At 64.2% G+C, this 922746-nt stretch carries 740 protein-coding genes, 13 tRNA genes, 2 rRNA genes, 1 other RNA gene, 104 pseudogenes and 5 riboswitches (2 of these 865 running past the window's edge); of the genes and pseudogenes, 419 read left to right on the forward strand and 441 right to left on the reverse strand.

The features are described from left to right. The 4 genes from ACSKB8_RS05615 to ACSKB8_RS05630 form a co-directional block, all read right to left on the reverse strand. Window positions 1-1166 (reverse strand): 23S ribosomal RNA (locus ACSKB8_RS05615); it reaches 1679 nt to the left of the window's first position. A 380-nt stretch (window positions 1167-1546) separates the two neighbouring features. Next, window positions 1547-1622 (reverse strand) — tRNA-Ala (locus tag ACSKB8_RS05620). Between the two features lie 114 nt (window positions 1623-1736). Continuing rightward, window positions 1737-1813: transfer RNA gene (locus ACSKB8_RS05625), tRNA-Ile, on the reverse strand. Between the two features lie 224 nt (window positions 1814-2037). After that, window positions 2038-3526 (reverse strand): 16S ribosomal RNA (locus ACSKB8_RS05630). The 16S and 23S rRNA genes sit together here with 2 tRNA genes alongside, the layout of an rRNA operon. A gap of 1090 nt (window positions 3527-4616) precedes the next feature. Between ACSKB8_RS05630 and ACSKB8_RS05635 the strand changes: the two are divergent. Then, window positions 4617-6679, forward strand: a pseudogene (locus tag ACSKB8_RS05635) (M23 family metallopeptidase). Window positions 6680-6835: 156 nt separating this feature from the next. After that, the gene (locus ACSKB8_RS05640; RefSeq protein WP_370990202.1) at window positions 6836-7198 is read left to right on the forward strand and encodes an SPW repeat protein; all 363 of its coding nucleotides are present in this window, start codon (window positions 6836-6838) and stop codon (window positions 7196-7198) included. 88 nt (window positions 7199-7286) lie between these two features. Here ACSKB8_RS05640 and ACSKB8_RS05645 read toward each other — a convergent pair whose 3' ends face one another. Then, window positions 7287-7700 carry a hypothetical protein gene (locus ACSKB8_RS05645; RefSeq protein WP_438103107.1) on the reverse strand — a complete coding sequence of 138 codons (414 nt, stop codon included), beginning with the start codon at window positions 7698-7700 and terminating at the stop codon, window positions 7287-7289. A gap of 534 nt (window positions 7701-8234) precedes the next feature. On the opposite strand from ACSKB8_RS05645, the gene ACSKB8_RS05650 reads away from it, so the two are divergent. The 5 genes from ACSKB8_RS05650 (at window position 8235) to ACSKB8_RS05670 (ending at window position 14329) form a co-directional block, all read left to right on the forward strand. After that, window positions 8235-9866, forward strand: coding sequence for a hypothetical protein (locus tag ACSKB8_RS05650; protein WP_438103109.1), 1632 nt, complete (start codon window positions 8235-8237; stop codon window positions 9864-9866). An 87-nt stretch (window positions 9867-9953) separates the two neighbouring features. Further along, window positions 9954-10454, forward strand: coding sequence for a hypothetical protein (locus ACSKB8_RS05655; RefSeq protein ID WP_438103111.1), 501 nt, complete (start codon window positions 9954-9956; stop codon window positions 10452-10454). Window positions 10455-10871: 417 nt separating this feature from the next. Next, window positions 10872-12203, forward strand: coding sequence for a hypothetical protein (locus tag ACSKB8_RS05660; RefSeq protein WP_438103113.1), 1332 nt, complete (start codon window positions 10872-10874; stop codon window positions 12201-12203). Window positions 12204-12244: 41 nt separating this feature from the next. Continuing rightward, window positions 12245-13570 (forward strand): hypothetical protein, encoded by a 1326-nt coding sequence (locus ACSKB8_RS05665; protein WP_438103115.1) that lies wholly within the window; start codon window positions 12245-12247, stop codon window positions 13568-13570. 294 nt (window positions 13571-13864) lie between these two features. Then, window positions 13865-14329, forward strand: coding sequence for a hypothetical protein (locus ACSKB8_RS05670; RefSeq protein WP_438103117.1), 465 nt, complete (start codon window positions 13865-13867; stop codon window positions 14327-14329). On the opposite strand, the gene ACSKB8_RS05675 is transcribed toward ACSKB8_RS05670, so the two are convergent. Next, the gene (locus ACSKB8_RS05675; RefSeq protein WP_370990157.1) at window positions 14330-14620 is read right to left on the reverse strand and encodes a hypothetical protein; all 291 of its coding nucleotides are present in this window, start codon (window positions 14618-14620) and stop codon (window positions 14330-14332) included. It abuts the gene before it with no gap. A 178-nt stretch (window positions 14621-14798) separates the two neighbouring features. Next, a pseudogene (clpB, locus tag ACSKB8_RS05680) lies at window positions 14799-17439 on the reverse strand (ATP-dependent chaperone ClpB). 239 nt (window positions 17440-17678) lie between these two features. On the opposite strand from clpB, the gene ACSKB8_RS05685 reads away from it, so the two are divergent. Continuing rightward, window positions 17679-18467: an MOSC domain-containing protein gene (locus ACSKB8_RS05685; RefSeq protein ID WP_438103119.1), complete on the forward strand. Its 789-nt coding sequence runs from the start codon at window positions 17679-17681 to the stop codon at window positions 18465-18467. Between the two features lie 121 nt (window positions 18468-18588). Here the strand turns inward: ACSKB8_RS05685 and ACSKB8_RS05690 are convergent, their stop codons facing one another. Next, window positions 18589-19245 carry a TIGR02594 family protein gene (locus tag ACSKB8_RS05690; protein ID WP_438103121.1) on the reverse strand — a complete coding sequence of 219 codons (657 nt, stop codon included), beginning with the start codon at window positions 19243-19245 and terminating at the stop codon, window positions 18589-18591. A 215-nt stretch (window positions 19246-19460) separates the two neighbouring features. On the opposite strand from ACSKB8_RS05690, the pseudogene ACSKB8_RS05695 reads away from it, so the two are divergent. After that, window positions 19461-20322: pseudogene (locus ACSKB8_RS05695) on the forward strand (alpha/beta fold hydrolase). Window positions 20323-20429: 107 nt separating this feature from the next. On the opposite strand, the pseudogene metW reads toward ACSKB8_RS05695, so the two are convergent. Both metW and metX read right to left on the reverse strand, forming a co-directional pair. After that, window positions 20430-21091, reverse strand: a pseudogene (gene metW / locus ACSKB8_RS05700) (methionine biosynthesis protein MetW). A gap of 1 nt (window position 21092) precedes the next feature. Next, window positions 21093-22296 (reverse strand): annotated as a pseudogene (gene metX, locus ACSKB8_RS05705) (homoserine O-acetyltransferase MetX). Between the two features lie 91 nt (window positions 22297-22387). After that, a riboswitch (SAM riboswitch) is annotated at window positions 22388-22467 on the reverse strand. Window positions 22468-22649: 182 nt separating this feature from the next. Here metX and ACSKB8_RS05710 point away from each other — a divergent pair. The 3 genes from ACSKB8_RS05710 to ACSKB8_RS05720 are packed head-to-tail and all read left to right on the forward strand — an operon-like array spanning window position 22650 to window position 25561. Then, window positions 22650-23498: a chorismate mutase gene (locus ACSKB8_RS05710; protein ID WP_438103122.1), complete on the forward strand. Its 849-nt coding sequence runs from the start codon at window positions 22650-22652 to the stop codon at window positions 23496-23498. A gap of 33 nt (window positions 23499-23531) precedes the next feature. Further along, complete coding sequence (gene hisC, locus ACSKB8_RS05715) at window positions 23532-24629, forward strand: histidinol-phosphate transaminase (RefSeq protein WP_438103124.1); 1098 nt, start codon at window positions 23532-23534, stop codon at window positions 24627-24629. Continuing rightward, window positions 24626-25561, forward strand: a complete 936-nt coding sequence (locus tag ACSKB8_RS05720) for a prephenate/arogenate dehydrogenase family protein (RefSeq protein WP_438103126.1) — start codon at window positions 24626-24628, stop codon at window positions 25559-25561. Before hisC ends, ACSKB8_RS05720 begins: the two co-directional genes overlap by 4 nt. A 128-nt stretch (window positions 25562-25689) precedes the next feature. Here ACSKB8_RS05720 and ACSKB8_RS05725 read toward each other — a convergent pair whose 3' ends face one another. Then, window positions 25690-26874 carry a DUF2125 domain-containing protein gene (locus tag ACSKB8_RS05725; RefSeq protein WP_438103128.1) on the reverse strand — a complete coding sequence of 395 codons (1185 nt, stop codon included), beginning with the start codon at window positions 26872-26874 and terminating at the stop codon, window positions 25690-25692. Between the two features lie 181 nt (window positions 26875-27055). Here ACSKB8_RS05725 and ACSKB8_RS05730 point away from each other — a divergent pair, with 181 nt between their 5' ends. Beyond that, entirely contained in the window at window positions 27056-27595 is a 540-nt protein-coding gene (locus ACSKB8_RS05730; protein WP_438110421.1) for a gamma-glutamylcyclotransferase, read from the forward strand. Here the strand turns inward: ACSKB8_RS05730 and ACSKB8_RS05735 are convergent. From ACSKB8_RS05735 to ftsE, 4 genes and pseudogenes are all read right to left on the reverse strand, one after another. Beyond that, window positions 27592-28365 (reverse strand): lysophospholipid acyltransferase family protein, encoded by a 774-nt coding sequence (locus ACSKB8_RS05735; protein ID WP_438103130.1) that lies wholly within the window; start codon window positions 28363-28365, stop codon window positions 27592-27594. The genes ACSKB8_RS05730 and ACSKB8_RS05735 overlap by 4 nt on opposite strands. A 21-nt stretch (window positions 28366-28386) precedes the next feature. Further along, the gene (locus tag ACSKB8_RS05740; protein ID WP_128931217.1) at window positions 28387-29091 is read right to left on the reverse strand and encodes a YdcF family protein; all 705 of its coding nucleotides are present in this window, start codon (window positions 29089-29091) and stop codon (window positions 28387-28389) included. A gap of 274 nt (window positions 29092-29365) precedes the next feature. Beyond that, window positions 29366-30333 (reverse strand): annotated as a pseudogene (locus ACSKB8_RS05745) (cell division protein FtsX). Then, window positions 30326-30985, reverse strand: a complete 660-nt coding sequence (gene ftsE / locus ACSKB8_RS05750) for a cell division ATP-binding protein FtsE (protein ID WP_438103132.1) — start codon at window positions 30983-30985, stop codon at window positions 30326-30328. Before ftsE ends, ACSKB8_RS05745 begins: the two are co-directional and overlap by 8 nt. 191 nt (window positions 30986-31176) lie before the next feature. Here ftsE and ACSKB8_RS05755 point away from each other — a divergent pair, with 191 nt between their 5' ends. Both ACSKB8_RS05755 and ACSKB8_RS05760 read left to right on the forward strand, forming a co-directional pair. Further along, window positions 31177-32055: an MJ0042-type zinc finger domain-containing protein gene (locus ACSKB8_RS05755; protein WP_438103134.1), complete on the forward strand. Its 879-nt coding sequence runs from the start codon at window positions 31177-31179 to the stop codon at window positions 32053-32055. A 40-nt stretch (window positions 32056-32095) separates the two neighbouring features. Then, window positions 32096-32470, forward strand: a complete 375-nt coding sequence (locus ACSKB8_RS05760) for a response regulator (protein ID WP_091891237.1) — start codon at window positions 32096-32098, stop codon at window positions 32468-32470. Between the two features lie 163 nt (window positions 32471-32633). Here the strand turns inward: ACSKB8_RS05760 and ACSKB8_RS05765 are convergent, their stop codons facing one another. From ACSKB8_RS05765 to ACSKB8_RS05775, 3 genes are all read right to left on the reverse strand, one after another. Further along, the gene (locus ACSKB8_RS05765; protein WP_438110423.1) at window positions 32634-33923 is read right to left on the reverse strand and encodes an IS4 family transposase; all 1290 of its coding nucleotides are present in this window, start codon (window positions 33921-33923) and stop codon (window positions 32634-32636) included. A gap of 258 nt (window positions 33924-34181) precedes the next feature. Beyond that, window positions 34182-35321 (reverse strand): DUF4175 family protein, encoded by a 1140-nt coding sequence (locus ACSKB8_RS05770; protein ID WP_438103136.1) that lies wholly within the window; start codon window positions 35319-35321, stop codon window positions 34182-34184. Next, the gene (locus ACSKB8_RS05775; protein ID WP_438103138.1) at window positions 35309-37270 is read right to left on the reverse strand and encodes a TIGR02302 family protein; all 1962 of its coding nucleotides are present in this window, start codon (window positions 37268-37270) and stop codon (window positions 35309-35311) included. Before ACSKB8_RS05775 ends, ACSKB8_RS05770 begins: the two co-directional genes overlap by 13 nt. Before the next feature lie 169 nt (window positions 37271-37439). Between ACSKB8_RS05775 and ACSKB8_RS05780 the strand changes: the two genes are divergently transcribed. Further along, on the forward strand, window positions 37440-37823 hold the full coding sequence (locus ACSKB8_RS05780; RefSeq protein ID WP_091891246.1) for a carboxymuconolactone decarboxylase family protein: 384 nt from the start codon (window positions 37440-37442) through the stop codon (window positions 37821-37823). Window positions 37824-38055: 232 nt separating this feature from the next. Next, window positions 38056-38961 carry an NAD(P)-dependent oxidoreductase gene (locus ACSKB8_RS05785; protein ID WP_438103140.1) on the forward strand — a complete coding sequence of 302 codons (906 nt, stop codon included), beginning with the start codon at window positions 38056-38058 and terminating at the stop codon, window positions 38959-38961. A gap of 187 nt (window positions 38962-39148) precedes the next feature. On the opposite strand, the pseudogene lysA reads toward ACSKB8_RS05785, so the two are convergent. From lysA to argH, 3 genes and pseudogenes are all read right to left on the reverse strand, one after another. Continuing rightward, window positions 39149-40415, reverse strand: a pseudogene (gene lysA, locus ACSKB8_RS05790) (diaminopimelate decarboxylase). Between the two features lie 23 nt (window positions 40416-40438). Next, window positions 40439-40726 (reverse strand): LPS translocon maturation chaperone LptM, encoded by a 288-nt coding sequence (gene lptM, locus ACSKB8_RS05795; protein ID WP_438103142.1) that lies wholly within the window; start codon window positions 40724-40726, stop codon window positions 40439-40441. A gap of 93 nt (window positions 40727-40819) precedes the next feature. Continuing rightward, on the reverse strand, window positions 40820-42217 hold the full coding sequence (argH, locus tag ACSKB8_RS05800) for an argininosuccinate lyase (RefSeq protein ID WP_438103144.1): 1398 nt from the start codon (window positions 42215-42217) through the stop codon (window positions 40820-40822). A gap of 101 nt (window positions 42218-42318) precedes the next feature. Between argH and tlpA the strand changes: the two genes are divergently transcribed. Next, window positions 42319-42984 (forward strand): thiol:disulfide interchange protein TlpA, encoded by a 666-nt coding sequence (gene tlpA, locus ACSKB8_RS05805; RefSeq protein WP_438103146.1) that lies wholly within the window; start codon window positions 42319-42321, stop codon window positions 42982-42984. 61 nt (window positions 42985-43045) lie between these two features. On the opposite strand, the gene ACSKB8_RS05810 is transcribed toward tlpA, so the two are convergent. From ACSKB8_RS05810 to ACSKB8_RS05835, 6 genes and pseudogenes are all read right to left on the reverse strand, one after another. Further along, a complete protein-coding gene (locus tag ACSKB8_RS05810; RefSeq protein ID WP_027562813.1) occupies window positions 43046-43240 on the reverse strand; it encodes a putative motility protein in 195 nt (64 codons plus the stop codon). A gap of 200 nt (window positions 43241-43440) precedes the next feature. Then, window positions 43441-44322, reverse strand: a complete 882-nt coding sequence (locus tag ACSKB8_RS05815; RefSeq protein WP_091891266.1) for a 3-hydroxybutyryl-CoA dehydrogenase — start codon at window positions 44320-44322, stop codon at window positions 43441-43443. 190 nt (window positions 44323-44512) lie between these two features. Next, a pseudogene (locus ACSKB8_RS05820) lies at window positions 44513-45458 on the reverse strand (electron transfer flavoprotein subunit alpha/FixB family protein). Then, the gene (locus tag ACSKB8_RS05825; RefSeq protein ID WP_438103149.1) at window positions 45458-46207 is read right to left on the reverse strand and encodes an electron transfer flavoprotein subunit beta/FixA family protein; all 750 of its coding nucleotides are present in this window, start codon (window positions 46205-46207) and stop codon (window positions 45458-45460) included. Before ACSKB8_RS05825 ends, ACSKB8_RS05820 begins: the two are co-directional and overlap by 1 nt. Before the next feature lie 126 nt (window positions 46208-46333). Then, window positions 46334-46906 carry a cob(I)yrinic acid a,c-diamide adenosyltransferase gene (locus ACSKB8_RS05830; protein ID WP_438103151.1) on the reverse strand — a complete coding sequence of 191 codons (573 nt, stop codon included), beginning with the start codon at window positions 46904-46906 and terminating at the stop codon, window positions 46334-46336. Between the two features lie 68 nt (window positions 46907-46974). Then, complete coding sequence (locus tag ACSKB8_RS05835; protein WP_091891278.1) at window positions 46975-47169, reverse strand: twin transmembrane helix small protein; 195 nt, start codon at window positions 47167-47169, stop codon at window positions 46975-46977. Window positions 47170-47498: 329 nt separating this feature from the next. Here ACSKB8_RS05835 and ACSKB8_RS05840 point away from each other — a divergent pair, with 329 nt between their 5' ends. Beyond that, window positions 47499-48392, forward strand: a complete 894-nt coding sequence (locus ACSKB8_RS05840; protein WP_438103153.1) for a YihY/virulence factor BrkB family protein — start codon at window positions 47499-47501, stop codon at window positions 48390-48392. Here ACSKB8_RS05840 and ACSKB8_RS05845 read toward each other — a convergent pair. After that, a pseudogene (locus ACSKB8_RS05845) lies at window positions 48319-49585 on the reverse strand (ATP-binding protein). The gene ACSKB8_RS05840 and the pseudogene ACSKB8_RS05845 sit on opposite strands and share 74 nt — an antisense overlap. Before the next feature lie 90 nt (window positions 49586-49675). Continuing rightward, the gene (gene gluQRS, locus ACSKB8_RS05850; protein WP_438103155.1) at window positions 49676-50545 is read right to left on the reverse strand and encodes a tRNA glutamyl-Q(34) synthetase GluQRS; all 870 of its coding nucleotides are present in this window, start codon (window positions 50543-50545) and stop codon (window positions 49676-49678) included. Between the two features lie 179 nt (window positions 50546-50724). Here gluQRS and ACSKB8_RS05855 point away from each other — a divergent pair. The 5 genes and pseudogenes from ACSKB8_RS05855 (at window position 50725) to ACSKB8_RS05875 (ending at window position 56350) form a co-directional block, all read left to right on the forward strand. Continuing rightward, a pseudogene (locus ACSKB8_RS05855) lies at window positions 50725-51464 on the forward strand (DNA-3-methyladenine glycosylase family protein). Next, complete coding sequence (locus ACSKB8_RS05860; RefSeq protein WP_438103156.1) at window positions 51461-52546, forward strand: DUF2855 family protein; 1086 nt, start codon at window positions 51461-51463, stop codon at window positions 52544-52546. The pseudogene ACSKB8_RS05855 and the gene ACSKB8_RS05860 overlap by 4 nt, the downstream one beginning before the upstream one ends. A gap of 133 nt (window positions 52547-52679) precedes the next feature. Further along, window positions 52680-54467 carry a flavin-containing monooxygenase gene (locus ACSKB8_RS05865; protein ID WP_438103158.1) on the forward strand — a complete coding sequence of 596 codons (1788 nt, stop codon included), beginning with the start codon at window positions 52680-52682 and terminating at the stop codon, window positions 54465-54467. Window positions 54468-54601: 134 nt separating this feature from the next. Further along, window positions 54602-55579, forward strand: coding sequence for a peptidyl-alpha-hydroxyglycine alpha-amidating lyase family protein (locus ACSKB8_RS05870; protein ID WP_438103160.1), 978 nt, complete (start codon window positions 54602-54604; stop codon window positions 55577-55579). Window positions 55580-55792: 213 nt separating this feature from the next. Continuing rightward, a complete protein-coding gene (locus ACSKB8_RS05875) occupies window positions 55793-56350 on the forward strand; it encodes an HNH endonuclease (protein ID WP_018646514.1) in 558 nt (185 codons plus the stop codon). A 27-nt stretch (window positions 56351-56377) separates the two neighbouring features. Here ACSKB8_RS05875 and ACSKB8_RS05880 read toward each other — a convergent pair whose 3' ends face one another. Further along, the gene (locus ACSKB8_RS05880) at window positions 56378-56587 is read right to left on the reverse strand and encodes a hypothetical protein (protein WP_438103162.1); all 210 of its coding nucleotides are present in this window, start codon (window positions 56585-56587) and stop codon (window positions 56378-56380) included. Further along, window positions 56584-57990 carry a hypothetical protein gene (locus tag ACSKB8_RS05885; protein WP_438103164.1) on the reverse strand — a complete coding sequence of 469 codons (1407 nt, stop codon included), beginning with the start codon at window positions 57988-57990 and terminating at the stop codon, window positions 56584-56586. The genes ACSKB8_RS05880 and ACSKB8_RS05885 overlap by 4 nt, the downstream gene beginning before the upstream one ends. A gap of 309 nt (window positions 57991-58299) precedes the next feature. On the opposite strand from ACSKB8_RS05885, the gene ACSKB8_RS05890 reads away from it, so the two are divergent. The 4 genes and pseudogenes from ACSKB8_RS05890 to ACSKB8_RS05905 all read left to right on the forward strand — a co-directional run bounded on the left by ACSKB8_RS05890 (window position 58300) and on the right by ACSKB8_RS05905 (window position 62725). After that, window positions 58300-59556, forward strand: a complete 1257-nt coding sequence (locus ACSKB8_RS05890; RefSeq protein WP_438103165.1) for a glycosyltransferase family 87 protein — start codon at window positions 58300-58302, stop codon at window positions 59554-59556. 109 nt (window positions 59557-59665) lie between these two features. After that, entirely contained in the window at window positions 59666-59887 is a 222-nt protein-coding gene (locus tag ACSKB8_RS05895) for a dodecin (protein ID WP_091891394.1), read from the forward strand. Between the two features lie 178 nt (window positions 59888-60065). After that, window positions 60066-61969: pseudogene (locus ACSKB8_RS05900) on the forward strand (sensor domain-containing diguanylate cyclase). Between the two features lie 108 nt (window positions 61970-62077). Then, on the forward strand, window positions 62078-62725 hold the full coding sequence (locus tag ACSKB8_RS05905; RefSeq protein WP_438103167.1) for an HAD family hydrolase: 648 nt from the start codon (window positions 62078-62080) through the stop codon (window positions 62723-62725). A gap of 20 nt (window positions 62726-62745) precedes the next feature. On the opposite strand, the gene ACSKB8_RS05910 is transcribed toward ACSKB8_RS05905, so the two are convergent. The 6 genes from ACSKB8_RS05910 to ACSKB8_RS05935 all read right to left on the reverse strand — a co-directional run bounded on the left by ACSKB8_RS05910 (window position 62746) and on the right by ACSKB8_RS05935 (window position 70050). Then, window positions 62746-63714, reverse strand: a complete 969-nt coding sequence (locus tag ACSKB8_RS05910; protein WP_438103169.1) for an ABC transporter ATP-binding protein — start codon at window positions 63712-63714, stop codon at window positions 62746-62748. Then, window positions 63711-64706 carry an ABC transporter ATP-binding protein gene (locus tag ACSKB8_RS05915; protein WP_091891311.1) on the reverse strand — a complete coding sequence of 332 codons (996 nt, stop codon included), beginning with the start codon at window positions 64704-64706 and terminating at the stop codon, window positions 63711-63713. The genes ACSKB8_RS05910 and ACSKB8_RS05915 overlap by 4 nt, the downstream gene beginning before the upstream one ends. Then, window positions 64706-65623 carry an ABC transporter permease gene (locus tag ACSKB8_RS05920; protein ID WP_370990187.1) on the reverse strand — a complete coding sequence of 306 codons (918 nt, stop codon included), beginning with the start codon at window positions 65621-65623 and terminating at the stop codon, window positions 64706-64708. Before ACSKB8_RS05920 ends, ACSKB8_RS05915 begins: the two co-directional genes overlap by 1 nt. Further along, on the reverse strand, window positions 65589-66548 hold the full coding sequence (locus ACSKB8_RS05925) for an ABC transporter permease (protein WP_091891317.1): 960 nt from the start codon (window positions 66546-66548) through the stop codon (window positions 65589-65591). Before ACSKB8_RS05925 ends, ACSKB8_RS05920 begins: the two co-directional genes overlap by 35 nt. A gap of 30 nt (window positions 66549-66578) precedes the next feature. Further along, complete coding sequence (locus ACSKB8_RS05930; RefSeq protein WP_438103171.1) at window positions 66579-68369, reverse strand: peptide ABC transporter substrate-binding protein; 1791 nt, start codon at window positions 68367-68369, stop codon at window positions 66579-66581. 262 nt (window positions 68370-68631) lie between these two features. Further along, the gene (locus ACSKB8_RS05935; protein ID WP_438103173.1) at window positions 68632-70050 is read right to left on the reverse strand and encodes a M20 family metallopeptidase; all 1419 of its coding nucleotides are present in this window, start codon (window positions 70048-70050) and stop codon (window positions 68632-68634) included. A 287-nt stretch (window positions 70051-70337) separates the two neighbouring features. On the opposite strand from ACSKB8_RS05935, the gene ACSKB8_RS05940 reads away from it, so the two are divergent. From ACSKB8_RS05940 to ACSKB8_RS05950, 3 genes are all read left to right on the forward strand, one after another. Then, window positions 70338-71309 (forward strand): S1C family serine protease, encoded by a 972-nt coding sequence (locus tag ACSKB8_RS05940; protein ID WP_438103175.1) that lies wholly within the window; start codon window positions 70338-70340, stop codon window positions 71307-71309. A 22-nt stretch (window positions 71310-71331) separates the two neighbouring features. Next, the gene (locus tag ACSKB8_RS05945; RefSeq protein ID WP_438103176.1) at window positions 71332-72402 is read left to right on the forward strand and encodes a phospholipase; all 1071 of its coding nucleotides are present in this window, start codon (window positions 71332-71334) and stop codon (window positions 72400-72402) included. A gap of 82 nt (window positions 72403-72484) precedes the next feature. Further along, on the forward strand, window positions 72485-72691 hold the full coding sequence (locus ACSKB8_RS05950; protein ID WP_091891332.1) for a hypothetical protein: 207 nt from the start codon (window positions 72485-72487) through the stop codon (window positions 72689-72691). Between the two features lie 179 nt (window positions 72692-72870). Here the strand turns inward: ACSKB8_RS05950 and ACSKB8_RS05955 are convergent, their stop codons facing one another. From ACSKB8_RS05955 to ACSKB8_RS05965, 3 genes and pseudogenes are all read right to left on the reverse strand, one after another. Next, on the reverse strand, window positions 72871-73530 hold the full coding sequence (locus ACSKB8_RS05955; RefSeq protein WP_438103178.1) for a DsbA family protein: 660 nt from the start codon (window positions 73528-73530) through the stop codon (window positions 72871-72873). 98 nt (window positions 73531-73628) lie between these two features. Then, on the reverse strand, window positions 73629-74105 hold the full coding sequence (locus tag ACSKB8_RS05960) for a PaaI family thioesterase (protein WP_438103180.1): 477 nt from the start codon (window positions 74103-74105) through the stop codon (window positions 73629-73631). A 3-nt stretch (window positions 74106-74108) separates the two neighbouring features. Next, window positions 74109-74533: pseudogene (locus ACSKB8_RS05965) on the reverse strand (acyl-CoA thioesterase). A 116-nt stretch (window positions 74534-74649) separates the two neighbouring features. Between ACSKB8_RS05965 and ACSKB8_RS05970 the strand changes: the two are divergent. Continuing rightward, window positions 74650-75198 (forward strand): TetR/AcrR family transcriptional regulator, encoded by a 549-nt coding sequence (locus ACSKB8_RS05970; RefSeq protein WP_438103182.1) that lies wholly within the window; start codon window positions 74650-74652, stop codon window positions 75196-75198. A 46-nt stretch (window positions 75199-75244) separates the two neighbouring features. Here ACSKB8_RS05970 and ACSKB8_RS05975 read toward each other — a convergent pair. Further along, window positions 75245-75737, reverse strand: a pseudogene (locus ACSKB8_RS05975) (hypothetical protein). A gap of 200 nt (window positions 75738-75937) precedes the next feature. Between ACSKB8_RS05975 and ACSKB8_RS05980 the strand changes: the two are divergent. Together ACSKB8_RS05980 and ACSKB8_RS05985 are read left to right on the forward strand one after the other, a co-directional pair. Next, entirely contained in the window at window positions 75938-76219 is a 282-nt protein-coding gene (locus tag ACSKB8_RS05980) for a PsiF family protein (RefSeq protein WP_370990196.1), read from the forward strand. A gap of 98 nt (window positions 76220-76317) precedes the next feature. Then, complete coding sequence (locus ACSKB8_RS05985) at window positions 76318-77403, forward strand: AbrB family transcriptional regulator (protein WP_438103184.1); 1086 nt, start codon at window positions 76318-76320, stop codon at window positions 77401-77403. A 149-nt stretch (window positions 77404-77552) separates the two neighbouring features. Here ACSKB8_RS05985 and ACSKB8_RS05990 read toward each other — a convergent pair whose 3' ends face one another. Further along, window positions 77553-78092, reverse strand: a complete 540-nt coding sequence (locus ACSKB8_RS05990; protein ID WP_438103186.1) for a disulfide bond formation protein B — start codon at window positions 78090-78092, stop codon at window positions 77553-77555. Between the two features lie 152 nt (window positions 78093-78244). Between ACSKB8_RS05990 and ACSKB8_RS05995 the strand changes: the two genes are divergently transcribed. The 4 genes from ACSKB8_RS05995 to ACSKB8_RS06010 all read left to right on the forward strand — a co-directional run bounded on the left by ACSKB8_RS05995 (window position 78245) and on the right by ACSKB8_RS06010 (window position 79910). Continuing rightward, window positions 78245-78329, forward strand: a tRNA-Leu gene (locus ACSKB8_RS05995). Window positions 78330-78634: 305 nt separating this feature from the next. Then, on the forward strand, window positions 78635-79045 hold the full coding sequence (locus ACSKB8_RS06000; protein ID WP_438103188.1) for an integrase arm-type DNA-binding domain-containing protein: 411 nt from the start codon (window positions 78635-78637) through the stop codon (window positions 79043-79045). A 51-nt stretch (window positions 79046-79096) separates the two neighbouring features. Continuing rightward, window positions 79097-79408 (forward strand): hypothetical protein, encoded by a 312-nt coding sequence (locus tag ACSKB8_RS06005; RefSeq protein ID WP_438103190.1) that lies wholly within the window; start codon window positions 79097-79099, stop codon window positions 79406-79408. Continuing rightward, window positions 79341-79910 carry a tyrosine-type recombinase/integrase gene (locus tag ACSKB8_RS06010; protein WP_438103192.1) on the forward strand — a complete coding sequence of 190 codons (570 nt, stop codon included), beginning with the start codon at window positions 79341-79343 and terminating at the stop codon, window positions 79908-79910. The genes ACSKB8_RS06005 and ACSKB8_RS06010 overlap by 68 nt, the downstream gene beginning before the upstream one ends. Before the next feature lie 29 nt (window positions 79911-79939). Here the strand turns inward: ACSKB8_RS06010 and ACSKB8_RS06015 are convergent, their stop codons facing one another. Both ACSKB8_RS06015 and ACSKB8_RS06020 read right to left on the reverse strand, forming a co-directional pair. Continuing rightward, on the reverse strand, window positions 79940-80206 hold the full coding sequence (locus tag ACSKB8_RS06015; protein ID WP_438103194.1) for a helix-turn-helix domain-containing protein: 267 nt from the start codon (window positions 80204-80206) through the stop codon (window positions 79940-79942). Between the two features lie 491 nt (window positions 80207-80697). After that, on the reverse strand, window positions 80698-81636 hold the full coding sequence (locus ACSKB8_RS06020; protein WP_438103196.1) for a LysR substrate-binding domain-containing protein: 939 nt from the start codon (window positions 81634-81636) through the stop codon (window positions 80698-80700). A gap of 758 nt (window positions 81637-82394) precedes the next feature. Between ACSKB8_RS06020 and ACSKB8_RS06025 the strand changes: the two genes are divergently transcribed. Next, complete coding sequence (locus ACSKB8_RS06025; protein ID WP_438103198.1) at window positions 82395-82622, forward strand: response regulator transcription factor; 228 nt, start codon at window positions 82395-82397, stop codon at window positions 82620-82622. A 348-nt stretch (window positions 82623-82970) separates the two neighbouring features. On the opposite strand, the gene ACSKB8_RS06030 is transcribed toward ACSKB8_RS06025, so the two are convergent. The 9 genes and pseudogenes from ACSKB8_RS06030 to ACSKB8_RS06070 form a co-directional block, all read right to left on the reverse strand. After that, window positions 82971-83483 (reverse strand): MFS transporter, encoded by a 513-nt coding sequence (locus ACSKB8_RS06030; protein ID WP_438110425.1) that lies wholly within the window; start codon window positions 83481-83483, stop codon window positions 82971-82973. Further along, window positions 83464-84396 (reverse strand): annotated as a pseudogene (locus ACSKB8_RS06035) (MFS transporter); the annotation flags it as partial. The gene ACSKB8_RS06030 and the pseudogene ACSKB8_RS06035, both read right to left, overlap by 20 nt. Window positions 84397-84667: 271 nt before the next feature. Further along, a complete protein-coding gene (locus ACSKB8_RS06040; protein WP_438103200.1) occupies window positions 84668-86416 on the reverse strand; it encodes a thioester reductase domain-containing protein in 1749 nt (582 codons plus the stop codon). Further along, window positions 86356-86709 (reverse strand): hypothetical protein, encoded by a 354-nt coding sequence (locus ACSKB8_RS06045; RefSeq protein WP_438110427.1) that lies wholly within the window; start codon window positions 86707-86709, stop codon window positions 86356-86358. The genes ACSKB8_RS06040 and ACSKB8_RS06045 overlap by 61 nt, the downstream gene beginning before the upstream one ends. 71 nt (window positions 86710-86780) lie before the next feature. After that, window positions 86781-88859: pseudogene (locus ACSKB8_RS06050) on the reverse strand (type I polyketide synthase); the annotation flags it as partial. Beyond that, a complete protein-coding gene (locus ACSKB8_RS06055; RefSeq protein WP_438103202.1) occupies window positions 88856-92641 on the reverse strand; it encodes a MupA/Atu3671 family FMN-dependent luciferase-like monooxygenase in 3786 nt (1261 codons plus the stop codon). The gene ACSKB8_RS06055 and the pseudogene ACSKB8_RS06050, both read right to left, overlap by 4 nt. A gap of 483 nt (window positions 92642-93124) precedes the next feature. Then, window positions 93125-93739, reverse strand: a complete 615-nt coding sequence (locus ACSKB8_RS06060; RefSeq protein WP_438103204.1) for a hypothetical protein — start codon at window positions 93737-93739, stop codon at window positions 93125-93127. Window positions 93740-93887: 148 nt separating this feature from the next. Continuing rightward, on the reverse strand, window positions 93888-94802 hold the full coding sequence (locus ACSKB8_RS06065) for a DUF5829 family protein (RefSeq protein ID WP_438103206.1): 915 nt from the start codon (window positions 94800-94802) through the stop codon (window positions 93888-93890). A 93-nt stretch (window positions 94803-94895) separates the two neighbouring features. Then, window positions 94896-95927 (reverse strand): acyltransferase, encoded by a 1032-nt coding sequence (locus ACSKB8_RS06070; RefSeq protein WP_438103207.1) that lies wholly within the window; start codon window positions 95925-95927, stop codon window positions 94896-94898. A 719-nt stretch (window positions 95928-96646) separates the two neighbouring features. On the opposite strand from ACSKB8_RS06070, the gene ACSKB8_RS06075 reads away from it, so the two are divergent. The 4 genes from ACSKB8_RS06075 (at window position 96647) to ACSKB8_RS06090 (ending at window position 101741) form a co-directional block, all read left to right on the forward strand. After that, window positions 96647-96880 (forward strand): hypothetical protein, encoded by a 234-nt coding sequence (locus tag ACSKB8_RS06075; protein WP_438103209.1) that lies wholly within the window; start codon window positions 96647-96649, stop codon window positions 96878-96880. Between the two features lie 886 nt (window positions 96881-97766). Continuing rightward, complete coding sequence (locus ACSKB8_RS06080; RefSeq protein ID WP_438103211.1) at window positions 97767-98849, forward strand: hypothetical protein; 1083 nt, start codon at window positions 97767-97769, stop codon at window positions 98847-98849. Window positions 98850-99156: 307 nt separating this feature from the next. Then, window positions 99157-99828 (forward strand): response regulator, encoded by a 672-nt coding sequence (locus ACSKB8_RS06085; RefSeq protein ID WP_370989229.1) that lies wholly within the window; start codon window positions 99157-99159, stop codon window positions 99826-99828. Then, window positions 99825-101741, forward strand: a complete 1917-nt coding sequence (locus ACSKB8_RS06090) for a sensor histidine kinase (protein WP_438103213.1) — start codon at window positions 99825-99827, stop codon at window positions 101739-101741. The genes ACSKB8_RS06085 and ACSKB8_RS06090 overlap by 4 nt, the downstream gene beginning before the upstream one ends. 134 nt (window positions 101742-101875) lie before the next feature. Here the strand turns inward: ACSKB8_RS06090 and ACSKB8_RS06095 are convergent, their stop codons facing one another. Next, window positions 101876-102166, reverse strand: a complete 291-nt coding sequence (locus ACSKB8_RS06095) for a hypothetical protein (RefSeq protein ID WP_060737488.1) — start codon at window positions 102164-102166, stop codon at window positions 101876-101878. Between the two features lie 235 nt (window positions 102167-102401). Between ACSKB8_RS06095 and ACSKB8_RS06100 the strand changes: the two genes are divergently transcribed. Further along, window positions 102402-102626, forward strand: coding sequence for a hypothetical protein (locus tag ACSKB8_RS06100; RefSeq protein ID WP_091895085.1), 225 nt, complete (start codon window positions 102402-102404; stop codon window positions 102624-102626). A 65-nt stretch (window positions 102627-102691) separates the two neighbouring features. Here the strand turns inward: ACSKB8_RS06100 and ACSKB8_RS06105 are convergent, their stop codons facing one another. From ACSKB8_RS06105 to ACSKB8_RS06120, 4 genes are all read right to left on the reverse strand, one after another. Next, window positions 102692-103372: a hypothetical protein gene (locus ACSKB8_RS06105; RefSeq protein WP_438103215.1), complete on the reverse strand. Its 681-nt coding sequence runs from the start codon at window positions 103370-103372 to the stop codon at window positions 102692-102694. An 81-nt stretch (window positions 103373-103453) separates the two neighbouring features. Continuing rightward, complete coding sequence (locus ACSKB8_RS06110) at window positions 103454-104164, reverse strand: hypothetical protein (protein ID WP_438103217.1); 711 nt, start codon at window positions 104162-104164, stop codon at window positions 103454-103456. 133 nt (window positions 104165-104297) lie between these two features. Further along, window positions 104298-104546 (reverse strand): hypothetical protein, encoded by a 249-nt coding sequence (locus tag ACSKB8_RS06115; RefSeq protein WP_091895088.1) that lies wholly within the window; start codon window positions 104544-104546, stop codon window positions 104298-104300. A 292-nt stretch (window positions 104547-104838) separates the two neighbouring features. Further along, entirely contained in the window at window positions 104839-105804 is a 966-nt protein-coding gene (locus ACSKB8_RS06120) for an NAD(P)H-dependent flavin oxidoreductase (protein WP_438103219.1), read from the reverse strand. Window positions 105805-105928: 124 nt separating this feature from the next. Here ACSKB8_RS06120 and ACSKB8_RS06125 point away from each other — a divergent pair, with 124 nt between their 5' ends. After that, window positions 105929-107491: an AMP-binding protein gene (locus ACSKB8_RS06125; RefSeq protein ID WP_438103221.1), complete on the forward strand. Its 1563-nt coding sequence runs from the start codon at window positions 105929-105931 to the stop codon at window positions 107489-107491. A gap of 166 nt (window positions 107492-107657) precedes the next feature. On the opposite strand, the gene ACSKB8_RS06130 is transcribed toward ACSKB8_RS06125, so the two are convergent. Continuing rightward, window positions 107658-108434, reverse strand: a complete 777-nt coding sequence (locus tag ACSKB8_RS06130; protein ID WP_438103223.1) for a thioesterase family protein — start codon at window positions 108432-108434, stop codon at window positions 107658-107660. A gap of 353 nt (window positions 108435-108787) precedes the next feature. Here ACSKB8_RS06130 and ACSKB8_RS06135 point away from each other — a divergent pair, with 353 nt between their 5' ends. Both ACSKB8_RS06135 and ACSKB8_RS06140 read left to right on the forward strand, forming a co-directional pair. Continuing rightward, on the forward strand, window positions 108788-109081 hold the full coding sequence (locus tag ACSKB8_RS06135) for a hypothetical protein (protein ID WP_438103225.1): 294 nt from the start codon (window positions 108788-108790) through the stop codon (window positions 109079-109081). A 119-nt stretch (window positions 109082-109200) separates the two neighbouring features. Further along, on the forward strand, window positions 109201-110079 hold the full coding sequence (locus ACSKB8_RS06140) for an IS4 family transposase (RefSeq protein WP_438103226.1): 879 nt from the start codon (window positions 109201-109203) through the stop codon (window positions 110077-110079). Between the two features lie 52 nt (window positions 110080-110131). Here the strand turns inward: ACSKB8_RS06140 and ACSKB8_RS06145 are convergent. The 6 genes and pseudogenes from ACSKB8_RS06145 to ACSKB8_RS06170 all read right to left on the reverse strand — a co-directional run bounded on the left by ACSKB8_RS06145 (window position 110132) and on the right by ACSKB8_RS06170 (window position 114989). Beyond that, window positions 110132-111101: pseudogene (locus ACSKB8_RS06145) on the reverse strand (NAD(P)H-dependent flavin oxidoreductase). Window positions 111102-111398: 297 nt separating this feature from the next. Then, window positions 111399-112793: pseudogene (locus tag ACSKB8_RS06150) on the reverse strand (aspartate ammonia-lyase); the annotation flags it as partial. Window positions 112794-112835: 42 nt separating this feature from the next. Continuing rightward, complete coding sequence (locus tag ACSKB8_RS06155; RefSeq protein WP_438103228.1) at window positions 112836-113372, reverse strand: hypothetical protein; 537 nt, start codon at window positions 113370-113372, stop codon at window positions 112836-112838. A 78-nt stretch (window positions 113373-113450) separates the two neighbouring features. Further along, the gene (locus ACSKB8_RS06160; protein WP_438103229.1) at window positions 113451-114053 is read right to left on the reverse strand and encodes a YqaA family protein; all 603 of its coding nucleotides are present in this window, start codon (window positions 114051-114053) and stop codon (window positions 113451-113453) included. 45 nt (window positions 114054-114098) lie between these two features. Further along, a complete protein-coding gene (gene hisE, locus ACSKB8_RS06165) occupies window positions 114099-114503 on the reverse strand; it encodes a phosphoribosyl-ATP diphosphatase (RefSeq protein ID WP_438103231.1) in 405 nt (134 codons plus the stop codon). Between the two features lie 117 nt (window positions 114504-114620). Then, a complete protein-coding gene (locus ACSKB8_RS06170; RefSeq protein WP_438103233.1) occupies window positions 114621-114989 on the reverse strand; it encodes a hypothetical protein in 369 nt (122 codons plus the stop codon). Between the two features lie 224 nt (window positions 114990-115213). Here ACSKB8_RS06170 and ACSKB8_RS06175 point away from each other — a divergent pair, with 224 nt between their 5' ends. The 6 genes from ACSKB8_RS06175 to ACSKB8_RS06200 all read left to right on the forward strand — a co-directional run bounded on the left by ACSKB8_RS06175 (window position 115214) and on the right by ACSKB8_RS06200 (window position 122865). Beyond that, on the forward strand, window positions 115214-116263 hold the full coding sequence (locus ACSKB8_RS06175; protein WP_438103234.1) for an ABC transporter substrate-binding protein: 1050 nt from the start codon (window positions 115214-115216) through the stop codon (window positions 116261-116263). 83 nt (window positions 116264-116346) lie between these two features. Further along, entirely contained in the window at window positions 116347-118143 is a 1797-nt protein-coding gene (locus ACSKB8_RS06180) for a glucan ABC transporter ATP-binding protein/ permease (protein ID WP_438103236.1), read from the forward strand. A gap of 189 nt (window positions 118144-118332) precedes the next feature. Beyond that, window positions 118333-119826: a D-alanyl-D-alanine carboxypeptidase family protein gene (locus tag ACSKB8_RS06185; RefSeq protein ID WP_438103238.1), complete on the forward strand. Its 1494-nt coding sequence runs from the start codon at window positions 118333-118335 to the stop codon at window positions 119824-119826. Window positions 119827-120015: 189 nt separating this feature from the next. Further along, window positions 120016-121701 carry a long-chain fatty acid--CoA ligase gene (locus ACSKB8_RS06190; RefSeq protein WP_438103240.1) on the forward strand — a complete coding sequence of 562 codons (1686 nt, stop codon included), beginning with the start codon at window positions 120016-120018 and terminating at the stop codon, window positions 121699-121701. A 15-nt stretch (window positions 121702-121716) separates the two neighbouring features. Next, window positions 121717-122271: a DUF924 family protein gene (locus tag ACSKB8_RS06195; RefSeq protein WP_438103242.1), complete on the forward strand. Its 555-nt coding sequence runs from the start codon at window positions 121717-121719 to the stop codon at window positions 122269-122271. Between the two features lie 108 nt (window positions 122272-122379). Then, complete coding sequence (locus ACSKB8_RS06200) at window positions 122380-122865, forward strand: peroxiredoxin (protein ID WP_091895200.1); 486 nt, start codon at window positions 122380-122382, stop codon at window positions 122863-122865. A gap of 169 nt (window positions 122866-123034) precedes the next feature. Here ACSKB8_RS06200 and rnhA read toward each other — a convergent pair whose 3' ends face one another. The 3 genes from rnhA to ispH are packed head-to-tail and all read right to left on the reverse strand — an operon-like array spanning window position 123035 to window position 125454. Then, window positions 123035-123499, reverse strand: coding sequence for a ribonuclease HI (gene rnhA / locus ACSKB8_RS06205; protein WP_091895107.1), 465 nt, complete (start codon window positions 123497-123499; stop codon window positions 123035-123037). Continuing rightward, window positions 123496-124479, reverse strand: a complete 984-nt coding sequence (locus tag ACSKB8_RS06210; protein WP_438103245.1) for a homoserine kinase — start codon at window positions 124477-124479, stop codon at window positions 123496-123498. Before ACSKB8_RS06210 ends, rnhA begins: the two co-directional genes overlap by 4 nt. Before the next feature lie 6 nt (window positions 124480-124485). Then, window positions 124486-125454, reverse strand: a complete 969-nt coding sequence (gene ispH / locus ACSKB8_RS06215) for a 4-hydroxy-3-methylbut-2-enyl diphosphate reductase (RefSeq protein ID WP_091895109.1) — start codon at window positions 125452-125454, stop codon at window positions 124486-124488. A gap of 264 nt (window positions 125455-125718) precedes the next feature. On the opposite strand from ispH, the gene ACSKB8_RS06220 reads away from it, so the two are divergent. Next, window positions 125719-126414, forward strand: a complete 696-nt coding sequence (locus ACSKB8_RS06220) for a DUF1013 domain-containing protein (RefSeq protein WP_164935139.1) — start codon at window positions 125719-125721, stop codon at window positions 126412-126414. A gap of 140 nt (window positions 126415-126554) precedes the next feature. Beyond that, window positions 126555-126737: a hypothetical protein gene (locus tag ACSKB8_RS06225; protein ID WP_091895111.1), complete on the forward strand. Its 183-nt coding sequence runs from the start codon at window positions 126555-126557 to the stop codon at window positions 126735-126737. 143 nt (window positions 126738-126880) lie between these two features. Here ACSKB8_RS06225 and ACSKB8_RS06230 read toward each other — a convergent pair whose 3' ends face one another. The 6 genes and pseudogenes from ACSKB8_RS06230 to ACSKB8_RS06255 all read right to left on the reverse strand — a co-directional run bounded on the left by ACSKB8_RS06230 (window position 126881) and on the right by ACSKB8_RS06255 (window position 134254). Beyond that, window positions 126881-127627: an OmpW/AlkL family protein gene (locus tag ACSKB8_RS06230; protein WP_438103248.1), complete on the reverse strand. Its 747-nt coding sequence runs from the start codon at window positions 127625-127627 to the stop codon at window positions 126881-126883. A gap of 190 nt (window positions 127628-127817) precedes the next feature. Then, complete coding sequence (locus ACSKB8_RS06235; RefSeq protein ID WP_130213412.1) at window positions 127818-128087, reverse strand: hypothetical protein; 270 nt, start codon at window positions 128085-128087, stop codon at window positions 127818-127820. A 115-nt stretch (window positions 128088-128202) separates the two neighbouring features. Beyond that, window positions 128203-129360 (reverse strand): IS4 family transposase, encoded by a 1158-nt coding sequence (locus ACSKB8_RS06240; RefSeq protein ID WP_438103250.1) that lies wholly within the window; start codon window positions 129358-129360, stop codon window positions 128203-128205. Window positions 129361-129619: 259 nt separating this feature from the next. Then, a pseudogene (locus ACSKB8_RS06245) lies at window positions 129620-131531 on the reverse strand (propionyl-CoA synthetase). A gap of 336 nt (window positions 131532-131867) precedes the next feature. Continuing rightward, window positions 131868-133251 (reverse strand): annotated as a pseudogene (locus ACSKB8_RS06250) (tetratricopeptide repeat protein). Window positions 133252-133492: 241 nt separating this feature from the next. Next, window positions 133493-134254: a tetratricopeptide repeat protein gene (locus tag ACSKB8_RS06255; protein WP_438103252.1), complete on the reverse strand. Its 762-nt coding sequence runs from the start codon at window positions 134252-134254 to the stop codon at window positions 133493-133495. Between the two features lie 119 nt (window positions 134255-134373). On the opposite strand from ACSKB8_RS06255, the gene ACSKB8_RS06260 reads away from it, so the two are divergent. Both ACSKB8_RS06260 and ACSKB8_RS06265 read left to right on the forward strand, forming a co-directional pair. Next, the gene (locus tag ACSKB8_RS06260) at window positions 134374-135951 is read left to right on the forward strand and encodes a cation:proton antiporter (protein ID WP_438103254.1); all 1578 of its coding nucleotides are present in this window, start codon (window positions 134374-134376) and stop codon (window positions 135949-135951) included. Between the two features lie 242 nt (window positions 135952-136193). Next, the gene (locus ACSKB8_RS06265; RefSeq protein ID WP_438103256.1) at window positions 136194-136964 is read left to right on the forward strand and encodes a hypothetical protein; all 771 of its coding nucleotides are present in this window, start codon (window positions 136194-136196) and stop codon (window positions 136962-136964) included. 219 nt (window positions 136965-137183) lie between these two features. On the opposite strand, the gene ACSKB8_RS06270 is transcribed toward ACSKB8_RS06265, so the two are convergent. From ACSKB8_RS06270 to ACSKB8_RS06290, 5 genes and pseudogenes are all read right to left on the reverse strand, one after another. Beyond that, a complete protein-coding gene (locus ACSKB8_RS06270) occupies window positions 137184-137990 on the reverse strand; it encodes an SDR family NAD(P)-dependent oxidoreductase (protein WP_438103258.1) in 807 nt (268 codons plus the stop codon). Window positions 137991-138080: 90 nt separating this feature from the next. Then, complete coding sequence (locus ACSKB8_RS06275; protein ID WP_438103259.1) at window positions 138081-138494, reverse strand: DUF1850 domain-containing protein; 414 nt, start codon at window positions 138492-138494, stop codon at window positions 138081-138083. Further along, window positions 138455-140569, reverse strand: a complete 2115-nt coding sequence (locus tag ACSKB8_RS06280; protein WP_438103261.1) for a TRAP transporter permease — start codon at window positions 140567-140569, stop codon at window positions 138455-138457. Before ACSKB8_RS06280 ends, ACSKB8_RS06275 begins: the two co-directional genes overlap by 40 nt. Window positions 140570-140765: 196 nt before the next feature. Next, a pseudogene (locus ACSKB8_RS06285) lies at window positions 140766-141714 on the reverse strand (TAXI family TRAP transporter solute-binding subunit). A 335-nt stretch (window positions 141715-142049) separates the two neighbouring features. Further along, on the reverse strand, window positions 142050-142529 hold the full coding sequence (locus ACSKB8_RS06290) for a hypothetical protein (protein ID WP_091895130.1): 480 nt from the start codon (window positions 142527-142529) through the stop codon (window positions 142050-142052). A 194-nt stretch (window positions 142530-142723) separates the two neighbouring features. Between ACSKB8_RS06290 and ACSKB8_RS06295 the strand changes: the two genes are divergently transcribed. Further along, on the forward strand, window positions 142724-143041 hold the full coding sequence (locus ACSKB8_RS06295; protein WP_091895202.1) for a hypothetical protein: 318 nt from the start codon (window positions 142724-142726) through the stop codon (window positions 143039-143041). A 188-nt stretch (window positions 143042-143229) separates the two neighbouring features. Here ACSKB8_RS06295 and ACSKB8_RS06300 read toward each other — a convergent pair whose 3' ends face one another. Then, entirely contained in the window at window positions 143230-144447 is a 1218-nt protein-coding gene (locus ACSKB8_RS06300) for a hypothetical protein (RefSeq protein WP_438103263.1), read from the reverse strand. Window positions 144448-144503: 56 nt separating this feature from the next. Continuing rightward, window positions 144504-145133, reverse strand: coding sequence for an NUDIX hydrolase (locus tag ACSKB8_RS06305; protein WP_438110429.1), 630 nt, complete (start codon window positions 145131-145133; stop codon window positions 144504-144506). Window positions 145134-145200: 67 nt separating this feature from the next. Here ACSKB8_RS06305 and ACSKB8_RS06310 point away from each other — a divergent pair, with 67 nt between their 5' ends. The 5 genes from ACSKB8_RS06310 (at window position 145201) to ACSKB8_RS06330 (ending at window position 149599) form a co-directional block, all read left to right on the forward strand. Next, on the forward strand, window positions 145201-145626 hold the full coding sequence (locus ACSKB8_RS06310) for a PaaI family thioesterase (protein ID WP_438110431.1): 426 nt from the start codon (window positions 145201-145203) through the stop codon (window positions 145624-145626). A 303-nt stretch (window positions 145627-145929) separates the two neighbouring features. Then, a complete protein-coding gene (locus tag ACSKB8_RS06315) occupies window positions 145930-146952 on the forward strand; it encodes an aldo/keto reductase (RefSeq protein WP_438103265.1) in 1023 nt (340 codons plus the stop codon). Window positions 146953-146967: 15 nt separating this feature from the next. After that, window positions 146968-148281 (forward strand): tetratricopeptide repeat protein, encoded by a 1314-nt coding sequence (locus tag ACSKB8_RS06320; protein ID WP_438103267.1) that lies wholly within the window; start codon window positions 146968-146970, stop codon window positions 148279-148281. Between the two features lie 195 nt (window positions 148282-148476). After that, the gene (locus ACSKB8_RS06325) at window positions 148477-149052 is read left to right on the forward strand and encodes a hypothetical protein (protein ID WP_438103269.1); all 576 of its coding nucleotides are present in this window, start codon (window positions 148477-148479) and stop codon (window positions 149050-149052) included. Window positions 149053-149281: 229 nt separating this feature from the next. After that, a complete protein-coding gene (locus ACSKB8_RS06330; protein ID WP_438103271.1) occupies window positions 149282-149599 on the forward strand; it encodes a hypothetical protein in 318 nt (105 codons plus the stop codon). A 34-nt stretch (window positions 149600-149633) separates the two neighbouring features. Here ACSKB8_RS06330 and ACSKB8_RS06335 read toward each other — a convergent pair whose 3' ends face one another. The 6 genes from ACSKB8_RS06335 to ACSKB8_RS06360 all read right to left on the reverse strand — a co-directional run bounded on the left by ACSKB8_RS06335 (window position 149634) and on the right by ACSKB8_RS06360 (window position 156900). Next, the gene (locus ACSKB8_RS06335) at window positions 149634-150905 is read right to left on the reverse strand and encodes a flavin monoamine oxidase family protein (protein ID WP_438103273.1); all 1272 of its coding nucleotides are present in this window, start codon (window positions 150903-150905) and stop codon (window positions 149634-149636) included. A 9-nt stretch (window positions 150906-150914) separates the two neighbouring features. Next, a complete protein-coding gene (locus ACSKB8_RS06340) occupies window positions 150915-151625 on the reverse strand; it encodes a RibD family protein (RefSeq protein ID WP_438103274.1) in 711 nt (236 codons plus the stop codon). A 14-nt stretch (window positions 151626-151639) separates the two neighbouring features. Further along, window positions 151640-152302, reverse strand: coding sequence for an FABP family protein (locus ACSKB8_RS06345; RefSeq protein ID WP_438103276.1), 663 nt, complete (start codon window positions 152300-152302; stop codon window positions 151640-151642). Between the two features lie 212 nt (window positions 152303-152514). Then, window positions 152515-155085 carry a bifunctional diguanylate cyclase/phosphodiesterase gene (locus ACSKB8_RS06350; RefSeq protein WP_438103278.1) on the reverse strand — a complete coding sequence of 857 codons (2571 nt, stop codon included), beginning with the start codon at window positions 155083-155085 and terminating at the stop codon, window positions 152515-152517. Between the two features lie 339 nt (window positions 155086-155424). After that, the gene (locus ACSKB8_RS06355) at window positions 155425-156204 is read right to left on the reverse strand and encodes a DUF2182 domain-containing protein (RefSeq protein ID WP_438103279.1); all 780 of its coding nucleotides are present in this window, start codon (window positions 156202-156204) and stop codon (window positions 155425-155427) included. Window positions 156205-156267: 63 nt separating this feature from the next. Beyond that, window positions 156268-156900, reverse strand: a complete 633-nt coding sequence (locus ACSKB8_RS06360) for a DUF1326 domain-containing protein (RefSeq protein ID WP_438103281.1) — start codon at window positions 156898-156900, stop codon at window positions 156268-156270. Window positions 156901-157539: 639 nt separating this feature from the next. Here ACSKB8_RS06360 and ACSKB8_RS06365 point away from each other — a divergent pair. The 5 genes and pseudogenes from ACSKB8_RS06365 to ACSKB8_RS06385 all read left to right on the forward strand — a co-directional run bounded on the left by ACSKB8_RS06365 (window position 157540) and on the right by ACSKB8_RS06385 (window position 162474). Further along, complete coding sequence (locus ACSKB8_RS06365; protein WP_128947201.1) at window positions 157540-158010, forward strand: aminoacyl-tRNA deacylase; 471 nt, start codon at window positions 157540-157542, stop codon at window positions 158008-158010. 114 nt (window positions 158011-158124) lie between these two features. Continuing rightward, window positions 158125-158547, forward strand: a complete 423-nt coding sequence (locus tag ACSKB8_RS06370; RefSeq protein ID WP_370989185.1) for a CBS domain-containing protein — start codon at window positions 158125-158127, stop codon at window positions 158545-158547. Between the two features lie 277 nt (window positions 158548-158824). Next, window positions 158825-159964, forward strand: coding sequence for a TRAP transporter substrate-binding protein (locus ACSKB8_RS06375; protein ID WP_370989184.1), 1140 nt, complete (start codon window positions 158825-158827; stop codon window positions 159962-159964). Between the two features lie 95 nt (window positions 159965-160059). Beyond that, the gene (locus tag ACSKB8_RS06380; protein ID WP_091895166.1) at window positions 160060-160728 is read left to right on the forward strand and encodes a TRAP transporter small permease subunit; all 669 of its coding nucleotides are present in this window, start codon (window positions 160060-160062) and stop codon (window positions 160726-160728) included. Beyond that, window positions 160725-162474 (forward strand): annotated as a pseudogene (locus ACSKB8_RS06385) (TRAP transporter large permease). The gene ACSKB8_RS06380 and the pseudogene ACSKB8_RS06385 overlap by 4 nt, the downstream one beginning before the upstream one ends. Before the next feature lie 164 nt (window positions 162475-162638). Here ACSKB8_RS06385 and ACSKB8_RS06390 read toward each other — a convergent pair. From ACSKB8_RS06390 to ACSKB8_RS06400, 3 genes and pseudogenes are all read right to left on the reverse strand, one after another. Continuing rightward, window positions 162639-162989, reverse strand: coding sequence for a DUF190 domain-containing protein (locus ACSKB8_RS06390; RefSeq protein WP_438110433.1), 351 nt, complete (start codon window positions 162987-162989; stop codon window positions 162639-162641). Between the two features lie 31 nt (window positions 162990-163020). Continuing rightward, complete coding sequence (locus tag ACSKB8_RS06395) at window positions 163021-163440, reverse strand: universal stress protein (protein WP_438103285.1); 420 nt, start codon at window positions 163438-163440, stop codon at window positions 163021-163023. An 11-nt stretch (window positions 163441-163451) separates the two neighbouring features. Then, a pseudogene (locus ACSKB8_RS06400) lies at window positions 163452-164791 on the reverse strand (cation:proton antiporter). Beyond that, window positions 164766-164826, reverse strand: a riboswitch (Fluoride riboswitch). It overlaps the preceding pseudogene by 26 nt. A gap of 153 nt (window positions 164827-164979) precedes the next feature. On the opposite strand from ACSKB8_RS06400, the gene ACSKB8_RS06405 reads away from it, so the two are divergent. Further along, complete coding sequence (locus tag ACSKB8_RS06405) at window positions 164980-165603, forward strand: histidine phosphatase family protein (RefSeq protein ID WP_438103287.1); 624 nt, start codon at window positions 164980-164982, stop codon at window positions 165601-165603. A gap of 28 nt (window positions 165604-165631) precedes the next feature. Here the strand turns inward: ACSKB8_RS06405 and ACSKB8_RS06410 are convergent, their stop codons facing one another. Together ACSKB8_RS06410 and ACSKB8_RS06415 are read right to left on the reverse strand one after the other, a co-directional pair. Then, complete coding sequence (locus tag ACSKB8_RS06410; RefSeq protein ID WP_438103289.1) at window positions 165632-167113, reverse strand: MutS-related protein; 1482 nt, start codon at window positions 167111-167113, stop codon at window positions 165632-165634. A gap of 108 nt (window positions 167114-167221) precedes the next feature. Beyond that, the gene (locus ACSKB8_RS06415; RefSeq protein ID WP_438103291.1) at window positions 167222-168832 is read right to left on the reverse strand and encodes a MutS-related protein; all 1611 of its coding nucleotides are present in this window, start codon (window positions 168830-168832) and stop codon (window positions 167222-167224) included. 22 nt (window positions 168833-168854) lie between these two features. Then, window positions 168855-168916, reverse strand: a riboswitch (Fluoride riboswitch). Window positions 168917-169010: 94 nt separating this feature from the next. Then, window positions 169011-169070: riboswitch (Fluoride riboswitch) on the forward strand. Between the two features lie 184 nt (window positions 169071-169254). Between ACSKB8_RS06415 and ACSKB8_RS06420 the strand changes: the two genes are divergently transcribed. Beyond that, window positions 169255-169680 (forward strand): hypothetical protein, encoded by a 426-nt coding sequence (locus ACSKB8_RS06420; protein WP_438103293.1) that lies wholly within the window; start codon window positions 169255-169257, stop codon window positions 169678-169680. Between the two features lie 26 nt (window positions 169681-169706). Continuing rightward, window positions 169707-170963 (forward strand): phosphopyruvate hydratase, encoded by a 1257-nt coding sequence (eno, locus tag ACSKB8_RS06425; protein ID WP_438103295.1) that lies wholly within the window; start codon window positions 169707-169709, stop codon window positions 170961-170963. A gap of 77 nt (window positions 170964-171040) precedes the next feature. On the opposite strand, the gene ACSKB8_RS06430 is transcribed toward eno, so the two are convergent. The 12 genes and pseudogenes from ACSKB8_RS06430 to ACSKB8_RS06485 form a co-directional block, all read right to left on the reverse strand. Then, window positions 171041-171116: transfer RNA gene (locus ACSKB8_RS06430), tRNA-Phe, on the reverse strand. A gap of 184 nt (window positions 171117-171300) precedes the next feature. Beyond that, on the reverse strand, window positions 171301-171483 hold the full coding sequence (gene yacG / locus ACSKB8_RS06435; RefSeq protein WP_130215572.1) for a DNA gyrase inhibitor YacG: 183 nt from the start codon (window positions 171481-171483) through the stop codon (window positions 171301-171303). Window positions 171484-171601: 118 nt separating this feature from the next. After that, window positions 171602-172231 carry a Maf-like protein gene (locus tag ACSKB8_RS06440; protein ID WP_370989174.1) on the reverse strand — a complete coding sequence of 210 codons (630 nt, stop codon included), beginning with the start codon at window positions 172229-172231 and terminating at the stop codon, window positions 171602-171604. Between the two features lie 156 nt (window positions 172232-172387). Next, on the reverse strand, window positions 172388-172855 hold the full coding sequence (locus ACSKB8_RS06445) for a low molecular weight phosphatase family protein (protein ID WP_128942888.1): 468 nt from the start codon (window positions 172853-172855) through the stop codon (window positions 172388-172390). A gap of 6 nt (window positions 172856-172861) precedes the next feature. Then, on the reverse strand, window positions 172862-173359 hold the full coding sequence (locus ACSKB8_RS06450; protein ID WP_091895172.1) for a UPF0262 family protein: 498 nt from the start codon (window positions 173357-173359) through the stop codon (window positions 172862-172864). Next, window positions 173356-174652: pseudogene (gene hisD / locus ACSKB8_RS06455) on the reverse strand (histidinol dehydrogenase). Before hisD ends, ACSKB8_RS06450 begins: the two are co-directional and overlap by 4 nt. A gap of 262 nt (window positions 174653-174914) precedes the next feature. Beyond that, complete coding sequence (locus ACSKB8_RS06460; RefSeq protein ID WP_438103298.1) at window positions 174915-175364, reverse strand: DUF2948 family protein; 450 nt, start codon at window positions 175362-175364, stop codon at window positions 174915-174917. 268 nt (window positions 175365-175632) lie between these two features. Continuing rightward, window positions 175633-176457 (reverse strand): alpha/beta fold hydrolase, encoded by an 825-nt coding sequence (locus ACSKB8_RS06465; RefSeq protein WP_438103300.1) that lies wholly within the window; start codon window positions 176455-176457, stop codon window positions 175633-175635. A gap of 130 nt (window positions 176458-176587) precedes the next feature. Beyond that, entirely contained in the window at window positions 176588-177097 is a 510-nt protein-coding gene (locus ACSKB8_RS06470) for a hypothetical protein (RefSeq protein WP_091895184.1), read from the reverse strand. A gap of 313 nt (window positions 177098-177410) precedes the next feature. Next, the gene (locus ACSKB8_RS06475) at window positions 177411-177719 is read right to left on the reverse strand and encodes an EthD family reductase (protein ID WP_438103302.1); all 309 of its coding nucleotides are present in this window, start codon (window positions 177717-177719) and stop codon (window positions 177411-177413) included. Between the two features lie 126 nt (window positions 177720-177845). Further along, complete coding sequence (locus tag ACSKB8_RS06480; RefSeq protein ID WP_438110435.1) at window positions 177846-179552, reverse strand: FAD-dependent oxidoreductase; 1707 nt, start codon at window positions 179550-179552, stop codon at window positions 177846-177848. A gap of 25 nt (window positions 179553-179577) precedes the next feature. Next, window positions 179578-179766, reverse strand: coding sequence for a hypothetical protein (locus ACSKB8_RS06485; protein ID WP_438110437.1), 189 nt, complete (start codon window positions 179764-179766; stop codon window positions 179578-179580). Window positions 179767-180092: 326 nt separating this feature from the next. Here ACSKB8_RS06485 and ACSKB8_RS06490 point away from each other — a divergent pair. Then, window positions 180093-180167, forward strand: a tRNA-Thr gene (locus ACSKB8_RS06490). A gap of 816 nt (window positions 180168-180983) precedes the next feature. Further along, window positions 180984-181451 (forward strand): nuclear transport factor 2 family protein, encoded by a 468-nt coding sequence (locus tag ACSKB8_RS06495; protein ID WP_438103304.1) that lies wholly within the window; start codon window positions 180984-180986, stop codon window positions 181449-181451. Between the two features lie 468 nt (window positions 181452-181919). Here ACSKB8_RS06495 and ACSKB8_RS06500 read toward each other — a convergent pair whose 3' ends face one another. Further along, window positions 181920-182408, reverse strand: coding sequence for a Crp/Fnr family transcriptional regulator (locus ACSKB8_RS06500; RefSeq protein ID WP_438103305.1), 489 nt, complete (start codon window positions 182406-182408; stop codon window positions 181920-181922). Between the two features lie 199 nt (window positions 182409-182607). Between ACSKB8_RS06500 and ACSKB8_RS06505 the strand changes: the two genes are divergently transcribed. Continuing rightward, window positions 182608-183615: an LLM class flavin-dependent oxidoreductase gene (locus ACSKB8_RS06505; RefSeq protein WP_438103307.1), complete on the forward strand. Its 1008-nt coding sequence runs from the start codon at window positions 182608-182610 to the stop codon at window positions 183613-183615. Here ACSKB8_RS06505 and ACSKB8_RS06510 read toward each other — a convergent pair. The 7 genes and pseudogenes from ACSKB8_RS06510 to ACSKB8_RS06540 form a co-directional block, all read right to left on the reverse strand. Then, window positions 183534-185354 (reverse strand): tannase/feruloyl esterase family alpha/beta hydrolase, encoded by a 1821-nt coding sequence (locus ACSKB8_RS06510; RefSeq protein WP_438103309.1) that lies wholly within the window; start codon window positions 185352-185354, stop codon window positions 183534-183536. The genes ACSKB8_RS06505 and ACSKB8_RS06510 overlap by 82 nt on opposite strands. Before the next feature lie 192 nt (window positions 185355-185546). Further along, complete coding sequence (locus ACSKB8_RS06515; RefSeq protein ID WP_438103311.1) at window positions 185547-186422, reverse strand: amidohydrolase family protein; 876 nt, start codon at window positions 186420-186422, stop codon at window positions 185547-185549. Window positions 186423-186435: 13 nt separating this feature from the next. Continuing rightward, window positions 186436-186828, reverse strand: coding sequence for a RidA family protein (locus tag ACSKB8_RS06520; RefSeq protein WP_128931108.1), 393 nt, complete (start codon window positions 186826-186828; stop codon window positions 186436-186438). Between the two features lie 25 nt (window positions 186829-186853). Continuing rightward, window positions 186854-187657, reverse strand: a complete 804-nt coding sequence (gene hpaH, locus ACSKB8_RS06525) for a 2-oxo-hept-4-ene-1,7-dioate hydratase (protein ID WP_438103313.1) — start codon at window positions 187655-187657, stop codon at window positions 186854-186856. Between the two features lie 3 nt (window positions 187658-187660). After that, window positions 187661-188537 (reverse strand): annotated as a pseudogene (locus ACSKB8_RS06530) (fumarylacetoacetate hydrolase family protein). A gap of 41 nt (window positions 188538-188578) precedes the next feature. After that, a pseudogene (locus tag ACSKB8_RS06535) lies at window positions 188579-189187 on the reverse strand (flavin reductase family protein); the annotation flags it as partial. 3 nt (window positions 189188-189190) lie between these two features. Further along, window positions 189191-190156, reverse strand: a complete 966-nt coding sequence (locus tag ACSKB8_RS06540; protein ID WP_438103315.1) for a Bug family tripartite tricarboxylate transporter substrate binding protein — start codon at window positions 190154-190156, stop codon at window positions 189191-189193. A gap of 142 nt (window positions 190157-190298) precedes the next feature. On the opposite strand from ACSKB8_RS06540, the gene ACSKB8_RS06545 reads away from it, so the two are divergent. From ACSKB8_RS06545 to ACSKB8_RS06560, 4 genes and pseudogenes are all read left to right on the forward strand, one after another. Continuing rightward, window positions 190299-191090 (forward strand): IclR family transcriptional regulator, encoded by a 792-nt coding sequence (locus tag ACSKB8_RS06545; RefSeq protein ID WP_438103317.1) that lies wholly within the window; start codon window positions 190299-190301, stop codon window positions 191088-191090. A 294-nt stretch (window positions 191091-191384) separates the two neighbouring features. Then, window positions 191385-192679, forward strand: a pseudogene (locus ACSKB8_RS06550) (O-acetylhomoserine aminocarboxypropyltransferase). 4 nt (window positions 192680-192683) lie between these two features. Further along, window positions 192684-193467, forward strand: a pseudogene (locus ACSKB8_RS06555) (alpha/beta fold hydrolase). Between the two features lie 61 nt (window positions 193468-193528). Further along, window positions 193529-194029, forward strand: coding sequence for a DUF6496 domain-containing protein (locus tag ACSKB8_RS06560; RefSeq protein WP_438103319.1), 501 nt, complete (start codon window positions 193529-193531; stop codon window positions 194027-194029). On the opposite strand, the gene ACSKB8_RS06565 is transcribed toward ACSKB8_RS06560, so the two are convergent. Both ACSKB8_RS06565 and ACSKB8_RS06570 read right to left on the reverse strand, forming a co-directional pair. Continuing rightward, complete coding sequence (locus tag ACSKB8_RS06565) at window positions 194030-194233, reverse strand: hypothetical protein (protein ID WP_128942870.1); 204 nt, start codon at window positions 194231-194233, stop codon at window positions 194030-194032. A gap of 181 nt (window positions 194234-194414) precedes the next feature. Beyond that, window positions 194415-194579, reverse strand: coding sequence for a hypothetical protein (locus ACSKB8_RS06570; protein WP_438103321.1), 165 nt, complete (start codon window positions 194577-194579; stop codon window positions 194415-194417). 45 nt (window positions 194580-194624) lie between these two features. On the opposite strand from ACSKB8_RS06570, the gene ACSKB8_RS06575 reads away from it, so the two are divergent. Beyond that, window positions 194625-195356 carry an SDR family NAD(P)-dependent oxidoreductase gene (locus ACSKB8_RS06575; protein WP_438103323.1) on the forward strand — a complete coding sequence of 244 codons (732 nt, stop codon included), beginning with the start codon at window positions 194625-194627 and terminating at the stop codon, window positions 195354-195356. Window positions 195357-195535: 179 nt separating this feature from the next. Here ACSKB8_RS06575 and ACSKB8_RS06580 read toward each other — a convergent pair. From ACSKB8_RS06580 to phnG, 9 genes and pseudogenes are all read right to left on the reverse strand, one after another. Next, window positions 195536-196148 (reverse strand): annotated as a pseudogene (locus tag ACSKB8_RS06580) (pyridoxamine 5'-phosphate oxidase family protein). Window positions 196149-196170: 22 nt separating this feature from the next. Beyond that, window positions 196171-196767 carry a phosphonate metabolism protein/1,5-bisphosphokinase (PRPP-forming) PhnN gene (phnN, locus tag ACSKB8_RS06585; protein WP_438103324.1) on the reverse strand — a complete coding sequence of 199 codons (597 nt, stop codon included), beginning with the start codon at window positions 196765-196767 and terminating at the stop codon, window positions 196171-196173. Beyond that, window positions 196764-197922, reverse strand: a pseudogene (locus ACSKB8_RS06590) (alpha-D-ribose 1-methylphosphonate 5-triphosphate diphosphatase). Before ACSKB8_RS06590 ends, phnN begins: the two are co-directional and overlap by 4 nt. 12 nt (window positions 197923-197934) lie before the next feature. After that, window positions 197935-198634: pseudogene (gene phnL, locus ACSKB8_RS06595) on the reverse strand (phosphonate C-P lyase system protein PhnL). An 8-nt stretch (window positions 198635-198642) separates the two neighbouring features. Next, on the reverse strand, window positions 198643-199455 hold the full coding sequence (gene phnK / locus ACSKB8_RS06600; RefSeq protein WP_438103326.1) for a phosphonate C-P lyase system protein PhnK: 813 nt from the start codon (window positions 199453-199455) through the stop codon (window positions 198643-198645). Next, window positions 199448-200338, reverse strand: coding sequence for an alpha-D-ribose 1-methylphosphonate 5-phosphate C-P-lyase PhnJ (locus ACSKB8_RS06605; protein ID WP_438103328.1), 891 nt, complete (start codon window positions 200336-200338; stop codon window positions 199448-199450). Before ACSKB8_RS06605 ends, phnK begins: the two co-directional genes overlap by 8 nt. Then, complete coding sequence (locus tag ACSKB8_RS06610; protein ID WP_438103330.1) at window positions 200335-201435, reverse strand: carbon-phosphorus lyase complex subunit PhnI; 1101 nt, start codon at window positions 201433-201435, stop codon at window positions 200335-200337. The genes ACSKB8_RS06605 and ACSKB8_RS06610 overlap by 4 nt, the downstream gene beginning before the upstream one ends. 3 nt (window positions 201436-201438) lie before the next feature. After that, the gene (gene phnH, locus ACSKB8_RS06615; RefSeq protein WP_438103332.1) at window positions 201439-202047 is read right to left on the reverse strand and encodes a phosphonate C-P lyase system protein PhnH; all 609 of its coding nucleotides are present in this window, start codon (window positions 202045-202047) and stop codon (window positions 201439-201441) included. Window positions 202048-202051: 4 nt separating this feature from the next. Then, a pseudogene (phnG, locus tag ACSKB8_RS06620) lies at window positions 202052-202466 on the reverse strand (phosphonate C-P lyase system protein PhnG). 157 nt (window positions 202467-202623) lie between these two features. On the opposite strand from phnG, the pseudogene phnF reads away from it, so the two are divergent. Then, a pseudogene (phnF, locus tag ACSKB8_RS06625) lies at window positions 202624-203349 on the forward strand (phosphonate metabolism transcriptional regulator PhnF); the annotation flags it as partial. 164 nt (window positions 203350-203513) lie between these two features. Here phnF and phnE (ACSKB8_RS06630) read toward each other — a convergent pair. From phnE (ACSKB8_RS06630) to phnC, 4 genes and pseudogenes are all read right to left on the reverse strand, one after another. Then, a pseudogene (gene phnE / locus ACSKB8_RS06630) lies at window positions 203514-204267 on the reverse strand (phosphonate ABC transporter, permease protein PhnE). A 92-nt stretch (window positions 204268-204359) separates the two neighbouring features. Further along, a complete protein-coding gene (gene phnE, locus ACSKB8_RS06635; RefSeq protein ID WP_438103334.1) occupies window positions 204360-205244 on the reverse strand; it encodes a phosphonate ABC transporter, permease protein PhnE in 885 nt (294 codons plus the stop codon). Between the two features lie 75 nt (window positions 205245-205319). Further along, a complete protein-coding gene (gene phnD / locus ACSKB8_RS06640; protein ID WP_438103336.1) occupies window positions 205320-206255 on the reverse strand; it encodes a phosphonate ABC transporter substrate-binding protein in 936 nt (311 codons plus the stop codon). Window positions 206256-206315: 60 nt separating this feature from the next. Continuing rightward, window positions 206316-207125, reverse strand: coding sequence for a phosphonate ABC transporter ATP-binding protein (gene phnC / locus ACSKB8_RS06645; RefSeq protein ID WP_091899080.1), 810 nt, complete (start codon window positions 207123-207125; stop codon window positions 206316-206318). Between the two features lie 174 nt (window positions 207126-207299). On the opposite strand from phnC, the gene ACSKB8_RS06650 reads away from it, so the two are divergent. Genes ACSKB8_RS06650 through ACSKB8_RS06660 form a run of 3 tightly spaced genes read left to right on the forward strand, consistent with a single transcriptional unit; the run spans window position 207300 to window position 209878 of the window. Beyond that, on the forward strand, window positions 207300-207971 hold the full coding sequence (locus ACSKB8_RS06650) for a chloramphenicol acetyltransferase (protein ID WP_438103337.1): 672 nt from the start codon (window positions 207300-207302) through the stop codon (window positions 207969-207971). Next, entirely contained in the window at window positions 207968-209161 is a 1194-nt protein-coding gene (locus ACSKB8_RS06655) for an alpha-D-ribose 1-methylphosphonate 5-triphosphate diphosphatase (protein WP_438103339.1), read from the forward strand. Before ACSKB8_RS06650 ends, ACSKB8_RS06655 begins: the two co-directional genes overlap by 4 nt. Before the next feature lie 18 nt (window positions 209162-209179). Beyond that, window positions 209180-209878, forward strand: coding sequence for a DUF1045 domain-containing protein (locus tag ACSKB8_RS06660; protein WP_438103341.1), 699 nt, complete (start codon window positions 209180-209182; stop codon window positions 209876-209878). A gap of 3 nt (window positions 209879-209881) precedes the next feature. Here the strand turns inward: ACSKB8_RS06660 and ACSKB8_RS06665 are convergent, their stop codons facing one another. The 6 genes and pseudogenes from ACSKB8_RS06665 to ACSKB8_RS06690 form a co-directional block, all read right to left on the reverse strand. Next, a complete protein-coding gene (locus tag ACSKB8_RS06665) occupies window positions 209882-210490 on the reverse strand; it encodes a hypothetical protein (RefSeq protein ID WP_438110439.1) in 609 nt (202 codons plus the stop codon). Window positions 210491-210573: 83 nt separating this feature from the next. Beyond that, window positions 210574-211973, reverse strand: a pseudogene (locus ACSKB8_RS06670) (selenium-binding protein SBP56-related protein). Window positions 211974-212355: 382 nt separating this feature from the next. After that, window positions 212356-213297 carry a dihydrodipicolinate synthase family protein gene (locus tag ACSKB8_RS06675; protein ID WP_438103343.1) on the reverse strand — a complete coding sequence of 314 codons (942 nt, stop codon included), beginning with the start codon at window positions 213295-213297 and terminating at the stop codon, window positions 212356-212358. A 138-nt stretch (window positions 213298-213435) separates the two neighbouring features. After that, window positions 213436-215517 carry a methyl-accepting chemotaxis protein gene (locus ACSKB8_RS06680; RefSeq protein WP_438103345.1) on the reverse strand — a complete coding sequence of 694 codons (2082 nt, stop codon included), beginning with the start codon at window positions 215515-215517 and terminating at the stop codon, window positions 213436-213438. Between the two features lie 113 nt (window positions 215518-215630). Further along, entirely contained in the window at window positions 215631-216401 is a 771-nt protein-coding gene (locus tag ACSKB8_RS06685; RefSeq protein WP_438103347.1) for an enoyl-CoA hydratase, read from the reverse strand. Then, window positions 216398-216838 (reverse strand): MarR family winged helix-turn-helix transcriptional regulator, encoded by a 441-nt coding sequence (locus ACSKB8_RS06690; protein ID WP_438103349.1) that lies wholly within the window; start codon window positions 216836-216838, stop codon window positions 216398-216400. Before ACSKB8_RS06690 ends, ACSKB8_RS06685 begins: the two co-directional genes overlap by 4 nt. A 138-nt stretch (window positions 216839-216976) precedes the next feature. Here ACSKB8_RS06690 and ACSKB8_RS06695 point away from each other — a divergent pair, with 138 nt between their 5' ends. Both ACSKB8_RS06695 and ACSKB8_RS06700 read left to right on the forward strand, forming a co-directional pair. Then, window positions 216977-218128, forward strand: coding sequence for an ATP-dependent Clp protease adaptor ClpS (locus tag ACSKB8_RS06695; protein ID WP_438103351.1), 1152 nt, complete (start codon window positions 216977-216979; stop codon window positions 218126-218128). 38 nt (window positions 218129-218166) lie between these two features. Beyond that, window positions 218167-218691, forward strand: a complete 525-nt coding sequence (locus ACSKB8_RS06700) for an AAA family ATPase (RefSeq protein ID WP_438103353.1) — start codon at window positions 218167-218169, stop codon at window positions 218689-218691. Window positions 218692-218724: 33 nt separating this feature from the next. Here the strand turns inward: ACSKB8_RS06700 and ACSKB8_RS06705 are convergent, their stop codons facing one another. From ACSKB8_RS06705 to ACSKB8_RS06725, 5 genes are all read right to left on the reverse strand, one after another. Further along, complete coding sequence (locus ACSKB8_RS06705; protein ID WP_438103355.1) at window positions 218725-220383, reverse strand: tannase/feruloyl esterase family alpha/beta hydrolase; 1659 nt, start codon at window positions 220381-220383, stop codon at window positions 218725-218727. 80 nt (window positions 220384-220463) lie between these two features. Continuing rightward, entirely contained in the window at window positions 220464-221708 is a 1245-nt protein-coding gene (gene serA / locus ACSKB8_RS06710) for a phosphoglycerate dehydrogenase (RefSeq protein ID WP_438103357.1), read from the reverse strand. Window positions 221709-222031: 323 nt separating this feature from the next. Next, window positions 222032-223264, reverse strand: coding sequence for a rhodanese-like domain-containing protein (locus ACSKB8_RS06715; protein WP_438103358.1), 1233 nt, complete (start codon window positions 223262-223264; stop codon window positions 222032-222034). A gap of 75 nt (window positions 223265-223339) precedes the next feature. After that, window positions 223340-224524, reverse strand: coding sequence for a PepSY-associated TM helix domain-containing protein (locus ACSKB8_RS06720; RefSeq protein ID WP_438103360.1), 1185 nt, complete (start codon window positions 224522-224524; stop codon window positions 223340-223342). Between the two features lie 415 nt (window positions 224525-224939). Then, complete coding sequence (locus ACSKB8_RS06725) at window positions 224940-225824, reverse strand: dihydrodipicolinate synthase family protein (protein ID WP_438103362.1); 885 nt, start codon at window positions 225822-225824, stop codon at window positions 224940-224942. Window positions 225825-226004: 180 nt separating this feature from the next. On the opposite strand from ACSKB8_RS06725, the gene ACSKB8_RS06730 reads away from it, so the two are divergent. Further along, window positions 226005-227417 (forward strand): FAD-binding oxidoreductase, encoded by a 1413-nt coding sequence (locus ACSKB8_RS06730; protein ID WP_438103364.1) that lies wholly within the window; start codon window positions 226005-226007, stop codon window positions 227415-227417. 11 nt (window positions 227418-227428) lie between these two features. Next, window positions 227429-228138, forward strand: a pseudogene (locus ACSKB8_RS06735) (GntR family transcriptional regulator). Window positions 228139-228144: 6 nt separating this feature from the next. Here ACSKB8_RS06735 and ACSKB8_RS06740 read toward each other — a convergent pair. After that, window positions 228145-228384, reverse strand: a complete 240-nt coding sequence (locus ACSKB8_RS06740; protein ID WP_091887361.1) for a hypothetical protein — start codon at window positions 228382-228384, stop codon at window positions 228145-228147. Between the two features lie 180 nt (window positions 228385-228564). On the opposite strand from ACSKB8_RS06740, the gene ACSKB8_RS06745 reads away from it, so the two are divergent. Continuing rightward, window positions 228565-230586, forward strand: coding sequence for a YgiQ family radical SAM protein (locus ACSKB8_RS06745; RefSeq protein WP_438103366.1), 2022 nt, complete (start codon window positions 228565-228567; stop codon window positions 230584-230586). Window positions 230587-230802: 216 nt separating this feature from the next. Here the strand turns inward: ACSKB8_RS06745 and ACSKB8_RS06750 are convergent, their stop codons facing one another. Further along, entirely contained in the window at window positions 230803-232782 is a 1980-nt protein-coding gene (locus tag ACSKB8_RS06750) for an adenylate/guanylate cyclase domain-containing protein (protein WP_438103368.1), read from the reverse strand. 220 nt (window positions 232783-233002) lie between these two features. On the opposite strand from ACSKB8_RS06750, the gene ACSKB8_RS06755 reads away from it, so the two are divergent. After that, window positions 233003-234025: an LLM class flavin-dependent oxidoreductase gene (locus ACSKB8_RS06755; RefSeq protein ID WP_438103370.1), complete on the forward strand. Its 1023-nt coding sequence runs from the start codon at window positions 233003-233005 to the stop codon at window positions 234023-234025. Between the two features lie 25 nt (window positions 234026-234050). Here ACSKB8_RS06755 and ACSKB8_RS06760 read toward each other — a convergent pair whose 3' ends face one another. From ACSKB8_RS06760 to ACSKB8_RS06780, 5 genes and pseudogenes are all read right to left on the reverse strand, one after another. Next, window positions 234051-234884, reverse strand: coding sequence for an aminotransferase class V-fold PLP-dependent enzyme (locus ACSKB8_RS06760; RefSeq protein WP_438103372.1), 834 nt, complete (start codon window positions 234882-234884; stop codon window positions 234051-234053). A 64-nt stretch (window positions 234885-234948) separates the two neighbouring features. Continuing rightward, window positions 234949-235371: pseudogene (locus tag ACSKB8_RS06765) on the reverse strand (aminotransferase class V-fold PLP-dependent enzyme); the annotation flags it as partial. A 91-nt stretch (window positions 235372-235462) separates the two neighbouring features. Then, window positions 235463-235603, reverse strand: a complete 141-nt coding sequence (locus tag ACSKB8_RS06770; RefSeq protein ID WP_438103374.1) for a hypothetical protein — start codon at window positions 235601-235603, stop codon at window positions 235463-235465. Between the two features lie 28 nt (window positions 235604-235631). Further along, window positions 235632-236675, reverse strand: coding sequence for a zinc-binding dehydrogenase (locus ACSKB8_RS06775; protein WP_438103375.1), 1044 nt, complete (start codon window positions 236673-236675; stop codon window positions 235632-235634). Window positions 236676-236688: 13 nt separating this feature from the next. Further along, window positions 236689-237375, reverse strand: coding sequence for a class I SAM-dependent methyltransferase (locus tag ACSKB8_RS06780; protein ID WP_438103377.1), 687 nt, complete (start codon window positions 237373-237375; stop codon window positions 236689-236691). Window positions 237376-237701: 326 nt separating this feature from the next. On the opposite strand from ACSKB8_RS06780, the pseudogene ACSKB8_RS06785 reads away from it, so the two are divergent. After that, a pseudogene (locus ACSKB8_RS06785) lies at window positions 237702-238492 on the forward strand (phytanoyl-CoA dioxygenase family protein). 55 nt (window positions 238493-238547) lie between these two features. Here the strand turns inward: ACSKB8_RS06785 and ACSKB8_RS06790 are convergent. Next, complete coding sequence (locus tag ACSKB8_RS06790; protein WP_438103379.1) at window positions 238548-239333, reverse strand: molybdate ABC transporter substrate-binding protein; 786 nt, start codon at window positions 239331-239333, stop codon at window positions 238548-238550. An 84-nt stretch (window positions 239334-239417) separates the two neighbouring features. Between ACSKB8_RS06790 and ACSKB8_RS06795 the strand changes: the two genes are divergently transcribed. The 3 genes and pseudogenes from ACSKB8_RS06795 (at window position 239418) to ACSKB8_RS06805 (ending at window position 245923) form a co-directional block, all read left to right on the forward strand. Next, window positions 239418-240356: a LysR family transcriptional regulator gene (locus ACSKB8_RS06795; RefSeq protein WP_438103381.1), complete on the forward strand. Its 939-nt coding sequence runs from the start codon at window positions 239418-239420 to the stop codon at window positions 240354-240356. A 350-nt stretch (window positions 240357-240706) separates the two neighbouring features. Then, window positions 240707-245531: pseudogene (locus ACSKB8_RS06800) on the forward strand (NAD-glutamate dehydrogenase). Between the two features lie 71 nt (window positions 245532-245602). Further along, complete coding sequence (locus ACSKB8_RS06805) at window positions 245603-245923, forward strand: hypothetical protein (protein WP_438103383.1); 321 nt, start codon at window positions 245603-245605, stop codon at window positions 245921-245923. Window positions 245924-246255: 332 nt separating this feature from the next. Here ACSKB8_RS06805 and ACSKB8_RS06810 read toward each other — a convergent pair whose 3' ends face one another. Beyond that, the gene (locus ACSKB8_RS06810; RefSeq protein ID WP_438103385.1) at window positions 246256-246810 is read right to left on the reverse strand and encodes a hypothetical protein; all 555 of its coding nucleotides are present in this window, start codon (window positions 246808-246810) and stop codon (window positions 246256-246258) included. 187 nt (window positions 246811-246997) lie between these two features. Here ACSKB8_RS06810 and ACSKB8_RS06815 point away from each other — a divergent pair, with 187 nt between their 5' ends. After that, the gene (locus tag ACSKB8_RS06815) at window positions 246998-249862 is read left to right on the forward strand and encodes a penicillin-binding protein 1A (protein WP_438103386.1); all 2865 of its coding nucleotides are present in this window, start codon (window positions 246998-247000) and stop codon (window positions 249860-249862) included. Window positions 249863-249872: 10 nt separating this feature from the next. Continuing rightward, window positions 249873-250880: a hypothetical protein gene (locus tag ACSKB8_RS06820; protein ID WP_438103387.1), complete on the forward strand. Its 1008-nt coding sequence runs from the start codon at window positions 249873-249875 to the stop codon at window positions 250878-250880. Window positions 250881-251390: 510 nt separating this feature from the next. Here the strand turns inward: ACSKB8_RS06820 and ACSKB8_RS06825 are convergent. Beyond that, window positions 251391-252800 carry a serine hydrolase gene (locus tag ACSKB8_RS06825; RefSeq protein WP_438103388.1) on the reverse strand — a complete coding sequence of 470 codons (1410 nt, stop codon included), beginning with the start codon at window positions 252798-252800 and terminating at the stop codon, window positions 251391-251393. Window positions 252801-253364: 564 nt separating this feature from the next. Beyond that, window positions 253365-253429: transfer RNA gene (locus ACSKB8_RS06830), tRNA-OTHER, on the reverse strand. Between the two features lie 129 nt (window positions 253430-253558). Between ACSKB8_RS06830 and ACSKB8_RS06835 the strand changes: the two genes are divergently transcribed. Beyond that, window positions 253559-253912 carry an LptM family lipoprotein gene (locus ACSKB8_RS06835; RefSeq protein ID WP_438103389.1) on the forward strand — a complete coding sequence of 118 codons (354 nt, stop codon included), beginning with the start codon at window positions 253559-253561 and terminating at the stop codon, window positions 253910-253912. A 61-nt stretch (window positions 253913-253973) separates the two neighbouring features. Here the strand turns inward: ACSKB8_RS06835 and ACSKB8_RS06840 are convergent, their stop codons facing one another. From ACSKB8_RS06840 to ACSKB8_RS06855, 4 genes and pseudogenes are all read right to left on the reverse strand, one after another. Then, a complete protein-coding gene (locus ACSKB8_RS06840; protein ID WP_438103390.1) occupies window positions 253974-255944 on the reverse strand; it encodes a sigma-54-dependent Fis family transcriptional regulator in 1971 nt (656 codons plus the stop codon). A gap of 201 nt (window positions 255945-256145) precedes the next feature. Next, window positions 256146-257338 (reverse strand): annotated as a pseudogene (locus ACSKB8_RS06845) (serine hydrolase domain-containing protein). An 82-nt stretch (window positions 257339-257420) separates the two neighbouring features. Beyond that, a pseudogene (locus ACSKB8_RS06850) lies at window positions 257421-259055 on the reverse strand (flavin-containing monooxygenase). 290 nt (window positions 259056-259345) lie between these two features. Further along, window positions 259346-260227, reverse strand: coding sequence for a LysR substrate-binding domain-containing protein (locus ACSKB8_RS06855; protein ID WP_438103391.1), 882 nt, complete (start codon window positions 260225-260227; stop codon window positions 259346-259348). Window positions 260228-260412: 185 nt separating this feature from the next. On the opposite strand from ACSKB8_RS06855, the gene ACSKB8_RS06860 reads away from it, so the two are divergent. The 3 genes from ACSKB8_RS06860 (at window position 260413) to ACSKB8_RS06870 (ending at window position 262019) form a co-directional block, all read left to right on the forward strand. Beyond that, complete coding sequence (locus tag ACSKB8_RS06860; RefSeq protein WP_438103392.1) at window positions 260413-260781, forward strand: nuclear transport factor 2 family protein; 369 nt, start codon at window positions 260413-260415, stop codon at window positions 260779-260781. Window positions 260782-260888: 107 nt separating this feature from the next. Next, on the forward strand, window positions 260889-261173 hold the full coding sequence (locus tag ACSKB8_RS06865; protein ID WP_438103393.1) for a GYD domain-containing protein: 285 nt from the start codon (window positions 260889-260891) through the stop codon (window positions 261171-261173). Window positions 261174-261587: 414 nt separating this feature from the next. Then, window positions 261588-262019: a nuclear transport factor 2 family protein gene (locus tag ACSKB8_RS06870; RefSeq protein ID WP_438110441.1), complete on the forward strand. Its 432-nt coding sequence runs from the start codon at window positions 261588-261590 to the stop codon at window positions 262017-262019. 279 nt (window positions 262020-262298) lie between these two features. Here the strand turns inward: ACSKB8_RS06870 and ACSKB8_RS06875 are convergent, their stop codons facing one another. Both ACSKB8_RS06875 and ACSKB8_RS06880 read right to left on the reverse strand, forming a co-directional pair. Further along, a complete protein-coding gene (locus ACSKB8_RS06875; RefSeq protein WP_438110444.1) occupies window positions 262299-262886 on the reverse strand; it encodes an isochorismatase family protein in 588 nt (195 codons plus the stop codon). A 24-nt stretch (window positions 262887-262910) separates the two neighbouring features. Beyond that, window positions 262911-263972, reverse strand: a complete 1062-nt coding sequence (locus tag ACSKB8_RS06880; RefSeq protein WP_438103394.1) for an alkene reductase — start codon at window positions 263970-263972, stop codon at window positions 262911-262913. Between the two features lie 109 nt (window positions 263973-264081). On the opposite strand from ACSKB8_RS06880, the gene ACSKB8_RS06885 reads away from it, so the two are divergent. After that, the gene (locus tag ACSKB8_RS06885; RefSeq protein ID WP_438103395.1) at window positions 264082-264957 is read left to right on the forward strand and encodes a LysR family transcriptional regulator; all 876 of its coding nucleotides are present in this window, start codon (window positions 264082-264084) and stop codon (window positions 264955-264957) included. A 167-nt stretch (window positions 264958-265124) separates the two neighbouring features. On the opposite strand, the gene ACSKB8_RS06890 is transcribed toward ACSKB8_RS06885, so the two are convergent. Both ACSKB8_RS06890 and ACSKB8_RS06895 read right to left on the reverse strand, forming a co-directional pair. Continuing rightward, window positions 265125-265201 (reverse strand) — tRNA-Arg (locus tag ACSKB8_RS06890). A gap of 270 nt (window positions 265202-265471) precedes the next feature. Next, window positions 265472-266974, reverse strand: a complete 1503-nt coding sequence (locus ACSKB8_RS06895) for an ATP-binding protein (protein WP_370989102.1) — start codon at window positions 266972-266974, stop codon at window positions 265472-265474. Between the two features lie 349 nt (window positions 266975-267323). Between ACSKB8_RS06895 and rpmH the strand changes: the two genes are divergently transcribed. The 10 genes from rpmH (at window position 267324) to dapE (ending at window position 276328) form a co-directional block, all read left to right on the forward strand. Continuing rightward, window positions 267324-267458, forward strand: a complete 135-nt coding sequence (gene rpmH / locus ACSKB8_RS06900) for a 50S ribosomal protein L34 (protein ID WP_008542748.1) — start codon at window positions 267324-267326, stop codon at window positions 267456-267458. A 27-nt stretch (window positions 267459-267485) separates the two neighbouring features. Beyond that, window positions 267486-267884 carry a ribonuclease P protein component gene (rnpA, locus tag ACSKB8_RS06905; protein ID WP_128940840.1) on the forward strand — a complete coding sequence of 133 codons (399 nt, stop codon included), beginning with the start codon at window positions 267486-267488 and terminating at the stop codon, window positions 267882-267884. A 16-nt stretch (window positions 267885-267900) separates the two neighbouring features. Then, window positions 267901-269754, forward strand: coding sequence for a membrane protein insertase YidC (yidC, locus tag ACSKB8_RS06910; RefSeq protein WP_091887309.1), 1854 nt, complete (start codon window positions 267901-267903; stop codon window positions 269752-269754). Between the two features lie 141 nt (window positions 269755-269895). Next, entirely contained in the window at window positions 269896-270549 is a 654-nt protein-coding gene (gene yihA / locus ACSKB8_RS06915; RefSeq protein WP_438103396.1) for a ribosome biogenesis GTP-binding protein YihA/YsxC, read from the forward strand. Next, the gene (locus ACSKB8_RS06920; protein WP_438103397.1) at window positions 270549-270914 is read left to right on the forward strand and encodes a DUF423 domain-containing protein; all 366 of its coding nucleotides are present in this window, start codon (window positions 270549-270551) and stop codon (window positions 270912-270914) included. Before yihA ends, ACSKB8_RS06920 begins: the two co-directional genes overlap by 1 nt. Before the next feature lie 248 nt (window positions 270915-271162). Further along, entirely contained in the window at window positions 271163-272050 is an 888-nt protein-coding gene (gene argB, locus ACSKB8_RS06925) for an acetylglutamate kinase (protein WP_128930895.1), read from the forward strand. A 161-nt stretch (window positions 272051-272211) separates the two neighbouring features. Further along, on the forward strand, window positions 272212-273198 hold the full coding sequence (locus tag ACSKB8_RS06930) for a DUF1036 domain-containing protein (RefSeq protein WP_438103398.1): 987 nt from the start codon (window positions 272212-272214) through the stop codon (window positions 273196-273198). A 177-nt stretch (window positions 273199-273375) separates the two neighbouring features. Further along, window positions 273376-274101, forward strand: a complete 726-nt coding sequence (locus ACSKB8_RS06935; RefSeq protein WP_438103399.1) for a pyrimidine 5'-nucleotidase — start codon at window positions 273376-273378, stop codon at window positions 274099-274101. Between the two features lie 192 nt (window positions 274102-274293). Further along, window positions 274294-275139, forward strand: a complete 846-nt coding sequence (gene dapD, locus ACSKB8_RS06940) for a 2,3,4,5-tetrahydropyridine-2,6-dicarboxylate N-succinyltransferase (RefSeq protein WP_370990697.1) — start codon at window positions 274294-274296, stop codon at window positions 275137-275139. A gap of 10 nt (window positions 275140-275149) precedes the next feature. Continuing rightward, window positions 275150-276328 (forward strand): succinyl-diaminopimelate desuccinylase, encoded by a 1179-nt coding sequence (dapE, locus tag ACSKB8_RS06945; RefSeq protein WP_438103400.1) that lies wholly within the window; start codon window positions 275150-275152, stop codon window positions 276326-276328. A 175-nt stretch (window positions 276329-276503) separates the two neighbouring features. Here the strand turns inward: dapE and truA are convergent, their stop codons facing one another. From truA to def, 3 genes are all read right to left on the reverse strand, one after another. Further along, window positions 276504-277241: a tRNA pseudouridine(38-40) synthase TruA gene (gene truA, locus ACSKB8_RS06950; RefSeq protein WP_438103401.1), complete on the reverse strand. Its 738-nt coding sequence runs from the start codon at window positions 277239-277241 to the stop codon at window positions 276504-276506. A 118-nt stretch (window positions 277242-277359) separates the two neighbouring features. After that, window positions 277360-278295, reverse strand: coding sequence for a methionyl-tRNA formyltransferase (gene fmt, locus ACSKB8_RS06955; RefSeq protein ID WP_438103402.1), 936 nt, complete (start codon window positions 278293-278295; stop codon window positions 277360-277362). 192 nt (window positions 278296-278487) lie between these two features. Next, the gene (gene def / locus ACSKB8_RS06960) at window positions 278488-279015 is read right to left on the reverse strand and encodes a peptide deformylase (protein ID WP_091887295.1); all 528 of its coding nucleotides are present in this window, start codon (window positions 279013-279015) and stop codon (window positions 278488-278490) included. A gap of 171 nt (window positions 279016-279186) precedes the next feature. Between def and ACSKB8_RS06965 the strand changes: the two genes are divergently transcribed. The 3 genes from ACSKB8_RS06965 (at window position 279187) to ACSKB8_RS06975 (ending at window position 282429) form a co-directional block, all read left to right on the forward strand. Beyond that, complete coding sequence (locus tag ACSKB8_RS06965; protein ID WP_438103403.1) at window positions 279187-280386, forward strand: DNA recombination protein RmuC; 1200 nt, start codon at window positions 279187-279189, stop codon at window positions 280384-280386. A gap of 133 nt (window positions 280387-280519) precedes the next feature. Beyond that, the gene (locus ACSKB8_RS06970; RefSeq protein WP_438103404.1) at window positions 280520-280822 is read left to right on the forward strand and encodes a GIY-YIG nuclease family protein; all 303 of its coding nucleotides are present in this window, start codon (window positions 280520-280522) and stop codon (window positions 280820-280822) included. A gap of 179 nt (window positions 280823-281001) precedes the next feature. Further along, the gene (locus tag ACSKB8_RS06975) at window positions 281002-282429 is read left to right on the forward strand and encodes an AmpG family muropeptide MFS transporter (protein WP_438103405.1); all 1428 of its coding nucleotides are present in this window, start codon (window positions 281002-281004) and stop codon (window positions 282427-282429) included. A 162-nt stretch (window positions 282430-282591) separates the two neighbouring features. Here ACSKB8_RS06975 and ACSKB8_RS06980 read toward each other — a convergent pair whose 3' ends face one another. The 5 genes and pseudogenes from ACSKB8_RS06980 to ffs all read right to left on the reverse strand — a co-directional run bounded on the left by ACSKB8_RS06980 (window position 282592) and on the right by ffs (window position 286042). Then, the gene (locus ACSKB8_RS06980; protein ID WP_438103406.1) at window positions 282592-283026 is read right to left on the reverse strand and encodes a hypothetical protein; all 435 of its coding nucleotides are present in this window, start codon (window positions 283024-283026) and stop codon (window positions 282592-282594) included. Between the two features lie 27 nt (window positions 283027-283053). Continuing rightward, window positions 283054-283654 (reverse strand): annotated as a pseudogene (recR, locus tag ACSKB8_RS06985) (recombination mediator RecR). Window position 283655: 1 nt separating this feature from the next. Then, entirely contained in the window at window positions 283656-283976 is a 321-nt protein-coding gene (locus ACSKB8_RS06990) for a YbaB/EbfC family nucleoid-associated protein (protein ID WP_061879603.1), read from the reverse strand. A gap of 30 nt (window positions 283977-284006) precedes the next feature. Then, a pseudogene (locus ACSKB8_RS06995) lies at window positions 284007-285850 on the reverse strand (DNA polymerase III subunit gamma/tau). A 95-nt stretch (window positions 285851-285945) separates the two neighbouring features. After that, window positions 285946-286042: signal recognition particle sRNA small type (gene ffs, locus ACSKB8_RS07000), an RNA gene on the reverse strand. 185 nt (window positions 286043-286227) lie between these two features. Between ffs and ACSKB8_RS07005 the strand changes: the two genes are divergently transcribed. From ACSKB8_RS07005 to ACSKB8_RS07045, 9 genes are all read left to right on the forward strand, one after another. Then, entirely contained in the window at window positions 286228-287082 is an 855-nt protein-coding gene (locus ACSKB8_RS07005; RefSeq protein ID WP_130213186.1) for a transporter substrate-binding domain-containing protein, read from the forward strand. 218 nt (window positions 287083-287300) lie between these two features. Continuing rightward, window positions 287301-287963 (forward strand): amino acid ABC transporter permease, encoded by a 663-nt coding sequence (locus ACSKB8_RS07010; RefSeq protein ID WP_370990360.1) that lies wholly within the window; start codon window positions 287301-287303, stop codon window positions 287961-287963. After that, window positions 287960-288766 (forward strand): amino acid ABC transporter ATP-binding protein, encoded by an 807-nt coding sequence (locus ACSKB8_RS07015; protein WP_438103407.1) that lies wholly within the window; start codon window positions 287960-287962, stop codon window positions 288764-288766. The genes ACSKB8_RS07010 and ACSKB8_RS07015 overlap by 4 nt, the downstream gene beginning before the upstream one ends. Further along, window positions 288766-289521 carry an SDR family NAD(P)-dependent oxidoreductase gene (locus ACSKB8_RS07020; RefSeq protein ID WP_438103408.1) on the forward strand — a complete coding sequence of 252 codons (756 nt, stop codon included), beginning with the start codon at window positions 288766-288768 and terminating at the stop codon, window positions 289519-289521. The genes ACSKB8_RS07015 and ACSKB8_RS07020 overlap by 1 nt, the downstream gene beginning before the upstream one ends. Continuing rightward, window positions 289518-290645: a muconate cycloisomerase family protein gene (locus tag ACSKB8_RS07025; protein WP_438103409.1), complete on the forward strand. Its 1128-nt coding sequence runs from the start codon at window positions 289518-289520 to the stop codon at window positions 290643-290645. The genes ACSKB8_RS07020 and ACSKB8_RS07025 overlap by 4 nt, the downstream gene beginning before the upstream one ends. A gap of 241 nt (window positions 290646-290886) precedes the next feature. Beyond that, entirely contained in the window at window positions 290887-291306 is a 420-nt protein-coding gene (locus ACSKB8_RS07030) for an HIT domain-containing protein (RefSeq protein WP_438103410.1), read from the forward strand. A gap of 10 nt (window positions 291307-291316) precedes the next feature. Next, window positions 291317-292261 carry an NAD(+) diphosphatase gene (gene nudC, locus ACSKB8_RS07035; RefSeq protein WP_438103411.1) on the forward strand — a complete coding sequence of 315 codons (945 nt, stop codon included), beginning with the start codon at window positions 291317-291319 and terminating at the stop codon, window positions 292259-292261. Window positions 292262-292274: 13 nt separating this feature from the next. Then, a complete protein-coding gene (locus ACSKB8_RS07040) occupies window positions 292275-293228 on the forward strand; it encodes a PfkB family carbohydrate kinase (RefSeq protein ID WP_438103412.1) in 954 nt (317 codons plus the stop codon). A gap of 67 nt (window positions 293229-293295) precedes the next feature. Further along, window positions 293296-293805, forward strand: a complete 510-nt coding sequence (locus tag ACSKB8_RS07045; protein WP_008542650.1) for an Lrp/AsnC family transcriptional regulator — start codon at window positions 293296-293298, stop codon at window positions 293803-293805. 164 nt (window positions 293806-293969) lie between these two features. Here ACSKB8_RS07045 and ACSKB8_RS07050 read toward each other — a convergent pair whose 3' ends face one another. The 5 genes and pseudogenes from ACSKB8_RS07050 to ACSKB8_RS07070 all read right to left on the reverse strand — a co-directional run bounded on the left by ACSKB8_RS07050 (window position 293970) and on the right by ACSKB8_RS07070 (window position 300561). Then, window positions 293970-295469 (reverse strand): phosphomannomutase/phosphoglucomutase, encoded by a 1500-nt coding sequence (locus ACSKB8_RS07050; protein WP_438103413.1) that lies wholly within the window; start codon window positions 295467-295469, stop codon window positions 293970-293972. A gap of 142 nt (window positions 295470-295611) precedes the next feature. Then, entirely contained in the window at window positions 295612-295908 is a 297-nt protein-coding gene (locus ACSKB8_RS07055) for a nucleotidyltransferase family protein (RefSeq protein WP_438103414.1), read from the reverse strand. Between the two features lie 62 nt (window positions 295909-295970). After that, entirely contained in the window at window positions 295971-296483 is a 513-nt protein-coding gene (locus tag ACSKB8_RS07060; protein WP_438103415.1) for a TIGR02281 family clan AA aspartic protease, read from the reverse strand. Window positions 296484-296642: 159 nt separating this feature from the next. Continuing rightward, window positions 296643-299079 (reverse strand): annotated as a pseudogene (hrpB, locus tag ACSKB8_RS07065) (ATP-dependent helicase HrpB). Window positions 299080-299244: 165 nt separating this feature from the next. Then, window positions 299245-300561: a UDP-glucose dehydrogenase family protein gene (locus tag ACSKB8_RS07070; RefSeq protein ID WP_438103416.1), complete on the reverse strand. Its 1317-nt coding sequence runs from the start codon at window positions 300559-300561 to the stop codon at window positions 299245-299247. A gap of 196 nt (window positions 300562-300757) precedes the next feature. Between ACSKB8_RS07070 and ACSKB8_RS07075 the strand changes: the two are divergent. After that, window positions 300758-301830: pseudogene (locus tag ACSKB8_RS07075) on the forward strand (acyltransferase family protein). Between the two features lie 122 nt (window positions 301831-301952). Here ACSKB8_RS07075 and ACSKB8_RS07080 read toward each other — a convergent pair. Beyond that, entirely contained in the window at window positions 301953-303110 is a 1158-nt protein-coding gene (locus tag ACSKB8_RS07080; RefSeq protein WP_438103250.1) for an IS4 family transposase, read from the reverse strand. A 203-nt stretch (window positions 303111-303313) separates the two neighbouring features. Here ACSKB8_RS07080 and polA point away from each other — a divergent pair, with 203 nt between their 5' ends. Together polA and ACSKB8_RS07090 are read left to right on the forward strand one after the other, a co-directional pair. Continuing rightward, window positions 303314-306409, forward strand: coding sequence for a DNA polymerase I (gene polA / locus ACSKB8_RS07085; RefSeq protein WP_438103417.1), 3096 nt, complete (start codon window positions 303314-303316; stop codon window positions 306407-306409). Between the two features lie 275 nt (window positions 306410-306684). Beyond that, window positions 306685-307320, forward strand: coding sequence for a LysE family translocator (locus ACSKB8_RS07090; protein ID WP_438103418.1), 636 nt, complete (start codon window positions 306685-306687; stop codon window positions 307318-307320). Window positions 307321-307333: 13 nt separating this feature from the next. Here the strand turns inward: ACSKB8_RS07090 and ACSKB8_RS07095 are convergent, their stop codons facing one another. Next, a complete protein-coding gene (locus tag ACSKB8_RS07095) occupies window positions 307334-309187 on the reverse strand; it encodes a feruloyl-CoA synthase (protein WP_438103419.1) in 1854 nt (617 codons plus the stop codon). 151 nt (window positions 309188-309338) lie between these two features. Here ACSKB8_RS07095 and ACSKB8_RS07100 point away from each other — a divergent pair, with 151 nt between their 5' ends. Together ACSKB8_RS07100 and atzF are read left to right on the forward strand one after the other, a co-directional pair. Beyond that, window positions 309339-309833, forward strand: coding sequence for a MarR family winged helix-turn-helix transcriptional regulator (locus ACSKB8_RS07100; RefSeq protein WP_438103420.1), 495 nt, complete (start codon window positions 309339-309341; stop codon window positions 309831-309833). A 180-nt stretch (window positions 309834-310013) separates the two neighbouring features. Next, a pseudogene (gene atzF / locus ACSKB8_RS07105) lies at window positions 310014-311820 on the forward strand (allophanate hydrolase). Window positions 311821-311931: 111 nt separating this feature from the next. Here the strand turns inward: atzF and ACSKB8_RS07110 are convergent. The 10 genes from ACSKB8_RS07110 to ugpB (ACSKB8_RS07155) form a co-directional block, all read right to left on the reverse strand. Beyond that, window positions 311932-312654 (reverse strand): GntR family transcriptional regulator, encoded by a 723-nt coding sequence (locus tag ACSKB8_RS07110; RefSeq protein WP_438103421.1) that lies wholly within the window; start codon window positions 312652-312654, stop codon window positions 311932-311934. Beyond that, entirely contained in the window at window positions 312651-313046 is a 396-nt protein-coding gene (gene hpxZ / locus ACSKB8_RS07115) for an oxalurate catabolism protein HpxZ (protein ID WP_438103422.1), read from the reverse strand. The genes ACSKB8_RS07110 and hpxZ overlap by 4 nt, the downstream gene beginning before the upstream one ends. A gap of 12 nt (window positions 313047-313058) precedes the next feature. Further along, window positions 313059-314453, reverse strand: a complete 1395-nt coding sequence (locus ACSKB8_RS07120; protein ID WP_438103423.1) for an AtzE family amidohydrolase — start codon at window positions 314451-314453, stop codon at window positions 313059-313061. A 7-nt stretch (window positions 314454-314460) separates the two neighbouring features. After that, window positions 314461-314640, reverse strand: coding sequence for a DUF4089 domain-containing protein (locus ACSKB8_RS07125; protein ID WP_438103424.1), 180 nt, complete (start codon window positions 314638-314640; stop codon window positions 314461-314463). Between the two features lie 26 nt (window positions 314641-314666). Continuing rightward, window positions 314667-316520, reverse strand: a complete 1854-nt coding sequence (locus ACSKB8_RS07130; protein WP_438103425.1) for a dipeptide ABC transporter ATP-binding protein — start codon at window positions 316518-316520, stop codon at window positions 314667-314669. A 103-nt stretch (window positions 316521-316623) separates the two neighbouring features. Then, the gene (locus ACSKB8_RS07135) at window positions 316624-317523 is read right to left on the reverse strand and encodes an ABC transporter permease (RefSeq protein ID WP_438103426.1); all 900 of its coding nucleotides are present in this window, start codon (window positions 317521-317523) and stop codon (window positions 316624-316626) included. Window positions 317524-317527: 4 nt separating this feature from the next. Then, on the reverse strand, window positions 317528-318541 hold the full coding sequence (locus ACSKB8_RS07140) for an ABC transporter permease (RefSeq protein ID WP_438103427.1): 1014 nt from the start codon (window positions 318539-318541) through the stop codon (window positions 317528-317530). Between the two features lie 236 nt (window positions 318542-318777). Next, on the reverse strand, window positions 318778-320400 hold the full coding sequence (locus tag ACSKB8_RS07145) for an ABC transporter substrate-binding protein (protein WP_438103428.1): 1623 nt from the start codon (window positions 320398-320400) through the stop codon (window positions 318778-318780). Between the two features lie 369 nt (window positions 320401-320769). After that, the gene (locus ACSKB8_RS07150) at window positions 320770-321729 is read right to left on the reverse strand and encodes an aminoglycoside phosphotransferase family protein (RefSeq protein ID WP_438103429.1); all 960 of its coding nucleotides are present in this window, start codon (window positions 321727-321729) and stop codon (window positions 320770-320772) included. A gap of 228 nt (window positions 321730-321957) precedes the next feature. After that, entirely contained in the window at window positions 321958-323340 is a 1383-nt protein-coding gene (gene ugpB, locus ACSKB8_RS07155; RefSeq protein WP_438103430.1) for a sn-glycerol-3-phosphate ABC transporter substrate-binding protein UgpB, read from the reverse strand. A 143-nt stretch (window positions 323341-323483) separates the two neighbouring features. Here ugpB (ACSKB8_RS07155) and ACSKB8_RS07160 point away from each other — a divergent pair, with 143 nt between their 5' ends. The 10 genes and pseudogenes from ACSKB8_RS07160 (at window position 323484) to ACSKB8_RS07205 (ending at window position 334957) form a co-directional block, all read left to right on the forward strand. After that, window positions 323484-324479 (forward strand): TRAP transporter substrate-binding protein, encoded by a 996-nt coding sequence (locus tag ACSKB8_RS07160; RefSeq protein WP_438103431.1) that lies wholly within the window; start codon window positions 323484-323486, stop codon window positions 324477-324479. Between the two features lie 153 nt (window positions 324480-324632). Continuing rightward, window positions 324633-326562, forward strand: a pseudogene (locus ACSKB8_RS07165) (ATP-binding protein). Further along, a complete protein-coding gene (locus tag ACSKB8_RS07170) occupies window positions 326532-328277 on the forward strand; it encodes an ATP-binding response regulator (protein ID WP_128956082.1) in 1746 nt (581 codons plus the stop codon). The pseudogene ACSKB8_RS07165 and the gene ACSKB8_RS07170 overlap by 31 nt, the downstream one beginning before the upstream one ends. Before the next feature lie 10 nt (window positions 328278-328287). After that, complete coding sequence (locus ACSKB8_RS07175; protein ID WP_438103432.1) at window positions 328288-329025, forward strand: response regulator; 738 nt, start codon at window positions 328288-328290, stop codon at window positions 329023-329025. Between the two features lie 393 nt (window positions 329026-329418). Beyond that, entirely contained in the window at window positions 329419-330030 is a 612-nt protein-coding gene (locus tag ACSKB8_RS07180) for a sigma-70 family RNA polymerase sigma factor (RefSeq protein WP_091887231.1), read from the forward strand. Window positions 330031-330514: 484 nt separating this feature from the next. Next, entirely contained in the window at window positions 330515-331213 is a 699-nt protein-coding gene (locus ACSKB8_RS07185; protein ID WP_438103433.1) for a cytochrome c biogenesis CcdA family protein, read from the forward strand. 31 nt (window positions 331214-331244) lie between these two features. After that, window positions 331245-331808: a thioredoxin family protein gene (locus ACSKB8_RS07190; RefSeq protein WP_438103434.1), complete on the forward strand. Its 564-nt coding sequence runs from the start codon at window positions 331245-331247 to the stop codon at window positions 331806-331808. 102 nt (window positions 331809-331910) lie between these two features. Next, the gene (locus ACSKB8_RS07195) at window positions 331911-332885 is read left to right on the forward strand and encodes a hypothetical protein (protein WP_438103435.1); all 975 of its coding nucleotides are present in this window, start codon (window positions 331911-331913) and stop codon (window positions 332883-332885) included. Between the two features lie 386 nt (window positions 332886-333271). Beyond that, a complete protein-coding gene (locus ACSKB8_RS07200; RefSeq protein WP_370990390.1) occupies window positions 333272-333865 on the forward strand; it encodes a L,D-transpeptidase in 594 nt (197 codons plus the stop codon). Between the two features lie 54 nt (window positions 333866-333919). After that, complete coding sequence (locus ACSKB8_RS07205; RefSeq protein WP_128937084.1) at window positions 333920-334957, forward strand: amino acid ABC transporter substrate-binding protein; 1038 nt, start codon at window positions 333920-333922, stop codon at window positions 334955-334957. A 291-nt stretch (window positions 334958-335248) separates the two neighbouring features. Here the strand turns inward: ACSKB8_RS07205 and ACSKB8_RS07210 are convergent, their stop codons facing one another. Further along, on the reverse strand, window positions 335249-336388 hold the full coding sequence (locus ACSKB8_RS07210; RefSeq protein ID WP_438103436.1) for an acyl-CoA dehydrogenase family protein: 1140 nt from the start codon (window positions 336386-336388) through the stop codon (window positions 335249-335251). A 176-nt stretch (window positions 336389-336564) separates the two neighbouring features. Continuing rightward, entirely contained in the window at window positions 336565-337764 is a 1200-nt protein-coding gene (locus ACSKB8_RS07215; protein WP_438103437.1) for an acyl-CoA dehydrogenase family protein, read from the reverse strand. A 138-nt stretch (window positions 337765-337902) separates the two neighbouring features. Between ACSKB8_RS07215 and ACSKB8_RS07220 the strand changes: the two genes are divergently transcribed. From ACSKB8_RS07220 to ACSKB8_RS07230, 3 genes and pseudogenes are all read left to right on the forward strand, one after another. Next, a complete protein-coding gene (locus ACSKB8_RS07220; RefSeq protein WP_438103438.1) occupies window positions 337903-338448 on the forward strand; it encodes a carboxymuconolactone decarboxylase family protein in 546 nt (181 codons plus the stop codon). A gap of 90 nt (window positions 338449-338538) precedes the next feature. After that, complete coding sequence (locus ACSKB8_RS07225; RefSeq protein WP_438103439.1) at window positions 338539-339033, forward strand: VOC family protein; 495 nt, start codon at window positions 338539-338541, stop codon at window positions 339031-339033. A 168-nt stretch (window positions 339034-339201) separates the two neighbouring features. Next, window positions 339202-340534, forward strand: a pseudogene (locus ACSKB8_RS07230) (IS1182 family transposase). Window positions 340535-340637: 103 nt separating this feature from the next. Here ACSKB8_RS07230 and ACSKB8_RS07235 read toward each other — a convergent pair. Both ACSKB8_RS07235 and ACSKB8_RS07240 read right to left on the reverse strand, forming a co-directional pair. Next, window positions 340638-341870 (reverse strand): MFS transporter, encoded by a 1233-nt coding sequence (locus ACSKB8_RS07235; RefSeq protein WP_438103440.1) that lies wholly within the window; start codon window positions 341868-341870, stop codon window positions 340638-340640. 173 nt (window positions 341871-342043) lie between these two features. After that, window positions 342044-343291, reverse strand: a complete 1248-nt coding sequence (locus tag ACSKB8_RS07240; protein WP_438103441.1) for an MFS transporter — start codon at window positions 343289-343291, stop codon at window positions 342044-342046. Window positions 343292-343479: 188 nt separating this feature from the next. Between ACSKB8_RS07240 and ACSKB8_RS07245 the strand changes: the two are divergent. Further along, window positions 343480-345550: pseudogene (locus ACSKB8_RS07245) on the forward strand (prolyl oligopeptidase family serine peptidase). Between the two features lie 11 nt (window positions 345551-345561). Here the strand turns inward: ACSKB8_RS07245 and ACSKB8_RS07250 are convergent. Next, window positions 345562-346236 (reverse strand): DUF938 domain-containing protein, encoded by a 675-nt coding sequence (locus ACSKB8_RS07250; RefSeq protein WP_438103442.1) that lies wholly within the window; start codon window positions 346234-346236, stop codon window positions 345562-345564. 260 nt (window positions 346237-346496) lie between these two features. Here ACSKB8_RS07250 and soxX point away from each other — a divergent pair, with 260 nt between their 5' ends. From soxX to ACSKB8_RS07285, 7 genes are all read left to right on the forward strand, one after another. Beyond that, window positions 346497-346850, forward strand: coding sequence for a sulfur oxidation c-type cytochrome SoxX (gene soxX / locus ACSKB8_RS07255; protein WP_438110446.1), 354 nt, complete (start codon window positions 346497-346499; stop codon window positions 346848-346850). Between the two features lie 25 nt (window positions 346851-346875). Next, window positions 346876-347367 (forward strand): thiosulfate oxidation carrier protein SoxY, encoded by a 492-nt coding sequence (gene soxY, locus ACSKB8_RS07260; protein ID WP_438103443.1) that lies wholly within the window; start codon window positions 346876-346878, stop codon window positions 347365-347367. Between the two features lie 11 nt (window positions 347368-347378). Further along, on the forward strand, window positions 347379-347690 hold the full coding sequence (soxZ, locus tag ACSKB8_RS07265; protein ID WP_370990400.1) for a thiosulfate oxidation carrier complex protein SoxZ: 312 nt from the start codon (window positions 347379-347381) through the stop codon (window positions 347688-347690). Further along, a complete protein-coding gene (gene soxA, locus ACSKB8_RS07270) occupies window positions 347690-348553 on the forward strand; it encodes a sulfur oxidation c-type cytochrome SoxA (RefSeq protein ID WP_438103444.1) in 864 nt (287 codons plus the stop codon). Before soxZ ends, soxA begins: the two co-directional genes overlap by 1 nt. Beyond that, window positions 348550-348858: a hypothetical protein gene (locus ACSKB8_RS07275; protein WP_438103445.1), complete on the forward strand. Its 309-nt coding sequence runs from the start codon at window positions 348550-348552 to the stop codon at window positions 348856-348858. The genes soxA and ACSKB8_RS07275 overlap by 4 nt, the downstream gene beginning before the upstream one ends. A gap of 141 nt (window positions 348859-348999) precedes the next feature. Further along, on the forward strand, window positions 349000-350751 hold the full coding sequence (gene soxB / locus ACSKB8_RS07280; RefSeq protein WP_438103446.1) for a thiosulfohydrolase SoxB: 1752 nt from the start codon (window positions 349000-349002) through the stop codon (window positions 350749-350751). Then, window positions 350748-351206 (forward strand): DsrE family protein, encoded by a 459-nt coding sequence (locus tag ACSKB8_RS07285; protein ID WP_438103447.1) that lies wholly within the window; start codon window positions 350748-350750, stop codon window positions 351204-351206. The genes soxB and ACSKB8_RS07285 overlap by 4 nt, the downstream gene beginning before the upstream one ends. 143 nt (window positions 351207-351349) lie before the next feature. Here ACSKB8_RS07285 and ACSKB8_RS07290 read toward each other — a convergent pair whose 3' ends face one another. Further along, window positions 351350-352639: an IS4 family transposase gene (locus ACSKB8_RS07290; protein ID WP_438103448.1), complete on the reverse strand. Its 1290-nt coding sequence runs from the start codon at window positions 352637-352639 to the stop codon at window positions 351350-351352. Window positions 352640-352993: 354 nt separating this feature from the next. Here ACSKB8_RS07290 and ACSKB8_RS07295 point away from each other — a divergent pair, with 354 nt between their 5' ends. The 4 genes from ACSKB8_RS07295 to ACSKB8_RS07310 all read left to right on the forward strand — a co-directional run bounded on the left by ACSKB8_RS07295 (window position 352994) and on the right by ACSKB8_RS07310 (window position 357620). Continuing rightward, window positions 352994-354031, forward strand: a complete 1038-nt coding sequence (locus ACSKB8_RS07295; protein ID WP_438103449.1) for an MBL fold metallo-hydrolase — start codon at window positions 352994-352996, stop codon at window positions 354029-354031. An 85-nt stretch (window positions 354032-354116) separates the two neighbouring features. Further along, window positions 354117-354287 carry a hypothetical protein gene (locus ACSKB8_RS07300; protein ID WP_370990406.1) on the forward strand — a complete coding sequence of 57 codons (171 nt, stop codon included), beginning with the start codon at window positions 354117-354119 and terminating at the stop codon, window positions 354285-354287. A 336-nt stretch (window positions 354288-354623) separates the two neighbouring features. Beyond that, window positions 354624-355832, forward strand: a complete 1209-nt coding sequence (locus ACSKB8_RS07305) for an MFS transporter (protein WP_438103450.1) — start codon at window positions 354624-354626, stop codon at window positions 355830-355832. A 72-nt stretch (window positions 355833-355904) separates the two neighbouring features. Beyond that, a complete protein-coding gene (locus tag ACSKB8_RS07310) occupies window positions 355905-357620 on the forward strand; it encodes an N-acyl-D-amino-acid deacylase family protein (protein ID WP_438103451.1) in 1716 nt (571 codons plus the stop codon). 190 nt (window positions 357621-357810) lie between these two features. Here ACSKB8_RS07310 and ACSKB8_RS07315 read toward each other — a convergent pair whose 3' ends face one another. Next, complete coding sequence (locus tag ACSKB8_RS07315) at window positions 357811-359133, reverse strand: MFS transporter (protein ID WP_438103452.1); 1323 nt, start codon at window positions 359131-359133, stop codon at window positions 357811-357813. A 258-nt stretch (window positions 359134-359391) separates the two neighbouring features. Here ACSKB8_RS07315 and ACSKB8_RS07320 point away from each other — a divergent pair, with 258 nt between their 5' ends. From ACSKB8_RS07320 to ACSKB8_RS07335, 4 genes and pseudogenes are all read left to right on the forward strand, one after another. Next, window positions 359392-360045: an ABC transporter ATP-binding protein gene (locus tag ACSKB8_RS07320; RefSeq protein ID WP_438103453.1), complete on the forward strand. Its 654-nt coding sequence runs from the start codon at window positions 359392-359394 to the stop codon at window positions 360043-360045. Next, a complete protein-coding gene (locus tag ACSKB8_RS07325; protein ID WP_438103454.1) occupies window positions 360042-362504 on the forward strand; it encodes an FtsX-like permease family protein in 2463 nt (820 codons plus the stop codon). The genes ACSKB8_RS07320 and ACSKB8_RS07325 overlap by 4 nt, the downstream gene beginning before the upstream one ends. Then, window positions 362494-363577 (forward strand): annotated as a pseudogene (locus tag ACSKB8_RS07330) (lipocalin-like domain-containing protein). Before ACSKB8_RS07325 ends, ACSKB8_RS07330 begins: the two are co-directional and overlap by 11 nt. Window positions 363578-363604: 27 nt before the next feature. Further along, window positions 363605-363991, forward strand: coding sequence for an MAPEG family protein (locus ACSKB8_RS07335; protein ID WP_438103455.1), 387 nt, complete (start codon window positions 363605-363607; stop codon window positions 363989-363991). A gap of 170 nt (window positions 363992-364161) precedes the next feature. Here the strand turns inward: ACSKB8_RS07335 and ACSKB8_RS07340 are convergent, their stop codons facing one another. The 3 genes from ACSKB8_RS07340 to ACSKB8_RS07350 form a co-directional block, all read right to left on the reverse strand. Further along, on the reverse strand, window positions 364162-365352 hold the full coding sequence (locus ACSKB8_RS07340) for an ABC transporter substrate-binding protein (protein WP_438103456.1): 1191 nt from the start codon (window positions 365350-365352) through the stop codon (window positions 364162-364164). 311 nt (window positions 365353-365663) lie between these two features. After that, window positions 365664-368822 (reverse strand): efflux RND transporter permease subunit, encoded by a 3159-nt coding sequence (locus tag ACSKB8_RS07345; RefSeq protein ID WP_128940896.1) that lies wholly within the window; start codon window positions 368820-368822, stop codon window positions 365664-365666. After that, window positions 368819-370018: an efflux RND transporter periplasmic adaptor subunit gene (locus ACSKB8_RS07350; protein ID WP_438103457.1), complete on the reverse strand. Its 1200-nt coding sequence runs from the start codon at window positions 370016-370018 to the stop codon at window positions 368819-368821. The genes ACSKB8_RS07345 and ACSKB8_RS07350 overlap by 4 nt, the downstream gene beginning before the upstream one ends. 500 nt (window positions 370019-370518) lie before the next feature. Here ACSKB8_RS07350 and ACSKB8_RS07355 point away from each other — a divergent pair, with 500 nt between their 5' ends. The 7 genes and pseudogenes from ACSKB8_RS07355 (at window position 370519) to ACSKB8_RS07385 (ending at window position 379124) form a co-directional block, all read left to right on the forward strand. Then, window positions 370519-371673: an iron-containing alcohol dehydrogenase gene (locus tag ACSKB8_RS07355; protein WP_438103458.1), complete on the forward strand. Its 1155-nt coding sequence runs from the start codon at window positions 370519-370521 to the stop codon at window positions 371671-371673. A gap of 19 nt (window positions 371674-371692) precedes the next feature. Beyond that, window positions 371693-373084: an AMP-binding protein gene (locus ACSKB8_RS07360; protein ID WP_438103459.1), complete on the forward strand. Its 1392-nt coding sequence runs from the start codon at window positions 371693-371695 to the stop codon at window positions 373082-373084. Window positions 373085-373466: 382 nt separating this feature from the next. Next, window positions 373467-375065, forward strand: a complete 1599-nt coding sequence (locus ACSKB8_RS07365) for an ABC transporter substrate-binding protein (RefSeq protein ID WP_438103460.1) — start codon at window positions 373467-373469, stop codon at window positions 375063-375065. A 35-nt stretch (window positions 375066-375100) separates the two neighbouring features. Further along, window positions 375101-376048, forward strand: a complete 948-nt coding sequence (locus ACSKB8_RS07370) for an ABC transporter permease (protein ID WP_438103461.1) — start codon at window positions 375101-375103, stop codon at window positions 376046-376048. A 193-nt stretch (window positions 376049-376241) separates the two neighbouring features. After that, window positions 376242-377134: pseudogene (locus ACSKB8_RS07375) on the forward strand (ABC transporter permease). Further along, complete coding sequence (locus ACSKB8_RS07380; protein WP_438103462.1) at window positions 377134-378141, forward strand: ABC transporter ATP-binding protein; 1008 nt, start codon at window positions 377134-377136, stop codon at window positions 378139-378141. The pseudogene ACSKB8_RS07375 and the gene ACSKB8_RS07380 overlap by 1 nt, the downstream one beginning before the upstream one ends. Beyond that, the gene (locus ACSKB8_RS07385; protein ID WP_438103463.1) at window positions 378138-379124 is read left to right on the forward strand and encodes an ABC transporter ATP-binding protein; all 987 of its coding nucleotides are present in this window, start codon (window positions 378138-378140) and stop codon (window positions 379122-379124) included. The genes ACSKB8_RS07380 and ACSKB8_RS07385 overlap by 4 nt, the downstream gene beginning before the upstream one ends. A gap of 129 nt (window positions 379125-379253) precedes the next feature. Here ACSKB8_RS07385 and ACSKB8_RS07390 read toward each other — a convergent pair whose 3' ends face one another. The 5 genes from ACSKB8_RS07390 to ACSKB8_RS07410 all read right to left on the reverse strand — a co-directional run bounded on the left by ACSKB8_RS07390 (window position 379254) and on the right by ACSKB8_RS07410 (window position 385895). Next, window positions 379254-381230 carry an acetyl/propionyl/methylcrotonyl-CoA carboxylase subunit alpha gene (locus ACSKB8_RS07390; RefSeq protein WP_438103464.1) on the reverse strand — a complete coding sequence of 659 codons (1977 nt, stop codon included), beginning with the start codon at window positions 381228-381230 and terminating at the stop codon, window positions 379254-379256. Beyond that, window positions 381227-382843: an acyl-CoA carboxylase subunit beta gene (locus ACSKB8_RS07395; protein WP_438103465.1), complete on the reverse strand. Its 1617-nt coding sequence runs from the start codon at window positions 382841-382843 to the stop codon at window positions 381227-381229. Before ACSKB8_RS07395 ends, ACSKB8_RS07390 begins: the two co-directional genes overlap by 4 nt. A 144-nt stretch (window positions 382844-382987) precedes the next feature. Continuing rightward, window positions 382988-383854, reverse strand: coding sequence for a 3-keto-5-aminohexanoate cleavage protein (locus tag ACSKB8_RS07400; RefSeq protein WP_438103466.1), 867 nt, complete (start codon window positions 383852-383854; stop codon window positions 382988-382990). Window positions 383855-384075: 221 nt separating this feature from the next. Further along, window positions 384076-384876 carry a helix-turn-helix domain-containing protein gene (locus ACSKB8_RS07405; protein ID WP_438103467.1) on the reverse strand — a complete coding sequence of 267 codons (801 nt, stop codon included), beginning with the start codon at window positions 384874-384876 and terminating at the stop codon, window positions 384076-384078. A 263-nt stretch (window positions 384877-385139) separates the two neighbouring features. After that, a complete protein-coding gene (locus ACSKB8_RS07410; protein WP_438103468.1) occupies window positions 385140-385895 on the reverse strand; it encodes an IS4 family transposase in 756 nt (251 codons plus the stop codon). A gap of 173 nt (window positions 385896-386068) precedes the next feature. Between ACSKB8_RS07410 and ACSKB8_RS07415 the strand changes: the two genes are divergently transcribed. Then, window positions 386069-386626, forward strand: a complete 558-nt coding sequence (locus ACSKB8_RS07415; protein ID WP_438103469.1) for a hypothetical protein — start codon at window positions 386069-386071, stop codon at window positions 386624-386626. A gap of 20 nt (window positions 386627-386646) precedes the next feature. Here ACSKB8_RS07415 and ACSKB8_RS07420 read toward each other — a convergent pair whose 3' ends face one another. The 3 genes from ACSKB8_RS07420 to ACSKB8_RS07430 form a co-directional block, all read right to left on the reverse strand. Next, the gene (locus ACSKB8_RS07420; RefSeq protein WP_438103470.1) at window positions 386647-387303 is read right to left on the reverse strand and encodes a glutathione S-transferase family protein; all 657 of its coding nucleotides are present in this window, start codon (window positions 387301-387303) and stop codon (window positions 386647-386649) included. Beyond that, window positions 387303-388466 carry an acyl-CoA dehydrogenase family protein gene (locus ACSKB8_RS07425; RefSeq protein WP_438103471.1) on the reverse strand — a complete coding sequence of 388 codons (1164 nt, stop codon included), beginning with the start codon at window positions 388464-388466 and terminating at the stop codon, window positions 387303-387305. The genes ACSKB8_RS07420 and ACSKB8_RS07425 overlap by 1 nt, the downstream gene beginning before the upstream one ends. Before the next feature lie 133 nt (window positions 388467-388599). Next, on the reverse strand, window positions 388600-389736 hold the full coding sequence (locus ACSKB8_RS07430) for an acyl-CoA dehydrogenase family protein (RefSeq protein WP_438103472.1): 1137 nt from the start codon (window positions 389734-389736) through the stop codon (window positions 388600-388602). Between the two features lie 266 nt (window positions 389737-390002). Between ACSKB8_RS07430 and ACSKB8_RS07435 the strand changes: the two genes are divergently transcribed. Together ACSKB8_RS07435 and ACSKB8_RS07440 are read left to right on the forward strand one after the other, a co-directional pair. Beyond that, window positions 390003-391553, forward strand: a complete 1551-nt coding sequence (locus tag ACSKB8_RS07435) for an acyl-CoA synthetase (RefSeq protein ID WP_438103473.1) — start codon at window positions 390003-390005, stop codon at window positions 391551-391553. A gap of 75 nt (window positions 391554-391628) precedes the next feature. Further along, on the forward strand, window positions 391629-392852 hold the full coding sequence (locus ACSKB8_RS07440; RefSeq protein WP_438103474.1) for an ABC transporter substrate-binding protein: 1224 nt from the start codon (window positions 391629-391631) through the stop codon (window positions 392850-392852). Window positions 392853-392900: 48 nt separating this feature from the next. On the opposite strand, the pseudogene ACSKB8_RS07445 reads toward ACSKB8_RS07440, so the two are convergent. Beyond that, window positions 392901-393672, reverse strand: a pseudogene (locus ACSKB8_RS07445) (helix-turn-helix domain-containing protein). A gap of 186 nt (window positions 393673-393858) precedes the next feature. Between ACSKB8_RS07445 and ACSKB8_RS07450 the strand changes: the two are divergent. From ACSKB8_RS07450 to ACSKB8_RS07465, 4 genes and pseudogenes are all read left to right on the forward strand, one after another. Beyond that, window positions 393859-396119: pseudogene (locus ACSKB8_RS07450) on the forward strand (marine proteobacterial sortase target protein). A 219-nt stretch (window positions 396120-396338) separates the two neighbouring features. Further along, complete coding sequence (locus ACSKB8_RS07455) at window positions 396339-396908, forward strand: class GN sortase (protein WP_438103475.1); 570 nt, start codon at window positions 396339-396341, stop codon at window positions 396906-396908. Window positions 396909-397022: 114 nt separating this feature from the next. After that, window positions 397023-399242 carry an acetate--CoA ligase family protein gene (locus tag ACSKB8_RS07460; RefSeq protein ID WP_438103476.1) on the forward strand — a complete coding sequence of 740 codons (2220 nt, stop codon included), beginning with the start codon at window positions 397023-397025 and terminating at the stop codon, window positions 399240-399242. 150 nt (window positions 399243-399392) lie between these two features. Further along, the gene (locus tag ACSKB8_RS07465; protein WP_438103477.1) at window positions 399393-400277 is read left to right on the forward strand and encodes an MlaD family protein; all 885 of its coding nucleotides are present in this window, start codon (window positions 399393-399395) and stop codon (window positions 400275-400277) included. A gap of 135 nt (window positions 400278-400412) precedes the next feature. Here ACSKB8_RS07465 and ACSKB8_RS07470 read toward each other — a convergent pair whose 3' ends face one another. From ACSKB8_RS07470 to urtA, 9 genes are all read right to left on the reverse strand, one after another. Continuing rightward, entirely contained in the window at window positions 400413-403427 is a 3015-nt protein-coding gene (locus ACSKB8_RS07470; RefSeq protein WP_438103478.1) for an autotransporter outer membrane beta-barrel domain-containing protein, read from the reverse strand. A gap of 356 nt (window positions 403428-403783) precedes the next feature. Then, window positions 403784-404824, reverse strand: coding sequence for an aliphatic amidase (locus ACSKB8_RS07475; RefSeq protein ID WP_438103479.1), 1041 nt, complete (start codon window positions 404822-404824; stop codon window positions 403784-403786). 40 nt (window positions 404825-404864) lie between these two features. Further along, window positions 404865-405227, reverse strand: a complete 363-nt coding sequence (locus ACSKB8_RS07480) for an FmdB family zinc ribbon protein (protein WP_249759155.1) — start codon at window positions 405225-405227, stop codon at window positions 404865-404867. A gap of 108 nt (window positions 405228-405335) precedes the next feature. Beyond that, window positions 405336-406565 (reverse strand): formamidase, encoded by a 1230-nt coding sequence (gene fmdA, locus ACSKB8_RS07485; RefSeq protein ID WP_438103480.1) that lies wholly within the window; start codon window positions 406563-406565, stop codon window positions 405336-405338. Window positions 406566-406592: 27 nt separating this feature from the next. Further along, window positions 406593-407282, reverse strand: coding sequence for an urea ABC transporter ATP-binding subunit UrtE (gene urtE, locus ACSKB8_RS07490; protein ID WP_438103481.1), 690 nt, complete (start codon window positions 407280-407282; stop codon window positions 406593-406595). A 221-nt stretch (window positions 407283-407503) separates the two neighbouring features. Beyond that, window positions 407504-408259, reverse strand: a complete 756-nt coding sequence (gene urtD, locus ACSKB8_RS07495; protein ID WP_091887116.1) for an urea ABC transporter ATP-binding protein UrtD — start codon at window positions 408257-408259, stop codon at window positions 407504-407506. Between the two features lie 64 nt (window positions 408260-408323). Next, entirely contained in the window at window positions 408324-409466 is a 1143-nt protein-coding gene (gene urtC, locus ACSKB8_RS07500) for an urea ABC transporter permease subunit UrtC (RefSeq protein WP_438103482.1), read from the reverse strand. Window positions 409467-409483: 17 nt separating this feature from the next. Next, complete coding sequence (gene urtB, locus ACSKB8_RS07505; RefSeq protein ID WP_091887114.1) at window positions 409484-410410, reverse strand: urea ABC transporter permease subunit UrtB; 927 nt, start codon at window positions 410408-410410, stop codon at window positions 409484-409486. A 130-nt stretch (window positions 410411-410540) separates the two neighbouring features. Further along, complete coding sequence (gene urtA / locus ACSKB8_RS07510; RefSeq protein WP_128930796.1) at window positions 410541-411800, reverse strand: urea ABC transporter substrate-binding protein; 1260 nt, start codon at window positions 411798-411800, stop codon at window positions 410541-410543. Window positions 411801-411970: 170 nt separating this feature from the next. On the opposite strand from urtA, the pseudogene ACSKB8_RS07515 reads away from it, so the two are divergent. Together ACSKB8_RS07515 and ACSKB8_RS07520 are read left to right on the forward strand one after the other, a co-directional pair. After that, window positions 411971-415341: pseudogene (locus ACSKB8_RS07515) on the forward strand (hybrid sensor histidine kinase/response regulator). Beyond that, window positions 415325-416251 carry a response regulator gene (locus ACSKB8_RS07520; RefSeq protein ID WP_438103483.1) on the forward strand — a complete coding sequence of 309 codons (927 nt, stop codon included), beginning with the start codon at window positions 415325-415327 and terminating at the stop codon, window positions 416249-416251. Before ACSKB8_RS07515 ends, ACSKB8_RS07520 begins: the two are co-directional and overlap by 17 nt. Window positions 416252-416540: 289 nt before the next feature. On the opposite strand, the gene ACSKB8_RS07525 is transcribed toward ACSKB8_RS07520, so the two are convergent. Both ACSKB8_RS07525 and ACSKB8_RS07530 read right to left on the reverse strand, forming a co-directional pair. Next, window positions 416541-418043 (reverse strand): flavin-containing monooxygenase, encoded by a 1503-nt coding sequence (locus ACSKB8_RS07525; RefSeq protein ID WP_438103484.1) that lies wholly within the window; start codon window positions 418041-418043, stop codon window positions 416541-416543. A 125-nt stretch (window positions 418044-418168) separates the two neighbouring features. Continuing rightward, a complete protein-coding gene (locus ACSKB8_RS07530; RefSeq protein ID WP_438103485.1) occupies window positions 418169-418927 on the reverse strand; it encodes a S1 family peptidase in 759 nt (252 codons plus the stop codon). Between the two features lie 120 nt (window positions 418928-419047). Here ACSKB8_RS07530 and ACSKB8_RS07535 point away from each other — a divergent pair, with 120 nt between their 5' ends. Then, window positions 419048-419683, forward strand: a complete 636-nt coding sequence (locus ACSKB8_RS07535; protein WP_438103486.1) for an HAD-IA family hydrolase — start codon at window positions 419048-419050, stop codon at window positions 419681-419683. A 133-nt stretch (window positions 419684-419816) separates the two neighbouring features. Here the strand turns inward: ACSKB8_RS07535 and mtnA are convergent, their stop codons facing one another. The 3 genes from mtnA to ACSKB8_RS07550 form a co-directional block, all read right to left on the reverse strand. After that, the gene (gene mtnA, locus ACSKB8_RS07540; RefSeq protein ID WP_438103487.1) at window positions 419817-420923 is read right to left on the reverse strand and encodes an S-methyl-5-thioribose-1-phosphate isomerase; all 1107 of its coding nucleotides are present in this window, start codon (window positions 420921-420923) and stop codon (window positions 419817-419819) included. 18 nt (window positions 420924-420941) lie between these two features. Further along, window positions 420942-421817, reverse strand: a complete 876-nt coding sequence (locus tag ACSKB8_RS07545; RefSeq protein WP_438103488.1) for an S-methyl-5'-thioadenosine phosphorylase — start codon at window positions 421815-421817, stop codon at window positions 420942-420944. A gap of 288 nt (window positions 421818-422105) precedes the next feature. Beyond that, entirely contained in the window at window positions 422106-422378 is a 273-nt protein-coding gene (locus tag ACSKB8_RS07550) for a phosphopantetheine-binding protein (protein ID WP_370990712.1), read from the reverse strand. Between the two features lie 356 nt (window positions 422379-422734). Here ACSKB8_RS07550 and ACSKB8_RS07555 point away from each other — a divergent pair, with 356 nt between their 5' ends. From ACSKB8_RS07555 to ACSKB8_RS07585, 7 genes are all read left to right on the forward strand, one after another. After that, window positions 422735-423952 carry an acyl-CoA dehydrogenase family protein gene (locus tag ACSKB8_RS07555; RefSeq protein ID WP_438103489.1) on the forward strand — a complete coding sequence of 406 codons (1218 nt, stop codon included), beginning with the start codon at window positions 422735-422737 and terminating at the stop codon, window positions 423950-423952. Between the two features lie 39 nt (window positions 423953-423991). Further along, window positions 423992-424972 (forward strand): amino acid--[acyl-carrier-protein] ligase, encoded by a 981-nt coding sequence (locus ACSKB8_RS07560; RefSeq protein ID WP_438103490.1) that lies wholly within the window; start codon window positions 423992-423994, stop codon window positions 424970-424972. Between the two features lie 41 nt (window positions 424973-425013). Beyond that, window positions 425014-425889: an acyl-CoA acyltransferase gene (locus ACSKB8_RS07565; protein WP_438103491.1), complete on the forward strand. Its 876-nt coding sequence runs from the start codon at window positions 425014-425016 to the stop codon at window positions 425887-425889. Window positions 425890-426207: 318 nt separating this feature from the next. Beyond that, window positions 426208-429075 carry a PAS-domain containing protein gene (locus ACSKB8_RS07570; protein ID WP_438103492.1) on the forward strand — a complete coding sequence of 956 codons (2868 nt, stop codon included), beginning with the start codon at window positions 426208-426210 and terminating at the stop codon, window positions 429073-429075. 204 nt (window positions 429076-429279) lie between these two features. Beyond that, a complete protein-coding gene (locus tag ACSKB8_RS07575; protein ID WP_438103493.1) occupies window positions 429280-430257 on the forward strand; it encodes a tripartite tricarboxylate transporter substrate binding protein in 978 nt (325 codons plus the stop codon). A 156-nt stretch (window positions 430258-430413) separates the two neighbouring features. Beyond that, entirely contained in the window at window positions 430414-430899 is a 486-nt protein-coding gene (locus ACSKB8_RS07580) for a tripartite tricarboxylate transporter TctB family protein (protein ID WP_438103494.1), read from the forward strand. Between the two features lie 4 nt (window positions 430900-430903). After that, on the forward strand, window positions 430904-432412 hold the full coding sequence (locus ACSKB8_RS07585; protein WP_438103495.1) for a tripartite tricarboxylate transporter permease: 1509 nt from the start codon (window positions 430904-430906) through the stop codon (window positions 432410-432412). Window positions 432413-432626: 214 nt separating this feature from the next. Here ACSKB8_RS07585 and ACSKB8_RS07590 read toward each other — a convergent pair whose 3' ends face one another. Continuing rightward, the gene (locus ACSKB8_RS07590) at window positions 432627-434321 is read right to left on the reverse strand and encodes an EAL domain-containing protein (protein ID WP_438103496.1); all 1695 of its coding nucleotides are present in this window, start codon (window positions 434319-434321) and stop codon (window positions 432627-432629) included. Window positions 434322-434542: 221 nt separating this feature from the next. On the opposite strand from ACSKB8_RS07590, the gene ACSKB8_RS07595 reads away from it, so the two are divergent. After that, on the forward strand, window positions 434543-434803 hold the full coding sequence (locus tag ACSKB8_RS07595; RefSeq protein ID WP_438110448.1) for a hypothetical protein: 261 nt from the start codon (window positions 434543-434545) through the stop codon (window positions 434801-434803). 204 nt (window positions 434804-435007) lie between these two features. Here the strand turns inward: ACSKB8_RS07595 and ACSKB8_RS07600 are convergent, their stop codons facing one another. The 3 genes from ACSKB8_RS07600 to mtgA form a co-directional block, all read right to left on the reverse strand. Then, window positions 435008-435658, reverse strand: coding sequence for a hypothetical protein (locus ACSKB8_RS07600; protein ID WP_438103497.1), 651 nt, complete (start codon window positions 435656-435658; stop codon window positions 435008-435010). Between the two features lie 114 nt (window positions 435659-435772). Next, window positions 435773-435982, reverse strand: coding sequence for a 50S ribosomal protein L32 (rpmF, locus tag ACSKB8_RS07605; RefSeq protein ID WP_438103498.1), 210 nt, complete (start codon window positions 435980-435982; stop codon window positions 435773-435775). Between the two features lie 170 nt (window positions 435983-436152). Then, window positions 436153-436827, reverse strand: a complete 675-nt coding sequence (mtgA, locus tag ACSKB8_RS07610; protein ID WP_438103499.1) for a monofunctional biosynthetic peptidoglycan transglycosylase — start codon at window positions 436825-436827, stop codon at window positions 436153-436155. Window positions 436828-436988: 161 nt separating this feature from the next. Between mtgA and ACSKB8_RS07615 the strand changes: the two genes are divergently transcribed. Beyond that, window positions 436989-437912, forward strand: coding sequence for a polyprenyl synthetase family protein (locus ACSKB8_RS07615; RefSeq protein ID WP_128930779.1), 924 nt, complete (start codon window positions 436989-436991; stop codon window positions 437910-437912). 9 nt (window positions 437913-437921) lie between these two features. After that, window positions 437922-438614 (forward strand): DUF1345 domain-containing protein, encoded by a 693-nt coding sequence (locus ACSKB8_RS07620; protein WP_438103500.1) that lies wholly within the window; start codon window positions 437922-437924, stop codon window positions 438612-438614. A 61-nt stretch (window positions 438615-438675) separates the two neighbouring features. On the opposite strand, the gene ACSKB8_RS07625 is transcribed toward ACSKB8_RS07620, so the two are convergent. Next, a complete protein-coding gene (locus ACSKB8_RS07625; protein WP_438103501.1) occupies window positions 438676-440493 on the reverse strand; it encodes a caspase family protein in 1818 nt (605 codons plus the stop codon). A 169-nt stretch (window positions 440494-440662) separates the two neighbouring features. Next, window positions 440663-441091 carry a GFA family protein gene (locus tag ACSKB8_RS07630; protein ID WP_438103502.1) on the reverse strand — a complete coding sequence of 143 codons (429 nt, stop codon included), beginning with the start codon at window positions 441089-441091 and terminating at the stop codon, window positions 440663-440665. Window positions 441092-441186: 95 nt separating this feature from the next. Between ACSKB8_RS07630 and ACSKB8_RS07635 the strand changes: the two genes are divergently transcribed. From ACSKB8_RS07635 to ACSKB8_RS07645, 3 genes are all read left to right on the forward strand, one after another. Further along, a complete protein-coding gene (locus tag ACSKB8_RS07635; RefSeq protein ID WP_130219830.1) occupies window positions 441187-441561 on the forward strand; it encodes a nuclear transport factor 2 family protein in 375 nt (124 codons plus the stop codon). Between the two features lie 221 nt (window positions 441562-441782). Next, window positions 441783-442637: a class A beta-lactamase gene (bla, locus tag ACSKB8_RS07640; RefSeq protein ID WP_438103503.1), complete on the forward strand. Its 855-nt coding sequence runs from the start codon at window positions 441783-441785 to the stop codon at window positions 442635-442637. Between the two features lie 48 nt (window positions 442638-442685). Beyond that, the gene (locus tag ACSKB8_RS07645; RefSeq protein ID WP_438103504.1) at window positions 442686-444293 is read left to right on the forward strand and encodes a Na+/H+ antiporter; all 1608 of its coding nucleotides are present in this window, start codon (window positions 442686-442688) and stop codon (window positions 444291-444293) included. 123 nt (window positions 444294-444416) lie between these two features. Here ACSKB8_RS07645 and ACSKB8_RS07650 read toward each other — a convergent pair whose 3' ends face one another. Further along, the gene (locus ACSKB8_RS07650) at window positions 444417-445229 is read right to left on the reverse strand and encodes an N-acetylmuramoyl-L-alanine amidase (protein ID WP_438103505.1); all 813 of its coding nucleotides are present in this window, start codon (window positions 445227-445229) and stop codon (window positions 444417-444419) included. Window positions 445230-445732: 503 nt separating this feature from the next. On the opposite strand from ACSKB8_RS07650, the gene ACSKB8_RS07655 reads away from it, so the two are divergent. Further along, window positions 445733-446455, forward strand: coding sequence for a hypothetical protein (locus ACSKB8_RS07655; protein WP_438103506.1), 723 nt, complete (start codon window positions 445733-445735; stop codon window positions 446453-446455). A gap of 23 nt (window positions 446456-446478) precedes the next feature. On the opposite strand, the gene ACSKB8_RS07660 is transcribed toward ACSKB8_RS07655, so the two are convergent. From ACSKB8_RS07660 to ACSKB8_RS07675, 4 genes and pseudogenes are all read right to left on the reverse strand, one after another. Further along, window positions 446479-447375: a TauD/TfdA dioxygenase family protein gene (locus tag ACSKB8_RS07660; protein ID WP_438103507.1), complete on the reverse strand. Its 897-nt coding sequence runs from the start codon at window positions 447373-447375 to the stop codon at window positions 446479-446481. A gap of 261 nt (window positions 447376-447636) precedes the next feature. Further along, window positions 447637-448918, reverse strand: a pseudogene (gene ispG, locus ACSKB8_RS07665) (flavodoxin-dependent (E)-4-hydroxy-3-methylbut-2-enyl-diphosphate synthase). A gap of 12 nt (window positions 448919-448930) precedes the next feature. Then, window positions 448931-449885 (reverse strand): annotated as a pseudogene (locus ACSKB8_RS07670) (DMT family transporter). A 35-nt stretch (window positions 449886-449920) separates the two neighbouring features. After that, window positions 449921-450415 (reverse strand): Fur family transcriptional regulator, encoded by a 495-nt coding sequence (locus ACSKB8_RS07675; RefSeq protein ID WP_091896613.1) that lies wholly within the window; start codon window positions 450413-450415, stop codon window positions 449921-449923. A 157-nt stretch (window positions 450416-450572) separates the two neighbouring features. Between ACSKB8_RS07675 and ACSKB8_RS07680 the strand changes: the two genes are divergently transcribed. From ACSKB8_RS07680 to ACSKB8_RS07690, 3 genes are read left to right on the forward strand one after another with little or no spacing between them, the layout of a single operon-like run. After that, a complete protein-coding gene (locus ACSKB8_RS07680; RefSeq protein ID WP_091896610.1) occupies window positions 450573-451055 on the forward strand; it encodes a MarR family winged helix-turn-helix transcriptional regulator in 483 nt (160 codons plus the stop codon). Next, window positions 451048-452217, forward strand: coding sequence for an HlyD family secretion protein (locus ACSKB8_RS07685; RefSeq protein WP_438103508.1), 1170 nt, complete (start codon window positions 451048-451050; stop codon window positions 452215-452217). The genes ACSKB8_RS07680 and ACSKB8_RS07685 overlap by 8 nt, the downstream gene beginning before the upstream one ends. A 4-nt stretch (window positions 452218-452221) precedes the next feature. Beyond that, on the forward strand, window positions 452222-453778 hold the full coding sequence (locus ACSKB8_RS07690) for an MDR family MFS transporter (protein WP_091896559.1): 1557 nt from the start codon (window positions 452222-452224) through the stop codon (window positions 453776-453778). An 80-nt stretch (window positions 453779-453858) separates the two neighbouring features. On the opposite strand, the gene ACSKB8_RS07695 is transcribed toward ACSKB8_RS07690, so the two are convergent. From ACSKB8_RS07695 to ACSKB8_RS07730, 8 genes and pseudogenes are all read right to left on the reverse strand, one after another. Next, window positions 453859-455187, reverse strand: coding sequence for an IS4 family transposase (locus ACSKB8_RS07695; RefSeq protein WP_438103509.1), 1329 nt, complete (start codon window positions 455185-455187; stop codon window positions 453859-453861). Window positions 455188-455452: 265 nt separating this feature from the next. Beyond that, complete coding sequence (locus tag ACSKB8_RS07700) at window positions 455453-456544, reverse strand: phosphotransferase (RefSeq protein ID WP_438103510.1); 1092 nt, start codon at window positions 456542-456544, stop codon at window positions 455453-455455. A gap of 49 nt (window positions 456545-456593) precedes the next feature. After that, a complete protein-coding gene (locus tag ACSKB8_RS07705) occupies window positions 456594-458282 on the reverse strand; it encodes a methyl-accepting chemotaxis protein (protein WP_438103511.1) in 1689 nt (562 codons plus the stop codon). A gap of 203 nt (window positions 458283-458485) precedes the next feature. Next, entirely contained in the window at window positions 458486-459088 is a 603-nt protein-coding gene (gene pcaG, locus ACSKB8_RS07710) for a protocatechuate 3,4-dioxygenase subunit alpha (RefSeq protein ID WP_438103512.1), read from the reverse strand. Continuing rightward, window positions 459089-459790 (reverse strand): protocatechuate 3,4-dioxygenase subunit beta, encoded by a 702-nt coding sequence (gene pcaH / locus ACSKB8_RS07715; protein WP_438103513.1) that lies wholly within the window; start codon window positions 459788-459790, stop codon window positions 459089-459091. It abuts the gene before it with no gap. A 249-nt stretch (window positions 459791-460039) separates the two neighbouring features. Further along, on the reverse strand, window positions 460040-461503 hold the full coding sequence (locus ACSKB8_RS07720; protein ID WP_438103514.1) for a trehalose-6-phosphate synthase: 1464 nt from the start codon (window positions 461501-461503) through the stop codon (window positions 460040-460042). Between the two features lie 231 nt (window positions 461504-461734). After that, complete coding sequence (gene otsB / locus ACSKB8_RS07725) at window positions 461735-462556, reverse strand: trehalose-phosphatase (protein WP_438103515.1); 822 nt, start codon at window positions 462554-462556, stop codon at window positions 461735-461737. A 3-nt stretch (window positions 462557-462559) separates the two neighbouring features. Beyond that, window positions 462560-464045 (reverse strand): annotated as a pseudogene (locus ACSKB8_RS07730) (MFS transporter). Window positions 464046-464227: 182 nt separating this feature from the next. Here ACSKB8_RS07730 and ACSKB8_RS07735 point away from each other — a divergent pair. Continuing rightward, on the forward strand, window positions 464228-464602 hold the full coding sequence (locus ACSKB8_RS07735) for a DUF3175 domain-containing protein (RefSeq protein ID WP_128940947.1): 375 nt from the start codon (window positions 464228-464230) through the stop codon (window positions 464600-464602). 230 nt (window positions 464603-464832) lie between these two features. On the opposite strand, the gene ACSKB8_RS07740 is transcribed toward ACSKB8_RS07735, so the two are convergent. Both ACSKB8_RS07740 and ACSKB8_RS07745 read right to left on the reverse strand, forming a co-directional pair. Continuing rightward, a complete protein-coding gene (locus ACSKB8_RS07740) occupies window positions 464833-466866 on the reverse strand; it encodes a methyl-accepting chemotaxis protein (RefSeq protein ID WP_438103516.1) in 2034 nt (677 codons plus the stop codon). A 411-nt stretch (window positions 466867-467277) separates the two neighbouring features. Then, a pseudogene (locus ACSKB8_RS07745) lies at window positions 467278-469318 on the reverse strand (methyl-accepting chemotaxis protein). 257 nt (window positions 469319-469575) lie between these two features. On the opposite strand from ACSKB8_RS07745, the gene ACSKB8_RS07750 reads away from it, so the two are divergent. Both ACSKB8_RS07750 and ACSKB8_RS07755 read left to right on the forward strand, forming a co-directional pair. Next, on the forward strand, window positions 469576-470742 hold the full coding sequence (locus tag ACSKB8_RS07750; RefSeq protein ID WP_438103517.1) for an FIST N-terminal domain-containing protein: 1167 nt from the start codon (window positions 469576-469578) through the stop codon (window positions 470740-470742). After that, the gene (locus ACSKB8_RS07755; protein ID WP_438103518.1) at window positions 470739-472097 is read left to right on the forward strand and encodes a hybrid sensor histidine kinase/response regulator; all 1359 of its coding nucleotides are present in this window, start codon (window positions 470739-470741) and stop codon (window positions 472095-472097) included. The genes ACSKB8_RS07750 and ACSKB8_RS07755 overlap by 4 nt, the downstream gene beginning before the upstream one ends. Before the next feature lie 133 nt (window positions 472098-472230). Here the strand turns inward: ACSKB8_RS07755 and ACSKB8_RS07760 are convergent, their stop codons facing one another. From ACSKB8_RS07760 to ACSKB8_RS07785, 6 genes are all read right to left on the reverse strand, one after another. Then, window positions 472231-472923 (reverse strand): response regulator, encoded by a 693-nt coding sequence (locus ACSKB8_RS07760; RefSeq protein WP_438103519.1) that lies wholly within the window; start codon window positions 472921-472923, stop codon window positions 472231-472233. Between the two features lie 103 nt (window positions 472924-473026). After that, window positions 473027-473713 (reverse strand): response regulator, encoded by a 687-nt coding sequence (locus tag ACSKB8_RS07765; RefSeq protein ID WP_091896604.1) that lies wholly within the window; start codon window positions 473711-473713, stop codon window positions 473027-473029. 123 nt (window positions 473714-473836) lie between these two features. Beyond that, window positions 473837-475027 carry a c-type cytochrome gene (locus tag ACSKB8_RS07770; protein WP_438103520.1) on the reverse strand — a complete coding sequence of 397 codons (1191 nt, stop codon included), beginning with the start codon at window positions 475025-475027 and terminating at the stop codon, window positions 473837-473839. A gap of 146 nt (window positions 475028-475173) precedes the next feature. Beyond that, complete coding sequence (locus ACSKB8_RS07775; protein WP_438103521.1) at window positions 475174-476889, reverse strand: PQQ-dependent methanol/ethanol family dehydrogenase; 1716 nt, start codon at window positions 476887-476889, stop codon at window positions 475174-475176. A gap of 172 nt (window positions 476890-477061) precedes the next feature. Continuing rightward, window positions 477062-477316, reverse strand: coding sequence for an SRPBCC domain-containing protein (locus ACSKB8_RS07780; protein WP_438110450.1), 255 nt, complete (start codon window positions 477314-477316; stop codon window positions 477062-477064). Further along, window positions 477256-477471 carry a hypothetical protein gene (locus ACSKB8_RS07785; RefSeq protein ID WP_438103522.1) on the reverse strand — a complete coding sequence of 72 codons (216 nt, stop codon included), beginning with the start codon at window positions 477469-477471 and terminating at the stop codon, window positions 477256-477258. The genes ACSKB8_RS07780 and ACSKB8_RS07785 overlap by 61 nt, the downstream gene beginning before the upstream one ends. Window positions 477472-477842: 371 nt before the next feature. On the opposite strand from ACSKB8_RS07785, the gene ACSKB8_RS07790 reads away from it, so the two are divergent. The 5 genes from ACSKB8_RS07790 to ACSKB8_RS07810 all read left to right on the forward strand — a co-directional run bounded on the left by ACSKB8_RS07790 (window position 477843) and on the right by ACSKB8_RS07810 (window position 483321). Beyond that, a complete protein-coding gene (locus ACSKB8_RS07790; protein ID WP_438103523.1) occupies window positions 477843-478328 on the forward strand; it encodes a (2Fe-2S)-binding protein in 486 nt (161 codons plus the stop codon). Window positions 478329-478410: 82 nt separating this feature from the next. Then, on the forward strand, window positions 478411-480753 hold the full coding sequence (locus ACSKB8_RS07795; protein WP_438103524.1) for a xanthine dehydrogenase family protein molybdopterin-binding subunit: 2343 nt from the start codon (window positions 478411-478413) through the stop codon (window positions 480751-480753). A 15-nt stretch (window positions 480754-480768) separates the two neighbouring features. Further along, window positions 480769-481569, forward strand: a complete 801-nt coding sequence (locus ACSKB8_RS07800; RefSeq protein WP_438103525.1) for an FAD binding domain-containing protein — start codon at window positions 480769-480771, stop codon at window positions 481567-481569. Between the two features lie 210 nt (window positions 481570-481779). Continuing rightward, window positions 481780-482904, forward strand: a complete 1125-nt coding sequence (locus tag ACSKB8_RS07805; protein ID WP_438103526.1) for a CaiB/BaiF CoA transferase family protein — start codon at window positions 481780-481782, stop codon at window positions 482902-482904. A gap of 105 nt (window positions 482905-483009) precedes the next feature. Further along, window positions 483010-483321: a DUF1272 domain-containing protein gene (locus ACSKB8_RS07810; RefSeq protein WP_438110452.1), complete on the forward strand. Its 312-nt coding sequence runs from the start codon at window positions 483010-483012 to the stop codon at window positions 483319-483321. Window positions 483322-483588: 267 nt separating this feature from the next. Here the strand turns inward: ACSKB8_RS07810 and fahA are convergent, their stop codons facing one another. The 5 genes and pseudogenes from fahA to ACSKB8_RS07835 all read right to left on the reverse strand — a co-directional run bounded on the left by fahA (window position 483589) and on the right by ACSKB8_RS07835 (window position 489237). Further along, window positions 483589-484860 carry a fumarylacetoacetase gene (fahA, locus tag ACSKB8_RS07815; protein WP_438103527.1) on the reverse strand — a complete coding sequence of 424 codons (1272 nt, stop codon included), beginning with the start codon at window positions 484858-484860 and terminating at the stop codon, window positions 483589-483591. A 199-nt stretch (window positions 484861-485059) separates the two neighbouring features. Continuing rightward, complete coding sequence (gene hmgA / locus ACSKB8_RS07820; RefSeq protein WP_438103528.1) at window positions 485060-486406, reverse strand: homogentisate 1,2-dioxygenase; 1347 nt, start codon at window positions 486404-486406, stop codon at window positions 485060-485062. A gap of 2 nt (window positions 486407-486408) precedes the next feature. Then, the gene (locus ACSKB8_RS07825) at window positions 486409-487365 is read right to left on the reverse strand and encodes an MBL fold metallo-hydrolase (RefSeq protein ID WP_438103529.1); all 957 of its coding nucleotides are present in this window, start codon (window positions 487363-487365) and stop codon (window positions 486409-486411) included. Window positions 487366-487389: 24 nt separating this feature from the next. After that, on the reverse strand, window positions 487390-487614 hold the full coding sequence (locus ACSKB8_RS07830) for a DUF2783 domain-containing protein (RefSeq protein WP_025032749.1): 225 nt from the start codon (window positions 487612-487614) through the stop codon (window positions 487390-487392). 8 nt (window positions 487615-487622) lie between these two features. After that, window positions 487623-489237, reverse strand: a pseudogene (locus ACSKB8_RS07835) (FAD-dependent oxidoreductase). Window positions 489238-489347: 110 nt separating this feature from the next. Here ACSKB8_RS07835 and ACSKB8_RS07840 point away from each other — a divergent pair. Then, window positions 489348-489890, forward strand: a complete 543-nt coding sequence (locus ACSKB8_RS07840; RefSeq protein ID WP_438103530.1) for a MarR family winged helix-turn-helix transcriptional regulator — start codon at window positions 489348-489350, stop codon at window positions 489888-489890. Window positions 489891-490210: 320 nt separating this feature from the next. Here the strand turns inward: ACSKB8_RS07840 and ACSKB8_RS07845 are convergent, their stop codons facing one another. The 5 genes and pseudogenes from ACSKB8_RS07845 to ACSKB8_RS07865 all read right to left on the reverse strand — a co-directional run bounded on the left by ACSKB8_RS07845 (window position 490211) and on the right by ACSKB8_RS07865 (window position 494652). After that, a complete protein-coding gene (locus ACSKB8_RS07845) occupies window positions 490211-491242 on the reverse strand; it encodes an IS110 family transposase (protein ID WP_438103531.1) in 1032 nt (343 codons plus the stop codon). Between the two features lie 142 nt (window positions 491243-491384). Then, the gene (locus tag ACSKB8_RS07850; protein ID WP_438103532.1) at window positions 491385-491825 is read right to left on the reverse strand and encodes a hypothetical protein; all 441 of its coding nucleotides are present in this window, start codon (window positions 491823-491825) and stop codon (window positions 491385-491387) included. A gap of 189 nt (window positions 491826-492014) precedes the next feature. Beyond that, window positions 492015-492678 (reverse strand): annotated as a pseudogene (locus ACSKB8_RS07855) (phytochelatin synthase family protein). Between the two features lie 420 nt (window positions 492679-493098). Next, window positions 493099-493827, reverse strand: a pseudogene (locus ACSKB8_RS07860) (transposase); the annotation flags it as partial. Between the two features lie 18 nt (window positions 493828-493845). Beyond that, window positions 493846-494652 carry an N-acyl homoserine lactonase family protein gene (locus ACSKB8_RS07865; protein ID WP_438103533.1) on the reverse strand — a complete coding sequence of 269 codons (807 nt, stop codon included), beginning with the start codon at window positions 494650-494652 and terminating at the stop codon, window positions 493846-493848. A 381-nt stretch (window positions 494653-495033) separates the two neighbouring features. On the opposite strand from ACSKB8_RS07865, the gene ACSKB8_RS07870 reads away from it, so the two are divergent. The 6 genes and pseudogenes from ACSKB8_RS07870 to ACSKB8_RS07895 all read left to right on the forward strand — a co-directional run bounded on the left by ACSKB8_RS07870 (window position 495034) and on the right by ACSKB8_RS07895 (window position 502215). Continuing rightward, window positions 495034-496563, forward strand: a complete 1530-nt coding sequence (locus ACSKB8_RS07870) for a caspase family protein (protein WP_438103534.1) — start codon at window positions 495034-495036, stop codon at window positions 496561-496563. 144 nt (window positions 496564-496707) lie between these two features. Beyond that, window positions 496708-497380, forward strand: a pseudogene (locus ACSKB8_RS07875) (OmpA family protein). Window positions 497381-497538: 158 nt separating this feature from the next. Next, a complete protein-coding gene (locus tag ACSKB8_RS07880) occupies window positions 497539-498468 on the forward strand; it encodes an efflux RND transporter periplasmic adaptor subunit (RefSeq protein ID WP_091899067.1) in 930 nt (309 codons plus the stop codon). Beyond that, window positions 498468-501617 carry an efflux RND transporter permease subunit gene (locus ACSKB8_RS07885; RefSeq protein WP_438103535.1) on the forward strand — a complete coding sequence of 1050 codons (3150 nt, stop codon included), beginning with the start codon at window positions 498468-498470 and terminating at the stop codon, window positions 501615-501617. The genes ACSKB8_RS07880 and ACSKB8_RS07885 overlap by 1 nt, the downstream gene beginning before the upstream one ends. A gap of 32 nt (window positions 501618-501649) precedes the next feature. Next, window positions 501650-501982: a DUF6883 domain-containing protein gene (locus tag ACSKB8_RS07890; RefSeq protein WP_438103536.1), complete on the forward strand. Its 333-nt coding sequence runs from the start codon at window positions 501650-501652 to the stop codon at window positions 501980-501982. After that, complete coding sequence (locus ACSKB8_RS07895) at window positions 501925-502215, forward strand: DUF4926 domain-containing protein (RefSeq protein ID WP_438103537.1); 291 nt, start codon at window positions 501925-501927, stop codon at window positions 502213-502215. The genes ACSKB8_RS07890 and ACSKB8_RS07895 overlap by 58 nt, the downstream gene beginning before the upstream one ends. Window positions 502216-502222: 7 nt before the next feature. Here ACSKB8_RS07895 and ACSKB8_RS07900 read toward each other — a convergent pair whose 3' ends face one another. Further along, on the reverse strand, window positions 502223-502897 hold the full coding sequence (locus ACSKB8_RS07900) for a Crp/Fnr family transcriptional regulator (protein ID WP_128930729.1): 675 nt from the start codon (window positions 502895-502897) through the stop codon (window positions 502223-502225). A gap of 248 nt (window positions 502898-503145) precedes the next feature. Between ACSKB8_RS07900 and ACSKB8_RS07905 the strand changes: the two genes are divergently transcribed. Both ACSKB8_RS07905 and ACSKB8_RS07910 read left to right on the forward strand, forming a co-directional pair. Beyond that, on the forward strand, window positions 503146-505200 hold the full coding sequence (locus tag ACSKB8_RS07905) for an AsmA family protein (protein ID WP_438103538.1): 2055 nt from the start codon (window positions 503146-503148) through the stop codon (window positions 505198-505200). 206 nt (window positions 505201-505406) lie between these two features. Next, window positions 505407-507854: an adenylate/guanylate cyclase domain-containing protein gene (locus ACSKB8_RS07910; RefSeq protein WP_438103539.1), complete on the forward strand. Its 2448-nt coding sequence runs from the start codon at window positions 505407-505409 to the stop codon at window positions 507852-507854. 213 nt (window positions 507855-508067) lie between these two features. Here ACSKB8_RS07910 and ACSKB8_RS07915 read toward each other — a convergent pair whose 3' ends face one another. Next, window positions 508068-508472: a PIN domain-containing protein gene (locus tag ACSKB8_RS07915; RefSeq protein ID WP_438103540.1), complete on the reverse strand. Its 405-nt coding sequence runs from the start codon at window positions 508470-508472 to the stop codon at window positions 508068-508070. Continuing rightward, the gene (locus ACSKB8_RS07920) at window positions 508469-508699 is read right to left on the reverse strand and encodes an AbrB/MazE/SpoVT family DNA-binding domain-containing protein (protein ID WP_091897901.1); all 231 of its coding nucleotides are present in this window, start codon (window positions 508697-508699) and stop codon (window positions 508469-508471) included. Before ACSKB8_RS07920 ends, ACSKB8_RS07915 begins: the two co-directional genes overlap by 4 nt. 237 nt (window positions 508700-508936) lie before the next feature. Here ACSKB8_RS07920 and ACSKB8_RS07925 point away from each other — a divergent pair, with 237 nt between their 5' ends. After that, a complete protein-coding gene (locus ACSKB8_RS07925) occupies window positions 508937-509764 on the forward strand; it encodes a hypothetical protein (protein WP_438103541.1) in 828 nt (275 codons plus the stop codon). On the opposite strand, the pseudogene ACSKB8_RS07930 reads toward ACSKB8_RS07925, so the two are convergent. Together ACSKB8_RS07930 and ACSKB8_RS07935 are read right to left on the reverse strand one after the other, a co-directional pair. Further along, window positions 509765-511035 (reverse strand): annotated as a pseudogene (locus ACSKB8_RS07930) (Spy/CpxP family protein refolding chaperone). It lies immediately after the preceding gene. A 170-nt stretch (window positions 511036-511205) separates the two neighbouring features. After that, window positions 511206-512261 carry a LysM peptidoglycan-binding domain-containing protein gene (locus tag ACSKB8_RS07935; protein WP_438103542.1) on the reverse strand — a complete coding sequence of 352 codons (1056 nt, stop codon included), beginning with the start codon at window positions 512259-512261 and terminating at the stop codon, window positions 511206-511208. A gap of 177 nt (window positions 512262-512438) precedes the next feature. Between ACSKB8_RS07935 and ACSKB8_RS07940 the strand changes: the two genes are divergently transcribed. From ACSKB8_RS07940 to ACSKB8_RS07970, 7 genes are all read left to right on the forward strand, one after another. After that, the gene (locus tag ACSKB8_RS07940) at window positions 512439-513131 is read left to right on the forward strand and encodes a hypothetical protein (protein ID WP_438103543.1); all 693 of its coding nucleotides are present in this window, start codon (window positions 512439-512441) and stop codon (window positions 513129-513131) included. Window positions 513132-513239: 108 nt separating this feature from the next. After that, complete coding sequence (locus ACSKB8_RS07945) at window positions 513240-515903, forward strand: bifunctional diguanylate cyclase/phosphodiesterase (protein WP_438103544.1); 2664 nt, start codon at window positions 513240-513242, stop codon at window positions 515901-515903. A 331-nt stretch (window positions 515904-516234) separates the two neighbouring features. Then, window positions 516235-517194, forward strand: coding sequence for a helix-turn-helix transcriptional regulator (locus ACSKB8_RS07950; protein ID WP_438103545.1), 960 nt, complete (start codon window positions 516235-516237; stop codon window positions 517192-517194). A gap of 98 nt (window positions 517195-517292) precedes the next feature. Next, window positions 517293-517598 carry a hypothetical protein gene (locus tag ACSKB8_RS07955; protein WP_244551392.1) on the forward strand — a complete coding sequence of 102 codons (306 nt, stop codon included), beginning with the start codon at window positions 517293-517295 and terminating at the stop codon, window positions 517596-517598. A 118-nt stretch (window positions 517599-517716) separates the two neighbouring features. After that, window positions 517717-518922 (forward strand): NAD(P)/FAD-dependent oxidoreductase, encoded by a 1206-nt coding sequence (locus ACSKB8_RS07960; RefSeq protein WP_438103546.1) that lies wholly within the window; start codon window positions 517717-517719, stop codon window positions 518920-518922. A gap of 200 nt (window positions 518923-519122) precedes the next feature. Continuing rightward, entirely contained in the window at window positions 519123-519869 is a 747-nt protein-coding gene (locus ACSKB8_RS07965; RefSeq protein WP_438103547.1) for an SDR family NAD(P)-dependent oxidoreductase, read from the forward strand. A 177-nt stretch (window positions 519870-520046) separates the two neighbouring features. After that, window positions 520047-521000: an MBL fold metallo-hydrolase gene (locus ACSKB8_RS07970; protein WP_438103548.1), complete on the forward strand. Its 954-nt coding sequence runs from the start codon at window positions 520047-520049 to the stop codon at window positions 520998-521000. 131 nt (window positions 521001-521131) lie between these two features. Here the strand turns inward: ACSKB8_RS07970 and ACSKB8_RS07975 are convergent, their stop codons facing one another. Both ACSKB8_RS07975 and ACSKB8_RS07980 read right to left on the reverse strand, forming a co-directional pair. Beyond that, on the reverse strand, window positions 521132-521254 hold the full coding sequence (locus ACSKB8_RS07975) for a hypothetical protein (protein WP_256477651.1): 123 nt from the start codon (window positions 521252-521254) through the stop codon (window positions 521132-521134). An 85-nt stretch (window positions 521255-521339) separates the two neighbouring features. Beyond that, on the reverse strand, window positions 521340-521516 hold the full coding sequence (locus ACSKB8_RS07980) for a hypothetical protein (RefSeq protein ID WP_438103549.1): 177 nt from the start codon (window positions 521514-521516) through the stop codon (window positions 521340-521342). Between the two features lie 121 nt (window positions 521517-521637). Between ACSKB8_RS07980 and ACSKB8_RS07985 the strand changes: the two genes are divergently transcribed. The 4 genes from ACSKB8_RS07985 to ACSKB8_RS08000 all read left to right on the forward strand — a co-directional run bounded on the left by ACSKB8_RS07985 (window position 521638) and on the right by ACSKB8_RS08000 (window position 524367). After that, window positions 521638-521775 carry a hypothetical protein gene (locus ACSKB8_RS07985; RefSeq protein ID WP_438103550.1) on the forward strand — a complete coding sequence of 46 codons (138 nt, stop codon included), beginning with the start codon at window positions 521638-521640 and terminating at the stop codon, window positions 521773-521775. Between the two features lie 125 nt (window positions 521776-521900). Then, window positions 521901-523040, forward strand: coding sequence for a lactonase family protein (locus ACSKB8_RS07990; RefSeq protein ID WP_438103551.1), 1140 nt, complete (start codon window positions 521901-521903; stop codon window positions 523038-523040). 70 nt (window positions 523041-523110) lie between these two features. Further along, window positions 523111-523281, forward strand: coding sequence for a hypothetical protein (locus tag ACSKB8_RS07995; protein ID WP_164940478.1), 171 nt, complete (start codon window positions 523111-523113; stop codon window positions 523279-523281). Between the two features lie 192 nt (window positions 523282-523473). After that, window positions 523474-524367, forward strand: a complete 894-nt coding sequence (locus ACSKB8_RS08000) for an efflux RND transporter periplasmic adaptor subunit (protein WP_438103552.1) — start codon at window positions 523474-523476, stop codon at window positions 524365-524367. Window positions 524368-524551: 184 nt separating this feature from the next. On the opposite strand, the gene ACSKB8_RS08005 is transcribed toward ACSKB8_RS08000, so the two are convergent. Beyond that, window positions 524552-525403 carry a caspase family protein gene (locus tag ACSKB8_RS08005; protein WP_438103553.1) on the reverse strand — a complete coding sequence of 284 codons (852 nt, stop codon included), beginning with the start codon at window positions 525401-525403 and terminating at the stop codon, window positions 524552-524554. Window positions 525404-525824: 421 nt separating this feature from the next. On the opposite strand from ACSKB8_RS08005, the gene ACSKB8_RS08010 reads away from it, so the two are divergent. From ACSKB8_RS08010 to ACSKB8_RS08020, 3 genes are all read left to right on the forward strand, one after another. After that, complete coding sequence (locus tag ACSKB8_RS08010; RefSeq protein WP_438103554.1) at window positions 525825-527555, forward strand: hypothetical protein; 1731 nt, start codon at window positions 525825-525827, stop codon at window positions 527553-527555. A gap of 291 nt (window positions 527556-527846) precedes the next feature. Further along, entirely contained in the window at window positions 527847-528572 is a 726-nt protein-coding gene (locus ACSKB8_RS08015; RefSeq protein ID WP_091897881.1) for a thermonuclease family protein, read from the forward strand. A gap of 107 nt (window positions 528573-528679) precedes the next feature. After that, window positions 528680-529867, forward strand: coding sequence for a pyridoxal-phosphate-dependent aminotransferase family protein (locus ACSKB8_RS08020; RefSeq protein WP_438103555.1), 1188 nt, complete (start codon window positions 528680-528682; stop codon window positions 529865-529867). 196 nt (window positions 529868-530063) lie between these two features. Here ACSKB8_RS08020 and ACSKB8_RS08025 read toward each other — a convergent pair whose 3' ends face one another. After that, entirely contained in the window at window positions 530064-531170 is a 1107-nt protein-coding gene (locus tag ACSKB8_RS08025) for a hypothetical protein (RefSeq protein WP_438103556.1), read from the reverse strand. Beyond that, window positions 531170-532606 (reverse strand): MBOAT family O-acyltransferase, encoded by a 1437-nt coding sequence (locus ACSKB8_RS08030; protein WP_438103557.1) that lies wholly within the window; start codon window positions 532604-532606, stop codon window positions 531170-531172. The genes ACSKB8_RS08025 and ACSKB8_RS08030 overlap by 1 nt, the downstream gene beginning before the upstream one ends. A gap of 308 nt (window positions 532607-532914) precedes the next feature. On the opposite strand from ACSKB8_RS08030, the gene ACSKB8_RS08035 reads away from it, so the two are divergent. Then, window positions 532915-535020, forward strand: a complete 2106-nt coding sequence (locus ACSKB8_RS08035; RefSeq protein ID WP_438103558.1) for a S9 family peptidase — start codon at window positions 532915-532917, stop codon at window positions 535018-535020. A gap of 220 nt (window positions 535021-535240) precedes the next feature. Here the strand turns inward: ACSKB8_RS08035 and ACSKB8_RS08040 are convergent, their stop codons facing one another. The 6 genes and pseudogenes from ACSKB8_RS08040 to ACSKB8_RS08065 form a co-directional block, all read right to left on the reverse strand. Next, window positions 535241-536332: an SMP-30/gluconolactonase/LRE family protein gene (locus ACSKB8_RS08040; RefSeq protein WP_438103559.1), complete on the reverse strand. Its 1092-nt coding sequence runs from the start codon at window positions 536330-536332 to the stop codon at window positions 535241-535243. A 75-nt stretch (window positions 536333-536407) separates the two neighbouring features. Continuing rightward, complete coding sequence (locus ACSKB8_RS08045) at window positions 536408-537127, reverse strand: ribonuclease activity regulator RraA (RefSeq protein ID WP_438103560.1); 720 nt, start codon at window positions 537125-537127, stop codon at window positions 536408-536410. Between the two features lie 10 nt (window positions 537128-537137). Next, window positions 537138-538880: an L-arabinonate dehydratase gene (gene araD, locus ACSKB8_RS08050; RefSeq protein ID WP_438103561.1), complete on the reverse strand. Its 1743-nt coding sequence runs from the start codon at window positions 538878-538880 to the stop codon at window positions 537138-537140. Further along, window positions 538877-539722 (reverse strand): ABC transporter permease, encoded by an 846-nt coding sequence (locus ACSKB8_RS08055; RefSeq protein ID WP_438103562.1) that lies wholly within the window; start codon window positions 539720-539722, stop codon window positions 538877-538879. The genes araD and ACSKB8_RS08055 overlap by 4 nt, the downstream gene beginning before the upstream one ends. A gap of 29 nt (window positions 539723-539751) precedes the next feature. Next, window positions 539752-540513: an ABC transporter ATP-binding protein gene (locus ACSKB8_RS08060; protein WP_370990909.1), complete on the reverse strand. Its 762-nt coding sequence runs from the start codon at window positions 540511-540513 to the stop codon at window positions 539752-539754. Beyond that, window positions 540513-541533, reverse strand: a pseudogene (locus ACSKB8_RS08065) (ABC transporter substrate-binding protein). The gene ACSKB8_RS08060 and the pseudogene ACSKB8_RS08065 overlap by 1 nt, the downstream one beginning before the upstream one ends. Before the next feature lie 94 nt (window positions 541534-541627). Here ACSKB8_RS08065 and ACSKB8_RS08070 point away from each other — a divergent pair. The 3 genes and pseudogenes from ACSKB8_RS08070 (at window position 541628) to ACSKB8_RS08080 (ending at window position 546522) form a co-directional block, all read left to right on the forward strand. Next, window positions 541628-542341 carry a GntR family transcriptional regulator gene (locus tag ACSKB8_RS08070; protein ID WP_438103563.1) on the forward strand — a complete coding sequence of 238 codons (714 nt, stop codon included), beginning with the start codon at window positions 541628-541630 and terminating at the stop codon, window positions 542339-542341. A 179-nt stretch (window positions 542342-542520) separates the two neighbouring features. Further along, window positions 542521-542949 (forward strand): response regulator, encoded by a 429-nt coding sequence (locus ACSKB8_RS08075; RefSeq protein ID WP_438103564.1) that lies wholly within the window; start codon window positions 542521-542523, stop codon window positions 542947-542949. Continuing rightward, a pseudogene (locus ACSKB8_RS08080) lies at window positions 542927-546522 on the forward strand (PAS domain S-box protein). Before ACSKB8_RS08075 ends, ACSKB8_RS08080 begins: the two are co-directional and overlap by 23 nt. A 146-nt stretch (window positions 546523-546668) precedes the next feature. Here the strand turns inward: ACSKB8_RS08080 and ACSKB8_RS08085 are convergent. Continuing rightward, window positions 546669-547304: a response regulator transcription factor gene (locus ACSKB8_RS08085; protein WP_091897867.1), complete on the reverse strand. Its 636-nt coding sequence runs from the start codon at window positions 547302-547304 to the stop codon at window positions 546669-546671. A 149-nt stretch (window positions 547305-547453) separates the two neighbouring features. On the opposite strand from ACSKB8_RS08085, the gene ACSKB8_RS08090 reads away from it, so the two are divergent. Continuing rightward, window positions 547454-547741 (forward strand): hypothetical protein, encoded by a 288-nt coding sequence (locus tag ACSKB8_RS08090; protein ID WP_438103565.1) that lies wholly within the window; start codon window positions 547454-547456, stop codon window positions 547739-547741. A gap of 175 nt (window positions 547742-547916) precedes the next feature. On the opposite strand, the gene ACSKB8_RS08095 is transcribed toward ACSKB8_RS08090, so the two are convergent. From ACSKB8_RS08095 to ACSKB8_RS08125, 7 genes and pseudogenes are all read right to left on the reverse strand, one after another. After that, entirely contained in the window at window positions 547917-548396 is a 480-nt protein-coding gene (locus ACSKB8_RS08095; RefSeq protein WP_438110454.1) for a response regulator, read from the reverse strand. Between the two features lie 165 nt (window positions 548397-548561). After that, a pseudogene (locus tag ACSKB8_RS08100) lies at window positions 548562-548878 on the reverse strand (PilZ domain-containing protein). Between the two features lie 2 nt (window positions 548879-548880). Further along, a complete protein-coding gene (locus tag ACSKB8_RS08105) occupies window positions 548881-549759 on the reverse strand; it encodes a CheR family methyltransferase (protein WP_438103566.1) in 879 nt (292 codons plus the stop codon). A 61-nt stretch (window positions 549760-549820) separates the two neighbouring features. Continuing rightward, window positions 549821-550207 carry a response regulator gene (locus ACSKB8_RS08110; protein WP_091897857.1) on the reverse strand — a complete coding sequence of 129 codons (387 nt, stop codon included), beginning with the start codon at window positions 550205-550207 and terminating at the stop codon, window positions 549821-549823. A gap of 32 nt (window positions 550208-550239) precedes the next feature. Continuing rightward, window positions 550240-550713, reverse strand: a complete 474-nt coding sequence (locus ACSKB8_RS08115) for a chemotaxis protein CheW (RefSeq protein ID WP_438103567.1) — start codon at window positions 550711-550713, stop codon at window positions 550240-550242. 77 nt (window positions 550714-550790) lie between these two features. Continuing rightward, the gene (locus ACSKB8_RS08120; protein ID WP_438103568.1) at window positions 550791-553577 is read right to left on the reverse strand and encodes a hybrid sensor histidine kinase/response regulator; all 2787 of its coding nucleotides are present in this window, start codon (window positions 553575-553577) and stop codon (window positions 550791-550793) included. 421 nt (window positions 553578-553998) lie between these two features. Beyond that, window positions 553999-554481 (reverse strand): response regulator, encoded by a 483-nt coding sequence (locus ACSKB8_RS08125; RefSeq protein ID WP_438103569.1) that lies wholly within the window; start codon window positions 554479-554481, stop codon window positions 553999-554001. Window positions 554482-555152: 671 nt separating this feature from the next. Between ACSKB8_RS08125 and ACSKB8_RS08130 the strand changes: the two genes are divergently transcribed. The 3 genes from ACSKB8_RS08130 to ACSKB8_RS08140 all read left to right on the forward strand — a co-directional run bounded on the left by ACSKB8_RS08130 (window position 555153) and on the right by ACSKB8_RS08140 (window position 556867). Continuing rightward, window positions 555153-555860 carry a Crp/Fnr family transcriptional regulator gene (locus ACSKB8_RS08130; protein WP_370990204.1) on the forward strand — a complete coding sequence of 236 codons (708 nt, stop codon included), beginning with the start codon at window positions 555153-555155 and terminating at the stop codon, window positions 555858-555860. A 151-nt stretch (window positions 555861-556011) separates the two neighbouring features. Next, entirely contained in the window at window positions 556012-556389 is a 378-nt protein-coding gene (locus ACSKB8_RS08135) for an Hpt domain-containing protein (protein ID WP_438103570.1), read from the forward strand. 229 nt (window positions 556390-556618) lie between these two features. Next, window positions 556619-556867 (forward strand): hypothetical protein, encoded by a 249-nt coding sequence (locus ACSKB8_RS08140; protein WP_091893184.1) that lies wholly within the window; start codon window positions 556619-556621, stop codon window positions 556865-556867. A 40-nt stretch (window positions 556868-556907) separates the two neighbouring features. Here the strand turns inward: ACSKB8_RS08140 and ACSKB8_RS08145 are convergent, their stop codons facing one another. Then, window positions 556908-557531, reverse strand: coding sequence for a LuxR C-terminal-related transcriptional regulator (locus tag ACSKB8_RS08145; RefSeq protein WP_438103571.1), 624 nt, complete (start codon window positions 557529-557531; stop codon window positions 556908-556910). 333 nt (window positions 557532-557864) lie between these two features. On the opposite strand from ACSKB8_RS08145, the gene ACSKB8_RS08150 reads away from it, so the two are divergent. From ACSKB8_RS08150 to ACSKB8_RS08160, 3 genes are all read left to right on the forward strand, one after another. Further along, window positions 557865-559028 (forward strand): hypothetical protein, encoded by a 1164-nt coding sequence (locus tag ACSKB8_RS08150; RefSeq protein ID WP_438103572.1) that lies wholly within the window; start codon window positions 557865-557867, stop codon window positions 559026-559028. A gap of 478 nt (window positions 559029-559506) precedes the next feature. Beyond that, a complete protein-coding gene (locus ACSKB8_RS08155; protein WP_438103573.1) occupies window positions 559507-559932 on the forward strand; it encodes a hypothetical protein in 426 nt (141 codons plus the stop codon). Window positions 559933-560223: 291 nt separating this feature from the next. Beyond that, window positions 560224-561432, forward strand: coding sequence for an EAL domain-containing response regulator (locus ACSKB8_RS08160; protein ID WP_128942469.1), 1209 nt, complete (start codon window positions 560224-560226; stop codon window positions 561430-561432). A gap of 131 nt (window positions 561433-561563) precedes the next feature. Here the strand turns inward: ACSKB8_RS08160 and ACSKB8_RS08165 are convergent. Then, window positions 561564-562425 (reverse strand): annotated as a pseudogene (locus tag ACSKB8_RS08165) (DMT family transporter). A gap of 160 nt (window positions 562426-562585) precedes the next feature. Between ACSKB8_RS08165 and ACSKB8_RS08170 the strand changes: the two are divergent. Continuing rightward, on the forward strand, window positions 562586-563953 hold the full coding sequence (locus tag ACSKB8_RS08170) for a PLP-dependent aminotransferase family protein (protein ID WP_438103574.1): 1368 nt from the start codon (window positions 562586-562588) through the stop codon (window positions 563951-563953). Window positions 563954-563957: 4 nt separating this feature from the next. Here the strand turns inward: ACSKB8_RS08170 and ACSKB8_RS08175 are convergent, their stop codons facing one another. Beyond that, window positions 563958-564572: a GDYXXLXY domain-containing protein gene (locus ACSKB8_RS08175; RefSeq protein ID WP_438103575.1), complete on the reverse strand. Its 615-nt coding sequence runs from the start codon at window positions 564570-564572 to the stop codon at window positions 563958-563960. After that, the gene (locus ACSKB8_RS08180) at window positions 564569-565840 is read right to left on the reverse strand and encodes a DUF2157 domain-containing protein (RefSeq protein WP_438103576.1); all 1272 of its coding nucleotides are present in this window, start codon (window positions 565838-565840) and stop codon (window positions 564569-564571) included. The genes ACSKB8_RS08175 and ACSKB8_RS08180 overlap by 4 nt, the downstream gene beginning before the upstream one ends. A gap of 542 nt (window positions 565841-566382) precedes the next feature. Between ACSKB8_RS08180 and ACSKB8_RS08185 the strand changes: the two genes are divergently transcribed. Next, complete coding sequence (locus ACSKB8_RS08185) at window positions 566383-567369, forward strand: Bug family tripartite tricarboxylate transporter substrate binding protein (protein ID WP_438103577.1); 987 nt, start codon at window positions 566383-566385, stop codon at window positions 567367-567369. 118 nt (window positions 567370-567487) lie between these two features. Here ACSKB8_RS08185 and ACSKB8_RS08190 read toward each other — a convergent pair whose 3' ends face one another. Together ACSKB8_RS08190 and ACSKB8_RS08195 are read right to left on the reverse strand one after the other, a co-directional pair. Then, window positions 567488-568468, reverse strand: a complete 981-nt coding sequence (locus tag ACSKB8_RS08190) for a Bug family tripartite tricarboxylate transporter substrate binding protein (protein ID WP_438103578.1) — start codon at window positions 568466-568468, stop codon at window positions 567488-567490. A gap of 71 nt (window positions 568469-568539) precedes the next feature. Further along, window positions 568540-570180 (reverse strand): FAD-dependent oxidoreductase, encoded by a 1641-nt coding sequence (locus ACSKB8_RS08195; RefSeq protein ID WP_438103579.1) that lies wholly within the window; start codon window positions 570178-570180, stop codon window positions 568540-568542. A gap of 116 nt (window positions 570181-570296) precedes the next feature. Here ACSKB8_RS08195 and ACSKB8_RS08200 point away from each other — a divergent pair, with 116 nt between their 5' ends. After that, window positions 570297-571196: a LysR family transcriptional regulator gene (locus ACSKB8_RS08200; RefSeq protein WP_438103580.1), complete on the forward strand. Its 900-nt coding sequence runs from the start codon at window positions 570297-570299 to the stop codon at window positions 571194-571196. 3 nt (window positions 571197-571199) lie between these two features. On the opposite strand, the gene ACSKB8_RS08205 is transcribed toward ACSKB8_RS08200, so the two are convergent. After that, window positions 571200-571289 (reverse strand) — tRNA-Ser (locus tag ACSKB8_RS08205). A 136-nt stretch (window positions 571290-571425) separates the two neighbouring features. Here ACSKB8_RS08205 and ACSKB8_RS08210 point away from each other — a divergent pair. Then, window positions 571426-572289 (forward strand): alpha/beta fold hydrolase, encoded by an 864-nt coding sequence (locus tag ACSKB8_RS08210; protein WP_438103581.1) that lies wholly within the window; start codon window positions 571426-571428, stop codon window positions 572287-572289. A 269-nt stretch (window positions 572290-572558) separates the two neighbouring features. On the opposite strand, the gene ACSKB8_RS08215 is transcribed toward ACSKB8_RS08210, so the two are convergent. Then, a complete protein-coding gene (locus ACSKB8_RS08215; RefSeq protein ID WP_438103582.1) occupies window positions 572559-573695 on the reverse strand; it encodes an ROK family protein in 1137 nt (378 codons plus the stop codon). A 334-nt stretch (window positions 573696-574029) separates the two neighbouring features. Between ACSKB8_RS08215 and rplU the strand changes: the two genes are divergently transcribed. The 3 genes from rplU (at window position 574030) to ACSKB8_RS08230 (ending at window position 575533) form a co-directional block, all read left to right on the forward strand. After that, on the forward strand, window positions 574030-574416 hold the full coding sequence (rplU, locus tag ACSKB8_RS08220; protein WP_370990217.1) for a 50S ribosomal protein L21: 387 nt from the start codon (window positions 574030-574032) through the stop codon (window positions 574414-574416). Window positions 574417-574502: 86 nt separating this feature from the next. Next, a complete protein-coding gene (gene rpmA / locus ACSKB8_RS08225; RefSeq protein WP_438110456.1) occupies window positions 574503-574787 on the forward strand; it encodes a 50S ribosomal protein L27 in 285 nt (94 codons plus the stop codon). Between the two features lie 152 nt (window positions 574788-574939). Beyond that, the gene (locus ACSKB8_RS08230) at window positions 574940-575533 is read left to right on the forward strand and encodes a GNAT family N-acetyltransferase (protein WP_164935160.1); all 594 of its coding nucleotides are present in this window, start codon (window positions 574940-574942) and stop codon (window positions 575531-575533) included. Between the two features lie 199 nt (window positions 575534-575732). Here ACSKB8_RS08230 and ACSKB8_RS08235 read toward each other — a convergent pair. Continuing rightward, window positions 575733-576648 (reverse strand): annotated as a pseudogene (locus ACSKB8_RS08235) (DMT family transporter). A 263-nt stretch (window positions 576649-576911) separates the two neighbouring features. Here ACSKB8_RS08235 and ACSKB8_RS08240 point away from each other — a divergent pair. The 3 genes from ACSKB8_RS08240 (at window position 576912) to ACSKB8_RS08250 (ending at window position 580402) form a co-directional block, all read left to right on the forward strand. Beyond that, window positions 576912-577394, forward strand: coding sequence for a MaoC family dehydratase (locus ACSKB8_RS08240; RefSeq protein WP_438103583.1), 483 nt, complete (start codon window positions 576912-576914; stop codon window positions 577392-577394). Between the two features lie 84 nt (window positions 577395-577478). Further along, on the forward strand, window positions 577479-578519 hold the full coding sequence (obgE, locus tag ACSKB8_RS08245; RefSeq protein ID WP_128942479.1) for a GTPase ObgE: 1041 nt from the start codon (window positions 577479-577481) through the stop codon (window positions 578517-578519). 248 nt (window positions 578520-578767) lie between these two features. Then, entirely contained in the window at window positions 578768-580402 is a 1635-nt protein-coding gene (locus ACSKB8_RS08250; protein ID WP_438103584.1) for an alkaline phosphatase family protein, read from the forward strand. A gap of 160 nt (window positions 580403-580562) precedes the next feature. On the opposite strand, the gene ACSKB8_RS08255 is transcribed toward ACSKB8_RS08250, so the two are convergent. Beyond that, window positions 580563-581528 carry a Bug family tripartite tricarboxylate transporter substrate binding protein gene (locus tag ACSKB8_RS08255; RefSeq protein ID WP_438103585.1) on the reverse strand — a complete coding sequence of 322 codons (966 nt, stop codon included), beginning with the start codon at window positions 581526-581528 and terminating at the stop codon, window positions 580563-580565. A gap of 198 nt (window positions 581529-581726) precedes the next feature. Between ACSKB8_RS08255 and proB the strand changes: the two genes are divergently transcribed. From proB to ACSKB8_RS08305, 10 genes and pseudogenes are all read left to right on the forward strand, one after another. Then, a complete protein-coding gene (gene proB / locus ACSKB8_RS08260; RefSeq protein WP_438103586.1) occupies window positions 581727-582848 on the forward strand; it encodes a glutamate 5-kinase in 1122 nt (373 codons plus the stop codon). A 143-nt stretch (window positions 582849-582991) separates the two neighbouring features. Continuing rightward, on the forward strand, window positions 582992-584287 hold the full coding sequence (locus ACSKB8_RS08265; protein WP_438103587.1) for a glutamate-5-semialdehyde dehydrogenase: 1296 nt from the start codon (window positions 582992-582994) through the stop codon (window positions 584285-584287). Between the two features lie 20 nt (window positions 584288-584307). Further along, window positions 584308-584952, forward strand: coding sequence for a nicotinate-nucleotide adenylyltransferase (locus tag ACSKB8_RS08270; RefSeq protein WP_438103588.1), 645 nt, complete (start codon window positions 584308-584310; stop codon window positions 584950-584952). Window positions 584953-585166: 214 nt separating this feature from the next. Further along, window positions 585167-585523, forward strand: a complete 357-nt coding sequence (rsfS, locus tag ACSKB8_RS08275; RefSeq protein ID WP_128942457.1) for a ribosome silencing factor — start codon at window positions 585167-585169, stop codon at window positions 585521-585523. 92 nt (window positions 585524-585615) lie between these two features. After that, window positions 585616-586098: a 23S rRNA (pseudouridine(1915)-N(3))-methyltransferase RlmH gene (gene rlmH, locus ACSKB8_RS08280; protein WP_128930673.1), complete on the forward strand. Its 483-nt coding sequence runs from the start codon at window positions 585616-585618 to the stop codon at window positions 586096-586098. 32 nt (window positions 586099-586130) lie between these two features. Then, on the forward strand, window positions 586131-587465 hold the full coding sequence (locus ACSKB8_RS08285; protein ID WP_438103589.1) for a murein hydrolase activator EnvC family protein: 1335 nt from the start codon (window positions 586131-586133) through the stop codon (window positions 587463-587465). Beyond that, a pseudogene (locus ACSKB8_RS08290) lies at window positions 587462-588818 on the forward strand (S41 family peptidase). Before ACSKB8_RS08285 ends, ACSKB8_RS08290 begins: the two are co-directional and overlap by 4 nt. A gap of 328 nt (window positions 588819-589146) precedes the next feature. Continuing rightward, the gene (locus ACSKB8_RS08295) at window positions 589147-590370 is read left to right on the forward strand and encodes a divergent polysaccharide deacetylase family protein (protein ID WP_438103590.1); all 1224 of its coding nucleotides are present in this window, start codon (window positions 589147-589149) and stop codon (window positions 590368-590370) included. A gap of 81 nt (window positions 590371-590451) precedes the next feature. Then, window positions 590452-590958, forward strand: a complete 507-nt coding sequence (locus ACSKB8_RS08300) for an RNA pyrophosphohydrolase (protein ID WP_091893128.1) — start codon at window positions 590452-590454, stop codon at window positions 590956-590958. A gap of 64 nt (window positions 590959-591022) precedes the next feature. Continuing rightward, on the forward strand, window positions 591023-591523 hold the full coding sequence (locus ACSKB8_RS08305) for an RNA pyrophosphohydrolase (RefSeq protein WP_370990229.1): 501 nt from the start codon (window positions 591023-591025) through the stop codon (window positions 591521-591523). A 163-nt stretch (window positions 591524-591686) separates the two neighbouring features. Here ACSKB8_RS08305 and ACSKB8_RS08310 read toward each other — a convergent pair whose 3' ends face one another. The 6 genes from ACSKB8_RS08310 to ACSKB8_RS08335 form a co-directional block, all read right to left on the reverse strand. Next, window positions 591687-593345, reverse strand: a complete 1659-nt coding sequence (locus ACSKB8_RS08310) for an adenylate/guanylate cyclase domain-containing protein (RefSeq protein WP_438103591.1) — start codon at window positions 593343-593345, stop codon at window positions 591687-591689. Window positions 593346-593491: 146 nt separating this feature from the next. Then, window positions 593492-593899 (reverse strand): F0F1 ATP synthase subunit epsilon, encoded by a 408-nt coding sequence (locus tag ACSKB8_RS08315; protein WP_091893122.1) that lies wholly within the window; start codon window positions 593897-593899, stop codon window positions 593492-593494. Between the two features lie 88 nt (window positions 593900-593987). Then, on the reverse strand, window positions 593988-595430 hold the full coding sequence (gene atpD, locus ACSKB8_RS08320) for a F0F1 ATP synthase subunit beta (RefSeq protein ID WP_128930666.1): 1443 nt from the start codon (window positions 595428-595430) through the stop codon (window positions 593988-593990). Between the two features lie 34 nt (window positions 595431-595464). Beyond that, the gene (locus ACSKB8_RS08325) at window positions 595465-596337 is read right to left on the reverse strand and encodes a F0F1 ATP synthase subunit gamma (RefSeq protein ID WP_438103592.1); all 873 of its coding nucleotides are present in this window, start codon (window positions 596335-596337) and stop codon (window positions 595465-595467) included. A 174-nt stretch (window positions 596338-596511) separates the two neighbouring features. Next, window positions 596512-598041 carry a F0F1 ATP synthase subunit alpha gene (gene atpA / locus ACSKB8_RS08330; RefSeq protein ID WP_370990232.1) on the reverse strand — a complete coding sequence of 510 codons (1530 nt, stop codon included), beginning with the start codon at window positions 598039-598041 and terminating at the stop codon, window positions 596512-596514. Continuing rightward, window positions 598041-598601, reverse strand: coding sequence for a F0F1 ATP synthase subunit delta (locus ACSKB8_RS08335; protein WP_091893114.1), 561 nt, complete (start codon window positions 598599-598601; stop codon window positions 598041-598043). The genes atpA and ACSKB8_RS08335 overlap by 1 nt, the downstream gene beginning before the upstream one ends. Window positions 598602-599237: 636 nt before the next feature. Here ACSKB8_RS08335 and ACSKB8_RS08340 point away from each other — a divergent pair. Beyond that, on the forward strand, window positions 599238-599738 hold the full coding sequence (locus tag ACSKB8_RS08340; protein WP_249759057.1) for a septal ring lytic transglycosylase RlpA family protein: 501 nt from the start codon (window positions 599238-599240) through the stop codon (window positions 599736-599738). 413 nt (window positions 599739-600151) lie between these two features. Here the strand turns inward: ACSKB8_RS08340 and ACSKB8_RS08345 are convergent. After that, a pseudogene (locus ACSKB8_RS08345) lies at window positions 600152-602357 on the reverse strand (primosomal protein N'). A 111-nt stretch (window positions 602358-602468) separates the two neighbouring features. Between ACSKB8_RS08345 and ACSKB8_RS08350 the strand changes: the two are divergent. Together ACSKB8_RS08350 and ACSKB8_RS08355 are read left to right on the forward strand one after the other, a co-directional pair. Then, the gene (locus ACSKB8_RS08350; RefSeq protein ID WP_091893108.1) at window positions 602469-603434 is read left to right on the forward strand and encodes a tyrosine recombinase XerC; all 966 of its coding nucleotides are present in this window, start codon (window positions 602469-602471) and stop codon (window positions 603432-603434) included. Window positions 603435-603515: 81 nt separating this feature from the next. Then, the gene (locus ACSKB8_RS08355) at window positions 603516-604106 is read left to right on the forward strand and encodes a DUF4337 domain-containing protein (protein ID WP_128942448.1); all 591 of its coding nucleotides are present in this window, start codon (window positions 603516-603518) and stop codon (window positions 604104-604106) included. Window positions 604107-604216: 110 nt separating this feature from the next. On the opposite strand, the gene ACSKB8_RS08360 is transcribed toward ACSKB8_RS08355, so the two are convergent. From ACSKB8_RS08360 to ACSKB8_RS08415, 12 genes are all read right to left on the reverse strand, one after another. After that, the gene (locus ACSKB8_RS08360) at window positions 604217-604747 is read right to left on the reverse strand and encodes a hypothetical protein (RefSeq protein ID WP_370990236.1); all 531 of its coding nucleotides are present in this window, start codon (window positions 604745-604747) and stop codon (window positions 604217-604219) included. Between the two features lie 33 nt (window positions 604748-604780). Then, the gene (gene lpdA, locus ACSKB8_RS08365) at window positions 604781-606181 is read right to left on the reverse strand and encodes a dihydrolipoyl dehydrogenase (protein WP_370990237.1); all 1401 of its coding nucleotides are present in this window, start codon (window positions 606179-606181) and stop codon (window positions 604781-604783) included. A 54-nt stretch (window positions 606182-606235) separates the two neighbouring features. Then, the gene (locus ACSKB8_RS08370) at window positions 606236-606985 is read right to left on the reverse strand and encodes an SDR family oxidoreductase (protein WP_370990238.1); all 750 of its coding nucleotides are present in this window, start codon (window positions 606983-606985) and stop codon (window positions 606236-606238) included. A 67-nt stretch (window positions 606986-607052) separates the two neighbouring features. Further along, window positions 607053-608294: a 2-oxoglutarate dehydrogenase complex dihydrolipoyllysine-residue succinyltransferase gene (gene odhB / locus ACSKB8_RS08375; protein WP_438103593.1), complete on the reverse strand. Its 1242-nt coding sequence runs from the start codon at window positions 608292-608294 to the stop codon at window positions 607053-607055. A 200-nt stretch (window positions 608295-608494) separates the two neighbouring features. Continuing rightward, on the reverse strand, window positions 608495-611452 hold the full coding sequence (locus ACSKB8_RS08380) for a 2-oxoglutarate dehydrogenase E1 component (RefSeq protein ID WP_091893096.1): 2958 nt from the start codon (window positions 611450-611452) through the stop codon (window positions 608495-608497). A 136-nt stretch (window positions 611453-611588) separates the two neighbouring features. Then, window positions 611589-612473, reverse strand: a complete 885-nt coding sequence (sucD, locus tag ACSKB8_RS08385) for a succinate--CoA ligase subunit alpha (protein WP_091893094.1) — start codon at window positions 612471-612473, stop codon at window positions 611589-611591. A gap of 33 nt (window positions 612474-612506) precedes the next feature. After that, the gene (locus ACSKB8_RS08390) at window positions 612507-612986 is read right to left on the reverse strand and encodes a DUF1579 family protein (protein ID WP_091893092.1); all 480 of its coding nucleotides are present in this window, start codon (window positions 612984-612986) and stop codon (window positions 612507-612509) included. Window positions 612987-612990: 4 nt separating this feature from the next. Then, the gene (gene sucC / locus ACSKB8_RS08395) at window positions 612991-614187 is read right to left on the reverse strand and encodes an ADP-forming succinate--CoA ligase subunit beta (protein ID WP_091893090.1); all 1197 of its coding nucleotides are present in this window, start codon (window positions 614185-614187) and stop codon (window positions 612991-612993) included. 199 nt (window positions 614188-614386) lie between these two features. After that, the gene (mdh, locus tag ACSKB8_RS08400; protein ID WP_438103594.1) at window positions 614387-615355 is read right to left on the reverse strand and encodes a malate dehydrogenase; all 969 of its coding nucleotides are present in this window, start codon (window positions 615353-615355) and stop codon (window positions 614387-614389) included. A 251-nt stretch (window positions 615356-615606) separates the two neighbouring features. Further along, window positions 615607-616791, reverse strand: a complete 1185-nt coding sequence (zapE, locus tag ACSKB8_RS08405; protein WP_438103595.1) for a cell division protein ZapE — start codon at window positions 616789-616791, stop codon at window positions 615607-615609. A 172-nt stretch (window positions 616792-616963) separates the two neighbouring features. Beyond that, the gene (gene thpR, locus ACSKB8_RS08410) at window positions 616964-617500 is read right to left on the reverse strand and encodes an RNA 2',3'-cyclic phosphodiesterase (RefSeq protein WP_091893084.1); all 537 of its coding nucleotides are present in this window, start codon (window positions 617498-617500) and stop codon (window positions 616964-616966) included. 175 nt (window positions 617501-617675) lie between these two features. Then, complete coding sequence (locus tag ACSKB8_RS08415) at window positions 617676-618311, reverse strand: arylesterase (RefSeq protein WP_438103596.1); 636 nt, start codon at window positions 618309-618311, stop codon at window positions 617676-617678. Window positions 618312-618366: 55 nt separating this feature from the next. On the opposite strand from ACSKB8_RS08415, the gene ACSKB8_RS08420 reads away from it, so the two are divergent. The 4 genes from ACSKB8_RS08420 to ACSKB8_RS08435 all read left to right on the forward strand — a co-directional run bounded on the left by ACSKB8_RS08420 (window position 618367) and on the right by ACSKB8_RS08435 (window position 623500). Then, window positions 618367-619089, forward strand: a complete 723-nt coding sequence (locus ACSKB8_RS08420; protein WP_438103597.1) for an ABC transporter ATP-binding protein — start codon at window positions 618367-618369, stop codon at window positions 619087-619089. Beyond that, on the forward strand, window positions 619086-621656 hold the full coding sequence (locus tag ACSKB8_RS08425; RefSeq protein ID WP_438103598.1) for an ABC transporter permease: 2571 nt from the start codon (window positions 619086-619088) through the stop codon (window positions 621654-621656). Before ACSKB8_RS08420 ends, ACSKB8_RS08425 begins: the two co-directional genes overlap by 4 nt. A gap of 262 nt (window positions 621657-621918) precedes the next feature. Beyond that, entirely contained in the window at window positions 621919-622710 is a 792-nt protein-coding gene (locus tag ACSKB8_RS08430) for a Bax inhibitor-1/YccA family protein (protein WP_025575992.1), read from the forward strand. 259 nt (window positions 622711-622969) lie between these two features. Further along, window positions 622970-623500 (forward strand): GNAT family N-acetyltransferase, encoded by a 531-nt coding sequence (locus ACSKB8_RS08435; protein ID WP_128930647.1) that lies wholly within the window; start codon window positions 622970-622972, stop codon window positions 623498-623500. Window positions 623501-623589: 89 nt separating this feature from the next. On the opposite strand, the gene ACSKB8_RS08440 is transcribed toward ACSKB8_RS08435, so the two are convergent. From ACSKB8_RS08440 to acnA, 3 genes are all read right to left on the reverse strand, one after another. Beyond that, window positions 623590-623961 (reverse strand): DUF2794 domain-containing protein, encoded by a 372-nt coding sequence (locus ACSKB8_RS08440; protein WP_128930646.1) that lies wholly within the window; start codon window positions 623959-623961, stop codon window positions 623590-623592. 573 nt (window positions 623962-624534) lie between these two features. Next, window positions 624535-625311 carry a DUF1223 domain-containing protein gene (locus ACSKB8_RS08445; RefSeq protein ID WP_438103599.1) on the reverse strand — a complete coding sequence of 259 codons (777 nt, stop codon included), beginning with the start codon at window positions 625309-625311 and terminating at the stop codon, window positions 624535-624537. A 221-nt stretch (window positions 625312-625532) separates the two neighbouring features. Further along, window positions 625533-628253: an aconitate hydratase AcnA gene (gene acnA / locus ACSKB8_RS08450; protein WP_438103600.1), complete on the reverse strand. Its 2721-nt coding sequence runs from the start codon at window positions 628251-628253 to the stop codon at window positions 625533-625535. A 240-nt stretch (window positions 628254-628493) separates the two neighbouring features. On the opposite strand from acnA, the gene ccmA reads away from it, so the two are divergent. The 5 genes from ccmA (at window position 628494) to ACSKB8_RS08475 (ending at window position 631487) form a co-directional block, all read left to right on the forward strand. Further along, window positions 628494-629096 (forward strand): heme ABC exporter ATP-binding protein CcmA, encoded by a 603-nt coding sequence (gene ccmA, locus ACSKB8_RS08455; RefSeq protein ID WP_438103601.1) that lies wholly within the window; start codon window positions 628494-628496, stop codon window positions 629094-629096. A 52-nt stretch (window positions 629097-629148) separates the two neighbouring features. Continuing rightward, window positions 629149-629817: a heme exporter protein CcmB gene (gene ccmB / locus ACSKB8_RS08460; protein WP_438103602.1), complete on the forward strand. Its 669-nt coding sequence runs from the start codon at window positions 629149-629151 to the stop codon at window positions 629815-629817. 106 nt (window positions 629818-629923) lie between these two features. Continuing rightward, window positions 629924-630715: a heme ABC transporter permease gene (locus ACSKB8_RS08465; RefSeq protein WP_438103603.1), complete on the forward strand. Its 792-nt coding sequence runs from the start codon at window positions 629924-629926 to the stop codon at window positions 630713-630715. Then, entirely contained in the window at window positions 630712-630897 is a 186-nt protein-coding gene (gene ccmD, locus ACSKB8_RS08470) for a heme exporter protein CcmD (protein WP_091893065.1), read from the forward strand. Before ACSKB8_RS08465 ends, ccmD begins: the two co-directional genes overlap by 4 nt. Continuing rightward, window positions 630894-631487 carry a DsbE family thiol:disulfide interchange protein gene (locus tag ACSKB8_RS08475; RefSeq protein WP_128930639.1) on the forward strand — a complete coding sequence of 198 codons (594 nt, stop codon included), beginning with the start codon at window positions 630894-630896 and terminating at the stop codon, window positions 631485-631487. Before ccmD ends, ACSKB8_RS08475 begins: the two co-directional genes overlap by 4 nt. Before the next feature lie 176 nt (window positions 631488-631663). On the opposite strand, the gene ACSKB8_RS08480 is transcribed toward ACSKB8_RS08475, so the two are convergent. Both ACSKB8_RS08480 and ftsY read right to left on the reverse strand, forming a co-directional pair. After that, complete coding sequence (locus tag ACSKB8_RS08480; RefSeq protein ID WP_438103604.1) at window positions 631664-632266, reverse strand: septation protein A; 603 nt, start codon at window positions 632264-632266, stop codon at window positions 631664-631666. Window positions 632267-632268: 2 nt separating this feature from the next. Then, entirely contained in the window at window positions 632269-633213 is a 945-nt protein-coding gene (gene ftsY, locus ACSKB8_RS08485) for a signal recognition particle-docking protein FtsY (RefSeq protein ID WP_438103605.1), read from the reverse strand. A 47-nt stretch (window positions 633214-633260) separates the two neighbouring features. Between ftsY and ACSKB8_RS08490 the strand changes: the two genes are divergently transcribed. Both ACSKB8_RS08490 and ACSKB8_RS08495 read left to right on the forward strand, forming a co-directional pair. Beyond that, window positions 633261-633962, forward strand: a complete 702-nt coding sequence (locus ACSKB8_RS08490) for an RluA family pseudouridine synthase (protein ID WP_438110458.1) — start codon at window positions 633261-633263, stop codon at window positions 633960-633962. A gap of 217 nt (window positions 633963-634179) precedes the next feature. Then, window positions 634180-635289, forward strand: a complete 1110-nt coding sequence (locus ACSKB8_RS08495; RefSeq protein ID WP_438103606.1) for a DUF2336 domain-containing protein — start codon at window positions 634180-634182, stop codon at window positions 635287-635289. 214 nt (window positions 635290-635503) lie between these two features. Here the strand turns inward: ACSKB8_RS08495 and mtaB are convergent, their stop codons facing one another. Both mtaB and dapF read right to left on the reverse strand, forming a co-directional pair. After that, window positions 635504-636757, reverse strand: a complete 1254-nt coding sequence (gene mtaB, locus ACSKB8_RS08500) for a tRNA (N(6)-L-threonylcarbamoyladenosine(37)-C(2))-methylthiotransferase MtaB (protein ID WP_438103607.1) — start codon at window positions 636755-636757, stop codon at window positions 635504-635506. Beyond that, on the reverse strand, window positions 636757-637632 hold the full coding sequence (dapF, locus tag ACSKB8_RS08505; RefSeq protein WP_091893052.1) for a diaminopimelate epimerase: 876 nt from the start codon (window positions 637630-637632) through the stop codon (window positions 636757-636759). The genes mtaB and dapF overlap by 1 nt, the downstream gene beginning before the upstream one ends. Before the next feature lie 215 nt (window positions 637633-637847). On the opposite strand from dapF, the gene ACSKB8_RS08510 reads away from it, so the two are divergent. Together ACSKB8_RS08510 and ACSKB8_RS08515 are read left to right on the forward strand one after the other, a co-directional pair. Next, on the forward strand, window positions 637848-638615 hold the full coding sequence (locus ACSKB8_RS08510; protein WP_438103608.1) for a GyrI-like domain-containing protein: 768 nt from the start codon (window positions 637848-637850) through the stop codon (window positions 638613-638615). 5 nt (window positions 638616-638620) lie between these two features. Further along, window positions 638621-639334, forward strand: a complete 714-nt coding sequence (locus ACSKB8_RS08515) for an SIMPL domain-containing protein (protein ID WP_438103609.1) — start codon at window positions 638621-638623, stop codon at window positions 639332-639334. Between the two features lie 201 nt (window positions 639335-639535). On the opposite strand, the gene ACSKB8_RS08520 is transcribed toward ACSKB8_RS08515, so the two are convergent. Next, window positions 639536-640600 (reverse strand): MBL fold metallo-hydrolase, encoded by a 1065-nt coding sequence (locus ACSKB8_RS08520; protein WP_438103610.1) that lies wholly within the window; start codon window positions 640598-640600, stop codon window positions 639536-639538. 436 nt (window positions 640601-641036) lie between these two features. Between ACSKB8_RS08520 and ffh the strand changes: the two genes are divergently transcribed. The 7 genes from ffh to ACSKB8_RS08555 all read left to right on the forward strand — a co-directional run bounded on the left by ffh (window position 641037) and on the right by ACSKB8_RS08555 (window position 647060). After that, window positions 641037-642584 carry a signal recognition particle protein gene (ffh, locus tag ACSKB8_RS08525; RefSeq protein WP_438103611.1) on the forward strand — a complete coding sequence of 516 codons (1548 nt, stop codon included), beginning with the start codon at window positions 641037-641039 and terminating at the stop codon, window positions 642582-642584. 85 nt (window positions 642585-642669) lie between these two features. Further along, window positions 642670-643002 (forward strand): 30S ribosomal protein S16, encoded by a 333-nt coding sequence (rpsP, locus tag ACSKB8_RS08530; protein WP_035702960.1) that lies wholly within the window; start codon window positions 642670-642672, stop codon window positions 643000-643002. Window positions 643003-643011: 9 nt separating this feature from the next. Then, a complete protein-coding gene (gene rimM / locus ACSKB8_RS08535; protein ID WP_438103612.1) occupies window positions 643012-643587 on the forward strand; it encodes a ribosome maturation factor RimM in 576 nt (191 codons plus the stop codon). A 106-nt stretch (window positions 643588-643693) separates the two neighbouring features. After that, entirely contained in the window at window positions 643694-644449 is a 756-nt protein-coding gene (gene trmD, locus ACSKB8_RS08540) for a tRNA (guanosine(37)-N1)-methyltransferase TrmD (protein WP_438103613.1), read from the forward strand. A gap of 109 nt (window positions 644450-644558) precedes the next feature. Beyond that, window positions 644559-644939 (forward strand): 50S ribosomal protein L19, encoded by a 381-nt coding sequence (gene rplS / locus ACSKB8_RS08545; RefSeq protein ID WP_091893038.1) that lies wholly within the window; start codon window positions 644559-644561, stop codon window positions 644937-644939. 409 nt (window positions 644940-645348) lie between these two features. Beyond that, on the forward strand, window positions 645349-646755 hold the full coding sequence (leuC, locus tag ACSKB8_RS08550) for a 3-isopropylmalate dehydratase large subunit (protein WP_370990633.1): 1407 nt from the start codon (window positions 645349-645351) through the stop codon (window positions 646753-646755). A gap of 95 nt (window positions 646756-646850) precedes the next feature. After that, complete coding sequence (locus tag ACSKB8_RS08555) at window positions 646851-647060, forward strand: hypothetical protein (protein ID WP_438103614.1); 210 nt, start codon at window positions 646851-646853, stop codon at window positions 647058-647060. Between the two features lie 38 nt (window positions 647061-647098). Here the strand turns inward: ACSKB8_RS08555 and ACSKB8_RS08560 are convergent, their stop codons facing one another. Next, complete coding sequence (locus tag ACSKB8_RS08560) at window positions 647099-647620, reverse strand: hypothetical protein (RefSeq protein ID WP_438103615.1); 522 nt, start codon at window positions 647618-647620, stop codon at window positions 647099-647101. Between the two features lie 178 nt (window positions 647621-647798). On the opposite strand from ACSKB8_RS08560, the gene ACSKB8_RS08565 reads away from it, so the two are divergent. Beyond that, window positions 647799-648098, forward strand: coding sequence for a DUF1330 domain-containing protein (locus tag ACSKB8_RS08565; protein WP_438103616.1), 300 nt, complete (start codon window positions 647799-647801; stop codon window positions 648096-648098). Window positions 648099-648108: 10 nt separating this feature from the next. Here the strand turns inward: ACSKB8_RS08565 and ACSKB8_RS08570 are convergent, their stop codons facing one another. Together ACSKB8_RS08570 and ACSKB8_RS08575 are read right to left on the reverse strand one after the other, a co-directional pair. Continuing rightward, window positions 648109-648369 (reverse strand): hypothetical protein, encoded by a 261-nt coding sequence (locus ACSKB8_RS08570; RefSeq protein WP_438103617.1) that lies wholly within the window; start codon window positions 648367-648369, stop codon window positions 648109-648111. A 41-nt stretch (window positions 648370-648410) separates the two neighbouring features. Beyond that, window positions 648411-648703: pseudogene (locus ACSKB8_RS08575) on the reverse strand (hypothetical protein). Window positions 648704-648900: 197 nt separating this feature from the next. On the opposite strand from ACSKB8_RS08575, the gene ACSKB8_RS08580 reads away from it, so the two are divergent. From ACSKB8_RS08580 to ACSKB8_RS08595, 4 genes are all read left to right on the forward strand, one after another. Beyond that, on the forward strand, window positions 648901-649299 hold the full coding sequence (locus ACSKB8_RS08580) for a metallopeptidase family protein (RefSeq protein WP_438103618.1): 399 nt from the start codon (window positions 648901-648903) through the stop codon (window positions 649297-649299). A gap of 276 nt (window positions 649300-649575) precedes the next feature. Then, a complete protein-coding gene (leuD, locus tag ACSKB8_RS08585) occupies window positions 649576-650181 on the forward strand; it encodes a 3-isopropylmalate dehydratase small subunit (RefSeq protein WP_028174900.1) in 606 nt (201 codons plus the stop codon). A gap of 79 nt (window positions 650182-650260) precedes the next feature. Continuing rightward, the gene (locus ACSKB8_RS08590) at window positions 650261-651046 is read left to right on the forward strand and encodes a hypothetical protein (protein WP_370990638.1); all 786 of its coding nucleotides are present in this window, start codon (window positions 650261-650263) and stop codon (window positions 651044-651046) included. A gap of 227 nt (window positions 651047-651273) precedes the next feature. After that, a complete protein-coding gene (locus tag ACSKB8_RS08595; RefSeq protein WP_438103619.1) occupies window positions 651274-651693 on the forward strand; it encodes a DUF6455 family protein in 420 nt (139 codons plus the stop codon). A 191-nt stretch (window positions 651694-651884) separates the two neighbouring features. Here ACSKB8_RS08595 and ACSKB8_RS08600 read toward each other — a convergent pair. Together ACSKB8_RS08600 and ACSKB8_RS08605 are read right to left on the reverse strand one after the other, a co-directional pair. Next, a pseudogene (locus ACSKB8_RS08600) lies at window positions 651885-654678 on the reverse strand (UPF0182 family membrane protein). Between the two features lie 188 nt (window positions 654679-654866). Beyond that, window positions 654867-655748: an HpcH/HpaI aldolase/citrate lyase family protein gene (locus ACSKB8_RS08605; RefSeq protein ID WP_370990641.1), complete on the reverse strand. Its 882-nt coding sequence runs from the start codon at window positions 655746-655748 to the stop codon at window positions 654867-654869. A 103-nt stretch (window positions 655749-655851) separates the two neighbouring features. On the opposite strand from ACSKB8_RS08605, the gene ACSKB8_RS08610 reads away from it, so the two are divergent. Continuing rightward, window positions 655852-656496 (forward strand): carbonic anhydrase, encoded by a 645-nt coding sequence (locus ACSKB8_RS08610; protein ID WP_438110459.1) that lies wholly within the window; start codon window positions 655852-655854, stop codon window positions 656494-656496. Between the two features lie 150 nt (window positions 656497-656646). On the opposite strand, the gene ACSKB8_RS08615 is transcribed toward ACSKB8_RS08610, so the two are convergent. Further along, the gene (locus ACSKB8_RS08615) at window positions 656647-657681 is read right to left on the reverse strand and encodes an aspartate-semialdehyde dehydrogenase (RefSeq protein ID WP_438103620.1); all 1035 of its coding nucleotides are present in this window, start codon (window positions 657679-657681) and stop codon (window positions 656647-656649) included. Window positions 657682-657797: 116 nt separating this feature from the next. Between ACSKB8_RS08615 and ACSKB8_RS08620 the strand changes: the two genes are divergently transcribed. Next, window positions 657798-658595, forward strand: a complete 798-nt coding sequence (locus ACSKB8_RS08620) for a hypothetical protein (RefSeq protein WP_438103621.1) — start codon at window positions 657798-657800, stop codon at window positions 658593-658595. Between the two features lie 156 nt (window positions 658596-658751). After that, window positions 658752-659135 carry a hypothetical protein gene (locus ACSKB8_RS08625; protein ID WP_438103622.1) on the forward strand — a complete coding sequence of 128 codons (384 nt, stop codon included), beginning with the start codon at window positions 658752-658754 and terminating at the stop codon, window positions 659133-659135. Window positions 659136-659282: 147 nt separating this feature from the next. Here ACSKB8_RS08625 and leuB read toward each other — a convergent pair whose 3' ends face one another. After that, a complete protein-coding gene (leuB, locus tag ACSKB8_RS08630) occupies window positions 659283-660395 on the reverse strand; it encodes a 3-isopropylmalate dehydrogenase (RefSeq protein ID WP_091882962.1) in 1113 nt (370 codons plus the stop codon). 131 nt (window positions 660396-660526) lie between these two features. On the opposite strand from leuB, the gene ACSKB8_RS08635 reads away from it, so the two are divergent. Beyond that, window positions 660527-661726, forward strand: coding sequence for a YbfB/YjiJ family MFS transporter (locus ACSKB8_RS08635; RefSeq protein WP_438103623.1), 1200 nt, complete (start codon window positions 660527-660529; stop codon window positions 661724-661726). A gap of 98 nt (window positions 661727-661824) precedes the next feature. On the opposite strand, the gene ACSKB8_RS08640 is transcribed toward ACSKB8_RS08635, so the two are convergent. The 4 genes from ACSKB8_RS08640 to ACSKB8_RS08655 all read right to left on the reverse strand — a co-directional run bounded on the left by ACSKB8_RS08640 (window position 661825) and on the right by ACSKB8_RS08655 (window position 665089). Next, complete coding sequence (locus ACSKB8_RS08640) at window positions 661825-662607, reverse strand: molybdopterin-binding protein (RefSeq protein ID WP_438103624.1); 783 nt, start codon at window positions 662605-662607, stop codon at window positions 661825-661827. A 10-nt stretch (window positions 662608-662617) separates the two neighbouring features. Then, entirely contained in the window at window positions 662618-663247 is a 630-nt protein-coding gene (locus tag ACSKB8_RS08645; protein ID WP_438103625.1) for a cytochrome b/b6 domain-containing protein, read from the reverse strand. Between the two features lie 183 nt (window positions 663248-663430). After that, window positions 663431-663985 (reverse strand): fasciclin domain-containing protein, encoded by a 555-nt coding sequence (locus ACSKB8_RS08650; RefSeq protein ID WP_091882949.1) that lies wholly within the window; start codon window positions 663983-663985, stop codon window positions 663431-663433. A gap of 342 nt (window positions 663986-664327) precedes the next feature. Continuing rightward, window positions 664328-665089 carry an SDR family oxidoreductase gene (locus tag ACSKB8_RS08655; RefSeq protein ID WP_438103626.1) on the reverse strand — a complete coding sequence of 254 codons (762 nt, stop codon included), beginning with the start codon at window positions 665087-665089 and terminating at the stop codon, window positions 664328-664330. An 86-nt stretch (window positions 665090-665175) separates the two neighbouring features. On the opposite strand from ACSKB8_RS08655, the pseudogene ACSKB8_RS08660 reads away from it, so the two are divergent. Next, window positions 665176-666704, forward strand: a pseudogene (locus tag ACSKB8_RS08660) (malonate--CoA ligase). 278 nt (window positions 666705-666982) lie between these two features. Here the strand turns inward: ACSKB8_RS08660 and ACSKB8_RS08665 are convergent. Further along, window positions 666983-667844, reverse strand: a pseudogene (locus ACSKB8_RS08665) (sulfite exporter TauE/SafE family protein). Window positions 667845-668351: 507 nt separating this feature from the next. Between ACSKB8_RS08665 and sdhC the strand changes: the two are divergent. The 10 genes and pseudogenes from sdhC to ACSKB8_RS08715 all read left to right on the forward strand — a co-directional run bounded on the left by sdhC (window position 668352) and on the right by ACSKB8_RS08715 (window position 680182). Then, window positions 668352-668750, forward strand: coding sequence for a succinate dehydrogenase, cytochrome b556 subunit (sdhC, locus tag ACSKB8_RS08670; protein ID WP_128930604.1), 399 nt, complete (start codon window positions 668352-668354; stop codon window positions 668748-668750). Next, a complete protein-coding gene (sdhD, locus tag ACSKB8_RS08675; protein ID WP_128930603.1) occupies window positions 668747-669151 on the forward strand; it encodes a succinate dehydrogenase, hydrophobic membrane anchor protein in 405 nt (134 codons plus the stop codon). The genes sdhC and sdhD overlap by 4 nt, the downstream gene beginning before the upstream one ends. Before the next feature lie 3 nt (window positions 669152-669154). Beyond that, a pseudogene (sdhA, locus tag ACSKB8_RS08680) lies at window positions 669155-670992 on the forward strand (succinate dehydrogenase flavoprotein subunit). A 24-nt stretch (window positions 670993-671016) separates the two neighbouring features. Beyond that, window positions 671017-671798, forward strand: a pseudogene (locus ACSKB8_RS08685) (succinate dehydrogenase iron-sulfur subunit). Between the two features lie 182 nt (window positions 671799-671980). After that, a pseudogene (locus ACSKB8_RS08690) lies at window positions 671981-674118 on the forward strand (ATP-binding protein). 51 nt (window positions 674119-674169) lie between these two features. Continuing rightward, window positions 674170-676132 (forward strand): annotated as a pseudogene (locus ACSKB8_RS08695) (ABC transporter ATP-binding protein/permease). Between the two features lie 157 nt (window positions 676133-676289). Further along, window positions 676290-677111: an FkbM family methyltransferase gene (locus ACSKB8_RS08700; RefSeq protein ID WP_438103627.1), complete on the forward strand. Its 822-nt coding sequence runs from the start codon at window positions 676290-676292 to the stop codon at window positions 677109-677111. Window positions 677112-677135: 24 nt separating this feature from the next. Next, window positions 677136-677522: a VOC family protein gene (locus tag ACSKB8_RS08705; protein ID WP_249759020.1), complete on the forward strand. Its 387-nt coding sequence runs from the start codon at window positions 677136-677138 to the stop codon at window positions 677520-677522. 85 nt (window positions 677523-677607) lie between these two features. Then, complete coding sequence (locus ACSKB8_RS08710) at window positions 677608-677850, forward strand: hypothetical protein (RefSeq protein ID WP_128930597.1); 243 nt, start codon at window positions 677608-677610, stop codon at window positions 677848-677850. 187 nt (window positions 677851-678037) lie between these two features. Beyond that, a complete protein-coding gene (locus tag ACSKB8_RS08715; protein WP_438103628.1) occupies window positions 678038-680182 on the forward strand; it encodes an OmpA family protein in 2145 nt (714 codons plus the stop codon). A 294-nt stretch (window positions 680183-680476) separates the two neighbouring features. Here the strand turns inward: ACSKB8_RS08715 and argG are convergent, their stop codons facing one another. Together argG and ACSKB8_RS08725 are read right to left on the reverse strand one after the other, a co-directional pair. Continuing rightward, on the reverse strand, window positions 680477-681814 hold the full coding sequence (gene argG, locus ACSKB8_RS08720) for an argininosuccinate synthase (RefSeq protein ID WP_091882904.1): 1338 nt from the start codon (window positions 681812-681814) through the stop codon (window positions 680477-680479). A gap of 105 nt (window positions 681815-681919) precedes the next feature. Further along, window positions 681920-682696 carry a phosphatase PAP2 family protein gene (locus ACSKB8_RS08725; protein ID WP_438103629.1) on the reverse strand — a complete coding sequence of 259 codons (777 nt, stop codon included), beginning with the start codon at window positions 682694-682696 and terminating at the stop codon, window positions 681920-681922. Between the two features lie 413 nt (window positions 682697-683109). Here ACSKB8_RS08725 and ACSKB8_RS08730 point away from each other — a divergent pair, with 413 nt between their 5' ends. Further along, window positions 683110-684399: an IS4 family transposase gene (locus ACSKB8_RS08730; RefSeq protein ID WP_438103448.1), complete on the forward strand. Its 1290-nt coding sequence runs from the start codon at window positions 683110-683112 to the stop codon at window positions 684397-684399. 67 nt (window positions 684400-684466) lie between these two features. Here ACSKB8_RS08730 and ACSKB8_RS08735 read toward each other — a convergent pair whose 3' ends face one another. From ACSKB8_RS08735 to ACSKB8_RS08750, 4 genes are all read right to left on the reverse strand, one after another. Beyond that, the gene (locus tag ACSKB8_RS08735) at window positions 684467-684961 is read right to left on the reverse strand and encodes a hypothetical protein (protein WP_370991114.1); all 495 of its coding nucleotides are present in this window, start codon (window positions 684959-684961) and stop codon (window positions 684467-684469) included. A gap of 134 nt (window positions 684962-685095) precedes the next feature. Next, entirely contained in the window at window positions 685096-686289 is a 1194-nt protein-coding gene (gene rlmN, locus ACSKB8_RS08740; RefSeq protein WP_128944628.1) for a 23S rRNA (adenine(2503)-C(2))-methyltransferase RlmN, read from the reverse strand. A 194-nt stretch (window positions 686290-686483) separates the two neighbouring features. Next, window positions 686484-687143 carry an invasion associated locus B family protein gene (locus ACSKB8_RS08745; RefSeq protein ID WP_128944627.1) on the reverse strand — a complete coding sequence of 220 codons (660 nt, stop codon included), beginning with the start codon at window positions 687141-687143 and terminating at the stop codon, window positions 686484-686486. A gap of 115 nt (window positions 687144-687258) precedes the next feature. After that, window positions 687259-688098: an SDR family oxidoreductase gene (locus ACSKB8_RS08750; RefSeq protein ID WP_438103630.1), complete on the reverse strand. Its 840-nt coding sequence runs from the start codon at window positions 688096-688098 to the stop codon at window positions 687259-687261. A 219-nt stretch (window positions 688099-688317) separates the two neighbouring features. Here ACSKB8_RS08750 and ACSKB8_RS08755 point away from each other — a divergent pair, with 219 nt between their 5' ends. The 3 genes from ACSKB8_RS08755 (at window position 688318) to ACSKB8_RS08765 (ending at window position 691741) form a co-directional block, all read left to right on the forward strand. Further along, window positions 688318-689292 (forward strand): NADPH:quinone oxidoreductase family protein, encoded by a 975-nt coding sequence (locus ACSKB8_RS08755; protein WP_091882886.1) that lies wholly within the window; start codon window positions 688318-688320, stop codon window positions 689290-689292. Window positions 689293-689690: 398 nt separating this feature from the next. Continuing rightward, entirely contained in the window at window positions 689691-690551 is an 861-nt protein-coding gene (locus ACSKB8_RS08760; RefSeq protein WP_438103631.1) for a hypothetical protein, read from the forward strand. Between the two features lie 23 nt (window positions 690552-690574). Further along, window positions 690575-691741, forward strand: coding sequence for a TAXI family TRAP transporter solute-binding subunit (locus ACSKB8_RS08765; RefSeq protein ID WP_438103632.1), 1167 nt, complete (start codon window positions 690575-690577; stop codon window positions 691739-691741). A gap of 215 nt (window positions 691742-691956) precedes the next feature. Here ACSKB8_RS08765 and ACSKB8_RS08770 read toward each other — a convergent pair whose 3' ends face one another. Both ACSKB8_RS08770 and ACSKB8_RS08775 read right to left on the reverse strand, forming a co-directional pair. Continuing rightward, window positions 691957-692352: a YkvA family protein gene (locus tag ACSKB8_RS08770; protein ID WP_438103633.1), complete on the reverse strand. Its 396-nt coding sequence runs from the start codon at window positions 692350-692352 to the stop codon at window positions 691957-691959. Window positions 692353-692463: 111 nt separating this feature from the next. Beyond that, window positions 692464-692754, reverse strand: a complete 291-nt coding sequence (locus ACSKB8_RS08775; RefSeq protein WP_438103634.1) for a 4a-hydroxytetrahydrobiopterin dehydratase — start codon at window positions 692752-692754, stop codon at window positions 692464-692466. 151 nt (window positions 692755-692905) lie between these two features. On the opposite strand from ACSKB8_RS08775, the gene ACSKB8_RS08780 reads away from it, so the two are divergent. The 7 genes from ACSKB8_RS08780 (at window position 692906) to ACSKB8_RS08810 (ending at window position 702211) form a co-directional block, all read left to right on the forward strand. Next, the gene (locus ACSKB8_RS08780; protein ID WP_438103635.1) at window positions 692906-694351 is read left to right on the forward strand and encodes a TAXI family TRAP transporter solute-binding subunit; all 1446 of its coding nucleotides are present in this window, start codon (window positions 692906-692908) and stop codon (window positions 694349-694351) included. A 181-nt stretch (window positions 694352-694532) separates the two neighbouring features. After that, window positions 694533-696074, forward strand: a complete 1542-nt coding sequence (locus ACSKB8_RS08785) for an alkaline phosphatase D family protein (protein ID WP_438103636.1) — start codon at window positions 694533-694535, stop codon at window positions 696072-696074. Between the two features lie 128 nt (window positions 696075-696202). Next, window positions 696203-696919, forward strand: coding sequence for a prolipoprotein diacylglyceryl transferase family protein (locus ACSKB8_RS08790; protein ID WP_438103637.1), 717 nt, complete (start codon window positions 696203-696205; stop codon window positions 696917-696919). Further along, entirely contained in the window at window positions 696900-698345 is a 1446-nt protein-coding gene (locus ACSKB8_RS08795; protein ID WP_438103638.1) for a radical SAM protein, read from the forward strand. Before ACSKB8_RS08790 ends, ACSKB8_RS08795 begins: the two co-directional genes overlap by 20 nt. After that, entirely contained in the window at window positions 698342-698626 is a 285-nt protein-coding gene (locus ACSKB8_RS08800; protein ID WP_438103639.1) for a hypothetical protein, read from the forward strand. Before ACSKB8_RS08795 ends, ACSKB8_RS08800 begins: the two co-directional genes overlap by 4 nt. A 238-nt stretch (window positions 698627-698864) precedes the next feature. After that, on the forward strand, window positions 698865-700691 hold the full coding sequence (gene typA / locus ACSKB8_RS08805; protein WP_130217145.1) for a translational GTPase TypA: 1827 nt from the start codon (window positions 698865-698867) through the stop codon (window positions 700689-700691). A 272-nt stretch (window positions 700692-700963) separates the two neighbouring features. After that, the gene (locus tag ACSKB8_RS08810) at window positions 700964-702211 is read left to right on the forward strand and encodes a flavin monoamine oxidase family protein (RefSeq protein ID WP_438103640.1); all 1248 of its coding nucleotides are present in this window, start codon (window positions 700964-700966) and stop codon (window positions 702209-702211) included. Between the two features lie 187 nt (window positions 702212-702398). On the opposite strand, the gene ACSKB8_RS08815 is transcribed toward ACSKB8_RS08810, so the two are convergent. From ACSKB8_RS08815 to ACSKB8_RS08830, 4 genes are read right to left on the reverse strand one after another with little or no spacing between them, the layout of a single operon-like run. Beyond that, window positions 702399-702806 (reverse strand): thiol-disulfide oxidoreductase DCC family protein, encoded by a 408-nt coding sequence (locus tag ACSKB8_RS08815; RefSeq protein WP_438103641.1) that lies wholly within the window; start codon window positions 702804-702806, stop codon window positions 702399-702401. Then, complete coding sequence (locus ACSKB8_RS08820) at window positions 702806-704125, reverse strand: SDR family oxidoreductase (protein ID WP_438103642.1); 1320 nt, start codon at window positions 704123-704125, stop codon at window positions 702806-702808. Before ACSKB8_RS08820 ends, ACSKB8_RS08815 begins: the two co-directional genes overlap by 1 nt. An 11-nt stretch (window positions 704126-704136) precedes the next feature. Beyond that, the gene (locus tag ACSKB8_RS08825) at window positions 704137-704601 is read right to left on the reverse strand and encodes a DUF2269 family protein (RefSeq protein WP_438103643.1); all 465 of its coding nucleotides are present in this window, start codon (window positions 704599-704601) and stop codon (window positions 704137-704139) included. After that, window positions 704598-705497, reverse strand: coding sequence for a dienelactone hydrolase family protein (locus tag ACSKB8_RS08830; protein WP_438103644.1), 900 nt, complete (start codon window positions 705495-705497; stop codon window positions 704598-704600). Before ACSKB8_RS08830 ends, ACSKB8_RS08825 begins: the two co-directional genes overlap by 4 nt. A gap of 268 nt (window positions 705498-705765) precedes the next feature. Here ACSKB8_RS08830 and ACSKB8_RS08835 point away from each other — a divergent pair, with 268 nt between their 5' ends. Further along, window positions 705766-706275 carry a GNAT family N-acetyltransferase gene (locus tag ACSKB8_RS08835; protein WP_008136728.1) on the forward strand — a complete coding sequence of 170 codons (510 nt, stop codon included), beginning with the start codon at window positions 705766-705768 and terminating at the stop codon, window positions 706273-706275. Window positions 706276-706454: 179 nt separating this feature from the next. Continuing rightward, a complete protein-coding gene (gene ppa / locus ACSKB8_RS08840) occupies window positions 706455-706991 on the forward strand; it encodes an inorganic diphosphatase (RefSeq protein WP_438103645.1) in 537 nt (178 codons plus the stop codon). A gap of 185 nt (window positions 706992-707176) precedes the next feature. On the opposite strand, the gene folD is transcribed toward ppa, so the two are convergent. Genes folD through ACSKB8_RS08855 form a run of 3 tightly spaced genes read right to left on the reverse strand, consistent with a single transcriptional unit; the run spans window position 707177 to window position 708710 of the window. Continuing rightward, complete coding sequence (gene folD / locus ACSKB8_RS08845; RefSeq protein ID WP_438103646.1) at window positions 707177-708061, reverse strand: bifunctional methylenetetrahydrofolate dehydrogenase/methenyltetrahydrofolate cyclohydrolase FolD; 885 nt, start codon at window positions 708059-708061, stop codon at window positions 707177-707179. Between the two features lie 10 nt (window positions 708062-708071). After that, on the reverse strand, window positions 708072-708404 hold the full coding sequence (locus ACSKB8_RS08850) for a DUF167 domain-containing protein (RefSeq protein WP_370989085.1): 333 nt from the start codon (window positions 708402-708404) through the stop codon (window positions 708072-708074). A gap of 15 nt (window positions 708405-708419) precedes the next feature. Then, entirely contained in the window at window positions 708420-708710 is a 291-nt protein-coding gene (locus ACSKB8_RS08855; RefSeq protein ID WP_091882830.1) for a YggT family protein, read from the reverse strand. A 187-nt stretch (window positions 708711-708897) separates the two neighbouring features. Here ACSKB8_RS08855 and ACSKB8_RS08860 point away from each other — a divergent pair. Beyond that, window positions 708898-708973, forward strand: a tRNA-Ala gene (locus ACSKB8_RS08860). A gap of 104 nt (window positions 708974-709077) precedes the next feature. Here ACSKB8_RS08860 and ACSKB8_RS08865 read toward each other — a convergent pair. From ACSKB8_RS08865 to ACSKB8_RS08895, 7 genes are all read right to left on the reverse strand, one after another. Beyond that, window positions 709078-709890, reverse strand: coding sequence for an enoyl-CoA hydratase (locus ACSKB8_RS08865; protein ID WP_438103647.1), 813 nt, complete (start codon window positions 709888-709890; stop codon window positions 709078-709080). Window positions 709891-709990: 100 nt separating this feature from the next. Further along, complete coding sequence (locus tag ACSKB8_RS08870) at window positions 709991-710797, reverse strand: glutamine amidotransferase (RefSeq protein ID WP_438103648.1); 807 nt, start codon at window positions 710795-710797, stop codon at window positions 709991-709993. A gap of 126 nt (window positions 710798-710923) precedes the next feature. Then, window positions 710924-711703 carry an SDR family NAD(P)-dependent oxidoreductase gene (locus ACSKB8_RS08875; RefSeq protein ID WP_370989081.1) on the reverse strand — a complete coding sequence of 260 codons (780 nt, stop codon included), beginning with the start codon at window positions 711701-711703 and terminating at the stop codon, window positions 710924-710926. Window positions 711704-711924: 221 nt separating this feature from the next. Beyond that, entirely contained in the window at window positions 711925-712413 is a 489-nt protein-coding gene (locus ACSKB8_RS08880) for a TerB family tellurite resistance protein (protein ID WP_438103649.1), read from the reverse strand. A gap of 286 nt (window positions 712414-712699) precedes the next feature. After that, window positions 712700-714109 (reverse strand): adenylate/guanylate cyclase domain-containing protein, encoded by a 1410-nt coding sequence (locus ACSKB8_RS08885; protein ID WP_438103650.1) that lies wholly within the window; start codon window positions 714107-714109, stop codon window positions 712700-712702. Between the two features lie 50 nt (window positions 714110-714159). Continuing rightward, window positions 714160-715524, reverse strand: coding sequence for a cytochrome P450 (locus ACSKB8_RS08890; protein WP_438103651.1), 1365 nt, complete (start codon window positions 715522-715524; stop codon window positions 714160-714162). Between the two features lie 34 nt (window positions 715525-715558). Further along, on the reverse strand, window positions 715559-716932 hold the full coding sequence (locus ACSKB8_RS08895) for a hydrolase (protein WP_438103652.1): 1374 nt from the start codon (window positions 716930-716932) through the stop codon (window positions 715559-715561). Between the two features lie 137 nt (window positions 716933-717069). Here ACSKB8_RS08895 and ACSKB8_RS08900 point away from each other — a divergent pair, with 137 nt between their 5' ends. After that, window positions 717070-718758 (forward strand): MFS transporter, encoded by a 1689-nt coding sequence (locus tag ACSKB8_RS08900; protein ID WP_370989076.1) that lies wholly within the window; start codon window positions 717070-717072, stop codon window positions 718756-718758. A 106-nt stretch (window positions 718759-718864) separates the two neighbouring features. Here the strand turns inward: ACSKB8_RS08900 and ACSKB8_RS08905 are convergent, their stop codons facing one another. Together ACSKB8_RS08905 and ACSKB8_RS08910 are read right to left on the reverse strand one after the other, a co-directional pair. After that, window positions 718865-719080: a hypothetical protein gene (locus tag ACSKB8_RS08905; RefSeq protein ID WP_438103653.1), complete on the reverse strand. Its 216-nt coding sequence runs from the start codon at window positions 719078-719080 to the stop codon at window positions 718865-718867. A gap of 166 nt (window positions 719081-719246) precedes the next feature. Then, window positions 719247-719585, reverse strand: coding sequence for a hypothetical protein (locus ACSKB8_RS08910; protein ID WP_438110461.1), 339 nt, complete (start codon window positions 719583-719585; stop codon window positions 719247-719249). A 253-nt stretch (window positions 719586-719838) separates the two neighbouring features. On the opposite strand from ACSKB8_RS08910, the pseudogene ACSKB8_RS08915 reads away from it, so the two are divergent. Beyond that, a pseudogene (locus tag ACSKB8_RS08915) lies at window positions 719839-720886 on the forward strand (polysaccharide deacetylase family protein). A 67-nt stretch (window positions 720887-720953) separates the two neighbouring features. Here ACSKB8_RS08915 and ACSKB8_RS08920 read toward each other — a convergent pair. The 5 genes and pseudogenes from ACSKB8_RS08920 to ACSKB8_RS08940 all read right to left on the reverse strand — a co-directional run bounded on the left by ACSKB8_RS08920 (window position 720954) and on the right by ACSKB8_RS08940 (window position 725548). Beyond that, entirely contained in the window at window positions 720954-721349 is a 396-nt protein-coding gene (locus ACSKB8_RS08920; protein WP_438103654.1) for a hypothetical protein, read from the reverse strand. A 165-nt stretch (window positions 721350-721514) separates the two neighbouring features. Next, window positions 721515-721590: transfer RNA gene (locus tag ACSKB8_RS08925), tRNA-Thr, on the reverse strand. A gap of 100 nt (window positions 721591-721690) precedes the next feature. Next, window positions 721691-723452: pseudogene (locus tag ACSKB8_RS08930) on the reverse strand (heme biosynthesis HemY N-terminal domain-containing protein). Window positions 723453-723487: 35 nt separating this feature from the next. Beyond that, window positions 723488-724729, reverse strand: a complete 1242-nt coding sequence (locus ACSKB8_RS08935) for a COG4223 family protein (RefSeq protein WP_438103655.1) — start codon at window positions 724727-724729, stop codon at window positions 723488-723490. Between the two features lie 72 nt (window positions 724730-724801). Beyond that, window positions 724802-725548, reverse strand: a complete 747-nt coding sequence (locus ACSKB8_RS08940; protein ID WP_438103656.1) for a uroporphyrinogen-III synthase — start codon at window positions 725546-725548, stop codon at window positions 724802-724804. Window positions 725549-725699: 151 nt separating this feature from the next. Between ACSKB8_RS08940 and tsaD the strand changes: the two genes are divergently transcribed. Genes tsaD through ACSKB8_RS08955 form a run of 3 tightly spaced genes read left to right on the forward strand, consistent with a single transcriptional unit; the run spans window position 725700 to window position 728172 of the window. Next, the gene (gene tsaD, locus ACSKB8_RS08945; RefSeq protein ID WP_438103657.1) at window positions 725700-726773 is read left to right on the forward strand and encodes a tRNA (adenosine(37)-N6)-threonylcarbamoyltransferase complex transferase subunit TsaD; all 1074 of its coding nucleotides are present in this window, start codon (window positions 725700-725702) and stop codon (window positions 726771-726773) included. Between the two features lie 2 nt (window positions 726774-726775). After that, window positions 726776-727756, forward strand: coding sequence for an NAD(P)H-dependent glycerol-3-phosphate dehydrogenase (locus ACSKB8_RS08950; RefSeq protein WP_438103658.1), 981 nt, complete (start codon window positions 726776-726778; stop codon window positions 727754-727756). Between the two features lie 2 nt (window positions 727757-727758). Continuing rightward, on the forward strand, window positions 727759-728172 hold the full coding sequence (locus tag ACSKB8_RS08955; protein WP_438103659.1) for an EVE domain-containing protein: 414 nt from the start codon (window positions 727759-727761) through the stop codon (window positions 728170-728172). Window positions 728173-728249: 77 nt separating this feature from the next. Here ACSKB8_RS08955 and ACSKB8_RS08960 read toward each other — a convergent pair whose 3' ends face one another. Further along, complete coding sequence (locus tag ACSKB8_RS08960) at window positions 728250-729344, reverse strand: adenylate/guanylate cyclase domain-containing protein (RefSeq protein WP_438110463.1); 1095 nt, start codon at window positions 729342-729344, stop codon at window positions 728250-728252. A gap of 101 nt (window positions 729345-729445) precedes the next feature. On the opposite strand from ACSKB8_RS08960, the gene ACSKB8_RS08965 reads away from it, so the two are divergent. Further along, the gene (locus ACSKB8_RS08965) at window positions 729446-729901 is read left to right on the forward strand and encodes an SRPBCC family protein (RefSeq protein WP_438103660.1); all 456 of its coding nucleotides are present in this window, start codon (window positions 729446-729448) and stop codon (window positions 729899-729901) included. A gap of 110 nt (window positions 729902-730011) precedes the next feature. Here the strand turns inward: ACSKB8_RS08965 and ACSKB8_RS08970 are convergent. Next, window positions 730012-731180, reverse strand: a pseudogene (locus ACSKB8_RS08970) (DNA topoisomerase IB). A gap of 378 nt (window positions 731181-731558) precedes the next feature. Here ACSKB8_RS08970 and acs point away from each other — a divergent pair. Both acs and ACSKB8_RS08980 read left to right on the forward strand, forming a co-directional pair. Then, the gene (gene acs / locus ACSKB8_RS08975; protein ID WP_438103661.1) at window positions 731559-733505 is read left to right on the forward strand and encodes an acetate--CoA ligase; all 1947 of its coding nucleotides are present in this window, start codon (window positions 731559-731561) and stop codon (window positions 733503-733505) included. A gap of 431 nt (window positions 733506-733936) precedes the next feature. Beyond that, a complete protein-coding gene (locus tag ACSKB8_RS08980) occupies window positions 733937-734452 on the forward strand; it encodes a L,D-transpeptidase (RefSeq protein WP_438103662.1) in 516 nt (171 codons plus the stop codon). A gap of 56 nt (window positions 734453-734508) precedes the next feature. Here ACSKB8_RS08980 and ACSKB8_RS08985 read toward each other — a convergent pair whose 3' ends face one another. Next, complete coding sequence (locus ACSKB8_RS08985; protein ID WP_438103663.1) at window positions 734509-735099, reverse strand: thermonuclease family protein; 591 nt, start codon at window positions 735097-735099, stop codon at window positions 734509-734511. A 253-nt stretch (window positions 735100-735352) separates the two neighbouring features. On the opposite strand from ACSKB8_RS08985, the gene ACSKB8_RS08990 reads away from it, so the two are divergent. From ACSKB8_RS08990 to ACSKB8_RS09010, 5 genes are all read left to right on the forward strand, one after another. Continuing rightward, window positions 735353-737098 carry a methyl-accepting chemotaxis protein gene (locus tag ACSKB8_RS08990; RefSeq protein ID WP_438103664.1) on the forward strand — a complete coding sequence of 582 codons (1746 nt, stop codon included), beginning with the start codon at window positions 735353-735355 and terminating at the stop codon, window positions 737096-737098. 155 nt (window positions 737099-737253) lie between these two features. After that, a complete protein-coding gene (locus ACSKB8_RS08995; protein WP_438103665.1) occupies window positions 737254-738273 on the forward strand; it encodes a sulfotransferase family protein in 1020 nt (339 codons plus the stop codon). Next, a complete protein-coding gene (gene cysD / locus ACSKB8_RS09000) occupies window positions 738252-739244 on the forward strand; it encodes a sulfate adenylyltransferase subunit CysD (RefSeq protein WP_438103666.1) in 993 nt (330 codons plus the stop codon). The genes ACSKB8_RS08995 and cysD overlap by 22 nt, the downstream gene beginning before the upstream one ends. Next, window positions 739244-741139: a sulfate adenylyltransferase subunit CysN gene (cysN, locus tag ACSKB8_RS09005; RefSeq protein WP_438103667.1), complete on the forward strand. Its 1896-nt coding sequence runs from the start codon at window positions 739244-739246 to the stop codon at window positions 741137-741139. Before cysD ends, cysN begins: the two co-directional genes overlap by 1 nt. A gap of 86 nt (window positions 741140-741225) precedes the next feature. Next, window positions 741226-742168, forward strand: a protein-coding gene (locus ACSKB8_RS09010; protein WP_438103668.1) for an IS630 family transposase whose coding sequence is annotated in 2 segments (ribosomal slippage) — window positions 741226-741561 and window positions 741563-742168 — 942 coding nt in all. Because the reading frame shifts where the segments join, the coding sequence is not laid out codon by codon here. A 33-nt stretch (window positions 742169-742201) separates the two neighbouring features. Here ACSKB8_RS09010 and ACSKB8_RS09015 read toward each other — a convergent pair. After that, complete coding sequence (locus ACSKB8_RS09015; RefSeq protein ID WP_438103669.1) at window positions 742202-742399, reverse strand: DUF1674 domain-containing protein; 198 nt, start codon at window positions 742397-742399, stop codon at window positions 742202-742204. Window positions 742400-742588: 189 nt separating this feature from the next. On the opposite strand from ACSKB8_RS09015, the pseudogene ACSKB8_RS09020 reads away from it, so the two are divergent. From ACSKB8_RS09020 to purH, 3 genes and pseudogenes are all read left to right on the forward strand, one after another. After that, a pseudogene (locus ACSKB8_RS09020) lies at window positions 742589-743934 on the forward strand (RsmB/NOP family class I SAM-dependent RNA methyltransferase). 159 nt (window positions 743935-744093) lie between these two features. After that, window positions 744094-745811, forward strand: a pseudogene (locus ACSKB8_RS09025) (heparinase II/III family protein). A gap of 59 nt (window positions 745812-745870) precedes the next feature. Beyond that, window positions 745871-745952, forward strand: a riboswitch (ZMP/ZTP riboswitch). A gap of 25 nt (window positions 745953-745977) precedes the next feature. Continuing rightward, window positions 745978-747570 (forward strand): bifunctional phosphoribosylaminoimidazolecarboxamide formyltransferase/IMP cyclohydrolase, encoded by a 1593-nt coding sequence (purH, locus tag ACSKB8_RS09030; protein WP_438103670.1) that lies wholly within the window; start codon window positions 745978-745980, stop codon window positions 747568-747570. Window positions 747571-747693: 123 nt separating this feature from the next. On the opposite strand, the gene ACSKB8_RS09035 is transcribed toward purH, so the two are convergent. Beyond that, on the reverse strand, window positions 747694-749079 hold the full coding sequence (locus ACSKB8_RS09035) for an MFS transporter (RefSeq protein WP_438103671.1): 1386 nt from the start codon (window positions 749077-749079) through the stop codon (window positions 747694-747696). A 100-nt stretch (window positions 749080-749179) separates the two neighbouring features. On the opposite strand from ACSKB8_RS09035, the gene ggt reads away from it, so the two are divergent. Beyond that, complete coding sequence (ggt, locus tag ACSKB8_RS09040) at window positions 749180-750931, forward strand: gamma-glutamyltransferase (RefSeq protein WP_438103672.1); 1752 nt, start codon at window positions 749180-749182, stop codon at window positions 750929-750931. Between the two features lie 76 nt (window positions 750932-751007). On the opposite strand, the gene ACSKB8_RS09045 is transcribed toward ggt, so the two are convergent. Continuing rightward, entirely contained in the window at window positions 751008-751673 is a 666-nt protein-coding gene (locus ACSKB8_RS09045; protein WP_438103673.1) for a glutathione S-transferase family protein, read from the reverse strand. 161 nt (window positions 751674-751834) lie between these two features. On the opposite strand from ACSKB8_RS09045, the gene ACSKB8_RS09050 reads away from it, so the two are divergent. The 4 genes from ACSKB8_RS09050 to panE all read left to right on the forward strand — a co-directional run bounded on the left by ACSKB8_RS09050 (window position 751835) and on the right by panE (window position 755577). Then, entirely contained in the window at window positions 751835-752422 is a 588-nt protein-coding gene (locus tag ACSKB8_RS09050; protein ID WP_438103674.1) for a DUF2239 family protein, read from the forward strand. A gap of 85 nt (window positions 752423-752507) precedes the next feature. Then, a complete protein-coding gene (locus ACSKB8_RS09055; protein ID WP_438103675.1) occupies window positions 752508-753857 on the forward strand; it encodes an MATE family efflux transporter in 1350 nt (449 codons plus the stop codon). A gap of 95 nt (window positions 753858-753952) precedes the next feature. Further along, the gene (locus tag ACSKB8_RS09060) at window positions 753953-754561 is read left to right on the forward strand and encodes a 2-hydroxychromene-2-carboxylate isomerase (RefSeq protein ID WP_438103676.1); all 609 of its coding nucleotides are present in this window, start codon (window positions 753953-753955) and stop codon (window positions 754559-754561) included. Window positions 754562-754653: 92 nt separating this feature from the next. Next, window positions 754654-755577, forward strand: a complete 924-nt coding sequence (gene panE, locus ACSKB8_RS09065) for a 2-dehydropantoate 2-reductase (RefSeq protein WP_438103677.1) — start codon at window positions 754654-754656, stop codon at window positions 755575-755577. 211 nt (window positions 755578-755788) lie between these two features. On the opposite strand, the gene ACSKB8_RS09070 is transcribed toward panE, so the two are convergent. From ACSKB8_RS09070 to ACSKB8_RS09085, 4 genes are all read right to left on the reverse strand, one after another. Then, window positions 755789-756382 carry a c-type cytochrome gene (locus ACSKB8_RS09070; protein ID WP_438103678.1) on the reverse strand — a complete coding sequence of 198 codons (594 nt, stop codon included), beginning with the start codon at window positions 756380-756382 and terminating at the stop codon, window positions 755789-755791. 207 nt (window positions 756383-756589) lie between these two features. Next, entirely contained in the window at window positions 756590-757870 is a 1281-nt protein-coding gene (locus ACSKB8_RS09075) for a PQQ-dependent sugar dehydrogenase (protein ID WP_438103679.1), read from the reverse strand. Window positions 757871-758253: 383 nt separating this feature from the next. Next, complete coding sequence (locus ACSKB8_RS09080) at window positions 758254-759240, reverse strand: NAD-dependent epimerase/dehydratase family protein (RefSeq protein ID WP_438103680.1); 987 nt, start codon at window positions 759238-759240, stop codon at window positions 758254-758256. 76 nt (window positions 759241-759316) lie between these two features. Continuing rightward, a tRNA-Gly gene (locus ACSKB8_RS09085) sits at window positions 759317-759391 on the reverse strand. A 272-nt stretch (window positions 759392-759663) separates the two neighbouring features. Between ACSKB8_RS09085 and trxA (ACSKB8_RS09090) the strand changes: the two genes are divergently transcribed. Together trxA (ACSKB8_RS09090) and ACSKB8_RS09095 are read left to right on the forward strand one after the other, a co-directional pair. After that, window positions 759664-760587, forward strand: a complete 924-nt coding sequence (gene trxA / locus ACSKB8_RS09090) for a thioredoxin (protein ID WP_438103681.1) — start codon at window positions 759664-759666, stop codon at window positions 760585-760587. Between the two features lie 32 nt (window positions 760588-760619). Further along, a pseudogene (locus ACSKB8_RS09095) lies at window positions 760620-761298 on the forward strand (LON peptidase substrate-binding domain-containing protein). A gap of 12 nt (window positions 761299-761310) precedes the next feature. Here the strand turns inward: ACSKB8_RS09095 and ACSKB8_RS09100 are convergent. The 6 genes from ACSKB8_RS09100 to ACSKB8_RS09125 all read right to left on the reverse strand — a co-directional run bounded on the left by ACSKB8_RS09100 (window position 761311) and on the right by ACSKB8_RS09125 (window position 767147). Next, window positions 761311-763812: an EAL domain-containing protein gene (locus tag ACSKB8_RS09100; protein ID WP_438103682.1), complete on the reverse strand. Its 2502-nt coding sequence runs from the start codon at window positions 763810-763812 to the stop codon at window positions 761311-761313. A gap of 201 nt (window positions 763813-764013) precedes the next feature. Further along, a complete protein-coding gene (locus ACSKB8_RS09105; RefSeq protein WP_370989098.1) occupies window positions 764014-764604 on the reverse strand; it encodes a cytochrome b/b6 domain-containing protein in 591 nt (196 codons plus the stop codon). A gap of 49 nt (window positions 764605-764653) precedes the next feature. Continuing rightward, complete coding sequence (locus ACSKB8_RS09110) at window positions 764654-764932, reverse strand: PepSY domain-containing protein (RefSeq protein WP_091882699.1); 279 nt, start codon at window positions 764930-764932, stop codon at window positions 764654-764656. Between the two features lie 220 nt (window positions 764933-765152). After that, window positions 765153-765965, reverse strand: coding sequence for an SDR family oxidoreductase (locus tag ACSKB8_RS09115; RefSeq protein ID WP_438103683.1), 813 nt, complete (start codon window positions 765963-765965; stop codon window positions 765153-765155). Then, window positions 765956-766765, reverse strand: a complete 810-nt coding sequence (locus ACSKB8_RS09120) for a crotonase/enoyl-CoA hydratase family protein (RefSeq protein WP_438103684.1) — start codon at window positions 766763-766765, stop codon at window positions 765956-765958. The genes ACSKB8_RS09115 and ACSKB8_RS09120 overlap by 10 nt, the downstream gene beginning before the upstream one ends. A gap of 31 nt (window positions 766766-766796) precedes the next feature. Beyond that, a complete protein-coding gene (locus ACSKB8_RS09125) occupies window positions 766797-767147 on the reverse strand; it encodes a hypothetical protein (RefSeq protein WP_438103685.1) in 351 nt (116 codons plus the stop codon). 106 nt (window positions 767148-767253) lie between these two features. Between ACSKB8_RS09125 and ACSKB8_RS09130 the strand changes: the two are divergent. Both ACSKB8_RS09130 and ACSKB8_RS09135 read left to right on the forward strand, forming a co-directional pair. Next, window positions 767254-767783, forward strand: a pseudogene (locus ACSKB8_RS09130) (TetR/AcrR family transcriptional regulator). A gap of 124 nt (window positions 767784-767907) precedes the next feature. Beyond that, window positions 767908-768106: pseudogene (locus tag ACSKB8_RS09135) on the forward strand (Trm112 family protein). A 230-nt stretch (window positions 768107-768336) separates the two neighbouring features. Here ACSKB8_RS09135 and ACSKB8_RS09140 read toward each other — a convergent pair. Beyond that, entirely contained in the window at window positions 768337-769557 is a 1221-nt protein-coding gene (locus ACSKB8_RS09140; protein ID WP_438103686.1) for a ubiquinone biosynthesis hydroxylase, read from the reverse strand. Window positions 769558-769693: 136 nt separating this feature from the next. On the opposite strand from ACSKB8_RS09140, the gene tesB reads away from it, so the two are divergent. Next, window positions 769694-770557: an acyl-CoA thioesterase II gene (gene tesB / locus ACSKB8_RS09145; RefSeq protein WP_438103687.1), complete on the forward strand. Its 864-nt coding sequence runs from the start codon at window positions 769694-769696 to the stop codon at window positions 770555-770557. Window positions 770558-770561: 4 nt separating this feature from the next. Here tesB and ACSKB8_RS09150 read toward each other — a convergent pair whose 3' ends face one another. Then, window positions 770562-771467: a DUF4339 domain-containing protein gene (locus tag ACSKB8_RS09150; RefSeq protein WP_438103688.1), complete on the reverse strand. Its 906-nt coding sequence runs from the start codon at window positions 771465-771467 to the stop codon at window positions 770562-770564. Window positions 771468-771703: 236 nt separating this feature from the next. Here ACSKB8_RS09150 and ACSKB8_RS09155 point away from each other — a divergent pair, with 236 nt between their 5' ends. From ACSKB8_RS09155 to xth, 12 genes and pseudogenes are all read left to right on the forward strand, one after another. Further along, window positions 771704-772042, forward strand: coding sequence for a P-II family nitrogen regulator (locus ACSKB8_RS09155; protein ID WP_028176997.1), 339 nt, complete (start codon window positions 771704-771706; stop codon window positions 772040-772042). An 81-nt stretch (window positions 772043-772123) separates the two neighbouring features. Further along, window positions 772124-773416 (forward strand): ammonium transporter, encoded by a 1293-nt coding sequence (locus ACSKB8_RS09160; RefSeq protein WP_438103689.1) that lies wholly within the window; start codon window positions 772124-772126, stop codon window positions 773414-773416. A 42-nt stretch (window positions 773417-773458) separates the two neighbouring features. After that, the gene (locus ACSKB8_RS09165; protein ID WP_018646000.1) at window positions 773459-773773 is read left to right on the forward strand and encodes an ArsR/SmtB family transcription factor; all 315 of its coding nucleotides are present in this window, start codon (window positions 773459-773461) and stop codon (window positions 773771-773773) included. Further along, window positions 773770-774126: an SRPBCC family protein gene (locus ACSKB8_RS09170; protein ID WP_128944575.1), complete on the forward strand. Its 357-nt coding sequence runs from the start codon at window positions 773770-773772 to the stop codon at window positions 774124-774126. Before ACSKB8_RS09165 ends, ACSKB8_RS09170 begins: the two co-directional genes overlap by 4 nt. A 41-nt stretch (window positions 774127-774167) precedes the next feature. Further along, window positions 774168-774771, forward strand: a pseudogene (locus tag ACSKB8_RS09175) (ATP-dependent Clp protease proteolytic subunit). Between the two features lie 427 nt (window positions 774772-775198). After that, complete coding sequence (locus tag ACSKB8_RS09180) at window positions 775199-775537, forward strand: P-II family nitrogen regulator (protein ID WP_008142813.1); 339 nt, start codon at window positions 775199-775201, stop codon at window positions 775535-775537. Between the two features lie 38 nt (window positions 775538-775575). Further along, window positions 775576-777024, forward strand: a complete 1449-nt coding sequence (locus tag ACSKB8_RS09185) for an ammonium transporter (RefSeq protein WP_438103690.1) — start codon at window positions 775576-775578, stop codon at window positions 777022-777024. Window positions 777025-777226: 202 nt separating this feature from the next. Then, on the forward strand, window positions 777227-777631 hold the full coding sequence (locus ACSKB8_RS09190) for a GFA family protein (RefSeq protein WP_438103691.1): 405 nt from the start codon (window positions 777227-777229) through the stop codon (window positions 777629-777631). A gap of 346 nt (window positions 777632-777977) precedes the next feature. After that, a pseudogene (locus ACSKB8_RS09195) lies at window positions 777978-779193 on the forward strand (aminotransferase class I/II-fold pyridoxal phosphate-dependent enzyme). 9 nt (window positions 779194-779202) lie between these two features. Continuing rightward, window positions 779203-781677 carry a DNA translocase FtsK gene (locus ACSKB8_RS09200; RefSeq protein ID WP_438103692.1) on the forward strand — a complete coding sequence of 825 codons (2475 nt, stop codon included), beginning with the start codon at window positions 779203-779205 and terminating at the stop codon, window positions 781675-781677. 152 nt (window positions 781678-781829) lie between these two features. Beyond that, window positions 781830-782585 carry an outer membrane lipoprotein carrier protein LolA gene (locus tag ACSKB8_RS09205; protein ID WP_091882660.1) on the forward strand — a complete coding sequence of 252 codons (756 nt, stop codon included), beginning with the start codon at window positions 781830-781832 and terminating at the stop codon, window positions 782583-782585. A 238-nt stretch (window positions 782586-782823) separates the two neighbouring features. Further along, the gene (gene xth / locus ACSKB8_RS09210) at window positions 782824-783639 is read left to right on the forward strand and encodes an exodeoxyribonuclease III (RefSeq protein WP_438103693.1); all 816 of its coding nucleotides are present in this window, start codon (window positions 782824-782826) and stop codon (window positions 783637-783639) included. Window positions 783640-783745: 106 nt separating this feature from the next. Here xth and ACSKB8_RS09215 read toward each other — a convergent pair whose 3' ends face one another. Then, complete coding sequence (locus ACSKB8_RS09215; protein ID WP_091882654.1) at window positions 783746-784189, reverse strand: cyclic nucleotide-binding domain-containing protein; 444 nt, start codon at window positions 784187-784189, stop codon at window positions 783746-783748. A 58-nt stretch (window positions 784190-784247) separates the two neighbouring features. After that, on the reverse strand, window positions 784248-784934 hold the full coding sequence (locus tag ACSKB8_RS09220; protein WP_007598630.1) for a response regulator transcription factor: 687 nt from the start codon (window positions 784932-784934) through the stop codon (window positions 784248-784250). Between the two features lie 200 nt (window positions 784935-785134). Between ACSKB8_RS09220 and ACSKB8_RS09225 the strand changes: the two genes are divergently transcribed. Continuing rightward, entirely contained in the window at window positions 785135-785704 is a 570-nt protein-coding gene (locus ACSKB8_RS09225) for a L,D-transpeptidase family protein (protein ID WP_438103694.1), read from the forward strand. 6 nt (window positions 785705-785710) lie between these two features. Further along, window positions 785711-786496 carry a 2-keto-4-pentenoate hydratase gene (locus ACSKB8_RS09230; protein ID WP_438103695.1) on the forward strand — a complete coding sequence of 262 codons (786 nt, stop codon included), beginning with the start codon at window positions 785711-785713 and terminating at the stop codon, window positions 786494-786496. 174 nt (window positions 786497-786670) lie between these two features. Here the strand turns inward: ACSKB8_RS09230 and ACSKB8_RS09235 are convergent, their stop codons facing one another. Beyond that, on the reverse strand, window positions 786671-787360 hold the full coding sequence (locus tag ACSKB8_RS09235; protein WP_438103696.1) for a YggS family pyridoxal phosphate-dependent enzyme: 690 nt from the start codon (window positions 787358-787360) through the stop codon (window positions 786671-786673). A gap of 107 nt (window positions 787361-787467) precedes the next feature. On the opposite strand from ACSKB8_RS09235, the gene ACSKB8_RS09240 reads away from it, so the two are divergent. Beyond that, complete coding sequence (locus ACSKB8_RS09240) at window positions 787468-789171, forward strand: diguanylate cyclase domain-containing protein (protein ID WP_438103698.1); 1704 nt, start codon at window positions 787468-787470, stop codon at window positions 789169-789171. 99 nt (window positions 789172-789270) lie between these two features. Here the strand turns inward: ACSKB8_RS09240 and ACSKB8_RS09245 are convergent, their stop codons facing one another. Continuing rightward, entirely contained in the window at window positions 789271-790317 is a 1047-nt protein-coding gene (locus tag ACSKB8_RS09245) for a diguanylate cyclase (RefSeq protein ID WP_438103700.1), read from the reverse strand. A 194-nt stretch (window positions 790318-790511) separates the two neighbouring features. Between ACSKB8_RS09245 and leuS the strand changes: the two genes are divergently transcribed. From leuS to holA, 3 genes are all read left to right on the forward strand, one after another. After that, a complete protein-coding gene (leuS, locus tag ACSKB8_RS09250; RefSeq protein ID WP_438103701.1) occupies window positions 790512-793136 on the forward strand; it encodes a leucine--tRNA ligase in 2625 nt (874 codons plus the stop codon). After that, window positions 793133-793675 carry an LPS assembly lipoprotein LptE gene (lptE, locus tag ACSKB8_RS09255; protein WP_438110465.1) on the forward strand — a complete coding sequence of 181 codons (543 nt, stop codon included), beginning with the start codon at window positions 793133-793135 and terminating at the stop codon, window positions 793673-793675. Before leuS ends, lptE begins: the two co-directional genes overlap by 4 nt. Before the next feature lie 129 nt (window positions 793676-793804). Next, the gene (gene holA, locus ACSKB8_RS09260; protein ID WP_438103703.1) at window positions 793805-794833 is read left to right on the forward strand and encodes a DNA polymerase III subunit delta; all 1029 of its coding nucleotides are present in this window, start codon (window positions 793805-793807) and stop codon (window positions 794831-794833) included. A 289-nt stretch (window positions 794834-795122) separates the two neighbouring features. On the opposite strand, the gene ACSKB8_RS09265 is transcribed toward holA, so the two are convergent. The 7 genes from ACSKB8_RS09265 to hemJ form a co-directional block, all read right to left on the reverse strand. Next, window positions 795123-796007 carry a ParB/RepB/Spo0J family partition protein gene (locus ACSKB8_RS09265; protein ID WP_438103705.1) on the reverse strand — a complete coding sequence of 295 codons (885 nt, stop codon included), beginning with the start codon at window positions 796005-796007 and terminating at the stop codon, window positions 795123-795125. 157 nt (window positions 796008-796164) lie between these two features. Next, window positions 796165-797031, reverse strand: coding sequence for a ParA family protein (locus tag ACSKB8_RS09270; RefSeq protein ID WP_091882627.1), 867 nt, complete (start codon window positions 797029-797031; stop codon window positions 796165-796167). Window positions 797032-797063: 32 nt separating this feature from the next. Then, entirely contained in the window at window positions 797064-797705 is a 642-nt protein-coding gene (gene rsmG, locus ACSKB8_RS09275) for a 16S rRNA (guanine(527)-N(7))-methyltransferase RsmG (RefSeq protein ID WP_438110467.1), read from the reverse strand. A 141-nt stretch (window positions 797706-797846) separates the two neighbouring features. Continuing rightward, on the reverse strand, window positions 797847-799727 hold the full coding sequence (gene mnmG, locus ACSKB8_RS09280) for a tRNA uridine-5-carboxymethylaminomethyl(34) synthesis enzyme MnmG (protein WP_438103707.1): 1881 nt from the start codon (window positions 799725-799727) through the stop codon (window positions 797847-797849). A gap of 501 nt (window positions 799728-800228) precedes the next feature. Beyond that, window positions 800229-801584 (reverse strand): tRNA uridine-5-carboxymethylaminomethyl(34) synthesis GTPase MnmE, encoded by a 1356-nt coding sequence (mnmE, locus tag ACSKB8_RS09285; protein ID WP_438103708.1) that lies wholly within the window; start codon window positions 801582-801584, stop codon window positions 800229-800231. Window positions 801585-801898: 314 nt separating this feature from the next. Further along, window positions 801899-803164: a transcription termination factor Rho gene (gene rho, locus ACSKB8_RS09290; protein WP_091882608.1), complete on the reverse strand. Its 1266-nt coding sequence runs from the start codon at window positions 803162-803164 to the stop codon at window positions 801899-801901. Window positions 803165-803417: 253 nt separating this feature from the next. Continuing rightward, window positions 803418-803840, reverse strand: a complete 423-nt coding sequence (gene hemJ, locus ACSKB8_RS09295; RefSeq protein ID WP_091882604.1) for a protoporphyrinogen oxidase HemJ — start codon at window positions 803838-803840, stop codon at window positions 803418-803420. Between the two features lie 524 nt (window positions 803841-804364). On the opposite strand from hemJ, the gene ACSKB8_RS09300 reads away from it, so the two are divergent. The 4 genes from ACSKB8_RS09300 to dnaQ are packed head-to-tail and all read left to right on the forward strand — an operon-like array spanning window position 804365 to window position 807191. Further along, complete coding sequence (locus ACSKB8_RS09300; RefSeq protein ID WP_091882598.1) at window positions 804365-805204, forward strand: pyruvate, water dikinase regulatory protein; 840 nt, start codon at window positions 804365-804367, stop codon at window positions 805202-805204. Window positions 805205-805212: 8 nt separating this feature from the next. Then, window positions 805213-805821, forward strand: coding sequence for a Maf family nucleotide pyrophosphatase (locus ACSKB8_RS09305; RefSeq protein WP_438103711.1), 609 nt, complete (start codon window positions 805213-805215; stop codon window positions 805819-805821). 23 nt (window positions 805822-805844) lie between these two features. Beyond that, on the forward strand, window positions 805845-806444 hold the full coding sequence (gene coaE, locus ACSKB8_RS09310; RefSeq protein WP_438110469.1) for a dephospho-CoA kinase: 600 nt from the start codon (window positions 805845-805847) through the stop codon (window positions 806442-806444). A gap of 30 nt (window positions 806445-806474) precedes the next feature. Further along, entirely contained in the window at window positions 806475-807191 is a 717-nt protein-coding gene (gene dnaQ, locus ACSKB8_RS09315; RefSeq protein WP_091882592.1) for a DNA polymerase III subunit epsilon, read from the forward strand. Here the strand turns inward: dnaQ and secB are convergent. After that, complete coding sequence (secB, locus tag ACSKB8_RS09320; RefSeq protein WP_091882589.1) at window positions 807188-807673, reverse strand: protein-export chaperone SecB; 486 nt, start codon at window positions 807671-807673, stop codon at window positions 807188-807190. The genes dnaQ and secB overlap by 4 nt on opposite strands. Before the next feature lie 414 nt (window positions 807674-808087). Between secB and ACSKB8_RS09325 the strand changes: the two are divergent. The 3 genes and pseudogenes from ACSKB8_RS09325 (at window position 808088) to ACSKB8_RS09335 (ending at window position 810950) form a co-directional block, all read left to right on the forward strand. Beyond that, a pseudogene (locus ACSKB8_RS09325) lies at window positions 808088-808784 on the forward strand (Tim44/TimA family putative adaptor protein). Continuing rightward, window positions 808762-810363 (forward strand): murein transglycosylase A, encoded by a 1602-nt coding sequence (gene mltA, locus ACSKB8_RS09330; protein ID WP_438103712.1) that lies wholly within the window; start codon window positions 808762-808764, stop codon window positions 810361-810363. The pseudogene ACSKB8_RS09325 and the gene mltA overlap by 23 nt, the downstream one beginning before the upstream one ends. Further along, entirely contained in the window at window positions 810360-810950 is a 591-nt protein-coding gene (locus tag ACSKB8_RS09335; RefSeq protein WP_438103713.1) for a Smr/MutS family protein, read from the forward strand. The genes mltA and ACSKB8_RS09335 overlap by 4 nt, the downstream gene beginning before the upstream one ends. Before the next feature lie 54 nt (window positions 810951-811004). On the opposite strand, the pseudogene ACSKB8_RS09340 reads toward ACSKB8_RS09335, so the two are convergent. From ACSKB8_RS09340 to hslV, 5 genes and pseudogenes are all read right to left on the reverse strand, one after another. Further along, a pseudogene (locus tag ACSKB8_RS09340) lies at window positions 811005-812140 on the reverse strand (hypothetical protein); the annotation flags it as partial. A gap of 185 nt (window positions 812141-812325) precedes the next feature. Beyond that, window positions 812326-813630 carry an ATP-dependent protease ATPase subunit HslU gene (gene hslU, locus ACSKB8_RS09345; RefSeq protein ID WP_438103715.1) on the reverse strand — a complete coding sequence of 435 codons (1305 nt, stop codon included), beginning with the start codon at window positions 813628-813630 and terminating at the stop codon, window positions 812326-812328. A 53-nt stretch (window positions 813631-813683) separates the two neighbouring features. Then, on the reverse strand, window positions 813684-814301 hold the full coding sequence (locus tag ACSKB8_RS09350; RefSeq protein ID WP_438103716.1) for a DUF2585 domain-containing protein: 618 nt from the start codon (window positions 814299-814301) through the stop codon (window positions 813684-813686). Further along, window positions 814298-814783, reverse strand: a complete 486-nt coding sequence (locus ACSKB8_RS09355) for a GNAT family N-acetyltransferase (RefSeq protein WP_438103718.1) — start codon at window positions 814781-814783, stop codon at window positions 814298-814300. The genes ACSKB8_RS09350 and ACSKB8_RS09355 overlap by 4 nt, the downstream gene beginning before the upstream one ends. 174 nt (window positions 814784-814957) lie before the next feature. Continuing rightward, a complete protein-coding gene (gene hslV / locus ACSKB8_RS09360; protein WP_091882572.1) occupies window positions 814958-815518 on the reverse strand; it encodes an ATP-dependent protease subunit HslV in 561 nt (186 codons plus the stop codon). A gap of 224 nt (window positions 815519-815742) precedes the next feature. On the opposite strand from hslV, the gene hisB reads away from it, so the two are divergent. The 8 genes from hisB to ACSKB8_RS09400 all read left to right on the forward strand — a co-directional run bounded on the left by hisB (window position 815743) and on the right by ACSKB8_RS09400 (window position 820876). Then, complete coding sequence (hisB, locus tag ACSKB8_RS09365; RefSeq protein WP_091882569.1) at window positions 815743-816336, forward strand: imidazoleglycerol-phosphate dehydratase HisB; 594 nt, start codon at window positions 815743-815745, stop codon at window positions 816334-816336. 63 nt (window positions 816337-816399) lie between these two features. Then, window positions 816400-816930, forward strand: coding sequence for a DUF2628 domain-containing protein (locus ACSKB8_RS09370; protein ID WP_438103721.1), 531 nt, complete (start codon window positions 816400-816402; stop codon window positions 816928-816930). Continuing rightward, a complete protein-coding gene (gene hisH / locus ACSKB8_RS09375; protein WP_091882563.1) occupies window positions 816927-817577 on the forward strand; it encodes an imidazole glycerol phosphate synthase subunit HisH in 651 nt (216 codons plus the stop codon). Before ACSKB8_RS09370 ends, hisH begins: the two co-directional genes overlap by 4 nt. Further along, entirely contained in the window at window positions 817565-818305 is a 741-nt protein-coding gene (gene hisA / locus ACSKB8_RS09380; RefSeq protein WP_438103723.1) for a 1-(5-phosphoribosyl)-5-[(5-phosphoribosylamino)methylideneamino]imidazole-4-carboxamide isomerase, read from the forward strand. The genes hisH and hisA overlap by 13 nt, the downstream gene beginning before the upstream one ends. A gap of 10 nt (window positions 818306-818315) precedes the next feature. Beyond that, window positions 818316-819089, forward strand: a complete 774-nt coding sequence (hisF, locus tag ACSKB8_RS09385; RefSeq protein ID WP_091882560.1) for an imidazole glycerol phosphate synthase subunit HisF — start codon at window positions 818316-818318, stop codon at window positions 819087-819089. A gap of 80 nt (window positions 819090-819169) precedes the next feature. Beyond that, entirely contained in the window at window positions 819170-819496 is a 327-nt protein-coding gene (locus ACSKB8_RS09390) for a phosphoribosyl-ATP diphosphatase (RefSeq protein WP_008539706.1), read from the forward strand. Between the two features lie 21 nt (window positions 819497-819517). Next, window positions 819518-820474, forward strand: a complete 957-nt coding sequence (gene coaA, locus ACSKB8_RS09395; RefSeq protein WP_091882557.1) for a type I pantothenate kinase — start codon at window positions 819518-819520, stop codon at window positions 820472-820474. A gap of 105 nt (window positions 820475-820579) precedes the next feature. Next, complete coding sequence (locus ACSKB8_RS09400; protein ID WP_438103725.1) at window positions 820580-820876, forward strand: hypothetical protein; 297 nt, start codon at window positions 820580-820582, stop codon at window positions 820874-820876. Between the two features lie 39 nt (window positions 820877-820915). On the opposite strand, the pseudogene ACSKB8_RS09405 reads toward ACSKB8_RS09400, so the two are convergent. Together ACSKB8_RS09405 and ACSKB8_RS09410 are read right to left on the reverse strand one after the other, a co-directional pair. Beyond that, a pseudogene (locus tag ACSKB8_RS09405) lies at window positions 820916-823140 on the reverse strand (ATP-binding protein). Window positions 823141-823372: 232 nt separating this feature from the next. Further along, window positions 823373-824315 (reverse strand): IS630 family transposase gene (locus ACSKB8_RS09410; RefSeq protein ID WP_438101750.1). Its coding sequence is split into 2 segments (ribosomal slippage): window positions 823373-823978 and window positions 823980-824315, totalling 942 coding nucleotides; the frame shifts between segments, so codons are not numbered across the junction. Window positions 824316-824475: 160 nt separating this feature from the next. Between ACSKB8_RS09410 and ACSKB8_RS09415 the strand changes: the two genes are divergently transcribed. Next, window positions 824476-825224 (forward strand): IS5 family transposase gene (locus ACSKB8_RS09415; RefSeq protein ID WP_438103727.1). Its coding sequence is split into 2 segments (ribosomal slippage): window positions 824476-824800 and window positions 824800-825224, totalling 750 coding nucleotides; the frame shifts between segments, so codons are not numbered across the junction. A 16-nt stretch (window positions 825225-825240) separates the two neighbouring features. Here the strand turns inward: ACSKB8_RS09415 and ACSKB8_RS09420 are convergent. Together ACSKB8_RS09420 and ACSKB8_RS09425 are read right to left on the reverse strand one after the other, a co-directional pair. After that, complete coding sequence (locus ACSKB8_RS09420) at window positions 825241-825708, reverse strand: hypothetical protein (protein ID WP_370989010.1); 468 nt, start codon at window positions 825706-825708, stop codon at window positions 825241-825243. Between the two features lie 98 nt (window positions 825709-825806). Beyond that, window positions 825807-827312 carry a YifB family Mg chelatase-like AAA ATPase gene (locus tag ACSKB8_RS09425; RefSeq protein ID WP_438103729.1) on the reverse strand — a complete coding sequence of 502 codons (1506 nt, stop codon included), beginning with the start codon at window positions 827310-827312 and terminating at the stop codon, window positions 825807-825809. An 87-nt stretch (window positions 827313-827399) separates the two neighbouring features. On the opposite strand from ACSKB8_RS09425, the gene ACSKB8_RS09430 reads away from it, so the two are divergent. Beyond that, complete coding sequence (locus tag ACSKB8_RS09430; RefSeq protein WP_438110471.1) at window positions 827400-827852, forward strand: recombinase family protein; 453 nt, start codon at window positions 827400-827402, stop codon at window positions 827850-827852. Between the two features lie 418 nt (window positions 827853-828270). Here ACSKB8_RS09430 and ACSKB8_RS09435 read toward each other — a convergent pair. Continuing rightward, window positions 828271-828372: pseudogene (locus tag ACSKB8_RS09435) on the reverse strand (ATP-binding protein); the annotation flags it as partial. Window positions 828373-828598: 226 nt separating this feature from the next. On the opposite strand from ACSKB8_RS09435, the gene ACSKB8_RS09440 reads away from it, so the two are divergent. Then, on the forward strand, window positions 828599-828844 hold the full coding sequence (locus ACSKB8_RS09440; protein ID WP_018644993.1) for a PilZ domain-containing protein: 246 nt from the start codon (window positions 828599-828601) through the stop codon (window positions 828842-828844). A gap of 80 nt (window positions 828845-828924) precedes the next feature. Beyond that, entirely contained in the window at window positions 828925-829698 is a 774-nt protein-coding gene (locus tag ACSKB8_RS09445; RefSeq protein WP_438103731.1) for a tetratricopeptide repeat protein, read from the forward strand. Window positions 829699-829781: 83 nt separating this feature from the next. Here the strand turns inward: ACSKB8_RS09445 and ACSKB8_RS09450 are convergent. The 4 genes and pseudogenes from ACSKB8_RS09450 to cpaB form a co-directional block, all read right to left on the reverse strand. Continuing rightward, a pseudogene (locus ACSKB8_RS09450) lies at window positions 829782-831071 on the reverse strand (AAA family ATPase). Continuing rightward, complete coding sequence (locus ACSKB8_RS09455; RefSeq protein ID WP_438110473.1) at window positions 831068-831802, reverse strand: CpaD family pilus assembly protein; 735 nt, start codon at window positions 831800-831802, stop codon at window positions 831068-831070. Before ACSKB8_RS09455 ends, ACSKB8_RS09450 begins: the two are co-directional and overlap by 4 nt. A 75-nt stretch (window positions 831803-831877) precedes the next feature. Next, window positions 831878-833394 (reverse strand): annotated as a pseudogene (locus ACSKB8_RS09460) (type II and III secretion system protein family protein). A 13-nt stretch (window positions 833395-833407) separates the two neighbouring features. Beyond that, window positions 833408-834220, reverse strand: a complete 813-nt coding sequence (gene cpaB, locus ACSKB8_RS09465) for a Flp pilus assembly protein CpaB (protein WP_091882530.1) — start codon at window positions 834218-834220, stop codon at window positions 833408-833410. Between the two features lie 617 nt (window positions 834221-834837). On the opposite strand from cpaB, the gene ACSKB8_RS09470 reads away from it, so the two are divergent. Further along, window positions 834838-836127 carry an IS4 family transposase gene (locus ACSKB8_RS09470; RefSeq protein ID WP_438103448.1) on the forward strand — a complete coding sequence of 430 codons (1290 nt, stop codon included), beginning with the start codon at window positions 834838-834840 and terminating at the stop codon, window positions 836125-836127. 63 nt (window positions 836128-836190) lie between these two features. On the opposite strand, the gene gshB is transcribed toward ACSKB8_RS09470, so the two are convergent. The 3 genes from gshB to rsmI are packed head-to-tail and all read right to left on the reverse strand — an operon-like array spanning window position 836191 to window position 838496. After that, the gene (gene gshB / locus ACSKB8_RS09475) at window positions 836191-837135 is read right to left on the reverse strand and encodes a glutathione synthase (RefSeq protein ID WP_091882526.1); all 945 of its coding nucleotides are present in this window, start codon (window positions 837133-837135) and stop codon (window positions 836191-836193) included. A gap of 10 nt (window positions 837136-837145) precedes the next feature. Then, a complete protein-coding gene (locus ACSKB8_RS09480) occupies window positions 837146-837547 on the reverse strand; it encodes a YraN family protein (protein ID WP_438103733.1) in 402 nt (133 codons plus the stop codon). Next, complete coding sequence (gene rsmI, locus ACSKB8_RS09485; protein ID WP_438103735.1) at window positions 837534-838496, reverse strand: 16S rRNA (cytidine(1402)-2'-O)-methyltransferase; 963 nt, start codon at window positions 838494-838496, stop codon at window positions 837534-837536. Before rsmI ends, ACSKB8_RS09480 begins: the two co-directional genes overlap by 14 nt. Window positions 838497-838821: 325 nt before the next feature. On the opposite strand from rsmI, the pseudogene ACSKB8_RS09490 reads away from it, so the two are divergent. Beyond that, window positions 838822-840071, forward strand: a pseudogene (locus ACSKB8_RS09490) (penicillin-binding protein activator). 112 nt (window positions 840072-840183) lie between these two features. Here the strand turns inward: ACSKB8_RS09490 and hemW are convergent. Genes hemW through rph form a run of 3 tightly spaced genes read right to left on the reverse strand, consistent with a single transcriptional unit; the run spans window position 840184 to window position 842684 of the window. Then, the gene (gene hemW, locus ACSKB8_RS09495; protein WP_438103737.1) at window positions 840184-841338 is read right to left on the reverse strand and encodes a radical SAM family heme chaperone HemW; all 1155 of its coding nucleotides are present in this window, start codon (window positions 841336-841338) and stop codon (window positions 840184-840186) included. Next, the gene (gene rdgB, locus ACSKB8_RS09500) at window positions 841325-841960 is read right to left on the reverse strand and encodes an RdgB/HAM1 family non-canonical purine NTP pyrophosphatase (protein WP_438103739.1); all 636 of its coding nucleotides are present in this window, start codon (window positions 841958-841960) and stop codon (window positions 841325-841327) included. The genes hemW and rdgB overlap by 14 nt, the downstream gene beginning before the upstream one ends. Before the next feature lie 10 nt (window positions 841961-841970). Continuing rightward, window positions 841971-842684 (reverse strand): ribonuclease PH, encoded by a 714-nt coding sequence (rph, locus tag ACSKB8_RS09505; RefSeq protein ID WP_438103740.1) that lies wholly within the window; start codon window positions 842682-842684, stop codon window positions 841971-841973. 168 nt (window positions 842685-842852) lie between these two features. Here rph and hrcA point away from each other — a divergent pair, with 168 nt between their 5' ends. Continuing rightward, a complete protein-coding gene (hrcA, locus tag ACSKB8_RS09510; RefSeq protein ID WP_091882505.1) occupies window positions 842853-843941 on the forward strand; it encodes a heat-inducible transcriptional repressor HrcA in 1089 nt (362 codons plus the stop codon). A 96-nt stretch (window positions 843942-844037) separates the two neighbouring features. Further along, window positions 844038-844631, forward strand: a pseudogene (grpE, locus tag ACSKB8_RS09515) (nucleotide exchange factor GrpE); the annotation flags it as partial. 96 nt (window positions 844632-844727) lie between these two features. Here the strand turns inward: grpE and pncA are convergent. Together pncA and ACSKB8_RS09525 are read right to left on the reverse strand one after the other, a co-directional pair. Beyond that, complete coding sequence (pncA, locus tag ACSKB8_RS09520) at window positions 844728-845450, reverse strand: bifunctional nicotinamidase/pyrazinamidase (RefSeq protein ID WP_438103743.1); 723 nt, start codon at window positions 845448-845450, stop codon at window positions 844728-844730. A 273-nt stretch (window positions 845451-845723) separates the two neighbouring features. Beyond that, window positions 845724-846666: pseudogene (locus ACSKB8_RS09525) on the reverse strand (hypothetical protein). A gap of 392 nt (window positions 846667-847058) precedes the next feature. Here ACSKB8_RS09525 and dnaK point away from each other — a divergent pair. The 9 genes from dnaK (at window position 847059) to ACSKB8_RS09570 (ending at window position 854650) form a co-directional block, all read left to right on the forward strand. Then, window positions 847059-848960 (forward strand): molecular chaperone DnaK, encoded by a 1902-nt coding sequence (dnaK, locus tag ACSKB8_RS09530; protein ID WP_025033017.1) that lies wholly within the window; start codon window positions 847059-847061, stop codon window positions 848958-848960. 98 nt (window positions 848961-849058) lie between these two features. Next, window positions 849059-849193 carry a hypothetical protein gene (locus ACSKB8_RS09535; protein WP_370988996.1) on the forward strand — a complete coding sequence of 45 codons (135 nt, stop codon included), beginning with the start codon at window positions 849059-849061 and terminating at the stop codon, window positions 849191-849193. Between the two features lie 27 nt (window positions 849194-849220). Further along, the gene (gene dnaJ / locus ACSKB8_RS09540) at window positions 849221-850360 is read left to right on the forward strand and encodes a molecular chaperone DnaJ (RefSeq protein ID WP_370988995.1); all 1140 of its coding nucleotides are present in this window, start codon (window positions 849221-849223) and stop codon (window positions 850358-850360) included. 87 nt (window positions 850361-850447) lie between these two features. Beyond that, window positions 850448-851047, forward strand: coding sequence for a class I SAM-dependent methyltransferase (locus ACSKB8_RS09545; protein WP_091882486.1), 600 nt, complete (start codon window positions 850448-850450; stop codon window positions 851045-851047). Between the two features lie 164 nt (window positions 851048-851211). Then, window positions 851212-851790, forward strand: a complete 579-nt coding sequence (locus ACSKB8_RS09550; protein WP_438103746.1) for an NADPH-dependent FMN reductase — start codon at window positions 851212-851214, stop codon at window positions 851788-851790. 6 nt (window positions 851791-851796) lie between these two features. Further along, complete coding sequence (gene pyrF / locus ACSKB8_RS09555) at window positions 851797-852507, forward strand: orotidine-5'-phosphate decarboxylase (RefSeq protein WP_438103748.1); 711 nt, start codon at window positions 851797-851799, stop codon at window positions 852505-852507. A gap of 24 nt (window positions 852508-852531) precedes the next feature. After that, the gene (locus tag ACSKB8_RS09560; RefSeq protein ID WP_438103750.1) at window positions 852532-852843 is read left to right on the forward strand and encodes a DUF1330 domain-containing protein; all 312 of its coding nucleotides are present in this window, start codon (window positions 852532-852534) and stop codon (window positions 852841-852843) included. Between the two features lie 264 nt (window positions 852844-853107). Then, window positions 853108-853923 carry a 4-hydroxy-tetrahydrodipicolinate reductase gene (dapB, locus tag ACSKB8_RS09565; protein WP_438103752.1) on the forward strand — a complete coding sequence of 272 codons (816 nt, stop codon included), beginning with the start codon at window positions 853108-853110 and terminating at the stop codon, window positions 853921-853923. Between the two features lie 103 nt (window positions 853924-854026). Next, complete coding sequence (locus ACSKB8_RS09570; RefSeq protein WP_438103753.1) at window positions 854027-854650, forward strand: 2,3-bisphosphoglycerate-dependent phosphoglycerate mutase; 624 nt, start codon at window positions 854027-854029, stop codon at window positions 854648-854650. 123 nt (window positions 854651-854773) lie between these two features. On the opposite strand, the pseudogene ACSKB8_RS09575 reads toward ACSKB8_RS09570, so the two are convergent. Next, window positions 854774-855669 (reverse strand): annotated as a pseudogene (locus ACSKB8_RS09575) (methylated-DNA--[protein]-cysteine S-methyltransferase). A 55-nt stretch (window positions 855670-855724) separates the two neighbouring features. Beyond that, the gene (locus tag ACSKB8_RS09580; protein WP_438103755.1) at window positions 855725-856258 is read right to left on the reverse strand and encodes a DUF2244 domain-containing protein; all 534 of its coding nucleotides are present in this window, start codon (window positions 856256-856258) and stop codon (window positions 855725-855727) included. A 22-nt stretch (window positions 856259-856280) separates the two neighbouring features. Between ACSKB8_RS09580 and nth the strand changes: the two are divergent. Next, window positions 856281-857028 (forward strand): annotated as a pseudogene (nth, locus tag ACSKB8_RS09585) (endonuclease III). Window positions 857029-857049: 21 nt separating this feature from the next. On the opposite strand, the gene ACSKB8_RS09590 reads toward nth, so the two are convergent. The 3 genes from ACSKB8_RS09590 to ACSKB8_RS09600 form a co-directional block, all read right to left on the reverse strand. After that, a complete protein-coding gene (locus ACSKB8_RS09590; RefSeq protein ID WP_438103756.1) occupies window positions 857050-857790 on the reverse strand; it encodes a sulfate transporter family protein in 741 nt (246 codons plus the stop codon). Window positions 857791-858040: 250 nt separating this feature from the next. Then, window positions 858041-858487: a nickel-responsive transcriptional regulator NikR gene (gene nikR / locus ACSKB8_RS09595; protein ID WP_438103758.1), complete on the reverse strand. Its 447-nt coding sequence runs from the start codon at window positions 858485-858487 to the stop codon at window positions 858041-858043. A 182-nt stretch (window positions 858488-858669) separates the two neighbouring features. After that, window positions 858670-861132 (reverse strand): heavy metal translocating P-type ATPase, encoded by a 2463-nt coding sequence (locus tag ACSKB8_RS09600; RefSeq protein WP_438103760.1) that lies wholly within the window; start codon window positions 861130-861132, stop codon window positions 858670-858672. Window positions 861133-861182: 50 nt separating this feature from the next. On the opposite strand from ACSKB8_RS09600, the gene ACSKB8_RS09605 reads away from it, so the two are divergent. After that, complete coding sequence (locus tag ACSKB8_RS09605) at window positions 861183-861458, forward strand: metal-sensitive transcriptional regulator (protein ID WP_024338640.1); 276 nt, start codon at window positions 861183-861185, stop codon at window positions 861456-861458. A gap of 344 nt (window positions 861459-861802) precedes the next feature. After that, on the forward strand, window positions 861803-863092 hold the full coding sequence (locus tag ACSKB8_RS09610; protein ID WP_438103448.1) for an IS4 family transposase: 1290 nt from the start codon (window positions 861803-861805) through the stop codon (window positions 863090-863092). Between the two features lie 127 nt (window positions 863093-863219). On the opposite strand, the pseudogene ACSKB8_RS09615 reads toward ACSKB8_RS09610, so the two are convergent. Continuing rightward, window positions 863220-864183, reverse strand: a pseudogene (locus tag ACSKB8_RS09615) (YiiX/YebB-like N1pC/P60 family cysteine hydrolase). 194 nt (window positions 864184-864377) lie between these two features. Here ACSKB8_RS09615 and ACSKB8_RS09620 point away from each other — a divergent pair. Beyond that, a complete protein-coding gene (locus ACSKB8_RS09620) occupies window positions 864378-865772 on the forward strand; it encodes a flavin monoamine oxidase family protein (RefSeq protein ID WP_438103762.1) in 1395 nt (464 codons plus the stop codon). A gap of 185 nt (window positions 865773-865957) precedes the next feature. Here ACSKB8_RS09620 and ACSKB8_RS09625 read toward each other — a convergent pair whose 3' ends face one another. From ACSKB8_RS09625 to rpmI, 5 genes are all read right to left on the reverse strand, one after another. Then, entirely contained in the window at window positions 865958-866728 is a 771-nt protein-coding gene (locus ACSKB8_RS09625) for a sulfite exporter TauE/SafE family protein (protein WP_438103764.1), read from the reverse strand. After that, on the reverse strand, window positions 866725-869133 hold the full coding sequence (gene pheT, locus ACSKB8_RS09630) for a phenylalanine--tRNA ligase subunit beta (protein WP_438103766.1): 2409 nt from the start codon (window positions 869131-869133) through the stop codon (window positions 866725-866727). Before pheT ends, ACSKB8_RS09625 begins: the two co-directional genes overlap by 4 nt. Continuing rightward, on the reverse strand, window positions 869130-870212 hold the full coding sequence (gene pheS / locus ACSKB8_RS09635; protein ID WP_438103768.1) for a phenylalanine--tRNA ligase subunit alpha: 1083 nt from the start codon (window positions 870210-870212) through the stop codon (window positions 869130-869132). The genes pheT and pheS overlap by 4 nt, the downstream gene beginning before the upstream one ends. Window positions 870213-870399: 187 nt before the next feature. Then, on the reverse strand, window positions 870400-870759 hold the full coding sequence (gene rplT / locus ACSKB8_RS09640; protein WP_027528250.1) for a 50S ribosomal protein L20: 360 nt from the start codon (window positions 870757-870759) through the stop codon (window positions 870400-870402). A gap of 80 nt (window positions 870760-870839) precedes the next feature. Next, entirely contained in the window at window positions 870840-871040 is a 201-nt protein-coding gene (gene rpmI / locus ACSKB8_RS09645; RefSeq protein WP_008539890.1) for a 50S ribosomal protein L35, read from the reverse strand. Window positions 871041-871315: 275 nt separating this feature from the next. Here rpmI and ACSKB8_RS09650 point away from each other — a divergent pair, with 275 nt between their 5' ends. Continuing rightward, complete coding sequence (locus tag ACSKB8_RS09650) at window positions 871316-871711, forward strand: hypothetical protein (protein ID WP_370988984.1); 396 nt, start codon at window positions 871316-871318, stop codon at window positions 871709-871711. 63 nt (window positions 871712-871774) lie between these two features. Here ACSKB8_RS09650 and infC read toward each other — a convergent pair whose 3' ends face one another. Further along, a complete protein-coding gene (gene infC, locus ACSKB8_RS09655) occupies window positions 871775-872314 on the reverse strand; it encodes a translation initiation factor IF-3 (RefSeq protein ID WP_091883021.1) in 540 nt (179 codons plus the stop codon). 250 nt (window positions 872315-872564) lie between these two features. Between infC and ACSKB8_RS09660 the strand changes: the two are divergent. Both ACSKB8_RS09660 and ACSKB8_RS09665 read left to right on the forward strand, forming a co-directional pair. Beyond that, a pseudogene (locus ACSKB8_RS09660) lies at window positions 872565-873364 on the forward strand (alpha/beta hydrolase). Window positions 873365-873555: 191 nt separating this feature from the next. Further along, entirely contained in the window at window positions 873556-874026 is a 471-nt protein-coding gene (locus tag ACSKB8_RS09665) for a nuclear transport factor 2 family protein (RefSeq protein ID WP_438103770.1), read from the forward strand. Window positions 874027-874065: 39 nt separating this feature from the next. Here the strand turns inward: ACSKB8_RS09665 and ACSKB8_RS09670 are convergent, their stop codons facing one another. From ACSKB8_RS09670 to ACSKB8_RS09680, 3 genes are all read right to left on the reverse strand, one after another. Beyond that, window positions 874066-874863, reverse strand: a complete 798-nt coding sequence (locus tag ACSKB8_RS09670; protein ID WP_438103771.1) for an acyl-CoA thioesterase domain-containing protein — start codon at window positions 874861-874863, stop codon at window positions 874066-874068. A 200-nt stretch (window positions 874864-875063) separates the two neighbouring features. Next, on the reverse strand, window positions 875064-876239 hold the full coding sequence (queG, locus tag ACSKB8_RS09675) for a tRNA epoxyqueuosine(34) reductase QueG (protein ID WP_438103773.1): 1176 nt from the start codon (window positions 876237-876239) through the stop codon (window positions 875064-875066). Further along, entirely contained in the window at window positions 876188-876880 is a 693-nt protein-coding gene (locus tag ACSKB8_RS09680) for a glutathione S-transferase family protein (RefSeq protein WP_128930451.1), read from the reverse strand. Before ACSKB8_RS09680 ends, queG begins: the two co-directional genes overlap by 52 nt. Window positions 876881-877049: 169 nt before the next feature. On the opposite strand from ACSKB8_RS09680, the gene ACSKB8_RS09685 reads away from it, so the two are divergent. The 3 genes from ACSKB8_RS09685 to ACSKB8_RS09695 all read left to right on the forward strand — a co-directional run bounded on the left by ACSKB8_RS09685 (window position 877050) and on the right by ACSKB8_RS09695 (window position 880137). Continuing rightward, on the forward strand, window positions 877050-877856 hold the full coding sequence (locus ACSKB8_RS09685; protein WP_438103775.1) for an undecaprenyl-diphosphate phosphatase: 807 nt from the start codon (window positions 877050-877052) through the stop codon (window positions 877854-877856). 211 nt (window positions 877857-878067) lie between these two features. After that, a complete protein-coding gene (locus ACSKB8_RS09690) occupies window positions 878068-879393 on the forward strand; it encodes an FAD-binding oxidoreductase (protein WP_438103777.1) in 1326 nt (441 codons plus the stop codon). 3 nt (window positions 879394-879396) lie between these two features. After that, window positions 879397-880137, forward strand: coding sequence for an SDR family oxidoreductase (locus tag ACSKB8_RS09695; RefSeq protein WP_438103778.1), 741 nt, complete (start codon window positions 879397-879399; stop codon window positions 880135-880137). Window positions 880138-880341: 204 nt separating this feature from the next. Here ACSKB8_RS09695 and ACSKB8_RS09700 read toward each other — a convergent pair whose 3' ends face one another. Continuing rightward, window positions 880342-881307 carry a complex I NDUFA9 subunit family protein gene (locus ACSKB8_RS09700; protein ID WP_438110475.1) on the reverse strand — a complete coding sequence of 322 codons (966 nt, stop codon included), beginning with the start codon at window positions 881305-881307 and terminating at the stop codon, window positions 880342-880344. A gap of 152 nt (window positions 881308-881459) precedes the next feature. Between ACSKB8_RS09700 and ACSKB8_RS09705 the strand changes: the two genes are divergently transcribed. Further along, window positions 881460-881546 (forward strand) — tRNA-Leu (locus ACSKB8_RS09705). A gap of 203 nt (window positions 881547-881749) precedes the next feature. Here ACSKB8_RS09705 and ACSKB8_RS09710 read toward each other — a convergent pair. Both ACSKB8_RS09710 and ACSKB8_RS09715 read right to left on the reverse strand, forming a co-directional pair. Further along, on the reverse strand, window positions 881750-882223 hold the full coding sequence (locus ACSKB8_RS09710) for a hypothetical protein (protein ID WP_438103780.1): 474 nt from the start codon (window positions 882221-882223) through the stop codon (window positions 881750-881752). A gap of 25 nt (window positions 882224-882248) precedes the next feature. Continuing rightward, window positions 882249-882618: pseudogene (locus ACSKB8_RS09715) on the reverse strand (antibiotic biosynthesis monooxygenase family protein). A 94-nt stretch (window positions 882619-882712) separates the two neighbouring features. Between ACSKB8_RS09715 and ACSKB8_RS09720 the strand changes: the two are divergent. Continuing rightward, window positions 882713-883189, forward strand: a complete 477-nt coding sequence (locus ACSKB8_RS09720; RefSeq protein ID WP_438103781.1) for a MarR family winged helix-turn-helix transcriptional regulator — start codon at window positions 882713-882715, stop codon at window positions 883187-883189. A gap of 19 nt (window positions 883190-883208) precedes the next feature. Here the strand turns inward: ACSKB8_RS09720 and ACSKB8_RS09725 are convergent, their stop codons facing one another. Next, entirely contained in the window at window positions 883209-884480 is a 1272-nt protein-coding gene (locus tag ACSKB8_RS09725; protein ID WP_438103783.1) for an MFS transporter, read from the reverse strand. A gap of 290 nt (window positions 884481-884770) precedes the next feature. Here ACSKB8_RS09725 and ACSKB8_RS09730 point away from each other — a divergent pair, with 290 nt between their 5' ends. The 8 genes from ACSKB8_RS09730 (at window position 884771) to ptsN (ending at window position 892889) form a co-directional block, all read left to right on the forward strand. Continuing rightward, window positions 884771-886096, forward strand: a complete 1326-nt coding sequence (locus tag ACSKB8_RS09730) for a UbiA family prenyltransferase (protein ID WP_438103784.1) — start codon at window positions 884771-884773, stop codon at window positions 886094-886096. Between the two features lie 114 nt (window positions 886097-886210). Further along, a complete protein-coding gene (locus ACSKB8_RS09735; RefSeq protein WP_091882381.1) occupies window positions 886211-886825 on the forward strand; it encodes a ribonuclease D in 615 nt (204 codons plus the stop codon). A 144-nt stretch (window positions 886826-886969) separates the two neighbouring features. Next, window positions 886970-887704, forward strand: a complete 735-nt coding sequence (gene lptC, locus ACSKB8_RS09740) for an LPS export ABC transporter periplasmic protein LptC (RefSeq protein WP_438103786.1) — start codon at window positions 886970-886972, stop codon at window positions 887702-887704. A 5-nt stretch (window positions 887705-887709) separates the two neighbouring features. Beyond that, entirely contained in the window at window positions 887710-888435 is a 726-nt protein-coding gene (locus tag ACSKB8_RS09745) for an LptA/OstA family protein (RefSeq protein WP_438103788.1), read from the forward strand. A gap of 247 nt (window positions 888436-888682) precedes the next feature. Next, on the forward strand, window positions 888683-889693 hold the full coding sequence (gene lptB, locus ACSKB8_RS09750) for an LPS export ABC transporter ATP-binding protein (protein ID WP_438103789.1): 1011 nt from the start codon (window positions 888683-888685) through the stop codon (window positions 889691-889693). An 89-nt stretch (window positions 889694-889782) separates the two neighbouring features. After that, complete coding sequence (rpoN, locus tag ACSKB8_RS09755; protein WP_438103791.1) at window positions 889783-891417, forward strand: RNA polymerase factor sigma-54; 1635 nt, start codon at window positions 889783-889785, stop codon at window positions 891415-891417. A gap of 198 nt (window positions 891418-891615) precedes the next feature. Beyond that, window positions 891616-892218, forward strand: coding sequence for a ribosome hibernation-promoting factor, HPF/YfiA family (gene hpf, locus ACSKB8_RS09760; RefSeq protein WP_091882369.1), 603 nt, complete (start codon window positions 891616-891618; stop codon window positions 892216-892218). Window positions 892219-892427: 209 nt separating this feature from the next. Next, entirely contained in the window at window positions 892428-892889 is a 462-nt protein-coding gene (gene ptsN / locus ACSKB8_RS09765) for a PTS IIA-like nitrogen regulatory protein PtsN (protein ID WP_438103793.1), read from the forward strand. Between the two features lie 420 nt (window positions 892890-893309). On the opposite strand, the gene ACSKB8_RS09770 is transcribed toward ptsN, so the two are convergent. The 8 genes from ACSKB8_RS09770 to ACSKB8_RS09805 all read right to left on the reverse strand — a co-directional run bounded on the left by ACSKB8_RS09770 (window position 893310) and on the right by ACSKB8_RS09805 (window position 900757). Beyond that, the gene (locus ACSKB8_RS09770) at window positions 893310-893582 is read right to left on the reverse strand and encodes a DUF1150 family protein (protein ID WP_438103794.1); all 273 of its coding nucleotides are present in this window, start codon (window positions 893580-893582) and stop codon (window positions 893310-893312) included. Window positions 893583-893632: 50 nt separating this feature from the next. Then, window positions 893633-894058, reverse strand: a complete 426-nt coding sequence (locus ACSKB8_RS09775; protein ID WP_407115843.1) for an Hsp20 family protein — start codon at window positions 894056-894058, stop codon at window positions 893633-893635. A gap of 246 nt (window positions 894059-894304) precedes the next feature. After that, window positions 894305-895387 (reverse strand): sn-glycerol-3-phosphate import ATP-binding protein UgpC, encoded by a 1083-nt coding sequence (locus tag ACSKB8_RS09780; RefSeq protein WP_438103796.1) that lies wholly within the window; start codon window positions 895385-895387, stop codon window positions 894305-894307. Window positions 895388-895407: 20 nt separating this feature from the next. Next, complete coding sequence (gene ugpE, locus ACSKB8_RS09785) at window positions 895408-896256, reverse strand: sn-glycerol-3-phosphate ABC transporter permease UgpE (protein ID WP_091882354.1); 849 nt, start codon at window positions 896254-896256, stop codon at window positions 895408-895410. Next, window positions 896256-897137, reverse strand: coding sequence for a sn-glycerol-3-phosphate ABC transporter permease UgpA (ugpA, locus tag ACSKB8_RS09790; protein WP_091882351.1), 882 nt, complete (start codon window positions 897135-897137; stop codon window positions 896256-896258). Before ugpA ends, ugpE begins: the two co-directional genes overlap by 1 nt. Before the next feature lie 49 nt (window positions 897138-897186). Beyond that, on the reverse strand, window positions 897187-898503 hold the full coding sequence (ugpB, locus tag ACSKB8_RS09795) for a sn-glycerol-3-phosphate ABC transporter substrate-binding protein UgpB (RefSeq protein ID WP_438103798.1): 1317 nt from the start codon (window positions 898501-898503) through the stop codon (window positions 897187-897189). A 445-nt stretch (window positions 898504-898948) separates the two neighbouring features. Next, a complete protein-coding gene (locus ACSKB8_RS09800) occupies window positions 898949-900154 on the reverse strand; it encodes a CaiB/BaiF CoA transferase family protein (RefSeq protein WP_370989789.1) in 1206 nt (401 codons plus the stop codon). A 177-nt stretch (window positions 900155-900331) separates the two neighbouring features. Next, window positions 900332-900757, reverse strand: coding sequence for an organic hydroperoxide resistance protein (locus ACSKB8_RS09805; RefSeq protein WP_061023501.1), 426 nt, complete (start codon window positions 900755-900757; stop codon window positions 900332-900334). A gap of 153 nt (window positions 900758-900910) precedes the next feature. Between ACSKB8_RS09805 and ACSKB8_RS09810 the strand changes: the two genes are divergently transcribed. After that, entirely contained in the window at window positions 900911-901372 is a 462-nt protein-coding gene (locus ACSKB8_RS09810; RefSeq protein ID WP_438103801.1) for a MarR family winged helix-turn-helix transcriptional regulator, read from the forward strand. A 16-nt stretch (window positions 901373-901388) separates the two neighbouring features. On the opposite strand, the gene ACSKB8_RS09815 is transcribed toward ACSKB8_RS09810, so the two are convergent. The 3 genes from ACSKB8_RS09815 to ACSKB8_RS09825 form a co-directional block, all read right to left on the reverse strand. Next, the gene (locus ACSKB8_RS09815) at window positions 901389-901631 is read right to left on the reverse strand and encodes a GIY-YIG nuclease family protein (RefSeq protein WP_438103803.1); all 243 of its coding nucleotides are present in this window, start codon (window positions 901629-901631) and stop codon (window positions 901389-901391) included. Between the two features lie 135 nt (window positions 901632-901766). Then, window positions 901767-901842, reverse strand: a tRNA-Ala gene (locus tag ACSKB8_RS09820). Window positions 901843-901936: 94 nt separating this feature from the next. Continuing rightward, window positions 901937-902344 (reverse strand): TIGR02300 family protein, encoded by a 408-nt coding sequence (locus tag ACSKB8_RS09825; protein WP_091882337.1) that lies wholly within the window; start codon window positions 902342-902344, stop codon window positions 901937-901939. Between the two features lie 156 nt (window positions 902345-902500). On the opposite strand from ACSKB8_RS09825, the gene aroA reads away from it, so the two are divergent. The 8 genes and pseudogenes from aroA to trpB all read left to right on the forward strand — a co-directional run bounded on the left by aroA (window position 902501) and on the right by trpB (window position 910588). After that, a complete protein-coding gene (aroA, locus tag ACSKB8_RS09830) occupies window positions 902501-903838 on the forward strand; it encodes a 3-phosphoshikimate 1-carboxyvinyltransferase (RefSeq protein ID WP_438103805.1) in 1338 nt (445 codons plus the stop codon). Next, window positions 903835-904472 (forward strand): annotated as a pseudogene (cmk, locus tag ACSKB8_RS09835) ((d)CMP kinase). Before aroA ends, cmk begins: the two are co-directional and overlap by 4 nt. Before the next feature lie 265 nt (window positions 904473-904737). After that, complete coding sequence (rpsA, locus tag ACSKB8_RS09840) at window positions 904738-906444, forward strand: 30S ribosomal protein S1 (RefSeq protein WP_164934835.1); 1707 nt, start codon at window positions 904738-904740, stop codon at window positions 906442-906444. Between the two features lie 270 nt (window positions 906445-906714). Beyond that, complete coding sequence (gene sppA / locus ACSKB8_RS09845) at window positions 906715-907695, forward strand: signal peptide peptidase SppA (RefSeq protein WP_370989793.1); 981 nt, start codon at window positions 906715-906717, stop codon at window positions 907693-907695. Window positions 907696-907867: 172 nt separating this feature from the next. Continuing rightward, window positions 907868-908173 carry an integration host factor subunit beta gene (locus ACSKB8_RS09850; RefSeq protein ID WP_008539997.1) on the forward strand — a complete coding sequence of 102 codons (306 nt, stop codon included), beginning with the start codon at window positions 907868-907870 and terminating at the stop codon, window positions 908171-908173. Between the two features lie 70 nt (window positions 908174-908243). Further along, a complete protein-coding gene (locus tag ACSKB8_RS09855; RefSeq protein WP_091883014.1) occupies window positions 908244-908636 on the forward strand; it encodes a lipopolysaccharide assembly protein LapA domain-containing protein in 393 nt (130 codons plus the stop codon). Between the two features lie 66 nt (window positions 908637-908702). After that, on the forward strand, window positions 908703-909374 hold the full coding sequence (locus tag ACSKB8_RS09860; RefSeq protein WP_438103807.1) for a phosphoribosylanthranilate isomerase: 672 nt from the start codon (window positions 908703-908705) through the stop codon (window positions 909372-909374). Next, entirely contained in the window at window positions 909371-910588 is a 1218-nt protein-coding gene (gene trpB / locus ACSKB8_RS09865) for a tryptophan synthase subunit beta (RefSeq protein ID WP_438103809.1), read from the forward strand. The genes ACSKB8_RS09860 and trpB overlap by 4 nt, the downstream gene beginning before the upstream one ends. Before the next feature lie 79 nt (window positions 910589-910667). On the opposite strand, the gene ACSKB8_RS09870 is transcribed toward trpB, so the two are convergent. After that, window positions 910668-911012, reverse strand: coding sequence for an endonuclease domain-containing protein (locus ACSKB8_RS09870; protein ID WP_438103811.1), 345 nt, complete (start codon window positions 911010-911012; stop codon window positions 910668-910670). Window positions 911013-911084: 72 nt separating this feature from the next. Between ACSKB8_RS09870 and trpA the strand changes: the two genes are divergently transcribed. The 4 genes and pseudogenes from trpA (at window position 911085) to ACSKB8_RS09890 (ending at window position 915159) form a co-directional block, all read left to right on the forward strand. Beyond that, complete coding sequence (gene trpA / locus ACSKB8_RS09875; RefSeq protein ID WP_438103813.1) at window positions 911085-911921, forward strand: tryptophan synthase subunit alpha; 837 nt, start codon at window positions 911085-911087, stop codon at window positions 911919-911921. A 112-nt stretch (window positions 911922-912033) separates the two neighbouring features. Further along, window positions 912034-912975 (forward strand): acetyl-CoA carboxylase, carboxyltransferase subunit beta, encoded by a 942-nt coding sequence (accD, locus tag ACSKB8_RS09880; RefSeq protein ID WP_091882310.1) that lies wholly within the window; start codon window positions 912034-912036, stop codon window positions 912973-912975. Next, complete coding sequence (locus ACSKB8_RS09885) at window positions 912972-914315, forward strand: bifunctional folylpolyglutamate synthase/dihydrofolate synthase (RefSeq protein ID WP_438103815.1); 1344 nt, start codon at window positions 912972-912974, stop codon at window positions 914313-914315. Before accD ends, ACSKB8_RS09885 begins: the two co-directional genes overlap by 4 nt. Before the next feature lie 102 nt (window positions 914316-914417). Beyond that, a pseudogene (locus tag ACSKB8_RS09890) lies at window positions 914418-915159 on the forward strand (metallophosphoesterase family protein). 103 nt (window positions 915160-915262) lie between these two features. Here ACSKB8_RS09890 and ACSKB8_RS09895 read toward each other — a convergent pair. The 4 genes and pseudogenes from ACSKB8_RS09895 to addB all read right to left on the reverse strand — a co-directional run. Beyond that, a complete protein-coding gene (locus tag ACSKB8_RS09895) occupies window positions 915263-916270 on the reverse strand; it encodes an ATP-dependent DNA ligase (RefSeq protein ID WP_438110477.1) in 1008 nt (335 codons plus the stop codon). Between the two features lie 142 nt (window positions 916271-916412). Then, the gene (gene trxA / locus ACSKB8_RS09900; RefSeq protein ID WP_008540017.1) at window positions 916413-916733 is read right to left on the reverse strand and encodes a thioredoxin; all 321 of its coding nucleotides are present in this window, start codon (window positions 916731-916733) and stop codon (window positions 916413-916415) included. 67 nt (window positions 916734-916800) lie between these two features. Beyond that, window positions 916801-920311, reverse strand: a pseudogene (gene addA, locus ACSKB8_RS09905) (double-strand break repair helicase AddA). Then, window positions 920305-922746: the 3' portion of a double-strand break repair protein AddB gene (addB, locus tag ACSKB8_RS09910; RefSeq protein WP_438103817.1), read on the reverse strand. The gene runs 705 nt beyond the window's last position; the window shows 2442 of its 3147 coding nt (coding positions 706-3147); its start codon lies off the right edge, out of view; the stop codon is at window positions 920305-920307. Before addB ends, addA begins: the two are co-directional and overlap by 7 nt.

The raw sequence follows: 922746 nt of genomic DNA on the forward strand, positions 1-922746 counted from the left end.
TTTAAAGGATGGCTGCTTCTAAGCCAACCTCCTGGTTGTTTTGGGATTTCCACATCCTTTCCCACTTAGCCACGAATTAGGGGCCTTAGCTGTAGGTCCGGGTTGTTTCCCTCTCCACGACGGACGTTAGCACCCGCCGTGTGACTCCCGGATAGTACTCTCAGGTATTCGGAGTTTGGTTGGGTTTGGTAAGACGGTAAGTCCCCCTAGCCCATCCAGTGCTCTACCCCCTGAGGTATTCATCCGAGGCGATACCTAAATATCTTTCGCGGAGAACCAGCTATTTCCCAGTTTGATTGGCCTTTCACCCCTAACCACAAGTCATCGGAGCCTTTTTCAACAGGCACCCGTTCGGTCCTCCAGTGAGTGTTACCTCACCTTCAACCTGCTCATGGCTAGATCACTAGGTTTCGGGTCTAATACAACGAACTTGGCGCCCTATTCAGACTCGCTTTCGCTACGCCTTCGCCTATCGGCTTAAGCTTGCTCGTTAAATTAAGTCGCTGGCCCATAATACAAAAGGTACGATGTCACCCAGAACGAATCTTGGGCTCCATCTGTTTGTAGGTGTCCGGTTTCAGGTCTATTTCACTCCCCTCGTCGGGGTGCTTTTCACCTTTCCCTCACGGTACTGGTTCGCTATCGGTCGCTGAGGAGTACTTAGGCTTGGAGGGTGGTCCCCCCGTGTTCAGACAGGATTGCACGTGTCCCGCCTTACTCGTGGATACATCATCGCATTACTCGTACGGGGCTATCACCCTCTGAGGCCCAGCTTTCCTGACTGGTTCCGATTGTCTTTGATGTATCACTGGCCTGGTCCGCGTTCGCTCGCCACTACTAACGGAGTCTCTGTTGATGTCCTTTCCTCCAGGTACTTAGATGTTTCAGTTCCCTGGGTTTGCTTGAAACCTCCTATGTATTCAGAAGTCTCATACCTTCTCTTGATAACCGGAAATCCAAAACCTCGCGGTTTGATTTCTCACATTTCTGCTCGAACCCCAACACACAAGGTCTTGGAGTTCCGGCTATCGAAGGTGGGTTTCCCCATTCGGAAATCCGCGGATCAAAGCTTCTTCGCAGCTCCCCACGGCTTATCGCAGCGTAGCACGTCCTTCATCGCCTCTCAGCGCCAAGGCATCCACCGAACACCCTTAAGGCACTTGATTGCTCTCATTATCAATGTCCACACACTCGGCAGAATGTTGTCTGTACGATTGCCTTGCGGCGCGCACCCTCGATGAATGCTACGTACAGCCGGACATTGACTAGAAAGACCAGCTTGCTTCGTAAGATCGTTCCGATAGCGAGGCGGTCAAGCTTCGCTAAAAGGATCATTTACAACCCGCATTCAACCTCACGGCTGAAAGCGAGCGCCGAAATGATCCGGAGATAATGAAGGCCCGCGCAACGATATGCTGCACGACCCAACTCGGATCGATCTCCTCTTTACGATGTCAGAAAACACGCAGTTCACTGTCTATCCAGACTAGTGAATGCGAAGTGATGTTTCGCGGACGACGGTCAAGATCTCGGTGATCAAACCATCTGGTGGAGCCAGACGGGATCGAACCGACGACCTCATGCTTGCAAAGCACGCGCTCTCCCAGCTGAGCTATGGCCCCGTAACCAGAAGACGAAGCGCCTCTCTAAGTCCGACGTCGCCCTTCGGGCTATGCCGGACACACTTCGCTTCATCGTCTTGCATGGCAGTGCCACGCGAAGCCAACGGCGAAGCGTGGTGGGCCTGGGAAGACTTGAACTTCCGACCTCACGCTTATCAAGCGCGCGCTCTAACCAACTGAGCTACAAGCCCCTAACGCTATCCTTATCAGGACTAGGGTCTTGCGTGCATGCATCAGCGACCAGCGCAGATGCAATCGCACAGCGCAGCCCCGGCGCGTGTTCGTCCGCGAAGAAAGAGAAACGAAGACGGCGAAATCCCGCCAATGCAGCTCAACGATCTGGCGATCTGTTGGCCACTGATGTTTCTAAAACGATCCGATAGTGAGCGTGAGCTCGCTGAAGGATCATCCTTAGAAAGGAGGTGATCCAGCCGCAGGTTCCCCTACGGCTACCTTGTTACGACTTCACCCCAGTCGCTGACCCTACCGTGGCCGGCTGCCTCCCTTGCGGGTTAGCGCACCGTCTTCAGGTAAAGCCAACTCCCATGGTGTGACGGGCGGTGTGTACAAGGCCCGGGAACGTATTCACCGTGGCGTGCTGATCCACGATTACTAGCGATTCCAACTTCATGGGCTCGAGTTGCAGAGCCCAATCCGAACTGAGACGGCTTTTTGAGATTTGCTAGGACTTGCGTCTTCGCATCCCATTGTCACCGCCATTGTAGCACGTGTGTAGCCCAGCCCGTAAGGGCCATGAGGACTTGACGTCATCCCCACCTTCCTCGCGGCTTATCACCGGCAGTCTCCTTAGAGTGCTCAACTAAATGGTAGCAACTAAGGACGGGGGTTGCGCTCGTTGCGGGACTTAACCCAACATCTCACGACACGAGCTGACGACAGCCATGCAGCACCTGTGTTCCAGGCTCCGAAGAGAAGGTCACATCTCTGCGACCGGTCCTGGACATGTCAAGGGCTGGTAAGGTTCTGCGCGTTGCGTCGAATTAAACCACATGCTCCACCGCTTGTGCGGGCCCCCGTCAATTCCTTTGAGTTTTAATCTTGCGACCGTACTCCCCAGGCGGAATGCTTAAAGCGTTAGCTGCGCCACTAGTGAGTAAACCCACTAACGGCTGGCATTCATCGTTTACGGCGTGGACTACCAGGGTATCTAATCCTGTTTGCTCCCCACGCTTTCGTGCCTCAGCGTCAGTACCGGGCCAGTGAGCCGCCTTCGCCACTGGTGTTCTTGCGAATATCTACGAATTTCACCTCTACACTCGCAGTTCCACTCACCTCTCCCGGACTCAAGATCTTCAGTATCAAAGGCAGTTCTGGAGTTGAGCTCCAGGATTTCACCCCTGACTTAAAGACCCGCCTACGCACCCTTTACGCCCAGTGATTCCGAGCAACGCTAGCCCCCTTCGTATTACCGCGGCTGCTGGCACGAAGTTAGCCGGGGCTTATTCTTGCGGTACCGTCATTATCTTCCCGCACAAAAGAGCTTTACAACCCTAGGGCCTTCATCACTCACGCGGCATGGCTGGATCAGGGTTGCCCCCATTGTCCAATATTCCCCACTGCTGCCTCCCGTAGGAGTTTGGGCCGTGTCTCAGTCCCAATGTGGCTGATCATCCTCTCAGACCAGCTACTGATCGTCGCCTTGGTGAGCCATTACCTCACCAACTAGCTAATCAGACGCGGGCCGATCTTTCGGCGATAAATCTTTCCCCGTAAGGGCTTATCCGGTATTAGCACAAGTTTCCCTGTGTTGTTCCGAACCAAAAGGTACGTTCCCACGCGTTACTCACCCGTCTGCCGCTGACGTATTGCTACGCCCGCTCGACTTGCATGTGTTAAGCCTGCCGCCAGCGTTCGCTCTGAGCCAGGATCAAACTCTCAAGTTGGACTTGAACTTTGAACCGGCTGATCACAACGTTTGACGAGGTCCCACCATACTCGCGAAGCGATTCACATCGCTTGCGAACTGACCTCAATGAAGAGGCCATGGTGTTACCTTTGAAACGTGTACCGCCGAAGTCTTTCGTCCGGTCTCGATCAGAAAAGCCGAAGCTTTTCAGAAGCGAGACCCGCAAGGACTCCGCCGTCCACGTTTCTCTTTCTTCATCTTCACTTGTCAAACAGCCCGGGACCGTGGAGGCCCCAACCTTCCTGGGAGGAAGGGTTCCGACACCCTTACCGACGATGAATGAACTCCAATCGACTGGTGTCGATTGTTGTGTCACTCAACAAGGTGAGGAGCATCAGTGGCGCGTTCGCTCGCCTTGGTCAGTGACCCGGCGGCGCCGCGCTCAGTGGTTGGGGTTATAGGCCCCACCTTCCGGGCTGTCAACGCCCATCGTCAACAAATCGTCGCACAGTGGATTGGCTGAAAAATTCACGCGATTCCAGGCAGTTAGAAGGGCGTGAGGCGCACGGACGGAGACCGCGCGGAGAAAAAACTGAAAAAAAGTTTGCGCCCCTGCGGGCTCCGGGAGGGGGCTTAGGGGGGCACTTGGGAGGGGACTTGGGAGGCGGTTTGGGAGGTGACTTGGGAGGGGGCTTGGGAGGGGGCTTAGGACGGCGCTTGGTCGGACGCTTGGGAGGCGGCTTGGGGCGCCCTTCCGAGGCGGCCTCCCGCGCCCGTTCCTTCAGGAAACTTTTTCCATATTTGGCGCCGTACTTGAGCCACAATCCCGCGGCGTTCTGATAAGAGACAAGCTTGAAATCGCGGGGATGCCAGTGGGGGCTGCCGGCGGTTTTCATGGGGTCAGAGGAAGGCGATCTTGCAGATGACGCGGCCTTCTTCCGGCGTTCGAGAGACATCGAGAGACCTTTTTCCGTTTAGCTGTTCGTAATTTCGGCCGGCCCGTCATCGGGGCCTTCTGACCGCGAACGCCTATGCGGCTTGCCTTTTTCCTGCGATACGCCTCGAAGAGGGCGACCGGGAAGAGGCTCGAGGCGGGGCTTTTGGGTCGTTGATTTGGGGGACTTGGGTTGAACCACAGGACGTCACGCGGCGCTTACGGGCGTGAGACCGGGATCATCGATCTCGGCCACGAGCCGCCGCTGTCCGTCGATGGTTCTGAGGCCGCCGTCATCGATCGCCGTCGTGTCTCGGTACAATGGTTCAGCGGTACAATTCGACCGGACTCTGCGGCGCGGCCCTGATCGGCGGCGCCGTTTTCGCGTCACTCGACGGCGAGATGACCTTCGCCAAGGTGCCGGAGCGGGTCGAAGGCGCGCTGCGCGGTGCATTCGGCGCAGCCGATCGCGCCGCCTCCCTGCACAAGAGCGACCGGCTGCCGCCGCCGAGCGAATCCACGGCTTCGCGCAACATCGTCCGCGTCTCCACGGTCGCCCGCGTCGGCAACCGCGACGTGATGCGGGTGCGCCCCTTCGTCCGCATCGCCGGCAATCTGTCGATGACGACGAGCGATCTGTCGGCGAAGATCCCGCCGTTCAACGCCCAGCGCCTGCTCACCGACGTCGGCTCCGATCCGAAGACTGCCTCCGACGATCCGAATAATCCGGAAGCGGTCGAGCCCGACGCCGAGGTCTCCTTCGTCACCAAGGACCTGTCGCCGGTGCTGCCGAAGGCCAAGATTTCCGCGGTGGTGGCGCTCGACGACATCCTGATGCGGGTGCGCGATGCCGCCAATTGGCGCGGCAATGGCGGGGTGCGCTACGCCTCGCTCGCCAATGCCACCGCCGACGTCTCCGGCGCGACCGGAGCGTCCGACATGAAGATGGCCTACGCCACCGAAGTGTCGTCGGCCGATCCCTATGCCGGCTTCGAGACGCGCGTGGTGCCGGAAAACGTCACGCTGCTGCCGAAGACCAAGGAGCAGATCACCGGCGGCAATCCCAACGGCGAACGCATCCACATGGTCAAGAAGGGCGACAGCGTCGCCGGCGTGCTGCGCGATCTCGGCGCCACCGCCGACGAGATCAAGGCGATCACCGCAACGCTCGGTCCGCGCGGCCGCGACGGCGGCCTGAAGGAAGGCGAGAAGCTCCGCATCCTGATGGCGCCCGCAAGCCCCGGCGCCCGCCTGCAGCCTTATCGCGTGGTGGTTGCAAACGACACCATGGTCGAGGCGATCGCGGCGCTGTCCGATCTTGGCAAATACGTCGCGGTCGACGTCTCCAGCATGAACACCGTCGCCGACGCTACGGCCAACGCCAACAGCGACGACGATGACGACGATGACGGCTCCGGCGTGCGGCTCTACCAGAGCATCTACGAGACCGCGATGCGCAACAAGGTGCCGATGCCCGTCATCGACGACATGATCAAGATCTATTCCTACGACGTCGATTTCCAGCGCAAGGTGCAGCCGGGCGATTCCTTCGACGTGTTCTACGCCGGCGAAGACGAGGGCGTGACCGCGAGCGAGAAGAACGAGGTGCTGTTCGCTTCGCTGACCGTCGGCGGCGAGACCAAGAAATACTACCGCTACCAGAGCCCCGACGACGGCGTCGTCGACTACTACGACGAGACCGGCAAGAGCGCGAAGAAGTTCTTGGTCAGGAAGCCCGTCAACAACGCCATCATGCGCTCCGGCTTCGGCGGCCGCCGCCATCCGATCCTGGGCTACGTGAAGATGCACACCGGCGTCGACTGGGCCACCGCCTACGGCACGCCGATCTTCGCCTCCGGCAACGGCATGATCGAGAAGGCCGGCCCCGAGGGCGGCTACGGCAAGTATATCCGCATCAAGCATTCCAACGGCTACGAGACCGCCTACGGCCACATGTCGGCCTTCGCCAAGGGCATGGAAGTCGGCAAGAAGGTGCGGCAGGGCCAGGTGATCGGCTTCGTCGGATCGTCGGGCCTATCGACTGGCCCGCACGTCCACTACGAGATCCTGGTCAACGGCCGCTTCGTCGATCCGATGCGCGTGAAGCTGCCGCGCGGCCGGTCGCTGGAGGGCCCGATGCTGGCGAGCTTCGAGAAGGAGCGCGACCGGCTCGACGGCATGATGAGCGGCCGCGGCGGCGCCATCGCCCGCATGTCGGACGCAACCGGCGGACCGCTGCAGGTCATCAACCGCTAAGCCAGCTGAGTGGACTTCGTGGCGAGGCGGCTTGCCGCGTCGCATCAGGTGCCGCGCGTTCCGCTCCTTCATTCAATTTCGCTGGAACCGCAAGGAACACGCTGGACGGTGGCCCGGTTATTTTTGCATGAGGGGGCGGAGCTAACGGAGGATGTCATGGAGAACTGGACGAACGCAAAATGGTGCGACGTCGCGAACCTGATCCTCGGCGCATTCCTGTTCTTCTCGCCCTGGATATTCGGATTCGATGCCGGAGTAGCCTCTCAGAACGCGTATGTCGCGGGCATTGTCATTGCGATCCTGGCCATCGCGGCGCTTGCAGCCTTCGCGGTGTGGGAGGAGTGGCTTAACCTGATCGTCGGCCTGTGGACGCTTATTGCGCCTTGGGTGCTCGGGTTCCAGGGCGCCAAGACGGCAATGACGGTGCACGTCGTGGTCGGCATCTTGGTGGCTGTGCTTGCTGCGGTCGAACTCTGGATGATGTCCCAGAACCCGCCGCGGCTGACGACAAGCCGGTAGCAGGCGAAGCCCCGTCCGCACCACGGCGCGGGCGGGGCCATTATGCAGATATCACTTCCGCCGTATCCGGCAATCCGGCGCCGGAGAGCTACGGCAGCGCCCACGCCCGCACGATCACGAAGACGACCCCGATCGCCGTCAGGCCGAACGAGACGGCCGCCAGCGGCAAAAGGACATCGATCGCGGCATGCGAGCCGCGAAGTTTTGCACCCCAGACCTTGAATTCGCCGGCCTCCCAGTCGTGCAGTGATGTCGGCCCCAGATGCGGCTCGTACGGCATCCGATACCTCCTCCAGAGCCGCGAAAGGGCCCAGGGCAGCAGGATCGCGACTACGAACAGCAACGTGACGAGGCCGAGGGAAAGACTGATGTCACTGCTGCGGTCAAACAGCACCCAGGCCATGAACGCGAACCATACGACAAGGCCGACCGCTGCCCCGTAGATCTTGGGATGAAGCTCGTCAAAGACACGATGATTGTGGGCGACAAGATCTTGTTTCATGGCAAATATCCTGCGCTGCTCTGGGGCAACCCCAGTCCACCGCACCAGTTTCATCAAATCAAAGGGTTCCGACGCCCTCGTCGGGCTGGGACGATGGAACTGTTGGACGCTCAATCGCGATCGCTTGCTGGAAGGCCCGATCCGCAAATCTCGAGAGACCGCGGCGGGCTCGAAGCGATGATGAGCGGCCGCAACGGCGCGATCATCCGGATATCGAATGCGAGTTGGATGCGACGCGAGTGCTGTGCCTCTGACGTCTGATTCACTCAAATGTCATTCCGGGACGTTCATTCCGGGCGCAACTAAGGCGTGAGCTATGATGCGCAATTGCGCATCAGAGAATCCATTTACCCGCGTACTCTGTGGCCCAATGGATTCCGGCTCCCCGCCCCGCTCGGGCCCGGAATGAAGGAATGAACTGTCGGAATCACAACACCAGTGAAATGAAGTCGCTTCAGTGCGTCACAACGTCAAGTTTCGTTTGCCAAAGCCGTGCGATGGGCGAATACTTTCCGAAAAATGGGAGGTCTCGCCATGAAGAACAGGCTCGCCTGCGCAGCTCTGATTGGTGCAATTTTTTCCATCACGAGCGCATCGGCCGAGACATTGCCGGCAACCTGGGAGGTCACCAAACTCGTCCCGGGCTCCGCATTCCACGGCGTACATGGGCTCGGCATCGACAAGGCCGGCCATCTGTTCGCCGGCAGCGTCGCGGGCGCCGCGCTCTACGAGGTCGACATCGCGGGCGGTACCGCCAAGGTTGCAATCCCCGCTCCGATCGGAATGGCCGACGACATCGCGTTCGCGCCCGACGGCACCATGGCCTGGACCGGCTTCCTCGCCGGCGATCTTTACGCGAGCAAGGGCGACGGCCCGATCAAGAAGCTTGCTTCCGGTCTTCCCGGCATCAACTCGCTCTCCTTCCGCAAGGACGGCAGGCTCTACGCCACCACCGTCTTCCTCGGCGACACGCTCTACGAGATCGACGTCGAGGGCGTCAAACCGCCCCGCCAGATCATGGAGAAGATGGGCGGCCTCAACGGCTTCGAGTTCGGCCCCGACGACAAGCTCTACGGTCCGCTCTGGTTCAAGGGACAGGTCGCCAAAGTCGACGTCGACAAGGCCGAGCTGACAGTCGTCGCCGACGGCTTCAAGGTCCCGGCCGCGGTGAACTTCGATTCCAAGGGCAACCTGTTTGTGGTCGACACCGCGCTCGGCCAGCTCGTCCGCGTCGATCCCAAATCGGGCACCAAGACCATGGTCGCGCAACTGAAGCCGTCGCTGGACAATCTCGCGATCGACGACAAGGACCGCATCTACGTCTCCAACATGGCCGACAACGGCATCCAGGAGATCGATCCGGCGACCGGCCAGGCGAAGCAGATCATCATCGGCAAGCTGGCCCTGCCCGGCGGCATCGGCGTCACCTCGGATAACGGCAAGGATACCATCCATGTCGCCGACGTGTTCGCCTATCGCACGGTGGACGGTGCCACCGGCGAGGTCACCGAGAAGGCGCGCATGCACGCCGCCGGCGTCACCCTCGAATATCCGATGAGCGCGACGGCGAAGGGCAACGACGTGGTGCTGTCGAGCTGGTTCACCGGCACGGTGCAGGTGATCGACGGCAAGACCGGCGCAACGCGCGACATGCTGCACGGCTTCAAGGCTCCGCATGACGCGATCGTGCTCGCGGACGGCAGCATTCTGGTGGCCGAGCTCGGCACCAAATCGCTGGTCAAGGTGAGCGGTGAGCATGGCAAGGATCGCGCCACGCTGATCGGCGATCTCGAGGGACCCGTGGGTCTCGTCGGCGGATCGGACGGCGAGGTCTACGTCACCGAAGCCTTCTCCGGCGCGGTCTCCCGGATCGACAAGACCGGCGCAAAGACCGTGCTCGCCAAGGAGCTGAAAATGCCCGAAGGCATCGCGCGCGCCAGCGACGGCAAACTGGTCGTGGCGGAAGTCGGCGCCAAACGATTGATCGAGATCGCGCCGGAGACCGGCAAGGTGACCGAGATCGCGGCCAATCTCCCGATCGGCCTGACGGGCGCGCCGGGCGGCCTGCCGACGCATATCCCGACAGGCGTCGCGATCGGCGCGAGCGGCGTCATCTACTTCAGCTCGGACGTGGAGAACGCGATCTACAAGGCGGTGAGGAAGTAACATCCGCCCGAGAAGACCTGACCGCGGAACCCATGCGCGGGTTCCCGGTTAGACGCTGACGGAAGCCGACCAGCAGGAGGATCGCCCATGACGCGCCTCTCACGCGACGATGTCATCAAGGCCGTGGACCGGGCCGACGACGTCACCATCGCCCAGATCATCGGAACCGGCGCGACCGTCGAGGAACTCGCCGAAGCCCAGGCCTGGCTCGCCAATGACGAGCCGATGATCAATGACTTGCGCCCGCTAGCACAGGGACGGGTGCGCGAGCTGGTGGATATTTTGTCGGAGCTGGAAGAGGAAGAAGGACGCGACCGATCCAAACGCCACGTCCGCGGCTGGCTAGGCTGTTTCCCCAGAATCGCGGCAGGCGTGAAGCGCCGACGCGAAGTCCGCATTGCTCACAAAGTAGCCGAAGGTGTGCGGCGACGCAACATATCGCAAGGCCAACTAGAAGCGGAAAGTCGAGGCCGGCCAAGCCTTCGCTCGCTTGGCCCGTGTCGGGTGTCCCCGATCGGCCCCAGTGTTTACCTCATGGACCACAATCAGATCGCGTCCACAACAACGTCCACGTTGTTGACATTCTGACCGGCCGCCTGTTGCCGCCGAACCGCTGCCTGAATTTTTACCGGTGCAAATGATGCCCGCGCCTGCCGCTATCCTGCAATTGCTTCGCTTCTCTACGAGTTCGCGTGCTGCATGTGCTGCACGCACCGCTGGCGACTTCTGAAAATCCGATGCGACAATCATGCAACTCGGACACTAGTTTATTTTCTCTCTAATTCTGAAGGACTTGATGAGATTTCCACACAGCGTAACCAGAGATAGAAAAACGCAGAGACATCGGCTAAGTTGGATCGCGAGGAAGAACAACGTGGGCGGGCGGCAGTATTTTGGCCTACGCTTCCTCGTGCGGGTTGGGGAATATTGAGGGCGCGAGCCACTCGCTTTGCTTTTCGGACTGCTCGTTAGTGCGATGATTGCTGTTGCGTGCGGGGGCACAAGATGCGTTCATTATTTCGGCTTGTTATCTGCGTGGCGATTGGTGGGCTGATTGCAGGGTGCAACCTCTCGGATAGCAATTATTTTCGACAAGGCATCGGCACCGACGTCTATTCTTCTGAACTTCCAAATGCCACCGCTCTCAATGACACCTATGTTGCGCTCATTTGCCGGCAGGCCGGTTTGGCCAATGAGGGGAAGACTTGCGACACCCCTCTGCTCGGACGGTCGTGGGCGACGTTCGTCCAAGCCGGAATGAACGATATCGACCGGCGCTGTGATGCGTACCTCGCCTGGCTCGATGATAGAAAGCGCTCACAGACGCCGGTCCTCAACGAACTCCACGCGCTAAGCGCGGCATCAATCGGAGTAATGAACGCAACCGGTGTCGGCGTGAACCCGATTACGATCGTCGGGCTTGCCTTTGGATTGGCGGCCGACACGTTCACAAATGTCCAATCCCGCCTTGTTCTGGAAGCCAATCATTCGACCGTGCAAGCGGTCGTGCTGGACAATCAGAGCCAGTATCGCCGCGAAGTCATCGACAAGGTGGTCGATAACAAGCCCGCCGCAATTTATCTGCTGCGCGGATACCTACGCATCTGCATGCCGTTCTCAATCGAGACGAGCATCAACAATACGCTGACGGTCTATCATCGCAGCGGAGCGAGTGCTCTGGTTCAGCAACCGGGCGTCTTTCAGAGGCCTGCTTTGATTCCTACGGCCTCGCAGGCGTTCCGGCAGTCCATTCCGGCCAGCCCCACCACTCAGTTGCCAGGTGTGGCTGGACAGCCCGGTCCCAAGCCGGAGGGGATGGTTATTGGATGGCAAACGGACGCCGAAAAGATGCCCATTTCCGTCGGCCGGCGGATACAAGGAAACCTATGCATTGCGAGCTCCAGCGGCAATTTCGATAAAAACACGCAGGAAGGCGCAGACACTCGGGAAGCTATTCGTCAGGCCAAAATAGCTGCGAACATGAGCAGGGTGGCCAAAACGGCACCTGAGCTCTTCAAGCCGGTCAGCAACCAGATCGGCACAAACGACGAAGCCCAGATTTTTCTCAATGCACAACACTGCGAATCCGACCGCTCAGGTACTGATCGCGCGTACGCAACGGCATTCGAGAAGTTCCGCTTTGCCGACGACGTTGCCATCAAAGCCTTGCAACAGACGCTCGCGAAGTGCGATCCGGCCGTCACGCCGACCGGGATATTCGACAAGGCAACGCGGGACGGCATCTCAAAGGCAACGGGCCGGAAGGGCTCGACTGTCCCGAAGACCGATCGGCTCAACGACAAGGCATACGAATGGGTTAGCGGGATCTGCATTTAAGATTCGCTCGTCAATCGCACTTGGGCTCCCAGAGGCAGATTATGACCGAAGTGAAGAAAGTTACGCAGCCACAGTTCTTGCGGAGCGTACCGAAGCTGCAGCCATTCACCTTTATTCCCAGCGATAGCGGCGGGAACCTTCAAGTCGATATCGGCGAGACGGTGAACGTCGGCGCAAAGCCGGATGTCGACGAGACCGTCGATGGAAGAGCGCTGAAATGGATATTTGTCGAAGCCACCACAGGTCAGCAAATCGACAAGCGAAAAGGCTTCGTTCTGGATGAGTTTCTGGCATCGGCAGATACCGACGTTCCCACCTCGGACGGATTCGAGCCCTTCTCCACGCAGGTTAACAGGGAAGACTACGCAAACACCTGCTATTTGCAGGCGGCGTTGAATGGCACGAATCCGGCTTACCTGTATGCGTTGGCATTCGCGTCCAGCGGCGACCAATGGAGCGCCACCGTTGTCAAAACCGACGATCCCCCCGGTGCTCTTGCCTTTGGGGTGTATCGCTTCTCGAAGAAAGCCTGGCAGCAACAGACGACCCAGCCGGAAGCGGAAGGCATAGAGCCCGACGACATCAAGTTTCCGGACGTTCAATGCATCATGGCGGCAATTCTCGCCGCCAAGTCGGCTGAGCTGCTGAAAGGCAAAATCACGGACCGCCCATTAACTGCCGTCGATCTCATGCTCGCGTTTCTTTGTAACGACACAGCCGGTTTTGGCTCGGAAGCGGCAGTGACGATCCTCCAGGCCGACAAGACGAAGTCGGCGGCGACCGTGCTCACGGCGATCTATCCGGATCCATCCGAACGAGCCGCATTCTTCAAGCGCAATGCACACATCTTCAAGGACAACGGCTCAGCCACCATCGACGAGGCGCTGACGGAGTGCGCGAGCCGGCTTGCCGCGGGTTTTGCCGAAGCCGACAAAATTGCTGACAACTTCCGACTCGGACGTATTTGGCGACTGCATCCCCTCGATGCCGACAGACCCAATTCCGGACGGCAGCGGTGCCGGTTCAACGACCGGCAATACCGGTTCAGCCACTGGTACAGGCCATGGAGGCGTCACCGTCGCCAGCGTCGCCAATGGCATCGATCGCACGCAGTTTCTGAGCGAACTCAACAGCAACCCTGCACTCATCAAGAAGTCTGCAGACATGGTGAAGGGGGAGGTCGGCTGGGGCGCTCCGCACAACACCAAGCTTGTCCAGCTCGAAACGGCGTTCAACCGTGCCATGGCGCGCGGGCATTCCCTCGCACGGGCTTTGCTATCGACATCGGAAGACAGGCGACGCGGTTATTACCAGGGCGGCGCGAACGGGACCTATTCGCGCCCGGTCACCAGCGCAGAATTCGATGACTTCAAGAAGACTCTTCTGCAGGAACTCCTCGCCGGTTCGAACAAGTCGGAAGAATTGCTGGGCTTTATTGCCACCGGCAACGCCTCACCTCCGACGTCCACCGCACAGTTCGCCAGCGGCACGCGAGGCGGAAACCTTCCGACTGCGCTTCCCAACCATCCGGAGAGCTATTTCGATGAGGGTCCCCACACACATCCGTTCAAACGGTTTCAGGGCGGCGAAGCTGTCGTGGTCCCAGCGGGCCATCGTCGGGGCCATCCGGTCCGTCGCTGCACGGTGAGCCGCCCGAACACATGGACGGCGACACAGAGGGCCGCGGCCCTTCGGGAGGCAAGTTCAATGTGAAAGCAGGTTCGCCGCTGTCTCCGCAAAGCGACCGCCAGACAGTCACGTTCAGCAATGGTCAAACTGTGGTGGTCAATAAGGCGGTCGCCGAACAATTCCGCGGATTTTTCAATGATCTCATCAAGTTCCATGCGCCCGTGCGTGGCGTTTTTGGATTCGGAATGCGCGGGAACCCTTCAGAACATCCGATCGGATTCGCGACCGATTGGAATCAACAAAGCCGCAACAAGGTTACGGCCGATGTGCAGCAGTGGATCGACAGCCATCGTGACTTGCTCAGAAAGCTCGAGCGGCGCTGGGGCATCAGCGGCGGCGAGAACTGGCACAATCCGGATACGGGCCACTTCTCCATCGAGCGCATTTTTGGCGACCAGCATTTGCAAGCAGCAAAGGCGGCGAGCGCAAGAGACTAGTCACTCCTTCACGGGTCCAACGATCCGGTCGATAATATAGAGGTTGCCGATCTGCCGTGCGACGTGCCCCGAGAACGTGCAATGCTCATCTGTGCAAAATTGATCGAGCTGTGATCTCGCCTTGCTGTTGAGGGGTATCTCGCATGCTGTCAATTTCCCATCGTTGATGTCCAGCGACACGACAACACGGACCCGCATCCCGAAGCGGTAGCCATTGCAGTAAATCTCGCGCGCGAGCGCGGGTGCCGAGAAGGCGAACAAACAAACCGAAGCAAGCAGGGCCTTACGCATTTGCTGTCCTTTCCTTGAAGGGAATATAGCGGCGTTGACGCATTCACACACCTGGAAGGCCAACCATTGTCCAGACTTTGTTGTCATGCGCGTGCAATGAGAGAAACATGACGAAAATAAATCGCCCCGGAGAGAACGACCTCTCCGGGGCGAGTCACTTGGCGATGAGCGCCGCCGATCAGTTCAGCTTCCGCTTCGACACCGGCGCCTCGAACTGGGCGATCTCCGCGGTCTGTGGCGCCTTGCCGTTGAAGGTCAGCACGTTGCCTTCGGACGAGATCGCAACGCTGTCGCCGTCCCTGACGTCGCCGGCGAGGATCATCTCGGCGAGCGGGTCCTGGAGGTGGCGCTGGATCACGCGCTTGAGCGGGCGTGCGCCGTAGGCGGGATCCCAGCCCTTGGCCGCGAGCCAGTCGCGCCCTGCGGCATCGAGCTTCAGCACGATCTTGCGATCGGTGAGCAGCTTCTGCAGCCGCGCGAACTGAATCTCGACGATCCGGCCCATCTCGCTCTTCTGCAAGCGGTGGAATAGGATGATCTCGTCGACGCGGTTGAGGAATTCGGGGCGGAAATGCCCACGCACCATTCCCATCACCTGCTCGCGCACGGCCGAGGTGTCCTCGCCTTCCGGCTGGTTCACCAAAAATTCCGAACCGAGGTTCGAGGTCATGATGATCAGCGTGTTGCGGAAATCGACGGTGCGGCCCTGGCCGTCGGTCAGGCGGCCGTCGTCGAGCACCTGCAACAGGACGTTGAAGACGTCGGGATGCGCCTTCTCGATCTCGTCGAACAGCACCACCTGGTAGGGCCGGCGCCGCACCGCTTCGGTGAGCGCGCCGCCCTCGTCATAGCCGACATAGCCCGGAGGCGCGCCGATCAGACGTGAGACCGAGTGCTTCTCCATGTATTCGGACATGTCGAGGCGGACCATCGCGGTCTCGTCGTTGAACAGATACTCGGCGAGCGCCTTGGTCAGCTCGGTCTTGCCGACGCCGGTGGGCCCAAGAACATGAACGAGCCGGTCGGCCGGTTCGGGTCCTGCAGGCCTGCACGCGAGCGGCGCACGGCGGTTGCGACCGCACGCACGGCTTCGGCCTGGCCGACGACGCGCTTGCCGAGTTGCTCCTCCATCTTCAGGAGCTTCTCCTTCTCGCCTTCCAGCATCTTGTCGACGGGCACGCCGGTCCAGCGCGAGACCACCTGCGCGATGTGGTTGGCGGTAACCGCCTCCTCCATCATCTCGCCGGCGTTCTCCTTGGCCTCGATATCCGCGAGCTTCTTCTCGAGCTCAGGAATCCTTCCATAGGCCAGCTCGCCGGCCTTCTGGAATTCGCCGCGCCGCTGGGCGTTGGCCAGCTCGACACGCAAGCCGTCGAGCTCGGCCTTCAGCTTCTGGGCATCGGAGAGCTTGCTCTTCTCCGCGCTCCAGCGCGCCGTCAGCGCCGCAGACTTCTCCTCGAGCTCGGCAAGATCCTTCTCCAGCGTCTGGAGCCGGGTCTTGGAGCCGGGATCGCTTTCCTTCTTCAGCGCCTCCTGCTCGATCTTGAGCCGGATGATCTCGCGATCCAGCGAATCCAGCTCTTCCGGCTTGGAATCGACCTGCATCTTCAGCCGCGCCGCGGCCTCATCCATGAGGTCGATCGCCTTGTCGGGCAGGAAGCGGTCGGTGATGTAGCGGTTGGACAGCGTCGCGGAGGCCACAAGCGCGGAATCGGAGATCCGCACGCCATGGTGCTGCTCGTACTTGTCCTTCAGCCCGCGCAGGATCGAGATGGTATCCTCGACCGACGGCTCGCTGACGAAGATCGGCTGGAAGCGCCGTGCCAGCGCCGCGTCTTTCTCGACGTGCTTCTGGTACTCGTCGAGCGTGGTCGCGCCGATGCAGTGCAGCTCGCCGCGGGCGAGCGCCGGCTTGAGCAGGTTGGAGGCATCCATCGCGCCGTCACCCTTGCCGGCGCCGATCAGCGTGTGCATCTCGTCAATGAACAGGATGTAGGTGCCCTCGCTCGCGGTGACCTCCTGAAGCACGGCCTTGAGGCGCTCCTCGAACTCGCCGCGATATTTTGCGCCGGCAATCAGCGCACCGAGGTCGAGCGAGAGCAGCTTCTTGTCCTTGAGGCTCTCCGGCACGTCGCCATTGACGATGCGCAGCGCGAGGCCCTCGGCGATGGCGGTCTTGCCGACGCCGGGCTCACCGATCAGGACAGGGTTGTTCTTGGTCCGGCGCGACAGCACCTGGATGGTGCGGCGGATCTCCTCGTCGCGGCCGATGACCGGGTCGAGCTTGCCGTCGCGCGCCGCCTGGGTCAGGTCGCGGGCATATTTCTTCAGCGCGTCATAGGCGTTCTCGGCTGTCGCGGAGTCCGCGGTGCGGCCCTTGCGCAGCGCCTCGATCGCCGCATTGAGATTTTGCGGGGTGACACCGCCCTTGTTGAGGATCGTGCCGGCCTCGCTGGTCTTCTCCAGCGCAAGACCGAGCGGCAGCCGCTCGACCGTGACAAAGCTGTCGCCGGCCTTCTCGCCGGCCTTTTCGGCCGCGTCGAAGGTGCGGGCGAGCTCGGGGCGCCAGACACGATCTGACCGGCGCCGCCGCCGGAGACCTTCGGCACCTTGTTCAGGGCGTCCTCGGTCGCCTTCAGGATCGCACGGGAATTGCCGCCGGCTCGGTCGATCAGACCGGAAGCCAGCCCCTCAGTGTCGTCCAGCAGGACCTTCAGCATGTGCAGGGTGGAGAACTGCTGGTGCCCCTCGCGCATCGCAAGCGACTGCGCGGACTGGATGAAGCCCCTGGAGCGTTCGGTGTACTTCTCGATATTCATGTCTTTTCTATCCCTCGGCCTGCCCCTGGGGCCCTCGAGGCACCCCAAATGGCATCTTCACTGGGTTTCCGATTACCGCATTGACGTTTCTCAACCGGTAACGGGTCTCTTTTGCCGGCGTGGCCGCCGGCCTGAGGCAAATGTGGGAAGCGGGTTGCGGATGCGAAAGAGGCGAGTTCACAATTTCGTGCGCTCATGGGCCGCTTGGCGCGGGCCCGTCGAATCCCCTAAGTAGCGGCATGACAGCCAGCCGCACCGCCGAGATTACCGGCCTCTACCGCTACCCGATCAAGGGCCTGACCCCGGAACGCCTGACCCGCGTCCCCTTGCGGAGCGGCCAGACCCTGCCCGCCGACCGCCGCTACGCCATCGAGAACGGGCCGAGCGGGTTCGACCCGGAGGCGCCGCAGTGGAAGCCGAAAATCCAGTTTCTGATGCTGGCGCGCAATGAGCGGCTGGCCTCCCTCGAGAGCCGGTTCGAGGACGCGACCAACCGCCTGACCATCCGCAAGGACGGCCAGATCGTCGCCAGCGGCGATCTCGAAACCGCCGCCGGGCGCGCCGCCATCGAGAGCTATTTCAGCGAGAACTTTCAGCCGGAGCTGAAGGGACCGCCGAAGGTCCTGTCCGGCCGTGACCACAGCTTTTCCGACGTCGCTCGCAAAGTCGTGTCCATCATCAATCTCGACAGCGTCCGCGCCATCGAGACCATGCTGGGCGGCGCCGCGGTCCACCCCCTGCGCTTCCGCGCCAATCTCTACCTGAAGGGCTGGCCGGCCTGGTCGGAGCTCGACCTCGTCGGTCAGACGCTTGCGATCGGTGATGCCCGGCTGAAGGTGGTCAAGCGCATCGTCCGCTGCCCGGCCACCAATGTCGACCCTGTCACCGCAAAGCGCGATCTCGAAATCCCGCCCACGCTCTCGCGCAATCTCGGCCACATGGACTGTGGCATCTATGCCGAGGTGATCGAAGGCGGCGAGATCGGCGTCGGCGATGCGGTCGCGGTGGAAGAGCCGAAGCTGGTGTGACGAGGCACCGCTGCCGTAGGGTGGGCAAAGCGAAGCGTGCCCACCGTTCCTGCTAGCGAACGCTGACGCACCGCGGTGGGCACGGCGCTCTTGCGCCTTTGCCCACCCTACGGCTCCGTCGTTAATTCGGCATCACATACGCATAGATCCGGCCGCGCGAGACCGGCGCCTCGCGGACGCGGTTGCCGTTGTTGCCGGAGATCATGATCGGATTTCCCTTGGCATCGACGCCGGTGATGATGCCGACATGGCCGCCCCGGCCGCCGCGCGACATCACCGCGATGGCGCCGACCTGCGGACCGGAGACGCGCGTGCCGTAGCGCGCGAACGAATTCGCCATGTCGGAGCCGGTGCCCTGATGCCCGGTGTGCTGCAGCACCATGTTCATGAAACGCGCGCACCACAGGCTGCCGCGTCCGGTCGGATTGCCGCCGAGATAGCGGCGCGCCTCGGACACGAGGCCCGATCCGCCGCCGAAGCCGCCGTTGCTCATCGCGTTGTTGGCCATGCCGCCGCTATTGGCGTTCGGATCATAGCTCGCCTGGGTGTTGGCGAATCCACTCGCCTGCAACTGCGCCGCGCTGCGCTCGAAGCGCGAGCTGCGTGCATGGTGGCGGTAGTGATGATGTCTGGCGTGATGCACGTAAACGTGCCGCTCTGCGCTATGACGATGATGCGGCCGCGCTGAGGCCGGAGAAACGAACACGGCGACCGCCGCGAAGAAGAGCGCCAGCGCGACAACACAACGCGACACGCGATACGCAAACAACTCAAACATTCTTCATCCTTGACTGACACCCCCGCTTCCCGCCGGCCCGTGCAGCGGCCGACATCCGAAAGGCCGTTAAGCCGTCCGATGTGGCGAGAAAAAGACGCCGCGTCGGCGAATAGCTGCGATGATCTTGCGTCAATACTCATCTGATGTTGCCGCATTGCGGACAACAGCATTAACTGCGATCCTCCAAATGCGGCTTGAACAGAGGGAAACGGTTAATGCCCCACGCCACGACCAGGGACGACGTCCGCATCTATTTCGAGGAGGCGGGCCAGGGATCGCCGATCATTTTTCTGCACGAGTTTGCGGCTGACTACACCAATTGGGAGCCGCAGATGCGCTACTTCTCGCGCGGTCATCGCTGCATCACTTACTCTGCGCGCGGCTACACGCCCTCGGACGTGCCCGATGGCGAGGTCTATACCTACACGCATTTCTACACCGATGCGCTCGCGGTGCTCGATCATCTCGGGATCGAGCGCGCGCATGTCGTCGGCCTGTCGATGGGTGCCTACTCGTCGCTCCAGATCGGGCTCAACGCGCCGCAGCGCGCATTGTCGATGACGCTGGCCGGCGTCGGCTCGGGCTCGGAGATCGAGAAATCTCGACACCTGGCGCAAGCAGTGCCGCGCCAATGCCGAGCAGTTCGAGACATCAGGCTCCGCGGAAGTCGCAAAGGTCACGCGCGAGGCGCCGAGCCGGATTCCCTTCCTGGTGAAGGATCCGCGCGGCCACGCCGATTTCTACGCCGCGCTGGCACGGCACGATGCCAGCGGCTCGGCGCGCACGATGCGCGGCTTCCAGGGCGGCCGTCCCTCGATCTACACGATGACGGACGCGATCAAGAGCGCAACGACGCCCGCGCTGATCATCTGCGGCGACGAGGACGACCCGTGCGTCGGCCCGAGCCTGTTCTTGAAGAAGCACCTTCCGGCGGCCGGGCTCGCAATGTTTCCGAAGTCGGGCCACGTGCTCAATCTCGAGGAGCCCGCGCTGTTCAACGAGAGCGTGGAGCGGTTCGTCACGCTGGTGGAAGCGGGCCGCTGGCCGGTGCGCGATCCGCGGTCGGTGGCGCACTAGAACGAAGGCGTCGCCACACACGCCGTCATTGCGAGCGCAGCGAAGCAATCCAGAATCCCCCGCGGAAAAACTCTGGATTGCTTCGCTGCGCTCGCAATGACGAAAAGCTACTTTCCCTGCCCGCGGCTCAGCAAGAGCACGCCCTGCTCGCCGAACATGTTCCACACCCACCACGGCAGGTTCAGCGGCACCGGGCGGCCGTAGAGGTCGAGCGCCACCGAACGCTCCATCTTGACGTTGATCTCGTCGCAGAGCTCGACGAAATCCTTGATGGTGCAGAAATGAATGTTGGCGGTGTCGTACCAGGTCGCCGGCAGGTTCTCGGTGCGCGGCATGTGGCCGCCGATCAGGAGTTGGAGCCGCATCTTCCAGAAGCCGAAATTCGGGAACGAGACGATGGCGCGGCGGCCGATGCGCAGCAGATTTCCAGCACCACCCGCGGCTGCCGCGTCGCCTGCAGCGTCTGCGACAGGATCACGTAGTCGAAGGCATCGTCGGGATAGTTGACGAGGTCGGTGTCGGCGTCGCCCTGCACCACCGCAAGCCCCTTGGCGACGCAGCGGTTGACGCCCTCGCGCGACAGCTCGATGCCGCGACCGTCGATGCCGCGCGTTTCCAGCAGCTGGAGCAGATCGCCCTCGCCGCAGCCGACGTCGAGCACCTTCGAGCCCGGCTTGACCATCTCGGCCACGAGCCGATGGTCGGCGCGAAACTGACCGGACGGCCCGGCCGCAACGCCATTCAACGGCAGCACTTCCTGTACCGACATCTTAGCCACCTCTGCCGTCGAGCCCGCGTGCCTTGCCTGCCGATTGCAGGAAGGCGCGCGATGTCGAAGAATTCGGGCACGTCGAGCAGGAAGGCGTCGTGACCGCGATCGGTCTCGATCTCGGCGAACGACACCCGAGCACTCGACGCATTCAGGGCGCGTGCACCAGGGCGCGCAATTCCGAGGTCGAGACGAGCCAGTCGCTGGTGAAGGAGACCACGCAAAAGCGCGTCTTGATGCCGGCGAACGCCTTCGCCAGCACACCGCCATGGTCGGCGGCGATGTCGAAATAATCCATCGCGCGCGTCAGGTCAGAGATAGGAGTTGGCATCGAAGCGCTCGACGAAGGACGAGCCCTGGTAGCGCAGATAGAACTCGACCTGGAAATCGGCATCGAACGAGAAGGTCGGCAGCTCACGGTCCTGCATGCGGCGGCCGAATTTTCGGTGCAGCGCGGCGTCGGAGAGATAGGTGATGTGCGCCGCCATGCGCGCGACCGCTAGCCCGCGATGCGGATGGATGCCGCGGTCGGCATAGCCGCCATTGTGCCAGTCGGGATCGGCCATCACCGCCTGGCGGCCGAGCTCGTGGAACGCGATGTTCTGCGCCGAGTGCCGCGTCGAGCAAGCAATCGCCAGTGCGGAGTACACGCGAACAGGATAGGCCGCGGTCCATTGCAGCACCTGCATGCCACCCATCGACCCGCCCACGACCGCGAACAGCGTGTCGATGCCGAGCCGGTCGATCAGCATCGCCTGCGCGCGCACCATGTCGGGAATGGTGATGACAGGGAAATCGAGGCCCCAGACCTTGCCCGTGGCGGGATTGATCGACGCCGGCCCGGTCGAGCCCATGCAGCCGCCGATCACGTTGGAGCAGATGATGAAGTAGTGTTGAGGATCAAGCGGACGGCCGGGGCCGACCAGCGTCTCCCACCAGCCGGGCTTGCCGGTGACGGGATGCACATTGGCGACATGCTGATCGCCGGTCAGCGCATGGCAGATCAGAACGGCGTTGGAGCGATCGGCGTTCAATTCGCCATAGGTCTGGTAGGCGATCTGGAACGGCGACAGATCGATGCCGCAATCGAGCCGTAGCGGTTGATCGGCGCCGAAATACATAATCTGCGAACTCGGATGATCGACCTCGTGCGACCGATCATCGGTGCTGATCGCAGGACTCGGTATCGACTTGACGCTACCCATTTTGACCATCGACCTCGTTTGCGATCGGACTTCAGACCGCAGTGACATCAGGCCATGAAAAACCCGGCCTGAACGATAGGTTCGGCCGGGATCGGAAGCGTCCCCGGCCTGTTTAGCGAGTTTTTTAACGTGGCTGCAAGCCGGCCGGCTCAAATGACCACGGAACAGGCAAAAACTACCGTCTGGGGCGGTTTTCGTCAAGTCGCGGCCCGGATCAACCGGATTTGCCTCCGAGCGGTCGATCGAAAAGGCCGTCATTTCTCTTTGCTTTCGCTGCCTATCCTGCCTAATCAGGATAGACCGCAGCTGACCGCTTTTGCGGATCGGCACCTCTCAACAGCTCTTTGTCAGTCATGTCCCAACGTCCGCCCGCGCCACCATCGCTTCAGGAATTGCGCAAGGAGATCGACGCGATCGACGAGGGCATGCATCGCCTCCTGATGCTGCGCGGCGACATCATCGACCGTCTAATCCAGGTGAAGCAGACCCAGGAAGTCGGCTCGGCGTTCCGCCCGGCGCGTGAGGCCGCCATGATGCGTGACCTCGTGCAGCGCCATCGCGGCATCCTGCCGCTCGACACGGTCGAGAGCATCTGGCGCGTCATCATCTCGACCTTCACCTATGTGCAGGCGCCTTTCTCCGTGCATGCCGACATCTCGGTGAGCGAGCCGGCGATGCGCGATTCCGCGCGCTTCCACTTCGGCTTCACCGTGCCTTACGTCGCGCATTTCAGCGCGCAGGCGGCGGTCGAGGCGGTAGCGAAGTCCAAGGGCGATCTGGCGCTGGTCTCGGCCACCTCGAGCCGCACGCCGTGGTGGCTGTCGCTCGAGGAAGAAGGTGCGCCAAAGATCATCGCGCGGCTGCCCTTCGTCGAGCGCGCCGACCATCCGGCCGCGATGCCCGTGTTCGCGGTGTCGCGGGTCGCCGACAGCGCCCTGGTGACGGAGGTCGAGACCTTCAGCGTCCGCGTCTCGGGCTGGAACGCCGACGTCGCGCGCGCGCTGTCGCCGCTGGCCGAGATCGTGGCGGTGCCCGATACCGCCTTTGACGGCGCCGCCCTACTGGTCTCGGTCACGAGCGCGACCAGCATCGACAAAATCAAGGCTGCCCTGATCGAGGCGAGGGCCTCGGTGCGCTCCACGGCTCTCGTCGGCAGCCACGCAACGCGCTATACGGTGCCCCCGACCGGGCCGAAATCGTAAGTCGCGAGCCGTCCCGCCAATCCGGAGTTTAAGATGTCCCGCCCCGTGCCGAATCCCGGCATTCTCGATATTGCGCCCTACACGCCCGGCAAGAGCCCGGTGCCGGAGCCGGGCCGCAAGGTGTTCAAGCTCTCGGCCAACGAGACGCCGTTCGGACCCTCGCCCAAAGCGATCGAGGCGTTCAAGCACGTGGCGGATCACCTGGAAGACTATCCGGAAGGCACCTCACGCGTGCTGCGCGAGGCGATAGGGCGTTCCTTCGGGCTCGACCCCAACCGCATCATCTGCGGCGCCGGCTCGGACGAGATCCTCAATCTGCTCGCGCACACCTATCTCAGCCAGGGCGACGAGGCGATCTCCACCACGCACGGCTTCCTGGTCTACCCGATCGCGACCATGGCGAACGGGGCCAAGAACGTGGTCGCGCCCGAAAGCAACTTCACCGCCGACGTCGACGCCATCCTCAAGGCCGTGACACCGCGGACAAAACTGATCTGGCTCGCCAATCCCGACAACCCGACCGGCACCTATCTGCCGTTCGACGAGGTCAAGCGCCTGCGCGCCGGCCTGCCGTCGCACGTGCTGCTGGTGCTGGATGCCGCCTATTGCGACTACGTCTCGCGCAACGACTACGAGATGGGGATCGAGCTCGTCGCCACCACCGAGAACACCGTGGTGACGCACACCTTCTCCAAGATCCACGGTCTTGCGGCGCTGCGCATCGGCTGGATGTTCGGCCCCGAGCACATCATCGACGCTGTCAACCGCATCCGCGGTCCCTTCAACGTGTCGACGCCGGCAATGTATGCCGCGGTCGCCGCGATCGAGGACACCGCGCACCAGGCGATGTCGAAGCAGTTCACCGAGACCTGGCGCAATCGGCTGACCGAAGAGATCGGCAAGCTCGGGCTGAAGGTGACGCCGAGCGTCGCCAATTTCGTGCTGATCCACTTCCCGACCGACAGGGGCAAGACCTCGGACGATGCCGACGCTTACCTCACCAAACGGGGCCTGGTGCTGCGCGCGCTGAAGAACTACGGCTTGCCGCATGCGCTGCGCATGACCATCGGTACCGAGGAGGCTAACCGCCTCGTGATCGAGGCCCTGCGCGACTTCATGGCCGGCAAATGAGTGCGCAGACACACTTCCAGCGCGTCGCGCTGATCGGCTTCGGCCTGATCGGCGGCTCGATCGCGCGTGCGGCGAAGCTCCAGGGTTTAGCTGGCGAGATCGTCACCACTGCGCGCTCGGAGATGACGCGCGCGCGGGTCGCCGAACTCGGCATCGTCGACCACGTCGTGGCAACCAATGCGGAGGCGGTGAAGGATGCCGATCTCGTCATCCTCTGCATTCCCGTCGGCGCCTGCGGCGAGGTGGCGCGGGAGATCGCCGCGCATCTCAAGCCGGGCGCGATCATCTCCGACGTCGGCTCGGTCAAGGGCGCGGTGGTCAGGGACATGGCCCCGCATCTGCCGCAGGGCGTGCATTTCGTGCCGGCGCACCCGGTGGCGGGCACCGAGCATTCGGGTCCGGATTCCGGCTTCGCCGAGCTCTTCATCAACCGCTGGTGCATCCTGACGCCGCCGGAAGGCGTCGATGCGGCTGCCACCGATCGCCTGCGCGCCTTCTGGGCGGCGATGGGCGCCAAGGTCGAGGTGATGACGCCGGATCATCATGATCTCGTGCTCGCGATCACCAGTCACCTGCCGCATCTGATCGCCTACACCATCGTCGGCACCGCCGACGAGCTGGCGCAGGTGACGGAATCCGAGGTGATCAAATTTTCCGCCGGCGGTTTTCGCGATTTCACCCGCATCGCAGCCTCCGATCCGACGATGTGGCGCGACGTGTTCCTCGCCAACAAGGAGGCCGTGCTGGAAATGCTCGGCACCTTCACCGAGGACCTCGCCAAGCTCACCCGCGCGATCCGCCGCGGCGACGGCGAGGCGCTGTTCGACCACTTCACCCGCACCCGCGCCATCCGCCGCGGCATCGTCGAGATCGGCCAGGATTCGGCCGCGGCGGATTTCGGCCGGCCCCATGCGGCGCTGAAGAAGCCGTAGCGAAACTGCTCATTCTTCGTCATTGCGAGCGTAGCGAACCAATCCAGGATACCTCCGCGGAGACAGTCTGGATTGCTTCGCTGCGCTCGCAATGACGGTGTGGAGAGTTCTGGCGCAAATCACCGCCCTTAATACAGCGGTGGAATCTGGCCGACCTTGACCGGGCCGAGCAGCACGGCGCCGTCGACGAATTTCAGTGGGAAGCTTCTCGCCTTCTTGCCTTCCAGCGTGCTCTCGGTGCCGATCGAATTGATGCCGGCGGCAACGCCGGCATTGGCGTTCTGCTTGATGACCTTGCCGAGGCCCGGCACGGCGCGGTCGAGCGCGCCGAACAAATTGTTGAGATCCTGCGACTTCACGCCCGGCGCGACGCGGTCGAGCGTTGCCTGCGGCACGCCCTCCTCCAGCATCTTCTCGATGCCGAGCGCCGGGATGACGCGCTCGAGGCCCGCCACCGTCATCTGCAATTCGCCGTCGAGCCGGCCATTGGCTGAAAGGCCAAGCGTGCCGGCCGCAACCGCGATCATCTCGCCCTGCTGGATCCGCGACTGCACGATCTCGATATGGCCGCCGGCGGCCTGGATCTCACGGAAGCGCTGCGGCCAGGGCTTTGGCGTGAGGTCGGAGAGGCCGGTGACCTTCGCGCGCGTGTCCGCCTCGAACGGCTCGGCGAGCAAGGGATGAACGCCCTGGATGCTGCCCTGCGCGACATGGAGCACGGTCTCGATCACCGGGTGATCGGACGGCGATCCCTCCGCGAGGCGGCCGTGCAGCTCGATCTGCTTGGCGCGCGCCAGCGGCACCTGGACGCTGCCGTCGAGGCGGTTGAGGCTGGGATCGTCGAACACGATGGAGGCGCGGTCCGGCACGGCCGGCAGACCGACCACGCTGGCGCGGCCCTTGCTCCAGTTCACCACGAAGGTGTTTTGCGTGACGCCGTCAGTCAGCGTCGCCGGCGCGGAGAACTCGGCGATGACGAGCTTGGGGTCGTAGACCTGGGCGACGACCAGGATGTTGTCGAGCTTCGCCGTGAACGGCGTCTTGCTCGCATTCTGCGACACCAGGGCGACGCTGGCGCCGGAGCACTGGACCTCGAAGCGGAACGGGAAGCCCGCGATCGAGCGCTTGGCGCAATCATAGATGCGTCCGGATTTGGTCTCCTGCGCGCGCCAGGCGTCTGCGGCGATTTCGGCCTGCGACGCCGCATAGAACCAGAAGCAGCTCCAGGCGACGGCGAGGATCAGGACGAGAACGGGTGCGATGAAAAGGCCCCAACGGGAGCGGCGGCCTGCGGCAACGGTCATATTGGACATGCGGCGACCCTTTGCCCCCAGATTCAGGCAAATGTAAGCGAGGCCGGCCCCCGACGAAAGGCGGAGAATTCGCTTCGCTTGGGGGCACGGTTCTGGTAGCCGTGCCCGAAATGTCGGAAATCCCCTCCCCTCCGTCACCACAGCCAAGGACGACCTCTGGGTGTTCGGCTACGGCTCGCTGATGTGGCGGCCGGGCTTCGAATTCGAGGAGCGCGTCCCGGCGCGGCTGGTCGGCGAGCATCGCGCGCTCTGCGTCTATTCCTTCGTGCACCGCGGCACGCCGGAGAAGCCGGGCCTGGTGCTCGGGCTCGACCGCGGCGGCGCCTGCCGCGGCATTGCCTTCCGCGTCGCCGAGAAGAACCGCACTGAGGTCGTCGCCTATTTGCGCGAACGCGAGCAGGTCACCTCGGTCTACCGCGAGGTGATGCGCTCGGTGTGGCTGGAGAACGATGCGCGCCAGCGCGTCTCCGCACTCACCTATGTCGTCGACCGCGGCCATGTCCAATATGCCGGCCGGCTGTCGCTCACCGAGCAGCACAGCCATGTCATCCAGGGCCATGGCCAGTCCGGCGCCAATCGGGACTACGTCACCGCGACGGTGAAAGCAATCGAGGCCGAAGGCTTTCGCGACACGCAGCTGCACCGGCTTGCGACGATGCTGCACGGTGATGCGCATTCTCTGCACGCGCCGGCGCCGGCCGAAGATCGCGAGAATCGCTAACTCTCCGACGGCGCATAGCTCGGCGCGGAGCCGATCAACTGCTCCTGCTCTTTCCGGCCGGCTTCGACGAGGCGGCCGGTCGCGTCTTCGATCGCCGTCTGCACGCGCGCGAGAAACTCGTCCTTCGGTAGGCCCGCCGGCAGTGGATCGAGGAATTCCACCACCAGCGTGCCGGGATAGCGCATGAAGGTGCGGCGCGGCCAGAACAGGCCGGAATTGAGCGCGATCGGCAGGCACTGCACGCCGCAGGAGGAATAGATCTGCGCAAAGCCGGTCTTGTAGTTGGGGGCAGCGCCCGGCGCGCGGCGCGTGCCTTCCGGAAAGATCACGAGCTGGCGGCCGCTGCGCACGGCTACGCGCGCCCGCCGCGTCATGTCCAGCAGCGCCTTCACGCCGGCATTGCGGTCGATCGCGATCATGCCGGTCTTGACCAGGAACTGACCGAAGACCGGGATCTGCATCAGCTGACGCTTGAGAATGAAGATCGGACGGTCGAAGAAGCCGGGCAGCACGAACGTCTCCCAGAACGACTGGTGCTTGGCCACGATCAGCAATGGGCCCTGCGGAATCTTCTCGACCCCGCGGAATTCCACCTTGATGTTGCAGATCACGCGCATCAGGACCAGCGTCGCCTTCGCCCACCCTTCCGCGACCGTCAGCATGGCGCGCGGCGGCAGCGCAAAGGTCGGCAGCGCCACTATCGCCAGGCATACCAGCACGGCGTAGAACAGCACGTTGAACACGAGCGAGCGCAGGAAAATCAGAAACATCGACGATCCGATCATTGCCGGTCAATTGGCCTGTGCGGTGGCAGGCCGCTTCGGCTGCAAGCCTGAAGGCTGCTCCGACACTTCGGGCGAAAGGTCAATCCCGAAATTCTCCAGCCGCACCCTGGCCTCGGCCGCGACGTATTTGGCATATTCCGACAGCAGCAGCCGCAACGTCGACGGCGAAGTCCACCACGGCTCCTCGCGCCATTTGTCGCCGACGACTGCGAACGGGATCAGCGTCGTCTGCGGCATCGCGTGCGAGAATTCCACCAGCGCGCGCGGCATGTGATAATTCGAGGTGACCACGATCAGCGATTTGAACCGGCGCCCCTCGGCCCAGCGCCGCGCCTCCGCCGCATTGCCGCGGGTCGAGAGCGCGGTGCGGTCGAGGTCGACGCAACAGGTCATGAAGGACTGGTTTTCCGGCAGGGTCCGGGAGATGTCGCTCGCCGTCGAGGTCGGATGCACGCCCGAGATCAGGAGCCTTCTGCCGTAGCCGGCAGCGAGCAGCTCCATCGCGTCCGACACCCGCGAGGACCCGCCGGTCAGCACCACGATGCCGTCCGCCTTGCGGTCCGGCACCATCTCGGCGCCGCGCAATTGCGACAGGAAGGCAACGAAGCCCGCTGCCGCGCCGACGAAGGCAAGCGCGATCGTCGACACGATTGTCGCGCGCAGCCAGCCGCGCGGCAGTTTCGGCGATCGATCTTCGGTCGGCGAGGTCATGCGATGTCGGTGATCCCTTCCCTGAGGTGATTTTAAGACGTTTTGAGGCGAAGTGGAGTCTGGTTTGACGGGCTACGAACGCGAAGAATACTCAGGCGGCGAGCTCGATTCCCCTCTCCCCTTGCGGGAGAGGGCGGCTCGCCGCGTTAGCGGCGAGACGGGTGAGGGGTGCTCTCCGCAACTTCGTCTGGACGTTCGTGCGCATGGATAGATACCCCTCATCCGGCGCTTCGCGCCACCTTCTCCCACAAGGGGAGAAGGGAAGAAAAAGAACTCAATCCACATCGTTCAGCGTCGCGAACAGCGTCTGGCGCGAGGCAACGGCCGTGATGGCGCCGATCAGCACCGCCTGGACCGCGAGCACGATGTAGCCGGATGCCCGCAGCGAGAAGGTGCCGAGCAGGGCTGCGAACTGGTCGCCGACGGGGGTGCCGGAAACCAGCCGGCGATCGACTCGGAGAAGCCGAACAGCAGCATCGCGGCGCCGCCACCGATCACGCCGCCCTCCAGGCCGAGCCTGAGGAAATGGCGCAGGAAGCGGTTGGCGATGTAGCGGTCGCCGGCGCCGACGAAATGCAGGACCTCGACGATCGGGCGGTTCGCCGCCATGGCGCCGCGGGTCGCAAACGACACCGAGATGATGGTGGCGATGATGACCAGCGCGAGGATGCCGATGCCGGCGAGGACGGTGGCATTGGTCATCGAGCGCATGCGTTCGATCCAGGCACGGTGATCATCGACACTCGCGCTCGGCGCCACCTGGGTGACGCGTGCGCGCAGCGCGCCGAGATCGAGCGGCGTGCCCGGTTGCACGCGCGCGATGATCATGCGCGGTACCGGCAGATCGTCCATCGACAGGCCGGTGCCGAGCCAGGGCTCGAGCAGCTTTCCGCTTTCATCCTTGGTGAACGGCTTGACCTCGACGATGCCGGCTTGCGCGCGCATCGCCTCCGTCACCGCCGCGGTGTCGCGTTCGAGATCGCGGCCAGCCAGCGGACGGACCTGGATGGTGATTTCGCTGGCGACCTCCGACTGCCATTCGGCGGCGGAAGCGCTGACCAGCAGCACCGTGCCTGTCGTCATCGAGGCGAGGAAGGTCATGATGGCGACGACGGCGACCAGCGCGCGGCCGTGGATCGAGGCACGCGGCACGATCGGCGACATGTTGCGTGCCTTGGCCGGAAGCTGCGGACGCTCCTGCCCGAGGTCGACCAGCACGCCGCGCTCGTCGGTCCTACTCATAGACGTGCAGCCGTCCCTGATGCAGCACCAGGCGCCGCGCCTCGTACTGGTCCATCAGGCCGATGTCGTGGGTCGCGATGATGACGGCCGTGCCTGATTTGTTGAGCTCGATGAAGAGCCGCAGCAGGCGGCGGCCGAGCGTCGGGTCAACGCTGCCGGTCGGCTCGTCCGCGAGTAGCAGCTGCGGCCGCGAGATCACCGCGCGCGCGATCGCCGCGCGCTGCTTCTCGCCGCCCGACAGGATCGGCGGCAGCGCATCCATGCGGTCGCCGAGGCCGACCCAGCGCAGGAGATCGATGACCTCCTTGCGATAGCTCAATTCGCTACGGCCCATGACGCGGAACGGCAGCGCGACATTCTCATAGGTCGTCATGTGGTCAAGCAGGCGGAAATCCTGGAGCACGATGCCGATGCGCTTGCGCAGGTCGGCGATCTCGTCCTTGCCGAGCCGCGAGATATCGTGGCCGAACAGATTGACCAGGCCCCGCGTCGGCCGATGCGACAGGAACAACAGGCGCAACAACGAGGTCTTGCCGGCACCGGACGGTCCGGTGAGAAACTGAAACGAATGCGCCGGGATCTGGAAGCTGAGGTCGCGCAGGATCTCCGGCCCCAGACCGTAACGCAATCCGACATTTTCGAACCGAACCAAGCTCAGCTCCGTTCGAGAGGGGGCGCGGGCCACACGGTTGTGCCCCGCCATACGCGATTAACGGGTTTTGCGACCGTTATGGTTTCCGGTTCGTTAACGCTCGCCCGGTAGCATAAGGGCCGCCCGGTTCTCCACGACCGTGGCATCGTCAAGACCAGTCCAAGTCCTCGTCCATGCATCAAGGCTCGTCCATGCATATCGTCTGCCCCCATTGTACGACATCCTACGCCATCAAGCCCGCGAGCTTGGGCGCGAACGGCCGGACGGTGCGCTGCTCCCGTTGCAAGGAGACCTGGGTCGCCCATGCTGAGGATGCCATCGAGGAGGCCTCCGTCCCGGCCATGGCCGCGGCCAGCCAAGCCGAGGATCAGTCCGACCTCGCCGAACAGTGGAACTCCTACGCCAAGGACGACAGCGCGGCCGACACCCCGATGGTCGATAGCCCCTCGATCGCCAGCGACTGGCCGACCGAGGACACCAAGGAGATCGAGGACGAGTGGTCCGCGGCGGCCCGGGCCGCCGAAGAGGACGTCGCTGGCGCGCGGCGTCAGTCCTGGTTCCGCGACCTGTTCCGTCGCCGCGGCGCACGGGTCAGCCGCCCGGCTGCCGCCGCGGCGCCGCGAAAATCCTACTTCGGCCTGCCGACCGCCTGCGCCGCCATGGGCGCGCTGATTCTGGCGCTGGTCATCTGGCGCGGCGACATGGTGCGGCTGCTGCCGCAGACGGCGGCGTTCTACAAGCTGGTCGGGATCGAGGTTAATCTGAGAGGATTGGCCTTCAAGGACGTCAAGCTGTCCAGCGAAACCGTCGACGGTAAGCAGGTGCTGGTGATCGAGGGCGTGATCGTCGGCGAGGGCAAGAAGCCGCTCGACATCCCGCGCCTGCGCTTCGCCGTGCACGACGCGCAGGGCGCCGAGATCTACGCCTGGAACACGGTGCTGGAGCAGACCGTGCTGCGGCCCGGCGAGCGCGCCTTCTTCCGCTCGCGCCTGGCCTCGCCGCCGGCGGAGGGCCGCAATATCGACGTTCGCTTCTTCAACCGCCGCGACATTGCCGGCGGCAGCGTATAATCAGCCTCGCAAGCGGGAGTTGGTCCCAAGGTTTGCTCTCATGCCGAAAATCCTGATCGCCGACGACGAGGATTCGATGCGCACGCTGGTGGCGCGCGCCATCGCCATGGACGGCCACGAGACCGTCACCGCGCAGGACGGCGCCGAGGCGCTGGAGATCCTGACTCGCGAGGACGGCGCATTCGACCTGTTGCTCACCGACATCCAGATGCCTGTCATGGACGGCATCGCACTGGCGCTCTCCGCCGCGCGCGATTTCCCCGAGCTGACCATCCTGCTGATGACCGGCTTTGCCGACCAGCGCGAGCGCGCCTCGAACCTCAACGCACTGGTGCACGACGTCGTGACAAAACCGTTCTCGGTCGCCGACATCCGCACGGCTGTGGCGGATGCGTTGGCGGCGAAGAAGAGGTAGCGGCGGGGCGAGGCGCGGCCGTAACGCAAGCTCCTCCCCCATCCACGGCGTCGTCCCGGCGAAGGCCGGGACCCATACTCCCAGGCAGTGGTCGTAGCGCGAATGGGTAACTCCGAAGTCTTCGCCAAACCCACCCCTGTGGCTATGGGTCCCGGCCTTCGCCCTAGGGCATGCACATATCTCTGAGGCTCCATCCTGCTGCGACGGCGTGGAAGTATTCGAGGCCGTTCTTGAAGGTGATCGGGCCCGGCGGCTTGGACGATGGGTAGCCGTCCCAGCCGCCGAGGCGACCAATGATCCAGGCGGCCCAAGCGAGGCTATCGGGCGGATGTGGGTTCTTTAATCGCTTGCTCCCGGCTTCGAGTTGACGGTTGAGGGCGGTGAGCACGTTAATTTGGCCGTTGTCGAAGGCAGCGAGAATGGGTTGGCGACTGCCATTGCGGGCCTGCAGAAGTTGGATTGTGATGACGGCCGCCTTAGCGGCAATCGCGACCAGCTTGAGAAGGCGATCGGCGGTTCCGATCTGGCTGTCTTCGAGCTTGAAGCCTTGTGTCTTCAGGATGCGGAAGAACTGCTCGATGATCCAGCGTTGCTTGTACCATTGGACGATGCGCCAGGCGTCCTCGATGCCGGTAACCTCGTGAGAGGTGAGAAGCCGCCAGTGCAGCGGCTCTACCCCGGTTTCGGCATTGATCTCGCGCACATCGACCACCGCCAATGGCAAGCTTTCCGGCAGATGGCGCAGGAACTTACTCTGTGGGCGGGCGAGCTCGATTGCGCCAAAGCGAAGTTCGAGGTGAGCCAGGCGGGCGGGCCGCGCGGCGCGCGCAGGCAATTGGATCGCACGCCGATCCACCGCGGCCATGGCATCGCTGACCTCATACAAGCCGCTGCGGTCGGCAAGCTTGCGATCATGCATGCTGCGCGCGATGACGTGGAAGTGTTGCTCGGCCGAGCTGGCATAAAGGGCAAAAATATCGCTCTCGCGGTCACCCAGCACCGTCACCGCTGTGGCCTTGGTGAGGAGCGGCTTGGCCGCCATGGCAGTGGATATCCAGCGCTGCAATTCCTTGTCCGATAACTCCCGATCGTCGTGCGAGGTCGTGCGGCGACCTGTGCGCGTCCATATCTGCCCGCTCAAAAGTCCAAGACAGTTGCCGTCATCGGCATCCACAGCCAGCAGCGGATGCAGCAGCACGCCGTGGTTATTGCCTTTGCCGATTTCTCCGAGCCCGCGCCGGCGTTGCGGTGTGGTGTTGAAGTGGATCTCGCTGGTGTCCTGGATGGCCAGCACGTGGCGGCCCTCTACCGCAGCGACCGTGCTTTCGCTCCAGCTTTCGATGATCCGCTCCACCGTCACCTTGTCATGGCCAAGAAAGCGGTTGAACCGCACTTCCAGCGCGCGGTTCCCCCTGGAGAGCTGCCGAAGGCAGACAGTTTTGCCCACAACCATGCGTTCGACGAACACCGCCCCCCTTATCGAGACGACGATCCCGAACCGGCCCAGCGTCCAGTCAATCCGTGACAACATCGCGGGCACCCCGTCCAAATCATGGAGTGCCGCAATACGAATCACACAGAACTCTGATTCTGGAATCCTCCCAGGCCGATCCGAGTCGATCCGCCGCACCAGATATGTGCATGCCCTAGGGCCTTCGCCGGGACGACGCCGTGAATTGTTGGACGTCCCGGAGGCTAACTCACCGACCGCTCAAAAATCCTTCAGCAGCCGCTCGAGATAGTCGAGCTCGATTTGCGGGCGCGAGGTATCGCCTAAGCGGCGGCGGAGCTCTTCGAGGATGCGGCGGACACGCTGGGCGTCGATCTCGCCGGGGATCTTGACGGTGTAATCGTCGCTCAGATCGCGGCCGTGAAGCGGACGGCCCAGCGGATCGGTCTGATTGCCGCCGCTCTGCTGACGGCCGGCGCGATTGCCGGGACCATCGCCCTGTCCGTCGCCATCACCCTGCTGCATCGCCTCGGCCATCTTCTGCGCGCCCTTGCGCAAGGCCTCGAGGGCCTTGCCCTGCGAATCCACGGCGCCGTCGGCATTGCCTTCGCCGAGCTTCGATCCGGCATCGCCCATGGCCCCGTCGGCGTCATCCAGACTGCTGTCGTCATCGCCCTGGTCGCCGTCCTGATCGCCATTCTGGCCGGACTGGCCCTGCTCGCCCTGCTGCCCCTGCTGCTTCTGACCCTTTTGTCCCTTCTGCGCGAGGCCGCGCTTGGCGAGCTCGTCCTGCAACTTCTTCAGGCGGTCGCGCAGCGCCTGCTGGTCCTGCTGAAGGTCCGACATCGACTGATCGCCCTGCTTGCCGCGTGAGCGGTCACGCCGGGAATCCTGGCCCTGCTTGAATGTCTTGTCGCGCAATTGCTGCTGCTTGCGGATCATGTCGCTGAGCTCGTTGAGCGCCTGCTCCATGTCGCTGTCGCCGGATTGCCCGGGCTGCGCCATCTGGAGATTTTCCATGATCTGCGCGAGCTGCTCGAGCATGCGCTGGGCCGCCTCGCGATTGCCTTCGCGCGCCGCCTTCTCGATCTGCTTCAGCAGCTCGTCGAGATCGCGTTGCGTGATGACGTTGCGATCACGGCTGGAGGATTGGCTCCGTTCCGTCGCCCGCTTGTATTCCTCGAGCTTCTGGATGGCATCGGACTGGTTGTTCAGGCTCTTCCCGGATTCCTTCTGTCTGAGGCTGTCGCCGGAATCCTGCATGGCCTTTTCGGCGCTGTCGAGCAGCGCATCGGGATCCTGATCCAGCTGGGCAGCCGCAGGCGACAAGCCTCCCAACAAGAAGGCGAGACTGGCGATCGACATCGCCCTCAAGACTGGCACGCGTGCTAGCTTCCGCATTTCCGGTCTCGCGTAAACTGGTTGGCCCCGTCGTTGCCCGCCTTGGCCCGGTTGCTCGCCGACTTCCGATAGGCCTGAAGCTGCTGGCGAAGTGCGTCCTGCTGCTGCGCCAGCTCCTCGAGCTGCTCGGGCGTCGCATGCTGGGTCTTCTGTCGCAACTCGACGGCCTTGTCGAGGATGAGCTGGACCTCCGCGGGGAACGGCTGCCGCGGTCCGAGCGGATTTTGCTCGGCGCGCCGGGCGAGGTCGCGCACCTTGCCGGCCATGGCCTCGCGGAGCTTTTGCGTCAGCACCCTGATCTCGTCCTCGCTGGCGCCGCGTTCCAGCGCCGCCTTGAGTGCATCCTGCGCCGAGCGCAGCGCCGCGTTGACGCTGCCGGCGACGCCCTCGTCCTCGATGGTGACCGCGAACGCCCACATGCTCGCCACCACCTCGCGTAGCGCGTCGTCGGTGCGGGCCGCCTCGAGCTGCGATGCCAGGCTGCGGAGGCCGAGATAGCAGCCGGCATCCGGCGTGAACAATTCGGGCGCGATCATCAGCGCGTCGAGCGCGGTGTAGACCTCGGAATTCCTGTTGGCGTCGAGCGCGAGGATACGGCGCTGCTCGATCAGCGCGCGCGCGAGCGAGTTCGTGAACAGCCGCTCGGGCAGGCGCATGTTGAAGGGCTCGCTTCGCGCCTCGTTGCCGGCCTCGTCCTTGGCGGTGAGCGTCAGCGTGACGTCGGCGCCGGCATGGGGATCCTCGCTGAGGTCCTTCACCGTCTGGCCGACGCCGTTACGGGTGCGCGCGTTCGGCAGCACGAGCGGGAATTGCGGCGGCTGGAACAACGGCCGCGCCGCGCCCTTGGCGTCGGCGTCCTTGCTGTTGTCCTTCGCGTTATCCTTGGCCGCGTTATCCCTGGTGTCGGCGGGGCGCAGCGCAATGTGCGCATCGGCGCCGGTGACACCGTAATCGTCCTCGATCTTGTAGGAGAGCTGGAGCGCGCCGCGCGCCTGGCGCTCGGGGTCCTTGGCGAGTGCGATCGTCGGCGGACGGTCCAGGGTTGCCGCGAAGGCCCATTGCGGCTGGCCGGAGGGCGCGCGGACATGCGCGGTGCCGTCGGCGGCGATGGCGAAGTGCTTTTCGTTGGTGCCCTTGGGCGCGGCTTCCGCGGGGGCGACCTCCTTGAGGCCGCCGGAGACCGCGACATCCAGGCTGCCGCCGGAGGAACGTACGATCAGGGTCGAGCCGGCGGGAACGGCAAGCGGGCCGCTGGCGGGCAATGCCGCGGCCTCCTTGTTGGCAGCCGACAGGATGATCGGCGGCTTGCCGGTGTAGAGCGGCGGCGTCACCCAAGCGTCGACGCGAACATTGGTCGGGGCCAGCACGCCGTTCCAGTCGAAGGCGGCCCCGAGCCGCATCGCACGCTCGTCGCCGGCGGCGAAGAAGGTCGCAACCAGCATCACCATGACGAGCGCGCGCAGCGCCCAGGGATCGTGGAGCGCGAGCCGCGGATGCGGCAGGCCGGCGCGGATGCGCTTGAGCGAGGCCAGCGTGCGCTCGCGCTGCGCCTGCCACAGCGCCTTGGCAACCGGGTCCTGCGAGGTCAGCGTGTCCGCGAGCGTGGTGGCCGGGCGGTGACGGATGCCGGAGCCACGATCGAGCCGGCTCAGCGCCTCCTCGCGGCTCGGCCAGCGGAAGCGAATCAACGGGAACAGGGCGGCAATCAGGATGCCGGCGAAAATGACGAGACCGATGGCGCGGGCGACGAACGGCAAGGACAGCCAGAGGCCGGCCCAGGACACCACCAGGAACAGGCCGACGACGGTCAGAACCCGCGCCAGGTTCGGCCAGGCACGCTCCCATGCAATGGCATAAATGGCCCGATCCAGGGCCTGCGCCAGCTTTAGCCGCGACAGAGCGTCCCCATCGCGGATCGGGTCTGACGGGTCGGGGGTGACGCCGTTCAATCAGCTCTCCAGGTTGCCCGGTAGAGAGAAGCCTATCACAACGGCAGCACTGAGGCATCCGTTCCTGGACGGGAGACACCCCTTTTCCCGCATAACACGAGGACGTGACTGGCCCGGCTCGACCCCGTAATTTCCGCGGCGCCACCCCGAGGAAAACGAAGGAAACGCCATGGACAAGAAGATGCATGACAAGGGCCTGGAAGTCCGCAAAGCGGTGCTGGGCGAGGCCTATGTCAACAACGCCCTGAAGAACGTCGACGATTTCAACCGTCCGTTCCAGGAAATGCTCAACGAATATTGCTGGGGCACGGTGTGGGGCCGCGAGGAACTGCCGCGCAAGACCCGCAGCATGCTCAATATCGCGATGATCGCGATCCTCAACCGCCAGCACGAATTCCGCGCGCATCTGAAGGGCGCGCTGACCAACGGCGTCACCCGCGAGGAGATCCGCGAGATCCTGATGCAGGTCGCGATCTATGGCGGCATGCCGGCCGCCGTCGACAGTTTCCGTATCGCGCGCGAGGTGTTTTCGGAGATCGATGGGAAAGCGTGAGCGGCAAGCCACCCTCCGCCGTCGTCCCGGACAAGCGTAAGCGCAGATCCGGGACCCATAGCCACAGGCCGATGTGGTTGCGGGACTCGGAGTTACCGCTTTCACGCAACAATTCCTGCCTGTGGTTATGGGTCCCGGATCGGCGCGCGCTTAAGGCGCGCTGGTCCGGGACGACACCGAGGGTGGAGTGCGCATCTTTCACAACAACGAACAACAACCACAAGGAAACACCATGGACATCGGATTCATCGGGCTTGGAAACATGGGCTTCCCGATGGCGCGACGGCTGATCGAGGCGGGACACAAGCTCGTCGTGTTCGACGCGCGCAAGGAGATGATAGACAAGCTGGTGGCGCGCGGTGCCACTGCTGCGACATCGCCGAAGGACGTCGCCGACCAGGTCGAGACGGTGATGGCGAGCCTGCCTTCGCTGCAGGCTTCGCTCGAAGTCGCGACGGGCGCGAATGGCGTGATCGAGGGCAAGCGCGCGAAACGCTTCATCGACCTCTCCACCGTCGGCTCGGCGATGGCTGCGAAGATCCACGGCCTCTTGGCCAAGCGCGATATCGTGCAGATCGACTGTCCCGTGTCCGGCGGCGTCGGCGGCGCCGAGAAAGGCACGCTGGCGGTGATGGTCTCGGGGCCGAAGGCGGAGTTCGAGCTGCTGAAGCCCGCGCTCGACGTGATCGGAAAGGTGTTCTTCATCGGCGAGCAGCCGGGCGCGGCGCAGACCATGAAGCTCGCCAACAATTTCCTCTCGGCCACCGCCATCGTGGCGACGTCGGAAGCCGTGGTGATGGGCGTCAAGGCCGGGCTCGATCCCGCGGTGATGATCGACGTCATCAATGCGGGCTCCGGCATGAACACCGCGAGCCGCGACAAGTTTCCGCGCTCGGTGCTGCCGCGCACGTTCGATTTCGGTTTCGCCACGGGATTGATGGTGAAGGACGTGCGGCTGGCGCTGGAGGAGATGAAGCAGCTCGGCCTGTCGATGGAAGTTGCTGATGCCGTGGGGCGGTTGTGGGAGACGGTGATCAGCGCTGAAGGCGCAGAATCCGATTTCACCGCGGCAATCAAGCCGATCGAGCGGAAGGCGGGGGTGGTGGTCGGAGCGAAGGGTGGGTTGGCTGGGAAGTAGCGCCTAGAATTCTCCTCGTCGTCCCGGCGAAGGCCGGGACCCATACCGCGGAATTTATCGGTCGTAGGCGGTAGGAGTACCGAACGACGAATCTTCGTCAAAACTCCTCCCTGTGGCTATGGGTCCCGGCCTGCGCCGGGACGACAGCGAGTACGAGGAGCGGGCCTACCGCCCCCTCACCACACACTCACAGCCACGGCGCCGGCGTGTCCATCGCGATCAGCTGCTCGACCTCGATGCGCGGGCGCACCACGGCGTATTGGTCGCCCTTCACCAGCACCTCCGGCACCAGCGGCCGCGTGTTGTAAGTGCCGGCCTGCACCGCGCCATAGGCGCCGGCGGTCATGATGGCGAGCAGGTCGCCCGGCTGCGGCGTCGGCAGCGTGCGGTCGAGCGCAAGATAATCGCCGGTCTCGCAGACCGGACCGACAACATCGGCCGTGATGGTCGCGGCGCCCTTGGCGGGCTGCTTCACCGGCAGGATGTCATGATGCGCCTCGTACAGCGTCGGGCGGATCAAATCATTCATGGCGGCGTCGATGATCACGAAATTCTTGCCGTCGCCGTGCTTCACGTAGATGACCTTGGTGACCAGGATGCCGGCATTGCCGACGATCATGCGCCCCGGCTCGAACATCAGCGTGCAGCCGAGATTGTGGCTGACGCGCTTGACCATGGCGGCATAGGCGTCGGGTGCTGGCGGCGCCTCGCGGTCCATGTAATAGGGAATGCCGAGGCCGCCGCCGAAATCAACATGCGAGATGTTGTGGCCGTCGGCGCGCAGCGTCTGCACGAATTCGGAGAGGATCCGGAACGCGGTCTCCATCTTGGAGAGGTCGGTGATCTGACTGCCGATATGCACGTCGGTGCCGGTCACCTCGATGCCCGGGAGTCTTGCGGCGCGCGCATAGACCTCGCGGGCATGGGCGATCGGAATGCCGAACTTGTTCTCGGACTTGCCGGTGGAGATTTTTGCATGCGTGCCGGCATCGACGTCGGGATTGACGCGCACGGAGATCCGCGCGGTCTTGCCCATCTCGGTCGCAAGCCGCGACAACAGCTCGAGCTCGGGCTCGGATTCGACGTTGAGACAGAGGATGTCCGCGGCCAGCGCGGCGCGCAGTTCGTCTTCGGTCTTACCGACGCCGGAGAACAGGATCTTCAGCCGCTGGGATGCCCGCGGCCAGCGCACGCTTCAACTCGCCGCCGGAGACGACGTCGGCGCCGGCGCCTAACTTGGCCAGCGTGCGCAGCACCGACTGGTTGGAGTTCGCCTTCATGGCGTAGCAGACCAGCACCTTCTCGCCGGCGAAGGCCTCGGTGAAGACGCGGTAGTGCCGCTCCAGCGTCGCAGTCGAATAGCAATAGAACGGCGTGCCGACGGTTGCGGCCAGCTCGGACAGGTTCACCGCCTCGGCGTGCAGCACGCCGTTGCGATAGTCGAAATGGTTCATGGCGCAGGCTCGGTTGTCCCGGCTTATTGCTTGCCGGGAGGTTCGTCCAGGAGCGGGTCGAGGATAAATGGTTTCTTCCTGCCCTTGGCCGCCGCGGGCGCAGCGTCCACACCGTAGGTGGGATTGAACACGCTCGGCGTCCTCTGGGCTTCGGTCTCGGTGTCAACAGGCGCCGCGCCGTTGGGTGCATTGGAGGCCGTCGGCGGCAGATCCAGCGGGCCCTTGCGGCCGCAGCCGGCGAGCGCCAGCGCCGTCAGGCTAAGGACAATGATGGCCCACCCCGAGCCGGCCGGGCGAAACTTTGACGTCACGACGAAATCCCCACTACGCGGCGCGCACCATACAGAGATTGGCGCGCTCTGGCGAGAGCCGGATGACCATGAAACATCAGCGAAATTTTGCCCTCAGCCCGATTTTCGCTCTTTTTCCAGCCGCTTCGCCCAGGCCTTGGCCTGCGAGGCCACGTTCTTCGGCGCGGTGCCGCCAAAGCTGGTCCGGCTCTTCACCGACGATTCGACCGAGAGCACGCCGAGCACGTCCTTGGTGATTTTCGGCTCGATCGCCTGCATCTCCTTTAGCGGCAGCTCGTGCAGCGCGACGCCGCCTTCGGCGGCCTTGGCCACGATGCGGCCGGTGACGTGGTGGGCCTCGCGGAACGGCATCTTCAGCGTCCGCACCAGCCAGTCGGCGAGATCGGTCGCGGTGGCGTAACCCTCGCCCGCGGCCGCCTTCATCTTGGCTTCGTCGGGCACGAGGTCGCGGACCATGCCGGTCATGGCGCGGATCGCCAGCGACAGCGCGGCAAAACCCTCCATGGCGCCCTGCTTGTCCTCCTGCATGTCCTTTTGATAGGCGAGCGGCAGGCCCTTCATCACGATCAGGAGACCATTGAGCGCGCCGATGACGCGGCCGGTCTTGGCGCGCACCAGCTCGGCGGCATCCGGGTTGCGCTTCTGCGGCATGATCGAGGAGCCGGTCGTGAACTTGTCGCTGAGCCGGATCAGGCCCACCAGCGGCGAGGTCCAGATCACGATCTCCTCGGCAAAGCGCGACATGTGCACGGCGCAGATCGAGGCTGCCGACAGCGTCTCCAACACGAAGTCACGGTCGGACACCGCATCGAGCGAGTTCGCCATCGGCCGGTCAAAGAGGAGCGCCTTTGCGGTGGCGTGGCGGTCGATCGGAAATGAGGTGCCGGCGAGCGCGGCCGCGCCCAGCGGCAATTCGTTCAGCCGCTTGCGCGCGTCCTGGAAGCGGCCGCGGTCGCGCGCGGCCATCTCGACATAGGCAAGCAGGTGATGGCCAAAGGTGACGGGCTGCGCGGTCTGAAGATGCGTGAAGCCGGGCATCACGGTTGCGGCGTGCTCCAGCGCGCGCTCCACCAGCGCCTGCTGGAACGCGGCGAGCGCCGCATCAGTCTCATCGATGACGTCGCGGACGAACAGGCGAAAATCGGTCGCGACCTGGTCGTTGCGCGAACGCGCCGTGTGCAGCCTTCCGGCGGCGGGGCCGATCAGCTCGGACAGGCGGCTCTCGACATTCATGTGAATGTCCTCGAGCGCGCGCTTGAACGCGAAGCCGCCCTTGCCGATCTCTGACAAAATCGTGTCTAGACCCTTGCCGATATTTTTCGCATCAGAGGCCGTAATGATGCCCTGGCTGGCGAGCATCGCGGCGTGGGCCTTGGACGCGGCAATGTCCTGGGCGAAGAGGTGACGATCGACGTCGATGGAGACGTTGATCTCTTCCATGATCTCATCGGGACGTTCCGAGAACCGGCCGCCCCACATCTTGTTGCTCATGATCCCCTGCTCACGCCTTGATTTGCCGCACGTTTGCTGGCCGCAGCCAGCCGTATTAAGAGGCCCCTGATAGCCATATCTGCGACCGGATGACAAACGATATGCTCGACAAGACGCCCTCCGCCACGCGCCGGATCCCCCTCGTCATCGCCACCGTGGCGATCGGCGGTCTGGCCGGCTTCGCCGCGCTGTACGGGCTGGGCCTGAGCCGGTCGCCGTCAGGCGATCCGTCCTGCCGGTCCGCGGTGGCAACCGCGCAGAAGATCGCGCCGCTCGCCCATGGCGAGGTGGCGGCGCTGACCATGGCGAGCGCTCCGTTGAAGCTGCCCGACCTCGCCTTCGAGGATGCCGACGGCAAGCCGAAGAAATTGTCCGATTTCCGCGGCAAGACGCTGCTGGTGAACCTCTGGGCCACCTGGTGCGTGCCCTGCCGCAAGGAGATGCCGGCGCTGGACGAGCTCCAGGGCAAGCTGTCGGGCCCGAATTTCGAGGTGGTGGCGATCAATATCGACACCCGCAACTCCGAGAAGCCCAAGACCTTCCTGAAAGAGGCCAATCTGACCCGGCTGGGCTATTTCAATGATCAAAAAGCCAAGGTTTTTCAGGATCTTAAGGCGATAGGCCGGGCCCTTGGCATGCCCACTTCGGTGCTGGTCGACCCGCAAGGCTGCGAGATCGCGACGATCGCGGGGCCGGCGGAATGGGCGAGCGAGGACGCGCTCAAGCTGATCCGCGCCGCGACCGGCAAGGCCGCCGCGTCGCTTTAGTTATTGGCGCATGATCTGATCGGAAAACCGGTGCCCACTTTTCCGGTTCATGCGCTGAGGGTTAGGCCGTCACGTTGAGATTGCCGCCGACGCCGGGGCCGACATTGGCGAGCGAGGGCTGACCGGCGCCCAGCAGCGTCAGGACGGTGGATTTTTCCATGTCCATGTTCTGCTTGGTCAGCGTCGCCGCGATATTCGATTGCAGCGCGCCTTGCTGAGCGGCCAGCATGGTGCTGACCATCGCCATCATGTCCATTACGCGAACCCTCTTACCGGCCGTAACCTAGGCGCGAGGGGTTAATGGGACATGAATTGTCACGAAGCGGATGCGCGCCGAAGGACGACGGTGTCGTAGGGTGGGCAAAGCGAAGCGTGCCCACCAATCAGGATCCTGGTTGCGAAGGGATGGTGGGCACGGCGCTTTGCGCCTTTGCCCACCCTACCGGCACCGTTGCCTTACCTTGTCGGAACCGGCTTGGCGCCGCGATAGTCGTAGAAGCCACGCTGGGTCTTGCGGCCGAGCCAGCCGGCCTCGACGTATTTCACGAGCAGCGGGCACGGACGGTACTTGGAGTCGGCCAGCCCCTCGTGCAGCACCTGCATGATGGAGAGGCAGGTGTCGAGCCCGATGAAATCGGCGAGCTCCAACGGGCCCATCGGATGGTGCGCACCGAGCTTCATCGCGGCATCGATCGCCTCGACGTTGCCGACGCCTTCGTACAGCGTGTAGATCGCCTCGTTGATCATCGGCAGCAGGATGCGATTGACGATGAAGGCCGGGAAATCCTCGGAGACCGCGACCTGCTTGCCGAGCCTGGCGACGAACTCCTTGGACGCCTCGAAGGTCGCATCGTCGGTGGCGATGCCGCGGATCAGCTCCACCAGCTCCATCAGCGGCACCGGGTTCATGAAGTGAATGCCGATGAAGCGCTCGGGCCGGTCGGTGGCGGCGGCGAGCCGAGTGATCGAGATCGACGACGTATCGGAGGCGACGATCGCCTCCGGCTTCAACACGGCGCAGACCTCGTGGAAGATCTTACGCTTGACCTCCTCCTTCTCGACCGCGGTCTCGATCACGAGATCGCAATCGGCGAGGTCGTCCAGCTTCTCGGCAAGCTTGATCCGCGCCATCGCCTTGGCCTTGTCGTCCTCGGTGACGGCCTTCTTGGAGACCTGCCGCGCCAGATTGCCATTGATGGTGGCCATGCCCGACTTGAGGCGGTCAGCCGAGACGTCGTTGAGCACCACGTCGAAGCCGGCCAGCGCCGCAACATGCGCGATGCCGTTGCCCATCTGACCCGCGCCGATCACGCCGACCTTCTTGATCACTGCCGCCATAATGTCATCCACCGGAACGGCGCGCATGTCGCGCCTGCCTATCCCCTTGAGCCGGGAGTCCGATTTAATCAGAACCTTGGCTCGAAACCTAGATTGGATCGCTTCGAAGGCGGCCCCACACCAAAGAAAACGCCTCAAAAAAGCAACACCGGCCGGAGTTTATAGCTCCGGCCGGTGTTTTTGGCTCGTTTTACTTGCCGAGCTTGCCGAGTTCGGCCGTCAGCTCCGGAACTGCCTGGTAGAGATCGGCCACCAGGCCGTAATCGGCAACTTGGAAGATCGGCGCGTCCTCGTCCTTGTTGATCGCGACGATCACCTTGGAGTCCTTCATGCCGGCCAGATGCTGGATCGCGCCGGAAATGCCGACCGCGACATAGAGCTCGGGGGCCACGACCTTGCCGGTCTGGCCGACCTGCCAATCGTTCGGCGCATCAGCCGGCGTCGACCGCCGCGCGCGAGGCACCGACGCCGGCGCCAAGCTTGTCCGCGAGCGGTTCGATGTACTTGGCGAAGTTTTCCCGGCTCTGCATGGCGCGGCCACCGGAGACGATGATCTTGGCCGAGGTCAGCTCGGGACGGTCGCTCTTGGCGACCTCCTCACCGACGAAGGACGACAGGCCGGGATCGGCCGCCGCCGCCACGGTCTCGACCGGTGCGCTGCCGCCTTCGCCCGCTGCGGCGAAGGTGGAGGTGCGCACCGTGATGACCTTCTTGGCGTCCTTCGACTTCACCGTCTGGATGGCGTTGCCGGCATAGATAGGACGCTCATAGGTGTCCGGGGCGACCACCTTGATGATCTCCGAGACCTGCATGACGTCGAGCAGGGCGGCGACGCGCGGCATCACGTTCTTGAAACGCGAGGTCGCGGGCGCGACGATCGCGTCATAGGACGGAGCCAGCGAGACGATCAGCGCGGCCAGCGGCTCGGCGAGATCGTGCGCGTAGGTCTCGCCATCGGCGAGCAGCACCTTCTTGACGCCGGCAAGCTTGGCGGCGGCATCCGCCGCGGCCTTGGCGTTCTGGCCGGCCACCAGCACCTCGACGTCCGCGCCGAGCGCGGCCGCCGCGGTGAGCGCCTTGTTGGTCGCGTCCTTCAACGACGCATTGTCGTGTTCGGCAATCAGAAGCGTCGTCATCAGAGCACCCCGGCTTCGTTCTTAAGTTTCGACACCAGCTCGGCGACGTCCTTGACCTTGACGCCCGCCTTGCGGCCCGTCGGCTCCGTCGTCTTGAGAATCTCGAGACGCGCGGCGACGTCGACGCCATAATCAGCGACGGTCTTTTCCGCGATCGGCTTCTTCTTGGCCTTCATGATGTTGGGCAGCGAGGCATAGCGCGGCTCGTTGAGACGGAGGTCGGTGGTGACGATCGCCGGTCCCTTCAGCTTCACGGTCTGCAGACCCCCGTCGACTTCGCGGGTGACCTTGAAGTCAGAACCTTCAACCTCGAGCTTGGAGGCGAAGGTCGCCTGCGACCAGCCGAGCAGCGCGGCCAGCATCTGACCGGTCTGATTGGAGTCGTCGTCGATCGCCTGCTTGCCGAGGATGATCAGGCCCGGCTGCTCTTCTTCAGCAACCTTCTTCAGGATCTTGGCGACCGCGAGCGGCTCGACATTGCCCTCGGCCTTCACCAGGATGCCGCGGTCGGCGCCCATCGCGAGACCGGTGCGGATCGTCTCCGACGCCTGCGCCGGTCCGATCGAGACCACCACGACCTCGGTCGCCTTGCCGCCTTCCTTCAGGCGCAGCGCTTCCTCGACCGCGATTTCATCGAACGGGTTCATGGACATTTTGACGTTGGCGAGTTCAACGCCCGATCCATCGCTCTTGACGCGGACCTTGACGTTGTAATCGACCACCCGCTTTACCGGCACTAAGACCTTCATCGATCCTCTTTCACTCAATTTGGGAGGGGAGTTATCAACTGGCGCGGAACCTAAAGGCCTGATCAGGCCCGGTCAACGCGCGAACGAGCCAAATTTTAGACCTTAGAAATGCGCCCGCTCAATGGGTCAGCGGTTCTGGCCGGGAACCCAGAGCACGTCGCCGGCGCCATTCCCGTTGGCGGCTCGGCTGGCCACGAACAGGAAGTCCGACAGGCGGTTCATATATTGGATGCCAGCCGCGCCGACGGGCTCGCCGGGCTGAGCCGCCAGTTTCACCATCACCCGTTCCGCCCTGCGGCATATTGTGCGCGCGACGTGGAGATGAGCCGCAGCCGGCGTGCCGCCCGGCAGCACGAAGGAGGTCAGCGGCGCGAGCTTGTCGTTGAGTGCGTCGATGTCGCGCTCGAGCCGCTCGACCTGGCTCGCCACCACCCGCAGCCGCTCCGCTTTGCCTTCGCGCTCGGGCACCGCAAGATCGGCGCCGAGATCGAACAGATCGTTCTGGATACGGCCAAGCATCGCGTCGAGCTCGGGCATAGCCGAAGTGTGGAGCCGCACCACGCCGATCGCGGCATTGGTCTCGTCCACGGTGCCATAGGCCTCGATGCGCAGATCGTATTTCGGGCGACGCTCGCCCGAGCCGAGCGCCGTCGTGCCGTCGTCACCGGTTTTCGTGTAGATGCGGTTCAACTTGACCACGTAGACCTCTTAATTTTGGGGCATGATCTCGTCGGAAAACCGCTTCACACTTTTTTCCGGATCATGCCCTACCGCCCCATGGCCCAGACTGCGAGCATGGCAAGGATGATCGCCACAAACTGAAGCAGCACGCGCCAGCGCATCAGCTTCTGCGAGGTGTTGGGCGAGCCGCCGCGCATCATGTTGATGAGCCCGAGCAGCAGCACGAGCGCCACGGCGCCGACCGCGATCGGCAGGATGAAAGTACTCAAGATAGATGCCATTGGGGTTAGATAACACCGTGCTTGCGGATGCGCCATGGTGCCGCGGCAGCCACCGGCGTCATTCCGGGGCGATGCGACGGGACCGCGCGACGCGCGACCCGGAGCATCGAGCCGGAATCCATCGCTCCAGGTACGTTGCAGCAAAATGGATTCCGGCCTCGCGCTGCGCGCCCCGGAATGACGTCGGAGGGGGACAGGCTATCGCCTGCACGATCTGGCTTTTAGGCCAATAATATCAGATGGTAGCGGAATGATTTCCGATTTGCGCCAATTGCCTGTCCACCCCACCTCTCTCCGCGCGCGCGGAGAGAGAGCAGTGTAGGTGGCGCATGAAAGCGATCCGCTACATCTACGTCGTCGTGATGGACGCGTTCTACACGTTCCTCGCTGACGACGGCTGGGCGATCGCGAGCCACATCGCGCTGTCGACGCTGATGGCGCTGTTCCCGTTCCTGATCGTGCTGACCTCGCTTGCCGGCTTCTTCGGCTCCAACGAACTGGCCGACCAGGCCGCCAGCCTGATGCTCCAGATCTGGCCCAAGCAGGTCGCCGATTCGATCTCCGGCGAGGTCCACGACGTGCTGACCACGACCCGCACCGGCATTCTGACCATCGGCGCGGCGCTGTCGGTCTATTTCGCCTCCAACGGCGTCGAGGCACTCCGCGTCGCGCTCAACCGCGCCTATGCGGTGGTTGAGATGCGGCGCTGGTACTGGCTGCGGCTGGAATCGATTGCCTACACGTTGATCGCAGCTTTCACCGCGCTCGCTATGGCGTTCCTGATCGTGCTCGGTCCGCTCCTGATCGAAGCGGCGCGACGCCATATCCCGCTGTTTGTCGAGTCCAACGAGAGCATCCTCACCTGGGTGCGGTACGGCATCACCATCAGCGCGCTGGTGGTGGCGCTGTTCATCCTGCATGCCTGGCTGCCGGCGGGACGGCGCAGCTTCCTCCAGATCATGCCGGGCATCGTTTTCACGGTGGTGGCGTCGCTGGTCTCCGGTGTCGTGTTCGGGCAATACCTGGCGCGCTTCGCCAACAATTACGTGACGATGTATGCGGGGCTGGCCTCGGTCATCATCGCGCTGGTGTTTCTGTATTTCATCGCCGCGATTTTCGTGTACGGCGGCGAGCTCAATGCCGCGATCATCAAGTCGCGGCTGCCTCACGGCGTGTCGCTTCAAGCAGCGCAGTCGCTAAAGCCCGCGGAGACACAGGCTTGACCAGGAAGGCGTCGGCACCGGCCTCGCGCGAGGCCGCCTCGTCCTCGCCGCGACCGGAAACGCCGATGATGGGGATCTGAGCCAGCGGCGTCGGCAGCGTGCGGATTCGCCTGATGGCCTCGACGCCGTCGATGCCCGGCAGCACCATGTCCATCAGCACCGCGTCGAACGCTCCTTGCGCCAGCCGACCGACCGCATCCTCGCCGCGACCGATGAACTCGGCATGATGGCCGAGCTCGGTCAAAATGGTGTTGAGCACCACGCGCCCGAACGGATTGTCCTCGACGCTGAGCACGCGGAGGGCGGTCACCGCCTCGGGCTCGCTACCGTTCTTTCCTTTGCGCGATTTGCCCGATCCCGCCGCATCCAGCGACACCGTCAGCGTGAACGTGGCGCCGCCGCCGCGGCGCGGAGCGACCGTGATGTCGCCGCCCATCGCGCGCGCCAGCTGCTTCACCGAGGATAGCCCCAGACCGGCGCCGCCGAAGCGCGAGGCAATGGTGACATTGGCCTGGGTGAACGGGCGGAACAGCCGCTTGATTTCGGCCATGGTAAGGCCGATGCCGCTGTCGGATACCGCGAAGGCGATGCCGACCCTGCCCTTATCCTTGGCTTTGCCTTTGCGCTCGTCCTTGGCGGGACGCCAGGGCGCCACCGCAAGCGCCACGCCGCCCCGATCGGTGAATTTCACGGCATTGTCGATCAGGTTCTCGAGCGCAGCGCGCAGGCGGACGGGATCGCCCACCACCAACCCCGGCAACTTCTCGGAAATGTCGACCTGGGCCTGAAGACCCTTGGCCGCGGCGCGGCCGGCCAGCGAATCGCCGGCGCTGCGGGCAAGCGTCTTTAGGTCGAATAGGTCCTGCCGCAGCGTGCTTCCCCCTTCCTGTCCGGGCAGCGTCCACAAACAGCGTCGCAAGGCTCGCCAGATGTTCGGCGCCGGCCTTGATGGTGTCGGCCCAGCGCCGCTCCCGCTCGCCGAGATCGGAGGTCGCGAGCAGGTCGCTGATCGCCAGAATACCGGTCAGGGGGGTGCGGACCTCATGGGCAAAGGCGGCGAGCGCGGCCTGGACCACGTCAGGCGCGACCGCCTTGGTGCTGCGCTTACGCAACCGGCCGGCCGCCCCGGACCGCTTCCGAGGCGGTCGCCTGGACGTTCGCGTGGTGCGCATTGGGCGCGTTTTCGCCGCCATAGATCCCCTTCGAACCCCGGGCTCTCGCGCAAGCATGGCACGGCGGAACACCCGGAGTCACGGCGGCGTTTGGCTAACCCCCAGAGAAACTTAACCTAATCCCACCGATCGGCGGATGCCGGCCGGCGTGGCGCCGGCGGCGCGCAATTCCCGTAGGCCGGTCGAGCGGCTCGATTTCGACAGCTTCCGCCCCTCGCCGTCGCAGATCAGACCATGGTGGCGATAAGCGGGTTCCGGCAGGCCAAGCAGGATCTGCAGCAGGCGGTGTACCGATGTGGCGTGAAACAGGTCCTGGCCCCGCACGATCTCGCTGACGCCCTGGAGGGCGTCGTCGACCACCACAGACAGATGATAGCTGGTCGGCGTCTCCTTGCGGGCGAGGATCACGTCGCCCCAGGCTTCCGGTCTCGCCGGGACGATGCCGCGCGCGCCATCCGGCCCCGCGCCGAGTTCGTTCCAAGTCAGGCCGGCGACGCGCCGATAGGCGGCCGCCATGTCGAGCCGCAGCGCGTAAGGCGCGCCGGATGTCATCAGCCGCTCGCGCTCGCCGGCCGACAGCGACTTGGCGTCGCCGGGATAAAGTGGCGCGCCATCGGGATCGCGCGGCCACGGCCCATCCACCTCGCGCGCGGCTATGAACCTTGCGATCTCGGCGCGGCTTTCAAAGGCGGGATAGACGAGACCGAGCGCAGAAAGCTTTTCCAGCGCGGCACGATAGTCGGCAAGATGCTCGGACTGTCGCCGCGCCGGTGTTTCCCAGGAGATCCCGAGCCAGGCGAGATCCTCGTAGATCGCCGTCTCATAGTCCGGCCGGCAGCGCGTCGCGTCGATGTCCTCGATCCGCAGCAACAGCCGCCCGCCGGTCTCGCGTGCACGTTCGAAGTTCAGCAGCGCGGAATAGGCGTGGCCGAGATGCAGGAAGCCGTTCGGGCTTGGGGCAAATCGGAAAACGGGTGGCATGAGTTCTCGGTGTATTCGTCATTGCCGGGCTTGACCCGACAATCCATCTTCCCGGACTCTCGTTAGGAGATGGATGCGCGGGTCCCGCCTACGCCGAAGGCTTCGGCGGGCTTTACGGTATTGGGCCAGCGCAGCTTTAGCAGAGACGGCAAGCCCGCGCATGACGAGTTGAGCAAGCAATGACCATCCACCTCGAATCCCAGTCCGATCTCGAAGAGGCCGTCCATGCGCTGATCAAGCGCGATCCGCGCCTCAAGCCCGTGCTGGAAATCGCCGGCATGCCCGCCTTGCGGCGGCGCGAGCCGGGTTTTGCGGGGCTTGCCCATATCGTGTGCGGGCAGCAGCTCTCGACGGCGAGCGCGGCGGCGATCTGGGGGCGGCTGGCCGCCGCCCTCGATCCGTTCGACCATGAGGCGGTCCGCCGCGCTCGCACCGACCGGCTGGGCGGCTCGGCCTGTCCGCCGCCAAGATCAAGACGCTGAAACACCTTGCGCGCGAGATCACGGCGCAACGGCTGAACCTCGAGGTGCTCGCCGAAGAGGATGCCGACGCCGCGCATCACACGTTGATCTCGCTGCCCGGCATCGGCCCCTGGACTGCCGACGTCTATCTGCTGTTTTGCCTGGGCCATGGCGACGCCTGGCCGGCCGGCGACCTCGCCGTGCAGGAGGGGATCAAGATCGGTCTCGGCCTGAAGACGCGGCCGACGGAGAAGCAGATGGCGCCGCTCGCCGAGCCCTGGCGTCCGCTGCGCGGCGCGGCGGCGCATCTGTGGTGGAGCTACTATCGCGCGGTGAAGAAGCGCGAGGGCATCATCGCCGGCGCGGCGAACACCGTTTCAAACAATGTTGCTGTTGCAAAGCCCTCACGGGTGAAAGAGAAGATGGCCGCACGGAAAAAGCCGAGGCCTTCACCATGACATCGACCGATTTCGTCGTCGCGCGCAACGATCTCGAGCAGTACAAGCTGATCGAAACCGTGGTTCCAGATGCAGCCGCACTGCCGGCAGATACGCTGCTGGTGAAGGTCGAGCGCTTCGCATTCACCGCCAACAATATCACCTATGCGGTGATGGGTGACGCGCTGAAATACTGGCAGATATTTCCGGCACCACAGGATTTTGGCAACATCCCGGTGTGGGGTTTTGGCGAGGTGATCGCCTCGAAACATCCCGGCGTCACTGTGGGCGAGCGGTTGTTCGGCAATTTCCCGATGGCGACGCATCTCGTCATCGAGGCGGCCGACGTCAGCAAGCACGCGCTTCGTGACGGCGCCGAGCATCGCAAGCAGGTCTCGCCCGTCTACAACCTCTATTCCCGCGTCACCGGCGACCCCGCCTTTGCCGGACATCAGGGCGATCTTCAGGCACTGCTGCGGCAGCTGTTCATGCTGTCGTTCCTGGTCGACGACTTCCTCGCGGAGAACGACGACTTTGGCGCGCGCTGTGTGCTGCTCTCCAGCGCCTCCAGCAAGACCGCGTTCGGGCTCGCCCATCTCCTGCATGCGCGCGGCCGCAAGGTGATCGGGCTGACCTCGGCGGGCAATAGCCGCTTCGTCGGCTCGCTGCCCTGCTACGACGAGGTCGTCACCTATGATCGCGTCAGCGCGCTGCCGACGGATGCGCCGGTTGCTTTCGTCGACATGGCGGGCAGCAGCGCGTTGCGGGCCGAACTGCATCACCGTTGCCACGACCAGATGAAAAGCTCGGTGCGCGTCGGCTTGACGCATCGCGCCACGGACGCCGACGAAGGCGCGCTGCCCGGCGCGAAGCCGCGCTGGTTCTTCGCGCCCGACCACATCCGCAAGCGAGCGAAAGATTGGGGCCCTGGGGGCATCGAGCAGCGTTTTGGCGCGGCATGGTCCGGCTTCGCGCCGTTGCTGGAGACGTGCCTGGACGTGGTCGAGAGCCGCGGGCCGGAGGCAGTGCGGCGCATTTATCTCGATACGCTGAGGGGCCGCATTCCGCCTGAGCAGGGCCACATGCTTTCGCTGCTTGGGTAAAGCGCTTTTGACATAGGCTATTCCAGTATAGCCTCGATCTCCATGATTGGAGCATGATCTCCGGAAAACCGCTGCACACTTATGCGGATCATGCTCGCGAGGAAACGCCGCGAAGACGGCCACGAGGTCGCGCATGCTGGACAGGACGAAGGATATCTCTGTCTCCGCGCAAGCCTGGCTCGACGCGTTCGAGCGCACGCTGAGCGCGCCCGAGCCCCGCGCGCTGAGCAACCTCTTCCTAGCCGACAGCTTTTGGCGCGACGTGCTGGCGCTGAGCTGGAACCTGCAAACGCTTGCCGGACGAGATGAGAACGCACAGGCGTTGGCGATGCTCGCGGGCGAAGCGGCGCCGACCAACTTCGAAATCGCGCAGAACCGCGCGCCGCCGCGTTGGGTGACGCGCGCCGGCACCAACAACATCGAGGCAATCTTCAATTTCGAGACCGCGATCGGACGCGGCAGCGGCATAGTGCGGCTCGTTCCCGATACTGCCGATGGCGACCGCCTGAAGGCGTGGACGCTGCTCACCGCGCTCGATGAGATCAAGGGGTTCGAGGAGCAGCTCGGCACGTCGCGGCCGCGCGGTCAGGCTTATTCGCGCGATTTTCGCGGGCCGAACTGGCTCGACCAGCGCAACGCCGCACGGGACTACGCCGATCGCGACCCGGCTGTGCTGGTGGTCGGCGGCGGCCAGGCCGGGCTCTCCATTGCGGCGCGGTTGAAGCAGTTGAATGTCGACACGTTGATCGTCGATCGCGCGATGAGGATCGGCGACAACTGGCGCAAGCGCTACCATGCGCTGACCCTGCACAACCAAGTGCAGGTCAATCATCTGCCCTACATGCCGTTTCCGCCGAGCTGGCCAACCTATATCCCCAAGGACAAGCTCGCCAACTGGTTCGAGTTCTACGTCGAGGCCATGGAGCTCAACTTCTGGACCGGCACCGAATTCGAGGGCAGCGCCTATGACGAGGCGAAGGGGCGCTGGACTGTGACGCTGCGGCGCGCCGACGGCAGCAAGCGGACCATGCATCCGTGCCATGTCGTGATGGCGACCGGCGTCAGCGGCATCGCCAACATGCCTGATATTCCGACCCTCGCCGATTTCAAGGGCACGCTGCTGCATTCCAGCCGCTATGAGGACGGCGAGAACTGGACGGGAAAGCGCGCCATCGTGATCGGCACCGGCAATAGCGGCCACGACATCGCGCAGGATCTTCATTCCAGCGGCGCGGAGGTGACGCTGGTGCAGCGTTCGCCGACGCTCGTCACCAATATCGAGCCGTCGGCGCAACTGGCCTACGCGACCTACAATGAGGGCACGCTCGAAGACAATGATCTGATCGCGGCCTCGATGCCGACACCGCTCGCGAGGAAGACCCATGTAATGCTGACGGAGCAGTCGAAGGAGCTCGACAAGGAGCTGCTCGACGGGCTGCGGCGCATCGGCTTCAAGCTGGACTTCGGCGAGGCCGGCACCGGCTGGCAGTTCAAATACCTTACCCGCGGCGGCGGCTATTATTTCAACGTCGGCTGCTCCAACCTGATCATCGAGGGCGCGATCAAGCTGAAGCAGTTTTCCGACATCGAGAGCTTCGTTACCGAGGGCGCGCGGATGAAGGACGGCTCGATCATTCCGGCCGATCTCATCGTGCTCTCCACCGGCTACAAGCCGCAGGAATACCTGGTGCGGAAATTGTTTGGGGACGCCATCGCCGACCGCGTCGGTCCGGTCTGGGGCTTTGGCGACGGCTTCGAGCTGCGCAACATGTACACACGCACGAAACAGCCGGGTCTCTGGTTCATCGCCGGCAGCCTCGCGCAGTGCCGGATCAACTCGAAATATCTCGCGCTGCAGATCAAGGCGATCGAGGAAGGGATTTTGGGGCGGGCTGTGGGTGCACCGATGAACCCAGCTTGAGCAACAGTGTCATTGCGAGCGCAGCGAAGCAATCCAGACTGTCTCCGCGGAAGGACTCTGGATTGCTTCGCGGAGCTCGCAATGACGACGCCGATGCAGACGAGCACGACAGAGACAGCAAGAGGAAGGGACACATGCCAGCCATTCTCGGCACCGGCGAGCACCGCTACCGCGTCGTCGAAAATTTCGCAAAACTGCCGGACGGCTGGCAGCTCACCGACGTCGCCTCCGTCGCGGTCGACAGCAAGGACCAGATCTACGTCTTCAATCGCGGCGCCCATCCGATGGTGGTGCTCGACCGTGAGGGCAACTTTTTGCGCAGTTTTGGCGAAGGCCTGTTCTCGCGCGCGCATGGCCTGCATATCGACGCGGACGACAATCTCTATTGCACTGATGACGGCGACCACACGGTGCGCAAGTGCACCACTGATGGCAAGGTGCTGCTGACGATCGGCATCCCGGAAAAGCCGGCGCCATTCATGAGCGGCGATCCCTTCCATCGCTGCACCCACACGGCGCTGTCGCCGAAGGGCGAAATCGACGTCTCCGACGGCTATGGCAATGCGCGCGTGCACAAATTCACGCCTGACGGCAAGCGGATTAAGAGCTGGGGCGAGCCCGGCACCGATCCCGGGCAGTTCAACATCGTGCACAATATTGCCACCGACGCCGACGGCTGGGTTTACGTCGCCGACCGCGAGAACCATCGGGTGCAGGTGTTCAACGGTGAGGGCAAATACGAGACGCAGTGGAACAATCTGCACCGCCCCTGCGCGCTGTGCTGCTGCGGCGGGGCTAAGAGCCCGACCTTCGTGATCGGCGAGCTCGGCCCCGGCATGGCCGTCAACCGCAAGGTGCCCAATCTCGGTCCGCGGCTGTCGATCGTGGATGCCAAGGGCAAGCGTATTGCCCGGCTCGGCGGCGAGGAAGGTCCGGGCGTCGCCAGCGGCAAGTTCCTGGCGCCCCACGGCATCGCGCTGGATTCGAAGGGCGACATCTATGTCGGCGAGGTCGGCGTCACCGACTGGAAGACCAGCTTCCCGGACGAGGAGATGCCGGTCGCGGTGCGCACGACTCGGTGTCTGCAGAAGCTGGAGCGGGTGCGGGAGTAGCCAAGGCAGGGCCGCAACGCACCGTGAAGGCGGTTCCGGGTCTGCCGCATGGCCCTCCCCGGAATCGCGGCTTTTTGGGCGCTTTTGCCACCCCGCCGCCGCATTGCTCGCGACTGAATAAGTCGCTCAACGGGCTTCACAATCCCGTCACGCTGCATGTAGTATGTCAATACATGCTGCTTCGCAGCGTATATTGGAGGCCGGGAGCGTTACTTGAACGCACATGTCTCGCAAGGCAGTTGGCCGGTGTTGGTGCTGAATGCGGACTTCCGGCCGCTGAGTTACTACCCACTGTCTCTGTGGTCGTGGCAGGACGCGATCAAGGCGGTGTTCCTCGACCGCGTCAACATCGTCGCGCATTACGACCAGGCGGTTCGAAGTCCGACGTTAGAGATGCAACTGCCGAGCGTGGTTTCGCTCAAATCCTTCGTCAAGCCGACCACCCATCCCGCCTTCACCCGTTTCAACGTCTTCCTCCGCGACCGCTTCAATTGCCAATATTGCGGCTCGCCCGAAGACCTCACATTCGATCACATTATCCCGCGTAGCAAAGGCGGCCAGACCACCTGGGAGAACGTGGTCGCGGCATGCTCGCCCTGTAATCTGCGCAAAGGCAATCTCACGCCGGCGCAAGCAAAAATGTTTCCGCGCCAGAGCGCGTTCGCGCCGACCGTGCACCAGCTCCACCGCAACGGCCGCCTGTTTCCGCCGAACTATCTGCACGACAGCTGGCTGGACTATCTTTACTGGGATACCGAGCTGGATCCGTAAGGGCGCGCGTTCCCCGGCTCGCACGCGCTACGGCGCAATGATGTGCAGCGTGTCCCGCGGGGGAAGCGTCGTGCTGAATGCACGAAGCGCTGAGGTCACTTCCGCCTCGTTGCCCAGTGGCGTTCGATAGAATGCGACGTTTCTTTGCGACAGGGTCACGGTCTTTGTCTCGAGAACAGCGACCTTTGTCCAGTCCGCAGGTACCCCCTTCGGAAACCAGGCGTCATAGATCATCACCAGGCCGACCTCATGCTTGCTCGCGAGAGCCGCCATCTCGGGCGGCCCGTACTCTCCCCGATCCTCGCCTTGCGCACGTCCTCCGAACCAAGGCCCCAGAGATCGAGCACGTAATCGGTATTGCCGTAGGCGACCAGACCCAAATCGTTGACCCCGACCGCATGCCTGTAGAACGAACGGGCAAAGCGAGCCAATTGATATTGCTGCTCGTAGATATCGCTTGCGGCGATCGGCGAGACTATCGCGGACGTCACGTACGGCATGGCTGCAGTGCCAAGCCCGAAGGCCAGGGCGACCTTCGCAATCGACCACTGCAACGCCGAGAGATGCGGCTTCACCTGCCCGGCAGCCCATAGTAGTGCAGCCGTCGCGAGCGCCATGATGTAGACCTCATACCGGTTGAGCCAGCCGTATTGGCCAAAGACTAGATGCGCACTGATGGCAGCTATGACGCTCAGAAGGACAATCAGCGCCTCGCGATCTGCGCGCAGGCAGTTCGCGCAGATCGCAACTGCAAGCCCGAGCATGATCAGCCGCAGACCATAGACGTTCGTCAAGCTCCGCAGCACGTTGTTGACAATCGCCGAAAATGAGCCTGCGGTCTCATCGAGGTTGGCGAGATACCCCTTCAACAGCACCGAACTCGGCAGAAGCGGCAGGCCACGCGACGACATCAGCGCGCAATAGCCCAACAGGCTGATGATCATGACAAATGCCGCGCCGGCGGCAAAGCGTCTGTAACCAAGCATCGCGAAGCCGGCAGTCGCGGCACAGGCGAATGCTGCCCCTTCGAAGCGGATCAAGGGAAGAAGCACCAGAGCGAGAAAATGCAGCGAGGTTGGCGCGGATTTGCGCGCCGCCGCGGCAAGGCCAGCAAAGGTCACGACGGATGCCCAAACGTGAACGCTGTGCTCCATGCCGGTCATGGGTAGCGCGACGGCACTCGTGTTGAAAACGAGAAGCGGGACGATCACGCAGGTAAGCGGACCCGCATCGAACAGCCGACTCGTTTCGAACAGGCGCAGCAGGGCAAAAACTGTCGCACATGCCGCGGCAGCATTGATCAGCAGCGGACCGAAAACGCCGAGATGCATCGCCTCGGTCAATGCCAGAATATATGGCCAAAGGACCGACGAACTGGGCGACGAATATTCCCCAGCGTTGATGCCGTAGCCACCTGAGAGAATTTGATCCGCAACCGCAAGATGGATGTAGGCGTCGTCCAGCGTGAATACGAGCCTGAAGTCGCAGAGAACCACGCTGACGATGATCGCCGCCGCAAATAGCGACAGCCAAAGCAGTACGGCGATCGTTGAAGGGCTTCTCCACACAGCGCCCAGGCCCGCAGGCGACGACCCACGCGCCTCTTTCAGGCGGCCGAAATCACCAACGATGACCGTCACACGACTCCCCCAGTCAAAGCGCGGCCTGCGCGAGGACCCCGCCGTCAGTTATGACTGACCATACGGCACAAGGGCTTAATCCTGGATTTTCCGCGTCTTCGATTCTGATCGATTGCGTCAGTTCATTGTTAACCACGGTGACCGGCTGCTTCGGCTTGCCCGCAGATTTCCGGCCTCGGCCACAATCCAGCACGCACCCGGAATCCTTTCCGGTTCGTTACCGTCCCTTAAGGCTCCAATGGCAGTTTGGGCGGGATCCGCGCGCTCGCCTGCCCAGCCGCCGGTCGGTCAGGTCTAAGGTCGTCGCTCATGTTTGCCGAGACGCTCGAAGCGGTTCAGTCCTCGCCGTCGAAGCGGGCGGCCTATGTTCGCTTCGTGCTGGTGGCTCTGGCGGCGATCGTCCTCTTCAAGACTTTCTGGTTCGCACGCTGGGGCGCATGGACGGATCGCGAGCTCGCCGACTTCGATGCCTTTCACATCGTCGCGCTGCACGTCTGGCGCGGCGATCTCGACCAGGTCTATCATTTCGAGGCGCTGCTGAGGATGCAGATGGAGGCCGCCGGCGGCGCCACCGGCTTCATGCCCTGGACCTATCCGCCACAATACGACCTCCTGGTCGCGCCGTTCGCCTTCCTGCCGGTCGGCGTCGGCTACCTCCTCTTCACCACCGCAACACTCGCGCTCTATCTCGTGACGCTCCACGCGATGGTCGGCAGGAATTTCGCGCAAGTGCTCGTGATCCTGTTTCCGGCGCTGGCGATCACCATCGGCTGCGGGCAGAACGGATTCCTCACCGGCGCGCTGATCGGGCTCGTGTGCCTCAACGTGGAACGGCGGCAGTGGCTCGCTGGCTTTGCCCTCGGGGCCATGGTGATCAAGCCGCACCTTGCGATTGCCGCTGGCCTCTATCTGCTGATGACGCGGCGCTGGATTGCGCTCGGAACGGCTGCGACCGTCGTGCTGGTGAGCTCGCTGCTCTGCACGCTCCTCTTCGGCTGGCAGATCTGGACAGCCTGGCTTGGCGCGATCAGGGAATCGGCGAGCTTTCTCGAGCAGGGCTTCTACCCGCTGTTTCGGATGATCTCGGCCTATGCCGCATTGTACAAGGCCGGCCTGCCGGCGAGCGTTGCCTTCTGGGGGCAGGCGGCCGTTGCGGGAGCAGCCTTGCTCGCCGTCCTTCTCGGCGCGGTGCGCAACCCATCGTCGAAGTTCTCCCTCGGCGTCACCGTGATGGTGTCGGTGATGATCAGTCCCTATGCCTATGATTACGACCTGCCGATGCTCGGAATCGGTCTGGCCCTGATATTGCCCGACCTCGCCAAGCTGGCGAGCCAGCGCGAGCGCAGCGCGATTTACGGGCTGGTCCTGCTCGCTGGGGCCTATGGATTGTTGCAATCGGGGCGGCTGGCGGTGCAGTTCGGGCAGAAGGCCGATCCCGATCAGCATTTCGCACCCGCCATCGGCGGCTTCGCGCTGATGGCACTGCTGGTTCTGCTGCTGCGACTGCTGGTGCGCGGGACGCAGCCGGCGCCCGCGCTGCCGCAAACCGCGCAAGCCACCGAGTAAGGCCTCCAGCCCGCTGCAAATCCGCAGGACGGAACCGGACCGGCCGACGCTCGTTCAGATGAGAGCGCACGCTGCGCCGCGTGCCGCGGCGCAACCGAGGAGGCTCATCATGCCCACAGCCGAACATGATCACGTCTACAAGATCCTGGAACTGGTCGGATCATCCGAGACGTCGATCGAGGATGCGATCAAGAACGCGATCGGCCGCGCTGCCAAGACCATTCGCGAGATGAAATGGTTCGAGGTGGTGCAAACACGGGGTCACATCGAGAACGGCACCGTCCGTCACTATCAAGTGACGCTGCGCGTCGGCTTCACGCTGGAGGGATGACGCAGCGGATGCGGACGAAGTTCGCCCTGCGGCGAGGTGGTTAACAACCGCCGAGGAGAGTCAATCAAGATATCGTCAACTCCCTCCGGGTGAATACGGACGCACAAAATCATCGCAGAAGTTGCAATAGGCCGTTAAGGCCAAAGTGAGAGGTTTGCTCCGAAATGGAGCAAGCCTGATGGTGACGAGCCGCGAACTCGGCAAGACGCGCCTTCCGCTCTGGGCGGCGGGGTTCATCGTGCTGATTTGCGTTGAGATCCTCGGCTTGAGCGCCTGGCGCGAATGGGAAGCGCGCAATGCCGATCTCAGGACCGCCGAGATCGACGTCACCAATCTGGCGCATTCGCTGATCCAGCACGCGGACGATACGTTCGAACTCGCCGATACGATCCTGGTCGGCTTGGTCCATCGGCTCGAAATCGACGGGACGGGTCCGGATGCGATTGCGAAACTCCAGGCCTATCTGCCGACACGCAAATCATCGGACCGCATCCGCGGCATCTTCATCTACGATGCGACCGGCGGGTGGCTTGCCACGACTGAACACGTCGACTTCTCCAAGCTCAACAACAGCGACCGCGACTATTTCCGTCACCATCGCGACTCGCCGGCGACGGGCACGCTGATCGGACCGCCCGTCAAGAGCAAAGCCGGCGGCCAATGGATTATCACCGTGTCCCGCCGGATCAACGATTCCGACGGCGGCTTCGCCGGCGTTGCGCTGCTCACGATCGACGTCAGCTATTTCGTCAAATTCTACGAGCGCTTCGACTTCGGGCCGAACGGCTCGGCCTCGCTGCTCAACAATAGCGGCACCATGCTGGCGCGCAGTCGCGACGAGAGCGGCGCCTTCGTCGGACGCGACCTGTCCAATGCGCCCTTGTTCAGAAGTTGGAAAAGCCGCCCCCCGGGGCGGTCTACTATTTCAGGTCGCCGATCGATGGCGTGGACCGGCTGAGCTACTACCAGCGCAGCAGCCGCTATCCCCTGATGGTGCTGGCGAGCAAGTCGCAAGACGACGTGCTGGCCTCCTGGCGACGCGCAGCGACCACACGCATGACCTTCGTCCTCGGCCTCGTTGTGCTGATCGCATTGATCGGCTCCTACCTGGTCCGTCAGCTGGTGCAGCGGCAGCGCATGGCCCAGGCCTTGGTCGCCAAGGAAGCAAATTTCCGCCTGCTGGCCGAGCAATCCAGCGACATGGTGACCCGGATCGGACTGGACAACCGGGTGCTCTACGTCTCTCCCTCATGCGCGCGCATCACCGGCTGGTCCGCCGAGGAATTGCTGGGCACTTCGGCGCTCGCCGGCATTCACGCGGACGACATGGAACGGGTCCGGCAAGCCATCACCGCGCTGAAGAACGGCGAGGCCGAGGAGGCGCGGTTCGTCTATCGCCAGCATCATCGCGACAAGGGCGAGATCTGGGCCGAGGCGGCGCTGCACGTGACGCTGGCGTCGGACAGCGGTGCGATCGACGGCGTCGTCGCGGTGGTGCGCGACATGACCGAGCAGAAGGACCTTCAGGACAAGCTTGCCTCGCTGGCAACGACCGACGGCCTCACCGGTCTCGCCAACCGGCGCGCATTCGACGAACGCCTGGCCGACGAATGGGCGCGTGCCCGGCGCGACGGCATGCAGCTCTCGTTGCTGCTGATCGATGTCGATCATTTCAAGAAGTTCAACGACCATTACGGACATCTGGCGGGCGACGCCTGCCTGCGCGCGCTCGGCCGGATTCTGTCCACCTACGCGAGACGTCCGGCCGACCTCGCGGCGCGTTACGGCGGCGAGGAATTCGCGGTGCTGTTGCCGAACACCGGCCCGGATGGTTGCGCCGAGGTCGGCGAAGGAATTCGCCAGGCGCTGCTCGATCTCGCTATGCTGCATGCGCAGAATCCGCCTTCCCGGCTGGTGACTGCAAGCGTCGGCGGCGCGGCTGCTCTTCCGTCCCAGACCACGATGGACTGCAGCACGCTGGTCGCGGCCGCCGATCGCGCGCTCTACGCCGCCAAGGACAGCGGCCGTGACCGGCTGGTGATGTCAGGACAGGTGGTCCCCTGGCCCGCGAAGAGGGCGTGACGTCGGAGATTCCGCCCTCGAAACTCGCCGACGTTGGGCCTCGCATCGGCTGGTTTCTGCTCCGCGTTTGTCGTCCGTATTCGGACAGGATATGACTCGGACGGCCGGATGTTCGGCCACTCCGAGAGTGCTGCTGTGACTAATGGGATCAAGCTCGTCCTCTTCGACATGGACAATGTCCTGTGCGACTACGACAGGGGAAAACGTGTCGCATGTCTGGCGGAGCTTGCGGGATTGACCAGCGAATTCATCCACAAGGCGATCTGGGACAGCGGATTCGAGCTGCTCGGCGATTGCGGGGCTCTCGATGCCGCCGACTATTTGCGGGGCTTCGGCGAGCGCATCGGCTATCCGCTCTCGCTCGACGAATGGGTCGAGGCGCGGCGCCGTTCAATGCAGGCCAAACGCGCGATGCTGGAGATTGCCGGCAGCTTGCGTAAGACCGTCGACATTGCCGTCCTGACCAACAACAGCACGCTGGTCGCTGACCATATCGACACGCTGCTGCCGGACTTGCGCCCGCTGTTCGGCTACCGAATCTACACCTCGGCCCAGTTCAAGACCGCGAAGCCGGACCCGCGCTGCTACCGCCTCTGTCTGTCGGAGCTCAACGTGAGGCCGGAGACCGCCCTGTTCGTCGACGATCTCATGGCCAATGTCGCCGGCGCACGCGAGGCGGGTCTGTTCGCGCATCACCACACGTCGGTGGAGAGCTTCAAGCAGGCCCTTTCGGAGCACGGCCTGCTTCACGAATGATCCGTGGCCTTCCGCCGGCATCAAGCCAGATGGCACGAGACAAAATGCCCGCCCGCCCCTTCTCTCAGCTCCGGCGCGCTTTCAGCGCAGCGCGGCTGGGCGATCGGACAGCGGGTGTGGAAGTGGCAGCCGGATGGCGGCTTCATCGGGCTCGGCACGTCGCCCTTGAGGCGGATGCGTTCGCGCTTGAGCTTGGGATCGGGCACCGGCACCGCGGATAGGAGCGCCCTGGTGTAGGGATGCTGCGGGTTGCGGTAGAGGTCGCTCGCTTTCGCCAGCTCGACGATGCGGCCGAGATACATCACCGCGACGCGGTCTGAGATGTGCTCGACGACAGAGAGATCGTGCGCGACGAACAGATAGGTGAGGTTCAGCTCGGCCTGGAGATCTTCCAGGAGGTTAATCACCTGCGCCTGGATCGACACGTCGAGCGCGGAGACCGGCTCGTCGCAGACGATCAGCTTCGGTTCGACCGCGAGGGCGCGCGCGATCACGATGCGCTGGCGCTGGCCGCCGGAGAATTCGTGCGGATAGCGCCGCATGTGCTCGGCCTTGAGCCCGACCTTGACCAGGAGAGCCGCGACGCGCTCCTCGCGCTCTTTCGCGGACGAGGCGAGATTGTGGATGGTGAAGGCCTCGCCGAGGATCGCGCCGACCGTCATGCGCGGATTGAGCGAGGCGAACGGATCCTGGAACACCAGCTGCATGTTCCGCCGCATCGCGCGCAGATCGTTGCCGCCGAGCTTGCGCACGTCCTTGCCGTCGAAGGTGACCTCGCCGTCGGTCGGCTCGATCAGGCGCAGCACACAGCGTCCCGTCGTCGACTTGCCGCAGCCGGACTCGCCGACGAGACCAAGCGTCTCGCCGCGATTGACCGAGAACGACACGCCGTCGACCGCATAGACGGTGCCGACCTGGCGCGACAGCAGGCCGCCGAGCACAGGGAAATGCTTCTTCAGGCCGCTGACGCGGAGCAAGGGCTCGCTCATGCCGCGCCTCCCAAATTAGTATCTCCCAGATGACAGGCCATGCGGTGACCGGGCGCGATCTCGCGCAGCAGCGGCTCCTTCTCGGTGCAGACCTTCATGGCAAACTTGCAGCGCGGGGCAAAGCGGCAGCCGACGGGCGGATTGATCAGGATCGGCACCGAGCCGCCGATCGCCTCCAGCCGCGTCTTGTGCTCGCTGTCGAGGTCGATGCGCGGGATCGAGCGGATCAACCCTTGCGTATAGGGATGGCGGGGATCGCCGAAGAGGTCATCGACGAGTGCCTCCTCCACCACCTTGCCGGCATACATCACGACGACACGCTGCGCGGTCTCGGCGACGACGCCCATCGCATGGGTGATCAGCATCACCGCCATGCCGAAGCGGTCCTTCATGTCCTGGAGCAGGTCGAGGATCTGGGCCTGGATGGTGACGTCGAGCGCGGTTGTCGGCTCGTCGGCGATGATCAGCTTCGGCTTGCAGGCAAGCGCCATCGCGATCATCACGCGCTGGCGCATGCCGCCGGAGAACTGGTGCGGATAGTTGTGCACGCGGCCTTCGGCGTTCGGGATCTGCACCAGCTTCAGCATCTCGATGGTGCGCTCGAGCGCCTGCTTCTTGGTCACAGCTTCGTGCCGCCGCAGGCTCTCGGCGATCTGCTCGCCGATCGTGAGCACCGGATTGAGCGAGGTCATCGGCTCCTGGAAGATGAAACCGATCTCCTTGGCCCTGATCTCGTCGAGCTGATTGCTCGTCAGCGGGACGAGATCGCGGCCCTCGAAGATGATCTGGCCCGCCGCGATCCGGCCCGGCGGCATCGCGATCAGCTTCAGGATCGACATCGCCGTCACGGTCTTGCCGCAGCCGGACTCGCCGACGACGCAGAGCGTCTCGCCTCTGTTGATGGAGATGTCGACGCCGTCGACGGCCTGGAGGATGCCGTCGTCGGTGGAGAAGTGGGTTTTCAGGCCCTTGATTTCGAGCAGCGGAGCCATCAGATCACCCGTCGCGCATCGAGCGCGTCACGCAGGCCGTCGCCGATGAAGTTGATGGCGACCACCGCGATGAAGATCGCGCCGCCCGGAAACAGCGCCCAGTGCGGACCGATGTCGAGAAAGTCCTTGGCATCGAACAGCAGCCGGCCCCAGGTCGGGGTATCCGGCGGGAAGCCGAGGCCGAGGAAGGACAGCGTCGATTCCGCGATGATCGCAGCGGCGACGTCGATGGTGCCGGCGATGATCACCGGGCCGACCGCATTCGGCAGGATGTGGCGCACCACCTGCCGCACCGGGCTGGCGCCGAGCGCGCGCGCGGCTTCGACGAACTCCTTCTCGCGGATCGACAGGAATTGCGCACGCACCAGACGCGCCACCGGCATCCAGCGAAGGCCCCCGATCACGAGCACAATCAGGATGAAGATGCCGCCCTCGGGTCCGAACAACTGCTTCAGCCCGTCGCGGAAGAGATAGATGAGCAGCAGCAGCAGCGGCAGTTGCGGCAGCGACAGGAAGAGGTCGGTGAGCCACATCAGGCCGTGCCCGAGCGCGCCGCGCGACATGCCGGCGAGTGCGCCGATCAGCGTGCCGATGAACACCGAAACCAGCATGGCGGCGAGACCGACCGCGAGCGAGATCCGTCCGCCATAGATCATGCGCGCCAGGATGTCCTGGCCGAGATCGTCGGTGCCGAAGGGATGCGCGAGCGATGGGCCCTGCATGCCTGCGACGATGTCGATGTCGTTGATCTTGATGCGCCAGATGAACGGGCCGATCACCACCGCCAGCACCAGGATCAGGAGCAGGAAGGCGCTGATCACGGCGAGTCTGTGGCGGCTGTAACGCCGCCACGTCTCGCGCCAGGGCGAGTAGACGCCCCGCTCAGCGGAGGGAGATGCGAGGGTCAAGCCAGCCATAAAGCACGTCCGCGATGAGATTGAACAGCACGACGAGGCACGCGAAGACGAAGGTGACGGCCATCACCACCGGCGTGTCGTTGGAAAGGATGGAGGAGATCAGCAGCGAACCGATGCCGGGAATGCGGAAGATCTGCTCGGTGACAATGGCTCCGCCGAACACCGCGGGCATCTGCAACGCAATCAGCGTCACGACCGGGATCATGGCGTTGCGCATCACGTGCTTGATGATGACCTTGGCCTGGCCAAGGCCCTTGGCGCGCGCTGTGGTGACGTAGTCGAGCCGGATCACGTCGAGCATCGCCGAACGCACGAAGCGCGTCATCGACGCCGCCTGGAACAGGCCGAGCACCGCCACCGGCATGATCGCCTGCCTGATCATCTCCAGCACCCAGCGGATGCCGGTCGCCTTGATGTCGGTCGTATAGACGAAAGGCAACCAGTCCAGCGTGACCGAGAAGATCAGGATGAACAGGATGCCGGTGAAGAAGGTCGGCAGCGAGAAGCCGACGAAGGCGAGCGTATTCGCGATCTGGTCGAACAACGAATAGGGCTTGGTCGCGGCATAGACCCCGACGGGAATCGCGATCAGGAGCGCCAGGATCTGCGCCGAGCCGATCACGTAGAGGGTGGCCGGCAGGCGCTGGAGGATCAGCGTATCGACGTTCATCCGGCTGACGAAGGAGAAACCCCAGTCGCCGTGCAGCATGGCGTTGAGCCAGTGCAGGTAGCGGAGGTGAATCGGATCGTCGAGGCCGAACTTGGCCCGAAGCGCCGCCTGCACTTCGGGCGGCACGTTCGGATTGGTCGCCAGCTCGGAGAACGGATCGCCGGGCGCGAGCGCGAGCACGACGAACAGCACGACCGAGATTCCGAGCAGGCTCGGAATCGCGATCAGCAGGCGACGCAGGACGTATTGGCTCATGAGGGAAGGGCCCCGTCTAGAGTTGGGGGATCATTCCTCGCGGTACCAGTCGAACAGATTGTCGGTTTCGTTGGCCCAGCCGGAGATCACCGGGCGCAGCGTGTTCGAGGCCGCCTCCACCTTGAGCCGGTGCTGCGCCGGAATGAACACGGTGTCCTGGAACAGGAGGTCGTTGGCCTTGATGTAGAGCGCCGCGCGCTTGACCGGATCCATCTCGCCGTCGGCGGCGTCGATGGTGGTGTCGTACTCCTTGTTGACATAGCGCGGGAAGTTGGTGCCCTGCCACTTGTTCTCCTTCGTCGCCACGTTGCTCGAATGATAGCGGCGCATGTGCTGGGCCGGATCCGGCTGGCTCATCGGGATCTGGAACATCTCGATGTCGGCATAGAACTTCGCATAGGTGTCGGGATTGGCGACGTCCGACGAGAAGAACACCGAGGCCACGACCGACTTCAGCTCGACGTCGATGCCGGCCTTCTGACAGGCCTGTTTGACGATCGCCTGGGTCTTCTGGCGCGGGCCGTTGATCGAGGTCTGGTAGAGCAGCTTCAGCTTCTTGCCATCCTTCTCGCGGATGCCGTCGGCGCCCGGCTTCCAGCCGGCATCGTCCAGGATCTTCGAGGCCTTCTCGATGCTGAACTCCCATGAGGTGTTCTTGGAGACGAACTTTTCGGGGCCATTGAGGAAGTTCGCGGTGGTGCGGCCGGCGCGGCCATAGATGGCCTTCTTGATGGACTCGCGATCGACCAGCAGCGACAGCGCCTTGCGCACGGCGGGGTCGGAGAACAACGGATGCTTGGTCTTCATCGAGGAGCGTTCGCCGTCGACCTCGGTGTTGGGATCGGTGAAATTGAGCGCAATGAACTCGGTGTCGCCGCCCACGGCATAGATGGTCTTGCCCTTGCCGCCCTTCTCCAGGCGCAGGAGGACGTCGTCCTCGACCTGGATGTTCCAACCAAAATCATACTCGCCGGTCTGGATCACCGCGCGTGCGGCCGACACAGCGTCGCCGCCGCCCTTCATCTCGAGCGTGTCGAAATAGGGCCGGTTCGGCATGTGATAGTCTTTGTTGATCTCGCCGCGGATCAGGTCGCCGGGCTTGAACTCGAGGAACTTGTAGGGGCCGGTACCGACGGGCGCGAGGTTGTTCGGCGCTTCGCGAGACTTGGAGCCCTTGTACTCGGCGAACAGGTGCTTGGGCAGAATCTGTCCGGTTGCACCGACAAAGGCGTCCGCCCAGAACGGCGTCGGCTTCTTGAAGGTGAGGCGGACCGTGAGGTCATCCACCTTCTCGACCGTGATGTCGCGGTAGGTCGCCACAGTGACGGCGGCCGTCGCCGGATCGATGATGTACTCCCAGGTGAAGACGACGTCGTCGGCCGAGAACGGCTTGCCGTCGTGCCATTTCACGCCGGGCTTCAGCTTCCACGTCACCGACTTGCCGTCGGCGGCCAGCAGGCCGTTCTGGGTCGAGGGAATTTCGGACGCCAGAACCAGCTTCATGTTGCCGTCCGGATCCCAGCAGGCGAGCGGCTCGTAGAACAGGCGCGAACCGTCCTGGTCCTTGGTGCCGGTGGCGAAATGCGGATTGAGCAAGGTCGGGCCCTGCCACCACAACAGCTTCAATGCGCCGCCACCGCCGCGCTTGGTCGGCTTGTAGATCGAGGCGCCCTCGGCCATGGCGACACCGCCGAGCGCGAGGATCTGGTTGGCCAGCGGTGCGGTCAGGCCCACGGCAGCCAGGCGCTGGATGAAGGCGCGGCGATCCATCCGCCCGTCCTTCACCTGGCCGATCATCGAACGCAGTTCTTTATCCAGCATGGTTGTCCCCCGTCTGGTTTCCATAGTGATGAAGGCGGCCGTGAAGTGCGGCCGCTCATTTGGCTGGCAGTAGATGGCACACCGAATGGGGTGGACGTCAACTGGGACCGTGTGTGTGCAAACGGTCTTCTGGCTGCCGGTTGGGCAAAACTGCGTTCCGTCAGCCCATCCGTTCGGCAATCCAGCATCAAAACATGCTGGATTGCGCGCTGCACTGCGGAAAATTTGTTCGCCGGATCAGACGAAGTATCGAGGCGAAATTCTACGCCACGGACATATCGAGCGGCGGCGCGACGTGGTCCGGCAACGGACACACGTAAGGCGTCTTGGCCGTCCGCTTCTGAAGATCCGCCTTGGCAGACTTGATCAGTTCCGGTTCCGTCAGCGCCTTGATGCCGAGCCCGGCCATCGCCTTGGCCGCCTGCACCATGGCCTTGTGGGCATGCGGGCTCTTGCCTTGCGCGACCACCTGCCAAGTGTGGAAGGGCGTGCCGATTGCAACCGTCGGTGCGTGAACCTGCACGGTCGGGACCACCCAGCTCACGTCACCCACATCGGTCGAGCCGACCAACGGGTTGCGCTTGGCATCCAGCGGCACCAGGAAGTCGGCCAGCGGCCGATCGGTCGGCTCCATACCGATCGCGTAGTAGACCGACGAGATGTCCTTGTCGGTCAGCGTCGCACGGATCTGGCCGGCAAAGCTCTTGTCCGCGTCGTCGAAATGCGGCGGTCCGAGCTCTTCCATCACCCGGTGCAGCGCCTGTTCCAGCGGCGTGTTCGGCAGGATGTTGGAGACCGCGGAGATGATCTTCATTTCCACCTTGGTCTCGGTCATCAGCGCCGCGCCCTGGGCGATCTTGGACACGCGCTCGACCAGCTCGTTCATGCCGGGAAGATCGCGGGCGCGGATCGAATAGCGCACGCGCGCATGGGCCTGCACCACGTTGGGCGCGATGCCGCCGGTGTCGAGCAAGGCATAGTGCACGCGCGCGTCGCTCGGCATGTGCTCGCGCATGTAGTTCACGCCGACGTTCATCAATTCCACCGCGTCGAGCGCAGAACGGCCGAGATGCGGCGAGGCCGCCGCATGCGAGGTGCGGCCGGTGAAGATGAAATCCGCGCGCGTGTTGGCGAGCGACGGCGTCACCGCCACTTCCCAGAAGCTGTGCGGATGCCAGGTGATGGCAATGTCGGCATCTTCGAACGCACCGGAGCGCACCATGAAGGCCTTTGCCGCGCCACCTTCCTCTGCGGGGCAGCCGTAATAGCGCACGCGGCCCGGCACCTTGTTCTCGGCGAGCCAGTCCTTCACCGCAGTCGCGGCGAGCAGCGCGGCGGAACCGAGCAGATTGTGACCGCAGCCATGGCCGTGGCCACCGGTCTCGATCGGACGGTGCTCGGCGACACCCGCCTCCTGGCTCAATCCCGGCAGCGCGTCATATTCACCCATGAAGGCGATGACCGGACCGCCCTCGCCCCACTCGCCCATCAGCGCAGTCGGGATGCCGGCGACGTTCTCGGTGATGCGGAAACCCTGATGGCGCAGCTCGGCCAGATGCTCGGCGGCGGACCGCGCCTCGGTGTAGCACACCTCGGGCATGCCCCAGACCTTGTCGCTGAGGTCGATGAAACGCGCCTTGATCGTGTCGACGCCACGCCAGATGTCGCTGCGGTTATCCATGCTTCGATCCGTGATCCCTGGTCAAACGAAGCGGCAATGGTTAGCAGCTTCGTTGCACGGCGCCTAGCACCTCGCCGGACACCAGCCATGCGGCGGCTGCCGGATCGAAGGGCCGCCTGCCATCTGTGCACGAACCGTCGCTAAGCCTTTCGAAGATTTCACGCGGCGTTCTCTGGAATAGTTGGGAACGAGGCTTTCAAGACGGCGTCCTCCGGCCTAAATTATGCGTGCTTCGCACCTCGTTCCGCCGGCCACGGCGGAGCGATGCTCTCAGCCAGGAGAACTCCATGCCCGCCCTGACCGAATGGAGAGTGCCGCCGGCCAATCAGCCGCGTGCGAGCGATTATGGTTTCGATCTCGACCGCGCGCTCGGCTCCGTCGTCGGCCTGCACGCCATCATCCCGCCGGACGCCTTCAGCGCCGAGACGCTGGGCACCGAACGCGCCGGCAACGGCGTCGTGATCGACGACGGGCTGGTGCTCACCATCGGCTACCTCATCACCGAGGCGGAATCCGTATGGCTGCACCTCGCCGACGGGCGTGTCGTCGAAGGGCATGCGCTCGGTTTCGATTCCGTCACCGGCTTCGGCCTGGTACAGGCGCTCGGCCAGCTCGACGTCGAACCCCTGCCGCTCGGCACCTCGGCGGAAACGCGGATCGGCGACCGCGTCGTGGTCGGCGGCGCCGGCGGCCGCACGCGCTCGGTTGCGAGCCAGATCGTGGCCAAGCAGGAATTCGCCGGCTATTGGGAATATCTGCTGGATGAGGCCATCTTTACCTATCCCGCACATCCGAACTGGGGCGGCACCGCGCTTCTCAACGAACGCGGCGAGTTGATCGGCATCGGCTCGCTCCAACTCGAGCGCGAACGCGACGGCAAGGCCGAGCATGTCAACATGATTGTGCCGATCGATCTCTTGAAGCCGATCCTCGATGACCTGCGCAAGTTCGGCCGCGTCAACAAGCCGGCACGGCCCTGGCTCGGGCTTTACTCGACCGAGATCGACAACCGCGTGGTGGTGATCGGGATCTCCGCCAACGGTCCGGCCGCGCGCGCCGAGCTCAAGACCGGCGATGTCATCCTCGCCGTGGACGGCGACAAGGTCACGAGCCAGACCGGCTTCTACAAGAAGATGTGGGCGCTCGGCGCCGCTGGCGTCGACGTGCCGCTCACCGTGCATCACGAAGGCGTCACCTTCGACGTCACGGTGACCTCGACCGATCGCTTCAAGCTCCTGAAGGCGCCGAAGCTGCACTGACGCAAGGCTTGAGGAAGCGGCGATGACCGAGGCCGTGGTGGACGACATTGTGGCCGTGCTGCCGCCGCTGCTCAATGCGCTGGAGGCGCTCGGTTTCTTCCAGCGGCATCTGCATCCGCCGGCCTTCGCGTCGGTGATGAACGCGATCGGCGCGCCTGACGAGGCGCTGCAAGCGGCGCAGGCAGCGATCGGCGACTGGCCGGAGCAGTTCACCGGCCTACGCGGTCGGCTCGATCGCGCCTGCGACGAGACACTCGCCGCCTTTGCCGGCATTCGCGAGATCGAGCGCGGCAATGGCGATCTCGTCGCGGTGTTCCGCGCGCTGCGCCACCTGCCGCGGGCACAGGAGGCGCTCTATCCGCTGGCGCTGCAGTTTCCGCCCGTGAGCAGCTTCTTTCTCAACGCTGCCAATCGCGAAAATGCCGACCTGTTGTCGCGGCTCGAAGTCGGCGCGAGCGAAAATACCGGCATCTTCCACGATCACAACGAGCCCGGCAGCCGCGGTGGCTTCTCGGTCGATGTGCCCGAATATTACACGCCCGATCGCGCCATGCCGCTGGTGATGGCGCTGCATGGCGGCAGTGGCAACGGGCGCGGTTTCCTGTGGAGCTGGTTGCGCGATGCGCGCAGCCTTGGCTCAATCCTGGTGGCGCCGACGGCAACCGGCCCGACCTGGGCGCTGATGGGCGATGATGGCGACACGCCGAACCTCATGCGTATCCTCGAGACCGTGCGCGGCCGCTGGAGCATCGATGCCTCGCGCATGCTGCTGACCGGCATGAGCGACGGCGGCACCTTCTGCTATGTCACCGGCCTCGACGCCGCCTCGCCCTTCACGCATCTTGCGCCGGTGTCGGCGACTTTCCATCCGCTGATGGCGGAAATGGCGGACGCCGCGCGCCTCCAGCGCCTGCCGGTCTTCATCATCCACGGTAGGCTCGACTGGATGTTTCCGGTGCAGACCGCGCGGCAGACGCAGGCGGCGCTCTCTGCCGCTGGCGCCGACGTCACCTATCGGGAGATCGACGACCTCAGTCACACCTATCCGCGCGAAATCAACGCGGAGCTGCTGCAGTGGCTGAATGGGACATGAACGATCCGTCCTTATCTGTGCCGTACTGCCGCGGGAACCATTGCTCCGGGCCGACGTTATCGCCGGTCACCGGAGGTTCGCTATGCAGACTTTTTTTGGAATGATCCTGGGCGCGCTGCTGCTCGCGGGCGGCGTTTACGTCTATGATTCCATGCAGACGTCGTCGGTCGCCAATGGCGAGGTCGCGATCACCAATCGCACCATCGTGAACTGGGATGTCGCTAAGGCCGATTGGGACGCACTGCGCGACCGTGCGCACAGGGACTGGGTCCGGATCTCGTCGAAGTAGCGACGCCGCATCATGAACAAGGCGCCGTCGCGAACTCCGCGGCGGCGCCTTTGTGTTGCGTGATGACTAAAGCGCGATGAGATTGGGATGAATTGTCATCGCGCTCTAGGTTATTGTTTGAGCATGATCTTTTCGGAAAACCGCTGCGCATTTTTCCGGATCATGCTTTAGCGCTCGGCTCAGTTCATCTTGGCCTTGCGTGCGTCGGCAATGACCTGCTCGAACTCGTTCATGCTCAGCACGCCCGGTACGCGGTACTTGCCGACGATGAAGGACGGCGTGCCGCGGAAGCCAAAGGCTTCGGCCTGCTCGTTGTTGCGCTTGAGGATGGCGTCGATGTCCTTGGCGTGGCCGGCAAGATCGCGCTTCAGGCGGTCCATGTCGACGCCTGCGCCAGCAAGAAGCTCGTTGATGCGCGGCTCGGTCAGGTGCGAGCTGACGCCCATCATGGCATCGTGGGCCTGATGGTACTTGCCCTGGAATTTCGCCGCGAGCGCGGTCCGCGCCGCCGTGACCGAGACCGGCCCGAGGATCGGCCAATCCTTCATCACCAGCCGCACCTTGCCGTCGTCCTGGACGACTTGGCGCAGCTCGGGCTCGAGCTTGCGGCAATAGGGACAATTGTAGTCGGACCATTCGACGATGGTGATGTTGCCGTCGGGATTGCCGGCAACCGGCGTGTCGGGATCGCGCAGCACCTTGGTTTCGGTCAGCACCTCGTCGTCATCGGCGGCGGCGCGCGCGAAAGTGATCCCGCCCGCCGCCAAGGCGCCCGCCCCGATCAACGTCAACGCCGCGCGCCGCGTCGTCACAAGGCGCTTATTCCCAGATCCAGCCATATCTCGTCCCGTTTCGGTCCCATCGCCGCAAATACGATTCGGGACCGGGAATTGTTACGGCTGATATAGAGCGTCACGGGCGCGATGTCATCGCCATGCTATGCGCGGATCGCGGCCGGCGCTTGCGAGGCCGCAGCGCGCGGCAGCATCGCCATCAGCGTGCCGGTCATGGCAGCGATCAGCGTCGTCTTGCCCCCATGCTCGGCAAAGGCCCTGGCCTCGCAGAAAGTCAGCGTGCGGCCGGCTTTGACCACCTCGGCCCTGAAGACGAAGCGCGAGCCCCTAGCAGGTGCGAGCAGCGTGGTCTTGAACTCGACGGTGAGGATGTCCGCTTCACGCGGCATCAGCGTGAAGGCGGCGACGCCGCAGGCATTGTCCAGGCCTGCGGTGATGATACCGGCATGGACAAACCCGTTCTGCTGCGTGAAGGCAGCCGAATGCGGCATCGCCAGCTCCACCTCGCCCGGGGCGAGTTGGACAATCGAGATGCCGAGCGTGTGCATTGCCGGCTGGGCCGCGAACATCGCCATGGCCGCCGCGCGGTAATCCGGGTTTTTCGGCTCGAATGCGACCATGATTCACGCCTCCGCCGGCACGGAAAGGTGCTCATGGCGATCTCTCGGATGGCTTCGGCGAACGGTATGGACTTGCGTTGCTGGCGATCCAAGTGCACGCCCATGATCTCACACGTCGCCGCGAGTTCGCCAGTCTCGGCATTCGCCATGTCGTGCCGGAAGCGGATCGTCTTGTCGCGAATTTCGAGCAGATGGCTGCGGATCTCGACGATGTCGCCGGCGAGCAGCTCGCGCTTGTAGGCGATGTTCTGCTGCACCGCGGCCATGCCGCGGCCCGAGCTGCGCAGATAGCTCGGCGTCAATCCGAGCCGGGCGAACAGATTCCAGTTGGCCTCGTCGAACTTGCCGACGTACCACATGATGTTCATGTGGCCGACATGATCGCATTGCCACGGATAGACCGTGCCGCGATAGGTCGCCTCCTCCATCGCAATTCGCTCCCTGGCATTTTCTTCCGCCTTTTGCGGATTGATACGGTAGCGTATCACAGCTCCGTCGCGCTAGCAATACGGCACCGTATCAAGAATCCGGCGAGGCTTCCTTCATGAGCGACGGCAAGGGCGATGTCTGGGTCGAGGCGGGGTTTACCGAGCTCGCCCGCTCGGGGGTCGAGGGCGTGCGGGTTGAGGTGCTCGCCAAGAATCTCGGCGTCACCAAGGGCGGCTTCTATCGCCGCTTCGCCGACCGGGCCGCACTGCTCGAAGCCATTCTGGAACGCTGGCGCGAGGGACGTACCGCGGCGATCGCGCAACAGACGAGTCTCGACGGACAACAGCCCCGCGAGCGACTGAAGGCGGTGATCCAGCTCTATTCCGAGCGGCTCAATCCGGCAGCCATGGCGATCGAGCTCGCGATCCGGCAATGGGCCCGCTCGGATGAGGGCGCGGCGGCGGCGGTGGCGAGCGTGGACGCCGCGCGGCTCAAGCACGTCGCCGAGCTCTATCGCGCGACCGGCCTTGGGGCCGAGGACGCCGAGGCGCAGGCCTTCCTGTTCTACTGCTTCATCTTCGGCCAGAGCCTGTTGTTCGTCGAGCGCGGCCCGCGCAAGCGGTCGCAGCTCGTGGCGAAATCGGCCGAGAAGCTGTTGGACTAGACAAAACGGCCGGAGCGTTGCTCCGGCCGTTGCATCAATTCGAAGTTCAGGCGGCGCCCTTCAGCTTCTTGGTGCATTCGCTGTAATAGCCGCCGCCCTTCTGGATCCACTTCAAGCCGCCATTGCCATTGGTCGTCTTGTTGGCATTGTACTGGTCGACGCAGGTGTGGAGTTCGCGCCTTGCCAGGGGTCTCCTTGGCGTATTTCGGATCGACCGCGTTCGGATAGATCGCGGGTCCAGCCGGCAGCGTCGGCGCGGCGGCGGGCGCGGCCTCCTTCTTCGCCTGCTTCGGCTCGGCAGGAGCGGCGGGCGCAGCCGGAGCAGCCGCCGTGGGCGCAGCGGCAGGCGTTGCGTCTGCACCGCACTGGGCCTTGCGGAAGTCATTCCACTTCATGGTGCCGAGCGAGCCGCCCTTCTTGGCCGCCTGATATTTTGCGCTGCACTCCTGCGCGGTCAGTGCCTGCGCCGGCGCGCTCGCTACCAATGCCGCGACACCTGACGCTGCAATCGCACACAACAATTTTGTCTGAATGGTCATCCCTGGGTCTCCTCCTGATCTTCCTCGAGGGAAGTGAAACGAGGATTGCTATCCTAGCGTGTCGGCCGCTTGCGACAAGGATGCGATGGGTTGCGCCGGCAAAATATAGTGATCCCGTCGCTCAACTCATTCATGTCGCGTTCAGCAAAGCGAGCCGACGTTCCCAAACCTTCGCAATTTTCCCAAGAAGAGTGCAACACATGACCTTCACCTCCCGCCTCGCCGCCCTCGCTCTCGTCTCCCTGCTCGCCACCGGCACGGCCTTCGCACAGACCGCCGCGCCGGCCGCCAAAACCGACGCTGCTGCCACCGCCGACAAGAAGGCGCCGAAGGAGCGCTCGGCCGAATCGCTCGAATGCTCCAAGCAGGCGGACGCCAAGGGATTGAAGGGCAAGGAGCGCAAGAAATTTCGCCGCGAGTGCATGAAGGAAGCGAAGGCCGGCACCGCCACGCCCGCTGCCCCTGCCGCCGACAAGAAGTAAGTCCGTCCCGACCTCCGCGAACATCAGTGAGAGGCATGCGCATTGCGGCATGACGAGCCTGCAATTGTGCGCCTCTCGCTGATTTGCGATAAGGTGGCGTGAAACAAATCGTCGCCTCCCTGCCGTTCGAATGGCCGAGCCGTGCCAACGTCTTGAGCACGATGGAGACGCTTGTCATCGGCACCGCCGGTGGCCTCGTGTTTCTCGTCGCGGGCCTTCCCGGCGGGCTGATCTCGGGCGCGATGATCGCGGTCGGGATCGCCGCAATCGCCGGCCGCCAGCTGGCGCTGCCGCCGATCCTGACCCAGACCGTGCTGGTGCTGCTCGGCATTTCGCTGGGCTCGGTGGTCTCGCGCCATCTGATCCAGCAGGTCAGCGCCTATCCCGTCACCATCGGCCTGCTTGCGCTCGCGACCTTCTGCTCGACCTTCGGATCGAGCTATTACCTGCAGCGCGTCCATGGCTGGGACCGCACCTCGGCCTTCCTTGCCGGCAGTCCCGGCGCGCTGTCGCAGATCACGATCCTGGCGGTCGAGCGCGGCGCCGACCTGCCGGGCATCGCGGTGGTGCAGACCATGCGCGTCATCATCCTCACCGCGGCGCTGCCGATGGTGCTGGCGATCGCGGGCGTGGCGCCCTCCGCAGCACCGTCGCTGACGACGACGATCGCCTCGCCGCTCGGCCTCGTGGTGCTGGCCGCAGCCTCGCTGGCTGCGGCGCTGGTCCTGCGGCTGATCAAGTTTCCGGCGAGCTGGATGTTCGGTGCAATGATCGCCTCCAGCGTGTTGCATGGCGCGGGCTGGGTCGAGGGCGGCCTGCCAAACTGGGTACGCGGCGTGGCGCTGGTCGGCATCGGCGCCCTGATCGGCAGCCGCTTCGCGCGGATGCGGATCAAGACGCTCGCCGGCCATATCAACGCAGCGCTGGGCTCGTTTACAGTGGCCATCGCCGTCTCCGCCATCTTCGTCGGCATCGTCGCGCTCACCACGCCGGTGAAATTCTCCGATGTCGTCGTCGCCTTCGCACCAGGCGCGATGGACGCGATGCTGGCGCTGGCCCTGACACTGCACATCGACCCGATCTTTGTCGGCGCCCATCACCTGTCGCGCTTCGTCTTCGTGACGATCGCGACACCCGGCATCGTGCACTTGTTCGGACGCACGCAAGACGATGTGGATGATTGACGGGGTGCAGCTCTCGTAGGGTGGGCAAAGGCGCATTAGCGCCGTGCCCACCATTCTTACGGCAGTGTTGCTAGAGATGGTGGGCACGCTTCCGCCTTCGCTCTTCGAGCTACGGCGGACAAGTGGCTTTGCCACCCTACGGCAGCTACCTAGCGCTTCGCCGTCCGCACAAATCCCCATGCGGCGATCGCGGCCATCAGCAGCGAGATCAGCACGTTGTACCCGGCAAGCGAGAGGCCGAGGAAGCGCCACTGCACCTCGTCGCAGCGGACCACCTTCACGGTGTCGAGCCGCGAGAAAAGGTCGCCGGCGTTGCCGAGATTGACCACGGGACCGGAGCAGTCAGTCGGCCCCTGCCAAAATCCCCATTCGACACCGGAGTGATAGGTGCCGAGACCGGCATTGGCGAGCGTCGCCAGCGCGAGGATCGCCAACGCAGCGAGCAGCAGCGCTCGCGGCGCGCCGCTTCTGGCCCCAAGCGCCGTGAGGGCACCGAGCGGGATCGCGAGATGATAGGCGTAGCGCTGCTCCAGGCAGAGCGGACAGGGCAGGATCTCAAGCACGAGCTGGAAGAACCAGGCGCCCGCGATCGTGGCGGCGGCGATCAGCGTGACGAGCAGTGAGGCGGTCAGCGCGGGACCGGCGCTGGCCGGCTTGAACGCTGGTATGGCAGCACTCCGGGTCGTCACGGCAGCCTCTCTCCGATGGGTCGCGCGTCTAGCCTCTAACGCCGGCCCATGCGGCTGTCGAGAACGGCGGGGATCACTTTGGCGCGGGTTGACCCCGTCCTGTCCATGGCTATAGTCCGCCGGCTTCGCGACGTCCCTTGGGCCGACCGAAGGCCCCTGTGGCGGAACTGGTAGACGCGCTCGACTCAAAATCGAGTTCCGCAAGGAGTGCTGGTTCGATTCCGGCCAGGGGCACCAACTAGGTTGTTCGGGCCCATTCGTCAGCGTCCGCAGCCGTCCGCGCAGCACTCCAAGCCCTTGAAAAATAGGCACTTCTGCATAAGTCGGTGTTCGTCACCGTTTGTTCTCATCCGACCCCAGCCGCTCGATTTGTTGGTATTTTTGTTGGTATCGGGAGAACAGACGTTCACGGTGACTTCCGCTATTCCGAACGAAGGAATTGAGCAGATGGCCCGCAAGAACGACGGCGCGCACGTAAACCCCAAACAAATCAGGACCGACGTCGACTGCCGCGCCGTCCGACCGAAATTCGGTGGGGGCGCGTGGAGCCCGGCCAAGATTTCCGACGTGACCGGCGGCGGCCTCTATCTATTCGTCACGCCCGACGTGAGCAGGCCCGGCCACGCTGCTTCCAAACTCTGGCGGATGAGCTACCGCTTCCACGGCCGTCAGAAAACCTACTCCATGGCCCTTACGGCAATGGCAGCGATGGCTCGTTCTCTCTTGCTGACGCGCGGCGCGAGCGCGACAAGGCCAAAGACCAGCTTAAGGAAGGAAAAGATCCGAGCACCGAGAAGCAGCTGGACAAGCACAGGCAGGCGGCCGCCCGGTCTTTCGGGCAATGGGCGGACGAGTGGCTTGCGAAGAAAAAAGTGGAGAAAGTCAAACGCGGCAGGATCGTAGCGGTGCGCGATCCCAAGACCATCGAGGTGCTTGAGCTTCGCGTCGGCTAAGTCAAGGGTCGCTTCGGCAAGCTATGCAGGCAGGACATTAAGTGTCCGGACGTGCTCGCTTTCATGCGTGCATATGAAGCCGACGGGAAGCTGGAAACCCGCGACCGCGTGCGCAGCATCGGTGAGCAAATCTGCGACTATGCCGACGTCGAAAGAGACGGCTACAATCCATTCCGTAACCTGAATGGGCAGATGATTACGAACATTTCGACGCCACGTCCCGGCGTCACCGAACCACGCGACGTGACGCGCGTTTTTAAGCTCATCAGCGCACCGTGGACGAGAGCGAGGTTTAGTGACGTTGTTGGCCTTGCCTTGCGCTTCGAACGCGCTGACCGTTCCTCGCCCCGGGATGGTCAATGAAATGGAGTGGACCGAGGTCGATTGGAACACCGAACGCTGGACTGTTCCAGCCGCCAAGATGAAGACCGGCTGGGACCACGTCGTGCCTCTGTCACGCCAGGCACTTTCAATTCTTAGGAGCGTTCAGAAGCTAACCGGCCATCGCCGGTACGCGTTCTCCTGTTCGAGGGACACGCCGCTGTCGAACAACACGCTCAACAAGCGCTTGCGACTGCTTGGCATTGACACCAAGACTGAACATTGTGCCCACGGATTCCGGACCACCTTCTCGACCCTGTCTCACCACGAAGAGATCAAGGACGCCAAGGCATGGGATGGTGATGTCGTCGAGCTGCAGCTCGCGCATCTCGATAACTCTACCGTCGAAGGTCTCTACAAGAAGCACGGCCCACTCGCGCTGATCGGCTCGCGCACAAAGCTGATGCAGCATTGGGCTGATCGGATCGACCACTGGCTCGATGCCAAGAGGGTCATTTCGATCAAGGGAGGCGCGCAGCGCTGAGCGCGCCTATCAGGCTGATTAAGGCTTGGTCACGCCGAAATAGTTGTGCCCACAAGTTCAAGAAGCGATCGCACTATCACCAAGCGCCGACGCCCGATCGTTGTCGTGACAAGTTGGCCTGATCCAATCAACTCATAAAGCTTCGTGCGTCCCAAGCCCGTTACTGTGCAAGCTTCGTCCACCGTGCAGCTGAGTCGCTCCCGAAACGGGACCACTTTCCCGTCGCGATCGTTCGTAGACGAAAGCGAGCTTCTGGGCGGGCTCCGCCCATCCTCTTCCAACAGATCATCCGTCATAGCCTCTCCTTGTCACGAAAGCAGTCGCTTGGTTACAGCGCGCGGGAGACAGATCGGATTAGAAAAACCCAATAGTGAAGGCAGTTCAACGGCTCCGAAAGTTCGCGAACTGAGCTGTGGCAATTTCAATCGAGTTACGTCATGTGCAAATCAAGCTCTAGCAAGCTTCGGCGCACATGGTGAAACTGTTCAACAAGGCGTGAGCGGTCCAAGCGTCATAAACTGCCTGCAGCGGAAGAACGAAACAAGATTGATGCGCGAGGATATTGCCAGCACATCAATCTGCAACAGGATTGTTGCCCGACTTACATCCGGCACTGTATCCCTCAGCCCATCGGCTCGTTACCAAGGTGCCTAGTCACAAGAATCGAGGAACTCACTGGCCAGCGGCGAGATGTTTAGGGACCGATGGCGAATGACGACTCCCTAGTTTCGTTGGCACCACCGGATCAATGAATTGGCAATAGAGCACCTCACAAATCAATAGATTTCTACAACGAATGTGAGGCGTTTGCGATAGCGCGATCCGTGTCCCCGGCGGCTTGCGCGAGCCAGTTTACCAGAACTTTGATGTGTGGATCTCCAATGCGATCCTGGCTCCAACGCACAATGTGAACCTTGTTTGACAGCACATGGGGAGCGTTTGTAAGTGCCGGGACGAGGCGCCCGTCGCTGATTGCATCGGCGACAAGGAGAGAGCGGCCGATGGCAACGCCAGCCCCCTCCACGGCGGCGGTCAGGCAAAGGCCCATGTCCCCCAATAAAAGACCGCGCGGCTCGGTTCGCTTAAGCCCGAGCTTTTCAAGCCAGTAACCCCAACTCCATTCACCCTCAGGGGGATGGCCTTTCTGTATCAACGGAAGATCGAGCAGCGCCGTCGGATCCGACAAAGGCATGCCCTGAGGAAGCAGAGACGGCGCGCAGACTGGAAAGATACGTTCGCGTACAAGCGGTTCTTGCGATGGCGTCGCACGCGACTCTGCGAGAGTAGTCCACAATATCCGCACGTCTAGCGGTGGTTCACCGACAGCCTCGGACTCGACGAGCCGGAAATCGATCTCTATCTTCGAGTTGAAATGGCGAAAGCTTCTCAATCGACGCCCCAACCACCATCCGGCTAACGATGAGCCGGCTCCCAAGCGCAGCGTCTGTCGGGCCGGTCGATTTCTTAAACTGGGCCCAAGACCCGCCATCTCGTTGAGGAGCGGCCCGAGCTCGCTTTCTAACTTTGCCCCGTCATCGCTTAATTCGACCCCCGGATTGCGGCGTATCAGAAGTTGCGTACCGAAGAATTCTTCAAGGCGACGCACCTGATGACTGATTGCACTCTGGGTAACCCCCAGTTCGTCGGCCGCGCGCGTAAACGAGCGATGGCGGGCGACTGCGTCGAACGCGACAAGCGGTCCGAAAGGTGGCATGCGACGGATCATTGGAAACCTCCGGTGGCATGATACAGATTCATGCCGTTTTGAGAAACGATCATTCGCCTCGCCCCGGAGGTGTGCGGCATTAAGGTCGCATGACTATTGCTCCTTCAACGAACGAACATCGGTCACCAAACTTCCATTGTATGCAACTGCAGAAGGCGATGCGGGCTAAGCGGCCTCCAACTGGGACCTCACCCGCCTTTTTCGCGCGTGAGCGTCTTTTGTTCGCCCAATTGAAGCTCACCGCGCCATCGGCTGAGCTGACGGAAATTGCAGTCAGCCTTTCCACGCGAGTTACCGACCAAACCCAGGTGATCAACGTATCCAGTCCGGCGTTGAATATTAGCGCTTCTGCTAGAGCGTCCATTCGCCGACAGATATTGACAACGGCGCTCGTTCGCGACCGGCGCTATTCTGTATGCATCGGCGAAAGTCATGTGCGCAACCGTCCACATGAACATCGCGCCTCCGCTACGCTCACGGCCCCACCAAAAGCCTCTACAAATCGCGTTGACCTGACTGGTAACAATCGCGTGGGGCTTCTCGCAAGGTTGTTCGCTACTGGGGAGAAGGGCCGGCTTGCAAGACAGCAGATGGCGAATGAGCGCTCAATTGGCGACGTACTATCTGGCGTATTCAAAACAGATGACGTTCGAGCTGACCATCTGCGAGTAGAAAATGATTCCTCACCGGGTATCTGGACACGTCACAGTGTACAACCATAAGGTGCGTCATTAAGTTGGAAGGTTTGGACGTCGTCAATGAACATCAGTCTTTCTGCGCGAGAAAAAGAATGCCTCAACTGGGCTGCTCAAGGGAAATCATCGTCAGAGATCGCGGACATTGTGTCGATAAGTGTCCACACCGTTAATTTTCATCTTAAGAACTCGATGAAAAAGCTCGGCGTCAATTCTCGAACGACTGCTTGTCTTCATGCAGTCCGCCTGGGGCTCATTGTTGCGCCGGCGGCCGTGCACGACATGCAGTAGCTAACGTGTCTGCAAGCTAAAATGGGGCGCTTCTCTGACCGGCATCCTACGGAAATCTGCAAAGAATGGCCTGCGAGGGAATGTGGATGGAATTACACATCGCCGCGACACCGCCATGACTTACCACCAGGCATGGCCAGGCAATTCGTCATCTGAAACTCTGATGAGGTGCATATCCTTAGTTGCTTCGGACGCTAAGGGAACAACTTGGCGTCCGAGTACCGGGGGCCGCGGGCCAAACAGCGACGAAATACTCGTCGCTGAAGCAGTACTGCCAACACTCGCATGGCGTTGGGGATTCTTCCGAGTCTGGGTCTGGAAGATTGCACTAACGCGTCCCGATAAATCTTACCCTGACCGAGCCTTACCCTGACTATCGTCATCCATGCAGCTGACTGCCGCTGGGGACGGCAATTCTCGATCCGAAGAATGCCGTCCAATTAGGACAAACACCGCCGCTGAGCCGACCAGGGCAGCGATCGCGGCAATTGCAAAGATCGTGGTAAATACATTGGACCCAGTCAAAATTGAATTGGGCTGTTCCAGCGATGTTCGCAGCACAGCACCGAAGATCGCAATCCCGATAGCGAATCCTCCCTGACGGAGAATTACGCTTATCGCAGAAGCCGCTCCCGCCTGCTCGCGACGTACCGATCCGACAATCCTCGCCGTTAGTTGCGGATTGAGTACACCGTTTGCACACCCCGCGATGGCCATGCCAATAAGGCCTATGACGAGATGCTGCATCTGTGCCGCCGCAGCCAAGACAAAGGCCCCGATCGCGACGATCAGAAGCCCGACACCAAAGAACTCTCGCTTCCACTGCCAGTGCAATTCGAGCGGAAAACATTGGCAATGCAACCATCGGCATCGTTGCAGCGAGCATCAAAACCCACGCTTCGCTAAACGAACGACCCAACCGCTCCTGCAGGAAGGGGGGTAGATAAATCAGCACCGCCCAGTAAGCGACCGACAACGCAACTGGCACGAGACAAAATCCAACAAACGTACGGCTGGAAAACAAATCGAGTTCTATAAGCGGTTGAGTTCCGAAGCGCTGAGTTAACCAGAAGGCAACAAAGAGCGCGACCACCAAGAGAACTGCAAGCCAATTGGGAACTTCGAACGTCGAGATGCGTGGGCCATGGAGTAGGAGCCAGACGACCGAGACAAGTAGTGCACTCAACGTCGCGATGCCGCGCAGATCAATCTTCCGCTTAGTTGGATCGCGAGATTCGTCGATTGCTGCGATCGCGGCGATTGCAATAAATAGGCATATGGGGATGTTGATCAAAAACACCCAATGCCACCCCAATAGGTCGGCGATCAGGCCTCCGCCGGCCGGGCCCAGCGCAGTTGCGGCTCCTGACATTGTTCCTGTCCAGGCGAACGCGCGCGCGCGACTAGTTGCATCCGTATAGCGGTTGCCAATTATTGCGAGCCCAGAGGACATCATAAAGGCCGCACCAACAGCCTGGCCCACGCGGCCAATGATGAGAAGCGGTTGATCTCCTGCAAAGGCACATAGAAGGGACGCGAGAAGGAAGGCGGCATTGCCACAAAGCAACATCATGCGTCTGCCAAAACGGTCAGCGAGAATGCCGGCGGTTAGCAAAAAGGCCGTGAGTGCAATGCTGTAGGAATCCATGACCCAAGCGAAGCCGCCGACATCGAGTGCCAGATCCCGTTTTACGAGGGGCATCACCATAACGATCGCTGTGATATCGAAATTCACGACGAATAAGACCATTCCGACAATCGTAAGAACCAACATGTTCACCAGCGATGTCGCTTCGTCTGCGCGGGCCGAACTTTCCACGGTCACTGTCGTCCCCTATCTGAAGGTGTTACTACATTCGTGTGGGTTACGGAGCACTGGCGGATGAGCGGATCCATCACAGAGCATGTACGTTGTTAGAACTTCCGGAAGGCGGAAGGCGACGCATTCGAAGCGATGGAAGCCTGTTCGGGACGCGAGACAAGTGCACAACAGAATCTGGACTCGAACCGGCTTCAATCGCTGAAACAGCTCAGATCTAGGACGCCTATCTCACAGGAGCGAGGACGGGTGGACGTCTCGCTGCTTTCAGCTTTGGAGTAGGCAACAGGCCTCGTTCGGCAAGATGTCCGAACATTCTTGCAAAGTAGCTGCGGTCGAGTACCGGATATGGCTGCCCGAGTCGTTCTCGGAAGCGTCTAGAATTGTCTACACCGAACCGAGGCCAATCGTGATTATCGACTTTCACGTTGTCAATCATATCGGTCAGAGGCAGGAGAGCATTGTCACTCCCCGAGTCAACCTTTCGGGCGAAGGCCGCGTGCCACTCTTCCCACGACACGAGTGGCGCTTCATATCCAAACTCATCCAAATGACCGAACATGTCTTCCCATTCCAGCGTTTCGGGATGGACAAGATGAAACGTGCGGCCGATCGCATCTTCTTGCAGCGAGAACAACACCACCATCCGTGCGACGTCGTCTACCGCGCCGACCGGATAAGCTGCGCGCCGGCGCGGGGCTAAGCCGAGGTCGACGCACCCCTGAGCAAACTTGGTGAAGAAATCCTCCGGATTGCAAGCCCCGGTGTGCTGATGACAAAGGATGTTACCTGGCCGATAGACCACGACGGGTACGCCCCGTGCAGCGGCTAGACGACAGAGGCCTTCGGCAACCCATTTGCTCTCTGTGTAAGACGATGAATGTCCAACCGGAGGAAAAAGCGGATCTTCTTCGCCAACGAACTTCGCGCCGGCTGCAATTGCTCCCGTGTTGACGAAAAGCGTCGAAACGTAGTGGACGGTCTTGAGACGACGACGAGTCGCCAAGCGCAAAATCTCCTCGGTTCCCAAGACGTTTGCGGTCTTTAGAACCGAATATGGCCGGACGAAATTTACACGTGCTCCGCAGTGATATATTGCGTCGAGACGACCAGCCAGGACCTCGTAGTCTGCGGCGGGCACGCCCAACCTGGGCTTCTCGAGGTCTCCTGGAATGGCGACAAGCCGACCGGGCTTCGGGGCTTGCAACTGGTTGCTTCGTAATGTCTCCAGCAACCGCTGTTCCCCTTCTACCGGATCGGCCGCCCTGACCAGGCAATAGACGGTTGCTTCCGTCTGCTGAAGAAGTTCAGACAACAGGAACGCACCTAGGAATCCCGTAGCGCCGGTGAGCAGAACTGCTGATGCTGGTCCCGGACCGGTGACGGGAAGGCCGGATGCTCGAATTGCCGGATCTAGAACCACTTCCGCGGACAAATCCACGGTGGATCGGGTCCCTGCGGCATCAATCAGTGCAGCTAATTTGCGGATGGTTGGTGAGCCGAAGAAATCCGTCACCTTGATAGGCGCGTCGCTTAGTGCGCGAAGATGTGGCAGCATCTGGGCCGCAAGCAGCGAATGGCCGCCGACGGACTCGAAATGGTCATCAAGACCGATCTCGTTGTAACCTAAATGGCTCCGCCAAATCTCCGCGACAGCTCGCTCGCGTTCGGACATATGTACGTTCGCGATATTATCCACTACATCGATCGGATTGGCTTCGGAAGAGAATGTTCCTTCTGTATGACCTAACTCGTCGGCGCTTGATCCAGGGCCGATAGCTCTGCCACGGTTGATCCAATACCGCTTGCGCTGGAAAGGATAGGTCGGCAGCAATTCGCGGTGCGGCGTGTCAGCCGCGGTCGCGGATTTCCAGTCAACGGCTACGCCAGACTGCCACAACCGGCCGGCTGCACCTAACAGGCTTTCGAAGTCGGTACGCGGATCATTGGGGTGACGCAACGATGGTACTGGCATTCGGGCGCGATTCCAGACGTTGTGCGCTGGCAAGCGTGCAGAGCGTATTGCCGGGTCCAACCTCGAGCAACACCGTGTTCGGTTGAGAGAGCGGTGCGGACCATGGACTCGAATTGAACGGGTGATCGAAGTTGTCGAGCCCAATAGCCAGGATTTGTTGCTTCTTCCGGTCCGATCCAATTCCCGGTGAGGCAGGAGATATAGGGAATTGTCGGCGGCGAAAGGTGATATTCAGCCACAGTCTTCGTGAAATCCTCGAGATAAGGATCAACCAAATAGGAGTGGCTTGCCATTCGCACGGGCAAGACGCGACACGTGATCCCGCGCTGCGCCAGCTTCTCGCTGAGGGCTTCGAGATCGGCGTTGAGTCCAGAGACCAGGACAGAAGTCCAGGGCCATTTACCGCCCCAAAGGATAGCTTATCGCCAAGGAACGGCTTGATCTCAGATGCCGAAAGAGGAACGCCCATCATGCGGCCTTCCGGAATGAGGTCAAAAAGGCGCCCTCTCCTCACGCTTAGGCCTAGCGCATCGGGTAGCGACAAAACTCCGGCCATGCATGCGGCAACATACTCGCCCAGGCTATGACCGAGCATGGCGTCGGGCTTGACTCCCCAAGACTGCCAAAGCCTAGCAAGGGCGTATTCGACGGTGAAGATAGCCGACAGCACGTGCGGCACCGACTCCCGATCCACCTCGACGCCCGGATAACGAGAGGGAAACAGGTAGTGGCGGACGTCCATACCAAGACGCTGCAACACAAGAGAGGCGCATAGATCAACCTGTTTCCGAAATTCAGGTTCAGTTTCATAGATGTCGAGTGTCATGTCAGGGTACTGGGTGCCTACCCCGGGAAACATGAATACGATTCGGGGCTCTGCCCCTTCGGGGGTGACCGCCTGTGCGGGCTCACGCAAGGCGCGCACTGCGCTGGCCGCGTCTGCTGCTACGACGAAGCGTCGCGATTGCAGTTTCGATCGCCCCTCCGAGAGGGTGAAGGCCACGCTCGCAAGGTTCTGATCGGGATGTTCATCGATGTGGTTGGCGAGACGCGCTGCCACCGCATCGACTGCCTTCTTATCGCGCCCGGATAATACGAGTAATTCGTGCGTTCGGCGGCGCTCGGCGACATCGGCTCTTGGGGGCGCTTCTTCGAGAATAATATGGGCATTCGTGCCGCCTACAGCAAACGCGCTGACAGCAGCTCGGCGCGGCACATCAACAGAATTCCATTCCTGGGGTTCTGTTGGCACATAGAAGGGAGAGGTATCGAGCTTGAGTTCGCGGTTCGGCTCTACAAAATTCGCCTGTGGCGGGATACATTTTCGCTCGAGTGCCAACACCGCCCGGATTAGTCCAGCCGCCCCGGCTGCGGCATCGAGGTGCCCGATATTGGCCTTTACCGAACCCAGAGCGCAGAAATTCCGGCGTTTCGTGTGGAGGCGAAAGGCATCCGTCAATGCCGACACCTCGATGGGATCTCCGAGACGCGTGCCAGTCCCGTGCGCCTCCACATATCCGATTGTGTCTGGGTCTACCGCGGCCATGGTGTGCGCCGCGATGATCGCCCGCATCTGCCCCTCCGGGTTAGGTGCTGCGAAGCTGACCTTGTTACGTCCGTCATTGTTGATTGCCGTTGCTCGGATTACCGCCCGGATGTTGTCGCCATCGGCGATCGCGTCGCTCAGCCGCTTCAATGCGACAATTGCGCAGCCCTCACCCGGAACCACTCCGTTGGCAGCAGCATCGAACGGTCGACAACGGCCATCCGGCGAAAACATCGCCCCTTCCGGCGCCAAGTAGCCGGCGCTTAACGGCACTCGTATGGTAACGCCCCCTGCCAGCGCGATATCGCAATCGTGAGAAAGCAGCGCCTGACATGCCAAATGCGTTGCGACCAGCGAGGTCGAGCAGGCAGTCTGGACGGTGATGGCCGGACCTCGAAGATTGAACTGATAGGCCACCTGCCCCGTGATGAAGTCCTTGTCGTTGTAACGCCACGCGTAATGGACCAGAGGCGACCGTGCGAATTCCTCGTTGGTATAAAGGTTGAAGATGTAGCGGTTCACGTAGCAGCCGCCATAGACGCCGATCATTCCTTCGAATCGGTGAGGGTCATAACCAGAGTCCTCAAGCGCCTCCCAAGCGCATTCCAGGAACATCCGATGCTGCGGATCAAGCATCGTCGCCTCGCTCCGGCTGATGCCAAAGAATTCCGCGTCGAATTGGTCGGCATCGGTGAGGACTGCCGCGGCTGGAACATAGGCGGGATCACTATAAAGCTGGCGCGGAACTCCGGCACCCTCCAATTGGGCGGGGTTGAACCATGCCACCGATTCAACCTTTCCGTAAATGTTGCGCCAAAGTTCGTCGGTGGTCCGCGCTCCGGGGACGCGCACTGTCATGCCGACGATTGCAATCGCCTCTATATCCTCGTAGCTCACGCTGATTCTCCTGTAGTACCGATCCGTGTTCGTCGGCCGCGTGAAGCGGCGAGGCGGCGCGCCGCCGCTTCCGCAGCGCGAGACGCCGCGCTGTCATTGGCCTCTTGTGGTTGAGCGCGCGCCGCGAATAGGCCCGCGAGTTTCGCGACCGTCGGGTAGCGGAATAAATCAACGAGAGAGATGTCCCCGACGCGGTCGAGTAGCAGACTCCGAGCGCCAACAATCAGTACGGAATTTCCACCAAGGCTAAAGAAGTTGTCGTTCCGACCGACTCTATCGATGTCTAGAACCTCTCGCCAAATCGCTGCGATCTTCTCCTCGAGATCGCCAAGCGGTGCTATATCCCCCTCGTTAACATCGTGACGCACGACCGGATTTGGGAGCGCCTGCCGGTTGATCTTTCCGTTGGGCGTCTGCGGCAGGGCGTCAATCCAGACAAAGTCCGACGGGACCATGTAGTCCGGTAAGGTGCGTGAACAGAGAATGCGCAACTCAGCAACAGTTGGGGGCGCACGCCCGGTAACAATCTCGCCGTAGGCAACAATTCGCCGTCCATCGCCGTCTCCACGCACGTCACAGACGACACGCTTAACCGCTTCGTGAGCACCGATCGCAGCTTCGATTTCTCCCAACTCGATGCGCCGGCCTCGCAGCTTGACTTGTTGGTCAACTCTTCCGAGGAACTCCAGGTCCCCGGATGGGCGCCATCGGACCAAATCACCCGTGTGATAGAGGCGCCCATCGCCGTCGGCTGAGAGATGGCCTGGTGTGAACCGTTCGCTCGTTAGTTCGGGCCGGGCATGATAACCGTCAGCAACGGCTCCGCCTCCGATCATCAATTGACCCGCTACGCCGATAGGAACTGGCCGCATCGCGGCATCGACGACATAGGCGCGATAGCCTGGCAGCGGTCGGCCAATCTTTGGCGCTTGACCGGGTGACACAGCGCAAGAGGTTGCCCACACGGTCGCCTCAGTCGGCCCATACATGTTGTGAACTGTGCCACCAACGGCATTAGCAAGGGCAGAAGCCAAATCCGGCGGTAGTGCTTCGCCGCCGACTAGGAGTCGGTGCAGATGTTGCATCTGAGCGCCCGAGTCGCGCTCCGCTAAGAGCATGCTTGCAAGGGTGGGGGTGCACTGGATGTGACTGACGCCATGACGTCGCATATCGTCGACAACACTGCTGTCACCTTGGTACGCCGCCTTGTCTGCCGCTCGTTTGTTCAGGTACAATTCTCTAACTGAGGCCAAATCTGACAGGGCCTCTAGGACGATCTTATCGTCGATTCCGAAATCGATCAGGCACCCGACTTCGTCGACACCGATCTCGGACAGCCTTGCCACGGTCGTCGCGGCGTCGCCGATCGAGCCGAGGAGTCCATATTCCTTAAAGAAGCGCTCGAACCCAAGGTCGAGCAGACCCTCCAATTCCTGCTCTGGGAGGTCTCGTATATTGACCCCACGTGCAACGCCCAAACCCGCCATCAGATCATATGAAGACCGGATGTAGTCTTTGAGTGGTTGGCGCACCAAGTCCTTAACTCGGTGCACGTCATTACCCACGAAGGTATGTACCATCAGGGTGACATGTCCACGCCCCGGCCGGCCGCTCCGGCTCCATGCATCTCGATAGAGCGCAATTTTCCCGGCAAGTTCATCCAGACTCTGACCGATTAAATGGGTGAGAACTCCGGCGCCGGCTTCACCTGCAGCGATAAACGTTTCGGGGTGACGCGAGCTCGTCAACCAGATTGGCAGTTCGGCCTGAATCGGCCGCGGGTATACGGAAACGTCAATCTCCTTACCAACACCGTTCCGCCGACGTACCGTCCCGCCCTTCCACAACTTTCGAACCTCTCCAATACTGTGGAGCATCTTCTGCTTTCGGCCTTCGTATTGATCGCTGGCGAGCACGAAGTCATCGGGCTGCCAACCCGACGCAAAGGCTACGCCAATACGGCCGCCGGATAGATTGTCCACGAGCGACCATTCTTCGGCGACACGTAAGGGGTCGTGGAGTGGCAGCACGACGCTTCCCGCGCGAATGCTGATCCGCTGAGTTGTGGCGGCCAACGCCGCCGACAGGACGGACGGATTCGGATAGAGTCCACCGAAGGCGTGGAAGTGGCGCTCCGGAGTCCATATGGCGGTGAAGCCGTTTTGGTCTGCGAATTTGGCAGCATCGAACAACAGACGATAACGATCGGCTTTGATATCCTGGTCAGACGTGGCATTGCCGAAAAAGAAGAGACTGAATTCCATCGACCGCTCCGAAGCGGAAGCCGGACGTGCAGGCAACGGTGGCGAGGACGTAGACCTTTGGAGCTTTTGATCGGCTCGGATCACCACCCGAAAGCCTTTTGTCAATGTCCAGAAAATCTCCAGTACTGAGATGTCAAAAGAGATACTTGTAACCGCGAGCCACGTGCCTGGCGCGTCGCCGCCGAATTGGGAATCCATCGCCGTGAGGAATGTCGCGAGGTTTCCATGTGTGACGCGAACGCCCTTTGGTCGTCCTGTCGAACCGGAGGTGTAAATCAGATAGGCGAGGTGTGCCGAAGCGGTCTTGACGGGCTTTAGTTCGACGCTCGAATTCATGACCGCATCGACCGGGACCACGCTGGCTCCTAGGGAACGAGCCGCAGAAAGCATTGATACCGTCGAAACGACGATCGCGGCTCCTGAATCGGAAATCATAAAGGACAAGCGGTCGCTCGGGTATTCAGGATCGAGGGGCAGGTACGCGGCGCCAGCCTTTAGAATTCCGAGCAACGCGACGACCGTTTGAACGGAGCGTCCCATGTAAACGCCGACCACGGAGTCCGGACCAACGCCGAGAGATTGCAGGTGTACTGCCAAGGCGTTCGCAGCCTCGTCGAGTTCTCGATATGACATCGTACGCACAGCATCGACGACGGCCGGAGCACTTGGAGTACGCTCGACCTGAGCCAAAATGCGTTCGTGAACGAGATGGCGATTTTCCACCTCAACTGTGCCGTAGGCCCACTCTGTGAGGAGAAGATCACGCTCGGTCGCCGGTAAAATCTCCAGAAGTGCAAGATCGACTTCCGGGCGGCTAACGCCTTCGCTGAGCATAGTTACGAAGTGCCCGACGATACGGCTTGCCGTCGCTTCGTCGAATAGAACCGTCGAATAGGCGAGTCGAACAATGAGTGACGAGCCTTTACGGATAACGTTCAGTGCGAGATCTCCATGGGCCGCACCGCCCAGACCCATGGGTCGAAGTCCATCGCCCGTCGCTTCGTCCTCTATCAGATCAGGTTGGTCTTGCAAAAATGCGAAGAATGCCTGGCAAACCGCGCCGTGTGCGGCATCGGAATCAGGCCGCAAAACCTCGACGAGGTCCGCAAACGGCATTCGGTGTTCTTCATCGCGGATCACCTCTGCCGTCAGGCGGTTGGTGAACTCCGAAAAGCAGCGCGACATTGAGACCGCAGGCCGCACCACGACGACATCCGTGAAGACGCCACCGTTCGATTGAATTAAAGCGCCCTGCTTCCGCGGGAACAACGTGCCAATTGCGATATCCGTATCGCGATTGTATCGCTGTAGAACCAAGGCGAAAGCCGCGAGACAAGTCGTCTGCACGGACGTGTTCTGTCTCCTGCCAAACGCGGTGACGCGAGCTTCCAGTTCAGAGGGAAGGGTTTTCGTGATGCTTGCGTATCCAGTGTTTACTTTTGGCGCACGAGGCCTGTCTTCTGGCAGGTCGATGCACGGGGCGAGGCCTGCTAGGCGCTCGCGCCAGTAGGTAATCAAGTTGGCTCCGCTGTGGTTCAAATACGTGCGAGATGTGCCACTCGGCAGAAACGAAGATCTCTTCACGGCCGGCTGGCGTCTTCCAGCCTTGCGCGTCTATCTGTACGAGCGCTCCGGAAGGTGAGCGCAGCCAAACATGGCCAATCGCTCCGGGCGCGACTGGTTCGCCGACTCTGTCGGCAATAACCAACAATGCATCGCCGTTAGCTTCGTGAATCGCGACCAACGGGTCGGCATCCGCTGCGCTGATCGGCAGAAACACGGGTGTTCTGTCCCACTGCCGTGAGTGCGACAAGGGTGCTGTGGCTTGCCGCGTGTGCAGCGACCGCAGCAGAATGTGCGGGATTAAGCCCGGTGCCGTGGACTATAATCCCGTCCGTGGCCCTCAGTAGATCTGGGATCGCAGCCAGTAGGGTATCCGCCGTAGCCGGCGTCAAAAAGATGGACATGCTTCCATGCGCATCCGTCCCAGAAGAGAACGTCTTAACGAGTGCCGCCAAAGAACTCGTTCGCGGCTGGCATCAAATGGGTGACGGAGCCAAAAAGTAATCCGGCCCAGAGCTCCGCCAGGAACTCTTTTGATTGACTATCCGAGAACAGTGCAATTCGCGTCGGATGGAAGCGGTGTTGCTCCAAGCCGTGAACAAAGGTCACAATTGGATCCGCGACGATCGCCTTGCTTGATCCGACCGCCAAAACCTTGTCGGATTGTGGTAGCCCTGCTTCGATGTGGGGGGCGCCATCCAACAGCTCGATGTTGTCCCAATCGTCTACGCCGATGACCGACGAGGATGGAAAGCTCGCCAGTAAGGTTCGTTCGGTGAGAACGATCTTTCCGGAGGTCGCCGCAACAAGATCGCGTCGCCACATCGAGGGCGACAGCACTGAGCTACTCCGCCCCGACAAGGCTGCGGCGATGATCGCAACCACGAGATGATGACTTCGACCAGCGACAATGGCAATTTCCTGCCCGTTCTGGGCAACTGCCAAAACACGATCAGCGATTGCGCTGGCTCTCTCCTTAAGCGTGCGATTCGTAAGGGCAATATCTTCGCATCGGAGCGCGATCGTTTCAGGGCTCTTCTCGATGCGTCTCAACCACAAGGATGACAATGTCCGCCTAGGCGCCTCATCCCACGAAGCCGAGAGCAGCGCCGGCGACTCTGGTCCTCTATCATGCGAGCGCGCTTGTCCGGCAATAGCGCAATCAACTCCAGCCGGTTGCAAGTGGTCTGTCATGACAGCCTCACGACGTCTTGCGGTGAGGAAGAAACGTCCACACGGCCGAGCAATCGTAAGGACCTGCGGGCGACAGCACGAGGGACGACTCGGGTCCGAAGTCAAAGCGGCGGCCAGGTGCCGGTCTGGCCATCTTTATCGTCAGCTCCACGGCTCCTTCTCGTGGGGACTCATCCGCGAGGAAGACAAATTCGGCATCTATTCCACGCACACGGATGCCGGATTCCATGATCGACACTTCATATCCCAAGGTCGAGAGGATGGCCGACGCCCGTTCGATTCGAGCGGGACGCAGTCGGACAGTCACAACGGCAATGTCTTCCATAATATGGTCAGGCGTATGCGACCGGCCGAGGGCTGCGTTGAAACGTTCCGACCGATCCTGCCGACCACCAGGCCCGGCCTTCGCACCGATTTCTGCCAAGAAGCCGGGTTGCATTTCATGCAGGAATAGAGCGACCGGGCTGATCCCGCCCAGTTCGGGTCTGGTGAATTCGTACCAAGGGCTTTGGTTCCGGCCGCCATCAGCCGTTGGCGTAACCCGTTGCACAATCTCGCTGCTAAACGGAATTCCCGCCGAATGAAGTTCTCGATGGGCTCCTGTCATTTCGCCCGGGTGATCAAAGCTGAGCACAATGCCAGCACAGTGCTCAATAAACGTATCGTTGCCTCCGAATCGGTCGAGAAATATCTCGACAACTGTATTTTTGCCGTAGACTCGCGTTGCGGTGTAAGACGACAGCAGTGAGCTCTCTGAAGAGCGCGTTGCAAATCGACTGAACTGTTCACCGCGAAGGAATTCGCATTCGTTGATCAGTTTCAACGCTTCGGCGCCCACCGTCAGAAAGACGTGATCTAAATGCGGAGGAGTGGCAAATGCCACGTCACGGTTGTCGATCTTATTGTTGCGATGTTGAGTCATTGCGTGGGCACCATTCCTTCAAGAGATCGTTGCGTTGCTTCGGATTCACTGCAGCGATCCGATCTCTGTCGATCGGAGCACGCGTGGACGCCGTCATGCGCGATGACACATGTGCGCCTCGAGTCCATCAAATGTTGGAACAAGGACAAAGCCGGTTGGCGCAGTTAGTGCGCAAAAGATGCGAACCGGCGGCCCCTTGCCAAGGTCAATCGTGTGAACCGGCATTCGCGCATAGTTCGTTGAGACGATGTCCGCTTGATTGTTGAATATATAACTATCTGGAGCGCTCAGCTCGATCCGATCATTCCGGATATGAATAGCCGATGACAGATAGTCCGGATTTCGCACGCTAGCCACTGCCTCGTGTATTCTCCTCGCGGTGTCACGTGCCGCTGACGGCGAGTTGATCACGTCTGCAACGGGCACGATCGACTCCAAAAACGCATTGCCAATAAACGTGCGCGCAATATTTGGATGTACATCCCGCACGTTTACCGGAACACGAAGACGGAGCGCCGTAGCACCCCTCAGGAGTGTTGGACCGTAACGGTGAAACAAAAACGCGGTCAGTGCTTCGTTGAGTGTCGGCACGAACTGATCTGTCGCAAGCTCGGCGCGCAACGAATCCAAGAACTCCCTTCCGAAAGCCTTTACGCTAAACGCACGCTTCACGCGGAAGTCTTGTTGTCGGGATGCGACCTGTGATGCCGGCGCATTAGAACGGATTATGTGGTCTAGCTGTTGTTCGGCGGACAAACGAGACTGAGGCGCAGCTGCCAACTGCTCGAGCAAATACGACATAAAGAGATAGAACGAATAACCATCGCCGACCGCGTGCGACATGCTCAATCCAATCACAGCTCCGCCCGTCACGGGGGTCAGAGTTGCGGTGAAAATCGGATCTCCTGGCCCCAGATCCAGCCCAGTTACGAAAAGTGGAAGGTGGTTCGCAGTAACTGAATCGGGGTCCCAGTCTACTGGCGATCGTACTATCAAGCGTTGCGGGCGCTGCAGCGGTACCAGCTCAGACGATCCACGGTGCGATCGAGCGAGTGCGGTCGCAAATTGCGGAAATCTTTCGAATGCCCGACCAAGTGCGAAGTTGAACCGCTCGATGTCGGGCACGTATCTTTAACTGAGCACACGAATGACCGACGGTGCCAAGCCGAACGACTGGTCATAAGTGGAGAGCGAGATCGGAGCCGGGCAACTGATCATCGCCACTTCCCTCAATATGCCGCCGTTCGATTTCGCGTTGGCCCGCGCCGAGTGAGCACACGCGCCTGCGCACTGAATGCGGTTGCGCCACTTCACAACAAGCGGCACTGGGCCGCGCTTTCGTTTCAAGCACAGAATGTTTTGCGCTCGCAACTACCACCCTAAGTAGGTACGGCGAAGAATTTCTCGAAGCACACTCGCGCTCGGACAATTTCTCCAATCGATACACACGATTGTCACCTGCGACGTGCCTGCCATTGATGCCGCAGTCCAGCTCAGGAAATGTGAGCGGCGGTCGGTAGGTGCATAAATGGCAACTTGGCAAATCGCTCGCGCTCCGCTTAGCGGAAGATAAATATTGGCGGCGCGAGCAAGCCGCGAAAGTTAAGTCAACAGCAGTTTGATAGCCTCATTCTCGCCCCGGCTCTATCCACATCGTCATTGCGAGCGCAGCGAAGCAATCCAGGAATGCATCCGCGGAGATAGTCTGGATTGCTTCGTCGCAAGAGCTCCTTGCAATGACGAGGAGGAGAGACTACGCGTCCGGCACCGCCGCGACGCGTTCGACTTCGCCGTGCCAGTACCTATATCCTGTGGCAATTGATGTGATGCAGCGGACAGCTTCGATGGCCAGGAGACGCACGACGGATATTGACGCCGACGACCTGCCCCGCTTCTTCGTCTGGGTCCGGGGCCTCGACGGCCCCGAGCCGCAGAAATGGATGACGATGGATTTCGGCGTCGGCGATTGGAAGCGGCCGCTCGTGCTGGCTGATCTGGAACTGCCGGAGGACGAACGGCATCTATCCCTGTCGGTGCTGGCCCTGCGCTATCCACCGCCGCGGGATGATCTTTCGTGAGCCGGGCTAGGGTCATAAACGTCGGCGCCGCAAGGCAAAGCGGAAGTCACCCCGCTTGAGCGCGCTCGGCGGCTTGTGACCCGTAGCGGACTTGGCGGTCTGGGCATACACGATCAAAATGTTTATGGGGACGCTGGATCAAATACACAGATTGACCGCGGTGCGAATGGCTGATCAACTCCGACTCGCGACCCTACATCGGACAGACTCAATCGAGCGGCACACCTTTGATTTCGTCGTCAATGGCGTGTCCCTCTTTAGAGCTACTCAGGCGTCCACCTCCGACATGTGTGGGTGCCCTTCGGATCCTCGTTTCAATGAATATGCTGACGTCCGAGGTGCGCATTGGAGGCGGCCACCGTGCCGTTTTGTTCAGTTGCCCCGAATGTGGTGATTTCGCTTGCGCGGGCCATCACGGTTTTTGTCTCGCGTCGAGATGATGCTTCCGTGCAGTGGTCCGACTTTGCATACGAGAATGGGTTTCGAACCCGAAACGAAGATTACCGACGTAGGACCGTTCGCTTTTAGTTGGTCCGCGTATCTAGCGGCGCTCTCCCGCGCAACCGCCGGTTAAGTCAGCTTTTGGCCCCGAAGCTGCCATGGCTCGATGCTGGTCCAAGTGTCGGCTGTTGGGTGTAGAACCGAAAGGCCTCACAACGGCGCAGACCGCCGGTTCCGACACTTAGCGGACCTTAGGCCGCCGCGCCGCGTCCAGAACGGTTCTGCCTGCATCATCTGTGCGGGAAGTTAGGCTGAATATGCTAGCCTTCATCGGACGCTCTAGGACCGACGCGATGAATTGGACAGCTTCGTTGGTGTCACACACTTGGCCGGAGGTCGCGCTATGCCGTTCGGTTGTAGGATCGTTGTGGGAATCTTGCTCCTCGTGGGCACTTCCGTATCGGGCGGCGAGTTGCAGGTAAATGGATCTGCCGATTTCTTCTCGATAGGCGTTTGGTTGCAATCGCCGACTCGCGCTGTCAATTACAAGGCAATCGGGATCAATACCTTTGTGGGATTGCCCGAAGGCCCCACTGAAGAGCAACTCGCCGCATTGGCGCGGCAGCACATGTTCGCCGTTGCCGGCCAAAACGACCTTGCGCTGGAATCGGTCAACCGCCACGTTATCAAAGCGTGGATGCAAGAAGACGAACCGGACAATGCTCAACCGATCGGGCCAAGGCTGCACGGAACATGCGTCCCAGCAATTGAAGTCGCTCGGCGCACGCAAGAGATGAAAGCGCGGGATCCAACGCGACCGGTGATGATCAATTTCGGACAGGGTGTGGCCAACGAATTCTGGCGCGGTCGTGGCAGCTGCAACGGTGATCAGGGTTACTACGATATTGCGATCCAGGGGGCGGACATCTTGTCGTACGACATCTATCCAGTGGGATCCACTACTCCTCAAGTTAAAGGAAGGCTGGAATATGTTGCACGTGGCGTCACTAATCTCGCGAAGCGGGCTGCCGATGGGCAAAGCGTATGGATGGCAATCGAGACGACAGCACTAGATCCGACCCGTCGACCGACTGCGGCGGAGGTTCGGGCGGAGATCTGGATGGCATTGATTCATGGCGCGACGGGAATTTTTTATTTCGTGCATGAGTTTAAACCAACCTTCCGGGAAGACGCCATCTTCCGCTACCCCGATATCGTGGAGGAGGTCACGAGAACGAACCAGTTGATCCGGTCTCTCTCGCCAGCGTTGAAGAGCCCAAGCGTATCCGGGGCTGTATCCGTAAGCTCGCAGGTCCCGATTGCAACCATGGTGAAGGTGTACGAGGGCGATACGTATGTCTTTGCCATCGCGATGCAGAACTCACCGTCGATAGCGCGGATCACGGTCAATAACGTTCACCAGACCACCGCTCGTGTCATCGGCGAGGATCGTAGCGTATCCCTCGCGCAAGGTTCTTTCGAGGACCAATTTGAAGGCTACGGCGTACATCTTTATCACATTCGATAGCACGCCATTCCGGAGCGAACGGGATTTCGCCGCCCAAGCTGCGGCTTCCGGATCTGGCCCAACTCGGACGTCTGGTTGGCTGCCGTAACGGGTCGGTGTCAGAGGCGGAGCGGACCTCCATCCGCGCCCTGAGTGCAGCGCGGATTATGAGCACGCGCTCTGGCCTGGGCGCAAGCCACGACCGTCTGTCCGCGCCTGGCGCGGGCCTGTGTCATGATCGCCCCCATGATTATGGGTGTCACGGCGTCCGTGCTGCGGTTAGACTTGCCTCGCGCCGCGGGGACACGCGGGTCGCGGGACGATGAACATGAGCGAACAGGGCGAGACTGGTGAGGCCATCACCATCCTCCTCGTCGAGGACGACGCGCCGACTTGCTGGCGGCTCCAGGACGCGCTGGTCAAGGCCGGCTATGAGGTGCGTAGCGCCGGCACGCTCGCAGAGGCCCGCTCTGCGCTCGGCGAAGGCACGCCGCGCGTGCTGCTCACCGATCTCAGGCTGCCCGACGGCCATGGCATCGAGCTGATTCGCGAAACCCGGCAGCGCTTTCCCGATACCGAGATCATGGTGATCTCCGCGCTCGGCGACGAGGAAAGCGTGATCTCGGCGATCACGGTCGGCGCCACCGGCTATCTGCTCAAGGATGCCTTCCCGACCGATATCGCCACCACCGTACGTGATCTGGTCGCCGGCCATTCGCCGATCTCGGCCTCGATCGCCCGTTTCATCGTCCGGCGTACGCAGAGTTCGGCGGAGCCCTCGCCCGGCCCCGTGCTCAACACGGCCAAGCTGACCCCGCGGGAGATCGACATCCTCTGGGGCATCGCCAAAGGCTTCAGCTATGCCGAGATCGCGAGCCATCTCGGCCTGTCCAGGCAGACCGTGCCCGGCCACATCAAGAACATCTATCGCAAGCTCGAGGTGCACACCCGCAGCGAGGCCGTGTTCGAAGCCGTGCAGCAGGGCCTGATCAAGCTGTGAGCGAGGTTGCGGCGAGGACAACAACGCGCCCGCGGCGCCGGCTGATCGTGTCGCGCCTCGTGCCTTATCTACTGCTCCAGGCCCTGATCGTCATCGTCACCATCCTTGGGCTCCGGCTGCTGCAACCCGGCGATCCCGAAGACTTCGCGCTGAACGATTTTTCGGCGCGCGAGGACCGCATGATGCGTGCGGTGACGCTGCCGCACTTCACCGCATCGCGCTATTCGCTGGCCGACCCGCCGCTCTACACCGCCGCCTTCACATTCCGGCCCAGCAATGCGGGATCGGGATGGTCGGTGTATCTGCCGCGCTTCAGCAACGCGGTGGAGGTCGCCGTCAACGGCGTCGTGGTGCTGGATTCCCGGCGTGACGCCAATGCCAACCGGCCAGACCGCAACACGCCGCAGATCGCGGCGATTCCGTCCTCGCTGCTGCGCGACGGCGCCAACGATATCACGGTGCGGCTGTTCGTATGGGGGCCGCTGAAGGGCTTCCTCGATACCGTCTATGTCGGGCCGGACGCCGGCTTGCGTCCCGCCTACGAGACGCGCACGCTGCTGTTCGTCACGCTGCCCGTCGTGTTCTCCGCCTGGCAATCGATTCTCGCGGTCATCCTTGCGATCATGTGGCTGATGCGGCGCCACGAGCCGGTTTACGGCGTGCTGGCGGCGGCGATGGTGCTCGGCGTGGTGCAGGCGTTCGTGCCGCCGCCGGTGCCGCCGGCCACCACGTCGCGGCTCGCCGCCGTGCTGCTGGCATCAGCACCGATCGAGAGCGCGCTGATCGTCGTGTTCGGCATGCTGTTCTTCGGCTGGCGCTGGCCACGCTACGGCACGCTGCTGTTCGTGCCGGGCCTCGTCGTGTTCGTGGTCGGGCTGATCGGGGGCCCGCCGCTGCCACGCATTCTCTTTCTGGTGCTCGGCATTCCCACGGTCGGGCTTTGCTTGTTCCTGATGGCCTGCGTGACCGCAGCCGCGGTGGTCCGGCGGCAGGACGCGGCAAGCTTCACGATCGGCTGCGCCGTGACCATCGTGCTGGTCTGCTGGGTCCAGGATATGCTCACGGTGTTGGAGATCGCGACCAACGATCGCATCTTCGTCTCGCGCCTGTCCTATTCGGCGATGCTGGTCGCGATCGGCGCCGGGCTGACCTGGCGCTTCGCGCGCGCGCTGAACCAGGTCGACAGCTTTGCCGGCCAGCTCGTTGCACGGGTGGGCGAGGCCGAGGAACGGCTGAAGGCGAGCTTTGCCCGCGAAGAGGCGCGCGCCCGCGCCGCTGCGCTCGCCAATGAGCGCACGCGGCTGATGCGGGACCTGCATGACGGACTCGGCGGCCAGCTCGTCAGCATCGTCGCGCTCTCCGAGCGCGGCCATGAGGGCGCGACCATCACGGAGGCCGCTCGCGCAGCACTGAAGGATCTGCGCCTCGTCATCGATTCCATGGACGACATCGGCGGCGACCTGATGCTCGCGCTCGGCTCCTGGCGCGAGCGCGCGACGGCGCAATTGCGGCCGCACGACATCGCGCTCGACTGGCGCGTGGCAACGCCGCAGGGCCTGCCGCTGCATCCCGAATTGCGGCCATGGCACGTCATCCAGATCGTCCGCATCCTCGACGAGGCCGTGACCAACGCCGTCAAGCACGCAGAGGCGCGCCACATCGCGGTCAGCATCGAGACGCTCGACGACGATCACGGGCCGTATGGCGTGATCAGCGTGACGGACGACGGCAAGGGCTTTGCCCTCGCCGGCAATTGCGCGAGCGCCGGCCAGACCGCGCGGGGCTTGCGCAACATGAGGAGCCGCGCCGCACGGTGCGGCGCGGTGCTCGACCTGAGCTCGGATGCCTCAGGCACGTGCGTGCGGCTGCAATTGCCGCAGTGTTTTCCCGACAGCGATGCGGCTGCGGGCTGAAAAGCCCCCTCCCCGAACGTGTGGGGCGCACGGAGAGAGGGGACGGGCCGGGTCCTCTGCGGAGGACGGGGGGTGTTCGTCCGCAGGGGCTCCGTTGGCCCGAAGCAATGCAATCAAATCAATCGAATGGAATATCAGCGCACGCCGACGCGGTTGACCGGGCCGCCGCGATTCATCGGCGTACCTGCGCGCACACCGACACCGGGCGCGCCGACACCGGGTGTCGCGACCGCGGCCCGCGCAACCGGAGCTCCCGGCGCGACCACCACTGCCGCAGTCGGCCGCACCACGCAGCCCTTGGGCACGCCGACCGTCTTGCAATAGACCACGGCCTGCGCCGGGCTCGTGCCCAGCGACACCATCGCCGCACCCGCCAGCGCCATGATCGTCAGCCCGGCGCTCAGCGCTCCCGCTCTCTTCGACATCTTGCTCTCCTGCTTCCCGTTCGGCGTCCCGGTGCAATCACCGGGTTTCGCAGCCGAGGTGCAGCCTGAATGGCAAAAGACCGGGCACGGATACATGCCATGAAGATGGGGGTGCCGCGGCAGGAGGGCGCACCCGGTGCCATGAACATGGCATGGACTTGCGCCCGGCCTTCGCGAGATCGTCCGGCCCGCTTGATCCCAGGCGGGACCAACGACAATCCCAAAGAGGTGTTTTATGAAGATTTCGGTTCTTGCCGCGCTGCTGCTCGCCGCCACCGCCATGTCCGCCGCCGCGCAATCCGGTCCGACGCCGCAGGAGCAGATGGCCTGCCGCGGCGATGCCAGCAAATTCTGCGCCGAACATATCGGCAAGCCGCCGGAGATGAATGCCTGCCTGCGCCAGAACAAGACCAAGCTCTCCGACTCCTGCCGCAAGGTCGTGGAATCTCACGGCGGCTGAGCCGGTCCTCAAGTCCGGGAGCGCTTCAGCGGAGCGAACCCGGACTCTGTTTTGCCGATCATGCTTTAGTCGTCGTCGGGCCCGAACAGCCTGATCTGCGGGAAGCCGCTGCGTGGGCGGCTTGCGATATCGCGGGCATCGGAGTCTTCTCGGATGTTGCGCGCGACGTCGTCCCAATCGGTGCGGTCGCGCGGGCCGCGCATCTCGCGGGACTCGTAATAGTGGCGGCGCTCGGCCCAGCGTTCGCGGCGCTCCATCCGGCGCCGTTCGGACGCGGCGCGCTTCACGTCGGAATCCCGTGCCTTGGCATAGGCGTTGTCCGGCGAAGCGGCCGGCTCTGTCGACGCCTGCTGCTCTGCAGGCCTGGGCGCGGCTGGTGCCGGCTTGGACTGTTCCTTGGACTGCTCGACCGCGGCTGCTTGCGACGGCCGCGGTGCTGGCGGTTCAGCGGTCGCTTGAGTGGTCCGCGTATCGGGCTTGGCGGGTTCAGACTTTGCCTCGGCCTGCGCCGGCGCGGCAATGATCGCGCCAAAAGCCTGCGAACCGGTGAGATAATTCACGCGCTCGGACGGTGCGTTCATCGCCGCCGCTGTGCCAGCGGCGTCGGCGCGCTTGCTGGTGTCCGGCCCCTGCTTGGGCGCGATCGGATTCATGATGTTGCCGGCGACGATGCCGCCGCCGAGACCAATGGCGATGGCCGCGACAATGGTTCCGGCACCGACGAAATAGGCTGTCGAGGCGCGCATTGATCCACTCCCTCTTTGGGGCGAGCAACGCACGTTGATTGCCGGATGTTCCTGATGCGGCGGCAGTTCCCAAAGGAACTGTCAGATCTGCTGCGCGACCTTCTCCAGCCCGATGATGCGGGCGAGCTTGCGCACTTCCTCTTTCTGGTCGTCACGCAGCTGGAACAGCAGCGGCATCGCGGCCGACTTCAACTGCTGAACCTCGTCGCAATTCGGATCGATCGGCACGCCCGGCGCGTTCGGATTGGAGAGCTTGTTTGCCGAAATCTTGCGGACAACGTTGCGGAGCGCCGTCTCGACCGAGGGCCAATAATATTCCTGCGACGACGAGAGTTTCAGGCGATCCCTGATGCCCGCGATCTGTGCGTCGGACAGCAGCGCATAGGATTTCTGCGGCTGCGGCTTGGCCACGACCTTCGGCTTGGCCGGGACTTCGACGGCGGGGACTTCCGCGGCGGCAGGCGCCTCGTGCGAACTGGCCTTCGGCATCGGAAAATCGGAAGGCGTGGCGGCGGCAAAGGCCTGGCGAAGCGGCTCGGTCAGCACCGGCGTCTGAGCGAGCTTGTCGGCGGCGACCTGCACCGGCTCGATTGCGGCCGAGGCAAGCGCCAGCGTCGGAACCAGACGGTCGGCCTTGGCGGCACGGTTGGTCGCGAGCGGTTTGGCCGCAGGTGCCTGCGTGATCATCTCCGCGCTGACACTGGGCACGCTGTCGCGGCCGAGAATGGCGGTCGTCGCAGCGCCAAGGACGAGAAAACAGGTCAGCGCGACGATGGTGATGGCTTTGGACAAACGTCTCTCCGCGCCCAACTTTCAAGTCCACGTGATCACTGCCCGGAAACTGGGCGATAATTAAGGCTTAACCGTGCAATTGCGGCGGCAATCGCGCGGACTGCGGCGACATCGCCTGAAAAGCTCAACGAAATCAGGCAGCTGCCGCCAGTTCGTAGGCATCCTGGATGTCGGCCACGATCTCCGAGGCCTCCCAGACCGCGCGCGGCTCGACCGATTGCAGCGCCACCGTCCAGTTGCCGCCTCGGCGAGTACGGGGGACGCTGACGATGTCGAAGCGCACGTTGCGGCACAGCGGATGGCGGGCCAGCGCGTGGGCCACGCGAACGCGGATTTCGTCCAACGTCGCGGCTGTCTTGCCGTTGAGATAGTTGAAGTCCATCGCCTGTCCCTCTCGGTCCTGATTGGCGGCCTTGAGAGGATTCTTGGCGGGCGATGGTTAATCTGCCGTTAAGTGAGCGGGGCGGAAGAGCGCGGGATTAACCGTGAGCGGTGCGCCGGAGGCTCTTCTCCCTCTCCCCGTCCTTACGGGGAGAGGGTCGGGGTGAGGGGCTCTCTCCACAATCAAGGTGACAGTTGGATTCAGGCTCCCCCTCACCCGCCGCGCTTCGGACGATGCTTCGCATCGCGCGGCGCGTCGGCCTCTCCCCACACGCGGGGAGAGGCGAACAAGCCTACTGTCCGCCCGCCTCGCGATATTCGGTAACCGTCCGCGCAACGAGATCGTCGACAGTGAGCACGTCCGTCACCCCCGATGTCGAGTGCCCACCGCTCCAGATGTCGCGCCAGCGTTTCGGCCGGCTCTCGCGCGCGGCGACGTCGATGTCCTTGGCAATGTCGATCGCCCCGCGCGCCGGCAGGTCGTCGGGATCGAGACCCGCGGCCACGATCGACGGCCTCAGCATGCTGGTCTGCAGTCCCGTGAAGGCGGTGGTGAGCAGGACGTCGTCGGCGCTGCTCTCGACCAGCATCCGCTTGTAACGGTCATCCGCCATGCTCTCGCGCGTCGCAATGAACTTCGTGCCCATGTAAGCGAGATCGCAGCCGAGCACTTCAGCGGCGTGCAACGCGCGGCCGTCGCTGATGCCGCCGGCGAGCACGATGATGCCGTCGTAGAATGCGCGCACCGCGCGGACAAAGGCGAACGGATTGAGCCAGCCGGTCTGGCCGCCGGCGCCGGCGGTCAGCAGCACAAGGCCGTCGGCACCGGCTTCCGCCGCGCGTTCGGCATGGCGGATCGAGGCGACATCCGCCAACACCAATGCGCCGGCATCATGCAGCGGCTTCGCTACAGGCGCGGGCGAGCCGACCGAGGTGATGACGATCTCCGGCCTGTGCCGCAGCAGCACGGCGAGATCCTGCTCCAGCCGCACGTTGGAACGGTGCACGATCAGGTTCGGGCACAGCGGCGCCGCCTTGCGTCCGGTTTGCTCTTCGTGCTGCCGCGACCGGGTTTCGATCGCAGTGAGCCATTCGTCGAGCTGTTCCGCGCTACGGCAATTCGCGGTTGGGAAGCTGCCGATCACGCCGTTGCGGCAGGCCGCGACCATGAGCTCGACGCCCGACACCAGAAACATCGGCGCCGCGATCAGCGGCAGATCAAGACGATCGCGGAAACGCTGCAGTCGGTCTGATGGCACGCCAATCTCCTTGTCATTCTTGCCGCCCTGCGCGGGCTTTGTCGTTCCATCCCGCATTCGCTGTGCTAGCGTCATCAGCAACATTGGCACGCCAGAAGCCGATGACAAAGCAACGAGGAAACATATGTCCGATCCGCTCCACGCATCGTCCCCGGCTTGTGCGCAGACGCTACGGGCGCTGTCGCGCTATCCCGGCCGCACCGCTTTCGCCTGGCCTGAGGGATCGCTGAGCTATCGTGGCACCATCGACCTGATCGGACGAATCCAGGGCGTGTTCATGCGGCTTGGATTGCAGCCCGGCGCGCGCGTCGCCTTCCTCACAGCCAATCGCGCCGACACCTGGTGCGCCGGCGTCGCGGCGCAGTTGTCACGGCTCTGCATCACCTGGCTGCATCCTCTGGGCTCCCTGGAGGACCAGCTGTTTCAACTCGAGGATTCCGACGCCGAGATGCTGGTGGTCGACGCGGCCGCCTTCCGCGATCGCGGCGGCGACCTCGCCGCGAAGGCCGGCCGGCTCAAGGCGGTCTTCACCATGGGACCAGCCAGCTACGGCGTCGATCTGCTGGCGGCGATCGAGACTGCGGGACACGCCAGCGCGCTGTGCCTCGCCGGCCCCGACGATCTCGCCACGCTGAACTACACCGGCGGCACGACCGGTAAATCCAAGGGCGCGCTGCGCCATCACCGCGAGAATGCCGGAGCCGCCGCCGCGATCCTCGCCGACTTCGAGATCCCCGAGGCCGCGCGCTATCTCACGGTCGCACCGATCAGCCATGTCGCCGGCACGAAGGTGCTGCCGACCTTGATGCGCGGCGGCACCGTGCACATGCTCAAGAGTTTCGATCCCGAGGCGATGCTGGCGACGATCGCGCGCGAGCGCATCAATTTCACGCTGCTCGTGCCGACCATGATCTATGTGCTGCTCGATCATCCCGCGCTCAGCAAGACCGACCTGTCCTCGCTCGAGCTGGTGCTCTATGGCGCCTCCGCGATGTCGCCGAGCCGGCTGGTCGAGGGCATCGAGCGCATCGGGCCGGTGTTCTCGCAGCTTTACGGACAGACCGAATGCTATCCCGTCTCGGTGCTGCGCAAGGCGGATCATGATCCCAAGACACCGGAGCTGTTCCTGTCCTGCGGCTTCCCGATCGCGGCCTGCGAGGTCAAGATCCTCGACGACGACGACCAGGAGGTGAGGACGGACGAAGCCGGCGAGATCTGCGTGCGCGCGCCGCACGTGATGGCGGAGTACTGGAAGCGGCCGGACATCACCGCCGAGACGCTGAAGAACGGCTGGGTCCACACCGGCGACATCGCGCGCAAGGACGAGCGCGGCTACATGTTCATCCTCGATCGCAAGAAGGACATGATCGTCTCCGGCGGCTTCAACATCTTCCCGCGCGAGGTCGAGGACGTGCTGTCGCAGCATGCCGACGTCGCCATGGTCGCTGTCGTCGGCATTCCCGACGAGAAGTGGGGCGAGGCCGTCACCGCCATCGTCGTGCCGCGCGAGGGCGCAAGGCCCGATCCAGACGAGCTGATCAACCTGGTGAAGATGCGGAAGGGCTCGGCGCACGCGCCCAAGCAGATTCAGTTCGTCAAACAGCTGCCGATGACCGGCGTCGGCAAGGTCGACAAGAAGGTGCTGCGCGCGGGCTTCTGGAGCGGGCGGGACCGGATGGTGGGGTGACGGCTGCGAGATGCGCGAGGCTGCATCCACGATCGGCCGTCGTCGCCCGGCTTGACCGGGCGATCCAGTAATCCGAGACGGCTGCGATGGAGTCGATAGGCCGCGGCGTACTGGATGAACCGCTTTCGCGGAGCATGACACCGAGATTGAGGCGCGGACCCGCGAGCTACGACCTTTTCTCGATCACCAGGCTCTGCACCGCCCGGCCGAAATAGCCCTGCCGGTCAGCCAACCGCGACATTGCAAGGCCCGCGCCGTCGGGACCAATCCAGGAGTTGCCGTCGAGCAGGATCCACTCGCCCACCGGCTGCCGCGCAAAGCTCACGGTGAGATCGGCGTTGATGTAGGTCCAGGCGCGGAAGTCGAGCGTCGAGGCGGTGCCGTTGGAGAAGTCGGCGGCGACCACGGCGCGCATCGCCTGCGAGATCGCCTCGCCTGCAATCAAGGGATGATCGACGCGAAACCAGATCGCGCCGGCACCGGCCTGGCCGAAGCGGCCGCGCGCGGCACGCATCGAGACCGAGCGCACGAACGGGCTGGTGGCAGCGTGGCCATCCTCGATCAGGGAGTCCTCGGGCGAAGGCAGCGCAACCGGCAGCCCCTTGACGTCGTCGGGCAGGCTCAGCGCCTGGCGCCTGATCTTGAGCACGGTGGCGCCGACCACCTGCACGCCGTCGGCGAGCAGCTTGATTTCGCAGAGCTGGATCTTGCGGCCCTCACGCAAGACCTCGGTCGCGATCGTAAGTGGCGCCACCGGCACCGGGCGCATCAGATCGATTGTGACCCGCGCGATCTCCATCGGAACAGGCGTCGGAATGCGTTCGGCCGCCCACGTCACCAGCGACGCCGGCGCCGAGCCATGCTGCATGCGGCGGTCCCAAGGCCCCGCGGCGTCCGGGCTGGTGACGACGCTGTTGCCGTCGACGCGGTAGATGGGGGGCATGGTCGCTCCGTGGCACACATTCGCAGTTCAAAAACAGGTGTCGTCCCGGCGGAGGCCGGGACCCATACTCACAGACCGAACTTGGTGAAGCGAGATCGGGGCTGATATCAGCCGCAACAACAACCTATCGGGGGTATGGGTCCCGGCCTTCGCCCTAGGGCATGCACATATCTGGTGCGGCGGATTGACTCGGATCGGCCTGGGAGGATTCCAGAATCAGAGTTCTGTGTGATTCGTATTGCGGCACTCCATGATTTGGACGGGGTGCCCGCGATGTTGTCACGGATTGACTGGACGCTGGGCCGGTTCGGGGATCGTCGTCTCGATAAAGGGGGGCGGCGTTCGTCGAACGCATGGTTGTGGGCAAAACTGTCTGCCTTCGGCAGCTCTCCAGGGGGAACCGCGCGCTGGAAGTGCGGTTCAACCGCTTTCTTGGCCATGACAAGGTGACGGTGGAGCGGATCATCGAAAGCTGGAGCGAAAGCACGGTCGCTGCGGTAGAGGGCCGCCACGTGCTGGCCATCCAGGACACCAGCGAGATCCACTTCAACACCACACCGCAACGCCGGCGCGGGCTCGGAGAAATCGGCAAAGGCAATAACCACGGCGGTGCTGCTGCATCCGCTGCTGGCTGTGGATGCCGATGACGGCAACTGTCTTGGACTTTTGAGCGGGCAGATATGGACGCGCACAGGTCGCCGCACGACCTCGCACGACGATCGGGAGTTATCGGACAAGGAATTCGCAGCGCTGGATATCCACTGCCATGGCGGCCAAGCCGCTCCTCACCAAGGCCACAGCGGTGACGGTGCTGGGTGACCGCGAGAGCGATATTTTTGCCCTTTATGCCAGCTCGGCCGAGCAACACTTCCACGTCATCGCGCGCAGCATGCATGATCGCAAGCTTGCCGACCGCAGCGGCTTGTATGAGGTCAGCGATGCCATGGCCGCGGTGGATCGGCGTGCGATCCAATTGCCTGCGCGCGCCGCGCGGCCCGCCCGCCTGGCTCACCTCGAACTTCGCTTTGGCGCAATCGAGCTCGCCCGCCCACAGAGTAAGTTCCTGCGCCATCTGCCGGAAAGCTTGCCATTGGCGGTGGTCGATGTGCGCGAGATCAATGCCGAAACCGGGGTAGAGCCGCTGCACTGGCGGCTTCTCACCTCTCACGAGGTTACCGGCATCGAGGACGCCTGGCGCATCGTCCAATGGTACAAGCAACGCTGGATCATCGAGCAGTTCTTCCGCATCCTGAAGACACAAGGCTTCAAGCTCGAAGACAGCCAGATCGGAACCGCCGATCGCCTTCTCAAGCTGGTCGCGATTGCCGCTAAGGCGGCCGTCATCACAATCCAACTTCTGCAGGCCCGCAATGGCAGTCGCCAACCCATTCTCGCTGCCTTCGACAACGGCCAAATTAACGTGCTCACCGCCCTCAACCGTCAACTCGAAGCCGGGAGCAAGCGATTAAAGAACCCACATCCGCCCGATAGCCTCGCTTGGGCCGCCTGGATCATTGGTCGCCTCGGCGGCTGGGACGGCTACCCATCGTCCAAGCCGCCGGGCCCGATCACCTTCAAGAACGGCCTCGAATACTTCCACGCCGTCGCAGCAGGATGGAGCCTCAGAGATATGTGCATGCCCTAGGGCCTTCGCCGGGACGACGAATGAGAACTAGGCGTGCCACAACAGCCGCCCATCACAACGGCGGATCGATCGCTTCGTCGTATTCCTTCTTGAAGCGCGCGATCAGGTCGGCGGCGGGCAGGATGCCCTCGACGCTGCCGATGCCCTGACCCGAGCCCCAGATCTCCTTCCAAGCCTTCGGCTTGGCGCGCTCGCCGGAGGCGTCGGTGCCGAAGTTCATCTTGGAGGGATCGGAGGTCGGCAGGTTTTCCGGATCCATGCCGGCGGCGAGGATCGAGGGTTTCAGATAATTGCCGTGCACGCCGGTGAAGAGGTTGGAATAGACGATGTCGTCGGCGCTCGAGCCGGCGATCATCTCTTTGTACTTCTCGACCGCGTTAGCCTCCTTGGTCGCGATGAAGGCCGAGCCGATATAGGCGAAGTCGGCGCCGAGAATGCGCGCGGCGCGGATCGCCTTGCCGTTGCCGATCGCACCCGACAGCGCGATCGGGCCGTCGAACCACTTTCGCGTCTCGGCGACGAAGGCGAGCGGCGAGATGGTGCCGGCATGGCCGCCGGCGCCGGCTGCGACCAGGATCAGGCCGTTCGGCGCCCTTCTCGATCGCCTTGTGCGCGAATTTCTGGTTGATCACGTCGTGGAAGACGATGCCGCCCCAGCCGTGCACGGCCTGGTTCAGCTCCTCGCGCGCTCCGAGCGAGGAGATGATCATCGGCACCTTGTACTTGGCGCAGAGCTGCATGTCGTGATCGAGCCGGTTGTTCGACTTGTGCACGATCTGGTTGACCGCGAACGGCGCCGACGGCTTATCGGGATGCGCGCGGTCATAGGCCGCGAGCTCCTCGGTGATCCGCGCCAGCCATTCGTCGAGCAATTCCGGCGGCCGCGCGTTCAGCGCCGGAAACGAGCCGACCACACCCGCCTTGCACTGCGCGATCACGAGATCGGGCACCGAGATGATGAAGAGCGGCGAACCGATCACGGGGATCGACAGGCGTCCTTTGAACAAGGCAGGCATGGACATTGCGGAACGGTCCTCTGTTAGCGGTCAAACGAAGGCTGGGATCATACCAACAAGGCAATCTTTCCACTGTCAAGTATTGCGTTGTGACGCCGCGGCGGATGCCGTTACCGCAATTTCCAACGCGCGGAATTCTTACCCGTACAATCTAACCGTCTTCTTCGTCATTGCGAGCGCAGCGAAGCAATCCAGTCTCTCTCCGCGGAAGGATTCTGGATTGCTTCGTCGCAAGGGCTCCTCGCAATGACGTGCAGAAAAAGCATCGATCTCCCATGCGCACCGGAAGTCGACGCGATGACTTCACCCGATCAAATCCGGGTTGATCAGCCGCTCGAACGAGAACATCTCGTCCCACTTCTCCTGCGTCAGCAGCTGGCGCTCGACCACCACGATCTGGTGCAGCGACTTGCCGCTCTTGTAGCCCTCGCGCGCGATCTCGGCGCATTGCTTGTAGCCGAGCAGCGGCTTCAGCACCGTGACGATACCGAGCGAGTTCAGCACCATGTTGCGGGTGTGCTCCTCGTTGGCGGTGATGCCGACGACGCAATGCTCGCGCAGGCTGTTGACCGCGCGCTCCATGGTGCGGATCGAGAAGAACAGCGCGAACGAGATCACCGGCTCCATCACGTTGAGCTGGAGCTGGCCGGCGCTGGCGGCCAGCGTCACCGTGGTGTCGAGACCGATGACGAGGAAGCTGGTCTGGTTGACCACCTCGGGGATGACCGGATTGACCTTGCCGGGCATGATCGAGGAGCCCGGCTGAAGCTGCGGCAAGTCGATCTCGTTGAAGCCGGCACGCGGGCCGGAGGCAAGCAGGCGGATGTCGTTACAGATCTTGGTCAGCTTGCTGGCGGTGCGCTTGAGGATGCCCGAGAGCTGCACATAGGCACCGGTGTCGGAGGTCGCCTCGACAAGATCGCCGGCGAGAACGAACTCGACGCCGGTCAGCGCGCTCAGATGCCGGACCGCGAGCTTGGGATAGCCGACGGCCGCGGTCACGGAGGTGCCGATCGCTGTGGCGCCGAGATTGATCTCGCGCAGCAGCGCACGGGCCTCCGAAATGCGATCCACCTCCTCGCCGATCGTGGTGCCCCATCCCCGGAATTCGGCGCCGAGCGACATCGGCACCGCGTCCTGAAGATGCGTGCGGCCCATCTTCAGCACACGATCGAACTCGCGGCCCTTGGCGAAGAAAGCTTCCTGGAGCTGGCGCAGCGCCGTCATGTAGCTCTCGAGCCGCAGGATCAGCGCCAGGCGAAAGGCGGTAGGATAGGTGTCGTTGGTGGACTGGCCGTAATTGACGTGATCGTTGGGGCTGACCTGCTGGTAATCGCCCTTCGCAAAGCCGAGCGATTCCAGCGCGAGGTTGGCGATCACCTCGTTGGCGTTCATGTTGGTCGATGTGCCAGCACCGCCCTGAATGAAGTCGGTAACGAACTGGTCCATCATGTCACCGGCAATCACGCGGTCACAGCCCAGAATGATCGCGTCCGCGACCTTGGCGTCGATCGCGCCGAGCTCGCGGTTGGCCATGGCGGCCGCTTTCTTCACGTAACCAAGCGCCTTCACGAAGTAAGGCTCCTGGCTCATCGGAATGCCGGTGATGTGGAAGTTCTCCTTCCCGCGGATGGTCTGGACGCCGTAATAGATGTCGTCGGCCATCTCACGCTGTCCGAGGAAGTCCTGCTCCGTACGAACTCATGGGCGCTCCTTGTTGCATGCGCGCGGGCCATCACGTCAGTTCTGACAAAGCGCGCTGGTCACGAAAGTGTCGGTGCGGCAATCGTCGGGCCTGCGTTGCCGGCCCGGTATCAGGACCTTGGCCGAGCATTTCTCGGCCGAGTCGGCGTTCAGGCTCTTGCCTTCGCGATAGCCCTTGCTCTGGCAGAGTTGGTCGGCGGCCTGCTTGCAGTCGGGCGCGCCGTTCGCGGAGGCCGGACAGGCCACGCGCCCCGAGACCATGGTGGACGGCTTCGCCAGCCGCGATAAATCGTTCATGGTCTCGCTCGGGCTTTTGATCGGCGGCAGGATCGAGGGCAACTTGTCGAACAGCTTGCCCATTTCGTTGATCAGCCCGGGATTTTCCTCGCGCGCCGGCGGCGCCGAAAGAGCGGGTGTCGACGGCGGCCGCGCGGCCTGCGTCCCCTGCTCCTGGAGGCCGAGCGCGGGCGGCGCAGCTTGCGGCCATGCCGTCCCGCCGGCGAAAACCAGGAGCAGCACTGCTGACATCAGCGTCCCGAACCGCATGGCCGGTTTGCCGGATCGAACCATCATGACGGCAAGCGTAGCCGATGCCGGCGCGACGGCAAAGCGCCGCGAGGTTATTGAGCGAGCATGGTCCTCGCGCAAACGCTAGATCAGCTTGATCGCCACCACGAAGCCGAGCACCAGCACGGCGGCGCCGATCGCTACCCAGAGGCCGAGATGCTTCTCGATCCTGACGCGGATCCAATCGCCATAGCGGTTGAGCAGGATCGCGACGACGAAGAAGCGTCCGCCGCGCGCAACGATCGAGCACAGGATGAACAGAAGAATATTGTAGCCGGCAAAGCCCGAGGTGATGGTGACGAGCTTGTAGGGGATCGGCGTCAACCCCTTGAGCAGGATGATGATCGCACCCCATTCCGTATAGGAGGCGCGGAAGGCATCGACCTTGTCGCCGAGGCCGTAGACCTGGATCAGCCATTGGCCGACCGAGTCGAACAGCAGCGCTCCGATGGCGTAGCCAACCATGCCGCCGACCACCGAGGTCACGGTGCAGATCGCAGCATAGACCCAGGCGCGCTGCGGGCGCGCCAGCGACATCGGGATCAGCATCACGTCCGGCGGGACCGGAAAGAACGAGCTTTCTGCGAACGCCACGGCTCCCATGATCCAGAGCGCGTAGGGCTTGTGGGCGGCGTCGATGCACCAGTCGTAGATACGTTTCAGCATGGCGCCGCGATGAAGCACCATGGGACGGATTTGTCCATGCCGAGATTGAGGCGAATTATGACGTTTCTAGTGGCGCTTGCGCGCGGCACGGCCCTCGAGCGCGACAATTGGCCGCCTTGAGGCAATTCGCGGTGACGCGACCTTGGGCAGCTTCATCCGCGATTTCGGCAGCTTCTCGGCGATGCCGAGCATATCTTCACGCCGCGTCATCTCCCGCCAGACGTCCTCGGGACGGACCCCGGCCGAAGCCCACAGCACGGTGAGATTGTAGAGCAGGTCGGCGCTCTCCCGGATCACGGCCTCGCTATCGCCGTTGACCGCGTCGATCACGACTTCGATGGCCTCTTCGGCCAGTTTCTTCGCCATTTTGGAAGGCCCGCGCTGAAACAGCCGGGCCGTGCGCGATGTTGCCGGATCAAGATCTCTGGCCGCGAGCACAGCCAGATATAGCCGCTCAAGCAAATCACTCATGGTACTCAAACTACTCTAAACCCATGGCGAGCGCGTTAACGCGCGACAATAAAAGCGAAAAACAGGCCGGCGCGGCAAGCGCGACGGCCCGTTGTAGTCAACCTTTGGTAGCCGGAGCTAGTAGCAGTTGGTGTAATAGCCCTGGCCGCAGTATTCGGACGGAGCCGTACCGCCGTAGCGCTGATATTGGTAGTTGGGGCCCGGACCATAATCAGGCCCGTAAGCAGGACCGCTGTAATAGGCAGGTCCGCCGTAATAGCCGTAGCCCGGACCGTAGTCATAGGCGTAGGCGTCCCGGCTTGCGGCGATGGCGAGACCCGTGCCGATGGCTGCGAAAGCCGCAGCTGCGGCCGCGCCGCCTCCACCGCCATGCCAGTGGCGGCCGCCGGCGTATGACGCGGTCGGGGCAATTGCGGTCAGTGCCAGCACCGCGGCGGTGGCAAGAACGGCCTTGCGGCCGGCAAATTTCGAAAAACTGTCAAACATGTGGACCCTCCTTGGGACCTCGAATGGTGCCTATAGACAGGCTCGTGTCTGTCAAACACCCGCATCCCATGTTGGGTTCCCCAACCCCAACACAAGCTGAACGGGGTTGCGTAATCGTGACGCAACCTCCGCTCATCCGCCGTTCATGTTGGCGCGGACAGACTGACTGCCAGCCGGCGCTGCGAGCGTCACGAAACCATAACAATGCGGGACCGGCGCACCCGATGTCGGAATTCAAGACGATCGCCCTTCGTTGCCTGCTGGCTCTCGTGATCTCGCTTGCGACACTGATTGCACGCGATGTCAGCATGGCCGAGACCGCCGCCCCATCCGTTGCGATTCACTTCACCTTCGACCGGCCATTGGATGCGAGCATGGCGCCGTTCTTCCTGGCCGCAAAGGACGGCAGGTTCGGCGCCGAGCATCTCAGCGTGTCCTTCAACACCGCAGCCGGATCGTCGGAAGCGCTCGCGCGTGTCGCCAAGGGCGACAGCGAGCTCGCTCTGGTCGACATCAACGAGTTGATCCGCTTTCGCGACAAGGAGCAGGCAGCGCCGGTCAAGGCGGTGTTCGTGCTGTTCAACCGCGCACCCTACGCGATCGTCGCGCGCAGGAGCCGCGGCATCCACCTTCTGTCCGATCTCGACGGCAAAACCGTCGGCGTTGCCGACAGCGACCTGTCGATGCGGCTGTGGCCCGCACTGGCGCAGCAGAACGGCATCAATGCATCGCACGTCAAATTTCACAAGATCAGCGCGGCGGTGCGCGAGCCGATCCTCTCCGCGGGCCAGGTCGATGCGGTCGCCGGCTTCAGCTATCTGTCGGCGGTGAACCTGCGTGACCGCGGCGTGCCCGAAGCCGATCTCGTCGTGCTGCGCTATGCGGATTACGGCTGCGAAGCCTACGGCTTTGCCGTGGTGGTCAATCCCGCCTTCGCCGCAGCAAAGCCGGACGGCGTCAAGGGCTTCGTCCGCGCCTTGATCGCGGGCATCAACGCGACCGTCATGGAGCCGGGGCGCGCGGCGGAGGAGGCCGCGAGCCGCATCGAGGACGGCGACCGCAACCTGGAGCTGGAGCGCCTGCGCACCGCTCTCGCCGACAACATCCTGACCGACGAGGTCAGGCGCAACGGCCTCGGCGGCGTCGACCCGGCGCGCCTCGAGCGCTCGATCGGCCAGGTCGCGCAGGACTTCAAATTCCGCAAACGACCGACAGCGACCGAGATCTTCGACGACCAATTCCTGCCGCCGCTGGCGGGGCGGCTGATCAACTGAGCAAAACCGAAAGCTTCCGCTGTATCTCGCGTACGATCCCTGCTTAGAATACGGGCTCCGTCGTCGCCGAGTTCCTTGCCCGCATGTCCATCCTCCGTCTCTACACCCGTGTTCTCGAGCTGCTCGGCAAGGAGGCGCGGCTGGGCTGGCTGCTCGCGGTCGCCAATCTGCTGCTGGCAGGCTCGCAATTCGCCGAGCCCGTGCTGTTCGGCCGGATCGTCGACGTGCTCTCGGGCAAGACCGTAGCCGGCTCGAACTCGGCCTGGCCATTCCTGGCCGCCTGGGTCGCCTTCGGGCTGTTCACCATCGCATGCAGCGCGCTCGTGGCTTTGCAGGCCGATCGGCTCTCGCACCGCCAGCGCCAGGCGGTGCTGACCGATTATTTCGAGCACATCCTGCAACTGCCGCTGACCTTCCACTCCGGCACCCATTCGGGCCGGCTGATGAAGGTGATGCTCAACGGCACCGACGCGCTGTGGCGGCTATGGCTCGGCTTCTTCCGCGAGCATTTTGCCGCGATCCTCTCGGTCGTGGTGCTGATGCCGCTGTCGCTCTACCTGAACTGGCGGCTCGCGATCCTGCTGTTCGTGCTCTGCATCGTCTTCACCGCGCTGACGACCTTCGTGGTGCGCAAGACCTTCGGTATGCAGATGGAGGTCGAGGAGCACTACAGCGAGCTCTCTGCGCGCGCCTCCGATGCGCTCGGCAACGTCGCGCTGGTGCAGAGCTTCGTCCGCGTCGAATCCGAGGTCAAAGGGCTACGCTCCGTCGCCGACGAGCTGCTGGCCGCGCAGATGCCGGTGCTGTCGTGGTGGGCGCTCGTCACCGTCATCACGCGCGCCTCCACAACCATCACCGTGCTCGCGATCTTCACGCTCGGCATCGCGCTGCACGACCAGGGGCTCACCTCGGTCGGCGAGATCGTGATGTTCGTGAGCTTTGCGACGCTGCTGATCCAGAAGCTCGAGCAGGTCGTGAGCTTCATCAACAACGTGTTCATGGAAGCGCCGCGTCTGCGCGAGTTCTTTGGCGTGCTCGACGCCGTGCCCGCGGTGCACGACAGGCCCGACGCGATCGATGCCGGCAGATTGTCCGGCCTCGTCGAGTTCCACGACGTCACCTTCTCCTATGACGGCAAGCGCCCTGCGGTCGAGGACCTCTCGTTCACGGCGCTGCCCGGCCAGACCATCGCGCTGGTCGGTCCGACCGGCGCCGGCAAGTCGACCGCGATCGCGCTCTTGCACCGCGCCTTCGACCCGCAATCCGGCTTCATCAAGATTGACGGCATGGACGTGCGCGGGATCACGCTGACGTCGCTGCGGCGGAACATCGGCGTGGTGTTCCAGGAGGCGCTGCTGTTCAACCGCTCGATCGCGGAGAATTTGCAGGTCGGCAAGCCGGATGCGACCGAGGACGAGATGCGCAAGGCGGCCGCGCGCGCGCAGGCGCTCGAGTTCATCGAGCGCAGCGGCGGCTTCGAGACCAACGCCGGCGAACGCGGCCGCATGCTCTCCGGCGGCGAGCGGCAGCGGCTGTCGATCGCCCGCGCGCTGTTGAAGGATCCGCCGATCCTGATCCTGGACGAGGCGACCAGCGCGCTCGACGCCGTCACCGAGGCCAAGGTGAATGCCGCTCTCGACGAAGTGATGAAGGGCAGGACCACGTTCGTGATCGCCCACCGCCTCTCCACCATCCGCAACGCCACGCGGATCCTGGTGTTCGAGAACGGCCGGGTGACCGAAAGCGGAACTTTCGATGAACTCGTGGCCAAAGGCGGCCATTTCGCCGAGCTCGCCAGGGCCCAGTTCATGGTCCAGGAAAACGCGCGGGCCAGCGTGACGGCGGCCGAGACTGCCGCGACTCCGGTCAAATCCCAGTAGCAAGTCCCCATAGGCCCGTCGAAATTCGGCCTATTTCATTGCGGAATACCGCACCGGTCCCCCTATTCTCGACGCATCAGCCGGTATAGGTTTGCGACGCCGCAAGCGGCGGCGCTGGATTTCAAAACCGACCATCAGATCACGAGAACCGCAGGGAATCGGCGGGTCTCCAAGGACCGGAATCGGATAGTGCACGCCCTTCGCCCGCTGCTTCGCAAATCGCTGTTCAACCTGTTCGCTGCGGGCCTCGCATGCGCCGCATTGCTCGCGCCGGGCGCAGCGCGCGCCGAAGCGCTGCCGCTGATCGAAGCCGACAGCGGCAAGGTGTTGCAGGCCGATAACGCGACCATTCCCTGGTACCCCGCCTCCGTCACCAAGATCATGACCGCCTATGTGACGCTGAAGGCGGTCAAGGACGGCAGGCTCACGCTCGACACGCTGCTCACGGTGTCGCCGACGGCAGCCTCGCAATCGCCATCGAAGATGGGCTTCCGCCCGGGAACGCAGCTCACCGTCGACAACGCGCTGAAGATGATGATGGTCAAGTCGGCGAACGACATGGCCGTGGTGCTTGCCGAAGGCGTCGGCGGCTCGATCGATGGCTTCTCCGCGATGATGAACGACACCGCGAAGAAGCTCGGCATGACGCAGACGAGCTACGTCAATCCGAACGGCCTGCCCGCCGACGGCCAGATCACGTCCGCGCGTGATCTCGGAATCCTGGCGCGCGCGTTCCTGCGCGACCTGCCGGAGTACGAGTACTTCGTGCACATCCCGGCGATCCGCTTCGGCAAGCGCATCACCGGCAATTTCAACAAGCTGATCGGCCGCTATCCCGGCGCCGACGGCTTCAAGACCGGCTTCATCTGCGCCTCCGGCTACAATCTCGTGGCATCGGCCACGCGCAACGGTCGCCGGCTGATCGCCGTGGTGCTGGGCGCCAATTCCGGCACTGCGCGCGCGGTGAAGGCGGCGCAGCTGCTCGAGCGCGGCTTCGGCCAGGACAATCTGACATGGCTGCGACCTTCGCTCGGCACCGTCGATAATCTCGTGCCGGTCGACGCCTCGCCGCCGAATTTGCGCGACGAGATGTGCGGGCCCAACCGCAAGCGGCCGGCCAGCGACGACGACGATGCGCTGATCGCGGCCAATGGCAGCCCGACCGGATCGGCCTCGGCCACCGGCGGCGAAGCCCAGGTCACCTTCTTCACGGCCGGTCTGCAGCCGCCCATGATGAAGGCTTCCGAGCTGATGGCCTCTGCTCCGGCCGCTGCCGAGGCCGTGCTGGTCTATACCGGCCCGACCCGCACCGGCACGGCCCTGATCGCAGCGGTCGCGGCCGATGCCGACCAACAGACGGTGGCAAAGCCGCGTGGCAAGAAGTCGCGCGTCGCCAAGAAGCCTGACGCCGCCGACAAGCCGAAGGACGGGACTAAGGACGCGGGCAAGGAATCCAAGACGGCGGCGGCGAAGCCGGCTGCCAAGCCTGACGCCAAGACCGACACCAAGAGCGATACCAAGACCGCAGCCAAGCCGGCCGGGACCAAGCATGCCGCGGCCAAGCACGATGCGGCGGCAAAACCCGCCGAGAAACCGGCGGCAACCGGCGATCAGGCTCCCAAGCCCGCCAAGCCCAAGGCCGCGACCAAGCCCGCCGCCACCAAGCCGGCCAACAACAGTTAACGGCCCCTTAGGCTGGACCGCGCCCGCACTTCGCACCTGCGGCAGCGCGGTCTGTGATGATTCCAGTAGCTACTCCCGGACCTTTGCCCTAAGCCTCGACGGCTTGCCACCCGTTCCGGCAGGCTCGATACTGGCGGCAATGAGGCAAGCCCGAGACACAACGGGCTCAGTTAGATGAGGGGAGTTTCCATGGAGCGCATCTGGCTCAAGCAATATCCGCCCGGCGTGCCCGCCGATATCGAGCCGACGCAATACGCCTCGCTGGTCGACCTTTTGGAGGAGAGCTTCACCAAGTTCGCCGACCGCAAGGCGTTCATTTGCATGGACAAGTCGATCAGCTATCGCGACCTCGATCAGATGTCGGTCGCGCTCGCCGCCTATTTGCAGGGCCGTGGGCTGCAGCGCGGCGCTCGTGTCGCCATCATGATGCCGAACGTGCTGCAATATCCGGTCGCGACCGCTGCCGTGCTGCGCGCCGGTTTCGCGGTGGTCAACGTCAATCCGCTCTATACCCCGCGCGAGCTCGAGCATCAGCTCAAGGATTCCGGCGCCGAGGCCATCATCGTGCTGGAGAATTTCGCCCACACGGTCGAGCAGGTGATCGCGAAGACGCCGGTGAAGCACGTCATCGTCGCCAGCATGGGCGACCTGCTCGGCTTCAAGGGCGTGATCGTCAATCTCGTCGTCCGCCGCGTCAAGAAGATGGTACCGGCCTGGTCGCTGCCTGGCGCGGTGTCCTTCAACGACGCGCTCTCCGCCGGCCGCGGCATGACCTTCAACAAGCCAAAGCTCTCGCCGGGCGACGTCGCCTTCCTGCAATATACCGGCGGCACCACCGGCGTCTCCAAGGGCGCCACGCTGCTCCACCGCAACATCGTCGCTAACGTCTTGCAGAACGACGCCTGGCTCCAGCCGGCGCTCGCCGCACCGCCGCATGTCGATCAGCTCATGATCGTCTGTGCGCTGCCGCTCTATCACATCTTCGCACTGACGGCCTGCTACCTGCTCGCGGTGCGCGCCGGCGGCTGCAATCTCTTGATCCCCAATCCGCGCGACATCGCCGGCTTCGTCAAGGAGCTGGCGAAATACCAGGTCAACAGCTTCCCCGCCGTGAACACGCTCTACAACGGCCTGATGCATCATCCCGACTTCAAGAAGCTCGACTTCTCCAAGCTGAAGATCTCGAACGGCGGCGGCATGGCGGTTCAGCGCGCCGTGGCCGATCAATGGAAAGCGATCACCGGCTGCTTCATCGCCGAAGGTTACGGCCTGTCGGAGACCTCGCCGACGCTGACCTGCAATCCCGCGACGGCAACGGAGTTCACGGGTACGATCGGCATCCCCGTGCCTTCGACCTGGATCTCGATCCGCGACGACGACGGCAACGAACTCCCGCTCGGCCAGGCGGGCGAGATCTGCGCCAAGGGCCCGCAGGTCATGTCCGGCTACTGGAACAGGCCGGAGGAGACCGCGAAGGTGATGACCGCTGACGGATATTTCCGCACCGGCGACATCGGCGTGATGGACGAGAAGGGCTACACCAAGATCGTCGACCGCAAGAAGGACATGATCCTGGTCTCCGGCTTCAACGTCTATCCCAACGAGATCGAGGAAGTGATCGCGAGCCATCCGGGCGTGCTCGAATGCGCGGTGATCGGCATCCCCAATTCCAAGTCGGGCGAGGCGGTGAAGGCCTTCATCGTCAAGAAGGACCCGAACCTCACGGCGGAAGCCGTGATCAAGTTCTGCCAGGAGCAGCTCACCGGCTACAAGGTGCCCAAGCACATCGAATTCCGCAACGACCTGCCGAAGACCAATGTCGGCAAGATCCTGCGCCGGCAGCTTCGCGATGAGAAGAAGGCGGCGGCGGCATAAGGCCGCTTTCCATTCATGCTGGAAGCCGGCGACATCACGCCATCGGACATTCTCGCCTTCTGGCGCGAGGCCGGCCGCGAGCGCTGGTACAAGCGCAACGACGCTTTCGACGCAGAGGTCAGGCGCCGCTTTCTCGCCCTGTGGCAGAAGGCGGCCGCCGGCGAGCTTGCATCATGGGAGACGAGCGACGACGGCGCGCTCGCGCTCGTCATCGTGCTCGATCAGTTTCCCCGCAACATGTTCCGCGACACGCCGGAGGCTTTTGCCAGCGACGCGCAGGCGCGCGATGTTGCCCGCCGCGCCATCGAAAGGGGCATAGATCGCAGGGTCGATCCCATCCTGCTCGAATTCCTCTATCTGCCCTTCATGCATTCCGAGCACCTGGCTGACCAGCTGCATTGCGTTGCGCTGTTTCAAAACACCGACAATGCCGTGAACCTGAAATACGCTCGCGAGCACGCCGACATCATCCGACGGTTCGGCCGCTTTCCCCACCGCAATCGCCTGCTCGGCCGTGACACAACTGAGGAAGAGCAGGTCTTCCTCGACGGCGGCGGTTTTACGGGCTGATGACATCACGGTGAACAGCTGCTGCCTTCGCCGCTTCCGCCGCCGGCAATATTGTGCAGGCCGGCGCTACGGTCTAAAAAGCGGGACCGATATTCAGGGAGACTGATGATGGCGATCCAGACTGGCGACAAGCTGCCCGAGGCGAAATTCCGCGTGATGACGGCGGAAGGTCCGCAGGTGAAGACCACCGACGATATCTTCAAGGGCAAGAAGGTGGCGCTGTTCGCGGTGCCCGGCGCCTATACCGGCACCTGCCACAAGATGCATCTGCCGAGCATCTTCCTCAACGCCTACGCCATGAAGGACAAGGGCGTCGACACCATCGCCATCGTCTCCGTCAACGACGCCTTCGTCATGAACGCCTGGAAGCGCGACACCGACCAGCGCGACGAGGCCATCTTCCTCGCCGACGGCAATGCCGATTTCACCAAGGCGATCGGCATGGAGCTGGACGCCTCCGCCAACGGCCTCGGCATCCGCTCCAAGCGCTATTCGATGCTGGTCGAGGACGGCGTGGTCAAGAAGCTGAACCTCGAGGCGATGCCCGGCAAGGTCGAGGTCTCCGGCGGCGATACGCTGCTGGGGCAGCTGTAGGGCACGACATCCTCGCGCCACTTGCGCAACTGTCATCGCCCGCGAAGGCGGGCGATCCAGTACGCCGAGGCCTCTCGGCTCAATCACAGCCGTCTCTGGATACTGGATCGCCCGGTCAAGCCGGGCGATGACGCCGGAGAGCTTGGCGACGCCCGAGATGACGGCGCCCCTACTCCCTCACCCTCTGCTGCAACCGCGCCATCGCGATCCCGTCTCGCGCCAGCTGATCGGCGCGCTCGTTTTCGGGATGGCCGGCGTGGCCCTTGACCCAGTGCCAGCGGACCTCGTGCTGCTTCAGCGCGGCATCGAGACGCTGCCATAGCTCGACATTCTTCACCGGCTTCTTGTCGGCGGTGCGCCAGCCGTTGCGCTTCCAACCGAAAATCCACCCCGTGATGCCCTGACGGACATATTGGCTGTCGGTGTAGAGATCGACCGTGCACGGCTTCTTCAGCGCTTCGAGCGCGGAGATCGCCGCCATCAACTCCATCTGGTTGTTGGTGGTGTGGCGCTCGCCGCCGTTCAGCTCCTTCTCCTTGTCGCCGAACTTCAGGATCGCGCCCCAGCCGCCCGGCCCGGGATTTCCCGAGCAGGCGCCGTCGGTATAGATCGTGACATTGGGAAGCTCGCTCACGCCACCAGTCCTGAGGGCATCAGCCCATAGTCGCGAACGCTCGTCACGCTCTGATGGAAGCGCAGCTTGCGGACATATTCCAGCGGATCCTTCGGCTTCACCAGCGCGCCCGGCGGCACGTTGAGCCAGTCGACCAGCCGCGTCAGCAGGAAACGGATCGCAGCACCGCGCGCGAGCAGCGGCAGCGCCGCCTCCTCGGCGTCGGAAAGCTTTCGCACCCGGCCATAGGCATTGAGGAAGGCGCGCGCCTTGGTGACGTTGAAGGAATGATCCGGCTCGAAGCACCAGGCGTTGAGGCAAATCGCGATGTCATAGGCCAGCATGTCGTTGCAGGCGAAGGTGAAGTCGATGATCCCCGAGAGCCGGTCGCCGAGAAAAAAGACGTTGTCGTTGAAGAGGTCGGCGTGGATCACGCCCTCCGGCAGGTCGGTCGGCCAGACCCCGCTCGAGAGATGATCGAGCTCGGCGGCGAGAAAGGCGCGCAGGCCCGGCTGCACCTCGTCGGCACGGTTTGAAGCTGCATCGAACAGCGGCCGCCAGCCAGCGACCGAGAGCGTATTGGCGCGCTTGATCGCGAAGTTGACGCCAGCCAGATGCATCTTCGCCAGCGCCTCGCCAACGCCGGCGCAATGGACCACGTTCGGCTTGCGCGGCCACACGCCTTCGAGAAAGGTGATGATCGCGGCCGGCCGGCCCGACAGCTCGCGCAGCGCCTCGCCGTCCCTCGCCTTCACCGGCAACGGGCAGTTGATGCCGTGCTCGGCGAGATGCGTCATCAGCGCGAGGAAGTAGGGCAGGTCGTTCTTCGCCACGCGTTTCTCATAGAGCGTGAGGATGAACGATCCGGTCGTCGTATGCAGCAGGAAGTTGGAGTTTTCGACGCCCTCGGCGATGCCCTTGTAGGAGAGCAATTCGCCGAGGTCATATTGCTTCAGGAAATCCGCAAGCTCGTCGGCGGCAACGTCGGTGTAGACCGCCATGCAGATTTACTCTGCGGCGGCTTCGGGGCGCACCGAGCGCGGCAGCGGGAAGAACTCGTTCTCTTCCGCAGCCGAGACCGTCTCCACATGCAGCGTGTAGCGCTCGGCGAACGCGTCCATGATCTCCTCGACGATCACCTCCGGCGCCGACGCGCCCGCGGTGATGCCGAGGCTGGTGATGTTGCCGAACTTGTCCCAATCGAGGTCGGTGGCGCGCTGCGCCAGCACCGCGATTCTGCAGCCCTCGCGCTCGGCGACCTCGCGCAGGCGCTGCGAGTTCGACGAATTCGGCGCGCCGACCACGATCAGGGCGTCCACCACCGGCGCCACCTTCTTCACCGCGAGTTGGCGGTTGGTGGTGGCGTAGCAGATGTCTTCCTTGTGCGGCCCGTTGATGTTCGGGAAGCGCTCCTTGAGCAGCGCCACGATCTCCGCGGTGTCGTCGATCGACAATGTGGTCTGGGTCACGAAGGCGAGGTTGTCAGGGTCCTTCGGCGTAATGGTCTTGGCGTCCTCGGCGGTCTCGATCAGGGTCACGGCGCCGACCGGAAGCTGGCCGAGGGTGCCGACCACTTCGGGATGATGCGAATGGCCGATCAGGAATATCTCGCGGCCGCGCTTGAAGTGGATCGCGGCCTCGCGATGCACCTTGGTCACAAGCGGGCAGGTCGCATCCAGCGAGAACAAATTGCGCGACTGGGCATCGGCCGGGACCGACTTCGGCACGCCATGGGCCGAGAACACCACCGGCGCGGTGGTGTTGTCAGGTATTTCGGCGAGCTCCTCGACGAAGATGGCGCCCTTCTTCTTCAACCCATCGACGACGTACTTGTTGTGCACAATCTCATGGCGAACATAGACGGGGGCGCCGTATTTATCGAGCGCCCGTTCCACGGTGTCGATCGCCCGGACCACCCCGGCGCAGAAGCCGCGGGGAGAACAAAGCACGATCTTGAGGTCTGGTTTGGCTGACATTGAGCGATCTCGGGACCGAATCACCCGTTTCGCCTTCTGGCGGGGGCGGTCGATGGATGGAATTGGGCTTAAAACAGCTGCTTGGACCTTACAGCGACTTTAAAAGGAATTGGGCCCCCTTTCGGGCGCTGTCAAGGCACTATCTATAGCAGAACCATTGCGTGGCTACCCCCTCCGGGCTTATATAGCGCGAATTCCCTGTCATCGCTGATGACCACCGGTTTCGCCTCCAGAGGGGTGGGCGAAGCACAAAGGAGATTTGCCATGAGCAACGCACCTCTGATGCCCAAGGCGACCGCCGTCTGGCTGCTCGACAACACCGCGCTGACCTTCGACCAGGTCGCCGATTTCACCAAAATGCATCCCCTCGAAGTGCGCGCGATCGCCGACGGCGACGCTGCCCAGGGCATTAAGGGTATGGATCCCCTCTCCAACGGTCAGTTGACCCGCGAGGAGATTGAGAAAGGCGAGAAGAACCCGGACTACCGGCTTCGTCTCCAGGAGAGCAAGGTGGTGCTGCCGCCCCAGCCCAAGCGCAAGGGCCCGCGCTACACCCCGGTCTCGCGCCGCCACGAGCGCCCGAGCGCCATCCTCTGGCTGCTGCGCAACCATCCGGAGCTGAAGGACGCCCAGATCATGCGCCTGGTCGGCACCACCAAGAGCACGATCGCGAGCGTGCGCGACCGCACCCATTGGAACACATCGTCCCTGACCCCGATCGACCCCGTCACCCTCGGCCTCTGCTCGCAGATCGAGCTCGATTTCGAGGTGCAGCGCGCCGCCAAGGAAAAGCCGATCGACGCAGCCTATGGCGGCGCCACTCTGCTGCCGGCCTCCGAGACCACCAAGAAGGACGAGTACGAGCCCGCGGAGAAGTCCAGCGACGACCTCAATGTCGACGCCGTATTCGCCAAGCTGAAGACGCTCGGCGGCAAGAAGCAGGAGGACGAGGAGGAGTAGGCTTCCTTCCCTGCACCGCATCCGGTTCGAACGCGGCGGATCGCTCCGCCGCGTTTTTGTTTGCGGGCGGGAACTTTCGCGACACCGCTCCCGGAACGATGCAGCTGACGTCGCATTGTTTCCAGCGCGGAGGATCAGCGATGCGGGACGAGAACCATTTTGCGTTGATGCTGGGGCGCGCTGTCCTGGCAGCGTGGGGCGACATGCCCCGGGATATCCAGGAAGCCCTGTTCGAGATTGCCCTGACGGACCGCCCTGGCGATCGCGACGATTTGGCGAAGCTGCTGCATGAGCGGCATCCGCGGACGGCGCACGCGGGATAGCCGCTTTCCACCGTTATCGCATTCGCTGGTGTGACGACGCCAACCGCACCGTCAATGTCAGGACCCGGCGATGGCGATCCCATAACAATCAAACGGAAACTACACCGCGGCGCCGGGGCCCGACCCGGCGCCGCGAAACGCCGTCAGAACTTGTAGGTGACGCCCGCGCCAACCAGCCACGGGTCGATATGCGCAGTGCCGGTGACGGGCAGGCCAGAGACGGTCGCCGAGTAGTCCGGCCGCAGCCAGAGCTTCTTCACGTCGACGTTGAGACCCCAGTGCCGGTCGAGCATGTAGTCGAAGCCGAACTGCACGGCCCCACCCCAGGCATTGCTGACGTGCAGGCTCGTGGTGGTGGCGACGATCGCGGGCGGCCCGACGATCGCGGCCGGCGTGTTGGCGGCCGAATTGTTGAAGAACACGGTGTAGTTCACACCGGCGCCGATATACGGCTTGAACGCGCCGAAATTGTCGAAGTGATATTGCAGCGTCAGCGTCGGCGGCAGCAGGGTGGTCTTGCCGATCGGCAGGTTCGCGAGCGAGCCGGTGCCGCTGATCGAATGCCTGGTCACGCCGAGGATCAGCTCGGCCGCGATGTTCCTGGTGAAGAAATAGCTGATATCGAGCTCGGGCACGACCTGGTCGCTGATCGAGAGGCCCGAATTCGGCGACGACAGCGACGGCACGCCCGCAACGTTGACAGTGCTGCCGCCGGCATCCGGCAACACGCCAAGCACGCGCAGGCGCACCATCCAGGGATTGAAGCTTTCCACCTGTGGCGGCGCCTTCTTGTACACCGGCAGATCGGCGGCCTGCACTGAGGCAGAAGTCGCCGCGAGCATCGCGCCAATCGCTGCGAGCCGTGCCAAGTTTCTTATCGTTCCGTCCATCTTCATTCCCCTTCAGCATCTCTCGCGCGTCGTTGCGCGATATGAGCGTCAGAGCAGAAAGGAGATGATGAAGGATTTGACGCCGATCAAATCAGGACAGGCCGCCTGCGATTTGGTCGCGGCGTGGCAGATGTGTCACGGGAAACGTGAGTGAGGCAAACGGCGCGGCATGATAATTCCGCGCCAGCGTTCACGGCCGTTCCGGATGGTTCAGCATGTATTCGCCGAGATCGCGCTGACGGCGGTCGGCGCGCGCGGTGGCCGCATTGCGCTGGACGTCGCGGTCCTTGCGGCAGGCGACGTATTCCGGCGAGCCCTGCGCATAGCCGCGGCTCTGACAGACCGCGTCGTCGTCGTCGCCGCCCACCGCCACCGGCGTCTGGTAACGCGCAGAGCAGGCGGAGAGAGCGATGGCGAGAGTGACGGCTGCAAGCAGACGCGACGTGGCGGCGAGTGGCATACGAGGTCCCCTATTGGCCGGCACTGTTTAGCGCGGAATGCGGAGAATGTAAGTCCTTGGATACCGTCCCTCTCGCTGTCATTCCCCGCGGAGGCGCAGGGCTGTCCGGGGAATTCTATGCATAACAGAAGCTGATCTGGTCGGGGGAGCTTCTGTCGCGGGCAGCGGATGGGTTCACCTTGGGAGGTCGGTCGATGTCGGCGATTGGTTTTCGTGCGAACAGCGACGCGGCGACAAGACCTGCGAAGCGGATAGCCGGCATGATTAGACGACTTTCGCGTGCGGCGATCCGCAGCAGCAGATAGGCGATCATGGCGGCGAGGATTTGCAGACGGACCGCGTTCTCGGAGCGGCCGAGAAATTTGCGAAGCTTGAGGTGCTGCTTGATCCAGCGGAACAACAGCTCGATCTGCCAGCGTGTTTTGTAAAGCGCAGCGATTTCGATGGCCGAACGCTTCAGATCGTTGGTGATGAGGGTCAGTTTTGTACCGTCATCGCGTTTGAGGCGTATGCGGCGCATCGGAACAGCAAGTTTGGAGCTGCTGAGGAGCTTTACCTCAGCATCGTCGATGATTTTAAAGCCCTTCCCCTTTTGTTTCCGCAGCTTCCGCCAGCGTGTAGCTCTGAAGCGCAAATTCTTCTTCTGGCGGGTGACGAAGCAGGCGCCCGCGTCGTGAAGCCGTGTCCACCAGGCATAACTGCAATAGGCCTTGTCGAACACATAGGTGGCGCCGGCCTCGATCGGGAATTGCTGGGCTGGTGTGACGTCATTGACCGTCGACGGCGTGATCGCCAGACGGCGCGGATGATCCGAGCCGGGATCGTAAACCACGTGAAGCTTGAGACCACGGGTACGTCCGTTCCAACCGGCCCAGGTGCTGAGTTGATCCAGCGGCACCGGCGTCGCATCGATCAGCCGCAGCATCTCGGCACCCTCCCGCTTCAGCGCTCGGTCGGCATGCCCAGACAATCGCTCAAAGACTTCTGCGAAGATACTGACCGGCCGTCGGGCATTGGCATCCGCAAGCGTCGAGCGCGCCAATTTGCCGACACCAAGATGGTAGTGATGATGCGAATTGGCGTTCCAGATCGCCTCAAGGGCACGCAAGCTGTCGACGCCACTGAGCTGGGAGAATATCAATGCGACAAGATGATCCCAGCTGTCGAACGTCTTGTCGTAGGCATCGCCATCCAAACGATCCACAGTCGTCTGAAACTGCCGCCGATTGATCGGTTCAAGCAGCCTTCCAAAAATGCTATCGCTAAACCGCATGCCCGGCCCCTTTCTGAGTCTCGACAACCAGAAAGTACCTGCTTCAAGCCGGGAAAACCCGGGCATGCTCCGCGACACAGTGAATCATTCCCCGGACAGCCCTGCGCGGAGGCGGGGAATCCACTACGCCGCGGCGGTCATTGGGTCACACAACTGCCGCCGCGGAGTACTGGATCGCCCGCCTGCGCGGGCGATGACAGCGGAAGGTGGAGAGGGCGGCATTGCGCCTCACAGGCAGAACGACCGGCGCAAATCTCTCTCACACCCTCCCCTTCAGCGCCGCGCCGATCTCGTCGAGCACCTTGGGGTCCTCGATCGTCGCCGGCATGGTCCAGGCCTCGCCGTCCGCGATCTTCTTGATGGTGCCGCGCAGGATCTTTCCGGAGCGCGTCTTGGGCAGGCGGCCGACGGTGACCGCGAGCTTGAAGGCGGCGACCGGGCCGAGCTTGTCGCGCACCAGCGCGATGATCTCCTTCTCGATCTCGGCGGGCGCACGCGTCACGCCCGCTTTCAGCACCAGGAAGCCGCAGGGCACCTCGCCCTTGATCGCGTCCTTGACGCCGAGCACCGCGCATTCGGCCACATCCGGATGCGAGGCCAGGATCTCCTCCATGCCGCCGGTAGAGAGGCGATGACCGGCGACGTTGATGATGTCGTCGGTGCGGCCCATGACGAAGACATAGCCGTCCTCGTCCTTGTAGCCGGCGTCCGAGGTTTTGTAATAGCCGGGAAATTCGCTCAAGTAAGATTCCTTGAAGCGCTCGTCCTGATTCCACAGCGTCGGCAGGCAGCCCGGCGGCATCGGCAGCTTGATGACGATCGAGCCCATGGTGTTGGGGCCCACTGGCTTTGCCGCTTCATCGACGACATCGACCTGGTAGCCTGGCATCGGCACCGTCGGCGAGCCGTGCTTCACCGGCAGCATGCCGAGGCCGACCGGATTGCCGGCGATGCACCAGCCGGTCTCGGTCTGCCACCAATGGTCGATCACCGGCACTTTCAGCTGCTGCTCCGCCCATTCCACCGTCGGCGGATCGGCGCGCTCGCCGGCGAGGAACAGCGTGCGGAATTTCGAAAGGTCATATTGCCGGATGAATTTTCCTTCGGGATCCTCCTTGCGGATCGCGCGGAACGCGGTCGGTGCCGTGAAGAAGGCGACCGCCTTGTGCTCGCTGATGACGCGCCAGAACGCGCCGGCATCGGGCGTGCCGACCGGCTTGCCCTCATACATGATCGTGGTCGCGCCATGGATCAGCGGACCGTAAACGATGTAGCTGTGGCCGACCACCCAGCCGATGTCCGAGCCGCACCACCAGACCTCGCCCGGCTTGACCCCATAGAGATTGAACATCGACCAATTCACCGCGACGAGGTGCCCGCCATTGTCGCGCACCACGCCCTTGGGGATGCCTGTGGTGCCTGACGTATAGAGGATGTACAGCGGATCGGTGGCCGCGACCGGCACACAAGGAGCTTTCTTGCCGTCGTTCATCGCCTTGCGGCGCAGGCTCGCCCAATCATAGTCACGGCCGGGCGTGAGGTCGCAGGTGTGCTGCGGACGTTGCAGCACGATGCAGGCCTTCGGCTTCGTGCTCGCGAGCTTGATCGCCTCGTCGAGCAGCGGCTTATACTGCACGATGCGGCCGGGCTCGATGCCGCAGCTCGCGGAGAGAATGAGTTTCGGCTGGGCGTCGTCGATGCGGGTGGCGAGCTCCTTGGCGGCAAAGCCGCCGAACACCACGGAATGCACCGCGCCGATGCGCGCGCAGGCGAGCATTGCGACCACCGCCTCCGGCACCATCGGCATATAGAGGATGACGCGTTCGCCCTTGGCGACACCAAAATCCCGCATGATCGCGGCAAGCGCCTGCACCTCGCTCAAGAGCTCGGCGTAGGTGAATTTGGTGACGCTGGCCGTCAGCGGCGAATCATGGATCAGCGCGACCTGGTCGGCGCGGCCGCGTTCGACATGACGGTCGAGCGCATTGTAGCAGGTGTTGACCACGCCGCCGGCGAACCAGCGGCCGTAGGTTCCTTGCGTGGAATTCGAAGATGGCCTTCGGCGGCTCGATCCAGTCGATCTCCTTGGCCGCCTCGGCCCAGAAGCCCTCAGGGTCCGCCAGCGAGCGCGCATGGACCTCGTGATAGAGACTCTTGCCCTGGATGTTCATTCCCGCGCTCCCGTTCCCTTTCTGGCCTGGCCCTGACCCTTGTGGCAGGACGAGCGCCCCGCCATGACCAGGATCAAGTACCGGCCTTGTTTGAGGCTATTTTCCCGGGAACGGGCCGCGGTTCAAGCCGAAAAGGATGGGCCTTTTGGAGGAGGCACGCTGCCGGCCGCGCGGGCGGTGCGCCCCCTCTCCCCGTTCTTACGGGGAGAGGGTTGGGGTGAGGGGCTGCATCCGCAAAGACGAAATGAGTTCGCGGAGAGTCCCCCTCACCCGGAATCCGCGCTTTCAGCGCGCATTCCGGCCTCTCCCCGCAGGCGGGGAGAGGCGAGAACCCGACTACCCCTCCATCGCATTCAGCTTCTGCAATCTCTCCTGCATGACCTTTTTCAGATCATAGCCCGGGCGACGGAAGCTCGCATCGCGCGTGACGAGGAAATCGCGCTGGGACTTGCGCAGGCCATCCGCCGAGCGCTTGCTCGCGGATTTCAGCACCCGCTCGTAGGCCTCGGCGATCTGGCGGTCGAGCACGCCGAGCTGCGGATCGGCGCAGATCACCTTCTCGACCTCGCGCTTGGCGGAGGCGCAGTCGAACGACGGTTCGCTGGGGGCGGCGTTCAGCACACTGCGCGGCTCGCCGCCGAATTTTGCGATCTCGGCGATCATCGCGCGGCGGCCGTTGAGCGCGTTCTCATTGGCGGGATCGAGCCGCAACGCCGCCTCGTAGTCGGCCAGCGCCTTCTTGCGCTCGCCCATCTTCTTGTAGAGCACGGCGCGGTTGTTATAGGTCTTGGCAAAATTCGGATCGAGTTTCAGCGCGTCGTTGTAGTCCGACAGCGCAGCACCGAGCTCGCCCTTGAACTGGTAGGAGTCGCCGCGGTTGGTCAGGAAGTTCACCCGCTGCTCGAGACGGATCGCCTGATCGTAATCGGCGATCGCCTTGTCGTACTCCTTCATCGCGGCATAGGTGAGACCGCGGTTGTCGAAATACTCCGGCACCTTTGGATCGAGCCGGATCGCCTCACTGTCGTCTGCGATCGCCTTGTCGAGCTCGCCGAGCTTCTTGTAGGCGGCGCCGCGGTTGGTGTAACTGCGCGCCCGGCTCGGATCGAGGCGCAGCGCCTCGCTGAGGTCAGCGACGGCCTTGTCGTAGTCGCCGCGCAGATAGAAGGTCGCGCCGCGGTCGGACCAGGCCTGGGCGAAATCCACCTTCAGCTTGATGGCCTGATCGTAGTCTGCAATGGCGCGGTCGAAACGATGCTGGTTAGTGTAGACGACGCCGCGCAGCTCGTAAGCCTCCGGACCCTGCGAATCGAGCTCGATCGCCTTGGTCAGATCCGCCGCGGCCCGATTGAGGTCGCCGCCGGCCTCGCGCAAGAGGTTGCCGCGCACGCGCCAGGCCTTTGCGTTCTTGCCGTCGAGCGCGATGGCGCGGTCCAGATCGCGCAGCGCCTGCGACTGGCCTCCGGAGGTTCGCGCATTGGCTTCGGCGCGAGCGACGAGCGCCATGGAGCGTTCAGACGCCGGATTTGCGCTCTGGTCGATGATGGCGCTGCACGCGGAGATCAGGTCCGCAGGAGCAGCCTTGCTGCCTAGCACGCAATCGGTTTCGGCGGCGGCTGGAGCGACGAGGGCAAGGCTCGATTGCCGCGCCGAGGAAGAACGCGCGCAGCGAGATTTTGGCAAACGAGGGCATTTGCGCGGAAAAAGGCGTGCCGCACATGGCATAGGGCTCCGTGACGTCGGGTTCTCACCGTTGTCGCGGCTGGCAAGGGATGGGTTCAATGAGGGCCGTCAGGGGAGCACTGGCGCTTCTCTCCCTCGCCCCGCTTGCGGGGAGAGGGTGGGGTGAGGGGAGCTTCCGCGGGGAAGCTAGCAGTGAGATTCGCGGAGAGTCCCCCTCACCCGGAATCCGCGCTTCGCGCGCATTTCGGCCTCTCCCCGCACGCGGGGAGAGGAAGGGCTCAATATCCGTCCACCCCGTTCAACCGCTGCAACCGCTCCTGCATCGCCTTCTTCAGTTCGTACCCAGGCCGGCCGTACCCGGCATTTCGGCGGGCAATGAAGTCGTCCTGCTCGCGTTGGAGCGCCTTGGCCTCGCCCGCATTGCGCGCCTCGCGGATCGCGCGGGCATTTGATGCAAAAATCTCCCGGTCGAGATCGGCGAGCTCGCGATTGCCGCAGATCGCCCTTTCCACCGCACGGCGCGCTCGCGCGCAATTGAAGCTGGGCTTGCCGGCGACCGCCATCTGCGCCCCGATCCGCTCGAGCTCGCGCGCCATCGCCTTGTGATTGGCCTTGGCCTTCTCGTGGTTGGGATCGATTCTGAGCGCCGCGCCGAAATCCTGCACCGCCTTGGGCTTGTCGCCCTTCTTCAGCCAGAGCTCACCGCGCGCGTTGAAGATGTCCGCGAGGGCGGGATCGAGCAGGAGTGCACGGCTGTCGTCGGCGATCGCGCGGTCGACCTGGTCGTGCCGCGCATAAAGCGCGCCGCGCGCGATCAGCGCCTTGATCAAATCTTCCTTCGCCGTCTTCTCATTGTCGATCACGGCCGCGCAGGCCGTGACGGCCTTGTCCATCTCGTCGGCCGCGGTCGCCGCGAGGCATGGCGCGACGTCGACCTGCGGCACCGCGACCGGCTCGCCGCCCGTCGCGGCATGGGCTGCGGCGAGCGAGAGCGCGCAGAGCAGCCCGGCGCCTGACAGTTGAATGAGAAAAGAACGCATGCTCGCTGCAGTCGGAAAGTCTTGCCTTCAGCCTTATCGTTAGCCTTGTGGTCGGCCTCACCTTCAATCTTGCCTTGCCGCCCCACTATCCATCATTACGGCCGGATTGGTGCTAGCTTGTGGCGTCGCTCAAATCGGTTTCGGGGATCATCGTGTCGACATTCGAATGGATCATCGTGCTTCTGCTGGGCGCTGTTGGCTTATCGGCGCTGGCGCGGCGGATCAAGGTCCCCTACCCGACCTTCCTCGCCATCGGCGGCGCGCTGATCGCCTTCGTGCCGTCGAGCCCGTCCTGGACGCTGGAGCCGGACCTGGCTTTGGCGCTTTTTGTCGCACCGGTCCTGCTCGATGCCGCGTTCGACACCTCGCTGCGCGATCTGCGCAACAATTGGGTTCCGGTCTCGACCCTGGTCGTCGCCGCGGTCGGCCTCACCACGGTTGGTGTGGCCTATGTCGCGCACCGGCTCATGCCCGACATGCCCTGGGCCGCTGCGGTCGCGCTTGGAGCCATCGTGGCGCCGCCGGATGCCGCAGCCGCGGTCGCGATCCTGAGCCAGGTGAAGCTGCCCCACCGCATGGTCAAGGTCCTGGAGGGCGAGAGCCTGCTCAACGACGCGACCGCGCTCCTGATCTATCGCATCGCGGTCGGCGCGATCGCCACCGAGCACCTGACGTGGAGCCAGGTCGCACCGACCATGGCACTGGCGCTGGTCGGCAGCGTCATCGCCGGCCTGCTCGCAGGGCGCATCATTCCGCTGTTCATGGAGCGGGTGACGGAGGCGCCGAGTGCCATCATCGTGCAGTTCGCCACCACCTTCCTGGTCTGGATCGCCGCCGAGCATCTCGGCCTCTCCGGCATCCTTACCATCGTGGTCTACGCCATCACGGTCGCGCGCACGGCGCCGGCGCGCATCCCGGCGCGGCTGCGGGTGCCATCCTATGCGGTCTGGGAGACGACGGTGTTCGTGCTCAACGTGCTCGCCTTCATGCTGATCGGCATGCAGATGCGGCCGATCTGGACGCGGCTCGATGCCGACGTGCGTTGGGAATATTGCGTCGCCGCCGCCTGGATCCTGCTCACCGTGGTCCTGGTCCGGCTGTTATGGGTGACGTTCTACCGCACGACGCTGCGCGTGCTGGTCGCCCGCGGCATCTATCATCCGAAGGATCCAAAACAGGTCGCCTCGGCCAAGGGCGGTCTCATCATCTCCTGGTGCGGCATGCGCGGCCTCGTTACGCTCGCCACCGCCTTCGCCCTGCCGGAGAACTTTCCTTACCGCGACTTCATCGTCTTCATCGCCTTTGCAGTGGTGCTGGGATCGCTGGTGATCCAGGGCCTGACGCTGCGGCCGCTGATCCTGGCCTTCGGCCTCAAGGACGACGATCCGGTCGGCACCGAAGTCGCGCGCGGGCGCGCCATCGCCTATCGCGCCGCGCTCGACGCCATCGAGAGCGATCCATCGGAGGAAGCGGAGATCCTCAGGCTCGAATATAGCGCCATCCTGATGCAGGCCGAGACCGATCCGAACGGCGGCATCGCCAATGGCGAGCTGCCCGCCGATCCCCTGCGCCGCCGCGCCATCGAAGCCGCGCGCAAATCCATCTTCGATCTGCGCGCCACCGAGGTGATCGGCGACGACGCCTTCCACAAACTCGAGGAAGAGCTCGATCGCGCCGAATTGAGCGCGGGGGGATAGGCCAAATCGGCCGTCGTCCCGGACAAGCGAAGCTCCAGACAACGCGCAGCGTTGACGGGAGCGGAGCGCCGATCCGGGACCCATAACCACAGGATGTGGTTTGACGAAGACTCGGAGTTACCAGCTCGTGCGGTAACTCAACCCTGTGGTTATGGGCCCGGATCTGCGCGCGCTTGAGGGCGCGCTTGTCCGGGACGACAGCGGGGATTGAACCAAACCGCTCCTCCCCAGACTCATTCCAGATGACGACCCTGATCGACGACCGTCGTGTCCGCGCGCGAGATGCGTCGCCTGCACGATATTTTTATCTCCACATGGCGCTTGCTTGCGCCGCCACCGCGTTTCTGGGCTTTGCACCGACCTATTGGGTGCCACTCGCCAACCGAACGTTCTCTGCAAGCCCCGTGATTCATTTTCACGGACTGTTGTTCTTCACCTGGTCGCTCTATTTCGTGCTTCAGACCTGGCTCGCAGCGTCCGGCCGCGTGGTCAACCACCGCTCGCTTGGCATCGCCGGTGTGTCGCTGGCGACCGCGATGACGATCTTCGGCTTTCTCGCCTCCGTCCATGTGATGCAGCATTCCGCCGCGCTCGGGCAGAAGGAGGCCGGCATCGCATTCTCGATCGTGCCCATGAGCGGGATCGCGTTCTTCGCGATGGTGTTCGTGCTCGCGATCATGAACACGCGCAGGCCCGAGATCCACAAGCGCCTGATGCTGCTCGCTGCGGTCTCGATTCTGGATGCCGCGATCGCGCGCTGGTTCCTCACCTTCCTCGCCCCTCCCGGACCGCCGGGCCCGCCGCCGGTGCCCGTCACGATCGCGCCGGCTGTCGTCGCCTCGCTTCTGCTCGTCGTCGCCATGGTGCGCGACTGGCGCACCGAGGGCCGCGTCCACCCGGTCTACATCTACGGCACGCTCGCGCTGCTGGCGGTGAAGGTGCTGAACTGGCCGGTCAGCGAGACGGCGGCCTGGCACGCGTTCGCGGGTGGGATTCTGGCGCTGGCGCAGTAAGCAACCCAACACTCCGTGTCGTCCCGGACAAGCGCAGCCCCAGACAACGCGCAGCGTTGACTGGAGCGGAGCGCCGATCCGGGACCCATAACCACAGGCAGATGTGGTTACGATGACTCGGAGTTACCGTTTAGCAAAACAACTCCGGCCTGGGAGTATGGGTCCCGGATCGGCGCGCGCTTTGGGCGCGCTTGTCCGGGACGACGGCGGAGGTTGAGGCTACGCCCCCGCCTTGCAGGTGATCCCGCCGTCCACCACCAGCTCGATCCCCGTCACATATTTCGCCTCGTCCGACGCCAGGAATAGCGCGGCGTTGGCGACGTCGAAGGCATCGCCCATGTGGCCCATCGGCACTTGCGCGTCACGCGCGCGCCACATCGCCTCGACGTCACCCTTGGCATAGCTCGCGGCGAGGCCGGCAGAGTGCTCGACCATCGGCGTCTTCATCAGGCCCGGCAGGATCGCGTTGACCCGCACATGATGGCGCGCGAACTCGATCGCGGTGGTGCGCGTCATCTGGTTCATCGCCGCCTTCGAGGTGCCGTAGGTGACGTAGGAGATGCCCATGTGGCGGATCGAGGCGATCGAGGAGATGTTGATGATCGACCCGCCGCCCTGCTTCACCATGACGGGAATGACGTGCTTCATGGCGAAATAGGCGCTCTTGAGGTTGACGCTGAAGACGCGATCCCAGCTCTCCTCGGTCACCTCGACCACGCTGCCCATCTCGGCGATGCCGACATTGTTGTCGAGCACGTCGATGCGGCCATGGGCCTTCAGGCACGCCGCCACCATCGCCTCGATCTCGGCAGACCGCGAGACGTCGGCCGTGAACGCCGTCGCCTTGCCGCCTTCGTCATTGATGATCTTCGCGGTCTCCTCGGCGGCCGCGCCGTTGCGATCGACGCAAAACACCTGCGCGCCCTCGCGCGCAAAGGTCACCGCGGTCGCCTTGCCGTTGCCCCAGCCGGGTCCAATCGAGCCGGCGCCCACCACCATCGCAACCTTGCCCTTGAGCCGATCCATCGTGTTTCTCCTTTGTTGTCCTTGTAGCCCGGATGGAGCGCAGCGTAGTCCGGGATCACCGTCCCCGGATTGCGCTGCGCTCCATCCGGGCTACGGATCGTTGCAAATCTTCATCGTGGTGACGTTAGCACCGATCGGATGCCCCACAATCTCCGACAACGTCCGGCACTTGCCGTCATGACAGAGCTGCCACTCTCCCGCCGCGCCGGAATTTCCAAGCACGACCTCCCGCATCGGCGCGCGGTCCGGCCGCCATTGAAACCAGCCGCCAATCAGCCGCGCTTCGGACGGCGGCTCCATGCCGGGGCCGGTGCCCTTGACGCGGGCCTGTACCAATTCGAGGCCGGCGGGCGTGACCCGCCAGTCTTCCTGCCATTCGACCTTCGCGATCGAATGGGTCCAGGCCAACGTGAAGGCGGACAGCGCCAGCGCCTTCACACCGCCTGCCGTTGCGAAGCAGAGGCTCACACCGCCTCGACCGTTACAGGCGGACGCTGCCGCCATTGCCACAGCACGAGCGCCGCGGAGAGCACGAAGCCGGCGGTATCGCTGAACGGGAAATCGCCGAGCAGGCAGAACGCGGCGCCGAGCGCGACCAGCCGCTCGATCAGCGTCAGCCGCGTGAACAGGAAGCCGATCGCGACCATGCCGAACAGCGCGATCGCCACCAGCGCCTTCAAGCTCGCGAGCGCGACCGCGCCGTAGAAGCCGAGCTTGGCGGCCATGGGATCGCCGGCTTGCAGCATCAACGCCGGCGAATAGACGAAGATGAAGGGGATGACGTAGCCGGCGAGCGCGATGCGCATCGCCTCCCAGCCGATCTTGTCCGGATTCTCCTTCGCGATCGGCGCCGCCGCAAGCGCAGCCAGCGCCACCGGCGGCGAGAGGTCGGCCATGATGCCGTAGTAGAACGCGAACATGTGGCTCGCGATCAGGGGCACGCCGAGTTTCGCAAGCGCCGGCGCGGCGAGCGCGGCGGTGATGATGTAGGTCGGGATGGTCGGGATGCCGGTGCCGAGCAGGATCGACAGCAGCATGGTCATGATCAGTGCCAGAAACAGGCTCTTTTCGCCGAGGCCAATCACCCAGCCGCCGAAGATGGTGCCGACACCGGTCTGCGACATCATGCCGATGATGACGCCGACGATGGCGCAGGCCATGCCGACGGTGATGGCGGATTTGGCGCTCTCGGCGAGCGCATCGCGGCAGGCGCGCAACGCCGCAAAGCCGCCGCGCACGAAGGCGGTGATCACGATCAGCCCGACCACGACACAAGCAACCGGCACGATCTGAAGCCCATCACGCGACAGCGCGGCGACGACCAGCGCGAGGCCGATCCAGAAGATGTAGCGGATGACCGTCGCGGACACGCCGGCCGTGATGCTGGTGCCAAGGATCAGTGCCACCGTCAGCGCAAGGCCCATGCTGCCGGCATAGAGCGGCGTGAAGCCTTCGAACAGCATGTAGACGAGGGCGGCGAGCGGCAGCACGAGATACCAGCCCTTCACCAGCGCCTTCCAGGCGCTCGGGGTCTCCGAACGCTTCATGCCGGTGAGACCATGCTTGCCGGCTTCGAGGTGCACCATCCAGAAGGCGGAGGCGAAATAGAGGATCGCAGGAATCGCCGCCGCCTTGACGATCTCCGAATATTGAACGCCGAGCGTCTCGGCCATGATGAAGGCGACCGCGCCCATCACCGGCGGCATGATCTGTCCACCCATCGAGGCCGTCGCTTCGACGCCGGCGGCGAACGCGCGGCGGTAACCGAACCTGATCATCAAGGGAATCGTGAACTGGCCGACGGTGACGACGTTGGCAACGCCCGAACCGGAAATCGTGCCCATCATGCCCGAAGCGAACACCGCGACCTTGGCAGGTCCGCCACGGGTGCGGCCGAACAGACCGAGCGAGACATCGGTGAACAGCTGGATCATGCCGGCGCGCTCCAGGAAGGAGCCGAACAGGATGAACAGGAAGATGTAGGTCGCCGAGACGTAGATCGGCACGCCATAAAAACCTTCGGTGCCGAACGACAGATGCGTGACGATCTGATCGAAATCATAGCCGCGATGGTTGAGCGGCGACGGCAGGTATTGGCCGAAGAACCAGTAGACGAGACACGCGCCACACATCAGCGGCAGTGCCGCGCCCATCAGCCGCCGCGTGCCCTCGAAGATCAGCACGGCGAGCAGCGTGCCGACCACGAGATCGAGCCGCGTCGGATCGCCGTCGCGGGCGATCAGATCGGCATAGAAGATCCACTGATAGAGGCCGCAGAAGAAACCCGCGCCGCCGATCACCCATCCGAGCGCACGGCCGAAATTGCTCTTCGCCGTGAAATTCGCGATCAGGCCGAAGGTGAGCAGAACCAGGAAGCCGACATGGACGCCGCGCACCACCTGGCTCGGCAAATAGTTGAAGGCGGCGACATAGAGCTGGAAGGTCGCAAACGCGATGCCGATCCAGTAGGCGAGATGGCCCCACCAGCCCGGACCAAAGCCTTCCGGAAAGCCGTGCTCGAAATTGTCGAACTCGACCTTGATGGGCGCAGCTTCGGTGCCCTCTGTCTTTTCCAACATTTAATTCGTCCTCAGCCCCGTGCGGGCAATAATAACATCGGCACCGACGCTGCATACGTCATGGCCGGGCTTGTCCCGGCCATCCACGGCTTACGCTATCTCCAAGAACGTGGATGCCCGGGCCTTCGCCTCGCCGAAGCGGCTTCGGCCGCGCAGGCGGGACAAGCCCGGGCATGACGTCGGTGGATGAGGCTGACTACTTGATCAGCCCCTTTTCCTTGTAATAGCGGATCGCGCCGGGGTGCAGCGGAACCGGGCTGCCGGCGGCCGCAGTCTCGAGCTTGATCTCCTTGCCGGCCGCATGCGCGTTGGCGAGCTCGGGGAGCGACTCGTAGACCAGTTTTGTCATCTGATAGGCGAGATCGTCAGATACCGCGGAACTCGTGACGAGATAATTGACCACGGCAGCCGTCGGCACGTCCTTGTCCTGCCCGGTATAGGTGTTGGCTGGAATGATCGCCGAGATAAAGGGCGGGCCGATCTTGTCGACGGTCTCCTTCGGCACCGACACCACCGTGATCGGGCTCGAGGTCGACAGGTCCTTCAGCGAGGCGACACCGAGGCCGGCCGATTGCAGCGTCGCGGCAAGCTGGCGGTTCTTCATGAGATCGACGGATTCGGCGAAGGGCAGATATTCGACCTTGCCAAGATCCTTGTAGCTCATGCCGGCCGCCGCGAGGATCGCGCGCGAATTCAGCTCCGTGCCCGACTTCGGCGCCCCGACCGACAGGCTCTTGCCCTTGAGGTCGGCGAGCGTCTTGATGCCGGACTCAGTGGTCGCGACGATCTGGATGTAGTTCGGATAGATCGCGCCGATGGTCCTGAGCTTGTCGAGCTTGGTCTTGAAGCCCGCCTCCTCCTCGCCATTCCAGGCCGCTTTCAGCGAGTTCACCCAGCGTGAACGCCAGTTCGCCGCGGCCCTGCTGCAGCAGGATGAGGTTCTCGACCGACGCCTTGGTGGCCTGCACCTGCGTCTTCACGTTCGGAATCTTGTCGCCGTAGATCTTCCCGATCGCGACCCCGAGCGGATAGTAGACGCCGGAGGTGCCGCCGGTCAGCACGTTGATGAAGGATTGCGCATGTGCGCAAGGCGCCGACGCCGCCAGAGCAAGAGCCGCGGCCACGCCGAAGAACGTCCGTTTCATGGTTGTTGTACTCCCCAAACCGGCGGCGAAATTGGCCGGATGAGGGCAGCGGGTCAACCCATCCAAAAGGCAAAACAGGACTGCGGTAAATGGCCGTTCCGGCTGGATTTTTGGGAACCCGGCGGTGCGGCGAGGTGGCGCAGCAGAACGAACCGAGATGAGTTTCAATCACTCGCGCGCGGCAGGCTCGCTCACCTCTCCCGCTTGCGGGAGAGGTCGCGCCGAAGGCGCGGGTGAGGGCTCTCTCTTCTAGGGGATTGTCCCGTCGTGGAAACACCCTCTCCCCAACCCTCCCCCGCAGGCGGGGGAGGGAGCACACCGTCGCCGGAAAGGACTTACTGGAACGTCATGTCCAGGCATTTGGAGATGTCGGAGCCGAGGCCGGAGGAGATGATGATGCAGCCGCGCACCTTTTGCGCGCTGACGTCGGTGGCCCAGACCGAATAGCCGCCGGGGCCGAAGAACGAGTTGGTGTTCGGCGGCTCGGTCTCGGTGGCGTCGAAATCGTATTTGCCGTCGGTCTCGAAGATGCGCGGCTTCTTGGTGCAGCCGCCGTCGGTCTGCACGTTGATGACTTCCTTGTTGTCGCGGGTCAGCGCCAGCGAGACCTGGCAGCGGAAATATTCCGAGGTCTTGGTGTTGAAGAGATAGGTGTAGGACTTGCAGGTGGCGGTGTTCAGCTTACCGGGGGCAAGGCCGCGGCTGCACGAAATGCGCTGGTTGTGGCTGAGCTGGTAGTCATCGGCCCGCGCGGCCGGCGCCAGCGCCGTCAACGACAATGCAGCAGCCCAGCAAAGTTTGATCACATGGCGCATCCGAATCATCCCCTACGCATCATTTTGTCGAGTTGCGTTCTAGACGGAAAGCGGAACATAGTCGCGAGGGGACGAAGGGAAAATCACAAACTGCTGGGCAGGACGTGATGCGCTGCGGCGCTTTCGCAAATTGACCCGGAAATGCCGTTCGTGATTTGTTCAAGCCGACACCCCAGCGACGGGGAGGATGGATGATGGCATTTTCAACGAAGACATTTGCACTTGCTTCAGCAGCACTCGTCACGATGCTCGGCGCGTTTGCCGTGCCCGCATTGGCGCAAGTCCCGGCAACGCCGTGGGAGCTCAAGCCCGACATGGGCTACGCCTATGACAGAGACGGCAAGACCTATTCCTACAAGATGGGCACCAGCAACGCCGGCGAGCTGCTCAAGGGCGCCAAGAAAGTGCCGAAGGGCACGCTGTTCTTCATCGGCCACAACGGCCAGCTCTACATGCGCACCGGTCCGTATCTCGAAGGCGACGGCAAGTTCAAGTTCGGGCCGGATCAATAGGACGCACGCTGCGCGCGCCACAGCGTCGCCAGACAGACCGTTCCGCCACACACGCGGTGTCATCACCCGCGAAAGCGGGTGATCCAGTATTCCAGAGGCCGCGATGGAATACGGAGATGCCGCAGCGTACTGGATGCCCCGGTCAAGCCGGGGCATGACAGCGGAAGATGTGGCAAGAGCGAACGCTCTTAAAACACCCCCGCCAGTTCCCTTGCGCCGGCTTTGCTGCCGTTCGAATCCATCCGATCATCCGTCACGGCCAGCAGCTTCGCCACCGTGTTGTGGCGGATCGCGACCGGGTTGCGCTCGTAGCCGCCGCGCTGGAAGAAGTTCGAGGTCGGCACCTGCTCGCGCATCGCCTGCGGCATCGTCACCATGTCGAGGCCGGTGCCGTCGCCGGTGAGGTTCATCATCTCGAGCTCGGCCGCGGTGAGCGGACGGGTATAGCCCTTGGCGCGCGCGAACAGCACCGAGGTCAGCAGCTTGTGGGTCTGGAGCATCGGACCGACGTCGACGTCGAGCACCATCGCATGCATGGCCCAGCCCTGCGCGGTATTGCCGATCTTCTCGTGCTCCGACCAGGTGTCGGGCACCGACTTCGCATGCGCGACCATTTTCTTCAGCACTGCGAGCTTGTGCTCGAGCGACTGGCGCGCCGGCCCTGAGCTGCGCGCCACCCTGTCCGAAAGCGCCCGGACGAATTCATGGCCCTGCTCAGCCAGCAGCTCGACGCTGTTGGTGGTCAGGAGCTGGTTGTAGCCCATCGCAGTCGAGATCGCGCGCTTGCCGCCATGCTCGATGCCCGCCTGCACGTCGTAACTGCCGGTGCCGCCGGTCTCGAACGAATAGACCCGCACCGCCTGCTCGCGCGTCAGCCCCGAGGCGAGCGCATAGCGCGCATAGGCGCGCTTGAACTCGACCTCACTGGTCGGGCGCTGCGGCGTGAACTGATAGAGCTCCTGCGCCGCGCGCAGGAAATCAGCGACCACCGGAATGGGTTTTCGGGGCGGACGCTCTGGCGCTTCCTCCGGCTCCGGGTTCACCGGCCGCTTCGGCCCGGTATAAAGCGGCGGATGCTCCAGCACGTAATCATCGAGGGTCACCTGCTGCCCGCTGCGCCGCTTGGCGTTGCGGGTTTTCCGCTTCTCGGAGATCTGGCTCCAATAGGCGCCCGCCTCGGCGTCGAAGGCGGCGCGCGCCGCCTGGTATTCCGCGAGCTTGCGGCGATATTCGAGCACGGCCGGCGAGGCCCCGCCTTGTGCGAAAAACTGCGACAGCAGCTGAGCATTGGCATTGCTGACGGCGGGCGGCAGCGCGTCGGCGCCACCGCCGCGCGCGGCGGGCGCGAACAGCACGAGCGCGAATGGAACCAGCGTCAGGGCGCGTCGAATCGGTGTGTGATGCATGCTGCCCTCTTAGCAGGCATCCGGTAACCGTCACGTTAACGCGCCGTTTACCATCGTCACTTCCAGGCGAACACCGGCTGTTCCAGCTCGGTGACGCGGGTGTGCCGGCCCGCCAGCACTTCGCGGAACTGGTAGATCAGCGCCGCCGTCGGCGCGTGGATCAGGCTCATCTGATGATGGAAGCGGATCACGCGGCGCGCGCTCTCGGGGATCGCGATGAAGTCGAAGGCGTCATCGCGCTCGATCGTGGCGAGCGCGATGCGATGGACAGACGCGACCTCGTCCGGGTTCGGCCTGATCGCGGCGCTCTCGGCGGCCCAGACCACGACCGGCGTGATCAGATAGCCGGAGCGTGTCGGATAGTCGTCGAGCGTGCCGAGCACGTCGGCGCCGGTGAGGCGAAGCCCAAGCTCCTCGTCGAGCTCGCGCAGCGCCGCCTCGATCGGCGTCTCGTCGGCGTCGCAGCGTCCGCCCGGCAAGGCCCATTGGCCGCGATGGGCGCGCAAGTGCGATGCGCGCAGCGTGAGCAGCAGCGCAGTGTCGTCGCCCTCGCCTGCTGCGGTCAGCGCAACCGCCACCGCGGCACGCTTCAATGCCGGCTGCGCTTCTTCCTCAGGCAGCCGCGCAAAGGCCGCGCAGGCATCCGCGATATTCCGCCGTGTGGCATCGTCGAACGGTCTCATGATGCTTGACTACACCACGTCCGGCCTCGATGAAATGAGATCGAAGGTCCGCACCGGAATGGACGACGACATGACCAACAAGGCCGCCGCAAGGCTGAAATCAGACGGCTGGACCATCCTCGAGACCACGGGCTTCATGCACCTGATCGGCCCGTTGTGGGAGCGCAAGATCGACGGCCATTACGAGTTCGCCCTCGCCACCGAAGACAAGCACCACAACCGCCGCGGCATGGTCCAGGGCGGCGTGATGATGACCTTCGCCGACCGCACCTGCGGCATGACCGCCCGCTACCTCTCCGGCAAGGAGTTCATGGCGACGGTGCAGCTCGACACCCATTTCGTCGAGGCCGGCCAGATCGGCGACATCCTGATCTCCCGCCCGCGCGCCGTGCGTTCGACCCGCAGCCTCATCTTCATGAGCACCGAGGTGACGGTGGATGATCGCTGCATCGTGATGGCCAATGGCGTGTTCAAGATCTTGAAGGGGCCGGGGTAAAGCGCGTCTCGTCGGACCGCCGCTGCGCACCACACCCACCGCTGTCATTCCCCGCGAAGGCGGGGAATCCAGTACGCCGCGGCGTCTCGATCAATTGCAGGCGTCTCGGAGTACTGGATCGCCCGCCTTCGCGGGCGATGACACCGATTGTGAGGCATGAGCGTACCCCACACCGTCATTGCGAGCGCAGCGAAGCAATCCAGCATGTTTCCGCGGACGCAGCTCTGGATTGCTTCGCTGCGCTCGCAATGACTGACGTAGCTGGCTATGCTGGCACCAACGCAAGCGTTGAGGAAGCAGCCCATGCAATACCGCCAGCTCGGCCGCAGCGGCCTGAAAGTGTCGCCGATCTGTTTGGGCACCATGATGTTCGGCGGGCCGACGGATGAAGCCGCGTCCAAGCAGATCATCGCGAAAGCGTTCGATGCCGGGATCAACTTCATCGACACGGCGGACGCCTATTCGAAGGGCGCGTCCGAAGAGGTCGTGGGCCGCGCCATTGCCGGCAATCGTCACGCCTGGGTGCTCGCCACGAAGCTCGCTAACCCCATGAACAACGAAATGGGCGACGATCCCAATCGCGGCGGCCTGTCGCGGCGCTGGGTGCTGCAGGCCGCCGACGAAAGCTTGACGCGGCTCGGCACCGACCACATCGACATTTACTATCTGCACAAGGAAGACCATGCGACCCCGCTGGAGGAGACGGTACGCGCGATGGGCGACCTGATCCGCGCGGGCAAGGTGCGCTATTTCGGCGTCTCGAACTACCGCGCCTGGCGCGTCGCCGAGATCTGCAACATCTGCGACCGGCTTGGCATCGACCGGCCCGCGGTGAGCCAGCCCTATTACAACGCGATGAACCGCATGCCCGAGGTCGAGCACTTCCCGGCCTGCGCCTATTACGGCCTCGGCATCGTGCCCTACAGCCCGCTCGCGCGTGGCGTCCTCACCGGCAAGTACAAGCCCGATGCTACGCCAGACAAGGAGACGCGCGCGGGCCGCAACGACACCCGCATGATGCAGACCGAATGGCGGCCGGAATCGCTCCAGCTCGCGCAGGAGATCAAGGCCCATGCCGAGAAGAGGGGCATCACCGCCGGCCAGTTCGCGGTCGCCTGGGTGCTGAACTCCGCCTTCGTAACCTCCATCATCGCCGGTCCCCGCACCGAGCAGCAATGGGACGACTACATCCGCGCACTGGACTATCGCTTCACCGCGGAGGACGAGGCGCTGATCAACCGGCTGGTCGTGCCGGGCCATCCCTCGACGCCGGGCTACAACGATCCGGCCTATCCGATCGAAGGACGCCGCGCGCGGACGGCTTGAACTCCGGAGACGACCATGGCGCTTGAAGACCGCTACGGCCTGCCACTCTCCGCCACATCCGATGCGGCAGCATCCGCCTATCGCGAGGGTGTCGACCTCATGCTCGCGGGGTGGACCGGCACGGCGGAGGCGCTGGAGCGCGCGATTGCGGCCGACCCGGATTTTGCGCTGGCCCATATCGCCCGCGCCCGCGTGCATGCCTTCTATCAGCAGGGCGATCTCGCGCGCAGCAAGGCGGCGGTCGCGCGCGAACTCGTTGCGAAGCGCGGCACGGAGCGCGAGCGCTCCCATGTCGAGACGCTGGCGCTGGCGATCGAGGGTCGGCTGCCCGAGGCGATCGCAACGATGCGCAAGCACATCGAGACATGGCCGCGCGATGCATTGGTGCTGTCGCTGCCACTCGGCGCGTTCGGTCTGTTCGCATTCTCCGGCATGGCCGATCACGACCGCGCCCGGCATGAGTTCTGCGAGCGCGTCGCGCAGCACTATGGCGAGGATTGGTGGTTCCTCACCATGTATGGCTGGGCGATGACGGAGAACGGCGATGTCGCGCATGGCCGCAGCGTCACCGAGCGCGGCTTCAATCTGCGCCGCGCCAATGCCCATGCCGCGCATGCCATGCTGCATGCGATGTTCGAGGACGGCTCGATCGAAGACGCCGATCGTCTCGTCGACGACTGGATCCCCGCTTACGACCGCGCCGGAATTTTGCACGGCCACATCCGCTGGCACCAGGCCCTCGGCGCGCTCGAGCACGGCGATGCAGCGCGGGCGCTGTCGATCTATGCCGACGTGCTTCAGCCGTCAGTCGCGCAGGCGCCTCCGCTCAACGCCGTCACCGACGGCGCCTCGCTGCTGTGGCGCCTGTCGGCCTACGGCCATGCCGTGCCCGAGGCGCTCTGGCGCGATGCCGACGCCGCCGCGCAAAAACTATTCCCGAAATCCGGCCTGCCGTTCGCCGACGTCCACATGGCGCTGTTCGCCGCCGCAACGCAGAACCGCGAGGCGCTTGCCGCGCGCCTTGCGGTGATCGAGCAGCGGCTCGCGGACGGCAAGCTGCCGGCCGGCCCGGTGGTGCCCGCAATCTGTCGCGCGCTTCTAGCCTTTGCAAACGAGGATTACAGGGCCTGCGTGCAAACGCTCGCGCCGGTTCTCACTGACGTCGTGCGCATCGGCGGCAGTCACGCCCAGCGCGAATTGATCGAGGATACCTACGTCGTCGCCCTCATGCGCAGCGGAGAGCTGCCGCGTGCCCGCGCCCTGCTTGAGGCTCGCCTGCACCGCCGCCCGTCCCTGCGCGATAGGCGCTGGCAGGCGGCGATGGGCTAGCCCTGCCACGAAAAAAACACCGGCCTGACGGCAAGTGCCACCGGAAGGATATGGGGCGATCTCGCGAATCGCCGTTGGGGTGGCGCGGTGGTATTCCAGTCGGGTTCGGCAAGACAAACGGGATCGCAACCAATTTGCGGTACGATGGTTATCGGATGGAACTTTTCTGTGGTTCCCCGGCATGTGAGCCTTCCGATGCGCATCCGCCGACCCGCCCTCGGTGCCGCTCTCATTGCCCTCGCAAGCCCTTGTTTTGCCGAGACTTCCGCCATCCCGGTCAACAATCCGCTGGTGCAGCAAAATTCCTTTATCAACCTGCTGGCGCTGATGTCGGGCAAGTGCAAGACGCTCAAGGTCGCCGGGCGCACCTATGGCTGCAAGACGGTGGCCTACGCCCATGGCGACAAGGGCCGGGTCAATTTCGCGGTCGCGGTCGACGATCCCGCCGACGCAAATCACGTGGTGTCGTTCTCCGGCGAGAACGGCAAGCGCGCCGACGACAATTCCTACGAATTGCCGATCGACCGCATGCTGCTCAACTCCAAGGACCGTCCGAAGGTCGATGGCCTGCCGGTGCCGGCCGAGCAGACCTCCACCGGGGTCTGCCGCCAGACCGGCAATTTCGCCGCCAGGAAGGTGAACGACGTCACCTGCTCCGCCACCGACAGCGAAGGCCGCAAATACGAGCTCTTGTTCGTCTCCGACGGCACGCCGGTCAGCGTGCGCCGCATCCGGCAGTCGGCGCCGTCGATCCAGGATCCGTTCAAGTAACGGTACCCTTGCCGCGCTCGCGTCGTCATCAAAGATGTCGCCAACGCGTCAATCGAGGCGAGGTGATGGCAGCATCGCGATCGAGGCCGGTGCTGCGGCAATAAATCCCACGACACGCAATTCTTCGCGCGAACCGGACGTCGCATGCTGCGTCGTTTCGACGCCTGCGCTGGCCGGAACGCGCCGGATGTTCATCTGTTGTCACACGACGTTCAACTGGAGTGACGACATGAAGTATCTCTTTGTCGCGATAGCCATCGGTGCCGCGGCGCTCGCCGGCGGATCCGCGGCGAACGCGGCCAATAGTTCGAGCGCGAAGCAGAACGCGCAAGACAGCCGATCGACCGACATCAGCGCGCAGTACAGGCACCATTATTATGGCCATCGGCACCATCATCACTGGCGCCATCACTACGGCCATTATCGCCCGTATTACCGCAGCTACGGCTATTACCCGCGGCACCACGGCTATTATGGCGGCGGCCCGTACGGATATTACGGCGGCGGTCCCGGCGTGACATTCAGCTTCGGCGGCGGACGCTGGTGAGACAAAAGGCCCGCAGAGATGCGGGCCTTCTTTCTTAGCTCCGCAAGATCGTCCTCGCCGTCTCCAGGCCGCTCGCCAGCGCCGCCTCGACCGTGCCCATGTCGCGGCCGCGATAGAGCGCTTCGCCGGACAACAGCACCAAGCCGTCGGCGCGCGCGAGAATCGTCTGCGCCTCTCGCGTCCGCGGCGTCGCCCAGGAATAGGCGCCGCGGGCGAAGGGATCCTGCGCCCAATTGGTTGCAGCCGCCGCCACGAGATCGCGCGCGATATCATCGCGTGACCGCTTGAAGATGGTGGCGAGCGAATCGAGTCCGGCCTCGATCAGTCCTTGCGGCTCGAGATGCGACAGCTCCGCCGTCCGCGGGCCGCCGAACCAGCCGGTGAGCAGCGGATGCTGGTCCGGATATCGCGTCCACCACACCGGAATCACTTCGTTCGACAGCAGGAAGGTCATGTCGGCGAGGTCGTCCTGTCGGTCGCGCCACCATGGCCGCGCGAAGCGGAGCAGAATCTCGATGACGTTGCCGAAGCCGATATCGTCGGCGGCAGCAAGCCTCGCGCTGACGTGTGCTGGCAGCGCGATCTCGCGCAGCAGCGGCAATGGCACGGTGAGGATGACGCGGTCGCCCGCAAGCCCATCGCCGCCGACGCAGCGAACCACCACAGCGCCGCCTTCTTCCACGATCGCCGACACGGCGCAACCGAGTCGGATCGCAACGCCGCAGGCGCGGCACTCGGCCGCCAGAAAATCGATCAGCGCGCCATAGCCACCGTTGATGCGCGCCTGCGGAAAGTGACCGCCGTCCATCCACTCCTCGCGCAACGCCAGCGTCGAGGCACGCGCGGGGTCCGCCGCATCATAGCCCTCGACCATCCGCCCGATGGAATGGCGCAGCCGCGCATAGTCCTCTCCGGCAAAATGGCGGCGCAGGAAATCGGCGATAGCGAGATCGTCCTTCAAGTCCCGCAGCGCGGCTTGGAGCTCCGCCTCGTGCGGATCGTGGCGGTCCTCACGCGAGAGGCTTGCGCCGTCAAAGCTCCATTGCGTGCCTTCGATCGCCTGAAGCGACAGCCCGGCCTCACGCAGCAAAGCCCGCGTGACCGGTGCCTCGCCATGGACGAACTCGGCGCCGCCATCGGCGGGGTAGCCGAACTGCGCCGCCGGCAGCGGATGGATGCGCCCGCCGCAGCGCTCGCGCGCCTCCAGGATGGTCACGCGTCTACCCCCAAGCGCTAGCTCCCGCGCCGCCATCAGGCCGGCGGCGCCGGCACCGACGATGACGATGTGCTCCGAGGGTCCCGACATGCCGGCGCGCTACTTGACCGCGGCCTGCGGATCGTTCTTGATCAGATAGCGCAGCAGCAGGACGCCGCCGCCGAGCTCCCGCGTGCTCTCCAGCGTCATCGCCGTGATCGGCGCGCGCTTGTCGCTGTCCGCTGCCGTCGAATCGAACACGAACGGTGCGCCGCTCGCGCCATCCACCGCGGGGCTGAGGATCAGGTTGAATTCGTCGATGAGGCCGGCGCGCAGGAACGCGCCATTGGCAACGCCGCCGCCCTCCACCAGCAGACGCTTCACGCCGAGCTCACGGCTGAGAATGTCCAGCGTCAGCGCCAGATCGATCTCGGACTCGCCGGCGAAGATGTAGGACACGCCTTCGCCGCGCAGCCCTGCGAGATGCGAATCCGGCACGCTCTTGGTCAGCACGACGACAATTGGATCGCCGCCGATGTCGGAGCGGCCCCAGCCGATCTTGCCCTGCGCGTCGAGCACGACGCCATAGGTTTTCGCATCGCGTCGTGCGAACCAGCTCTCGCGCTGAAATTTCTCGCGCGTCCCGGTCGGGTACGGCTTGCCCTTGGCGAATTCCGAGCCGGTGACGCGGCCGATCACCCAGGCATCGCCGCCGAGCTCGTCATGGATCTTCTCGAACCAGTCCGTGCCCGCACCCTTCGGGCGCCAGCGGCTGGGATGCGTGCGGCCATCCAGGCTGGCGTGCATCAGGCAGATGACATAAGGCTTCATGTGAATCTCCGATCTCAGGCCGCCGATCCGCCGCCCTCGGCGCGATCGTTCACGATCACGGCGAGCGGATTGAGCTTTGGCGGCGCGACCAGCTTGAGCGTGTTGGTGTCGTGGTGATTGAACGGCGCGCCGCGCACGAACAACTCGGTCTGGATCAGATAGGTCCAGCTGCCGTCGTCGTTGAAGCTGATGTCGCAGCGATAGGAATCGGTGCGGAAGGCCTGCTCAAGGAAGTCGGTCGAGCAGATCCCGTAAGCGGTATCGCCGCGTTTTGCCGTGACGGAGATCTTCCTGTCGTCCGGCCCGGCCTTGCCCGAGGCCAGCAGCACCTGTCCGCGCGGGATCGCCAGCGTCTGCATGATCAACCCGGTCGCGGGCTCCCACAGCCAGTAGCCGACCTGGTCGTGGAAGGTGATGTCCTCCTCGGGCGTATTGATGTGGATGTGATAGCGCAGCCCGTAGAACAGCTGCGGCCCGTTGGCCTGCGGATCAATGGGATCCATGCGGATGCGCTCGATGAAGGTGCGCCGCTCCGGCCCCTCTGCCTTCGGATTGACGTCGATGCCCTTGTCCGCCTGCCAGCTGCCGGCGAGACAGCGGAGCGGGCCGAGATTGGCAAGGCCGTCGGGCGAGACGTCCTCGGGCTCGGTGAAGATGTCGGCAGGAAGGGGAAGCATGGATGTCCTCGCGTAGATTGCGAGGGCAGCAATAGCACGGAGGCGGGAACGCGGCTCGTGCTCAAGTCTCACAATTGCGAATGGACATAGGCGCCACGCGCAGACGGTTGTGGGAAGGAGCTCGCCAAGGCAGCGAAGCCGGGACGGTCAATTCCATCCCCGAAGGGGAGGATAGCACACGCGAATTTAAGATCCGCGCCCTGCCCTTCTCCTCACGCTGCCGCCCGTCGCCTCCGCCGCGTGGCGGGAGCTTGCCACGACAAGCCGGCGAGCGGCACGGGCTTGCTGAAGTAGTAGCCCTGGCCGAGCGGAATTCCGAGCGAATGGAGCTGTCTGAGCTGTTCGGAGGTCTCGACACCCTCGGCGACGATCGAGAGCTTCAGGGTCTCGGCAAGCTGCACGATGGATTTCAGCACGGCGACGGTCTCGCGGCGGTCAATCCTGTCGATGAAGGATTTGTCGATCTTGACCTTGTCGAACGGAAAGGCCGTCAGATAGGACAATGACGAGTAACCGACACCGAAGTCGTCAAGCGCAATGGAGACGCCGAGCGCCTTGAGGCGCTGGAGCGTCTTGAGATTTTCCTGGGTATCGGCGAGGAAAACGCTCTCGGTGATCTCGAGCTCGAGCCGGGTTTGCGGAAGTCCACTCTGCGCCAGTGCGAACGTCACGGTGTCGACGAGGTTGGTGCTGGCGAACTGCAGGGCGGACAGGTTGACCGCGACCTTGACGTCGTCCGGCATGGTCATCGCATCCCGGCACGCCTTGGTCAGCACCTGATTGCCGAGTTCAACGATCAATCCACCCGCCTCTGCAACCGCAATGAACTCGGCGGGAGAAATGAAGCCCCTGGTGCCGTGATGCCAACGCGCAAGAGCCTCGACCGATTTCACACGGCCGGTGCCGAGCTCGGTCACAGGCTGATAGAACACTTCGATTTCCTCGCGCCAGATCGCCTCACGAAGCTCGATCTCGAGCACGTTGCGCTGATCCGCTTCAGCCTTGAGCTCCACCGAGTAGGTGTGGAAGCAGTTTCGGCCGGCGTTCTTCGACTTGTAGAGCGCAAGGTCGGCGTTACGAAGGATCTCATCGACGCGACTGCCATGCTCGGGAGCCACGGCGATGCCGATGCTGCAGCCGATCACGATGGGATGATCGTCGATCTGATAAGGCTCGGCAATGGCCTGAACCAGCCGCGCAGCGAGGCTGGCGGCGCCGTCCTGCATCGCGCCCCGGCCCGGCGCGACGATCACGGCAAACTCGTCGCCGCCGATCCGCGCCGCCGTGTCGGCGTCACGGATCTGCGCCTTGATCCGGCCCGCGACCTGCTTCAGCAAGGCATCGCCACATTGGTGACCAAGCACGTCGTTGACGGACTTGAACTTGTCGAGATCCAGCAGGAGTACGGCGAAAGGAGCTCCCGAGGAGCCGGACGTCGCGAGTGCTTCGTCGATGCGCTCCTTGAACAGATTGCGATTGGCCAATCCGGTCAGACTGTCGTAATGGGCGAGCCTTTCGATCCGGTCCTCGGATGCCTTGCGTTCGGTGATGTCTTCATGGGTGGCGACCCAGCCACCGCCCTCGCGCCGTCCGTAGGAGATATAGACAACCCGCCCATCCGGAAACTGCACGGTGTTCGAGGTTTGCTCCGACTTGGCGAGCCGATTCTTCAGATCGACCAGGTAAGCCTCGACGTCGAGAACGGCGGTCTGCTTTGCAAACACCTTGCGGAAGTCCATGCCGATCCGAATCTCCTCCGGCACGAGGCCATAGAGTTCGAGCCATTGTTGATTGAATGCGATCAGGCGGTCGCTGCCGTCGAACATGCTCAAGCCCTGGGGAAGGTTTCTGAGCGCGTCTTCGAACTTGCTGGCGAATTCGCGCAGCTCGCGCTGGGCGCGATCCAGCGCCTGTCGGCGTCGCCAGTGGAACATCGTCGCAGTCAGGATAATGAACGTGAGCAGTAGCGCGCCGCCGAGATAGACCTTCTGCCTGGTATCCGCGCGCGAATAGATCTCGCGCTCCGAGATTCCTACGGTGAAGATGAGTGGAAACAGCCGCGATCTGCGCGCTGTCACCAGCCGGTCATCGCGGTTGGGATGGTTCTCGTTCCAATATTGGGCGTAGAAGCCGCCCCGCAGCTCGCCTTCGACGCGGTTCGGCGCACGCTGCCCCAACACCGCGTCCTGGTTGATGCCCCGCGCGGCGAGCACGACCTGGTTTGCATTTCTGAGGACCAGCGTTCCTCCTGCGCCGAGCTTTGCGGTGTCGTAGAATCGACCGACGACATCGACGCTGATCGAGCCGACGACCACGCCCACGGGATTCCTGGCAAGATCGAAGAGCTTTCTTGCGAGCTGTATGGTCCATTTGTTGGACGCGCGGCCCAGAACCGGTTTCGCCACGTAGAGGCGATCGTCGGCCTGCGACATGGTTTGAATAAAGTGCTCGCGATCGCCGAGATAGAGCGGCGGACCGGAATAGCCCACCGTCGTATCCGTCATGTAGCCATCCGACCCGATCAGGGCGAACTGGACCACGTCGCCGGTGGCGATGCGGGTCTTCTCGGACCAGAACTTCAGGCTGAAGGTCAACGGATCCTGGGCGTAGAGCGCTCGCACCACCAGCAACGACTGGTCCACACGCTCGAAGATGCGCTCGGTGTTTTCCTCGAACAATTCGGCGACGCTGTTGCCGTGCGACCGCGCCTGCTGGACCGCATCCGTCCGTTCCGACGACGTGATCGCGAAATAGCCGATCCAGACCAGGGGCAGGAAGAACAATGCGATCTGCAGCGGAGCATTCCGCAGGATCGTTCTTCCGGCTTTGCGGACGGAACTTGCGGGAATCACGACACGCGCCCTCGCCTCAGCCGCCAGGGCAGAACTGCGCTCGCCGCCAGTGATGGCATCGCCTGTCTCCGCCTCGATTGAGACCGCCGCGGCCGGAAGCGGCGCGGGTGCTGTTCATAGCCCGAAGCTAGGCGGGACAGCCTTAAGTTTCTGTTTTGATAATGCTCAATTCTTTAGCTTACAACATCCGTATGACCACGGAGGTCGGCTGTTTTTGAGCAACCACGCGGTATTGGCAGGGCGATATCTTTGGTCGTCTGTACCGGCCGCTCACACCGCGCGCGCAAGAACGATCGTGCCGGACAGGATGAGGACCGCGCCTGCCGCATGACTCAATCGTTGGCCGAACGGCAGCAGTTTCTCGGCGGCGACATAGAGCGCGATGCCGATGATCCAGGCCATATTCATCACGCCGCCGACGAACAGCAATACCATCAGAAACCAGCAGCAGCCGACGCAGTAGCTGCCATGGCGAAGTCCCATGCGGAATGCTCCGCGCGTGCCGGGCCGCCAATGCCGGCTGAGAAACAGCAGCGGACTCTCGCAGTAGCGCAGGCAGGCATGTTTGAGCGGCGTGAACTGATAGAGGCCGGCGGCAAGCAGGATGATGCCGCCCAAAACCGCGCTGGTGCTGGCCATCGCCATCGACAACAACCCGAAATATTCGAGCGCCCATTGCGCCAGGACCGCAACGACACTGAACCCGGCCCATGTCACGAGATAGCCGGCGAGAAAGATCCAGGCATCGATTGCCGCCCGGGACGCAGTCTCCTGCTTGCGCTTGACGGTCGCATACAAGAGAACAGTGGGCGCCGCGCTCGGCGCCATCATCGCGATCATCATCACCCACCACATCACGAGCAACAGCGCGGCATAGAGCGGCGTCCACGGCATTGGCGCCATGTCCGGCATGTCGGCCATCATCTCGGTGTCCATGCTGGCGCCGCCGGCGAGATAGGCCCAGGCGAGTGCCACCACTGCGGCGGTCCCGATCGCGACGATCAGCCGGTCGCGGTGGAGCAGGTGTTCCAGCATCAAGCGCCCCTGCATGGACTTGTCCAGCATAGTGATGAGGAGCTGACACCGAGATCTTGTCTCGATGTCAGCGCCGCATCATGCCGCAACGCCCTCGGGCGTCTGCACGACATTGGCGAGCGAGCTGTGCGTGCCCTTGGTCTCGAACGGGATCGCACCGGTCGAGCGGATGTTGGCGGACGCGACCTCGGCAGCCCTGTGCTCGAACCCTTCGGGCATCACCACCTGGATGCGGTGCGGCTGACCCGTCACCGGATTCTTGATCGGCTCGACGTCGGTTTCGAGCACGCCCGTGACGACGAGTTTTGCGACGCGTCCGTCCTTGTCGAAGGAAAATTCGAAGGGCGCAAAAATCGGATCGTGAATGGTGGTCACGATCAGGCTGAAGATGTGGAATAGCGTGCCCTCGGCCGAATGCTTGCCCGACAGAATGTTGAACAGCGCCTGCTGTTGCTCCGGTGTGGCGCGCTCGTCGACGATGGGCTGCATCTTGCCGTTGCCTTCATGTAGCGCGCCGGGGAAATCTACGACCACGGCGAAACAGAGGCCATCGAGCTTGACGCCCTCAAAATGTCCCGCGGTGATCCGCATGCCGACCATGCCCTTGCAGTATCCGTGGGTGGGGGGAGCATTGAAATCGCAGGGGCAGCCAAACGCGCAGTTGCAATTCTTCATCCATTCGCCTTCGAGACGCCAGTCCGATGCAGCCATGGCACATCTCCCAATGTGAGCGGGGAACGCGGCAGCCGTAGAGGATTTTGTTCAGCGTTATGTCGAGGCAATGCGAAAAAGCGCGAGCGGGATCGAGTTCGATCAGAAGGCCGGCATCGCGGGAAAGTCTGTGGCCAGCTGCCATTCACTGTCCCTATGGCCAAGAGCATATCAGCGGCAGCCGGGCGCGTACAGCGAACGGACGCGGCAGAGCAGCCGGGCTTTTAGGACGTCCGAAATCAGAGGAATGGAGCTCCATTTAAAATAAGGCTGCGAACTCCCATGCGATTGAAATATCTAAATAATTCCAACCAACCGCCTCCCCGCTCACGGCCGTAGCGACGGCGAGTGCTTTCCATGAAGGCGGGATTGGCCTCGTCTTGCCATCACACCGAACCGTCCCTGGCAAAAAAGTCCGTGCAGCGGCGGCGTGCTTGGATAGCGCTGGCGTGGCGCGTGCGTTGCGGCCGCCGCGCCTGAGATCACGGATGAGGTGAGCGCGGCGCGCTTCGAACGTCCGACTCAGTTGCGGCATTCGAGGGCAAGGCCTATGCTGAAGGCCGGCAATCACGCAGCCGCCCATCGTGCGGCGGGGGCAGCTTCACGGTGGATGGTTGCATCCATCCGAAAGGCGAAGCCATGTCCATCGCCCCCACACTGCATCGGTATCTGGCTGCCGAGAACATCCAGTATGCCGAGATCCCGCACGATCTCACCATGTCATCCACGCGCACGGCGCAGGCTTGCCACGTCTCGGGCGATCGTCTCGCCAAGGCCGTCGTGCTGCGGCACGACGGCGGCTATATGCTCGCGGTCGTGCCGGCATCGCACCATCTCAACCTGCCGGACTTGAAGGAGAGGCTTGGCGAGGATCTCGCCATGGCCAACGAAACCGAGATCAACCAGCTGTTCATGGACTGCGCGCACGGAGCCATTCCGGCGGTCGGTCGGTGTTACGGGCTCGATCTCATCGTCGATGACAGCATCCGGGCCCAGCCCGAGGTCTATATCGAAGCCGGCGATCACGAGACGCTGCTCCAGCTCACCCATGCGCAGTTCGAGCGCCTGACGGCCAGTGCACCGCATGGACGCTTCAGCATGCATGACTGACGCGGCGTGGCGGCAAGATAATCCCGGTACGCACCGTCACGGCGTGCGTGCGGCCGCGTCCGGTTCGATGTATAGTCAATTCAGCGGGGGCTGCGTTCGCAACGGAGGTCCTCCATGAAAGTCAGAGACGTGATGCACAAGGGCGTCGATTGGGTCAGCCCCGACACCCCGATCATCGAGATCGCGAAGTTGATGCAAGGGCACGACATCGGCTGCATTCCGATCGGCGAAGGCGACCATTTGGTCGGAATGGTGACCGATCGCGACATCGTCTGCAAAGGTCTTGCGAGCAGGGACTTCAACGCCGCGCGCATGACGGCGCGGGATGTGATGACCGAAGGTATCCATTGCTGCCGGGAAGACGATGATCTGGCGAAAGCCGTGCATCACATGGAGACGCTGAAAGTCCGCAGGCTACCCGTGATCAACAAGAGCAAGCGGATGGTCGGCATGATCAGTCTCGGTGATATCGGCCAATCCGCCACCCCTGATCTGTTGACGCAATGCGTCAAGAGCGTGTCGGCCCATCATCATTGAGGGCAACGCCGGCTCGATTCCGAACCTTCGTCGGATCGCTCGCAGATCCGGCGCGCGCCGAGTTCTCTCGAGCCTGCATTGAGCGCACTGTTCACCGCAGTTCGGCTTCGCCGCACTCGGCGGCGAGCGCTGCGGCGCGTCATCGCCGCAGTCCGCGTCGTAGCGTCGCATCATTCGGAACATTCTTGCCAAACCCCCTGCGCAAGACTTTGACTTGTTCCAATAAAAAAGCAGCTGATCCGCAAGGGATCGCTATTCCAAAGGGGAGGAGGCAACCATGACCAAATCAAAGAAGGGCAGCACTTCGAGTCGCCGCGGCTTTCTCAAGGTCGCTGCTGCGGGGGCCGCCGCGACGGTAGCCGCGCCGAGCGTCGTCAGCGCCCAGGGGCCGATCAGCATGCGCTGGCAAAGCACCTGGCCGTCAAAGGACATTTTCCACGAATACGCCCTCGACTACGCCAAGAAGGTCAACGACATGACCGGCGGCGATCTCAAGATCGAAGTGCTGCCGGCAGGCGCTGTCGTGCCCGCCTTCGGCCTGCTCGATGCCGTGTCCAAGGGCGTGCTCGACGGCGGCCATGGCGTGCTGGTCTATCACTACGGCAAGCAGACGGCGCTGGCGCTCTGGGGCTCGGGACCGGGCTTTGCGATGGACGCCAACATGCTGCTGGCCTGGCACCGCTATGGCGGCGGCAAGGAGCTCCTGGAAAAGCTCTACGCGTCGATCAACGCCAACGTTGTCTCGTTCCCCTACGGTCCGATGCCGACCCAGCCCTTCGGCTGGTTCAAGAAGCCGGTCGCAAAGGTCGAGGACGTCAAGGGCCTGAAATTCCGCACCGTCGGCATCTCGATCGACGTGTATTCGGGAATGGGTGCAGCCGTCAACGCGCTGCCCGGCGGCGAAATCGTAGCTGCCATGGACCGCGGCCTCCTGGACGCGGCCGAGTTCAACAACGCCACCTCCGACCGCGTGCTCGGCTTCCCCGACGTCTCGAAGGTCTGCATGCTGCAGAGCTTCCACCAGAACGCCGAGCAGCTCGAGATCATGTTCAACAAGGACAAGTACAACGCGCTGCCGGACAAGATGAAGGCGATCATCGCCAATGCGGTGGACGCGGCTTCGGCCGACATGTCGTGGAAGGCGATCGACCGCTACTCCAAGGACTATGTCGAGCTGCAGACCAAGGACAACGTCAAGTTCTACAAGACCCCCGACGCCATCCTGAAGCGGCAACTCGAGATCTATGACGATGTGGCGAAGAAGAAGGCGGCGGAGAACCCGTTGTTCAAGGAGATCGTGCAGTCGCAGATCGAGTTCGCCAAGCGTGCCACGCAGTGGGAGCAGGATACCGTAGTGAACCGCCGCATGGCCTACGATCATTATTTCGGGCCGAACGCCGCGGCCAAGAAGATCTGATGACGAAATAAAGCTGGCAAGGCGCCGTCCGGACCACCCGCCGGACGGTGCCTTGTGCTATGTTGGGGGTCATATTTAATGCCGAACCTTATCACATGAGTGTACGGCGCTTACTGCACACGATCGACGGCATCTCCACCTGGGTCGGCAAGGCGACAGCCTGGCTGATGATCCTGCTGATGAGCGTGGTCTGCATCGAAGTGTTCAAGCGCTACGCCGTGAACATGCCGACGGCGTGGATCTTCGACGCCGAGAACATGATGTACGGGTCGCTGTTCATGCTGGCCGGCGCCTATACGCTGGCGCAGAACGCCCATGTCCGCGGTGACTTCCTTTACTCCTCGATGCGTCCGCGCACGCAGGCCGCGCTCGACCTCGTTCTCTACTTCGTGTTCTTCATCCCGGGCATCGCCGCGCTGATCTATGCCGGCTACTTCTACGCCGCGGATTCCTGGGCCATCAACGAGCATTCCAACGTCACGGCTGAGGGGCCGCCGGTCTACCATTTCAAGACCGTCATCCCGATCGCGGGCGCGCTGATCATGCTGCAGGGGATCGCCGAGATCATCCGCTGCATCGTGTGCCTGAAGACCGGCGAATGGCCGAGCCGACTTGCCGACGTCGCCGAGACCGACGTCATCGAGGAGCAGCTCGCGCACTCTGAATTCGTGGACGAGGAATCACGCAAGCTCGCCATCGAGGGCGCGCAGCGCATCGATGAATTGGCGCGGCAGCGCGGCATGGGCGGGGACCTGAACACATGAGCGATCCGGCACTCGGCCTGTTGATGCTGACGCTCATCGTCGTCGTCATCATGATGGGCTTCGCCACGGCCTTCACTCTGATGGGCCTTGGCATGTTCTTCGGCTTCATCGCCTTCTACGACCCGTCGCAGAACTGGACGCACAACAAGGTCTTCGAGCTGATGGTCCAGCGCAGCTACGGCGCGATGACCAACGAACGTACTGATCTCCATCCCGTTGTTCGTGCTGATGGGCTATGTGATGGAGCGCGGCGCGCTGGTCGACAAGATGTTCTATTCGATCCAGCTCGCCTTCCGCCGCCTGCCCGCCTCGCTCGCGGTCACGACCCTGATCGTGTGCACGTTCTGGGGCATCGCCTCCGGGCTCGTCGGCGCGGTGGTGGTGCTGATGGGCGTGATCGCCTTCAACCCGATGCTGCGCGCCGGTTATGACGTGAAGCTCGCCTCCGGCGTCATCACCGCGGGCGGCACGCTCGGCATCCTGATCCCGCCTTCGGTGATGATCATCGTCTATGCCGCGGTCGCCGGCCAGTCCGTGGTCAAGCTCTATGCGGCGGCGATGCTTCCCGGCTTCTTCCTGGCCTTCCTCTACCTCGTCTATGTCGTGGCCTGGGCGATGATCAACCCGAAGATCGCCCCGGCGCTGCCGGAGGAACAGACCCGCGTCAAGGTGCCGGAATGGATCAGGAATTTCGCGACGCTGTATTCGCCGAACCTGTTCGTCGGCCTGTTCAAGGCGCTGCTCTCGCCCGCAAAGGCGAAGATGCTCCAGATCGACGGCAAGCCGATGGGCTATGGCGCGATCGTGCAACACTTCCTCATTTCGCTGGTGCCGTTCCTGATGACCGCAGCCGCGCTCGGCACGGTCTGGTGGTACGTCGTGATCCACCAGCAGCCCGGCGCCGCGAGCGAAGCCGTCGAAGGCCTGCAGCAGCTCGGCAGCCCGGTCGAGCCGAAGGAGCTGTCGCCCGCCGAAAAGGGACCGGACACCCAGTTCTACATCTGGTTCGCGATATCAGCCGCCGTGCTGGCGGCGTGGACGGCGCGCTCCTACTTGCGCATGGACGGCGAGCGCTTCGAAGTGTTGAAGCTCTTGACGTCGTCGGTGATGCCGCTCGGCATCCTCACCGTCGTGGTGCTGGGGGTGATCCTGTTCGGCATCACGACCGCGACCGAGTCCGCCGGAGTCGGCGCCGCCGGGGCCTTCATCCTCGCTATCCACGCCCGGACGCTCGACTGGAAGCGCACCAAGGAAGCAGTGTTCCTGACCGCAAAGACGACCGCGATGGTGTGCTGGCTGTTCGTCGGTTCGGCGCTGTTCTCGGCGGTATTCGCCATTCTCGGCGGTCAGGCGCTGCTGGAAAGCTGGGTGCTGTCGCTCAACATGACGCCCGTGCAGTTCATGATCTTGTCGCAGGCGATCATCTTCGTGCTGGGCTGGCCGCTCGAATGGACCGAGATTATCATCATCTTCGTGCCGATCTTCCTGCCGATGCTGAAGCACTTCAACATCGATCCGATCCTTTGGGGCACGCTGGTGTTCGTGAACTTGCAGGCCGCGTTCCTGTCGCCGCCGGTCGCGATGTCGGCGTTCTATCTCAAGGGCGTCGCCCCGAAGCACGTTACGCTCAACCAGATCTTCGCCGGCATGATGCCCTACATGCTGATCGTGATCCTGTGCATGGTGATCATGTATCTCTGGCCCGGCATGACGCTGTGGTTGCCGAACTATCTCTACGCGAGTTGAGGCGCAGCGGGGAGCACCGGGCGCTGGTCCACTCAGGGAACCAGACGCAATCACCGACGCGACGAACCGCTATTTATCCTAGGTTTGGTGGCGTGAGCGCTTGACATAGTGGCCGGCTGCACCGCCATCGCAGGAGCCCTGCTTTCCTGCTCCGCGGCGGAATTTCAACCTGGCACGGGTCTCATTTCGGTCCCGTACTGCAGGACCTGCACCTTCTCCATCGTGATCAGCCCGCTGCTCATCATGCCGTCGAGGACGGGGAGAAAGGCATCGATCTTCTCCTGGGTGTCGACGATCTCGACAACGAGCGGAAGGTCCTCCGACAGACGCAGTATCTTCGCCGTGTGCAGGCGTGCGGAATGGCCGAACCCCAGCCCGCCTCGTAGCACTGTCGCGCCGGCCAAGTGCATCTCCCTTGCCTTCAGCACGATCGCCTCGTGCAACGGGTGATGGCCCGCGTGATCATTTTCACCAAAGAAGATCCTGAGTAGGACGGCTTCTCGCGGTAGCTGCATGTTCAAACCCCATTGCTGCGTCAAGACCCTCTCATTTCACGACCAGCACCGGGCACGCGGCGAGTTGCACGATGCGATCGGCTCGACTGCCGATGAGCCGCTCGTAGAGCGCCGAGTGTCCCGTGGCGCCAATGACCAGTAGATCGGCTTTCAGCTTGGCTGCGAAGTCCACGATGTCCCGCACCGGATGGCCGGCCACCACATGGGTGTGAAGCTCGACGTGGCTCTGTTCGGCCAGGCTTCGCGCCCGCTGAATGACCGAGTGATAGCGGCGCGCCGCCGTGCCGGTCTCCTCCCGAACCTCCTCGATAAATTCGGGCATGTAGTCAATCTCCTCCACGCAGATCATGTGAAGTTCGGCGCTGTTCTGTGTGGCCATCGTTATGGCAAACGCCAAGGCGTGGAATGCGTGCTCGGAACCGTCGTTGGCATGCAGAATTCTGCTGAACATAGCTGCCTCCATCATTCGGCGCGGCGCGCAGCGGGCCGAAGAGGTCTTAGGGGCTCCTCCTCAGCGTGCTGCGAACTGGTGTCGGGCAGCAGATGGTGAGGAAGATAGAATGCATTGGCGATGACTGTGGGTATCACGGCGCTGCCGATGACTGCGGCGACGAGCGCGGAATATTGGCCCTGGTTGATGATGCCATGTGAAAGGCCAAAGAGTGACGAGATCGTCCCAAAGGTCAGCCCGGTCGACATCAAAAGCGTCGTGTACATCGCCTCTCTGTTGGGAGAGCCAAAATACTTGGTGACGGGGTAGACACCCACGACCTTGGTTGCGATCTTGATCACCAGGAAGAAGAGGAATGCCGCCGGTGCAGCAATCAGCGCCGGCACAGACACAAACGAACCGGCTCGGATGAAGTAGAACGGCGTCAGCAATCCGAAGGTAAGAGTGCGCAGCCGGCGCACCAGGGCGTGGTCCTTTCCAACAGTGCCTGCGAGTACCATCCCGATCAGGTAGGCCGGAAGAACGGCCTCGCTGTCCGCCCACGTCGCCAGCGCCCCCATTCCGAACAGGCAGAGCAGCAGAAATTTCGTCTCCAGTTCGGACGGGCGTCCCCCATACAGCCGGAAGAACCGGGGGGTCAGCCAGGGCAGCACGCCGAAGACCACCACGCCAGTACCGAGAAAGATCAGTGTCTTTATCGTGAACGGAGAAAAGATCAGGCCGAGCGCAACCACCGTCCCGAGGTCCGTGACAAAGCAGGCGGCCAGAACTGTCTTGCCGTACTCGGTGGTGTTGAAGCCGAATTCGATCATCACGGCATAAACCACCGCCACCGAGGTGGTCGACATGGCGACACCTGCAAGCCAACTCGGCATAACGTCCCAGCCGAGCAAGTAGTGCGCCGCAGCGGTGCATCCGATGAATGGAAAAAGAAGCTGGCAAGCCCCACGGCTGCCGCCTCTTTCCACTTCAGCTTGAATACGACGGGGTCAAGTTCCGCACCTGCTAGGAAGGTCAGCACAATCGCGCCGACGCCCGAAAGGAATTTGACCCAGGACTCTTCGGTCCCGAGCACCGCCGATCCAATGGCGGCACCGATGATGAGTTGTGCGATCGTTCCGACCACGATCTCCGACAGAGCGGTCGAGATCCGGAGCCAGATCGACAGAAGGCTGGCGATCAGCGCCAAGCCCAACCACAATGCCGCCAGAGCCCAAACACCCGTCATCAGCGCCTCCAAGAACACGACGGCGATGCGCCGTCCGGAGAACTCACGTGCTGGATGCTTGGAAGGATTTGAAGCAAGCGCTCCCACCGACGGCAAGCGTCCGGTAGGAGTCATCAGCCTCATCGGCGGTTACGGGGGACCCCATCCCCTGAATTTTCGTCAATTGTAACTGGGAATCAGGCCATAGCAAGCGCGGAAAGCCGCCGTCAGGATCAGGACGATACCACGAAAGGCTCCGACCAGGCGCTGAACGATCCTTCGCGCTCGCGAATGGAAGAGGTAAAATGCGAGCGTCACTTACGGGGTTGAACTTGACCAAAATCCTGCTGGTCCGTCACGGTCACGTCGAAGGTATTCGTCCTGCCCGCTTTCGCGGACGAGAGGACCTGCCTTTGACCGGGCGAGGCCAAGCCGAAGCGCTCGCTGTCGCGCAGCGGATCGCGTCCAAATGGCGGCCGGAGCGGGTCTACACCAGCCCGCTGTCGCGCTGCGTCGCCACCGGCGCGGCCATCGCCACTGCGTGCGAGATCGAGGCGGAGAGCATTGAAGCGCTCAACGACATCGATTACGGCGCGTGGAGGATGAAGACCCATGAGGAAATGGCAGCTTCCGAGCCGATGCTTCACGCGACCTGGTTCAATACGCCCCACCTGATGCGATTTCCGGGAGGCGACTCCCTTCAGGACGTCGTTGCGCGCGCAGCGGACGCAGTCCGGCTCGCGCTCGAACGACACCCCTCTGGCACCGTCGTTCTGGTTTCGCATGATAGCGTGAACCGGGCGCTGCTTTTGCAGGTCGCGGACCTGCCGCTCTCCTCCTACTGGCGGCTCACGCAAGAGCCCTGTTGCATCAACGAGATCGAGATAACCAGCGATCGGATTCGTGTTCTTGCGATCAACGAGACCGCCCATTTAGACGGGATCGATCCGGCCTAGCTCAGCACACCGCCTCTTCTCGCCCAGGTTATTGAGCCGCTGACAGCCGACGGGATTGCGTCGACTGCTCGTCCCCTCCAAATACGTTCGCGTAGAGATCTTCCCCATAGCTCGTTTGCAGCGGCGTGGCTTCGATCAGCCGGAACGTCCGCGTGCCGTCCGGCTGGCGCTCCGACCGCAGGAACAGCGCATTCGGAAGCTTCTTCTGATGCATACGATGCGCGAACTGGTGCAGATGCGTCACGTAGCCGACCTTCACTCCCTTCTCCAGCAAGGCGGTCGCGATCTGCATCGCGATTTCCGATCCTTCCCGTTCATTGGTCGCCGCGAACAACTCATTCATGAGCATCATCGCGCCCGGACCAAGATGCTCAACGAGCTCGCTCATCCGGCTCAGCTCTTCGTCGAGCTTTCCACTCTCCATCGCGGCATCTTCTTCGCGCTTGAAATGGCTGAACAGCGCGGTCCGGACCTCGGCCGAAAACGTCTCCGCCGGGACGAACACGCCCGCCTGCATCATCAGTTGGGCGAGGCCCAGACTACGCAGGAACGTCGATTTGCCTCCCGAATTGGCGCCCGTGATCACGATGAGATCTTTGCCGGCGGTCACCAGATCGTTGCCGACGGGCACTCGGTTCATGCTGATCGCAAGACAAACGTCGTAGAGACCCAAGAACGACAATACGCTGCCGTCCAGCTCCACGGGCCTTGGAAGACAGGTGGGCGTGCCGAGCTTTTGAATGTGTTCGTAAAGGTTCAAGCAGCCCACATAGAAAGCAAGCTCAGTCCGCAGCATCTGAAAGAAGCTCGAAATGTGATCCATTGACTGGGCGAGCGCATTTGCCACCAGGTTGATACCCCGATCCCGCAATTCGGACAGAGCGCGGGCGCCGGCTTCGTCTCGCGGATTCAGATAGGACGTGTATCCTTCGGTGGTCGGCCACAGCCGGGCGAACCAGCCGAGATCCTTCCTATGCGGCTTGCGCAGGACGTAGTTGGTTGCCTTATTGCCCTTACCTAGTTGGGCGCTGACCAGAACCCCACCTTTGAATTTCAGCCGCTTCAGATGATCCTCGATCTCCTCAAAATACGGATCGCTCAGTTCAGCCCGGAGCATTTCGAATAATCTGGAGAATCCTCGTGAGTTGAACCGTCCAATGTTCCGGTCGGCCAAGGCTCGGAGCTTCCGTAAGGCCGGAACGAAGATGTCCAATATTTCGACGGCATGCGACAGCGTGCCGGTAGGGTAGCGCGACATCGGCGACCAATAGTGCTTTCTTTCGGCTTTCAATGCCTCGACCACGATGTCGTATGCCCGTCTGAGAGTCGGCCCGTGCTGCAGGCAGTCTCGCAGCACGTCCTGGCGATATTCGATCACGTCGAGTTCGCAAACTCCGTTGAGCAGCCCGACCAAGGCCACTTCCAACAGGAAGGCGTCACCACCGGCCATCGTGTTCAAGAGGATATCAAGTCCGAGATCCTGGTTCAGGGCGGCATGATTCCAGGGCAAGGCTTGATTGAGATCCAGTCCCGGCTCCTTCTGCCGGGCATAGGATCGATCTCGCCGCGATAGCAGCAGCGTCGGGTCGAAATCGCGCTGGATACAGCAGGAACGCCTTCATGGCTTGATGCGCTCCTTTACGCGCTGATGCGTCAGACCGTATTTCTGGGCGATCGCCATCGCATAAGCCAGGCCATCGGCAGTCCGCCGCTCGATCTTGAACGTGCGGACTGCCGGCTGGTCCGGTACAACCGTGCTCACCATCGAAACGGTCTCCGGACCGAACGTCGACAGCTCGTCGACGAACGTGACCCAGACGCCGAGCACATCCATGGCCGCGAGCTTCGTCATGACCTTCTGACTGAGGAATGTCTCGTCGCGAATCGTCGTGGAGGTGAAGATCTCATTCAAAATCACGATGGAGCGCCGCGTGACCCGCTTCAGGATCGAACGGATCCGAACCAGGTCGTCTTCCAGTTTGCCGCGTAGGTTTTCGACCTTCTCTTCCCGTTCGAAGTGCGTGAAGATCTGGTCGACCAGGTAAAGCTTGGCCCCTCGCGCCGGGACCGGGCATCCCAGGCTTGCAAGATAGTGCAATTGTCCGACCATGCGGGCGAAGGTCGTCTTGCCGCCCTGATTGGGTCCGGACACCACAATGAGCCGCTCCCTGCCCGTCAGATCAAAATCGTTGCAGACAACCGGTTTCTGCTCACCGACGTGTTTCAGCGCGAGCGCAAGGTCGAACCCCTCCCGGCAATGGACCTGTTTGGAGTTGTCGGAAACCTCGGGCAGGCACAACCGTAGTCCGGCCTGTTCGAGCCTCGTCGTCTGTTTCAAGTAAGCGAGATAGAACTGGACGTCCCTATCGAATCCTACGATGGCCTTGTCGAGAAATTCGACTTGCCGAGCGCAGAACGCTAGCAGGCGAGCAAACGGCTCCGGATTGAGGCGCGCCACCAACTGAAGCACTTTGGCTTCGATGTGGTTCATGTCCTCCGGCGCATCGTTGAATTTCGAGCGGTAGTCTGTGGCGGCGCCTTGCTTGAATCTCGCGAACGTCGCCTCAACTTCCGCGCTGTAGTCCGGCTCATCCTGGAGGTTCTTCACCGTGAACGAGGCCTCACGTATCACGATGCCGTATCTGACCTGCGACAGTTGGTCAGAGATGCTCTTGGCTTCATCGCGGAGAGCAACGAAATTGTCCTGCGCAATGTAGCCGGTCAGATAGTCGCGAATGCTCAGGAGCGCTCGGGACTTCATCTGAGATCGCGTCAGATCCGTCGCCAATTGATCGACCGCATTGCAGTAGATCTCTATTGCGTGGAGAAACCACATCTGCTTGTGAAATCGGTCGTAGAGCTTGGCCGATAGCGCCTTGTGGATCCGGGCATCCCTCATTCGCTCGGCGAAGTGTCTGATGTTGTCGAGGAGAGCCGGGTCTTCGAGATCGCGGAAGACTTCGTGACGATATTCAATGGCTTCAACCCGCTGCAGCGGGACGTGAAAAACAGGCTTGATGGCGTATTCTTCAAAGCCGGCCGTTATCGCGGCCACCAGCTGATCCAGATTCAGATCAGCGAAGAATTCTGGCGCTGCACTTTCCGGAGCGGCCGTAGAGTCCTCGGGCCGATCGAAGAGGACGCTTGGCACGATATCCGGCGCGCTTGGATGGCGTTCGCGTCCGTCAGACTCGGCCGTAAGCGGTGGTTGGGGGCGCGGATAAGACACAATAAAACTCCTCCAAAGCCGTGCTTCGGTAGGAGTCATCAGCCCCTCGGGGCGGTTCAGGCGAACCCCATCGCCAACATTGCAAACGAGTATACGTCCGATCTGGTTCCGGTCAACGAGCCACTAGCCGCCCCTCCATTTTCTTGCCCCAAGCGGGCGGCGCAATTAGACTATGCACGATATCGACGGGGATGGAGTGCCCCCGAAACCGCCGCAGGCTGATGACTCCTACCGCGCACCATCTCGGTGGTAGGAGACACAATGGCCGGCGTTCCCTTAGGATCTGATGGTTGCCGGCCTTCGCAAGCGGAGCGCCCACGCGTGCTTTTTTCCGCGTCCATGGTCGTCTGCTCACGTAGCGAGGCGGACCAAGATGGGGGCACAGAGCCATGAGAAGCCTGGCACGCCCCTCATTCTTCCGGATGTTCGACCTCCTCATAACCAGCACGAATCCGGGCATGAAACGATCCCGCTGGACGCATGATGGTGTCGAATTCGAGCGGGAGCGCCATAGTTTTTCGAGCTCCAGACATGGAATCGTCATCGAGATCTTCACCTTGTCCCGGTCAGGTCGCCCCGGCTGGTCGCTGATGGTCACGAAGGAGTATTGGTGGGCCGGACCGGAGGCTACGCCGTTCAAGAACTTGCGATGGGCGCGCCCCCTCGGCGGCCAGCGAAGCGACCTGTTCGACTGGCTGCGCGCGCAGGAGGCGGCACTCGAACGCTCGCTGTCGCTTGAGATGCCCCGCGACCAGGCCGAAGCGAATTCGCGGTCGATGCACGCCGACAATTCCGAGCACTCTTCACTCACCTGGAGTTCGGTCGATCATGGAGACAAAGATGAATAGTCCGCTTCCGGCCATCCAAGCTCTCGATGCATTCGAAATTCTCGAACTCGCGCGGCTATCCCACGCTTCGCGTCGTGGCAAGGCTCGACAATGGGCACGCCGGCACGGCTTCGGTGCCGTCCGGCGCCTCGACTGGACGCTACGAAGCGCTGGAGCTGCGCGATGGCGATATGGCGCGGTACGGCGGCAAAGGCGTGCTCAAGGCCGTTTCTCACGTCAATGGGATCATTCGGGATCGCCTCATGGGGATGGCTGCCTGCCCCCAGGAGCCCATCGACACGGCATTGATCGTGCTCGACGGCACCGAGAGCAAGATCAAGCTGGGTGCGAATGCGATCCTTGGTGTCTCCATGGCCATCGCGCGTGCCGCGGCTTCGGCGGCAGGTGTGCCGCTCTACTGCTATCTGGGCGGCGTCTCAGCAACGAGGCTCCCCGTCCCCATGATGAACGTCATCAACGGCGGGCGGCATGCCCAGAATTCGCTCGACTTCCAGGAATTCATGATAGTGCCCCATGGCGCCCCAAACTTTGCGGAAGCCGTCCGCTACGGGGCCGAGACCTTCCACGCGCTCCACGAGCTCCTACACAAGGCGGGGCACTCGACTGCGGTCGGCGACGAGGGAGGGTTTGCGCCCAACTTGAGGACTATCGAAGAGGCTTGCGAATTGATCGTTGAAGCGATCCGCAAGACGGGGTTGCAGCCCGGCACCGACGTTGCCCTTGCCTTCGATCCCGCAGCCAGCACCTTTGCAAATGATGGCAAGTACGTCTTCGCCAAATCCGGTGACAAGACCCTCTCGCGAGACGAGCTGCTTTCTCTCTACAACGGCCTGTTAGACGCTTATCCTATCGTTTCGATCGAGGATGGATTCGCCGAGGATGACTGGGACGGATTCCGCCTGCAGATGGCCGCTTGCGGCGACCGAATCCAGATCGTCGGCGACGATCTTTACGTCACCAATCCTCGTTTTATCCAGAAGGGTATCGATAGCAGAGCGACCAATGCGGTTCTGATCAAGCTGAACCAGATCGGCACGGTTACCGAGACCATGAAGGCGGTGCAGATGTGCCGCGATGCTGGTTGGGGCTACGTAATCTCGCATAGATCGGGCGAGACCGAGGACACGTTCATTTCCGACTTTGCGGTTGCCATGGGCGGTGGACAGATCAAGGCTGGATCACTGTCCCGCAGCGAGCGGCTCGCAAAATACAATCGCCTGCTCGAAATCGAGCGCGAACTTGGCCCTGCGGCGGTCTACGAAAGCCCATTTCTGACGCATTAAGGCGGAGCGAATGCACCTACGGAGCTGTCCGCGAGTTGCGATTCATCTATTTCGGCGTGGTAGCCGCACGAAGATCGTGGTGCCCAGGGGCGGAATCGAACCACCGACACTGCGATTTTCAGTCGCATGCTCTACCAACTGAGCTACCTGGGCGTGCTCCAAGAGAGGGGCCAAAGCCCATCGAGCGGGCGGTTTATAGTGGGCTAGAAGCGGCCTGTCCACCCGGCTTCGCCTGAAGGCTGCGCCGGGCGTGGCCCGGCTGTGCACAAGGTGGGGCGGGCTCGCCGCGGCTGGCACGCGGCGCTTCTTGAGCTCACCAAATCATTGATATCGCTTGTTATTCCACGTCATCGGTCTCGTCGTCGCGGCCGGGGATGACGTAGGAGCCTTTCAGCCAGCGGTTCAAATCGACGTCGCGGCAGCGCGAGGAGCAGAACGGGCGGGTGGCCTCTGACTGCGGCTTGCCGCAGATCGGGCAGGTCTTGAGGGGGGCGGCGGGCGTTTTGACGTGATCGTTCATGGTCGGAGCAGCTTACACGAGGTGAGGCAGGTCAAGCGCCGGCCGGCAAACGAGTTCCTCGGGCGAGGGCGCATGCATGGGGTTGTTTTCGCGTTTTTTGTCGGCGGCGCTGTGGTGCTCACACCGCGGTGCCGTTGAGCCAGCCGAAGCGGGTCGGAAAGCCCTCGCCGCCGAGCAGGGCCGTGGTCTCGTACAGCGGCAGGCCGACCACGTTGGTGTAGGAGCCGACCATCTTGACCACGAACGAGCCGGCGATGCCCTGCACGGCATAGCCGCCGGCTTTGCCGCGCCATTCGCCGGAGCCGATATAGGCCTGGATGTCGTCTTCCGAGAGGCGCTTGAATCGGACGCGGGTCTCGACCAGGCGCTGGCGGAAGGCCTCGCGCGGCGTCACGAGGCAGATCGCAGTGTAGACCCGGTGGTTGCGGCCCGACAGCAGCCGCAGGCACTGCGCGGCTTCGTCGACGAGGTTGGCCTTGGGCAGGATGCGGCGGCCGACCGCCACCACGGTGTCGGCAGAGAGGATGAAGGCGCCGCGCAGCTCGTCATCCAGCTGCACCGATTTCAGCGCCGCATCGGCCTTGGCCCGGGCGAGGCGGTTGGCGCAGGCGCGCGGCAGCTCGCCCCGCTTCGGCGTCTCGTCGACGTCGGCCGGCCGGAGCGCATCCGGCTCGATGCCGGCCTGGTTGAGCAGCGACAGGCGTCGCGGCGAACCGGAGGCAAGTACGAATTTGGGGCGGCCGAGCATCAGGTGATTTGGGGGATGAAGCAGGGAGTGAATTTCGCGCGGAACCTATCGGAAGGGGGCCGGTTTCACAACCCGGGAACCGGAGGTTTGGTGATTCGAGGTTGCCAACACGCGTGTGCCTGCGCTCTGTGACGCGGGTGTTACGGTCGCCGCATGCTACCCGCTCGCCGCACCCGCCTTTGCGAATCGCCGGCGGATGCGCATCAAGAGCTGATCGCAGACCTCGCGATAGGCGGCGAGCTTCTGGTCACGGCTGCCTTCGATGGTGGTGGGATCCTGCGTCGGCCAGTATTCGACGTCGGCGGCGAGCGTGCGGGTCAGCTCCAGTGCCCTGTGGTGCGCCTCCGGCGACAGCGTGATGATGAGGTCGAAGTTCAATCCCTCCCAGTCCTCCAGCTCCTCGAAGGTCTGCGGCCTATGGGCGGAGATGTCCTGGCCGAGCTCGGCCATCACGGACACCGCAAACGGATCGAGGTCGCCCTTCCTGGTGCCGGCCGACCTCACGTAGAGGCCCTGCGGAAACATGTGCTGCAACAGGCTCTCAGCCATCGGCGAGCGCACGCTGTTCATCGCGCAGGCGAACAGCACCGATTGCGGATCGCGTGCGCGTGGGGGCGCAGCCATCCGCTTTTATCCTTTCCAATGCAGGACGGTAATGAGCGTGAACAGCCGGCGCGAGGTCTCGAAGTCGACCCGCACCTTGCCCTTCAGCCGCTCCTGGAGCGTGCGCGATCCCTCATCATGGATGCCGCGGCGGCCCATGTCGATGGCCTCGATCTTGTCCGGCGTCGCGGTCCGGATCGCCTGATAGTAGCTGTCGCAGATCATGAAATAGTCCTTCACGATCCGCCGGAACGGCGTCAGCGACAACAGATGCGCGACGACAGGCGTGCCGTCCTCGCGGCGGATGTCGAACATCAACCGGTTGCCGGTGATGCCGATATGCAGCGTGAACGGGCCCTGCCCGTCGGCGCCGTCGGGCGCGAACAAATTCTGCTCGATCAGGTCGTAGATCGCGATCGCGCGCTCGTGCTCGATGTCAGGCCCGGAACGGCCGATCGAGTCCTCGTCGAGCGTGACGCCGACGATGCGATTGTTGGAGTCGTCCTGTTCGGGCGGCTTTGTCATGACAGATTGAGGCGCAATCCAATCGAGCGCGAATGGGCGTCCAGCCCCTCCGCCTTGCCGAGCGTCATCGCGGCCGGGCCCAGCGCACGCAGCTGATCCGGGCCGCATTTCAGGATCGAGGTGCGCTTCATGAAGTCGTGCACCGACAGCCCTGAGGAGAATCGCGCCGAACGCGCAGTCGGCAGCACGTGGTTGGAGCCACCGACATAGTCGCCGATCGCCTCCGGCGTATGCGCCCCCAGGAACACCGCACCGGCGTTGCGGATCTTTGCGGCGAGCGCATCGGGATCAACAGTCATGATCTCGAGATGTTCGGCGGCGATCGCGTCCGCGAGCGGGATGGCGTCAGCAAGATCCTTGACCATGATGATGGCGCCGAAATCGGCCCACGAGGCGACTGCGATCGCGGCGCGCGGCAGCGTCTTCAGCTGCGCTGCGACCGCCTTCTCGACGTCGGCGGCAAGCCGCGCGGAATCGGTGATCAGGATCGATTGCGCGCTGGCATCGTGCTCGGCCTGTGCCAGCAAGTCCGCGGCGATCCAGTCGGCATTGCCGGTGTCGTCGGCGATCACCAACACCTCGGAGGGACCGGCGATCATGTCGATGCCGACCTTGCCGAACACCAGCCGCTTGGCGGCAGCGACATAGGCGTTGCCCGGGCCAACGATCTTGGCGACCGGCGCGATCGTCGCGGTGCCGTGCGCGAGCGCGGCCACGGCCTGGGCGCCGCCAACCCGGTAGATCTCGGTGACGCCGCCGAGCGAAGCCGCCGCCAGCACCAGCGGATTGAGCTTGCCGTCGGGCGAGGGCACCACCATGACGAGCCGCGCAACGCCGGCGACCTTCGCAGGCACGGCGTTCATCAACACCGAGGACGGATAGGCCGCGGTACCGCCGGGCACGTAGAGGCCGGCGGATTCGATCGCGGTGTAACGCCAGCCGAGCTCGACGCCGAGCGGGTCGGTAAAGCGTTCGTCCGCCGGGAGTTGGCGGCGGTGATAGGTCTCGATGCGGTCGCGCGCGAGCTTCAGCGCATCCAGCGTCGCGGCATCGCAGGCCTTTGTCGCGGCTTCGATCTCGGCGGCGGTGACGCGCAGCCCCGATGCATCCAGCGTCAGCCGGTTCGAACTTTGCCGTGGCCTCGAGCAGGGCTGCATCGCCCCGCCTGGCGACATCGTCGACGATCGCGCGCGCGGCGGCCTCGACGTCGGCCGAGACCTCGCGCTTGGCGGCGAGGAAGGCCGCGAATCGCTGGTCAAAATCGGCGCTGCTGCGGTCGAGACGAACGGGCATATTGGCTTGGCTTCTGGCTGGTCTTTTGGGGGGATTGGCTCACCCGCCCCCCTGCTCAATGGCGCGGCCGGGAAGCGGCGTCAACCCTTGGGCCCGGCCGTTCCCCTCCGGCGTCGTCCTGGCGACGGCCAGGACCCATTACCACCAGCGGATGTGTGGAGGCGCAATTGGGCCACATCTCGTTTCAACAACGAAGCCTTGGGGTTATGGGTCCTGGCTTTCGCCAGGACGACAGCGGATTGCGTGGCCTTGGCATGCCACCTCACCCCTCCCCCGCGATCCCTGGTCCCGTTCCCAGCGCGTCCGCCCCGAGGTCGGTCAGCTCGCATTCCAGGCATTCGACGTCGAGGCGGATGGCGCCGCCCTGGGCGAACAAAAGCAGGGCGCTGCCGCCGGGCTCCTCGCTGCGGCCGTCCTGGGGGTGAAACTCGATGCCGACGAGGTCCAGGATCTCGTCCGGCGTGGCGAGGTCGATGTTGCGCGATTTGCAGGCAAGCACGCGATCGAAGCGGAGCGCGGCAACCAGCCGGCGCGGCTCGGCCTCGCCTTCCAGCGTCTGCTCCCAGTCCAGCCGGCTCATGCCGATGACAAGCCGCTTCTCGCTCTGCCGCCAGATGATGTCGGAGGCCTGGACACGGGCGTCCTGGACATGGGTCGAGATCACCGCGAGATCGTCAGCATCGAGTGCGATCAGTTTGAGTTGGGGACACATCGCCGGCGCTTCTCCTTCAGGGCGGACAGGACTCAACGCGCGCGGGCGCCGAAATTTCCGCTGCAAGCTAACTGTCCCGTACACTTGAGGCTATTGATATCCTCCCATCTCCAGCACGTTCAGCGGATAGCCCTCCCGGGCGACGCAACCCTCACCCGTCTCGCCGCTACGCCATAGCCGATGCGAAGCATCGGCGTTCTAAGGACGGCGGCCGAAGGCCGCCTATGCCACCCTCTCCCGCAAGGGGAGAGGGTAAGAGTCGTGAAGCTCACTCTTTGAAAAAGGCCAGGAGGTCCGCGTTGATGGTCTCGGCGTGCGTGGTCGGCATGCCGTGCGGGAAGCCCTTGTACGTTTTCAGGATGCCCTTCTTCAGCAGCTTGGCCGACAGCGGCGCGGAATCGGCGTAAGGCACGATCTGATCGTCATCGCCGTGCATCACCAGCACCGGCACCGTGATCTTCTTCAAATCCTCGGTGAAGTCGGTCTGCGAGAACGCGACGATGCCGTCGTAATGCGCTTTCGCGCCGCCCATCATGCCCTGGCGCCACCAGTTCTGGATCACCGCCTCCGACGGCTTGGCACCGGGACGGTTGTAGCCATAGAAAGGACCCGCGGGGAGGTCGCGATAGAATTGCGTACGGCTAGCGGCGAGTTGCGCCTGGAGACCGTCGAACACGCTCTTCGGCAGGCCGCCGGGATTGGCAGGGGTCTGCACCATCAGCGGCGGCACAGCGGACAGGATCGCCGCCTTCGCGACGCGGCTTTCGCCGTGACGCGCGATGTAGTGCACGACCTCGCCGCCGCCGGTGGAGTGGCCGACATGAATGGCGTTCTTGAGGTCGAGATGCGCGGTGAGCGCGGCAAGGTCGTCGGCGTAGTGATCCATGTCATGGCCGTCGGCGACCTGCGTCGAGCGGCCGTGGCCGCGGCGGTCATGGGCGATGACCCGGTAGCCGTGCGTGACGAAGTACAACATCTGCGCGTCCCAGTCGTCGGCCGAGAGCGGCCAGCCGTGGCTGAACACGATCGGCTGGCCCGAGCCCCAGTCCTTGTAGAAAATCTCGACGCCGTCTTTGGTGGTGATGGTGGGCATGGATTGCTCTCTTTCGGTGAAAATCATCTGCGCGACGCGCGAACAAGCACGCGCCGATGATCCGCAGATAGTTGCGCGAGACTCCGAATGCGATGCATCGCGTCAACTGGGAACGTTGAGAATCGTGTGATCAGGCAAACGCCATCGGCCTGAAGCGGCGCCAGGCGCCGATGGTCAGTAGCACGAAGAACACCAGCACGATGCCCTGCACCACGGCGAAGACCGGCCCCGACGGCGGCGCCGGCGGCACGGCGGGTGCAAGCGCGGCGAGCGCCGGCACCTTCAGGAACGACTGGATCACGAGCACGAAGACGTTGAAGTAGAGCGAGACCATCGCGGTCACGATGTAGACCGGGCGCCAGACGCCTTGGAGCTTCATGCCGTAGAGCGCGATGCAGGCGATCGCGAGCAGCACCAGCGAGATGATACCGATGATGTGCGAGGGCAGCAGCTCTTTGAAGGGAAACAGGAAGCCGGTTGCGCTGGTGAGGATCGTGAACAGCAGGAAGATCGCGGTGAGGCCGGGCATCGACTTCGAGCCGAGCAGGCCGAACATCACGACGAGGCCGGCGGCGATGGCGATCAGGCTGATGATGACATGGATCAGTGTAAGCGCGGGCAGGCTCAATCCAAGCACCATGGCATCTCTCCTACTCTCCGCATTGAGACGATCAGAGTAGTATGACGGTCCTCATGGGATTGTCACGTGCGTTGGTGTCCCACATGTGCGCGCAGCCATGCGTCATCGTGCGAATTGACAAACGCATGTTCCGATTTCTTGCAGCGCTGTCACGAACGACGGCAGTTTGTAGCCCGGATGGAGCGCAGCGAAATCCGGGGATCTCGCTTGTAGATGCTGCTGTCCCGGATTACGCTTCGCTCCATCCGGGCTACGAGCTTTCAATCGATCGTTGCAACATCGGCCCGCGATCGGCGGGCCGATGCGACGCGGCTCACACTTCCTTGGTGTCGAAGATCAGGAGGTCGGCACCGCCGCTGGCGAATTTCGGCACGTCAGCGCCGGTCGCCTTGCCTTCCGGGCTGCCGAATGCGGCCTGGATGTCGGCCACGCTGTCAAAGGTGAGAACGGCGACGAGATGAATTCCGGAAGGCCCAGTGGGGGAGCTGACCGGTCCCTTGCTGACGGCGTATTTCTTCAGGCCGGGAAGTTTCTTCGCGAGTGGAATGTGCGTCTCGGCATAGTACTTGTCGAAGGCAGCAGCATCCTTGGGCGTTTTGTAGAGCACGACGATTTCAGCCATTTAGTCCTCCCAATGAATCTTTTGTTCGTTCCACGAGCAATACGCCTCGCGACGAGGGGATAGTCTGCACCAAGCGGCGCGATGGCAAGCCACATTCGTCTTGCCATTCCCTTGTCTTGTCCTTGCCTAAAGCGCCGGTTTTGCGGCGTCGCCGAGATAGCCGTGCAAGGAGGCCACGACCTGCGCGCCTTCGCCGATAGCGCCGCCGACGCGCTTGACCGAGCCGGAGCGGACGTCGCCGACGGCGTAGACGCCGGGCACCGAGGTCTCGAGCGGCGCCACCAGCTTGCCCTGGTTCTGCTCGGACTGCGCGCCTGTCACGACGAAGCCGCCGCGATCGAGCGTGACGCCGCAGCCGTCGAGCCAGGAGGTTGCGGGATCCGCGCCGACGAACAAAAAGAGATTGCGGATATCGGCGGCGTCCTCGTCGCCCGACAAGCGACTCTTCCAGCGGATGCGCCGCAGCAGCGCGGCCTCATCGCCTTCGAGCGCCGTGATCTCGGTGTTGAACATCAATTCGATGTTCGGCGTCGCTTCGATGCGCTCGATGAGATAGCGCGACATGCTGGCCCCCAAGCCGCCGCCACGGATGATCATCAAGACTTTCTTCGCATGACCCGACAGGAACACGGCGGCCTGGCCTGCCGAATTGCCGGCACCGACCAGCGCCACCTCCTCGCCGGCGCAGAGCCGCGCCTCGACCGGCGAGGCCCAGTACCAGACGCCGCGTCCCTCGAACTTGTCGAGGTTCGCGATCTCCGGCCGGCGATAACGCGCGCCGCTCGCGACCACCACCGCGCGTGAGCGCAAGGGATCGGCGCCGTCGAGTGCCACCGAAAATGCGCCGTCCTTGCGCGTGCAGTCGAGCGACTTCACCGTCACAGGAATCATGATGTCGGCGCCGAACTTCTGGGCCTGGGTGAAGGCGCGCGCGGTCAATGCCTGGCCGGAAATGCCGGTCGGAAAGCCCAGATAGTTTTCGATGCGCGCGCTGGCGCCGGCCTGGCCGCCGAACGCGCGGGTGTCGAGCACGGCGACGGACAAGCCTTCGGACGCCGCATACACGGCGGTAGCGAGCCCGGCCGGTCCGCAGCCGACGACAGCAACGTCGTAGATGCGGTCACCCTTTGCTCCGCCGATCATGCCGATGGCGCGCGCAAGCTCGGTTTCATCGGGATTGCGCAGCACCGCGCCGCTCGCGGCGACGACCAGCGGCCAGTCCTCCGGCTTGGGCGAATAGCGCGCGATCAATTCGGCCGCATCGCGATCGTTTTCGGGATCGAGCAGATGATGCGGCTGGCCGTTGCGGGTGAGAAAGCCCTGCAGGCGCACCACGCCGGCCGAATGCGACGGACCGATCAGCACGGGACCGCCGATGCCGCCCTGGATCAGATTGACCCGGCGCAGGATCAGCGCCCGCATGATGCGCTCGCCAAGCTCGGCCTCGGCGACCAGCAGCGCGCGCAGCCGCTCCGGCGCCAGCAGCAGCGTCTCGACATCGCCCTCTGCGCGGCCGTCGACCAGCGCCGGCTGTCCCGAGAGCTGGCTGAGCTCGGCCAAAAATTGCCCCGGCCCCTGGTCGATCACCGGGGTGACATGGCCAAGGCCATCGCGCTGGGTGATGGCGACATGGCCCTTCAGCACGACGAACATGCCGGGTCCCGGCTTGCCAGTCTCGAACAGGAACTCGCCGTCGGCATAGCGGCGGACCTCGCCGAAATGCCTGATACGTTCGATCTCGGCAGGCGTCAGCGCCGGAAAGGTCTGCTCGGGGCGGGTGAACCGCGACATCAGCGCGTCGCGATCGGTTCGTTGCTGTCCGTCCTGCCCCATTGCCACTGTCATGCACTCCAAAATGTTAGCCGTCGGCCTTGCCGGCGGGCCCCTCATTCAGGGACTCGTCGTCGTTGTGCGAGGGCTCGGCCATTGCGGCGCGTTCGCGCGCCTGCACCTTCCGCCGCTTCAGGTTTTCGCGCAGGGCGGATTTCAGCCGGTCCTGTCGTCCGTCATGGCCGCGTGCTGCGGCTTTATCGGTCTCGTCGATCATCATCCGGGCTCATCAAGAAGGGGCCGCGTCGCGGTTTAGCATGCCCAAGGAATACGACAGCTCAAGAGGCCCGCGCGATCCGATCGTGCGAACTTCAAAATGGGCCGAATCTGACCGCACAGCCAACTGGCCAATTGGCTGGGGACGGCACTGGGACCAAAATCGTCCAAAATCGGTCATTTCGGGGCAAAAAGGCCGTCTCCGCCAGGCAGCGGGCCGATTTTCTCGATTTGGCGGGGCCGGCAAGCTTGCACATGAGGGGGCCTTGTGGCATCCATCGCCCCGCTTGGCGGGCCCAGTCGCGGCCCGATTCTGTGCCAGCATTTGCTGCCGTAGCTCAGTGGTAGAGCACTCCCTTGGTAAGGGAGAGGTCGACAGTTCAATCCTGTCCGGCAGCACCAGTGTTCCACACATGACAAGGCGTTCTCGCGGCGTGAAGTGCCCGAGTTTTGCTCTATTCCGTGCCCCTCTTCGGTGAAGAGGGCGCAGGGAAGGCCGGGTGCCGGCTGGCACCCATGGTCCGCTGCGCGAAGAATTTGCACACGCAAATGCGCAGGCGGAGAACAGGTGGGCCGGAAAACACCCGGCCTTCCCTGCGCGATGGTTTGACGGCTTATGCCTGCTCTCCCCGGAGCCGAGTTCCTTCTGGCCTCCGTCACCTTGCGAATTGACGATGCGTCGCGACCCGGTTGAGCCCAGAAGCATCTCCGCAAGGCTTGACCGTAGCAACGACGGTCAGGACCACATGGTTTTGCCGTACGCAGCGATCCGGCTTCGCCCATAAGGCTCCGCCGGACCAGAGGCGCCGTCCGTCCGCACGCAGAAAGGACCTCACGAGGTTCATCTCGCCCTGGCCCCACCTTCGCGTGCCCGACGCTGCCGCGTCCACCGCACCCCGGTCCACGTTTCGTTACGACGTACGATCGTCCCTCTCCCCGGACCGGGATGACAGGGAGAATGCCGAAATTCCGAATTTCGGTAAAGTGGAATATTTTTGTGGCGGGGGATTGACGGGATTTTGCGGGAGGCGAGTGTGTTGCCCGACGGGACAAAATCGTCGCGACCGACATCAGCTATTGAACTCGAAGCGGGAGTTCTACTGAACGGCCATGTCGCCTGAAATCACGTGGTGTTTGGACCCTCGCTGGGGTAATTTCTTGTTGCAACTGATAACCGCGAGCGCATCATTTCCACCGCGACATCAAGGGAGGACGATCATGACCTTCCGCGCACGAAGCCGTTTTGCTTTCTTCGTTTTATTCTCGCTACTGACTACGGCTGACGTAGTTCGCGCGGGCAGCGAGGACGAAGTGAAGGCTCTTTTTGCAAGATTTGTCGCCGCACAAAACGCTCACGACCTCAAGGAGGTTGGCGAGCTTTTGCACGATTCGGCTCAGTTTTTGTGGATCACGCGTGGCGCGGCTATCTGGGGCCACGACGCAGCACTCAAGCGTTTCGAGGCCTTGTATCAAGGCACTTGGTCCCTCGACCCGAAGATGGACGAACTGAAGGTGATCGAATTGCAGACGGGAGTCGCGCAACTCTACGTGCCGGTGACCTTCATGATTTCACCGTCTGGGCAGACTGCGCAGCCTACACGGTTTCTGATGAATCAAGTGCTGGTGAAGACGGGTGACGGTTGGAAGATAACGAGCATTCTTCCAATTCCTGCGCCTCAGCCATAAACCAAATTTTTTCGAATGGGCTACGGACGATGTGGCGCGAGCTTTTCGAAAAGATGCAGTCGCACTGTCCGTTTGCCTCCCAAATTCGTGGTGATAGTGTCACAATCCGCGGTCTGTCCGGGAGGACACAATGGGATGGTTTGACCGGCTGTTTGGGAAGGACGTTGGCGCCTGCGACCCCACTCCTTGCGAGATTTAGGCGGAAATCACGGGTAGCGACTGATCCTGATCTTCTGAAGATTGCCAAAGACCGAAAAGGGCATGTCTCGCGGAGAGCCGTGAGAGATGAATATAATCGGCTGCTTCTGGAGAAGTACGCGCACGATAAGTCGTGACGTCTAAAGCGCGATGAGATGAGTGGCGTAGCCCGGATGGAGCGAAGCGTAATCCGAGACACCTGCACTGCGGGACGGACCCCGGATTGCGCTTCGCTCCATCCGGGCTACGAACTGCATCGCAGATAGAGTTTCATCTCGCAGGGGTTTGCTCTTCGCTTACCTGCTGTGCGGCGAAGCGATCGTCAGCACGGCGTAGCCTTCGGCAAAGCTCGCGATTGATGTTCTGCAGGACGATCACATAGGCGTGGATGTCGGCCTTGTAGCAAGCGTAGAGCTTTTGGGCGGTCAGCTCGTACAGCACGGTCGGACTCTCCGCGACCACGGTGGCGGAGCGATTTTGCATTTCAATCAGCGTCATCTCGCCGAAGAAATCGCCTCGCTCCAGACCGGAAATCGGGATGACGCTCCCCTTATTGGTCCGTTTGCTCACCGAGAGCCGACCGGATTCGACGATGAACATCGAGCGTCCCGGCTCACCCTCCGCCACGACGGTTGCTCCGGCATCGAAGCGGCGCTCGACCAGCATCGAAATCAGGAGATCGAGGCTTGGGTCCGGAAGACCGCCGAAGAACGGCGTCGCGAGCAGGAACGCTTTCAGATCGGGAGCGCTGACAGCCATCGCGCAAGGATACGCTCCATCGCCATCAGCGGCAAGCAGAGCTCGTAGGATGAGCGGACGCGAAAACCATCAACAGTTCGAAGGCGAAACATGATGGGTGGATTTGCAAGTGCCCTACCCATCCTGCGCGCGGCCACTACATGTGTTTCTTGCAAGATGCGCATGATTGCCCAGCCCCTCCACACCGGTACCCCCGCACATGATCCCCTTCTCCATCCTCGACCTCGCGCCCATCCGCCAAGGTGGCGACGCCGCGCAGGCGTTTCGCAATTCGCTCGATCTCGCGCAGCATGCGGAGGCCTGGGGCTACAAGCGGTTCTGGCTGGCCGAGCATCACAACATGACGGGGATCGCCAGCGCGGCGACGTCGGTGGTGATCGCCCATGTCGCGGGCGGGACCAAGACGATCCGGGTCGACTCCGGCGGGATCATGCTGCCGAACCATTCGCCGCTGGTGATCGCCGAGCAGTTCGGCACGCTGGAGTTGCTTGATCCCGGGCGGATCGATCTCGGGCTCGGGCGCGCGCCGGGCACCGACCAGTTCACAGCAAAGGCGTTGCGGCGCGATCTCGCCACGGCTGCCGAGAACTTTCCGCATGACGTGCTGGAATTGCAGGCGCTGCTCGGCGATGTGCAGCCGAACCAGGCGATCCGCGCCGTGCCCGGCATGGGGACCAGGGTGCCGCTATGGATTCTGGGATCGAGCACCTTTGGCGCGCAGCTTGCCGCGATGCTCGGGCTACCGTTCGCGTTCGCCTCGCATTTCGCGCCGCAGATGATGATGCCGGCGCTGCGCGAATATCGCGCTCGCTTCGAGCCATCGGCGCAGCTCGACAAGCCCTATGCGATGATCGGCGTCAATGTCTTCGCGGCCGACAGCGATAAGGAGGCGCAGCGCATGTTCTCATCGCTGCAGCAGCAGTTCATCAATCTGCGCCGCGGTACGCCGGGGCCGCTCCCGCCGCCGACTGGCGACATGGACGCGCTGTGGTCGCCGGCGGAGAAGGCCGGCGTTGCGCAAGCGCTGTCCTGCTCCGCGGTCGGCTCGCCCGCGATGGTCGAGGAGAAGCTGAAGGCGCTGATCGCCGAGACCGGCGCGGACGAGCTGATGACCACCGGGCAGATCTACGACCACGCAGCCCGGCTGCGCTCGTTCGAGATCGCGGCGGAGGTGCGGGATCGGCTGGCGAGGCGGCAGGAGGCGTGAGCGCTGGAGGCTGTCAGATCAGGCCTGGCTGCTGCAACGACGAAGGTGCACTCCCTCTCCCGCTTGCGGGAGAGGGTCGGGGAGAGGGTGTTTCCGCAATGGGACGATCCCCAAGAGGAGAAAGCCCTCACCCGGCGCTTCGCGCCGACCTCTCCCGCAAGCGGGAGAGGTGAACGAGCCGCCGCAGTAATCGATGCAGTCGAAAGCCATCTCGCTTTAGGGGGCGGCGCAGGTGAAGTTCTCAGCCTTCTCGATGCTGCCACTGCCGAGATAGCGGGCCTGGCGAGGATAGGGCACAAGGGCCGACTGCGTTCCGGCCAGGGCGTTGTCGCGCCCGCGCGAGCCTCGATGCTGTCAGGCGCGCGGCCCTGCTCGACCCAGGTCACCAGTGGGGTCAGAACGTCAAAGCTGTCGGTGGCAGGGCCTCCCGAACAATGGTTCATGCCGGGCACGAGGAAGAGGCGGGCGAATTCGGCCGTCTCCTTCTCCCCGCCCGCAGCATTCGTGAGCCGCTTGTACCAGTCCAGAGTATCCAGCGCAGAGAACGTCGGATCGCTGACGCCGTGATAGAGCAGCAGCTTGCCGCGCCTTTGACGGAAACCGGAGAGATCGACTGAATTTGCGGAGATCGCCTGCACGGAGGTCTCAGGCATCGCCGCGCTCGTGCCGAAAATTCTCGCATGGGCGGCTGTGACATCCACGGTGCGGTAAAAGTCGTAGACGGCCTCCGCTTCATTAGCCAGGGGCGATTGAGGCGGGGTCATGTAGAGATAGGCCAGGGTCGCGCCAAAGGACACGTTGAAGGCGTTGACGCGGCTGTCGGGTGCCGTGCCGAGAATCCAGCGCCGCCATCCAGCCGTGGCGATTCCCGAGTCATAGGGATATGGCGCATAGATCCGACGTCCCTGCGCCGTAGTTGGCCCCTGGAAATGGTTTTCGAGAGCTGCCACCTGCGCGGCGGAGAGACAGCTTGCCGTCTTCTCGGCGGTACACTGCAGCGTACGCGGCGAAAAACGACAGGCAGGCACATTGTCGATGATGCCGTCGGCGAGACCATCGCCTTCATCACAGGACTGAACGATCGCCCTGGAGAGCAATTCCATGTCCGCCTGGGACAGAGCCTGCGCCAGAATGGGGCGGCCGTCCGAAGCTTTCGGCGAGATCGCCGCAAAGCCTTGCGTCGAAGCGGCCCCCGCAAGACCCTTCTCCGGCATTCGAAAGGCCGGTGCGCCGGCGGCAACGCCATCGAAGTGATCCGGGAAGCGCTGCGTGATCGCCATTCCGTGCCGCCCGCCGTTGGAGCAACCCAGGAAATAGGAGTAGCTTGGCAGGCGGCCGTAATAGGCCCGGATGAATTGCCTGGCCTGCCGCGTCACGACATCGTCGGCGCGATAGCCGAAATCGATGCGCGCCTGCGGGTCGAGGCCGAATTTGGCGCCACCAAGGGGACCCGGCGCATTGCTGTGTCCAGCATCCGTCGTGACCGTCGCGTATCCCTGATTGAGCGCGCTCGGCTGTCCGCCGCCGGGCTGCGCATCTCCGCTGCCGAGAACACCGTCAGTGCCTCCCTGCCCCTGGAACACGAAGCGACCGTTCCATGCTTCCGGCAATCTGAGATGCAGACCAATGGCGAACTTCTGACCCTCGGCGCCGGTTCGCTCGTCCAGATAAGCGATCACTTCACAATGGGCGGCCAGTCCATCGGCCGCCGGACGCAGCTGGGCCTCGCTGACGCGCATCGCCGGACCGGACTCCGATTGGAGCCGATCGCATGTGGTTACGGGCGAGCCGGTGTCGCTGCCCGCTGCCGCGGTTGCGATAGAGACGGCGCACCCCACGAAAGCAAGCGCCGCACTCAGCCAGGAACGGTGATGCAGCCTTCGCAGTGCCGAGATAATCGACATGCGGCCCCCCGATCGTGAACGCCCCGGTTAATCCGGAAAGCCGAACAGCTTCGCCGGATTGTGCACCAGGATCTTTTCCAGCTCCGCCTGGTCGGGCGCGTAGCGGTACAGCAGCTCGAGCAGATCGGCATCATTCGGCGGCTGCTTGACCGAGACCGGGTGCGGCCAGTCGCTGGCCCAGACGCAGCGGTCGACCGCTGCCTCGATATAGGCGCGCGCGATCGGGATCACGTCGTCGTAGGGGGCCCCGGTCTTCGAGGTCTTCTCGCCGAGCGACAGCATCACCCAGAAATTGCCCTTGCCGAGCAGCTCCAGCATCTTGCGCAAATTCGGATCGTCCTTGCCGGCTGCGGGATCGGGGCGCGCCATGTGGTCGATCAGCACGGGCACGTCGAGATTCTCGTACTTGGCGACGCTGGACATGATGCCGTCCTTCTCGGGCTGGATCTTGACGTACCAGCCGAGCTCGCGGATGCGGGCGATGGCGCGGGCGAAATCGGCGTCCGACAGCACGGCGCCGAGCTCCTGGCGGAAGCTGAAGCGCGCGCCGCGCACTCCGGCGTCGTGCAGCTTGGCCAGATAAGAGTTGCTCGCCTCCGCGAACACCAAGGCGTTGGCGCAGCCGCGATAGTTCGGGCCCATCGCAGCGAGGCCGTCGAGCACGACGGCATGGTCAGCGCCGTAAGTGGTGGTCTGCACGATGATGCCGCGCTCGATGCCGAGCGCCTTGTGCATGCGCAGCGCCGCTTCCCAGGTCGCGGTCGGCATCCGATAGGCCGCACCGGGGCGCTCCGGATATTTGTCGATCGGCCCGAGCACGTGAAACTGGCTGTCCACGGTCCTCGGCGGCGGCGCCTTGACCGGGCGGCGCGGATTGGGATCGAACGGCAGATAGGTCGGCATGCGCAAAACTCCCTCAGTCGATCACGGCGGTGAAGTCGCACTGCACCAGCGCGCCGCCGTCCATGTTGTCCATCGGCAGCGCGTGGCGCGCCGGTCGCGAATGCTCGTCCGGAAACATCTTGAGCCACTCGACATTGACGGGACCGCGTTGCGAACGGTCCTTCAGCCACACCGTCATCTTGATGATGTCATCCGTGGTGCCGCCGGCGGCCTCCACCGTCGCCTTCATATGCGCGAACATGTTGGCGCATTGCGCGTCCAGGCTCTCGGGCATGACGCCAGCCGCATCGCGGCCGAGGATGACGCCCGACATCACGAGATTGCCGATGCGGCAGGCGTTCGGGATCGGATTGGCATGCTTGAAGCCGCCGATATGGATGCTCTTGCGCCGCGATTGACCACTCATGGTGCGCTCCCTTCTTGTTGTTGGTTCAGACGAACTGGCACGACACCGAGCCGAACGCGCCGTAATCGGCATGAAAGGTGTCGCCGCGCCGGATGTCGACCGGCCGCGTGAACGATCCCGCCAGCACCACCTCGCCGACCGCGAGATATTCGTCATGCGGCGCGAGGCGGTTGGCGAGCCAGGCGATGCCGTTGGCGGGATGATTGAGCACGCCGGCGGCAAGCCCGGTCTCCTCGACCTCGCCGTTGCGGAACAGGAGCGCGCCGATCCAGCGCAGGTCCGCATCGAGAGGGCGGAACGGCCGGCCGCCGAGCACCAGCGCCGCGTTGGCCGCATTGTCGGAGATCGTGTCCATCACCTTGCGGGTCTTGCCGGTCTCGGGATCGACGCGGTGCATGCGCGTCTCCAGGATCTCGAGCGCCGGCGTGACATAGTCGGTGGCGTTGAGCACGTCGAAGATGGTGCAATCGGGCCCGCGCAGCGGGGCCTTCAGCACGAAGGCGAGCTCGACCTCGATGCGCGGTGCGTGGAAGCGGTCGAACGGAATCTGCGTGGCGTCGGCATAGAACATATCGGCGAACAGCACGCCGTAATCGGGCTCATTGATGCCGACCGCGTTCTGCATCGCCTTCGAGGTCAGGCCGATCTTGTGGCCCTTGATGACGCGGCCGCGGCCGAGCTGAAGTTTCGTCCAGGCGCGCTGGACCGCGTAGGCATCCTCGATGCTGAAGTCCGGATATTCTTTCGTGAACATCGGGATCAGCGCCTTGGTGCGCTCGGCTTCATCGAGGCGCGCGGCGAGGCGCTCGATCGTCGCAGCATCCAGCATGATCTATTGCTCCGCGGCCACGGTGTTGCGCAGCACGCCGATGCGGCTCGATTCGACTTCGACGACGTCGCCCACCTTGAGCCAGCGCGGCGGATCGAAGCGCGCGCCCGCCCCGGTCGGCGTGCCGGTCACGATCATGTCGCCGGGCTTCAATGTGGCAAAGGTGGAGAGATAGGAGATCAGGAAGTTCGAACGGGAACATCAGCCGCTCGGTGGTGTCCTGCTGCCGCACCTCGCCGTTGACGCGCGTGATGATGTCGTGCGGCCCGCGCGGGTCGAGCTGGTCGGCGGTGACGATCCACGGGCCGATGCTGCCGGAGCGGTCGAAATTCTTGCCCTGCGTGACGTTGAACTTGCCGTGGCGCAGCCAGTCGCGGATCGTGCCCTCGTTGCACAGCGTCATGCCGAAGATGTGCGACCACGCTTTTTCCCGCGGGATGTGACGGCCGCCCTGCCCGATCACGATGACGAGCTCGCCTTCATAGTCGAGCTGGTCGGAGACCTCAGGCTTCTCGATCGGCTGGCCGGAGCCAGTCATCGACGACATGCTGCGCACGAACAGGCTCGGATATTTGGGCAGGTCCGAATTGTCCTTGTACTCGGCGTTGCGCTCGGCGTAGTTGACGCCGATGCACCAGAGCTTTTCCGGCGCCAGCACCGGCGGCAGCAGGACGAGTTTTTCCAGCGCGTAGTCTGGCTTTTGCCCGGCGACCGCCTCCTGCGCATCGGCAAGCGCGTTGGCAGCGATCAGCGCTTTTACATCAGAGAAGTCACGGCCGATCCGCTTGGTCAGATCGACGACACCGCCTTCGACGGCCGCGCCGTAGCGTGGCTCTCCGTCCACGAGATAGCTTACGAGTTCGCATCGTCGTTCTCCAATGATGTCGCGGGCGCGGCCGGGGCCAGCGCGCTCAGTCGGTTCGATTTGGGAGTTTGGAAGACGGTGTTCAGCGTCACGATCTCGCCGAGCCGGGCATAGCGCGGCCCGCCGATGCGCGCGATCGGATCGAGCGCCTTTGTCTCGATCTTGCCGTCCTTCACGAGGCCGTCGCGAATGTGGAACATGACGACCTCGCCGACGATGAGCCGGCTGCGGGCCTCGCCGAATTCCAGGCACTGTCGAAAGCGGCATTCCATTGCAACCGGCGCGGCGGCGAGCCGACGCACCTTGATGAGCTCGCAGGCCAGCGTTTCGAGCCCGAGATGGTCGACCTCGCTGATTTCAGGCGGATGCTCGACCGAGCTGTCATGCACCGCGGACATCAGCGGGGTAGCGGCGATGTGGATCACATATTCCTCGGTATCGAGGATGTTGTGCGCCGTGTCCTTGTAATCGGCACCCTTGCGGCCGACGCTGATGGCGAGCATCGGCGGCTTCTGCGAGACAAAGGTGAAGGCGCTGAAGGGCGCGAGGTTGAGCACGCCGGAACGCGACAGGCTCGTGACCCAGGCAATGGGACGCGGCACCACGATGCCGGTCATCAGGCGGTAGATGCGCTCGGCGCCGAGCTCGCTGGGATCGATCCGCATCGATCAATCCGCCCTGATGTTGGCCTTGCGCACCACCGGAATCCATTTGGCGTCCTCGCGCGCGAGATAGGCCTTGAACTCATCAGGCGTCATCACTGTAGCCTCCCCACCGAGCTTTTCGAACTTGTCGACCACGGCCGGGTCCTTCAGGATCGCGACCAGCGTCTGGTGCAGCTTGTCGACGATCGGTGCCGGCGTGCCCGCAGGCGCGAACAGGCCGGTGAAGGTCTGGCCGTCAAAGTCCTTGTAGCCGAGCTCGGCAAAGGTCGGCACGTCAGGCAGCGACTTCAGGCGGTGCGGGCTGGTGACGGCGATCGCGCGGAACAGGCCGGCCTTGATGTGCTGGAGGCTGACCGTGAGCTGGTCGAACGCGAACTGCACCTGGCCGCCGAGCAGATCGTTGATCGCCGGCGCGTTGCCGCGATAGTGCGCGGTGACCCATTGCAGCTCGAGGTTGGACTGCATCAGCTCGCTGAGCAGATGGTTGGTGGTGCCAGGCCCCGGCGAGGCCATGGTCAGCTTGCCGGGCTCGCGCTTGGCGAGATCGATGAATTCCTTGAACGTATTGGCCTGCACGGACGGATGCACCTCGAGCACCAGCGGCGTCATCGAAATGGTCGAGATCGGCAGGAAGTCCTTTTTCCAATTATAGGCCTCGCGCTTGTTGATCTCGGTCGCGAACAGCACCGGGCCGTTGGCGCCAACGAACAGCGTGTAGCCGTCGGGCGCGGATTTCGCGAAGGCTTCGCCCGCGATCATGCCGCCGGCGCCGGCCTTGTTCTCGATGATGAAGGGCTGGCCGAGCTTTTCCTGGAGCTTGTCGGCGATGATGCGCGCCGCGCTGTCGACATTGCCGCCGGCCGGATAGGGCACGATCAGCTTGACGTTGCGCGCCGGCCATTCCTGGCTTGATGCGGGCCCTGCCAGCATCGCAACTGCAGCAGCGATGGCAATCCAGATTAATCTCATGTTAACCTCCCGGCGGCGCGTCCATTTCCACGTCGGATGCCGCGACGTTGCGCAAGGCAATTCGAAAGGCATCTCGATCGGAGCGAAATCTCCAGATGCGCGCTTGTCCTGTCGAGTGAATTGTGGCGTTCTTGTCCATATTATGGACAGGACGAGCTTCGACCGCAACGCTAGGGAACCGCGGCAGGGCGCCCAGGCAATCCGGCGCGCGCTCGCGGTGCTGCGCATTCTGGCCGCAGGCCGCGAAGACGGTGTGCCATTGGCCGAGGTGGTACGGGCGACCGGCCTCACCCGCCCGACCGTGCATCGCATCGTCCACGTGCTGATCGAGGAAGGCATCGTCGAGCGGCACGAGCGGACCGGCCGCTATGCGATCGGCAACCAGGTGCCGGAGCTGGCGCTCGCGCGGCCGCGGCCGTCGCGGCTGCTGATCGCCGCCAATCCGTCGCTGCGGCGCGCCTCCGCCGAGATCGGCGACACGCTGTTCCTGACGGTGCGGACCGGCAACGACACGCTGTGCGTCGATCGCAGGATCGGCGTCTATCCGATTCAGGTGCTGTCGATCGAGGTCGGCGCGCGCCGGCCGCTCGGCGTCTCCAGCGCCGGCGTCGCCATCCTCGCCGCGATGCCGGCGCAGGACGCGCGCAAAATCGTCGCGGCCAACGAGAAGAGGTTCGAGGCCTACCAGACCGACGTCGCGACCGTGATGGGCGAGATCACCACGGCGCGGCGGCGCGGCTACTACATGCGGGAGATTGGCCTCGTGCAGGGCACGAAATCGATCTCGACCTGGATCAAGAGCTCGGACGGACAGCCGGCTGCTGCGATGACGGTCTCTGCCGTGCGGACGAGGCTCGGCCCCCGCCGCGAGCAGGAGGTCGCGGAGATTCTGCTGCGCGAGGCTGGGATCATCGAGCAGGTCATTCGCGGCTAAGGCGCCGGCGGCGCGACTTCGCCTCTCCCCGCCTGCGGGAAGAGGCCGACGCGCGAAGCGCGGCGGATGAGGGGGAGTCTCCGCGAATTCAACTGCCACCGTGAATGCGGAAGCAGCCCCTCACCCAACCCTCTCCCCGTAAGAACGGGGCGAGGGAGCGCACTGCCGTTGCGGCCGCGGCTCCATCACGCGTCGTCGCTGCATGCCGGCATCCATCACTGTCAATGGGCTGACGCCGCGCTTCGTTTTGTGGCACAAGGACCGCCATCGCCGACCCGACCAACGAGGCCACGCATGCCCGCGCCCAAACCGCCTGCCTTCGAGACCCTGAGCCTGCATGCGGGCCAGCATCCGGATCCCGTAACCGGCGCTCGCGCCGTGCCGATCTACCAGACCACGTCCTATGTGTTCCAGGATTCCGACCACGCTGCCGCGCTGTTCAACCTGGAGCGCGCCGGTCACATCTACACCCGCATCTCCAATCCGACCACCGGCGTGCTGGAGGAACGGCTGGCGGCGCTCGAAGGCGGCGTCGGCGCGATCTGCACCGCCAGCGGCATGGCCGCGCTGCATCTGGCCATCGCGACGCTTCTGAACGCCGGCGACCACATCGTGGCGTCGAGCTCGCTCTATGGCGGCACCATCAACCTCTTGCGCACACGCTGCCGCGCTTCGGCATCACCACCACCTTCGTCAAGCCGCGCGATCTCGACGCGTTCCGCGCGGCGATCAAGCCGAACACGAGGCTGGTGATCGGCGAGACCATCGGCAATCCCGGGCTGGAAGTGCTCGACATCCCTGAGGTCGCGGCGATCGCACATGATGCGAAAATTCCGCTGCTGATCGACAACACCTTCGCCACGCCCTATCTCAGCCGCCCCGTCGAACTCGGGGCCGACATCGTCATGCATTCGGCGACCAAGTGGATCGGCGGCCACGGTATCGCGATCGGCGGCGCCATCGTCGACGGCGGCCGCTTCGACTGGCGTGGCTCCGGCAAATTCGGCGTGCTGACCGAGCCCTATGGCGGCTATCATGGCATCGTGTTTGACGAGCAGTTCGGCACCGCGGCCTTCATCATGCGCGCGCGCACCGAGGGCCTGCGCGATTTCGGCGCCTGCCTCTCCCCGACCAACGCGTTCCAGCTATTGCAGGGCGTGGAAACGCTCGGCGTGCGCATGGACCGGCATATGCAGAACACGCACCTCGTGCTGGACGCGCTGAAGGTCAACAAGGCGGTCGACTGGGTGCTGCATCCCTCGCTGGAGGACCACCCTGACTATCAGCTTGCAAAGAGGCTGCTGCCGCGCGGCGCCGGCTCCATCGTCTCCTTCGGCATCAAGGGCGGGCGGCCCGCCGGGCGCAAGTTCATCGAGTCGCTGCGCATGATCAGCCATCTCGCCAATGTCGGCGACGCCAAGACCTTGGTGATCCACCCCGCCTCGACCACGCATCAGCAGATGGACGCCGAACAGCTCAAGACCGCCGGAGTCGGCGAGGAGCTGGTGCGGCTCTCGGTCGGCATCGAGACGGCCTCCGACATCATCGACGATCTCGCCCAAGCGCTGCGCATTTCGCAAAAGGTCTGACGCCATGAAGCTCTCCGTCAACGGCACTGAGGTGTTTGTCGCAACCGGCGGCCGCGACTTCGACAATACCCTGCCTGCGGTCGTCTTCATCCACGGCGCCGGCTTCGACCATTCGACCTGGGCGCTGCACACGCGCTGGTTCGCCCATCACGGCTTTTCGGTGCTGGCGCCTGATATGCCCGGCCACGGCCGCTCGGCCGGTCCGTCGCTGTCGACCATCGCTGAGATGGCCGACTGGACGGCGGCGCTGCTGGATGCGGCAGGAGCCGCGAAGGCGCACCTGATCGGCCATTCCATGGGCTCGCTAATCTCGCTGGAGACGGCGGCGCGGCATCCGGACAAGGTCTCCGCGCTGAGCCTGATCGGCACCGCCGCGACCATGACGGTCGGCCCGGATCTGCTGAAGGCCGCCGAAGCCAACGACCAGGATGCCGTCGACATGGTCTCGATCTGGGGCCTCGGCTTCAAGGCCGAGCTCGGCGGCAGCCTCGCGCCGGGCCTTTGGATGCATGGCGGCGCACAGGCCGTGTTGAAGCATTGCGAGCCGGGCGTGCTGTTCAGGGATCTGTCGGCCTGCAATGCCTATGCGAATGCGCTTCAAGCCGCCGCGAGCGTGAAGGTGCCGACCACGCTCATTCTCGGCGAGCGGGACATGATCGACTCCGGCGAAAGCCGGCAAGGCGCTGGCGGCGGCGATCCCGCAGGCGAAGACCGTCATCGTGCCGGGCGCAGGACACATGATCATGGCCGAGCGCCCGGATGAATTGCTGGCGGCGCTGAGGAACTGAAAAAGGATCAATCGGCTGCCTTGCGCGTTGCATCCCTGTGATTTCAAAGGGAACTCGACCCATGCCAAGACAGGAAATCATCCGCAAAGCCAAGCAGGACAAGCGCGCCGGCAAATCGGCAAGCACGCAGGCCGGCGAATTCGTCAAGGACGAAATCGACAAGATCAGGAAAGGCAAGCATGGCGCGCGGTCGACAAAGCAAGCCATCGCCATCGGCCTGTCCGAGGCGCGCCGCGCCGGCGTCGATCTGCCGCCGCCGCGCAAGGGGCGCACCAAGAAGTCGACGCGCCGCAGCGCCAAATATGCCTACGAGGCCGGTCAGGGCAAACGCACCCCGAAGCGCCGGCCGCGCGTATCGCGCGCCGTCGAGAACGTCCTGAAGAAGGAGCCGCGCTCCACAGCGTCGCGCAGCGCGCTGTCGAAGCAGGCCAAGCGCGCCGCGAGCGTGCGAACCGCGGCGTCGCGTTCGGCCGCTGCGCGGAAAGCGAGCCGCACCAAGGGCGCCAAGGCCCGCTCCGCCGCCGCCAAGAAGGCGGCACGCACCAGGACGCGCCGGCGCTGATCAGCTCAGGCGCCGGCTCCGCTCGGACAACACCGCGTGGGCGGCGCGCTCGGCCTCGCGCGCCGAACGGAACTGACGGCCTTCGAGACTGTCGAACAGGCGCTCCGAGGAGAAGAAGCGGAAGCCACGCGCGTCTCTGGTGATGATGCCGGCGGCGCGGTCTTGGATTTCGATGATGTAGGCGTTCGATTGGGTTTGGGACATGACTGCTCGTTCGCCGAGGTTTCGGCGTTCCTGTCTTGCGATTTGCAATATTGGATGCTGCTAGGAGGCGGTCAGCAACAACAACAGGCGCCGGTGGCCGCCGAGAAACAGCGACGCGTCATGCACGCATGCATGTTGCCTGGATTTCGCTGGTGATCGGTTCTCATATCGCAGCTTCGGCTCAAGGAGCAGTTTCGATGCTGCGAATATCGAGCGATTGCCGCGATTGGTCAATGAAATGGCTATCCATATTTGGCAGCGGCAGGCCCGGGCGCTTCTCCCGCAGGAAGCGCTGACAGCCGGATTCATCTCGCGATGAGTTCAACACGTGCGCCCGGCCCAGCATGATAGGCTTCTCGCCGCTACGACGCAGAATTTGGGAGGTCCAGAGATGGCGGAAGACCTAAAGGGGCGCACGGCGCTCGTCACCGGCGGCTCGCGCGGCATTGGCGCGGCCGTCTGTCGCGCGCTGGCGGATGCAGGCGCCGCCGTGGCGATCAACTGCCGCGAGCAGATCGGCCAGGCCGAGCAGCTCGCAGGTGAGATCGGCAGGCAGGGCGGCCGCGCGATCGTGATCGCCGCCGACGTCTCGCAGCGCGAGGCCGTAGCCGGCATGGTCGAGCGCGCCACGGCCGGGCTTGGGCCGATCGACATCCTCGTCAACAATGCCGGCATCGCCATCACGCGCGGCGTCGATGATCTCACCGAAGACGATTTCGACCGGACCATCCTGGTCAATCTGAAATCCGTCTTCCTGTGCACGCAGGCGGTGCTGCCGTCGATGCGCGCGAGGAAGTGGGGGCGCATCGTCAACATCTCCTCGGGCGCCGCGCGCGGTGCCGGCGCCATCGGGCCGCATTACAATGCATCCAAGGCCGGTCTGGAAGGCCTCACGCGAGGTTATGCGGCGCGCCTCGTGAAGCAAGGCATCACCGTCAATGCGGTGGCGCCGTCATTGATCGAGACCGACATGATGAGCGGCCAGTCGCAACTCGTCAGCCGCATCCCACTCGGCCGCTTTGGCACGGCGGCGGAGGTGGCGAAGGCCGCGATGCTGCTGGTCGATAATGCCTACATGACCGGGCAGACCATCGCGCTGAGCGGCGGCATGGCGTTTAATTAGCGGGAGCGGCCGGCGCCCTCTTCACCTCGCCCCGCTTGCGGGGAGAGGTCGGATTGCATCGAAGATGCAATCCGGGTGAGGGGGTACAGGTCTATCGACGATCTCATACGCGGAGAGAGCCCCTCACCCCGCCCTCTCCCCGCAAGAGCGGGGCGAGGGAGACGAGAGAGAACGGAGACTCACCACATCGTCGCGGCGGCGCGCGCGGGCCAGGCGCGATCATATTCTTCGCCGCCCGATTCTGTTCTCGCTCATCTCGGCCAGGATCTGGCCGGGCGTCGGCAGGGTCTTGGGATCGACGCGCTTGTCGGGATTCCAGAGGTCGGAGCGGACGATGGCGCGGGCGCACTGGAAATAGATCTCGTCCACGCTCATCACCATAACGCTGCGCGGTGCCTTGCCTTCGACCTTGAACGAGGCCAGCAGCTCGGGATCGATCGAGAGATGGGCGCGGCCGTTGGCCCGGACCGCATTGCCGGAGCCGGGAATCAGGAACATCAGCAACACCCTGGGATCGCGCACGATGTTGCGCAAGGAATCGACCCGGTTGTTGCCGCGCCGGTCCGGCAACATCAGCGTCTTGGAGTCGTGAATGCGGACGAAGCCGGGCAGGTCGCCGCGCGGCGAGCAGTCGATCCCCTCCGGTCCAATGGTCGCAAGCGCCGCGAACGGCGCCTTCTCAATGAAGATCCGATAGAGCGGCGTGACATGGTCGGCGACTTTCACGGTCGAGGCATCGTTGGTGACGCCGTAGATGGCCTCCAGCTGTTCGACCGTTTCGATCACCGACATTCCACTCTCCTGGTTGCGCTGGTTATTCCTGCCAGCCTTCGTTCCTGATCACCCGCAGGAGCTGGCGGCTATGATACTCCGCGCTGCCGGCGTTGAGGATGGTGACATCGGCCTGCGCCTGCGCATCATCGACGCTGCGCGACAGCCGCTCCGCGATGTTGCCGTCGCTATGCCGCGCCCGCGCGGCAAGCCGCTGCGCCAGCACGTCCGGCGGCGCCGTGATCGCGACCACCACGACATTGGCATAGGTTTGGCGCAACGCGCCGATCACCGTGCGCGAGACGTTGACGACGACCGTGCGTCCGGCACGGATATCGTCGTTGATCTCGAGCGGCAGCGCGTAGCAATGTCCGTGCGCCTCCCAGTGTACGGCGAAATCGCCATGCTGCTGCGCGCGGCGGAATTCGTCGGGGCCGAGCGCGACATTGTCTTCGTGACCGGAGGATTCCCGCGTCACGACGCGGCGTGGAAAGAAGATATCGTGATCCTCGCTACACGCCGCCTGTGCGAGCCGCAAAAGCGTATCCTTACCGGCGCCGCTGGGACCGATCACGAGCACCAGCCGCCCGGGACCAGTCCCGCCTGCCAAGCCCTGCGCCATGGCCGCGGTTTCGCTCATGCGACACGGCTCCCTTCGCGCCAGACGCTGCGGACGACGGGAACGCTGCCGGCAACATGCACGCGGATCAGGTCGGCGCGCTTGCCGATCGCGACCTCGCCGCGATCGGTGAGTTCGACCGCATCGGCAGGCGCCTTGGTCACGGTGCGGATCGCCGACGGCAGATCGATCGCAGGCACATGTTCGGGTAGTTGCAGCGCACCCATCAGCAGGCTCGACGGGATGTAATCCGACGACAGGATATCGAGCAGGCCTTCACGCGCGAGATCGACGGCGGCGATGTTGCCGGAGTGCGAGCCGCCGCGCACGACATTGGGCGCGCCCATCAGGATGTTGATGCCGGACTGGTGCAGGCCGCGGGCGGCCTCCAGCGTGGTGGGGAACTCCGCCACGGCGACGCCGTCGCGCACGGCGTCCGCTACGTTCTCCTCGGTGGTGTCGTCATGGCTCGCCAGCGGAATCTTCGTACTGATGCGCCAGCGCCACGATCTCGCGCATGTTGGTCGCGGCATATTGCTTCTGGTACTCGAAGCGCTTTGCGAACAGCTCGTCGAGCTCGGCGTCGGTCTTGCCGCCGCCCTTGCCGCGATAATAGTCGCGCAGCTTGACCTCGTCGCGGAACTGGCGCTGGCCGGGGGTATGATCCATCAGCGACATCAGCTTGACGTCGGGACGGTCGATCAGCTCCTTGGCCTCCTCGACCACGCTCGGCATCGGGATTTCGCAGCGCAGATGCAGGAAATGGTCGGCACGCAACAGGCTGGCATCGCGCGCGGTCGTGATTGCGGCGGCGAGCACGCCGGCGCGGCCGTCGACTTCCTCCGCGCCCTCCTCGCGCCAGACCCGGAGCGAATCGAACACGGTGGTGATGCCCGAGGTCGCGAGCTGGCCGTCATACGAGATGACGGCGGCGACCGGATTCCAGAACACTTTTGGCCGCGGCACGTAATGCGCCTCGAGATGGTCGGTGTGGAGCTCGATCAGACCCGGCATGATAAGGTCGCCGCCGGCATCCTCGGCTCCGGCGGGCGCCCTGCCCTCGCCGATCTCGGCGATGCGTCCGCCCGCGAGAGCAAGCCAGCCCTGCTCGATCACCCGGTCGGCCAGCACGATCCTGGCGTTGGCGATGACGGTGTCCTTCGGCTTGGCGTTCATTTCCCTCTTCCTTCAGGCCGCGGCGGCAAAGCTGGTGACGTCGACGATGCGGTCGGCAATCAGATGACGGATTTCGTCGTCGTGGACAATGGCGACCATGGCGACGCCCTGGCGCTTTTTTTCAGTGACCAGCTCGACCACGACGGCGCGGTTGGCGGCATCGAGCGAGGCGGTCGGCTCGTCCAGCAGCAGGATCGGCAAATCCGAGATGAAGCCGCGCGCGATGTTGACGCGCTGGCTGCTCGCCGCCGGAGAAGGTCGCGGGCGGAAGCCGCCAGAGCCGCTCGGGGATGTTGAGGCGATGCAGGAGGCTGCCTGCGCGCTGCTGCGCTTCAGCGCGCGCCAGGCCGTTGACGATCAGCGGCTCGGCCACGACGTCGATGGTGGCAACCCGCGGCACCGCCCGCAGGAACTGGCTGACATAGCCGATGGTGGAACGGCGAACGTTGAGCACCTGTCGCGGCTCGGCACTGGCGAGATCGATCAGCGCGCCGCGATGACGAATGCCGATGCGGCCGCTATCGCAGCGGTAGTTGCCAAAAATCATCTTCAGGATCGACGACTTGCCGGCGCCGGATGGCCCCGACAGCACGACGCACTCACCGGGATCGACGTGGAAGGTCACGCCGCGCACGGCCGGCAATTCGATGCCGCCTTGCAGGTGCATCGTAAAGGTCTTTTGGGCATCGGCAACGTCGATCATTGCGGTCATCGAAAAGCTCATGGCGGGAGAATCGAGGAGACGAGGAGTTGCGTATAGGGCTCGCGGGGATCGTCGAACACCTGGTCGGTGAGACCGGTCTCGATGACGTGGCCGCCCTTCATCACCATTACGCGGTGCGACAACAGGCGCGCCACCGCAAGATCGTGGGTGACGATGATGACGGCGAGGTGCAGCTCGGCGACCAGGCTGCGCAGGAGGTCGAGCAGGCGGGCCTGCACGGAGACATCGAGGCCGCCGGTCGGCTCGTCCATGAACACCAGCCGCGGCCCGGTGACGAGGTTGCGCGCGATCTGGAGGCGCTGGCGCATGCCGCCGGAATAGGTGCGCGGCGCATCGTCGATGCGCGCGACGTCGATCTCGACGCGCGTCAGCCAGTCCGACGCGGTATCGCGGATACGGCCGTAATGATTCCAGCCGACCGCCATCAGTCGCTCGCCGACATTGGCGCCGGCCGAGACCGCCATGCGCAGGCCCTGCGCGGGATCCTGGTGCACATAGCCCCAGTCAGTGCGGAACAGGAAGCGCCGCTCGGCTTCGCCCAGCGTGGTCAGATCGCGAGTGATTCCGTCGCGCATCCGGTAGGAGACGTGGCCGGCGCTCGGCGCGAGCTGGCCCGACAGCATTTGCAGCAGCGTCGACTTGCCCGAGCCGGACTCGCCGACGATCGCCAGCACTTCGCCGGGATAGAGCGCGAAGGAAACGTCGCGGCAGGCGGCGATGCGGCCGAAGGACTTGCTGAGCGCCTCCGCGACCAGCAGCGGCTGGTCATTTTCGGGCGTATCGAGATCAGCCAAATCTTGATCAACCATGTGAGCCCGCCTTCTCCTTGTACGGCGCGGCGCTGAGGCTGCCGTGATGGCCGGCGGCCTGCCGTCCCTCGCAATAATCGCTATCCGAGCAGACGAACATGCGTCCGCCCCTGTCGTCGGTGACGATCTCGTCGAGATATGAATTTTCGGCGCCGCACAGCGCGCAGGGCGCGTTGAAGCGGTAGGGCTCGAACGGGTGGTCCTCGAAATCGAGCGACACCACCTGCGTGTAGGGCGGAATCGCATAGATGCGCTTCTCGCGGCCGGCGCCGAACAATTGCAGCGCCGGACAATTGTCCATCTTGGGATTGTCGAATTTCGGCGTCGGCGAGGGATCCATCACATAGCGCGCGTTCACCTTCACCGGATAGGCATAGGCGGTCGCGATATGGCCGAAGCGGGCGATGTCCTCATAGAGCTTCACATGCATCAAGCCGTATTCGGCGAGCGCATGCATGCGCCGCGTCTCGGTCTCGCGCGGCTCGAGGAAGCGCAGCGGCTCCGGGATCGGCACCTGATAGACCACCACCTGGTTTTCATTCAGCGCCGTCTCCGGAATGCGGTGACGGGTCTGGATCACGGTCGCCTCATCCGTCGCCGTCGTCGTGGCGACGCCCGCGGTCTTGGCGAAGAACTTGCGGATCGAGATCGCGTTGGTGGTATCGTCGGAACCCTGATCGATCACCTTCAGCACGTCCTCAGGTCCCAGGATCGCGGCGGTGACCTGCACGCCGCCGGTACCCCAGCCATAGGGCATCGGCATTTCGCGGCTGGCGAACGGCACCTGATACCCGGGGATCGCGATCGCCTTGAGGATCGCACGGCGGATCATCCGCTTGGTCTGCTCGTCGAGATAGGCGAAATTGTAGGCGGGCGCGTTCATTCCGCGGCCTCCTTCATGGGCTCAGCATTGGCATCGGCAAATTCTTGACGCAGCTTGCGGAGCAGGCCGAGCTCGGACTGGAAGTCGACATAGTGCGGCAGCTTGAGATGCTCGACGAAGCCGGTCGCCTGGACGTTGTCCGAATGCGACAGCACGAATTCCTCATCTTGCGCCGGGGCGAGCGCCTCCTCGCCAAGCTCGCGGGCACGCAGTGCGCGGTCGACCAGCGCCATCGACATGGTCTTGCGCTCGCTCTGGCCGAAGGCGAGGCCGTAGCCGCGGGTGAAGCACGGCGCTTCCGTCGCCGATCCCTTGAACTGGTTGACCATCTGGCACTCGGTCAGCTCGATCGCGCCGAGCGGCACGGCGAAACCGACCTCCTCGGCGAAGAATTCGACCTCGACCTCGCCGAAGCGGATCTCGCCGGCGAAGGGATGGTTGCGGCCATAGCCGCGCTGGGTGGAATAGCCCATCGCCAGCAGAAAGCCCTCGTCACCACGCGCCAGATTTTGCAGGCGCAGATCGCGGTCCGCCGGAAAATTCAGCGGCTCGCGGGTGAGATCGCCGACGCTGGCACCGTCTTCGGCATGCGGCGAAGACTCGATCAGCCCGTCCCGGCCGAGAATATCAGTCACGCGCGGCGTGGCCGCGGTCGAGGCTTCGGCTGTCGCCGGCGCTTCCGGTACAAAGCCTTCGGCGAGCGAGGGATCAAGCAGGCGGTGGGTATAATCGAAGGTCGGCCCGAGGATCTGGCCGCCCGGAATGTCCTTGAAGGTCGAGGACACCCGCCGCTGCACGCGCATCGCGCCGGTGTCGACCGGCTCGCTCACGCCGAAGCGCGGCAGCGTGGCGCGGAAGGCGCGGACCAGGAAGATCGCCTCGATCAGGTCGCCGCGCGCCTGCTTGATCGCGAGCGCTGCGAGCTCGCGGTCATAGAGCGAGCCTTCGCTCATGACGCGGTCGACGGCGAGGCCGAGCTGCTCCGAGATCTGGTCGAGCGTGACTTCCGGAACGCCTTGGTCGCCGCGCCGCGCATTGGCAAGCAGGCGATGGGCGTTCTCGATGGCGCGTTCGCCGCCTTTGACTGCGACATACATGCTTCAGCTTCCCTTGTTCGCGACGCGCGTGGTGCGCGGGATCGCAATCACGGCATCATCGGCGACCAGCACCACATCGAGGCCGCGCGGAAACAGCGGCTCGTTGAACCGCAGGCGGTCGAACAGGTCGAACGGCTTGACCGACGCCTGGAGCGTGGCGACGCCGTCGATGCCGGGTCCCCGCAGCTCGAAGCTGCGTCCCGAGCCCAGGCTATCGACCTGCAGGATCAGTGTGGTCGAACGATCCGGATATTCGTTGGTGCCTAGCGCGAAGCGCTCGAGCGGCGGAAGCGCGGCGCCGGCGCCGATCAATGCGAAGCTCGCAATCGAGGAGTCCTGCACCACCGGCGCGCCGGTGTGGAACTTGAGCCACTTCACCACGTCGGAATTTTGCGCCATGCGCGCATCGATCCAGAGCGGCGTGTCGTGGTCGAACAGCGTCAGCGCGATCGCAGCGGTGCCGCGCATCATCGTATGGGGCGTTCCGGCTGTCGGCACGATGCGCTGGACCGAACCCGGCCGCGCCATCGCGTCCATCACCGAGCGGAAGGTCGATTGCGCCGACAACACCTTGTCGGCAAATCCCGGCGGCAGTTCCGCAATCGTGGTCATGATCTCACCCCTCACCGCGCACCATGGTGTAGAAATCAACCTTCGTCGCGGCAGTCTGCGCCGCCGCCTGCTGGCGCTTCGTCATAAGCTGCGCGCGCAAAGGCGCGATCACGTCGCGCTCGACGGCTGAGCCGAAATCGCTGGACTGCACCAGCGCGTCGCACAGCGCGATCAGCCGCGCCTTCTCACCATCACGGCCGAGCGTGTAGCCGAAGCCGACCTCGCCGCTGGCAAGCCGGACCGCAGCGCGCGACACCGTGGCTTCGCCGAGGTTGAACGGCGCACCGTCGCCGCCGACCCGGCCGCGCAGCATGACGAGACCGTTTTCGCCCTCGCGCAGATCCTGATGGGCCGGGATGCTTGAAGTTGCGGAGGCGAGCGGCGATCTCGCCCGCCTCCGCGTGCGCCAGCACGGCCATCGCGGCCTTGCGCTGGGCTTGCTGGTTGTTGTGCTGGGTCACGGATTCACCGAACTTGCCGATTCTAAGTTGTCTATGATACTAGACAACTTCATAAGGGAGCGCCATGACTGTTTCGTGACAAAGGCGTGATTTCTGGGCTAGGCTGACCGGCGATATGAGCATGCAAGACACTGCATCGTCGGGCGTCGCGTTGTGGCGCCTCGTCGCCGACGGCATCGAGCGCGGCATCGCCGACGGCCGCTTTGCCGCCGGCGACAAATTACCGGGCGAGATGGAGATCGCCGAAACCTACCGCGTGAACCGCCACACCGTGCGGCGCGCGCTGGCCGCGCTTGCCGAGCGCGGCCTGGTGCGGGCCGAGCGCGGCAGCGGAACCTATGTCGAGGCGCAGAAGCTCGCCTATCCGCTGCGCTCGCGCACGCGCTTCTCCGAGATCGTCGGCGCCGGCGGCCGCGAGCCGCGCGGCCAGTTGATCGAGGCGTCCGACGATGTCGCAACCCGCGAGCTGGCGCGCGAGCTCGGCCTGAAGACCGGCGCGCCGCTGGTGCGAATCGAGGCGATCCGCCTCGCCGACCGCACGCCGATCTGCGTCTCCACCACCTGGCTATCGGCGGAATTGTTTCCGGGCGCGGGCGCCGTGTTCGCCACGACACGCTCGATGACGAAGTTGCTGGAGCACTACGGCATTCGTGACTACCGCCGCGGCGCGACCCGGATCACCGCCGGCATCGTTGATGCGACGGACGCCGCCCGGCTCGATCTTGCGCTGGGACGTCCGATCCTGGTGGTCGATGCGACCGACCACGCTCTCGACGGCAAGCCGCTGGTGACTAAGCACTCGCGGTTTGCGGCGGAGCGGGTGGAGTTTCTGGTGGAGTCGTCGGGGACTCTCTTCCCTCTCCCCTTGTGGGAGAGGGTGGCTCGCCGCGATAGCGGCGAGACGGGTGAGGGGTATGTCTCCACAAATCCAGATCTGAGCTTGTGGAGACATACCCCTCATCCGGCGCTTCGCGCCACCTTCTCCCACAAGGGGAGAAGGAAGAGCTATGCCACTGCCCGTCGCCCGATAATCGCAAAGCGCAGCTTGCCCGAGATGAAATCGATCGCGGCAACCGCGACCAAAATCATCAGGATCAGGAACGATACCTTCTGCCATTCCAGCACGCGGATCTGCTCGGCGAGCTGGAGGCCGATGCCGCCGGCGCCGACGATGCCGATGATGGTGGCCGAGCGGGTGTTCGAATTCGATAAAATAGAGCACTTGGCCGGCGATCACGGGCAAAACCTGCGGCAGCAGCCCGAAGCGGATCTCGTGCAGCGCGCTGCCGCCGGAGGCGCGGATGCCTTCGACCTGCTTCTGGTCGGCGCCCTCGATCGCCTCCGAGAACAGTTTTCCAAAGGCGCCGAAATCCGACACGGCGATGGCAAGCACGCCGGCGAACGGGCCGAGCCCGACCACATTGATCCACACCAGCGCCCAGATCAGCGTGTTGACGCCGCGGATCGAATCGAGGAAGCGGCGAACCGGGAAACGCAGGATGATTGACGGTACCACGTTGCGCGCGGCGAGCAGGCTGACCGGCAGCGCGAACAGCGCCGCCAGCGTCGTGCCGAGCAGCGCGATCGACAGCGTCTCGCCCAGCGCTTTCAGATAGACCGGCAGCGAGGAGCCGGGATCGGGCGGGATCATCATCAGGCTGATCCAGCCGAGCTGGCTGAGGCCGGCGAGGAACCGCGACGGCGAGAAGTCGAGATCGACCAGGCCGTAGGTGAGGATCGCGAACGCCGCGACGATCATCGCGGGCGTTGCAAGCCGCGCCGAGGCCGGCCGGTCGAATACATCGGGGTAGCGCGCGCGGATCTCTCGCGTGTCGACCTGCTGCGGCTTCGTCACGTCCGCGCCTCCTTGCCGAACAGGCGGCCGCGCAGCCAGCCGGTGGTGATGTCGATGATGAAGACGGTGACGATGATGGTGAGCAGGATGGCGCTGACGTCCGAGTAGTAGAACTTGCGGATGGCGACGACGAGCTCCTGGCCGATGCCGCCGGCGCCGACAAAACCCATCACCGAGGCTTCGCGGACATTGATTTCGAAGCGCAGCAGCGCGTAGCTGGCATAACCTGCGGTCACCTGCGGCACCACGGCGAAGCGCATGCAGGAGAGCCAGCTCGCACCGGTCGAGCGGATTCCCTCGACCGGCTTCATGTCGGCATTCTCGACGATCTCCGAGAACAATTTTCCAAGCGCGCCGGTGGAGTGGATCGCGATCGCGAGCACGCCGGCCATGGGTCCGAGCCCGAAGGCGATGACGAACACCAGTGCGAACACGATGCCGGGAACGGTGCGGGCGAATTCGAGCAGGCGGCGCACGACGAAGCGCAGCCAGGGCGCGGGCGAGGTGTTCTCCGCCGCGAAGAAGTTCAGGGCAAAGGCGAAGGTCGCGCCGATCAGCGTGCCGACATAGGAGATCAGCAGCGTCTCGCCCAGCATCCTCAGCCATTTGCGCCAGCCCCACAGCCACTCGCCGATATCGGTCCAGACCCGCTGGCCGCTGTCGAGCGTGAGGATGCGGTCGAAATAGCTGATGAAGTTGCCGAAATAGGTGAACAGCGTGCGCAAATTCACCTCGGCGCCGATCGCGGCGAGAACCAGCGCTGCGGCAAAGATACCGGCTCCCAACAGGAGACGCCATCGCCTGCGCGCGACCGCCTGGCGATAGGCGGCGTTGAGCACGGCAAGCTGCTGCTCGGGGAGGATCGAAACCGCGACGGTCATCTTGTCAGGGAGAGTGGCCTGTAAAAAGAGAAAGAGCCGGGTCCGTCGACCCGGCTCGAGTAGCTCGTCCTGAGATCAGGACGCCTTCTTCTTACGCAGCGCATCGACGAACTTGATCAGCTCGATCGTGCCATCCCAGTCCTTGGTGGTGGCGGGATGAAAACCCTTCTTCTGGCCGTCGGAGAGACGGTCGAATGCTGCTTTGTCCTTACTCGGAGCGTCGAAGAACGCCTTGGCGATGGCGGCCTTGGCATCTTCCGGGAGATCCGAGTTGTAGGCGTAGGGACCGTTGATGATCGGCGCCGACTTGTGGATGATGCGGAAGTCGTCCTTCTTCATCGCCGAGCCATCGGCATTCTTCAGCATACCCTTGGTCAGCATCTGCGCCAGCGTCGAATCGTCATCGCTGGTCCACTGGTTGGCGGCAACGTCGACCGTGCCCTGCGCCAGCGCCAGCATCGCGTTCTCGTGGCTGCCGGTGAAGACGACCTTGCTGAAATAGCTGTCGGCATCGTGGATGCCCATCTTGTCGAGCTCGAAGCGCGGCACATTGTTGCCGGAGGTCGAGTTCGGATCGACGAGGCCGAGATTCTTGCCCTTGAGGTCATCGACCTTCTTGTAGGCGCTGCTCGCCTTGACGAAGAACACCGAATAGTAGCCGGTCGAACCGTCGGCGTTGATGTCGTTGGCGAAGGCATCGGTCTTGACGCCGGTCAGACGTGCGCGCGCGAACGAGGCCGAGCCGTAGCTCGCGATATGGATGTTGCCGGCGCGCTGGCCTTCGATGACGGCGGCGTAGTCGTTGGCGATGCGCAACGTGACCTTCACGCCCAATTCCTTGGAGAGATAGCTCATGAACGGCGCCCAGCGCTCGGTGACGCCGGAGGCGTTCTCCGCCGGCACGACCGCGAAGGTCAATTCCGGATATTTGGTTTTCCAGTCGTCCGCGGAGGCGGAGGTCGTGAACGCAAGCGCGGCGGCGCCGGCGAGGATTAATCTGCGAGTGATCATGATACCCTCTTCATCGGTTGAGGTCGGTTGACGCAAAGACTTGAACTAAACAGGCGAGGCTCAGGCCGCCGCGGCCGTCCCGAGCGCCGGAACGCCTTCGGGCGCCGGGACAGGCATGCCGCCCATGACGTCGGCGGCTTCGAGATCGTAGAGCTCGCGCGCCACGCGATCGGTCAGCGCCGACGGCGCGCCGTCGAACACCACGCGGCCCGCGGCCATGCCGATCAGGCGGTCGCAATAGCTGCGCGCCAGATCGAGCGAATGCAGGTTGCAGAGCACCGTAATGCCGAAATGCTTGTTGATGCGCAGCAGCGCATCCATCACGATCTTGGTGTTGCGCGGATCGAGCGAGGCGATCGGCTCGTCGGCGAGGATGATATCGGGCTGCTGCACCAGCGCGCGGGCGATCGCGACACGCTGCTGCTGGCCGCCGGAGAGCTGGTCGGCGCGCTGGGCGGCGAGCGCGGCGATGTCGAACTGCTCCAGCGCGGACATCGCCAGAGCCTTGTCCTGCTCGGGCCAGAGCTGCGACAGCGAGCGCCAAGCCGGCATCGTTGCGAGGCGCCCCATCAGGACGTTGGTGAGAACATCGAGCCGGCCGACCAGGTTGAACTGCTGGAAGATCATCGCCGAACGCGCCCGCCACTGCCGCAACTCCTTGCCGCGCAGCGCGGTGACGTCGATGCCGTCGAACAGGATGCGCCCCTCAGTCGGCGTCACCAGCCGATTGATGGTCCGCAGCAGGGTCGACTTGCCGGCGCCGGACCGTCCGATCACACCGACGAAGCCGCCGGGGGAGACTTGAAACGAAGCGTCGTCCACCGCGGCTTTTGCACCGAAGCGACACGTCAGACCTTCCACCACCAGCATGCAGCACTCCAGATTAACTGGAGCCCACCGCTAACGCCGGCGCTTAACACTTGTGTGACATCCGCGTTGCGGTGCGGCGATCCAACACACGTCATCCCCTGTCATCGCCGCGTCATGACATTGTCATCAAGCCGCTCGAAGAGGAACGCCCCACCCTCGCGCTTCGGATACGACATGGCCGCCAAAGCTCTTTCGATTCAGCCGACCATCGATCCCTCGGCCAAGCTGCACGAGGCTAGGCTCGGCGCCTACACCGAGGTCGGCGCACGCACGATCCTGCATGAAGTGACGATGGGCGATTACTCCTATGTCGTCAACGACGCCCAGATCACCTACACGACGATCGGAAAATTCTGCTCGATCGCCGCGATGACGCGGATCAATCCCGGCAATCATCCGATGCACCGCGCGACGCAGGCGCACTTCACCTATCGTTCGAGCGCCTACTTCGAGGGCGAGAGCGACGACACCGAGTTCTTCGACTGGCGGCGCCAGCATCACGTCCATATCGGTCACGACGTCTGGATCGGTCATGGCGCGATCGTGCTGCCGGGCCGCAACATCGGCACCGGCGCGGTGATCGCGGCCGGCGCCATCGTCACCAAGGACGTGCCGGCCTACACCATCGTCGCCGGCAATCCGGCCCGCATCGTGCGGCGGCGGTTCTCGGAGGAGATCGCCGGACGGCTCGCCAAGCTCGCCTGGTGGGACTGGGATCACGACAAATTGCGTGAAGCGCTGCCCGATTTCCGCAAGCTCGGGATTGAAGATTTCCTCGCGACATACGAAGCACGGGCGAGCTCTTTCACCGGTTCTCCTGCCAGCAAACGAAGCGCGGTCGCGTGACAGACATTTTCCTTGAAGGCGGCCGGGCCCTGATCGGCGCCGAGCTCGTCGAAACCTCCCTTCTCGTGTCCGGAACTGATATCGCGCAGGTCGATACTTCCCGCGGCCGCGCGCGGCTCGCCATCGACGCCCGCAACCTGCTGGTGTTGCCCGGCATCGTCGATCTGCATGGCGATGCCTTCGAGCGCCAGATGATGCCGCGCGCCGGCGTCGATTTTCCGATCGACGTCGCGCTCGCCGACAGCGACCGCCAAGCGATCAGCAACGGCATTACCACGGTGTTCCACGCCACGACCTGCTCGTGGGAGCCGGGCCTGCGCAGCGCCGACAATGCGCGCGGCCTGATGGAGGCGATCGAGCGGCAGCGTCCGCAATTCGCCGCCGACACCCGCTTCCACCTCCGGCATGAGACCTACAATCTCGATGCAGAGGCCGAGATCAGCCAGTGGCTCGCGGAAGGCCGCGTCGACCTGTTCGCCTTCAATGACCACATGGACGGCACCGTTGCCGATATGGCCAAGCCACGCAAGCGCAATCGCATGGTCGAGCGCACCGGGCTATCGAGCGAGGAATTTGACCGGCTGGTCGAACGCGTGGTGGCACGCGCTGCCGACGTTCCAGCCTCCGTGTCGCGGCTGGCCGCTGCCGCCCAGGCCGTTGCAGTGCGGATGCTCTCGCATGACGACGCGACGCCGGCGATGCGCCAGGAGTTTCGCGAGCTCGGTGCGATGATCGCCGAGTTTCCGGTCAACGAGGAGACGGCGCGGGCGGCAGCAAGTCACGGCGATGCCATCGTCTATGGCGCGCCGAACGTCGTGCGCGGCGGCAGCCATACCGGCTGGACCAGGGCATCGGACATGATCGCCAAGGGCCTCTGCTCGGTGCTGGCGTCGGACTATTACTATCCCGCACAGCTGCTGGCCGCATTCCGGCTCGCCGCCGACGGCGTGCTGCCTCTGACCGACGCCTGGGATTTGGTCTCTGCCGGGCCTGCCCGTGCAACCGGCCTTACCGATCGCGGCATCCTCGCGGAAGGACGCCGCGCCGACATTCTTTTGGTCGACGACAGCGTGAAGCTGCGGCCGCGGCTGATCGCGGTGATATCAGGCGGCAAGCTCGTGCATCTCACCGATGCGACGCGGCTGCTCACAGCGGCGGCGATGCCACGCGAGACTGTCGTTGCGGCATGAATTGGCTATGCTGAGGCAATGACAGGTTTTTCCCGCTACGCGATCTATTTTGCCGCCGGCGCCGACAGCGCCCTCTCCCGCTTTGGCGCCGAGCTGCTCGGCTACGATACCTACACCGGCGACGAGGTGCCGTTTCCGCGCGAGGCACTGCATGTCGCCGCCGACTGGCGCGACGTCACCGCCGATCCCCGCAAATACGGCTTCCACGGCACGCTGAAGGCGCCGATGACGCTGGCGGCCGGCAGAACCGAGGCCGAGCTTGCGGCGGCCTGTGCGGCATTCGCCGGCAAGCCGCGGCCGATCCCGGCGATCCGACCGGTCGTCGATTCCATCAGCGGCTTCATTGCCGTCATTCCGGCTGAGCCCGTCCACACGCTCCAGCAGCTCGCCGCCGATTGCGTCAGCGATTTCGATTCCTTTCGAACCGAGCTGACGGCGGAAGACCGCGCGCGTCGCAGGCCCGAGAAGCTCAGCGAGCGGCACCGCGACTATCTCGACCGCTGGGGTTACCCTTACGTCATGGAAGAATTCCGCTTCCACATGACGCTGACGGGACGGCTGGACGCCGAGCGCCGCGGGCCGATTCTGGAGATGTTGCGGGCGCGGTTTGCGACATTGAAGCTCAATGCGCTGACGATCGATCGCATCGCGCTGTTCAAGCAGGATGATCCCAAGGCTCGCTTTCGCGTCGTCGGCGAGTGGGCTTTGACGCGGTAGGCTTCACCGCCAGCTCGAGAGATTGAAGGTGAGCGCCACGACGCCAACCACGATGAGGCTGGCCGCCCAGATCAGATCCAGATTGAACCAGCTTCGCGAGACAAACCTCAATCCCAGATAGCGGTAGACCAGCCACGCCAGACATCCGCCCGCGCCGATCATGGCGGCAACGTGCACCAGAGACACCAGCACCGCCATCCCGAGACTTGCCTTCACAAGACTTGCCTTCATCAGCACACCGGCGGCCTCATGGCCGGCATCGAGGTCGAAGGCTTGGCAGAGACCGAGATAGATCGGTACGAGCATCAAGGCGGCGCCGTGAGCGATAGCAACGGCAAATGACCAGAGCGCCAATTGCGTTGGCGGAATTCGGGCCAGCGTGCGCGGATGACGCCGCTCGATCAGCCGATAGACGCCAAAGCCGATGACGAGAAGGCTCGCACCGATCTGGATCGAGCGCTGCCACTCGGCCAGCACGAGCAGCAGCGCGAATGGCAGCAGAACGAGAAGCGTTGCCAGGAGATGTCCGGCCGCCAGAGCCAACAATGCACGGAAGAGCGCGCGCGAGCTCTTGTCCATGAGCCCGGCCGAAACGGCGAGCGGCCATCCCATCCCCGGATCGATCCCGTGATAGAGACCGCTCGCAACAAGCGCGAGCCAGAGCCAGCCAAGCGCCGGGCTCGCGTGTCCCCAATCTAGGCCGACGGGTAGCAAAGGAGTCCGTCGAACAATCGCCGCCCTCCAGCCTGATCTGGTGCGCACGATATCCGTCGGGGAAGCTCACGAAGTAATCCTTGTCGAGCTCGAGGCCGCCGTCGCGACCGACATTGGCCATGACCTCCACGCCCGGAACTCCGTCTGGATAGAACTGGTCATCCCAGGTGGAATAGAGCGAATTGGTCCAGTACACACGCCTGCCGTCGCGGCTGATCTCGACCATCTGCGGGCCGGCCGCGAATGCCTTGCCGTTGGGATGGGGGGTGCGGCGCGCGATGCCGCCGATGTGGACCGAGCCTGCATGCTTTGGCTTGCGCGGATCACTGACGTCGTACTGGCGCATTTCACCCGTGCCCCAGCACGAGACATAGAGAAAGCGATCGTCCATCGACAGGTCGATATCGGTCACCAGCGGCGGCACGGCACCAAAGCCCTGCAGCAGCGGCGGGAGCTTCTCCTTTGGCGCGGGCTCGGGCGGGATCGTCGCCGTCTTCTCCACGTGGAATGTCCCGCCGTCTCGCCACCAGGTCCAGATCGATGCTTCGAGATTGGTGGTGTCGACCACGACGCCGACGAAGCCGTACTCGCGAACCGGATCATGCGCCGGCCGTACTTCCAGCGCCATCTGATGATTGGCGCCGAGGTCGATGGTCTGGACGTTGCGACGGGCGCGAAGATCCCAGAAGTGGAGACGATGGCCATATTTATTCGCAAGCAGATCTTCCGGGACGATCCCGTTCTCGAACTGCGGCGGCAACGCCCATTCACTCGTCACCATGTAGTCGCGCGGCAGGTTCCACCAGAAATCATAGTGCAGCGTCTGCGGACCACGGTCGATCTCCCATCGTCCCAGGACCTCGAACGTCTCGCAATCCATGATGAAAACGCCTGGAGGACCGTTGGTGCCGTCTTTGCCGCCGCCGCCCAGCGTGCTCACATAGATGCCGTCCGGCCCGCAATGGATGGTATGCGGCCGCGAGTAACCGGTCTTCTTGAAGACTTCCTCGGGCTCGATGATCTTGTGGATCTTGGCTTTGGTCGGATCCGGCTTGGTGTCGATGATGTAGATCCGCGACGAGCGCAGTCCGGGGATGATGAGATAGCGCCGCTCGATGAAGGCATGTCCGGCGAGTGGCGACAAGGCGGAGGAGCAGGCATTCCAGCCGAAGTGATGAAACTCATCGCCCTTGTTGGGCATCGTCACGGTGTGGACGATCTGGCTGTAGGTCGGCGATCCCGGCTTGGCGTCGATGACCGCGAGAGCATCAGGTTTTGAGAAATCTGGACTGAGCAGCAGCGTGTAGGCAAAGTTCTCCGCTGGTGCTTCCATCGCAAGCTTGGGCGATGCGTGAAAGGTGGGATCCGGCCTCATCGTCATGGCACTGCCTCCCTGTTCTGTCGGTTCGCTCCAACCTGGCTCGGGATAACGGCATAATGAAGAGGTGTTACGCGATGTCTCGGGATTGCTCCGCAGGGCCCTGGTTGGCGAACGTATAATATGTCATCGCCGGGCTGCGGGAAACGGGCGGAATCGCGTTAATTCGACGCCATCCGGCGAGATGGGCTGATGAGATGAGGCAATCGCGTACCTCACCCTCGATGTCGTCCCGGCCTAGTGCGCAATTGCGCACGGGGGCCGGGACCGATACTCCCAGGGAGCGGTTATGGCGCGAGCTGGTAACTCCGAATCTTCGCCAAACCAAATGCCGTGGTTATGGATCCCGGCTTTCGCCGGGACGACAGCGGAGTATATTTGCGCCCTACTTCCCCCACCGCAGCGCCAGCGCATCGCGCTCCTTGGCCAGCTCCAGCAGCCCCGCGCGCGTCGCCGGATGCAGCGGCTGGAGCGGATGGCGCACCGTGTCCGACTTGATGACGCCGCCGGCCTGCATCATCACCTTGCAGGCGATCAGGCCGCATTGGCGGTTCTCGTAATTGATCAGCGGCAGCCAGCGCTCATAGGCGGCTTTCGCCTCTTCGCGCTTGCCGGCGAAATAGGGATCGATGATCTGGCGGATGCCGTCGGGATAGCCGCCGCCGGTCATCGCGCCAGTGGCGCCGGCATCGAGATCGGCCAGCAGCGTGATCGCCTCCTCGCCGTCCCAGGGGCCCTCGATGTCCTTGCCGCCCGCCTCGATCAGGCTGCGCAGCTTGGCGGCGGCGAAGGGCACCTCGATCTTGAAATAGCGGATGTTGGCGAGCTCCCGTGCCAGCCGCGCGAGCAGCTCGACGGAGAGCGGCGTGCCGGCCACCGGCGCATCCTGGATCATGACGGGAATGTTGATCGCGTCCGAGAGCACCTTGAAGAATTCGACGATGCCTTTCTCGGGCACGCGGAAGGTCGCGCCGTGATAGGGCGGCATCACCATCACCATGGCAGCGCCGGCCGCCTCGGCCTGCCGGCTGCGCGCGGCGCAGACCGCCGAGCTGAAATGCGTGGTGGTGACGATCACGGGAACCCGGCCCGCCACATGTTGCAGCACCGCATGCATCACCGTTTCGCGCTCGGCATCGGTGAGCACGAACTGCTCGGAGAAATTGGCGAGGATGCAGAGGCCGTTCGAGCCGGCATCGATCATGAAATCGATGCAGCGACGCTGGCCCTCGAGGTCGAGCTCGCCGCGCTCGTCGAAGATGGTGGGCGCGACCGGGAACACGCCGCGATAGGGGCGCTGGACCTTGTGTTGTGGCGTGACCGGCATCGAACTCTCCATCCCAGATGTATCTTACGTCTGTCTCAGCGCTCGCGAAGCGAGCCGGCACAGATGTACCCGCCGCGCGGACCGGCGGCAATGCCCGCGCGACGTTGGATGGAAGAACTGAGGGAGACTACGAGGCGACTACGCGGTCTTCACGGCGCCCAAAAAGCCCTCGACCGCGACGCGGAGACGATCGGCGTCGGCCGACATCTTCTTGACGGAATCCGACAACACCGTGCCGGCGTTGCCGGTCTCCTGGTTCAGCCTGGCGACGCTGCCGATGGTGTCGGTGACCTCGCGGGTGCCTTGTGCGGCCTGCTGGAAGTTGCGCGAGATCTCGGTGGTCGCCGCGCGCTGCTGCTCGACGGCGGCGGCAATCGCCGTCATCTTCTCGTCAATGCCGCTGATGGCGCCGCCGATCGAACGGATGGCAGCCACGGCCTGGCCGGTGGCGCCCTGGATTTCCTCAACCTGGCGCGATATCTCTTCGGTCGCGGTTGCGGTCTGCGCCGCAAGGCTCTTGACCTCGCCGGCGACCACGGCAAAGCCGCGGCCGGCCTCGCCCGCGCGCGCCGCTTCGATGGTGGCGTTCAAGGCCAAGAGGTTGGTCTGGCCGGCGATGGCGTTGATCATCTTCACGACCTCGCCGATGCGGCTTGCGGTCTGGTCGAGAATCTCCACCGTCGCATTGGTCTGCTCGGCCTGCGCAACGGCCTCGCGGGCCTCGCGGGCGCTGGACTGCACCTGTGCGGAGATCTCGCCGACGGATGCGGAGAGTTCCTCGGTCGCGGCCGCGATGGTCTCGAGATTGTTGGTCGCCTGCTCGGCCGCGGAGGAGACCGCCGCGGTCTGGCTGCCCGATTCCGAAACCAGCGAGCGCACGTCAGTCGCAGTGGCATCGAGCTCCCTCGTCGACGCTACGACGCTCTGGATGACCGCCTGCACCGTATCGTCGAAGCTGTGGCACGCTGCATCGACGGTGCCGGAGCGGGCGAGCTGGAGCGCCTGCTGCGATTCGCGCTCCTGGCCCAGGCGTTCGGCGGTGGCCGCGCTTTCGCGCAGGCTTTCGAGCGCGGCAGCCATGGTGCCGAATTCGTCGGGATGCCGGGATTGCGGCACCGGAGTCGCATAGTCGCGCGCGCTGATGCGGGCTATGGCATCGAGAATGGCGCGCACCGGGCGCATGAGGCGATTGCGCACCACGAACACGCCGGCCAGGGTCACGGCCAGCGCCAGCAGGAACGTGAGCGACTGCACGATCAGATTGGTGAGGGCTTTCTGCTGAACCGTCTCCGCGCGTGCGATCGACTGGTCGAGGGCCTTGTTGGCGATGGCGACGATGGTCGCGAACGGCGACTGGCAAAGCGCGTTCCATTCAGCGGCGGGCATCGCGGGACGGCCGCTGCCGTCGAAGCTTTTGGTCAGCTCGCCGATCTGCTTGAGGACACCGTTGGTCTTGGCCCGCGCCTCCTTGGCCGCATTGGCGAGGTCCGCGGTCACATCAGGCGCGGCCAGCAGCTCCTCCATGCCGGTCCAGCCGGCTGTGACGATGCCGTTCCAGCCGGCCACGGTCTGCTTCTGGGTCTCGTCCAGCGGCTTGGAGCTGTTGACGTTCGGGCGCAGGGTCGAGCACTGGATGCCGTAGCGGTCGCGCACCTGCCAGGCGAGGCGGCGGGCCTGGATCATGCGGGCGATGAAAGGATCGTTCATCCACGCGCGGTTCGACACGGCGGTGGACGCGAGATTGGCGGTCTCGATCACCCTGGTGACGGCATCGTACCAGGCGGCGGTGCGCTCCACCTTGCGCTCGCCGCGCGGCAGCTTGGCCTCGTCGTAGAACAGCTGGAATTTCGGCGCGGCCTCGCTCCAACGCTGCTTCAACGTGCTCGCAAGCTCGTCCCGGCGGGCGAATTCGACGGTGGAGAGCGCGGCCATGATGGCGTCAAAGCCGGCCTGCTCTGCCTTCTCGGCGGCGCCCAGCTTGGCGCGCGGATCGTCCTCGCCGAGCAGCGCGCTCTGAGCATCGCCGCGATTGTTGCGCAAGGACAGCACGCCATGGAAGATCGCCTTGTCGGCGTTCGCGAGCCGTTCGGTTTCCAAACTGTCGCTGTAGCGGCCGAAGGCGCCGAACATCTGGATCGCCGTGCTGGTCAGCGCACCAACCGCCAGCAGCGCCATCAACACCAGGAGAAGCGTGCTTACCGATTTCTTAAACATTGCCATGGGCCGGGGCCTACTCGTCACGAATAGGCCACCTTGCATCGCGACATGCCAAGGTTTGGTTAAGGCTTTAATCAAATACCCGCGGTTGTGCCTGCCGGTAGGGCCGCGTTCCTTCACCCAACCTTGGTGAAATCAGGCGGACGGCGCTCCGCAAAGGCGGTGAATGCCTCGCGCGCTTCGGCGGTGCGCAGGCGCTGCGCGAACTGCTCGCCCTCCGCGTTCATCTGCGCGACCAGCGCCTCGCCATTGCGCATCAGCCGCTTGGTGGCGATGAGCGCGCCGGCCGGCTGGCGGGCCAGACGCTGGGCGAGTGCGAGCGCCTCGGTATCGAGCCGGTCGAGCGGCACCACCCAGTTGGCGAGGCCCCATTCCAGCGCGGCCTGCGCCGGCACCGTCTCGCCAAGCGCAAACATCTCGTAGGCCCGGGCATAGCCGATGCGCGCCGGCATCAACAGGCTGGAGGCGGCTTCCGGTACCAGCGCCAGGCCGACGAACGGCGTCGACAATTGCGCATTGTCGGCGAGCACGACGAGATCGCAATGCAACAGCATCGTGGTGCCGACACCGACGGCGCGGCCCTGCACGGCCGCAACCAGCGGCCGGGTGCATCGTGCCAGCGACTGGATGAAGCGCACGACGTTGCGGCTGCCTTCCGATTTGCCCGCAGCAACCGCCGCGAATTCGCCGACATCGTTGCCGGCAGTGAACATGTCGCCCTCGCCGCGGATCAGGATCACGCGGGCCGACGGATCGAACTCGGCGGATTCGATGCTGTCGGCGAGCTTGCCGTACATCGCGTCCGTGAGCGCGTTCTTCTTGTCGGGGCGCGCCAATGTCAGCGTGAGAATTCCGCCATTGCTCTCGATCCGGACGTGCTCGGTCATTCCTCTACTCCTCTTGGAAACTTGTCCTGAATGCTCGTCAGCCAGCGCGCGACGATGTCGATCTCAGCAACCGTAAATCCTTCCGTCAGCGCCGCGTTGACCTCCGCCGCGCCTGCTTTCGCCTGCGCCAGCGCGGTGCGCCCCTTCGGCGTCAGCCAGATCCGCCAGGCGCGGCCGTCCTCGCGGTCGGCTCGCCGCTCGATCAGTTTGGCGGCCGCGGTGCGGTCGACGAGGCCGGAAATGCCGGCCGGGCCAAGATCGAGCGCCGCGCCCGCCTCGCCCATCAGCACGCCGTCCTGTCGGCCGAGGATGAAGAGCAGCCCGGCCTGCGCCGGCGTCACCTCGCTCTCGGGCCGAGCCGCCATCCAGCGCTGCAACCGGCGTTGCGCGACGCTCAGCAGGTAGATCAGCCGATGGTGGGGTACTTTAGTTCGCATGCGAAATATATATCGGGGTTGGTGGGATTGTCAAAAGAGCTTGCTAAGCGCCACACGCTTGACCGCCGGCTCTTTTTATGTTCCTTATTTGTTCTGTTCTAGTTTTGGTTGTGGCGGAGTTATTTCATGACGGACGATGTGCGCGGCGAGCGTGAGCCGGCTCAGCTCGTGATTTACAACGATGACGACACGCCGGACGAGTTCGTCATCGGGCTGCTCCGCCAGGTTTTTGGCAAGTCGGACCGCGAAGCAGCCGCTCTGATGATGCGGATCGAGCGCGAGGAGAAAGCCGCCTGCGGTCCCTACCCGCAATCCGTCGCAGAGGCGCTTTTCAAGTCGGCCAGTCAATATATTTGGCTGGGCCAGCATCCCCTGAAGATCACGCTGGAAGAGATCAGGACTCCCTGTGAGCTCTGCGGCAAGCCGAAAGGGCAGACGGATGTTCGCATCGGCAGCCGTACCGTGTGGCTATGCAACGACTGCATGCGCGCCGCAGACACCGTGAATGCGCCGCAAGAACCGGAAAAGGAGCTCGAACACGCCTGCGAGGTGCTGGACTGGCACTTCACCGGCGTCCCACGCAGCAAGCTCGTGACCACGATCCGTCAGTTTCCCGGCCATATGCGGGTAGATCTCCAGGCCGCGATCGACCGCCTGTTCGGCAAGGCGATCCGGCTTTTCGGGCTGAACGAGGAACAGCGCTACGAAACGCTGTCGATTTCACGGCTCCTTCGGGAAGGCCGCAACGCGCTCGCGATTGCACCGCTGCAATATTCTGACCTCGATGTCGGCGAGAAGAGCCCGGTCAAGTGCCTCGATAACGGTCTGTGGCTGTGCGAGCAGGATGGTCTTCGCTACGCGGTATTGCTCTGCGCGCACCGCGAATACAGCCGCGAGCCGGGGATTCGACTAGAAATCGTTGTGCCTGCGGGCACCGCAGGCGCAGTCCTCGTCCAGCAATGCTTCGGCGAATTGGAACAGGCCGTGCAAGCCGCGCGCACCTATCGCGGAAAAATCCTCTCGCTTGATGCCAACTCTGACTATCGCGGATACTCGCGCGGCATCACCGTGCATCGGTTGCCGCCGGTGTCGCGGAACGAGGTGATCCTCCCGGAGCGGACCTTGCGGCTGCTCGATCGCAACGTGCTGAATTTCGTCGGCACGCGCGATCAGTTGCGCCGGCTTGGCCAGTCGACACGCAAGGGCATCCTTTTGTACGGGCCGCCCGGCACGGGCAAGACCCACACGATCCGCTATCTCGCAACACATTTGCCGGGCATACGACGCTGATCATCACCGCCGAGCAAATCGGCCTTCTCGGTGCCTATATGAGCCTGGCACGGCTGCTTCAGCCGTCGATGGTCGTGATCGAGGACGTCGATCTCATTGCCCGCGACCGCGACGACATGGGGCCGTGTGAGGAGTCCATGTTGAACAAATTGCTCAACGAGATGGACGGGCTGAAGGAGGACGCAGACATCCTGTTCATCCTGACCACCAATCGGCCGGAGGACCTCGAAAGTGCGCTCGCCGGTCGCCCCGGTCGCATCGACCAGGCGATCGAAGTGCCCCTGCCTGACGAGACCGGCCGCAACAAGCTGGCTCGGCTCTATGGCAAAGGACTGCCGCTCAATGATGCGGTCGTCGCGGAGGCCGCCCGACGCAGCGAGGGCACGAGCTGCGCGTTCATCAAGGAACTGATGCGACGGCTGGCGCAGGCCAGCCTCGCTCGCGATGGCGGCAACTCCGTAACGTCAGCCGATATCGACGAGGCCCTCGATGACATGCTGTTCTCCGGCGGCCGCCTCAATGCGCGCCTGCTCGGCGGCGCGCAGGAGATGGCAGCGGGATGAAGTTAGTCGCGAAGGCCAGCCGGCCTCCTCCCTTTAGGGCGCACAGGTGAAGCTCGAGGCCTCCGTCAACGGGCCGCGCTTGTAGTGCGGCCAGGCTGGCCAGCGGCACAGCGGCAGCGCGCGGGTCACCGCAAACGACGGCGCCTCGATCTTCTGCTCGGTGACTTCGAGATCGCCGGGCGCCTTGCCGTTCTCGACCCAGTCGACCAGCGCGCTCAGCATGTCGACATTGGCCGGCGCCCCGGAGCCGACATGGTCGACACCGGGGGCGGTGTAGAGCCGCGCAAACTCGGCGGTCTCGGCCTTGCCGAGCTTGCGCTCGACGCTCTCGAAATAGCGGATGCCGGCATAGGGGCTCTGTGCGTAGTCGGCCATGTGCTCGAGCATGATCAGCCGACCGCCGCGCATCCGGAAGCGGCTGAGATCGGGATCGGTCGAATCCATCAGCTTGGAGACTTCGAGCAGCCGCGCCTTGTGCTCCTCCAGCTTGTAGGTGGTGACGTCAAGCTTGGGATCGCGCGCGAACACATATTGAATGCCTCCGGCGCCATAGATCCAGGCGATGCCATTGTTGGGCGCAGGCGGCTGCGCCGGCGGCGCGGTGCCGAGCCACCAGGCCACCCAGCCGCCGGTCGGGCCGATTGCCGGCGTGTCCTCGCCGGAGATGCCCCAACCCGGATAATCGTCGAGACCATTGGCGAGCGCGAACGGGAATTTGTAGGTGCCATGCAGCGTGTTCACGGCCTTGATCTGCGCCTCAGTGAGACACTGATCGCCGCTCTGGCCCGCCGCGCAGCGCAGCGTCTCGACCTTGAACGCCGCCTTGCAGGCGACCGGATCCTGCACCAGCGCATCGTCGGAGCCATCGGCCTTGTCGCAGGCCGCGCGCACGGCATCACCCACGAGCTTGACCTGTGCCGGATTGATCCAACCCGCGCCCATGGTCGCGAGACCAGAGCGGGTGCCGGCATGCTGCAAGCCGACCCAGTTGATCACGGGCACACGGGCGAAGATGCCGTCGAAATCGTCGGGGTAGCGCTGGGCCATGGTGAGGCCTTCGCGGCCACCCTCGGACGAGCCCATGAAATACATCTTGTCCGGCTTCCTGCCGTAAGCGCGCTGCATCAGCGCGACGGCGGCATCGCGCACCTTCTTGTAGGCGCGATGAGCGAAATTCTCGAACGCCTCATCGTTGAGCGCGAACAGCTGCGGTGGCTCGCCCTGCTTGGTCTCGTGGCCGGAATCGGTGCCATAGGTGACGAAGCCGCGCGCCAGCGGTGACGGCTTGTCGAACGGATAAGCCGGCGGCAGCGCAAGTCCCGTGATCAGCACGCCGTTAAAACCGCCGCCGCCATATTGCAGCGAGCGCCCGTTCCATTCGACGGGAAGATTGACCTCGAATTTGATCGGCGGCGTCTTGGGATCGGTGGGATCGATGTGTCCGAGCACCTTGCAGAAGCGCGGATTGGCCGGCGTGATGCGTCCCGACGGGGTCGGCCCGCGCTCGGCGACCGCGAGTTGCGACGGCGCCTGCAACGCCGCGGAATCAATCTTCACGGCGTCAGTGCCGACGAGCGCCTTGCAGACGGCATCTGCATCTTCCGCCAGCGTCGCCGCCGACGCGCTGCCCGCAGTCAACGCAGCCGCGGTCCCTACGAGCAAGACACAGAGCTTCGCACGCATTTGCGCCATCGTTCCCCCGTTTTCTATTCTCGTTCGATCCGTCAGGAAGCCGCATTGAAGGCGACCTCCGGCCGGCCGTCAATGACGCGCTAGTGCTCGAACACCAGCCGCGCGCCGACCGTGCCGTCGAGGGCGCGGATCTGCTGGAGCAGCGCGGCTGAATCCTGACCGCCGAGGTCGGCGTCGAGCACGACATAGCCGAGGTCGCCGGCGGTCTCCAGATATTGCGCGGCGATGTTGATGTCGCGCTGGAGGAAGACTTCGTTGAGCCGGCGCAGCATGCCAGGCACGTTGCGATGGACGTGGCTGAAGCGCGCGCCGGAGGGGCGCAAGTGCAGCTGCACCTCGGGGAAGTTCACCGCGCCCATGGTCGATCCCGTGATGAAATAGTCGATCAGCTTGCGCGCGACCTCACCGCCGATGCGCTCCTGCGCCTCCTCGGTCGAGCCGCCGATATGCGGCGTGAGGATGACGTTCTCGAGGCCCTGCACCGGGCTCTTGAACCGATCCGCGTTCGAGGAGGGCTCGACCGGAAACACGTCGACGGCCGCGCCGGCGAGATGACCATCGCGCAAGGCGCGCGCGAGCGCATCGAGATCGACCACGGTGCCGCGGCTGTTGTTGATCAGGAACGAGCCTGATTTCATCGCCCGCAGCTCCTTCTCGCCGATCATGCCTGATGTCTCCGGCGTTTCCGGCACGTGCAGGCTGACGATGTCACTCTGCGCCAGCAGCTCTTCCAGTTTCTCGACCGGCTCGGTGTTGCCGTGACGGAGCTTGTCGGTTCGGTCGAAGTAGATCACGCGCATGCCCATGGCTTCGGCGAGCGTCGAGAGCTGCGAGCCGATATTACCGTAGCCGACGATGCCGAGCGTGCGGCCGCGGACCTCGCGGCTGCCGGTCGCCGACTTGTCCCAGCCGCCCTCATGCGCCGACACCGAGCGCGGAAAGATCCGCCGCAGCAGCATCACGATCTCGCCGATCACGAGCTCGGCGACGCTGCGCGTGTTGGAGAACGGCGCGTTGAAGACGGGAATGCCGCGCTTGTGCGCCGCGGTGAGATCGACCTGATTGGTTCCAACGCTGAAGCAGCCGACTGCGAGTAGCTGGCCGGCGGCGCCAAGCACCTCGTCGGTGATCTGGGTGCGCGAGCGGATGCCGAGCAGCGACACGCCCTTGAGCGCCCGCCGCAGATATTCGCCGTCCAGCGCCTTGGTCAGGCGCTCGACATTGGTGAAGCCCGCGCTTTTGAACAGGTCGACAGCGCTGTCATTGACGCCTTCGAGCAGCAGCGCCTTCGCATTCCGCTCGGGGCTTTGGCCTGGGGCTGGCATGGTGTCTCCGTAAGTAGCAGCTTTGCCGCAGCTCATAGACCGCGGACGGTCCGCGGCACAATAGGAATTGGATGCGGGGAGAGGATGGCGGCGGCCGGTAAGCAGGGAGGGCACCGCTCTCAGCTTCAAAGTCGTCCTGGCGAAAGCCAGGACCCATTATCCCAGACGCCTGGTGTCCGGCAATCTGGGGCCACGAGATCCCCAGACAACACGGGACGGTGGTAATGGATCCTGGATCAGCGCTCGCTATCGGACAACGCTACGCGTTGCCAAGCGCTCGCTTGTCCAGGACGACGAAGAAGATTTGTTGCGCGCCAACAGAGTCAAATCACATAAAACCCGTGCGTTCCATCCCGGCGGAGCTGCTCGACGAGACCGTACTCCCAATCCAGATAGGCCTGCATCGCGGCTTGCGCGACGTCGGTGCCTTCATAGGGCCGGCGGTAGCGAAGCGCCGGGTCGGGCTTGGGCAGCAGGCGCGGCGGACCAACTTCGAGCGCGCCGTCATAGCCGCCTTCGAGCACATAGACCTCCCAGCCCATCTGCGCCAGCCAGGACGCCGTCATGTCGGCACGCACGGCCTTGTCGTCGGTCAGCAGGATACGCGCCCCGCGCACCGGCGCGGCCATGTCGGTCTCCTGGACCAGCTGGCCGCCGGGATAATGACGGAAGCCCGGCAGATGGCCCGCGGCATATTCCTCCGCGTCGCGCACGTCGAAGCGATAGAGCGTGCGATCGGTCTGCACGACAAGCGCCGCCGCCTCGCTCGCGCCGATATGACGAACGCCGGCGCGATAGGCGACGTCGCGGGCATTGGCCGGGCCGCCTTCGAACGGCCCGATCGCGCCGCGCCTGTCGGCGCCGTGATCGAGCGTGTGGCGCGACAGCGTCCAGCCGATGGTACCGTTGCGCAGCGCGCGCACCTTGTTGGGCATGCCGGCATTGATCAGCGACTGGGTGCCGATGATCGAGCGCGTGCGGCCGGCGCAGTTGACGATGATGGTGGTTTCAGGGTCGGGCGCGGCCTGCCCGGCCCGCAGCACCAGCTCCGCGCCGGGCACGCTGACCGAGCCCGGAATGTTCATGGTGGCATATTCGTCGAAGCGGCGGACATCGAGGATGGCGATGTTGGCCTTCTCGGCAATGAGTTTGGCCACCTCGTCGGCGCTGAGCGAAGGCGTATGGCGGCGCGCCTCGACCAGCTCGCCAAATGCTTTCGAATAGGAATTGACGTCCTCGAACACTTCGTAGCCCGCCGCGTGCCAAGCCTTTAGCCCGCCTTCGAGCACGCGGATGCTGCTGTAGCCGAGCGCGGCCAGCCGTTCGGCGCCGGTTGCGACCAGCCCCTCGCCGTCATCATAGAGCACGATCGCCACGTCCTTGCGCGGCAGCCTGACCTCGGCTTCGACCGCGATCCGGTCGGCAGCCATGTTGGCGGCGAACAGCGGATGACCGGTCGCGAACGCCGCCTCGTATCTGAGATCAAGCAGCGCGATCTCCTCGCGCAGGAGCAGCGCGCGGCGGATCTCGGCGGGCGTGACGGTGGGAAGCTTCATGGCGTGAACCCTTGGGGAGGACAGGCCACGGGCTTTTGAACCATTGCAAGCGCGTTGGCTAGCCTTCGCCGCGGCTCACTCGCCGGGAACGAGCCGCCCCAGCGGCGGCTGCGCCGGGCGCCGCAGCTTGCGGCGTGACAGATAGAGCAGAATGCCGGTGACGGCGAACAGCGGCATCAAGGCCGCGGCAATCATGAAGGCGAGCTTGCCGGGCCAGCCCAGGATGGCGCCGCGGTGGATGTCGTAAATGGCCGCGATGACCTTCTCGCCGAACGTCTTGTCGGAATAGCGCTCCGCGGAAGCCAGCTGACCGGTGACCGCGTCGATACGAAACTCGTCGCGCGTGGCCTCGAGCGTCATGTCCTTCCCCCACGACCGGATCCGGATCACCGTGCCGGGGCTCGCCGGCAGCGTCAGCAAAGCCCTAGCGAAGCGGCCGCCCTCCTCGCGCTGGAACGTCGTCCATGCCTGATCGAAGCCGATCGGCTGCGCCGGCTCGGGACGGCCGGCAGCGCGCGGCGGGTTTGCGGGCATCATCTTCGCCGCCGGGCCTTGCGGCCGCGACAACAACCAGACGACGCCATCCTTGTACCAGTCGAACGAGTACCAGAGCCCGGTGAGCGTCATCACCAGATAGATCGGCAGGACCCAGGTGCCGATGATGGCATGCAGCGACCGGTGCAGGCCGCGGCCGCTAAGCGAGAGATTCGGCTTCAGCCACATCTTCACGCTGCCGGCACGACGCGGCCAGCGCAGCACGAGGCCCGAGACCAGCATGACGATCAAGCCGAGCGCCACGACGCCGGTGATCTGACGTCCCCAGCCCTTGGCGTCGCCGGGGATGAGCAGCCAGCGATGCAGCCTGCGCACGGTCGCGAAAAACTCCTCGCCGCGCGGCGAGCCCAGCACGCGTGCGTCATAGGGGTCGACATAGAGCGAGGCCGGCCTCCCGCCCTGCTCGTCGCGCCCGAAGCGGACACGCACCGCCGCGGACGGATCGCTCGACAGCATGACGGCCGAGACTTTGCCGACGTCGTGCGTTGCCTTCAGCCGTGCAACCAGCTCGTCCGGCATCAGCGCCGGCGCGGGCCGCGGCACCACCAGCATGATGCCAGCGTTGAGATGGTCGACGATCTCGTCCTCAAAACTCATGATCGCGCCAGTCAGCGCGATCAAGGCAAGCAGCAGCGCGAGCGCGAGCCCCGCGATGGAATGGACCTGAAGCAGGATGGACTTAAAGGCACGCCAGGACTCACGCATCGGCACCGCCCCCTCTGGTCGGGACGACCCGCAAATCGGCTTCAGCGCGCTGCAGCCCCATCGCTAGAACTTCACCATCGCCGACAGCGAGAAACGACGCGCATCACCAGCGGCACGGCCGCTGCGATGAGAAGACCTGCACGGCTCTTGCCGGCGTGGGGTCGACGACCGTTCACGCGCAGGCCGTCCAGATGAGCAGGCACGTTCGATTCACTTCCAAGTCAGACACAGCATTGAAGCTGGCGCGTCTAACAGACACGGTGCGCGAAGAGAACCGTCCGCGGAGTTGAATCGCTCTAGTGTTGAACGGTTCTAAGAACGGAGCGGCAGCGGACGGCAATCTCCAATTGCCGTCGTGCCAACCGCGACACGTCGTGCGCGCGTTCGCGGCGACGTATCACGACTTTGTGCGGTCTCACGCGATCGCAGGCGCCATCAGCGCGTCGATCTTCCGCAGGAACGCGGAGCCGTCGGACGAGGCGCGGAGCGGCGGACGCACGCGCAGCCAGCCGGCATCGCCCGTCTGCGCCGCGAGGATCGCCTTCAGCGTTGCGGTGAACGACGGCGTCTTCAGCACGATGTCGATCGCGGCCTGCATGCGCGCCTCGACATCCTTGCCCTCGACCATGCCCTTGACCAGCTCGGGCACGACATTGGCCATGCCGCAGATGGTGCCGGCGCCGCCGGCAGCGATCGCACGCGTGATATCGGCTTCGTTGCCGACGGTGATGGCGAGCTCGGGGCTAGCTACGCGGAAGGCCTGGAACTGCTTGAAGTCGCCGCTGGAGTCTTTCAGGCCCGCGACCTGCTTGCCATAGCGCTTGCGCAAGCTCGCGGCGACGTTGGTCGGAATCGCAACGCCCGACGTCTGAGGGATGTGATAGAGATAGGCGCGCAGCCGGTCGTCGGCGATGCCGTCGATGATCGCGGCAAAGGCATCCTCGATACCATCAGGCGTGACGCTGCGATCGAAGTAGGGCGGCAGCAACAGGACGTGGCGCAGGCCGAGGCCGAGCACGGCGCGCGTCAATGCGATGCTGTCGGTAATAGCGGGGAAGCCGCCGCCGATGCCGATACGCTCCGGCGCGATGCCGGCCTTGAGCATGGCTTCGATGGTCGCAACGCGCTCAGGGACATTGAACGAGGTGCCCTCGCCGGTGGTGCCGAACAGAACGACACCATCGACGCCCTTGCTGAAGAGTTGCTTGGCATGCGCCGCGAGCTTTGCGGAGTCCACGCTGCCGTCCGTCGCCAGCGGCGTCGCCGACGCCACCCAGAACCCGCGAATTGCCTCCGTCATCTCACTACCCTTTAGCTGCGACCTCGGACCAAGCCTCTGATCTCCTGATGGACCTTGAGAGGGCTTTCCGAGCCTTGTTTTTGCTTTACTTTCGATCTTGTACCTTACATACAAGAAGGAGGCAAATCCTTTCCACCGTCGCGGCGCGCATAGGCGCAGTCAGATCTGAGGAGGTCTCGCATGGACATGGTGACCCCGAATGAGCGTCCTGACCAACTGCTTGGCGCATTGCGCAACAAGCTCGGCGCGGCCGCGGTGCTGACCGGCAGCGACGTGCCGGCGCGCAATTGCAACGATTGGAGCGCGAGCTTGCCACAGACACCGCTCGCGGTGATCCGTCCGCTCGATGCGCAGGGCGTTGCCGATGCGATTCTGACCTGCCGGAAGGCGCGACTTCCCTTCGTGCCGCAGGGCGGATTGACCGGGCTGTGCCGCGGCGCCTCGCCCGAGACAGGCTGGGTCGCGATCTCGCTGGAGCGCATGACCGGGATCGAGGAGATCGATCCTGCATCGGCGACGATGACGGTGAAGGCTGGCACGCCGCTGGAGACCATCCAGAAGGCCGCGGATGAGGCCGGCTTCTTCTTCCCGCTCGATCTCGGCTCGCGCGGCTCCTGCGCGATCGGCGGCAATCTCTCGACCAATGCCGGCGGCAACCGCGTGATCCGCTACGGCATGACGCGCGAGCTGGTGCTCGGGCTCGAAGTGGTGCTGCCGGACGGCACCATCATCACTGGCCTCAACAAGCTGATGAAGAACAACGCCGGGTACGATCTGAAGCATCTCTTCATCGGTTCCGAAGGCACGCTCGGCATCATCACCCGCGTGGTGCTGCGGCTGTTTCCCAAACCGCGCTCGACCATGGCCGCGCTCTGCGCGCTGAAGGACTATGCCGCGGTGATCGCCCTGCTCGGCGCCGCGCGCAGCGGGCTCGGGCCGCTGCTGTCAGCCTTCGAGGTGATGTGGCCGGACTATTGGGACGTGATCACGACGCGCGCCGGCGTAAAACCGCCGGTCGCAGCAGGCCACGGCCTCTACGTGCTGGTGGAGGCACAAGGCACCGACGAGAGCTTAGATGCACCGCGCTTCCAAAACTGGCTGGAAGAGCTGATGGAGCGCGGACTGCTGGCGGATGCCGCCGTGGCGCAATCGCTGGCGCAAACGCAAGCCTTCTGGCGCGTGCGCGACATCTGCGCCGAATTCGGCCAGGTGCTGGGGCCGCACATCTCCTACGACATCGGCCTTGCGGTGGCGCGGATGGACGAGTTCGCGACGCGCTGCAAGGCCGCGCTCGCGAGAGGCATCAAAGGCTGCGAGAGCGTCTATTATGGCCATATCGGCGACGGCAATCTGCATCTCGTCGCCTGGGTCACGGGTCTCTCCGTCGAGCAGCAGCCGAAAGAACAGATGGACGCGATCATCTATGGTCTGGTGCGCGAGATGGGCGGCAGCGTCTCCGCCGAGCACGGCATCGGCACGCTGAAGAAGAAATGGCTGGATCATGCCAGGAGCGAGGCCGAGATCGCGCTGATGCGAACCCTGAAGGCCGCGCTCGATCCCGAGCATCTGCTCAATCCCGGCAAGGTGATCTGACCGGAGAGCCCATGAAGTCGCTGAAGCTCGATACGCCGAAATCGCTGTCGCAGCGGGTGATGCAGCGGCTGCGCCAGGCCATCATCGACGGCGAGTTCGCGCTCGGCGCCGCCATCTCCGAGGAGATGGTGGCAATTCCTTCGGTGTCAGCCGCACGCCGGTGCGCGAGGCGATGGGCCTATTGCAGGCGCAGGGGCTCGTGGTGATCCGGCCGCAGGTCGGCAGCTTCGTGTTCACGCCGAGCGCAGAGGACATCCATGCGCTCTGCACCTTCCGCATCGCGCTCGAGCCGAAAGCGGCCGAGCTCGCCTTCCGCCACGATCGCGACGGCGCAATCGCGACAATGAACGCAGCGATTGCCGCGATGGAGCCGGCGATCGCGGTAAAAGACAACATCGCCTATGGCCGCGCCGACGCCGCTTTTCACGAGGCGCTGGTCGCCCATTGCGGCAACCGTTACCTCGCCGAATCCTATCAGCTCGTCTCCGGCCGCGTCGCCGCGCTCCGCACCAATTTGACCTCGCCGATCGACGTGCGCACCCGCTCGTCCTTCGACGAGCATCGCAGGCTGCTCGATCTGTTCGCGCGGGGCGAATTCGCGGCCTTCGAAGCGCTGATGACGACGCACATCACCAATTCGGGCGTTGTCTATGCCAAGGCGCTGAAAGTAGAGGCACTGAAAGTGGAGGCGCCGCAGATGGACGCGCCGAAGGTGGATTGAGCGCCGTCACGGTCCCTCCCTCGGTCCCGGCCTGTCCAGAAAATCCAGCGCGGTGTTGATCTGTTCGAGCTGGTGCTCGAGCCTGTCGCGGTCTTCGACCGACTGCGTCGTCTCGAGCTGTTCCACGAGCTTCTGCTTCCGCATCAGCAAGTTCTCTATAACCGTGCTCACAATTCCCCCATCGCCAGAGGCGAAGATCAGGGCAATGTCAAACCCGGACGCGAGCGCGCGCGACCCGGGCCGCATCGACCCTCCATCAGAATGTTCGCGAAGGCCGATGGTTCCTGCAGGTGAACCACGACGCGATCGCCGAGGTCCGGCAGTTGCTCGCGGGCGGCTGAAGCTTGGCTGGCACCCCGGGAACCCCGACCTTTCACGCGCCCGTCGGTTGAATTCGGGGCCTCGGCGTCTTATCCGTAAGCCCCCATGAACACCCAGATCATCACCGCCGAAAAACCCCTGATGGCGCAGGCGCGCCCGCGCAAGCCGGCGCCGTTCCTTCCCATGAGCCGCGCCGAGATGGATGCGCTCGGCTGGGATGCCTGCGACATCGTGCTGGTGACCGGGGACGCCTATGTCGACCATCCGAGCTTCGGCATGGCGATCATCGGCCGCCTGCTGGAGGCGCAAGGCTTTCGCGTCGGCATCATCGCGCAGCCGGACTGGCATTCGGCCGAGCCGTTTAGGGCATTGGGCAAGCCGCGCGTGTTCTTCGGCGTCACCGGCGGCAACATGGACTCCATGGTGAACCGCTACACCGCGGACCGCCGCTTGCGCCATGACGATGCCTATACGGCCGGCGGCGAAGGCGGCAAGCGGCCGGACCGCTGCACCATCGTCTACGCGCAGCGCTGTCGCGAGGCGTTCAAGGACGTCCCCATCGTGCTCGGCGGCATCGAGGCCTCGCTGCGCCGGATCGCGCATTACGACTACTGGTCCGACAAGGTGCGCCGCTCGGTGCTGGCCGACGCCAAGGCGGACTTGCTGCTCTACGGCAATGCCGAACGCGCCGTGGTCGAGGTGGCGCAGCGGCTCGCCGCCGGCGAAGCGCCGCGCGATCTCGACGACATCAGGGGCGTCGCGCTGTTCCGCCGCGTGCCGGAGGATTATTCCGAGCTGCACGCCGACGATCTCGATTCCGCCGATGAAGGGGCAACGCGCCAACGCGGCTTAACCGTGATCCGCCTGCCGGCGCTGGAGCAGGTCGAGCAGGACCGCGAGGCCTATGCGCGCGCCTCACGCGTGCTGCACCGGGAGAGCAATCCCGGCAATGCGCGGCCGCTGGTGCAGCGTCATGGCGATCGCGATCTCTGGCTCAACCCGCCACCGATCCCGCTGACCACCGAGGAGATGGACGCGGTCTACGATCTGCCTTACGCGCGCGCGCCGCACCCCTCCTATGGCGAAGCACGAATTCCAGCCTGGGAGATGATCAAATTCTCGGTGACGATCATGCGCGGCTGCTTCGGCGGCTGCACCTTCTGCTCGATCACCGAGCACGAGGGCCGCATCATCCAGAACCGCTCGGAAGGCTCGATCCTGCGCGAGATCGAGAAGATCCGCGACAGGACGCCGGGCTTCACCGGCGTGATCTCCGACATCGGCGGCCCCACCGCCAACATGTACCGGATGGCGTGCAAGGATCCGAAGGTCGAGGCGGCGTGCCGGCGGCCGTCCTGCGTCTTCCCAGAAATCTGCCCGAACCTCAACACCTCGCATGACGACCTGATCCGGCTCTATCGCAAGGTGCGCGAGACCCGCGGCATCAAGAAGGTGATGGTCGCCTCCGGCGTGCGCTACGACCTCGCCGTGGAGAGCCCCGAATACATCAAGGAGCTCGTCACCCATCACGTCGGCGGCTATCTGAAGATCGCGCCTGAACATACCGAGCGCGGCCCGCTCGACAAGATGATGAAGCCGGGCATCGGCGCCTATGACCGCTTCAAGCGGATGTTCGACGCTGCCGCCGAGCAGGCCGGCAAGAAATATTACCTGATCCCCTATTTCATCGCGGCGCATCCCGGCACGACCGACGACGACATGATGAACCTCGCGCTGTGGCTGAAGAAGAACCGCTATCGCGCCGATCAGGTGCAGACCTTCCTGCCCTCGCCGATGGCGACGGCGACCGCGATGTACCACACCGGCGTCAATCCCTTGCGCGGCGTCCGCCACGGCGGCAGCGACAAGGTCGAGGCGATCAAGGGCCTGCGCCAGCGCCGCCTGCACAAGGCGTTTCTGCGCTATCACGACCCCGACAATTGGCCGGTGCTGCGCGAGGCGCTGAAGGAGATGGGCCGCACTGACCTGATCGGCTCGCAGCCGCACCAGCTCGTCCCCGCGCACCAGCCCCCCGGCACCGGCAAGGCCGCCGGCACCAAGCGTCCGCTGCGGCCGAGCGGCAGGACGCAGCGGTTCACGACCAAGGGTCTGCGGGTGATGAAGTAGCGGGCGAGTGAGCTTTCGTGCGCCCGCAACAAAAAAATATCGAAACAACCCCATGCACAGTAGCCGGCCCTAGCGGGATCAATGGCTTAGACGCTTTGCAGAGACGTTGACGCGTCGGGCAAAAAGTCGTTGCCCCGTCGGGCAACACAGGCGCATCATGGCATCATCGGACGTATGTGGGATAGAGCGAGCCCGGTCTCTACACCGGTTGTCGCCTCATTGCTCGCGAACGCCAGCTTTTCTGAGTCCCTCAACGATGTCGTCGTACTCACGACGAAACTGCGGATGGCTCGAACGTGCGTAGCCTATTCGCTGGAACCACTGGACCGTGAAGTCCGGTCGGATTGCATTCAATTCGGCCAACGTTTGCTGGGCCATTTCCAATTGGCCAGTAGCTCCATAAGCTGAAATCAGATCTGCATACGGCAACCAGTTTAATTTGTTCAGATTGATCGAGCGCCTGCATTCCTCAACGGCTTCGTTATATTGGTGCACATGCACGTGAGCGTGACAGAGGAAGAAGTGCCAAGTGCCAGCGGCCGGGTCTTTGGGGCTTAGGCGCAAAGCGATCTGAACCGGGGAAAATGCTTCGCGCGCGCGTCCGGCCGTAACAAGTACGATCCCCTTTGATGCGTACGCCAGCGGCGAATTAGGGTCGATTTCCAAAGCTGCGTCGTATTCAGGTAGCGCTCCCTCGGGATTTCCGTATTGCAAAATGTTTCCCTTGACTATGTGCGCGGTTGCGGTTGCCGGGCGTTTTGCAAGAACTTGATCAATTAGTTTGGTCGCTATCCTCTTGTCCTCGACCACGGACGTTGACCATCCGGAGAGCACGTCAAGGGCTATGCACGCGGCCTTGCCGAGCTTTGCATCGATGTTGTCCGGATCGAGGCGCAGCGCGCTGTCGAACAAGTCTTTTGCCTGCGCGTTCGTTACCTTGGCCCCAGGTTCATAGAACTTCGCCCAGCCGCGCATGCTGAAATCCACAGCGTCCGGATTCGTTGGCCTGTCTATTTGGCTGCGCCGGCTTTCGGCCTCGACGAGTTGGACGTTGAGAGAGCGGGCGAGCCGCGCCGTGACCTGCTCCTGCAAGGCCGCAAGATTTGTCCGATCACCGTCAAAGCGGTCAGACCAGATGTCTCGACCAGTCGACAGGTCGGAAAGTGACACATTCATACGGACCTGACCTCCGGCCCGCTGCACCGCGCCCTGTACAGCCCAGCGAATGCCAAGCTCCTTGCCGAGCGTCTTAAGATCGACCTGCTTGTTCTTGTAGGTAAAGGCCGTTCCGCGCCCAATCACAAATGCGCCAGGAATTTGCGCAATGTCGGTCGTCAGGTCAGTCGTAATACCGTCAGCGAAGTAGTCCTGCTCGGGATCGTTGTTGAGGTTTGCGAACGGCAGGACGACAAGCGACAGGCGGGGAGCGATATCGGGCCGCACCGCTGCTTCTTTTTGTGTCTTTTGCCCTTCCCGCAAAACGTCAGTACGAAACATCTTCGAGACGACGAGGGCGCCGGCCACCGCCCCGAGGACTGCAATTGAGACAACCGCGGCGCCGACAGGCGTCAAACGCCCTCGGATCCGCCCCCTAGAACGACGAGGCGTTGAAAGCGCGCCTTGTCTTGCGCGTTCAGTCTGAGTGGCCGGACCAGATCCATCCCTGATCACGGTATAGGCCCGCACCGGGCGGTCGATATTCTTGAGGTTCCGCTCGTGCAGATCGGCGAACTCAACGCCGACCTTGCCTTGGACTTGATCGTAGGCAGAGGCCGAGATGCAAATGCCACCCGGTTCTGCGATACCCTCCAACCGCGCCGCAATGTTAACGCCGTCTCCGAAGATATCGTGGGGCTCGACGATGACGTCGCCAATATTGATGCCCACACGGAAAGCAATGCGCCTATCTTCAGCATCTCCGCTTGTCAGTTCGTCAACGAGTGTCTGGAACTGTACAGCTCCTCGAACCGCTTCAACTGCACTTGGAAACTCTGCCAAGAACCCGTCGCCGGTATTCTTCACGATGCGACCGCCGTGTTCGGCAATTGCGGGATGGACAGCCTTTGTTAGGAGAGCAGTCAGTCTGGCATGCGTGGCCTCTTCGTCCTGGTGCATAAGGCGCGAATAGCCAGCCACATCGGCGACCAATATCGCCGACAACCTGCGCTCGACCCGGTCCGGCCGCTCTTGCACCATGCCAGCGATCCAACCTAGACGCGATATTGTACAACAGGTCGCATGGGATGCCCATACGAGCCAATGTTACAGTTGGGTCAGAATTGCGAAATGGCGGCGTTATCGGCTTAGGTCTGCTTCCCCAAAGCGCGGCACTTGCGAGTGCACGCCTTCCCATGTTGCCCAACTTTCCTCCAGCCGACGTATCGCAAACTCCTGCGATCATGCTTACCTTGGCTTCATGAAAAAGATCGGATTCCTCTCCTTCGGGCACTGGACGCCCTCGCCGCAGTCGCAGACCCGCTCTGCTAGCGATACGCTGCTGCAATCGATCGAGCTTGCGGTCGCGGCGGAACAGTTAGGGGCGGACGGCGCCTATTTCCGGGTGCATCACTTCGCGCGGCAGCTGGCCTCGCCCTTTCCCTTGCTCGCCGCCGTCGGCGCCAAGACCAGCAAAATCGAGATCGGCACGGCCGTGATCGACATGCGCTACGAGAACCCGCTCTACATGGTGGAGGACGCAGGCAGCGCCGACCTCATCGCCGGCGGCAGGCTGCAGCTCGGCATCAGCCGCGGCTCGCCGGAGCAGGTAATCGACGGCTGGCGCTATTTCGGCTATCGCCCGGCCGAGGGCCAGAGCGACGCCGACATGGGCCGGCGCCATGCCGAAGTCTTCCTCGACCTGCTCCGCGGCGAAGGTTTTGCCGAGCCCAATCCGCAGCCGATGTTTCCCAATCCGCCCGGGCTGTTGCGCCTCGAACCGCATGCGCAGGGCCTGCGCGAGCGGATCTGGTGGGGCGCCGGTTCGAACGCCACCGCGGTGTGGGCGGCGAAGCTCGGCATGAACCTGCAGAGCTCGACGTTAAAGAACGACGAGACCGGCGAAGCTTTTCACGTGCAGCAGGCTGCGCAGATCCGTAGCTTTCGCGCGGCATGGAAGGAAGCCGGCCACACCCGGGAGCCGCGCGTGTCCGTCAGCCGCAGCATTTTTGCGCTGATCGACGATCGCGACCGTGCCTATTTCGGCAGGAGTGGTGAAGGCGAGGACCAGATCGGCTTCATCGACCCGCGCACGCGGGCTATCTTCGGCCGGAGTTATGCGGCGGAGCCGGATGTGCTGATCGAGCAGCTGCGCCAGGACGAGGCGATCGCCGAGGCGGACACGCTGCTGCTGACGATCCCGAACCAGCTCGGCGTCGCCTATTGCGCGCATGCGATCGAGGCGATTTTGACGCACGTCGCGCCGGCACTTGGGTGGCGGTGACACGAACGTCGATATATCCCTTGGCTTACCCCGTCTTCGTCCCCGTGATGACGGCGAGCGCCTCGACGAAGCGATCGAGATCGGCCTCCTCGGTGTAGAGTGCCGGCGTCACACGGATGCACTGACCCCTGGCGACGCCGGCCCGGCGCACCGTCAGGATCTTGTAGTCGTCCCTGAGCTTCGCGACGATGGCGTCGTTGTCGGCCTTGCTGGTCTTGCCGGCGAGGCGGAAGGACGTGATCGCGCCGTATGAGCCGACTTCGTCCGGCGTCAGGATCTCGATGTCCCTGAAGCCACGCGCGCGACTCACCCAGTAATCGCGCAGATGCCGCAGGCGGGCTTGCTTTGCCGCCGCGCCGATCTGCTGATGCAGCGCCACGGCCGCGGGCACCGTCAGTACCGTCGCGAAATTGACCGTGCCGGTATGAACCCGCGAGCGGATGTCGGTCTCCGGAAAATCCTCGTCGCCCATGTCGCGGTCGATGGCGGCGAGACGATCCTTTCTGATGTAGAGGAAGCCCACGCCGACCGGCGCACCGATCCATTTGTGCAGGTTGAAGCCGACGAAATCGACATCGAGCTCACCCACCTTGAAGTCGATCTGTCCCCAGGAATGGGCGGCGTCGACGATGACGTCGATGCCCTTGGCTTTGGCCATGCGGGCGATCTCGGCGATCGGCATGACGAGGCCGGTGCGATGGCTGACATGGGTCAGGAGGAGAAGTCTTGTCTTCGGGTTTGCCTCGATGGCGCGGGCATAGGCGTCGAGCACGGCCTGGCGGGTGGCGGGCTCGGGCACATCGAACTTGACCACGTCGACGCCGCGGCGCGCCTTCAGCGCGTTCATCGCATACTGCATCGAATTCATAGTCGAGGTCGGCGTAGAGCACGCCGTCGCCGGGCTTCAGCCTGTTGTAGCCGCCGATGAGAAGCTGCAGCGCTTCGGTGGCGCCGCGGGTGAGCGCGATCTCCTCAGGCAGCGCGCCGACCGCCTCCGCCACCTTGGCGCGCACGGCCTCGAAATCCGCACCCGCGCGCTGCCGCGCGTAGTAGGTGTTCTGATAATTGACCATGTCGGTTTGGCGAATGAACTCGCGCCTCACCGGCTCGGCCATGATGCCCCAATAGCCGTTCTCCAGATTCACGACATCAGGCGTCACGGCATAGAGCCCCTTCACGGCCGTCCAATAGGCTTTGTCGGTGGCGATGGCCGCCGCCGCGCCGGTCGGCTGCGCCGGAAGGCCTTCAGCCGCCATCGCCGGTGCGGCCAGCGACGTGACCGCTACGGCCGCGAGGCCCTTCAGGATCGACCGGCGGTCGGACGACATAGTCTCAATCAGATGCATATCAGCTTCCACGATGCGCGGCGAAGGGAGCAGCGATCGATAGAGCGCGAATGACGGAGCGATGACAATTCGATGATGCCCGGCCCGCCGGTTACACGCCGACCATTGTCTCGTCGATCGCGTGCTGCGCCGATGGCGGCAAGCCGCTGCGGGCGATCTTGAACCGAAGGTCAGGCTGCCGCCCGCCGGAATGGGCGATGCCCATGCAGGCAAAAGCCGCGCCGCCGATCAATGCCGGTGCAAATGACCGGCGGCCACGCTCAGCTGATGTTCAGAAGGATGCGCCCCGACTTGCCGCTGCGCATCAGATCCAGCGCGTCGTTGATATCGTCGAGCGCAAACTCGTCGGTCACGATGCCGCGGTAACTGACCTTGCCGGCCTCGTCGAGGCGAACGAGACGCGGGATATCGCGCGCCGGCTGGCATTGCCCGCCTTCCGAGCCCTTCAGCACTTTCTCGAAATGGAGCGGCAGCGTGTAGATCTCGACCTTGTCGCGGGGAACACCGACCAGGATGCAGCGGCCCTTCTTGGCGGTGATCTCGTAGGCGAGCTCGATCAACCGGCTGACGCCGGTGGTCTCGACGACCTTGTCGGCTCCGTCAGTACCGGTGATGGCCTGGACCTCGGCGGCCAGATCCTTCACCGCGTCGGAGTTGATGGTGTGGGTGGCGCCGAACTGCCGGGCCATCTCGAGCTTGTTGTCGAGACGGTCGATCGCAACGACCGGATAGGCGCCGACCATCGCGGCAAATTGCACGATGTTCAAGCCGACGCCGCCGACGCCGAACACGACGACGGCTTCGCCGATGGCGACCTGCGCATCGTTATTGACGACGCCGAGCGCGGTCGTCACCGCGCAGCCGAGCAGCGGCGCGCTCCTGCGATCGATCGAGGCCGGAACGGGCGTGACGCGATTTTCCGACACCACGGCATATTCGTTGAACGTGGTGACCCAGCCCGCGTTGAGGCGCTTGCCGCGCCAGGAATAGACCGGCGTATTGGACTGGATGCCCTTGCCCGGCCGCCAATGCATGACGACGGTGTCGCCCTGCTTGCAGGAGACGACGCCGGGTCCGGTCTCGACGATGGTCGCCAGCGCTTCGTGTCCCAACAGATGCGGCAGGAACTTGTCGACGCCCTTGACCGCGTCGATCTCGTTGATCTGTGCCCCGCAGATGCTCGACGTGTGCACGTGCGCAAGCACCTGGCCGTGCTCGAGCGTATCCGGCAAAGTGAACTCATCGACGATCAGCGGCTTGCCGGACTCGACGAGAATCGCCGCCTTGGCTGTCTTGACATCCATGAGCAGCGCCCGGTCACTCGAAATAGATGAATTCGTAATCGCCGGTGTAGCCGAGCTTGCCGTAGAGCCAGATCCATTCCGACGTGTGCAGGATGGACTCCGCCGTCAGTGCCCAGCATTCGAGATTGTGCAGCTCGGCGACGTTGCGGTAGCCCTCGACCATGACGTATTTGTTCTTGCCGACCCGCTCGATCTCCTTGAGCGCCGCCTCGAGCTCATAGAGCCTGAGATTGTGCAGGGTGCCGAGCGAGATGACGAGGTCGAAACTGTCGTCGCCATAGGGATAGACGTCCTGGGCGCGATAATTGAACAGATACGGTTTCACCTGCTCGTGCGCATGTGCGAGGCCGTGTTTGGAGATGTCGAAGCCGACGATCTTCAGGCCCGGCAGGATCTTCTGCATCTCGTAGAGCAGAAAGCCCTTGCCGCAGCCGACGTCGAGCACGCTGGACCCATCCTTGAGACCATAGGTCTCGATGAGCGCCCTGGCGACCGGCGCCCAGCGGCCCTCGATGAAGCGGTAGCCGCCATAGCCGAAACGGCGATCACCATCCCAATAATCGGCCTCGTATTCCCGCGCCTTCAGCGAGCAGGCGATCTTGTCGTCGTTCATGCGGCCCATGTAGTCGCGCTTGGTCGCCGTATGCAGCGGCGTCACGATATTCAGGAGTCGTCCGATTGAGCCCTCGGATTCCAACACGCGCTGAGATTGTCTCGACCGGCCCTTGGAGCCTTGCGTCGCGACCTACGACTTAGCCTAGCATTTGTGCCGAAGACCATCATTGTTTCAGATCAATGATGTGGACATCCGTAGCCGCGACCGCACACGTGTCCAAGCCTCGCCTTTGTTTGGGATGCGAGGTCGGGCGAACCTTGATTCCACGCGCCGCCGCGGTATACGTTCCCCCCATGATGTTCATGTCCACATTCTTCCCGCTGATCTGAACGGTTGACGTCGTTCCGGCGCATCCGCGCCAATCAGATCAAACGGCTGCGCTTGATGCGTAGTCGAACGGAGAATGTGCAATGCCCAAGACCGAACAGGCTGGCCTGACGCCCCGTCAGGTCCAGAACTTCATCGACGACGGTTTCATCAAGATCGAACATGCCTTCAGCGCCCAGCTTGCAAAGCGGTGCAGGGACGAGCTGTGGGCGGATATTGGCCTGTCGCCGGACGAACCCGAACACTGGACCAAACCCATTATCCGGGTGGGCGCCAAGGCTTCGCCCCCATTCACTGAAGCCGCGAACGGGCCGTCCCTGCACAAAGCCTACGATCAACTCGCGGGCGAAGGGCGCTGGCTTGCGCCCAGGGCTCTCGGAACCTTTCCGATCCGCTTCCCTTCCGCGGAATCCCCCGGTGATGACGGCTGGCATGTGGACATGAGCTTTGGCACCGCCAGTCCGGATTTCATGGAGTGGCGTGCCAATGTGAAAAGCAACGAACGTGCGCTGCTGATGCTCTTCCTGTTCTCGGATGTCGGCCCGGATGATGCGCCCACGAGGATACGGAAAGGCTCGCATGCCACCATCGCGCGGGAGCTGCTGCCCTATGGCGACGCAGGCGCGACGCTCCGGCAGCTCTCTGCCGAGGACTACGCCTCGACCGCAGATTGCGAGGTCGAACTGGCGACCGGTGCGGCAGGCAGCGTCTATCTGTGCCATCCGTTCCTTGTTCATGCCGCGCAACCCCACCGGGGAAGCGGCCGCGCTTCATGGCACAGCCTCCGCTGCTGCCGAAGGGCGAATTTGATCCGGCGTTGCCACCTTCGCCGGTTCAGATCGCCATCCGGCAGGCGTGTGGGCTGGCGTTGTAGTCGGACAACATCCGGGACCGCTGGGGCGGCTGATGTTCCGGTTGCTCCCGGCGTTTCACGGGGCAACGGGCTCCAATCCTTTGCTCCGGATAACAGCGGCGGCGGCTGGCGAGCGCAGGAATGCAATCAGTTGCTCGGCGGCTTTGGGCTCCTTCACATTGGAGCCGAGCCCGATGCTGAAGGTGGTGTAGTTCTGCAGCTCGTCCGGCAGCGAGCCTGCGAGGGCGACGCCCTCTACTCCGACGATGTTCGGCACGGTGATGACGGTCAGCTCCGCTTCGCCGCGCGCGACGGCCTCTACCGGGCTTCGGCCTGCCACGGCCAGGAGCTTCGGCTTCACCTCGTTCTCAATTCCGAGGCGATCGAGCAGATGGAGAAAATAGCTTCCGCTCGCGCTGTCGCGCGAATAGGAGATCGTTTTGGCCGCGAGCAGCGTTCGCTTTAAGTCTTCGCTGGAGGCGACCTGAGGTTTAGGCGCGCCCGCACGGATCGCCACACCGGCGGCCGTGCGGGCGATGTCCGCGCGCGTACCCGCGGCGATTTTGCCCAGCCTCGTAAGATCATCGACCGTTGCCGGCAACAGGATCGCCGCATCGAACATCTCACCCGCTTCGATCCGCCGCTTGAGCACCGGCACGCCCTCAAAGGTGAGTACGAGCGTGTGGCCGGTTGCGCGTGTAAACGCTGGCGCAAGGTCATCGAGCGCGCCCTTCATGGTCGGCGTGCTGAAAACGGTGACCTCGGCGGCACCGCCGGTGGCGGCACTGAACATCACGACGAGAGCTGCAACCGCGATGCGAATGCCTTCCATCGCCACCTCCTGCACTTCGAGCTGGTCCATCCGGAGCTGGAGTCAGCGCCAAAATAGGAGTATCCACAAGGTTGATTATTCGACAGGCCGGTAGCAATTTGGGTACGTCGACGCATGCGCTGGGCGGATAGGGTCGGACGATTTCTCAAGCCTCGCGACCTCCACATCTTCATGACGGTGGTGGAGGAGAGCAGCATGGCGAAAGCCGCCGAGCGCCTGGCGATCTCACGGCCGGTGATCTCACGCACGATCGCCAATCTCGAACACATGCTCGGGGTCACGCTGCTCGACCGCACCGCACGCGGCATCGAGCCGACGCCGTTCGGCAAGGCGCTGCTCAGACGCAGCACCGCGGTGTTCGACGAGCTTCGACAAAGCGTAGAGGAGATCACGTTTCTCAGGGATCCGCAGGCCGGCGAGCTGCGCATAGCCTGCACCGAGGTATGGGCCGCCGGGCTCGTGCCGGCAGCGATCGAGCGACTGTCGCAGCGACTGCCGCGTTTGCGCGTCAGGCTGGAGCAAGGCACAGCGCTGCAGCAGTTTAACCTGCTCAGGGAGCGTCGATGCGAAATCGTGATCTCGCGACTGCTGACAGAGGCCCCCGATTCCGACATCGACATGCAGCCGCTGTTCTACGAGCCGCTGGTCGTCGTCGCCGGACCGCAAAGTTCCTGGTCGCGCCGCCGCAAGCTGTCGCTTTCAGAACTTGTCGACGCGCCCTGGATCCTGTCTACGCTGGAAACCGAACCCGGCTCGCCTTTCGTCAAAGCCTGCCGTGCCGCGAAGCTGCCGATCCCCACTGCAACGATCTTCAGCAACTCACTACATTTGCGCATCAGCCTACTGGCCACCGGCCGCTATCTCACTCTCGTGCCGGGCTCGGCGCTGCGGTTCGGCCCCGGAGCCGATCTGCTCAAGCCGCTGCCCGTCACGTTGCCGCGCTGGCATCTGCCGACGGGGATTTTCACCCTGAAGGGCCGAATGCTGAGCCCCGTGGCACAGGTGTTTGCCGATTGCATTCGCGAAATTGCCAAGCCGCTTGCCCGCAACTGAGGGCACGCATGATGGCAGCGGCGAAATCGTACTGAAGCGCGTTGAATTGGAAATGCCGCGCCGTTCAGAACAAAACAACGAACTCATACATAATTGAAATTGCATGTGATTTTTCCTGCTCCAGGCGTTCGACCGCCGTCGGCGCAGACTTCGGGTCCACCCGCTGTCGTCGAGAAAATTCAACACACCTCACGACAGCGTGCACCTTTCGCTCTTGGAACGTAGTATGTTGCCGGAAGCCGTCGACGCTTCGAGACCGAGGATTTCGCGTGGCACTCGATCGCGGCGCTCGAAGAGATGCACTCCAGAATCAAGCTGATGATCGCGGCAGCGGTCGGACGGCGCGGCAAATGGAGGACACGATGGTGTGGCGTGACGACAAGGCCCGGGCAACCCTGATCCGCGATGCAGCAGGCAGCGTGCCAGCAGGCAAGAGCCCCGGGCCTTTGCCGAGCCTCTGTTCGGCTACACCAATGCCGAGGACCTCGCCAATTACGATGCAGCCTCGCTTGCCCTCCTGGCGGAGCAAGCCTGGGAACACGTGCAGCGGCGCACAGCCGGCCGCGCCGATATCCGCGTCTTCAATCCGGCGCTGCCCGACGGGCGCGAGATTTCCGTGCTCGAAATTCTCAACGACAACATGCCTTTCCTGTTCGACTCCACCATGGCGGAGCTCATCGAGCAGGGCATCGAAGTCACCCTTGTCGCTCATCCGATCATCGCCGTGGAGCGCGATGACCAGGGCAAGCTGCTGCGCTTCTACGGCGAATCACTGCCGGAGGGAGCAAAGGGCACGCGCGAAAGCCTGATTCATCTCCACATCACTCGCCTGGACGCCGATGCGGATCGCAAGAAGCTGATCGAGGGCCTCACCAGCACGTTGAACGACGTCCGCGCCTGCGTCACCGACTGGCGCGCCATGCGCGACCGCGTCGAGGAAGCGATCAAGACTTTCTCTTCCAATCCGCCGCCGCTGCCGATCGACGAGGTCGCCGAAGCAAGCCAGTTCCTGCAATGGCTCTGCGCGGACAATTTCACCTTCCTCGGCGTGCGTGAATATCGCTTCTCGTCCGACAGCGATGCGTCCGACGACATTACAACCGGCGAAGGCCTCGGCATCTTGCGCGATCCCGACGCGAAGGTGCTGCGCCGCGGCACGGAAATGGTGGTGATGACGACGGAAATTCGCGAGTTCATGCGCGAGCCGACGCTGCTGATCGTCATCAAGGCCAATGTCTCCAGCCGCGTCCATCGCCGCATCCGCATGGATTATGTGGGTATCAAGCTCTATACGCCCGACGGTCGGCTCGAGGGCGAACTGCGCGTCGTCGGCCTTTTCACCTCCGGCGCCTATACCCGTTCGGTACGACAGATCCCCTATGTCCGCCACAAAGTTTCGGGGGTGCTCCAGCGCGCGGGCTTCGACCCGAGCGGCCATTCCGGCAAAGCGCTCATGCATATTCTCGAAGATTATCCACGTGACGAACTATTCCAGATCGACGTCGACACTCTGAACAATTTCGTCATCGAGGTCCTGATCCTCTACGAGCGCCCCCGCGTCCGGGCGCTGGCGCGGGTCGACAAGTTCGATCGCTTCGTATCCGTCCTCACCTTCATTCCACGCGACAAGTACGACACCAATGTGCGCACGCGTGTCGGCGCCTTCCTGGCGCAGGCCTACAAGGGCACCCTGTCGGCCTCCTACGTATCATTCCCTGAGGGGGCGCTTGCGCGCGTCCACTACATCATCGGGCGCTATGAAGGCAAAACTCCCCTCGTCGAACGCGCCGCGCTCGAAGCCGGAATCAGCGCCATTGCCGCAACCTGGGCCAACAAGCTGAAGGCCGCGCTCACTGCGTCGACCGATGGCATGCGGGCACGCATGCTCGCCAATCGCTATGCCCAGGCCTTTAGCGGCGGCTATACCGAGGTCTTCACGGCAGAACAGGCGATCGCCGATATCGCGACCATCGAGAAGCTCACGCCAGCGCGCCCGGTAACGATTTCCGTTCACCGCTTCGGAGGCGAGGGCAATCCCAGACGCTTCGGCCTCAAAGTTTTCTCGGACGCCGCACCGCTGTCGCTGTCCTACCGCGTGCCGGTGATCGAAAATCATGGCCTGCGCGTGGTCAACGAACGCACCTATCAGATCGTGCCCGGTAACCGGCCCGCCCCGGTCTGGCTGCACGACATGACGATCGACACCAGCGACGGCCAGCCGATCGAGATCAGCCCGGACTTCAGCCATCGCCTAGAAGCCTCGATCATGGCAGTGGTCACCGACCGCGCCGAATCCGACGGGTACAATGCCTTGATCCTGCGCACGGCCCTGGGCTGGCGGGAAGTCTCGACCATCCGGGCGCTGTCCCGCTATTTGCACCAGATCCGTGCCCCGTTCACCCAGGACTATATGTGGGAGACCTTGCGCAAGAACGCCGCGATCACGGCCAACCTCGTCGCACTGTTCCAGGTTAGCCGCGATCCGCATCTTATCCTTACCGATCGCGAACGTTCAGCGCGCGAGGCAACTCTCCTTGCCGAGATCGAGGAGCAGCTCAAATCCGTCGCCTCGCTCGACGAAGACCGCATCCTGCGCCGCTTCACCAATCTGGTGCAGGCAACCGTTCGCACCAATCTGTGGCAGATCGGCGAGGATGGACATCCGCGTCCGGTGATCTCCTTCAAGTTCGAGGCGCGCCGGATCGACGACTTGCCCGCTCCACGACCTCTCTACGAGATCTTCGTCTATTCACCTCGTGTCGAAGGTATCCACCTGCGCTTCGGCAAGGTTGCGCGCGGTGGCTTGCGCTGGTCCGATCGGCCGCAGGATTTCCGCACCGAAATCCTCGGCCTGGTGAAAGCGCAGCAGGTCAAGAACGCCGTGATCGTGCCGGTCGGGGCCAAAGGCGGCTTCGTACCCAAGCGCCTGCCATCGCCCTCCGATCGCGAGGCGTGGCTAGCGGAGGGCACAGAAGCCTATCGCATCTTCGTTCGTTCGCTGCTCGAACTCACCGACAATCTCGGCGGCGACATCGTGGTGCCGCCCGACCTGACAATGCGGCATGACGGTGACGACCCCTATCTCGTCGTAGCCGCCGACAAGGGCACCGCCACCTTCTCCGACGTCGCCAACGCGATCTCGGCCGAGAAGAACCATTGGCTCGGCGATGCCTTCGCATCCGGCGGCAGCCAGGGTTACGATCACAAGAAAATGGGGATCACGGCGCGCGGCGCCTGGGAGGCGGTCAAGCGCCACTTCCGCGAGCTCGGCACCGACATTCAGACCACGCCGTTCACCGTTGCCGGCGTCGGCGACATGTCCGGCGACGTCTTCGGCAACGGCATGCTGCTCTCGCCGACGGCGAGGCTCGTCGCGGCTTTCGATCACCGCGACATCTTCATCGATCCCTCGCCCGATCCGGCGATCAGCTTCCATGAGCGTAAGCGTCTGTTCGACCTGCCGCGGTCGAGCTGGCAGGACTACAACAAGTCGCTGATCTCGCAAGGCGGCGGCGTGTTCTCGCGCTCGCTCAAGGCGATCGCGCTCGCTCCGGAAGTGCGCACCCTGCTGGATCTCGATAAGCCGCAGGCGACGCCGTTCGAGGTGATGACGGCAATCCTGAAAGCGCGCGTGGACTTGCTGTGGTTTGGTGGCATCGGCACCTATATTCGCGCGTCGGCGGAGAGCGACGATCAGGTCGGGGACCGCGCCAACGATCCGATCCGCGTCGCGGGTGGCGACGTGCGCGCGCGGGTGATCGGCGAAGGCGCCAACCTCGGCGTCACCCAGCGTGGCCGCATTGAAGCGGCGCAGAAGGGCGTCAAGCTCAACACCGACGCTATCGACAATTCGGCCGGCGTGAACACGTCCGACGTCGAGGTCAATATCAAGATCGCGCTGGCGCGCCCCGAGCGCGAGGGACGCCTCAGCCCCGCTGACCGCAACAGCCTGCTTGCCGCAATGACCGACGAGGTCGGTACGCTGGTGCTGCGCAACAACTATCTGCAGACGCTGGCGCTCTCGCTCGCCGAGCGCAAGGGCGTGGCCGAGGCCGGCTTCCTCGCCCGCCTGATGCAGTCGCTCGAGCAGCGCGGCTTGCTCAGCCGCGCGGTGGAGTACTTGCCCGACGACGCAGCGCTCACCGAGCGCACCCGGCGCGGCCAGTCCCTGACGCGGCCCGAGCTTGCGGTGCTGCTCGCCTACGCCAAACTGACCCTCTACGATGACCTGCTCGTCACCAGCGTGCCCGATGATCCCTATCTTGCCCGCGAGTTGTCCCAGTATTTTCCGCGCGAGATTCAGGACAAGTTCCCGACAGCGGCCGAACTGCATCGTCTGCGGCGGGAGATCATCGCGACCAGCCTCGCCAATGCGGTGATCAACCGCGGCGGCCCGGCCTGTGTCGTACGCCTGATCGACGAGACGGACGCCGATATCCCGACCATCGTCATGGCCTACGTGGCGGTCGATGAATGCTACGGTCTGAAGGGGCTCAATGACGCGATCGATGCACTCGACGCCTGCATCGACGGGCAGGTGCAGCTGTCCCTCTACGCTTCCGTGCAGGACCTCCTGCTCTCGCGCATGGTCTGGTACGTGCGCAATGTCGATTTCAAGGGCGGGCTGGAGGCCGTGGTCGCGCGCTTCGGCCCGGCTATCCGCCAGATTGTCGCCGCGCTCGACACTACCCTGCCGCCGGACTTGCAGGCCGCACGCGCCAAGCGTCGGCAGGACCTGATCGACGCTGGCGTCCCGGCCGGCCTTGCCGGCGAGCTCGCCGATCTCGACGCTCTGGTCTCGGCACCCGATATCGTGACGGTCGCCGAGCGCACCACCCGCCCCATTGGCGACGCCGCCGCGACCTTCTTTGCCGCCGAGGCGAATTTCCGTCTCGACCGCATCATCGCCGCCGCGCGCCACGTGCCGGCAAACGACTATTTCGAACGTATAGCCATCGATCGCGCCGTTGAGCAGATCGCTGGCGCCGAAGAAGACTGGCCGCGGATATGCTGGCGACCGGCCAGTCCGGCCAGCAGGCCGTCGAGACCTGGCTCGCGGCTCACCCCCAAGCGACGCGCATCCGCAGCTCGGTCGAAGAGATTGCTGCCAGCGGCCTGACGCTCGCCAAGCTGACGGTGGCGGCGAACCTGCTGGGGGACTTAGTCAAGGCCTGAGGGCGTAGCGAGGCAGCGATGTGAAAGGGTCAATGCTAGGCAGGTTGTCAGCCGGCGAATGGAGGAATCCAATGATCCACGCTACTTGCCATACAGCCGATAATGTCCGCTGCATCGAGTTCGATGCCACGCCTTGGTTCAACGAGGCTGACGCTCCGAGCATTATCGACTTGGCCCAGCACGGATGGGCCAGTACCGCGATTGCCGATTCCCTCGAGTGCCGACGCGGATACGAACGGCTGCACGACCTCGTTGAATATGCGGCGAAGCGACTGCAATCAGAATCCCTGGAGGACCCGACCTGGGAAACCTTCGAGTGCGTCGTCGACGGACCGGAGGCCGTGGCCTGGCTCGAGAAAAACCGACCCGACGTGGTGACAAGGATCCGGTAAGCCACGCAAAGCGCTGCAACGGCGGCGCTTGATTTTTGCGATTGCAAACGAAAGAAATGGCGCTCCCTGGGGATGGGGCAGAAGCGAGTGATTTCAGTGGACTAAAGAACAGTTTGGGCAGCGACAGCCTCATTGCTTTCCAAAGCGTTTCAGCATGGCTGCCCAAACGTACCCTAAAGGCGATGAAAGCCGCGCCTCGCCGCCAATACTGCAGACTCACCGGCGACGACGGCAGTTGAGCACCTCACCGAGCCTCCTACCGCCAGGCACGGTCGCTACGACTGCAAATCAATTCAGGCGTAAAGCTTCACTCATCCAATTTCTTGTTCAGTTCAGGATCGAGCTTGGTTCGGTCGAACAGACTGATAGAACGTGATAGGCCTGCATTTTCCGTCGAAATCCGCGAGGACGACGGCCGTCCAGGGGCTCGTGGTCTCGCCCGAACTGTCGCGGGAGTCCGGCATGACCTTGCGAGCAGCAACGACATACCAAGCGCGACCAGCCGTTGCCGCCTTCGCAGCCGCAGCGAACTCATCCAATATTCCGCGCAGATTTTTGCGCATTTCTTCTTCAGTGTCCCCGCGGAGGTATTTTCGAGACGACTTTCCTGCCTCCCCGTACTCATGCTGAATGTTCAACTGCAGTCGGGCATCGTCCACTTCGATCTTGGTCACCCGTGTCACCGCTCCGCCTTCGCGAAGATAATCCCGCACCCGGACGTCGCAGGCCAAAAATCTGTCCGTGGGTGGCTGAGCGACGCTAGCTGCAGGGGAGACTGCGGCAAGTGTCCGGCTGTGCTTTTTTCGAGGAGCAGCGTCCACAGGCATCGTGGCGACGGCGGCGCTGAGGAGCGCCACGGCGAGCACGACTGGAAGAGGGGCATTCATGAGTGCGCTGCCAATTCGGTCTTTCTAAAACGCGCGGGCCTCTGCATTGGTTCCGCGGCGCGGCCAATTCGGAGCAATCATGAAGGACCGAAGAAGCGGGCGGCGGCTCCTCAGGAACTTTTTCCTCAACACAGTCTTGTATGTTCTACGACCTTGCGGAGGCGGCTTTTTCGACCGTCGGCCGGTCATGGACTCGATACTCATCAAGATCTTCGCCACGGCGCTTGCCTTCAGCCAGGTCACTACCCGGCCGGATGGGATCAAGACGGAGTTCGATGCGGTGCGCGACCGCGTCGAGGTGGCGCAGCTTTTGAGTGCCGGCTGCGCCCACATGCGCAAGGCTTTCGACATCGAGGACATCAACCTGGACGATCTGATTGCCACTGCCATGGATGACAAGGAGGCGTTGAGCAGCGAGATCAAGGCGCTCAAAGGACTGAATCTGACCGACCTCCAGGTGGCCTATAGGCAGTTCTGCAAGGTCGAAAACGTGGAAGACTCTCCGGTCGATCTCGGTCAGGTCATCACCTTCTACAACAGCGCGGTCAAGGATCTGCCCGACGCGGCGCAGCTTGAGCACCTCAGGCTTTCTGGCACCAGCGAAGTCCTCGACAACAAGGGCGAGCAGCTTGCTGAGATTTACGCGCCTAACAACCGCCGCATCTCGGTCAAGCTTGCGGATATCCCGGAAGCGGTACGCAACGCATTTATCGCCGCCGAGGACAAGCGTTTCTTCCAACACGCCGGCATTGACGAGCGCGGACTGGTCCGCGCCTTCATCGGCAACTTCACGCACCCGGGCCGGCCGCAGGGAGGCTCGACCATTACGCAGCAGGTCGCCAAGAACCTGCTGGTTGGCAACGACATCACTTACGAAAGAAAACTGCGTGAAATGATCGTTGCCTCGCGGATGGAGCGCGCCCTGACCAAGGCGGAAATCCTCGAGCTCTATCTCAACTCGATTTATCTCGGTCGCGGAGCCTGGGGCATCGAGATGGCGGCGCGCAGCTATTTCGGCAAACCGGCCAAGGCGCTCTCCGCCGTCGAGGGCGCCCTCCTCGCCGGGCTCGCCAAGGGACCGAACTACTTCAACCCCGACCACCACCCCGAGCGCGCGCGCGAGCGCCTTGCCTACGTGCTCGGCCGCATGCAGGACGACGCCATGATCGACGACGCCGCGGCGAAAGCAGTATTGCCGCAGCTGGCGGAGTACCGGCCGACGCGACGGGACTTCGGCTTTCACTTCGTCGATCACATCGCCCGCGAGGCAAAGTTGGTCGCGGGCCTTGATACTCTCACCAACGCCTCCTACACGGTGCGCTCGACCATCAACTCGGCCTTGCAGCGCGTAGTCGAAGCGACATTGCAGGAGGGCCTCGCGCGGTACGAGCTGAAGACCGGCCGCTACAAATTTGAGGAACCCGAGGCGAACATTTCCGATGCCGTCCGTCGTATTGCGGCAGACCTGAAGGCCACGGAACCGGCTTGGCTCGCGGCGTTGAAGGCGACACGGCTACCTCTCTACGACGTTCACTGGGACTCGGCGGTCGTCCTGGAGAATGCGCGTGGCAAGCGTGGCCACGCGATCAACGTCGGCCTGACCGACGGAAGAATCCTGCCGCTGAACACCTGGAGCGCCGCGATCCAGCGCGGCCTCAAGCCGTACGATGTGGTCTACGTGCAACTGCGCGAAGCCAAGGGCAAGGAAGCGGCGCGTGCCGATCTGCGTATTCGACCGAACGTGCAGGGAGCGGCCCTCGTACTCGGGAACGAAACCGGCCGCATTCTCGCGATGGCGGGCGGCTTTTCGTATCCGGCAAGCCAGCTCAACCGCGTCGTCCAGAGCCTGCGCCAACCCGGCTCCACCTTGAAGCCGCTGACCTATCTCGCCGCCCTTCGCAAGGGATTGCAGCCCAACACGCTGGTGATGGACGAACCCATTACGCTGACACCGATCGGCGCGACGGTCCACGCGCGCCGGGGCGATTTCTGGTCGCCGAAGAACTATGACGGCGGCGCTTTGGGTGCCATTACACTGCGGCGTGCGCTGGAAAACTCTCGCAATCTCGCCACCGTGCAACTGCTCGCGTCCGGTCTCGACGACAGTGCCGAGCGAGGCCTCGACCGGGTCTGCGAGCTCGCGATGGAAGCGCAGCTCTACAAGGACTGCATGCGCTACTACCCGTTCGTGCTCGGTGCCCAAACCGTGCGGCTCATCGACCTTGCGGCGTTCTATGCAGCGATCGCCAACGAGGGCGCTCGGCCCCGGCCCCATGCGATCGAAACGATCGAACAGGACGGCCGACCAATCTACCGGCACGATCCGCGTGCGGTGGACTGGATCGGCTCGGCCGACCGCGCATCGTTTTACCAGTTGAAATCAATGCTGCAGGGCGTGCTCGCGCGCGGAACCGCGCGCGTGGTGAAGCATCTTTCGCCCTTTGTCGGCGGCAAGACTGGTACCACTGATGATGCGGTCGACGCCTGGTTCGTCGGCTTCACAAATGACGTTACCATCGCGATCTGGGTCGGCTACGACAACAGCGATGGCGGGCGCCGCTCTCTTGGCAGCGGCCAAACCGGATCAAAAGTGGCGCTGCCGATGTTCGAGCCGATCGTGCAGGCGGCCTGGGAGCTGCACGCTCCCAAGATGGCATTGAACGGCCCTTCGCGCGAAGCACTGCGTCAGCTCGTTCCCCTGTCGATCGATCCCCATACCGGCGATCCTTCACCGCCCGGCTCCGGCCGCGCTTTCACCGAGTATCTCAAGAGAGATCCGTCGGGTAGAATCGATGATACGCAATTTCGGATCGTCTCGCGTGCAGAAAGCTACGCCCATCGTGGCGGTCGTGACGAAGACGACGGGCCATTCCAGCAGTGGTCCTACGACAACCGCCATTACGGCGATAACCGGTCGCCCTTTCCATTCCCGACCTGGCGTCTTGGTCCGCGCGAATATCCCTCCTGGCGCGGACCTCCCGATGACGAGGACCGCCTCCCGCGACCGCCGCTCCGAGTCGATCCCGATTATTTCTGGCGGCGGCTGAATTGAGCATTGACCCATGAGACTTCACCGTGCCGCAGTCCTCATCGCCGCCTGCGTGGCCGCTTGCACAGGTGCGGTCGCGCAGGAATTCCAGCTGGAGGACGTGGCCGCAGTCGCCAGCATCCCGATCGCACAGATCAAACCGCGCACCGTCGTCTTCGCCGACCAGCGCAACGATAAACTCGCCGATTCCTCGACCGAGCTCATTCCTTTCGACGATTGGGCCCGCTCACGTCCGGTTCAGCGGCGCTTCCTCTCGCTCTTCCCGAGCTTCGTTGAGCCCACGCTCAACCAGCAGACGAAACTGAAGCTCTCGGTCTACCAGGCGGAGGCCCGTTTTCGACTTCCAAAACCGGCAGCGGCATTGGATCTGTCGCGGTATGCGAATGTCGCGTTCCTCGAGCAGATCGATCGGGCCGTCAAGCACTGGCCGATCACGGCGGCCGATGATGTCCCCAGCAAAGACGCGGGCGCCGCGCACAACCGTCCGCCGGATCGCCGCTGGTGCGAGGACGCGAACGCGATCTGCGTGCGGTCCCGCTACATGTTCGAAGGGAAAATTCCGGCGGGCATTCAGCTTGCCAACAAGCTGCGCGACGAGAGCAAAAAACCGATTCCGGATTTCATCGAGTTCCAGAGTGAGATCATGTTGGTCACGCAGCCGCGCCTTGCCGAGCTGCCGACCCTGACAGGGCTCGACTCCACAGTCACCAGCGCGCTCGAGCAGAACATCTTTTGGGTGAACCAGGTCATCCAGTTCGGCAAGCTGCTTGCGGTTCTGCAACAGCATCCGACCCAGCGGGAAGCCGCCATCGCAACGGTCTACATCCTGATTGCGGTCAGGAACGACGTGCTCAACAAGCAAAGGGAATACAGCAATACACCCGTTCTGCGAAACCTCGTACCCGCGCAACTGCTCATGGGCAAGAGCTCCTTCAACAGCGGCGATTCGCTGAGCGCCGGCCTGCCGAAATACGCCAGAAGCCGCATCAAGGCGATCGCCAACATGATGGAGCGGGATTGAGTAGATCGTGTGCGGCAACGACAAATCGCGTTTGCAGTCGACAGGCATCTGAGAAACCCCGAAGAACTGGCAAACAGTCTCCGAGCCACGGCAAAACTCCTGCCTGCCACCCCTTGCAAGATCAGTCGGTCAAGAGTCTGGCACTTCCGATCGGGACTCCCATCCCAAAATGTCACGGAATATCGTGCATTTGGCGCACCACGGCCGATGAAGATGGGCACTATCGTTTCGCTGTAGCGCTATGATGCCGCAGTCTGGTACGCGCTCCAATCGGCAAAGCTACGACATGCTACGACATTGCACTACGCCTCGCGGGCGCTGTCTGATTTGCTTCCGAAATTGATGCTGTGACCGCACTCAAAGCGACCGGCCGGGTCGCGGGTCCGTAGTTCGGATATACGGTACCATGTCGCGTCCCATGCGCCGATTGACAATACGCAGTGGCAGGTCAGCACAACTTGCACGAGGCGCAGAGCTTCAAGCTCTGTGTGCTCACGATCGTCGCCATCTCTACTTCAGGAATTGTATGTCCGGCGCATTTGGCTCCAACGGGGCAGCTATAGAATAAACTCTTTCACCTTCCCCGCGCACGAATTTCATCTCGATGCCGTCGGGGTACCTTGGAATCGATTGTTCGAACGCTCGGAACACGTCAGCATCCAAATACTTCAATGTCCCGAAAAGGCCCCGCCAAGCCCAGTTCAACGCATTGCCCCCCAAGGATATCGTTATAGTTCCGTATGCAGGGTTGTGGTACTCGCCAACATAATCGCTAAGGGGACTCGATGGTGGCATCTCTCCCCTATGACCCCCACGCACATCGCAATCTCCGTCCTTGACGACAGGTGATTTCTCCTGTGCCCCTAAAATCCGTGATCGCCAGTCCACTGTCTTTGTGCCTAAGAGGAAATCGAATGTAGAATAAGCAAGGAATGCTGGTGCCGGATGGGGATCACGATTTGTGAGGATGACGACCGCGATTCCTTCATCCGGCAAGAGCCCCATAAATGCGCACCATCCAGGTTGTGATCCCGTGTGGCTTACAAACCTTGCACCCCGATAACACTCACGCCGCAAACCCAGCCCGTAGTATCGGTCACCGAACTCGGGGTACGCAGCACTCCCAACATAAGCATGTGGGGTCATCATCATCTCACGCACCTCGAGAGATAGTAGCTTTTCCCAGCCACACAGTACGCGCAGCCACCCACACATGTCCTTAATCGATGCGACAACCCCACCGGCTGGAGTCGCCCTCATTGGCCAAAAGTGACCTCGATAAAGCACTTCTTCTTCCACCGGATGGGGGTGCGCATGATCAGGAGAGTTTGCAAGTCCATCCACCGAGAATGCAAAATCTGAAAATCCAGCTGGTAGCAGAAGCCGCTCTGAGGTGAAGTCTTCCCACGATCTTCCGCTCACTCGTTCAATAACAGCGCCAGCTACAACGTACCCAAGATTTGAGTACTGAAACGTCCCACTAGAAGAATTCCCAGGCTCCAGACATTGAAGCGCGCGGATCATCTGGCTCCTTGAATAGTCACCTGGAGACCATATTCTATCGTGCGCAGGCAGGCCCCACCGATGGCAGAGCAAATCCAATATCGTGGTGGCTCTCGTTGCTACCGGATCATGTAGGTGAAACTCAGAAAGAACTTCGTGAACCGCTGTTTCCCATTTCAGCTTGCCTTCCTGTACCAATAGTCCGACACCAGCTGCTGTCATAGATTTTGTTAGAGAGCACAAGAGGAAGCGGGTACGGACACCAACTCGTTCGTCGCTCCCCAAATCTCGTAAGCCGTAGCCTTTGAGCACCAGAGTCTTACCGAGCTGTACTACTCCAATGGCCAGCCCTGGTACTCGCCATATCTCCATCGCTTCCTGGACCAGTTGGTCGACATAACTCTCGACAATTGTCATTTTGTAGTCCCGACAGTTTAGGGCACGCACATACTTAAATATCCCCCGGCAAAGCCAGGGGCTTTAGGAATTGAGCCGCTCAAAGCGGCCGTGGGGACGCAACTAAACCTCCTCTTTCCACTGAGTCCGCGCTGCTATCAGGATGCCATCGCTGGTCAAAATTGACTATCGGGGACCCAGAGGTTTCGGCAAAGGCCGCAGGGGCTATCGGGTCGGGCTGGGTTTCGGACGGCTAGATAAAAGCGACGGTGTCGCTCCGGGCCATCGGGGGTCGTAAGTATTTGTCTGCACATTGTTTTGGATGGCACTGTAGCGGTACCGTATGAAGGGGCCTGGTGCCGCTTGAACCGCAAAAGCATTCAAAATCAACGTTCCGAGCACCATCGTTCGCAGCGTAGCGTCTTGTTGCGCGTGCTCGGCGTGATGTCCCGCCACGATCGCATGGAAGCCGCTGCCGGACCAACGGTGCGCCGTCAAGGCTCGCGCTGGGCGCGCCTGCGCACGCTCGTCGCCGCGTCCGGCGCAAAAACGGCAGGTTTTGGAGTGCCCAGTTTTGTACCGAGGTGGCGCGCCCGGAACGATTCGAACGCCCGCCCCTCAGATTCCCTATCCGGCTGAACTACGGGCGCGTTTTCGCGAACAGCGATGGCGGGCGTTGCCCGCGACACACGGTTCGTGAACCGGAATGGCGTGGCGGCCGACGAAGATGGGCACTCTTGCATCTTCCTGGCCTCCGCCTGTCCGATAGAGAGCGAAGAATGAGACGGCAATTTTCTTTGGTGATTCTCGTTGCGGCTCTGCCGATCCTGTCGGCGTGCGGGCAGCCGATGCCGGACGACAAGGCCGCTTATGTCGGCGAGTGGCACGCGCAGGCGATGGACGTAGAGCTCACGAAGGACGGGACCGTCCGCTACAAGCGCGTCCGGCGCAACACCACGGCAGGCAGCACCACGATATCGATCGACGCTCCGTTGCGGCGGTTCGAGGGCGACAATTTCGTCGTCGGCATTCCATTTCTCACGGCGACATTCGAGGTATCGGCGCCACCGCACCAGGAGGCGGGGACATGGAAGATGGTGGTCGACGGCGTCGAGCTGACCCGCATTCCCTAGGCGGACACTTCCGCTGGAAACCTGGCGGCCCAACCCCAATGCTCAGAGAACGGCCCTGATTTCAGGCGGGGTCGTTTGCGGAGCCCAGGTCGGGACGAATGCCGTAGCGGCGCAGCTTGGCATAGACGGTGCTCTTGGCGAGACCGAGCGCGGACGCGGTGGCTGCCACATGACCATTGCATGAGCGCAGCGTGCGCGCGATGAGATCGCGCTCGGAAGATTTGGCGAGCGACAGGTCGTGGTCACCTCCGGCGCGCAATTCCGTCTGGGGGATGACATCGGGCAGGTTCGAAACTTCGATCACGTCCCCGTCCCCGATCAACATCAGGCTTTCGACCAGATTGCGCAGCTCGCGCACGTTACCCGGCCAGTCATAACCTTGCAGGCACGCAAGCGCCTGCGGCGTGAAACTGCGATCGCCGAGGCCATAGCGCGTCCTTGCCTGAGCAACGAAGTGTTCGACCAGCATCGGAATGTCATCCGGCCGCTCCTTCAAGGGAGGCACGACGACCGGGACCACCGCCAGCCTGTAGTAGAGATCCTTGCGGAAGCGCCGTTCATTGACCTCGATTTGCAGCTCGCGGTTGGTTGCAGCGACGAGCCGGAAGTCCACCCTGCGCGTCGTGGTCTCGCCGATGCGGTTGATCTCGCCGCTTTCCAGCGCCCGCAGCAACATGGGCTGGAGGTCGAGCGGCAATTCGCCGATCTCGTCGAGGAAAAGAGTTCCGCCTGAAGCGGCTTCGATCTTTCCGGCCGAGCCGCCGCGACGCGCGCCGGTGAAGGCACCCTCCACATAGCCGAACAGCTCGCTGGCGAGCAGTTCGCGCGAGACGCTGCCGCAATTGACGACGACGAAGGGACGTTCGCGCCGAGGCGATGCCGCATGGATGCCTTGGGCAAATATCTCCTTGCCGACGCCGGTCTCACCGAGCAGCAGGACGGGCGCGGAAGTCGCGGCGACGCGACGGCACGTCTCGACCACCGCATGCATCCTCGCATTGCCGTGGACGACGCTTGCGAATGCATGCGCCCCTTCGCGCGCAAGCGGCAGGCACGTCCTGCTCGCGGCCACCGGCTTTGGCGCGACCATGACCGTGCCGAGATGTTCACCCTGGTAGACCACCGGCCGCAGCCACTCCTCCTTGATCCAGGCCGGGCGTGACGTACCCCAGGGACGGTCATCGCTGGTCCCGATCTGAGGAAAGTCAGGCTGGCCCCGTGGCGCGCCGAGGTCGCGCATGATCTGCGCCATCTCGCCGTTGGCCTTGAACGGGCGCCCGGCACTATCGAACAGCACCGTGTGGTGGCGGTCCGCGGCAGGCACCATCCACAAGCACTGATCAAGCAGCCGGTAGCGGGCGTCCATCTCCATCTGAAGCAGATGTGCCTCGATGCGCGCGGCCGCCGAGATCGCCAGTGCGAGGGCCTGCCGCCCGTAGGAATTGGACAGCCCGGAAATGTCGATGGCCCCGATGACTGCGCCGTCGATGGGATCGCGGATGACGGAGGCCGAGCAGGTCCAGCGCTGGATCCCGGAGCAGAAATGTTCGGTGGCATGGACCTGAATAGCCTGGCCGGTCTGCAGCGCCGTGCCGATCGCGTTGGTGCCGCAAGTCGCCTCACTCCAATTGCTGCCGGGCAACAGGTGCGTCTTCTCCACGGCATTGCGCAGCGCGAGCCTGGTATCGCCTTCCAGGCGCAACACGATGCCATCGGCATCGGTCAGCACCATCACCGTGCCGGTTTCGAGCATGTAGTCGCGCGCCAGCGCCATGGTCGAAGCGCCGGCGTGGACCAGGCGGGTGCGCTTGTCGAGCAGGCGATGCAGCCGGTCGCCGTTCATCGGCAGGGGCGCCTGGCAGCGCCGATAGTCCACGGCCGATTGCTGGCTCCGCCGCCAGGACTCGTTGATCGCGGGCCGAACGACCTGCCCGCCGGCGCCGCTCCCGGACATGAAGCGCTCCCAGCTGGTCAGGACGGCGCGTTCAATACCTGGATTGGCAAAGGCTTCCTCCGGTGTCTGCCCCAACACGCTTCCTCCTTTGACGCGCTGAGCGGTCCAAGATCTTCTTGTTGTTGGGGGACCCCAAGCTTTATCGCCTGATTTTGAAATCATTCCATGCCGAGGCGCAACTGACAACCGGATCAGGGCGCAACTCAGGCGCGCCTCCGACCGCACTGCGAAAGCCGTGAAGCCGAAAGGCGCGCCGAATGTTCTAACCCGACAACGCGCTTACGCGGCCTTGCGCCGCTGCAGGGTGTCGTAGAAGGCGGTCTCGAAACGCATATATCCGGTGAACGAAGCCGGATCGCCGAACGGCAGGATCTGGGTTGCCCAGTAGCCGCCGAAGCCATTCTGCCGGTCGATCCAGTAGAACAGGTTTGCCAGGCCCGCCCAGCCGAGCGCACCCGCGGGGCGGCCCGTTGGTGCCTTCTCGTCATTGACCATGAACGTGAACGCCCACGATTTCGATTGTCCCGGAAGAACTCGGCATCGTTGGAGAGCGACTTGATCACGCCCGGCAGCGCCGTCACCTTGAGATCGCCGAGGTGGTTCTTTTCCGCCATCTTCACGGTCTCCGCTTTCAGCACGCGGCCGTGCGGGCCATTGCCGTCGTTCAACCACATCCGGATGAACCGCATGTAGTCTCCGACTGTGCTGTAAAGGCCGTGCCCGCCCATATGAACCTCGGGGCTGGCCGGCAACTCGAAGTCCATCGGCGTGAGCGAGCCGTCGGCGTTGCGGGCGTGCACGCCGGCAAGCTTGCTGCGGACGGCATCGTTGATCTCGAACGTCGTGTTCGCCATTCCGAGCGGCTTGAAGATGCGCTCGGCGAAGACCTCGCCCAGCCGTTTGCCGGTAATGCCCTCGACGACCTGCCCCACCCAATCGATGTTCGTTCCGTACTCCCACTTCGAGCCGGGATCGAACAGCAGCGGCGTCATGAGCGAGGCTTTTGACGAGGTGATCACGCTCGGTTGTCCGTGCTCGGTCGCCAGGCGCAAATAGTTCTCGTTGAAGAAATCGTAGCCGAAGCCGCCGATGTGCAGCAGCAGCATGCGTGTGGTCAGCTCGCGCTTCGGCGCTCGCAGCCTGGGCTGGCCCTCGGCGTCGAAGCCGTCGATCACCTGGAGCTTGCCGAGATCGGGCGCATATGTCTTGGCGGGAGCATCGAGATCAAGCCGACCCTCTTCGATCAGCTGAAGTGCGGCGGTGCCGGTCATCGCCTTGGTGGTCGAGAAGATGGCGAAGTTCGAATTGGTCGTCATCGCCTCCGGCTTGTCGGTCCGACGCTTGCCTGCGGCGCCTTCGTAGATGTTGCCGTTGCGATCCGTCACCATGGCGACGACGCCCGGCACACCCTTCCCGTTCGCGACGGTCTCATTGAGGATTGCGTCGGCGTCGACAGTGAATTCCTTGCGCATATGTTTCTCCGTTCTGTGTTGGCGAGATGCAAAAAGCGAGGCCGCGCTCACGCGACGGATCGCGCGGCCCTGTTCGCGGTGCTTATTGCTTGGCGAAGCCCTGGTAGCCGGCGGCGGCGACTTCATCGCACTTCTTGCGATAGGTCCCGACGCCGCCGATGTAGGACAGCAGTCGGCGCGGCTTGCCCTCGACGTTGGAGCCCATGTACCAGGAGTGAGTCTTGGTCACGAGAGTCGCGCTCGCGATCTCGTCGTGATGGGCGACCCAGGCATCCTGCGCTTCCCGCGTCGGCTCGATGACGCTCAGCTCGTTCTTGCGCAGATAGCCAATGCAGTCGCTGATCCACTCGACCTGCTGTTGAAGACACGTCGTCATGTTGCACAGGGCGGTGGAGGGTGCCAGCGGCGCTCCGGTCGTGAACATGTTGGGATAGCCATGGACCTGCAACCCCATGGTGGTACGGATATCGCGGCTCCATTCGTCCTTCAGCGAACGGCCGTCGCGGCCGCGGATGTCGATGCGGGTCAGCGCGCCCGAGCCGGCGTCGAAGCCGGTCGCGAGGATGATGACGTCGAAATTGTACGTCGTCCCATCGGCGAGCTCGAGGCCTGCGGGCGTGATCCGCTCGATCGGATTGTCCTTGACGCTCACCAGCTCGACATTCGGCTGGTGATACGCTTCGAGATAGTTGGTCTCGAGCGGAACGCGATGCGTCCCGAAGCCGTAGTCGGTCGGAATCAGAGTTCTCGCACAGTTTCGGATCCTTGAGTTGCGCGCGCATCTTCTTGCGGACGAATTCGGAGATTTCCTCGCTGACGTCCTCCTCGAAGAACATCTCTGCGAACGATGCGAGCCACAGCCGCAGCGAGCCCTCGTCCCAGATCTTCTCCAGCACCGCATGGCGTTGCTCGCTGGTCAGGTCCTTCCAGTTGCCGTTGGTGAAATCGTACTCGAAGCCGGTGAAGCTGTGGGGAAGCGTCTCGCAGAACTCCTTGAAGCGCGCCTTGTAGGCCTCGACCTCCTTCGGACCGTATTTCGGATTCTTCATCGGGATGACGTATTGCGGCGTGCGCACGAACACCTTCAGGCTGCCGACCTCGCTTGCGATGGTCTGGATCACCTGGATGCCGGTCGCCCCGTTACCGACGACGCCGACGCGCTTGCCGGCAAGATCGAGATCCTGCTTCGGCCAGCGGCCGGTGTGAACGAGCTTGCCCTTGAACGTCTCCTGTCCGGGAAACACGGACGTCAGTGGCGCCGACAGCATACCGGTGCACGTGATCAGGAATTGCGTGTCAATGACCTCGCCCTTGTCGGTCGTGATCGTCCAGCGCTGCGTCGCCTCATTGTAGACGGCGGAGGTGATCGTCGTGCTGAAGCGGATGTCCTTGCGGAGATCGAGCTTGTCGGCAACATAATTGAGCCAGCGTTCGATCTCGGGTTGGCCGGGAAACGTTCGCTCCAGCTCCAGCCCTTGTAGAGTTCTTCGGAGAAAAGATACTGGTAGATGTAGGCCTCGGAGTCGAAGCGCGCGCCAGGATAGCGATTCCAGTACCATGTTCCACCTACACCGGTTGCCGCGTCGAACGCCTTGACCTTGAGACCCAGCTCGTCGCGCAGCTTGTAGAGCTGGTAAAGGCCAGCAACGCCCGTACCGATGACCACCGCGTCGAGACTCTCGTGTCGACGTGCGGAGTTGGTCTTGTTCCCACTCATGCATTCCTCCCAATCTCGCTTGTTGTCCTCCCCCCGCCGCAAGGCGTGAGATGCGGGTGGAAACGCAGATTGTGTGCCAGCCCCGGCGCGCGGCTCTAAGCACTTGCGATGATTGAGCTTATGGTTTGCCGGCTGCGGCGCGGCGCGTTCGAAATTCGAACTGGAGGAGAGGCGCGAGACCGAAATCTGATCGCGCATGCGCCTTCACGCTTCCGGGGGCGCCGTGCAACTCATTCGGCGCAGACGAGGCGGCCAACGTCAGGATTCCGCGGGCCTGAAGCAAATTCCGGTCAAGAGAGTCGCAGCGCGTTCACGAGTGCAGCTAGCGCAGCAGGCTGATGCTGACGACTGGGGTAATACATGAAGAAACCGGGAATTGGCGGCGTCCAATCCTCCAGGACGCGGATAAGCCGACGCTTCGCCAAGTGCTCAGCGACCTGCTCTTCATAGGCGAGCCCGATGCCAATTCCAGCGAGCACCGCCTGAATCACCAAGTGCGTATCGTCGATGATGAGCGGGCCGTTCACGCTGATCGTGACCGACTTTCGTCCCTGCTCGAATTCCCATCGATATGGACCGCTCGGAAGACGCAAGGTTATGCAGCGATGATCATTGAGATCCTTTGGTTTTTGCGGAATGCGTCGTGACGCGAAATAACGAGGCGATCCAACCACCGCCAGTCGCAATTCCGGCGTGACCCGCACGGCGATCATATCCTTTTGAATGTACTCGCCGAGCTGAATACCGGCATCGAACTCGCCCGCAACAAGGTCTACGGGGCCGGTGACGGTGACAACGTCGAGGACGATGTCAGGATAGGCCTCGACGAATGCCGTCAGCTTCGGCAGCAATACCATCACCGCAGCCGACCGGGACATTACAATTCGAAGGCGCCCAGCAGGTCGCTGACGAATGCTTCGGGCTTTGTTGAGAGCACGATCAATCTGCTCGAGCGCCGGAGATAAGTCGTTCAAGAGAGCTGCCCCGGCAGCGGTTGGCGCGACACTCTTGGTTGTTCGAGCAAGAAGCTGTAGCTCAAGCCGTTGCTCAAGTCTCCGGATCGTATGGCTGAGAGCAGACTGTGACACGCCGAGCTTTACTGCGGCCCGCGTGAAGCTTCGTTCACTCGCGACGACTGCAAAGGCTGTCAGCTCGTTCAATTCGTTTCTCATGATTTATGAATATCACTCATGACTCTATCCCGTGCAACAGGTCTAGCATCATAAGCCGCTTGGCCGTAGGTTCGGCCAACAAGGAGCGTGAGGCACCTTCGGCACAGTCCGGGTGCTTAAGACTCTCGGCACGGCAGGCGGGCCGCGCGAGTCGGTCCGTTGTAACGATTTTTGCAGGATGACTGATGGACACGGATGTTCACGCGTTGCGCTCCCTGGCGCAGACCTATTTCGACGCGGCCTATGAAATGGATGCTGAGAAATTTGCATCCATATTCCATCCCTCGAGCTCCGTCACAAAGGTCGGTGACGATGGCAACGTGGCTGTGACGCCGATTGCCGCGTGGCTCGCAGCGGTCCGCAACCTGAAAGCACCGAAAGAACAGGGCCTCGAGCGCGACGACCAGATCGTGTCAATCGACGTCGAAAGAGAGCTCGCGCTCTTGAAGTTGAAATTCCAGATTCCGCCTCGTTACTTCACGGACATGCTGTCATGCTTAAAGGTCAATGGGGCCTGGAAGATCGTTCAGAAGGTGATGACTTCGAAAACGTAGCAAATTGGCGGAACCTCCGCCACGAAACGGCATGTACGCGGGTCGCGGGAAGGCGTATGGTTGTTGGGTCCTTCTCGCACGACGATCAACATGACGTGGAGGTGGCCATGAAATATGTGCTGCTTGGTAATCTGAGCCCGGAGTGGGCGAGCAAGCAATCGGAGCGGATCGGCAAGGCCAAGGCAAAGCTCGACAATCTGGGTATCAAGATCGAGTCGATCCACTACACGCAGGGCTACTACGATTTCGTCGACATCATTGATGCCCCGAATTCGGAAGCGGTGCTCGCGTTCTCGGTCTGGTACTCGACCCAGGGTCTGGGGCGGATCCAAAGTATGCCAGCCTTCGACGCAAAGAGCTTCGAAGCCGCGATCAAGAACGCGGTGGGCTGAGCGCTGCCGGCTCACGGATCGCAGATCGAGCGACGACAAGATGAAAGCGACGGTGTCGCTCCGGGCCCTTGTGCGCGGCGTTGATGAGATCATCGCGCTTCACGCTCCGATCCACGAGACGATCTAGCGCGACTCGACGCTCGAAAACGAGGTGATCGATGTGGTCGCCATTGGCGATGGCGTGGCCGTCGCGCATTCCTGGAGCCGTCTCACGGTTGGCGCCGGGCATCCCGCCGGACCTCATTCCATGGACACATCCAAGCGGTACTGACCCGCTGGGACGGCAAATGGCTGATCAAGGCGCTCGAAAACGTGACCTTGACGAACCCACGCACCGGCGAGCCGGTCCTGCGAAAGTGACGTCGGCGGAGAGATTTCCGGAGCCGACACGCGTTGGAGGCGACGATGAAGACGATGGAGACGAACGTCAGGAGGCTGTTCGAGCGATATGAGAGTATCTCCAAGGCTTCTCTGCGCGGCGACGTCGACATGGATGACGTCGCGGCGCTCTACGCCTCCGAGTTCGTCGCGGCCACGCCGGCCGGCGTGATGACTGGGAAGAACGACGAGCATCTCAAGCAGGTCATCGCTGAGGGCTATGCCCACTACCGGGCTATCGGAACAAAGGAGATGCACATGCGGGGACTCCGCATCTCGCCAATGGACGAACACCATTGCGTCGCCCATGTCGCCTGGAGAGCGACGTATGTCCGCAAGAACCAATCCGACGTCGTGATTGATTTCGACGTCCACTACCTCGTCCAGCAGTTGGGCGCAGAGCCCAAGGTCTTCGGATGGGTGTCGGGGGACGAGCAGGCGCTGCTGAGGGAGCACGGCGTCATTTGACGCTGACTAGGCCCCTCACGCACATCTTGATACCGAAATGGCGCGCCACGGCCGACGAAAATGGGCACTATTGTTTCTCCGTGGCGCTATGATGTTGCCGCCCATCACGCGCTCCAATCGCCAAATCTGGGATGGCCTGCGACCTTGTGCTACGCCTGATGGGCGAGCTCTCTTCCCGATTTTTCAGGGCCGGCGAGCGTGAAAGAAGGCCGGTAGTGATCCCCCGACCTTGCTGTTTCCGGCAGCGCCTCCCGACTGAGCGGGAAGCGCTTCTCTTGCTCAAGCCTGCAGAGCTTTCATCACCACTTCTTGCACAATTTGGCTGCCTTCCGGCGTGGTCCAGTTTCCTGCAAGCTCCGCGATCACTTGATTGGTGCTCGTCAGCGTGACACCGCCTTTCTCCATCCGGCGCAGGGCCATATCGTCGCCCATCTTGCTCGGCGAGCCGCCAGCGTCAGCGACGACCTGCACCTCGTAACCATCACGGACCAGGCTCAGCGCCGGGAAGACCGTGCACACATCGTTGGTGACGCCGGCGATGATGAGCTTCTTGCGTCCCGTCGCCCTGACGGCCGCCGCGTAGTTCTCGTCGTCCATGGCGTTGACGATGCCAACGCGCTTGATACGCGCGGCGAACGCCGCAGGCAGGATGGATCCCAGTTCGCTCAGCAGCGGCCCCTGCGCATATTCCTCCATGCTGGAAGTCAGCACGACCGGCAGCCTTAGGATGCGGGCGGTCTCGGCCAACATCAGCGCGTTGCGTTTCATCTCCCCAAAGTGAATGGAGTGAACCCAGCTCATGGTGCCGACCTGATGGTCGATCAGCAGCATGGCGGCGTTGTCGGCATTGAATCGCTCGTAAACCATCATGTTTCTCCTTTTAGCCAAACCTCAGGCGCTCAAAGCGGGGTAATCGACGTAGCCCTGCGCAGCGCCGCCAAAGAAGGTGTTGCGGTCTGCCTCGTTCATCGGCGCATTGGCCTTCAGCCGCGCGACGAAATCCGGATTGGCCAGGACCATCTGGCCGTAGCTTTCCAGATCGGCCAGCCCCGAAGTCACGTCGGAGCCGATCCGGTCGCGCGCGCGGCCCGGCCGGTTCAGGACCAGCGGCTGCTTCCAGAGCTTACGGATGTCGGTCAGAAGCGTCTCGTTGCCTTGATGCATGACGTGCACATAGGCGAGACCCAGCCTGTCGAGCTCAGCGACCAGATAACGGTAAAGATCCGGCCCTTCAGCGCCTTCGTCGATGCCCCACATCGTCGTGCCGGGAGACAGCCGGATGGCGGTTCTGTCCGCGCCGATCTCTTCGGCAATCGCGGTGGTCACCTCGATGGCGAAGCGCGCCCGATTTGGGATCGAGCCACCGTATTCATCGGCCCGCGTGTTGGCGCTTGGCGCGAAGAACTGATGGACCAGATAGGCATTTGCGCCGTGGATTTCGACGCCGTCGGCGCCGGCCTCGATGGCGCGGCGCGCCGAGTAGCGGAAATCCTGAACGGTCTGGCGCACTTCCTCGGTCGTCAGAGCGCGAGGTTTGGGAATGTCCTGCATGCCCTTCGCGGTGAACATTTGCGTCCCCGGCGCGATAGCGGACGGCGCAACGCCCTGACGATGATGTGGCGTGTTGTCGGGATGCGACATGCGCCCGGCGTGCATGAGCTGGATAAAGATGTGGCCGCCCGCCTCGTGCACGGCGGACGTGACCTTGTTCCAGCCGTCGGCATGCGCGTCGGTATAGATGCCCGGCGTGGTGAGATAGCCCTGTCCATCGTCCGAAGGCTGGGTCCCTTCGGTGACGATCAGGCCGACGCCGGCGCGCTCGGCGTAGTATCGGGCGGCCAGATCGCCCGGCACGCCCGCAACATCCGCCCGGGAACGGGTCATTGGCGCCATCACGAGCCGGTTGGGCAGCGTGTAGCGGCCAACGCGAACGGATGAGAACTGTTGTTTCATGGATGAATTCCCTCTCGAGAGTTGGATGAGAAGGAAGGTGGGCTATCCATTTTCAGGATAAATATGATAAATCTGAAATGATTGATCCATCTATGGAGCAATAATCAACTTGGAACTGCTGAACGACATGGCGCTGTTTGTCGAGGTCGTGAAAGCGCGGAGTTACCGCCGGGCGGCCCAAACAGTCGGCGTGCCCAACTCCACTTTGTCACGGCGGATCAGCGGCCTCGAAAAGGCGATTGGGTTACGGCTTCTGCACCGCACGACACGCAAGATCGAACTGACCGAAGCAGGTCAGATCTATTTCGAGCGTTGCAGGCGCATTGTCGATGAGGCACGACTCGCACATGAGCAACTCGGTGAGATGCTTGCCCAGCCGAGCGGCATCTTGCGCGTTTCTCTGCCTGTGGATTTCGCTACGACTTATCTTGCGTCCAAATTGGCGGAGTTCTCTCGGCGCTATCCAGGGATCAGCTTCGAGTTCGACCTTACGCCGAGGCGCGTCGATCTGGTGGCCGAGCCGTTCGATGTGGCGATCCGCATGGGCGAGTTGCCGGATTCGACCCTGATCGCGCGCAAGCTCGCCGAGCTTCCGCGCTATCTATACGCGTCGCCGCGCTATCTCGAACTTTCCGGAGAACCGGGCGGACCCGCCGACTTGGAAAAGCATCAGTGTCTCTGCTTCCCGAGAGGCGACGTTTGGACCCTGCACCGCGGAGCGCAATCGGTGGAGGTCGCCGCCGGCGGCCGATTCCGGCTCAACAGCATCGGCATGATGCGGCGCATGGCGGGATTGGACTTGGGCATCGCCATGCTGGCGGAAGCCATCGTCGCCGAGGATTTGAAGGATGGACGGCTGCGCCGCGTGCTGCCGCAATGGCAGGCTGCGCCAATTTCCGTGCACGCGGTCACCGAGACACGTTTGCTGCCCGCGAAAACGCAGCGCTTTATCGAGTTCTTGAGCGAGTGCTTGACCCGGACTTGATCCATCGATGTGAGGCGGCGCTTGTTTGCTATCGCAGCGTTCGCCGCCAAGACCCATGTGCTGATGCGAACGCGAAAGGCCGCCGGACCTCAGCAGTCTTACCCTACGAAACTCCGTTTGCGAAAACGAGCCGAGCGCCTTGCATGAAATCGCAGATCGGAAGGAAATGGCGCGCCCGGAACGATTCGAACGTCCGACCCTCAAATTCGTAGTCTGATGCTCTATCCAGCTGAGCTACGGGCGCGTTTTTCGCAAACAGCGATGGCGGGGGTGACCCGCGACGCATCTCCCGGAGGGCCGGAAGGGGTGCGAAAGAGCGCTCTGACTAGCCGCTCTTGCCGGCGTTGGCAAGGTCCGGGATGGGGAGATTTTTGCAAGGAGATGACGGTCAGCATGGTCATTCCGGGGCTCGCGAAGCGAGAAGTGCGGAATCTCGCGCCCAAAACCTCTGGATTCCGGGTTCGGCGCCTTGCGCCGCCCCGGAATGACGGACTCAGCTCGGCCGCTGGCCGACTTACGCCCGCGCCCGCTCGTTGCGGATGGAGAGCAGTTCCACGGGGCGGTCGGGAATGACGATGCGGAAGGTGGCGCCGATGGTGCCTTCGACGAGGTGGATGTCGCCGCCATGGGCGCGGACGAGCTCGGCCGCGATGGCAAGGCCAAGACCGCTGCCGCCGGGGCGGCCGGAGGTCTGGAAAGCCTCGAACAGGTGCTCCCGGGTCTTCTGGGGAACGCCTGGGCCGGTGTCGGAGACTTCCAGGATGGCGACGGCGCCCTCGCGTTTTCCCGTGATCCGGATCTGCTGCACGCCGCCATCGCCGGAGGAGGCATGGGTTTCCAGCGCCTGGGCGGCGTTGCGGACGAGGTTGAGCAGCACGCGGAACAGCTGGTCGGGATCGGCATCGACCGCAAGCCCGCGCTCGATCGCGGCGACCCAGGCGATCGTGGCATCGCTGGCCAGCCCTGCGGTCTCGCGCACCTCCAGCACCACCGGCTCGATCAGGATCATGCGGCGGTCGGGCGCGGCCTCCTGGGCGCGGCCATAGGACAGCGTCGACTGGCAGAAGGCGATGGCGCGCTCGAGCGAGCGCACCAGCTTCGGCGCAAAACGCTGCACCCGCGGATCCGGCACACTGGCGAGCTGGTCCGACAAAAGCTGTGCCGAGGCCAGCAGGTTGCGCAGATCATGGTTGATCTTGGAGACGGCGAGGCCGAGGGCGGCGAGCCGGCTCTTCTGATTCAGCATCGACATCAGATCGCGCTGCATGTCCGACAATTCGCGCTCGGCCACCCCGATCTCGTCGCTGCGCTGGCTCGGCACGATGATCCGCGCAGCGCTCTCGGGGTTCTCGTGGAAACCGACCAAGCTGGCGGTGAGCCGCCGCATCGGGCGCACGAACAGGTAATGCAGGGCGAGATAGACGAGGCCCGCGGTCAGCGCCGCGATGATCAGCGCGACCACCACGACGTTGCGCGAGAAGCGGTACATCTGCTGCCGCAGCGGCAACTCGTCGGTCACGATCTCGATGAATTGGGCATTGCCGACGCCGGGCCCAACGATGCGGATGGCCTGGTTGCCGGTCTCCAGCATCATCCGGAACGAGCCGGTGATCGCGTCCCAGGCCGTCATGTCGCGCAGGTCGATGTCGTGCCCGATGGCTGTCGGAAGGTTATCGCTGGCGAGCAGCCGGCGCTGCTGGCCCATCTTGATGGCGACGGCGCGGGCATTGATGCTCTTCAAGATCTGCCGCGACAGCGAATCGGGAACCATGCCAAGCGGCGCGGCATCCAGCACCAGTGCTGCCGTATTGGCCGCCGCCACCCGGTCGTTGAGCCGGTTGACCCAGAAGTTGGCGATGGCGGGCACGTAAAGCAGGCTGGCCGCGATCATCACCAGGGGGATGGTGAGCAGCAGCAGCTTGCCTGACAGCCCGAGCCCGCCCGACCCACGCGGCCGCATCGCCGGCTGGTCCGGCTGATCCAGATCCTGGATCGGCTGGCGATCTGTGGCTGCCACGAAATTCGCCCCTGTTGACCTTGGCTGACGCAGGATGCGACCCGTCCCGGGTCCGGTCAAATTACGGATCGCTAATCTGCCGAGGTGAGATGTAAGCGCTGGTAAAGCGAGTCGCCACCTCAAGGGTTAAAAACCCCGCACAAACAGCGATATTCACCGGAAACGCGCGCTTGTGCGGCGTTGACGAAAACAAGGCGCTCCCTTATAAGCCGCGCGAATTGTCCGCGATGACCCGGTGCGACACCGGGAGCGGCTCTCTTGGGGCCGGAAACGGCCCGTTTTGGGCCGCATCTTCCGGACTTTACCATCAATTCTACAGGCAAATTGCCCGGTCAGCGGAGAAAAACCCGTGAAGCGGACTTATCAACCCAGCAAACTGGTGCGCAAGCGCCGTCACGGCTTCCGTGCCCGTCTCGCCACTGCCGGCGGCCGCAAGGTTCTCGCCGCCCGCCGCGCCCGCGGCCGCAAGCGTCTGAGCGCCTGAGCCGGACCCCCTTTTTGGGATTTCATCATGGATCGGCTGAGGCAGCGGGCGGATTTCCTCGCCGTTGCCAATGGCGCGCGGGTGAATAATCCCGCGTTCGTCCTGCAAAGCCGCCGCCGGGACGACGGCGGCCCGATCCGGATCGGCTTCACCGTTTCCAAAAAGAACGGCAACGCCCCCGAGCGCAATCGTATCCGGCGCCGGCTTCGCGAATTGGTGAAGCGGCTCGATCCGGTGTCGATGCAACCCCATCATGATTATGTGCTGGTCGGACGAAGGGACGCGCTCTCGCGCGACTTCGCGACCATGCTCGACGATCTGCGCATAGCATTCACGAGGCCGGCGCGGCATACGGCCAAAGGACCGGCCAAGGCGCGCGGCCAGAGGCCGGATCGCGCCACAGCGACAAGCCGCAAACCGGATTGATGACGAGACAATCGAGATGACCGACAATCGCAATACCATCCTCGCCGTCATTCTATCCGGCCTGGTGCTGATCGCCTGGCAGTATTTCTACAACGTGCCGCAGATGGAGAAGCAACGCGCCCAGCAGCAGGCGCAGACCGAGCTCCAGAAATCCACGCCGCAGCCGACGGCGTCCGCAACGCCGGGCACCACGCCGCAGGCCGGTGGCGCGACTCAGCCGTCGACACCGGCCGCGAACCAGCAGCAGGCCCAGCCGGTCGTTGCCCGGGACGCCGCGATTGCGGCCAGCCCGCGCGTGAAGATCGACACGCCGCGGATTGCCGGCAGCATCTCGCTGAAGGGCGGCCGCATCGACGACATCGCGCTGGTGCAATTCCGCGAAACCGTCGACCCGAAGTCGCCGCCGATCATCCTCTATTCCCCCTCGGGCACGGCGGAGCCCTATTACGCCGAGTTCGGCTGGGTGGCGGCGACGGGCGTAACGGCGAAGATGCCTGATGCCCAGACCGTCTGGCAGCAGGACGGCAGCGGCAGCCTGACGCCGTCGACGCCGGTGGTGCTGAAATGGGACAATGGCGAGGGCCTCACCTTCCGCCGCACCATCGCGGTCGACGACCATTATCTCTTCACCATCAAGGACGAAGTGAGCAATGTCGGCAACGCGCCGGTCACGCTCTATCCGTTCGCACTGATCTCGCGCCACGGCGCGCCGCAGGTCTCGGGCTACTACATCCTGCATGAAGGCCTGATCGGCTATCTCGGCGACCAGGGCTTGCAGGAATACGCCTACAAGAAGATCGACGAAGCCAAGACGGTCAACTTCAAGGCCACCAATGGCTGGCTCGGCATCACCGACAAGTACTGGGCCTCGGCGCTGCTGCCCGACACCAATGCGCAGCTTCAGGCGCGCTTCTCGTCGAACCCGGTCGGCAACGTCCACACCTACCAGACCGACTATCTGCTCGATCCCGTCACCGTCGCGATCGGCGGCACGGCCACTGCAAACGCGCGTCTGTTCGCGGGCGCCAAGGAAGCCGGTGTCGTCGGCGTGTTCCCGTTCGCCGGCCTCGGCGGCTACAACAAGGCGCTGGGGCTCAACCACTTCGATCTCTTGATCGACTGGGGCTGGTTCTACTTCATCACCAAGCCGATGTTCCTCGGCCTCGACTTCTTCTACCGCTTCTTTGGCAATTTCGGCATCTCGATCCTGCTCGTGACCGTGATCGTGAAGCTGCTGTTTTTCCCGCTGGCGAACAAGTCCTACGCCTCGATGGCGAAGATGAAGTCGATCCAGCCGCAGCTGCAGGCGCTGAAGGAGCGCTATCCTGACGACAAGGTGAAGCAGCAGCAGGAGATGATGGAGATCTACCGCAAGGAGAAGATCAATCCGGTCGCCGGCTGTCTTCCCGTGGTGATCCAGATCCCGGTGTTCTTCTCGCTCTACAAGGTGCTGTTCGTCACCATCGAGATGCGGCACGCGCCGTTCTACGGTTGGATCAAGGACCTCTCTGCGCCCGACCCGACCAATTTGTTCAACCTGTTCGGGCTGATCCCCGTCGATCCGACCACGATCCCCGTGTTCGGCCACTACCTCGCGCTCGGTATCTGGCCGATCATCATGGGCATCACGATGTGGTTCCAGATGAAGCTGAACCCGACGCCGCCGGATCCGACGCAGCAGATCATCTTCAACTGGATGCCGCTGATCTTCACCTTCATGCTGGCCGGCTTCCCGGCGGGCCTCGTGATCTACTGGGCCTGGAACAATCTGCTCTCGGTGGTCCAGCAGAGCTTCATCATGCGCCGCAACGGCGTGAAGGTGGAGCTGTTCGACAATCTCAAGGCGACGTTCGCGAGGAAGGCGACGTAGGCGCCCTTGCCGGGCGCAAATGCCTCCACATCGTCATGCCCGGGCTTGTCCCGGGCATCCACGTTTTTGGAGGCTCGTTTCGTGACTAAGACGTGGATGGCCGGGACGAGCCCGGCCATGACGAGAGGATAGACCGCTCGCATGAACGACAAGACCGACGAGCGACTGATCGAGGCCGGGCGAAAACTGTTCGCCCGCGACTGGCAGTTCATCTGGGCCTCGCCCTCGATTGCCACGCTGCCACCGATGGCGGGGCTGGAGATCGCCTTTGCCGGACGCTCCAATGTCGGCAAGTCCAGTCTCATCAACGCGCTGACCGGCCGCAACGCGCTGGCGCGCACCTCGCATACGCCGGGCCGCACCCAGGAGCTGATCTTCTTCGAGGTCCCCGGGAAGAGTGACCTGCGCCTTGTCGACATGCCCGGCTACGGCTATGCCAAGGCGCCCAAGAGCCAGGTCGCGTCCTGGACCGAGCTGATCCACAAATTCCTGCTGGGGCGTGCCAGCCTCGCGCGCGTCTATGTGCTGATCGATGCGCGGCATGGGATCAAGGACGTCGATCTCGAAGTCCTGAAGACGCTCGATCGCTCCGCGGTCAGCTACCAGATTGTGCTGACCAAGGCCGACCAGGTGAAGGCCTCCGAGCTGCAAGCGCGCATCGTCGAGACCGAGGCCGCGCTGGCCAAGCATCCGGCCGCATTCCCGAACGTGCTCGCGACCTCGTCGCGCAGCTCGACCGGCATGGAGGGCTTGCGCGCCGCGATGGCGAAGCTCCTGGAAGAGCGAGCCTCGTGATGGCGGCACAACGCCTGCTGATTGGGCTTGCCGGTTTGATGGGCGCCGCCGGCGTCGCGCTGGCGGCCGCCTCCGCGCATGGCGGCGACGCGAGCCGGCTGGCATCGGCCAGCGCCATGCTGCTGTTTCATGCAACTGCCATACTTGCGACCGTCGCGCTGCTCGCGCGCGGCCTTCTGCATGGTGGAATTGGCCTTGCCGCCACGTTCGGCTTCGCAGCTGGCGCCGCATTGTTCGCGGGTGACCTGACCTTGCGGCAATATGCGGGGCACGCGCTGTTTCCCTACGCGGCGCCGACCGGCGGAACGGTGATGATCTTGGGCTGGCTGGCGGTGACGTTGGCGGCGGTGGTGGCGAAGAAGTGACGCTCCATCTTACCCTCCCCTGGAGGGGGAGGGTCGGCTCATATTGAGCGAAGCGAAATGTGAGCCGGGGTGGGGTGATCTCTCCACTCGGGCACTGCTCATCGTGGAGAGATCACCCCACCCCGCTCGCGCTGCGCGCGATCGACCCTCCCCTCCAGGGGAGGGTAGAGCGAACGCCACACTTTGCGCCGCGCCCGCCAATCAGATAGAACGCAGGCCGCGTTAGTCCCGCCAGCGAGATCCGCCTCATGACCGACATCTCCCCGCTCGACCAGGCCCGCATCCTGTCCGAAGCGCTGCCGCACATGCAGCAGTATGACGAGGAAACCATCGTCATCAAATATGGCGGCCATGCCATGGGCGACGAGGAGACTGCCAGGAACTTTGCGCGCGACATCGTGCTCTTGGAGCAGACCGCGATCAATCCGGTGGTGGTGCATGGCGGCGGGCCGCAGATCGCGACCATGCTCAAGCGCCTCGGCATCGCCTCGGAATTCGCCGCAGGCCTGCGCATCACCGATGCCGCGACCATCGAGATCGTCGAGATGGTGCTCGCCGGCTCCGTCAACAAGCAGATCGTCGGCTACATCAACGAAGCCGGCGGCAAGGCCGTGGGCCTGTCGGGCAAGGACGGCAACATGGTGAAGGCGTCGAAGACGACGCGGACCATCATCGATCCGGGCTCGAACATCGAGAAGGCGATCGATCTCGGCTTCGTCGGCGACCCCGAGAAGGTCGATCTCACTTTGCTCAACCAGCTGATCGGCTACGAGCTGATCCCGGTGCTGGCACCGCTCGCAACCTCCAAAGAAGGCCAGACCCTGAACGTCAACGCCGACACGTTTGCGGGTGCCGTTGCCGGCGCGCTGAAGGCCAAGCGCCTCCTGCTGCTCACCGACGTGCCAGGCGTGCTCGACAAGTCCAAGAAGCTGATCCCGCAATTGTCCGTCAAGGACGCGCGAAAGCTGATCGCCGACGGCACCATTTCCGGCGGCATGATCCCGAAGGTCGAGACCTGCATCTACGCGCTCGAACAGGGCGTGCAGGGCGTCGTCATCATCGACGGCAAGATGCAGCATGCGGTACTGCTCGAGCTCTTCACCAACCAGGGCACGGGAACGCTGATCCACAAGTGATGGGCGAACGCGAGCAGCGGAAGATGGTCGTCATGCCCGGGCTTTACCCGGGCATCCACGCCTCTCCGCACGCGCGGTCACACGTGGATGGCCGGGTCAAGCCCGGCCATGACGGGTTGAGACAGCGGAGGCCTCGCCGTTCCCCTCTGACCCGCTTCCTGATGACGCTGCCCGCCGCTGCCGTCTCGTTCGTCTTCTCCTCCGCGCCGGCTTTCGCCGACCTCAAGATCTGCAACCGCATGTCCTATGTCGTCGAGGCCGCGATCGGCATCGACGACAAGGCGGCGACCGCGACGCGGGGCTGGTTCAGGATCGATCCCACCACCTGCCGCGTGGTGGTGCAGGGCACGCTGACGGCCGACCGCATCCTGCTCAACGCCCGCGCGCTCGGCGTCTATGGCGCCTCCCCGATCCCGCAGAACGGCCGCGACATGCTGTGCGTGGCGCAGGACAATTTCGTCATTGCGGCGGCGCGGCAATGCCGCAGCGGCCAGGTCCAGGCCGCCTTCACGCAAGTGACGCCGACGCAAGGCGCGGACGGCAACCTCATTGCCTATCTCGCCGAGGATTCCGAATATGACGACGAGCAGGCGCGCCTCGCCGGCATCCAGCGGCTGCTGGTGATCGCGGGTTACGATGTCGGCGCGATCGACGGCGTCGACGGGCCGAAGACGCAAGCAGCGCTGGCCGCATTCCTGAAGAGCCGCGGGCTGTCGTCCGACGTCGTCTCGTCGCCGAATGTGTTCAAGACCATGGTCGATGCGGTGCAGACCCCCTCCGCGACCGGCCTCACCTGGTGCAACGACACGCCGCACAAGGTGATGGCGGCAGTCGCGAGCGACGACGGCAAGTCGGTGACGAGCCGCGGCTGGTATCGCATCGATCCCAAGACGTGCCTGCATCCTGACGTGACCGGCCAGCCCAGGCAGATCTTCAGCTTCGCGGAAGCGGTCGATGCCGACAACCGCGTCATCAAGCTGAAGGACCGGCCGCTGAACTGGGGCGGCGACAAGCAGCTCTGCACGCGCGAGACCAAGTTCGAGACGAGCGAGCAGACCGATTGCGGCGCGCGCGGCTTCGCCGCGACCGGCTTTGGCGCGGTGGACATGTCAAGCGGCGGCAAGACGCTGCGGTTTGCGATGCCGTGACTTTTGTCAATGTGATTAGAATGCGCACACCACAAACTCCGCCGTCGTCCCGGCGAAGGCCGGGACCCATAACCACAGGATTGCGTTTGGCGAAGAACGACGACGAGGGTGCCCGATTGACGGGTCACGGAGTATGGGTCCCGGCCTGCGCCGGGACGACGCGTTGAGAGAGTTGTGATGCCCCTGCCCCGCACCTTCGCCCATGTCGACACCTGGGTGTTCGATCTCGACAACACGCTCTATCCGCACCACGTCAATCTGTGGCAGCAGGTCGACGCGCGGATCGGCGAGTTCGTGTCGAGCTGGCTGAACGTGACGCCCGAGGAGGCGCGCAATATCCAGAAGGATTATTACCTGCGCTTCGGCACCACCATGCGCGGCATGATGACCCTGCACGGCGTCTCCGCCGACGACTACCTTGCCTACGTCCACAAGATCGACCATTCGCCGCTGGAGCCGAACCCAGCGCTCGGTGCAGCCATCGCCGGGCTGCCGGGGCGCAAGCTGATCCTGACCAACGGCTCGGTCGACCATGTCGATGCCGTGCTGGCCCGGCTCGGCTTCGCAACGCATTTCGACGGCGTGTTCGACATCATCGCCGCCGAGTTCGAGCCAAAGCCGGCGCCGCAGACCTACCGGAAATTCCTGAGCGACCATGCAGTCGATCCGACCCGCGCCGCCATGTTCGAGGATCTCGCCCGCAACCTCGCCGTTCCCCACCAGCTCGGCATGACCACGGTGCTGGTGGTGCCCGACGGCACCAAGGAGGTGGTGCGCGAGGATTGGGAGCTGGAGGGTCGGGATGCAGCCCATGTCGACCACGTCACGGACGATCTGACGGGGTTTTTGGCCGGGCTCAGCACGCTCTCTCCACGTCGTCCCGGCGAAGGCCGGGACTCATAACCACAGGACGTGGTTTGGGGCGAAGTGGCAACTCCGAGTCTTCGCAAAACTCCTCCCTGTGGGTATGGGTCCCGGCCCCCCGTGCGCAATGGCGCACTAAGCCGGGACGACTGCCGAGCCTTGACTCCGTCCCCTCAAATCCCGAAAAAGCGCCCCAATCCATCAAAATTCCCGCTTTCAGAGGAAATCCCGATGTCCCTTGCAGCCCTCGAATCCACCATCAACGGCGCCTTCGACGCGCGCGAGACCGTCTCGACCACGACCAAGGGCGAGGTGCGCGAGGCCGTGGATCAGGCGCTGGAGATTCTGGACAAGGGCGAGGCGCGTGTTGCCGAGCGCGGCAGCGACGGCAAGTGGAAGGTCAATCAATGGCTGAAGAAGGCCGTGCTGCTGTCCTTCCGCCTCAACGACATGGGCGTCATTCCCGGCGGATCGGGCAAGGCGACCTGGTGGGACAAGGTGCCCTCGAAGTTTGAAGGCTGGGGCGAGAACCGTTTTCGCGATGCCGGTTTCCGTGCCGTCCCCGGCTCCATCGTGCGCCGCTCGGCCTTCATTGCCAAGAACGTCGTGCTGATGCCGTCCTTCGTCAATCTCGGCGCCTATGTCGATGAGAGCACCATGGTCGACACCTGGGCCACCGTCGGCTCCTGCGCCCAGATCGGCAAGCGCGTGCACATCTCCGGCGGCGCCGGCATCGGCGGCGTGCTCGAGCCGCTCCAGGCCGAGCCCGTGATCATCGAGGACGACTGCTTCATCGGCGCGCGCAGCGAGGTCGCCGAAGGCGTGATCGTGCGCAAGGGCGCGGTGCTGGCGATGGGCGTGTTCCTGGGCGCCTCGACCAAGATCGTCGATCGCGAGACCGGCGAAATCTTCATGGGCGAAGTGCCTGAATATTCGGTGGTGGTGCCCGGCGCGCTGCCCGGCAAGCCGATGAAGAACGGCCAGCCCGGCCCAAGCACCGCCTGCGCCGTCATCGTCAAGCGCGTCGACGAGCGCACGCGGTCGAAGACCAGCATCAACGAGCTGCTGCGGGATTGATCGGACGCGCATGACCGATGCTCTCTCCATTGCCCGCGATCTCATCCGCTGCCCCTCGGTAACCCCGGCCGATGCCGGTGCGCTCGGGGTGCTTGAAAAAGCCCTCAGCGCCGCCGGCTTCACCTGCCACCGCGTGACGTTCAGCGAGCCCGGCACCGCCGACGTCGACAATCTCTATGCGCGGATCGGCAGCGAGGGCCCGCACATCACCTTTGCCGGCCACACCGACGTGGTGCCGCCGGGCGACGAGAGCGCCTGGAGCGTCGGCGCATTCTCCGGCGAGGTGAAGGACGGCGTGCTGCACGGCCGCGGCGCGGTCGACATGAAGGGCGGCATCGCTTGCTCGGTCGCCGCGGTGCTGGAGCATCTCGCCGCCAATGGCGGCAAGCCGCGCGCCGACGGCCAAAAATCGGGCTCGGGTTCAATCTCCTTCCTGATCACCGGCGATGAGGAGGACGTCTCCATCAATGGCACCATCAAGCTGCTGAAATGGGCCGCCGAGCGCGGCGAAAAGTTCGACCATTGCGTGCTGGGCGAGCCCTCCGACGTCGAGACGCTCGGCGACACCATCAAGGTCGGCCGCCGTGGCTCACAATCGGGCACGCTCTATGTCGACGGCGTGCAGGGCCATGTCGCCTATCCGCATCGGGCGTCCAACCCGGTGCCTGATATCGCGCGGCTGATCGTAGCGATCTCCGACGAGCCGCTCGATCATGGCAGCGCCCAGTTCCAGGCCTCCAACCTCGAGTTCACCTCGGTCGACGTCGGCAACAAGGCCAGCAACGTCATCCCCGGCGAAGCCCGCGCGAAATTCAACATCCGCTACAACGACAACCACACCCAGGCGAGCCTGCGCGAATTGGTCGAGACGCGCCTCGCAAAAGCCTGCGGCAACCGCATCCGCGCCCGCATCATCTGGGAGCCCTCGAACTCCAACGTGTTCGTGACCAAGCCCGGCCCGTTCACCGATCTCGCGGTCTCCGCGATCGAGGAGGTGACGGGCCGCAAGCCGGAGCTGTCGACGAGCGGGGGTACGTCGGATGCGCGGTTCATCTCCAGCTATTGCCCGGTGATCGAGTTCGGCCTGGTCGGCCAGACCATGCACCAGATCGACGAGCGCGTGCCGGTGACGGATCTGGAGAAGCTGACCAAGGTGTATCGGGGGATTTTGGCGCGGTATTTTGGGTGAGGCGCTGGCGCCTTCCACTTCGCCCTCACCTGCCACTCCGCTGTCATCGCCCGCGAAGGCGGGCGATCCAGTATTCCACCGAAAGCAGTGATTGAACCGATAGGCCGCGGCGTACTGGATGCCCCGCCTTCGCGGGGCATGACACCGAGAGTGTGGCGCGCGCGCGCCTCACATCTCAATAATCCACCTTCACCAGATACAACCCTTCCGGTGGGGCGACGATGCCGCAGGCGGCACGGTTGCGGGCAGCTAAGGCTGCGGAGAGATCGTCCGCGGTCCAGCGTCCCTCGCCGACCCAGATCAGCGATCCCACCATCGAGCGCACCTGGCTGTGCAGGAACGAGCGCGCCGAGGTGAGAATCGTGATCTCGCGGCCATCGCGCGCGACGTCGAGCTGGTCGAGCGTCTTCTCCGGTGATTTGGCCTGGCACTCGGTATCGCGGAAGGTCGTGAAATCGTGCTTGCCGAGCAGGCGTTGTGCTGCCGCATGCATCGCGTCGGCATCGAGCCGTCGCGGCACGCGCCAGGCGTGGCCGACGTCGAGCGCGAGATTGGCGCGGGTGTTGATGATGCGGTAGCGGTAGTGGCGCTTGATGGCCGAGAAGCGCGCCTCGAAGGTCTCGGGGACGATCTCGGCCTCGAGCACCGCGACCGGATGCGGGCGCAGATGCGCGTTGAGCCCGTCGCGAAAACGATCCGGCGCAAATTGCTTCGCGATGTCGACATGCGCAACCTGGCCGAGCGCGTGCACGCCGGCATCGGTGCGGCCGGCGCCATGCACCCGCGCGTCCGCGCCGGTCATCGCCTTGACGGCAGCTTCCAGCGCGCCCTGCACCGAGGGCAGCGTCTCTTGCACCTGCCAGCCGCAGAACGGCGCGCCGTCATATTCGATGGTGAGCTTGTAGCGGGGCATCTCAATCCGGGTTGTGTCATCATCCGCGAAGGCGGACGATCCAGTACTCTGCGACGGCTCCGTTCGACCGAGACGCCTCGGCGTACTGGATACCCCCCTTTCGCGGGGTGTGACAGCGTCAGCTGAACTTCGAGCCCGCCTTCAGCGGCACGCCACGCAAAAAGTCAGCCGCCTGCATCCGGGCCTTGCCTTCGCGCTGGAGCTCGATGATGCGGATCGCACCCTCGCCGCAGGCGATGGTGAGGTGGTCGTCGAGCACCTCGCCGGGCGCAGCTGAGCCGTTCGCCAATTCACATCGCAGGATCTTGACGCGCGCATTCTCGCTGACGTCCGCGAGCTCGGCCCAGGCACCGGGGAACGGCGACAGGCCGTGGATGTGGCGCAGCACCGCGCGCGCGGGCCTGGTCCAGTCGATCCGCGCCTCGGCCTTGTCGATCTTGGCGGCATAGGTGACGCCGTCCTCGCTCTGCTTTTTGAGCTGGAGCCCGCCGCGTCCGAGCGCCGCCATGGCGCGCACCATCAGATCGGCACCGAGCCGGGAGAGGCGATCGTGCAGATCGAGCGCGGTCATATTGTCAGTGATCGCGAGCCGCTCGGCCATGGCGACGTCGCCGGTGTCGAGGCCGACATCCATCTTCATCACCATCACGCCGCTCTCGGCATCGCCTGCCATGATGGCGCGATTGATCGGCGCGGCGCCGCGCCAGCGCGGCAACAGCGAAGCGTGCAGATTGTAGCAGCCGAGCTTTGGCGCATCGAGGATGGCCTGCGGCAGGATCATGCCATAGGCGACGACGACCGCGGCATCGGCATCGAAGGCGCGAAATTCGTCGAGCGCTTCCGGTGTCTTCAATGTCTTCGGCGTCAGCACGGGAACACCGAGTTTTCGCGCAGCTTCTTCAACCGGCGTGGGCTGCAATTGCAGGCCGCGCCGCCCGCCCGGCTTCGGCGCGCGGGTGTAGACGGCCGCGATCTCGTGGCCATGCGCGACCAGCTCGAGCAGCGTCGGCACGGAGAAATCGGGCGTGCCCATGAAGATCAGGCGGAGGGGCATGGGACGAGACAATCCTCGGAAAGGAACAGAGTACTCGTCATGGCCGGGCTTGTCCCGGCCATCCACGTTCTTTCTCACTCGACGGACGAAGAACGTGGATGCCCGGCACCTTAGCTTGAAGACGCGCTTCGCGCTTTTGGGCTTGAAGACGCGCTTCGCGCTTTTGGCCGGGCATGACGGCGGGGGACGTGGTTACTCCCCCGCGCGCTTGGCGGCTTTCTCGAACTTCTTCATCACGCGGTCGCGCTTGAGCTTCGACAAATAGTCGACGAACAAGACGCCGTTGAGATGATCGATCTCGTGCTGGATGCAGGTGGCATAGAGGCCTTCGGCATCCTCCTCGTGCACCTTGCCGTCGAGGTCGGTGAAGCGCACACGCACCTTCGCGGGACGCTCGACCTCCTCGTAATATTCGGGGATCGACAGGCAGCCTTCCTCGTACACCGAAAGTTCCTCCGAGGAGGAGAGAATCTCCGGGTTGATGAAGACACGCGGCTCGTGCTTGGTCTCGCCGTTCTCGTCGCGCTTGGCGAGGTCCATGGTGATCAGCCGCAATGGCTGCGCGACCTGGATCGCCGCGAGGCCGATGCCGGGCGCGTCATACATGGTCTCGAACATGTCGTCGGCAAGCTTGCGGATCTCCGGCGTGACCTTCTCGATCGGCTTGGAGATCAGACGCAGCTGCTTGTCGGGCAGGATGATGATTTCTCTGAGGGCCATGGCGGCGATTTAAGCTGCGCGCCGGATGCGGTCAATCCGGCCAGGAACTTCGTTAACCCTCCGCTAACCATAAAACTTGAGCTTTCGTTAACCATAAAAATTAGTGGGTCGTTAACCACCGGCGTTCCCTCTTCGTTCGCGCATTCCGGCGAATCGGGTAGAAGGGGCTGCATGAACGAGATCATTGTCATGCTGGGCGACTGGCCGGTGCGCACGATCGATGCGCTGATCGGCTTCGGCGCCCTTGTCCTCATCCTGCTGGTAGTGATTGCGATCGTGATCGCGCGCTCCGGGCGGCGCGGCGCGGAACTCGCGATGGCGCATGCGATCCGGGCCGACGAGCTCGAGGAGCGCCTGAGCGAGGTGCTGCGGGCCCAGAGCGAGGCCTCGGGCCGGGTCGACGCCATGACCCAGGCGCTGGCCGGCCGCCAGGCCGAGATGGCGCGGGCGGTCAACGAGCGGCTGGATTCGGTGACACATCGCGTTGGCCAGTCCATGGAACATTCGACCCGCAACACCATGGAGAGCCTGCGCGCGCTGCATGAGCGGCTCGGCATCATCGACAGCGCGCACAAGAACCTCACCGACCTCACCACGCAGGTCACCACCTTGCGCGACGTGCTCGCCAACAAGCAGTCGCGCGGCGCCTTCGGCCAGGCGCGGATGGAAGCGATCGTCCAGGACGGTCTTCCAAAAGGGTCCTACGAGTTCCAGTTCACGCTCTCAACCGGCAAGCGGCCCGATTGCGTCGTGTTCCTGCCGGACCAGCGCCCGCTCTGCATCGATGCGAAATTTCCGCTGGAGGCAATGACCGCGCTGCACGACGCCCGCACCGACGAGGAGCGGCGCCTCGCCACGCAGCGGCTGCGCGGCGACGTGATGAAGCACGTCAGCGACATCGCCGAAAAATATCTCGTCACCGGCGAGACCCAGGAGATGGCGCTGATGTTCGTGCCGTCGGAATCGGTCTATGCCGAGATCCATGACGGCTTCGACGACGTGATCCAGAAGGCCTATCGCGCCCGCGTCGTGCTGGTGTCGCCCTCGCTGCTGATGCTCGCGATCCAAGTCATGCAGCAGATCATGAAGGACGCGCGCATGCGCGATGCCGCCGACCAGATCCGCACCGAGGTGATCAAGCTGGGCGACGACCTCGGCCGCCTGCGCGACCGCGTGCTGAAACTGCAAAAGCATTTTGCCGACGTCAACGAGGACGTGAGGCAGGTGCTGATCTCCGCCGACAAGATCGAGAAACGCGCCGGCCGAATCGAGGAGCTCGATTTCAGCAAGGCGGATGCGCCCGAAGGCCCACATTTGGTGGCCACCGGTGCGCCGGAGCTGTTTCCGAGGAAGCTCCAGGCGGGGGAGTGACTTGAGGCACACTGTCATGCCCCGCGCAGGCGGGGCATCCAGTACGCTGTGGCGGTGGTGATTGAGCCGAGAGGCCGGTGGTTACTGGATCGTCCGCCTTCGCGGACGATGACAGCGGAGGGGAAGGCGGCAGATGAGTGCACGCCACTACTACGTCTACATTCTCGCCAGCAAGATCGGCGGCACGCTCTATATCGGCGTGACGAATGACCTCGTCCGCCGCATCGCCGAGCACAAGTCTAAACTCATCGAGAGCTTCACAGAGAAATATGACGTCGCCCGGCTGGTCTACTTCGAACAGTTCGACGATCCCGAGAATGCGATCAAGCGGGAGAAGCGGCTCAAGAAGTGGAACAGGGCCTGGAAAATCCGACTGATCGAGCAGCAGAACCCAAATTGGGATGATCTTTATCCCGGGATAGCCGGGCCACCATGATGCCGTCATGCCCCGCGAAGGCGGGGCATCCAGTACGCCGCAGCGGGGGTGATTGAGCCGAGACGCTGGTGGATACTGGATCGTCCGCCTTCGCGGACGATGACACCGAGGGAAGCCGTGAGGGCTTCCGTCTAACCGGCTAGCAGAGTCTTTTCCCCAGAATCTGCTAACACCTTCCCATGACCGCACCCGACGCGACCTCCTCCGCCGGCGCTCCCGCTGCCTCCTGGCGTGACAGCCTTGCCGTGTACCTGCAGCCGCGGGTGCTGATCGTGCTGTTCCTCGGCTTCTCCTCGGGGCTGCCGCTGGCGCTGTCGGGCTCGACGTTGCTGGTGTGGATGCGTGAGGCCGGAGTCGATCTCGGAACGATCGGACTGTTCGCGCTGGTCGGCACGCCCTACACACTGAAATTTCTGTGGGCGCCGCTAGTGGACGCCCTGCATGTGCCGCTGTTCACCCGCGCCTTCGGGCGGCGGCGTGGCTGGCTCTTGTTCTCGCAGCTGCTGCTGATCATCGCCATCCTGCTGCTGGCGCTCACCGACCCCGCGCGCTCGCCGTTCTACGTCGCGCTCGGTGCGCTGCTGGTCGCGACCACGTCCTCGACCCAGGACATCGTGGTCGATGCCTTCCGCGTCGAGAGCCTGCCGGAGAGCGAGCAGGCCGCCGGCATGGCGTCCTATGTCGCCGCCTATCGCATCGGCATGCTGGTCTCGACCGCGGGCGCGCTGTTCATCGTCTCCGGCTTCGAGGGCACCGGCATTGCGCGGCAATCGGCCTGGATGTGGGGCTATGTGGTGATGGCGGCGATGGTGCTAATCGGAACGGTCACGGCGCTGGTCGCGACCGAGCCCGAGCAATCGATACGGGCAGAAGACGCTCTGGCGGACTACGAGCCGAATCCGAAGAAGAGATGGGTAAGGCTGCTGCTCCGCCTTATCAACTGGATCCTGCCTCGCGGCTTGCTGGAAACGCGAATCGCGAGAGCCGCCGTCAGTGCATTCGTCGACTTTCTTGATCGCAAGGATGCGCTCACAGCGCTGGCCTTCGTGGTGCTGTTCAAGTTCACCGATGCCTTCTCCGGCACGATGACCGCGCCGTTCGTGATCGACCTCGGCTTCTCGCGCAACGATTATGCTGCGATCGTGAAGGGCGTCGGGCTCGCCGCGACGCTGATCGGCGGCTTTGCCGGCGGTTTTGTCGCGCGGCGTTATTCGCTGGCGACCAGCCTCTGGATCGGTGGCGTGGTGCAGGCGCTCGCCAATCTTTCGTTCTCCTGGCTGGCGTTTGTCGGCACCAGCCAATGGGCGCTCGCCTTCGCCATCACGGCCGAGAACTTCACCAGCGCCATCGGCACCGTGATCTTCGTCGCCTATCTCTCCGCCCTGTGCAGGAACCCGCTGCACACGGCGACGCAATACGCGCTGCTCACCGCGCTTGCGGCGGTGGGACGAACGTATCTGTCATCAGGCGCCGGCTTCGTGGCGGATACGACCGGCTGGGCGCTGTTCTTCGTGATCTGCGTGCTGGTGGCGATCCCGAGCCTGGTGCTGCTGGCCTGGCTGCAGAAGCGCGGGCATTTCGAGACGCTGGGGCCGGTAAGGGTTTGACCGCTCGCCACGCCCGTGATGCCGTAGGGTGGGCAAAGCGAAGCGTGCCCACCAACCTTCAGCGCGATCGACGAAAGATGGTGGGCACGGCGCTTTGCGCCTTTGCCCACCCTACGGCAGCTTGCTCCTCGCAATGACGACGGAGGAGGCGTCGCCCGCCCCCTACTGCTTCTTGATCAAGCTCCACTTCGTGATCACGGCCTCGCTCATCTGGCCGGCATCGCTGGCGCAGGCGATCTCGTCGACCTTGACCGAGATCTCCTTGCCGACGAACGATTTCAACTGCGTCGCCTGCGCATCGCTGGAGGTGACGAGCTGGAAGGTTTCGGGGCCGGTCTCGAGATTGCACAGCCCGTTCGGCGGCGGCAGGCGGCGCGGCTCGGACGTGATCTGGTAGGTCGCGACACGCTTGCCGTTCTTGACGTCGCGCACCTTCATCGCATTCAGCTCGCCGGAGAGCACGTCGCCGGTGTTGATCGGCTTGCCGGGCTTGGACGGCGGCGGCGTCTCGTCGCCCTGCTGCGCGGAGATGGCCGGGCTCACCAGCATCGTCATCATCGCGAGCAAAGCCAATCGTGTGGCGAAAAGTTTCGTCATGTCGTCCGTTCCGTAAAGTCTGGATGGCTAGAACAGGGTGCGCTGCCGCATCGCAGCCGATAGCGTACCTTCATCGAGATAATCAAGCTCGCCGCCGACAGGAACCCCATGGGCGAGCCGCGTCACCTTCACATTGGCGTCCTGAAGCAGGTCGGTGATGTAGTGCGCGGTGGTCTGGCCGTCCACCGTCGCATTCAGTGCCAGGATGATCTCCTGCACCTGCGAATCATGCGCGCGCCACCAGCGCGTCGATGGTGAGGTCCTGCGGGCCAACGCCGTCGAGCGGCGACAATGTCGCGCCGAGCACATGATAGCGCCCCTGGGTGGCATTCGCGCGCTCCAGCGCCCAGAGATCGGCGACGTCGGCGACGACGACGATGATGGAGGGATCGCGCTTCGGATCGATGCAGACGGTGCAGGGATTTTGCGTGTCGATGTTGCCGCAGGTCTTGCACACCTCGACCTTGTCGAGCGCCACCTGCAATGCCGACGACAGCGGCATCATCAGCGCCTCGCGCTTCTTGATCAGATGCAGCGCCGCGCGTCGCGCCGAGCGCGGGCCAAGGCCCGGCAGCCGCGCGAGCAGCTGGACCAGCCGCTCGATTTCAGGACCTGCAACAGCGCCCATCTTACTGGCCGAACAGCCCCGGCGGCAGGCCGAGCCCGCCGGTGAGGGCCTGCATCTTCTCCTGCATCGCAGTCTCCGCCTTGCGGCGGGCATCACTGAGTGCGGTGACGAGCAGGTCTTCAAGCACCTCGCGCTCTTCCGCCTTCATCAGCGAGGGATCGATCTTGATGCCCTTCACGTCCATCTTCGCGGTCATGCGCACGGCGACGAGGCCGCCGCCGGAGATGCCTTCGACCTCGACGTTGGCGAGCTGGTCCTGCATCTCCTGCATCTTGGATTGCAGCTGCGCCGCCTGCTTCATCATGCCGAGAAAATCAGCCATGGGTGCGTGTCCTTGCAAACAAAGAATAGCTCAGAGATCGTCGTCGCCGTCGGAACCGTCGGGCGGATCGTCACTGCCATAGTCCGAGTTAATATTGGTTTCCGGCGTCTCGGGGCAAGCCTGCGGACCTCGACGACCTTCGCACCGGGGAAACGCGACAGCACCTCCTGCACGCGCGGGTCGGCCTCGGCGGTGCGCGCATGCTCCTGCTTTGCGGCCTGGTTCACCGAGCGCAGCGTCGGCTGGCCCTGCTCGTTGGAGACGATCACGGTCCAGCGGCGCCCGGTCCACAGCTCGAACTTCTTCGCGAGCTCGGAGATCATGGTCTTGGAGGCGTTGGGCTCGAGCGCGACTTCCAGCCGGCCTTCCTCGAAACGGACGAGGCGCATGTCGCCTTCGAGCGCGCCCTTGGTCAGGAGGTCGCGCTTCTGCCCCGCCAGCGCGACGAGCTGGGTGAAGCTGGTGACGCGCAGCACCGGCGCTGCGCCTTGCGGATCGGGCGCCGGCGCCGCCATCTGCGGCCGGGCAGCGCCACCGCCGAATGATGACGGCGAGGAGGTCGGCATGCGAACCGGGGCCGTGGAAGCAACCGGCGCCGAAGGCGCGCTGCGCGCGGCACTGGCGCCGCTCACGACCGGTGAGCCGCCGCCGTTCTGCTCCAGCATCCGGATCGCCTCGTCCGGCGTCGGCAGGTCGGCGACATAGGCGATGCGCACCAGCACCATTTCGGCGGCCGCGGCGGGACGCGTCGCGGCCTGCACCTCGGTGATGCCCTTGAGCAGCATCTGCCACATCCGCGACAGCACGCGCATGGAGATCTTCGAGGCGAAATCCTTCGCGCGGACCCGCTCGGTCTCGCCATAGGCGACGTTGTCGGCGGTCGCCGGCACGATCTTCACGCGGGTGACGAAATTGACGAACTCGGCGAGGTCCGAGAGCACGACGATCGGATCGGCGCCGACGTCGTACTGGTCGCGGAACTCTCTGAAGGCGGCGGCAATGTCGCCGCGCGTCAGCGAATCGAAGAGATCGATGACGCGGGTGCGATCAGCGAGGCCCAGCATCTGCCTGACGGCATCGGCCTTCACCTGCCCCGCCGCATGCGCGATCGCCTGGTCGAGCAGCGACAGCGAATCGCGCACCGAGCCTTCGGCGGCACGCGCGATGATGCCGAGCGCCTCCGGCTCGATCTCGACGCTTTCCTTGGCCGCGATGTTGGCGAGGTGCTTCATCAGCACGTCGGCCTCGACCCGGCGCAGGTCAAAGCGCTGGCAGCGCGACAGCACCGTGACTGGAACCTTGCGAATCTCCGTCGTGGCGAACACGAACTTGGCGTGCTCCGGCGGCTCCTCCAGCGTCTTCAGGAAGGCGTTGAACGCCGCCGTCGACAGCATGTGGACTTCGTCGATGATGTAGACCTTGTAGCGGGCGCTGGCAGGGGCATAACGCACGCTGTCATTGATCTGGCGGACGTCGTCGACGCCGGTATGCGACGCCGCGTCCATCTCCAGCACGTCCATGTGCCGGCTTTCCATGATCGCCTGGCAGTGCACCCCTAACGTCGGCATGTGGATGGTTGGGCCCTTCACCGAACCATCCGGCATCTCATAGTTGAGCGCCCGGGCGAGAATACGCGCAGTGGTGGTCTTGCCGACCCCGCGGACGCCAGTGAGGATCCAGGCCTGCGGAATTCGCCCGGTCTCGAACGCGTTGGAGACGGTGCGGACCACGGCCTCCTGGCCGATCAGATCATCGAAAGAGGAAGGGCGGTATTTGCGCGCCAGCACCCGGTACGGCGCGCCCGGCTCGGCGCCGAGTGCGAAGCCAGCCTGGCTGGCGCTGTCGGGATTGGGAGGGGCGCCAGCGTCGGTCATCGGTCGATCCGCAATGAAATCTCTCTCGGCCGGCTTTTGCGGAAAGGAGCGCGCCAGCGGGGAGGCCCGCCGGCGCAATTCGCTCGGAAAAACAGGTAGGAGACTGACGAGCGACCCGATCCAGACCTCGTTAGGGCTGCTTCCTTCCGGACCTGACCCGGTTGGCGAGTGGCTCGTCCACCGCCAATCTCCCGGTCCCTATTTGGGGCCAAAGGGAGCGGAAAGCAAGCGGGTATCGGCTTGGACCGGTTGAGTTTGCCCAGCATCCGGGCAATCCCCGATCTGCCCAGCCGATAGGCTGTGCTTTCGCTGCTGGGACCACCTTGCTAAGAACGCTTGGCGGAACTCCATCCCAACCAGAAAAGCGATTGATCCCAATGGTTACACGTCGTGATGTTGCATCGATTGTCGGACTTGGCGCCATTGGTGCGGCGGCTGCAGGGGCGCTGGCCTCCCCGGCGGTGGCCCAGGCGGCCGATCCGAACGAGTCGACCTTCGCCCGCATCCGCCGGACCAAGAAGATGCGGATCGGCGCGGTCGGCGGCGGCGCGCCCTACTACATGAAGGACCTCGCCTCCGGCCAGTGGAAGGGTTTTTACATCGACATTGCCAAGGGGCTCGCCGACGACATGGAGGCCGAGCTCGAGATCACCGAAACCACGTGGGGCAATTCGGTGCTCGATCTGCAGGCCAACAAGATCGACATCTTCTTCGGCCTCAACCCGACCCCGAAGCGCGCGCTGGTGGTGGACTTCTCGGTGCCGGTCTTCAACAACGCCTTCGCCATCCTCTGCAAGAAGGACTTCAAGCCGAAGAGCTGGGCCGAGCTGAACTCGCCCGACATCAAGATCGCGGTCGACCAGGGCTCCTCGCACGACCAGGTCGTCAGCCGCCTGACGCCGAAGGCGCAGATCACGCGGCTGAAGACCGCCGATGACGCCACCGCCGCACTCCAGACCGGCCGCGTCGACGCGCAGTGCCTGATCACCATGCTGTCGCTGACCGTACTGAAGAAGAACCCATCGCTCGGCCAGCTCGTGCTGCCGACGCCGATCTTCGCCACCACCTCGAATGCCGGCTTCCGCCGCGAGACCGACAAGACCTGGCGCGATTACGTCAACACCTGGATCGACTTCAACAAGGGCCTCGGCTTCATCCGCAACGCCATCATCACCAACATGGAGCTGGTGGGCGTGACGGAGGCGGACATTCCGCCGGGCGTGTCGCTGTAAGCGATGGGTTCAGGGCTGGCTCGCTCCGCGCACTCCGCTCTGCCCTCTCCCGCCTGCGGGAGAGGGTCGGGGTGAGGGTGTCTCCGCTAGGGAGACTCCCCAAGAGGATGGAGCCCTCACCCGGCGCTTCGCGCCGACCTCTCCCGCAAGCGGGAGAGGTGCAGCGAGCGCGCGGCTCGAACTTTCCAAGCCATTCCCCGACTGAGGCCCAAGCGAATATGTATCAGTGGGACTTCGGCATCCTCTGGGGCTATCGCTGGCTCTTCCTCAACGGGCTCGGCGTCACCGTCGGCTTCACCGTGGTCATCGTCGTCTGCGGGCTGCTGTTCGGCCTGCTTGGTGCGTTCGGCAGTCTGTCGCGCTTCAGGGCGCTGCGCCTTGCCGCACTCGCCTTCATCGAGGCGTTCCGCTGCACGCCGATCCTGGTGCAGCTGATCTGGTTCTATTACGCGCTGCCGATCCTCGCCGGCGTCGAGATGACGCCGATCACCGCCTCGGCGCTGGCGCTCTCGCTCTATGGCGGCTCGTTCTATTCCGAGATCATTCGCGGCGGTATCGTCTCGATCGACAGCGGCCAGTCCGAAGCCGGCGCCGCGCTCGGCATGACGCCGATCCAGACCATGCGCCGCATCGTGCTGCCGCAGGCGATCAAGCGCATGATCCCGGCGCTGATGAACCAGTCCATCATCCAGTTCAAGAACACCTCGCTGGTCTCGGTGCTGGCCGTGCCCGACCTCGTCTATCAGAGCCAGGTCGCGGCCCACGACAGCTACCGGCCGCTGGAAACCTACACCGCGGTCGCGGTCGCCTATGCGGCGATCCTGATTCCCCTGACCATCCTCGTCCGGCGCGGCGAGAAGCGACTGGCGGTCAGCGAATGAGCGAGACGTCCAAGAACACCTCGAAGATCGAGATCCGGGCCTTACGCAAGAGCTTCGGCAGCAACGAGGTCCTGAAGAACATCAATCTCGACGTCGCCAAGGGCGGCGTGGTCGCGCTGATCGGTCCGTCCGGCTCGGGCAAGTCGACGCTGCTCCGCTGCATCAATCTCCTTGTGGTGCCCAACGGTGGCAGCGTCCGCGTCGGAGACACGCGCTTTTCATTTGGCGACGGTTCGAGACTGCCCGACGTGAAGACGCTGGCAAGATTCCGCGCCACCACCGGCATGGTGTTCCAGCACTTTAATCTGTTCCCGCACATGACCACGCTCCAGAACGTAATGGAGGGGCCGGTCACGGTGCGGCGGATGACCAAGGCGGACGCCGAGAAGCTCGCGCGGGCGCAGCTCGCCAAGGTGGGGCTTGCCGAGAACGCCGACCAATATCCTGCGACGCTCTCCGGCGGGCAGAAGCAGCGCGTCGCGATTGCACGTGCGCTCGCGATGGAGCCTGATGTCATGCTGTTCGACGAGGCCACCTCGGCGCTCGATCCCGAGCTCGTCGGCGAGGTCTTGAACGTGATGCAGCGGCTGGCGTCGGAAGGCATGACCATGGTGATCGTGACCCACGAGATCGCCTTCGCGCGCGAAGTCGCCGACCGCCTCATCTTCATGCGCGACGGAATCGTCGTCGAGGAAGGCCCGGCACGGCAGGTCATCGACAACCCGCAGGAAGCCGCGACGCGCGCCTTCCTCAGCCATTTCCACCGCACCGGCGCACTGCCGCCGGCCAACGCGACACCATGATGCCTGATATCGAACGCGTCTATCTCGTCACCGGTGCCGCCAGCGGCATCGGCCGCGCCACCGCAAAGCTGCTCGCCGCGCCTGGTGTTGGGCTTCTGCTGCACACACGCGCGAACGCAGAAGGCCTCGACGCCACCGCAGCTGACGCCGAAGTGAAAGGCGCCGTGATGGCAAGATGCCTTGGCGATCTCGCTGAGGAGACCGCGGCCACCGATGCCGTCGCCGCCGCGCAAGCCGCCTTTGGCCGGCTCGACGGCTTGGTCCTGGTCGGCGGCCACGCCCGCCGGGGCAGCGCGATCGGCACGCCGGCGGACCAATTCCGGCAGGCGATGGACGAATCCGCGCTGGCGTTCACGCGAATGGTCGAGGCCGCGCTTCCGCAACTCCGTGCTGGGCGAGATGCGCGGATCGTCGCCGTGTCTTCCTTCGTCGCGCACGCGATCCGGCCCGAGTTCGCGCCCTTCGCCGCGACCGCCGCGAGCCGTTCCGCGCTCGAAGCGCTGGTGCGGCTGACTGCGATCGAGCTCGCGAAAGATGGCATCACTGTCAACGCGGTTGCGCCGGGCCTCATCGTCAAGGACAAGCCGAGTGAGAGCCGGCTGTCGCCCGAGCAGATCGCTGCGACCGAGGCGCTGATCCCGATGCGGCGCCGCGGGCAACCGGAGGAGGTCGCCGAGATCATCGCTTTCCTGGCGTCACCAAGGGCGTCTTACGTCACCGGCCAGATCTGGCACGTCAATGGAGGCCTGACATGACCGAAGCGACCATCGAACGTCTCAGGCTGTTCCTGATCGAGAGCCCGATCAAGATGGCGCGCCTCCAGGGCGTCGGCAACGTCAAGGGCACGGTGAAGCGCGTGCTGATCGAGCTCACCGCGAGCGACGGGGTGATCGGCTGGGGCGAGGCGGCGCCGTGGGAGGTGTTCACGGGAACGCCGGAAGCGGCGTTCTCAGCGCTCGACATTTACTTAAGGCCAATCGTGCTCGGCAAGCCGGTGCGCCGTATCCGCGCGCTGATGGCGGAGCTCGACCGTGCGCTGGTCGGACATGCCGAGGCCAAGGTCGCCATCGAGATGGCGCTGCTCGACATCGTCGGCAAGTCGTCCGGCTTGTCGGTCGCCGACCTCCTCGGCGGCCGGGTGCGCGACACGATTCCCCTTTCCTTCTCGATCGCCGATCCGGATTTCGCCGCCGATCTCGACCGCATGCGAAACATGGTTCCGGACGGCAATGTCATCTACAAGGTCAAGACCGGCGTGAAGCCGCATCGCGAGGACCTCGACCACCTCGAGGCGATCCGGAAAGAATTCGGCGATAACGTCGATTTGCGCGTCGACTACAACCAGGCCCTGGCGCCGTTCGGCGCCATCAAGATTTTGCGCGACGTCGAGCAATTTGCGCCGACCTTCATCGAGCAGCCGGTGCCGCGCAAATATCTGGACGTGATGGCGCAGCTCACTGCGGCGCTGGAAACGCCTGTGCTCGCCGACGAGAGTTGTTTCGATCGCCGCGACATGATGGAGGTGGTGCGCCGCGAGGCGGCCGATGCCGTCTCGATCAAGCTGATGAAGGCCGGCGGCCTGTTCGAGGCGCAGGCGATCATGGCAATCGCCGACATCGCCGGCCTGCCCGGCTATGGCGGCACGCTGTGGGAGGGCGGCATCGGGCTCGCCGCCGGCACGCAGCTGATCGCGGCGACGCCGGGCATCTCGCTCGGCTGCGAGTTCTACATGCCGCATCACGTGCTGACCGAGGACGTGCTGGAGGAGCGCATCGCCAACCGCGGCGGCCATGTCGTGGTGCCCGACGGCCCCGGCCTCGGGATTCGTGTGAGCGAGGCGTCGATCCGCGCCAATGCGCGCGTGCTGGCGGAGGCGTAACTCGCTGTCGTCCTGGCGAAAGCCAGGACCCATTACCCCAGGGAGCAGTTGTGGTCCGAGCTGGTCACCACAAATCTTCGCCAAACTACTTCCTGGGGTAATGGGTCCTGGATCTGCGCTTCGCTTGTCCAGGACGACGACCGTGCATGCGGCCCCTGCGGAGCCCGATCCTTCCCCTCGCTAACCGCGTATCGTATGGTCGCCCCCAACACGCCCGCCCCCCGGCTATCCGGAAAGACATATGCCCGAACCCGCCTGGTCGCTGCACTCCCGCCTGAAAGAGGACACCATCGACATCGGCGATTTGCCGCTGTCGAAGGTGCTGGTCATCAAGGACGCGCATTATCCCTGGCTGCTGCTGGTGCCGCGGCGGGTGGATGCGGTCGAGATCATCGATCTCGACGAGGTGCAGCAGGCGCAGTTGATGACCGAGATCTCCCGCGTCTCGCGCGCGCTGAAGGAGATCACCAAATGCGACAAGCTCAACATCGCCGCGCTCGGCAATCTCGTGCCGCAGCTTCACGTTCACGTCATCGCGCGCCGGACCAGTGACGCGGCCTGGCCGCGGCCGGTGTGGGGCGTGATGCCGCCGCTGGCGCACGACGCCACTGAAGTGCAGAATTTCATCAGCGCGCTCCGCCGCAAGATCTGGTTGGGTTGAAAGAATCATAATGTCAGCATTCGACTCGTTTCCGCTGGGACAGCCGGCCTTCGTCACCAACGTCCTCGACCGCGCCGCGCATCTGCGCCGCGACGACGAAAAGCTGTTCGCGATGGAGCAGAAACCGTCATCGCGCGCCTATGTCGTCTATCGCGACTCGCTGCTGGTGAAGCGCGAGGGCGATAGAGTGCGGGCGCTGCTGGGAATCGACGAGGCGCTGAAATGCGGCGCCAATCCCGGCACGGTCTTCTTGGGGCTGCGTGACGGCGCGGCGATGTTCGGCATGGGAATGTCGCAGGCGGCGGCCGAGAAACTGGTCGGCCGCGACGACTACACCGTGACCGAGCTGCGCGGCATGGCGATGCAGGGCGCGGTCCCACCGCAGGAGCTGTCCGCGATTGCGATGGCCAAGTCGATGGTGGGCTGGCATCAGCGCCACGGCTATTGCGCCAATTGCGGCGCACGCACCAGCATGAAGGAAGGCGGCTGGAAGCGCGACTGCCCCGCCTGCAAGGCCGAGCATTTTCCGCGCACCGATCCCGTCGTGATCATGCTGGTCGCCTCCGGCGACAAATGCCTGCTCGGCCGCCAGAAGCAGTTTCCGCCCGGCATGTATTCGTGCCTCGCCGGCTTCGTCGAGGCGGCCGAGACCATCGAGGACGCGGTGCACCGCGAGATCCTGGAGGAGTCCGGGATCCGCTGCACCGACGTGAAGTATTACATGACACAGCCCTGGCCCTATCCGTCGTCGTTGATGATCGGCTGCAGCGCGCGGGCGCTGAACGAGGACATCGTCGTCGATCGGATGGAGCTGGAAGACGCGCGCTGGTTCACGCGCGAGGAGGCTGCGCTGATGTTGACGCGGACGCATCCGGACGGGCTCGCCGGCCCGCATCCGTTTGCGATCGCCCATCATCTGCTTGGCCGCTGGGTGCACGATAAGAGCGGCGCTTGAGCTGAGAGCGCCGATGACCGCAGCGGGACTCGCGCGGCGCATCCTCTGCATCGGCATTCCCGTGCGAGACCTCACCTTTCGCGTCGAGGCCGTGCCCGAACGCGGCAGCAAGGCCAACGCGAGCCAGCTTGCGGAGATCTGCGGCGGCAACGCGCTCAATGCCGCGATCGCCATCGCCCGTCTCGGCGGCCGCGTCGCGTTCGCCGGACCGATGGGCGATGCCGGCGAGACGTCGAGCAGCTTCATCCTCGAACGGATGGCGCAGGAGGGCATCGAAACCACGCACATCGTGCGCATGCCGGGCCTGGCCACGCCGGTCTCGGCGATCATGATCGAGCCCTCCGGCGAGCGGACCCTCACGATCTATCGTGATCCCGCTTTGTGGAGCGTGAAGCTGGCGGACGCGGACGAATTGCTCGCCGATTGCCGTGCGGTCCTCGTCGAAAGCCGCTGCGCTTCGTTCGCGACCTCGCTCTGCACTGAGGCGCGCCGGCGCGGCATTCCCGTCATCGTCGGCGTCGACCGCGCGATGTCGTTGCAGGACGGCCTGCTCACGACAGCCTCGCATCTGCTGTTCGCCAGCGAACAGGCGCAGGAGACCGCCGGCGTCGCCGACGACGGCGAGGCCTTGAAACGCCTGGCCGGGCTGACGCCAGGCTTCCTCGCCGCCACCCGCGGCCCCCTCGGCACGATCTGGCTGAACGAGGTGGGCGAGTTGGAGGAGACGCCAGCCTTCCCGATCCAGGCGGTGGATACGCTCGGCGCCGGCGACGTCTTCCATGGCGCCTTCACACTTCGCCTCGCCGAGGGCAAGGGGGCGCGGCAGGCGCTGCGATTCGCCGCGGCCGCCGCAGCGCTGAAATGCTGCCGTCATGGTGGTGGCCTGGCCGCACCACAACGCGTTGAAGTTGAAGAGTTTTTGAGCGAGCAGCCGGCGGCGATGCCCGACCGGCCGCAAACATTATAGACTTGCTATAGAATGATTTTCTCTATATCAGGGAAATCTGCCCCTGAAATGGAACAAAGTTCTTCAAATGACCGACCTTGCCGTCCAGATCCCCGAGACCAGCCGCCGCCTCGATGCCATCGACCGCAAGATCCTGATGGTCCTCCAGGAGGATGCCTCCCTGTCCGTCGCCGAGATCGGCGATCGCGTCGGCCTGTCCTCGACCCCCTGCTGGAAGCGCATCCAGCGGCTGGAGGCCGATGGCGTGATCATCAAGCGCGTGGCCCTCGTCGACCAGAACAAGATCGGGCTCGGCATCTCCGTGTTCGTCTCGGTGGAGAGCTCCGACCATTCCGACGCCTGGCTGAAGCGGTTCGCCGAAGCCGTCAGCGCCATGCCGGAGGTGATGGAGTTCTATCGCATGGCCGGCGACGTCGACTACATGCTGCGCGTCGTGGTGGCGGACATGCAGGCCTATGACGTGTTCTACAAGAAGCTGATCAGCGCCGTGCCGCTGAAGAACGTCACCTCGCGCTTCGCGATGGAGAAGATCAAGTCGGTCACCGCGCTGCCGATCCCGGCGGTGGTGGCGGCTTAGCTCTTTCACCAAACGACAGCTGTCATCGCCCGGCTTGACCGGGCGATCCAGTAGTCCGTGACGCCTGCGATTGAATCGAGAAGCTGCGGCGTACTGGATGCCCCGGTCAAGCCGGGGCATGACAGCGGAGATTTACGGCGCGTGTTGTGCTCCTCTGACGCCCCTTAGATCTTCTGGTTGTACTCGCCGACTTCGGGATGGGTGCGCAGCACGCTGTTCACCATCTCGAACATGTCGTGCATGCGCTGCTCGGAGACCGGGCTCTCGACCACGACGACGAGCTCGGGCTTGTTGGAGGAGGCGCGCATCAGGCCCCAGCTGCCGTCTTCGACCGTGACGCGCACGCCGTTGACAGTGACGAGATCGCGGATCGACTGGCCGCCGATCTTGGCGCCCTTCGCCTGCAAGCCTTCGAAATGCTTCACCACCTTGTCGATGACGCCGTATTTGACCTCGTCGGCACAATGCGGCGACATGGTCGGCGACGACCAGGTCTTCGGCAGCGCGTTCTTCAGGTCGGCCATCGACTTGCCGGGCGCGCGGTCGAGCATGTCGCAGATCGCGATCGCCGAGACCAGGCCGTCGTCATAGCCGCGTCCGAACGGCTTGTTGAAGAAGAAGTGACCCGACTTCTCGAAGCCCGCCAGCGCGCCCATCTCGTTGGTGCGGCGCTTCATGTAGGAATGACCGGTCTTCCAATAGGCGACCTTCGCTCCCTGCTTCTGCAGCACGGGATCGGTGACGAACAGGCCGGTCGACTTTACATCGACGACGAACTGCGCCTTCTTGTGGATCGCCGACATGTCGCGCGCCAGCATCACGCCGACCTTGTCGGCAAAGATCTCCTCGCCGGTGTTGTCGACGACGCCGCAGCGGTCGCCGTCGCCGTCGAAGCCGAGGCCGACATCGGCGTTGTGATGCAGCACCGCATCGCGGATCGCGTGCAGCATCTCCATGTCCTCAGGGTTCGGATTGTATTTCGGGAAGGTGTGATCGAGCTCGGTGTCGAGCGGGATCACCTCGCAGCCGATCGCCTCCAGCACCTGCGGCGCGAACGCGCCGGCGGTGCCGTTGCCGCAGGCTGCGACGACCTTCAGCTTGCGCGTCAGCTTCGGACGAGAGGTGAGATCGGCGATGTAACGCGCCGGATAATTTTCGTGGAATTGATAGGAGCCGCCGGCCTTGTTCTTGAACTCGGCGCCCAGAACGATCTCCTTGAGCCGCGTCATCTCGTCGGGGCCGAAAGTCAGCGGGCGATTGGCGCCCATCTTCACGCCGGTCCAGCCATTGTCGTTGTGCGAGGCCGTGACCATGGCGACGCAGGGCACGTCGAGATCGAACTGTGCGAAATAGGCCATCGGTGTCACCGCAAGCCCGATGTCGTGCACCTTGCAGCCGGCGGCCATCAGGCCGGAGATCAGCGCGTATTTGATCGAGGCCGAATAGCCGCGGAAATCGTGGCCGGTGACGATCTCCTGTTTGACGCCGAGCTCGGCGATCAACGCACCCAGCCCCATGCCGAGCGCCTGCACACCCATCAGGTTGATTTCCTTCTGGAACAACCAGCGCGCGTCATACTCGCGAAACCCCGTCGGCTTCACCATCGGCTCGGATTCGAAGGCATAGGTGTTGGGCAACAATACGGATTTCGGCTTCGGGAACATTAAGATGGTCTCGTGAAAAGGGAGGCAGGATTTGCTGCAGCCTTAGCGAATGCCGGGCCGCAGCGGAAGGCGGGAATGAAGGCTTATGGCCGATAATTGCGGCAGTTTGGTAACGAAGGACGTGCCCGCGGAGAGGATGCGATCAGAAGGCATAGACAGCGTCGGCCGTTGCGGCGGGAGCGACGTATGATTTCAGACCGTCGCGGTTGACGACGTCAACGGGTTCATCAAAGAGCTTGGCAATATATTCCTTGAGCTCGACGTAATCGAACACCGTGATCCGGGCATCCGGATCGATCTCGACCATGATATCGACATCGCTGCCGGAATGATTTTCGCCCCTCGCCACGGAGCCGAACAACGCGGCGTGCAAAACGCCCCGCTCGCGCAGGGCAGGCTCGAACTGTCGCAGAATCGCTATCGCATCGGGGCCGTTCATGAATGGAATATAGCACTCCGCCTGCCCCGGCGGGAGGCCCTCCTCGGGCTGTTAAAGCGAACTTACTGCTCGAGCACCATCTGGCCGTTGGCGTATTCGAAGCGCTTGAGGCGAGACAGGAACGAGAGGCCGAGCAGGTTCTCCGCCAGCGCTGCGTCCGGCAGCACCATGGCATCGACGTCACGCACGATAAGGCCGCCGACCTCTAACATGGCGATGCGGGTGCGCGCGGCCTTGACGGTGCCGTTGGCGGTCGAGACGGTGGCGTTGTACTCGCTGCGCGAGGGACGCAGGCCAAAGCGTGCGGCCGAGGTCTCGTTCAGCGCAACGACGGAGGCGCCGGTGTCGACCATGAAGCCGATGCGCTGGCCCTCGATCCGGCCCTCGGTCTGGAAATGGCCGCGGCCGTCGCGGGAAATGGCCAGGCTGCGGCCGCCGGCGGGCGCGGTGGAGGCGACTGCCACCGCCGTGCGCGGCACCGAGGTGGCGGAGGCGGAGCTCATCTTGTCCGCCATCTGGGCCATAAAGGTGCCGAGGCCGATCATGACGGCCGCGAAGATCACTATGTTGCGCATCACACTACTTCCGAGCCGAAAGCTCGATTTCACCACGCGGCGCGCCCGTCCGCGAGCGAAGGCACGCCGGGGCGCGTGTCATTTTGACGAAAAGGATGAGCGGACGGTTAATGCGGTCGCTTGAACTTCTGCCCGCCTGCGGCAGGGGGAGAGGACCTCTTACGTCCCCCGCGGCTTCGCTCGCCGGGTCGGCAGCGCGCTGGCCGGATCGTCCGGCCAGGGATGGCGCGGATAACGGCCGCGCAGGTCAGAGCGTACCGCGCTGTAGCTGCCGCGCCAGAAGCCGGGGAGATCTCGCGTCACCTGCACCGGGCGCTGCGCCGGCGACAGCAATTCCAGCACCAGCGGCACCTTGCCGGCGGCGATCGAGGGATGGGTGTTGAGGCCGAACAACTCCTGCAGCCGCACCGCGATGGTTGGCCCCTGCTCGGCTTCGTAGTCGATCGCGAGCATGGTGCCGGTGGGCGCCTCGAAATGCGTCGGCGCCTCGCGGTCGAGGCGCGCACGCATCTCCCACGGCAGCAGCGCCATCAGCGCGTCGGAGAGATCGCCGGCGGAGATGTCCTTCAGCGCGATCTTGTCGTAGAGCGCGGGGACCAGCCAGTTGTCGCGGCGCGCGATCAGTCCGTCATCGGAGAGATCCGGCCAGCTGTCGCCCTCGGCCTTGCGCAGGAACATCACGCGGTCGCGCCATTGCTTGGCGGCCTTCGACCAGGGCAGCCGGTCGAGGCCCGCGGCGATCAGGCCATCCGCGAAGATGCGCGCGGTATCCTCTCGAGGGCGACACGGCAAGTGTCGCCTCGGAGAGCGTGATCGCATGGAGCGCGCGCTTGCGCCGCGCCCGCAGTGCCATGGCGCCACGATCGAAGGAGATCTCGTCGGCACTCTCGATATGCTCGGCGAAATGGCGCTCGATCTCGTCCTGCGTGATTTGCGCGGCGAGCAGGATGCGTCCGCTCGCCGCCGTTCCCGTCATTTCGCCGATCGCGATGTAGGGCGCGCGGGCAAGTGAAGAGGTCTGCTCGACGGAAGCGCCACGGCCACTGGCCAGCACGAAACCGCCATTGCCGCGGTTGCGCGCGACGCGATCCGGAAAGGCATAGGCGAGCATCAGGCCGGTGGAGAGATCCTCCTGCTGCCCCGCCGTCTCCGAGGCAGCCACCTGCGAGGCCCAGCGCCGCGCCAGGTCGCGCGCGCTCGCCGCGCGCGGCGAGCGATCGCGGCGGAACTGATCGCGCCGATGTTCGAGATCGACACTGTCGCCGCCGAGCCCACGCTCGGTGATGATCGCCGCGATCTCGGCCGCGGCCTCGCCGCTGCCTGCACGATGCGAATCCACGATCATGCGCGCCAGCCGCGGCGGCAGCGCCAGCGCGCGCAGGCTCTTGCCCTCCGCGGTGATGCGGCCGTCGCCATCGAGGGCGTTGAGCTCGGCAAGCAGGCTCTTGGCTTCCTTCCAGGCCGGCTGCGGCGGCGGATCGAGGAACGACAGCGCAGTGGGATCGGCGACGCCCCATTGCGCGAGATCGAGCACCAGCGACGACAGATCGGCGCTGAGGATTTCCGGCTGGGTGTAAGGCGTGAGCGACACCGTCTGTGGCTCGTCCCAGAGCCGGTAGCAGACACCAGGCTCGGTGCGGCCGGCGCGGCCGCGGCGCTGGTCCACCGCCGCGCGCGAGGCGCGCACGGTCTCGAGCCGGGTCAGCCCGATGTCGGGCTCGTAGCGCGGCACGCGGGCAAGACCGGAATCGACGACGATACGCACGCCTTCGATGGTGAGCGAGGTCTCGGCGATCGATGTCGCCAGCACCACCTTGCGTGTGCCCTTGGGCGCCGGCGCGATGGCGCGGTCCTGCACGGCGGCATCGAGCGCGCCGAACAGCGGCACGATCTCGATGGAAGCGTCGTGGACGCGTTCGCCGAGGAAGTTCTGGGTACGGCGGATCTCGGCGGCGCCGGGGAGGAACGCCAGCACCGAGCCGCTATCGGCGCGCAACGCCGATGCGATCGCATCCGCCATCTGCCGCTCCACCGGCGCATCCGCCTTGCGGCCGAGATAGCGCGTCTCGACCGGAAAGGCGCGGCCCTCGCTCTCGACGACGGGCGCCTCGCCGAGCAATCTTGCCACGCGCGCGCCATCGAGCGTGGCCGACATCACGAGGATGCGGAGATCCTCGCGCAGGCCGGTTTGCGCGTCGCGCGCCAGCGCCAACCCCATGTCGGCATCGAGCGAGCGCTCGTGGAATTCGTCGAACAGAACGGCAGCGATGCCGGAGAGTTCGGGATCGTCGAGGATCTGGCGGGTGAAAATGCCTTCGGTCACCACTTCGATGCGCGTCGCGCGCGAGATCTTGGAGCCGAAGCGGACGCGATAGCCGACGGTCTCGCCAGTACGCTCGCCGAGCGATTTTGCCATGCGATCGGCACTGGCGCGCGCCGCGATGCGGCGCGGCTCCAGCACGATGATCTTCTTACCCGTGGCCCAGGGCGCATCCAACAGCGCCAACGGCACCCGCGTGGTCTTGCCGGCGCCCGGCGGCGCCACCAGCACGGCCGCGTTGTGCGCTTCCAGCGTGCCCGACAAATCGTCGAGCACGGCATCGATTGGAAGGGGCGTGTCGAAGCTGCGGGCAAGAAATCATCCCGTCGTCATGCCCGGGCTTGTCCCGGGCATCCACGTGGTCTCGCCAGCCTAGAAAACAGACGTGGATGGCCGGGACAAGCCCGGCCATGACGGATTTAGCGGATAACTAGTCCGCCATCAGCCCTGCACCGACGGGCGGCCGATGCTCTCGTAGACGAAGCCGGCGGCTTCCATGTCCTCGGGGCGGTAGATATTGCGGAGGTCGACGACGACGGGCTTTGCCATGGTCGCTTTCAGCCGGCCGAGATCGAGCGCGCGGAACTGCACCCATTCGGTGACGATGACGAGCGCTTCGGCACCTTGCGCGCAGGTATAGGCATCCTCGCAATAGGTGATGTTGGGCAGCTCGCTCTGGGCCTGCTCCATGCCGACGGGATCGAACGCCTTCACGGTTGCGCCCATGTCGATCAGGCCGGTCACCAGCGGGATCGACGGCGCATCGCGCATGTCGTCGGTATCGGGCTTGAAGGTGAGGCCGAGCACCGCGATGGTCTTGCCGCGCAGCGAGCCGCCGAGCGCCTGGCTCACTTTGCGCGCCATCGCGCGCTTGCGGTTCTCGTTGACCGCGAGCACGGATTCGACGATGCGCAGGGACACGTCGTAGTCCTGCGCGATCTTGATCAGCGCCTTGGTGTCCTTCGGGAAGCACGAGCCACCGAAGCCGGGACCCGCATGCAGGAATTTGGTGCCGATGCGGTTGTCGAGGCCAATGCCGCGCGCGACCTCCTGGACGTTGGCGCCGGCTTTTTCCGAGAGATCGGCGATCTCGTTGATGAAGGTGATCTTGGTCGCCAGGAACGCGTTGGCGGCGTATTTGATCATCTCGGCGGTGCGGCGCGCCGTGAACATCAGCGGCGCCTGGTTCAGCGACAACGGACGATAGATGTCGCCCATCACCTTGCGGCCGCGCTCGTCGGAGGTGCCGACCACGATGCGGTCGGGGAATTTGAAGTCGCGGATCGCGGCGCCTTCGCGCAGGAATTCGGGGTTGGAGGCGACGACGACGTCGGCCGACGGATTGGTCTCGCGGATGATGCGCTCGACCTCGTCGCCGGTGCCGACCGGCACGGTCGACTTCGTCACCACGATGGTGAAGCCGGTGAGCGATTGCGCGATCTCACGGGCGGCGGCGTAGACATAGGACAAATCGGCGTGACCATCGCCGCGGCGCGAGGGCGTGCCGACCGCGATGAAGACGGCATCGGCCTCCGCGACCGGCTTGGACAGGTCGGTGGTGAAATCCAGCCGCTTGGCTTTCACATTGTTCGCCACCAGCTCGTCCAGCCCGGGCTCGTAAATCGGGATTTCGCCGCGATGAAGGCCAGCGATCTTCTTCTCGTCCTTGTCGACGCAGGTGACGTCGTGACCGAAATCCGCAAAGCAGGCCCCGGACACCAGTCCCACATAGCCCGTGCCGATCATCGCGATGCGCATGAAAATCCCTGTTTTAGATTGGTTAATGAACCCCCGACGCTGGGGCGGTTTAGCATTTTCCTGAGGGGAGGGAACAGTGGCGCATACAAAAAAGCGGTCCGGAAATTGAACCGGTAAAGAAGTCTGAAACCGCAAGGCGCCACACTGCCCCGCTGACGGACAGGGACTGGCGGAACACGCCTCAAAAAGGGACATCATGGCACGATCAGGCACAATCGCTGCGGGCGGGCGTTCCAAGGCCCCTTCTGCCGTGCGTGTCGACTGGGTCGACTACGCCAAGGGCATCTGCATCGTCATGGTCGTGATGATGCATTCGGTGCTCGGGGTCGAACTCGCCGCCGGACAGACCGGCTTCATGCATGTCGCCGTGGCCTTCGCAAAGCCGTTCCGGATGCCGGATTTCTTCCTGATTTCGGGCCTGTTCCTGTCCCTGGTGATCGACCGAGACTGGCGAACCTATCTCGACCGCAAGGTGGTGCATTTCGCCTATTTCTATGTCGTCTGGGTGACAATCCAATTCGGCTTCAAGGCGCCGGCCTTCGCGGCAGAAACGAGCTGGCGCGAGGTTGGCCTCTTGTACCTCGAAATCCTTCATCGAGCCGTTCGGCACGCTGTGGTTCATCTATCTGCTGCCGATCTTCTTCGTCGTCACAAAACTGACACGCAAAATCCCGCCGCTCGCGATCTGGATCATAGCCGCCGCGCTGGAGACGGCACGCGTCACGACCGGCTGGACCGTCATCGACGAGTTCTGCGCGCGCTTCGTTTATTTCTATTCAGGCTATCTGTTCGCGCCTTACGTGTTCGCCCTGTCGGATCGCGCACGGAAGCATCCGGTCCTTGCGCTTGCAGCGCTCGCGACCTGGGCGCTGGTCAATGCCGGGCTGGTCACATTCGGCGCCAGCGAATGGAAGATCGTCTCGCTCGTGCTGGGCTTCGCCGGCGCCTGCGCCATCATCACGATGGGCACGCTGCTCGCGCGCGCGCAGTGGCTGAATTTCCTCCGCTTCTGCGGCGAGCATTCGATCGTGATCTATCTCGCCTTCTTCCTGCCGATGGCGGCGACGCGGACGCTGGCTGCTGCGCACGGGCATCATTGCCGATATCGGCACGGTGTCGCTGGTCGTCACGGTTCTCGGCGTGCTCGGGGCGCTCGCGATCTGGCAGGTCGCGCTGCGGCTCAATGCACACTTCCTGTTCGAGCGCCCGGACGCGTTCTGGATCGCGCCGAGGAAAACGACTGGGGCGGTGTTGCAGGCGGCGGAGTAATCGAGATCGCTGTCGTCGCCCCGGCTTGACCGGGCGACCCAGCATCCCAGAGACAGTCGTCATCGACCGATAGGCCGCGGCGTACTGGATTCCCCGCATTCGCGCAGGGCTGTCCGGGAATTCTATGCATAACAGAAGCTGATCTGGTCGGGGGAGCTTCTGTCGCGGGCAGCGGATGGGTTCACCTTGGGAGGTCGGTCGATGTCGGCGATTGGTTTTCGTGCGAACAGCGACGCGGCGACAAGACCTGCGAAGCGGATAGCCGGCATGATTAGACGACTTTCGCGTGCGGCGATCCGCAGCAGCAGATAGGCGATCATGGCGGCGAGGATTTGCAGACGGACCGCGTTCTCGGAGCGGCCGAGAAATTTGCGAAGCTTGAGGTGCTGCTTGATCCAGCGGAACAACAGCTCGATCTGCCAGCGTGTTTTGTAAAGCGCAGCGATTTCGATGGCCGAACGCTTCAGATCGTTGGTGATGAGGGTCAGTTTTGTACCGTCATCGCGTTTGAGGCGTATGCGGCGCATCGGAACAGCAAGTTTGGAGCTGCTGAGGAGCTTTACCTCAGCATCGTCGATGATTTTAAAGCCCTTCCCCTTTTGTTTCCGCAGCTTCCGCCAGCGTGTAGCTCTGAAGCGCAGATTCTTCTTCTGGCGGGTGACGAAGCAGGCGCCCGCGTCGTGAAGCCGTGTCCACCAGGCATAACTGCAATAGGCCTTGTCGAACACATAGGTGGCGCCGGCCTCGATCGGGAATTGCTGGGCTGGTGTGACGTCATTGACCGTCGACGGCGTGATCGCCAGACGGCGCGGATGATCCGAGCCGGGATCGTAAACCACGTGAAGCTTGAGACCACGGGTACGTCCGTTCCAACCGGCCCAGGTGCTGAGTTGATCCAGCGGCACCGGCGTCGCATCGATCAGCCGCAGCATCTCGGCACCCTCCCGCTTCAGCGCTCGGTCGGCATGCCCAGACAATCGCTCAAAGACTTCTGCGAAGATACTGACCGGCCGTCGGGCATTGGCATCCGCAAGCGTCGAGCGCGCCAATTTGCCGACACCAAGATGGTAGTGATGATGCGAATTGGCGTTCCAGATCGCCTCAAGGGCACGCAAGCTGTCGACGCCACTGAGCTGGGAGAATATCAATGCGACAAGATGATCCCAGCTGTCGAACGTCTTGTCGTAGGCATCGCCATCCAAACGATCCACAGTCGTCTGAAACTGCCGCCGATTGATCGGTTCAAGCAGCCTTCCAAAAATGCTATCGCTAAACCGCATGCCCGGCCCCTTTCTAAGTCTCGACAACCAGAAAGTACCTGCTTCAAGCCGGGAAAACCCGGGCATGCTCCGCGACACAGTGAATCATTCCCCGGACAGCCCTGCGCATTCGCGGGGAATGACAGTGGGGATAGTGGCGCCAGCGAGCCAAAAATCCGCCTTCCAAGGCTGTCAAAGCCCGCAAAAATTCATACATTGCGGCCATGCCCAAAACCGCACCCAAAACGTCCCCGAAGACCACCGCCAAAGCTGAAACCAAGGCTGCCGCGGCCAAGGCGGCCGCCGAGAGCAAATCCGCTGCTGCCAAAGCTGCTGCCAAGCCGGTCGCGGCGAAGGCGGCCGGCAAGGGCGACCATGTCTTCCTGGTCGACGGTTCCTCCTACATCTTCCGCGCCTATCACGCGCTGCCGCCGCTGAACCGCAAGTCCGACGGCCTCCAGGTCAACGCCGTGCTCGGCTTCTGCAACATGCTGTGGAAGCTGTTGCGCGACATGCCCGAGGACAACCGGCCGACGCATCTGGCGATCATCTTCGACAAGTCGGAAATCACTTTCCGCAACAAGATCTATCCCGAGTACAAGGCGCACCGGCCACCGGCGCCTGACGATCTGATCCCGCAATTCGCGCTGATCCGCGAGGCCGTGCGCGCCTTCGACCTACCCTGCCTGGAACAGGTCGGGTTCGAGGCGGACGATCTGATCGCGACCTATGTGCGGCAGGCCTGCGAGCGCGGCGCGAGCACGACCATCGTGTCCTCCGACAAGGACCTGATGCAGCTCGTCACCGATTGCGTCACCATGTACGACACCATGAAGGACCGCCGCATCGGCATCCCCGAGGTGATCGAGAAATTCGGCGTGCCTCCGGAGAAGGTGGTGGAGGTGCAGGCGCTCGCCGGCGATTCCACCGACAACGTGCCTGGCGTGCCCGGTATCGGCGTCAAGACCGCGGCACAGCTGATTACCGAATATGGAGACCTCGACCAATTGTTGTTCCGCGCCGGCGAGATCAAACAGCCGAAGCGGCGCGAGGCGCTGCTCGAGAACGCGGAGAAGGCACGGATCTCGCGGCAGCTCGTGCTGCTCGACGACAAGGTCGAGCTCGAGGTACCCCTCGATGACCTCGCCGTCCACGAGCCGGATGCACGCAAGCTGATCGCCTTCCTCAAGGCGATGGAATTCACGACGCTGACTCGGCACGTCGCCGACTATTCGCAGATCGATCCCGCCAACGTCGATGCCGATCCCGGCTATGCCAAGGGCGCCAGCGTATTCTCGCCGCTGCCGCCCTCGGATGTCGTGCCCGCGCCGGGAACCGGCACGCCGGCGCAAGCTGCTCCGCGCGAGCGCAACAAATCGGCGAGCAAGGAGGACAAAGCCGCGAGCCCGAAGGGTGCGCCGATCTCGCTGGCCGCCGCGCGCGAAGAGGCGCTGCGCAAGCTTCCAGTCGAGCGCGGCAAGTATCAGGCGATCAAGACGCCTAATGAGCTCAACGCCTTCATCGCCCGCATCCATGACGTCGGCCATGTCGCGATCGAGACGAGAGCGAACTCCATCAATCCGATGCAGGCCGATCTCTGCGGCATCGCACTGGCGGTAGCGCCAAACGAGGCCTGCTACGTGCCGCTCGCGCACAAGCAATCCGGCGGCGGCGCCGGCCTGTTCGACGCGGGCCTGGCACCCGACCAGGTCAAGCACGACGACGCGATCCAAGCGCTGCGGCCGGTGCTGGAATCGTCAGGCATCCTCAAGATCGGCTTCGACGTCAAGTTCACCGCGGTGATGCTGGCACAGCACGGTATCACCTTGCGCAACATCGACGACGCGCAACTGATCTCCTACGTGCTCGATGCCGGCCGCGGCTCGCATGCGATCGAATCGCTGTCCGAGCGCTGGTTCGGCCATGCCATGCTGAAGGAGAACGAGCTGCTCGGCAGCGGCAAGGGCAGGATCACCTTCGACCAGGTGCCGATCGACAAGGCCGCGCCGCTGTCGGCGGAAGGCGCCGACATAGCCCTGCGCGTCTGGCGCGTGCTGAAGCCGCGCCTCGTCGCCGAGCACATGACCACCATCTACGAGACGCTGGAACGGCCGCTGGTATCCGTGCTCGCACGCATGGAGCGGCGCGGCATCTCGATCGACCGTCAGGTGCTATCGCGGTTGTCGGGCGAATTCGCCCAGACCGCAGCACGGGTCGAAGCGGAGATTCAGGAGATCGCAGGCGAGCCGGTCAATGTCGGCAGCCCCAAGCAGATCGGCGACATCCTGTTCGGCAAGATGGGACTGCCAGGGGGCAGCAAGACAAAAACCGGCGCATGGTCGACCACCGCGCAGGTGCTCGATGAGCTCGCCGAGCAGGGCCACGACTTCCCGAAGAAGATTTTGGAGTGGCGCCAGGTCTCGAAGCTGAAATCGACCTATACCGACGCGCTGCCGACTTACGTCAATCCACAGACCCATCGCGTCCACACCACCTACGCGCTGGCCGCGACCACGACCGGCCGGCTGTCGTCGAACGAGCCGAACTTGCAGAACATCCCGGTGCGCACCGAGGACGGCCGCAAGATCCGCCGCGCCTTCGTCGCAACGCCCGGGCACAAGCTGGTCTCCGCCGACTATTCGCAGATCGAGCTGCGGCTGCTGGCGGAGATCGCCGACATTCCCGTGCTGAAGCAGGCGTTCCGCGACGGACTCGACATTCACGCCATGACGGCGTCGGAAATGTTCGGCGTCCCGATCAAGGGCATGCCCAGCGAAATCCGTCGCCGCGCCAAAGCGATCAATTTCGGTATCATCTACGGCATCTCGGCGTTCGGCCTCGCCAACCAGCTCGGTATCGCGCGCGAGGAGGCCTCGGCCTACATCAAGAAATACTTCGAGCGCTTCCCCGGCATCCGCGCCTATATGGACGAGACGCGCGACTTCTGCCGCAACCACGGCTACGTCACCACGCTATTCGGCCGCAAATGCCACTACCCTGACATCAAGGCCTCCAATGCCTCGGTGCGCGCCTTCAACGAGCGCGCCGCGATCAACGCGCGGCTCCAGGGCACTGCCGCCGACATCATCCGCCGCGCCATGACGCGGGTGGAGGATGCGCTGGCCAAGAAGAAGCTGTCGGCGCAGATGCTGCTCCAGGTGCATGACGAATTGATCTTCGAGGTGCCCGACGCCGAGGTCGAGGCGACGCTGCCCGTCGTGCAGCACGTGATGCAGGACGCCCCGTTCCCGGCCGTGCTGCTGTCGGTGCCGCTGCATGTCGACGCGCGTGCCGCGACGAACTGGGACGAGGCGCATTAAGCTCTTTCTTCACCTCTCCCCGCTTGCGGGGAGAGGTCGGGTCGCCCCCGGCGATGCGGAGCATCGTCCCGCGCGATCCGGGTGAGGGGGTATAGGCCTCTCGGCGACCTCATCCGTGGAGAGAGGCCCCTCACCCCAACCCTCTCCCCGTAAGAACGGGGCGAGGGAGCGCACCGTGTGCGCAGCGAGAACCTAATTGTCCTCCGTGCAATTGCGCGATGGCCTCACCGCGTCTCGCATATTAGAACCATCGCGTTCTCCGCACCGGTTCACCCATGCCCCACACCCCCGCCCTGCTCGGCTTTGCCCTCGTCTGCCTCGGCCTCGTGCTCACGCCCGGGCCGAACATGATCTACCTGATCTCGCGCTCGATCACGCAGGGGCCGGCGGCGGGCATCGTCTCGCTCGGCGGCGTGGCGCTGGGCTTCGTGTTCTACATGCTGTGCGCGGCGTTCGGCATCACGGCGCTGCTGCTCGCCATTCCCTTCGCCTATGACGCGCTGCGCTTCGCTGGCGCCGGCTATCTGCTGTGGCTCGCCTGGCAGGCGGTGAAGCCGGGCGGGCGCTCGCCGTTCCAGGTCAGGAAGCTCGCGATCGACAGCCCGCGCAAATTGTTCGCGATGGGCTTCGTCACCAACCTGCTCAATCCGAAGATCGCGATGCTGTATCTGGCGCTGCTGCCGCAGTTCATCGATCCCACCGCCGGCAGCGTGCTGACACAGTCGGTGGTGTTAGGGGCGATCCAGATCGCGATCAGCGTCAGCGTCAATGCGATGATCGCGCTCGCGGCCGGATCGATCGCGCTGTTCCTGGCGAGCCGGCCGAGCTGGCTGCTGGTGCAGCGCTGGCTGATGGGCACGGTGCTGGCCGGGCTCGCGGTGCGGATGGCGGTGGAAGCGAAGAAGGTGTGAGGAGAGCGCCCGGTCAAGCACAGCCAACCCACTCCGCCGGTTCATCATCATTCAACCGCGCCACCGCATCGGCGCGGCGCGTCAGCACGGCGCGCTGGTTGATGTAGCCCTTGTCGGTGATCTCGCCGCCGTCGACCGACGGCGGTTCGGCGAGCAGTAGCGCGCGCGTGGCATGGCCGGAGGAGTTGCCGCTCTGCTGTTTCAGCCGTGCCAGACCCTGCGCGATCGCGGTCCTGACCTTGTCATGTGCCAGCACGTCGTTCACAGTTGCCGTCTCGTCCAGCCCGGCATGGGCGCGGCAGGCAGCGATATTCGGGAACACCAGGAAGCGCACCTCATCGCCGCCATGGCCGGTGACGACGATGTCCTGCGCGAGCGGCGCCAGCGCGGCTATGCCGGCGACGCGCAGCGTGCCGACGCTGACCCAGGTGCCGGAATTGAGCTTGAAATCTTCCGCGACGCGACCATCGAAGAACAGGCCGCGCTCGGGCCGCTTTGCGTCGGCAAACTTCACGGCGTCGCCGATGAGATAGAAGCCTTCTTCGTCGAACGCCTGCTTCGTCAGCTCCGGCGCCTTCCAATAGCCCGGCGTGACGTTGGGACCGCGCACGCGCACCTCCAGCTTGTCAGCGGAAGTGACGAGCTTGAGCTCGGTGCCGGGAATAGGCACGCCGATATTGCCCGAGCGTTGTGCGAGGAAATGGCAATCGGTCGCGAGCGGGGAAGTTTCGGTCGAGCCCCAGGCCGAGACCATCGGCAACGCACGGCCGACGGTCTCGATGGAAAGCTGCTCCAGCGCATCCCACAGATTCTGCGGCAGCGCGGCGCCGGCATAGAACGCGAACTTCACCTCGCCGAAGAAGCGGCGGCGCAGCTCCTCGTCGCCGCGGAGGGCCGCGATCAGCATGTCGAAGCCGCGTGGCACGTTGAAATAGACCGTCGGCATCACGCTTCTTAGATTGGCGAGTGAGGTCGCAAACAGGCCCGGAGCCGGTTTGCCGCCGTCGATATAGAGCGAGCCGCCATTGCGCAGCACGAGGTTGAAATTGTGATTGGCGCCGAAGGTGTGGCTCCAGGGCAGCCAATCGAGGATCACGAGATCGCCGCGGCCCGGTTCGAGGAACGTCCAGGTCTGCGCCTTGGCCTGCTGGCTCGAGGTCAGCATGCGCTGGGTGTTGATGACCGCCTTGGGCGTACCGGTCGAGCCCGAAGTGAACAGCAATTTTGCGATCGTGTCCGGCGTCACCGCGGCGAAGGCTTTTGCGACGTCGGCCGTTTCAGGCGTCGCCGCAATGGTGCGGAACGACAGCGCGTCGGCATCGTCGGCATTGCCGCTGATGATCTGCGCCGTGTGCAGCGGCCTGATCGCATCTAGCGCCGCGGCAAATGGCTTCATCGCGGAGACATAGATCGCGCCTGGCTCGAGCAGCGCGATCATGCTCCTAAGCTTGTCAAAGTCTTTCGACATCAGCGAATAGGCGGGCGAGATCGCCGCCGTGGGCACGCCGACATGCTGCGCGGCAAGCGCGAGCAGCGCATGATCGATGCTGTTGTCGGAGAGGATGGCGAGCGGGCGCTCGGCACTGAGGCCCTGCGCCAGGATCCAGGACGCGGCCGCCCGCACCTGCTGCAGCGCCTGCGCATAGGTGACGGTGGTCCAGGGCGCTTCGGCGCTGCCGCGCTCGGCGAGGAAGATGGTATCAGGCGTTTGCCGCGCCCATTGCTCCAGCCAGTCGCCGGTGCAGCGCGCGCTCTCGCCAAGCGGCTCGGGTGAACGCAGCACGATGCTGCCGTCGGCGCGATGCTCGGCGACGGTTCGGGGTGTTGCGAACAGGCTCGCAGCATCACCGCGTGAGGCGACTGTCATCGGGTTTCCTCCTCGCCCCGGATCCGGGATCGGCCGCAGCCTCGTTCCGGGCTGCTTCGGCCATAATGTTGGGCACGACAATTGTTGTCGTCAACGACGATCTTTCACCCCGAGCGTCGAAGCGCTAAGGTCGGGCGGAGGGAGACACAATGTGACAACCAGCGCGGCCCAGACGTCCCCACGCAAACGCGCCGGCAACGGCGCTGCGCAGCGGAACGACGCCGACGAGATCGGCCTCGACGCACTGGTCGGCCACGCCGGCTATGCGGTGCGGCGCTTCCAGATCTGGATCTTCCAGGACTTCATCAAGACGCTCGGCGAGGTCGACATTAGGCCGACGCAATATTCGGTGCTGACGGTGATCGGCGCCAATCCGGGCCTGTCGCAGATGGCGGTGGCCAAGCGCCTCGGCATCGAGCGCGCCCGGCTGGTGCATCTGCTCGACAGCCTCGAACGGCGCAGATACGTGAAGCGGATCAAGTCGAAGACGGACCGGCGCTCGCACGCGCTGCACCTCACCGCGCCGGGCGCGGCGGCGCTGGCCAAGTTCAAGCGCCTCGCGGCCGAACACGAGCGGCATGTCGAGGCGAAGCTCGGCAGGGAGAATAGGCAGCACCTGCTCCGGATCCTCGCCGACTTTACCTGATCTCGGCTGCCCACAATTTAAGCAGATGCCTGCAACCGAGCGCTTGAGCTCGGCCTCCAGCTCTCCGCAAGCCACTGATCTCACGATAATATCCGGAGCACCCGCCCTGCCCTGACGCTGTACACAATGGCACATCGCTTGCTTCAAGCCGGGTAAACCAGTTGCCGGAGTTTTGTCGCCATGGGGGCTGAGCAGCCTGAAACGATCGCCGCGATTGTGGCCGCGCATCGCGCGGGCACCCTGACGCCGGCGCAGACGGTCGCACGGACCTATCAGCGCATCCGCGACCATAACGATCCCGCCGTGTTCATCAGCCTGCGCGACGAAAAGGACGCAGTCGCGGAAGCCGAGAGACTTGCCACGAAGGATGCCGCGAGCCTGCCGCTCTATGGCGTGCCGGTTGCGGTGAAGGACAATATCGAACGCGCTGGGATTTCCGACCACCGCAGCCTGCTCGGCCTTCTCCTACACGCCGACGCGCAACTCCACCGCGGTCGAGCGCCTGCGCGCCGCCGGCGCCATCATCATCGGCAAGACCAATCTCGACCAGTTCGCGACCGGCCTCGTCGGCGTGCGCTCGCCCTACGGCATTCCCAGGAATGCGATCCGCGAGGATCTCGTTCCCGGCGGCTCGAGCTCGGGATCGGCGGTCGCCGTCGGCGCGGGGCTGGTGCCGCTGTCGCTCGGCACCGACACCGCCGGCAGCGGCCGCGTGCCGGCGATGCTCAACAACATCGTCGGGCTGAAGCCGAGCCTCGGCATGATCTCGACCGCGGGCCTGGTGCCCGCCTGCCGCACGCTCGACTGCATCTCGATATTCGCCTTGACGGTCGACGACGCAGCGCTGGCGCTCTCCGTAATCGCGGGGCCGGACCAGGCCGATCCGTTCTCGCGCGACCGGCCGCTGGGGCCGATCACGCCGTTCCCGGCGAATTTGCGCCTGGGTGTGCCGCGCAACGGACAGCTGATCTTCTTCGGCGACAAGAAAGTGGAAGCCGCTTACAGCGATGCGCTGAAGCGCTGGACCGCCCTTGGCGCGACACTGACTGAGTTCGACCTCGAGCCATTCTACGAGACCGCGCGGCTGCTCTATGAAGGACCATGGGTCGCCGAGCGCTACCTCGTGATCAAGGATCTGCTCGCGTCCGCACCCGATGCAATCCATCCGGTGACGCGCGAGATCACGGCGGCCGGCGCGCGGCTGAACGCGGCGGAGACCTTCTCCGCGCTCTACCGCCTGCAGGGCCTGCGCAAGGTCGCCGAGCGCACTTTTGCGCATGTCCACGCGCTGGTGCTGCCGACGGCGCCGACCGCTTATACGACCGCGCAGGTGCTGGCCAATCCGATCGAGCTCAACAGCCGGCTCGGCACCTACACCAACTTCGTGAACCTGCTCGATCTCTGCGGTCTTGCCGTGCCGGCTTCGATGCGCGCGGACGGCATTCCATTCGGCATCACGCTGCTCGCCCCCGCAGGATGCGACGCGCTGCTCGCGAGCATCGGCCGTGTGTTCCATGCGGATACGAAGCTGAGTCTCGGCGCACAGCGCGTGGCGCAAGCACCGCTCGCGCCGCTTCCCGCAAGCAGCGGCGACGAGATTCCGATCGCAGTGGTCGGGGCGCATCTCTCCGGCATGGCGCTGAACGGCGAATTGAAGACCCTGAGCGGGCGCCTGATCGAGGCGACCAAGACAGCGCCCGACTACAAGCTCTACGCGCTCAAGACCACACCGCCGAAGCCGGGCCTGCTCCGCGTCGAAGCCGGCAAGGGCGCCGCGATCGAGCTGGAGATCTGGTCGCTGTCGTCGTCCGCCTTCGGCAAGTTCGTCAATGCGATTCCCGCGCCGATGGCGATCGGCACGATCCGGCTCGCCGATGGCCGCAGCGTGAAGGGCTTTCTCGTCGAGCCTGAGGTGCTGGGCGAGGCGCGCGATATCACGGCGTATGGTGGCTGGCGGAAGTATATGAAGGAAGCCGCGACGGCTTAGGTGCCGTAGGGTGGGCAAAGCGAAGCGTGCCCACCATCACCATCAAATAGGAAAGACGGTGGGCACGGCGCTTTGCGCCTTTGCCCACCCTACGGCACCGCGCGCGCCGCCCTACACCGACACCGCGTAGATCTCATACTCGCCGCGCACCAATTCGATGTGCGCGCGCATGGCTGCCGCTGCCCCCTGCTTGTCGCCGCGCATGATGGCGACGACGACGCGGTCATGCTCGGCTTGCGATTTGGCGAGGCGACCGAGATTGCGGAACTGGGCGCGGCGGAACGGCTGCACACGCACGCGCGTGGCGAGCGTGATCTCGGCGATGTAGCCGTTCTGCGATCCCGCATAGATCGCGTTGTGGAAGCGCTCGTTGACCTCGTGGAAACGCTCGGGATTGCCGGCATAGCTCAGCACCCGCAGCTCTTCGTGGATCGCTTCCAATCCATGTCGCTCGGCGGCGGACATGCGCTCGGCGGCAAGGCCGGCGCACAGCGCCTCGAGCTCGGCCATCGCCTCGAACATGCTCTTGAGACGCTCGATCGAGGGCTGCGCCACCACCGCGCCACGATGGGCGCGCGCTTCGACGAGGCCGCTCGCCACCAGCTGGCGCAACGCCTCGCGCACCGGCGTGCGCGAGACGCTGAACCGCCGCGCAATGTCGGTTTCGTCCAGCGGTGCACCGGGAGCCAGTGTTCCGCGCACGATCTCATCGGCGAGCTGAAGTCGCAGTTCCTCGGCGCGCGTGACCTTGTGCACCGACGGCGAAGGACGGTCGACGCGCGGCACCACCGGCTCGGCCGGCAGCGTGCCCTGCGGAAAGTCGTCAAGCGTCATACGGTCTCTTTCGGCTCGTCGATGATGCTGACATGAGCGGCGACGACGCGCCAGCCCTCGGGGAAACGAATCCACGTCTGCATCTGCCGGCCGACCTTGCCGGGAGCCGTGTCGCGATAGAACAAGGTGGAGGCCACGGCCGTGTCGCGGCCATAGCTCGTAATTACGGTCTTCGCAGTCCGCCGGTTCAGACCGACCGGCGAGCGGCCGGCGCGGAAGCCCGAGATCGCCTCATAGCCATAGAGGTTCTCGCCGATGCCGTAGCGCAGCGTGCGGGGATCGTTGCGGAAGAGCTCGCCGAGCACGACGACGTCGTTGCTGACGAGGGCCTGCTCATAGCGCTCGAATGCGGCTTTGACTTCCGCGATCACGTCGGGGAGATCGATCTCCATCTCAAATTCCTCTTAAAGTCCCCTTGGCGACAGCGCCGATGCCACGCCCATCTTCTCCAATGCGTGCGCGACGCGGAGCGCGATGTCCTCGCGCCAGGGCGCGGCGATGATCTGCACGCCGATCGGCAACGGCTCGAGCGGCACCGGCACGGCGACGACCGGCAGGCCGATGAAGGAGATCGGCTGGGTGTGGATGCCGATATTGGCGCGCACCGGCAGCTCGACGCCGTCGAGCGTGAAATTCACCTGGCCAAGCTTCGGCGCGGTGCACGGCGTTGCCGGCGCAAGCAGCACGTCGACAGACTTGAAGATCTCGGCGAGCTGAGTGCGATACCAGCGACGGAATTTTTGCGCGCGGTCGACCAGCGGCGCCGGCACCATGGCGCCGGCGATCAAGCGGTCGCGCACGGCCGGATCGAAGTCATTCGGGCGCTTGCGCAGGCGGTCGAGATGCAGCGAAGCGCCCTCGGTGGTGGTGATGACATAGGCCGCCGCACGGGCGCGCGAGGCTTCGGGGACATCGACGACCTCAGTCGCGCCGAGCGCCTTGGCAATGCGGCTGACGGCTTCGACAGCTTCGGGAAACACGTTCTTCTGAAAGTGCCCGCCTGCGATCGCGATGCGCAGGCCTGAGATGGACTCGCCGAGCAGCGGCGCCACCTGTTCGACGCCACGCGTGGTGCAGGCGCCATCGTCGGCATCCGGTCCCTGCATGACGTCGTAGGCGAGTGCGAGGTCGGCGACCGAGCGTGCGAGAGGGCCGAGGTGATCGAGGCTCGCGACAAACGGGAACGAGCGCGCGCGCGACAGCCGGCCATAGGTCGGCTTCAGGCCAAAGATGCCGCAGAACGAGGACGGCACGCGGATCGAGCCGTTGGTGTCGGAGCCGAGCGCGATCGGCACCAGCGCGCCGCCGACGGCGCTACCGGAACCGCCCGACGAGCCGCCGGTCATCCGCGTAGTGTCATGTGGGTTGCGCGATGGACCGTCATGGATGTTCTCGCCGGTGAAGTCATAGGCGTATTCGCCCATGTTGAGCGCGCCGACCAGCACGGCGCCGGCCGCTTCCATCCGCTCGATCAGCGTCGCGTCGCGTTTGGCGGGCGTAAGGTCGCGGTTGATCTTCGAGCCGGCGCGCGTGACGACGCCCGCGACATCGAACAGGTTCTTCACCGCGAAGGGCACGCCGGCGAGCGGGCCGACTTTCTTGCCCGCGGCGATATCGGCATCGATCGCGCGCGCCTTGGCACGGGCGCGGTCGGCGGTGACGTCGGTGAACGAATTGAGGATGGTGTCGTGCTGCTTGATGCGCGCGAGAGCTGCATCCGTCGCAGCGAGCGCCGACATGCTGCCGCCTGCAACCGCGGTCGCGATCTCGGAGGCCGTCATCTCTGGCTTGGTGGTCATGGCGATGTCAGGCCGTGAAAATCGGCGCCGGCTCGGTCTCGTCCGGCAGCGCGAATTCGTCGACGAGGCGGCCAAGCCGCAGCGAGACTTCGAGGTTGGCGCGCACCGCGGGCCTCCAGGCCCCCTCGACCGGCAGTGCCAGCGCTTTCGATACGGCGTCGATATAGTCGTCCAGCGGTTCGGCCATCGCTCTCTCGAACAATCAGTGCACTCTTAGTGTATCTGCAACGGCGGATGCGGGATCGCCGTCAGCAGCTCTTTGGTGTAGTCGTCCTGCGGATCGCTCAAGACCTGCTCGGAAGAGCCCTCTTCGACGATCCGACCCGTCCGCATCACAATGACACGATCGCACAACAAGCGCACCACATTCAAATCATGCGAGACGAACAGATAGCTCATACCTAGCCGCGCCTTGAGGTCCTGAAGCAGGTTCAGCACGACGGCCTGCACCGAGACGTCCAGCGCTGCCGTCGGCTCGTCGAGGATGACGAGCTTGGGATGCAGCGCGATGGCACGGGCGATGCCGATTCGGGCTTTCTGGCCGCCGGACAGTTGGTGCGGGAAGCGGTCGAGCAGGTTGTGCGGCAGGCCGGCCATGGTCGCCAGCTCCTCGCAGCGGGCGCGGAGCGCGTCGCGGCCCCTGATGTCGCCGAGCTGCAGAATGGGATCGACGATGGCGCGCGCGGCGGTGAAGCGCGGGTTGAGGCTGTCGGTCGGGTCTTGGAACACCATCTGGATCCGGCTGCGCTGCGGCAGCCGGGCGAAGCTGGCAGGCGCGATGCTGCCGATGTCCTCGCCGTCGAACTGGATCAGGCCAGAGGTCTGGTCCAGCAGGCGCATCACCATCATCGACGTCGTCGATTTGCCGCAGCCGGACTCGCCGACGAGGCCGACGCTCTCGCCAACGCCAATCGAGAAGCTGATGCCGTCGACGGCGCGGAACACGTCCGGCTCCACCGGCGGCTTGCGACCGAACAGTTTTCCGAGCACGGCGGTCGCGCCCTGGCGGGGATACTCTTTCACGAGCTTTTCGATGCGGAGGAGAGGCATCTTCTCCCCGCTTGCACTGGTGTGCTCCCTCTCCCCGTTCTTCACGGGGTCGCGACGAGCTTCGCTCGCGCTGAGAGCGTTGGGGTGAGGGGCTGCTTCCACGACCGCGGTGCTGGGAGAGTCCCCCTCACCCGCCGCACTTCGTGCGTCGGCCTCTCCCCGCACGCGGGGAGAGGCGAAGGACACGCCCTCTTCTTCCGGCAAGAGATCGCGCAAGGACACACCGAGCCGCGGCGTCGCGCGCATCAGCTTCTTGGTGTAGGGGTGCTGGGGGCTTGCGAAGATGTCGGCAGCTTTCGCGGTCTCGACCACGCGACCCTTCTCCATCACCACGACGCGATCGCAATAGGCTGCGGCGAGGCCGAGATCGTGCGTGATCAGGATGGTCGACATCGCGCGGCGTTTTGTAAGCTCGACGATCAGATCCATCACCGCCTTCTGCGTGGTGACGTCCAATCCGGTCGTCGGCTCGTCCGCGATCAGCAGCTGCGGGTTGCAGGCCAGTGCCAGCGCGATGACGACGCGCTGGCACATGCCGCCTGACAGCTCGAACGGATAGGCGTGGTAGCGCTCGCGCGGGCGGGCGATCTTGACCTGCTCCAGCGCCTCGATCGCCTTCTCGCCGTGATCGGCGACCTGAGCCTGCTGCACATGGGTGCGCAAGACGTCCTCGATCTGGTCGCCGACCTTGCGGATCGGATTGAGCGCGGCGCGCGGGTTCTGGAAGATCATCGAGACTTCGCGCCCGCGCAGATCGCGCATCTGGTCCTCGGTCGCGGCCTTGACGTCGATGCCGGAGAACATCACCGAGCCCTCGGCGATCCGCCCCGCGCGGTCGAGGATGCGCATCACCGCATAGGAGGTCACCGATTTGCCGGAGCCGGACTCGCCGACGATCGCCAGCGTCTCACCCTTTGCGACGGCGATATTGACGTGCTGCACCGCCTTCACGATGCCGCGGCGGGTGGTGAATTCGACGGTGAGGTCCTGGACGTCGAGCAGGGGCTGGGCGGTCATGAGGGCCTCCCAAACAAAAATGGCAAAAACAACCCCATGCACAGTAGAACGGGATTGAAATCATTGGAGAATTTCTGCGGCAAACTTGGACCTACGCTAGCCATCACGTCCTCCGCTGGGGATCGACGATGTCGCGCAGGCCGTCGCCGAGAAGGTTGAAGCAGAACACGGCGATCATCAGCGCGAGGCCGGGGAATAGCGCGATCCACCATTCGCCTGAGACCATGAAGCCCGCGCCTTCGGCGACCATGATGCCCCATTCGGCGGTCGGCGGGCGTACGCCGAGACCGATGAAGGACAGACCGGCAGCATTGAGGATGGCGTAGCCCATGGTCAGCGACATCTGCACGATCATGATCGGCATGATGTTGGGCAGGATGTGCACCAAGAGGATGCGGAATTCGCCGTTGCCGGACAGGCGCGCGGCCTGCACGAAGCCGGCGTTGCGGCGGACATTGGCCTCGGCGCGCGCGACGCGGGCATAGAGCGGGAAGTTCACGATGGCGGTGGCGAGGATGATGTTCTGCACGGTGTTGCCGAGCGCGGCGACGATGCCCATCGCCAGCACGAACAGCGGGAAGGCCATGATGGTATCGGCGATGCGGCCGACGATGCGGTCGGTCCAGCCGCCGAAATAGCCGGCCGCGATGCCGGCGAGGCCGCCCATCAGGAACACCAGCGCGACGGAGGCAATCGCGATGAAGGTGTCGAGCCGGCTCGCGACGATGACGCGGCTGAAAATGTCGCGGCCCAACTGATCGGTGCCGAACCAGTGCGCCGCGGACGGCGGCTGCAACGTCGCCGCGGTGTCGGAGGCCAGTGGATCGTAGGGCACCACATAGGGACCGAAGACCGCGGCGGCCAGGATCAGGATCAGCAGCGCAAAGGCAAAGCCCGTGACCTTGTTTTCGCTGAGGACATAGCGCGTCTGTTCGAGGATTGCCGATAGCCCCGAGGTGCGCGCGGGATCGACGGGCTCAATTGTGGGCGCGACCGTGCTCATCGGGTTAGCCCTCCAGCCTGACGCGCGGATCGATCACGCCGTAGAGAATGTCGATGATCAGGTTGAGCAGCACGTACATGACAGCCATGGTCAGCACGAAGCCCTGCACCGGCGCGAAGTCGGACGAGATCAGCGCTTCCACCGCATAGGAACCGATGCCGGGCCAGGCGAACACTTTCTCCACCAGCACGTTGGCGCCCAGAAGGAACGAGAACACCATGCTGAGCGTGGTGATGACGGGCAGCATGGCATTGCGGAAGGCGTAGGTGACGATGACGGTCGACGGCGACAGGCCGCTGGCGCGCGCGGTGCGGACGAACTCGGAGGCGAGCACCGCCAGCATCGAGGCGCGCGTCATGCGCGCGATCGGCGCCAGCGAGAAGATCGCAAGCGTGGTCGCCGGCAGGATCAGCTGGCTCAGCGCCGAGCGGAACGCCTCGACGTCCCGCGCGAGCAGGGTGTCGATCAGATAGAAACCTGTCACCGTCGGCGGCGCGCTGTAGAACACGTCGAGCCGGCCGAGCGGTGCCGGCGACCAGCCGAGCCGGAAATAGAAGACATAGACCAGCACGAGGCCGGTGAAGAACACCGGCAGCGACACGCCGGCCGTGGTCGTGACGCGGCAGAGATGATCGATCCATGATCCCGGCCGCGTCGCCGCCAGCACGCCGAGCGGGATGGCGATCACGACCGAGACCAAGAGGCCGAGCAGCGTCAGCTCGGCGGAGGCCGGCAGGCGATTGCGGATTTCGGTCGCGACCGGCTGGCCCGTGGTCAGCGAGTTGCCGAAATCGCCATGGGCGAGGTCGTTGGTATAGCGGAAGAACTGCTCGATCAGCGGCCGGTCGAGGCCGAGTTTTTTCCGGATCTGCTCGACGGCTTCCTTGGTCGCGGCGGGACCGGCGAAGTACGCCGCGGGATCACCTGGCAGCGCGCGCGTCAACAGGAAGGTCACGATGACGACGCCTATCAGCGAGGGAATCGCGAACATCAGGCGCTTGCCGATCATGGTGAGCATGGCGCGCTCCTTTTGAGTGAACAAAGGGACGCTCTCGCCGCGCACACCGCTGCGCCCCCTCTCCCCTTGTGGGAGAGGGTTGGGGTGAGGGGTCGCCACAAGCGAGGTCGGAGTTCGCGGCTACCCCTCACCCTGCCCCTCTCCCACAAGGGGAGAGGGAATGAGAGAGTAGTGCCCATCTCACTTGAGCAGGCGGTATCGAAAGACGTGGACATGTCGCTCGCGCCAATCATGACTCACCCCTTCGCCATCGCGCGATAATCGAGGCGGCGGTGGAACCAATATTGGTAGCCGCTGATGTTCTTCTGCATCGCGACGTTGACGAAGGGCTGGTACAGCGGGATGCGCGGGATGTCGGCGTAGGCGAGATCGACGAAGCTTTTGACGTCGGCATCGTACGCCGCCTTGTCGCCGGTCGCGGCGGCGGTGCGCGCGCCGTCGATCAGCTTGTCCATCTCCGCCGACTTGTAGCTCATGGTGTTGAAGACGGAATTGTTGCCGTGATAGCACCAGTAGAAGAAGTATTCGGGGTAATCGAGCCAGCCCGAGAACACGTTGGTGAAGAGCGGCATCTCCTTCTTGTTGAGCTCGGTGCGCCAGTTGGCGCCGGGTACCTTGTTGATGGTGGTCTTGATGCCGAGCTGCGCGAGGCTCTCCTGCACCAGCACGCAGAGCGGCTCGTTGACGCCGGCAAAATTGAGGTCGAACGAGATCGTGGTCTCGAAGCCGTTGGCATAGCCGGCCTCAGTGAGCAGCGCCTTCGCCTTCTCCATGTCGGTGTTGTATTTGTGCGGCTGCGGCCAGGCGACTTCGGTCGGCTTGTCTTTGGCAGCGCCGAACATGGGATTGCCGAGGCCGAACAGCACGGCGTCCATGATCTTCTGGTACGGCATCGCGTAGGCGATGGCCTGCCGCACCTTCGGATTGTCGAACGGCGGCTTGGTCACGTTCATGCCGATATACTGGATGCCGTTGGAGAACGGCAGCGACACCACGTTGAGCTTGCCGTTCGCCTTCATCTCCTGGAAATCCCTGAACGGCAGCTCATAGGAGATGTCGGCATCGCCGCGTTCCAAGAGCGCGCGGCGGTTGCCGGCCTGCGGCACCATGCGCCAGATCACCCGCTTGATCTTGGGCAGGGGACCGCCGACCCAATCCTCGTTGCGCTCCATCACCACTTCGGTGCCGGCGGTCCACTTCGTCACCTTGTAGGCGCCGGAGCCCGCGGTCTGCTGCTTGGTGAATTCGAGGCCCCATGGATCCTTCTCGCTGGCGTTCTTCTTCACCAGCTCGGAATTGACGATGCAGGGCACGATCACCGCGAGATCAGGGATCGTCAGTCTGTCCTTCTTCAGGAAATCGACGCGCACGGTGTGGTCGTCGAGCACGACGAACTGCTCGGGCTTGGTCAGCGAGCCCGCACTCATCTGGAAGGTCGGAAAGCCGCCGACGCTGACGGCGCGGTCGAGCGACCATTTCACGTCCTTCGCCGTGACCGGCGCACCGTCGTGGAATTTGGCGTTCTTCTTCAGCTTGAAGGTGACCGACATGTCGTCGATCCTAAAGTCCTCGGCGAGCTCGCCCTTGAACTTGTCGCGGTCGTAATAGGGCACGCCACCGGGACCGCTCTTCATCTCGTGGCTGATCAGGCGGTCGTAGCAATTCCAGGACACCTCATAGCCGGGCACGTTGGTGCCGACGCCGTGGATGTCGAGATTGTTCGGGCCGCCCTCCGAGACGATCAGCAGCGTCTCCGAACGCGCATCTGCCTTGGCCGAGGAGACGACCTGCGGCAAGACCGGAAGCGCCGCGCCGGCGGCCAATCCGGAAACGGACTTGAGGAAATCGCGGCGCTTCATGAAATCGCTCCAACACAAAGTTTTTGGTTGGAACCGGATTCGCAAGGTTCGTGCCAAGGGTGAATGGAAGCTTACACTTCGCGCAAGTCATTGATATATAACGGTAGTAGCGCGATTCAGGCCGCCGCCGGCTTTTGATCAAGCCTTTGAATTGCATACAAAGACACGATTTTGATTACAAAATATGCAGATTTTGTCGGACGCCCGATTTGTCGCCACCTCCCCTTGGAGTCTCGCGTCGGGGCTTTGGTCGAGAGGATCGGGGCTCGCGCATCAAACTCGTCATTGCGAGCGTAGCGAAGCAATCCAAAGTCTTTCCGCGGAGGCAGTCTGGATTGCTTCGCTGCGCTCGCAATGACGGCTGGGCTGTCAGCTCGCCCAGATCAAGTCCTGCAGCTCGACCAGATCCGCCGCCCTGTCCTGCCAGCCCTCGATGCAGATGTGGCTGTTGAGGTCGCTGGCGCGGTGCAGCAGCATCAGGGCCATCAGGCGGCGCTTCAACTCGAAATCCGGCTTCGCATAGCCGAAGCCTTCGAGCAGGCTGCGCACCCTGCCCGGCCGGCCCGCCGCCATGAAGGCGCTGGGGCCGAGCAGATCGTAGTCGCGCCATCCCGCCAGCACGTCGCCGAAATCGAACAGCCCGGCGAGCGCCCACTGGCCGTCATCGCAGGCGAGCAGAAAATTCTCGGGAATGTATTCGCCGATCAGGATCACCGGCGGCGCGTTCATCGGAATGAGCTTTGCGGCGTCGCGCAGGAGATCATCGAGGCCGGCCAGGAATTTCGGCGCGAGGCCGAGACGCTCGTGCCTGGCACGGCACCCCTGCATCTGCTGGCGCATGAAGTCGTCCCAGCGCGGCTCGATGTGCGCGAGCTCTCCGAGCGGCGCGCGCTGCACGGCGGCGATGGTCTCGCCGATCTGGCGCAGCACGCGCTCCTTCTGGTCTTCCGGCAGGCGCGGCCACACCTCCGCGCCGAGCGCGCCGCCAAGGCGCGTGATGATCAGATAGGGCCAGCCGTCGCGCCCCCCTTCGGCGACGATCTCGGGAATCGGTAGATCGAGATGGCCTTTCAGTTGCGCCAGCGAGCCACGCTCGGATACGAATTGCGTACTCAGCAGCGGCGGGAAGATTTTCAGGATCAGCTTGTCGCCGAGCCCCACGACGAGATTGGTGCCGGTCGCGAACACGTGCGGCGCGCTGACATCGAGACCATGGCCGCGCGCGATATCGAGCGCGATTCCCAGCCATTGCGCCGGGTCGGAGCGCCAGGCGCGAAAGCTTTTAGCGTCGGCGAAGTGAGGCAGTTGTTGCGACGGCGTGATGGTCATCTGCATTCGCGTATCGAAAGCAGGGTCAACTTTGGTTGGCTCTGTGCAAGCCAAAGAGGCGGTGCACCTCTCCCGCTTGCGGGAGAGGTCAGCACGTAGTGCCGGGTGAGGGCTTTCTCCTCTAGGTGATTGTCCCGATGCGGAGGCACCCTCTCCCCAACCCTCCCCCGCACGCGGGGGAGGGAAGGCACCTCACGCGCGGTCGCAGCGATGTCTAATCGCGACATTCTACCGCTCGGGACTGGCGCGCTCGAACTGGCGCAGCAGCTTGTTGCCGCGCTCGACGGCGGAATCCAGCGCTGCTTGCGCGCTTTTGTGGCCGGCGAAGGCCTGCTCCAGCTCGTCCTCGATCGCGCCGCGGATCAGCACGAAGGAGCCGAGCCGGACGCCCTTGGAGTTCTCCGTCGGCGGATGCAGTGTGATCTCCTCGAAGGAGATCGCCGAACCAGGATTGCGCTCGTAGAATCCCTGCGACCGCGTCAGCTCAAAGGCGGCGCGGGTAACAGGCAGATAGCCGGTGTTCTGGTGCCAGGCGGCCTGCACGCCCGGCTGCGACAGATAGGCGAAGAACCGCGCCACGCCCTTGTACTCCTCGCGCGGCCGGTCGCGCAGCACCCACAACGTGGCGCCGCCGATGATCGAATTCTGCGGCGCGCCCTTCACGTCGGGCCAGTACGGCATCAAGCCGTAGCCGATCTCGAATTTCGAATTCGCCTTGATGTCGGCCCGCGTCGCCGAGGAGCCGATGAAGATGCCGCATTCGCCTTTCTGGAAACGCGGCTCGGCCGCTTGTCCGCGGCCGCTATAGTCGAACAGTTTTGTCTTTTGCCACTCGCTGAGCTGAGCGATGTGTTTGACGAGAACCGGATTGTTGATGGTCAATTCCGCGTCCAGCCCGGCAAAGCCGTTCGCCCGCGTCGCCAGCGGTAGATTGTGGAAGGCGGAGAAATTTTCGACATGAATCCAGGACGGCCAGGAGGTGGTGAAGCCGCAGACCGCACCGCGTTCGCGCAGGCGCTTGGCCGCTAGTCCCAATTCCGGCCAGGTCTTCGGCGGCGTCTCCGGATCGAGGCCGGCATCGCGGAACATGGTCTTGTTGTAGTACAGGATCGGCGTCGAGGAATTGAACGGGAACGACAACAGGTTGCCGGCCGCATCGGTGTAGTAGCCGGAGACGGCGGGTAGGTAATCGCCGAGCGAGAACGGCTCGCCCTGGTCCCGCATCAGGCTGAACACGGGATAGATCGCACCCTTGGCCGCGGTCATCGTGGCGGTGGCGACCTCGTTGACCTGGACGATGGCAGGCTGGCTGCGCGAGCGGAAGGCGAAGATCGCTGCCGTCACCGTCTCGGTGTAATTGCCCTTGTAAGCAGGCACGATGCGGTAGTCGGACTGCGAGGCGTTGAAGTCGGCGGCGAGCTTGTCGAGCTGCCGGCCGAGCTCGCCGGACATGGCGTGCCATAGCGCAATGTCGGTGGCGGCACGCACTGGCGCGGCCATGGTGACAGCCGCAAGGACGGCGACGACCTGCAAAAAGCGCAATGCTGAAATCACGATGGCTCTTCCCGTGTCGCACGACAAAAGTCGGCTGCCCTGCTTAAGGCGCGGCATTGGCAGTTTCAACCGGGAATGAGCGGCGGCCGCGCCGCACAATCGGCCCAACGCCCGGAGCGGGATGGCCTTCCCTTTACCATTTGCTAGATTGCGTTGAACCTTTTCCTTCCGCCATAAACTCCACCACTGAGGGGTTGAGTGTGCCAGTGTTGAGCCGTGCCGAACTCTCGCGGACCGGGGTGATCTTCGTCGCGCTTCTGCTTGCCGTCTGTACGACGGACGCGGTCGCACGCGAATTTCGCGCCGCCGACACCCAGACCGAGGATTACCCGACCGTCCAGGCGCTGCGCTACATGGGCGCCTTGATCGCCGAGCGCACCGGCGGCCGGCACGAGATCAAGGTGTTCCACTCCCGCCAGCTCGGTGAGGAGAAGGAGACGATCGAGCAGACCCGGGCCGGCGCCATCGACCTCAACCGGACCAACGTCGCCCTGATCGGCAATTTCGTCCCGGCGATGAACGTGCTGGCGATGCCGTTCCTGTTCCGGTCCATCGAGCACATGCAGAAGGTGCTGGACGGGCCGATCGGCAGCGAGATCTTGAACAGCTTCGAGCCCTATGGCTTCGTCGGGCTCGCCTTCTACGATTCCGGCGCGCGGTCGATCTACAACAGCGTCCGGCCCGTGAGGAGCGTCGCGGATCTCAGGGGATTGCGGATCCGGGTACAGCAGTCGGAGTTGATGAGCCAGATGATGCGTGCGCTCGGCGCCGAACCGGTCGAGCTGCCTTACGGGCAGGTGCTCACCGGGCTTGCCAACCACCTGATCGACGGCGCCGAAAACAACTGGCCATCCTTCGTGACGACAGACCATTACAAACTTGCCGGCCACTACGCACTCACCGAGCACACGATGAGCCCGGAAGTGCTGGTGATCTCGCTGAAGGCCTGGAAAAGCCTCTCGGCGGAGGAGCAGACGATCTTCAAGGAGGCCGCGCAGCGCTCCAGCCGGTTCATGCGCGAGAAATGGCGCGACCTCGAGGAGCAGTCGCAGCGCAAGGCCCAGGACGCCGGCGTCACCATCATCAACGACATCGACCGCAAGCCATTCGAGGAGGCGATGGCTCCAATCTATGCCAAGGCCGGGCGCGATCCGGCCGCGGCCGCGCTGATCGAACGCATTCGCAAGGTGGAGTAGAGCCTCTTGGCCGGGCTTGGACACAGCGAGACCACAGACAGGCCGCCCGGCCCGATCGGGCGCCTGCGCGCGCGTCTGGTCGGCGCGCTGCGGGCGGTGCCGATCCGCTGGCGCATCCTCTCGATCGCGGCGCTGAACTCCGCCGTCGTGGTGGTGCTGGTCGCGATGATCTGGAACGGCGCGCAGGTGCTGGGCTCGGCCTGGGACGACGTGCGCCAGGTGCGCGAGTCCGACCGGATCCTGGCACTGCTCGAAAGCGAGACCGGGCGGCTGCAAAACCTGATCCACCGCTATATCAACCAGCCGAGCCCGGACCTGTTCGCCGAGATCCTGCTGCTGCGTGAGGCAGTGCTGGGGACGCTGGCCAACCGCGCCACCAAGGATCCGATGTTGTCGGGCTCGGTCGAGGAGCTCGAGCGCACCACCGACCGCTTCCTCAACGGCTTTGGCGAGCTGCGCAGCGTGCAGGCCACCATCGCCAAGACCTATGAGGAGCAGGTGCAGGGCCCGGCCAAGGACATGGCGGGCCTCTATTCCATCATCGAAGGCGCCACCGGCCATCGCGACGCGCTGATCTGGCCTTCGCTGGGAAAATCCCGCGAAGCCTTCACCGCGATGCTGGTCGCGGCCAATTCCTACTATCTGTCGCTGTCACCGGGCGCGGCCGACGACGCGCGGCGCAACACCGAGACGATCGAGAAGACCATCCCGGTCATGATCGACCTCGCCGACAACGACCTTCAGCGCATGGCCTTGCGGCGGCTCGCGGACCGCACCGCATCCTTGCGCGAAGGCTTTGCAAAACTCTCCGAGCAGCTGGCGAGCCGCACCGATCTGTTGCGCAACACCATCGACGCCAGTCAGGCCGAAGCGATCGGCGCCATCGACGACCTCTCGACCAAGATGCGCCGGCGCGAGCAGAAGGCGCAGGCGACTTTTGATCGCACGCTGGCCGACATTTCCCGCCGCGTGCTGTCGATCGCGGTGATCTTCCTCGGCGTCATCCTCACCGCCGGCGTGATGATCGCACTATCGATCCGCCTGCCGCTCCAGCAGCTGATGGCGGCGATGCGCGCGATCACGCTCGGCGACCTCGACCGCGAGGTGCAGGGCACCAAGGCACGCGACGAGGTCGGCGCCATGGCGCGCGCCGTGGAAGTGTTCCGCGAGAACGCGATCGCCAAGCGCCAGACCGAGGACGAGCTGCGCGCGTCGAAGGAGAAGGCCGAGAGCGCGCTGCTCGAGCTCAACACCGCGCAGCAGAATCTCGATCGACGCCGAGCGGCTCGCCGCGCTCGGCGGCCTCGTTGCCGGCGTCGCCCACGAGGTCAATAACCCGATCGGCATCAGCCTGACCGTCGCGTCGAGCTTTGCCAGACGTAGCGAGATCTTCGAGGCCCAGCTCAAGGGCGACGGGGGCTTGCGCCGCTCGCAGCTCGAGGAGTTCGTGCAGTCCTCGCGCGACGCCTCGCAGCAGCTCGTGGCCAACCTGCAGCGCGCCGGCGAGCTGATCCAGTCGTTCAAGCAGGTCGCGGTCGACCGCTCCCATGCCGAACGGCGGCAGTTCAGCTTAAGCGAAGCCACCGACCAGATCATCGCCAGCCTGCGCCCGGTGCTGAAGCGCTCGCCGATCACGCTTCAGGTCGACGTGCCCGAGGGGCTGCTGCTCGACGGCTATCCCGGCTCCTACGGCCAGATCCTGACCAATCTCTTCCTCAACGCCGCCAACCACGCCTTCGCCGACGGCCGCGCCGGCACGATCGCGATCTCGGCGCGGCCGCGCGGGGCCGACGACATCGAGATCAGCTTCGCCGATGACGGGGCCGGTATGACCCCGGACGTGCAGCGCCAGGCCTTTGACCCTTTCTTTACCACCCGGCGCAATGAAGGTGGCACGGGACTTGGCCTGCATATCGTCTATAACCTCGTCACCCAGCAGCTCGGCGGCCGCATGATGCTGGAATCCAAGCTGGGACAAGGCACTACTTTTCGCATTATCATGCCCCGCATCGCCAAGGGCGCACAAAGCACAGAAAGTGACGGGACTTCTCAATGGCCGAACAGGACGATGTCCTCCACCTGATCGACGACACCGGTACCGCGTCGGAGGATGCCAACGCCCGAAAATGGAAGATCGCCGTCATCGACGACGATCCGGCCGTGCATGACGGCACCCGCTTCGCGCTGTCCGACTACAGCCTCAACGGCCAGAGCCTGGAGATCCTGTCGGCCTATTCGGCGGCGGAAGGTCGCAAGCTGATGGCCGAGCACGGCGACATCGCCGCCGTGCTGCTCGACGTCATCATGGAGACCGACGTCGCCGGCCTCGAGCTCGTCGAATTCATCCGCAACGAGATCAAGAACGAGACCGTCCGCATCATCCTGCGCACCGGCCAGCCCGGCCAGGCGCCGGAGCGGCGCGTGATCGTGCAGTACGACATCAACGACTACAAGGCCAAGACCGAGCTCACCGCCGACAAGCTGTTCACCTCGCTGACCGCCGCGCTGCGCTCCTATCAGCAGCTCGAGCGCATGGTGCAGACGCGGCGCGGGCTCGAGATCATCATCGACGCGGCCTCGACGCTGTACGACTTCAAGTCGATGCAGCGGCTCGCCGAGGGCGTGCTGACCCAGCTCGCCTCGCTGCTCAACGTCGACTGCGCCGGCATCCTGGTCCTGCGCGACAATGGCGGCGTCGACCCCGAGCTCTCGGTGCTCGCCGGCAGCGGCTGCTACAGCCGCTTCATCGGCACCACCTCGTCGAAGGCACTCGACCCCGAATTGCGCGAGATGGTGGAGGCCGCGTTCCAGCGCCGCAAGAACGAATTCGCCGACCACCGCAGCGTGATCTATTTGCGCACCGGAAGCGGCCGCGAGGTGGTGGTGCTGCTGCAGGCCGAGCGCGAGCTGTCGGAGACCGACCGCTCGCTGGTCGAGATCTTCTCCAGCCGGCTCTCGATTGCCTTCGACAACGTGATCCTCTACCAGCAGCTCCAGGACGCCAACACGCAGCTGGAGGACCGTGTCGCCCAGCGCACCCGCGCGCTGATGCAGGCCAACCGCCGCCTGTCCGCGCAATGGCTGCGGCTGCAGCGCGCCAACGGCTTCAAGAACGAGATTTTGGGCACCGTCGCGCACGATCTGAAGAATCCGCTCGGCGTCATCCTCGGCCGCACCGAGATGCTGAAGGAGCTGATCTCGACTGGCGCCTCGCAAAGCGGCGTGGTCGCCCAGGTCGATCACATCCGCGACGCCACCAAGCGGCTGACCACGATGGTCGATCATTTGATCTCGGACGCGATGGCCGATGCCTTCGACATCACCATCCGCCGCGAGCCGGTCGACGTCGCGGGCCTAGTCAAGGAGGTCGCCGAGGCCAACCAGCCGCTCGCCGTCAACAAGCAGCAAACGATCAGCGTCGCCGCGCCGCCCAACATCGTCACCATGTGCGACACCGACCGCATCCGCGAGGCGATCGACAATCTCATCAGCAACGCCATCAAATACTCGCCGATCGGCGGCAAGATCGCCGTGGCCGTGACCCATGAGGGCAGCGAAACCATCGTCCGCGTCAGCGACGAGGGGGCCGGCCTGTCGCCGGAGGATCTCGGCCGCCTGTTCGGCCGGTTCCAGCGGCTGTCGGCAAAGCCGACCGCCGGCGAGAGCTCGACAGGGCTTGGGTTATCCATCGTGAAGCGTATTATCGACATGCATGGCGGCGAGGTGACGGCCGACAGCGACGGGCCCGGCACGGGCTCGACCTTCACCATCACGCTTCCCGCGACTGAAATGCCGTGATCTCAAGACCATGACCCAAAGCCAGCACATCATGATCGTCGACGACGAGGCCCCGGCCCGGGAGATGGTCGGCGATTATCTCAAGATGCACGGCTTCACCGTGACGCTGTGCGACGGCGGCAAGTCCTTGCGCGCCGCGATCCAGGGCCGCATGCCCGACCTCGTCGTGCTCGATCTCAACATGCCCGAGGAAGATGGGCTCTCGATCATCCGCGACCTCAAGAGCCGCATCAACGTGCCCGTGATCATGCTGACGGCGACCGCGAGCCCGATCGACCGCGTCGTCGGGCTCGAGCTCGGCGCCGATGATTACGTGGCAAAGCCCTGCGAGCTGCGCGAGCTGATGGCGCGCATCCGCTCTGTGCTGCGGCGGAGCGGGCCGGCCAAGGCTGCTGCGCCGGACGCCGGCGCTGCGAAATCCGACAAGGATCAATTGGTGCGCTTCGGCACCAAATGGCTCGATCTCGAAGCGCAGGCCTTGCGCGACGACGAGGGCAACGAGCATCCGCTGACCGCGTCCGAGTTCGGTCTGCTCAAGGTGTTCGCCGCCAATCCGAAGCGCGTGCTGTCGCGCGAGCGCCTGCTGGAGCTCGCCAATGCGCGCGACGCCGAAGCCTTCGACCGCGCCGTCGACCTCCGCATCATGCGCATCCGCCGCAAGATCGAGCCCGATCCCGCCAAGCCCGCCGTGATCCGCACCATCCGCGGCGGCGGCTATCTGTTCTCGCCGGCCGGCGAGAAGGCGTAGGGCGGCATCCCCCGCGGGGTCGTCCCGGCGAAGGCCGGGACCCATTACCCCAACAGGCTCTGGGCGCGTGGGCTGATAACCACGAGTCTTCGCCAAACCCAATCCTGTGGCTATGGGTCCTGGCTTTCGCCAGGACGACGCTTGAGGCGGCAGCGAACGCAACACCCCCAAATTCGTTCCTCACTCCGCCAATCCCCACCCCCGTATTTCCCGTACATTGAAATTCCACGCTTTTTTGCTCCGAATGTTTCGTCACACCCCTTTCGACGAAACAATTTGGCAGCGCACGAAACCATTTTCCGCTTTTCGTGCAGACGTCCCGAAACGTTGGCTGATTAACACTTTCCCTCAAGGAAACGCCGCTCGGTCGCGGCGCTACGGGGAGCTAGTTTCATGCCGAACGTCATTGCCATCAACGCCCAGGCCAGCCAAAGCATCATTGCCGTTCAGGCGACTTCGGACGACATGCTTCTCGAAAGCATTGCCGGCGGCAACCGGACGGCCATGCATATCCTCTATTGCAGGCACAATGTGCGGGTTTACCGTTTCATCCTGCGCATCGTGCGCGATGCCACCACGGCGGAAGACCTCGTCAGCCAAGTGTTTTTGGACGTGTGGCGGACCGCCGGCCAATTCCAGGGCCGCTCGCAGGTCTCGACCTGGCTGCTCTCGATCGCCCGCTTCAAGGCGCTGACAGCGATGCGCCAGCGCCGTTTCGAGGACATCGACCAGGAGGATGTGCGTCAGATCCCCGACGATTCCGACACGCCGGAGACCTCGCTCGACCGCAGCGACACCAGCGCCATCCTGCGCGCCTGCGTGCAGAAGCTGTCGCCTGCGCATCGCGAGATCATCAACCTCGTCTATTACCATGAGAAGTCGGTGGAGGAGGTCGGCCAGATCATCGGCATCCCCCAGAGCACGGTGAAAACGCGGATGTTTTACGCCCGCAAGCAACTGGCCGATTTGCTTAAGGGCGCCGGCGTCGATCGCTTCGCCGCCTAAACTCAACGGATTCAATGGGATAGGGCCGCGCCTTTGGCTCTGTCCCCGGACACGGAAGTGTTACCGCCGACGAAACAATTGAAACAAAGCACAACATCAGGCGGAAAAACTTCCCTCCTATAAAGCTCACATACGGTTTTGGTTAAACCTCCCAAGGACCTCCAACGACCCGGACGGGATGCCCCCCTCCGGGTCGTTTTGTGTTTGCCGGAAGGTGCGGCGGCAGGCTCCCGCCTCTCCCGCGTGCGGGAGAGGCCGACCGCGCCCCGGGCGATGCGAAGCATCGTCCCGCGTGCGGCGGGTGAGGGTTTTTCCATCTTGGGGAGTGTCCCGTTGCGGAGACACCCTCTCCCCAACCCTCCCCCCGTTGTCGCCGACGCAATTGCCCTACAAAGACAGCGGCTTCGTCACGAGCGCGTGACGGCGCGTAACGATCCACGCATCCATCCCGAACAGCCCTCGTGACTTCCTCCACGAGTGCCCGATGCTCGAACTTCTCTTCGCCGTCCTTGCCGGCATCCTCACCATCGCCGCGCCGTGCACGCTGCCGATGCTGCCGATTCTGCTCGGCGCCTCGATCGGGCGCGCGGGGCACTTGCGGCCGGCGATGATCGCGCTCGGCTTCGTCATGTCGTTCTCGGCGACCGCGCTGCTGCTCGGTGCGATCACGCGGCTGTTCGATTTCGATCCGAACGTGCTGCGCGAGGCGGCGTCGATCCTGCTGCTCGGCTTCGGCCTGTTGATGCTGTGGCCGGCGCCGTTCGAATGGCTGTCGATCCGGCTCAATGGCTGGCTCGACCTCGGCAATTCCAGCGCCACCCAGCGCGAGGGCGCGCTGGGCGGGCTCGTGCTCGGCACCACGCTCGGCCTGGTCTGGACGCCCTGCGCCGGCCCCGTGCTCGGCTCGATCCTGACGCTGGTTGCGACCTCGAAGAACTTGGCCTGGGCCGGCACGCTGCTGGTCGCCTACGCCATCGGCGCGGCGATCCCGATGCTCGCGATCGCCTATGGCGGCCAGGCCGCGACCACGCGGGTGCGCAGCCTCGCCCGCATCTCGCCGCGGCTGCAGCAGGGTTTTGGAATCGTTGTGATCGCCTTCGCGGTCGCCGCCTATTTCCAATACGACACGCTGTTCGTGGCGTGGCTCACCGGCTTCTATCCCACCGGCCAGATCGGCCTGTGATCATCGCGCATCTCGACCGGAGGACTCGTCCATGACTTTCAAATTGCTCACCGTGGCCGCCGCCCTGATCGGCATGGCCGGATCAGGCGCCGTCATCCCCGGCATCTGCGACGAGGCCGCGCGCGCCGCCGCCATCGTCACCGCCGCCGCGAGCCAGCAGACCGCGCCCGACTTCACCGGCATCAACAACTGGTTCAACTCGAAACCGCTGAGCATGGCCGACCTGCGCGGCAAGGTCGTGCTGGTCGACTTCTGGACCTATGGCTGCGTCAACTGCGTCAATACACTGCCGCACGTCACCGACCTCTACGCCAAGTACAAGGACAAAGGTCTCGTCGTGGTCGGCGTGCACACGCCGGAATTCCCGTTCGAGCGTTCCGCCTCCAATTTGCAGGCTGCACTGAAACGCCACGGCATCACCTATCCGGTGGCGCAGGACAATGCTTCCAAAACCTGGAACGCCTACCGCAATCGATATTGGCCGGCGCAGTATATCATCGACCAGACCGGCAAGATCGTGTTCCAGCACGAAGGTGAAGGCAGCTACGACCAGATCGACGGTACGGTGGCGCGGCTCCTGAACGTGAACAGCTGATGCCGCGCCGACATCGCGCGGCCGGATTTATCTGTCGTCCTTGTTGCTTGACTCCACGGACCCGTCCGTGGAGTTTCGCATCGACGAAATCAGCCGCCCGTGATGGACGACGCGACCACCAGCAACGACATCCGCCTTCGTGAAGGCTCCTCGATCGCGCAGCGGCTGATCATGGCCGGCTCTGCGGCCGCGGTTGCGCTGTGCTTCACGCCCGGCCTGTTCACGCACGACACACTGGAAGAGATCATCTCGGTGGCCGCTCTCCTCCTGGGCGCGGCATTCGTCTGCGGCATCATGCTGGCGCCGGCGGTGGTGTGGATCATCACCCCGAACGAGATCCTGATCGGGCAACAGCGTCCCTTCGGAAAGCTCCGCACGCGGGTCGTCGCCAAGGACGACGTCAGGGAATTGCAGGTTCCCGGCAGCAAGCGGGCGAAAGCCCGTTTCCAGCTGGCCTTCACGCTGGCCTCCGGGGAACGCTTGACGTCCCCGCCGATCTCCGACGTCACGCATGTGCGCGACACCGTCGCCCGGATCGCCGCGCAATTCGGCGTTCCCAACGTCGAGGCACCTCGCAATCCGCTCGATGCCAGCAATCCCGAGATGCATCTCGGCGAACCTCTCGAGCCGTTTCCCACGCGCGACATCCGCATCGTTGCATTGATCGCCGTCGCACTGTGCGCCGTTCCCTACGCCTACAAGCTCTGGCGCGGCCTGCCGCCCGGCCCGATCGACATCATGCTGCTGCCGGTTGGCGCGATCGCCGCGTTCGCCGTGCACAGATATGCCAACCTCGTGACCGGCGCCTTCTGGATCATCCGGCAAGGGGACATTCGCATCGAACGCCTGTGGGGCGACGGCACGCCGCGCGCCGACCATATCGCGGGGCACGACGTGAAGACGATCACGGTCGAGCGCCGCGGCCGGTCCGAGGACGAGCATTGCATCGTGGTGATCCGGCTGCACTCCGGACGGCGCTTTCGCAGCCCCCGCATCGGATCGCGGCTCGAGGCCCGCGCCGTAGGCGCAGAAATCGTCCGGCGGCTCGGGATCGCGGCGGAGAGCAACCGGATCTGATTGGCGTCTAGCGCCAATTGTCGAAGTTGATCTCACCGCGAGTTTGCTCCGCCTCTCCCGCTTGCGGGAGAGGCCGACGCGTCCCGGGCGATGCGCAGCATCGTCCCGCGCGCGGCGGGTGAGGGCTCTCTCCTCTTGGGGAATCCCACCGCGGCGACACCCTCTCCCCAGCCCTCCCCGCAAGCGTGGGAGGGAGCGCACCGAGCCAGGGCGCCACGATCACTGCTTTTCGCGCCATCCCCTGTTTGTGGCATTGCCCGGCGCGTCAAAAAACCAAAGCATTGCCGTGACATATCAGGGCGGCGCGCCATCAACTTGCCATGAACTTGCCCCTCAGGTTTGATGGTGCTGAATGATTTGCGCTGTGGCAGCGGGGAGAGCTTTACATGACGGATTTTCGTCGCCTGACCGGGATGCTCGTGGCTGCGATCGGCCTGATCCTGTCGACGCCGCAAGCCTTCGCCCAGCAGCCTGACCGCGGCGACGAGCCGGGCCTGATCGCCGACGACGCCTACCAGCTCGATCCGGAATGGCAGAAGCAGGTGGTCTACTTCCGCACCACCGAGGCGCCCGGCACCATCATCATCTCGACTGCCGAACGTCACCTTTACCTGGTGCAGCCCGGCGGGCGCGCGATCCGCTACGGCATCGGCGTCGGCCGCGACGGTTTTCAGTGGCAGGGGCTGGTGAACATCACCAACAAGAAGGAGTGGCCGGACTGGACGCCGCCGCCGGAGATGATCCAGCGCCAGCCCTATCTGCCGCGCTTCATGGCCGGCGGCCCCGGCAATCCGTTAGGAGCCCGCGCCATGTATCTCGGCACGACCGTCTACCGCATCCACGGCACCAACCGTCCTGACACGATCGGCACCAAGGTGTCCTCGGGCTGCTTCCGTCTCGTCAACAATGACGTCGCCGATCTCTACGATCGGGTCCCGGTCGGGACCAAGGTCGTCATCCGGCAGAAGCCCGAACTCTAATCTTCCTCGCCTTCGCGAATATTCCATTTCCCGATTTTTCGAGAGAGCAACATGATGCGCACTTTTCGAGGCGGCCTGCTGATCGGGCTCGCGGTCGCCGTGCTGGTCGCCGTTCTGGCCATCGTCTATGAATTCTACGACACCCGCACGCTGAAGCGCACCGTGCGCCGCGGCGAGGTGCTGTGCGGCGTCAACAAGGGCCTGCCCGGCTTCTCGATCCCCGACGACAAGGGCAACTGGACCGGATTCGACGTCGATTTCTGCCGCGCGGTGGCCGCGGCGATCTTCAACGATCCGGCCAAGGCGAAGTTCGTCGCACTCGACGCCAGCGAGCGCTTCAAGGAATTGCAGAGCCGCAAGGTCGACATCCTCTCGCGCAACTCGACCTGGAGCATGGCGCGCGAGCTCGACTACGATCTCTATTTCCCGGCGGTCGCCTATTATGACGGCGCAGGTTTCATGCTGCCGCGTTCGCGCAACAAGGAGACCTCGCTGGACCTGACCGGCAGCAAGGTCTGCGTCCAGTCCGGCACTACGACGGCACTCAACGTCGCCGATTACTTCCGTGCCAACAACATGAAGTATGACGAGGTGAAGTTCGACAAGCTCGACGACGTCGTGAAAGCCTACGACACCGGCAAGTGCGACACGCTGAGCGCCGACGTTTCCCAGCTCTATGCGCTGCGGCTGAACCTCGCAAAACCCGGCGACCAAATGATCCTGCCGGACATGATCTCCAAGGAGCCACTCGCCCCCGTCGTGCGCCAGCGCGACGACGACTGGATGATGATCGTGAAGTGGACGCTGTATGCGATGATCAACGCCGAGGAGCTCGGCGTCACCTCGGAGAACATCGACGAGGCCCTGAAGTCGAAGAAGCCGGAAGTGATGCGCCTCGTCGGCACCGAGGGCAATTACGGCGAACAGCTCGGCCTCACCAAGGACTGGGCCGTCCGCATCATCCGCCACGTCGGCAATTACGGCGAGATGTACGAGCGCAACATCGGCGAGAAGTCGAAGCTGAAGATCCCGCGCGGCATGAACCAGCTGTGGAATGCCGGCGGCGTGCAGTACGCACCGCCGATGCGGTAGGCGGCGGTCTCGCCGCCGTCATTGCGAGCGAAGCGAAGCAATCCAGACTACCTCCGCGGTGACGGACTGGATTGCTTCATCGCCAGCGCAAAATTGCTTCGCAATTTTGTCGCAGGCTCCTCGCAATGACGGGCTTGGGGCAGGCGCTCTCCACACTCTCAACTGTCATCGCCCGGCTTGACCGGGCGATCCAGTATTCCGAGACGCCAATCGTATGCGGAGAAGCCGCGGCGTACTGGATCGCCCGCCTTCGCGGGCGATGACAGCGGAGAACGAGGCGGCTGCCCCGCCTCAATACCCCCGCGCCCGCGCCAGCTGCTCGGTGTGATAGTTGGCGTCGCCGAACAATTCCTCGCACACGCGCGCGCGCTTCATGAAGAAGCCGATGTCGAACTGGTCGGTCATGCCCATGCCGCCGTGCATCTGTACGCCTTCCTGCACTGCGCGCGTCGCGGTGGTGCCGGCGCGGGCTTTTGCCACAGCGACGCTCGATGCAGCCTTGGTGACATCAGCATCCAGCGCCTGGAGTGCCTTCATCACGGCGGCACGGGTGATCTCGATGTCGACATAGAGCTCGGCGGCGCGGTGCTGCAGCGCCTGGAATTCGCCGATCAGCTTGCCGAATTGCTTGCGGCTCTTCAGGTACTCGACGGTGCGGCCAAACACCTCGTCGCTGAGGCCGACCATTTCGGCAGCCACCGCGCCCCGGCCGATGTCGAGCACGCCATCGAGCAGGCTTGCGCCCTGATCGAGCTCGCCGAGCACGCTGTCGGCATTGACCTCGACATTGGCGAATTCGATCCGCGCCGCGTTGTGCGCATCGACCATGATGGTGCGCTCGACCGCGATGCCCTTCGCCTTGGGGTCGACCAGGAACAGCGTCAGGCCTTCACGCTCGCCGGCAGCACCCGCGGTGCGCGCGGCGACGATGAGCAGATCGGCGACGTGGCCGTCGATAACCAGCGCCTTGGCGCCGGAGAGCTTGAAGCCGTTGCCGGCGCGCACGGCCTGCAAGTTCGTCTGGAGCGGGCGATGCTTTGCGCCCTCGTCGATCGCGAGCGTCGCAAGCAGCGAGCCGCTCGCGATCTTCGGCAGATATTCCGATTTCTGCGCCGCGTTGCCGCCACGGTTCAGCGCGGAGGCCCCGACCACGCTGGTGGCGAGGAAGGGCGAGGGCATCAAGGAGCGGCCGATCTCCTCCATGACAACACCGGCTTCGACGTGGCCGAGACCAGAGCCGCCGAACTCTTCCGGCACCAGCAGGCCGGCAAAGCCCATCTCGGCGAAGGAATGCCAAAACTCCTTGGAGAAGCCGGTGGGATCCTTGCTGTCGCGCAAGTGACGCAGGTGCGACACCGGCGCCTTGTCGCTGATCAGCCCGCGCGCGCTGTCGCGGAGCATCGATTGTTCTTCAGTGAGGACGAGGGCCATGTTCTTGTTTCCGAATTCGAAATCTATCTATGTTTGTCATTCCGGGATGGCCCGAAGGGCCAGGCCCGGAATCCATCAGGCGGCACGTAGGCCGCGAGATGGATTCTCAGATGCGCAATTGCCCATCGTAGCTCGCGCGTTGCGCGCCCCGGAATGACGCGTGGTGACAGTGTGCCTCACGCCCCCGGCAGATCCAGGATGCGCTTGGCGACGATGCCGAGCATGACCTCGGACGTGCCGCCTTCGATCGAGTTGGCCTTGGTGCGCAACCAGGCGCGCGGGCGGGCGCCCTGCTTGGAGCGCTCGCTCTCCCATTCCAGCGCATCGACGCCGCCGGCCGACATCAAGATCTCGTAGCGGCGCTTGTTGAGCTCGGTGCCGTAGTACTTCATCGCGGAGGAGAATGCCGGATGCGCTTGCCCCGCCTTGGCGAGATCGACCGCACGCTCGGCACAGGCCGCAAGCGCAGCCTCATCCACATCGAAGCGCGCAATCTGGCCACGCAGCATGGCATCGTCGAGCCGCCCCAGCGCATCGGTGCCGACCGAATCCGCCGCGATCTGGCCGAGCGGACGGCCGACGCCGCGCTCGCCCATGCCCGAGATCATCGCGCGCTCGTGCTGGAGCAGATACTTTGCGACGTCCCAGCCGCGGTTGACGGTGCCGACCACATGCGACTTCGGCACGCGGACGCCGTCGAAAAAGGTTTCGCAGAACGGCGAGTAGCCGGAGATCAACAGGATCGGCTTGGTCGAGACGCCCTTCGAGGTCATGTCGAACAGAATGAAACTGATGCCGTCGTGCTTCTTGGCAGTGGGATCGGTGCGGACCAGGCAGAAGATCCAGTCGGCGTAATTGGCATAGGACGTCCAGATCTTCTGGCCGGTGATGATGAAGTCGTCGCCGTCGCTCTCGGCACGGGTCTGCAGCGAGGCGAGATCGGAACCGGCATTCGGCTCGGAATAGCCCTGGCACCAGCGAATCTCGCCCGCGGCGATCTTCGGCAGATGTTCCTTCTTCTGCGCCTCATTGCCGTATTTCAGCAGCGCCGGCCCGAGCATCCAGATGCCGAAGCTCGACAGCGGCGGACGCGCGCCGATTCTGGCCATCTCCGCGCGCAGCACCTTGTGCTCGGCAGCACTGAGGCCACCGCCGCCATACTCCTTCGGCCAATCAGGCACCGTCCAGCCCTTGTCGCGCATGCGTTCGAACCAGATGCGCTGCGGCTCGGACGAGAATTTTGCGTTGCGCCCGCCCCAGAACACATCGGCGTCCGACGTCGCGGGCTTGCGCATCTCCGGCGGGCAATTGGCTTCCAGCCAGGCGCGCGTCTCGTTGCGGAATGTTTCGAGATCGGCAGTCTCAGAATCTGTCATGGGTCGTTTCCATCAATCAAAATCGACTTGTTTGCGCCGACTCTGAGCCATCGCCTCGTGGAATTCAACCACTTCCGCAGCCCGCATTCGGCTATAGTCGCCGCCACGGCGAGCCTTGAAAACAAAGAGGAAACAACAATGCGCCTAAAGCTTCTTTCGCCTGGCGAAATGAACGAGAGCCAGCGCCAGACCTATGACGAGTCGATTGCCGGCAAGCGCGGCAAACCGCCGGCGCCGATGATGGCCTGGCTCAACAGCCCGGAGATGGCGCGTCACGCCACGCGGCTCGGCGAAGTGCTGCGCTTCGACACGATCTTCCCGGCCAAGCTCTCGGAGATCGCGATCCTGGTCACGGCGCGGCACTGGACCGCGCATTACGAATGGTATGCGCATAAGCGCCTGGCGCTTGCGGGCGGCATGAAGCTTGAGATCATCGAGGCGATCCGCGACCGCCGCACGCCTGAGTTTGACGATCCCAAGGGCAAGATGATCTACGACGTCGCGAAATCGCTGCATGAGGGCCACAGCGTCGAGAAGGGCCTCTATGATGCGGCGGTCAAGCTGCTCAGCGAACGCGGCGTCGTCGAGATCATCGGGCTGTGCGGCTATTACACGCTGGTGTCGATGACGCTGAACACGTTCGAGTTTGGCCTGCCGGAGGGCGAGGTCTCGGAGCTGGCTTAGTTTCCCATTCGGAAACGAAGAGTTTCAGGGTGAGCCGGTAGCACTGTCCCGAGGCTCGCCTTATGTGGAGTCCATCAACGGAGCAGCCACATGTCGCAGAACCAAGCCGTCGCCGCCGGCACCAGGATCGGCCACGTTCACCTCAAGGTCGCCGATCTCGATCGTGCGCTCGGCTTCTATTGCGGCGTGCTCGGCTTCGAGCTGATGCAACGCATGGGCTCCGGCGCGGCCTTCATCTCAGCCGGCGGCTATCATCACCACATCGGGCTCAACACCTGGGAGAGCAAGGGCGGCTCGCCGCCGCCGCCGGGCACGACTGGGCTCTATCACACCGCGATCCTGTATCCGACCAGGCCGGCGCTGGCGGATGCGCTGCACCGGGTGCTCACGGCCGGCATTGCGCTGGATGGTGCCAGCGACCACGGCGTCAGCGAGGCGCTGTATTTGCGCGACCCCGACCAGAACGGCGTCGAGCTGTATTGGGACAAGCCGAGGGAGCAATGGCCGTTCGGGCCGGACGGGAAGCTCGCGATGTTCACGAAACGGCTGGACGTGGATGCGCTGCTGCGGCAGCGCCAAACGTGATGCCGTAGGGTGGGTTAGGCAAAGCCGTAACCCACCAACTTCGCTCCGCATTCGCTGAAGCATGGTGGGTTACGCCTCCGGCTAACCCACCCTACGAGGCTGTGACTCTTTTCCGTATCGAGCGTCAGGCGGATATGATTCTCTAAGCAGATTGATTTGCTGGAGAGAATGATGGCGGACGACGGACTTTTTGGCGAATTGCCGGAACAGTCGGCGCCATGCACCGAAGTGGTGCCGCGGGGCGCACCTCGGCTGCGCGAGCCTGTGCGCGATCAGGTCGAATTGCGAGCGGTCGATATCGATAGCCTGATCGGGCAGGATCATCCGGTGCGGGTGATCTGGGCTTATGTCGAAGGGCTCGACTTGAGCGAGTTGGAAGATCGCGTCAAGGCGCGGGAGAACAGGCCGGGTTATCCGGCGCCATCGCCACGGTTGCTGCTGGCGCTTTGGCTGTACGCCACGAGCGATGGCGTTGGCAGCGCGCGGGCGCTGGACCGGCTCTGCGACAGTCACGACGTCTACCGCTGGCTCTGCGGCGGCGTGTCTTTGAACCATCATACGCTGTCGGACTTCCGGGTCGGCTGTGCCGACTTGCTCGACCGTTTGCTGGTCGAACATCTGGTGGCCCTGAACGAGGCAGGGTTGGTTGATCTGGAGAAGCTGACCCAGGACGGGGTGCGGATACGGGCGAGTGCGGGAACTGGATCGTTCCGGCGGGAGGCGACGCTGGATCGGCAGATGGCACAGGCCGGGGCCGTGGTGGAAGAGCTCAAGCGCGAGGTCGATGCGGATCCGGAAGCCAGCAATCGGCGTATCCGGGCCGCTAAGGAGCGCGCGGCGCGGGAACGCAGCGAGCGGGTGCAGGCCGCGCAAGCGGCGCTGGCTGAGATCAAGCGCAAGCGAAAACAGCTCGATGACAAGGGCGGCAACGGCAAAAAAGCCAAAAGAGCCACGGGCCTCTACCACCGACCCGCAGGCACGGGTGATGAAGATGGCGGATGCCGGCTTCCGTCCGGCCTACAATGTGCAGGTGGCTAGCGCGGCCGGCGAACTGATCGTGGTCGCGATCGATGTCGACAACAGCGGCTCAGATCGCGGCTTGATGCGACCGATGCTGGAGCGAACGCGCGCTCGGCTGAAGCGCTTGCCACGCCGCTACCTCGCCGATGGCGGGTTTTGCAGTGGCGAGGACATCGAATGGGCGCATGGCGAAGGTATCGAGGTTTACTGTCCTCCTCCCAAATCCAGGAGCGGTGTCGATCCCTTTTTACCCCGGAGCAACGACGGTCCTGGCGTAGCGGCCTGGCGTGCTCGCATGGCCAGCGAAGCCGGCAAGGCACAGTACCAAGCCCGCACAATCTGCGAATGCATCCATGCCCGATGGCGGAACTGGGACCTCAGGCAATTAACCGTGCGCGGTATCGCGAAGGTCCGTGCCGTTGTGCTCTGGTACGCCCTCACCAACAACATCCTGCAGGGACACCGTCTCGTAAAGGCATAGACCGCAGCAGCATACCGACGGCCTGACGCCGCCGGCTTCGACCTCAAGGGACGCTAACGCCCCTTGAGGTTCATGCCGAAACAAACGAATTGGCTCACAGGCTCTACGCAGTCTTCGCGCGGCTACCACGCACCATGATCAGCGCTGCTGCCGCCACCTCCAGCGCGATGCAGAGATAGAACGGCAGCGCGTACCCTCCGGAGAGATCGCGCAGGAAGCCGACGACGCCCGGGCCGAACGCATAGGTCACCTGATTGATCGCGGTGTTGAGGCTGATCAGCACGCCGAACGAGGCGGAATCGAACTCCTGCTGCACGATCAGCGACGGCAGCGTGATGAGGTTGCCGACGGAGAAGCCGAACACCGCGCAGGCCGCTATCAGCACATAGTCGTTGTGCAGGTTGATGACGACACACAACGCCGCGGCCTGGCTGAGGAACGATAGCGCCGAGGCCAGCCGCTGGTTGAGGCGGTCGATCACCAGCGAGAACAGCACGCGGCCGACCACGGCCATCGCCGTCAGCACGGCGACGGCGACAGCCGCGCGCTCGCGGCCGATCACGGGATCGAGGAACGAGATCAGGTGCACGATGAAGCCGACCTGCGCGAACAGCACCAGCGCGAAGGCAATCGTCACCGAGAGGAAGCCGACGTCACGCAGCGCCTGCGCGCGGATCTGCGTCGACGATTGCAGCTTCGGCTTCGCCGCCGCATGCCAGCCGTGAAGATCGGGCGAGCGGCCGACGAGAACGAGAATCACCGGCAGGAGCAGCACCAGCATGGCGCCGGCAGTGGCGTACATCGCGCTGGCGAAGCCGACATGGCCGATCAACGCCACCAGCAGCGGCACGCCGACGATGCCGCCAAAACTGGCACCGTTCAGCGCGAGGCTGATCGCCATGCCGCGCTTGGCATCGAACCACAGGCTGATCGTGTTGGTGATCATGGCGAGACTGGTGCCGGCCCAGCCGAAGGCGAGCACCGCATTGGCGAGATAGAGCTGCCAGGGTTCGCGCACCGCGCCGATCGTGATAGCGGCCGCTGCCATCGCCAGCGTGCCCGCGATCAGGCAGAGCCGCGGACCGTAATTGTGGACGGCCTCGCCGACGAAGACGACCAGCAGCGCGCCGAACAGGTAGAAGAAGGTCGTGCCCGACGAGATCAGTGAGGCCGACCAGCCGTGCGCGCGTTGGAGCTCGGCGACATAGACGCTCTGGCCATAGAAGCCGAGTCCCCAGCCGAAGGTCGCGAGCAGGAAGCAGACCGCGACGATACGCCAGCCTTCGTAGCGGAGGGTGGATTCGTCGATCGCCGGAGTCCGAGGGTTGTCGAGCATGCTACCTACTCCGTCATGCCCGGGCTTGTCCCGGGCATCCACGTTCTTCGATCCGCGCGCCTAAGACGTGGATGGCCGGGACAAGCCCGGCCATGACGCATCTAATAAATCCCATCCGAAAATCACTTCGACGGCGATCGAAGCATCAACGCTGCTGACAGCCTCCTGCCAACTCAGATCGCATCCGGGAACTCGCCCATCGCAGCGTCCAGACGCGCCTTGCGGCGACGCGCCCAGGACGCCAGCGACAGCACGGCGAGGCCGAGCACCACCGGCGGGAACACCACCATGTTCACCGCGGACCAGCCGTAATTGGCGAGCAGCTGGCCGGAGGAGAACGAGCCGATCGCCATCATCCCGAACACCAGGAAATCGTTGAACGCCTGCACCTTGTTGCGCTCCTGCGGACGGTGTGTCTCCAGCACCAGCGCGGAGGCGCCGATGAAGGAGAAATTCCAGCCGACGCCGAGCACGATCAGCGTCGCCCAGAAATGCATTGCTGTGATCCCGGAAAGCCCGATGCCGGCGGCGCCTGCCTCCAGCAGCAGACCGGCAGCGACCACCTTCGGAGCACCGAAGCGCGCGATCAGCGCACCCGTGAAGAAGCTCGGCCCGTACATGGCGACGATGTGCCATTGAATGCCGAAATTGGAATCGGACACGCTGAGGCCGCAGATCTTCATGGCGAGCGGCGCCGAGGTCATCACCAGGTTCATCATGGGATAGGCGATGACGCCGCACAAAGCGGCCGCGATGAAGCGCGGCTGGGTCACGATGTCGAGCAGCGGCCGTCCGCCATGCAGATCGGCCGCCGCGGGCTTGGGCATGTCGACGCCGGCGACGATGCCCATCGCGACCAGCGCCACCGCCGCCTGCACCAGGAAGCTGAAGGCGAACAGATAAGGCTGCCAGACGTCCATGGTCCACTGCACGAGCTGCGGACCGAGCACGCCGGCGAACACGCCGCCCGCCATCACCCAGGACACCGCCTTGGGCCGGTACGCCGCGCTGGCGCCGTCGGCGGCGGCGAAGCGATAGGATTGCGCCACCGCGCCATAGAGGCCGCCGAGGAAGGTCGCGATGCAGAACAGCGCGAAGGAGGCGTGCAGGATCGCGAAACAGCCGGTGAGGCCGGTGAGCGTGCCGAGGCCCGTGCCGATGACGAAGGCGGCGCGTCGACCGAAGCGGCGCGAGATCGCGCCGGTCGGCAGCGTGCCGGCGGCGAGCCCGAGCACGTACATCGACAGCGGCACGGTCGCGAGCGACATGTCGGGCGCGAGCGTGGCGCCGACGATCGAGCCGGTGGCGAAGATCACCGCCGAATTGGCGCCGGTCAGCGCCTGCGCGGCGGCAAGGCGCACCACATTGGCACGCGCGCGCGTGTCGTCAGCGATTTCGGCAGTCGCGGTCACATCTAACATCGGTATTTCCGCCCCAAAGGGCTCTCGTTGATTCCCGGCACTATGGAGGGCGCTGATGGGCGGACAACCGGCGCAAACGGACGCGGGCCATGCCTCTGACGCAATCGGACGGATGATAGCGGGCCGCGCCCTTGACGGCTTGCGCTCGATCAAATCCTATCCGCCGCGATCTTCCTGGAGTTTTGCTCATGACCGTCGACGACAGGCCTACGCTCAGCGCTCCCGACGACGATCCCTGGCTGTGGCTGGAGGAGATCGAGGGCACGCAGGCGCTCGATTTCGTCGAGCGGCAGAATGAATTGACGCTCAAAGCGTTCGGCGGCAAAGCCTTCGAGCACGACCGCGACATCCTCGCGGCGATCTACGATCGGCCCGACAACATTCCCTATGTCAGCCGGCGCGGCAGCGATCTGCACAATCTCTGGAAGGACGCCACCAATCCGCGCGGCCTGTGGCGACGGACGACGCTGGCGGAGTTTCGCAAAGCCAATCCGGCGTGGGAGACCATGCTGGATATCGACCAGCTTGCGGCGGGCGAAGGCGAGGACTGGCTGCTGAGCCAGATCGTCACGATGCCGGGACACTCGCGGGCGATACTGAGCCTGTCGCGCGGCGGCAGTGATGCCGTGACGTTGCGCGAGTTCGACATGGACACCAGGAGCTTCGTGGCCGGCGGGTTCACGCTGCCGGAAGCGAAGGGCGGCGTGGATTGGCTCGATGCGGACACGCTGCTGCTGTCGAGCGCCCATGGCGAAGGCATGGCCACGAGCTCGGGATATGCACGGACCGTGCGGCTGTGGCGTCGCGGCCAGCCTGTTGATCAGGCGCAAACAATCATCGAGACCGCCGCCGATCACATGATGATCTATGGCAGCGCCGATGACACCGGCGCGGAGCCGCGGGTCTGGCTCGTCGATCAGATCGACTTCTTCAATCACGCCATCTGGCTGCGCGATGCGACTGGTGCGACGACGAAGCTCGACCTGCCGACCGGCATCTGGATGCAGGCGCATGGCGACTGGTTCGCGATCAAGCTGCGCAAGGACTGGTCGATCGAAGGCCGGACCTATACCGCTGACACGGTGCTCGGCATCGCGCTGTCGGCGTTTCTCGCCGGCAGCCGCGATTTTTCGGTGCTGTTCGAGCCGGCGCCGCGGCGCGCGTTGCAAGGTCTGTTCTGGGCGGCGGGCAAGCTCGTGCTGTCAATCCTCGACGAGCTGCGCCCGCGCTTCGAGATCTGCACGCCATCCGCCGCCGGCTGGAGTCGCGACACGCTTCCCGGCCTGCCGCAGATCGGCGTCGTCGACATCTGGCCGCTCGATCGCCACCCGTCCGAAAGCAATGGCGACCTGCTCGCCAATGTGCAGGATCCGCTGACGCCGCCGTCGCTGGCCGCTGATCGCACGCGGCGTCGCAAGCCCGACCGTGCTGAAGCAAGCGCCGAGGACGTTCACCGCCGATGGTCTCGTCGTGACGCAGCACGAGGCCATCTCGATCGACGGCGAGCGCATTCCCTACGTGCAAACCGGCCCCGCCAACGAGGCCGGCGATGCGCCGGTCTATATGAGCGCCTATGGCGGCTTCGCCCATTCGGTGAAGCCGTATTACAACCCTTCGCTCGGCAAGCTGTGGCTGGAGCGCGGCGGCACGACGGTGCAGGCGAATTTGCGCGGCGGCGGCGAGTTCGGCACGCGCTGGCACGATGCCGGCCGGCTCGCCGGCAAGAAACTGTCGCATGACGATTTCGCCGCCGTCGCCGCCGATCTCGTCCGCCGCGGCGTGACGACAGCAAAGCGCATCGCCGCACAGGGTGGATCGAACGGCGGCATCCTCATCACCAACATGCTGGTGCGCTACCCCGAGCGTTTCGGCGCGCTGTTCTGCACCATTCCGCTGATCGATATGCGCCGCTACACGAAGTTGCTCGCGGGCGCGAGCTGGATCGCGGAATATGGCGACCCCGACAAGGTGGAGGAATGGGCGTGGCTGAAGACCTATTCGGCCTATCACAATGTGAGGGACGGCCAGGCCTATCCGCCGATCCTGATCGCCACCACGCGGCGCGACGACCGCGTCCATCCCGGCCACGCGCGCAAGATGGCCGCCAAGCTTCAGGCGATGGGCTATGAGGCCTGGTTGTACGAGCCCGCGGCAGGCGGCCACGGCTACGGCAAGGACAACAAGGAGCGCGCCGGCTTCGAGGTGCTCGGCTTCCGGTTCTTGAAGGACAAGATCGGGTGGAAAGATGGGGAGGCCTGACGGCCTCGCGCTCAGCCCCGCGAAAACACCAGCGTGAGATTGTTCGCGGGCATCTCGATGGTGTCGACGAGGCGGAGGCCTGCGCCTTGCGCCAGCGTCTCGACGTCACCGATGTCGCGCACACCCCATTCGGGATTGCCCTCGCGCAAGGACGTGTCGAACACGGCGTTGCTGAGCGCGGTGTGCTTGCCGTGGCGCTTGAACGGGCCGTAGAGGAACAGTTTGCCGTCGGCCCGCAGATAGCGGCCGGCGCCGGCGAAGAGGCCCTCGGCGACGCTCCATGGCGCAATGTGAATGACGTTGGCGCAGAACACGGCGGCGAGGCTGGTCGGCCCCTGACCGCTTTTCATCTCCAGGCACCAGTCGGGATCGGTCAGATCGATCCGTAAGGGCGAGCCGATGTTTGCGAGGCCCGAATGAACGCGCCAGGCCTCGATACTCTTGAGATGGCGCTGGTTGAGGTCGCTCGGCCACCAGATCAGACCGGGCGTGTGACGGGCGAAATGAACCACGTGCTGTCCGGTTCCGCTGCCGAGCTCGACCACGTTGCCGGTCAAGCCGGCGAGATGTTTCTCCAGCGCCGCCCAGATCGGCTCGTGATTGCGATGGAACGCCGGCGCATCGAGCCGGCCATCCGGCTCGACCCGTCCGCCGTCCCTGCCAAATTCGACGAGATATTCGGTCAAGTGAGGTCCCCTTGAAAACACGAGAACGCGTTGAAAACAGGATGGGCACCAAAGCGCCCTGGAAAAAGCCGGCCCGCGCCCATTGTCCTAATTGTTGGGGCCAAATCGGCCGAACCAATAATCTCTTTAATTACAATGCGGAAGATATTAACTCCATTTTCCCCGGTGCATAGTCTCGATTGTCAGGCGATGCCCTTTATGCTTTGGAACGCCTTTATTTCCGCGATCAGATCATCGCCATAACGCCTCGGAATACCGCCTTGACTGCCTTGTCCCGGACGTCCGTCCTGTTCCTCCTGCTGGCCATTGCCGCCGGCCTCGCCAGCCCGGCGCGGGCGCAGTCCGCCGTGGCCGAGGGCCGGAAGCTCGCCTTCGAGCGCGGCAAGGGCAATTGCCTGACCTGCCACGTGATCAAGGGCGGCGACCTGCCGGGAACGATCGGGCCGGAGCTGAAGGACATCAAGGCAAAGTACCCCGAGCGCAACGAACTGGCCGCGATCATCTTCGACGAAACCAAGCGCAATCCGCAAACCATGATGCCGCCGTTCGGCCGGAACCGGATTTTGACCGAGCAGGAGATCAACGCGATCGTTGATTTCCTGCAAACGCTGTAACGGCCGGCACGCCAGGAGACCTCTGATGACCACGACCACCGGCCCTCATCCGACGCGGCGCCTGATCCTTCAGGGCGCGGGCTCTGTCGCGCTGATCGGCCTTGGCAACCTGCCGTTCGCAGCCAGCCCTGCGCGCGCGGCGGCGAACGACAAATATCCGGAAGAGGCCTTCAAGCAGAAGAGCGAGGCCGACGCGATCAAGGCGCTCTACGGCAAGGCGGCCGAGCCGTCCGACAAGGTCAAGCTGGATGCGCCGGAGATCGCCGAGAACGGCGGCGTGGTGCCGGTCTCGGTGACGACGACGCTCGACAAGGTCACCTCGATCTCGTTCTTCGTGGCCGAGAACCCGTTTGCGCTCGCAGCGTCCTACAAGATCGCCGACGGCACGATTCCTGGCGTCGCCAACCGGCTGAAAATGGCCAAGACCACCAAATTGGTCGCCATCGTCGAGGCCGACGGCAAGCTCTACAGCGCGACCAAGGAAGTGAAGGTCACCGTCGGCGGCTGCGGCGGCTAAGGAGAACCGAGATGGCATCCAGCATTCGCGTACGCGCCACCGCCAACGGCGACCTCACCGAGGTGCAGGCGCTGATCCAGCACCCCATGGATACCGGCCTGGTCAAGGATCCCAAGGGCGAGCTGATCCCGGCGCACTTCATCCAGGAGCTGAAGTTCGAATGTAACGGCAAGGACGTCTTCGTCGCCAATTGGGGCACTGCGGTCTCCAAGGATCCTTACGTCAAATTCAGCTTCAAGGGCGCCAAGAAGGGCGACGAGCTCAAGATCTCCTGGACCGACAACAAGGGTGCGTCGGATACGACCACCGCGAAGATTTCCTGATGAAGACCCGATCTGCCCTCCTGCTTGGCTCGCTCAGCGCCGCGCTCGTTGCGTTCGCCCTCACCTCTCCGCGCGTGGTCGCGGCCGACAAGGTCGATCCCGTCGCCGATGTCAAGGCGTTCCAGAACTTCTTCTTCCAGAAGTTTCCGAACGTGAAGCACGAGGATTTCGTCAACGGTCCTTATTCCATGAACGAGGACATGAAGCGGCAGTGGCAGGAGAAGGAGGAATTTCCTCCTTATGAATTCGCGCTCGACGCCGGCAAGGAAATGTTCGCCACCCCGTTCAAGAACGGCAAGACTTACGCCGATTGCTTCCCGAATGGCGGCATCGGCATCCGTCAGAACTATCCCTATTTCGACACGAAGGAAGGCAAGGTCGTCACGCTGGAGCTCGCGCTCAACCGCTGCCGCGAGGCCAATGGCGAGGCGCCCTATTCCTACGTCAAGGACGAGATGGCTTCGCTGACGGCCTACATGGCCTTCACCTCGCGCGGCAAGCCGATGGACATCAAGATCCCCGACGATCCCCGCGCGCTCGCAGCCTTCGAGAACGGCAAGCGCTATTTCTACACGCGCCGCGGCCAGATGAACTTCTCCTGCGCGAGCTGCCACGTGCAGAGCCCGGGCGAGCGCATCCGTGCCGAGACCCTGGCGCCGGCGCTCGGCATCCTCAACGCGATGCCGATCTACCGGTCCGAATGGAGCGGCATGGGCACGACCAGCCGCCGCTTCGTCACCTGCAACAGCCAGACCCGCGCGGTTCCGCTGGAGCCGCAATCGGACGAATATCGCGACGTCGAATATTTCCTCTCCTACGTCGCCAACGGCCTGCCGATCTCGGGGCCGGGAGCGCGGCCATGAAGCGGACCGGTCTCCTCGCCATATTGCTTGCGTTGACCATCGCGCTGCCCTCGGCGCACGCGGCAACGGAAGCGGACTACAAGGCCGCCTATGCCGCCGCGGAAGCCGCAGCCAAGGAGGCGGCCAGCCTGCGTCACCAATGGACCACGACGGTCTCGACCCTGGCGGCGGCGAAGAAGGCGGCCGATGGGGGCGATTTCGACCGCGCATTTGCCGCAGCGAAAGAGGCCGAGGCGCTGGCGAAGGCGTCGATCTTTCAGGCAAATTCCGAAAAAGAGGCCTGGAAGGCGATGGAAATCCGCTAGACTGGGCTTGGCGCGCGAGAACATCGTTGCTCCAGATCATTCTTTGAGCACGATCTTGTCGGAAAGCCGCACCACACTTTGCGCTAACACGGATCATGCTTGTGGAACAGTCGACAGCGTCGGGGGCGCGGAGAATTTGAGATGGCTATCCGGCGCCGCGATTTCCTGAAGAGCGCAGGTCTTGCCGTCGCATCTGTTGGGCTGCCGCGGCTCGCGCGCGGCGCCGACACCGCGAGCATCTATGACATCGAGCGCTTCGGCAATGCGCGCATTCTGCACATCACCGACACGCATGCGCAGCTCAACCCAGTCTTTTTTCGCGAGCCCAGCGTCAATATCGGCATCGGCGAGATGGCGGGGCGGCCGCCGCATCTGGTCGGGCGCGCCTTCCTGGAGCGCTTCGGCATCCGGTCCGACAGTGCGGATGCCTATGCCTTCACCTGCTTCGAGTTTGAGAAATCCGCGGGCCGCTTCGGCAAGCTCGGCGGCTTTGCCCATCTGAAGACGCTGGTCGACCGCTTGCGCGCCGACGCCGGGGAAAAGCATTCGCTGCTCGTCGACGGCGGCGACCTCTGGCAGGGCACGGGGCTCGCCAACGTCATGCAGGGCCGCGACATGGTCGAGGTCGCCAATCTGCTCGGCATCGAGGCGATGACCGGGCACTGGGAATTCACCTATGGCGAGCAGGCGCTGCGCGACAATCTCGAGCGCTTCAAGGGCGAGTTTCTGGCGCAGAACGTGTTCCTGAGCGAAGAGGCCGCATTCGACGACGCCCCCGCCTTCGACAAGGCCAGCGGGCGCGTGTTCAAGCCGTCAATCATCAAGGAGCTCGGTGGCCATCGCGTCGCAATCGTCGGCCAGGCTTTCCCCTATGTGCCGATCGCGCATCCCAAGCGATTCACGCCGGACTGGACCTTTGGCATCCGCGAGGAGGAGTTGCAGAAGCATGTCGATGCCTTGCGCGGCACCGACAAGGTCGATGCCGTCATCCTGCTGTCGCACAACGGCATGGACGTCGACCTCAAGCTCGCAAGCCGCGTCACCGGCATCGATGTCATCCTCGGCGGCCATACCCATGACGCGGTGCCGCAGCCGATTCCCGTGAAGAATGCTAGTGGCACCACGCTCGTCACCAATGCCGGCTCCAACGGAAAATTTCTGGCCGTGCTCGATCTCGCGATCGGCAAGGGCAAGGTCAGCGACATTCATTATCATCTGCTGCCGGTCTTTTCCGAGCTGCTGAAGCCGGATCCCGGGATGGCCGAGCTGATCGGCCGGCTGCGCGCGCCGCACGTGACCGACTGGTCGGAGAAGATCGCAACGCCCGATCGCCTGCTCTACCGCCGCGGCAATTTCTCCGGGCCCGTCGACGAGCTGATCTGCACGGCGCTGCGCACCGAGCTCGATGCCGAGATCGCGCTGTCGCCGGGCTTCCGCTGGGGCATCACCGCGCTGTCAGGCCAGGCGCTGACCATGGAGGATCTGCTCGCGGAAACCGCGATCAGCTATCCCGAGACCTATGTGCAGGAGATGACCGGCGCACAGATCAAGGACGTGCTGGAGGACATCTGCGACAACCTCTTCAACGCGGATCCCTATTACCAGCAGGGTGGCGACATGGTGCGCGCCGGCGGGCTCAGCTACACCTGCACACTGGACGCCGCGATCGGCAGCCGCATCTCTGAGCTGAAGCTCGGTAGCGGCGAGGCGCTCAGCGCCAGCCATCGCTACAAGGTCGCAGGCTGGGCCTCGATCAACGGCCAGCAGGGCGCGCCGGTGTGGGACGTCGTCGGCAAATATCTGCGCTCGGGCCGGATGTTTCAGGAGCGGCTCGGCTCCGGCGTGACGCTGAAAGGGGTCGAGGGCAATCCAGGCATTGCAGCAAAGGGATGATGCGGTCGCAACACTTATCCGCGATGCTTCTGGCAGTGCTCGTCTGGGCAGCGATCCCACAGGCTTCTGCCCAGCAGGTGCCGCTGCAGGACAAGCCGTTCGCCGAGCACAAGATCGTGCTTCAGCTCTCCGACGGCGATGCGAGGAAGCAGGCGCTGGTCTTGAGCGTCGCCAACAATCTGCTGAAGGCTTACGACCCCGACAAGATCGCGATCGAGGTGGTGGCATTCGGTCCCGGCATCGATTTGCTGCTGTCCGGCAGCGAGCGCCGCAAGCAGGTCGAGAGCCTGATCGCACAGGGCGTGCGCTTCGACATCTGCCTCAACACGGTCGACACGCTCGAGCGGGAGACGGGCAAGCGGCCGGAGTTCATCCAAGCTGCGACACCGGTGCAGGTCGGAGTCGGGCAGATCCTGTTTTTGGCGGAGAACGGGTACACGGTGGTGCGGCCGTAGGCTGCGCCCCCGACACCCTCCCGGGGTCGTCCCGACGAAGGCCGGGACCCATACCGCGTGATCTTTCGAGAGGGGCGGTGGGAGTACCGAACGACTGGTCTTCGCCAAACTCCTCGTTGGGAGTATGGGTCCCGGCCTGCGCCCTAGGGCATGCACATATCTCTGAGGCTCCATCCTGCTGCGACGGCGTGGAAGTATTCGAGGCCGTTCTTGAAGGTGATCGGGCCCGGCGGCTTGGACGATGGGTAGCCGTCCCAGCCGCCGAGGCGACCAATGATCCAGGCGGCCCAAGCGAGGCTATCGGGCGGATGTGGGTTCTTTAATCGCTTGCTCCCGGCTTCGAGTTGACGGTTGAGGGCGGTGAGCACGTTAATTTGGCCGTTGTCGAAGGCAGCGAGAATGGGTTGGCGACTGCCATTGCGGGCCTGCAGAAGTTGGATTGTGATGACGGCCGCCTTAGCGGCAATCGCGACCAGCTTGAGAAGGCGATCGGCGGTTCCGATCTGGCTGTCTTCGAGCTTGAAGCCTTGTGTCTTCAGGATGCGGAAGAACTGCTCGATGATCCAGCGTTGCTTGTACCATTGGACGATGCGCCAGGCGTCCTCGATGCCGGTAACCTCGTGAGAGGTGAGAAGCCGCCAGTGCAGCGGCTCTACCCCGGTTTCGGCATTGATCTCGCGCACATCGACCACCGCCAATGGCAAGCTTTCCGGCAGATGGCGCAGGAACTTACTCTGTGGGCGGGCGAGCTCGATTGCGCCAAAGCGAAGTTCGAGGTGAGCCAGGCGGGCGGGCCGCGCGGCGCGCGCAGGCAATTGGATCGCACGCCGATCCACCGCGGCCATGGCATCGCTGACCTCATACAAGCCGCTGCGGTCGGCAAGCTTGCGATCATGCATGCTGCGCGCGATGACGTGGAAGTGTTGCTCGGCCGAGCTGGCATAAAGGGCAAAAATATCGCTCTCGCGGTCACCCAGCACCGTCACCGCTGTGGCCTTGGTGAGGAGCGGCTTGGCCGCCATGGCAGTGGATATCCAGCGCTGCGATTCCTTGTCCGATAACTCCCGATCGTCGTGCGAGGTCGTGCGGCGACCTGTGCGCGTCCATATCTGCCCGCTCAAAAGTCCAAGACAGTTGCCGTCATCGGCATCCACAGCCAGCAGCGGATGCAGCAGCACGCCGTGGTTATTGCCTTTGCCGATTTCTCCGAGCCCGCGCCGGCGTTGCGGTGTGGTGTTGAAGTGGATCTCGCTGGTGTCCTGGATGGCCAGCACGTGGCGGCCCTCTACCGCAGCGACCGTGCTTTCGCTCCAGCTTTCGATGATCCGCTCCACCGTCACCTTGTCATGGCCAAGAAAGCGGTTGAACCGCACTTCCAGCGCGCGGTTCCCCCTGGAGAGCTGCCGAAGGCAGACAGTTTTGCCCACAACCATGCGTTCGACGAACGCCGCCCCCCTTTATCGAGACGACGATCCCCGAACCGGCCCAGCGTCCAGTCAATCCGTGACAACATCGCGGCACCCCGTCCAAATCATGGAGTGCCGCAATACGAATCACACAGAACTCTGATTCTGGAATCCTCCCAGGCCGATCCGAGTCAATCCGCCGCACCAGATATGTGCATGCCCTAGGGCCTGCGCCGGGACGACACCGAATTTGTGGCGCCTGTCCCCACCTCACGCACAATAAAAATCTTCCAAATTTTCTTGTCTACACAGTGAATTGCTTCTCTTCCTGGCCCCCGACGTAGTAGAATCCTCGAAATCAGTTCCACGCCGGGTCCTGCCATGATCTTCCGCCAGCTCTTCGACAGCGTTTCGGGCACCTACAGCTATCTCGTTGCGAGCCGTCCAGGCGGCGAGGCGCTGATCCTCGATCCCGTGCTGGAGAAGGTCGATCGCTACTGCCAGCTGCTGCGCGAGCTCGACCTCAAGCTGGTCAAGGCGGTCGACACCCATCTGCACGCTGACCACGTCACCGGTCTCGGCGAGCTGCGCGACCGCACCCATTGCATGACCGTGATGGGCGACCAGACCAAGGCCGACGTTGTGGCGATGCGGGTCGCCGACGGCGACAAGGTGACGATCGAGGGCCTGTCGCTCGACGTGATGTACACGCCCGGCCACACCGACGATTCCTACTCCTATCTGATGGGCGACCGCGTCTTCACCGGCGACACGCTTCTGATCCGCGGCACCGGCCGCACCGATTTCCAGAACGGCTCATCGCGCGCGCAATACGACTCGATCTTCAACCGCCTGCTCAAGCTGCCGGACGAGACGATGGTGTTCCCGGCGCATGACTACAAGGGCGACACCGTCTCCACCATCGGCGAGGAGAAGCGCTACAATCCGCGGCTCCAGGTGCGCTCGGTCGATGAATATATCGAGCTGATGGCCAATCTGAAGCTGCCCAATCCGAAGATGATGGATGTGGCGGTCCCCGCCAACATGCATGTCGGCCTGCATCAGGAGGAGCTCGAGAAAGAGGGCCGCGTGCTCAGCGCGATCGAGGCGATCCGCATCCTCGGCCGGCCCGACGTCCTGCTCGTCGATCTGCGCGAGAGCAACGAGCGGACGAAGCACGGCATGCTCGAAGGCGCGCTGCACACGCCCTATCAATCCGTGGAGGAGAGCCTCAAGCCCGGCGGCATGCTGCGCGAGGTCGCGGCCGCCACCGGCCGCCGCGTCGTGTTCTTCTGCGCCTTCGGCGAACGTTCGGCGATGGCGGTGGCCGCCGCCAAGGAAGCCGGCCTTTCCAACACCGCCCATATCGCCGGCGGCCTGGATGCCTGGAAGAAGGCGGGCGGGCCGGTGATGCACTGAACGGCCGCCCCTTCTTGCGATAGGTCAGGTACCGCACATATTTTCCGGATAGGATCGGGTGCAGCATCACCATCCGGAACCAGTCATGGCCAAGACCGGCAAGCCGAGCCAGCCGCCCAAAATCGCGGACGACAGGACGCCGAGCGACAAGGCGAAAAAGCCCCCGCCGCCGCGCGAGATCGACGACGACTACGAGGACGGCGACATCGCAACGCCGAAGCGCGACCGCTACGGGCCGGACGACGAACCGTTGTGAGGGCCGTGCCAGGTTGAGTTTGACGGCGCACTGGCGTCACACCCTCCGCCGTCGTCCTGGCGAAAGCCAGGACCCATTACCCCAGCGCGGAATGGTGGGGCGAGCAAGCAACTCCGAATCTTCGCCAAACTGCTCCCTGGGGTAATGGGTCCTGGATCGGCGCTCCGCTCCAGACAATGCTGCGCGTTGTCAGGAGCTGCGCTTGTCCAGGACGACGATAGGGAGGCGTTCTCACGTCCACCGCCCGCACTACCTGCCATGCGCCTGCGTTCATGGACAAATAACCGCTCTGCCCGATAGTTTGCGCCTCCCTTTCGGACGCAAGACGGAACTGCAATGGTCGATGTTCTCGCCGCAGCGCAGCAAGGCAAGGCGGACAGCGCGCTGCGCACGCTGACGGGGATTTCGATCGCGCATTGGGTCAGCCATTTCCATCTGCTGGTGCTGCCGATGCTGTTCCCGTTCCTCAAGAGCCAGCTCGGCGTCGGCTATATCGAGCTCGGCTTCGCCCTCACCGTATTTGCGGTGGTGTCGGGATTGACGCAGGCGCCGACCGGCTATCTGGTCGATCATTTTGGCGCGCGGCGAATTCTGCTGGCCGGGCTCGCGCTCGGCGGCGTCGCGCTGATCCTGCTCGGCCTGCACCTCAGTTACGCCTCGCTGATCGCCTGCGCCGTGCTGCTGGGCCTCGCCAACAGCGTCTATCATCCGGCCGATTACGCGATCCTGGCCGAACACATGGACGAGGCGCGCATGGGCCGCGCCTTTTCGATCCACACCTTTGCCGGCTTTCTCGGCGGCGCCGTCGCACCGGCTATCGTGGCGGCGCTCGTCACATTGTCCGGTGGCACTGGGGCGCTGATCGCCTCGGGCGCGATCGGTGTTGCGGTGGCGTTGCTGCTGATCGCCATGAACATTCCCGACGCCGGCGCGCATAAGAAGAAGCCCGGCAGCGCGAACGCGCCAAGACAGGCCGTCATCACGCCGGCGCTGATCACGCTGACCGCGCTGTTCATGCTGCTGAGCCTGTCGGTCGCCGGCATCAACAATTTTGGCGTGGTGGCGCTGATGAGCGGCTACGGCGCCTCCTACTCGGCCGCCAATGTCGCGCTGACGGCGTTCCTCGGCGCCAGCGCCATCGGCGTGCTCGCGGGCGGCTTCCTCGCCGACCGGACCGAGCGGCACGGCCAAGTCGCCGCGGCCTGCTTTGCCGCGAATGCGGCGATCGTGCTGCTGATCGCACTCGCCACGCTGCCCGGCTGGGCTCTCACCACTGCCATGACGGCCGCCGGCTTCCTCAGCGGCGTGATCGCACCCTCGCGCGACATGCTGGTCCGCAATGCCGCGCCTGCCGGCGCTGCCGGGCGCGCCTTCGGCATCGTCTCCACCGGATTCAATCTCGGCGGCATCATCAGCCCGTTGCTGTTTGGCTGGATCATGGACCAGAGTGCGCCGCACTGGGTGTTCGGCGCCTCCGTGATCTTCATGGTGGCGACGGTGGTGCTGTCACCGTTCACGGAGCGGAAGCAGCAAAGCGATTCGTAGCGACAACTATAACTGTCGTCCCGGCGGAGGCCGGGACGACAGCAACAACAAAACAAAACGGGAAGAAACACCATGAGCACCCCTGATCTCGTGATCCGCGGCGGCACCGTTGCGGATGGGCGCGGCGGCGAATTGTTCGAGGCCGATGTCGCCATCACCGGCGGCAGGATCAGCGAGGTCGGGAAGGTTGCAGGCACAGGCAGCGAGGAGATCGACGCGCGCGGAAAACTGGTGACGCCGGGCTTTGTCGACGTGCACACCCATTACGACGGGCAGGTCACGTGGAGCCAGGACATCACGCCGTCGTCGCAGAACGGCGTCACCACCGCGATCATGGGCAATTGCGGCGTCGGTTTTGCGCCGTGCAGGCCTGCCGACCACACCCGCCTGATCCAGCTGATGGAAGGTGTCGAAGACATTCCCGAGCCGGTGCTGAGCGCCGGCATTCCCTGGGCCTGGGAGAGCTTTCCGGACTACATGGACTGGTTGTCGAAGCGCGATTTCGACATCGACGTCGGCGCGCAGCTGCCGCATGCGGCGCTGCGCGTTTACGTCATGGGCGAGCGCGGCGCGCGCCGCGATCCCTCGACCGCCGAGGACAACGCGGCGATGGCGAGGCTCGCGGGCGAGGCCGTGCGCTCCGGCGCGCTCGGCTTCTCCACCTCGCGCACGCTCAATCATCGCACCTCGACCGGCGATTTCACGCCGACGCTGAAGGCGGGCGAGGACGAGCTCACCGCGATCGCCGGCGCGATGCATCGGCAGGGCCGCAGCGTGCTGCAATTCGTGCTCGATCTCTCCACCATCCACGAAGATCTGCCGATGATGCTGCGGGTGGCGGATGCCACCAAATGCCCGATCTCGTTCTCGATCACCCAGAACGACAAGGCGCCGCAGCGCTGGCGCCAGACGCTGGACGAGATCAATGCGGCCGCACAGCGCGGCCTCTCCATCACCGCGCAGATCGCGGCGCGCCCGGTGGGCCTGTTGCTCGGGCTCGAGCTGTCGCGCAACCCGTTCCAGACCCATCCGAGCTACAAGGCGATCGCGCATCTGCCGCTGCAGGAGCGCCTCGCGCGGCTGCATCAGTCTGATGTGCGCAAGGCGATCCTGAGCGAGACGGCGACCGCGACCGACGATCCGCTGTTCTTCCGGCCGAACTACGACAAGATGTTCTTGCTCGGCGATCCCCCTGACTACGAGCAGTCGCCGGAGAATGCGCTCGGGCCGCAGGCGCGCAGGCAGGGCCGGCAGCCGGAGGAGCTCGCTTACGATGCGATGCTGTCGGACGAAGGCCGCGGCATGCTCTACGTGCCCTTCCTCAACTATTCCGACGGCAACTTGGATGCGACGCGCGAGATGCTGATCGATCCGCAATCGGTGCCCGGCCTGTCCGACGGCGGCGCGCATTGCGGCATCATCTGCGATGCCAGCTTCCCGACCTATCTGCTGACGCACTGGACGCGGGACCGCAAGCGCGGCAAGAAACTGTCGATCCCGTTCGTGGTCGCGGCGCAGTCGCGCAAGACCGCGCTCTCGGTCGGCCTCACCGATCGCGGATTGATTGCGCCCGGCTACAAGGCCGACGTCAACGTGATCGACTACGACCGCCTGCATCTGCATCCGCCGAAGGTGCATTACGATTTGCCGGTCGGCGGCCGGCGCTTGTTGCAGGATGTCGACGGCTACGAGGCGACGATCGTGTCGGGCGTCGTGACGCGGCGGCAGGGTGACGCGACGGGGCGCCGACCGGGGAAGCCGATTCGGGGCGCGCAGGGGGTGGATTAGCCACGGTGATTGCTGGCTTACCCTCCCCTGGAGGGGGAGGGTCGGCTCACATGGAGCACAGCGAAATGTGAGACGGGGTGGGCTGACGGTCTCTCCGCATCGAACACTGCCCGAGTGGAGAGATCACCCCACCCCGCTCGCGCTTCGCGCGATCGACCCTCCCCCTCCAGGGAGGGTGAGAGAGCCCCCCTTACGTCGGCGACACCGCGCTCTTCAGCGCGCCCGCCTGCGGGGCACCACCGGTCAGCCTGGCGCGTTCGGTGTTCGGCCACAGCAGGAGCAGGCCGAGCAGGCCGGAGCCGACCATGATCGCGGCGTTGATGGTGAAGCCGGTCATGTAGCCGTCGAGCATGCTGCCGGCATGCTGGATCACGGTGCCCATCACGGCGGGTGCGATGATGCCCGAGAGCGTATAGAGCGCGCCATAGATTGCGAGGATGGCGCCGCGCTGCGAGGTCGGCGTGAACTCGCCGAGCATGGGCGGGCAGACGACATAGATCGCGCCGCACAGGCCCGTTCCGACCACGAGCAGCGCGAGCTGAAGGCCAGCGCCCTGGACATGCGGCATCGAGGCCAGGATCAGGCCGCCGACGACCAGCGGCACGGAGCCGAGCACGCCGCGGGCGACGCGCGTGGTCGAGCCGCGGACCATCATCAGTTGCGAGATCCAGCCGGTCAGGATCACGATGGTGGCGCCGAAGATCCAGGGCAGGGTCGAGATCCAGCCGGCCTGGCTCTGCGAGAAGCCGAGACCCTTGATGATGAACGGCGTGAACCAGGTCAGTCCGAGCGACAGCGCCCAATAGGCGCCGAAGGTGGCGGCGACGCAGCCGAGGAAGGTGCGCGAGGTGAGAAGCTGAATGTAGGCAATCTTCGTTTCGGTGGCGGCGAGGGTCTGCGTGTCCTCCAGCGGGCCTTCCTTGGCGAGCGCGAGCCAGGCACAGACCCAGATCAGGCCGATGACGCCGAGAGCGCCGAAGGCATAGTGCCAGGAATGGTTGACGATGATCCAGTTCAGCGCCGGCACCGCGATGATCACGCCGAAGGCCGAGCCTTGCGACAGGATCGCGGTGGGCAGCGTGCGCTTCTCGTCGGGGAACCATTTGTAGATGGCGTGCGCGGCGACCGAGAAGGCCGGACCTTCGCCGGCGCCCAGCACGATGCGGCAGATCAGGAGCGTCGTGAAGGAGACGGTGCCGACCATCGGAAACTGCGCCAGCGCCCAGACCACCGCGAGCGCCAACAGCACCCATCGCGTCGGCACCTTGTTGACGATGAAGCCGACCACGATGGCCGAGATCGAGAACAGGAAGAAGAACGAAGAGCCGAGCAGGCCGAATTGCTCCGGCGTGAGCTTGAGGTCCGCCATGATCGGCACGCCGGCGAGGCCGACGACGATCTTGTCGGCGAAGTTCACCAGCATGAACAGGAACAGGAGAAAAGTGATGGTCCAGGCGCCCTTCGGCGTCCCGGTCGGCTTGCTCGCCGCGGACGGCGTTCCCTGAGCGCTCATAAATCTCCCCGTTTATGTCTTTGCGGCACTTTTTTGATTTGGCCGTCTTGGGAGCTAACAACGGGTTCGAGACCAACGCAACCCGGCATTTCCGCAGCAAGTGTGCTACGCAGCATTCTTACCTCTCCCCACCGGGGAGAGGTCGATTTGCGCAGCAAATCGGGTGAGGGGTTCAGGTCCCACGACAGGCCTTAACCCCTCACCCGCGCCTTCGGCGCGACCTCTCCCGACGGGAGAGGTGAAAAAAATGGCAGGCCCGTGCTGAGCATCAAGAATCTATCCAAGACCTTCTTCTCGGCCGGCGAGCCGGTCCACGTGCTGCGTGGCGTCGATCTCGACCTCCGGGCCGGCGAGCGCGTCGCGCTGACGGGAGAATCAGGCAGCGGCAAGAGCACGCTGCTGCACCTCATCGCCGGCCTCGATGCTGCCGATGGCGGTTCGATCCGGCTGGTGGATATCGAGGTCACCAAGCTGTCAGATGCAGGACGCGCGGAGCTGCGACGCGACCGGATCGGCCTTGTGTTTCAGCAATTCAACCTGATCCCGAGCCTGTCGGTCGCAGACAATCTCGCCTTCCAGGCCCGGATCGCGGGCCGGCATGATGCGGCCTGGACGAAAGAGCTGATCGAACGGCTCGGACTTGGCAGCCTGCTCAAACGTTATCCAGAGCAATTATCGGGCGGACAGCAGCAGCGGGTCGCGATCGGCCGGGCGCTGGCAACAAGGCCCTCGCTGCTGCTGGCGGATGAGCCGACCGGCAATCTGGACGAAACCACCGCCGAGGACGTGCTGGCGCTGACGCGCGATCTCGTGGCGCGCACCGGCTGCGGCTTCCTGATGGTGACGCACAGCCTGCATCTGGCAGCAACGCTCGACCGCCATCTCACTTTGCATGGGGGGCGCATCGCATGAGGCGCGCGCTGTGGGTCCTCGCCGTACTGCTGAGCCATTGGCGGCGCCACAGGATGCAGTTCGCAACGCTGCTGATCGGACTGATCGCGGCGACCGCGCTGTGGAGCGGCGTGCAGGCGATCAACCAGCAGGCCCGCAGCGCCTATGACCGCGCCGCCGCAACCTTTGGCGGCGTTCGCACCGCGATGCTGGTGGCGCCTGATACCGCGACCTTTTCCCAAGAGCTGTTCATAAGACTCCGACGCGCGGGCTGGCCGGTCTCCCCGGTGCTGGAGGGACGCGTCCAGATCAATGGACGTTCGGTGCGGCTGCTCGGCATCGAGCCGGTGACGCTGCCGGCCGACGTCGGCAATGCACCGCGCCTTGGTGCATCTGATTTGAGCAGCTTCGTTGCGCCGCCGGGCCAGACGCTGGTGGCGCGGGAGACGCTGGCCGACTTGCAGGAAATAGAAGGCGCGGCGCCGGCGATCAGCAGCGGCGCGAAGTTGCCGCCACTGCGCGTGCTGCCGCAGCTCGTGCCCGACGTGCTCGTGGTCGATATCGGCGTGGCGCAGCGGCTGCTCAACAAACCGGACCAGGTGTCGCGGCTCCTGCTCGGCAAGGCGAAGGGCAAGCCCGCGCCGCTGGCGAGTGTTATCGGCGAGCAGCTGCAGCGGGTCGAGCCGAATGCGGAGACGGAGCTGGAGCGCCTCACCGACAGTTTTCACCTCAATCTCACCGCCTTCGGTCTGCTGTCGTTCTTCGTCGGGCTCTTCATCGTCAACTCGGCCGTCGGCCTCGCCTTCGAGCAGCGGCTGCCGATGCTGCGGACGTTGCGCGCCTGCGGCGCGTCGGCGCGGCTGGTCAACACGGTGCTGGTGGTCGAGCTGGTCGTATTGGCGCTGGTCGCCGGGCTGATCGGGCTCGTCTGCGGCTATTTCATCGCGGCCGCGCTGTTGCCCGACGTCGCGGCGTCGCTGCGCGGGCTCTATGGCGCGCAGATCCCGGGGCAGCTGACGCTGCGTCCCGAATGGTGGCTGGCCGGTATCGGCATCAGCATTGCCGGCGCGCTGGTGGCGGCGGCGACCAGCCTGATCAAGGCGATCAGGATGCCGGTGCTGGCAACGGCGCAGCCGCGCGCCTGGCAGCAGCGGCAGCGCCGCTGGCTGATCCTGCAAAGTGCTGCGGCGTGCATGGTGTTCGCGGTCGCGCTGCTGCTGCTTCACTATGGGCAATCGCTGATCGCCGGCTTTGGCGTGCTGGCGGCGCTGATGTTCGGCGCGGCACTGATCCTGCCGGCATTTCTCGAACTCATCCTGCTCCTCGGCCAGCATTTCGCGCGAAAGCCGCTCGCACTGTGGTTCTGGGCCGACAGCCGGCAACAACTCTCCGGATTGTCGCTGGCACTGATGGCGCTGCTGCTTGCACTCGCCGTCAATGTCGGAGTGTCCACCATGGTGGAGACGTTCAGCCGGACCTTCATCGGCTGGCTCAATGGACGGCTGGCGGCCGACGTCTACATCAGCGCGTCCGACAATGCGCAAGCCGTTGCGATCCGGAACTGGCTGCGCGAGCGTAGCGATGTCCAGGCGATCCTCTCGGGCGGACGTGCGGAGGCGCAAGTTCAGGGACAACCGGTGGAATTGCTCGGCCTGCCCGACCACGCGCTCTATCGCGAGCGCTGGCCGCTGCTGGAGGTCGCGCCGCGTGCCTGGACCCGGCTCGTGCCGGGCAATGCCGCCTTCATCAGCGAGCAATTGAGCCGGCGGCTGAATGTCCGCGTCGGCGACGTCTTAGAGGTACCGGCACCGGGCGGGACCTGGGAGCTCGACATTGTCGGCATTTATGCCGATTACGGCAACCCCAAGGGACAGCTCGCCGTCAATGTCGCGGCGCTGATCCGGCACTTTCCGCAGACGCCGCAGACGCGGATCGGGCTCATCGTCGCGAAGGAGAATATCTCCGGCCTGATCGCGGCCTTGCAGAAGCAGTTTTCGCTCGACGATCGCAGCGTCGCCGACCAGGCCACGGTGAAGTCGGAATCGATCCGCATCTTCAACCGCACCTTTGCGGTGACCTCCGCGCTGAATGCCTTCACCCTAGGCGTCGCCGGCATCGCTCTGCTCACGAGCCTGCTGACGCTGGCGAATTCCCGCTTGCCGCAGCTCGCGCCGCTGTGGGCGATCGGGCTCACCCGGCCGCGCCTTGCCGCGATCGAGCTGACCAAGACACTGTCGGTGGCGCTGTTCACATCGCTGCTGGCGGTGCCGCTCGGCCTGTTGGTGGCGTGGTGCCTGATCGCGATCGTGAACGTAAAGGCGTTCGGCTGGCGGCTGCCGTTCCATGTGTTTCCGCTGCAGCTGGCCGAGCTGGTCGCGGTCGCGCTGCTCGCCTCGCTGATTGCCGCACTGCTGCCGATGCTACGGCTGGCGCGGATGCAGCCGGCAAGCCTCGTCAAGGTGTTCGCCAATGAGCGCTGATCGGATCTCACGGCGTGCGTTCGCCGGCGGCCTTGCCGCGCTCGCCCTCGCGCGCCGTGCACGCGCGCAAGGCTATGCCGGGCTCGGCGAGACCGCTGATGGCTATGCCAAGGTGACGCCGGGGAAGGTCTTCACCTTTCCGAGCGATCACGGGCCGCATCCGGAATTTCGCATCGAGTGGTGGTATCTCACGGCCAACCTCGTCGATGCCAGCGGCGCGGCTTGCGGCCTGCAATGGACGCTGTTCCGCCAGGCGGCGCAGCCGGGCCCGCAAGCCGAAGGGTGGGCCAATCAGCAGGTGTGGATGGGACATGCCGCGGTGACGCGCGCCGACACCCATCGCTTCAACGAGACGTTTTCACGCGGTGGCGTGGGGCAGGCCGGCGTCACGGCCAAGCCGTTCGATGCCTGGATCGATGATTGGGAGATGAAGGGTCTCGAGCGCACCGATGATCGCACGCTGGCGCCGCTGACGCTGAAGGCCTCCGCCATCGACTTCAGCTACGCACTGACGCTGGAGGCCGACCGTCCGGTGGTGTTGCAGGGCGACGGCGGCTATAGCCGCAAGTCGGAGCGCGGGCAGGCGTCCTACTATTACAGCCAGCCGTTCTACCGCGCGCGCGGCACGCTCACAATCGATGATAAACCGGTCGAGGTGTCGGGCCAGGCCTGGATGGACCGCGAATGGAGCAGTCAGCCGCTCGATGCCGACCAGACCGGCTGGGATTGGCTGTCGCTGCATCTCGCATCCGGCGAACAAGCTGATGCTGTACCGGTTGCGGCAGAAGGACGGCCAAAACTATCCGTTCGGCAATTGGATCCGCGCCGCCGGCGAGGCGCAGATGATTGCAGGGGGCGAGATCCAGATGATTCCGAAGGCAACCGCGGACGTTGCGGGACGCAAGCTGCCGGTGGAATGGCAGATCGCAATCCCCTCGCGATCGTTCTCGATCCTGTGCAAGCCACTCAATCCAAGGGCTTGGATGGGGACCGGCTTCTCCTATTGGGAGGGACCGATCAGCTTTTCCGGCACGCATGACGGCGTTGGCTATCTCGAGCTGACCGGCTATTGAAGCGCGATCTCTGCGAAGGAACCAACGATGTATCATCTCACCGCCCTGGTCACGCTGCTGGCGATCGCATTTTATTTCTTCACCTGTATCAACGTCGCGCGGTCGCGCGACAAGACCGGCGTCAAGGTGCCGGCGATGTCGGGCCATCCGGATTTCGAACGCGCCTTCCGCATCCAGATGAACACGCTGGAATGGATGCCGATCTTCCTGCCGGCGCTGTGGCTGTTCGCGACCTACATCAGCGACGCCATCGCAGCTGGCATCGGCGTCGTCTGGATCATCGGCCGCATCGTCTATTTCATCGGCTATTCCAAGGCGGCGGCAAAGCGCAGCCCGGGATTTGCGATCCAAGCCCTCGCCGCCATGGCGCTGTGGGCGGGGGCGCTGGGGGCGGTGGTGTTGCGGCTGGTGTGAAGCCGAGGGCGACACCACACACTCGGTGTCGTCCTGGCGAAGGCCAGGACCCATAACCACAGGACGTGGTTATGGGCACGATGTGGCCACAGCTTGTTTCAACATTTAGGAGCCGGGGTAGTGGGTCCTGGCTTTCGCCAGGACGACATTGTGCTTGTTGAACCTCCGCCTCACTTCGTCAGCGGGCAGCCGCTTTCCTTGGCGGTGAAGAAGGCCTTGTCGCCGGGGACGGTGGCGAGCAGCTTGTAATAATCCCAGGGCTTCTTCGATTCCGAGGGCTTCTTGACCTCGAACAGATACATGTCGTGGACCATGCGGCCGTTCTCGAGCACCTTGCCGCCTTGCGCGAAGTCGTCGTTGACCGGCAGCTCCTTCAGCTTCTTGGCGACCGCGTCCGGATCCTTGGTGCCGGCGGCCTTGACCGCCTTGAGATAGCTCAGCGTCGCCGAATAGGTGCCGGCGTGAATCATGCTCGGCATCCGCCCGGTGCGCTTGAAGAAGCGTTCGCCGAGATTGCGGGTCTTATCGTTGAGATCCCAGTAATAGCCCTCGGTCAGCACCAGGCCTTGCGCGGCCTGAAGCCCGAGGCCGTTCACCTCGGCGAGCGTCATCAGGAGGCCCGCGAGCTTCTGGCCACTGGCGACGATGCCGAACTCAGACGCCTGCTTGATCGAGTTGGTGGTGTCGAGACCGGCATTGGCAAGGCCGACGATCTTCGCCTTCGAGCTCTGCGCCTGGAGCAGGAAGGAGGAGAAGTCCGACGAGTTGAGCGGCACGCGCACCGAGCCGACCACCTTGCCGCCGTTGGCGGTGACGATCTCGCTGGTGTCCTTTTCCAGCGCGTAACCGAAGGCATAGTCCGCGGTGAGGAAGAACCAGGTGTCGCCGCCGGCCTTGGTCAGCGCACCGCCGGTGCCGACGCCGAGCGCGCGGGTGTCGTAGGCCCAGTGGAAGCCATAGGGCTGGCAGGCATCGCCGGTAAGGCGCGAGGTCGCGGCGCCGACGACGATATCGATCTTCTTCTTTTCTTTGGAAAGCTCATGGATCGCGAGCGCGACCGAGGAGGTCGTCAGCTCCGTGATCATGTCGACGTTCTCGACGTCGTACCAGCGCCGCGCGATCGAGCTGGCGAGATCCGGCTTGTTCTGGTGGTCGGCGGTGACGAGCTCAATCTTGTGGCCGAGCACCTCGCCGCCAAAATCCTCGATCGCCATCTTGGCGGCCTCGACCGACCATTTGCCGCCGTAGTCGGCATAGACGCCGGACTGGTCGTTGAGGATGCCGATCTTGACGCCCTGCGCCGAGGCAGGCACCGCCAACAATACGACCGAGGCCGCGGCGGCCAAGAATGCTGATTTCATATGTTATCTCCCGACAGTCTTCTGTTGTGAAATCGCGCGGATAGTAGTGAAGAACCCCAGGCGTGCCCATCCATTTCGGCGTAGGCCGTTAGTATGGGCGCGCTCCACACAAATGCTGTCGTCCCGGACAAGCGCGCTTCAAGCGCGCGTAGATCCGGGACCCATAACCCCAGGGAGCAGTTATCGCGCGCAGCTGGTCACCGCGAGTCTTCGCCAAACTCGATCCTGTGGCTATGGGTCCCGGATCTGCGCTTGCGCTTGTCCGGGACGACAGCGTGATTGTGGCTACGCTGATGGACTCCCGACGATGGTCAGCCCGCGACCTCCGCCTTCTTATCCCGCCGCCCCTCCGCCAGGTTGCGCACCACCACATAGAAGATCGGCGTGAACAGAAGTCCGAACAGCGTGACGCCGATCATGCCGAAGAACACGGCGACGCCGACGGCCTGCCGCATCTCCGAGCCGGAGCCGCTCGAGATCACCAGCGGCAAGACACCGAGGATGAAGGCGAAGGACGTCATCAGGATCGGCCGCAGGCGCAATCGGCAGGCCTCGATGACGGCCTCGAGCCGCGGCTTGCCTTCGTTCTCGATATCGCGCGCAAACTCGACGATCAGGATCGCGTTCTTTGCCGCCAATCCCACCAGCACCACGAAGCCGATTTGGGTGAGGATGTTGACGTCCTGCCCCATGATGCGCACGCCGATGGTGGCAGCGAGCAGGCACATCGGCACGATCAGGATCACCGCGAACGGCAAGGTCCAGCTGCCATATTGGGCGGCGAGCACGAGATAGACGAACAGCACGCAGATCGGAAACACGTAGAGACCGGCATTGCCGCCGGTGACCTGCTGATAGGACAGGTCGGTCCATTCGAAGCTGAAGCCACTCGGCAGCGTGTCGTCCGCGAGCTTCTTGATAGTGTTGAGCGCGGTGGTCGAGCTGGTGCCCGGCGCCGGCTCGCCCTGCAATTCGGACGCCGCGTAAAGATTATAGCGCGCGACGCGGTCGGGACCCGAGACATCCCTAAACTCGACCACACTGCCGAGCATCACCATGTCGCCGGAGGCGTTGCGCGTGCGCAGGCGTGCGAGATCGCTGGGCTCCTTGCGGTAGGGGAAATCGGCCTGCGCGGTGACGTGGTAGGTGCGGCCGAACAGATTGAAGTCGTTGACATAGGTCGATCCGAAATAGGTCTGGATCGTGTCGTTGATGTTGGAGATGGGAACACCGAGCTTCTGCGCCTTGGTGCGGTCGATGTCGACGAAGAGCTGCGGCGTGTTGGCCGTGAACGGCGAGAACACCGAGGTGAGACTTGGCGCCTTGCGCGCGGCGGCGACCAGCTCATCGGTCGCGGCGGCGAGCATTTCAGGCCCGCGACCCTGGCGATCCTGGACGCGGATGGTGAAGCCGCCGCCGGTGCCGATGCCGGGCACGGCCGGTGGCGGAATCACGATAATGAACGCGCCCTGGATCGCGGACAGGCGCTTGCGCAGCTCGGCCGTGATGGCGTTGGCGGACAGCCCCTTCTTCAGCCGCGCCTCCGGTTCGTCGAACACTGGAAACAGCGCCGCCGCATTGCCGGCCTGGGTGCGGGTGGCGCCGGAGAAGCCGGCGAAGGCCGCAACGCGGACGATGCCCGGCGTATCCAGCGAGATCCGCTCGATCTCGCGCACGACCTCGGTGGTACGTGCCAGTGACGCCGCACCCGGCAATTGCACGGATACGATGACGTAGCCGCGATCCTGCGCCGGAATGAAGCCCTGCGGCGTGGTCACGATCAGCCAGCCGGCGCTGCCGATGAGCACGACGTAGATCAGGAGCATCACAACGGAGTGGCGGATCACGAAATTGGCAAGACCGGCATAACCATGCGCCAGCCGCTCAAACACGCGGTTGAACACGCCAGTGAAGGCATCCCAGCCTCGCGCAATGACATTCCAGGCAGCCGGCGGCTTCTTCTCTTCGTGCGGCACCAGGATCTGCGAGGCCAGCGCCGGCGACAGCGTCAGCGAGCAGAAGCAGGAGATCGCAGTCGCGACCGCGATGGTGACGGCGAATTGCTGGAAGAATTGGCCGGAAATGCCGCCCAGGAACGCGGTCGGCACGAACACCGCGCAGAGCACCAGCGCGATCGAGACCAGCGCGCCGCCGACCTCTTCCATCGTCTTCAGCGCCGCATCGCGCCGGCTCATGCCGTGCTCGAGATGCCGCTCGACATTCTCGACCACGACGATGGCGTCGTCGACCACGATACCGACGGCGAGCACGAGGCCGAACAGCGTGAGATTGTTGATGGAGAAGCCCAGCGCCGCCATCACCGCGAAGGTGCCGACCAGCGACACCGGTATCGCGATGATCGGGATGATCGCGGGCCGCCATCCCTGCAGGAACACCAGCACGACGACGACCACTAGCAGCATGGCCTCGTAGATAGTCTTGATCAGCTCGTGGACCGACTGCGCGATGAACTCGGTCGGGTTGTAGCCGATATTGTAGTCAAGTCCGCGAGGGAAGCTCGCCTTGAGCTTCGTCATCGTGTCGGAGATGTTTTTCGCCGTCGCGAGCGCGTTTGATCCGGGCCGCTGGGTCACCAGCATGGCGACCGCCGATTTGCGCAGCAGGAAGCTATTGGTGGAATACGCCAGGGCCCCTAGCTCGATGCGGGCAACGTCGCGCAAACGAACGACCCGGCCGTCGGAGCCGGCCTTGATCAGGATGTCCTCGAACTGTTTCTGGTCTTTCAGGCGTCCCGTGAAGGTGAGGTTCGGCTGGAAGGCGCGGTCGGCGATCGGCGGCTCGGCGATCTGGCCGCCGGCGATCTGCAGGTTCTGGGCGCGGATCGCCGCGAGCACCTCGGCCGAGGTCAGGCCGAGATTGGCGATCCGGTCAGGATCGAGCCACAGCCGCATCGAATAGTCGCGTGCACCAAAGATCTGGATGTCGCCGACACCGTCGAGACGCAGCAGCTGGTCGCGGACCTGGAGCAGCGCATAGTTCGAGATGTAGAGCTGGTCGAACGTGTCGTCGGGCGACAGCATGAACACGACCATCAGGATGTCGGGCGAGTTCTTGCGCGTGGTGACGCCGTTGCGCTGCACCTCCTCCGGCAAACGAGGCTGCGCGATGGCGACGCGGTTCTGCACCAGCACCTGGGCCTTGTCGAGATCGGTGCCGAGCTTGAAGGTGACGGTGATGGTGAGCTGGCCGTTCGAGGTCGCCTGGCTGTAGAGATACAGCATGTCCTCGACGCCGTTGATCTCCTGCTCGATCGGAGCTGCGACCGTGTCGGATACGGTCTGCGCGGAGGCGCCGGGATATTGCGTGGTGACGACCACGGTGGGCGGCACCACTTGCGGATATTCGGAGACCGGCAGCGTGGTGTAGGCGATCGCGCCGACAATCAGCAGCACGATCGACAGCACCATCGCCAGGATGGGCTGGTTGATGGAGAGGCGGCCAAGATTCATGACTTGCCACCGGCCGGGGCTTGCGCGGTCTGCGGCGCGACCTTGGCGCCGACGCGGGCGCGCTGGATGCCGTTGACGATGACGCGGTCCTCCGCCTTCAACCCTTCGCGGATCACGCGCAGGCCGTCATCGAGCGGCCCGAGCACCACCGGACGCGCCTCGACCGTGTCATCGGGCTTCACCACGAACACGATCTTGCGAGACTGGTCGGTCGCGATAGCGACGTCCGGGATCAGCAGCGCCTCATAGGGCGCGCTGCCGATCAGGCGGACGCGCCCGAACTGGCCGGGCAGGATCGACAGGTCGGTGTTCTTGACCACCGCGCGGCTGCGCAGCGTGCCGGTCGAGACATCGAGGCGGTTGTCGAGGAAGTTGACGGTGCCCTCATGCGACGGCTTGGTTTCACCGGCCAGCGTCACCTGCACCGGGTTCGCGGTGTCGCGCGAGCTTGGGCGCCGCCCCTCGAACCACAGCTTGCTGTATTTGATGAAGGTCGCTTCATCCATGTCGAAATAAACGTAGATCGGATCGAGCGCGACGATCGAGGTGAGCAGCGTCGAGGTGCCGGTGTCGCTGCCCTGCACGAGATTACCGGGACTGACGAGGTGGCGGCTGACGCGACCGGTCAGCGGCGCCGTCACATGCGTGAACTCGATGTTGAGCTTGGCGGCCTTCAGCGCGCCCTCGGCCTGCGTCTCGGCCGCATGCGCGGCCTGCAAGGCCTGGCGGCGCTGATCGACGACCTGCTCCGAGACCGCGCTGGTCTGCACCAGGTTGAGGCCGCGGTCGAGCTCGCGCTTGGCAAGCTCCACTTTGGCCCGCGCATCCGACAGCTGACCCTCCGCCTGCGCGGCCACCGCCTCGAACGGACGGGAATCGATCACGTAGAGCAAATCGCCCTGGCGCACGATAGCGCCGTCCTGGAACTCGACCGAGTTGACGAAGCCGCCGACGCGGGGGCGCACCTGCACCTCCTCGACCGCCTCGAAGCGACCGGTGAACTCGTCCCAATCAGTGACAGTGCGCTTGACCGGTTGGGCGACCGTCACCGGCGCCGGCGGCGGGGCAGCGGCCTGTGACGCCGGCTTGTCGCAGCCGGACAGGGCAAATGCCGCGGCGAGGAGCCCGGCGATTGCGCTGTGCTGAACGAAATCGTGCTTTTTGACAAACTGCTCGCTTCCGTCCGGTCCAGTCATCCCAGGTCCTCGCATAAAAGCCGCGGAAAATGCAGGATAAGCGCCCACTCGCGGGGGACACAACATGGGCGGCAATGATGAACTCTTCAAGACCAATGCACGCGCAATGCCCGGCCGCATGCCCTGACCGGATGGCGGGTTGACAGGGGGATTAGCCGGCCTCGCACGCGATGATTGGCGGGCGGAATTCGATTGGACTTATTCGCGGGGCTCATGAATGGAGGAGGCGAGGTCCACGCTGCGTTCACCCTCCCCTGGAGGGGGAGGGTCGATCGCGCGCAGCGCGAGCGGGGTGGGGTGATCTCTCCACTCGGGCGCTGTTCATCGCGGAGAGACCGTCACCCCACCCCGGCACACATTTTCGCTTCGCTCAATGTTAGCCGACCCTCCCCCTCCAGGGAGGGTTAAGAAGAGGCCCAGCGTCTTCGCGCATGACGGGCCGCAACTGCTCGTCTAGACTACCCTTACAAAAACAAGACGAATTGTCCGGGAGGACAAGCGTGCACCAGGGACGTGTCGTTTATGGCGCGATCGAGGAGGTCGTGTTCGGCCATCCCGCAGCCGAGGCCATCGTCGCGCAGATGGACCGGCTGGGAACACGCCGCGCCTTTCTGATGGTCTCGGGCACGCTCAACCGGCAGACCGACGAGATCACGAAGATCAGGGAGGCGCTCGGCGAGCGCTGCGCCGGGTTGTTCGACGCCATGCCGGCGCATACGCCGCGCGAGGCGGTGATCGCCGCTACCCATGCGGCGCGCGAGGTGAACGCGGATCTGATCGTCACCGTCGGTGGCGGCTCCATCACCGACGGCGCCAAGGCGGTGCAGCTGTGCCTCGCCAACGGCATCGATGATATCGGCGGCATCGAGCGCATCCGCGTGCACAAGGGCGTCGCACCCGAGATGACCGCGCCGACAGTGCGCCAGATCAGCGTGCCGACCACGATCGCCGGCGGCGAGTTCAGCGCGATCGCGGGCGTGACCGACCGCAGCACGAATGTGAAGCAGATGCTACGGCATCCGCTCATGGTACCGCGCGCGACCATCCTCGATCCCGCGATCACCGTGCACACGCCGGAATGGCTGTTCCTGTCCACCGGCGTCCGCGCCGTCGATCATTGCGTCGAGGCGATCTGCTCGCGCGAGACGCACCCCTATGCCGATGCGCAATCGGTGAAGGGCCTCGCCATGCTCGCCGACGCGCTGCCGCGGGTGAAGGCCGATCCTGCCGATCTCGACGCGCGGATGGATGCGCAGATCGGTACCTGGCTGTCGATGGGCGCACTCGCAGCGGGCGTACCGATGGGCGCGAGCCATGGCATCGGCTACGCGCTGGGCGCCGCCTTCGACGTGCCGCACGGCTACACCTCCTGCGTCATGCTGCCGGCGGTGATGCGCTGGAATGCGCCCGACAATGCGGAGCGCCAGATGATCGTCGCGGCCGCCATGGGCTTTCCCGGCCGAAATGCCGCCGACGTGCTCGATGCCTTCATCCGCTCGCTCGGCATGCCGCGCAGCCTCGCCGAGGTGAACGTGTCGCCGGAGCATTTCGACGCCATCGCCGAACAGGCGATGCGGACGAATTGGATCCCGCACAATCCGCGCAGGATCGACAGCCCGGCGCAGGTGCGTGAAATCCTGCTTCTTGCCGCATGATCCAAAAGCCGGAGGACTGATGTACCCAGGTCAGCATGCCCGCCTACGGCCGCTCCAGCCTGCCTTCATCATGGCGGCGACGGGCGAGACCGTTACCTATCGCGAGCTGGAGGCACGCAGCAACCGCCTCGCGCATCTGTTTCGCAGGCACGGCCTGAACCGGCTCGATCATTATTCGATCTTCATGGAGAACAATTCGCGCTATCTCGAAGCCTGCGGCGCAGGCGAGCGCTCTGGCCTCTACTACACCTGCATCAACTCCTTCCTGACACCGGGCGAGCTCGCCTATCTCCTCGTCAACAGCCAATCCAAGATCCTGATCACATCGGTGGCGAAGCTCAACATCGCGCGCGAGGCGATCCAGGCCTGCCCCGACGTCAAGCTCTGCATCGTTGCCGATGGCCCGGGCGAGAGCGACCGCATCGTCGGTCTTGCGGAGGTGACCGCCGATCTGCCGACGACGCCGATCGCAGACGAGTGGCTCGGCACCGCGATGCTGTATTCGTCGGGCACGACCGGACGGCTCCGTATGGGCGGCACCGTGATCATCATGGAGAGTTTCGATCCGGAGCGTTACCTTGAGCTCGTCGAGCAATGGGGCATCACCCACACCCAGCTGGTGCCGACGATGTTCTCGCGCATGCTGAAGCTGCCGGAGGAGGCGCGAAAGCGCTACGACCTCTCCTCGCTGGAGATCGCGATCCACGCCGCGGCGCCCTGCCCGGCCCTCGTCAAGGACGACATGATCAAATGGTGGGGCCCGATCATCCATGAATATTACGGCGCTACCGAGGGCCTCGGCTTCACTGCCTGCAACAGCGAGGAGTGGCTGGCCCATCGCGGCACCGTCGGCAAGGTGCTGCTCGGCGACCTCCACATCCTCGACGAGAACATGAGGGAGTGCCCGACCGGCACGCCGGGCCAGGTCTGGTTCAAGACCGCCTCGCCGTTCGAATATTTCAACGACCCGGAGAAGACCCGGGAGGCGCGCTCGGCGGACGGCAGCATGAGCACGGTCGGCGACGTCGGCTATGTCGACAAGGACCGCTTCCTCTACCTCACCGATCGTGCGACCTTCATGATCATCTCCGGTGGCGTGAACATCTACCCGCAGGAATGCGAGAATCTGCTGATCACCCACCCAAGGGTCGCCGACGCCGCGGTGTTCGGCGTGCCCAATGCCGATCTCGGCGAAGAGGTGAAGGCGGTGGTGCAGCCGATACCGGGCGTGGTGCCGGGCCCTGCGCTGGCGGAAGAGCTGATCGCGTTCTGCGCAAAATCGCTGTCGCGGCAGAAGGTGCCGCGCTCGGTCGATTTCGAAAAGGAATTGCCGCGGCTACCGACGGGGAAGCTGTACAAGCGGTTGCTGCGGGATAGGTACTGGGGGAACAAGGCATCGCGGATCGTGTGAGGCGCAGCCACACTCAGCCGTCGTCCCGGGGCGCGACGAGGTCGCCGGGACCCATAGCCAAAGGGAACAATCGTCGCGCGAGCAGGCAACTCCGAGTCTTCGCCAAACCACTCCCGGTGGCTATGGGTCCGGGATCGGCGCGCGCTTGGGGCGCGCTTGTCCGGGACGACACCGGAGTTTGTTGATGTGGCTTGCGCCCCAACATCGATACAGGAACCGTCCTTTCGCACCTGCACTCTCACATCGTGAGAGAATGAACCCTGCGGCCTTCCGTCATCCGAATTGTCGAGAGCGTGGACGGCCTTGCCGGTTGCCTCCCTCCACGCCCATCGCTATCGTCCCCTCAAACAGGCCAAAAGGCCGATGTCCAGGGAGGACGAGGATGCGGAGCGTGCGGGCGCTCGCCGCGACGGCGGCGCTATCTTTGCTGGCGTTTTCGACCATTGCGCTTGCCGGCGAGCCCAAGCAGGGCGGGATCCTGCGGATGTATCATCGCGACAGCCCGGCCAATGCGTCCATCCTCGAGGGCGCGACCTATTCGATCAACGTGCCCTTCATGGGGGTGTTCAACAATCTGGTCATCTATGACCAGCACATCGCGCAGAACAGCCCTGATACCCTGAGGCCAGAGCTGGCCGAGAGCTGGTCCTGGAGCGGCGACAACAAGAAGCTGACCTTCAAACTGCGCCAGGGCGTCAAATGGCATGACGGCAAGCCGTTCACGTCGGCCGACGTCAAATGCACTTTCGATCTCCTGATGGGCAAATCGCAGCAGAAGCTGCGGCAGAATCCGCGCAAGGCCTGGTACAATGAGGTCAACGACGTCAGGCCGAACGGCGATTTCGAGGTCTCCTTCGACCTGAAGCGGCCACAACCGTCGCTGCTGGCGATGCTCGCATCCGGTTATACGCCGATCTACCCCTGTCACGTCTCGCCGGCCGACATGCGCACCCATCCGGTCGGAACCGGCCCGTTCAAGTTCGTCGAATTCAAGGCCAATGAATCGATCAAGCTGACGCGAAACCCGGACTACTGGAAGAAGGGCCTGCCCTATCTCGACGGCATCGAGTACACGATCATCACGAACCGCTCGACCGCGATCCTCGCCTTCGTCGCCGGCAAGTTCGACATGACCTTCCCGACGCACATCACCATCCCGCTCCTCAAGGATATCAAGTCACAGGCGCCAAACGCGATCTGCGCAGTCGAGCCGACCAACGTTTCGACCAACATCATCGTCAATTCGACTTCCGCGCCGTTCGACAACATCGACATCCGCCGGGCGATGGCGCTCGCGCTCGACCGCAAGGCCTTCGTCGACATTCTGTTCGAAGGCCAGGCCGATATCGGCGGCACCATGCTGCCGCCGCCGCAGGGCATCTGGGGCATGCCCAAGGACAAGCTTCAGACCATTCCAGGCTATGGCCCGAACGTGAACGCGAACCGGGAGGAGGCGAAAAAGCTGATGCAGAAGGCCGGCTACGGCCCCGACAAGCACCTCGCCGTGAAGGTCTCGACACGCAATCTCGCGGAATATCGCGATCCCGCGGTGATTCTGATCGACCAGCTCAAGAGCATCTATATCGACGGCGAGCTCGACGTCGTGGAAACCGCGAACTGGTTCCCGAAGGTCGCACGCAAGGATTATATGCTCGGCCTGAACCTGACCGGAAATTCCGTCGACGATCCCGACCAGTCATTCTACGAGAACTACTCTTGCGGCTCGGAGCGGAACTACACCAATTATTGCAACAAGGAGATCGAGAAGCTGTTCGACGTGCAGTCGCAGGAGATCGACGTTGGCAAGCGCAAGCAGCTGGTCTGGGACATCGACAAGAAGCTGCAGGAGGATGTCGCCCGCCCAATCATCTTCCATGCGCGGGCCGGCACCTGCTGGCAGCCCTATGTCAAGGGGATCACGATCATGTCGAACAGCTCTTATAACGGCTTTCGCTATGAGGACGTCTGGCTCGACAAGTAACGCGGGCGGCTGAGGCGTTCGACAGGAGGCGGTGCATGTTTGCCTATCTGGTGCGACGCCTGTTCCTGATGCTCGTGACCCTGTTCGGGATCTCGATCGTCATCTTCCTCCTGCTGCGCGTCGTCCCCGGCAACATCGTCGACATCCTGTTCGCCGCGGCCGGCTATGTCGATCCCGCCGACAAGGCCAATCTGGAGAAGGAGCTCGGCATCGACCAGCCGTTGATCGTGCAATATTGGCACTGGATCAGCGGTCTTCTGCGCGGCGACTTTGGTTATTCCTACGTCTCGGAGAAGCCGGCGCTTCAGGAGATCCTGCCGCGGATTCCGATCACGGCGCGGCTTGCTGGCCTCGCGCTGTTGTTCTCGGCGTCCATCGGCATCCCGCTCGGCGTCATCAGCGCCGTGAAGCAGGGCACCCGGCTCGACTATGCGCTGCGTGTCGTCAGCCTCAGCGGATTGTCCCTGCCCTCGTTCTGGCTCGGCCTTTTGATCCTCACCGCATCGGTGGCAATGTTCGGCCAGATGCCGATCTTCAATCCCAATCCGCAGACCTGGCTCGAGGCGTTTGCCACCTATGCCGTGCCGGCCGCCGCCGTCGGCTTCCGCAGCGCCGCGCTGACCATGCGCATCACCCGCTCCTCGATGCTGGAGGTGCTGCGGCAGGATTATATCCGCACCGCCCGCGCCAAGGGCGCATCCGATGCCGCCGTGAACTATCACCACGCGCTGAAGAATGCGATCCTGCCGGTCATCACCGTGATCGGCATCGAGGCGGCGTTCCTGATCGGCGGCCTGATCGTCACCGAGACCGTGTTCAACATCCCCGGCGTCGCCCGCTTCCTGGTCGAGGCGATCCGCTGGCGCGATTATCCGATCGTGCAGAACCTCGTGATGTTCATCGCGGTCGTGGTCGTGTTCGCGAATTTCACCGTCGACATGCTCTACGCGGTGTTCGACCCGCGCATCAGGTACACGGATTAGCCACATGATGTTTGCCAGCTCAGCGCATGCGCATTCTTCGCCTCTCCCCGCCTGCGGGGAGAGGCCGGATCGCATCGCTAGATGCGATCCGGGTGAGGGGACTCTCCGCGAGTCCAACTCTCACCTCCCCCGCGGAGAGCCCCCCTCACCCCGACCCTCTCCCCGCAAGCGGGGCGAGGGGGAAGGTAGCAGCATGGCCACGATCGACTTCGACGTTGAACTGAGGCGGGCCGGGGCGCATGCGACCGGCGGCTGGCGGCGCGTGCTGTTCATGGCGCAGCGGCACGTGCTTGGCGCGGCCGGGCTCGTCATCATGACGGTGTTCGTGCTCACCGCAATCTTCGCCGACTTCATCGCGCGCTACGATCCACTGACGGTCGATTCCGCCCGCGCGCTGGCCCGCCCGAGCCTCGCGCACTGGATGGGCACCGATTCGTTCGGCCGCGACGTGTTCAGCCGCATCATCCACGGTGCACGGATCTCGCTCGCGGTCGGGCTTGGCTCCACAGCGCTCGGCGGCTCGATCGGCGTGATCGTCGGCCTCACCTCCGGTTATCTCTCCGGCTGGGTCGACCTCGTGTTCCAGCGCGTCTCCGACGTTCTCCAGGCGCTGCCCCTCTTGGTGCTGGCGCTGGTGATGACCGCCGCGCTTGGCCCGTCGCTGCCGAACGTGATCATCGCCATCGCCATTCCGCTGATTCCGACCGTCGCGCGCGTCATCCGCGCCAACACGCTGGCACTGCGCGAGCAGCCCTTCGTGGAGGCGGCAAAATCGATCGGTATGAGCGAGATGCGGATCGCGCTGCGCCACGTGCTGCCGAATACGCTGGCGCCGCTGATCGTGCTGGCGACTGCCCAGCTCGGCTCGACCATTCTCACCGAGGCTTCGCTGTCCTTCCTCGGCCTCGGCATTCCCGAACCTTATCCGTCGTGGGGCGTATGCTCTCGGAATCGGCTGCCGAATATGTCCGCACTGCGCCGTGGCTGGTGATCTTCCCGGGCATCGCCATCAGCCTCGCCGTGTTCGGTGCCAATCTGTTCGGCGACGCCCTGCGTGATATCCTCGATCCCCGGCAGCGCGGCTGATGGCAGACAAATCCGACCTCGTGCTCGACGTGAAGAACCTGAAGACGGTGTTCTTCACCAATTCGGGACTCTTCAAGGCGGTTGACGACGTCTCCTTCACCGTGAGGCGCGGCGAGACGCTGGCGATCGTCGGCGAATCCGGGTGCGGCAAGAGCGTCACGGCGCTGTCGCTGATGCGGCTGGTGCCTGATCCGCCGGGCCGCATTGTCGGCGGCTCCGTCACGCTCGAAGGCACCGATCTGTTGGCGCTGGATGAAGCGAAGATGCGTGCCGTCAGGGGCAACCGCATCTCGATGATCTTTCAGGAGCCGATGACCTCGCTCAATCCGGTGATGCGGATCGGCGACCAGATCGTCGAGGCGGTGCGGCTGCACCGGAACTTGTCGGCCAGGGAGGCCGCGGATATCGCAGTCGAGATGCTGCGGCTGGTGCGGATTCCCGAGCCGGCGCGGCGCGCACGGGAATATCCGCACCAGCTTTCCGGCGGCATGCGCCAGCGCGCGATGATCGCGATGGCGCTGGCGTGCCGGCCGGCGCTGCTGATCGCGGACGAGCCGACCACCGCGCTCGACGTCACGATCCAGGCGCAGATTCTGGCGCTGATCCTCGACCTTCAGAAGGAGCTCGGCACCGGGCTCGTGCTGATCACGCACGATCTCGGCGTGGTCGCGCAGACCGCGCAGCGCGTGATCGTGATGTATGCGGGCCGCAAGGTCGAGGAAGCCAGCGTCGAAGCGCTGTTTGCCGCGCCGAAGCATCCCTATACGCGGGGGCTGATGGCTTCGATTCCAGCCGTGCCGGCGTCCGGCGTCGCCGCGCCGCCGCGGCTGAACGAAATTCCCGGCACCGTGCCGTCGCTGGTGCGGCTGCCGAAAGGCTGCGCCTTCGCGCCGCGCTGCCCGCTCGCGATCAAGCGCTGCCAGGACGAATATCCGCCGCTCGCCGATTGGGGCGGCGGCCATCTCGCGGCCTGCTGGCGCGCGGAGGAAGTGGCGGAGGTGGCATGAGCGAGGCGCTGCTCGAGGTCACGGACTTGATCAAGCACTATCCCGTGCGTGCGGGCGTGCTGCGCCGGCAGGTCGGCACCGTGCACGCGGTCGATGGTGTCTCGTTCGCGCTTGGTATTGGCGAGACGCTTGGCCTCGTCGGCGAATCCGGCTGCGGCAAGTCGACCGTGGCGCGCAGCGTGCTGCGGCTGGTCGAGCCGACCTCCGGCCAGATCCGCCTGGAAGGCGAGGACATCACCCATCTCTCGAAGACGGCGCTGCGGCCGCACCGCCGCTCGATGCAGATCGTGTTCCAGGATCCGTTCGCCTCGCTCAATCCGCGCATGACCGCGGGCGACATCGTCGGCGAGCCGCTGGCTGTGCATGGGCTCGCCACCGGCAAGGCGTTGGAGGCGCGCGTCGCGAGACTGTTCGAGCAGGTGGGCCTAAGACCCGACCAGATGCGCAACTTCCCACATCAATTCTCCGGCGGCCAGCGTCAGCGCATCTGCATCGCGCGGGCGCTTGCGCTGGAGCCGCGGCTGATCGTCTGCGACGAGCCGGTCTCCGCGCTCGACGTCTCGATCCAGGCGCAAGTGATCAATCTTTTGATCGACCTGCAACGCCGGCACGGCTTCTCCTATCTCTTCATCGCGCACGATCTCGCCGTGGTCGCGCATATCAGCCACCGCGTCGCGGTGATGTATCTCGGGCGGATCGTCGAGATCGCCGACAAGGACGAATTGTTCCGCAACCCGCGGCATCCTTACACGCAGGCGCTGCTCGCCTCGGTACCGGTCGCCAATCCGCTCGCGAAGAAACTTGCGCCGCTGGTCGATGGCGACGTGCCGAGCCCGGTCAATCCGCCCTCGGGCTGCGCATTTCATACCCGCTGCCGGTTTGCGATGGAGCGGTGCAAGACGGAGCGGCCGGCGCTGGTGGAGGCGGCTGGCGGACATCGGGTGGCGTGTTTGCTCAATGAGGGGACGGGGCGACCTCTCTAATGTCGTCCCGGCGAAGATCCGTAGGGCGGGCAAAGCGATGCATGCCCACCATCCCAGACGCAACCGCCGCACGACGGTGGGCACGGCGCTATGCGCCTTAGCCCACCCTACGATGCTGCACTCGCTGCCCTAACCCGCCCCGATCTCCACCACGATCCTGCCCGTGGTCACCTGCTCGCCCTCGGCGACGTCGATCGCCTCAACCACGCCGTCAATGCCGGCCTTGTGGACGTGCTCCATCTTCATCGCTTCCAGCGTCATGACCGGTTGATCGGCAGTAACGCGATCGCCCGGCTTGACCAGGACGGCGACGACGCGGCCATTCAGGGCAGCGCGGACCTTGCCGTCACCGCCATTGCTTGCGGCAGCCTTCGGCGCGGCTAGCGTGAGATCATTTACCGCGAGCGGGATACCGCGATGCTGGAGGTAGAGCCGGTCGCCATCGCGCAGGAATCTTGCGCTGTCCATTACGCCGTCATGGCGGAAGCGGATGGCGTCGGGATCAAGCTCATCGATTTCGAATTTGTCTTCCCGGGCGTCGGTAGCGATTGTGTAGCTGCCGTCGCGCTCGCGGGTGACTTCGAGTTCGTGTATCTGGCCGGCGATCTCGATTTTCGCCGGCAGTGGGAACGTTGCCGCGAGGCTCCGTCCATCACGCCACGATGGTGCCTGCGGGCTGGTGACGTAGAGCAGAAGGCCCGCGAGCGCGACGCTGAATGCGCTGTTCGCACGCGGCGCCAACAACTCGTCGCGATGCGCGCCGATGAACGCCGTCGTCGCCTCGCCTTTGGCAAAGCCGGGGTGACGCAGGCACGACATCAGGAACGCCTGGTTCGTGGTCACGCCGAAAGCCGTGAGCTGCTCCAGGCCGACGATCAACCGCCCCCTCGCCTCCTCACGCGTGGTGCCATGGCTGATCACCTTGGCGATCATGGAATCGTAGAACGGCGGGATCTCCGTATCCGACTGCAGCGCATGCTCGATGCGGATACCGTCCGGCACCTGCCAGCGCGCCATGCGGCCGGACTGCGGCATGAAATCATGTGCGGCATCTTCCGAGCAGAGTCGCACCTCGATGGCGTGGCCCGAGAACCGGATGTCCTGCTGCTTCACCGGCAGCGGCTCGCCGCGCGCAACGCGCAGCTGCAGCTCGACGAGATCGAGCCCGGTGATCGCCTCGGTCACGGGATGCTCGACCTGGAGCCGCGTGTTCATCTCCATGAAGTAGAACTCGCCGCTCGCATCGAGCAGGAATTCCAGCGTGCCGGCGCCCTCATAGCGCAGCGCCTTCACGGCGGCGACCGCGACCTCGCCCATTTTCGCGCGCAGCTCCGGCGTGACCGCGGGCGACGGCGCCTCCTCGATCAGCTTCTGGTGCCGCCGCTGCACCGAGCAATCGCGCTCGCCGAGATGGATCGCGTTGCCGTGGCTGTCGCCGAACACCTGGATCTCGATATGGCGCGGGTTCAGGATGGCCCGTTCGAGGATGACCGTGGGATCGCCGAACGCGGCCTTCGCCTCCGACCTTGCGCTGCGCAGGGCATCGGGGAAAGATGCGGCGTCGGTGACGAGCCGCATGCCACGTCCACCGCCGCCGGCCACCGCCTTGATCATCACGGGGAAGCCGATCTTTTTGGCCTCCGACAGCATCACCTCGTCACCCTGGTCGACGCCCTGATAGCCAGGCACGACCGGCACGCCCGCCTTCCTCATGATGTCCTTGGCGCCCGCCTTGTCGCCCATCGCCTCGATCGCCTGCGGCGACGGTCCGATGAATACGAGGCCGGCCTCCTTGCAGCTTCTCGCAAAATCCTCGTTTTCCGCGAGGAAGCCGTAGCCGGGATGCACGGCGTCCGCGCCGCTTGCTCTGGCTGCGGCGATGATCGCGGGGATGTTGAGATAGGAGTGCGCCGGCACCGCTTCGCCGATGCGCACGGCCTGATCCGCCTGCCGCACGTGGAGCGCATCGCGATCGGCATCCGAATAGACCGCGACGACGCCGAGGCCGAGTTGCCGCGCGCTGCGCATCACGCGTAGCGCGATCTCGCCGCGGTTGGCAATCAGGACCTTGAAGAACGGCCGGTGCTGCACTGATCCGTTCCTCATGGGCGAGCCACCGAGAACTGCATGCGCTGGGGTGTGCGTGCATCGCCCTCGCGGCAGATTGCGAGCACCTCTGACAGGACCGCGCGGGTGTCGCGCGGGTCGATCACGCCGTCGTCGAGCACGCGCGCGCTGGTCGAGAACACGTCCATCTGGCCGTCGAACACGCCGATGATCTGCGCCTTCATGGCCTCGAGCTTGTCCTTCTCGACCGGTTTGCCGCGGCGCGCAGCGGCGGCCTCGGTCACGATCGCCATGGTTTCTGCAGCCTGCTCGCCGCCCATCACGGCGGTCTTGGCGTTCGGCCAGGAGAAGCAAAAGCGCGGATGGAAGCCGCGCCCGCACATGCCGTAATTGCCGGCGCCGAACGAGGCACCGCAATAGATGGTGATCTGCGGCACCGTCGCCGAGGTCACCGCCTGGATCATCTTCGAGCCGTGCTTGATCATGCCGGCTTCTTCATAGGCCTTGCCGACCATGTAGCCGGTGGTGTTGTTCAGATAGAGCAACGGCGTGCGGGTCTGGCAACAGGCCTGGATGAAATGCGTCGCCTTGTTGGCGCCGGCGGGATCGAGCGGACCGTTGTTTGTGATGATGCCGATCGCCTGGCCCTCGATGCGGGCATGACCGCAGACAGTGGCGGGGCCGTAGTTCGGCGCCATCTCGGTGAAGTCGGAATCGTCGACGATGCGCGCGATCACCTGTTTCATGTCCACCGGGCGCTTGTGGTCCATCGGCATGATGCCGAGCAGCTCGTCCTGGTCGTAGCGCGGCGGCTTGAACTGCGCAGCCACCCTGCCCGGCCGCTCCCATTGTAGCGCCGCCATAATCTCGCGCGCGATGCGAAGTGCGTCGCGATCGTCCTCGGCGAGATAGTCGCCGAGACCGGAGACCTGCGTATGCATCTCGGCGCCGCCGAGCTCTTCCTCGGTCGCGATCTCACCGGTCGCAGCTTTCAGGAGTGGCGGCCCCGCAAGGAAAGCGCGGGTGCGGCCGCGGACCATGACGATGTAGTCGGAGAGACCCGTCTGATAGGCGCCGCCGGCGGTGGACGATCCATGCGTCACGGTGACGACGGGCAATCCCGCAGCCGAGAGCCGTGCGAGATTGCGAAAGATGTTGCCGCCGCGGACAAAATCCTCGACGCGATAACGCAACAGATTGGCGCCGGCGCTCTCGACCAGCTGGACGTATGGCAGCTTGTTCTCCAGTGCCAACTCCTGCACCCGCAGCGTCTTGTCGAGACCGTAGGGTTGCAGTGCACCGGCATCGATACCGGAATCACTGGCGCTGACCATGCAGCGGACGCCCGAAACAAAGCCGATGCCGGCAATGACGCCGCCGCCGGGCACGCTCTTGGCCGGATCCGAAACGTCGAACATGTAGCCGGCGAGCGTCGACAGCTCAATGAAGGGCGCGCCGGGATCGAGCACCAGCGCGACGCGCTCGCGCGGCAGCAGCTGGCCGCGCTTGTGGAAGCGGTCCTTTGCTGCGGCGGACGCCGCACGCGTGCGCTCTTCCAGCGCGCGCATGCGGTCGATCAACGCAAGCATGCCGTCGCGGTTGGCGTGGTAGGCGGCGCTGCCGGGGAAAATGGTGTTTTCAATGACAGACATGACTTGATCCTGCTCGTCATTGCGAGGAGCTCGCGACAAAATTGCGAAGCAATTTTGCGCTGATGTGACGAAGCAATCCAGACTGCATCCGCGGAGAGATTCTGGATTGCTTCGCTGCGCTCGCAATGACCGTGAGGCGATACCTTACCGATTCGTCCCAAAGATCTTCCGCGCCTCGGCGGGGCTTGCGATCTCGCGGCCGGCGCGGCGGGCGCAGGCGGCGACGGCTTCGATCAGCTGGCCGTTCGACGTCACCTTTTTGCCGTCGGCAAGATAGAAGGTGTCTTCGAGGCCGGTACGCAAATGACCGCCGAGCTCGGCGCAACGCTGGTGCAGTGGCCAGATCTCTTCGCGGCCAATGGCGGTGACCTGAAAATTCGCTTCGGGCCGCTTCAGCTTGATCAGGATCGGCAGCAACTCGGGATCAGCAGGCATGCCCGAGGCGACGCCCATCACGAAGTTATATTCGAGTGGCCCCTTGTACATGCCAACCTGATGGTACATGCCGACGCAGCGGACGATGCCGACGTCGAAGCATTCGAACTCGGGGATGGTGCCGACCGCGTTCATGACGTCGAGATAGTCCTTCACCTTCTCGACCGCGTTGTCGAACATCATCGGCGGCCAGGCCCAGGTGTTGTCGGCCTTGACCTTCAGATAGTTCAGCGAGCCGGCATTGCAGGCCGCAATCTCCGGCCTGGTCTCACGGATGCAGTCGAGCGCGCCTGAGTAGTTCGGCCCTGACACCCCCGAGGTGTGGTTGATGATCACGCCCGGACAGGCCTCGCGGATCGCCTGCTGAATCTCCTTGCTGACACTGACCTCCCAGGACGGCAGATGTCCCTTGTTCGGCGCCTGCTGGCGCAGATGGATGTGCATGATGGACGCGCCGGCATCGAACGCAGCCTTGGCCTCGCGCGCCATCTCTTCGGGCGTCACAGGCACGTTGTGCTGCTTCGGATCGGTGAGCACGCCGTTCAGCGCGCAGGTGATGACGGCCTTGTCGCTCATGCCTTGACGCTCATGACTTGGATGTCTCGCAGGTTGAGAATTCAACGCTTGCGATCATGTGATGGGCGGCATGCGGCTTCTTGCGCGGAGAAGCTAGCTAAGGACGAGCTATCGTAGGGTGGGCAAAGGCGCTTTGCGCCGTGCCCACCACATCTCGGTGCTTGGTGACAATGGTGGGCACGCTTCGCTTGCCCACCCTACGAGAGCGGCGCTAACCCACCCTACGAAGCCTCCGCGAGCCGCACCGTCTCGGTGCTGCGATAGATCGCAAGATCGCGTGAGCCGACGAAGATGGCGCGCGGCTTCAGCCCGTAGAAGCGGCGGATCGAGTGGCTGAAATGAGTGGAATCGGGATAGCCGATGTCCTGCGCGAGGTGAGCGAGGTTGAGATCCTGGTTGGCGAAGTGCAGCAAATGCCGCGCGCGCTTCCAGGCGCGGAAAGACCGGAACGAGATGCCCGTCTCTTCCTTGAACAAGTGCAGGAAGCGCGAGGCCGAGAGGCCCGCCTCGGCCGCACAGGTATCGGCCGTGACCGGCTCGCCGGAGAAGCGTTCGATGCGGGCAACCGCGCGCGTCACCCGCGGGTCGAGCACGCGGCGCGGCAGCGCCTCGCCAAAACACATCTCGTCGAACTCGGCGGTGGTGATGTCACCGTAGCGGCGCTGACGCAGCAGCGCATAGGCGGCGAGGATCTTGCGGGCATAGACGGCACTGTCCGGTCCGGTCAGCCGCTGGGCCAAGGCCTCCAGCACGCCGTCCGGCATGCTCTCGGGTTCGAGCGTCACGCTGATTGCGGTGCGGTAGTCGCTGGCGATGGAATGCCGCTGGTTCGGCAGGGTGACGAACAGCTCGCCGGTGGCGAAGACATCGTCGATCGTCAGATGCAGATTGCCCTTCACCGCCACATAGACGTGGCGGCAGCCGGGGGTCCGTTTGCGGGGGCGGCCGAGCAGGCCGGCATAGAACACCCGCTCCGGCGTGATCAGCATCAAATGGTCGGATTCGCGACCTTTATCTTCCATGGGGATCCTCCTCGCGCGGCTCTCTGGCCGCTGCGGACGGAGGTCACCTTAGCGGAAATTTGAGCGCTGTCACGGTGAGATAGCGCTGTCATTGACGCGCAAAGATCGGCGTTCCCGGAGGGCAAAGACAGACCCGGAACTCTTGGTCGTCCCGGCGGAGGCCGGGACCCATACCGCGAGGTCTATCGATGTAGGCGATATCAATCCCGAACGACCAATCTTCGCAAAACATGTTTCGGGGAGTATGGGTCCCGGCCTTCGCCCTAGGGCATGCACATATCTCTGAGGCTCCATCCTGCTGCGACGGCGTGGAAGTATTCGAGGCCGTTCTTGAAGGTGATCGGGCCCGGCGGCTTGGACGATGGGTAGCCGTCCCAGCCGCCGAGGCGACCAATGATCCAGGCGGCCCAAGCGAGGCTATCGGGCGGATGTGGGTTCTTTAATCGCTTGCTCCCGGCTTCGAGTTGACGGTTGAGGGCGGTGAGCACGTTAATTTGGCCGTTGTCGAAGGCAGCGAGAATGGGTTGGCGACTGCCATTGCGGGCCTGCAGAAGTTGGATTGTGATGACGGCCGCCTTAGCGGCAATCGCGACCAGCTTGAGAAGGCGATCGGCGGTTCCGATCTGGCTGTCTTCGAGCTTGAAGCCTTGTGTCTTCAGGATGCGGAAGAACTGCTCGATGATCCAGCGTTGCTTGTACCATTGGACGATGCGCCAGGCGTCCTCGATGCCGGTAACCTCGTGAGAGGTGAGAAGCCGCCAGTGCAGCGGCTCTACCCCGGTTTCGGCATTGATCTCGCGCACATCGACCACCGCCAATGGCAAGCTTTCCGGCAGATGGCGCAGGAACTTACTCTGTGGGCGGGCGAGCTCGATTGCGCCAAAGCGAAGTTCGAGGTGAGCCAGGCGGGCGGGCCGCGCGGCGCGCGCAGGCAATTGGATCGCACGCCGATCCACCGCGGCCATGGCATCGCTGACCTCATACAAGCCGCTGCGGTCGGCAAGCTTGCGATCATGCATGCTGCGCGCGATGACGTGGAAGTGTTGCTCGGCCGAGCTGGCATAAAGGGCAAAATATCGCTCTCGCGGTCACCCAGCACCGTCACCGCTGTGGCCTTGGTGAGGAGCGGCTTGGCCGCCATGGCAGTGGATATCCAGCGCTGCGATTCCTTGTCCGATAACTCCCGATCGTCGTGCGAGGTCGTGCGGCGACCTGTGCGCGTCCATATCTGCCCGCTCAAAAGTCCAAGACAGTTGCCGTCATCGGCATCCACAGCCAGCAGCGGATGCAGCAGCACGCCGTGGTTATTGCCTTTGCCGATTTCTCCGAGCCCGCGCCGGCGTTGCGGTGTGGTGTTGAAGTGGATCTCGCTGGTGTCCTGGATGGCCAGCACGTGGCGGCCCTCTACCGCAGCGACCGTGCTTTCGCTCCAGCTTTCGATGATCCGCTCCACCGTCACCTTGTCATGGCCAAGAAAGCGGTTGAACCGCACTTCCAGCGCGCGGTTCCCCCTGGAGAGCTGCCGAAGGCAGACAGTTTTGCCCACAACCATGCGTTCGACGAACGCCGCCCCCCTTTATCGAGACGACGATCCCCGAACCGGCCCAGCGTCCAGTCAATCCGTGACAACATCGCGGCACCCCGTCCAAATCATGGAGTGCCGCAATACGAATCACACAGAACTCTGATTCTGGAATCCTCCCAGGCCGATCCGAGTCAATCCGCCGCACCAGATATGTGCATGCCCTAGGGCCTTCGCCGGGACGACAACTACGCCCGCACCCTGGGCGCCACGTTCTGCTCGGCGCCGGCTTTTTGCTCCGCAGCAACTGCGCGCTTGAAGCCGTCGCGCTGCTGCAAGCGCGCCCAATAGGCTGCGACATTTGGCCCAAAATCCTTGGCCAGCCCAATGTTGTCGGCGAGGCGGAGCGCATAACCGATGACAATGTCAGCGGCTGTGAAGCGGCCGGCGCACAAGGTTTCGCCATTTGCGGTGGCTGCCTCGACGGCGCGCAAGCGTCCCAAGAACCATTTCGCATAGTCGCCGGCGACCTGCGGATTGCGGCGCTCCTCCGGCTCGAGCTGGGTGTATCTGAGCACCAGCGTCTGTGGGAAGGTTAACGTGGCGTCGCTGAAGTACATCCAGTTCAGGAACGCGCCATAGGCAGGATCCTCAGGTCCCACCATCAGCGGCGTCGGACCATATTTGATGCCGAGATAGTGGCAGATGCCGGATGACTCCGTCATCCGCGTCTCGCCGTCGATCAGAAAGGGGATGGTGCCGAGCGGATTGATGCCGAGATAGTCCTTGGCGAACACCCGCGGCGGGAACGGCAGCATCTTTAATTCATAGGACAGCCCCATCTCCTCCAGCATCCAGAGCGGCCGAAACGAGCGCGCGGCGTCACAGTGATAGAGCGTAATCATCAAGCACTTCCTTTGCTGCCGGGCAGCGTGCCCATCATCTTGCACAGGACCATCAGCATGACCTCGTCGGCGCCGCCGCCGATCGAGGTCAGGCGGCTGTCGCGATAGGCGCGGCTGACCGGCGTCTCGTTGGTAAAGCCCATTCCACCCCAATATTGCAAGCAGGCGTCGGTGAGCTCACGGCCGAGTCGCCCGGCCTTCAGCTTGGCCATGGTCGCAAGCCGCGTCACGTCCTCGCCGGCGACCAGTTGCTCCGCGGCCCGATAGATCAGCGCGCGCAAGAGCTCGACCTCGGTCTGCATCTCCGCGAGCTTGAAATGCACGACCTGGTTGTCGAGGATCGACTTCCCGAACGCCTTTCGGTTGCGGGTGTATTCGATGGTCTGATCGATGATGTATTCATGCGCCTTGAGGCAGGCGGCCGCGCCCCAGAGCCGCTCCTCCTGGAACTGGATCATCTGGTAGGTAAAGCCCTTGCCCTCCTCGCCGATCCGGTTGCGTTTGGGCACGCGAACATTGTCGAAGAAGATCTGCGCAGTGTCTGACGAGCGCATGCCCATCTTGTCGAGTTTGCGCGCGACGGTGACGCCCTTGCTCTTCATGGGCACGCAGATCAGCGACTTGTTGCGGTGAACGGGACCGTCACCGGTGTTGGCGAGCAGGCAGATCCAGTCGGCCTGGGTGCCGTTGGTGATCCACATCTTGCCGCCATTGATGACGTAATCGTCGCCGTCGGAACGCGCATTGGTCATGATCGAAGCCACGTCCGACCCGGCGCCGGGTTCGGAGACGCCGATGCAGGCGACATAGTCGCCGGAAATCGACGGCGCCAGAAACTCGCGCCGCACCTCGTCCGAGCCGAACCGCGCCAGCGCCGGCGTCGCCATGTCGGTCTGCACCCCGATCGCCATCGGAACGCCGCCGCAGGTGATGGCCCCGAGCTCCTCCGCCATCATCAGCGCATAGGAATAATCGAGGCCGGAGCCGCCGAACTCCACGGGCTTGTTCAGGCCGAGGAAGCCGAGGCTGCCCATCTTCTTGAACAGCTCATGCGCCGGGAAGATGTCGGCCTTCTCCCAGTCATCGACGTGAGGGTTGATCTCATTGGCGATGAATTTCTGCAAGGACCGGCGGATGTCGTCGTGGTCGGCGGTGAATAGCATTTTTGTCAGCTCAGCTCTCGGTATCTCTGATGTGCTCGTCATGGCCGGGCTTGTCCCGGCCATCCACGCCTTCGTCACCCGGCAGCAAGAACGTGGATGCCCGGGACAAGCCCGGGCATGACGGAGGAGACTTTCACAATCCCATCTGCCTCGAGGCCAGATCCTTCATGATCTCCTCGGTGCCGCCGCCGATGGCGTTGACCTTGACCTCGCGGTAGATGCGCTCGGCCTTGATGCCGCGCATGAAGCCGGCCCCGCCAAAAATCTGCACGGCTTCCGAGGCGCAGAATGCCATGGTCTGCGTCGCCTGGTTCTTCATCATGCAGATTTCGGCGACCGGGCTTTCGCCCTGCTCCAGCCGCCAGGCCAGCATCTCCAGCATCGCTTGCGAAGCGGCGACCTTCTGCGCCATGTCGACAATCTTGTGGCGGATCACCTGATGCTGGGCCAGCGGCTTGCCGAACGTCTTGCGTTCCCTAGCGTAGGCGATCGCCTCATCAAGACAGACGCGGGCGAAGGCGGTGCAGCTCGCGGCCATGCCCATGCGCTCGCTGTTGAAGTTCTGCATGATGATCTTGAAGCCCTGACCTTCCTCGCCGATCAGATTCTCGGCGGGCACGCGGCACGCGTCGAAATGTAGCGTCGCGGTGTCGGAGGCCCACCAGCCCATCTTCTTCAGCTTGGTGCGCGACAGGCCGGGTGTGTTGCCCTCGATCAGGAGCAGGCTGACGCCGCCGGCGCCCTCGCCGCCGGTACGCACCGCAACGGTCAGATAATCGGCTCGCACGCCTGAGGTGATGAAGGTCTTCTCGCCGGTCACGACGTAGTGATCGCCATCGCGTCGCGCTCGGGTGCGCAGGTTCGCGACATCGGAGCCGCCGCCCGGCTCGGTAATCGCGAGTGCGGAGATTTTTTCGCCTGATAGCACCTGCGGCAGCACGCGTGCCCTTACCTCGGGGCGAGCCGCGCGGGCGATCGGCGGCGAGCCGATGGTGTGGCTCATCAGGCTGGCGCTGACACCGCCGGCGCCGGCCTGTGCGAGCTCCTGGCTCGCCACGATCTTCATGAACTGGTCGGCGGCGATGCCGCCATATTCCTCAGGGAATCCCAGCCCCAACAGGCCGATAGCGGCCGCCTTGCGATAGAGCGCGCGCGGGAATTCACCGGCCTCGTCCCACTCATGAGCGAAGGGCGTGATCTCCTTCTCGACGAAGCGGCGCATCATTTCGCGGAAGGCATCGTGCTCGGCGGTATAGAATGGGCTCTTCATGGCACTCTCGCCTCGTACGGATTCGTCTCGGCCACCATGGACGGAACTTTGTTGGTTTCACTTGCGCCAAGTGGCTGGCCGGATGGGTCAGTTCGCGTGAAGCCGTAAGCCCAGCAACTGAACGCAAGACGATTTTCGCTCCTCGCAGGCCAACTCCGGATCAAAAAAGATGGTGCACAAAACTCCGGCTGGCCCACCAGGGCCACGCCGGCCTGGTGCATGGCAATAAGTAACACAGCGGGGCAAGACCGCCGAGGGAGGGATTTTTGGCCGTTCGTTACTACGACTGGATCGCTCATCATGGCCGGCGCACACCTGGCAAGGTTGCGGTCATCGACCTCGCAAGCGAGCGCCGCTTCACCTATTCGCAGCTCGATGTCCGCGTCTCGCGCCTCGCCTCATTCCTGCGCCACACGCTGAACGTCTCGCGCGGCGACCGCGTCGCGGTGCTGGCGCTGAACACGACCGATACGCTGGAGGTGCAGTTCGCCTGCGGGCGGTTAGGTGCCATCTTCGTGCCGCTGAACACCCGCCTCACTGTACCCGAGCTCCAGTTCATCACCAGCGACTGCGCGCCGAAGGTGATGATCCACGATGCCGACCTGGCCGAGACGGCGCTGAGCGTGGCGAAGCTTTGCGGTGTCGCGACCAGCCTGCTGCTCGGCCCCGGCGGGTCCTATGAGGCCGGCATCGCCGCCGCCAAACCGCTCGACCGCGCCGAAGAAGTCACGCTCGATGACGTCTCGACCATCATGTACACGTCGGGCACGACCGGACATCCCAAGGGCGCGACCATCACCCATGGCATGACGTTCTGGAATTGCGTCAATCTCGGCGGCCCCGCCTGCATCGGACCATCGTCGGTGCTGCTCACCGTGCTGCCGCTGTTCCACACCGGTGGTCTCAATTGCTACACCAATCCGGTGCTGCATGCCGGCGGCACCGTGATGATCATGCGCACCTTCGATCCCGGCACGGCGCTCGGCCTGATCAACGACCCCGCGCAGGGCATCAACGTCTTCTTCGGCGTGCCCGCGATCTACCAGTTCATGGCGCAGCATCCAGCCTTCGCAACCACCGATCTCAGCCGGCTGATCGTCGGCGGTGTCGGCGGCGCGCCGATGCCGGTGCCGCTGCTGAAAGTCTGGGAAGCGCGCGGCGTCGCGCTTCAGCAGGGCTATGGCATGACCGAGACGTCGCCGGCTGTGCTGGTGCTCGACCGCGAGGATGCGGCGCGCAAGGCTGGCTCCGCCGGCAAGCCGGTGCTGCATACGGAGGTACGCATCGTGCGGCCCGACGGTAGCGATGCCGATATCGGCGAGCTCGGCGAGCTCTGGGTCAAGGGCCCGAACATCACGCCGGGCTACTGGAACAGGCCCGAGGCCAACAAGACCTCATTCACCGACGGCTGGCTGCATACGGGCGATGCCACACGCGTCGACGAGGAAGGTTTTTACTACATCGCCGACCGTTGGAAGGACATGTACATTTCCGGCGGCGAGAATGTCTATCCGGCCGAGGTCGAGAACGTCCTGCATCAGCTCGACGCCATCGCGGAAGCCGCCGTGATCGGCATTCCCGATCCGCAATGGGGCGAAGTCGGCCTTGCCATCGTTGCGGTCAAGCCGGGCCAGAAGCTGACCGAGGCTGATGTGTTCGCGCATTGCGCGGCCAATCTCGCGCGCTTCAAATGCCCGCGCCAGATCCGCTTCGTCGAGGCGCTGCCGCGCAACGCCACCGGCAAGATCCACAAGCCGACCTTGCGCAAGGAGTTCTCGGTGGCTTCCGAAGTCGACAACAAGGTCGCCAGTGCCTGACCGAAGCGCCCTCGCGGGCGCTTTTTCTTTTCGAAGTGCCTGCTCCAACCCACAAGAAACCCCAAGGAAATTGCCATGAAGAACAAGAAACTCGCCCTGCTCGCCGCGGCAACGGCGCTGACATTGCTCTCAGCACAAGGCGCCTACGCGCAAAAGAAATACGACACCGGTGCCAGCGACACCGAGATCAAGATCGGCAATGTCGAAGCCTATTCCGGCCCGGCTTCCGCCTACGGCATCATCGGCAAGACCGAGGAAGCCTATTTCAAGATGATCAACGACCAGGGCGGCATCAACGGCCGCAAGATCAACTGGATCTCCTATGATGACGGCTATTCGCCGCCCAAGACCGTCGAGCAGGTGCGCAAGCTGATCGAGAGCGACGAGGTGTTCCTGGTCTTTAACGCGCTGGGCACGCCGACCCAGACCGCCGTGCAGAAATATCACAACGCCAAGAAGGTGCCGCAGCTGTTCCTCGCCACCGGTGCCAGCAAGTGGAACGACCCGAAGGGTTTTCCCTGGACCATGGGCTTCCAGCCGAGCTACCGCGTCGAGGCGCGGATCTTCGCAAAGTATATCTTGCAGGCGAAGCCCGATGCCAAGGTCGCGATCTTCTATGCCAATGACGATTTCGGCAAAGACTACGTCGCCGGCATCAAGGAGATCTTTGGCGAGAAAGCCTCTTCGCTGATCGTGGCGGAAGAGAGCTACGAGACCACCGAGCCGTCGATCGATTCCCACATCGTCAAGCTGAAGGGCACCGGCGCCAATGTCCTCGTCAACATCTCGACGCCGAAATTCGCGGCACAGGCGATCAAGAAGATCGCCGAGCTCGAATGGAAGCCGATGCATGTGATGACCGACGTGTCGATCTCGATCGGTGCGGTGATGAAGCCCGCCGGCCTCGATGCTTCGGAAGGCGTGCTGTCGGCGACCTATTTGAAGGACGCGTCCGACCCGCAATGGAAGGACGACGAGGGCATGAAGAAGTTCATGGCCTTCATCGACAAGTACATGCCCGGCGCCAACATCTCCGATACCAACCTCGTCTACGGCTACGCCGCCGCGCAGACCCTGGTCCAGGCGCTGAAGCAGTGCGGGGATGTGCTGACGCGGGAGAACGTGATGAAGCAGGCTGCCAGCCTGAAGGGCTTTGCGCCGGATACGCTGATCCCCGGCATCAAGATCAACACCGGCGCCAACGATTTCGCGCCGATCGAGCAGCTCAAGATGATCCGGTTCAAGGCTGGTCAGTGGGAATTGTTCGGCGACATCATCAGCGCGGAAACGGGCGGCTAGCCCGCATCCGCTCAACATGCCCAAGCAAGATAGCGGCCGAAGAGGCCGCTATCCCGGCAGGAAGAGCGCAAAGGGCTCCTCCACCGTTCGGCGCAGATGCTTTCGATACAAGGCATGGCTGGCGTCATCGGGCCCTACCCGCCCCAAAGACGGCTTCGGAACGTTTTTGAGCGGCACGTAGGCAATTGGCGCCGCGATCGGCGTGAGTTGCGAGCCAGGGCCGGCGCGGAGCGTCGAGATGATGCCGTACATCTCGCCGGCGACGGTCGGCCGCGACACCGTGATCACGCGGTGCTGGCCGTGCTTGATGATGACGAGGTAGATGAAGCCGGACTGGTGGGGAACGGCGACCTCGCCGGTATGCTCATAGGCGGCATCGGTGCGATCGCCCTCACGAAAGACCAGCGAAGAGACTTTCGGCTCCCACACGATCTCGGTGCGATAGGCAAAGATCGCGTCTTTGTCGCCGAACGACGGCCGCAGGGTGATGTAGACGTCTTCGAGCCAGGTCACCGCGCGATGCGCATAGGAGCCGAGGCTGTCGGGCGCGACATCGTTTGCGGCCGGTGGCGTCACCACGACGGCACTTTTGCGCAAGGAGACACCCAGCGCCTGCTCCAGCCGGACCGTCGTCGCCAGCGTGAACGGCCGCCGGCCGCCGAGCACCTTCTCCAGCGTCGAACAGGCTGAGCTTGGCCTGCTCGGCCAGCGCCTGGCGGGAGATCCGGCGTCTGGCGAGTTCTTCGCGAACGGTCTCGGCAATCTCGCGGCTCTGCTCGTCCGAAAGCTGCTTGTCGGTGAGTTTATCCTGCGTCTGCATCGTGGCCCCTGCTCCAGGACGGCCATTCTAGCAGGGCGGACAAACCAGCACAAAACCGCACATGGCCGCCCGGCGGCGATGAGCCGGGGCCGGTCGCGGCGGAACATTGCCGATCATTCTGCTCACGAAATCAGGCCCTCCCGGCGGATGCTGAGAGCCAGCAAACGTCCTTCGGGAGCAGGCCAGATGGATATCTACGGCATAGGCGACCACGACGATCACCCCATGTTGAACCGGCTGATCAAACTCGGACTGTTTCTTCTCGCGCAGGGCATCGCGGTGATGCTGATGGCTTTCGTGGCCCTGCTCGTCAGCTTTGGGACGAGTTGGTCGGCAACGACGGAGCAAGCAAGCCTGCTCCAGCCCGGCGATGCCAGGTCCGGAAGCCTGCTCCTGAAGCAGGACGGCGCCTACACCGAAGCAATCCGCCTCGGCATCGACATCGATGTCACAGTGTCCGGTCCGACGCTGCGCGGCCGGGTCACGCAGGTCTTCCGCAACCCGACCAAGGATTGGGTCGAAGCAACCTACGTTTATCCGCTCGCGACCGACGGCGCTGTCAACACGCTGAAGATGGTGGTCGGCGACCGTGTCATCGTCGGCGACATCAAGGAACGGCAGCAGGCTCGCGTGATCTACGAAGAGGCGCGCCGCGCCGGGCAGAAGGCCGCGCTCACCGAGCAGGAGCGGCCGAACATCTTTACCAACTCGGTTGCCAATATCGGTCCCGGCGAAACCGTGCTGGTGCAGATCGAATACCAGGAGCCGGTGCATCAATCCGGCAACGAATATTCGCTGCGCCTGCCGCTGGTGGTGGCACCGCGCTACAATCCGGCGCCGATCGTGCAGAGCGTCGACTTCCGCAACGACGGCTCGGGCTGGGCGCGACCCATTCGGACCCGGTTGCGGACCGCGACCGTATCTCGCCTCCCGTGCTGGATCCTGCCAAGAATGCGCCGGTCAATCCGACCAGCATCACGGTCCGCCTGAAGGCCGGCTTTGCGCTCGGCGAGGTCAAGAGCTTCCACCATAACGTCAAGGTCGAGAGCCCGGACAACACAACGCGCGTCGTCACGCTCACCGAGGGCGCCGTACCGGCCGATCGCGATTTCGAGTTGACCTGGAAGCCGGCCGCGGCGAAAGCGCCATCGGTCGGCCTGTTCCGAGAGCATGTCGGCGATGCCGATTACCTGCTCGCCTTCGTCACCCCGCCGACCGCCGAGCAGGCGACGCAGAAACCGCTGCCACGCGAGGTGGTGTTCGTAATCGACAATTCGGGATCGATGGGCGGCACGTCGATCGTTCAGGCCAAGGCCAGCCTGACTTACGCGCTCTCTCGTCTCCACCCGACCGACCGTTTCAACGTGATCCGCTTCGACGACACCATGGACGTGCTGTTTCCGGCTTCCGTGCCGGCGGATGCCGCCCATGTCGGTGAAGCCACCTCCTTCGTCAGTGCCTTGCAGGCGCGCGGCGGCACCGAGATGGTGCCGGCGATGCGCGCGGCGCTGACCGACAAGCTCGGCGACACCAGCTTGGTTCGCCAGGTCGTATTCCTGACCGACGGCGCGATCGGTAATGAGCAGCAATTGTTCGAAACCATCACGGCGATGCGCGGGCGCTCGCGCGTGTTCATGGTCGGCATCGGGTCCGCGCCCAACACCTATCTGATGACCCGCGCTTCCGAGCTCGGCCGCGGCGCCTTCACCCATATCGGCTCCGTCGAGCAGGTGGAGGAGCGCATGCGCGGCCTGTTCGCCAAGCTGGAAAATCCGGCCGTGACCGGTCTCAGCGCAAAATTCTCGGAGGCCAAGGCCGACATCACCCCGGCGATCATTCCCGACGTCTATCGCGACGAGCCCTTGGTGCTGGCGGCAAAACTCGACAAGCTCGCGGGCTGGCTCGAGATCAAGGGCCGCGTCGGCGATCGCCCGTGGTCGGTGACGCTGCCGTTGCAAAACGCGGCCGAAGGCAAGGGCCTGTCGAAACTCTGGGCCAGGCGCAAGATCGGCGATGCTGAAGTTGCGCGCACCCTGCGCGAGATGACGCCAGAAGAATCAGACAAGGCGATCCTGGCGCTGGCGCTCGACCATCAGATCGTCACGCGGCTGACCAGCCTGGTCGCGGTCGACAAGACGCCGAGCCGCCCCGAAGGCGAGCCGCTCAAGCTCAGCGAATTGCCGATCAACCTGCCGGCCGGCTGGGATTTCGAGAAGGTGTTTGGCGAACGACAGCAATTGCCGGCACAGCTGCGTGAGCGCCATGCCGACGCGCGCAATCAGCCGGCGGCGAGGCGGCCGACACCTGCTGCGCCCGATGCGATCCGTCTGCCCAAGACCGCAACCTCGGCCGAGCTGAAGATGATCGCGGGCCTGATCCTGATCGTGCTCGCCCTGATCCTGTTCGTGTTCAATCGGCGTCAGCCCTTGCTCACTGATGTCGCTTGAGAGAGGAGCCACCCCGAACTCCTCTGTTAGCGCGCGCGGCTGCCCGTCCCATACCAACGGCCGCGCGCGCCTTTTTTTGGATCGTCATTGCGAGGAGAAGAAGCGACGAAGCAATCCAGACTACCGCTCCGAAGACGGTCTGGATTGCTTCGCGGAGCCTGTCATCGGGCCGCGCTTCGCGCGGATCCGGTGGCTCGCAATGACGGGAAACGAAACACAATGCCCCGCCTTATGTCTCCCTTGTCTCTGGCGCTGATCGGCCTGATCCTGTTTGGCGACGGCGCCTATATCCATGCCAAGGCGTGGCTCGCCCAGGTGCTGCTGGAGCGCGCGTTCGACCGAAGCGTCGCGACGGGAGAGCTGGTCAAGCCATGGTCATGGGCCGACACCTGGCCGGTCGCACGAATCGAGGTGAAGCGGATCGGCGCCAGCGCGATCGTGCTGGAGGGCTCGAGCGGTCAGGCGCTCGCTTTCGGACCCGGCCATGTCGAGCGGACGGCCGATGCCGGCGAACGCGGCATTGCCGTCTATGCCGCCCATCGTGACACGCATTTCCGCTTCTTGCGCAATATTGCCATTGGAGACGTGATCGAAATCACCCGCCGCGACGGCAAGCATTTCCGCTATCGCGCGGATTCTTCGGCCGTCGTCCGTTTCGACGCATCGGGCATCGATCCCGCGACAGAGGATTTCGAGCTGGTGCTCGCGACCTGCTGGCCGTTCGACGCTGTCACGTCCGGTCCCGAGCGCTATGTCCTGCATGGCGTCCTGATTGGAGCTGATGAATGACGGCGATGCATCGCTCATTCCATCACGCGGCATACCATGTGGTTGCTACTGCGAAGAACTCGCCATAGAACAGAGTGACGCGCCACCAAGAAGAACAACAGGTGAGGTCACGCCATGGAAGCTCGCGTATCTGCTGCATCCCTCTCTTCGCGCCCATGGTCTCCGTCACATGACGCCAGCGACGTGGTCAAGGGCATCCATGCCATGCTGCACCCGCGCAACATCGTGCTGGTGGGCGCGACCGACAAGCCCGGCAATTATGCCGAGCGCATCTGGAACAATCTGATCAAGTACGGCTACGAGGGCGGACTCTATCCCGTCAACGCCAGGCGCGACACCATCTGGGGCGTCCCCTGCTACAAGGACTTTGCCAGCCTCCCCGAAAGGCCCGATCACGTCCTGGTGCTGGTGCCGGCACGCTCTGCGGTGCAGGTGATCCGCGATGCCGCTGCGGCCGGCGCACGTTCGGCCACCATCGTCACCTCGGGCTTCAGCGAATTGCAGGATGAGGAGAGCCAGAAGCTCGCCGCCGAATTGCAGGCCGCCGTGCGCGAGACCGGACTTGCGGTCACGGGACCAAACTGTCTCGGCAATCTGAGTGCCGGCGAGAAGCTCTTCACCAACATCGACGACCGTGTCGTCACCATGGAGCAGGGGGCGGTGGCGATTGCCGGACAATCCGGCGCCATCGTGATGGCGATTCGCCAGGCGCTGGAAGATCGAGGTGTCGGCGTCGGCTACATGGTGACGACCGGCAACGAAGCCGGGCTGGAGACGCCGGATCTGATGCGCTATTTCGCCGAGGATCCGAGCATCAAGGTGATCGTCGTCTATCTCGAAGGCGTGCGCAACACCAAAGCGTTCCGCGACGCCTGCAAGGCGGCGCGCGCCGCGAGCAAGCCCGTGATCGCGCTCAAGCTCGGCTCGTCCGAGGGCGGCCGCGCCGCGGCGATGGCGCATACCGGCGCGCTTGCCGGATCGATCGAGACGTTCGATGCCATTGCAACGCGCGAAGGCGTCATTCGGGTCGGTGGGCTTGACGAGCTGATCGAGAGCACCGAGTGCTTCGTCCACGCCGTGGCACCCAGAGGCGACCGGCTCGCCGCAGTTACGCTCTCCGGCGGCAAACGCGGCATGCTGATCGACGCTTTCTATGCCGCGGGCCTGAACTTCGCACCGCTGAGCCCGCATGTCAGCTCGGAGCTGGCAACGATGCTCGGCGCCGGATCGATCGTCGGCAATCCGCTCGACGCAGGCTTTGCCGCCGTGGTGGATCCCTCGGTCTATATGAAGTCGATCAAGCTGATGATCGACGATCCCGATATCGACGTCGTCATCATCGACGCCGAGCTGCCGAAGGCGCCGCATGAGCTTCGCGAGCGCAATTTGCGCATCGTCAACGAGATGGCGAGCAGGGCCGCAAAGCCCGTGATCTATATCAGCGCGATGTCGATCGGCTTCACTGAATTCACCAAGACTCTGCGCAAGTCGCTGCCGCATCTGGCAGTCATGCAGGGCATGGACCGCGCAGTGACCGCGATCAAGTCGCTGCTCGACTATGCGAAGCTGCGCAAGGAAGTGCCGGACATCGCCTTACCCTCGAAACCGGCCGCACGTGCCGTGCTGGAGAAGACGCTGAAATCGGCGAACGGCGCGGCGCTCGACGAGGTTGCCTCCAAGAAGCTTCTGAAGGCATATGGCATCCCGATCTCGAAGGAAGCAATTGCGCAGACGGCGGCGGAAGCCGCGAAGATCGCCAAGCAGATCGGATTCCCGGTCGTGGCAAAGGTCGTCAGCGCCGAGATCCTGCACAAATCCGACATCGGCGGCGTGGTGCTGAACCTCAATAATGCCGCCGAGGTGAAGAAGGCGTTCGCCGACATCACCGCGCGGGTGGCGAAACTGAAGGGCAAGCCGAAGCTCGACGGCATCCTGATCGCGCAACAGGTCAAGGCCGAACTCGAGCTCGTGGTCGGCGCCTCGCTCGATGCCGAGATGGGGCCGGTCGTGCTGTTCGGCACCGGCGGCATCGATATCGAGCTGATGAAGGACGTCGCACTCGCCGGCGCGCCGCTTGATGAGGCCGAGGCGCGGCTGCTGATCGGCCGCACCAAGGCCGGGATCAAGGTGCGTGGCTATCGCGGCAGGCCGGTACTGCACGAGACCTCCGCAGTGAAGGCGCTCGTCGGCCTCTCCAGCCTGATCGCAGATGCCGGCGACCGGATCGCCTCGATCGACATCAACCCGTTTCTGATCAACACCAAGACAGGCGTCGCCGTCGATGCCCTCATTGTCCTGAATAACGCTGCGGCAAAGCGCGCGGCCGGGCATTGAGTGAAGCAAGTGCGTAAGTGGCGGGTTATGCTTCCGCTTCGCACTTCGTGCCACGGCAGACAAGTCGTTAACCCGCCTGCCCTAGTATAGCGGCCAAGGCCCATCCCGGCTTCTTCCAACTTCCCCGCTTTGGCCGTAAAATCGCCCTGCATGGCACGCGCGAGCAATCTTGTGATCGGAACGGCGACGCTGGCGGTGATCGCCGTGGCGTTCGGCGGCCTGCTCGGCGTGCAGAAATGGCGCACCATCCAAAGCCGCAGCCAGTTGCGCGTGGTGTTCGAAGGTGGCTCCGCCAGCGGACTGCGTCGCGGCGGGCCGGTCAATTTCGACGGCGTGCCTGCAGGCCAGATCCTGTCGATCAAGCTGGACAGTCCCCGCAGGATCGTGGCGCTCGTGATGCTCGACAACACCGCACCGATCCGCAAGGACACCGTCGCTGGCATCGAGTTCCAGGGTCTGACTGGCGTTGCCGCGATCTCGCTGATCGGGGGCGCCCCCTCCGCGCCGCCGGTGCCGCTGGACTCGGACGGCATTCCCATACTGACCGCCGATCTCAGCGACGCCGAGTCCATCGTGGAGACCCTGCACAGTGTCGACCGTACGATCGTGAGCAACGCCCCTGCGATCAAGGAGGGCCTGCGCACATTCGAGAACCATACTGCCGATCTCAGGAGCAAGGGCGGCGAAATCGACTCGGTCATGACCAAGGTCGACAGCGCCTTCGCTGGCTTCGACAAGGCGGTCACGAAGATCGAGGGTGTGGTGCCCGGCTTCGTCAATGGCAAGGCCGACGAGCTGTTCGAGAAGATACAGGGGCTGCACGAGCTCGCCGACACCATGAAGAAGAAATCGGCGGGGTACCTCGAGGACATCCGCCGCTCGCTGCTCGATATCAGCGAGACCGCCAACAAGATGGCGGGAACGCCCGTGGCGCCGCGACCGCCGCGCAGACCAGAGCAGCCAGCGGTGATCTCTTCCTTACCCTCCCCTGGAGGGGGAGGGTCGATCGCGCACAGCGCGAGCGGGGTGGGGTGATCTCTCAACTCGGGCAGTGAAAAATACGGAGAGACTGTCACCCCACCTCGGTTCGCATTGCGCTCCGCTCCATGCGAACCGATCCTCCCCCTTCAGGGGGAGGATGGCAGTCCCACCGTGGCCTATAGGCAGCGCCTACCACGCGTAACGGACGACGCCCTTGCCGGCGTAGGAGCGGGTGACGTTCGAGAACTCGCCCTCGAAGGTCGCCGACGCGGACCAACCGTTCATCCAGTTCATCTGTACCGACGCCGTGGTCAGCGCGGAATCGCGCGCCTGCGCGGCGCCGTTCACGACAAACGCCGTTCCCGGCAGCGTCTGGAACACCGCGCCGATGGTGCGATCCGGATTGTAATCATGTGCCCAGGCGACGCGGCCGCGCAGGGTCATCAAACCGCCGGCTGCGGCAAACGATTTGTCCGCGCGCAGGCCGAGCTCGGTGCGGGTGCTGGTCACGTCCTTGGCGGCATAGTTGAGAGCGAAGAGGTTGCTGCCGACCACAGCGAACTCTGAATAGCTCGGAAGGCTGAACATGGTGGCCTGGAGCGCCGCATAAGGCGTAAGGCCGATCCACGACATCGCATGGCGATAGCCACCCTCGACGCGGCCCGAAAACGCGTTGGCATTGAACTGGGCGCGCAGCTGGTCGACCCCGGCGGCGGTAACGACGCGATTGGTGGTGACATCCTGCCAGCCATAGGCCAGCGCAGCCGTGATATAGGCCGGTCCGGAGGTGTGACGAACAAAGGCACCTGCCTGGAACAGATCGGAGTGGCCCCAGCCGAGGCCGTTGACGCCGAAACTGGTGCCGCCGCCGGCAAGCGCGAAGCCGGCGACGGTCGACGGCGAGAAACGGTAGTCGAGACCAACGGCCGTGCCGTAGACGCTGCTGGTGGTGTTGTTCGAGCCGAGGCCGGCGTTGCCGTCGGTGGTCTGCGAGCCGCCGTAGCCGGCCGCCCACACGTCCCAGCGCTGCTCGAAAGTCGCGACCGGTGCCTTGTGGTAGATGGACGCGAATGCGTCGCGCGCGCTCTTGTCACGCGGGGACTTGCCGGCCGCGGCATGAGCATTTGCGCTCGCGTCATCGGCATATGGCGTCGCACCTGGAGTGCCGCTGCGTCCCGCGCCGTAGACATCGGTCAGCAGACCGAGGAACAGGTTCATCGCGTTGAATGTCGTCTGCTGCGATCCCGTCGCCGGCTCGCCGGAGGCCTGCGTCAAGCCATTGGGGCCGAGACCCGCGAATTCGGCTTGCAGGAAGCCATTGCTGTTGAAGAAATTCTGAAGCGTCGTGGCGACGTTCTTCTGGTTGACGTTGAGAGCGTACTTCGCGCCATAGTCCAGTGTGAAATTGAGATAGACGACGCCAGCGGGACCGACCGTCGTTGTGCCAATCAGGCCGCCGGGAGCGGCGACCCCGGCAAAGTTGCCGGTGGCACCGCCGGAGAACTGCATGATCTTATATTGCGGCACTACAGTGCTGCCGGCATGCAGCGAGACGCCAACGGTGCCATTCAGGGTGGCGTTGCCGAGAACATTGGCAAAGCTCGCACTGGCTCCGCTGCCGGTCTGCACGAGGTAAACCGCACCGGACTGGAAAGCGAGGTCACCCAGAACCAGCATGCGCGAGCCCGGGCCACCATCACCAGGCGCATAGATGCCACCGGCAGCGATGGTGGTGTTGCCGACGATTCCTGCGCCGAACAGCGCACCGCCCGCATTCACTGTCGTCAGGCTCGATTGGGAGATATCGCCATCGACCCGCAGGATGCCGCCATTCACCGTGGTGGTCCCGGTGTAGGTATTCGTGCCGGAGAGGATCAGCGTTCCGCTGCCGACTTTCTCCAGCGAACCCGGACCGGCGGGACCGCAACCACAAGGATCGAAATCGCCGATGACGCCGCTGACTTCGGTCGAGCGATTGTTGCCGCCGACGACAAGGGTGTTGCCGCCGCCGATGTAGTAAAAGCCGCTGCCTTCGATCGAACCAGCCGTGATGCGGCCGTCGCTGTTCGGGCCAACGCTGACCCCGAAATCGACAATGCCTGTCCCGGTGGTGATGAAGCGCGCGTTGCCACCGGTGGAGTTGTCGAAGAACTCGGTCTTGCCGCCGTCCTTTGTGACGATGGTGGCATTGCCGGCCGTGGTGAACGCGCTGAAATTGGTCCGGCCGCCGGACTCGTTGGTGATCGTCGCGTTGCCCGCGGTCGCGGTGTCGGATCCACTCAGCGTACCAAACACGGTCCCGCTGAGATCATTGTTCACGATGGTCGCCGAGCCGGCCGAGGACTGCTCGAGGAACGCCGCGCCGCCGCCATTCTGGTTGGTGATGCTGGCCGTGCCTGCACTGCTCCGAGCAAAGAAGCCGGTCAGGCCGCCGTCATTGACGATGGTCGCCCGCCCAGCCGTCGCGGTGTCGGTCCCGCCCCCGGCCGGATCGCCGAAATACACTTGGCCGCTGTTGGTGATGACCATCGAGCTGGCGGAGGTCGCGTTGAGAAACATCGTCAGGCCCGAGAAGTCGTTCACCAGCGATGTGACGCTCGACATGTCGGCGTTGACGATTCTGAAGAGGCCCTCGTTGGTGACGGCGCCGACAATGCTGGCCGTATGGGTCGCGTCGCCAAGCTGCAATGAGCCGCAGTTGCAGATGAAAGTGCCGCCGGTATAGGTGTTGGCGCCGAGCAACGCCAGGAAGCCGGGTCCCTGCACGGAGATGCCGCCGCTGCCGGTGATGCGAGACGCGATCGCGGCCGAGGGATCGCCGGTGCCGGTGACATCGTTGGTGAAGAACGTGGTGCCGCCAGGGGCCAGCCTGAGGTCGCCACCCTTAATCGTATAGATCGAACCGTCGGCGGTGAGGTCGAAGACCACTTGGGTCGTGAGTTGCACGCCGCCTGGCGTGACCGTCACCGTGCCGCCTGTTGCCGGCGTCGAGGGACCCCCGCTGCCGAACACGGTGCCAGACGATGACGACGGATCGTAAGCAGTGCTGATCGAACCGGAGGAGTCCGTCCAATTGGTGGTGGTTGCGTCCCAGACACCGCCGCCGCCATTGACGGCACCGTTCGGCGTGGTCTGCGATCCGTTGAAGAATTGCTGGGCGCCGGCGGAGCTCGTCGCGACAGTCGCGCCCAAGGTAAGGCTCACCCAGAACACCGCGCGAATGGCCGTGGTGCTCCGGCGCGAGCAACCCTGCCCACTCGATGGCAACCAAGCCCCCACGCTCTTCCCCGCACCCGCGGCGCTCCCCAGCGGCGCCGCGTGGAACTTAGGCCATGAGGATGGCCGGTAGAACTACGGGGCATCGAGAATCCGCCAACGGGACCGCAACTTGGGCCGATTCAACGGTCCATGTGGCAACCGCGCCACGGTTTTGCCGGGCGCTATTCCCATTCCGCGCATGCGCAGACATGTCAGAACGTCGACGCCTATGGATGGCCATTCACATCGATGGCTGATCATCCCGGCATCAAGCTCCGCTCAGCCTGTTCTGCCGCCAATGGCTAGTAGTTGGACGCCGCAGCTTCATTCGGGATGCCATCGATCGGGCACTCCTCGGTCCCCGGCGTCGAGCGTGTCATCGCCTCGACCCTGTCGCGCGTGCCTTCGGGATCGGCGATCCAGTTCTTGTAGAAATCATAGGGGCAGGCCGCAACGCCGCGCGGGCTCTCGCCGGAATTGATCATGCCGGTATAGCCGCGGTGGACCAGCTTGTAGAGATGGTTCTGCGACTGACCGTTGCGGCGCGCATCGCGGATCAGATGTTTCGAGAGCTGGGCATACTGGATGCCGTATTCCTCCTCGCCGCACTCGCCGAGGGTGCGCCCGTCGAAGCCGATGATCGCGGAGTGACCGAAATAGGAATAGACACCGTCGAAGCCGGCCGCGTTGGCGACCGCGACATAGACATTGTTGGCCCAGGCCATCGCCTTGGAGATCATGACCTGCTGCTCCTTGGCCGGATACATGTAGCCCTGGCAACGCACGATCAGTTCGGCGCCCTTCATGGCGCAGTCGCGCCAGATCTCCGGATAGTTGCCGTCATCGCAGATGATCAGGCTGACCTTCAGGCCCTTCGGGCCGTCGGAGACATAGGTGCAATTGCCGGGGTACCAGCCCTCGATCGGCACCCACGGCATGATCTTGCGATATTTCTGCACGATCTCGCCCTTGTCGTTCATCAGGATCAGGGTGTTGTAGGGCGCCTTGTGCGGATGCTCCTCGTGGCGTTCGCCTGTGAGCGAGAATACGCCCCACACTTTCGCCTTGCGGCAGGCCTCGGCGAAGATCGCGGTCTCTTCGCCGGGCACGACCGAGGCGGTCTCGTACATCTCCTTGGAGTCGTACATGATGCCTTGGGTGGAATATTCCGGGAAGATCACGAGGTCCATGCCGGGCAGACCGAGCTTCATGCCGACGATCATGTCGGCGATCTTGCGGGCGTTGTCGAGCACCTCGGCCTTGGTGTGCAGGCGGGGCATCTTGTAGTTGACCACTGCAACGCCGACGGTGTCGTTGCTGCTGGAAATATCACCGTGAAGCATTTGAATTGCTCCTCTGCTCTGTTGGAGATTGGCGCGTGAGTTAGTGGCTGATCATCCAGGGCCGTGCGGTGGGAAAGCCCTTGGCGCCGCTCTTGGTCTTGGTCATCAGACGCGCGGGCTTTTTCTTGTCTGACGTCGTCTTGCCCGTGGAGCAGCAGCCGCAGCCGGGACCATGCGCAGCCTTGTATTGCGCCAGCGTCTGCGGCGCATGCGTACTGCGCTCGTTGACGGCATGCGCCTTGCGCTTCTCCGCCGGCATGCAGAAGAAATTCGGTGCGGTCAGGATCACGCGCGGCGCCGGCGTCTCGCAATGCGGACAGTTTTGCGGATCGTCGCATTCCGCCATCGGGCGCAAATCCTTGAACGGACCGCAATCGTCACAGAGATATTCGTAGACCGGCATCGCATCATCCCTAATGCGTGTTCAACACAGCTCACTGCTACCGCTCATGCGGAGACAGCCCCTCACCCCGACCCTCTCCCCGTAAGCACGGGGAGAGGGAGCGCGGCGTCATTTGTCCGGCGAGATCGGCATCTGGATATCGCCTGTGATATGCTTGATGGGACCTGCCGCCGACGGCATCACGTCGAAGTCGAAGATCTCCGTCGGCAGCCACAGCGTGGCGCAGGCGTTGGGCACGTCGACCACGCCGGAGATGTGGCCCTGGCACGGCGCAGTGCCGAGGATCGAGTAGGCCTGGGCGCCGGAGTAACCGAACTTCTTCAGGTACTCGATCGCGTTGAGGCAGGCCTGGCGGTAGGCGATGTGGACGTCGAGATAATGCTGCTTGCCGGCTTCATCGACCGAGATACCTTCGAAAATGAGATAGTCCTTGTAGTTCGGCGTGATCGGCGACGGCTTGAAGATCGGGTTCTTGATGCCGTATTTCGCCATGCCGTCCTTGATCACCTCGACCTTCAGATGCAGCCAACCGGCCATCTCGATGGCGCCGCAGAAGGTGATCTCGCCGTCGCCCTGGCTGAAGTGCAGATCACCCATCGAGAGACCGGCCCCGGGCACGTAGACCGGGAAGTAGATCTTAGACCCTCGCGACAGATCCTTGATGTCGCAATTGCCGCCATGCTCGCGCGGCGGCACGGTGCGCGCGCCCTCCGCACCGATCTTGGCCTTCACGTCGCCCTTGGCGCGGCCGCCATGAGCGGTCGGCGCAAATGGCGGATTGGCGAGGCCGGGCACACGGGTCGGGTTGGTCGAGATCAGCTCGGCCTCGCGCTTGTTCCACATATCCAGCATCTTCGGATCGGGCAGACAGCCGATCAGGCCGGGATGAATCAGGCCGGCGAAATTCACACCGGGCACGTGGCGCGACGAGGTGTAGAGGCCCTTGATGTCCCAGATCGACTTCTGCGCCAGCGGAAAATGGTCGGTGAGGAAACCGCCGCCATTCTGTTTGGAGAAGAAGCCGTTGAAGCCCCACAAGCTCTCCTTGAGCGGACCGACATCGAGTAAGTCAACCACCAGCAGGTCGCCAGGCTCGGCGCCTTTGACGCCGATCGGTCCGGAGAGGAAGTGCACGATCGACAGATCGATGTCGCGCACGTCGTCCGCGGAATCACTGTTCTTAATGAAGCCGCCGGTCCAGTCATAGGTCTCGATGATGAAATCGTCGCCGGGATTGACCCAGGCCACGATCGGGATGTCGGGGTGCCAGCGGTTGTGCACCATGTCGTTTTCATAGGCCGACTTGGTGAGGTCGACCTTGATCAGTGTCTCTGGCATCGAGAAGCTCCCCTTTTACACGGTTGGTTAGACGGACAGATATTTCGAGACCTGCGCGGCATCGACGGCGTCGCGCGGATCATCGCGCACGATCTCGCCGTTCTCGATCACCAGCACCCGATCGGCGATATCGAGCGCGAAGCTCAGGACCTGCTCGGACACGACGATCGAGAGCCCCTTCTCGTCGCGGATCCGCTTGAGGGTGCGTGCCATGTCCTTGATGATCGACGGCTGGATGCCTTCGGTGGGCTCATCCAGCAGCAGAACTTTCGGCTTGGTCGCGAGCGCGCGGGCGATTGCGAGCTGCTGCTGCTGGCCGCCGGAGAGATTGCCGCCGCGGCGGCCTTTCATCTCCAGCAGCACCGGAAAGAGTTCGTAGATGTCGCCCGGCACCTCCGCCCCGCCGGAGACGACGAGCCCGGTCTCGATGTTCTCCTTCACCGTCATGGTGGAGAAGATCATGCGGCCCTGCGGCACATAGGCGAGGCCCTTGGCGACACGCTCGTAGCTCTTGAGGCCATCGAGCTCGGCACCGTCCATGGTCACCGAACCGCTTTTCGCCGGCAGGATGCCCATCAGCGACTTCATCAGCGTGGTCTTGCCCATGCCGTTGCGGCCCATGATCGCCACGATCTCGTTGGGCGCGACCTTGACGTTGAGCCCGTGCAGCACCTCGCTCTGGCCGTAGGCGACGTGAAGGTCGGAAATTGCCAGCATCGTTGGCTCCTAAGCTCGGTATGCCTTCCTTCTCCCCTTGTGGGAGAAGGTGGCGCGGGCGAAGCCCGCGACGGATGAGGGGTATGCATCAGCGGATTCGAGAGGCAGTTTGATGCGCGGAGAGATACCCCTCACCCGGATCGCTTGCGCGATCCGACCTCTCCCACAAGGGGAGAGGTGCACCGTCAATGCCGCTGCGGACTCGCTGGTTTTCGCCATCGTCAGTGCCCCAGATAGACTTCGACGACCTTGGGATCGTTCTTCACCTTCTCCATGGTGCCCTCCGAGAGGATCTGGCCCTGGTGCAGCACGGTGACCTTGTGCGCGATGTCCTCGACGAACTTCATGTCGTGCTCAATCACCAGAACCGAGCGGTTCTTGATGATGCGGTTGAGCAGCTCGGCAGTCTTGGTGCGCTCGGATACGCTCATGCCGGCAACGGGCTCGTCGAGCATCAGGAGGTCCGGGTCCTGGATCAGCAGCATGCCGATCTCGAGCCACTGCTTCTGGCCATGGCTGAGCTCGTCGGCATAGGTGTCGAGCTTGTCCTTGAGGAAGATCATCTCCGCGACCTCCTCGACCCGCTCCTTGACCGGCTGGTCACGCTGAAAGGTCAGCGAGCCGAACACGGTGCGACCGCGCGGAAACGAGATCTCGAGGTTCTCAAAAACGGTGAGATCCTCGAACACCGACGGCGTCTGGAATTTGCGACCGACGCCGGTCTGCACGATCTCGTTCTCCTTCATTTTCGTGAGCTCCTTGCCACGAAACTGAATGGAGCCCGAGGTCGCCTTGGTCTTGCCGCAGATCAGGTCGAGCACCGTGGTCTTGCCGGCGCCGTTGGGACCGATGATGACGCGGATCTCGTTCTCCTCGACATAGAAGGAGAGATCGTTGACCGCCTTGAACCCGTCGAACGAGACGGTCAATCCGGAGACCGCGAGCAGGAATTCCTTCGGCTGATGACCGATGAGCATGATCTATCTCCTCACTGCCAATGTGGCATCGGCATCGTGATGTCCAATGAGCATGATGGCCTCCTCACTCTGCCGGCGCGCCGTCGGCGACCGAGTTGTCGTTCCAGCCCGGCTTCGACTTGCGCGAGGCGAACAGACGATCAATGCGCGGTTGAACGTAATCGGCCCAGAGCCCGGACAGACCGTTCGGGAAGGCGAGCACGACGGCGATGAACAACGCACCGAGGCCGAACAGCCAGAGCTGCGGAAACGATTCCGACAGGCTGGTCTTGGCGAAATTCACCAGGATAGCGCCCCATATCGCGCCGAAGATCGACATCCGGCCGCCGACCGCGGTGTAGATCACCATCTCGATCGACGGCACGATGCCGACGAAGGACGGCGACATGAAACCGACATTGAGTGCGAACATGGCGCCGCCGATCGCGGCGAAGACCGCGGCCATGCAGAAGGCAAAGATCTTGAAGTTGGCAACGCTGTAGCCGGAGAAGCGGACGCGGTCCTCCTGCTCGCGCATCGCGACCAGGATGCGGCCGAGCTTGGTCAGGCGGATGAACTGCGCGATGCCGATGCAGGCGAACAGCAGCACCACCTCGACGAAGTACAGGATGACCTTGGCATGGTCGGGCCGGATGTCCCAGCCCTTGAGCGTGCGCAGGTCGGTCATGCCGTTGATGCCGCCGGTATAGCCCTGCTGCCCGACGATCAGGATGGTCAGGATGGCCGCGACGGCCTGGGTGATGATCGCGAAATAGGTGCCGCCGACGCGACGCTTGAACATCGCGGTGCCGATGATCAGAGCAAAGAGACCCGGGACCAGGATGATGGCGAGGATGGTGAAGGTGAGGCTGTGAAATGGCTGCCAGAACAGCGGCAGTGACGTGATCTGATTCCAGTCCATGAAGTCAGGGATGCCGGGCGTCGACTGGATCTTCGTGTTCTCGACGCTGGATGCCTCGAGCTTGAGGAACATCGCCATGCAATAGCCACCGAGGCCGAAGAACACGCCCTGTCCCAGGCTTAAGATGCCGCCATAGCCCCAGCACAGCACGAGACCAAGCGCGACGAAGGCGTAGGTCAGGTATTTCGCGACCAGATTGAGGCGGAATACGTCCAGCGAGAGCGGCAGGATCACGAACAGGATGGCGGCAAGAACAATGAAGCCCATGAGCTCGGATCGATTGAAGAAGCGTGAGTTGATGATCATGACTTGTCTGCTTCTCGTTACTTGCGGACTTTGAGGGCGAAGAGACCCTGCGGCCGCAGCATCAGGATGCCGACGACAGCAAGCAGCGTGAGCACCTTGGCCATCGATCCCGACATGAAGAATTCGAGCGTCGATTGCGTCTGCGAGATCGAGAAGGCCGAGGCGATGGTGCCGAGCAGGCTGGCGGCGCCCCCGAACACGACGACGAGGAAGGTGTCCACGATGTAAAGCTGGCCCGAGGTCGGTCCGGTCGAGCCGATCATTGTGAAGGCGCTGCCGGCGACGCCGGCAATGCCGCAACCAAGCCCGAACGTGTAGCGGTCGACCTTCTCGGTGTTGATGCCGACTGCACCGGCCATGATGCGGTTCTGCACCACGGCACGGACCTGGCGGCCCCAGCGCGACATATAAAGAACGTAGGCCACTGCGATGGTGATCAGCACCGTGAGACACATCACGAAGACGCCGTTGATCGGCACCTCGATGCTGTCAGTCACGTGCAGCGACCCGAGCATCCATTGCGGCAGCTCGACGCCGACCTCGCGGGCGCCGAACACGGAGCGATAGGCCTGCTGCAGCATCAGGCTGAGGCCCCAGGTCGCGAGCAATGTGTCGAGCGGACGCTTGTAGAGATGCCGGATCAGAACCCATTCCACCAGCATGCCCAGCGCGCCGGATGCGACAAAAGCCAGGATCATCGCGAGGAAGAAGTAGCCACTGAACAGGCTCGGCAAATAGGCCTGGAAGAAGCTTGAGGTCATCCAGGTGACGTAAGCCCCCAAGATCATGAACTCGCCATGGGCCATGTTGATGACGCCCATCTGGCCGAAGATGATGGCCAATCCCAACGCCATCAGGACGTAGACCGAGAACAGGATCAGTCCCGCAAAGCCCTGCATGACGAAGATGGAGCCAAGGTCACCAAGCGAGTAGTCGCCGAACATCGATGTCCTCCGTCGGGGAAAGGGTCCCGCGTCGCGAGCAGATTCGCGACGCGGGGTCTTGGGCATGGACTTGCGATCCACGCCAGGGAGAGGCTTGGTCTAGAGGGAAGCGCGAGCGACGCCGCGGGCCTTACTGGTAACCCTTCGGGAACGGATCCGGCTCGACGAGATCGGCGGTCTCGTAGATCAGCTCGAACTGGCCATCGAGCTTGGCGCGTCCCACCCGGGTCTTCGACCAGAGGTGATGGTTTTCGTGGATGCGCACGTAGCCTTCCGGCGCGCCCTTGAACTCGACGCCCGGCGAGGCCGCGGCGATCTTGTCGACGTCGAAGGAGCCGGCCTTCTCGACCGTCAACTTCCACAGCCACGGGCCGAGATAGGCAGCCTGGGTGACGTCTCCGATCACGGTCTTCTCACCCCACGCCTTCTTGAACGCCGGCACGAACGCCTTGTTGTTCGGATTGTCGAGCGACTGGAAGTACTTCATGCAGGCATAGGCGCCCGCAATGTTCTCGCCGCCGATGCCGTCGATCTCGTCCTCGGTCACCGAGATCGTGAGAAGCGGCTGCTTGGCGAGATCGATGCCGGCGGCCTTGAGCTGCTTGTAGAAGGCGACGTTCGAGCCGCCGACGACGTCGGTGAAGATCACGTCGGGCTTGGTCAGCTTGATCTTGTTGATGACCGAGTTGAACTGCGTGCTGCCGAGCGCATAGTACTCTTCGCCGACCACCTTGCCCTTCAGCACGTTCTCGACATGCTTGCGCGCGATCTTGTTCGAGGTGCGCGGCCAGATGTAGTCGGAGCCGATGAAGAAGAACGACTTCGCACCCTTCTCCTTGGCGATCCAGTTCAGGCCGGCGAGAATCTGCTGGGTCGCCTCCTGGCCGGTGTAGATGACGTTCTTGGACTGCTCGAGGCCCTCGTAGAAGGTCGGATAATAGAGCATGCCGTTGTATTGCTCGACGACCGGCAGCACCGCCTTGCGCGAGGCCGAGGTCCAGCAGCCCATGATCGCCGCGACCTTGTCGTTGACGAGCAGCTTCTTGGCCTTTTCGGCGAAGGTCGGCCAGTCCGAGGCGCCGTCCTCCTGGATGAACTTGATCTTGCGCCCGAGCACGCCGCCGGCGGCATTGATCTGCTCGATGGCGAGCTTCTCGGCTTCGATGGAGCCGGTCTCGGAGATGGCCATGGTGCCGGTCGCCGAGTGCAGGATGCCGACCGTCACCTCGGTGTCGGTGACCGCGAGGCCTGTGGTGTTGACTGCCGACGTCGCCGGGGCCTGCGCAAAAGATGCCCGTGGCAGCATCGTGATAACAGGCACGGCCGCCATTCCCATCAACAGTTTACGCCGGAGCGGCGACAACAGCCCCTTGTTTGCTTCGTCTGACATGAGCACCCCACTTTTGTTCGAGGACACGCGTTGGTGCCGTGAGGATGGCTCGAATTTGTGCAGCTCAAGCATACGCAAGATCGCGTATATTGCACCGCAAAATGCCGACGTAGGCTTTTGGTACGGAAATTGCGAGGGGCTCCGGGTCCGTATCTGGAGTGGGGTAAAGCGTGGCAGGGCGGCAGCGAATAGACCGCGTCAGGCGCCAGTATAACCAATGGGTCGCCAACCAGACGCTGGAAGACTACGCGCTGCGCTTCACCGCGAAGAGCGCACGCCGTTGGTCCGCCGCCCGCGTCGCCAACACGGCGCTCGGCGCGATCTCCTTTCTGGCGCTGGAAGCGATCGGCGGTACCATCACGCTGAACTACGGCGTCACCAACGCCAGCGCCGCGATCCTCGTCGTCTCCGCCATCATCTTCTTCTGCGGCGTGCCGATTGCCTATTACGCGGCCAAATGCGGCATCGACATTGACCTGCTCACACGCGGCGCCGGCTTCGGCTATATCGGATCGACCGTCACCTCGCTGATCTACGCCTCTTTCACCTTCATCTTCTTCGCCATCGAAGCGGTGATCCTGGCCACCGCGCTCGAAATGTGCTTCGGCATTCCACGCCCGATTGGCTACCTCATAAGCGCGGTCGCGATCATCCCGCTCGTCACCTATGGCATCACGCTGATCAGCCGTTTCCAGCTCTGGACGCAGCCGATCTGGGTCATCCTGCATATCCTGCCCTTTGTCGCGATCGCCTGGGCTAACCCCTATTCGTTCGCGGAGTGGCGCAAGTTCGCCGGCGAGCACGGCGACGCGAACGGACATTTCGACCTGTTGCTGTTCGGCGTCGCGTCCTCCGTGGTGTTTTCATTGGTGGCGCAAATTGGCGAGCAGGTCGACTTCCTCCGGTTTCTGCCGCGCGACCGCCGCACGTCGCGCACGTCATGGTGGATCGCCCTGCTGATCGCGGGGCCCGGCTGGATCATCTTCGGCGCGCTGAAGTTGCTGCTGGGCTCGTTTCTCGCCTTTTTGCGCTGAGCCACGGCCTCTCCAGCGAGCTGGCGGCCGAGCCAGCGCACATGTATCTCGAAGCATTTCGATACGTGCTGTCGCAGCCTGACATGGCGCTGGCGCTCACTGGCACGTTCGTGATCCTGTCGCAGATCAAGATCAACGTCACCAATGCCTATGCCGGCTCGATTGCCTGGTCGAACTTCTTCTCGCGATTGACGCACAGCCATCCCGGTCGCGTAGTGTGGCTGGTGTTCAACGTCATGGTGGCGCTACTGCTGATGGAGATCGGCGTCTACAAGGCGCTGGAGCAGACGCTGGCGCTCTACTCGAACGTTGCGATCGCCTGGGTCGGCGCGTTGGTCGCCGATCTCGTCATCAACAAGCCGCTCGGCCTGCGCCCGCCGCAGATGGAGTTCAAGCGCGCCCATCTCTACGACATCAACCCGGTCGGCGTCGGCGCCATGACGATCGCGACCATCGTCTCGATCGCGGCATTCTATGGCCTGTTCGGCCCTGTCATGAAGGCGCTCGCCGCGTTCGTCGCATTGGCCGTCGCCTTCGTCGCCGCGCCTGTCATCGCCTGGCTTACCGACGGAAAATACTACATCGCGCGCAAGCCCAAGAAGAGCTGGGCCAATATCGAGGCGATCCAGTGCTGTATCTGCGAGCACAGTTTCGAGCCGGAAGACACCACCTCCTGCCCGGCCTATGCCGGCCCGATCTGCTCGCTATGCTGCTCGCTCGATGCCCGCTGCCACGATCTCTGCAAGCCGCACGCGCGCGCTCAGGTGCAGTTCTCCGACGCGCTCAGCAGGATTTTGCCGCAGCCGATCTATCAGCGCATCAATTCGCAGTTCGGCCATTACATCGGAGTGTTCGTGGTCTCCGCGGGTCTTGTCGCGCTGGTGCTGGGACTGATCTATCTCCAGACCTCGGCGACCGTATATGGCGAGAACATGCTCGTTTCCAACGTGCTCTGGAAGGTGTTCTTCTCGCTTAGCATCATCATCGGCGTCGTGGCCTGGCTGTTCGTGCTGGCACAGCAGAGCCGCCGGGCCGCGGAAGCTGAAACGAAACGGCAGACCGCGCTGCTGATCCAGGAGATCGACGCGCACAAGCGCACCGACGCCGAGCTCCAGCGCGCCAAGGAGGTCGCCGAATCCGCCAATCTCGCCAAGAGCCGCTATGTCGTCGGCCTGAGTCACGAGCTGCGCTCGCCGCTGAACGCCATCAGCGGTTACGCCCAGCTCCTGGAGCAGGACGCAACGCTCGCGACCAAGCCGCGCGACCAGGTCCGTGTCGTCCGCCGCAGTGCCGATCACCTCTCCGGCCTGATCGACGGCATCCTGGATATCTCCAAGATCGAGGCGGGGCGGCTGTATTTATCACGCGACGAGGTGCGCCTCAGCGAATTCCTCGACCAGCTCGTCGGCATGTTCCGCCTTCAAGCCGCCGCCAAAGGTGTCGACTTCGTGTTCAGGAGGCCCACCTCGCTGCCGCTCGTCGTCTATGCCGACGAGAAGCGGCTGCGCCAAGTGCTGATCAATTTGCTCTCCAACGCGATCAAGTTCACCCAGGCCGGCAGCGTGCAGTTTGTCGTGCACTATCGCAGCCCCGTCGCCGAGTTCGAGGTGATCGATACCGGTCCCGGCATCCGAAGGGACGATCTCGAGCGCATCTTCGCGCCGTTCGAGCGCGGTGCGCTCGGTGTCTCGCAGCCACAGACCGGAACTGGCCTGGGTCTCACCATCAGCCGACTGCTCGCCGGCGTCATGGGCGGCGACATCAAGGTGACGAGCACGGTCGGCGCCGGTAGCACGTTCAAGGTCAAGATCCTGCTGTCGGAGGTGACCAATCCTCAGCGTATCGCGCCGGTGGAGGCGCCGGTCTCGGGCTATCGCGGCGCGCGCAAGACCATCCTCATCACCGACGACGACCCCGTGCATCGCGACCTCCTGCGCGAGGTACTGACGCCGCTCGGTTTCATCCTGCTCAGCGCCCCCGACGGCCCGGGGTGCCTCGCGCTGGCGCAGCATTGCCGGCCTGATCTGTTCCTGCTCGACATCTCCATGCCGGCCATGGACGGCTGGGCCGTGGCCGAAGCCCTGCGCGCGAGCGGCCATCATCAGGCGCGCATCCTGATGGTGTCGGCAAGTGCGTTGGAGGCCCACGGCACGCCGCTGGCGCAGCCCTTCCACGATGGCTATCTGATGAAGCCGATCGACATCCCGCGGCTGCTGGAGACGATTCGTCAGCTCCTCAAGATTGAATGGCAATACGGCTCGGATGAGATCACGGCACCGTTCTGGCGGCCCGAGAGTGGATCAAAACCGCCGGTGCGGCACATCGAGGCGCTGATCGGCCTCGGCCAGATCGGCTACGTCAAGGGCATCCAGCTGAAGCTGGACGAGATCGGCAGCGAGCATCCCGAGCACGCCGACTTCGTCGCGGAAATGCGGTCGCTGGTCGACCGCTTCGATCTCGACCAGTACATGACCACATTGAAGGCGTTGCATGCGCATGAGCATTGAGTCGAGGAAGCGCGATGTCGCGCTTGTTGTCGATGACTCCCCGGAGACGCTGCGGCTGCTCACCGATGCGCTCGATAGCGCCGGGATGACGGTGATGGTGGCGCTCGACGGCGCGGCCGCGATGCGTATCGTCGACCAGCTCACGCCCGACATCGTTCTGCTCGACGCCGTGATGCCCGGCATCGACGGATTCGAGACCTGCCGCCGCCTGAAGCGCGATACAGGCCTTGCCAATGTTCCCGTGATCTTCATGACGGGGCTTGCCGAAACCGAGCACATCGTGCGCGGGCTGGAAGCCGGCGGCGTCGATTACGTGACAAAACCGATCGTGATCGAGGAGATGCTGGCGCGCATCCGCGTTCATCTCGGCAATGCCCGCCTGACCCAGAGCGCGCGCGCCGCACTCGACGTCTCCGGCCGCTTCCTGTTCGCCGTCAACCGGCAGGGCGACGTGCTCTGGGCAACGCCGCAGGCGCAAAGGCTGCTATCCGACCGCCACGGCCCGCAGGCCGACGGCTTCGTCCTGCCGCCATCACTGCTGCAATGGCTGGATCAGGCCAGGAGCAAGGGCAGCTCGAAACCTCAGGCGGCCTCTTTGCCCGACAATCCGCAACTCCGGTTCTACTACATGGGCGAAACCGCGCCGAACGAGTTCCTGCTGCGGCTGTCCAAGGAGTTCGGCACCGCGCCGCCGCCCGAATTCACCAGCGAGCTCGGCCTCACCACCCGCGAAGGCGAGGTGCTGGCCTGGCTCAGCAAGGGCAAGACCAACCGCGACATCGCGCAGATTTTGGGACTGAGTCCGCGCACGGTCGACAAGCACCTGGAGCAGATCTACGCCAAGCTCGGCGTGGAGAACCGGACGGCCGCGGCGGCGATTGCGACAAATGCGACGAGGCGGAATTCGTGAGCGTATCGTGCGAGTGAGTTGAGGCGCCGCTTGCGCAATAAATGGCGTCGTCCTGGACAAGCGCAGCAAAGCGGAGCGCCGATCCAGGACCCATAACCACAGGGAGAAGTTTGGCGAAGACTCGTAGTTGCCCGCTCGCGCCACGACATCTCCCTGGGGTAATGGGTCCTGGCTTTCGCCAGGACGACACCGAGTAAGTCGCAACGCCGTTGACCCAACAACCAGTGTCGTCCCGGCGACGGCGGAGCGTATGGCGATGGCTACAGTCCCTCACCTGCGCACTAACGACTCACCCATACACAAACGCCGCATCGTCCAGATCCGTCTTTGGGATATCGTCCTTCTCGGTCCAGTAATCCTGGCTGTGCTGCCATTCCGGCTTGTCGCCGCGCTTCGGCAGCAGGTCCATGTTGCGCATCATGTAGCCGGGGTTGAAGTTTTCCGGATCGATCCAGGGCAGGATCGGCATGTTGTGATCTTCGGGGCGCAAGCTCACTTCGACCTTCTTGGCGCCCTTGGCCTTCATATGACCGAGCAGCCGGCAGACGAAGTCGGCGACGAGGTCGACACGCAGGGTCCAGCTCGCGCGGAAATAGCCGAACACCCAGACCATGTTCGGCACGCCCGTGAACATCATGCCGCGATAGGTGACGGTGTCGCCGAAGGCGAGCGGCTTGCCGTCGATCTCGAAGGCGATGTCGCCGAGGGCGGCGAGATTGAAGCCGGTCGCGGTGATGATGACATCGGCTTCCAGAAGCTTGCCGGATTTGAGCTGAATGCCGTTCTCGACAAAGCACTCGATCTCGTCGGTGACGACGGAGGCCTTGCCGCTCGCAATCCCCTTGAACAGATCGGCGTCCGGCACGAAGGCAATGCGCTGCCGCCACGGCCGGTACTTTGGCGTGAAATGCGTCTCGACGTCGTAGTCGGGGCCGAGCACCGCGCTGATCTGACCGATCAGCTCCTTCTTGACCTGCTCGGGCTTGGACACGCAGAGTTTTGTGAACGCATCCTGCTCGAACAGGATCTTGCGCCGCACGATCTCGTGGATCCACTCCTCGTCGACCTGCAGCCGGCGCAGCTCCTCCGCGATCTCGATGGCGTTGCGGCCGAGGCGGAAATAGGTCGGCGAGCGCTGCAGCATGGTGACATGCGCGCAACTGTCCGCGATGTTCGGCACCAGCGTCGCCGCCGTCGCGCCCGAGCCGATCACAACCACCTTCTTGCCCGCGAGATCGATATCATCCGGCCAGGTCTGCGGATGGACGATGCGATCCCTGAAGCGGTCCATGCCCTTCCATTCCGGCGTATAGCCCTCCGAATGGCGGTAATAGCCCTGGCACATCCAGAGGAAGTTTGCGGTAAAGGTCTTTGCCTCGCCCGTATCGGTGGTCGTCGCCTCGATTGTCCAGAGATTCTGCTCGCTCGACCAGCTCGCGGAATTGATCTTGTGCTTGTAGCGGATATGCCGCGCGAGATCGTTGTCCTCGATCACCTCGTTCATGTAGGAGAGAATCTCCTCGGCGGTCGCGATCGGCGGTCCGACCCAGGGCTTGAAGCTGTAGCCGAAGGTGTGGAGGTCGCTGTCCGAGCGGATGCCGGGATAGCGATGCGTGTTCCAGGTGCCGCCGAACGTCGCCTGCGTTTCGAGGATGACGTAGCTCGTACCCGGCAGCTGCTTTTCGATATGATAGGCGCTGCCGATGCCGGAGATGCCGGCGCCGACGATCAGTACGTCGAAATGTTCGGAAGCTTGCTTGGTGGCGGTGTGACCGCGAACAGCGACATTCATTGTTACTTATTGCCTTGCTTTGTTTTTGTGGCCGGCCTTGATCGGACGGCGCGTTTCCTCCGCGACAGGCAGTGTCGCCCGCCGCGCTTCCGCTTCAAGATGACATAGATCAGGTCGCGGTCAAATCACAGTGCCGCACCCCAGCTCCGTGCGGTCTGCAAGATCCAATCGCGGTAGAGCGTGAGCGGCGTGACGCCGGTCAACCCGCCGCAACCGTCGGCGCCGTTTGGCCCTGTCGACCAGCTGACGACGCCGACGAGCACAGCGCCATTCGGCTTGTCCTCGAACACAGGACCGCCGGAATCACCGGTACAAGCGCCGATTCCATCGCGAACACCGTTGGTTACGGGATCGACCAACCGGATCTGGAGCGTCCCGGGCTGGCCGGTGGCGACAAGCGCAGCGACACGCGTGATGCCGCCGCTCTTGCCATCGCCGCGAACTGTGACGCCGATGCCGGCGATGGTAAAACGGCTGCCGACGCGGATCGGAATATTCGGTGCACCGACTGGCACCGTCGATTTTCCCTTGGGTGGAATTTCCAGTTGCATCAGTGCCACGTCGGCGGTCGCCCGATGCGCCTGCATCGCCTGCATGTTGAAGTTCGGATGGATCGCGACGGTGCGGACGTTCAGCAATTGCGGCTGGCCGTCGGCGCCGCGATCGACGATCTTGTAGTCCGCACCGGGCTGCACGCAGTGAGCGACGGTGAGCACAAGTTTTGGTGCGATCAGGCTACCGGTGCAGAAATTGCCGCGCGAGCCAACGATCGTGACAATGGCGCGCGCGACACCATCCGCCTGCGGCGTGCCGCCGCCGACGATGGCGTGAGCAGGCGTGGCGAGCAGCAGAGCGGCCGTGATGAATGTCGCAATTGTTTTCATGGGAACGTCTTGGCAGTCGGTTCGGTCAGGGGCGGAGTGTGCTTCAGGCTGGCCCTTGCCGATAGCGCGTGCTAGCCGTCTTGTCAGCCATCTTGGCACTGAATTGACGAGGGCGGGACCTTGACGATCGAAGCTGTGATCTTTGATTTTGGCGGCGTGTTGACGAGCTCACCGTTCGAGGCGTTCGCCCGGTTCGAGACCGAACGTGGCCTGCCCATCGACATCATCCGGCGCACCAACGCCGCCAACCATCTGGAAAATGCCTGGGCCAAGTTCGAGCGCGCCGAGGTGGATATCGACGCATTCGATCATTTGTTCGCCGAGGAATCACGTGCACTTGGCGCGGAGGTGCGCGGCCGCGACGTGCTGCCGCTGCTCCAGGGCGATCTGCGTCCCGAGATGGTCGAGGCGTTGAAGCGCATCAAGGCGCAATTCAAGACCGGCTGCATCACCAACAATTTGCCGGCCAACGCCATCGGCAGCATGACGGGACGTTCCCTCTACATCGCCGAGGTGATGGTGCTGTTCGATCACGTCATCGAATCCGCCAAGATCGGCCTGCGCAAGCCCGATCCTCGCATCTACAAGCTGATGGTTGAGACGCTGAAGGTCGATCCGAAGAATTGCGTTTATCTCGACGATCTCGGCGTCAACCTCAAACCCGCGCGCGAGATGGGCATGACCACGATCAAGGTGACGAGCGGAGCCCAGGCCATCGCCGAGCTCCAGGCCGCGACGGGGCTGAAGCTGAGCTAGCGCGTCATTCTCCGTCATTGCGAGCGCAGCCGTAGGGTGGGCAAAGCGAAAGCGTGCCCACCAAGCTCGCGCGGCGCGGAATGAAGATGGTGGACACGGCGCGATGCGCCTTTGCCCACCCTACGGGATAGAACTATTCCGCCGCGGCGGCGATCCGCTCGGGAAAGGCGGCCGCGAGCGATTCACGATCCGGCTTCAGCACGCCGCGCTCCGTGATCAGGCCGGTGACGAGACGCGCCGGCGTGACGTCGAACGCATAGTTCGCGACGGGCGAACCCTCCGGCACGATACGCACCGTCTCCAGCCGGCCGTCGGCGGTGCGACCGGTCATGTCGGTGACCTCCAACCCGCTGCGCTGCTCGATCGGGATGTCGCGGATTCCATCATGAACGGCGAAGTCGATCGTCGGCGACGGCAGCGCAACGTAGAACGGCACACCATTATCATGCGCGGCGAGTGCCTTCAGATAGGTGCCGATCTTGTTGCAGACATCGCCATTGGCGGCGACGCGGTCGGTGCCGACGATGGCGAGATCGACCATGCCGTGCTGCATCAGATGGCCGCCAGTATTGTCCGGGATCACCGTGTGCGGCACGCCGTGATGGCCCAGCTCCCAGGCCGTGAGCGAGGCGCCTTGGTTGCGCGGACGGGTCTCGTCGACCCAGACATGGACCTTGATGCCGCGCTCATGCGCGAGATAGATCGGCGCCGTCGCCGTGCCCCAGTCGACCGTCGCAAGCCAGCCGGCGTTGCAATGAGTCAGGACATTGACCACCTCGCCCGGCTTCTTCGCCGCAATCGCCTCGATCAGCTTGAGGCCATTGCCGGCGATGCCGCGGTTGATCTCGACGTCCTGCTCGACGATCTCGTCGGCACGCGCGTAGGCCGCCTCCGCCCGTTCGACCGGATCGATCGGCGCCAGCCCCGCGCGCATCTCGTCCAGCGCCCATTTCAGATTGATCGCGGTCGGCCGCGCCACGACGAGCGTCTCATAGGCACGCTTCAGGCCGGCGTCGGAGGCGTCCTCGCGCATCGCCAGCGCCATGCCGTAAGCCGCGGTGGCGCCGATCAGCGGCGCACCGCGCACCAGCATGTCGTGGATGGCGACTGCCGCGTCTTCGCATGACGTCAGCTTCGCAATGACGAACTCGTGGGGCAGCCTGCGCTGGTCGATCGCGCCGACCGACCAGCCGTCACGCTCACGCCAGATGCTGCGAAAATGCTTGCCGTCGACCTTCATGGCATTCTGCCTTTCGTCTCAACCACGCAGGATGCGCCCTGCCACCGCATCGAGCTTCTTCAAAAGCTCGGGATCACGCGCCTCGGGCGCCGTGATCAGCGCAGTGTCGAGCGCACGATCCGAACCGATTGGGCACGACTCGTGCTCGCGCGGAAAATCCCTCGCCAGCCGCGCCACCAGCGCTTTCGCCTTGTCGGCATTCGAGTTCAGCACACGGATGATATCCTGCACGGTGACCGCATCGTGGTCGGGATGCCAGCAATCGAAATCCGTCACCATCGCGACGGTGGCGTAACAGAGCTCCGCCTCACGCGCGAGCTTCGCCTCGGGCATGTTGGTCATGCCGATCACGGAGTAGCCCAGCGTCTTGTACGTCATGCTTTCCGCATAGGTAGAGAATTGCGGCCCTTCCATGCAGACATAGGTACCGGTCCGCGCGATTGCGATGCCCTCGGCCTCGGCGGCTGCGGCCAGGTGAATGCGCAGCCGCGGCGAGATCGGATGCGCCATCGACACATGCGCGACGCAACCCTTGCCGAAGAACGAGCTCTCGCGCTTGTGGGTGCGATCAACGAACTGATCGATGAGAACGAAGGTGCCGGGCGGCAGTTCCTCCCTAAAGGAACCGCAGGCCGACAGCGAGATCAGGTCGGTGACGCCGGCCCGCTTCAGAACGTCGATATTGGCGCGATAGTTGATGTCGGAGGGCGACAGCCGATGGCCCTTGTCGTGCCGCGGCAGGAACACGACCGGCAGGCCCGCCATGGTGCCGCGCCGCACGGGCGCGGACGGCTCTCCCCAGGGGCTCTTGATTACCTCTTCGCGCGCGCCCTCCAGGCCCGGCAGATCATAGATGCCGGAGCCGCCGATGATGCCCAATACCGCCTGCGTCATGCCTGCTCCATCCCGTCCGCCACGTGCGACATGGTTAAGCTATGCCAGTTTTGCAGCGGATTTGAAACGGGGGGTGGAGAGGGGATGGAGGGACTGTGAGGAGCGCGCCTCACACTCGAAGTCGTCCCGGCCTAGTGCGCAATTGCGCACGGGGGCCGGGACCCATAACCCCAGGGAGTAGTTTGGCTAAGACTCGTCGCTCGGTACAACGACCGTTCGCAACCGATAGATCACGCGGTATGGGTCCCGGCCTGCGCCGGGACGACGCTGTGAGATTGGCGCGTTTAACTAAGCCGCCGTTGCCGGCTGCAGCTGGGTCGCGACCATCCGCTCCAGCGTTTCGACGGACTGGAAGTTCTCCGGCGTGATCTCGGCTTGCGGGATGGTGAAGTCGAACTCGGCCTCGACGCCGAGCATCAGATTGACCATGTCCATCGAAGTCAGGCCAACGTCCACGAGCTTCGCCTGTGGCGTGATGTCCGCGGTGAGCGAGTTCTGTTCGAGGATGCCCTTCACCAGCTTGATGATGCGATCGCGCACGTCGGTATCGAAGGCCTGCATCGGCAAATTCCCATCTATCTATCGGAGGCGGACCGGACTGCCGGCTACGATGGGCACGGCCAGTCGATCCCGCAATGGGCGCGAGGGTTACTTCGCTTTTCTTAGTAAACGATGACTCAGATTGACTAAAATTCAGACCTCTTCCAGATCACTAACGCGACCGCGGAAATTCCGGTGATGCAAACAACCGGACCTTAACTGTTCGTTCGGAATTGGGATTTGTTTACCCTCTATTTCATCGACGAATTTGAATTAAATCCGTAGCCTCGTCTTACAAGCAAAGATGGTCGGAGGATCGCTGGCGGCATCGCGAATGATGGCGGCGATCTCGAACGGCAAACCGGAGGCGGACGAGAATGAACGTGCGTGAAGCAGTCCTCACTGTCGACGAAACGCAGACGAGCTTTCTCGAGCAGGGTCCCTCCCTGATCGAGCGTGCCGCCCGGACCGCCGCTGCCGCAGCGGCCGATGCAGACGGGGTCGATCGCGACGCCCGCTTCCCCCACAAAGCTTTCGAGGTCGCGCGTGAGCAAAAGCTGCTCGGCGTCATGATCCCGGTCGAGTTCGGCGGCTTCGGCGCTTCGATCTATGACGTCACCGATGTCTGCTACACGCTCGGGCGCGCGTGCGCCTCCACTGCGATGATCTACGCAATGCACCAGACCAAGGTCGCCTGCGTCGTCAGGCACGGCCACGGCATCCCCTGGATGGAAACCATGATGCGCCGGGTCGCGCGCGACCAGTGGCTGCTCGCCTCCTCCACCACCGAAGGCCAGAACGGCGGCAACATCCGCGCCAGCGCGGCCGCGGTCGACCACGCCGGCGACACCGTGTCGCTGGTGCGCGACGCCACCGTCATCTCCTACGGCGCCGAGGCCGACGGCCTCGTCACCATCGCCCGCCGCGCCACCGACGCCGCCGCTTCCGACCAAGTGCTGCTGGCGCTCGCCAAGGACGATTATTCGCTGAAGCGGACGCTGGGCTGGGAAACGCTCGGCATGCGCGGCACCTGCTCGACCGGTTTCGAGCTGAAGGTCGATTGCCCCGCCGACCGCGTCTTCCCGGAATCCTACGACAAGATCCACGCCCAGACCATGACGCCATTCGCGCATTTGTGCTGGTCGTCGGCTTGGGCCGGCATTGCCGCCGCCGCGGTGACCCGCGCGCAGGCCTTCATCCGCAAGGCGGCCCGCAGCTCCGGCGGGCAAATGCCGCCGGCCGCGGCGCATTTCACTGCCGCCAAGATGTCGCTCGCCAAGCTGCGCGCGCTGATAGCAGCCAATATCGATGCTTTCGATCGCGCCGAGCATGACGAGCGCGCGCTCGGCTCGCTCGACTTCCAGTCCTCGATCACGCTTTTGAAGGTGCAGGCCTCCGAGCTCGCGGTCGAGACGGTGATGCATGCGATGCGCACCGCGGGTCTTTCCGGCTACCGCAACGACGGCGAGTTCACGATGGGCCGTCACCTGCGCGACGTGCTGTCGTCGCCGATCATGATCAACAACGACCGTATTCTCGCCAACGCCGCGACAGCGACGCTGATGAGCGGCGTGCCAATGAGCCTTCGTGACTGAATCAACAAGAACAATTTTGAAATAGCAGGACATCGACCCATGAATATTGCCGTCCTCCCCAATTCGCCCGAGACCGCGCCGCAGATCATCGATCCGCTCGATCATCTCGCCGACAAACTGTTCCACCGCATGGGCTCGGACGGGGTCTACGCTCGCACCGCGCTCTATGAAGGCATCGTCGAGAAGCTCGCCACGCTGATCACTAGCCATCGCGAGGCCGGAACCGAGGTGATGCGCTTTCCGCCGGTGATGAGCCGGGCTCAGCTGGAGAAGTCCGGCTACCTCAAGAGCTTTCCGAACCTGCTCGGCTGCGTCTGCGGCCTGCACGGCACCGAACGCGAGATCAACGCCGCGGTGAGCCGCTTCGATGCCGGCGGCGACTGGACCTCATCGCTCTCGCCGGCCGACCTCGTGCTGTCGCCGGCCGCCTGCTATCCCGTCTACCCGATCGCGGCGAGCCGCGGCCAATTGCCGAAGGGCGGTCTGCGCTTCGACGTCGCCGCCGACTGCTTCCGCCGCGAGCCGTCGAAGCATCTCGACCGGCTGCAATCGTTCCGGATGCGCGAATATGTCTGCATCGGCAGCCCCGATGACGTCGCCGACTTCCGCGAGCGCTGGATGGTCCGCGCGCAGGCGATCGCGCGCGATCTCGGCCTCACCTTCCGCGTCGACTATGCCAGCGATCCCTTCTTCGGCCGCGTCGGCCAGATGAAGGCGGTGAGCCAGAAGCAGCAGCAGCTGAAGTTCGAACTCCTGATCCCGCTGCGCTCGGAAGAGCAGCCGACCGCCTGCATGAGCTTCAACTATCACCGCGAGCATTTCGGCACGACCTGGGACATTAGGGACGCCAATGGCGAGCCGGCCCACACCGGCTGCGTTGCCTTCGGCATGGACCGGCTCGCGGTCGCCATGTTCCACACCCACGGCACTGATACCGCCGCTTGGCCGGCCAAGGTGCGCGACGTCCTGGGCTTACAGCCGCATGTTGCGGCCGAGGCCCATGGCGAAGGCTGGCGCTAACGGAACTCACGAGGCCGATCATTTCCACGGGCAAGACGAACGTGATCCACACCAAGGTCCGATGCCGCGAAATCACCGAGTCCGATGTCGAAGCCATCGCGGACCTGCTGACGCGCGGCTTCGTCGGCCGCTCGCGTGACTATTGGATCCAGGGCCTGCGCCGGCAGGCTTTCCGGACCGTGCCGGAGGGCTATCCGCGCTTCGGCTACATGCTCGAGGATGACGGCACGCCGGTCGGCGTGCTGCTGCTGATCTACACGGCGCGCAAAAACAGCGAAGAGACCGCCATCCAGTGCAATTTGTCGAGCTGGTATGTCGATCCGGCCTATCGCAACTACGCGCCGCTGCTGACCAAGATTGCGCAGCGGCACAAGGACGTCACTTACCTCAACATCAGCCCGGCGCCGTGGACCTGGCCCATCATCGAGACGCAGGGCTTTCGTGATTACTGCCGCGGCATCTTCTTCTCGATGCCCGCGCTGGCGCGCGCCCCGCGCTGGAGCAAGATCGAGGTGATCTCGCAGCACGCCAAGGCGATCGAAGGGCTCTCCGACGCAGAGACCGAGCTCTTGACACGTCATGCGCGCTACAATTGCCTCAGCCTGGTCTGCCGCACGCCGCAGGGAACGTTCCCCTTCATCCTGCAACCGGTGCGCATCCGCCGCGGCTTCATCGCGCCGCCCGCGATGAAACTGATCTACTGCCGCAACATCGCCGAATATGCCGCCTGCGCCGGCCGGATCGGCCGGCTGCTGCTGCGGTTCGGCAAAATCTCGGTGGCCGTCGATTGCAACAGCCCGCTTCCCGGCCTCATCGGCCTCTACACAGAGCGCCGCGGCCGCAAATATTTCAAGGGCCCGCATCGGCCACAGCTTGCCGATCTCACCGATACGGAGCTCGTGCTGTACGGGCCGTAGCGCTAATCTATCCCGTATTGTCGTCCCGGCGAAGGCCGGGACCCATACCGCGTGATCTATCGATAGGCGCCGGTGTTTGTACCAAACCTCTTCACTACCGATCTCCGCCAAGCTTCTCGCTGTGGTTATGGGTCCCGGCCTTCGCCGGGACGACGGGCAATGTTGGGCGCATTCCGGCCCCGAGATACACGCGTCTCCGCATCGCCAGTCACTCTCCGTAAACTACTGCGCTTAAGGGAATTTTCCGGCCTCTTCGCTACCCTCGGCAGCTGAATTACGTTGCGTTAAGTCTATTGCCCGCCGAGATCCGCGACTCCCATGACGTCGACCTGCGACAACGAGCATGGTGCACACCGCGAACAGGCCCCCGCGGCCCTGATCGCACTCGGCCAGCTTGCGCTCGACCACATGGAGCAGGGCGTCTGCGTCTACGATGCCGACAACCGGATCGTGCTGGTCAATCAGCGCTATCTCACGCTGTTCGACATGTCGGCCGATATCGTGCGGGTGGGCACGAGCTATCGCGAGGTGCTTGCCCACAGCGCGACACGCGGAAACTTCCCCCAGGACGAGCTTGATGCGTTGTATTCGGCGCGGATTGCGCAAATCGCAGCGGGCAAACCATTCCGCACCGAACAGCGGCTTGCAAGCGGACTCGTCATGGCGCTCGAGTTGAAGCCTCTTCCCGGCGGCGGCTGGATGACGATCTGCGACGACGTCACTCGTCTCGCACGGCTCGAGGCGGAATTGCGCGTGCAGACGGAGCGCAGCCAGCACGCGCTCGCGAACATGTCGCACGGCCTCATCATGTACGATGCCGACAGCCGCGTCGTCGTCTGCAACGAACGTTTCCTGAAGCTCTACAACCTCGACCCCGAGATCATGAAGCCGGGCGTCACGCACAGCGCGGCCATCGACCACTGGCTTTCGCGCGGCAACCTGCCGGGCATGTCGGCCGATGAATTCCATGACACCAGGCTGGACGACGTGCGCGCCAGGAAGGCGAAAACCCTGCTGGTGATGCGCTATGACGGGCGGATGGTGCAGGCGGTCTCCCGCTTCCTGCCCGACGGCGGCTGGGTGACGGTGCACGAAGACGTCACCGAGCGGCTGCAATACGAGGAGACGCTGAGGAAGCAGAACTTCATCCTCGATGCAGCGCTGGAGAACATGGCGCACGGACTCGCCTTCTACGACAGCGACATGCGGCTCCGCGTCTGCAACACGAACTACCGCAAGATCTACCGGCTGTCGCCCGAGGAGACCCGGCCCGGCACGCATCTTTCCGAGCTGATCGAGCGTTCGATGGCGAACGGCGCGTTCGCTTCCGAATACAGCCCGCAGCAGCTCCTGGAAGCCGCCAGCGCGAGAATCGCGAACCGCGATTCCTCGTCGATGCGACGGCGCATGTCCAATGGCTCCGTGATCTCGGTGCGTTACTGCGCGCAGCCAGACGGCGGCTTCGTCGCCACCTACGAGGACATCACCGAACGCGAACGCGCGGTTGAGGAGCTGAGCGAGCAGTATCGACGTTTCGACGCCGCACTGAACAACATGAGCCAGGGGCTGTGCATGCTCGATTCGAGCCTGCGCATCATCGTCTGCAACCGCCGCTATATCGAGATGTACGGGCTGTCGCCCGAGATCGTGAAACCGGGCGTCTCGATGCGCGAGATCATGGAGCATAGCTGCGAACTGGGCATTCACCCGAACACCACAGGCGCGCGGCTCTATGCCGACTATGTCGAGAGGCTGCGCGAGGGCGAGCACACGCTGCACCGCCATTTGAACGATGGCCGCATCATCAAGCTCAATCACAAGCGGATGGAGCTTGGCGGCTGGGTCGTCACCTATGAGGACGTCACCGAGCGCCACAAGGCCCAGGCCCGCGTCGCGCACATGGCGCGCCACGATTCCCTGACTGACCTGCCCAACCGCACGCTATTCCGCGAGAAGATGAGCGAAGGGCTGAACCAGGTCGCGATCGCCGGCGGCGCGATGGCCGTGCTGTGTTTCGACCTCGACAATTTCAAGACTGTCAACGACCGCCTCGGCCACGCAGCAGGCGATCGCCTGCTGCGCTGGGTTGCGGCGCGACTGAGGGAGAATGTCGGCGAGCATGATACCGTCGCGCGGCTCGGCGGCGACGAGTTTGCCGTACTCCAGCGCGGACCGCAGCCGCAAGCAGCTGAAAAACTCGCTCGTCGCCTGGTCGAGATCATCGGCCATCCGCCGCCGCTGGAAAGCCAGTCGATCCATGTCGGCGTCTCCGTCGGCATCGCGATCGCGCCCGATCACGGGCTTGATGCCGACGAGCTGATGAAATGCGCCGACCTCGCCCTCTACCAGGCCAAGGCAAAGGGACGCGGCGCCTACCAGCTGTTCGAGCCCGAGATGGAAGAAGAGGCACGCAGCCGGCACGCGCTGGAGCAGGATCTGCGCGGCGCGTTGGAATCACGTGAATTCCATCTCGTGTTCCAGCCGCAGGTACGGCTCGACAGCTCCGAGCTCACCGGCTTCGAAGCGCTGTTGCGTTGGAAGCATCCCTCGCGCGGCTTCGTCTCGCCGGCCGAATTCATTCCGATCGCGGAAGAGACCGGGCTGATCGTCCCGATCGGCGAATGGGTGCTGCGCACCGCCTGTGCGACCGCCGTCTCCTGGCCCGAGGTCACCGTCGCGGTAAACCTGTCGCCGGTGCAGTTCCGCTCGCGCGGCCTGGTGGCGATGGTCACGAGCGCACTTGCGGAGGCCGGCCTGCCGCCACGACGACTCGAGCTCGAGGTCACCGAGACGGCGCTGCTCGACGACAGCGAGGCGACGATCGAGATCCTGCACCAGCTTCGCGCACTCGGCGTGCGGGTCAGCCTCGACGATTTCGGCGTCGGCTATTCCTCTCTGAGCTATTTGCGCAAATTTCCGTTCGACCGCATCAAGATCGACCGCTCTTTCGTCGGCACGCTCGGCGAAAGCCCGGAAAGCGTTGCCATCGTCCGCACCATCGCCAGCCTCGGCTCCGTGCTCGGCGTCGAGACCACGGCGGAGGGTGTGGAGACCGCGGAGCAACTCGACTTCGTGCGCGAATGCGGCTGCACCGCCGTGCAGGGCTATTATTTCGGCAAGCCATGCCCGGCGGCCGAGGTCGGCGGCACCATCGAGACGCTGAGCGCAGTCCGCCGCGTGGCGTAGCAGCTTTCCCCACTCAAATTCCGTATCTCGGCACGCTGCCAAACGACCAATTGTCGCATGGATGGTTTCCGGCGGAATTGCCGTCTCGCGCTGGCCTGGCACACGCGCAATGGCGCTTTTCTTCTCTCGTGATTTCGGAAACAATCGCCCCACAAGAACGAGAGACGGCGGCCCGAGCGAGGCCGCTGCGAGGGAGGCGTTTCGATGTCGCGATACGGGCTGAAGACGATTGCCTTGGCCGCCATACATGCGGTCATGGGTGCAGTGCTCTCCACTGCCGCCAGTGCGCAGGACTATCCGACCAAGCCGATCACGCTGATCGTGCCATGGCCGGCCGGCGGTTCGACTGACATCTCGATGCGCGCGATCGCCGACAGCGCTTCGAAGGTTCTGGGACAGCCCATCGTGATCGACAACAAGGCCGGTGGCGGCGGCACCGTGGGACCTGCGACCATGGCCGCGGGCGCGAAGCCGGACGGCTACACCATCTCGCAGATCCCGATCACCGTCTTCCGCCTGCCTCTGATGCAGGAGGTGTCGTGGGATCCGGCGAAGGATTTTACCTACGTCATCCATCTCACCGGCTATACCTTCGGCGTCACCACCAATGCGGAATCCCAGTTCAAGAGCTGGAAGGACGTGGTGGAGTTCGCCAAGGCGAACCCGGGCAAGGTGACCTACGCGACGCCGGGCACCGGCACCTCGCTGCATATCGGCATGGAGCAGATTGCCGCGATGTCCGGCATCAAGCTCACGCAGGTACCGTTCAAAGGCGGCGCGGAAACCAACGCCGCGGTCCTGGGGCAGCATACGATGCTTCAGGCGGATTCCACGGGATGGCGGCCGCTGGTCGATGCCGGCAAGCTGCGGTTGTTGATGGTGTGGACCGGCGCCCGCTCGCCGAATTACCCTGACGTGCCGACGCTGAAGGAGCTCGGCTATCCCATGATTTATGATTCGCCGTTTGGCATCGCCGGCCCCAAGGGGATGGATCCGAAAATCGTCGCCAAGCTGCACGATGCCTTCAAGAAGGCGGTCGAGGACCCCGCCGTCGTGGCAACGCTCGCCAAATACGACATGGTGCCGAACTACAAGAACACCGAGGACTACAAGAAGTTCGTCGTCGAGGTCACGGAGTCCGAGCGCAAGGTGATCGACACGCTCGGGCTTGCGAAGAAGTAGAACTGAGCCACCTCCGTGTCCCGGACGCGGTGCAGCGCCTCTTCAGCGGTGCACCGCAGAGCCGGGACCCACTCTTGCCACGCATCCATGGACCCCGGATCTGCAGCGCACCGCTTCGCGCTGCGCAGCGTCCGGGGAACGGCCGAGAGGGCGTCGATGACCAACCAAACCAACGTCAAACTCCGCCTCAGCAATTCCGAACTTTGGGGCGGCTTGATCGGGCTCGCGCTCGGCAGCTTCGTGATCTGGTCGGGGCTGAAGCTCAAGCTCGGCACCATCAACGATCCCGGCTCCGGTTACGTGCTGTTCTACACGGGCATCCTGATCTGCGTGTTCGCAAGCTCCATCATCATCTCGGCCATCACCGAGGGCGGACCGACGCTGGCCTCGCGCTGGGAAAATGTGCGCTGGAGCAAGCCGCTTCTCGTCATCGCCTGCCTCACCGCATTCTCATTCGCGTTGGAGCCGCTGGGATTCCTGTTGTCGGCGATCCCGTTGATGCTGCTGCTGTTGCGCCTGATCGATCCCGTGCGCTGGACGCTGGCGATTCCGATCGCGGTGCTGGTGCCATCAGGCATGTGGTGGGTGCTCAAGCGGCTGCTTTTGATCCAGCTGCCCTCGGGCCTGTTCGGGATCGGCTGATCGCATGGATACGCTTTCCAATGTCTCCCATGGGTTCGGCGTCGCGCTGACCGGGATCAACCTGCTCTATTGCTTCATCGGTGTCTTCATCGGCACGCTGGTCGGCGTGCTGCCGGGCATCGGCCCAATCTCGGCGATGTCGCTGCTGTTGCCGGTGACGCTCTCGGGCACGCCGGAATCCGGCATCATCATGATGGCCGGCATCTATTACGGCTCGATGTATGGCGGCTCGACCACCTCGATCCTGGTCAACATCCCCGGCGAGGCGGCCTCCGTCGTCACCTGCATCGACGGCCACCAGATGGCGAAGCAGGGCCGTGCGGGCCCTGCGCTCGGCATCTCCGCGTTCGGCTCCTTCATCGCCGGCACCTTTGCGCTGGTCGCGCTGATGCTGGTGGCGCCGAGGCTTGCCAGCATCGCCATCGCGTTCGGCCCGGCCGAGTATTTCAGCCTGATGGTGCTCGGCCTCGTCGTGCTCACCTTCCTGACCCAGGGCTCGATGCCGAAGGCGCTGCTGATGGCCTGCATCGGCGTCGTGCTCGGCCTGATCGGTCTCGACAGCATCACGGCACAGCCGCGCCTCACCTTCGGCCGCATGGAGCTGATCGACGGCATCGGCCTCGTGCCGGTCGTGATGGGCCTGTTCGGCGTCGCCGAGGTGCTGCTCAACACCGAGCAGGCGATCAAGCGCGACATCATCAACGCCAAGATCACGCAGCTCTTGCCCAACAAGACCGACTGGCAGGCGAGCGCCGGCCCGGTGGCGCGCGGCACCCTGCTCGGCTTTCTGCTCGGCATCCTGCCGGGCGGCGGTGCCGTGGTGGCCTCGTTCGCGTCCTATGCACTGGAGAAGCGGCTGTCGAAAACGCCGGAACGGTTCGGCCACGGCGCGATCGAGGGCGTCGCGGGCCCCGAATCCGCCAACAACGCGGCGGCCGGCGGCGCGTTCATTCCGCTAATGACCTTGGGCATCCCGCCGAACGTGGTGATGGCGCTGCTGCTCGGCGCCTTTGTCATTCACGGCCTGCAACCGGGACCGCTGCTGATCACGCAGAATCCCGGCCTGTTCTGGGGCATCGTCGCCAGCATGTATATTGGCAACGTCATGCTGCTGATCCTCAACCTGCCGATGATCGGCATGTGGGTGCAGCTCTTGAAGCTGCCCTACAACATCCTGTTCCCGCTGATCATCCTGTTCACGATCCTGGGCGTCTATTGCTCGAGCAACAACGTGTTCGACGTTTACGTGATGATCGCGTTCGGGATCATCGGCTATTTCATGCGCAAGCTCGGCTATGAGCCGGCGCCGCTGGTGCTCGCCTTCGTGCTCGGCCCGATGCTGGAGAACAATCTGCGCAAGTCGCTGATCCTGTCGCAGGGCGATCTCTGGACCTTCGTGCAGCGTCCGATCTCGGCGGCCTGCCTTGCACTCGCAACGGTGCTGCTGATCGCGCCGCTATTGCCCGCGCTGCGCAAGAAGCGCGAGCTGGTGGCATTGGATGAAGGGGCGTGAGAGATTTCGTAGCCGCTGCACGATCTCTTCCTTCTCCCCTTGTGGGAGAAGGTGGCGCAAAGCGCCGGATGAGGGGTTGCCTCCTCAAACTCAATCGCAAGAAATCGACTCGCGGAGGGAGACCCCTCACCCGTCTCGCCGCTAGGCGGCGAGCCACCCTCTCCCGCAAGGGGAGAGGGGAAGCGAGTGCGCAAGCTTGGCGAGCGAATAACTCCTACCCCGCCGCGGGTAGTGCGCTATCTGCCGCCACGCCCCACGGGCGCTCGGCGGAGGCGAGTCCGATCAGGCGGCCCTGGATGTAGTCGCAACCCCAGTCGCGCAGCATGCTTGCGGCCTCTTCGTCCTGCACCCATTCGGCGACCGTCTTGATATCGAGGCGTCGGGCGAGGTCGATCAGGGTGTGCACGAAGGCGCGGTCGTCGGCGGACCGCGTGACGTTCTGGACGAAGGCACCGTCGATCTTGACGATGTCGACGCCGAGCTTGCGCAGGTTCCTGAAGGAGGTGTAGCCGGCGCCGAAATCGTCGATGGCAATGCGGCTGCCGAAATTCTTCAGCCGCGTGACAAAGCCGCGGACATCATCGATGTCCTGGATCGCGACCGTTTCGGTGATCTCGACGATCAGCCGCTCGGCGACGCCGGGATGGGCCAGCATCAGCGATTCGATTCCCGCCCACCAATCGGGATCCATGGTCGTATCAGGCGAGATGTTGAGGCTGAGGCAGACGTCGGGCGCAGCCGCAAGCTCGGCGACCACGAGTTCGAGCACGCGATGATCGACCAGGCGAATCAGGCCGAGCCGTTCGGCGACCGGCACGATGTCGGGTGCGAGCAGCACCTGGCCATCGCCCTGATCCATCCGCACCAGGCACTCGTGGAAGGCGCGTTCGCGCGAGGCGGCGGAGACCACCGGCTCATAGGCGAGCTTGATGCGGCGCTCGTTCAGCGCGGTGACGATCTCGTCGGTGACGCGGATGTTGACGCGGCGCTGCGCGTCGCGCGCGGCATCCGGGCGCCATGTCGCGAACGAGCCGACGCGGCGGCGTTTGGCAGCATCCAGCGTCTCATGGGCGCGGTTGACCGCCTCGTCGGTGTTGCGGGCATAGCGCGGCACGCTGACCGCGCCGATCGACGCGGTGACCGAGACCGGCCCTGATTTCGTCGGCACCACCTCGTCGCGGATGCCGGCGAGGAAGCGCTCGGCGGCAACGTTCATGTCGTCGACGGTGCAGTTCTTCAGGATCAGGCCGAACTTGTTGCCGGAGAAGCGGCCGAGCACGTCGCCGCCGCGCAAGCGCGCACGAATGCGCTTGGCGACGTCGAGGATCACCGCGTCGGCGACGTCGAAGCCGAAGGCGTCGTTGACGCGGGCGAGATGATCGATGCCGACCAGCATGAAGGCTGCGGTCGAGCGGAAGCGGGTCGTCTCCTCGATCGCCTCGGCCAGCGACGCGATCAGATGGGAGCGGTTGAGCTCGCCGGTCAAGGGATCGAGCCGGGCCAGCTTCCTCAATTCCTCGTCGCGGGCATGACGCTCATTGTTGATGCGAACAGAGCCGATCGCGCGCGTGGGGCGGCCGTCGGGACCGGCAAACCAGCGGCCGGTCTCCTCGATCCAGACCACGGGATCGGAGGCGCTCATGCGCACGCCGTACTCGACCCGGTAAGGTGTGCCGTCGGCACCGTGCACGGCGGAGGTCTGTGCCAGCGCAGCGGTCCGCAGCGATTGCGCCGGCTCGATCAGCTTGGCGAATTCGGCCCCGGTGGCGAGCCGCTCGGCGGGAATGCCCGGGAAGACGGCGCTGACCTGCTCACCCCAGACGATGACGTCGCTGGCGATGTCCCAGGCGAACACGGCCTGGCCGAGCGCGGCCAGGATGTCGGAGGCTTGCGGCAATGCTGGGGTCAAAATCGCCTCGTTTCGGGACAGTGGGAAAGTCCTGAGCCGGCACAGAATAAAGCCAGATTCGCCCTCGACCCTAGGCAAAGTTGATAAACAATTTGGAAACCACGTTTGCCGACCCCAGGGAACCAATCGGGCCCGGCCGGCATAGGGCTTGCGAGTACATGACACGCACCGGCGCCAGCGTCCCGAAATGCGACAATCCGGCCGGATCAACGGTGATTGCGATGTTGAGTACTGATCGATCGGACGCGGCGGACAACGGCACAGGCACGGCCCTCGTGCCGGTGATGCCGACGTTGCAGTGGGTCCACAAGGCGCCGCTGCCGCGCCCCGATCCCAGCTTCGTCACCCAACTGATCGCCAATGCCGAGCACATGCCCCAGACGAGCCGGCTTCGCCGCGCCTCGTCCGAAGACGCGCTGATGGCCTATGGCAGCCAGCGCCCGCTGCAAAGCGTCAGCGCGCGGACACGGCAGGTGGCTTGAGATTGATTTGAAGTGAGACGGCGCTTCTTACCTCTCCCCGCTTGCGGGAGAGGTCGGATCGCTCTCGCGATCCGGGTGAGGGGGTACAGGTCTCACAGCTATCTCATCCGTGGAGAGAGGCCCCTCACCCCAACCCTCTCCCCGTAAGAACGGGGCGAGGGAGCGCACAGCCTCCGCGGTGAGATGCAGGCGAATCCAGAGAAATCAGCGCGGTGGCGCGTCGGGAGAGGACGGCGTGCCGTTGCCCGGCTGAAGCTGCGGCGAGGGGATTTCCGGCGAGGGCGCGCCCTGCACCGGCTTGGGCGCCGGATGATCCATCAGCACGGATTCGGCGACGGATTGCGCCGACGGTGCGGGCGGCACCGCCGGTGCCGGCTGCGGCGCAATCACCGGCTCGAACTTGCGCTCGGACGCCACGTCCTCCTCCGGCGCTTCCTGGCGCTTGGCCTTGCGTGGCGCCGCCACCGTCGTCTCGGCGACATAGGTGACGCGACGGCGCGTGCGCTGGGCGATGCCGCCGAGGAAGTCGGCCATCGCGAGCAGCACCAGCAGGAAATAGGTGGAGTTGCCGAATTTGGGCCACATCACGAATTCGGCGGCGGCCGTGCCGAACACGATCAGCGACAGCAGGTGATCCATCAGGAATTTCGAGCCGGGCCGCGCGCCCTTGACCACCTCGAGCAGCAGCAGCACCACGCCGAGCGCGAGCAGGAGGTCGGCAAGCGTGACCGGCCAGGTCTCACCGGACACCATCGGCACCTTGAACAGCACGTCCGTAAAGGACACCGTCGGCATCAGGAAGGCGATGATGTTGTAGACCGCGAGCGGAATCAGAAGCAGCGGGAAACCGACCATCGGCAAAATGCCTTCTCGATCAAGATATCCGGACAGGACAATGCGGCGGCGAAGCATTTGCTCCGCCGCCGTCACCGTCTATCTCATGGGTTGGCCGAAATCAGGCGGGCCCAATCATCCCGCCTGAAGAAAGGTCCTGCCTTCAGGATCTTTCTTCTTCAGGACCTGGCGGCCCTTGTACATGCCGGTCTTGAGGTCGAGATGGTGCGGACGACGGAGCTCGCCGGAGTCCTTGTCTTCCACATAGGTCGGCTTCTTGATGGCGTCTGCCGAGCGGCGCATGCCACGGCGCGACGGCGAGGTTTTTCTTCTCGGAACGGCCATTTCAATATCCTCTAGGGATTGGTGTCATCAAGGGCATCGTCCGCGAAGGGACGGCTCAGCACCCGCAATACGAGGCGAGCTGAATGCCGATCAAGGCCGCGCTTATAGAGGAAGGCTGGCTGTAAAGCTAGGCTCTTGGGCCAGAAAATACGCCCGAAATGGGCCCGAAATCAGCGATTTTCGCGCCAGCAGGTCGCAAGCGAGCTCGCCTGCCCCCGCGCCATATAGGTCGCCGCCAGCCGCCTGACACCGGGTCCCGGGGTCCGGGCACTGCGTTTGACCGGATTGGGCAGGGTCGAGGCCAGAAGGGCGGCTTCCCGGGAGGAGAGGCTAGCGGCCGACTTGCCGAAGGCATAGAGGCTGGCCGCGTCGACGCCAAACTGCCCCTGTGGACCGAGCTCTGCGATGTTGAGGTAAATCTCCAGGATCCGCGGCTTGGGCAGGACGAGGTCGATCCACAGCGCCAGCGGGAATTCCAGCGCCTTGCGGACGAAGTCCCGCCCCTGCCAGAGGAACAGGTTCTTTGCGACCTGTTGGGTGATGGTGGAGGCGCCCCGGAACGGCGTACCGTCCTCCTGGGCGTCATCGATCGCCTCACGCAGCGCACCCCAGTCGATGCCATGATGCTTGCAGAAATGCGCGTCCTCGGCTGCCACCACCGACCGCGGCAGATACGGCGACATCGCCGCCAGATCGATCCATTGCCGCTGCATCGGCGCGCCCCGAAGCGAACGCCAGACCATCAGCGTCGAAACCGGATGGCCGGTCCGGTAAAACGGCGCGATCACATAGGGCGCGAGAGCCACGACCGCGAGCACGACCAGCAGGATCTTGACGATGCGCAAATCGACCTTTCCGGCGCAAAATGAAACGCGGCCACGGGCTGGGCCATTAAGTCTGTGATAATTCGGGCCTTTTCCAGCACTTTTTAGGCCTTCCAAACGATTGACTGAGGCGGGCGCATAAAGGATTGTCCGGCCGAATTTTAGTTCTGGAGCCCTTCTTGATGACCGGCACGTCCCCGTCCGATTTCGCCAAACGTCTGGACAAGACCGCTGATGACACCGAGGCCCTGCTCGGGCGCCTGCTGTCGGACGACATCCTGCACGACGAGATCGCCCGGCCCAAGCGACTGATGGACGCAATGCGCTATTCGAGCCTGAACGGCGGCAAGCGTCTTCGGCCGTTCCTTGTGGTCGAGAGCGCGACCGTGTTCGGCGTGCCGCGCGAAGCGGCGCTGCTCGTGGGCGCCGCGCTCGAATGCATTCACTGCTATTCGCTGATCCATGACGATCTGCCGGCCATGGACAATTCGGACCTGCGCCGCGGCCGCCCCACCCTGCACAAGCAGACCGATGACGCCACCGCGATCCTTGCCGGCGACGGTCTTTTGACGCTCGCCTTCGACATCGTCACCCGCGACGAGATCCATCGCGATGCCAATGTGCGGTTGCTCTTGACGCGCGCGCTGGCGCGTTGCGCCGGTATCGGCGGCATGGTCGGCGGCCAGATCCTCGATCTCGCCGGCGAAGGCCGCTTCGGCGGCAACGAACCGATCGATGTTGCTCGTATTCAGCAGATGAAGACCGGCGCACTTCTGCGCTATGGCTGCATCGCCGGTGCAATCCTCGGCCAAGCCTCGCAGAAAGAATACCAGGCGCTCGACGATTACGGCCGCGCGCTCGGCGAGGCCTTCCAGATCGCCGACGACCTGCTCGACGTCGAAGGCGATGCGGCAGCGCTCGGCAAGCCCTCGGGCCAGGACGCCGCGCTCGGCAAGACCACCTTCGTCACCCAGCTCGGCATCGAAGGCGCCAAGCAGCGCGTGCGCGACCTGCTCGCGCGCGCCGACAGCGCCGTGTCGATCTTCGGCGACCGCGCCGCCGTGCTGCAAGCCGCGGCGCGATTCGTCGCCGAACGGAAGAACTGACGCGCGTCGATGGCGACCGGCGGCAAAGAGGATCCCGTCCTCGTCCGCTTCCGCCAGATGTCGCGGCCGATGCGGCTGCTTTATGCGCGGCCGCGAACGTTCATCGCACTCGCTGTCGGCGTCCTCGTCTGCCTGCTGCTGCCGGGCACGCACCGGCTGGTGACGCGGCTCTTGTTCGGCTGGGACGCACTGATCGCGGTCTATCTCGTGCTAGTCTATGCGATGATGCTGTGCAACGATCACCAGCACATCCGTCGCGCCGCCGCGATGCAGGACGACGGCCGCTTCGTGATCCTGCTGGTGACGGCGACCGGCGCCTTCGCCAGCATCGCGGCGATCGTCTCCGAGCTCGGCACGTCGCATCGCGGCGTCCTGGAGCTGACGATCGCGATCACAACGATCGCGCTGTCGTGGGCTGCCGTGCACACGACCTTCGCACTGCATTACGCGCATGATTATTATCGGGACGGCACGGCAGGAGGCCTTCAGTTTCCGAGCGGCGACAAGGAAGACCACGCCGATTATTGGGATTTCGTCTATTTCTCGTTCGTGATCGGCATGACCGCGCAGGTCTCCGACGTCGGCATCACCGACAAGACCATCCGCCGCACGGCGACCGCGCACGGCATCGTGTCCTTCATCTACAACACCGCGTTGCTGGCCCTGACGGTGAACATCGCGGCAAGCGCGATTGCGACCTGAACTCACTCCAGGGAGTCGTCCTGGCGAAAGCCAGGACGACCATGTGGGAACACCGCGATCCCTAGTAACAGACCTCGGCATTGGCGTCGTTGCCGGGGCCGCCGCCGCCGCGATATTCGAGACGGCAGCCGCGATGGACCGGACGGCAGCCACCGCTATTGCAGTAGACCTGTCCGCCGCCCGTCGCGCGGCCGCCGCCAGCGGCAGCAGCAACGCCGGCAGCGGCGCCATAACCGCCTGCTGCGCCGGCGGACTGACGACGCTGCCGTGCAGGACGCTCTTCGCCATCGTCGCGCTTGGCAGTTACACGCTTGGCCGTTGCGGGCTTGGCGGCACGCTGCTTCTCGCACTCATTGTCGTCGTTGACCGCATAGCCGTCACGACAGACGATCTTGCTGCATTTGTCGCCGTCGGCCTTGAAGCCGTGCTCACAGACCAGCGGGCAGACGCGCGATGGTTTTGACTTGACCGCATCGAGCGCATCGGTGCTCGCCACCTTCACGTCGAGCTTGGTGCCGGCATAACGGTTGAACTGCGACAGCGATCGCTGCGAGGACGCATTCCAATTGCCGTCGGCCTGCCCGGAGAAGCAGCCGACGCGGCCGAGCTCGGTCTGCACCGAGCGGCTGAGATCAGCCGGCGTAGTCGCAGGCGTCAGCGCGGCGACGTTGGTGCCGGCCGGACCGGCCGTGCTGGCCGGCGCTGCGCCCGGTGCCGCAGCGGCGAGGTTGACGCGCTGCTGCTCAGCCGCGGCGGCCTGCTGCTGCGCCTGCTCCTTCGTTTTCTGGGCAGCAAGCTGCGCCTGTTCGGCGGCTTTGGCATCGGCCGCAGCCTTGGCCTGCGCATCCTTCTGGGCGCCGAGCGCGGCAAGACGATCGCGCTCGACCTCGGCCTGCTTCGCCTTCGCGATCGCCGCGGCATGAGCCTGCTCGGCGCCGATCTTCTCGAGCTGAAGCTTGGCAAGGCTCGCATAGAAACCGTCGGGATGCTGGGCGAGGAAGGCATCCCACGCCGCCCTGTTGCCGACCTGGAGCGCGAGCTCATAATCGCGGCGGATATCGGCCTGCGGGTTCGCCGCAGGTGCGGGGGCCGCAGCCGTCATCTTCACCGGCACCAGCGGAACATCCTCGCCGCCGAGCGAGCCATAGACGAACGGCTCCTGCTTGTTGCCGGTCGACTTGAGCACGTCGTCGCGCACGAAGCCGAAGGCGCGGCGGACGTCGAGGCCCGGCGTCGTCAGATGCTTCGACAGCGCCACCGTGAACGGGCTGTTGGCGCCGTCGCCGTCCTGCGCCGTGAACCCGGCCTTGGCCGAATAGGCGATCAGCGTGTTGGGGCTGGTCGGCTCGACCTGGGCGAGGCCGCGGCCGATGCCGCGCGAGGCAATCGTGCGCTTCATCCTCTTGCCGAACGGATTGTCGCGGCAGGCATCCAGGATCACCAGGCGGAGCTGCTTTGCGGGCTCGACCGCGACCAGGATGCGATCGAGCGAAAGCGCCTCGTCGTAGACGTCGGTGTCGCGCTCGAGCTTGGCATCGACCGGGATCAGATAGTTGGAGCCTTCGACCTCGATGCCGTGGCCGGCATAGTAGACCACGGCGATGTCGGCATCGCGGGTCGCATCCGCGAAGTCGCGGAGCACGCGCCGCGTATCCAGCGCCGACAGATCGTGCCGAGACTCGACGACATCGAAGCCGGCCTCCTTCAGCGTCTTCGCCATCACCGAACCGTCATTGACGGGATTGGCCAGCGACGGCGCATGCTGATAGGCCGAATTGGCGAGCACCAGCGCAACGCGCTTGCCGGCGAAAGCAGGTTGGGCGCCGAGCAGCAGCGCGAGGGCGAGGAGAAGCGGACAAAGTCTGAGCAAATTGCGCATGACACGACTTCCGAAATTCGGGGCCGCTTGGGCCCTTTGGGACCGCTTTAGCAAGATCCACCGCGGGCGCTTGTGATGGAGGTCACGAAGGTACCAACGACAAGCCGAAAGGCCACTTTTGTTTGTCGCACCAGAGGGATCGCGGGTTCGCGGGGAGGATCGGGTTCCCTCAGACAACCCCGATGTGCTCCCGATATTGCGGTAGATTGTCCGTGATTTCGTGCCAGGGCGCCTTCGAGCCCACGAAAATGTGGGCGCTCGGCCGGATCGAGGGGGTATCGACCAGGGTTCCCATGGCGACATGGACCCATTCTCCTCCACGCACCCGGGAATAGAGCAGCGAGCCGCATCGGGCACAATGCGCGTCATGGGTGGTGTCGTCGCCGAACATGATCCGCTGGTCGCCGCCCCTGACGATGCGGAGCTGGTCCTGGGCGATGCCCGCGAACGGCTTGAAGGCGGCGCCGGTGGTGCGGCGACAGTTCGAGCAGTGGCAGTTCATCGCATAGGAGAACGCATCCGTCACCTCGAAGCGCACGGTGCGGCAATAGCATTCGCCGATCAGGATACGGGCGTTCGATTTCTCTGATGCGGTCATTTCAGCGTCCTCGCGCAATTGGCGACAGACACCCATAGCGCATTTTGATGCGTACGACTAAGTTCGCCCCAAGCCATCATTCGAAGGGATGACCCATGAGCCCAAATCGTTCAAGTGTCGAAGCCGTCGTGCAATCCTATTTCGACGGTCTCTATGAGGGCGACGCCGAAAAGCTCGGCGCCATCTTCCATCCCTCCGCAGACCTGCGCTGGGTCGAGAAGGGCGAATTGCAGGTGCTGACCGTGCCGGACTGGCTCGACCGCGTGCGCAAGCGCCCCTCCGGCAAGGCCGAAGGCAAGCCGCGCGAGGATTTCATCGTCACCATCGACCGTTCGGATGACAAGACCGCTTTCATCAAGGTCCGGTGCCAACTCCCGCCGCGCTATTTCACCGATTATTTGGTGGCGATGAAGCTCGCCGACGGCTGGCAGATCGTGTCGAAGTCATATCGGTATGATCTGAGGGAGTGAGGGAGTCCTCGACCCTCCGCTGCCCGAATTCGGACTCGCTCTCTTCCATTCTCCGTCAGTGCGGGCAAACTCTCGCCACACGTCATTGCGAGGAGCCCTTGCGACGAAGCAATCCAGAATCCCTCCGCGGAGAGATTCTGGATTGCTTCGCTGCGCTCGCAATGACGGTGCGGATGAAGCATAGGCTACATCTTCCTGCCACACTCGCCCGAAAGTCCCCCATGCTGCTCGATCGTCGCTCCCTGCTCGCCTCGCTGTGCTGGATGGCCGCTTCTCCCGCACTGGCCGCGGCTGCGCCGCCTGAGCTCGAAACCTACGAACGCGAGAGCGGCGGGCGGATCGGCGTTTATGCGGAGAACCTCGCGACCGGCGCAAAACTCGCCTGGCGCGCCGACGAGCGGTTCGTCATGTGCTCGACATTCAAGGCCTCGCTCGCGGCCTGTGTACTGGCGCGGGTCGATCGCGGCGAGGAGCAGCTTGCGGCCATGATTCCCTACGGCCAGGCCGACCTCTTGGAGTATGCGCCGGTTGCCAAGCAAAATCTCGCGGCCGGCGCAATGTCGGTCTCTGAGATGTGCAAGGCGATCGTCGAGCTCAGCGACAACACCTGCGCCAATCTGCTGCTGGCGCGGATCGGCGGGCCGGCCGCGCTCACCGCGTTCTGGCGATCGATCGGTGATACCACCTCGCGGCTCGACCACAACGAGCCCGAGCTCAACCGCTCCCGGCCGGGCGATCCCCGGGACACCACGACACCGGCGGCGATGGCCGGAAACCTGCGCCGCCTGGTGCTGGGGGACTCATTGTCGCCGGCCGCGCGCGCGCAGCTCACCGAATGGATGGTGAACTGCAAGACCGGCGCAAACCGGCTGCGCGGCGGCCTGCCGGCAGGCTGGAGGATCGGCGACAAGACCGGCAACAACGGCAAGGACGCATCGGGCGATATCGCGGTGGTGTGGCCGCGGCCGGATGCTCCGATCCTGATCGCGGCCTATACCCAGGGCGGCACGCCGAGCGCCGCACAGATCGCGGCGGCGTTCGCGCGGATCGGGCGGATGGCCGAGCGGCTGGCGTGAGCCGCGCGCATTGACGCAGCAGTCGCTTCCGGGTCAAGACAGACCGTCATGGAAGCGAAGTTTCAGACCTTTCTCATCCTTCTGGCCGTGCTGGCAGGCGTGGCGCTGACCGCACGCCGCTTCAACATCGCGCCCGCCATCCTGCTGATGCTCGCCGGCGTCGGGCTCGCCTTCGTGCCGGGCATGCCATCGGTGGAACTGCCGCCCGAGCTGGTGCTGCTGCTGGTGCTGCCACCGCTGATCTACTCGGCAAGCGTCGCCATGAGCTGGCGCGAGTTCAAGAAGAATTTGCGCCCGATCGTGCTGCTCGCAGTCGGCGCGGTGATCTTCACTGCAGCCATGGTAGCGGCCGCCACGCATTACATGATCGGCCTGCCGTGGACCATCGGCTTCCTGCTGGGGGCCATCGTCGCGCCGCCCGACGTGGTGGCGCCGCTCGCGATCGCGCGCCGGCTGCACATGCCGCGCCGGATCCTGGTCGTGCTCGAGGGCGAAGGGCTCGCCAACGACGCCACCGCGCTGATCCTCTACCGCTTTGCGCTCGCCGCGATCATGGTCGGGCATTTCTCGCTGCCGCTGGCGGCCGGCGAATTCCTCCTCATCATCGCCGGCGAGATCGCCTTCGGCATCGGCGTGGGGTGGCTTTCCCTGCGTTTCCGCAAATGGTCGGGGGATCCGCAGGTCGAGCTCACGCTGTCGCTGATCACGCCTTACGTCTCCTACTGGCTGCCCGAGCATGTCGGCGGCTCCGGAGTGATCGCGACGGTCGCCTGCGGTCTCTATGTGAGCTGGAACGGCCCGCTGCTGATTTCTTCCGCAACACGCCTGCAGGGCATCTTCTTCTGGGACCTCGTGATCTATTTGATCGAGGGCCTCTTGTTCCTGCTCACCGGCTTCCAGATGCGCGCGCTTTACGAGAAGTCGAAGGCCTTTCCGCTCGACGACATCCTGATCGCGACCGCCGTGGTTCTGTTGATCGTCGTGATCGCGCGCTTCGCCTGGCTCTATCCCGCGACCTATCTGCCGCGGATGCTCAGCAAATCGCTGCGCGAGCGCGATCCGTCGCCGCCCTGGCAATGGGCGTTCACGCTCGCCTTCACCGGCGTGCGCGGCGCGGTGTCGCTGGCGGCGGCACTGGCGCTGCCGTTCACGCTTCCGAACGGCGAAGCATTTCCGTACCGTGACCTGATTCTGTTCGTCGCCTTCGGCGTCATCTTCATCACGCTGATCGGCGTCGGCCTGACGCTGCCGCCAGTGGTGCGCTGGCTCGGCATTGCCGAGGCCGGCCGCAACGAGCATGTCAGCGAGCACGAGGCCGAGATCGCAGCACGCCGCCAGGCGCTCGACGCCGCGCTGAGGTCGCTTGACGCGCTGACCGCGGAGAAGGAGGTATCGGACGAGGTGATGCGGCTCCTTCGTGCCCGCCACGAGATCCGCATCAACCAGCTTCCCGATTCGCTCGATCCCACCCACCACGACGTCTCCGCCGCCGGCATCGCACTGACCCGGGAGCTGATCGTCGCCGAGCGCAAATTCATCCACGACCTCTTGCGCGACGGTCAGATCACCGACGAGACGCGGCGGCGGATCGAGCGGGATCTCGATCTGGAGGAGGCGAGTTTGGCAAACAGGGAGTATCGGGGCGCGCCGCTGTAGCTTCCTGCTGACAATATCTCCACGTCGTCCTGGACAAGCGAGCGGAGCGAGTGCTGAGCCAGGACGACAACAGTGAGATCCGCCGGCCGCATCACGCCGTCATTGCGAGCGCAGCGAAGCAATCTACCGCCGCTCGCAAAACTCCCTCATCGCGGCCGCAACGGCCTCCGCAACCGCTTCCTGCCGTTCCGACGAATTCATTTCCATCTCCTCGTCGCGATTGATGATCGAGCCGGCCTCGAGCAGCACCGCGGCGCTTCTCGTCCGCGAGAGCACGATGAGCCCGTCGTAGCGGTAGACGCCGACGTCCTTGTCGAGCAGCTGGTGCCGGTAGCGGCCCATCACCGGAAGGGTGTATCGCCTCGCATAGTGCAGGCCCTGCTCCTTCAACTGCCTGCCGATCATCCGGGCCAGCAACAGGCTGGTGGCGAAGTGCGCATTCTGGTGCGACACGAACAGCGAATGTCCCGAAAAGCGGTCGCTGAAATAGCTGGTGGCGCCGTCGAATTCCCAGCTCTCGAGCAGCTTGTCCGGCACCGAATCGTGATGGACCGAGAGGAACAGATCGGCCCGGTCGTCATTCGCGACACTGACGCGCTTGAACAGGCTCGCCCTCGCCTTGCCGTCCGTGACGAGCAGGCGGGTTGCGGCAAAGCCTTCGGACTTGAGTTTTGCTGCGATCAGACTTGCGAGACGGAAGTTGAAGCCGAACTCCGGATCATTGCGCGCGCTCAACGCGCCGTAGGAGTTCGGGGTGTGCCCGACATCCACGACGATGCGGAATTTCGGCATCTCGCATTTGGCCGGCGGCGACGGCTTCGGCCTGGGTCTCGTGATTTTTCGCGCGGCAGCAGCCTCGCCGGCGTCGACAAGGGCGAGCGGCGACAGCAGGATCGATGCGACGAGCCCGGCGATGATGCTGCGCGATTGCCCCAAGCTCTACTCCGCTGCCGCGATCCGCGGGCGACCGACGCAGCCCGCGACATCGCCGAAACTTTCCAGCATCACGGCGGGCAGGTCTTTGGTCTTGCTGGTGACGCCGGCAGGCAAGCTTGGCGCAGCTCAAACGAACGGTCAATAGACTGCGAATAGTCACTTCCGTGGCACTGCAAGAGCGATTGATCGATCGACGCTCAAGTTGTATCATTTCGATATTTCATTCTTAGATTTGGAGGATCAATTGCCCGATACCCCACCGCATGACCCTGACCCGCCCCCTGCCCCGCCAACGGGCGGCACGGGCTTTTGGCGGATTGTTCGCACCATAGGGAAGCTCGCTCTGGGCGGCGTCATTATCGTCGCTGCCTTGTTTCTCGCGCGATACGCCTACGACAGTTTCAACGCACCGAGCTCGGACAGGACAAGAGTTCGCACAACTCTACTCGGACGTCAGCATCGCCGCGATACAGGAATGGCAGCTTGCCCGCGCTGACCACGAGATGATCGCCGCGGCGGTCGCCTCCTGCTCGAACATACAGGATCTCGATGCCCAACCGGATTTCATTCGGGCCGCGCTAAGGTTGGACACGCTGCCCAACGGCAGCCGCGGCTACTTTCCTTCCAAAGAACGACAAAGCAGCGGCACGCTGACGCTGTCGAACTACCAGCGCGCCGTCATATATCTGAGCGATTCGATCACCCGCAGCAGAGTCGAATCGGCCACCGCCGCGAACCTGAACTATTCGAGCATGTTCTGGTTTCAGCTTGCGATCGTCGGGATCGGTGCAATCACCACAATCCTGATCAGCATCAAATCCATTGCACCGACGGGCGATTCCCCGACGACGAACAACTTGTCGCTCTGGGTTGGCATCCTCGCCATAATATTCTCTTCGTTGGGCACGGCGACCTCCGCGCTGAATTCCTTCTACGGTCCTCGGGAATCATATCTAAAGAGCGAGCGCTCGCTGGCGGGACTTCGGCAACTTCATTCAGACATCGCAGCGAAGATCGCGAGCACGACTTTGCAACCACCGGACAAGTGTCCAAAGTTCGACCCGAAGGACAAAGACGACACGTACGGCAAGCAGGTGCAGGATTGGGCCACCAAACTCGGCACCATACTCAATGCTGCCGATTCCGGAAGCACATCATCGCAAAACACCAGCGGCACCTCCAATGCGGCGTTGCCCAAGGGAGCATCCATGATGCCACCTAACTGATGCCGAAGCTTTCTCGGCGGCGCCTACACCGGCCGCTCCCCCTTCACCGTCACCCGCGTGCCGGAGCGCGTATGCGGCCAGTAGTCCCACATCGCGCGATGCTGGGTGCAGCGGTTGTCCCAGAAGGCGATGGCATTCTCGGTCCAGCGGAAGCGGCATTGGAACAGCGGGTTCTCGGCATGCTGGTAGAGATAGGCGAGCATCGCATCGCTCTCGTCGCGCGGGATGCCGTTGATGTGGCGGGTGAAGCCGCGGTTGACGTAGAGCGCCTTCCTGCCCGTGACCGGATGCGTGCGCACCACCGGGTGCTCGGCATGCGGATAGGAGGGACGGTCGGCGACGCCGTAATTGGCGTAGAGGCCGCGATAGATCGGCTCGCCGTCATGCAGCGCGGTGAGCCCGTCGAGATAGGCCTTCATGCGATCCGAGAGAGCGTCATAGGCCGCATACATGTTGGCGAAGAGCGTGTCGCCACCGCGCGGCGGACATTGCTTGATGTAGAGGATCGAGCCCATCGGCGGCTCGAGATCGCAGGACACATCCGAATGCCAGCCCTCGCCATTGGCGCGCGGCGAGTCCTTGTCGGCGTAGATCTTCATCAGCGCCGGGTCTTCGTCCTCGTGCGGTGCGGCCGGATGAAAATGCAGCTCGCCGAACTTGCGGCCGAAGGCGAGATGCTGTTTTGGCGTGATGTGCTGATCGCGGAAAAAGATCACGAGATTTTCGGCAAGCGCGCGGTGGATTTCGTCCATCTGCCGGTTGGAGCGGGTGTCGCCCTCGACGAGCCTGCCGATGTCGACGCCGGAGATTTCCGCGCCGATGATGGGCGTGAGCTTTTCGACCGCGATGGTCTCATAAGGGGCGCCGTCATCGGCGGTGTGGCGATAGCGCGGACCCTGCTTGCCGGCGAGCGAGCTCATGGCGTGTCTCCCGATCATTTTGATTGAGAGCATGGTAGCGCGCGGTGATGGATGTGCAATCTGCACCGCAAACATGGCCGTCGTCCCGGACAAGCGTAAGCGCAGATCCGGGACCCATAACCACAGGGTTAGGTTTGGCGAAGACTCGGAGTGACGACCTGCCATAACCACAGACTCTGTGGTTATGGGTCCCGGATCTGCGCGCGCTTTAGGCGCGCTTGTCCGGGACGACGGAGGTGTGTGGGGCGAGAGTAGAGAAAACTACTCCGCCGCCGTCACCGGCAGCTTGGCGCCCTGGCCGTAGCGCTGGTCGATGTAGTCGATCACGAGCGCCTTGAAGTCGGCGGAGATCGTGGGCCCGCGCAAGGTGCGGAACTTCTTGCCGTCGACGAACACCGGGGCGGCGGGCGCTTCGCCGGTGCCGGGAAGCGAGATGCCGATATTGGCGTGCTTGGATTCGCCGGGGCCGTTGACGATGCAGCCCATCACCGCGACGTTGAGCTCTTCCACGCCGGGATATTTCGTCTTCCAGGTCGGCATCTCGTCGCGGATGAAATCCTGGATCGAGCGGGCCAGCTCCTGGAACGTGGTCGAGGTGGTGCGGCCGCAGCCCGGACACGCCGCGACCAGCGGCACGAAGGTGCGGAAGCCCATGGTCTGGAGCAGCTCCTGGCCGACCTGCACCTCACGGGTACGGTCGCCGCCGGGCTCCGGCGTCAGCGAGATGCGGATGGTGTCGCCGATGCCCTGCTGCAGCAGGATGCCGAGCGCAGCCGAGGACGCCACGATGCCCTTCGAGCCCATGCCGGCCTCGGTCAGACCGAGATGGATAGCGTAGTCGGAACGGGAGGCGAGATCCTGGTAGACCGCGATCAGATCCTGCACCGCCGAGACCTTGGCCGAGAGGATGATGCGATTCTTCGGCATACCTAGCTCTTCGGCGCGCGCGGCCGACAAGAGCGCCGACTGCACCATGGCCTCGCGCGTCACCGCGCGCACGTCGCGCGGATTGGCCGAGGCCGCGTCTCGTCCATCAGCTTGGTGAGCAGTTCCTGGTCGAGCGAGCCCCAATTGGCACCGATGCGCACCGGCTTGTTGTTCTTGTTCGCGATCTCGATGATGTCGGCGAACTGGGTGTCGCGCTTGTCCTTGAAGCCGACATTGCCGGGATTGATGCGGTATTTGGCGAGCGCCTCGGCGCAAGCCGGATAGGCCGCAAGCAGCTTGTGGCCGATATAGTGGAAGTCGCCGATCAAGGGCGTGGTGATGCCGCGCTTGGCGAGGCCATCGCGGATGTGCGGAACGGCGGCAGCGGCTTCCTCGCGGTCCACGGTGATGCGAACCATTTCGGAGCCGGCGCGCGCGAGCGCTGCGACCTGGGCGATGGTGCCGTCGACGTCGGCGGTGTCGGTGTTGGTCATCGACTGCACGACGATCGGCGCACCGCCGCCCACTGAGACGTCGCCGACCTTGACCTGGGTGGTCCGGTGCCGGGCGCGGGGCCTGCGAGATCGGAATCGATGGTGTTTTCGAGCTTGTTCATGGGGTCCAAATATCAGGTTTTGGTGACGTTCAGCAATGCATCACGCGGCGCCGCAGCCGTTTGGCTCGGACGGTTAACCAGAAAAAGCCCAGCAATTACAAGGACCGCGGCGGCCCCGAATGTCAGGCTTAAGGTGTCGTGCATGATGAAATAGCTACCGACCACGCCAAACAAAGGGGTGATGAAGGTAAAAGCCGACAATTTGCTGGCCGAATAAGCCTTCACCAGTGCGAACCAAAGCGTGAACGTGGTTCCCACCACCCAGATCGCCTGGAAGGCCATGAGGGCGAGCGATAGTGGCGCCGGCGTGTGCGTGATGGATTCGCCGAACAGCCAGGCCGCCAGCCCCAGGATCGGGATCGAGGTCGCGACCTGGTAGCCCAGCGCCTTCTCGGGCGCGGCGAAGCGCAGCCGCGTGCCCTTGGCGACCAGCGTGGTCGCCGCCCACAACGCCGCGCCGCCGACGATCATGAGGTCGCCGAGCAACACCTTGGCATCGACATCCGGCTGCGGCACGCCGATGGCGAGCGCGACGCCGGCAAAGCTCACGGCGAGCCCCAGCCATTGCGTACCGCCGAGCCGCTCGCCGAGCACCTGGTAGGAGCCGAGCGCGACGAAGAACGGGGCGGTGTAGAGGAACACGACCGCGCGCGACGCCGGCGTGAAGCGCAGGCCCTGGAAGATCAGAACGAACTCGATGCCGAACATCGAGTCCGGCGATGAGGCCGGGCTTCCAGGTACCGTCACGTTCGAAGAAATTGACGCCACGCAGGGTGCCGATGATGAACAGCACCGGCAGCGCGCCCATCGAGCGGATCGTGGCCTGGAGCATCGGCGGGATGTCCGGCAGCACCAGCTTCACCGCGATCTGGTTGAAACCCCAGGTCAGGCACAGCATCAGCATCAAGGCTATGGCGCCGGCACTGAGGGGACGTGCGGCGGATGGTATGGCTTGTGGCGAGGACATCTCTTCCCGAATACCGGCTTTGTGCCGTTGTTGCTTTAAGCAGCTTTCTGACAATGGGTGCAGACGCCCGTGATCTCCACCACGGACAATTTGGGGGCGAAGCCTGAGCTGCGCGCGGCGGCATTAAGGTCCTTGGCGAAGGAGGCCGACGGGATCTCGCCGACCAGGCCGCAGCGCTCGCAGATCAGGAACGCGACGGCCGAGGTCGCGTCGTGGTCATGGGCGGCGCAGGCGAGATAGGCGTTGCGGCTCTCGATGCGATGCACGAGGCCGTTGGCCATCAAGAAATCGAGGGCACGATAGATCGTGATCGGCGCCGGTCGCGCCATCGACTTGGCGAGCTCGTCGATCACCTCATAGGCACCGAGCGGGCGGTGGCTGGAGAGCAGCGCCCCGAGCACCTGACGGCGTATCGGCGTGAATTTCTGTGCGCGCTGCTCGCAGACCTGTTCGGCATGCGCCAGCGCATCCGCAGTGCAGCGGCCGTGATCGTGGTCAGGCGCGGGGAATGCCGGCTTTGCGAGGGTCATGCGGCCCATCTTCTAGCATTTCGGCGAGGGAACCCAAAGCGCGACCGCCATTGCGGCTGTCAGCCATGCTCTCGCTGCGGGACAGCGTCGCATCAATCTGCCCTGGAATAATCATAAGCTTGCTTATTATATTGCAGGCTCATTGGAGACGAAGCTCATGACCCGCGGGTCGGTCGACCAGAACTTCCTGTTCACGCTCGCTGAGCTCTATCGCCTGCTGCGCGTCTATGCCGACAAGGAGGCGTCGCGCTTCGGCATCACCCGCGCGCAATGGGCGGTGCTGGCCAAGGTGGAGCGCAGCGAGGGCATGAAGCAGTCGGAGCTCGCCGAGCTCCTGGAGGTGCAGCCGATCACGCTGACGCGCCTGATCGACAAGCTCTGCGACAATGACTGGATCGAACGCCGCAGCGACGCCTCGGACCGCCGGGTCAAGCGCCTGTACCTGAAGAAGGCGGGCCGGCAGCTGCTCGGCCGGATGAGCGGGCTCCGGTCCGAAATCACCGCCAACGCGCTCGATGGCATCGCCCCGGCCGATGCGCACCGCCTCCTCACCCAACTCGAAACAATCAAGGAAAACGTGCGGAACGCGACCCAGACCAGCGGCGCGGAACAAGCGCGTAGGGAGCAGCGCTATGGCTGATCAGGTTCTCAAGTTCCAGCCCGAGCAGAAGAGCGACAGCGGCAAGCCGACCAAGAAAGCCGGCAGCGATCCGCGCCGCCGCTTGGTGGCGGGCCTGCGCCGCTATCGCCGCTTCCTGCTTCTGGTCGTCTTGCCTGTCATCGTCGCCATCGGCGGCATCACCTTTTATCTGCATGGCGGCCGCTATGTCGGCACCGATGACGCCTATGTCGGCGCGCAGAAGGTGCTGGTGACGCCCGACATCTCCGGCAAGATCCAGAAGGTCGTGGTGAAAGAAGGTCAAGTCGTCAAGCAAGGCGACGAGCTGTTCGAGATCGACCCCGTTCCCTTCCGTCACGCGGTGGATGAAGCCAAGGCGCAGCTCGCACAGGCCCGCACGACCTACGACAACCTCGTTGCCAACATCAAGATCTATGGCGACATGCTCAACCTCGCCCAACAGGGCGTCGATCTCAAGCAGCGCGACGTCGAGCGCAAGCAGGCGCTGGTGAAGAACAATTACGGCTCCCAGCTCGATCTCGACAACGCGGCGAATGCGTTGGTCACCGCGGGCGCGCAGGCGCAATTCATCAAGCAGCAGCTCTCCAATGCCAAGACGCAATTGCTCGGCGATCCCGCCTTGCCGCTGGAGCAGTTCCCGCCCTACGCGCAGGCGAAAGCCAAGCTGGACGACGCCCAGCGCAACCTCGACCACACCGTGCTGCGCGCGCCGATGGACGGCGTGGCGACGCAGGTCGAGCAGATTCAGCTTGGCCGTTACGTTGCCGCCGGCGCGCCCGTGTTCTCCATCATCGACGTCGCGCATCCCTGGGTCGACGCCAATCCGAAGGAGAGCGACCTCACCTACGTCACCGAAGGACAGCCGGTCACGCTCGAGGTCGACGCTTTCCCGAACCACCTCTTCAAGGGCAAGATCGGCTCGCTCTCGCCCGGCACCGGCGCGCAATTCGCGATCCTGCCGCCGCAGAACGCCACCGGCAATTTCGTCAAGGTGGTGCAGCGCGTGCCTGTCAGGATCTATTTCGACGAGACCGACAAATACGTGCGGAAGCTGAAGGCCGGCATGAGCGTCTACGCCACCATCGACACCGGCCATCGGCGTTCACTCGCCGGCCTGTTTGGCCTGTCGGCGACCGCGGGCCAAGACCACGACAAGGACTGATCCGATGTCCGGTCCCCACGCCAACCTGATGGTCCCCGGCCTGCGCCGGAACATGGTGACGATCTGCGCCATGACCGCGACCATCATGCAGGCGTTGGACACCACCATCGCCAATGTCGCTTTGCCCTATATGCAAGGCACGCTCTCGGCCTCGCAGGACCAGATCAACTGGGTGCTGACCTCCTACATCGTCGCCGCCGCGATCATGACGGCGCCGGTCGGCTGGATCGCCAACCGCTTCGGCCGCAAGCGCATCTTCATCATCTGCTCGGCCGGCTTCACCATGGCGTCGGTGCTGTGCGGCCTCGCGCAGGACATCAACCAGATGGTGCTGTTCCGCCTGCTGCAAGGCGTGTTCGGCGCCGCCCTGGTGCCGCTGTCGCAATCGGTGATGCTGGATTATTACACGCTCCAGGAACGCGCCAAGGCGATGTCGATCTGGGGCATGGGCGTGATGATGGGCCCGATCATGGGCCCGTCGCTGGGCGCCTGGCTCACCGAGACCTATTCCTGGCACTGGGTGTTCTTCGTCAACCTGCCGTTCGGCGCCATCACCGTGCTCGGGCTGATCGTCTTCATGGACGAGACCCGGAAGGATTTCAGCCTCAAATTCGACTGGTTCGGCTTCGCCGCGCTGGCGATCGCGATCGGCGCGCTTCAGCTCGCGCTCGACCGCGGCGAGCAGTTGGGCTGGCTGGAATCCAACGAGATCCTGGCGGAGTTCATCGTCTCCGCCATCGCCTTCTACTTCTTCCTCGCGCATTCCTTCACGACCTCAACGCCGTTCATCCGCTTCGCGCTGTTTCGGGATCGCAACTTCGTCACCGGCTGCGTGTTCATGATCGTGATGGGACTCGTGCTGTTCTCGACCATGGCGCTGGCCTCGCCCTACATGCAGAACGTGATCGGCTATCCCATCATCACCGCCGGCCTGCTGCTGGCGAGCCGCGGCTTGGGCACCTTTTTCGCCATGATGCTGGTCGGCCGCATGATGCGTTATTTCGAGGCGCGCACGCTGATCATCACAGGGCTGGCGCTGACTGCAGGCTCGCTGTTCCAGATGACCGGCTGGACCGACCTGACCCAGGTGCCAGAGATCGTCACCGTCAGCGTCATCCAGGGCTTCGGCTTCGGCCTCGTCTTCGTGCCGCTCTCGACCGTGGCGTTCCTGACGCTGTCGAACGATTTGCGCACCGACGGCACCGCGATGCTGACCCTGATGCGCAACGTCGCGAGCTCGGTCGGCATTTCCGTCGTCATCGCCGAGCTGACGCAGGGAACGCGGCGGACCTACGCGATCCTCTCCGAGCACATCAACCCGTTCAACCACGCGCTCCAGATGCCCAGCGTCAGCGGCATGATCAATCTCTCCACCGACGCCGGCCGCGCCATGGCCGACAGAATGGTCAGCGTGCAGGCGCAGATCATCGCCTTCGCGCACGATTACCAGCTGGTAATGGTCTTCATCCTCTGCACCATTCCGCTCGCTTTGCTGATCGGCTCGACCAAGGCCACACTGCGCAAGCAAGCCGCGGGGCCGGAGCACGCGGTGATGGAGTAGGTACGTCGTCGTCCCGGCGGAGGCCGGAACCCATAACCACCAGATTGAGTTTGACGAAGACTCGGAGTTGGCAGCTCACGCTACAACCTCTCCCTGGGAGTATGGGTCCCGGCCTTCGCCCTAGGGCATGCACCATCTCTGAGGCTCCATCCTGCTGCGACGGCGTGGAAGTATTCGAGGCCGTTCTTGAAGGTGATCGGGCCCGGCGGCTTGGACGATGGGTAGCCGTCCCAGCCGCCGAGGCGACCAATGATCCAGGCGGCCCAAGCGAGGCTATCGGGCGGATGTGGGTTCTTTAATCGCTTGCTCCCGGCTTCGAGTTGACGGTTGAGGGCGGTGAGCACGTTAATTTGGCCGTTGTCGAAGGCAGCGAGAATGGGTTGGCGACTGCCATTGCGGGCCTGCAGAAGTTGGATTGTGATGACGGCCGCCTTAGCGGCAATCGCGACCAGCTTGAGAAGGCGATCGGCGGTTCCGATCTGGCTGTCTTCGAGCTTGAAGCCTTGTGTCTTCAGGATGCGGAAGAACTGCTCGATGATCCAGCGTTGCTTGTACCATTGGACGATGCGCCAGGCGTCCTCGATGCCGGTAACCTCGTGAGAGGTGAGAAGCCGCCAGTGCAGCGGCTCTACCCCGGTTTCGGCATTGATCTCGCGCACATCGACCACCGCCAATGGCAAGCTTTCCGGCAGATGGCGCAGGAACTTACTCTGTGGGCGGGCGAGCTCGATTGCGCCAAAGCGAAGTTCGAGGTGAGCCAGGCGGGCGGGCCGCGCGGCGCGCGCAGGCAATTGGATCGCACGCCGATCCACCGCGGCCATGGCATCGCTGACCTCATACAAGCCGCTGCGGTCGGCAAGCTTGCGATCATGCATGCTGCGCGCGATGACGTGGAAGTGTTGCTCGGCCGAGCTGGCATAAAGGGCAAAAATATCGCTCTCGCGGTCACCCAGCACCGTCACCGCTGTGGCCTTGGTGAGGAGCGGCTTGGCCGCCATGGCAGTGGATATCCAGCGCTGCAATTCCTTGTCCGATAACTCCCGATCGTCGTGCGAGGTCGTGCGGCGACCTGTGCGCGTCCATATCTGCCCGCTCAAAAGTCCAAGACAGTTGCCGTCATCGGCATCCACAGCCAGCAGCGGATGCAGCAGCACGCCGTGGTTATTGCCTTTGCCGATTTCTCCGAGCCCGCGCCGGCGTTGCGGTGTGGTGTTGAAGTGGATCTCGCTGGTGTCCTGGATGGCCAGCACGTGGCGGCCCTCTACCGCAGCGACCGTGCTTTCGCTCCAGCTTTCGATGATCCGCTCCACCGTCACCTTGTCATGGCCAAGAAAGCGGTTGAACCGCACTTCCAGCGCGCGGTTCCCCCTGGAGAGCTGCCGAAGGCAGACGAGTTTGCCCACAACCATGCGTTCGACGAACGCCGCCCCCTTTATCGAGACGACGATCCCCGAACCGGCCCAGCGTCCAGTCAATCCGTGACAACATCGCGGCACCCCGTCCAAATCATGGAGTGCCGCAATACGAATCACACAGAACTCTGATTCTGGAATCCTCCCAGGCCGATCCGAGTCGATCCGCCGCACCAGATATGTGCATGCCCTAGGGCCTTCGCCGGGACGACACCGAGAAGGTTGAGCCGTCATCGCGCCTCACGAGGGAGCGGCGCACCGCCTACCCCAACAACTCCTCGCACCCCAGATCCTCGACCGCCATCATGATCCGCTCCAGATGGTGCCACCAGATCACCGGCGGGATGTTGATGGCCCATTGCCAGACCGGCTTAGTGATGTGCCAGAGCACCGACAAGCGGTAGTCACGATCGAGCGCGCCGCGCGTGTATCCGGTGACGCCGCTTGCGAGCAATGTCTCGTGATAGAGATTGAGCAGGGGGCGCTCGAGCGCCTGCCGGCGCTCCGGAAACCAATGAAGCGCCATCATGTAAGCGAGGTCGTTGGTCGGGACATTGACGCCCCACAGGTCGAAATCGAAGATGCGCACGGTGTCGGCAACGCCAGCGCGCGGCAGGAAAAAATTCCAGGTATGGGCATCGCCATGGGTGATGCTGAGGTTACGGCGCGAATGGTAGCGCTCGGATAGCCGGGCCGACTGGTCGATCAGGCGACGATAGAGGAGCCGGCGTTCTTCGCTGAGGCGATCGCCGAGCAGATCGGCGAACCGGTCGTAATGGCCGGCAAAGCTCTCCATGTGCTGCGCGCTGTCTTCGGGGCTCGCCCAGGTGCCGATCGTGTCGCCGAGATCGGGATGGTCCCACCAGGCCGCATGCCAACGCGCGAGCGTGGTGACGATCGCGACTATTTGCTCGCGCGACGGCGGCAGTGGCCATTGGGTTGCGATCTCATGGCTTTCGGTGAGGTCCTCGAGCAGGAGATGCCAGGTCCCGCCCGGCTCGTCGAAGCGTCCGTCGAAGCAGCGCGGCACCAACCCCCACGGCATGTTCGGTGCGAGCTTCGTATAGAAGGTCACCTCGCGCCGGCCGCCATCGACGAGCGTCTTGGCAAAGTCGGCATGTGGCGTCTTGAGGATCAGCGATTGCGGGGCGCCAGCTGACTCCCCAACATAGCGCAAACCGAGACGCATGATATGTGACACGACGGTGTCGCGCTGATGCAGCACCTTCACCTCGCGGACCGCGCCAGCGTCCAGCACGCCGCCTCTGCGCAGCGCGGCCGTCAGTCGGGCGGGCTCAATGACCGCCGGCAATTGTGGGGATGTCATAACCACGATGCCCCTGTCCCGCGCCATACTGCACGATCATAACCCCACACACCAGCGGCCGAGTTGATGCCGGGCGTCACGCCGCCGCGGTCGAGTCGCGCACGGTCCTGACCACCACCGACCGCAGCTGTTCGAGATTGGCCGCCATGCCGGCGATCGCCTGCCTGACTTCCGCGGCGCGCTCGTTCACCGCGGCGGCGTCGCGGCTGACATTGCCGATCTTGGCCGAGACCTCCTGTGCCGCGGACGCCGATTCGGAGATCGACCGCGTGATCTCCCGCGTCGCGGCATCCTGTTCTTCCATCGCGGCGGCAACCGAGGTCGCGACGCCGTCGATCTCGACGATGTGGCCTCCCATGGTCTCGACTGCATCGACCGCGGCCTGCGTCGAGGTCTGGATCTCGGCAATTAGCCGCCCGATCTCCTCGGTGGACTTGGCGGTCTGATCGGACAAGGATTTCACTTCGGCGGCGACCACCGCGAAGCCGCGGCCGGCCTCGCCGGCGCGCGCCGCCTCGATCGTGGCGTTGAGCGCGAGCAGGTTGGTCTGGCCGGCGATGCCGCCGATCAGATCGGAGACCTCGGCGATCTTCTTCACCGACCCGGCCAGCGCCTGAATGGTCGAGCGCGCCTGCTCGCGGCCGGCGACAGCAGATTTGGTAACGGTGCTGGTTCGCGCGACCTGGCTCGCGATCTCTCGGATCGAGGCGCTCAGCTCTTCGGCCGCAGCCGAGACGGTCTGCGAGCTGCCGAGAGCCTGGGTGGAGGCCGCGGCGACCGCCTGCGATTGCGCGGAGAGCGAACTTGCGATCTCGGACAGGCTGGTGGCGGCGCGCTCCACGCCATGCGTCGCCGCGCTCGCGGTGTCGACCGATCGGCCGGTCTCGCGTTCGACGGTCTCCGCCATCTGCTGCAGGGCGCCGCGCTTGGCGAGTGCGGCCTCCTGTTCCTGCCGCAACTGCTCCTCGCGCAGGCGGGAATTCTCGACCGCCGCCTGCTTGAACACCAGGAGTGCACCGGCCATCGAGCCGACCTCATCCCGGCGGTGCGCGAAAGGAATGTCGGCGGCGAGATCGCCGGTCGCGAGCTTCTGCATCGTGTCAGTCATGCGCACGATCGGGCGCACCACGCCGAGTGCAACGCCGAGCAGGCCCGCGGCAATAAAGGCGAGGACAGCGGCGGAGACGCCGAGGAGGATGTAGAGCATCGAGCTGTCGCGATCCGCGGCCAGCTTCTCCATGGCGGCATTCTGCCTGTTGGCGCTCTCGACGATGCTGTCGATGACGGTGCGATGCGCGGTGTAGGCGTCCTTGAGCTGCGCATAGGCGCGCTCGGAAGCGGCCGCGTCCTTGGCCTTGAGGGCCGGCAGGAGCTGGTCGGACGCCTTCCAGAATTTCTGCACCTCGGCATCGGATTTCGACACCAGCGCGGTCTTCAGATCAGCCGACAGGCTGGAGGAGATCCAGAATGCCTTGCGCTCGTCGTAGTCCTTGCGGAGCTGGACCAGGCGCTCGCCATGGGCCGCGAGCTGGTCCGGCTCGCGCATGGCGAGGGTGGCCTCGAGATAGGCTTCGATGACGTATTCCGGCGGCGGCAGGATGTCGGCGATGAGGTCGTTGCCGAGCTTGATGTCAGAATAGAGCGGGCCGCCGACCTTGAGCTCGCGTAGCGTATAGAGACTGGTGGAGACCACGGCCGTGAAACCGAGGGCCAGGACGGTGCCGAATGCAATGATCGCAGAAGAAAGCGAAAGACGAATTTTCATGGAACAATCCAATGCCGCACGTCGAAATCCAAATGGATCCTAAACGACTGCGGTAAACACGGGATTGCTACGCGCGGAAATTGAATCCGCGCGAACTCCGGGGAATTACGGGAAAACGGTCGAGGGGGCTTCCGATACCCGCCCCGGCGGTCGTCCCGGACAAGCGCGCCTCAGGCAGGCGCGGATCCGGGACGAGGCGGGAGTTAGACGTCGAAGAACACCGTCTCGTCGTCGCCCTGGAGCCGCAGGTCGAGGCGGTAGACCGCCTTGCCGGCCTCGCGCGTCGCGACCAGCGTGGCGCGGCGCTCAGCGGGCACCAGCGCCAGCACGGGGTCGGCGGCGTTGCCGGCCTCGTCGCTGAAATAGATGCGGGTATAGAGATGCCTGAGCATGCCGCGCCCGAACACCGCAAGCAGGATGTGCGGCGCCTGCGGCTTGCCCTGGGGATCGGGCACCGCGCCCGGCTTGATGGTGTCGAAGGAATAATTGCCGTCCTTATCGGTGCCGCAGCGGGCAAAACCGCGGAAGCTCGCATTCGGCAGCGCACGCTTGTCCTGCGGGTCGGCGAAGCGGCCCTGTGCGTCCGGCTGCCAGATCTCCAGCATGCAATCCGGTACCGCGATGCCGTCGCCGTCGAATACCCGGCCCTCGATGCGGATACGGTCGCCGGAGACGTCGGGGGTGAGCGTCGAGTTGGTGAATGCGTCGTTCCAGGCGTATTCGCCGTTCGGCGTCAGGCCGTATTTGAAGAACGGGCCGACGGTTTGCGATGGGGTGATACCATTGGGCTTCACAGAATCCTGCACTTAATGGTTCTCCATAGGCGTGGCGTTCTGGCCGCGCAGCACGATGTCAAAGCGGTAGCACAGCGCCCATTCCGGCTTTGTGTTCTCGAGATCGAACGAGGAGACCATCCGCGCCCGCGCCTTCTCGTCCGGCACCGAATCGAAGATCGGGTCGAACGGGAATAGCGGATCGTTCGGGAAATACATCTGCGTCACGAGACGCGTGACGAAGGAGTGACCGAAGACCGAGAGGTGGATGTGCGCGGGCCGCCACGCATTGTGATGATTGCCCCAGGGATAAGCGCCCGGCTTGATGGTGACGAAGCGGTAGTAACCGGAGGCATCGCTCACGGTGCGGCCGGCGCCCGTGAAATTCGGATCGAGCGGCGCCGGGTGCTGGTCACGGACATGGACATAGCGGCCGCAGGAATTGGCCTGCCAGATCTCGACCAGCGAGTTCGGCACGCCGCGGCCGTCCTCGTCGCGGACGTGGCCGTGCACGATGATGCGTTCGCCGAGCGGCTCGCCACTGTGCTGATGGGTGAGATCGTTGTCGCCCTCGCGCACCGTCTCGTGGCCATAGACCGGACCGGTCAGCTCCGACAGGGTGTGGCGCATCGGGATCAAGGGCTTGTTCGGCGCGCGCTTGATCGAGCTCTTGTACTCGGGCGACAGCGGCAGCGGATGCGCCTTGTTGCTGTCCGTGGGATAGGTAAATGTCATTTGGCGAACTCCTCCCCGGCCATTATGGTCCGGCCGGTCAACGCTTCCGCCAATCATTATAGGATATAACTAATTTGGGGAAGCGGGTTTCGCGGGCTTCCTTTCTTCACCTCGCCCGCAAGCGGGGACGGGTCGGATCGCCCCGGCGATGCGAAGCATCGTCCGGCGCGATCCGGGCAAGGGGGTACAGGTCCTTTCATAAATCACGTGCGGCCCCTCTCCCCGTAAAAACCGGGCAAGGGAAAAGAACTAGATCAACCGCACACCTGAGATCGCCGACTTCAGCCAGCGCAGCGCCTGCGGCGGCTGCGCTGCGAGCGGGACAACGGCGGCCTTCTCGGTCCGGCATTTCTCGAGCTCAGCCACGAAGTCGGTCGACCATTGCTGGATGGTGTGGCCGCGCAGCTTCTTCATCATCACGTCCCAGCGCATCTTGCGCTCGGTGAGCGGCATTGATGCCGCGACCGCGATCGCGCGCGCCATACCGTCGATGTCGTGCGGATTGACCATCAAGGCGGTGTCGAGCTCGTTGGCCGCGCCGGCGAACTTCGACAGCACCAGCACGCCGGGATCGGCCGGGTTTTGCGCAGCGACGTATTCCTTGGCGACGAGGTTCATGCCGTCATGCAGCGGCGTCACCACGCCGATTTGCGCCGTGCGGTAGAGGCCCGCGAGCACGGTCTGGCTAAAACCCTTGTTCAAATAGCGGATCGGCGTCCAGTCCACTTCGCCGTGACGACCGTTGACGTCGGTGACGAGGCGCGCGACCTCGTTCTGGAGATTGCCATAGGCCTCGATGCCACCCCGCGACGGGTTCGCGATCTGGAGCAGCGAGATGCTGCGCGCAAACTGCGGATGCTCCGTCCAGAGCCGGTCGAATGCACTGATGCGGTTGACGAGGCCTTTCGAATAGTCGAGGCGGTCGACGCCGATCGCGAGGCGCTCGCCATTGAGGCTGCGCCGCAGCCGCGACACGTCGGGATGCGAGGCCGACTTCGCCGCATATTGCGCGAACTTTTCCGCATCGATGCCGATCGGAAACACTTCACAGCGCGTGCGGCCATGCTGAGAGATCGCAACACCGTCCTCGATGGCGAGGCCGAGCTCGCCGCCGACATAAGTGAGGAAGTTCTGGCAATCCTCATTGGTCTGGAAACCGAGCAGATCGTAGGCCAGCATCGCCGTGATCAGCTCGCGATGATTGGGCACGCCCTGCACCACCGCGGCGACGGGCCACGGTGTATGAAGAAAGAAACCGATGGGATCGCCGACGCCGAGACTACGCAGTTCTGCGCCGAGCGCGAGAAAATGATAGTCCTGCACCCAGAACGCGGTTTTTGCTTTTCGAAAACGCATCAAGGCGCGCGCCATGAAGGCGTTGACCTCGCGATAGCTGACATAGTCCTCGCGCGAGACGCGGATCAGATCGCTGCGCGAATGCAGTGCCGGCCACAACGCTGAATTGGCAAAGCCTTCGTAATAGCCGCCGTAATGTGCCGCCGGCAGATCCAGCGTCGCAATCGCGCCCGAGCCCAGTGCTTCGATCTCGGCGAACGGTTCCTTCTGATGGCCATCACGCACGCGGCCTGAAGAGCCCACCCAAATGGCCCCCGAATGTTCCACCACTGGCAGCAAGGCCGCCGCGAGGCCGCCCGTCATGGGTTCATTGGGTTTGCCGCGCGCGACGCGATTTGAAACGACAACTAAGTTCACAGGTCGTCCCCTCCTGTTTCATTCCAGCCCGTTTAACTGCCGTTCATCAATATGGTTCCGGATCATCGTTTCAACGAATTGAAACCAAAATCGGGCGTGCGCGTTGGAACTGGCTTCCCTCGCGGAACCCGACAATTCATCAGCTTTTTACGGTGTGTGTTGCGCAGCATGCATTGCGATGCGCAACGATACTGCCGGGTATTATGTCCGCGAGGTGGCGCTGCCTTTGTTTCACCTCGGATCGAGCAAGCGCGCAAGGAACGCACGCACATCGCTCGGCGCATCGAAGTGACCATTCACACCCATGGCGCGGCGGCCGACCGAGAAGGCGAGCCCGTCCATATCAGGCATGATCGCGAACACGGTCTCATCCGTGACGTCGTCACCGATGAACAGAGGACGACGTCCCCTGAATGGCTCATGCTTCATCAATTCGTGCACACCGCTCGCCTTGGTGAAGCCGGAATGCTTGATCTCGCAGACGAATTTGCCAGGCAGCACCTCGATCGGCGCATTGGGCAGATCGGCGCGGATCAGCGACACGGATTCGTCGATCGCCTTCTCCGCATGCGGCGCAAGGCGGTAATGCAGCGCCAGCGAATAGCCCTTGTCCTCGAGCAGAATTCCCGGGCTGAGCTTGGCGATCGCAGCCAGCCGCCGCTTCAGCTCCTTGTCCAGCGGCGGCGCGTGGACGTCATCGGCTTCACTGTCCACCGACAGCCGCATCTCGGCGCCGTGACCGGCGACGGCGCGAAACACGTCGGGCGCGAAGATCAGGTCGATGTCATTGAGCGAGCGGCCGCTGACCAGCGCCAGCGCGCCGGAGGTGCGTTCCACCAGACGATTGAGCGTGTCCGATAGCCCCGGCGGCACCCACACCTCGCGCGGCGTCGGCATCAGGTCGAGCAGCGTTCCGTCGATGTCGAGCAGGATCGCGGTCTCGTCCAGATGCGGCACGAGCGCATGCGGCACCGGCACCGTTTCCGGCGTCTCGTCGTCACCAGGGATGGTGAGCTTCTCGTCCAATGCCATTTCCGCAAGTTCCGATTTCATAGTCTACTCCATAAAGGCAAGCGGCCGTGCGATTTGTTCGAGCGATTTGCGCTCTGCCGAGACGGCATAGCGCCACGCCACGATCGCGGCCGCGATCATCAGGACTGCCCCCAGCAGATAGCCGGCGAACACGCTGGTGCGTGATCCCGTGTCGATCAGCGCGCCGAATAGTGCCGGCCCGATCACGCCGCCAATGCCGGTGCCGACTGCATAGAATACTGCGATCGCCAGCGCGCGGACCTCCAAGGGAAAGTTCTCGCTGACGGTGAGATAGGCCGCGCTCGCGGCCGGCGAGGCGAAGAAGAAGATCACCATCCAGGCCACGGTCTGCCCCTGCGCGCTGAGCGCGCCGATCGAGAACAGATAGCCTGACAGCGCCAGCAACAAGCCCGATACGCCATAGGTGAACACGATCATGGTGCGGCGGCCGAGCGTGTCGAACAGGCGGCCGAGCAGCAGCGGACCGAGGAAGTTGCCGGCGGCGAAGGGCGGCAGGATACCAGCCGACGTGATCGGCGCTGATGCCGTAGAAATCGGTCAGCACCAGCGCGAAGGTGAAGAAGATTGCGTTGTAGAAGAACGCCTGCGCGCTCATCAGCACGAGGCCGACCAGCGCGCGCTGACGATAGGCAGAGAACAGCGTGTGGACGACCTCGGGGATCGGCGTGTGATCGCGCATCTTCAGGCGGATCTTCGCAAAGCGTCCGTCGCTCGTATCCTGGCCTTGTCCGATCACCGAGCATTCGATTTCGTCGACGATGGCATGCGCCTGGTCGGGTCGGCCGTGGATCATCAACCAGCGCGGGCTCTCCGGGATCCACATCCGCATCAAGAGCACGACGAGGCCGACGGTCGCCCCGATCAGATAAGCGAGGCGCCAGCCGAGATCGGGACCGATCAAGGCCGGATCGAGCAGCACGATGGCCGCCACCGCGCCCATCGCAGCGCCGATCCAGAAGCTGCCGTTGATGATGAGATCGGTCCAGCCGCGATAGCGCGCCGGCACCAGCTCCTGGATGGTCGAATTGATCGCGGTGTATTCGCCGCCGATGCCGGCGCCGGTGAGAAAACGAAACAGCGCGTAGCTCGCGATATCCCATGACAGAGCAGTCGCAGCCGTCGCCGAGAGATAAAGCGCAAGCGTGATGAAGAACAATTTCTTGCGGCCGATGCGATCGGTGAGCCAGCCGAAGCCGAGCGCACCCAGCACCGCGCCGGCAAGATAGGCGGAATTGGCGATGCCGAGATCGAGATTGGAGAAATGCAGCGAGGGACTCTGCTTCAGCGCGCCCGAGAGCGCACCGGCCAGCGTCACCTCGAGTCCATCGAGGATCCAGGTGATGCCGAGCGCGAGCACGACGCGCGTATGAAAGCCGCTCCACGGCAGCGCATCGAGGCGCGAGGGAATGCTGGTCTCGACGACGCGATCCGTCGCCACCGCCGAGATCGCAGATTCATAATTCAGCGCTGGGCTTTGCTGCAATTCCATCGCGTTGTTGTGTCTGATCAATGGAAGCGGCCCCGGTTCACATAGCGTGGACGGGGTCGATCCGATGATGGGGATGCGGCATTCCGCCTGCCACCTGCGACAACGTTTGCGACGAGGCTGGGTTCCCATAGGAACAGCTGCCGAGAACATCCGTTTTCGATGGAGCTGCAAGGAGTTGACGCATGGCTCAGGTCAGAAAGACGACACATTCACGGAAGACAGGCGCGCGCAACACCGCGCGCCGCAAGGCCAGCACGACACGCAAGAGGTCAAGCCGACGCGCAGCACCGAAGCGATGGTCGCAGCGTGTGACGAAGGAGAGCGACGCACTCGATCTCAAGCGCGGTGTGTTCAAGCTCAAGGACCCCAAGAAAATCGCGGGCTCCCTGAAGCGCTCGGCCGAGCACAGCTCGCGCCGCAAGGCAGGTGCCTATCGCTCCGCGCTGTCGATGCTGACGTTCTACATCAACCGCGCCGGCAAGACGCTGCCGAAGACGCAGCGCACGCGACTGGAGCGCGCGAAGGTGGAGCTGAAGCGGGCGTTCGGGCGGGAGTGAGATTCAAATTTCCGCTGTCGTCCCGGACAAGCGGAGCTCCGGCAACGCGAAGCGTTGTCCGGAGCGGAGCGCAGATCCGGGACCCATACTCCGCAGCAATCGTTTTGCGACGACTCGGAGTTGCCAGCTCGTGCAGCAACGCAATTCGGTGGTTATGGGTCCCGGATCGGCGCGCGCTTGAGGGCGCGCTTGTCCGGGACGACAGCCGAGGGTGGTGCGACTGCAGGGCCTTACGCCGCCCGGATATTCGCCATGAAGCGGTCGAGCTCGGCGCGCAGGCGGGTGCTTTCGCTCGACAGCGTCTTGGCCGAGTTCAGCACCTCTTCCGAGGCCGAACCGGTTTCGGCAGCGCCGCGGTTGACCTCGCCGATATCGGTGGCCGCGGTCTGGGTGCCCTGGGCGACGGTCTGGACGCTGCGGGCGATCTCCTGCGTTGCCGCACCCTGCTGCTCGACGGCGCTCGCGATCGAGGTCGAGATCGACGAGATCTGGCCGATGGTCGCGCCGATCTCCTTGATCGCGGCGACCGATTCGGCCGTGGCGCCCTGCATGCCGGTAATATGCGAGGAGATTTCATCCGTCGCCTTCGCCGTCTGGCTCGCCAGCGACTTCACCTCGCTCGCAACCACCGCAAAGCCGCGGCCGGCTTCACCGGCGCGCGCCGCCTCGATGGTGGCGTTGAGCGCCAGAAGATTGGTCTGCTCGGCGATCGCCGTGATCAGCTTGACCACTTCGCCGATCTGCTGGGCGGCATGCGACAGTTTGCCGATGCGGCCGTCGGTCTCCTTGGCCTGCACCACGGCGGCCTCGGCGATGCGGCTGGAATCGCGGACCTGGCGGCCGATCTCCTCGACCGAGGCCGACAGCTCTTCGGTCGCGGTCGCCACCGACTGCATGTTGGAGGACGCCTGCTCGGAGACGCCGGCAACCTGGCTCGACAGGCTCTGCGTGGTCTCGGCGGTGCGGGTCAGCGTGGAGGCCGCCGATTCCAGCTGCACGGCGGACGCCGAGACGTTGGAGACGATGGCGCCGACCGCGCTCTCGAAATCGTCGGCAAAGCGGATCAGCTCGGCGCGCCGGCTTGCCGCCTGCTCCCGGTTCTGGACTTCGCTGGCAGCGGCATCGCGCTCGGCCTTGGCCACCGCCTGAACCTTGAACTCCTCGACCGCGCCGGCCATCTCGCCGATCTCGTCCTTGCGGCCAAGTCCCGGCAGCACCACGTCGAAATTGCCCGAGGCCAGCTCCCGCATCGCCTTGCACATCGCGATCATCGGACGCGAGATACCATTGCCGAGCATCCAGGCCAGCACGGCGCCGACGGCAAGACCGCCGAGCGCCATCATCAGCATCAGCCGCTCGGTCTCCCCAATGGTCGCATTGGCGCTCGCCTCGATGCGCTGCTGGTCGGCGGTGAGGTCCGAACGCAGCTCGGCCGAGAGCTTGAGGATGGACGCGGCCGTCTTGGTCATCTCGCCGTTCAGCTTGACGATGACCTTCACGTTTTCGGTCAGCTTCGCGAAAGAGGTGCGGTACTGCTTCAGGAGATTGCCGATCTCGGTGACGCGGTCGGTGATCTTCTGGTCGTTCGCGTAGATCGAGACCAGCAAGGTCTCCAGAAACTTGATGCGGGCGATCACGCCATCGGCGGTCTTCGGCTCTGGCTTGGCGACGAAGGCGCTGACCGAGGTGGAAACCGCCAGATATTGCGAGGTGACGTCCTTGGCCGTGGTCTGGACCGATGCAAGCCCCGCCAGCGCAGCCGTGTCGGCGAGATCGTCGAACTTGAAGCGGATCTTGTTGCCGACGCTGTTGAGCTCATCGGCCGCGATCTTGTTGTTCTCGCGGGTCAGGGTGATGATCTCACCGAACACCTTCGTGAAGCGCTGGAATTCGGCCTCGAGCTTGCCGACCTGCTCACGGCGGGCGGCCCCGGTCGTGGCAGACATCGACTTGCCGATCGCGCTCCTCAGATTCTCTTCGGCGGCCTTGGCCGCGGTCTCGTCATCCGCCGCACCCGTCAGCGTGTAGGCCCGCGCCAACCCCTGATAGGCGATCAGCTCGCGGTCGACGGTCCGCGCGAGATCGGCTTCCGAGACGCTTGCGCGGTAGGAGCCCACGGCGGCCTGGATCCGCTCGAAGCCGAAATAGGCGAAAGCCATGCTGACGGCGAGGATGGCGAGCACCGCCACGAAGCCAAGGATGATTTTTGCGCGAAACCGTAGCGTTGGCAGCTTCGATTGCTGCGACTTCGACTTGACCGACATTCCCCACCCCATTCCATTCGCGGAAAACCAGGCGCAGCCGGAAGCAGCCCGCTTCCCGACTCCGCGGCACGTTACGGGGCAAAGGATAAGCTGTGGTAAATTTGTGGCACCGCAACTGGCGGTGAGGTGACGCGGGGAATTCTTAAGGCGGGCTTTCTCGCGCCGCGACAAAAGGCCGGCGCGCAAATCCTCCGCTGTCGTCCCGGACAAGCGTAGCTCCCGACAACGCGCAGCGTTGTCAGGAGCGTAGCGCCGATCCGGGACCCATACTCCGCAGCAATCGTTTTGCGACGACTCGGAGTTGCCAGCTCGTGCAGCAACGCAATTCGGTGGTTATGGGTCCCGGATCGGCGCGCGCTTGAGGGCGCGCTTGTCCGGGACGACAGCCGAGGGTGGTGCGACTGCAGGGCCTTACGCCGCCCGGATATTCGCCATGAAGCGGTCGAGCTCGGCGCGCAGGCGGGTGCTTTCGCTCGACAGCGTCTTGGCCGAGTTCAGCACCTCTTCCGAGGCCGAACCGGTTTCGGCAGCGCCGCGGTTGACCTCGCCGATATCGGTGGCCGCGGTCTGGGTGCCCTGGGCGACGGTCTGGACGCTGCGGGCGATCTCCTGCGTTGCCGCACCCTGCTGCTCGACGGCGCTCGCGATCGAGGTCGAGATCGACGAGATCTGGCCGATGGTCGCGCCGATCTCCTTGATCGCGGCGACCAATTCGGCCGTGGCGCCCTGCATGCCGGTAATATGCGAGGAGATTTCATCCGTCGCCTTCGCCGTCTGGCTCGCCAGCGACTTCACCTCGCTCGCAACCACCGCAAAGCCGCGACCGGCTTCACCGGCGCGCGCCGCCTCGATGGTGGCGTTGAGCGCCAGAAGATTGGTCTGCTCGGCGATCGCCGTGATCAGCTTGACCACTTCGCCGATCTGCTGGGCGGCATGCGACAGTTTGCCGATGCGGCCGTCGGTCTCCTTGGCCTGCACCACGGCGGCCTCGGCAATGCGGCTGGAGTTCGCGGACCTGGCGGCCGATCTCCTCGACCGAGGCCGACAGCTCTTCGGTCGCGGTCGCGACCGACTGCATGTTGGAGGAGGCCTGCTCGGAGACGCCGGCGACCTGGCTCGACAGGCTCTGCGTGGTCTCGGCGGTGCGGGTCAGCGTGGAGGCCGCCGATTCCAGCTGCACGGCGGACGCCGAGACGTTGGAGACGATGGCGCCGACCGCGCTCTCGAAATCGTCGGCAAAGCGGATCAGCTCGGCGCGCCGGCTTGCCGCCTGCTCCCGGTTCTGGACTTCGCTGGCAGCGGCATCGCGCTCGGCCTTGGCCACCGCCTGAACCTTGAACTCCTCGACCGCGCCGGCCATCTCGCCGATCTCGTCCTTGCGGCCAAGTCCCGGCAGCACCACGTCGAAATTGCCCGAGGCCAGCTCCCGCATCGCCTTGCACATCGCGATCATCGGACGCGACATGCCGGTCCCGAGCAGGAAGGCGAGGACCGCACCGAGCAGCGTGCCGCCGACGGCGAGGATCAGCACCAGTTGCTCGGTCTGTCCGATGGTCGCTTCCGACTGCGCATCCAGCCGCTGCTGTTCGGCGACGAGGTCCGCCTTCATGGCGGTGGCGCCCTGAAGGATCGCCCCGGCCGAGCCGCTCATTTCGGTCACGAGGTCATCGATCATCTTGGCGTTGGCGATCAGCTTCTCCAGCGCTTGCCGATAGGCTCCCAGCAGCGCCTTGGCGTCCTTCAACCCGGCGACGATCTTGTCGTCCATGGAATAGACCGCACCGAGCGAGTTATCGACGAACTTCAGCCGCGCCAGCGCGCTTGCCGCGACCGCCTGGTCGGAATTGAGGATGAAATTGCTCGCGGCAGAACTTGCGGTCTGGAACTGGGCATTGACCTGCTTGGTGCCGAACTCGATCGCCTGCGCTTCCGCGTCGGAGGCGTTGTTGCCGATGTCGTCGAGCTTGTATTTCAGGAGATTGGCGTTGCGCTGGAGCTGGTTCTGGACCAGCAGCGCGCTGTCGCGCTTGGCCTGCAAAATCTTGGCAAAGGTCGCGGAGAAGTTGGAAAACTCCTTGGCGAGCTTGTTGAGGCCCTCCTGCCTCGCCGGCTTCTTGGCGCTCTTGATGGCTTGGTCGATCGCGCTCTTCAGGCTGGCTTCCGCCTCCAGCGCCGCCTTGGCGTCGTCCTCCTTGCCGGTCACGACAAAGTAGCGGGCGGCCGAACGATAGGCGAGCAACTCGCGGTCGATGTTGCGAGCAAGGTCGGCCTCGGAAACGCTGGTGCGGTAGGACCCGACCCCGGAGGAAACCCGCTCGAAGCCGAAATAGGAGAAGGCCATGCTGCCGGCGGAAATCACCAGCACTGCGGCGAAGCCCAGAATGATCTTGGTACGAAACCTGAGGGTCGGAAATAGTGTGCGCTTCGACGGCGCTGCGGTACGCCCGGACATTCCAACCCCCAACATCTGTTCTTGCAAGTGCAACGCGGCCAGGAAGCAGCCCCTTCCGGACCGGCGATGAAAATTAGGCAGAATCGTCAAGGGGCGGTCAATTCGTCCGCCCCTCCTCCGCAACGGCGGCTTGGTGCGGAACACGCGCCCCGCGGACCTGGCCGCCGAGTTGCGACCGGGCGAAAAAGGCCATACTCTTTGGACACTTGTCAGGCACTTGGCATTAGACCGAGCGGGTCCTCGAGGGGAGAAACGGAGTGGGGCAAACCGACTTTCGGTTTGGCGGCGCGTCTGGCGTTGCTGTCGCGAAGTCGAAGGCCGCGGGCGCCGAGCAAGCCGTTGCCGACCTCGCCGGCCAGCTCCCCTCCGACGAGCTGGCGCTCATTCTGCTCTTCGTCTCCCCGAGCTACGATCCGCACCAATTCATCGCCGAGATCAGCCGACAATTTGACGGAGTCCCGGTCTGCGGTTGCACCACTGCCGGCGAGCTTGCCCCCGACGGCTGGGACGAGAACAGCGTCGTCGCTCTCGCATTCAGCCGAGCCGACTTCTCGGCCGTGGTGCGCCCCATCCTCAATCTCGACAGTTTTCACGTCGAGGACGGCCGCAGGATCGGCGCCGAGCTTCGGCAGGAGCTGTTGCGGGTGTCCTCCCAGGTCGAGCGCGGAAATCCGTTCGGCCTGGTCCTGATCGACGGCCTGTGCCGCCGGGAAGAAGCGGTGATGTCTGCGATCTATGCCTCGCTGGACGACATTCCGATCGTCGGTGGATCTGCGGGCGACGGGATGCGCTTCGAGAGGACCTGGGTGTTCCTCGACGGCAAGGCGTACACGAATGCCGCTCTCCTGGTCGTCTTGAGCACGTCGCTGCCCTTCCGGGTATTCAAATGTGACAATTTCGAACCGCGGCCGCAGAAGATGGTGGTCACCGAGGCCGACATCGAGAATCGGACGGTCAGGGAGCTGAACGCCGAGCCCGCGGCCCAGGAATATTCCCGCGTCGTCGGGATCATGGACGCCAAGCTCGATCCGTTCTCGTTCGCCTCGCATCCGGTTCTGGTCCGCGTCGGCGGCTCCTACTACGCCCGGTCGATCCAGCGCGTCGAACCGGACGGCTCGCTGCACTTCTTTTGCGCCATCGACGAGGGCATGGTGCTGACGGCGGCGACGTCGCGCAGCCTCGTCGGCACGACGCGCGAGGCCTTCGCGGAAACGCGCGACCAGATCGGCGAGGTCTCGCTCTATATCGGTTTCGAGTGCCTGCTGCGCCGGCTCGACGCCGAGCAGCACCAGCTCGCCCGCGACATGTCCGAGCTCTACCGCCAGAACCGCGTGGTCGGTTTTCATACCTACGGCGAACAGTTCGGCTCGATGCATGTGAACCAGACGTTCACGGGCGTCGCCATCGGCAGGCGCTCCTCGTGACCGGGCTATGGCAGGATGCCGAAACGGTCGAGCAGCTGCAGCGGGAAACCGCGAAGCTGAAGAAGATCAATGCCGCGCTGATGTCCCGCGTCGAGCGCTCGATGGACCAGCAGCTCAATGCCTTCTCGTTGTTCGAGACAGCCATCGCGCTCGACCGCCAGGTTCGAGACCGAACGCACCAGTTGCGCGAGGCGCTGCATTCGATCGAACGCGCCAATGAGGGTCTGTATCGCGCCAAGCAGCAGGCCGAGGCCGCAAGCTCGCTCAAATCGTCGGTTCTGATCTCGGTCACCCACGACCTGTTGCAGCCGCTGAACGCGGCGCGCCTGACGCTCTCGGCGCTGGCCGAGATGATGGAGACGCAGGAGGCGGGCCTGCTGATCGACCAGGTCGACCGCTCGCTGGTGACGCTGGAGGACCTGTTGCGGTCGTTGCTGGAGATCGCCAAGCTCGACGCCGGCGCGCTCAGGCCCGACGTGCGTCCGTTGGCGCTGGCGCCGCTGTTCGAGCAGCTCCGCAACGAATTCGCGCCGATCGCGGCACGGCAGGGCCTGACCTTGCGCATCCGCAACTCGCCGCTCGCGGTATCGTCGGACGTGATGATGCTCCGGCGCATCCTGCAAAATCTGCTTGCCAATGCCATCCGCTACACCCGCAGCGGCGGCGTCGTGATGGGATGCAGGCGCCGGAACAACCGCATCTGCGTCCAGGTCTCCGATACCGGACCGGGAATTGCGCAGGCGCAACAGGAGGCAATCTTTCGCGAATTCCAGCGCGGTGAGGCCAGCGCAACCGACCAGGCCGGGTTCGGGCTCGGACTCTCCATCGTTCGCCGCTTCGCGACGGTGCTCGGACATGCGGTGCAGCTGTCGTCGCAGGTCGGCAAAGGATCGACGTTCGTCCTGGAGCTCGAGCCGGCCGATCTTGCCGAGGTCAGCGACGAGGTGCACGAGACCAAGCTCACCGAACGTCAGTATGGTGGCCTCGAAGGCGCCAAGATCCTGCTGGTCGAGAACGATCCATCCGGCTCGGAGGCCATGGCCGCCTTGTTGGAAGGCTGGGGCTGCGATGTCGCGACCACGCGATCGACTGCGGAAGCGCTGCTGCGTCTCAGCGAGCTGGGCGGCGCGCCCGACGCGGTCATCGCCGATCTTCATCTCGATCACGGCGAAAGCGGATTGTCGGCGATAGCCGACATCCGGCAGCAACTGAAGCTCGACGTGCCCGCGATGATCATCACCGCCGACTATTCCGAGAAGGCCGCCAAGCAAGCGAGCCTCTCCGGCCTCGAAGTGTTGAAGAAGCCGGTCAAGCCTGCCGAGATGCGCGCGCTGCTGTCGTTCCTGCTGAGCTAGCTGGTGCGACGGTCACACAAAATATCGAAAAACAACCCCATGCACAGTAGCGGTCCGCCAAGACATTGATTCTTAAGCAAAGTCATCGACAGCACGGCCGCCAATCGGCGGGGCGGGACGGAAGAAATTCGCGTCACTGCTGATCCGGTTGGGCACGCTCGCGCCTCGGCGTAGTGCCCTCGCCTGCCAGCGTCGCGAAATCGATCTGCGACATTTCGACGATCGCCTTGGTGCGGCTCAGCACGTTCAGCTTGCGCAGGATGTCCGAGACATGGACCTTCACGGTAGTCTCGGAAATCTTCAGCTCATAGGCGATCTGCTTGTTCTGCAGGCCGCGCTTGAGCATGTCGAGGACCCGCAATTGCTGCGGCGTCAGGTCATCCAGCCGTTTCAGCAGATCATGTGCAGGACTTGGGGCCCGCCGCGGCCGGAGTGCGCGATAGGCGTCGGGAATACAGACGAGACCCTGCAGCGCCTCGCCGATCGACTGGGCAAGCTCCTGCTTGGACGAGGATTTGAAGATGTAGCCGGCCACCCCCAGCGACAAGGCGCCGGAGATGATGCGTGGATCCTGATGACCCGACACGATGACGACGGGAACCTTCGGGAATGCCTTGCGGATACGAATGATGCCCGAGAGGCCGGTCGTGCCCGGCATCGACAGATCGAGGAGGAGGAGATCGAGCTCGGCACCCGCGGACAGCTGTTCGAGCGCGCCGTCGATCGACGTCGCCTGCAGGATCTCGGCCCCGGGCGCCACCATCTGCAGCGCGCCTTCGAGCGCCTCGCGAAATAACGGATGGTCTTCGACAATCAGAAATCGCATCACGCGTGAGCCATTCCCAAATCGTTGCCGGGTTCGAGCTTGAACCGAGCATGTATCAGCCAGCCCGCGCCGGGTTGATCCAGGTCAAGAACGGCGGCGCGGATCATTGCGGTCTCCCGCGATCGACCCTCGCATAGGGCCGACTCCTGGGATCGGGCAGGTCCATCTTGCCGATTTCGATGATCGCCTTGTTGCGGCTGAACAGTCCGAGCTTGCGCAGGATCTCGGTGATGTGCGCTTTCACCGTGGATTCGGCGAGCTGTAGCTCTTGCGCGATCTGCCGGTTCGGATAACCGCGGCGAAGCAGGTCCAGCACCCGAAGCTGCTGCGGCGTGAGCTCGCGGAGCTTGACCACGAGGGCCTTGCTGGTCTCGGCTTTTCGCCGCGGCGGCGTCGGCACGAAATCCCGGGGCACCGATACCGATCCGGAAAGCACGCCCTCGATCGACTGGGCCAGCTCGCGCTTCGACGTCGACTTCGGGAGATAGCCGGCCGCGCCGAGCGCCAGCGCTTCGCGGACCACATGCTGGTCCTCCTCGCTCGATACGATGGCGACCGGCAGGCGCGGATAGGTTTCGCGCAAGCGGAGAAAGCCGGAGAAGCCGGTCGCATCCGGCAGCGACAGATCGAGCAGCGCGAGGTCGATCCCCTGCTCGGCCGACAGGATGTGCAGGGCGTCCTCGATCGACATCGCCTCCAGGATGCGGGCCTCCGGCAAGGCGAGCCGCACTGCATTGCCGAGAGCTTCGCGAAACAGCGGATGATCGTCGATGATCAGGAAGCTGGCCATGGCGCCTTCCAAAGGATCCACCGCACGAGCGGCGGCAGCGCACCCATCCTGCGCCGGTCCGGCGTCGGAAAGGTGCATGATGGACGCTACCACATCTTCCCGATCCCGTCCGGTCAAGGCCGTTCAGTCGTTCGATTCGACCTGGACCGTCAGCAGGAAGGAATAAATGCTGTCGAACTGGTCGTCGGTGTAGACCTCCTTCCAGGCCGGCATGCCCTTGGCGGGGCGCCCCTCGTGCACGGTCTTCCAGAACGTGTCGCGCATGTCGTCGCCGTAGCGGTGACGCAAGAGCCGCAGATCGATCTTCCGTTCGCTCTGGATGGCGTCTGGGCCGTGGCAATGCGCGCAGGTTCCGTTGAAGATCTCCTTGCCCGCGCCGATGGTCTCCGCATTCGGCGTAGACGCATCGCCCTTGATCTCGGTTGCCACCACATTTGCGACCTGCCTCACGCTCGGCCCGGGGCCCGCCCCTGTCGTGGTTCCCGCCGGCACAGCCTGGGCTGCGCCAAAGCGGACAGGCTGTCCGGCCGGCAAGCCGTATTTCACCGCGAGATCGGCGATTGTCGTCTGAAGCGTCGGCAGGATCGCATCGACGCGATCGCGCAGCTCGGTCGAACCCTTCGCGAAGCCGATGGCGGCATCCCATGACAGGCCTTCGCCTTCGGTGAGCCGGATTTGATAGCGGTCATGATAGGCGGTCATGTTCAACCAGCCGGCGACGGGCCCCCAGATGAAGGCGACGTCGGCCCTGCCCTGATCGAGCGCCTGCATGGCCTCCTCGGGCGAGAGCACGGTCACCTTCTGGATGTCGTCACGTGTCGCAAGGAGGTTTTGTGGTGTGCTGGCGTACTGGACAGCGACGCGCTTGCCCCTGAGGTCGTCCACGCCGCCGATCGCCTGACCTTTCGCCGCGACCAGGGCGTAGCCTTCCTTCGCAAAGGTGCTGGAGAAGATCACGGCAGGTCCCATGAAATCCTCGGAGCGCGGCAAGCCGATCATGGCGTCGCATTGCTTGCCCAGCAGCGTGACCCGCACGGTGCGCTTGCCGAAATAGGATTTGTACCAATCGTAAGTGATCGGTTGGCCGAGCGCCTGCGCCAGCGCCTGGCCAATCTCGACATAGAAGCCCGGCCGCGACGGATCATCGCTCGAGAACGGCAGATTGGTCGGATCGGCGCAGAGACGGAACGGCTTCGCCTCGTCCGCGTGAGCGGTTGCGGCCGGTGCAATCAGCGCAGACGCGGCAGCCCATGCGAACAGTCCCGCGATGGTGCGATGGCGGCTCTTGCCGTTTCCTGGATTGATCGGACGCATCCTCATCTCCGGCAGGTGGGAATTGTTGGACCAGGCGTGGCGGCACAGGATCTGATCCGAGATCTGGCCCGAGATCTGGCCTATGCCATCGCCGCGCGATGTCGAGAAGCGCGCGCGTATCCCGTCTGGGATACGCGCGCGAGTCGTCACTGGACGGAGAACACGAAGAGCGAACCGCCCTCGGGGGCTGCGGCCGTCATCTTCTTCCCAACCTCGCCCAGGAACGCGGGCAATGCAGCCGTGCGGCCGACGACGATGGCGACGTATTGCTTGCCGTCGACGCTGTAGGTCACCGGGCCCGCGCCGATACCGGAGCCGAGATTCTTGCTCCACAGCACCTTGCCGGACTTCGCATCGATGGCGCGGAAGTCACCATGGATGTTACCGGCGAACACGAGGCCGCCGCCGGTGGTCAGCGTGCCGCCGTTGAACGGCAGGTCTTCCTTGATCGACCAGACCTTCTTCTGGGCGATGGGATCCCAGGCCACGAGCTCGCCGAGGAAGCCGCCGGGGCCTTCCTTGGTCGGGAATTCGGCGCCGAGATAGAACACGCCGCGCTTGTAGGCGACATCGGAAACCGACCAGTCCATGCAGACATTGTTCGAGGGGATGTAGACGAGCCCGGTCTGCGGATTGAACGACATCGGCTGCCAGTTCTTGCCGCCAATCAGGTTCGGACAGATGTCCTTGGCGGGATGGCCCGGCCCCGGACGCTTGTCCGGATCTTCGACCGCCCGCATGGTGTTGACGTCCCACTTCTTCGCCCAGTTGGAGAAGACGTATTTCTCCGCCGAGACCACCTTGCCGGTCTCACGGTTGGCTACGAAGAAGTAGCCGTTGCGATCCGCCTTCATCAGCGCCGGCACCGTGCTGCCGCCGATCTTCAGATCCGCGAGCACGGCTTCGTTGACGCCGTCATAGTCCCAGGCATCGGCCGGCGTGGTCTGGATATGCCACTTGATCTTGCCGGTGTTGGGATCGAGCGCGAGCGTCGAGGCGGTGTAGAGGTTGGTCAGCTTGCCGAAATTGCCGTCGCCGGTCGAACGTACGCCGGTGTTCCACGGACCAGGATTGCTGGTGCCCCAATAGACGGTGTCGCTCTTGGGATCGTAGGAGCCGACCAGCCAGGCCGCCCCGCCGCCATGCTGGGCGGAATCGCCTTTCCAGGTGTCGCCGCCGGGCTCATCCGGGCTGGGAACCGTAAAGGTCTGCCACAATTGCTTGCCGCTGTTGATGTCGAAGGCCTGGAGCGAACCGCGCACGCCGTACTCGCCGCCACCGAAACCGGTAATGACCTTGTCGCGCACCACCAGCGGCGGCGAGGTGATGACCGAACCCTGCTTGTAATCGACGACCTTCGTCGTCCACAGCGCCTTGCCGGTCGCGGCATCGAGCGCCGTCAGCTTGCCGTCGAGGCGGCCGACGAAGATCTTTCCGTCCGCATAGGAGACGCCGCGGTTGTTCACGTCGCAGCAGGCATATTGCAGCACGTCATCGGGAATTTCGGGCTCCCAGGTCCATTTGCGCGCGCCGGTCGCGGCGTCGAGCGCATAGACGTATTTGGGGCCCCATGAGCTCGAGACGTACAGCGTGTTGCCGACGACGATCGGCGAGGATTTGTTCGAGCGCAACGACGCCAGCGAGAACGAATAGGCGAGCGTCAGCTTGCCGGCGTTCTCGGTATTGATCTGCTTGAGCGGGCTGTAACGCGTATTGCCGTAATCGTGGCCGGCAACGGCCCACTGGTTCGAATCGGATTGCGCCTTGATCAGCGAGTTGTTGGCACGGACGCCTGATGTGCCGGCGGCCAGCATCGCAACCATCGAAATACCAGCCAAAAAGCCCTTCGTTCCAAAGGTCATGTATTCCCTCCGCGGTGTTGTTGTGTACGCCGGTTGGGCGCTGGAACGCATTGCGCTCCCGATGCGCAGTTTGCCTGCGAGCCATCGCGCAAATTACAGCATCGGCTTTTCGCGCTTAGTATAGGCGGAAGGTAGTAGTGCAAATCGTCGGCGGCTTTCGCCGCGCATATCGTTATCGGCACTCGCATCTTGCCGCCCGCTTGCAGCCTGAAACGAGCTGCTGGAATCCGGCAAGATCACGCGAGAACTCGACAGCTCCACGGGATTCGCGCCATGCGTCTTGCCTAGCGAGTGAGGAGGGTGGAGCGATCACGGCGGCGAAGCTCTCGAAGAAATTCGCCGCGAGCTTTCGCGACGTCGAATCGATCAACCGCGAGCCGAGCTGCGCGAGCTTGCCGCCGATCTGCGCCTCGGCTTCGCAATGCAGGGTGGTGACGTCGCCGCCTCTCCATCGAGCCTGGCCTTCGCGCCGCCCTTGGCGAAGCCGGCCACGCCGCCGGCGCCCTCGCCGACGCGGCGCGAAGGCTGGCGCAGCGACATCAGGCGTTCGGCAGGTCCAGGGTGCAGCCGCAATAAAATCAATGGCTTAGCGTCCCGCCGCCTACTACCAAGATCGCGATTGCAAAGCCGCGAGCGCGTGCTCCTATTCACACTAGGGAACAAGACATCCAAGGGAGAACAACGTGCGGGAGGGCTGAGCTCGCAGGCGAGCGGCGGCGGTACGCGGCTTCGACGATGCGACGTTGTCCGCGGACGCGATGAGAACTTTCCGAACCTGCCTTGCGGTCGCGCCATGCGTTGGCGACGGCCGGGCGCATCATGATCGAATCGCGCGCCGTGCCGGCCGCCACGATGACCTTTCCATGACGCGAGGTCACCAAAATGCCAGTTGCAAAGTTCCGTTGCGCTGTTTCTAATTAGAACCAATCAAAATCATTCTGGGAGGACTCCACGTGTCTACAGTCAAACTGACGGTCAACGGCAAGGCCGTTGCTGTCGACGTCGAGGACCGCACGCTGCTGGTCCACGTCTTGCGCGATCACCTCAACCTCACGGGGACTCACGTCGGCTGCGACACCAGCCAGTGCGGCGCCTGCGTCGTGCACATGGATGGCCGCGCCGTGAAATCCTGCACCATGCTGGCAGGGCAGGCGGACGGCGCGAGCGTCACCACGATCGAAGGCATCGCCAAGGGCGATGAGCTGCATCCGATGCAGGCCGCCTTCCGCGACAATCACGGCCTGCAATGCGGCTATTGCACGCCGGGCATGATCATGTCGGCGATCGACATCGTGCAGCGCCACGGTGGTCAGCTCGACGAGGCCACCGTCCGTCAAGAGCTCGAGGGCAATATCTGCCGCTGCACCGGCTACCACAACATCGTCAAGGCCGTGCTGGATGCGGCCGGTCGCATGAAGGTTGCGCAGGCGGCCGAGTAGAGCGGCCGCCGCGAACAAGAAAACCACTGCCGCTTTCGATGGAAAGCGCGGGTCAACAAATTTCCGGTCGGGAGGACCAGACATGGGTGTTGAAGGCATCGGTGCGCGCGTCGTGCGCAAGGAAGACAAGCGTTTCATTACCGGCAAGGGCCGCTACGTCGACGACATCAAATTGCCGGGCATGACTCATGCCTATTTCATCAGAAGCCCGCACGCGCATGCCAAGGTGAAGGGGATCGACTCCTCTGCCGCCTTGAAGATGCCGGGCGTGGTCGCGGTGCTCACGGGACAGCAACTCGTCGACGACAAGGTCGGTAACCTCATCTGCGGCTGGGCCATCACCTCCAAGGATGGCAGCCCGATGAAGATGGGCGCATGGCCGGCGATGGCGCCGGAGACGGTGCGGTTCGTCGGGCAGGCCGTCGCCGTCGTGATCGCCGAGAGCAAGAATCTCGCGCGCGACGCGGCGGAAGCTGTCGTCGTCGATTACGAGGAGCTTCCCGCGGTCGCCGACATGCACGCCGCCATCAAGGCCGGCGCGCCGCAGCTGCATCCCGAAGCCCCCGGCAACCAGGTCTATGACTGGGTGATCGGCGACGAGGGTGCGGTCGATGCAGCCTTCGCCAAGGCGGCCAATGTGGTGAAGCTCGACGTCACCAACAACCGCCTCGCCCCGAACGCGATGGAGCCGCGCGCGGCGATCGCCGATTACGACGCGGCGGAGGAGCATTTCACGCTCTACACCACGTCGCAGAACCCGCACGTCGCCCGCCTCGTGCTGTCGGCGTTCTATAACATCGCGCCCGAGCACAAGCTGCGCGTGATCGCGCCCGACGTCGGCGGCGGCTTCGGCTCGAAGATCTTCATCTATCCCGAAGAGATGGTGGCGCTGTGGGCCTCCAAGAAGGTCGGTCGTCCCGTGAAATGGACCGGCGACCGCACCGAGGCCTTCCTCACCGACGCGCATGGCCGCGACCATGTGACCCACGCCGAGATGGCCTTCGACGCCAACAGCAAGATCACCGGGTTGAAGGTGAAGACCTACGCCAATTTCGGCGCCTACATGTCGCTGTTCTCGTCGTCGGTGCCGACCTATCTCTACGCGACGCTGCTGTCGGGCCAATACAACATCCCGGCGATCCATGCCGAGGTGATCGGCGTCTACACCAACACCACGCCGGTCGACGCCTATCGCGGCGCCGGCCGCCCCGAGGCCAGCTACCTGCTGGAGCGGCTGATGGAGACGGCGGCACGGCAGCTGAAAGTCGATCCGGCCGAGCTGCGCCGGACCAACTTCATCACTCAGTTCCCGCACCAGACGCCTGTCATCATGGCCTATGACACCGGCGACTTTAACGCCTCGCTCGATGCGGCGATGAAGGCGATCGACTATGCCGGCTTCCCTGCCCGCAAGGCACAGGCAAAGTCGCAAGGCAAGCTGCGCGGCATCGGCGTGTCCTGCTACATCGAGGCCTGCGGCATCGCGCCGTCAAAAGCCGTCGGCAGTCTGGGTGCCGGCGTCGGCCTGTGGGAATCGGCCGAGGTGCGCGTCAATCCGGTCGGCACCATCGAGATCCTCACGGGATCGCACAGCCACGGCCAGGGCCACGAGACCACGTTCTGCCAGCTCGTCGCCGATCGCTTAGGCGTTCCGATCAGCCAGGTCTCGATCGTCCATGGCGATACTGACAAGGTGCAGTTCGGCATGGGCACCTACGGCTCGCGCTCCGCAGCCGTCGGTCTTACCGCGATCCTGAAGGCGATGGAGAAGATGGAATCCAAGGCCAAGAAGATCGCCGCGCATGCGCTGGAGGCCTCGGAGGCCGACATCGTCATCGAGAACGGCGAGTTCAAGGTCACGGGCACCGACAAGGCGATCGCCTTCCCGATGGTCGCGCTCGCGGCCTACACCGCGCACAATCTGCCCGAGGGGATGGAGCCCGGCCTGAAGGAGAGCGCCTTCTACGACCCCACCAACTTCACCTTCCCGGCCGGCGCCTATATCTGCGAGCTCGAGGTCGATCCCGGCACCGGCAAGACATCCTTCATCAACTTCGTCGCGGCCGACGATTTCGGCCGGCTGATCAACCCGATGATCGTCGAGGGACAGGTCCATGGCGGCCTCGCCCAAGGCATCGGGCAGGCGCTGCTCGAGCACGCGATCTACGATGCCAACGGCCAGCCGGTGACGGCCTCGTTCATGGATTACTCCATGCCGCGTGCCGACGACCTGCCCTCGTTCAACCTCTCCCACACCACAACGCTGTGCCCGGGCAATCCCCTGGGCATCAAGGGGTGCGGTGAGGCCGGCGCAATCGGAGCTTCTGCAGCCGTGATCAACGCGATCACGGATGCGATCGGCAAGAACAATCTGGAAATGCCCGCAACCCCCGACCGGGTGTGGCGCACGATCAACGCCGCTTAAGAGGGAGGAACCAAGATGTACCAGACCACCTATCATCGGGCTTCCTCGGTCGACGAAGCCGTGAGCCTGTTCGGCAAGAGCAGCGAGGCGAAATTCCTGGCCGGCGGACAAACCCTGCTGCCTGTCATGAAGCAGCGGCTCGCCAATCCGTCAGACGTCATCGACCTCGGCAAGATCAAGGACATGATCGGCGTCGAGGCCTCCGGCGACACGCTGACTATCAAGGCCGCCACGCCGCATCATGACGTCGCCACCAGCGATGCCGCGAATAAGGCGATTCCGGCACTCGCCTATCTGGCGTCGCTGATCGGCGACCCCGCGGTGCGCTATCGCGGCACGATCGGTGGCTCGATCGCCAACAACGATCCCGCTGCCGACTATCCCGCCGCACTGCTCGCGCTCGGCGCCACCGTGAAGACCAACAAGCGGTCGATCTCGGCGGATGATTTCTTCAAGGGCCTGTTCACCACGGCACTCGAAGACGGTGAGATCATCACCGCCGTGTCGTTCCCGGTTCCGGCGAAAGCGGGCTACGCCAAGATGCGGCATCCGGCCTCGCGCTTCGCACTAACCGGGGTGTTCGTCGCGCAGACCAAATCGGGCGAGGTGCGGGTGGCCGCCACCGGCGCCTCGCAGAACGGCGTCATGCGGGTCCCCGCCATCGAAGCCGCGTTGAAGGCGAACTGGTCGCCATCAGCGATCGACAGCGTCAGTATTTCTGCGAGCGGATTGCTGGCTGACATCCATGGCACGGCCGAGTACCGCGCCAACCTCGTCAAAGTGATGGCACAGCGCGCGGTGACCGCTGCGGGCTGACAATCGCGCTTTAGCGCCTCGACACAAATTTTCCGCGGCGCGCACTTCGGTGCGCGCCGTTTTTATTTTGGCCATGCGGCATGAAAACCGCTTGCCTCGCTGGTGTGAAGGCGAGAAAAGTTAATCAGCCAATTAACTCGCCCCAAAGAGCAATGTCCGAGGCCATTGCCGGATCACCGGCATCCGCCCGCGACCCGAGGAAACAACAACGTGCTCGATAAACCAGCCCAAGAAAAATCAGAAGGCTCCTCCGTCCGCGCCTCCGGCCCGCTGTCGGGCTTCCGCATCGTCGAATTCGCCGGCATCGGACCCGGCCCGTTCGCCTGCATGATGCTGGCCGATATGGGCGCCGACGTCGTCACGCTCGATCGCATCGGCGCCAGGAAGAGCATGAAGTCGGTGGCGGGCCGCGGCCGCAAGGTGATCGAGTTCGACCTCAAGGACAAGGCGGCGATCGCGCAAGTTCTCGACCTGCTGGCGAGCGCCGATGCGCTGGTCGAAGGCTTCCGTCCCGGCGTGATGGAGCGGCTCGGGCTCGGCCCTGACGTCGTACTCGCGCGCAACCCGAAGCTGGTCTATGGCCGCATGACCGGTTGGGGTCAGGAAGGCCCGCTCGCGAACGCCGCCGGCCATGACATCAATTACATCTCGATCACCGGTGCGCTCGCCGCGATCGGACCTAAGGAGGCACCGGTGCCGCCGCTCAATCTGGTCGGCGATTTCGGCGGCGGCGCGCTCTATCTCGTCGTCGGCGTGCTCGCGGCGCTTCTCGAAGCGCAAAAGTCCGGCAAGGGCCAGGTGGTCGATGCCGCCATGTGCGACGGCGCGGCGTCGCTGATGTCGTTCTTCTTCGACATGACCACGATGGGACGCTGGACCGAGGGGCGCAACCAGAACTTCCTCGACGGCGGCGCGCATTTCTACGGCGTCTACGAATGCGCCTGCGGCCATTTCGTCTCGATCGGTTCGATCGAGCCGCAATTCTACGCGCTGCTGCGCCAGCACGCGGGCCTGACCGACGCCGATTTCGACGCGCAGATTGACCGCAACGCCTGGCCGGCGCTGAAGGAGAAGCTGAAGGCGGTGTTCAAGAGCAAGACGCGCGAGGACTGGTGCAAGATCATGGAAGGCACCGACATCTGCTTCGCGCCGGTGCTGACCATGTCGGAAGCCACGCAACACCCGCACATGGTCGCCCGCAACGTCTTCGTCGAGCGTCACGGCGTGAAGCAGCCAGCGCCCGCGCCGAGATTCTCACGCACGCCTTCGGCCGTCCGCGACCCGGAGGCGGCGGAGATCGGGGCTGTGACGGCTGCGTGGAAGGCCGGGCGCTAGCGGCGCTAGGCAATCGCCTGGAGCCCGACTGAAATCGAGGGAACTACGTCATTCGCGTCGCGGGCGCGATCTGCGATGATCCCGGTCAATCCGGGAGATTCAACCATGGCCCTCCAGCTTCGACCGAACTGCGAATATTGCGACCGCGACCTGCCGCCTGATGCAACCGACGCGCGGATCTGCTCGTATGAATGCACGTTTTGTGCGTATTGCGTGGAGACGAAACTCTTCAACGTCTGCCCAAACTGCGGCGGCGGTTTTGCCCCGCGCCCAATCAGGCCGGCGCAGGAATGGCGGCCGGGTGTGTGCACCGCGAAGCAGGTGCCGTCCGACAAGCGGGTGCATCTGAAGTACAGCCTGGACGATGTCGCGGCGCATTGCGCGCGGATCAAGGACGTGGCGCCGGAGAGGCGGTGAACTGCTGCCACACCGTCATTGCGAGGAGCCCTTGCGACGAAGCAATCCAGAATCCCTCCGCGGAGAGATTCTGGATTGCTTCGCTGCGCTCGCAATGACAGCGAGGTGCGGCCGGAGGAGCGATAGGTCTCGTAGGGTGGGCAAAGCGAAGCGTGCCCACCATGGTCACTGCGATCGCCGAAGGATGGTGGGCACGGCGCTGATGCGCCTTTGCCCACCCTACGAGACCTGCGCTCGCAATGACGGAGGTCGTGGCGGCGGCGCGCCCTACTCCGCCGCCAGAATCGTCCCCTCGACCTCGCCGAACCCCACGCGATAACCATTGCCCTGGCACCAGCCGCGCATGACGAGGCTGTCGCCATCTTCCAGGAAGGAGCGCTTGGCGCCGCCGGGGAGTTCGACCGGCTCGGTGCCGTTCCAGCTGATCTCGAGCAGGCTGCCGCGCTGATCCTTCTCCGGACCGGAGATGGTGCCGCTCCCAAGGAGATCGCCGACATTCATGGCGCAACCGCTGGAAGCGTGGTGCATCAGCTGCTGCACCGAGGACCAGTACATGTATTTGAAATTGGTGCGGCTGATGCTGGCGGGGACGTTGGCGCCGGCGGCGCGCAAGGAGACGTCGAGCGCAATGTCGTAGTTCTGCGGCTTCGTCTGCTTGAGATAGTCGAGCGGCTCTGGCTCCTGCTTCGGCCCCTTCAGCCGGAACGGCTCCAGCGCCTCGCGCGTCACCACCCACGGGCTGATCGAGGTCGCGAACGCTTTTGCCAGGAACGGCCCGAGCGGCACATATTCCCATTGCTGGATGTCGCGCGCGCTCCAGTCGTTGAGCAGCACGAAGCCGAAGATCATCTCCTCGGCTTGGCTCTCGCTCAGCATGCCGCCCATGGCTGAGGGCTGACCGATCACGGCGCCCATCTCCAGCTCGAAATCGAGCCGCTTGCACGGCGCAAAGCTCGGCACATCCACATTCGGCGGCTTGAGCTGTCCGCGCGGCCGCTTCACCTTGGTGCCGGACACCACGACGGTGGAGGCGCGGCCGTTATAGGCGATCGGCATATGCAGCCAGTTCGGCTGCAACGCATTGTCCTTGCCGCGGAACATCACGCCGACATTGGTGGCGTGTTCCTTGGAGGAATAGAAATCGGTGTAGCCCGAGACGGTGAAGGGCAGATGCAGTTTTGCATCGCGCATCGGCACCAGCGCACGGCTGCGCAGCTCCTCGTTGTCGCGCAGCTCCGGATGATCGTGACGCAAGAGCTCGCTGATCCGTGCCCGCGTCTTGGTCCAGACCCTCGGTCCCAGCGCCATGAAGGAATTGAGCGAGGCCCCGGAGAACACACCGAGCGGACCAACGTCGAGCCGCGAGTCCTGCTCGAGCTCCCAGAGATCGAGCACGTAATTGCCGATCGCAACACCCACGCGCGGCGTCGGATTGCCCGCGGTCGAGAACACGCCATAGGGCAGGTTCTGGATAGGGAAGTCGGATGCGGGATCGATGTCGATGAAGCAGCGAAGGCTGGGGTCGTTGGGGTGGGGCATTGGTTTTCCGTGGCGCAGCGGTGACGGTGTCACCCTCCCCTGGAGGGGGAGGGTCGGCTCGTATTGAGCGCAGCGAAATATGAGACGGGGTGGGGTGATCTCTCAACACGAGCACTGTTGGACGTGGAGAGACCGTCACCCCACCCCGCTCGCGCTACGCGCGATCGACCCTCCCCCTCCAGGGGAGGGTGCAGAAGCCTCACGGCCTGTTCGGATCGAACCGCTTCTCCAGGCCCTTCCAGCACTCCGCATAATCGTCCTGCAGCGTCGACGACTTCGCGGCATGCGCGGTGACGCGCTGCGGGTACCGGGTCTCGAACATGAAGGCCATGGTGCCGGTCAGCTTCACGGGCTTCAGCTCGCCATTGCTGGCATGCTCGAACGCGTCGCGATCGGGGCCGTGAGGCAGCATGCAATCGTGCAGGCTGATGCCGCCGGGGACGAAGCCTTGCGGCTTGGCATCGTAGACGCCGTAGATCAGGCCCATGAACTCGCTCATGATGTTCATGTGATACCAAGGCGGGCGGAAGGTGTTGTCGGCGACCATCCAGCGCTCGGGGAAGATCACGAAGTCGATATTCGCGGTGCCCGCCGTCTCCGAGGGCGACGTCAGCACCGTGAATATCGACGGATCAGGATGGTCGAAGCTGATCGCGCCGACCGGCGAGAACGTGCGCAGGTCGTACTTATAGGGCGCGTAATTGCCGTGCCAGGCGACGACGTCGATCGGAGAATGCGGCAACGTGGTCTTGAACAGCGAGCCGCCCCATTTCACGTAAAGCTCGGTCGGTGTGTCCTTGTCCTCGTAATATGCGACCGGCGTCAGGAAGTCGCGCGCATTGGCGAGGCAATTGGCGCCGATCGGCCCGCGCTCCGGCAGCGTGAAGGCGCCGCCATAGTTCTCACAGAGATAGCCGCGCGCCGGACCGTTCGGGATTTCGACGCGGAACTTGACGCCGCGTGGAATCACCACGATCTCGCCGGGCTCGGCATCGATGCGGCCGAACTCGGTGACGATACGCAAGACGCCCTGCTGAAGCACGAACATCAGCTCGCCGTCGGCATTGTAGAAATGCTGGTCCACCATCGACTTGGTGATGAGGTAGACATGCGCCGCCATGCCGGCCTGCGTATTGACGTCGCCGGCGGTCGTCATGGTCTGCACGCCCTGGAGGAAGGTCACCTCCTCCTTCGGGATCGGCGCCGGGTCCCAGCGCAGCTGCGCGATCGGCAGGTCGTATTCGTGGCACGGCGCCGAGCGCCACAGCCCGGCATCGATCTTCTCGAAGCGGCCGGAATGCTTCACCGAGGGGCGGATGCGGTACAGCCAGGAGCGCTCATTGGTGCCGCGCGGCGCGGTGAAGGGCGAACCCGAGAGCTGCTCGGCATAGAGGCCATAGGCGCAGCGCTGCGGCGAGTTGTGCCCGATCGGCAGCGCGCCGGGCAGCGCCTCGGTCTCAAAACTGTTGCCGAAGCCGGACATGTAGCCCGGCGTCACCTGTGCGGAACTGCGAACGATCTGATCGGGCGAGGTGTTGATGTTCATGACTATCCTCCTCCTTGCAAGTTCGCCCACATTTCCTGGTCGCGCTTGTCGGTCCAGATCACGGGGTCGTCGATCCCCGACGCTTCGTCGAAGGCGCGCGACACGTTGAACGGCAGGCAGTGCTCGTAGATGGCAAAGCTCGAAAATTTCGGATCCATCACCTCGCGCGTCGCCGCCATCGTCTCCTTCAAGGTGCGGCCCTTGGCGACGGAGATTTCGGCCGCGCCATAGAGTGTGGAGACGAAATCGCGCGTCATCGCGATGGCCTCGCGCCCGGTGGCGAGGCCCTTCAGGGCATCGCCGCGGCCCGGCGCGATGGCCTTGGGATTGAAGTTGCGGATCTCGTTCAGCGTCAGCGGCCATTCGCGCAAATGCGCATCGCCGCAATAACAGGCCGAGTGATATTCGATGAGATCGCCGGAGAACATCACCTCGGCATCCGGCACCCAGGCGACGATGTCGCCGGAGGTGTGGCCGGCGCCAAGCTGCATCAGGCGCACCTCGCGTTTTCCCAGATAGATCGACATCTCGCCTTCGAAGGTCAGCGTCGGCCAGGTCAGGCCGGGGATGCTCTGCGCGTCCTGGAACAGGCGCGGGAAGCGGTCGTATTCGGAATCCCAATCCTGCTTGCCGCGCTCTTCGATCAGCCGATAGGTCTCCTGCGAGGCGACGATACCTTGCGCCTTGTAGGCGGATGCGCCCAGCACGCGCACCGCATGATAGTGCGACAGCACGACATATTTGATCGGCTTGTTGGTGACGGTGCGCACGCGCTCGATCACCTTGTTCGCCATCGCGGGCGTTGCCTGCGCATCGAACACGAGGCAGCCGTCGTCGCCGACAATGACGGCCGTGTTCGGATCGCCCTCGGCGGTGAAGGCATAGAGATCGGTGCCGATCTCGGAGAAGGTGATCTTCTTCTCGGCGAGATCGCCGGTGGATGCGAAGTTCTTCGCCATCAATTCGTCCTTCAAGTCACTGGGTTATTGTTGTTGCTGTTGTTGCTGCTGGCCGTCGATCATGCGCCGCTTGGCAAGCCCGATCGCTTCGCGCAGCACGTCGATGTCGCCGATATGGTTGGCGAGGATCAGCACCAGCGCCGCGTCGAAATCGGCGCTCTGCTCCTCGGTCAGGCCGCGATGCGCCTCGACGATGGCGCGAAAGGCATCGTCGGGACGCGCGAAGTTGGAGCTGGTGGAGAGCGGCATGCGAAACCTCAATACAAACCTTCGGCCCGCGCCAGCGCCGCCGCGATCGTCGCGCGCGTCGGGCGACGGAAGCGCGCCGCGACATAACCGTCGGGCCTGAGCAGATAGGCGGCACCCGACTCGGCGCCGTAGCGCTTTGCGACCAGGCCCGAGGGATCGGCAAACCCGCCCTCATCTCCAATGCAGATGCCCTTGATGCCATCGGGCACATCGACCGGCGCGCCATTGCTGAACGACAGCAAGGTGAAGTCCGTTCCATCCTTGCGGAAGGCATCCGTCAGATAGATCTGGTCGCCGGCACGCGTTGCGACGGGCGCGTCGAGCATGGAACAGCCGGGCGACGGTCCACCGCGCCACGTATCCGCATCGAGCGAGGACAGCGGCGAGTGGTAGCTGCACGGCACCGACAGCCGGCCGGCATTGACCATGCGCTTGCCGAACTCGGTCTCCTTGGCGAGCGACAGCACCGCCTTGCGCAACCGCGCTTCCTGGTGCGAGTTCGGCGCCATGAAATCGGTCGAGCGGGTGGATTCGCGGATGTTCTCGTCGGCCGCCATGCTGCGCTCGACATGGTAGCTCTCGAGCAGGCTCGCGGGCGAAGTCCCGCGCAGCACGCGAACGAGCTTCCAGGAGAGGTTTTCGGCGTCCTCCAGTCCCGAGTTGGCGCCGCGTGCGCCGAAGGGCGAGACCTGGTGCGCGGAATCGCCGGCAAAAATCACGCGGCCATGGATGAAGCGGTCCATCCGCCGGCATTGGAATTTGTACAGCGAGATCCACTCGAACTCGAACTTGTCATGGCCGAGCATGCGCGCGATGCGCGGCCGCACGTTTCCCGGCTTCTTCTCGAGAACCGGATCGGCGTAGCGATTGAGCTGGAGATCGATGCGCCAGACGTCATCGGGCTGCCGGTGCAGCAACGCCGAACGTCCAGCATGGAACGGCGGATCGAACCAGAACCAGCGTTCGGTCGGGAATTCCGCGGTCATCTTGACGTCGGCGATCAGGAACTGATCCTCGAACACCTGTCCCGCGAACTCGGCGCCGACCATCTGCCGCAGCGAGGACCGCGCGCCGTCACAGGCGATGACATATTGCGCGTGCAGCCGATCAGGCTCCCTCCGGCGTTTCGATCGTCAGCGCGACGGCATCGTTGCGCTGCTCCAGCGCCGTCACCTTGTTGCGCCAGCGCAGGTCGATCGCAGGCAGATCCTGGATGCGATCGACCAGATAGGCTTCGGCGTAATATTGCTGAAGGTTGATGAAGGCCGGGCGCTTGTGGCCGTCCTCGGGCAGCAGATTGAACTGGTAGAGCTGCGACTCGCCGTGAAAGATCCGTCCGACGCTCCACATCACGCCCTTCTCGACCATGCGGTCGCCGACGCCGAGGCGGTCCCAATATTCCAGCGAACGCTTCGAGAAGCAGATCGCGCGCGAGCCTTCGCCGATACGGTCGGCATCGTCCAGAAGCACAACGCGCTGGCCGCGCTGGGCAAGATCGATCGCGAGCGACAACCCCACCGGGCCCGCACCAACGACCACGACAGGATGCGCGGCCGGGTCCTGGCCCGGACGATCCTGATCGGGGTGGCGGCGATAGCCGAACTGGGATTTGGCCTGCGCCATGCGCTAACCTTTCGCTCTGGTCAGGAGAGGACTGATCTGCTAGATAGTCTCACGTGCAACTATTTTGGACCGGAGCCGGCCGGCCGTCAACTGAATTCGGAGCGCTTTCCTTGGCGAGGACATCCAGCGACATCGCGCTGAACGCACGGCAAGCCGACGAGGCTTCGCCGCGGCCAAAGCCTCGGCTTGATCTGTTCAAATTCGTGCCGTTCCGCCTCAACCGGCTCGCGGCTGAGGTGAGTTCCGCGCTCGCGGTCGAATATCAGGAGCGGCATCGCCTCGACATTCCGGCATGGCGCGTGATCGCCACGCTCGGCTTCCGCAATGATGCCTGTAGCGCGCAATTCATCTCGCAATGCACCCGCACGCACAAATCGACCATCAGTCGGGCGGTGACGATGCTGCTGCACCAGGGATTGATCGAGCGGGTCGAGAACGAAGCCGACCGTCGCGAGTTCCGCCTGCAACTGACGAAGAAGGGCCGCGCGCTCTATGAGGAGCTATTCCCGCAATTGCTGCGGCGGGAAGACGAGATCCTCGCCTGCCTCTCTGCGCAAGAGCGCAAGCAGCTCTCGGCGCTGCTCGGCAAGATCGAGCAGAGTCTCGACCTGATCCAGACCAGCGAAGAGGCGGACGCCAAGCAGGCGTATTAGGGTGGGTAGCTATAAAGCGGAAATCGACGAAACATAGGCCAAGGTCTGCTACGGGCCATGTGTGGACGGCTCCGGGTTGGCAAGGAGAATCTTCACTTTGCGGCGTTGGTCGGAGCGGCCATGTGTTCGGCCTGTTTGCGCGGTTCACGTGACCGCTGGCCATAATGCCCTCCGCGGATCAGGTCCCGATCAAAAGCACGCATTCGGAGATGCCGTGGCCCGTGTGGGTTGTCCTGATCGCCGGATCGACCGGCGCTGCATTAAGTGCTGTTCGCCCTTCCAACCGTTACGTCACACCGGCATATCCGGCGTAATCTCGTTTACGCCATGAGAGCGGCGGGTTCCTTGTAGCGTTCGTTCCTCGCCATCATCGCCCAGGCTATCCTGGCGAGTTTGTTGGCGAGCGCGATGGCAGCGACCTTAGTTGCTCGCCGCGCCAGCAATGCGGAGAGCCAGGGCCGACGCCCCGTTCCATGGATCTTGGCATAGCGGATCACGGCGAGTGCGCCGGCCGTGAACAGGCTGCGCAAATAGCGATCGCCCTGCTTGCTGATACTGCCAAGTTTGTCCTTGCCTCCGCTCGAGTTCTGCTTCGGCACGAGCCCAACCCAGGCCGAGAAGTCTCGACCCGATCGGAACGCCTTGGCATCAGCAACGCTCGCGACCAGCGCCGTTGCCAGCGCCGGACCGACACCAGGGATCGCGTCCAGTCGCTTGCTCGTCGCGCTCGATCGATGCCAGGCGACAATGCGCCTGTCGAACTCCAGGATTTGCACCTTCAGCGCCCGCAATTGACTGCCGAGGGCAGCAAGACATGCGCGGGCCACCTCCGGGAGCCGGCGGTCAGCTGTATCGGCGACGACTTCCAGCAACTGATCGACGCCCCGGCGCCCGACCGGGGCGACAATCCCGAACTCGGCAAGATAGGCGCGGATTGAATTGATGACGGCAGTCTGCTGGCGGATGAAGAGGTGGCGCGCTCGATGAAGCATCAGACAGCTCTGTTGCTCGACCGTCTTGGTCGGCACGAACCGCATGTTGGGTCTCGTGACCGCCTCGCAAATCGCCTCCGCGTCGGTGGTGTCGTTCTTGTGCCGCTTGACGTACGGCTTCACATAGGCCGGAGGCATCAATCGCACCGTATGTCCCAACGCCTGCAACTCACGGGACCAATAATGGGATGATGCGCAAGCCTCGATCCCCACCAGGCACGGCGCCAACTTCTCAAAGAAGGACAGCACGAAACGGCGCTTGAGTTGACGCCGTATGACCACTTGCCCGGCTGCATCGACGCCATGCACTTGAAAGACCGACTTCGCAATATCCAGACCGATCGTCGAAATTGACTGCATAGGCTGCTCCTCCGAATCGTGGGAGCCTCAAAAACGGCGCCCATACCTTGGCACTCTCGTGCCGGTGGAGGAGCCGTCCACAGCATCAAAGGCGACATTCCCTGCTTGGCCTGATATGAAAGAGGCCACTACGTGGCATCGGTCAAAATTGAAACGGTCTGACCGAAACGGAAATCTTGCCGTCTGCGGTTAGTTCCACCTCGAAGTCCACCTCCTTTTGCGCTGTCACATCCTCAACCGTCGCAGACAATAACGCGGTACAGGTAACTGCTCGCTTGGCTTTGCTTCTTGAATTTGTGCTTATCGCATCATCCAACCTATAAGCGGCACCTTGTCTCGCCTTTTCCCAAATCGCTAGTTTTTCGGCCTCTGTGGCCGCATTACTTATCATCGCCGCAACCGCGCTCGAATTCATAACGGCGTAGTTGACAAGCGCGTTGTTGCTGTCGTCCGAAACGATCTTAATCACTGTATTACGCGCATCCAAAGAATTACACTCGGGCATCGTTCCGGCACAACCGCCCAGCAAAAGTAAAACAGGGAGGCGCGCTAAAACCGACTGTCCTTCCAGAAAATGCTTCATCGGAATCCGGACCACATCAGACAGCCGACGTCGTGACGGCTGCAGTGCTGTTCGACTCAGGGCCACGAGCAGAGCCGTCGCAAGGCAGCTGCTCGCAGCCTTGTTTTATTCGATCGCCTCGTCACCTCCACCGCCTCGCTCGCCTTCTTCAGCCCAGGGCTGTACGTGACAGGCCGCAGGGATTTGCAATTACTCGATCAGCAACAGCCCGCGCTTCTTATCGCCATCGTACGTATTCACAGCTGCGAACAGCCGCTTTCGCTCGACTAGCCATGGCTGGTAATTGGAATTGACATCGAGCACGAAAACTCAGATCGTCGGCTTCCAGATAGCCACCAATGGGCGAATGATGTCCAACACCAGCACCAAAAATTTGCGCGCGATTGAAATTCACGATGTAGCGTCGGCTTGGATCGTTGGAACGACGCAAATGTTCCAGAAACTGGCCCTCGCTGAGATTACGCAAGACCGTGACTTTGCGGCTCGTGTTGGTCCGCGCCACCTCGGCCAGTTCGTCAAGCGTGAGACCCAGGATGCATAAGCCCGTCCAGCACCGCCCGGTGCCGGCCAACACCTTACCCTCCGTGCTTGCCGTCTCGCCGAGCGACCTATACGCATTCGCAACAGCTGCAGGTCCGCAACGAGAGCTATTTGATTGCCAGTTCACGTTCCCATGGAATGTGGCGGCCACTGGCAGGTGCCACGCGCGTTCCATAAGCTCCGGTGTACGAGTTACCGAGAATGCAATGGCTTCTGTCGGCACGCGTGACTGGCCGACGACAAGGGCCCCGGCACCCAGCAGGCCCGCAGTGACGACAATGCAGATAATGCTGACTGAGCGCCACCGCTTCATGGGTCTGAACCTGGCAGCAGTCCGACTGGAGGCTGGCCAGATTATATCCTTAAGCTAATTGGCGGGAAGCGACCCCAAGTAAACGTCCGTTGAAGGTCATTCGCGTCGATTTGGCCGCGGCCACCACGTCCGGTCTGGCGTCAGCTGCTGACGTCCGGGCGCTATCGCGATCTTCGCCTTCGGGTCAAACTGAGAAAAGCTCAACGAGAGCAATTCGCGTCCGCTAGACCCTGCGAAGCAGAACTCTAGGCTATCCGCAGTTTCGCCGATGGGCCTTGGTTGTGTGCAAACGCATAGGCCTGACGCGGCGTGGTCGCCAAGTATTGCGCGCGGCCGGTATTTGCGTATCGAATCGTCCAATGACCGGCCAAAGTAGGTACCGCGACCGGGGGATTGTAGTTTTGGACGCACTTCCGGCCGTCAGGCGGCGCGGATGGCTGCAATCAGGCTTGGTTTGCCGAGGATGTTCATCACCCGTGTGAGGTTATAGGCGAGAACATGCAGCGCCATCTCAGCAGCGACATTCCGCAGGCGCTTCATCAGGAAGTGGGTCGCACCCATACGGGCCTTGATCGTGCCGAAGGGATGCTCGACCGTCTCGCGCCGCGTCCGCATGGCGTCGGGATTGGAATCGAGCCTTCTTTGGACCTCCTCGACCACATGCTCGTGCTTCCAGCGCGTGATGCGACGCTCCTTGGACGGCGTACATTGGCTCTTGATCGCGCAGCCTTGGCATGCCGCCGTCGACCAGTAACGGCGCAGCGTCATTCCATGCTCGATGTTGGTGAAGTGATAGGGCAGCAGCTCGCCGGAGGGGCAGCGATAGACGTCCTCATCAGGCAGGTAGGCGAAGTCCTGTTTGCCGAACCGGCCCTCCGCCTTGGCGTTCGAAGTCATGGGCTTGGGCAAGGTGACTGCAACGCCAGCCTCTTCGCAGGCTAATATCTCCTCTCCGTCGAAGTAGCCACGGTCGGCGACCGCCTCGAGCTTGTCCACTTCGAGTACTTCTTTGGCTTGCTTCGACATCCGAGCAAGCTGCCCACGGTCGTTGCCGACGTTTATAACCTCGTGCCGCGAGAACCATGAAGGCCCCGCTGCTGCAGCTCGGCCTTGATCCTTCGAGACGCACGCAAGAGCGCGCGCCTCAGGATGAGGGTCTGCGTCAGGCTATTTCGCAAACGATCGCGCCGGCGGCAGGTGCAGCGCCCAGGCGTCGACCTTGTCGCTGGCGCGCGGATAGATCTCGGTCACGATCGGATCATGGCCGGGAATGAATCGATCAGGGTGACCGGCGAGGCGCTCGATCGTCTCCCAGGCCTGCGCCATGTCGCCGACATTGTAGACGATCGGGAACGGGCTCTTACGCTGGAGATTGGCGTAGTAATGCGCGGCATCGGACGCCAGCACCACCGGTCCGCGCGCGGTCTCGACCTTGACCACCTGCAAGCCGTCGGAATGGCCGCCGACGCGATGCACGGTGACGCCGGGCGCGACCTCGCCATCGCCGGAATAGAAGGTGACGCGCTCGCCATAGACGTGACGCACCATCAGCGTGACGTGCTCGACCGAGAACGGATGGCGCAAGAGGCCGTTGCACATGCAGCGGCCGGTCGCGTAAGCCATCTCGCGCTCCTGGAGATGGAAGCGGGCGTGTGGGAAGCGATCGAGATTGCCGGCGTGGTCGTAATGCAGATGCGTCACGATGACGTCGCGAATCGCGGCCGCGGCGACGCCGAAGCGCCCCAGCGCGTCGACCGGATTGAGCGTCAGCTTGCGCGCCCGCGCGCTCGCCTCCTCGGCGTTGAAGCCGGTGTCGACCAGGATGTCGCGACCGTGCCCTCGGATCAGCCAGACGAAATAGTCGAGATCCTGCGCCGCGCTGTCATGCGGGTCGGGCACGAGGAAGTTCATGTGAGGGGTGCGCGGCGACATCGTCGCATAGCGCAGTGCGTAGATCTCGTAGACGTTTCCCATGACGCTGCTCTTTGTTTTGCTTTTTTCTGAGTGGACCTGCAGAGACGCACCGGCGGACCAAGCCATTGTCCGTTGCAAAGGTCAAACACCTGAGGTTGCGACGACCGCGGTCCTGCAATGTGAGACCAATCACATTTTAGTCGCCCTGGCTGCCCTAACGTCCCGTGGACAGGATCGAGCCAGATCGCATCGAGTGCAACCATGACAGCCTCTTTATTCCCCTCGCAGCGCGGCCATGCCTTGCGGTCGATCGTCGCGATAAAGTCGAATCTCCAAGCGGTTGACGCCCCCCATCCCGGGTCTGATAATGCATGGAGCGAAAGTTAAGGTCGCCGCGGCGCAAGCTGGGAACGGTGCCTTTTTGGCTGGACCGCGCTGATTATGAAAATTCGCTTCCTTTTTCTGCTGCCTTTGCTGATCTCGCTTGTTCCGACTGCCCCGTCACTTGCGGCTGGCGACCGCTTTGCGCTGGTGATCGGCAACGCCAAATATCCGGATGCGGATGCCCCGCTGAAGGAACCGATCAATGATGCGCGCGACGTCGCCGACGAGCTCAAGCGCGACGGCTTTTCCGTCGAGATCGGCGAGAACCTGACCGGCGACGGCATGCGCCGCGCCTTCGACAAGCTCTACGGCAAGATCAAGCCCGGCTCCGTGGCGCTGGTGTTCTTCAGCGGATTCGGCATCCAGTCCGCGCGTCAGAGCTACATGCTGCCGGTCGATGCGCAGATCTGGACCGAATCCGACGTGCGCCGCGACGGTTTCAGCCTGGAGACCGTGCTCGGCGAACTCAACACCCGCGGCGCTGGCGTCAAGATCGCGCTGGTCGATGCCTCCAGACGCAACCCGTTTGAGCGCCGGTTCCGCAGCTTCTCGGCCGGCCTGACCCCGGTGATCGCGCCGAATGGCACGCTGGTGATGTATTCGGCGGCGCTGGCCTCGGTGGTCTCGGACGCCGGTGGCGAGCACAGCCTGTTCGTCCAGGAACTGCTCAAGGAAATCCGCGTCCCCGACCTGATGGCCGAGGAGACGCTGAACCGCACCAAGATGGGCGTCACCCGCGCCTCGCGAGGCGAGCAGGTGCCGTGGATATCCTCTTCATTGGCCGAAGATTTCTCGTTCATTCCAGGGGCCGGCGGATCGCGTCCGTCAACGACGCCGCCACCCGCGCCGCCGGCCGTGGTCGCCAACAACCCGCCGCCGGCACCACCCGCGCCGCCGACACCGCCTTCGCCGCCGAAGCCGGCCGACACGGCTGCGGCTCCTGCACCTCCACCCCCTCCTGCGCCCGCACCGGCGGCCTCGCCGAAGCCGCAGGTCGAGGCCGCCCTGCCGCCACCGCCGCCGCCCGTAAAGCCGGTTGATCCCGGTCCCGCGCCGAGCACGGACAGCGGACCGAGCCCCGCCGTCCTGGCTGACGACCCCACGATCAAGAGCCTGACGGCCAAGATTGCCGCCAATCCGGACGACGTGAACGCGCTGTACCGGCGTGGCCAGGTCTATGCCAGCAAGGGCGCCTACAACCTCGCCATCAAGGATTTCGACGATACGCTCCGCATCAACGCGAAGGACGTCGAGGCACTCAACAACCGCTGCTGGACCCGCACCGTGGTCGGCGATCTCCAGGGCGCGCTCAAGGATTGCAACGAGGCGCTGCGGCTGCGGCCGAACTTCGTCGATGCGCTGGATAGCCGCGGGCTGGTCAACCTGAAATCGGGCGCGGTCAAGAACGCCATCGCCGATTTCGACGCGGCCCTGAGGATCAACCCGCGCCTGACGTCCTCGCTCTACGGACGCGGCCTCGCCAAGCAGCGCAACGGCTCCGCCCAGGAAGGCGCGCTCGACATCGCCAATGCCAAGGCGATGGATCCGAACATCGTTCAGGAATTCGCAAGCTACGGAGTGCGTTGATATTTTTTTGGATTGAGGCAGCAGACGCCTCGAACCTTCAACAGCCCAAGGAAGACTAATGGGCGGATGCCGCAAGGGGGCCTTTCCCGAGGGCTATTGCAGGAATTTGGAAATGCGCGAGCTGGCTGCGCAGGAGGGACTGCTATGAAATTGGCTGCAAAGGGACTGACCGCGATCCTGTCCATCATCACCATCGGCGCCGCTCTGTCGCTGCCGGCGTCGCCCGCCTTCGCGGGCGACGAAAGCAACAGCAAGAACGTCACCGAGGACGAGATCGTCCGCGCACTCGCGCCGCCGCCGAAGAAGCCTTTGACCCGCGGCCTCTCGATCACCCCGCAGGCCGATCCCGCGCCGAACGCGGCGGAGACCAAGCTGATCCAATCCGTGCGCGGCCGCTCGACGCGCTCGCTGTCGTCGACCGAGCGCGAGGAAATCGCCTCCGTCGCCAAGGACAAGCCGAACATCGATCTCGAGATCACGTTCGACTACAACTCCGCCAATATCAGCGCCAAATCGATGCCTTCGGTGCAGGCGCTCGGTCGCGCGCTGACCAGCCCCGACCTGAAGGGCTCGACCTTCGTGGTCGCCGGTCACACCGACGCCGCCGGCGGCGAAGCCTACAACCAGGACCTGTCGGAGCGCCGCGCCGGATTCGATCAAGCGCTACCTCGTCGACAAGTACGGCATCTCGGCGACCGACCTCGTCACCGTCGGCTATGGCAAGAGCAAGCTGAAGGATCCGAGCCAGCCGATGGCGGAGGTCAACCGCCGCGTGCAGGTGGTCAACATGGAAAACAAGACCACCGCATCGAAGTAAGCACGACGCAATCCTTTGCAGTGACACGTCGTGATGTGGTGTAACGTCTCGCTTCCAAAGCGCGTCCCGCAGCCTTGCGGGACGCCGCTTTATTTCGGGGAAACGCTCTCGATAGGCCTCGTACGGACGGCCGTGAGCCAGGCCAGGGTGATCCGGCGATGAACCTTTCCGCATATCTCAAGCCGGCCGGAACGGTGGCGTTCGTCGTCGCGCTCGGCATTGGCTATTATCTGTTCGAGCATCGGCGCCGCCCCGAGGCGAAGGAAACGCCGGGCGAGGCGCTCGTCATCGTGACGAAGTCGACCAATGCCTGCTTCTCCGACCTCGTGCGGGTGACCGGCTTCTTCGTGCCGCGCCGCGAGGCCGTGGTCGTCGCCGACCAGGAAGGCTCGCGGGTCACGGACCTCTTCGTCACCGAAGGCACTGTTGTCACCGACAATCAGGAGCTGGCGCGCCTGACCGCGCCACCGCAGATGCCCGGCCAGCCGCAGCGCCCCGGCCCGCAAGGCCCGCTCTCGCTGAAGGCGCCCGCGCCGGGCCTCGTCACCGAGGTCCGCACCATCGTCGGCGCGCCGGCCTCGCCGCAGGCCGGCCCGATGTTCCGCATCGCCGTCAACAACGAGATCGAGCTCGACGCCCAAGTCCCGGCGGTTCATATGCCCAAGCTCAGCTCCGGCGCGACCGTGCGCATCAGCCGCGATGACGCACCCGATCTGATCGGCCGGGTCCGGCTGGTTGCGCCCGAAATCGACCGCACCACCCAGCTCGGGCGCGTCCGCATCAGCGTCACCAACAATCCCTCGCTGAAGGTCGGCGTATTCGCCCGCGCCTCGATCGACGCCAAGCGAAGCTGCGGCGTCTCGATCCCGAAGACCGCGATCGACCATCTCACCGTGCAAGTCGTCAAAGGCAATATTGTCGAGACGCGCAAGGTGCGGGTCGGACTGTCGTCCGACAGCGCGACGGAAATCCTGGAAGGGCTCGAGGTCGGCGAAATCGTCGTCGCCGACGCCGGCTCTTCGCTCCATGATGGCGACCAGATCAAAACCATGTTCGCCGATGAACTCGATCGCACGCGAGTACGCTGATGGCTCTTAATATCTCGGCATGGTCGATACGTCATCCGCTGCCGTCTGTCGTCTTTTCGATCATCCTGCTGGTTCTCGGCTGGACCTCCTTCACCAAGCTCGCGATCACACGGCTGCCGTCGGCCGACATCCCCGTGATCTCGGTTGCGGTCTCGCAGTTCGGCGCAGCGCCGGCCGAGCTCGAATCCCAGGTCACCAAGACGGTTGAAGACGCGGTCTCCGGCGTCGAGGGCGTGCGGCACATCACCTCTTCGATCACCGATGGCCTGTCGGTCACCACGATCCAGTTTGCGCTGGAGACCAACACGGACCGCGCGCTCAACGACGTCAAGGACGCGGTGACGCGCGTGCGCTCCAACCTGCCGCAGAACGTCACCGAACCGCTGATCCAGCGCGTCGACGTCATCGGCCTGCCGATCGTCACCTATGCCGCGATCTCACCCGGCAAGACGCCGGAGCAGCTCTCCTATTTCGTCGACGACGTGGTCAAGCGCGCGCTGCAAGGCGTGCGCGGCGTCGCCCAGGTCGAGCGCATCGGCGGTGTCGAGCGCGAGATCCTGGTCTCGCTTGATCCCGACCGTTTGCAGGCGATGGGGCTGACCGCGGTCAATGTCAGCCAGAGCCTGCGCGGCACCGATGTCGACGTCGCCGGCGGCCGCGCCGAGATCGGCAAGAACGACCAGGCCATCCGCACGCTCGCCGGCGCCAAGACGCTGGGCGATCTTGCCGGCACCATGATCCCGCTGTTCGGCGGCGGCGAGGTCCGGCTCGACGATCTCGGCACCGTCACCGACACCATCGCCGACCGCCGCACCTTCGCCCGATTCAACGGCGAGCCGGTGGTCGCGCTCGGCATCAAGCGCTCCAAGGGCGCCAGCGATGTGAAGGTGGCCGAGGCCGTGCAGAAGCGCATCGACGCGCTCAAGACCGCCTATCCCGACGTCGATTTGAAGCTGATCGACACCTCGGTCGAATATACCAAGGGCAACTACCACGCGGCGATCTCGACCCTGTTCGAAGGCGCCATCCTCGCCGTCGTCATCGTGCTCCTGTTCCTGCGCGACCTGCGCGCGACCATCATCGCCGCGATCTCGCTGCCGTTGTCGATCTTCCCGGCGTTCTGGGCGATGGACCTGCTCGGCTTCTCGCTGAACCTCGTCAGCTTCCTCGCCATCACGCTGTCGACGGGTATTCTGGTCGACGACGCCATCGTCGAGATCGAGAACATCGTCCGGCACATGAACATGGGCAAGTCGCCCTATCGTGCCGCGTTAGAGGCTGCCGACGAGATCGGCCTCGCGGTGATCGCGATCTCGCTGACGATCATCGCGATCTTCGCACCCGCGAGCTTCATGTCGGGCATCGCCGGACAGTTCTTCAAGCAGTTCGGCATCACCGTTTCGGTGCAAGTGTTCTTCTCGCTGCTCGCGGCCCGCTTCGTCACCCCAGTGCTGGCCGCCTACTTCCTCAAGCACAGTTCGCATGAGGAGCCGCCGCCCGGCCGCATTTTGCGGTCCTATCATGGAATCGTGGCCTGGTCGGTGAGGCACTATTTCATCACGGTGCTGATTGGACTCGGCATCTTCGCCGCCTCGATCTGGAGCATCACGCTGCTGCCGCAGGGCTTCCTGCCGGCGCAGGACAGCGCCCGCTCGCTGCTTGCGCTCGAGCTGCCGCCGGGCACTCAGCTCGCCTATACCGAAAAGGTCACCGAAGACATCGTCGCGCGCCTGCGCAAGCGGCCCGAGGTGAAGAGCATCTTCGTCGACGGCGGGCGCGTCCCGCCGGGCACCCAGGAAGTCCGGCGCGCCGCCCTGATCATCAACTACACGCCCAAGGACAGCCGCGACATCACTCAGCGCGAGCTCGAGTTCTCGATCAGCCAGGAGCTGGAGAACGTTCCCGACATCCGCTTCTGGTTCCTGGACGAGAACGGCTTGCGCGCGATCTCGCTGGTGGTGACCGGTGTCGATCCCAACATCGTCAACAACGTCGCGAGCGAGCTTGCGACGCAGATGAAGCGCATTCCCACCATCTCCAACGTGATCTCGGAAACCTCGCTGGAACGACCCGAGTTGCGCATCGAGCCGCGCGCCGATCTCGCCGCGCGGCTCGGCGTCTCGACCGAAAGCCTGTCGCAGACCATCCGCGTCGCCACCATCGGCGACGTCGGGCCTGCACTTGCCAAGTTCGACGTCGGCGACCGCCTGGTGCCGATCCGTGTTCAGCTCGAGGACGCCGCGCGCGGCAATCTGAAGACGCTCGAGCAGCTCCGCGTGCCGCTCGGCGAGCACGGCGAGAAGGGCGGCGTGCCGCTCTCGGTCATCGCCGACGTCAAGCTCGACCAGGGCCCCACCAGCATCAACCGCTACGACCGTGAGCGACAGGCGACCGTCGCGGCCGACCTCGTCGGCTCCGCCGCGCTCGGCGATGCCACCAAGAAGATCTACGAGCTGCCGGTGATGAAGAGCCTGCCGAAAGGCGTGAAAGTCTCACCCTCGGGCGACGCCGAAAGCCTCAACGAATTGTCTGACGGTTTTGCGACCGCGATCACGGCCGGCCTGATGATGGTCTATGCCGTGCTGGTGCTGCTGTTCGGCACCTTCCTGCAGCCGATCACCATCCTGTTCTCGCTGCCGCTCTCGATCGGCGGCGCGATCGCCGCCTTGCTCGTCACCGGCAAGCAGCTCACCACGCCGGTGTGGATCGGCATCCTGATGCTCATGGGCATCGTCACCAAGAACGCGATCATGCTGGTGGAATTCGCCATCGAATCCATTCACGCCGGCAAGCCGCGCGAAGAGGCCATGATCGATGCCGGCATGAAGCGCGCCCGTCCGATCGTGATGACCACGATCGCGATGGCCGCGGGCATGATGCCGAGCGCGCTCGCGGTCGGCGCCGGCGGCGAGTTCCGCTCACCGATGGCGCTCGCGGTGATCGGCGGCCTGATCTTCTCGACCATCCTGTCGCTGGTGTTCGTGCCCGCGATGTTCATGGTGATGGACGATTTCGGCGCCCTGATCTGGCGCTTCGGCAAGCGGCTGATCGTGCACAGCGAGGATGCGGAGGCTGCCGGCCACCACGGAGCAGCTCCGGCGGAAGCCACACCAGCGCCGAAGAATATCGCGCGCCCAGCGGCGGAGTAGAGTTAGCGGGAACGAAACTGGGTGCCATCACGATGCATATTCCGAATGGCAAGAAGGCTACTGTCGACATTCGGAAGCTCGAAGACTATTGCCTGAACCCCTCGCATTCGCGCGGTCGACACAAAGCGAGAGTTTTCCGCGACGCTCTCGATCTTCAGCGCGGTGATGCAACCTGGCTTCGCAGTGCGCTCCTCAATGCAGTCCTTTCTGGCGATGCGTCCCAGATTGCGACAGATCGCTGGGGCAGCCGCTGGCGCATGGATATCCTGCTTAGGCGACAACAGAAGCAGGCTGTGGTAAGAACCGCATGGATCATACGGACCGGCGACGACCGGCCGACATTCGTCACCTGTTGGGTGCTATGATGAGCGTAGCGAGCAAAAGAAAGCGGGCGCCGGCGACACTGGATGTCGTCGCTTTGCTGGCGAGCCTTCCAGAGCACCGCTTGGCGCGAGGAAACGTCGGCACGATCGTCGAAGAGCTTGACGACAAGACGGTGCTCGTCGAATTCAGCGATGATGACGGCCGATCATATGCTATAGCACCATGCCTGCGGTCAGAGCTGCTAACCCTGCACTATGTGCCGGAAGCAGCTTAACTACCTCCTACTCGTTCCGCGCGATCGCCGTCAGCTTGGTCATGTTCCGCAGCAATATCCGGCCGCGCTGGAGATCCAGGATCGCCTCCTTGCGCCAGGCCTGAAGCTGGCGGTTGACGCTTTCGCGGGCGGCGCCGACGAAGACGCCGAGCTGCTCCTGCGAGATGTGCACCTCGGAGCCGAAATCGGCGGCGAGCGCGCAGAGCCGCCGCGCCAGCCGCACCGGCAGCGGCTGCAGCATGGATTCCTCCATGCGCTCGCTCTGCCAGCGGATGCGCTGGCAGAGCAGCGCGATGATCTTGATCGCGACCTTCGGCTCGCGCTCGAGGAAGCCGAGGAAATCTTCGCGCCGCAGCACGAACAATTCGCTCGCCTCACCCGCGGTGGCATCGGCCGTGCGGCTCTGGCCGTCCAGCACCGCGACCTCGCCGAACAGGTCGCCCGGCCCCATGAAGTTCAGCGTCAGCCGGCTGCCGTCGGAGGCGCCGGTCTCGATGCGGACCTGGCCGCGGCGCACGCCGAACAGCGCGTTTCCGGGATCGCCCTTCTGAAACAACACCTCGCCGCTCCCCAGATGCTGGGTGTGGCAGAGATTGGACAGCCGCTGGAGTTCGTCCGCGCCGAGATCCGCGAACATCGCGTTCATCTTCAGGATGACCGCAAATTCGGCCTGCTTGCTCATTTCAATGTCCTCGTCAATTTACTCGTGAATGTCCTTGGCAAATCGCTTGGAACCATCAACATCAGGATCGCGTAAAACCGCGCCGGAGAAGTGTGTCATAAGTCACATAACTTTGCAGCACCCCCCGACTATTTTTGCGCGCTTGGAGCCGCTTCCCGTCCCGGGATAAACTGAGGCACAAAAGACGGGCGCAAAGGACAGTTAATCTGCCGGGTTCGCTGCCGATCGTCCGTCGTTGGGAAGTCGACATGAGAGCACTGAAATTCGTCGGCGCGGCTTTGGCTGTCGTCATCATCGCGATCGCGGTCCTGCTGGTGGTCGGAATCCCCTCCGGCTTCCTGACCTCGACGATTGCCGCGCGGGTCGAGAGGGCGACCGGTTATCGCCTGTCGATCGACGGCACCACCAAGATCAGCCTGTGGCCGACGCTGAACGTCACCCTGAACGACATCACGCTGCAAGACCCGAAGGACCGCAGCGGCATCACGCGCCTGACGGTCGACAGCGTGCAGGCCGACATGTCGCTCTCCAGCGTCTGGTCGGGCCGCCCTGAGATCAGCGAGTTCGTCGTCACCCATCCCGTGCTCTACCAGCCGTTGCTGCGTGAGCGCCTGCCGAATGCCGGCACCGCGTCGAAGCCGCTCGCGCTCGACACGAGCGGTGCGACCATCGACCGCGTCAAGGTCATCGACGGCGAGGTTGCATTCGCGCGTATACGCGATCGCGTCGAGGGCCGCATCAGTGCCATCAATGCCGATGCCGTCGTTGGCGGCGACCGCCGGGTCGACATCACCGGCACCGCGCGCGTCGGCGAGCACCCGACCAAGTTCGACATCAAGGCGTCCACGCCGACGGCGCCGGGCGACCGGCCGACGATTCCGGTCGACTTCGCCATCGACATGCCCGACGTGCTGAAATCCCAGCTCGCAGGTCACGCCGACATGCGGCTGAGCGGCGATGTCGTGATGATCAACGGCGTCAATGGCAAACTCGGCGACGGCGCCTTCAACGGCTGGGCTTCGGTCGACATCGCGAGCAAGCCGCTGGTCAAGGTCGATCTCGACTTCCAGCGGCTCGCGATTCCGCTGGCGAAATCGCCGGAAGGCACGGCCGGACAACCCTGGAGCAATGCGCCGATCGACGTCTCCGGGCTCAATTATGTCGACGCGCAAGTCAGGATCTCGGCGAACGAAGCCGTGATCGGCGATGCCAGCCTTTCGCCGCTCGCGCTCGATGCAAAACTCGCCGGCGGCGTGCTGAAGGCCAGCACCGCCAACCTCGGCGCCTATGGCGGCCAGGTCTCGGGCGAGGTGATCCTGGATGCGACCACCGGCGCGCCGAGCTTCGCCATGCATTCCGATCTCGTCGGCGTGCGCGCGCTGCCGCTGCTCCAGGGCCTTGCCGAATTCGACCGGATCGACGGCAAGCTGCAGGCCAAGCTCGCTTTGCGCAGCGCCGGCGCCAGCCAGCGCGCGCTGATGGCGAACATGCAGGGCACGGCCTTCGTCAATTTCCAGGACGGCGCGATCCGCGGCATCAACGTTGCGCAGATGATCCGCTCGCTGACCACGAGCACGCTGTCCGGCTGGCAAGAAAGCCAGGACCCCGGCCAGGAGCAGAGCACGGACTTGTCGCAGCTCTCGGCCTCCTTCCGCATCGACAAGGGCCAGGCGGTGACGACCGATCTCAATCTGATCGGACCGCTGGTGCGCGTGACCGGCGCCGGCACCATCGCCCTCGACACCAAGATGATGGGCTTTCGCGTCGAGCCCAAGCTCGTGATGACGACCGAGGGCCAGGGCCGCACGTCCGATCCGGTCGGCTTCGGCATTCCCGTGATGATCCAGGGCACCTGGTCGCAGCCGCGGATCTATCCTGACATGGCCGGCGTGCTGGATAATCCGGATGCCGCCTATGCCAAGCTGCGCGAGATGGGCAAGGGCCTGTTCGGCCCCGATGGCGCCGGGCTCGGCAATATCCTGGGCGGCCTCGGGCTCGGCGGCACCACCGCACCGGGCGGCGGCAATGCGACCGGCAATGCCAATCCGCAAGGTCAGCAGCCGGGACAGAACAATCTGCTCGGCGGCCCCTTGGGCGAAGCCATCGGCAATCTGATCCAGCAGGGGCTTTCCAGCGGTGCCGGGACCGGCACTGGCACCGGCCGCAGCCGCAGCCTGCCGGCGACGCCATCCACGCCGGCCCCACAGGCCTCGCCTTCCGCTCCCGCCCTGGAGGATCCGCCCGTCGCGCAGCAGGATAGTCAGCCAATGAACGACGTGCTGCGGCAACTCTTTAATCGATGAGGGGCGGACCAACGCGCAGGCTGCGGCAATTCATCCGCTTTTCCACCTGCCCCTTTGCCACCGCTTCTGACGTCCATAGCGGGTAACCACAACGGCGGCTCGGCCGGCCCCTTGGCAATCCCCTGACCCAAATTGTGGTAGAACGGCGCGAAAGGGCCGGTACGGCCGGTAGCGCGCGGCGGCAATGGCGGCGCGAGAGGATCGGGATGGCAGGAGCGAACGACAAGACACGGTTTCTGCGCGAGGGCCTGTTCGCCAAATATGTCGTCTCCCTCGTCGGCCTCGTCGTGTTCGTGCTCGCCGTCAACGGCGCGATGGAGACCTGGATCTCCTACCGCGCCACCCGGACGTCGCTGACCAACGGGCTGGAGGACAAGGCGCAAGGCGCCGCGCGGCGGATCGAGCAATCGATCTCGGAGCTCGAACGCCAGATCAGCTGGGTGACGCGGGCGAGCCAGGACACGCTCGAAAAGCGCCGTGCCGATTACGCCTCGCTCCTGCATCAGGTCGCGGTCGTCAACCAGCTGTTCCAGCTCAACGGCGACGGCCGCGAGGTGCTGCGCGTCTCGCGCCAGTCGACCACGACCGGCAGCAATGCCGACCTCTCCCGCGACATGCGCTTCACCGACACCGTCGCCCGCGGCGTCAGCTACGCGCCGGCCTGGTTCGCCGACCGGACCCCGTTGATGTCGATCTCGGTGGCGCATTCCGGCTTCAACGCCGGCGTCACGGTCGCCGAGATCGATCTCAGCTTCCTCTCCGACTTCCTGTCCGACGCCCAGGTCGGCAAGGCCGCGTTCGCCTATGTGGTCGATCCGCGGGGCCGCGTGCTGGCGACGTCCTCGAAAGGGCCCGATGTCGGCAAGGACCTGTCGAAGCTGCCGCAGGTCGCGGCCGCGATTGCGCCCGGCCGCGAGCCCGACACGTCGGGCACCGATTTCAACGGCCATGCGGTGATGAGCGCCGCAAGCACGGTGCCGAAGCTCGGCTGGAGCGTGCTGTTCGAGCAGCCGACCACGCAGGCCCTGATGCCGATCCGCGACCAGCTGGTGCGCATCGCGCTGCTGATCGGCATGGGGCTGCTGGTCGCGATCCTCGCCGGCACGCTGCTCGCCCGCCGCATGATCATCCCGATCACGGCGCTGCGCGACGGCGCGCACAAGCTCGGCGAGGGCGATTTCAGCCACCGCATCGACGTCCACACCTCCGACGAGCTGGAAGACCTCGCCGGCCAGTTCAATCGCATGGCCGATCAGATCCAGGAGACCTATTCGAACCTGGAGACCAAGGTCGAGGAGCGCACCCGCGATCTCGCGCAGTCGATCCACGAGCTCAAGGTGCTGGAAGAGGTCGGCCGCGCGGTCGCCTCCTCGCTCGATCTCAATGCCGTGCTGCCGACGATCGCGGCCCGCGCCATCGAGATCACCCATGCCGATGCCGTGCTGATCTACGGCTATGACGCGGACAAGCGCCGCTTCAACCTGGTCGAGGCGGGCGGCATCGACAAATCGGCCGAGGGCGCGCATGTCACCATCGACGAAGGCGAGAACATCCTGAGCGATTCGGCCGGGAGCGGCGCGCCGATCGCGCTGGCCGATCTCGACGATGCCACCGAGCAGCCGCTGCGCGACGCCGCGATCAATGCCGGCTTCCACGCGGTGCTGGTGGTGCCGCTGGTCGACCAGCAGGGCACGCTCGGCTCGCTGGTGGTGCTGCGCCGTGCCAGCGGCGCATTCGCCCCCAGCATCATCGGCCTGATGCGCACCTTCGCCAACCAGGCGGTGCTGGCGATGCGCAATGCGCGGCTGTTCACCGAGGTCGACCACAAGAGCCACGCGCTGGAGACGGCGAACGAGACCGTGCGCGCCCAGGCCGACAAGCTGCGCGAGCAGACCGAGCAGCTCAAGGACTGGAACAAGTCGCTGGAGGCGCGCGTCAAGACCCAGCTCGGCGAGATCGAGCGCATCCGCAAGCTCGAGCGTTTCCTGGCGCCGCAGGTCGCACAGCTGATCGCCTCCTCCGACAGCCCCGAGGGGCTGCTCACCAGCCAACGCCGCGAGGTGACCGTGGTGTTCTGCGATTTGCGCGGCTTCACCGCGTTCACGGAAGCGACCGAGCCGGAAGAGGCGATGAACGTGCTGCGCGAATATCACGCAGCGCTCGGCAAGCTGATCTTCAAATATGAGGGCACGCTCGACAAATATGCCGGCGACGGCGTGATGATCCTGTTCAACGCGCCGATCCAATTCGAGGACCACATCCAGCGCGCGGTGAAGATGGCGGTGGAGATGCGCGACACCATCGGCCCGCTGACCGAGCGCTGGCGCAACCGCGGACATAGCCTCGGGTTCGGCATCGGCATTGCGCTCGGCTATGCGACGCTGGGCCAGGTCGGCTTCGAGCAGCGGCTGGAATATGCCGCGATCGGCAGCGTCACCAACCTCGCCTCCCGCCTCTGCGGCGAGGCCAAGCCCAACCAGATCGTGGTGAGCCGCCGCGTCTACGGCATGGTCGAGCCCTGGGTCGAAGCCCGCGCCCTCGACGATCTCCAGCTCAAGGGCTTCAATCACCCCGTGCTCGCGATGGAGATCCTGTCCTGGCGCGACGAGGTCGAGAACGTGGTGGATGCCGCGGCGGCGCGGCGGCGAGGCTGAGCGGCCAAACAAAAAGTGCGAAAACAACCCCATGCACAGTAGCCGGGGGCTTTGGGATCAATGACTTACGCGAATCTCGCGCGGGTGCTGGCGTGATTTGACATGATCGGGCGCTCAGGCTGATTTCGCGACGTTACGAAAGCGCTCCAGAGACGCCCTGATCGCGCAGGACATGCGTAAAATTCCAGATCTTGGCGACGTGAGTCTGGGCGTTCACGGTGCGCTCCCGAGAAACGGATTGACGATGGTGAGCCCGCCGATGCTGCGGCCGTGTTGCAGGTCTTCGCTGTAGAGCGTGTCGCAGCCGGCCTCGACCGCCGCAGCGACGATCAGCGCGTCATAAAAGGCAAGGGTGTGACCGCTGGCAAGCGCAAGCGCCGCGGCGTGCGTGTGTGATGTCAGCGGCAAGATGTCGGGAAAGCGAAAGCGGAGGGACTGCACAGCTGCCTCGATCATTGGCCAATCCTGCTTCTGCTTCTTACGCAACACGTTGGTGAACTCGTTCAGCACCTGCGCGCTGATGGCACCACCGCCAGCAATCGTGTTCAGCGCCCGCTGGCGCTTTGTGTCGGTCGAATAGGCGTAGATCAGAATATTGCTGTCGAAGAAGGCACTCACCGCTCGTTCGCCTCATCGCGATCGAACTTGTAGCCTTCGGGCAGGGGAAACTGGAACTGCTCCACCTGCCTGAGAAATTCCGCTCGCTTGTCGATCTTCTCTACTGCGAGCCGGCCCTTCGAGGCCTCCACCACGTTGAGCTCGTCGCCGGGCGAAAGATTCAGGGCCTCGACAAGCGCCTTGGGCAGGCGAACCGCCAAGCTATTTCCCCATTTGGAAACCAGCACGGAACCCTCCATGATATACATCATCTAATGTATATCATAAAACGGATATCATTTCTCCTCAAGAGGCCTGCAGCCGATGCCTTCTTGGGAGGCGCACCGGCGAAGCCGAGGATCTCGCGCAATTCACCCTCCCACGAACCATATCCCGCCTCCCTGCGACCAATCCTCGCTTCGCGAAAATCCGGATGGAGACGATCTGTGGCGTTTGCCTTGCCTTCGCGTGCTTATGATTTGCAGATGCTGGACCGTCCCGCTGACCGCGCGCGCGATCATGGTTGGGTCTATGGGCTGCCGCCGGGCATCACATCCGAACAATGGCCGCTCGATCCGGTCAGCGGCTATCCGCTGATGCACGGTTTCACGCTTCTGCTGCCGGAGGATTATCGCGTGCATGGCGAAGACATCGCCGCGGTGTCGTTCTTTGCCACCGCGCCCGATCACAATGACGGCGGCGCGCCCGACGACCCAGAAATCCGCGAGGCCGTGCTGACGCTACCAGCGCATCCGCGGCTGTCGCGGATGACCGACATCCTCGACTATGAATATGCCGCGCTGCTGCTCACCAAGGCCGAATATGACGGCGCGTTCGCGACGCCGCCGGCGCCGCTGGCGCTTGCGACGGCCGAGCGGCCGCGCTGGCTCGACGTTGGTGGCGCCAGCGCCTTCTTCGAGGCCGCGCCGCCATACGGGCAGAAGATGTTCGCCAGCGCTCCGCGCGCTGCTCTCATTGAAAATCGCGCGATTGCCTTGACGCCGCGTGCGAGCGATCCGAACGCCGGCAAGGGCCCGCAGGACGAGCACACACGCGAGAAGGCGCCGACCGGCTATCAGCCTTACTACTATTACGTCGGCGGCGTGCCGGGCCGCGACAATTTCCGCCTGCACGACTGGAGCAAGGACCACGCCCACAATCACCTCGGCGGCACCATGCGGCCGTGCCAGGCGGTGCCGGAGATGAGCCCGTTCTACATCGAGTTCGAAGAATATTTCGGCGGCTATAATTTTGGCGGCGGCAATGCGCAGCTCGACTTCAGGGACATGAAGTTCGACTGGGCGTGCGGGTGATCACGCCCCCCGTTTCGGTCCGATCGCCTCGAAGCCGGCCTTCTGCTCGTCGCTCAGATCGGCCTCGAAGTCGTCGAGCGCATCGCTGATGCCGCCGACCGCTTGCAGCATCGTCTCAAGTCGCGCCTTCACGGCGGCGAGGCGGGCCTGCGGTGTCGCGGCGGCTTCCGCCGGGCAGGCGCTCAGCGTCTCCATGGTGCGCAGCGTGGTGTCCTGGAGCACCTCAAAGCGGGCGCGGGCGGTCTCGTCGAGCTTGAGCGTGGAAGCAATCTCGGCAGCGGGCCATTGCTGGCTGCACCAGCTGCTCATATTGGCGCTGCGCCTTTTCGTCATAGCGGGGATCGTAGCCCGGCTTGCACGCGGCGGCCGCCTGCGCGTCCTTCGGCTGAGCCGCGGCAAGCGCGGCGCGACGCTCATTGCCGAGCGCATTGAGTTCTGGCTTTCTGGTCGTCATTGAGAAGCCCGACGAATTTCGCAAGCGGCGGCGCGACCGCGTCAATTGCCTTGATCATGGCCTCAAGCCGCTCGCGCATCAGGCCGAGGCGCTCGGCGGCGGTGTCCGGGGCCTGCGCCGGGCAGGCGGCCCGGATGGTGTCGCGCGCAGCATTCCAGGTGGATGCGAGCTCGTCGAGCGCGGTGCGCTGCGATTTGTTCGGCGCTACGGCGGCAGTGATGCGTTCGACGGGCAGACCGCCGGTGTCGCTGGCTTCGCAAAGAGTCTCCGCGGACGGGGTGCGCCGCGCGCGCCGGCCTTGCGGTGCAGTGTAGGCGGCAAGCTCCGTGGCGGCATAAGGCGTGAAGATCGCGGCATAGATGTCGCCATAGCCATAGAGCGAGAGGCTGGTGGTGTCGCCAAAGAAGATCGCGGTGGTGAGATCGTCATGCGCGAACGGCCAGAACACCGGGCCGACCCAGCCATAGCTGCCATCGGGGTGGCGCCACCAGCCCTGCGGGCGGCGACCGCCCTGCCAGCCCGACAGCGCGGCCTGCGCGGTGAGCGCCGCACGCAGGACGTAAGGGTTGGCCGGCTGGCCGCGCTCGCCGCCGCGGGGATCCTGCGACCTCAGCGCGGCCGAGCGGTAGCGGCCACCGCGCACCGCCATGCGGGCATGGCGCAAGCGCGACAGGCCGATCATGTGGCCGACGGCAAAACGTGCAACGCCGAGCGGACCGCCGCGCAATCCGAACTGGGCCTCGGCCTTGCCAGGCAGCAGCACGGCCCCAAACATGAGAGCAGCGCCCGCCACCGCCAGTCCCATGCGTCCGGACATGAAAACTGACCTGACCACCTCGGCCTCCTCCCAACGCCAAGCGCGCACTGCGTCGCATCACAATGACGCGCGGGGGAACCGATTGTTCCGGAACCACAGAGGGCAAAGCGTCGCGGGCAACTGCTTATCTCTCCCGCTTTTGGCGAGAGGGAGAGGAAAGACCGTGCCCGTCACTGCGCCTTTGGCGGCATCACGAAGGTCTGGCCGGGATAGATCAAATTGGGATTGTGGATCTTGTTGCGGTTGGCGTTGAAGATCACGGCGTAGCGGGCGCCGTCACCATAGGCGAGCTTGCTGAGCGCCCACAGGCTGTCGCCGCGGGAGATCACACGGCTGCCACCCGCTTCCGCAGGTGTGCCACTGAGTGCGTCCGCCGGGGAAGCCGATGCGACCGCGGTCGACGCTGCCCGGGCCATCACCTTCGGCTTCGGTGCGCCCGTCAATCTGGGCCGAGCCGTGGGCCTGTCGGGCGCTGAGGCCAGGTGTGGCGATGCCGAGGGCAAGGAGGCCACGACTTCAGGCTTGTCGTCAGGCTTCTCGGCCTGTTTCGCCTCTTGTTTCGCTTCTTGCCGCACGGCGGGTGCCGGCGGCGGCGCGGCCTCGGCAATGGTCACCGGCATGCTGCGGCTGGATTGCGTGACGGTCCCGTCGGTCGATTTCGCCCGCAAGGTCAGCTCATAGGAACCGGCGGGAAGCTGCAGCGGGGTCATCACGAACTGGCCCGACGCATCGGCCGTGACGGTGTCGAGCGGCTTGCCGTCGCGCAGCAGCTCCACCTTCGCACCCGGCGTGGCCTGGCCGGCGATCACCGCCGCCTCGCCATGATCGTCGATGCGCGCGACGTCAAAACGCGGACCCGCATCCGCCGCTGCCGGCGGCGGCTTGACCGGCGCGAGGTCGGCCAGCGCCGTGACCTGCTTCTGCGTCTCGGCCAGCGCGCCCGCCTTCGGCTCGGGCGCCGGCGACGGCGATGCGGCTGGGGCCGGCGGCGCGTTGGCGGCAAGCTTTTGCTCTTCCGGCTTGGGTTCCGGCTTCAGCGCGGGCTTGGCTTCGGCCTTGGGTTCGACTTTGGCTTCGGCCTTGGCCTCCGGCTTGGCGCCGACGGCGACTTCGGTCTTCGCCTCGCCCGGCAGCAGGCGGCGCAGTTCGGTGGGGCCGATCACCAGCACGGTGCCGCCCACCGCGAGCAGACAGAAGGCAATGAAGGCCTTGGATGCGGTGATCATCGGAAATGAACCTTGGGACGCAAATCAGCCGAGGGCCGCAAATTGCGCCGTTTTCGCTGCGGCAGCAAGACGATCGTTGGGATGATGCGCAGCCGCGCCCGAGATGAACCGGCAGGGCCCCGTCGGCGTCAAATCAACGAGACCGCATTGCGCCCAATTTTTTTAAGGATTTTCCCCGTGAACGCATTTTGCCGCCCTGCACCATGGCTGGCGCTCGCCCTGACGCTGGCCGCCTCGCCTGCGCTTGCTGCCTCCGGCCCGCCGCCGGGCTTCGTCCTCACCGACGATGAACATCTCGGCTTCACCTCGCCCGACAAGGCCACCAAGCTCGAGCAGTACATGAAGGACGGCGAGGATTTCGACGTCAAATGGCAGGTGTGGGCGCGACACGGCGAAGGGATGACCGAACTGAAGCCCGAGCAGGGCTATCCGGCCGGCTTCCGTTTCACGAGCGATTCGCAATGGCTGGTGCGGATGCAGAAGACCGGCTCCGGCGAGCAGGACCTCTTTCTCTACCATGTCGAGAAGGGCGCCTTCGTCAGCGCGACGAAGCATTCGCTGAGCGATCTCGCCTGGGCCTATTTCCACAGCCGGCCGGACACGCGGAAGATGAAGCTCGACTACCACATCTCGGCCAATCTCGTGAAAGGCACGGAAGAGGCCTATCGCGGTCTCGGCGTGACATGGCCCGACAACCGTTACCTCGTGATCTCGCTGTCGGGCGAAATGGACAAGCATCCGAAGAACGTCGCCATGAAGGGCCTCGCCGACTGGCGCTGCCGCTATGATCTCAAGACCGGGACCTTCGACGTGCCGGCGATGTTCGCCAAGGCGAATGCGGAAGCCCTGAAGTGGGAGATCCGGCGGTGACGCCGGGGAACAACCCCCTGATTCCGTTCCGATTCATATTTTCGTAACCCTTGCTGGTAACGCGGTCTTGTCGGTTTTGCTGCATCTTGCGTCCCACGGGAGGACTGGATGGGCACATCGATCCGATGGACCGCGCGGATGCGCGTGTTGCTGCGCCGCTGGCGCGGGGCACCGCTGACATGGCTGATCGTCGGCGGCTTCGTGCTGATGGCCGCAACCGCCATCGGCACCGCGCTCACCGTCGACCGCTTCCGGCAGAACGCGATCGAGAGCGGCCGCGACAGCCTGGAGAGCTCCGTCCGGCTGCTGGCGCGGCATTTCGACCGCGAGTTCGAGGACTTTGCGGTGCTCCAGAAGAGCATCATCGCCGAGCTCGAAAGCCGCGGCATCGAATCCGCCGAGGTGTTCCGCAGCGAGATGGGCACACTCGCCATGCACGAGGTGCTGCGCGCAAAGGCCAGCGGCTGGTCCGACGTCGCGGGCGCCAATGTGTTCGATTCCAAGGGCGTGCTGATCAACTCGTCGCGGCGCTGGCCGGTCGCCGAGATCTCGGTGGCCGACCGCGGCTACTTCAATCGCCTCAAGAACGATCCGGCCGCGCAGGAAGAGATCGAGGTCGTACAGGGCCGGCTCGGCAACGGACCGGCGATCGTGTTCGCCCGGCGCGTCTCCGGCCCGCACGGCGAATTCCTTGGGCTCGTCTCGCGCGCGATCGCGCCGGAGCAGCTCGAATCCTTCTTCGCCTCGACTGGGCTGGGCGAAGAATCCTCGATCGCGATGCATCACCAGAACGGCCAGCTGCTCGCGCGCATCCCGCGTGTCGACGCGATGATCGGGCAGAACTACCGCAAGGGCACGCCCGAGCAGATGGCGGTGTTCGAGCGCACCTTCGTCACCACGAAGCTCGCAAGCCCGATCGACGGCAAGGACCGCATCGTCGCCTCGCGCCTCCTCACCGGCGAGCCGTTGGTGGTGGTTGCGACCAAGTCGATGGATGCGACGCTCGCCACCTGGCGCACGCAGACGAAGTTCTTCGTCACGGTGGCCGTGGTGTCGATCGGCCTGCTCGTGCTCACGCTCTATCTGATCTTCCGTCAGGTGACGCACCGGCTCTCGCTGGAGAAGCAGCGGCTCGACACCGCCATGAACACCATGACGCAGGGCCTCCTGATGTTCGATCAGGACGAGCGGCTGATCGTCTGCAACCGCCGCTATATCGAGATGTATGCCCTGTCGAGCGAGGTGGTGAAGCCCGGCGCCCATTTCCGCGAGGTGATCCAGCATCGCCACGACACCGGCTCGTTCGACGGCGACGTCTCGTCCTATTGCGACGACATCCTGAACAATGTCGGGCGCATCCAGAGCACCATCGTCGAGACCGCCGACGGCCGGCTGATCGAGATCAAGAACCAGCCGGGCGCGGCCGGCGGCTGGCTCGCGACCCATGACGACGTCACCGCGCGCATCCGCGCCGAGGAGCGTATCGCCCATATGGCGCATTACGACGCGCTGACCGACCTGCCCAACCGCGTGCTGATGCGCGGGCATCTGGAGCGCCGCGTCGCCGAGCTTGCCCAAGGCAAGCCGTTCGCGATCCTCTATATCGACGTCGACGAGTTCAAGGGCGTCAACGATTCGCTAGGACACGAGGTCGGCGACGAGCTGCTGCGCCAGGTCGCGAACCGCCTGCGCGCCTGCGTCAGCGGCAACGACATGGTGGCACGGCTCGGTGGCGACGAATTCGCCATCATCAAGGCCGGCACCCACGATGAGGCCCAGCTGACCACGCTTGCGGAAACGATCTTGAATGCCCTGCGCACACCCGTGAATTGCAAGGGCCAGGAGATTCCGACCGATGCCAGCATCGGCATCGCGATCGCGCCCGACCATGGCGATAATATCGACGACCTGCTCAAGCGCGCCGATCTTGCGATGTACGCCGCGAAGTCGGAAGGGCGTCGCACCTTCCGCGTCTTCTCACCCGAATACGACGCCAAGGCGAAGGCGCGCCGGCAGCTCGAGCTCGATCTGCGGCAGGCGCTCGCGCGCGGCGAGTTCGAGGTGCACTACCAGCCGCTGGTCGACCTCGCGGCCAATGTCGTCACCGGCTGCGAGGCGCTGCTGCGCTGGCGCCACCCCGAGCGCGGCATGGTTTCGCCCGCGGACTTCATCCCGGTTGCCGAAGAGACCGGCCTCATCGGCGAGATCGGCGAATGGGTGCTGAAGCAGGCCAGTACCGAAGCCGCGAGCTGGCCCGGCCAGATCCACGTTGCGGTGAACGTCTCGCCGGTGCAGTTCCGGTCGCGGACGCTGGCGCTCAAGGTCGCCGCCGCGCTCGCGGAGTCGGGGCTGGCGCCGGAACGGCTCGAGCTCGAGATCACCGAGACCGTGCTCATTCGCGACGACGAGGAGGCGCTGACCGTCCTCCAGCAGCTGCGCGAGCTCGGCGTACGCATCGCGCTCGACGATTTCGGCACCGGCTATTCGTCGCTGAGCTATCTGCACCGCTTCCCCTTCGACAAGATCAAGATCGACCGCAGCTTCATCAGCGACATCGGCGAACCCGAGGATTCCTCGCCGATCGTGCAGGCCGTGGTGCACATGGCTGCCGCCCGCCGCATGGCGACGACCGCCGAAGGCGTCGAGACCGAGGCCCAGCGCGAGGTGCTGCGCCAGCTCGGATGCAGCCAGATGCAGGGCTGGCTGTTCAGCCCGGCGGTACCTGCGGCGAAACTGAAGCAGCTCTTGTCGGCGCAGGCCGCGGCGGCTTGAGCCGCGCGCTCATGACTGCCGCTCGATCCGCGGTGTCCGTGACGATCGGCACCGAAGCGCTCGTGATGCGGCTGAACTGATGGCACGCGACCGAACGCGGAACGTTCGCTCGCGACATCCGTGCGACCGCCTCTCACGCCTTTTGTCATAAAACGTTTCCCTCCCCCTCCGCCCATCGTGCGTTCGCGAAACCCCGCGCCTGCTTGGAGCAGGATCGGACAAAGCCTGACCGCTTCAGGCAATACGCTGGGCCCTCGCAGCCATAGAAGGCGCGCCGTCCGTACAAATACGGGCGACTGATTTGAAGCTCGACTGATCAGGAGGCGCGACAATGACCGGAAACACTGCTCCCATGCGCGATCCCTCGCAGCAGGGCTTGCCACCCGCGCCTGGCGCACAGGGGGAGGACAGCTCGCATTCCGACCGGCGCGTCGCCGGTGCGGAGATGGCGCGCGTGCTCAGGACCGAACCGTTTCGCATGGCGCTGGATGCCTCCGGCGCCGGCATCGCGCACTGGAAGCACGATCCGCTGCACGACGTCGTCGAACCCATGAGCCACCACGTGATCATGGCCTACAACGGCGTGATGCAGCGCATGGAGCGGCGCTCGGGACGATCGGTCGCGATCGGGACGTTTCGTCCGGGGGTCCTGATCATCATTCCGGAAGGATCGAGCTCCAGGTGGGACATTCCGAAACCCGTCGACGTGGTTCAGCTCTATCTTCCCGATGCGACGCTGAAGCGCATTGCCGACGAGGCCGGGACCACCGGACCGGCCGACCTGCTGGAGCGAACGGCGCATCCCGATCCCATCACGTCCCGACTGCTGCTGAGCGCAGCGGACGCGCTGGAGGGCCATGGCGCGCTGGATAATCTGTTCCGGCATCAGCTGACGGATCTTCTGGCCACGCGCGTCCTGGCGGCCCATTCGGGCTCGCCGACCACATTGCAGCCGACCATGGGCGGGCTGTCGCCGAAGGTCCTGCTCCGTGCGATCGAACGATTGCGGTCCGACAGCGATGCAGACGTCTCGCTCGATGCGCTGGCGTCCGATGCGGGTCTGTCGCGCTTTCACTTCTGCCGTGCCTTCAAGGAAAGCACCGGGCTGTCGCCGCATGCCTGGCTGCGCCAGCACCGCCTCGAGCAGGCCATGACGATGCTGCGCGACAGTGACGATGCGGTGGTCTCGATCGCAGCCGCGCTTGGCTATTCCTCGCAGACGGCATTCGCGGCTGCCTTCAGGAAGCTGACCGGGGAGAGCCCGAGCGACTGGCGCAGGCGCCAGCGTTAGCAGCAATCGCGCTGTAACCACGGCAATCGCTCTGGCGCAGCGGCAGATCCGATCCGCTAAACCATCACCATGCCCGGACCAATCGACGGAGACCGAAGATGACCTGGAAAAAGATGACCTGGAAAAACTTCATCAGCCGGCGGGTGATCGCCTCGCGCCGCCGAGGTCTTGCGACCGCAACCTTGTACGGACTCTCGCTGGCCGTTCGCTTCACGTCCGCGACGGGCGAGGAGGTGGAGATTCCCGCTCAGGCCCTGCACCCAGCCTACCCGCTGATGTCGATCATGACCCGGGATGGCTCCGGCCTTCCCTACCAGGACTGGGGCCCGAGCGCGGCTCAGTCGGTTATTTTTCGCCAAGCCTGGCCTCCGAATTCGACGCTGTCGCGCTGCGTAGCGCCTTAAGACCAGCGTTTCACATCATCTCTTCTCATCTCTTCGTGCCATCGCCAGACGCTGCCCTGAGCGGAGCAGCGACGGCCCGCGCGCGGACTTTCGAAACTGCTTACCAAGGAGCAAACTCATGCGATTAGTCATTATCGGCGCCGGCTTCGCCGGCATGTACGCCGCCCTTTCCGCAGCCCGCCTGCGCGAGATCCAGGGCGTCTCGCCGGAGGCGCTCGAGATCGCGCTTGTGGCCCCCGAGCCGACGCTCGTGGTTCGCCCGCGGCTCTACGAACCGAAGCCCGAGACCCTGACGGCGCCCCTGCGCGACGTGCTCGAGGCCATCGACGTCACCTATGTGCAGGGCATCGCCGAGACGGTCGACGCCAAATCCTGCATGGTAAAGATCGCCACCGCGAAGGGCACGAAGAAGACGCTGTCTTACGACCGTCTCGTCGTGACCACCGGCAGCCGGCTGTTCCGTCCGAACATTCCAGGTCTTGCCGAGCATGGCTTCAGCGTCGATTCGCTCGACGACGCCATCGCGCTCGACAAGCACCTGCATGGCCTCGCCAAGCGGCCGGCCACGAACGGGCGCGACACGGTCGTCGTCGCCGGCGGCGGCTTCACCGGCATCGAGGCCGCCACCGAAATGCCGGCACGGCTGCGCGACATCCTCGGTACCAATGCGAAGTCCCGCGTCATCATCGTCGAGCGCAACAATGCGATCGCGCCCGACATGGGCGCAGGCCCTCGCCCCGTCATCGAGGACGCCCTTCACAAGCTCGGTGTTCAAACCCGGCTCGGTGCCGGCGTCGCCTCGCTCGACGGGTCCGGCGTCACCCTGTCCAGCGGCGAACACATCGAGACCGAGACGGTGATCTGGGCGGCCGGCATTCGTGCCGCGCCTTTGGCCGCGCAGATCCCCGCCGAGCGCGACAGTTTCGGCCGCTTGCTGGTCGACCGCTGCTTGCAGGTGCCAGGCGTCCAGGGCGTGTTCGCGGCCGGCGATGCGGCGCGTGCCGCCTGCGACGACGAGGGCAATTACGCGCTGATGTCATGCCAGCACGCCACGCGGATGGGCGCCTTCGCCGGCAACAATGCGGCCGCGGAGCTACTGGGCCTGCCGACCAGGCCTTATCACCAGAAGGCCTATGTCACCTGCCTCGATCTCGGCGAAGCCGGCGCACTGTTCACGCGCGGCTGGGAGCGCAACGTGGAGATCGTCGGTGAGGTCGCCAAGAAGACGAAACGGGAGATCAACACCGTCTGGATCTACCCGCCGCGCGCCGAACGTGCCGTCGCGCTGGCCTCGGCCGATCCGGAGCGCGTGACTGACCTCTAGAGCATGATCCGGAAAAGTGTGGAGCGGTTTTCCGAAAAGATCATGCTCGAACAATAACCTAAAGCGCGATGACGATTCATCCCGATCTCATCGCGCTTTAGGCACTCACACGACATCGGCCACGCACCCACGCGCGAGCGCACGGCGGTCTCGGTCGATCGTGGCTGGACCTGCGCTGTCAGCGAAGAAGGAGATCGAACATGAAAAGTGAAAATGTCGTCATCGTGACGGGAGGCAGCTCGGGCATCGGGCGCGCGGCGGCACTGCGTTTCGCCAGACAAGGCGACAAGGTGCTCGTGACCGGCCGCCGTCCCGGCCCTATCGAAGAAACAGTTGCCGAGCACGCAAACATTGCCGGCCTGGTTGCCGATGTCGCCTCCGCCGAAGATGCCAGGCGCACAATTGCCAAGGCGGTCGATACCTGGGGCAAGGTCGATGCCCTGGTGAACAACGCAGGCGCAGGCGCAATTCTTCCGCTGGCCGACGCGACGGCCGATCGGATCATGGACATCTTCTCCGTGAATGTGATCGGCCCAAGTCTGCTCGCCGCTGCTGCTCTGCCTCACCTCAAGGCAACACAGGGCACCATCATCAATGTCTCGAGCACTTTCGGCCACAAGCCGGCGGGCGCCCTGTCCCATTACGCAGCCAGCAAGGCGGCATTGGAGCACTTGACTCGCTGCTGGGCGCTGGAGCTCGCACCGGTCGGTATACGCGTGAACGCGGTCGCTGCGGGGCCCACGGAATCTGGCGCTCTGACTGGCATGATGGGGCTGTCCCTGGAGCAGGCTGCGGCAATCAAAGAGCAGGAGCGCGCGCGCATACCGCTCGGGCGGCGCGGCGTTCCGGACGATGTCGCAGAATGGATCGTCCGGCTTGCCGGCCCCACTTCAGAATGGGTGACGGGCCAAGTGGTCGCGATCGATGGCGGCTTGGGACTGGCATAGCTGCGCGCATGCGTTGGCAGCAATCACTCTATAGCGACGGCAATCGCTCTGGGGCACTCGCACGTCGCGTTCGATAAATCATCACGGGACAGCACCAGCAATGAGCGCGCTGCCCACGGAAGACGCGCGGTCTTTTCCCGAACTGAACGTCAAGACAGAGCGCAGGAGCTTTCAACAATGAATCAGACGATCCGCAACACCCAGGAGAAGACGAACATGAACTTGCACGACACTGCACACCTCGGCAGAGGCCCCGAAGAGCTGGTCCCATCGCGCTACGCGCTGCGGATTGGCGAGATCGACGTGCTGGTGATCAGCGATGGGGTGCTGACGCTGCCAGGTGCGATGCTGGCCCACAACGCCGACCCGGCCGTCCGCGCGGCCTGGCTGAAGGACATGTTCCTGCCGCCGGATGCTTTCGATTGGGCGCTGAACGTGGTCGTGGTGCGCAGCGGCGGCCAGACCATCCTCGTCGACGCTGGACGAGGGTCCGACCCCGACTTGCACCTGCCGCGGGCCGGGCAGTTGAGCAAGCGACTGGAAGCCGCCGGCATCGATCTTGGGTCCGTGACCGACGTGGTGCTGACACACATGCACATGGACCACATTGGCGGCCTGCTCGTCGACGAAGTCAGGGACCGGTTGCGCCCGGACCTGCGCATCCACGTTGCAGCCGCCGAGGTCAAGTTCTGGGAGGCGCCCGATTTCTCCCACGTCGCGATGCCGCCGGGATTTCCGGATGCGCTGCGGGCGACCGCCAAGCGGTTCGCGAAAGAGTACCATAACCAGCTGCGCACCTTCGAGGACGAGCACGAGGTGGCGCCGGGAGTGGTGGTCACGCGCACCGGCGGCCACACCCCCGGGCACAGCGTGGTCCGCCTGGCATCCGGCGGCGAGCGGCTTACATTCGCCGGCGATGCCGTGTTCACCGTCGGATTCGATCACCCCGAGTGGCACAACGGCTTCGAGCACGATCCCGAAGAGGCGGCCCGCGTTCGTGTCCGTCTCCTGCGGGAGCTGGCGGCGAATGGAGAACTCCTCGTCGCCACTCACATGCCGTTCCCATCGGTCGGCCGGGTGGCGGTCGACGGCGATCACTTTCGCTGGGTGCCGGCGTTCTGGGACTACTGACCGCTAGAAGCATGATCCGAACCTGACGGGCCGCGTTAGCGCAAAGTCTGCCGCCGTTTAAGGATCATGCTCAGCGCGAACCGAAGCGCGATGACGATCACCCGATCTCATCGCGCTTTGCCGCGTGGCGTTTACATCATGCCTTTTGCGGCACGCACTTCGGCGATCTCGGCGTCGGGATGGCTGACGATGGTCGCAAACATGATGCCGCTGATGATCAGCGACCAGGCGGTGTCCCAATAGATCCAAAACACGTGCCAGCCTCCGTTTCGATCTCCTCCGCCCGCAGGATCAGGGTAACGGCAAGGCGAGGCTGCCGTTCCCGGCGCGCATGCGGGGCTATTCTTGTTTGGTCGGCGGGGAGCTGCGACCGGTTTGACCGGTGTGGCGCTTTGCCACGACGTCCTCGTCGCGCTCGCCCTGATGCGGATGCGGCGGCAGCTTGGGCTGGCCTTGCTGACCGCCATGCTTGCCGCCCATGTCGGGCTTGCCTTCGAGGTCGTTTTCACGGGGCATGATGCTTCAATGCGCTGGCGCGGCATTGGTTCGCACTGTGAACGAGGTCATAGGATCGCCGCGGTTTGCGGTGCACGATCGTTGGCCGAAGCATCGAGATTCGACCGGCGGATTAGGCCTGATGCGGAAACGACTGATCGCCTGGACCATCCTGACCTGCGGGCTGCTTGCGGTCACCGTATGGACCGTGCTCGGTCCGCCCGGCCAACCGCCCGGCCCGCATTTGCCCTCCCGCAGCGTGACGGCGGCGGTGCGGTAGCCTCCGAGCGCGACCGATACAATTTCGGCATCGATCGATCCCAACTGGAATTTGGTGCGACGGCGCGCCTCCCGCTATCCTCGACGGCAAAACGACAATGCCGCACCGGCTTTGAGGAGGAGACCATGTTGAGACCGACCCGACGCATCGCATCGCGCCTGCCGCGCGCTGCGATCGCCACCACCCTCGCCTTTCTCGCCCTCATCCCTGGAGTCCGCGCCGGCATGGCCGAAACCTTCGCTTATGTCGGCAACGCCGACAGCAACGACATCAGCGTGTTCAAGATGGCCGAGAGTGGCGAGATGATTCCGGTGCAGACAGCCGGCTTCACCGGCGTCGAAAAGCCGGGATCCTCGACGCCGCTCGCGATCACGCCCGACAAGCGCGTGCTGATCGCCGGAATCCGCTCGCAGCCATACCTCGCGGTGAGCTTCGCGATCGACCCCAAGACCGGCCAGCTCAGGCATGTCGGCAACGGGCCGCTCGCCGACAGCATGGCCAATATCGCCGTCGATCGCAGCGGTAAGTTCCTGTTCAGCGCCTCCTATGGCGGCAACAAGGTGGCGCTGAATCCGCTTCAAGCAAATGGCGTCGCCGGCGAGCCGAAGCAGGTGATCCCGACCGGGCTGAACGCGCACGCCGTCCTGCCCTCGCCCGACAACCGCTTCGTGTTCGCGACCAATCTCGGCTCCGACCAGGTGCTGAGCTTTGCGTTCGACGCCGCGGCCGGCTCGCTGACGCCGAGCGATCCGCCGGCGCACAAGCTGCCGGAAAAATCGGGGCCGCGGCACTTCGTATTCCACCCGGGCGGCAAGTTCGTCTATCTCGTTCACGAGCTGAACGGCGACGTCGCGGCATTCAGCTATGAGGCCAAGAGCGGCGCCTGGACCGAGATCCAGCGCACCACCGCACTGCCGGAAGGGTTCAACGGCAAAGCTTCCGATAAAAAGCCTTGGGCCGCCGACATCCACATCACCCCGGACGGGCGCTTCCTCTACGCCTCCGAGCGCACCACGAACACGCTCACCGCCTACAAGGTCGATGCAACCAGCGGCAAGCTGACCACGATCGGTAGCGTGCCGACCGAGAAGCAGCCCCGCGGCTTCAACATCGATCCTTCTGGGCGCTATCTCGCCGCGGTCGGCGAACTCTCCGACGGCATGACGGTCTATGCGATCGACCAGAGCAGCGGCGCGCTCGCCAAGCTGAAATCCTATCCCACCGGCAAGAAGCCGAACTGGGTGGAGTTTCTGAGCCTGCCGTGAGGGACGCGCGGCCGGCCTACGTAATCATCCGTAATTTCGCGAGGCCCGCCTTGGCGCGATATCATCGGGCATGGACCGTCAAATTGTCTTCAAGTGCCCCCAGACCGGCATGAACGTGCAATATCGGCTTGGCGACGAGCCAACCGATCGGACGCATGTTTCCGTGCCGTGTCAGGCCTGTACGCGCCTGCACCTGATCGATCGCGCCACCGGCAAGCTGCTGGGTGATCGCCGGAGCTGACGGCCAGCCAGCCCCGCGCCGCGACCTTCCCCGTCCGGCGGGAGCGAACCTGATCTCCAATCCCGCGACTAATCAAAGACTTGCCACGCCGGCCCGCGCCGGCGTGGCATCCCGCCATGGGACAACGCTGCCGTAGTCCGGCCCGTTGCCATCTGCTATCGATTGAAGGGCTTGAACCCCGTGGAATTTTCGATGCGTCATTTGCCCCGTGCCGTTGCCCGAAGCCTGTTTCCCGCAGCCATCGCCGGCGTGTTCGTTCTCGGCCCATATCCGGCCGGGGCCGCCGAGGACGATGCCCCCAAGGGGCCGGCGGTCACGGTGCTAAAGGTCGCGAAATCCTGCTTCTCCGACATCGTCGAGGCCACCGGCACGATCATCGCGCGCGAGGAAACCTCGGTGCGGCCTGAACGTCCCGGCCTGAAGGTGACCGAGGTGCTGGCCGAAGCCGGCCAGACCACCACCGCCGGCCAGGTGCTGGCGCGGCTGGCGCTGCCGGAAGGCGGCACGCTTCAGGTCACCGCGCCCGTGGCGGGCGTCATCGCCACGTCGACCGCGCAGATCGGCAATTTCGCCTCGGCCAAGGGCGAGGCCCTGTTCACGATCGTGGCGCGCAGCGAATATGATCTGGTCGGCCTGGTCGCGACCACCGACATGCGCAAGCTCGCCGTCAATCAGCAAGCGACCGTGCGCATCGCCGGCGCCGGCGACATCGACGGCAAGATTTGCCGCATCGGGCCGACCGTCGAGCAAAACATCCAGCAGGGCATGGTCTATATCGGCATCTCCTCGCAGAAGCGCCTGTTGCTCAACGCGAGCGGGCGCGCGCTGATCAAGACCGGGCAGAGCTGCAACGTCGCGGTGCCGCTGACAGCCGTGCAATATTCCTCGGCCGGCACCGTGGTGCAGGTGATCCGCCGCAATCGCGTCGAGACCAAGCGCGTCGAGATCGGATTGATGTCGGGCGGCAATATCGAGGTCCGCGACGGCCTCAACGATGGCGACGTCATCGTCGCCCGCGCCGGCGCGCTGCTGCGCGAGGGCGATCCAGTGCGCCCGGTGATGGCGAGCGCGGAAGCGGTGAAGTAGCAGACGGGTCTTTCTTACCCTCCCCTCGAGGGGGAGGGTCGCTGTGCATTTAGCGAAGCGAAATGCGCAGCGGGGTGGGGTGATCTCTCCCCGACGGGGACCGTTCGTCGCGGAGGGACTGTCACCCCACCCCGCTCGCGCTTCGCGCGATCGACCCTCCCCCTCCAGGGGAGGGTAGGAAAAGCTAGCCGCCGGCTTCGCCGAAACGGACGTCCTCGAGCAATGACGACGAGACGCTCGGGACCTGGTCGCCTTCGCTGGCGCGGGAGATGGCGACGCGGGTCTTGTTGAAGACGCTTTCGGCGCTGCTACCTTGCGCATTGAGGTTGTTGAGCAGCTCACTGATCAGCACGCTGTGCTCGCCCTTGCCGTCATCGACGACCTTGCCGGGCGAGGCCGAGGTGAGGATCAGCGCATTGTCGGACGCGCTGATCGGCGCGAGACCGTGGCTGTAGGAGCGGAAGCGGCGCTCGTAGGGGTTACGGCGGGAGGCGTCGACGACGACGAGCTTGGCCTTGGCGCCCTGCTCCTTCATCATGTCGAGCACGCCCTCGATGGAGACGCCGTGGCGGCGGACGTCGCTTTCCTTCCAGATCACGGCATCGACCGGCAGCATGTAGCTCTCGCGGCCGGCCTGCACGCCATAGCCGCCGAAGAACAGCATGACGACGCTGTCGTGCTTGATCCGGGACTTCAGGCGGTTGACGGCGCGGACCATGTCGTCCTTGGTCGCGTCTTCCACCATGTCGACGTCAAAGCCGCTCTTGCGCAGGGACGAAGAGAGCGCGCGGGCGTCATTGATCGACTGCGTCAGGGGCGCGTTGGCGTCGGGATAATGTCCATTGCCGATGACCAGCGCCAGATGCGTGGCATGGCCGATCGAGCCGGTGATCTGGTCGGTCGAGACGGCCTTGGCGGCGTCGATCGCGCGCATGTTGAGGGCAGCATGGGCGCCGATCACGAGGGACACCGTGCCGATGAGGGCGGCGGCGACGGCAATCGTGCGTCGGGAAAGGTCGAGCTGCCTTACATTCATCTCGGTTCGTTCCTGTGCCAAAGACCAGCCAAGCGCGCGCACACTGTTTGAGTAGCGCGATAGCGTCTTTAGGTTTGAGGGATTGGCCGGGGAAGTGCCCCCGAATTGCGCGCAATTTGCGGCGCCGCACCAAACAAACCTTTAACCGGATATCGCCTCCCCGGCAATAGTTCGCCCAGTATTTGAGCTAAGCACCTGAAGATGTTAGATAATTCTCCGGCCCGATTTTCTCCGCTTTGGGTTCCCCCGGAGGCTTCCGGGGCCTCATCATGCAGCCCTCGTGCCGACTTTTTATGTGACTTTCATCACATTTGTATTTCCCGCGAATCCGGGTAGCTTTTTCAACGACTTGCAGGGGGGTGGCACGCGGCTGGGAGCGTGTCGGCCGGCCCCCGGCCAATGCCCCGCGACCAGGTATTTCATGAGCTTTCAATATTTTGCCGGCGCCGCCTGCCGGGCGCTGACGGCGCGGAAGGACGGCCCCTCGCTTTACGAGGTCTGCGATCCCGTGCTGGCGGGTCAGGCCGGCGGCGATCCGCATCTGGCCAAATTCTACAAGACCGCGCTCGGCAATCCCGCGTTGCGGGTGCTGCTGCGGCGGGCCGGACTGCCCGAGCTGCGCGACGAGGCGAGGCTAGCGGCGCTGCGGCAGGCGCTCGCCCGTGCCCGCGACGAGGCCGAGCCCGACTGGGCGGCCGTCGGCCAGCCCGTGGCCGATCTCCTCGACAGCATCGCGCTCGACCATCCCAGGCCGCCACCGGCCATGTTCGTCGGTAAGGCGCCGCAACAATCGCAGATCGACGGCGTGATCCGCGACTGCGCGCAGCACCTGCTCGGCTCGTATCGCCGAAACGGTTTTCTGCCGACCTATGCTGCCTTCAACCTGATCGGCGATCCCGATTGCCGCGGACGCGAGCTGATCATGGCGCTCACGGGCCTCAACGCGCGCGGCTACAAGAACTCCTCGCTGCTGTTCAATCTCGCCCGCGTCTTCATCGCGCGCTCGCTGGCACGCGCCGTGGTGCATCCGCCGTGGCGAGGGGTTGCCGAGCCGATGTGGGAGCCGGTGCAGATCCGCCATCGCTCGGCCTATTACGATGCGTTCTTCATCGAGGCGCTGCTGAGCTATGTCGAGACCGGGCTCGCCTCACCCGCCGACAAGATCGCGGCGGAGCGCGCGATCGCCGACATGGTGGATTTCTGCGTCAACATCAGCCGCGAGGAGGTCGAGGGCATCGACGGCGCGCGGTTCAATGTCATCACCGCGCTCGCGCCGGCGCCGCATCCCCGCTTCTCCCGCTTCTTCGCCCAGATCAAGCAGGATCTCGGCTTCGGGATCTACGTGCCGGATTGCGACACCACGGCCTGCTCGATCTCGGCAGCGACGCAGGCCGGCTGCACCGATGAGATCATCGACCAGCCGCTGCTGGATTTCTACGCCGACTACCAGGTCCGCGCCGGCGTCAACGCGCCGCGTGTGACGGTGCCGCTCAACGACAATATTGACTATGAGGGCGGCGTCGCGACCTGGATCGACAATCTCGCGGGCGAGCGTCCTTACGGCAACGATCTCGATCCGACGCTCAATCTCGACATTCTCGAGGTCAGCTTCCGCAACCTGGCGCGGTGGAAAATTTTGGAGACGCCATCGCGGCTCGCCACCGTGCATCGCATCATCGGCTTCCAGAAGCGCTTGGCGGCCAGCGCTGCCTTCGCCAATCCGCGCTCGCACATCTATTACCTGCCGGAGCTCTACAGCGCCTATTTCGGCCGTTGTTATGCAGCCTTCCTGGCGCTGCCGCTGGCAGCGCAAGCCGCGATCGATCCCGACGGCGATTTCGATTTCATCCGCCACCGCGTGCTGTCCTACGTCAAAGGCGAGCTGATGGCCGCGGAGATGAATGTGTTCGACGCCGCCCTCGCCCTGATCGCACTCGGCCATCTCGGTGCCGACCCACGCGCCTTCGCGCCGGCGCTGAACGTGATCGTCGATGCCATCGGCGAAGGCGGCCGCCGCGGCCCGTTCCGCGCCTATGAATGGAACAAGATGAAGACACCGACGCGGATTCTGGTCGGCGGGCCCGAGGTGACGTCGGCCTTCGTGCTGATGGGGCTGGCGGTGGCGCGGCGAGCGATGGCTGGGCGCGGGTAGCTCTTCACCCTCCCCTGGAGGGGGAGGGTCGGTCGCGCGCAGCGCGAGCGGGGTGGGGTGACGGTCCCTCCGCGACGAACAGTGCCCGAGTGGAGAGATCACCCCACCCCGTCACGCAATCTTGCTTCGCTCGATCGCATGCCGACCCTCCCCCTCCAGGGGAGGGTGAAGGAGCGCCATGCAATGACGGGAAGTTGAAAGCCCATCTGTTGGGCAGGCGCTGGCCGAGTGGCCAAAAGCTGACCACAATCGCGGGGTCTATCGAGATTTTCCTGGAACTTGCGGACCGGCATGTTGCGAAAAGTCCTGATTGCGCTGGCTTTCATCGCCCTCCCGTCGCTGGCTGACGCCGCCGACATCACCGGCATGGCAAAAGTGCGCGCCGGCGATACCGTGGTGATCGGCAACACGCGGGTGCGGCTCGGCGGCATCGACGCGCCGGCAGTCGACCAGCTTTGCCTCAACACCAAGACCGAGCGCTGGACCTGCGGCGTCGCTGCGCGAGACGAGCTCGCCAAATATGCCGATGGCAAGAATTGGGTGTGCCATACCCGCGCGATCGACCGGCGCGGCCGCACCGTGGCGCGCTGCGAGGTCGGCGGCGAGGACATCCAGAAATGGCTGGTGCGCAGCGGCTGGGCGCTGGCCTACACCCGCATGTCCCATGATTACGTCGCGGACGAAGCCGCCGCGCGGGAGGCCAAGGCCGGGATGTGGCAGGGCGCCTTCATCGCGCCCTGGGACTGGCGGGTCCGCAACAAGAAGACCACCATCCTCGGCGCCACCAAGCCGCCCGATGGGGCGCATGCGGTGCTGCTCGCCTCGGCCTCGGGACCGGTCGCGCCGTCGCCTGATTGCACCATCAAGGGCAACGTCAACAGCGCCGGCGAATGCATCTACCACCAGCCGACCAGCCGCTGGTACACCCAGATCAAGATGAAGATCAGCAAGGGCACCCGCTGGTTCTGTTCGGTGGAAGAGGCGGAGGCCGCGGGCTGCCGCGAGACGAAGCGATAACCCACCTCAGACCTGCGTTTTGAGCGCTTTTCTCAAACCCCGGCGCCGCGTAAAAGTGTGTTTCAGCGACCCACCAGTCCGTTCTCACGACACAAGGACCAACAGCAATGACCGTTCGCGCGGGCCGGGAATTTCTGGCCATCCCCGGGCCCACCACGATGCCCGACGAGGTGCTGCAGGCGATGCATCGTCCGGCGATCGACATCTACTCCAAGCAGATGACCGACCTGACCGCGGGCCTGCTCAGTGACATCTCGAAGCTGTTTTCGACCAAGGGCAAGTCCTACATCTACATCGCCAATGGCCACGGCGCCTGGGAAGCGGCGCTGAGCAATGTGCTGTCGCGCGGCGACAAGGTGCTGGTGCTGGAGAGCGGGCGCTTTGCGATCGGCTGGGGCAATGCGGCGGCGCTGATGGGCGCCGAGGTCGAGGTGCTCAAGGGCGACTGGCGCCGCGCGGTGCGGCCGCACGAGGTCGAGGAGCGCCTGCGCCGCGACAAGGAGCACACCATCAAGGCTGTCGTCGTCGTCCAGGTCGACACGGCCTCGGGCGTGCAGAACGACATCGAGGCGATCGGCAAGGCGATCAAGGCCAGCGGCCATCCCGCGCTGTATATGGTCGACACCGTGGCCTCGCTCGGCTGCATGCCGTTCGAGATGGATAAATGGGGCATCGACGTCGCGATGTCCGGCTCGCAGAAGGGCCTGATGACCCCGCCCGGGCTCGGCTTCGTCGCCGCCAACGCGCGTGCGCTCGAGGTGCACAAGACAGCCAACATGGCGACGCCCTATTGGAGCTGGAGCGAGCGCGAGGGCACCGAGCACTATCGCAAATATGCCGGCACCGCGCCGGTGCATCTGTTGTTCGCGCTGCGCCAGGCGATCGACCTCCTGCACGAGGAAGGGCTGGAGAACGCCTTCCGCCGCCACAGCCTGCTCGGCGAAGCCGCGCGCTGCGCGGTCGGCGCATGGTCGGAAGGCCAGGTGCTCGGCTTCAATGTGGCAGAAGCCAGCGAGCGCTCCAACACCGTGACCACGGTGACCATGAGCAACGGCCATGACCCGGCGGTGCTGCAGCGCTACTGCAAAGAGAAGTGCGGCGTCGTGCTCGGCACCGGCATCGGCGATCTCTCGGGCCAGGCCTTCCGCATCGCCCATATGGGCCACGTCAACGCGCCGATGCTGCTCGGCACGTTGGGGGTGATCGAGATCGGGCTCAATGCGCTAAAGATCCCGCATGGCAAAGGCGGGCTCGAGGCGGCGGTCGCGTATCTCGGTGAGGAAGTGGCGGTGTAGGGCGCAAGCCAAGAACTCCATTGTCGTCCCGGCGAAGGCCGGGACCCATACCGCGTGATCTTTCCGTGATGCACGGCCGGCGTACCACGAGAAGACTCTTTAACTGCAAATCTTCGCCAAACTCCTCGCTGGGGTTATGGGTCCCGGCCTGCGCCGGGACGACAGCGGAGTGTTTGGCTAGCGACGGAGTGTTTGGCTAGGGCTGCGGCACCCGATACGCCGCGACCTGCGCTTTCAGCTCATCCAGCGATGCCGTCGGCTTCTTCGGATCCACCCGATACTTCCCACTCGCAAGCCACTTCAACACCTTCGCATCGATCACCGGCGAGTGGTGGATGACGTCGCTGTAATTACCGAGATCGTGCGTCACCGCGTTGATCGCGCGGAAATCGTGGAGACGCACGTTGGGCAACTGCGTCAGGGCTTCCGCAATGCGTGCGGTGAGATCGGTGACGATCTCTAGCGTTTCCGGTGATACATCGCGCATCGCGACGAATTGCAGGATCGAATAGGGCGGAAAGTAGATGTCGAAGGTCACGTCCGGATGGCGCGTGATCAGGCCCACCGCATCGCGCTCGAAATGCCGCACCATGGCATCGTAACCATAGCCTTCACCGAGGAAACGACTGCGCGCGGGAGCGGTGATGTAGGCGAAGGCGGCAAGCGTCTTCTGCGCATTGTAGCCGCTCGCGACGTCGAAATCCCGCGGTAGCGCGTAGATGTCATCGACGTCGTGCAGCGCAAACTTGAGAGGCAGAAAGGGCGCCGCCCGGGACAGCGGCTCTCGCAATGGCGGGACCGACCGCACCAGTGCGAACGCGGATTCCTTCGCCATCGCGGCGCTGAACAGATAGGACGCGATCCCCTTGGCCGTGCTGCGATAGAGATCGACGGACAGATAGGGATCCGTCTCGATGTCCGCGGCATCGATAAAGATGAAATCGTCCATCGCCCAGATCACCCGCCTTGCGCCGCGGTCGATGGCCTGCTCCAGCACAAAGCTTTGCTGGCGCGAATTGGAGCCGGTCATCGCCAGCTTGAGCGAATGAACGCCGAGCGCACGATCGATGTCGCTCTGGCGGAAATGAATCGCGAGCGAGGTACCCATGAAGACGGTGTCGAACGACTGACTGCGGATCAGCCCGGCATTCTGCACGCGCGTGTCCTCGGAATAGAAGGCGGTGAGACGCGAGGGGCGGAACAGTTGCAGGGGATCGACGACGAAAGTAAGCAATGCTGCGCCCAGCACGCAGGCGATGCTCGCGAGCAGAAGTCGCCCCAAATGCGTGAACGGCGCGCGCATCAGAACCGGAAATAGATGAATTCGCTGTGGCTCTGGATGCCCAAGATCCCGAAGGCGAGCACCAGCGACGCGCCATAGAGGATCAGCGGCCGCATCCGCCCTGCCCGCAAGGCCTCGCCGACCCTGCGGTTGGCGTGATCGTATCCCATGATGCCTTGCGTGTTCGGCGCCAGCCATACCAGCGCGGCATAGATGGCGACCAGCACAAGCGCCGCGATCTCTTCACGACCGAAGACGATATTTGAGGGATCAGCCATCGCGTGGAGCACGCGCAGCGCCCAGGCGACGCTTTCGGCGCGGAAGAACACCCAGGCGACGACGACGGCGAGGAAGGTCAGCACGGCACCGGCGATGCGGACCGGCCTCGCAAGAGGCGACGGAACGTTCGGCACCAGCGCGTTGAAGGCGTGATTGATGCAGAGATAGGCGCCGTGCAGCGCACCCCACACCACGAAGGTCCAGGCCGCGCCGTGCCAGAGCCCACCGAGCAGCATCGTGATCATCAGATTGACGTAGCGCAGCACGCGGCCCCTGCGATTGCCGCCAAGCGGGATGTAGAGATAGTCGCGCAGGAACTGCGACAAGGTCATGTGCCAGCGCCGCCAGAACTCGACGATGCTGATGGCCTTGTAGGGCGAGTTGAAATTGACGGGCAGGAAGATGCCGAACATCAGCGAGATCCCGATCGCCATGTCCGAATAACCGGAGAAGTCGAAATAGAGCTGGAACGTGTAGGCGAGCGCACCACACCAGGCCTGATCGAAGCTCGGCGAGCGCGCTTCGAAGGCGAGCGCGACCAGCGGCTGGATGCCGTCGGCAAGGCAGGTCTTCTTGAACAGGCCGATGGCGAAGATGATGACCCCGCACAGGATCAGATGCGTGTCCGGAAGCTTGCTCTCCTTCCGCTCGAATTGCGGAATCATGTCCTTGTGGTGGAGGATGGGTCCTGCGATCAGATGCGGGAAATAGGTCACGAACAGCGCGTAGTGCGGCAGCGCATAGGCCGCGACCTGCCCGCGATAGGCATCGACCAGGAACGCAATCTGGGTGAAGGTGTAGAAGGAGATGCCGACCGGCAGCAGGATGTGGACCGCGAGATGCGTGCCGGCCAGCGCATTGATGTTCTCGGTGACGAAGCCGGCATATTTGAAGATCCCGAGCACGAGGAGGTCGCCGATGACGCCACAAGCGAGCGCTGCCTTTCGTTGCGGCGGGGTGAGCTTCGCCACGATGAGGAGATGGCCGACGCCATAGTTGAAGGCGATCGAGATCAGCAACAGGGCCAGGAATTGCCAGCTGCCGATCGCATAGAAGGTGATCGAGGCCAGTGCCAGCCAGATCACCGGGGCCAGATTGCTGCGCCGCCCGAGCCAGAAATAGCCGCCCAGCACGGCTGGCAGGAACAGCAGGATGAACGGATAGGAATTGAACAGCATCAGGCTGGACCGGCGGCGGGATATCGTTCCTCAAAGCACACAAGCGGTCCAGCAACAACCCGGCGACTTGGCGCAGTCACGCTGGCAATTCGAGGAATCGGGACGATATAAGGTGATGCATCTTCTCCCTCTCCCCGTTCTTGCGGGGAGAGGGTTGGGGTGAGGGGCTCCTTCCGCAGGGCCGGTAGCAGCGGGACTCGCGGAGAGCCCCCTCACCCGGATTCCCGCATCCGCCTTCGCCAAGGCTTCGGCGGACAAGTGCGGGGAGAGGCGAAGAGCAGCGACGCACGGACACGAACGAGGATCGAGTGACACAAGCCAAAACACCTTCCCAGCCGCCCATCGCGCCGCGCCGGCCGCATTCCTACACGCGGCACGGGATCATCGTGACCGACGACTATGCCTGGCTGAAGGACGAGAGGTGGCAGGAGGTGCTGCGCGATCCCAGCGTGCTCGATCCCGACATCCGCAAATATCTGGATGAGGAGAACGTCTACACCGAGAGCCTGCTCGGCCACACCGCCCCCCTCCAGAAGACGCTGGTGCGCGAGATGCGGGGGCGGATCAAGGAGGACGATTCCAGCGTGCCCTCGCCCGACGGTCCCTTCGCCTATTTCCGCCGGTTTCGCGAGGGCGGGCAGCACGAGCTGTTCGGCCGCATGCCACGCGACGGCGGCGAGGGCCATATCGTGCTCGACGGCGATGCGCTCGCCAAGGACCACAAATATTTCAAGTTCGGCGGCAGCCGGCACTCGTATGATCACAAGCTGCAGGCCTGGAGCGCCGACACCAAGGGCTCCGAATATTTCACCATCCGCGTGCGCGATTGGGCTACGGCCAAGGACCTTGACGATCTCGTCGAGGAGACCGACGGCGGCATGGTCTGGGCGGCGGACTGCAAAAGCTTCTTCTATGTGAAGCTCGACGACAATCACCGGCCGATGCAGGTGTGGCGGCACAGGCTCGGCACCAAGCAGGCCGACAACACGCTGGTCTATGAGGAGCAGGATGCCGGCTGGTTCACCCATCTGCACGAGAGCACCAGCGGCCGCTTCTGCGTGATCGCTGGCGGCGACCACGAGACCTCGGAGCAGCGGCTGATCGATCTCGCAAACCCCGAGGCGCCGCCGCGCCTGGTCGCAGCGCGCGAAGAAGGCGTGCAATATTCACTGGCCGATCGCGGCGACGAGCTGTTCATCCTCACCAATGCCGACGACGCCATCGACTTCAAGATCGTCACGGCGCCGCTCGCCGCGCCCGAGCGCAAGAACTGGCGCGACCTGATCCCGTATCGTCCCGGCATCTACATCATCGACCTCGATCTCTATGCCGGCCATCTGGTGCGGCTGGAGCGCGCCAATGCGCTGCCGGCGATCGTGATCCGCGATCTTGCGACAAAGGAAGAGCACGCGATCGCCTTCGACGAGGCCGCCTATTCGCTCGACACGATGGGCTCCTACGAATTCGACACGACCAATTTGCGTTTCGCCTATTCGTCGATGACGACACCGTCGGAGGTCTATGATTACGACATGGTCAAGCGCACGCGCACCTTGCGCAAGCGCCAGGAGATTCCGTCCGGTCATGATGCCGCCGACTACGTCACCACGCGCATCATGGCAAAGGCGCATGACGGCGCCGAGGTGCCGGTGTCGATCCTCTATCGCCGTGGGCTGAAGCTCGACGGCTCGGCGCCGCTCTTGCTCTACGGCTACGGCTCCTACGGCATGGCGATGCCGGCTTCGTTCAGCGCCAACCGGCTATCGCTGGTCGATCGCGGCTTCGTCTATGCCATCGCCCATATCCGCGGCGGCGCCGACAAGGGCTGGGGCTGGTATCTCGACGGCAAGCGCGAGAAGAAGACCAATTCGTTCGACGATTTTGCCGCCAGCGCGCGGGCGCTGATCGCAGCGAAATACACCAGCGCCAAGCGCATCGTCGGCCATGGCGGCTCGGCCGGCGGCATGCTGATGGGCGCGGTCGCCAATCGCGCCGGCGAATTGTTCGCGGGAATCGTCGCCGAAGTGCCATTCGTCGACGTGCTCAACACCATGCTCGACGACACGCTGCCGCTGACGCCGCCGGAATGGCCGGAATGGGGCAATCCGATCGAGAGCGAGACGGATTTTCGCACCATCCTGTCCTACTCGCCCTATGACAATGTCGCGGCGAAGGACTATCCGGCGATCCTGGCGATGGGCGGGCTAACCGATCCGCGCGTCACTTACTGGGAGCCCGCCAAATGGATCGCGCGCCTGCGTGCTACCATGCGCGGTGGCGGCCCGGTTCTCTTGCGCACCAACATGGGCGCCGGCCACGGCGGCGCCTCGGGGCGATTTGAGCGGCTCGATGAAGTCGCGATCGTCTATGCGTTCGCGCTGTGGGCGGCGGGGATGACGGAGGCTGGGGTGTAGCGTCGCCGGTGGGCAACGGCGCTGCGTGTTGGCTCGCGCGGATACCTCCACATCGTCGTCCCGGCGAAGGCCGGGACCCATACCGCGTGATCTATCGACAGAGTGCAGCCAGCAGTACCGACGAAGACCTCTTAACTACTAATCGTCGCCAAACCACTCCCTGTGGTTATGGGTCCCGGCCTTCGCCGGGACGACATAGAGTGTGAGGCACGACCGCGCCTCACACCGCGCCATGCGCCTCGACATAGAGCGCGTAGACCGAATGACTGCTGGCCATGTACAGCCGGTTGTTCTTGGGACCGCCGAAGCAGAGGTTGGCGCAGCGTTCCGGCAGCTTGATGAAGGCGAGCGGCTTGCCTTCGGGGTTGAACACCATGACGCCGTCGAGATCGTCCGGCCTTCCCCTGAGCTGGAACACCTTGCGGCCGCCGATTTCGGTCGGCTCGGATTGCAGCGCGCCGTTCGAGCCCCAGCCGCACCAGAGATTGCCGTCGCGATCGACGCGAAAGCCGTCGAGCGAGCCCTGATCGGCGGCGTCGATCAGCTTGGTCTTGCCGCTCAGGCTGCCGTCGTCGCCGACATTGTAGCTCCAGATGCTGCGGTTTGGCGTGCCCTTCCACTCGACAATGTAGAGCTTCTTCTCGTCCGGCGAGAAGGCGAGGCCATTGGGATTGACGAGGTCGGTGAGGACGGCGCTGAGCTTGCCGTCCTTGGCGATGCGATAGACATTGGTGCTGGCCTGCTCGGCCTTCTCCTTCTTGCCCTCCCACTCGCCGTTGATGCCGAACAGCGGATCGGTGAACCAGATGCTGTCGTCGGACTTCACCACGATATCGTTCGGCGCGTTCAGCCGCTTGCCCTCGAACTTGTCGGCGAGCACGGTGATCTTGCCGTCCTTCTCGGTGCGGGTGATGCGGCGGGTGACCGAATGCTCGCAGGTGACGAGGCGGCCCTGACGGTCGCGCGCATTGCCGTTGGCGTAATTGGCATCGGCGCGGAACACGCTGGTCTGGCCGGTCTTCTCGTCGAACTTCATGATCCGGTTGTTGGGGATGTCGGAGAACAAGAGATAGCCGCCCTCGGGAAAATAAGCCGGGCCTTCAGCCCAGCGCATCCCGGTTGCAACCTGCTCGACCGTGGAGGAATAGAGCCGGTATTTTGTGAAGCTGGGGTCGAGGATCTGGACGGCCGGGTCCGGGTAGCGCTGATTGGGCGTGAACGCGAACGACTGGGCGCCGGCAGCGCGGGCGAGAAACGTGGATGCCACTGCTGCGCCGGCGCCGGCCATCAGATTGCGTCGCGTGAAATTCATTGTAATCCTCCCTGGGCGATAAAAGGCCGGCGCTTGATGTGGCCGGCCTGTTCCTTGACGTGATTTGCTCTCGGCTTAGCGGCCGTTCTTCTTGCGCCATTCGGCAAAGTCGGTGAGCGTCTGCGGATCGATCGCGGGATACAGGCCGAAGATGCCGCGGCCCTTGCCGACTTCCTCAGTGACGAAGTCCTCGAACGCCGTCATCTCAAAGGTTTCGTTTGCGATCTCATCTGCCAGGTGCGCGGGGATCACGATGACACCGTCGGCATCACCGAGGATAACATCGCCGGGGAACACCGGCGCATCGCCGCAGCCGATCGGGACGTTGATCTCGATCGCCTGGTGCAGCGTGAGGTTGGTCGGCGCGCTCGGGCGGTGGTGAAAGGCGGGGAAGCCGAGCTTGGCGATCTCCGCGGAATCGCGAAAGCCGCCGTCGGTTACGACGCCGGCGACGCCACGCTTCATCAGCCGCGTGATCAGAATCGCGCCGGCCGAGGCTGCGCGCGCGTCCTTGCGGCTGTCCATCACCAGCACGCTGCCTGCCGGACAATCCTCGACCGCCTTGCGCTGCGGATGCGAGCGGTCCTTGAAGACCTCGATGGTGTTGAGATCTTCGCGTGCCGGCATGTAGCGCAGCGTGAAGGCCTCGCCGACCATGGCCGGCTGGTCGGGGCTTAAGGGGTGCACATCCTGGATCATCTGGATGCGCAGGCCGCGCTTGAACAAGGCGGTGGCGACGGTGGCGGTGGAGACGGATTTGAGCTTGTTGCGGGTGGCTTCGCTGAGTTTGGTCATGTCGTGCTCTCTAGTAAATCGAAGGCTCGCCGATCGGCGCGCCGAAATCGGTCTCGAGGAAGTCGAAGTCGCAGCCGTCATTGGCCTGCTTGATGTGTTTGGTGAACATCCAGCCATAGCCGCGCTCGAAGCGGCGCTCGGGCTGTTTCCAGGCGGCGCGGCGCTTGTCGAGTTCGGCTTCGCTCACATCGAGATTGATGGTGCGCGCGGCGACGTCGAGCGTGATGCGGTCGCCGTTCTGCACCAGCGCCAGCGGGCCGCCGATGTAGGACTCGGGCGAGACGTGCAGGATGCAGGCGCCATAGCTGGTACCGCTCATGCGCGCATCCGAGATGCGCACCATGTCACGCACGCCCTGCCTCACGAGTTTGGTCGGAATCGGCAGCATGCCCCATTCCGGCATGCCTGGCCCGCCCTGCGGCCCGGCATTGCGCAGAATGAGGATATGATCTTCGGTGACATCGAGATTGGGATCGTCGACCGCCTTCTTCATCGCGGGATAGTCGTCGAACACCAGCGCCGGCCCGGTGTGCTTGAGGAAGCGCGGCGCGCAGGCGGAGGGCTTGATGACGCAGCCGTCGGGAGCGAGATTGCCCTTGAGCACGGCAAGCGCGCCTTCCTTGTAGATGGGATTGTCGACGGAGCGGATCACGTCGGCATTGTGCACTTCGGCGTGCGCGATGTTCTCAGCCACCATCTTGCCAGTGACGGTGACGCAGTCGAGATGCAGATGCGGCTTGATCTGGCTCATCAGCGCCGGCAGGCCGCCGGCATAGAAGAAATCCTCCATCAAATACGTATCGCCGCTCGGCCGCACGTTGGCGATCACGGGCACCTTGCGGCTGGCCTTCTCGAAATCGTCGAGGCCGATGTCCTGGCCGGCGCGGCGGGCCTGCGCGATCAGATGGATGATCGCGTTGGTCGAGCAGCCCATCGCCATCGCCACCGCGATCGCGTTCTCGAACGCCTTGCGGGTCTGGATCGCCTTCGGTGTCAGATCCTCCCACACCATCTCGACGATGCGGCGGCCGCATTCGGAGGCCATGCGGATGTGGTTGGCGTCGGCGGCGGGAATCGAGGAAGCGCCCGGCAGCGTCATGCCGATCGCCTCGGCGATCGCGGTCATGGTCGAGGCCGTGCCCATGGTCATGCAGGTGCCGTAGCTACGGGCGATGCCGGCCTCGATGTCGAGCCAGTCCTTGTCGGAGATTTTTCCGGCGCGGCGCTCGTCCCAGTATTTCCAGCCGTCGGAGCCGGAGCCCAGCGTCTTGCCCTTCCAGTTGCCGCGCAGCATGGGACCGGCCGGCAGATAGATCGCCGGAATGTTCATCGAAGTGGCGCCGAGTAGCAGCGCCGGCGTGGTCTTGTCGCAGCCGCCCATCAGCACCACGCCATCGACGGGATGGCTGCGCAACAATTCTTCGGCGTCCATCGCCAGCAGATTGCGGTAGAGCATGGTGGTGGGCTTGAGCAGCGATTCCGACAGCGACAATGCCGGCAGCTCCAGCGGCAGGCCACCGGCCATCAGGATGCCGCGCTTGACGTCGTCGACCCGCGACTTGAAGTGCATGTGGCAGGGCTGTGCATCCGACCAGGTGTTGAGGATCGCGATGATCGGGCGGTCCTTCCACTCTTCCGGCGCGTAGCCCATCTGCATGGTGCGGGAGCGGTGGCCGAACGAGCGAAGGTCGTCGGGTGCGAACCAGCGCGCGCTGCGGAGCTGGTCGGGCGTTTTCTTCTTGTTCTTGGTCATGATTGGGTGCCCCATTTCTGGACGGTGTTCCGCTCGATGGCGCGGAAGATCAGGTTCTCGACAAAGAGCCCGATGATGATCACGGTCAAGAGGCCAGCGAAGACAGCAGGTATGTCGAGCAGATTGCGGTTCTCGAAGATGAACCAGCCGAGACCGCCCTGGCCCGAGGACACGCCGAACACCAGCTCGGCCGCGATCAGCGTGCGCCAGGCGAAAGCCCAGCCGATCTTGAGGCCGGTGAGGATCGAGCCGAAGGCCGCGGGGATGAGGATCTTCGCCACATAAGGCAATCCGCGCAGGCCGTAATTGCGGCCGACCATGCGCAGCGTGTTGGACACGCTCTTGAAGCCGGAATGGGTGTTGAGCGCGACCGGCCACAGCACCGAATGGATCAGCACGAAGACCAGGCTGCCATTGCCGAGGCCGAACCAGATCAGCGCCAGCGGCAACAGCGCGATCGCCGGCAACGGGTTGAACATCGCCGTGACGGTCTCGAGGAAGTCGGTGCCGATGCGCGTCGAGATCGCGAGCACGGTGAAGATCGCGGCCAGTGCGATGCCGGCCGAATAGCCCATGAACAGCACCTTCAGCGAGGTCCAGGCCCGCATCGGAATGGTGCCGTCCTTGACGCGATCGAACAGCGTCATGAAGGTGTCGTGCAGTGTCGGAAACAGCAGGGGATTGTCGAGGTAGACCCCGTACGCTTCCCAGACCGCCGCGAGAAACAGGATGATGACCGACTTGCGGACAAAGCCGTCGTTCCACAGCAGCTCAAGCACACCCAACTTGCGCTCGACCTCGCCTGCACCTCCCGTGCTGGCAACCGGCGCGTCACGCAGCAAGATTTCTGGCTTCGCCCATGGCGGCTCCCTTAGTGCGCTACAGCTTCGGAGGCGAACAGGAGATCGTGGATCTCCTTCTCCAGCCGGCCGGCGCTGCCATCCTCATTCGAAACCTTGTCGACGTCGATCACCTCGGCCTTGACGCGGCCGGGATGCGGCGACAGCAGCAGGATGCGGTTGCCGATGCGGATCGCCTCCGCGATCGAATGGGTCACGAACAGCACGGTGAATTTGGTCTCGCTCCAGAGCTGGAGCAGCTCATCCTGACAGGTCCGCCGCGTCAGCGCGTCGAGCGCGGCGAACGGCTCGTCCATGAGAAGGATGTCCGGCTCCATCGCCATGCCGCGCGCGATCGCGACGCGCTGCTTCATGCCGCCGGAGAGCGTGTGCGGATAGGCATCGACCACGCGGGTGAGGCCGACCTTCTCGATATAGGCGCGCGCTTTCGCCTCGGCGTCCTTGCGCGACAGCTTTCTCGCGGTGAGCAGCGGGAACATCACATTGGCGAGCACACTCTTCCAGGGCAGGAGCTGGTCGAACTCCTGGAAGATCATCATGCGGTCGGCGCCGGGCCCATGGATCTCGCGATCGCCAATGGTCATGCGGCCTTCGCTCGGGCTCATGTAGCCGCCGACGGCCTTGAGCAGGGTCGACTTGCCGCAGCCGGAGGGTCCGAGCAGTACGAAGCGGTCGGACCGGTCGACGGTGAAGCTCACTTTTTCCGTGGCGGTGACGACGGCGCTGGAGGTCTTGTAGCGCAGCGTCACCGAGCTGACGTCGAGCAGCGCCATCAGTTGCCCTTCAGATCGTGCGCGACGGGGAGATAGTAGTCCGTCCAGGCCTTCGGCTGAATTCTTCAGCGTTCCGGTCTTGTAGAGATGGGCTGCGAATTTCATCGTGCCCTGCGGCTCGAGATTCCACTCCATCATGCCGGGCTCCTTCAGGAGATCGAGCAGCTCTTCCACCGACGTCTTGTCGCCGGTGATCTCCTTGTAGATCTCGACCGCCTGCTTGGTATCGCTGCGGATCAGATCCTGCGCTTCCTTGGTGGCGTCGCGCACGGCCTGGATGATCTTTGGATTGGCGTCAGCGAACTTGGTCGTGGTGAAGAATTGCGCCTGGCTGAGCGGGCCGCCCATCACATCCGGCGAACTCAGCACGACATGCGCGCCCGGCACGTTCTTCAACTCCAGGAAGGTGAAGGGCGGAATCGAGAAATGGTTGTGCACCTCGTGCTTCGGGTTGGACAGCGCCGCATAGGCGTCGGGGTGACCGAGCTGCACGGTGTTGGCATCCAGCTTCGACCATTGGTCGGCACCAAAGGCCTCGGCGGCCGCGATCTGCAGCACGATCGCCTGGGTCGAGACCTTCACGGTCGGCACCGCGATCTTGTCGCCCGGGCCGAAATCCTTGATCGACTTGATGTTGGCGTCGCGGCTGATCAGCGTCATCGGCTGCGCCGAGGTGGCGACGATGCCCTTCACGCCGCCGCGGGTGCGATCCCATAGCAGCAGCAGATTGCCGGTGCCGGTGTTGAGGATGTCGACGCCGCCGGCGAGCAGCGCGTCGGTCTGCGCTCCGCCGCCGGAGAAGGTGATCCATTTGGTGGTGACACCAGTTACGCCGAGGGAAGCCGCATGCTTCTCGATCAGCTTCAGCTTCTCCATGATATGGCTCGGCATGTAGAAGATGCCGGGCTGGCGCGACAGCGCGATCTCGGACTTTTGCTGCGCGTGAGCCGTTGACATTGAGAAGGCGATCGCGGCGATCACGGTGGCGGCCGCAAGCTTGCTGCGAAGATGCTTGATCATTGTTGTGTGTTTCCTCCGGCCAGCGTCGATCTGCGTTGACCCTGCTGATGCACTAATATATTAGTGCATCAAACGCAAGCCCGCGGGACCCGCCATGGAATCATCCCATACCGCGCTGCGCGCGGCCCCACGCCCCGCCCGGCTCGACCGCGGCCGCCAGGCGGCGCCGCAGGTGTTCGAGCGGCTACGCAACGCGATTGTCGCCCTGGAGCTGCCGCCCGGCGCTCCCTTGTCGCGCGCCGAGCTTGCCGGCCAGTTCGGTGTCAGCTCGACACCGGTGCGCGACGCGCTGATGCGCCTCGAGGAAGAGGGCCTCGTCGACGTTTTTCCGCAGCATGCGACCGTGGTGAGCCGGATCAACGTCGACCGCGCGCGGCAGGCCCATTTCCTGCGTCAGGCACTGGAGCTGGAGATCGTGCGCCTGCTCGCGGAAAGGCATGACGCGGCCCTGGTCATCCGCCTCGACCACGCGATCGCGCTCCAGCAGCAATTCGCCAAGGCCGGAGATTTCGAGAGCTTCATCGCCGGCGACAACGACTTTCACGCCCAGCTCTACGCGGCCGCCGGCAAGCAAGATCTATGGACGCTGGTGCGCAGCCGCAGCGGACATATCGACCGGCTGCGCCGGCTGCATTTGCCCTCACCCGGCAAGGCCCAGAACATCGTCCGTCACCATCGGCTGATCACGCGCGCGATCGAGGCCGGAGATGCCGAGGCCGCGCAACAGCATCTGCGCAAACATCTGTCGGGCACGCTGAGCGAGCTGGACAAGATCCGAAGCCGCTATCCCGAGTACCTGACCGACTAGGAGGGACGGCTTATGCACGGGAGCGTGCATATAGCGCGCCGGGAGAGGTTACCTCGACCGGAATGGTGGCGCTCGCGAAGTGCTTGCGGGCCGGGCGGAATCCGCGCAACAATTTCGTCTTTGATGGCTTGATTTGCGGTCGCTGGGGCATCCCCATCCGACCCCGGAGGATCTCAGACGTGGCCAACATCCTGATCGTGGATGACGACCCGGCCGTGCAGATCACGATCCGGCTGCTGCTGGAGAGGGCCGGTCATCACGTCACCGTCGCCGGCGATGGCTACGAGGGGCTTGCGTTATTCGAGGCCAGCCCGTTCGACCTGTTGTTTCTCGACATTTTCATGCCCGGCATGGACGGGCTGGAGACGATGCGCCATATCCGGGCGCTGGCCCCAACCGTCCCGATCATCGTCATTTCCGGCCGTTCGGCCGCGCCGGACCCCTATGCGGAGCCGGATTTCCTGAAGATGGCAACCAAGCTCGGCGCGGTGGCAAGCTTGCAAAAGCCGTTCCGACCAGGCGCACTGCTCGCGGCGGTCGATGGCTGCCTGGGCACGGCCCGGGCGGCATCGGTGGGGAATCCGGATGTCAGCACCGGCCACCGATGACAAGGACCCTCATTCCTTTCCAGGCCAGAACAGGCGTGGCCATTCGGGAACCGGTGCGAATATCCCCATGACGCTCGCAACGCGGCTTGCCATCACGATGACCCTGCTGGTGGCGGTGACCGTGGCCGCAGTCGGATGGTTGGGCTATCGCAACACCACCCAGGCCGTCATTCCGCGGGTACTGGAACGCGTCGAAGCCCAGTCACGGCTGCTGGCGACCAATCTCGAATCCTACGTCGCCGGCGCGCGCGGCGATCTGCTCGGCTACCGCTCTGCCGCAGCCATCAACGGCCTGATCCGCGCTCACATCGGTGGAGGCATCGACGCATCCGACGGCGTGTCGGAGCAAACCTGGCGCGAGCGCATCGCAGCGCGGCTCGCAGCCGAGATCGACGCCAAACCCAGTTACGGGCAATTTCGCATCATCGGTCTCGACGACGACCAGCGCGAGTTGGTCCGCGTCGATCGCTCCGGCCCGGATGGAAAGGCGCGGATCGCTCCCAACGACGAACTCGAGCGCAAGAGCGAACGGAGCTACTTTCAGGAGACGATCCGGCTGGCGCCGGGCGAGATCTACGTGTCCGCCATCGATCTCGCCACCCGCCAGGGGGAACCACGACCTCCCACATTCCGACGTTACGCGTTGCAACCCCGCTGTTCACGGCGGACGGCAGGCCATTCGGCATCATCATCGCCAATATCGACATGCGACCGGCGCTCGACCGCGTCCGCTCCACCGTGACCTCGGGCGGAGAGATCTATGTCGTGAATTCGCGCGGCGACTATCTCGTCCATCCCGATCGCACGCGGGAATTCGGCGCATGGCATGATCGTCCCAACGACTGGCGCAAGGATTTTCCCTATTCTGCGGCCTCGGCCGGGACGCTGGAAGGATCCACGCGGCTCATGACCGACGGGTCGGGCCGGCCGAGCGGGGCGGCGATTGCGCCGGCCCTGCTCGTGGGCAAGGACTGGGTTGCGATCATCGAGACGATTCCCTCGCCGGTGTTCGGCCTCGTGCCCGCAGCGATTCAACGAACGTCCTTGCTTGTCGGCGTGCTTGCCGTGCTGGCTGCGGCTTTGCTCGCGGTGCTCCTGGCGCGCTCATTGACGCGCCCGATCGGCCGCCTGACCAAGGCGGTGCAGGCCATCGGCAGCGGACGTCCGGCGGATATACCCGTCGATGCCAGCGGCGAGACCGGCGTGCTGGCACGGGCCTTTGCCCAGATGGTCGAGGAAACCCGGGCGAAAACGGCCGCACTCCAGCGCGAGATCGAGGAGCATCGCCGCACCGAGGCAGCTCGAAGCCATCATGCGGCGCGCGAGCGCCTGTTCAGCGCCGCAGTGGAATCGTCCGACGATGCGATCGTGATGCAGTCGCTCGAAGCCATCATCACGGGCTGGAATCCGGCTGCCGAACGCCTCTACGGCTATTCGGCGGACGAGGCGATCGGGAAATCCACCGCCATCATCGTACCCGCCGACCGCCGCGAGCAGGGCAAGAACATCTTGCGGCGGATCGCGGCAGGCGAGCCGATCGAACGCTTCGAGACGGTGCGCCTGCGCAAGGACGGCGCGCCGGTCGAGATCTCGCTCAGCCTCTCGCCGATCAGGGGACCGTCGGGCGAGATCGTCGGTGCCTCCGGATCTGCGCGCAGCCTCACCGAGGCGCGGCGGGCCGAGCGGGCGCTGCAGCAGCAGCTCGAAGAGCGCCGGCAGATCTTCGAGACGTCGCAGGACCTGATCATGGTCATGGACGCGCGCGGCCATGTCGTGCAGATCAGCCCGAGCAGCGAGACCATTCTCGGCTACCGGCCGGAGGAGATGATCGGCCGCAGCGGCGCCGACTTCGTTCATCCCGACCATCTGGAGCAGTCCCGCGAAAACATGCGCGCGATGCGGCTCGGCGAGCGGCCAAAGCTCGGTGATACGCGCTGCTTCCACAAGAACGGACACATGGTCTGGCTGTCCTGGCTCGGCAACTGGTCCGAGCAGGCGCAGCGGTTCTTCTTCGTCGGGCGGGACATGACGGAGGCGCGGCTCGCGCAGGAATCGCTGCGCGAGAGCGAGCGGCTTGCCCGCAAGATCGTCGAGACCTCGCTCGACGCCTTCGTGCAGACCGACGAGACCGGCAGCATCCTGAACTGGAATTCGCAAGCCGAACGGCTGTTCGGCTGGCGCCGCGACGAGGTGCTCGGCAAGAACACGATCGATCTGATCGTCGCCGAAAGCGAACGCGAGAGGGTTAGGGCCGGCCTAACGCAGTTCCTCGCAAACGAAGACGACAAAACGCTGAACCGCCGTCGCGAGCTGATGTGCCGCCGCCGCGACGGCAAGGAGTTCAAGGCTGAGCTGAGCGTCACCGCGCTGAAGCGCCGCGAGGGCCTGCTGTTCAACGTCTTCTACCGCGACCTCACCGACAAGATCGCGGCTGAGGAGCGCATCCGCCATGCCGAGAAGATGGAGGCGGTCGGCCAGCTTACCGGCGGCGTGGCGCATGATTTCAACAACATCCTCACCGTCATCACCGGAACCATCGAGATCCTTGCGGAGGCGGTCGAGAAGGAGCCGCAGCTTGCGGCCATCACCAAGATGATCGACGAGGCGGCCGCGCGCGGCGCCGATCTGACCCAGCACCTGCTCGCCTTCGCGCGCAAGCAGCCGCTCCAGCCGCGCGAGATCGACATCAACTCGCTGATCATCGACACCGCGAAACTGCTGCGGCCGACGCTGGGCGAACAGATCCAGATCGAATCGGTGTTCGAGGACGAGAGCTGCGTCGCGATTGTCGATCCCAACCAGCTCACCACCGCGATCCTCAACCTTGCACTCAATGCCCGCGACGCCATGCCGAACGGCGGCAAGCTGATCGTGGAGACGGGCGCCGCCTATCTCGACGAGGTCTATGCCAGCGCCAACGATGTGCCACCGGGGCACTACGTGCTGATCGCCGTGAGCGACACCGGCACCGGAATCCCCGCGAACATGCTGGCCAGGGTGTTCGATCCCTTCTTCACCTCGAAGGGCCCGGGCAAGGGCACCGGACTCGGACTCTCAATGGTTTACGGCTTCATCAAGCAGTCCGCAGGACACATCAAGATCTACAGCGAGGAAGGCCACGGCACCACGATCAAGATGTACCTGCCGCCTGGCAAGACGCCGACGGCGGTCGGCGAGGGCGTGACGGCGGCGGCGATCGAGGGCGGACACGAGACCATCCTGGTGGTCGAGGACGACCGGCTGGTGCGTGACTACGTGCTGGCTCAGCTGCATTCGCTGGGATACGCCACTTTGCAGGCCGCGAACGCCGCGGAGGCGCTCGCGATCGTCGCCGCCGGCAAGCGGTTCGACCTCCTGTTCACCGACGTCATCATGCCCGGCAAGATGAACGGACGTCAGCTCGCCGACGAGATCCAGAAGACCCGCCCCGATCTCAGGGTGGTCTATACGTCCGGCTATACCGAGAATGCGATCATCCATCACGGCCGGCTGGATTCGGGGGTCCTGCTGCTGGCCAAGCCCTATCGAAAATCGGATCTGGCGCGGATCATCCGCAAGGCGTTGCAGGGATGAGCGCAGGCCTTTTAGGCAGGCCTTTCATAGCTGGTCGCGTGTAGCCCGGATGGAGCGCAGCGCAATCCGGGAAGTCTCTTGCTGCGTGCACCGGTCCCGGATTTCGCTGGCGCTCCATCCGGGCTACAAAGGCTCGCCGATCAATTCTACGACGCGCGCTGGGCCGCGGTCATCACGATGCGGATCAGGTCGGCGGCATTGCGCGCGCCGAGCTTCTTCATGATGTTGGCGCGGTGGTCCTCGATGGTGCGCGGGCTGATGCCGAGCGTGCGGCCGGCTTCCTTGTTGGATGCACCGGAGGCGAACTGCTCGAGCACCTCGCGCTCCCTGCGCGTCAACGGCTCACGTCCGGGGAAATGCAGCGAGCCGAATTTCGGCGACGCATTCTCCGCCTGCCGGCGCGCATAGGCGCCGATCGCCTCGTCGAGCCGGCCGACGATCTCGCTGCCGCGGAACGGCTTCTCGATGAAGTCGAGCGCACCGCTCTTGATCGCCCCGACCGCCATCGCAATGTCGCCCTGCCCGGAGATCATGAAGATCGGCGCCGGATAGTCCTCGCCGTGCAGTTCCTTGAGAATGTCGAGGCCCGACTTTCCGGGAATATGCACGTCGAGCAGGATCGCAGCCGGTGTGCGGTTCCGCGCGACGGAGAGCAGCGCTGCGCCGTCCGCAAAACAGATCACCTCATAGCCTGCCGCCTTCAACACCATCGACAAGGTGTCGCGAACGGCAGGGTCGTCGTCGACCACGAAGATTTCACCGCGAGAGCTTTGTTCGGCCATGTGCCACATCCAGTTGGCATGAAGGACTCGCGTCCGCGCCAACCGTTATGGCGTTCGGCGCGGATTCGGCCCACCCGTATTTGTACGGGACATAGACTTAACGCACAAGTAGCGGCATGGCGCCTAATTGCGGGAGACGGAGAATATCCATGCTAAATTTAGCCGATACACCGCAGTTGCTCGCAACGCCCGAAGTCGAGAGCCGTGAGCTGATTGCAGCTGACCTTCGCTTGCTGATCGCACAGATCGAGACCAGCATGCGCCGGATCGCCGCAGCCATGGATCAAGAACACGGCAATGATGCGGAAAGTTCCGCGGACGTCCTCATCCTCGACGACGTCACGCCCCAGTACGCCACCGCGAGCGCCGCCCTCGGCGCCTGCCGGGCGGGCCTTCGCCACGCCCTGCAATGCCTGTCGGAATCCAGCGACGCGTAGGATCGCGATCAGCGCGGCGGCGCGGCGGCAAATCCGATCGCATGGCAGCTCCGCAGCTAAAGCGCGACGAGATTAGGATGAATCGTCATCGCGCTTTAGGCTGTTGTTTGAGCATGATCTTTCGGAACCGCTGCGCACTTTGCGCTAACATGGCCCTTCGGGTCCGGATCAAGCTTTAGGCGCGGTGCCGTTCCACGATCGCGTCGGTGGCCACACCACCCCAGGTGTGGATTGCCGGCAGGCCCATCGCGGTCTTGCCGAGATTGGCGAGGCTGATGCGCAGGGCCGCCAGATCCAGCGGCTTCGGCAGGCTCTGGAGCTCGATCCCGACGGAACGGGCGAAGCTGCGGGCGGCACTGCGGCGCTTGCCGTCCATGCCGCTGATGACGATCACGGCGCCGGCGAATTTCGCCTCCTTCATCTCGCGCAGCACGTCGATGCCGTCGCCATCCTCCAGCACGAGATCGAGCGTCACGCAGTCGAAGCGCGCGGCGCGGAGCTTCTCGATCGCTTCCGCCACCGAGGGCGCCACGGTGACTTCGTGGCCGGCCTGCTTGGCGGCAACCGTGATCAGGCTGCGCTGCGTGGCGTCGTCATCGACCACCAGGAGCTGAAGCGCACGCCGCTCGGCGACGTCGGGCAGGTTTGACGAGATGGGGAAAGAGAGCTTCTGGGCATTGCCGGTATTCCTGAGATTGAGACCAGCAATGGTTACACGGCTCGCGCTTAGACGACGTAAAGCGGCTACGGCAAATTGGTTCTGATGTTTCAGCAAATATAAAGCAACGTGGCGGAAAGTGCGGCGGCAGCCACGCGCCGATCAGGCCGCGGCGTCATGGCCGCCGGTCGCGCCGCGCTTCTTCCGGTTCTTGCCGCGCAGGAATTGGATATCCATCTCGGCGCCGTTGACCCGTACCAGCTCGCAGCGGCGGTAGGCGAGGCCGGTTGAGGACAGCAGCAGAAGAACTCTTTCAGGTTCAGCCCCTGGATCGAGCCTTCCACCGTGAGGATGGCGTCGGTGTCGGAGATCGCGTTGAGCTTGCAGTCGCGCCGCCAGGTGCCGTCGATCGCCATGATGCAGACATCATAGCCGCGGCTGAACGTTACGCGCTCCGCACCTTTTCCATCCTCGGCCATGCTTACCGTCCTGCCATCACCGCCAGGCGCGGGGCCACGCCCGTGAGAGCCGGCTTGGCTGCTGCCGCGCGCGGATCGTTCGGCTTGTAGAGGCCGCGCCGCTCCGCAATCGGCCTGAACGTGTCGGTCAATCCGACCACGGTCTCGGCCGCACCCAGCACCAGGAAGCCGTCGGGCTCGATCTGGCGCGCCAGGCGATTGAAGATGTTGATCTTGGTGTCCTGGTCGAAATAGATCAGCACGTTGCGGCAAAAGATCACGTCGAAGGTGCCGAGCTGGGCAAAATCGTGCAGCAAATTGAGCTGCCGATGCTGGATCATCGCCCGCAATTCGGGATTGATCTGCCAGGTCTCGCCGGTCTGCTTGAAATATTTGACCAGCATCTGGATCGGCAGGCCACGCTGCACCTCGAACTGGCTGTAGACGCCGGCCTTGGCCTTTTCCAGCACCTCCTGCGACAGGTCGGTCGCGATGATCTCGATGCGCCAGCCGGTGAGGGCCGCGCCCATCTCCTTCAGGCACATCGCCAGCGAATAGGGCTCCTGCCCGGTCGAGCCGGCGGCGCACCAGATGCGCACGCTGCGGCGGCCGGCGCGCGCCTTGATGATCTCGGGCATGATCGTGTCGCGGAAATGTTCGAACGGCACCTTGTCGCGAAAGAAGAAGGTCTCGTTGGTGGTCATTGCTTCGACCACGTCGGTGATCAGCGGGCGCGAGCCGGCCTGCAGCTTCTGCACAAGCTCGGCGATGCCGGAGAGCCCGGTCTTGCGGGCGAGCGGCAGCAGGCGGCTTTCGATCAGATATTGCTTGTCTGCGGACAGGTCGAGACCGGAATTATCCTTTAGGAACTTGCGCAGATACTCGTACTCGGTCGGGGTCACGGATGGCCTCTTCGAAACTGTACTGGAACACTCTGGCCCAAACACTTTGGGCCAGACACACTCAGACCATGGTTTGTCCGACCGGGATCAACCCAACTTCAGCGAATTTGTCGGCGATAATGTCCTTGTCGAAGGGCTTCATGATGTACTCGTTGGCGCCGCCGCTGAGCGCCTGGGCGATATGAGCCACGTTGTTCTCGGTGGTGCAGAACACCACCTTGGGCTGGTCGCCGCCGGGCAGGCGACGCATATGGCCCATGAATTCGAAGCCGTCCATCACGGGCATGTTCCAGTCGAGCAGCACCGCATCGGGCAGCTTGCGCTGGCAGATTTCGAGCGCCTTCGAGCCGTCCTCGGCCTCGGTGACCTCGAACTCCAGGCCTTCCAGGATCCGGCGCGCGATCTTGCGCACGACGCTGGAATCATCGACCACCAAACACGTTTTCATTTTGGTTCTCCGGTTTCGATGTTTCGGTTGGCTCACGCAGCCATTTGCACTTTGGTTTCGAGCTCGAGGACGCGATCGACGTCGAGCACGACCATGAGCTGACCGTCGAGGCGGTGGACGCCGCCGGCGAGCTTGGCCATGCGCGGATCGAGGTTGACGGGGTTTTCCTCCTTGCCGTCCTCGGGCAGGCGCAGCACCTCGCCGATCTGGTCGATCAAGAGGCCATCGGATTCACCGCGCAGGTCGACGCCGACCGCCATCGGCACCTTGCCGTCTTCGGCCTTGGGCAGGCCGAGCCGGGCGCGCATGTCGACCACGGTGACGATGCGGCCGCGCAGGTTCAGGACGCCGGCGATCTCGCGCGAGGACAGCGGCACGCGGGTGACGCGCTCGGGCATGAACACGTCCTGGACGCGGGAGATCGGCAGGCCGAACAGCTGGCCGCCGATCATCGCGGTGACGTATTCGACCATGGCGCCCTCGCTGGACTGGGTCTTGCGGCTCATCGCTTGTCTCCTGATCCCTGCGCTTGTTCGAGCATGATCTTGTCGGAAAACCGCTTCACACTTTTCCGGATCATGCTTTAAGCCGCTGCCCGGCTCAGCTCGGAGGCGCCGGCGGCGCCCGCGGTCTGCTCCTTCAGCGCCGCGATCAGACCGGGACGGTCGAACTTGGCGACATAGTCGTGGAAGCCGGCCTGACGGCCGCGCTCGATCGCCGCCGGCGACACCAGCGCGGAGAGGCCGATGATCGGCATCGACCCCAGATTGTTGTCGGAGCGGATCAGTTCGGCGAACTCGAACCCGTTCATGTCGGGCATCTCGATGTCGGTCAGGACCACGTCAAAGCTCTGCGCGCGCAGCGCAGCGAGGCCCTCCTGCGCGGTCGGCGCGGTGCGGACGCGGTAGCCGGCCGCTTTCAGCACCGGCGCCAGCATGTTGCGGAAGAAGGCGCTGTCGTCGACCAAGAGCACCGACTGCGAGTGCAGCGACGGCTTCATCTCCTTGCGGGTGAACCAGTCGGCGAACGCCATCGGCAGGAAGTGGCCGACGTCGATCACCTCGGTGGCCTGGCCCTTGATCACGGCCGAGCCCAGAATGCCCGAACCGGAGCCGCCGACCTCGATGTTGAGCCGCTCCTCGACGATGTCGATGATCTCGTCGACGACGAGGCCCATGGAGCGGCCGTCATCGGCGAACACCAGGATCGGCTGGGCGCCCTGGCTCGCGATGGTGACGCCCTCCATCGCGACCAGCGGCATCAGCTGCTCGCGGTACTGCACCATGTAGCGGCCGTTACTGAACTCGATCTTGTCGGCCGGCAGCTCCTCGAGGCGGGTGACGAGGCCGAGCGGGACCGCCTTGGGCTGGGACGAGCCGGCGCGGAACACCAGCAGCGAGGTGGTCTGCTCGCCGCTGCCGATGTGATGCGCCGCATTCTCGTCGGCCATGTCATGGGCCGAGGAGCCGGCGGCGCCGAGCGCCTTGGCAATGCCGTTGGGGTCGATGATCATGATGACGGCGCCATCGCCCAAGATGGTGTTGCCGGAGAACATGTCGATGTGACGCAGCTTGGTCGACATCGGCTTGACCACGATCTCCTCGGTGTGGAACACGCCGTCGACGACGATGCCAAAGGTCTGGCTGCCGACCTGGGTCACCACGATAAAACCGTTCTCGGGATCGGACGCGGCGCCGTCGTCGATCTTCAAGAGCTTCTTCAGATGGATCAGCGGCAGCAGCTTGTTGCGCAGGCGCAGCACCGCGGTGTCCTTGATGCGCTCGATGCGGTGCTCGCTGTTGGCGCGGGCGCGCACCAGCTCGACCACCGAGAGCTGCGGGATGGCAAAGCGGTCGCCGGCGGCTTCGACGATCAGGGCCGAGACGATCGCGAGGGTCAGCGGGATCTTGATGGTGACCGAGCTTCCCTCGCCGGCCACGCTCTTGATGTCGATGGTGCCGCCGATCTGGTCGATATTGGTGCGGACCACGTCCATGCCGACGCCGCGGCCGGAGACCGAGGTGATGGCGGCCGCGGTGGAGAAGCCCGGCGCGAAGATGAACTTGTGGATCTGGGCCTCGCTCATCTTCTCGAGCTCAGCCTCGGTGACCAACCCTGAGGAGATCGCCTTGGCCTTGATCTTCTCGGTGTTGAGGCCGCGGCCGTTGTCGGCGATGCAGATGATGATGTGGCCGCCCTCGTGATAGGCGGACAGCCGAATGGTGCCCTGCTCGCCCTTGCCGGCCGCTAAGCGCTCGGCGGGGGTCTCCAGGCCATGATCGGCGGAGTTGCGCACCATGTGGGTGAGCGGGTCCTTGATCAGGTCGAGCACCTGGCGGTCGAGCTCGGTGTCGGCGCCGTGCATCTCCAGCTCGATCTGCTTGCCGAGTTCGGAGGAGAGATCGCGGACGATGCGGGGCAGCTTCTGCCAGGCATTGCCGATCGGCTGCATGCGCGTCTTCATGACGCCCTCCTGCAGCTCGGCGGTGACATTGGACAGCCGCTGCAGCGGCACCTTGAACTCGGTGTCCTCGTTGCGGCGGGAGATCTCCAACAGCTGGTTGCGGGTCAGCACCAGCTCGGAGACCATGGTCATCAGATGCTCCAGCGTGTCCACGTTGACGCGGATCGACTGGTTGGCGATGCGGTCGCCTTCGCCGGCACTTTCGTCGGCCATCGACTTCTTCGGCGCGGGCTTTTGCTTGGCGGCTTGCTTCGCGGCAGGCGCCGGGGCTTCAACCACCGGCGCGGGCTCGGCCTTGGCTTCAGCCTTGGCAACGGGCGCAGCAGGCACCGGCGCTTCGATCGCGGTCTCGCGGAAGGCGCGCTCGAGCTCGTCGAGCGAGACTTCGCCGGGACGCAACGGGCGCTCCAGCGTCTGTGCGATCAGCGTGCCCGTGGTCATCGCCTTGGTGGGCGCAGCGGCGGCCGGGGCTTCCGGCGCCAGCGGCGGCGCGTCGGCGACCGCAGCTGCGCCAGCCGCCATCGCGGCCATGCCCTGCTCGACCATCGCCTCCAGCTTGTCGATGAGGTCGCGGTCGTTGCCCTCCGGCTCGGCTTCGGTCGCCTCCAGGCCAGCCAAAATCTCCTTGATGCGGTCGATCGAGGACAGGATCACCGTCACCGCCTGCCCGGTCACCGGCATGCCGTCGCGGAATTTGCCCATCAGCGTCTCGCCGGCATGCGCCAGCGCTTCCAGCCGCGGCAGGCCGAGGAAGCCGCAGGTGCCCTTGATGGTGTGGACCAGGCGGAAGATGTTATCCAGGATCTTGGCGTTGTTCGGCTCCTGCTCGAACTTCACCAGCTGATTGTCGACGGTGTCCAGGCTCTCGCTGGTCTCCGTCAAAAACTCCCGCAACAGATCATCCATGAGGTACGCCTTACTGAGCTGGGCTTCGACGCGTTGCGCCGCGCTTGGTATCGACGGAAGCCCTCTTTTCGATCGTTAGACATCCCTTTTCACGGTCCCGTTAATTTCGGCCTCCGTGCTAATACGGATATTGAAGACAAGTTTGCCGTTCGGCTGCATGCGAGGACACGCTTCGGCAAAACCGGCACCGCGCCGCGACGGAGCGAGGAGTGAGGTAGACGCGTCGATCACGGCGCATGGCACGCGCGAGAAAATCCCGTTCGTGAAGGACGATAGGCGCGGCCTTGAGTGGAATTGAACGGACTCGGCCCGCGGTCGCGGGCGCTCTCGCGATAGTCGTTTCGTGCTGTGCCGAGCTCCGCGAAATTCACGTTTTCGGTAAACGAACCGTTACCTCGTCGCCAGTCCGGCTCGTGCTGCGCTAACCCAGCCGCGCTGCCGAGGCAATCTCGGCGTCGGGCCGATGCTCCGCCAGGCAATCGTTGATGGCGGCGAGCAGTGCGTGCGGCGTGAACGGCTTGCGCAGACAGCGTGCGGCGCCGAGCTCCAGCGCCATCCGGAGGAAATCGGGTGCGGGCGAATTCAGATTTGCGAAAGCGTAGCCCGACATCGCGATCAGCGGAATGGCGGGCGCCCGCTCGTGGAAGGTCCGGATCGATTCGAACCCGCGCATATGCGGCATGAGGATGTCGATGATCATCAGATCGAACTGATCGTGTGCGAGGGCCCGCAGTCCGGCTTCACCTCCCTCGGCGATCGTCACCCGAAAATTGTTGCGCTGGAGATGGATCTCGATGGCCATGCACACCATCGGGTCGTCGTCGACAACGAGAATATGGCGCAGACCTTCCCTCCCCGTTTGAGCTTCCCGTTTCGGCAATTCAATCATCGAGCCGTGGGACACGCCTTTCTCCTCTGGTTTCGATCGAGAAATGGATGGCCGCTAAGATGGTTGGCGGCGCCGGGAAAACGGAGACGATGGTCGCGAAATCTGCGGCCGCACGGCGCCATGGTTCGAAGCAATGCTGGATGGCTGAAAGCACTCGCGGACGAGACTGCGCGGGTCGACCGGCGTCCGATGGCAGCACGGATGCAATGCTTCCGGCTCATGAAGGCCCCCTTGCCGCTCTTTCCTGCGCAACCCTCGCAGAGAGGTGCACAACTCAAGAGCGAATCAGCGCGCCGCTCTTTATTTCCATTTCCGCCGCAAATGCCACAGGCTGTCTGCCCTGCAACGAGTATATGGACAGCGCCACAACCTATACAATATATTTTGTCGCCGCGCAACTGCATGACGAACGTGGCGCGGCGCGAATGGATGTCAATGCACCCGGTGCCCCTTTATGACCGCAAGCGGCCACCCGCCCAACCAGTTGCTGCAAATGCTCGACGCGGCAGATTTCGATCTGCTGCGCTCTCATCTCGTAACGATTGAAATGGTCAGGGAGACTGTCTTGGGCCGGACATCTCGTCCCAATTGCCAATATATCCCGACGTGAACATGATGGAACTTACTCGCGCAAGAAGCGATTTCGCCGGTGGCGACTTTGCTGGTGCAAAAGGCGGGAGGCAGCTTTGGAAACGACGGGCCGCCCATCCAACGGTTTCCTATCCGCGCTGTCGGGAGACGATTATGAGCTGATCCGCCCGTACCTGCGCGCGATCGATCTGCCCCATGACGCGGTGCTGGTCGAGGCCGGCGAAACGCTCAAGCGCGCCTATTTTCCCCACCGCGGCGTGATCTCGCTCGTGGTGAAGCTCGCCAAGGGCGAGCATGTGCAGGTCGCGATGATCGGCCGCGACAGCCTGCTTGGAACACTCTCGACCATGGGCGATGCAAGCGCGCTGAACACGGCCGTCGTGCTGGTTCCCGGAGTCGCCTCGGTGATGGATCTCGACCGGCTGCGCGTCGCGGCCGACCAGAGCAGCAGCTTGCGGACCTTGCTCACGCGCCACGGTCTTGCGATTTACGCGCAGGTCCAGCAGACCGCGGGCTGCAACGCCGCCCATCCCGTGGAGTCGCGGCTGTCGCGCTGCCTGCTGCACACCCATGACCTGTCGGGCGACTACCGGCTGCTGCTGACCCAGGAGGCCATGGCACAGATGATCGGGGCGCGGCGCAACAGCGTGTCGCTGGTCGCCAACACCTTGCAGCAGGCCAATTTCATCCACTACAGCCGCGGACACATCCAGATCCTGAACCTGGACGGCCTGCGCCAGACCGCGTGCGAATGCTACGCCACCGTGAAGGCGCAATACGACCGGCTGCTCGGCCAGCGCTGACCCCGCCCGCGTGGTAAACGGACGGCTAATGCCGGCCCGCAAACACGAGCCGTCCTGCTTCCGGAACTGAAATCCAGATGCCGTAGACACGGCGGGCCTCGCACCGATACCGGCCCGCGCGGCATCGAATCGTGATCGAGCAGGCAAAGCCATGTTTGAATTGTCCGTCGCGCCGGCGCCGAAGCTGCTCGATTGCGCGCCCGCGCGCGACCCGAATGCTTATGCGGCGCTGGTACGTGAGATCGGCGAGGACGGAGCCCGCGAGGTGCGCGCCGTGTTCTGGAGCGAGACCGGCGCACGCCTGCAACTGTTCCGCACGCTCTCGCGCGAGCAGCACCAGGCCAGGATCGCGCGCGAAGCACATTCGTTGAAGAGTGCGGCCGGGACGTTCGGCTATGCGAGGCTCGCGGCGCTGGCACTGCGGCTGGAGAAGTCTGCGGAGACGCTTCACGACACCGAGCTCGGCGATCTCCTGGACCTGATGGACGACGCCTACGCCGCGGCGCGCGCGCAGGAGCCGGAATGCTAGAGCATGATCCGGAAAAGTGCGCAGCGGTTTTCCGAAAAGATCATGCTCAAACAACAACCTAAAGCGCGATGACGATTCATCCAAATCTCATCGCGCTTTAGAGCCATTTCGGTTGTCGAAAACGCTCTAACTATCCGCGCGTGTATTCCCGCCGTACTTCTACGGCTTGGGATTTTCACAGATGGCTAATCATAGCTGGCGATAGTCGCGGGAAACCAGGAGGGTTTCCATGTTCACCTACGAGACTGCGGACCAGAAGGAAGTCCGTCGCTTCCGCATCGCTCAGTTCAACGGCCGGATGGCGACGGTAAAGTCTGGCGAGTCGACGGTGACTGGCTTCGTGCGCTCGGTGCTCGAGCAGGAATCGAGCATGCCTCCCCGCTGGACCATCACGATCATCCCGAACGCACCGAAGGACGAGCCCAAGCCGCTGCGGCCCGCATCACGCACGCGTCCCTTCGCCGAAGACTATTTCTGAGCGGGATCAGCGCCGCCGGCCGGGCGGAATGCAATCAATCTCAATCGATCGAGTGCAGCAGCGCCGCACGGACGAGGTCTGCGGTGTTGCGCGCACCTAGCTTGCGCATCGCCTCGGCGCGGTGGCTTTCGAACGTGCGCGGACTGATCTGCATCCGAAGCGCGCCCTGCTTGTTCGAATAGCCTTCGCTGATCAGCCTCAGCACCTCGCGCTCGCGCTTGGTCAGCCGCTTCTGGCCGGACAGGCCAATCAATTCGGCGCGGGGCACGCGCTGCGGCAGCGGCACGCGGGGGGGCCGCGCTTCGGCGTCCCCGGTCCCGGATGGGATCGGCAGGCCGCCCTTGTGAGGGCCGGCAAGCTGCTTGACGAGGCCGCAAACGCGCTCGGTCTGCGCCAGCGCATTCTCCACCACGCGCTGCAAATAGGCGCGGTCGCCGGTGACGGGCGCGAGCTGATCGCTGTGGTGCTTGATCTCGCCCATGTAGAGCAGGAGCGCCGTCAGGGGGCCGTTGAGCTCGCGGGCAATGGCGGCGGCCATTTCGTCGGCGGCCTTGGCACGGGCGGCGTTCAGGCGGACGAAATCGGGCTCTTCAGCTGGAGCAGCGCTGCTTTCGTACCATTCCGACGGCCGCGAATCAGTGGCCGTATCATTCTGTGACGCCATGTCACTCGTTTAGCGGAACGGGACCCGGTCTGTGGTTAACTTTTTGCTCCGTAAGATTACGGTGATTTCGGCAGTTTTGCGCTAAATCCGCGGCATCGGCACAATTTATGCTTGCGTGGGGCCAGTTCCCGGGCGCGTAGAGGTTGAGATTCCGGCTCAGATCCTGAGCAAGCGGGCGAAAACCCTCAAAGGCTGCCTCCGATCATCCCCGCCCCCCGGATTTTACGGATTAATTAACGGCGACTTGCTTCTCTAGGGAGATTGAGAGCGCGCAAATGCCTCCACGCATTGGGCCCGCATGCCTGCGGGAAACGCTGCGAAAGATTGCGTGCCATGAATGAGATCGATCGGCTTTCGGAATTCTTGCAGAGGCTGACGCCGCTGTCGCGCAGCTGTCTGCTCAGCGAACTCGAGCGGCTCGAGCTGTGCGGCATCGACATGCCGGGCTCGGCCGACATCCAGTCGCGCTTGCGCGCCGAGTTTCGCAAGGACGGATCGACCCAGGCGCGCGCCACCAGCCCCTCGCGCTATTTCTTCGCACCGCTCGAGCTGCTTCTGATCGACGGCGCGCCCGAGCACGCCAATGCGGGGCGGATCTCGCGCAACACGCTCACCCCTATCTGGGAATGGATCTGCCGCGACCTGCTGCCGACCATGGCACGCGACTACATCAAGGCTATCAACGACCAGGTCGCCGCCAACAATCCGAAGGAAGTGCAAAAGATCGCGTCGACCTTCCAGACCAAGGTCCTCAAGGTCCTCGAGAGCACCCTGGCGTCGGCGGATAGCACCGAGCTCGCACGCGCCAAGCTCGCGCAGTACACGGCATCGCGCACCGCCTTCGACGACGTGATGAAGATGCTCGACGTGCTGCGCGCCGGCGACGCGCTGCCGAAGTTCAACGAAAAACTGCCCGAGCAGATCGCGAAGTTCGATGACAACCAGGTGGCCCAGATCACCTCGCAACTCGACGGCTTCAGGAAGTCCCATCCCCGCGCGCTGCCCTTCGCATTGGCACTGGTGGCAAGGCGCCTGAAGACGCCCTGGCAATTGGTGCGCCTCGCCACCAAGGCCGCCGCAACCAAGAGCGCCGCCGACGTCGCCGCCGCGCCCTATGCCTGTGTCGTTCCCATGGTGCTCGACCGGCTCGACGACAAGCGCCTCGCTCTTCGGGTCGCGCTCCGGCACAACCGCGTGCTGGTCGCCCGCGACCTGCTCGCCGAGATCTACGACATCGAATATGCGCTCAAGGTCCGCATCGACGACATCGAACATTGCGAGTGGGGCATCCGCCTCCAGCAGTTGATGGACGCGATCGCGGCACTGGTGTCCGCCGAGGTCAGCCGCTTCCCCGCCAATGTCGGCCACATTCTCGGATCGCGCCGCCTGCGCAGCCACGACACGCTCGGCGGCAAGTTGACCTATCTCGCCTGGAAGGGACGCGACGCGATGCAGGACGGCGCGGCGGCGTTTCGCAAATTGATCGGGCAGACCTGATATCGCGCAGTCATCAAAGCGCGAGGGGCCTTCGCGTTATCGGTGAGTGATCATGCCCTAAAGCGCGATGAGATCGAATTGAATCGTCATCGCGCTTTAGGTCTTTGTTTGAGCATGATCTTTTCGGAAAACTGCTTCACACTTTTCCGGATCATGCCCTAATGCGCGCGCGGCAGACACAGGAAGCGATCGAGAAATCGCCCCGACAGCACGAATCTGAACCACCAATACATCATTCGCCGCATCGTCATTGCTGCATCCTCGACAGCCCACCACCGGATGCGCGGAGCAATAGCGCAGGCGCAGCAGTGCGCATGTGATGTGTTTCACATTTGCGCCGACAGGCGCGGACGCATCGTCGCATAACTGTCACGAGCGCAGATGGAACATGCCCGCATCGCGCGAAAATGAGTTCCGCGGCCGTAGCTGTCGCTCCTATCCTCCGATGCTGCGAAGGAACAAGCCGCAGGAGGTCGCGATGAGATCGAACCGACGGACCCTGACGATGGTGATGTTGCTCGTGAGTGCGCTCGCGCTCACATCGACGACGATGGCGCAGACGACGACGCCGCAAGGCAATGCTGCGCCGACCGCCGACAACGCGGTGCTGCTGACCGTCTTCTTCAAACACGATCAATCCCGGCCGCTGCACGAGCTGAATGCGCAACTCGAGACGCAGGGCTTCTACAAGGCGTTTCCGCCGGCCGGCGTCGAGGTCGTGAGCTGGTATGTGATGATGGGCATTGGCCAAGTGATCACGCTGCGCCTGCCGGCGTCGCGGCTGCGCGAGGTCAACCGCGTCATCGAGGACACGGCATGGGGATCTTATCGCACCGAATTCTATCCGACCTATGACTACAAGGCGGTCGGCGTGGCACAACACGAAAAAGCCGCCGGAAATTAATTCTCCAATCGTCCTGTCATTGGAGCGAAGGGCCACGCAACCGCATCACTCGATGCCTGGCGTCGGCAAGCCGCACGTTCATCGATCGCGCGGGAGAAATTCCGCATGCGCTGGCAGCCGTTGCGCGTGCGGTGCCGGAGTATGCGAATTCTTTTCGAAGAATCTGTCGACAAATTAGCTCTAATTGCAGGGCTTAACGTTACTCAAATAATTCAACAGCGACGTGACGCTCTCCTTATTTGAACCCACGCTCCGCGTTTAAGAAACCGTCACGGAACGGGAGTGGTGTTGATGAACGATGGGATTGTTGAACTCGTCGGACGAAGGCCTGTAACCTTCGGACGGCGAAAGGTGACGCCGCGCGCCTGCGTGGCCGACAGCAAGCGTCACTTGCGCGCCTTCCTCAGCGAAGTGCTCGAGGATCTTGGCTTCGTTACCTGCGAATGCGCCAGCGCGGACGAGCTGCAAACCGTGCTCGCCACCGAATTGCCGGATCTGATCCTGCTCGGTGTCGCCACCGACGGCATCGAGCCGGGGAGATTCCTCGAGGTCTTGGTGCGTGAGGGCTTCGCCGGGAAGGTTCTGGCGGTCGGCGCCCGCGAATCGATCGTCGTCAGGGCCGTGCGGCAGGTCGGCGAGGAATATGGCCTTGCGATGCTGCCGCCGCTGACCACGCCCTTTGCCGCGGAGACGCTGCGCGAGCGCGTCGCGATGCTGCTGCCGGAGGAGCCGGCGCCGAGCCCGGCCGTGCATGTCGGCGAGGCCTTGCATGCCGGCTGGCTGGAGCTCTGGTACCAGCCCAAGATCGACGCGCGCACGCTGATCCGCAGCGGCGCCGAGGCGCTGGTGCGAATGCGCCATCCGACCTGGGGCGTCGTGCCGCCGGCCTATTTCATTCCCGAGGAGCATGATCCGCATCTGCGTGATCTCTCGGAATTCGTGATCGAGCGCGCCATGCAGGACTGGCACTATCTGCTGGAGCAGCAGAGCCCGGTCGATCTCTCGATCAACCTACCAGCGTCCTATCTGAAGGCGCCGCAGGCGGTGCGCGATCTCTGTCGCCGCGTGCCGACGCATCCGGCCTTCGGCGGGCTGACCATCGAGATCGACAGCGAAGAAGCGACCCGCGATCTCGATCTCCTGACCGAGGTCGCACGCGAGGTGGGGTTGCACAATATTGGCCTCGCGATCGACAATCTCGGCGCCAACTGGCCGGCGCTGATGGGCCTGGACAAGATTCCCTTCGTCATGATGAAGGCCGACCGGCACTTCGTCACCGGCAGCGGCAGTGACCGGCTGAAGCGCACGGTGTGCCGTCACATCGTCGAGCTGGCGCAAGGCTACGGCGCGCGCGTGGTCGCCGAGGGCGTCGAGAGCCGCGCCGACCTCGTCGGCGCGAACGAGCTCGGCTTCGATCTCGTGCAGGGCTTTCTGTTCGGCAAGCCGATGCCGCTGAAGAAATTCGCCCGCTCGACGCTGACGAAAACCGTGATGGAGTGAGCTCGTTCGCGGCTCGTACGTCGCTGGGCGCGCGCGGGAATCATCGATCTCGCGCGCGTTCGCCGGGCCTGCTTGGGCAGTCCGTGCACTCGCGCTCTTGCCGTGCCGAAGGCAGGACTAGCCGGCCATCATCACGCAAACCGCCGCGCGAAAAAGACGCAGACGACCACGAGCGCGGTCGCGGCGATCATGCTCCAGGCAACCGAACTCGTGCAGCAACAGGCCGGCAAGCGCCAGGCCAAAGAATGGCTGGAGCTGTTGCAACTGGCCGACACGCGCAATGCCGCCGAGCGCAAGCCCGCGATACCAGAAGATGAAGCCGACGAACATGCTGAAGATCGAGACGTAGGCGAGCCCGATCCAGGCGGGGGCGCTGACGCCGCTCCATGTCGGCGGCCACGTCCAAATCGCGACGGGCACCATCAGCGGCAGCGCGAGCAGTAGCGCCCAGGAGATCACCTGCCAGCCGCCGAGGCGGCGCGACAACGCGGCGCCTTCGGCATAGCCGAGACCGCATAAGACGATCGCGGCCACCATCAGGAGATCGCCGGTGAGCGAGGCTGAGCCGTCATTCGACAGAGCAAAGCCCGCGACGGTGGCACTGCCGAGGACGGCGAACAGCCAGAACAACGGCTGCGGCCGCTCGCCGCCGCGCAAGACGCCGAAGATCGCGGTCGATAGCGGCAAGAGGCCGATGAAGACGATCGAATGCGCCGAGGTGATGTGCTGGAGCGCGAGCGCGGTCAGCAAGGGAAAGCCGACCACGACACCGATGGTGACGATGGCGAGTGAGGCGAGATCGTGCTTCGCCGGCCGTGCCTGACGGAGCAAGCCGAGCATGGCAAGTCCGATCAACGCCGCAATGACCGCGCGCGTGGATGTCAGGAATAGCGCGGAGAAACCGCCGACCGCCACCCGCGTCGCCGGCAGCGAGCCACTGAAGATGATGACGCCGAGGAGACCGTGGCCCCAGCCGGTGGCTGAAGAGTGCATTCCTGTCTCGCTTTTTGGAGCGCGATGCTTGGCCATCGCCAGTGACAAGACCAGCGACAGTTCAGTACAATCTGGCAAAACTGTATGGATATGGAAGGCGATACACTTGGACAGCGAGGCATCAGCGAGAGGGCGCAACGGAACGCGGACCGCAGGCGTGATGAGTGCCATCCGCGCCAAGGTCGCGGGCCGCGCGCTCGGTGCCGGCGACCGCTTGCCATCGATCCGCAGCCTTGCGGCGACGCTGGGGGTTTCGCCTTCCACCATCGTCGAGGCCTATGACCGCCTGGCCGCGGAAGGGCTGATTCGTGCCCGTCGCGGCTCGGGCTTCTATGTCTCGCCGACGATCATGCCGCCGCTCGCACTGACCGAGGCCGAGCCGCGCCGCGACCGGGAGGTCGATCCATTCTGGGTTTCGCGGCAATCGCTTGATGCGGACACGACCGCGCTGAAGCCCGGCTGCGGCTGGCTGCCGCCGGAGTGGATGCCGGAGGCGGCGCTGCGACGCGCTATCCGCGCGCTCGCGCGGACCCATGCGACTCTATTGGCGGACTACGGCGGCACGCGCGGTTCGCCGGCACTGCGCCGGCTGCTGCTTACGCGTCTTGCGGAAGATGCGATCGAGGTGTCGGTCGACCAGCTCATGCTCACGGGCTCGGGCACGCAAAGTGCCGATCTCGTCTGCCGCTTCCTGCTCCGTCCCGGCGACACCGTGCTGGTCGATGATCCCTGCTACTTTAATTTTCGCGCCTTGCTGCGGGCGCACCAGGCGAAGATCGTCGGCGTGCCCTACACGCCATCGGGTCCGGACGTCGCAAGCTTCGAGCAGGTCCTCGCCAGCGAACGGCCGCGGCTCTACATCACCAATTCAGCGCTGCACAACCCGACCGGCGCGACGTTGTCGCTTCCGACTGCGCACCGTCTGCTGAGCGCGGCCGCCGCGCACGACGTCACCATCGTCGAGGACGATATTTTCGGCGACTTCGAGCCGGAGCGCTCGCCGCGCCTTGCCGCGCTCGACGGTCTCGCCCGCGTGATCCGCATCGGCAGCTTCTCCAAGACGCTATCGGCCTCGGTGCGCTGCGGCTATATCGCCGCGCGCGCCGACTGGATCGAGCATCTCGTCGATCTCCAGGTCGCAACCAGCTTCGGCGGCTCAAGCCCGGTCGCGACCGAGATCATCGCAAAGGTGCTGGCCGGCGGCAGCTATCGCAAGCACATGGACGAGCTCAGGCAACGGCTCATGCGCGCCCGGCGTGACGTCGCGCGAAAACTTCAGGCGCTCGGCATCGAGCCGTGGCTGACGCCGCGCGGCGGCTTCTTCCTCTGGTGCCGTCTTCCCGATGGACGGGATGCCACGGCCGTCGCGCGCGCGGCTCTCGAAGAGGACGTGGTGCTGGCACCGGGCAACGTGTTCAGCGTGTCACAGACGGCATCGAACTTCATGCGGTTCAACGTGGCGCAGATGGGCGATCCCAGGATGTGGGATGTGCTGCGGCGGGCGTTGAAGGCGGGCACCGAACGATAGACGTCTAGTACCAAGGCTCCTCATACACCGGTTCGCCGTCGAGCAGCAGCCGCTTGATGGCGGCGCGGCCCGAAGGCAGCACCGCGGCGACGACCCGCAGCTTTTGCTGGTTGCGCGCCTGCTCGAGCTTCTTGCCCTCGCCTTCGGGCACGAAATAGCTTTCGAGACCGTATTTGATCGTCAGCTTGTCACAGAAGGTGCGGCCATTTGTGCCGCAGGCGCCTCCCGAATAGCCGACGCGGCCGCGGATCAGCACTTCAGGCGCCGTGACCGGGACAGGCTCGGCATGCACCGAGACGGCCTCGTAAAGGCCGCTGGCATTGGGCGCGAGCTTGACGAACACGACGGCATTGCGTTCGGCGGCCGGCTTGCCGGCGAGCGCGCCGGCCGGCACTTGCGAGATGTCGTAGCGGAGCACGACATAGTCGCCGCGCAGGAGATCGCGAGGATCGACCGGCTGCGTCTGCAAGGTCACCTCACGACCTTCACGCAGGATCTGCATGCGATCGGCGACCATCAGGACCAGCAGCACGCATTGAAGCAGGACGGCGACCCCGAACAGCACGGCTTTCGGAATGCGCTGCCAGAGTTTTGTGACGGATACGGCCAGTTCGATCATCGCGCAGCCCTCGGCAGCATGCGATTGAGCGCGGTCGCAAATCCGACTGCGATGATTCCGGCCGCCGCAAGGAAGGCCGAGCGACCCAGCAGCGAGCCCTTCACGGCCCAGGTGATGCCCGCGATCACGCCGGCGATGCCGAGCCAGCCGGCAACGATCCGCGGGCGCACCTCATCGAGCATGCCGGAGACGACGAGGCACAACATGGCGCAGAGCAGTGCGGCATAGGCGAACCAGGGTTCGCCGGCCGCAGATGCCGGCCAGATCGGCGCGGCGAGCAGCACGAGACCGATGGCGCATGCTGCCAGGACTTCACCGGCGCGCCTGGTGATCCCGGCGGATGCGAGAGCCAGGATCACACCCGCGATCCCGCACAGGATCGCCCAAAGCGGTTGAGCTGGCACCGCGCCGGTCCGGAAGCGGACGATGTCGTCGACTGTCGTCACCTCGAGGAAGGCAACGCCGGCCAGCGAAAACGCCCCGTAGATCGACAGAACGCTCCCGAGGCGGAGCGCCCTCGGCGACGGCGATGCGGCGATCGCGAGCCCCGCGCCGAACAACAGCGCCGCACCATTCGCGAGCAGGAATGATGGCTGGGCGCCATCGAATTCGAAGCGAAGCGACGTCGCGATCCACCACGGCAGCATCGCGATCGCGACGAGATGCGCCGCCACGCGAGAATTCCATGCGAAGGCCGTCGCGGCGGCGATGAGCCAGACGGCCACGAACGGAAGATGCAGGGCGTCCGGCGTGTCGTAAGTCCGCAAGCAGGTCCAGATCGAGGCGGCCACGAGACCGACCGCGAGCGCACCGCGCGAGCCCGTCAACAAGGCGGCGGCCAATGCCCCGATCGACCACAGCAGCATGCCGCCGGCAAAATCGTCGCCGAGATGGTACATCTGGCCGACCAGCGCGATGCCCGCGCCAAAGATGATCGCGCCAATGCTCGCACAGAGATCGGCGAGAACAGTGCGACCCGTCGTTGCGAACCAGGCCCCGAGGCCGCCAGCGACGACCATGCCGGCGAGCAGGATTGCGAACCGCAGCAGCCGCGCGATCTCGGTCCAGTGCGCGGCGACGAAGGCGAGGAAGGCCGCCGCGATCAACAGGCCACCGACGATGGCGACGACCACAGCGATGTTGATGCCGGCTGGGAGCGGCGGCAGCGCGGCGCGGATGGAGGCGGCAACCGCCGGCGCGATCACACCTTCAGCTTCCCATTGTGCAAGATCGGCTTCGAGGCGCTGCCGGTAGGTTTTATCGAACATCGTCCTGGATCACCTAAACTGCCGGCGGGCGGCTGCCGCCAGTCAGCCGGCGGGATGTTGCTTGGTCGGATTCCGCCGATGGCGGGTTCAAGACCGCACTGGCTGCAGAGGGCATCGACGGTTGCTGCACGACACGTCAGCCGGCGAGCTTGCGGTCGCGGATCGGCTGACCGCCCGCAAGCATGCCGCGCTGAAGCGCGCGGCCGGCGAGAGATCGCGACCGATGCGCCCGATCAGATGCTGCAGTTGAACAGCTGCACGCCGAACTGCGCTTCGAGCTCGCCGATGTAGCGACACCAAGGTCGGCGAGAGCCCGGCGCGGCGGGCCGCCGCCGAGAAGCTGCCCTCGCGGACGGTGCTGATGAACAGTTCCACGACCTGAAGGCAATTCATCCATCTTTTCATATTCTGCAAAAGAGATGCTCAGATTACGCCAATGGTTGGAAGAGACTCACAGCTGTAACTTTCAGTCAACATGGCCATAAACGGCCACACGGCAGCGGGGGAGAACTGCAACCATGGAAGGCATCGCCGACAAGGTGATGAGAGCGCTCTTGTGCCTCGTCGCCGCGACGACGCTGGCGCTCCAGGCGGGCGCCGCGGGGGCTCAGACGGCCGCAGAATCCTGGCCGAACCGCGCGATCACCTGGGTAGTGCCGTTCGGGGCCGGCGGCGTCACCGACCTCGTCTCGCGCAAGATCGCGGAGCTGCTGCGGACGCGGCTTGGGCAGCCCGTGGTGGTGGAGAACCGCCCCGGCGCTGGCGGGACCATTGGGACGGAGTTCGTTGCCCGGGCCCAGCCCGACGGCTACACCGTGCTCTACGCCTCCGGCGGGCCTATGACGATCCAGCCGAACCTGGGGCTGGCGAAGCTCAACTACGACCCGCTCAAGAGCTACGTCCACGTCCGCGGCGTGAGCTCGTCGAACCAGATCCTCGTCGCGACCGCGGCAGCACCCTACAACACGCTGGCTGAGTTCGTCGCGTACGCGAAGGCCAACCCAGGCAAGGTCAATTTCGGCTCCCCCGGCCCCGGCACCGCCCAGCACCTCGCCGGCGAGATGTTCCAGGCCGCCGCCGGCATCAAGCTGACCCACGTGCCTTACAAGTCGGGCTCGAGCCAGATGACCGACATGATGTCGGGCATCCTGGACGTCTCCTTCGACTACCTTACCGTGCTCAGGCCGCTGATCGACACCGGCAAGGTCAAGGTGCTCGGCACCACCGGCACGGCGCGGCTGGCCGCGCTGCCCGGCGCGCCCACGATGCTCGAGGTCGGCTACCCGGACGCCGTCAATGTCGGCTCGACCTGGGTCTCGGTCCCAGCCGGAACCGACCCGAGAATCGTGGGCAGGCTCTCTGAGGCGCTGGCCGCCGTGCTCGCCGACCCCGCCATCGTCGCGGACCTCTCCACCAACGGCCAGGTGTCGATCGCCGACAAGGGGCCGGCCGAGATGGAGCCGTTCATCGTCGAGGAGACCGCACGCTACAAGCGGGTGATCGAGAGCGCGGGCATCGCCGCGCGTTAAAGCATGATCCGGACCCGAAGGACCGCGTGAGCGCAAAGTGCGCAGCGGTTTTCCGAAAAGATCATGCTCAAACAACAACCTAAGGCGCGATGACGATTCATCCTCATCGCATCGCGCTTTAGTTCGCCTTGATCCCGGCCTCGCCAATCAGCTTGCCCCATTTCGCGCTTTCGCCCTGAATGAAGCGGCCGAACTGCTCAGGCGATGTCGGCGCGGGCTCTGCGCCGAGCGTCCGGATCTTCTCGACCACCGACGGGTCTTTCAGGGCCTTCGTGAAGGCTTCGTTCAGTCGGCCGACGACATCCGCAGACGTGCCGGCCGGAGCAACGAGACCGAACCAGCCGACCGATTCGAAACCCGCGATCCCGCTCTCGGCAAGCGTCGGCACGTCAGGGAGGGATGCAAGACGGCGCGCCGAGGAGACGCCGATCGCGTTGAGCTTGCCTTCGAGGATCAGCTGCCGCGATGCGGGGATATCCAGCACCGCGAACGGGACGTGCCCCGCGAGCACGTCGACCGTCGCTGGCGCCGTCCCACGATAGGGAACCAGCTCCATGGTGATCCCGGACTTCTGCGTGAACAGCGCTGCCGTCAGATGCATGGCGGTCGAATTGCCGCCATGTCCGATCGACAACGTGCCTGGCTTTGCCTTGGCGAGCGCGATTGTCTCCGCCGCAGTGTGCGCGGGCACGTTTGCAGACGCCACCAGCACAAAGGGAATCTCCGCAAGCAGGGTGATGGGCGCGAGATCCTTGGGATCGAACGGCATTGACGAATTGAGGTGCGGGTTCACCGTGAGGCTGCCTGCCGGTGCGACACCGAGCGTATAGCCGTCCGGCTTGGCTTGCGCGACCGCGGCCATGCCGATGTTGCCCCCTGCCCCGGCGCGATTCTCGATCACCAGGCTTTGCTTGAGTTCGGCGGTGACCAGCGGCTCGAGCGCGCGGATCACGGTATCGGCGCTGCCGCCGGGCGGGAACGTCACGATGATCTTGATCAATTGCTCCGGATAGGCCGCTTCAACGCCCCCCAGCGGCAGCACGACGAAAGTCGCGGCCGTCAGCACGGCCAGAATGCGGCGCCTCGCAGCGTGAAACACATTTCCCTCCTCAGTCCGTTCTTGTTTGTGAGTCCCGACCAGACGGGTCGGCCGGGCAGCTTGATGTCGCCTTACGCCGCCGCGCCGGTGATGCGTGCCAGCAAGCCTTGTGGATTGTCGGGCGCGACTTGCCCGCGCCAGGCGATGTGCTGGTCTGGCCGCACCAGCACTAGCTTCTCGGCATAGGCACCGTTCGCCTCGTCCGGCGCGATGTCGACCAGCGTGAGCGGCATGCCGCGTTCCTCCGCGGCCGACTTGAATCGTGCCACATCGATCGCCGGATCGAGCCGCAGCAATGTATAGCCGGGCCCGAATGCATCGTAGAGCGATCGGCCGTCGCGCAGGAACAGATGCGGCGCGCGGGCGCCGGGTACGGTGGAAGGCGCAAAACTTCCCATCGCGTAAGCCGGCGGGGTCTCGCCGTCATAGGCGATGATCGGCGAGGCATCGTAGTAGTAGCCGAAGTTGAGGCCGGCGCAGCAATATTGCTGCACGTTTAGATCATACGCCGCCCTGGCCAGCGCTGCGCGCGCCGCGTGACCGCGCGGCGTGGCATCCTCGATCTCCGCCGAGACGCCGCCGCGCTGGGCCATCATCTTCATCGCGTGGTCCATCGCAAAGCGCGACACCTGTTCGGTGATGGGCTGGCGCTCCGCTTCATAGGCGTCGAGAATTGAAGCCGGCGCCCACCCGTTCAGATGCGCCGCCAATTGCCAGCAGAGGTCGACGGCGTCGGCAATGCCCGCATTCATGCCGTAGCCGGCATAGGGCATCCACAAATGCGCGGCGTCGCCGCAGATGAAGACCCTGCGATCGCGGAAGCGATCGGCCACCAGCCGGCGCCCGACCCAGTCCTCCTTGCTAAGGACCCGGTATTCGAAGCGCGCATCGACGCCGAGAATGGCGCGGATCGCCCAGTCGCGATCGACCGAATCGAACTCGGGCTCGTCGGGCTTCAGGTGATTGTGGATCAGCCAGCGGTCGTGACCATCGATCGCAACCGTGGTGCCGGACCGCCGCGGGTTGAGCGAGAGCACCATCCAGGCAGGCTTGTGCGCTCCCATCAGTTCCTTGAGTTGCGGAGCTTCGATATAGGTCGATTGCACGCGCTGGATCACTGGCGTCCCGGACAGGCTCGCACCGATCGATTTTCGCACCAGCGAGCGGCTGCCATCGCACCCGACCACGAAGTTGGCTTCGATACGGAGCGGATTTCCGCTGTCGAGGTTGCGACCTATCGCGATTACATGGCCGTTGTTCTGTTCGATGTCCGTAATTTCCGTGCGCGCCAAAATGGTGATGCGCGGCTGCGCGGCGGCATGGCCGAACAAGATCGGCTCGAGATAGACCTGGTTGATCCGGTGCGGCGGCTCGGGCGTCGGCCACCAGGTGTCGGGGCCGCCGGTTGCGGTGTAACGGCGCGCGCGGGAGGGGATGTCGATGCGGCAAAGTTCGATGCCGGTCGCGGTGGTCCGGTAGGAGCAATCGTTCGGGAAGTCGGCCGGGAGGCCTGCGTCGCGCAGCTTTGCGGCGACGCCGAGCCGGCGGAAGATCTCCATCGAGCGCGCCGAAACGTGATTGCATTTGACGCTGGGCGGATCGCCGGCATGGCGGACCTCCGCGACGACGACGTCGATCCCGCGCGAGGCCAGATCCATCGCCGCGGTCAATCCGACGGGCCCGGCGCCCACCACCAGCACCTGTGTCCTCATGCTCGTTTCCATCCCATGCTTCACCCGCGGATTCGCCGTCCACGCAGCATGCATTTTATTGCAGGGTCGCTTATGAGATAAGCCAGAAAGAACTCATCAATTCATGAGCATTGCCTATGAATGTCACCTTGAGGCAGCTGCAGGCCTTCACCGGCGTGTACCGGACGCGCAGCATCACGCGGGCCGCGCGCGAGCTGGGGATCACGCAATCGGCGGCGAGCCTCTTGGTCCAGCAGCTCGAGGTCCAACTTGGCGTCAGGCTGTTCGATCGCTCCACGCGGTCCGTGCAGCCAACGCTGGCCGCCGACGAAGCTTTTCATGCCGCCGAACGGATGCTCAGCGATGCGCAAGGACTGTCACGGCGCATGCATGACCTCGCGCAGGCGCGCGCAGGTCGCGTCGTGTTTCTCGCGTCAGCCGGCGCCGCATCGGCGCTGCTGCCTTTGGTGTTGGCGAAATTCCGCGCGGGCTATCCGGACATTGAGATCGACATGCGCGACGTTGCCGCGGACGATCTCGTTCCGCGTATGATCGCAACCGATGCAGAGTTCGCGATCGGCAGCGTGGAGGGCGAGATCGCGGAGATGTCGGTCGAGACCCTGACCCGCGGTCGCCTGAGCGCAATTGGCCGCCGCACCGCGGACTTCGCCGCACGTCGTTCCCTCACATGGGACGAGCTCGAGCAGTTCCCGACGATCGCGATGCGGCGCGAGACGCGGATCCGTATGCAGATCGATCAGGCATTGGGCGCGCAGGGCAAGCGCCTCAATCCGACCTATGAAGTGACGTTGATCAACACCGCGCTCGCCATGACCGCGCAGGGTCTCGGCCTCGCCATCCTTCCTGCAACGATGCTGCCGGCCGATCAATTCCCGACGCTGATCGCGAAGCCGCTGGTGCGCCCGGCCATCACCCGCCCGGTATCGCTGCTCCAGCGCCAGGGACGAACTCTCTCGCCGGCGGCGCAAGCGTTTGTGGCGACGGCGAGGACGGTGCTTGCGGAGCGATCTACTTGATAATGGCGGAGAGGGAGGGATTCGAACCCCCGATAGGCTTGCACCTATGCCGCATTTCGAGTGCGGTGCATTCAACCACTCTGCCACCTCTCCTGAAGGTGCCGATAAGAGGTAGGAACCCCTGTGGTCGGGGCGTGTAATAGGCGAGGATGGCCGGCCAGACAAGGCGCGAAAGGCGAAAATCCGCCGCCTGTTTCATCCCTTCCCTCTCATTCCGAAAGGAACCGCCGTGGAGCATCTGACGATCGCGGCCAATGGCGCCGATTTCCACCTGGTCCGCGCTGGACGGGGCAAACCGCTGCTTTTGCTGCATGGTTGGCCGGAATTCTGGCGGACCTGGGAGCCGGTGATATCTAGGCTTTCGGACCGTTTCATGCTGATCGCGCCCGATTTGCGCGGCTTTGGCGACAGCGACAAGCCTGATGGCCCTTACGGACCGGATGGCCATGCGGCGGACATGCTAGCGCTGATGGACGGGCTCGGCATCGACCAATTCGGCGTCGTGGGTCATGACGTCGGCGGCGCCGTGATGCAGCCCCTGGCCCGACAGGCACTGGGACGGCTCACCGGGCTGTTCTTCTTCGATTTCGTCTATCCCGGCATCGGGCCGCGCATGGCAGCCCCCGATAGGCTCAACCACATCTGGTACCAGTCCTTTCACCAGATGGAGATGGCCCCGGCGCTGGTCGGCGCCAGCCGCGAGACCTGCCGGCTCTATATCAGCCACTTCCTCAAAGGCTGGGCGCACCGCAAAGATGCTTTCGACGACGTGCTCGACGCCTTCGCCGATAACTTCCTCAAGGACGGCAATCTCGCCGGCGGCTTTGCGCATTATCGCGCCTCGCATGCCGGGCGCATCGCGATGATGAAGGGTGAGGCACCACGCCTGCCGCCGATCAATGTGCCGACCTGCGTGCGCTGGGCCGAGCACGACCCGCTGTTTCCCTATGCCTGGACCGATCGGCTCGGCGAAACCTTCAGCGAACTCGATCTGGCGATGTTTCCGGACGTTGGCCACTTCCCGCATCGGGAAGATCCGGATCGCGCGGCCATGGAGATCGCGGCGTTCTTTCAGCGCATCGGCTGGAATTGAGGCCCGGGTCCAAGAAACGGGGTGGGACCGCCAGACGCGGTAAACACTGGCGGTCCCTTGCCGCTCATTGAAATACTGACCGGGAAGGGCGGCTTCGCCGGCCGAGTGAAGCGACGATTCGACCCTAGCGTGCAGCCCGCACCGCGCAACGCAATCCGCCCCTTAACCTAACCAGTCAAGGTTACTGTGGAGCCCGAAACGGGCTCCAGATTCTTGTTGGACGCGTTTCCTTGACGCGAACCGGTGTCCACTTCGCTCGAAAACCCGAGCTAGTCGTTCTTGTTGTCGTTCTTGCCCTTTTTCTTGCCGTTCTCCGTGGAATCCCGGTCTTTTCCATTACCGCCCTCCTTGCGGCGGTTGGTGAAGCGCGCATTGCCAAGGCCGGTGCCGATGGTGAGCACGCCCCAGCGATCGACGTGCTGCATGAACGGCACTTCCGAAAGGCCCTGAACCACGCCGTCATTGTGCATCACGACCGCGGTGTCGTGCCCGCCGATCTCGGGGATGGCTTCGACGAGGCTTGCCGGCAGGTTGAACTTGCTGCTCTCCCAATTGCCGGGCAGATTCTGCGCGCCCTTCTCGATGGAGCCGTCCGCATCGATCACGCCGGGACAGGCGATGCCGATGAACGGCGCGAGCTTGAAGCCTTCGGCTTCGGCATCCTCGATGAGGCCTTCGAGCATCTTGACCAGCCGCTTCACCGCGGCCTCGCGGCTCGGCTCACTATCGGCATGGCGCCACAGATCGGATTTGAAGACCGCGGCCTTGGACAGATCGGGCGCCTTCTTCCAGCGCGTCTCCACGATCCCGCAGCGGATGTTCGTTCCGCCGATGTCGACCGCGAGGATGCTGTCATAGGCCTCGAAAATCCAGGACGGTGCGAGGTGCAGGGCTCCAATCAACCCGGCATCATCAGGATCGAAGCGGATTGGCACCAGATCGACCTCGAAGCCTTCCGACTTGAGGATGATCTCGGCCCGGGCAATGGCGATTTCGCCGAGCCGGCTCGCGCGAAAGCCGCCGCCGACCACAATGCAGTCGGTCTTGGCCCAGGCCTTGGTCTTGAGGAACCGCCGCGTGACGTAAGCGAGCTCCTGCGCGAAATCCTCGATCGCGCTATGCACGACGGCCGTGGCCTCGGTATCGTCGCCGACCAGAACGGCATCGAGGACCTTCTTGCTGATCTTGTCGGACGGCTCGTCGCCGAAGGGATCCTCGCCGCTCTTGCGAAGCGGTTTGCGCCACTCTTCGAGGATCTCGCGAAACGCGCCCTTGCTGGCGCGGTCGCCCAGAAAGCCCTCGTCGTCCTTGAGCTCGATGTTGAAGCTGTCGACGTCGACCGACGGCAGGCGGCTCGCCCCGTGCTGGGCGATGCCCGTCGTGTTGACCAGCTGGTCTGTTGCCATGATAGCCCTTGCCCGCGTGTCCGATTTGCGAGGACACAACGGGGAGGGAACCCGTTGGTTTCAAGCCGGCCGCAGATTCGGGCCACACACCGGAATGGACCCAAATCCTTCAAATCCTGACCGTTTTCGCTCGCTTTTCCTTGACTTGCGGCGTCCGGCGGCTATAAGTCCCACAGCCGGCGCGAGGCGTTTCTCGCGCCGCTTGCTTTTGCGTGGGTTTTCAAAGGGATAACTCCCGCCCGCACAAAGCTTCGCATAAACCCGTAGCGACTGACAAAAAGCCGGCCCCGACAAACTGTCGCGAGGCCGGGATTGAACACGAAGGAAAAAAACGATGTTCGCAGTCATCAAAACCGGCGGCAAGCAATACCGCGTCGTGCCGGATGATGTTCTCGAAGTAGGCAAGATCGCCGGCGAAGTCGGCACGATCGTGCAGTTGAATGAAGTTCTGGTGGTCGGCGGCGACACACCGGTCCTGGGCGTCCCGACGGTCGCAGGCGCGTCCGTTGCGGTCGAGGTGCTCGACCACAAGCGCGGACCGAAGGTCATCGCGTTCAAGAAGCGCCGCCGCAAGAACTCGCGCCGCAAGCGCGGCTATCGCGACGAGATCACGGTGCTTCGCGTCAGCGAGATCCTGACCGACGGCGCCAAGCCCACCAAGGGCCCGCGTCCGAAGAAGGAGAAGGTGGCCAAGGAGTCCGCAACGGAAGCCGCCGAATAACGAGATTTGATCACGCCAATTCACGAATTGATGCGTGAGAAATCGTGAAATGATTCCGTCAAGGAATTGATCTAGACATACGTAGGATTTCGGAGACGAGCCATGGCTCACAAAAAGCAGGCGGTTCATCGCGTAACGGACGCGATTCCAAGGGCAAGCGCCTCGGCATCAAGGCGTTCGGCGGGGAGATCGTCGCTCCCGGCAACATCATTGCGCGTCAGCGCGGCACCACCTGGCACCCCGGCCTTAATGTCGGCATGGGCACGGACCACACTTTGTTCGCCAAGGTCGAAGGTCGTGTTGCGTTCCAGGCCAAAGCCAACGGCCGCACCTTCGTATCGGTACTCCCGATCGCAGAGGCGGCTGAATAGACGGCGGATCAAATGGGAATCCGCCGGGTCCTGACCAAACCGGCGGAGTCCTAGAGATCATAGAGATCGAAGGCTCCAGGGGAGGCGGGAAACCGGCCTCCCCTTTTCTTTGACTTGCTCACTTTGACTTAGTGACTTTCCAGGAGCCGGACATGTTGCAGGATTTCTCGAGCGTGACCTTGCAGGAGGCGAGACCGAGTGTCGTCGCCACCGAGCGGCTGACCTTGCGGCGGCCGACACTCGCCGACGTCAGGACCATCGCCCGGCTCGCCAACGACCGCCGCATCGCAGAAAACACCCGCCGCCTGCCGCATCCTTATTCGCAGGACGACGCCGTCGAATTCATACGCGCCACCGCCGCGCTCGGCAGCGAGACCGTGTTCCTGATCGAGCACGACAGCGGCCCAATCGGCATGGTCGGCATCGACTGCTCCACGCCCGACAATGCCGAGCTCGGCTATTGGCTCGGCGTCGAGCATTGGGGCCAGGGCTTTGCCACCGAGGCCGCACGCGGCGCGATCGACTTCTTCTTCGAGGAGTTCGAGGACGATCATCTCTATGCCGGCGCGCGCGTCACCAACCCGGCCTCGCGCAAGGTGCTGGAGAAGTGCGGCTTCCAGTGGAGCGGCGTCCAGCTGCACCGCTTCCTGGCGCTGGGCTCGTCCACGCCCGTCGATTGCTTCCGCCTGTCACGCGGCGTGTGGGCGTCGCTGAAGAGCTGGAGCAGTGCGAGGAGGATGAGGTAGGACCACCGATCACCCTCCCCTGGAGGGGGAGGGTCGATGCGCATGCAGCGAAGCGGAATGCGCAGCGGGGTGGGGTGAAGCCACAGCAATGGTCTCACCCATCACCGCCAATCCAAGCACCATCTTCGCGGAAAGACTGTCACCCCACCCCGCTCGCGCGGTGCGCGAGCGACCCTCCCCCTCCAGGGGAGGGTAAGAGCTACGCCGGCGGATTCACCTCGGCGCTCTCGCGGCCGAGGTCGCGCTCGCGCAGATAGATGTAGAACCCGGCGCCGATGATGATGGCGGCGCCGACGATGGTGGCGACTTCGGGCACGTCGCCGAACACGACGAAGCCGAAGATCACGGCCCAGACGATCATCGAATATTGGTAGGGCACCACGACACTGGCCGGCGCGAGCTTCAGCGAGCGGTTGACGCAGAACAGCGCGGTGACCGAGACGCATCCCGCCAGCGCGAAGATCACGAGGCTGCCCGATGTCGGTGGCACCCAGTGAAATGCTGAGAGCACCGGCACCCAGCGAAAACGTGCCGATGAATTGCGAGGACGCCATCACGATATCGGGCGTCTTGCGCAGGCTGCGCGTGATCAGCATCAGCGTTGCGAAGGAGAGACTGCCGCCGAGCGCGATCAGCGCCGGCAGGCTGACGGTCTGCGCGGAAGGCCGCAGCGCGATCAAGACGCCGCAGAAGCCGATCAGGATCGCGGTCCAGCGCCGCCAGCCGACCTTCTCGCCCAGAAAGATCGCCGACATCGCGGTGACGAAGATCGGACCGGCGAGATAATAGGTGATGACGTCGGCGAGCGGCAGATAGACGGTCGCGAGGAAGAAGGCAGCCACTTCCAGAGTCGACAGCACGACGCGAAACAGCTGCAACCCCGGCCGCTCCAGCTGCAGGAAGTGGTGACGCTGCTTCCAGACCAACGGCGACAGCAAGAGCAGCGCCGCGCAGGCGCGCAGGAACAGGAGCTGCCCCACCGAATAGGTGCCGACCAGGAACTTGCCCATGGCGTCGCCGAACGAGAACATGAAGATCGACAGCACCATCAAGGCGATGCCGGTCAGCCGTGCCGAGCGGTCGTCATAGGCGGAGAGATTCTTGAAGAAGGGCATTGCTGTCGTTCGTGGAAAACCCGTCATTGCGGGGAGCTCTTGCGACGAAGCAATCCAGACTGTTTCCACGGAGGCAGTCTGGATTGCTTCGCTTCGCTCGCAATGACGAGCGGAGGGAGCGTCGAAAAACGGCGAGTAGTGTCGCTTCGGTCGTTTTAATGACGCAGGCGCGCTGGACAAGCCCACTTCCGCCGAATTGAACGGATTGTCGCACTCTTCGCATCGCGGTAGCGATAGAACTCATACCGACGAAAGGACGCGGCATGACCGATTTCGATCCCTCCCGGCATCGCATGATCCCGACGCAACGCTGGTTTGAGGATTTCGTCCTCGGCGAGCGTTTCGTGCTGCCGAGCCGCACTCAGACTTCCGCCGTGTTCGCGGCATTCCAGACCGCAAGCGGCGACACCCATCCGGTGCACTATGACGTGGAATATTGCCGCGCCCGCGACATGCCGCATCTGCTCGCCCACGGCTTCCAGACCTTGATCCACACCGCGCCCGGTGCCGGCCTGTTTCCGTTCATGGTCGAGGAATCCCTGGTCGGCTTCCTCGAGCAGTCAAGCCGGTTTCTCAAGCCCGTGTTCGCCGACGACACTATCTATCCCGCGCTCGAAGTCACCGAGCTGGTGCCGGGTCGCACGACCGGCGTCGTCTCGCTCAAAAGCACCGTGTTCAACCAGCGCAAGGAGCTGGTGCTGGAGGGCACGCAGAAATTCCTGATCCGGAAAAGGCCCGCAGGTTAAGCACGCCCCAAAATCGCGGAATTTCCGCCGATGCATGGGTCAATTCGGGTTGCCGGGCCGGGCGAGCTGGCCTACCTATGGCCCATGAAATTTCTCGACGAAGCAAAGGTCTATATCCGCTCCGGTGACGGCGGGAACGGCTGCGTGGCGTTCCGCCGCGAGAAGTTCATCGAATTCGGCGGTCCCTCCGGCGGCAATGGCGGCCGCGGCGGCAATGTGATCATCGAGGTCGCCGATGGGCTCAACACGCTGATCGACTACCGCTACCAGCAGCATTTCAAGGCCCAGAAGGGCGAGAACGGCATGGGCTCGGACCGCCACGGCGCCAATGGCAAGAACATCGTGCTGAAGGTTCCGGTGGGCACGCAGATCTTCGACGAGGACCGCGAGACGCTGATCCACGACTTCACCAAGGTCGGCGAAAAATTCGTGCTGGCCGAGGGGGGCAATGGCGGCTTCGGCAACGCGCATTTCAAATCGTCGACCAACCGTGCGCCGCGCAACGCCAATCCCGGCCAGGTGGGCGAAGAGCGCTGGATCTGGCTGCGGCTGAAATTGATCGCGGATGCGGGCGTCGTCGGCCTGCCCAATGCCGGCAAGTCGACCTTCCTCAGCAAGGTCAGCGCGGCAAAGCCGAAGATCGCCGACTATCCCTTCACCACGCTGCATCCGCAGCTCGGCGTCGTGAATGCCGACGGCCGCGAATTCGTGCTGGCGGACATTCCGGGTCTCATCGAAGGCGCGCATGAAGGCGCCGGCCTCGGCGACCGCTTCCTCGGCCATGTCGAACGCTGCCGCGTGCTGCTGCATCTCGTCGATGCGACGAGCGAGCACGCCGGCAAAGCCTACAAGACGGTGCGGACGGAGCTGGAGGCCTATGGCGGCCAGCTCACCGACAAGATCGAGATCGTCGCGCTCAACAAGATCGACGCGGTCGAGCCGGACGAATTGAAGAAGCAGAAGGACCGCCTGAAGCGCGCCGCCAAGAAGACGCCACTGCTGCTGTCGGGCGCGACTGGCCAGGGCGTCAAGGAAGCCCTGCGCGCGCTGGCCGACGTGATCGGCGAGAGCCCGGTCTCCGCCAAGGCCAAGAGCGCCGCCGAAGCGGAGCCGTGGTCGGCGTAGTAAGACGACACTCTCTCGACACCTCTCCCCGACGGGGAGAGGTCGATTTGCGCAGCAAATCGGGTGAGGGGCTCAGGTCCCACGAGAGACCGTAACCCCTCACCCGACGCCGTAGCCGAAGCTTTGCTTCGGCGTTCTGCTAAGTACGGCCGCCAAAGGCGGCCTACGCCGACCTCTCCCTTCGGGAGAGGTTTTCTTCGCGCCATCGATAGCGCAATATCCGGCAAACGAAGTACGGAGCGAGACGCATGGCGCGCGCGAAGAACGTTCTCTGGATCATGTGCGACCAGCTTCGCTATGATTATCTCGGCTGCACCGGCCATCCCACGCTGAAGACACCCAACATCGACGCCATGGCCAAGCGTGGCGTACTCTTCAGCAAGGCCTACGTGCAGTCGCCGATCTGCGGCCCGTCGCGGATGTCGTTCTATACCGGGCGCTACATGCGCTCGCACGGCTCGCACTGGAACGGCTGGCCGCTGCGTGTCGGCGAACCCACGCTCGGCGATCACCTGGGCAAGATCGGCGTGCGCAACGTGCTGGTCGGCAAGACCCACATGGCGCCCGACCTCGAGGGCATGAAGGCGCTCGGCATTCCCCCGGAATCGATCATCGGCGTGCACGTCGCCGAATGCGGCTTCGAGCCCTATGAGCGTGACGACGGCCTGCATCCGACCGGCCGGCCACGGCCGAAATACGATGAATATCTGCGCCAGCAGGGCTTTGAGGCCACCAATCCCTGGGAGCATTGGGCCAATTCCGGCGCGGCGGACGACGGCTCGTTGCAGAATGGGTGGCTGCTGGTGCATGCCGACAAGGCCGCGCGCGTGCCGGACGAGCACTCCGAGACGCCCTACATGACGCGGCGCGCGATGGACTTCATCAGCGAGGCTGAGACGGACGGCAGGCCGTGGTGCCTGCATCTGTCCTACATCAAGCCGCACTGGCCCTATATCGCGCCCGAGCCCTATGCGAGCATGTATTTGACTGATGACATGATCCCGGTGATCCGCTCCGAGCGCGAGCGGCAGAACCCGCATCCGGTGTTCGGCGCCTATATGGACATGCGCTACTCGCGCAACATGGCGCGCGATGATGCCCGCGAGAAGGTGATCCCGACCTATATGGGCTTGATCACCCAGATCGACGACCAGATGGGCGTGCTGATGACGTTTCTGGAGGAACGCGGCCTCTTGGAAACAACCATGATCGTGTTCACCTCCGATCACGGCGACTATCTCGGCGATCACTGGATGGGCGAGAAGGACCTGTTCCACGAGCAGTCGGCCAAGATTCCACTGATCATCATCGATCCGTCGCAAGAAGCTGACACCACGCGTGGCGCACGCAGCGATGCGCTGGTCGAGGCTATCGATCTCGCGCCGACCTTCGTCGATTATTTCGGCGGCAAGGTGCCGGGCCACATTCTCGAAGGACGCTCGCTGCTGCCGCTGCTGCGTGGCCCGACGCCACCTGATTGGCGCAAGGTGGCATTCTCCGAATATGACTACGCCATGCAGGATGTGCGGCTGAAGCTGAATCAGCCGATCGAGCGCTGCCGCCTGTTCATGGTATTCGACGGCCGCTGGAAATACATCCACGCCTCCGGATTCCGCCCGATGCTGTATGACCTCGAAACCGATCCGGACGAGTTTTTGGATCGCGGCGACGATCCTGATTGCGCCGGCATCATCGCGCGGCTTCAGGCCGAGCTATTCGACTGGGCGCTGCATCCGAACGACCACATCACCACCCCGCGCGAGAAGATCGCGGCCTATGCGGATAACCAGCTGCAGGTGAAGGGTGGGGTTTTGATCGGCATCTGGGATGAGGCGGAGCTTGCAGCGATCAAGGACGGCATCGCACAGCGCGCGAAGATGTAGAGGCGCTCTTTGCCTCTCCCCGCTTGCGGGGAGAGGCCGGATCGCATCGCGAGATGCGATCCGGGTGAGGGGGACTCTCCGCGCGTCCAACTCTCACCGGCCCCGCGGAGACTTCCCCTCACCCCAACCCTCTCCCCGCAAGCGGGGAGAGGGAGAAGCCTCAGTTCTCGATCTTGTATCCCGTCGCCTTCACGATCGGTTGCCACAAGGCGATGTTCGCTGCGAGCTCCTTCGTCAATCCTTCCGGCGTGGACCCGACCGGAATGAGCCCGATCGCGGTGAGCTTCTCCTTCACCTCGGGCTTGGCGAGCGCGGCACTTGCGGCGGCGCCGAGCTTGCTGGCGAACTCCGGCGGACTGCCGGCCGGAAGCCACATGCCGTACCAGGCGTCCGCGACGAGATCGATGCCGCTCTCCCTCAGCGTCGGAACGTCTGGTGCAAAGGGCGAGCGTTCCGCGCTTGCGACCGCGATGATCTTCACGCCCTTGGCGCGATGTTGCGGCAGAGCGTCGGCCAATGTCGTGATGCCGAACGAGATGTGGCCGCCAACGATGTCGTTGAGGATGGGCGCGCTGCCGCGATAGGGCACGCGGGTCAGGGGAATGCCGAGATCCTTCTCGAGCTTGGAACCCATGAAATGTGGAATCGTACCGTTGCTCGGCACCCCGAACGAGGTCTTGTCCGGATGCGCCTTGAGCCACGCCACGAAGCTCTTGAAATCAGTGGCGTCGACCGCCGGGTTGATCACCAGCGCAAATTCGAACCGCGCCAGCAGCGACACCGGCATGAAGTCCTTGGCCGTGTCGAAGCTCGGTGTCGTCTCCACCATCGGCAGCAGGTACATGGTCGGCCCCGTCGTCACCAGCACCATGCTGCCGTCGGGACTGCCACCCTTCACCGCCTTGATGCCGATCAGGCCGTCGCCGCCGGTGCGGTTCTCGACCACCACGGTCCGTTGCAACGCTGGCGCCATCTCCTGCGCGATCAGCCGGCACAGCGTGTCGCCGCCAGCTCCCGCAGCGAACGGGAAGATGACCCTTGTGAGCCCGGCCTGCGCTTGCGCCCCACCCGCCTGCGCCAGCAGCGGCAGCCCCAAGCATCCGGCCATGAAGTTGCGGCGATCCATTCGTTTCCTCTTTCAGCCCATTTTGGTTGATGGCGATTAGAGCCAGGCGGACGCCCGAGACAAGGCCGACATGCGCCGTTTACCATGCCGGCTGCCTTGCGCCGGTCACCGTCCTGCTGCAAAAGCAGGACTCATCGGCGCCGCCTGTCGCTCCGCCGTTTCCCGAGCAATTCGCATCCAGCGCCAGCACAAATACACATGGCCAGCCCCGAACTCAGTCAATTCCGCCGTATCGTCGTCAAGGTCGGCTCCGCGCTGCTGGTCGATTCCGACAGGGGCGAGGTGCGGGCGTCCTGGCTGGCTGCGCTGGCGGACGACATGGCAAAACTGCACCGCGAAGGCCGCGACGTGCTGGTGGTCTCCTCGGGCTCGATCGCGCTCGGCCGCGGCCGCCTCAAATTGCCGCGCGGTCCGCTGAAGCTGGAGGAGAGCCAGGCCGCCGCCGCGGTCGGCCAGATCGCGCTGGCGCGGATTTGGTCGGAGGTGCTCGGTGCGCACGACATCGGCGCCGGCCAGATCCTGGTGACGCTCCAGGACACCGAAGAGCGCCGCCGCTATCTCAATGCGCGTTCCACCATCGGCAAGCTGCTGGAGTGGCGCGCGATTCCCGTGATCAACGAGAACGACACGGTCGCCACTAACGAGATCCGTTACGGCGACAATGACCGCCTCGCGGCGCGCGTCGCCACCATGGCGAGCGCCGACCTCCTGGTGCTGCTCTCCGACATTGACGGCCTCTACGACGCCCCGCCCAAGAACAACCCGAACGCAAAGCCGATTCCGGTGGTCGAGAGCATCTCCTCGGAGATCGAGGGGGTGGCGGGAGATGCCGAGTCCGAGCTGTCGCGCGGCGGCATGCGCACGAAGGTCGAGGCAGCCAAGATCGCCACGACAGGCGGCACGCATATGCTGATCGCCTCCGGCAAGATCGAACATCCGTTGCAGGCGATCGCCGATGGCGGCCGCTGCACCTGGTTCCTGACGCCGGCCAATCCCATCACCTCGCGAAAACGCTGGATCGCCGGCACGCTGGAGCCGAAGGGCACGCTGACCATCGATGCCGGCGCGGTGACGGCGCTACGCGCCGGCGCCAGCCTGCTGCCGGCCGGCGTGATCAAGGTCGAGGGCCAGTTTGCCCGCGGTGATGCCGTGATCGTGCGCGGTCCCGACGCCAGCGAGGTCGGGCGTGGCCTGATCGCCTATGACGCCGAGGTCGCCGAGCGGATCAAGGGCCGCTCCTCCCCGGACGTGATGACCATCCTCGGCATCAGCGGCAGGTCCGAGATGATCCACCGCGACGACCTCGTGGTGGGCGGGTAAGGGCCGCAGCGGCCCTTTTGCAAGAAACCGGGTAGGCCAGCGACCCAGCCTGTCGCGACCGGGGAAACCAGCCATACCCTCCCCGCCCTTCGCAGACGCGGGATTTCCGTGCTAGGACACTGCCTTAGCAGAAGGTTGACCCCATGGCCGCCCCCCTCAAAGCCGTCGACGGCAATGCCGATCTCCAGGCGCTGATGTCCGATCTCGCCGCCAAGGCCCGCGCCGCCGCGCGGGTGCTGGCGCTGGCGCCGCCGGAGCAGAAGAACCGGGCGCTGGAAGCCATGGAGCGGGCGATCCGCGGCAACGCTGCGGCGATCCTCGCCGCCAACGCCGAGGACGTCGCCGAGGCCCGCGCCTCCGGCAATGCGACCTCCGCCTTCATCGACCGCCTGACGCTGACGCCGGCGCGCGTCGAAGGGATGGCCGAGGGCATCGGCATCGTGCGTGGCATTGCCGATCCGGTCGGTGTCGTCACCGAAAGCTGGCAGCGGCCGAACGGCATGACCATCGAGCGCGTGCGCGTGCCGCTCGGCGTCGTCGGCGTGATTTTCGAGAGCCGGCCGAACGTTGCGGCGGACGCCGGCGTGCTGTGCCTGAAGTCCGGCAATGCCGTGATCCTGCGCGGCGGCTCCGACAGTTTTCGTTCCTGCCGCGCCATCCATGAGTGCCTGGCGCAGGGCCTGCGCGAAGCGGGCCTCCCCGAGGCAGCGATCACGCTGGTGCCGACGCGCGACCGTGCGGCGGTCGGCATGATGCTATCAGGGTTGAACGGCGCCATCGACGTGATCGTGCCGCGCGGCGGCAAGAGCCTCGTCGCGCGCGTCGAGCAGGAAGCGCGCGTGCCGGTGTTCGCGCATCTCGAGGGGGTCAACCACGTCTATGTCGACGGCAGCGCCGATCTTGCCATGGCAAAGTCGATCGTGCTCAATGCCAAGATGCGCCGCACCGGTGTCTGCGGCGCCGCCGAGACGCTGCTGGTCGATCGCGCGGGAGCCGCAAAGAGCCTGAAGCCGCTGGTGGAGATGCTGATCGAGGCCGGCTGCGAAGTGCGCGGCGACGACGCCGTGCAGAAGACCGATGCGCGCGTAAAGCCTGCCAGCGAAGATGATTGGGACACCGAATATCTCGATGCCATCATCGCAGCGAAAGTGGTCGACGGCGTCGAAGGCGCCATCGCGCACATCCAGAACCACGGCTCGCATCACACCGATGCCATCGTGAGCGCGGATGAGACCGCCGCAAACAAATTCCTGAGCGAGGTCGATTCCGCAATCGTGCTGCACAACGCCTCGACGCAGTTTGCCGATGGCGGCGAGTTCGGCTTCGGCGCCGAGATCGGCATCGCCACCGGCCGCTTCCATGCCCGCGGCCCTGTCGGCGCCGAACAGTTGACGAGCTTCAAATATCGCGTTCGCGGCACCGGGCAGACGCGGCCGTAAGCAACGTCGCGGGGCGGGTATTGAGCAACACATTCGTCGTGCCGCATTTCGTGGCGCAAGCGGTCCCGCCCTATACGGAGGGCATGCGCATCGGCCTGCTCGGCGGTTCGTTCAACCCGCCGCATCAGGCCCATCGCGCCATCAGCCAATTCGCGCTGAAGCGATTGCAGCTCGATCGCGTCTGGTGGCTGGTGACGCCGGGAAATCCGCTCAAGGAGAACGGCGCATTGCAAGAGCTCGGCGCGCGCATGCAGGCGGCGCGCGAGGTCGCCAACGATCCCAGGATCGAGGTGAGCTGTCTCGAATCCGTCATTCGTACCCGCTATACTATCGACACGATCAACATCTTGCGCCGCCGCTTCTCTGGCTTGCGCTTTATCTGGATTATGGGCGCCGACAACCTCGCTCAATTCCACCGTTGGCAGGACTGGCGGCGCATCGCCGCCCAGGTGCCGGTGGCAGTCATCGATCGCCCGCCGCAGAGTTTTCGCGCCCTCGCCTCGCCCGCAGGCCAAGCGCTATCGCGCTACCGCCTGCCCGAGGACAAGGCAGCGCTGCTTGCGGACCAGCCGGCGCCGGCCTGGGTGTTTTTGACCGGATTGAAGCTGAATCTCTCCTCGACAGGCCTGCGGAACCCGGACGGGAGCTGGAAAGGTACGAAGTGAGAAAAGGTACGAAGTGAGACGGAGTGTGTGGATTTGGGGCTCTCTGGCATATTGAAAGCCTTAACCCCACATGATGTAGTGTAACCGGTGAGCGTCGGATTCGGCGTTCGCGATACAGTGAAAGGAATGGTCCCTGGCCACATCTGTATTGTCCAAGTCTGTTTTACCCAAGGTTGCTAAGCCTACGCGTAAAACATCGACCAAAGCTGCGGCCTTGAAGGCGCAACCCGACGCCGACAAGACGCTGAGCCTGATCCTCTCCCGCCTCGAGGACATGAAGGCGGAAGAGACGGTCACCATCGACCTTCGCGGCAAATCGACGTACTCCGACTACATGATCGTCACCACCGGCCGGGTGAACCGGCACGTCGGCGCGATCGCGGACAACGTCACGAAGGGCCTCAAGGAAAACGGCATCAAGAACATCCATGTCGAGGGCTTGCCCAATTGCGACTGGGTGCTGATCGATTCCGGCGATGTGATCGTGCACGTGTTCAGACCCGAGGTCCGCGAGTTCTACAATCTCGAGCGATTGTATACGCAGGGCCCAGGGGCGGCGAAGGCGATCTAGGCTCACTGAGCCGATTTCGAATCGGCTGACGCGCATGGTAGCGTCGTGCGCGCGCCTGATGCGCGCGACCCTGAAACACGACGCTGACCATCATGCGTGTTGCTATCATTGCCGTGGGCCGGCTGAAGCAGGGCCCCGAACGGGAGCTTGCCGACCGCTATTTCGAGCGGTTCGACGAGGCCGGCCGCAAGCTCGGATTCCGCGAGCTCACCGTCCACGAAATCCCGGAAAGCCGTGCGCGCGACTCCGCGACGCGGATGGCCGAAGAAGCCGCGGCGATAAGCGCGCATATTCCGGAAAAGTCGATCCTGGTGGCGCTGGACGAGCGCGGCCAGAATTTGGATTCCACCGTATTCGCACGCCATCTCGGGCGCTGGCGCGACGAGGGTGCCGGACATACTATCTTCGTGATCGGAGGGGCGGACGGACTTTCGCCCGAATTGCGCCGTAAGGCCAAGCTCGCGATCGCGTTCGGCTCTGCGACCTGGCCGCACCAAATGGTCCGCGTCATGCTTCTGGAACAACTTTATCGGGCCGCCACCATTCTGGCCGGCCACCCCTATCACCGCGCGTGATGCGCGCCATAACGAGCACCTTTGCCGACAAGATGCGAGCGCCGCTCCTCAACCTGTTGCTGATTGCGAGCGTCGCCGGCGCAAGCCTCGCGCAAGCTCAGACGGCGACGCCGCCGCAGACCGCGGCCGTCTCGCCCGATGCGATCAAGCAGCGCGAGCAGGAGCTCGAGGCCGCGCGCGCCAGGCAGAAGAGCGCCGAGGAAGCGCAGGCCAAGCTCAAGGCCGAGATCACCGCGCTCGGTCAGGACCGCACTCAGCTCAATCAGCAGCTGATCGACACCGCCGCCAATGTGCGCTCCGTCGAGGCCAAGATCGACGAAGCCGAAGCCCGGCTGCGAAATCTCAACGGCCGTGAGCAACAGATGCGCGCCTCGCTCGATTCGCGCCGCGCCGACATCGTCGAAGTGCTGGCGGCCTTGCAGCGCGCCGGCAGGCGCACGCCACCGGCGCTGCTGGTGCGCCCCGAAGATGCGCTGCAATCCCTGCGCACCGCGATGCTGCTCGGCGCGGTTGTGCCGGAATTGCGCGGCCGCGCCGAGGCGATCGCCGGCGAGCTCGGCGAGCTCGTGGCGCTGCGCAAGAACATCGCCAGCGAACGCGACCAGCTCGCCCTGGACCGCGACAGGGTCCGCAACGACCAGAGCCGGCTCACGGCTTTGGTCGACGAGCGGCAGCGCCAGCAGGCGGCGCGGGAAAAGGACCTCGACGCCGAGAATTCGCGCGCGATCATGCTGTCAAAGCAGGTCGGCGATCTCCAGGGCCTGATCACCAAGATGGAGCAGGACCTGCAAAGCGCCGCCAAGGCTGCTGAGAAGGCGGCTGAGGCGGCCAAGCAGGCCGAGGCGAAGGCGGCTGCCAGCGCCAATACCGGTGCCAAGTCTGGTCCGGCCGCTTTCAAGGACCGGTCCCGGACCGCGCCCGCGATTGCCTTCGCGTCGACCAAGGGGCTCCTGCCTCTTCCGGTTAACGGTAACAAGATCAGGGATTTTGGCGGTTCCGATGGGGTCGGCGGGGTCCAGAAGGGCATTTCGCTGGCGACCAAGCCAGGCTCCCAGGTCACAACGCCGTGTGACGGCTGGGTGGTCTATGCCGGCCCCTTCCGCAGCTATGGACAACTCTTGATCCTTAACGCTGGTGGCGGGTATCATGTCCTGATCGCCGGGATGGAGCGCATTTCGGTCAACATCGGACAGTTTGTGCTCACGGGGGAGCCGGTCGCGACCATGGGGTCGACATCTCAAGTCGCCTCCATTCTCGCCACGAACGCGAGTCAACCTGTGCTCTATGTCGAGTTCCGTAAGGACGGCACTCCAGTCGATCCAGGCCCATGGTGGGCCGCAAATGAAGGCGAGAAGGTTCGCGGATGATGCGCAAGACTTCAGTAATCCTCCTCAGCGCAGCCACCGGCGCGGCGCTGACGCTGTTCGTGACCCAGCCGCGCGCGGTGTTCATGGGCTCCAGCGCGCGAGCCGCCACCGCGGACACCTATCGCCAGCTCAATCTGTTCGGCGACGTCTTCGAGCGCGTGCGCTCCGACTATGTCGAGAAGCCCGATGACACCAAGCTGATCGAATCCGCCATCAGCGGCATGCTCACCGGCCTCGATCCGCATTCGAGCTACATGGACGCCAAGAGCTTCCGCGACATGCAGGTGCAGACCCGCGGCGAGTTCGGTGGCCTCGGCATCGAGGTCACGATGGAAGACGGCCTGATCAAGGTGGTCTCGCCGATCGACGACACGCCAGCCTCGCGGGCCGGCATCATGGCCAACGACATCATCACCAATCTCGACGACGAGGCGGTGCAGGGCCTGACCCTGAACCAGGCGGTTGAGAAGATGCGCGGTCCGGTCAACACCAAGATCAAGCTCAAGATCATCCGCAAGGGCCAGGACAATCCGCTCGACGTCACGCTGGTGCGCGACAACATCCGCGTCCGCTCGGTGCGCGCGCGCGTCGAGGCCGACGACATCGCCTATATCCGCATCACCACCTTCAACGAGCAGACCACCGAAGGCCTGAAGCGTGAGGTCACCAATCTCTCGAACCAGATCGGCGAACAAGCTGAAGGGCTACATCATCGACCTCCGCAACAATCCGGGCGGCCTGCTGGAGGAAGCGGTCACCGTCTCCGATTCCTTCCTGGAGAAGGGCGAGATCGTCTCGACCCGCGGCCGCAATGCCGAGGAGACCCAGCGCCGCACCGCGCATGCGGGCGACCTGACCAAGGGCAAGCCGGTCATCGTGCTGGTCAATGGCGGCTCGGCCTCGGCGTCGGAAATCGTCGCCGGCGCGCTGCAGGACCACAAGCGCGCGACCATCGTCGGCACGCGCTCGTTCGGCAAGGGCTCGGTGCAGACCATCATTCCGCTCGGAAGCGGCAACGGCGCGCTGCGGCTGACCACGGCGCGCTACTACACGCCGTCGGGCAAGTCGATCCAGGCCAAGGGCATCGTCCCCGACATCGAAGTGCTTCAGGACGTGCCGGACGAGCTGAAGTCCCGCACCGACACCAAGGGCGAAGCGTCGCTGCGCGGCCACCTCAAGAACGACGGCGACGAGAAGACCGGCTCGCAGTCCTACGTCCCGCCGGACGCCAAGGACGACAAGGCGCTCAAGCTCGCCGACGATTTGCTCCACGGCATCAAGAACAGCGCCTCGGCCGCGCCCACGCCGGGTGGCGACAAGGCCGCCGCCGACAAGCCCAAAGCGGCGAACTAGAATTGGCTTAGACGAATCTCTCGCAAAGGGCGGCTGCAGGAAGCCGCCCTTTTTGCTTGGATCTTAGGCCCGTGGCTCCGGAGGAGCGACGCTTCCTAACCTCTCCCGCTTGCGGGAGAGGTCGCGCCGAAGGCGCGGGTGAGGGCTTTCTCCTCTGGGGGGTCTCTCTGCGGAGACACCCTCTCCCCAACCCTCTCCCGCGCGCGGGAGAGGGAGCGCACCTGCGTCAAGGGTGCAGCCGATTCGATCACGCGTCCCCGGCCTATCCCGGCCTGCCGCCGCTTGACCTCGGCGTGGTATCGTCATTGCGAGTGATTCGGGATCGCGCATGACTGAAACGGCCGACGATCTGAGCGCCCCGCTCGGACAGGACAAGCCGCGCCGGAAAGGCCGGCTGCGGCTGCCGTTCACGGCCATGCAGCTGCTTGCCGTCCTGCTTCTCCTGTTCCTGGCGACCTTTGCCGGCTTCGCCATCTTCAACAGGGATCCGCTCGGCGGCGAGCCGATGACGCGGATCGCGATCCGCGAGCCCAAAGCCACGGATGAAAAGCCGGTGGCCTCGGGCCATGCCGGCGAAAGCAAGCAAGAGAGCAAGCACGAGACCACGGAGGCGCCGAAGCAGGCCGCTCCCGGTGAGCAGAAGACCGTCACCATGATCGACGGCTCCACCGGCGCACGCCATGACGTGGTGATCGGCGCGGGCGAGGCCACCGACAAGGGCGGGGCGGCTTCGACACCGCCGCCTGTCATGGCCGGGATCGATCCAAAACTGCTGGAGAAGTCGCGCTACGGCATGATCCCGGTGATCGCCGGCGACATGAAGCCGTTCAACGTCTACGCGGCGGATGCCGATCGCGCCAAGGCCGCCAAGATGCCGGTGGTCGCCATCGTGATCGCCGGACTCGGCGTCGGTGCCGCCAAGACCACCGATGCGATCATGAAGCTGCCGCCGGCGGTGACGCTGGCCTTCACACCCTACGGATCCGACCCCGGCAAGCTCGCCGAGCGGGCGCGCGCGCAGCGTCACGAGATCTTCCTCCAGATCCCGATGGAGCCCTACGACTTCCCCGACAACGATCCCGGGCCGCAGACGCTGCTGACCTCGCTCAGCACCGACCAGAACATGGACCGCCTGTACTGGCACCTGAGCCGGATGCAGGGTTATGCCGGCCTCACCAATTTCATGGGCGCCCGCTTCATCGCTACGGAGCCGGCAATGCAGCCGATCATCCGCGAGGCGGCCAAGCGCGGGCTCGGCTTCTTCGACGACGGCTCCTCGCCCCGCAGCATCGCGCCCCAGGCCGCGGCCAACCAGGCGATGCCGTTCGGCAAGGGCGACATTGCGATCGACGTGGTGCCGACCCCGACCGAGATCGACCGCGCCCTGAACAAGCTCGAAGCGACGGCGCGCGAGCGCGGCATCGCCGTCGGCACGGCCTCGGCCCTGCCGGTCTCGATCGAGCGCATCGGCGCCTGGACCAAGTCTTTGGGCGACCGGGGTATCCTTTTGGTGCCATTGACAACTGCGATGCTGAAATCAAAATCCAGCTAAATCAACGAATTGGTACGGCACGGGTCCCCGCGGGGCCGCTTCAGGCCCTACCGACAACAGTATGTGAGGGGGTCTGGCGGAATGGCGCGTTACGAGGATCTGCCCTACCGGACCTGCGTCGGTGTGATGCTGATCAACACGAAGGGACTGGTGTTCATCGGCCGCCGCGCCGGCGGCATCGAGCATGTCGACGACGCCCATGTCTGGCAGATGCCGCAGGGCGGCGTCGATCCCGGCGAGGACACTTGGGAGGCCGCCAAGCGCGAGCTCTATGAAGAGACCAGCGTGCGCTCGGTCGAGCGGCTCGGCGAGGTTCCGGACTGGCTCATTTACGACATTCCGCGCACGGTCGCCGGACGCGCCTGGAAGGGCCGCTACCGCGGCCAGCGCCAGAAATGGTTCGCGGTGCGCTTCACCGGCAAGGACAGCGAGATCAATGTCGAGAAGCCCGGCGGCGGCGGCCACAAGGCCGAGTTCGTGAGCTGGCGCTGGGAGCCGATGAAGAATCTCCCCGGATTGATCATCCCGTTCAAGCGCCCGGTCTATGAGCGCGTGGTGAAGGAATTTTCCGCGCTTGCGGATCAGTAAATCAAATTGTCTCGCCGGGTTCGGTGCTAAAGGCACCGCCGGAGTGACAACGAAAGATCCATGCGTGACCGATGAAAAACCCTACCGCCCCAACGTGGGAATCGCCCTGTTCAATGCCGACGGCCGCGTGCTAATCGGCCACCGCTTCAAGGGCGACGGGCCCGAGATCATCCTGCCAGGCCTCGACTGGCAGATGCCGCAGGGCGGCGTCGACGACGGCGAGAATCTGCGCGATGCGGCGATGCGCGAGCTCTGGGAGGAGACCAACGTGGTCAGCGCCGACTATCTCGGCGAGACCGATTGGTTCACCTATGAATTCCCGCCTTACGACGGACCGCAGACGCATCGGCTGGCGAAATTCCGCGGCCAGCGGCAAAAGTGGTTTGCGCTGCGCTTCACCGGCAAGGACGACGAGATCGATCCGCTGACGCCGCGCAACGGCCAGCCGGCGGAGTTCGACGCCTGGCGCTGGGAGCGCCTCGACCGTGTCGCCAGCCTCGTGGTGCCGTTCCGCCGCGACGTTTATCGCGCCGTGGCAGAGCAGTTTGCGACGTTCGGAAACTAAAACTGCGAAATCAACCCCATGCACAGTAGAACAGGGTTTGAAATCATTCGCGAATTTTCGCCGAAAATTTGCGTGTGAGGGAAGCACCATTTCTCATTCCCTCCCCCCTTGTGGGGGAGGGAACGCAGCGTCGTCTGCGCGCTGGTCGGGATCAGAGCAAGCTCTAATTGATCGGCCCCACGGTGAACGGGCCGATGGCGATGACGTGGCAATCGCTGTCGCGCTTGGCGCAGTCGGCGAGCGCGGAATTGACGGCGGTCTGCTCGTCGGCGGCGTTCACGCCGAGACCCGGGCGGCCGGCGGTGCCGACCGCGACCGCGTTCCAGCCCATGGTGTCCGTGAGCTTGCGCATGACCTCGCCGCGCGCATCCGCCACGATCGAGGCATTGGAGGCGGCGCTGAAGAAGCCGGTGATCCTGAACAGGGTCGCGATCGGCACGACGAAATTGTCGTCGATCGCGACGACCAGGCAGGCAACGCCAGCGATGGCGCCGCACGATTCCAGGGAACGCCGCGCCGCGTCGTCGGCCGATGCGGCGCCCAGCACCATGAAATATTGTCCGCCCGGCCCGAGCGCGACCGAGCGGGATTTCGCGGCCGGTGCGAACATGTTCTCGAGCCGGACTTTCTGGGGATCGCGCACCATCGGAAAGTCTTTCGACGCGAACGGCCGCTCGGTCATGGCGTCGTGCCGCACGAAGGGCTGTGATGGCATCGGCGGCTTGCCATGCGCATAAACGATGGTGTTGCCGACCGCATAGAGCTCGCAGCGCCGCGGCGATTGCGCGGCGTCGGCGCGCTTCTGGCACTGCTCGATCGCCATGTTGCGCGCGGCCTCTTCGTTCGGCTGGTTCAACGCCGAGCCGGTGAAGCCGCCGACATTGAGCGCGAAGGCCTTGTAGTCGGCGGCAGCGGAATAGTCGCCAGCAAGGTAGTTGCGAACACGCTCGTTGATGAAGGGCACGCTCTCGGCAGGAAATTTGCCTGATATCGGCGAAGCCGACGGTGACGGTGACGGCATCGGCGCCATCGCGGCGCCGGCATTCGGCGGCGTCATCGGCGCCTTCGCCATTTGAGTTGGCATCGGGCTCGTCGCCGCCGCATTTGCAGTCGGAGCTGCACTGGGCGTCGCGTCCGGCGGCGCTACGATGCTCGCCGTCTGCTTGAGCTTGGTGTTGTAGAGAAAGCCGCTGACGCCGATGGCGACGATCGAGACGACGGCGACCACCAGCGGCCACATCCACACGGGCGCGGCGGCCAGCTTGGAGGCCTGCTTCTTCAGCTGCGGTTTCGCGTAGGTTCCGTCCTCGCGCCGCATCGCCACCATGTAGGCGTACACCGGCGTCGGGATGTTCTTGACCTCCTGGGCACCGATATCGGCGAACTGGACCGACAGCTTGTTGGCGACCTGCTCGTGCACGGCGCGGGAGACGCAGATGCCGCCGACCTCGGCGAGCCCTTCCAGCCGCGCCGCGATGTTGACGCCGTCCCCCAAGAGATCGCCGTCGCGCTCGACCACGTCGCCGATGGTGATGCCGATGCGGAACGACATCTGCCGGCTCGGCGGATAGGCCATGTTGCGGGTCCGTAAGCTCTCCTGGATGTCGATGGCGCAGCGCACCGCGTCGACCGCGCTCGGGAATTCCGCGAGCACGGCATCGCCCGCCGTGTTGAAGATGCGCCCGCCCGACTTGGCGATGAAATCGTCGACGACCTCGCGATAGGAGGCGAGACGCCGCAGCGTCTCCTCCTCGTCTTCCGCGACCAGTCTCGAGTAACCGGCAATATCGGCTGCGAAAATCGCTGCGATCTTGCGTTTCATCTGCCCAGCCCCGGAACAAATTCGCGACTGCAGAATGCCGTTATCGGCGACGCGGTGCAACAAAGTTCAGCGCCCGCCACGGGTGTGACGAGCGCTGAGTTGATTCGGGAATTTTGAGCTTGAGCCCCGGAGCGGTGCCCCGGGGCTTAGTGCATAGCCGTGGTGCCGATCACGTTCTGGATGGTCTTGTAATGGTCGAGCCGCTCGATGGCGTGATCAAGCTCAGAGCCTTCCTTCTCGGCAAGCTTTGCTTCCATTTCGGCAATCGTCTCGGCGAACTGCGCGCGATCGATCTCCTGGATCGAGGTGGCAACGTCGGCGAGCACCGTGAGGCGGTTCTCCGAAACTTCGGCGAGGCCGCCGAGCACGATCATCTTTTGATGCGTGCCGCCCGTGGTGATGGTGAGAATGCCGGGACGAACCGCAGCCACCACCGGCGCGTGTCCGGCGAGCACGCCGAAATCACCCTCGGCGCCGGGAATATCGACCTGATCGACCTCGCCGGAGAAGGCGAGCTTTTCGGGAGAGACGAGATCGAAGTGGAAGGTGGCCATGAAGAACCTGCGAATGGTGAGTAGCGAATAGCGGGTAGCGAACTGGGAGCAGCGGACTATTCGCTACTCCCCATTCGCCATTCGCTTCTTAAGCCGCTTCAGCGGCCAGCTTCTTGCCCTTCTCGACGGCTTCTTCGATGGTGCCGACCATGTAGAAGGCAGCTTCCGGCAGGTGGTCATATTTGCCTTCGCAGAGGCCGCGGAAGCCCTTGATGGTGTCCGCGAGCTCGACGAACTTGCCCGGCGATCCGGTGAAGACTTCGGCGACGTGGAACGGCTGCGACAGGAAGCGCTCGATCTTGCGGGCGCGCGCCACCGTCAGCTTGTCCTCTTCCGACAGCTCGTCCATGCCGAGAATGGCGATGATGTCCTGCAGCGACTTGTAGCGCTGCAGCACCTGCTGGACCATACGGGCGGTCTGGTAGTGCTCTTCGCCGACGACGAGCGGCGAGAGCATGCGCGAGGTCGAGTCGAGCGGATCCACCGCGGGGTAGATGCCCTTTTCCGAGATCGCGCGCGACAGCACGGTGGTGGCGTCCAAGTGCGCGAACGAGGTCGCGGGCGCCGGGTCGGTCAAGTCGTCGGCCGGCACGTAGATGGCCTGCACCGAGGTGATCGAGCCCTTCTGGGTGGTGGTGATGCGCTCCTGCAGCGCGCCCATGTCGGTGGCGAGCGTCGGCTGATAACCCACCGCCGAAGGAATACGACCGAGCAGCGCCGACACTTCCGAGCCGGCCTGGGTGAAGCGGAAGATGTTGTCGACGAAGAACAGCACGTCCTGGCCCTGGTCGCGGAAGTGCTCGGCGACGGTCAGACCGGTGAGGCCGACGCGGGCGCGGGCGCCCGGCGGCTCGTTCATCTGGCCGAACACCAGCGCGCATTTCGACTTCACGCTCGGATCCGGATTGTGCGGATCGGCGTTGACCTTGGACTCGATGAACTCGTGATAGAGGTCGTTGCCCTCGCGGGTACGCTCGCCGACGCCGGCGAACACCGAGTAACCACCATGCGCCTTGGCGACGTTGTTGATCAGTTCCTGAATCAGCACGGTCTTGCCGACGCCGGCGCCACCGAACAGGCCGATCTTGCCGCCCTTGGCGTAGGGCGCGAGCAAGTCGACGACCTTGATGCCCGTGACGAGAATTTCAGCTTCGGTCGACTGGTCGGTATAGGTCGGCGCTTCCTGGTGGATGGCGCGAGTGCCCTCCGACTTGATCGGGCCAGCCTCGTCGATCGGCTCGCCGATGACGTTCATGATGCGGCCCAGCGTACCGTCACCCACGGGCACCGAGATCGGCTGACCGGTGTCGGTCACTTCCTGGCCGCGCACCAGACCTTCGGTGGCGTCCATCGCGATCGTGCGGACGGTCGATTCGCCAAGGTGCTGCGCGACTTCGAGCACCAGGCGGTTGTTGCCGTTCTTGGTCTCCAGCGAGTTGAGAATGGCCGGCAGGTGGCCTTCGAACTGCACGTCGACGACGGCGCCCATGACCTGGGTGACGCGACCGATCTGGGTGGCTGCTGTAGCCATTTACTGTCTCCTTCGATCCGAATTTCGTGTCCGGTCAGACTGCTTCTGCGCCGGAGATGATTTCGATGAGTTCCTTGGTGATCTGAGCCTGACGCGTGCGGTTGTAGACCAGCGTCTGCTTGCGGATCATTTCGCCAGCGTTGCGGGTGGCGTTGTCCATCGCCGACATCTGCGCACCGTAGAACGAAGCGTTGTTCTCGAGCAGGGCACGGAAGATCTGCACCGCGAGATTGCGCGGCAGCAGGCGGGCGAGGATCTCGTCCTCCTCCGGCTCGTATTCGTAAGCCGTCGTGGTGGCGGCAGCGCTTTCCTCGACCACCAGCGGGATGATCTGCTGGGCGGTCGGGACCTGTGCGATCACCGACTTGAAACGCGAATAGAACAGCGTGCAGACGTCGAACTCACCGGCGTCGAAACGGGCCAGCACCTTCTTGGCGATGTCCTCGGCATTGACGAAGCCGAGCTGGCGAACGCTGCGCAGGTCGAGATGCTCGACGATCTGCTTTTCGAACAGGCGGCGGAGCTGCTCGTAGCCCTTGCGGCCGACGCAGAAGATTTTGACTTCCTTGCCCTGCGCGATCAGCGACTGCGCGTGCTCGCGCGCGAGACGCACGATCGAGGAGTTGAAGGCGCCCGACAGGCCTCGTTCGCCGGTGCAGACCAGCAGAAGATGAACCTGGTCCCTGCCGGTGCCGGCCAGCAGCTTGGGCGCGCCGGGCGAACCGGCGGCGGCGCTGGCGATGTTACCGATCACCGCGCTCATCTTGTCGGCGTAAGGACGCGCCGCTTCCGCGGCGGTCTGTGCGCGGCGCAGCTTGGAGGCCGCGACCATCTGCATGGCCTTGGTGATCTTTTGCGTCGCCTTGGTGGAGGCGATGCGCACCCGCATGTCTTTAAGTGACGCCATTCTTCGTTCACCCCGGCGGTTCGATCTCTTGGATCAAGCCGCTAGCCTATCCCAGTCGTCATGCCCGGGCTTGTCCCGGGCATCCACGTCTTCTCGCTCCACGCGGTGACGCGTGGATGGCCGGGACATCAGATGCGAAGACGCGCTTCGCGCTTTAGCCCGGCCACGACGGCCTTATGCGAAGGACTTCGCGAAGCCCTCGACCACCGACTTCAGCTTGCCGGCGGTGTCGTCGCTGAGATCGCGGGTGTCGCGGATCGAGTTGAGGATCTCGACGTTCTTGCCGCGCAGCAGCGACAACAGACCGTCCTCGAACGCCTTGATCTTGTTGAGCGGGAGCGGATCGAGGTAGCCGTTGGTGCCGGCCCAGATCACGCAGACCTGCTCTTCCATCTTCAGCGGCGCGAACTGCGGCTGTTTGAGCAGCTCAGTGAGGCGCGATCCGCGGTTGAGCAGGCGCTGAGTCGAGGCGTCCAAGTCGGAGCCGAACTGCGCGAACGCCGCCATTTCGCGGTACTGCGCCAGCTCGCCCTTGATCTTGCCGGCGACCTTCTTGGTGGCCTTGGTCTGCGCCGAGGAGCCGACGCGCGACACCGACAGACCGACGTTGACCGCGGGACGGATGCCCTGGAAGAACAGGTCGGTTTCCAGGAAGATCTGGCCGTCGGTGATCGAGATGACGTTGGTCGGGATGTAGGCCGACACGTCGTTTGCCTGGGTTTCGATGACCGGCAGCGCGGTCAGCGAGCCCGAGCCCTGGTCCTTGTTCAGCTTCGCCGCGCGCTCGAGCAGGCGGGAGTGCAGGTAGAACACATCGCCCGGATAGGCTTCGCGGCCCGGCGGGCGGCGCAGCAGCAGCGACATCTGGCGGTAGGCGACGGCCTGCTTGGACAGATCGTCATAGATGATGACCGCGTGCATGCCGTTGTCGCGGAAGTACTCGCCCATGGTGCAGCCGGTGAACGGCGCGATGTACTGCATCGGCGCCGGATCCGAGGCGGTGGCGGCGACGACGATCGAGTATTCGAGCGCGCCCTGCTCTTCCAGCACCTTCACGAACTGCGCGACGGTCGAACGCTTCTGGCCGACCGCGACGTAGACGCAATACAGCTTGATGTTCTCGTCCGGCTGCGCGTTGAGCGGCTTCTGGTTCAGGATGGTGTCGAGCGCGATCGCGGTCTTGCCGGTCTGACGGTCGCCGATGATCAGCTCGCGCTGGCCGCGGCCGATCGGGATCAGAGCGTCGATCGCCTTGAGGCCGGTCGCCATCGGCTCGTTCACCGACTTGCGCGGAATGATGCCGGGCGCCTTGACGTCGACGCGCATGCGCTTGTCAGCCTGAATCGGCCCCTTGCCGTCGATGGGATTGCCGAGCGCGTCGACGACGCGGCCGAGCAGACCCTTGCCGACCGGCGCGTCCACGATGGCGCGGGTGCGCTTGACGGTCTGGCCTTCCTTGATCTCGCGGTCGGCACCGAAAATAACGACACCGACGTTGTCGGTTTCGAGGTTCAGCGCCATGCCGCGAGTGCCGTTCTCGAACTCGACCATTTCACCGGCCTGGACGTTGTCCAGACCATAGACGCGGGCGATACCGTCGCCGACGGACAGCACCTGTCCGACTTCGGAGACTTCAGCTTCCTGGCCGAAATTCTTGATCTGGTCCTTGAGGATCGCGGAAATTTCCGCGGCGCGGATGTCCATCAGCCTGCCTCTTTCATCGCGTGCTTGATCGAATTGAGTTTGGTGCGAAGCGAACCATCCACCATGCGGCTGCCCAGCTTGACGACGAGGCCACCGATGATCGAGGGATCGACTTTCACGTTCAGCGCGACGTCCTTGCCGGTCACCGACTTCAGGGCAACCTTGAGGGCGTCGAGATTCTTGTCCGAGAGCGCTTCCGCGACGGTGACGTCGGCCGTCGTCTCGCCCTTGAACTTGGCGACGAGGGCGCCGTAGGCGCGGATGACGTCCGACACCGCGAACAGGCGGCGGTTGGCAGTCAGCACTTTCAGGAAATTGGCGGAGATACCGGCGATGCCGGCCTTGGCCAGCACGGCCGACAGGGCCCTGGACTGGGCGTCGGCCGCGAACACCGGGCTGCGGACGAGGCGCTTCAGATCGGCGCTTTCGTTGAGCAAGGCATCGAATTTGTCGAGATCGGCTTTGACCTCGTCGACCACTTTCTGGTCGCGGGCCAGTTCGAACAAGGCCGTTGCATAACGGCCGGACACACCTGAAACGGACGTATCTTCTGCAGCCACAGACGCGCTCTTTTTGCTGTCAAACTCGCAAGGGAAAAACCGTCGCCACGAAGCGGCGCCTAGCGATCCAAGCCCTTGGAATTCAAGCGGGACTTCGATTTTCGACCAGCACGGGAGGTGCCGGGCTCGTTAAAATCGCGGCTTTGCTAACATAGCAGGCGCGCAGGTGCAACATGACGCCAAATTAAAGGCATGGGGTTCTGTTGCCAGTTCGTCGCACGCCGCGAATGACGCTGATGACCTGCCGCGCCACGGAATTGCCGCGAGCCTTGCAGCCGGCCGGCGCCCATTGGTTCCTGCTCCCAGCGCATAGCCGCCATGAACACAGATCGCAGAGACGTGAGTCCCGTCATGTCGGTTCCACTCGAGGAATACTTACCCAATTCTAAACGCTGACGGCGATGACTTCACTCTACAGTATTAGCAAGTAATGGGCTGGTTAATGAATTGTTAAAGCAAAAGATTACGGAACATCGCCTGAATATCAGAGGCAGGTAACAAGATATTTCATGACGAAACAGAACAGATTTACTGCCCAATTCATGCCGCATTGCGAAAGGAAACGCGATCCCGCTCACAAACTGAGAGGGGCTCCACTAGCCACATATGTGGCAATACTAGCTTAGGGACCACTATATGCTGTCTTTGAAGACGCTGGGCTTTGTGACCCGGCCGCGCACGGCGATTGCTTTCGTTGCCGCAACTCTCGTCATCGGTGGAACTGCCACCGAAGCTTCCGCCAAATCCAGGCATCACCGGCATCACCATCACCGCCACCACGTCCAGAACGATACCAACGCGAGCTCCGATTGGCGCAATGCCAACGCCGCGATGACGCCGTCGTCGGGCACGGGCCGCAGCTTCTCAGGCATGGCCTCCTATTACGGCAACGAGTCCGGCAGCCGGACCGCCTCGGGCCAGCGCTTCAACCAGAACGCCTTGACCGCCGCGCACCGCTCGCTGCCGTTCGGCACCAAGCTGCGCGTCACCCATGGCGGCCAGAGCGTCATCGTCACCATCAATGACCGCGGCCCGTTCATTCGCGGCCGTGTGCTCGACCTCTCCACGGGCGCAGCCCGCGCCATCGGCCTCACCGGCGCCGGCGTCGGCCGCGTCACCGCGGAAGTCGTCTCCTAAGGCGCTCCAAGCGCCTCGCACGCGCAGTTTTCATCAGTTTGATGCGCGCCTGAAACAAGCCCGTGGTCTTGGGGGACCGCGGGCTTTTTTTGTTGGCCTCCGCCGTCATTGCGAGGAGCCCTTGCGACGAAGCAATCCAGAGCGCCTCTGCGGAGACAGTCTGGATTGCTTCGCGGAGCCTGTCATCGGGCCGCGCTTCGCGCGGACCCGTTGGCTCGCAATGACGTGGAGAGAGTGTGCCCACCCTAAAGCAGCCGTAGGGTGGGCAAAGCATTCGCCGGCGCTCGCAGAGCGGCGGCGGGAGCGTGCCCACCAATTCCGTTGCCGCAATCGAGACCCCCTGGTGGGCACGCCTGCGCCTTCGTTCTCCGAACGAAGACGCACGCTTTGCCCACCCTACGAAAGCGCGAGGACTATAAAAAGCTCTGCGGATCGACATCCACTTCGAGCTTCAGATTGCCCTTCGGCTTCGGGCACACGGCGAGCCAGTTGCGCAAATAGTCCGACAGATCGAAGCCGCGGGCCGATTTCACCAGGATGCGGAAGCGGTAGCGGCCCTTGATGACCGCGAGCGGCGCTTCCGCAGGCCCCAGCACCACCACGCGCTCGTCGCGCGGCGCCAGCGCCACCAGCCGGCGGCCGAAACCTTCCGCGCTCGGGCGGTCGCCCGCGGAGATGATCAGGCTCGCGAGCCGGCCGAACGGCGGATGAGCGTGCGTTCGCGCAGGTCGATCTCGCTGTCGTAAAAGGCCTCGCGGTCGCAGGCGATCAGCGCCTTCATCACGGGATGATCGGGCTGGTGGGTCTGGAGATAGCCGACGCCGCGGCCCTGCTCGCGCCCGGCGCGGCCGATCACCTGGTTGAGCAATTGCCAGGTACGTTCCGCCGCGCGCGGGTCGCCGTTGGAGAGGCCGAGATCCGCATCGACCACGCCGACCAGATTGAGTCGCGGGAAGTTGTGGCCTTTTGCCACTAGCTGCGTGCCGATGATGATGTCGACACGCCCCTCCGCGATCTCGGCGAGCTCGCTGCGCATCGTCTCGATCGAGGTGATGAGATCGCTCGACAGCACCATGGTGCGCGCGTCCGGAAATAGCGCGGCCGCCTCCTCCTGCAAGCGCTCGACGCCGGGCCCGACCACCACAAGCAATTCTTCCGCCGAACAGTTCGGACAGATGTGCGGACGCGGCATCGAGAAGCCGCAGTGATGGCAGACCAGGCGCTGACGAAAGCGATGATCGACCAGCCAGGCATCGCAGATGGTGCAGGCGAAGCGATGGCCGCAGGCACGGCACAGCGTCAGCGGCGCATAGCCGCGGCGATTGAGGAACAACAGCGCCTGCTCGCGCCGCTCGATTGCGATCTTGATCTCGCCCGCAAGCCGCGGCGAGATGAAGCGGCCGCGCGCGGGCGGCTCGCGGCGCAGATCGATCGCCTCGATATGCGGCATGTGCTGGCCGCCGAAGCGCGAGGGCAGCGCGATGCGCTGGTAGCGGTTCTTGCGCGCATTGACCTCGGACTCGACCGACGGCGTCGCGGAGGCCAGCACGACCGGAATTTTGGCGATATGCGCGCGCACCACCGCCATGTCGCGGGCGTGGTAATGCACGCCGTCATCCTGCTTGTAGGCCTGGTCGTGCTCCTCATCGACGACGATGAGGCCGAGATTGGCGTAAGGCAGAAACAGCGCCGAGCGCGCGCCGACCACGACCGGCGCGCTGCCTGCGGAGATCGCCGCCCAATTGCGCGCGCGGGTGCGCGGCGTCAGCTCCGAATGCCATTCGATCGGCCGCACGCCGAAGCGCTGCGCGAAGCGGTCGAGGAATTGGCCGGTGAGCGCGATCTCCGGCATCAGGATCAGCGACTGTCTGCCACGACGAATGGCTTCCGCGACCGCCTCGAAATAGACCTCGGTCTTGCCCGAGCCGGTGACGCCGTCGAGCAGCGCGACGTGGAAGGTGCCGTTGGCGGCGAGCGCGCGCATCGTATCGACCGCGGCGCGCTGGAGCGGTGTGAAATCCGGCCGGCCAAAATCCGGATCGGGTGCGGGCGGCGGCGGCGGCGGCGGCATCGGTTCGACCGTGAGCGTGCCTTCGTCGACCAGGCCGTCGATCACGCCGGCCGAGACGCCCGCCTCGTTGGCGGCTTCGGACTTGCCGTGCAGCAGCCGGTCCGCCAGCACCGCGATCAGCCGCTGCCGCGCCGGCGTCAGCCGCTTCGGGGGATCGCCGACCAGGCGCACGCCGGGGCGCGCCCGCTCCGGGCCGAGATTCTCGCCCATACGCAGGCACATGCGCAGCACCATGCCGCGCGGGCTCAGCGTGTAATTGGCGACCCAGTCGACGACCGAGCGCAGCTCCGGCTTCAAAGCCGGGATGTCGAGCTTTTCGCTGACCTCCTTGAGACGGTTGTGCAGGCGCGGATCGGGATTGGCGTTTCGGCCCAGACCACGGCCAGCACCTCGCGCGGGCCGAGCGGCACGCCGACGAGATCGCCGGCCTTCAGCTCCATGCCGCGCGGCACCTTGTAGGAATAGGTCTGGTCGAGCGCGACCGGCACCAGCACGTCGACCATGCGGGTCGCGTTGGCGGTGGCGGGGCTGCGCGGTGTGTGATCCATGGGTGGAGAATCGGAACCTGGGGCCTCGAGGCTAGCGCCGTGGGGCGGCCTTAGCGAACGATAAACGAGTGTGATGCGATATACTGTGCGGAATCACCACGTCCAGAGCGCATGAGCAAAGCGGCCGCCCCACCCATCGAGCTCGCCAGCGCCGATCCCTCGATCGCGCAGGAGATGGCGCGCTGGCTGTCGCATCTCGGCGCCGAGCGGCGGCTGTCGCCGAAGACGCTGGAGGCCTATGGCCGCGACTTGCGGCAATGCCTGGATTTTCTCTGCTCTCATTGGGGCGAGCGCGTCACGCTGGCGCGCTTCGCTGCGCTGGAGGCCACTGACGTGCGCGCCTTCATGGCGATGCGCCGGGCCGATGACATTGCCGGCCGCTCGCTGATGCGCGCGCTGGCGGGCCTGCGCTCGTTCGGCCGCTTTCTCGAGCGCGAAGGCAAGGGCAAGGTCGGCGCGCTCTCCGCAATCCGCGCGCCAAAAGTCGCGAAAAGCCTGCCCAAGCCGCTGCCGATGGCGTCGGCCAAACGGCTTGCCGATGCCGACGAACGCGCCGGCGAGGAACGCGAGACGTGGATTTTGGCACGCGATGCTGCGGTGATGGCGCTCTTGTACGGCTCGGGCCTGCGCATCTCCGAGGCGCTCGGTCTGAAGCGCCGCGAGGTGCCGCGTCCGGGCGAAGGCGACGTGCTCGTCGTGACAGGCAAAGGCAACAAGACCCGCATGGTGCCGGTGCTGCAGAACGTGCTCGAGCTCGTGCAAGAGTACGTTGCGATGTGCCCGTATCCCCTGCCCGCCGAGGGGCCGATCTTCGTCGGCGCGCGCGGAGGGCCCTTGAGCCCGCGCATCATCCAGCTCGCGATGGAACGGCTGCGCGGCGCACTCGGCCTGCCCGACAGCGCCACCCCGCACGCGCTCCGCCATTCCTTCGCCACGCATCTGCTCTCGCGCGGCGGCGACTTACGCGCCATCCAGGAACTGCTCGGCCATTCCTCGCTCTCGACCACGCAGGTCTATACCGGCATCGATTCCGAGCGGCTGCTCGAAGTCTATGCGAGCGCGCATCCGCGGCGGTGACACACTGATGTCATAACGCGCGTGCCTCTTGCGCGGCGCACGCGGTTCGGTCAATCGTTGCGGAACCGAGCAGGAGGACATATGAGCGCACATGAAAGCATGGAGCATGCCGAGCACGCCGAACACGCGTCCGGCTCGAACAAGAAGATCGCGCTCCTGATCGCGGTTCTGGCGCTGTTCCTGGCGATCTCGGAGACGCTCGGCAAGGGCGCCCAGACCGAATCGATCAGCAAGAACGTCGAGGCCGCCAATCTCTGGGCGTTCTTTCAGGCCAAGAGCATCCGCCGCACCGTGGTGGCGACCGCGGCCGAGCAGGGCAAGCTGACGCTGGGTGGCACGACCGACGACGCCATGAAGGCGACGGTGCAGAAACAGGTCGACGACTGGACCAAGACCGCGCAGCGCTACCGCTCCGAGCCCGAGACCGGCGAAGGCACCGAGCAGCTCGCCGAGAAGGCCAAGCATGCCGAGCACGAACGCGACGAGGCGACCGCGAAGTACCATCACTTCGAGCTGGCCTCGGCCGCGTTCCAGATCGGCATCGTGCTGGCGTCAGCCACCATCATCACCGGCATGTTCGCGCTCGCTTATGTCAGCGGCGTGCTGACGCTCGCAGGCCTGATCATGACTGCGCTCGGCCTGTGGTGGCCGCATCTCTTGCATTTGCATTGAGGGGCTGAGGCTGCGCTTGTAGCCCGCATGGAGCGCAGCGGAATGCGGGGCGACCGTCCCGGATTACGCTTGCGCTCCATCCGGGCTACGCGACGCCATCGTGGTGAGAGTCACCGCGCCTCGTGCACGCTCTTCCTGAAACGCTGGATCAGGCGGAGCGTCCGTGACGACCACCCCTCCCCGTTGCCGGTGATCAGCTCGCGGATGCGCCGCTTGATCGGATCGACCAGCTCGGCGGCCTTGGCGCGCACTTTCAGCACGAGCTCATAGATCCGCTCGAACCAGTGCATCTCCAGAAGCTTGTCGCGCGTCACGTCGAATACGAAGGCGGTGACGCCGACGCCGAGCATCTTCGCGAACACGATCGTGAACACCGCGCTGGTCCAGTATTCGTGCGCGAGCAGCCACAGGCCGACCAGCTTGAGCGGAAACAGCGGGATGATGGGGACCGCGAACACGATCAGCGTCATGGCCGGCGACAGCGCATCGACGCGCTCCGTCAGCCATTGCTTGAAGCGCGCGAGCGGGATGGCTGCGACGGCTTTTGCAACGATCGGCTCGAGATGGTCCCACAGCCAGGCTTCGATCAGGAAGACGATCGCAAGCAGGACCCAGACCGGTTGAAGAAGGCGGCGCAGCATGTGTTGTCCCGCCCGATTCGGCTCGGGCCGTGGCTACATATGGATGGCCCGCTTGCCGACTGCAAGCGCGGCTTCCTTGACCGCTTCCGAGCGGGTCGGATGCGCGTGGCAGGTGCGGGCGAGATCCTCCGCACTGCCGCCAAATTCCATGAGAACGCAGGCTTCATGGATCATTTCGCCGGCTTCGCGGCCAATAATGTGCACGCCGAGCACGCGATCGGTCTTCGCATCTGCGAGAATCTTCACAAAACCGTCGGTGGTCTGATTGACCTTGGAACGGCCGTTGGCGGTAAAGGGAAACTTCCCGACGGTATAGGCGACGCCGGCTTGCTTGAGTTCCTCCTCGGTCTTGCCGACGGAGGACACTTCCGGCGTGGTATACACGACGCCGGGAATGACATCGTAGTTCACGTGGCCGGCTTGCCCGGCGATGATCTCGGCGACCGCCACGCCCTCATCCTCGGCCTTGTGCGCGAGCATGGGTCCTGCGACGACGTCGCCGATGGCGTAGACGCCCTTCAGGCTGGTGGCGAAATGCGGATCGATCTGGACCCGGCCGCGCGCGTCGAGCGCGACGCCGGCCTCCTTCAGACCGAGCCCGTCGGTGTAGGGCGTGCGGCCGATGCAGACCAGAACGACGTCGGCTTCAATGGTCTCGGCGGCACCGCCGGCAGCCGGTTCGATTTTCGCGAGCAACGCCTTGCTGTTGGCTTCGACGCCGGTGACCTTCGAACCCAGCTTGAATGCAAATCCCTGCTTTTCGAGCATCCGCTGGAATTGCCGTGCGACCTCGCCGTCCATGCCGGGCAGAATGCGATCGAGGAATTCGACCACCATGACCTCGGATCCGAGCCGGCGCCACACAGAGCCCAGTTCGAGCCCGATCACGCCGGCACCAATGACCAGCAATCTGCCGGGCACCTTCTCCAGCGACAGCGCGCCGGTCGAGGAGACGATGCGCTTCTCGTCGATCTCGATACCCTTAAGACGCGCGATGTCCGAGCCGGTTGCGATCACGATGTTCTTGGTCTCGACCATCTGTGCCTTGCCGTCGGCGGAGACTCCGACCTTGCCGGTGCCCAAGATCTTGCCGGTGCCCTTGAGCACGTCGATCTTGTTCTTCTTCATCAGGAACTCGACGCCCTTGACGTTGCCGTCGATGCCCTGCTGCTTGAAATTCATCATCGAGGGCAAATCGAGCTTCGGCGCGGAAACGCTGACGCCCATCTTGGCGAACGAATGGCCGGCTTCCTCGAACATTTCGGACGCGTGCAGCAGCGCCTTCGACGGCATGCAACCGACATTGAGGCAGGTGCCGCCGAGCGTGGCGTTCTTTTCGACCACGGCGACTTTCATGCCGAGCTGGGCTGCGCGCACCGCGCAGACATATCCGCCCGGTCCGGTGCCGATGACGACGAGATCGTAGGTAGCCATGAGAGAAAGTCCCGTAGGTTTAGCGTGAGGATGTGTCAGCGTCCGCGCGGCGCGTCAGCGTCCGCCGGACACATCGAGAATGGCTGAGGTGACGTAGGAGGCCTCGTCCGAGATCAGCCAGACGATGGCGTTGGCGATTTCGTCGGCGGTGCCGACGCGCTTCATCGGCACCAGATGGGCCAGACGGTGGGCGCGGTCAGGCTCACCGCCGGCGGCGTGGATGTCGGTATCGATCAGGCCCGGGCGGATGCCTGCGACGCGGATGCCTTCGCCCGCAACCTCATAGCCGAGCCCAATGGTGAAGGAATCGATCGCGCCCTTGGAGGCCGCATAATCGACATAGGTATTGGGTGAGCCGAGCTTGGCCGCGACCGACGACAGGTTGACGATGACGCCGCCTTTGCCGCCATGCTTGGTCGACATCCGCTTCACCGCCTCGCGCGCGCAGAGGATGGAGCCGGTGACGTTCACCGCCATCACGCGCTGGATGCGCTCGGCCGACATCTCGTCGACGCGCACGCCGCTCTTGCCGACGATGCCGCCATTGTTGACGAGCGCGCCCAGCGTGCCGAACTTGTCGGCTTGCTTGAACAGTTCGAGGATGTCGCTTTCCTCCGCGACATCGCATTTCACCGCGATGGCCTTGCCGTTCCTAGCTTCGATCGCGGCCACGACCTCGTCCGCAGCCTGCTTGTTGCTGGCGTAGCCGACCACGACGCGGAAGCCGCGCGCGGCCGCCGCAAGCGCAGTCGCCCGCCCGATGCCGCGGCTGCCGCCGGTGATGACAACGACTTTATCCGTCATGCGCGCCTCCATGGTTCGACATGCGCCGTCGCGTTTCGTTGCGACGGCGCTCGCAGAGCATCAGGGATCAGAGGTCCAGCACCAGGCGCGCCGGATCTTCCAGGCTCTCCTTGACGCGGACCAGGAAGGTCACGGCTTCCTTGCCGTCGATCACGCGATGATCGTAGGACAGCGCGAGGTACATCATCGGGCGGACCTCGATCTTGCCGCCGACGACCATCGGCCGCTCCTGGATCTTGTGCATGCCCAAAATGCCGGACTGCGGCGCGTTCAGGATCGGGGTCGACATCAGCGAGCCGTAGATGCCGCCATTGGTGATGGTGAAGGTGCCGCCCTGCATCTCGTCGATCTTGAGCTGGCCGTCGCGGGCGCGGCGACCGAAATCAGCGATGCTCTTCTCGATGTCGGAAATCGACTTGTGGTCGCAGTCGCGCACCACGGGGACGACAAGGCCCTTGTCGGTGCCGACGGCAACGCCGACGTGGTAATAGTTCTTGTAGATCAGGTCGCTGCCGTCGATCTCGGCGTTGACGGCCGGGATGTCCTTCAGCGCCTGCACGACGGCCTTGGTGAAGAAGCCCATGAAGCCAAGCTTAGCGCCATGCTTCTTCTCGAATGCGTCCTTGTAGTGGGCACGCAGCGCCATGACGTTGGTCATATCGACCTCGTTGAAGGTCGTGAGCATGGCCGCGGTATTCTGCACGTCCTTGAGCCGGCGCGCGATGGTCTGGCGCAGGCGGGTCATCTTGACGCGCTCTTCGCGGGCGGCGTCATCGGCCGGCGACGGCGCGCGGACCTGAACGGCGGCGGCGGGCTGGTTGACCGGGGTCGGCGCGGACGCCGCACGCTCGATCGCGGCGAGCATGTCGCCCTTGGTGACGCGGCCGTCCTTGCCGGAGCCCGGAACGGTTGAGGCGTCGATGCCGGTCTCGGCCGACAGCTTGCGCACCGACGGGGCCAGCGGCGCATCGGCCGGCGGCGCCTTCGCGGCCGGGGCCGGTGCAGCAGCGGCTGCAGCGGGAGCCGGAGCAGCGGCGGGCTTCGCGGGAGCAGCAGCGGGCTTTGCAGCACCCGCGCCTTCCGTGATCTGGCCGAGCAGCGCACCGACCGCGACGGTCACGCCATCGGCGGCGATGATCTCACTCAGCGTGCCTGCGGAGGGCGCCGGGACTTCGATGGTGACCTTGTCGGTCTCGAGCTCCACCAAGGGCTCGTCGACGGCGACGGGATCGCCGGCCTTCTTGAACCAGCGGCCGATGGTGGCCTCGGTGACGGATTCGCCGAGCGTCGGCACTCGAATTTCAGTCATGGTCTCTTCCTTAAGGGGATCGCCAATGCGGTCATGAATTCTCGGGTGTCATCGCCCGCCTTGTGCGCAATTCCGCACGGGGGCGAACGATCCAGTACGCCGCGACGTTGGTGATCAGAACGAACGCCGCAGAGTACTGGATGCCCCGCCCTAGTTACGCAACTGCGCACAAGGCGGGGCATGATTCAGTCTAAAATTGCCTAGCTCAGTGCTTCGTCCAGGAACGCCTTCAGCTGCGCCTGATGCTTGGACATCAGACCCGTGGCGGTCGCGGCGGAAGCGGCGCGTCCGACATAACGCGGACGCCGGCTCGCGCCGTGCACCTGGTTCAGCACCCATTCCAGATAGGGCTCGATGAAGTGCCAAGCACCCATGTTGCGGGGCTCTTCCTGGCACCACACCACTTCCGCCTTCTTGAAGCGGGACAGCTCGACCACCAGCGCCTTCAGCGGCACCGGATAGAGCTGCTCGACGCGCATCAGATAGATGTCGTCGATGCCGCGCTTCTCGCGCTCCTCGTAGAGGTCGTAATAGACCTTGCCGGAGCAGAGCACGATACGGCGGATCTTCTCGTCCGGGACGAGCTTGCTCGCCTCGTTCGGCTGCATCTGGGCGTCATCATAGAGGATGCGGTGGAAGCTCGTGCCCTTCGCGAGCTCTTCGAGACGCGACACCGCCCGCTTGTGACGCAGCAGCGACTTCGGCGTCATCATGATCAGCGGCTTGCGGATCTCGCGGTGGAGTTGGCGCCGCAGCACATGGAAGTAGTTCGCCGGCGTGGTCGGGTAGACCACCTGCATGTTGTCTTCCGCACACATCTGCAAGTAACGCTCGAGACGCGCCGAGGAGTGCTCCGGTCCCTGGCCCTCATAGCCGTGCGGCAAGAGGCAGACGAGGCCGGACATGCGCAGCCATTTGCGTTCGCCCGAGGAGATGAACTGGTCGAACACGACCTGCGCGCCGTTGGCGAAGTCGCCGAACTGGGCTTCCCACAGCGTGAGCGTGTTCGGCTCGGCGAGCGAATAGCCGTATTCGAAGCCGAGCACGGCCTCTTCCGACAGCAGCGAGTTGATGACCTCGTAATGGCCCTGCTCGCTGCCGAGATGGTTGAACGGCGTGTAGCGGCTCTCGTCCTCCTGGTCGATCAGGACCGAGTGACGCTGCGAGAAGGTGCCGCGCTCCGAATCCTGTCCCGACAGACGGACGTGATGGTTTTCATGGAGTAGCGTGCAGAACGCCAGCGCCTCGCCGGTCGCCCAGTCGATACCATTGCCGCTGTCGATCGCCTTGGCGCGGTTTTCCAGGAAGCGCTGGATGGTGCGGTGGACGCGGAAGCCGTCCGGCACCTTGGTGATCTTGCGGCCGATGTCCTTGAGGATCGGGAGATCGACGCCGGTGACGCCGCGCCGCGCATCCTCCTCCTGATCGGCGATCTTGAAGCCCGCCCATTTGCCGTCGAGCCAGTCGGCCTTGTTCGGCTTGTAGGACGTGCCGGCCTCGAACTCGGCATCGAGCCGCGCGCGCCAATCGGCCTTGGCCTTGTCGACCTCGCCCTCGGTGATCACGCCTTCGCTGACCAGACGCCGCGAGTAGAGCTCCAGCGTCGAGGGATGGGCCGCGATCCTCTTGTACATCACCGGCTGGGTGAAGGCCGGCTCGTCGCCCTCGTTATGGCCATGCCTGCGGTAGCAGAACATGTCGATGACGACGGGCTTGTGGAACTTCTGCCGGAACTCGGTGGCAACCTTGGCCGCGAACACGACGGCTTCCGGATCGTCGCCGTTCACGTGGAAGATCGGCGCGTCGATCATCTTCGCCACGTCAGACGGATAGGGCGAGGAGCGCGAGTAGCGCGGATAGGTGGTGAAGCCGATCTGGTTGTTGACGATGAAGTGCACCGAGCCGCCGGTGCGGTAGCCCTTCAGGTCGGACAGGCCGAAGCACTCCGCGACCACGCCCTGGCCGGCGAACGCCGCGTCGCCGTGCATCAGCAGCGGCATGACGGAGATGCGCATGTCCGGCGGATCGCCGTGTTGGTCCTGCTTGGCGCGGACCTTGCCGAGCACGACGGGATCGACGATCTCGAGATGCGAGGGGTTCGCAGTCAGCGACAGATGGATGCGGTTGCCGTCGAACTCGCGGTCCGAGGAAGCGCCGAGGTGATACTTGACGTCGCCGGAGCCTTCGACGTCCTCCGGGTTGGCGGAGCCGCCCTTGAACTCGTGAAACAGCGCGCGGTGCGACTTGCCCATCACCTGGGTCAGCACGTTGAGGCGGCCGCGATGCGGCATGCCGAGCACGATCTCCTTCACGCCGAGATTGCCGCCGCGCTTGATGATCTGCTCCAGCGCGGGAATCAGCGATTCACCGCCGTCGAGACCGAAGCGCTTGGTGCCGGTGAACTTGGTGTCGCAGAATTTTTCGAAGCCTTCGGTCTCGATCAGCTTCATCAGGATGGCTCTGCGACCTTCGCGGGTGAACGAGATCTCCTTGTCCGGCCCCTCGATGCGCTCCTGGATCCAGGCCTTCTGCGCGGCATTGCTGATATGCATGAACTCGACGCCGAGCGTCTGACAGTAGGTGCGCTCGCAGATCGCGGTGATCTCGCGCAGGGTGCCGTATTCGAGACCGAGCACGTGATCGAGGAAGATCTTGCGGTCGAAATCGGCTTCGCTGAAGCCGTAGGTGCGCGGGTCGAGCTCTTCGCGGTTGCGCGGGGCTTCGATGCCGAGCGGATCGAGCTTGGCGTGGAAATGACCGCGCATGCGGTAGGAGCGGATCAGCATCAGCGCGCGGACGGAGTCGCGCGTGGCCTGGAGCAGGTCGGCGGACGAGAGGCCGGCCCCCTTGGCCTGCGCCTTGGCGGCGATCTTGCCGCCGACCGCCTTCTCGACTTCGGCCCAATTGCCGTCGAGGGCCGAGGTGAGGTCGTCCTGTGGGGTCAGCGGCCAGTTGGCGCGCTCCCAGGACGGGCCTTCGGCGTTCTTGCTGATGTCACCGGGCTGGTCGTTCAGGCTCTTGAAGAACTCCCGCCATTCGGCGTCGACCGAGGACGGATCCTTCTCGTAGCGGGCGTAGATTTCGTCGATGTAGGTGGCGTTGGTGCCCTGCAAAAAGGATGAGAGGGCAAAGGCTGCGTTCGCGTCCTGGCGAGACATACTGGAGTTCCTGGCGATTTCGGTTCGCGCATAACAAACGGCGCTGGCGCCGAGCTCCCGGCAGAGGCTCGGCGCGACAGGCACCCTTTACCCTATTTGCTGCGAAACTTCGCCCGGAAAAGCACGAAGAAGTGAATTAGCCTTTCAACTTTTCGGCAAGCGTATGTCCGAGGCGCGCGGGCGACGGAGAGACGGTGATTCCGGCCGATTTCATCGCTTCGGTCTTGGAACCGGCATCGCCCTTGCCGCCCGAGATGATCGCGCCGGCATGGCCCATGCGGCGGCCGGGAGGTGCCGTGACACCGGCGATGAAGCCGACCATCGGCTTCTTGCGGCCGCGCTTGGCCTCGTCCTTGAGGAACTGGGCGGCGTCTTCCTCGGCGGAACCGCCGATCTCGCCGATCATGATGATCGATTCGGTCTTGGGGTCGGCGAGCAGCATCTCCAGCACGTCGATGAACTCGGTGCCCTTGACCGGGTCGCCGCCGATGCCGACCGCGGTGGTCTGGCCGAGGCCTTCCTGGGAGGTCTGGAACACGGCTTCATAGGTCAGCGTGCCGGAGCGGGAGACGATGCCGACGCTGCCGGTCTTGAAGATGTTGGCCGGCATGATGCCAATCTTGCACTCGCCGGCGGTCATGACGCCCGGGCAGTTCGGCCCGATCAGGCGCGACTTGGAGCCGATCAGCGAGCGCTTCACGCGCACCATGTCGACGACCGGAATGCCCTCGGTGATGCAGACGATCAGCGGGATCTCGGCATCGATGGCTTCGCAGATCGCGTCCGCCGCACCCGGCGGCGGCACGTAGATCACCGACGCATCGGCGCCGGTCTTCTCACGCGCCTCGCGCACGGTGTCGAACACCGGCAGGCCCAGATGGGTCGCGCCGCCTTTGCCCGGCGAGGTGCCGCCGACCATCTTGGTGCCATAGGCAAGCGCGGCCTCCGAGTGGAAGGTGCCGTTCTTGCCGGTAAAGCCCTGGCAGATGACCTTGGTGTTCTTGTCGATCAGGATGGACATGAGATCTGCTTTCGCGAACTAACGAGTGAGAGGTCAGTGGATGCGGCGGTAGACGCCGGTGAGCACGTCGGCCCAGCCTTCCGCGTCCGGCGAGAACTGGATCTTCAACGAATAGGAATTGTCGTCGATGATCTCGTAGACGTGGCGCGCATTGCCGCGGAGCGAGCCGCGCACCAGCGTCAGGGTCTTGCCGACCCAGCCGCCGGAGGCGGGCGAGGGCGGCGTGTAGCCGAGCGAGTCGTACCAGAACAATTTGTAGGTCCGATCGTCGCGGTCGTAGGTGAAGATGCCGTGGGTGGCGAAGATCTGCTTGCCGTCGCGCATCTGGACCGAGTCCTGGATCAGATAGAACCCGTTGAGGTCCATGCGCGCGACGACGTGCGAGGTGGCCGGTCCGCCCTCCGTCCAACGCGACGGAAAGACCATCTCTTCGCCATTCCATTCGCCGGCGAACGCGGCGAGGCGCGTGTGCTCGGGGAGCGGAGATGATGCGGCGAGATGGTCCTGGGCCATGGCCTTAGCCTCCCTTGACGGCCTTCACGATCTTCTGCGCGGCGTCGTCGAGATTGTCGGCCGGCACCACGTTCAGGCCGGATTCACGGATGATCTTCTTGCCGAGCTCGACATTGGTGCCTTCGAGGCGGACCACCAGCGGGACGCTGAGGCCGACCTCGCGCACGGCGGCGGTGACGCCCTCGGCGATCACGTCGCACTTCATGATGCCACCGAAGATGTTGACCAGGATGCCCTTCACGTTGGGATCCGCGGTGATGATCTTGAAGGCGGCCGCAACCTTTTCCTTGCTGGCGCTGCCACCGACGTCGAGGAAGTTGGCCGGCGACATGCCGTAGAGCTTGATGATGTCCATCGTCGCCATGGCAAGACCGGCGCCGTTGACCATGCAGCCGATATTGCCGTCGAGCGTGACGTAGTTGAGATCGTATTTCGACGCCTCGATTTCCTTGGCGTCTTCCTCGGTCTCGTCGCGCAGCGCGAGCACCTCGGGGTGACGGAACAGCGCGTTGTCGTCGAACGAGACCTTGGCGTCGAGCACGCGGAGCTGACCCTGCTTGGTCACGACCAGCGGGTTGATCTCCAGCATCGACATGTCCTTGGCGACGAAGGCGGCGTAGAGCTGCGCGGTGAGCTTCTCGGCCTGCTTGGCGAGATCACCTGACAGGTTCAGCGCCTTCGCAACCGTGCGGCCGTGATGGCCCATGACGCCGGTCGCGGGATCGACCGAGAAGGTCACGATCTTCTCAGGCGTGTTGTGCGCGACCTCCTCGATGTTGACGCCGCCCTCGGTCGAGACGACGAAGGAGACGCGCGAGGTCTCGCGGTCGACCAGGATCGAGAGGTAGAATTCCTTGTCGATGTCGGAGCCGTCCTCGATGTAGAGGCGGTTGACCTGCTTGCCGGCGGGACCGGTCTGCACGGTCACGAGCGTGGCGCCCAGCATCTGCTTGGCGAATTCGGAGACCTCGGCGGCCGACTTGGCGATGCGGACGCCGCCCTTATCGCCGGCCGAGGCTTCCTTGAACTTGCCCTTGCCGCGGCCGCCGGCGTGGATCTGGCTCTTCACCACCCAGACCGGACCCGGCAGCGCCTTGGCGGCGGCTTCCGCGTCAGCGGGCTTAAGGACAGGCACGCCCTTGGAAATCGGCACGCCGAACTCGCTCAGCAGCGCTTTGGCCTGGTACTCATGGATATTCATATGGTCGCTCCCTGAACCCGCGGGCGGTGACCTCAAGGGCCCACCTCAGTCTTGTGGCTGGCATACCATATACCACAGGAACTGCAACCCGGATTCTTTGACTTCGAGATCTCTGGTCCGGAGCCCGCCCGGACACCCGGGCCCCGGAAATGAAACCGCCGAAGACCGGTTTTCGGGCTTCGGCGGGAATTGCTGGCGATTAGCGGCCGAGAAGATCGGGGGCGATCTTCTTGCAGGCGTCGACCAGGCCCTGCACGGCGCCTACCGACTTGTCGAAGGCCTCGCGGTCCTTGCCGGCGAGCTCGATCTCGACCACGCGCTCGACGCCCTTGGAGCCGATCACGACGGGCACGCCGACATACATGTCCTTCACACTGTACTCGCCGTTGAGGTAGGCGGCGCAGGGCAGCACGCGCTTCTTGTCCCGCAGATAGCTCTCGGCCATCGCGATCGCGGACGCCGCCGGCGCATAGAAGGCCGAGCCGGTCTTGAGCAGGTTGACGATCTCGGCGCCGCCGTTGCGGGTGCGGTCGACGATCTCATCGAGACGCGCCTGCGAGGTCCAGCCCATCTTGACGAGGTCGGGCAGCGGGATGCCGGCGACGGTGGAGTACTTCACCAGCGGCACCATGGTGTCGCCATGGCCGCCGAGCACGAAGGCGGTGACGTCCTCGACCGAGACGTTGAACTCGTCGGCCAGGAAGTAGCGGAAGCGCGCCGAATCCAGCACGCCGGCCATGCCGACGACTTTCTTGTGCGGCAGGCCCGAGGCCTTCTGAAGCGCCCACACCATCGCGTCGAGCGGGTTGGTGATGCAGATGACGAAAGCGTCGGGGGCGTACTTCTTGATGCCGGCACCGACCTGCTCCATGACCTTGAGGTTGATGGAGAGGAGGTCGTCGCGGCTCATGCCGGGCTTGCGCGGCACGCCGGCGGTGACGATGCAGACTTTTGCGTTGTCGAGCGCTTCGTAGGAGTTCGCGCCGCTGTAGTGCGCGTCAAAGCCGTCGACCGGCGAGGACTGCGCGATGTCGAGCGCCTTGCCCTGCGGCACGCCCTCGGCGATGTCGAACATCACGACGTCGCCCAATTCTTTCAGGCCGATGAGGTGAGCCAGCGTTCCGCCGATCTGGCCGGAGCCAATCAAACCAATCTTGTCGCGCGCCATGTGAACCTGTCCTTTAGACACGTAAGGAGGGGAAAACTGAGACGGGTGGTTATCCCTTTCGTCTCCCCCGTTCAAGTCGGTGGATGCCCATTTGTCGGGCTTGCCGCGATAGCAGCCATACCCGGTCCGTCATTCCGGGATGCGCCGACAGGCGCAGGCCTGGAATCCATTGAGCTGCAGAGTTGGTGGCGCGATCGATTCCGGGGTCGCGCTAACGCGCGCCCCGGAATGACAGCGCTGGCAAATAGGACTTAAGTCTCCACCAGGCCCTTGGTCGAGCCGCTGGCGGTGGAATCCTTGCGGCCGTGGGGCAGCGCCAGATAGGATTCCGAGCTCATCTCGATCAGGCGTGACGCGGTCCGCTTGAACTCGTTGGCCTCGTTGCCTTCGGTGGCGAGGTACAGCGAGATCGGATTGGCATCGGCCGAGGCCATCAACTTCACCGCATTGTCATAGAGCGTGTCGATCAGCGTGATGAAGCGCTTGGCGGCGTTGCGCTGGGAGAAGTCCATCACTGGAATATGGTCGACCAGGATGGTGTGATAGTCGTGCGCGAGCCTGAGGTAGTCCGATGCCCCAAGCGGCTTCTCGCAGAGATCGGCGAACGAGAACCGCGCCACACCATGGGCCGAGCACGGCACGTGCAGGATGCGGCCTTTGATCGAAATGTCGTGCGGCTTGCATCGGGCGCCGCCGCTCATCTTCGACCAGGCGCGGTCGAGCGCGGCATGCGCATCAACGTCGGCCGGCGTCAGCCACATCGGCACGCCCTGAAGCTTCTCCAGGCGGAAGTCGGTACGCGCATCGAGCCGCGCGACATCCATGTGGTCGGTGATCTGCTTGATGAAAGGCAGGAACAGCGACCGGTTCAGGCCGCCCTTATAGAGATCGTCGGGCGCGACGTTGGAGGTCGCGACCACGACGGTGCCGAGCTCGAACAGCTTTGCGAACAGACGGCCGAGGATCATCGCGTCCGCGATGTCGGTGACATGGAATTCGTCGAAGCAGAGCAGCCAGCTCTCTTCGAAGATCGCGTTCGCGGTCAGCGCGATGACGTCGCCGTCGGCGATCTCGCCGCGCGCGATGCCCTGGCGATAGTCATAGATGCGCTCATGCGCTTCCGCCATGAACTCGTGGAAATGCGCGCGGCGCTTGTGCTCGACGGTACTGTACTGGAAGAACAGGTCCATCAGCATGGTCTTGCCGCGACCGACCTCGCCATGGATGTAGAGCCCGCGCGGCGCCTCGTCCTTGTCACTGCTGAACAGGCGGCTGAGCAGGCCCTGCTTGCGCTGCGGCTTGTAAGTCGCGAGCCGCAGGTCGAGCGCCGCATAGGCCTCGGCGACTTCGGCCTGCGCGGCATCGGGCTCGATCGCGCCGGACGCGATCTCGGCCTGATAGGCTTCGCTGAACGGGGAACTTGGGGTCGTGAGCATGGCCCCTTACCGCCAGAGACCGGCGGAAATTGCAAGCCGTGAATTGGTGGATGGGGTATGCGGATTCGTGTCCCGGACGCGCTGATCCGGGACCCACCGTTTCGTTCATCGCCAAATTTCGTTCATCGCTGAGCGCTGGGCCCCGGCTCTACGGCCGGGGCACGAGAGCGAGCTACGCGCACAGCTCGTAAGCGTCCTCGACGACATACGGGCCGCCGCCGGTTGAAGCGCGGGACGAGAACAGAACAAAGCGCTCCGCCATGAACGCCTTGCTCGGGAAGTAGCCGCGCAGCGAGAGATAGTCGGCGACGTCGCGATCGGATGCGTCGTGCAGCCGGGCCAGCGTGACATGCGGGATGAACTTGCGGCCTTCAGGATCGAGACCGATCCGCTGCATCATGCGTTCGAGCTCGGCCTGCAATTCCATCAGCGGCTTGCTCGGCGCGATCGTCGCAACGACTGCCCGCGGTTTGCGGCCGCCAAAACTCGTGAGGCCCTGCACCTTCACCTCGAACGGCTTGCGGTCGACGCGAAACAGCATCGAGGCGATCTCGTTGGCGGAGACACCGTCGATATCGCCGATGAAGCGCAAGGTGACGTGATAATTTTCGGGATCGATCCAGCGGGCGCCGGGAAGGCCACCCCTCAAGTTGGAAAGCGACTGGCCGATCTCGGCCGGAATTTCCAGACCAGTGAACAAACGCGGCATCGTTTCGCACTCCCGATGCTTGGGTACAGCCCCTGGGAAGCAGGACCATAACCAAATTAGAGCCGGCGACGAATCACCGCTACCCTGATTCCTATCGCAGTTGTGTGACTCTGCGAAGCTTAGCCCGCCTCACCCCGATAAAACCCTGGGAATTACGGTTAGCGCTGCCTGCTTTTCAACGCCGTTGCTCAGCGATCGTGCCAAGGAATGCCTCGACGGTGGGCATCATCCTTTCGACGATGATGTCGACGCCGGCCGCGGTCGGATGAATGCCGTCGGCCTGGTTGAGCTTGACGTCGGCTGCGACGGCATCGAGGAAGAACGGATAGAGCGGCACGTCGAATTTTTTCGCCAGCTCCGGATAAATCGAATTGAAGCGCGCGGCGTAATCGGCGCCGTAATTCGGCGGCGCCAGCATGCCGCACAGCAGCACCGCGATCTTGCGCGCCTTGAGCCGCTGAACGATGTCGCTCAGCGCGGCGCGCGTCAAATCGGGATCGATGCCGCGCAACGCGTCGTTGGCGCCGAGCTCGACGATGACGGCCTCGGTTCCTTCAGGCACCGACCAATCGAGCCGGTCGCGGCCGCCGGAGGATGTGTCGCCGGACACCCCGGCATTGATCATGTCGACCGCTATGCCCTTGGTCTGCAAGGCCTTTTGGAGCTTTTGGGGGAATGCGTCCTGGGCCGGCAGGCCGAGACCGGCGCTCAGGGAATCGCCGAGAACGACAAGCTTGATCGGCTTCTGCCCCTGCGCCGAGGCCGTCGTGATGGCCGTCATCAAAGCGAACATCAACACGGCTATGTGCATGAACAATCCGTAACGCCTCTCGACCGCGCCAGCGGAGTTGCCATATGACCGGACCATGGACAGTCGCATCGAAACCTCTTCGCTCGCCGCCACCACGGCGGACACCATCGCCATCTACAACGTCAATCTCTCATTGGGCACGGGCGCGGCACGCGTTCACATCCTCAAGGATATCAGCCTGCGCGTGGGCCGGAGCGAGACGATCGGCCTGATCGGCCCGTCAGGCTCGGGCAAATCCACGCTGCTGATGGTGATGGCGGGGCTGGAGCGTCCTGATAGCGGAGAGGTGGTGGTCAACGGCACGCCTTTCAATGCCCTCGATGAGGATGCGCTGGCCCGCTTCCGCGGCCGCCAGGTCGGCATCGTCTTTCAGTCCTTCCATCTGATCCCGACCATGACGGCGCTTGAGAACGTCGCCGTGCCGCTCGAGCTCGCCGGCAATCCCGATGCCGCAACGCGCGCGGCGCAGGAGCTACAATCGGTCGGGCTCGGCGATCGCCTGCATCACTATCCGACGCAACTCTCCGGCGGCGAGCAGCAGCGCGTTGCGCTGGCGCGCGCGCTGGCGCCCGATCCGGCGATCCTCGTCGCCGACGAGCCGACTGGCAATCTGGATGAGACAACCGGAAAGCAGATCATCGATCTCCTGTTTAGCAAGCATGCCGAGCGCGGCATGACCTTGGTGCTGGTCACGCACGATTCCTCGCTCGCGCATCGCTGCGATCGCGTCATCCGCCTGCGCTCCGGGCGCATCGACACGCAGTCCGCGCCCGCATGAGCACGGCTGCCGAATCGTTCGCGAGGCCTGGTGCCGTCGCGCTGTCACTGCGCTACGCGCTGCGCGAATTGCGCGGAGGCCTGCGCGGCTTCTACGTCTTCATCGCCTGCATCGCGCTCGGCGTGATGGCGATCGCCGGCGTCGGCTCGGTCTCGGCGAGCCTCTCCGACGGTCTTGCGCGCGAAGGCCGCACGCTGCTCGGCGGCGACGTCTCGTTCGTGCTGTTCCAGCGCGAGGCCAAGCCGGAAGAGGTCGCCTTCCTGCGCTCGCGCGGCACCGTGTCGACCGCCGCGACCTTGCGCGGCATGGCGCGCTCGACTGATGGCAAGCTCGCGCTGGTCGAGATGAAGGCGGTCGACGACAGCTATCCGATGCTCGGCCAGCTGAAACTGGCGCCGCCGCTGCCGATGTCCGATCTCCTCGCCGAGCATGACGGCGCGTTTGGCGCCGCCGCCGATCCGACGCTGCTGGCGCGGCTCTCGCTCAAGACCGGCGATCGCGTCACCATCGGCTCGGCGACGTTCCAGATCCGCAGCACCGTCGAGGCCGAACCCGACAAGCTCGCCGGCGGCATCGGCTTCGGCCCGCGCTTCCTGATCAGCCAGGCGGGCCTGCGCGCCACCGGCCTGATCCAGCCCGGCAGCCTGGTGCGCTGGGTCTACCGGGTGAAGCTGCCTGACGCCGCCAACAGCGAACGCGCCACCGAAACCTTTATCACTGATGCGCGCAACGCGGCGCCGCAGGCCGGTTGGGAGATCCGCAGCCGCTCCAACGCCTCGCCGCAGCTCGAGCGCAACATCAACCGTTTCACTCAGTTCCTGACGCTGGTCGGCCTCGCCGCGCTGCTGGTCGGCGGCGTCGGCGTCGCCAATGCCGTCAAGAGCCATATCGACCGCCGGCTCGAGGTGATCGCGGCTTTCAAGGCCGTCGGCGCCACCGGCCGCGACGTGTTCGGCATCTATCTCGCGCAGGTCATCCTGCTCGCCGCGATCGGCTCGGTGATCGGCCTTGCGCTCGGCGCCGCGATGCCCTTCGCCATCGTCGGCCTGTTCGGCAAGCTGTTGCCGCTGCCGGTGGTGCCGGCCGTGCATGCCGACGAGCTAGCGCTGTCCTTCGTCTATGGCCTGCTCACCGCATTGGCTTTCGGCCTGCGGCCGCTCGGCCGCGTCCACGACGTGCCGGTGGCCGCGCTGTTTCGCGACACCATCAGCTCGGAATGGCACCGGCCGCGCTTAGGCTATCTGGTGTTCATGGGCGTCGTGATCGTCCTGCTCGTCGCCGTCGTGATCGGCCTGTCCTTCGACAAGCGCATCGCCGTGGTGTTCGTCGCCTCCTCCGTCGTCGTGTTCGCCCTGCTGCGCGGCATCGCCGCGCTGCTGATGACCATCGCACGGCACCTGCCGCGGACGCGGCTGCCGATGCTGCGGCTGGCTATCGCCAACATCCACCGGCCGGGCGCGCTGACGCCGTCCGTCGTGCTGTCGCTGGGGCTCGGGCTCGCCGTGCTGGTCACCATCACCCAGATCGACGGCAATCTGCGCCGCCAGTTCCTGGCGTCGCTTCCCGAGCAGGCGCCATCGTTCTTCTTCATCGACATCCCGAGCGCGCAAGCCGAGCAGTTCGACCTCTATCTGCGCCAGATTGCCCCCGGCGCCAAGGTCGAGGACGTGCCGATGCTGCGCGGCCGCATCGTCGGCGCGCGCGGGTTGCGCGCCGAGGAGCTCAAGCCCTCGACCGATTCCGAATGGGTGCTGCAAAGCGACCGTGGCCTGACCTACACCGGCGAGCTGCCGAAGGGGTCCAAGGTGGTCGAGGGCGAATGGTGGAGCGCCGACTATTCCGGGCCGCCGCTGGTCTCGATCGAAAAGAAGATCGCCGACGGACTCGGCCTCAAGCTCGGCGACGAGATCGTGGTCAACGTGCTTGGCCGTGACATCCCGGCTAGAATCGGCAATCTGCGCACCATCGACTGGCAGGGGCTCGGCATCAATTTCGTCCTCGTCTTCTCGCCGAACGCCTTCAAGGGCGCGCCGCATACCCATATCGCAACGCTGACCGAAGCCGGCAGCAACGCTGCGGGCGACGGCAAGATCATCAAGCAGGTAGCCGACGCCTATCCGATGGTGACGAGCGTGCGCGTGCGCGAGGTGATGGAGACGGTCGGCTCGGTGGTGACCAACCTGGCGCTCGCGATCCGCGGCGCCAGTGCGGTGACCCTGATCTCGGCGATCCTGGTGCTCGGCGGGGCGCTCGCCGCCGGCCATCGCCACCGGGTCTATGATGCGGTGATCCTGAAGACGCTGGGCGCGACGCGGCTGCGGCTGCTCGGCGCCTATGCGCTCGAATACCTCCTGATCGGGCTCGCCACCGCAATGTTCGGCGTGATCGCCGGCAGCATCGCGGCCTGGATGATCGTGACGCGGCTGATGACGCTGAGTTTCGTTTGGCAGGCCGGCAGCGCCGCCGGCGTGGTCGCGGCCGCGCTCGTCGTCACAGTCGGGCTCGGGCTCGCCGGCACGCTGCTCGCGTTGAACAAAAAGCCCGCGACGGTGTTGCGGAATTTGTGACAAAAGGTAGCGGCGCGGGAGCGGAATCGCACGATTCCTGCGATTAACCACGTCCGCCCGTCAGGATTGTGGCCGAGGGCGACATTCGGCCGCGCGTGGACGGTTGCAGCGAATGTGTTAGTTTCCCACATATCGAGTGGGTTCGGAGCCCCGATTGTGAGCCAAAATTTAGTCGGCTGGGATCGGTATCCGAGATAGAACTGACGAACCGGCGGCGTGGCGACCCTCATGCCGGACCGGACCAACCAACGGGAATTCGACCATGTCGGACCTAGACCGTAACTACGCTTCTCCTTTCGGCAGGGCCGCCGGGCGTGTTGACGCCGCGACGGTCGATGCCGGCCTGCGCGCCTATATGCTGCGCATCTACAATTACATGAGCATCGGCCTGGCCATCACGGGCCTTGCCGCGCTCGGCGTCTACATGGCCGCCGTGACGGACGTCCCGACGCCGGAAGCCGTCCGTGTCGGCAAGCTGTTCCTGACGCCGTTCGGCTACGCGATGTTCGTGAGTCCGCTCAAGTGGCTGTTCATGCTGGCGCCGCTCGCGATGGTGTTCGTGATCTCGGCGGGCATCAACCGCCTGGCACCCTCGACCGCCCAGATCCTGTTCTGGGTGTTCTCGGCACTGATGGGCATCTCGCTGTCGTCGATCTTCCTGGTGTTCACGCACACCTCGATCGTGCGGGTGTTCTTCATCACCGCGGCGACCTTCGGTGCGCTCAGCCTCTACGGCTACACCACCAAGCGTGACCTGACCGGAATGGGCTCGTTCCTGTTCATGGGCCTGATCGGCATCATCATCGCGAGCCTCGTGAACCTGTTCCTGGCGAGCTCAATGCTGCAGTTCATCGTATCGGTGGTCGGCGTGCTGGTGTTCGCGGGCCTCACCGCCTGGGATACCCAGCGGCTGAAGAACGACTACATCTACGGCTACGCCTCGGCCGGCGGTGACATCGCAGAGCGTGCGGCCATCACCGGCGCGCTGTCGCTGTACCTGAACTTCATCAACCTGTTCACGCTGCTGCTGCAGCTCCTCGGCCAGCGCGACTAACGCCAGGACGAGGGAACGACATGAACCCCGGCCGAAGGGCCGGGGTTTTTGTTTGGGCCGGGCTGTACCCACAGGCACCGTCATTGCGAGGAGCTCTTGCGACGAAGCAATCCAGAGTGCCTTCACGGATGCATTTCTGGATTGCTTCGCGGAGCCTGTCATCGGGCCGCGCGTTGCGCGGACCCGGTGGCTCGCAATGACGCCGGAGAAGCAGCGGAGCCCCTTCCAGCCGCCGCGGGAAGCCTCTATCCTTCCCGCCATGTCCGCACCTGAAATCAGGCCCACCACCGAGGCCGACCTTCCCGCCATCACCGCCATCTATCAGCAGGCCGTCCGCGAGGGCACCGCGACGTTCGAGCTGGAGCCGCCCGACCTTGCCGAGATGACGCGGCGCTATCGCGCGCTGATCGACGGCGGCTATCCCTATTTCGTCGCCATCCTCGATCGTCGCGTGGCCGGCTATGCCTATGCCGGGGCCTACCGGCCGCGGCCGGCCTATCGCTTCACGGTCGAGAACTCGATCTATCTCGATCCCTCGTTCCACCGCCGCGGTGTCGGCTCGCTGCTGCTGGAGCGGCTGATCACCGAATGCGAGGCGCGTGGCTTCCGCCAGATGATCGCCGTGATCGGCGATTCCGCCAATGCCGGCTCGATCGGCGTTCACACCAAGAGCGGCTTCAAGATGATCGGCACGCATCCCAATGTCGGGCTGAAATTCGGCCGCTGGCTGGATACGGTGATGATGCAGCGGGATCTCGGCGAGGGCGCGAGCACGGTGCCGGGGAAATAGATGCCGTAGCCCGGGTGAGCGAAGCGATACCCGGGAACGGTGCAAGCAAAGTCCCGGATGTCGCTTCGCTCATCCGGGCTACGAAAGCCTCACACCACCGCCAGCTTCCGATCGATCACCAGCAGCACGCGCTCGAGCTCGTGACCGCGGCGCAGGATCAGGCCGGTCGCCGAGATCACGCTGTACATGCCCTGCTTGCGCGCAAGCCGCGGGTCCTTTTCGATCCGATAGATCGGCACTTCCGAGGCGCGGCGATAGACCGAGAACACGGCGCGGTCCTTCAGGAAGTCGATGGCGTAGTCGCGCCACTCGCCGTCGGCGACCATGCGGCCGTAGAGATTGAGAATCCGGTGCAGCTCGAGGCGGTTGAACGTCACCCGATTCGGCTGCGTCGTCGCAGCGGCGGGGCGCGCCGCCGCGCGCTGCTCGCTCGGCTCGGCATCCTCCGACATCAAATTCATGGGAAGCGCCTCCTCATCGCACGGCATGACCCGTGTCCGCGACAACCGGAACCTCTGGCATCATGACAGTTGCATGATTGCGCCAACCGGTCCCTACCGCAAGGGGCCTCCCCGTTCGAACTCATCGAATCGGGACACACGCAATGGTGGAACTTTGTCGCGGCAAACCGTCACGGGATCGTTAGCAGGAATCATAGTGTCGCCGCTTTTCCGCCTAGCGACTGCCGCCCTGCACTGCGAAAAGGCTCATGTGCGTTGGCCCGGTCCTTCGGTTCCGGATTCCTCAGCCCCCAGCCCCCCGGGGTCGACAGGATCGGGTCTGTACGCGCGACAAGGAGGGCCAACGCAAGTTGGTCCTTTTTTGTTTGTGTCGGGATGTTTCCGACTCGCCGAGCCTTCGCTCTCCTCATGCGCCGGCTCTCCCCCTCATCCTGAGGGCCGCGCTCGCGCGGCGTCTCGAAGGATGAAAGGCCGAGCTGCATCCGCCGGGCCTGCTTGGTTCGTGACGCGCGCAAGGGCGCGCTCCTCACCATGAGGAGTTAGAGCGAGCGCGACGCGGGTGAGCGAGTGAAATCAGTGCAGCGACGTGTACGCCGCGCCCAGCATTGCACCCGGCTTCTCTCGGTTGCCATCCTGAACATAGACCACCGCGCCGTCGACGCCGTCGCGCGTGAGGTTCTCGATCGGCACCGTCCAGCTTTCCGGACGGCCGGTCCAATCGCCGACCTTGAGCAGGTTGCGCACCACGTTGTGGTAGGTGATCTGCTGTCCGCGATTTTCGCCGCGGGTGATCGTGATCGGCACCGACTTGGCGATCGAGCAGATCCAGACCTCGCCATGCGAGACCGTGGGCTCGTTGCTCGCGGCCACGGAGACGCTGATCTGCTTGCCCGCAAGCGACATCGTCACCGGCACGCTCATCACGCCCATGCCCTTGTCGGTCTTGCCGATCGCATTCTCGATGCCGGTGCGATCGCTCCCGATGACATGGGTCGAGCCATTGACGACGACCTGCGGCGTGTAGACCTCGCGGTCGCCGCGCATGCGCGAGTAGGCACGCTGCCGCGCAGAGAACCGCGAATCGGCCAGCGTGTCCTTCCAGCCGAGATAGTCCCAATAGTCGATCGGCATGCTCAGCGCGATGACCGAGGGATCTTTGGAGAGATCGCCGATGACCTTGTCGGCGGGCGGGCAGGACGAGCAGCCCTGCGAGGTAAACAATTCGACAACGGCGCGGGGATCAGCCCCGGCAGGGCGGATGACGGCGACGATCGCACAGATGCCGAGAGCACCCGACCAGAGGGCACTGGACCAACGTGAAATCGGATGAGAAGCCGTCATTGTTGTCATGTCGAACGCCGCACACCATTGCTCGTGAGAGGGAATCTTATCGCCTGATGGTCACCGTAATCTTACGGGGCGCAGCACATTCATCCGTCCAGGAGGAGGTTTTCCACCGGCCGGGCCCATCCGAAACGTGCCGCAAAACGCGCGAAGGCGGCCTTTTGATAGGCCGCCTTCGTTCTGGCTTCTACTCACTTCGCAGTGAGCCATCGTTCACAAATCCGCGCTTACGCCGCGAGCTTGCGCAGGACGTAATGGAGGATGCCGCCATTGCGGTAGTAATCGAGCTCGTCCAGCGTATCGATGCGGCAAAGCAGCGAAACGCGGTGCAACGAACCGTCGCCGGAGACGATCTCCGCGGTCAGCTTCTGGCGCGGCTTGAGGTCGCCGACGAGGCCGCGCAACGTGACCTTCTCGTCACCCTTCAGACCCAGCGACTGCCAGGAAGTGCCGTCCTCGAAGGTCAGCGGCAGCACGCCCATGCCGACCAGGTTCGAACGGTGGATGCGCTCGAAGCTCTGGCAGATCACGGCGCGAACGCCGAGCAGGCGCGTGCCCTTCGCGGCCCAGTCGCGCGAGGAGCCGTTGCCGTATTCAGCGCCGGCGAACACCACCAGCGGCACCTTCTCTTCCTGGTACTTCATCGCGGCGTCGTAGATCGACATCTGCTCGCCGTCCGGCCAGTGCTTGGTCAGACCGCCTTCCGGAATGTTGCCGTCGGCGCCCTTCAGCATGAAGTTCTTGATGCGGATGTTGGCGAAGGTGCCACGCATCATCACTTCGTGGTTGCCGCGGCGCGTGCCGTACTGATTGAAGTCGGCGGGGCGCACCTGGTGCTCGCTGAGATATTTGCCGGCGGGCGAGGTGAGCTTGATCGAGCCGGCCGGCGAGATGTGATCGGTGGTGATCTTGTCGCCGAACATGGCGAGGATGCGCGCCTCGACGATGTCGGTGACCGGCTCCGGCTCCTTCTTCATGCCGTCGAAATAGGGCGGGTTCTGCACATAGGTCGAAGACATGTTCCAGCGATAGGTCTCGCTCTCGACCGTCTTGATCTTGCGCCAGTTGGTGTCGCCCTTGAACACGTCGGCATACTTCTTCTTGAAGATCGACGCGGTCACGAACTTCTTCATGAAGGCGTTGATCTCCTTCGTCGTCGGCCAGATGTCCTTCAGGTACACCGGCTTGCCGTCCTTGCCCTCGCCGAGCGGCTCCGTGGCGAGATTCTTGGTCACGCTGCCCGCGAGCGCGTGCGCGACGACCAGCGGCGGCGAGGCCAGATAGTTCGCCTGCACGTCCGGCGAGACGCGGCCTTCGAAATTGCGGTTACCTGAGAGCACGGCAGCGGCGACGATGCCGTTGTCGTTGATCGACTTCGAGATCTCTTCCGGCAGCGGACCGGAATTGCCGATGCAGGTGGTGCAGCCGAAGCCGACCAGGTTGAAGCCGACCTTGTCGAGATCTTTCTGCAGACCGGAATCGGCGAGATAGCCCGCGACCACCTGGCTGCCCGGGGCAAGCGAGGTCTTCACCCACGGTTTGGCCTTGAGGCCCTTCGCAGCCGCGTTGCGCGCAAGCAGGCCGGCGCCGATCAGCACGCTCGGATTCGAGGTGTTGGTGCAGGAGGTGATCGCCGCGATCACGACGTCGCCGTGACCGATCTCGAAGTCCTTGCCTTCGACGGCAAAGCGCTTCTCCGGCTCCTCGGCCTTCTTGTACTCGCTGCTGAGCGCGAGCGAGAAGCCCTCGGCCACCGACGGGAGCGCGATACGGCCTTCGGGACGCTTCGGACCGGCCATCGAGGGCACGACGTCGGCGAGGTCGAGCGTCAGGGTTTCCGTGAACACCGGATCGGCCGACTTGGCGGTGCGGAACAGGCCCTGCGCCTTGGCATAGGCCTGAACCAGCGCAACGCGCGCCGAGGCGCGGCCGGAGGTCTTGAGATAGTCGAGCGCGGCGGCGTCGACCGGGAAGAAGCCGCAGGTCGCGCCATATTCGGGCGCCATGTTGGCGATGGTCGCCTTGTCGGCGACGGAGAGATGGTCGAGGCCCGGGCCGAAGAATTCGACGAACTTGCCGACGACGCCAAGCTTGCGCAGCATCTGCGTCACGGTCAGCACGAGGTCGGTCGCGGTGACGCCTTCCTTCATCGCGCCCTTCAGCTTGAAGCCGACGACATTGGGCAGCAGCATCGACAGCGGCTGGCCGAGCATGCAGGCTTCCGCCTCGATGCCGCCGACGCCCCAGCCGAGCACGGCCAGACCATTGACCATGGTGGTGTGGGAATCGGTGCCGACCAGCGAGTTGGGATAGGCGACCTCGAACGTGCCGGTCTTCTTGCCGACCGTCATCTTCTCCTTCTTGGTCCAGACCGTCTGGGCCAGATATTCGAGATTCACCTGGTGGCAGATGCCGGTGCCGGGCGGCACGACCGAGAAGTTCGAGAACGCCTTCTGGCCCCACTTCAGGAACTCGTAGCGCTCCTGGTTCTGCTTGTATTCCTCGGTGACGTTCTTGCCGAAGGCCTTGTTGTCGCCGAAGAAGTTCACGATCACGGAGTGGTCGATGACGAGGTCGACCGGGACCAGCGGATTGATCTTCTCAGCATCGCCGCCGAGCTTCTGCATCGCGTTGCGCATCGCGGCGAGGTCGACCACTGCAGGCACGCCGGTGAAGTCCTGCATCAAGACACGCGCCGGGCGGAACGCGATCTCATGCTCCAGCGACTTCTTGCGCAGCCATTTCGAGACGGCGACAATGTCTTCCTTCTTGACCGAACGGCCGTCCTCGTTGCGCAGCAGGTTCTCGAGCAGGACCTTCATCGAATAGGGAAGTTTCGAAATTCCCTTCAGACCATTCTTCTCGGCCGTGGGCAGGCTGTAATAGACATAGGTCTTGGCGCCGACCTTGAGGGTCTTTTTGCATTTGAAGCTGTCGAGCGAGGTCATGTAGGAATCCGAATTGTTAGTTATACCCGGCAGGGTATTTTAACACCGTCAGCGTATCAGGCTTGGCCGCTTGCAGGGGCAGGTTGAGTTGCTGCATCAAGTAGTTCCGGGCTTATAGAAGCTTTCTAACCGCGCCGCCACAGCCACAATCGTGCCGCGCCAATCCGCGAGCCAAAAATTCCCATGCGCTACCCCAAGTTTTCCTGAGGCCTGGCTTTGAGCGGGTTGAAACGAGGCGAGATGCGGCTTTCAGGTCACGGGCTCAGATGCGTGCGGGGTGGCCGCGAGGTGTTCGCCGGCCTGGATTTCGCGGCTGCCGCGGGCGAAGCCCTGGCGGTGATGGGTCGCAACGGATCGGGCAAGACCTCGCTGCTGCGGCTGATCGCCGGCCTGCTCATTCCGGCCGGCGGGACGATCGCGCTGGACGGGGGTGATGGCGAGCTGACACTGCCGGAGCAATGCCACTATCTCGGCCATCGCGATGCCCTGAAGCCGGCGCTGAGCGTTAAGGAAAATCTGGCATTTTGGGCTGAATTTCTCGGCGGCGAGCGACGCGATGCCGCCGAGAGCCTCACCAAAGTCGGCCTCGACCACGCCACCCACCTGCCCGCCGCCTTCCTCTCCGCCGGCCAGCGCCGCCGGCTGTCACTGGCGCGGCTATTGACCGTGCGCCGCCCGGTCTGGCTGCTGGACGAGCCGACCACGGCGCTGGACGTGGCCGGCCAGGACATGTTTGCCGGATTGATGCGACAGCACTTGGCAAGCGGCGGCCTGATCATCGCCGCCACCCACGCCCCGCTGGGGATCGACGCGCGAGAGCTGCGGATCGGGGGTGTGGGGTGATGCGGCCTGACCCTCAGCTTTTTTCAGGCGGCCAGCCCGCGCGAGGTGCTCCATGACCGCCCTGTCGGCCCTCATCCGCCGGGACATCCGGATCGCGCTCCGCGTCGGCGGCGGGGCGCTGATTGGCGTGCTGTTCTTCCTGACCGTGGTGGTGCTGATGCCGTTCGCGGTGGGGCCGGATCTGGCGCTGCTGTCGCGGCTCGGGCCGGCCATTCTCTGGCTCGGGGCCTTGCTCGCGAGCCTGCTGACCCTGGACCGGCTGTTCATGGCCGACCATGAGGACGGCTCGCTCGACCTGATCACGATGAGCCGGACGCCGCTGGAACTCGCCTGCGCCGCCAAGGCGCTGGCGCATTGGCTGGCGGCCGGCCTGCCGCTGATTGTCGCAACCCCCGTGCTCGGCCTCTTGCTCAACCTCGACATGGTCGCAACCGGCGCGGTGGCGCTGACGCTGCTGGCAGGAACCCCGGCGCTCACCTTCACCGGCATGATCGGCGCGGCACTGGCGGTGACCCTACATCGGGGCGGACTGCTGATGGCCGTGCTGGTGCTGCCGCTGTCGATTCCGGTGCTGATTTTCGGGGTCGCGGCCTCGCAGGCGGTGATCGTCGGTCCGATGACGTTCGGCGCGCCTTTCTCGATCCTGTGCGCGCTATCGCTGGTCAGCCTCCTGATCGGACCCTTCGCGGCGGCGGCGAGCCTGCGGCATGGACTCGACTGAGATGGACCCGACTGAGATGGGCCCGCCTGACCTTGACCCGCATCAACTTTCGCGACGTGCTTTCGTGCTGATTGCCTGAGCGCTTCCGGATGATTATCAGAATACCATGACGCTGATCGACCTCGCCAATCCCACGCGGTTCCTCGCGCTGACAGCGCGTCTGCTGCCGTGGCTTGCGGCTGCGACCGTCATCCTGCTCACCATCGGTCTGTACCAGTCAGCGCTTGCGCCCGACGACTACCAGCAGGGCGCGACGGTGAAGATCATGTTCATCCACGTGCCCAATGCCTGGCTCTCGATGTTCGTGTGGGGCGTGATGAGCATCGCCTCATTGGGCACGCTGGTGTGGCGGCATCCGCTCGCCGACGTCGCCGCGAAAGCGGCTGCTCCGATCGGCGCGGCCTTCACCTTCCTCGCGTTGCTCACGGGCTCGCTGTGGGGCCGGCCGATGTGGGGCACTTACTGGGAGTGGGACGCGCGGCTGACTTCGGTGCTGATCCTGTTCCTGATGTATCTCGGCCTGATGGCGCTGTGGCGCGCGGTCGACGATCCCTCGCGCGCGGCGCGCGCCGCGGCGGTGCTGACGCTGGTTGGCGCCATCAACCTGCCCATCATCAAGTTCTCCGTCGACTGGTGGAACACGCTGCACCAGCCGGCCTCGGTGATGCGCATGGGCGGCTCGACGCTCGACAAGTCGTTCCTGCTCCCGCTGCTGGTGATGGCGATCGCCTTCACGCTGCTGTTCGTCACGCTGCACTTGGCTGCGATGCGCAACGAGATCCTGCGCCGCCGCGTCCGCTCCCTGCAAATGATGCAGGCGAGCCGCGTCGCGTTTTCGAGCGAAGTGGACGCCGGTTCGCGTGAAGAAAACGCGTCAAAAGAAGCTGGAGCTGCGTGATGATGGCGCTCGGTCCTTACGCGTCGTTCATCGTGACCTCATATGCCGCAGCGGCCCTCGTGGTCGTGATCCTGATCGGCTGGGTCGTGCTCGACTATCGCAACCAGACGCAGCGCCTGCGCGAGCTCGATCGCAGCGGTGTGACCCGCCGCTCGGGCCGCAGCGCGACGGATCGATCATGAGCAATCAATCGAGCCCGGCGACGCCGCAGCGCCGCACCTTCCTGATGGCGCTGCCGCTGATCGCCTTCCTCGGCCTTGCGCTGTTGTTCTGGTTTCGGCTCGGCAGCGGCGATCCCTCGCGGATTCCGTCCGCACTGATCGGGCGACCGGCGCCGCAAACGCTGCTGCCGCCGCTCGAGGGATTGCAGGCTGACAATGCGCCGGTGCCGGGGCTCGATCCCGCCGCGTTCAAAGGCAAGGTCAGCCTCGTCAACGTCTGGGCGTCCTGGTGCGTGCCGTGCCATGACGAGGCGCCGCTCCTGACCGAGCTCGCCAAGGACAAGCGCTTCCAGCTCGTCGGCATCAACTACAAGGATGCGGCCGACAACGCCCGGCGCTTCCTCGGACGCTACGGCAATCCCTTCGGCCGCGTCGGCGTGGACGCCAACGGTCGCGCCTCGATCGAATGGGGCGTCTATGGCGTGCCCGAGACCTTCGTCGTCGGGCGCGAGGGCACCATCGTCTACAAGTTGGTCGGACCGGTCACGCCGCAAAACCTCAAGACGGTGCTGATGCCGGAGCTGGAGAAGGCGCTGAAGGCGGGATCTTAGCCAAGCCCGTCATTGCGAATCAAAGACCCGGCGCCCCACATACAGCTGTCATGCCCCGGCTTGACCGGGGCATCCAGTACGCCGCGGCTTATCGATTCAGCCACAGACGGCTCGGAGTACTGGATCGCCCGGTCAAGCCGGGCGATGACACCGAATGTGTGGCGAGCGCTCACCGGTCACCCCTTGCTCACATCTCCCGCCTCGGCCTCGCTCGCCTCCAGCGACACCGGCTCGAGGTGATAGCGCTTGATCAGCGGCATCTGGATCATGCCGAAGATAGCGGTCAGCGGAAGGACGCCGAAGACCTTGAAGTTCACCCAGAAGTCCGTGCTCTGGGTGCGCCAGATGATCTCGTTCAGCACCGCCATGCCGGCGAAGAACAGCGCCCAACGCAGCGTGAGGATGCGCCAGCCGTGCGGCGTCAGATTGAACACCTGGTCGAACATCACAGCGATGAAGGAGCGGCCGAACAGCAGGCCGCCGCCGAGGATCGCGGCGAACAGGCCGTAGATGATGGTCGGCTTGACCTTGATGAAGGTCTCATCGTGCAGCACCAGCGTCAGCGTGCCGAACACCAGCACGATGACGCCCGTCACGATCGCCATGATCGGGATGTGGCGCGTCACCACATAGGAGGCGACCATCGCCGCCACGATCGCCACCATGAAGGCGCCGGTCGCGGCAAAAAGGTTGAACTTCGCATTGACGAAGAAGAACACGAGCAGCGGACCGAGCTCGGTTGCAAGCTTGAACAGCGGATGCGGCTGGGTCTTGTCCATTCTCAACTTTCGATTCCGGCGATCGCGCGGGCGAAATCGCGCGCGGTGAAGGGCGCGAGATCGTCGACGCCTTCGCCGACGCCGATGAAATGCACTGGCAGTTTGAATTTCTCCGCCAGCGCCACCAGGATGCCGCCGCGCGCGGTGCCGTCGAGCTTGGTCATCACGAGGCCGGTGACCCCGGCGGTGCGATGAAAGGCCTCGACCTGCGACAGCGCGTTCTGGCCGACGGTGGCATCGAGCACCAGCAGCACCGCATGCGGCGCGGTGGCATCCACCTTGCGAATGACGCGCACGACCTTCTCGAGCTCGTTCATCAGCTCGGCCTTGTTCTGAAGCCGGCCCGCGGTGTCGATCAGGAGCACGTCGATGCTCTGCTCCTTCGCTGCCGTCAGTGCGTTGAAGGCGAGGCTTGCCGAATCCGATCCTTGCGCGCCGGCAATGACGGGCGTCTTGGTGCGCTCGCCCCAGATCTTGAGCTGCTCGATCGCCGCTGCGCGAAACGTGTCGCCGGCGGCCAGCATCACCTTGCGGCCTTCGGACGCGAACTTTTGCGAGAGTTTTCCGATGGTCGTGGTCTTGCCGGAGCCGTTGACGCCGACCACGAGGATGACGAACGGCTTTTTCGCTGCATCGATCTCGAGCGGCTTCGCGACCGGTACGAGCACCTTCTCGACTTCGGTCGCGACCACGTCCTTGACCTCGTCCGCCGAGATCGCCTTGTCGTAGCGCCCCGCGCCGACGGCGTCCGCGATCCGTACCGCGACTTGCGTGCCGAGATCGGCGCGCAGCAGCACGTCCTCGATGTCGTCGAGCATGGCGCGGTCGAGCTTGCGCTTGGTGACGAGGTCGGCGACCGCGGTCCCGAGCGAGGACGACGTGCGCTTCAGCCCGTTGGACAGGCGGCGCCACCAGCTCAGCTTGGGGGTCTCGGAGGTATCGTTCATGGCGGGGGTGTGTTAGCCGTTCCGACGATTAAACGAAAGTCTTGCAATTGCTCGATGTTCCCGAATTGACCGCCGATGAAATCTTAGGCCGCGTGCTCCATCGCGACGGCTTGATGCTGGTCATCGACAAGCCGGCCGGCCTGCCGGTCCATCGCGGCCCCAAGGGCGGGGCGAACCTCGAAGCCTCCTTCGACGCGCTCCGCTTCGGCCTGCCGCGACCGCCGGTGTTGGCTCACCGGCTCGACAAGGCTACCTCCGGTTGCCTCGTGCTTGGCCGCCACCGCAAGGCGACAGCCTCGCTCGGGCTCCTGTTCAAGCACGGCAAGATCGGCAAGACCTACTGGACCGTGGTCGAGGGCGGCCCTGCTGAAGACGAAGGCAGCATCGACATGCCGCTCGGCCGTCTCAACGCCGAGCGCGGCTGGTGGCAGAAACCGGATCCGGAAGGGCAGAAGGCGATCACCAATTGGAAGGTGATGGGGCGCGGCGCGGGCCTGACCTGGCTCGCCATGGAACCGGTGACCGGACGGACCCATCAATTGCGGGTGCATTCGGCCGCGACCGGCTGGCCGATCGTCGGCGATAACATTTACGGCACCGGCCCGCGCTTCGGCGAGCCGCGCCTGCACCTGCATTCCCGCGAAATCGTGGTGCCGATCTCCCGGAACAAGGACCCGATCCGCGTCGTGGCGCCGGCCCCGCCCCACATGCACGAGCGGCTCCGTGCCTGCGGATGGAACGGGGACTGAACCTCTCCCGCTTGCGGGAGAGGTCGGCGCGTAGCGCCGGGTGAGGGTTCTCTCCTCTTGGGGAGTCCCTCTGGAGGGAGCGCACTGACGCTGCGGCGGCATCTCGCTAAAGCTAGTCGGCCTCAGGCCATGGTTTACGAAACGTTCAGCGCTCGCCTCTAATGATAGCGGTTGCTTAGAACAAGCTTCCGTAACCGCTCAGGACGAGCAGCGCGTGATGTCCAAGGCCGAGCTATCGATCGTCGACGAGGTCGAATCCGCGATACGGATGGGCTCGCCGGAAAAGGGGTTGGAGACGGCCCGGCGCGTCACCGACCTGTTCCTGGGTTCCGCCGGCAGCTTTGACGACGAGCAGATCGCGCTGTTCGACGACGTGCTCGAGCGCCTGATCGGCACCATCGAGCTGCGCGCCATCGCCGACATCGGCGCCCGTGTTGCGCTCGCCGAGATCAGCGCGCAGCTTGCGCCGATCGCGCAGGCGCCGCCATCCGTGATCCGCCGCCTCGCCAACAATGACGAGATCCGTATCGCCGGACCCGTGCTCCAGGAATCCGCCCGCCTCGACGATGGCGAGCTGATGAAGATCGCATCGAGCAAGGGCGAGCCGCATCTGCTCGCGGTCGCCGGCCGCTGGTGGCTGAAGGAGATCGTCACCGACGCGCTGCTGGCACGCCGCTATCCCAGCGTCAGCCGGCGGCTCGCCACCAATCCCGGCGCCCGCGTCTCCGGCAGTGGATTCGCCATCATCGTCGGACAGGCCGAAAGCGATCCGGAGCTCGCAATCAGTGTTGGCGTCCGCGTCGATTTGCCGTCGGAGCTGCGCCGCCAATTGCTGCGTTCGGCGAGCGACGCCGTGCGCACCCGCCTGTTGTCACGCGCGCCACCGCACCTGTTCGAGGAAATCCAGAGCGCGATTGCCGCCGTCACCGTCGGCGTCGAACGCGAGATGTCTGGCGTGCGCGACTTCGAAGGCGCCAAGCGGGCCATCGCAAATCTGAAAGCGCACGGCCGGCTCAACGAAGCGACGCTGTTCAGCTTCGCCAGACAGCGGCGCTATGAGGAGACGGTGGCGGCGCTTGCAGCGCTGTCCGAATCAACCGTCGAGGTGATTCGCCCGCTGATGCAGAGCCTGCGCGACGACGGGCTGCTGGTGCCGTGCAAGGCCGCGCAGCTCGGCTGGGACACCACCGCCGCCGTGCTCGAAAGCCGTTACGCGACGGGCGCGATGAAGCCGGCTGATCTCGCGCGGGCGCAGGGTCATTTTGCGAGAATGACGCCGGAGAATGCGCGGCGCACCCTGCGGTTCTGGCAGGTGCGGGCGTTGTAGAGGCGCGCGCTTTAGGGGCCCGCATCCACACTCCCAGTGTCGTCCCGGCGCAGGCCGGGACCCATAACCACAGGGAACAGTTTGGCGAGGGCTAGCAGTTACTCTGCTTTGTCGGGACAGGCATCGCGCATCACCGATAGATGACGCGGTATGGGTCCCGGCCTTCGCCGGGACGACGATGGGGATGTAGCGCGACGCGACGCGCGACAGCTGTTTACGCCGTCAGCCGCTCGCCATCACTGCCGGCAATCATCAGCGGCACCACGCTGCCCACACGTTCGCCCGCAATCGCCACCGGCAGATAATGCTCCGTGCGTCCCTGCCCCTCGCTCTCGATCAGCACCTCGCGCGTTGCGCCGATCTCGGCTTGCAGGCGCTGCCGCAACGCCGCCTCGCCAACTGCACGCAGTCGCCGCGCGCGTTCCTTGATCGCGCCGCCTGCAACCTGCGGCATTCGCGCGGCCGGCGTGCCGGGGCGTGGCGAGTAGGGGAAGACGTGCAGGAAGGTGAGGCCGCATTCCTCGACGAGATCGAGCGAGCGCGAGAGCATGTCCTCGGTCTCGGTCGGGAAGCCCGCGATGATGTCGGCGCCGAAAATGACGTCCGGGCGCAGGCGGCGCACCTGGTCGCAGAACGCGATCGCATCCTGTCGCGAATGCCGCCGCTTCATCCGCTTCAAAATCATGTCGTCGCCTGACTGTAGCGACAGGTGCAGATGCGGCATCAGACGCGCATCGTCGGCGATGGCATCCAGCAGATCGTCATCGGCCTCGATCGAATCGATCGAGGAGATGCGCAGGCGCTTCAATTCCGGCACGTGCCGCAGGATCTGCTTGGTCAGCATGCCGAGCTTGGGCGCGCCCGGCAGGTCAGCGCCGTAACTGGTGAGGTCGACGCCGGTGAGCACGATCTCGGCATGGCCGCGCAGGGCCAGCGCCCGCACCTGTTCGACCACCGCGCCCATTGGCACCGAGCGCGAGTTGCCGCGGCCGAACGGGATGATGCAGAAGGTGCAGCGATGGTCGCAGCCGTTCTGCACCTGCACGAAGACGCGCGGCAGGCCGGTTGCAAAGCCGTCAACGAGATGCGGCGCCATCGCCTTAACCGCCATGATGTCGCTGACGGCGATCTTCTCGCTGGCGCCGATGTCGAATGCATCGCGCGCATCGCGCCATGCGGACGAGCGCAGCTTGTCGTCATTGCCGACGACGCGATCGACTTCGGCCATAGCGGCGAACATCGCGGCTTGCGTCTGCGCCGCGCAGCCGGTGACGACGATGCGGGCACCGGGCCGCTCGCGCTTCAATTTGCGGATCGACTGGCGCGCCTGCGCCACCGCCTCATTGGTGACGGCGCAGCTATTGATGACGATGGTGTCGGAAAGGCCCGCGCTCTCCGCCTCGCGGTGGATCACCTCGGCCTCGAAGGCGTTGAGGCGGCAGCCGAAAGTGACGACGTCGACGGCCATCAGCCGACCGGCGCGAACAGCGCCGGATCGAAATTGCCTTCATATTCGAAGGTCGCGGTGCCCGTCATCAACACATGGTCGTCGCGCTCGCGCCATTCGATGCCGAGCTTGCCGCCGGGCAGCGTGATCTCGACGTTGCGATTGGCGCGCTTCAGCCGCGCCGCGGCGACGGCCGTGGCGCAGGCCGCCGAACCGCACGCCTTGGTCAGGCCGGCGCCACGCTCCCAGGTGCGGATCGTGACGTGGTCGCGATCGACGATATGGGCGAGCGTGATGTTGGCGCGCTCGGGGAAGATCGGATGGTTTTCGAGCAGCGGACCGAAACGCTCGAGATCATAGGCGTTGACGTCTTCGACCCAGAAGACCGCGTGCGGATTGCCCATGCTCACCACGGACGGCGAGTGCAGGATCGGATTGTCGATCGGCCCGATCTGCAACTCGATGTAGCGGGTGTCGCGAAACTCTTCCGCCAGCGGAATGTCCTGCCAGCCGAACTTCGGCACACCCATGTCGACGGTGTAGAGGTCGGGCGCGGGGCCCTGCCAGCAATTGAGCAAGCCCGCTGCCGTCTCGAATGTCGCGGTGGTCTGTCCGCTCTTCTCGAAGATGCGGCGCACCACGCAGCGCATGCCGTTGCCACAGGCGCCGGCCTCGGAGCCGTCATTATTGTAGATGCGGATGAAGGCTTCGGTGCCGGCCAGCCGCGGCTTCTGCAGCACCATGAGCTGGTCGTACGCCACGCCGCCGTTGGCGGACGCCACCGCCCGCGCGTCGTCCGGCGTCACCCGGCTTGCGGAATCGCGCATGTCGACAACGACGATCTCGTTGCCGATGCCGTTCATCTTGGCAAATGCGTGGTTGGCCAGCGCGCTCATGAAAATTCCCGAATTTCGCCCGTCTTATATGGCGATCCTTGCCGGCTTGGCCAGCGGTTTGCTGCGAAGCGCCCTGGAGGCCGCCCATGACGCATCTGTCATGGGACGAATTTGGCGCTCGCGTGTTAGAACTGCGCCGCTCGCGCGACCGGGAGGCGCGGCGGGGGTGCAGGACGGATTTAGGCCTTGGGACGCAAGGTCTTGGGGAGAGTAAAATGATCAGTTTTCGTCGTCTCGCTTTGGCCGCGTTGATCCCGGCAGCGGCCTTGTCGTTTGGCCTGTCCGGAGTTCTGGCGCAAACACCGAGCCCGGCGCCGGCGGCGTCGGCAAGCCCCTCGCCGGCGCCATCGGCTTCGCCTTCCCCTGCCGCGAGCGCCTCGCCCGCACCCGCTGCGACCCCCTCCCCCGCGGCCAGCGCCTCACCCGCGCCCGCGGCAACACCGTCGCCTGCCGCCAGTGCCTCACCCAGCCCGGCGGCGCCCCCACCCGCGGCAGCCGCCACCCCCGCCCCGGTGCAGACCGCCGATCCCTTTGGCCTCGAGACCGTGCTCGAGCCCAAGAAGGTCGTGATGGTCAAGGGCACTGCCAATTGGGACTCGGCCTTCGACACACTGATCGAGGCCTTCAAGGCGCTGAACGCGCTCCTGGACAAGCAGGGCATCAAGCCATCAGGCAATTCGATGATCGTCTACACCTCCACCGACGACACCGGCTTCACCTTCCTCGCCGAGATCCCGGTCGAGCAGGATCCGAAGAACCTGCCCAAGGATATGAGCATCGGAAAATCGCCGGAGGGCAAGGCGCTGAAATTCGTCCATCGCGGCTCCTACGACAACATGGACAACACCTATGAGGCGATCACCAACCACCTCGACGACAAGAGGCTGGAAGCCAAGGACACCTTCATCGAGGAGTACCTCACCGATCCGCTGAAGACGGCCGAGGACAAGCTCGTGATCAATGTTTTCGTGCCGCTGAAGTGAGAATGATGAAAAAGCCTGCCGTCCTTTTGACGCCCCTTGTCGCCGTCTTCACCACCACGCTGCTTTTGGCCCCCGCACGCGCCGACGATTTTCCGTCCGTCATTTCGGTGAGCGGCGAAGCCAGGATTTCCGCGGCGCCCGATCTCGCGCAGATCGACGCCGGCGTCGCCAATGACGCCAAGTCGGCGAAGGAGGCTTCCGACGCCAACAACGCGGCGATGGGCAAGGTGCTGCTGGCGTTGAAGGGCGCCGGCATCGCCGAGAAGGATTATCAGACCTCGCGCCTGTCGCTGCAGCCGCAATACGGCCAGAACAAATCCACCGGCGCCTCGCCCGTGGTCGGCTTCCGCGCCTCCAACCGTGTCACCGTGAAAATTCGCGACGTGACCAAGGTCGCCGGCATTATCGACACGCTGGTCAGCGCCGGTGCCAACGACATCGGTAATATCTCGTTCGAGGTGACGCAGGCCTCAAAACTACTCGATGATGCGCGCGAGCAGGCGGTCGCCGATGCCCGCCGCAAGGCGGAGATCTACACCAAGGCTGCTGGCGTGACGCTGGGTGCGCCGCTCAGCGTCACCGAGGGCGGCGGCCCGGTGCCGCTGTTCAAGGGCCGCATGGCGGCGGCTCCGATGGCTGCACCCGCAGCCGTCGCGCCCGGCGAGGAGACGCTGTCGGTGACGGTGAATGTGAGCTGGGCGATCAAGCCGGGGCAGTAGCGAGCTTCGTAAAGGGCACACTGCCGCAGCAATTTCATTCGTCGTCCTGGCGAAAGCCAGGACCCATTACCCCAGGGCGTAGTTGCAGCGCGAGCTGGTAACAACGAGTTTTCGCCAAACCACTCTTTGTGGTAATGGGTCCTGGATCAGCGCTCGCTCCGCTCGCTTGTCCAGGACGACGAGTTTTATGCGTGGCAAGAGCTAAATCTCCACCACCTGCCCGGGCATCATCGCCACGAACCGCTGTTGCGGGATCTTCGCGGCATCGAGCGCTTCGACCAGCGCCTTTGCCGGCGCATCGATCGCCTCATCCGTCAGCTGGAACGTGCCGTGATGATGCCCGAGCGCTTGCTGCGCGCCGCAATCCGCGAGCGCCTTCACGGCATCTTCCGGATTCATGTGCTGGTCACGCATGAACCAGCGCGGCTCGTAGGCGCCGATGGGAAGGATCGCGAGCCGCAACGGCCCATGCTTCTCCGCGACGCGTCGAAAATGCCTGCCATCGCCATAGCCGGAATCGCAGACGACGTAGATCTTGCCGGCCGGCGTCTCCAGCACGAAGCTCGCCCATAGGGCCTTGTTGCGATCGAACACGCCGCGCGCGGTCCAGTGCCGGGTCGGGACCAGATGCACGGCGATGCCGCCACCGAGTTCGACGCGGTCGTGCCAGTCGAACCCTTCCACCTTGATCGCAGGATCGGAGCTGCGCATCGTGACGTCGTTGCCGAGCGGGGTGACGACGCGCGGGGCAAAATTCTTGGCGAGCCGCGACAGCGTCGCGATGTCCAGATGATCGTAGTGCCCGTGCGAGACCAGCACGACATCGATCTTCGGCAAATGATCGAAAGAAATGCCGGGATCGTTGTGCCGCTTCGGCCCGGCCCAGGCGACGGGCGAGGCCCGCACCGACCAGACGGGATCGACCAGGATGTTGAGGCCGCCGGTCTGGATCAGCCAGCTGGCATGGCCGACGAAAGAGAGCCGCACCTTGTCGCCGTCGACACGCGCCGGCGGGGTGTCGGCGTGTGGACTGGGAACCCAATCCGGCCATCTCGCGCGCTGCCGCTTGCCGCCGAATTGCCAGCGCAGCACCTCTCGAAGCGATTTCGGCGGTGCACCGTCGGGATCGAAAAAGTGCAGACCGTTGAAATGGTCGGAGGCGGGACCATCATAGGTTTTCATGCGGGACATCCAAAGGGACGGAACACCGACCAGCGCGCCGGCACCGGCAAGCAGTCCGAACACGCGGCGGCGGGTGATCGGCACGGCGGGCTTTTAGGGATGGTAGCGGAGAAAGGTCATCGCCTTCTATATGGGCGAAGCCCTGGGAAAAGGAACCGGCCGGCAAAAGGGTCACATTTTCAGGACCTTGCCCTGGCAGGAGCGTCCCGGCACCCTAACTTTCCTTGACTTTTGGGCGTGAGCGGCGTTTAACCCCGCCACTTTCTCGGAAAGGCTTTCTTTTCGACCCGCCGACTGGCCCTGGAGGCCGGAGGTCAACGCCCGACAGCGCTGTGCGCCCTCGGGCGCAAAGGTGTTTGGACTTTCTTCTCCCTCGCCCCGCTCTTGCGGGGAGAGGGTCGGGGTGAGGGGCTCTCTCCGCGTGTGATGCGCGTAGATGGTCCCGTACCCCCTCACCCGCCGCGCAAGTACGCGGCGACCTCTCCCCGCAGGCGGGGAGAGGTAAAAAAGGACAACGGCATTGTTCGACAATCTGTCGGAACGGCTTGGCGGAATTCTCGATCGTCTGACGGGGCGCGGTGCGCTGACCGAAAAGGACGTCGATGCCGCGATGCGCGAGGTGCGCCGCGCGCTGCTGGAGGCCGACGTCGCCTTGGAGGTGGTGCGCAGCTTCACCGAGCGCGTGCGCGAGCAGGCGATCGGCGCCACCGTCGTCAAGTCGGTCACACCCGGCCAGATGGTGGTCAAGATCGTCCATGACGAGCTGATCAACACGCTCGGCGCCGAAGGCCAGACCATCGACGTCAATGCCGTGCCGCCGGTGTCGATCATGATGGTCGGCCTGCAAGGCTCGGGTAAGACCACCACCACCGCCAAGCTCGCCCGCCGCCTGGTCCAGCGCGACAAGCGCAAGGTGCTGATGGCCTCGCTCGACGTCTACCGCCCGGCGGCGATGGAGCAGCTGGCCGTGCTCGGCCGCGATCTCGACATTCCGACCCTGCCGATCGTGACGGGCCAGCAGCCGCCGCAGATCGCGAAGCGCGCGCTGGAAGCCGGCAAGCTCGGCGGCTACGACATCGTGCTGCTCGATACCGCCGGCCGCACCACGCTCGACGAAGAGATGATGGCGGAGGCAGCCGCGATCAAAGCCGCGGCCAACCCGCATGAAGTGCTGCTGGTCGCAGACAGCCTCACCGGCCAGGATGCCGTGAATCTCGCGCGCTCGTTCGATCAGCGCGTCGGCCTCACCGGCATCGTGCTGACCCGCGTCGATGGCGACGGCCGCGGCGGCGCCGCGCTGTCGATGCGCGCGGTCACCGGCAAGCCGATCAAGCTGATCGGCACCGGTGAAAAGACCGACGCGCTGGAGGACTTCCATCCCGATCGTATCGCCGGCCGTATCCTCGGCATGGGCGACGTGGTCTCGCTGGTCGAACGCGCCGCCGCCAACATCGACGCCGAGAAGGCCGCGCGCACCGCCGAACGCATGCGCAAGGGTCAGTTCGACCTCAACGACATGCGCGAGCAGCTGTTGCAGATGTCGAACATGGGCGGCATCAGCGGGCTGATGGGCATGATGCCCGGCATCTCCAAGATGAAGAACCAGATCGCGGCCGCTGGGATCGACGACAAGATCCTGAAGCGCCAGGTCGCGATCATCGATTCCATGACGCGCGACGAGCGTCGTCATCCCGACTTGCTGAAAGCAAGCCGCAAGAAGCGCATCGCCGCGGGTTCTGGCCAGAGCGTCGAGCACGTCAACAAGCTCCTGAAGATGCACCGGAACATGGCCGACGTGATGAAGGCCATGGGCTCGGGCAAGCGCGGTCCGCTCGCCGGCATCGCGCAGGCGATGGGCTTTGGCGGCGGCATGAAGATGCCGTCTCCCGAAGAGATAAAGGCTCTTCAGGAAAAGATGCAGAGCGGCGGCGGACAGGGTCTGCCCAATCTGCCGAAGGATCTCCCTGCGGGCTTGCGCCAGGGCCTACCGAACCTTCCTGGTCTGACCGGACTGAGCGGCAAGCCGACGCTGCCGGGCCTCGGCGGTTTCCCGGGCAAAAAGAAATGAGGAATTCGTCGCGGGGGACCGCATCGGTCCCACGCAACGCGGAATACCAATCAACCGAACAAACCGTACTTTGAAGGAGAACTGAATGTCCGTCGTTATCCGCCTCGCCCGCGCAGGCACCAAGAAGCGTCCCGTCTATCACGTCGTCGTCGCCGATTCGCGCTTTCCGCGCGACGGCCGCTTCATCGAGCGTCTCGGCTATTTCAACCCGCTGCTGCCGAAGGACAACGAGGCGCGCCTCAAGCTCGACATGGAGAAGGTGAAGGCCTGGGTCGCCAAGGGCGCGCAGCCGTCGGACCGCGTGGCGCGTTTCCTCGACGCCGCCGGCGTCAAGAAGCGCGAAGCGCGCAACAACCCGCAGAAGGCCGTGCCGCGCAAGGAGCGCAAGGCGCAGGCCGAAGCCGCCGCGAAGGCGTAAGGCCAGACCATGTCGGCGCTGGTCTGCGTCGCGCGGATCGGCGCCGCGCATGGGGTGCGTGGTGCGGTCAAATTGTGGACCTTCACCGAAGATCCCTTTGCCATCAGACGCTACGGTCCGCTGCTGTCCAAGGACGGCAAGCGCCAGTTCGAAGTCGCGCAGGCGCGCGAGGCCAAAGGTCATCTGGTCGCAACGTTCAAGGGCGTCACGACCCGCGATGAGGCCGAGCGCCTCAACGGCATCGAGCTCTACGTTCCGCGCGACAAGCTGCCGGCGACCGACGAGGGCGAATATTACCACACCGACCTGATCGGGCTCGCCGCCGTCACCACGGATGGCGAGCCGCTCGGCCGCGTCGTCGCGATCCAGAATTTCGGCGCCGGCGACATCATCGAAATCGCCCCGCCCAAAGGCCCGACGCTGCTGCTGCCGTTCTCCAACGCGGTGGTGCCGGAGGTCGATCTTGCCGGCGGCCGTGTCGTGATCGCGCTGCCGCAGGAGATTGAGGGCGAGGACGAAAGCGACCTCCATCCTCCGGGTCGTCCCGGCCTAGTGCGCAAAGCGCACGGGAGCCGGGACCCATAACCACAGGCTTTGGTTTTTGGCTAAGCTGGCAGCTCCAGCCGTCGCAAAGCTGAGTGCGGTGGCTATGGGTCCCGGCCTTCGCCGGGACGACAACGACTGAGATCGAATGACCACCCCCTCACCCTGGCGCGCGACGGTGCTTACGCTGTTTCCGGACATGTTTCCGGGGCCGCTCGGCGTGAGCCTGGCTGGCCGGGCGCTGACGGGCGGGCTGTGGCAGCTTGAGGCACGGGACATCCGGGCCTCCGCCACCGACCGCCACCGCAGCGTCGACGACACCCCGGCTGGCGGCGGGCCGGGCATGGTGCTGCGGGCGGATGTTCTGGCCGCGGCCATCGATGCCGCTGAAATCAGCCCGCAGCGGCCGCGCTTGCTGATGAGCCCGCGCGGTCGGCCATTGACCCAGGCCCGGGTTGTGGAGCTGGCCAGGGGACCCGGCCCCCTGATCGTCTGCGGGCGGTTCGAGGGGGTGGACCAGCGGGTGATCGACGGGCGCGGCCTGGAGGAGGTCTCGATCGGCGATTACGTGCTATCCGGGGGCGAAATCGCGGCCATGGCCCTGATCGACGCCTGCATCCGGCTGCTGCCGGGGGTGATGGGCAAGGAGGCCTCTGGAACCGAGGAAAGTTTTTCGGACGGCCTGCTCGAATACCCCCAATACACTCGCCCGCAGCTGTTCGAGGGGGCTCCGATCCCGGAGATCCTGACCTCCGGCGACCACGCCAAGGTCGCCAGCTGGCGGCGGGCTGAATCCGAGGCCCTGACGGCGGCCCGGCGGCCCGATTTGTGGGCCCAGATCCCGAGCAAGACCCCGAATCGGGCCGGCCGCCAAAAAACGCCAAAAAACAAGACAGACGGGTGACAAACGCTCCGGCTTGCCTTATAGGAGCGGCCACATCCGCAATGGCTGGATAGACGAATTTCGCGCAGCCCCCGTTTCGAAGGCTGGGCGCGCCGATGGAGATTTACCCATGAACCTGATCAAGCAGCTCGAGCAGGAGCAATTCGACAAGCTGTCCGCCAGCAAGGACATCCCGGAATTCGCCCCCGGCGACACCGTGATCGTCAACGTGAAGGTCGTCGAAGGCGACCGCACCCGCGTGCAGGCCTATGAGGGCGTCTGCATCGGCCGTTCCGGCGGTGGCCTCAACGAGAGCTTCACCGTGCGCAAGATCTCCTATGGCGAGGGCGTCGAGCGCGTGTTCCCGCTGCTCTCCCCGATGATCGACTCGATCAAGGTGGTGCGCCGCGGCAAGGTGCGTCGCGCCAAGCTCTATTACCTCCGCAACCTTCGCGGCAAGTCGGCCCGCATCGTCGAGAAGCAGGACCGCCAGGCTGCCGTCGGCGAGTAAGCATCGCCACCAGGCAAGTTCTAGAAAGCGCGGGGCTCGGCTCCGCGCTTTTTTGTTTTGCCCGGCTGTCTGTCCTCGTCATTGCGAGCGCAGCGAAGCAATCCAGACTGTCTCCGCAGATGCATTTCTGGATTGCTTCGCTGCGCTCGCAATGACGAATTCGAAACTCTCGCGCTTTTACCGCTGCATGCTATATAGCTTCTAGAATGTTTCCAGATCTGACCAGCCTCGCCCCCGTCAAGCGCATCGTCATCGACGATCGCTCGCGGCTGCCTGGCCGGTTCTTCGGACGCTTCGCGACCTCGGCAACGTCAGAGCTTACGCGCGCAGCCTAAAAGCTGCGCTGACGATTTGTTGCCCGCGCGCCAGGCGCGCACATCCGCTTACACATTCTTCGGAGCTTAAGCTCATGTCCAAGCCGACCACGTTGTATGACAAGATCTGGAACGACCATCTGGTGCACGAAGCCGAGGACGGCACCTGCCTGCTTTATATCGATCGCCACCTGGTGCACGAGGTGACCTCGCCGCAGGCTTTCGAAGGCCTGCGCGCGACGGGTCGCAAGGTGCACGCGCCCGAGAAGACGCTCGCCGTCGTCGACCACAACGTGCCGACCACCGATCGCACCAAGCCGAACCCGGATCCTGAAAGCATCGAGCAGATCAAGGCGCTGGCCGAGAACGCCAAGGAATTCGGCATCGAATATTACAACGAGTTCGACAAGCGCCAGGGCATCGTCCACGTCATCGGCCCCGAGCAGGGTTTTACGCTGCCCGGCACCACCATCGTCTGTGGTGACAGCCACACCTCGACGCATGGCGCGTTCGGCGCGCTCGCGCACGGCATCGGCACTTCCGAGGTCGAGCACGTGCTGGCGACGCAGACGCTGATCCAGAAGAAGGCCAAGAACATGCGCGTCACTGTCGATGGCAAATTGCCTGATGGCGTGACGGGCAAGGACATCATCCTGGCCATCATCGGCGAGATCGGCACCGCGGGCGGCACCGGCTACGTCCTGGAATATGCGGGCGACGCGATCCGTGCGCTCAGTATGGAAGGCCGCATGACGGTCTGCAACATGTCGATCGAAGGCGGCGCGCGGGCCGGTCTCGTCGCACCCGACCAGAAGGCCTACGACTTCCTGCGCGAGCGCCCGAAGGCGCCAAAGGGCGCGGCCTGGGACGAGGCGATGCGCTACTGGGAGAAACTGCGCTCCGACGAGGGCGCGCATTTCGACCACGAGCTGCGCCTCGACGCCGCAAAGCTGCCGCCGATCGTGACCTGGGGCACCAGCCCCGAGGACGTCATCTCCGTGACCGGCATCGTGCCCGACCCCGACAAGATCGCGGACGAAGCCAAGCGCATCTCCAAGCATCGCGCCCTGAAGTATATGGGCCTGACGGCGGGCACGAAGATCACCGACATCAAGCTCGATCGCGTCTTCATCGGCTCCTGCACCAACGGCCGCATCGAGGATTTGCGCGCGGCAGCGAAGATTGCTGAAGGCAAGACCGTTTCAGCGAACGTCAACGCCATGGTGGTGCCGGGCTCCGGCATCGTGAAGGAGCAGGCCGAAGCTGAGGGTCTCGACAAGATCTTCATCAAGGCCGGCTTCGAATGGCGCGAGCCGGGCTGCTCGATGTGCCTTGCCATGAACCCGGACAAGCTGAAGCCGGAAGAGCGCTGCGCCTCGACCTCGAACCGCAACTTCGAGGGCCGCCAGGGTTTCAAGGGCCGCACGCATCTGGTGTCGCCGGCAATGGCGGCGGCGGCCGCGATCGCCGGTCACTTCGTCGACGTCAGGGACTGGCGGTAAGCTGCTCCCTGCAATTGTAGCGATTACGGCAAGCCGCCGTTAATCCGCGTCGCCCACATTCTCGTCCTCGCGACGGTTTCGCGAGGACGCAAGCCATGGCCAACAAGCCGGAATATGTCGATCTGATCAGCGAGGCCACGCGCCAGCACCGCCGGCGCGCAACGCCGCTGCGCGTCGTCGCCAAGCCCGAGGTCGAGGAAGCCTCAAAGCTCAGCCGCTGGCCGCCGGCGATGTTCAGGCAATGGAAGCTCGAGAATTTGATGCGGTGGAAATCCGCGTCGTGGAAGTTGAAGGATTGGCTTTAAAGGGCGCCGCTGAGGCGCCCTTTGCATTTCGATCGTGCTCACCAATAGCGGTACGGATAGTGCCAGCGAGGCCAGCGGCAGACGCGGCGCGGACCGTAATAGGTCCAGATGATCCGGCAGCGGCGCGGATAGTGATAGTAGGGATAATAGCCGCCGTAATAATAGCGCCGGTGGAAGTGACGATAGCCGTAATGGGGGCGATAGATCCCGTAGCGATGATAGCCGCCATAGTGACGAAATCCGCCGTAACGATAGCCACCGCCGTGAAAGGCCGGCGCGGCGCGGAAGCCGCCGCCATGGAAGCCACCAAAATGTCCGCCGCCACCGCGGAAACCTCCGCCATGAAAACCGCCACCATGTCCGCCGTGCCCGCCGCCGCCGTGGCGAACCTGCGTGACGAGATCGTCGGCCGCAGCCTTCGTCCCAGGCGACGTCGCCGGATTGATCAAGGTAAGTGCTTCAGCACGGCGCGCACTGCCGGCCGACAGCATCAATGTCGTGGCGGCCGCGATCCCGAGCAAGCGCATCGGGCTTGCCTTGAGACCCAATATCCTCAGCATGGAATCCTCCCTGAATCTGGACAGCGCATTGCGACGCGACGTCTCGGCCGCGCCAAACGCTGTTCAATTGCGGTCGCTCCCTAGATTAAACTGAGGAGAGCGATGTGAACGCCCCATGAATGAACGACGCTGGGCTCCGCGATGCGACGCAGTGCCGCGAGGTCAGGAGTTTTTGGAAATGACTGTCTATGCGATTGCGCAATTGAAGATGACGGACCGCGCGGCCTATGACCGCTATCAGGCGCGGTTCTTCGACGTGTTCAAGAAGTATGGCGGCAAGCTGCTCGCGACGGACGAACAGCCGCGCGTGCTCGAAGGCGTATGGCCGCATGACAAGCTTGTCATGATGTCGTTCCCCGATGAGGCTGCGTTCCTCGCCTTCTCGAATGCGCCCGACTACGAGGACATCTCGCGCGATCGCAAAGCGGGTGCGCAGGCGACGGTGCTGCTGGTCAGGGGATTTGCGCCTGCTGGCTAACGCGGCGGCGTCACCAGAAGGGCCCGTAGCCGAACACGAACGGGGCGGGCACGCCGTAGGGATAGGGACGGTAGTAGACCGGCCGTGCGTAATAGCGTGGATCATGGCGTGCAGCAGGCCGCGCAATGTCATGGGCGCGCGCTTGTTGTCGCACATCGAAAACCGCGATCCCCGCCGAGGCCTCCGGTATCGTCGCCCTTGACGCCGCGGAAGCGCGAGGCAGGCCGGCGGCGAGCGCAACGGCAACAACGAATATGATCCATCTCGCCATGACGATCCTACAAGGCACCGCGTTGTTCGCCGGCGCGGGCCTCAGCCGCGGCGCCAGTAGCAGCTCACACGCGGCACGATCACCGTGCCGCTCGGCCGGTACTCCTGCACATAGGTGGCGTTGCACACGCGGACTGCGTCGGGACCGGGATTGTAGCGCGGATAGACGCCGTCCGGGCTGTAATAGGGCGTGACGCGCAAGCGCGCCGGGGGCCGCCTGCGTGGCGGGGAACGTCGTCCGGTGAGGCCGCCTGGGCGAGACGGATCTCGGGGCCAGCGGTCTGGACTTGAGTTTGGGCTTGGGCGCCAACGCAAAACTGCAAAAACAACCCCATGCACAGTAGCGTCAGCGCTGTTTTCGCTCGCATTTTTCCGCCCACCCGAAACATTCCCATTTAAGGCCCCACGCTCCCCGTTTTGACGGCGCTCGTCAACCTCGCCGCGCTTATAAAGCGGGATGCATCGCTGCGGAACCCGCGCTAGTTTACGCGAACCGTACCCACGTCGCTCGGAAACGCTTTAGAAGAGGCCCATGTGGACGGAATTGAAAGCGCCCTCGCTGGCCGAGATGGAAGCGACGGCGCATGACATCTTCGAGCGCCTGCCGGCGGAGTTTCGCAGGCTCTGCGAGGGCGTCATCATCCGCGTCGACGACTTCCCGACCGAGGAGGTCCTCGACGAGATGGAGTGCGAGAGCGAGTTCGACCTGCTCGGCCTGTTCCAGGGCATCGGCCTGCCGCAGCAGAGCCTTGGCGACGTGGCGCGGCTGCCCAACATGGTCTGGCTCTACCGCCGGCCGATCCTGGACTATTGGGCCGAGCACGACGAGACCCTCGGCCACATCGTCCGCCATGTCCTGATCCACGAGATCGGCCACCATTTCGGTCTGTCGGACGACGATATGGCCGCGATTGAGGCTCGGGCGGACTAGAGCGAGCCGGATTGATCGCGTCACCACAGCGGCGGTGCGCTCCCTCCCCGCTTGCGGGGGAGGGCCGGGGAGAGGGTGTCTCCTCAACGGGACACTCCCCCAGAGGAGAGAACCCTCTCCCGCAAGCGGGAGAGGTGAAGTCCCGACCCCGCACCAGTCCAGCCTCAACCCTCGCAAGCCGGAGAGGTAAGGCAGCCCTGCCGAATTCGGCCTAGGATTCGGGCCCCGATCGCGATAAACACCTGTTCCCCTAGACCCATCCGGGAAAGCGCAACCATGGACAAGTTCACCACGCTGGAAGGCGTCGCGGCGCCGCTGAAGATCATCAATGTCGACACCGACATGATCATTCCGAAGCAGTACCTGAAGACCATCAAGCGCACCGGCCTTGGCAAGGGGCTCTTCTCCGAGCAGCGCTACAAGGACGACGGCAGCGAGAATCCGGATTTCGTCCTCAACCAGCCCGCCTATCGCAATTCGAAGGTGCTGGTCGCCGGCGACAATTTCGGCTGCGGCTCGAGCCGCGAGCACGCGCCCTGGGCGCTGCTCGACTTTGGCATCCGCTGCGTGATCTCGACCTCGTTCGGCGACATCTTCTACAACAACTGCTTCAAGAACGGCATTCTGCCGATCCGCGTCAGCCAGGAAGACCTCGACAAGCTGTTCGACGACGCCGAGCGCGGCGCCAATGCGACGCTGACGATCGACCTGCCCAACCAGGAGATCCGCGGCCCCGACGGCGGTAAGGTCAAGTTCGAGATCGACCCCTTCCGCAAGCACTGCTTGATCAACGGCCTCGACGACATCGGCCTCACCATGGAGAAGAAGGCCTCGATCGACACCTACGAGGACAAGCTCAAGCGCGAGCGCGCCTGGGCCTGAGATCGCGTTTCTGGTTCGAGCCCCGGTGCTGACGGCGCCGGGGCTTTTTCTTTGCTCTGACTATCCTTATAGCTCGCGCATGCTGCCCGACATCGTCACCTTCTGGCATGGCCCGATGGACGCCCTGCGCCAGACCTGTCTGCGCTCGCAGTTGGCTGCCGGCCACAAGGTCACGGTCTATAGCTTCGACACCATTCCCGGTCTGCCCGCGGGCATCGCGAATGCGGATGCCGAGGCGATCCTGCCGCACGCGTTCTCTGAAAGGCTGCGGCCGCCGCAGCCGGACGGCAGCTGGCGCGACTGGACCACGCTGCAGTTCAGCGACTTCTTCCGCATGAAGCTGATGGCGAAAGGCCTCGGCCTGTGGCTCGACGCCGACGTGCTGCTGCTGAGGCCCGTCGAGATCGATCCGGCAAAGCCCTATTTCGCCTGGGAGCGGCCGCGCCAGCTTGGCAATTCCGTGATCTACCTTCCGCCGGAGCACGGCATCGTCGCCGCCTTCGAGGAGCTGATGGAGCAGGAGGAGCTGACGCCGAACTGGCTGTCCGTGCGCCATCGCATCACCTTCATGATGCGCCGTCTGCGCGGCGGCTCGAACCGCCTCTCCGACATCCGCGTTGCGATCTACGGGCCGGCAGCGCTCACCGCGCTCGCGCGCCGCACCGGCGAGCTGGCTTGCGCGTTGCCGAAGCAGTCGTTCTACGCCGTGCATGCCGAACCAAAACTGTTCTTCGACCCCTCGAGCTATCTCGGCCTCGTCACCAACCCCGAGATCATCGGCCTGCACATCTCGCCCAAGGGCCGCGGCGGCGAAAAGCCGATTCCGGGCAGCCTGTATGCGTGGGCGACGGAGCGGTTCGGGTAGTTGCCGCGGAGGCAGTGCGCTCCCTCTCCCGCTTGCGGGAGAGGGTTGGGGAGAGGGTGTCTCCACAAGCGCGCCGGACGATGCTTCGCATCGCCCGGGACGCGCCGACCTCTCCCGCAAGCGGGAGAGGTTAAGCACCCCGAGCTTCCAGTTTGATCCAGCGCAACGCGCTCCTGCACCATTGTGCCTAATCTTGCTCCAACTCCACGACCCCAACGGAGCTTTCCATGAGCACCGCAAGCAGGCCCTATCCCATCGTCCAGGACCTCATCGAGTCCTTTGCCGGCTGGCTGAAGCATCGCCGCGAGATGAACGAGATGCGGCAGCTCGATCGCGCCGATTTCAACCGGATCGCCAGCGATCTCAGGATCGCGCCTGACGATCTGGAGGAGCTCGTTCGCCACGGCAAGCACGCCGCCGACGAATTGCCGAAGATGCTGGAGCAACTCGGCATCAACGCCGAAGGGCTCGGCCGCGCACAGCCGCTGCTGCTGCGCGACATGGAGCGGGTCTGCTCGCTCTGCAACCAGAAGGGTCAGTGCGACCGCGATCTCGCTGAAGGCACTGCCGCGGAGAACTATCACGGCTACTGCGCCAACGCCGCGACGCTGGAGTCGCTCGACCGCGCCGACGTCGCGCCACACTGACGCCAGCGCGGGAGATCTCGCTGGGGTGTGTACTTACGAGATCGAGGGCGTGGAGCTCTGCTGCAGCCTATAGCAGACCTCGTTCAGAGGTCCGAGCTGGGGCTCAAGGCCGACATCGCTATCCTATTCGATCGCCTCGTCGGGGCGGGCAGTTGCACCGGCAAGTCAGAAAATAGCGTTTCTCGCGAACCTCAGCGGCTACCCGATTGCCGGCGGATATCTTCCAAAATACCGCGCATCGCATCGATCTCTTTGCCGAAGCCTGCCCAATCACCGGATTTCAACCGCTCCATGGCCTGGTCGTAGTGCGTGAGCGCCTCCTGCGCGCGCGCTGCCGTGGAGGCTTCGGCGGGTGTTTCCGCGGTCACAGCCGACGCTGCCGGGGAAGGGCCGCTGTCCACGAAGAGTGCCGACAGGGCCTCGGCAAGCGTTTCCTTCATGACGACATGCTCACCATAGGCGGCAATCACTCGCTTGAGCTCCGGCAAATGTCCTTGCTCGGCCCGCAAATACAGCGGCGACACGTAGAGAATCGAATTCTCGATCGGGATCACGAGCAGATTTCCCCGGATCACCCGCGACCCCATCTGGTTCCACAGCGATATCTGCTGGGAGATCTCCGTGTTCTGATGAATTCGCGCCTCGATCTGGAACGGCCCGTAGACCAGCTTCTCTTTGGGAAATTCGTACACGATCAGCTTGCCATAGCCGGGCTCGTCGCAGCGCGCGGCAAGCCAAGCGATCATGTTGTCGCGGCGGCTCGGCACCATCGGGATCATGATGAAGAACTCGGCTTGCGCCTCTCCGGGCAGCCGCATGATGATGTAATAGGGGGCCATGGTGGTGATGCCGTCCATTGAAGAGACGCCATCACCGGCCGGTTGACGCGGAAATTGCCAGAGGTCCTCCCGGTTATAGAAAACATCGGCAGCTTCCATGTGGTAGGTCTGGAAAAGTCGCGCCTGGATCAGGAAGAGGTCTTCGGGATAACGAATGTGCTTCTGAAGATCGGACGGCATGGCCGCGAACGGCTTGAACAGGTCCGGGAAGATTCGCTGATAGGTCGCGGCGACCGGGTCGGCTGGGTCCATCAGGTAAAAATCGACGGTGCCGTTATAGGCGTCGATCACGACCTTCACTGAATTGCGGATATAATTGAGGTTGTAGCCGGGCGCAGGCTGTGCGTAGGGAAAATAATCGCTGGTCGTGTAGGCGTCCTGCATCCAGAACATCCTGCCCTCGCTGACGACCAGATAGGGATCGCGATCGAGAGAGAGGAACGGGGCGATCGTGCCCACCCGCTTCTGGATGTTGCGCCGGATCATGATCCGGCTGTCATCGCCGATGTAGTCTGACAGCAGCAGGTTCACATCGTTGAAATGGTGGGCGAAGATCAGCCTCCGCACCATGCCCGACAGCGGCACGCCGCCGGAGCCGTCATAGGACGCGTAGGCATTGTCCTTTCCCCTGGGATAATCGAATTCCGGCACGGTTCCCTTGACGATGACGTAGTCCTCAGTCTGCAGTCCGTAATAGATGCGCGGCTCGCGAATCGCGGGACCTCCATGTGCGACCGGAGGAATGTCGTCCAGATAGAGAAGCGGAAGTCCTTCGCCGCTCTTCTGGGTGACCGGACTCATCACCGCACCATTGCCGTGGGTGAACAGGATGTGGCGGTTGACCCAGGTCTGCGCGTTGGGTGGCAGCAGCGCGGAATTCAACTCGCGGCCTGAGATCATCACGCTTTGGTAGGTATCGCCGAACCAGTAACGATCGACATCGAGGTCGCGCAGTTTGTAATAGGTGCGAATCTCCTGCAGTTGAGCGTAAGTGTCGGCCAATGGTTGCCAATCCCACAGCCTTATATTTTCAATGGTAGCCTTGTTGGCCTCGAGCGCCCTCAAGGTCAGGTTCTGTTCCGCAGGGAACGGCTTCGGCACGATCCGATTGAGATTGTAGGCCTCCCGCGTCAGGGCAATGTTGCGTTCCATGTAAGGCCGCTCCCACGCCAACTCGTTCGGCCCGACGTAGAAGCGCTGAAACACTGCGGGGATGATGCCCGATAGCAGGAAAGCGCCGCCGAACAGCAGCACAATCGCGGCGGTGGGGAGGCGGTAGGTACGCACCCACAGGTTCGCGCATGCCGCCACAGCGGCGACGATCGAAAGTGCGATCAGCAGCCACAGGACCGGCAGTTCCACATTGACGTCGGTGAAGCCTGCGCCGACCACCACGCCGTTGTCGCCGTACAGCAGGAGATAGCGGTCGAGACTGTAGGACCACGCCTTCACGCCAAAGAAGAGGCCGAGAAGCGCCGAACCGTGCGAGATCGCCGCTGGTGATACTCGCTGCGCCCGGTCCTCGATGTCGCCGTGCACCCAGTAGATAAGCCCGGCGAGCAGCGCGCTCATGACGAGTGTCAGCAACGCCCAATTCTTAATGGCCACAAAGACGGGCAGGGAAAACAGGTAGAATCCGATATCCTTATCGTACAAGGGATCATTGGTGCCGTAGGGCACTTGATAGATGAAGCGCAGAAAAGTGCTCCAGTTGCCGGCTTCTCCCCAGCCGACAAGCAGAGCGACGAGGCCGCTACTCAGCGGCGATCATGCTGCGCCACCGCAGCCGCTCGCGCAGGAATTCAAGCGGATCGGGCAGCGCCGTAGCGGCCACAAGCCTCGGGTCGAAGGCCGCGGGTAACCGGGTTCGGCGCCCGGCAAGGCCAAGTGCAAGGCGCGCGTTCGCCCACAAGATGGCGGCGGTCGCCGCGAAAACGACGAGGAAGACGGCGGCTTTCGCGCCGATTGTGGTCCAGAAGACCTGTTCGTAGCCGATCGACGAGAACCACATCCAGTCGACCAGGAAGTCGCCGACGAGAGCGAGCAGGATCAGGCCGATCGCGGCGATGATGGCCGCGATGATGAATCCCACCACGGCGCTTCGCCCTGGTGCCTTCCGTTCGGGTCCGGAAATCCCGATCGTCATAGTAACATTATAGCAGAACGACAGACGTGGCGCGCCTGTCACGGGGCGCCGCACCTGCTTTTTGCTCCGCAGTCCTAGAACACGCGGATACCCGCAACAGGCTGCGCGCCGACCTCGGGAGGACGCGCGAAGTCTTGCGGAGCTGCGTGTTGTCCCCTGAAGCAACGCCGCTTTTTTGAGCGTGCGCCCTAGCCTTTCCCCATCACCGCGATCGCGTCTGCGATCTCGATCGTGCGCCGAGCCATGTCGGCGTGCAGGCGTTCCACCATGGCGCCGTCGAGCCGGATCGCGCCACGCGAGACGTTCTCCGGCAATTCGAACGCCGCGATGATTTTCCGCGCGCGCGCGACTTCCTCTTCGGGTGGGGTGAAGATCGCGTTGCAGGCATCGATCTGCGAGGGATGGATCAGCGTCTTGCCGTCGAAACCGAGATCGCGCCCTTGCGCGCATTCGGTGGCAAAGCCGTCGGAATTGGCGATGTCGCTATAGGGCCCGTCGAGGATTTCGAGGCCGTGGGCGCGCGTTGCCAGGATGCAATGGGTGATCATCGGGATCATCGCGGCGCGGCCCGGCAGCATCTTGATGCGGGTCTCGCGCGAAATATCGTTCGGGCCGAACACGAAGCCTGAAAGGCGGCTCGATGGATCGCGGCCGGCGGCGGCCAGCTCCTCGGCATGGAGCACGGCGCGCGCGGTCTCGATCATGGCCCAGACTTTCACGGTCGGCGCGGCGCCAAGCTCGGCCAGCTTCCGGTCGATCGCGCCGAGATCTTCGATGCTTGAAACTTTTGGAACCAGGATGCCGTCCGGCGAAGCCTTGGCGGCCATCGCGACGTCGTCGGCCCACCAGGACGTGTCGAGGCCGTTGGTCCGGATCAGGATCTCGCGTTTGCCAAAACCCTTGGCCGCGATCGCGGCGGCAATGCCGTCGCGCGCCACCGCTTTGGCATCAGGAGCGACGGAATCCTCGAGATCGAGGATCAGGCCGTCGGCGGCGAGATTGCGCGCCTTTTCCAGCGCGCGGGGATTGGAGCCGGGCATGAACAGATGGCTGCGGCGCGGGCGGGTCATGCAAGCGTTCCTTCCTCGTCAGTCTTCTGACCGAAGCCGATAGCATTTGGCCTGCCTATTCGAAAGGCTTGTTCGCCCCTGCGGTCTATGATTAGGCATGGGTATGGTGACATTCCCGAAGCATTTGCTGGAAGGCTACGAGGCGTTCGCCACCCAGCGGCTGCCGGCCGAGCAGACCCGCTACCGCGAGCTGTCGGTGAAGGGACAGTCGCCGGAAGTGATGGTAATCGGCTGCTGCGACAGCCGCGTCTCGCCCGAGGTGATCTTCGACGTCGGCCCCGGTGAATTGTTCGTCGTTCGTAACATCGCCAATCTGGTGCCGACCTACCAGCCCGACGAGAACGCACATGGCGTCTCGGCGGCGCTGGAATATGCGGTGACGGTGCTGAAGGTGAAGCACATCGTGGTGCTCGGCCACGCGCAATGCGGCGGCATCCGCGCCTTCGTCGACAAGATCGAGCCGCTGACGCCGGGCGACTTCATCGGCAAATGGATGCAGATGTTCATCAAGCCCGGCGAGGTGGTCGAGCAGCGCAACCACGAGACCATGGCGCAGTTCGTCGAGCGCATCGAGAAGGCCGCGGTGTTCCGCAGCCTCGAAAACCTGATGACGTTCCCGTTCGTGCATAAGGCGGTGGAGAGCGGCCAGATGCAGACCCACGGCGCCTATTTCGGCGTCGCAGAGGGATCGCTGTTCGTGCTGGATAAGGTCGCGAAGGAATTCAAGAACGCGCGAAGCGTGGCGTAAGCCACCGCTCTCGTAGGGTGGGCAAAGCCACCGGGTCGCGCGTACGCGCGCCCGATGACAGGCTCCGCGTGCCCACCACCTGTCGGAATCGGAAAGAATGGTGGGCACGGCGCGCGAAGAGCGCGCCTTTGCCCACCCTACGGCAGCTCGTTAGGCCGCCTTCTTTTTCGCGCTGATCAGCTTGCGGTTGATCAGCACTTCCGCGATCTGGATCGCGTTCAGCGCGGCGCCCTTGCGCAAATTGTCGGACACGCACCACAGCACGAGGCCGTTCTCGACCGTCGCGTCCTCGCGGATGCGGCTGATATAGGTGGCGTCCTCGCCGGCCGCTTCGTAAGGCGTGGCGTAGCCGCCGGGCTCCTGCTTGTCGATGACGAGGCAGCCCGGCGCCTTGCGCAAGATCTCGCGGGCTTCATCGGCTGTGATCGGGGTCTCGAACTCGATGTTGACGGCCTCGGAGTGGCCGACGAACACCGGCACGCGCACGCAGGTGGCGGAGAGCTTGATCTTGGGATCAAGGATCTTCTTGGTCTCCGCCATCATCTTCCACTCTTCCTTGGTGTAGCCGTCCTCCATGAACACGTCGATGTGGGGGATGACATTGAAGGCGATGCGCTTGGGGAATTTCTTCGCGATCAGCTCGTCGTTGGTGTAGACGGCCTTGGTCTGCGAGAACAATTCGTCCATCGCGTCCTTGCCGGCACCCGACACCGATTGATAGGTCGAGACCACGACGCGCTTGATCGTCGCCTTGTCGTGCAGCGGCTTGAGCGCAACGACGAGCTGCGCGGTCGAGCAGTTCGGGTTGGCGATGATGTTCTTCTTCTTGAAGCCTTCGGTCGCGCCCGCGTTCACCTCCGGCACGATCAGCGGCACGTCCGGATCCATGCGCCACGCCGAGGAATTGTCGATCACGACCGCGCCGGCGGCGCCGATCTGCGGCGACCATTCCTTCGAGACCGAGCCGCCAGCCGACATCAGGCAGATGTCGACGTCGGAGAAGTCGTAATGCTCGAGCGCTTTGACCTTCAGGGTACGGTCGCCATAGGAGACCTCGACGCCGACGCTGCGGCGTGACGCCAGGGCCACGACCTCGTCCGCGGGGAATTTGCGCTCATCCAGGATGTTGAGCATTTCCCGTCCGACATTGCCGGTCGCGCCGACGACTGCGACTTTGTAACCCATCGTTCACTCTCCGATGAAAAAGCCCGTTCCCGAAGCTGACGCTTAGACAGGAAGAGCAGCGCTTCTATGCGAGAACCGGCCTCAAGACAACGTTGGACCATGCCTGAAGGCCGTGGATGCAATCGCCTGAGGCCAGCACGGCCGTTAGCCCTACTCAGATCCATCTGGCGCTTGCAGCCTTTGCCGACGAGGTCATCGGCACGCTGGCGCACCTGATCGCCTATGTGGGGGCGCTCGCCCTGTTTGCCATCCTCGCGCTCGCGGCGCTCGGCCAGCTGCCTGACTTGCGCGACGATGAACCGGCGGACAAGCCGGGCTGGAGCGCGGCCGACCGCTCGCATCCGGCCTTCGTCGTCAGCCGGCTCGATTCATCAGAGAAAACAGCTTCTTACATCATCCTAAGGCATCCCGAAGGAGGCCGCCGGGACGTGCTGCGCTGGGCGAGCGAGGCCGACCAGCCCGTGGCCCAGCTCGAAATCTACCGGGAAGGCGGCGAGTTCGACGTAGCCCGTCCGGCGACTGCGGACCTGGCCGTCCAGATGGGCTTGAGCGCGGCCACCACGCTCGAGCAGGCCGGTCTGATCGACACCAAATTCGGCCCCGTCGCCCTGTTCCGGCCGGTCGGCGCGGCGGAGGGGACGCGGGCTTGCCTCGGCTTTCTCAAGCGCAGCGAGGAGCCGGCGCTCCAGATCTCCGGCTTCACCTGCCAGGGCGACACCCTGCCCGCCTGGCGCGCGGCGATCGCCTGCACGCTGAACCGGCTGACGCTGCTGACCTCGGGCAACGAACCCAGGCTGGCGGAATTGTTCGCCCATGCCGAGCTGAAGCGCCGCGCCTGCGATTCCCAGGGATCGTCAGGACCATCGGACTGGATGCTGGGCGCCGCGAACGCGCAATTGCGCGGGACGCTCTAGGCCGCATCAAGCTCAAGTGGCTGGTATTGATGCAACTTTTGCCGGCGCGCACGATTATTCCGGGCTGGTGTGACCCAATTGACCTAGTTGCATCCGCCCCGGCCGGGCTAGTATGGGGTGAAATCGACTGGCGGCCTGCCGCCTGAAGGGGACGTGATGAGCTTGAAATTCTCTGCGGCGAACACATTGGCGACCTGGCTTGCGGCGGGCGCCGTCATTGCCCTGTCGCTCGCGTCGCCGGCTTCGGCCGACACCAGGACCAAGCGCTATGACGAGCGCGGCCGGCCCTATTACGGACCGAGCGGCCCCAACGCGGTCTATCAGCAGGGCCGCACCCGCATCTATGTGAGCAAGCGCTCCTGGCTCGACGGCGGCACCGAGGTCAATCCGGGCGACCGCAAGTTCAGCGACTACGCCTTCCCGCCGGCGGTGGGCTATCCGTCCTTCGCCCGCGAGAACCTGAACCGCCCGATCGATCGCCAGCCGCTCTCGCCGCCCGCTGATGTCGGCGGCTACCCGCAGAATTTCCCGCTGTACTGAATCGGACGCAGGCATCGAATCAAAATGGCCGGGCTCACGCCCGGCCATTTTTTGTCGCGTAGCCCGGATGGAGCGAAGCGCAATCCGGGAAGTCTATCCACGAGGCGAGAACCCCAGATTTCGCTGCGCTCCATCCGGGCTACGGCTCTACCCGTGCAGCTTCTGCAATTCCTTCAGAATCGCTTCGCCCATCTGCGTGGTCGAGGCGGCGGTGGTGCCTTCCGACTTGATGTCGGCGGTGCGCAGGCCGCTGGCGAGCACGGCGGCGATGGCGGCATCGACCTTGTCGGCGAGATCGCCCATGTCGAAGGAGTAGCGCAGCGCCATGCCGAAGGACGAGATCATCGCGATCGGATTGGCGAGGCCCTTGCCGGCGATATCAGGGGCGGAGCCGTGCACCGGCTCGTACAGCGCCTTGCGCTTCTTGCTCTTGACGTCGACCTCGCCGAGCGAGGCCGAGGGCAGCATGCCGAGCGACCCCGTCAGCATCGCCGCGATGTCGGACAGCATGTCGCCAAACAGATTGTCGGTGACGATGACGTCGAACTGCTTCGGCCATTTCACCAGCATCATGCCGCCGGAATCGGCGAGCTGATGCTCGAGCGTGACGTCGGGGTATTCGCGCTTGTGGACTTGCGTGACGACCTCGTTCCAAAGCACGCCCGACTTCATGACGTTGCGCTTCTCCATCGACGTCACCTTGTTCTTGCGCTTTTTGGCAAGCTCGAAGGCGACGCGGGCGATGCGCTCGATCTCATAGGTGTCGTAGACCTGGGTATCGATGGCGCGCTTCTGGCCGTTGCCGAGATCGGTGATGGTCTTGGGCTCGCCGAAATAGACGCCGCCGGTGAGCTCGCGCACGATGACGATGTCGAGGCCCTCGACCGCCTCGCGCTTCAGGCTCGAAGCATCCGCCAGCGCCGGGTAGCACACGGCAGGACGCAGGTTGGCGAACAGAGCGAGATCCTTGCGCAGACGAAGCAGGCCGGCTTCGGGGCGCACCTCATAGGGCACCGCATCCCACTTGGGGCCACCGACCGCGCCGAAGATCACGGCGTCGGCGTCCTTGGCCTTGGCCATGTCGCCCTCGGAGATCGACACCTTGTGCGCGTCATAGGCCGCGCCGCCGACGAGGCCGGTGTCGGTCTCGAACTTGGCGATCCCGGCCGAATTGAGCCAGTCGATCAGCCGCTTCACCTCGCCCATCACCTCGGGGCCGATACCGTCGCCGGGAAGCAGCAGCAGTTTGTGGGTCGCCATGGTCGTTCCTCTCAGGTCGAATTCGGCCGGAGTGCTAGAGCGGCGTTGCGCGCTTGGCAAGACACCATTGCCGGGGAGCCGGCTGTGCAAAGCGGATGGAGCCTGCCACACTCCCACAGCCGGAGTACCCTTTGCACGCCCCTGACCGTCCCCCCATCCCGCATCCCGCACGGCTGATCCTGACCTTGTCGCTGGCGGCGACGGTCGGGCTCGGCATCGGCCGCTTTGCCTATGCGCTGGTGCTGCCGGATATGCGGGAGACCCTCGGCTGGTCCTACTCGGCGGCCGGTTTCATGAACACCATCAACGCCGTCGGCTACCTCGTGGGCGCGCTGGTGGCCTCCCGCCTGATCCAGCGTATCGGCTGGGCGGCGGCGATCCGCCTGGGAACCCTGGCTTGCGTCGCCGCGCTCGCCACCTGCGCGCTGACAGGCGATTTCATCGCGCTGAGCCTCGCGCGCCTCGTGCTGGGCTTGGGGGCTGCAGCCGGCTTCGTCGCCGGCGGCGCGCTGGCTGCGACCATCGCGCAGTTGCGCCCGGAGCGGGCCAATTTCCTGCTGAGCCTGTTCTATGCCGGGCCCGGCATCGGCATTCTCGCCTCGGGGCTGATCGCCCCGTTCACGCTGCAATATTTCGGACCGGGCTCGTGGTGGATCGTCTGGTGGGCGCTGACACTGCTGTCCGTCGCGATGACGATTCCGCTGTTCCTGATCCGCATCGAGAGCAGCGTCCGCTTCTCGGAAGGCAGCCACGCGTCGTTCGCGATTCTGCCCGTGCTGATCTATCTCGCCGGCTACTTCCTGTTCGGCGCCGGCTACATCGCCTACATGACCTTCATGATCGCCTATGTGCGCGACGGCGGCGGCGGGGCCGCAGCGCAGGCCGCGTTCTGGAGCCTGATCGGGCTCAGCGCCTTCGTGACGCCCTGGGCCTGGCGCGGCGTGCTGGCGCTCGACCGCGGCGGACTTGCCACCGCCATCATCCTCGGCACCAACGCCCTCGGTGCCGCCCTGCCGATGCTCGGACATTCGCCGGCGTGGCTCGCGGTCTCTGCGGTGGTGTTCGGCGTCGCCTTCTTCGCGGTGGTCGGCTCGACCACCGCCTTCGTCCGCTTCAACTATCCGCCCGAGGTGTGGCCGACCGCGATTGCGGCAATGACGATCTCGTTCGGCGTCGGCCAGACGCTCGGCCCGATCGTGGTCGGTGCGATCACGGATGCGCTGGGGAGCTTGAGTTACGCGTTGAATGTCTCGGCGGCGCTGCTGGCGCTCGGGGCGGTGGCGGCGTTGTGCCAGCGCAAGGTGGGGACGAAGAAATCATCGGTGCCGTAGGGTGGGCAAAGCGAAGCGTGCCCACCAACGCTTTATCCGCCGTGACAATCATGGTGGGCACGGCGCTACGCGCCTTTGCCCACCCTACGGCAGCGGGCCTAGCTGCCGCTAAACGAATTATACCCCTGGTCTTCCCAATAGCCGCCCTTGTAGTCGTTGGTGACCTCCATCGAGACTACGTATTTCGGGTTCTTGAAGCCGAGTTTTGTCGGCACGCGGATCTTCATCGGAAAACCGTAAGCGCGCGGCAAAATCTCGTTCGCGTATTTGAACGTCATCTGGGTCTGCGGATGCAGCGCGCTGCGCATGTCGAGCGGCGAGTTGTAGCCGTCCCTGTCGGCGCACTGGAACCAGACATATTTCGCACGCGTGTCGGCGCCGATCAGCTTGAGGAAGTCGCGTAAAGGCGTGCCGGTCCAGCTACCGATCGCGCTCCAGCCCTCGACGCAGATGAGGCGGGTGATCTGCGTGACCTGAGGAAGTTTGTACAGCTCCGGAAGGCTCCACGATTTCTTGTTGTCGACGAGGCCGCGGACCTCGAGCTTCCAGTCGTTGCCATCGACATCAGGCGCGTCGTCGAGATCGTAATAGGCATTGAACGGGAACGGTTTTGTGATCGCGCTCTCGGGGAAGGTCGGCGCCAGTGCATCGGGATTGAAGATGAAGGCCTGCACCGCGTCGTTGAATTTCGAGACCTGTTTCAGCATCTCCTCGGCCGATGACGAGTCGACGACGTCGCAGCCGGTGAGCAGCGTCAGCGCACCGAAGCTGGCGCCGCCCGCGATGAAGCGGCGGCGGGTGACGTCAGGCATCGCCTTGATGGAGTCCTTGATCAAGAGCCGCTTGTCGACGCCGGGGATCAGGAATGAGCGCTTCGCCATGTTCTCCTCCTCAGCGACCGATGATCATCGCGCGCAGGCTCTTCGGCACCAGCAGCGCGAGCAGGACATGAACGACGAGAAACGCGCAGATCGCGGCCATGCAGAAGAAGTGCACGTAGCGCGCAGTCGGATAATCGCCGAACAGCATCACCAGGTAATAGAGCTGCACCGGCTTCCACATCGCGAGGCCCGACAGCACGATCAGCACGCCGACCACGATGATGCCGGCATAGAGCAGGCGCTGCACGTAGTTGTAGACGGTGAGATCGTCATGGCCGAGCTTGAAGGTCAGCGCCGCCCTGACGTCGTGAAGCACGCCGGACGCCGTGATCGGCAGCAGCTTCTTAGCGAAGCGGCCGGTGGCGAAACCGGTGATGAGATAGGCGAGGCCGTTGATCATCAACAGCCACATCGCCGCAAAATGCCAGAGCAGGCCGCCGGCGAGCCAGCCGCCGAGCGTGTACTCGCGCGGAAAGCTGAAGCCGAACAGCGGTGAGGCGTTGTAGATCTGCCAGCCCGACAGAATCATCAGGATCATGGCGAGGGCGTTGACCCAATGCATGACCCGGACCCAGACCGGCTGGATCACTTTGGCCGGAGTGGCCCTGACCTGCTCTTCGGTGACTGTGAGGCTCGCCATGATGGTTCCGTCCTGAACGTCGTTTGACAGCAATTATACGCCGATGCTTCCGCTTTCGTTACGCCCCGTCCGGCATCAAATCGATACCGGCGGGCTATCACGGTCACAAGAAAGCGAGCCGGGCACCCCCGGCTCGCCGTCTCGAGGCCTCCTGTTCGGGGGATGAAACAGGGGTGGGCGGTTTTACGTCGCCGGCATCAGCACGGTGTCGACCACATGAATGACGCCGTTCGACTGGTTGACGTTGGAGATCGTCACCATCGAGGTGCCGCCCTTGGCATCGACGATCCAGGTCTTGCCGTCCATCTTCTTCACCGTCAGTTCCTCGCCCTCGGCGGTCTTCATCTTCTTGCCGTCGGTGAGGTCGGAGGCCGCGAGCTTGCCGGGCACGACGTGATAGGTGAGGATCTTGGTCAGCGTCGCCTTGTTCTCGGGCTTGACCAGGTTGTCGACGGTGCCGGCCGGCAGCTTGCCGAAGGCGGCATTGGTCGGCGCGAACACGGTGAACGGGCCCTTGCTTTCCAGCGTCGGCACCAGGCCCGCCGCCTTCACCGCCGCGACCAGCGTGGTGTGGTCCTTGGAGTTGACCGCGTTCTGGACGATGTTCTTGGACGGGAACATCGCGGCGCCGCCGACCATGACGGTCTTTTCCTCGGCGCTGACGGGCGCGACGACGGTCGCGGTGATGGCGAGGGCGCTGAAGGCGGCTGCAGCGAGATAGGCAATGCGCTTCGACATGGAGAATCTCCCGATTGAATTGAGACCGGCGATGGCCGGCGTTTGAGTTGGCAACAACGGCGACTGCGACCGTGTGGGCTGATGCAGCAGAGCCGTCGTTAGACCGAACTACGGGAGTGTCTACGGGGCGGTTTCGAACAAAAATTCTTTGTGATGCGTGAAACTATGGGGGAGGGATTTCGTGTGGTCGATCCACCGTCATTGCGAGGAGCCCTTGCGACGAAGCAATCCAGACTGTCTCAGCGGACACATTCCTGGATTGCTTCGCGGAGCCTGTCATCGGGCCGCGCTTTTGCGCGGACCCGGTGGCTCGCAATGACGAACTCGCGGCTGCGCCCCACCTCAATCCCTGCTCTGCGGCGTCTGAATAAAACCGCGGTTATACGTCGGGCTGATCAGCACCTCGTTGATGCAGACGCGCGCCGGCATCGACGCGATAAACGCGATGGTGCGGCCGAGATCTTCGGATTGCAGCATCCTGGCCTGCTCCTCCTCGCTCGGCACCACCGGGCGCAGCTTCAGGATCGGCGTTGCCACCTCGCCCGGCATCAGGCAGCAGGCGCGCAGGCCATTGACGCATTCGTCCATGTTGAAGGAATGGGTCAGCGCCAGCACCGCGTGCTTGGTCGTGGTGTAGGCCGGGCCCGGCATCTTCGAGACGTGGCGGCCGGCCCAGGACGAGACGTTGATGATCGCTCCGTCCTGCTGCTTGCGCATCGTCGGCAGCACCGCGCGCATGCAATAGAGCACGCCGTTGAGATTGATCTGGACGAGCTTATCCCAGCCTTCCAGTTCCATGTCCTGCCAGCTGCGCTTGGGAACATTGATGCCGGCATTGTTCACCAGCAGATCGATCCGACCGTGCCTGGCGACGATCCGATCGGCCGCCTTCTGGGCTTCAGTGGCGTTGGACACGTCGAGCACAATGGCCTCGGCCGTCCCGCCTGCGCCGTTGATCTTCGCAACCACGGCATCGAGGGCTGACTGGCGCCGGCCCGACACCACTACCGTCCAGCCGTCGGCAGCTAATGTCTCAGCTCCGGCCTCGCCGATCCCGCTGCCGCCGCCCGTAACCCAGGCCACGCGTTTCCCGTTTTTGGTCATGCAAACTGTCTCCGTTGCTTCTGCGGGGCGGTTTTTGCTAATCCAGCCCTCGGTTTTGACCGGCCTTCGCCGGCGAGGAATGTTGCATGAACCAAGCTGCCAACGCCAATCTGTTTTCCCGCCTGTTCGACGGCCTGGACGATCCCAAGCGCCTCGCGATCGAGACGCATGACGGCGCCCGTATCAGCTATGGCGATCTGATCGCGCGCGCGGGGCAGATGGCGAATGTGCTGGTCGCACGCGGCGTGAAGCCCGGCGATCGCGTCGCGGTGCAGGTGGAGAAATCGGTCGCCAACATCGTGCTGTATCTGGCCACCGTGCGGGCCGGCGCGGTCTATCTGCCGCTGAACACCGCCTATACGCTGAATGAGCTCGACTACTTCATCGGCGATGCCGAGCCGTCGCTGGTGGTTTGCGATCCCTCCAAGGCGGAAGGCCTCGCCCCGATCGCCGCCAAGGTAAAAGCCAAGGTCGAAACGCTCGGGCCTGACGGCAAGGGCTCGCTGACGGACGCCGCCGACAAGGCAAGCGGCGAATTCGTAACGGTGCCGCGCGCAAGCGACGACCTCGCCGCGATCCTCTACACATCCGGCACCACGGGCCGCTCCAAGGGCGCGATGCTCACCCACGACAATCTGGCGTCGAACTCGCTCAGCCTCGTCGGCTACTGGCGCTTCACCGACAAGGACGTCTTGATCCACGCGCTGCCGATCTACCACACCCACGGCCTGTTCGTTGCGACCAACGTGACGCTGTTCGCGCGCGCGTCGATGATCTTCCTGCCGAAGCTCGATCCGGATTTGATCATCAAGCTGATGGCGCGGGCCACCGTGCTGATGGGCGTTCCGACCTTCTACACACGGCTGCTGCAGAACCCCGCGCTGTCGCGCGAGACCGCGAAGCACATGCGCCTGTTCATCTCGGGCTCGGCCCCGCTGCTGGCGGAGACCCACCGTGAATGGTCGGCGCGCACAGGCCATGCGGTGCTCGAGCGCTATGGCATGACCGAGACCAACATGAACACGTCGAACCCCTATGACGGCGAGCGCGTGCCCGGCGCAGTCGGCTTCCCGCTGCCGGGCGTCTCGTTGCGCGTCACCGACCCCGAGACGGCGAAGGAACTGCCGCGCGAAGAAATCGGCATGATCGAGGTGAAGGGCCCGACGTATTCAGGGGTTACTGGCGCATGCCGGAGAAGACCAAGGCCGAATTCCGACCTGACGGCTTCTTCATCACCGGCGATCTCGGCAAGATCGACAGCAAGGGCTACGTCCACATTCTCGGCCGCGGCAAGGACCTCGTGATCTCCGGCGGCTTCAACGTCTATCCGAAGGAAATCGAGAGCGAGATCGACGCCATGCCGGGCGTGGTCGAATCCGCCGTGATCGGCGTGCCCCACGCCGATTTCGGCGAAGGCGTCACGGCCGTCCTCGTCTGCAACAAGGGCGCCGAGGTCAGCGAAGCCTCGGTGCTGAAGGCGCTCGACGGACGGCTGGCCAAATTCAAGATGCCCAAGCGCGTCTTCGTCGTCGACGAGCTGCCGCGCAACACCATGGGCAAGGTGCAGAAGAACATTTTGCGCGAGACGTATAAGGATATCTACGCGAAGAAATAGGCGTGGGCTCGTCGCGACGGTCCTTTCGACTCTGTTCTGAATCGGGAAGAGCTACCCACCACACAACGCGCTGTCATGCCCCGGCTTGCCGCCTTCGCTAAAGCTTCGGCGGCCGAGCACCCTTGTGGCCCCGGCGTAGCCTTGGCGGAGCCGGGACCGGGGCATCCAGTACGCCGCGGCCTCTCGGCTCAATCATTGCGGTCTCTGGAATACTGGATCGCCCGATCGAGTCGGGCGATGACAGCGGAGTGTGTGGCGCGTGCTTCGGCCCAGGCCCATCACTGCCCGCCGACCAGGCTCATCACAAACCTGCTGCCGACAATAAGCAGATAGCACCCGAACGCCACCTCCAGCGTCCGCTTCGACATCGCATGCGCGGCTTTCACGCCGAGCGGTGCGGTGACGAGGCTCATCGGCATCACCAGCACGGCGCCGATCAGGGAGACGTAGCCGAGCGCGAATGGGATTTGCAGGGCCGTGACGGCCGGATAGTTCGCCGCCGCCGGCCAGCCGGCATAGATGTAGCCGAGCGCGCCGGGGATCGAGATCAAGACCGCGAGCGCCGACGAGGTCGCGACCGCCTGATGAATCGGACGGCTGTAGAACGTCATCAGCAGGTTGGAGAACAGGCCGCCGCCGATGCCCATCAGGGTCGAGAGGATGCCGACACAGAAGCCGTAGGCGCGCATCAATGGGCCCTTCGGCAGATCATCGCCGAGCTTCCAGGTCTCGCGCGCGAAGATGAGCCGGACCGCGGCTGACCAGGCGACGGCGACGAACACGATCTTCGAACAGCCGTTCCGGCGCGTAGCGCGCGACCACGCTACCGGCGATGACGCCGATCACGATCGGCAGCCACCACACGCGCAGGATCGCCATGTCGACGGCGCCGCGTTTGTAGTGCGCCTGAAACGAACGGATCGAGGTCGGGATGATCACCGCGAGCGAGGTGCCGACGCAGAGCGGCATGCGCACCTCCAGCGGCACGCCGGCGATGCGAAAGCATTCGTAGAACACCGGCACGAGAATCGCGCCGCCGCCGATGCCGAACACGCCGGCCAAAAATCCCGAGAGCGCGCCGGTTGCGATCAGCAACAGCGCAAGCTCCACGATCTCCTTGATGTCGAGCCCTGCAATCACCTCTGACCTGCCCCGGCGACTGGTCGCTGCGGCGCCGAGATGTCGCTTCGGAACGCCGCGTAGGGAGCATTAGGCGATCTGATTCGCGCGGTCGACACACCGAACCTCGCGGCTGGGGTGGAATGCAGAGTGCGCATATCCGAGGGGGTCGAACGGAAGCGGAATGGGAAGGCCCGTCCGCGTGTGCGGACGATTTTTGCGCGACGACTGGGCCACCTCTGGCCGATTTGGACGGGATGGTCCGTTTAGAGGCGTTCCAATAGCAATTTCAACGCACCTCGGGCCCCTCAGAAGAAATGAATAATAATTCTTTACTTGGTTGGCGGACCGACGCTCTGGTATACCAAGCCACTGATTGGCCTTGTTTCATCAACGCTCTAGAGCTGAACCGTCGTTCGATTTATGGCGATTTGGTGATTGCGCCAGCGAAATCGACTCCGTAAATAGAGCCGACCTTTCCGATCCCCGCGCGCCCTTCTGTTGGGCCGCAATACAACATCAAAGCCCATGACCGCACGGATCGAACGACCGCTCTCACCACACATGCAAGTGTACCGTTGGACGTTGACGATGGCGCTGTCCATCATCCACCGCGCCACCGGTATCGCCCTCTATGTCGGAACCCTGCTGCTGGTCTGGTGGCTGATCGCGGCGGCTTCCGGCCCCGCCGCCTACGCGCACGTCCAGGCCTTCGCCGGCAGCATCATCGGACGGCTGATCGTGTTCGGCTACACTTGGGCGCTGATGCACCATATGCTCAGCGGCATCCGGCATTTCGTCTGGGATCTCGGCTACGGCTTCAAGGCCAATGAGCGGGAAGCGCTGACCTGGGGCGCCCTGATCGGGGGCATCGCGCTGACGGTGCTGATCTGGATCATCGCCTATGCGATCGGAGGTGGACGATGAGCGCAACCGATACGCCGAAGCGCAGCATGCGCACCCCGCTTGGCCGCGTCCGCAATCTCGGCGCCGCGCATTCAGGCACGTCCGATTTCTGGCGCCAGCGCATCACCGGCGTCGCCATGACGCTGCTGATGATCCCGGTGCTGGTGATCATCATGATGCTGCTCGGCCGCAACCAGATCGGCGCTGCGCAGATTCTCAGCTCCATTCCCGTCGCGGTGATCCTGCTCCTCTTCATCTTCGCCAGCGCCTGGCACATGAAAATCGGCATGCAAGTGGTGATCGAGGACTACGTCCATAACGAGAAGCTGAAGCTCATCTCCATCATGCTCAACAACTTCTTCTCGGTCGCCGTGGCGCTCGCCTCGACCTACGCGATCCTGAAACTGTCATCCGGAGTGTAACCCATGGCCACCACAACGAATGGCTCGGGCAACGGCGCTCCCGCCACCAACGGCAAAGCCTATCCGATCGAAGACCACACCTATGACGTCGTCGTGGTCGGCGCCGGCGGCGCGGGCCTGCGCGCCGTGGTCGGCTGCAGCGAAGCCGGCCTCCGCACCGCCTGCATTACAAAAGTGTTCCCGACCCGCTCGCATACGGTTGCAGCGCAGGGCGGCATCTCGGCCGCGCTCGGCAACATGCACCGGGACGACTGGCGCTGGCACATGTACGACACCGTGAAGGGGTCGGACTGGCTCGGCGACCAGGACGCGATCGAATACATGGTGCGTAACGCGCCGGAAGCCGTCTATGAGCTCGAGCATTGGGGCGTGCCGTTCTCGCGCACCGAGGACGGCAAGATCTATCAGCGCCCGTTCGGCGGCATGACCATGGACTTCGGCAAGGGTCAGGCGCAGCGCACCTGCGCGGCCGCCGACCGTACCGGTCACGCGATGCTGCACACGATGTACGGCCAGTCGCTGCGCCATGCGGCCGAGTTCTTCATCGAGTTCTTCGCCATCGACCTGATCATGGACGACCAGGGCGCCTGCCGCGGCGTGATTGCGCTCAAGCTCGACGACGGCACGCTGCATCGCTTCCGCGCCCAGACCACGATCCTGGCGACCGGCGGCTATGGCCGCGCCTATGCCTCCTGCACCTCGGCGCACACCTGCACCGGCGACGGCGGCGGCATGGTGCTGCGCGCCGGCCTGCCGCTGCAGGACATGGAGTTCGTGCAGTTCCACCCGACCGGCATCTATGGCGCGGGCTGCCTCGTCACCGAAGGCGCGCGCGGCGAAGGCGGCTATCTCGTCAACTCCGAGGGCGAGCGCTTCATGGAGCGCTATGCGCCGTCGGCGAAGGACCTCGCCTCGCGCGACGTCGTCTCGCGCGCGATGACGATCGAGATCCGCGAGGGCCGCGGCGTCGGCAAGAAGAAGGACCACATCTTCCTGCATCTCGACCACCTCGATCCCGCGGTGCTGGCCGAGCGGCTGCCCGGCATCTCCGAAATCCGCAAAGATCTTCGCCAATGTCGACGTGACGCGGGAGCCGATCCCGATCGTGCCGACCACGCACTACAACATGGGCGGCATTCCCACCGATTATCACGGCGAAGTGCTGACCAAGAAGGACGGCGACGACAATGCTGTGGTCCCCGGCCTGATGGCGCTCGGCGAAGCCGCCTGCGTTTCCGTGCACGGCGCCAACCGCCTTGGCTCCAACTCGCTGATCGACCTCGTCGTGTTCGGCCGCGCTGCGGCGCTGCGCTGCGCCGAGAAGCTGACGCCCAACGCCGAGCAGCCGGAGCTGCCGGCGAACTCGGCCGAGATGGCGCTCGGCCGCCTCGACCATTACCGCTACGCTTCCGGCGGCACGCCGACGGCGAAGCTGCGCGAGGGCATGCAGCACGTGATGCAGAACAACTGCGCGGTGTTCCGCACCGGTGAGGTTTTGAGCGAAGGCCAGAACCTGATCGCGAAGGTCCACAGCGGCATCACCGACATTGCGGTGTCCGACCGCTCGCTGGTGTGGAATTCGGATCTCGTCGAGACGCTCGAATTCGACGATCTTGATCTCGCAGGCGGTGGTGACCATGAACTCGGCCGCCAACCGGACCGAGAGCCGCGGCGCCCATGCGCGCGAGGATTTCTCCGAGCGCGACGACAAGAACTGGATGAAGCACACGCTGGCCTGGCTGGACGATTCCGGCAAGGTCAAGATCGACTACCGCCCGGTTCACGACTACACCATGACCAACGACGTGCAGTACATTCCGCCGAAGGCGCGGGTGTATTGATCGAACAGCGAAGGCCCTATCGAAATGGTTGAATTCGCACTTCCGAAGAACTCCAAGATCAGCGGCGGCAAGACCTGGCCGAAGCCTGCGGGCGCGACCGAGCTCCGCGAGTTCAAGGTCTATCGCTGGAATCCGGACGACGGCAAGAATCCGAGCGTCGACACCTATTACGTCGACACCAATGATTGCGGTCCGATGGTGCTGGACGGCCTGATCTGGATCAAGAACCACATCGACCCGTCGCTGACCTTCCGCCGCTCCTGCCGCGAAGGCGTCTGCGGCTCCTGCGCCATGAACATCGATGGCCAGAACACGCTGGCCTGCACCCGCTCGATGCACGACGTGAAGGACGGCGCGGTGAAGATCAATCCGCTGCCGCATCAGCCCGTCGTGAAGGACCTCGTCCCCGACCTCACCAATTTCTACGCGCAGTACGCCTCGGTCGAGCCGTGGCTGAAGACGACCTCGCCGACGCCGCAGAAGGAATGGCGCCAGAGCCACGAGGACCGCGAAAAGCTCGACGGCCTCTACGAATGCATCCTGTGTGCCTGCTGCTCGACCTCCTGCCCGAGCTATTGGTGGAACAGCGAGCGCTATCTCGGCCCCGCCGCGCTGCTGCAGGCCAACCGCTGGGTGTCCGATTCGCGGGATGAAGCGACCGGCGAACGGCTCGACAATCTCAGGACCCCTTCCGCCTCTATCGCTGCCACACCATCATGAACTGCGCCAAGGCCTGCCCGAAGGGCCTCAACCCGGCCGAAGCCATCGCCGAGCTCAAGCTCAAGATGGTCGAGCGCCAGATCTGAGACGGATATTCCCGCCCCGGCCGGGCCGGCCGGGGTATTCTGCGATCGCAGTCAATTTGAGCAGAATTTTCTCCAACCCGCTGCGCGCGCAAGTTTTAGGTCCACAACCAGCGGTTTTCGCATAAGCTGCTTCCTTCCCTGCGCGAGATTCAGTTAAGCTCGCGCCAGGGACCGGAGCGACTGTGCAGAGGGCGCAACGCAACTCGCTGAGGCTGTTGCAGTGGATGATGGCGGCATCCCTGGCGCTGCCGATTGCGCTATTCGTCATTGCGGCCACGATCTCCTACACATCGACGAATGACATTGCCGACCGCGAGATCGAGCGCACCCTCGACGTCGCGCATGAGCATGCGCTGAAGGTGTTCGAGACCATCGATCGCAGCCTTGCCGAGCTCAACGAGGTCGTGCGCAGCCTTTCCGACGATACCATCCGCGCGCGCGAGCCGGCTTTGCACCGTCGCCTGAAGCGGCTGACCGATTCGCTGCCGCAGCTCAAATCGGCCTGGATCTTCGATGCGGACGGAAAAGCGCTGGTCAACAGCCTCGCCTCGCCGCCACCGGCGCTGAGCTTTACGGACCGCGATTACTTCTATTCCCACATCGACCAGAGCATCGGCACGTTCATCGGCATGCCGCTGACGCCACGCCCGCCCTATCAGGGCGCGCGCTTCTTCAGCGTCAGTCGCCGCCGCGATTCCGACGACGGCAACTTCATCGGTGTGATCCAGGCCTCCGTCCTGCCGGAATATTTCGAAAGCTTCTATGCCAGGATCGGCTCCGATCCCGGCAGCTTCTTCGCAATGGGGCGTGCCGACGGCGCCGTGCTCGCGCATTTCCCACGGCTCAACCACGACCTGCGGCTCGACCCGGGCGGCCCGGTTGGCCAGCAGATTGCCGGCCAGCCCGAGCGTGGCCTGATGACCATCGCCTGGCCATCGGACGGGATCGAGCGCCGCATTGGCTACCGGCGCGTTGCCGAATATCCGATCTATGTCAGCGCCGGGCTCGAAACCTCGGCGATCCGGGCACGCTGGTTCGCCACCATGGGCCAGCATCTGGTGTTCGGCATTCCCGCCACCGCGCTGCTGTTCCTGCTGCTCGCCTTCGCATTCCGCCGCACCCAGCATCTTCAGGCCGAGGCCGCAGCGCGGCGCGAAGCCGAGGACGCGCTCAAGCACAGCCAGCGCCTGGAGGCGCTCGGGCAGCTCACCGGCGGCGTCGCGCACGACTTCAACAATCTGCTGACGGTGATCCGCGCCTCGGTCGACCTGCTGAATCGCCCGCAACTGACGGAGGAGCGGCGGCAGCGCTACATCACGGCCATCGCGGACGCAGTCGCACGCGCCGCCAAGCTGACCTCGCAGCTGCTCGCCTTTGCGCGGCGCCAGACCCTGAAGCCAGAGGTGTTCGACGTCGGCCAGCGCATGCAGTCGCTGCACGACATGCTGGCAACGCTGCTCGGGCCCGCCATCGAGATCGTCACACGGCTGCCGGCCGAGCCCTGTCTCGTCAATGCCGATGCCGGCCAGTTCGAGACCGCACTGATCAACATGGCGACCAACGCGCGCGATGCCATGCAGGGCAAGGGCAGGATCATCTTCGAGGTCGAGGCCGCGACGACCATTCCGGACACGCCGGCCCCGGTCTCCGGCAACCATGGCTTCGTCCGCGTCACCGTCAGCGACACCGGGATCGGCATTCCTGCGGCGCGACTCGGCGCATCTTCGAGCCGTTCTTCACCACCAAGCAAGTCGGCCACGGCACCGGTCTCGGTCTGTCCCAGGTGTTCGGCTTCGCTCGGCAATCCGGCGGCGAGGTGACGGTCGCGAGCGAGGTGGGGCAAGGCAGCACCTTCTCGCTCTATCTGCCGCGCGTGCCGCCGGACCTGCGGTCGCAGCGGCTGGCGCCGAACACGGCGCCGGCGGTGGCCGGCAGTGGCATGTCGGTGCTGGTGGTCGAGGACAACATCGAGCTCGCCAATTTTGCCGCCGACGGCCTCACCGAGCTCGGCTACAGCATCACGCTGGTCGACAATGCGACCGATGCACTTGCTGAGCTCATCGTGGACGCCAATCGTTTCGACGTCGTGTTCTCGGACGTGGTGATGCCCGGGATGACCGGGCTCGATCTGGCGCAGGCGGTCCGCGACCGCGGCATCGGCGTGCCGGTGGTGCTGACCACGGGCTACAGCCAGGCCCTGTCGCAGGATGGCGCTGCCGGCTTCGATCTCGTGCAGAAGCCCTATTCGATCGAAGAGCTGTCGCGCATTCTGCACCGGGCCGCACGGCTGCGGCGTGTGCGGGATGGCGCCGCCGAATGATTCGGCTGGGAACCGAAGGGAACCGGTTGATTTCCTTCGCGTTGTCCGCCCATGCACAAGCCCGCGGTGAAGCGCGAACAGGGCGAGAAGCCGCCCATTGGAGAGATCAAAGGCGAGAACGGCGATGAAGTGGCACCGCCGCCGCCTCCCGAGCTGCTCGAACCCGACCCCGAACTATCACCCGAGGAAGCCGAACAGGTCCGCAAAGATTATCTGCTGACGCGCTTCTGGATCAGCGCGCGCGACTTCTGGGGCCGTAACGGCGACCGCCTGGCCTGGCCGCTCTCGATCGGCCTCGGCGTGCTGATCATCCTGACCGTCGGCTTCCAGTACGGCATCAACGTCTGGAATCGCGCCATCTTCGACGCCATCGAGCAGCGCGATGCGACGAGTGTCTTCCATCTCAGCGCAATGTTCTTCCCACTTGCGATCGGCAGCATCGCGCTCGGCGTCGCGCAGGTGTTCGCGCGCATCGAGCATTCAGCGGCGCTGGCGCGCTTGGCTCACGGCAAGCGTGCTGACACGCTGGCTCGCCAACGGCCGCTATTATCAGCTCAACCTCGTCGGCGGCGACCACAATAATCCCGAATACCGCATCGCCGAGGACTTACGCATTGCGACCGACTCGCCGGTCGATTTCCTCGCCGGCGTGACGTCGGCGCTGCTATCGGCCGTGACCTTCATCATCGTGCTCTGGACCATCGGCGGCGCGCTCACCGTCACGCTCGGCGGCTCAAGCATCACCATTCCCGGATTCCTGGTGATCGCCGCGATCCTCTACGCCGCGATCGCGTCCAGCTCGATCGTGGTGATCGGCCGCCGCTTCGTGCAGATCTCCGAAGACAAGAACCAGGCCGAAGCCGATTTCCGCTACACGCTGACGCGCGTGCGCGAGCACGGCGAGAGCATCGCGCTGCTCGGCGGCGAAGAGGAGGAACGCGATGGCATCGACCGCAATTTCACCAGCGTACTTCGGCAATGGGCGCGCCTGGCCGGACAACACATGCGCACGACGCTTGTCTCGCAGGGCTCCAGCCTCGTTGCGCCCGTGGTCCCTCTCCTGCTCTGTGCGCCAAAATTCCTCGACGGCAGCATGACGCTGGGACAGGTGATGCAGGCGGCCTCCGCCTTCACCATCGTGCAGAGCGCGTTCGGCTGGCTGGTCGACAATTATCCGCGGCTTGCCGACTGGAACGCCTGCGCGCGCCGCATCGCCTCGTTGATGATGTCGCTCGACGGCCTCGAGCGCGCCGAGCAGGGCGATGGCCTTGGCCGCATCCAGCGCGGCGAGACCAGCAATGACGCCATGCTGGAGTTGAAAGACCTTTCCGTCACGCTCGACGACGGCACCGCGGTGGTCGGCGAGACCGAAGTGGTGATCGAACCGGGCGAGCGGCTTCTGGTCGCGGGCGAATCCGGCACCGGCAAGAGCACGCTGGTGCGCGCCATCGCCGGCCTCTGGCCGTGGGGCGGCGGCAGCGTCAATTTCCATCCCGACCGGCGGCTGTTCATGCTGCCGCAGCGGCCCTACGTGCCCTCGGGATCGCTGCGCCGCGCGGTCGCCTATCCCGGCGCCGCCGACGACTGGACGATCGAGGAGATCGGCCAGGTCCTGCGCAAGGTCGGTCTCGCTCACCTCAAGGAGAAGATTGAGGAGGAGGCGCCGTGGGACCAGACGCTATCAGGCGGCGAGAAGCAGCGCCTCGCCTTTGCGCGGCTGTTGCTGCACAGCCCCGACATCGTCGTGCTCGACGAGGCCACATCCGCGCTCGACGAGAAGAGCCAGGACAAGATGATGAAGATGGTCACCGACGAGCTGCCGAAGGCGACCATCGTCAGCGTCGCGCATCGCGCCGAGCTCGAGGCCTTCCACAGCCGCAAGATCGTGCTGGAGCGCCGCAAGAGCGGCGCCAAGCTCGTCAGCGACGTCGACCTGATCCCGCGCAAAGGCAAGCGCAAGCTGCTCGGCCGCATCCTGCGCCAGCGCATGGCCTCGCCGAAGAAGGCGGCGTGAGGGCCGTAGCCCGGATGGAGCGCAGCGCAATCCGGGACAGGTCCCCCAGACGCGAGAATCCTGGATTACGCTACGCTCCATCCAGGCTACAACCCGCCGTTGGAGTCCTCATCAAAACCGGCTATGCATGCGCCGCCTGCAACGAGGACCTTCTGGCTTGACCGACAACGCCCCTTCGTCCGCGCCGTTCGGCGCGTTTGCGCCGAATGCGGCGCAGGCCGCGCTCATTCGCCTCGCCCGACAGTCTGGGCTGAAGCGCGGCGCATTCCGGCCCTGGATGTCGCGACTGGTCAACCTGCTGCGCGGCGGTCCGGTCGACGTGCAGTATCAGGGCGCCTCGTTCCGCTTCTATCACCAGGGCAGTGCGACCGAGCGCGGTGCACTGTTCAATCCCGACTACAATCTCGACGAGCTCGATTTCCTGCGTCAGCACACCCCGGCGGGCAGCACGTTCGTCGACGTCGGCGCCAATGTCGGCACGTTTGCGCTGGTGATGGCGCGGCAGGTCGGCACCAAAGGCAAGGTCGTTGCGATCGAACCGCATCCGACGACATTTGCGCGACTCGCGTTCAATCACGCCGCATCGAAAGCGACGCAGGTGCGCCTGGTGCAGGCCGCGGCAGGCGACAGCGACGGCGAGCTGATGATCGAAAGCGGCGGCGGCAATCTCGGTGCTACCCACGTCGTCACCGGCGCCGTGAGCGCCGAGGCCATCAAGGTCCCGTCACTGCGGCTGACGCGCATTCTCGACGAAGCCGGCGTCACGCAAGTCGATTCGCTCAAGATCGACGTCGAGGGTTTTGAGGACCGCGTGCTGATCGGCTTCTTCCGCGACGCGCCGAAATCGCTGTGGCCGCGCGCGGTCGTCATCGAGCACCTGTCACAAAACGAATGGCAGCAGGATTGTATTGCCGACATGCTTGCGCGCGGCTTTGCCATCGCGCGCAAGACGCGGAGCAATACGTTCCTGTCGCGCTGACAGGGAGGAACAGCGGAGGTTGCGATGATTGATCACATGGGTTTCTCCGTCTCCGACTATGAGCGCGCCAAGGCGTTCTACGCCAAGGCGCTGGCGCCGCTCGGCTACAGCCTGATCATGGAAGTGACGGCAGAGCAGACCGGGCACGCCGCGGCCGCAGGCTTTGGCGCCGACGGCAAGCCCGATTTCTGGATCGGCGGCGAAGGCGCGATGAATAAGCCGGTGCACGTCGCCATTCACGCCAAGGACCGCGCCACGGTGGACGCATTCTACAAGGCGGCGATCGCGGCGGGCGGACGCGACAACGGCCCGCCCGGCATCCGCCCGCATTATCATGCGAACTACTACGGAGCGTTCGTGCTCGATCCCGACGGGCACAACATCGAGGCGGTCTGTCACGCACCGGAATAAGCCGCGTTCCACACCACGCGAAAAGGGAACATCGGCACGGCATCATCGTTATCGTCCTCTGGACAATTGATTCACGAAGGTGCCGATGCCGATCGAGCCGCCAGAGATTCCGCCGACAACACCGGGGACTCCGACCGAGCCGCCTCCTGGAATTCCACCGGGCAATCCGCAACCCGACATCACGCCGCCGATGCACGAGCCTGGCGAAACACCGCGGCCGGATGAATTGCCGCCGCACGTTCCCGAAGAGATTCCACGACGCGGACCGAACGGACCGCTCACGCCCAATCCTGCGACGGACGCACCTTCGCCGCGGGATCACACATGAGGCGAGCGATCATATGTGGGGCGATTGCAACCTGCGTCTGAATGCGCAATGAACGTCGTCATAGTGAGGTGATTTGCGTGCAGAAATAAATCGGGCCGCGACTGCTTGGCCCGCCACATTCCGGCCTAACGCGTAGCTGTTCATCCCAACACTTCGTCAAAGAACCTTCCCGGGGAAGTTCACCACCATGACCAACCTTCGTTTCGTGCTGCTTGCAACGACGGCTCTGACCGCGATGCAATTCGCAAGCTCCGCATCGCATGCGCAAAGTGCGCCGCCGCTCGTCGTCGCACAGGCCCAGCCACAAGAGACGGGCCCTGACGGAAAACCGAAGCAGCCGCCGAAGGGACCGCCTGCGGCCGCGCCGCCCGCGCGCCCGGCCACACCGCCGCCTGCGGCTGCACCGCCCCATCCGCCCGCCGCGCCTCCGCCGGCGGCCGCACCGCCGCGCCCGGCAACGCCGCCACCGCCGTCGCCTCCACCTGCGGCCCGTCCGGCTCCGCCGCCACCACCCCCGCCGCCTGCCGCACCGAAGCAGCCTGCACCGCCGCCGGCCGCGGCGCCGCAGCAGCGTGCGCCGACACCGCCTCCTCCGGCACCGCCTGCAGCGCGTCCGTCTCCCACGCCGCCACCACCCCCGCCGCCTGCCGCGAAGCAGCCTTCGCCGCCGCCGGCCGCGGCTCCGCAGCAGCACGCGCCCACGCCACCGCCGCCTGCGGCTCGCCCGACTCCGACGCCGCCGCCACCTGCAGCGGGTCCCGCGGGACGGCCTGCGCCCACGGCGACGCCCCCTGCACCGGCAGCAGCGCCCACGGCTCGCCCGGGCGCACCTGCCCCGGCGACCACACCGACACCGACTCCCGCGCCGACTGCGACCCCGGCGCCCGGCGGCACGCCCGCGGCTCCGCCGCCGGGCCGCCCAGGCGCGCCGCCGCCCGGCGGACGTCCCGGCACGCCTCCGGCTGCAGGATCACCGTCGCCGGCTCCAACGGCCACGCCGGCACCAGGTGGCGGCACGCCGACGCCGCCGCCCGGACGTCCCGGTGCGGCACCGACGCCTGCTCCCGGCGCAACCCCGGGCGCGACGCCGACCCCTGGCCCTCAGGGTGGGACGCCGCCTGCGGGCGCGCCCGCTGCCGGAACTCCGGCTGCGCCGCCCCAGGCCGGCGGCCTCCCGCCTCGGCCTCCGGCTCCAGCCGGCGCAGCAGCACCGACCGTCGTGCCCGGCACGCCGGCCGCAGCGCCGCCGCCGAACCGGGCGCAGTACGCTCCACCCACGGTTGCGCCGGCCTTCCGGGCCGCGCCGACGGTCGCAGCACCCTTGCCGCCACCGCCGCGTCCGCCGCAGCGTGACCTGACGCCGCTCGCGGTTGGTGCAGGCGTGGTGGCCGGCGCGGTGATCGGCGCCACCATCGCCGACCTCCACAACCAGCGGCGCGAGGTCATCGAAGGTGGCCGCACGGTCTACACCGAGCCGGACCGCATCATCATCCGCGATCCGGGTGGGCAGGCCTATGTCCGCGGCAACGATCTCTATCGCTTCCGCTACGGCGCCCGCGACATCCGCACCGACACTGTCGGCGGCGAGACCCGCACTGTCGTGGTCCGTCCCGACGGCAGCGAGGTGATCACTGTGGTCGGTGCAGACGGTTCGCTGCTGCGGCGAATCCGCAGGGACCCCGGCGGGCGCGAGATCGTCATCATCGACAACAGCTACCGCGATCCGCGCGCGGTCGGCGGCTTCTATGTCGACGTGCCGCCGCCGGTCGTGAACATTCCCTATGATCGCTACATCGTCGATGCCGAGGAGGCGTCGCCGGACGTGATCTACGCGACCATGCAGGCACCGCCGGTGCAGCGGATCGAACGGCGTTACTCGCTCGACGAGATCCGCTACAGCCCCAATGTTCGCATGCAGATGCCGAGCATCGACGTCAACACGATCAACTTCGAGACGGGATCGTGGACCATCCCGCCGGACCAGGCGGCCCGGCTGCAGGTGATCGCCGACGGCCTCAACCAGGCGATCCAGCGCAACCCGCGCGAGGTGTTCCTGATCGAGGGACACACCGACGCGGTCGGCAACGACGTCGACAATCTGTCGCTGTCGGACCGCCGTGCGCAGTCTGCGGCCGAATTGCTGACGCAGCAGTTCAACGTACCCGCGGAGAACCTGACGTCGCAGGGTTACGGCGAGCAGTACCTGAAGGAGCAGACGCAGGGGCCGAGCCTGATCAACCGGCGCGTCACCATCCGCCGCATCACGCCGCTGCTCAATGGCGGCCAGGCCTCGCTGCCGCCGCCCCCACCCGGCACCGCGCCGCCGCGCTGAGACGGGACCACAAAGCAAATGGCCGGGAGCGATCCCGGCCATTTTTGTTTCTGTCATTGCGAGGAGCTCTTGCGACGAAGCAATCCAGAATGCCGCCGCGGATGAAGTCTGGATTGCTTCGCGGAGCCTGTCATCGGGCCGCGCTTCGCGCGGACCCGTTGGCTCGCAATGACGAATGAAGCAACCGCCTCCCGGGATAGATCGAAGCCTGGATGGAGCGCAGCGTAATCCGGGGTTCTCGACGAGCGGCAAGATTCCTGGATTTCGCTGCACTCCATCCAGGCTACGAGAATCTCAGCCCTTGTCGCTCTCGAGCCGGAAGATCTGCGAGCCTTCGCTGCCCGAGAGCAGGCCGGTGTCGCTGTAGAGCTTCAGCTTGGTGCGCGTGTCGGCGATGTCGAGATTGCGCATGGTGAGCTGGCCGATGCGGTCGGCTGGCGTGAAGGCGGCGTCCTCGACCTTTTCCATGCTGAGCCGCTCCGGCGCATAGGTGAGGTTGGGGCTTTCCGTGTTGAGGATCGAATAGTCGTTGCCGCGTCGCAGCTCCAGCGTGACCTCGCCGGTGACGGCGCGCGCGACCCAGCGCTGCGCGGTCTCGCGTAGCATCAGGGCCTGCGAGTCGAACCAGCGGCCCTGATACAGCAAACGGCCGAGGCGCATGCCGCTGATGCGGTACTGCTCGATGGTGTCCTCGTTGTGGATGCCGGTGACGAGGCGCTCATAGGCGATGTGCAGCAGCGCCATGCCGGGCGCCTCATAGATGCCGCGGCTCTTCGCTTCGATGATGCGGTTCTCGATCTGATCGCTCATGCCGAGGCCGTGGCGCCCGCCGATCGCATTGGCTTCGAGGAACAGCGCAACGGGATCAGAGAAGGTCTGGCCATTGAGCGCAACCGGCTGGCCTTCCTCGAAACGCACCACGACTTTCTCGGCCTTGACGGCACAGTCGTCGCGCCAGAACGGCACGCCCATGATCGGGTTGACGATCTTGATGCCGCTGTCGAGGCTCTCGAGATCCTTGGCTTCGTGCGTGGCGCCGAGCAGATTGCTGTCGGTCGAATACGCCTTCTCGGCGCTCATCTTGTAGGCGAAGCCTTGAGCCGTCATGAACGCCGACATCTCGGCGCGGCCGCCGAGCTCGTCGATGAACTGCTGGTCGAGCCAGGGCTTGTAGATCTTCAGACCGGGATTGGTGAGCAGGCCGTAGCGGTAGAAGCGCTCGATGTCGTTGCCCTTGAAGGTCGAGCCGTCGCCCCAGATGTTGACGCCGTCTTCCTTCATCGCCGCGACCAGCATCGTGCCGGTGACGGCGCGGCCGAGCGGGGTGGTGTTGAAATAGGTGATGCCGCCGGTGGAGATGTGGAAGGCGCCCGACTGGATCGCGGCGATGCCTTCGTGGACGAGCTGCGTGCGGCAATCGACGAGCCGGGCCTTCTCGGCACCGAATTCCTGCGCCTTGCGCGGGATCTCGTTGTAGTCGGCCTCATCCGGCTGGCCGAGGTTGGCGGTGTAGGCGTAGCAGCGCGCGCCCTTCTGCTTCATCCAGAGCAGCGCCGCGCTGGTGTCGAGCCCGCCCGAAAAAGCGATGCCGACTTTCTCTCCCTTGGGCAGGCTTTTCAGGATCGTGGTCATGGCGCTTCCAATCGGGTCACAAGGGGCTGATGTCAGGGCGAACTCGACCGCGCGAATATCAAATTTCGCACGCCTCGGCACCCATTTAATGGCTCAAATCATGACTCAAATCGACGGCTCGGGACCCGTCTTGCGGCCGAACAGGCGCTGGCGGAGCTGGTAGGCGGGCCAGTTCAGCCGGGTCAGCGCGGCGTCGACCGCCTCGTCCGAAAACCGCGTCCGCGGCCAGCGGTAAATCAGCGCGTAGGCAAACCAGATCACCACGAAACTGACGAGCCCGGCAATCGCCACATCGGTGAAGAAATGTCCGCCGAAGGCCATACGCAGCCCGCTGGTCACAACGCCGAAGATAACCGCTCCGGCATAGGCGAGCGGCCGCCAAGCCGGCGGGGCTAGCGCGGCCGGCGCCAGGGTCCAGAATGCGGTCGCGCCCTCGCCCGAGAAGAACGAGCAGTTGCGCACGCAGCCGCCGCGCGGATCCCACCACGGCACGAACTGCTGGTCGCCGGCAAATTGCGTCACCACCACCGGACGCGGACGTCCCCAATAAGTCTTGAAGGTCAGGTTGGTCAGAATGCCGGCCGACATGGTCAGCGTCACCAGCAGGAAAATGATCGCGCGCCCCGACACCATCAGCGGCCGGTCGGGCCGGACCATTTTGACCACGAGCGCGACGAGTGACGGCAATGCGAAGGCCCAGGCGACCCACATCGCCGCGTCACGCGCGAAGCTGGCCCAGCCGTTCAGCTTGAGCGGGAAGGTCTTGGTCTGGGGATCAAAGAACAGCGAGGCGAGCTTGAGATCGAGCTCGGGATAGAGGCCGAAGACGAGGCCGATCACGAGCCACAGCGCCAGGGCGATGAAGAGTCCAGTCCGGTTCATGGCGCGCGGTTTAGCGGAGTGGGGCGAGGATGAAAACCCCGGAGTCGGCGCCGCAAGCGAGCACGATTTTGTCCGAGCGCTATGCCTCCACGGTGTCGTCCCGGCGAAGGCCGGGACCCATAACCACAGGGAGAAGTTTGGCGAAGACTCGTCGCCCGGTACCGCTACCGAGCCTCCATGGATGGACCTCGCGGTATGGGTCCCGGCCTACGCCCTAGGGCATGCACATATCTGGTGCGGCGGATTCGACTCGGATCGGCCTGGGAGGATTCCAGAATCAGAGTTCTGTGTGATTCGTATTGCGGCACTCCATGATTTGGACGGGGTGCCGCGATGTTGTCACGGATTGACTGGACGCTGGGCCGGTTCGGGGATCGTCGTCTCGATAAAGGGGGGCGGCGTTCGTCGAACGCATGGTTGTGGGCAAAACTGTCTGCCTTCGGCAGCTCTCCAGGGGGAACCGCGCGCTGGAAGTGCGGTTCAACCGCTTTCTTGGCCATGACAAGGTGACGGTGGAGCGGATCATCGAAAGCTGGAGCGAAAGCACGGTCGCTGCGGTAGAGGGCCGCCACGTGCTGGCCATCCAGGACACCAGCGAGATCCACTTCAACACCACACCGCAACGCCGGCGCGGGCTCGGAGAAATCGGCAAAGGCAATAACCACGGCGTGCTGCTGCATCCGCTGCTGGCTGTGGATGCCGATGACGGCAACTGTCTTGGACTTTTGAGCGGGCAGATATGGACGCGCACAGGTCGCCGCACGACCTCGCACGACGATCGGGAGTTATCGGACAAGGAATCGCAGCGCTGGATATCCACTGCCATGGCGGCCAAGCCGCTCCTCACCAAGGCCACAGCGGTGACGGTGCTGGGTGACCGCGAGAGCGATATTTTTGCCCTTTATGCCAGCTCGGCCGAGCAACACTTCCACGTCATCGCGCGCAGCATGCATGATCGCAAGCTTGCCGACCGCAGCGGCTTGTATGAGGTCAGCGATGCCATGGCCGCGGTGGATCGGCGTGCGATCCAATTGCCTGCGCGCGCCGCGCGGCCCGCCCGCCTGGCTCACCTCGAACTTCGCTTTGGCGCAATCGAGCTCGCCCGCCCACAGAGTAAGTTCCTGCGCCATCTGCCGGAAAGCTTGCCATTGGCGGTGGTCGATGTGCGCGAGATCAATGCCGAAACCGGGGTAGAGCCGCTGCACTGGCGGCTTCTCACCTCTCACGAGGTTACCGGCATCGAGGACGCCTGGCGCATCGTCCAATGGTACAAGCAACGCTGGATCATCGAGCAGTTCTTCCGCATCCTGAAGACACAAGGCTTCAAGCTCGAAGACAGCCAGATCGGAACCGCCGATCGCCTTCTCAAGCTGGTCGCGATTGCCGCTAAGGCGGCCGTCATCACAATCCAACTTCTGCAGGCCCGCAATGGCAGTCGCCAACCCATTCTCGCTGCCTTCGACAACGGCCAAATTAACGTGCTCACCGCCCTCAACCGTCAACTCGAAGCCGGGAGCAAGCGATTAAAGAACCCACATCCGCCCGATAGCCTCGCTTGGGCCGCCTGGATCATTGGTCGCCTCGGCGGCTGGGACGGCTACCCATCGTCCAAGCCGCCGGGCCCGATCACCTTCAAGAACGGCCTCGAATACTTCCACGCCGTCGCAGCAGGATGGAGCCTCAGAGATATGTGCATGCCCTAGGGCCTACGCCGGGACGACACCGAGTGTGCGGCGCTTTCCGTCGCGTCTCAGCAGGGCAACCCATTCGCTACCGCGCACCAGGCCTTGAATTCGACGGCAGCGGCGGGGGCGGCCGGCGCGGGGGCGGCGGATCGCGCCAGGCGCCGGCGTTGCGGCCGGCGATCAACCAGTAGACCACGCCGGCGACGATGCCGGCGCCGGTCATGATCTCCAGATGCCGCCGCACGATGCCCTCGAACTGCAACGTGTCGGCATGAAAGGGAACGAGGCCGAGATAGCAGGCGAGTCCGACGAGGCCGCCGCCGACGGCGTAAGCGAGCGCGCTGCGGATGTAGAGCGCTTCGGTGATCGCGACGATCACCGCCGCCGGCACCAAGGCAAAGCCCGAGACGAAGATGAAGCCGAAGCCGAGCAGGATGTCGATCGTGCCCTGATCGACGGGACCGGCGCCGAGATCGGCGAATTCCGGAAATAGCAGCGCGACGACGACGATCATGCCGCCAACGAAACAGGCGGCGAGGAAGCCGATGAAGATGACGACGAGGCGGCCGATCAGGGACATGCGCGGAAAGCCATCGTGACCGTCATTGCGAGCGAAGCGAAGCAATCCAGAGATGCGTCCGCGGAGACAGTCTGGATTGCTTCGTCGCTACGCTCCTCGCAATGACGAGGATGCGAGAGCGCGAGCATGATCCGCTAGTCCGTCATCGCCATGGCGCGCAGTGCCTGGCGCTCGCGCGCCGAGAGCTTTTCCGTCTCCGACTTGAGCTGGCCGCAGGCGGCGAGAATGTCGCGGCCGCGCGGGGTGCGCACCGGCGAGGAATAGCCGGCATTGAAGATGTATTCGGAGAATTTTTCGATCTGATCCCAATCCGAGCACTCATAGGCCGTGCCGGGCCAAGGATTGAACGGGATCAGATTGATCTTGGCCGGAATGCCCTTGAGCAGCTTCACCAGCAGCTTCGCGTCATCGAGTGAATCGTTGACGCCTTTGAGCATCACATATTCGAAGGTGATGCGGCGCGCGTTCGAGGCACCGGGATAATCGCGGCAGGCCTGCAGCAGCTCCTTGATCGGATATTTGCGGTTGAGCGGCACGAGCTCGTTGCGCAGCTCGTCGCGCACCGCGTGCAGCGAGATCGCCAGCATGACGCCGATCTCCTCGCCGGCGCGCACGATGTTCGGCACCACGCCCGAGGTCGACAGCGTGATGCGGCGGCGGGAGATGCCGATGCCTTCATTGTCGCCGACGATCAGCAGCGCATCGCGCACCGCGTCGAAATTGTAGAGCGGCTCGCCCATGCCCATCATCACGATGTTGGTGACGCGGCGCGTGCCGTCCTCGCGATCGGCCCAATCATTCAGGCGATCCCGCGCGACCATCACCTGTCCCACGATCTCGCCGGCGGTGAGGTTGCGCACGAGGCGCTGCGTGCCGGTGTGGCAGAAGGCGCAGTTCAGGGTGCAGCCGACCTGCGAGGAGACGCAGAGCGTGCCGCGATCGGTCTCTGGGATGTAAACGCACTCGACCTCGTGCGCCTTCTCGACATTGTCGCCGCTCGGCAGCCGCAGCAGCCATTTGCGGGTGCCGTCATTGGAGATCTGTTCGGCCACGACCTCGGGGCGGTCGACGGTGAAATGCTGCGCGAGCTCGGCGCGAATGCCTTTCGAGATCGAGGTCATCTCGTCAAAGCTCTGGGCGCCGCGAAAATAGAGCCAGTGCCACAGCTGCTGCACGCGCATCTTGCGCTGTGCCGGCGCGACGCCGATCTCGCCGAGGCGATCGGCAAGCTCGGTGCGCGACAGGCCGATCAGCGACGGTTTTGCCGGCGGCACATAGGTTTCGAGCGGAGTCTTCTCCACCAATGTTGCGTTGTGCGGCTCGGTCATCGGTTGCCTGAGATTGCTGCTGTCTCGTCATGGCCGGGCTTGTCCCGGGCATCCACGTCTTTTCCCGCCCGGAGCCAGCGCGTGGATGGCCGGGACAAGCCCGGCCATGGCGGCAGCACCTTTGGGATAACCCCTATATAGCAACCGGAACAGCCGATTGCGACCTTATCGCCCGCAGCCTTTACGCCGCCGGCTTACCGCCTGCAGTCCTGGGCGATCTTATCGAGCGCCTGGGCGAGGCCCTTCAGCGAAAACGTGTCGGTCGTCTCGGTGCCCTTGGCCGAGACGCCCTTGACCACGAGATCGGCGGATTTGCGCATGGCTTCGACCATCCGCTCCTCCTCGGCCGCGTTCTTGATCCAGAGGCCGTCGCCCTGCGTATACATGGCGAAAGCAGCGCCGCCGACCTCGACCGTCGATTCCGAGCCCGGTTTCAGCGCATAGCCGATCATGACCGAGACTTCGTTATTGACCTTCTCCGCCGGCCGGGTCGACACGAACGCATAGGCGGGATCGCGCGGCCGGTTCGGCGGATTGGTCTTCGACGACGAGGGCTTGGCCAGCGCGAAGCAGACCTTCTTGCCGTTGGGCGTCGCCGAATAGGCGCCCCAGGTGCCGAACTGGCCGATCAGGGTCGGCTCCGCGCCGCCCGCAACCGCCGCGGTCGGGGCGGCCGGTTTGCTCTCGGGCTTTGCAGCCGTCTTTGCGTGGGTGTTGGCGGTCGTACTGGCCGCCGGCGCGGCCGGCTTCGGTGTCGCCTTCGGCGCCGGTTGCGCCGTCTGCGCCCGCGCAAGATCGGCGATCCCGCACGTCATCATGCCGATCATCAAAACGAAAGATAGCACCCGCCACATGCTGGAGTGGTTCCCTCAATATTGTGACTGGAAGATGGCCCGGCCGCGTTTTGTCCCCGGGCAGGGATAACCGGGAAAGTCCAATTTGGGAAGGCAGTTAGCGGGTTTGTCAGCACTAGGCCCTGGATCGCGCGGCGCGCTGCGCAGCCCATTGCGCCTCGCTCCAGCCGAGCAGATCCTCGGCGCCGGAACTGCGCAAATGCGCGCCGCCGTCGATCACCACCATCTCGCCATTGATATAGCCGGCACGGTCCGAGACCAGGAAGCTGGCGAGATCGGCAAGTTCGCCGTGCTCGCCGGTGCGGCCGAGGGGGTTGCGCGCGGTCCAGCCTTCGTCGGGGCCCTCGGGGCGGAGCTGCCCCGATGCGCCGGCGGTCGGGAACGGTCCGGGCGCGATGGCGACGGTGCGGATGCCCTTCGGGCCCCATTCCACGGCGAGACTTTTGGTCATCGCCAGCACCGCCGACTTCGCCATCGCCGACGGCACGGTGAAGGCGCGGCCGGTGATGGTGGAGGTCGAGAGGATCGAGAGCACGACGCCGCCATGCTTGCTCTCGATCCAGCGCCTGCCGGCGGCGAGCGTGCAATACATCGCGCCGTGCAGCGTGGGCGCGAGGATCGCGTCCGCCGCGCGGAAGGAGAGATGCTCGCTCTGCGCGATGAAGGTCGCGGCGGCGTTGTTGACGAGGATATCGAGCGGCGCCTCGCGCCAGATGGTGTCCATCATATTGTCGACGGCGGCACCCTCGCGGATATCGCAGGCGATGGTCGTAACCTTGCCGCCGGTCTGTGCGCGCATCTCACTCGCCGTCGCCTCGAGCCGATCGAGCTTGCGACCGCAAATCACGAGCTCGGCGCCGAGCGCGAGGAAGCGACGGCCCATCGCAGCGCCGAGGCCCGAGCCGCCGCCGGTGACGAGGATGCGCTTGTTCTTGAGCAGGCTTGTTTCAAACATCGTTTGAATCCTCTTTCCTTCTCGCTCCGTCATTGCGAGCGCCGCGAAACAATCCAGACTATTTCCGCCGCACGGACTCTGGATTGCTTCGCTGCGCTCGCAATGACGTGAGGATAGGCCGGCGCGTCGCTTTGGCAAAGAATCCGGATTGTCGCCCGCGCCCAAATCCGGCAAAACCGGGCCAATTATAATTCCACTCGAAACGCCCCAGGTGCCGCCATGAAAGCCATCCTCTGCTCGCAATATTGCCAGCCCGACGATCTCGTTCTGGCTGACGTGCCGGATCCGGTGGCAGGGCCCGGCGAAGCCGTGATCGCGATCAAGGCGGCGGCGCTGAACTTCTTCGATATCCTGATGATCCAGGGCAAGTATCAGATCAAGCCGCCGTTCCCGTTCTCGCCGGCCGCCGAGGTCGCCGGCGTGATCGAGAGCATCGGCGCTGGCGTCACTGACCTGAAGGTTGGCGATCGCGTCGTCGCCTCCTGCGGCCACAACGGCGCACGCGAGAAGATCGCACTGCCGGCGGCATCGATCGTGAAGATCCCCGACAATCTCGACTATGATCGCGCGGCCGGCATCATCATCATCTACGGCACTGCGCTGCATGCGCTGGAGGATCGCGCGAGCCCGAAGCCGGGCGAGACGCTCGCGGTGCTGGGCGCAGCCGGCGGCACCGGCCTTGCTGCCTGCGAGCTCGGCAAGCTGATGGGCCTGAAGGTGATCGCCTGCGCTTCGTCGGACGAGAAGCTCGAATTCGCCAGGGCGCACGGCGCAGAGCTGACGCTCAACTACGCCAAGGAAGATTTGAAGGAAGGCTTGCGCAAGCTCACCGATGGCAAAGGCGTCGACATCATCTTCGATCCCGTGGGCGGCGCCTATGCCGAGCAGGCGCTGCGCTCGATCGCCTGGGAAGGCCGCTTCCTCGTGATCGGCTTTGCCGCCGGCGACATTCCGAAGATGCCGCTGAACCTCGCACTGCTGAAGGGTTGCGACATCCGCGGCGTGTTCTGGGGCGCCTGGACCCGGCTCAACCCGGCCAAGAACCGTGCCAATCTGGAGAAGCTCGTGAAGTGGACGGCGGAAGGCAAGATCTCATCGCATGTCGACCGTACCTTCCCGCTGGCCCAGACCGCGGACGCGTTGAAGGTGCTCGCAGGGCGTCAGGCGATGGGGAAGGTGATTCTGCATCCGTGATGACCGTGTCATCACGAGGCTGTTTCAACACACTCAACCGTCCTCGCCCGGCTTGAGCCGGGCGATCCAGCACTCCGAGACGATTGCGATTGATCGACAGGCCGCAGCGTACTGGATGCAACGGTCACGCTTGGGCATGACAGCTGAGTTGATGGCACTCCGCTCGCACACCGCCACTTGGTAAGGTCTCCTCAACCACCGCTGGCAAAATTGCGGTGCATTCCGCAACCTCGCCCGAATCAAACCCAAATTTTTCCCGATTCGCCCCAATCGCCGTCGCTTTTTGGACTGATTCAAACTGCGATTTACCGGTTCCAGTTTGCTGGGCGCTCCTGGACAACAACAAAAAAACTGAAACCGGTATGCCCCGCGTCGTGTCAGTCTTGGGGAGCATCACCATGGAGACGACGGCCTTTCGTCCGTCCAGGGAATCGAGGGCATTCGATTCCGATCAAGCCGCATCACATCCGTCCACCGCGTCCTACATCCGTGCGCGCGCCGCACGGCTCGATCTGTCACCGGACGATCCAATACCACTGTTCCTGTCCGATCCGCTCGGTGCCCCGGACCCGGACGAATATACCCCGCTGGAATTGCGTCCCCGGGTCAGAATTGTCCCGCGTGTTCTTGCGGGCGTTCTGGCAACGGCTCTCGTGACATCCACCCTGGCAATTCTGGCTGCGCTGTTTCAGTCCGATCTTCGCGGCATCTTCGATGCCGGTGGCTCAGTGGGTGTCGCGCTGGAGCAGGTGGTGGCCTCGGCCAACGCGCTGGCCGTACCCCAGAGCCCGCGCAACGATCCGGCGCACGTGACCGACGCAAGGCTGGCGAGCGCTGACGCGCAGGATCTCCCTGCACCGTCAACGCCGAGCCGCGAAGCGATCGCGACCGCCTATCAGACCGCGCTGCAAGCCCAGACGCCTGTGCCTCAGCCCGCGCCGGTGGCGCCGCCGCCTGCGCCTCCTCTGCCCGCCAAGACGCTCGACGCCGACACGCTGGCCGGGCTGATGACGCGCGCGAAGAGCCTGTTGGGGGTTGGCGACATTTCTGCAGCCCGCCTGCTGCTCGAACGCGCGGCCAATGCACAGGATGCCACGGCGGCGTTCCTGCTGGCGCAAACCTATGACCCGGCCGTGCTGGGCACCAGCGACGCGCGGCGCATCGCCGCCGACGCGACCGCCGCGCGCGAGTGGTACCAGAAGGCCGCGGCACTCGGATCGACGGAGGCGCGGCAGCGCCTTGTCCAGCTTCAGAACTAGTAATTTAATTTTTAGAGGACATCATGCGTAACGCTTTGGGAATGGCGCTTGCCGCCATCATGACGATCTGTGCCTTTGCGGCACGCGCCGACCAGACTGAGTACGATCCGGCCAAGGTCTCGGACGGCCTGAAGGCCATCTTCCAGTTCGGCTCGACCTCGACCAAGCAGGCGTTGAACGCCAACACGGTCACGCTGATCACCGGCACGATCGGCGGCACCTATGTGCAATTCGGCGCCGACCTCGCTTCCGTGCTCGACGACGGCAACAAGATCCGCGTGCTGCCGATCGTCGGCCGCGGCTCGGTGCAGAGCGTCGCCGACATCCTGTTCCTGCAAGGTGTCGATCTCGGCATCGTGCGCGCCGACACGCTCGACTATCTCGAGCGCAAGGGTTTTGCCAAGGACATCAAGAAGCAGTTCACCTACGTCACGAAGCTCTACAATGAGGAGATGCAGGTAATCGCGCCGAGATCGGTCGCGACGCTCAAAGACCTCGAAGGCAAGACGGTGAGCGTGGACCTGCCGAACGGCGGTACCTTCGTCACGGCGCTCACCGTGTTCGAGCGGCTCGGGATCAAGGCGAAATTCGTCTATGTCGAGCAGCGCATCGCGATGGAGAAGCTGAAGGCCGGCGAGATCGACGCCGTCATCGTGGTCGGCGGCAAGCCGTACAAGTCGGTCTCGACCTTCGGCAATGACGGCCGCTTCCATCTCGCGAAGGTCGACTATGCAAAGCCGCTCCAGAGCGACTATCTGCCGGCAACGCTGACCGCCAAGGACTATCCGAACCTGATCAAGGAGGGCGACAGCGTGGACACCATTGCAGTTCCTGCGGTGCTTGCAGCGTATAATTGGGCGCCCAACACCGAGCGCTATCGCAAGCTTGCGTTGTTCGTGGACGCGTTCTTCACGAAATTTCCGACGCTGCAGAACCCGCCCTTCCATCCCAAGTGGAAGGAGGTCTCGCTCGCGGCGCCGCTGTCGGGCTGGAACAGATTGCCGGTGGCGCAGCAATGGCTCGACAAGCACGGCGTCGAACCGGTGACGCGCCAGCGCTTCGAAGCGTTTCTGAAGCAGAGTCCGGCGGCCGCGCAGGTATCCGATGCGGACAAGGAAGCGCTGTTCAAGCAATTCCAGGCATGGGACGCGGCGAACGCGCGGGCGCAGGCGGGGGTCGAGAAGAAGTAAAGGACGCGTCTCGTCTCCGCACATTCGCTGTCATCGCCCGGCTTGACCGGGCGATCCAGTACTCCGAAACAGCAGTGATTGAACCTAAAGGCCGCGGCGTACTGGATTCCCCGCCTGCCGCCTTCGCTAAAGCTTCGGCGCCCCTGGACCTCAACCCCGGCGAAGCCTTGGCGTAGCCGGGTCGCGGGGAATGACAGCGGAATGCATGGCGAAAGCTATTGCGCCACCTCTACTTCCGCCTCCGCCTCATCACCCCCGCGCCTCAGTGCGGCACGGGCGGCGTCGCGGTGCTCGTTCGTGATGTGGCCGGCGACCATGCGGATGGCGGTGGCGAGCACGGCGGCGTCATCGGCGAAACCGAGGATCGGCATCACATCAGCGACGAAGTCAAACGGCAGAATGAAATAGGCGATCGCCCCGAGCAGCGAGGCCTGAACATGGCGCGGCGTCTGCCGATCGAACGCGCAGTAATAGGCGGCAAGCAGGTCTTCGGCGAACGGCAGTTGCGCGGCGACGCGCTTCAGCTTGCGCCAGAAGCGGCGGCGAACGCCCTCCCGGTCTTGCGCGAGCCGATCGGCGGGCTCGAAGCCGACGCTGTGTTCGGCAGCCATGCTCGAAAACTCCCCGTTCAGGCGGAGCGGCGGATCGCCACATCACCTGCTGATCACAAGATGGGGATGAGGCTGCGGCCTGCAAGACGTCAGCCAAGTGTCAGCTAGCTGTCAGCCGGCGATGGCATTCATCGCCTTGGCCAGCTCGATATCGCGCGCGGTGACGCCGCCGGCGTCATGGGTCGACAGCACCACCTCCACCGTCTTGTAGACGTTGCGCCATTCGGGATGGTGATCCATCTTCTCGGCGACCAGCGCCGCGCGGGTCATGAAGCCGAAGGCCTGGTTGAAATCCTTGAAGACAAAGGTCTTCCCGATGGCGTCGCGGCCGGAAATCTCGCCCCAGCCCGTTATTCCGCCGAGCGCCTGCTTGCGCGCCTCCGTCGATAGCCGCTCTGCCATGATCGCCTCCGTCATTCAGGGGAACTTTACCCTAACACCGTGCCGGCGGCCCGGTTCATGGGAGATTTCGTCGATCCGCTAACCATGACGGAGATGTAACCCCTCCGGACAAGAAATTTGCTACAATTGCCGGCGTAAATCGCCGGCCAAGATGAAACTGAGCCTGAAGCGCCTGTTTGGGAGATCGATGACCGGGGGATTGAACCTGGCCGAAACGCCCTCTCCGCCTTCGCCGCGATCCGCGGCGCGGAAGACCGCGCTCGTGTCTCTGGCGCTCGTGCTTGCGATCGTCGGTGCGCTCGCAGGCGGCTATTACTTCGCGATGCGGCCGGTGACGCTGAAGATCGCGGTTGGTCCCGCCAACAGCGATGACGTCAAGGTCGTGCAGGCGCTGACCCAGGCTTTCACGCAGAACAAGAGCCAGGTGCGGCTACGCCCGATCCAGACCGACGGCGCCACCGCCAGCGCCAATGCCCTCGCGGAAGGCAAGGTCGATCTTGCCATCGTGCGCGGCGACCTCGATGTGCCGAAGAACGCACAGGCGGTCGCGACGCTGCGCAAGAACGTCGTGGTGCTGTGGTCCGTCCCGGGCAAGGGCAAGAAGAAGGGCGCGAAGATCACCAAGATCGCACAGCTCGCCGGCCATCGCATCGGCGTCATCGGCCGCACCCAGGCCAATGTCAACCTGCTCAAGGTGATCCTCCAGCAATATGGCGTCGATCCCGCCAAGGTCGAGATCGTGCAATTCCCGGCCAACGAGGTTGCCGAGGCGATCAAGGCGCAGAAGGCCGACATCTATCTCGCGGCCGGTCCCGTCAACAGCAAGATCACGGGGGACGCGATCGCGGCATCGGTCAGGGAGGGCGGCACGCCGACCTTCCTCGCCATCGATTCCGCCGACGCGATCGCGCAGAACCATCCGGTCTACGAATCCTCGAAGATTCCCGCAGGCACTTACGGCGGCTCACCCGATCGTCCGGACGAAGAGGTCAAGACGATCAGCTTCGCGCACCACATCGTGGCGCGCAAAGGTGTGTCAGAAACCACCATCGCGGCGTTCACGCGCCAGCTCTTCGCCGTGCGCCAGCAACTGGTGGCGGAATTCCCGCTGGCAGCGAAGATCGAGACGCCCGACACCGACAAGGATGCGGTGATCCCCGTGCATCCCGGCGCCGCCGCCTTCGTCGACGGCGAGGAAAAAACCTTTCTCGACAAATACAGCGATTACATCTGGTGGAGCCTGATGGCGCTCTCCGCCATGGGCTCGATCGGCGCCTGGTTTGCGGGCTATCTGAAGAAGGACGAGCGCGACAACAACAGCCATCTGCGCGACCGCCTGCTCGACATGATCGCCGCCGCACGCAAGAGCGAGACCACCGAAGAGCTCGATCAGATGCAAACCGAGGCCGACGAGATTTTGCGCGACACGCTGCGCTGCTTCGATCACGGCGCGATCGAGGAGGCTGCGCTCACCGCGTTCAACATCGCACTCGACCAGTTCCACGCCGCCGTTGCCGACCGCAAGGCGGTGCTGTTCAGCCTGCCGCAGAACCTGCAACGCGCGGGCGCGCAGTTCAGAGCCGCCGGCAACGCGTAGCGCCTGCGCGTTATTGCTGCGTCACATTGTCTCAATATACGTTCACCGTCGTTCCGGGGCGCGCAACGCGTGAGCCCGGAATCCATCGCGCCGCATCCGCGACGGGAAATGGATTCGCGCCTGATGGCACGCTCCGGAATGACGAGCCTTCCCGCGACCCCAGCTTCGAAATCATCTCCCCATGAACATCAAATTCTCCCGCCGCCGTTTCCTCACGACCAGCGCCGGCGCGCTTGGCGCGGTCGCGATGCCTTACCTGTCGCGCGCGGCCGACCGACCTGCGGTCACCCACGGCGTGCAATCGGGCGACGTCACCGTCGACGGCGGCGTGGTCTGGGCGCGCACCGACCGACCGGCGCAGATGCTGGTCGAGGTGGCGACGACGGAGTTGTTCAGGGATGCCCGCACGCTGCCGCCGATCGCGGCGCTGCCCGAGAGCGACTTCACCGCAAAAATGCTGATCGAGAACCTGCCGGGCGGACAGGACATCTTTTATCGCGTCCGCTTCCGCGATCTCTCGCACAGCGCGGTCGAGGGCGAGCCGGTGACCGGCCGCTTCCGCACCGCGCCCGCCGACCGCCGCGACGTCAGTTTCGTCTGGGGTGGCGATGTCGCCGGCCAAGGCTGGGGCATCAACCCCGAAGACGGCGGCATGTTCACTTTCGGCGCGATGCGCAAGCACCGTCCGGATTTCTTCCTGCACTCGGGCGATACGATCTACGCCGACAGTCCGATCCAATCCGAGGTGAAGCTCACCGACGGCAAGATCTGGAAGAACGTCACTATCCCCGAAAAGACCAAGGTCGCGGAAACGCTGGACGAGCTCCGCGCCGCGCACAAATACAATCTGACCGACGACAATCTCCGCGCCTTCAATGCCGAGGTACCGATCTTCGTGCAGTGGGATGACCACGAGGTGACCAACAACTGGTCGCTCTCGAAGGAGCTACCGGCGACCTACAAGGAGCGCAACATCGCGCTGCTCGCGGCCCGCGCGGGTCGCGCCTTCCACGAGATGTATCCGATGCGCGAGAGCATCAATGAGCCGGGCCGGGTCTATCGCCAGATCGCTTACGGCCCGCATCTCGACGTGTTCGTGCTCGACGAGCGCAGTTATCGCGGCCCGAACGGCGCCAATCTCGAGACCACTTACGGACCGGCCAGCTACTTCCTCGGACCCGACCAGATCGCCTGGCTCAAGCGCAGTCTTTTGAATTCGCGTGCGACCTGGAAGGTGATCGCCTCCGACATGCCGCTCAGCCTGATCGTATCGGACACACCAAAGGGTGGCTCGGAGGCAATCGCGCAAGGCGACGGTCCGGTGCGCGGCCGCGAGCTCGAGATCGCCGACATCCTGCGCTTCATCAAGATGGCGCCGATCAGCAACACGGTGTGGCTGACCGCGGACGTGCACTACGCCGCCGCGCATTATTACGATCCGAACAAGGCGCAATTCCAGGATTTCGAGCCGTTCTGGGAATTCGTCTCGGGTCCGCTGCACGCGGGCACGTTCGGTCCGAACGCGCTCGACAACACCTTTGGGCCGGAGGTGCGCTTCGTCAAGGCACCGGGCAAGGACAACCAGAATCTGCCGCCGTCAGCCGGCATGCAGTTCTTCGGTCACGTCAAGATCGACGGCGCTTCCGGCCAGATGACGGTGACACTGCGCGACCGCGCCGACGTCGCGCTGTGGTCGATCACGCTCGACCCGAAGTTGGCCTGATGGCTAGAGCAGGATGAATTCGGTTGAGTCGATGCGCGCTCAGGACTCGGTCCAGCTCTCCGTAGGGAGAGGGCACGAAAATGCGCGGCGCACTATTTTGAACGTGATCGTGCTATGCTCTCCCCTGCATGAGCGGGGCTTTCCTTCACACCGTCTTTGACATCGCGGCGTGGCTGGCGGCGACAGCTGCCGTCTACTGGCTGTCGCGACGGCGCCTGGAATTTCCGGCGCAATCCTTCGCGCTGCCCTACATCGCCGCGCTGGTGTTCGGTGCGGGCCTCGGTGCCTATTTGTTCGGGTCAGTCAATCTGTGGCTGTCGGGCCAGAGCGGCATTGCGCGCTCGGTCGAGGGAGCGCTCGCCGGCGGCATCGTGGCGATCGAGCTCTACAAATGGTCCGCGGGCATCGCTGTACGAACCGGCGCCCGTTTTGCCTTGCCGCTGGCGCTCGGGATCGCGGTCGGGCGGCTCGGCTGCTACTTCGCGGGACTCGACGATTTCACTTACGGCACGCCGACGGGGCTGCCCTTCGGGCATGATTTCGGCGATGGCATCCTTCGGCACCCGGTGCAGCTCTATGAGTGCGCCGCCATGGGCGTGTTCGCGCTTCTCTATGTGCTGGCGGTCTTGAACCGAAACGGCTTTGTGGTCACCAATGGTTTCTACCTCGTCCTCATCTATTACGGAGCGCAGCGCTTCCTGTGGGAATTCCTCAAGCCCTATGGCACGCTGATCGGCCCCTTCACGCTGTTTCACCTGCTGTCGCTATCCATTCTGCTCTACGCCGCATTCATGCTGGCGACGGCGCCCAAAGCGAGATCCCTGCATGAACGCGCCGTTGCGTAAGTCGCGTCCCTATATCTTCTGGGGCCAGACTGAGTCTCTCTGCGAGACCTGCCTGGATTTGGTGCCGACCAAGATCCAGATTCTCGGCAACGAGGTCTGGTACGAAAAACGCTGCAAGCAGCACGGCGTCCAGTCGACGCTGGTGTCGACGGACGCGGCCTATTGGCGCCTGTGCAAGGATTTCATCAAGCCCGGCGATCGGCCGCTGCAATTCCAGCAGCGCACGGAATTCGGCTGCCCCTACGATTGCGGCCTGTGCGCCGACCACGAGCAGCATTCCTGCCTGGCGCTGATCGAGATCACAGAGCACTGCAATCTCACCTGCCCGGTGTGCTTCGCCAACTCCTCGCCCGCGCGGACGAAATTCACGCCGCTCGCGACGGTCGAGAAGATGCTGGACGCGCTGGTCGCGAGCGAAGGCGAGCCCGACCTGGTGCAGATTTCCGGCGGCGAGCCGACGCTGCATCCGGATTTCTTCGAAATCCTGGACGCCGTCCGTGCCCGCCCGATCCGCCACGTCATGATCAACACCAACGGCCTGCGCATTGCCCGCGAAAAGGATTTCGTGGCGCGGCTCGCCGAGAACAAGCGCGGGCTGGAGGTCTATCTCCAGTTCGATTCACTGCAGCGCGATGCGCTGATCAATCTGCGCGGCGCGGACCTGCGCAAAATCCGCCAGCAGGCGCTGGAGAATCTCGAGCATTACGGCGTCTCGACCACGCTGGTCGCGACCATCAAGCGCGGCGTCAACGACGCCGAGATCGGCGACATCGTCCGCCATGCGCTCACCTGGAGATGCGTGCGTGGCGTCACGCTGCAGCCGGTGCAAGACGCCGGCCGCAACGAGGATTTCGACAAGAACACCGATCGCATCATGCTGTCGGAGATACGCAAGCGCGTGATTGAGACCGGCGTGTTCGGCGACAAGGACATGATCCCGTTGCCCTGCAACCCTGAGAGCATCTCGATCGGCTATGGCCTCCGCAACGGCGAGAAGGTGCTGCCGCTGACCTCGCTGTTACAGCAGGAGCAGCTCGTCGCCGTGATGCCCAACACGATCAGCCCGGAGAAATATCCGGTGCTGCGGGAGAAATTCGTCGATCTGTTCTCGCTGTCCTCGGGGCCGCTGAACACCAACGAGCGGGTCTGCGAACTCTTGTGCTGCCTGCCGAGCTTCGAGGTGCCGCAAGGGCTCTCTTACGAGAACGTCTTCCGCGTCACCATCGTGCAATTCCTCGACCGTTTCAATTTCTGCGTCGGCAACGTCAAGCGCAGCTGCATCCATTTCGTGACGGAGCAGGGGGCGATCATTCCGTTCGACACCTACAATCTGTTCTACCGCAACGGCGCAATCGGCCGTATCCGCGCCGCGCTCGAAGGGCAGACTTATCGCGAGGCAAGGCAGGGCGAGGAGGCACCACGATGAGCGATACGCCACCACCGGTTCTGCCGCCCGTCCCGACGCCCGTTGAACCACGCAGCGGCTGCCTCACCGCGTTCTTGGTGATTTCGGGGGTGATCCTGCTGCTTCCGGGTCTCTGCGCCCTGCTCTTCGGCGGAGCTTCGGTGATCGACGGGGGCAAGATCGACTCGGACATCGCGCCGCTGGTCTTCCTGGGACTGGTCGTCGGCATCGGAGGCGTCGTCCTGATCTGGGCGGCCATCAAGGGGCGAAAGGCTCCCGCCCATCCCGGAACCCAGCCCTAACCCCCGGAGATTCCCGGACAAAATTCAGTCAACCAACGGCCAAAGAACACATTGTTTTTTGGCGTTTTTTGCATATATTGCGCCGCAACGCGTAGGGCGCCCGGTCTGATATGGCCGGGCTTCCTTTTTGGGCGGCGAGCGCCCGTTTCCAGTCTTCCAGCGTTGTTTCGAGAAGAGGTCCCGGTCCGACCGGCGAGATCGCGCTTAACCCATTGTTCGAACGCAAAGAAGCTCACTCATGAACCTCCGCAACGTCGCCATCATCGCCCACGTCGACCACGGCAAGACGACCCTGGTCGACCGCCTCCTGCAGCAGTCCGGCACGTTCCGCGAGAACCAGAAAGTGACCGAGCGCGCCATGGACTCCAACGATCTGGAGCGCGAGCGCGGCATCACCATCCTGGCCAAGGCGGCCTCGGTGCAGTGGAAGGACACCCGGGTCAACATCGTCGACACCCCCGGCCACGCCGATTTCGGCGGTGAGGTCGAACGCATCCTGAACATGGTGGACGGCGCGCTGGTGCTGGTGGACGCCGCCGAAGGCCCGCTGCCGCAGACCAAGTTCGTGGTCTCCAAGGCGCTCAAGGTCGGCCTGAAGCCGATCGTCGTCATCAACAAGGTCGACCGTCCCGACGCGCGTCCGACCGAAGTCATCAACGAGGTGTTCGACCTGTTCGCGGCGTTAGATGCCAGCGAGGAGCAGCTCGACTTCCCGATCCTCTACGGCTCGGCCAAGCAGGGCTGGATGGCCGAGAGCCCCGAGGGTCCGAAGGACAAGGGCATGGAGCCGCTGTTCGATCTGATCCTGCGCCACGTCGCGCCGCCGAAGGTCGAGGAAGGTCCGTTCAAGATGATCGGCACCATCCTGGAGGCCAACCCCTATCTCGGCCGCATCATCACCGGCCGCATTTCTTCCGGCGTGCTGAAGCCGAACCAGCAGGTCAAGGTGCTCAACGCCGACGGCAAGCTGGTCGAATCCGGGCGCATCACCAAGATCCTGGCGTTCCGTGGCCTGGAGCGTACCCCGCTCGATGAAGCCGAAGCCGGCGACATCGTCGCGATTGCGGGCCTGACCAAGGGCACCGTTGCCGACACATTCTGCGATCCGACCGTGGAAGTGCCGCTGCCGGCACAGCCGATCGATCCGCCGACCGTGTCGATGTCCTTCATCGTCAACAACTCTCCGCTCGCCGGCACCGAAGGCGACAAGGTGACGAGCCGCATGATCCGCGACCGTCTCTTGCGCGAAGCGGAGGGCAATGTCGCGCTGCGCGTCGTCGAAGCCGCCGACAAGGACGCCATGGAAGTGTCGGGCCGCGGCGAATTGCAGCTTGCGATCCTGATCGAGACCATGCGCCGCGAGGGCTTTGAGCTCTCGGTGTCGCGCCCGCGCGTCGTGTTCCAGAAGGATGAAGCGACCGGCGCCACCATGGAGCCGATCGAGGAGGTCGTGATCGACGTCGACGAGGAGCATTCCGGCGTCGTCGTGCAGAAGATGAGCGAGCGCAAGGCTGAGTTGATCGAGATGAAGCCGTCGGGCGGCAACCGCCAGCGCCTGGTGTTCTACGCGCCGACCCGCGGCCTGATCGGCTATCAGGGCGAACTTCTGACCGACACCCGCGGCACCGCGATCATGAACCGCCTGTTCCACGGCTATGCGCCCTACAAGGGCGAGATCCAGGGCCGCCGCAACGGCGTCCTGATCTCCAACGACCAGGGCGACGCCGTGGCCTACGCCATGTTCAAGCTGGAAGACCGCGGCCCGATGATGATCGAGCCGGGCTGGAAGGTCTATCGCGGCATGATCGTCGGCGAGCACACCCGCGACAACGATCTCGAGATCAACGTGCTCAAGGGCAAGCAGCTCACCAACATCCGCACGACGTCCAAGGACGAAGCGGTGCGCCTGACCCCGCCGATCCGCATGACCTTGGAAAAGGCGCTCGCCTATATCGAGGACGACGAGCTCGTCGAGGTCACGCCGAAGTCGATCCGCCTGCGCAAGAAGCACCTCGACCCGAACGAGCGCAAGCGCGCGGAGAAGGCCAAGGAAGCGGTGGCGTAAGGACACCGCAGCCGTAGTGCCGTAGGGTGGGCAAAGCGAAGCGTGCCCACCACTTCTACTGCGACTGGCGAGCGATGGTGGGCACGGCGCTATGCGCCTTTGCCCACCCTACGAAACTGTCATTCTCCGCGAAGGCGGGGGAATCCAGTACGCCGCGGCTTCTCCGCAAATCACTAGCTTCTCTGGAATACTGGATCGCCCGCCTGCGCGGGCGATGACAGCTCGGTTTGTGATGGCTTTAGCGCGTATCACAGACGTGCTAGAGCCCGCCTATGACCCCCCTTCCCTCCTTCGTCGACGTCGCGATCATCGGCGCCGGTGCCGCCGGCCTCGGTGCCGCGCACGCGCTGGCGGGCTCCGGCCTTTCCGTGGTCGTGCTGGAGGCGCGTGACCGGCTCGGTGGCCGCGCCTGGACGGTGCAGGCCTCGCCCGAGGTGATCTTCGACGTCGGCTGCGGCTGGCTGCACTCGGCCGACAAGAACTCCTTCGCTCCGATCGCGAAGCAGCTCGGATTCGAGCTCAACACGGCCCTGCCTCCCTGGCGCGAGCGCGCCTTCGGCAACGCCTTTCCGCAAACCGAGCGCGACGATTTCATGCGCGCGACGGAGGCGTTCTATGAGCGCCTCTGGCAGGCCGCGCAAAAGGGCAAGGACGAACCCGCGAGCCTGAGCCTCGAGCCGGGCAACCGCTGGAATCCGATGATCGACGCGGTCTCGACCTACGTCAATGGCTGCGAATTGAAGGACATGTCGACGCTGGACTGGGACGCCTATGAGGACAGTGACCTCAACTGGCGCGTCCGCCGCGGCTATGGCACGCTGATCGCAGCCTATGGCGCGCCTGTCACGGTGGCCCTGAGCTGCAACGTCACGTTGGTCGATCATTCTGGTCAGCGCATCCGGCTCGAAACATCGCGGGGCACGCTGACCGCGGACAAGGTGATCGTCACCGTCCCGACCAATCTGATCGCCAATGAGACGATTCGCTTTTCACCACCGTTGCCGGCCAAGGTCGATGCCGCCGCCGGCCTGCCGCTCGGCGTCGACGACAAGGTGACGCTGGCGCTCGATGGCGCCGAAGCCTTCCCGACCGAAGGTAATCTGCGCGGCGCCACCATGCGCACCAAGATGGGCACCTACCACATCCGTCCGTTCGGCCAGCCCTGCATCGAAGGCTTCTTCGGTGGCAGCTTTGCGCGCGAGCTGGAAGACGCGGGCGAAGGCGCCATTGCCGCGCAGAGCATCGACGAGATCGCGGGCCTTCTCGGCAACGACATCAGGCGCAAGCTGAGGCCGCTGTATGAATCGCGCTGGGCGCGCGATCCCTTCGCGAGGGGCTCCTATTCGCATGCGCTGCCGGGGCACGCGGGAGATCGTGCTGTGCTCGCGGAGCCAGTGGACGGACGGTTGTTCTTCGCGGGAGAAGCGACGTCGCCGAATTTCTTCACGACGGCGCATGGAGCGCGGGACAGCGGGGAGCGCGCGACTAACGAAGTGCTGGCGGCGCCGGGGAAGCGCTAACTAGGGGTCGTCCCGGCGGAGGCCGGGACCGCATACCGCGTGATCCATCGGTGATCTTCGGTATTTGTACCGCGGGCTGGCACCTTAACTGCCAGTCTTCGCCAAACCTCTTCCTGTGGTTATGGGTCCCGGCCTTCGCCGGGACGACACCGAATGTGCGGTGCCGCCATCCAATTGAACTGACGACTCACTCAATCACCCGCGCCCGCAAATCGGCATCGGGCACGAAGCAGGTGTCATACTTGCCGAAGATGCGATAGCGGTTGCGTGCGACAAGGCTGTAGACGGGGTCCCTTAACAGCCTCGGCACGGCGAACAACGCGCGCACCCAGCCCCAGCCGGGGAGCAGCGACAACACGGTCAGCGCGGCGTCCGACTTCATGAACACCTCGCCGCCGTGGACTACGGCGTTGGTATCGGGATCATCTGGATCGATGCCGAACGTATGCGCGAGCCGGGTCCCGTAGTCCGATTGGATCGGCGTGAAACGGAACCGCCTTGCTTTGTCGCGGGTCGCCACGAAGCGGACCCAGCGCGAGCAGAAGATGCAGACGCCGTCATAAAGGATCACGTCGTCGTCGGGCCATTTGCTCATCAGCGATTATCCAGCGTCAGGAGAGCCACCAGCATCAGCACGATCGCCGGCCCGGTCTTCACCAAAGCACCTAATGGCTCGATCCAGAGATCGGGCGTGAGGATGGCTGCACCCACCATGTAGCCCAGCGAGGCGATGATGCCGGCAGCGAGTCCGATCGCCGCGGTGCGGCGGAAGGCGATCAGCACGCCGATGCTCATATCCATCAGGCTGGTGCCGATGGTGATGGGATCGACCAGCGCTGGCGGAAAGTCATGCGCGGTCAGGATGTCGGCGGCGCCACGATAGGACACGAACAGTGCGATGAAACCAGAGACGAGCCAGAACACAGCAAGGCTTACGAAGATCAGCGCCTTGGCCAGGAACAGCCGCGCGAACCATTTGTCCTGGATACTTGCCGGATGGCGACCGATCGTCTCAGCCAATGTCTTTGGTGCGATGCCCGTGGCTGCGATCCACGCCGAGGGATCGCCGGTCACGCCACGGCGCAGCTCGGCAATGGCGGTGGAACGCAGCGGCGGCATCCAGCCGAGATGACAGGCTAAATCGCCGACTTTGGCGCCGAGATCTAGCAGGGATGACGGCATCGCGATCAGTCGCCAGGTGGCCGTGCCGAACGCGTGGCGAAACTGCTTGATGACGCCGGCCATCGTCACCGGCTCTGCCTGCATCAGGTCCCAGCTCACGGCTTTCACGGAGGCGTCGTCGATATCACGCGCGGCGAGCCAGGCGATGGTGGCGGCGATGTCCTCGACCGCGACGGGCTGGAAGAGCGTCGCCATTTCCTTGTCCGGCAGGTCGAGCGGAAAAGCGGCAAGCGCACGCAGCATGGCGCTGCCGCCATAGGCTGACGGCGCAACCACGAAGCCCGGCCGCAGGATGGCATGGGGAATGCCGGAGGTCGCGATCAAACGTTCGGCGTCGCGTTTGGTCGTTGCGAAGGCGGTGCGATCCGCCTCCACCATCCCGGGGATCGAGATGTGCACCAGACGGATCGCACGGCCGCCAGCGCCAATTGCCTGAAGCAGGCGCGCGACGAAATCACGATGCACGGCATTTGTGTCGCTGCCGGGCCCGTCCTGGAGCACGCCGAGGCAGTTCACGACGACATCGACGGCATGCTCGCTGAGGAGACGCGCCAGCGCAGCCGCATCCAGGATGAGGATCGGCAGCTCGATGTCCAGCGCGCTCATCTGCTGCGCCGGCGACAGGTTGCGTGCCACGCCGACAACGCGAAAGCCACGCGCGCGCAGATCGTCGGTGACGAAGCGGCCGATCAGGCCGGAGGCGCCGAACAGCAAGATGGTTCGCTTACTCATTGCGCCTCTCACTACGGTTTTGCGATCATCAGCCAGAGGATCAGCATCGTCGCGCCGAAGCCGGGGAAACCGAATGCGAACCAGCGACGGAACAGAACGAAATAGCGCTCCGGAAGCGCGTTGCACTGTTCGGCCGCCTTGCGCGCGAGGTCGCGCATCTCGATCTGCATGAAGACGACGGGGACCCAGAACAGGCCTGCGACGGCATACAGCGCGAGCGAAGTCAGCAACCAGCGCTCGGTGAGCGACGTCGCCGAGAGCATCATCAGCAGGCCGCCCGTGACCGGCTGCAGGATCACGGCCGACAGCGTGAAGATCGCATCCGCGATCACGACCACAGCGGCAGTGCGCGCGATGAATGCCACGTCCTGCGTGCGATGCGCCATCAGCATGAAGAAGGCGATGCCGGTTCCAGTGCCGAGGATGACGATGGCGCCGAGCACATGCAGGAATTTGACCGGGAAATACAGCGTCATGGCTTCTTGGTCGCCATTGGCTTGAGCTGGTTCAGCGCACGCGCGAGACCACCGCTTGCGGCTTTGACGCCGGCCTCGGTTTCGATCATCCAATGACCCTCGCTGCCGACGGCCGGCAGGGTGCGGAAGTCGGCTTTGCCGCCAGTGCCGCGAAACGCATCGACCAGGTTTTGCGAAAACGCGGGCGCGAAGTAACTGTCATTGGCCGCAACGAGCCACGTGACGGGAATGCGCGCGGCCTTGCCGAACTCGGCTGCGGCCGCAAGCAGCGTGTGCGGCGCGCAGACCCTGTTCGGCTCGTCATTGGCATGGCCGCCGCGCCCCGGTGCGAATGCAATGATGGCGGAGATCGCCTTCGGATCGGCATTGGCGAGCGCCAGCGCGCCCCAGCCGCCGGCGGAATGGCCGAGCACGATCGCGGCGTCTTTGCGGATAAATTCCTGCTTTCGCAAATAGTCCAGCGCGAGCGAGATTTGGTCGGCCGTTGCGCCGGCCGATCGTGCGTAATCCGCCTCGTCGCAGCCACCCTGGTCTTCGACATAGCGGCCACCGGTCGCGCCATGGCCGAGCCGTTCCGGCACCAGCACGGCAAAGCCGCGCGCGACGAGATACGCCATGAGCGCGCGATATTCCGGCCGCGGCATTTGCGCGCGACGCAAGCCATTCTGCGTCGAGGCGTGGGCGATGACCGCGAGCCGGAACGGGCCGGCACCGAGGGGGCGAAACAGCAGCGCATGCGCGGCCATGCCGGTATCCGGCGATGGCACGCGCCACTCTTGCCGGCGAAACGGTTCGCCCTCCTCTCCCAATGGGCCAAACGTGACCTGAGCGCACAGAGGTGACGCAGCCAGCACGGCCAGCAAAGACAAAAGCGCAGGAGTGACGAGGAGCCGCATGAATTGCCAAAGGAGGCGGACGCGAACAGCGATGGCCACACTAATAGGAACGAATCACTCCGGGCAGACTTTCTGCGCTGCCATTACCATTCATTCATTGCCGCAGCGAGTTTTGCACCGACACATGGCAGGCCACTGCCATTCGAGACGCCGGCGTGTCCTCTTTCGGGACAACGGGCTTGAAATACTGATGCAGAAAGTCCACACGTTAACCGATAATTAACGATAGGTCTTGCCGCCGGCGCGGCGACTTGATTTGATCGCCTCCATGAGCACAACCCTGATCGAGGTCCGGCCGGCCAAAGCCGCAGATGCAACTGCGGTGGCGTCGACCCATGACGAAGCCTGGCGCTCGGCCTATCAGGGCATCATCCCCGGCGCGGAGCTGGAAAAGCTGATCAACCGCCGCGGTCCACAGTGGTGGGACAGCGCGATTCGCAAGGGCAGCCGCGTCAGCGTGCTGGTGTTCGGCGACAAGATCGCGGGCTACGCCAATTACGGCCGCAACCGCGCCCGCAGCCTGCATTTCGACGGCGAGATCTATGAGCTCTATCTGCGGCCGGAATTCCAGGGCCTCGGCTTTGGCCGCCGCCTGTTCGCCGCCGCCCGCCGCGACCTGATGCAGAGCGGCCTGAAGAGCATGGTGGTGTGGGCGCTCTCGGACAACGATCCGGCCACCGAGTTCTACCGTGCCCTGGGCGGCCGCATGGTGGCGCGCTCCTCGGAGCGGTTCGGGCCGAAGTCGCTCGACAAGGTTGCCTTCGCTTGGACCAATTGAGCTGCTGAAACCTGCATCGGCAGCGTTTTCCATCCGTTGATACCGCCCGCCTTTTGCGTCGGTGATCGCCGGATTCATTATTTCACAAAAACGCGATGGATCAGCGGGCCAAGCCCGCGTATGACAGCGCCAAAATCGCTGCCGGGCGCGATTTCACCTCGGCAACAACGGAGCCTTGAATGCGTATCGATGCGGTCTCGATCGGGAAGAACGTACCCCACGACGTCAATGTCATCATCGAAGTCCCCGTGGGCGGCGAACCGATCAAATACGAGATGGACAAGGAGGCCGGCACGCTCGTCGTCGATCGCTTCCTCTACACGCCGATGCGTTACCCCGGGAACTACGGCTTCATCCCGCACACGCTGTCGGATGACGGCGATCCCTGCGACGTCCTGATCATCAACACCCGCGCCATCATTCCCGGTGCCGTCATGAGCGTGCGCCCGGTCGGCGTGCTGTTCATGGAAGACGAAGCCGGCGGCGACGAGAAGATCTTGGCGGTGCCGTCATCGAAGCTGACGCAGCGCTACGACAAGGTGAAGAGCTATTCCGACCTGCCGGACATCACGCTCCAGCAGATCCAGCACTTCTTCGAGCACTACAAGGATCTCGAGAAGGGCAAGTGGGTGAAGATCCTGCGCTGGGGCGGCCCGGAGGACGCGCACAAGCTGATCCTCGAAGGCATGGATCGCGAGAAGAAAAAGAAGGCCTAAGTCTTCGGTATCCCGGACAATAAGGTGTGCTCCCTCGCCCCGTTCTTACGGGGAGAGGGTTGAGGTGAGGGGCTACCTCCACAAAGACGGTCAGAGTTGGACCCGCGGAGAGTCCCCCTCACCCGGAATCCGCGCTTCGCGCGAATTCCGACCTGTCCCCGCAAGCGGGGAGAGGTGAAGAAAAACTACACCGCCGGCTTCGGCAGCCCTGCGATCGCGCAGGCGGCGCGCAGCGTGTTCACCAGCAGGCAGGCGACCGTCATCTGGCCGACGCCGCCCGGCACCGGCGTGATCGCACCGGCAACCCCAATCGCTTCCTGATAGGCGACGTCGCCGACGAGGCGCGCCTTGCCGTCTTCTTTGGGGATGCGGTTGATGCCGACGTCGATCACGGTCGCGCCCGGCTTCAGCCAGTCGCCGCGCACCATCTCCGGCTTGCCGACCGCGGCGTAAACGAGGTCGGCGCGCTTCACGAGGCCGGGCAGGTCGCGCGAGCGCGAATGCGCGATCGTGACCGTTGTGTTCTCGTTCAGCAGCAATTGCACCAGCGGACGGCCGACCAGGTTGGAGCGGCCGATGACGATGGCGTTCATGCCTTCGAGCGAAGCGTGCACGCTTTTGGTCAGGATGATGCAGCCGAGCGGCGTGCAGGGCGACAGCGCCTCAAAACCACCGGCGAGCCGGCCGGCATTGCTCGGATGCAGGCCATCGACATCCTTGGCGGGATCGATGGCGTTGATGACGGCCTCGGTGTTCAGCCCCTTCGGCAGCGGCAGTTGCACCAGAATGCCGTGCACGGCCGGATCGCGGTTGAGCTTTGCGACGAGCGCCAGGAGATCCGCTTGCGAGACGTCGGCGGGCAGCTTGTGCTCGAACGAGGCCATGCCGGCGCCTTGCGTCTGGGTGTGCTTGGAGCGGACATAGACCTCGCTGGCGGGGTCGTTGCCGACCAGCACCACCGCGAGGCCGGGGACCAGATTGTGCTCGCGCTTGACGCGGGCGACCTCCTCGGCGACGCGGCCGCGAAGCTCCGCGGCAATGACTTTTCCATCGATGATTTTGGCGGTCATGTCAGTTCCCTCAGTCTTTCGATTTAGCCGACACGAGCTGGCGCAGGGCTTCTCCGAGCCGCACCGGGTCGCCGTCGACCGCGATCTGCTTCAACCGCGAGGTAGCTCCCGATAGCAATTTTACGCTGGCCTTGGGCACGCCAAGCGATTTCGCCAGCAGGACCAAGACAGCCTTGTTGGCCTCGCCACCATCGGCAATGGCGCGTACCCGCACCTTGAGCACGCTGCGGCCGTCGGAGAGCTGCTCGATCCCGTCGATGTCGTCGCGGCCGCCGCGCGGCGTCACCCGCAGCGCGATGCTGACGCCTGCGGCAGAGATGCGCCAGGGTTCTTTGGCAACCAAGGCGCTCCAGCCCGCTTAGATCACGTTCGGGTAGATGTAGTACAGGATCACCCGCTCGATGAACATGATCAGCAGAATCAGGATGATCGGCGAGATGTCGAGGCCGCCGAGACTGGGCAGGAAATTGCGAATCGGTGCCAGCAGGGGCTCGGTGATCCGGTACAGGAACTCCGCCACCGCCGAGACGAACTGGTTGCGGGTGTTCACCACGTTGAAGGCGATCAGCCAGGACAGGATCGCGGCCGCGATCAGCAGCCAGACGTAGAGATCGAGCACGATGATGACGATGTCGAGAACGGCACGCATGGCTTTTGAGAACTCTGGCTCCGGTCGGGATTGACGGCGTTCGCTTGATATCGGTTCCCCCCGACCCAAACAAGGGAAGTCGGCGCCCGGATGGCCAAAACCGGGTTATACCCGTCCTTGACTTGACCTTGGCGGGGACTTAAATGGCGCCCGGTTGTCGGCCGCGTTCACCAGAGCGGCCAGCAAAGGGGCCATAGCTCAGCTGGGAGAGCGCGTCGTTCGCAATGACGAGGTCGGCGGTTCGATCCCGCCTGGCTCCACCACGCTTCGCCCTTCGGGCTACGCGTGGCGCAGCCGCGCGAAGCCCGAAGGGCGAAGCGTGGTGTCCGGCGAAGCCCGCAGGGCGAAGACGGACGGTTCGAGTCCCCTACCTCCCCGTAAACCTCGGCGGCCGCTTCTCCATAAAACTCGCCACGCCCTCCCGGAAATCGCTGCCGTTCAGCGCCACCATCATCTCGCGGTTGGCCTCGATCGTCGCCTCCGCCAGGGTCTGGAACGGCACCTCGTAAAGCTGCCGCTTGATCACGGCCATCGCGCTCGGTGAGACGAAATCGGCGAGATCGCGCGCATAGGCATAGGTCTCCTCGCGGAGTTTTTCCGGCGAGTAGAGCCGGTTCACCAGCCCGATCCGCAACGCTTCGTCGCTCGACACGCGCCTCGCCGAGAGCAACAGATCCAGCGCATGGGCATGGCCGACGATGCGCGGCAACATCCAGCTGATGCCGTGCTCGGCGATCAGGCCGCGCCGCGCGAAGGCGGTCGTGAACACCGTATTGTCGGCGGCAAAGCGCAGGTCGCAATAGAGCGCGTGGACTAGGCCGATACCGGCGGTCGCGCCGTTGAGCATGGCGATGACGGGCTTTGCGATCGACGGATAGAAGCCGTAGCGCGTCTGCCAATCCGGCCGGCGGTTCATGTCGAACGGCGGCAGGTTCGATGCGCGCCTGACGTCATCGGGATCGAGCCCTTTCAGCGCATCCATGTCGGCGCCGGCGCAGAAGGCGCGGCCCGCGCCGGTGAGCACGATGACGCGGACATTGTCGTCGGCGCTTGAGGCTTCCATCGCGTGACGCACGTCGCGCTCCATCGTCGGCGTCCACGCATTCATGCGGTCCGGGCGATTGAGCGTGATGGTCGCGATCCTGTCGCTCACCTCATAGAGAATGTGTTCATAGGCCATGGCGCTCTCCCTTTGCTTGCCGGCGCAATCTCGCGTGCGCGCGTTGCGAACGAGCCTAGCATATAAAGGGATGAGGCAAGGGCTTGCGCGGAGGCGCGATTCACTCGGCGGCTTGCGCCAGCACCGGCCGGCGCGCCAGCCAGCCATTTATGAAGTGATCGAGCCAGGCGCGCTCCGCGAGGTCGTAGACGGCACGATCCGCGAAATGGTGATGCCGCTGCCGCGCTCCGGGCGCGCTGAAGCCGTCATAGCCGCGCGTGGTCCAGCAATGCATCATCGCGTAGGTCACGTCTGGATGAAACTGCACACCGAAGGCGTTGCCGACTCGGAACGCCTGCACCGGAAAATCATCACCTTCCGCGAGCAGCTCGGCACCGACCGGCAGCTCAAATCCCTCGCGATGCCAATGATAGACCTGCGCAGGCCACTCCGGGCAGAGCGCGTGGCCCGCAGCGGTCGGCCTGATCGGGTAATAGCCGATCTGGGTCAGCGCATCCGCATGCGGCGCGACGCGGGCCCCCAGCTGCATCGCGAGCATCTGCGCGCCGAGGCAGATGCCAAGGAACGGACGCTGCTCACGGAGCGGAATTTCGATCCAGTCGATCTCGCGGCGGATGTAGTCGTCGGAATCATTGGCGCTCATCGGGCCGCCGAAGAACACGGCGCCGGCATGCCGATCGAGCGTCTCGGGCAGGGGATCGCCGAAGCGGGGACGGCGAATGTCGAGGCGATGGCCGAGCGCGCGCAGCGCATTGCCGACGCGGCCGGGCGTCGAGGATTCCTGATGCATGACGATCAGAACCGGCAACCGGGCTTCGGAGGCGGAGGCGGAGGCGGCCGCGCCCGGCGTCCTCCTTCGGAAGGGCACCAATTCTGCGCCACCAAACCTGTCCGTCCGGAACGACATGGCCTCTGCGAGTGCTATCGGTTCAGACCGCCAGCATAGCTAAGCGATGGTTAACATCGTGTGAGTTCGCGCACACACACCCGACTGAAGCAAGCTCCGGGCCACTACGGTGCTTCAAAGTTTTCTCTAGTGCCGGCGCCTCTGAAACCGGCTGGTAGCGGCCAGGATGAAGCCGCGCGGGAAGAAACGCAGCGCCAACGGCACAATCTTGATGCCCAGACCAGGCAGCACTGCCCGTTTGTTGGCCATCAGGCCACGATATGCATCGCGTGCAACTTCGGCGGCGGAGACGTTGAGAACGGCGGTATCATGTTGGGAGCCGACGCCGGCGCGCGCCTGGAATTCGGTGGGCACCGGACCCGGGCAAAGTACGGTGACGCGAACGCCGCGCGGCGCGAGCTCCGCCCGCAAGGCTTCGGTGAACGAAATCACATAGGCCTTGGAGGCGTAGTAGACGGCCATGCCGGGGCCAGGCAGGAAGCCGGCGACCGATCCAACATTGAGAAGACCGCCCTTGTTCCTGATGAGCTGATCGGCAAAGCGCAGCGACAGGTCCGTCAGGGCCCGGACGTTGACATCGACGATGCCGAGCTGCTCAACGCGATCGCGCTCGATCGCATCACCGAACACGCCGAAGCCGGCATTGTTGACGAGATGATCGAGCTCGACGCCTTCGGCGGCAAGTGCTGCCGCGATGGTCTTGCCGGCATCCGCTTGCTCGAGATCGCAGGCGATCACGATCGGCTTCTTGCCGCCGTTGGCGGCAAGCTCGTTCGCGAGCGCCTCCAGCCGATCCGTCCGGCGCGCCGTCAATGCGAGGCGATGCCCATTGGCAGCAAACACACGCGCCAGCTCCGTGCCGATGCCCGCCGAGGCACCGGTGATCAGCGTCACCCGCTCAGTCACGATCGAAAACTCTTGAATTCAAGTTTTTGGCCCCGCAATGGCGGAACGAGAGCACAGGCCGCGCGCGACATGCAAGCTGCGCCGCCAGCATGGCCGCTTGAGCAGAACGACAGGCCGCGCTGAAAAACCGTTGATTTGCAGGCGGATTCAGCGCAGGCGGCGGATAAATTAAAGTTTCGTCATGTGCCCGGGTAGGCCGCGATCAGTCGTGTCGAAAGCCGTCAGCCGCCGACAGCGCTGTCCTTGACTTGGCCGCCGACACGGTCCGCGACGGCGTGCTTCAGGTCGATCCGGTCGCGCTGCGATATCCCGAGCAGGTCGGAGGCGCGCCAGACGACGTTGTCTTCGAATTCGCTGACCTGACCGTCGGCATAGACCAGCTCCCACATCATCTGCACGATGCGTTTGCGACCCTCCTCGTCGAGCGAGCGCATGATGACGCTGGTGAAATGATAGAGATCGACCGCCTCGCCCTCGACCTGGGTGGCGTCGGCGATCAGCCGATCCGCAGTGCCGCGATCGAGCCCAAAATGGCTTTCGATCAGGCTGTGCAGCTTGCGCTGCTCGGCTGGGCTCGGCTGGCCGTCCAGCGAGATCACGTGAATCAGCAGCGCCGTGGCCGCCAGCCGATAGTCGCTGTCGCCAAATGCGCGGTCCTGGTCATGGGGAGTAACAATGTCGGCGATGAATTGGCGCAGGCCGTCGAGCATAAAGTCCTACCGAGATCGATGAAGCCGCGAGAGGCGGCTGTTACCAGCACTATATGAGCAGCAAACTCAACCGGCGCAATGTACGTCAGTTCCGCGCGCTGCATTACGTTTCGGCAATCTGTTGTCGTGATTTGAAGCACCCCTCGGGGTCGTCCCGGCGGAGGCCGGGACCCATAACCACAGGGTGTAGTTCGGTGAAGATTGGTCGTTTTTTGCTGTGTCCATTCGCAACCGAGAGGTCACGCGGTATGGGTCCCGGCCTTCGCCGGGACGACAGTGAATGTCCTCACGGTATCTCATACACCACCATCTTGTCGGCGATGCCGCGCAGCGCGGCCTGCTTCTGGATCGGCTTGATCTCGCGCTGCTGAAGGATTTCAGCAACCGCCGGCACATCAAGCACCGGGCCGGTGATGTGAATTTCCTGCGCGGTCGACAGGCTTTGCACGCGCGAGGCGATGTTGACGGTCTGGCCGAAATAATCCTGGCGCTCGTTCAGCATCACCGCAAGACATGGACCTTCATGGATGCCGATCTTGAGAATGAGATCGTTGGCGCCGCGCCGCTTGTTGAGTTCGTCCATCGCCGCCCGCATCCGCAGGCCCGCGACGATGGCGTGCTCGGGACGGACGAAGGTCGCCATCACGGCATCGCCGATCGTTTTCACCACCGCGCCCTTCTCGGATGAGATGATCTCGAGCAGCGCGTGGAAATGCGCGCGCACGAGATCGAAGGCGGCGAGATCGCCGACCCGCTCATAAAGCGCGGTCGATCCCTTCAGGTCGGTGAACAGGAACGTCAGCGAGGTGATCTGGAGCCGCTGGTCGAGACTGAGATTGTCCGCCTTGAAGACGTCGCGGAAGGTCTGGTTCGACAGCATCCGCTTGGCGGTGAGGAACGGCTTACGCTTGCCGATGAGATGATGAAGCGCCTCGGCCGCGATGAACACCGACGGCAGCACGCGCACACCGGCCTGGTTTTCCAGCGATAGCCGCAGCGGACCCGGCCGCATGGTCGTCGTTCCCGTCGGGGCCTGCACCTTGTTGTACATGATGGCGAGCTGCTGACGGTCCTTGGTCGGCTCGCCCTGGACATCGATGAAATGAGCGGCGTGCGTCACCGGCTCGAAGATGATGACGAAATCGCTCGGCAATTGCAGCGACATCGTCGCCTTCTCGCCGGCCGGCAGCTCCATCGTATCCAGCGTCACCTCGTTGGCCAGCGTCGCAAACAATTCCTTGTTGAAGTCGACGCCGGAGCTCCAGAACACCTGCTTGAAATACTCCCACACCGGAAGCGTATCGGGATCGTGCGCCGCGATGCGCCGGACGCGCGGATTCACGGTGAAAGAGACCTCGACCTGGTCGTCGACGGACGCCTTGTAGCCGCAGGCGCAGAGCGCGCAGTGATAGTCGTCGGGCTTGAGCGCCTTCAGCGTCGAGTGAGCGCCCAGCACGCCGCCGCAGCCCGGACACAGCACGTTCCAGCCGAGATCGAACAGACCGAGCCTGGCCGAATGCAGGAAAGCCGAGATGACGCGCTCTTCGTCGAGGCCGTGATGCCTGGAGAAATCGAGGACATTGACGCGGTTGAGCTCGTGATCCTCGCCGTCCTCGATGAGGCGCGCAATCGCATCGACCACCTTTGCATCGGCGGTCTGCTTCAGAACGGAAAACTGGGCCTGGATGTCGCTCATGGCGGGGCTCTGTCTAAGCTGGATCACGCCATCGGCCAGACGAGGGTCCGTTACCGACGGGTGATGCGGAACATGGGTGAGTGGTCCGGCTGGGTCGTGACGACGCCATGCGGGATCACGGGAACGGTATCGGCAAGCTCGACGCGGAACGCACCGATCAGCCGGGCCAGCGCCAGCACCGATTCGGCTTGCGCAAACGGCGCGCCGATACAGACGCGTGGCCCCGCGCCGAACGGCAGATATGCGAAGCGATCGGGCTCCGCCGACATGAAGCGCTTTGGAATGAACGCGTTCGGCTGATCCCACAGTTTCTCGTGCCGGTGCAAAAGCCACGGCGCGATCATGATGATATCGCCCTTGCCGATCTCGATGCCGGCCGCGTTGTCCTTATCGCGCGCGGCACGCGCGACCAGGAAGGCGGGCGGATAGAGCCGCATCGTCTCCTCGATCACGGCACGGGTGAACTTCTGCCGATCGATGTCGGCGATGCTGTCGAGATGTTCGCCGCGGGTCTCAGTGGCGACCTCCTCCTGCGTGTCAGGATCGAGCGACAGCAGATAGAGCGCCCAGAACAGCGCCGTCGCTGTGGTCTCGTGACCTGCCAGGATCATGGTCGCGACCTCGTCGACGAGCTGTTCGTCGGAAAAGCCCTTGCCCGTTTCAGGATCCCGCGCCTCGTCCATGAGGTCGAACAGGTCGCGCGGTGGCGCGCCGTCCTTCTTGCCGGCCGCGCGCCGTTGGGCGATCAGCATGGCAACGAATTCGGTCCAGCGCTTGCGAAACCGCGCCCGTGCAAAATCCATCGGGCTCGGCCAGGACACGGGCAGCACCATGTCGAGGAAATAAGCTCGTCCCAGCCGTGCGGCATATTCCATGATGAAATTGCGCAAGGTCGCGCCATGCCGGTCCATGCCGAACGAGAACATCGTGCGTCCGGCGATCTCGAGCGTCATGCGCTGCATGACCTCGCGCAGATCGACCGGCTCGCCTACTCGCGTATCGAGCTTTGTGATGGTCTCGTCGAGCACCGCCGTCATGTGCGGGACGAGATTTGCGGTGGCGCGCGGCGTAAAGGCCGGCGCGAGCGTGCGGCGCTGAAACGTCCAGGAATGACCTTCCGCAATCAGGAGGCCGTCACCGAGCACGGGGCGCAGCATGCGGATGCCCGCCGGCGTGCGCGTATAGTTCTCGTAATTGCTGAGCAGGACGTGCCGGATCGCGTCCGGCTGGTTGAGGATGAAACTGTTGCGGAAAAAAAAGCGGCCCGGGAGGACGTCTTCCTCATAGGCACGCTGTCCCCAGGTCGCGATCATGTTCTGGCGGATCACCGCGAGCTTGCCAAAGAACGACATGTCATCCGGCGCACGCGGCGGGGTCGGAGGGATGAGGGGCCGACGCAGGCTTGCGATGTTCATGGCTCGCTCCCGCAGAAGTGACGCAGGTCAATAGCTAGTAAGTCAGCTCGGCGATCGCAATCCTGTTCTCGGCGGCGGGCCAGGCGCGTGCCACAATCCGTTCTTCGCCAAATTGGGCCACGATGTTACGTCCGATCTCGCTCGCCGGAAGCCGCAGGGTTGCTGCCGCATCCGTGGGCACGCCCGGTTTGACGTCGGCCGGCTCCTTGCCGTCGAGCAGCACCACGTCCCGCGGCAGGCCGAAATCGCCGCGCGGCCGCGACATGATCACGACAGCTCCTGCGTCCTTGTCAGCCGGCCCGAGCGGACGCGCGGGACGCAGGTGCACGACGTCGGACGAGCGCGGGAATGACGAGCGGTAGATGTGCGTCGTCGGCGCGTCGGGCGAGACCAGGACGAATTCGAGCGACCAGGCCGGATCGACCTGCGCCGGTCCCCAGCGGCCGTCGGCACCGGTCTTTGCGCTGTGCAGCGCGCCGCCCTTGCGCTCACCGGTATCAGGATCGACGCGGAAGACATCGACGGTTGCGCCCGCCACCGGACGGTTGGTCGATACGCCGCCCGGCGTGCCCGTGACCAAACCGCTCAATTTCACGGTTGGCTCCGGCACAATCGCGATGCGCGTGGGCTCGCGGCCGGCGATGAACTTGTAGATCTCCCGAAAAGCGCGCGGATGAAACGCAACCTCTCGATGATCGAGCGCACCAAGCACGAGGTTGGTGGCGCCCTTCAGCTCCGGCCCTTCGGCGGTAACACCGGTCGGGACGCCGGGCTTTCCGATGAAACGCCCGTCGGCTTGGGCATATTTGTCCAGGCCGTCACTGCGCAAGGTGAGAAAAGCTGTGCCCGGCGTCACCTCGCTCTCGCCCTCGTTCAAGCCGCGCAGGAATGCGCCGCGGCCGTTGAACTCGTTGTTGGGCGTATCGTCGGTCGCAAACACGCCGTGATTGGGCGTGCCGCACAAGATGGCGTGACTGACATCCCCGGCACCGCCATTTTTGATGACGTTGCGGATGGCATAGCCGCCGCGCGAGCTGCCGACCAGCGCCACGCGGGACGCGCCGGTACGGCGCTTCAAGTCAGCGATGGCGGCCGTGAGCTCGCGGCGCTGGTCCTCGGTCGAGGACCGGTTCGCCTGCTCGACCTTGTCGTCGCTCCGCGCCAGCGGATCAGTGAAGTTGATCGCCGCCATGCGATCGCGCGCGACGCCGTTGGATTCCATCCGCCACAAGGTCGTGATCCAGAGCGCGTCGTAGTCGCCATTGCCGTGGACGAACAGGATCGGCGGCAGCTCAGTGCTTGGCGTGGCGGCAGGTGCGGTTTGCGCCATCGCGCCTGCCCGCAAGCTCGCAACTGCGAAAGGCAAGCTGCCTACTGCTTGCAGGATCGTCCGTCGCGACAGCTTCATCTGTTCCCTCCCCCGGCAAATGCCTCTTTGCACCGCTTATACCGACCTAACCACTGGACAGCGAAGGACTTTCGCAGGCATCACTGAATTGGCCGGAATCACCACGACCACTTCTGACACCCGATATGGAAGGGGATATGACCGAGCAGACGAACCGCCAGAGAATTGCCGCCGAGGGCATCACCGCACCCCTGCGGTACACCGTATTCCGGCGCATCTGGCTCGCCAGCCTGCTCTCCAATCTCGGCCTCCTGATCCAGGGCGTCGGTGCCGCCTGGGCGATGACGCAGATGGCGGCCTCGGCCGACAAGGTGGCGCTGGTGCAGACCGCGCTGATGTTGCCGATCATGCTGATTTCGATGCCGGCCGGCGCCATCGCCGACATGTATGACCGCCGCATCGTCACCCTGGTCTCACTGTCGATCGCGCTGACCGGCGCCACCGCGCTCACGATCCTGGCCGGGCTCAAGCTGATCACGCCGGAAACGCTGCTGGCGTTCTGCTTCGTCGTCGGCAGCGGCAATGCATTGTTCGGACCTGCCTGGCAGTCCTCGGTCAGCGAGCAGGTGCCGCCCGATGCGCTGCCGTCCGCGGTGGCGCTGAACGGCATCAGCTACAACATCGCGCGCAGCTTCGGTCCTGCGGTCGGCGGCGTCATCGTCGCCGCGGCCGGCGCAGTCGCCGCGTTTGCCTGCAACGCGGTCCTCTATCTGCCGTTGCTGGTGGTGCTGCTGCTGTGGCGACGCAGTACCGAGCCCTCGCGCCTGCCGCGGGAAAAGCTCAACCGCGCCATGGTCTCCGGCTTCCGCTACATCACCAACTCGCCGCCGATCAAGATCGTGCTGCTGCGCACGCTGGTGATGGGCCTGATCGGCGGCGCCGTGATGGCGCTGATGCCGCTGGTCGCGCGCGACCTCTTGCATGGCGGCGCGCAGACCTACGGCATCATGCTCGGCGCCTTCGGCATGGGCGCGGTGGTCGGCGCGCTCAACATCCATGAATTGCGCAAGCGCATGAGCGGCGAGGCGGCGATCCGCGCCTGCACCATCTCGATGGCGCTCGCGATGGCCGCCCTCGCCTTGAGCACGGAGCCGGTGCTGACCGCGACCGCGCTGGTGCTGGCCGGTGCGGTCTGGATGGCCGCGGTGGCGCTGTTCAATATCGGCGTGCAGCTCTCGGCGCCGCGCTGGGTCGCCGGTCGCTCGCTTGCGGCGTTCCAGGCCTCGATTTCGGGCGGCATCGCGATCGGCGCCTGGGGTTGGGGCCATCTCACCGACTATGCCGGGGTCGAGGTCGCGCTCCTGGTCGCGGCCGGCCTGATGCTGATCTCGCCGCTGCTCGGCATCTGGCTGGCGATGCCGCGCGTCGGCGCGCGCAACGAGGATGCCGAGGTGCTGGCCGATCCCGAGGTGAAGCTGTCGCTGACGGGCCGCAGTGGGCCACTGGTGGTCGAGATCGAATACCGGGTGAGCCAGGAGAATGCCCGCGCCTTCCACAATGTGATGCAGGACGTGCAGCTCTCCAGGCAACGCAATGGTGCCTATGGCTGGTCGATCGCGCGCGACATCGCCGATCCGGAATTATGGACCGAGCGCTATCATTGTCCGACCTGGCTCGACTATCTACGCCAGCGCAACCGCTCGACCCAATCCGAACGCGCGCTGCATCAGCAGGCGATCGATTTCCACATCGGTCCCGAACCAGTGCGGATCAGGCGCATGCTTGAACGTCCGTTCGGCTCAGTGCGCTGGAAAGAGGATACGCCGGACCGCGCCAATAGCGAGGTGCTGCCGGTGGTCGCGACTGCAGCGGGGAGCAGCACGTAAGTCTGTCAACCTGTAGCCCGGATGGAGCGAAGCGCAATCCGGGACGGTCTCACCGCGGAAACAGAACCCCGGATTACGCTCCGCTCCATCCGGGCTACGAAAACCACTACTGCCCGTGATCCGTCAGCACCTTGTCGCAGCCTTTGCTCAGCCGGGTGCGGTTCTGCTTCAGGCAGGCGAGCACGGCGCCATCGCCATTGTTCATCACGGGCCGGCAGAAGCGGCTGACATCACGCGCGCAGGCATCGTGGCCGGGCTGCTGCTGCGCGAACGCGCTCGATGCGCACAGCAGCAAGGGAATAATGAAAAGAAATCTGGTCATCGCGCAATGCCTCTTACCCGGAAGAAATGTGCGGGCGAAGCTAGTGCGATGATCCCGAGGCCGCAACGGCTTTGTTGATTGGCTGCAACGTGCCGCCGCATGGTCCCGGCTTAACGCCGGGGCGCAGTCGCGAGGGAGCTAAGGGACGCAACGATCGCCGCGTTGCTTACTGCTTGTCCTGCGCGTCAGCGACCTTGCGCGAGGCGCCCTTGGCGAGGTCCTTGTCCATCACCGCGCGGCAGCCGGCGCTTAGGTCAGAACGATGCTTAATCATGCACGCCGTGATCTTCGGGATGTTGGGGATGTCCGCCGAGCAGAGGCGGAATGCATCGCCGGTGCACATCTGCTGCGCCTCGGCCGTGAAGGCGAAGCTCGAGGTCGTCGAGACAATCGACACGATGGCGGTAAAGCTCAGGGCCAGGCTGGTGTCGCGGATCTTGGTCGTCAGGGACTTGGTAGAAAGAGATTTGCCAGAAAGAGACTTGGCAGAAGAAGACTTGGTCATTTGAAGCTCCCATTGGTGCCGTCGGAACGGCGCCCGTTGTTGATGAGAACTACGATGCTCCGGCAAAACGGTTTCCACTGTGATGACAGTCACGGCAGACACAGCCTCTGTGACCTCAGTCACTTTGGCGCACCTCGCTGAAATTCCTCCGTAACCGCTGTCGCGTTGGTGTCACGTTAACTGTTCCTTCGCATTAATGGCTCGTCGCGCGGGAAATTCCGCCGGTTTGGTTGCGTAATTGGAAAGAATAGCGATGCGTAATGCGTTGGGCCTGATGCTGGCCAGTGTAGTTGCGGCGGTCGTGATTGCCGCCGGCGGTTGGTTTTATTATTCCGCGCGCGCCGATCAGGGCGCCCCCAAGACAGTTGCCGCCCGTGCCGCCGATCCATTGCCGGCACCAGCGAAGCTCGCCGCCAAGGATGACGTCGAGACCACCGCGGCGATCGCGGCCAAGCCGGCGGCAGCTGCTCCGGCACCTGCGCCCGCCGCCGCCATGCTGGTGCAGCAGAACAGGCCTGCGCCAATCCGAACGCGCTGGGCGTTGCCCGGGTGGTCGAGATCGACACCACAGGGGGTCCCGGCTTCGGCTTCGAGCACTTCAAGCAGTTCGACTTTCTCACCGAGAAGGAGGTCGTGCTGACCTTCGACGACGGTCCGTGGCCGGTCAACACGCCCGCGGTGCTGAAGGCGCTCGCGGATGAATGCACGAAAGGCCTGTTCTTCTCGGTCGGCAAGCACGCGACCTATCATCCGGAGATCCTGCGCCAGGTGCTGGCCCAGGGCCACACGGTCGGCACGCACACCTGGTCGCATGTCAACCTGAACAGCAAGAAGATGACCGAGCAACAGGTCAAGGACGAGGTCGAGAAGGGCTTCAGCGCAGTGAGATTCGCGCTCGGCACCAACCCGGCGCCGTTCTTCCGCTTCCCACAGCTTCAGCACAATCCGGCGATGGTGACCTATTCGGCACCCGCAACGTCGCGATGTTCTCGACCGACATCGACTCCTTCGACTTCAGGAAGGGCGCCACGCCGGAGAAGATCGTCGAGACCGTGATGACCAGGCTGGACAAGCTCGGCAAGGGCATCATCCTGATGCACGATTTCCAGAAGCACACCGGCGAAGCCTTGCCGGCCCTGCTCGCGCGGCTCAAGGCCGGCGGTTACAAGGTGGTGCAGATGAAGGCCAAGACGAGCTTCCAGACGCTGCCGGAATATGACGAGGCGTTGCTGAAGGACCTGAAGGTGCCGACCTCGAGCGCACGTCCGATCGGAAGCGTGGTGCAGACGGTTTCGCAATAACCGCGACCACCGCTTCAATATGCGCATGGCCGGGCCTTCGCCCGGCCATTTGCTTTGGGCGAGCGGCTTACCAGTAGATGCCGTGACGGTGCAGCTCGCTGATGATGCGGCGTTCGGTCCAGCTGCGCTTGTGCTTCGGCTTGTCCGCCCTTGCCGTCGTCTTGGTGGCAGGCTTGGTCGTCGTGACCGGCACAGAGGTCGTCGTGGGCGTCGTCACGGCCGGAGCGGTCGCCGCAGCCGGCGCAGAAAGCGACACTGCCGGCGGACGATCGGAATATTTCGGAGCCTCCGTGGTTGGCGCGACTTCGCTCAGCTGCGTCGTCGCGGTGGCGGTCGCCGACGTCGTGGTTTGCGGCGCGGAGGTCTGCTCGCCTGCTGCGGCCAGCGACAGACTACGGGACCCGCCTGCTTGGGCCGGCGCGGAAGCCAGGAGCATGGCGGCAACCAGAATGATCTTGCGCATATGAAGTCTCCCCGTGTTGGCGTGGCTGGACGTTACGGGAAGCGCGCCTGAGGTTACGTGATCATGATCACGCAGGCTGCCGTGCAGTCTTGAACCGTGTGCTCAAGCAGGCTGGATGTGCTGGTCAAAACGCCGGGCTTGCGGAGATCGGATGAACTGAGGCGCTGGTGCCGCAAGAGGGATTCGAACCCCCGACCCCGTCATTACGAATGACGTGCTCTACCGACTGAGCTATTGCGGCGAACCCTGCCGGAGCCAGGACGATGCCGGCCCCGATACGCGCGCCCCTGATATCGGGCATGGCCCGAATTGGCAAGGACAAGCGGCGTTTGAAATGCGTCTCACGCGCCCCAGCGGGACCAGAATCCGCGCCAGCCGCCGGCCTGGGCCTTCGGCGTGCCGATTTGTTCCGTAAATTCATCGCTCGGGCCCTCGTCGTCGATCCCGGGATCGTCAGGCGCGCGGACGATCGGGATCACGGCAGGGATGGGGGCCGGTCCGGGTTTGCCGAGGTCGGCCCGGCTCCGGAACACCGGCGTTGCCGCCGGCGGCGATGATTCGACGGGCGCGGGGGCGGGATCAGTCGGCTCGGCGGGGGTGACGGTCGGCTCTTCCTTGACAGCTTCCTTGGCAGGTTCCTTGGCCTGAGGGGGCGAATTGTCCTGGGCGGCCGGCGCCGGCACTGGGGCCGCCACCGGCGGTTCCACCGGAGCTTCGCTGGCCGCCGCCGTCACCCGCTTCGGCGGTGGGGCCGCCAGCATGGCCTCCTCGAAGGCCGAGGATTCGATCGTGGCGCCCTTGTCGGAAGGAAGGCTCGCGACCGGTGTCTGCCACTGGAACGCATCGAGACGGCCGGTGACCGGGGAGACCGGACGCCAGCGGTCGCTGACATAGCCGTCTGCAGTCCAGGCCGGATCGTGGCGGGCCCGCACCGCGCGCAAGGTCCAGGCGCGGGCACGGCCGCCGTCGCCATGCTCGGTGCGTTCGATCTCGGCCATCAGCAGCGCGACGCGCTGGGTCGGATCGTTGACGTAAGGCGCGAGCGCCTCGCGCGCGCGGGCGAACTCGGAGGCATCGATCGCAGCGCGCGCGATCGCGAGCTGGCCCTCGACATGGCCGGGGTTGTCGGCAGGCGTCTTGGCCGCGAGCGTCTCGACCCGCTGCAAGCGCTGCCGCGCGGAATCGCCGAGCTTCACATGGGCATAGGCATCCGCGAGATCGGGATGCGGATTGGCGAGCCAGGCGGCCTCGACCAGCTTCATGGCACGGCGCACCTGATGCGCCTCGCTCTCGAATTTCGCGGCGAGCACCGCGGCCGGCACGAGAGTCGGTGCGAGCTTGACCGCCTCCATCACGCTCTCGCGCGCGACGTCGCGGTCCATGGTCTCCAATTCCAGCGCGCGCGCGGTGAGCAGTACGCCACGCTGCCGGCGATAGGTCTGCTTGTCGATCAGGCCAGCTGACGAGATTCGAATCGAGGATCGCGAGCGCGCCGCTCCAGTCGCCGCGCGCGCAGCGGAAGCCGAGCACCGCCTGCGAGGCCCAGGTCGAGGACGGCGACAATTTGATGGCTTCCTCGGCGATCATCACGGCGCCGACCGCATCGTCGGCGCGCTGCGCCTCGATGAACAGGCCGCGCAGGCCGAGCAGCCGCGTGTCATCACGCTCGGCCATGGCGCGGAAGACGCGCTGCGCTTCATCGCGATTGCCTTCGAGCTGCGCCGACTGCGCGTGCAAGAGCAGCGCGAGCGGATCGTTCGGCGCATGCCGCCGCGCCGCTTCCGCATGCCGACGGGCGAGCGCGGTGTCGCCATGACCGATCGCGAGCAGGCCGTGGGTGATGGCGTGGCGGCCGCGGGCATGGCGCTTCTCATGACGACGGCGGCGCAGACGCCCCGGCGTGCGCCAGATCATGGTCAGGATGCTCCAGACCAGCACGATCGCGGCTGCGAAGATGCCGAGCCCGAGCACGAACCCGGGAAACGTCGTCGTGGCACGGAGACCGCCCCAGGTCAGGACCAAATCGCCGGGCTGATCGGCAACCCAGGCTCCGCCGGCCGCCGCCAGCGCGATCAGAATGAGAAAGAGGACGATGCGAAGCATGGTGATCTCTATACGCGCTGATTGTTGCGCGAACCTTATTGAACAGGCTTGACCGGATCAGATTTGGCGAGATCCGCCATGGCATCGTCGGCGAATTTGCGGGACGCGGCGAGCGCGGCGTCGCGGGCATCGGCCTTGTCGAGCCAGGCTTGCGCCGCGGTGCGATCGGCCTCCGGCAGCGACTTCAGCTCGCGACGTGCCTCCGCGAAATCGTTGCGTAGCGCCGCCGCGGTGACGCGCGTCACGATCGCACCGCGATCATTGCCGACGCCGTCGGTGCGTTCGATGCGGACGAGCTTCGATGCGCCGGCCTGGAGGCGGTCGACGATACCGCTGCCGCCGGTCTGGGTTTCCGCCGGCGGCGACAGTTTCGGCACGATGTTGAGAAGCTCGCGGCTCAGCGCGACCGGCGTCGGGATGCCTGACGATGCAAAGTTGTCGAGCGGCTTCAGCATTTCGGGTTTCGCCGCCAGTGACCGCGCCGCGGCCAGTTGCTGTTGATAGGGATCGCCATGGCGAACGGCGACGTCGAGCAGGGCCGCCGCCACGACATGGCGCAGCGGCTTGTCGTCCACCGTCTTGGCGTCGGCGATCTTCTCGCCCTGCTGCGCCAGCTCGGCCCGTTCGGTCCTGCCGGCGCGCTCGAGCTGCGCGATGCGGTCGTTGAGAGCGCTAAGATCGGGCGCGGCAGCACCTGAAGCGGATTTCACGTCGTTCAGTGCACTCGCCGCCTTGTCGGACTGCGCGCGCAAATTGGCGATGTCGCCGCGCAGGCTGCTGGCGGACTTCTCCAGTGCGTCGATCCGCGCCGCCATCGCCGGATCGGCCACGGGCTTGCCAGCCTTGGCTTCGACCGCGGCAACGCGGCCGCTGAGCGCATCGATCGTCGCACTCGTGACTTGCGGTGCGGCAGGCGGCGCCTGCACGGCGGGCCAGCCCAGCATCCAGCCGACCGCGATCACGACTGCCGCTGCGACAGCGCCGGAGAGCGGAGCAACGACCCAGGGTGAAATCGGCGGAGAGACGGGCGCGGATGCAACGGCGGCCGGCCCCTTATCACGCTCCGGCTCAGCATCAGCATGTTCGGACTTGACCTGCTCGGATTGTGACGACTCGGTCTCGGCGCGCTCCGGCGCCGCCTGAGCCTCGGGCTCGCCCGCCGCCTGCTGCGGCTGGGTCGAGACTTCGGTCGCCTCGAGGTCGATGGTGGGCGGGGTGCGCTTGGCACGACCGCTGTCGGGGGCCAATCCTGCGTCTTCAGGCTTGTCATCGACCATCTTGACGGTTCCTCACATCCATACCTTGCACAGATCCTTCGGATCCGATTGCGTCGGATTCGGCCCGACCTCTTACGCCAAACGGGTGCGCAAAGCACGCTCCAAGGTGTCGAATAAGGCATTTTCGTCCGGCGTCGCCGCCACCAGAACCTGCGACGCGCCAGCTTCGCGCAGCACGCCTGCAACCGTCTCGGACAGGCAGCATTGCGGTATCGCCAGTGCCGAGATTTCGACACCTTCGTCCCGCGCCGCGTCCAGAAACGCCCGCGCGCTGCGCCGCGAATAGTGCAGCACCGCCTCGATCCCATGGGCGGCAAAGCCGTCGCAAACTTCGCGTGGCAGCAACTTGACCGGAGCCATGCGATAGGTGGTCTGCGTGACCACATTGAATCCTTCGGCGCCGAGCTCGTTGCCGAGGTCACGCGACAGATCCGCACCCGCGAGGTAAAGCAGCGTGCTCTTTTTCTTCAGCACCTTGTCGCGCGCGCTCTGCACCACCTTGTTGCGCAAGGCCGCAGCGTCGCCACCGGCGACGATCACCTCGGCAAAGCCGGCGTCGCGCGCCGCAGTAGCCGTGTGCTCGCCGACCGCAAACAGCGGCAGCTCCAACAAACCAAGGTCCCGCAATTGCGCTGTGACGCCACGGATTGCATTGGCCGATGTAACGATGACGCCGTTATAGTTCGTCTCGCTCTCGTCATGAAAGGCGACCGGCTCGAACTTGAGCACCGGCGCAAGCAGCACCACATGCCCCCGCGCGCGCAAACTCTCCGCCGTCGCCTCATTGTCGGGATGCGGTCGTGTGACAAGAATGGACATCGCTGGTGTTCCCGAACCACGTGGCGGTGGCGCATTTACGAGGACGGCCGTGCGTGACGATTGCGCAAGCCATCCCCGGAATGCTACCGGACGTACCAGAACTCTGCTTTACGGATGAGCGCAAGGGCGCAAATTGGATAACAATTCGCCAATGCTGGTATTGGGCATCGAAACCACCTGCGACGAAACCGCCGCGGCCGTGATCGAGCGTGCGCCTGACGGCAGCGGCAAGATCCTGTCCAACATCGTGCGGTCGCAGGTCGAGGAGCACGCACGCTTCGGCGGCGTGGTGCCGGAGATCGCCGCCCGCGCCCATGTCGATCTGCTCGACGGCATCATCGACCGCGCCATGAGCGAGGCCGGCGTCGGCTTCGCCCAGCTGGGCGGTGTCGCCGCGGCGGCGGGGCCGGGGCTGATCGGCGGCGTCATCGTCGGGCTCACCACCGCCAAGGCGATCGCGATGGTGCACGACACCCCACTGATCGCGGTGAATCATCTTGAGGCGCATGCGCTGACGCCGCGTCTCACCGACGGGATCGAATTCCCCTATTGCCTGTTCCTCGCCTCGGGCGGACATACCCAGATCGTCGCGGTCACTGGCGTCGGCCAGTATGTGCGGCTCGGCACCACGGTCGACGACGCCATTGGCGAGGCCTTCGACAAGGTCGCGAAGATGCTGGGCCTGCCCTATCCCGGCGGTCCGCAGGTCGAGCGCGCGGCGGCAAGCGGCGATGCGATGCGCTTCGCCTTCCCGCGCCCGATGCAGGGGCGTCCCGATGCCAATTTCTCGCTGTCGGGCTTGAAGACGGCGGTCCGCAACGAAGCAAGCCGCATCGCCGAGCTCACGCCGCAGGACATCAGCGACCTCTGCGCGAGCTTTCAAGCCGCCGTGCTGGATTCGACGGCGGACCGGCTGAGCGTCGGCCTAAGACTTTTCCGCGAGCAGTTCGGCGCGCCACGCGCACTCGTGGCCGCCGGCGGCGTTGCCGCCAATCAGGCCATCCGCGGCGCCCTGCTCGATGTCGCGCAGCAAGCCGGGACCCAGCTGATCATGCCGCCGCCCGCGCTCTGCACCGACAACGGCGCGATGATCGCCTGGGCCGGCGCCGAGCGCCTCGCGCTCGGCATGACAGACACGATGGAAGCGCAGCCCCGCGCACGCTGGTTGCTCGACGCCAACGCGACGGCACCGGCCGGCTACGGCAACACGCGGGCGGGATTCTAGTAATGACCGCGTTCGACTCCGTCACCGTGATCGGAGCAGGCGCCTGGGGCACGGCGCTGGCAACCGTGGCGGCGCGGGCAGGGCGGAACGTGACGCTGTGGGCGCGCAATGCCGAACACGCGACGCGGATTGCCGCGACGCGCGACAATCCGCGGCTGCCCGGCGTACGGATCGCTCCGGAGATTGTCGTGACGAGCGATCTGGCGCTCGCCGCGCGTGCCGACATGCTGCTGATCGCAGCGCCCGCGCAGCACTTGCGCGGCGCGGTCAACCTGCTGGCCTCGCGCATTGCAAGGCCGGTCCCCGTCGTCGCCTGCGCCAAGGGCATCGAGCACGGCACCCACAAATTCATGACCGAGGTGATCGCCGAAGCCGCACCGAGCGCGCAGCCGGCGATCCTGTCCGGCCCGAGCTTTGCCGACGACGTCGCGCGCGGCCTGCCGACCGCTGTGACGCTGGCCGCGAAGGAAGAAGCGCTGGCCAGCAGCCTGGTGCAGGCGCTGGGCTCGGCGACATTCCGTCCCTATCATTCCACCGATATCCGAGGTGTCGAGATCGGCGGCGCGGCCAAGAACGTGCTGGCGATCGCGATCGGCATCGCGGTCGGGCGCAAGCTCGGCGCCTCGGCCCAGGCCGCGCTCACGACCCGCGGCTTCGCCGAGCTCACTCGCCTTGGTCGCGCGCTTGGTGCGCGCAGCGAGACGCTCACGGGCCTGTCCGGGCTCGGTGATCTCATTCTGACCTGCTCGAGTCCGCAATCACGCAATTTCGCGCTGGGCCTCGCGCTGGGCCGCGGCGAGAACCCGCCCGCGGGCAAGCTCGCCGAGGGCGAGTCCACCGCGCCGGTGCTGATCGAGCTTGCGGCTTCGCAAAACATCGAGATGCCGGTATCAGAAGCGGTCGCTTCGATCCTGAGCGGCCGGAGCACGATTGACGCCGCGATCTCGGGGCTGTTGACACGCCCCTTCAAGGCAGAGGAATGAACATGGCGTACTGGCTGGTGAAATCCGAACCGTCGGTGTGGTCCTGGGACCAGCAGGTGGCGAAGGGCGCCAAGGGCGAGGCCTGGACCGGCGTGCGCAACTTCACCGCACGCCAGAACCTCGTTGCCATGAAGAAGGGCGACAAGGCGTTCTTCTATCATTCCAACGAGGGCAAGGAGATCGTCGGCATCGCGGAGATCATCAAGGAGGCCTATCCGGACCCGACCGACAAGACGGAGAAATTCGTCTGCGTCGACATCAAGGCCGACAAGCCGCTAAAGACACCGGTGACGATGGCCGCGATCAAGGCCGAGAAGAAGCTCGCAGACATGGCGCTGGTGAAATATTCGCGCCTGTCGGTGCAGCCGGTGACGGCGGAGGAGTGGAAGCTCGTCTGCAAGATGGGTGGGGTTTAGGAGCAGGGGCTGTAGCCCGGATGAGCGAAGCGATATCCGGGAGCGCTGCAGCCCGCATATCGCTGCGCTGATGCGGGCTACGATGTCCGCGCTTGCGTCTCCGGCAGCGCAAAGACCTCGCATGGCGCGGCAATGCCGCGCAGCGAATGCGATCCGAGCGCGATGAGGGGCGTATCCGTCTCTGCGGCGAGCGCGCCCGACACGAGCACGGTCCGCCCCAACGGCTTGCATAGCCCTTCGAGCCGACTGGCGAGATTGACGGCGGGACCGATCGCCGTGAAATCGAGCCGGTTGGCAGCGCCGATATTGCCCCAGAGCATCTCGCCGAGATGAAGTGCGGCACCGAACGCGAGCGGCGGCAAGCCCTGGCCGCGGCGCTCCGCGTTGAGATACACCATCCCGGCTTCGGCCGCGCCTGCCGCGCGCAGAGCGGCATCGCAGGCGCGGCGCGGCGACGCCTCGATCACGGGAAAGATCGCGAGCACGCCGTCGCCGATGAATTTCAGCACCTCGCCGCCGAAGGCGTGAACGGCGCCGGCGATCCTGTCGAACCATGCATCGAGCGCCGCGATGACACCAGCCGGCGGACTGGTCTCCGACAAGCTGGTGAAGTTGCGCAAATCGGCATAGAGCAATGCGGCCTGAATGGTCTCGCCGAGATCGCGTCGCAGCGGCGCCGCCAGCACCCGCTCCGCACTGCGCTTGCCGAGATAGGCGTCCAGCGTCGCCCGCAGCGTGGCGCGCGCGGCGAGCACGGCGAGCGGCGTCGCGGCAAAACGTGCAGCTTGGCGCAGCTGCTCGATCTCCTCGGCCGTGAACGGACGCGGCCCGATCCAGCCGAGCAACGGCCCATCGACTCGTCCGACGATGTCTTCATGCACCTCACCGCCCGCGATGTCGCGCAGCCAGCGGCGGCCGGCATCGTTGGGCGGGTCCGGTGCCAGCCCGCCCGGGGCAAAGCCGAGCGCTTCGATCACCCGACCGCTGTCGGCACGCCACAACCAGGTTCGCTTCGCGATCAGCGGGTGCGGCACCTCCAGCGTCAGGGCGCCAGCCGCAAGCGGCACGCCATCAGCAACCAGATGGGCGCCGAGTTCCGCAAGCAGGCGGTCCGCCCCGGGACTGTCTGAGGCGGCATCGACAAGCCAGGCGAGCGTCGGAGAGAGCTGCATGGCGCGATCATGACGAAGGCACGCCGTCTTTGTCACGGGCAATCCTTGACGGACCGCTCTGGCGCCGCCATGTCCGAGTGTCAGCCCAGGAATGATCGCCGATGACCGAACCGTTCATAGTGCGACGCGAGACCCAGATCGCCGCCCCACGCGCCACTGTTTTCGCCTATCTGACCGACCCTGAGAAGATTTTGAGCTGGATGGGTTCCGACGCGACCACGGAGCCGCATCCCGGCGGGCTCTATCTGCTGAAGGGCGTCGGCCCGCGCGGTGGCGTCGCCCGCGGCGCCTTCCGCGAGGTCGTGCCGGTGCATCGTCTCGCCTACACGTTCGGCTGGGAGGGCGGACAGGAGGTGCCGCCCGGCTCGAGCCTGATTGAGATCGACCTGATTGAGCACGACGGCGGCACTTTGATGCGGATGACCCATAGCGGGCTGCCGACGGAAGAGCAGGCAGCCGCGCATGCAAAGGGCTGGGCGCATTATCTGGAACGGCTCACGATCGCAGCGGCTGGCAACGATCCCGGTCCCGACAAAGGCGTGTCCGAGAAGTCGTAGGGACTGTAGGGTGGGCAAAGGCGCACTTGCGCCGCGCCCACCATCTATCCCAACACCGCAGCAGAAATGGTGGGCACGCTCCGCTTTGCCCACCCTACGGGAGCGCGACGCTAAACCGCCGCGGTCGCCACCACCTGGGCCAGAAGCTGCTCGCGCCTCGCCTGCGAGCGCTGACCCTTCATGGTCGCGGCGAAGCGTTCGAGGATGCCATCCTCGAAGGCGGTGACGATGGTATCGTGGACGTAGCTCTTGCGGCAAATCGCCGGCGTGTTGGAGAGCTGGTCGGCGGCGGCGCGGATCGCGTCCAGCACCTGCTTCTTGCGGCCGTGCTGGCTGGTCGCCGGCGTGATCCGTGACAAGGATTCCACGACGACGGCGGATGCCATCAGCGTGCGAAAATCCTTCAGCGAGATCTTGATGCCGGCGATCTCGCGCAGAAACGCATTCACCTGCGTGGTATTGACCGCGCGCACGATGCCGTAGGCGTCGCGATACTGGAACATGCGCTTACCCGGACGCCCTGCAAAATGCCGATGGCGCGCACCAGCTTGGCCGCGTCGCACTCTTTCCGCACCGCCTTGCCGCCCTTCGCCTTGAAGGTCAGCACGAAGCAATCATCTTCCAGCGTGACGTTGGACTTGAGCAGCGTGGTGGCGCCGCGAGTGCCGTTGAGACGGGCATAGGATTCGTTGCCGGGGCGGATCGCGGTGCGGGCGATCAGTTCGATGACAGCCGAGAGTGCGAATTCACGCGTCGGCTCGTCGCCCGACAGGAACGCCGAGACCTTGCGCCGGATTTTTGGCAGCGCGCCGACGAGCTTCTCCAGGCGATGCGCCTTGCGGTGCTCGCGGACTTTCTCCCAGTCGGCGTGATAGCGATATTGCAGCCGGCCCGCGGCATCGCGTCCCACGGCCTGGAGATGCGAGCTCGGATCGGCGGAGTAGCGCACCTCGCGATAGGCCGGCGGCACCGCCATGGCGTGCAGCCGGCGGATGGTGCGGGCGTCGCGAATATGCGCACCATTCGGGCGGACGAAGGAATAGCCCTTGCCGCGCTTGATGCGCCGAATGGTCAGTTCGTTCTGATCGCCGAGCCGCAGGCCCAGTCCCCTGGCGAGCGCCTCGACCGTCGCCGCCGACGTCGTGTCGAAGGTCTTTTTGGGGCTGAGACGCCTGAAACCGGCCGGTTTCGGCCATTGTCCGAGGGCTTTGGCGAGGGCAACGGCCGCAGGATCGGCGGAAGCAGGCCGCATCGCGCCGAGATTCTGCTGATCCATCATAGTCTTATGCCTTAACCCTGCCTGTTATCGATCAATGCGATTATTCTGATTTTTGTTCCAGGAGCCTCGTTGGGATCCCGGGTTGGCCATTTAGGGTGTTCCGAACCGTAATGCGAGTCCCGAATCAGTGAGGAAAGGTTTCTAAATACCTCCAGGCCTGTTCCGGAGAGTTGGGTAAAGGCCCGAAAGCCGGTCGCCGGCTTGTTTCAGATCTGCGACAGTCGCCCGAGCGGGCTTGATCCTCCGCATGGCCGGCGGCCCGCCGAAGGTCCAGCTTGTGCTCCTTGTCGGGTCCGGTTAGCCCGACGCATAATCATTCAATGATCAAGTCGGCTCGCCAGTCGCTAGCGTTCGGCCTGCCGTATGTGGAGGGAAAGCATGTCCGAGAAGATCTACGACGTACCGGCAGAGTGGGCAAAGCGCGCCTGGGTCGACCAGGCCAAGTACAAGGACATGTACGCGCGCTCGATCTCGGACCCGAACGGTTTCTGGGCGGAGCAGGCCAAGCGCATCGACTGGATGAAGGCGCCGACGAAAATCGAGAACGTCTCGTTCACGCCCGGCAACATCTCGATCAAATGGTTCGAGGACGGCGTCCTCAACGTCGCCCACAATTGCATCGACCGGCATTTGGCCAAGCGCGCCAATCAGACCGCGATCATCTGGGAAGGCGACGATCCCTCGCAGTCCCGGCACATCACCTACAAGGAGCTGCACGACGAGGTCTGCCGGATGGCCAACATCCTGCGCACCCGCAACGTCAAGAAGGGCGACCGCGTCACCATCTACCTGCCGATGATTCCGGAAGCGGCTTATGCGATGATGGCCTGCGCGCGGATCGGTGCGATCCACTCCGTGGTATTCGCGGGCTTCTCCCCCGACAGCCTCGCCCAGCGCATCAACGACTGCCAATCCAAGGTGATCATCACTGCGGACGAGGGCTTGCGCGGCGGCAAGAAGGTGCCGCTGAAGGCCAATGTCGACGCGGCGCTCGCCAAAGCGGACGGCGTCGACTGGGTCGTCGTGGTCAAGCGCACCGGCGGCAAGATCGACATGAACCCGACGCGCGACCTCTGGTACCACGACGCCGCCAAGATGGTGACGACGGAGTGCCCGGCCGAGCACATGCACGCCGAGGATCCGCTATTCATCCTCTACACCTCGGGCTCGACCGGCCAGCCCAAGGGCGTGCTGCACACCTCCGCCGGCTATCTCGTCTATGCCGCGATGACGCATCAATACGTGTTCGACTATCACGACGGCGACGTCTACTGGTGCACCGCCGACGTCGGCTGGGTCACCGGCCACAGTTACATTCTCTACGGACCGCTCTGTAACGGCGCGACCACGCTGATGTTCGAAGGCGTGCCGAACTACCCCGACAATTCCAGGTTCTGGAACGTCATCGACAAACACAAGGTCAACACCTTCTACACCGCGCCGACCGCGATCCGCGCGCTGATGCAGGGCGGCGACGAGCCGGTGAAGAAGACCTCGCGCGCCTCGCTGCGCCTGCTCGGCTCGGTCGGCGAGCCCATCAATCCGGAAGCCTGGGAGTGGTATCACCGCGTCGTCGGCGACGACCGCTGCCCGATCGTCGACACCTGGTGGCAGACCGAGACTGGCGGCATCTTGATCACGCCGCTGCCGGGCGCGATCAAGCTCAAGCCGGGTTCGGCGACGCTGCCGTTCTTCGGCGTGGTGCCGGAGATCGTCGATGCCGACGGCAAGACGCTCGAAGGCGAGACGACGGGCAACCTCTGTCTCACGCGGTCATGGCCGGGCATGATGCGTACGGTCTATGGCGACCACGCCCGGTTCGAGCAGACCTACTTCTCGACCTACAAGGGCAAATACTTCACCGGCGATGGCTGCCGGCGCGACGCCGACGGCTATTACTGGATCACCGGCCGCGTCGACGACGTCATCAACGTTTCCGGCCATCGCATGGGCACCGCTGAAGTCGAGAGCGCGTTGGTCGCGCACGAGAAGGTGTCGGAGGCGGCCGTGGTCGGCTTCCCGCACGACATCAAGGGCCAGGGCATCTACGCCTATGTCACCCTGATGGCGGGCGTCCAGCCGACCGAGGACCTGCGCAAGGAACTCATCACCTGGGTGCGCAAGGAGATCGGCCCGATCGCCTCGCCCGACCAGATCCAGTTCGCCCCTAGCCTGCCCAAAACCCGCTCCGGCAAAATCATGCGCCGCATCCTGCGCAAGATCGCCGAGGACGAGCCGGGCAGCTTAGGCGACACCTCGACACTGGCCGATCCGGCCGTGGTCGACGACCTCGTCAAGAACCGGCAGAACCGGAAGTCGGTGTAAGAAGCGGCTCCGTGCCCTGGACGCAGCGCAGCGCGCTCTTCAGCGGTGCGCTGCAGAGCCGGGGCCCATCTCTCCGCACCAGAACTGGGTCCCGGCTCAGCGTCGCGGAGCTGCGCGCCGCGCCTTGTCCGGGACACGAGACCAAGCTGCGCTGCGGGTTCGCCAACGCCTCCTGAAATAATAGGCGTTCACATCCTCACGCATTCGTCAGGGTGCGCCCCGGGACCTGCGCGTCTTTCCCGCCGAGTGTTGTTTTCAGGTCATTTACTTTATTTCGAACATTTCCTTTGTTCCCGTGCCGGCTGGCCCTTGGCGGCCGCGCGTGGAAACCATCCGGTTAACGAGCGCGGTTAAGAATATCTGGGCAAGCCGCGATTGCCGGGTTCTGCGTAAATTTCTGGACGATCCGTTTGGGGCAAGGGGAAGCATCGATGTCGATGAGGATTGCGGTGGTGCTGGCCGCCACCATCGGGGCTGGGGTTTTGATGTCGACGGCGGCCGAGGCGCGGCCGGAAATGGTCGGGACGCACCTGGCCGACTATTCGCCGGGCACCATCGTGGTCAAAACCAGCGAGCGGCGGCTCTATCTCATCCTCGATAACGGCCACGCTGTGCGCTATCCGGTTGGCGTCGGCAAGGCCGGCAAGCAATGGGCCGGCACGACGAAGATCGACGGCAAGTATCTCAATCCAGCCTGGGCACCGCCTGCCGAGGTGAAGCGCGACAAGCCCAGTATTCCCGACGTCATTCCGGGCGGCTCGCCGCGCAACCCGATGGGCGTCGCGGCGATGACCTTGGCCGGCGGCGAATATGCGATCCACGGCACCAACGTGCCGGCCTCGATCGGCGGCTTCGTCTCCTATGGCTGCATCCGCATGCTCAACGACGACATCACCGATCTCTATGGCCGCGTCTCCGTGGGCACGACGGTGGTCGTGACGCGCTGATCGAGGAGATCGGGAGAGGATTGCGAGAAGCCGCGTCTAGGGACGCGGCTTTTTTATTACCAAAAACGCCAGCTGCGCGCACACCAGCCGTCGCGATGGCCGCCATTGTAACTGCGCACGTAACCGCCTGCGAGCAGCGTGGCCGAGACGTTGGCGGTGCGCCGGGTCGCGACGTCAGCGAGAATGCGTCCGTATTTGTCGGGCCCGAGATTGGAGATCGTCACGTCCCCCTGGCCGAGCAGATTGCGCAGCGCGTCGGTGGCGGCTTCAGCCTTGTTCAGCTCATCCTGGCAGGATGCTTTCAGTTCAGGTGCATCGATGCCGCGCAGGCGAACCCGCACGACGAGATGACCGCCGTTGCGCGGATGCACGCGCGCCAGAAAGGTGTCGCCGTCGATGGTGCGGATGACTTCGATCGGCTGGCGAGCGCCGGCATCTCCGGCCTGCTCGAGGACGATGTCGGTCGCCTGCGACTGGCCGTCGGCCCCATGCGGGACGGGCCAGTTCGTGCCGTGCCGGAAGGCAAGCACGACAGCCGTCACGACGCCGACCACGAACATCCAGGGCAACAGTCCGGAGAATCGGCGATGGAACGGAGAGCCGCTGAAGGATGACCGATACGGATTGAGACGATCGCGGGAACGCATTGTCTCACGCTAGAGCTGAGTCGGCAGAACCGGCAAGCCGCGTTCCAAGCTTTCTAGCGGTTACTGCCTGTAGTTGCACGGAGAGCGATCTTCACATTCCGTTTAGCGCCTGCGTGGTCGCATCGCGCGCGGTCTGCATCCCGAGATACCGCCACTTCATGGTTCTGCCGGACGGGCCTGCGGCGCATCGGCCGTACTTCTACGGCCATCGGTGAATATTACCAAAATCTCAATCTTTGGTTGCGCATACCTGATGCGGGACGGAATTGAGGAGAGAGCGGTGGGATTATTCAAGCTTCGCATTGGAACAAAGCTCGGCATCATCACGGGCATCAACGTTCTGCTGGTCGGCGGTATCCTGACCAACCAGATGCTCGGCAACCAGTCGATCGCGGAGTCCAACCGGCTGGTCATCATCAACTACCTCAACAAAGGCAATGCGCAGGCGGCACAGACGGCGATGGCGCGCGCGCAGCTCGCCGCCCTCGAGCTCGGTTCCGCGCCGTCGGTCGGTGAGGTCGACAAGCTCCTCGAAACTCTCCGCAGCCATGCAACCGAGGCCGGTACGGAAATCGACGCCGCAAGGGAGCGGGCGACGCGAAAGGTCACGCAGGATGCCTATCGCGAGGCGAGGAAGTTCGTGGATACTTATCTTGCCAGTGCCGTCGAGCTGGCGGCGGCGCAGAGGGCCGTCATCAATGCCCCCGCCGGCGGCGCCAAGTCCGCAGCGGAAACAGCAAGGGCGGGCATTCTTGCAGAGCATATGCGCCCGGCGGCTAAGGAAGTCGGCAAACGCGTCGATGACCTGGTGGGCGTCGCCAATGAATTCGCGGCGCGGCGCAAAGGCGAATTGCTGGTCGAACTTGATCGTGTCGCCAACTTCGCGGTGATCGTCGGCGTCTTCGTGATGCTGATGCTGATCGGCTCCGCGGTCTTTTCGGTGTCGAGCATCGCCCGTCCGATCCGGCGCATCGGCGATGTGCTCCTGCAACTCGCCGGCGGCAGCAAGGCCGTCGAAATTCCCTATACGGCCCGCGGCGACGAAGTGGGCGACAACGCCCGCGCGGCGCAGACCTTCAAGGACAACCTGATCCGCATCGAGCAGATGGAAGCCGAGCAGAAGCGGCAGGAAGCCGCTGTGGCCGCGCAGCGCAAGGAAGAGATGATCCGGCTCGCCGGCGCGTTCGAAGCGGCAGTCGGCGGCATCATCAATTCGGTGTCGGCCGCTTCCCAGCAGCTCGAATCCGCCGCCGGCACGTTGTCGGGCACCGCGGAGGAGACCCAGCAGCTCTCCGGAATGGTGGCAGCAGCCTCCGAGGAGGCATCCACCAATGTCGGCGCCGTGGCGTCGGCCGCCGAAGAAATGAGCACGTCGGTGGTCGAGATCAGCCGTCAGGTCCACGATTCCAGCCGCATCGCCGGCGAGGCGGTGAAGCAGGCCGAGCGCACCGACATTCGCATCAATGAACTGCTCAAGGCAGCGGGCCGGATCGGCGACGTCGTCAAGCTGATCACTGCGATTGCCGAACAGACCAACCTCCTGGCGCTGAACGCCACGATCGAAGCGGCACGCGCCGGTGAATCCGGCCGCGGATTCGCCGTGGTGGCGAGCGAGGTCAAGGCGCTCGCCGCCCAGACCGCGAGAGCGACCGAGGAAATAGGCACGCAGATCGCCGGCATGCAGGCCGCGACGGAAGATTCCGTCGGCGCGATCAAGGAGATCGGCGCGACCATCGCCAGGATCTCGGACATCTCGACCACCATCGCCGCGACCATCGAGGAGCAGGGAGCCGCGACGTCGGAGATCGCACGCAACGTCAGCGAAGCCGCCAAGGGCACGGTCGAGGTCGCCGACAAGATCGCGCAGGTCAGTCACGGTGCAAGCGCCACCGGCGCGGCATCTGGACAGGTGCTCGCATCGGCGCGCTCGCTGTCCAACGAAAGCGGTCTGTTGAAGGCCGAGGTCGAGAAATTCCTCAATACTGTGCGCGCCGCCTAGATCGGCAACGAAGCGGCGAGCACAGTTTCTGTGCTCGCCGGACATTCATGACACCCCGGGATTTCCCGGGTTTGACCGGCACCATGAGCAACGATAGGTTGAACATGAAGCCGTAAGCAACTCGCTTGCGGAACCTGTTCAGCGAGTTCCCCAACATGAACATCGACATGACTTCACACGATTCGCTCGAACAAATCGCCGATCTGGTGCGCCAGCAACATAGTTCCCTCGACACCACGCTGCTTTCGCCGGTGGATGGATTCCAGACCCGGACCGTCGCGCTCGAAACGCTGATGCGCGAAGTGACGGAATGTCTTGCCGAGAGCTTCCGGCATCGCCCGGCGCAGGATTTTCCCATGCTTTATTTTGCATGCGGCAAGGCGCGGGTCGGATCGACGGCCCTGAGCAATTTGTTCGGCATGACCGGGATGCCCTCGTATTATCAACCGCTGAAGGCCATGCTGCGCAATTCGCTCGTCGGCGAGGCCCTGACACCGTGGATCGTGCCGTCGGCGGCCGATGAGCCGAATATCTTCAGCAAGGAGACGATCGGGCCCTACGTGCTCGCCGAGAGCCTGTTCAATCCGCTCAAGCTGCTGATCGACGCAGGCTACCCGCGGCACCGGCTGCACCTCATCGCGCTCGACCGCGAGCCGGCCAGCGCGCTGGCGTCCTGGCTCGAGAAGCTGATCTCGCGCGCTCCTGAAAGTACGCTGCTGGCGCACTATGTCGTCGCCGCACTCAGCGCAGTCCGGGTCGCTGGCTACGCCAGGCAACAGGGCGTTCCGGTCACGCATTACGTCTACGAGGTGAGCAAGGAGGCGGTATCGTCGGTTCGAGTCCTGTTCGACCGCCTCGGCATTTCGGGCAGCTTTACCGAAAATGCCGTGACCTCATGGCGGGAGCCGGGACAAGAGCAGGCAAACAACGCGCGCGTCATCTTCCCGAGCGAAGCGGCGATCTACAAGGTGCCCAATCTGCACACCTCGGATAGCGCCTATCGCTACCAGCGCCGCGTAACGACCTCGCTGAGCCAGGCCCAGCTGGACGTCTTGGAGCGCTGCGGCGTCAACGATGCCTATCGTGCCTCGGTTGCGGCATGCGTTCGCGATCTCGACCTGAATGCAGCAACGTCGGCGCGCCTGTTCGGCGAATGGCTCGCTACGGCCGCGTGATCACCATGCTCGACGTTCCCGCGACCGCCGAGCCAGCCCTCCCTGGAACGGTTGACGACAAGCCGACCCGCGCGACCGCCAGCCATCTTCGACGCCTGGAGGCGGAAAGCATCCACATCCTGCGGGAGACGGCGGCCGAGTTCCGCAAGCCGGTCATGCTGTATTCGATCGGGAAGAACTCTTCGGTGCTGCTGCATCTGGCGATGAAGGCGTTTCATCCCGGCAAGCCGCCGTTTCCCATGCTGCATGTCGACACGACGTGGAAGTTCCGGGAGATGATCGCATTTCGCGATATGCGCGCGCGCGAGCTCGGCCTCGATCTGATCGTCCACACCAACAATGACGGATTGAGCCAGGGCATTGACCCCTTCACCCACGGGTCGGCCCGTTACACCGACGTCATGAAGACGCAGGCGTTGCGACAGGCGCTGGACCTCCACGGTTTCGACGCCGCGATCGGAGGAGCGCGGCGCGACGAGGAGAAGTCGCGCGCCAAGGAGCGCATCTTCTCGCATCGCAGTGCGGCGCATCGCTGGGACCCGAAGAACCAGCGGCCGGAGCTGTGGAGCCTGTACAACACGATGCTCGCGCCCGACGAAAGCATGCGGGTGTTTCCGCTGTCGAACTGGACCGAGCTCGACGTCTGGGACTACATCCTGCTCGAGGACATCCCGATCGTTCCGCTCTATCTGGCGGCGCCGCGTCCGGTGGTCGAGCGCGACGGTGCGCTGATCATGGTGGATGACGAACGGATGCCGCTGCGTCCGTACGAGGAGCCGCGCTGGCGCTCCGTCAGGTTTCGCACGCTCGGCTGCTATCCCCTCACCGGCGCGACCACCTCGACGGCGGCGACCCTGCCGGAGATCGTTCGGGAGATGATGGCCTCGCGCACCTCCGAGCGGCAGGGACGCATGATCGACCGGGACAGTCCCGCATCGATGGAGCGCAAGAAAGCGGAAGGCTACTTCTGATGTCCTATCACGAGGCCCCCGCGATCGCCGCCTCCGATGCGCCGCGGCTGGACCAGCACGACCGCCCGACGCTGCGCTTCGTCACCTGCGGCAGCGTCGATGACGGCAAGAGCACGCTGGTCGGCCGCCTGCTCTATGATTCCAAGACGCTGCTCGACGACCAGCTCGACGCGCTCGCCTCCGAGAGCCGGACCGTTGGCACGACCGGCGGCGATCTCGATTTCGCGCTGCTGGTCGACGGCTTGCAGGCCGAGCGCGAGCAGGGCATCACGATCGACGTCGCCTACCGGTTCTTCGCCACGCCGTTGCGCCGCTTCATCGTCGCCGACACGCCGGGACATGCGCAATATACCCGCAACATGGCGACCGGCGCCTCCAATGCCGATCTCGCCGTGGTATTGGTCGACGCCCGCAGGGGCGTGATCACGCAGACGCGACGTCACAGCCACATCCTGTCGCTGCTCGGCGTCCGCCACGTCGTCCTCGCCGTGAACAAGATGGATCTGATCGGATTCGACGGCGGCCGCTTCGCGGCCATCACCGCCGAATATCTGACGCTGGCCGGGCAGCTCGGCATTTTCCAGGTGCAATGCATCCCGGTGGTGGCGCCCGACGGCGACAACATCGTCGCCGCGAGCACGCGGATGCCCTGGTACACCGGGCCAACCGTCACGGCCTATCTGGAATCGGTCGACGTGTCCGGCGACGTCTCGCAGCGGCCGTTCCGGCTGCCGGTGCAATGGGTCAACCGGCCACATGCGGATTTTCGCGGCTTCTGCGGCCGAATCGCCAGCGGAACGATCCGGGCAGGCGACGCCGTTACCGTGCAGCCCTCGGGCCGTCAAACCCAGGTCGCGCGCATTCTCACGCCCGGCGGCGAGCGTGATCGGGCTGCGGCGGGCGAATCGGTGACGCTCACATTGACGGACGAGATCGACGTCAGTCGCGGTGACGTGCTGACGGCGGGGTCCACAGCACAGATCTCGGACCAATTGGCGGCCCATCTCGTCTGGTTCGATGACCAGACCATGGTCGCGGGCCGGCGCTACGTGCTCAAATGCGGCACGGCTTCGACGGGCGCGGTGATCACGTCGCTCGAGCACCGCATCGCCATCGACACCATGGCGCAGGAAAGCGCCACGACGCTCGATGCCAACCAGATCGGTCACGTCCATCTCCGCCTCGACCGCCCGCTGGTATTCGAGGCCTATCGCGACGACCGCGACATGGGCAGCTTCATCCTCATCGATCCGATCAGCCATCGCACGGCTGCCGCCGGGATGATCGATCTCTCGCTGAGCCGCGCAACCAACATTCACCGCCATCAACTCGCAGTCGACAAGTCGGTGCGTGCGCGGCTCAAGCAGCCGCGGCCCTGCGTGCTCTGGTTCACGGGCTTCAGTGGAGCCGGCAAATCGACGATCGCAGATCTCGTCGACCGGCGCCTTGCCGCGCTCGGACGCCACGCCGCGCTGCTCGACGGCGACAATCTCCGCCACGGCATCAATCGCGATCTCGGCTTCTCCAGCGCGGAGAGAATGGAAAACGTCCGGCGTGTCGCGGAGATCGCGGCGCTGTTCGTCGATGCCGGCATGATCGCGCTGGTCGCGCTGATTTCGCCGTTCCGCAGCGAGCGCGCACTGGCGCGGCAGCGGGTCGAGACGAGCGAGTTCATCGAAATCCATGTCGCGACCCCGCTTGCCGAATGCGAGCGTCGCGACCCCAAGGGCCTCTATCGCAAGGCGCGCGCGGGCGAGCTGACAGGCTTCACCGGGATCGATGATCCCTACGAGGCACCGCAAGCGCCGGAGATCAGCATCGACACCTCGGAACTGTCCAGCGAGGCGGCCTGCGAACGCATCATCCGCTATCTCAGAGACAATCACTATCTCTAGAGCATGTTGTTTTTTGCCGGAATCGGGATTCCCTGCGGGAGGATTTCTGATTCAAGCTCCATGCTGGAAAGCGGAGGCCAGCATGGATGACGCGACCGCTTTCGGAAGACATTCGCGAACGCGCTCTTGCGCGAGCTGACGCGGGCGAGACCGTTCGTTCGATCGCAGAAGCGCTTCAGATCAGCCCTTCCTGTGTGACGAAGTGGAAGAATCTGCAGCGGGAGACCGGAGGCGTTTCTCCCGGCAAGATCGGCGGTCACAAGAAGCCGGTTCTGTCCGGCACCAATGCCGACTGGCTGCGCAAACGCATTCACTCCGGCCCATTCACTTTGCGGAAGCTGACGGAGGAACTGGCTGCGCGCGGGATCAAGACAGACGTGCGGGCGGTGTGGACGTTCGTTCACGCCGAAGGGCTGAGCTTCAAAAAAAACGGTCCTGCCGGCCGAACAAGATCGTCCCGATATCGCCCGTAAACGGACGCGCTGGAAGACCCATCAGGGCAGGATCGACGCTTCGCGCCTGGTCTTTATCGACGAGACCTGGATCAAAACCAACATGGCGCCGCTGCGAGGCTGGGGGCCGAGCGGGCAACGTCTCCAGGCGTCTGCGCCTTTCGGCCATTGGAAGACCATGACCTTCATCGCGGCGCTGCGCCACGATCGGATCAGCGCGCCATGGGTCATCGACGGCCCAATCAATGGCGAGCTCTTCACCCTTTATATCGAACAGGTACTGGCGCCGACCCTCGCAAAAGGTGAACTCGTCATCCTCGATAATCTCGGCAGTCACAAGGGCAAGGCGGCGCGCAACGCCATCCGCGCCACAGGAGCACATCTGCTCTTCCTGCCGCCCTACAGCCCCGACCTCAACCCGATCGAGCAGGTCTTCGCCAAGCTCAAACACCTGATGCGAGCCGCCCAGACACGTGATGTCGAAGCGACTTGGCGCAAGGTCGGCGAACTCCTCGACCTCTTCTCCAAGGAGGAGTGCGCCAACTATCTCAAAAATTCAGGGTATGTTTCCGTATAAAAACATCACGCTCTAGCGACCGTGCAGCAAGCCTCAGAAGTCGGAGGCGATGCCCTTTCTTTCCCAATCGCCATAGCGGGTGGGCTCGGGTCCCTTCGGTCCCTGAAGCTCCCTAGGCCGCGCTTCGGCTTCGGCTGCCGCGGCCTGCCGCCGCGCCTCGGCTTCAGCCAGCGCACGCTGGGCTGCGGGCGGCAGCGGCTTGCGATCGGGAACGGGAGGCTGGTCACTCATGGTCCGGCTTATTAGCGCAGGACGGCCCGCAGCGCGACGTCCAATAACGCATTCCTGAAATCGGGCCTAAAGGGCTGAAAAAGCCGGAAGCGATTCTTACATTTGGCATATTCGCGTGCCACAGATGAGTTGGTTAAGGCATGCGCCCATCGCGGCGGAACTGCCGCTCGCTCAGAACCTTGCTTCCGCATGCCATCTCAACGTTTCGTTCCTCCGTCCGAAGTGCCCGGTCTTGCGGCGCGGCGGATTGCCGCCGACATCGTCGACGGCGTTCTGCACAAGCACCGCACGCTTGACGACCAACTCGACGGCGGCGGCGCCCATCCCGGACTGAAGACGCTGGCCGACCGCGACCGCGCGCTGATGCGGCGCCTGGTCGCCACCGTGCTGCGCCGGCTCGGCACGCTCGGCCATGTGCTGTCCCGGCTGCTCGACAAGGGCATTCCCTCCGATGCGCCTCGCGCGCAGAGCGCGCTGTTGATCGGCGCCGCGCAGATCCTCTGGATGGATGTACCCGACCACGCTGCCGTCGATCTCTCCGTTCGCCTCGTGCAATCCGACCGGCGCGCCGCGCGGTATGCCGGCCTCGTCAATGCCGTGCTGCGCCGCTGCGCGCGCGAGGGCAAGGCCCTGGTCGAGGAAGTTGCCACGCAATCGCTGGATCTGCCGCCCTGGCTGCTCGCGCGCTGGAGCGCACATTATGGCGAGGCGACCGCGAGAGACATGGCGCTCGCGCTCGGCCACGAACCGTCGCTCGATCTGACCGTGAAGTCGGATGCCGCGCAATGGGCAAGCCGCCTGCATGGCGAAACGCTGCCGACCGGGACGGTGCGGATGCTGCTGCATGGCTCGGTGACCATGCTGCCAGGCTTTGCCGAGGGACAATGGTGGGTGCAGGACGCCGCCGCTGCGCTGCCGGCCCGGCTGTTCGGCGACATCAAGGGCAAGTCCATCGCCGATCTCTGCGCCGCCCGGGCGGCAAGACCGCGCAGCTGGCACTTGCCGGCGCCCATGTCACGGCCATCGACCGCTCACCCGCCCGCGTGGCGCGGCTGCGCGAAAACCTCGGGCGGTTGTCGCTGCAGGCCGAGACCGTCGTCGCTGACGCCGTGGAATGGGCCGGCCCCACCGAGGCCTTCGACGGCATCTTGATCGATGCGCCCTGCACCTCGACTGGCACGATCCGCCGTCATCCCGATGTGGCATGGCTCCGGCAGGAATCCGACATCACCGCCCTGACCGCGCTCCAGCAGCGGCTGCTGCGCAAATCGCTGTCACTGCTCAAATCCGGCGGGACGCTGATCTACTGCACCTGTTCGTTGGAACCCGAAGAGGGCGAGCAGGCCATCGCCGCGCTGCTGGCCGCAGAGCCCGCGCTTCGCCGCGTTCCGATCGAGGCGTCGGAGGTCGCAGGTCTCGACGAAATCCTTACCGCGGAAGGCGATCTGCGCACCCTGCCGAGCCATCTGCCGAACGCCGATCCCAAGCTCGGCGGGCTCGACGGATTTGACGCAGCCCGGCTCGTTAAATCCTGATTTTTGCACCGGATTTTGCAACCTCGATGCTGATTCGCGCCGTTCAAGGTGGTGTCAGCCGTCCGATTTTGGGATTAATCAGGATTCGTCGGAATCCTCCTCTCCCCTTCAAGGCAAGGCGTGTCGGTCGCTCAACGCAGACGTATCTCGACGCTGGTGATGAACCGCTTCGCGCGGAACATGCTCGCGCGCGCGAGCGGCGGGCCCGTGGCGGTGTCGCGGGTCTGGCCCAGTCGCACCGACCGGCTGATCATCGCGCCGCATGACCTGCGCACCGCGGATGCGACCCGCGCCGCTGAGATCTATGCCGGCCGCTTCGTCTTCGCCGGCAAGATCGTCAATTGCCACGGCCGCTCGATCTTCGATCTCGAACCGCCGTCAGAGGATTGGGAGGTCGCGCTGCTCGGCTTCGGCTGGCTGCGGCACTTGCGCGCCGCCGACACCGCGCTGACGCGCGCGAATGCGCGTGCGCTGGTCGAGGACTGGATCTCGAACCCCGCCAACAAGCGCCGTCCGGTCGCGCGGCGCGCCGACGTGCTGGCACGGCGCGTGATCTCGCTGTTGTCGCAGGCGCCGCTGGTGCTCGATGACACCGACAACAAGTTCTACCGCCGCTACTTGCGCGCCCTCGCACGCGAGATCCGCTTGCTGCGCTACACCATGCTCGACATTCCCGACGGGGTGCCGAGCTCCAGGTGCTGATCGCACTATGCTACGCGGCGCTGTGCCTTGCCAATCAGGCGCGCCATATCCGCAGCACTTCGAAAAAGCTCTCCGACGAATTGCAGCGGCAGATCCTGCCCGATGGTGGACACATCTCCCGCAACCCGGGCGCCCTGATCGACCTCCTGATCGACCTGTTGCCGCTGCGGCAGACCTTCGCGGCGCGCAACATCGCGCCGCCGCCGGCGCTGCTCAACGCGATCGACCGTATGATGCCGATGCTGCGCTTCTTCCGTCACGGTGACGGCAATTTCGCGCTGTTCAACGGCATGAGCGCGACACCGTCCGACCTGCTCGCCACGCTGCTCGCCTATGATGACACCCACGGCGCACCGATGGCGAACATGCCGCATACCGGCTTCCAGCGTCTCGATGCCGGCCAGACCACGCTGATCATCGACACCGGCCCGCCGCCGCCGGCCGGCGTCAGCCACGACGCCCATGCCGGCTGCCTCTCGTTCGAACTGTCCTCCGGCATCAGCCGCATCGTCACCAATTGCGGCATGCCGACCACGGGCCGCGACAATTGGCGGCCGTTCGCCCGCGGCACGGTGGCACATTCGACACTGGCCTATCATGACACCTCCTCATGCCAGTTCGTGGAGATGTCGGCGATGAAGCGGCTGCTGCACGGCGCGCCCGTGACAAGCGGCCCGGTGGAGGTCGAGAGCTATCGCGAAATCGTGCCGAACGGCACGCTGCTGACGACCTCGCATGACGGCTATCTCTCTAAATTCGGCGCGATCCACCGCCGTGTGCTGATGATCGCCAATGACGGCGCGCGCATCGACGGCGAGGACACGCTGTCGCCGCCGCAGGGCGGACGCTTCAAGGGCGCGGATGCCGATTTCGCGCTGCGCTTCCATCTGCATCCGGCGGTGAAGGCGAGCCGCCTGTCGGATGCCCGCGGCGTCATGCTGGTGCTGCCGAACCGCGACGTCTGGACCTTTGAAGCATTGGACGACAAGGTCGACCTCGAGGACAGCGTGTTCCTGGCCGGCAATGACGGGCCGCGCCGCACCGCTCAGATCGTGATCCGGCAGGATGCGCGGCAGGCCCCCTCGATCCGCTGGAGCTTTGTGCGTTCCACCGCCTCGCCGGCGGTGACCAATGCACGGAGAAATGCGCGGCGGGAGCCGGAACTACCGCTATAGATGCCCGTATTTCAGCCCTATCTGATCGTTGTGAAGGGCGTCGAAAACTGCTAACCAGCACGCGCTCGCGCGACTGGCGACCTTGGATGGAGCACCATCGGGAAGCGCGAGATACACCTGCCGCGCGCCTGGGCATAGACACTCCTTAAGACAGAGGATCTTGCTCATGACTGACCATCCCCGCCGCGTCACCCGCGCCCTGCTCTCCGTTTCCGACAAGACCGGCCTGATCGAGTTCGCAAAGGCGCTTGCGGCACACAATGTCGAGCTGGTCTCGACCGGCGGCACCGCCAAGGCGATCGCCGCTGCCGGCCTCAAGGTGAAGGACGTCTCCGAGCTGACCGGCTTCCCCGAGATGATGGACGGCCGGGTCAAGACGTTGCATCCGAAGGTGCATGGCGGCCTGCTCGCGATCCGCGACAACGCCGAGCACGCGTCGGCGATGAAGACCCACGGCATCGCTCCGATCGATCTCCTCGTCGTCAATCTCTATCCATTCGAAGCGACGGTCGACAAGGGTGCCGGCTTCGAGGATTGCATCGAGAACATCGACATCGGCGGCCCCGCGATGATCCGCGCCGCCGCCAAGAACCATGATGACGTCGCCGTCGTGGTCGAGGCCGACGACTACAAGGCCGTGCTCGACGAGCTCGCCGCCAACAACGGCGCGACTACATTGAAGCTGCGCCGCCGCCTTGCCGCAAAGGCCTATGCCCGCACTGCGGCCTATGATGCCGCGATCTCGAACTGGTTCAACCGTCAGCTCGAGATCGGCGCGCCCGACTTCCGCGCCTTCGGCGGCAGGCTGATCCAGTCGCTGCGCTATGGCGAGAACCCGCACCAGACTGCCGCGTTCTACGCAACGCCCGACAAGCGCCCGGGCGTCTCGACGGCGCGGCAGCTGCAGGGCAAGGAGCTCTCCTACAACAACATCAACGACACCGACGCGGCCTATGAATGCATCGGCGAGTTCGACGCCAAGCGCACCGCGGCCTGCGTCATCGTCAAGCACGCCAATCCCTGCGGCGTCGCGGAGGGCGCGAACCTCGTCGACGCCTATCGCAAGGCGCTGGCCTGCGATTCCACCTCGGCGTTCGGCGGCATCATCGCGATGAACCGACCGCTCGACGCCGACACTGCGCGCGAGATCACGAAAATCTTCACCGAGGTGATTATCGCCCCCGACGCCAGCGAAGAGGCGATCTCCATCATCGGCGCCCGCAAGAATCTACGCCTGCTGCTGGCCGGCAGCCTGCCCGATCCGCGGGCACCGGGCCTGACCGCCAAGACGGTGGCGGGCGGTCTTCTGGTGCAGAGCCGCGACAACGCCGTGGTCGACGACATGACGTTCAAGGTCGTGACCAAGCGTGCGCCGACCGAGGCCGAGATGCGCGACCTGAAATTCGCGTTCCGTGTGGCCAAGCACGTCAAGTCCAACACCATCATCTACGCCAAGGATCTCGCCACTGTCGGCATCGGCGCGGGCCAGATGAGCCGGGTGGATTCAGCGCGGATTGCGGCGCGCAAGGCCCAGGACGCGGCGAGTGAGCTCAAGCTCGCCGAGCCGCTCACCAAGGGCTCGGTGGTCGCGTCGGACGCCTTCTTCCCGTTCGCCGACGGCATGCTCGCCTGCATCGAGGCCGGCGCCACCGCCGTGGTGCAACCCGGCGGCTCGATGCGAGACGACGAGGTCATCAAGGCCGCCGACGAGCACGGCATCGCCATGGTGTTCACGGGAACGCGGCACTTCAGGCACTGAGGTCGCCGTCATTCCGGGGCGCGCCACTTGGCGCGAGCCCGGAATCCATTTCTCCGCATGACACGCTGCACGATAGATTCCGGGCTCGCGCCCCGCGCGCCCCGGAATGACGGCGAGCTGCGGCTACTTCCTCACCCGCATCAACAATCCCAACCCCGCGACGAAGAACACCACCAGCACGGCCATGCCGGCTTTCTGGCTCGCCGTCGCGGCGGTGATCATGCCGATCAACAGCGGGCCGATGAAGGACGTCACCTTCCCGGTCAATGCGAACAGGCCGAAGTACTGCGCGATGCGATCCTTCGGCGCGAGACGGATCAGCAGCGTGCGTGAAGCGGCTTGCAGCGGGCCGCCGGCGGCGCCGATGAGACAGCCCAGCACCAGATAGGCTCGCTCCGCGGCGCTCGAGAACAGCGCCGCGCCCGGCTCGGGCGGCGCGACCTTGACGAACAACACACTGTCCTTGTCGACCAGCAAGATCGCCGCCACCGACAGCAGCAGGATCAGCAGGCTGCCGGCGATCACGCGCTTCGGCCCGAGATGATCGTCGAGCTTGCCGCCAAACCATGCGCCGAACGCACCGGCGATCGCGAGCATGATGCCGAACGTGCCGATCTGAATCGTGTGCCAGCCGAAGGTGCCGGCGGCATAGATGCCGCCGAACGCAAACAGCGACACCAGACCATCGGTATAGATCATGTTGGCGAGCAGGAACGCCGCAAGAGATTTCTGGTGCGGCAGACTCTTGATCGATTGCTTCAGCTCCGACAATCCTTCGCGCAGCGCCTCGCGCACCGGAAGCTTCGCGGGATAATCCGGCGTGAACAGGAACATTGGCGTCACGAAGATGATGAACCAAAGCCCGGTCAACGGCCCGGCGGCACGGTCGCCCTGATGAGTGACGGGATCGAGCCCGAATAGCGGCGTGAAGCCGAGCAGCGTGCGGCCGGTCTCGGGATTGGCGGCGAGCAGGCCGAGCACGATGATCAGGCTGACGATGCCGCCAATGTAACCTGTTGCCCAGCCGGTGCCGGACAGCCGCCCGATGCGCTCCGGCGGCACCAGGGTCGGCATCATCGCGTTGTTGAAGACGGTGGCGAATTCCGCACCGACGCTGGCGAGCGCGACGGCGGTGAGCAGCGGCGGAATGATGGCGTAATCGCCTGGCTTGCCTATCCACAGCGTGCAGGACGCCAACACCAGCACAGTGCCGAAACCTGCAATCCATGGTTTCCTGCGGCCCGAAGCATCCGCGATCGCCCCGAGCACAGGCGACAACAACGCGATCGCAAGACCCGCGGCCGCCATCGCAAAGCCCCACAGCGATTGGCCGGTGGCGGGATTTGGCGCAATGCCGGTCGCGAAATAAGGCGCGAACACGAAGGTCGTGATCAGCGTGAAATAAGGCTGCGCGGCCCAATCGAAGAAGATCCAGCTGACGACGGCGGCGCGCGGCGGATAGGTCCGCGGCACGCCGGCCATGCGCACATCCGGGGCAATCGTCGTCATCACGCAGTCCTCATCACGAACAGTTTTGCCTCTCTCGGGGCAAACCGTATAGCATTACCGTGACGCGTGTGAACTGGCCGGGGGCACGACGGAAATTTTGATGATGTCGACATATTCGACGCGGCGGGCATTTTTCGCCGTCATAGCCACTTTGGCGCTCGGTCTCGCCCCCGCGACTGCCCAGGATGCGCGGCGGGGCTATGTCCCGCCCGCGCGCGACACCGTGCGTGCCGTCGCTGCCGAGCACGGCATGGTGGTGGCGCAGGAGAAGATCTCGGCGCAGGTCGGTGCCGACATCCTGCGACGTGGCGGCAATGCCGTCGATGCCGCGGTCGCGACCGGCTTTGCGATGGCCGTGACCTATCCGCGCGCCGGCAATATCGGCGGTGGCGGCTTCATGGTGATCCATTCCGCCGATCGCAATGAAGACATCACGATCGACTATCGCGAGACCGCGCCAGCTGCGACCACGCCGCAGATCTTCCTCGGACCGGACGGCAAGCCTGACGCGACGAAGTCACGCGATTCCGCGCTCGGCGTCGGCGTGCCCGGCACCGTCGCAGGTCTCACGCTCGCATTGGAAAAATACGGCTCCGGCCAGTTCACGCTGGCGCAACTGCTCGAGCCGGCGATCGCACTCGCCCGCGACGGCTTTGTCGTCAGCGACGACATGGCCGATACGCTGCCGAGTTGGCACCGGCGGCTGGCGCGCTGGCCTTCCTCGGCCAAAGTCTTCTCGCGTCCCGACGGCGCGCCGCTTGGCGAGGGCGACAGGCTGGTGCAAGCCGATCTCGCCGCAACGCTGTCGGCCGTCGCCGCACAGGGGCCGCGCGGCTTCTATGAGGGGCCAGTTGCGGAAAAGCTGGCCAAAGCCGTCTCTGAAGCCGGCGGCATCATGACGCCTGCCGACCTGAAAGCCTATCAGGCGGTGATCCGTGCGCCGGTGCGCGGCACCTATCGCGGCTACGATATCGTCTCGATGCCGCTGCCCTCATCCGGCGGCGTGGTGCTGGTGGAGACGCTCAACATCCTCGAAGGCTTTCAGCTCGCCGATCTCAAGCAGGGATCGCCGGCATCGCTGCATCTGCTGATCGAGGCCATGAAGCGCGCCTATGCGGACCGGGCGCGCTATCTCGGCGATCCCGCCTTCGTCAACGCACCGATCGAGACGCTGATCGCGAAGGACTACGCCGCCAAGCTGCGCGCGGGGATCTCCGCCGATCGCGCCACGCCTTCGAAAGAGCTCGTTTCCGCTGCTGCCGCGCCGCGCGAAGGCAGCAACACCACGCACTTTTCCGTCGTCGACGGCCGCGGCAACGCCGTCAGCAACACCTATACGCTGAACTTCAGCTATGGCGTCGGTCTCGTTGCCGACGGCACCGGCGTGCTGCTCAACAACGAGCTCGACGACTTCACCGCGGCGGTGGGCGCTTCCAATGCCTATGGCCTCGTCGGCTTCGAGGCCAATCTGCCTGGGCCTGGAAAACGCCCGCTGTCCTCGATGTCGCCGACCATCGTGCTGCGAGGCGGCAAGCCGGTGCTGGTGACGGGTTCGCCTGGTGGCAGCCGCATCATCTCGACCGTGCTCCAGGTGATCGTGAACGTCCTCGACTACAAGATGGACGTGGCTGCTGCCGTTGCTACACCGCGGCTGCATCACCAATGGCTACCGGATGAGGTGCGCGTCGAGAGCGGCTTTCCCAGCGATGTCCTGTCCGAGCTGAAGGCGATGGGCCATCTCACCGTCGAGCCGATGGGACAGACATCGGCTAATTCGATTCTGGTCACGGCGAACGGGCCGCTCGGCGCGCCAGACCCACGCACCCGCGGTGCGGAAGCTGCGGGCCAGTAACCACGTCGTTTGCATGGCGCGGCAGCGCGGGCTGGGCGGCTCGCAGAGCCGAACCCGGGATCTCGCTGAAAGTACCTTACCGCCCGACCTGATACGGCCCGCCCTTTTCGAGCGCGCGCGCATACGCTGGCCGCTCGTGGATGCGCTCCAGGAACGCCATCGCCTTGGGGTGGCCCTGCTCCAGCCCGCCGCGCGCTTGGGCTGCTTCCAGCGGAAAGCTCATCTGGATGTCGGCGGCGGTGAATTCGCTGCCCGCGAACCACTCGCTCTTGCCGAGCTCGCCTTCCCAGTAATCCATGTGCTGCTTGAGCTGCGGATTGACCAGCGCGGTCAGCGCCTGGTTGCAGACCTTGCGCACCAGCGGGCGGAGCAGCGCCGGCGCGCGCTTCGGCATCAGCGTGAACAGCAGCTTCAAGAGCAGCGGCTGCATCGCCGACCCTTCCGCATAGTGCAGCCAATAGGTGTATCGCAGACGTTCCGGCGTGTTCAGCGGCGGGATCAGCCGGCCATTGCCGTAGGTGGCGATGAGATACTCGATGATCGCGCCAGACTCGGCGATGGTGTTGCCGTTGTCGGTGATGACCGGCGACTTGCCGAGCGGATGGATGGCGCGCAGCTCCTTCGGCGCGCGCATATCCGGCTGGCGCTGATAGCGCACGATCTCGTAGGGCACGCCCAACTCCTCGAGCAGCCACAGCACGCGCTGCGAGCGGGAATTGTTGAGGTGGTGAACGGTCAGCATCGCGCGGGTCCCCAGCTTGGCTTGGTCGGTCGCGCCGTTGGTGCCAGCCTGGGGACACAATGTCGAGCCATCGGCGCGGATATTTTCACCCGGGTATATTGACGCCAGTAATTTACCCGGGTATTAAAATTGCCGACGCGATCAATCTGGCAATGATTCCAATGCAAGCCACCTTCACAGCCTTCATCGGCCAGCACCGGCTGGCCTCGGGAGCGGCGGGCGACGTCGCACTCGCGGTCAAGCGGGCGGGGTCGCAGCCGGACCAGCCGATCATCATTTTCGACGACGGGACGGGCCGGTCGATCGACTTCGACCTGCGCGGCGAGGATCACGAGGTGCTGGCGCGGCTGACCAAGCTCATGCCGCCGCCACCGTCAACCGAAGTGACCGAATCGCCGAGCGAGCCGCGCGGCCGCGGCCGTCCCAAGCTCGGCGTGGTCGCGCGCGAGGTGACTTTGCTGCCGCGGCACTGGGAGTGGCTCAACGCGCAAGCCGGCGGCGCCTCGGTCGCGCTGCGCAAGCTGGTCGACGAGGCCAGACGCGCCAGCGGCGACAAGGACCGCGAGCGGAAGGCGCGCGATGCGGCCTATCACTTCATGTCGACCATGGCCGGCAACCTGCCGCAGTTCGAGGAAGCCTCGCGCGCGCTGTTCGCGGATGACCAGCGGCGCTTCACCGGGCTGATCGCCGACTGGCCCACTGACATCCGCGATCACATCGTCAAGCTCGCCTACAGCGACCGCGCTTAAGGCGCGCGCAGCATTCACCTCCATCAACGGCCGAGCCGCGCATCGCGCGGCAACGGCTTCGCACGCCCTGATGAAAGACAAATCCATGTCCGCACCCGCGCCTCTCTGGACGACGTTTCTTCGCTTCCTCGCACCCTTGATGCTGAGCAACGCGCTGCAATCGCTGTTCGGCACCGTCAGCAACGTCTATCTCGGCCAGATGATCGGCATCGACGCGCTCGCCGCGGTCTCGGCCTTCTTCCCGGTGATGTTCTTCCTGTTCGCCTTCGTCATGGGACTCAGCACCGGCGCCACCGTGCTGATCGGCCAAGCCTTTGGCGCGGGCGAGCACGGCCGGATCAAGCTCGTCGTCGGCACGACGCTCGCGATCGGCCTAACGCTTTCGGCAACGGTTGCACTCGCTGGCGGGATCTTCAGCCGGCAATTGATGGTCATGCTCGCGACGCCCCCTGATATCCTCGACCAGGCCAGCGCCTATGCCCGCATCATGCTGCTGACCATGCCGCTTGGCTTCGTCTTCCTGCTGATGACGGCGATGATCCGCGGCGTCGGCGACACCGTGACGCCGCTCCTCGCGCTGGCGCTGTCGACCGCGATCGCCCTGATCCTGACGCCGCTGCTGATCCGCGGCGCCTTCGGATTGCCGGCGGCGGGCATCACCAGTCCGGCATGGTCAGCTGCGATTGCCAACGCGCTGACGCTGATCGTGCTGGCCGTCTATCTGCTCCGGAACAAGCACGCGCTGGCACCGGACGCTGCACTGCTGCGTCATCTGCGGCTCAACGGCGCCGTGCTCGGAAAAATCCTCGGCATTGGACTGCCGAGCGCGATTGGCATGGTGGTGATGGCGATTGCCGAGCTGGTGCTGCTTGGGCTCGTCAACGGCTTCGGCTCAAACGCCACGGCCGCGTACGGCGCCGTCAATCAGGTGATGGGCTACACCCAGTTCACGGCGATGTCGATTTCGATCGCGGTCTCGATCCTCGGTGCGCAGGCGATCGGCGGCGGCGACAGGGCGCGGCTCGACGGCATCGTGCGCACCGGCCTTGCGTTCAACCTCGTGCTGACCGGCGGGCTGGTGGCGCTGATCTATCTCGTACCGCGCGCCGTGCTCGGCATCTTCATCACCGACGGCGCCGTGCTCGATCTGGCGAAGGAACTGCTTTACATCGCCTTGTGGAGCTCGGTGCCGTTTGGCCTCGCCACGGTGTTTTCCGGCGCCATGCGCGCCGCCGGCGTCGCCTTGACGCCGATGCTGCTGGCGATCTTCGCCATTGTCGCGATCGAGTTGCCGTCTGCAGTGATCCTGAGCCGCACGATCGGCGTTAAGGGCGTATGGGCCGCCTATCCGATCGTGTTCTGCGCCATGCTCGTTTTGCAGATGGGCTATTACCTCGTGGTGTGGCGCAAGCAAACGATCCGGCGTCTGATCTGACGGAATCATCAAGGTATTATGATCATCATTAAACGGTGGACCTGTGGCGCAGCCTACGCCAAAATGGATGAAAATCGCCGCCAAGGAGATCGAATTTGACCCGCACAGCCCCGCAATTCCTGTTCGATTTCGGCAGCCCGAACGCCTATCTCAGCCATCTGGCGATCCCGGCGATCGAGCAACGCATCGGCGTCAAGTTCGAATATGTGCCGATCCTGCTCGGCGGCATCTTCAAGGCGACCAACAACAAGTCGCCGGCCGAGACGCTCGCCGGCATCAAGAACAAGCGCGAATTCCACGCGATCGAGACCGAGCGCTTCATCAAGCGCTTCAAGGTGCAGCCCTACGTCATGAATCCGTTCTTCCCTGTCAACACGCTGAGCCTGATGCGTGCGGCGATCGCGGCGCAGCTCGAGGGTGTGTTCGAGGCCTATGTCGAGGCGGCGTTCCACCACATGTGGCGCGAGCCGAAGAAGATGGACGATCCCGAGATCGCCGCGAAGGCGCTGGCGTCATCCGGCCTCGATGCGCAAAAGCTGTTCGCCCGCGCGCAGGAACCCGAGGTGAAAGGCAGACTGATCAAAAACACCGAGGAGGCGGTGGCGCGCGGCGCGTTCGGCTCGCCGACCTTCTTCGTCGGCAACGAGATGTTCTTCGGCAAGGAGCAGCTGCGCGAGGTCGAGGAGATGGTGCTGGGGAAGTGATTTCCGTATTGCTTTGAAAGCTGGCAAGCTCCTCGCGTCGTCCTGGCGTTCGTCAGGACGACGGCAAAGAAGAAACAACAAGGACAATCCTCATGCGTATCCTCGTGGTCGGCGCCGGCGCCATCGGCGGCTATTTTGGTGGCAGGCTGTTGCAGGCCGGCCGCGACGTCACCTTCCTAGTCCGGCCGCGCCGCGCCAGCGAGCTCGCGAGCGCCGGCCTCGTTATCAAGAGCCCGAATGGCGATGTGACGCTGAAGGACCCGCCGACCGTGCAAGCGGACAAGCTCGCGGAAAAATTCGACGTCGTGCTGCTCAGTTGCAAGGCGTTCGACCTCGACGACGCCATCAAGTCGTTCGCGGCCGCCGTCGGGCCGAACACCGCGATCATCCCCATGCTCAACGGCATGAAGCATCTCGACGTCCTCGACCAGAAATTCGGCGCCGGGCGGGTGCTGGGCGGGCTCTGCGCCATCGCCGCGACGCTGAACGAGAAGCGCGAGGTGGTGCAGCTGCAGCCGATGCAATCGATCAATTACGGCGAGCGCGACGGCAAGCTGTCGGACCGCGTCAAGGCGATCGACGAGGCCTTCAGGAGCGGCATCAATGGCGCCTCCGCCAGCCAGAACATCATGCAGGACATGTGGGAGAAGTGGGTGTTCCTCTCGACGCTCGCGGCATCCACCAGCCTGATGCGCACCTCCGTCGGCAACATCCTCGCCGCCCCGGGCGGCAGGGACTTTCTGCTCGGCATGTTGGACGAGACCAGCGCGATCGCCTCTGCGTCGGGCTACGCACCGGGCGGACCATTCTTCGAACGCGTGAAGGGCAATTTGACCACCGAGGGCTCGCCGATGACGGCATCCATGTTCCGCGACATCAAGGCGGGCCTGCCGGTCGAAGCCGATCACGTCATCGGCGATCTCATCGCACGCGGCGATGCTGCCAAGGTGCCGGTGCCGAAGCTGCGCATCGCCTATACGCATCTGAAGGCGTATGAGAAGCAGCTGGCGGGGTAGGGGCAGCAGCTACACTCTCAGCTGTCGTCCCGGACAAGCGCAGCGAAGCGGAGCGCAGATCCGGGACCCATAACCACAGGACGTGATTGTGGGCAGGCTGGTCACCACGAGTCTTCGCCAAATACAATCCTGTGGTTATGGGTCCCGGATCTACGCGCGCTTGAGGCGCGCTTGTCCGGGACGACAGTGGAGATTGCGGCGACGCCCAGCGCTATTTGAAATACGCCAGATAGTGCGAGACGGCGGTGATTTCCTCATCGCTCATGTGATAGGCGACATCGGCCATGGCGGCGACGCCGCCGCCAACGCGCTGGCCCGCTTTATAGTCGTGCAGCGCCTTGACCAGATATTCCTCGCGTTGACCCGCGAGCCGCGCCACAGCCTTGGTACCAGCATAGCTGTCCGTATGGCATGAGGCGCAGCGGCGGCCGGCAGCCACCTGCGCCCCCTTTTTCGACAGGTCCGGATTCCCGTCCTCCGGTCCCTTCGGCGGCGCCAGCTGCGAGAAATAGGCGCCGAAATTGCGGATGTCCTCGTTGTTGATCTCCTCGACGATCGGCTGCATCTGCTCGTTCTTGCGCGAGCCGGCGCGGAAGAACACCAGCTGCCATTGCAGGAATTGATCGGGCTGACCGGCCAGCGAGGGAATGTTCTCGGTCTGCGAGATGCCGTTCTCGCCGTGGCAGCCGGCGCAGGCAGCCGCCTTCTCCTTGATCGCGGAATCATCGGCGGCGCTTACGGAAAGGGCGCCGAGCGTCAGGAGCGCAACCGCGCTGATTGCGTGCGAGATGAACTTCCGGCGCATGATGGGAATTCCGATCTGTCAAGTTCGTCATTCTGGGGCACGAGCTATGATGCGCAATTGCGCATCGGATAATCCATAACCCCCGCTCGTGGGTATGGGTTCCGGACTTGCGCGCAAGTCGCGCGCAATCCGGAACGACGGCATGGGACTTTGAGAATGAAAGAGGCTGCGACCGTCGCCCGGTCGCAGCCTTCCCGTTACGTCGCGCTACTTCTTGATGTAACTGATGCGGTAGATCGCACCGGCCCAGTCGTCGGCGACGAGGATCGAGCCGTCCTTGGCGAGAATGATGTCGGCGGGACGGCCGAGATAGCCCTGGTCACCCTCGAGCCAGCCGGAGGCGAAGATCTCCTGCTTGGGGTTCTTGCCGTCGGGCCCGACGATCACGCGCACGATGCGCGCGCCCTGATACTTGTGGCGATTCCAGGAGCCGTGCTCGGCGATCAGGATGTTGTTCTTGTACTCGGCGGGGAATTGGTCGCCGGTATAGAACTTCATGCCGAGCGGAGCGACATGCGCGCCGAGATTCAGCACCGGCGGCGTGAACTCCGAGCACTTGTGGCCCATCGCGAACTTGTCGTCGGGCAGATTGCCCTGGTGGCAATAGGGATAGCCGAAATGCTCGCCGATCTTGTTGATCATGTTCAGCTTGTCTGACGGCAGATCGTCGCTGATCCAGTCGCGGGCATTCTCGGTGAACCAGTACTTGCCGGTGCGCGGATCGACGTCGCCGCCGACGGAGTTGCGGACGCCGAGCGCCCAGATCTCGGCATTGCCGGTCTTGGGATCGACGCGCCGGATCTGCGCGACGCTGGTCGGCGGCATGCCGATATTGAAGGGCGGCCCGAACGGCAGGAAGAACCAGCCATCCTTGTCGACCGAGATGTATTTCCAGCCATGCGCGGCATAGGACGGCATGTCGTCGTAGACGACCTTGCCGTCGCCGAGCTTGTCGAGATTGGCTTCGGCGTCGTCGTAGCGGATCAGCTTGTCGACGGCGATGACGTAGAGCGCGCCATCCTTGAAGGCGAGACCGGTGGGCATGTTCAGCCCCTTGAGGACGGTCTTGACCTCCTTCTTTCCGTTGTTGTCCTTGATGGCATAGACGTTGCCGAGGCCGAACGAGCCGACGAACAGCGTGCCCTTGTCGCCCCAGGCCATTTGCCGCGCGGCGAGCACGCCGGGCGCGTAGACCTCGATCTTGAAGCCCGGCGGCAGCTTGATCTTCTTCATCATCGCCGCGAGCTCGGCCTCCGACGCGCCGGTCGGCGGACCTGAGGGCGGTGCGAGGCCCTTCTGCGCCTCGGTCTCGTCGCCGAGGAACCAGTCGTCTGGCGGATGGGTCCAGAACTCCTTGGTGCCGGATTCGTATTTCTTCAGCGCCCGGTTCTTGTCCTGCTGTTGCGCATTGCCAGCGCTGGTCCCCGCGAGAAGGGCAACCGCTGCAAGCGCCAGAACGGATTGAAAGACGGATTTATGGAATTTCATCGCGTCACTCCCCTAAGGCAGCCGTCAGGGCTGCACGTTATTTTATTTTGCTAGTCGAGAGGCGAAGTTTTGGGTCGGTCAGGACGACAGACGCAAAAAGGTTAGCACATCTGCGAACGGTGAGAAGCGCGCCGCGTGCACCGCGATTGCGCTCCGAGAAAATTGAGACGGAACGTCAATGCGCAGCGAACGGCGCGGCGACAACGCTCTCGCTGCAGCGCGGAATCAAGTTGGCGCGCGGATCGTTTGCAGGCGGCTCGAGGGGTGGGATCAACAAAAAATGCGAAAACAACCCCATGCACAGTAGAACGGCTCAGGCCGGGTTGTTCTCGGTGACACCGGACAGACATTTGAAGCGTCGAGCAAAATAGCAATCGCGACGCTTACGAGACGACGGGATAGGGTCCGTCGTCGAACACCGTGTCATGATAGCCTTTCGACCCGATCTCGCGCGCCAGCGCGCTGCGAAAATCGCGGTCACCATGCAGGCTGCGCAGCACATGCGCGAAGTCGAATTCGGGCCGCCAGCCCAGCTCGCGCCGCGCGCGTTCGTTGACATAGACGCGATCGATCTCAGGGAAGAGGCGCCAGCCGCGCGCCGCATACAGCTGCACACATTCCGGATAGAGCTCGCGCACGACATTGGCGGCATCGCGCGCGAGCGCGGCGAGATGGCGTTGCTCGAACGGGCTCGTGGCCGAGACGATGTAGCGGGCATACCCAATTCTGGGCGCGCGCTCGGCGGCGAGCAGGTGGGCGCTCACCGCATCCGCGATATCCAGCCGGCGATAGAGCAGCTCGTTGGCCTGCGCGTTCTCGGTTGTGTAAGCCAACCGCATCGCCGGATCGTCATCGGCTTCCGGAAAGAAGCGCGAGGTCCGCAAGATGACGACCGGCAGGGTACGCTCGCGAAAGAACAGCTCGCAGAGGTTCTCGGCCATCAGCTTGGTCGTGCCGTAGATGTTCTTCGGCACCGGCGGCAGGTCCTCGCTGACCCAGACGACAGCCTGTCCCGCCTCCGGCCTGAGCTGCGAGCCGAACGCGCTGGTGGTGCTGGTGAAGACAAAACTCTTCACGCCGGCGGCCGCGGCCGCCTCGAGCAGATTGAGCGTGCCGGTGACGTTGGTGTCGACGAAATCCTGCTTGCCGTGGGTCGCCACATGCGGCTTGTGCAGCGTCGCAGTGTGGATCACCGTGGTGACGCCCGCCATCTGGCGCCGGACGAAGCCTGGGTCGACGATCGAGCCGACGGCATCGGTGAAGGGCGATGGCTTCAGATCGATCCCGCGCGCAGGTGAGCGGCGCGCCCGGAGTGTCCGCAGGATGGCCTCCCCGAGGTGACCTGCGCTGCCCGTGACCAGAATTGTCATGTGAGACCCCATACAGCCGCCAGTGGCGTGGAAAACCACGGCCCGACCCGGTTTGGCTGGATGCTCTGGGAAAAATTGGAGCGGGCGAAGGGGCTCGAACCCTCGACCCCGACCTTGGCAAGGTCGTGCTCTACCACTGAGCTACACCCGCATCCTGTGTCGGTCGCGTGACGCGCCGGCAACGGCTGTCGTATGCCAAAAGCGGGAGGGGAATGCAACAGCTACCGGCGGCATAGATTCGCAATCGGAGGCCCCATATGGACCCTGAATGCGACCAAATCGCCCGAAACTGCCCCGGAACCGGCGAATCGGCCGCAATGGATTGAAATTCGGCCGTCCCGGCCCAATTTAGGAGCCGACGACGCGCATCTACATCGACGACGTGCTAAACAGCCGCCATTCCAGACATGACGAGGGGATCCCGTGACGATCATCGACCAGGGTAACGGAGCGGCGGGCCCGGCCGCCGCCGATCTGATCAAGGACACCACCACCCAGACCTTCGTGAAGGACGTCATCGAGGAATCGAAGCGCCAGCCGGTGCTGATCGATTTCTGGGCGGAGTGGTGCGGCCCGTGCAAGCAGCTCACCCCGGTCCTGGAAAAGGCGGTCAAGGCGGCCAAGGGTAAGGTCAAGCTGGTCAAGATGAACATCGACCAGCACCCGGCGATTCCGGGCCAGATGGGCATCCAGTCGATCCCGGCCGTGATCGCCTTCGTCAACGGCCAGCCGGCCGACGGCTTCATGGGCGCGGTACCGGAGAGCCAGCTCAACGCCTTCATCGAAAAGCTGACCAAGGGCATGACCGCGCCGGGCGAGGTCAACGTCGCCGAGATCGTGCAGGAGGCCGAGGCCGTGCTCGCCGAGGGCGACACGGCTGCGGCCGCGCAGATCTATGCCGAGGCGCTCCAGCATGATTCGACCAACATCGCGGCGCTTGCGGGCCTTGCGAAGTGTTACGCGGTGTCCGGCGCGATGGAGCAGGCCAAGCAGACGCTGGCCATGGTGCCGGAATCCAAGCGCAACGATCCCGCTGTGAAAGCCGTGCAGACCACGATCGACCTCGCCGAGCAGGCGGAAGCGCTGGGGCCGGTGGCCGAGCTGGAACAGAAAGTCGCCGCAAACCCGCTCGATCATCAGGCACGATTCGATCTCGCCACCGCGCTCAACGCGCAAGGCAACCGCGCGGCCGCCACCGAGCAGTTGCTCGAGATCATCAAGCGCGACCGCAAGTGGAACGACGACGGCGCCCGCAAGCAGCTGGTGCAGTTCTTCGAGGCCTGGGGCGGCACGGATGATGCAACCGTCGAGGGACGCAAGCGTTTGTCGACGATCCTGTTTTCGTAGGACGTGCTGGCAACGCCAGGGGGACCGGGCAGATGCCGATCAACATCGAATATCGCGGGCCCGCCGACCTTCCGGAGATCATTCCGGTATTTCCGCTGCCGGGCGCGCTGGCTGCTGCCCCGCGGCCAGATGCCGCTGAACATCTTCGAGCCGCGTTACCTTTCGATGGTCGACGATGCCTTCCGCGACGGCCATCGTCTGATCGGCATGATCCAGCCCGATGTGGCGCACTCGCCGAAGGATTCCGACAAGCCGGCGCTATTCCGCGTCGGCTGCGTCGGCCGCATCACCCAGCTCGCAGAATCCGGCGATGGCCGCTACATCCTCGAGCTCACCGGCGTCTCGCGCTTCAAGGTGGTCGAGGAGCTCGACGTGCTGACCGCCTACCGGCAGTGCAAGGTGGATTTCTTCGCCTTCATCGACGATTTCACCGCGCGCATGGGCGAGGACCAGGTCGATCGCGAAGCGCTGCTGGCGGTGCTGGCGGACTTCCTGAAGGCCAACAACCTCAAGGTCGATTGGGAGGGCGTCGAGAGCGCCCCCAACGAGGCGCTGGTCAACGCGCTGGCAATGATGTCGCCCTATGGACCCGCTGAGAAGCAGGCCATGCTAGAGGCGCCCGACTTGAAGACCCGCGCCGAGATCCTGATCGCGGTCACCGAGATGGACCTCGCCAAGAAGCGCACCAGCGGCGATCCACCGCTGCAGTGACGGCCTGAATCCTCACGCAGCGCGGATGGCCGCTCCGGAACCTTCCCGCAGCATTGTAGCGACGTCGGATGCAGGCATCGGCCGGCTGAAATAGTAGCCTTGCGTTTCGGCGCACCCCTCTTCGCGGAGGATATCCAGCTGCGCCTTCGTTTCGACGCCTTCGGCGGTCGTCGTCTTGCCGAGGCTGACGGCGAAACGAACCACTGCTCGCGCGAGATGGTGCGCCTCTGCCCTCGCGCTGGATAGTTCGCCCACAAAACTGCGGTCGATCTTGACCTTGTCGAACGGGAATCTTTGCAGAAAGCTCAGCGATGAATAACCAGTGCCGAAATCGTCCAGGGCGATTCGCACGCCGAGCTCGCGCAGCTGAGCGAGGACTGCAAAAACAGCTTCGCTGTCATGCATGATCACGGTCTCGGTGACCTCGAGCTCGAGCCTGTGCGGCGCAATTCCTGAACTCGCCAGCGCGCCGACAACGACCGGAACAAGCTCCGTGCTCCTGAATTGAGCGGGAGACAGGTTGACTGCGATCCTGACATAGGCAGGCCATTTGGCAGCTTCCGCGCAGGCGGTCCGCAAGACCCATTCTCCCAGCGGCACGATCAAGCCGGTTTCCTCCGCAAGCGGAATGAATTCGCTCGGCAGGACCAGGCCTCGCTGCGGGTGATGCCAACGTAGCAAGGCCTCGAAGCCGATGGTCTTGCCGGTGGCAGTGCTGACGAACGGCTGGTAGTGAAGCTCGAATTGACGGCCGGCAAGCGCATCCCGCATGTCGCGCTCCAGATTGCGTCGCGCATGCATGAGCTCGTCGAGCTCCGGCTCGAAGAAACGGAATGCACCACGTCCGCCACTCTTGGCCGAGTAGAGCGCGAGATCCGCACTCTTCATGATCACGTCGGAATCATTGCCATCGCGCGGCGCGATGGCAATGCCGATGCTGGTGCCCACCGTGACCCGGTGATCGCCGAGATCGAAGGGTTCGCAAAGCGCCTTTCTGATGTTCTCGGCAAGAGCGGCGGCCTCCAGGGCCGGGTTGGTCACGTAGTCGATCACCGCGAACTCGTCGCCGCCCAGTCGGGCAATCAACGCGGTTTCCGTGGTGCATTCGCGCAGACGCGCAGCGACGGCGCGCAGCAGGGAATCGCCCGCCGGATGTCCAAGCGTGTCGTTGACTTCCTTGAAGCGATCGAGGTCGAGCATGAGCACGGCCAGATCGAGGCCGCCGTTGCGCGTAACCGCAATGGCATGCTCCATCCGTTCCCTGAGCAGCACGCGATTTGGCAGATCGGTCAGCGCGTCGTGCTGCGCCATATGTGTGATCTTGGCCTCGGACCGGCGTTGCTCGGTCACATCGAGATGCGTGGCCACCCATCCGCCACCGGCCATCGGCTGCCGCGTCACGCGGATCAGCCGACCATCCGCAAACTCGTCGATCCTGCTCGAGACTGCATCGAACGGCAGGGCCGCCAATTTCGAGATGAATTGCTCGGCAGCACCCTCGCTGGAATCGCCCTTGAGGATTCCCTTCACAATACGATGCCTGATGATGTCGGTGTGCAATGTCCCCGTCCGCAGCAGTTCCGGCGGCAACCGATACAGTCGGGCATAACGCTCGTTGCAGACGACAAGCCGCTTTTCGGCATCGAACATGCAAAGGCCCTCGACCATGTGGTTGATCGCCGTGTCCAGCCGGACCGTCTGGTCCTGTAGTTCCTGCTGCGAGTCTTCGAGCTGCTGCCGGGCGTCCGAAAGCTGGCTGATGATCTCCTCGAACTTGGCGGTTCTGCTTGCCAGGCGACGATCGGCCAGCACGCCGATCAGGCTCATGCCCAGCACAGATAGCGCCACACCGGCGATAGCAAGCGCGAGCACAGCCGGAGAAAGCGACAGGGCGCCCGTCGCACGCGTTGGATCCGGCGTGATCTGCACGGCGCCCATGGCCGTGAAGTGGTGCGATACGATGGCGAGTGTCAGCAGGACCGCCGCTGCGAGCGTACCCCGGTAGTTCTGATACCTGATCGCGACGGCCAGGGCGGCATAGCCGAGGCACATGCCCAGAATGATCGAGACGAAGACGAGGTCCAGCGACCAGGCGACGCGACCCGGCACTTCGAGTGCCCACATTCCGAGATAATGCATGCTGGCAATGCCGCCGCCGATGATGACGCCGCCGGCCGCCGCGCGCCACCGGCCGGAATCGCCGACCGCAACGCCGAAGCCCCCCGAGGTCAGAAGCATTGCCGTCGCAAGCGAAAGTGCCGTCAGCACGATTCCGTAGCCGGTCGTAACGCCGGGCTCGTAGGCGAGCATGGCGACGAAATGCGTCGCCCAGATTCCGTATCCGATGGCGGCGCCGGCAATCGCGATCCAGATCAGCCGCGTTCTTGCGCGCGCCGCGATCGCACGATGGAAGATACTGACTGCAACAATGCTCGCGACGAAGCAGACCAGGCCAGCAAGCACGACGAGCCGGAAATCATGCTCGACGGTAAGGCAAGACAAAACGCGGAACATCCAATATCGCTCCATCGCCAATAGTGTCGATGGTGGTCGGGCTAAACGTCGTTCGCGTTAATTTTGTGCAACGCCTGATTGCATGCTTACCAACGCGTTAATGCTTCGGGCGCAATTCGATTTTGCCGCGCATTGCGCATGTCTTACCGCAATCGCGCCCAAGCTGAGGGAACAACGCTTGCAACGACCGGCAACGTAATCCTAGAGGCGATTGCGAATGTGCTTGCGTCCGGTGAACATCGCGCGGATCAGGTTCTCGCGCTGGAGAATCCCCATCAGCAGCACGCCGAGCACGTGCAGCACGACCAGGACGATGACCGCGTCCGACGAATAGTGGTGGGTATCCTCGACCCACCAGACGCCGAAAAAGGTGACGGTCACCGACATCGCGCCCGTGATCGTCGACACCGCCAGCGAGACCAGCAGCGCCACCAGCATCAAGGTGCCGGCGGGGTTGAGCCCGATATAGCGACCCGTGATGCCGCGGCGCAGATTCCAGAGATAGTGTGGTGCGGCGCGCAGCCTGACGCCGACCATCCGGAAGCGCGAATAGCGGCTTCCCATCAAGCCCCAGAGCAGACGAAAGACGAGGAGGCCGATGACCGCATAGCCGACGATGCGGTGAAGGCCGTGATAGACGGTCGGCGTGAACCACGCCATCAGAACTGAGATCGCAAGAAGCCAGTGCCAGAGGCGCAGCGGGAGATCCCAGACCGCGACCGTCCGCGAAACGATTCGATTCGCGGGGGTCCTGTCGGACGCCCCGCGCGTTTGTCGCGCCGCTTCTTCCATCAAGCCCGTTTCGCTTTGGGGCTCACTTGCCGCAGTTTACTTGCTCAGCTTACTTGGCAATCGTGTGCTTCAGGCTGAGGTCTTCGGGGCTGTAGAACAGCTCGTAGAGCTTGCCTTCCTTGACGCCGTAGACCTCATAGCACGAGCCTTCGATCTTGGAGCGCCGCACCTCGTAGCCCAGCGCCTTGGCCTTGGCTTCGGCTTCGCTGGCCGGCTTCCACGACGCCTTGTCGAGCTTGGTGCAGTCCTTGAAACCGTCGGCCATGGCCGCCGATCCCATACCAATCCCGATCGTCAGCGCAATGGCAACAACACGAATGACCTTCACGAACGTCTCCTTCTCTGTGCGCTGTGTGCTCAGCGCGAAGCGCAGCCGAAGGAAGCAAAGGTGAAGGTGAAGTCAATCCGGTTCGGGGGTGACCAATCTTCAGATTCATTCTAACGGTCGTCAAAAGATCAGCGCTCTCCGTATGCGGCGCGCGCATTTGAAGCGCCGCTGCGGCCTTACGCCTCACGGGCCGGATGAACTGCTGGCCTCGCCAGTTGCGCTAGGCCGCGCTCCGCATTCCCGGATCGTTGCGCTGCAGCCAGTCCGTCCAGCGGAGACGTCCGCGCACACCCTGGCTGACGACAAAGCCCATGCCACGCGCCTTCGCCTCGGACAGGCCGATCGGCAGGATTTTCCGATGCAGTCTCCTTGCATCCTGGTATTGGCGGGCGAACGCAACGAGATCGAGATCTTCGGGGCCGCCGATCTCCGCACGCACGCCGCGCTGCCCGTCGAACGCGCAAGTCAGAACGTGATCGGCGACATCCGACGTATCGACAGGATTGAACAGCGTCGTTGGCACCGGCCACACCGGAAGCCAGGCGAGGCTCGAGAGCAACCTGTCGAGCAGGTAATAGAACGGCATCGCGCGAACGATGGACCAGGACAGAGCTGACGCACGCACCAGCCGTTCGCCGGCGAGCTTGACCCGCGCGTAGGGCAGGGTCGCCTGGTCGAGACCGACGATCGAGACATGCAGGACGTGCTGCACCTCGGCGTCCCCGCAGAGCGACAGCAGCCGCTCCGTTCCCTCGACGTCCACGGCGGAGGGCGATCTGAAGAAATCGATCGGACGAATGCCGCCGCGCCGCGCGATCGGCGAACAGGTCGCCGCATTGATGACCGTATCGACGTCATGCAGCGCTTCCCGCAACCCTGCGCCTGTGGCGAGATCGCCTGCAGCCCACTCGACGCCCGATCGCATGCCCGGCGATCGCGCAAACACCCGGACGCGACGTCCGTCGCGAACCAGGCGATCGACGATATCCCTGCCGAGATGACCTGTGCCTCCGGTGACGAGTGTCAGCGCCATGCGAGGCTCCGTCTCGGTGCGCGATGTTCGAGATTGCTCCTGACCGCTTCGACATGATTGACGGAGCCGAGCAACGCCGCCTGTTCGGCGGTCTCCGCGGCGAGACCGACCGCCGCGTCGCAAGTTGCGGACAGGTTGAGCAGTCGCTTGGCGGCACGGATCGCACCGGGGCTGCGGCCCGCAATGTCACGCGCCGTTACCAGCGCGGCGGCCACGGGGTCATCGACGAGTTCGCGTCGCAAAGCCATAGGCAAGCGCTTCGTCGGCCGAAAAACGCGCCCGGTATAGGTCAGCTCACGCACCACATCCTCGCGCGCGAGATGACGCATCAATTGCGTGCCGCACATATCAGGCACCAGCCCCCATTTCGTCTCGATGACCGCGAGCTTCGTATCGGGTGCGAGATAGCGCATGTCGGCACCGAGCGCGAGCTGGAAGCCGCCGCCGAAGGCAACGCCGTGCACCGCTGCAACCACGGGCACCGGCAGCTCGCGCCAGAGCCAGACGAGGCGCTGGGCATAGTTCGCGATGCCGTGGGTTCGCCGCGTCAGGTCCACGGACGGGAGCAACGGTTCGCCCTTCGCCGTGGCGAGAAGGCGGTCCAGATCGAGGCCTGCGCAGAATGCGCGCCCTTCGCCGGAGAGAACGACGGCGCGGATGTCCTTGCGCGCACCAAGCTGCGTGCCGACCTCGATGACCGCCTTGAACATCGCGGGGTCGAGCGCATTCATCTTGTCCGGACGGTTCAGCCGAACATGGGCCACGGCATCGTCGATGGTCAGACGGACACGATCGGTCATCGTGTTTCTCCTTTGGCCTGCATCGGCAGGTTCAGTATCCGGCGACCGCCAGCGCGACCACGGTGGCGAGAGCCTTCCAGCCAAAGCCGCGGCCGCGCGACCACCAGGCGTTGGCGACGGCCGCAAAGCCGTAGACGGCGACGATCGTCGCCACGATCCAGTGCCGCGCGCTGTCCGATCCCGACATTGGTGCCGCAAGCAGGAGCACGCCGCCGCCGATCCAGGCTACCGTACCGGCCTGCCAGACCAACCGGATCAGCGTGCGCAGGCTTTCCGGGGCGATGGTCGCTTTGGCGAACACCTTGGTTTCGCCCAGCACGCCATGGATCAGGGCGACCACGATTCCGGCGGCGCCGGCACATTGCAGCAGCAGATCACGCATCGGCGGACTCTCGCCTATTTCGTCCATACAACACTGTATGGAAAGGTAGGCGCTGGCCTGCCGCCCGTCAATACACTAGTGTATGGTCAGACCCTGGGAACCCGACATGACCGAACAGCTCTCCGCCGACGACTGGATCAAGGGGGGCTCAAGGCGCTCGCCAGAAGCGGTTTTACGGCGCTGAAAGCCGATCCGCTCGCCAAGGCCATGGGCGTGTCGCGCGGCAGCTTCTATTGGCATTTCGCCGATCTCGCAGCATTCCAGGCCGCCGTGCTGAAGCGCTGGCGCGAGATCGCGGCGGAGCAGATCATTGCCGACGTCGAGGCCGCCAGCGACGAGCCATTGAAGGCGTTGCTGCGCAGGTCGTTCGGCGCGCGGCTCGACCTCGAACGCGCGGTACGCAATTGGGCGGCCTTCGATGCGGCGGCGCAAGGGGCAGTGCGCGCGATCGACCACCGCAGGCTCGACTATATCGAAGGGCTGCTGGAAAAACGCGGGCTCACCCCGGCAACCGCGCAGGCCCGGGCCCAGATCCTGTACTGGACATTTCTCGGCTTTGCCCTGTCGGGCACGCCGGTGCCGGCAGCACGGCTCCAGGCCCTGCTCGACGAGGTCTTAACGATGGTCTCCGCGTAGATTCTTATTTTGACGCGTTTTCGTTCCGCGAACCGGTACCCACTTCGCTGGAAAACGCTTTGGCAGCCGCGATGGGCGGATGCGAATTTCTGTGCTAGAGGCAGCCGACTGCCGGAGACCATCAATGAACGCGCCCACCGAACGTCCCGAAGCCAGCGTCGATCCGAAACTGCTGGAGATTCTCGGTCTGCCCGCTGACCAAGGGCCCGCTGGAGTTCGACGCCGCGCGGCAGGAGCTGATCTCGCGCAGCGCCAAGCTCGCTTATCCGATCCGCGACGGCATCCCGATCATGCTGCCGGAAGAGGCGCGCAAGATCGATTGACGTTTTGTAGCCCGTTCGTCCTTTGGAGCGATGCCCACGCCACACCCTGTCGTCCCGGCGAAAGCCGGGACCCATAACCACAGGGAGAGGTTTGGCGCGATGCTGGTAACCCCGAGCCTTCGCAAAACGATTGCTGCGGCGTATGGGTCCCGGATCTGCGCGCGCTTGAGAGCGCGCTTGTCCGGGACGACGAGGAGAGAGCGGGGCGCGAGCGCTCTTGAAACGTCTGCCTACAGCGCCTCGCCCTTCAACAAGCGCGGCACTTCACCAGTCAAACCAGCCGCCTGGCGGATGAAGAGATTCTTCAGCGGCGGAGCGCGGTCGACGAGGCCGAGGCCGATGTCGCGCACCGTGCGCAGCAGCGTCGACTGGTTGGAGAACAGGAAGTTCAGCGAGTTGGTGGCAACGCCCATCGCCATGGTGTCGAACCGGCGCCAGCGCTGGTAACGGTCCAGCACGTCGGCGCCGCCGAGATCCATGCCGAGCCGTGCGGCATCGACGACGACCTCGGCCAGCGCGGCGACATCCTTCAGTCCCATGTTGAGGCCCTGGCCCGCGATCGGATGGATGACATGGGCGGCATCGCCGACCAGCGCCAGGCGCTCGGCGATGAAGGAGCGCGCGACGAAATAGGACAGTGGGAATGCGCGCGGCTTGTCGAGCGCCTTGACCTCGCCGAGATGCAAGCCAAAGCGCTGCTCGAGTTCAGCGTGGAACTCCTCGTCACTGAGCGCGATGATGCGCGCGGCCTCGCTGCGGCGCTCGGTCCACACCAGCGACGACCGCTTACCGGATAGCGGCAGAATCGCGAATGGGCCGGCGGGCAGAAAGTGCTCTTCGGCGCGGCCCTCGTGATCGCGCTCGTGGCCGACGGTAACGACGATGCCGGACTGATCGTACTCCCAGCCGTGGGTGGCGATGCCGGCGCGCTCACGCAGCTTGGATCTGGCGCCATCGGCGGCGACCAGCAGGCTCGCCGCGATCACGCTGCCATCGCCGAGCGTCACGTCGATGCCCTCGGAACGCGCGTCGTAGGACGCGACAGTGGTGGCGCGGAGATCGATGCCCTCGGCCTCGGCGCGCCCCACCAGCGCATCGATCAGGCGGCGGTTCTCGACCATATGGGCGAAGGGCTCGCCCGGCGCGACATCGCCGGCGAAATTCAGGAACACCGGGCGCGTAGCGTCCTCCAGCTTGGAATCGGTGACGACCATATCCAGGATCGGCTGCGCCTCGCCCCGGACATCGTCCCAGGCGTCGATCGCCTCGAACAGGCGGCGGCAGGCGGCCACGATCGCGGTGGCGCGCGGGTCGCGGCTCGGACGCATGCTGAGCGTGGGATCGGCGACGATGACGGGAATCTCGGGCCCGAGCCCCTGGCGCAGCGCCAGCGCCAGCGCCAGCCCTGCAAACGCGCCGCCGCCAATGACAATGCTACCCTGTACCGACATACCCGACTTTCCCGGCCAATTCCTGGACTTGCTAGCAGACTTGAGGTGGGCGAAACAGTGCGGTGAAACAAGGGCGGAACGGCCCGAATGTCATTCCGGAGCTTCAATCCGGAAATGACGGCAAGAAAGCTCACGCATGTCCAAAAGCCTGATCGACCTCATTTCGATCCTCGACCTCGAACAGCTCGAGGTGAACCTGTTCCGCGGCAACAGCCCAAAGACGAGCTGGCAGCGGGTGTTCGGCGGCCAGGTGATCGGGCAGGCGATGGTGGCGGCCTGCCGCACCGTCGAGGGCCGGCTGCCGCATTCGCTGCATTGCTATTTCATCCTGCCGGGCGACCCGCAGATCCCGATCATCTACCAGGTCGAGCGCCTGCGCGACGGCAAGAGCTATTCGACGCGCCGCGTCACCGCGATCCAGCACGGCAATGCGATCTTCTCGATCATGGTGTCGTTCCACGCCGAGGAGGAGAGCGCGTTCGACCATCAGGACAAGATGCCGGACGTCCCGCCACCGGAAAAGCTCACGGCGGAGGAGGTGGCGAAGCAGCCGATGTTCAAGGAGATGCCGGAGTTCATCCGCCGCTACTACGAATCCGATCGTCCGATCGAGCTGCGCCCGGTCGAGCTCGGTCGTTATTTCGGCCAGAAGATCGACGACGGCCGCATTCACGTCTGGATCAAGACCGCCGCGAAGCTGCCGGACGATCCGGCGCTGCACATGTGCGCGCTCGCCTACGCCTCGGACTTCTCGCTGCTGGACGCGATCATGGCCCGCTATGGACGCACGCTGTTCGACAAGCGCATGATGCCGGCGAGCCTCGACCATGCCATGTGGTTTCACCGCCCGTTCCGCGCCGACGAATGGCTGCTCTACGCCCAGGATTCGCCGAGCGCACAAGGCGGCCGCGGCTTGACCCGCGGCTCGATCTTCAAGCCCGACGGCACGCTGGTCGCCTCCGTCGCGCAGGAAGGCTCCGTGCGCGAGCGGAGGGCGTGATCGCTTAGAGCGAGCCGCGCGGAGCGAGTTCGGTCTGCGACGCAAACCAATTCATGATCCAGCGATACACCCACGGGATCGGGATGATGAAGCTGCACAGGATCGCGGCCACGATTCCGCGCCACAAGATCTCAAGTCCGCTGCCCTTGAACACGATTTCGCGCCGTGTGCCTTCGACGCTGCGGCAGAACCAGCGCATCTGCGCCGCGGCGACCCAGGCCCAGCCGATGATGGTGATGATCGAGATCGCGAACAGCAGGCTCCAGCCGATATAGGCCCAGATCGAGCCGGTGAAGCTCAGGCCCAGCGGCTGCCCGTTGGAGGCGAGGTTCGCGACCATCCATTTGATCAGCAGCCAGTAGAGGACGATCTGCACGATGAACAGCAGGTTGCTGAGCAGCTGGCTTCCGATGAAGGAGATGGCGATCGCCAGGACGATGAAGCCGAAATACCAGGGCACCAACGTCATCGCATTGCCGGTGAAGCTGAGATTCGGACGACCCGGGACCTTCACGCAGGACACGATCCATTGCGTGTACCAGACGAACACCCACGGCGCCGGCAGGACGAAGATCATTCCGATCAGCAAGACGATGCTGCGCCAGGTGAACTCGAGGATGCCAAAATCGACCGCCAGCGATCCTCCACCTACGCCACCATAGCCGCCGGCGCTGGCGCTGGCATACGCACCGGCACCCATCATCGGCGGGCCGCCGGCCGGCATCATCGGCGGCGCGCCGCCGCCTCCGATCAAGCCGGGGATTTCGGCGGCCTTCTGCCAGCCGGCCATGCCTTCGGTCCAGACCAGCGTGTCCGGGCGCACGACGCCTTGGGCGATGAGATCGCGAAATTGCCCCTCCGGAAAGGGCCCCTGCTGCTTGCCCTCGGATGCGTAGAACCAACTCGCCATGTAGCGTCCCCCCAAAATACTTATGTACCGCCCGGGACCGGCAGGTTCACCCGATCCATGCCGAAAATGCATTGTGAAGGATGGACGGCTGCCCTGTACAGAGGCGGCCGTTCACATGGCCAAACTGTTTTTCCGCTTCAATCTGCAACTTTTTTGTGCCATTTGCCCGGAAAGATGCCAGATTGACGCAGCGCCGGGGACATACGGCGCGGCGCATCCCGGGGAATAGGCCTGCCATGAAACTCGTCGTCGCGATCATCAAACCCTTCAAGCTCGATGAGGTCCGCCAGGCCCTGACGGCGATCGGCGTCCACGGCATGACCGTGACCGAGGTGAAGGGCTATGGCCGCCAGAAGGGCCACACCGAGATTTATCGCGGCGCCGAATATGTCGTGAACTTCCTGCCCAAGCTACGCATCGAGATCGCGGTCGCGTCCGACGTTGCCGACAAGGCGGTCAGCGTGATCACCGCGACCGCGCGCACCGGCCAGATCGGCGACGGCAAGATCTTCGTCACGCCGATCGACCACGCGCTGCGTATCCGCACCGGCGAAACCGACAGCGACGCGCTCTGATCTAATCTAATACGTCTTCTTCGATTGCACCGGGCAACGACGCCACAGCGTGCGACGTCAGTTAATGCCGGGGGGAACGACATGGCGGGATATTTGCGCCGCGCAGCTGCTATGGCTGCGCTGATCGGATTTATTGCCTCGCCCGCGTACGCCGCGGGCGCCGAGATCAACACCGCCGACACTGCCTGGATGATCGTCGCCACCGCGCTGGTGCTGATGATGACGATCCCCGGACTTGCGCTGTTCTACTCCGGCATGGTGCGCAAGAAGAACGTGCTTGCCACCATGGCGCAGAGCCTCGCCGCGGTGACGCTGATTTCGATTCTCTGGGTCGCGTTCGGCTATTCGCTGTGCTTCGTCGGCGACGGCCCGTGGATCGGCACGCTCGACCGCTGGTTCCTCGCGGGCATGACCATGGACAGCGTCAACCCGGCGGCCAAGACGATCCCGGAATCGCTGTTCATGCTGTACCAGATGACGTTTGCGATCATCACGGTGGCGCTGGTCGCAGGCTCGGTCGCCGATCGCATGCGGTTCTCCGCCTATCTCTTGTTCTCCGTCGCCTGGTTCATCTTCGTCTACATTCCGCTGGCGCATTGGGTGTGGGGCGGCGGTTTCCTCGCCAGCACGGGCGTTTTGGATTTCGCCGGCGGCCTCGTGGTGCATTTGTCCGCCGGCACCGGCGGCCTCGTCGCCGCGAAGGTGATGGGGCGCCGTCACGGCTACGGCACCGAGAATCTTTCGCCGTTCGATCTCTCGCTCGCGGTGATGGGCACCGGCCTGTTGTGGGTCGGCTGGTTCGGCTTCAACGGCGGCTCGGCCGGCGCGGCCAATTCGCGCGCGGTGATGGCGATCATTGCAACGCATCTCGCCGCTTGCGCCGGCGCCCTGACATGGGGCGCGATCGAATGGTCGACGCGGCGCAAGCCCTCGGTGCTCGGCATGATCTCCGGCGCGGTCGCAGGCCTCGGCACCATCACACCGGCCTCCGGGTTCGTGGCGCCCTGGCATGGCATCGTCATCGGCATCATTGCCGGTGCGGTTTGCTACTGGGCCTGCACATGGCTGAAGCACCGCTTTAACTATGACGATTCGCTCGACGTGTTCGGCGTCCACGGCGTCGGCGGCCTGACCGGCACCCTGCTCGGCGGCGTGTTCGCAACCAGCGCCATCGGCGGCACCGCCGGCCTGATCGAGGGCCACCCGCAGCAAGTGTTGATCCAGCTCTATGGCGTCGCCGTCACCTTCGTGTGGTCGGCAGGGGTGAGCTTCGTCCTGCTCAAGCTGGTCGGCCTGTTCGTGCCCTTGCGCGTATCCCGTGAGCACGAACTCGAGGGGCTCGACATCTCGCAGCATGGCGAGGCGCTTCAGTAACAGGGGCTTGTGCAACACATAAGTACATGCTTATGTGTTGTTATGATCGAAGCCGACATCTTCAAGGCGCTGGCCGACCCGACGCGCCGCAAGGTCTTTGAAAAGCTCGCTGGCGGAAGCCTGAATGCCAGCGCCTTGCGCGACGGATTGGAGATCAGCCAACCTGCGATGTCGCAGCATCTTTCGGTGCTGCGCGCGGCAGGCCTCGTGCGCGAACAGCGGCAGGGCCGCTTTGTGAATTACGAAGTCGACCCGGACGGAATTGTCGCCATCGGGGCATGGCTTGCGCGCTACCGCGCCTATTGGCCGAAGCGCATGGAAGCACTCGCTGACCTCCTGAAGGACATGGATCAATGAGCGACACCGTCAAGCCTGATCGTCCCGACGAAGCCCTCGTGCTCGAATATGATTTCGATGCACCGCCGGCAAAAGTCTGGCGCGCCGTGACCATTCCTGCATTGCGCGAGCGCTGGCTGCCGGATTGCGACCTTGCCGGCGCCGAGCCGGAATCAACGATCGCAGGTGAAGAGGTGCGCTACCGGCTTCGCGATTCCAAACCGCCATTTCGCGAGAGCCACGTCATCTTCCGGATCGAGCCGAACGAAGACGGCGGCACCCGCTTTCGCATTATCCAGCAAGCCTGCGACGAGCGAACAAGGCTGCCGCAGCCGGCCAATAGCAATTGCTGCCTGATGCGCGCGGCGGCCTAGCAACAACACGACGTCATCACCTGCAGACATGGAGGTCGCCGATGCGCGACATGCTTCAGCTCGTCCCTATGGTCGTCGAACAATCCGCTCGCGGTGAACGATCCTTCGACATCTACTCGCGGCTGCCTGCGCGAACGCATCATCTTCCTCAACGGCGAGGTCAATGATGCGATGTCCGGGCTGGTTTGCGCGCAGCTGCTATTCCTGGAGGCGGAGAATCCGAGCCGGCCGATCAATCTCTACATCAATTCCTATGGCGGCGTGGTTACCAGCGGGCTCGCGATGTACGACACAATGCAGTTCATCAAGGCGCCGGTTCATACGCTGTGCATGGGCACTGCGCGCTCCATGGGTTCGTTCCTGCTGATGGCCGGCGAACCCGGTCACCGCGCCGCGCTGCCCAATGCGAGCCTTCACGTGCATCAGCCGCTCGGCGGCTTCCAAGGCCAGGCGTCAGACATCCTGATCCACGCCAACGAAATGCAGGAAACCAAGCGGCGCATCATCAGGCTCTATGCGCAGCATTGCGGACGGACTGAAGAGGAGGTGGAACGGACCCTGGACCGCGACCACTTCATGACCGCGCAGCAGGGAGTTGAATGGGGATTGGTCGACCGGGTTTTTGCTGAGCGCGACGCCATCTGATGGCGCGACAGCGGCCCTCAGCGGGATCCCCTCGGCGAGTGCTCGTCTGCTCGACCCGCGACCGCCGCGATGAGCGTATCCCGTAAGCAGCGGGCGCAGTGGTCTCTATATTTCTCAAGTCCCCTCCCGTATCAAAATACCTTTTGACTGCCCGGCACATGGGCAACATTGTGTCGGCAGCCTGTCCTGCCTGCGTTTTGAGCAGGCGTGACCACGTTTTGAGCGCGACGTAATATCGCACCGCACGGCAATGCGCGTTAGACGCGAAAACACGCGTTTTCATAATCCGTTAGGCAACGCGCCTGATCTGGCACGGCATTTGATTCTACGGGTCTCGGCTGAGCCCGCGTAGTGAACTTCTCCCTCGTGGCGAACCAGTCGAGAACGCCCGGCCATGTCCGGACCGGGCCAAGCGGGGATAGGACCCATGAAAATCGTTATGGCGATTATCAAGCCATTCAAGCTGGAAGAAGTCCGTGACGCCCTGACCGCCATCGGCGTTCACGGTCTCACGGTGACGGAAGTCAAGGGATATGGCCGCCAGAAGGGCCATACGGAAATCTACCGCGGCGCCGAATATGCCGTGAGCTTCCTGCCCAAGATCAAGATCGAGGTCGCTGTCGCCTCCGACCAGGTCGACAAGACCATCGACGCCATCACGTCCGCCGCGAAAACCGGCCAGATCGGCGACGGCAAGATCTTCGTCATCAACCTCGACCATGCGGTGCGCATCCGCACCGGCGAGGCCGACGCCGCGGCCCTTTGATTTCGCGCTCAACCTTTATCCAATCAGGAGTGAATACAATGACGTTTAAGCGTCCCTATGGCGCGGGACTGGCGGCTCTCGCAGTCGGCCTGTTCGCTGCGACCGCAGCCTATGCCGAGCCAACGGTCAACAAGGGAGACAACGCCTGGATGCTGACATCGACAGTGCTGGTGCTGCTGATGACGATCCCCGGCCTCGCACTGTTCTACGGCGGTCTCGTCCGTTCCAAGAACATGCTCTCGGTCCTGATGCAGGTGTTCTACACCGTCTGCGTCGTCACCGTGATCTGGGCCGTGTACGGCTACAGCCTCGCCTTCACCGGCGGCTCCGACTTCATCGGCGGCTTCTCGAAGGCCTTCATGATGGGCGTCACCACCGATTCGAAGGCGGCGACCTTCTCAGTCGACGCCAACATCTCGGAGCTCATCTACGTGTGCTTCCAGATGACCTTCGCGGCGATCACGCCCGCCCTCATCGTCGGCGCCTTTGCCGAGCGCATGAAGTTCTCGGCGATCGCTCTGTTCATCCCGCTCTGGGTCACGCTGATCTACTTCCCGATCGCGCACATGGTCTGGTACTGGCCCGGCCCGGACATGATCCAGGATGCGGCCAAGGCGCTCGCTGCGGCGGGTGATGCGGCAGCCAAGACCGCGGCGCAGGCCAAGCTCGACGAGATCAACGCCGACGCCGGCTGGATCTTCAAGAAGGGCGCCATCGACTTCGCGGGCGGCACCGTGGTGCATATCAACGCCGGTATCGCGGGTCTCGTCGGCGCTCTCCTGATCGGCAAGCGCGTCGGCTACGGCAAGGAGCTGATGGCTCCGCACTCGCTGACCATGTCGATGATCGGCGCCTCGCTGCTCTGGGTCGGCTGGTTCGGCTTCAACGCCGGCTCCAACCTGGAAGCCGACGGCGGCGCTGCGCTCGCCATGACCAACTCCTTCGTCGCCACCGCTGCCGCCGCGCTGTCGTGGATGTTCGCGGAGTGGATCATCAAGGGCCATCCGTCGGTGCTCGGCGTCATCTCCGGCGCTGTCGCAGGTCTCGTGGCCGTCACGCCTGCCGCCGGCTTCTCCGGCGTCATGGGTGCGATCGTCCTCGGCCTCGTGGTCGGCGTGGTCTGCCTGTTCTTCTGCACCGTCGTGAAGAACGCGCTGGGCTATGACGACTTTCTCGACGTGTTCGGCGTGCACTGCATCGGCGGCATCGTCGGCGCGCTCGGCACCGGCATCCTGGTCAACCCGGCGCTCGGTGGTGCCGGCATCATGGACTACACCGCGATCCCGCCCAAGGTTGCCGATTACGACTTCGCCACGCAGATGATCGCCCAGCTCTGGGGCGTCTGCACCACGCTGGTGTGGTCGGGCATCGGTTCGGCGATCCTCTACAAGGTCGTCGATGTGATCGTTGGCCTTCGCACCAATGTCGAGAGCGAGCGTGAAGGCCTCGACATCACCGAGCACACCGAGCGCGCTTACAATATGTAACTCTCCTCCCGGCCGCGATCTCCTCGGGGATCGCGGCCAGACCTACGGTTTGGGCACATACCCGGCAATGCCCCGACCGTCGAGGGGCTCCAGCGCAAGCTGGAGCCCCTTTCTTTTGGTCGGAGGGTCGAAGAAAAACATTGCCATTGCGCACCGCCGGCGCAGAAATATCGACCTCAAGAACAACAATCGGGAGGTCGTCATGCGTTTGGAAGGCGGATGCTATTGCGGCGCAGTGCGCTACAAGGCCGAAGGTGATCCGATGATGCAGGCCCAGTGTCATTGCCGCGAATGCCAGTACATCACCGGCGGCGCGCCCAACACCTTCATCGCAATGCCGGCGGCCGGCTTCAGCTACATCAGCGGCCAACCCAAGCAGTTCACGCGCAAGGACCTCGCACGCGCCGTCACGCGCGAATTCTGCGCCGAATGCGGTACCCATCTGGTGACCAAGGTTCCAGGCCTGCCGGCCGCGGTCGTAAAGGTCGGCACGCTGGACGAGCCCGGCCAGTTCCATCCGCAGATGGCGATCTACACCTGCGACAAGCAGGAGTTTCACGCGGTCCCGTCAGGTATGCCGGCATTCGAGAAGCTGCCGGGGCGCTGAAGCCGCAATGACGAGGCAGAGGCGGCCTATGGCCGCCTTTCTTACGAGGAACGCCGAAGCATCGGCCATGGGAGAGGATGTCTCAACATCGGGACAGTCCCTATTTGGAGAGAACCCTCACCCGCGCCTTCGGCGCGACCTCTCCCGCAAGCGGGAGAGGTGGAAGAACCAGCCCCGCCCTGTAGTCATGCATCCCGTTGTTATCCGGCCTCATTATTCCCGCTCTGGACGGGGGCGGCGGCCGATGGTTAATCGCGTCTTAACCTCGCCCTATCTATGGTGAACTGAACCGCTTCCCGCCGGCGCCTTGGTGCGACCGGCTGTTCCAAGAGTGCTGGCGCCCAGAATGGTCATGACCGCTTCATCCCGTGCGCCGCAGGCCAGTGGAAGCTCCGACAGCGAACGCTCGCCCTTCGTCCGGCTGAACGAGCTCTTGGGCCCGCATCAACCGGGTAAGCCCTTGATTACGCTTGCAGTCGGCGAGCCCCAGCATCCCGTGCCTGACTTCGTGGGCCCGGTGCTGGCCAAGCACATCGCCGAGTTCGGCCGTTACCCGGCGAACAAGGGCACCGACCCCTTCCGCAACGCGGCGGGCGCCTGGCTGTCATCGCGCTTCAAGCTGCCGCGGCCGCTCGACCCCGAGAACGAGATTCTCGTCCTCAATGGCAGCCGCGAGGGGCTGTTCCTCGCCGCGCTCGCGGCGGCGCGCTATGTCGGCCCGCGCCCCGGCAAGCCTGCCATCCTGATGCCGAACCCGTTCTATCCGGTCTATGGCGCCGGCGCTCGCGCCGCGGCCTGCGAGCCGGTCTATCTGCCGACCACCGTCGAAAACGGCTTCCTGCCCGATCTCGACGCCATCGACGAAGCGACGCTGGCGCGCACCGTGGCGTTCTATCTGGCCTCGCCCGCCAATCCGCAAGGCTCGGTCGCCAAGCCCGATTATTTCAAGCGGTTGAAGCAGCTCGCCGACCGCTACGGCTTCGTGATCCTCAGCGACGAGTGCTATTCCGAGATCTACACCCGCGAGGCACCGGGCAGCGCGCTCGAATGCGCCGGCCCCGATTTCACCCGCGTGGTTGCGTTCCAGTCGCTGTCGAAGCGCTCCAACCTGCCCGGCCTGCGCGTCGGCTTCGCCGCCGGCGACAAGAAATTCATCGGCATCTTCCTCGAGCTGCGCAACATCGCCGCGCCGCAGGTGCCGGTACCGCTCCAGCATGTCGCGACCGTTGCTTACGGCGACGAGGCGCATGTCGAGGAGAACCGCAGGCTCTACCGGATCAAGTTCGATCTCGCCGACCAGATCATCGGCAATCGTTACGGCTATCGCCGGCCCGATGCCGGCTTCTGCGTCTGGCTCGAACACGTCCGCGCTCGGCGACGACGTGTCGGTGACGCTGAGACTCTTCAAGGAAGCAGGCGTGCGCGTGGTGCCCGGCAGCTATCTGGCGCGGCTCCAGCCTGACGGCTTCAATCCCGGCGCGGGCTATATTCGCCTCGCGCTGGTGCAGGATGGCGAGACCACGGCGCAAGCGCTGCACCGCCTGGTCGAGACTCTGGGTTAGGCGGGGCCCATGAGCATGTCGGCAATCGAACGTGTCATTCCACTGGTCGGCCATCTGCCGCCCTCGATCCGAGAGGGGCTGGCGCGACGCCTGCGCGAGCTGACCGGCCTCGGCCTGATCGCGCTGGCGGGCGTCGCCTCGGCGGCGCTGATGACCTGGTCGGTGCAGGATCCCAGCCTCAGCCACGCCACCTCACGGCCGATCCGCAACATCCTCGGCTATGCCGGTGCGATCGGTGCCGACCTCTCGATGCAGATCCTCGGCCTTGGCGCGATCATGCTGGTCCTGACCGTCGCGGTCTGGGGCTGGCGCATGATGACGCATCGCCCGTTCGACCGCGAAGCGCTGCGGCTCGGCTCATGGATTCTCTGCACGGTGATCGCCGCGGGCTTTGTCAGCTGCTGGCCACATGGCGGCGCCTGGCCGCTGCCGACCGGCCTCGGCGGTGTCGTCGGCGATGCCCTGGTGCGCGCGCCCGCCGTGATCTTCGGGCCTGCCGGCACGATCTATCGCATTGTGCTGGGCACGATCCTGTTCGCCGCGATGGCCGTGACATTCCTGATCGCCTGCGGTCTCGGCGCACGCGAGCATGACGACGAGCTCGCGGAGATCGAGGATGACGACAAACCGCTCGACGAAGACGAGGAGAGCGATCGCGGTTCGGTGTCGCTGGGCTGGCTGTTCCACGCCTTGATGAGCACCAAAGCGCGACTGATCTGGCTCTTCGGTGCCGCTTACCGCTCGCTGGTCTCGAGCGGGCCGAAGACCAAGGCCGCTCAGTTCAGCCGTCAGGAGCCCAATCTCGGCGGCGGACGCGCCGCGCCCTCGATCTCACCGCAGTCCGAAGACGAGGAGCACGAGGACGAGTACGAAGAAGAGGAGGAGGAAGAGGAAGAGGAGGAGCCTGCCGCGCGCGCGCCGCGCAAGAAGGCCGCGCCGAAGAGTTCTGCGAAGAAATCCTCCGACAAGTTCGATCTTCCGTCCGTCTCCATGCTGGCCGCACCAAAGGCCGGCGACCGCCAGCCGCTCAGCAAGGCCGAGCTGGAGACCAATTCCCGTTCGCTCGAAGGCGTGCTCCAGGATTTCGGCGTGCGCGGCGAGATCGTGAAGGCCAATCCGGGTCCCGTGGTCACGCTGTACGAGCTGGAGCCGGCGCCCGGCATCAAGTCGTCGCGCGTGATCGGGCTTGCCGACGACATCGCTCGCTCGATGAGCGCGCTGTCGGCACGCGTCGCCGTCGTGCCCGGCCGCAACGCGATCGGCATCGAGCTGCCGAACGCGCATCGCGAAAAAGTTTACCTGCGCGAACTGCTGGTGGCGAAAGAGGCGACCGACACGGTGGCAAAGCTGCCGCTCTGCCTCGGCAAGACCATCGGCGGCGACCCCGTGATCATCGACCTCGCGCGCACGCCGCACATGCTGATCGCCGGCACCACGGGCTCCGGCAAATCGGTCGCCATCAACACCATGATCCTCAGCCTGGTCTATCGGCTGCGCCCCGACCAGTGCCGGCTGATCATGGTCGATCCGAAGATGCTCGAACTCTCCGTCTATGACGGCATCCCCCATCTGCTCACGCCTGTTGTGACCGATCCGAAGAAGGCGGTGGTCGCGCTGAAATGGGCCGTGCGCGAGATGGAAGAGCGCTACAAGAACATGGCCAAGCTCGGTGTGCGCAACATCGACGGCTACAACACGCGACTGCTCGAACTGAAGGCCAAGGGCGAGGAGCCGACGCGCACGGTGCATACCGGCTTCGACAAGGAGACCGGCAAGGCGATCTACGAGGAAGAGAAGCTCTCGCTCGACCCGCTGCCCTACATCGTCATCATCGTCGACGAAATGGCGGACCTGATGATGGTCGCCGGCAAGGACATCGAAGGCGCGGTGCAGCGTCTGGCGCAGATGGCGCGCGCAGCCGGCCTGCACGTGATCCTCGCCACGCAGCGGCCGTCGGTCGACGTCATCACCGGCACCATCAAGGCGAACTTCCCGACCCGCATCGCCTTCCAGGTGACGTCCAAGATCGACAGTCGCACCATTCTCGGCGAGATGGGCGCCGAGCAGCTGCTCGGCCAGGGCGACATGCTCTACATGGCCGGCGGCGGCCGCATCAGCCGCGTGCACGGACCTTTTGCCTCCGACGAGGAGGTCGAGAAGGTGGTGCGTCACCTCAAGACGCAGGGCCAGCCCGAATATCTCGAAGCGGTCACGGCCGAAGAGCCCACCGAGGACGAGGACGGCGCGGTGTTCGACGCGACAGGCATGGGTGCCGACGGCGGCGGCGATTTGTTCGCGCAGGCCGTTGCCATCGTCAAACGCGACCGCAAGGCTTCAACCAGCTACATCCAGCGCCGCCTGCAAATCGGCTATAACCGCGCCGCATCGCTGATGGAGCGCATGGAACTGGAAGGCATCGTCGGGCCCGCCAACCACGCCGGCAAGCGCGAGATTCTGGTCGAGGAAGAAGACAGCCATATGTGAGGCGAGGAGCCTCAACACATCATTTCACGCAAAATCGATATCTGCTTTTGCCCGAAATCACGCTAAAAGGCGCCCAGCCACGTTAGGACGACGCGTTGATCAGACATCCGGACATTCGATTCGCTGCCACCATCGCTGCGCGAAGCGCGCGCGTGGCCGGCGTGCTTCTCGTCACCGCCGCGATGGTGACCGCTACATCGTTCGCGCAGACCGTGCCCGTGCCGAAGCCAGCGCCGAAGGGCCGCGATGGCGGTGCGGCGGGGGGAGGGCCCGCCGTCACCGGTGCGACGCAGGCGCCGCCGAATCCGGTCATCCCGGATCCGCGCCGCAACGTACCGAGCAGTATCTTCCAGACCTTCGATGCCAACCAGAAGGCGCAGGCCGCCAAGATCAGCGCCTATCTCTCCTCGCTCCAGACCCTGGTCGGGAATTTCGTCCAGGTCGGCCCCGACGGCAGCAAGACGCAGGGCGATTTCTACATCCAGAAACCGGGCAAGGTGCGCTTCGAATATGACGCGCCGAGCCCGATCGACATCGTCGCCGATGGATCCTCGCTGGTGGTGCGTGATCGCAAGCTCGCGACCCAGGACATTTATCCGCTGTCGCAGACGCCGCTGCGTTTCCTGCTGTCCGATCGCATCGACCTGATGAAGGACACCAACGTCGTCAACGTCTCGGCCGACGACGTCTTCACCAGCGTCACCATCGAGGAGAAGCAGGCGCTGGTCGGCACCAGCCGCCTCCTCTTGATGTTCGGCGCCAAGGACGGCCAGTTGAAGCAGTGGACCGTCACCGACCCGCAGGGCTACGACACCACGATCGCGGTTTACAATCTGGATTCGAGCAAGAAACTCGATCCGGGCATGTTCAAGATCGATTTCACCAATTACGGCCCATCGCCGGGTTGAGCGCTCCGCTGCCGTAGGGTGGGCAAAGGCGCGTTTGCGCCGTGCCCACCATCTTTCCTCCTCGCGATCGACACGTGGGCACGCTTCCGCCTTCGCTCTTCGAGCTACGGCGGACAAGTCGCTTTGCCCACCCTACGAAAGCACGCCCAGATCCTCACATCTCGCACCCGAAAAGACGGTGGGCACGGCGCTTTGCGCCTTTGCCCACCCTACGAGAGCTTGCTAAGACGCATCCCTCATGCGTCTCTCCCTGACAACCTGGAACATCAATTCGGTGCGGCTGCGCATCGATCTGGTCGCGAAATTCCTCAAGAGCGCGCGGCCGGACGTGCTGTGCCTGCAGGAGACAAAATGCATCGATGACGCCTTTCCGTTGAAGCGCTTCAAGCGGCTCGGCTATGAGCACGTCGCGCTGAACGGACAGAAAGGCTATCACGGCGTCGCCATCGTCTCGAAGATCCCGTTCGAGTCGAAGGACATCCGCACCTTCTGCGACAAGATCGATTCGCGCCACATCTCGGTATCGTTCGGCGAGAAGGCCAACATCGCAAAGCCGCTGGTGCTGCATAATTTCTACGTGCCCGCCGGCGGCGACATTCCCGATCCCGCCCTGAACGAGAAGTTCGATCATAAGCTCCGCTTTCTCGACGAGATGAAGGCCTGCGAACCGCTGCATCCGCGCGGCGAGGACCGTCACATCCTGGTTGGCGATCTCAACGTCGCCCCGCACGAGAACGACGTATGGTCGCACAAGCAGCTGCTGAAGGTGGTGTCGCACACGCCTGTCGAAACCGAGAAGCTGAAGGCAGCGCTGGCGGCCGGCGAATGGATCGACGTCGCGCGCGAGCGCATTCCGATGTCGGAGAAAGTCTATACATGGTGGAGCTACCGCTCCGCCGACTGGACCGTCGGCGATCGCGGCCGCAGGCTCGACCATATCTGGGTCTCGCGCGCGCTGAAGGATACCGTCAGTGATTTCAAGATTCTTCGCGATGCCCGGAGCTGGGAGCGGCCGTCGGACCACGTCCCGGTGACGGTGACGCTGGAGGTGTAGCCTCTCGGGAAGCCCGTAGCCTGGATGGAGCGCAGCGCAATCCGGGGTTCTTGCATACGGAAAGGCTGTCCCGGATTACGCTTCGCTCCATCCGGGCTACGACAGCTCAGCTCGTCAGCTTCGCACCGGCCATCAGGATATCGCTGGCGATCTGGCTGGAGCGCACCGCGAATTCGTCGCGCAGGCGAACCGCGGCGGCGGGGTCGCTTTCGAGCACGCGCTGGAACAGGCTGCGCGCGATGCGGATGACGGAGGCGTGCTCCAGCGCAACCGCGCTCGACGGCCGCTTCATCGGCACCACCAGCGCGAGCTCGCCGATCAGCGCGCCGGGACTGGCGATCATTTCGGCGCCGGCGCCGTCCTCGACCCGGAAGGCGCCGCGCTGGACCACGAAGCCGGCATCGGCCTCGTCGCCGAGATTGAACAGGACGTCGCCGCGGACGAAGTTCCGCTGCTCGGAGCCGATCGCCAGCATGCGCAACGATGCGTCTCCCAACAGGCGCAGTGTCGGGACTCGCTCGAGAAGCGCTACATCGTCGTCGATTGACATTCAGGTCCGAGGCTCAAAGGCGCGCGATCTCAAACGATTCGCGGGCCCCCGAAGCGTATCACGGCACCAGCTTGTAGCCACCGGCTTCCGTGACCAGGATTTCCGGGTTGGCGGCATCCTTCTCGATCTTCTGGCGAAGGCGGTAGATGTGGGTTTCCAACGTGTGGGTGGTAACGCCGGAATTATAGCCCCAGACCTCCTGGAGCAGGGTCTCGCGCGAGACCGGCATCTGGCCGGCCCGGTAAAGGAAACGGAGGATGGCGGTCTCCTTCTCGGTGAGGCGGACCTTGCGCGCGTTCGCCGCAGTCAGCATCTTCGAGCCCGGGCGGAAGGAGTAGGGGCCGACCGAGAACACCGCGTCCTCGCTGGCCTCGTGCTGGCGGAGCTGGGCGCGGATGCGGGCGAGCAGCACGGCGAAGCGGAAGGGCTTTGCCACATAGTCGTTGGCGCCGGATTCCAGCCCCAAAATCGTGTCGGAATCGGTGTCGTGGCCGGTCAGCATGATGATCGGGGCCTTGAAGCCGCCCTTGCGCAGGGAGCGGACCACCTCGCGGCCGTCGGTGTCGGGCAGGCCGACATCCATCAGAACGAGATCGGGAGCATTGGCCTTTGCGGCGCTCGCGCCCTTGGCGCCGGTATCGACGGCGGACGCTTCGAATTCTTCGTGCAGCGATAATTGCTCCACCAACGTATCGCGCAGATCGGTATCGTCATCCACGATCAGGATCTTGCGGGCATTGGCCATGGGGGGTCATCCTTTTGGGTCCGGCTCGGCGCGCATCCATGCCGCACCCAGCCGCGAGGGAAAGTTAGGGTCGCCGTTGTTATTGTTGTTCGTGTTGAAGTAGTGGGCTGTTACCGATTCACAAGCCAGAACCACTCTAACCCAGAATAGCAGGGCGTTTTGATGAATGTCCTGTAATGAATTCGACATCGCGTGTTCACATGAAAAACAAAGCTGCGTCAGCTAGTTACACCCAGAATCGAAGGGCCGGGCCGCTGTCCGCGATCCGTGTTAAACCTGCTGCCGGTAATCCGCGCCGGGGCTGGCTGACGGCCGGAGCACTGACGATACCGGTGGCGCTGGGGCGAGGCGGCATTCTCGCCAACAAGCGCGAGGGCGACGGCGGCACCCCGCGCGGCAGCTTCCGTCCCAGGCGGTTGTGGTGGCGGGGCGACCGGCACAGCCGCCCGCAGACGTTCTTGCCGGCCCGGATCATCAGCGGCGAGGACGCCTGGTGCGAGGACCCCAAAGACCGTCATTACAACCAAGGTATCCGGCTCGGCGAGGGGCAGGGCGGGGACCGGCTCAAGCGCGCCGACCACCTCTACGATTTCATCATCGAGATCGACCACAACACCAGGCCGCGGATCGCCGGCCGCGGCAGCGCGGTGTTCTTGCACCTCGCCCGCGACAATTTCGGCCCGACCGCAGGCTGCGTCTCCATGACGAAATCTGCGATGCTGCAATTGCTGCGACGACTGGGGCCAAGAACAAGAATCATCATCGGGTGAGGACGGATGCTCGACAAGGATCAGATCGCCGCCGCATCGCAAGTCCTGGTGAAGCATTGGCGCGACGGCACCAAGCTTGACGCGCTGGATGTCCGATTGCGGCCGCAGAGCCGCGCTGATGGCTATGCCATCCAGGCTGCGCTCGAAACGCAATCGAGCGGAAAATTATTCGGCTGGAAGATCGCGGCAACGAGCGAGTCCGGACAGAAGCACATCAACGTCACGGGACCGCTGGCCGGCCGCATCATGAGCGACAGCGTAATCGCCGATGGCGGCACCGCGTCGATGAAGGGCAACGAGATGCGCGTCGGCGAGCCGGAATTCGCCTTCCGCATGGGGCGCGATCTACCGCCGCGCGCGGTGCCGTACACTGTCGACGAGGTCCTCGCCGCCGTAGGCACCTTCCATCCCGCAATCGAAATTCCCGATTCGCGCTTTACCGATTTCGCCAGCGCCGGCGAGGCGCAGCTCATCGCCGACAATGCCTGTGCGCATCTGTTCGTGCTGGGCGCGCCGACGACTGCGGATTGGCGCGCGCTGGATCTCGTCGAGGAGCGGCCACAAATCACGCTACGTGGCCAGCGCTATAATGGCCACGGCAAGAACGTGCTCGGCGATCCCCGCGCGGCCCTCGCCTGGCTCGCCAACGAGCTGCGCGGGCTCGGCATCACCTTGCGGGCAGGGGAGGTGGTGACCACAGGCACATGCCATCCGCCGCTGCCGATTAAGGCCGGCGATCATTTTGCGGTGGATTTCGGTGGGTTGGGGAAGGTGTCGGTGGGGTTTGTGTAGGCGCACACGCTCCGCTGTCATTGCGAGGAGCTCGCGACAAAATTGCGAAGCAATTTTGCGCTGATGCGACGAAGCAACCCAGAATCCCTCCGCGGAAAGATTCTGGATTGCTTCGCTTCGTTCGCAATGACGAAATCGATGACGGTTGCTGGGTGCGTTCCTCGCTAACGGCTCTCACCTGTGCCCGAAGATCGCGCTCCCCACGCGGACATGGGTGGCGCCGAGCATGATCGCGGTCGCAAAATCCGCGCTCATACCCATCGACAGGTTCTTCAATCCATTGCGAGCCGCGATCTTGGCCGTGAGAGCAAAGTGCGCCGCCGGCGGTTCGTCGACGGGCGGGATGCACATCAGGCCGGAAATCGTCAGCCCATAGGTGTCGCGGCAGCTCGCGAGGAAGGCATCGGCCTCGCCGGGCGCGACGCCGGCCTTCTGCGGCTCTTCGCCGGTGTTGATCTGGACGAAGAGCTGAGGGTGCTTGTTCTGGGATTCGATTTCCTTGGCTAACGCTTGGCAAATGCTCGGACGGTCGACCGAATGGATGGCATCGAACAGCGCGACCGCCTCTTTCGCCTTGTTGGATTGCAGCGGGCCGATCAGATGCAGCGCGATGTCGGAGTAAACAGACGTTAACGCAGGCCACTTGGCTTTGGCCTCCTGCACCCGATTCTCGCCGAATACGCGCTGTCCGGCGGCGATGACCGGGGTAATCGCATCCGCGGCGAAAGTCTTGGACACCGCGATCAACGTCACGGAGGCGCGATCACGCTGCGCATCCTTGCAGGCGCGTGCAATTTCGGCTTCGACTGCGGCGAGCGCGTTTGGTGAATGGCCGGTTACCGGCGTGGCATTGGCTTCTGTCATGACGTCGATTGGTTGTGGTCGTAACCGAGGTAAGTCCAATTTTACCGAGTTCAAGAAAGAGTTTTTGAACCCTTCGCTTTACCTTGGCCCATGGGGTGGGTAGCGAAATGGCAAGCGTCAGTCTCAACCGCAAACGAGCGAAACTCAAGCAGGTTCTCGGAATCCGGGCGCGGCTGGCGTTGCTCGCGGTGATTCTGGTGGCCCCCTTGATGCTCGAGCGCATCCGTTCGCTCGAAGGCACGCGCGCGCGACAGATCGCGCAGGCCGCGGCCGAATTCACCACCGTCGCAAGGCACAGCGCCGATGCGCAGCGCGAAGTGATCTCGTCGGTCGAGACCATCCTGAAATCGGAGGCCTTCATCCGGGCGTCCGCCGGCGGCATCAGCAAGAGCTGCGACGTGCTGCGCGCGAGCCTGCCGTCGAGCCTGCCCTGGATCCGCACGCTTCTGATCGCCGGCCAGGACGGTCGCATCCAGTGCGCCACCAACAACATGTATGTCGGCCTCGACCTCAGTGACCGGCCTTACTTCCTGCAGGCGCAGCAAACCGGCCGCTTCGTGTTGAGCGACTTCATCCTGTCCCGGCCCGCGCCGACGCCGACCGTCATGGCGGTTTATCCGGTGTCCGCGTTCAGCGGCGTACCGGATGCCGTCGTGCTCGCCACCGTCAATCTCGACTGGATGTCGAAGGTCATGAGCAATCTCGGCGGCCGCGCCGGCATTACCGCCGTGCTGGTCGACAGCGCCGGCACCGTGCTGGCCGCGCCGGCCGACCAGCACAGCGCGGTCGGCCGTCCCCTCGACAACATGCCGCTGATGTCGGCGATCGCCGACAGGGCACTGCGGTCGGACCAGGACGAAGGTTCGCTGTCCTTTCTTGCTGCCGACGGCTCCCGCCGCGCCGTCAGCTACATCCGCATCGCTGGCACCAACGCCCGCCTGATCGCCAGCATCGACGAGGACAAGGTGTCTGCGGCCGTGAGCCGCGACATCCGCACTGCCTATCTCCAATTCGCCTTCGTCGTCGTGTTCGTCCTGCTCGGCGCGCTGATCGCCGCCGAGAAACTGGTGATCAAGCCGATCGAGATGCTGGCCGACATGGCCAAGCGTCTCGGCGAAGGCGATCTGTCGGCACGGGCGGCGCGCAGTCGCCTGCCCGCCGAGTTCGTGCCGCTGGCCCGCGCGTTCAACGCGATGGCCGCGCAATTGAGCCAGCGCGAGCGCGAGCTGATCGCCAGCAACGACCGCCTGACGGTGATGGCCTCGATCGACATGCTGTCCGGCCTCGCCAACCGCCGCGGCTTCCAGAGCCGGCTCGATTTCGAATGGATGCGCGCGCAGCAATATGGCAGCGAGCTCGCGCTTCTGATGATCGACGTCGACCACTTCAAGCTCTTCAACGATACCTATGGCCATCTCGAAGGCGATTCCTGCCTGACCCGGCTCGGCGAATCGCTGTCCGGCATTGCCGCCGACACGATGGGCTTTGCGGCACGCTATGGCGGCGAGGAATTCTGCCTGCTGCTGCCGAACACCGACGTGCCCCGCGCCGTCGAAATCGGCGAATTGGTGCGCGCGGCCGTGCTGAAACTCTGCCTGCCGCACATCACCTCCGCGCATATGATCGTCACCGTCTCGATCGGCGTTGCTGCGACGAAGCCAAACGAGACACTGCGCCCCGGTGATCTCATCGAAGCCGCCGACGCCGCGCTCTATGCCGCCAAGCATCGCGGCCGCAACAACGTCGTCGAGCACGGCGTGCAGGCGATCGAGACCGGCGCGACTGACATGATGATGGCGGCTAACGGCTAGAGCGTTTTCGAGCGAAGTGGATACCGGTTCGCGTGAAGAAAACGCGTCAAAACAAGAATCTAGAGCTTCGGTTCTGACTCAATCAGAACCGATAATGCTCTAGCCCGCAGCTCCGGCGCGCTCGAGCTCGATCTCGGTCACCACGCGATTGCGGCCGCCGCCCTTGGCGAGATAGAGCGCGCGGTCACAGCGCTCGATGAGATCGGTGATCGCTTCGCCGGTCCGGTATTGCGCGACACCGATCGACACGCTGATATTGGGCAGGATCTCACCTGTCGAACGACGCGTGATCCTGCATTCGGCGATCGCGCGCCTGATGCGCTCGGCGGTCTCGGCAGAGGCGGCAAGGTCGGCATCCGGAAGCACCGCGATCAGCTCCTCGCCGCCATAGCGGGCGGGCAGATCCTGCTCGCGGACCTTCTCGCGCAACACCTTGGCGATCAGGCGCAACACTTGGTCGCCGATGCCATGGCCGAAATTGTCGTTGAAGGTCTTGAAGTGGTCGATGTCGAGCAAGAGCACGCTGAGCGGCTCGCCCCATTCCGCGGTCGCCTGCGCCTTGCGCAGGAATTCGTCGAGCGCCCGCCGATTCGCCAGCCCCGTTAAGGTGTCGGTCCGGGCGCGCTGCTCGGACCTCGACAGCGAATCACGGATCACGTCGAGCTCGCGGGTCTTTTCCGCAAAGCCTGCCTCGAGCCGCGTCGCGCGGGTGGCAGCGCGGGCCAGCTCGTTCATGAGCTGGGCGACCAGTGCCTTCGGATCGACGCCGGCCTTGCCTTGGTCCGCGACCTCGCTGATCGCCTGCATCTGCGAATGGTTGTCGGCGATGGCCGTCGTCAGAAACTCCTTTGCCGCACCCATGAGGGCATGCAGCCGCTCGGAGGTGCGGACGACGATGGCACTGACCTGCGGCGCGATGTAGGTCTCGAACAGATCCTGATTGGTTCTGCTGTCGAAAGGACGGTTGTGGTCGATCAGGAGATCGATCGCGTCGCGCAGATCGTCTTGGCTGCCGGCGAGATATTGGAACCAGACGGCAAAATTGGCCGGGGTCGGCGCAATCCGCTGCTCGGCCATGCTCCGCATCGCCCGTCCGGCAATGGACGCGGCATAGTCGTAATCGGGATCGTCGAAGCTGGAATCCATCGCAAGTATTGGGGGTCCTTGGCGGGCGCAACTTCGCATCGACCCCTTAATCACACCCCAACGGCGGCCTCGGTATTTTTGCGGAGCAGCTCGGAAGGTTCCCCAGATTGCGGCAACCCATTGACCCCTTGCGGACTTCTATGGCCTAGTCCGCCGTCTTTAAGCCGGCCGAACCACGAAAAGCCAACGATTCCATGACCTCCGAACGCTACAACGCCCGCGACGCCGAACCGCGCTGGCAACGCCTCTGGGACGAACAGGCGATCTTCGTCTCCCGAAACGACGATTCGCGGCCGAAATACTACGTCCTCGAGATGTTCCCCTACCCGTCCGGGCGCATCCATATCGGCCATGTCCGCAATTACACGCTCGGCGACGTGCTGGCCCGCTTCAAGCGCGCCAAGGGGTTCAACGTGCTGCATCCGATGGGCTGGGACGCCTTCGGCCTGCCGGCCGAGAACGCCGCGATCGAACGCAAGGTCGCGCCGAAAGCCTGGACCTACGACAACATCGCCGCGATGAAGAAGCAGCTCCGCTCGATCGGGCTGTCGCTGGACTGGTCCAGAGAGATCGCGACCTGCGATCCCTCCTACTACAAGCACCAGCAGAAGATGTTTCTGGACTTCCTGCGCGGAGGGCTTGCCGAGCGCGAGAAGCGCAAGGTGAACTGGGATCCCGTCGACATGACCGTGCTCGCCAACGAGCAGGTGATCGACGGCCGCGGCTGGCGTTCCGGCGCTGTCGTCGAGCAGCGCGAGATGAACCAGTGGGTCTTCAAGATCACGAAGTACTCGCAGGAGCTGCTGTCCGCGCTGGATGGGCTCGACCGCTGGCCCGACAAGGTGCGGCTGATGCAGCGCAACTGGATCGGCCGCTCCGAAGGCCTGTTGATCCGCTTCGCGCTGGATGCGGCAACGACGCCGGCCGGCGAGAACGAGCTGAAGATTTTCACGACACGGCCCGACACGCTGTTCGGCGCGAAGTTCATGGCGATCTCGGCGGATCATCCGTTGGCGCAGGCGGCCGCCGCGAAGAACCCTGAGCTTGCGGAGTTCATCACCGAGATCAAGAAGATCGGCACCGCGCAGGAGGTCATCGACACCGCGGAGAAGCAGGGCTTTGACACCGGCATCCGCGCGGTGCACCCGTTCGATCCCTCCTGGAAGCTGCCGGTCTATGTCGCCAATTTCGTGCTGATGGAATATGGCACCGGCGCGATCTTCGGCTGCCCGGCGCATGACCAGCGCGACCTCGACTTCGTCAACAAGTACAATCTCGGCAACACGCCGGTGGTCTGCCCCGAAGGGCAGGATCCGAAGACATTCGTCATCACCGACACCGCCTATGACGGTGACGGCCGCATCATCAATTCGCGCTTCCTCGACGGCATGACGATCGATCAGGCCAAGGAAGAGGTGGCGAAGCGGCTGGAAGGCGAGCTGCGCGGCAATGCGGCGGTCGGCGAGCGGCAGGTCAATTTCCGCCTGCGCGACTGGGGCATTTCGCGCCAGCGCTATTGGGGCTGCCCGATTCCCGTCATTCATTGCCCGAAATGCGATGTGGTGCCGGTGCCGGATGCCGATTTGCCGGTGACGCTGCCGGACGATGCGACCTTCGATCGGCCGGGCAACGCGCTCGATCATCACCCGACCTGGAAGCACGTCGCCTGCCCGAAATGCGGCGGCAAGGCTAGCCGCGAAACCGACACCATGGACACCTTCGTGGATTCGTCCTGGTACTTTGCGCGCTTCACCGATCCCTGGAACGAGAAGGCGCCGACCACGCGGTCGGTGGTCGATCGGCTGATGCCGGTCGATTGGTATATTGGCGGTGTCGAGCATGCGATCCTGCATTTGCTCTACGCGCGCTTCTTCACCCGCGCGATGAAGGCGACCGGGCACATTGCGCTGGACGAGCCGTTCGCCGGCCAGTTCACCCAGGGCATGGTGGTGCACGAGACCTACCAGAAGGCCGACGGCACCTATGTGCAGCCGGCCGAGGTCAAGGTCGAGGTCGGCGGCAATGGTCGCCGCGCCACGCTGCTCGCGACCGGCGAAGACATCCGGATCGGCCCGATCGAGAAGATGTCGAAGTCGAAGAAGAACACGGTCGATCCCGACGACATCATCGAGACCTATGGTGCCGACGTCGCACGCTGGTTCATGCTGTCGGACTCCCCGCCCGACCGCGACGTGATCTGGAGCGACGAGCGCGTCCAGGGCGCATCGCGCTTCGTGCAGCGGCTATGGCGGCTGGTGAACGATGCAAAGGAACTCGGCAAGGAGGCGCCGGCGGCCCGGCCGGCTTCGTTCGGGACGGATGCGACCGCCTTGCGCAAGGCCGCCCATGGCGCCCTGGACAAGGTCACGACCGGCATCGAGCGGCTGCACTTCAACGTCTGCCTCGCCCATATCCGCGAATTCGCCAATGCCCTGTCCGAGGTGCTCCAGCGCCCCGGCCAGCCCGCCCCGGACCTCGCCTGGGCGATCCGGGAGGCCGGCCAGATCCTGGTCCAGCTGTTCTCCCCGATGATGCCGCATCTGGCCGAGGAGTGCTGGCAGGCTTTGGGCCAGAGCGGGCTGGTTTCAGAGGCCAATTGGCCCCAAATCGAACGCGATTTGCTGGTTGAAGACAGCGTGACCCTGGTGGTCCAGGTCAACGGCAAGAAGCGGGGTGAGGTCACGGTTGCAACAGTGGCCCAGAATCCGGAAATCGAGGCTGCCGTTTTGGCCCTCGATGCGGTAAAGCTGGCCCTGGACGGCAAGCCCGTCCGCAAGGTGATCATCGTCCCCAAGAGGATCGTGAATGTTGTCGGCTGAGGATCCGCATCGCAGCCCGCTTGCTGGCGGTCGCCGCCCTGGCGGCTCTGACGGCCGGCTGCTTCCAGCCGATGTATGCCGAGCGTAACGACGGGACTCCCGGCCTGCGCGAGAAGCTGATGGGGGTCGAGCTGCCGCCGATCGCCAAGCCGAACGCCTCGCGCGAGGCGCGCGTTGGCGTCGAGGTCCGCAATGCTCTGGCCTTCAAGCTCTACGGCACGGCGACAGGCATGCCACCGACGCACCGCCTGGAGATCCGCTTCACATCCACCCGCTCCTCGCTGATCGTCAGCGCCGCGACCGGACTGCCGACCAGCGAGAATTACGGCATCGACGCCCAGTACAATCTGATCGAGGTCGTCACCGGCAAATCGGTGATGACCGGCACCACCTTCTCGCGTGTGTCCTACGACATGCCCGGCTCCTACCAGCGCTTCGCGCGCAACCGGGCCTATCGCGACGCCGAGGATCGTGCCGCCAACGAGATAGCCGAGAACATCACGACCCGGCTCGCCTCGTTCTTCACCGCGGGCACCTGATTCATTCCAGTCATTCCGGGGCTCGCGAAGCGAGAACCCGGAATCTCGGTTCCCAACCTCTGGTTTCTCTGGTGCGCAATTGTGCACCGTAGTTCGCGCTACGCGCGCTCCGGAATGACGATCTAGGCCATGGTCGCGCTGCGCGGAAAAGAGATCGATGCCTTCCTCGCCCGCCCCGATGCGGGCCGTCCGATCATCCTGCTCTACGGTCCTGATGCGGGCCTCGTGCGCGAGCGCGCCGATGCGCTGATCGCATCCGCCGTCGACGATCCCAACGATCCATTCTCACTCGTGAGGCTCGATGGCGACGAGCTCTCCGCCGAGCCGTCGCGCCTCGTCGACGAGGCCATGACCGTGCCGCTGTTCGGCGGCCGCCGCGCCATCCGCGTCCGCGCCGGCTCGCGCAGCTTTGCCAGCGGCATCGACACCCTGGCCGAGATGAGCGTGAAAGATTGCCGCATCGTGATCGAGGCCGGCGAGCTGCGTCCGGAATCGCCGCTGCGCAAAGCCTGTGAGCGCGCCAAGACGGCGGTCGCAATCGGCTGCTACCCCGACACCGAGCGCGACCTCGCCAAGCTGATGGAGGACGAGCTCCGCACCGCCAATTTGCGCATCGCGCAGGATGCCCGGGCCGCGCTGATGTCGTTCCTCGGCGGCGACCGTCAGGCCTCGCGCAACGAGCTGCGCAAGCTCACCCTCTATGCCCATGGCAAAGGCGAGATCACGTTGGATGACGTGATGTCCGTGGTCGCCGACGCCTCCGAGCTGAAGCTCGATCCCATCGTCGACGGCGCCTTCGCCGGCCGGCCCGACATCGTCGAGACCGAATTCGCCAAGGCCATGATCGCCGGCACCTATCCCGGTGTGATCATCTCCGCCGCGCAGCGTCAGGCCGCGTGGCTGCACAAATCGGCGCTCGCGATTGCCGACGGCACGCCCGCCTCCGCCGTGCTCGACGGCGGCTTTCCACGGCTGCACTTCTCGCGAAAGCCCGCGGTCGAAACAGCGCTGCGCAATTTCAGCCCGGTCCGGCTTGCCGCCATCATCGAGCAGCTCGCGACGGCCGCGCTCGAGACCCGCAAACAATCCACCCTCGCCGCCGCCATCGCCCAGCGCACGCTGATGGCGATCGCCGCGAATGCGAAGCGGCGGGGGTGAGTGCGGCTCTCACCACGTCATTGCAAGCGCAGCTCTCTCAGCACCGTCATTGCGAGGAGCACTTGCGACGAAGCAATCCAGAATCCTTCCGCGGAAAGATTCTGGATTGCTTCGCTTCGCTCGCAATGACGGTGGAGAGAAACGGCTGCTGCCTTTCCAGCATCGTCCTGGCGAAGGCCAGGACCCATTGCCACCGCGAGTAATTTGGTGGGCGGTATTGGCCTTGATATCCTATCGATAGATCACGCGGTATGGGTCCCGGCCTGCGCCGGGACGACAGCGAGGGCGATTAAATCCCGCCCTTCGCCAGCCGCTTCATCACCTCGTCGAGCTGATCGAGGTTGCGATAGTTGATCTGCACGGAGCCGCCGGGATCGCGGTGATTGACGGTGACCTTGAGCCCGAGTGCGTCGCTGACGCGCTTTTCGAGATCGATCGTATCAGGGTCCTTTTCCTTCGTCCCAGCGCGCGCCTTCTGCGGCTTGCGCTCGGGCACGCCCTCCTCGTGCGCGAGCGCCTCGGCCTGACGGACATTGAGGCCCTCCTCGACGATGCGCTTGGCGGCCGCGAGCGGATCGGGCACGCCGATCAGCGCGCGGGCATGGCCGGCCGTCAGTTCGCCGGTCGCGATGAAGGCCTGCACCTCGGCCGGCAGCTTCGTCAGCCGCATCATGTTGGCGACGTGGCTGCGGCTCTTGCCAACGACTCTTGCGATGTCGTCCTGGCTGCGTTTGAACTCGTTGGCGAGCGCGTGATAGCCCTGCGCCTCTTCCATCGGGTTGAGGTCTTCGCGCTGCACATTCTCGACGATCGCGAACTCCAGCGCATCGCTATCGCTGATGTCGACCGGCACGATCGGCACCTCGTGCAGGCCAGCCATTTGCGAGGCGCGCCAGCGCCGTTCGCCGGCGATGATCTCATAGCGGTCCTGTGCGCCCTTCACCGGTCGCACCACGATCGGCTGGATCACGCCATGCTGCTTGATGGAGTCGGAGAGCTCCTTGAGCTCGGCCTCTGAAAAGGTACGGCGCGGGTTGCGCGGATTGGCCTTGATGAATTCGATCGGCACCTTGCGCTGCGCGCGCGGACGATCGACATGCTGAGCCTCGCCGCCGACATCACCGATCAGACTCGCAAGACCTCGGCCCAGTCGCGAACGCGCTTCGTCGGCCATCGCCAGCTCCCTTGGATTCACGGTGCAGCACTCCAGAACTGAATTTCAGAACTCTCGATCGTAGGGTGGGCAAAGGCGCGTCTTCGCGCCGTGCCCACCATCTTTCAATCGAATGGTTTTGGTGGGCACGCTTCGCTTTGCCCACCTTACGGCAGCGTCAATGCGTCATGCGCAGCTCGCGCTCGCGCTGGATCACTTCGGTGGCGAGCCGCAAGTAAGCTTCGCTGCCGACGCATTTGAGATCGTAGACCAGCACCGGCTTGCCGTAGGACGGCGCTTCCGAGATGCGCACGTTGCGCGGGATCATGGTCTTGTAGACTTTCTCGCCCATGAACTGGCGGACGTCGGCAACGACCTGGTTCGAGAGGTTGTTGCGCGAGTCGAACATGGTCAGCACGATGCCGTGGATCGACAGGTTCGGATTGAGCGTCGAGCGCACCTGCTCGACCGTCTGCAGCAATTGCGACAGACCTTCGAGCGCGAAGAACTCGCATTGCAACGGCACCAGGATCGCATCGGACGCCGCCATCGCATTCACCGTGAGCAGGTTGAGCGAGGGCGGGCAGTCGATCAGCACATAGGTGTAGTCGGCGTCCGGCGAGACGTTGTTGTTGAGCGCGCCGATGGCGTCGCGCAGCTTGAAGGCGCGGCCGGGCGTGGTGCCGAGCTCGAGCTCGAGGCCGGAGAGGTCCATGGTCGAGGGCGCGATGTGCAGCCGGGGCACCGCGGTCGAGACCACCGCCTCGCGCAAGGCGGCTTCGCCGACCAGCACGTCATACGTGGAGCAGGAACGGTTGCGACGATCGATGCCGAGGCCGGTCGAGGCGTTGCCCTGCGGGTCGAGATCGACGATCAGGACACGTTCACCGATCGCCGCGAGCGCCGTGCCGAGGTTGATCGCTGTGGTTGTTTTTCCCACGCCGCCCTTCTGATTCGCCAGCGCCAGGATGCGCGGGTGGCCATGCGGCACCTCATTGGTCTCTTGGGCGTCCTGTTCTTGCTGCGGCTCGTCAATCACGCTCATCGCAAATTCCCCCACTCAGGCCCCTGAACGCCTCACCCGCGCCGTTCGACGGACGTCAGTTCCACGATCCACCCGTCACCGGTGCGGCTTGGATGGAGCTGAGTCTGAATATTCCAATATTTAGCGGCTTCGGTCAATTCAGCCTCTACATCTTGACCCTTGAGAAACAACGCCTTTGCGCCCTGGCGCATCAGCGGCTCCGCAAAGCCGATAAGTTGATGTAACGGAGCCAACGCGCGCGCGGTGACGCAATCGACGGGGCCGGTGATTCTATCCACATTATCCCCGATCTCAGCGAGATGTACGAGCCCCGGAGATGTGGTGACGCGAATCGCCTCGCGCAGGAATGCGGCCTTCTTGGCAATTCGCTCGACGAGATGGACGCGGGCATCCGGCGTCCCGGCCATGGCGCAGGCGAGCACGACGCCCGGGAAGCCACCGCCGCTGCCAAGATCGGCCCAGCGTTTTGCCGCCGGCGCGAGATCAACGAGCTGAAGCAAGTCGGCGATGTGCCGGGTCCAAAGATGGGGCAGCGTCGAGGGCGCCACCAGGTTGGTCTTGGCCTGCCACTCCCGGAGCAAGGCGATGTAGCGATCGAGCCGGTCTTCCGTTTCATGTGAAACGGGCGCGAGCTCGAGCGCCGCGATCTTGTCGGCAGCGATGACCGCGTCCAGTGATTGATCTGTGGCGCTGGCCTTGTCGACCTTCGGTCTGGTCGGCCTCGGTTCGGGTCGACCACCGGCGCCCTCACCCGCCGCGGATTTTCTTGATGACGATCTGCCGCCTCTCGGCCCGCGCTGTTTCACGTGAAACGCCTATGCGATCGCCTTTGAGGTCTTCCGTGCCTCGCGCCGCAGATAGGCAGCGAGAATGCCAAGCGCCGCCGGCGTCATCCCATCGATCCGGCCGGCCTGGCCGACCGTGAACGGCCGGGCCTTTTCCAGCTTGGCCCGCACCTCATTGGAGAGACCGGGGACCTGCTGGTAGTCGACCTCAGCCAACACCATCCCCTCGTCGCGCCGGAAGGCTTCGACATCAGCGCTCTGTCGCTCCAGATAGACGTCGTATTTGGCGTCGATCTCGAGGTGGGTGGCGATGACAGGGTCGATCGCCGACAGCTCCGGCCAGATCGCGCGGACCTGGCTCCAGCCAATATCTGGATACGCCATCAGCTCGAAGGCGGACCGGCGCTGGCCATCGCGGTTCAGGGACAGTCCGTGCTTGATCGCCTCGTTCGGGGTAATCGCGAGCGACTTCGAGAGCGTCCGGGCTGCGTTCAGGGCATCCATCTTGGCGCGATGGTGCTGCATCCTGGCAGTGCCGACACACCCCAAGGCGATGCCCTTCTCGGTCAGACGCTGGTCGGCGTTGTCGGCCCGCAGCGTCAGCCGGTATTCGGCCCGGGAGGTGAACATCCGATAGGGCTCGCTAATCCCGCGCGTGACGAGGTCGTCGATCATCACACCGAGATAGCCATCCGCCCGGTCGAACACGATCAGCGCGGCCCCGCTCGCCGAGAGCGCGGCGTTCAACCCGGCCACGATGCCCTGCCCGGCGGCCTCTTCGTATCCGGTAGTGCCGTTGATCTGCCCTGCCAGGAACAGACCGCGCAAACGCTTGGTCTGGAGGGTCGGATCGAGTTCGCGGGGATCGATGTGGTCGTATTCGATGGCATAGCCCGGACGGACCATCTTCACCCGCTCCAGGCCCGGAATGCTGGCGAGGATCGCGAGCTGGACCTCTTCGGGGAGCGAGGTCGAGATGCCGTTGGGATAGACGGTCGTGTCGTCGAGCCCTTCCGGCTCCAGGAAGATCTGATGGCCATCACGGTCGCCGAAGCGGACGATCTTGTCCTCGATCGACGGACAATAGCGCGGACCGGAGCTCTTGATCTGGCCGGAGTACATCGGGGAGCGATGGACATTGGCGCGGATCACCTCATGGGTCGCCGAGGTGGTCCGGGTGATCCCGCACTGGATCTGCGGGGTCGTGATCCGCTCCGTCATCACTGAGAACGGCTCCGGTGGTTCGTCTCCGGGCTGCATTTCCACCGCCGACCAATCGATCGTGGTGCCGTCCAGACGGGGCGGAGTTCCCGTCTTCAGCCGCCCGAGGGTAAAGCCAGCGCGCTCAAAGGAGCCGGAAAGCCCCATCGCCGGTGCCTCCCCGACGCGACCGGCGGGCCAATTCTTCTCGCCGAGATGGATCAGACCGCGCAGGAAGGTGCCGGTGGTGACGACAATCGCCCCTGCCCGAAGCTGCCGGCCATCAGCCAGGCGCAGACCGGTGACCCGGCCTTCCACCACGATCAGCTCGTCAGCCTCACCCTCGATGACGGAAAGACCCTCGGTTTCCCTGATCGCGGCCTGCATCGCGGCCGCATAGAGCTTCCGGTCGGCCTGAGCGCGAGGACCACGGACAGCCGGACCCTTGCGGCGATTGAGGACGCGAAATTGGATGCCGCCGGCGTCGCTGACCCGGCCCATCAGACCATCGAGAGCATCGACTTCGCGGACCAGATGGCCCTTGCCGAGGCCGCCAATGGCGGGGTTGCAGGACATGGCGCCGACGGTGGAGAAACGGTGCGTCACCAGAGCTGTCGTTGCACTCATCCGCGCAGCAGCAGCCGCGGCTTCACAGCCGGCGTGACCGCCGCCAATGACGATGACGTCGAAACTCTCTCGCTCTGTTCGCATGAGCGGACTTCTAGCTCAGAGGCGGAGAAGCCGGAAGCGGAAACTGGCGAGGGCGGATGTTTCACGTGAAACGGTGGGGGCGGGAAGGCGAAAGCGATTTCGTGAAAACAACCCCATGCACAGTAGAAAGGGCGTTGAACGACAGTTGTTTCACGTGAAACGAGAGCGCTTCGATGGGGTTGGGGATTGCAAAGCCGTCATTGCGAGGAGCCCTTGCGACGAAGCAATCCAGTCTGCCTCCGCGGAGAGACGCTGGATTGCTTCGCTGCGCTCGCAATGACGGGCGGGGCGTTGCTCTTGCTCCCTGTTTAAATGCCCGGGGATCGAAGCATTGGCGAGATTGAGCGCTAGGTTTTTCCGGCTCCCGGCCGTCATTGTCTTCGGGCTTAATTGAAGAGGGCTAAGGCCGAAACCTGTTTCACGTGGAATAAACGGTCCCCGCCGTTTCACGTGAAACGCAAGAAATGGAACAAGCGCTAGTCCTACAATGAAGAACTAGCACTACTTTCCGATACAGAATTTCTGGAAGATGGCCCCAAGGACGTCTTCGACATCCACCCGGCCCAGCAGCCGACCCAGGGCATAGGCGGCGGCCCGTAGTTCCTCGGCGGCGAGTTCTTCGCCCTCTTCTACAAGCTCCAAGCTTCGGCGCAAGCTGTCTGCCGCTTGGCGCAACAGGTCGCGTTGGCGCGCCCGGGTCACCAATGCGCCCTCGCTGGTCCCAAAGAATTCAGAGGCAAATGTCACCATCGCGTCGACCAGCTGAGGAATGCCATCGCCCCGGCTCGCCGAGATATCGAACTCGCTGCGCCGCCCGGCTTCCCCCACCCCACCGAGATCGATCTTGTTGCGCACGATCCAGATCGAGCCACCGGTCCGATCGCCTTCGCCGGCCTTCCACAGCGACCGCGCCGCGTCGGGATCGATGGCCTGCGATCCCTCCACCAGCCACAGTACGAGATCTGCGTCTTCGGCCCTAGCCCGTGCCCGGCGCACGCCCTCTTGCTCGACCGGGTCATCGGTCTCGCGAATGCCGGCGGTGTCGATCACCGTCACGGGGTATCCGTCGAGATCGAGCTGCACCTCGATCACATCGCGTGTGGTGCCGGCGTGCGGCGAGACGATCGCGACCTCGCGGCGGGCGAGTTGATTCATCAGCGTCGACTTGCCGACATTCGGCTCGCCGGCGATCGCAACCACTAGGCCATCGCGCAGACGTTCAGCTTGTCCCTGTGCCGCAAGGACTTCCGCAATTTCACCATGCAGCGCTCGGATCGCCTTGATGGCCGGCGCCAGGAGCTCGGCAGGCACATCGCCCTCGTCCGAGAAATCGATGCCGGCTTCGATCAGGGCAGAAGCCTCGATGATGCGCTCACGCCAATCGCGCGCGCGATGGCCGAGCAGGCCTTGCAATTGGCGCAGCGCCTGACGCCGCTGGCGGTCGGTGTCGGCGTGGATGAGATCGTCGAGGCCCTCGGCCTCGGTGAGGTCGAGCTTGCCGTTCTCGAACGCGCGCCGCGTGAACTCACCAGGCTCGGCCGCCCGCGCATTCGGTATATCAGAAATAGATGCGAGAAGCGCCGAGAGCACCGCACGTCCGCCATGGACGTGGAATTCGGCGACGTCCTCGCCGGTCGCGCTTGCCGGTCCCGGAAACCAGAGCACGACTGCGTCGTCGATCGGTTGGCCCATACCGTCACGGAGCAATCGGCGGCTGGCCTGCCGCGGCGCAGGCAGCGTACCCGTCAGCGTCGTCAACACCACGCCGGCCTGCGGCCCGGAGACGCGCACCATCGCAATCGCGCTCGGCGGACGGCCGGACGACAGCGCAAAGATGGTCTGGTCTTGCGGATGCATGGCCTATTTGTCCGGCTGCGGAAGAAAAGGCAAATCCACCATTTCGAACGCCAAGTGGCCTAGTTTTGCTGCGCCAAGTCCCGCAGCAAAGGATTATATTGCGATGCAATAAAACTGCGGCAATTTTGCTGCAGGATCCAGCCGCTCAGGCCCAGCAGGCTCAACCAAATTCAATCTTATTGTATTCTGTCAAAGGCTTAACCGAAAATCGGGGTCGAGCGAGAGGGCCGCTAATCTGCTGCAATTCGCCGCAGCAAAGCTGCACAATGAAAAAGGGCGCCCGAAGGCGCCCTCCACTTTTCGCTGCACTGCATTCAAGTATTCATCGAGTCGAAGAACTCCGAATTGCTCTTGGTCGAGCGCAGCTTGTCGAGCAGGAAGTCGATCGCATCCATGGTGCCCATCGGGTTGAGGATGCGGCGGAGCACGTACATTTTCTTGAGCACCTGCGGATCGGTGATGAGCTCCTCCTTGCGGGTGCCGGAGCGCGAGATGTCGATCGCCGGGAAGGTGCGCTTGTCCGAGACCTTGCGGTCCAGGATCAACTCCGAGTTACCGGTGCCCTTGAACTCTTCGAAGATGACTTCGTCCATGCGGCTGCCGGTATCGACCAGCGCGGTCGCGATGATTGTCAGCGAGCCGCCCTCCTCGATGTTGCGGGCGGCACCGAAGAAGCGCTTCGGGCGCTGCAGCGCGTTGGCGTCGACACCGCCGGTCAGCACCTTGCCGGATGACGGCACCACGGTGTTGTAGGCGCGCCCCAGTCGGGTGATCGAATCGAGCAGGATCACGACGTCGCGGCCATGCTCGACCAGGCGCTTGGCCTTCTCGATCACCATCTCGGCGACCTGAACGTGGCGCACCGCCGGCTCGTCGAAGGTCGAGGACACCACCTCGCCCTTCACCGAACGCTGCATGTCCGTGACTTCTTCCGGACGCTCGTCGATCAGGAGCACGATCAGATAGCAGTCCGGGTGATTCGCGGTGATCGAATGCGCGATGTTCTGCATCAGCACGGTCTTACCGGTGCGCGGCGGCGCGACGATCAGCGCGCGCTGACCCTTGCCGATGGGCGCGACGATGTCGATCACACGTGCGGAGAGATCCTTGCGCGTGGGATCGTCGATCTCCATGCGGAAGCGCTGATTCGGAAACAGCGGCGTGAGGTTGTCGAAATTGACCTTGTGCTTGGCCTTTTCCGGATCCTCGAAATTGAGCGTGTTGACCTTCAGCAACGCGAAATAGCGCTCGCCCTCTTTCGGGCTGCGAATATGGCCCTCGATGGTGTCGCCGGTGCGCAAGCCAAAACGGCGGATCTGCGAGGGCGAAACATAGATGTCGTCAGGGCCTGGCAAGTAATTCGCATCGGGCGAGCGAAGAAAGCCGAAGCCGTCGGAGAGCACCTCGACAACGCCCTCACCGACGATGTCGGTTTCCTGAATCGAGAGCTGCTTTAGGATGGCGAACAGCAGCTCCTGCTTGCGCAGGGTGCTGGCGTTCTCGACCCCTTTCTCTTCCGCGAACGAGACGAGCTCGGCCGGGGTTTTCGACTTGAGGTCCTGGAGTTTAATTTCCCGCATTGGGGTGGTCCTGTGGGGTAACCTTGGAAGGGGGTGCGAGGTGGCTCTGAAATGCGGACGCGAGCAGGTGCAGGTAAGGTCCGCAGGTCTGGCAAGGTGAGTGCCGGTGAGGCTTCAAACCTGATGCGGTGTCCGGCCTCTGGAAAGCTCGGACACAACCACATCCGCCTGCGTTGGGTGGGATATCGATAATATAGAAAATCGCTTCCTGCTCCGCAAGCCGAAGCGCTGAGCGATTCGTCGCGCGCCTTGCCTAGAACGGCTTCACGATCACCATGATCACGATGAAAATCATCAGGACGGTCGGCACCTCATTGATAATTCGATAGAATTTCTGGGTCCGCGGGCGCCGGTCGGCGGCGAAATCCTTCAGCCAGCGGGAAAAAAAGCCGTGGACCGCGGACATTGCCAGGACCAGTGCCAGTTTTACGTGCAACCAGCCGGAGCTGAACCAATGGCCGGACCAGGCGAGATAGAGCCCGGCGAGCCAGGTGACCATCATGGCAGGATTGATGATCGCCTTGAGCAGCCGGCGCTCCATGACCTTGAATGTTTCCGACTGCTTCGATCCGATTTCGGCCTCGGAGTGATAGACGAACAGCCGCGGCAGATAGAGCATGCCCGCCATCCAGGAGATGACGGCGATCACGTGCAGCGCCTTGATCCACTCATACATGCCGGCAGCCTTCCATTCTTGTTTTCGACCCGCTTTGCCGACGCGAACCGGGATCCATTCTGCTCGAAACCGCTTTCTGCTCACCGAACAGTGGATGGAAGGTGTCCGGTAAGAATTCATTCATAGATTTGGGCGCACACACATATCCGCGTGCTCGGCTCTTCTAAACCTAAAAATTTTAGAATCTTAAGGTTTGAGTCTTTGTGACCGTGGATTGGACTCACACAATTCGGTCCGCCGCTTCACGCGCGCTTGTTCACATCCATCAACATATCCTGTGCCGATCTGGGCCGTCGAAATAAGTGACCCGAGCTCAGGGGCTTGCGCCCGCTTGTCGGCAGCTTATCAAGAGGGTTGTCCGCGCAATCCTGTTTCCGCGCCGGACGGCCGGCAAACTTGTTCTGACAGGCAGCGGTGTGAAGAAAATTGGCCGTTGTCCCGTCCCTGGTGTCGCACATCCCTTTCCGAGAGGTTAAGCTCCACAGAAATCCACAAACTGCCCCACCAAAATTCAAAGAGTTTTTGTGCCGACCTCGAACAACTATTTCCATCTGCACCTGGTCTCCGACTCCACGGGCGAGACGCTCATCACCGTGGCGCGCGCGGTCGCGGCTCAATATGCCAACGTGACGCCGGTCGAGCATGTCTATCCGCTGGTGCGCAGCCAGAAGCAGCTCGATCGCGTGCTCGACGAGATCGAGGAGGCGCCGGGAATCGTGCTGTTCACGCTGCTGGAGAAGGATCTGGTCTTCAGGCTCGAGAACAAGTGCAAGGAGATCAACGTTCCGAGCCTGTCCATCATCGGCCCGGTGATGCAGCTGTTTGAAGCGTATCTCGGCGCTGCGACCACGGGTCGCGTCGGCGCCCAGCACGTGCTCAATGCGGAATATTTCAAGCGCATCGATGCGCTGAACTACACCATGATCCACGACGACGGCCAGCATGTCGAAGGTCTCGACGAGGCCGACGTGGTGCTGGTGGGTGTGTCCCGCACCTCGAAGACGCCGACGTCGATCTATCTCGCCAATCGCGGCATCCGCACCGCCAACGTGCCGCTGGTTCCGGGCATTCCGGTGCCCTCGCAATTGGAAACGCTGACGCGGCCGCTGGTCGTCAGCCTGCATGCGACGCCGGAACGGCTGATCCAGATCCGTCAGAATCGCCTGCTCTCTATGGGAGCCGAGTCCGGCAGCGACACCTACACCGACAAGCAATCGGTCACCGAGGAGGTCGCGTTCGCGCGCAAGCTCAGCGCCAAGCATGATTGGCCGCTGCTCGATGTCACAAGACGCTCGATCGAGGAAACCGCCGCGGCGATCATGAAGCTCTACACCGATCGCCAGCGCAACCGGCCCTCGGAATAGTTCTCGCGATGGGTCTGTGGCGCGGCACATCTCCGTTGATCCTGGCCTCGCAAAGCAGCGCGCGGAAAATGCTGCTGGCGAATGCTGGCTTCGAATTCGAGAGCGTGACGGCTGACATCGACGAGCGCGGCCTTCAGGCTGCGTCGAAACGTTCAAACCCGCGCGAAATTGCTCTGCTGCTGGCATGTGAGAAAGCCAAGGCAGTCTCGGCTCTTCATCCCGGAAGCTATGTGATCGGCGCCGACCAGACCCTGGCTCTTGGCGAGCGCCTCTTCAACAAGCCCGCCGGTCGTCCCGAGGCGATGGCGCAGTTGCGCGATCTCGCCGGCAACAGCCACGAGCTGAATTCAGCGGTGGCGGTAGCGCATGATGGAAAGATTGTTTTCGAGGATGTTTCGGTAGCCCGCATGACCATGCGGCAAATGACCGAGGCCCAGCTTTCAGCCTATCTCGATGCCGCCGGTGACGCCGTCACGACCAGTGTCGGCGCTTATCAGCTCGAAGGGCTGGGTATTCATCTGTTCGAGCGCATCGAGGGCGACCATTTCACCATTCTCGGCCTGCCGCTGCTGCCGCTGCTTGCGTTCCTGCGCCGCGAGCGGCTAGTTGCGGTGTGAACGACAGACATGGCTGGGCGCTGATGCGGATCCTGGGACTGACCGGCTCGATCGGGATGGGCAAATCCACCACCGCGAAATTGTTCGCGGAGGCTGGTGTTCCCGTCTACGACGCCGATTCCGCTGTTCATCACTTGTATGAGGGCGAAGCGGCTCCCGCGATCGAGGCTGCCTTCCCCGGCACGACCATCAACGGCAAGGTCGACCGCTCCAAACTGTCCGCGCGCGTCGTGCACGATCCCGCCGCGATCAAGCAGCTCGAGCAGATCGTCCATCCAATGCTGGGCGAGTCCCGCAAAAAATTCTTCGCCGAGGCCGAAGCGGCCAAGGTCCCCGTCGTGGTCCTGGACATTCCCCTCCTGTTCGAAACCGGCGGCGAGAAACGGGTCGACGCCGTGGTCGTGGTCTCGACCTCGCCGGAACTTCAGCGCGCGCGGGTGCTGGCGCGCGGCACGATGGACGAGGCAAAGCTCGACGCCATCATCGCCAAGCAGATGCCCGACGCCGAAAAGCGCAAGCGCGCCGATTTCGTGGTGGATACCTCAAACGGGCTGGACCCGGTGCGTGCTCAAATCAAGCACATCCTGGCCGAGGTCGTTAAGATGCCGCAGCGGCGAGCCTGATTCGCCGATTTTTGCACGGCCATCTCAATCATGCGCGAAATCGTTCTCGATACCGAAACCACCGGCCTCGATCCGCTCCGCGGCGATCGCCTGGTCGAAATCGGCTGTGTCGAGATATTTAACCGCATGCCGACCGGACAAACCTTCCACCGCTACATGAACCCCGAAAGGGACATGCCCGCGGAGGCCTTCGCAGTGCACGGGCTATCGGCCGAATTCCTGTCGACCAAGCCGCTGTTCCACGAGGTCGTCGACGAGTTTCTGGAATTCATCGGCGATGCGCCGCTGGTGATCCACAACGCCTCGTTCGACATCAGCTTCATCAATGCCGAGCTCGATCGGATCAAGCGCGCGGCGATCCCGCGCGAGCGGCTGGTCGATACGCTGCTGCTGGCGCGGCGCAAGCATCCCGGCGTGTCGAACCGGCTCGACGATCTCTGCTCGCGGTATGCGATCGACAATTCACACCGCACCAAGCACGGCGCGTTGCTCGACGCCGAGCTCCTGGCCGAGGTCTATGTCGATCTGGTCGGGGCGCGGCAGTCGCAGTTGCTGCTGGCCTCGGATACCGAGGAGATTCGCGTCAGTGCGACCGGCGAAGCGCCGCGGCGACAGCGCCTGGTGCCGCTTGCGCCGCGGGTTTCCGATGCCGAACGCGAGGCCCACCGGGCCTTCATCGCAACGTTTGGCGACAAGGCGATCTGGAACGAGTACCTGCCCGCTCCAGCTGCCGTGGCGGCCGGTTAGGCCTGACCGGCTTGGCCCTGAGCGGCCATTTGCCGCTCCATGTTCTGACGATAGAGACCGACGAAGTCGACCGGATCCAGCATCAGCGGCGGGAACCCGCCGTCGCGGACGGCGGTCGCGATGATCTCGCGCGCGAACGGGAACAGCAGGCGCGGGCACTCGATCATGACCAGCGGATGCAAATTCTCCTTCGGCACATTGGCGATCCGGAACACGCCGGCATAGGCGAGCTCGAACGAGAACATCACCTTGCTCGCCGCCTCGGCCTTGCCCTCGACCGACAACGTCACCTCGAACTCCTGTTCGCTGAGGTTGTTGGCGCTGACGTTGATCTGGATGTTGATCTGGGGCGGCTGGCTCTGCTGCTGGAGCGAGCTCGGCGCGTTCGGATTTTCGAACGAGAGGTCCTTGGTATATTGCGCCAGCACGTTGAGCTGGGGAGCCTGGGCCGCCTCGGGAGGGGTGCCGTTACCGTTGGTCATGAAAGTCTCTCCTTACCCGATTTGGGCTGAATTTCGCGGCGGTTGGCTAACATAGGGCCGCCTCATTCCACAAGGACGAACGACCCCGGGTGAGATATCGGAGCCGCGCCCGCACCTGTGCCCTTCACCCCGGTCTTTTGCGCGAAATTGCGCCCTAAACGATTGAACAAGCGCGATTTCCGGGCACGATCGGGTTTCCCCTTAAGCATAAAACGCGCTACACTCAGCGCTGTGCCAAAAGGCGCCATTGGCCGGGCAAGATTTCGTGCCTACATCCCAGGGACCAGACGCGCGGACCTAAATGGTGATGTAGACTTGCCGTTTCGGTATGGAACGGTCTACTGGCCGGATTGATTTTCCCGGCGACGACCTCAAATCGAAGACCCAAAGCAAAGACCAGAAAGCGAATACGACGTGGACATCTACACTATCATTTTCCTGGCGCTGGCGGTCTTTATCTTTCTGCGGCTGCGCAGCGTGCTGGGACAGCGCACCGGCAGCGAACGGCCGCCGTTCGACCGCAATGCGCTCCAGGGTGCCCAGGACAAGAACGTCGTGACCATGCCGGGCAAGGTGATCGACCAGGCCCCGCTGGCGCCGACGGCCGAGCCGGCCCCGCCCGCCGACCGCTGGAAGGGCCTGGCCGAGCCGGGCACCCCGCTCGCGCAAGGTCTCGACGCCATCGTCGACAAGGATTTCCACTTTCGACCCGCGCCATTTCATCTCGGGTGCCCGTGGCGCCTATGAGATGATCGTGCTGGCCTTCGCCAATGGCGACCGCCGCGCGCTGCGCGACCTGTTGTCGTCGGAGGTCTATGAGAGCTTCGATGCCGCAATCAAGGAGCGCGAGAAGAACGAGCAGAAGACCGAGACGCGTTTCGTCTCGATCGACAAGGCTGAGCTCGTCGGCGCCGAGCTGCGCGACCGCACCGCTCAGCTCACCGTGCGCTTCGTCTCGCAGATGATCTCGGTCACCCGCGACAAGGCCGGCAACATCGTCGACGGCAGCGCCGACACGGTCGCCGACATCACCGACATCTGGACTTTCGCCCGCGACACCTCCTCTCGCGATCCGAACTGGAAGCTGGTTGGCACCGGAAGCGCGAATTAAGATATTCTTGAAGAACAGCGCGACGGCGCTTTGCGCAGGTGTCGTCGTGCTGTCGTCGTTTTCGCTCGGCGCTGAGGCGGCGCGGCGCCACTACCGCAGCCACCACCATCATCCTCCGACATTGCCTGCCGCCCCGCCGCGGGCCTTGCCCTATCCGCAGCTTCCCCTGCCGTTCGAGATTTCCGGCGCGCAATATCTGCCGCTGGCCTGGGCGGACGTGAAGGGCTGGAGCGAGGACAATCATCTCGCCGCCTACAAGACGTTCCGTGCGAGCTGCCGGTCGATCAACGCGCAGACCGGCGTATCCGAGCCGAAGGCCGAATTCAAAGCTGAGTCCAAAGCACTTGGCGCCTCGCTGAGCGAGCCCTGCCGGGCCGCCAAATCGCTCGCGCTCACCGACGACGCCAAAGCCAAAACCTTCTTCGAGCAGAATTTTGCGCCCTTGCGCATCTCGCGCCTCGGCGAGCCCGACGGCTTCGTCACCGGCTATCACGAGCCGGTGCTCGAGGGATCGCGGACCCAGACCGACGTCTACAACGTTCCGGTCTATCGCCGGCCGTCCAACCTGTTCGTGCGCGGCTACAAGCAGGACTCGGTCAGCCTGCCCAACAAGGGCCCGGTCTATCGCAAGATCGGCCGCCGCAAGCTGGTGCCCTATTACGATCGCGGCGAGATCGAGGACGGCAAGATCGCCGGCCGCGGGCTGGAGATCGCCTGGCTCAAGGACCCCACCGATCTCTTGTTCGCGCAGATCCAGGGCTCGGCGCGGATCAAGTTCGACGACGGCGGCACGGTCCGGCTCAATTACGACGCCTATAACGGCTATCCCTACACGGCGGTAGGTCGCATTCTGATCGAGCGCGGCATCATTCCGAAGGAAGAGATGTCGATGCAGAAGATCAGGGAATGGATGACGCAGAATCCCGACGGCGCCAAGGAGCTGCGCCGCCAGAACCGCGCCTACATCTTCTTCCGCGAGGTCAATCTCTCCGACAAGGAGGAGGCGGTGGGCGCGCAGGGCATTCCGCTGACGGCCGGCCGCTCGATCGCGGTCGACAAGTCGCTGCACGTCTACGGCACGCCATTCTTCATCGAGGGCGAGTTGCCGATCGATTCCGAACGCGCCAAGACACCGTTCCACCGGCTGATGATCGCGCAGGACACCGGCTCGGCCATCATCGGACCTGCGCGCGCCGATCTTTATTTCGGCGCGGGCGCGGACGCCGGCCGCGTCTCCGGGCGGCTGCGCCATCCCATGCATTTCGTGATGCTGGTGCCGAAGGGCCTCGATCCCAGCGCGCGCGGCGCGAGGCTACCGGTGCCGGACCCGCGTCCCTCGGAGAAGATCGCAAAGCTGTTTCCGCAGACCGACCCGGCGAAGGATCCGAAGAACGCGGCGTCGTCGGCGCAAGCTGCTGAATCAACCAAGGCTGGCGCGCCCTCGCCTGCCGTGCCACAAGCCAAGGACGCCACCGTTGCGGTGGCGAGCCCGGTGCCGCTGCCGGAGCCGCGTCCCAACATCAAGCCCGACCGCGAACAGCGCAAGCGCGTGAATCGTCGTCCCCACCCGCAGCAATGAAGCGATCATCCCGTCCGCCCGTGCTGGAGCCGCGTACTTCACCGCGCCGCCGTGCGCTGAGCGAGGAGGAGCGCGCACTGTGGGACAATGTTGCGAAACAGGTCAAGCCGCTGAGGAAGTCTCGCGTGACGAAGGCGCCGGCCGCGCCGCGCGGTGAGCCATCACCGACGATCCCGTCCGCAAGACCCGCGCCGACCGCAAGGCCGGTCGCCGCTGCGCCGGTGCCGCGCGTCGCAAAACCGTCCGTCCCGCCATTGGCGCCGATCGGCAAGCGCGAGCGCGCAAAGCTGTCGCGCGGGCGCAGCGAGATCGAAGCGCGGCTCGACCTGCATGGCATGACCCAGACGCGCGCCCATCGTGCGTTGACCGGCTTCCTGCACCGCGCCCAGCACGACGGCCTGACCTTCGTCCTGGTCATCACGGGCAAGGGCCGCAGCGGCGGCGAAAGCGGCGTGCTGCGCCGCCAGGTTCCGGAATGGCTCAGCCTGCCGGAATTCCGCGCCTTCGTCGTCGGCTTCGAGGAGGCCCATATCGGGCACGGCGGCGAAGGTGCGCTATATGTGCGGATTCGGCGGGCGAGGCATTAACCGCGGACTCGCTGCAACCTCTCCCGCAAGCGGGAGAGGGAGCACACTGCCTGAAAACGGCCGGATGATTCCGACGCGCGGGATCAGCGTGATGATCAGGCCGAAGGTGTTCGTCTTCCGATCCTCGGCCGGAATCGGCGGCGTCTCGTGTGTGGCGGGAAGCATCTTCACCGCATGCAGGATCAGGAACATGCAGACCGCCCAGTTCGAGATCCAGCGCGAATAGTCGAACACCATCGCGAACATCACGAGATAGGCGAGGCTGATGCCGATCAACGCCGTGAGGACGAGGCGCCGGTGCATATCCTTCGCAAGCGCGTCGATCAGGCTCGCAAGATAGCGCCACAACGGCGTGTGCAGCCAGATCAGTAGCGCAAACACGGGCACGCCGAGGATGTTGTGCGGCAGCCGGCCCAGGTGTCGGCAACCTCCTTCGCCAGCGGCTGATACCAGATGTAGCTGAACTGCAGCAGATCGGTGCGGGATGGATCGGCCATCCGGCTCTTGAGATACGCGACGAAATCCGCTTCCGGGATCGGCATCGTTCCCAGAAACTGCGCCGCGAAGAACAGCGCGGAGACGATGGCAAAAGCGGCGACACCGAACGTGATGTTGGTGCGATTGCAGCCGCAAGCCAGGTAATGCCTGATCACGACGATGGTGATGATCGTCGGCACATACATCAAGAGATGGATGTGATGGATCAACACGAGCACGATCGAGAACGACGCAGCCGTCGCCACGAAGAGCAGCGAGCCCGCCGGCATCAGCAAGAGGACGATCGCCAGCGCGCAGCCATAGATGTCGAAATGGCCGAGCGTATGCATGAAGTTCTTGAGGAAGAACGGCGAGCCCGCGGTGAAGACGAACAGTGGCAGCGTCTTCGCGGTGAAGCCGAACGTCTTCTGGAACAGCCTTGCGTACAGCCCCAGCGTCGCCAGCCACGTCACGCCGCCGAGCGCGAACACCAGCCATACCGGCACCTTCGCCGTGAACAGCGCGACGACCGCCCCGATCAGCGCGCGCTTGATGAAGCCGAAATGGTAGTCGACGATGAGATGGATATAGGGGACGTAAGGCGGCAGCTGAATCTTGTGGACGAAGACACCGACGAGGACGGCGGCGTTGATCGCGAGCAGCAGGCGCCAGGGGTTTTGCCGGAGGCTAGCGGGCACGCCGCACCTGCGCATTGGCGGCCAACTCAGCCGTCGTCCCGGACAAGCGAGCATAGCGAGCGCTGATCCGGGACCCATAACCACAGAAGGTCGTTTGAGCCGAGATCGGAGTCGCCATCTGTTTCAACAAGGACCGCCGGGGTAATGGGTCCTGGCTTTCGCCAGGACGACGGCGGAATAGATACAGCGCCGGGGCAAAATTACAAAATAAACCGGCTCAGATCGGCATTCTTGGCGAGGTCGCCAACGTGCTTCTGCACGTAGTCGGCATCGACCCGGACCGTCTCGCCATTGCGGTCGGGGGCGGTGAAGGAGATCTCGTCCAGCACCCGCTCCATCACGGTCTGGAGCCGCCGCGCGCCGATGTTCTCGACGGCGGAATTGACGGCCACGGCGACGTCTGCCAGCGCATCGACCGCGCCATCGGTGATGTCGAGCGTCACGCCCTCAGTCTGCATCAAGGCGACATATTGCTTGATCAGCGAGGCTTCGGGCTCGGTCAGGATGCGGCGCATGTCGTCGCGGGTCAGTGCCTGCAATTCGACGCGGATCGGCAGGCGCCCCTGCAATTCCGGCAGCAGGTCGGACGGCTTTGCGACGTGGAAGGCGCCGGAGGCGATGAACAGGATGTGGTCGGTCTTGACCGCGCCGTGCTTGGTCGAGACCGAGGTGCCCTCGATCAGCGGCAAGAGATCGCGCTGCACGCCCTCGCGCGAGACATCGCCGCCGACGCGGCCGTCGCGGGCACAGATCTTGTCGATCTCGTCCAGGAACACGATGCCGTTGTTCTCGACCGCGCTGATCGCCTCCAGCGTGAGCTGCTCGGTGTCCAAGAGCTTGTCGGATTCCTCGTTGACGAGGATCTCGTGCGAGCCCTCGACGGTCAGCCGCCGCGTCTTGCTGCGGCCGCCCAGCTTGCCGAAGATGTCGCCGATCGAGATCGCACCCATCTGCGCGCCCGGCATGCCCGGGATCTCGAACATCGGCATGCCACCGCCGGACGACTGCGTCTCGATCTCGATTTCCTTGTCGTTGAGCTCGCCGGCGCGCAGCTTCTTGCGGAAGGATTTGCGGGTTGCGGAAGAGGCATTGGCGCCGACCAGCGCATCGAGCACACGCTCCTCGGCCGCTAGCTGCGCCCGCGCCTGCACGTCCTTGCGCTTGCGTTCACGCACCTGGACGATCGCGACCTCGACGAGATCGCGCACGATCTGCTCGACATCGCGGCCGACATAGCCGACCTCGGTGAACTTGGTGGCTTCCACCTTCAGGAACGGTGCATTTGCGAGCTTGGCGAGCCGTCGCGCGATCTCGGTCTTGCCGACGCCGGTGGGGCCGATCATCAGGATGTTTTTCGGCAGCACCTCCTCGCGCAAGGAGCCTTCGAGCTGCTGCCGCCGCCAGCGGTTGCGCAGCGCGATCGAGACGGCGCGCTTGGCATCGGCCTGGCCGACGATGAAACGGTCGAGTTCGGAAACGATTTCGCGGGGGGAGAAGTCTGTCATGGCACCTTAGCTAGGGTCAGATGCGCCCTGGGACAAGCCGCTTTTTTCGGCCATCAGATGATCGGCGGACCGGATTGCCATTGCTTCACGGCGTCCACCGGATGGATCAGCATCAGGATATTGAGTGTCAGATCGTCGCGAATGTGGAGCGCCAGCATGATTTCGAAGGCGAGCCCGACCAGAATGGTTACTGACACCGGCAGCACACGGGCAACGAGGAACCCCAGCACCATGAAGACCGTGTCCGAGACCGAGTTGACGATGCTGTCGCCGTAATAGTCCAGCGAGATCGTACCGGCGCGGTAGCGTTCGATGATGAACGGCGAGTTCTCGACGATCTCCCAGGTGCCTTCGATCAGCATGGCGATGATCAGCCGCGCCGGCCATGACAAAGGCAGCGCGGGCAGTCGCGCGAACAGCAGCCAGCTCAAACCGTAGAACAGAAAGCCGTGCAGGACGTGCGAGAAGCTGTACCAGTCGGCGATCTGCTGGGAATTCTCCGAGCTGTTCACCACGCCATGCCACAGCTTGATCGTGCCGCAGGTGCAGATCGGCACGCGTCCCATCGCGAACAGGATCGAGGCCTGCAGCGCCAGCAGCAGCAGCGCGATGCCGACCCAGGCGAGCGGCGGTACCGCGACCTTGCTCTGCTGCGTGCTCGTCAGCGTCACGATTTACGCACCATCAACACCGCCGGTCCATCCGGCGTCTCGACCATGCGGTCGCGGACGAAGCCCGCCTTCTCGTAGGCGCGTATCGCGCGCGCGTTGAGCGGATCAGGATCGGTGACGATCCGCGGCACCCCGTTCCGCAGCTGCGCCTCGACGAACTGGCGAATGAACGCCGAGCCATGGCCGCACGCGATCATGTCGCTTTCGCCGATGAACTGGTCGATTCCACGCGTGCCCTCCGGTTGCGGCCCGGATCCCGTATTCCAGGCGGTCAGGCGGTAGCATTGAAGATAGCCGAAGGGCCTGTTGCCGGCCAACACGATGAACTGGTCCATTGCGGGTTCAGCGAGGTCGCCGCTGACCAGCGCAAGCTGCTCATCGGGATCGCCCCACCATTCCCGCACATGGGTCTCGGCCAGCCACCGCCGGATCAGCGGCAAATCGGCCGCGGTCATCGGGCGGAAGATGTAGGTTATGGCCATTAGCTGGCCGCGGCGATGCTGCGCCCCCTCTCCCGCTTGCGAGAGAGGGTTGGGGAGAGGGTGTTTCCGCAATGGGATAGTCCCGACGAGGAGAGAGCCCTCACCCGCGCCCTCGGCGCGACCTCTCCCGCAAGCGGGAGAGGTTGCAGCCAGTCCGGAGCTCAGCCGCAGGCCCTACCCTGTCGCCAGGCTCTCGATGGTCACATTCCGGTTGGTGTAGACGCAGATGTCGGCGGCGATGTCGAGGGAGCGGCGGACGATGGTCTCGGCGTCCTTGTCGGTATCGAGCAGGGCGCGGGCCGCGGCGAGCGCATAATTGCCGCCGGAGCCGATCGCCATCACGCCGGCCTCGGGCTCAAGCACGTCCCCGGTGCCGGTCAGGACCAGCGAGACGTCCTTGTCGGCCACGATCATCATGGCCTCCAGCCGCCGCAGATAGCGGTCGGTGCGCCAGTCCTTGGCCAGTTCGACCGCTGCGCGGGTCAGCTGCCCCGGATATTGCTCGAGCTTGCTCTCCAGCCGCTCAAAGAGCGTGAAGGCGTCGGCGGTGGCGCCGGCAAAGCCGCCGATGACGTCGCCCTTGCCGAGCTTGCGGACCTTCTTGGCGTTGGACTTGATCACGGTCTGGCCGATCGAGACCTGGCCGTCGCCGCCGACGACCACCTTGCCGCCCTTGCGGACCGTCAAAATCGTGGTGCCGTGCCAGCCCGGCGAGCTGTTCTGGGAAACCTGCATGAATGACCCTCGTTGTCGGGCCTGATTTAGGCGGTCGGGGCCGAAGGGACAACCAGCGGACAACAGGCGGACAACCGGCGCACAACGGGCCGCTCCGGGCCTGAATTCGCTCACCATAGGCAGAAGTAGAGGCCCGGCTACCCGTTCCCGCAGTAGCGAAGGCGTCATTTGGCTGTTAAAAGACCGGCGTTTTCGGCCCCGAACTAGGATGAAAGCTAGTTTTGATGCGCACCGCGACGATCAAGCGCAAGACCAAGGAGACCGACATCGAGGTCACTGTGAACCTCGATGGCACCGGCGTGGCCAATATCGCGACCGGCATCGGCTTTTTCGACCATATGCTCGATCTCCTCGCCCGCCATTCCCGCATCGACCTCACGGTCAAGGCGGTGGGCGACCTGCACATTGATCATCACCATACCACCGAAGACACCGGCATTGCGCTCGGCCAGGCGGTCAAGCAGGCGCTCGGTAACATGGCGGGCATCACCCGCTACGCCGGCGTGCACATGCCCATGGACGAGACGCTGTCGCGCGTGGTCATCGACATCTCGGGTCGCCCGTTCCTGGTGTTCAAGGCCGACTTCCCCCGCGACAAGATCGGCGAGTTCGACACCGAGCTGGTGCGCGAGTGGTTCCAGGCCTTCGCCATCAACGCCGGCGTGACTCTTCACGTCGAGACCCTATATGGCGATAACAGCCACCATATCGCCGAGTCCTGCTTCAAGGGTCTGGCGCGGGCGCTGCGCACTGCGGTCGCGATCGATCCGAAGGCTGTGGGCGAAATCCCGTCCACCAAGGGCTCGCTCGGCGGCTGACGTCTCGGTCCGGCGGCGGGCGCCGCCTCCGGTATCACTGAATTCAGAGAACGGGGCATCACCATGCCTGTCTACACGGTTCATGCTCCCTCTCCTGCCGGAGCCGATCTGCGTGCCACCGACAAGTTCGTCTTCGTGCGCGACGGCTTCCACTTCTGGGCGATGATCTTCGGCCCGGTCTGGCTGCTGTGGAATTGGCTGTGGCTGGCGCTGATCGGCTGGCTGATCTTTATGGCCGCGTTCAATGCGGGGCTGTCCAGCCTCGGTCTCGGGCGCTCGTCGATCTTCTACGCGAATCTCATTGTCGCCCTGCTGATGGGCTTTGAGGCCTCGAGCCTGCGCCGCTGGACTTTTTCACGCGGCAGGTGGCGGCAGCTCGACGTCGTGATTGCCGACAAAGAGGACACCGCCGAGCACCGCTTCTTCGAGCGCTGGAGCCAGAAGCAGCACGGCATCGTCAACGATCAATGGGCCGTCGATCGCGGCGGCCCGCCGCCGACCCGCAGCGTACCGGGTCAGCAATTCTCGAACCCGCCGCCATTGCCGGCGGGCGGCATCATTGGGTTGTTTCCAGAACCGGGAGGGTCAAGATGAGCGTCGCCATCATCGATTACGGTTCCGGCAACCTGCATTCCGCCGCGAAAGCCTTCGAGCGCGCCGCGCGCAGCCTGGACAACCCTCAAAAGGTGTTCGTTACCAGCGATCCGGACCAGGCCTACAGCGCCGACCGTCTGGTGCTGCCGGGCGTCGGCGCCTTTGCCGATTGCCGGCGCGGACTTGATGCCGTCAACGGCATGGTCGAGGCGATCACCGAAGCGGTGCGCGTCAAGGCGCGGCCCTTCTTCGGCATCTGCGTCGGCATGCAGTTGATGGCAAGCCGCGGCAAGGAGCATGTCACGACGGACGGCCTGAATTGGATCGGCGGCGATGTCGAGAAGATCACGCCGCGCGACGAGAACCTGAAGATCCCGCACATGGGCTGGAATACGCTGGAGGTTTTGCGCGAGCATCCGGTGCTGAACAAGCTGCCGCTTGGCCCTAAGGGCCAGCACGCCTATTTCGTGCACTCCTATCACCTTAATCCCGCCAACGAGGCGGACGTGCTGGCGCGCGCCGATTACGGCGGCCCTGTCACCGCGATCGTCGCGAAGGACACCGCGATCGGCACGCAATTTCACCCCGAGAAGAGCCAGCGTTTCGGCCTGGCCCTGATCTCGAACTTTTTGCGATGGAAACCGTGATCCTCTTCCCCGCGATCGACCTCAAGAACGGCCAATGCGTGCGCCTCGAGCAAGGCGACATGGCGCGCGCGACCGTGTTCAACCTCGATCCCGCGGCGCAAGCGCAGAGCTTTGCCGAGCAGGGTTTTGAGTATCTCCATGTCGTCGACCTCGACGGTGCCTTTGCCGGCAAGCCGGTGAATGCCGAGGCCGTCGAGGCGATGCTGAAGACGATCAGGATCCCGGTGCAGCTCGGCGGCGGCATTCGCGATCTCGCGACCGTCGAAGCCTGGCTCGACAAGGGCATCACCCGCGTCATCATCGGCACCGCCGCGGTGCGCGATCCCCAGCTGGTGAAGGCTGCGGCGAAGAAATTCCCCGGCCGCGTCGCGGTCGGTCTCGATGCCCGCGACGGCAAGGTCGCGGTCGAAGGCTGGGCCGAGACCTCGCAGGTCACGGTGCTGGAGATCGCAAAGCGTTTCGAGGATGCCGGCGTTGCCGCCATCATCTTCACCGACATCGCGCGCGACGGGCTGCTCAAGGGCCTGAACTTAGACGCGACCATTGCGCTGGCGGACGCGATCTCCATTCCCGTGATCGCCTCAGGCGGCCTCGCCTCGATCGAGGACGTCAAGGCGATGCTGACGCCGCGCGCCAAGAAGCTCGCTGGCGCGATCGCCGGCCGCGCGCTCTACGACGGCCGGCTCGATCCCGCCGCCGCCCTCACCCTGATCCGCAACGCGTACTAGGAGACATCCAATGTTCAAGGTGCGCGTGATCCCCTGCCTCGACGTCAAGGACGGAAGGGTCGTCAAGGGCGTCAACTTCGTCGATTTGCGCGATGCCGGCGACCCTGTCGAAGCCGCGATCGCCTATGATGCCGCCGGGGCCGACGAGCTCACCTTCCTCGACATCACCGCGACCCATGAGAACCGCGGCATCATGCTTGACGTGGTCCGGCGCACGGCGGAAGCCTGCTTCATGCCCGTCACCGTCGGCGGCGGCGTGCGTGAGGTCAACGACATCAAGACGCTGCTGCGCGCCGGCGCCGACAAGGTCTCGATCAACAGCGCCGCGGTGTCGCGGCGCGAGTTCGTCAAGGAAGCCGCCGAAAAGTTCGGCGAGCAGTGTGTGGTGGTGGCGATCGACGCCAAACGCGTCAAGCGTCCGGGCGGCGACCGCTGGGAGATCTTCACCCATGGCGGACGCAATTCGACCGGCATCGACGCCATCGAATATGCCCAGGAAGTGGTCTCGCTCGGCGCCGGTGAAATCCTGCTCACCTCGATGGACCGCGACGGCACCCGGCAGGGTTTTGACATTCCGCTGACCCGGGCGATCGCCGACAGCGTCTCCGTCCCGGTGATCGCCTCCGGCGGCGTCGGCAATCTCGACCACCTCGTCGACGGTATCCGCGACGGGCACGCAACCGCCGTGCTGGCCGCCTCGATCTTCCACTTCGGGGAATTCACCATCCGCGAAGCCAAGGAGCACATGGCCCGCTGCGGACTGCCCATGCGCCTCGATGCCTGACGACTCCCGTTCATAAAAGTGGTACACGAGCCGGTAGAGACCGGCTCGTTCGGCCGGATCGCGTTTTCCGAGTAGTCTGCATGCCGCGTTTCACGATCCACGATCTGGCCGAGACCATCGATGCCCGCGCGGCATCCGGTGGCGAGGCCTCCTATACCCGCAAACTTCTGGACAAGGGCGCCGAGCATTGCGCCAAGAAGTTCGGCGAGGAAGCAGTCGAAACCGTAATCGCAGCAGTCGAAAACGATCGCGCGCATCTGATCGCCGAAAGCGCCGACCTGCTCTACCATTTCCTTGTGCTGCTCAAGGCTCGCGGCGTAAAGCTGGAGGAGGTCGAGGCCGCGCTGGACAAGCGGACGTCGATGTCAGGGTTGGAAGAAAAGGCGTCGCGCAAGAGCGGCAACTAGCCGAGGTGGAAAGATCGCGTCATGGATATCCGCGCACCCGAGCAGCAGTATAATCCGTACCGCGTCTATACGCGTGAGCAGTGGTCCAGGCTGCGCGACGACACGCCGATGACGCTGGAGCCGGGCGAGTTCGACCGGCTGCGCTCGCTGCACGATCGCCTGGACTTGCAGGAGGTCGAGGACATCTACCTGCCGCTGTCGCGCCTGTTGTCGATCTATGTCGACGCCATGCAGCGCCTGTATTACGCCGAGCGCCAGTTCCTCAATATCCGCGACCGAAAAGTGCCCTACATCATCGGCGTCGCCGGCTCGGTCGCCGTCGGAAAATCCACCACGGCCCGCGTGCTTCAGGCGCTGTTGGCGCGCTGGTCGCCGCGGCCGAAGGTCGAACTGATCACGACCGACGGATTTCTGTATCCCAACGCGGTGCTCGAGCGGCAGGGCATCATGCAGAAGAAGGGTTTTCCGGACAGCTATGACCTGCCGCTGCTGCTCAGCTTCCTCTCCGACATCAAGTCCGGCCGTCGTCACGTCCGCGCGCCGGTCTATTCGCATTTGACCTACGACATTGTGCCAAACGAGTGGGCCGAGATCGATCGGCCCGACATTCTGATCGTCGAAGGCGTCAACGTGCTGCAGACCGGAAAGCTGCCGCGTGACGGCAAGGCGGTGCCTGTGGTCTCCGACTTCTTCGACTTCTCGGTCTATATCGACGCCGACGAGGCGGCGCTGCGGCAATGGTACATCAAGCGCTTCCTGGCGCTGCGCGACACCGCCTTCACCAATCCAAAATCCTACTTCAACCGCTACGCCCTGTTGTCGGACGAGGAAGCGACCGCCACTGCGATCGCGATCTGGGAACGCACCAACCTTGCCAATCTCGAGGACAACATTTTGCCGACCCGCCCCCGCGCGACGCTGATCCTGAAAAAGGGCGCCGACCACACGGTGGAGAGCGTGGCGCTCAGACGGCTGTAATCGCGCCGGTGAACATGGGTCCCTGGCTGGTCCGGGCTGAGTGTCTTTTGTTGCTGACCGACAATCGGTATTCCGCTATGCCTTCAAAAACGGCTGGGAGGCAGCATGGTTGATCGTCTCAGAAGCGCAGCAGAGCAGCTTGAAGCGCCGATCTGCCCGGACTGTCATATCGAGATGAAGTGGTTCCGCTCCGAACTGCTCGCGGACGAGCCGACCCCGATCATCGCGCATCTCTTCGTGTGCCCACATTGTAAGCGCGCGATAAAGACGGACACCATATTCAAAGGCACCCAAACGCCGCCTGATAAGCTCGCTGCGCCGCGTTTTACTGCTCATGAAGGAACGATCGTCTCGCCGGACGGCACGGGGCATGCTCGGCTCCCGACCTGTCCCGCACCATAGCTGGCGCCGGCCGGGCTCAGGTTCCCATGAGATTCGCGATCAGACTGCCAGGTGCCGGGACGCGGCCAGCCCGGCCAGCGCCTCGTCCAGCTTCTCCCGGTCGAGCGGCTTGATCAGGAATCCGTTCATGCCTGCCTCGAAACAGGCGTAGCGGTCCTCGACCAGCGTATTGGCGGTGAGTGCCAGGATCGGCGTGTGCTGGCGACCCGTGGCTGCCTCATGTGCGCGGATACGTTTTGTCGTCTCGATGCCGTCGAGCTGCGGCATCTGGATGTCCATCAGCACGAGGTCATAGGGCGTGCCGGCCGATGAAGCGGCGAGCCAGGATTCCAGCGCCGCCTCGCCATGGACGGCGATGACGACGCGATGGCCGAGTTTCGTGAGCAGCGAGCGCATCAACAATGCGTTGATCTCGTTGTCCTCGGCAACGAGAATCGAGAAGCCCCTCGCCTGCGTTGCGCTGGTGGATTCTGCCACCGGCTCCGGCGCGAGATCGGGCGAGGCGACCTCCGGCGTCAGCGCGAGGCGTGCGGCGAGCGAGGCCGCGCGCAGCGGCTTCACCAGGAATCCGGTGAGGGCCGGGAGAATTTCTCGTGGCGCGAGCTCGACGTCAGCAGCACGAGCCGCTGCATCGCATGCGCCCGCGCCGCTTCGCCGAGATGGTCGGCAGCGGCAGGACCGATCGCGCGATCGACCAGCATGGCGTGCCATGAACGCTCCGGCAGCAGCGCCTCGGCGACCGCCGCATCCGCAACCATGCAGGTCTGGCCGCCCCAGCGTTCCAGGCGCCGCGCGATCAGCGAAGCCTCGATGCCCTCGGCGACGAGGAGTAGCGACTTGCCGGCGAGATCGGGGCTGGGGAATGCCGTCTGTCCGGCGCCGGCTTGTGACGGGGCAAGCGGCACCGCGACCTCGAAGGTCGAGCCCTTGCCCGGCTCGCTCGTGAGCGTGATCCGGCCGCCCATGCGCTTGACGATGCGCTCGCTGATGGAAAGGCCGAGCCCGGTGCCGCCATAGGTGCGCGCGACGCGCTCGTCCGCCTGCTCGAACTCCCGAAAGATGCGCGACTGCGCTTCCGGCGCGATGCCAATGCCGGTGTCGCGGACCAGGAAGCTGATCTCGTGCGGCCAGATGCCGGGCTCGACGATCAGCGCGACGCCTCCGCTCGCGGTGAACTTGATGGCGTTGCCCGCAAGATTGAGCAGCACCTGACGCAGCCGCGCGGCGTCGCCCACCACCTCGAGCGGCAGGCGCTCGTCGACATAGGATGCGATCTCGAGAGTTTTTGCCTGTGCCCGCGGCGCCAGAAGCTCGGTGATCTCCTCGATCAGCGTGGACAAGGCGAAGGGACGTTGCTCGAGATCGAGCTTGCCGGCTTCGATCTTGGAATAATCGAGCAGCTCCTCGATCAGCGTCATCAAGGCTTCGCCGGAGGTTTTCACCGCCTTGGCATAAGTCGCCTGCTCCGGCGTCAGCGTGGTATCGAGCAGAAGGCCGCCCATGCCGATGATGCCGTTGAGGGGCGTGCGGATCTCGTGCGAGGCCATCGCGAGGAAGCGCGATTTCGCGCGGTTGGCGGCATCGGCCTGGTCGCGCGCGTCGGACAAAGCGCGTTCGGTCTCGGTGCGGTCGGTGACGTCACGTCCGACGCTCTGCAATTCGGCGGGCTGTCCGGCATCGCGGCGGACATAGCCCTCGCGCCAGGCGATCCAGCGCGCGCCGAGCGGGGTTGCGATCTTCTGGTCGTGAACGCGTGTGCCGCTGCTCTCGCGCGCGCTGTCGCCCTGCTCCAGCACGTCGAAATCGAAGCGGGTGCCGACCAGCGCGCTCCGCGTCTGTCCGGCCAGCGCGCAATAGGCGTCATTGGCAAAGGTGATGCGGCCGTTTGTGTCGCGCAGCACGATCAGGTCGCCCTGCTGTTCGAACAGGCTGCGGGCGCGCTCTTCGGCTTCCTTCAGCTCCCAATTGCGGTCGATCAGCGCCTCGTTGTGGGCGGCGAGCGTACGCAGTCGCTTGTTGACGAAGCGCAGCCGCATGCTCAGCGTCGCAAGGCCGAGACAGGCGAGGGCGAACAGGAAGCTCGCGCCGATCGCGAACGCATTCGGATCGTAGCCGGAATTCTCGGATCGGCTGCCGGAGACGAAACCATAGGCGGCACCGAACGTCGCCGAGAAGATCATGAAGGAGCGGATCGCGAAAGTGATACGGGGATGCTGTCGCCTGAAGCGGCGCATATGCACCTTGATCCGGAACGTCCGACCCATCACCACCGACCCCGACTCTTGTCCGAAACCCCGCGCTCGCCGTGTGCGACGATGTCGCCTCGACCTTGCGAACAGTTTGAGGCTTCGGCGCCGCCTCCAAACAGGGTTGACGAGGCGTTAATGCTTCAGAGCATGATCCGGAAAAGTGTGTAGCGGTTTTCCGAAAAGATCATGCTCAAACAAAAGGCTAAAGCGCGATCCTGATATCATCGCGCTTTAGAGCGTGATGTTTTTATACGGAAACATACCCTGAATTTTTGAGATAGTTGGCGCACTCCTCCTTGGAGAAGAGGTCGAGGAGTTCGCCGACCTTGCGCCAAGTCGCTTCGACATCACGTGTCTGGGCGGCTCGCATCAGGTGTTTGAGCTTGGCGAAGACCTGCTCGATCGGGTTGAGGTCGGGGCTGTAGGGCGGCAGGAAGAGCAGATGTGCTCCTGTGGCGCGGATGGCGTTGCGCGCCGCCTTGCCCTTGTGACTGCCGAGATTATCGAGGATGACGAGTTCACCTTTTGCGAGGGTCGGCGCCAGTACCTGTTCGATATAAAGGGTGAAGAGCTCGCCATTGATTGGGCCGTCGATGACCCATGGCGCGCTGATCCGATCGTGGCGCAGCGCCGCGATGAAGGTCATGGTCTTCCAATGGCCGAAAGGCGCAGACGCCTGGAGACGTTGCCCGCTCGGCCCCCAGCCTCGCAGCGGCGCCATGTTGGTTTTGATCCAGGTCTCGTCGATAAAGACCAGGCGCGAAGCGTCGATCCTGCCCTGATGGGTCTTCCAGCGCGTCCGTTTACGGGCGATATCGGGACGATCTTGTTCGGCCGGCAGGACCGTTTTTTTTGAAGCTCAGCCCTTCGGCGTGAACGAACGTCCACACCGCCCGCACGTCTGTCTTGATCCCGCGCGCAGCCAGTTCCTCCGTCAGCTTCCGCAAAGTGAATGGGCCGGAGTGAATGCGTTTGCGCAGCCAGTCGGCATTGGTGCCGGACAGAACCGGCTTCTTGTGACCGCCGATCTTGCCGGGAGAAACGCCTCCGGTCTCCCGCCGCAGATTCTTCCACTTCGTCACACAGGAAGGGCTGATCTGAAGCGCTTCTGCGATCGAACGAACGGTCTCGCCCGCGTCAGCTCGCGCAAGAGCGCGTTCGCGAATGTCTTCCGAAAGCGGTCGCGTCATCCATGCTGGCCTCCGCTTTCCAGCATGGAGCTTGAATCAGAAATCCTCCCCGCAGGGAATCCCGATTCCGGCAAAAAACAACATGCTCTAAGGCCTGTTTACAGACAGGATTCCCAAATCAGTAGAAAATTGATTCAAGGCTGAAAATTGGAGATCAGCCTTGATTCGATTGATGTTGAGCGATGCGCAGTGGGAGCGGATTGCGCCGGAATTGTCTGGCAAAGCCGGTGATCCCGGCGGCACCGGGCGTAACAACCGGCTCTTTATCGAAGCAGTTCTTTGGATTGCGCGCACGGGCTCGCCGTGGCGAGATCTGCCGGAAGCGTTCGGCAAGTGGTTCACAGTGTATACGCGCTTCTGGCGCTGGGCGCAGAAGGGGGTCTGGGAGCGGGTCTTCAAAGCTCTCTGTGACGATCCCGATTTCGAATATGTCCTGATCGACGGCACACTCGTCCGGGTCCACCAACATGGCACCGGGGCAAAAGGGGAACTCAAAATCAGGCCATAGGCCGCTCGCGTGGTGGCCTGACTACCAAAATCATGGCTCTGGTCGACGCACTCGGCAATCTCATTCGCTTCGTCCTGCTGCCCGGCCAGCGTCACGACAGCATTGGCGTCGAGCCTTTGATCACTGGCCTCGATTTTGAAGCGCTGATCGGCGACAAGGCCTTCGATAATAACTGGCTGCGCGCCAATCTGAACCAACGCGGCGCCGCAGCGGTCATCCCGTCCAAGGCCGACCGCGCCGGGCGCATCCCGCACGACGCCGAAATGTACAAATGGCGCCACCTGGTCGAGAACTTCTTCTGCCAGCTCAAGGCATTCCGCCGCATCGCAACTCGCTACGAAAAGACAGACGCCTGCTTTGCCGGCCTCCTCAATCTCGTCGCGGCTTTCCTCGCAAACTAGCGACTGTAAACAGGCCTTAGAGCGAGGCGGCCTGGAGCTGGCGGTGGCCGCCGCGGGCGCCGACGATCAGTGCCGCTGCCTCGCGCTGCGAGAACGTCTTCGAGCGCACATAGATGCGGTAATCGGCCGGCCCTTCGGTAGAGAGATAGATCACCTGAGCGCCATCGACGGGCTGCGCTGCGATCGAGACCAGACGCGTCGACGGAGTGGCCTGGCAGGTTTCCGATTCCGAACCGAGGCCGTCGTCCACGACCGCGAAATCGGCGGCGTCCGCATCGTCGGTGACCTGAACCCGCACCGTGGCCTGCGCGGGATCCTCGGTGAAGGCGACGTGCACGCCGGCGGTCCAGAATAGAGTTGTGAGCTCGACCGAGGTCTCGCCCAGGGCGATGCAGGGATGCGAGACCGATCCGATCTCGGCGCGGGCGAACACCGCCGCTGCCAACAGGGGGACAACCGAGGCCAGGATCTTGAAACGCAACATGACACTCTACTCGCCGGGCCCTTTGGAGAACTCGTTGGGCCTTATGGTTTGCAGAGCGTAAAGGAAACTCGTTACCGCCGGGTTGATGCGCGGAATGATCAGGCCAACTGCCGCACATCCTCCGCGAGTGCGCGGTAGGACAGGGCCTCGGCGAGGTGCAAGCGGCCGATCTTGTCGGCGTTGTCGAGATCGGCCAGCGTGCGCGCGACCCGCAGCACGCGATGATAGCCGCGCGCCGACAGCCGCATGGTCTCGGCGGCGTCGCGCAATAGCTTCTGGCCTTGCGCGTCGGGCTTTGCGATCTCTTCCAGGACCGAGGCCGGCGCCTCGGCATTGGTGCGGACGTGGGGCAGGCCGGCCTCCGCATAACGCGCGAGCTGGATGTCGCGTGCGGCTGCGACGCGCGCGGCGACCTCGGCGGAGCCTTCCGCCGGCGGCGGCAGGATCAGATCGGCGGCCGTCACCGCCGGCACCTCGATGCGCAGATCGATGCGATCCATCAGGGGACCGGAGATGCGCGCCTGGTAGTCGCCGGTGCAGCGGTCGATGCGACCGCGCTTGCAGGCATAGCCGGGCTCGAACGCATTGCCGCAGCGGCAGGGATTCATTGCGGCCACCAGCATGAAGCGGGCAGGGTAGGTGACGCGGTGATTGGCGCGCGACACCGCGACCTCGCCATTCTCCAAGGGCTGGCGCAGCGAATCCAGCACGCGCGGATCGAACTCCGGCAGCTCGTCGAGGAACAGCACGCCCTGATGCGCCAGCGAGATCTCGCCGGGCTTGGCGCGCATACCGCCACCGGTGAGCGCGGCCATGCTGGCGGAATGATGCGGCGAGCGGAACGGCCGCCGCGCGGTCAGCGCGCCGCCCTCGATCTCGCCGGCGACGGACGCGATCATGGAGACTTCGAGCAATTCGCTCGGCGACAACGGCGGCAGGATCGAGGGCAGGCGCGCCGCCAGCATCGATTTGCCCGCGCCGGGCGCGCCGATCATCAAGAGGTGATGTCCGCCGGCGGCCGCGATCTCCAGAGCCCGCTTGGCGCTCTCCTGGCCTTTGATATCGCGCAGGTCGAGGGACGAGGCGGCGGCTTCATGCACCTTCGGTGAGGGCCGCGACAGCACCTGCGTGCCCTTGAAATGGTTGGCGATCTGAATGAGCGATTGTGCGGCGATGATCTGGATGTCCGGGCTCGCCCAGGCCGCCTCCGAGCCGCAGGCGGCGGGGCAGATCAGGCCCTCCTCGCGTCCATTGGCGCCGATCGCGGCGGGCAGGACGCCTGCGACCGGCGCGATCGACCCGTCGAGGCCGAGCTCGCCCAGAACCGTGAAACCCGTCAGCGCATCCGGCGGGATCGCGCCGATCGCCGCCATCAGCCCGAGCGCGATCGGCAGATCGTAATGGCTGCCCTCCTTGGGGAGGTCGGCCGGCGCCAGATTGACGATAATCCGCCGCGCCGGCAGCGCCAGCCCCGAGGCGATCAGGGCCGAACGGACCCGCTCGCGCGCCTCCGACACCGCCTTGTCCGGCAGGCCGACGATGGCAAAGGTGTTGACTATTAACCCAAGTCTGATATCGACCGTCGTTGCCGAATTTTTTGACAACGACCAAGACATTGAAACCATTAGCTTATTCGTACCTGAGAAATCTCGACTGACCTGCAACTAAAGGGGCACGGTCGTAAGAGGCAGCTGGAAGCGTCCCGGGCATATGCCGAGGCGAACGGACTTGAGTTTGCCGAAGGCGGTGAGCTTGAGGACATCGGCGTCTCCGCATTCAAGGGAGCAAACGTTCGGGAAGGTGCTCTCGGTCAGTTTCTTGAGGCGGTTCGGTCCCGACGCGTTCAGCCGGGTTCGTACCTGATCGTCGAATCTCTCGACCGCCTGAGCAGGGAGCAGGTCCTCGCCGCACAGTCGCTCTTCCTCAGCATCATTCAGGCCGGGATCAACCTCGTTACCCTCGCGGATAATCGGGTCTACCGAGCTGGGAAGACTGATCTGGGTGACCTAATCATGTCCCTCGTGATCATGAGCAGGGCACACGAGGAGTCCCAGACGAAGAGCCTGCGACTTTCTGCCGCATGGAAGAACAAGAGGGTAGCGGCCGCTGCCTTGAAGCCGATGACGAAGTGGTGTCCGGCTTGAGCCACAGCCGAACCTAATGCAAAGCTACTCAATATTGCTCGAGGCTCCGTTGCACCTGCCCATCAGATTCGATCGACAGAGTGGCTCGAGACGCTTTTGCCAGCATTTCGAACGAGCTTGCCGTTTGCGAGGTTCGGGAGCCTGGTCTCGATCTGGTCTACTTGATTGGGAAGGCAGCAGGACCAGACGAACTCGACGAGGAGTAGGCAAACGCCACGGTCAAAATTTGGGGATGGGGCTAGGGCTCCATCCCCTTCTTGGACCTGATGTGCTGGGACTGCGATCTAGGTTAGGTACCCGCCGCAAGTTCGGATCCACGAGCTTGGACGCTACCTTGCGCGACGTCCGGCACCTACCGCAGAAGGCACCAATATCCGAGCACATCAGCCCCACTGATCCAATGTAGGTTAATAGTCCATACCATTGCGAAGGCCGGCAGGCCCGGGGCGACCTGCACCTGCACGTCGACCGCACGGGCCTCGATCCCCTCAAAGGCGACGGTAGAAACCCGCTGAACCATGCTCGAACCAGCCTGCCTCTCGCGCAATTAGGGGTAGCAGAGCCTGGCGCCTTTCGCAAGAACAATACGGGAACACGCCCGAGAGCCACGCCAGCCCTAACCAATCATAAACGTGACGCGGACACTACGCCTCGAATGCGAGCGGCTCTTCTCAGCACATTCCAACGAATGTCCGCTACTCCTGGGGCTGCGGGATGGGCCGTGATCTAACGGGTGAAGAATTCAAATGCTTGCAAATCGCCGGAGAAGCGAACGCCGGGTGTGCAGCCGGCTGGCCAAGATCCATTTTGGCGCGGGCTCGCTGCCGCGCGACTGCACGATCACGGATATTTCGGATGGTGGCGTGAAAGTGGTGGCGGAATTCCTCGAAGTGCCGCCGCAATTCACCATCATCTTCGCGCCCGATTATTCCCGCCAATGCCGCCTGCGCTGGCGCATCGGCTGCGAGTTCGGCGCGGAGTTCGTCGATTAGGCCTCAATGGACGCGCCTCCTTAACGGGGCTTTAGCGTTAATGGGTAAGCATCTCTGATCAGTCGCCGAGTGATCAGAGTATGCCCAAGCGTCCGTCCGCCGCCTTTCCTTCGGCGAAATTCCTGCTTCCCGCGTTCATGGTGCTCGTCCTCGGCGGCTGCCAGACCAATGGCATCGAGGATGTGACCGGCGCGCTCGGCGTCAGATCTGAAGCCGCCGTCAATGTCGACGCCAAGCCGGACATCGACGCCTTGCGTGAGCGCTATCGCGCCAAGCCCGGCGATCCCAGCGTTGCGCTCGCCTACGGCAAGGCGTTGCGCGAGAGCGGCCAGCGGGCGCAGGCCGTCGCGGTGATGGAGCAGGCCGTGCTCGCCCATCCCAGCAACAAGGCATTGCTCGCCGGCTATGGCCGCGCGCTCGCCGACAACGGTAATTTCCAGCAGGCCTTCGACGTTCTCGGCCGTGCGCATACGCCCGAGGATCCGGACTGGCGCATCCTGTCGGCGCAGGGCGCGGCACTCGATCAGCTCGGCCGCAATGAGGAGGCGCAGCAATATTACGCGACCGCCTTGAAGATCGTGCCCGACGAGCCGCAGGTTTTGTCCAATCTCGGCCTGTCCTACATGCTCCAGAACAATCTGCCGCGGGCGGAGGAAACGATGCGCCGCGCGCACGAGCGCAATCCCACTGACCCGCGCGTGCGCGCCAATCTCGCGCTCGTGCTGGGGCTGGAAGGAAAGCAGGCCGAGGCCGAGGCCATCGTGAAGGCCGATCTGCCGCCGGATCAGGCGGCGGCAAAGGTCACGGCGCTGCGGCAATTGCTGGCGAAGAAGCAGCAGCGGGCGGACAGATAGCCCGCGCTCTTGGGTAGATTCTCGTTTTGACGCGTTGTCTTGACGCGAACCGGTAGCCAGTTCGCTCGAAGACGCTTCTAGCCTTACGACGCCTTGCGATGCGGGGCGGATCCGCGGCCCGACCTGCCCTTCAGCTTTTTCAGCAGCGGCCCGAGCAGCGAACGCTTTGGCTTCTTCACCTCGCCGCGGCCGGCAAGGCGGTTCGCCATGCTCTGGAACAGAAGGGTGGTGCGATGACTCTTGGAGACCTCCGCGATCATCTGGCCGTTGTTGGCGGCGGTCGAGAACAGCTTCGAATTCGAACGGGATCACGGCGAGCGGCTGGCTCTCCATGGTCTTGGCGAAGGCTTTGACCTCGATCTCCGCGCGCTTGTGCATGCCGACCTGGTTGAGGCAGTACAGCGGCGGCCGGTCGTTCGGCCGCGCCGCCTTGAGCACGCTCAGCATGTTCTTGGTGTTGCGCAGATTGGCGAGATCGGGCTCGGCCACGATCACGATGTCGTCGGCGTTGACCAGCGCGCGCCGGGTCCAGCCCGACCATTGGTGGGGAACATCGAGCACGATGCAGGGCGTGGTCATGCGCAGCGTGTCGAACACCGCGTCGAAGGCTTCGGCGCCGAAATCATAGACCCGGTCGAGCGTCGCGGGCGCGGCCAGCAGGCTGAGGCGCTCGGTGCATTTGGCGAGCAGGCGCTCCATCAGCGCCGTGTCCGGCCGGTCCTGCGACAGCACCGCGTTGGCAATGCCCTGCACCGGATCCTGATTGTAGTCGAGGCTCGCGGTGCCGAAGGCGAGGTCGAGATCGATCACGACGGAATCGAGCGCGAGATCGCGGGCGATGGTCCAGGCCACGTTGTGCGCGACGGTGGACGCGCCGACGCCGCCCTTGGCGCCGACCACCGCGATGACACGGCCGGTGATGATGGCTTCCGACGCCGAGAACAGGCTGCAGATCGAGCGGACCACGTCGAGGGTTTCGACCGGTCCGACCACGTAATCGTTGACGCCGCGACGGACCAGCTCGCGATAGGGCGCAGTGTCGTTGGGATTGCCGATCACGACGACGCGGGTGCCGGGATCGCAGACGCCGGCGAGGTCGTCGAGCCCCTCCAGGATGTCGCGCGTGCCATCGGATTCGATCACGATCACGTTCGGCGTCGGCATCGATTCATAGACTTCGATCGCCGCAGCAAGGCCACCGTCCCTGGCAGTGAGATGCGCCTTGGCGAGCCGGCGATCCTCCCCGCCGCTGTCACCGCGGCGAGCGTCTGCTCGGTCTCGCAAAAGGCCTGCACCGAGATGCGGGGAACCGGCGCAATGTGTTCGTCGGGGTGCCGCGGATCGTCCGCGTCTTCGTCGTGGATGCCAATCATTTGCCGGTGTCGCTGAGTTTGGCCTTGTCGGCCTCGGGATAGGCGGTCGCAGTGGGCGAGCCCTTGCGATAGCGGTCGAAGGCGATGTCGCGCCGAGCGGTGTAGGCGGGCGTCTCGGCGCGCGGCTGTTCGAGGTCGGCGGGGTTGTCGATCATGGCGGCGAGGTTGCGCTGGCTGGCGCAGCCCAGATTGAAATACGGCCGGTTCTCGTTGTAGCCGGGGTCGAGGATGTTCGGACCAACGTCTTCCGGCCACAATCCGCAAGGTCCGGCCACCGCGCTGATTTTGGAATAGCTCAGCCGGATCGTCGGCAAGAGGCCAGGATCCTCGGGACGATAGGGATGCTGGACGATGGCGCGCGAGGGCACGCCGCCGGATGTGAGCACGGAGCGGATTTCCTGATAGGTCGCCGCCGCCGCGCGCGAATTCGCGGTGTCGGTGGGCACGTCGACGACGACGGAGCCGGTGCCTTCGCGCACCCAGTCCCGGGCAATGCCGGCGACATCCGCGTGCTGCGCGGCCGAGAGGCCGCCGCGCGCCTTGCCGACGAAGATCACGATCGAGCGCTTGCCCTCCTGCACCGCGATCGGGTGGCGCTGGCGATAGTCGGTCGGCACTGTCTGAGTGACGATTTCACCGGTGGTGTTGCACGCGCCCAGCATGACGGACAGTCCCGTCAGCGCCAGCGCGACGCTGAAGTGGCGGCGTCGGTCGGCTATCGTCCTCGTCATCGCCATCGCTTGATCCCCTCTTGCCCCGTTTCCTGCCCAGTTTCTTGCCCCGTTCCCCAGGCCGTCCGCTCGTCGTCAGTCGATGATGAAACCGAAATCGCCGGGCGTGCCGTTGATCGGATCGACGCGGCGCGCGATGCCATAAAGGCGGTTCATGCGGCCGAGCAGCGCCGTCTGCGCGTCGGAGGCCGGCGCGAAACCGTCGTCAGGCCGCGACAATTCCTTCTGGGCGACGGCGCGCACCACATAGGGCGTCACGATCACCATCAGCTCGGTCTCGTTGTTGACGAAGTCCTGGCTGCGGAACAGCGCGCCGATGATCGGCACCTGGTCGACGCCGGGCAGGCCGTTGATCGCCTGCTTGGTGTGCTGCTGGATCAGGCCGGCCATCGCCATCGAGCCGCCCGAGGGAATTTCCAGCGTCGTTTCGGCGCGGCGGGTCTGAACCGAGGGGATCGTGATGGAGTTGCTCGAGGTCGAGGACACCGCCTGCGTCAGCGTGATCGCGTTCGTATTCGACAGCTCCGAGACCTCGGTCATGACGCGCAGGCTGATGCGGCCTTCGCTGAGCACGACCGGGGTGAAATTCAAGGAGATGCCGAACTTCTTGTAGGTGACCTGGGTGGTACAGACGTGGGTGACCGGATCGCAGGAATAGCCCGCCGGAATCGGGAATTCGCCGCCGGCGATGAAGGTTGCAGATTCGCCGAGATCGCGGTCAGGCTCGGCTCGGCCAGGGTGCGCATGACGCCAGCGCTTTCCATTGCGCGCATCGTGGCGCTGACGGTGGCGACGCCCTTGGCGAGGCCGGCGACGCCGAGCCCGTTGTTGGCGACGATCGGTCCACCAGAGACCGAGAACGGATTGGAGTTGTTGAAGTTCACCACCGCGGTGCCGGCGTTCAGGCTGGCGCTGAGATCGACGCCCAGCTGCTTGACGATATCGCGGCGGACTTCGCCGACGACGACCTTGAGCATCACCTGGTCGCGGCCGCGCACGACGATGTTGTTGACGACCTTGTCGCTGCCGCCGACGAGCTTGGCGGCGACGTCGCCGGCCTGCTGGGCCTCGACCGGGCTCGAGACCGAGCCGGTCAGCATCACGCTGTCGCCGACGCCTTCGATCTGCACGCCCGGCAGCGACTGGCGCAGCGCGGCGCGCATGCCGTTGAGGTCGCGCTTCACCGCGATGTCGTAGGAGGCGACCTGCTGGCCGTCGGCGGTGAAGAACACCACGTTGGTCTGGCCGACCTGGCCGCCGATGATATAGGCGCGCTGCGCCGAGCGGATCACCGCGTTGGCGATCTTGGGATCGGCCACCAGCACGTCCTTGACCTCGCGCGGCAGGTCGATGACCACGGACTTGCCGACGCCGAGTGACAGGAAGCGTGTCCGTGCCGGCGCGATCGTCGCGACTGGCGACACACCGAGATCAGGCGCTTGCATCGGTGTCTGGTCGCCGACCGGCGCGTCCGCGGCACTGAGCCGGTCGGGGGCTGCGAGCAGCCCCAGCATCAGCATCGTCCCCGCCAAGAACGAGCGCGCGCGCTTCCCCCGAATGCGCACGCCCGTCCGATCATCCCCGTAGTTCATGCTATCCCCATCATCACTTCTGTGACGTCAGTTGCCGCGCCTGCACGCCGTAACGAATTACATTCACGCCGGCGGGGCGCTTGACCGCCTGGTCCTCGGGCGTGCCATCGACTGCGTTGGCATCGACGATGCTCCGCAGCGCGAGCTGGAGCGTGCCGCCCTGGCGCGCAGCCGACAGCGTGGCGACCTGGTCAGGCTTGAGCTCGAGCGTGACGGTCTTGCCGATCACGGCGGTCTGGCCGTCCTTTTCCTTCGGCGCCTGGTCGATCGCGAGCACGCGGATGTTGGTCAGGATGACCTCGGACACGATCAGGTCATTGCCGCCGGTCGGTCCGTTGGTCTCGGGATTCTTCAGGCGGCGGGTCAGCACGATGTCGACGCGGTCGTTCGGCAGGATGAAGCCGCCGGCGCCGGTCTCGGCTGAAATTTCGGTGGAGACGGCCCGCATGCCGGAGGGCAGGATCGCAGCCATGAAGCCGGAGCCTTCGGCCCTGACCAGCTTCTGCTCGCGGATCGGCTCGCCCTGCATCAACGGCACGCGCGCGATCGAGCCGGCGATCTGGGTCTGCGCCTCGGGCCTACTGTCGCGGCGGATGAAGGCGTTGCTCGCGGTCGCCGCCGGCCAGGCTTGCCATAGCAGGTCCTCGGGCTTCACGGCCTGGCCGAGCCCAATGTCGTTCTTCGCGACCAGAACCTCGACCGTCGGCAGCTTCTCGGCGACGGGCAGAACGGGCGCGGGCGCACTCTGATAGCTGCTCGCCAGATACGCAGCGACGCCGCCGGCGCCCAGTGCGATGACGAGAACGACAATGCGTGCGGTATTCATACGCTTCTACTCTTACGCGGGGCACTCGAACCGCACGTGGCGGGTTCCCCGCGTCGATGAGTCAGGGAGTAAAAGTATAAGGGGTGTTGCGAGGTCGAACGTGATGGCCGATCACGCTGCGGGTTTTCGGCAGATGGTGAACGCAGCGTTATTCGGTCGGCCAGCGGCCCCGTAAATTCACGTAGCGCGTGAGACGCGTGCAGATGCAGCGCGCGGCGTCATGGTGAATGGGTGGTTAGTGATGGGCGGGGTCAGAGCGGCCTGCCAATGAGATGGAAGCACCGCGCAACACCAAAGGTGTCGTCCCGGCGAAGGCCGGGACCCATACTCCCAGGGAGGAGTTTGGCGAGGAAATGGTGGCCGGTACTACCATCCAACTCCACAGATAGATTCCGCGGTATGGGTCCCGGCCTTCGCCCTAGGGCATGCACATATCTGGTGCGGCGGATTCGATTCGGATCGGCCTGGGAGGATTCCAGAATCAGAGTTCTGTGTGATTCGTATTGCGGCACTCCATGATTTGGACGGGGTGCCGCGATGTTGTCACGGATTGACTGGACGCTGGGCCGGTTCGGGGATCGTCGTCTCGATAAAGGGGGGCGGCGTTCGTCGAACGCATGGTTGTGGGCAAAACTGTCTGCCTTCGGCAGCTCTCCAGGGGGAACCGCGCGCTGGAAGTGCGGTTCAACCGCTTTCTTGGCCATGACAAGGTGACGGTGGAGCGGATCATCGAAAGCTGGAGCGAAAGCACGGTCGCTGCGGTAGAGGGCCGCCACGTGCTGGCCATCCAGGACACCAGCGAGATCCACTTCAACACCACACCGCAACGCCGGCGCGGGCTCGGAGAAATCGGCAAAGGCAATAACCACGGCGTGCTGCTGCATCCGCTGCTGGCTGTGGATGCCGATGACGGCAACTGTCTTGGACTTTTGAGCGGGCAGATATGGACGCGCACAGGTCGCCGCACGACCTCGCACGACGATCGGGAGTTATCGGACAAGGAATCGCAGCGCTGGATATCCACTGCCATGGCGGCCAAGCCGCTCCTCACCAAGGCCACAGCGGTGACGGTGCTGGGTGACCGCGAGAGCGATATTTTTGCCCTTTATGCCAGCTCGGCCGAGCAACACTTCCACGTCATCGCGCGCAGCATGCATGATCGCAAGCTTGCCGACCGCAGCGGCTTGTATGAGGTCAGCGATGCCATGGCCGCGGTGGATCGGCGTGCGATCCAATTGCCTGCGCGCGCCGCGCGGCCCGCCCGCCTGGCTCACCTCGAACTTCGCTTTGGCGCAATCGAGCTCGCCCGCCCACAGAGTAAGTTCCTGCGCCATCTGCCGGAAAGCTTGCCATTGGCGGTGGTCGATGTGCGCGAGATCAATGCCGAAACCGGGGTAGAGCCGCTGCACTGGCGGCTTCTCACCTCTCACGAGGTTACCGGCATCGAGGACGCCTGGCGCATCGTCCAATGGTACAAGCAACGCTGGATCATCGAGCAGTTCTTCCGCATCCTGAAGACACAAGGCTTCAAGCTCGAAGACAGCCAGATCGGAACCGCCGATCGCCTTCTCAAGCTGGTCGCGATTGCCGCTAAGGCGGCCGTCATCACAATCCAACTTCTGCAGGCCCGCAATGGCAGTCGCCAACCCATTCTCGCTGCCTTCGACAACGGCCAAATTAACGTGCTCACCGCCCTCAACCGTCAACTCGAAGCCGGGAGCAAGCGATTAAAGAACCCACATCCGCCCGATAGCCTCGCTTGGGCCGCCTGGATCATTGGTCGCCTCGGCGGCTGGGACGGCTACCCATCGTCCAAGCCGCCGGGCCCGATCACCTTCAAGAACGGCCTCGAATACTTCCACGCCGTCGCAGCAGGATGGAGCCTCAGAGATATGTGCATGCCCTAGGGCCTTCGCCGGGACGACGTTGAGGAGAGATCGCGCACTCCCCAGCCAAATCATTGCAGAATGCTACTTCTTCCGCTTCTGCTCGATCGCGTCCCAGATCTTCGCCGCAACATCAGGGCCGCCGAGCCGCGTAATGGCGCGGATGCCGGTCGGCGAGGTGACGTTGATCTCGGTGAGGTTGCCGTTGATGACGTCGAGGCCGACGAACAGAAGGCCGCGCTCGCGCAGCGCCGGGCCGACGGTGGCGCAGATCTCGCGCTCGCGCGGGGTCAGCTCGGTCTCCTGCGCCGCGCCGCCGCGCACCATGTTGGAGCGGAGGTCGTCCGCGGCCGGCACGCGGTTCACCGCACCGGCGAACTCGCCGTTGACGAGGATGATGCGCTTGTCGCCGTGCTTCACCTCGGGGATGAACTGCTGGATCACCCACGCCTCTTTGAACGTCACCGAGAACATGTCGAACAGCGAGCCGAAATTCATGTCCTGCGGCATCACGCGGAACACCGCGGCGCCGCCATGGCCGTGCAGCGGCTTCATGACGACGGCACCATGCTTGTCGCGAAAGGCGTTGATCTCGTCGAGGTCGCGCGAGATCAGGGTCGGCGGCATCAGCTGCGGAAAGTTCATCACGAACAGCTTTTCCGGCGCGTTCCGCACCGAGGCGGGATCGTTGACGACCAGCGTCTTCGGATGGATCCGCTCCAGGAAATGCGTCGAAGTGATGTAGGCGAGGTCGAACGGCGGGTCCTGGCGCAGCAGCACCACGTCAAAGCCGTTGAGCGCCTCGCGCTTCGGCTCCCCGAGGGTGAAATGGTCGCCGGGCTCGTCGCGCACGGTGAGGAGCTGAACCGGAGCGACGAGCTCGTCGCCGACCATCGAGAGCTTGTCCGGCGTGTAATAGGACAGGCCGTGGCCGCGCTTCTGCGCCTCCAGGAGCAGTGCAAAGGTGGAATCGCCCTTGATGTTGATGCGGGCGATGGGGTCCATCTGGACGGCGACGTTCAGTTTCATGGTCTGCCTTTCAGGTCGAGGCGTCGAATGCCGCCAACACATGGCGCGGAAGTGATCGCGGCGCAATCAGCATGGCGTCGAATCGCAATTCGAATTCGGCATGCTCGGGATGCGCCACGAGCCAGCCTTGTGCGGCATCGATGATGCGCTGCTGCTGGCGCGGCGTCACCGCGAAGGCGGCATCATCCAGCGTCGCCCGCGCCTTGACCTCGACGAAGGCGATCAGATTGCGGCGGCGCGCCACGATGTCGATCTCGCCGTGCGGGGTGCGATAACGCTTGGCGAGGATGCGGTAGCCCTTGGCCATGAGAAAGGCGGCGGCGCGGCTCTCGGCCGAGATGCCGGTGCGGAACGCGGCGATGCGCTCGGGCGAGGGGACTTTCGGTTCCGCCGGGACCTCAGTCTTCGCCATCGCCGCCCCGCAAATCCTTGTGCAAGTCTTTTGCGAGCTCGAGCGCGCGGGCATAGACCTCGCGGCGCGGCCGGCCCGAGAGTGCGACCGCATGCGCCACGGCATCCTTGACGCTGTGCGCGGCCAGCTGCTCGCGCAAGAGACCGTCGAGCGCATCCGGTGCCAGCACGTCGGCGTTTGCTGCAGGCGGACCGATCACCAGAACGAATTCACCGCGCGTCTCCGGCGCGTCGGCTTGCCGCGCGAACTCGGCGAGGGGCGCGCGCCTGACCTCCTCGTGCAACTTCGTCAGCTCGCGGCAGACCGCGGCCTCTCGCTCACCCATGATCTCGGCGAGATCGGTCAATGTGGCCTGCATCCGATTGCCCGATTCGAACATCACCAGTGTCGCGTCGATGCGGGCGAGCTCGGCAAGGCGCGACCGCCGCGCGGCCGATTTCGCCGGCAAAAAGCCTTCGAAGAAGAAGCGGTCGGTCGGAAGCGCGGCGACGGACAGCGCCGCCAGCACCGACGACGGGCCGGGCAGCGCATACACCGCATGACCGGCGGCGCAGACCTCGCGCACCAGCTTGAAGCCGGGATCGGAGATCAGCGGCGTGCCGGCGTCGGAGACCAGCGCGACCGAGCCGCCTGCCGCAAGCGCCTCCAGGATTTTTGGGCGTGCGGCTTCCGCGTTGTGCTCGTGGTAGGGCTTGAGTTGTGCGGCGATGGCGTAGCGCTCGGTCAGGCGCCGGGTGATGCGGGTGTCCTCGCAGGCGATGACGTCGACGCCGGCGAGTGTCTGAAGCGCCCGCAGCGTGATGTCGCCGAGATTACCGATGGGCGTCGCCACCAGATGAAGGCCCGGCGCCGCCTTCGGCGCCGTAAGCCGATGGGCGTCGATGGAGAAGCCGCGCGAGGCGGCATCTTGAGCTTCAGGCGTATTTATCGGGGCCGGCTTTGCGCGCATAATGAAGTCAACTTAGGCACGATCCGCAGGGCTGGGAACCGGCTCTTCGAAAAAGATCGTGCCGAGGTGAGGGCGGACGGGAATGTGATCGATCCGGGATCGCGTTGCGAGGGAGTGAGGGTCCTCGCGCCATATTCGCGACCGAAACGCCGCCTTGATGCTGCGTGAGTGCGTGAGCAGTTGGCCAGGACGGGAAGGCGGCCGGGTGAAGTGGCTATTATCCTTTTGTTTTGGTTAACTATTCGTCGACAATATGCCTGAATCCCCGGCTTGTGTCGTGGAAAGAGTGACCGGCTGCCGACGGCCGGTCGGAAGAGAAGTTGCCATGGTGGGCCCGCGTCATCCCAGATCTTCCTCTTTGGAGGAGTCTTCCGCTCCCGGGCCCCGATCGTCGGCGGCGACCCGGCGGAGTGCGCTCGGCCTTCTGCTCGGCGCGCCCTTGCTGTCGGCCTGTGCCGGCGTGCAGCAAAGTCTCAGCCAGTTCTCCAACCCGTTTTCCAGCTCGGCGCCCCCGGCTCAGCCGGCTGGCCCGCCGCAACAGGCCGCGACCGCGGGCACCGGCGGGGTGAAGGTCGCCGTGATCCTACCGCTTTCGGCCGCCGGCAATGCGGGCCTCGCGGCGCAATCCATGCGCAACGCCGCGGAGATGGCGCTGGCCGAGTTCCAGAACCCGAACATCCAGCTCCTGATCAAGGACGACAATGGCAGCCCGCAAGGCGCGCAAGCGGGTGCTCAGCAGGCGGTCGATGAGGGCGCCGAGATCATCCTGGGACCGCTGTTCGCGCAGTCGGTGCCTGCGGTGGCGCAGGTCGCGCGCACGCGCGGCATTTCGGTGATCGCGTTCTCGACCGATTCCAGCATCGCCGGCCGCGGCGTCTATCTGCTCAGCTTCCTGCCGGAGTCCGACGTCAACCGCATCGTCGAATATTCCGCCAGCATCGGAAAGCGCTCGGTCGCCGTGCTCGTGCCCGACAATGCCTATGGCAACGTCGTCGAAGCCGCCGTGAAGGCGGCGGTGCCGCGGCGCGGCGGGCGCATCGTCGCCTTCGAGAATACGGCGCCGATCGCGCCACCCCGGCGCGGACCGTGGCGCAGCAACTCGGCAGCGCGGACGCGCTGTTCATTGCCGATGACGGCGATGCCGTCGTCTCAGTCGCGGATGCGATGACTGCGGCGGGCGCCAATTTGCGTAACATCCAGCTGCTCGGCACCGGCCTGTGGGACAATCCGCGCGTCTATACCAGCGCTGCGTTGCAAGGCGGCCTCTATGCCGCGCCGGACCCGGCCGGCTTCCGCGCCTTCTCCGGCCGCTACCGCACCAAATACGGCGCCGACCCGATACGCACCGCGACGCTCGCCTACGATGCCGTCGCCCTCGTCGCCGCGCTCGCGCGCACGCAAGGCACCACGCGCTTCTCACCTGATGTGCTCACCAACCCCTCGGGCTTTGCCGGCATCGACGGCCTGTTCCGCTTCCGCGCGGATGGCACCAACGAGCGCGGGCTTGCGGTGATGAAGGTGACGCAGGGAGGCGGCGTTGCGGTCGCGGGCTCGCCGAAGAGTTTTGGGGCGTAACGAGATGCCGTAGGGTGGGCAAAGGCGCGCTTCGCGCCGTGCCCACCATCTCTCCGCAAGATCGCATGAGTGTGGTGGGCACGCTTCGCTTTGCCCACCCTACGGCATCTCGTTACGCCGCCAAATCCGCGACCACAGCATCCAGCACCGGAAAACCGCTGCTGGTCACGCGCAGGCGGCCCGTCGCGTCGACCGTGATCGCGCCTTCCTCGCGGAGCAGCGCAATGCGGCCGGGGTCGAGCGGGCGGCCGGAGAGTGCTCTGTAACGCTCGGGGTCGATGCCTTCGGCGAGACGCAATCCCATCAGCAAGAATTCGTCGGCGCGTTCCTCGCTGTTGAGGAGCTCGTCGGTGACGACACCGTCGCCGTTGGTCTCGACCCGCATCAGCCAGGCTTCGGGGCGCTTCTCGGTGGCGGTGGCATGGCGCACGCCGTCGATGTCGAGCCGGCCATGGGCGCCGGGGCCGATGCCGGCATATTCCTCGCCGCGCCAATAGACCAGATTGTGCCGGCACTCGGCGCCGCGCCGCGCGTGGTTGGAGATCTCGTAGGCGGGCAGGCCGAGCTTGTCGCAGGTTTCCTGCGTGACGTCGTAAAGCGCACGCGCGACGGCTTCGTCCGGCGTCTTCAATTTGCCGGCCTGGTGCAGGCCAAAGAACGGCGTGCCTTGCTCGATCGTCAATTGATAGAGCGACAGATGCTCGGCCGCTTCATCGATCGCGAGACGCAGCTCCTCGGCCCACATCGCCGGCGTCTGGTCAGGACGGGCGTAGATCAGGTCGAACGAATAACGGTCGAACGAGCGGCGCGCGATGGCGACGGCATCGAGGGCCTCGCGCGCACTGTGCATGCGGCCGAGTGCCTTCAACGAGGCATCGTCGAGCGCCTGCACGCCGAGCGAGACGCGGTTGACGCCGGCGGCGCGATAGCCGGCGAAGCGTGTGGCCTCGACGCTGGTCGGGTTTGCCTCCAGCGTCACCTCGACATCGTCAGCAACATGCCAGTGCTTGCCGATCGCATCGAGCACTGCGCCGACGGTTGCGGGCTGCATCAATGACGGCGTGCCGCCGCCGAGGAAGATCGAGGTGACCTCGCGGCCGGGCGCGCGCTCGGCGGTCGCTGCGATCTCGCGGGCGAAGGCCGAGGCGAAGCGCGCTTCGTCGATTGGTGCGTGGCGGACATGGCTGTTGAAGTCGCAATAGGGGCATTTCGACAGGCAGAACGGCCAGTGCACGTAGACGCCGAAGGCTTCCTTAGCGCGGCTCAAGGCAGATCTCCGCCAGTTTCACGAAGGCGCGGGCGCGGTGCGAGAGGCCGAGGCCGAGCGGCGGCAGGCCGTGCTTCTCGATACTCTCCATCTCGCCGAAGGTGCGGCTGTGGCCATCGGGCAGGAACATCGGATCGTAGCCGAAGCCGGCAGTACCGCGCGGCGGCCAGACCAGCGTGCCGTCGACCCGCGCCTCGACCTCTTCGAGATGATCGTCGGGCCAGGCGACGCAGAGCGCGGAGACGAAATGCGCGGTGCGCTTCGCCGGAATCGTCGCGCCGCGCTCCTGGAGCAGGCGCTCGATCTGCGCCATCGCCACTGCGAAGTCTTTGTTTGGCCCGGCCCAGCGCGCGGAGAAAATGCCGGGCGCGCCGTCGAGCGCGTCGACCACGATGCCGGAATCATCGGCGAAGGACGGGAGCTTGGACGCCCGCGCCGCCGCGATCGCCTTGATCGCGGCATTGCTGCGGAAATCGTTGCCGGTCTCTTCGGGCTCGCCCAGGTCGAGCTCACCGGCCGACACCGCCTCGATGCCGTACGGTGCAAGCAGCTCCCGCATCTCGGCGAGCTTGCCGGGATTGTGGGTGGCGATGACGAGCTTGTCCGTGATTCGGCGGTGCATGGCCTATTGACTACGCCACAGCCAGTTTCTGCAAGTCTACCAGACGCGCGACGCCCTTGCGCGCCAGCGCCATCAGCGCCAGGAACTCGGTTTCGGTGAACGGCTCGCGTTCCGCGGTGCCCTGCACTTCGATGAGGCGGCCATCGCCGGTCATGACGAAATTGGCGTCGGTCTCGGCTTCCGAATCCTCGGCGTAGTCGAGATCGAGCACCGGCGTGCTATTGTAGATGCCGCAGGAGATCGCGGCGACGTTGTCGCGCAGCACGTTGGTCTTGATCATGTTGCGCGCCTTCATCCAGTTGATGCAATCGGCGAGCGCGACCCAAGCGCCGGTGATCGAGGCCGTGCGGGTGCCGCCGTCGGCCTGGAGCACGTCGCAATCGACCGTGATCTGGCGCTCACCGAGCGCTTCGAGGTCGACGATGGTGCGAAGCGAGCGGCCGATCAGGCGCTGGATCTCGACGGTGCGGCCGCTCTGCTTGCCGGCGGAGGCCTCGCGGCGGGTGCGTTCGGAGGTTGCGCGCGGCAGCATCCCGTATTCGGCGGTGACCCAGCCGCGGCCCTGGCCCTTCAGCCACGGCGGCAGGCGGTCTTCCAGCGTGGCGGTGACCAGCACATGGGTGTCGCCGAATTTCACCAGGCACGAGCCTTCCGCATATTCGACCACGCCGCGCTCCAGCGTCACGGGGCGCAATTCGTCGGGCGCACGGCGGCTTGGCCGCATGGGAAATCCTCCAAAACTCACGGGAAAAGGCTGTTCGCGGTGCTTGTAGGAGGGGCGAGGGTGGGCGGCAAGGTTTTTTCACCCCCTGATTTCGAGCCTGTAAACGCCACGCTTGTCAGAAGCGCCCGGGATGGACAAATTATGAGTATCTGAGAGGAGTTACCGTCTGTGGCCCATCACGATCCGATCCATCTGATCGCGCCGCGCGCAGGCCTCGCCCAGCTCAACGAGCGTTCCCGCGACATCTTTCGTCAAATTGTCGAAAGCTACCTCGCGACCGGCGAGCCGGTGGGCTCGCGCAACATCTCGCGCCTGATCGCGATGCCGCTGTCGCCGGCCTCCGTGCGCAACGTCATGGCCGATCTGGAACAGCTCGGCCTAATCTATGCGCCCCATACCTCCGCTGGCCGGCTGCCGACGGAACTCGGTCTGCGCTTCTTCGTCGATGCCTTGATGCAGGTCGGCGACCTCAACGAGGCCGAACGGCAATCCATTCAGAGCCAGCTCTCTTCCGTCGGCGAGGCGCAATCGGTCGAGGCGGCGCTGGACCAGGCCTTGATGCGGCTCTCGGGGCTGACCCGTGCCGCCGCAGTCGTGCTGACGCCGAAATCCAATGCGCGGCTCAAGCACATCGAATTCGTCCGCCTGGAACCGGAGAAGGCGCTGGTGATCCTGGTCGGCGAGGATGGCCAAGTCGAAAACCGCGTCCTGACGCTGCCGCCCGGAGTTCCCTCCTCGGCGCTCACCGAAGCCGGTAATTTCCTCAATGCGCGGATCCGCGGCCGCACGCTGGCCGAGGCGCGGCTCGAGCTGGAGACCGCACTCGGCGAGGCCCGCGCCGAGCTCGATCAGCTGACGCAAAAGGTGATCTCGGCTGGCATCGCAAGCTGGTCCGGCGGGGAGAACGAGGACCGCCAGCTCATCGTCCGCGGTCACGCCAATCTGCTGGAAGATCTGCACGCGCTGGAGGATTTGGAGCGGGTGCGCCTGTTGTTCGACGATCTCGAGACCAAGCGTGGCGTCATCGACCTGCTCGGCCGGGCCGAGACCGCCGAAGGCGTGCGAATTTTCATCGGAAGCGAGAACAAGCTGTTCTCACTGTCGGGTTCCTCCACCATCATCTCGCCCTATCGGGATGCCGCCGGCCATATTGTCGGCGTGCTCGGCGTGATCGGCCCGACGCGACTGAATTATGCCCGCGTGATCCCGACCGTGGACTACGCCGCCCGCATCGTCAGTCGCCTTTTGGGGGGCTGACCGGCGTTTCCTCCGATCACAGGCGCTTGATTTTCGTAAGCTTAGGCACGATATCCGGGCCAACAATCCCCTGAGACGAGTTCGAGAATAGAGCCGATGACCGATCAAGACCGGCAACCCGAAGACACGACCGCGCCCACCGGCGAGCCCGTGGTCTCGAAGCCCTACATCATGCCCGACGATCCCGAGCCGGGCTCGGTCGAGACGTTGCAGAAGGAATCCGCCGAGGCGCGCGACCGCATGCTGCGGACGCTGGCCGAGATGGAGAACTTGCGCAAGCGCACCACCAAGGAGGTCGCCGACGCCCGCCTCTACGGCATCACCGGCTTTGCCCGCGACGTGCTGGAGATCGCCGACAACCTCCAGCGCGCGCTCGATGCCGTTCCGGCCGAGGCCCGTGCGGCGGCCGATCCCGGCCTGACCTCGCTGATCGAGGGCGTCGAGCTCACCGAGCGCTCGCTGCTCAACGCGCTGGAAAAGCATGGCGTGAAGAAGTTCGATCCGCAGGGCCAGAAGTTCGACCCGAATTTCCAGCAGGCGATGTTCGAGGTCCCGGATGCGTCGGTGCCGTCGGGCACCGTGGTGCAAGTCGTGCAGGCCGGCTACACCATCGGCGAGCGTGTGCTGCGTCCCGCCCTGGTCGGTGTCGCCAAGGGCGGCGCGAAGGCTGCGCCCGCGGCCAACAACAACAATGAGTTCGAGCGGCGCGGCGAACTGAGTCTCACGGCTTCGCCGTCATTCCGGGTTCGACGCTTCGCATCGCCCCGGAATGACGGTGCGAAACTCTTACGCACTCACCGCGATATCCGCAGATTGAATCCGCTTCACGCCGGCCTTGGCCATATCGGCCCAGGCCTTTGCCAGCGAGCCCTGCGTGTCGATGCCGCGGCAGGCGTCCTCCACCACATAGACCTCGAAGCCCGCCTTGCGCGCATCGAGCGCCGTCCAGGCGACGCAGAAATCGGTCGCGAGGCCAGCGACGAAGACGCGCTTGATCTTGCGGCCCTTCAGATAGCCGGCAAGGCCCGTCGAGGTCTTGCCGTCGGCTTCGAGGAAGGCCGAATAGCTGTCGACGTCCCTGTGAAAACCCTTGCGGATGATGAGTTCGGCGTGCGGGATCGCAAGGTCCTTCGACAGCGCGGCACCTTCGGTGCCCTGCACGCAATGGTCCGGCCACAGCACCTGCTTGCCGTAGCGAAGATCGACGGTCTCGAACGGCTTCTTGCCGGAATGCACCGACGCGAACGAGATGTGGCCGGGCGTATGCCAGTCCTGCGTCATCACCACGTTCGCAAACGCTTTCGCGATCTTGTTGATGACAGGCACCACCTGCTCGCCTTCCTTCACCGCAAGGCTGCCGCCGGGCAGGAAGCAGTTCTGCACGTCGATCACGAGCAGCGCGGAGGCCTCGTCCGGCTTGATTGACGCGGCCGCAAACAGCGCGGTTGGAGCGAGGCCCGCGAGCGCCGTGGTCGCAAGCGTCGCCAACATGTGTCGCCGATCCAGCATCGTTCGTCTCCCCTCCAGGATGATCCACGGGAAGAAAGCCTAGTTCCGTTCGCATACGAACAGAAGCCCGAAAATGCAGCCGACATTGGTGAGTGGTTGGGCTTGGTCGGCGGGTTCGCTTAACCCCTCCCGCTTGCGGGAGAGGTCGCTGCGCTCACAGAGCGCGGCGGGTGAGGGCTCTCTCCACGTCGGGAATGTCCCCTTGCGGAGATACCCTCTCCCCAACCCTCCCCCGCGAGCGGGGGAGGGAGCGCATCCAGTTTGTGGATGCGACTAACCCTTCGGCTGGATGCCGTCGCGCACGGCGCGGAAGCGGGTGAAGGCGGCTTGCCACTGGTCGCGCGGGGCGCTGGCGATGATGCGCAGCGAGGCGCCGCCGGTCGAGAAGCGGATCCACTGCACCACGGTCACCGGCGTCTTGTCCTTGCCGCTGACGCCGTCGATCCGGGTCTCGAAACCCTGCTGGCCGTTGATGCGGATCGGCTCGGACATGGTGACGCGCGACTCGCGCACGCCGGGAATCTGGAGCGCCGCCTCCTGCGCAAAGCGGGCGCGGTCGTCGGCCTGCTGCGGGGTGGCGCCGATCAGGCCGAGGATCATGAACGGCTTCGAACTCATAGCCTGCGCTCTCGTTGCCGTCGGCCAGGATGATGCTCGAGCCCGGCGCCAGCGTGCGGATGTCCTTGAAGTCGGCGAGCTCGGTGATCTTGAACGGCATCAGCGCGATCTGCTCTTCGGCCGAGACCTGCTTGCGGGTGGTGGCGCTCGCAAACATCTGGCGCACCGCTTCATCGGTGTAGATCTTGGTCGCATTCTCCGGGATCTGCACCGCGACATAGCCGGAGAAGCCTGCGCCCGGCACGATCATCGAATAACGCCTCACCGGAGTGTCGCCGGCCTTGCCGCTTTCGGTGGTGAAATAGGCAAGGCCCGCGGGGGTCTCGATCTTGTCCTGCTTGACGCCGTTCGCACCGGCCGGATTGGAATTGAAGGCGCTCACGACCTCGCCATAGGCCGCAGGCGGCAGCTCGGTAATCAGCACCTTGACGCTGCCGTCCTCGCTCTCGAAGCCCGGAAAGGACTTGGCCGTGCTCAGCCCGATCAGCGGCACCATGCCGAGGCGCAGGCCAGGCGGGTAAACGGCGTCGGCAGCAAGGGTCGGAAGCGCCGAGGCGACGAGGAGGATGAGCGCGACGAGGGGGCGGATCAGCTTCATGGGCACTCTGATTGGTTCACATTGAGGCCGTTCGATGGTCGGCCATTGGGCCGCTTTGTCGCGCGGAGCAGCTGCGCTGCGGTTGCCGGCCGGACCGCCTTTTAGCGGGTTTGGCCTTGCCGCAACAGGGTGGGGCGGACTGCCATAGCGGGGGCTTGCCGAGGCCTGAACCTGTTAATATTTCCTCACCCGCAAGGGTGGTTGAGCCCGGATATGATCTTCCAAAACCCGATGTTTTCGCGGCCGAAACTTGCGTTCGGTCCTTGCGGGCCCCTCCCCCTCCTATATGAGCCTCAATCATCGCAATATCGCGGATGTTTGATCTTAGGGGGTTTCGGTCGGGTGCCTTCTGGGCCCAGCCAACCTGCCGCAAAAAGAAGGATATCAGGACCATGGGAAAGGTCATTGGGATCGACCTCGGCACCACGAACTCGTGCGTCGCCGTAATGGATGGCAAGAACGCCAAAGTCATCGAGAATTCCGAAGGCATGCGGACGACGCCTTCGATCGTCGCCGTCACGGATGACGGCGAGCGCCTCGTCGGCCAGCCGGCCAAGCGCCAGGCCGTCACCAATCCCGAGCGCACCTTCTTCGCAGTGAAGCGCCTCATTGGCCGCCGCTACGACGACCCGATGGTCGAGAAGGACAAGAAGCTCGTTCCGTACAAGATCGTGAAGGCTTCCAACGGCGACGCCTGGGTCGAGGCCGACGGCCAGACCTACTCGCCCTCGCAGGTCTCGGCGTTCATCTTGCAGAAGATGAAGGAGACCGCGGAAGCCCATCTCGGCCAGAAGGTCGACCAGGCCGTCATCACCGTTCCCGCCTACTTCAACGACGCCCAGCGCCAAGCGACCAAGGACGCCGGCAAGATCGCGGGCCTCGAAGTGCTGCGCATCATCAACGAGCCGACCGCGGCCGCGCTTGCCTATGGCCTCGACAAGACCAAGGCCGGCACCATCGCGGTGTACGACCTCGGCGGCGGCACCTTCGATATCTCCATTCTCGAAATCGGCGACGGCGTGTTCGAGGTGAAGTCGACCAACGGCGACACCTTCCTCGGCGGCGAAGATTTCGACATGCGCCTGGTCGGCTATCTCGCCGACGAGTTCCAGAAGGAGCAGGGCATCAACCTGCGCAACGACAAGCTCGCCTTGCAGCGCCTGAAGGAAGCCGCTGAAAAGGCCAAGATCGAGCTGTCCTCGACGACGCAGACCGAGATCAACCTGCCCTTCATCACCGCGGACCAGACCGGGCCGAAGCATCTGACGATGAAGCTCACCCGCGCCAAGTTCGAGGCGCTGGTCGACGACCTCATCCAGAAAACGGTCGAACCCTGCCGCAAGGCGCTGAAGGATGCCGGCGTCACCGCCGGTGAGATCGGCGAAGTCGTGCTGGTCGGCGGCATGTCGCGCATGCCGAAGGTCCAGGAAGTCGTGAAGCAGCTGTTCGGCAAGGAGCCGCACAAGGGCGTCAACCCGGACGAAGTCGTGGCGATCGGCGCCGCGATCCAGGCCGGCGTGCTCCAGGGCGACGTCAAGGACGTGCTGCTGCTCGACGTGACCCCGCTGTCGCTGGGCATCGAGACGCTGGGTGGCGTGTTCACCCGCATCATCGACCGCAACACCACGATCCCGACCAAGAAGAGCCAGGTGTTCTCGACCGCCGAGGACAACCAGAACGCCGTCACCATTCGCGTCTTCCAGGGCGAGCGTGAAATGGCGGCCGACAACAAGATGCTCGGCCAGTTCGACCTGATGGGCATTCCGCCGGCCCCGCGCGGCATGCCGCAGATCGAGGTGACCTTCGACATCGACGCCAACGGCATCGTCAACGTCTCGGCCAAGGACAAGGCCACCGGTAAGGAGCAGCAGATCCGCATCCAGGCCTCGGGCGGCCTGTCGGAAGCCGACATCGAGAAGATGGTCAAGGACGCCGAGGCCAATGCCGAGGCGGACAAGAAGCGCCGCGAGGCCGTGACCGCCAAGAACGAGGCGGATGGCCTGGTGCATTCGACCGAGAAGGCGCTGGCCGAGCACGGTTCGAAGGTCGCCGAGAGCGAGCGCCGCGCCATCGAGGATGCCGTCAGCGACCTCAAGGAAGCGCTGAAGGGCGACGATGCCGAGGCGATCAAGGCCAAGACCCAAACGCTGGCCCAGGCGTCGATGAAGCTCGGCGAGGCCATGTACAAGCAGCAGGCCGAGGCCGACGCCAAGAAGGATGCGGCCAAGGACGACGTCGTCGACGCGGAATTCACCGAGGTCGACGACGACAAGAACAACAAGAAGTCCGCTTAAACCCCAAGAGGGTGACGATGCGGACGGCTTGGACCCCAGACGCGCTAAAGGCCTCCTCCCTCGCGGGGGAGGCCAACGTGTCGGGACGGGCGAGACAGATGCCCGTTACGATCAATCAATTCCCAGCCGTTATGCTCAATGTTGCTACGCTGCCCTCTGCCGCGACGCGCAAGGCCGCCTATATCAAGGCTGCCTATGTCGTTGCGCAGCGGCGTCGTTTCGCCCCGACTTGATTCGCGATTGGATAGACCGAGTCCGACATGTCCACGTCCACCAAGCGCTGCTACTACGAGACCCTCGAAGTCGAACGCGACGCCGACGAATCCAAGCTGAAATCGTCGTTCCGCAAGCTGGCGATGAAATTCCATCCCGACCGCAATCCCGGGGATGAAACCAGCGAGGTCAAGTTCAAGGAAATCAACGAGGCCTACGAGATCCTCAAGGACAAGGACAAGCGCGCCGCCTACGACCGTTACGGCCACGCCGCGTTCGAGCAGGGCGGCGGCTTCGGCGGCGGCGGTGCCGGTTTCGGCGCGGGCTTCGCCTCCTCCTTCTCCGACATTTTCGAAGACCTGTTCGGCATGGCCGGACAGCGCAGCCGCGGCGGCCGCGAACGTGGCGCCGACCTGCGCTACAACATGGAGATCACGCTCGAGGAAGCCTTTGGCGGCAAGACCGCGCAGATCGAGATTCCGGTCTCGGTCACCTGCGAGGCCTGCTCGGGCATCGGCGCCAAGGCCGGCACCAAGCCGAAGACCTGCTCGGCCTGCGGCGGCGCCGGCCGCGTGCGGCAGTCGCAGGGCTTCTTCACGCTCGAGCGCACCTGTCCCGGCTGTCAGGGCCGCGGCCAGATGATCGAGGATGCCTGCCCGTCCTGCTCGGGCCAGGGCCGGGTCACCCGCGAGCGCACGTTGTCAGTCAACATTCCGCAAGGGGTCGAGGACGGCACGAGGATCAGGCTCGCCGGCGAGGGCGAGGCCGGGGTCCGCGGCGGCCCGCCCGGCGACCTTTACATCTTCCTGTCGCTGGCCCAGCACCAGTTCTTCCAGCGCGACGGCGCCGATCTGCATTGCCGCGTGCCGATCTCGATGGTGACGGCCGCCCTCGGCGGCGAATTCGAGGTGCCGACGATCGAGAAGAGCAAGGCCAAGGTGAAGGTGCCCGCCGGAACCCAGTCGGGCCGCCGGTTCCGCATTGCATCAAAGGGCATGCCGGTGCTGCGCTCGCGTCAGATGGGCGACATGTACGTCCAGGTCGTGGTCGAGACCCCGCAGAACCTCACCAAGAAGCAGCAGGAATTGCTGGCCGAGTTCGAAAAGCTCTCCTCCGGCAACACCCAGCCGGAATCCGAGGGATTCTTCGCCAAGGTCAAGGATTTCTTCGGCAACCGGGCGAGTTGACGTGTCTTGACCGTGCCGCCTTCGGCCTATACGTCTTTATGACCATTTTCTGACACGCCGCGTCCCGCGGTCCCGTCCGGTCCTGACATGCCATTGCCATCGTCCGCGCGTGCGTTGAAGAAGCCTCGTCTTGATGACGAGGTGCGCTTTCTCAGATCTTGGATCGAAAAGCCGCTGCACATGGGCGCGGTGATGCCGTCGGGCAAGCTGCTGGCCCGGACCATGGCCCATTACGTCGATATCGATTCCGACGCTCCGGTGGTCGAGCTCGGGCCCGGCACCGGCGCCATCACCTCGGCTCTGATCGAGCGTGGCATCGACCAGAAGCGTCTCGTCCTTGTGGAATACAATCCCGGCTTCTGCGCCCTGCTGCGCGACCGCTACCCGCAAGCCAAGGTGGTGCAGGGTGATGCCTATCGCCTGCGCGACACGCTCTGGAATGTCTTGAGCGCGCCGGCTTCCGCGGTCGTCTCCGGCCTGCCGCTCGTCACAAAACCGATGCTGACGCGGCTGCGGCTCATCCGCGATGCCTTCACGGCGCTGGCGCCCGGCGCGCCGTTCATCCAGTTCACCTATGCGGTGGTGCCGCCGATCCCGAAATCGCTGCCCGGCGTGTCCACAGAGGCCTCGGAACGGATCTGGATGAACCTTCCGCCGGCCCGCGTCTGGGTGTATCGCAAGGACTAACCTGTCGCCACAAACGCGGTGCGCTCCCTCTCCCGCTTGCGGGGGAGGGCTGGGGTGGGGGTGTCTCTACGGTGGGATCCCCCAGTCGAGAAAGCCCCCTCCCGCCGCGCTTCGCGCGTCGACCTCCCCGCAAGCGGGAGAGGTGAACGGAGTTCGCCGCCCGGATGTCAGCTCCCAAGATCCTGGTCATTCCCGGCTCGCTGCGCACCGGCTCGCATAATGCGAAGCTGGCGGCGCTCGCAGCCTATGAATTCGACCAGGCCGGCGTCGACGTCACCCGCATCTCGCTCGCTGATTTTCCGCTGCCGATCTATGACGGCGATCTCCAGGCCAAATCCGGCGTGCCCAAGCACGCTATCAATCTCAAGCGCATGATCGGCGCGCATCACGGCGTGCTGATCGTCACGCCCGAATACAATGCATCGGTGCCGCCGCTACTGAAGAACGCGATCGACTGGGTCAGCCTCGTGCACGATCTGCACGAGGCGCGCGGCGACGTGTTCCGCAACCGCGTCTTCGCGCTCGCCGGCGCCTCGCAGAGCCGGCTGGGCGCGGCCCGTGCGCTGCAGGCGTTGCGGCTGATCCTGACCTCCTGCCACGCCCATGTGATTGCCAGCCAGCTCACGCTTGCCTTTGCCGATCAGGCCTATGACGATATGGACAGGCTGAAGAACGAGGGCGATATCGCCGCGTTGAAGGAGTTGGTGCGGCAGTTGATCGACATTTCCCAACGCATGATGTGAGGTGACATGACGCCAGCCGAGATCGCCCCGAAAGACCGCCTGATCGTCCCGCTCGACCTGTCGAGCCCGGAGGCTGCCGAGGCGATGGTCGCAAAGCTTGGCGACAGCGTCACCTTCTACAAGATCGGCTACCAACTCGCCTATGCCGGCGGCCTCCCGCTGATCGGCAAGCTCGCCGACAAGGGCAAGAAGGTATTTGCCGATCTCAAGATGCACGACATCGGCAACACGGTGATGCGCGGTGTCGAGAGTGTCGCCAAGTTGGGGGCGACTTTCCTCACCGTCCACGCTTATCCGCAGACCATGATGGCGGCCGTCGAGGGACGTGGCGGCTCGGGCTTGAAGATTCTCGCGGTCACCGTGCTGACCTCCTACAACGACGACGATCTGCACGCGGCCGGATATCGGCTCGGCGTCTCCGAGCTGGTCGAGGCCCGCGCCCAACAGGCGCAGGTGCTCGGTGTCGATGGTCTCGTGTCCTCGCCCGAGGAAGTGGGCGCCCTGCGAAAGATCGTCGGTCACCAGATGAGCCTCGTCACGCCAGGCATCCGGCCGGCGGGCGCGCCGAGTGGCGACCAGAAGCGGATCATGACGCCGGGGCGTGCGATCGCCGCAGGTGCCGACTATCTCGTCGTCGGACGTCCGATCCTCGAAGCCGCCGACCCCAGGGCCGCGGCCGACGCCATCCAGGCCGAGATCGCGCAGGCGCTCGGCTGAGCAACAACCAGGGAGAGAAGAACAATGGCAAAAGGCTACTGGATCGGGCGCGTCGATGTGAGCAATGACGAGGGCTACAAGCCCTATGCCGTCGCCAACGGTCCAATCTTCAAGAAATGGGCTGGTCGCTTCGTCGTTCGCGGTGGCAAGTTCACCACCGTCGAAGGCGCCAGCCGCAACCGCAACGTCGTGATCGAATTCCCAGACTACGAGACCGCGCTCGCCTGCTACAACTCGCCGGAATACCAGGCCAACATCAAGGTGCGCCAGCCGCACTCCATCGCCGAGCTCATCATCATCGAGGGCTATGACGGCCCGCAGCCGTCGGACGGCTGAGGCACGATCTCGTCTTACCCTCCCCTGGAGGGGGAGGGTCGCTGAGCATGTCGCGAAGCGGCTGGCGCAGCGGGGTGGGGTGATCTCTCCGCTCGGGCACGGTTGGTTGCGGAGAGACCGTCACCCCCCGTCACGCAATCTCGCTTTGCTCGATCGCGTGCCGACCCTGCCCCTCCAGGGGAGGGTGGGAGCACGCCGCGCGCTCGTGGCCTCGGTTGCCGGAACTGCCTCCCCCGCTACAACGGCCCCAGAGAGGATCACACCATGTCCGACATGCGCTTGATTGTTGCTGGGGCTGGCGGCCGGATGGGCCGTGCGCTGACGCGGGCGATTGCCGAGAGCAAAGGCGCGGTGCTGGCCGGCGCGCTGGAGGCGCCGGGCTCGGACTTGCTCGGCAAGGATGCCGGCGTGCTCGCAGGCCTGCCGGCCAACGGCATCACGCTCTCCGCCGACCTCTGGGCGATGTCCAAGGATGCCGATGGCATCCTCGATTTCACCGTGCCGGCGGCGACTATCGCCAATGTCGCGATCGCCGCCCAGCGCGGCCTCGTCCATGTCATCGGCACCACCGGGCTGTCGGCCTCCGATAACGCCGTGATCAAGAGCGTGACCAACCGGGCCGTCGTGGTGCAATCCGGCAATATGAGTCTGGGCGTCAACCTGCTTGCCGCCGTGGTCAAGCGCGTCGCCAAGGCGCTCGACCAGAGTTTTGATATCGAGATCGTCGAGACCCATCATCGCATGAAGGTCGACGCGCCCTCGGGCACCGCGCTGATGCTGGGCCAGGCAGCAGCTAGCGGGCGCGGCATTCAGCTCGACGAACACTCCGCGCGCGGCCGCGACGGCATCACCGGCGCACGCCGGCCCGGCGACATCGGCTTTGCCTCCTTGCGCGGCGGCACCGTGGCCGGCGATCACAGTGTCAGCTTCCTCGGCCAGTTCGAACGCCTGACGCTGTCGCATCACGCCGAGGACCGCATGCTGTTCGCCCATGGCGCGCTCAAGGCGGCGCTGTGGGCGCACGGCAAAGCGCCGGGGCATTACTCCATGGCCGACGTGCTCGGCCTGTCCGACATCTGAACCAGAGCATGATCCGGACCCGAAGGGCCGCGTTAGCGCAAAGTGCGAAGCGGTTTTCCGACAAGGTCATGCTCAGAGCAATAAACTAGATGGAAAGCAGTTGATGAGCGAACGTCTTCTCGTGCTCGTGCGGCATGGCCAGAGCGAATGGAATTCGAAGAACCTGTTCACGGGGTGGAAGGATCCTGACCTCACCGAGCTCGGCGTGAGCGAAGCCAAGGAAGCCGGCCGCAAGCTGAAGGCACAGGGTCTCGTGTTCGACGTCGCCTACACCTCGGTCTTGACGCGCGCGCAGCACACGCTGGATCTCATCCTCGGCGAGCTCGGGCAGGAAGGCCTGCCGACCGCGAAGAACCTCGCGCTGAACGAGCGCGACTATGGCGATCTCTCCGGCCTCAACAAGGACGACGCCCGCAAGAAGTGGGGCGAGGACCAGGTGCTGATCTGGCGCCGCTCCTACGACGTGCCGCCGCCCGGTGGCGAAAGCCTGAAGGATACGCTGGCACGGGCGCTGCCCTACTACGTGCAGGAGATCCTGCCCGCCGTCCTCAACGGCAAGCGCACGCTGGTCGCCGCCCACGGCAACTCCTTGCGCGCGCTCATCATGGTGCTGGAAAAGCTCTCGCCCGAAGGCATCTTGAAACGCGAGCTGGCGACCGGTGTGCCGATCATCTATCGCCTCAATGCGGATTCGACCGTGGCCTCGAAGTTGGATCTGGCCGGGTAATGACGATCCCGTAGGGTGGGCAAAGGCGCACAGCGCCGTGCCCACCATTCTTCCGCAATCGCTGATGCATGGTGGGCACGCTTCGCTTTGTCCACCCTACGGCAGCTTCGCCGGGACGGCGATCTACTGCATCCCCACCCGCCCCGCTTCCCAGCCCAGCATCGCCTGCTTGCGGGTGATGCCCCAGTGGTAGCCGGTGAGCGTGCCGCTCTTGCCGAGGGCGCGGTGGCAGGGGACCACGAACGAGACCGGGTTCTTGCCGACCGCAGCGCCGACGGCGCGCGAGGCCTTCGGGCTGTTGATGTTGCAGGCGATGTCGGAATAGGACACCGCGCGGCCCATCGGGATCTTCAGCAGCGTCTCCCATACCCGCACCTCGAAATCGGTGCCGATCAGGACCACGCGCAGCGGCTGATCCGGCCGCCACAGCTTGGGGTCGAAGATGCGCGCTGCGAGCGGCGCGGTGCCGTCGTGATCTTCCACATAAGTGGCCTTCGGCCAGCGCCGCGTCATGTCGGCGAGCGCGACCTTCTCCTCACCGTGATCGGCGAAGGCGAGGCCCGACAGGCCGCGGTCGGTCGCGATCACGATCGCGGTGCCGAACGGCGAGGGATGGAAGCCGTAGCGCAGCGTCAATCCCGCGCCGCCATTCTTCCATTCGCCCGGCGACATCGCTTCATGGGTGACGAAGAGATCGTGCAGCCGGCCGGGGCCCGACAGACCGGAGTCGAGCGCCGCATCGAGGATGCTCGCGAAGTCCCTGAGCAGCCCCTTGGCGTGGTCGAGGGTGAGCGCCTGCATGAAAGCCTTCGGTGTGATCGAGGCCCAGCGGCGGAACAGATGGTGCAGCTCATCGGGCGTGACGCCGGCCGCATCCGCCATCGCCTCGATGGTCGGCTGCGCGCGCCAGTTTTCCGAGATGAACGCGATCGCCCGGCGCACGGAATCATAGTCGCGCAGCGCGGCGTTCTGGGGCCCGGCTTGGCCAGGCGCTGGTCATGTATGGCGAGTGTCATCATGACCGGAAATGTAGGAGAGGGAAGGGTATGAAACCACCCGATTTCTGATCTGAAATCAGGTGATCGGATTGTAGGTCGGGCCGCGCTTGGCGGCGTTCAGCGCCTCAACCAAGCCTTTGTAAAAGCTTGATTTTTCGTCCGGTCCCAGGAAGCGGGCGATCTGGATCTGGTGCCCGCGCGAGATCAGATAGAGATGCTCGATGCCAAAATCCTCGTCGATTTCCATGTCGAGCCGGACCCAGAGCGGATTGAACGTCCATTCGACGACCTGGCCGCGATCACTGACGCGGCGCACGCGCAATTCGGAAGGAGTGACCACGATCTCCTCGCTGGCCCGTGCGGCGCGGAAATTGGCCTTGAAGGCCCACCAGATCACGAGAACGTCGAGCCCGAAGAAGCCCAATACCGGCCAGGCCCCCATCATCAGGAAGGCAAGGCCCGTGACGAAGCTGACAACGCTCAGGAACAGCATCACGGCGAGGAAGCCGGTGCGGTTCAGCGAACGGTGTGGCGTCAGCAGCGCGGAGAAGATCTGCACTTCGCGCTGATCTTCGGAGTCCTTGTGCTCAATTTCGTTGCCTGTGCTCATCGTCCCTCAGTATATCCCGATCATGGCGAAAATCACCCGCAAGCCGGCTCCGCGCAAAGCGGCCGTGAAGAAGAAGGCAAAACCGGCCGCGGCAAAGTCGAAACCGCCCGCGAAAAAGTCGCGCAAAGCCGCAAAACCCTGGACGCCCGCCGAAATTCACGAGGCCTTCAGCCGTTTCCGCAAGGCCAATCCGGAGCCGAAGGGCGAGCTTGAGCACATCAATCCGTTCACGCTGCTGGTCGCCGTGGTGCTGTCGGCGCAGGCGACCGACGCCGGCGTCAACAAGGCGACGCGCGCATTGTTCGAGGTGGCCGACACCCCGCAGAAGATGCTCGATCTCGGCGAGGAGCGCCTGCGCGAGTACATCAAGAGCATCGGCCTCTATCGCACCAAGGCCAAGAACGTCATTGCGCTATCGGCAAAAGTGCTCAGCGAGTTCGGCGGCGAGGTGCCGCGCACGCGCGCCGGGATCGAGTCGCTGCCCGGCGCCGGGCGCAAGACTGCGAACGTCGTGCTCAACATGGCCTTTGGCGAGCACACCATGGCGGTCGACACGCATGTCTTCCGCGTTGGCAACCGCACCGGGCTTGCGCCGGGCAAGACACCGCTCGAGGTCGAGCTCGGTCTCGAAGGTGATCCCGGCCGAGTTCATGCGGCACGCCCATCACTGGCTGATCCTGCACGGCCGCTATACTTGCCTCGCGCGCAAGCCGCGCTGCGAGGTCTGCCTGATCAATGATCTCTGCCGATGGCCGGAGAAGACGGTCTGAGACAGTGCCGCGTCGGGCGCGTCACCGCATCTGCCGCGCCGGCTCGATCAGCTCGGGCCGCGAGCCGGACAGCCGCTTGTGCATGTGGACCATGAAGGCCATGCCGAAGATCGGCGTCGCCAGATTCACGATCGGAATCGAGACGAAGGCGGCGATGAAGAGGCCGGCAGTGAAGATGATCGCGGCGTTGTCGCGCCGCATTGCCTTGGCTTCCTCTGGCGGGCGGAAGCGCATGGCCGCGAGCTCGAAATATTCCCGGCCGAGCAGCCAGGCGGCGGCGATGAAGAAGATCAGGAAGCCGGCGCCGGCGAATAGCACCAGCGGCAGAGCGGCGAGATAGACCAGGATCGTCAGCAATGCGGTCTTGACGCCCTCGAGGATTGCCTGGCTGAACGGCAGCGCGACACCGGGCCGTTCGGCGGGATAGTGCTCACGCTCGACGATGTCGGCGACGTCGTCGACGAACAGGCTCGCCACCAGCGAGGTGATGGCGGGCATCAGGAAGATGCCGCCGAACACGACGCCGAGGCCGGCCGCGATCGAGACGATCCACGAGAGGACCTCGAGCGATGAGTGCCAGCCCGGCCCGAGCAGGCCCTCCAGCCAGACCTCGCCAGAGGTTGCAAACCAGCTGAGGAGCCGCTGCAGGCCGATCGCCAGCACGGTGATCAGCACCAGCGCCAGCCCGATCGATCGCCACAGGATCGAGCGCATCGGCGGCGAGATCATTTGCGACAACGCCTTCACGGCGGCATCCAGCATGGGGCACCCTCTCCCGAAACCACCCGCGAGAGGTAGACACCCGATGCGGCTTCGGCAAGGGCGGCTTCTTTGCCTTCTCCCCTTGTGGGAGAAGGTGGCGCGAAGCGCCGGATGAGGGGTTGTCTCCGAAATCTCAAATGAGAGTTGGACGCGCGGAGAGAGACCCCTCACCCCGTCTCGCCGCTTTTGCGGCGAGCCACCCTCTCCCACAAGGGGAGAGGGATCCGCACCACCTGCGCAGCTTGATTTCCTACTCGTGCCGGTGCCCGTGCTTCCGCGCCTTCACGTGCTTGCCCTCGCCGGTCGGAATCATCACCACGCGGCCGTAGCGCACGCCGCGTTCGGCGATGATGTGATCGGCGAAATGCTTGACCTCGGAGGCCGCGCCGCGCAGCGCGGTCATCTCCATGCAATTGTTGTCGTCGAGATGGACGTGCAGGGTCGCGAGCGCGAGGTCGTGATGGCCGTGGAATTCCTGCACCAGGCGTTTTGAGAGATCGCGCGCGGCGTGGTCGTAGACGTAGACGAGGCCGGCGACGCAGGGGCCGGTCTGCGCTGTGTCCTCGCTGCTCTGTTGCAGGCCGGCGCGGGCGAGATCGCGGATGATCTCGCTGCGGTTCTGATAGCCGCGCGCTTCCGCCGCCGCGTCGATCTCCGCCAGCAGATCATCCTCGATCGTGATCGTAATTCGCTGCATCAGATGCTCCCTCGCGCGGCGCCTTCTTACCTCGCCCCGCCTGCGGGGAGAGGTCGTAATTCAAGCGTAGCTTGAATTACGGGTGAGGGGGAGCATTCCGCGAATGCAGTTGTTACCGCCTGTGTGGAGATGCCCCTCACCCCAACCCTCTCCCCGTAAGAACGGGGAGAGGGAGTACACCATCACAGTCGCGTCGCGCGCAAGCGCAACGCGTTGCCGACCACGCTCACCGAGGACAGCGCCATCGCCGCCGCGGCGATGATCGGCGACAGCAGCACGCCGAAGGCCGGGTAGAGGATGCCGGCCGCGATCGGGATGCCGGCGGCGTTGTAGATGAAGGCGAAGAACAGGTTTTGGCGGATATTGCTCATCGTCGCCTGGGACAGCTTTCGCGCCCGCACGATGCCGACGAGATCGCCCTTGAGCAGGGTCACGCCGGCGCTCTCCATCGCCACATCGGTGCCCGTGCCCATGGCGATGCCGACTTCGGCCGCCGCCAGCGCCGGCGCGTCGTTGACGCCGTCGCCGGCCATCGCGACGCTGCGGCCGGCCTTTTGCAGCCTGGTCACCACCGCGCTCTTCTGGTCCGGCAACACCTCGGCCTCGACTTCGGCGATGCCGAGCCGGCGCGCCACCGCTTGCGCCGTCGTGCGGTTGTCGCCGGTCAGCATGATGACTTTGATGCCTTCGGCCGCGAGGGCCTTCAGCGCCTCCGGGGTCGAGGCCTTGACCGGATCGGCGATCGCGAACAGGCCGGCAAGCCGGCCGTCCACGGCCATGTTGATCACGGTGGCGCCGTCGCCGCGCAGCCGCTCGGCTTCGGCGTCGAGCAGCTTGGTGTCGATGCCGATCGACGTCAGATATCTGGCATTGCCGAGTACGATGGTCTTGCCGTCGACCTTGCCGGTCGCGCCCTTGCCGGTCGGCGAGTCGAAATGCTCGACTTGGCCAAGAGTGAGCTGCTTCTCCTTTGCCGCGCGCACGATCGCATCGGCCAGGGGATGCTCGCTGGCACGCTCGACGCTGGCGGCGAGGCGAAGGACGTCATCCTCGGCAAAGCCGGCAGCCGGCACGATCGCCACCACCTTGGGCTTGCCCTCGGTCAGCGTGCCGGTCTTGTCGACCACCAGCGTGTCGATCTTCTCCATCCGTTCCAGCGCCTCGGCGTTCTTGATCAGCACGCCCGCTTGTGCGCCGCGGCCGACACCGACCATGATCGACATCGGGGTCGCAAGTCCGAGCGCACAGGGGCAGGCGATGATCAGTACGCTGACCGCAGCGACGAGGCCGAAGGCGAGCCGCGGCTCCGGTCCGAACCACGACCAGGCCGCAAAGGCGGCGATGGCGACGACGATCACCGCCGGCACGAACCAGCCGGCGACCTGATCGGCCAGCCGCTGGATCGGCGCGCGCGAGCGCTGCGCGTCGGCGACCATCTGCACGATCTGCGACAGCAGCGTCTCGCGTCCCACCTTGTCGGCGCGCATGATGAAGCTGCCGGACTGGTTGAGCGTGCCGGCGATCACCTTGGCTCCGCTCTCCTTGGTGACCGGCATGGATTCGCCCGTGACCAGCGATTCATCGAGCGAGGAACGGCCTTCGAGGATCACGCCGTCGACCGGCACCTTCTCGCCGGGACGAACGCGCAAGCGGTCGCCGGCATGCAGCGTATCGATCTCGACTTCATGCTCGCTGCCATCGGCATCGACGCGGCGCGCGGTCTTCGGGGCGAGCTGGAGCAGCGTCTTGATTGCGCCCGAGGTCGCATCGCGGGCGCGCAGCTCCAGCACCTGGCCGAGCAGAACCAGCACGGTGATGACGGCAGCCGCCTCGAAATAGACGGCGACCGCCCCCTCATGGCCACGGAAGGTGGCAGGGAACATCTGCGGCGCGACGGTGCCGATGATGCTGTAGACATAGGCGACGCCGGTGCCCATCGCGATCAGCGTGAACATGTTGAGGTTGCGCGTCAGCAGCGACTGCCAGCCGCGGACGAAGAACGGCCAGCCGGCCCACAGCACCACGGGCGTGGCGAAGACGAGCTGGATCCAGTTCGACAATGTCTGGTCGATCCAGTTGTGCGGGCCCGCGAGGTGGCCGCCCATCTCCAGCACCACGGCCGGCAGCGCCAGCGCGCCGCCGATCCAGAACCGCCGCGTCATGTCGGCAAGCTCCGGATTGGGCCCGGTCTCGAGGCTCGCGACTTCCGGCTCCAGCGCCATGCCGCAGATCGGGCAGGTGCCGGGGCCGACCTGGCGGATCTCGGGGTGCATTGGGCAGGTGTAGATCGTGCCCGCGGGCATCTCGGGCTCGGGTGCCTTGTCCTTGGCGAGATACTTGGCGGGGTCGGCGGCGAATTTGGTGCGGCAGCCGGCCGAGCAGAAATGGAAGGTCTCGCCGTGATGTGTGAGGTGGTGCTTCGACGTCGCGGGATCGACCGTCATGCCGCAGACGGGATCAAGAACCTTCGTCGCGGCATCGCCATGGTCATGCGTGTGATGATGGGCGTGGCCGGCCTGATCGCCGTGTCCGCCGCAGCAGGAGGACGCCGGATTGGCCGCTGCGGGCGTGGCCTTGGCGGAACAACCGCATCCCGGATGTCCATCTGTGGCGTCGTGATGATGCTCGTGTTCGCTGTTATTCATTTCCATGCTCCGGCCTTGCAACCTATACCCGGTAGGGGTATATAGGCCGCATGCGCAAGGACATCAAGGCATCTGTCGGAAAACGTCTCGGCCGGATCGAGGGCCAGGTTCGCGGCCTCTCGAAAATGGTAGAGGAAGACCGCTACTGCATCGACATCGTCACGCAGATCTCGGCGGTGCGCGCCGCGCTGCGCCGGGTCGAGGAGGAGATCCTGAAGGATCACGTCGCCCATTGCGTCGAGCACGCCATCGCCAGCGGCGACAAGGCCGATCAGCGCGAGAAGATCGCGGAGCTGATGGCGGTGATCGGACGGGCGGAGCGGTAGGCTCTCACCGTCATTGCGAGGAGCCCTTGCGACGAAGCAATCCAGACTGTTCGACGCGGTGACAGTCTGGATTGCTTCGCTGCGCTCGCAATGACGCGGAAAGAGAAACACCACATCTCCTCCACTGTCGTCCCGGCGAAGGCCCTAGGGCATGCACATATCTGGTGCGGCGGATTGAACTCGGATCGGCCTGGGAGGATTCCAGAATCAGAGTTCTGTGTGATTCGTATTGCGGCACTCCATGATTTGGACGGGGTGCCCGCGATGTTGTCACGGATTGACTGGACGCTGGGCCGGTTCGGGGATCGTCGTCTCGATAAAGGGGGGCGGCGTTCGTCGAACGCATGGTTGTGGGCAAAACTGTCTGCCTTCGGCAGCTCTCCAGGGGGAACCGCGCGCTGGAAGTGCGGTTCAACCGCTTTCTTGGCCATGACAAGGTGACGGTGGAGCGGATCATCGAAAGCTGGAGCGAAAGCACGGTCGCTGCGGTAGAGGGCCGCCACGTGCTGGCCATCCAGGACACCAGCGAGATCCACTTCAACACCACACCGCAACGCCGGCGCGGGCTCGGAGAAATCGGCAAAGGCAATAACCACGGCGTGCTGCTGCATCCGCTGCTGGCTGTGGATGCCGATGACGGCAACTGTCTTGGACTTTTGAGCGGGCAGATATGGACGCGCACAGGTCGCCGCACGACCTCGCACGACGATCGGGAGTTATCGGACAAGGAATCGCAGCGCTGGATATCCACTGCCATGGCGGCCAAGCCGCTCCTCACCAAGGCCACAGCGGTGACGGTGCTGGGTGACCGCGAGAGCGATATTTTTGCCCTTTATGCCAGCTCGGCCGAGCAACACTTCCACGTCATCGCGCGCAGCATGCATGATCGCAAGCTTGCCGACCGCAGCGGCTTGTATGAGGTCAGCGATGCCATGGCCGCGGTGGATCGGCGTGCGATCCAATTGCCTGCGCGCGCCGCGCGGCCCGCCCGCCTGGCTCACCTCGAACTTCGCTTTGGCGCAATCGAGCTCGCCCGCCCACAGAGTAAGTTCCTGCGCCATCTGCCGGAAAGCTTGCCATTGGCGGTGGTCGATGTGCGCGAGATCAATGCCGAAACCGGGGTAGAGCCGCTGCACTGGCGGCTTCTCACCTCTCACGAGGTTACCGGCATCGAGGACGCCTGGCGCATCGTCCAATGGTACAAGCAACGCTGGATCATCGAGCAGTTCTTCCGCATCCTGAAGACACAAGGCTTCAAGCTCGAAGACAGCCAGATCGGAACCGCCGATCGCCTTCTCAAGCTGGTCGCGATTGCCGCTAAGGCGGCCGTCATCACAATCCAACTTCTGCAGGCCCGCAATGGCAGTCGCCAACCCATTCTCGCTGCCTTCGACAACGGCCAAATTAACGTGCTCACCGCCCTCAACCGTCAACTCGAAGCCGGGAGCAAGCGATTAAAGAACCCACATCCGCCCGATAGCCTCGCTTGGGCCGCCTGGATCATTGGTCGCCTCGGCGGCTGGGACGGCTACCCATCGTCCAAGCCGCCGGGCCCGATCACCTTCAAGAACGGCCTCGAATACTTCCACGCCGTCGCAGCAGGATGGAGCCTCAGAGATATGTGCATGCCCTAGGGCGAAGGCCGGGACCCATAACCTCAGGGAGGGGTTTGGCGAAGACTTGTCATTCGGTACTCTCACCGCACGCAATCGATAGATCACGCGGTAATGGGTCCCGGCCTTCGCCGGGACGACAGTGGAGCTACGCCGCCCTCTCTCTTGCCCGGCCTCGCCGCCGCGGGCGGTACATCGCCAGCCTCTTCAGCAGCGGGACATGGCCGGCGATCTCGGCAGGTGGCTTGCTCACTTCCTCAGCCGAAATCTCAGCCGGCGTCTCTTGGTCAATCGCTTCAGGAACGAGCGGCGGCGCACGGAGCGTTTCTGGAAACACACCTGAATGTGCCCGCCACCTCCTCGAGCGGCTTCTGCTTGTCGGCCCAGTGCAAGGCCGTGTAGTCGAAGCCGTGCACGATGGTGGGTTTGACGACTTCGAAATAGGGCGAGATGTCGAAGTCGCGAGGCATGTAGAGCGAGGAATCGCGGATGTGCAGGATCTCGCGGCGAGCAGCGCGGCTGCCGGCCTTGGTGATCTTTGGCAGGATCGGGTAGCGCACGGCGTCGAACGCCTGCGCGATCAGCGCCGAGCAGATGATCTTGGTCGGATCGCCCGATCCCAGCGCGATCATGCGCCGCCGCCAGCGCTGTGGCACTGGCAGCGGGAACAGGAAGCGCATGAGGTCGACAAGATCTGGTATCGTAGCCGAAGCCGATGCGGTTGATCGCATAGCGGCAGACGGTGGTGCGGTCCTCATAGGACAGCCCGACCGGGCGGCAGACGCGAGTGTGATACGGAAATATTTCGACAAAGGCGCAGAGGTGACGCCCTCGCCGATATTGGCCTCGATCAGCACATGCGGTTCGCCGTCCGCCTCTTCCGCGCCCTCGATCGGACCGACATAGAGCGCAGCATGCGACCAGGTCGACTGCGTCAGGTATTTGATGATGCCGGAGATGCGGTTGTTGCCCTCGACCAGCAGCACGTCGCCGGGCTCGATGACGCCGCGCAGGTGCTCGGGGTCGCTCGGCGTGAACGGCTCGTAGCCCGGCACCTCCTTCGAGAGGTACGCGGCAATCAGCTTGCCGACTGAGTCCAGGACCGTCCCCATTTCGAACTCCCCCCCACGGCCTTTTCCGGCCGTCTTTTTCCCTTCTCTATCATGGTCGAAACGTGTTGCAATTCGGTTCATCACTCTGTGAGATCAAGCACGATTGAATTCACCATGATGGTTGCTGCGCAACATCAGATACGGCAAGGTTCGCGGGCTGTTCCCGTTCGCCGCAAGTCCCCGGAAACCATGACATGACAATCACGCGCCGCGGTTTCCTTTCGGCGTCGGCGGCCCTTGCCGCGATGCCGGTGCTGCGCGCAACCGCCGCGACCCCGCCGCGGGAGGCTGACATCGTCGTGATCGGCGCGGGGGTCGCGGGAATTGCCGCAGCGCGGCGCATCATGGCCGCCAACCGCAAGGTTGTGGTGCTGGAAGCGGCGGCCCAGATCGGCGGCCGTTGCATCACGGATAGCACGACTTTCGGCACGCCGTTCGACCGCGGCGCGCGCTGGATGCACAATCCCGAGACCAATCCGATGATCCGGCTGGCGCGCAGCGCCGGGCTCGACGTGCTGCCGGCCCCGTCAGGTCAGAAGATGCGCATCGGCCGCCGCAATGCGCGCGCCGGCGAGACCGAGGAGTTCCTGGCCGCGCTGGTCCGCGCCAACCGCGCCATCGACGACGCCGCGCGCGGCAAGCTGGATACTTCCTGCGCCTCCGCGCTGCCGAAGGATCTCGGCGACTGGGCCGGCGCGGCCGAGTTCATGCTTGGCGCGGGCTTTGCGGGCAAGGATCTGAAGGAGCTTTCGGCGATCGACAAGACCCGCGCGCAGGACCGCAATGGCGCGATCGCCTGCCGCCAGGGTCTGGGGACGCTGATCGCGAAACTCGGCGAGCAGGCGCCGGTGGCGCTGTCGACGCCGGCGAGCCGGATCGTCTGGAGCAATCGCGACGTCGGCGTGGAGACCCCGAGCGGCAAGATTGCCGCCCGCGCCGCCATCATCACGGTCTCGACCAACGTGCTGACCTCAGGCGCGATCAAGTTCGCGCCCGACATTCCGAAACGCACGTTAGACGCGGCATCGAAGCTCACCCTCGGCAGCTATGATCACATCGTGCTGCAACTGCCGGGCAATCCGCTCGGACTGTCGCGTGATGACATTCTCATCGAGCAGAGCAACTCGACGCGCACGGCCCGCATGTTCGCCAATATCGGCGGCTCCTCGCTGTGTTCGATCGACGTCGGCGGCTCGTTCGGCCGCGATCTCGCCGAGCAGGGCGAGAAGGCGATGACGGCTTTCGCGAAGGAGTGGATCACCAAACTGTTCGGCAGCGAGGCTGCGGCCGCCGTGCAGAAGACCAGCGCGACGCGCTGGAATGCCTCGCCCCATGTCATGGGCGCGATGTCGGCGGCCTCGCCCGGCGGCCAGCTCTCGCGAAAGGTTTTGGCAGAGCCGATCGGCAACATGTTCCTCGCCGGCGAAGCCACGCATGAGACGCTGTGGGGCACGGTCGACGGCGCCTGGGAAAGCGGCGAACGCGCCGCGGAGGCCGCGCTGCGCAAGATCGGCGCGCTCAAGGACGAGCCCGCGGACGTGCCGACGCAGTCGACGAAGAAGCGCAGGGCGAGGCCGCCGCGGAATTGATTCAGTCGTCGTCCTGGACAAGCGCAGCCCTTGGCAGCGCGTAGCGTTGTCCAGGGCGGAGCGCAGATCCAGGACCCATTACCCGAGGGAGGGGTTTTGGCGACGGCTAGTGGTCACCAACCCGGGCTAAAGATGCTGACCGGGGTAATGGGTCCTGGCTTTCGCCAGGACGACGCGAGGATGGTTCAGCGCAACACCCCATCCAGCGCCGGCAATCCCGCGATCACCGCCAGCGCAATCAGCGCGTAGCAGATGCCGCGAAACACCTTCTCGCTGGCGCGGCCGAACAGCGAGGCACCGAACGCGACGCCGAGCGCGTAAACCGGGCCGACGATCATCGAGAGCACGAGCGACTCGCGCGAGATCAGGCCCGTCGTCGCGTAACTGATCATCGAGAAGAAGTCCGACGCGCCGAAGAACAGCACGATGTTGGCGCGCGCGACGATCGGCGCGATCGGGCGCCCGAGCCAATAGCCGACGATCGGCGGGCCGCCGGTCTGCGCCAGCCCGCTACAGAAGCCGGATAGGCCGCCGATGCCGACCGAGACCCAGGCGTGGTCCTTGCCGCGATAGCGCCAGCCCGACAGCAGCAGGAGCAGCAGCGCGGCGACGAAGCAGGAGATGATCCAGCGCGTGGTGACGGGCTCGAGCACGCTGAGGAAATAGGTGCCAAGGGGCACGCCGATCAGCGCGCCCAGCACGATCACGGCAGTGGCCTTGCGGTCCGCCTTGCGCCAGGCATCGGGCAGGAGCGGCGCGGCCGCGACGAAATCGATCACGAGCAGCAAGGCGGCAACGAGCCGTGGCGCCGCGATGCTGCTTGCCAGCGGCATGAAGATCAGCGCCGCGCCGAAGCCGGAGAAGCCGCGGGCGGTGCCCGAAACGAAAGCGACGGCGCAGAGCGCCACCGCAATGGTGAGGCTGACGTCCTTGGGAAGAAAGTCGGTGAGACTCATCCCCGCAAGGTGCCACCGGTCTTCTTCGTCACCTCCGACACGACCTTCGCGGCCACAGCCTCAATCTCCTGATCGGTCAGCGTCTTCTCGCGCGGCTGAATGGTCACCGCGATCGCGATCGACTTCTTGCCGTCGTCGATGCCCTTGCCCTCGTAGACGTCGAAGACGTTGACGCCGGTGATCAGCTTCTTGTCGACGCCTTGCGCCGCGCGCACAATGTCGCCGGCCTTGACGGTGCGATCGACGATGAAGGCGAAGTCGCGCGAGACCGGCTGGAATGCCGACAGCTCGATCACAGGCTTGGCACGGGTCGGCTTCTTCTTCGCCTCGGGGATGCGGTCGAGAATCACCTCGAACACCATCAACGGGCCGTCGGCGCCGAGCGCCTCGAGCGCGCGCGGGTGCATCTCGCCGAAATGGCCAAGCACGTTCTGCGGGCCGATCTGGATGGTGCCCGAGCGTCCCGGATGCAGCCAGCCGGGACCACCGGCGACGATCTGAAGCGCCTGCATCGGCGCGCCGGCAGCGGCAAGCACCGCCAGCGCATCCGCCTTGGCATCGAACACATCAGCCTGCGCCGAACCGAACCAGTGCCGTCCCAGACCTTCCGAGGAGGCAAAGCCGCGGCGCACGCCGCTCGCCGCCATGAATTGATCCTGCGGGCGGTCGCCCCTGAACAGTTGCCCGACCTCGAACAGCGCGACATCGCCAAAGCCGCGATCAGCATTGGCTTGCGCCGCGGCGATCAGGCCCGCCAAAAGGGTCGGGCGCATGTCGGACAGGTCCGACGCGATCGGGTTGGCGACTTCGAGCTCGCGCTGACCGCCGCCGAACAATTTTGCCGCAGGTTTTGCGATGAACGACCAGGTTACCGACTCGACCATGCCGCGGCTTGCCAGCGCGCGCCGCGCGCGGCGGGTGCGGAGCTGAAGCGGTGTCAGCACCGGCTTGCGCGCGTCCTCGCCGCGCTCGAACGGCGTTTCCGGCACCTTGTCGACGCCGAAGATGCGGACGATCTCCTCGACGATATCGGCCTTGCCGTGCACGTCGGTGCGCCAGGAGGGAACTGCGACCTTCACCACCGGGCCCGGGCCCGCCATCATGAAACCGAGATGGGTCAGGATGCGCTTCATCTCTGCTTGCGGCACTTCGATGCCGGAGAGACGCTTGACCTCGGTGACCGGGAAATCGATTACGCGGTCGTCGCCGAAGGCTTTGCCGACCACCACGGTCTCCGACGGCGTGCCGCCGCACATCTCCATCACCAGCTTGGTCGCGAGCTCGAGCCCCGGCACCATGAAGGCCGGATCGACGCCGCGCTCGAAGCGGTAGCGCGCATCCGAATTGATGCCGAGCTTGCGGCCGGTCTGGGCGATGTCGATTTCGTTCCACAGCGCCGATTCGATCAGCACGTCGGTGGTGTTCTCGTCGCAGCCGGAAGCTTCGCCACCCATGATGCCGGCGAGCGATTCGACGCCGTGCTCGTCCGCGATCACGCAGATCGCGGGATCGAGATTGTAGGTGCGGCCGTCGAGCGCGAGCAGCGTCTCGCCCTCGCGGGCGCGGCGCACGACGAGGTTGCCCTTCACCTTCTTGGCGTCGAACACGTGCAGTGGCCGCGCTCGATCGAAGGTCATGAAATTGGTGATGTCGACCAGCGCGTTGATCGGGCGCAGCCCGATCGCGGTCAGCCGCTTCTGCAGCCATTCCGGCGACGGCCCGTTCTTGACGCCGCGCACGAGGCGCAGCGCGAAGCCCGGGCACAGCGTGGAATCCTCGACCGTGATGTTCACGGGGCAGGGGAATTCACCCTTGATCGGCTTGATCGTGGGGTCCTTGAACTTGCCCATGTCGGCGGCGGCAAGGTCGCGCGCGATGCCGTGCACGCCGGTGCAGTCCTGCCGGTTCGGCGTCAGATTGATCTCGACCACGGGATCGCCGAGCGCGGCCCATTCGGCGTAGCCGGCGCCGATCGGGGCGTCCGCTGGCAATTCCATGATGCCGTCATGGTCGTTGGAGATCTGCAGCTCGGCCGCTGAACACAGCATGCCGCGGCTCTCGACGCCGCGAATGGTGCCGACACCGAGCGTGATGTCCTTGCCGGGAATGTAGGTGCCGGGCGGCGAGAACACGCTGACGAGTCCGGCCCGCGCATTCGGCGCGCCGCACACGACCTGCACCGGCGCGCCGCCGTCACCGGTGTCGACCATGCAGACCCGCAGGCGATCCGCATTCGGATGCTGCTCGGCCGAGATCACCTTCGCAATGGTGAAGGGCTTGAGTGCCTTCGCCTTGTCCTCGATGTTCTCGACCTCGAGCCCGATCATGGTGAGCTTATCGGCGAGCTTGTCGAGCGGCTCGTCGGTCTCGAGATGATCCTTCAGCCAGGAGAGAGTGAATTTCACGAGCTCAGCCCTCCGGCAAGCGTTGGCACTTCGAGCGGCTTGAAGCCGTAATGGGATAGCCAGCGGACGTCGCTGTCGAACAGCTGGCGCAGATCGGCGATGCCGTATTTCAGCATGGCGATGCGGTCGATGCCCATGCCCCAGGCAAAGCCCTGGTACTCGTCCGGATCGATGCCGCAGGCGCGCAGCACGTTCGGATGCACCATGCCGCAGCCGAGAATCTCGAGCCAGTCCTCGCCCTCGCCGAAGCGGATCTCGCCCTTGTCGCGGCGGCACTGGATGTCGACTTCCAGCGACGGCTCGGTGAAGGGAAAGAACGACGGGCGGAAGCGCATGTTGATGTGGTCGACCTCGAAGAATGCCTTGCAGAACTCATGCAGGATCCATTTGAGGTGGCCGAGATGCGAGTGCTTGTCGATGACGAGGCCTTCGACCTGGTGGAATTGCGGCGTGTGGGTCGCGTCCGAATCGATGCGGTAGGTGCGGCCCGGGCAGATCACGCGGATCGGCGGCTTCTGGCTCAGCATGGTGCGTACCTGCACCGGCGAGGTGTGGGTCCGCAGCAGCATGCGCGAGCCATCTTCTTTCGGATGAAAGAAGAAGGTGTCGTGCATCTCGCGCGCGGGATGGCCTTCCGGGAAGTTCAGCTTGGTGAAGTTGTAGTCGTCGGTCTCGATGTCGGGACCTTCGGCGACCGAGAAGCCCATGTCGGCGAAGATCGTGGTCAGCTCGTCCCAAACCTGGCTCAGCGGATGGATGCGGCCGGCTTCAGCCGCCGCATCGCGCGGCGGCAGGGTCACGTCGATGGTCTCGGCAGCAAGCCGGGCATCGAGCGCCGCCGACTTCAAGACGTCGCGCCGCGACGCGAGCGCCTGGCTGAGCTCGTCCTTGGCCTGGTTGATCGCGGCGCCCTGCGTCTTGCGCTCGTCCGGCGACATCTTGCCGAGCGTGGCGAGCAGCGCTGAGATCGAGCCCTTTTTGCCGAGGGCTGCGACGCGCACGGCCTCTAACGCCGCCTCGTCGGTGGCGGCGGCGATGTCGGCGGTGATCTGGGCTTGGAGCTGAGCAAGATCGGTCATGGCAATCCCTTTTGGCCAGGATGCTGAGCCGATGATCCTAGCCCGTCACACCCGGCACTCTGCCGGGCATCCACGTCGGAGAAGAGTGTTGGCGCGACAGGTGACGGCCAGGGCAATAAAGCGCGAGACGCGCCCCTACCCGGGCTATCACAAGCTGAATGCTGCGCAGAGCACAGTGGAAGACGGCTTACGCCGCCAGCGCAGCTTTGGCCTTCTCGGCAATCGCCTGGAACGCGGCGGGCTCGCGGATCGCGAGATCCGACAGCACCTTGCGGTCCACGGTGATGCCCGACTTGGCAAGGCCGTCGATAAATCGGCTGTAGGTCAGGCCGAACGGACGCACCGCGGCGTTGAGACGCTGGATCCACAGCGCGCGGAAGGTGCGCTTGCGACGCTTGCGGTCGCGGAAGGCGTACTGCGCGGCCTTCTCCACGGCCGGCTTGGCGGCGCGGATGGTGTTCTTGCGGCGGCCGTAGAAACCCTTGGCGGCCTTGTAGACTTTCTTGTGCTTGGCGTGGGCGGTCACACCGCGTTTGACGCGAGACATGACAGAAATCCTTCAGAGATGACTTTGTTTTCGGATCGCCGCGCGTAAGCGGGGCGAGGTGGCAGTGATCGTGGACGCGATCAGGCGTTCGGCAAGAAGTACTTCTTGACGTTGTCGCCGTCGGTCTTGAACAGCACGCGGGTGCCGCGGAGCTGACGGATCTGCTTCTTCGTCCGCTTGATCATGCCGTGACGCTTGCCGCGCTGGGCGTGCATCACTTTGCCGGTGGCAGTCACCTTGAAGCGCTTTTTAGCGCCCGATTTGGTCTTCAGCTTGGGCATTTGGCTCTCCTATGGCCACAACAGAAATCCGCCCGTGAAGGCGGCTGGCCGTCTAAAATGCTCGTTAGAGCGTTGATTGTGCTCAGGTTTTGCGAACAAGCGCGAAACCCGCACGGTACACCGCCACGGCAGCCCTTAATCAGCCGGGCGATGAAGGCTGGGCTTATGACAGAGCGGGAGCCAAATGGCAACGATGAACCGCCGGAACCTGCCCGCCGACTATTTGAAGTTGCCACCCCCAATATCCACGCCTTCATGTCCGGAGCAGGACCAAAATGGCCCATTTCCCGCAATCGATTTCCACCTTTGCCCGCCCGCGCCGCCTGGCGCTGCTCGCCGTACTTGCCGCCGCCATGGTGCCGTCGACTGCCGATGCCCGCGCCGGTGGCTATGACGGCATCTGGAACGTCACCTTCGCCACCACGAGGGGCAATTGCAGCTCCGGCTACAGCGTTCCCTTCACCGTCACCGGCAGCCGGGTATCGTCTGCCGGCGGAGGCCGGGTGTCCGGCAAGGTCAATCGCGGGGGCACTGTGGCGGTCCAGGTCTCGGTCGGCGCCTCCCACGCCAACGGCGGCGGCCGGCTCGCCGGCATCAACGGCGCCGGTTCGTGGAGAGGCATCATCTCCGGCGACCAGTGCAGCGGCACGTGGCAGGCGACAAGGACCTGAAACACAAACGGCCCGCCGGAGATCCGGACGGGCCGTTGAACTCTCAGTCCTAACAAGCCGGCGTTAGCGCGGCGCCAGCACCATGACGACCTGGCGGCCTTCGAACCTTGCGTCCTGCTCGACCTTGGCGAGCTCGGCGACGTCGGTCTTGATCTTGTCCAGAAGCTTGGTGCCGATCTCCTGGTGCGCCATTTCGCGACCACGATAGCGCAGCGTGATCTTGACCTTGTCGCCCTCTTCGAAGAACCGCTGCATCGCGCGCATCTTCACGTCGTAATCGTGATCGTCGATCATCGGGCGGAGCTTGATCTCCTTGATCTCGACGGTCTTCTGCCGCTTGCGGGCTTCGGCGGCTTTCTTCTGCGCGGAATACTTGTACTTCCCGTAGTCCATGATCTTGCAGACGGGAGGGCTGGTATTCGGCGAAATCTCGACCAGATCCATGCCCGCGTCCTGGGCCATCCGGATGGCGACGACGGTCTCGACCGTGCCCTTGTTCTCACCGGTCTGATCGATCAGCTGGATCTGCGCATTGCGGATATCATCATTGATGCGGGGCCCGTCTTTGCTGGCAGCGGGCGGAGCTTTATTAGGACGGCGAATGGGTGGTTCTCCAAAGTTGTGAAGGAAGCGGCCATTTTGAAGGAAGATGCGTTTGCCGGCAAGCAAGTCGCTCGTGCGAGACGCGAAAAACCCTCAAATGCGAGGCATTTTGGTCACGCCCGTTGGCACGCAGACGACATAGACACCTTGCTTCTGTTCCGCAAGCGTCCCAAAGGGCCAATGCCGACACCGAATTGAGCTGCGAGGCGCGACCAAACAGCTCAAACCACACAGCCAGAGTAAACGTTCCATGACCGATGCAATTCCCGATACCGTGCTCGACTTCATTGATGTCGGCGAGGGCCCGTCCGCGCGCAGGATCGCGGTGCGCCGCCGTGGCGGAACGGGCCCCGGGCTGGTCTGGCTCGGCGGATTCAAATCGGACATGCAGGGCGGCAAAGCACTGGCGCTGGACGCCTGGGCCAGAGAGCACGGCCGCGCCGTGGTCCGGTTCGACTATTCCGGTCACGGCGAATCCGGCGGCGAGTTCGCCGATGGAACTATCGGGCGCTGGCTGGAGGAGAGCGTCGCGGTGTTCGAGCGCTTCTGCGACGGTCCGCAAATCCTGATCGGCTCCTCCATGGGCGGCTGGATGGCGCTGCTGCTCGCGCGCGAGATCAAGAAGCGCCAAGAGCAACAGCAAGCCAAGGCCTCGCTGGCCGGTCTCGTCCTGATCGCGCCGGCGCCCGACTTCACCGAGGCGCTGATGTGGAAGAATTTCTCGCCCGCGGTGAAGAAGGAGATCGAGACCAAAGGCGTCTGGATGCGGCCGTCGGACTATGGCGACGGCTCGCCCTATCCGATCACGCGAAACCTGATCGAGGAGGGACGCAATCACCTCGTGCTCGGCAGCGCCATCGATCTCGGCTGCCCCGTCCGCATCCTGCAAGGGGCGAAGATCCCGACGTGCCGTGGCAGCACGCCTTCGCGCTGACGCATCGTCTGCCGGCCGACGACGTCGTGCTGACCATGATCCAGGATGGCGATCACCGCCTCTCCCGCCCGCAGGACATCGCGCGCATTCTTGCCGCGGTCGCGGAGATCGAGTGAAGTGTCTCTCTTCCTTCTCCCCTTGCGGGAGAAGGTGGCGCGAAGCGCCGGATGAGGGGTTGTTTCCGCGAACTCGAATAGACGTGTTCGCCGAGACAGACCCCTCACCCAAGCGAATGCGTATCAACGAGCGGAGCTGCCCTCTCCCGCAAGGGGAGAGGGCACAATAAGAAGCAGCGGGAGGCAACACAATGACCACCACCACCGCCATGCTGCGCGCCTTCTGCGATGCGGTCGAGCAGCGCAACGGCAAGGCTTTCGCCGAACTGTTCACCGAGGACAGCATTTACCACGACGTGTTCTACGGTGCGTTCGCTGGTCGCGCCAAGATCGCCGAAATGATCGACGACTGGTTCTATCGCGCGGCGACCGATTTCCGCTGGGACATGCACGATCCCGTCACCGACGGCACCACGCTCTATGCGCGCTACACGTTCAGCTATCGCTCGACCCTGGCGGAAGCGAACGGCGCGCGGGCGATGTTCGAGGGCGTGGCGATCATGACGCTGACGGGCGGCAAGATCGCCAGCTATCACGAGGTCGCCAACACCGCGCCTGCGTTTGTCGACCTGAAATTTGCGCCGGAACGGATTGTGAAGATCGTCGCCAAGCAGGGCGCCGAGCTGAAGGCGCGACCGGAGATGCAGCGGCATCTTAGTTGAGCGCCGCTCTCTCCCACTTCGTCATTCCGGCGCGCGCTCCTACCGCTTCGACGGATTCACCATCGGCTTGCGCTGCGCCAGCGCGGCGACCGTGGCGGTGCCGATCGGGCCCTCTACGTCATAGAGCCAGCATTCGCCGATCGCCACGCCGTCGGTGGCGTGATGGTTCACCACCTCGAAGCCGATCCAGTTCGTGACCGGCAGGCGGTGCAGATAGATCGTGACGTCGCTGTTGATGTAGCCGAGCCCCTTGTCGCCGGCGTTGGCAAAGGGGCTGGCGAAGTCGGCACCAACAGCGACATGGACGAACGGCGTCATCGGCACGCCCGCAACGAGCTCGCGCACCTCGCTCATCCAGAGCCGGCGCGGACCAAGCGAGCCCATATGGCCGACGATCGGCCGCGTCGTCCATTTACCGTTCATGCCGAGCCTGGGATCGGTCGGCTTGGGAATGTCGGCCGGCTTCGGCACATCCCAGTTCGGCGGCGACCAGACGTTGCCTTCCGGATTCTGCGTTCGCCGCAACAGCTGGCACGAGGCGCGCGCCATGCTGACGCCGCCGGAGACGAACTCCGCCTCCACCACGCGGATGCGCAAGCCGTCGCGCACCAGCCGCGTCGTCACTTCGATCGGCCTGTCGATGGTCGGCAGCCGAAACATGTCGACGGTGAGCCGCGCCGGCACGAATTCGGGGCCGGAATAGCGCTCCTCGATGGCGAAACCGAGCAGGCCGATGATGACGCGCCCGTGCAGCGATTTCGGATCCCACGGGCCGTTGGCGACTTCCGTCGGATGGAATGTGTCGCCGTCGCGGGTGAAGAAAGGCATGTTTGTCATGACGCGCGACTGTGCGGGAACAGGTGAGGAAATCAAGAGTGGGTGTCGCATGAGGGTCGGGTGCGCACCGCTCAAGCCACAACAACCGCTGTCATCGCCCGACTTGATCGGGCGATCCAGTACTCCGAGACGGCAGTGATTGAGTCGAGAAGCCGCGGCGTACTTCATGCCCCGGTCAAGCCGGGGCATGACACCGAGAGTTAGGAGGCGGCGCGCCACTCCTCACGCACGCTATCGTCGGACTCTCCGCTCAACGCAGCGCTCTTCATCGCCGCAAGCTCCTCCTTCGACATCAACTGCGCTAGCGCCCACACCGCAGCTCCGCGCACCAGCGGGCTCGCATCCTGCAGCAATCGCCGCGCCTCCGCAGCCAGCACCACCTCCCCGGAGTTGCCAATCGCGATCAGCACGTTCCGCACAAAACGATCGCGGCCGATGCGTTTGATCGGCGACTTCGTGAACAGCGCACGAAACGCCGCGTCGTCGAGCCGTGCCAGCTCAGCGAGACCGGGTGCGCGTAATTCGTCGCGCGCGGCGAGCTTGGTCTCGCGCCCCTCCTGCGCGAACTTGTTCCAGGGGCAGGCGGCGAGGCAATCGTCGCAGCCATAGATGCGATTGCCGATGGCTTTGCGAAATTCGTGCGGGATCGGTCCCTTGTTCTCAATGGTGAGATATGAGATGCAGCGCCGCGCATCGAGCTTATAGGGCGCGGGGAACGCCGCGGTAGGGCAGATGTCGAGACAGGCGCGGCACGAGCCGCAATGGTCGATCTCCGCATCGTCGCGCGGCAGCTCCAGCGTGGTGTAGATCGCGCCGAGGAACAGCCAGGAGCCGAACTCGCGCGAGACGAGATTGGTGTGCTTGCCCTGCCAGCCCAGATGCGCGGCTTGCGCCAAGGGTTTCTCCATCACCGCCGCAGTGTCGACGAACACCTTCACGTCGGACGGCGCGGTCGCGACCAGCCAGCGCGCCAGCGCCTTCAGCCGTTTCTTGATCAGGTCGTGATAGTCATCGCCCTGCGCATAGACCGAGATTGCCGCGCGCGTGCTCTGCTTGAGGATCGCAAGCGGATCCTGGTCGGGGCCGTAATTGACGCCGAGCATGATCACCGAGCGCACGTCCTGCCACAGCCCGCGCGGATCGACGCGGCGTTCAGGGCTTGCGGCAAGCCAGTCCATGTCGCCATGGCCGCCCGAGGCGATGAATTCGAGGAAATATTTTCCAGCGCTCTCGATCGTGCCCGGTGCGGTGATGCCGATGCAGTCGAAGCCGAGCGCGCGGGCTTCGCGCGTAAGCGCCGTCTTCAGTTCAGCCGGATCGGAGCTCAGAAATCCAGGTCCACGTAAGTCCGCGACGCCGGCACGCCGGCCAGCCATTCGCTGAGCAGCGGACGGAACGACGGGCGGGATTTCACCCGCGCGTACCACGCCTTTGCTGCGTCGTCCTCGCTCCATGGCACGTCGCCCAGATAGTCGATCGCCGAGAGATGCGCCGCGGCGGCGAGATCCGCGTAGGTGAGCCGGTCGCCCGCGAGGAAGTTACGCGTCTGCGCCAGCCAGCCGATATAGGCCAGATGATAGCGCACGTTGGCCTTGGCGGCGCGCATCACGTCGGCCGAAGGCGGGCCGCCGCCGTCCTCCTCGCTCATGAACCGCTTGTAGATGCGCTCGGTGACGAGAGGGTGCGAGACCTCCTCGAAGAATTTTTCGTTGAACCAGGCCATCAGCCGGCGCACCTCGACCCGCTCGCCGATCGTTTGCGGCATCAGGCGCTTGGGTCCCATCTCGGCGCCATGGGCCTCGTCGACATATTCGGCGATGATCGCCGCGCCCGGTATGGGCGGCTGCTCGTCGTCCACCAGAACCGGCGTCGTTCCCGCCGCATTGAGCAGCAGAAACGCCTCGCGTCGTTCCCAGCTGCGCTCTTCGACCAGCTTCAGGTCGAGCCCGTATTCGCCCGCGATCAGGCGGATGAAGCGCGAATGCGGGCAGAACGGATGATGAAACAGCGTAAACATGAAGCCTTTGACTATTTGATGGTGCTTAAGAATCCATCAATGTTTGTGCGGCGCCACACTAGTTCCTCAAAACCGCGAAGCAAGGGCGTGATGTCGCATTTTGCGATTGCGGCATGGGGGCGAATAGGCGAGAAGAGCCCCGCTTTTCCAGCCGAAATGGACCGTAAATATGTCAGATGCAATACGGGCAGTGATCCTCGGCATCATCGAGGGTGTGACCGAGTTCCTTCCCGTGTCCTCGACCGGCCACCTCTTGCTTGCCGAGCGCTTCTTCCACCTCGGCGAAGGAGCCTTCTGGGATTCGTTTACGGTTCTGATCCAGCTGGGTGCGATCCTCGCGATCGTCGGGCTCTACTTCAAGAAGCTCTGGGACGTCGCGATTGGCCTGTTCACGGGCGATGCCTATGCGCGCCGCTTCGTGATCGGCGTGCTGGTGGCGTTCCTGCCGGCCGTGATCGTCGGCCTCGTCGCCGGCAAGTACATCAAGCTCATGCTGTTCAATCCGTGGGTCGTGTGCTTCACGCTGATCGTCGGCGGCGCCATCCTGCTCTGGGTCGACAGGCTCGAGCTCAAGCCGCGCGAGTATGATGCCACCAAGTTTCCGCTGTTGATGTATCTCTATATCGGCATCGCGCAGTGCGTGGCGATGATCCCGGGCGTGTCGCGCTCCGGCGCCAGCATTGTGGCCGCCATGCTGCTCGGGGCGGACAAGCGCGCGGCGGCGGAGTTCTCGTTCTTCCTCGCCATCCCCACCATGATCGGCGCGTTCGCCTACGATTTCTACAAGAACCGCTCCGAGATGACGATGGACCACATGAACATCGTCGCGATCGGCTTCGTGGTGTCGTTCATCACCGCGATCATCGTGGTCAAGACGTTTTTGACCTACGTCACTCGGCACGGTTTCATGCTGTTCGCCTGGTGGCGCGTCATCGTCGGCACGCTCGGCCTGATCGCGCTGGCGCTGGGGCACTAAAGCGCCTGGCTGTAGCCCGGACGGAGCGCAAGCGTAATCCGGGGCGGGCGTCGCTTGCTGCACGATCCCGGATTGCGCCATCGGGCGGCGCTTCGCGCCGATCCGCCAGCTCCATCCGGGCTACGCCCCGAACACGCTTTCAACGCAAAATAAGCTTTTGATCGGTAGTCAGTTTCCAGCGCCGGGCGAAGCCCGGCACAGGAGCTGAACCATGACCCTCGTCAGCGGCTGGGGGCGTTTCCCGGTCGTCGATAGCGATGTGCTGCGGCCGCGCTCGTTCGCGGCGGTCGGCGAGGCCGTCTCGGCCGGCACCGTCGCGCGCGGCAATGGCCGCGCCTACGGCGATGCCGCGATCGGCGCCGCCAGGACCGTCGCGATGACGGGGTTCGACCGGGTCAGGTGGTTCGACCCGGCGACCGGACGCATCCGCCTCGAGGCCGGCGTGCTGCTGTCGGACCTGATCGAGACATTCGGCCCGCGCGGCTTCCTGCCCTTCGTCGTTCCCGGCACGCGCTTCGTGTCAATCGGCGGCGCGATTGCGGCCGACGTGCATGGCAAGAACCATCATTGCGAGGGCGGCTTCGGCCGCTATGTCGAGAGCATTCTGCTGCGAACCGGACAGGGCGAGGTGATGGAAGCCTCGCGCGAGCAGAACTCCGATGCGTTCTTTGCGACCGTCGGCGGCATGGGCCTGACCGGAATCATCCTCGAGGCGACGATGCGATTGCGGCCGGCCGAAACGGGATGGATCCGCGAGCGGGTGATCTCCGCATCCGACCTCGACGCGGCGATACGCGCGCTCGATGCGGGCGATTCCGCGACCTATTCGGTGGCCTGGATCGATTGTGTCGCGCGTGGCAAGGATCTCGGCCGCGCGCTGGTTTATCTCGGCGAGCACGCCGGCAAAGACGAGCTCGCCGCTAGCGCCGCTGCATTTCCCGTCGGCAAAGATCCCGGCCTCCGTGTGCCCGTCGATCTGCCCTCGATGACGCTGAACCGCATCAGCATCCGCGCCTTCAATGAGCTGTACTACCGCATGGGCGCGCGGCGCGCCCGCGGCAGCCAATTGGTCTCGCTCTATCCGTATTTCTTTCCGCTCGACAGCCTCAAAGACTGGAATCGCATCTATGGCAAGCGCGGCTTCCTCCAGCATCAATGCGTGATCCCGGAGCAGGGCGCGCGCGCCGTACTCGGCGACATCCTCGAGCGCGTCGCAAGGCGTGGTGATGCCTCCTTCCTCGCTGTGCTCAAGAAGCTCGGCCAGGGCGACGGCATCCTGTCGTTTCCGCTGCCCGGCTACACGCTGGCGCTGGATTTCCCGCTGAGGGGCGACATCCTGAATTTCCTCGACGAGATCGATCGCCTGGTCGTCGCTGCCGGCGGCCGGCTGTATCTCGCCAAGGATGCGCGCCAGTCGCGCGCGACGTTAGCCGCCGGCTATCCGGCCTTGCAGCGCTTCAATGCGATCCGCAAATCGCTCGATCCCGCCGGGACCATCCGCTCGAAACTTTCACAACGCCTGTTTGATGAGGTCTAGGCCGTGACGTCACGCAAGTCAGTATTGGTGCTGGGTGGCTCCTCCGATATCGGCCGCGCCGCCGCGCGCGCCTTTGCCAAAGCGGGATACGATGTCGCCCTCGCAGGCCGCGACGTCGCCGTGCTGGAGCCTGATGCCGCCGATCTGCGCGCGCGCTACACCATCGAGGTCGGACTCCATAAATTCGATGTGCTCGACACTGCGTCGTTCGAGAGCTTTGTCGGCGGCCTGCCGGCGTTGCCTGACGTCGTTGTCTCGATCGTCGGCCTGCTCGGTGTGCAGGAGAAGGCCGAGAGCGATCTCGCCCACGCCACCACGATCATGCGCTCCAACTACGAAGGCCCGTCGCTGATCCTCGGCCTGTTCGCCGAAAAGTTTTTAGGCCGCGGCAATGGCACGGTCGTCGGCGTGTCGTCCGTTGCCGGCGATCGCGGCCGCGCCTCGAACTATGTCTATGGTTCGGCCAAGGCCGGCTTCTCCGCTTTCCTGTCGGGCCTGCGCGCCCGCGCCAGCCGCGGTGGCGTGCATGTCGTCACCGTAAAACCCGGCTTCGTCCGCACCAAGATGACGGAAGGCATGAAGCTGATCGGCCCGCTCACGGTCGAAGCGCCGGTGGTCGGCGATGCGATCCTTCAGGCCGTCGAGAGCAAAACCGACGTCGTCTATGTCAGCGGCAAATGGCGCCTGGTGATGCTGATCATCAAGACGCTGCCGGAAGCGGTGTTCAAGAAGCTGAATTTTTGAGCTCGAAGGGCTCGCACTGCGGCCGCGGTCTGCTCCCTCGCCCCGTTCTTACGGGGAGAGGGTTGGGGTGAGGGGCCCCTCTCCGCACGCGAGATCGCCGAGAGACCTGTACCCCCCTCACCCGAATCGCTTCGGACGATGCTTCGCATCGCCGAGCGCGATCCGACCTCTCCCCGCAAGCGGGGCGAGGTGAAAAAGGAAACCTCACGCGCTCTTGCGCTGGAACTGGCCCGCCGCGCGGAAACGCCAGAGATATTGCGGGGCAATGGTCTCGAGCGAATCGGGGGTGATGCCGAGCCCTTCCAGCGTCAGCCCCGCCGCCTTCGCCGCATCCGACACGACATTGTCGAGCTCGAGCATCGTGACCTGGTCCGGCGTCAGCCTCAGCGCGCCCGGCGCAAATTGCAGGAAGTTGGCCTTGAAGCGGGCGAGCCCGAACGGCAGCGGGATCAGCATCCGCTCGCGATTGGTGATTGCGAGGATGGCCTCGATGATCGCGCGCATGGTCAGCACATCCGGCCCGCCGAGCTCGTAGGTCGCGCCCGGCTTGGTCTTGCCGTCGACGGCATCGGCGATCGCGGTGGCGACGTCGGCGACATAGACCGGCTGTACCTTGGTCTCGCCGCCGATCAGCGGCAGCACCGGCGAAATCCGGGCCAGCGCGGCAAAGCGGTTGGTGAACTGGTCCTCGGGCCCGAACATCAGAGAGGGACGGAAGATCGTCGCCGACGGCACGGCTGCCCTTACCGCCTCCTCCCCGGCCGCCTTGGCCTTGGCATAGCGCGAGGGCGATTTGGCGTCGGCGCCGATGGCGGAGACATGCACCAGGCTGGCGCCGGCGGCGGCCGCCGCCTTGGCGACGGTTTCGGCACCCTTGGCCTGGACGGCGTCAAAGGTCTGCTGGCCGCCCTCGGTGAGGACCCCCACGAGGTTGATCACGACATGCGAATCACGCAGCGCCGCCTCGACCGAGGCCGGATAGCGCAGGTTCGCCTGCACGGTGTGGACCTGCCCAACCTTGCCGGAGGGCTGGAGGTATCCGGCCAGTTCCGGCCGCCGCACCGCCACCCGGATCCGGTAATCGCGCTTGCACAGGGCGCGGACGACATTCCGGCCCAAAAACCCCGATCCGCCGAAAATCGTGACGAGCGTGTCCAGATTCGATGCCATGGGGGTCGGTTCCTGCAGGTGGGGTAACGTGTTGTCAGGCTTGTATCGGGCCGGTTTGCGATGCGCAATCGGCATCCCGAAGCAGCCTTCAAGCATGAATTGACAACGGCGTCACCGAACCGTAGTAACCGCCTCCGTGCCCCAAACGGCATGCCCAGGTGGTGGAATTGGTAGACGCGCTGGCTTCAGGTGCCAGTGGCTTAACGGCCGTGAAGGTTCGAGTCCTTTCCTGGGCACCATCCCCAACCCAAGTGGTTGAAATCGCTCATTTGCAGGGAAATTGAGCCGCTGACCGGTACCCGTCACCGGGGACACAGCGTTTATGGACTCTAGGAGTCCCGGATCTCCAATTTCATCATCATTGCCTTTCGGAAACCGGGGAGTTCGGCAATTCCGGACATGAGCGGGGCGGATCGATCGAGAGCGAGGTCGCGGGCGGTGCTCAGATTGTTGTCTTGGCGTCGAGGCGATGGCGTGGGCGGGCGCGGAGTCGGCCCTTCATCTTGACGCCATCCCGCATATTGAGACCGAGAAGAACGATGTTGGTCGCGCCGGCAAGCAGCTCTAGCGCCTGAACCGCGTAGAATGTCGAGTCGAACTCGGCGGCCTTCGCCTTGGAGGCGAGAAACAAGGCGGCGGGAATCAGAAGCAGGACGCCGTTGCCGGCGATGAACGGCATCCGTTTGATCTTCGCACCGATCAGGCCCGCACGCCGCTCCTTGGCGAGGAAGAACCCCGAGCCTCCCGTCACCGCCAGCGCCGGAACCAACAACAGGAAGCCCCAGGGGATGGCCGTTTTGACCATGGTCACGCTCGCGTGTGATGCAAGCATCTCCGTGAGAGCCGTGGAAAGCCAGAAGGTCGCAACAGTCGTCAGTGCGACCGCGCCCGCGATCGGGTGGATGATCTTGGTCATCGGATCCTGCCGTTTTCGAAGCGAGCTACGCGACGCAGATGCCGGGCACGGCGAACCTTCTGGAACAGGTGCGGAGAGGCGACGGCGGACGAGGGATAGGCTGAGATCTTCGATCTGAACTCAGGGTGCGTGAACGCAGCCCGGAAGTGGGCGGTCGATTCCCAGACGGCATAGTTCAGATAGGTCGGGCTGTCGCCGATCGCGCGGTGAAGCTGGGTGGAGATGAAGCCCGGCTGCCGCTTCATGAAGGCGGCATCGTCCTGCCAGACCTGGAGGAAGCTCTGCTCGTCGGCCTTGTCGAGTGTGAAGACATTCACCAGCACGACAGGGCTGGTATCGATGCCGAGCTGACGATCGATCGGAAAGGCGGGGTCCAGTGGGCGTAGGTGCGACATGAAGCCTCCGTGAGGTTGGTTGCATGATGCCATTATGGTACGATGCTATATACCAACTTGACATTATAATGTCAATAAAGACTTATGGTGACATATGTTGAAATCCGAACGCACGTCAGCCGGCGATGCTCTGACCAACCTCATGCTCGACTTGTTCCGGCTGAACAGCCTGCTCTTGACCGCAGGCGACCGGTTGGTGGCCGGCCTCGGGCTCACCAGCGCCCGCTGGCAAATCCTCGGCGCCATCGTGCACGCAGAGCGCCCCCAGCCAGTCGCATGGCTTGCCCGCGATCTGGGTGCCAATCGGCAGAACGTGCAGCGGATCGTCAACGACCTTCTCGCGGAAGGGATTGTGGCGTTCGAGGCCAACCCGCATCACCGGCGAGCGCAACTTGTCGTCCTGACCGATAAGGGACGGCGCACTTTCGACGCTGCCATGGCTTTGCAGGCGCCATGGGCCAACAGCCTTTCGGAAGGGCTCGCAATCAAGGACCTGCAAGCCGTTCACCGTGTCGTCACGGCGCTACGGAAGAAACTGGAGAGCAACGATGAGCCTGAAGAGCGAGCCTGACGAATCAGCCCGCCCGCCCTCACACCACCCGCTTCCCCGCCCGCTCCGCCACCGCCTTCTGTACAAAATACATCGCGACCAGCGAGACGATCGAGGTCGCGACGACGATGTAGCCTAGGCGATCGAAATGGATCAGCGAGCCGTCCGCCTGCTGCGCGATGATGCCTGCGGCGAGCATCGAGCCGAGCCCGCCGGAGAGCTGCTGCAGCGAGGCGCTGACCGCGCTGAACGAGCCGCGCTGGCTCGCGTCGGGGATCGCCGACATCAAGGCCTGCGACGGGATCATGCGCGAGAAGATGCCGACGAACAGCAAGACGTTGACAAGGATCGCGGTCGCCAGCGAGACGTGACCGAGATGGGTGTAGATCAGCACCATGATCACCGAAACCACACTGCCGAACACGAAGGTCGGATATTTGCCGAACGCGTCGCTCGCCCTGCCGACCAGCGGCCCGGTGACGATGCTGAACAGGCCGGAGACGAGATAGATCGTCGGCAGATGCGTAATGTCGATGCCGAGATTGTGCACGGTGAAGGCGCTGGAGAACGGCATCAGCATGTAGCCGCCGGTCGCCAGCAGCGTCGTGACGGCGAAGGCCAGCGTATAGCGCGTCTGTCCGATCGTCGCGATCAGATGGCGGAACGGGTTTCTGTCCTGCTTCAATTTCAGGTGCGCATCGACCGGCTCCATGACCAGGGCGATGATCGCGATCGCGGCGATCGACACCACGACGATTGCGGCGAAGCAGGCATGCCAGTTCCAGTGATTGGCGAGAAACAGCCCGGCGGGAATGCCGAGTACCTGGCTCGCGGCAAACGCGGTCTGGATGAAGCCCATCACGCGGCCGCGCAGGTGCAGCGGAAACAGGTCGGTGACGATGGCGAGCACGACCGCGCCGATCACGCCGCCGAACAATCCGGTCACGATCCTGCCGAGCAGCAGCACATGGTAGTTCTGCGCGGCGGCGCAGAGCATGGTTCCGAGCGTGAAGCCGACATAGAAGAACAAGAGCAGGCGCTTGCGATCGAAGCGATCGGCAAAGCCCGCGGCGAGGATGCCCGAGATCCCCGCGCTGAACGCGTAGGCCGACACCGCGACACCGAACTGCCCGGCCGTGATGTTGAGCGAGGGCATCAGGATGGCGCCGAGCGGCGACATGATGATGAAATCGAGGATGATCGTGAATTGCGTGAACGCGAGCAACGCGATGAGGAGCGCCTGATAGCGCGAAAAGCCGCGTTGGCGTTCCCTTGGGTCGTCGACGGGCGCGGCGAGCGTCTGTTCGGTCATGGTACCTGATTCAGGGTGAGGGCGACGGGGGCGCGAGAAACTGGCAGATAGGGTGGACGGGGACGATGTCCACGGGGCGCAAGGCAAAAGCTCTGCCGGAACAGGACGCGCGCGTGGGTTGTGGGATTTGGGCAACAGGGCCTTCGGCGGGAGACCGTCCGCCCCCTCCTACGCGGAATTAAGCCGCCCTTAGCGAATGCCCCTTAGGCTCGCGGCCGTCCATTTCCCCTGCTCCCCGGCCTCCCCAGCCTTTGGGCCGGTCATTTGGCGGCAAGTAAGAGCATTTTTGGATGGAGCAGCCTGCCCGGCAGCATGATTCTGGCGCCCCGGCACCGTCGGCGACTGCGGCGGCTGGGCGGACGCTTGTCGTCGATCTGGAAGGCGCGCTGCTGCGTTCCGAGCTGCTGATGGAAGCGCTGTTCAGCGCGCCCGGCCGCATGCTGGCCCGCTTCGGCGCTGGCGGACGGACGGGCATGGCGGCGCTCACGGATATCCTGGCGCGGGCCGAGATCGACTATGCCCATCTGCCCTATGATTCCGATGTGCTGAACCGGGCGCTGGCGGCGCGGGCGCGGGGCGCGAAGATCTATCTCGTCGCCGGACGTTTCGCCGATCATGCGGCGGGCATTGCCGCGCATCTTGGTTTTGACGGCGTCGTGACGCCGGCCGATCTTGCTGCAGGCAACACGCTGCCGTTCGATCGCGGCGCGATCGAGCGCATCGACGACCGAGGCGGAAGTCGCGTCGGCCTAAAAACCTGGGCCAAGGCGCTGCGCCTCTATCAATACGCCAAGAACACGCTGGTGTTCGTGCCGGCGCTCACCGCGCATCAGATGAATCTTTCGACGCTCGGCCATGCGCTGCTGGCGTTCATGGCGTTCTCGGCCTGCGCGTCGGGCGCCTATCTGATGAACGATCTCTTGGATCTCGCGGCCGACCGGCAGCATCCGACCAAGCGCCATCGCGCGCTCGCGGCCGGCGATTTGCCGATCTCCTCCGCGCTATCAGCGATTCCTGCGCTGTGGCTGTTCGCGCTCGTCGCCGGCCTCTGCATCTCGCCCCTCTTCCTCGGCGTGCTCGGCGCCTACCTCGTCACCACGATCGCCTATTCGCTCGCGCTCAAGCGCAAGATGCTGGTCGACGTGGTGACGCTGTCGGGCCTCTACAGCTTGCGCATCATCGCCGGCGCCGTCGGCGTCGGCGTGGTGCTGTCGGAATGGCTGTTGATCTTCTCGCTGTTCGTGTTCACCTCGCTCGCCTTGATCAAGCGCTTCAGCGAGCTCAGCATGCGCGAGAGCGCGGGCCTCGCCGATCCCTCCAACCGCGACTACAGGATCACCGATCTGCATGTCATCGCCGCGATGGCGGCGGCGAGCGCGATGAACGCGGTGACCGTGTTCTCGCTCTACGTCTCCTCCTCCGCAGTGACGCCGCTCTACAGCCGCCCCTGGATGCTATGGCTGCTCAACCCGCTGCTGCTCTACTGGTTCGGCCGCGCCCTGATGATGGCGCATCGCCGCGAGATGCCTGACGATCCCATCATCTACGCTTTCCGCGACGGCCCCAGCCGCATCACGGTGGCGGCGATGATCTGCATCATGCTGGCGGCGATCTGATCGGGCCCGTAAGGTCACGGCCGGCGCTTGCGCGGCGTGCTGCGAGTGGATACATCGCTGGTAATCCCGATTAGCCTATTCTGCCGACAGACCGATTCGAGGTTTTGAAACGCCATGACCGTACGCCTGCATCGCGGCGACCTGCCCGACCTGTCCCGCTACACCGGAGCGGTGGCGATCGACACCGAGACCATGGGGCTGAACCCGCACCGCGACCGGCTCTGCGTGGTGCAGCTCTCGCCCGGCGACGGCAGCGCCGACGTGGTGCAGATCCCCAAGGGTCATACCGATGCGCCGAATCTGAAGGCGCTGCTGGCCAACCCCGCCATCACCAAGATCTTCCACTTTGCGCGGTTCGACATCGCGGTGCTGTACCAGACCTTCGGGATCATGACCGGGCCGATCTACTGCACCAAGATCGCCTCCCGCCTGACCCGCACCTATACCGACCGCCATGGCCTGAAAGACCTCGTGCGCGAGGTGCTCAACATCGACCTTTCCAAGCAGCAGCAGTCCAGCGACTGGGGCTCCGACAGCCTGACCGAGCCGCAGCTCGCCTATGCCGCCTCCGACGTGCTGCATCTGCACGGCTTGCGCGAGCGGCTCGATGCCATGCTGGTGCGGGAAGGCCGCACCCAGCTGGCGCAGGCCTGCTTCGACTTCCTGCCGACCCGCGCCCTGCTCGACCTGCAGGGGTGGGCGGAAGAGGACATTTTCGCGCATTCCTGACGCCTCCGGTGGTCGCCAGGTTCAGGGCTGTCGCCCCGTTTCGGACACTTTCGTAACGGCCTGTCGCCGGCTGCATATTTCGGCGGCGCCGGGTACAATGGGGCGCCTTCGACTGGACAAGGTTAGCGACACGCTGGAGCAGCGGTGAACTCGGCCCAGAATCCCACCTACGACGCCGCGCTTGCGGCGAAGTTCGCCAGCGCGGCGCGCCACAGCCGCCTGGTGCGGATTCTGCGCGTCGCGGTGCCGGGCGCGGTGCTGCTATCGATGGCCGCCATCGTCGGCGTGTCGGTCTTCAATCCGTTCCGCATGCTGATGCCGAAGCTGCCGCTCGATTCCGGAAACATGGTGGTGTCGGGCACCAAGATCACGATGGAATCGCCGCATCTCGCCGGCTTCACCCCGGACCAGCGGCCCTACGAGCTCTGGGCCAAGACCGCGACGCAGGACATCACCGACCCCGATCATGTCGATCTCGCCGACCTGCGCGCGAAGGTGCTGATGGAGGATCAATCCACCCTGTTCCTCGACGCTCGCACCGGCCGTTTCGACAACAAGCAGCAGCAGCTCGATCTGCACAAGGACATCTTGCTGCGCACCTCCACCGGCTACGAGGCGCGGCTGAACTCCGCCTTCGTCGACATGAACAAGGGCACGGTCACTTCCGACGAGCGCGTCGACGTCAAGCTGACCAACGGCACGCTGACTGCGGACCGGCTGCGGATCACGGAGGGCGGCGATCTCATCCGCTTCGAGGGCAACGTGGTGATGCACCTGGACAAGCTGGACGACAGCGCCGCCGCGCAGCCTGCGCCACCCGATCCAGCGCCACCTGCGAAGACGCGCACGCCTCAGAACAAGTCTGCCAATTCAAAGTGATTTTCATGATCAGGTTTTTTTCGCGCAACGACGACAAGCGCAGTGCCATCATCCGTGCGGCTGCGCTGAGCCTAGGTCTCTTGATCGCTGCCGATGTGGCGCGTGCACAGAGCTCGGCGAACGCGCCGAACAACGCGCTGCAGGGCTTCTCGCAAAACCGGGATCAGCCGATTCAGATCGAAGCGGCCTCGCTCGAGATGCGCGACAAGAAGAAGGAGGCGACCTTCTCCGGCAATGTGAAGGTCATCCAGGGCGACACCACCATGACCTCGAAGACGCTGGTGGTGTATTACGAGTCGAGCGGCGGCGATAAGCCGGCGACACCGCAGCAGCCCGCGGCGAAGGGCGCGAAGTCGACCACGCCGATGCAGTCGGCGACGCCGGGGCCGGGCGGCAGCTCCGCGATCAAGCGGCTGGAGGCGCACGGCAATGTCGTGGTCACCCAGAAGGACCAGGTGGTGACAGGCGAGTCTGCCATCTTCGACACCAAGACCAATCTCATCACCATGTTCGGCGGCGGCGCGGGCCAGGTGGTGATGACGCAGTGCAAGAACGTGATGCGTGGCGATCGGCTGAAGGTCGACATGACGACCGGCGTGTCGCGGGTGGAATCTGATAGCGGCCGGGTTCAGGTCTTGCTGCCGCAGGGCGGCAGCAGTGATTGCGGCCAGGGCGCCAAACCCGGCGGGGCGCCGCCTCTGCAATTGCCGGGCGCAAGTAAACAAAAGTAAATTCAATCACTTGTCTCGGATGCTCCCGATCCGAGGTTGAAGCTTGCCCGGCAAGACTGTATCTAGCGCGAAGGGCTTTCGAAGCGGGGTTCGCCGCTTTTCGGGCGTGTTTCACTGGGCATGAGACATCCCTTCACTCATGCGGCACCGGCAAATCGCAAGGCCGGGGCGGCAGATCGCGGGATCACGCGCGGATCATCGTGCAGGATTGTCGTGCAGGATCGTCGTGAAAGGCTAGAAGGCGGGGATGGTCGATCTCTTCAGCATGTTCCGTCGACGCCCCGCCAAACGCGGCCGGCCAGGATTTGCGCGGCAGGACATCACCGCGCTCGGTGACAACGTCGGCGGTCTCGTGACCAGCCCGGTACGGGACGCGCCGCCGCTCGCCCGTGACCAGGCGATGCGGGCGCCCGACCAGTTCCAGGGTGACTACCAGGCCGACTATCAAGCCGAGCCGCCGCGGCCGCAGGCGGTTCACCCCGTCAGGGCCGCCACCAGGTCCAATGGCACGGGCGGGCCGCAGTTGCTGCGGCGGCCGGGCTTCCTGGCTGTGCATAGCGTGGAAAAGGCCTTCGGCAGCCGTCAGGTGGTGCGCGGTGTCAGCATCTATGTGCGCCGTGGCGAAGCGGTCGGCCTGCTCGGTCCGAACGGCGCCGGCAAGACCACCGTGTTCTACATGATCACCGGCCTGATCAAGGCCGATCGCGGTGCCATCGAGCTCGACGGCCACGACGTCACGAAACTCCCGATGTATCAGCGCGCGCGGCTCGGCATCGGCTATCTGCCGCAGGAGGCCTCGATCTTCCGCGGCCTCACCGTCGAGCAGAACATCCGCGCCGTGCTCGAAGTGGTCGAGCCCTCGCGCAAGAAGCGCGAGCAGCAGCTCGATTCGCTGCTCGACGAGTTCAACATCACGCGCCTTAGGAAATCGCCGTCGATCGCGCTATCAGGCGGTGAGCGCCGCCGCGTCGAGATCGCGCGCGCGCTGGCGACGCGGCCGAACTACATGCTGCTCGACGAGCCCTTCGCCGGCATCGATCCGATCGCGGTCGGGGACATCCAGGATCTCGTCCGCCATCTCACCAATCGCGGCATCGGCGTCTTGATCACCGACCACAATGTGCGCGAGACGCTCGGCCTCACTGATCGCGCCTACATCGTCTATGCCGGTGAAATCCTGACCGAGGGTACCCCGGATGAGATCGTCGCCGATCCGGACGTGCGCCGGCTTTACCTTGGCGAGGAATTCCGCCTCTAGCCCGTTTTTGCGTTCGTCAAGACGTGTACATCGGGCCCGGACTAGGATAAGCAAAAATCGGACCAATTTTTGGGAACGGTTCTTGCTTCATGGCGCTCACGCAGAGATTAGAGTTCCGGCAATCGCAGTCGCTGGTCATGACGCCGCAGCTGATGCAGGCGATCAAGCTGCTGCAATTGTCCAATCTCGATCTCACGACCTTCGTGGAGGAGGAACTCGAGCGTAATCCCCTGCTGGAGCGGGCCAATGACGAAGCCGGCGGCGAAGCTTCCGCCGACGCCGGCCAGTACGGCGAGGAGGCCCGCGGCCAAGACGATAGTAACGGCGACAGTCTCGGCGACGACGGCTTTGGCGGCAGTGCGGAGGCCTTCGAGCCCGGCCAGGAAGAATGGATGAGCAGGGATCTCGGCACCCGCGCCGAGATCGAGCAGACCCTGGACACCGGCCTCGACAACGTCTTCTCCGAGGAGCCGGCCGAGGCGGCCGCGCGCAATGCCCAGGACGCCGCGCCGACGACCTACACCGAGTGGGGCGGCGGCGCCTCCGGGGATGAAGACTACAATCTCGAGGCCTTCGTCGCCGCCGAGATGACGCTCGCCGCCCATCTTGCCGAGCAGCTCTCGGTCGCCTTCACCGCGCCGGCGCAGCGCATGATCGGCCAGTACCTGATCGACCTCGTCGATGAGGCCGGCTATCTGCCGCCGGATCTCGGCCAGGCCGCCGAGCGTCTCGGCGCATCGCAACAGGACGTCGAGGACGTCCTTGCCGTGCTGCAAAAATTCGATCCGCCCGGCGTCTGTGCGCGCAATTTGAGCGAATGCCTGGCGATCCAGCTCCGCGAGCTCGACCGCTACGATCCGGCCATGCAGGCGCTGGTCGAGCATCTCGATCTCCTCGCCAAGCGCGACATCGCGTCCTTGCGCAAGCTCTGCGGCGTCGACGATGAGGACATTGCCGACATGATCGGCGAGATCCGCCGCCTCAATCCCAAGCCCGGCATGAAGTTCGGCTCGGCGCGGCTCCAGACCATGGTGCCCGACGTGTATGTCCGCCCGGGTCCCGACGGCGGCTGGCATGTCGAGCTCAACAGCGACACCCTGCCGCGCGTGCTGGTCAACCAGACCTATTATTCCGAGCTGTCGAAGAAGATCGGCAAGGACGGCGACAAGTCCTACTTCACCGATGCGCTTCAGAACGCGACCTGGCTGGTGCGCGCGCTCGACCAGCGCGCCCGCACCATCCTGAAAGTTGCAACCGAGATCGTGCGCCAGCAGGACGGCTTCTTCACCCATGGCGTGGCACACTTGCGGCCGCTCAATCTCAAGGCCGTCGCCGACGCCATCCAGATGCATGAATCCACGGTGTCGCGCGTCACCGCCAACAAATACATGGCGACCAATCGCGGCACGTTCGAGCTGAAATATTTCTTCACGGCTTCGATCGCCTCGGCCGACGGCGGCGAGGCGCATTCCGCCGAAGCCGTTCGCCACCACATCAAGCAGCTGATCGATTCGGAAGAGCCCACGGCGATCCTGTCGGATGACACCATCGTGGAACGCTTGCGCGCCTCGGGCATTGATATTGCCCGCCGCACGGTCGCGAAGTACCGCGAAGCCATGCGCATACCCTCCTCGGTGCAACGTCGCCGCGACAAGCAGAGCGCTCTTGGTAACGTCCTCTCCACCGCAATGTCCGATCGTTCCCGCAACACCGAGCCGGCCTGATTGCGCCGGGGCGAAATCGCGCTACTCTCACCTCCCCATTGAGACCGATCCAAGCATGCGCATGAACCGGAAAAGTGCACAGCGGTTTTCCCTCCCGACAAATGCGGAACGCGTTTGCGGGAAGATCATGCGCAGGGAACAACTTCAGCTGCGGTGACCCGTCATCGCAGCTGAGGCGCAAACCAAGCGAGGCATCACATGACTCTCCGGATTTCGGGCAAGAGCATCAGCGTCGGCGACGCCCTGCGCGGCCGCGTTGCCGACCGCACCGACGAGGTGCTGCGCAAATATTTCGACGGCAACTATTCCGGCCACATCACGCTGAGCAAGGACGGCTTCGGCTTCCGCACCGATTGCGCGCTGCACCTCGATTCGGGAATCACCCTGGAAGCCGATTCGAACGCGCCGGATGCCTATGCCAGCGCCGACCAGGCGCTGCTGATGATCGAGAAGCGGCTGCGCCGCTACAAGAACCGCCTCAAGGACCGTTCCGCCCGCAAGGCCCATGCCGCCACCGAGGCGATGGCTGCGCTCAATGCCACGAGCTATGTGCTCGAGGCGCCCGAGGGCGAGGACGAGGTCTCCGGCTACAGTCCCGTGATCATCGCGGAGCAAACCACCTCGCTCAAGTCGCTGTCGGTCAGCGAGGCCGTCATGGAACTCGATCTGAGCGGGGCGCCTTGCCTGGTCTTCCAGCACGGTTCCTCGGGCCGGGTGAACATCATATACCGTCGGGCCGACGGCAATGTGGGCTGGATCGACCCTCCGGGCGGCAAAACAGACCGCAAGGTGGACGGTTAATGGTTCCGGCCCCTCCGCAAGCCTTAACAATGACCGTGGGCAAAGCCGCACGCGGGAGTTGGCACCGGGATTGCGTTGGAGTAGAAGCGCCCCACATCAGGACCGGGGCTAAGTCCTCCTCCTGCTTCATGTTATTGACGCCGGCTCAGCTTGGTCTTCCAAGATGGCCAAATCGGAACTGACGGTTTAATTCACCTCGGAAAGCTTCCATGCCGATTACCGATCTGGTCGCACCCGAGGCGATTCTCTCGGCATTGAAAGTCAACAGCAAGAAGCAAGCCTTGCAGGAACTCGCGGCCAAGGCCGCCGAGTTGACCGGGCAGAACGAGCGCTCCGTCTTCGAAGTGCTGCTTCAGCGCGAGAAGCTCGGCACCACCGCAGTCGGCTACGGCGTCGCCATTCCCCACGGCAAGCTGCCCAAGCTGGACAAGATCTTCGGCCTGTTCGCGCGCCTCGATCGCCCGATCGATTTCGAATCAATGGATGGCCAGCCGGTCGATCTCGTCTTCCTGCTGCTCGCTCCCGAAGGCGCCGGCGCCGACCATCTCAAGGCGCTCGCCCGCATCGCCCGCCTGCTCCGCGACCAGGACATAGCCAAAAAACTCCGCGCCTCGCGCGACGCCCAGGCGATCTATTCGGTGCTGGCCCTGCCGCCCGCGACGGCGGCCTGAGCGTCACTGCGAGCGCAACTCTCTCAACACCGTCATTGCCGACTGTAAGGGAGCGTGCCCCGGACGCAGCGCAGCGCTTCCCTCGCGATGCGAAGCATCGTCGAGTGCGGTGCGCTGCAGAGCCGGGGCCCATGTCTCCACATTGTGCGTGTTGCTTTCTGGGTCCCGGCTCTGCGCCGCAACGCTTCGCGCTGCACCGCGTCCGGGACACGAGAGTTGAGCACCCTGTAGCCTCACACTCCGTCATTGCGAGCGAAGCGAAGCAATCCAGAATCTTTCCGCGGAGGGATTCTGGATTGCTTCGTTGCTTCGCTCCTCGCAATGACGATGCCGAGACGATATCGCTCAAAATGAAAACGGGCACGCCTTCGCGTGAAGGCATGCCCGCTTGAAACTCTATTCGTGCGAACGCGCGTGCGCTTAGTGCACGCTCACCGCTTGCAGCTCGTTGCTCCAGGCGTTGGCGATCGCGGCTTCCCGGCTGTCGGTCAGCATGATCGGCGTGCCGTCGGCGGCGTGGAGCGCGAAGAGCTTGAGGCCCGGCGCAACCTTGGGCGCCTCGGGGAACAGGTCCGGCACGTCCTCGGAGCGGATCTGCTTCACATAGGCGATATGACCTTCGCCGAGGGTTGCCAGCGTCTCCGGAGAGACATTCTTGGCTTCATATTCGAACGCAACGTGACCTTCACTCATGGTCTCGACTCCTCTGGAACACTAAGCGGTCGAGTCCGCTACTCGTTCCATTATTCGTGCTCATTGATAGCGATTGTCTTAACGATCCTCTCCGGTTCAGGCCGGGCCAGATCGATCGACAACAGCCCGTTCTTCAGATCCGCACCCAGCACCAGCATCCCCTCCGCCAGCACGAAGGTGCGCTGGAAGTGGCGCGCGGCGATGCCGCGATGGATGTATTGCCGGGTCTTGTCGTCCTGCTGCCGCCCGCGGATCACGAGCTGGTTTTCCTCAATGGTTACATCGAGTTGGTCGCGGGTGAATCCGGCAACCGCCAGCGTGATGCGCAAACGCTCGGGCTGGCCATCCGCGCGGTCGCACCTCTCGATATTGTAGGGAGGATAACCGTCGGCGCCTTTGACGACCCGATCGAGCACGCGCTCGATCTCGTCGAAGCCCAGCAGAAAGGGACTGGAGAGCGTTGGAACACGAGACATAGTTTACAAAGTCCTCGCAGAAGCGACTTTGGTGTTTCAGGGCCCGCAAGCGGCACCCCTTGGTCAGCAATATGGGCATATCCCCGAGTGGGTTCAAGCAGGTAGCCGGGGAGGCTGTGGATGCCCTGTTTCCACCTGCGACCAGCACGGGGAATTTGCGGACGATTTATCCCAACGAAAACAAGCCCCTTCTACTGTGCATGGGGTTGTTTTCGCACTTTTTGGTTGGCCGGCCCCTGGAACCGATCAGGCCTCGATCCGCTTGCGCCCGTCGCCGCTGAACAGGTGCAGCCTCGACCGCACCGCCGCGACGCGGATGTGCTGGCCGATCGCTGGCGCTTCGGTTCCGGGAATGCGGACGATGACCTCGCCCGGCGGCAACTCGCCGGGGGTGGCGGCGACGCGCTGCTCCTCCTGCTGGCGCGAGCCGTAGACGAAGGTTTCGGCACCGACGCGTTCGATCGCCTCAACGGTGAGCGGCAGCGCGACGCCGCCGGCCGGGGTCTGGTCGGTGATGACGAAGTCCTCCGGGCGGATGCCGACGATGCCGGCCTCGCCTGCATCATTGAGCTGCGATCTGATCTCGTCAGGGCGCGTCGACATCAAATTCATCGGTGGTGCCCCGATGAAGGAGGCGACGAAGGTGGTGGCCGGCTTCTCGTAGATCGCGAGTGGGTTGCCGATCTGCTCGACCTGGCCGCCATTCATCACCACCAGGATGTCGGCGAGCGTCATCGCCTCGAGCTGGTCATGGGTGACATAGATCGACGTGGTGTTGAGGCGGCGCTGCAATTTGCGGATCTCGACCCGCATCGCGATGCGCAGCTTGGCGTCGAGATTGGAGAGCGGCTCGTCGAACAAGAACACTTTTGGCTGGCGCACGATGGCGCGGCCCATGGCGACGCGCTGGCGCTGGCCGCCTGAGAGCTGGCGCGGCTTGCGCTCCAGCATGGCGGAGAGCTCGAGCACGCGCGCGGCTTCCTCGACGCGGGTCTTGATCTCGGCTTCGGCCATGCCGCGATTGCGCAGGCCGTAAGCCATGTTGTTGTAGACGCTCATATGCGGATAGAGCGCGTAGTTCTGAAACACCATCGCGATGTCGCGATCGGCCGGCTCGATCTGGTTGACGACGCGGCCGCCGATGTCGATCTCGCCGCCGGTGACGGTCTCCAGCCCCGCGACCATGCGCAGCAATGTGGACTTGCCGCAGCCGCTTGGACCGACCAGCACGCAGAACTGGCCGTCGCCGACATCGACGTCGACGCCCTTGATGGCTTCGAAGCCGCCGGGATAGGTCTTGCGGACGCTGCGCAGGGTGACGTTAGCCATGAAAACTCATTTCCAAGAACCTACTTTTCCGTCTCGACCAGGCCGCGCACGAACAGCTTCTGCATGGCGACGACGACGAACACCGGCGGCAGCATGGCCAGCACGGCGGTTGCCATCACGATCGGCCATTCGGTGAGTGCGTCGGTGGTGGTGATCATCTTGCGGATGCCGATCTGGATCGTCTGCATGTCGTCGCGGGTGGTGATCAGCAGCGGCCAGAGATATTGATTCCAACCGAGGATGAACAGGATCACGAACAGCGCCGCCATGTTGGTGCGCGACAGCGGCAGCAGCGTGTCCCAGAAGAAGCGGAAGGGACCGGCGCCGTCGATGCGTGACGCCTCCAGCAGTTCGTCCGGCACCGTCATGAAGAACTGTCGGAACAGCAGCGTCGCGGTGGCGGATGCGATCAGCGGCAGCGACAGGCCGGCATAGCTGTCGAGCATGTGCAGATCGGCGACGATCTTGTAGGTCGGATAGATGCGCACCTCGACCGGCAGCATCAGGGTGATGAAGATGAGCCAGAAGATCGGCATCCGGAACGGAAAGCGGAAATACACGATCGCATAGGCCGAGATGATCGAGATCGCGATCTTGCCGACCGCGATCAGCAGCGCCGTTATCAGCGAGTTCAGCATCATGTTGCCGACCGGCTCGCGGGTCGATCCGCTCGTGCCGACGAAGATGGTCTGATAGTAGGTCTGGAAGAAATGGCCGCCGGGCAGCAGCGACATCTGCCCGTTCGCGATCAGCGCGTTGTCCTGGGTCGAGGCGACAATCGCGATGTAGACGGGAAACGCGACGATCGCGATCCCGATCCAGAGGATGATGTGCGCGACGTAGCGCCGAAAGCCTTCTTCCTCGACCATCAGTAGGTCACCTTGCGTTCGACGAAGCGGAACTGGATCCCCGTCAGCACGATCACCATGATCATCAGGATCACCGATTGCGCCGCCGAGCTACCGAGATTGCCGCCGAGCAGGCCGTCGGAATAGACCTTGTAGACCAGCGTTTCCGTCGACTTGCCGGGACCACCGCGGGTCATGGTATCGATGATGCCGAAGGTATCGAAGAAGGCGTAGACGATGTTGACGACCAGCAGGAAGAAGATGGTCGGCGACAGCAGCGGGAAGGTCACGGTCCAGAACCTGCGCATCGGGCGCGCGCCGTCGATCGCGGCCGCCTCGAGCACGCTTCGGGGGATGCTCTGCAGGCCGGCGAGGAAGAACAGGAAGTTGTAGGAGATCTGCTTCCAGGCGGCGGCGAGGATGATCAGCGTTGCGGCCTGGTCGCCGTCGAGCAGCGGATTCCAGTCGACGCCGAGGGCGCGCAAGTACCGCGAGAGCACGCCCAGCGAGGGGTGCAGCATGAAGATCCAGAGCACGCCGACGACCGGCGGCGCCACCGCATAGGGCCAGATCAAGAGCGTGCGGTACAGCATCGAGCCGCGCAGCGGCTTGTCCGCCATCACCGCGAGCAGCAGTGCAAACGACAGCGACGAGACTGCGATGGCGAACGAGAAGAAGAAGGTCCGCACGATCGCCTCGAAATAGGCGCGGTCCTTCAGAAGCTCGAGATAATTGTCGAACCAGACGAAGCTGGTCGAAAGACCGAAGGCGTCCTGGAGCAGGAAGGACTGGATCACCGCCTGCCAGGCCGGCCAGTAGAAGAAAATCAGGACGATCGCGAGCTGCGGCGCAACCAGCGCGTAGGGCAATAGTTTCGATTGGAAAATGGCTTGCTTTTGCATGATGCCCGCAGGAGCGGCAGGCCGGGTTACCGGCCTGCCGCTGATCGCCTCACTTGACGGCGGTCTTTTCGAACTGACGCAGCATCGTGTTGCCGCGCTCGACGGCGGCATCCAGCGCCTGCTTGGCGGTCTTCTTGCCGGCGAGCGCCTGCTCGATCTCTTCCGACCAGACGTCACGGAGCTGAACCATGTTGCCGAGGCGCAGGCCGCGCGAGTTCTCGGTCGGCTCCTTGTTGGTCAGCTCGAGCAGCGGGGTCTCGAGATAGGGCTGATCCTTGTAGAAGCCTTCCGCCTTGGCCTTCTCATAGGCCGCCTTGGTGATCGGCAGATAGCCCGAGGCCTTGTGGATGTAGACCTGGCGATCAGTGTCGGAGAGGAAGCTCAGGAATTTCGCGACGCCCTTGTAATCCTCGGCCGACTTGCCGCCCATGACCCAGAGCGAGGCGCCGCCGATGATCGAGTTCTGCGGTGCGCCCTTCACGTCGGGATAATAGGGCATCGGGACGGCGGTGAAGCTGAACTTGGCCTGCGCCTTGACGTTGCCGAAGAACGCCGAGGAGGTCAGATAGAGCGGGCATTCACCTGACGTGAAGCGGCCTTCACCGGTGTTGGTGCGGCCGGCATAGTCGTAGGTCTTGTCCTTCTGGAGCTCGACCAGCTTCTCGAGGTGCTTGACCTGGACCGGGCTGTTGAATTCGAGCACGGTGTCGAAGCCGTCGAGGCCGTTGGCCTTGGTCGACAGCGGCACGTTGTGCCAGGCGGAGAGCTGCTCGAGATTGACCCAGGTAACCCAGGAGTTGGAGAAGCCGCAGGTCGGATGGCCGTTGTCGTGCAGCTTCTTGGCGGCGTCGAACACCTGAGGCCAGGTCTTCGGGATCTCGACATTGGCCTTCTTCAGCTCGTCGAGATTGACCCACATCACCGTCGACGACGAGTTGAAGGGGAAGGACAGCATCTCGCCCTTCGAGGTCGAGTAGTAGCCGGTGATCGCGGGCAGATAGGCCTTCGGATCGAACTTCTCGCCGGTCTCGGCCATCAGCTTGTACACCGGCTTCACGGCGCCGGTCGCGGCCATCATGGTCGCGGTGCCGACCTCGAACACCTGCATGATGTGCGGGGCGTTGCCGGCGCGGAAGGCGGCGATGCCGGCATTCATCGTGTCGGCGTAATTGCCTTTGTAGGTCGGGATCACCTTGTAGTCGCTCTGCGATGCGTTGAAGTCGTTCGCGAGCTTGACGATGACGTCGTTGTTGGCGCCGGTCATCGCGTGCCACCACTGGATTTCAGTCACGGCCAGGGCCGGCGAGGCCGACACGCCAACCGTGATTGCAACAGCCGCAGCCGCACCAAAATGTCGAAGAGCCATCAAGAAAACCTCCCTTGCCCGTCAATAAAGAAGCGCTTGCGCTAGCAGCGCCATATGACGTTCACATGACTGTGTAAGCGGCCGAAACGAAAGCGGCAAGCGCTGGAAAAGGGAAGCCGGAAAATAGGCGAAGACGTGCGTGTCCAGCTTCCTGCGGTCGCGGCGCACATGTGCGCCCGCGCCGCAGTGCGGCATTAACTGTTCGGATGGGGAAGGGCCGTCCGCGCGGAATGGCGTCGGGTTGACGATCGGGCTACGGGCTCGAACAACTCTCCCGCTTGCGGGAGAGGTCGGCGCGTTCCGGGCGATGCGAAGCATCGTCCCGCGCGCCGGGTGAGGGCTTTCTCCTCTTGAGGAGTCTCACTGCGGAGACACCCTCTCCCCAGCCCTCCCCCGCAAGCGGGGGAGGGAGCGGACCGGCGCCGCCGTTCAATCTCTCTTAATCTCAGCGCTTGCGCTCGGGGCCGCAGACCACGCCTTTTTCGACCATCGCCTCGATCTCCGCCTTGGAGTAGCCGAACTCGCCCAGCACCTCTGCCGAGTGCTGGCTGAATTTCGGCGGCAGGCGGCGCAGGCTGGGCTTGCTGCGGTCGAGCCGGATCGGCGAGGCCACGCCCTTGTACCAGTCCTTCTCGATGATATCGCCGCGCGCGATCGTGTGCGGGTTGGTCAGCGCCTGGTCGATCTTTTGCACCGGGCCTGCGGGGAGACCCGCCGCGAGCAGCCGGTTGCACAGCGGCTCGGCCTCGTGCTGGCTGAACACCGCCGCAAGCTCGGCGCGCAGCGCCTCGCGATTGGCGATGCGGTCCTTGTTGCGGGCAAAGCGCGGATCGGTGCCGAGCTCGGGCTTGCCGATCTCCTTGGCGAGCTTGCGGAAGGTGCCGTCATTGCCGACCCCGATGAAGATGTTGTCGGTTTTGGTCGGGAAGATCGCGTAGGGCACGAGGTTGGGATGCTCGTTGCCGGTGAGCGAGGGCGGCTTGCCGTGCATGAAATAATTCGCGGTGTGCGGGTGCATGATGGCAAGGCCGGTCTCGTACAGCGTCGTCTCCAGGAACTGGCCCTGGCCCGAACGCTGGCGCTCCGACAGCGCCATCAGGATCCCGATCGCCGCATAAAGGCCGGTGGTGATGTCGACCAGTGGCACGCCGATCCGCATCGGCCCGCTCTCCGGCGATCCCGTTGCCGCGATCATGCCGGTCATGGCCTGGATGATGGCGTCATAGCCGGGATTGCCGCCGCGCGGACCGTCGGCGCCGAAGCCGCAGATCCGGCAATGCACGAGGCGCGGGAATTTTGCGCGCAGCACTTCGTTGCCGATGCCCCATTTCTCCAGCGTGCCCGGCTTGAAATTCTCGATCAGGACGTCGGCCGTCTCCAGCATCTTCAGCAGCACGGCGCGGCCGCCCTCGGAGGCGAGGTCGAGGCCGATCGAGCGCTTGTTGCGGTTGATGCCGACGAAATAGGCCGCGTCCTCCTCGTGGAAGGGAGGGCCCCATTCGCGCACCTCGTCGCCTGCGGGCGGCTCGACCTTGATGACGTCGGCGCCGTGGTCGGCGAGGATCTGGGTGCAGTAGGGACCGCCGAGCACGCGCGTGAGATCGATGACGCGCAATCCGCTCATGGCACCTGTGGCGGCTTCAGAACTCATGCCTTCGCTTCCCCTGTGTCGACGTTTGATCACAGGCCTAGCGAGGTTCGTGCACGCCAGCAATGGCCCCGCGCGTAGGGCCGTATGCGCCGCCGCGGCGCAATCCCGCAGCGTGGCAAATCAGGTGGAAGCGGCCGGCCCGAGGGGGATCTCGGGCCAGCCAATCCGCACTTCCGGTCAGACGACCGTCAGGCGAACGTCGACATTGCCGCGCGTGGCGTTGGAGTATGGGCACACCTGGTGCGCCTTCTCGACCAGCGCCTCGGCCTCGGCGCGGGCCAGGCCGGGCAGCGAGACGGCCAGATCGATGTCGAGACCGAAGCCGCCCTCGGAGCGCGGGCCGATGCCGACGGTCGAGGTAACGGAGGCGTCGGCGGGAACCTTGGGGCCGCCCTGCGAAGCCACGAACTTCATCGCGCCGATGAAGCAGGCGGCATAGCCGGCTGCAAACAGCTGCTCGGGATTGTTGCCGGCGCCGCCGCCGCCGCCGAGCTCCTTCGGCGTGGTCAGCTTGACGTCGAGCGCGCCGTCGAGGGTTGCGGCATGGCCGTCGCGGCCGCCGGTCGCCTTGGCACTGGTCTTGTAGAGGACGTTCACGGACATTTTCATCTCCCTGGGGGTTCGGGTGGTGCGATCTGTATCGCAGACAATTAGATTGTGCGCAATCTAAATTGTGGTGCCTCACATTTAATTGTTCGCAATTGAATATGCGGCCGCCCGGCCCCACAATGCGGGGCAAATCCCGTGAGATTCGCCATGGCCCGGAAACTATCGGCAGCGGACGCGCCGCTGCGGCTCGACAATCAGATCTGCTTCGCGGTGTATTCGGCGGCGCATGCCTTCAACCGCGTCTACAAGCCGCTGCTCGACCGGCTCGGCCTGACCTATCCGCAATATCTCGTCATGCTGGTGCTGTGGGAGCGCGACGACGTGCCGGTGAAGGACATCGGCGAGAAGCTGTTCCTGGATTCGGGCACGTTGACACCGCTGCTCAAGCGGCTCGAGGCCGCCCATCTCGTCAAACGCACCCGCTCGAGCGAGGACGAGCGTCAGGTGCTGATCGCCCTGACGCCGCAGGGCCACGCGCTGAAAGACAAGGCGCGCAGCGTGCCGCAATCGATTCTGGCGGCGTCGGACTGCTCGGTGCCGGAACTGGTCGCGATGAAGGACGAGATCGTCGCGCTGCGGGATAGGCTGAATGCGGTGATCGGGGAGTAGGGAAGCTCGTCAGAGCCTAGGAAAGCCGCTTCTTCGTGAAGGCGCGGCCGGAATGAGACTTCAGGTACTTTTCAAACGCCAGAGCTTTGTACTTGTCAGGAAAGGCGCAGTACCAGATCAATTTCCAAGGCTTATATTTAGCGGTGTGGCTAGACTTGCCGGCATTGTGTTCCGGAATTCGCCGCTTCAAATCTTCCGTGGCGCCGACGTATTCCTGATCAGGAAAGTCAACGCTTCGGAGAATGTAGACGTACCACATTGACGGCTATCGCTTGGGTAGTCGTTAGGTGGGCGTCGCACCAGTCCGTCTTCGCCCTTCGGGCTACGCCGGACACCACGCTTCACCCTTCGGGCTCTGCGCGGCTGCGCCACGCGAAGCCCGAAGGGCGAAGCGTGGTGGAGCCAGGCGGGATCGAACCGCCGACCTCTTGCATGCCATGCAAGCGCTCTCCCAGCTGAGCTATGGCCCCTTAACCTTAGACGGGGTGAATCTGGTGGATCACCCCAACCGGCGAGCCCTGGTGACTCGCGCGGTGCACCCTTTTTCACAGATCAGGGCTGATCTCAAGTCTCTTCATCACCTCCGACATCACCAATGATGTCGGTCACGTCCTCATCGCCCTCTTCCTCGTCGGCAATGAAGGTCGAATCATCATCATCGTCGTCGTCGATGGTCTCGTCGACCTCGATATCGTCCTCGGACTCGGGCACGACAGCCTTGACCTTGCCGGTGTTCTCCTCGGCATCGGCCTCCTCGAGCGACACCAATTCCTCGGCCTCCGCCGGCTCCGGCGCGGTGTCCTGGGCCATACTGCGGGCTTCAGTGCCGCGGGACGCACGTGCGGGAGCGATGGGGGCGATCGGCACCACCTCGCCGGTATAGGGCGAGATCACCGGATTCTTATTGAGGTCATAGAATTTCTTGCCCGTGGTCGGGCAAATACGTTTGGTTCCGAGTTCGGACTTGGCCACGGCAGGAATCCTGGGAATGTCTGAAAAGCGGTGCTTCACTTGGCTAGTTGGCGGCCCGCTGTCAATAGCGCATTACGGAAGAACGACATGCCCGTGACGGGGCGCGGACCATGTGGTACCTGCGGCCCAGCCTTCAAGGCATCCAAGGACACAATCTTGACCCATTCCGACCAACCGAGGCCGCTCCAGTCTCGCGCCAGCGGCCCCCTGACCGGGAAAGTACGGGTGCCCGGGGACAAGTCGATCTCCCACCGTGCCCTGATCCTGGGCGCGCTCGCGGTCGGCGAGACCAAGGTTTCGGGCCTGCTCGAGGGCGAAGACGTCCTCAACACCGCGAAATCGATGCGGGCGCTGGGCGCCAGGGTCGAGCGCACCGGCGATTTCGCCTGGACGGTGAACGGCGTCGGCGTCGGTGGCTTCGCCCAGCCCAAGGCGGCGCTGGATTTCGGTAACTCCGGCACCGGCTGCCGCCTGGTCATGGGCGCCGTTGCGGGATGCCCGATCTCGGCGGTGTTCGAAGGCGACGCCTCCCTGCGCAGCCGCCCGATGCGCCGGATCCTCGACCCGCTCGAACAGATGGGCGCCAGGGTTGTGTCGGGCGGCGAGGGCGGCCGTCTGCCGCTGACCCTCCAGGGCGCGCGCGATCCGCTTCCGATCACCTACAAGACCCCGGTCGCCTCGGCCCAGATCAAATCGGCCGTGCTGCTGGCGGGCCTGGCTGCGCCCGGCACCACCACGGTGATTGAGAGCGAGGCGAGCCGCGACCATACCGAGCTGATGCTGAAGCATTTCGGTGCCGACATCACATCAGTGCAGGAAGGCCAGCACGGCCGCCGCATCACGCTGATCGGCCAGCCTGAGCTGCACGGTGCCACCGTCGTCGTGCCCGCGGATCCCTCGTCGGCGGCCTTCCCGGTCGTTGCCGCGCTGATCGCCGAGGGCTCCGACGTGGTGCTGTCCGACGTGATGACCAATCCACTGCGCACCGGCCTGTTCACCACGCTCCGCGAAATGGGCGCCTCGATCGAGGAAAACGACGTCCGTCGCGATGCCGGCGAGCCGATGGCGCAGCTGCGCGTGCGCGCGTCGAAACTGCGCGGTGTCGAGGTGCCGCCGGAGCGCGCGCCGTCGATGATCGACGAATATCTGGTGCTGGCGGTCGCAGCCGCCTTCGCCGAAGGCACCACCATCATGCGCGGCCTGCAAGAGCTGCGCGTCAAGGAATCCGACCGGCTGGAAGCCACGGCTGCCATGCTCCGCGTCAACGGCGTGAAGGTCGAGGTCTCCGGCGACGATCTGATCGTCGAGGGCCACGGTCACGTGCCCGGCGGGGGCGTTGTTGCCACCCATATGGATCATCGCATCGCGATGTCCGCGCTGGTGATGGGTTGCGCGTCCGACCAGCCGGTGAGCGTCGACGACACCGCCTTCATCGCCACCAGCTTTCCGGACTTCATCCCGATGATGCGTTCGCTAGGGGCCGAGTTTTCATGATCATCGCCATCGACGGGCCGGCGGCCTCGGGCAAGGGGACGCTCGGCAAGCGCCTCGCCCACCATTACGGTTATCGTCATCTCGATACCGGCGTAATCTATCGTGCGGTGGCTTACGAGCTGATGCAGTCCGGTCACGATCTCCGCGATGAAGCCGCGGCGGTCGCGGCGGCGCTGGAGCTCGACCCCGAAAGGTTCGGCAATCCCGCCCTGAAGACCCAGAAGGTCGGCGAGGGGGCCTCCATCGTCTCGGCGATCCCTGGGGTCCGCGAGGCCCTGGTCAATTTCCAGCGGCAATTCGCCGCTGATCCGCCCGGGGCCGTGCTCGATGGCCGGGACATTGGAACCGTGATCTGCCCCCATGCCGACGTGAAGATTTTCGTCGTCGCCGATCCCAAGGTTCGCGCCCATCGCCGGACCATGGAGGCGAGGGCGCGGGGGAGGAGGCGGACGAGGCGGCCGTGCTCGCCGACATCGTCCAGCGCGACGAGCGCGACAAGAACCGGTCGATTGCGCCTTTAAAACCAGCCCCGGATGCTCACTTGCTTGATAACTCCCAACTGGATATAGAAGGCGGCGTCCGGGCCGCCATCGACATTATCGAGGCCGTCCGAGCGGGCCGGTCGCGGGGTTAAGCCGCAGCCGTCATTGGAGGAAGCGCCCGCTCCCGCTCTTTGAGGTCGATAACCTTCGGTCCCTGATGGGGACCGGCGCGATCCAGGCTCCGGACAACAATTCCACGTATCGAACGCGCGGGCCTCAGCCGGCCCGCTTCCGCAGTTCCGGCGCCGAGCCGGAGCAGCGAGCGGTCGCTCGAAGGTCTTGCGGACCTTCCGACACTGCGTGTGCGATGCGCCCATGAACCCAACGGCCGGCAAGACATCCGCAACTGGAGAACAAATGGCTTCGACTTCTGCTGATACCTACAGCCCCTCGCGCGACGATTTCGCCGCGATGCTCGACGAGTCCTTCGCAGGTGGCAACCTGCAGGAAAGCTCCGTCGTCAAGGGCAAGGTGGTTGCAATTGAAAAGGACATGGCCGTCATCGACGTCGGCCTGAAGACCGAGGGCCGCGTGGCCCTGCGCGAATTTTCCGGCCCCGGCCGTGACAGCGACCTCAAGGTCGGCGACGAGGTGGAAGTGTTCCTCGATCGCATCGAGAACGCCCTCGGCGAAGCCGTGTTGTCGCGCGACAAGGCGCGCCGCGAAGAGAGCTGGGGCAAGCTCGAGAAGGCGTTCCAGAACAACGAGAAGGTCAACGGCGTCATCTTCAACCAGGTCAAGGGCGGCTTCACCGTCGATCTCGACGGTGCCGTGGCCTTCCTGCCGCGCTCGCAGGTCGACATCCGTCCGATCCGCGACGTCGCGCCGCTGATGAACAACTCGCAGCCGTTCCAGATCCTCAAGATGGACCGCCGTCGCGGCAACATCGTCGTGTCGCGCCGCACCGTGCTGGAAGAGACCCGCGCCGAGCAGCGCCAGGAGCTGGTGCAGAACCTCGAAGAGGGTCAGGTCATCGACGGCGTGGTCAAGAACATCACCGATTACGGTGCGTTCGTTGATCTCGGCGGTATCGACGGTCTCTTGCACGTCACCGACATCGCGTGGCGCCGCGTCAACCACCCGACCGAGGTGCTCTCGATCGGCCAGACCGTGAAGGTCAAGATCATCAAGATCAACCACGAGACGCATCGCATCTCGCTGGGCATGAAGCAGCTGCTGGACGATCCGTGGCAGGGCATCGAAGCCAAGTACCCGCTGGGTGCCCGCTTCACCGGCCGCGTCACCAACATCACCGACTACGGCGCGTTCGTCGAGCTCGAGCCGGGCATCGAAGGCCTGATCCACGTCTCCGAGATGTCGTGGACCAAGAAGAACATGCACCCCGGCAAGATCGTCTCGACCTCGCAGGAAGTCGATGTGCAGGTGCTGGAAGTCGATTCCGTCAAGCGCCGCATCTCGCTCGGCCTCAAGCAGACCATGCGCAACCCGTGGGAGGTCTTCGTCGAAGGTCACCCGACCGGTTCGGTGGTCGAGGGCGAGGTCAAGAACAAGACCGAGTTCGGTCTGTTCCTGGGTCTCGAAGGCGACGTCGACGGCATGGTCCACCTCTCCGACCTCGACTGGAAGCTTCCGGGCGAGCAGGTGATCGACAACTACAAGAAGGGCGACATGGTGAAGGCCGTGGTGCTCGATGTGGACGTCGAGAAGGAGCGCATCTCGCTCGGCATCAAGCAGCTCGAAGGCGACCCCTTCGCCGAACCGGGCGATGTCAAGAAGGGCGCGGTCGTGACCTGCGAAGTGCTCGAGGTGAAGGAGAGCGGCATCGAGGTGAAGATCGCCGGTACCGACTTCTCGACCTTCATCAAGCGCTCCGAGCTCGCCCGTGACCGCAACGACCAGCGCGCCGAACGCTTCGCCGTCGGCGAGAAGGTCGACGCCCGCGTGATCCAGTTCGACAAGAAGGCCCGCAAGGTCCAGGTGTCGATCAAGGCGCTCGAAGTCGCCGAAGAGAAGGAAGCCATCGCGCAGTACGGCTCCTCCGATTCGGGTGCGACGCTCGGCGACATCTTGGGCACTGCGCTCAAGAACCGCGACAACAAGTAAGCGAAACGCAGGTTTCGCTGACATCAAAGCCCCGGCGCGAGCCGGGGCTTTTTGTTACGCTTGTAGCCCGGATGGAGCGCAAGCGTAATCCGGGGTCGTTGCCTCACGGACGGACTGTCCCGGATTTCGCTGCGCTCCATCCGGGCTACGCACCTACCGCGGTCACAGCCTTGTTTTCTTCAAATTGCGCCGCAATTGATGTATCCAGGTAAGCCGTTGGTCACGCTGTGACGGCACAACGCGCCTAGCCATTCATTTGGAGATATTCCGATGTCGCTCGATTCGGACATCATCGTTGATCGCCGCAGGATCCGCCGCAAGCTGACGTTCTGGCGCGTGATGGCCGCGTTGATCGCGATCGCGGCGATCGCGAGCTTCGCGCTGATCGCGACGCCAGGTGCACGCGGCACGTTCGCATCTGCCGGGTCGATCGCGCGCGTCCACATCGAGGGCCTGATCCGCAGCGATTCCGATCGCACCCAGGCGCTGGAGCGACTGGAGAATTCGCAGGCCGCGGCCGTCATCGTTCACATCAACTCGCCGGGCGGCACCACCGCCGGCTCCGAGCAGCTCTACGATTCGCTCACCCGGCTGAAGGCGAAGAAGCCGCTCGTCGTCGTGGTCGAGGGTCTTGCCGCCTCCGGCGGTTACATCACCGCGATTGCGAGCGACCACATCATCGCCCAGCAGAGCTCGCTGGTCGGCTCGATCGGCGTGCTGTTCCAGTATCCGAACGTCACCGAGCTCTTGAAGACCATCGGCGTCAAGGTCGAGGAGGTGAAGTCGTCGCCGCTGAAGGCCGCGCCCAACGGTTTCGAGCCCACCAGTCCCGAGGCCCGCGCCGCGCTCGATGCGCTGGTGAAGGACTCCTACGCCTGGTTCAGGGGATTGGTGAAGGAGCGGCGTGGCATGGATGACACGCAGCTCGAGAAAGTGGCCGATGGCCGCGTCTTCACCGGCCGCCAGGCGATCGATCTCAAGCTGATCGATCAGATCGGCGACGAGAAGACGGCGGTGACCTGGCTGGTCGAGCAGAAGGGCGTCAAGAAGGGGCTCAGCGTGCGCGATTACAAGCTGCAGCCGCGCTTCGGAGATCTGCCGTTCCTCAAGACGGCGGCCGCCGTAACGCTGGAAGCGCTGGGTTTAGGCGCGATTGCGCATCAAATCGGGCAAACTGGCGTCGCACAGGCGGTCGATCGGTTCGGAATGGATGGAATGCTGGCCTTGTGGCAGCCGGCCGCGTCAAACTGACGGGAACTGGGCGAGTCCGAGAGCTTTTTCCCGCGGGACGGGTGCCGGGGCAGCCTGCTTTTTCGGCATTTGTCACGCATTTTCACGACGCTCAACCTTGATTTAGCGTCTTGACAGATCACGGTATTTTCACGGAAATGGTCATCCGCACGCTTCCGGGTCCTATCTCTCGATGATCAAATCCGAACTTGTTCAGCGTATCGCCGAGCACAACCCGCATCTGTACCAGCGGGATGTCGAGAACATTGTGAATGCGATTCTCGAAGAGATCGTAGCGGCCCTCGCACGCGGTGATCGCGTCGAGCTGCGCGGCTTCGGTGCCTTCTCGGTCAAGCACCGCCCGGCACGCGCCGGGCGCAATCCGCGCACCGGCGCCCATGTGCCGGTCGACCAGAAGAGCGTTCCGTTCTTCAAGACCGGCAAGGAAATGCGCGAGCGGTTGAACCGAGACCATCCGGATCCCGGCGCGGCAGACTGAGGCCGGCGTCAAGATTTCCTGCGGTCGCGGCGATGCGGCCGCAAGCTTGATTCAAGGCGAGCGAAGCGAGATGCGAAAGTTCCTGACCGCGCTGATCGTGATTCCGCTGGGCCTGCTCCTGGTGGTCTTCGCCGTCGCCAACCGGCATTTCGTCACCGTCTCCTTCGATCCCTTCCTGTCGTCCGACCCGTCCCTGTCGGTCACCTTGCCGCTGTTCCTGCTTTTGATCCTGGTCGCCGCCCTTGGCGTCCTGGCAGGTGGCTGCGCCGTCTGGCTCGGCCAGCGGCACTGGCGGCGCGCGGCGCGCCGGAATGATGCGGATGCACGGGCTGCCAGGGGCGAACTGGCCGATCTGCGGGCCCAAATGGCCGCAGCAAAGCCCGAGTCCCAGCGCCTCCCCGTCGCCTCGGGGGTCGGCCTTTACGGGCCCATCGGGCGAGACAAGCAGCGCGCGACGTTGTAGAAGCGGCCGCAACCGAAAGCCCCGTTTTCCGGCCGCAGGCCCGCGGCCTCCATTCGCTTTGAGATCATGTCCCTGCTCGTCAAGATCTGCGGCCTGTCTACGCCCGAGACGCTCGAGGTGGCGCTCGAGGCGGGTGCCGACATGGTGGGGTTCGTGTTCTTTCCGCCGTCGCCGCGGCACCTGTCGTTGCAAGCGGGCCGCGAGCTCGGACGCCAAGTGAAGCAGCGCGCGCTCAAGGTCGCGCTGACCGTCGATGCCGACGACGCCACGCTCGACAATATCATGGACGCGCTGTCGCCGGACATTCTCCAGCTCCACGGCAAGGAGAGCGTGGCGCGGCTGCGCGATATCAAGCAGCGGTTCGGCCGTCCGGTGATGAAGGCGGTGCCGGTCGCCACATCTGCCGATCTCGCTGTGCTGCCCGGCTACGCCGCAGTCGCCGACCGCATCCTGTTCGATGCGCGCGCACCGAAAGATGCAACCCGCCCCGGCGGTCTCGGCGCGCCCTTCGATTGGCACCTGCTCGAAAATCTCGATCTGATCCTGCCCTACATGGTCTCGGGCGGGCTTCACGCCGACAACGTCGCCGAAGCCCTCCGCGTCACCGGCGCCAGCGGCGTCGACGTCTCCTCCGGCATCGAGAGCGCCCCCGGCGTCAAGGATCCCGAGATGATCAAGGCCTTCATTCGCGCCGCGCGCGCCAGCCAAGATACAAGCCAAGAGTTGAGTGTCCGATGAACGTCGCCAAACCCAATTCCTACCGCAGCGGCCCCGACGAGCGCGGCCATTTCGGCATTTTCGGCGGCCGCTTCGTCGCTGAAACCTTGATGCCGCTGATCCTCGATCTGGAGAAGGCCTATACCGCAGCCAAGGCCGATCCGGCGTTCCAGGCCGAGATGAACGGCTATCTCAAGAACTATGTCGGCCGGCCCTCGCCGCTCTATTTCGCCGAGCGCCTCACCGAGCATCTTGGCGGTGCGAAAATCTACCTCAAGCGCGAGGAGCTCAACCACACCGGTTCGCACAAGGTGAACAACGTGCTCGGCCAGATCATGCTGGCGCGGCGCATGGGCAAGAAGCGCATCATCGCCGAGACCGGCGCCGGTCAGCACGGTGTCGCCACCGCGACGCTGTGCGCGCGCTTCGGCCTGGAATGCGTGGTCTATATGGGCGCCGTCGACGTCGAGCGGCAGCAGCCCAACGTCATCCGCATGGAGATGCTGGGCGCCAAGGTATTTCCGGTGCAGTCGGGCACGCGCACGCTGAAGGACGCCATGAACGAGGCGCTGCGCGACTGGGTCACCAACGTGCACAACACGTTCTACTGCATCGGCACGGTGGCGGGCCCGCATCCCTATCCGACGCTGGTACGCGACTTCCAGTCGATCATCGGCACCGAGACCAAGGCGCAGATGCAGGAGGTCGAGGGCCGGCTGCCGGATTCGCTGGTCGCCTGCATCGGCGGCGGCTCCAACGCGATGGGCCTGTTCCATCCGTTCCTTGACGACCCCTCGGTCGAGATCTTCGGCGTCGAGGCCGCGGGCCATGGCCTCACGCAGCTGCACGCCGCCTCCATCGCGGGCGGCCGTCCCGGCGTGCTCCACGGCAACCGCACCTATCTCTTGATGGATGCCGACGGCCAGATCCAGGACGCGCATTCGATCTCGGCCGGTCTCGACTATCCCGGCATCGGCCCCGAACATTCCTGGCTGCACGAGATCGGCCGCGTGAACTATCTCTCCGCGACTGATGACGAAGCACTCGCCGCGTTCCAGCTGCTGTCGCGGCTCGAAGGCATCATTCCCGCGCTCGAGCCCGCCCATGCCATCGCCAAGGTGATGGAGCTCGCGCCGAAGCGGCCTCGGGATCACCTGATGGTCGTCAACCTCTCCGGCCGCGGCGACAAGGACGTCCCGCAAGTCGGCGATATCCTCAGGGGCAAGAACAAGTGAGGCGGGTGTCGCACTCTCTTCACCTCTCCCCGTCGGGGAGAGGTCGGCTGCGAAGCAGCCGGGTGAGGGGTCTATCCACTCACTCGAACCTCAGTGAGGTTGCGATCAGCTCGAGGACACCCTCGAGATTTTCGTACACGTCGGTATTCGAGACACGAACGACGAGAAAGCCGCAAGCTTCGAGCGCTTCGGTCCGACGTTTGTCTCGATCGAGCTCCGAGGCAGTGGAATGCGTCACGCCGTCGACCTCAATGATCAGTTTTCCGTCCAGCGTCACGAAGTCGACGACGTACCGATCAATCGGATGCTGGCGGCGAAACTTCCAGCGGGCGAGCTGCCTGTTGCGCAGCGCCTGCCAAAGCTTTGCCTCGGCGCTCGTCTGCGACTCGCGGAGCCTTCGCGCTCTGGATTTGAACCTCTCCATCCCCCTCACCCGGCTGCTTCGCAGCCGACCTCTCCCCGGAGGGGAGAGGTATAGCACAGCGGCCGCAAAACCATGACCACGCGTATCGACACCCGTTTTGCCGAGCTGAAAAAGCAGGGCCGCTCGGCCTTCGTGACCTTCCTGATGGCGGGCGACCCCGATCCGGCGACGTCGCTCGAGATCATTAAGGCGCTGCCGAAGGTGGGCGCCGACGTGATCGAGATCGGCATGCCCTTCACCGACCCCATGGCCGATGGTCCGTCGATCCAGGCGGCGGGTCTGCGCGCGCTCAAGGCCGGCATGACGCTGAAGAAGACGCTGGAGCTCGTGCGCGGCTTCCGCAAGGACGACAACGCGACGCCGATCGTGCTGATGGGCTATTACAATCCGATCTACATCTATGGCGTCGACAAGTTCCTCGTCGATGCCAAGAGCGCCGGCGTCGATGGTCTGATCATCGTCGATCTGCCGCCGGAAGAGGACGACGAGCTCTGCCTGCCCGCGATGAAGGCCGGCCTCAACTTCATCCGCCTGGCGACGCCGACCACCGACGACAAGCGTCTGCCGGCCGTGCTCGCCAATACCTCGGGCTTCGTCTACTACGTCTCGATCACCGGCATCACCGGTGCTGCGGCCGCGGATTCCTCGGCGGTGAGCGAAGCAGTTGCCCGCATCAAGCGACACACAAAACTGCCGGTCTGCGTCGGCTTCGGCATCCGCACGCCGGAGGCTGCGCGCGCCATTGCCTCGCATGCCAATGGCGCCGTCGTCGGCACCGCGCTGGTCGATGCGCTCAAGAATAGCCTTGATGCGGACGGGCGGGCGACTGGCAAAACGGTCAAGGCCGTCGCCGAACTGACGGCGGCCCTGGCCCAGGGCGTCAAGGGTGCGCAACAGGCGGCGGAATAGGCCATAATTCCGCTTTTCGGGCGGGCGACACGGCGGCTTGCCGGGCAGCGGCCCGGCCGCCATATATCCCTTCAGGCGATCCGCGAGGCGGGTTCGCACATCGGAGCAAACCATGAACTGGCTTACCAATGTGGTCCGGCCGAAGATCCGCAACATGCTGCGGCGGGAGACGCCGGAGAACCTGTGGATCAAGTGCCCGGATTCCGGACAGCTCGTGTTCTACAAGGACGTCGAAGCCAATCAGTTCGTCATCCCCGGCTCGAACTACCACATGCGCATGGGTGCGGTGGCCCGGTTGAAGTCGATCTTCGACAACGAGACCTGGTTCGACGTGGCGCTGCCCGAGGTCACGCCCGATCCGCTCAAGTTTCGCGATGAGAAGAAATACGTCGACCGCATCAAGGACGCGCGCGCCCGCACCAACCTGAACGACGCGATCAAGGTCGGCTACGGCAAGCTCGAAGGCTCCGCCGTCGTCGTTGCCGTGCAGGATTTCGATTTCATGGGCGGCTCGCTCGGCATGGCCGCGGGCGAGGCCATCGTGCGCGGGCTCGAGCTTGCGGTCGAGAAGAATGCGCCGTTCATCGTGTTCGCCGCATCCGGCGGCGCGCGCATGCAGGAAGGCATCCTGTCGCTGATGCAGATGCCGCGCACCACCGTTGCGGTGCAGATGCTGCGCGAGGCAAAACTGCCGTATATCGTCGTGCTGACCAATCCGACCACCGGCGGCGTCACTGCGTCCTATGCCATGCTCGGTGACGTACAGATCGCCGAGCCCGGCGCCCTGATCGGCTTCGCCGGTGCGCGCGTGATCGAGCAGACCATCCGCGAAAAACTCCCCGAGGGGTTCCAGCGCGCCGAGTATCTCAAGGAGCACGGCATGGTCGACATGGTCGTGCATCGCCACGAATTGCGTCCGACGCTGGCGCGACTCTGCCGCTTGCTGACCAAGGCGCCGGCGCTGGAAAGCGCATCGAAGCCGGTGCAGCCGGTCGCGAGCCCGGCGCAGATCGTATCGGCCGCCGAGACGGCGCCGGCCGCGCCCCACGCGTGAACGCGTCCTCTGACAGCGCAAAGCCGCCGCTCGGCGAATTGATCGGGCGGCTGTCGGCCCTGCATCAGAAACGCATCGATCTCGGGCTCGAGCGGATGCACCGCCTGCTCGCGCGGCTCGGCCACCCCGAAAGCAAGCTGCCGCCGGTGATCCACATCGCCGGCACCAATGGCAAGGGTTCGACGCTCGCTTATCTGCGCGCGACGCTGGAGGCAGCAGGCTTGCGCGTCCACGCCTACACCTCGCCGTATCTCGTCCGCATCAACGAATGCTTCCGGCTGGGTCGCGTCGGTGGCGGCGTGCTCGTCAGTGACGATGAATTGCGCGCCGCTCTCGAAGAGGTCGAGCGCGCCAATGCTGGCGAGGCTGCGACCCTGTTCGAGCTGAAGACCGCCGCGGCCTTGCATCTGTTCGCACAGCATCCGGCCGACGTGGTGCTGCTCGAGGTCGGCCTCGGCGGCCGGCTCGATTCGACCAATGTGATCGATGTGCCGGCGGCCTGCGTGATTACGCCTGTCAGCATGGATCACATGGACTTCCTTGGGTCGACCCTGGCATCGATCGCCGGCGAGAAGGCCGCGATCATCAAGCGCGGCGTACCCGTGATTTGCGCCGAGCAATCGCCGGAGGCGATGAACGCGATCGAGGCGCAGGCCAGGCGCATGCGCGCACCGCTGTTTGCGGCGAACGAAAGCTGGCACGTCAATGTCGAGCGCGGACGTCTGGTCTATTCCGACGAGCGCGGTTTGATGGATCTTGCAGCGCCGCGCCTGTTTGGCCGCCACCAGTTCGACAACGCCGGCCTTGCAATCGCGACGCTGCGCGCCGTCCCGGCGTTCAAGGTTAACCAGGCGGCGTTCGAGGCCGGCATCGTCGGCGCGGAATGGCCGGCCCGAATGCAGCGCATCACCTCCGGCGAGCTGCTCTCCTGGGGACCGCAGGGCTCGGAAATCTGGCTCGATGGCGGGCACAATGCCGAGGGCGGCCGTGTCGCCGCGGCTGCGCTCGGCGATCTCGAAGAGCGGGTGTCGCGGCCGCTGGTCGTCATCGCCGGCATGATGGCCAACAAGGATGCTCAGGGCTTTCTCGCCAATTTCGCCGGTCTCACCCGTCACATCATTGCAGTGCCGATCCCTGATACCGAGAACGCGATGCCGGTCGACCGTCTCGCGGACGCCGCGCGCAGTCTCGGCATGCGCGTCGAGCCCGCGCCCGGCATCGAGGCCGCGTTGCGCGCCTTGGCGAAGCTCGCCTACGAGGTGCCACCGCGCATCCTGATCACCGGCTCGCTCTATCTGGCCGGCCACGTGCTGGCGATCAACGGCACGCCTCCTGCATGAGTTTGCGTAGCCCGGATGGAGCGCAGCGCAATCCGGGATCGTGCCACAAGCGATGAAGGCCCCGGATTTCGCTTCGCTCCATCCGGGCTACGGTGATGAACGATGCGCTTTGCCGCGATTGCCGACGTCCACGGAAACCACCTCGCGCTCGAAGCCGTGCTCTCCGACATCCGCGCGCAAGGCATTGCCGACATCGTCAATCTCGGCGAACATGCTGAGCGGACCGCTCGATGCGCGCCGGACGATCGAGATCCTGATGACGCTCGACGCCGTGCACGTGCTCGGCAATCACGACCGCTATCTGCTCGACCGCGCTCCGGAACAGATGGGCTCATGGGATCGTCCCGCCCATGCGCAGCTCAATGCCGCGCAGCTCGACTGGCTGCGTGCGCAACCGATGACGCGGGTGTTCCGAGAGCAGGTGTTCCTGTGCCACGCGACGCCCGGCAGCGACGAGGTGTACTGGCTCGACACGGTGCATCCCGACGGCACGGTGGCGCTGTCCCCGCTCGATCGCATCGAGCAATTTGCGCAAGGCATCACGCAGTCGCTGATCCTCTGCGCCCACACTCACCTCGCCCGCGCCGTGCGCCTGCGCGACGGCCGGCTGATCGTCAATCCCGGCAGCGTCGGCAGTCCTGGTTATCGCGACAAGCATCCGTATCCGCACGTCGTCGAAGCCGGCACGCCGCACGCGCGTTATGCCATTCTCGAACTTGCTGATGGCGCCTGGCAGGTGACGTTCCGGCACGTCGTGTACGATCATGAAGCGATGGCGGAGTTGGCGCGGCGAAACGGGCAGCCGGAGCTGGCGAACGCGCTGGCGACGGGATGGATCGGGTAGTTGTGATCTTGTAGCCCGGATGGAGCGCAGCGTAATCCGGGGCCGTCGTCGCTTGTGGCACAATTCCCGGATTACGCTGCGCTCCATCCGGGCTACTGCTAGCTCACTTCAGCAGCTTCATCGGATCGGCCACTTTCTGCTTCAGCTGCTCGAATGTGCATTGCCGCGGCGCCTTGTCGGGGCGCCAGCGCAGGAGCGAGGTGCCGTGGCGGAAGCGTTCGCCGCTGAAATGGTCGTAGCAGACCTCGATCACCAGCTTCGGCTTGAGCGGACACCATTTTGCGGAGCGCTCGGTCGACCAGCGGCTCGGCCCGCCCGGCGCGTTGCCGGTGAAGCCGGGCTCGCCAATCAATGCTTCGAGCCGATCGGTCAGATCAGGCTTCTGCTCGGCCTTGATCGCCGAGGTGAAGCCGACATGGTGCAGCAAGCCATCATCGTCGTAGAGCCCGAGCAGCAGCGAGCCGACCACGTCGCGGCCGGTGATCTTGTTGGTGGCGTAGCGGAAGCCGCCGACCACGCAATCGGCGCTGCGGAATTTCTTGATCTTCTGCATGCCGTCGCGCGTGCCGGCTTGGTAGGGCAGGTCGATACGCTTGGCGATGACGCCGTCCGAACCGCCGCCGGATTGCGCCAGCCATTTTTTGGCGGTGGCGTAGCTCGTTGTCGACGGTGAAAGACGGAAGATGCTGCCCTTGAGGTTGGCGTTCGCGAACGCTTCGAGCGCCGACCGTCGTTCGATCAACGACTTTCCGGCGAGGTGCTTGTCTTTCGCCGTGGCGAGCAGATCGAAGACGAGGTAGAGCGCCGGCGTGTCCTGCGAGAGCTTCTTCACGCGGCTTGCCGCGGGATGGATTCGTTGCAGCAATGCGTCGAACGAAAAACCCTTGCCGTGCGGCACGACGATCTCGCCGTCGAGCGTGAAATGGTCCGCCTTCAGCTTCAACGCGGCGGCAACGATCTCGGGGAAATAGCGCGCGAGGTCTTCGCCGGACTTCGAGCGCAGATCGACGTCGCTGCCGTTGCGCGACAGCAGGCAGCGAAAGCCGTCCCATTTCGGCTCGTACTGCCACACCTTGCCGCGCGGGATTTCGTCGACCGAACGCGCCTCCATCGCGACGAGAGAGGTCGATCTTCGGGCGCGCTTGGCGGGAGGGGCTGGCAAGGGATGCGGGTCCTACGCTGAACACGCCCCACCAACGCAGAATGGCCGGCTATCGCCGGCCGTTCTCGAAAATAATCCTGCGCGAGAAGGATCAGACCGCGGAGGTGATCCACTGCTGGAGCTTCGCCTTCGGCGCCGCGCCAACCTGGCGAGAGGCCATCTCGCCGCCCTTGAAGATCATCAGGGTCGGGATCGACATCACGCCGTACTTTGAGGCGGTCTTCGGGCTCTCGTCGACGTTGAGCTTCACGATCTTGACCTTGTCGCCCATCGCGCCGGCAATCTCGTCGAGGGCGGGCGCGATCATGCGGCAGGGGCCGCACCATTCGGCCCAGAAATCGACGACCACGGGGCCGTTCGCCTTGAGCACTTCGGCTTCGAAATCGGCGTCGGAAACCTTGCTAACGGCCATTGGAGTACCTCACTCGGTTGAAAGAATCGGCGCGATCTGGAATCGCGCCCGGGATCATGGGGTCAACCTATGAACGGCTCCTTGCCGGGTCAAGGACGCTCACACCGAGATGAAGGGATGCCAGCGCCGCGTCCAGCGCGGGGGCTGAAATCTCCATATATTCAAGGGCCTCGGTCCAGAGCAGGACGGCGCGGATCGGCTTTTGGGGATAAAGCCTCGATAGCACCGCCCGGTACAGCGCGAGCTGCCGGACATAGGCGGCGGAAGCCTCGGCCGCGCTTCTGGGTGCCGCCTGGTTGGTCTTGAAATCGACGATCAGGACCTCCTCGGGGCGAACGACCAGCCGGTCGATCTGCCCCGACACCAGCGCCGGGGTGCGCTCCGGCCGCTCCAATTTACCGACGATGGCGACTTCGGCCCGGCTGCCGGCGGCAAAGACCGGGGCGAAGCGCGGCTCAGCGATCAAGGCGAGCACCTTGTCGGCCAGTGCGGTGCGGTCGGCCTCGGGCCAGTCCGAGGCATTGCGCGCCATGAAGTCGCGTGCGGCCTCGCGCCGGCGCTCGGCGGCGATGTCGGGCAGGGATTGCAGCAGCCGGTGCACCAGCGTGCCGCGTTGCAGCGCCAGCGCGCGGGACTGCACCGATTCGCCGGTGCGCACGCGGCGGCCCTCTTCGGCCGACTGGCCCGAGGGGCGCACGGGATCCTCGTCGATAATCTCGCGCGGGGCCGGCGCTCGCAGCCAGTCCGGCAAAGCAATTGTCTGGTCCACGGACGTCGCCGGCGCGCCCAGCGCCGCGACGTCTTCCGGTCGGGCGAATCGCGTCACCTTGCCGAGCGGCGTCTCGATGATCTGCTTGTCCAGGTCCGAGCCGGCGAGGCCGGTATCGACCAGATCGTACCAGCTCAGCTTGCGGACGGTCCTCATATTGCCGGGCATGCAGCCGCCGACAATCAACCGGTCCGCGGCGCGCGTCATCGCGACATAGAGCAGGCGGCGATATTCGTCCTCGGTCTCCTCGAGCATGGCCTTGCGCGCCTCGGCGACCGGCTTGGGATCGTCGGCCTTACGGCCGGCCCAGACCACCACCTCGCCGCCATTGCCGCGCGGCACGTGAATTAGCCGCAGCCGCTGCGAATCCGCGGGCGAGGATGTCGTGTCCACCATGAATACGACGGAAGCCTCCAGACCCTTGGCGCCGTGCACGGTCATCACCCGCACCTCGTCGCGCGAGATCTCCATGTCGCGCTTCACCTCGGTGTCGGCCGAACGCAGCCAGGCCATGAAGCCCTGCAGCGAGGCCGGCGCCTTGCGCTCATAGTTCAGCGCCAGCTCCAGGAACTCGTCGAGCGCGTCGTTGGCTTCGTGCCCGAGACGGCGCAGGATGCGTGCGCGGCCGCCATCGCCGCCGAGCAGCCAAGCGTAGAACGCGAACGGCGTCTCCTCGCGCGCGCGCATCTCGCAGGCTTCCAGGCGCCGCAATGCCGTGGCGAACTTCTCGCTTGTGTCCGCATGTTCGCCCAGCGCGCGGCGCAGCGATCCCTTGCGGTCCCAGGCAAGCGTGAACAGGTCGTCGTCATCGAGCCCGAACAGCGGGCTCTTCAGCGCCACCGCGAGCGCGAGATCGTCCTGCGGCAGCAGCCAGCGCGTCCGCAAGGTTCATCAGGTCGATGATGGCGATGTGCTCGGTCAGCTTGAGCCGGTCGGCGCCGGCGACCGGGACGCCAGCGTGCTTCAGCGCCTGGATCACGGCATCGAATGCGTTACCGCGCCGCCGCACCAGGATCAGCATGTCGCCATAGCGCAGCGGCCGCCGTTCGCCTTCGTGCCCCGTCAGCGTGCCGCTCTCGACCAGGTGCTTGATCTCGGCCTGGATGCGGCGCGCGAGTTTTACTTCGGGACTGGTGACGGCGACGCCGTCAAAGGGCGCACGCCAGCCCTCGATGTCCTGTCGCTCGTCGGCCTCCGCGAGGTCCCACAGCTCGATCACGCTCGGGCCTGCATCGGCGAGCGCATTGTGCAGGGGATGGCCGATCTCGACCGAGTGGATGCTCTTGTAGATCTGGGGATCGCGGAAGACGTGATCGACCGAGTGCAGGATCGCGGCGCCCGAGCGGAACGAATAGGTGAAGGCGACCGGATCGAACTTCAGCCCGGCCGCGGTGAATTTGCGGTGCAGCTCGCGCCGGCGCGCGTCGAATTCGCGGGGCGCTGCGCCCTGGAACGAGAAGATCGACTGCTTCTCGTCGCCGACCGCGAACACGGTGCGGTTCAGCCCTTCGCGCGCGCCTTCGCCTGCGGTGAATTCGGAGATGATGTGCGCAACGATGTCCCATTGCCGCGGGCTGGTGTCCTGGGCCTCGTCGATCAAAACGTGATCGACGCCGCGGTCGAGCTTGTAATGCACCCAGCCCGAGGAGACGCGGTCCAGCATCGCCAGCGTCTTGTCGATGAGGTCGTCATAGTCGAGCAGCCCGCGCTCCTGCTTCTCGCGGCGGTAGTTTGCGGCCGCCGCGGTCGCGATATGCAGCAGGGCCGCGGTGCGGTCACGCATGGTCACCGCGCGGCGCTTCTCGACCAGCCCACCGAGCCGCTGCGCCTCGGCCTCGAACAGGCGGGCGACGGACGGGTTGTGATCGCAAAACTTCTTGGTCAGCACGGCCTTGCGCGGCAGCTTGTCGTCGGTGAGGAAGACGCAGAGATAGGCATCGACCTGAGCGCCGCCGGAAAAGACTTTTGCTTCGCGGAGCCGGCCGGCCTGGTCGTTGTCCGATTTGCTGCCGTCCTCAAGCGCGAAGGCGATATCGTCCCAGCGCGATCGCGGCAGGAACGGACCGTCGAGAATCTCCGTCTCGACGTCCTCGATGCGGTCGCCGGCGTCGACGCCCAGCACCGCGGCCATCTGCGCCGCAGCGGCTTCGGCATTGCCGGCCTCGTCGGTCCAGGCCATGAAATGATCGCGGCTGAGGCACGCTTCGCGCACGACCTCCTTGAAGGTGACGTCGGCGGCGTTCGCCATCGCCGTCAACAGCGCGCGGCCTGTGACGCTCTCCGGATCACGCGCGGCGTCGAGCAGCACCTTCAGATTGGCGCGCTCCATCATGTCGGTCTGATCGCGTTCGTCGATCACGGCAAAGCGCGCGGGCACGTTGGCCTCGAACGGGAATTGCTGAAGCAAGCGGGTGCAGAGCGCGTGGATGGTCTGCACCTTCAACCCGCCCGGCGTTTCCAGCGCACAGGCAAACAGCTTTCGCGCCTCGCGTCGCAGTTTTGCGCTGGGGTGAGGAATGCCGACGGCGCGGATGGCTGCATCGAGCCCGGCATCATCCAGCGTCACCCAATGGCCGAGCGTGGTGAATACGCGCTCGGCCATGTTGGCAGCGGCGGCCTTGGTGAAGGTGATGCAGAGGATCTTTTCCGGCGGCACGCCCGACAGCAGCAGCCGGATGACACGCTGCACCAGCACATGCGTCTTGCCCGAGCCGGCATTGGCCGACACGAAAGCGGAGGCGGTCGGATCGGATGCGCGCGCCTGCCGCGCGCGCACCTCGTCGGGGATGGGGCGCGGCGCCTTCACCATTCCTCGATCCCCAATCCACCGGCCGCAGACCATTCCTTGATCCGGGCAAGATCGTCATAGGTGCCGTAGCGGTTCGCCCACATCGGCAGGTTCAGCGAGGTGTACGGCTGGTTCTCGTCCTCGAAGGCGCGAATCAGCGCCTCCAATTTGGCTCTGGCGTCGGCGGCGGCAGTGTCCGGCGGAATTGGCTCGTCACCTTTGTTTACCTTGAGCTGGAGGATGCGCTCTTCCCCGGCCGGATTGTTGCCGCTCAGGCGGACATAGACGAGCTGGCTGACCGACGCACCGGCGTGGATGTCGGGAAAGCCGCCTTCGCGCAGGATCGCGGCTTCCAGCGTCAGCTGCGGTGACAGGCCCATGCGGACCTGCTTGTCGCTTGGCGGCTGCCCGGTTTTGTAGTCGAGGATGGCATAGAAGCCGCCCTTGCGGCGCTCGATGCGGTCCGCGCGCGCAGAGAGGCGGAAGCTACGCTGATGATCGAGCACGATCGAGATCTCGCCGTGGGTCTCCGCCGTGATGGCCTCGATCGCATCGCGCCGCGCCGTCTCCCATTCACCGAACCAGCGCGCGATGCGCTGGAAGCGCGGCCACCACAGTGCCCGCGCCTCGGGGCGCTCCATCAGGGGCGCAAAATACTTCTCGCCGATTGCCCGCAGAACGCGGGCGGGATCGTCGGGCAGGCGTGCCGCATAGGTTTCCGTGAACTCGCCGAGTGCATCATGGATCGCCGAGCCGCGATCGGCGGCCGAGAGTGGCATGTCGACCGGATCAAGCGCAGCGAGACGCAAGATGAACTTTGCGTAGATCGTGTAGGGATCGCGCAGCCAGTCCTCGATGGCAGTGACTGACATGCTTGTCGGCCGCGTCGCGCGCGGAGGTCGCGGCTCGGGCTGCTTGATCGGCCTGACCTCGTCGGGCTGGTCCATTGCGCCGGCGAACTGCACGTATTTCTCGCCGGCGCGAACTGCCGCCTTCCAGAGATCATCGCCCGCCACCGCCTCGAGCCGGTGCAGGAAGCGCGACGCCACCGCCGGCGCGCCGCCGGCCTTGGCGGAATGGGTGAGGATCACCTCGTCGCCGCCGAGCAATTGCGCAAAGTCGTGCGCGGAGAGGCCGATGCGGCGCTCCGGCAGGTCGAGACCGAGCTCGTGCCGCATCGGCCGGCTGAGCCAGGGATCAATCCGCGGCGCCGGTGGCCAGACGCCCTCGATCAGGCCGCCAATGATGATACGGTCGGCCTGCATCAGGCGCGATTCCAGGGGGCCGTAGATTTGCAGCCGGGCGCCCGGCCTGTCGCGCCGCCGCACCGCGCGATCGCCGAACGCGGTCTGGAAGACATCGGGATAGTCAGGCAACGGCACCATCAGCCCGCTGGTCGTGCCGGCGCGCAGCAGGTCGTCGAAGGCGCTGGCGAGGGCGAGGCCTTCGCGCTCCTCGAAAGCGAGCGGAATGCCCTGCTCGTCGCGCGACAGCTCGATCATGATCTCGCGATGCCGGTGCGCGAGCTCGGCGAAGTCATACGGTCTTGACGAGGCCAGGCTCTCGATCGGCGCCAATGCTTTTTGCAAGAAATCGATCAGCGCCTGGATGCGGTCGAGGTCCTCGGCCTTGAGCCGCGCGCGCGGCTCGGCCTTATGGAGCGCGGAGACTTCGCTGCGCCACAGTTTTGCCAGCTCGTCGCGAAAGCGGTTGAATTCGCGCAGGAGGCCGGCCGTGCCTGCGGGTGGGCGCGTGCCGCGCAAGACCGCTAGTTCGAGGCCCTCGATCGCTGCCTTCCACGCACTGGGCGCACGGCCGAGCCGGCACAGCGGATGCTTCAGCATCGCCAAAAGCGTCGGCGGCTCCAGGCCCTTGGTCGCCGCCTCTGCCGCAAGGCGGGCGAAGACGCCGGCCGATGTTTCCATCAACACGTCGCCGCCGGAATCGTCGAAGGCGAGATCCCATCGCGTCAGCGCAGCCATCACCCGCCGCGCCAGCGCGCGATCGGGCGTCACCAGTGCCGCCGATTTGTCGAGGTGCCGCGCCTCGCGCATCGCGATCGCGATCGCGAGGGCTTCCATTTCAGGATTGGGAGCTTCCACGACCGCAAGATTCTTCATGCCGCCGGCGATCTTTGCGGCGACATCCGGCTGCTTCAGCCGGTCATGCCAAACTTCCGTCTTGGCCGAAGGTCGCATCGATTCCGACGCGAGCAGATCGCGGCCGCCTTCCGCCGGCGGCTGGAGAATCTCGACGTCACTGCGCTTGATGCCAAAACGCTGCAACAGCGCGTGCATGGCATATTGCGGATGGTTGGAGGCCGGATGCTCCGCGAATTTGCCGAGCGCATCGCGCACGCCGCCGATGGTGCGCCAGGCGTCATCGTCGAGATCGGTGTCGAGGCCCGGCAGCACCACGGCGCCATGTGGCAGCGATGCGACCGCATGGAGGAATTT

It is taken from the genome of Bradyrhizobium sp. BR 1432 (assembly GCF_051547705.1).
Taxonomy (GTDB): domain Bacteria; phylum Pseudomonadota; class Alphaproteobacteria; order Rhizobiales; family Xanthobacteraceae; genus Bradyrhizobium; species Bradyrhizobium zhanjiangense.

Bases quoted from the DNA above. Each gene is read 5' to 3' on its own strand.
- ACSKB8_RS05640 (WP_370990202.1), top strand. From the start codon at position 6,836: ATGGAGAACTGGACGAACGCAAAATGGTGCGACGTCGCGAACCTGATC.
- ACSKB8_RS05645 (WP_438103107.1), bottom strand. From the start codon at position 7,700: ATGAAACAAGATCTTGTCGCCCACAATCATCGTGTCTTTGACGAGCTT.
- ACSKB8_RS05650 (WP_438103109.1), top strand. From the start codon at position 8,235: ATGAAGAACAGGCTCGCCTGCGCAGCTCTGATTGGTGCAATTTTTTCC.
- ACSKB8_RS05655 (WP_438103111.1), top strand. From the start codon at position 9,954: ATGACGCGCCTCTCACGCGACGATGTCATCAAGGCCGTGGACCGGGCC.
- ACSKB8_RS05660 (WP_438103113.1), top strand. From the start codon at position 10,872: ATGCGTTCATTATTTCGGCTTGTTATCTGCGTGGCGATTGGTGGGCTG.
- ACSKB8_RS05665 (WP_438103115.1), top strand. From the start codon at position 12,245: ATGACCGAAGTGAAGAAAGTTACGCAGCCACAGTTCTTGCGGAGCGTA.
- ACSKB8_RS05670 (WP_438103117.1), top strand. From the start codon at position 13,865: ATGGACGGCGACACAGAGGGCCGCGGCCCTTCGGGAGGCAAGTTCAAT.
- ACSKB8_RS05675 (WP_370990157.1), bottom strand. From the start codon at position 14,620: ATGCGTAAGGCCCTGCTTGCTTCGGTTTGTTTGTTCGCCTTCTCGGCA.
- ACSKB8_RS05685 (WP_438103119.1), top strand. From the start codon at position 17,679: ATGACAGCCAGCCGCACCGCCGAGATTACCGGCCTCTACCGCTACCCG.
- ACSKB8_RS05690 (WP_438103121.1), bottom strand. From the start codon at position 19,245: ATGTTTGAGTTGTTTGCGTATCGCGTGTCGCGTTGTGTTGTCGCGCTG.
- ACSKB8_RS05710 (WP_438103122.1), top strand. From the start codon at position 22,650: ATGTCCCAACGTCCGCCCGCGCCACCATCGCTTCAGGAATTGCGCAAG.
- hisC (WP_438103124.1), top strand. From the start codon at position 23,532: ATGTCCCGCCCCGTGCCGAATCCCGGCATTCTCGATATTGCGCCCTAC.
- ACSKB8_RS05720 (WP_438103126.1), top strand. From the start codon at position 24,626: ATGAGTGCGCAGACACACTTCCAGCGCGTCGCGCTGATCGGCTTCGGC.
- ACSKB8_RS05725 (WP_438103128.1), bottom strand. From the start codon at position 26,874: ATGTCCAATATGACCGTTGCCGCAGGCCGCCGCTCCCGTTGGGGCCTT.
- ACSKB8_RS05730 (WP_438110421.1), top strand. From the start codon at position 27,056: ATGTGGCGGCCGGGCTTCGAATTCGAGGAGCGCGTCCCGGCGCGGCTG.
- ACSKB8_RS05735 (WP_438103130.1), bottom strand. From the start codon at position 28,365: ATGTTTCTGATTTTCCTGCGCTCGCTCGTGTTCAACGTGCTGTTCTAC.
- ACSKB8_RS05740 (WP_128931217.1), bottom strand. From the start codon at position 29,091: ATGACCTCGCCGACCGAAGATCGATCGCCGAAACTGCCGCGCGGCTGG.
- ACSKB8_RS05755 (WP_438103134.1), top strand. From the start codon at position 31,177: ATGCATATCGTCTGCCCCCATTGTACGACATCCTACGCCATCAAGCCC.
- ACSKB8_RS05760 (WP_091891237.1), top strand. From the start codon at position 32,096: ATGCCGAAAATCCTGATCGCCGACGACGAGGATTCGATGCGCACGCTG.
- ACSKB8_RS05765 (WP_438110423.1), bottom strand. From the start codon at position 33,923: ATGGTTGTGGGCAAAACTGTCTGCCTTCGGCAGCTCTCCAGGGGGAAC.
- ACSKB8_RS05770 (WP_438103136.1), bottom strand. From the start codon at position 35,321: ATGCGGAAGCTAGCACGCGTGCCAGTCTTGAGGGCGATGTCGATCGCC.
- ACSKB8_RS05780 (WP_091891246.1), top strand. From the start codon at position 37,440: ATGGACAAGAAGATGCATGACAAGGGCCTGGAAGTCCGCAAAGCGGTG.
- ACSKB8_RS05785 (WP_438103140.1), top strand. From the start codon at position 38,056: ATGGACATCGGATTCATCGGGCTTGGAAACATGGGCTTCCCGATGGCG.
- argH (WP_438103144.1), bottom strand. From the start codon at position 42,217: ATGAGCAACAAGATGTGGGGCGGCCGGTTCTCGGAACGTCCCGATGAG.
- tlpA (WP_438103146.1), top strand. From the start codon at position 42,319: ATGCTCGACAAGACGCCCTCCGCCACGCGCCGGATCCCCCTCGTCATC.
- ACSKB8_RS05810 (WP_027562813.1), bottom strand. From the start codon at position 43,240: ATGGACATGATGGCGATGGTCAGCACCATGCTGGCCGCTCAGCAAGGC.
- ACSKB8_RS05815 (WP_091891266.1), bottom strand. From the start codon at position 44,322: ATGGCGGCAGTGATCAAGAAGGTCGGCGTGATCGGCGCGGGTCAGATG.
- ACSKB8_RS05825 (WP_438103149.1), bottom strand. From the start codon at position 46,207: ATGAAGGTCTTAGTGCCGGTAAAGCGGGTGGTCGATTACAACGTCAAG.
- ACSKB8_RS05835 (WP_091891278.1), bottom strand. From the start codon at position 47,169: ATGGCATCTATCTTGAGTACTTTCATCCTGCCGATCGCGGTCGGCGCC.
- ACSKB8_RS05840 (WP_438103153.1), top strand. From the start codon at position 47,499: ATGAAAGCGATCCGCTACATCTACGTCGTCGTGATGGACGCGTTCTAC.
- gluQRS (WP_438103155.1), bottom strand. From the start codon at position 50,545: ATGCCACCCGTTTTCCGATTTGCCCCAAGCCCGAACGGCTTCCTGCAT.
- ACSKB8_RS05860 (WP_438103156.1), top strand. From the start codon at position 51,461: ATGACATCGACCGATTTCGTCGTCGCGCGCAACGATCTCGAGCAGTAC.
- ACSKB8_RS05865 (WP_438103158.1), top strand. From the start codon at position 52,680: ATGCTGGACAGGACGAAGGATATCTCTGTCTCCGCGCAAGCCTGGCTC.
- ACSKB8_RS05870 (WP_438103160.1), top strand. From the start codon at position 54,602: ATGCCAGCCATTCTCGGCACCGGCGAGCACCGCTACCGCGTCGTCGAA.
- ACSKB8_RS05890 (WP_438103165.1), top strand. From the start codon at position 58,300: ATGTTTGCCGAGACGCTCGAAGCGGTTCAGTCCTCGCCGTCGAAGCGG.
- ACSKB8_RS05895 (WP_091891394.1), top strand. From the start codon at position 59,666: ATGCCCACAGCCGAACATGATCACGTCTACAAGATCCTGGAACTGGTC.
- ACSKB8_RS05905 (WP_438103167.1), top strand. From the start codon at position 62,078: ATGTTCGGCCACTCCGAGAGTGCTGCTGTGACTAATGGGATCAAGCTC.
- ACSKB8_RS05910 (WP_438103169.1), bottom strand. From the start codon at position 63,714: ATGAGCGAGCCCTTGCTCCGCGTCAGCGGCCTGAAGAAGCATTTCCCT.
- ACSKB8_RS05915 (WP_091891311.1), bottom strand. From the start codon at position 64,706: ATGGCTCCGCTGCTCGAAATCAAGGGCCTGAAAACCCACTTCTCCACC.
- ACSKB8_RS05920 (WP_370990187.1), bottom strand. From the start codon at position 65,623: ATGGCTGGCTTGACCCTCGCATCTCCCTCCGCTGAGCGGGGCGTCTAC.
- ACSKB8_RS05925 (WP_091891317.1), bottom strand. From the start codon at position 66,548: ATGAGCCAATACGTCCTGCGTCGCCTGCTGATCGCGATTCCGAGCCTG.
- ACSKB8_RS05930 (WP_438103171.1), bottom strand. From the start codon at position 68,369: ATGCTGGATAAAGAACTGCGTTCGATGATCGGCCAGGTGAAGGACGGG.
- ACSKB8_RS05935 (WP_438103173.1), bottom strand. From the start codon at position 70,050: ATGGATAACCGCAGCGACATCTGGCGTGGCGTCGACACGATCAAGGCG.
- ACSKB8_RS05940 (WP_438103175.1), top strand. From the start codon at position 70,338: ATGCCCGCCCTGACCGAATGGAGAGTGCCGCCGGCCAATCAGCCGCGT.
- ACSKB8_RS05945 (WP_438103176.1), top strand. From the start codon at position 71,332: ATGACCGAGGCCGTGGTGGACGACATTGTGGCCGTGCTGCCGCCGCTG.
- ACSKB8_RS05950 (WP_091891332.1), top strand. From the start codon at position 72,485: ATGCAGACTTTTTTTGGAATGATCCTGGGCGCGCTGCTGCTCGCGGGC.
- ACSKB8_RS05955 (WP_438103178.1), bottom strand. From the start codon at position 73,530: ATGGCTGGATCTGGGAATAAGCGCCTTGTGACGACGCGGCGCGCGGCG.
- ACSKB8_RS05960 (WP_438103180.1), bottom strand. From the start codon at position 74,105: ATGGTCGCATTCGAGCCGAAAAACCCGGATTACCGCGCGGCGGCCATG.
- ACSKB8_RS05970 (WP_438103182.1), top strand. From the start codon at position 74,650: ATGAGCGACGGCAAGGGCGATGTCTGGGTCGAGGCGGGGTTTACCGAG.
- ACSKB8_RS05980 (WP_370990196.1), top strand. From the start codon at position 75,938: ATGACCTTCACCTCCCGCCTCGCCGCCCTCGCTCTCGTCTCCCTGCTC.
- ACSKB8_RS06015 (WP_438103194.1), bottom strand. From the start codon at position 80,206: ATGACGGATGATCTGTTGGAAGAGGATGGGCGGAGCCCGCCCAGAAGC.
- ACSKB8_RS06020 (WP_438103196.1), bottom strand. From the start codon at position 81,636: ATGATCCGTCGCATGCCACCTTTCGGACCGCTTGTCGCGTTCGACGCA.
- ACSKB8_RS06025 (WP_438103198.1), top strand. From the start codon at position 82,395: ATGAACATCAGTCTTTCTGCGCGAGAAAAAGAATGCCTCAACTGGGCT.
- ACSKB8_RS06040 (WP_438103200.1), bottom strand. From the start codon at position 86,416: ATGCCAGTACCATCGTTGCGTCACCCCAATGATCCGCGTACCGACTTC.
- ACSKB8_RS06045 (WP_438110427.1), bottom strand. From the start codon at position 86,709: ATGGCAAGCCACTCCTATTTGGTTGATCCTTATCTCGAGGATTTCACG.
- ACSKB8_RS06065 (WP_438103206.1), bottom strand. From the start codon at position 94,802: ATGACTCAACATCGCAACAATAAGATCGACAACCGTGACGTGGCATTT.
- ACSKB8_RS06075 (WP_438103209.1), top strand. From the start codon at position 96,647: ATGGCCAGGAGACGCACGACGGATATTGACGCCGACGACCTGCCCCGC.
- ACSKB8_RS06085 (WP_370989229.1), top strand. From the start codon at position 99,157: ATGAGCGAACAGGGCGAGACTGGTGAGGCCATCACCATCCTCCTCGTC.
- ACSKB8_RS06095 (WP_060737488.1), bottom strand. From the start codon at position 102,166: ATGTCGAAGAGAGCGGGAGCGCTGAGCGCCGGGCTGACGATCATGGCG.
- ACSKB8_RS06100 (WP_091895085.1), top strand. From the start codon at position 102,402: ATGAAGATTTCGGTTCTTGCCGCGCTGCTGCTCGCCGCCACCGCCATG.
- ACSKB8_RS06105 (WP_438103215.1), bottom strand. From the start codon at position 103,372: ATGCGCGCCTCGACAGCCTATTTCGTCGGTGCCGGAACCATTGTCGCG.
- ACSKB8_RS06115 (WP_091895088.1), bottom strand. From the start codon at position 104,546: ATGGACTTCAACTATCTCAACGGCAAGACAGCCGCGACGTTGGACGAA.
- ACSKB8_RS06125 (WP_438103221.1), top strand. From the start codon at position 105,929: ATGTCCGATCCGCTCCACGCATCGTCCCCGGCTTGTGCGCAGACGCTA.
- ACSKB8_RS06130 (WP_438103223.1), bottom strand. From the start codon at position 108,434: ATGCCCCCCATCTACCGCGTCGACGGCAACAGCGTCGTCACCAGCCCG.
- ACSKB8_RS06135 (WP_438103225.1), top strand. From the start codon at position 108,788: ATGGTTGTGGGCAAAACTGTCTGCCTTCGGCAGCTCTCCAGGGGGAAC.
- ACSKB8_RS06140 (WP_438103226.1), top strand. From the start codon at position 109,201: ATGGCGGCCAAGCCGCTCCTCACCAAGGCCACAGCGGTGACGGTGCTG.
- ACSKB8_RS06155 (WP_438103228.1), bottom strand. From the start codon at position 113,372: ATGATGGTTCGATCCGGCAAACCGGCCATGCGGTTCGGGACGCTGATG.
- ACSKB8_RS06160 (WP_438103229.1), bottom strand. From the start codon at position 114,053: ATGGTGCTTCATCGCGGCGCCATGCTGAAACGTATCTACGACTGGTGC.
- hisE (WP_438103231.1), bottom strand. From the start codon at position 114,503: ATGAGTGATTTGCTTGAGCGGCTATATCTGGCTGTGCTCGCGGCCAGA.
- ACSKB8_RS06170 (WP_438103233.1), bottom strand. From the start codon at position 114,989: ATGTTTGACAGTTTTTCGAAATTTGCCGGCCGCAAGGCCGTTCTTGCC.
- ACSKB8_RS06175 (WP_438103234.1), top strand. From the start codon at position 115,214: ATGTCGGAATTCAAGACGATCGCCCTTCGTTGCCTGCTGGCTCTCGTG.
- ACSKB8_RS06180 (WP_438103236.1), top strand. From the start codon at position 116,347: ATGTCCATCCTCCGTCTCTACACCCGTGTTCTCGAGCTGCTCGGCAAG.
- ACSKB8_RS06190 (WP_438103240.1), top strand. From the start codon at position 120,016: ATGGAGCGCATCTGGCTCAAGCAATATCCGCCCGGCGTGCCCGCCGAT.
- ACSKB8_RS06195 (WP_438103242.1), top strand. From the start codon at position 121,717: ATGCTGGAAGCCGGCGACATCACGCCATCGGACATTCTCGCCTTCTGG.
- ACSKB8_RS06200 (WP_091895200.1), top strand. From the start codon at position 122,380: ATGGCGATCCAGACTGGCGACAAGCTGCCCGAGGCGAAATTCCGCGTG.
- ACSKB8_RS06210 (WP_438103245.1), bottom strand. From the start codon at position 124,479: ATGGCGGTCTACACCGACGTTGCCGCCGACGAGCTTGCGGATTTCCTG.
- ispH (WP_091895109.1), bottom strand. From the start codon at position 125,454: ATGTCAGCCAAACCAGACCTCAAGATCGTGCTTTGTTCTCCCCGCGGC.
- ACSKB8_RS06220 (WP_164935139.1), top strand. From the start codon at position 125,719: ATGAGCAACGCACCTCTGATGCCCAAGGCGACCGCCGTCTGGCTGCTC.
- ACSKB8_RS06225 (WP_091895111.1), top strand. From the start codon at position 126,555: ATGCGGGACGAGAACCATTTTGCGTTGATGCTGGGGCGCGCTGTCCTG.
- ACSKB8_RS06230 (WP_438103248.1), bottom strand. From the start codon at position 127,627: ATGGACGGAACGATAAGAAACTTGGCACGGCTCGCAGCGATTGGCGCG.
- ACSKB8_RS06235 (WP_130213412.1), bottom strand. From the start codon at position 128,087: ATGCCACTCGCCGCCACGTCGCGTCTGCTTGCAGCCGTCACTCTCGCC.
- ACSKB8_RS06240 (WP_438103250.1), bottom strand. From the start codon at position 129,360: ATGCGGTTTAGCGATAGCATTTTTGGAAGGCTGCTTGAACCGATCAAT.
- ACSKB8_RS06255 (WP_438103252.1), bottom strand. From the start codon at position 134,254: ATGCGTTCTTTTCTCATTCAACTGTCAGGCGCCGGGCTGCTCTGCGCG.
- ACSKB8_RS06265 (WP_438103256.1), top strand. From the start codon at position 136,194: ATGACGACCCTGATCGACGACCGTCGTGTCCGCGCGCGAGATGCGTCG.
- ACSKB8_RS06270 (WP_438103258.1), bottom strand. From the start codon at position 137,990: ATGGATCGGCTCAAGGGCAAGGTTGCGATGGTGGTGGGCGCCGGCTCG.
- ACSKB8_RS06275 (WP_438103259.1), bottom strand. From the start codon at position 138,494: ATGGCGGCAGCGTCCGCCTGTAACGGTCGAGGCGGTGTGAGCCTCTGC.
- ACSKB8_RS06280 (WP_438103261.1), bottom strand. From the start codon at position 140,569: ATGTTGGAAAAGACAGAGGGCACCGAAGCTGCGCCCATCAAGGTCGAG.
- ACSKB8_RS06290 (WP_091895130.1), bottom strand. From the start codon at position 142,529: ATGCGCCATGTGATCAAACTTTGCTGGGCTGCTGCATTGTCGTTGACG.
- ACSKB8_RS06295 (WP_091895202.1), top strand. From the start codon at position 142,724: ATGGCATTTTCAACGAAGACATTTGCACTTGCTTCAGCAGCACTCGTC.
- ACSKB8_RS06300 (WP_438103263.1), bottom strand. From the start codon at position 144,447: ATGCATCACACACCGATTCGACGCGCCCTGACGCTGGTTCCATTCGCG.
- ACSKB8_RS06310 (WP_438110431.1), top strand. From the start codon at position 145,201: ATGACCAACAAGGCCGCCGCAAGGCTGAAATCAGACGGCTGGACCATC.
- ACSKB8_RS06315 (WP_438103265.1), top strand. From the start codon at position 145,930: ATGCAATACCGCCAGCTCGGCCGCAGCGGCCTGAAAGTGTCGCCGATC.
- ACSKB8_RS06320 (WP_438103267.1), top strand. From the start codon at position 146,968: ATGGCGCTTGAAGACCGCTACGGCCTGCCACTCTCCGCCACATCCGAT.
- ACSKB8_RS06325 (WP_438103269.1), top strand. From the start codon at position 148,477: ATGCGCATCCGCCGACCCGCCCTCGGTGCCGCTCTCATTGCCCTCGCA.
- ACSKB8_RS06330 (WP_438103271.1), top strand. From the start codon at position 149,282: ATGAAGTATCTCTTTGTCGCGATAGCCATCGGTGCCGCGGCGCTCGCC.
- ACSKB8_RS06335 (WP_438103273.1), bottom strand. From the start codon at position 150,905: ATGTCGGGACCCTCGGAGCACATCGTCATCGTCGGTGCCGGCGCCGCC.
- ACSKB8_RS06340 (WP_438103274.1), bottom strand. From the start codon at position 151,625: ATGAAGCCTTATGTCATCTGCCTGATGCACGCCAGCCTGGATGGCCGC.
- ACSKB8_RS06345 (WP_438103276.1), bottom strand. From the start codon at position 152,302: ATGCTTCCCCTTCCTGCCGACATCTTCACCGAGCCCGAGGACGTCTCG.
- ACSKB8_RS06355 (WP_438103279.1), bottom strand. From the start codon at position 156,204: ATGCAGGGGCGCTTGATGCTGGAACACCTGCTCCACCGCGACCGGCTG.
- ACSKB8_RS06360 (WP_438103281.1), bottom strand. From the start codon at position 156,900: ATGGCTGCATCGGACTGGCGTCTCGAAGGCGAATGGATGAAGAATTGC.
- ACSKB8_RS06365 (WP_128947201.1), top strand. From the start codon at position 157,540: ATGTCCATCGCCCCCACACTGCATCGGTATCTGGCTGCCGAGAACATC.
- ACSKB8_RS06370 (WP_370989185.1), top strand. From the start codon at position 158,125: ATGAAAGTCAGAGACGTGATGCACAAGGGCGTCGATTGGGTCAGCCCC.
- ACSKB8_RS06375 (WP_370989184.1), top strand. From the start codon at position 158,825: ATGACCAAATCAAAGAAGGGCAGCACTTCGAGTCGCCGCGGCTTTCTC.
- ACSKB8_RS06380 (WP_091895166.1), top strand. From the start codon at position 160,060: ATGAGTGTACGGCGCTTACTGCACACGATCGACGGCATCTCCACCTGG.
- ACSKB8_RS06390 (WP_438110433.1), bottom strand. From the start codon at position 162,989: ATGCAGCTACCGCGAGAAGCCGTCCTACTCAGGATCTTCTTTGGTGAA.
- ACSKB8_RS06395 (WP_438103285.1), bottom strand. From the start codon at position 163,440: ATGTTCAGCAGAATTCTGCATGCCAACGACGGTTCCGAGCACGCATTC.
- ACSKB8_RS06420 (WP_438103293.1), top strand. From the start codon at position 169,255: ATGTTCGACCTCCTCATAACCAGCACGAATCCGGGCATGAAACGATCC.
- eno (WP_438103295.1), top strand. From the start codon at position 169,707: ATGCATTCGAAATTCTCGAACTCGCGCGGCTATCCCACGCTTCGCGTC.
- yacG (WP_130215572.1), bottom strand. From the start codon at position 171,483: ATGAACGATCACGTCAAAACGCCCGCCGCCCCCCTCAAGACCTGCCCG.
- ACSKB8_RS06440 (WP_370989174.1), bottom strand. From the start codon at position 172,231: ATGCTCGGCCGCCCCAAATTCGTACTTGCCTCCGGTTCGCCGCGACGC.
- ACSKB8_RS06445 (WP_128942888.1), bottom strand. From the start codon at position 172,855: ATGGCTGCGCCCCCACGCGCACGCGATCCGCAATCGGTGCTGTTCGCC.
- ACSKB8_RS06450 (WP_091895172.1), bottom strand. From the start codon at position 173,359: ATGACAAAGCCGCCCGAACAGGACGACTCCAACAATCGCATCGTCGGC.
- ACSKB8_RS06460 (WP_438103298.1), bottom strand. From the start codon at position 175,364: ATGTGTCCCCAACTCAAACTGATCGCACTCGATGCTGACGATCTCGCG.
- ACSKB8_RS06465 (WP_438103300.1), bottom strand. From the start codon at position 176,457: ATGCCCACCATCACCACCAAAGACGGCGTCGAGATTTTCTACAAGGAC.
- ACSKB8_RS06470 (WP_091895184.1), bottom strand. From the start codon at position 177,097: ATGGTGCTTGGATTGAGCCTGCCCGCGCTTACACTGATCCATGTCATC.
- ACSKB8_RS06475 (WP_438103302.1), bottom strand. From the start codon at position 177,719: ATGGCTGAAATCGTCGTGCTCTACAAAACGCCCAAGGATGCTGCTGCC.
- ACSKB8_RS06480 (WP_438110435.1), bottom strand. From the start codon at position 179,552: ATGGGGCAGGACGGACAGCAACGAACCGATCGCGACGCGCTGATGTCG.
- ACSKB8_RS06485 (WP_438110437.1), bottom strand. From the start codon at position 179,766: ATGATCGACGAGACCGATAAAGCCGCAGCACGCGGCCATGACGGACGA.
- ACSKB8_RS06495 (WP_438103304.1), top strand. From the start codon at position 180,984: ATGACCTTCCGCGCACGAAGCCGTTTTGCTTTCTTCGTTTTATTCTCG.
- ACSKB8_RS06500 (WP_438103305.1), bottom strand. From the start codon at position 182,408: ATGGCTGTCAGCGCTCCCGATCTGAAAGCGTTCCTGCTCGCGACGCCG.
- ACSKB8_RS06505 (WP_438103307.1), top strand. From the start codon at position 182,608: ATGATCCCCTTCTCCATCCTCGACCTCGCGCCCATCCGCCAAGGTGGC.
- ACSKB8_RS06510 (WP_438103309.1), bottom strand. From the start codon at position 185,354: ATGCGCGTCAGCGAGGCCCAGCTGCGTCCGGCGGCCGATGGACTGGCC.
- ACSKB8_RS06515 (WP_438103311.1), bottom strand. From the start codon at position 186,422: ATGCCGACCTATCTGCCGTTCGATCCCAATCCGCGCCGCCCGGTCAAG.
- ACSKB8_RS06520 (WP_128931108.1), bottom strand. From the start codon at position 186,828: ATGAGTGGTCAATCGCGGCGCAAGAGCATCCATATCGGCGGCTTCAAG.
- hpaH (WP_438103313.1), bottom strand. From the start codon at position 187,657: ATGCTGGATGCTGCGACGATCGAGCGCCTCGCCGCGCGCCTCGATGAA.
- ACSKB8_RS06540 (WP_438103315.1), bottom strand. From the start codon at position 190,156: ATGAGATTAATCTGGATTGCCATCGCTGCTGCAGTTGCGATGCTGGCA.
- ACSKB8_RS06545 (WP_438103317.1), top strand. From the start codon at position 190,299: ATGGACAGGACGAGCTTCGACCGCAACGCTAGGGAACCGCGGCAGGGC.
- ACSKB8_RS06560 (WP_438103319.1), top strand. From the start codon at position 193,529: ATGCCAAGACAGGAAATCATCCGCAAAGCCAAGCAGGACAAGCGCGCC.
- ACSKB8_RS06565 (WP_128942870.1), bottom strand. From the start codon at position 194,233: ATGTCCCAAACCCAATCGAACGCCTACATCATCGAAATCCAAGACCGC.
- ACSKB8_RS06570 (WP_438103321.1), bottom strand. From the start codon at position 194,579: ATGCTGGGCCGGGCGCACGTGTTGAACTCATCGCGAGATGAATCCGGC.
- ACSKB8_RS06575 (WP_438103323.1), top strand. From the start codon at position 194,625: ATGGCGGAAGACCTAAAGGGGCGCACGGCGCTCGTCACCGGCGGCTCG.
- phnN (WP_438103324.1), bottom strand. From the start codon at position 196,767: ATGAGCGAAACCGCGGCCATGGCGCAGGGCTTGGCAGGCGGGACTGGT.
- phnK (WP_438103326.1), bottom strand. From the start codon at position 199,455: ATGGTTGATCAAGATTTGGCTGATCTCGATACGCCCGAAAATGACCAG.
- ACSKB8_RS06605 (WP_438103328.1), bottom strand. From the start codon at position 200,338: ATGAACGCGCCCGCCTACAATTTCGCCTATCTCGACGAGCAGACCAAG.
- ACSKB8_RS06610 (WP_438103330.1), bottom strand. From the start codon at position 201,435: ATGTATGTCGCAGTCAAAGGCGGCGAACGCGCCATCGAGAACGCCCAT.
- phnH (WP_438103332.1), bottom strand. From the start codon at position 202,047: ATGACCACGATTGCGGAACTGCCGCCGGGATTTGCCGACAAGGTGTTG.
- phnE (WP_438103334.1), bottom strand. From the start codon at position 205,244: ATGACCGTCGCGGTTTCGATCCTCCCCGAGCAGCAGCTTGCCGTGCTC.
- phnD (WP_438103336.1), bottom strand. From the start codon at position 206,255: ATGATCACTCGCAGATTAATCCTCGCCGGCGCCGCCGCGCTTGCGTTC.
- phnC (WP_091899080.1), bottom strand. From the start codon at position 207,125: ATGCTGGTGGTGGAAGGTCTGACGTGTCGCTTCGGTGCAAAAGCCGCG.
- ACSKB8_RS06650 (WP_438103337.1), top strand. From the start codon at position 207,300: ATGGCCGCCAAAGCTCTTTCGATTCAGCCGACCATCGATCCCTCGGCC.
- ACSKB8_RS06660 (WP_438103341.1), top strand. From the start codon at position 209,180: ATGACAGGTTTTTCCCGCTACGCGATCTATTTTGCCGCCGGCGCCGAC.
- ACSKB8_RS06665 (WP_438110439.1), bottom strand. From the start codon at position 210,490: ATGGGATGGCCGCTCGCCGTTTCGGCCGGGCTCATGGACAAGAGCTCG.
- ACSKB8_RS06675 (WP_438103343.1), bottom strand. From the start codon at position 213,297: ATGCCGGTCACGCCACAACACAAGGTCCAGCGCCCCTATCGCGGCGTG.
- ACSKB8_RS06680 (WP_438103345.1), bottom strand. From the start codon at position 215,517: ATGGCAATGTTTAAGAAATCGGTAAGCACGCTTCTCCTGGTGTTGATG.
- ACSKB8_RS06685 (WP_438103347.1), bottom strand. From the start codon at position 216,401: ATGACCGAGCACGTCCGGATCGAGAGCAATGGCGGAATTCTCACGCTG.
- ACSKB8_RS06690 (WP_438103349.1), bottom strand. From the start codon at position 216,838: ATGCGAACTAAAGTACCCCACCATCGGCTGATCTACCTGCTGAGCGTC.
- ACSKB8_RS06700 (WP_438103353.1), top strand. From the start codon at position 218,167: ATGAGCCTGGCACGGCTGCTTCAGCCGTCGATGGTCGTGATCGAGGAC.
- ACSKB8_RS06705 (WP_438103355.1), bottom strand. From the start codon at position 220,383: ATGGCGCAAATGCGTGCGAAGCTCTGTGTCTTGCTCGTAGGGACCGCG.
- serA (WP_438103357.1), bottom strand. From the start codon at position 221,708: ATGCCAGCCCCAGGCCAAAGCCCCGAGCGGAATGCGAAGGCGCTGCTG.
- ACSKB8_RS06715 (WP_438103358.1), bottom strand. From the start codon at position 223,264: ATGAAGCTTCCCACCGTCACGCCCGCCGAGATCCGCCGCGCGCTGCTC.
- ACSKB8_RS06720 (WP_438103360.1), bottom strand. From the start codon at position 224,524: ATGCGTGAGTCCTGGCGTGCCTTTAAGTCCATCCTGCTTCAGGTCCAT.
- ACSKB8_RS06725 (WP_438103362.1), bottom strand. From the start codon at position 225,824: ATGACGGAGGCAATTCGCGGGTTCTGGGTGGCGTCGGCGACGCCGCTG.
- ACSKB8_RS06730 (WP_438103364.1), top strand. From the start codon at position 226,005: ATGGACATGGTGACCCCGAATGAGCGTCCTGACCAACTGCTTGGCGCA.
- ACSKB8_RS06740 (WP_091887361.1), bottom strand. From the start codon at position 228,384: ATGCGGCCCGGGTCGCGCGCGCTCGCGTCCGGGTTTGACATTGCCCTG.
- ACSKB8_RS06745 (WP_438103366.1), top strand. From the start codon at position 228,565: ATGAACACCCAGATCATCACCGCCGAAAAACCCCTGATGGCGCAGGCG.
- ACSKB8_RS06750 (WP_438103368.1), bottom strand. From the start codon at position 232,782: ATGGTGCAAGAGCGGCCGGACCGGGTCGAGCGCAGGTTGTCGGCGATA.
- ACSKB8_RS06755 (WP_438103370.1), top strand. From the start codon at position 233,003: ATGAAAAAGATCGGATTCCTCTCCTTCGGGCACTGGACGCCCTCGCCG.
- ACSKB8_RS06760 (WP_438103372.1), bottom strand. From the start codon at position 234,884: ATGCAGTATGCGATGAACGCGCTGAAGGCGCGCCGCGGCGTCGACGTG.
- ACSKB8_RS06775 (WP_438103375.1), bottom strand. From the start codon at position 236,675: ATGGATGTCAAGACAGCCAAGGCGGCGATTCTCGTCGAGTCCGGCAAG.
- ACSKB8_RS06790 (WP_438103379.1), bottom strand. From the start codon at position 239,333: ATGGACCAGCTCGAAGTGCAGGAGGTGGCGATGGAAGGCATTCGCATC.
- ACSKB8_RS06795 (WP_438103381.1), top strand. From the start codon at position 239,418: ATGCGCTGGGCGGATAGGGTCGGACGATTTCTCAAGCCTCGCGACCTC.
- ACSKB8_RS06805 (WP_438103383.1), top strand. From the start codon at position 245,603: ATGATCCACGCTACTTGCCATACAGCCGATAATGTCCGCTGCATCGAG.
- ACSKB8_RS06810 (WP_438103385.1), bottom strand. From the start codon at position 246,810: ATGAATGCCCCTCTTCCAGTCGTGCTCGCCGTGGCGCTCCTCAGCGCC.
- ACSKB8_RS06815 (WP_438103386.1), top strand. From the start codon at position 246,998: ATGGACTCGATACTCATCAAGATCTTCGCCACGGCGCTTGCCTTCAGC.
- ACSKB8_RS06820 (WP_438103387.1), top strand. From the start codon at position 249,873: ATGAGACTTCACCGTGCCGCAGTCCTCATCGCCGCCTGCGTGGCCGCT.
- ACSKB8_RS06825 (WP_438103388.1), bottom strand. From the start codon at position 252,800: ATGACAATTGTCGAGAGTTATGTCGACCAACTGGTCCAGGAAGCGATG.
- ACSKB8_RS06835 (WP_438103389.1), top strand. From the start codon at position 253,559: ATGAGACGGCAATTTTCTTTGGTGATTCTCGTTGCGGCTCTGCCGATC.
- ACSKB8_RS06855 (WP_438103391.1), bottom strand. From the start codon at position 260,227: ATGAGAAACGAATTGAACGAGCTGACAGCCTTTGCAGTCGTCGCGAGT.
- ACSKB8_RS06860 (WP_438103392.1), top strand. From the start codon at position 260,413: ATGGACACGGATGTTCACGCGTTGCGCTCCCTGGCGCAGACCTATTTC.
- ACSKB8_RS06865 (WP_438103393.1), top strand. From the start codon at position 260,889: ATGAAATATGTGCTGCTTGGTAATCTGAGCCCGGAGTGGGCGAGCAAG.
- ACSKB8_RS06870 (WP_438110441.1), top strand. From the start codon at position 261,588: ATGGAGACGAACGTCAGGAGGCTGTTCGAGCGATATGAGAGTATCTCC.
- ACSKB8_RS06875 (WP_438110444.1), bottom strand. From the start codon at position 262,886: ATGGTTTACGAGCGATTCAATGCCGACAACGCCGCCATGCTGCTGATC.
- ACSKB8_RS06880 (WP_438103394.1), bottom strand. From the start codon at position 263,972: ATGAAACAACAGTTCTCATCCGTTCGCGTTGGCCGCTACACGCTGCCC.
- rnpA (WP_128940840.1), top strand. From the start codon at position 267,486: ATGGATCGGCTGAGGCAGCGGGCGGATTTCCTCGCCGTTGCCAATGGC.
- yidC (WP_091887309.1), top strand. From the start codon at position 267,901: ATGACCGACAATCGCAATACCATCCTCGCCGTCATTCTATCCGGCCTG.
- yihA (WP_438103396.1), top strand. From the start codon at position 269,896: ATGAACGACAAGACCGACGAGCGACTGATCGAGGCCGGGCGAAAACTG.
- ACSKB8_RS06920 (WP_438103397.1), top strand. From the start codon at position 270,549: ATGGCGGCACAACGCCTGCTGATTGGGCTTGCCGGTTTGATGGGCGCC.
- argB (WP_128930895.1), top strand. From the start codon at position 271,163: ATGACCGACATCTCCCCGCTCGACCAGGCCCGCATCCTGTCCGAAGCG.
- ACSKB8_RS06930 (WP_438103398.1), top strand. From the start codon at position 272,212: ATGACGCTGCCCGCCGCTGCCGTCTCGTTCGTCTTCTCCTCCGCGCCG.
- ACSKB8_RS06935 (WP_438103399.1), top strand. From the start codon at position 273,376: ATGCCCCTGCCCCGCACCTTCGCCCATGTCGACACCTGGGTGTTCGAT.
- dapD (WP_370990697.1), top strand. From the start codon at position 274,294: ATGTCCCTTGCAGCCCTCGAATCCACCATCAACGGCGCCTTCGACGCG.
- dapE (WP_438103400.1), top strand. From the start codon at position 275,150: ATGACCGATGCTCTCTCCATTGCCCGCGATCTCATCCGCTGCCCCTCG.
- truA (WP_438103401.1), bottom strand. From the start codon at position 277,241: ATGCCCCGCTACAAGCTCACCATCGAATATGACGGCGCGCCGTTCTGC.
- fmt (WP_438103402.1), bottom strand. From the start codon at position 278,295: ATGCCCCTCCGCCTGATCTTCATGGGCACGCCCGATTTCTCCGTGCCG.
- def (WP_091887295.1), bottom strand. From the start codon at position 279,015: ATGGCCCTCAGAGAAATCATCATCCTGCCCGACAAGCAGCTGCGTCTG.
- ACSKB8_RS06965 (WP_438103403.1), top strand. From the start codon at position 279,187: ATGAACGAGATCATTGTCATGCTGGGCGACTGGCCGGTGCGCACGATC.
- ACSKB8_RS06970 (WP_438103404.1), top strand. From the start codon at position 280,520: ATGAGTGCACGCCACTACTACGTCTACATTCTCGCCAGCAAGATCGGC.
- ACSKB8_RS06975 (WP_438103405.1), top strand. From the start codon at position 281,002: ATGACCGCACCCGACGCGACCTCCTCCGCCGGCGCTCCCGCTGCCTCC.
- ACSKB8_RS06980 (WP_438103406.1), bottom strand. From the start codon at position 283,026: ATGACGAAACTTTTCGCCACACGATTGGCTTTGCTCGCGATGATGACG.
- ACSKB8_RS06990 (WP_061879603.1), bottom strand. From the start codon at position 283,976: ATGGCTGATTTTCTCGGCATGATGAAGCAGGCGGCGCAGCTGCAATCC.
- ACSKB8_RS07005 (WP_130213186.1), top strand. From the start codon at position 286,228: ATGGTTACACGTCGTGATGTTGCATCGATTGTCGGACTTGGCGCCATT.
- ACSKB8_RS07010 (WP_370990360.1), top strand. From the start codon at position 287,301: ATGTATCAGTGGGACTTCGGCATCCTCTGGGGCTATCGCTGGCTCTTC.
- ACSKB8_RS07015 (WP_438103407.1), top strand. From the start codon at position 287,960: ATGAGCGAGACGTCCAAGAACACCTCGAAGATCGAGATCCGGGCCTTA.
- ACSKB8_RS07020 (WP_438103408.1), top strand. From the start codon at position 288,766: ATGCCTGATATCGAACGCGTCTATCTCGTCACCGGTGCCGCCAGCGGC.
- ACSKB8_RS07025 (WP_438103409.1), top strand. From the start codon at position 289,518: ATGACCGAAGCGACCATCGAACGTCTCAGGCTGTTCCTGATCGAGAGC.
- ACSKB8_RS07030 (WP_438103410.1), top strand. From the start codon at position 290,887: ATGCCCGAACCCGCCTGGTCGCTGCACTCCCGCCTGAAAGAGGACACC.
- nudC (WP_438103411.1), top strand. From the start codon at position 291,317: ATGTCAGCATTCGACTCGTTTCCGCTGGGACAGCCGGCCTTCGTCACC.
- ACSKB8_RS07040 (WP_438103412.1), top strand. From the start codon at position 292,275: ATGACCGCAGCGGGACTCGCGCGGCGCATCCTCTGCATCGGCATTCCC.
- ACSKB8_RS07045 (WP_008542650.1), top strand. From the start codon at position 293,296: ATGACCGACCTTGCCGTCCAGATCCCCGAGACCAGCCGCCGCCTCGAT.
- ACSKB8_RS07050 (WP_438103413.1), bottom strand. From the start codon at position 295,469: ATGTTCCCGAAGCCGAAATCCGTATTGTTGCCCAACACCTATGCCTTC.
- ACSKB8_RS07055 (WP_438103414.1), bottom strand. From the start codon at position 295,908: ATGAACGGCCCCGATGCGATAGCGATTCTGCGACAGTTCGAGCCTGCC.
- ACSKB8_RS07060 (WP_438103415.1), bottom strand. From the start codon at position 296,483: ATGCGCAACATAGTGATCTTCGCGGCCGTCATGATCGGCCTCGGCACC.
- ACSKB8_RS07070 (WP_438103416.1), bottom strand. From the start codon at position 300,561: ATGCGCATCGCGATGATCGGCACGGGCTATGTGGGACTGGTGTCCGGG.
- ACSKB8_RS07080 (WP_438103250.1), bottom strand. From the start codon at position 303,110: ATGCGGTTTAGCGATAGCATTTTTGGAAGGCTGCTTGAACCGATCAAT.
- polA (WP_438103417.1), top strand. From the start codon at position 303,314: ATGCCCAAAACCGCACCCAAAACGTCCCCGAAGACCACCGCCAAAGCT.
- ACSKB8_RS07090 (WP_438103418.1), top strand. From the start codon at position 306,685: ATGCCCCACACCCCCGCCCTGCTCGGCTTTGCCCTCGTCTGCCTCGGC.
- ACSKB8_RS07095 (WP_438103419.1), bottom strand. From the start codon at position 309,187: ATGACAGTCGCCTCACGCGGTGATGCTGCGAGCCTGTTCGCAACACCC.
- ACSKB8_RS07110 (WP_438103421.1), bottom strand. From the start codon at position 312,654: ATGACGCTTGACGACTTTCCGCAGGGCACGCTGCCGGCCGAGCCGGTG.
- hpxZ (WP_438103422.1), bottom strand. From the start codon at position 313,046: ATGGAGATCGATCTCCCCGACGTGATCGCGGAAGTCAAAGCCGCATTC.
- ACSKB8_RS07120 (WP_438103423.1), bottom strand. From the start codon at position 314,453: ATGACCACCAAGCCAGAGATGACGGCCTCCGAGATCGCGACCGCGGTT.
- ACSKB8_RS07125 (WP_438103424.1), bottom strand. From the start codon at position 314,640: ATGGCCGAACCGCTGGACGACTATATCGACGCCGTATCGAAAGCGCTG.
- ACSKB8_RS07130 (WP_438103425.1), bottom strand. From the start codon at position 316,520: ATGACCGCCCAGCCCCTGCTCGACGTCCAGGACCTCACCGTCGAATTC.
- ACSKB8_RS07135 (WP_438103426.1), bottom strand. From the start codon at position 317,523: ATGAGCACGGTCGCGCCCACAATTGAGCCCGTCGATCCCGCGCGCACC.
- ACSKB8_RS07140 (WP_438103427.1), bottom strand. From the start codon at position 318,541: ATGCTCACCATGATCGGCAAGCGCCTGATGTTCGCGATTCCCTCGCTG.
- ACSKB8_RS07145 (WP_438103428.1), bottom strand. From the start codon at position 320,400: ATGAAGCGCCGCGATTTCCTCAAGTCCGTTTCCGGATTGGCCGCCGGC.
- ACSKB8_RS07150 (WP_438103429.1), bottom strand. From the start codon at position 321,729: ATGACCATCACGCCGTCGCAACAACTGCCTCACTTCGCCGACGCTAAA.
- ugpB (WP_438103430.1), bottom strand. From the start codon at position 323,340: ATGCCGCGCCTTAAGCAGGGCAGCCGACTTTTGTCGTGCGACACGGGA.
- ACSKB8_RS07170 (WP_128956082.1), top strand. From the start codon at position 326,532: ATGGCCGAACAGGACGATGTCCTCCACCTGATCGACGACACCGGTACC.
- ACSKB8_RS07175 (WP_438103432.1), top strand. From the start codon at position 328,288: ATGACCCAAAGCCAGCACATCATGATCGTCGACGACGAGGCCCCGGCC.
- ACSKB8_RS07180 (WP_091887231.1), top strand. From the start codon at position 329,419: ATGCCGAACGTCATTGCCATCAACGCCCAGGCCAGCCAAAGCATCATT.
- ACSKB8_RS07185 (WP_438103433.1), top strand. From the start codon at position 330,515: ATGCTCGAACTTCTCTTCGCCGTCCTTGCCGGCATCCTCACCATCGCC.
- ACSKB8_RS07190 (WP_438103434.1), top strand. From the start codon at position 331,245: ATGACTTTCAAATTGCTCACCGTGGCCGCCGCCCTGATCGGCATGGCC.
- ACSKB8_RS07195 (WP_438103435.1), top strand. From the start codon at position 331,911: ATGGACGACGCGACCACCAGCAACGACATCCGCCTTCGTGAAGGCTCC.
- ACSKB8_RS07200 (WP_370990390.1), top strand. From the start codon at position 333,272: ATGACGGATTTTCGTCGCCTGACCGGGATGCTCGTGGCTGCGATCGGC.
- ACSKB8_RS07205 (WP_128937084.1), top strand. From the start codon at position 333,920: ATGCGCACTTTTCGAGGCGGCCTGCTGATCGGGCTCGCGGTCGCCGTG.
- ACSKB8_RS07210 (WP_438103436.1), bottom strand. From the start codon at position 336,388: ATGGCCCTCGTCCTCACTGAAGAACAATCGATGCTCCGCGACAGCGCG.
- ACSKB8_RS07215 (WP_438103437.1), bottom strand. From the start codon at position 337,764: ATGACAGATTCTGAGACTGCCGATCTCGAAACATTCCGCAACGAGACG.
- ACSKB8_RS07220 (WP_438103438.1), top strand. From the start codon at position 337,903: ATGCGCCTAAAGCTTCTTTCGCCTGGCGAAATGAACGAGAGCCAGCGC.
- ACSKB8_RS07225 (WP_438103439.1), top strand. From the start codon at position 338,539: ATGTCGCAGAACCAAGCCGTCGCCGCCGGCACCAGGATCGGCCACGTT.
- ACSKB8_RS07235 (WP_438103440.1), bottom strand. From the start codon at position 341,870: ATGCTCGACAACCCTCGGACTCCGGCGATCGACGAATCCACCCTCCGC.
- ACSKB8_RS07240 (WP_438103441.1), bottom strand. From the start codon at position 343,291: ATGTTAGATGTGACCGCGACTGCCGAAATCGCTGACGACACGCGCGCG.
- soxY (WP_438103443.1), top strand. From the start codon at position 346,876: ATGACCACGACCACCGGCCCTCATCCGACGCGGCGCCTGATCCTTCAG.
- soxZ (WP_370990400.1), top strand. From the start codon at position 347,379: ATGGCATCCAGCATTCGCGTACGCGCCACCGCCAACGGCGACCTCACC.
- soxA (WP_438103444.1), top strand. From the start codon at position 347,690: ATGAAGACCCGATCTGCCCTCCTGCTTGGCTCGCTCAGCGCCGCGCTC.
- ACSKB8_RS07275 (WP_438103445.1), top strand. From the start codon at position 348,550: ATGAAGCGGACCGGTCTCCTCGCCATATTGCTTGCGTTGACCATCGCG.
- soxB (WP_438103446.1), top strand. From the start codon at position 349,000: ATGGCTATCCGGCGCCGCGATTTCCTGAAGAGCGCAGGTCTTGCCGTC.
- ACSKB8_RS07285 (WP_438103447.1), top strand. From the start codon at position 350,748: ATGATGCGGTCGCAACACTTATCCGCGATGCTTCTGGCAGTGCTCGTC.
- ACSKB8_RS07290 (WP_438103448.1), bottom strand. From the start codon at position 352,639: ATGGTTGTGGGCAAAACTGTCTGCCTTCGGCAGCTCTCCAGGGGGAAC.
- ACSKB8_RS07295 (WP_438103449.1), top strand. From the start codon at position 352,994: ATGATCTTCCGCCAGCTCTTCGACAGCGTTTCGGGCACCTACAGCTAT.
- ACSKB8_RS07300 (WP_370990406.1), top strand. From the start codon at position 354,117: ATGGCCAAGACCGGCAAGCCGAGCCAGCCGCCCAAAATCGCGGACGAC.
- ACSKB8_RS07305 (WP_438103450.1), top strand. From the start codon at position 354,624: ATGGTCGATGTTCTCGCCGCAGCGCAGCAAGGCAAGGCGGACAGCGCG.
- ACSKB8_RS07310 (WP_438103451.1), top strand. From the start codon at position 355,905: ATGAGCACCCCTGATCTCGTGATCCGCGGCGGCACCGTTGCGGATGGG.
- ACSKB8_RS07315 (WP_438103452.1), bottom strand. From the start codon at position 359,133: ATGAGCGCTCAGGGAACGCCGTCCGCGGCGAGCAAGCCGACCGGGACG.
- ACSKB8_RS07325 (WP_438103454.1), top strand. From the start codon at position 360,042: ATGAGGCGCGCGCTGTGGGTCCTCGCCGTACTGCTGAGCCATTGGCGG.
- ACSKB8_RS07335 (WP_438103455.1), top strand. From the start codon at position 363,605: ATGTATCATCTCACCGCCCTGGTCACGCTGCTGGCGATCGCATTTTAT.
- ACSKB8_RS07340 (WP_438103456.1), bottom strand. From the start codon at position 365,352: ATGAAATCAGCATTCTTGGCCGCCGCGGCCTCGGTCGTATTGTTGGCG.
- ACSKB8_RS07345 (WP_128940896.1), bottom strand. From the start codon at position 368,822: ATGAATCTTGGCCGCCTCTCCATCAACCAGCCCATCCTGGCGATGGTG.
- ACSKB8_RS07350 (WP_438103457.1), bottom strand. From the start codon at position 370,018: ATGACTGGACCGGACGGAAGCGAGCAGTTTGTCAAAAAGCACGATTTC.
- ACSKB8_RS07360 (WP_438103459.1), top strand. From the start codon at position 371,693: ATGTACCCAGGTCAGCATGCCCGCCTACGGCCGCTCCAGCCTGCCTTC.
- ACSKB8_RS07365 (WP_438103460.1), top strand. From the start codon at position 373,467: ATGCGGAGCGTGCGGGCGCTCGCCGCGACGGCGGCGCTATCTTTGCTG.
- ACSKB8_RS07370 (WP_438103461.1), top strand. From the start codon at position 375,101: ATGTTTGCCTATCTGGTGCGACGCCTGTTCCTGATGCTCGTGACCCTG.
- ACSKB8_RS07380 (WP_438103462.1), top strand. From the start codon at position 377,134: ATGGCAGACAAATCCGACCTCGTGCTCGACGTGAAGAACCTGAAGACG.
- ACSKB8_RS07385 (WP_438103463.1), top strand. From the start codon at position 378,138: ATGAGCGAGGCGCTGCTCGAGGTCACGGACTTGATCAAGCACTATCCC.
- ACSKB8_RS07390 (WP_438103464.1), bottom strand. From the start codon at position 381,230: ATGAGGAACGGATCAGTGCAGCACCGGCCGTTCTTCAAGGTCCTGATT.
- ACSKB8_RS07395 (WP_438103465.1), bottom strand. From the start codon at position 382,843: ATGTCTGTCATTGAAAACACCATTTTCCCCGGCAGCGCCGCCTACCAC.
- ACSKB8_RS07400 (WP_438103466.1), bottom strand. From the start codon at position 383,854: ATGAGCGACAAGGCCGTCATCACCTGCGCGCTGAACGGCGTGCTCACC.
- ACSKB8_RS07405 (WP_438103467.1), bottom strand. From the start codon at position 384,876: ATGGAAGATAAAGGTCGCGAATCCGACCATTTGATGCTGATCACGCCG.
- ACSKB8_RS07410 (WP_438103468.1), bottom strand. From the start codon at position 385,895: ATGCATGATCGCAAGCTTGCCGACCGCAGCGGCTTGTATGAGGTCAGC.
- ACSKB8_RS07420 (WP_438103470.1), bottom strand. From the start codon at position 387,303: ATGATTACGCTCTATCACTGTGACGCCGCGCGCTCGTTTCGGCCGCTC.
- ACSKB8_RS07425 (WP_438103471.1), bottom strand. From the start codon at position 388,466: ATGCTATTCACCGCCGACCACGACGACATCCGCCGGTCCTTGCAGAAA.
- ACSKB8_RS07430 (WP_438103472.1), bottom strand. From the start codon at position 389,736: ATGAAGAGCCCATTCTATACCGCCGAGCACGATGCCTTCCGCGAAATG.
- ACSKB8_RS07440 (WP_438103474.1), top strand. From the start codon at position 391,629: ATGAAGAACAAGAAACTCGCCCTGCTCGCCGCGGCAACGGCGCTGACA.
- ACSKB8_RS07455 (WP_438103475.1), top strand. From the start codon at position 396,339: ATGCCCCGCCTTATGTCTCCCTTGTCTCTGGCGCTGATCGGCCTGATC.
- ACSKB8_RS07460 (WP_438103476.1), top strand. From the start codon at position 397,023: ATGGAAGCTCGCGTATCTGCTGCATCCCTCTCTTCGCGCCCATGGTCT.
- ACSKB8_RS07465 (WP_438103477.1), top strand. From the start codon at position 399,393: ATGGCACGCGCGAGCAATCTTGTGATCGGAACGGCGACGCTGGCGGTG.
- ACSKB8_RS07475 (WP_438103479.1), bottom strand. From the start codon at position 404,824: ATGCTTCACGGTGATATTTCCAGCAGCAACGACACCGTCGGCGTTGCA.
- ACSKB8_RS07480 (WP_249759155.1), bottom strand. From the start codon at position 405,227: ATGCCGGTCTACGAATATCTCTGTGACGATTGCGGTCCGTTCAAGGAT.
- fmdA (WP_438103480.1), bottom strand. From the start codon at position 406,565: ATGCCAGAGACACTGATCAAGGTCGACCTCACCAAGTCGGCCTATGAA.
- urtE (WP_438103481.1), bottom strand. From the start codon at position 407,282: ATGCTGGCAATTTCCGACCTTCACGTCGCCTACGGCCAGAGCGAGGTG.
- urtD (WP_091887116.1), bottom strand. From the start codon at position 408,259: ATGCTCATCGGTCATCAGCCGAAGGAATTCCTGCTCGCGGTCTCCGGA.
- urtC (WP_438103482.1), bottom strand. From the start codon at position 409,466: ATGATCATCAACTCACGCTTCTTCAATCGATCCGAGCTCATGGGCTTC.
- urtB (WP_091887114.1), bottom strand. From the start codon at position 410,410: ATGTTCGGCGACTACTCGCTTGGTGACCTTGGCTCCATCTTCGTCATG.
- urtA (WP_128930796.1), bottom strand. From the start codon at position 411,800: ATGTCAGACGAAGCAAACAAGGGGCTGTTGTCGCCGCTCCGGCGTAAA.
- ACSKB8_RS07520 (WP_438103483.1), top strand. From the start codon at position 415,325: ATGCGCATGAGCATTGAGTCGAGGAAGCGCGATGTCGCGCTTGTTGTC.
- ACSKB8_RS07525 (WP_438103484.1), bottom strand. From the start codon at position 418,043: ATGAATGTCGCTGTTCGCGGTCACACCGCCACCAAGCAAGCTTCCGAA.
- ACSKB8_RS07530 (WP_438103485.1), bottom strand. From the start codon at position 418,927: ATGAAAACAATTGCGACATTCATCACGGCCGCTCTGCTGCTCGCCACG.
- mtnA (WP_438103487.1), bottom strand. From the start codon at position 420,923: ATGAAGGTCGACGGCAAGCATTTTCGCAGCATCTGGCGTGAGCGTGAC.
- ACSKB8_RS07545 (WP_438103488.1), bottom strand. From the start codon at position 421,817: ATGACGCAGGCGGTATTGGGCATCATCGGCGGCTCCGGCATCTATGAT.
- ACSKB8_RS07550 (WP_370990712.1), bottom strand. From the start codon at position 422,378: ATGCAGGCCTTCGATACCGACGTGCGCGATCGCATCATCAAGCTGGTG.
- ACSKB8_RS07555 (WP_438103489.1), top strand. From the start codon at position 422,735: ATGAACGTGCGTGAAGCAGTCCTCACTGTCGACGAAACGCAGACGAGC.
- ACSKB8_RS07560 (WP_438103490.1), top strand. From the start codon at position 423,992: ATGAATATTGCCGTCCTCCCCAATTCGCCCGAGACCGCGCCGCAGATC.
- ACSKB8_RS07570 (WP_438103492.1), top strand. From the start codon at position 426,208: ATGACGTCGACCTGCGACAACGAGCATGGTGCACACCGCGAACAGGCC.
- ACSKB8_RS07575 (WP_438103493.1), top strand. From the start codon at position 429,280: ATGTCGCGATACGGGCTGAAGACGATTGCCTTGGCCGCCATACATGCG.
- ACSKB8_RS07580 (WP_438103494.1), top strand. From the start codon at position 430,414: ATGACCAACCAAACCAACGTCAAACTCCGCCTCAGCAATTCCGAACTT.
- ACSKB8_RS07585 (WP_438103495.1), top strand. From the start codon at position 430,904: ATGGATACGCTTTCCAATGTCTCCCATGGGTTCGGCGTCGCGCTGACC.
- ACSKB8_RS07595 (WP_438110448.1), top strand. From the start codon at position 434,543: ATGTTGAGTACTGATCGATCGGACGCGGCGGACAACGGCACAGGCACG.
- ACSKB8_RS07600 (WP_438103497.1), bottom strand. From the start codon at position 435,658: ATGGTCGGTTTCCCGCTGCTTCTGATTCCGCTCGCGGTCTACAACATC.
- rpmF (WP_438103498.1), bottom strand. From the start codon at position 435,982: ATGGCCGTTCCGAGAAGAAAAACCTCGCCGTCGCGCCGTGGCATGCGC.
- ACSKB8_RS07615 (WP_128930779.1), top strand. From the start codon at position 436,989: ATGACCGGCACGTCCCCGTCCGATTTCGCCAAACGTCTGGACAAGACC.
- ACSKB8_RS07620 (WP_438103500.1), top strand. From the start codon at position 437,922: ATGGCGACCGGCGGCAAAGAGGATCCCGTCCTCGTCCGCTTCCGCCAG.
- ACSKB8_RS07625 (WP_438103501.1), bottom strand. From the start codon at position 440,493: ATGCGCAATTTGCTCAGACTTTGTCCGCTTCTCCTCGCCCTCGCGCTG.
- ACSKB8_RS07630 (WP_438103502.1), bottom strand. From the start codon at position 441,091: ATGACCGCATCAGAGAAATCGAACGCCCGTATCCTGATCGGCGAATGC.
- ACSKB8_RS07635 (WP_130219830.1), top strand. From the start codon at position 441,187: ATGAGCCCAAATCGTTCAAGTGTCGAAGCCGTCGTGCAATCCTATTTC.
- bla (WP_438103503.1), top strand. From the start codon at position 441,783: ATGCTGCTCGATCGTCGCTCCCTGCTCGCCTCGCTGTGCTGGATGGCC.
- ACSKB8_RS07645 (WP_438103504.1), top strand. From the start codon at position 442,686: ATGGAAGCGAAGTTTCAGACCTTTCTCATCCTTCTGGCCGTGCTGGCA.
- ACSKB8_RS07655 (WP_438103506.1), top strand. From the start codon at position 445,733: ATGATCGCCGCGGCGGTCGCCTCCTGCTCGAACATACAGGATCTCGAT.
- ACSKB8_RS07660 (WP_438103507.1), bottom strand. From the start codon at position 447,375: ATGAGCTCGCTCGCCGGCAAGCAGGGTCCGCGCTATCGCCACACCGCC.
- ACSKB8_RS07675 (WP_091896613.1), bottom strand. From the start codon at position 450,415: ATGACCCTCGCAAAGCCGGCATTCCCCGCGCCTGACCACGATCACGGC.
- ACSKB8_RS07680 (WP_091896610.1), top strand. From the start codon at position 450,573: ATGACCCGCGGGTCGGTCGACCAGAACTTCCTGTTCACGCTCGCTGAG.
- ACSKB8_RS07685 (WP_438103508.1), top strand. From the start codon at position 451,048: ATGGCTGATCAGGTTCTCAAGTTCCAGCCCGAGCAGAAGAGCGACAGC.
- ACSKB8_RS07690 (WP_091896559.1), top strand. From the start codon at position 452,222: ATGTCCGGTCCCCACGCCAACCTGATGGTCCCCGGCCTGCGCCGGAAC.
- ACSKB8_RS07695 (WP_438103509.1), bottom strand. From the start codon at position 455,187: ATGGTTGTGGGCAAACTCGTCTGCCTTCGGCAGCTCTCCAGGGGGAAC.
- ACSKB8_RS07700 (WP_438103510.1), bottom strand. From the start codon at position 456,544: ATGGCGCGGGACAGGGGCATCGTGGTTATGACATCCCCACAATTGCCG.
- ACSKB8_RS07705 (WP_438103511.1), bottom strand. From the start codon at position 458,282: ATGAAAATTCGTCTTTCGCTTTCTTCTGCGATCATTGCATTCGGCACC.
- pcaH (WP_438103513.1), bottom strand. From the start codon at position 459,790: ATGACATTTACCTATCCCACGGACAGCAACAAGGCGCATCCGCTGCCG.
- otsB (WP_438103515.1), bottom strand. From the start codon at position 462,556: ATGAAATCGGAACTTGCGGAAATGGCATTGGACGAGAAGCTCACCATC.
- ACSKB8_RS07735 (WP_128940947.1), top strand. From the start codon at position 464,228: ATGGCTCAGGTCAGAAAGACGACACATTCACGGAAGACAGGCGCGCGC.
- ACSKB8_RS07740 (WP_438103516.1), bottom strand. From the start codon at position 466,866: ATGTCGGTCAAGTCGAAGTCGCAGCAATCGAAGCTGCCAACGCTACGG.
- ACSKB8_RS07760 (WP_438103519.1), bottom strand. From the start codon at position 472,923: ATGCGATTTCTGATTGTCGAAGACCATCCGTTATTTCGCGAGGCGCTC.
- ACSKB8_RS07765 (WP_091896604.1), bottom strand. From the start codon at position 473,713: ATGGCCAGCTTCCTGATCATCGACGATCATCCGCTGTTTCGCGAAGCT.
- ACSKB8_RS07770 (WP_438103520.1), bottom strand. From the start codon at position 475,027: ATGCGTCCGATCAATCCAGGAAACGGCAAGAGCCGCCATCGCACCATC.
- ACSKB8_RS07775 (WP_438103521.1), bottom strand. From the start codon at position 476,889: ATGACCTTTGGAACGAAGGGCTTTTTGGCTGGTATTTCGATGGTTGCG.
- ACSKB8_RS07795 (WP_438103524.1), top strand. From the start codon at position 478,411: ATGGGTGTTGAAGGCATCGGTGCGCGCGTCGTGCGCAAGGAAGACAAG.
- ACSKB8_RS07800 (WP_438103525.1), top strand. From the start codon at position 480,769: ATGTACCAGACCACCTATCATCGGGCTTCCTCGGTCGACGAAGCCGTG.
- ACSKB8_RS07810 (WP_438110452.1), top strand. From the start codon at position 483,010: ATGGCCCTCCAGCTTCGACCGAACTGCGAATATTGCGACCGCGACCTG.
- fahA (WP_438103527.1), bottom strand. From the start codon at position 484,860: ATGCCCCACCCCAACGACCCCAGCCTTCGCTGCTTCATCGACATCGAT.
- hmgA (WP_438103528.1), bottom strand. From the start codon at position 486,406: ATGAACATCAACACCTCGCCCGATCAGATCGTTCGCAGTTCCGCACAG.
- ACSKB8_RS07825 (WP_438103529.1), bottom strand. From the start codon at position 487,365: ATGGCGAAGAACTTCGCATCCACCGGCGATCTCGCCGAGAAGAAGATC.
- ACSKB8_RS07830 (WP_025032749.1), bottom strand. From the start codon at position 487,614: ATGCCGCTCTCCACCAGCTCCAACTTCGCGCGTCCCGACGATGCCTTT.
- ACSKB8_RS07845 (WP_438103531.1), bottom strand. From the start codon at position 491,242: ATGCAGTCAATTTCGACGATCGGTCTGGATATTGCGAAGTCGGTCTTT.
- ACSKB8_RS07850 (WP_438103532.1), bottom strand. From the start codon at position 491,825: ATGAAGCATTTTCTGGAAGGACAGTCGGTTTTAGCGCGCCTCCCTGTT.
- ACSKB8_RS07865 (WP_438103533.1), bottom strand. From the start codon at position 494,652: ATGGGAAACGTCTACGAGATCTACGCACTGCGCTATGCGACGATGTCG.
- ACSKB8_RS07870 (WP_438103534.1), top strand. From the start codon at position 495,034: ATGAAAATTCGCTTCCTTTTTCTGCTGCCTTTGCTGATCTCGCTTGTT.
- ACSKB8_RS07880 (WP_091899067.1), top strand. From the start codon at position 497,539: ATGAACCTTTCCGCATATCTCAAGCCGGCCGGAACGGTGGCGTTCGTC.
- ACSKB8_RS07885 (WP_438103535.1), top strand. From the start codon at position 498,468: ATGGCTCTTAATATCTCGGCATGGTCGATACGTCATCCGCTGCCGTCT.
- ACSKB8_RS07890 (WP_438103536.1), top strand. From the start codon at position 501,650: ATGCATATTCCGAATGGCAAGAAGGCTACTGTCGACATTCGGAAGCTC.
- ACSKB8_RS07895 (WP_438103537.1), top strand. From the start codon at position 501,925: ATGGATCATACGGACCGGCGACGACCGGCCGACATTCGTCACCTGTTG.
- ACSKB8_RS07900 (WP_128930729.1), bottom strand. From the start codon at position 502,897: ATGAGCAAGCAGGCCGAATTTGCGGTCATCCTGAAGATGAACGCGATG.
- ACSKB8_RS07905 (WP_438103538.1), top strand. From the start codon at position 503,146: ATGAGAGCACTGAAATTCGTCGGCGCGGCTTTGGCTGTCGTCATCATC.
- ACSKB8_RS07910 (WP_438103539.1), top strand. From the start codon at position 505,407: ATGGCAGGAGCGAACGACAAGACACGGTTTCTGCGCGAGGGCCTGTTC.
- ACSKB8_RS07925 (WP_438103541.1), top strand. From the start codon at position 508,937: ATGCTGGACCGTCCCGCTGACCGCGCGCGCGATCATGGTTGGGTCTAT.
- ACSKB8_RS07935 (WP_438103542.1), bottom strand. From the start codon at position 512,261: ATGATCACCGCATCCAAGGCCTTCATTGCCTTCTGTCTGCTCGCGGTG.
- ACSKB8_RS07945 (WP_438103544.1), top strand. From the start codon at position 513,240: ATGGGCACATCGATCCGATGGACCGCGCGGATGCGCGTGTTGCTGCGC.
- ACSKB8_RS07950 (WP_438103545.1), top strand. From the start codon at position 516,235: ATGACCGGAAACACTGCTCCCATGCGCGATCCCTCGCAGCAGGGCTTG.
- ACSKB8_RS07955 (WP_244551392.1), top strand. From the start codon at position 517,293: ATGACCTGGAAAAAGATGACCTGGAAAAACTTCATCAGCCGGCGGGTG.
- ACSKB8_RS07960 (WP_438103546.1), top strand. From the start codon at position 517,717: ATGCGATTAGTCATTATCGGCGCCGGCTTCGCCGGCATGTACGCCGCC.
- ACSKB8_RS07965 (WP_438103547.1), top strand. From the start codon at position 519,123: ATGAAAAGTGAAAATGTCGTCATCGTGACGGGAGGCAGCTCGGGCATC.
- ACSKB8_RS07970 (WP_438103548.1), top strand. From the start codon at position 520,047: ATGAATCAGACGATCCGCAACACCCAGGAGAAGACGAACATGAACTTG.
- ACSKB8_RS07980 (WP_438103549.1), bottom strand. From the start codon at position 521,516: ATGCCCCGTGAAAACGACCTCGAAGGCAAGCCCGACATGGGCGGCAAG.
- ACSKB8_RS07985 (WP_438103550.1), top strand. From the start codon at position 521,638: ATGCGGAAACGACTGATCGCCTGGACCATCCTGACCTGCGGGCTGCTT.
- ACSKB8_RS07990 (WP_438103551.1), top strand. From the start codon at position 521,901: ATGTTGAGACCGACCCGACGCATCGCATCGCGCCTGCCGCGCGCTGCG.
- ACSKB8_RS07995 (WP_164940478.1), top strand. From the start codon at position 523,111: ATGGACCGTCAAATTGTCTTCAAGTGCCCCCAGACCGGCATGAACGTG.
- ACSKB8_RS08000 (WP_438103552.1), top strand. From the start codon at position 523,474: ATGCGTCATTTGCCCCGTGCCGTTGCCCGAAGCCTGTTTCCCGCAGCC.
- ACSKB8_RS08005 (WP_438103553.1), bottom strand. From the start codon at position 525,403: ATGAATGTAAGGCAGCTCGACCTTTCCCGACGCACGATTGCCGTCGCC.
- ACSKB8_RS08010 (WP_438103554.1), top strand. From the start codon at position 525,825: ATGAGCTTTCAATATTTTGCCGGCGCCGCCTGCCGGGCGCTGACGGCG.
- ACSKB8_RS08015 (WP_091897881.1), top strand. From the start codon at position 527,847: ATGTTGCGAAAAGTCCTGATTGCGCTGGCTTTCATCGCCCTCCCGTCG.
- ACSKB8_RS08020 (WP_438103555.1), top strand. From the start codon at position 528,680: ATGACCGTTCGCGCGGGCCGGGAATTTCTGGCCATCCCCGGGCCCACC.
- ACSKB8_RS08025 (WP_438103556.1), bottom strand. From the start codon at position 531,170: ATGCGCGCGCCGTTCACGCATTTGGGGCGACTTCTGCTCGCGAGCATC.
- ACSKB8_RS08030 (WP_438103557.1), bottom strand. From the start codon at position 532,606: ATGCTGTTCAATTCCTATCCGTTCATCCTGCTGTTCCTGCCAGCCGTG.
- ACSKB8_RS08040 (WP_438103559.1), bottom strand. From the start codon at position 536,332: ATGAATTTCACGCGACGCAATCTGATGGCCGGCGCCGGCGCAGCAGTG.
- ACSKB8_RS08045 (WP_438103560.1), bottom strand. From the start codon at position 537,127: ATGACCAAACTCAGCGAAGCCACCCGCAACAAGCTCAAATCCGTCTCC.
- araD (WP_438103561.1), bottom strand. From the start codon at position 538,880: ATGACCAAGAACAAGAAGAAAACGCCCGACCAGCTCCGCAGCGCGCGC.
- ACSKB8_RS08060 (WP_370990909.1), bottom strand. From the start codon at position 540,513: ATGGCGCTGCTCGACGTCAGCTCGGTGACGCTGCGCTACAAGACCTCC.
- ACSKB8_RS08070 (WP_438103563.1), top strand. From the start codon at position 541,628: ATGGAATCATCCCATACCGCGCTGCGCGCGGCCCCACGCCCCGCCCGG.
- ACSKB8_RS08085 (WP_091897867.1), bottom strand. From the start codon at position 547,304: ATGGCCGAACAAAGCTCTCGCGGTGAAATCTTCGTGGTCGACGACGAC.
- ACSKB8_RS08090 (WP_438103565.1), top strand. From the start codon at position 547,454: ATGCTAAATTTAGCCGATACACCGCAGTTGCTCGCAACGCCCGAAGTC.
- ACSKB8_RS08110 (WP_091897857.1), bottom strand. From the start codon at position 550,207: ATGAAAACGTGTTTGGTGGTCGATGATTCCAGCGTCGTGCGCAAGATC.
- ACSKB8_RS08115 (WP_438103567.1), bottom strand. From the start codon at position 550,713: ATGAGCCGCAAGACCCAGTCCAGCGAGGGCGCCATGGTCGAATACGTC.
- ACSKB8_RS08120 (WP_438103568.1), bottom strand. From the start codon at position 553,577: ATGGATGATCTGTTGCGGGAGTTTTTGACGGAGACCAGCGAGAGCCTG.
- ACSKB8_RS08135 (WP_438103570.1), top strand. From the start codon at position 556,012: ATGTTTGAATTGTCCGTCGCGCCGGCGCCGAAGCTGCTCGATTGCGCG.
- ACSKB8_RS08140 (WP_091893184.1), top strand. From the start codon at position 556,619: ATGTTCACCTACGAGACTGCGGACCAGAAGGAAGTCCGTCGCTTCCGC.
- ACSKB8_RS08145 (WP_438103571.1), bottom strand. From the start codon at position 557,531: ATGGCGTCACAGAATGATACGGCCACTGATTCGCGGCCGTCGGAATGG.
- ACSKB8_RS08150 (WP_438103572.1), top strand. From the start codon at position 557,865: ATGAATGAGATCGATCGGCTTTCGGAATTCTTGCAGAGGCTGACGCCG.
- ACSKB8_RS08155 (WP_438103573.1), top strand. From the start codon at position 559,507: ATGAGATCGAACCGACGGACCCTGACGATGGTGATGTTGCTCGTGAGT.
- ACSKB8_RS08160 (WP_128942469.1), top strand. From the start codon at position 560,224: ATGAACGATGGGATTGTTGAACTCGTCGGACGAAGGCCTGTAACCTTC.
- ACSKB8_RS08170 (WP_438103574.1), top strand. From the start codon at position 562,586: ATGAGTGCCATCCGCGCCAAGGTCGCGGGCCGCGCGCTCGGTGCCGGC.
- ACSKB8_RS08175 (WP_438103575.1), bottom strand. From the start codon at position 564,572: ATGATCGAACTGGCCGTATCCGTCACAAAACTCTGGCAGCGCATTCCG.
- ACSKB8_RS08180 (WP_438103576.1), bottom strand. From the start codon at position 565,840: ATGTTCGATAAAACCTACCGGCAGCGCCTCGAAGCCGATCTTGCACAA.
- ACSKB8_RS08185 (WP_438103577.1), top strand. From the start codon at position 566,383: ATGAGAGCGCTCTTGTGCCTCGTCGCCGCGACGACGCTGGCGCTCCAG.
- ACSKB8_RS08195 (WP_438103579.1), bottom strand. From the start codon at position 570,180: ATGAGGACACAGGTGCTGGTGGTGGGCGCCGGGCCCGTCGGATTGACC.
- ACSKB8_RS08200 (WP_438103580.1), top strand. From the start codon at position 570,297: ATGAATGTCACCTTGAGGCAGCTGCAGGCCTTCACCGGCGTGTACCGG.
- ACSKB8_RS08215 (WP_438103582.1), bottom strand. From the start codon at position 573,695: ATGGCAACAGACCAGCTGGTCAACACGACGGGCATCGCCCAGCACGGG.
- rplU (WP_370990217.1), top strand. From the start codon at position 574,030: ATGTTCGCAGTCATCAAAACCGGCGGCAAGCAATACCGCGTCGTGCCG.
- ACSKB8_RS08230 (WP_164935160.1), top strand. From the start codon at position 574,940: ATGTTGCAGGATTTCTCGAGCGTGACCTTGCAGGAGGCGAGACCGAGT.
- ACSKB8_RS08240 (WP_438103583.1), top strand. From the start codon at position 576,912: ATGACCGATTTCGATCCCTCCCGGCATCGCATGATCCCGACGCAACGC.
- obgE (WP_128942479.1), top strand. From the start codon at position 577,479: ATGAAATTTCTCGACGAAGCAAAGGTCTATATCCGCTCCGGTGACGGC.
- ACSKB8_RS08250 (WP_438103584.1), top strand. From the start codon at position 578,768: ATGGCGCGCGCGAAGAACGTTCTCTGGATCATGTGCGACCAGCTTCGC.
- ACSKB8_RS08255 (WP_438103585.1), bottom strand. From the start codon at position 581,528: ATGGATCGCCGCAACTTCATGGCCGGATGCTTGGGGCTGCCGCTGCTG.
- proB (WP_438103586.1), top strand. From the start codon at position 581,727: ATGGCCAGCCCCGAACTCAGTCAATTCCGCCGTATCGTCGTCAAGGTC.
- ACSKB8_RS08265 (WP_438103587.1), top strand. From the start codon at position 582,992: ATGGCCGCCCCCCTCAAAGCCGTCGACGGCAATGCCGATCTCCAGGCG.
- rlmH (WP_128930673.1), top strand. From the start codon at position 585,616: ATGCGTGTTGCTATCATTGCCGTGGGCCGGCTGAAGCAGGGCCCCGAA.
- ACSKB8_RS08285 (WP_438103589.1), top strand. From the start codon at position 586,131: ATGCGAGCGCCGCTCCTCAACCTGTTGCTGATTGCGAGCGTCGCCGGC.
- ACSKB8_RS08295 (WP_438103590.1), top strand. From the start codon at position 589,147: ATGACTGAAACGGCCGACGATCTGAGCGCCCCGCTCGGACAGGACAAG.
- ACSKB8_RS08300 (WP_091893128.1), top strand. From the start codon at position 590,452: ATGGCGCGTTACGAGGATCTGCCCTACCGGACCTGCGTCGGTGTGATG.
- ACSKB8_RS08310 (WP_438103591.1), bottom strand. From the start codon at position 593,345: ATGAAACGCAAGATCGCAGCGATTTTCGCAGCCGATATTGCCGGTTAC.
- ACSKB8_RS08315 (WP_091893122.1), bottom strand. From the start codon at position 593,899: ATGGCCACCTTCCACTTCGATCTCGTCTCTCCCGAAAAGCTCGCCTTC.
- atpD (WP_128930666.1), bottom strand. From the start codon at position 595,430: ATGGCTACAGCAGCCACCCAGATCGGTCGCGTCACCCAGGTCATGGGC.
- ACSKB8_RS08325 (WP_438103592.1), bottom strand. From the start codon at position 596,337: ATGGCGTCACTTAAAGACATGCGGGTGCGCATCGCCTCCACCAAGGCG.
- atpA (WP_370990232.1), bottom strand. From the start codon at position 598,041: ATGGACATCCGCGCCGCGGAAATTTCCGCGATCCTCAAGGACCAGATC.
- ACSKB8_RS08340 (WP_249759057.1), top strand. From the start codon at position 599,238: ATGCTGTCTTTGAAGACGCTGGGCTTTGTGACCCGGCCGCGCACGGCG.
- ACSKB8_RS08350 (WP_091893108.1), top strand. From the start codon at position 602,469: ATGAGCAAAGCGGCCGCCCCACCCATCGAGCTCGCCAGCGCCGATCCC.
- ACSKB8_RS08355 (WP_128942448.1), top strand. From the start codon at position 603,516: ATGAGCGCACATGAAAGCATGGAGCATGCCGAGCACGCCGAACACGCG.
- ACSKB8_RS08360 (WP_370990236.1), bottom strand. From the start codon at position 604,747: ATGCTGCGCCGCCTTCTTCAACCGGTCTGGGTCCTGCTTGCGATCGTC.
- lpdA (WP_370990237.1), bottom strand. From the start codon at position 606,181: ATGGCTACCTACGATCTCGTCGTCATCGGCACCGGACCGGGCGGATAT.
- ACSKB8_RS08370 (WP_370990238.1), bottom strand. From the start codon at position 606,985: ATGACGGATAAAGTCGTTGTCATCACCGGCGGCAGCCGCGGCATCGGG.
- odhB (WP_438103593.1), bottom strand. From the start codon at position 608,294: ATGACTGAAATTCGAGTGCCGACGCTCGGCGAATCCGTCACCGAGGCC.
- ACSKB8_RS08380 (WP_091893096.1), bottom strand. From the start codon at position 611,452: ATGTCTCGCCAGGACGCGAACGCAGCCTTTGCCCTCTCATCCTTTTTG.
- sucD (WP_091893094.1), bottom strand. From the start codon at position 612,473: ATGTCCATCCTGATCGACAAGAACACCAAGGTCATCTGCCAGGGCTTT.
- ACSKB8_RS08390 (WP_091893092.1), bottom strand. From the start codon at position 612,986: ATGGCCCAGGACCATCTCGCCGCATCATCTCCGCTCCCCGAGCACACG.
- sucC (WP_091893090.1), bottom strand. From the start codon at position 614,187: ATGAATATCCATGAGTACCAGGCCAAAGCGCTGCTGAGCGAGTTCGGC.
- mdh (WP_438103594.1), bottom strand. From the start codon at position 615,355: ATGGCGCGCGACAAGATTGGTTTGATTGGCTCCGGCCAGATCGGCGGA.
- zapE (WP_438103595.1), bottom strand. From the start codon at position 616,791: ATGCTCACGACCCCAAGTTCCCCGTTCAGCGAAGCCTATCAGGCCGAG.
- thpR (WP_091893084.1), bottom strand. From the start codon at position 617,500: ATGCCGCGTTTGTTCACTGGTCTGGAAATTCCGGCCGAGATCGGCCAG.
- ACSKB8_RS08415 (WP_438103596.1), bottom strand. From the start codon at position 618,311: ATGCACATAGCCGTGTTGATGTTCGCTTTGATGACGGCCATCACGACG.
- ACSKB8_RS08420 (WP_438103597.1), top strand. From the start codon at position 618,367: ATGGACAGTCGCATCGAAACCTCTTCGCTCGCCGCCACCACGGCGGAC.
- ACSKB8_RS08425 (WP_438103598.1), top strand. From the start codon at position 619,086: ATGAGCACGGCTGCCGAATCGTTCGCGAGGCCTGGTGCCGTCGCGCTG.
- ACSKB8_RS08430 (WP_025575992.1), top strand. From the start codon at position 621,919: ATGTCGGACCTAGACCGTAACTACGCTTCTCCTTTCGGCAGGGCCGCC.
- ACSKB8_RS08435 (WP_128930647.1), top strand. From the start codon at position 622,970: ATGTCCGCACCTGAAATCAGGCCCACCACCGAGGCCGACCTTCCCGCC.
- ACSKB8_RS08440 (WP_128930646.1), bottom strand. From the start codon at position 623,961: ATGAATTTGATGTCGGAGGATGCCGAGCCGAGCGAGCAGCGCGCGGCG.
- ACSKB8_RS08445 (WP_438103599.1), bottom strand. From the start codon at position 625,311: ATGACAACAATGACGGCTTCTCATCCGATTTCACGTTGGTCCAGTGCC.
- acnA (WP_438103600.1), bottom strand. From the start codon at position 628,253: ATGACCTCGCTCGACAGCTTCAAATGCAAAAAGACCCTCAAGGTCGGC.
- ccmA (WP_438103601.1), top strand. From the start codon at position 628,494: ATGCGGCTTTCAGGTCACGGGCTCAGATGCGTGCGGGGTGGCCGCGAG.
- ccmB (WP_438103602.1), top strand. From the start codon at position 629,149: ATGACCGCCCTGTCGGCCCTCATCCGCCGGGACATCCGGATCGCGCTC.
- ACSKB8_RS08465 (WP_438103603.1), top strand. From the start codon at position 629,924: ATGACGCTGATCGACCTCGCCAATCCCACGCGGTTCCTCGCGCTGACA.
- ACSKB8_RS08475 (WP_128930639.1), top strand. From the start codon at position 630,894: ATGAGCAATCAATCGAGCCCGGCGACGCCGCAGCGCCGCACCTTCCTG.
- ACSKB8_RS08480 (WP_438103604.1), bottom strand. From the start codon at position 632,266: ATGGACAAGACCCAGCCGCATCCGCTGTTCAAGCTTGCAACCGAGCTC.
- ftsY (WP_438103605.1), bottom strand. From the start codon at position 633,213: ATGAACGATACCTCCGAGACCCCCAAGCTGAGCTGGTGGCGCCGCCTG.
- ACSKB8_RS08495 (WP_438103606.1), top strand. From the start codon at position 634,180: ATGTCCAAGGCCGAGCTATCGATCGTCGACGAGGTCGAATCCGCGATA.
- mtaB (WP_438103607.1), bottom strand. From the start codon at position 636,757: ATGGCCGTCGACGTCGTCACTTTCGGCTGCCGCCTCAACGCCTTCGAG.
- dapF (WP_091893052.1), bottom strand. From the start codon at position 637,632: ATGAGCGCGCTGGCCAACCACGCATTTGCCAAGATGAACGGCATCGGC.
- ACSKB8_RS08510 (WP_438103608.1), top strand. From the start codon at position 637,848: ATGATCAGTTTTCGTCGTCTCGCTTTGGCCGCGTTGATCCCGGCAGCG.
- ACSKB8_RS08515 (WP_438103609.1), top strand. From the start codon at position 638,621: ATGAAAAAGCCTGCCGTCCTTTTGACGCCCCTTGTCGCCGTCTTCACC.
- rpsP (WP_035702960.1), top strand. From the start codon at position 642,670: ATGTCCGTCGTTATCCGCCTCGCCCGCGCAGGCACCAAGAAGCGTCCC.
- rimM (WP_438103612.1), top strand. From the start codon at position 643,012: ATGTCGGCGCTGGTCTGCGTCGCGCGGATCGGCGCCGCGCATGGGGTG.
- trmD (WP_438103613.1), top strand. From the start codon at position 643,694: ATGACCACCCCCTCACCCTGGCGCGCGACGGTGCTTACGCTGTTTCCG.
- rplS (WP_091893038.1), top strand. From the start codon at position 644,559: ATGAACCTGATCAAGCAGCTCGAGCAGGAGCAATTCGACAAGCTGTCC.
- leuC (WP_370990633.1), top strand. From the start codon at position 645,349: ATGTCCAAGCCGACCACGTTGTATGACAAGATCTGGAACGACCATCTG.
- ACSKB8_RS08555 (WP_438103614.1), top strand. From the start codon at position 646,851: ATGGCCAACAAGCCGGAATATGTCGATCTGATCAGCGAGGCCACGCGC.
- ACSKB8_RS08560 (WP_438103615.1), bottom strand. From the start codon at position 647,620: ATGCTGAGGATATTGGGTCTCAAGGCAAGCCCGATGCGCTTGCTCGGG.
- ACSKB8_RS08565 (WP_438103616.1), top strand. From the start codon at position 647,799: ATGACTGTCTATGCGATTGCGCAATTGAAGATGACGGACCGCGCGGCC.
- ACSKB8_RS08570 (WP_438103617.1), bottom strand. From the start codon at position 648,369: ATGGCGAGATGGATCATATTCGTTGTTGCCGTTGCGCTCGCCGCCGGC.
- ACSKB8_RS08580 (WP_438103618.1), top strand. From the start codon at position 648,901: ATGTGGACGGAATTGAAAGCGCCCTCGCTGGCCGAGATGGAAGCGACG.
- leuD (WP_028174900.1), top strand. From the start codon at position 649,576: ATGGACAAGTTCACCACGCTGGAAGGCGTCGCGGCGCCGCTGAAGATC.
- ACSKB8_RS08590 (WP_370990638.1), top strand. From the start codon at position 650,261: ATGCTGCCCGACATCGTCACCTTCTGGCATGGCCCGATGGACGCCCTG.
- ACSKB8_RS08595 (WP_438103619.1), top strand. From the start codon at position 651,274: ATGAGCACCGCAAGCAGGCCCTATCCCATCGTCCAGGACCTCATCGAG.
- ACSKB8_RS08605 (WP_370990641.1), bottom strand. From the start codon at position 655,748: ATGACCCGCCCGCGCCGCAGCCATCTGTTCATGCCCGGCTCCAATCCC.
- ACSKB8_RS08610 (WP_438110459.1), top strand. From the start codon at position 655,852: ATGGTGACATTCCCGAAGCATTTGCTGGAAGGCTACGAGGCGTTCGCC.
- ACSKB8_RS08615 (WP_438103620.1), bottom strand. From the start codon at position 657,681: ATGGGTTACAAAGTCGCAGTCGTCGGCGCGACCGGCAATGTCGGACGG.
- ACSKB8_RS08620 (WP_438103621.1), top strand. From the start codon at position 657,798: ATGCAATCGCCTGAGGCCAGCACGGCCGTTAGCCCTACTCAGATCCAT.
- ACSKB8_RS08625 (WP_438103622.1), top strand. From the start codon at position 658,752: ATGAGCTTGAAATTCTCTGCGGCGAACACATTGGCGACCTGGCTTGCG.
- leuB (WP_091882962.1), bottom strand. From the start codon at position 660,395: ATGGCGACCCACAAACTGCTGCTGCTTCCCGGCGACGGTATCGGCCCC.
- ACSKB8_RS08640 (WP_438103624.1), bottom strand. From the start codon at position 662,607: ATGGCGAAGCGCTCATTCCTGATCCCCGGCGTCGACAAGCGGCTCTTG.
- ACSKB8_RS08645 (WP_438103625.1), bottom strand. From the start codon at position 663,247: ATGGCGAGCCTCACAGTCACCGAAGAGCAGGTCAGGGCCACTCCGGCC.
- ACSKB8_RS08650 (WP_091882949.1), bottom strand. From the start codon at position 663,985: ATGTCGAAGCGCATTGCCTATCTCGCTGCAGCCGCCTTCAGCGCCCTC.
- ACSKB8_RS08655 (WP_438103626.1), bottom strand. From the start codon at position 665,089: ATGACCAAAAACGGGAAACGCGTGGCCTGGGTTACGGGCGGCGGCAGC.
- sdhC (WP_128930604.1), top strand. From the start codon at position 668,352: ATGACCGCACGGATCGAACGACCGCTCTCACCACACATGCAAGTGTAC.
- sdhD (WP_128930603.1), top strand. From the start codon at position 668,747: ATGAGCGCAACCGATACGCCGAAGCGCAGCATGCGCACCCCGCTTGGC.
- ACSKB8_RS08705 (WP_249759020.1), top strand. From the start codon at position 677,136: ATGATTGATCACATGGGTTTCTCCGTCTCCGACTATGAGCGCGCCAAG.
- ACSKB8_RS08710 (WP_128930597.1), top strand. From the start codon at position 677,608: ATGCCGATCGAGCCGCCAGAGATTCCGCCGACAACACCGGGGACTCCG.
- ACSKB8_RS08715 (WP_438103628.1), top strand. From the start codon at position 678,038: ATGACCAACCTTCGTTTCGTGCTGCTTGCAACGACGGCTCTGACCGCG.
- argG (WP_091882904.1), bottom strand. From the start codon at position 681,814: ATGACCACGATCCTGAAAAGCCTGCCCAAGGGAGAGAAAGTCGGCATC.
- ACSKB8_RS08725 (WP_438103629.1), bottom strand. From the start codon at position 682,696: ATGAACCGGACTGGACTCTTCATCGCCCTGGCGCTGTGGCTCGTGATC.
- ACSKB8_RS08730 (WP_438103448.1), top strand. From the start codon at position 683,110: ATGGTTGTGGGCAAAACTGTCTGCCTTCGGCAGCTCTCCAGGGGGAAC.
- ACSKB8_RS08735 (WP_370991114.1), bottom strand. From the start codon at position 684,961: ATGTCCCTGATCGGCCGCCTCGTCGTCATCTTCATCGGCTTCCTCGCC.
- rlmN (WP_128944628.1), bottom strand. From the start codon at position 686,289: ATGACCGAGCCGCACAACGCAACATTGGTGGAGAAGACTCCGCTCGAA.
- ACSKB8_RS08745 (WP_128944627.1), bottom strand. From the start codon at position 687,143: ATGTGGCGGGTGCTATCTTTCGTTTTGATGATCGGCATGATGACGTGC.
- ACSKB8_RS08750 (WP_438103630.1), bottom strand. From the start codon at position 688,098: ATGTTTGAAACAAGCCTGCTCAAGAACAAGCGCATCCTCGTCACCGGC.
- ACSKB8_RS08755 (WP_091882886.1), top strand. From the start codon at position 688,318: ATGAAAGCCATCCTCTGCTCGCAATATTGCCAGCCCGACGATCTCGTT.
- ACSKB8_RS08760 (WP_438103631.1), top strand. From the start codon at position 689,691: ATGGAGACGACGGCCTTTCGTCCGTCCAGGGAATCGAGGGCATTCGAT.
- ACSKB8_RS08765 (WP_438103632.1), top strand. From the start codon at position 690,575: ATGCGTAACGCTTTGGGAATGGCGCTTGCCGCCATCATGACGATCTGT.
- ACSKB8_RS08770 (WP_438103633.1), bottom strand. From the start codon at position 692,352: ATGGCTGCCGAACACAGCGTCGGCTTCGAGCCCGCCGATCGGCTCGCG.
- ACSKB8_RS08775 (WP_438103634.1), bottom strand. From the start codon at position 692,754: ATGGCAGAGCGGCTATCGACGGAGGCGCGCAAGCAGGCGCTCGGCGGA.
- ACSKB8_RS08780 (WP_438103635.1), top strand. From the start codon at position 692,906: ATGAAACTGAGCCTGAAGCGCCTGTTTGGGAGATCGATGACCGGGGGA.
- ACSKB8_RS08785 (WP_438103636.1), top strand. From the start codon at position 694,533: ATGAACATCAAATTCTCCCGCCGCCGTTTCCTCACGACCAGCGCCGGC.
- ACSKB8_RS08790 (WP_438103637.1), top strand. From the start codon at position 696,203: ATGAGCGGGGCTTTCCTTCACACCGTCTTTGACATCGCGGCGTGGCTG.
- ACSKB8_RS08795 (WP_438103638.1), top strand. From the start codon at position 696,900: ATGAACGCGCCGTTGCGTAAGTCGCGTCCCTATATCTTCTGGGGCCAG.
- ACSKB8_RS08800 (WP_438103639.1), top strand. From the start codon at position 698,342: ATGAGCGATACGCCACCACCGGTTCTGCCGCCCGTCCCGACGCCCGTT.
- typA (WP_130217145.1), top strand. From the start codon at position 698,865: ATGAACCTCCGCAACGTCGCCATCATCGCCCACGTCGACCACGGCAAG.
- ACSKB8_RS08810 (WP_438103640.1), top strand. From the start codon at position 700,964: ATGACCCCCCTTCCCTCCTTCGTCGACGTCGCGATCATCGGCGCCGGT.
- ACSKB8_RS08815 (WP_438103641.1), bottom strand. From the start codon at position 702,806: ATGAGCAAATGGCCCGACGACGACGTGATCCTTTATGACGGCGTCTGC.
- ACSKB8_RS08820 (WP_438103642.1), bottom strand. From the start codon at position 704,125: ATGAGTAAGCGAACCATCTTGCTGTTCGGCGCCTCCGGCCTGATCGGC.
- ACSKB8_RS08825 (WP_438103643.1), bottom strand. From the start codon at position 704,601: ATGACGCTGTATTTCCCGGTCAAATTCCTGCATGTGCTCGGCGCCATC.
- ACSKB8_RS08830 (WP_438103644.1), bottom strand. From the start codon at position 705,497: ATGCGGCTCCTCGTCACTCCTGCGCTTTTGTCTTTGCTGGCCGTGCTG.
- ACSKB8_RS08835 (WP_008136728.1), top strand. From the start codon at position 705,766: ATGAGCACAACCCTGATCGAGGTCCGGCCGGCCAAAGCCGCAGATGCA.
- ppa (WP_438103645.1), top strand. From the start codon at position 706,455: ATGCGTATCGATGCGGTCTCGATCGGGAAGAACGTACCCCACGACGTC.
- folD (WP_438103646.1), bottom strand. From the start codon at position 708,061: ATGACCGCCAAAATCATCGATGGAAAAGTCATTGCCGCGGAGCTTCGC.
- ACSKB8_RS08855 (WP_091882830.1), bottom strand. From the start codon at position 708,710: ATGCGTGCCGTTCTCGACATCGTCATCATCGTGCTCGATCTCTACGTC.
- ACSKB8_RS08865 (WP_438103647.1), bottom strand. From the start codon at position 709,890: ATGGCCTATGAACACATTCTCTATGAGGTGAGCGACAGGATCGCGACC.
- ACSKB8_RS08870 (WP_438103648.1), bottom strand. From the start codon at position 710,797: ATGTCGTTCCGGACGGACAGGTTTGGTGGCGCAGAATTGGTGCCCTTC.
- ACSKB8_RS08880 (WP_438103649.1), bottom strand. From the start codon at position 712,413: ATGCTCGACGGCCTGCGCCAATTCATCGCCGACATTGTTACTCCCCAT.
- ACSKB8_RS08885 (WP_438103650.1), bottom strand. From the start codon at position 714,109: ATGAGCGACATCCAGGCCCAGTTTTCCGTTCTGAAGCAGACCGCCGAT.
- ACSKB8_RS08890 (WP_438103651.1), bottom strand. From the start codon at position 715,524: ATGAACATCGCAAGCCTGCGTCGGCCCCTCATCCCTCCGACCCCGCCG.
- ACSKB8_RS08895 (WP_438103652.1), bottom strand. From the start codon at position 716,932: ATGAAGCTGTCGCGACGGACGATCCTGCAAGCAGTAGGCAGCTTGCCT.
- ACSKB8_RS08900 (WP_370989076.1), top strand. From the start codon at position 717,070: ATGACCGAGCAGACGAACCGCCAGAGAATTGCCGCCGAGGGCATCACC.
- ACSKB8_RS08905 (WP_438103653.1), bottom strand. From the start codon at position 719,080: ATGACCAGATTTCTTTTCATTATTCCCTTGCTGCTGTGCGCATCGAGC.
- ACSKB8_RS08910 (WP_438110461.1), bottom strand. From the start codon at position 719,585: ATGACCAAGTCTTCTTCTGCCAAGTCTCTTTCTGGCAAATCTCTTTCT.
- ACSKB8_RS08920 (WP_438103654.1), bottom strand. From the start codon at position 721,349: ATGCGCAAGATCATTCTGGTTGCCGCCATGCTCCTGGCTTCCGCGCCG.
- ACSKB8_RS08935 (WP_438103655.1), bottom strand. From the start codon at position 724,729: ATGGTCGATGACAAGCCTGAAGACGCAGGATTGGCCCCCGACAGCGGT.
- ACSKB8_RS08940 (WP_438103656.1), bottom strand. From the start codon at position 725,548: ATGTCCATTCTTGTCACACGACCGCATCCCGACAATGAGGCGACGGCG.
- tsaD (WP_438103657.1), top strand. From the start codon at position 725,700: ATGCTGGTATTGGGCATCGAAACCACCTGCGACGAAACCGCCGCGGCC.
- ACSKB8_RS08950 (WP_438103658.1), top strand. From the start codon at position 726,776: ATGACCGCGTTCGACTCCGTCACCGTGATCGGAGCAGGCGCCTGGGGC.
- ACSKB8_RS08955 (WP_438103659.1), top strand. From the start codon at position 727,759: ATGGCGTACTGGCTGGTGAAATCCGAACCGTCGGTGTGGTCCTGGGAC.
- ACSKB8_RS08960 (WP_438110463.1), bottom strand. From the start codon at position 729,344: ATGCAGCTCTCTCCGACGCTCGCCTGGCTTGTCGATGCCGCCTCAGAC.
- ACSKB8_RS08965 (WP_438103660.1), top strand. From the start codon at position 729,446: ATGACCGAACCGTTCATAGTGCGACGCGAGACCCAGATCGCCGCCCCA.
- acs (WP_438103661.1), top strand. From the start codon at position 731,559: ATGTCCGAGAAGATCTACGACGTACCGGCAGAGTGGGCAAAGCGCGCC.
- ACSKB8_RS08980 (WP_438103662.1), top strand. From the start codon at position 733,937: ATGTCGATGAGGATTGCGGTGGTGCTGGCCGCCACCATCGGGGCTGGG.
- ACSKB8_RS08985 (WP_438103663.1), bottom strand. From the start codon at position 735,099: ATGCGTTCCCGCGATCGTCTCAATCCGTATCGGTCATCCTTCAGCGGC.
- ACSKB8_RS08990 (WP_438103664.1), top strand. From the start codon at position 735,353: ATGCGGGACGGAATTGAGGAGAGAGCGGTGGGATTATTCAAGCTTCGC.
- ACSKB8_RS08995 (WP_438103665.1), top strand. From the start codon at position 737,254: ATGAACATCGACATGACTTCACACGATTCGCTCGAACAAATCGCCGAT.
- cysD (WP_438103666.1), top strand. From the start codon at position 738,252: ATGGCTCGCTACGGCCGCGTGATCACCATGCTCGACGTTCCCGCGACC.
- cysN (WP_438103667.1), top strand. From the start codon at position 739,244: ATGTCCTATCACGAGGCCCCCGCGATCGCCGCCTCCGATGCGCCGCGG.
- ACSKB8_RS09015 (WP_438103669.1), bottom strand. From the start codon at position 742,399: ATGAGTGACCAGCCTCCCGTTCCCGATCGCAAGCCGCTGCCGCCCGCA.
- purH (WP_438103670.1), top strand. From the start codon at position 745,978: ATGACTGACCATCCCCGCCGCGTCACCCGCGCCCTGCTCTCCGTTTCC.
- ACSKB8_RS09035 (WP_438103671.1), bottom strand. From the start codon at position 749,079: ATGACGACGATTGCCCCGGATGTGCGCATGGCCGGCGTGCCGCGGACC.
- ggt (WP_438103672.1), top strand. From the start codon at position 749,180: ATGATGTCGACATATTCGACGCGGCGGGCATTTTTCGCCGTCATAGCC.
- ACSKB8_RS09045 (WP_438103673.1), bottom strand. From the start codon at position 751,673: ATGCTGACCGTTCACCACCTCAACAATTCCCGCTCGCAGCGCGTGCTG.
- ACSKB8_RS09050 (WP_438103674.1), top strand. From the start codon at position 751,835: ATGCAAGCCACCTTCACAGCCTTCATCGGCCAGCACCGGCTGGCCTCG.
- ACSKB8_RS09055 (WP_438103675.1), top strand. From the start codon at position 752,508: ATGTCCGCACCCGCGCCTCTCTGGACGACGTTTCTTCGCTTCCTCGCA.
- panE (WP_438103677.1), top strand. From the start codon at position 754,654: ATGCGTATCCTCGTGGTCGGCGCCGGCGCCATCGGCGGCTATTTTGGT.
- ACSKB8_RS09070 (WP_438103678.1), bottom strand. From the start codon at position 756,382: ATGCGCCGGAAGTTCATCTCGCACGCAATCAGCGCGGTTGCGCTCCTG.
- ACSKB8_RS09075 (WP_438103679.1), bottom strand. From the start codon at position 757,870: ATGAAATTCCATAAATCCGTCTTTCAATCCGTTCTGGCGCTTGCAGCG.
- ACSKB8_RS09080 (WP_438103680.1), bottom strand. From the start codon at position 759,240: ATGACAATTCTGGTCACGGGCAGCGCAGGTCACCTCGGGGAGGCCATC.
- ACSKB8_RS09100 (WP_438103682.1), bottom strand. From the start codon at position 763,812: ATGTTCCGCGTTTTGTCTTGCCTTACCGTCGAGCATGATTTCCGGCTC.
- ACSKB8_RS09105 (WP_370989098.1), bottom strand. From the start codon at position 764,604: ATGGAAGAAGCGGCGCGACAAACGCGCGGGGCGTCCGACAGGACCCCC.
- ACSKB8_RS09115 (WP_438103683.1), bottom strand. From the start codon at position 765,965: ATGGCGCTGACACTCGTCACCGGAGGCACAGGTCATCTCGGCAGGGAT.
- ACSKB8_RS09120 (WP_438103684.1), bottom strand. From the start codon at position 766,765: ATGACCGATCGTGTCCGTCTGACCATCGACGATGCCGTGGCCCATGTT.
- ACSKB8_RS09125 (WP_438103685.1), bottom strand. From the start codon at position 767,147: ATGCGTGATCTGCTGCTGCAATGTGCCGGCGCCGCCGGAATCGTGGTC.
- ACSKB8_RS09140 (WP_438103686.1), bottom strand. From the start codon at position 769,557: ATGTCGGTACAGGGTAGCATTGTCATTGGCGGCGGCGCGTTTGCAGGG.
- tesB (WP_438103687.1), top strand. From the start codon at position 769,694: ATGTCCAAAAGCCTGATCGACCTCATTTCGATCCTCGACCTCGAACAG.
- ACSKB8_RS09150 (WP_438103688.1), bottom strand. From the start codon at position 771,467: ATGGCGAGTTGGTTCTACGCATCCGAGGGCAAGCAGCAGGGGCCCTTT.
- ACSKB8_RS09155 (WP_028176997.1), top strand. From the start codon at position 771,704: ATGAAACTCGTCGTCGCGATCATCAAACCCTTCAAGCTCGATGAGGTC.
- ACSKB8_RS09160 (WP_438103689.1), top strand. From the start codon at position 772,124: ATGGCGGGATATTTGCGCCGCGCAGCTGCTATGGCTGCGCTGATCGGA.
- ACSKB8_RS09165 (WP_018646000.1), top strand. From the start codon at position 773,459: ATGATCGAAGCCGACATCTTCAAGGCGCTGGCCGACCCGACGCGCCGC.
- ACSKB8_RS09170 (WP_128944575.1), top strand. From the start codon at position 773,770: ATGAGCGACACCGTCAAGCCTGATCGTCCCGACGAAGCCCTCGTGCTC.
- ACSKB8_RS09180 (WP_008142813.1), top strand. From the start codon at position 775,199: ATGAAAATCGTTATGGCGATTATCAAGCCATTCAAGCTGGAAGAAGTC.
- ACSKB8_RS09185 (WP_438103690.1), top strand. From the start codon at position 775,576: ATGACGTTTAAGCGTCCCTATGGCGCGGGACTGGCGGCTCTCGCAGTC.
- ACSKB8_RS09190 (WP_438103691.1), top strand. From the start codon at position 777,227: ATGCGTTTGGAAGGCGGATGCTATTGCGGCGCAGTGCGCTACAAGGCC.
- ACSKB8_RS09200 (WP_438103692.1), top strand. From the start codon at position 779,203: ATGAGCATGTCGGCAATCGAACGTGTCATTCCACTGGTCGGCCATCTG.
- xth (WP_438103693.1), top strand. From the start codon at position 782,824: ATGCGTCTCTCCCTGACAACCTGGAACATCAATTCGGTGCGGCTGCGC.
- ACSKB8_RS09215 (WP_091882654.1), bottom strand. From the start codon at position 784,189: ATGTCAATCGACGACGATGTAGCGCTTCTCGAGCGAGTCCCGACACTG.
- ACSKB8_RS09220 (WP_007598630.1), bottom strand. From the start codon at position 784,934: ATGGCCAATGCCCGCAAGATCCTGATCGTGGATGACGATACCGATCTG.
- ACSKB8_RS09225 (WP_438103694.1), top strand. From the start codon at position 785,135: ATGAAAAACAAAGCTGCGTCAGCTAGTTACACCCAGAATCGAAGGGCC.
- ACSKB8_RS09230 (WP_438103695.1), top strand. From the start codon at position 785,711: ATGCTCGACAAGGATCAGATCGCCGCCGCATCGCAAGTCCTGGTGAAG.
- ACSKB8_RS09235 (WP_438103696.1), bottom strand. From the start codon at position 787,360: ATGACAGAAGCCAATGCCACGCCGGTAACCGGCCATTCACCAAACGCG.
- ACSKB8_RS09240 (WP_438103698.1), top strand. From the start codon at position 787,468: ATGGCAAGCGTCAGTCTCAACCGCAAACGAGCGAAACTCAAGCAGGTT.
- ACSKB8_RS09245 (WP_438103700.1), bottom strand. From the start codon at position 790,317: ATGGATTCCAGCTTCGACGATCCCGATTACGACTATGCCGCGTCCATT.
- leuS (WP_438103701.1), top strand. From the start codon at position 790,512: ATGACCTCCGAACGCTACAACGCCCGCGACGCCGAACCGCGCTGGCAA.
- holA (WP_438103703.1), top strand. From the start codon at position 793,805: ATGGTCGCGCTGCGCGGAAAAGAGATCGATGCCTTCCTCGCCCGCCCC.
- ACSKB8_RS09265 (WP_438103705.1), bottom strand. From the start codon at position 796,007: ATGGCCGACGAAGCGCGTTCGCGACTGGGCCGAGGTCTTGCGAGTCTG.
- ACSKB8_RS09270 (WP_091882627.1), bottom strand. From the start codon at position 797,031: ATGAGCGTGATTGACGAGCCGCAGCAAGAACAGGACGCCCAAGAGACC.
- mnmG (WP_438103707.1), bottom strand. From the start codon at position 799,727: ATGCGAACAGAGCGAGAGAGTTTCGACGTCATCGTCATTGGCGGCGGT.
- mnmE (WP_438103708.1), bottom strand. From the start codon at position 801,584: ATGCATCCGCAAGACCAGACCATCTTTGCGCTGTCGTCCGGCCGTCCG.
- rho (WP_091882608.1), bottom strand. From the start codon at position 803,164: ATGCGGGAAATTAAACTCCAGGACCTCAAGTCGAAAACCCCGGCCGAG.
- hemJ (WP_091882604.1), bottom strand. From the start codon at position 803,840: ATGTATGAGTGGATCAAGGCGCTGCACGTGATCGCCGTCATCTCCTGG.
- ACSKB8_RS09305 (WP_438103711.1), top strand. From the start codon at position 805,213: ATGGGTCTGTGGCGCGGCACATCTCCGTTGATCCTGGCCTCGCAAAGC.
- coaE (WP_438110469.1), top strand. From the start codon at position 805,845: ATGCGGATCCTGGGACTGACCGGCTCGATCGGGATGGGCAAATCCACC.
- dnaQ (WP_091882592.1), top strand. From the start codon at position 806,475: ATGCGCGAAATCGTTCTCGATACCGAAACCACCGGCCTCGATCCGCTC.
- secB (WP_091882589.1), bottom strand. From the start codon at position 807,673: ATGACCAACGGTAACGGCACCCCTCCCGAGGCGGCCCAGGCTCCCCAG.
- ACSKB8_RS09335 (WP_438103713.1), top strand. From the start codon at position 810,360: ATGAAGCGATCATCCCGTCCGCCCGTGCTGGAGCCGCGTACTTCACCG.
- hslU (WP_438103715.1), bottom strand. From the start codon at position 813,630: ATGACAGACTTCTCCCCCCGCGAAATCGTTTCCGAACTCGACCGTTTC.
- ACSKB8_RS09355 (WP_438103718.1), bottom strand. From the start codon at position 814,783: ATGGCCATAACCTACATCTTCCGCCCGATGACCGCGGCCGATTTGCCG.
- hslV (WP_091882572.1), bottom strand. From the start codon at position 815,518: ATGCAGGTTTCCCAGAACAGCTCGCCGGGCTGGCACGGCACCACGATT.
- hisB (WP_091882569.1), top strand. From the start codon at position 815,743: ATGCGCACCGCGACGATCAAGCGCAAGACCAAGGAGACCGACATCGAG.
- ACSKB8_RS09370 (WP_438103721.1), top strand. From the start codon at position 816,400: ATGCCTGTCTACACGGTTCATGCTCCCTCTCCTGCCGGAGCCGATCTG.
- hisH (WP_091882563.1), top strand. From the start codon at position 816,927: ATGAGCGTCGCCATCATCGATTACGGTTCCGGCAACCTGCATTCCGCC.
- hisA (WP_438103723.1), top strand. From the start codon at position 817,565: ATGGAAACCGTGATCCTCTTCCCCGCGATCGACCTCAAGAACGGCCAA.
- hisF (WP_091882560.1), top strand. From the start codon at position 818,316: ATGTTCAAGGTGCGCGTGATCCCCTGCCTCGACGTCAAGGACGGAAGG.
- ACSKB8_RS09390 (WP_008539706.1), top strand. From the start codon at position 819,170: ATGCCGCGTTTCACGATCCACGATCTGGCCGAGACCATCGATGCCCGC.
- coaA (WP_091882557.1), top strand. From the start codon at position 819,518: ATGGATATCCGCGCACCCGAGCAGCAGTATAATCCGTACCGCGTCTAT.
- ACSKB8_RS09400 (WP_438103725.1), top strand. From the start codon at position 820,580: ATGGTTGATCGTCTCAGAAGCGCAGCAGAGCAGCTTGAAGCGCCGATC.
- ACSKB8_RS09420 (WP_370989010.1), bottom strand. From the start codon at position 825,708: ATGTTGCGTTTCAAGATCCTGGCCTCGGTTGTCCCCCTGTTGGCAGCG.
- ACSKB8_RS09440 (WP_018644993.1), top strand. From the start codon at position 828,599: ATGCTTGCAAATCGCCGGAGAAGCGAACGCCGGGTGTGCAGCCGGCTG.
- ACSKB8_RS09445 (WP_438103731.1), top strand. From the start codon at position 828,925: ATGCCCAAGCGTCCGTCCGCCGCCTTTCCTTCGGCGAAATTCCTGCTT.
- ACSKB8_RS09455 (WP_438110473.1), bottom strand. From the start codon at position 831,802: ATGACGAGGACGATAGCCGACCGACGCCGCCACTTCAGCGTCGCGCTG.
- cpaB (WP_091882530.1), bottom strand. From the start codon at position 834,220: ATGAATACCGCACGCATTGTCGTTCTCGTCATCGCACTGGGCGCCGGC.
- ACSKB8_RS09470 (WP_438103448.1), top strand. From the start codon at position 834,838: ATGGTTGTGGGCAAAACTGTCTGCCTTCGGCAGCTCTCCAGGGGGAAC.
- gshB (WP_091882526.1), bottom strand. From the start codon at position 837,135: ATGAAACTGAACGTCGCCGTCCAGATGGACCCCATCGCCCGCATCAAC.
- ACSKB8_RS09480 (WP_438103733.1), bottom strand. From the start codon at position 837,547: ATGGCGAAGACTGAGGTCCCGGCGGAACCGAAAGTCCCCTCGCCCGAG.
- rsmI (WP_438103735.1), bottom strand. From the start codon at position 838,496: ATGCGCGCAAAGCCGGCCCCGATAAATACGCCTGAAGCTCAAGATGCC.
- rdgB (WP_438103739.1), bottom strand. From the start codon at position 841,960: ATGCACCGCCGAATCACGGACAAGCTCGTCATCGCCACCCACAATCCC.
- rph (WP_438103740.1), bottom strand. From the start codon at position 842,684: ATGCGGCCAAGCCGCCGTGCGCCCGACGAATTGCGCCCCGTGACGCTG.
- pncA (WP_438103743.1), bottom strand. From the start codon at position 845,450: ATGCTGGATCGGCGACACATGTTGGCGACGCTTGCGACCACGGCGCTC.
- dnaK (WP_025033017.1), top strand. From the start codon at position 847,059: ATGGGAAAGGTCATTGGGATCGACCTCGGCACCACGAACTCGTGCGTC.
- ACSKB8_RS09535 (WP_370988996.1), top strand. From the start codon at position 849,059: ATGCCCGTTACGATCAATCAATTCCCAGCCGTTATGCTCAATGTTGCT.
- dnaJ (WP_370988995.1), top strand. From the start codon at position 849,221: ATGTCCACGTCCACCAAGCGCTGCTACTACGAGACCCTCGAAGTCGAA.
- ACSKB8_RS09545 (WP_091882486.1), top strand. From the start codon at position 850,448: ATGCCATTGCCATCGTCCGCGCGTGCGTTGAAGAAGCCTCGTCTTGAT.
- ACSKB8_RS09550 (WP_438103746.1), top strand. From the start codon at position 851,212: ATGTCAGCTCCCAAGATCCTGGTCATTCCCGGCTCGCTGCGCACCGGC.
- pyrF (WP_438103748.1), top strand. From the start codon at position 851,797: ATGACGCCAGCCGAGATCGCCCCGAAAGACCGCCTGATCGTCCCGCTC.
- ACSKB8_RS09560 (WP_438103750.1), top strand. From the start codon at position 852,532: ATGGCAAAAGGCTACTGGATCGGGCGCGTCGATGTGAGCAATGACGAG.
- dapB (WP_438103752.1), top strand. From the start codon at position 853,108: ATGTCCGACATGCGCTTGATTGTTGCTGGGGCTGGCGGCCGGATGGGC.
- ACSKB8_RS09570 (WP_438103753.1), top strand. From the start codon at position 854,027: ATGAGCGAACGTCTTCTCGTGCTCGTGCGGCATGGCCAGAGCGAATGG.
- ACSKB8_RS09580 (WP_438103755.1), bottom strand. From the start codon at position 856,258: ATGAGCACAGGCAACGAAATTGAGCACAAGGACTCCGAAGATCAGCGC.
- ACSKB8_RS09590 (WP_438103756.1), bottom strand. From the start codon at position 857,790: ATGCTGGATGCCGCCGTGAAGGCGTTGTCGCAAATGATCTCGCCGCCG.
- nikR (WP_438103758.1), bottom strand. From the start codon at position 858,487: ATGCAGCGAATTACGATCACGATCGAGGATGATCTGCTGGCGGAGATC.
- ACSKB8_RS09600 (WP_438103760.1), bottom strand. From the start codon at position 861,132: ATGAATAACAGCGAACACGAGCATCATCACGACGCCACAGATGGACAT.
- ACSKB8_RS09605 (WP_024338640.1), top strand. From the start codon at position 861,183: ATGCGCAAGGACATCAAGGCATCTGTCGGAAAACGTCTCGGCCGGATC.
- ACSKB8_RS09610 (WP_438103448.1), top strand. From the start codon at position 861,803: ATGGTTGTGGGCAAAACTGTCTGCCTTCGGCAGCTCTCCAGGGGGAAC.
- ACSKB8_RS09620 (WP_438103762.1), top strand. From the start codon at position 864,378: ATGACAATCACGCGCCGCGGTTTCCTTTCGGCGTCGGCGGCCCTTGCC.
- ACSKB8_RS09625 (WP_438103764.1), bottom strand. From the start codon at position 866,728: ATGAGTCTCACCGACTTTCTTCCCAAGGACGTCAGCCTCACCATTGCG.
- pheS (WP_438103768.1), bottom strand. From the start codon at position 870,212: ATGACCGATCTTGCTCAGCTCCAAGCCCAGATCACCGCCGACATCGCC.
- rplT (WP_027528250.1), bottom strand. From the start codon at position 870,759: ATGTCTCGCGTCAAACGCGGTGTGACCGCCCACGCCAAGCACAAGAAA.
- rpmI (WP_008539890.1), bottom strand. From the start codon at position 871,040: ATGCCCAAGCTGAAGACCAAATCGGGCGCTAAAAAGCGCTTCAAGGTG.
- ACSKB8_RS09650 (WP_370988984.1), top strand. From the start codon at position 871,316: ATGGCCCATTTCCCGCAATCGATTTCCACCTTTGCCCGCCCGCGCCGC.
- ACSKB8_RS09665 (WP_438103770.1), top strand. From the start codon at position 873,556: ATGACCACCACCACCGCCATGCTGCGCGCCTTCTGCGATGCGGTCGAG.
- ACSKB8_RS09670 (WP_438103771.1), bottom strand. From the start codon at position 874,863: ATGACAAACATGCCTTTCTTCACCCGCGACGGCGACACATTCCATCCG.
- queG (WP_438103773.1), bottom strand. From the start codon at position 876,239: ATGGCTGGCCGGCGTGCCGGCGTCGCGGACTTACGTGGACCTGGATTT.
- ACSKB8_RS09680 (WP_128930451.1), bottom strand. From the start codon at position 876,880: ATGTTTACGCTGTTTCATCATCCGTTCTGCCCGCATTCGCGCTTCATC.
- ACSKB8_RS09685 (WP_438103775.1), top strand. From the start codon at position 877,050: ATGTCAGATGCAATACGGGCAGTGATCCTCGGCATCATCGAGGGTGTG.
- ACSKB8_RS09690 (WP_438103777.1), top strand. From the start codon at position 878,068: ATGACCCTCGTCAGCGGCTGGGGGCGTTTCCCGGTCGTCGATAGCGAT.
- ACSKB8_RS09700 (WP_438110475.1), bottom strand. From the start codon at position 881,307: ATGGCATCGAATCTGGACACGCTCGTCACGATTTTCGGCGGATCGGGG.
- ACSKB8_RS09710 (WP_438103780.1), bottom strand. From the start codon at position 882,223: ATGACCAAGATCATCCACCCGATCGCGGGCGCGGTCGCACTGACGACT.
- ACSKB8_RS09720 (WP_438103781.1), top strand. From the start codon at position 882,713: ATGTTGAAATCCGAACGCACGTCAGCCGGCGATGCTCTGACCAACCTC.
- ACSKB8_RS09725 (WP_438103783.1), bottom strand. From the start codon at position 884,480: ATGACCGAACAGACGCTCGCCGCGCCCGTCGACGACCCAAGGGAACGC.
- ACSKB8_RS09730 (WP_438103784.1), top strand. From the start codon at position 884,771: ATGGAGCAGCCTGCCCGGCAGCATGATTCTGGCGCCCCGGCACCGTCG.
- ACSKB8_RS09735 (WP_091882381.1), top strand. From the start codon at position 886,211: ATGACCGTACGCCTGCATCGCGGCGACCTGCCCGACCTGTCCCGCTAC.
- ACSKB8_RS09745 (WP_438103788.1), top strand. From the start codon at position 887,710: ATGATCAGGTTTTTTTCGCGCAACGACGACAAGCGCAGTGCCATCATC.
- lptB (WP_438103789.1), top strand. From the start codon at position 888,683: ATGGTCGATCTCTTCAGCATGTTCCGTCGACGCCCCGCCAAACGCGGC.
- rpoN (WP_438103791.1), top strand. From the start codon at position 889,783: ATGGCGCTCACGCAGAGATTAGAGTTCCGGCAATCGCAGTCGCTGGTC.
- hpf (WP_091882369.1), top strand. From the start codon at position 891,616: ATGACTCTCCGGATTTCGGGCAAGAGCATCAGCGTCGGCGACGCCCTG.
- ptsN (WP_438103793.1), top strand. From the start codon at position 892,428: ATGCCGATTACCGATCTGGTCGCACCCGAGGCGATTCTCTCGGCATTG.
- ACSKB8_RS09770 (WP_438103794.1), bottom strand. From the start codon at position 893,582: ATGAGTGAAGGTCACGTTGCGTTCGAATATGAAGCCAAGAATGTCTCT.
- ACSKB8_RS09775 (WP_407115843.1), bottom strand. From the start codon at position 894,058: ATGTCTCGTGTTCCAACGCTCTCCAGTCCCTTTCTGCTGGGCTTCGAC.
- ACSKB8_RS09780 (WP_438103796.1), bottom strand. From the start codon at position 895,387: ATGGCTAACGTCACCCTGCGCAGCGTCCGCAAGACCTATCCCGGCGGC.
- ugpE (WP_091882354.1), bottom strand. From the start codon at position 896,256: ATGGTCGAGGAAGAAGGCTTTCGGCGCTACGTCGCGCACATCATCCTC.
- ugpA (WP_091882351.1), bottom strand. From the start codon at position 897,137: ATGCAAAAGCAAGCCATTTTCCAATCGAAACTATTGCCCTACGCGCTG.
- ugpB (WP_438103798.1), bottom strand. From the start codon at position 898,503: ATGGCTCTTCGACATTTTGGTGCGGCTGCGGCTGTTGCAATCACGGTT.
- ACSKB8_RS09800 (WP_370989789.1), bottom strand. From the start codon at position 900,154: ATGAGTTCTGAAGCCGCCACAGGTGCCATGAGCGGATTGCGCGTCATC.
- ACSKB8_RS09805 (WP_061023501.1), bottom strand. From the start codon at position 900,757: ATGTCCGTGAACGTCCTCTACAAGACCAGTGCCAAGGCGACCGGCGGC.
- ACSKB8_RS09810 (WP_438103801.1), top strand. From the start codon at position 900,911: ATGGCCCGGAAACTATCGGCAGCGGACGCGCCGCTGCGGCTCGACAAT.
- ACSKB8_RS09815 (WP_438103803.1), bottom strand. From the start codon at position 901,631: ATGTGGTACGTCTACATTCTCCGAAGCGTTGACTTTCCTGATCAGGAA.
- rpsA (WP_164934835.1), top strand. From the start codon at position 904,738: ATGGCTTCGACTTCTGCTGATACCTACAGCCCCTCGCGCGACGATTTC.
- sppA (WP_370989793.1), top strand. From the start codon at position 906,715: ATGTCGCTCGATTCGGACATCATCGTTGATCGCCGCAGGATCCGCCGC.
- ACSKB8_RS09850 (WP_008539997.1), top strand. From the start codon at position 907,868: ATGATCAAATCCGAACTTGTTCAGCGTATCGCCGAGCACAACCCGCAT.
- ACSKB8_RS09855 (WP_091883014.1), top strand. From the start codon at position 908,244: ATGCGAAAGTTCCTGACCGCGCTGATCGTGATTCCGCTGGGCCTGCTC.
- ACSKB8_RS09860 (WP_438103807.1), top strand. From the start codon at position 908,703: ATGTCCCTGCTCGTCAAGATCTGCGGCCTGTCTACGCCCGAGACGCTC.
- trpB (WP_438103809.1), top strand. From the start codon at position 909,371: ATGAACGTCGCCAAACCCAATTCCTACCGCAGCGGCCCCGACGAGCGC.
- ACSKB8_RS09870 (WP_438103811.1), bottom strand. From the start codon at position 911,012: ATGGAGAGGTTCAAATCCAGAGCGCGAAGGCTCCGCGAGTCGCAGACG.
- trpA (WP_438103813.1), top strand. From the start codon at position 911,085: ATGACCACGCGTATCGACACCCGTTTTGCCGAGCTGAAAAAGCAGGGC.
- accD (WP_091882310.1), top strand. From the start codon at position 912,034: ATGAACTGGCTTACCAATGTGGTCCGGCCGAAGATCCGCAACATGCTG.
- ACSKB8_RS09895 (WP_438110477.1), bottom strand. From the start codon at position 916,270: ATGGAGGCGCGTTCGGTCGACGAAATCCCGCGCGGCAAGGTGTGGCAG.
- trxA (WP_008540017.1), bottom strand. From the start codon at position 916,733: ATGGCCGTTAGCAAGGTTTCCGACGCCGATTTCGAAGCCGAAGTGCTC.